The sequence below is a fragment of the Nocardioides panzhihuensis genome (assembly GCF_013408335.1).
Lineage (GTDB): Bacteria > Actinomycetota > Actinomycetes > Propionibacteriales > Nocardioidaceae > Nocardioides > Nocardioides panzhihuensis.
Genome location: NZ_JACBZR010000001.1, coordinates 5,329,058 through 6,131,595, shown reverse-complemented (window position 1 = coordinate 6,131,595; position 802,538 = coordinate 5,329,058). Strand labels below are relative to the sequence as shown.

Genomic DNA, 802,538 nt, shown 5'->3' with positions numbered 1-802,538 from the left:
GTCGTCGACGACGAGCGCAGCACCGGGCTGGCCAAGGCCGGGGTGGTCGCCAAGACGGGCAGCGGCTTCAGCTACACCGGCGAGTGGCCCTCGGCGCTCGGCTCGCAGTGGTATGCCGAGCTCCTCGACTGCGCCGACGGCAGCCACAACGGTGACTCAGCCAGCTGGAGCATGCAGGTCGCCAAAGCCTGGACGCTCGACGACCCGCGCTGCCTGCGGGAGGTCGGCCGCCCCGCGATCGCCGGAGTCCTGGCGGTCACCAACCTGCGGCTCGCCGACGAGGAGCTCGCCGCCAAGAACGTCGCCGCGATCACCGCGCTGGACACCTGCTACGCCCGTCCACCCGAGGCGCCGAGCGGCGCCACGGCCGCGGGCTATCGTGAGGTCACCCTGAGGATCACCGCGCCGACCGTCGCCGCCGGCATCCCCGCCATCGACATCGCCCTCGACGACGGCGCCGCGCAGCCGGCCTCCGGCGAAGGGCCGGAGCTCACCTACATCCTGCCGGTCGCCACAGGCGGCGCCGAGGCCTGCGTGCAGGCGACCACCAAGGTGACGTACGCCTGGGGCACGGTCCGCACCGGTGAGCCCGCCGAGCTCTGCGGCAAGGCGGCCGCGGCCCGGATGGAGTGGCGCAAGGTCGAGCGCTCGTGCCCGAAGGGCAAGCCGAAGTGCACCTACATGGCGGCGTACGTCGAGGGACTGTCGGACAACCAGAAGCTGACGGTGACCTACCGTCCCACAGGCGACTTCAAGTGCGCCGGCAAGAAGCCGACCTGCTCGCTCGAGATCAAGGCGGACGGCAACGGGAAGGCCCGTACGCCCGGCCAGCTGGTCACCGGCAAGAAGGGCAAGATCGTGGCGAGCGCGGGCAGCCTGAAGGCGACATACCCCAGCTCGTAGGCTTGTGTCGTGCCCTCCGACCTGACCTTCGGCGCGACCCGCGGACCCAGCCCTGACCCGGCTCAGCGCCCGGCCGCCCTGCCCCGCAAGCGCCGCCGGACGCTCGTCGACCTCCCCGGTGGGACGTACGCCGCCGGGGACTCCTTCGGCGAGGGCTACCAGGCCGACGGCGAAGGCCCCGTGCACTCGGTCGACCTGCCCGGCTTCCGGCTCGACGCGACCGCGGTGACCAACGAGGAGTTCGCCCGGTTCGTGAAGGCGACCGGCCATGTCACCACCGCCGAACGGGAGGGCTTCTCGGCCGTCTTCCACCTCGCCTTCGGCGGTGACCCGCGCGACGTGCTGGGCCGCTCCCCGGAGGCGCCCTGGTGGCTCGGCGTACGCGCCGCCTCCTGGCGGGCGCCTGAGGGCCCGGGCTCCAACGTCGGCCGCCGGGGCAACCACCCCGTCGTGCACGTCTCCCACGACGACGCGCTGGCCTACTGCGAGTGGGCCGGGACCCGGCTGCCGACCGAGGCCGAGTGGGAGTACGCCGCCCGCGGCGGTCTCGCCGGATCGAGGTTCCCGTGGGGTGACGACCTGGAGCAGGACGGCATCCACCACGCCAACGTCTGGCAGGGAGCCTTCCCCGACACCAACACCGCCGCCGACGGGTTCGTCACGACCGCTCCGGTGCGGACGTACGATCCGAACGGCTTCGGCATGTTCCAGATGATCGGCAACGTCTGGGAGTGGTGCGCGGACTGGTTCTCGCCGACCTACTACGCCGACCTCGTCGACTCCGGCGCCACCGCCGACCCGCGCGGCCCCGCCGAGGGGCTGACCCGGGTGATGCGCGGCGGTTCCTACCTCTGCCACGACTCCTACTGCCACCGTTACCGGCTCTCTGCGCGCTCCAGCAGTCCGCCCGACTCGACCGCGGGCAATCTGGGCTTCCGGTGCGCCGCTGATCAGCCGGCCGGGTAGAACTCCTTGGGGCAGGTGTCACCGGCACACTTCGCGTACTTCTTGTCGAGGCTGCGCAGCTCGGCCAGCTGGTCGGCGTACTCGGGGAGCAGCGCGAGCGAGCGGACCTGGTAGGGGTCCTCGGCCATGTCGTAGAGCTCCTCGCTGCCGTCCGAGAAGCGGGCGTAGGTCCAGTCTCCGAAGCGGATCCCGGAGTAGATCTGCTTGTGGCCGTCGCTGACCCGCCAGGCCGAGAGCGGGATCACCCGGTCCTGCGCGGGAGCGTTGAGCCAGGGCATGATGTTGACGCCGTCCTGCGTACGGCCGGGCTCGGCGCCGGCGACGGCCATGATCGTGGTGGCGAGGTCGGGGTTGCCGATCCCGGTCGAGAGGGACCGTCCGGCCGGGATGCCCGGCCCACGCATGACCACCGGGATCCGCTGCGTCTCGCGGTAGTGCATCAGCTTGCCGTTGATGTTGTGGCCGCCGGTGGTGTAGCCGTTGTCCGAGGAGAAGATGACGATGGTGTTGTCCATCTGGTCGGTCGCCTCGAGACGGAGTACGTGGCTGGCCACTGCCCGGTCCACGGCCTGGACGGCCTCGACGCGCTGTTCGTGAGCGATCCGCAGCTCGGCGCGGCCCTGGGCGTCGAAGTACTTGCGGGAGGCCGAGATCGGCGGCGCATCGGTCGGCGTCCGGAACATGTAGGGGAGGTCGGGCAGCTCGAGGCCGTCGAAGGAATGCTTGTCCTCATCGGCCGGCCGGGTGGTGCTGGTGCCCTCCGGATCGTCCTTCTCCTCCGGACCGCCGTGGTGCGGCGCGACGTAGTTGACCCACATGTACCACGGCTTGTCGGCGCGCTCGGGCGCCGAGATCATCTGGTTGGCCTGGTCGCGCATCACGTACGTCGTGTAGCGGTGATACGCCTTGAGCTTGCCGTTGTGGTTGATCCGCGGATGCAGGAAGTTGTAGGTCGACATGTCGGTCGTCGCCCGCCAGTCGGTCCACCCGGGAGGGACGTCCTTGGCGGTCCCGTCCAGGCCGTAGCCGTTGAGGTACTTCCCGGTGAACAGGGTGTCGTACCCGGCCTCCTGCATCGCCTCGGGCAGCGTGCCGGTGTGGTCCATCGACTCGTAGCCGCCGCGTTCGCCGTTGACGGTCACGGTCTCGTGGTTGTGGGAGTACTGCCCGGTCAGCAGCGACGCACGGGCCGGCACACAGATCGGCGTGGGCGCGATCGCCTCGGTCAACGTCGTGCCCTGCTCGGCCAGGAGGCTGCGTACGTGGGGCATGTACTCGAGGTCCTCATAGGCCAGGTCGTCCGCCGTGATCATGAGGACGTTTGGCTTGGTCGAGGAAGGCGCCCACTCAGGCGTCGCGGTGGGCGTCGGGGGCACCACGCCTTCGACAGGAGCGTTGACGACACGCGCGAAAGCGCCCCCGGCCAGAGACCCCAACGACCCCAGCGGACCGCTCGATTCAGGCATCACGCCGAGCGCGATCGACGAGCCGGCGAGTACGGCAACAGCCGCCACAGCCAATCGGGCGCGAGGCGCCATCTGGTTCTGCTCCCTCGGTCGATCCCCGCGTCGTGTATTTCCGTCCGGTTCCACTCCATACCGGACCGGGTTAACGTTACCGAAGGGGACATCGATGACCCCAATGCCCGGCCGATGAGGAGACTCAGGTGAGCGAATCGCGCGAGAACTACGGCGACTACAGCGTCGACGACGAGGACCAGATCACCGGCGAGGACGCGCTCTCCGGAGACGTTCTCGAAGGTGAGGTGCGCGATGAGCTCGACCACGGCATCGTCACCGCTGACCACTACTCCACCGACTACGGCAACACGCCGTGGGAGGAGGAGCACCGAGAGGGCATCGACCAGCGCCGCCACCAGGAGGTGCCGGAGCCCGATCCCTACGCGGTCGAGTACGACGACGCCGAGGAGTGCGACGACCCCGACGGCCGCGAGGTCGGCAACAAGCGTGCGGGCCGGCTGGTCGACCCCGACCGCGGGACCAGCGAGGACACCGAGTCCGAGGTCTACGGGATCGACGCCGGTATCGACGGAGCCGGTGCCACCGCGGAGGAAGCCGCCATGCACATCATCGACGACAGCGAGGACGACAACGACAGCTGAGCGCTAGGCGGTCTGAGCCCTAGGCGGTGAGGTCCTCGACCTCCAGCACGATCTCGACCTCGAACCCCTCCGAGCTCTCCAGGTAGAGCGCGGTGTGCTCGTCGCCGCCGGCGTGCGGGTAGCGGTCGGCGTACAGCTCGTGCCAGCCGTGCTCGGTCGACGCCGCGCGGATCCGGTCGAGCTGGTCGCGGCCCTCGATCATGAACGCGATGTGGTTGACGCCGGGCCGGAGCCGGTCCTGGGCGCCGTGCTGGTCCGTGGAGTGCTCCATGAAGACGTACGTCCCGTCCGGTGCCTCCCAGAAGTGACCCTTCTCGCCGGCCTCCCAGCCGAGCTCGCCGAAGAGCCAACCCCACTCTCCCGACGCAGTCTCGAAGTCATCGACCCAGAGGTCCCAGTGATGGATCGCCCGCATGGCTTCACCCTAGCCTCGATCTGATCCGATCTAGCGGGAAACCGGGTCGCGGGAGCGGCAGGGGGCGTGTGAGGATCGGGGCCGTGAGTGATCTGAAGACGTTCATCGCAGGGCTGCCCAAGGCCGAGCTGCACGTCCACCACGTCGGGTCGGCGTCGCCGCGGATCGTGGCGGAGCTGGCTGCGCGGCATCCGGGGACGGTGCCGGCGGACATCGAGCTGCTACGGGAGTACTTCACGTTCAGCGACTTCGCGCACTTCATCGAGGTCTACCTCTCGGTCGTCGACCTGGTGCGTACACCGGAGGACATCCGCTATCTGACCTACGAGATCGCGCGGGACCTGGCGCAGACCCAGCAGGTCCGTTACGCCGAGCTGACCTGCACCCCCTACACCTCCGTCCGCCCCGACCTGGCGGCTCGGACTGAGCACATGAGCGGGCGCGGGACCGGGCACACCGGGATGACGATCGAGGCCTACACCGAGGCGCTCGAGGACGCCCGGGTGGGCGCCGAGCGCGACTTCGGGATCACCCTGCGCTGGATCTATGACATCCCGGGCGAGGCGGGGATGCCGGCGGCGGACGCGACCCTGACGTACGCCGTCGACCACGGCCCCGAGGCGCTCATCGGCTTCGGTCTCGGCGGGCCCGAGGTGGGCGTTCCGCGTCCGCAGTTCGAGAGGCACTTCGACGCCGCCCGCGCTGCCGGGCTCCGCTCGCTGCCGCACGCCGGCGAGACCACCGGGCCGCAGACGATCTGGGACGCCCTGACCGTACTGAAGGCCGAGCGGATCGGCCACGGCACCTCGGCCGCCCAGGATCCTGCGCTGCTCGCCCACCTCGCCGAGCACCGGATCCCGCTCGAGGTCTGCCCGTCCTCCAACGTGGCCACGGGTGCCGTCGCGACCCTCGAGGAGCACCCGCTGAAGACGTTCGTCGACGCGGGCGTGCCGGTCACGATCAACTCCGACGACCCGCCGATGTTCGCGACCACGCTCAACCAGGAGTACGAGATCGCGACCGACCTCCTCAGCCTCGACACCGCCGGCGTCGCCGACCTCGCCCGGGCCGCGGTCGACGTCTCGTACGCTCCCGACGACTTCAAGGCCAGAATGCGCGACGAGATCGACACCTACGCCACCGCGAACGCCGAATAACGCTTGACGCCGTTGGCCGCGGGCGATCTGCTGGTCGACATGGAGCAGATGCTGGCAGTCAACGGGATCGAGCTGTGCACGGAGACGTTCGGTTCACCTGCGGACCCGCCGATCCTGCTGATCGGCGGGAAGTCCGCCTCGATGGACTACTGGGAGGACGACTTCTGCGCGGCGCTGGCCGCCGGCGGCAGGTACGTCATCCGCTACGACCATCGCGACACCGGTCGTTCGACGATCTGGCCGGCGGGTGCGCCCGGCTACACCTGGCGTGACATGGTCGCCGACGTACCCGGTCTGCTCGACGTCCTCGGCCTCGACAAGGCCCACCTCTTCGGGATCTCGATGGGCGGCGCGCTCGCCGAGTGCGCGGCGGTGCTCTATCCCGAGCGGGTCGCCACCGTGATCCTCGACCAGACCACGTCCGCGTTCGAGGGAGTCGAGCTGCCGCCCATCGGCGAGGAGATGGCAGGTTTCTTCGCGGAGGCGGCCGAACGGCCGATGCCCGAGATGGACGACCACGACGCGCTGGTCGCCATGCTCGTCGAGGACCAGCGGGCCTTCATCCCCAAGCGCTTCGACGAGGCGCGGATGCGCGCGGTGTGCGAGAGGTCCGTGCGGCGTACGCCGGACCTGCGGCCCAGCTTCGAGAACCACGATGCCGCGCCGGAGGGCGAGCGCATCGAGGCCTCCCTCGCCGACATCACCTCTCCCACCCTGGTCATCCACGGCACCGGTGACCCGCTGATGCCGATCGGCCACGGCGAGGTCCTGGCGCGGGAGATCCCCGACGCCACGCTGCTGGTCCTCGAGGACGTCGGCCACGAGCCGCCGCCTCCTTACACCTGGGATACGGCCATCCCCACGATCCTGGACCACACGGCCACCAGGGAGTCCTAGACCGGTTCGATCTTCCCGAGCACGTGACCGATCGAGACGGTCGCGCCCACGTCGGTGCCGCGGGAGAGCGCGCCCGCTCGATGTGCGGCGACCCGGGTCTCCATCTTCATGGCGTCGATGACGGCGACGTCCTGGCCCTCGGTGACCTGCTCGCCGTCCGGGACGAGCCAGTCGACCAGGGTGCCGGGCACGGGAGCCTCGATCACGGCCGGGTCGGCGACGGCGGTCGCCGGGACGGCATCGGCCGCCGCCGTACCGCCCGCTGCGATCCCCCGCAGGAGGTCCTCGGGCAGCCCCAGCATCACCCGGCGACCGTCGATCTCGATCGGCACCCGCCGCAGCGGCTGCGCGGTCGCCGGCTCGGGGCGCCGCTGGGTCTCGAGCCGCGGCATCAGCGTGGTCTCGATCCACTGCGTGTGGACCGCGAACCCGGCGGTCGAGAAGGCCGGGTCGTCGAGCAGCACACGAGCGAAAGGTACGACGGTCGCGACCCCTTCGACCGAGAGCTCGCCGAGCGCGCGGCGCGCACGTACGACGGCGGTGTCCCGGTCGGGCGCGTGCACGATCAGCTTGGCGATCAGCGAGTCGAAGGCGCTCTGGACGGTGTCGCCCGCCTCGATCCCGGCATCCCAGCGCACCCCCGGCCCGGCGGGGACCCGCAGGCTCGTCACGACCCCCGGGCTCGGCAGGAAGCCGCGGCCCGGGTCCTCGGCGTTGATCCGCAGCTCGATCGCGTGACCTGTCGGCTCCGGCGTCTCCGAGAAGGAGAGGCCGGAGCCGGCGGCGATCCGAAGCTGCTCCGCGACGAGGTCGACGCCGGTGACCGCCTCGGTGATCGGGTGCTCGACCTGCAGACGGGTGTTCACCTCGAGGAACGAGATCACGCCGTCCTCGCCCATCAGGAACTCGACGGTCCCGGCTCCGCGGTAGGAGACCGCCGCGCAGATGTCGCGCGCGGCATCGTGGATGCGGCGGCGCTGCTCGTCGGTCAGCCCCGGTGCGGGTGCCTCCTCGACGAGCTTCTGGTTGCGGCGCTGCAGCGAGCAGTCCCGGTCACCGACGACCACGACGTTGCCGGTGCCGTCGCCGAGCACCTGCGCCTCGATGTGCCGGGGACGCTCCAGGAACCGCTCCACGAAGCACTCGCCCCGACCGAACGCGGCCTGCGCCTCACGGGAGGCGGAGTCGAAGGCGGCGGCGACGTCGTCGAGCTCGCGGGCGACCTTCAGCCCGCGCCCACCACCGCCGAAGGCGGCCTTGATCGCGATGGGAAGCCCGTGCTCGCGCGCGAACGCGACCGCTTCGTCGGCCGACTCCAGCGGCCGGTCGGTGCCGGCCACGAGCGGAGCTCCCACGCTCTGGGCGATCCGGCGCGCGGTGATCTTGTCGCCGAGACTGTCGATGCTCTCCGGGCTGGGCCCGATCCAGATCAGCCCGGCGGCCTCGACGGCGCGCGCGAACTCCGCGCTCTCCGACAGGAACCCGTAGCCGGGATGCACCGCATCGGCGCCGGAGGCCTGCGCCGCGGCCATCAGCCACTCGATGCTGAGGTAGGACTCGGCGGCGGTGGCACCACCTAGCATGTACGCCTCGTCGGCAAGCCGCACGTGCAGCGCGTCAGCGTCCTGGTCGGCGTAGACGGCGACCGACACGAGGCCGGCCTCGGCGACCGCCCGCACGACGCGGACGGCGATCTCTCCCCTGTTGGCGATGAGCACCCTGCGCATGTCAGTCTCCTCGGATCTCGGCGGTCGACCCAATCGGCACAATCGGCACAGTTGGCGCGACGGGACGGAAGCGGATGCGGACCCCGGGCGGCAGCTGGCCGGCCAGGTCCAGGTCGCGGTCGACGACCGCGCCGATGATCGGATAGCCGCCGGTGAGCGGATGATCCGGAAGGAACAGCACGGGCTGCCCGTCGGGCGGCACCTGGATCGCACCGGTCACCGCCCCCTCGCTCGGCAGCTCGCCGGCGACGTCCCGTTCGAGCGGGACGGCGCCTTCGAGGCGTACGCCGACGCGGTCGGAGCGCGGCGTGACGGTCCATTCCTGCTCGACCAGAGTGCGTACGCCGGCCGGGGTGAACCAGTCCTCGCGCGGGCCGAGCACGATGCGCAGCTCGACCGTGTCGCCGGGTGCGGGCAGCGGGTCGGCCGGTGCCGGGCAGGGGTCGACCGCATGGGGCGCGGCCGCGGGGCCTCGCAGCGGCACCACATCACCCGCCCGCAGAGGGCGTCCGCCCAGGTCACCGGGGCCGAGGCCCGCGAGCGTGTCGCTCGAGAGGCTCCCGAGCGCCGGCGCCAGATCGAGACCGCCCCGGACCGCGATCACGGAGCGCAGGCCTGCGCTCACCGAGCCGAGGCGCAGCTCCTCGCCGTCCTCGAGCGCGGTGGCGGCGCCGTGCTCGACCGGAAGCGGCGGGCCGTCGCTGCGTACGATCGTCGTCTCGGCGGGGGCACCCGCGACCGCGACGACCGCGGGGCCGGTGAAGCGCAGGACCGCGCCACCGCCGGCGAGCTCGAAACCTGCCGTTCCAGGAGCGTTGCCCACGGCGCGGTTCGCGGCCCGCAGGGCGCGGCGGTCGGCCGTGCCCGACGCGGAGACGCCGAGCGCGGCATGGCCGGGGCGGCCGAGGTCCTCGAGCACCAGCTGCAGGCCGGGACGTACGACCTCGACCGCGAAGGCGGCTGTGTTGGTCTCGACACGACTCCGCCCAGCGGCTCCGTCGGCTCGACCAGCGAACTGCTGGTCGAGCCCGCGAGCGAAGCGAGCGGTGTCGAGACCAACACGGTCGGTTCCGGCCCCAGCCACCGAGACCGACTCCCGCTCGAGACGCTCGAACCGCACGGTCATCCCCGGCGCGAGCAGCGCCGGCGGGTCCCGGTGCAGGTCCCACATCGGCGCATCTGTACGCCCGATCAGCTGCCAGCCGCCGGGGCTCTCCCGGGGGTAGACGCCCGAGAACGTCCCCGCCAGCCCGACGGAGCCGGCGGGGATCCGAGTGCGTGGCGAGGAGCGTCGCGGCACGTCGAACAGCGGGTCGTCGCCGACGAGATAGCCGAAGCCCGGTGCGTACCCGGTGAAGGCCACCCGCCAGGTCGCGGCCGCGTGGCGCGCGGCGACCTGCTCGGCGCTGACCCCCAACAGCTCGGCGACCTCGTCGAGATCCTGCCCGTCGTAGCGCACGCCGATCGTCACCGAGCCCGCCGTCGGCAGACCGCCGTGAACGGGTTCGACGCGGGACAGCTCCTCGGCGAGGGTCGCCTCGTCGACCAGCGTCGGATCGAACCGGACAAGCACCGTCCGGGCGGCCGGCACCAGCTCGATGACGCCGAGCGGCGGCGCGGCTGCGAGCGCGGCGTGCAGCCGCATCGCGCCCTCCAGGTCGTCCTCCTCGACCAGCAGCGCCTGATCCGATGCGATGAGCACACGCCTCACGCCAGATACTCCGAGTCCCGTACGTCGGTCACGCCGCCGGCCCCGCGGGCCCGGCGAACGCGGCGATGACGATGCCCTCGGCCTCGAGCAGGGCCCGGGTCGCTGCGGCCATCCGGATCGCACCTTCGCTGTCCCCGTGGACGCAGATCGAGTCGGCGCGTACGGCGACGTCGGTGCCGTCGATCGCCTCGACCACGCCCTCGCGGGCGAGCCGGAGCATGCGGGCCGCGACGGTGTCGGCGTCGTGCAGCACCGCACCGGTTTCGGCACGCGAGACCAGCTCGCCGCCGGGTGTGTAGGCGCGGTCCGCGAACGCCTCGGCTGCCGTGGCGAGCCCAGCGCTCTCGGCCACCTCGAGCACGACGCCACCCGCGAGCCCGAGCAGCACGAGGGACGGGTCGATGGCCTTGACCGCGGCGACCACGTCCCGCGCCTGGCGCTCGTCGCGGGCGATCGTGTTGTAGAGGGCGCCGTGCGGCTTCACGTAGCGGACAGCACCGCCGACCGCCGAGGTCAGGCCCAGCAGCGCGCCGAGCTGGTACTCGACGTGTGCCTGCAGGGTCGCCGAGTCGATGTCCATGTTGCGACGGCCGAAGCCCTCGTAGTCGCGGTAACCGGGATGCGCCCCGATCGTGACGCCGTTGGCGACGGCATCGGCGAGCGTCGTACGGATCCCTTCGGGGGTGCCGGCGTGGAAGCCGCAGGCGACGTTGGCGCTCGAGACGATCGCGAGCATGGCCGCGTCGCCGGCGACCACCCGGTCGGGCGCGTTCTCGCCGAGGTCGGAGTTCAGGTCGATGGTTGCCACAGGGTTCGTTGTCACAGTGCTCACACTCCAATACCGATGAAGGCGAAGATCGGGCGCACCGAGACGATGCCCATGTACCAGCTGAGCAGGGTCGCGAGCGTGCCCACGACCAGCAGCCACAACGGGTAGCGGTAGCCGTTCAGGACGTCGCGCTGACGGAACCAGCCGATGTACATGAAGATCGTCATCCCGATCGGCAGGATCAGGCCGTTGAAGCCGCCGACGAAGACCAGGATAGCCGCGGGCGCGGCGCCGATCAGCAGGTAGAGGACGAGGGAGACGAGGATGAAGGTGACCGTCGCGATCTGCAGCGGCCACCCCGCTCCCAGCTTCTTCGAGAAGGTCGAGATGAAGGTGGCCGAGGTGTAGGCGGCGCCGATGACCGAGGTGATCGCGGCGGCCCAGAAGATCGCGCCGAAGATGCGGATGCCCGCGTCGCCGAGCACGGCCCCGAACGCCTGACCGGCCGGGTTGGCGGCCTGGCTCGAGAGGTCGAGGGTGACACCGGAGGCCACGACACCGAGGATCGCGAGGAACAGTACGTAGCGCATGATCCCGGTGACGAGGATGCCGCTCATCGAGGCGCGGTGCACGGCCGGGACGTGCTCGGGACCGGTGAGGCCGGAGTCGAGGTAACGGTGGGCACCCGCGTAGGTGATGTAGCCACCGACGGTGCCGCCGACGATCGTGGTGATCGTCGCGAAGTTGAGGGTGTCGGGCACGAAGGTCTGGCGCAGCGCGTCACCGACAGGAGGCTGCGACGCGATCGCGACGAAGAGCGTGAGCGCGATCATCGTCGTCCCGAGCACGAGCACCACGATGTCCACGGCACGACCGGCCCGCTTGTAGAGGAAGATCCCGATCGCGAGCAGGGCCGAGAGCAGTCCGCCGATCTTCGGTTCGATGCCCAGCAGTGCGTTCAGACCGAGACCGGCACCCGCGATGTTGCCGATGTTGAACGCCAGACCGCCGATCACGATGAGCGTCGCGAGAACGTGCCCGGAGAACGGAACGGCTTCGTTCGCCAGGTCGCCGGCGCGCTTGCCCGAGACGGTGATCAGGCGCCAGACATTCATCTGCAGCGCGAAGTCGATCAGGATCGAGACGAGGATCGCGAAGGCGAACGCCGCGCCTAGCTGTGCGGTGAAGGTCGCGGTCTGGGTGATGAACCCGGGACCGATGGCCGAGGTTGCCATCAGGAAGATGGCGCCGAGGATCGGGCCTCGGCGGGAACTGGCGAAACTCTTCGCGCGTTCGGCGCTGGTTGTCTCGGGCATGGGGGACTCCTGCCATCAGCGGGCTATGTGGCTGACACCACACTCAGTGTGTAGTACAAGATGGCACAGATTGTTCTACAACAACAGTGGCGATTGTTAAAATGGTGTCTCGATTGTCCACGGATGCGATTCCCCTAGGATGCGGACATGCCCGACGTCGACGACACCCTGACGAACGTCCTGCGCCGACGGATCATCGACGGCGAGTTCGCACCCGGCACCCGGTTGTCGGAGATCGCCCTCGCCGAGAAGCTCGGGGTCTCGCGCAACACGCTTCGCGAGGCGTTCCGCGTCCTGTCCGAGCAGGGACTGGTCGAGCACGTACCCAACCGCGGAGTCTCGGTCGCCTCGCCCACCGTGGCCGACGTCGTCGACATCTATCGGGCCCGTCGCTACGTCGAACCTGCCGCCCTGGCCGCCGGCTCCCCGCTGCATCCCGCGGTGGCGGCGATGCGCGCCGCGGTGGAACAGGGCGAGACCAGCCTCGAGGCGCGTGACTGGCGCACGCTCGGCACCGCCAACATGGCCTTCCACGACGCCATCGTCGCCCTCGCCGACAGCCCTCGGCTGGAGCGCCTGTTCCGCGACATCGCCGCCGAGCTGCGGCTCGCGTTCCTCGAGATCGACAACCCGGAGGCCCTGCACGCTCCGTTCGTCACCCGCAACCGTGCCCTGCTCGAGACCTTCCTCGAGCAGGGCGGACCAGCGGCCGCGGACGAGCTGCGCGACTACCTGATCCTCTCGGAGCAGACCGTGCTCGGGGCGTTCACGCGGCTGCGCCGCGACTGACGAGGGCCCGCAGCCGCTCGTCGCGGGGCCAGGCGCCGGCCCAGACGAGAACGCCGGTGGCGATCGCGAAGACGGTGTTGAAGGCCGGCTGCCCGAAAACCAGGTTCACGGTGACCGCGCCGCCCAGGTAGGCGGTGATCAGGATCGTCCCCATCGCCCGGGCGGCCGGGACGTGGTAGGCGATCAGCGACAGGCCGAGGACGGCGCCGCAGACGACCGGGAACCAGCCCGGCGCGCCGATCTTGTCGTTGAAGTCCATGACCGCCTCGACCCGGAACAGGTGCGTGACGATGTCGAAGCCGAGGAACAGGGTGACCAGGACGGTGATGATCCAGCCGGCTCGTTGTGCGTTGGTGCTCATCTCGATCTCCTCAGAGGTGGGTGGTGTTGCTCTTACCCACGCGTCGAGCGTGCACCAGGGATCTCGACATCGCCTCCGTCACTTCTTCGACTTCTTCACCGTCTTTTTCTTCAGCGCGGCCGCAGCGACCTTCAGATCGGCGACCAGACCGTCGTACGTCGCCTGCCTCTCGTCCTCCGCGCGGAGGACGGCAGAGGGGTGGGTCGTCGCGAGGACCCACGGGTCGAGGGTCGGCGTGGCGATGGCCTCGGGCCAGTCGATGAGGTGGCCGCGTGCCTCGCCGACGCGGAAGGACGAGCCGTACAGCGCCTTGCCGGCGGTGCCGCCGAGCAGGACCACCCCGGCGGGGCGTACCAGATCCAGCTCCGCCGCCAGCCACGGAGCGCAGGCGCCGACCTGCTTGCTCGTGGGCGACTGGTGGATGCGGCGCTTGCCCGAGAGCCGGTGACGGAAGTGCTTGACGACGTTCGTCGTGTACGTCGCCTCGGGCTCGATCCCGGCTTCGGCCAGTGCCTCGTGGAGGATGCCGCCCGCCGGACCGACGAACGGCTCGCCCTCGCGATCCTCCCGGTCGCCGGGCTGCTCGCCGAGCAGCATCAGCGGAGCCGGCGTGGGCCCCTCCCCCATCACGCCCTGGGTGGCGTCGCGGTAGAGCTCGCAGCCGCGGCACTCCTGGACGGCGCTGCGCAGATCGGTGAGCGTCGGCGACTCCGGCACCCACTCTGCGGCAGTCACGCCGCTCACGGTTGGAGCGGGTCGTGGCCGACGTTCATCAGCCGGCGCCGCCACTGTGCGTCGCCCGCGGTCGGCTCCCACTGGCCGGTGTCCCCGCCGCGCAGGTCGGTGACCTTGTCGACGACCCGCTGCATGACGTCCACGTCGTCGGGGGTGAGGTCGGAGCGGCGCTTCCCCAGGACGTCGACCACCCGATGACCGAGCTCGCTGCCGGCACGGTCCGGTTCGGTCTCGGTCGTCTCCCCCGCGCCCTGCACCGCGAGCCACTGCCGCAGATCGCGCGAGGTCATGTTCACCGCGCGGTGGAAGTTCTCCCAGAGCCTGTCGTCGACGATCGTCTCGGCCATCTCCTGCCTCCTGTCTGATCGACTGCTCCGGCCCGGTACCCACCGTGGGGGCCGGACACACGGAGTCACCCCAGAAGCGCCTGAGCCTCCGACGATTCGTAGAAGCTCGAGAGCCGACGGCGGAGCAGCTGCTCGAGAACACCCGCCTCGGCGAGCGCCTCGATGACCGGCGGGCCGAAGCGGAGGGCCTCCTCGACCAGGTCGTCGCGGTCCAGGCCCCACTCCTCGAGGAGCCGGTCGAGGGTGAAGGTCCCATAGGTGTCGAAGAAGAAGTCGACACCCGTGTCGACCAGGGCCTGCAGATACTCGGAGTCTCGGACATCGAGCCAGACCTGGTAGAGACCGACGAAGACCGCGACCAGCTGCTCGTCGTCGATCAGGTCGGCGAGCTCACGCACCGGGCGGGTGGAGAGCGCGTCCCAGACCTCCAGCAGCGCATCGTGCACCTCCTCGTCGGTCACCGAGCTAGCGGCGGTGTCGGTGAGGTAGCCGAGCAGCGCTCCGGTGCCGCGCTCCGCGAGCTCGCGGGCGCTCTGGTCGACGGCTGCCCCGACCGGGGTGCCCTTCACCGTGTCCGCCATCCGACCGGCGACGCGCTCGGCGATCGAGAAGCCGAGGGAGCCGCCCGGAAGGTTGTCGGCGAGCCTGCGGCCGGTGTCGACGGCGCCCTTCGCGGTGCCGCGCACCAGGGTGCCGACGCCGGCCTGGATCCCGGAGTTGTCGGCCAGGCTGCGCAGGATCTGCTGGCGCAGCGTACGCATCTCGACGAGGGCTTCGACCAGCTCCGCGACCCGCGGCCGGCTGACCACCTCACCCAGCGGCGTCTCGTTGGCGGGGTGCGCCTTCAACCGGGTCGCGATCGCGCCGGCGACCTCCGGGATCGCGCCCGGGAGCCGGAAGGTGCTGACGTACTTCAGCGCGACCTCCTTGATCAGGTCGCGGTGCATCACCTGGTCGAGGGTCAGGTCGCTGGCAGCGCGCAGCGCGAAGTCGATCTCACCGGTGATGAGATCGAGGAAGCGTACGCCGCGCAGTGCCGCCATCTCGTGGGCGACATGGGCGTCGAGGAGTCGCTGGGCGAGGTCCGGCTCAGTCATGGACGACATTGTCCACGGGCGAGACCCGCTACCGACTCATTCCCAGGCGACGCTCCGCGTCGCTGCTCGCTCACTCCCATTCGATGGTGCCCGGGGGCTTCGAGGTGATGTCGACGGTGACCCGGTTGATCTCGCTCACCTCGTTGGTGATCCGGGTGGAGATGCGCTCCATGACGTCGTAGGGCAGCCGAGCCCAGTCGGCGGTCATCGCGTCCTCGGAGGTGACCGGACGGAGCACGACCGGGTGGCCGTAGGTGCGGCCGTCGCCCTGGACGCCGACGGAGCGGACGTCGGCGAGGAGCACGACCGGCATCTGCCAGATGTCGCGGTCGAGACCGGCCTTCGTCATCTCCTCGCGGGCGATGGCGTCGGCCTCGCGGAGGATGTCGAGGCGCTCCTTGGTGACCTCGCCGATGATGCGGATGCCCAGGCCAGGGCCCGGGAAGGGCTGGCGCTGGACGATCTCGTCGGGAAGGCCGAGCTGGGAGCCGACGGCGCGCACCTCGTCCTTGAAGAGCTCACGCAGCGGCTCGACCAGCTCGAACTCGAGGTCCTCGGGGAGCCCGCCGACGTTGTGGTGGGACTTGATGTTGGAGGTGCCGGCACCGCCGCCGGACTCGACGACGTCGGGGTAGAGCGTGCCCTGGACGAGGAAGGCGACCTTCTCGTCGCTGTCGCCGAGGATCTCGACCTCGGCGCGCTCGAAGCAGCGGATGAACTCGCGCCCGATGATCTTGCGCTTCTCCTCCGGGTCGGTGACCCCGGCGAGCGCGTCGAGGAACTCCTTCTCGGCGTCGACGATCTTCAGCTCGGCGCCGGTCGAGTCCCGGAAGGCCTTCTCGATCGCGACCGACTCGTTCTTGCGCATCAGGCCGTGGTCGACGTAGACGCAGGTCAGCCGGTCACCGATCGCCTTGGCGACGATGGCCGCCGCGACCGCGGAGTCGACGCCGCCGGAGAGCGCGCAGATCGCGCGGTGGTCGCCGATCTGCTCGCGGACCCGCTCGATCTGCTCCTCGGCGATGTTGCCGATGGTCCAGGTGGGCCGGGCGCCGGCGATCTCCCACAGGAAGTGCTCGAGCACCTTCTGCCCGTGCTCGGAGTGGAGCACCTCGGGGTGCCACTGCACGCCCGCCAGCTGCTTGCCGACGTTCTCGAAGGCTGCCACCGGCGTGTCCGCGGTGCTCGCGAGCACGGTGAAGCCCTCGGGCGCCTCGGAGACGGAGTCGCCGTGCGACATCCAGACGTTGTGGGCGGGCGGGATGTCCTTGAGCAGCGTGCCGGGGACGCCGACGGTGACCGGGGTGCGTCCGTACTCCCGCGCGCCGTTGTCGTCGACCGTCCCGCCCAGGCCCTGCGCCATCAGCTGGAAGCCGTAGCACATCCCGAAGACCGGGGTGCCCGCGGTGAACAGGCTGTTGTCGATCCCGGGGGCTTCCTCGGCGTACACGCTCGAGGGGCCGCCGGAGAGGATGATCGCCTTCGGGTTCTTGGCGAGCATGTCGGCGACCGGCATCGAATGCGGCACGATCTCGGAGTAGACCCTCGCCTCACGCACGCGGCGGGCGATCAGCTGCGCATATTGCGCCCCGAAGTCCACCACGAGAACCAGATCGTGCTCTTCCGCCCCAGCAGCCTGCGTCATGGACGAATCCTAACGAGGATGTACGTCACTGGCCGAACCGGCGAGCGCGCACCGAGGCACCGCTGCCACCATCGGGTTCAGCCTGGGTAGACAGCCTTCGCCTCTCGGAACGCGGCGCGGGCCCGGCCCCAGCGACCCCGCTTCCTCAGCGCTTCACCGAGGTTGTTGAGCGCCCGGGCGAAAGCGAAAGGATCTGAGTGCCCATCGGTCGCGGCCAGTCGACGATAGAGGTCGACGGCTTCCTGGGCCGGGGCAACTGCTTCACCGGACCGATCGACCCGGACCAGAAACGTACCGAGGTTGCTGAGCGCCAAGGCGAGCTTGGACAGATCGACCGGATCGTCGTCCACCAACGGCCGCAGGACGTCGACAGCTTTCTGCGTCGCCTCTATGGCGTCGGCGACCAGACCCAGCTCGGCAAGGCAGTGGCCGAGGTTGGTCAGCGAACCCGCGTAGGGCCGCTGCGATCCCGACGGCGGCCCGCTCCTCCGCCAGAACCCGACTGCGTCCGTGAAGGCTTCCACAGCATCGTCGGCCTCCCCGACCGCCGCGTACGCGATGCCGAGGTCATGGTGGCACCTCGCGGCGTCGAGGAGATGGATGTCAGAGAAGTCCTCGACCAGCTCTTTCGCGACGCTCGCGGCCTGTTCGAACAAGGCACGAGCCTCGTCGGACCGCCCGCTCCCCTTCCGCTGGTTTGCGGCGGCGATGAGCTTCTGGAGGCGGGCTACGAGCTCACGTTCACGTGCCTTCCGGCCTGATGCGTCCGCATCAGGCGACGCGGCGGCGCGGCCTGCGAGAACATCTTCGACGTCGCCGAAGCCGAAGCGTCTCAGCTGAGCGGCCAGGTGGTCGCCCAAGCTGTCCATGGGCGCCAGGCGGTGATAGAGATCTACAGCCTCGGCGCGATGCTGTTGGGCCTCCTCCACCCTTCCGGAGTCAGCCAGCGCCTCGGCCCAGGCGAACAACGCCACCGCGTAGTCCCCGATCTCTTTGCTTGTCCCAGTTGACAGGTTCCACCGCCGATAGAGACCGCACGCTTCCTCGACGGTGGCCAGCCGATCGTCGGTCTCGCCTGCCTCTCCGAGGACGATGCTCAGACTCACCAGAGCGTCCGCAACCGCGAGATCGCGGACCCTTGTGGGACGGATCTGCTGACTGAGGTCGACAGCCTCCCGAAGCACAGCGATGGCCTCGGCCCGGATTCCCAGGGTGGCCAAGGAGTTGCCCAGTTGAGCGAGGGAAGCCGTCAGCCGGTTCAGGTAGGTCTCTTCGTCTGATTGGCTGAGGACCCGGTAGGTCTCGACCGCACTTCGGGCGGCCGCTTCCGCTTCGAGGGCGTGGCCGGGGATGGAGCCGAGGACCCGCCTCAGCACATCGGTGGCCATCCCGAAGTACGGCAGATACCTGGCATCGGCAACGCTCAGCTTCTGGAACAGCTCATGTCCCTCCCGCACAGCGGCCAGCGCCTCGCTCATGCGGTCCCGCCGCGCCAGCAGAACCGCATAGTCGGCCAGGGCGTCCGCGAGCACGGCTCGAAACTCGGGCTGACCAGGATCCCTCCCGGTCAGTCTGCGCCCCACCCCGACTCGTGCCTCGACTTCGGCCAGATCACGGTCTTGGTCTTTGGTCGTCACCCTTGACTCCGGTCATCGCCAGGCACCGCTCAGGCGGCGCGTACTCGGCTACAGCGCTCCTCGCTCGGCGCCCGATCGTAACGAAGTCCATCGCACGGCGAAGCCGAAATAGAACGCGCTCGCCGAAAACGCACCAGGGCCCGGCCGGGGAGGGAGGTGGCCGGGCCCTGATTGCCCGAGACAAAGATGGCCCGGACGTAAGACCCGGCATGTATTAGGGAGGGAGCAATCCCGGGTCTGATCACTCCAACGAACTCTCTTAACCGTGGTTACGGGCCAACCAGAAACTTCCTGTCAGAAAATTCCGGCGCAACGACCCGCGTCACCATGGCAACAGATCGGTCACCGAACCTCAACAATGGGCAGCTGGAGAGCCGCCGGTGCCGTCGCCGGCACGGCGGGCGAGACCGGCCGGACCGGCTGGATCCGCGCGTAGCCGGCACCCAGCGTCGGGCGCGGGTCGGCCTGGTCCTTGTTGGGCCAGAACGCCATCGCCCGCTCGGCCTGTGCGGTGATCGTCAGCGACGGATTCACGCCCAGGTTGGCGGAGATCGCGGATCCGTCCACGACGTGGAGCCCGTCGTGGCCGTAGAGCCGCTGGTAGGGGTCGATCACACCGGTGGCCGCCGAGTCGCCGATGGTGCAGCCTCCGATGAAGTGGGCGGTCATCGGCTTGTTGAACGGCTCCCCGATGGTGCCGCCGGCATAGCCCGGCTTCTCGCCCGAGCCCATCACCCCGGCCATCTTCCGCACGGCATCCAGGCCGGCGGGGATCCAGGTCGGGTTGGGCTTGCCGTGGCCCTGCTTCGACGACATCCGCCACCCGAAGATCGTCCGCTTCGGGTAGGTCGTGATCGAGTTGTCCAGCGCCTGCATGACCAGCGCGATGACGGTGCGCTCGGACCAGTGCTTGAAGTCGTAGAACGTACGCAGCGACCGCCGCTGCAACCACATCTCCTTGAGCCACCGGCGGAACCGCCGGGGACCACCCTCGGTGAGCACCGTCTGCATCGCCGCGATCGCGTTGCTGCCGTGGCCGTAGCGGACCGGCTCGATGTGGGTGTGCTCGTCCGGGTGCCACGAGGAGGTGATCGCCACGCCCTCGCTGTAGTCGATGTCCGTGTCCGGCGCGATCGCGCCGAGGATCGACTCGGAGTTGGTCCGGGTCAGCTCGCCGAGACGGTCGGAGATCTGCGACAGATCGCCGGTGCGCTTGAGCTTGTGGAGCAGCTTCTGGGTACCGAGCGAGGCCGCCGAGAAGATCACCTGGTCGGCAGTGAACCGCAACGTGTGGCCGATGCCCAGCTTGGCCTTCGTGGAGCGGGTCTCGACGACGTATCCGCTTCCGGTCTTGGCCGGGTAGACGCGGGTCACCGTGGTCAGCGGGTGCACCTCGGCGCCGTTCTTCTCGGCCAGGTAGAGGTAGTTCTTGACCAGGGTGTTCTTCGCGTTGTGGCGGCAGCCGGTCATGCACTCGCCGCAGTTGGTGCACGCGCGCCGGTCGGGACCCTCCCCGCCGAAGTAGGGGTCGGGCACCTCCTGCCCTTCCACATGGCCCGGGCCACCGAAGAAGACGCCGACGGGGGCCTTGTGGAAGGTGTCTCCGCGTCCGGCCTCGGCCGCGACCTTCTGCATGACCTCGTCGGCCGGGGTCAGGTGGGGATAGAGGGTGACGCCGAGCATCCGCTTGGCCTGCTCGTAGTAGGGAGCGAGCTCGTCCTTCCAGTCGGTGATGTGACTCCAGGAAGGGTCCTCGTAGAACGGGTCGAGGGGCTCGTAGAGGGTGTTGGCGTAGACCAGCGAGCCGCCGCCGACCCCGGCACCGGCCATGATCACGGCGTCCTTGACCATGTCGATGCGCTGGATCCCGTAGCAGCCGATCGCCGGCGCCCAGAGGTATTTGCGCAAGTCGAAGGAGGTGTTGGGCAGCTCGTCGTCGCTGAACCGGCGACCGGCCTCGATCACCCCGACGGAGTAGCCCTTCTCGGTCAGACGCAGCGCGCTGACCGATCCGCCGAAGCCCGACCCGATGACCAGTACGTCGTAGTGACTCCTCATGCCCGGCCCAGCGACTTCAGCACCCGCAGCGAGGCCGTCATGAACTTGGCGTAGGCCTGGTCGCTCATCCCGAACTGCGGGGCGAAGCGCAGGATCGCCTGGGAGGCGACCGACTGGGTCTCGGTGTAGCGCAGGATGCCCTCGACACCCTGGCGACGGCCCTGGCCGGACTCGCGCATGCCGCCCATCGGGGCGTCGATGCTCGCGAAGGTGGCTCCGAACGCCTCGTTGATGTTGATCGTGCCGCACTTGATCTGGCGGGCGACACGGCGGGCGCGGGAGGTGTCGCGGCTGTAGATCGAGCCGTTGAGGCCGTACTCGCCGTCGTTGGCGCGCTCGATCGCCTCCTCCTCGCTGTGGAAGCGGTAGAGGGAGACGACCGGGCCGAAGGTCTCGTTGCCGAAGCAGGTCATCTCCGGGGTGACGCCCTCGAGGATGGTCGGCTCGAAGAAGAACGGCGCCAGGTCGGGGCGGGCCTTGCCGCCGGCGAGCACGCGGGCGCCCTTGGCGACGGCGTCCTCGACGTGGGCGGTCGCGGTGTCGACCTGGGCCTGGGAGATCATGGTGCCCATGTCGTTCTCCCAGCCGAGGGTGGCGCCGAGGGTCATCGCCTGGGTGCGCGCGACGAACCGCTCGACGAACCGGTCATAGACCTTGTCGTCGACGAAGAGCCGCTCGATGCTCACGCAGAGCTGACCGGAGTTGGAGAAGACCGCACGGGTCGCACCCTCGGCCGCCTTCTCGATGTCGGCGTCGCGGAGCACCAGCATCGGGTTCTTCCCGCCCAGCTCGAGGCTGGCGCCGATCAGCCGCTCGGCGGCCTGCTTGGCGACGATCTTGCCGGTGTTGGTCGAGCCGGTGAAGCAGACGTAGTCGGCGCGCTGGATGATGCTGGTGCCGACCTTCGAGCCGGGGCCGGCCACGACGGACCACAGGTTCTCCGGGAGCCCGGCCTCGGCCAGCAGCTCGGCACCGAGGAGCGCGCTCAGCATGGTCTGCGAGTCTGGCTTGATCACCACCGCGTTGCCGGCGGCGATCGCGGCGATGCCGTCGCACAGCGCCATCGTGAACGGGTAGTTCCACGGGCTGATGATGCCGACGACGCCCTTGGGGACGTGGTTGAGGTCGACCCGGGTGAGCACCGGGATGACGCCGAGCTTGCGCTCGGTGTCGAGGATCTTGCTGCTCTTGCGCCCGTAGTAGCGGGCGGTCAGCGCGATGTGCAGCGGCTCGTCGAAGGCGTGCTTGCGGGCCTTGCCCGACTCCAGCACGATCAGGTCGAGGATCTCGTCCTGCCGGTCGAGGACGAGGTCGTGCAGCTTGATCAGGATGCGCTCGCGCTCCGCGACCGGGGTCGCGGCCCACTTCTCCTGCGCCACCCGGGCCTTGGCGAACGCCGCGGCGACATCGTCATCGCTCGACTGCGGGATGTGCGCCAGCGGCGCCCCGTTGAGCGGGCTGATGACCTCTCGGGTCTCCCCGGTGGTCGCCACGATGCGCCCGGTCAGGCGGGCGACGTAGTCAGGCTCGAGGGCCAGGGACGCGGTTGCGTCGTGCTCGGGATCGAGCGGGCCCTCGACGATCGGGCCGCCGGAAGGGGTCGGGTTCGATGCGCTCATGTACCGAGAGTATGTGACCGGCGTCTCGGACGCCAGACACGAGTCCCACTAACTCACCATGCGAACGTCCGCGGCCCACCACAGGTAGTTGTAGCGCTCAGCGGGAAGGTCGATGTCGACGCGGTCCAGCGGCAGCCGGTCGAGGGCGTGCACGGTGCACTCCTCCGCGGGGGCGACCCGGTAGAGATAGGCGTCCAACGGCCATTGCGTACGCAGCCACTCGTCGAGCCGCTCGGAGACCGACTCGGTGAGCCCGGGCTCTCGGTCCTGGCGGAGCCAGTAGCTCACCCGGGCCGTCGCTCCCCCTGCGTACCTCAACAGCGTGCGGGCGTCGGCGCCCATCGCCTCAAGGTAGGGAAACAGGGGTTGGAGGTAGAGGCAGCCGAGCGAGGAGGTGCCCTCGGGGTCAAGGAGGAGGTAGGTGAAGGCGCGGCGGGCCTGGTGGTCGGACCAGTGCCGGATCACCAGCGGCAGGTTGTCGTCGTTGCCGAACCCCTCCTGCGGCCACCTGCCGTAGCTGTGGTCGCGGATCACGTCGGGGCTGGCCAGATAGGCCTCGGTGTCCAGATCGAGCAGCTCCGGCTGGAGCGGTGCGAGGAAGAAGTCGTCGGTGACCAACGGCTCGGGGGGATCTGCGACCAGGCGGTGGCCTGAGCCTGCCGAAGGGAACATGAGGAACAGAGTGCTACGTCAACTGTTTGCCCGCCACGACAATTCGCCCACCTGGTCCAGACGCGATCTGGACCAGGTGGGCGCGCTGTCAGGAAGCAGCGCATTGCCGGCACTGGCCGCGCCGACGAAGAAAGTAGGCGATGGCCGCCGCGCCGAGCAACGGCCCCCAGATCGGGAAAGGAAAGACCAGCAGCGCTTCGGCTTCCAGCGCGTTGAAGCCGCCCTCACCCGCGACAACGGTCTGGAGGACCGAACGTCCTGCCAGGGTGATCGCCCCTGCCACCACGAGGGCGACGGCTGCGGGAGGCCCCGCCGGCACCACGCGACCGCGCAGCACAGGGATCCAGCGGGGGAAGACCTCGCCCCAGCGACTGATCAGGCCGAGCGTCAGGACACTTCCCGCGAGCGCGGCGAACCCGAGGCTCAACCCGAAGACCCGCAGTCCGGGGTCGGCTTCGAGCACGGCCACATCCATCGACACCGGCCACGGCGTCAGCCAGGTCAAGCGGAGCAGTGCATAGGGCAGCGGGCACAGTGCGGCGCCGATCGTGGCCCAGCGACCCCAGGTGGCCACGTTGCTGGTGAGGCCGCGCGTCGGACGGCCGCAGCCCGCGCACTGTTCGCGCAGCCGACGAAGGTGGCGCACCGTGCTGGCAAGCCACAACGCGCCGCCGATGAAGGAGCCCCCGACGAACAGCATGCCGGGCCCTGCGTCGGCGAGGCCGAGAACCATCGCGCGGCCGGCTTCGCTGAAGGCCTCGCCGTTGGCACCGAAGGCGACCAGGCCCGTCGCGACGACTGCCGCAGCGACGGTGACGACGAGCAGGTTGCGACGATTCCCTCTGGCGCCGGCGATCAGGATGCCGAGCACGAGCACCGGCCCGAAGAGCGCACACAGATAGCCCATCAGGATGAGCAGGCGGATGTCGGGCACGATCGCCGCGAAGACCAGGGTCTCGAGGGCGCCGATGGCGACGAGGCCGTACCCCATCCGCGCGGAGGGGAGCCGGGCCGACATCGCCAGGGCGGCGCCGATACCCACAACCCCCAGCATCACGGCGATCAGGCCGACAGCTCGGGTCGGCACGTCTGCGAGCAGCGAGAACCCGGCGCTCGGATCGTTGCTGCCGAGCGGATACCAGCTGGGCTCGACCAGGATCCACGCGCCGACGACGACGGCTAGGACACTCCAGACCGCGGTGGCGATCTCGACAGCGGAGGTTCGCGGCGCTGCTGTGGCCGCTTCGGACGTACGGGGCGGTGTTGGCGTTGGTGTCGATGTCATGGATCCAGCGTCTTGGCCAACCCTGTCGGGCCAGATCACCCTCGTTGGTGGACCACCTCCCCCGCGCGGGTGATCTGCCAGGGTGCCATCTGTTGAAAGGATGGCTGCATGCTGACCTCGGCGGTGACCTATCTGCGGATGGTCTTCGTGCTGCTCGGCGCCGGCGTGGCGCTGGCCTTCATGATTCTCGACTTCACCGTCGTCGTCCTGATCACCCAGAGCAACGAGGTCCCGCTGGCCATCACGGTCGTGCTCGCCACCCTGATCCCGGCCGTTCCCATCGCTTGTCTCGGCCTCATCCCCGGGGTTCGTCAGATCGAGGCAACCGCTGCCCAGACGCTGCTCGAGACGGACTTCCCAGGCGGCTTGCCGGGACCAGCGCACACCTGGGCGGATCGTCGGCGCACGCTGGTGTGGTTCGTGCTGCACCTGCTGGCCGGCGCCGTCATCGTGGTTCTCGTCGCCGCGGCGATCGGCGCAGGCTTCGGAGCGCTCGGCCTGATCGCGACCGTGACCGCCTTCGTCCTGGCTTCTGGCCTGGGCTACGCGCTGGGGCTGGTCGCACCAGGCCTGCTCGGACCGTCGTACGACGAGCGGATCGCCCGGCTGGAGTCGGAGTCGGCGCGTCTGGTGGAGCGCAACCGGCTGGCCCGCGAGATCCACGACAGCATCGGGCACGCCCTGTCACTGATCACCGTCCAGGCAAGCGCGGCTGCGCTCGTCATCGACCGTGACCGCGACTTCGCCGTCAACGCTCTGGGGGCCATCGAAGAGGCGTCACGCTCCGCTGCCGACGACCTCGACCACGCCTTGGGTCTGTTGCGCGACAACGGACGTGCCGGCCGTACGTCGGTACCAGACCTGCGCGCGCTCGAGCCGCTCGTCACCTCTGTTCGGGCGGCCGGACTCGACGTGAGAGCGACCACCGACGGAGACCTGGCCACGTTGCCGGTGGTCATCAGCCGCGAGGCCTACCGGATCATCCAGGAGGGGCTGACCAACGCGATGAAGCACTCGACGGACCGCACCGCCAATCTCACCGTCTCGGTCAGCTCGGAGGAGCTCGCCGTCAGGTTGTCCAACACTCCTGCGCGCGCTCGGGCAAAACGAGGCCGGGGGTTGGCGGGGATCACCGAACGCGCGGCCATGCTGGACGGTTCCGCGGAGCATTCCGTCGTCGACGGAGAGTTCCGCCTCGACGTCAGGATCCCGCTGACGGCCGGAAGGGGCGACTCGTGATCACCGTCGTTCTGGTCGACGACGAGCCGCTGGTGCGCAGCGGCCTCCGCGCGATCCTCGAGTCCGCCTCCGACATCACGGTCGTGGGCGAAGCCGACGACGGAGCAGCCGCGCACACGCTGGTCCGCAGCGTCCGCCCGGACGTCGTGCTCATGGACGTGCGCATGCCGAGAGTCGACGGGATCACCGCGACCCGACTCATCGTCGAGCTCGACCGGCCGCCCGCTGTGGTCGTGGTGACCACGTTCGAGAACGACGACTACGTGTACGACGCCCTGCGGGCGGGCGCGCGCGGCTTCCTGCTCAAGCGGGCGTCGGCCCAGGACTTCGTCAACGCCGTCCGGACCGTCCACGAGGGAGATTCCCTGCTGTTCCCGGGCGCCATCCGCTCCCTGGTCACTGCCGTCGGCGCGCCCGGTGGAGGCGGGCTCGACGGCGCACGGCTCACCAGCCGGGAGGCCGAGGTGCTACGTCTCCTGGCCAGCGGCCTGTCCAACGCCGAGATCGCCGACGAGATCCATCTCGGAGTCGAGACCGTCAGGACCCACGTCGGCAACATCCTGGCCAAGCTCGGCGTCCGCGATCGCGTGCAGGCGGTCATCGCGGCGTACGAGAGCGGGTTCGTCTCGTCTCGATGAGGTCGCCGTCTGGGTCTGCAGGGGTCAGACGAGGTCTTCGACCTCCAGGCGCGCGTGGTCGGCGTCCTCGTCGGTGACCTGGAGCTGGGAGCGGCGCTCGGCCTCGATGCGGCGCATGTAGTGGTCGACCTCCTCCTTGGTGCGCTGCTCGTCCCAGCCGAGCTCCTCGGCCATCAGCCGAGCAACACCGGGAGCGGCGGAGACGCCGCGGTCGAAGGTCTCCATGGAGATCCTGGTGCGGCGCTCGAGCACGTCGTCGAGGTGGCGGGCGCCCTCGTTGTTGACGGCGTAGACGACCTCGGCGGCCAGATAGTCCTCGGCCCCCTCGAGCGGCAGGGCGAGCGGGCGCCGCTGCTGGATCAGGTCGAGCACATCGTCGATGAGGCCACCGTGGCGACCGAGGAGATGGTCGATGCGGGCGACGTGGAGCCCGGATCGGCGGGCCAGCAGGACCCGCTGGTTCGAGCGGGTCTCGAAGCCCTCGGCGCCGACCAGCCGCACCTTGTCGGTGATCGAGTCGCGCAAGGTCATGTTGGTGGTCGTCCCGAGCGAATGGGCTGCGGCGTCGACGGCGTCCTTGGCCATCACCCGGTAGGTGGTCAGCTTGCCACCGGCGATCAGGACCAGGCCCGGCAGCGGCGTGACGACGGTGTGCTCCCGGCTCAGGCCCGCCGTCTGGTCGGACTCGCCGGTCAGGAGCGGGCGGAGCCCGGCGTACACGCCTTCGACGTCCTCGAGGTCGAGCGGCACCCGCAGGATCGCGTTGACGTGCTCGAGGACGTACTCGATGTCGGTCTTGGAAGCTGCCGGGTGGGCGAGGTCGTAGGTCCAGGGGGTGTCGGTGGTGCCGATGATCCAATGGCGACCCCACGGGATCACGAAGAGCACCGACTTCTCGGTGCGCACGATGAAGCCCGACTCCGAGCGGATCCGGTCGCGCGGGACGACGAGGTGGATGCCCTTGGAGGCCTTGACGTGCAGGGCACCGCGGCCGCCGACCATGGCCTGGATCTCGTCGGTCCACACGCCGGCGGCGTTGACGACGGTCTTGGCCCGGATGATCAGGTCCTGGTCGTGCTCGAGGTCGCGGGCCCGGACCCCGACGACCCGCTCGCCCTCGCGCAGGAACCCGGTCACCTGGACCCTGGTCGCGATCTGGGCGCCGTGGGAGGCGGCGGTGCGCGCGATGGTCATCACCAGGCGGGCATCATCGACCTGGGCGTCGTAGTACTGGATCGCACCCGTGATCGTGTCGGTGCGGAAGTCGGGGGCGATCCGGGCGACCCCTCTGCGAGTGAGGTGGCGGTGGCGCGGCAGGCCGGACTTCCCCATCCCGGAGAGCGGGCCGAAGCTCGCCATCCCGTCGTAGAGGGCGAGCCCCGAGCCGATGTAGAACCGCTCCCACACCGGGTTGGTCAGCGGGTAGAGGAACGGCACCGGCCGGACCAGGTGCGGGGCCAGCGTATTCAGCAGAAGCCCGCGCTCTTGGAGCGCCTCACGGACCAGCTCGAAGTCGAGCATCTCCAGGTAGCGGAGCCCGCCGTGGACCAGCTTCGAGCTGCGCGAGCTCGTGCCGGAGGCCAGGTCGCGCTGCTCCACCAGGCCGGTGCTCAGGCCTCTGGTGACGGCGTCCAGCGCCACCCCGGCGCCGGTCACACCTCCACCGACGACGAGTACGTCGAGCTCGGGTTCTCCCGCCGCACCGACCATCGTGCCGATCGCGAGATCGCGGCTCTGTGGACTCAATGCCCCAGTACGAGTCATACGTTCGAAGTTAACTCACCACGCCGAATTGTCACTTCTGGCGCGCGACAAGTCACCGGCACTGACCGCAAGAAGTCACACGCGCGCGGCGCTGACGAGGGTGGTGATGCGGTCGGCGGGCATCGGCTCCTCGACGACGAGCATCTTGTCGCCGTCGGCGTGGATCATCGGACGGGTGCCGTCGGGCTCGGGAGGCGCGGTCGCGATGGCGACATGTGTGACGTACCCGTCCGGGCGGGCGAAGAAGTAGAGGTCGCCGGCGGTGACCTCGTCGAGGTCGATCGCCGTGAGGGCGGCGGCCTGGTCGCGGGCGTCCCGCGGGAGCCGTACGCCGATGGCCTCTGCGGCTCGGAAGACCAGGCCGGAGCAGTCGATCCCGGCACCCGTGGTGCCGCCCCAGACGTAGGGGACGCCGAGGAAGGTGCGTGCCTTGGCCAGCAGGGCCTCGACGCCTTCGGCGGTCTCGACGGTCCGTTCCGCGTCGTCGGCCAGGGCACCCGCCGGCATCCAGCCGGGGTAGCCGCGGTCGTCCTTCGAGGACGCGTGCGAGGGGACGACGACGTACATCCACTCCCCCTGCGTCTCGACGACGACGACCTGCTCGCCGGGGACGACCTCGGTCTCGTGCTCCGCGTCGTCGGCGGGCGCGGCCACCACGAAGGTGGGTTGGCTGACGGTGGTCATGTGAGGACTCCTTCGATACCGAGACCGTTGGCTTGGGGAAAGACGATGCTGGAGCCGTCGTAGGTGATGCCGCCGGCGTACGGGCTGGTCTTCGCCCACCAGCCCGCGTCGAGGTCCTGCTCGCCGGGAATGCCTGCCGCGGCGACCAGGGCCGCCGCCGCGCCGATGCCGAGATGGGACTCCATCATGCAGCCGACGAGGCGGCCGAGGCCGTGCTGCTTCGCGACCTCCAGCAGCTCGATCGCAGGAGTGATCCCGCCGCACTTGGCGAGCTTGACGTTGATCGCGTCCGCCGCGCCGGCCCGGATGACGTCGACGAGGTCCTCGAGGTCGAAGACCGACTCGTCGGCCAGGATCTTGTAGGGCTGATGACGGCGGACGTACGCCATCGCCTCCAGGTCGCGCCGGGCGACCGGCTGCTCGACGAACTCGAGCTCGACATCCTTGTCGGCGAGCGTGCTGAGCACCGCGACCGCCTCGTCCGCGCGCCAGCCGGTGTTGGCGTCCAGGCGGAGTACGCAGCCCGGGGCCGCCTCGCGGACCGCGAGCACGCGCTCGGCGTCGCCTGCCGCGTCCGTCCCGACCTTGATCTTGAGCGTCGTGAAGCCGTCTCGCGCTCGGGCGGTTGCTGCTTCTGCCAGCTCGGCGGGGGTGCCTACGGAGAGGGTCATGTCGGTCAGCAGGTGTGTTGGTTTCGACACCGGCTCGCTGGCGCTCGCCGGGCTCAACCAACGGGGGCTCGGCGTCGGTTGAGCCGCCGGAGCCGCTAGGCGGAGGCGTGTCGAAACCAACACATCCAGATGCTCGACCATGGACACCCCGTCCCGGCGGGCGACGAGGTCGTGGAGCGCGATGTCAGCGGCCATCTTGGCCGACCGGTTGCCGACGACCGCACCCTGGACCAGACCGGCCGACGACAGATCAGCATCCGCACCGACCAGCACGTCGGACATCGGCCCCTCCAGCGCAGCAGCAGAGCCGGCCAGCGACTCCCCGGTGACCTTCCAGACCTGCGGCGCCTCGCCCCACCCGACACAGCCGTCGGAGTCCTCGACGTTCACCACGACCGTCTCCGCGAAGTCGGTACGCCGCAGCGCGGTCACGAACGGGGTGTGCAACGGCACCCGGACACGCTGGGTGTGCACCGCGACGATCCGCGGCGAGCTCACAGCGCCGACTTCACAGCGCCGACTTCACAGGGTCGACCACAGGTAGCGGGCGACCTCGCTGATCCGGAACTCGGACTCGTCGTCGTCCAGACCCGTGGTCAGCACCACCATCACCTGCGGGTCACCCTGGGCGGGGCGGATGATCGCCATGTCGTGGCGGATGCCGTCGACCCAGCCGGTCTTGTTGCCGACCACCGCGTCCTCGGGCACCCCCAGCGGGATCGCGTCGCGATACTCCTGGGCGACCAGGGTCCCCTCGATCTCGGCGGTCGACTCGGGCGACAGCAGCCGGCCGGAGGCCAGCTTGGTGAGCAGCTTGCCCATGTCGTTGGCGGTCACCAGGTTCTGCAGCCCGGCCTCGCGCGCCGGCGCGTCCTCGATCCCCCGGGAGACCGTCGTCATCGGCGTGACACCGGCGTCCGCGAGCACCGCGGCGACCTCTTCGAGCCCGATCCGCTCGAGGACGAGGTTGACGGCCAGGTTGCCGGAGACGGTCAGGGAGCGGCGTACGAGATCACCCAGTGGCAGCTGGGAACCGAGCGCCGCCCAGGTCTCAGGGTCCTGGTCTTCGGCCTGGTCCATCTCGAACCGTTCGCCCACCACAGCGGAGTCGAAGTCGGAATGCACCGTGATCGGCTCGTCCAGCGACAGCAGCCCGCGATCGCGCAGCCGATAGGCCGCGATCGCGACCGGCAGCTTCATCAGGCTCGCCGCATAGTGCTGCTGGTTGACGTTCTGCGCCTGCGTCGGGATGCCGTCGAGGCCACTGAGCCAGGTCGAGACGAGTGGTTCCATGACCTGAAGACTAGTCGGCGTCGAGCTCCTGCCGGATCCGGTTCACACCATCCAGCCAGCCATCGACATCCGTGGCACGAGCCGCGTACTCCTCGGCCACGTCGGGCTCGAGCGAGATCCAGAACTGCGAGCTCTGCCCGGCATCCCAGACGGCGTCGGCGACCTCCTCGGCGGTGAGCGCGCCCTCGGCCGAGCGGAAACCCGGGAGTCCGGAGGAGCGTTCGAGCATCGCCGTCTTCACGCTGCGCGCGACGATCGCCTGAGCGACGATGCCCTGGTGCCGATAGGTGGCGGCCAGCCACTCGGCGAAGGAGATCTCGGCGTGCTCGGTGGCCGCGTAGGAGGGCGAACCGAGCAGCGTGAGGAGCCCTGCGGACGAGGAGGTGACCACGAACCGGCCGGCCCCGCGGGCGACCCACTCGGGCAGCAGCAGCCGTGCGGCGCGTACGTGGGCGAGGACGTTGACCTCGTAGGAGGTCAACCAGGCGTGGTCGGACGCCTCCAGGCCGCGGCCGCGCTCGACGCCGGCGTTGCCGTACCAGGCGTCGATCTTGCCGAGCTCCTCCCGGGCCGCGTCCACGAGCGCCGCGGCGCCGGCGGCCGAGGCGGCATCGCCGGGGACCGCGAGGGCGCCGATCGAGTCGGCCACCGAGCGGAGCTCGGCGGCATCGATGTCCGCCACGACGACGCGGCATCCCTCCGCAGCGAACCGTGTGGCCATGGCCTTCCCGATTCCTCGGGCTGCTCCGGTCACAACCACTCCGCTACCGGGTGCGAGTACGTTCACGGACCGACCACCTCCAGTGGCGTTAGTGAGGGTTAATCACTGTAACCGAGGCCGGTCCGTGAACGTGCAGCAACCTACTGATCAGTACGCGTTTGGGGTCTCGACAAACTCGACCACCGGTGGATCAGTACGCGTTTGGGGTCTCGACAAGCTCGACCACCCGTGGATCAGTACGCATCGGGAGTCTCGACAAGCTCGACCACCCGTGAATCACTCAGGAAGGCCCGACGAGGGCGGAGCGTCCGAGGCGGCGCTGTCGTCCTCTTCGATCGGGGCGTCGCCGATGTCGGTGACGAGCACCGGGGTGAGCGGCTCGGACGCGCCGTTCTTGAGCTCGACGACGCTCGTGCCGGAGATGCCCATGTGCGAGTCCTCGGAGAACCGGAACGGCGCGAGGCCAGGTCCCTCGAAGGAGGCGCCTTCCTTCTCGATCGTCTCCACGATCGACTCGCGGGTCAGGTCCTTGCCATTGGCCTGCAGCGCCTGGACGAAGGTGTAGGCCTGCGACATGCCGTAGATCCGGTAGTTCGTCAGTTTCTCCGAGCCCTTCTTGGAGTACTCGTCCCAGACCTTCTGCCAGAGCTTGACCCACTCGTCCTCAGGAGCGTCGACGCCCGGGATGTACTCGGTCGTCATCATCCCGTCCATCAGTTTCACGCCCTGCTCGGCGGGGATCTTGCCCTTGGTCATCGAGGCGAGCAGCCCGCCGACGAGCGCCGGGTCGGAGCCGACGTTCGAGTAGAACCACTTCGACTTGAAGCCGACACCCTGCGCGGCGATCTGGCTCAGCGCGGTGTAGGAGGGAGTGTTGAAGCCGAGGACGAGGTCGACGCCCTTGGACTTGAACGAAGACATCTGCGGGGCGAAGTCGGTCGACCCACCCGGGGTGTACTTCTGCACGTCGACGATCTGGGAGTCGAGGAACTGCCGCGCGCCCTTCTCGCCGTCCTCGCCGAAGTCATCGTCCTGGAGGAAGAGACCGACCTTGGCGTCGGGCATGTTCTCCTTGACGTACTGCCCGATGATCTTGCCCTCGATCTCGTAGTCCGGCTGCCAGCCGAAGGTCATCGGCGAGCTCGCCGGGTCGTCGCCCCACTGCAGCGAGCCGCTGGAGACGAACAGGTCGGGGATGCCGTCGTCGTTGAGCCGCTGCACGACCGCGCGGTGCGTGGGGGTGCCGAGGCCCGCGACCATCGCGAAGATCTCGTCCTGCAGGATCATGTCGTTGGTGACGGCGCTGGTGTTGGTCGGGTTGTACGCGTCGTCCTTGACGACCATCTCGATCTCACGTCCGTGGACGCCGCCGTTGTCGTTGACGTACTCATAGAACGCCTGGTGCCCCGAGGGGATCTCCGAGTAGCCGGGCGCGGCCGGGCCGGTCAGCGGGAAGTGCGCACCGACCTTGATGGTGGTGTCTGTGACGCCAACCGCCGTGCCGTCCTCGGAAGGACGCTCCTTCCCCGCGCCACAGGCCGCGAGGAGCGAGGCAGTGGTGAGGACACAGACGACCTGTACGGCTCTGCGTGCAGTGTTTCTCATGTTGTCTTCTCCTTGGTTGACCCGAGAGATGAGCGCGCGAGGAACGTGCGCAGGCTGCCGACGATCCCCGCTGGAGCGAGGAGGATGACGAGCATCAGCACCAGCCCGTAGACCACCGGAGTGACCTCCGCGGCCTGGGTTGCACTGAGCCCGACCGACTCCCCGAGATCGGTGGCGAAGTGAGGAAGAAAGGCGAGGACGCCGGCCCCGATGAGCGCCCCGGTCAGGCTGCCCAGCCCACCCAGGACGACCGCTGCCAGCAGGGTCAGCGAGAGGGTGATCGTGAACGCGCCCGGCGCCGTGAGACGTACGTTCATGGCCATCAGCCCGCCGGCGAGCCCGGCGCACATGGCGCTGACGGTGAAGGCGACCACGCGGGCACGGCCGAGGTGGATGCCGGCCAGCTCGGCGGACACGTCGTCGTCACGGACCGCTCGCCAGCGGCGGCCGACCCGGGACCGGCTCAGGTTGGCGAGCGCCACGAAGGCGAGCACCAGGAGGAACCAGCCGAGGTAGGCGAGGAAGGAGTACTGGTCGATCTCGGCGGCGGTGAAGAACCAGACCAGGTCCTGGATCCACCCCGGGAGCTCAGCCGCGCGCGGCACCGGCACCTGGAGCCCCTGCTCGCCTCCGAGGAAGTCCCACTGGTTGGCCAGGCGCGGCACGGCGACGGCCAGCGTCAGCGTCGCGCCGGCGATGTAGGGCCCGTGCAAACGAGCCGCCGGGACCCCGACGATCACCCCCACCACGGCACAGACGGCGATCGCCACCAGCAGGGCGACGAAGACGTCGGCCAGGGTCTCGCCGCCGGTGCGCTCGAGCACCAGGGTGGCGGCGTACGCCCCGACGGCCATCAGGGCGCCGTGGCCGAGCGAGAGCTGGCCGGAGAGCCCGGTCAGCAGGGTGAGACCGCCCGCGGCGATGGCGAAGAAGGCCATCTCGGCGTAGCGGGTCTGCAGATACTGGCTGGACGAGCCGATGATCGCCGCCACCACCACGAACGCGACCAGGGCGACGAGGAGGTGCCGGAGCAACGGCACGCTTCGGACCCGGCCGGTGAAAGAACGTAGACGCTCCATGAGTCAGACCCTCCTGGCCGCAGCCGCTGCGAAGAGGCCGCTGGGACGTACCAGCAGCACCAGCATCAAGATCCCCAGCGCAACGAGCGGCGCCAGGTGCTCACCGACGTAGCCGGTGACGTAGGAGAGCGAGAGCCCGAGGATCAGCCCGCCGATCACCGACCCGATCGGCGAGTCGAGGCCGCCGAGCACTGCGGCGATGAAGCCGTAGATCACGAACGGGTCCATGAACGCCGGGTTCACCAGGTCGCCGCCGGCGATGAGCATCCCGGCCACCGCGCCCACGGCGGCGGCGAGCGCCCAGCCGAGGGTGAGCATGCGGCCGACGCGTACTCCCAGGAGTCGGGAGACCTCGCCGTTGAACGCCGAGGCCCGCATCCGCAGGCCCAGGTCGGTGAAGCGGAAGAGGACGACGAGCCCGGCCATCACCAGCGCGACGATGACGATGGTGAGGATGCCGAACGGGGTGATCCCGATCGAGGAGTCCCCCACCTCGATCGCGCTGGTGCTGACCGGAGCCGGGAAGCCGCGGTGCTGGACGCCGAAGACGAGCGCGGTGAGCCCGTGCAGCACCATGAACAGCCCGAGGGTCAGGATCACCGCGTTGAGGTCGGCCTTCCCCTCGACCGGGCGGATGATCAGCCGCTCGACCAGCGCGCCGAGCATGAACCCGGCGGCGATCGCGGCGAGGAAGGCGACCCAGTAGGGGACGTCGACGTTGATGAGCGAGAGCGCGATGTAGGTGGTCACCATCGCCATCGCGGCCTGGGCGAAGTTGACGATCCGGGTCGAGCGCCAGATCAGGCACAGAGCCAGCGCGAACGCGGCGTAGACCGCGCCCAGCACCAGCCCTCCGAGGGTGGTGTCGAGAAACTGCTGCATGTCTGCTCCTCAGAACCCGAGATAGGCGTGGCGGAGCTGCTCGTCGGCGGCCAGCTCGGCGGCCGGCGCCGAGGCGACGACCTTGCCGAGGTTGAGCACGACGCCGTGGTCAGCGATGGACAGGGCACTACGGGCGTTCTGCTCGACGAGCACGACGGTGAGCTTCTCGTTCTGCACCAGCCCGCGGAGCAGGTCGAAGATCTGGGCCACCACTCGAGGGGCGAGCCCCAGGGACGGCTCGTCGAGCAGGAGCACGGTCGGTCGCGCCATCAGCGCGCGGCCGATGACGAGCATCTGCCGCTCACCGCCCGAGAGCATGTGGGCGGTGGCCTCGCGGCGCTCGCCCAGGCGCGGGAAGAGCTCGAAGATCCGCTCGATCGGCATCGGCTCGGAGCCCGTCGCGCGGTGCAGGCCGCCGAGGCGGAGGTTCTCCACCACGGTCAGCTCGGCGATGACGCCACGGCCCTCCGGGACATGCGAGAGGCCGTACGAGGTCAGCTTCTCGGTCGCGGTGCGGGTGATGTCCTTGCCGTCCAGCATCACGCTGCCGGCGGTGGATCTCACCAGCCCGGAGACGGTGCGCAGCAACGTGGTCTTGCCGGCGCCGTTGGCGCCCAGGACGGCGGTGACCTGCCCTCTGTCCGCGGTGAAGCTGACGCCGTTGAGCGCCTTGACGGGTCCGTACGCAGCGCTCAGGTCCTCGACGGCGAACATCAGGTCTCCTCGGAAACGGTCAGTGCGTGGACCTCGGCGTCGTCGTCGTGCTCCACCTGGTCGCCCAGGTAGGCGGCGAGCACGGCCGGGTCGTTGCGGATCTCGTCGGGTGTGCCGGCCGCGATGACGCGGCCGAAGTCGAGCACGGTGATCCGATGGCAGACCGACATCACCAGGTCCATGTGGTGCTCGACGAGCATCACGGCGGTCCGCTCCGTCAGGCCGGAGATGATCTCGCCGAGCTCGGTCATCTCCTCGGCGCTCAAGCCGCTGGCGGGTTCATCGAGGAGCAGCAGCTCCGGCTCGGCGACCAGCGCGCGAGCGAGCGCGACCTTCTTGCGGATCGGGTAGGGCAGGCTGCCGGGGTAGCGGGCGGCGTACGACTCGATCCCGAGCTCACCGAGCACCTCCCGCGCCTTGCCGGCGAGACGGGCGTCGTCGCGGTGGCCGAGGCCGAGCAGACCGCGCATGAAGCCGGCGCGGGCGAGACGGTCGGCTCCGACCATCACGTTGTCGAGCACCGTCATGCCCTCGAACAGCCCGAGCCCCTGCAGGGTCCGGGCGATGCCGTGGCCGGCGAGCTGGTGCGGACGGAGAGCGGGGATCGTCTTGCCGCGCAGCCGGAGCTCACCCTCGCCCGGGCTGACGAAGCCGCACACGACGTTGAACAGGGTGGTCTTGCCAGCACCGTTGGGGCCGATGACGCCGTGCACCTCGTGAGGCGCGACCTCCAAGGAGACGTCCTCCAGCGCGCGTACGCCTCCGAACCGGACCGAGACCCCCTCGGCCGCGAACAGCGGCGGGGTCTGACCGTGGTGGCCTTCGCCAGGCTTCTGCATCGTGCTCCCTTCACCCTATGTGACGGCTCTCACTTTGGACTCTCCGCACAACAGGGGATATAGGCAATGTGCACAAAATCTTTCGGGCGCTCCGTCCGGGATTCCCGGGTTCGCTGGCGGAGGCGGCAGTCGCCGTGGGACGCTCCGCACATGGATGTGATGCGTGACACATCTCCCGACGCGGAGCTTCGTCCGTTGGTGGAGCGTGCCTGGGCCTCCCTGGTGAGCCAGGCCGATGCGATCGCCGACGACATCACTCTGACCCTGATCGCGATCCAGCCGGAGTGGCACCAGAACGCCGATCCGTCGGTGCGAGCAGACCTGCGCTCGAGCACCCGAGAGCACGTACGCCGCGGTATCCGGGCCATGGCCGGGCTCACTCCCGGAGCCAATCCCGTCGACCTGTGGCGCGATACCGGTCGGCGGCGCGCGCGCCAGGGCGTACCTCTGGAGTTCTGTCTCAACGCCTACACCGTCGGCACCCGGATGCTGTGGGAGGCGATGGTCCATCAGCAGGAGGCCCTGGGGATCGACGACCGGGTGATGGTCCTCGCCGGCCGCCAGGTCTGGACCGACCTGGACGTGCAGAACTCGGTGATGTCGGGGGCCTACCGGAGGGAGGCGGCGCTGCTCCAGCGTCGCGACCTACAGCTCCAGGGCCGGCTCCTGGACGGGCTCGCGGAGGGCCGTGGCGGCGACCCGGCCTTCGCCGCCGAGGTGCAGGACATCCTCGGAGTGGCCGCTGACGCGCAGATGGCCTGCGTCGTCGCCGCCTTCGACGGCAGCCGTGACTCACCGCTGCGCAACCCCGACGACCGGCTGGAGAAGGCCGGGCTGATGTCGTTCTGGCACGTCCGCGGTGACCACCACTTCGGCCTGGTCCCGCTGGGGTCGCGACCGGTCGCGGACGCCGTCGCCGACCTCGTCGCACAGCTCTCCGGCTGCAACTCGGGTCGGGTCGGGGTCGCCACCGCCGACGACCTGAGCGGCTTCGGCACGGCCTTCCAGCTCGCCACGCACACGGTCGAGACGGTGCCCCGGGGGCGTACGGACATCGCGGTCGTCGACGAGCGCCTCCCGCAGGTGCTCCTGACCGCCTCCCCCGCGGTCTCCCACCTGCTCGTCCGCCGCACCCTCGGTCCGATCCTGGCCCAGCCGTCGCACCAGTCAGACGTGCTGCTGGCGACGCTCCGCGCCCTCATCTCCCACGGCGGCTCGCCCACCCACGCCGCCCAGGATCTGATCTGCCACCGCAACACGGTCATCTACCGCATCAAGCAGATCCAGGACCTCACCGGCAGAAGCATCACCAACCCCCACGACCGCCTCCTGTTCGCGCTCGCGCTGATGGCCCTGGAGAAGTAGCCGAGACGTCACTCCGGTCGGCCGAGTTGGCACGGTGGTGCCAACTCGGCCGACCGGAGTGACGCTTCGGCATCAGATGTCGACCATGGCCCCCAAGCGGTCGCGGTGGGCGCCCGGAAGGCCGTACGCGATCTGGTCGGCCTTGGCCCGCTTGAGGTAGAGGTGGGCGGGGTGCTCCCACGTCATCCCGATGCCGCCGTGCAGCTGCACCGCCTCCTCGGCCGCGGTGACGGCGAGATCACCGCAGTACGCGGCCGCGACGTGGGTCGCGATCTCGGCCTCTTCTGCGCTGCCGATGGCCAGCGCCCCGGCGGCGTAGCGCGCGGCCGCACCGGCTCCTTCGACGCCGGTGTAGAGGTCGGCGAGCCGGTGCTTGAGCGCTTGGTAGCCACCGACGATGCGGCCGAACTGGCGCCGCACCTTGAGGTACTCCACCGTCGTGGTCAAGCACCACTGCGCCGCCCCGACCTGCTCGGAGGCCATCAGCGCGGCGCCGGCCAGCAGACCGGCGCTTACGGCGTCGGCGCCGTTCTCCGCCGCGACCATCACCTCTCCGGCCGCCGGGTCGACGGTCACGTCGGCGAGCTGACGGGTCATGTCGAGCGAGGAGACCGGTGTGATCGTCGCCTGCTCGGCGGAGAGGGCCCGGATCTCGATGCCGTCGGGCGTCGCGACCGGCACCAGGAGGGTGTCCGCCTCCAACGCTCCGGCCACGGAGCGAACGGTGGTCGAGCTCGCCGAGACCCCGGAGGAGGCCGCCGCCGAGAAGGCCGCGGTCGACAGCGGCACGGTCAGGGCAGCGGTCCGCTCCCCCGAGGCCAACCCGGCGAGCAGATCGGCACCTGCCTCGGTCGGCCCGGCCAGCAGCACCGAGGCGGCCACCACCGAGCTGGTCAGGAACGGCACCGGAGCGGCCGCCCGGCCCAGCTCCTCCAGGACCACAGCGGCTTCGCGAGCAGAGGCTCCGGCACCGCCGTACGTCTCCGGGATCAGCAGCCCCGCGAGACCGAGCTCGACCGCCAGCCCCTTCCACAGGACCTGGGTGAGCGACCGGTCGCCGTCGTACGCCTTGACGACCTCCGTCGGATCGCAGCGCTCGGTCAGAAACGACCTGACCGTGGAACGCAGGTCGACATCGACCTCGTTGTCGAGCAGCTCGACGTCGACTGTGCTCATCGCGGACTCCTTCATCGGGGCTGGGCTCATCGATGCGGTGCTCATCGGGGGATGGCCTTCCAGGCGACGTCCTTGTCGACCCGGTGCTCGCCGGGGAGGCCGAGGACGCGCTCGGCGACGATGTTGCGCAGGATCTCCGAGGTGCCGCCCTCGATGGAGTTGCCCTTGGTGCGCAGGTAGCGGTAGACGGCGTCGCGTCCGGCGAAGTCGACGTGCTCGGGCCGGACCATCGCCCAGCCGTCACCGTCCTCGTAGCGGAGGCCGTCCTCACCGCTGAGCTCGAGATCGAGCCCGGTGAGCCGCTGGTTGATGTTGGCGAACGTCAGCTTCATCGCCGACCCCTCGGGACCGGGTTGGCCGACGGCCAGCTTCTGCCGCAGCCGCGTCCCGGTGAGCCGAGCCACCTCCGACTCGACCCACAGCTTCAAGAGCCGGTCGCGCAGCTCCGGGGTGTGGTTGTCCGGCTGCGTACGCCACGACTCGGCGACGATGCCGAGCAACCCGCCCTCACGAGGCATGGCGGCGCCACCGATGGCGACGCGCTCGTTGTTGAGGGTGGCGTTGGCGACCTCCCAGCCCTGGCCGACCGCACCGAGCCGGTGGGCGTCAGGGATCCTCACGTCGGTCAGGAAGACCTCGTTGAACTCCGCCTCGCCCGTGATCTGGCGCAGCGGCCGCACCTCGACGCCCGGATCGTGCATATCGCACAAGAAGTAGGTGAGGCCGCGGTGTTTCGGAACGTCCGGATCGGTGCGGGCGACCAGGATCGCGTAGTCCGCGTTGTGGGCCCCAGAAGTCCACACCTTCTGCCCGTTGACGACCCACTCGTCACCGTCGAGGACCGCCCGGGTGGCCAGCCCGGCGAGGTCGGAGCCGGCGCCGGGCTCGGAGAAGAGCTGGCACCAGATCTCGTCACCGCACCACAGCGGCTCCAGGAACCGAGACTTCTGCTCCGGGGTGCCGTAGGCGAGGATCGTCGGCGCGGCCATGCCGAGCCCGATCCCGTTGCGCCGCGGGTTGTTGTCGGGGGCACCGGCTGCCGCGAAGAGCTTGTCGACCTTCGGCTGCATCGCCCGGGACAGCCCGAGCCCGCCGTGGCACTCCGGGAAGGCGACCCAGGCCAGGCCGGCCCGATAACGGGCGTGCAGGAAGGCGCTCGGCTCGGTCGTCTCGACCGGATGCTCTGCCAGGAACTCGGCGACCAGCCGGCCGAGCCTGTCGAGCTCGCTGTCGTGCGACATCACTGTCGTCCTTCCCGGCGAGCGGCCTGCTTGCGCAGCTCCGCCTTCGCCAACGCGTTCTTGTGAACCTCGTCGGGGCCGTCGGCGAACCGGAGGGTCCGGATCCCGGCGTAGGCGCGGGCCAGCGGGAAGTCCTGCGAGAGCCCGCCGGCGCCGTGCGCCTGGATGGCCTTGTCGAGGATCCACTGGACGGTCGCCGGGGTGGCGATCTTGATCGCCTGGATCTCGGTGTGGGCGCCCTTGTTGCCGACGGTGTCCATCAGCCAGGCGGTCTTGAGGACGAGGAGCCGCAGTTGCTCGATCCGCACCCGGGACTCGGCGATCCAGTCCCGGATCACTCCCTGCTCGGAGAGCGGCTTGCCGAAGGCGACCCGGTCCTCGACCCGGGCGCACATCAGCTCGATCGCCCGCTCGGCGAGCCCGATGGAACGCATGCAGTGGTGGATACGGCCCGGACCCAGGCGCGCCTGCGCGATCGCGAAGCCCATCCCCTCGGTCCCGATGAGGTTGCCCGCCGGCACCCGGACGTCGGAGAAGGTCAGCTCGGCGTGACCGCCGTGGTCGTGGTCGTCGTAGCCGAAGACCTCCATCCCACGCTTGATCTCCAGACCCGGGGTGTCCCGGGGCACCAGGATCATCGACTGCTGCTTGTGGCGCTCGGCGGTCGGGTCGGTCTTGCCCATCACGATGAGGATCTTGGCGTTGGGGTTCATCGCCCCGGTGATCCACCACTTGCGGCCGTTGACGACGTACGCATCGCCGTCGGCCACGATCGAGGTCTCGATGTTCGTCGCGTCGGAGGATGCGACGGCCGGCTCGGTCATCGCGAAGGCGCTGCGGATCTGTCCCTCCAGAAGCGGCTCGAGCCACTCCTTCTGCTGCGCGTCGTTGCCGAAGTCGTGCAGCACCTCCATGTTGCCGGTGTCGGGCGCCGCGCAGTTGAGGGCGGCCGGCCCGAGGTGGCTGCGGCCGGTGATCTCGGCCAGCGGGGCGTACTGCAGGTTGGTCAGCCCGGCGCCGCCTTCACCGGGGAGGAAGAGGTTCCACAGGCCACGCTTGCGGGCCTCGGCGCGGATCTCGCCGAGGACAGGGACGGTGTCCCAGGCCCACTTGTCGTCCTGGGCCGCGAGCTGCTCGTGGAAGACCGCCTCGTTCGGCTCGACGTGCGTCTTCTGGAAGTCCTGCAACGAGGCGACGAGCTCCTCGGTCCTGGCGTCGGGTGCGAAATCCATCAGGGTGTGTCTCCTAGTTCAGGGGCGTCGCGAGCGGCGCCCAGTGCGTGCGATGGCAAGGCGGAGGAGGAGGCAGGCCGGGGTTGCCTGTCGATCGACGACAACGCGGCCAGCGTGCGTGCTGGGCGCCGCGTAGCAGCCGATGGACTAGGAGACACGCCCTGTGTTCTCCTTCATAGCGTTGATGCCCATGTCGAGGAGCGGGTGGATACCGTCCCCGATCGTTTCGAAACCAGGCCCCACGGTCTGGCCCTTCAGGTAGCGGTAGTGGATCCCCTCGAGAATCGCGGCGAGCTTGTAGGCGGCCAGCCCGCGGTAGAAGCCGAACTCGCTCAGGTCACGCGGGCTGGCGGCGTCGTAGCGGGCGATGATCTCGTCCTCGGTGAGCCAGCCGGGAGCGTTGCTGACGTCGGTCACGGTGGCGTCGCCGGAGACCGTGGCCATCTGCTGGTAGGTGAGCAGGATCGCCAGGTCGGTGACCGGGTCGCCGAGCGTGGCCATCTCCCAGTCGACGACAGCGCGGATCCGGTCCGTGCTGTCGGTGAGTACGTTGTCGAGCCGGTAGTCGCCGTGCACGATCCCCGGCCCGGTCGAGGCAGCCTCAGCGGCTCCCACCCGCGCCTCCAGCAGCGAGTGGAGCTCGTCGGCAGCGGGCAGGTCGCGGGAGTGGGACGCCTCGAGCTGCTTCTTCCAGCGCCTGACCTGTCGCGAGAGGAAACCCTCGGGGCGGCCGAACTCGCTCAGCCCGACGTCGGCGGGGTCGACCCCGTGCAGCGCGGCCATCACGTCGATGAGCTGCTCCGAGATCGCCCGGGTCCGCTCGGAGCCGAGCGGCTCGAGCTCGCGGGCGTACCGGTAGGGCCGGCCGTCGACCTTCTCCATCACGTAGAACGGCGCCCCGAGCACCTCCTCGTCGCTGCAGAACGCGTAGGTGTGCGGCACCGGCACGTCGGTGTCGCGCAGCGCGGTGATCACGGTGTGCTCCCGCTTCATGTCGTGCGCGGTGGCGAGGACGTGACCCAGCGGCGGGCGCCGGACGATCCACTCGTGAGTGCCGTCGGAGACGACGTACGTCAGGTTGGACTTGCCGCCGGAGATGTGGGTGGCGCTCAGGCTTCCATCGGGGTCTGAACGGAGTGGCCCCGAGCCTGTCGAGACCCCGTCGAGGTTCTCGGCCAGCCAGGGGCCGAGCCGGTCCAGGTCGAGTCCGGGCAGCGATTCGGCCGTCACGCGGCACCTCCGAGGGTGGGGATCATTCGGGTGAGCGCGGCGCGGGTGCTCGCCGGGTCTGTGTGCAGCAGTGCGTCGAGACCGACCGCCCGGGCGCCCAGGACGTTGGGCTCTGCGTCGTCGATGAAGAGGCACTCCTCAGCCGAGAGACCGAGCCGGCTCAGGGTGCGGGCGAAGATCGGTGGCTCCGGCTTCCGCATGGCGACCTCCTCGGAGATCACCACGACCTCGAACAGCGCGTCGACCTGCTTGCGGGGGTAGAAGTTGCCCCAGCTGTTGGAGAGCAGCGCCAGTCGGATGCCGGCGTCGCGGAGCTCCTCGGCCAGCGCGAACATCTCCGGGTTGGGCTGCATCCCGGCGAAGAGCCGAGACAGGACGCCCTCGGGATGGACCGGGCTACCGTCGTACGTCTCCAGGCGAGCCGCCAGGAGGCTGTCGAACTCCTTGACCGAGAGCTCACCGAGCTCGAGGCGGTGGATCGGGGTGCCGGCGTCGGCGTAGCGGCCGAGCCACTCCTTCAGCACCGTCGTGAAGCTCTCCGGTTTGATGCCGTCGGCCTCCAGCCAGGTCCGGATCGAGTCGCCGATGGGCGTGGTCAGCACCCCGCCGTAGTCGAAGATGACCGCCCGGAGACCCGTGGCCGTCATGACCTCGCCCCGTAGACGACCCGGCCCACGGTCTCGCCGTCCGCCAAGCGCTGTACGCCGTCGGCCACCTGCTCCAAGGACAGCGTCTCGCTGACCAGCGGCTTGATCGAGCCTTCGGCCGCCATCCGGGTGAGCTCGCGGTGGCACTCGGCGACCAGCTCGGGCGCGAGCGCGTTGTAGAGACCCCAGTGGAGCCCGACGATCGAGTAGTTCTTGATCAGCGAGTGGTTGAGCGCGGCCTCCTGGATCCGGCCGCCGGCGAAGCCGATGATCAGGATCCGGCCCTCGAAGGCGATGCACTTGGTCGAGCGGTCGTAGGTGTCGCCGCCGACGGGGTCGTAGATCACGTCGGCGCCCTTGCCGCCGGTGACCTCCTTGACCACCTTGACGAAGTCCTCTGTGTGACGGTCGATGACCACGTCCGCGCCGAGCTTCTTCGCGACCTCGGCCTTCTCCGGTCCACCGACCACGCCGATCACCGTGGCCCCGGCGGCCTTGCCGAGCTGGATCGCGGCGCTGCCGACCCCGCCCGCCGCGGCATGCACGAGCAGCGTCTCGCCGGGCTGGATGTTCGCACGGCGGTGAAGCGCGAACCAACCGGTCTGGTAGCCGATGTAGAGGCTCGACGCCTCGGCGTCGCTGAGCGCCTCCGGCGCCGGGAAGGTGGTCGCAGCGTCCATCAGCGCGAGCTCACCGAAGCCGCCGTACGGCAGCGACCCGCCGCCGATCACGCGGTCCCCGATCTGGAACGCGTCCACGCCTTCGCCGAGCGCGACCACCTCACCGCACAGCTCGACACCGGCGGTGAACGGCAGCTCGGGCTTGACCTGGTAGAGGCCGCGGCACATGAGTACGTCGGGGAAGTTCGCCGGGCTGGCCAGCACCTTCACGACGAGCTGTCCGGCTCCCGGCGTCGGGTCGGCCACCTCCTCGAGCCTCATCACGTCCTTGGGCTCGCCGAGCGAGCCGATGCGCCATGCCTTCATACCTGTCCTTCCACGTGCTGCCAGAGTCGGTTCATCCCGCCGAGCCACTTGTCGGTCTGCGTCGCCCGTGCGGCGTAGTAGTCGCCCACCTCGGGGTGCGGCAGCACCAGGAAGCGGTCGTCGATCGTCGCCTCCCAGGCCGAGTCGGCGACCTGCTCGGGCGTCAGCGCTCCGTCGCGACTGAGCAGGCTAGCCATCTGTCCCGACCGCTCGAGCATGCCGGTCTGTACGCCCTGCGGGCAGATCGCCTGGACGACGATCCCGCGGTGGCGGTAGGTCACCGAGAGCCACTCCGCGAAGGCGACCGCGGCGTGCTTGGTTACCGAGTAGGTCGGCGTACCGACCATCATCAGCAGCCCCGCCGCGCTTGCCGTCACCACGTAGCGACCGGAGCCTCGCTCGACCCACTCGGGGACGAGGAGCCGGGCCGCCCGGACGTGCGCCATCACATTGACCTCGTGCGACGCCTGCCAGTCCTCCTCGGGACAGTCCAGACCGAAGCCGCGGTCGATGCCGGCATTTCCGTACCACGTGTCGATCTGACCGAGGTGCTCCTTGGCCGCCTCGACGAGGCGGGCGACGCCCTCGACCGAAGCCGCGTCACCGGCCACCGGATGGGCGCCGATCTGGTCGGCGGTCTCGGCCAGGCGTACCTCGTCGATGTCGTTGACCACGACGCGAACGCCCTCTGCGACGAGGCGGGCGGCCAGGGCACGGCCGATGCCGCCCGCGGCGCCGGTGACGACCGCGGTGCTGTCAGGAAGGATCGGCATCAGACGCGTCCGCCGGCGAGGGTGAGGCCACCGTCCATGGTGACGAGCTGGCCGGTCATCCAGCTCGCGTCCTCGGAGAGGAGGAACGCGGCGGCGCCGGCGATGTCCTCGGGGGTCCCGAGGCGCTTGAGCGGGTAGGCGGCCGAGACCTCGGCCTCGCGGCCCTCGTAGAGGAGCTCGGCGAACTTGGTCTTCACGACGGCCGGGAGGATCGCGTTGACCCGCACCTTCGGGCCGAGCTCGACGGAGAGCTCCTGGGTGATGTAGCTGAGCATCGCCTTGCTGGCGCCGTACGTCGCGATCAGCGGGGTCGGGGCGAGGCCGGCGACCGAGGAGATGTTGACGACCGCGCCGCCGTGCTCGGACATCCACTGCCGCCAGACCTGCTGGGTCCAGCCGATCGGCGAGAGGCAGTTGACCTCGACGGTCTTGCGGGCCGACTCGCGGTCCATGTCGATCAGCCCGCCGGCCTTCGGGTTGATGCCGGCGTTGTTGATCATGAAGTCGGCGCTGCCGAAGGTGTCGATGGCCGTCTTCACGACCTCCTCCTGGTGAGCGGGGTCGTCGGCCTTCCCGGCGATGCCGAGGGCCTTCGCGCTGCCACCAAGGGTCTCGACGGCTTCCGCCAGCGCCTCGGGCTTGCGCGCGGTGATGACGACCCTGGCCCCCTCGTCCACCAGGCGCTGGGCGATCCCCAGCCCGATCCCCCGACTCGCCCCGGTGATGATCGCCGTACGTCCCTCGAACCTCGACATGTTCAATCCCTCGTCTGTGCTCGGCTAATCTAAGCGCTTGCTTAGGTGGTGGTGACGGTCACTCTACGGGGTAGCCCAAGAACATGGAAGGTCAGAGTTCCAAGCAATGCCGAGAAGTCAGCCCCGTCGGCCGAAGCGTCACCAGCGCAGGGCGAGACGTCACTTACGTCGGCCGAGTGGTCACCGCGGTGACCACTCGGCCGACGTAAGTGACGTCTCGGCGGGCGGGCGGGCGGGGGAAACAGTTGTGGGCGACGAAACTGGAGTTTCGTCGCCCACACCTATGGTTTCGGGCCGCCAGGAGTGCGGTTTCGGCGAGGTCAGCCGACGATGACCTCGATCCGCTGGAACTCCTTGAGGTCGGTGTAGCCGGTGGTGGCCATGGCGCGCTTGAGGGCGCCGACGAGGTTCATGGTGCCGTCGGCGACGTGGGAGGGACCGTAGAGGACCTCCTCGAAGGTGCCGACGGGCTCGAAGGCGACGCGCTGGCCGCGGGGCAGGTCGGCGTGGTGGGCCTCGTTGCCCCAGTGGAAGCCCTTGCCGGGGGCGTCCGTCGCACGAGCGAAAGGCGAGCCGACCATGACCGCGTCGGCGCCGCAGGCGATCGCCTTGGCGATGTCGCCGGAGCGGCCGACGGCGCCGTCGGCGATGACGTGCACGTAGCGGCCGCCGGACTCGTCGAGGTAGTCACGGCGGGCGGCGGCGACGTCGGCCACCGCGGAGGCCATCGGCACGGCCACGCCGAGAACGGTCCGGGTCGTGTGCGCCGCACCGCCGCCGAAGCCGACCAGGACCCCGGCCGCACCGGTGCGCATCAGGTGGAGCGCCGCCTGGTAGGTCGCACACCCGCCCACGATCACCGGCACGTCGAGCTCGTAGATGAACTCCTTGAGGTTGAGCGGCTCGGACTGCGAGGAGACGTGCTCGGCCGAGACCGTGGTGCCACGGATGACGAAGAGGTCGACGCCGGCGTCGACGACGGCCTTGGCGAACTCCTTCGTACGCTGCGGTGAGAGCGCCCCGGCGACGGTGACGCCCGAGGCGCGCACCTCGCGCAGACGCTCGGTGATGAGCTCGGCGCGGATCGGAGCCTCGTAGATCTCCTGCAGACGCCGGGTCGCGTCGACACCGCTCATCCCGGCCAGCTCGTCGAGCAGCGGCTGCGGGTCGTCGTAGCGGGTCCACACGCCTTCGAGGTTGAGCACCCCGAGCCCACCGAGCCTGCCCATGGCGATCGCGGTCGAAGGCGACATCACCGAGTCCATCGGCGCGGCGAGCACCGGGATGTCGAAGCGATAGGCGTCGATCTGCCAGTCGGTGCTCACCTCGGTGGTGTCCCGGGTGCGGCGTGAGGGCACGATCGCCACGTCGTCGAAGGCGTACGCCCGTCGTGCCCGCTTGGCCCTGCCGATCTCGATCTCAGTCACAGGACGGATTGTTCCACGGGACCGGATCGAGATCGGAAAGCACGCACCGACGTGGGCAGACGACGACCTAGCCGCGTACCCCGGTCAGCAACAGGTATTCCCACTTCATCGTCCCGGCGGTGAGGTAACGGTCCCCCAGGTCGGCGAGCGCGGCGTCGAGCTCGGCGGTCCGGGACTCGTCGTCCGCGATCCCGCGGTAGGCGACGATCGTCGGCCCGTAGCAGGCCTTGAAGAAGTCACGGAACTCCGCGCCGGTCTCGAAGGAGTCGACGGCCACCGTCCGCTTCTCGGCCCGGACCGTGGTGACGTGGTCCCCCAGCAGGCCGCGTACGTGGGTCTCGTCGCCCCAGCGCGGAGGCGGCTGCGCACCCTCGGGCGGCGGCGCCATGAACGGCTTCATCGTCGCGAACATCTGACCAATGAACCCCTCCGGGGTCCAGCTGACCAGACCGATCCGGCCGCCCGGGCGCACGACCCGGAGCAGCTCGGCGGCCGCCTTCTCGTGGAACGGCGCGAACATGATCCCGACGCAGGACATGACGACGTCGAACTCGGCGTCCTCGAACGGGAGCGCCTCGGCGTCGGCGACCCGCCAGGTGATCGAGGCGGCCTCCGCTCCCCGGGCCTGTCCGATCTCGAGCAGCTCCGGGGTCAGGTCGCTCGCGGTCACGTCCGCGCCGGCGAGGGCAGCGGGGATGGCGGCGTTCCCGGTGCCGGCTGCGATGTCGAGGACGCGGTCGCCGGGACCGATCTCGCATGCCTCGACGATCACCTGGCCGAGCTCGGGGATGAGCTCGTCGGCGACCCGGGCGTAGTTCCCCAGGCCCCACATCGCACGGTGGCGGGCCTTCAGCTCGGGCTGTACGGGGGTTGCGGTCATGTCTCCTCCAAGACGTCGGCCCGAGAGGTGGTCTGGGTCTCCAGCCTCGCCCTGCAGCAGGTCCGCCCGATAGTGCCGGATCTGAACTTGGGGAGGTTCTGGATCTGTACTTGCCACCCGTCCCCTCCAGGGGTCTACTGAGAGGAGCGGATCTCGGGCCGCACGAGAGAGGCGGTCCGATGGCGGGATACGGCCAGTTCTGTCCGATGGCGAAGGCCATGGAGGTGCTCGACGAGCGGTGGACGCTGCTCGTCGTCCGCGAGCTGCTGCTCGGCAGCACCCACTTCAACGAGCTGCGCCGAGGGGTGCCGAAGATGTCGCCGGCCCTGCTCTCCAAACGGCTGCGCACCCTGGAGCGCGCGGGCATCGTCCAGCAGCGCGGCGAGGGGAAGCGAACCTCCTACCACCTCACCGACTCCGGCCAGGAGCTCGTCACGGTCGTGACCGCGCTCAACGAGTGGGGCGTGCGCTGGATCGGATCGCTGGGCCGGGCCGACCTCGACCCGCACCTGCTCTTCTGGGACATGCGTCGCACGATCCCGATCGACGTATGGCCACGGCAGCGCACCGTGGTCGAGTTCGGCCTCACCGACGTCGAGCCGAAGGTCGCCCGCTGGTGGCTCGTGGTCGCCGCGGACCAGGCCGAGGTCTGCGACTTCGACCCCGGCTTCGAGGTCGATGCGCGGCTCACCTGCAGCCTGCGTACGCTCACCGAGATCTGGCGCGGTGACCTCGCCTGGCCGTTGGCGCTGCGCGCCGAGATGGTCACCGTCAGCGCGGCCGAGGACGTACGCCGTGCCGTCCCCTCCTGGCTCGGCCAGTCCTCAGCCGCCCGCATCCCCCGCCCGCGTCCTCAGCTCCAGTCGTAGGAGAGGACGAAGCCGTACGTCTCCCCGCCGCCCTCCTCGGCCAGGACCATGTCGGCCTCTCCGACAAGGCCTTCGAGGCCACCGGTGCCGAGCCCGGGGATGACGGTGAGGTGGGAGCGCACGGTCTTGTCGGCGTACGTCCCGCTGATCCGCCACACGCACGAGCCCTCCTGGCCGGCGATGGAGCCGGTGAACTGCTCGTACGCCTCGAAGACCGCGCCGCCGGCGGGGTTGCCGTAGGCGCCGATCATCCGCGCGACGCCCTTGCCCTCGATCTCGCCGGTGTAGGTGTAGTCGGTCTCTGACGTGGTCAGGCCGCGGTGAGGGATGTAGATGTCGTTGCCCATCGTGGTGCCCTCGCCGTCGATGTCGACGTAGGCCGCCTCCTGCCACCGCGCGACGGTCATCGTGGTGCTTGCCTTGTTGCTGTAGGTCGTGTCCCTGCTGTGTTCGGTCATGGGTCCAGCCTGCTCCGGAAACAGGGGCGCAGGATTGAAGGAACGCGCCATATCGTTGGCGCCATGGCGAGCCAGATGGAGGGTAGGGGCTATCCCGACGCGATCGTGCGGCCGGTGACCGCGGCCCGGACGATCACCACCGAGCGGTTCGCACCCTCGGCCGCACTCGTGGGCCACCTGGACTACCACTGGTACGTCGGCTGGGACCTCGAGCAGCCGCATGACCAGCAGGTCATCCCGCAGCCCCGGATCCACATCGCCGCCGAGGAGGTTCGGCTGCTCGTGCACGGCATCGGGCGCAAGCCGTTCCTCCGCCACCTGACCGGCCGCGGACACACGCTCGGCGCCTCCTTCCTGCCCGGGCTCTTCCGCCCCGTGCTCGGCAGCCGGGTCAGCGCCATCGCCGACCAGGTCGTCCCCGCCCAGGAGCTGCTCCGCGTCGACGACCGGCCGGCGGCCGAGCGGATCCTCACCTCGACGGACCCGGCGGAGATGGCAGCCGCGATGGAGTCCTACCTGCTGGAGGTCGGCCTCCCTGCGGACCCGGTGGCCGAGGACGTACGCCGCTGGATGGCACTCGCCGAGGACGACCGTTCGATCACCCGCGCCGAGCAGCTCGCCGAGCGCGCCGGACTGAGCCTGCGGTCGCTGCAGCGGCTCTTCAGCGAGTACGTCGGGATCGGCCCGAAGTGGGTCGTGCAGCGGTTCCGCGTGCTGGAGGTCGCTGCCCGCGCCCACTCCGGTGACGTCGACTGGGCCGCGGTCGCCGCGGAGCTGGACTTCAGCGACCAGGCTCACCTGGTGCGTACGTTCCGGGAGGTCGTGGGCGCTCCCCCGGCGACGTACGCGAAGGATCTGTAGCTGTGATGCCGAGAGCGGCCCATGGGCCACCCTCGGCATCACAACTCACGGGCCAGCAAGGCGCGAGAGTGCGTCCGCCGACGGCGAGCCGGGCTCGGCCCGGTAGAGCATGAGCCGCTGGCTGGTCTCGGGCAGCACCATCGCCTCATAGGCGAGGTCCAGCCGTCCGGCCACCGGATGCCGCAGGCGCTTGATGCCATAGCCGCAGTCCATCACCGGATGCTCGGCCCACAGCTCCGCGAACAGGTCGCTGCGCTGGACGAGCTCGCCGACCAGACAGCTGAGGATGTGGTCCTCGGGGTGCAGCCCGGAGGAGTAGCGCAGGAAGCCGACCATCTGCAGCCCGGCGTCCCCGGGGTCGACGAAGAGCTCGGGACCCTCCGGCTCCAGGAAGAACCGGCGGACCAGGTTGGGGCGCATCGAGCGGTCCGCGTAGGGAGCGTCGAAGTCCAGTCCGTGCCCGTAGAGGCGGTGTCCGAGGTCGTTCCAGGCGAGCACGTAGTTGGCGTGGTCGACGATCAGCGCCGGACCGGGGTAGTCCATCAGCATCGCGACCGCGCTCGGCCGGGCCTCCTCCTCGCGGGCCCGCCCCGGGCCCGCTCCGGCCGGCCGGGCCAGTCGGCGCAGGTGGTCGTGCTCCTCGATGCTCAGCCGCAGCGCACGGGCGAGCGCATCGATCACCGAGTCGGAGGCGTTGTGGTGGTCGGACTGTTCCAACCGGGTGTAGTAGGTCGGCGACACACCGGCGAGCATCGCCAGCTCCTCGCGCCGCAGCCCCGGCACCCGTCGGGCACCGTAGGAGACCACGCCCGCCTCCTCCGGGCTGATCGCCGCCCGTCGGCTCCGCAGGAACTCGCCCAGCTCAGTCGTCATGGTCTCCATAGTGCCGCCAAGCCCAGGTTTCTTCCTGACCCTGTCAGTGCTAGGCACGCGGCGGGGTGGCAGGACAGGTGTCTGGCTGAGGCACCTCGTCCGGCGGACCGTTGGGCCCATGACCACCACAACCCAGGCCGAGCCCGTACGCCCGGCCACGATGACCCGCGGGCAGCTGCTGGTGCTCCTGCTGCTGCTCGCCTCCCAGTTCACGCTCACCGTCGACTTCTCGATCCTCAACGTGGCGCTGCCGACGGTCGGCGCGGACCTGGGCTTCGCCGAGGCCAACGTGCAGTGGATCGCCACCGCGTTCGCCCTGACCGCGGCCGGTTTCACATTGCTCTTCGGCCGGATCGGCGACTACGTCGGCCGGCGCCGCGTCTTCATGGTCGGCATGGTCGCGCTCGGCGCCGCATCGCTGCTGGGCGGGGTGGCCACCTCACCCGAGCTGCTGCTCACGGCCCGGGTCGCCCAGGGTCTGGCGACGGCTGCGGTCACTCCGGCGGCACTCTCCTTGCTCACCGTCTCCTTTCCCGAGGGGCCGCTGCGTCAGCGCGCGCTGGGACTGAACAGCGTCGTGATGTCGACCGGGTTCACCGCCGGGGCAGTGCTGGGCGGCGTACTCACCGATCTGCTGTCGTGGCGCTGGGCGTTCCTCGTCAACGTGCCGATCGCGTTGCTGGTGATCGCCGTCGCGCCGTTCGTGCTGCGTGACGCCGCCGACCGGGAGCGGTCGCGGCTCGACCTTCCCGGCGCCGTGCTGGTGACCTCTGGGCTGTTGGCGCTCGTCTACGGCGCGACCCGCCTCGGCGAGGTCGGCATCACCGATATGTGGGGGCTGGTCGCGATCGGCCTCGCGGTGATGCTGCTGGTGGCCTTCTGGCGGGCCGAGTCCACCCACCCGCACCCGCTGGTGCCGCTGCAGATCCTCACCCGCCGGACCGTCGGTTTCGGCAACATCGCCGGCTTCGCGACGTTCGCCTTCGAGTCGTCGCTCGTCTTCGTGCTGACGATGTATCTCCAGCACGTCCTCGACCTCAACGCCCTTCAGACCGGTCTGATGCTCGTCGCGATGGGCCTGGGGGCGATCATCGGCGGGGTAGTGGGACCGCGCTTCATCCAGAGCTTCGGCGTACGGAACACGGTGGCGGGCGGTCTCGCCCTGCAAGCGGTGACCACCGGCGCACTCGTCCTGATCGGGCCCTCGGTCGGCTGGCTGTGGTTCCTCGGACTGATGAACTTCGTGGGCGCCATCGGACACGTCGCCGCGATCGTCGGGTTCATGGTCGCCGCGACCTCCGGGCTCCCCGACCACGAGCAGGGACTGGCCACCGGGCTGGCGATGATGACGCAGCAGGTCGCGATCGCGCTCGGCATCCCGATCATGTCCACGGTGGCCACCGCCGCCGGCGGCGTCACATCGCTCGGCGCCCTGCACGTGGCGATCGGGGTCAACGCCGCCCTCGTTCTCGTCGCCGCGGTGCTGGTGGCCGGTGGGCTTCCGATGCGCCGCCCGGTGGCCGAACACGGGTGAACCCGGCCGTGCTGCTCAGCGCGGCTTCCGCCGCCGCTCAGCAGCACGATCCCGTTTCAGGCGGGCTTCTTCTCCCCGGCCTCGACCGCGACCGACAGGCGGTTGGCGGCCGGGGGAAGCGGGCAGGTGGCATGAGCGGTGTAGGCGCACGGCAGGTTGGTCGCGCGGTTGAAGTCGATCAGCACGTTGCCCTCCCCGTCGGGTGCACCCACGGACAGCGTGCGAGTGGCGGCGTACGTCGTCCTGCCCGACGTCTCGTCGCGGAACAGCACGTGCAGGGACCCCGGGGTGGAGCCCGGGAAGGCGATCAGGCTGTGCACGGTGCCGTCGACCTCGAACTCGATCTCGCCGACGGCCTCGTAGACGTGCTCCAGACCGTCGACGACCGAGCCCACGGTCGTGGGCACGGGCGGGTCGTAGGCGACGAAGCGTGCCTGGATCGCCCACTTCGGGTCGGGCGAGTAGCTCTCGGTGCCGCGGTAGCCGGTCAGGACCGGGTTGTCGGGGTGGCGGGGGCGGATGACCGCGTTGCCGCCGCGGTTGGCGATCTCCACCGCCGCGTCGCCGAACAGGGCGGTGACCCCGCCGCGCTCGTCGATGACACCGAACGCGTGCCGACCGGTTACCTCGGCGCCGTCGACGACCAACGACTCACCTGAGGCCAGCGAGACCACGACGCCGTCGGGACCGCTCGACCAGGCGCCCGGCACGTCGTCGTACGTCTCCGGCTCCTCGGCCAGCCAGCGCATCGAGGTGATCGCGAGGAAGCCGTGGGCCGAGGCCCGCTTCCTCTCGTGTTCCTCGTGCCACGCCGCCCAGTCCTGGGCGAAGGTGTCGGTATCGGTGATGGTCATGGGTCCTCCCGGAAGGATCAGGATGCTGGCACCGGATTGAACTCCGACCGCGCCGGGTTCGTGCCCGAATTCCTCACATCGTGATCATCTCGTCGCACAAAATGGGACGAGCCCCGGATCGGTCGATCCGGGGCTCGTGGTGTTGCGCGGCACGTAGATCTCGACACGCGGGCTGCGGCTTCGCAGGCTCAGCCGCACCGCTGCTCGATCTCTTCGGCGACGCGCCCGCGAGCGAGCTCGCTGGCGCTGCCTCAGACGTGGTAGTTCGGCGCCTCGGCGGTGACCTGGACGTCGTGGGGGTGCGACTCCTTGAGCGAGGCGGAGGTGATCCGCATGAAGCGGCCCTTCTCCTGCAGCTCGGGGATGGTGCGCGCGCCGACGTAGAACATCGTCTGGTGCAGGCCGCCGGTGAGCTGGTGGGCGACCGTCGCCAGCGCGCCCTTGTAGGCGACCTGGCCCTCGACGCCCTCGGGGACGATCATGTCGTCGTCGGTGACCTCGGCCTGGAAGTAGCGGTCCTTGGAGAACGACTTCTTGCCGCGCGAGGACATCGCGCCCATGGAGCCCATGCCGCGGTAGGCCTTGAACTGCTTGCCGTTCATCAGGACCAGGTCGCCGGGGGTCTCCTCGGTGCCGGCGAGCATCGAGCCGAGCATCACGGTGTCGGCACCGGCGACGATCGCCTTGCCGATCTCGCCGGAGTAGCGCAGACCGCCGTCGGCGATCACCGGGACACCGGCCGGCTTGCAGGCCAGCGAGGCCTCGTAGACCGCGGAGATCTGCGGCACGCCGACACCGGTGACGACGCGGGTGGTGCAGATCGAGCCCGGGCCGACACCGACCTTGACCGCGTCGGCGCCTGCCTCGACGAAGCTCTGCGCGCCTTCCTTGGTCGCGACGTTGCCGCCGATCACCTGGACATGCTTGGTGGCCGGGTCGGTCTTGAGCCGGTGGACCATGTCGATCAGCATGCGTACGTTGCCGTGGGCCGTGTCCGCGACCAGCACGTCGACACCGGCCTCGATGAGCGTGGTGGCCCGCTCCCATGCATCACCGAAGTAGCCGATCGCCGCGCCGACGAGCAGGCGGCCCTGACCGTCCTTGGAGGCGTCGGGGAACTGCTCGGACTTCACGAAGTCCTTGACGGTGATCAGGCCGGTGATGCGGCCGTCGGCGTCGATCAGCGGGAGCCGCTCGAGCTTGTGCTGGCGCAGCAGCTTGGTGGCCTCCTCGCGGGAGATCTCCGACGGGCCGGTGATCAGGTCCTTGGAGGTCATCACCTCGTTGACCTTGGTGGTCGCCCACTCCGCGACGGGGGTGAACCGGAGGTCGCGGTTGGTGATGATGCCGATCAGCTTCTGGTCGACGTCGACCACGGGGAACCCGGAGATCCGGTATTCACCGGCGAGCTTGTCGAGCTGCTCGAGCGTCGCGTCGGGGCCGATGGTGACCGGGTTGGAGATGATCCCGGTCTGGGTCCGCTTGACCAGGTCGACCTGGTAGGCCTGATCCTCGATGCTCAGGTTGCGGTGGAGGACGCCGATGCCGCCCTGGCGGGCCATCGCGATCGCCATCCGCGACTCGGTCACGGTGTCCATCGCCGCGGAGATGAGCGGGACCCGCAGGTTGATCTCGCGGGTCAGCCGGGAGGTCGTATCGATGTCGGACGGCGCCAGGTCCGAATATCCGGGCAGCAGGAGTACGTCGTCGTAGGTGAGGCCGAGCGTCGCGAACTTCTCCGGGATCTCCATGGAGAAATGCTACGGCCGAGCCCCAGGGATCGCCGAAACGGCGAGACTTCTCAGGTGTTTGCTGCACTTCTCTGGCGTTGCATTGCCAGAGAAGTGCAGCCCAAGAAAATGGTAGAGCCCGGTTAACCGGGTATCGCTGCACTACCGATCCAACGGCTTGAGATCCCGCACCGGAACCTTGACGGTCAGCAGATCACCGGCCATCCGGATCCGGCCGCGCATCCCGGCGGCGAGGACCATGGGCAGCACGGCCTGGTTGTCGGACTGGGTCGTGAGCAGGATCTCGTCGGCGCCGAGCATGTGCGCGAGCTTGGCGGTGTCGATCAGCAGCCGGGTGCCGATGCCTCGGCGCTGCCAGGCCGGGTCGACGCGCAGGTTGATCACGCGGACGTTCTGGTCGTCCTCGACCGGGGCCAGGACCTCGCCGATGCCGACCGCGACGCCGTCGACGAGGGCGGTGACGGCGTCGCCGGTGACGACGAGGTCAGGGGTGCTTCCGGTGCCGAGGCGGCGGACGGGCGGGGTGGTTCCGATGGCCGCCGACTCGCGGCTGCGGTCGAGGACGTCGTTGACCAGGTCGGCCATCGCGGAACCACGGGCGCGCTCGGTCGCGGTGAAGGGGGCGGTGCGGTGGAGCTGGACGTCGACGTCCGCGACCCGCAGCTCCATGGTGTCGTGGACGACCCCGGGCGGAGCCTCGGGCTCCGCGTCGAAGAGCTGCGCCACCACCTCCGGGAACGACATCGGCCGCTCCAGGACGTACCGGCAGGCTTGCACGTAGCGGGTCGGCTGGTCGGCCAGGGCCGCCTCGTTGGCGGGCTGGACGACGGTTTCGCCGCCACCGGCTGCGGAGAAGAGACCGCAGATCTTGTCCTCGCCCCAACCCGGGGGCGTACGCAGCACGAACTCGTCGGTGACCTGCGCCAGTCCCGGGAAGATCTGCATCCCCAAGATGTTGACCCCGGCCTTGCCGCAGCGCTGCGCCAGCGAGGCCAGCGCGCCCGGTCGGTCCGGCAGCGTCGTACGCACTCTCCACAACATCGTCCCCGCCATAGGCCCTAGTCTGCCTGTTTCGCTGTTTCCGGTCCGTTTCGCACGGTTAAACCTCCGAACCGGAACCAGGCGTCAGTCGGCGGGTGCCCTCGGCGGGGTCTGCTCGCCCGCTTCGACGAGCACGTCGATGTGGTTGCTGGCGGGCGGGAGCGGGCAGGTGGCGTGGATCGTGTAGGCACAGGGCATGTTGGCGGCGCGGTTGAAGTCGAGGACTGCCTTGCCGTCGACGGGCGGCTCGACGGCGAGCTGACGGCAGGCGGCGTAGGTCGTGACGCCGCTGGTCTCGTCGGTGAACAGCAGCCACAGCTCGTCGTCACCGCCGTCGAAGGCGATCAGCCGCTGCGGGCGGCCACCCACATCGAACGCCACCTCGCCCACGGCGTCGATGACGCTCGAGCGGCCCTCGACCACGGAGCCGACCGAGATCGGCCGGCTCGTCGCGTAGCGCGTGAAGGCCGCGATCAACCGCCACGCCGGGTCCGGAGCGTACGTCGGGGTGCCGGTGTAGTCGCGCAGGAACGGGCCGTCGGGCTGCCGCGGCCGGAGGACCGGGGTGCCGAAGCGGTCAGCGACCTCGACGGTCCCGGTGTCGAAGGTCGCGACCACTCCCACGGGGTCGACATCCCCGAAGACGTACCGCCCGGCAAGGGTGGTGCCACCGAGCTCGAGCCACTCACCCGGACCGAGCTCGACCACGGCGCCCTCCGGAGCCTTCGACCAGACACCCGGGACCCCTGGGAACCGCTGCGGCTTGGCGCTCAGCCAGTGCAGGCCGGTGATCGCCAGGAAACCTTCCGGGCTTCTCAGCTCGGCCTCCCGCTCATCGCGCCACCGTTGCCAGGCCTGCTCGAAAGTCACGTGACGCACTCTACAAAGATCTGCGTTGCCAGGTCTTGCAATAGTCGCCGACTTTTACCCTCAGCTTCACTCGTGGGCCGTCCGAGCCCTTCTGCGCACAGTCCCGAGCAGGCGGATCGCGCCGCGCGCCGCGGTGACCAGGACGAGGTACCAGATCGCGGCCACCACGAGCAGCGGGATGATCAGATGGTTGCGCTCCTCGAGCGCCTGGACGACCCCCAGCAGGTCGGTGATCGCGAGCACCGAGACCAGGCTGGTCGCCTGGAGCGTCGTCACCAGCAGGTCACCGAGCGCGGCGAGCCGGTCGCCGCTCGAAAGAGCCCTCGCTGCGTACGCTCCCAACGCCAGCGCCAGCCCGACGATCGCAGCGTGGACCGGTGTGACCAACCGGACCGCGTCGATGTGCACCCCCGGGATCCCGAAGGTGATGTCGGGGAAGACCAGCGCGATGTTGCTCCACAGCAGCAGCTGGACGAGCACCGGGATGCCGCCGAAGATCCACACGTACGCCGCCGCGACCCCGCCCAGCACCGGGTTGCCCGATCTCTCCGTCCTGCCCACGGCCAGTCCGAGCGCCGACGCCAGCGCGAAGACCAGCACGGTGAGCCGGACGGTGAGCCAGACCCCGGCGAGGACATCGGGATGGACGAGGTGTTCGACGACCTCTCCCAGGAGCAGGTTCTCGTTGGTCACCAGGGTCCACAGGAGCCGGAGGAGAACGAGGCCGAGGAGAGCAGCGATCGCCCATTCGACCGTGTTGGTTTCGACACGGCTCGACCGACGCGCACCGCTGGTCGAGCCGCCGGAGCCGCTAGGCGAAGGCGTGTCGAGACCAACACGGTCGTCGTCGGCAGCCGTCTCGGTCATCGCGGTGAACGATCGCGTCTCCTGGTGTCCAGGAGGTTGCGAACAGCTGGTCAATCACTGAAATCGCCGAGTCGGCGCATCCCGCCCCTCTCGCTCGCTTCGCTTCGCGAGGTACGAGTCAAGTGCGCCGACTCGGCTATCTCTCAGTAAGACGGCTGAGCCTGCACGTTCAGCTCGTCGAACCTGACCTTCTTCGCCGAGGCGACCCGGGGGTCACGCAGGTCGAAGACGTCGAAGCCGCGCTGGATCTCGTTGGAGTAGATGTAGCCGTTGTAGTAGTAGGTCGACCACGCGCCGGCGATGGTCGTGGTGTCCTCGAACGGACCGCGGTCGAACCAGGCGATCTCCTTCGGGTTGGCCGAGTCAGTGAAGTCGTAGACGGAGATCCCGCCCTGATACCAGGCCTGGACCATGATGTCCTTGCCCTTGACCGGGATCAGCGAGCCGTTGTGGGCGACGCAGTTCTCGGTGTTGGACTGGGTGCGCGGGATCTTGTAGTACGACTTGAAGACCAGGTCGGAGCCCTCGATGTCGTAGATGCCGTTGGCGCCCCTCTTGGGGCCGACCTCGGGGTTGCACACCGGCGCGCCGCCACCGCCGAGCTCGTCGGTGAAGACGACCTTGGTGCCGCTGTTGTTGAAGGTCGCCGAGTGCCAGAACGCGAAGTTCGCGGTGTCTCGGACCCGCTCGGTGACGACCGGGTTCTCGCGGTCGGAGATGTCCATCAGGATGCCGTCACCCATGCACGCACCGGCCGCGACGTCCTTGCTCGGGTAGGTGGTGATGTCGTGACAGCCGGCGGTGTTGGTGTAGCCACCGTCGGGGAAGAGCACCGGCTCGTTGACCACCGCGGCGGTCTCAGGCTCCGCCGTCGGGATCTTCACGACGCTGATCTTGTCGTGGGGCGGCTGGCAGTCGGGGAACTCCGGGCGAGGTCCGTAGGAGGAGACGTAGGCGTAGACGGCCTTGCCGTCCTTGCTCGGCGCCAGCGAGTGGGTGTGGGAGCCGCACTTGGTCTCGACCGCGGCGACGTAGGCCGGCTGCGCCGGGTTGCTGATGTCGAAGACCCGGATGCCCTCCCAGGACTCCTTGTTCTGCGCCGACTGCGCGACGTTGTCGCAGGTGTTGTTGCTGCGGCTGGAGTCGACGGAGAGGACGAGCAGGTCGCCGTGGACCGAGATGTCGTTCTGCGAGCCCGGACACACGACCTGGGTGACCAGCTTGGGCTTGTGGGGCTTCTTGATGTCGATGACGTTGAAGCCGTCGTAGTTGCCGGCGAAGGCGTAGCGGCCCTGGAACGCCAGGTCGCTGTTGAGCGCACTGGTCGGCGCGAACGCCCCCGACTTGGGGAGGTTCGCGATCAGGTTCAGGTTGGGGGTGCCTTCGGTCGCTCCGGCCTCCACGGCCGGGTTGTTGACGCCGAGCTTCGCGATGTCGTTGCCCGGGGCACAGGCCGAGGCGAAGTTGTCTCCGGCCGCGGCCAGGATCTTCTTCTCCGCCTCGGTGCAGCTGGGCTGGGGAGCGGCGCTCTGGGAGCCGTGCGAGTGGGACTCGTCGGCCGAGGACGGGGCGGCGACGGCCAGCCCTCCGGCGACGATCATGGCCGATGCGACTCCGGCCAGGATGTGGATGGGACGTCTCATTGGGGGGTCGCCTTCCGAGTCGACTGCCGTGCGGATGGAGCCACGGGCCTGTCGATTCTAGGGAAATCCCCTTCCGACGACGGCGAAAATGAATAAGTTGACTACCCTGCGTACGCCTCGGAAGGCAGGTCCATGCGGAAACTCGGCGTCCCCACCGCTGTACTAGCACTGCTGTTGCTCACCGGCTGTGCCGAGGAGCAGCACGCTCACTCCGGCCACGAGCCGAGTGCATCAGGATCGCCTCAGTCGGCGCCGGTCCTCCAGCCGGGCGCTCCCGGCGAGTCTGCGGGCACGATCGCCCCATCGGACGTGCCGGCCGACGCCGAGTGGAACCAGACCGACGCCACCTTCGTCGCGATGATGATCCCGCACCACGCCCAGGCGCTGGAGATGACCGAGCTGGCCGTCACCCGCGCCGCCAGCGACGAGGTGAAGTCGCTGGCCAGGAGCATCACCGCGGCTCAAGGGCCGGAGATCGTCTCGATGAGCGGCTGGCTCCAGGCCCGCGGCCTCGAGGTGCCCGGCGCCGGCGATCTGCCGAACCACGCCGGCATGCCCGGCATGCTCACTCCCGAACAGCTGAAGGAGCTCGGTGCGGCTCGGGGCGAGGAGTTCGACCGGCTCTTCCTGACCCGGATGATCGCTCACCACGAGGGCGCCCTGACGATGGCGGCACCCGTGCTCAGCAAGGGCAGCGACACCCTCGCCATGGAGATGGCGCAGGACGTCGAGGCATCTCAGAAGACCGAGATCGGAATCATGCAGAAGCTGCTGGAATCCCAGTGAGTCGAATCCCAGCGAGGCGCCGCTTGGCGGTCGCAGCCGGCGTCTTCGTCGCCGCTGCCCTCACCCTCGCCCTGCTCGTCTACACCGGCGTGGTCATGCCCACCCGCCTGTTCGCCGCCAGATACGACGTACGCGGCATCGACGTCTCCCACCACAACGGGGTCGTCGACTGGTCGCGGGTCGCCGAGCAGGACATCGACTTCGCCTGGCTCAAGGCGACCGAGGGGTCCACGCACGTCGACTCGCGTTTCGCCGCCAACTGGTCCGGGGCACGTGCCGCCGGGATCGCCACCGGCGCCTACCACTTCATGAGCTTCGAGAGCCCGGGCGCCGGGCAGGCCCACAACATGATCGCCACGGTCCCGCGCGACGCCGGCACGCTCGCCCCGGTCGTCGATCTGGAGCCGTACGGCTCGTTCAAGGGCAACCTGCCGCCCGCCACCGAGGTGCGGGCCATCCTCGATCCCCTGCTGAGCACGCTCGAGGACTACTACGGGATCGCGCCGGTCATCTACACCACACCGTCGGCCTACCGGGCCTATCTGGTCGACCGCTACCCGGACAACCCGATCTGGTTCCGCTCCGTCGCCTGGCCGCCGCGGGTGCCGGACGGACGCGACTGGTCGATCTGGCAGTACTCCAGCCGCGACCGGCTCGACGGCGTGGGCAGCGATGACGAGGCGTACGTCGACATGAACGTGCTCTCCGACGACGTGGATCTCGATTCGCTGATCGTTCGCTGAAATCGCCGAGTCGGCGTATCCGACCCCTCTCGGGGTCAGATACGCCGACTCGGCTTTGAATCAGTGACCGTGACCGTGGCCGTGACCGGCCGCGGGCGCGTCGTCCTCTTCCGGCTTGTCGACGACCAGCGTCTCGGTCGTGAGCAGCATGCTCGCGATCGAGGTGGCGTTGGTCAGCGCGGAGCGGGTGACCTTGACCGGGTCGATGACGCCCTGGGCGATCAGGTCGCCGTACTCACCGGTGGCCGCGTTGTAGCCCTGGCCGACGCCGAGCTCGCGAACCTTGGTGGTGATGACGTAGCCGTTGTCGCCACCGTTCTCGGCGATCCAGCGCAGCGGCTCGTCGGCGGCCTTGCGGACGACACGAACGCCGACCGCCTCGTCGCCCTCGAGACCGAGGTCCTTCTCCAGCACCGAGACGGCGTGGATCAGCGCGGAGCCACCGCCGGGGACGATGCCCTCCTCGATGGCGGCGCGGGTCGCGGAGACAGCGTCCTCGATGCGGTGCTTCTTCTCCTTGAGCTCCACCTCGGTGTGAGCGCCGACCTTGATCACGCAGACGCCACCGGCGAGCTTCGCGAGGCGCTCCTGGAGCTTCTCGCGGTCCCAGTCGGAGTCGGTGCGCTCGATCTCGGCCTTGATCTCGTTGACACGACCCTCGACGGTGGCAGCGTCGCCGCCACCCTCGACGATGGTCGTGTTGTCCTTGGAGACGGTCACGCGGCGAGCGGTGCCGAGCACCTCGAGGCCGACCTGGTCGAGCTTGAGGCCGACCTCCTCGGCGACGACCTGCGCGCCGGTCAGGATCGCGATGTCCTGCAGCATGGCCTTGCGGCGGTCACCGAACGCGGGCGCCTTGACGGCGGTCGCGTTGAAGGTGCCCTTGATCTTGTTCACGACCAGGGTCGAGAGGGCTTCGCCCTCGACGTCCTCGGCGATGATGAACAGCGGCTTGCCCGCGGCGATGACCTTCTCCAGCAGCGGCAGGAACTCCTGGACGGAGCTGATCTTGCCCTGGACGAGCAGGATCAGCGGCTCGTCGATGACGGCCTCCATCCGCTCCTGGTCGGTCACGAAGTACTGAGAGATGTAGCCCTTGTCGAACTGCATACCCTCGGTGAACTCGAGCGCGGTGCCAGTGGTGTTGGACTCCTCGACGGTGATCACACCGTCCTTGCCCACCTTGGCGAAGGCCTCGGCGAGGATCTCGCCGATCTTCGCGTCGCGGGAGGAGATGGTCGCCACCGAGGCCATGTCGGACTCGTCGACGACCTCACGAGCGGCGGCGCGCAGCGCGTCGCCGACGGCGGTCGCAGCGGCGTCCATACCGCGCTTGAGGCTCATCGGGTTCGCGCCGGCGGCAACCGCGCGCAGACCCTCGTGGACCATCGCCTGGGCGAGGACGGTCGCGGTGGTCGTACCGTCACCAGCGATGTCGTTGGTCTTGGTCGCAACCTCCTTGGTGAGCTGAGCACCAAGGTTCTCGAACGGGTCGTCCAGCTCGATCTCACGGGCGACGGTGACACCGTCGTTGGTGATCGTCGGGGCGCCCCACTTCTTGTCGAGGACGACGTAGCGGCCCTTGGGCCCCAGCGTCACCTTGACGGCGTTGGCGAGGGCGTCGACGCCACGCTCGAGGGCGCGGCGGGCGTTCTCGTCGAACTCCAGGATCTTCGGCATTGTTATTTACTCCCTAGTACGCAGCGCGCGGCCGTGGCTGCCAGGAATCCACCTGACGGCCCGGCCGCGCTTTGCGAGACGGATGACGTCAGGCGATGACTGCGAGGATGTCGCGGGCGGAGAGAATGAGGTACTCCTCGCCGGCGTACTTGACCTCGGTGCCGCCGTACTTGCTGTAGATGACCTTGTCGCCGACGGCGACGTCGAGCGGAACGCGGTTGCCCTTGTCGTCGATGCGACCCGGGCCGAGCGCCAGGACCTCGCCCTCCTGGGGCTTCTCCTTGGCGGTGTCCGGGATGACCAGACCGGAGGCGGTGGTCTGCTCGGCCTCGACGGCCTTGACGACGATCCGGTCCTCAAGAGGCTTGATGTTGACCGACACTGTGTCGACCTCCCCATTTCTTTTCTACGGAGTCAGACTGGTGGGTGTTGCTACGTCTGTGCTTGCGATGTGCCACGTACGCCGTCGCGGGGGTCGCACCCGGCTCGCAAGCGTTGGCACACTCCAGGGGAGAGTGCCAATGCAGACGTTAGCACTCGCCCGCAATGAGTGCCAGCATGACCGCCCTATCGCTGACCGGGGAGCCTCACCAGCAGCGCGACCATGCCAGCCAGGAGGCCGACGATGATGATGCCGCCGGCGACCACGAGCGACCGCAGGCCCTCCTCGTCGTCGTCCTCGTCGAGCGAGGTGATCCGGAGCTCTTCACCGTCGCTCAGTCCCGACATCTGCGACGAGTCCTCGGCCTGCTCGGAGATCTCGTTGCCGGCCTCGCGACTGGGGGCCGGGGTCGACGGGGCCGACGGAGTGACGCTGGCCGACGGCGTACGCTCGCGCCGTTCGTCCTTCTTCGTGGCCGGCGTCTTCTCGATCTCAGCCGGTGCGCTCTGCTGAGCGTCGGCTTCAGCCGTCTCGTCGGCCTTGTCTGGTTTGCGGTCCTCGTCCCGCTCGTCCCGCTCGTCCCGGTCGTCTCGGTCGTCTCGGTCGTCCCGGTCGTCCCGGTCGTCCTGGTCTTCCCGCTCGTCGGTGTCTGTCGCCGGCTCGCCGGAGGCCCCGACCCGGGTGTACTCCACCGAGTAGCCCTCAAGCGACCGCCCGTCGCTGTGCCAGACGACCGTCGTACGTTGCGGCGTGGACAGCGTGTGCACCTCCGAACTGCCCCTCCGGCCGCGGCTGTCCACGCAGTAGGACACGATCAGGTAGCCCTCGGGCGCGGTGACCACCGCCGAGGATCCACCGTCCAGCTCGCGGTATCCGTCTCCGTACGCGCAGTGGCGCACCGGTGCGACCGTGTCGGCCGATGCGGGCGCGGCGAACAGCAGAGACAGCAGAGACAGCAGAGACAGCGGGGCAATGATCGCCGCGAGTGCCCAGAGGCTCACCGGGACTCGACGCGGGGGTCTGCACACCCGGCGGATCCTAGAGCAGAAACACCCGGCGGGGTAATGGGCTTTTGTCCGGACCGAAAACCGGCCTGAGAGGATCGACGCATGGATCTTGACGCCTTCTCCTGGCTGCTGACCGATGACGGCCAGCAACTGCTGGCGCGGGCCACCGAGATGACGGCAGCGGCTTCCACCGACGACACGGTCGACGGGAAGGGTGACGGCAAGGGCAACAGCAAGGGTTCCCGCAAGCGTTCGGCGTTGGCTGTGCAGGCCGCCCTGCGCAAGGACGAGACTGCCGAGCACGTGACGGCGGCGATGGCCCAGGTGGACCTGCGCCGGAAGGCGGCCACCAAGTTCGGCGACCTGGCGCCGAGGATGTACTTCACTCCCGACGGCCTCGAACAGGCCACCCGCCTCACCGTCGCCCACCACCGGGCCGCGCGCCTGCGCGCCTTCGAGGCAGCGAGCGTCATCGACCTGGGCTGTGGGATCGGCGGCGACCTGATCGCCTCCTCACGCGCCGGCCTCACCGCTGCCGGGGTCGATCACGATCCGGAACGGGTCGCCGTCGCCAAAGCGAACCTGGATGCCCTGGGGCTGCCCGGCGCCGTCACCGTCGCCGACGCGACGGCCGTCGACCATTCACCGTTCGAGGTTGCGTACGCCGATCCGGCACGTCGCGGCGCCAAGGGCCGAGTCTTCTCCGCGGAGGGGTGGACGCCGCCGTGGTCGTGGGTCGAGACGCTCTTCGCGCGCGATGCGTGCGTGAAGGTCGCGCCCGGGATCCCGCACGATCTCGTGCCCGAGAAGGTCGAGGCCGAATGGGTCAGCGACCGCGGTGAGGTCAAGGAGGCTGCGTTGTGGTCGGGCTCCCTGGCCAGCACGCAGCGGCGGGCCACCGTGATCGGCGAGCGTGGCCTGGCGACGCTCACCTCCGAGGACGACCCGGGCGGTGAGGTCGGCCCCGTCGCCGAGTTCCTCTACGAGCCCGATGGAGCGGTCATCCGCGCCGGGCTGGTCACCGCGGTCGCCGCTGGGGTGCAGGGTCACCTGGTCGACGAGCACATCGCGTACGTCACCTCCTCGGCCTCCTTCGAGACGCCGTTCGCCCGTGGGTATCAGGTTCTCGAGGAGCTGCCTTATCGAGAGAAGCAGCTCAAGGCGGCGCTGCGCGAGCGTGGGATCGGGAGGCTGACGATCAAGAAGCGCGGCGTGCAGGTCGTACCCGAGCAGCTCCGCAAGCGACTCGCGCTCTCCGGGTCCGAGGAGGCCACGATCGTGCTGACCAGGGTCGCCGGTGAGGGGACCTGTCTGTTGGTGCGGCCGTTCTGAGTGGCTTGACCTCGGGTGACCGGGTCAGGCCAGGACGCTGGTGACGGGCTGGGAGGAGTCGGCGGGGAGGTCCAGGGCCGAGGGAGTGCGTCCCCGCGCGACCATCTCGGATCCCAGAGCCGCGACCATCGCGCCGTTGTCCGTGCACAGGCCCGGGCGCGGGACCCGGACCAGGATGCCGAGCTTGGCGGCGCGTTCCTCGGCGAGCACCCGGAGTCGGCTGTTCGCCGCGACCCCGCCACCGATGACGATGTCCTCGATGCCTTCCGAGGAGGCTGCGTCGAGGGCCTTCCTGACCAAGACGTCGACCACGGCCTCCTGGAAGCTGGCGGCCACGTCGGCGACCGGCACCGGCTCGCCGCTGCGCTCCTTGGCCTCGATCCAGCGGGCGACCGCGGTCTTGAGGCCGGAGAAGGAGAAGTCGAAGCGGTGTCGCTCCAGGTCGCGACGGGCGGTGAGCCCGCGTGGGAAGTCGATCGCGATCGAGCTGCCCGAGGTGGCGGTCCTGTCGATCACGGGGCCGCCGGGGAAGCCGAGGCCGAGCAGACGGGCGACCTTGTCGAAGGCCTCGCCCGCAGCATCGTCGATGGTCGCTCCCATCGGGTCGACACCCACGGTGATGTCGGTGACCTTGAGCAGGCTGGAGTGGCCGCCGGAGACGAGCATGGCGACACAGGGCTCGGGAAGCGGCCCGTGCTGCAGCTGGTCGACCGCGACGTGGGAAGCCAGGTGGTTGACCCCGTAGATCGGCTTGTCGAGGCCGAGCGCGAGCGCTTTGGCCGCCGCCACTCCGACCAGCAGAGCGCCGGCGAGCCCGGGGCCCGAGGTGACGGCGATCGCGTCGACGTCATGGAGCTTGATGCCCGACTCCTGGCAGGCGCGCTCGATCGTCGGCACCATCGCCTCCAGATGCGCCCGACTCGCGACCTCGGGCACGACCCCACCGAACCGGGCATGCTCCTCGACACTGCTCGCCACCGCGTCGGCCAGCAGCGTGTGGCCACGCACCACCCCGATCCCGGTCTCGTCGCACGACGTCTCGATCCCGAGGACCAGGGGCTCATCAACGCGGGCACCAGAAGTCATGCGCCCATTCTGCCTCCCCGTCGATCTGGAGCTCGGTAGCAGTCTCGGTTCCATGCCGTTGGCCAGGCCCGGTATAGGCACCTCAGCAGGCGAACGAATTTTCGTTCGCCCAGGCTGCGAGCGGGTCGGACGCCTTGCTGCCTCGCGGGCCGGGCGAGCGCGTCGGTTGCGCGAACGAAAATTCGTTCGGCCGGTTCCGAGCCGCCGACGCCGACAAGCCCTGAGGAACTCAACCCCTCATCGTGCGACCGAATTTTCGTTCGCCACTCGACGCCGGCTGACGATTCCACTTCCAGGTCGGCGGCGCGCTCAGTCGGCGGCCGGTCGAGTCCCGTCCCCGTCAAGCCCCGTCCCGGTCAAGCCCGTCCCGGTCAAGCCCGTCCCGGTCAAGCCCGTCCCGGTCAAGCTGCAGCCTGGCTGCTGTCTTGGTCCTCGCGCAGCGCTGAGTAGGCGGCAGCCCAGAGGCTCTGCGCGAGCTCGGGCTGGATCGGGTCTGCAGAGCAGAGGCTCTCCCACAGCCCACGAAGCAGGATCACCAGCCCGCCCGACTCGTAGACGGTGAGATCGCGGCCGATCGAGCAACGGAGCCAGAACCTGACGTCGTGCCACAGGTCTCGCACCGTCTCGCCGACTTCGTCGTTCGACCGAGCCAGCTCCTCGAACCCCAACCAGGCCCGCAGAAAGAACACCTCGTCATGGGTCGTGGGCAGGTAGCCCGCCCATCCCCGTGCATTCACACGCTGGGCGATCTGCTCCCAGAAGATGCCGGCGAATCCCGCCGCCGCGTGGGGCAGCATGTTCTGCTGACCGGCGAACCACTGGTGGAGCGTCGACACGCCCATGTTCGCTTCCTCGGCCACCACCTTGAGAGTGGGCGCACGCAAGCCGTCACGACCGATCGTCCTCGCCAGAGCGAGGCCGGCCGTCTGAGATTCGAACCTGTTGCGGTTGAAGACCATGGCACTGATCGCACCACAGACCACCGACATCGACCACCGACATTTCAGCCAGAGGTCGCTGTCGACCCGGGTAGCTCCATCGCCAGCACGAGCCCCGTCGCCCCATCACGGTAGTAGCGCTCGCGGCGGTCGATCTCGACGAACCCGGCCCGGTGGTAGAACTCGATGGCCGCGACGTTGTTCTCACGCACCTCGAGGAGAAGACGCTCCGCGCCCTCGCTCCGAGCGAGGTCGATCGAAGCGGCGAGGAGCGCCCCACCGATCCCGCGGCGGCGTTGCTGCTCGGCGGTCGCGATCCGCTGGAGCTCGGCGATCTCGTAGACCACGCTCACCAGCGCATGGCCAGCGACCTTCCCCGTGGCGTCCTCGGCGACGAGGATCCGGACGGTGGGCATCTTCCCGTCGATCGCCACCTGCAGGTACTCGGGAGTCCAGGCATCGTCGGGAAAGGCCTCCAGCTCGAGCGCGGCGATCGCGTCGACGTCGTCCGGGCCGGCCGAGCGTACGGTCACCTGGGAGTCCCCGGCTTCTGGGCCTTCTTCTGCGCAGCCTGATCCACCGCATCAGGCCGGCGCAGGTAGAGCGGCTCAGGATCCATCAGCTCGACCCGCTCCTCGGCCACCGCCCGTGCCAGCCAACCCGCGGACGGACGCACCGGACCGATCGGCGAGGGGAACGCGTCCGGATAGAGCAGCGCGCCCTCTCCGACCACCGGCATCGAGGTGGCCACCTCGTCCGGCCTGACGACAACAGGACCCTCGAGACGGACTCCGTCGGGGTCGTAGGAGGCCAGGTAGACCTCCTTGCGCCGCGCATCCGTCGCCACGAAGAACCCGCCCCCGCCGGTGGTCGAGCTTGTCGAGACCTCCCCAGACGACACCGCCTCCACCGCCAGCACATCCAGCGAGCAAGCCGCATACACCGGGATCTCCAGCACGAACCCGAGGGTCCGTGCCGTGACCAGCCCGACCCGCAACCCGGTGAACGGCCCAGGCCCGGCGCCGACGGCGATGGCGGTCAGATCCTGGCGTACGACCCCGGCCGCCGTCATGACCTCGGAGATCAGCGGCGCAAGCTGCTCACCATGCTTCATGGCACGGTCGGAGACCATCTCGGCGACGACGTCGTCGCCGTCGTGGAGCGCCACGGTCACCTGGGGCGTAGCGGTGTCAAAAGCGAGAAGCACACCCACAGCCTAGAGCGCGCCGAGGTCCACACCACGCCAGCGGGCCCCGACCGGCACGATCTCCACGCGTCGCGGATCCGCCCCGTCGGGCGCCTCGACCAGGTCCAGCGGAGCCTCGTCGGCCTCAGCACGCACGATCCGGATCTCGAGCCGGGACTCGGAGAGCCCTTCGGCCAGGCCCTCGCCCCACTCCACGACTGTGACCGCATCGTCGAGATCGGTGTCCAGGTCGAGGTCGTCGAGCTCTTCGATCCCACCGAGCCGATAGGCGTCGACGTGGACGAGCTCCGGCCCGCCGACGGTCGAGGGATGCACACGAGCGATCACGAAGGTCGGCGAGGTGACCTCGCCACGTACGCCGAGCCCGGCGCCGAGGCCCTTGGTGAAGGTGGTCTTCCCCGCACCGAGACCGCCGGAGAGGACCAGCACGTCCCCCGCCGCGATCAGTGCGGCCACTCGCCGGCCCAGCTCGAACATGGCCTCGGCGTCGAGCGCCTCGACGACATGCTCGTTCAGCGGGCGACGGAGCCGCACCTCCGGCAATGCCTGGGACTCGTCACGAGCTCGCTCGCGCCTGAAACCCTGCCGCTCCCAGAACCGCAGCGTCTCCGGCAGCTCCTCACGAGCGATCACCGCAAGGTCGTCGAAACCTTCCGCACGCGCGAGCCCGGCGGCGTACGTGACCATCTTGTGCGCCACCCCATGACCCTGCTGATCAGGCAGAACAGCGAAACGACGCAGCCACAGCGTCGAGTCCGCGGGATCCATGAGCACGGCCCCGACAGCGACGCCGTCCCACCGCGCCAGCACGCCGCCGAACCCGGCGAGGCGCTCCTTCATCGACCCCTCGGTCTCGCCGAGCGCTTCAGCGGGCGGATCCAGGGGCGGACGCGCGGAGAAAGCGACGCGGACGATATCGAGCACTTCGGCCGCGGCCTCAGGCCCGACCCGCTCGAAGACGAGCGTCATGCCGAAGCCGCATCCCGGGTCGCCGTGGCGAGCAGCTGGTCGAGCTCGGCGTTGACCTGACCGTGCCGCTCGAGGATGACCATGTGTCCGGCCTTCTCGCACTCGACCAGCCGCGATCCAGGGATGTAGGAGTGCAGCTTGCGGCTGTGGCCGATCCCGGTGAGCCGGTCCGCGGTGCCACAGATGATCGTGGTCGGCACCCGCCCCATCGCGGCGACGCTCGAGAACTTGTCCAGCGCACGGAAGGTCGGGAAGAACTCCGCGACGACCTCGAACGGCGTCTGCGAGAGCAGCCCGTCGACGAACTGGACGTACGCCTCGGGCACCTCGTCCCCGAAGGCGAACACGTCGGTGAACACGGTCGCCACCGAGGCCCCCATCGCGCGGAACCGGTCGACGACCCCGTGCCCCTTCGCGAGCGTCCTGATGGTCCTGTTGGCGATCCCGCCGGACAGCTTGGCCGGAAGCACCGGGATCAGCAGCCGGCTCGGGTCGAGGCCACCCGCGGTCGTCGAGATCAGGGCGACACCGATGATCCGGCCACCCTCGTCGTAGGGCGCGAACAGCTCAGGATGGTCCTCGGCGAGCGAGGCGATGGTCATCCCACCCATCGAGTGGCCGACCAGGATCACCGGACCCTCCGGCACCACCGCGTCCAAGACCCTGAGCAGATCGTCACCGAGCTGGTCGATGGTGGCGTTGCCGAGCGAGGACCGGCCGCTGCGGCCGTGGCTGCGCTGGTCGTAGAAGACCGACCGCACCAGGCCCCGGTACGCGGCCCGTTGGAAGTGCCAGCAGTCGAGGTTGAGGCAGTAGCCGTGCACGAAGACGAGCGTCACCTCGCTCGATCCGCCGTTGTGAGCCGGGTCGACCTCGTCGACCTCGACATGAAGGGGTACGCCGTCCTCGGTCACCACGGTGACCGGACACGACCGCAGCGTGCCGAGCGGAGTCCGGTCCGTGGGGCGATCCTCGATCGCGCGACGGCGCTTCTTGACCACCATCGCGCCACTCGCAGCGGCGGCGACCGCCGCCGCTCCCAACGTCCCGGCCGCGATCTGGCCGATTCGTGTTGCAACGCTCATCGATCGACTCCCTGCTCGCTGGGGCTGTCAGTGTCCTGGTCGCTGTCGACATAACGCCGTTTCATCCGACCTCCGATCCTGGTGACGATCTCGTAGGCGATGGTCTCGCTCGCCTCGGCCCAGTCCTGGGCGGTCGGCTCGCCGTCGGCGCCGGTCCCCCACAGGACCACCTCCGCACCCGGCTCGACCGAGGTGTCGCCGAGGTCGACCACGATCTGGTCCATGCAGACGGTGCCGCGCACCGGCCGCCGCGCACCGGCGACCCACGCCGACGCGCGGTTTCCGGCCCGGCGCTGGATCCCTTCGGCGTAGCCGACCGGGATCAGCCCCACCGTCGTCGGCTGCTCGGCCACCCAGGTGTGGTTGTAGGAGACGCCCGTGCCGGCTTCGATCTGCTTGACCAGCGCGAGCTCGGCCCGCACGGTCATCGCGGGGACGAGCCCGAGCTCCGCCCAGGGCGATCCGTCGACACCGGGCGCCGGATCGATCCCGTACGTCGCGACCCCGACCCGGACCAGGTCGAGCCGCGCGCTGGGGCGAAGCAGCGCTCCCGCCGAGTTGGCGAGGTGGCGTACCTCAGGCCGCAGGCCGGCTTGCTCCGCGATCGCGACCGCCTCGCCGAAGACCTTCTCCTGGAGTGCGCTGATCGGGTCCGCGGGATTCTCCCCTGCGCTGAAGTGCGACCAGATCCCGGTGACGCGGATCGCTCCCTCGGCCTCGAGGATGCGCGCCATCGCGACCAGGTTCGACCAGTCGGCGAACGCCGCGCCGCCCCGGGCGAGCCCGGTGTCGACCTTGAGCTGCACCCGCGGCGTACGTCCCAGGGCGTCACCGGCCGCGGCGAACTTCTCCAGGTCGGCGACGGTGTAGGCGGTGACGTCGATGTCCGCGACCAACAGGTCCTCGGCGGGCTCGCTCGGCATGATCAGCCACGCCAGCAGCCGGCCCTGGTCGCCGGCCGCGCGCAGCGCGAGCGCCTCGTCGACGGAGGCCACGCCGAGCCAGTCCGCGCCGCCCTCACGGGCGGCCCGCCCGGCCTCGACCAGGCCGTGACCGTAGCCGTCAGCCTTGACCACCGTCATGATCGGCGTACGCAGATACTCCCTCAGCCGCGAGACGTTGTGTCGGATCGCAGCGAGGTCGATGACGATCTCGGCTCGCCGAAGCGGAGCCCGAGTCGCTGGGCTCGGTGACATGGTGTCAAGGGTAGTTCCTGCGCAACGCTCTACTGGGAAGGGGGCGAGACAGCGGGCAGGGACCGGATGACGGCGGGTATCGCCGCGGCCACCCCGCTCGCCGTGACCGGCCCACCCGCGCTAGCCAGCGTGGCTGCCGCGCCGTGCAGCCAGGCGCCCGCAGACGCTGCGTCGATGGGGGCCAGACCGGCGGCGAGCAGCGAGCCGATCAGCCCGCCGAGCACATCCCCGGAGCCGGCGGTGGCCAGCCAGGAGGTTCCGGTCGTGTTGACCCGTACCGGCGTGTCGGGGTCCGGCGAGGCGATCGTGGTGCGGCGGCCCTTGAGCAGCACCACGGCGTCGAACCGTTGGGCCGCGAGCCGCGCATAGTGCAGCGGACGAGCCTCGATGTCGCCGCGGTCCTCGCGGATCAGCGTCGCCAGCTCGCCCGCGTGCGGCGTCAGGATCGCGGGCAGGCCGAGCGGCCCGGTCAGCGGGCGCAGGCTGTCGGCGTCGATGACCAGAGGTACGCCGCTGGCCCGTGCGAACGCGAGCGCGCTGTTGGCTCCGTCAGCGCTGCCGGAGCCGACCACCCAGGCCTGCGCCTGGCCGTCGCCGACGACCTCCGGGTGGCGGCGTTTGACCCACTCCGATGCGGTGCCGACGTAGCGCACCATCCCGGCGAGCCCGGTGTTGGCGCCGGCGACGGCCAGCAGCGCGGCGCCGGGATAGGTGGCGCTGCCGACCCGCAGCCCGACGACCCCGCGGGAGTACTTGTGTCCGTCGGGCGCCGGTCGCGGCACCAGCGCGGCCACGTCGGCCGCCTCCAGGCTCTCGATCACCGGTGTCGGCAGATCGAGTCCGATGTCGACCAGCTGCACCGTCCCGCAAGCGGAGGCCGTCGGGTCGAGCAGATGACACGGCTTGTAAGTGCCGAAGGAGACCGTCAGGTCGGCGCTCACGTGGGCCCCGTCGATCTCCCCGGTGTCGACACAGACCCCGCTGGGCGTGTCTACAGCGACCACCGGGATCCCGGCGAGCGCCTCCAGCGCCGCCTCGGCATCCGGTCTCAGCCCGGGCTTCCCCCCGATCCCGACGATCCCGTCGACGACGACGTCAGCCCCGGTGGTCGAGCCTGTCGAGACCACCCCCGAGGACACGGTCCCTCCGGCCGCCTTCAGCGCCGCCACCCCGCCCGCGTGCGCCCGGTCCGACAGCAACCACGCCTCGACCCGCGCCCCGCGACGCCCGAGCAGCGCCCCGGCGTACAGCGCGTCGCCGCCGTTGTCCCCGCTCCCGACGAGCAGGACGACGCGTTTCCCGTAGGCGCCGCCGAGGCCGCGCCCGCGAAGGTGGCCGATGACCGCGTAGGCCAGCCCGGCAGCCGCACGCTGCATCAGGGCGCCTTCCGGCAGACTCGCCATCAAGGCTTTCTCTGCTGCTCTGACCTGCTCAACCGAGTGCGCACGCCGCATGGGTTCAACCCTACGCGCCCGGTCATCGGAGCGTACGGGCCGAAGGGCTCCAACAAGCACCGAAGGGCTCCAACAAGCCCAGTCAGTCCTCTAGGACGACCATGGCCGAGGCGATCCCGGCGTCGTGGGAGAGCGAGAGGTGGACGGTGACCACGCCGAGCTTCGTCGCCTGCGCCAGCACGGTGCCGCGGAGCTCGAACCGCGGCTGGCCCGATGACTCCGAGATCACCTCGGCGTCGTGCCACTCCATCCCCACCGGCGCACCGAGCGCCTTGGCCAGCGCTTCCTTCGCGGCGAACCTGGCGGCCAGCGAGGCCATCGGCTTCGTCGCCTCAGCCGGGGTGAACAGGCGCTCACGGAGCCGCGGCGTACGCTCCAACGACTCCTCGAACCGCCCGAGGTCGCAGACGTCGATCCCGACTCCGAGGACAGCCATCAGCGCGCCACCATCACTCGACGGTGACGGACTTGGCGAGGTTGCGGGGCTGGTCGACGTCGTAGCCGAGCTCGGTGGCGAGCTGGCAGGCGAAGAGCTGCAACGGCACGACCGCGACCAGAGGCTGCAGGAGCACCGGCACCTTGGGCAGCCGGATGATCGTGTCGGAGACCGCGTCGACCGAGTCGTCGCCCTCCTCGACCAGAGCGATGGTCCGCGCTCCGCGAGCCCGCACCTCCATGATCCCCGAGCGCATCTTGTCGTGCAGGAAGTCGCGGCCGCGCGGGGGCACGATGCACCAGATCGGCAGGCCCTCCTCCACCAGCGCGATCGGGCCGTGCTTGAGCTCGCCGGCGGCGAAGCCCTCGGCGTGCAGGTAGGCGAGCTCCTTGAGCTTGAGGGCACCCTCCAGAGCGACCGGGTATCCGGCATGGCGGCCCAGGAACAGGAACGCGCGGCGGTCGGCGTACTCACGCGCCAGGTCATAGACCTGCGGTGCGGTCTCGAGCACCTTCTCGACCGCGGCGGGCATCGCCTCGAGCTGGGTCATCACCCCGTCGATCTCGTCGCCGTACATCGTGCCCTTGGCCTGCGCCAGGTAGAGCGCGAGCAGGTAGCAGGCGACCAGCTGGGTGACGTACCCCTTGGTCGAGGCGACCCCGATCTCCGGGCCGGCGTGGGTGTAGATGACCGCGTCGGACTCACGCGGGATGGTGGAGCCGTTGGTGTTGCAGATCGCCAGCACCTTCGAGCGCTGCGAGCGCGCGTGCCGGATCGCCTGCAGGGTGTCGGCGGTCTCGCCGGACTGCGAGATCGCGACCACGAGCGTCGAGTTGTCGAGGATCGGGTCGCGGTAGCGGAACTCGGAGGCCAGCTCGACCTCGACGGAGATCCGGCACCAGTGCTCGATGGCGTACTTCGCCACCATCCCCGCATAGAACGACGTCCCCGCGGCGATGATGATGATCTTGGTGACCTCGCGCAGCTCGTCGTCGTCGAGCCGCATCTCGTCGAGATGGAGAGCCCCCGAAGACGTACGCCGCCCCAGCAACGAGTCGGCGACGGCACGAGGCTGCTCGAGGATCTCCTTGCGCATGAACCAGTCGTGGCCGTCCTTCTCGGCGGCGGCCAGATCCCAGTCGACGTGGAAGTGGCGGCCCTCGGCGGCGGTGCCGTCGAAGTTGGTGACCGTCGCCCCCTCACGGGTGATCGTGACGACCTGGTCCTGGTCGAGCTCCAGCGCCTCGCGGGTGTGCTCGATGAAGGCGGCGACGTCGGAGCCGAGGAACGACTCCCCCTCGCCCAGGCCGACCACGAGCGGGCTGTTGCGGCGGGCGGCGACGACCCGGGACGGATCCTCGGCGTCGATGGCGACGAAGGTGAACGCACCTTCGAGGATCGAGCAGACCGTCTGCATCGCGACGGTCAGGTCGGCTCCGCCGACGACCTCGCGCTCGAGCAGGTGGGCGGCGACCTCGGTGTCGGTCTGCGAGGTGAACTCGTGACCGTCGCTCTCCAGGGAGGCCCGCAGCTCGGCGAAGTTCTCGATGATCCCGTTGTGCACGACCGCGACGCGACCGGTGCGGCCGACGTGCGGGTGCGCGTTGCCGTCGGTCGGGCCACCGTGGGTCGCCCAGCGGGTGTGACCGATCCCGGTCGTCGACGCCGGCAGCGGCGTGTCCGCGATCGCCTTCTCCAGGTTGGCGAGCTTGCCTGCCTTCTTGTCCGTGGCCAGCTTTCCGTCAGCGATCAGCGCGATCCCCGCCGAGTCATAGCCGCGGTACTCCAACCGCCGCAGGCCATCGATCACGACGCCCTGCGCCGACCGGTCTCCGACGTACCCAACGATGCCGCACATGGCCGATGATCCTACGGCTCTCGTGGACCCTACAAGGAAGCGGCGGTGCTTGTGCGTAACAATCGTTGCCATGTCACACCCCGGGCCACACGGCGACGACCGCGGCTCCTCGCCCTACGTCGAGCTCGATCGAAGCGCGTGGGCCGAGCTCGCCACCGAGACCGAGAGTCCGCTGACCGAGGCCGAGATCGAGTCGCTGCGAGGCCTGGGCGACCAGATCGATCTCAACGAGGTCGAGGAGGTCTACCTGCCGCTGAGCCGGCTGCTCAGCCTCTACGTGAGCGCCTCGGACAAGCTCCACGACCAGCAGGAGCTGTTCCTCGGCAAGGCGATGCCGGAGCGTACGCCCTTCGTCATCGGCGTCGCCGGGTCCGTCGCCGTCGGCAAGTCGACCACCGCCCGCGTGCTCCAGCAGATGCTCGCCCACTGGCCCGAGCACCCGAACGTCGCGCTGGTCACCACCGACGGGTTCCTCTACCCGAACGCCGAGCTCGAGCGTCGTGGTCTGATGGAGCGCAAGGGCTTCCCGGAGTCCTACGACCGCAAGGCCCTGCTCCGTTTCCTCGTCGACCTCAAGTCCGGTGAGGACGAGGTGCGCGCGCCGATCTACTCACACCTGACCTACGACGTCACCGACCGGACGGTGACCGTCAAGAAGCCCGACATCGTCATCCTCGAGGGGCTCAACGTCCTGCAGCCCTCTCGGGTCCGGGCCGACGGCACCATCTCGCTGGCCCTCTCCGACTTCTTCGACTTCTCCGTCTTCGTCGACGCCGACTCGCGCGACATCAAGCGGTGGTACGTCGACCGCTTCCTGCGGCTGCGTGAGACGGCCTTCCGCGACCCGTCGTCGTACTTCACCAAGTACGCCGCCCTCACCCACGACGAGGCCGTCACCCGCGCCACAGAGATCTGGAACGAGATCAATGGCCCCAACCTCCGCGAGAACGTACTCCCCACCCGCTCCCGCGCCACCCTCGTCCTCCGCAAGGACCGCGACCACTCCGTCCGCTACGTACGCCTGCGGAAGATCTAGCCCGCCGTCGGTCGAGCCGGGTTCGTGAGGAACGAACGAACCCGGCTCGACCGACGGTGGTTGATCAGAGCGCGAGCCGCGCGCGTACGACGTCCGCGAGCCGCTCAGCACACGCCTCGGCCTCGTGGTGGGTGGGAGCCTCGACCATGACGCGTACGAGGTTCTCGGTGCCGGAGGGGCGCAGCAGGATGCGGCCGGAGCCGGCGAGGGCCTTCTCCTCGGCGGCGACGGCCTCGAGAAGGCCGTCGTCGGTCTTGCAGCGCGTCTTGTCGACGCCCTTGACGTTGAGCAGGACCTGCGGGAGCCGGGTGACTGCGGAGGCGAGATCGGCGAGGGTGCGGCCGGTGAGGCTCATCCGCTGCAGGACGTGCAGCGCGGTGAGGATGCCGTCGCCGGTGGTGGCGTGCTCGCTCATGATGATGTGGCCGGACTGCTCGCCGCCGATGGTGTAGCCGCCGCGGCGCATCTCCTCGAGCACGTAGCGATCGCCCACGGCGGTCTGCTTCACCTGGACGCCCGCGGCGTCCATCGCCTTGACGAAGCCGAGGTTGCTCATCACGGTGACGACCACGGTGTCGCCCGGAAGCCGGCCGGTGTCGTGCAGACCGAGCGTGAGGATCGCGATGAGCTGGTCGCCGTCGACCAGGTTGCCGTCACCGTCGACGGCCAGGCAGCGGTCGGCGTCGCCGTCCCAGGCGAAACCGACGTCGGCACCGTGCTCGACGACCGCCTTCTGCAGCATCTCCGGGTGGGTCGAACCGACGCCGTCGTTGATCGAGAGGCCGTCGTTGACGTCGTTGATCGCGATCACGTTCGCGCCGGCCTGGCGCAGGGTCAGCGGGCCCGCGGTGGCCGCGGCGCCGTTGGCGCAGTCGACGACGACGGTCAGTCCGTCGAGACGTCGCTCGAGCGTGGAGACCAGGTGGTCTGCGTACGCCTCCACCGGGTTCTCGTGGAACGAGATCCGGCCCACCGATGCGCCGGTCGGGCGATCCCACGGCTCGTCGAGGTGTGCCTCGATCCGGTCCTCGAGCACGTCGTCGAGCTTGTGCCCGCCGCGCTGGAGGAACTTGATGCCGTTGTCGGGCATCGGGTTGTGGGAGGCCGAGATGACCACGCCGAGGTCGGCCTGGAGAGCCGCCGTGAGGTAGGCGACCCCCGGCGTCGGCAGCACGCCCACCTCGATCACGTCGCAGCCGGCCGAGGCCAGACCGCCGGCGACCGTCGCCTGCAGGAACTGTCCCGAGACGCGCGAGTCGTTGCCGATGACGGCCAGCGGCTTGCGCCCGCTGCCGGAGACCCGCAGCTCCTCGGTCAGGACCAGTGCTGCAGACGTCGCCAGGTTCTGGGCGAGCGAGGCAGTGAGGACCTCGCCGTTCGCGAGACCGCGAACTCCATCAGTGCCGAAAAGGCGTGCCACGTCCGTGTGACCTTCTTTCGTACGTCGGCCCCCGCCCGAAAAGAGTTGGGGTGCCTCGGCAAGCCGAGGCACCCCAACAATCTAGGCGATCAGCGCTTGCTGAACTGCGATGCCTTACGGGCCTTCTTGAGACCGGCCTTCTTCCGCTCCACGACGCGAGCGTCGCGGGTCAGCAGACCGGCCTTCTTCAGGGTCGGGCGGTTGGCCTCTTCGTCAACGATGTTGAGCGAGCGAGCCACGCCAAGACGCAGCGCGCCGGCCTGGCCGGCGATGCCGCCGCCGTCGATACGGGCGATCACGTCGAAGCGACCCTCGAGCTGCAGCGCGGCGAACGGCTCGTTCGCGATCTGCTGGTGCAGCTTGTTGGGGAAGTAGTCCTCGATGGTGCGGCCGTTGATGGTCCACGAACCGGTGCCCGGAACGATCCGGACGCGGGCCACGGACTCCTTGCGGCGGCCGGTGGCGGCAGCCGGGGCGATGGTCGCCGGGCGCTCGGGGGCGTCGGCGGACGGGGCGCTCTCAGAGGTGAAAGCAACGCCCTGCTCGTCGGTCTCGAAGGTCTCCTCGACCTCTACGGTGTTCTCAGTCATGTCCTGGTCCTGGCTCACTGGGCGATCTGCTTGATCTCGAACGGAACGGCCTGCTGCGCGACGTGCGGGTGCGTCGGACCGGAGTAGACCTTGAGCTTCTTGAGCATCTGTCGGCCGAGCTTGTTCTTCGGCAGCATGCCCCACACAGCGGTCTCGATCGCCTTGCGGGCGTCCTTCTCGAGGATCTCGCCGATCGGGGTCGCGGTCAGACCGCCCGGGTAGCCCGAGTGGCGGTAGGCCAGCTTGGTCTTGGCCTTGTTGCCGGAGAGGGAGACCTTCTCGGCGTTGATGATGATGACGAAGTCGCCGGTGTCCGCGTTGGGCGCGAAGATCGGCTTGTGCTTGCCTCGGAGGAGCTCAGCGGTCTGGACAGCGAGGCGGCCGAGACGGACGTCGGCCGCGTCGATCACGAGCCAGGCGCGCTCGATGTCGCCAGGCTTGGGAGCGTAAGTACGCACGTGTGCCTTCTTAGTTCGTAGTGCCCGCTCAGCGGGTGCAGAGCGAGATGTTGCTGCGTGGCTTCTGACGAACACGGCCCGGCTTGCCCTGTCCCCGGGAGTTCCCAGCGACAGTCATCCGGATCTGCGCCCCTGACCGTGCGAATGATCAGGACGCGGCAGGAGTCACGACCGAACAAGGTTACGAGCCGCCGTACAGCAGAGACAAATCAAGACGTACGCCGCCGGGCCCCTGCCCGACGACGTACGTCTTCTCGTGCTCGATCTCGGGTCGCGACTAGTGGTCGGCCCCGACCTCGCCCTGGGGCGCGAAGGCGTCCTCGTGGAGCTCGGTCACCGCCGGCCCCTCGCGCGGAGTCGCGGGCTGCTCGCTCGTCGGGCGCTTCGCCGGCGTCTCCTCTCCGCCGAGGACGGCAGCGCCGATGGCACCGACCAGCCCCAGCAGCAGAGCACCGACGACGGCGATGACCAGGATCTTCCGGCTGACGCTCACGCGAGGACCCGGTACTGGATGCCGACCGAATACTTCCGCATGTCGTAGCGCGAACCCGACTGCAGCCCCGAGACCCACCAGACCGACGGGCAGTACTTCGACGACCTGCGGTCCGCGACCAGCGTGTTCGGCGTGGAGACCGATGCCATCGTCTTCCACCCCACCGAGTTGCCGAACTGGCGGCGCTGGGTCAGCGTCCAGTCGCCCGAGGTCTGCGGCTTGTAGAGATGGGTCACCAGGTAGACGTTCTTGGTGTAGCCCTTCGGACGCCCGCCGTAGTGCTTCATCGTGAGGTTGCGGTAGTTCCCGTCGAACGACCTCGGCAGGCACATGGCGCTGTCGGTGATCACCCGCGACTTGGCGGTGTTGCCGCCTCGGCACTTGATGTTCGAACGGAAGCCGCGCGACTCCGCCCAGTCCCTGCGCGCGGGGGCCTTGAGGGTCGAGCAGGAGCCGACGTACTTGGCCTTCAGCGCGTCGTTGGCGCTGATTTACCGCTGCGTTACCGACCCGGCGACAGCAATAGGACATCTGGCGTACGCTGATCGTAGGATTGTCTGACAATCAGATGATCTTGGCTCAGAATCACCAGAACCCCATGAGATGGAGGAGTGCGATGACCCTGCTCAACGAAGCTCAGGACACCGTTGCGACCAGCCTGACCCCCGCCGCCTTCGCCGCCGCCGAGGCGCACTCCGCGCACAACTACCACCCTCTCGAGGTGGTGATCAGCCACGCCGAGGGCGCCTGGGTGACCGACGTCGACGGTCGCCGTTGCGTCGACATGCTGGCCGGCTACAGCGCGCTGAACTTCGGTCACGGCCACCCCGCTCTGCTGTCCGCGGCCCGTGAGCAGCTCGACAAGGTCACCTTGACCTCGCGGGCCTTCGTGCACGACCAGTTCGCCGAGTTCACCGCGCGCCTGGCCGCGATGTGCGGCAAGGAGATGGTCCTGCCGATGAACACCGGCGCCGAGGCCGTCGAGACCGCCATCAAGGTCGCCCGCAAGTGGGGCTACGACGTCAAGGGCGTCCCGGCCGACCAGGCCGAGATCATCGTGATGGCCGGAAACTTCCACGGCCGCACCACCACCATCGTCGGCTTCTCCGACGACGCCGACGCGCGCGACGGCTTCGGCCCATTCGCCCCCGGCTTCGTGATGGTTCCCTACGCCGACCTCGCCGCGATCGCGGCCGCCATCACCCCCAACACGGTGGCCGTCCTGGTCGAGCCGATCCAGGGCGAGTCCGGCGTGGTCATCCCCGCCGACGACTTCCTGATCGGGCTGCGCGAGCTCTGCACCCGCGAGAACGTGCTCTTCGCCGCCGACGAGATCCAGGCCGGCCTCGGTCGCACCGGCTACACGTTCGCCTGCGACCACGCCGGCGTGAAGCCGGACATGTACATCCTCGGCAAGGCGCTCGGCGGCGGCATCGTCCCCGTCTCGGCGGTCGTCGCCGACAAGGACGTCCTCGGCGTGATCGGCCCCGGCCAGCACGGCTCCACCTTCGGCGGCAACCCGCTCGCCTGCGCCGTCGGCACCGCCGTCGTCGAGCTGCTCGAGACCGGTGAGTTCCAGGCCCGCGCCGAGTCGCTGGGCAAGGTCCTGCACGACCGGCTGATGGCGATGGTCGGCAACGGCATCGTCGGCTTCCGCTCCCGCGGCCTGTGGGCCGGCGTCGACATCGACCCGACCATCGGCACCGGTCGCGAGATCTGCGAGCGCCTCCTGGCCCGCGGCGTACTCGCCAAGGACACCCACGGCTCCACCATCCGCCTCGCGCCGCCCCTGGTGATCACCGAGGAGGACCTTCACTGGGCCCTCGACCAGCTCGAGGCGGCGGTCTCCGAGTAGGGCCGAGCCGCCCTGTAACACGTCGTTCGACGTACTGGTCGCCCCAAGAGAACGACCGGATAGTACGTCGAACGACGTGTTACACCCCCGCTAGCCGTCGAGGGCAGCGAGATCGTCGCCGATCTCGTTCGCCGCAGAGACGAACAGCTCCTGCAGCCCACGGATCAGCTCGGTGCAGGACTCCGTGTAAGCGTCCGGGTTGATCGTGACCCGGTCCAGGCTGCCGGTGGACAGGACCATGTTGACCACCCGCTGCGCGGGAACCCCGACGGCCCCGTCGGTCGCGGTGTTGTAGGTGATCTGGTCGAGAACCTCGCGATGACGCTCCGAGGTCGCGGTGTAGAAGTCCGCGAGCGATAGGCGCCAGGTGGTCTCGGCCGCAGCCAGCGAGACGAGGTCCTCCTTGCTGACGGGCTCGGCTTGCACAGCACCCGAAGTCTGCGACTGCTCGCGCTTGGTAAGGGCGTTCGACATGATGGCCCGCTCCTCGTGGAGCGAATCGAAGACCGGTTGCATACTGCCGAGCGCCTCGATCTCGGAGTCGATCTCGGCGTCATTGACCCGCGGCACCAGCGTCGGGATCGCGAGGAGGTCGTTGACGAGTGCCATGTAGGCCACCTGCGCCGCCGCCCGGCTCCCGGCCGTGTCACCGATGTCGGATCGGGTCTTCGGCATGCCGTCCAATGACCGCTGGATCCTCGCGAGGAGATCCGCGAGCCCCTGGTCACCGCCGACGTCGATCTTCTCCACCTTCGCCGTCCAGGTCGTGATGGTCTCATCGGTCGTCGCCTGCATCGGTTCCAGCACGACGTCGGGGACGCCTGCCAAGGCGGCGTCGCGCTCGAAGATCACGTTGATCGCCAGGTTGAACGCGCTGGGCAGCGCCTGCACGACCGACGCAGCCCGGCGCACCGACGACGTCGAGGGGGCGATCGGTGACCCAGCAGGATCGGTGGCCCGGTCAGCGATGACGGGCTGGAGCGCCACCCCGGCGATGCCGATGATCCCGACCGCCATCACGGTCCCGACGGTCGCGGCCACGCGGGCCCGGAGCACGCGGCGGCGGCCGCGGCGTACGTCTTCGGAGGGGTCCAGTACCGGGACCGGAGCGGTGGAGCCGATGCGGTAGAGCCGCTCGTGCAGCAGGGTGTCGTCGTCGAAGGCGTTCATCGCCATCCTCCTCGGGCAGCGTGGTCGGGGCGGAGTGCATGGCGGAGATTGGCCAGGGCGACCGAGGTCTGGCTCTTGACCGTTCCCGCGCTGATGCCGAGGTCTGCGGCGGTCTCCTCGACCGACAGCCCCCAGTAGTGACGGAGCACGACGACCCGCCGCTGACCTACGGGGAGGGCACGCAGCGCCGTCCAGAGCTCGTCGACATCCTCGGCGCCCGGACCGGTCGGCGCCGGCCGGTCGACGACATCGCCGACTCGCTCGCGACGCCACGGACGCCGGCCCTCGTCCAGGTGGCTGTTGACCAGCATCCTGCGTACGTAGGCGTCGACGCTGTCGGCCTTCCGCACCTTTCGCCATGCCGAGTACACCTTCGACAGCGTCAGCTGCACGATGTCCTCGGCACGATGCTCGTCACCGCACAGCAGGTAGGCCGCGCGGTACAGGTGCGCGCGTCTCTCCCTGACGTAGGCGGTGAACTCCTCGTCCTTGCTCAACGTCTCCCCTTCTCCGGTTCCAACCCCCGACCCCCTACTGACGTAACCGGTACCGGATCGGTTGGGGCCTCGTCGCCACTGAGTGACGTGATGCCCTGGGTGCGAGCAGCACCCAGGGCATCACTGGAGCATGAGTCAGTGGCGGTCCGGTGCCGCGGAGCACAGCGAACACCCTCGGGGGTGTGCGCGCGTTCGTGTAACACGTCGTTCGTAGGACTACTCGCCCTTTCAGAACGACCGGATAGTCCTACGAACGACGTGTTACAGCTCCTTGTCGCTCCCCGGCCCCGAAGCCGCGGAGTCGGCCCTCAGCCCATCGCTCAGCCCTTCGGCTGCCACCTCTGGTCGAGTACGAAGTCGACGGCGCGGTCCACCGGGATCGTGGCGTCGCCGTAGACGCTGACGGTGTAGACGGGGCCCTGGAAGACGACCAGGTTCACCGGGTCAGCGGGCTTGCCCATCCAGCGGCGCTTCTTGCCGAGCCCGATGAAGACCTCGTTGCCGTCGACGGTGCGGATGATGCAGCGCTTGTAGTCGGCGCGGCGGCACGCCTTGTCCATCTGAATCGGGTTGAGCGTCTCCTCCAGCCGCACTTCGACAAGGCCCGGCTCCCCACCGGAGTAGCCGTCCGTGTCCTTCTTGACGTCGGTCAGAGCGACGTACGCCTCGTGGTCGAAGCGTGACGGCATGCCGTCGAACCACTTCGCCGGGGTTCCGGGCGGGACCAGCGTCTTCCGTGCGATCCTGCCCAGCTCCTTGGCGTCGACCGCAGGCGGAACATCCAGCTCCGGGACGATCAGCCGGGGATCGGCTGCGGCCGCCAGGGCTTTCTTCTGCCCGAGGTCGATACCGGAGACGGGAATCGACGAGTTGTTGCCGAACAGCGAGGCAAGCGTGATCGCGACGACCGTCCCGTCGGAGCGCTCGACGGCATAGATGCGCGCGCCATCATGCGTCGTCGCGACTCTCGCCACCTTCACCCCTGGGTGGTCGACGTCCTCACAGGTCCAACTGGGGTCCTCGCACAGAAGGCCGACTCCGTCCCAACTGGACCCGACAGCCAGCTGAACCATCCCGAGACCGTCCTCGTCTTCGACGCTCCACCCCAGCTTCGTACCGATGGTGCGCCCGCTGTGGGCCTCGCCACCCTGAGCGTTGGAGACAGTCTTGTCGAGATGCTGCCCTGTGGGATCCAGGTGCTCGGCGAGGACGTCTCGGTACTTCTGCAGCACCGGGAGGTCGCGAGACCACGAGCCACCGAAGCCGTTGAAGGCCGCTGGCCACAGATCCATCACGTCACCCCCAGGGGCCTTCACCGGGGCAACCACCCGGTCGGGCACCGGCGACGGCTTCGCCGACGTCTCCCCCGACTTCTCCGGCGGACCTGCGGCCTGCTCGTCGCCCCTCAGCAACGATGTGCCCTGGGCGACCACAACACCCCCGGCCGCCATGACCGCCACCGCGGCGGCAGCAGCGACGGGCATCATCCACTTCTTCGTACGACTCTCCTGCGAGATCGCCTGCATCAGCTCCGCCTCTCGCCGCGCCTTCACATGGGGGCGCAGACTGCGTTCAGGAATTCCGGTCATCACTTCGCCCCTTCACCCATGAGCGCGGCGACCCGCTTGCGTGCGCGGGAGAGCCGGCTGCGTACGGTCCCGACGGGAATGTCGAGAGCCTGGGCAACTTGCAGATACGAGAGGCCGTCCCAGGCGATGAGCATCAGGATCTGACGGTCCTTACGGCTGAGCCGGTCGACCGCCGCGAGGAGCTCGGACATCCGGCGCTCCTCGTCGAGGCGGCGTACGACTCCGTCCGCATGGTCCTCGGCGTCGTCGAGCCGCACCAGCTGCAACCTGCCCGCCAGCGCGTTCTGCCGGCGGGCACCACGGGTGGCGTTGCGGCAGACGTTCTCGGCGACCGTGTAGAGCCACGGCATCAGCGAGCCGTCGTAGGCCACGGCCCGCTCTCGCACCCGCCAGACCTCCAGGAACGCCTGGGACATCACGTCCTCGGCGAGGTTCCAGGAGGCCACGCGACGGAAGCAGAAGTTGTAGACCGGGTCCGCATAGCGCGCGAACAGCTCCGCCATCGCCTCGTGATCGCCCCGGCGCAGACGCTCCGCCAGACCGCTGTCGTTCTCCGTCACCACGAGCCCGAGGCTCTGGGACTCACTACCTCTCACGCACCCTCTATGTCCGGTGCGCCCGGAGGGGTTCCAACTTCGGGTGCACCTTTGTCGGCCGTCAGCTGCGTGCCTGGCCCGCGGAGCATAACGAACACCCTCCTGGGTGTGCGCGTGTCGTGTAACACGTCGTTCGTAGGACTACTCGCCCTATCTGAACGACCGGATAGTCCTACGAACGACGTGTTACAGCTCCCGCGACCTACCGCTACCCCGCCCCGCCCAGCAGCTCCAGCAGCACCGGCAACGACCCTGCCAGCACACCCAGCAGCTCCTCACGAGACAGACCCGCGGAGTCGGCCTTCCACGAGAGCACCATCTCCTCCGACATCGCCTGCCAACCCCTGACGATCAGCCGGGCGGCAGGACTGTCGGTGACGAAGTCGACGTTCGCCTCGAAGATCCGGGCCCCGAGAGCGCCGAAGGCCTCGTCGTAGATCGCGCGCAGGACCGGGTCGCTCGCGGCGCCGCGGACCATCGAGACGTACCCCTCGTAGTTGGCGTCGACGAAGTCCACATATGCGGTCATCGACGCCAGCAGGCGCTCGACCGGCTCCCCTGTCTCCGGCGGCGCGGTCTGGGCGACGAGCGCCTCGGCAGCACGGCGCACGACCGCCTCACGGAAGGCCATCTTGTCGCCGAAGTAGTGGTAGAGGAGGCCGCGAGAGATGCCTGCCTCACGCGCCACCACGTCGATGGAGATCTCATCGAGGGAGTTGATCGCGAAGAGACGAACGCCCAGGTCGAGCAGCTGCTCACGGCGTTGCTCGGGCGTCAGTCTCGTCCGTTGACTCATGCCATCCATCCTATTGACATCTGTTCAATAAGCAAGACATACTCGAAGTATGACCACTGCTGACCTCATCCCCGTCGACCACCTGATCGTCGGTGCCGGCTTCGGAGGCCTGTGCGCGGCGATCAAGCTCGAAGAGGACGGCGAGCGTGACTTCGTCGTCATCGAGAAGGGCTCCGGCGTCGGTGGCACCTGGCGCGACAACACCTATCCCGGTGCCGCCTGCGACGTGCCCAGCCAGCTCTACAGCTACTCCTTCGCGCTCAACCCCGACTGGTCGATGAGCTTCTCGCCCCAGCCGGAGATCGAGGCGTACATCAAGAAGGTCGCCGAGAGCTCGGGCACCCTGGACCGCTTCGTCTTCGACACCGCGATGACCGCCGCGACCTGGGACGAGACCCGACAGCGCTGGCTCGTCGAGACCGAAGGCAAGACCGGCAAGAAGACGTACGCAGCGACCACCCTGATCGCCGGCCCCGGCGCCCTCAGCGAGCCGAAGCTGCCCGAGATCGAGGGCATCGAAGGCTTCCAGGGCGAGATCTTCCACTCCGCGCAGTGGAACCACGACATCGACCTCGCCGGAAAGCGCGTCGCCGTGATCGGCACCGGCGCGAGCGCGATCCAGATCGTCCCGGAGATCCAGAAGAAGGCCGCGCGCGTCGACGTCTACCAGCGCACCGCGCCATGGGTGCTCCCCCGCAACGAGCACCGCTACTCCAAGCTCGAGAAGGCCGCCTTCCGCCACGTCCCCGGTGTCCAGCGGCTCGCCCGCGCGGCCGTCTACTGGGGCCTCGAGGTCCGTGTCCTCGGCCTCGCCGTCCAGCCGAAGCTCACCCTGGCCCACCAGCTGATGGCGCAGAACAACATCCGCCGCGGCATCAAGGACCCCGAGCTGCGCCGCAAGGTCACCCCGGACTACACGCTCGGCTGCAAGCGCACGCTGATCTCCAACGCCTACTACCCGGCATTGGCCGCCGACAACGTCGACCTGATCACCGACGGCATCGCCCGGGTGAGCGAGAACGCGATCGTCGCCAAGGACGGTGCGACCCGCGAGATCGACGTCCTCGTCGTGGCGACCGGTTTCTACACCACCGACCTCCCGATCGCCCACACCCTCACCGGCAGCAAGGGCCGCACGATGGCGGAGCGGTTCACGGAGACCGGGATGAGCGCCTACAAGGGCACCACGGTCCCCGAGTTCCCCAACCTCTTCTTCATCGTCGGCCCCAACACCGGCCTGGGCCACTCCTCGATGGTCTACATGATCGAGTCGCAGGTGGCCTACGTCCGCGACGCGATCCGCACCATGCGCACCAACGCCTACGCCGCGGTCGAGCCCACCGAGGACGCCACCTCGGCGTGGAACGACGACCTGCAGCGCAAGATGGCGAACACGGTCTGGTCCGAGGGCGGGTGCGCGTCGTGGTATCTCGACGAGCACGGCCGCAACACCACCCTGTGGCCCACCTTCACGTTCCTGTTCCGCCACCTGACCAGCAAGTTCGACGTCGACAAGTACGTCGTCACCGCGGCCCCGACAGGCCCGACGGTCTCGACGAGCCCAACGGTCTCGACCACCAATGAGGAGAGTGTCCCCGCATGAAGTCCTTCGACGACAAGGTAGTCGTACTCACCGGAGCCGGATCCGGGATCGGCCGCGCCCTCGCGGTCAACCTCGCCGGCCGCGGCGCCCGACTGGCGCTCTCCGACGTCGACGAGGCCGGCCTGGCCGAGACCGTCGAGCTCGCCAAGCAGGCCGGCGCCCGCGGGATCAAGTCGAACAAGCTCGACGTGGCCGACCGAGAGGCCTTCAAGACGTACGCCGAGGGTGTCATCGCCCACTTCGGCACGGTCAACGTGGTGATCAACAACGCCGGCGTCGCGCTCTCCGGTCGGGTCAACGACCTCGACTGGGAGGACATCGACTGGATCATGGGCATCGACTGGTGGGGCGTCGTGCACGGCACGAAGTTCTTCCTGCCGGCCCTGATCGAGTCCGGCGACGCGCACATCGTGAACATCTCCTCGCTGTTCGGGCTGGTCTCCATGCCCGACCAGGCCTTCTACAACGCCGCCAAGTACGCGGTGCGTGGCTTCACCGAGGCGCTGCGCGAGGAGATGCTGATCGACGGTCACAACGTCGGCGTCACCTCGGTCCACCCCGGCGGCATCAAGACCGCGGTCGCCCGCAGCGCCCGCGTCTCGGCCAAGGACGACCAGGCCGCGACCGCGAAGTTCTTCGACGAGAAGCTCGCCAAGATGGAGCCGGCCCGCGCCGCCGAGATCATCGTCAAGGGCATCGAGAAGAAGCAGGCCCGCGTGCTGGTCGGCCTCGACGCCCACGTGATCCACAACTTCGGCAAGTTCACCGGCTCGCGCTACCAGGACCTCATCGCACTGGGGGCCAAGTACGTGATGCCGAAGAAGAACGGCTGAAGCCAGCCCGCCCTCCTAGACTGAGCGCCATGCGCTTCGAGGCCGGTCATCCTGTTCGTGTCGAGTTCACGAAGTGGGGTGGCCGGCCTCACTGGTCCTTCGACGGGCTCTACCTCGGTGAGGACGAGCACGGCGAGTGGATCGGCCACCCGGTCGGCACCGAGTTCGCCCGCCCCGGGCGAGGCTGGGTCGCCGACTGGGACTCGGTCACCCTGGTCCCCCACCACGACGCGGCCCACTTTCCGGCGTTCAACCGGCCCAACGGAAAGATCAGCTCGCAGATCTACGTCGACATGTGCACCCCGCCGGTATGGCAGGACTCGACGGTCACCTGCATCGACCTGGACCTCGACGTCGTCAAGAAGTTCGACGGCTCGGTCTACATCGACGACCAGGACGAGTTCGAGCACCACCAGATCGAGTACGGCTACCCGCCCGAGATCATCTCGATGACCGAGGACTCCGCCGAGCGCGTCTATCTCGCGGTCAAGGAGAGCCAGGCTCCGTACGACGCGACCCCGGAGCGCTGGTTCGAGGTGCTCGCCGGACTATGAGCCTATGAGTCGGGCTCTGTCGCCGACGCCGGAGCGGTTCGTTCCCTCCGCAGCGGACCGACCAGACGCGGCCCGGACAGGCGCGTCTCGATGCGCCACGACCGGCGGCTGAGCGGCTGGGCGATGAACTCGCCCAGGTAGACGCCGGAGGCGAGCGCCAACGCGACGGAGGCGGCGGTGAAGAGCGCGACCAGGCCGACCGAGGTGGTCGCCGGAGTCTCCTGGGCGAGCATGGTGAGCCCGCGGTAGATCGAGTAGCCGGGGAGGAACGGCACGACCGAGGAGACCACGATGACCAGCGGCGGCACCTTCAGCCGGGTAGCGACCGAGTAGGCGATCAGACCGATGAAGAGGGCGGCCACCGTCACCCGCCACGTCCGTCCGATGTCTCCGGGGACGACCATCGACAGGACCACGGCGACAGCGGCGATGACCGCGATCGGCGCCAGCGTCCGCTTGGGCGCGTACGCCGCGTACGCGAAGGCCGCGGCGCCGACCGCACCGCCCACGGTCGCCAGGGTGATCGACTGCAGCGAGCTGACGTTGCTGGCCACGGCTCCGCTGATCGGCACGCCGACCGCGCCCGCGAACACGAGTCCACCGGTGACCCCGGCGATGATCCCCGCAGTGGAGACCAGCGCCTCCAGGATCCGGGCGCTGGCGGTGACATGGAAGCCCGTGAGCGCATCCTGCAGGGCACCCATGAAGCTGATGCCGGCCAGCATCACGGTGATGTTGGCGGTGATGGAGGTGGAGACGTCCAGCTCCAGCGGCAGCGCGGCGGCGACGACCGCCAGCAACGTGGCCACGCCGGCGCCGGCGACCTGCAGGTAGAAGAGCGGCAGCCGCCAGCGACGGTGGAGGTAGTGCTGCAGCTGGTCGATCGTGGCACCGGAGATGAAGGCGAGGACGACGACGCCGACCTGACCGCCGACGTAGACCGTGAATGCCGCGGCCATCGTCGCCATGCCGAGCGTCACGGCCCAGCGCGGCCGGCGGTGGCCGCCGGAGATGATCCGACCGAGCGCGATCCGGGCGCCCTGGAGGTCCACCTCGTCGCGTACGACCTGGCGGACCAGGTGGTCGACGGCGGTCAGGTGGTCGTAGTCGATGGTGCGGTGCTTGACCTGGCGAGTGGTGTGCACCGGGATCGCCTCTGGATCGCCCTGGTAGCTCATCGAGAGGCTGGTGTAGGTGACGTCGACCTCGGCCTCACGAAGGCCCAGATGCTGGGCGAGCGACCTCATCGTCGCGGTCACGTCGGCTGCCCCGGCGCCGGTCGAGATCAACAGCTCGCCGACACGGAGACAGAAGTCCAGAGTCAGGCTCACCTCGCGCGCATCCACCGTCAAAGGGTGCCATTCAGCCGGTGAACGACAGGCATCCACGGTGCTCGACAAACACGCCCGCTCAAGGAACGCTCAATACATGCGGATCGACTTCCATCCCTCGCCCCGGCCGACGCTCGGCGTCGAGTGGGAGCTCGCGCTCGTCGACCGCGAGACCAGGGACCTGGTCAACGTCGCCGACCACCTCTTCGCCCGGGCCAAGGCGCGGGTTCCCAACCCCGAGCGGATCCACAAGGAGCTGCTGCGCAACACCGTGGAGATCGTCACCGGGGTCTGCGAGAGCGTCGAGGAGGCGATCGACCAGATCCGGGAGACGACCACCGGAGTCGTGAGCGCCGGCGACGACCTCGGCGTGGACCTCTTCGGCGCCGGGACCCACCCGTTCGCGTCCTGGACCACGCAGGAGCTCTCCGCCGGGCATCGCTACCAGGAGCTGATCGACCGCACCCAGTGGTGGGGACGCCAGATGCTGATCTGGGGCGTGCACGTGCACGTCGGGATGCCGTCGCGCGAGCGTGTGCTGCCGGTGCTCAACGGCCTGCTGACCTACTACCCCCACTTCCAGGCGCTGTCGGCGTCGTCGCCCATCTGGGCCGGCGAGGACACCGGCTACGCCTCCAACCGGGCCCTGATGTTCCAGCAGCTGCCGACGGCCGGGCTGCCGTTCCAGTTCGCGGCGTGGGAGGAGTTCGAGGCGTACGTCTCGGACCAGACGACCACGGGCGTGATCGACGACATCAGCGAGATCCGCTGGGACATCCGGCCCTCGCCCCGGCTCGGCACCATCGAGAACCGGATCTGCGACGGCGTCGCCACCCTCCAGGAGCTGGCCGCGATCGCCGCGCTGGCGCACTGCCTCTGTGTCGACCTGGATGCCCGGGTCGCGGCCGGAGAGCCCGTGGCCACGATGCCGCCGTGGCACGTCCAGGAGAACAAGTGGCGCGCCGCCCGCTACGGCCTGGACGCGATCGTGATCCTCAACGGCGCCTCCGAGGAGAGGCCGGTCACCGACGACCTCAACGACCTGCTGGTGCGACTGGAGCCGGTGGCCGCGCGTCTCGGCTGCGAGAAGCAGCTCGCCGGGGTGCGCGACATCATCCACAAAGGCGCCTCCTACCAGCGACAACGCGCCATCGCCGCGTCCACCGGGGGCGACCTGGTCGCGGTGGTCGACTCGGTCGTACGTGACCTGCGCGGGTCGATCTGAGAGACCGGGTCAGCGCGGTGGCAGCGGCGGCAGGGCGTCGGTCGCCTCGAACTGCCCCATCCCGGTGACCCCGAGCAGGTCGACGATGATCGACCTGATCTGGACGAGGATGACCTCGGCATTGAGCGATTCCGTACGCTCCACCTCGGCCGAGTGCTCACCGATCGCCAGCAGCACCGATCTGGACTCGTGACTCAGCCCGTCCGGACTTCGGCCCGCGGCCAGCTCGGCCTCGACGACGTCGACGGCGTCTGCGAGCCCGAAGGCCAGCTGGTAGTAGCTCTCCGGCACCACGTCCCCGCGGTAGGCCGAGACCGCCGCCCGCCGGACCAGCACACGTGTGCTCCGCAGCGCGCGGTCGAGCGGTTCGACGAGCTCGGCCATCCGATGCACATGGCTGCGATGTCGAAACCGGAACGGCGAGACGGCCAGCACCGACATGCCCTCGTCGGAGGCGTCCTGCAGCTCGCGGATCAGCGGGTCGGTGGCACGCGCGTCGGCGAGCACCTTCAGTCCGTGGACGGCGTCCGCGTCGAGCATCACCTGGCCGGCGGCACGCAGCAGCGAGGCGATCTTCTTGGCCACGACGGCCGCCTGCTCGCCGGGTCGCCGCAGCGGCGCGGCGGGCACGATCGAGGCGGCCACGAGCGCGACCGCACCACCGATCAGCGCATCGGTCCAGCGCGTGAACGCCGCACCGGGCGTCGGCAGCAGACCCATCACGAAGATCGACTGGACCGCGGCCTGGTTGCGGAAGACCTGGCCGGAGGAGATGAAGATGCCCACCGCCATCGCCATCGCGACCACCAGGGTCATCTGCCAGGCGCCCTCGCCGATGACCTGGACCACGACGTCGCCCAGGAAGACCCCGAGCGCGACCCCGATGGTCACTTCCGTGACGCGCCGCAGCCGCTGCCCGTAGGAGGTGCCGAGGCTGACCACCGCCGCGATCGGCGCGAAGACGGGTTGGACGTGGCCGAGCAGGCCGGCGGCGATGAACCACGCCGCCCCGGCCGCCCCGGCGGCCTGCACCACGTGCCACCGCTTCGACTTCAACCGCGCCAGCCGGCGGCGTACGTCGGAGCGCATCTGCTCACGGGAGACTCGTGGAGCAGTGAACGCCATGGCCGGGATTCTATCGGTCCAGGCACCCGCCGAGACGTCACTCGCGTCGGCCGAGACGTCACCCCCGCTGGCCGAGACGTCACTCGCGTCGGTCGAGTGGGCACGGCGGTGCCCACTCGGCCGACCGTAGTGACGTCTCGGCCGACCGTAGTGACGTCTCGGCAGGTCTGGGTCAGCGGGCGAGGGTCACCGAGACGGCCTGGTTGCCGCAGCCGTTGGCGGAGGTGAGATCGGTGAGGGCCGACCTCTCGGTGCTGTCGACGGAGAGACCCCACCTGATCTTCACCGAGACGTACTCCTTGAGGTAGCGACACTTCTGGAGGTCGGGCATCCACCCGGCGGGATCGGCGTCGGACTTCTCCTGGTTCTCGTTGTCGGTGACGCCGACCAGCGAGCCGTAGTAGCCGAGGTCGTTGGCATAGGCGCGGCGCTCGGTCGAGGTCCAGGTGCGGGCCCCGGAGTCCCAGGCCTCGGCGAGCGGGACCATGTGGTCGATGTCGACGTCGCTGGTCGCGGTCCAGGAGAGACCGTCGTAGTAGGAGTACCAGCGTCCGCCCGACAGCGAGCAGCCGGAGCCGACCGTGGGGGCCTCGTCGGCCTCCTCGATCAGCACCTCGTTGCGAGTGCTGCAGCCGTCGCCGTCGGCGTCGATCCAGTGCTGGAAGAGGTCACGGCTGTAGCCGGTGCGGTTCTCGGCCGCGACGGGCAGGTCGCCGATCGCGGTCGTGAGCGACTGGGAGTAGGACTCGGCGTGTGCTGCCGCCGGAGTCGTGAGCGGCACGAGGGCGCCGCAGGCGAGGATGAACAGGCCACGGAGTTTCATGGGGGGCTCCCGAGGTGAGGTGTTCGGTCGCCCCCTGACGATGCCCCGTTTTACGCACCCTGTGTAACGGCGTTACCAGATGTCTCGAGAAGTTCACCCAGGCCACGCTCGACCAACCCCTGCGCGCCGCCGTTCCCATGGGCGGCGACCACGGCCCGCAGTCGCGCGCGGGTGATGTCGGAGACGCAGGCCATCTCCGCCTTGGCCGCGTTCGAGCCGGGCCGGGTCGCCTCGGCGATCTGGACGGACCAGCACGTACGCCGCGCCCCGTCCTCCACGTTGGCCAGCGCGACCGCATGGCCGGTGGTCCCGGAACCGGCGAAGAAGTCGAGGACCCTCGCGTCGAGCGGCATCGTGGCCAGGATCCGCCTGATCAGACCGGTGGGCTTCGGCGACTCGAACAGCGGCCCCACCAGCGACTTCAGCTCCGCGACGGCGGAGTCCGTCGAGCCGATCTCCTCCGCCATCCAGATCGTGGTGAGCTTCTTGCGCCTCGCTTCGCCGGAGGCATCGCGGGAGAGCCAGTCGCGCTGATAGATGTCGACCCGCTCCCCCAGCTTCCCGCGTACGCGACGGCACATCAGGTCGTCGGGACGGGCCGCGATCAGCGGGGCGCTCCACCGCCAGACGGCCGGGCGACCGTCACCGAAGACCGGCCAGATCTCCTGAGCACCGGCGAACGACTCGACGGCGACGCGACCGGAATCAGGATCACCCCACAGCGGGAAGTGGAGCGACTTGGCGGTCGCCGGATTGAACTTCTTGTTGGTGTTGCGCAGCGGCAGCCGCCGGTAGTGGCGCCCGTCGTCGGTGACCAGCGGGAAGTCCCGCTCGTTGACGGCGTCGGGGATGCTCGACTCCAGTGCGCAGGACCGGGCGTCCTTGGCATAGACCAGCAGATACTCGTGGGAGGTCGCGAACCCGTTGCCGAGCTGGCGGCCCTTCGGGTTGAGGTTGACCACGATCTGCGCGATCCGGTTGCGCTCGTCGAAGACCTCGTCCATCAGGACCTTCAGATGGGCGGCCTCGTTGTCGTCGATGGAGACGTAGATCGCCGCGCGGTCCGACATGACGGCGCTCGCCGCCTCGAGCCGCGGCCTCATCATCGCGACCCAGGCATCGTGGCGGCCCGCCCGGCGGCCGTCCTCGCCACGCCGGTCGTCGTGGTAGGCGAAGAGGCTGCCCGTGTTGTAAGGCGGGTCGATGTAGATCAGGTCGAACTTCTCCCCCACCTTCGCGAGCGCCCGGAGCACATCGAGGTTGTCGCCCTCGACGAACGTGTTCCACGGCTCCCTCACGCGGGGAACGTTAGCCGACCGGCGCCTCTTGAGCGGATAGCAGCGCGACCGACCGCTCGGCGACCAGGCACTGGATCTTGGTCCCCTTCGGCGGCGCGACGTCGAGGATGACGTCGCTCCCGGTCGTACGGGCCGTGATCGTCGCCGGGTCCGGGGACTCGCAGCCGTCGTAGACGGACTGGGCATAGAGCCGCTGGCCGGCCGGGACGTGCGCGAGCAGCGTGGTCGCCTTCGTGGTGAACGGAGCCTGGAGCGAGCTCCCGAGAGTGGCGGCGTACGCCTCGATGGCGGCCTTGTCCGGAAGCGGGGTCGCGGTCGTCTCCAGACTGCCCTCGGCCGCGCCACCTGCGGAGACGATGCCGCGGACGGGCTTCTCCGAGCTCGGCGGGCGGGACGGCTCCGGCTGTGGCTTCGGCTTGGGCGGCGGAGACGACGCCGGCGCGGAGGCCGAGGGCGAGGCCCCTGGGTCCGTCGCTTCCTCGGGAGTGCCGCAGGCCGCGACCAGGAGCGCCGTCGCAGCGAGTGCGAGTGGGAGAAGACGCTTGGGGTGCATATCTCAAATACTCCCCGCGGCACCAAGCTGTTGCACCCCGACAGGCGGGCCCCACCATCTGGGCAGCCGCGCGGATGGGAAGATCACGGCGTGGCCCGCTTCACCCAGGCCGAGCTCCAGACCTACTACGGCGCCTCGGTCCCCGATCTTCTTCCCGCAGACGACCAGCCCCTGCGCCTCCTCTTCGTCGGCATCAACCCCGGCCTGTGGACCGCGGCGACACAGACCCACTTCGCGCATCCGCTCAACCGGTTCTATCCGGCGATCTTCCGCGCCGGGATCACCAACCGCCCCATCGACGCCTCTGCGGGCATGACGGCGGAGGACCGCGACTACTTCCGAGCGCGCGGCATCGGCTTCACCAACATCGTCCGCCGCGCCACCGCCAAGGCCTCCGAGCTCACCAACACCGAGCTCAAGGAGGGCGGCGCCGAGCTGTTCTCCCTGGTCGCACGGCGGCTGGCCACACAGAAAGGCCCGGACGTCGTCGCGATCGCCGGGATCACCGCGTACCGGACCGCCTTCAACCGCCCCAAGGCCAAGCAGGGCCGCCAGCCGGAGCCGCTCGCCGGCTCCGAGCTCTGGGTCGTACCGAACCCGTCGGGCCTCAACGCCCACGAGACCGTCCCGACCCTGGCCGCCGCCTACGCCGAGGCGGCCCGCGCCGCCGGCCTGCTCTGACCCCCCGCCGAGGCGTCACCCCCGTCGGCCGAGGCGTCACTCCCGTCGGCTGAGAGGGCATCTCCGTGCCGTCTCGAACGACCTAGCTGACGCCTCGAACGACCGCAGTGACGTCTCGGCCGACCTACCTGACGCCTCAGCAGGAAGTCAGAAGCCTGAGGGGGGTTCTGGCAGGTCGGGGACGCCTAGCTTCGCCAGCAGCGCGATCGCGTCGTCGGCCGAGACCCGCGACGTCTGGGAGTGGAGCAGGTCGTCGACGGCGAGGTCGACCTCGGCAGTGAGGCACACGAGCACATCCTCGCCCTCGGCGTCGGCAGGCCCCTGGAAGGCGACGACTGGCAGGTAGACGAGGTCGAGCGACACGGCCTTCTGCAGGACACGTACGGCGCCGAGCACCTCACCGCGCGGGTCGCTGACCTCCAGGGCACGGCCGTCGATCTCCGCGGCTCCCGCCGCCGGCACCGAGACCACGCCGGCGGTCGAGGGGATGTCGTACTGCTCCACCACGGCGATCCCGCCGGGATGCACCACGACGGCCTCGATCTCGCGGCCGGCGACCGGGACGTTGAGCACCACCAGCGCCGACTCGAGCTGGCCGAGCGCCTGACGGAGCTTCTCCTCACCGAAGGTCTCGGGCGCGCCCAGGTCGAGCAGCCAGCCACCGGCGGCCGTGGCCACCCATGCGGCGGTCTCCTGCTCCTTCAACGCCACCAGCTTCTCGGCCTCCTGCCGCAGCCGGTCGCGCTCGAGGGCCGCGTCGTGCGCCCGCCGCCGCTCGTCGTCGAGCTCGGCACGCAGCATCGCGACCTCGCTCTCGGCCATCTGCTGGAGCTCACGGCGCCGCTCGGCCTCTCGGGCTCGCTCCTCGGCCCGCTGCTTCTCGGCGTGCAGTCGGGCGACCTCGAAGCGGCGTACGCCCTCCTCCAGCAGCCCGAGCGTGCGCTCGGAGACCGCGACATCGGCACCCGACTCCAACCGGTCCCGCAGCGCGCCCCAGTTGACCTCCGGGTGCTCGGTCACCAACGCCTCGAGCACCTTCAGGAGTACGTCGCTCCCCACCCCCGCACGTGAGGCCAACGAGGCCAGGTTGAACCGAGCCGGCGCAGGAGCCGGGGTCGAGGCGGCGGCCGAGGACGCGGCCGGAGCCAGGCTCCACTGCCCCGGAGGCCCCTCGACGAAGCCGCCCGAGCCCAGGATGGAGAGCAGCTCCTCCTCGGTCAGCAGCACCCGTTTGCCCTTCAAAGCGGCGCGCAGGACCTGCAGGCTCAACGGAGCCCGCAGGCGCAGGATCTCGGCGACGGCCGGCAGGGAGGAATGTGGCATAGGGGCTGGTTAGGGGGTTGTTCTCGCAAGCGCGGCGATCGTACACCGCAGCACCGACATTCGAGCCCAGCCAGCACCGTTCCGAACATACACGCGAAGGCCCCGGACACCGGCCGGCGCCCGGGGCCTCGCTGTCGAGCTAGTCGAGCGGCTTCAGGTCGAAGTCGTAGACAGTCGTCTGACCGGCCACGATCTGCGCCTTCTTGGTGGCGGGCACGAACCCGTCGGCCGCGACGACCACCTGGAGCGGCGCGTTGGACTTCTGCATCCAGTAGGCGTACCTACCGTCCGAATCCGTCCTCAGCGTCACGTCGTACGACACGCCGTCGAGCGCCACGACCGCATCCTCGATCGGTTCACCCGACCCCGACACCGTGCCCGTGATCTTGCCCCAGCCTGCGGGCGCCTTCACGGTCATGGTCGCCGGGACCGGCGCCACGGTGTAGGGCGTGTTGTTCCCGATGACGACATCAGCGGTGTAGGTGCCCGGTTGGTCGACCGCAGCGGTGAACGAGGCCACCGCGACGACCGACTGACCCGGCGCCAGGGTGAACGTGGGCGGCTGGATGTCGAGCCAGGCCGGACCGCCCCCGGCGCCACCGGCTTCACCGGTCACGTCCAGGATGATGTTGGAGTCCGGGAACCCGAGACCCGCGGCATCGGTCGGCTCCGGCGTACCGCACGCGTCGGAGGCCAGATAGGTCGGCGAGGTCTCGGCCGCAGGGTTGCCCCCGAAGTAGACCGCGCCACCCGCGACCCCGACGACCAGGATGTCGTCCGGAGCGATCTCCGTCGATGTCGCGATCGACACCGTGTAGAGCGACCCGAACTCGTCCGTCACCGTCGTCGTGCCCGACCCGATCGGGGTCAGGTTGGCGAAGGTGAACGCCGCACCCTCCGGCAACGTGTAGAGCGTCGCCGTCACCGGCGTGTTCCCGTTGGCCGACTCCTGGACCGCGAAGCTCACGCTGGTGGGCGTGAAGCTCCCGGAGACCCCGAAGTCACCCGGCGAGTACGTCCGCAGGATCGTCGTGGTCCCTGAGGGGCACGCGACCGAGCTGGCCTGCGCGACCTCGTGCGAGGTCGAGTGGGACAGCGTCGTCTCACCCGCGGGAGTGGGCGCGAGCGCGGTGACCGACGGCTGCCCCGTCGAACCGAGCTTGCTCCCCGACTTGGACGAGGCCAGACCGGACGCCTTCGAACCGGCATCCGACTTGGTCTTGACCTTCGTGGCCTCCTTCGTGACGCTCTTGGTGACGCCGGCCGAGGTGCTCTTCTCACCCTGGATGACGACCTCCTCACCCGCTGCCCCCAAGTTCACCTCGGCGGGCGCGGAGCCCGAGTTGGTGATCCTCAGGTTGCGAGAGACCGACCCACCCATCGCCAGGCTGGCATCCAGTGACGTCTGGGTGACGGCGAGCCGGCCGGCCTTGAGCTGGGCGTTGGAGGTGAGCGTGGTGTCCTCGGTGACGGTGATGTTGCGGTTGATCGGCTGGTAGTCGGGCGCCGTGAAGCTGACCGCGTACTTTCCGGTCACGGTGTCGACGCTGTAGGAGCCGTCGGCGCCCGTCGTCACCGTCTTGGCGTTGCCGCCGCCAGCCGGGGTCAGGGTGACCTCGGCGCCGTCGATGCCGGACTTGGTGTTGTAGTCCTTGACGACACCGGCGACCGTGCCCCTCGGGGCCATGTCGAAGGTGATCGACTTGCTGTCGCTGAGCGAGGCGGTATTGAACGAGTACTGCGTGGCGATCGAGCCGTTCGCGTTCTCGATGCCGATCGTGGCCGAGCTGCCGAGCGTTCGGTCCACGTTGGGCAGATCTCCGTAGCCCAGCTCGACCCGGCCATCCTCGAAGAGGGTCGCCGAGAAGTCCATCACCTGGTCCGTGGCGCCCCGCGGGTAGACGTCGCGCCACTCGATGACGAATGCGTCCACACCGTCGACGGTCGTCGCCCCGGTGAACACGTCGGCCGCACCCCGGGTGTCGAGGTCGTCCCAGAACGCGTAGAGCGCCGCGTTCGGCACCCCGGCGGCCGGGATCGCCACGTTGCTGTAGGAGGTGTTGGCCGCCAGGAAGTTCACGTGACCGTTGGACGACACGTACGCCTTGGCATAGCTGCCCCCGTAGAGCGGGAAGCTGAACGGCAGGTCCACCGCTCCGGACACATCGTCACCTTCGAGCCCGAGCGCGGTGGTTCCGGAACGTACGCCGCTCGACCCCTCCGCACAGAAGTACCCGTGGTCGTCGTAGGAGAAGACGAGCTTGACGTTGTGGGTCTTGTTGCCCGTGACGACGACCTCTGCGCTCGTCGGCGCGGCACAGCCGGACCCTTCGGTGAAGATCGTGTACGTCCCCTCCGGGACGCCCGCGAGCGTGTAGGCACCGTTGGCACCCGAGGTCGCAGACAGGTTGCCCGGCGACAGCTGGATCTCGGCCCCGGCGACCGGGGCGCCGGTGCTCGCGTTGGTGACCGCTCCGCTCACGGTGTACTTCGGAGCTCCGGCGAGGTCGAAGTCGACCGTCGCAGTGGCCCCCTCGACGACCTTCGCGGTGCTGGACTCGGTGACGAAGCCGAACGCCGAGGCGGTCAGCTCGTAGTCACCGACGTAGACGTCGGCCGAGAAGTGACCCTCGGCGTCGGTCGTGAGGGTGCGGTCGAGAGCCTCGCCGTCGAGCTCGACGGTCGCGCCCTCGATGGCCTCGCCGCCGCTGGTGACGGTGCCGGCGATGGTGCCACCTTCGGCCGGAGCCAGGGCGATCAGTCGAGCCAGGTCGAGATGGCCCTCGCCGTACACGTTGTTGTTCTCGGCGGTGCCACCGCAGGTGGTGTCGTCGACATCGGTCGCCGCCTCGTTGAGCAGACGGCGGGTCTCCTCGACGTCACCGACCAGGGTCGGGTTGTAGCTCCACAGCGCCGCGACGGCGCCCGCGACGTGCGGGGCTGCCATCGAGGTGCCGTTGTAGCTGCCGTACGAGCCACCCGGGAGGGAGGAGCGTACGCTCACGCCCGGCGCCGCGATGTTGGGCTTGACCAGGCCGTTCTGACCTGGGCCACGGCCCGAGAAAGAGGCGACGTTGCCGGAGGAGTCGACCGCGCCGACCGCATAGGTCAGCACGTTCGCGCCCGGTGAGGACGTTCCCTGGCACATGGAGCCCGGGTTGCCGGAGGCCCACGAGGAGAACTGGCCGGCTGCGTTCCAGGCGGCGTTCACGTCGTCGAAGAAGGAATCGATGTGACCGACGCCGTCCCAGCCCCAGGAGTTGTTGATGACGTGCGGACGCTTGGAGACGTCGGGGTTCTGCCCGGCGGCGTCGGTCGGCTCCAGCAGCCACCAGCCCGACTCGAGGAGTCCGGCGTCGGAGCCGCAGCAGCCGTTGGTCTCGATCCACTCGGCATCGGGAGCGACACCGATCTGGTTGCCGGCGCCGTCGTCGCCGACCATGGTGCCCATGGTGTGGGTGCCGTGGCCGTCGAGGTCACAGGGACCGTTCGAGCAGTCGTCGTAGGCGTCGTACCAGTTGTAGTCGTGCGTGAAGGAACCGTCGCCGTTGTTGCCGCGGTACTGGTCCACCAGGGCCGGGTGGGTGTAGTCGGTCCCCGAGTCGACACTGGAGACCACGATGCCGGCGCCGGTGGCACCCTGCTCCCACGCCTCGGGGGCGTTGACGAAGTCGATGCCCCACTCGATGCCCTGCGGCGCCTTGGTCGACGCCTCCTTCTTGACCGGCTCGACGAGCGAGACCTTGGCCCGCTCGTGCACGGTCTTGATCTCCGGGTCGGCGGCCAGCTTCAGCGCCAGGTTCTCGGAGGCGTCCTTCACCAGGATCGCGTTCGAGATCGCGTACGTCTTGTAGTTGACCTTGGCGGCTTCGAGCTCGGCGACGGCGCCGGCCTGAGATGCCTTCGCCGTCTTCTCCAGCGCGTCGACGACGTACTGGCCTCGCTCGGTCCAGTCCTTGATGGAGGAGGCGGGGCCGAGGTTGGCCTTGTCGGAGAATCGGAGCCAGAAGTCGGTCGAGCCCGACTTCTCGAACGTGGACTCGAGGGTGGACGTGAGCTTGGCCGCGGGGGCCTTGTCGTCGGCTGTAGGGGTGCCGGCGAATGCGGGAGTGGCAAACATCGCAGCCGTGACGGCGAGTATGCCTGTGGCTGCTACTACGGCCGATCGGCCGAGGCGTGAGTATCTCAAGGTGGTCTCCTTGCGGATACCGTCGGCAAGCCCGTGAAAACTGATCGTGCGCTTTTACCCGGGAATGCGGACGGATCGATTATTGCCACCGGACAGCGTTCTCCGGATTTGTCTCGGCCGCAGGCTTTCGGAGCGCCCCAGGGCGGCAAGTATCTGTCAATGTCGTAAAGCCGCCAAGCCGCATGATCTGTTCGACGAGGCAAATATGACACGGCCTCGTCATTGACACCCGCTCGGGTATCGGCGTCGGAATGCTCTGCCAAAGGCCGAGTTGTTGCCTGAGATCCCCTTTCCATTCGCTGTAGGTTTGGTGAAAGGAGGGGCATGTCTGCGATCAAACGTGTGACGAACACGTCCGAGGCCGAGGCCCTCGCGGCGTTGCTCAACGGCGACGCCCGCACGAAGCCGACTGTGGTGGTGACGGTCGCGTCCGGACACACCGACCCGTACGCCGACATGGAGAGGATCGCCGCCGAGATCGGCGACCTGGCCGACCTCTACCTGGTGACGACCGGCGGCCACACCTGGGCCTTCTCGAACAAGATGACGCCGGGCACCCAGGTCTACGGCGGCGCCGGGCGGGTCTACCCGGTCGGCCTCGGCTGGAACATCGACCTGAAGCAGGCGCCGCTGCGGTTCGCGTGGAACAAGTCCGAGGGCCGCAAGCTCACCGGGCAGCTCATCGACGACGCTCTCGACATGGCGGCGGCGGCCGGTCTCTTCGACAGTGCCCGCACCGCCTCGACCCGCGAGCGCCGCGCAGGCACGATCCTCTCGATCATGAGCGAGCGCGCGCTGGTCGACCTCGGCTCCGGCGATCTCGCCTCGATCCCACCCCAGCTCGCCCAGGCCGGGGTGCCGATCGAGCGCGTTCTCGCGCCTGGGATGCACGTCGACGGCGTCCTGGAGAAGAAGTCGCGCTGGCTCGACATCCGGGGGATCCGTCCCACCGCCGAAGAGGCCTTGAAAACGTACGCCGCCGGCGACGTCGTTCCCGCCGAGGTCCGCTCGGTCCTGGCCGGCTCCGCGGACCTGCGTCTACACCCCGACGTCACCGTCGAGCTCTTCCGCTCCGACGTCACCGGAGACCCCGACGACGACCTCCAAGCCCTCCTCACCCCGGGCGAGGTCGTGCTCGCCCGGGTCGTCGCGACCGGGCCCAGGTGGCGGCTCTCGCTCCGCGGGGTCGGCGAGCACGACACGGCCCGCGAGGCCCTGGCCCTGTACGCGGGCGGCCCGCCCTGGCTCGACCCGGATGCTCCGCCGCCTGCACCCGTCGAGCACGTCGAGACCGAGCCCGCACCGCCGGCGACGGTCTCGGAGCCGCTCCCGGAGGACGAGCCTGTCGAGACCTCTCGCGCCTCCCCGCCGAAGCCCGCGATCCCGACCCCCGCGATGATGCCGCGGCGCAAGGGCGAGCCGGTCCGCGCGGTCCCGCCTCCTGAGCCCGAGCCGGTGCCGACACCCGCGCAGGAGGCCACTCCGCCGAAGAAGGCCGCGGTGCAGTCGATGTCGCTGCAGGTCACCGCGATCAAGGCCGAGAAGGCCCGCCTCGAGGCCGAGCTGACCGAGCTCCGCGACCAGGTCTCCGGGCTGCGCAACGAGCGCGTGCAGTTCGCCAAGGACCTGGCGCGCGCCGCGCGTCAGGTCGAGACCCGGGACGCGGAGCTGGCCCGGATGCGCTCCCAGCTGCGCCGCGCCAAGCAGCGGAGCGCCCCGCCCGAGGTGACACCGCCCGTCTTCGCCGACCGCGAGCGCGGCTTCCGTCATCTGGTCGAGGCCGCCTGGGCCCGCCGGATCCCGCTGGGCGAGCAGCCCACCCGCCCGCTGCCCGGCTACGCGATCGGCGAGAGGTTCCTCGACAGCGTCGACACACTCGAAGGCATCGCCGTCGACAAGATCGCCGATGTGGTCATGGAGGTGCTCACCGGCCTCGCGGAGCAGTCGGCGGGCCGCGAGCTGCACCAGCTGCGCACCTCTGTCGGCGGCAACGCCGCGCCACAGTCCCGTGACGACGGCGCGGTCTGCTACCGGGTCTCGATGCAGGTCCACACACCCAGCGCCCGCCGGCTGCACTTCTGGAAGTGCCCCGACGGCACCATCGAGCTCTCCCGGGTCGTCGTCCACGACGACATGGAGCCCTAGCTCAGCCCCAGCACCAGGTCAGCAGGCCGACCAGCGGGTCCGGGATCGACTCGAGCTCGACGGCCTCGCCGAGGATCGTCCCGTAGCGGATCTTGCGTCCCGAGGCGGTGCCGAAGAAGCGGTGCAGCTGGTCGGCGACCTCCTCGCCACGGTGCTCGGGCTGGTTCTGCAGCGTACGGAACTTGCCGCCCTCGCCGTTGGCCTCGAGGATCTCGACGATCCGCGCCGCGCCGATCGCTCTGATCATCTCGTCCTCGAGGTCGCGTCGGCACGCGAAGAAGCCCTGCCCGGAGAGGTCCTCCCCGATCTGCCGTCCCAGGGCGTTGGTGACGAAGTGCTCCTCCGCCTCGTCGTAGAGTCCGCCGACCCGGTGCCCGGCCGCCGTGGTCTCCCGGATGAACCGCCCCGCGTTCCCGGCGCCGCCCATCGAGACGAGCTCGATCCCGAGCTCCTCCAGGTACACCCCGTAGCGCGGCGCCAGCGCCTCCACCAGAGCCTTGTCCGAGTCTCCCTCGACAAGCAGCGTGATCGGTCTCGTCATGCCGCTTGTCGTTCGCTGGCGCTCACTCATGGCGCACACCCTAGAAGAAAGGTAAGCCGCCGCGCCTGTTCCGAATATGGAACAGGTCGTCCTAGGGTTGCATATATGGAACAGGACATCGGTCGGCTGATCGCCGAGTGCATCGAGCACTCGGGGCTCAACTCGCGCCAGGTGGCTTCGCGCGCCGGTGTGTCCGCGTCCACCGTCCATCGGATCCTCAACGGGCAGGTCAGTCCGTCGGTCGCGACGCTCCAGAACATCACCGCCGCAGCGGGCCTCGACCTGACGATGAGCGCCGCGCCGCTGGCCGCACCAGCAGCCGCAGCGGCGGCGCGAGCCATCCTCGACGAGCACTATCCCGCCGAGGTGGCTGCCGACATCGACCTGTGGGCAGACCGCCTCGACGGCTGGACCGACGGCGATCCGGTCCAGATCGTCGAGGAGGCTGGGGGTGCCTCCGGCGTTCTCCACCGTCCGGGTGCCGTCCGACTCAGCGGGGAGGCGACCATCGGCCGGCTCGCCTCTGCCGCCGACACCTCCGGCCAGCGATGGGCGCTCTCCGGTGCGGCCGGCTTGGAGCTCCCCTCCTTCGACGAGGCCGTCCCCCGGATCTCGGTCTTGTGGTGCGAAGACCCGAGCGCGGTCCGTCCCCTTCTCTCCGGCGGATCCCTCCGTCCGGCGTCGGCACCGCACCGCACCACCGTGGTCATCGCCGCCGCCGAACCCGACCTGTTCCTCGGTGCGTTCGAACGTGACCGCGTCACCTACGCAGCTCCGATCCAGATCGCCATCGACGCCATCTCGGTCGGCGGCGACGCCGCGGACCGCGCCCGCGAGGAGATCCGGACATGGTGACGAAGCAGCCCCGTTGGGCCCCGGACCCCGAGACGTACGCCGCCCGTAAGTCGGCCACGAACGACACCTACCGGGAGCTCCCTGACCGCGAGGTCCAGCTGCGTGACACCGGCATCTGGTGGACCGAGGTCGACACCGCCCGGATCCGCCAGAGCGACACCGACCAGGCCTGGCGTCGGTTCCGTGCGAGCCTGCCCGAGCTGATCTGGAACGCCGCGAAGCTCGAGGGCAACAGCTTCACCCTGCCTGAGGTGCGCTCCCTCCTCGACGGAGTCTCCGTCGGTGGCCACCGGACCGCGGAGGAGCTGCAGGTGCTGGCGCTCCGCGAGGCGTACGGTGCGCTCCGCGACCTGGTCGGCTACGGCACCTTCGGAGTCGACAAATCGACGTCCGACCGGCTCAACCGCCTCGTCGCCCGCCACGAGACGCCCGACGCCGGAAGGTTCCGCGGCGAGGGCACTCTGCGCCGTGACGGCAGCGAGCTCCTCCGAGCCCGATACGCGATGCTGCGGCAACACCTTGCCGAGATCGACGACCCGTGGCTCCAGGCACTGATCTACGTCTGTTCCGCCGCCCGAACCCGGTTCTACCCCGGCGGCAACAAGCGCACCGCCCTGCTGATGATGAACGGCATCCTGATCTCGAACGGCTTCGACGCCGTCACCGTCCCCTACGCCCGGCGCCTCGAGCTCGACCACGCCCTCGACACCCTCTTCACCACAGACGACGCCACCGAGCTGATGGCCCTCCTCGTCGACTGCGCCATATCCGAGGGCTGACGGCTCACAGCACGAGATCCGCCCGGTCCCGCGTCGCCCGGACCAGCGCGGCGTTGCGAAGGTCGCTGCTCGCGATCTTCGCCTCCGCCTCCTCGCGCGACCTCCCGCCGGCGAGGAACCGCTCGAGCAACCTGGGCACGAGGACGTCGTCCGGGACATCGACGAACCACACCTCGTCCAGCAGACCACGTACGTCCTTCCACGGCCCTTCCTCCAAGAGCAGATAGTTGCCCTCGGTGATCACGATCGGCTCGTCCTCGATCACGACCCCACCGGGCACAGGTTCGTCCGTGACCCGGCTGAACGTGGGCCACTCGACTCGCCCCACACGCACCCGCCGCAGCGCGGCCACGTATGCCTCCGCGTCGAAGGTGTCCGGCTCTCCTTTGCGCGCTCGCGCCCCCATTGCGTCCAGCTCCGCGTTGCTTCGATGAAACCCGTCCATCGGCGCCACCACCGCGACGTCCCCGGACTCGTTGAGTACGTCCCGCAGCCGCTCCGCCAACGTCGACTTCCCCGCCCCCGGAGGGCCGACGATCCCAAGTACGAACCTGGCGCCCGCCTTCTCCCGGGTCCGTAAAGCCAGGGCAGCGATGACGTCGTCGGACAGGTTCACGACATTCCGCCGGTTCTGGCCGTCACGTGAGGTCAGGCTCCTAGCAATGCCAGCGGAACGACGGCGACACCGTCGCGCCGCCGATACGCCTCGTCTCCGGTGGTCAGCACGACGAGGTCGGCGACTCGCTCGCCGAGCTTCTGCCGAAGCCAGAGCAGGTGGCGTACGTCTCGATCGGAGACCGTAGGCGCGAGCTTCACCTCCAGCCCGACCACCCTCCGATCCTCACCTTCGACGACCAGGTCGATCTCTCGCTCGTTGTTCTTGAGTCGCAGATGGCCGACCGTCGCGCCAGCAGCCTGCGCGTAGACACGCACGCTCTGTGCGGCCAAGGACTCGAAGAGCGCGCCCAGCCACGTCCCGGTGTGTCGGGCGACCCGGTCGCCCTCGCCGTCCAGAAGTCCCTCCCGACCGACACCCACCAGACGGGCGGACAGCGCAGGATCGACCAGATGATGTTTTGGTGTGCTGGTGAGCTTCTTGATGGGGTTGAAAGCGGGTATCCAGGCAGGCAATGGGTCGAGCACGAAGATCCGCTGGAGATGGTCGCGGTAGGCACCGACGGTCACACGGGAGGGCTTGTCACTCTCACCTGCAGTCGCGGCGTCCAAGATCACTGAATAGGTCGCGTCGGTTGACGTAGCGGCCGCGTAGGACCGAAGCCACGCCATCATCGTGTTCGGCCGTCGAATCGTCACGCCGTTGTCGGGCAACTCACGGTCGACAATCCTTTGGAGGTAGCTGTCCAGCTCCAGGTTCAGCGCGCGTTGCGGTGTCTGCCGTAGGCCCGGAAATCCGGAGCGAAGGATCTCGTCGACGTAGTCGGCCAGAGTGACCGGGGAGGAGCCCGAGATCTTGCCGGCTTTACCTTGAAGGACGCGGGCGAGCGACACCGTCGGCTCGACCAGGCCACGCTCGCTCAACGCCAAAGGCCGCATGTGGAAGCTCACGATCCGCCCGGCACCCGAGTGGATTCGCGCATCCGCAGGCACCCCGGCGGAACCGGCGAGGATGAAGCGCCCACCTTGCCGATCGTCATCCACCGCCATCTTGACGCGGTCCCAGACCTCCGGCTCGAGCTGCCACTCGTCGATGAGCACCGGCGGCGGAGCTGACGACACTCTGTCCATGTCGGCGACAAGCAGCTCTCGTTGCCCGCGTATCGCCACGGAGATGACCGTGGTGGCGCGCTGAGTCGCTGTCGCCGTCTTCCCCACCCCTTTGGCCCCCTCCAAGGCGACTGCGGGAAGATGCGGAAACACCTCGTCAAGCAGTTCGTCGAGCACCCTCCGGCGGTACGCCACAACGACTCCTCCACTCAACTGTACAGACAGACTCCTTTCTACTGTACATCTCGACCGCTTCCTACTGGACGCTTCGACCCGCCTTCACTGTGCAGGTGGACCACCTTTCTCCCGGACGCAAAGTCACGCCCCAGCAACCTCGAGCTCCACCACAGCCCAGGACAGCGGCGGCAGGGTCAGCCGTACGGTGTCCTCCTGGACACCAACGCCGTTCAGGGGCACCAGCCCGACCCGCTCGGGGGCCGACTCGACGTTGGACGTGTGCCGGTCGCCGCCCTCAGGGATGGTGAGCACCTCGGCGCTCCGCACGGCTGTCACCCCGAGACCGCGCAGGTCGACGGTCACCTCGGAAGCCTCGTCGAGACCCCGGTTGGCGACGAAGAGCGCCACCCGGCCGTCCGCCTCCGACCAGGTCGCGGCAGCGTCGATCACGTCGACGTCGCCGAACTTCTCGGTGGCGATCTGGTCGGCCGAGACGGCCAGCCGGAGGATCTGTCCGCGAGCCAACGAAGCCATCCGGGCGAACGGCCAGAAGATGGTCTGCCGCCAGGCGGGTCCGCGCTCCTCCGAGCGGATCGGCGCGATCACGTTGACCAGCTGCGCCTGGTTCGCGATCCGGACGCGGTCGCCGTGGCGCAGCAGGCTGTTGAGCAGCGAGCCGACGACGACGGCGTCGGTGACCGAGTACTCGTCCTCGATCAGCCGCGGGTGCTCGCGCCACTCCTTCTTCACATGGTGCATCTGGTCCTCGGAGTCGAGGCCCTCGGCGTACCAGACGTTCCACTCGTCGAAGGAGATGTCGACCTGCTTGGTGTGCTTGCCGGCGGCCTTCACCGCGTCGATCGTCGCCACGACACCGTCGATGAACGCGTCCATCCCGACGGCCTCGGCGAGGAACGAGGCGGCGTCCTCGGAGCGCTCCTGGTAGTACTCGTGCATCGAGATGTAGTCGATCTCGTCGTACGTGTGGGTCAGGACGGTGTGCTCCCAGGACCCGAAGGTCTCCATGTAGCGGTTCGAGGAGCCCACCGCGACCAGCTCGATCGAGTCGTCGACGAGCTTCATCGCCTTGGCCGTCTCCTGGGCGAGCCGGCCGTACTCGTGGGCCGTCTTGTGGCCGATCTGCCAGGGCCCGTCGAGCTCGTTGCCCAAGCACCACAGCTTGATGTCGAAGGGGTCCTCGGCTCCGTTCTTCCGTCGAAGATCCGACCAGTACGTCCCGCCGGGGTGGTTCGCGTACTCGACCAGCGCCCGCGCCTCCTCGACCCCCCGCGTACCGAGGTTGATCGCCTCCATCACCTCGACGTCGGCCTCACGGGCCCAGCCCATGAACTCGTGGAGCCCGAACGCGTTGGTCTCGATCGTGTGCCAGGCGCCGTCGATGCGGCGGGGCCGGTCCCCCACCGGGCCGATGCCGTCCTCCCAGCGATAGCCGGAGACGAAGTTGCCGCCGGGGTAGCGGACGACCGTCGGGCCCATCTCTCGGACGAGCTCGAGCACATCGCGCCGGTAGCCTCGCTCGTCGGCCATCGGGTGGCCAGGTTCGTAGATGCCGGTGTAGACGCATCTGCCCATGTGCTCGACGAACGACCCGAAGAGTCGTCGGGGGACGTCGGCGATGGTGAAGTCGCGGTCGATGGTGATACGTGCGCGGGTCATGGAGCTCCTTGTTGTGTGACTCGTGCGGCTACCGGCCACCAAAGCCGGTGGTGGCGATGCCCTTGACGATCTGGCGCTGGAAGAAGAGGAAGACGACGATCAGCGGTGTCGCGGCGAGCACCGCCTGGGCCATCGTCTGGGCGTACTGGATCCCGTGGGCGTCGATGACGGTCTGCAGCCCGGTCGGCAGGGTCATCAGGTTGGTGTCGTTGATGACGAGGAACGGCCACAGGAAGTTGTTCCAGGCGCCGATGAACACGAAGATCGCGACCGCCGCCATGACCGGGCGCGAGAGCGGCAGCACGATCGACCAGAACACTCGCAGCCGGCCGGCGCCGTCGACGCGGGCGGCGTCCTCGAGCTCGAGCGGCACGCCGTCGAAGAACTGCTTGAGGATGAACACCATCGCCGGCGCGACGATCTGGGGAAGCATCAGCCCCCACGGGGTGTCGACCATGTTGAAGGCGAGCATCTCGTAGAACAACGGGATGATCAGGACCTGCGGCGGGATGATGATCGCGGCCACGATGACGGCGAACAGCCAGCGCCGGCCGGTGAAGCGCATCCGCGAGAAGGCGTACGCGGCCAATGCCGAGATCGCCACGGTCAGCAGGGTGATCACCAACGAGGTCCACAGGCTGTTGAACGCCCAGATCCAGACGTTGCCGTTCGACAGCATGGCGCCGAACGCGTCAGTTGTCGGTCCTTCGCTGCCGATCCAGGTCCTGTCGGAGGCCGCGTCGGCCTCGGTCTTGAACGCGGTGGCGATCGCCCACAGGAACGGCATCAACCAGCCGATCGCCATCAGTGCGAGGACCGCGAACGCGACGACGCGTCCGATCCCGAAGCGCTTCTCGCCCGGTCTCATGACAGGCTCCTTCTACGGTTCATGGCGGTCATCTGGAAGACGCCGACGATGATGATCAGTGCGAAGAAGACGTACGAGATGGCCGCCGAGTAGCCGAACCGGTACCCGACGAAGCCGGACTCGAAGATGTACTGCACGATCGGCCGGGTCGTGTCCGTCGAGAGACCGATGAGCATCTGGTACGCCTGGTCGAACAGCTTCAGCGACGCCAGGATCTGCAGCATCACGATGAGCACTGTCGCCGGCACGAGCTGAGGCAGCGTGATCGACCAGAGCTGACGCCACGGTCCAGCGCCGTCGAGCGCGGCGGCCTCGTAGTGCTGGTCGGGGATGTTCTGCAGCGCGGCCAGGTAGAGCAGGAAGTTGAACCCGACCGTCCACCACACGGTGGCGATGACGATCGCGTAGAGGTTCACGTCCGGGTCCTGGAGCCACGCGATCGGCCCGATGCCGATCTTGCCGAGCACCGCGTTGGCCGCGCCGATGTCGGGGTTGAAGATCCACACCCAGATCTGCGAGATCACCGTGGAGGCGAGCAGGAACGGCATGAAGAACGCCAGCCGCCACAGCCACTGCCCCGGCAGGCCCCGATGGACGAGGAGCGCCATCACCAGCGCGATGAGCACCAGCGGGATGGTCGAGACGACGGTGAACAGCACGGTCGTACCCAGCGCCCGCCACATCGTCGAGTCGGTGAGCGCCTCGCGGTAGTTGTCGAACCCGACCCACGAGCCCCCTGCGCCCGTGAGCGACTGGTTCGTGAAGCTGAGGTAGAGGCCGTGCGCGAGCGGCCACACCAGGAAGAGGACGAACGCGATCAGGAACGGCGCCAGGAACGCCCAGCTCACCAGCTGCTCGCGGTTGCGCCCCGCGGGCGCCGTCGCCGGCTTCGTCCGGGTGGTCGCTCTGGTGATCGGCGTGTCAACGGTGGCGGTCATGGCTTCCACGTCCCATCGGGATCGACCGGGTTCGTCGTCTTCAGCAGCCGGTTCACCCTGGCCCGGAAGGCGTCGACGGCGCCGGCCGCGTCCTTCCCGGTCATCAGCGCCGGCTGGACCGCGGCCCCGAACTCCGACTGGAAGTTGGAGCCCGACCCGGTGAACCAGGCCTCGGGCTCGTAGCTGACCTGCTGGGCGACCTCTGCGTAGTGCGACTGCGGCGTCAGCTTCGCGTAGTCGGGGCTCTCGGTCACCGGGAGATAGGCGGGGATGTGGCCGGCGGTGGCCCAGTCGTAGGAGCCCTTGAGCAGGTCGGCCACGAACTGGTAGGTCAGGTCGCGCCGACGCTCATCAGGCTCGTTCTGGTGAGGAAGGACGAAGGCGTGCGAGTCGGCGAAGGTCGACGGGGTGCCGTAGAGCGTCGGGATCGCGGACATGTCGAAGCTCATGCCGGTCTCGACCATCGTGCGCAGCTCCCACACGCCGGTGAGCAGCATCGCGCTCCGCCCGGTCGCGAACTCGGCGATCGCGCTGGCGTAGTCGCTGCGCTGGGCGGCGAGCTTGCCGTCGAGCAGCCGCTGCATCAGCTCCAGCGACTCGATGGCGATGGCGTCGTCGATCTCGGCCTCGCCACCCTCGGGGAACGTCATCGCCGCGCCGTGCTGCGTGTAGAAGGTGTAGAAGAGGCGGAACATCTGCGCACCGTCACCCAGATAGCCGTACGACAACGGGTGACCGCCCTTCGTCTGGCCGCCCAGCTGCCCGAGCAGGTCGACGAACTCCTCGGGCAAGGTCGTGGCGCGCAGCTTGCCGTCGCTCTCCAGGACGCCGGCCTTGTCGCAGATGTCGGTGTTGAACATCATCACCGTGGGGTGGGCGTCGAGAGCGACCGCGAACAGCTCCTCGCCCATCATGCCCTTCTTCCAGATCTCCTCGGGGAAGGTGTCCTCGCTGACCCCGAGCTCGGCGAGACGGTCGATGTCCCAGGTGTCGAGCAGTCCGCCCGGTGCGTACCCAGGGACTCGAGACGCGTGCATGATCGCCACGTCGGGCGGACGCCCGCCGGTCGCCGCCATCGCGAGCTTCGTGTAGTAGGGCTCACCCCAGACCAGGGTGGTCGTCTTGACGTCGTACGCAGCGCCGGAACCGGTCACCTTGGCGAGCATGTCGGCCATGGTGCCGCCGTCGCCGCCGCTGAGCAGGGTCCAGAACTGGAGCGTGTCGGGGTTGGCGACTGCGGCCGTGCCGCAGGCCGAGAGCCCGCCCGACAGCGCCGCTGTGCCACCGATCGCGGCTGCTCCGGTGAGCAGCCCGCGTCTGGAAAGCATCGTGGGGGATCGACCTGCCATCGCGTCTCCTTGTCTCAGATCTCGGGTCGACGTCGTCGGTCGAGACCAACAGAGTCGTCGGTAGTCATGTTCGGCTCCGTCGGTCGAGCCGCCGGAGCCGCTAGGCGAAGGCGTGTCGAGACCAACACAGTCGTCTTCGGTGTGACGTGGATTACACCGCACACTTTTACATCGATGTAATGAGCCTGACAAGAGGCTTCCCACCAAGATTTACTCTCCGTGCTGCCGCTCGGACCGCTACCGCGTCGTACTCCCCCGGATCACGAGCTCGTGAGGGATCGCGACCGCGCGAGGCGGAGTCGCCCGGTCCTCGATCCGGGTCATCAGCAGGTCGACCGCAGCCTCGGCGAACGCACGACGGTCCAGGGCGACGGTGGTCAGCGACGGGTTCATGAAGCGGGCGTGCTCGACGTCGTCGAACCCACTGATCAGGACATCGCCGGGCACCGACAGCCCGTGCTCCTGGAGCACGTGCATCGCGCCGAAGGCGATCGAGTCGGTGAACGCCATGATCGCGTCGAAGCCGGTATCCCGGCCCAGCAGCTCCTCGGCCGCCTCCGCGCCACCCACCATCGACCACTCCTCGACGTACACCTCCAGCGCCGGGTCCGGCGCGATCCCGTGGTCGCGCAGCGCGCGGTTATACCCGTCGAGCCGCTGGATGCTGGTCGCCGTCGCGTCCGCGGCCCCCGTCTCCCCACCCACGGCCGCCACGCGCTTCGCGCCCCGCTCGAGCAGGTGAGCCGTCACCTCGTACCCGGCCTGCCGGCTGTCGATCAGCACCCGATCGACCTTGTGCTGCTCGACCTCCCCGATGAGCACCACCGGAGGCAGCTGGTCATCGTGGACGATGATGCTGTCCTTGAGGCGGATCGGATTGAGGATCAACCCGTCGATCTGATGCTCGCGGGCCCGGGAGACGAGGTCATACTCCCGCTGCGGCTCCGCCGCCGTCTCCTCGATCAGCACCACCATCCCCCGCTCGTGCGCCACCTGCACCACCCGGTGCACCATGTCCGCCGAGAACGCCGTCGCCAGATCCGGCAGCGCCAGCGCGATCACCCCGGTCCTCCCGTTGCGCAGGCTCCGGGCGCTCAGGTTCGGTACGAACCGCAGCTCCTCCACCGCCGCCAGCACCTTCTCGCGGGTGTCGGGACGTACGAACACCGTCCCGGTCATCACGTTCGACACCGTCTTCGGCGACACCCCCGCAAGCGCCGCAACATCCTTCACCGTCGCCCGGCGCGGCCCCCTGGTCATGAGGTCAGCGTATGGGACTGCTGTGCCGATGGCGTGACCAGCGAGAAAGGGCGAAGCCTCGTGACGCCAGCGTTCAATCGTCAGATCATTCCGAACCTGCCGATTGACCGGTCCCCCCGCGCACGGTGAAGTCCTGTGCCAAGCTTGATCCATCACCTCTAACTACACATCGATCGGCGGCGAGCATGGTCGACATTCCGGATGTCTCGGCGTGGCTCCTCATGGCAGTCGGCGATGACCGACAGCACGGCGGCAACTCGGGGTACGACGACCAAGCAGACGTCTACTACACGTGGGACAGCACCGTTCCGAACCACGCCAGAATCAAGGTCGGCGACCCGGTCGCACTCTGGGACAAGCATCGTCTTCTCGGCCTCTCGGTGATCGAGACCATCGAGACCGAGGTCAAAGACAAGTTACGTTACAAGTGCCCGAACTGTGGGAAGTCCGGGATCAAGGCACGGAAGACGAAGAGCCCGCTCTACAAGTGTTCCCAGTGCGCTCACGAGTTCGACCTCCCTACGTCGGAGAAGATCACCGTCACGGAGTATCGATCCCGCCACGACGCAGCATGGACCCCGCTCGAAAACGTGCTACCGCGCGAGCAACTCCGGAAACTCTGCGCCTCCCCTGACAGTCAGCTCAGCATGCGAGAGCTTCGCTGGGACGCTTTTCAGGACGCGCTCAGGGCCCGCGGGGCCGAGCGCGCCATCGACCGAGTCGCACATCGGACCCCTGACCTGTTCTTTCCCCAAGGTCACCTATTGGAGATCGTTCGGGTTCGCAGGGGGCAGCGGAAGTTTCGCGAGCATCTCCTCAACTCGATGGGCGAAGTCTGCGCCTTCACCGGAGACGCACCCGGCAAGGTGCTCGAGGCGGGACATCTGTACAGCTACGCCGACCTTGGTGTTCACCACGAACACGGCGGCCTCATGCTCCGACGGGACGTCCATCGTCTCTTCGATGACGGCTCACTCGCGGTCGACCCGAGCAGCCTCAACATCGACGTCTCGGACCAGCTGGAGGCATATCCCCAGTACGCCGCCCTCCACGACCGGCAGCTGCGCGTCCAGCTCCACAGCCAGCAGGTCGAGTGGCTCGCGCGGCATTGGGCTGAGCATCGGGCCAGTTGAGCCGCACGACGGATCCATGCCGCACAACTTGCTCTGCCGAACCAGCCGCCGAGGATGTGGCCGTCGTTCTTCTCCTTGCTCAGACGTCCTCGATCGCAGACATTGGCCATCTCGAGCTCCGGATCGCGATCGTGACCTGATCGAGCGGACCCACCACCACCGGCGACGCCAATACCAGACTCGGCGGATCGACCTCGGTCGACTACACCACCATGACCCAACCGTCATCCAGGCGGCCCCTAACCCCTGTCACAGATCGGGCAACACTCTCACATCACAACCTCCCGGGCGGCCACAAAATCCCCTACAATTGAACATGTGTTCGACAGGAAGTCTGGATCTAGGCCCTTCGGCGATCGCGGTGACAATGATTGCGAAGCGCAACCCAAGAATGCCCTCAATGTCGCTCCGAGCGCTAGGGTTTGACACTCAGGCGAGCCGGTTCGCGAGAGCGGGTCTTGTTGCGCCGCCTCTGTCGTGTTCTGCTCAGGAGTCATTGCCATACAACATGGCGACGTGATCTCCTGGTGCTCGAAGCGGGAAAGAACAAGGAGACAATTGTGGCGGCTGGCGGGTACGGGGTTCCATTGCGGAAGTCGGACCGTCTGCAACTTCCTCTGAACGATGACCACTGCACGATCGAGACCTTCGGTGACTGGCTCGCTCGTCATGATGGCGAACGTCTAGCAGTCGATTTGTTCACCGGTGCCGGCGGACTGAGTCTCGGTATCCAGGACGCCGGTTGGACGATCGCCGCGGGAGTGGACTTCGACGAACGCGCGGTCGAGACCCATGCCAGCAACTTTCCGGGCCTAAGCCTGAGACTCGACCTCGCTGAGGTTGAGGTACGGGATCACCTTGTGCAGGTCCTCTCGGACGCCAAGATAGATCTGATCGCCGGCGGTCCTCCCTGCCAGCCCTTCAGCCGGGCGGGTCGCAACAAAATCAGGGATCTCGTCTTGAACCACGGTCGCGACCCTGATGACCTCCGCAAGGAGCTCTGGCGGGCCTACCTCGACATCGTGACGAGGGTGCGCCCCCGTGCCGTGCTGATGGAGAACGTGCCGGACATGGGGCTTGCCGATGACTTCGCGGTCATCAGGATCTTGCAGGACAAGCTGGAGAAGATGGGCTACGCCACCGAGGTCAGGCTCGCAAGCGCCTCCGACTTCGGTGTCCCTCAGCACCGCAAGCGCCTGATCCTGCTGGCCCGCAATGACATAGACTTCTTCGATTGGCCCGATGAGAAGTGTCCGCAGCCGACGCTCCGAGACGCGATCGCGGATCTCCCGGGATTCAACTTCGGCCCGAGGGAACTGATCGGCGACCGTGAGTTGACCTACGACGAGTCACAGGATCTGTCGGAGCTCGCGCAGGAGATGCGTGATGGCGCCGAGCCCGGCGTCGTTCACGACCATATGACCCGAGCGGTCAGGGAGGACGACTACGCGACCTTCAACCGCATGACCTCCACAACGCTCTACAGCGACCTCGACGAGAGCGAGCGTCGCTATCGGGCCGACAGCTTCACCGATAAATACAAGCGCCTTGGATATGGCGACTTGAGCCGAACCATCACCGCGCATATCGCAAAGGACGGCTACTGGTACATCCACCCCGAGGAGCCACGGACCCTCACAGTACGTGAGGCAGCCCGGGTCCAGACCTTCCCCGACCGCTTCCGGTTCGCCGGCACACGAAGCGACGCATTCCGTCAGATCGGCAATGCCGTTCCGCCTCAACTTGGCCGTGCGGCGGCGAGCGCCCTCAAGCCCCTCGAGTCGGATGACGTCCCCGGAGTCGAACCCCTGTGGGTCCAAGTCAGGGAGGAGCTCGCCGAATGGGCGAGGGCTAATAGGGATGGCGAGAAGTGGTACAGCTACCCCGCACCAGAGATGGGCCCGGTGCAAGCGGCCGTCGTCGCACTGCTCGCAGGCACCCGGGAGTTGGACCTGGCTAGCATCGCGGAGTTCGTGAGGGGTTGGAAGAGGATCACCCCCGGCCGGTACCTCGACCTCCTCCACAAGGCACCGACCCGGTCCGCGTACAAGCGGCTGGGCCGTTTGACGCAGGCCATCGACGTCCCCGGCATCTGGAACGTGAAGCGGCGAGCCGAGTTGGCGCGCCTTCTTGAACTCGCGCCGGCGCAGGAGGCTGTGTTCACGATGTTGCTCGGCCAAGACGACCTGCTCGTGCTGAACCAGGCGACCCTGCGGGTCGCTGCCCGAGTCGCTGGAAGCGAGTCGGATCGAACCAACCGCCAGACCACGGGCCGCGTAGACCTGTCGAGGCTGGTGGGAGCGGAAGAGGACGCTTCGCTGCGCCTCGCCGCGGTTCAGGTCATCGGCCGGACGCTGTGCACCGCAGAGGATCCGAACTGCGCAGAGTGTCCCCTGGCAAACGTGTGCCGAGAACCACAGGACGGCACTGATCTTCGCCGCGAGGCCGCGGACGGCACACTTCTGTCCGTCTTGTAGGAGAAGCAGTCACTCGACGGAGACCGCGAAGCCGGCCTCCAGCGCTCGTTCGTAGACGTCGAGGACCCGCCGCAGTTTGGCCGGCGCGAGGGGCTCGCCGAGATCCACCGCGGTCCGGGCCGCTGCGACGGTTTGCTGCTCGTGCGGTTCCAGACGGCCCGCCTCCTGTGCCCACTCGAGCACGGCGTCCCAGGTCTCGGGGTCGATCTCGTTGAATCGACTCGTCTGCTCCTCGAACGCGGCCACGTCGCTGCGGTTGAGTTCCAGCGAGGTGGAACGCAGTTCGGAGCCCAGGGACTCGGGTGTATCCCAGACGATCTGGGAGACCTCTGTCCAACAGTCCTCCTTCTTCGCCCACTCGATCACGTGAACGCCCTCCCTGATCACCACCTTCATGACCCGTCCGCAGAGTTCGGTGATCGAGTCGCGCAAGACATCGGTGATGCGCTGCTCACGCCAGATGCGGTCGAGGTCGATACGGTGATCGGTGGCACGGCAGAGAAGTGCGAAGGTGTAGGCCGTGATGGCAGACTTGTTGCTCCCGGCTCCCAGTTCACGTGCGACACCGTCGACGGCGTGGAAGAGGATCTTGAGGGCGACCACGCGCCTGCAGTAGACGTCGTCGATTCGTGGAGCCTGCTCGGTGATCCTCGCCTGGAACTCCGCAAAGTTCTTCTGCGCACCCCTGCTGACGAGATGCGGCAGCCCCGACCAGGCGTTGACGTACTTCGCCAGGTCGGTCTTCGTGAACGCCTGGTTCTTCGGGTTCTGTTCGCGGAACCGCTTCCTCGTCGCGGTGGTGAGATGCTTGTCGAGCTCAGCCTCGTAGGAGCCCCGAGTCCGGACGTAGAACCACCGCGTCTGATGAAGAGCTCCGGGATGGGGTGGAGCCCAGACGGTACGGCTCACCTTCTCGAAGTCGACGTGGAAGCGGTCGTTTGAGGAGAAATCGACCTGTCCGACCTTGTTTTGGCTGTTGGAGTACTCCGAGATACGCGGGACGACCGTGTCCAGCGCGTCCGGGTCGACCAGGGTGAGCTTCATCTGCACGTCGATGCCGGCGAGCTCGCTCTTGTCCCGCTTGAAGACGTGATGCAGCGTGGCCGTCGTCTGACCGCCGTTGACGATCTGCACGCCGGTGAGACTGCGGATCGCGACCCTCACGCCGGCATCGTCGTGGATGAAGTCGGCCTCGGACGCGGTCGCCGTGATGCCGTTGTTGTACGCCAGGAACCACTCCGGCTCGTCGAGCGCGGTAACGCGGATGCCTTTGTTGACCTTGCCCCTCACCTGGAGGAAAGCACGCACATTGAGCTGGAGCAGCCGCGTCCGGTACTCGTCATAGAGCTCGGCCAGCCTGCGGCCGGGTACGACGGCGAGCACGACCGAGTGTGAGTCGCCAGTTTGCGCCGACAGGCATCGCAGTGGCGGGTCGAACTCGACGGTGATGGGCTCACCGAGGTCACCGGAGGACTCCTGTCGTTCGAGCTTCGGCAGGTCCCAGAGGTGGTACTCGATCGGGATGCCCTCGAAGTCGCCTCCAGTCGACATCGATCGAGCGCCGCTCTGACGGTTGGTTAGGAGGAAGACCTTGATCTTGTCGACGCCGTCGGGATTGCGGAGGATCCGCTGAACCCCGTCGCACATCTGGTGGATCGCGGTGTGTGGATCACTTGCCGCTCTGATCGAGTCGATCTGGCCCAGGAATGCGACGGCCTGGCGGAGGGTCCGCTCGATCTCGGTCTTGTTGAGGGTGGGGCGTTCGTACTCGAAGATCGTCGTATACAGCTCGAGGACGGTGTTGTCGTCGGCGTACCCAAAGCCGTGGAGTCTCGTGCCACGGCGTGAGTCGTACCAGGCGATAGTGTGATTGGCGATGTAACCGCCTTCCTCAAGCATGTCGAGAACGCGGGCGGCAAAGGCGTCGCGCAACGCCCCGCCCTCGGCCTCAACCTTTTCGAGGACCTCGCGGCCGAGGCGTTCGGCGTACGCGTCGAGTTGGTCGATAGTCACTGGTGGCACCTTCTCAGGGCGGCGGTGAAGGCATCCCTGGTCATCGCGAACTGTGTCAGGAAGTCAGCAGAGATCTCATAGGTGCACCTGTGGACTCCGGGCGGCAGTATCGCTGTCGTGAGTCTCGGGAAATCATTGGTAACCCTCCAGACCTCGTCGGTCACCACGGTGTAGCGCGGCTCGTCGTAGCGGGCGACGTCGTGGTCGAAGTAGCCGTATCTGGCGAGATTGAGGTCGAGTTCGGCGCGTGCGCGGCTGTCACTGAGCGACTCACGGATGTCACCGACCATCGATGGCAGGCTGACGCCGGTGCCACCGCGCCGTTCATCGACGACGATCGCCGTCAGGAAGAGGTCACCCGCCCCGTAGTCCTCCAACTGCCTCTCGCTCGTGATCGTCACGGTGGCCGGAGAACGCCGCTTGGTGGTCTTGACCTCGACCGCGCAGCTCGGGAGCTGGAAGTCTTGGTCCGTCCCGGTAGGGCCCGTCCAGGCCCGCACCGCATCGAGGGCTGATGTCATGTTGGGCAGCAAGTGCTCGCGCAACACGTGGAGTTCCCCGAATAGACCGCGCCGGGTCTCCAGGCCGAGGCCGTCTGACCCAACCGACCGCAGGAGCTCCTGCCAGTGCGCATACCGCTGGACGGTCTCGAGGATGACCCCGTCGCTTGGTGAGGCCGCCACGGCGTCGGCGATGTCACGAGCGAGTGGGGTGAACACCGACTCCAGGTCACGCGAGGTGACCGCGATCCGGAGCTCGGACCGAGACCGGTCGACGACCTCCACGTCGACGGCCAGGCCGCGAACCTCCCGGAGGTCCCTCAACAACCGAACCGCATTCGGAAACAGGGATGAGGGGGCGCTGACGACCAGCATGCGTTGACGGCCGGGGTACGACATCGCCGCGAGGATGTCGTTGGGCGACTCGGGGTGGATCCGCCGCTGGATCCGTCCGTGCACCGGCGGCTCGCACGACGATTCGAGCTCCGACCAGAGGTCCTCGTTGATCATGCCTCCGGCTCCTCCTGATCGAACAGGTCATCGTCATCATCGAGCCAGGTCGAGTTGACCATGTACTCGACGCCCTCGTCGTACGACGAGCGCGGGAAGCTCGCGGCGAACCCGACCAGGAATGGGACGTCGTCCAGCCCGATACCCTCTGGTCGGTCGATGGGATAGATGAGCAGCAGTGCCTGGTCGGGGTTTCGACGCTGCCGCAGTGGTGCGCCGGTGGGGATCTTCGGATCGAGCGGTTGGCCGTTCCTGCCGACCTTGCCCTCGGCCGCCTTCTTGGTGAACTCCAGGGCGAGTTCCCTCTGGCGCTCGGTGAGGTCGATCGCCTCGTGCGCCGGGCTGAGGATGCGCTTGATCGTCTTCCTGGTGCTGTCCTTGGTGAGAGGGTCGTCCTCAAGACGACGCCGGGTCACCACGGCCACCTGCCGAGTGACGATGTCGATGGGGTCCGTGCCGTTCTGCTGCGACACCAGTCGGACGGTCCAGTCGCCGAGCTCACCTCGGGCGGCCCGGGACCTGATGTACTTTGCGATCAGGTCGGGTTTGACGCGCGTCGCCTCGCGCGCGGTCCGATAGCGGTCGAAGAACCCGGCCGCGACCTCCTCAGCCGACACACCACGCCACGTGACTCCTGCAGTGGTGTTCGAGTCGGCGATGTGCGCGCCGTCGAGTTCCTTGACGAACGCCTCGAGGGACTCGAAGTTGCTGCGAGGCACCCCACCCCGCAACGGGAAGATCGTGGTCTCGGCGAGCTCGCCCTGGTAGGACACCCGAACCCTGGTGCCCTGTCGGCTCTTGTTCGCCGCAGTCACCGACAGCCCCATGCTCGACGTCTGAACCTTCAGGCCATAGTTCTCCGGTGTCATGCCAAGGACCGACATCTCCTCGATGTCGCGGCGCAGTTCATCGGTGGCACGGGTGATCTCGCGGTACGCGGCCTCCAATTGAGGGGTCATCCACAGCCGGCAGAGGTCCTCGTAACCGGGACGATAGCCGAACCAACGGCCCATCTGGAGCAGGGTGTCGTAGGTGTTCGAGAACCGCAGGTAGTAGCTCACGGAGAGGCCCTCAAGGGTGAGGCCACGTGAGAGCTTCTGTCCGCCGACGGCGATGACCGACAGGCCGTCCGCGCGGTTTTCGTAGTAGTCGAGGACGTCCTTGGCGGCCCCATTGACCTGCTTGACGTGGATACGCTTCAGGGCAGGGAGGATGTGGTCACGGACCTCGTGCCAGGGCAGTCGCTGGGCCTCGTCCGCCGGGAACTGGCCCGTCGTCGATTCGAAATCCTTCTCCCAGAGCGCCTGCAATTCGGCCTCCCGGACAGCCACGCGTCCACCGAACCTCTCTGCGAGCTCCTGTCGCAGGACGTACAGGTACTCGTCGACTTGGTCCGAGACCTGTTGCTGCACATTGGTGAAGCGTGTGACGTGCACGAGCATCGAGTTGTGGACGGCCACCTGCCCGCGGGCGCGGCGAGCGGCGCACACGAGCACGAAGCCGTTGATCGCGGTCTCCAGGCTCGACGGCATGCCCTCGGTGATCGTGAAGGTCGAGCGGTGCTTCGGCGGCACCCAGCTCTGTGCGTCGTCGACATGGCGGACTAGGGGAAGGGGCTTGACCTCGTCCTCATCGTCCTCAGAGCTCGAGGACAGGCCGAAGAGCCGCTCAGGCCCGAGATAGTTGGACGGTGCCCGTAGCGAGTGGATAAAGCTGGCAGGAAACAGATCGGCCCCGAACTTGGCGTGGTCAGCGTCAGGGTCGATGTAGATGTTGGCGAACGGCGTGGCCGTGTACCCGACATATGACGAGCGCTCGAAGGCGGCGAGGAGGTTTCGGATCGCACCGTTGATCTTGCTCGGGTCCTCCCCTGTGTCGTTCAGGTTGATCGACGCGTTGTCCGCCTCGTCGTCGATGAGGAACAGCGGCACGCCCTTTACGATCCGCTCGCCGGTCTCCGGGTCTTCGGTGCCGTTCACCTCGGTCATCCACGTGCGGACATAGTCGATGATCCGCGGATGCTTCTTGATCACCAGGATGACCGGCGACTCACCGATCGGAATGTTCGCCCGCGAGGCGGCGCTCTTCTTGAAGTCGCCGCTCTGCGCACTGGTGGTGAGCGAGGCGATCGGCAGACGCTTGGAGCCAACCAGGGTACCCACTCCGATCGTGCTACGGGACTCAGCGGACCGGAGCTGGTACTGGGTGTCGAACCCGAGAAGGTCCTCGTCGAGGCGAGCCTGGGTCTGCGCTCTGAGGTCATCGAGCATGCCCGCGAGGACGATGATGAGCCTGTATCCGGCGTCGGCAGCCTTGGCGGCGAGTCCGACGAAGTGTCCGGTCTTGCCCGACTGGACCTGGCCGAGCACCAGGCCACGCCGCTGCCACTTGCCAGGCCGCAGGGGGTCCTCGAGTTCGCCGAAAACGGCGTCGGTGGAGCGACCCAGGGTGTTGACCACCGGGATCGAGCGGCCCTTCACGTTCAGCAGGTAGCGCTCGTATCGTTCCCAGAACGGCCACTCCCGCTGTTCCTTCGCCGCACGAAGCCACTCCAGGTGATCCTTGTCGCTCACCATGCCGACCGAGTCGTCCTGGGTCACGCTCACTCTGGACTCAAGCCAGCGTCGCGCCTCGTCGCGATCAACCCCGTCGTGCCCCAGTCTGGGGGCCATCTCCAGCGCGACCGCAAGCACCTTGTCGAGTTGGTCGGCGGTGGGATGCTGCTGCTGGGGCAGGAGCTGGACGGCGAGCGTCACTACGGCGCGCAGCGCCTCGTCTGCTTCGGACATACGGGATTCCGGCTCCTCACTTGGGCACGGGACAATCGGAGGGGCTTGGGTCGGGGACATCCTCGGTCCAGAATCCGTCGATCTGGTCGAACGGCTGCATCTGACGGAGGACGCCAAGGGCATCGGATCGAGAGCGACCACTGGCGATCATGAGCGCCAGGATCTGTTGGGCGACTGCGTCTGAGTCGTTGGTGGCGTCGATCGTGTGAAAAGGCTGCGGGTCGTCTGCGGTGTCCGTCTCGTGGAGTGCCCGGAGGCCGGCGATGGGGACCGTCTCCTCAAGCAGTCGCAGGACGGCCTTGATCTGGGCCGGGTCGTCCTTGAACTCGTCTAGGAGCGCGCGGATGACCGGGTGGTTCCTGTTGATCGAGCACGAGATAGTTCCGGCCTTGCGCTTGATGTTCCAGGCGAAATGGAGCCCCGTGTCGTGTTCACGGCTCGCAAGTTGCCCCCGGAACCGGACGCTCTCTGCCGCAGCTTTCCTGGCGTTGGTGGCGATCCGTAGGAGGGATGGACGCAGGAGGACGGGGGCCGTGACTGATGCTTTGCGCACATCCACCTGCCACATCGCGTCGGTCTCTGCGGGGATGTCGATCGCGATCCGGGCCAAGTTGAACCGCTCCTCGGTCCGAAGGCCGCGCAGACCGAGCCAGCTGCCGGCTGAGATCAGGCGGTCGCGGCGGTACACGTAAAAGCCCTGTTGTCGTTGCCAGCCCCTGACGCCGCCGGCCTTTGCCGCCTCGGCTTCCGCGAGTCGGTGGAGAGAGGGCAGGACGTATGGCCGAATCCCCACGAGGTGCCCTGCAAGTGGCAGTTCCTCAGGTGGCTGGCTGATCGTGGACGGATGTTCGAGGAGGAATGGATCCCACGGGGTTACGGCTTCCCCGTTGACTGACAGCGTCAGCCGACTGTCCTCGACGTAGCGGGCGAAGGTCACGCCGAGATGACGCGCAACTCGGTCAGCGCCGTCGTGGAACGAGATCTGGGCCCGTCTGTTCTCCGCGTCGACATCCTCGTATCCACGGAGCCGCTGCCACACTACGACCGTGCCGTAGTCCAAGTGCTCGAGAAGGCGCTCGACAATCGGCACCGCCGACGGGGGACAGTAGTGAAGCAGTCGCCACTCTCCCGTCACCTCGATCAGTCTTCGATCCCAGGTGCGTACCTGCCAGTCGGTGTCGGCCCGCCTGCTTACAACGGTAAACAGACCGCTCTGGGAGAACGAGGCAGACTTCAGACCCATGCCGAAACGACCGAGGTCTCGCGTCGCACGGTCAGCCGACCACCTCGCGGCCACGGTCATCGCGGTCACGAGCTCATCAGCAGACATCCCATGACCGTCATCGGAGACTGCGATCCATGAGTCGGTCCCGGCCCAGGTGAAGTCGACGTCCAGTCTGGATGCCGCTGCAGAGATCGAGTTGTCCACCAGGTCCGCGACCGCGTCCGAGAGTGAGTAACCGAGGGCCCCGAGGGATGCAACCAAGCCCGCGGGTTCGGGTGCCGCGATCTCGTAGTCCAACGGGGCCGGCTCCATTCGAAGTTCGTTTTGAGCTGCGTCCCGGGCGCGCAGCGTCGCTCGGGCACTCTCGGTCACGTCTGGCCAGCCTACGACGATAAGGACGCGCGCATCCCGAAAATTGGGGTTGTGGGTCTTTTGCGTCCCCTTTCGTCCCGAGTGTCAGTCACGTCGTAGCGTTACGCTCGTGGACCGATCCTGGGCATCCAGTGAGGCTGCACGCCGGACCATGCAGGGCAACCGCGGGCGTGACACCAAGCCCGAGATGGCGGTGCGGCGGCTCATCCACGCCAACGGTCTGAGGTACCGCGTCAATGCACGCCCGGAAGGCGATCTCCGACGCACGGCCGACATCGTGTTCACGAGGATCAAGGTCGCGGTATTCATCGACGGATGCTTCTGGCACGGGTGCCCAACCCACTTCACCATGCCCCGGGCGAACCGCGAGTTCTGGGAACGCAAGATCCAGCACAACATGGCACGCGACGGGGAAACGACGATGGTGCTCACCCAGCGTGGCTGGACGGTCCTGAGATTCTGGGAGCACGAATCTCCCGACGATATTGCTGAGACGATCGCGACGACCGTGTCGGAGCGAGGATGATCCTCAGGACTCGTTGTACAAACTCCGCGGGCCTCGTTCGGGTCCTGCGGTACCAATTCCCTGCAGTCCGGCCTAGGACGCAGTAGCGTCTGGCCGGTGAAGTCACTGGTGCTCGACGCGAATGAGTTGGCGAAGGACTTCATGTGCCTCGGGCTTCGATATCGGCTGCTTGAGCACGCCGAGGATCCCACGTGGGTGAAGGTCTACATACCAGCGGTCGTCCTTGAGGAGACGGTTGCTAACTACGCCAGGACCGTACAGGAGGCCCTAACCCGACCCGAGATCTCCGACCGAGACAAGGGTCGACTCGGTATCGAGATCGTCGGGCCGATGACGCCCGACCAGTATCGCGCGCACCTACTGAAGCGGTTCGACACAAGACTCGGATTCACGGTGTTGGAGTGGCCAGAGGTCACACACGAGGACCTCGTCAAGCGTGCCGTGTCGCGAACCCCTCCTTTCGACAACAAGGGCCGGGGTTATCGCGACTCGTTGATCTGGGCCGACGTGAGGGAGCTTGCGCAAGAAGGCTGTGATGTCGTTCTGGTGAGTGAGGACGCCATCTTCGCTAGCCCTGAGGGCGGGCTTGCCGAGGTGCTCACCGAGGAGGTCAAGACGTTTAGCGGCACCGTCACACTCACTCCCAGTCTTGGACCGTGGCTCTTGAGCACCCTCCCCTGGGCCGGAGGAAACATGTCGACAGCGGTCGAAAGCGCTCAGGAGGCCGAGATCGCGGAGAGCTTGATGGCGACAACTCCGTGGGACGAGCCTGTGCCACAGGTGGTAGACCTCGGATTTGAACGGTCTCCGTACGACGTCGTCATCGAGGCAGCCCAATGGGGCGGAACGATGAAAAGGGTGGCAGGGGCCATGGGCCCTGATGGTGTTTACGTCGCAACGTACGACCTCGACTTCATAGTCGAGGTGATCGCCAAGTTCGAGGCCCTCGACGCCCGAGAGGAGCACTGGGCCACCAACGATGTCGTCGACACTCTTGGCCAAGTGGTAATCAGCGGAGAGTTGCCTATGGTGCAGCGAGTCGCTGTCCTCTTCGGCGGTGAGGCGTCGCATGATATCGATGTTCTTGGGTGGAGACGTACCGATGGAATCGGCCCAGGTGCTGCCCTGTACCGACCAGAATGGGATCCGGGACAGCCGCGTCTATTCGAAGCGACACCCGCACCGCGCTGACCGTAACGAGAACCACTGGCTTTTCAACACCCTGCTCGCTCGCACGCTCCATTCCGCCCAGCGTCTCACGGACCTGCTTGCGGCCGCCGACCCACCTTGGTCATGGGCGAGCAACCATTTCTTGGGATCAGGCCTCCAAAGACCCAATCAGGTCCGACGCTCGGTCAGCCGCCTCATCGATACGCGCTTGGTCAGCCAAACAGACCCGGAGACATGACGCGGCGACAATCGCCTCTACGGCCGGCGTGATCCGGTGACCGTGAGAGCGCATGCCAATGACGACCTCAACCAACTGGAGCAGCAGCGTGCCTAGGAGGTCGCGGTCGGGAGTCATCGCTGCTGCATGGCCGGCGGTGATCTGCGTTCCGAGCCGCGCGTACGCATCTCGGAGCTCGTTACGCGCGGAGCCGAACGGTTCGAAGACATCCTTGCGCTGCACCTCCGGAAGGCGGCTCAGCACGCCTGCGTTGCGCGGCGCCGCGGCGAGGGTACGCACGTCCAGCACGACCAACACGTGTAGCAGCACGTCCGGACCCGCGCCGGCCTCAGCAGCCAGGCTCTCGATTTTCTCGATCCTGTCGAGCGTGGGCCGGATTGATCGCTGGAGCAGCTCGCCCAAGATCTCTTCTTTGTTGGCGAAGTGGAAGTAGAGCGACGCTTGCCGGATCCCCACCGCCTCCGCGATGTCTCTGGTCGAGGTCGCGGCGAACCCCCGGTCCACGAACAGGCCCGCTGCGATGTCAAGAATCTCCTCACGCGGCTCCATCCGCGACAATCGCCCGCCCGCGGCCTGACGCAGCACACGAGGGCGTCCTACTCGGCGAGCGACCATCTCTCCGCGCTGGATGCTTGCCCCCTCGGCTGCCCTCATCGCGGGTCGCCCAGAACATCGTGGCCATTGGTCATGTCTTCACGCTAAGCGCGACTTTGTCTCGTGCTAGTCTCACCTTGTCTCATATTGGTCCGGTTCTGGTCTCATGGAGTCTCGTCATGCCCACGAAGGCAGCTCGCCCCACGCAGGATGCTCAGCCGACGACGGTGCTCAAGGCGCTGCTGGAGCGGACTCATAGCGCGCAGTACGCGGTCTTCGTACGTGACTACAACCGCCACGCTCGGACCGCCTCTCCGGAGATGAAGGCTCCCAGCCGCGCGACGTTCTACCGCTGGCTCAACGGTGACCTCGGCACTCGTCCCCACCCCGGCCATCGCAGGGTTTTGGCCAGCATGTTCCCGGGCTGGGAGGTCGCCGAGCTCACCCACACCTGGGAACCGGGGATGCCGCTGGTGCGCGAACGCAGCGACCGCCCGACACCGGCGACCGTGGGAGACCTGGCTGGAGTTACCCATGTCTTCCAGAACCGGCCTGCGTTCCTTCGTGAGTTCTCCACAAGTCGCCTCTTCGACGCAGCCACAGAAGTCGACGGGCTGGGGCTCTCCCACAACCTGCTGTGTCAGCAGTACTCCGACGGCGACCTTGCCGACCTGCTCGGTCGTGCCCGCGTACGTCTGTTGTTCCTGGATCCCGACGGTGAGGCGATCCGGGTCCGCAACACCGAGGAGGGCCATGCCGAGGGACACCTCTCGGAGTGGACTCGGGTGAACCTCCAGGTCATCGCCAAGCACCGAGCAAGCCTGTCGTCCGACGCCGCAGATCGCGTCCAAGTCCGGCTCTATGACGAGACCATCCGCTTCCAGGTGATGCTCATCGACGGCAACCTGGGGATCGTGCAGCCCTACCTGCCTCGCGGCCGCGGGCTCGACAGCCCGACCTTTGTGATGCAGCACCTGATCGGCGCGCCGTCGCTCTACTCCACCTACCGCCAGATCTTCGACGACATCTGGGCACGAGGAAGCGAGGTCACCGCGTGATGTCTGACCTGGACAAGTACCTCACCGCCGCGCACGAAGCAGTCGACCTGGCCGACGGGATCCTGCGGGCTAATCGGGATCACGCCGTCGCGTTCAAGGGTGACCGCGACCCTGTGACCGAAACCGACCTGGCCATCGAACGAACCATGCGCGACAGTCTTCATCGCGCTACCCCGCAGGCTGGGTTCCTAGGCGAGGAGACCGGCGGCAGCACAGACGGGCTCGCCTGGGTTCTCGACCCGATCGATGGCACCGCCAACTTCACTCACGGTGTCCCACTGACCGCGGTCAGCCTCGCCCTCCTCGACCACGGCGAACCGGTCATCGGCCTCATCGCGGTCGAAGCCGAAGGCGTTCGGTATGCCGCTGTGCGCGGACAAGGCGCAACTCGAGGCGGAGACCCCATCAGGGCGAGCGCCTGTACCCAGCTTCGATCGGCCATGATCGCGATGGGCGATTACGCCACCGGTCCGGAGGCTACGGCTCGTAACGAGACCCGCCTTCGCATCACGGCCGTCCTCGCTGCACGCGCCCAACGAGTTCGCATGCTCGGCAGTGCCGCCATCGATCTCGCCTGGGTCGCCGCCGGCAAGCTCGACGCCTCGGTGATGCTCTCCAACAAACCCTGGGACACCGCCGCAGGCGTACTCATCGCCCGCGAGGCCGGCGCACGAGTCACTGACCTCGACGGCCACGACCACGACCTGACCTCGACCGCCACGATCGCGGCAGCGCCAGGGGTCGGTGACCAGATACTCGACGCGTTGAGCCAAGACGACCGCTTCTGACTACGCAGCCTGACCCGAACCCCGCCGCCAAGGAGCATCCGTGGAACCTATCGCCATGACCCCGATCGCCCAGGTCGTCGGCGGCCGGACCGAACCCACCGACGACTACTGGGGCGGCACCCAGGCGATCATTCGCCTCGATCCCGACCTGTACCCGGTCGAATCGACCCAGGGTCTGGAGGAGTTCTCCCACCTCGAAGTGGTCTTCTTCTTTCACCTCACCGACCAGAGCGACCTCAACCTCGGCCTGCGTCGCGCCCGCGACAATCCGGCCTGGCCTGAGGTGGGCAACATCGGCCACCGCAACATGCGCCGCCGCAACTGGCTCGGCATCTCCCGCTGCAAGCTGATCAAGGTCGACGAACTCGATCTCCACGTCGAAGACCTCGATGCCGTGGCCGGCACCCCCGTCCTCGACGTCAAGCCGTGGTTCGCCGAGTTCGGCCCGCGGGGCGAAGCTCACCAGCCGGCCTGGGTCACCGAGATGCTCGGCGAATACTTCGCTCCGTCGGCTGAGGCCTAGCGACGCAATATCTGATCCGAGGAGGCGAGGTCCTGGGGACGTACAGCGGTCTAGGGTTTGACGCGTGTCTGACGACGAGATTCGGGAAGCGCGCATCGCGGAGGCTGTTCAAGATCTCGCCGATGCCTATCTACAGGTCGGGGAACATGTCGTAGCCCTGGGTGCCTATCGCCAGGCGCGGGGGTCGGACGTAGGTGCGGGCGCCGGTCCCGGTGCCGGATCCGACGTCGATGCCCGCAAGCGCGCCGAAGATCTGGTGAGCGATCTGGTGTTGCTACAACGAGTCGTTTACCGAGTCGCGGAGCACCCCGATGTCCTCGCCAAGTTTCCCCCGTCGACGGTGGAGAACGCCGAGAACACGATCCGCAGCTCTCTGGAAGTGGCCTCGATCGTTCCCGGACTGACGGTTCCCACTTACGAGGAAGTGCGGGCGGCCGCGGCGAACGAGGACGGCTCTTAGGTCATTTCGCGGGTGGTCTCGACAAGCTCGACCACCGGAAGTCACGCTTCCCGGCGCCAGCGGTCGGGAGTGGTGCCGTAGCGGGCCTTGAAGCGGCGTACGAGGTAGCCGGGGTCGGTGAGGCCGGTGCGGGTGGAGATGACCGAGAGCGGGAGGTCGGTTTCGCGGAGGAGGCGGCGGGCTTCGGTGAGGCGGCGCTCGGTGAGCCAGTCGAGGAGCGTACGGCCGGTGCGTTGGCGGATGACGGTGGTGAGGTGGCCGGGGGTGTAGCCCAGGGTGCGGGCCAGGTCGCCGGCGGAGACCTTGGTGGCGTACGTCCGCTCGATCTCGTCGAAGACGCGGGTGACCAGTGGGTCCGGGGCGATGGGGGCACTCGGGGCCAGGCGGGCGGAGGCGACGAGGAGGTTGGTGAGGCTCGCGGTGATGGCGTCGTGGGCGCCGAGGCGGCCGGGGTCGCGCAGCTCTTCGGTGAGGTCGGTGAGCCAGGCGTGCCAGCGCGGGCGTTCGGCTTCGGGGACCACGGCGCGGCGGCCGTCGGCGGCGAAGAGGGCCAGCAGCGGATGGTGGGCCCAGGTGAGCGGGGAGATGGAGGCGAGGGAGGGGATGGCGTCGGGGGTGAAGGCCACCGACCAGGCCCGCGCGTGGGTGAGCTCGGCGAGCGACTCGGCGGCCACGACCTCGCCGGGAGCCACCGCGTGGACCTCGCCGTCGTGCAGCGCCACCTGCTCGCCGTCGAGGTCGACGGTGCCTCCACCGCGCTCGACGTAGGCCAGGATCCAGAAGTCGTGGGCGTGCCGGTTGCCGGGAGGCAGGTGCTGGCTGTCGCAGTCGGGGTCGAAGGGTACGACCCGGACGGCAGGCACGCCGGGGCTCTGCTCCCAGCGGTAGATCGGGGTGCCGTCAGCCCGCACCGCACGCACAGAACGCACCCGAGGCAGAGCTGAATCCGAAGAACGTCCCATGGCTACCGACTTCCCTCCCACCTATGATCCGCAGAATGTCCCATGGTAGGGACATGACCACCATACAGATCATCGACGGCCGCGCCGAGGGCGAACAGGACCGTCCCTTCCTCCCCGGCATGGGCCGCACCTGGCTCCTCCCCCTCTACGACCTCTTCACCCGGTTCGCCCGCGTGCGCCCGCTCCACGAGCGGACGGTCGAGCTCGCCGGCATCTCGTCCGGACAAACGGTGCTAGACGTCGGCTGCGGCACCGGCAACCTCGCCTTCACCGTGCTGCGCGCCGTTCCGGATGCCGTCGTCACCGGGCACGATCCCGACGCGAGCGCGCTGCGGATGGCCGCTCGGAAGGCGAGTCGGCGGGGCGTACGTCTCTCGCTGGTGCAGGGGTACGCCGACCGGCTGCTCCCCGAGGACGGCAGCGTCGACCACATCGTCTCCTCGCTCGCGCTGCACCACGTCGACGACGCCGGGCGTCAAGGGTTCGGACGCGAGGCGCATCGGATTCTCAAGCCCGGCGGGCGCGTGACCATCGTCGACTTCGGGGCGCCGGATCATGGGCCGGGTCACGAGCACGAGCACGGCCACCGGCACGGGAGGTCTCGACAGGCTCGACCACCGGTGGCGGGGATCGTCGACCTCCTGATCGAGGCCGGGTTCGCCGACGCCCACGAGGTCGACCACATCGACCACCGGTTCGGCCCGATCACGATCGTGCAGGCGACTCGCGCCGCTGGTTGAGCCGCGAGCGCTCGCGATCGGTGTCGACACCAACACGGTCCTATCGAGCGGCCAAGGGACTGTGTTGGTCTCGACACGGATTCGTTCGTTCCTCACGAATCCGGCTCGACCAGCGAAGCTCACCCGACCGCGTGGAGTTGCCACAAATCGTCGCCGACAGGGCAGTCTGGGCCCATGTACTTCCTCGGAGTCGACCTCGCCTGGGGCGTGCGCAGGCCCACCGGCCTGGCCGTCCTGGACGAGGAGGGCCGCCTCGTGCACGTCGCTGCCGTCAAGACCGACGACGAGATCGTCGCCGCCCTGGAGCCCTACGTCGACAACGACTGTCTCGTCGCGATCGATGCCCCGCTGATCGTCACCAACCCGAGCGGAAACCGTCCGGCCGAGGCCGCGCTCAACAAGGACTTCGCCCGCTTCGACGCCGGCGCGCACCCCTCCAACACCAGCAAGCCGGAGTTCCGCGAGCAGCCGCGCGGCGCCCGGATCGCGGCTCGGCTCGGCCTCGACATGAACCCCCGGTCCAACCGGCGACGCCGAGCGATCGAGGTCTACCCCCATCCCGCGACGGTGGCCCTCTTCCGCCTGGGCCGGACGCTGAAGTACAAGCACAAGTCAGGTCGTGACGTCGACCAGCTCCGCGCCGAACTGCTCATGTTGCTCGGGCTGCTCGAGGGCCTCACGAGCGCCGACCCGCCGCTGCTGCTCGACAACCCGTCGTGGCACGCCCTGCGCACGGCCGCCGAGAGCGCCGTACGCAAGAGCGAGCTGCGCGTGGTCGAGGACCAGGTCGACGCGGTGCTGTGCGCCTACATCGCCCTGTTCGCGACCCGCGCGCCCGACCGCACGACGACGTACGGAGACTTCGCCACTGGCTACATCGTCACCCCGACGCTGCCCGACGACCTCCGCCCGACACCCCGCGGAAAGGCCGGCGCGACGATCCACGACACCGCGGCCGCGGTCCGTGAGTACGCCGCGATGCAGCCCACCCTGCAAGAGGCAGCCGAGCAGTACGTACTGCTGGTGACCTCGATCCTCGACGACGCGGGCATCAACTACCTCACCGTGACCTCCCGCGCGAAGTCGGTCGCGTCGTTCGCGGCCAAGGCGGCTCGCACCGTCGACGGCCGGCAGGTCTTCGCCGACCCGCTCCGCCAGATCACCGACCAGATCGGGCTGCGGGTGATCACCTACGTCCACAGCGACGTCCAGGCCGTCGCCGACCTCCTCGACGACCAGGTGGTCGTCCACGACGACCGTGACATGGGCGAGGAGACCGCGAGCGAGGGCCGGTTCGGCTACGCCAGCCGCCACCTGCTGGTCAGTCTCGACCCCGCGCGCGAGGGGCAGGCAGCGTACGAGCTGTTGCGTGGCCGCCAGGCGCAGATCCAGATCCGCACCGTGCTGCAGCACGCGTGGGCCGAGTTCGAGCACGACATCCGCTACAAGGGCACCATCCCCAGCGAGCACGTGCCCGACTTCGACCGACGGTTCACCCTCGCCGCCGGTCTGCTCGAGCTCGCCGACCGTGAGTTCTCCACGATCAGGGACCGGCTCCGCGAAGGCGTGACCGCCGCCAGGACCGAGGCTCCCGACGACGACCCGCGGATCAGCCCCCGCGAGCTGGCCGCGTTCCTGGCGGGCCAGTACGCCGACGCCGGCTGGTCGCGAACCGACCACTACGGGTGGATCTCCGGCGTCATCCTCGAGCTCGGCATCGCCTCGCTGACCGAGCTGGGCGAGGCGTTGCGCTCGGTCGACGAGGAGACCCTCATGGCGCGGATGGACTACCGCTATCCGCCGGGAGCGGTGCGGCGGCTCGACGACGCGCTGCTCTGGGTCTACGGCGACACCTACGTCGAGCTGCTTGCCAATGCGCACCGGAAGCCCGGTCTGCGGGCCAGGCTCGCCAAGATGCGCGACACCGACTGAGCCGTTTTCCGCGCTCGCGCGGCACGTCGATGACGCGACACCGGGAGACAATCAAATCCGATCGGGGCTCGGGCACGAACCCCCGCCATGAGACGACTGAATCGCCGAACCATCGCCCATGCCGCCGCCGGCGTGCTCGCCGGGGTGGTCGGCATGTCCGTCGCACACCTCACGGCGGCGCTGCTCACCCCGGCGTCCTCTCCAGCGCTCGCGGTCGGCACCGCGGTCATCAACGCGACCCCCACACCCGTCAAGGAGTGGGCGGTACGCGAGCTCGGCTATGCCGACAAGCCGATCCTGATCGGCAGCGTGCTGCTGGGCACGATCGCCTTCGCCGCCGCGATCGGCGTCGTCGCCCGAAGACGCCTGCGACTCGGCGCCGTGCTCCTCGCCGGCCTGGTCCTGCTCCCCGCGGCCGCGGTGGTCCTGCAGCCGCTCTTCAAGATCAGCTACCTGATCCCCACCCTCGTGGCGCTCGTCCTCGGGCCCGCCGTGCTGGTGTTCCTGACCCGCGCACTGAACGCCAACGAGACCCCAGAGCCCGCCTCTCAGAACACGCCCGAGCAGCCGACCGTGCACCCGTCGGACGCCGACACCGAGCGGCTGTCCAGCCGCCGCAACGTCCTGGTCGGGTTCGGCGCCCTGACGCTCCTCTCCGCCGCGGCTGCGGTCGGCGGGGAGCTGGTCGTGCGCAGTCGCGCCGCGATCGCGAACCTCAAGCTGCCCCGGGTCGGCAAGGCCTTGCCGGCGCTGCCGACCGGCCTGGAGGAGAAGTACGACGGGATCTCCTCGTTCCGCACCCCCAACCGGGACTTCTACCGGGTCGACACCAAGCTGGCCGTCCCGATCGTCGACCAGGACAGCTGGACGCTCACCATCGACGGAGACGTCGAGCGGGAGCTCACCTTCAGCTACGACGATCTGCGGGAGCGGGAGAACGTCGAGCACGACATCACCCTGACCTGCGTCTCCAACGAGGTCGGCGGCAAGCTGGTCGGCGCCGCCCGCTGGACCGGCGTACCCCTCAAGGACCTGCTCGACGAGGCCGGCGTCGGCGATCGGGCCGACCAGATCCTCTCGACCGACGTCGAGGGCTTCACGATCAGCACCCCGCTCGAGGCCGCCCTGGACGGGCGCAACGCGATGATCGCCATCGGCATGAACGGCGAGGTCCTCTCGCGCACCCATGGCTTCCCGGCCCGCCTGGTCGTACCCGGCCTCTATGGGTACGTCGGTGCCACGAAATGGGTCACCAAGCTGACCCTGACCAGGTACGACGCGGCGACCGCCTACTGGACCGACCGCGACTGGGCGACCGATGCCCCGATCAAGCTGTCCAGCCGGATCGACACGCCTCGGCCGCTGAGCAACATCCCCGAGGGACGCACCGTGATCGGTGGTGTCGCGTGGGCGCAGCAGCACGGGGTCGCGAAGGTCGAGGTGCGCGTCGACGGCGGACGCTGGCAGCAGGCCGAGCTCGGTCCGGACGCCGGGATCGACTACTGGCGTCAGTGGTATCTGCCCTGGGTGGCCGAGCCGGGCAGCCATCAGCTGGCCGTGCGTGTCACCGACCGCGACGGCACCCTGCAGAGCACGGACCGGGCCACTCCGTTCCCCGATGGTTCCAGCGGCATCCAGGACATCGTCGTCACTGTCGGCTGAAAACTCCAAGAAAGAAAATCAACTTGGGGAAATCCGCTTGGGCGACCACGCCGAAGCACTCATGACAGCAAGAGAACATCCCTTGAAAGGCTTTCTCATGAAGCTCAACACCATCACGCGCACCGGCGGCGTCGCCGCTTCCCTGGCCCTCGTGCTGGGCCTCGGCCTTTCGGCCTGTGGCTCCGACGACAGCGGCTCCGACTCCAAGAGCGGCTCCGGCAGCTCCGACTCGTCCGAGTCCATGCCTGAGGAGACCGAGGCTGCCGAGGCCGGCGCGCAGACCTTCGGCGAGGGCTGCAAGCTGATCCCCGCCGACGGCGAGGGCTCGTTCAACGGCATGGCGACCGCACCCGTCGCCTCGGCCGCGAGCGCCAACCCGCTCCTCAAGACCCTCGTGACGGCCGTCGGCGAGGCCGAGCTGGTCGACACCCTCAACGGTGCGGACGCGCTCACCGTCTTCGCCCCGACCGACGACGCCTTCGCGAAGATCCCGAAGGCCGACCTGGACGCCGTGCTCGCTGACAAGGCCCTGCTGACCAAGGTCCTCACCCACCACGTCGTGGCGGGCCAGCTCAGCCCCGACGAGGTCGCGGGCGAGCACGAGACCCTGGCCGGCGACATGATCACCGTCGAAGGCGCGGACGAGGAGTTCACCGTCGGCAAGGAGAACGCCAAGGTTCTCTGCGGCAACATCCCGACCGCCAACGCCACGGTGTACGTCGTCGACACCGTACTGATGCCCTGATCAAGACATCCAACCGGATATCCGCGAGGATCGACACATGAGACCGCTCAGCTCAGTTCCCTCCGGCGACTCGTCGCCGGAGGGAACCGGGTCGCCCGGGCTTGCGGGGCTCCTGCGTCGCATCGCTCGAGGCGACGAAGCCGCCTTCGCGGCCCTCTACGACCAGACCGCCGCACGAGTGCACGGGCTCGTCCTCAGAGTCGTGCGTGACCGGGCCCAGGCCGAAGAGGTCACCCAGGAGGCTTTCCTTCAGGTGTGGCGCCAAGCCAGCCGCTACGACGAGAACCTCGGCAGTGCCCATTCGTGGCTGCTGACGCTGGCTCATCGTCGTGCGGTGGACCGGGTCAGGTCGGCGGAGTCCGCCGGCCGCAACGACACGGCCTACCACGGCACCACGCATTCTCCGCCGCACGACACCACTGCCGAGGCGGCGGAGAGCTCGCTGGAGGCTCGCCGGGTCCATGCAGCACTCGAGACATTGACAGCAGCTCAGCGCGAGGCTTTACAGCTCGCGTACTTCGGCGGCTACACCCACACTGAGGTAGCCGCCATGCTCGACCTACCGGTCGGCACCGCAAAGACCCGTATCCGGGACGGGCTGATTCGTCTTCGCGACGCGATGGGAGTGAACCAATGACAGCGCAAGACATTCACGCTCTCTCCGGCGCGTACGCCGTGGACGCCCTCGACGACATCGAACGCGCCCGTTTCGAGCAGCATCTCGCCGTCTGCGCGGACTGCCGCGCCGAGGTGACCAGCCTGCAGGAGAGCGCCGGCCTGCTCGGCGTGCTCACCGACGTCGCTCCGCCGCCGGAGATGCGCGATCGTCTGCTCGCCGGCATCAAGGAGATCCGCCCGCTTCCGCCCGAGACGCCGACCAGCATCGAGGGTATCGGCGCTGCGCTTCACGCCGACAGCTCCGTTCCCTCCAGCCCCTCGGGGTCAGCCGGTCCTCGTCGTCGAGGGTGGCGGCTGCTCGCGGCTGCTGCGGCGGTGCTGGCGATCGTCGGCACCGGCACGGTCGGAGTGCTCGAGCTGACTCGCGACGACTCGACCCAGACCGTCTCGACAGCCGAGCGGGTACTGAGCGCCGAAGACGCCAAGACCGTCTCCGTCGACCTGCCCCGCGGCGCCAGCGCCCGGATCGTACGCTCGGTCTCGGAGGGCAAGGCGGTGCTGGTCACCTCCGACATGCCGGCCGCGCCCGACGGCAAGGTCTACGAGCTCTGGCTCCAGCACGACGACGTCATGGTTCCCGCCGGTCTGATGCCCGACGACAGCGACCAGACGATCGTCCTCGAGGGTGACGCCGCGGACGCGAGCGCCGCCGGGATCACGGTCGAGCCGGACGGAGGCTCGAAGGAGCCGACCTCGGCCCCGATCGCGCTCTTCGACTTCGCTCAGGCGACCTGACCTCCACGTCAGGACGCCCAGGCGTACGGGTCTCAGCAGACCGCCGGCTTGCCGGCGGTCTGCGTTCGTCGGTCGTGGTCTCACCGAAGCGGGGGCGTCGGTGAGACCGAGACCGTGACGACCTGATCCTTGGTTGCCACGGCCGACTACTGGTTGGAGTGACCAACGACTTGCTCGCGCTGCAGAACAGATGCTGCGCATCGTGACCGGCGTTGCCGTGAGCGAAGGTCAGACCCGCGTCGGTCCCTTCGAGCCTCAGCGCGGGCGGGATCGGCGAGGCGACCACACTCAGGCAGAAACGTACCGCCACCGGCTCCTTGGGCAGCGTGATCTTCCCGTGCCCGAGATCGTCGCCGAAGGGTTGGTTGCGGGTCGCCGGGAGATCGACGCTGGTCTCGACCGTCAACGTCTTGCCCGGAGCCAACAGCTGACCGCCACCAGTCGGCGCGACAGCCAGGTTGACGTCTGGCGGCCAGGGGAACACGCGATGGGAGAGCACCAGCACAGGACCGTCCTCACCGCTCTCGGCCGTGACATACGGGGCGGTCGACAGCTTGGTCCCTGCCCCCGACGGCACCAACGTACGGTCGGCGACGAAGATTTCGGACGATTCGTTGTTGGTCACCGTGTAGGTCACCGACACCGACGTCGCCTCGACCTCGATGTTCGCCGAGAAGTCGACCTCGGGCGCAGTCGCCGGCGAGCTCGGGTCCGGCGGCTCGCCGCCGTCCTCGAACCCCGGCACAGCTGAGCCACCGCACCCGCTCAACGCAGCGAGCAGGGCTGCGATCACCGAACCCATCAGGAGTTTCCTCATCGTCTCAGTAGTGCGGCCGGTTGGGCGCACCCATCTCCTCACGAAGTCCGTTCTCGGTCAGATCGTAGGAGTGGTCAGGGTCGATCCGCTCCGGGGTGCTGGGGTCGTCGTCGTGGTCGATCGGCAGACCGACGGCCACCCGCTCGCCCTGATCGACGCCGTGGTTGGCCGTGTCGTCTCCGGAATACGGCGTGCGGTCGAACTGGTCATGGCGGAAGTCGTACGCATGCGCCATCTCGTGGAACAGCACCACCACCGGCGGCCCCTCCTCGATCCAGTCGATTCGGGGTGAGTAGTTGATCCGCTCGCCGCTGGGCTCGGCGGTGCTGTTGCTGTTGTCGGCGTACTCCGCGATCGTCAGGCCCTGCTTGTTGAAGCCCAGGAATCCGGAGTCGTCGTACGTCCTCTGGAAGTCCGCCAGCATCTGCTGCCCGCGCGGGGACGCTGCCAGCAGCTCCAGATCGGCGCGCACCCGGGCCTGGAACTCCGGGCTTCCCTCGATCTTGATGAACTCGGGGATCTCATCGATCTGGACCTTCACCGTCTTCTCCGTGCCGGTGCCGGTGTCACCGCTCTCGGCGTAGGCGGTGTCGTCGCCCGAACCGCCGGCGATCTTGTCCGAGCCGGTGCCGGCGTACGCCACGTCGTCATCGCCACCACCGGCGATCCGGTCGTCGCCAGAGCCCCCGGAGAGGGTGTCACCACCAGATCCCCCGATGATCCGGTCGTTGCCCGCCCCGCCCTCGAGGAAATCGTTTCCGTTCTCACCGGAGACGACATCGTTGCCGTCGAGACCGTAGATCGAGTCGTTGCCTTCACCACCGTAGAGTCGGTCGTCGCCGGACTGACCGTCGACGTAGTCGCGGTCCGCCCCTCCGCTGACCCGGTCGGAGCCGGCGCCGGCGTCCACGTAGTCGTGGCCGTCGAGACCGTAGACGCTGTCGTCTCCGTCGCCACCGTGCACCGCGTCGTTGCCTTCGCCGCCGATGAGGGTCACATCCAGGTCGACCCCCTTCGGCACCCCGATGCGGTCGTTGCCGCCGCCTCCTCGCACGATCAGCTCTTGGCCCGCCGGCACGCGATAGACGGTCTCGCCGCTGCTGTTCTTCACGACGACGATCTGCTCGCCGGTGTTGGGGTCGATGAAGACGGTGACCTCGTCATCGCCGTCGCCCGTGCTGATCACGGTCTGGTCACCGGAGGTGATGATGCCGGTCCCCTGCGCCCCCGCTGGCAGGTCGAATGCGTCGACGGTGCCCTCCGCCACTGCCTGCCACACCCGAGCGATCTCCTGCCACTTGGTGGTGGCCGCGTCGAGAGCGTCGCGGTCGGTGGCGAGCTCGGAGTCGAGGCCCCTGCGGATGTCGTTCGCAGCGCTGATCGCGTCGTCGACCTGTTTGGCCTCCTCCGGCGACGACGGCTGAAAGATCACCTCACCGCCGATGCCCCGGGACTGCGGAACGCCGACCACCGTTGCCCAGGACTGGTCGAGGCGACCTTGGGCGATACGTACAGAACCCGCGGAACGAGAGAGCACGCTCGCGATCTGGTCGGCCAACGCGGCGGCAGCGTCCAGATCGGTCATGAGCTTCTTGCGGTGCTGGTCGTAGGAGTCAGCGGTCTTCCCCTCCCAGTCGGCTGCACGAACCCGACGCGATCCGGTGTCGACGGCTTCGCTCGAACCAGTGAGAGCGGTGCCGAGCGAAGCCCAGCGGCTCGAGGCGCGGTCCAACTGACCGGCGTCCTCATCCAGATCCCACAGGCTGCTCATCAGCGGCCACCCTCGTAGACGGACCAGTCGATGGTCGGGTTGTAGGGGAAGATGCCTCCGATGCGCGGGGTCTCCGACCGCATCCTCTCTGCGGCGTCCTCGTCAGTGGTCGCGAACAGGAACGCGCAGGCGTAGATGTCGTCCATGTCCTGCTCGAGCACGCTGGCCAGTCGGCCGACGGCGCTGCTCGCGGCGTCGCTGGCGCTGGCGTGGGCGGTGATCAGGCCGGGGCCGCCGGACGAGTTGCCGGCCGCGGTGCCCGGGATGTCCAACTCCGCGACGTTGTCGGTGAATCCGTCTCGTGCGGTGTCGGCTGCCGTGCGCAGGTCATCGGCGAGAGTCGTAAGTGACTCGGGAATGCTGACGGTCATGCGGTGCCCCCAGTTTCAGCCAGAAGTGATCCCTGGTTAGTCCTTCCCCGAAACAGCCGTTCTCAAACAGATCTGACCGAAGTTTTACTTACCGGCTCCACGTAGCGAACTCAGTGGCGCCGCTGATGCTGGAGGTTTGAGACCGGCGGTCAGGCGGTCGTTGCCGGAACTCGTAGGTCGTTCTCACCTTCGACGATCTGGCGCGAGAGCGTTACGAGAGCCTCATCGAGCTTGGCGTCGTCGGCACCCCAGTCGGACAGCTCGGTGGCAAGCCACTGCTTGAACGCCGCGACCAGCTTCGCGAGCTCCTCCTTGCCTGGCTCCGTCAGCGCGTACGCCGACGCGTCGCCGTAGAGGTAGCCCTCCGCCGCGGCGGAGGCGAAGGCAGGCGCCAGCACCTCGCCCGGCATCCCGAGGCGGTGGCCGATCGCGACCAGCGAGGTGTCGCCTCCGACCCACTCCCGGATCCCGACCTGGCGTACGCACCACGCCGTCGACGCGCCGAGATCGACCGCCGACTCCCTCAGCATCGTGAAGGTCTCCGGCGGCTGACGGCGGACCAGCTGGGCGACGGCGACGTCGAGCCGCATCGCGCTGTCCGACGAGCTGGGCATGGCGAACGCGTCGCCCGCGTCGGTGGCAGCGGCCCGTGAGGTGCCGCGCAGCGGCACCTCCTTGAGGAAGAGCGCGAGCAGGAACGCCAGCCCTGCGACCGGCACCGCGGCGAGGAAGACCAGATGCAGCGTCTCCGCGTAGGCGTCGATGATGGGGGCGCTCTGGGCCTCGGCCAGCGCATGGAGCGCGGCGGGCGTCGCGGCAGCATCGGCGGGCACCCCGGCCGAGACGACCGCGGACGGCAGCCGGTCGGCTAGCTGGTTGGCGTAGACGGTGCCCATGATCGAGGCCCCGAACGAGCTGCCCATCGTCCGGAAGAAGGTGACTCCCGAGGTGGCCACGCCGAGATCCTCGTAGGCCGCGGTGTTCTGCACGATGATCGTCAGGATCTGCATGCTCAGGCCGACACCCATGCCCATGACCAGCAGGTACAGCGACATCATCAAGGTGCTGGTGTCGGCGTCCATGGTCGAGAGCAGATAGAGCCCCAGCGCCATGATCAGCGTCCCTGCGACCGGGAACATCTTGTAGCGGCCGGTCCGGCCCACGATCGTCCCCGCCAGGGTCGAGGTCACCAGCAGGCCGATGACCATCGGGAGGGTGCGGATCCCCGACGACGTCGCGGAGACGCCGTGGACGTACTGCATGTAGGTCGGGAGGTAGGTCATCGCGCCGAGCATCGCGAAGCCGACGATGAACGAGAGCGCGACGCTCACCGTGAACACCCGGTCCTGGAACAGGCGCAACGGCAGGATCGGAGAGACCGCCCGCGACTCGACCCATATGAAGATCGCGAAGGAGACGGCGGAGCCGACGAACAGGCCGATGATGGTCGCCGATCCCCAGGCGTACTCCGTCCCACCCCAGCTCACCGCCAGGGTCAGCATCGAGGCGCCGAGGCCCACGAAGAGGATGCCGAGGTAGTCGATAGAGGGGCGCTTTCCGCGGGCGATCTGCGGCAGCGTGAGGCTGGCGATCGCGATCACGGCGATCCCCAGCGGGAGGTTGATGTAGAACGCCCAGCGCCAGGAGAGATGGTCGGTGAAGAGCCCACCGAGGAGCGGACCGAGGACGGTCGTGGCGCCGAAGACGGCACCGAGCGCACCCTGATACTTCCCGCGTTCCCGCAGCGGGATGATGTCGCCGATCAGCGCCGTCGCGGTCACGATCAGACCGCCGGCGCCGACGCCCTGCACGGCTCGCGCACCGATCAGCCAGGCCATGTCGGTCGCGAACCCGCACGCGGCCGAAGCGAGGATGAAGAGCCCGGCGGAGACCTGCAGCAGCAGCTTGCGGCCGAAGAGGTCGCCGAACTTGCCGGCGAGCACGGTCGCAACCGTCTCCGCCAGGAGGTAGGACGACACCACCCACGACAGGTGGCCGGCACCTCCGACATCGGCCACGATCGTCGGCAGCGCGGTCGACACGATCGTCTGGTCGAGCGCCGCGAGCAGCATGCCGAGGAGCACGGTCCCGAAGATGAGGTTGATCCGCCGACGGCTCAGCTGAGGCTCGGTGTCCGACGCCATCTTCGGTGCTGCCATTGCGACCCCCACGTCTCGACTGGAACCAAACTAAGCCAAACCCCAGCTTCGAGCGAGAGACCTTCGCGGAATGTCAGGCGGCCTCCTGGTGATGGTCGGCCAGGTCGCGGATGAGGCTCGTGGCCGGCTCGTGGACGAACTCGGCGAATCCGCCGAGCGCGGCAAGACCCTCCAGCGGCACGCCCCCGCGGAGCGCGCGGATCGTCGCCGGACGCACCAGCCACGCGGCCAGGCACGCCGGATAGTCGGATGGATGATCGAACAGCTCATCGAGATCGTCGGCCTCCTCGTCGGGGTGCCGGAACGCGTGCAGGCCGGCGTCCATGGCGAGGTCGACCAGCCCGTAAGGAATGTCGGTGAGCAACGCGTAGTCGCGCAGCCCGCGGTGGGTCCAGATCTCCCCCGGCTCGCGATCGGGCCGCCCACTCACGTCCCGCAGCGCGTCGATCCACCGCTCCGGCTCGTCCGCGACGGCGTACGCCACCTCCTCGGGCACGCGCAGCGGCGCCGTCTCGAACATCGAGCCACCATCGATCGGCACGATCCGGCCGATCACGCACTCGCCGTCGTCGACGAGGAGCCCGGCGCCGATGTTGATCGTGGTCAGCCGCTCTCCGGTCGCCGGATCCTCCCAGAGGAGATGTCGCGGCTCCCGTCCCAGCAGACGTACGCCACGCATCGGCGCCCGCACCCACTCCCAGATCCGATCGGTGCCTGCGATGAGATCGCCGGAGGCGTCGTGACGCAGGAACGCCTCGAGCCCGCCGAGGTCGTAGAGGAAGGTCTGTCGGTAGACCCAGTCGCGATCCAAGATCTGGATCCGGTCGTCCTCTCGGTCGCGGTCGGGATGGGGCCCGCCACGGACGTCCAGTGCGCGGTTGATCGCCTTCGCCATCCGCCACTTGTTGCGCGGATGCGTCCCCTGCAGCGCCTGCGCGAGGAGCCATCGCGAGTGGGCCCATCTGGGGACGAGCGCCCCGAGCAGCCACATCTGGTCCAGCCGCTCGAGGCGTGACGGATGCCAGAACTGCTCCTTGTCGAGCTGGCCGGTAGTCCGCTGGATGATCCCCAGGGCAGCCTTGACGTCGCCGCGAGCCTCGGCTTCGTTGACCGCGAACATCGCCGGCCAGTAGGGACTGTCGACGACCTTCTCGGCGAACGACCGCCGTCGCGGATCCCCGAACCGGTTGCGTGGTCGTGGCGATCTCTCGTGCTTCTTTCGTTTCGGCATGGGACCAGCAGACCCCCGATCCGTACACCCCGCCACCCGCATCACCGGCCCTGTGGACAACTCGATCCCGAAGCTGGCCTGTGGATGGTAATCGGCCCGCTGACCAGCGATTTTCCGGCCGGAAACCAGCGAGAAGAAGACTGTCGGAGGTCGCCCCTAGATTGACCTCGAAGGGAGGAGCAGGTGACGGGTCAGATCGAAGCCGACCCTGAGCTCGCCGCGCGCGACCTGGCAGCGCGACGAGCCTGGGCTGCGCGTGAGCTGGAACTGCAGGACGGCGTAGCCAGCCGCGCTCAGCTCACCTGGGGCGGCTACACGCCGAACGACATCCGCCGGGCGATCCGGCGCCGCGACATGCAGCTGGTGCACCGCGGCGTCTACGTCACCCACACCGGTCCGCCCACCTGGCGGCAGCGGGCCTGGGCAGCGGTGCTCTACGCCGAGCCCGCCGCGCTGTGTGGCCCATCGGTCCTCGAGCCGAGCCGCACCGAGGACGCCGCCGGCCCCATCCACGTAGCCATCGACCGCGACCTCGACGACCTGGCACTCGGCGGCAGGCTGACCGCCCGCGTCCGCTGGCCCCAGGTGTTCGACACTCAGTGCCGCACCGCCGCCAGAGTCTCCCAGCTGCTGCGCCAACGCGGCTGGAAGGAGGCCCCGAGAAGCTGCGGAGACGAGTGCAGCTTGGAAAGCTGGATGTGACGTGGGAGTCCTGAGGTCACCCAGTGACACCGGAACTCCCACGTCGCCGAAAACCAGCCGGTCCCGCACCCAGAAACTCGGGTGCGGGACCGGACTCACTCAGGCTCAGCTGCAACCGGAGGTCGAGCCGCAGCCCTCGCAGACGTAGCAGGAGCCGGCGGGGCGCATCTTGGTGCCGCAGGTGAAGCAGAGCGGGCTGTCGATGGCCATGCCGCTGATCGACTCGAGCAGCTCGGCGGTGGTGTGTGCGGTCTTGACCTCACCCTTCGGGGCCTCCTCGACGGGGGCCTCCTCCTTGATGTCGGCGTCGACGACCTCGGACTTCGCCTCCGGGGCAGCCTTGCGCTCCCGAGCAGGCTTCTGGACGAGCTCGGCGGCGGTGGTGCCGCCGTTGCCGAGCGGCTCGTAGGAGCCGGTCTCGAGGTAGCGCTGACGCTCGTCGGCGGAGTAGATGCCGAGAGCCGAGCGGTCCTCGAAGGACATGTAGTCCAGCGCCAGCCGGCGGAAGACATAGTCCATGAGGGACTGCGCCATGCGTACGTCCGGGTCGTCGGTCAGACCGGCGGGCTCGAACTTCAGGTTGGTGAACTTGGAGACGTAGGTCTCCAGCGGCACACCGTACTGGAGGCCGACGGACACCGCGATGGAGAAGGCGTCCATGACACCGGCCAGGGTCGAGCCCTGCTTGCCGAGCTTGAGGAAGACCTCACCGAGCTCGCCGTCGGCGTGGGCACCGGAGGTCATGTAGCCCTCGGCGCCACCGACCGTGAAGGAGGTGGTGCGCGAGACGCGCGACTTCGGCAGACGCTTGCGGGTCGGCGCGTAGACGATCTTCTCGATGATCTTCTCGATGACCTCGGGCTCGACCTCGGCGGCCACTGCCTCCGCGGCCTCCGCAGCGGTGGAGAGACCCTGGTCCTTCTTGGCGCCCTCCGACTTGCCGTCGGCCAGCGGCTGGCCGACCTTGCAGTTGTCGCGGTAGATCGCGGTGGCCTTCAGGCCCAGCTTCCACGACTCCATGTAGACCTGCTCGATCTCCTCGACCGTAGCGGTCTCGGGCAGGTTGACGGTCTTGGAGATCGCCCCGGAGAGGAACGGCTGCGTCGCGGCCATCATGCGTACGTGGCCCATCGGCTTCAGCGCGCGCTTGCCCATCGCGGTGTCGAAGACCTCGTAGTGCTCCTGGCGTAGGCCCGGCGCGTCGATGACGTGGCCGTGCTCGGCGATGTAGTCGACGATCGCCTCGATCTGCTCGGGCTGGTAGCCCATCTTCTTCAGCGCCCGCGGGATCACCTGGTTGACGATCTGCATCGAGCCGCCACCGACGAGCTTCTTGAACTTGACCAGCGAGAAGTCGGGCTCGATGCCGGTGGTGTCGCAGTCCATCATGAAGCCGATGGTGCCGGTCGGCGCGAGCAGCGAGGCCTGGGCGTTGCGGAAGCCGTTGACCCGGCCGATCTCGATGACGTCGGCCCACACCTTGGTCGCCGCGTCGATGATGTTGCGGTCGACCGGGTTGATCGAGCGGACCGCGTCGTTGGCGGCCTGGTGCTTGCGCATGACCCGCAGGTGAGCCTCCGCGTTGCGGGCGTAGCCGGCGTACGGACCGACGACACCGGCCAGCTCGGCCGAGCGCTTGTAGCCGGCGCCGGTCATCAGCGAGGTGATGGCGGCAGCCATGGTGCGGCCACCCTCGGAGTCGTAGCCGAGACCCATCGCCATCAGCAGCGCGCCGAGGTTGGCGTACCCGATGCCGAGCTGGCGGTAGTCGCGGGTGGTCTGGCCGATCGCCTCGGTCGGGAAGTCGGCGAAGCAGATGGAGATGTCCATCGCGGTGAAGACGACCTCGCAGGCCTGCTCGAAACGCACGGCGTCGAAGGTGTCGTCGTCCTTGAGGAACTTCAGCAGGTTCAGCGACGCCAGGTTGCAGGAGGAGTTGTCCAGCGACATGTACTCCGAGCACGGGTTGGAGCCGGTGATCCGGCCCGTCTCCGGGTTGGTGTGCCAGTCGTTGATGGTGTCGTCGTACTGCAGACCCGGGTCGGCACACTCCCACGCGGCGATCGAGATCTTGCGGAACAGCTCGCGGGCGTCGATCTCCTCGATGACCTCACCGGTGGTGCGGGCACGGAGGCCGAACTTCTTGCCCTCCTCGACGGCGCGCATGAACTCGTCGGAGACGCGCACGGAGTTGTTGGCGTTCTGGTACTGCACGGACGAGATGTCCTTGCCGCCCAGGTCCATGTCGAAGCCGGCGTCGCGCAGCGCGCGGATCTTGTCCTCCTCGCGCGCCTTGGTCTCGACGAACTCCTCGATGTCGGGGTGGTCGACGTCGAGCACGACCATCTTCGCCGCACGGCGGGTGGCGCCGCCGGACTTGATGGTGCCCGCGGACGCGTCGGCGCCACGCATGAAGGAGACCGGGCCGGAGGCGGTGCCGCCGGAGGACTTCAGCAGCTCCTTGGAGGAGCGGATGCGGGAGAGGTTGAGACCGGCACCGGAGCCGCCCTTGAAGATCAGGCCCTCTTCCTTGTACCAGTTCAGGATCGAGTCCATGGAGTCGTCGACCGAGAGGATGAAGCAGGCAGAGACCTGCTGGGGGGACTCGGTGCCGACGTTGAACCAGACCGGCGAGTTGAACGCGAAGTGCTGGTTGACCAGCAGCCAGGTGAGCTCGCGACCGAAGAGGTCGGCGTCGGCGTCCGTGGCGAAGTAGTCGTTCTCCTTGCCGGAGGCGACGTAGGTGTTCACGACCCGGTCGATCAGCTGCTTCAGGCTCTGCTCGCGCTTCTCGGTGCCGAGCGCTCCGCGGAAGTACTTGGTCGTCACGATCGTCGAGGCATTGATCGACCAGAAGTCGGGGAACTCCACGCCGGTCTGCTCGAAGACGGTCGCGCCGGTCTTCCAGTTCTTCTGGACGACGTCGCGTCGCTCCCAGGTGATCTCGTCGTACGGGTGGACGCCCTCGGTGCTGAAGATCCGCTCGATCTTCAGCCCTGCGCCCGCCTTCGTCGACGCCTGTGCCTCTGCTGCCGTGTCTATCATTTCGTTCCCCCTGTTGTCATCGATCGCTGTGCTGTGCTGCTGGTCGGTGCTGATGGTGGAGTCTCCTGTTGCGCCCGTTCGGGCTTCGTACTTCTTGTTCTGGGTCGTGCTGGATGGCCCGGACAGGTCGCTTCCCCACGGCCTGCCCGGGCCGGTCTGTGTGCCATCTCGATTCAAATGGCCGTGGGATCTAGTCGGTGCCCACCGGAGCCTCGACCGGATGTTCTGCCTCGAAGTCTTGGACTTCCCGTTCCGTACGCAGCATCTGGATCTCGCGCTCGAAGTCGTCCGCCGACCCGAAGGCCCGGTAGACGCTGGCGAAGCGCAGATAGGCCACCTCGTCGAGCTCGCGCAGCGGCGCGAGGATCGCCAACCCCACCTCGTGGCTGGGAACCTCGGCCAACCCCTGGCTCCGCAGCGCCTGCTCGACCTCTTGACCGAGGCAGGCGAGCTGATCCTCGGTGACCGGGCGACCCTTGCAAGCCTTGCGTACGCCGTGCACCGCCTTGTCGCGGCTGAACGGCTCCGCTGCGCCGGAGCGCTTGGCCACCATCAGCTGCATCTGCTCGACGGTCGTGAACCGCTTCCCGCACTCCTGGCAGACCCGGCGGCGCCGGATCTGGCCACCCTCCTCGGCCACACGGGAGTCGAGCACCTTGGTGTCGCTGTGTCGGCAGAACGGACAGTGCACGGTCGAGCCCCTCTCATGAAGCCTGTGGATCCAGGCCGTCTCAACGGCGGCCCGAGCCTGTGGAACCTGTGGATACGAGCGTGGACCCCTGTGGAACAACACCCACATCGCTGTGAGTCATCCACCTGTTCATGTGAACTAGATGTGGATAACTACAGCCGTGTAACTACTAGATGTAGTGGTAACCGTACGCCCGCCCCTCAGCCGATGCAAGCGCGGGGCGGGTTTCCCGCCTGCACGGCGTGTCGCCGGGCCAAACACCGAAAGATTCCGGTTCAGGGGCACCGAACTGGGCTCCATGCGTAAGAATGACCCCCGTGACAAACATCTCCGGAGGAAATCGCGTCGGGTCGCGGAGAGGCACGCGCCCCAGAAGCGGTCCCCGGCCACCTTTCATCTTGCCTGCGATCGCAACACTGGTCTCCCTGATCATCTGGGGAGTGCTGGTGTGGGTCGCCGTCGGTTTCGGGGCCGACGCACGGGGAGGCGATTCCGGCGCCTGGGTGAAGCTCGCCATCGCAGCGGTCGCAGCAGTCGCCTGCCTCTTCCTGACCTTCACCTTCGCCGGGAAGGCCTGGCGGGCCCTCACCGGCTCCCCCACCCCACCGCCCGCCGACGACTACGCCGGAAACCACTCCAACGCCTACGTCGAGGAGCAGGACTATCCGGGCCAGACCTACTCGGAGCAGGACTACTACGGCACCGGCTCCTACGGCTACGAGGACACCGGCTCCTACAACCGACACAGCACCGACACCGGGAGTCAGCAGCAGCCGTACGGCGGCACCGGGAGTCGCTCGGCCTACAACACGGACACGGGCTCCCAGTCGCCCTACGGCTACCCCGGGGACGATCAGGGCTACGGCAACACCGGCAGCCGAGCCGCTTACGGCGCATCGGCCTACCAACCGCCGACCAGTCCTCCGCCGACCCCGCAGCCCTACTACTCCAACCCCTCGACGCCGACCTCGACACCACAGAGCACCCCGGGGTACGCATCGCAGGGATACACCACCGACGGCTATCCCACCCAGCAGGCCGCAGCCCCGCAGTATCAGTCCGGCGCCTACCAGGCGCCGATCAGCTACGGCCAGACCGGCTCTCGGGCTCGACTGACCCAGGATCCCGCGGCAACCCAGGCGATGCCCGCCCAGCGGCAACCCCAGGACCCGTCCGACCAACCGGACGACGAGTGGCCGCCGCGACACGGCATCCGCAACAAGCAGTGGCCGCCGGCCGAGCCGGACAGCCCTTATCGCGGGCGTCACTGACACCGAAACAGCAGGCCCCGAAACAGCGAGAGTGCTGCAGACGCTTCCCATCGTCTGCAGCACTCTCACTTTCCCCGGTTGCCGGCTGCCAGGGTGCCCGCTGCGCGGGCTGACTCCCTCGCTCGGCGCGAGCGGACGAGCAAGCTCGCCGCTCGACCTCGCTCAGTCGTCTCGAAGGAGCAGCCGGACATCAATGAGCCTTACGGCGCGGTCGGCACGATCAGGGTCTGCCCGGACAGGAGCATCGAGGACTCGAGGCCGTTGAGCTCCTTGATCGTCTGCTCCATCTCCCGAATCGAGGCGTCAGTGCCGACGATGGCCTTCGCGGAGATGTCCCAGAGCGTGTCGCCATCACCGACGACCATCGTGTGGGCGGCGGAGTCAGGGCCAAGAAATCTGGCACTTTTTTCCGCACCGTTCTCCGCCGCGAACGCCACCTTCGCCCCGATCAGCGCGATCCCGAAGAGCACGACCAACGCGAACGCGAACACGACGACCCGTCCTCGCCGGGTGAGTCGCACCGTCGAGCGGCGCTCCTCACGCACAGGGCGGGGCGGTTCGGCTACGGGCAGCACATAGACGGTTGCACTCATCACGGCCTCCAGTTCACAAGTCTCTCGATCACGTGTTCGATCGAGCACATGTTCGAAGTTAGATCACGTGTTCGAACAACGCAAGTGGCGCGCCCAAGAATTTTCGAGCGCCGACACGCGTCACAGATGAGATCGAACAGATGTTTGAAGTAGTGGTGCCAGAGGGACTAATGTGATGACATGACCACGCAGAAGACAGGCACCGGATCAGGCGGTTCGAAGAAGAGCCGCGTCCGCGAGCTGCCCGATGGGCCGCCGGACGCGACCGGGCTCACGCCGCGTCAGCAGCGCATCCTCGCGCACCTGCGCGACAGCATCGAGCAGCGCGGCTATCCGCCCAGCATGCGCGAGATCGGCGCCGCGGTCGGGCTGACCAGCACCAGCAGCGTGGCCCACCAGCTCCGCGCGTTGGAGCAGCGTGGTCTGATCCGCAAGGACCCGAAGCGACCCCGCGCCCTCGAGGTCTTCCTCCCCGAGGTGATGGCTCACCGCAAGGCGATGTCCGGCGAGGAGCCCGAGACGACGGTCGCCGCCGAGGCCGCAGTCAACCCCAACCCCGACGCCACCATGGTCCCCTTGGTCGGTCGGATCGCGGCCGGTGGCCCGATCCTGGCCGAGGAGACGTCGAGCCAGCAGAGCGTCGAGGACGTCTTCCCGCTGCCCAAGCAGCTGGTCGGCAACGGCGATCTCTTCCTGCTCTCGGTCTCCGGTGACTCGATGGTCGACGCCGCCATCTGCGACGGCGACTTCGTGGTCGTGCGCCAGCAGCCGACCGCGGAGAACGGCGAGATCGTGGCCGCGCTGATCGATGGCGAGGCGACCGTCAAGACGCTCTCCCGCAAGGACGGCAAGGTCTGGCTGCTGCCGCACAACGCTGCGTACGAGCCGATCGACGGCACCCACGCGACGATCCTCGGCAAGGTGACGGCTGTTCTGCGTAGCCTCTGAGACCTGAACACTGCGTGAGATCCAGCCGCCGGCCCATACAGGGCCGGCGGCTGAGTCGTCTCCTGCAGCGCTCGGCACCACCCTCATGTCTCGCGGCCCGTCTAGGCGTTTCACCGGTGTAGGGTCGGCCCTCTGCGCTTAGACTGCCCTGGTCTGCCTTCCCGAACGTCTGGTATCTCATGCGAAACATTGCCCGCCGGATCAACCGCAAACAACGCTCCCTCGTCCTGATCGCAGGCATGGTCGTAGCCACGTTCGCGGCCACCATGCCCGCAACCGGGTCGACCCCGGCCGCGTCGGTGATGACCGGCGGGAACACCAGCGCCGAGCAGCCGGTGACGGAGAAGGCGGCCCGTGAGGCGCTCGCGGCGGCCAAGAAGGTCAAGCGCAACCAGTCGGTTCGCGGCGCGCGGCAGTTCGTGCCCGGGCGCCACGTCGCCGGCCGCCCCGACGCGACGATCGCGCTGGCCGACCTGTGGAACGCCAAGGACGCTCTGGACGGCTCCAACCAGACGGCAGCGCGCGAGCTGCTCGCCCGTCCCCGCGCGGCCAGCCAGACCTGCAGCGACGCGGTCTGCGTCCACTACACCCCGGGCAAGGGTGGCGACAGGGCCTCCGTGGCGTACGCGACCCAGGTCCGCGACGTGGTCACGAAGGTCCACAACATCTACGTGAAGGCGGGCTACCGCAAGCCCGCGGCCGACAAGTCGGTCACCCCGGGCAAGGTCGACATCTACCTGGAGAACCTCTACGACGAGGGCTACTACGGCTACTGCGCGCCGGAGACGAAGGTCTCCAAGACCGCCGCGACCGCCTACTGCGTCCTGGACAACGACTACGCCACCAGCGAGTACGGCTCCATGAACACGCCCACCGAGAACCTTCGCGTGACGGCCGCTCACGAGTACTTCCACGCGGTTCAGTTCGCCTACGACGCCGGCGAGGACCGCTGGATGATGGAGTCCACCGCGACCTGGGTCGAGGACGAGGTCTACGACAGCATCAACGACAACCGGCAGTACCTCGCCTACGGCCAGCTCGAGGACCAGCGCAAGCCGCTCGACAACTCCAACGTCTCCAACCTCGGCATCTACGGCAACTGGATCTTCTTCCGCTATCTCTCCGAGCGCTTCGCCAGGGAGCGGGGCGACCTGCCGGCAGTGGTCCTCGACGTCTGGAACCGGGCCCCGTCGACCTACTCCACCCTCGCGATCCGCCGGGCGCTCGCCGCTCGCGGCACCACCCTGAAGGAGCAGTACGTCCGCTTCGCCGCCGCCAACCTGGCCCCCTCGAAGACCTACAGCGAGGGCCGCGCCTACTACGCGCCGGTCTACGACGGCCGCATCGCGCTGCCCGCCAAGCGGCAGACCATCGGCGGCAAGTTCACCCTCAAGCACCTCACCTACGCTTCGCAGCGCCTCGTGCCCAAGAAGGTCGGCAAGGGCTGGAAGCTGCGGGTGAAGGTCGACGTGGCTCGTCGCGACGCCAACGCCGCCGTGGTCAGCGTCTTCCGCACCGACGGCACCCGGAGCGTCTACTACCTCAAGCCCAACCGCGACGGCATCGCCACGAAGACCATCAAGGGCTTCTCCTCCAAGCGGATCCGCAAGGTCGAGGTCACCTTCGCCAACGCGAGCAGCAACTTCAAGTGTGGCCAGGGCACCGCGTTCTCCTGCCGCGGTGTCGCTTCGCCCGACAAGGCCACCCATCGCTGGTGGGCGAAGACCTACCGCTGACGCACATCCCACGCCGAGCCGGCTCGTTCTGACGAGCCGACTCGGCGTGAGTTTTGGTCAGGACGAGCCGATACCGCTGGCTCAGGCAGAGGCCAGCTCGGAGAGCCGCTTGAGAGCCTTTCGGACGACATCGGGGTCGGTGGTGGCCCACATCGGCGGCAGGCTCGCCTTGAGGAACCCGCCGTAGCGGGCGGTCGCCAGGCGGGCGTCGAGCACGGCCACGACCCCACGGTCGGTGGTGGTGCGGATCAGCCGACCGGCCCCCTGCGCCAGCAGCAGCGCCGCATGAGTTGCTGCGACCTGCATGAACCCGTTGCCGCCGGCCTTGTCGGCCGCCTGCTGCCGGGCCGACATCAGCGGGTCGTCGGGCCGCGGGAACGGGATCCGGTCGATGATCACGAGCTGGCAGGTGTCACCGGGCACGTCGAGGCCCTGCCACAGCGACAGCGTCCCGAAGAGCACCGTATGCGGGTCGGCGACGAACTGCGCGGCGAGCTCGGGCAGCTGGGCGTCGCCCTGGGCCAGCGTGGTCAGGTGAGGCAGCTTCTGGCGCACGACCTCGGCGGCCGCCTCGGCGGCACGGCGTGAGGAGAAGAGCCCGAGCGTACGCCCGTCCGCGGCGTCGACCAGGTCGACGATCTCGTCCATGGTCTTGGCGCCCATGCCGTCGCGCCCGGGAGGGGGCAGGTGGCGGGCGACGTACAAGATCCCCTGCCTGCCGTAGTCGAACGGACTGCCGACATCCAGCCCGATCCACGGCAGAACGTCCTCCGTACGCTGCGCCCCGGCGCCGAGCTCGGCGCGCTCCTCCGCCTTCAGCCCGAGGGATCCGGCCACGGGGCCGAAGTCGCCGCCGAGCTTGAGGGTCGCCGAGGCGAAGACGACGGTCTTCTCCCGCAGCAGCTTGTCGCGCATCTGCGCCCAGACCTGCAGGGGCGCGACACACAGGCGCGGCGGGATCCTGTCGCCACCCTCGTTGATCCAGATGACGTCGGACTCGGCGGCAGCGGCCATCCGCTCGGCGGTGGTGAAGACCTCCTGCAGGCCACCCTTGGCCTGCTGGAAGCCGGGGTCAGAGCCTTCGGAGTCCTTCGGCTTGGGGAGCGCGGAGAGCGCGGAGCGAGCAGCGTCACGCACGAGCACCAAGGCGTCCGAGACGACCTCGGGCAGCGTGATCAGCCGCCCCGGCGACGTCTCGTTGATCGCCGCTCGGAGCGCGTCGGAGGCGTCGGCCAGGTCGTCGGCCTCGGATCCGTCGATGTGCCTCTGAGCGCGGCGGGCGGCCCGCTCAACCTCGGCCGCGGTCAGCTCGTCGGTCGCCGCCTGGGTCACCCGGGCGACCAGCTCGTGGGCCTCGTCGATCACCACGGCGTCGTACTCCGGGATCATCGGCACCCCCTCGATCGCGTCGATCGCGAGCAGCGAGTGATTGGTGACGATCAGGTGGCTCTTCTGAGCCTTCTCGCGGGCGACCTCGGCGAAGCACTCCTCACCGAAGGGGCACTTGGCGGCACCGAGGCAGTCGCGGTGGTTGACCGAGACCTGGCGCCACTCGCGGTCGGTGTGCCGCGGCGCGGAGTCACGCTCACCGCTGCCGCCCTTGTCCGCCTCCTTCTCGGCCCAGCTGCGGAGCTCGAGGACCTTCTCCGCCATCGCACCCAGCGGCACGTCGACCAGGGTGCCCTGGTCGTCGGGAGCCCCCTCACGCACGCGGTGGAGGCAGGCGTAGTTGGAGCGGCCCTTGAGGACGGCGTAGGAGGCGTCGACGCCCGGGCGGGAGCCGATCGCCTTCACCAGACGCGGCAGGTCGCGCTCGACGAGCTGATGCTGCAGCGCCAGCGTCGCGGTGGCCACGACGACCCGGCTGTCGTGGAGCAGCGACGGGACCAGATACGCCAGCGACTTACCGGTGCCGGTGCCGGCCTCGACCAGCAGGTGCTCCTCGTCGGCGAGCGCCTGCGCCACCGCGTCAGCCATCAGCACCTGACCATCGCGGGTGGCCCCGCCGAGGGTCGCGACCGCATCCGCGAGGGCTTCGCGTACGGGCGACTGGGAGACGGTTTCGGTTGCGGTCACTCGGGCAACCTTAGCCGTGCGCGGGGACAGTCTCCGATCGGCTCTCCGCGATCCGCCGGGCGACGATCTCCCCGAACTGCATGTGGCCCGCGACGGTCAGATGAGTGTTGTCCTCGAGCATGGGCAGCTCGAGGTCGAAGACGTTGACGTACGTCACCCCGTACTCCGCCGTGACCCGCCGCATCATCTTGTTGACGACCCTGATGGCCTTGGCGCGCGACTTCACCTTCGGTGCGCTGAGCACGATGACCTCGTAGCCCTTCAGCTCGTTCAGGGTGTCGCGGAAGCCCTTCTCGACCTCGTCGAGCTCGCTCTTGGAGTCGTTGATGCCGCCCTCGAGCACGACCAGGTCGGCCCCCTGGGCGAGCACGTCGGGGACGCGCTCGGGGAAGGAGATCGGGCCGCATCGCTCCATCAGCCCACGGGAGTAGCCGGTGCCGCCGAAGCCGGAGACCCGCACCTCACCGTCGAGATAGCGCGGCCACGACTGACCTGGGTCGTCCAGCCCGAAGCCCGAGGCCCAGGAGTCGCCGATCACGACGACCTGCTCGCCGGCCCCGGTCACCACCGCGGCACGGGCCACCGACTCGGCGGCCAGCCGCGTGCACAGGTCCTGGGTCACCTGCGTCTCGTGCTCCGGCACCCGCCCCGGCAGCGCGCCGTCGTCCTCGCTGGCACAGCCTGCGAGCGTGGCCACCAGGACAGCACCAGCCAGCGCGCTCACGATCATCGCGCGCGCCGCCCGACGTACGTCTGTCCGCATCCGTGCCCTCTCCTACGACCGACCGTCCCAAGTGTGAGGGACGAGCCTGGCATCACCGATGTCGAAACGCCGAAATCAGCCCCGGATCAGCGTTCTGGATCAGGCAGAGTAAGCAGCCAGCTCGCCGGCCAGGTCGGCGTTGGCACGGCCCTTGACGACCGTGCCTTCGGCGGTGTGCTCGAGGTGGTCGATCTCGCCGTGCTGGTGGATCCGGTTGACCAGGTCACCCCGCTCGTAGGGAACCAGCGCGGTGAACTCCACGCCCGGTTTCGGCAGGTCGCTCTCCACGGCCCTGATGGCCGCGTCGATGCCCTCTCCGGTCTTGGCCGAGACCGCGACCGAGTGGGGCTCGGCCCGCTGCAGCCTGGCGATCACCAGCGGGTCGGCGATGTCGGCCTTGTTGATCACGACCAGCTCAGGCACCTCGCTGGCACCGATCTCGGCGAACACCTCGCGCACCGCGGCCAGCTGACCCTCGGGATCGGGGTGGGAGCCGTCGACCACGTGCACGACCAGATCGGCGTCGGCGACCTCCTCCAGCGTGGACCGGAAGGCCTCGACGAGCTGGTGGGGCAGATGACGCACGAACCCGACCGTGTCGGACATCGTGTAGACGCGGCCGTCGTCGGTGGTCGTCTTGCGGGTGGTCGGGTCCAGGGTCGCGAAGAGGGCGTCCTCGACGAGCACGCCGGCGCCGGTGAGCCGGTTGAGCAGCGACGACTTGCCCGCGTTGGTGTAACCGGCGATCGCGACCGCCGGGATGTGGTGACGCTTGCGGTCGGCACGCTTGGTGTCGCGGGTGCCCTTCATCGCCTTCAGCTCACGGTTGAGCTTGGCGATCTTGGTGTTGATCCGGCGGCGGTCGGTCTCGATCTTCGTCTCACCGGGACCACGGCCACCGATACCGGCACCACCGGCGACCCGTCCACCGGCCTGACGCGACAGGTTGCCACCCCAACCACGAAGCCGCTGCTTCATGTAGCTGAGCTGGGCGAGCTCGACCTGCGCCTGGCCCTCACGCGACTTGGCGTGCTGGGCGAAGATGTCGAGGATCAGCGCGGTCCGGTCGACGACCTTGACGCCGATGCGGTCCTCGAGGTTCCTGAGCTGGCTCGGCGCCAGCTCGCCGTCGGCGATCACGGTGTCGGCGCCGGTCGCGGCCGCGATCTCCTTGAGCGCCTCGACCTTGCCGCGTCCGATGTACGTCGCGGGGTCCGGCGCCTGGCGACGCTGGTAGATCGCCTCCAGCACCTCAGAGCCCGCCGTCTCGGCGAGAAGCGCGAGCTCGGCGAGGGAGTTCTCGGCGTCCGTCTGGGTGCCGCCGGCCCACACGCCCACGAGCACCACTCGCTCCAGCCGCAGCTGGCGGTATTCGACCTCGGTGATGTCCTCGAGCTCGGTGCGCAGGCTGGCGACCCGCTTGAGCGCGTGTCGCTCGGCGAGCTCCATCGCACCGAGGGTCGGGTCGGTGGTCTCGGGATCCTCGTCGACGTAGCCCGACTCGCTGAATCCAATTTCTTGGGCGTCATCGAGCGCGTCCCAGTCCTCGGTGGCCTCGAGCTCGTCAGCGAGTGAAAATTCGTGTGCGTTGTTCGTCATATACCAACAAGGATACGGCGCCGCACCACCCGGGGGACAATGCTTATCCGACAGGCTTGTCCGACAGCCCGGATCAGGTCGGATCAGGTCGGCGCGTCTCAGCGCTGTTCGAGAGCCTCTCGGAGGACGGTCCCGACGTCCTCCGGCCGCTCAGCGACGTACGCAGCCCCGCCGGTCGCGTCGGAGATCGCCCGCAACGCGCCCATGTCGGCGTTGGCGGTGATCCCGATCCCCACGACCTGGACCGGCCGCAGCGGGTCGGAAGCGGCTTTCAGCTGATCGACGAGCTCTGTCAGGTCGACCGAGTCTGGATCATCGTTGGTGCCGTCGGTGAAGATCAGCACGCTGTTGGAGGCGAGCGGGTCGTAGGAGGCGACTGCGGCCTGGTAGGCCGCGAGCGCGCTGTCGTGCAAAGCGGTGCCGCCGCCGGTGCGCGCGGTGAGCCCGGCGATCTCCTCGCTCAGCTGCGCGCGCTGGTTCTTCGAGGCCAGCTGGCGGGTCGGGACGAGCACGGCGTGATCGCCGCCGAGCTCGCCCTCGGTCTTCTCGGAGAAGGCCCACAGCCCGAGCGCGGCGCCGCCGGGGAGGAACTCGACGGCCTCGGACACCGCCGTCTGGGTGAGGCGGAGGCGGGTCGTATCGCTGCCGAGAGCAGCCGGCCAGGCCATCGACCCGGACACGTCCACGACCGCGATCGTCCGGGTGGGCCGCAGCTTGGCGTTCCACTCCGATGCGGCCTCGGCCACGGCGGCAGGGTCGACCCGGGTGAACGCGCCGACGTTGGGAGACGGCTTGCCGGCTCCGGCGGTGCGGAAACCGGCCTGCGTCAGCGAGGTGTCGGCGGCGCCGCTGTCGAGCACGCGGGCGAAGGCGGTGATCGTGGAGGCGATCACATTGCGGCGCGAGGAGTCTGCGGTGATCAGGACCGGGTAGTCGAGGACCACCGTGCCTTCCTTCGGCGCACTGGCCTTCAGCTGCGGCGCGTACGTCGACCACTGCTGCTCACTGGTCGCGGTCACTCCGCTCATCACGGTCTGCAGCTCTGCCAGACGCGCGGTGTCGGTCGGCGCGGCACCTTCGGCGCCGGAGGCGATCCGCGCTGCGTACGGCTCCAGCTTGGTCTCGTTCTGCGGGTCCCCCTGGCTGGCGACGACCGTGCCGAGCGCGCTCATCATCCGCTGCGGGTCGCCCATCAACAGGTCTTCCTCGATGAAGGCCTCGGCGTAGGAGGTGCGGGTGAGGCCGTCACCGGAGACGAGCACCACCGGCGAGGAGGCCATCGAGGCCCGCAGCGTGACCGGCTCGACGGCCGGCTTGATCCGCTCGAGCCAGAGCGAGGAGTCCGGGATCCACATGTCGGGCAGGTCGCCGCCGACCGCCATCGGCTGGAGGATCTGATCGGCTTTGGTCGGCTGCACCTCGATCTGTCCGCAGCCGGCTTCCTCGAGGACGTCGCCCACGACGGTCGCCGCTTCGGGCGCCACCGCGACCGTCATCGGCGGGCCCAGGCAGGTCCGGCTGCCACTCGTGGCCGGCTCGCCGTTGGCGACCAGCGCGGTCGCGACCAGGCACGTCGCCAGGACGCCCACCGCGACTGCGATCACACCGATCGTCTCCCGCGTGAGCCGCAGCTTTCGGGCAGGCTCGCTCGGTCCCGCCTGCTCCGCGGGCTCCTCGGACTCGATGATCGCGAGCGCCTTCGACGTACTGGTGTCCGCCTTATCGGACATGCGAACTCCCCTGGTTCCGACGTCCGCGGAGCGGTTTGCGCTGTCCGCGGCTGGCGCACACATTAGCGGTGCGCCAGCCGTCGGGGTACTTCTTGCGTCTGATCTGGGCTCAGAGCCGTCCGGTCACTTCGGTGGCATCCGGATGCCGCCGTCGACGCGGATCGTCTCGCCGTTCATGTAGTCGTTGGTCAGGCACTCCACGACCATGCTCGCCAGCTCCTCGGGCACACCGAGACGGTGCGGGAACAGCACGCTCTCGCCGAGCTTGGCCTTGAACGCCTCCGACTCCGGACCCTCGCCGTAGATCGGGGTGTCGATCAGGCCGGGGGCGACGGTGTTGACCCGGATCCCGACCGCGGCGAGGTCGCGCGCGAGCGGGAGGGTGAGGCCGACGACGCCGCCCTTGGACGAGGAGTACGACACCTGCCCGATCTGGCCGTCGAAGGCCGCCACGCTGGCCAGGTTGACGATGGCTCCGCGCTGTCCGTTGCTGTCGGGCTCGTTGCGGCTGATGTAGGTCGCCGCCTGGCGGCACATGTCGAAGGTGCCGATCAGGTTGATCGCGATGACCTTCTTGTACGCGTCCAGGTCGTGCGCCGACCCGATCTGACCGTCCCGCCCGATGGTGCGCTGCGCCCATCCGATCCCGGCCGAGTTGACCACCGCCTTCAGCGGGGCGATCTCCACAGCCCGCTCCACGGCGTTGGTGATCTGGTCGGTGTCGGTCACGTCAACGGGCACGAACAGCCCCTTGATCTCCTCCGCCAGGGCCTCGCCCTTGTCCTTCTGCATGTCCGCGACGATCACCGTCGCACCCTTGGCCGCCAGCGCCCGGGCCGTCGCCGCCCCGATTCCGCTGGCCGCACCCGTCACGATCGCTGTGCTATCAGTCAACTCCATGGGCAGCACCCTAGACGTGACCACCCTCACGATGGTGAATACCCGTTAACCATCTCACCGAGACGTCACGCACGTCGGGCGAAACGTCACGTACGTCGGGCGAGACGTCACGTACGTCGGGCGAAACGTCACGGCATGACGTCTCGGCCGACCTAACTGACGCCTCGGCCGACCTAGGTGACGTCTCGGCGGGGGCTGGTCAGAGGGTGGTGGTGCCTTCGGCCACCAGCACGGCGGGTCCGGCGAGGAGGACACGGTCGTCGGTCGTCCAGGTGACGTGAAGGGTTCCACCGGGGACGTCTACGCGGTACGTCACATCAGCATCGCGCGCGACGGCGAGACCGTCAGCCTCCGCCGCCGCGACCATCACCGCGCAGGCACCGGTGCCGCAGGAGCGGGTCTCACCCGCGCCGCGCTCGAAGACGCGCATGGCGACGTGGCGCTCGGCGACGCGTACGAAGAACTCGACGTTCACACCGTGCGGGTAGACCGCCTCGTCGAAGATCGGGGAGTCGTAGAGGTCGCCGACGGGACCGTGGGGGTCGAGCGACTCGACCTCGGCGGCGGCGTGCGGGTTGCCCATGTCGACGTTGCAGGCCGGCCAGAAGTGGTGGGCGACGGTGACCTGGGTCGACCCGAGCAGCTTGGGCGAGCCCAGGTCGGCGGTCCACACGTCCCCGGACGCGCGCAGCGTCTTGTCGCCCGCGCGGGTGGCGAAGGTGACTTCGTCACCGGCGAGCCCGGCAGCGCGCAGGTATTCCGCGAAGACCCGGGTGCCGTTGCCGCACATCTCCGCAACGGTGCCGTCGGCGTTGCGGTAGTCCATGAACCACTCGGCCTCGCTCGCCGGCCGATCGGAGCCTGAGTAGGCGGCGGTCCGGATCACCCGCAGGATCCCGTCGGCGCCGAGGCCGGCCCGCCGGTCGCACAGCGCCCGGACCCGATCGGCCATCTCCGCGTCGGAGAGCGCGCCGTGCACCGAGCCGTCGAGGTCCGGCAGCAGCACGAAGTCGTTCTCCGTACCGTGCCCCTTCACATATGTGTAGGTCATCAGTAGAGGAACTTCGAGTAGGTGTCGGTGCGGTAGTAGTCCTCCATCTCCGCCAGCGTACGCGGGTCGTTCTCGACCTGCTTGGCGATGACGGCGCGCTTGGGGAGGTGGTCGGGGTCCCAGGTCTCCGGGTCCCACAGGCCGGAGCGCAGGAAGGCCTTCGCGCAGTGGAAGAAGATGTCGTCGATGTCGACGACCAGGGCGAGGATCGGCCGCTTGTCCTTCACTGCCAACTCGTCGAAGAACGGCGCGTCGGAGACCAGTCGCGCGCGCCCGTTGATCCGCAGCGTGTCACCACGGCCAGGGATCAGGAAGTTGAGTCCGACGTGCGGGTTGGCGAGCACGTTGCGGTAGCCGTCGACGCGCTTGTTGCCCGGTCGCTCCGCGATCGCGATGGTCTTGTCGTCGATGACGTGCACCAGCGACCCGGCCGGGTCCCCCTTGGGCGAGGCGTCGCAGTTCCCGGACTCGTCCGAGGTCGCCAGCACGCAGAACGGCGTCGCCGCGAGCCACTCCCGGTCGATGTCGAGGAGCGCCGGGCGCCCCTTGGTGACGGCCCGCTCGTGCGGGGTGCCGACCAGGTCGACGAGCTGCTCGAGGGTGCTGATCTCAGTCCAGGTAGGGGTCACGGCCCAAGGGTACGAGGCATGGGCACCGGCGCCGAATCAATTCACCGTCGGCTCAGACCGACGGCATCTCGCCACGGCGGACCCGCAGCCACTCGATCGGGTCGCCGTGGTCCACCTCGACTCCGGCCATCCGGAGCATCGCCCGGGCCAGCAGGCGCCGATGGGCCGCGTACGTCAGGATGTGGGCGACCACCGACCCCATCTGGAAGCTCTCCGGTGGCTCGCACAGGGCGTCAACGAGCCGATCCTCCCAGCCTCCGCGGCGCTCGATGTCGCGTACGACGGTGAGCCACCGCTCCGCGACCGCGTCGTGACGCTCGGCCAGCGTGGCGATCGGGCCGGGCCCGCGACGGACCGGCATCGAGAGCCCCTCGATGGAGGCCACCCAGCACTCCTTGGACCACACCGTGGCCTCCAGGACCTGGATGATCGACTCCTCCGGCCCGTCCCACGTCAGGACCTCGTGACCCGGCATCCGGACCCCGGTGAGGACCTCCTCGGGCAGGTCCTCGACCTGGTCGAGCAGCGCCTTGGTGTCGTCGAGGTCGTGCATCACCAGCTGCTCGGTCAGCGGCGACAGCACCCGTTCCTGGGAGTCGACCCACAGCGACTCCGGCGGGTGGAAGTGGATGCCGTTCGGCGCCGGCAGCCAATGGCTCGCCGCGCCCGTGCTCGGCGGGTGACCGAAGGCCTTCGCGTACGCCCGTGAGAACCCCTCCACCGACTCGTACCCCGCGGCCCAGGCGGCATCGGTCACCGTACGGCCGTGCTTCAGCTGCCACGCGGCCCGCTCCAGCATCACCCGCCGCCGCATCGCCACCGGTGGCTCGCCCGCACCCCGGGAGAGCAGCCGGTTGAAGTGGTAGGGCGAGGTGTAGGCGTCCCCCGCCATCTGCGCCAGCGTGCGCGGCTCGCCGTCGTCGGCACCGTCGAGCACGACGTCGAGCAACTCCCGCAGACGGTCGCGTTCGTCGTTGGTCACAGTCCCACCACCCGGATCGCCGCCACGGCCTTCTCGAGCCGCGCCGGGTCATCATATGAGACCCACACGACCCGCGGATCCTTGCGGAACCAGGCATCCTGTCGCCGAGCGAACTGCCGGGTCTTGATGGCGGTCCGCTCCTTGGCGTCCGCCAGCTTCATCTCTCCGGAGAGGTACGCGGCGACCTCCTGATAGCCGATCGCCTTGGCCGCGGTCCGCGAGCGTCCCAGCCCCGCGTCCAGGAGCCGAGCCACCTCGTCGACGAACCCGGCCTCGAACATCTCCGTGACGCGTTGCCGGATGCGTACGTCCAGCGCTTCTCGGGAGATGTCGACGCCGATCTGGATGGAGGCGGGGTCGTGGTAGACCTGCTCGGGCAGACGCGCACTGAACGGCTCGCCGGTCAGCTCGATGACCTCCAGCGCGCGTACGACGCGGCGCCCGTTGTCGATCTCGATCCGCTCGGCCGCGACCGGGTCCAGGGCACGCAGACGGTCGTGAAGTGCCTTCTCACCTGCGGTCTCGAGCTCCCTCTCCAGGCGTTCCCGGATCTCGTTCGAGGTCCCGGGGAAGTCGAACCGGTCCAGGATCGCGCGCGTGTAGAGAGCGCTGCCGCCAACCAGAACCGGCGTCCTCCCAGCCTCCCGGAGCGTCGCGATCTGATCGCGAGCCAGCCTCTGGAAGTCTGCGACGGAGGCCGGCTCAGCGATGTCGAGGAGGTCGAGCAGGTGGTGCGGGATCCCTCTTCGCTCGGCGATCGGAAGCTTCGCCGTACCGACGTCCATCCCGCGGTAGACCTGCATCGCGTCGGTGTTGATGATCTCGCCACCGAGCGTCTCGGCGAGGTCCAGGGAGAGCGTGGTCTTCCCCGCTGCGGTGGCACCGACGACAGCCACGATGGGAATACCCGGCAGGGTAGAAGATCCCAATTCGGATAGCCCGAACGACCTATCCGGGTCGCGTGTCCCCCTGTTGCTGCCGTACTCCATGTGACTAGTCTGGCCGCAAGTTGGCTCAAACGGGGAGCCACCGATCCAGAGGGGGAAGTATGAGCTTCTTGGACAAGGCGAAAGATCTCGCCCAGCAGGGCATGGACAAGATCGGCGGCGCCGACAAGGTGAACGAGGGCCTGGACAAGGCCGGCGAGCTCGCCGACGAGAAGACCGGCGGCAAGTTCACCGACCACATCGACCAGGGCGTCGAGACTGCGAAGAACGAGGCAGAGAAGCTGGACGGCGGCAACAACAGCGCCAACTGAGCCTTTCGGCAACGCGAGGCGGGGAGTGACCCAGACCGGGTTGCTCCCCGCCTCGCGTTTCGACGTTCTACAGCAACCAGACATTTTGCGTGGGTTTTCCGAAACACTGTTACGGACATGTTGCCAACGGTGCCATTACATGGAACGGTCGAGACGTCTCATTCTCATGCCCCTACCGAGGGGCAGCCGGGGGGCGGAGCCTGCGACGCATGCTCCGATTCCGGTCCAATCACAACTACTCGGAAGTGTGGACCAATATGTCTGAGAACTACGGCAACAGCGACGAGCAGCAGAACTACGGCCAGGAGGGCAACCAGGAGGGCGGCTTCGGCGGCCAGGAGTCCAACGAGGGTTCCTCCTACGGCCAGCAGTCCTCCAACGAGGGCAGCTTCGGCGGCTCCGAGGGTGGCCAGAGCGAGGGCGGCCAGGCCGAGGGCGGCCAGAGCGAGGGCGGCTTCGGCGGCGAGCAGTCCGAGAGCTCGTCCTACGGCTCCGAGGGCGGCCAGAGCGAGGGCAGCTTCGGCGGCTCCGAGGGCGGCCAGAACGAGGGCGGCCAGGCCGAGGGTGGCCAGAGCGAGGGCAGCTTCGGCGGCTCTGAAGGCGGCCAGAGCGAGGGCAGCGAGCAGTCGGGGGACTCGAGCCAGAGCGGCTTCGCCGGCCAGGAGTCCAACGAGGGCTCCTCCTACGGCGCCCCCTTCGGCTCCGAGGGCGGCCAGAACGAGGGCGGCCAGAACGAGGGCGGCCAGAACGAGGGCGGCCAGGAGCAGTCCGAGGGTTCGTCGTACGGCTCGAACGAGGGCTCGAACGAGGGCTCGAACGAAGGCGGCTTCGGCGGCGAGCAGGGCGAGTCGCAGTACTGATTCAGCTCTGCTGATCGCACAGATCGAGCGCCGGGTCCACACGGGACCCGGCGCTCGACGCGTTTCACAGCCAGCTGATCAAGCAGAGATCAGGCGCGGTACGCCACCCACCCGTCGATCATGCGCTGCACCTGACCCGGCGTGAACTCGTCCATGCACGCGTCCTCGGTGTAGTCCATGAAGTTGTGGATCGGGTCGAGGCCCGGAGCCGTGCAGGTGTCGGATCCCTCCGGGCAGCCGAAGGCGGGCGCCGCCTCGGCCGGGGTGTCGGCCACCTGGTCGCCCTTGCCGCGACAGCCACCCTGGAAGGTGTGGTAGAGGTGCAGCCAGTGGCCGACCTCGTGGGTGGCGGTGTCGCCCTCGTCGTACGGCGCCGCCGAGCCGCCCGGGAGCGACTCACCGAGGATCACCACGCCGTCCTGCGTCCCGATGTTCTTGGTCGGGAAGGTCGCCCAGCCGAGCAGGCCGTCGTCGATCTCGCCGATGTAGACGTTGAGGGCGTTGGCGCCGCCCTGGCGCAGTGTCGACTTCATCTCCCGCTCACCGGTCGAGCCGGAGATGATCGGATACCAGGCCGGGTTGATCGTGGCCTCCTGGCCGGCGACCTCGAAGGAGAACGGCGTGCCGGCGTACGCCGCGTTGAGCACGTCGATCTGAGCGTCGATGTTGGCCTGCGGGACGGCACCGGTGGTGGCGTCCTCCTGGATCACGTGGATGTAGGTCGGGATGGTCGTCGGCCCGAGGTTGGCGTTGCCGCCCTTCTTCCCCTTCGCGGCCAGCGCCCCGGAGAGCGCCTTCTCCTTGGCCGCGGCCTGCTTCGCGGTCAGGTGGTTCGTGTCGCGGACCTGCTTGGCCCCTTCGGCGACACGGGCCGCACCGGCCTCGTGCGGGTCGAAGCACTCACCGCCTGCTCCGGCCGCCTGCATCGCGCCCGCGGGCGCTGCTGCTGCCAGGCCTGACGCGACGAGCACTCCGAGCGCGCCCATCGCCACTGCTCTGTTGACCAGCTTGGGAATCGACATGGGGTAATCCCTTCCTGAGACAAGTTGCCTCAGGCTAGAGCAGAAATACCCTCGCCGGGAACGGCGCTACGGATAATTTGCTGTTGGGGTAACCGGATTCCGGACGATCAGCTGCAGGCCGGAGCGGCCGGCAACGGAGCGGGAACGCCGACAGCTGGCATGCCCAGCCCGACCGACGCGGTCTCGGCCTCGGGCCGGCCCTGGCGCGCTTCCCAGGCGTCGCCGGAGCGAGTGCGGCGCACCTCGAGCACGGGGTTGTCGGCGACCAGGTGGTGCGGGGCCGCGTAGGTGATCTCGACCTTCACCACGTCGCCGGGACGTACACCCTCGGCCCCGGTGGCGTTGAAGTGCACGAGCCGGTTGTCGGGAGCGCGACCGGAGAGCCGGTGGGTCTCGGCGTCCTTGCGGCCCTCCCCCTCGGCGACCATCAGCTCGAGCGTACGTCCGACGTTCTTCTTGTTCTCCTCGTGCGCGATCTCGTTGACGAGGTCGACGAGGCGCTGGTAGCGGTCCTTGACCACCGCGGGAGAGATCTGGTCGGGGAGATCGGCGGCCGGGGTGCCGGGGCGCTTGGAGTATTGGAACGTGAAGGCAGAGGAGAACCGCGACTCGCGCACCACGTCGAGGGTGCCCTGGAAGTCCTCCTCGGTCTCCCCCGGGAAGCCGACGATGATGTCGGTGGTGATCGCCGCGTCCGGGATCGCTGCCCGGACGCGCTCGATGATGCCGAGGAACTTGGTGGACCGGTAGGAGCGCCGCATCGCCTTCAGCACCCGGTCGGAGCCGGACTGCAGCGGCATGTGCAGCGACGGCATCACGTTCGGCGTCTCGGCCATCACCTCGATGACGTCGTCGGTGAACTCGGCCGGGTGCGGGCTGGTGAACCGGACCCGCTCCAGCCCCTCGATCTCGCCGCACGCCCGCAGCAGCTTCGAGAAGGCCTGCCGGTCGCCGAACTCGACGCCATAGGCGTTGACGTTCTGTCCCAGCAGGGTCACCTCGGTGACTCCCTCGGCGACCAGCGCCTCGATCTCGGCGAGGATCTCGCCCGGTCGCCGGTCCTTCTCCTTGCCCCTCAATGCGGGGACGATGCAGAAGGTGCAGGTGTTGTTGCAGCCCACGCTGATCGACACCCAGGCGGCATAGGCGGACTCGCGCTTGGTCGGCAGCGTGGACGGGAAGACCTCGAGCGACTCCAGGATCTCGACCTGCGCCTCTTCCTGGACCCGGGCCCGCTCTAGCAGCACCGGCAGCGAGCCGATGTTGTGCGTCCCGAACACCACGTCGACGTACGGCGCCTTCTCGGTGATCGTGGCCCGGTCCTTCTGGGCGAGGCAGCCGCCGACCGCGATCTGGAGATCCGGGTTGGCCTGCTTGATCGGAGCCAGGTGGGAGAGGTTTCCGTAGAGCTTGTTGTCTGCGTTCTCGCGGACCGCGCAGGTGTTGAAGACGACCACGTCGGCCTGCTCGCCCGCGGTCACCTTCAGATAGCCGGCATCCTCCAGCAGCCCGGAGAGGCGCTCGGAGTCGTGGACGTTCATCTGGCAGCCGTAGGTGCGGACTTCGTACGTACGGGCCGATGCGGAGCTCGAGGCGGTGGACACGGTCATAGCGTCTTCAAGAGTACGGCGATGTGGTCCAACGGCAGGAAATCCCGACCAGTTATCTGCTTGTAACCGATACCGGGGACCAATTCATGGATGTGCAATGCAGGATGTGGTTAGGTCTGCGGCATGACCGTGCTTGACACAGAACCCACCAGCGCACCTTCGGGAGACGCCTTGGTGGTGCTCGACCACGTCGACAAGCACTACGGCGACCTGCACGTTCTTCAGGACATCAACCTGGAGATCAAGCGTGGCGAGGTCGTCGTGGTGATCGGGCCGTCGGGCTCGGGGAAGTCGACCCTCTGCCGCGCGATCAACCGGCTGGAGACGATCGACTCCGGGACGATCACGCTCGACGGCAAGGAGCTGCCCGCGGAGGGCAAGGGCCTGGCCAAGCTGCGCGCCGAGGTCGGGATGGTCTTCCAGAGCTTCAACCTCTTTGCCCACAAGACGATCCTGCAGAACGTCACGCTGGGCCCGATGAAGGTGCGCAAGCTCAAGAAGGCCGAGGCAGAGGCCGAGGCGAAGAAGCTGCTCGACCGCGTCGGCGTGGGTGTCCAGGCCGCGAAGTATCCCGCGCAGCTCTCCGGCGGCCAGCAGCAGCGCGTCGCGATCGCACGGGCGCTGGCGATGAGGCCCCAGGTGATGCTCTTCGACGAGCCCACCTCCGCGCTCGACCCGGAGATGGTCCAGGAGGTCCTGGACGTCATGGTCAGTCTCGCCAAGGACGGCATGACCATGATCGTGGTGACCCACGAGATGGGCTTCGCGCGCAAGGCTGCCGACCGGGTGGTCTTCATGGCCGACGGGCAGATCGTCGAGTCGAACACGCCGAGCGAGTTCTTCGACAACCCGCAGTCCGATCGCGCCAAGGACTTCCTCGGCAAGATCCTCAAGCACTGAACGTACGTCTCGGGTGAGCCGTTCGGCTCGCGAACCCAGCACCGCACCAAACCATTGAGATTCCAGAAGGTGGAAACGATGAAGTTCAAGAAGATCGCCGCGGCCGTAGGCGCCCTCGCGCTCGCCGGCTCGCTCGCCGCCTGTGGTGGCGGCGACGACTCCGGCTCCGACGCCGGCGGCGACAAGATCAAGATCGGCATCAAGTTCGACCAGCCGGGGCTCGGCTTCAAGGAGGCCGACGGCTCGTACTCCGGCTTCGACGTCGACATGGCGACCTACATCGCCGAGGGCCTCGGCTACGAGGGTGACCAGATCCAGTTCGTCGAGGCCGTCTCCGCCAACCGCGAGACCTTCCTCAAGGACGGCAGCGTCGACATGATCCTGGCGACCTACTCGATCACCGACGAGCGCAAGGCCGATGTCGACTTCGCCGGGCCTTACTACGTCGCTGGGCAGGACATCCTGGTCGCCGCCGACAACACCGACATCACGGGCCCCAAGGACCTCGACGGCAAGAAGCTCTGCTCCGTCACCGGCTCCACGCCGGCGGAGAACATCAAGGAGAACTACGCCAAGGGCGTCCAGCTGCAGGAGTTCGACACCTACAGCAAGTGCGTCACCGCGATCGAGGGCGGCCAGCTCGACGCGATGACCACCGATGACATCATCCTGGCGGGCTACGCCCAGCAGGACCCGGGCAAGTTCAAGATCGTCGGCGCGCCGTTCTCCGAGGAGAACTACGGCGTGGGCCTGCCCAAGGGCAGCGAGGACCGCGACAAGATCAACGACCTGATCGAGCAGTCCTTCGAGGACGGCGCTTGGGAGAAGGCGTTCAACGACAACCTGGGTGAGTCCGGCTACAAGCTGCCGGAGCCGCCGACCGTCGACCGCTACTGAGCTTCTCTGGTCGAGCTTGCCGAGACCGTCCCTCGAGGGCGGCTCGGCGAGCTCGACCACACGTACGTCTTCAAGAAAGTTCTTGGAAGGACCAATGGACCTCATCTCCGAGAGCGGGTCAATCATCCTGACCTCGTTCGGGCTGACCCTGAGACTCGCCTTCTTCAGCGGGATCTTCTCCCTGCTGCTCGGCGTTGTGCTCGCGATCTTCCGGGTCTCGCCCGTGCCGGTGCTGCGGTGGGTGGGAGCCGCAGTCGTCTACACGTTCCGCAACACCCCGCTGACGCTGGTGATGTTCTTCGCGCTGTTCGGGCTGAGCTACCAGCTCGGGCTGAGCTTCGACGAGGATCTGATCTGGCGAAACGCGTTCTGGCTGGCCGTGCTCGCTCTCAGCGTCTACACCTCGACCTTCGTGTGCGAGGTGCTCCGTTCGGGCATCAACACGGTGCCGCTCGGGCAGGCCGAGGCGGCGCGCGCGATCGGGCTGACCTTCACCCAGAACCTCCGCCTGGTGGTGCTTCCCCAGGCTCTGCGGTCGGTGATCAACCCGCTGGCCAGCGTCATCATCGCGATGACGAAGAACACCACCGTCGCGGTCACCATCGGCGTCACCACCGCATCCATGGTCAACGAGGCCTCCGGTCAGATGAAGACGCTCATGGAGAAGAACTCCGACCAGATCCTGCTGATCTTCATCATCTTCGCGGTCGGCTTCATGATCCTCACCCTGCCCATCGGCTTCTTCGCGGGCTGGGCGTCCAAGCGATTCGCGGTGGCCCGATGAGCGCCTCTGTTCTCTATGACGCCCCCGGTCCGCGCGCCAAGGCGCTCAACTGGGTCTACTCGGCGGTCGCCCTCGCGGTCGTCGTCTGGGTGGCGTGGATCGTCTACTCCAAGTTCGACGAGACCGGCCAGTGGGACGCCGAGAAGTGGAAGCCGTTCCTCGAGGCGCCTGTGTGGGAGAACTTCCTGATTCCCGGGATCCTCGGCACGCTCAGCGCCTTCGCGGTCGGCTCGGTGCTCGCTCTGGCCTTCGGGTTCGTCTTCGCCGTCGGCAGGATGTCGACCCACAAGATCGTCAGCATTCCCAGTGCCGTGGTCGTGGAGTTCTTCCGCTCGATCCCGATGCTGCTGCTGATGATGTTCATCTACTTCTCTCAGAGCGGCATGTTCGGTCTGCAGTCGGACGTCTTCTGGGCCGTTGTCATCGGCCTGACGCTCTACAACGGCTCCGTGCTCGCCGAGATCATCCGCGCCGGCGTACACGCCCTCCCGAAGGGGCAGAGCGAGGCCGGCTTCGCGATCGGGCTCTCCCAGGGGCAGGTCATGCGCTCGATCCTGCTCCCGCAGGCGGTGCGCTCGATGCTGCCCGCGATCATCGCCCAGCTGGTCGTGCTGCTCAAGGACACCGCGCTCGGCTACATCCTGGCTTATGACGAGCTGCTCAACCAGATCAACAAGATCGACGGGAACTTCAACAACCTGATCCCGGCCGCGATCGTGGTGGCGCTCCTCTACATCGTCATGAACACCATCCTGGGTCTGGTGGCGAACTTCGTCGAGGCACGTACGCGGCGGGTGGCCCATACCGCAGGACCGGTGGGCACGACGCAGGATCCGGCGGTTCAGACCGCCACGGCCGCCGGCATGCCGGGTGGAACCGCCTGACGTCGGAGCGCAACAACGGCCCGCCGCCCTTCGGGGCTGCGGGCCGTTGCGTACCTGCTCTTACTTCTTCTTCAGGGTCACCCAGAGGTCGATGGTGCCCTCGATGACGACTGTGCCGTCCTCGCGGATGCCCTTGACGCGCACCGCGAGGTCACCGTCGGCGGTGTCCCACTGCTCTTGGTCGGTCTCCGCGATGCAGGTGATGTCGCTGGAGGCCTTGGCCGTGTAGGAGACGGTCATCCCCTTGGGGATCCAGCGCTTGTCGCGAGGGATGGTGACCTCCGCAAGGGCACCCATGGCCATCTCGAGACCGTTGCACAGCGCGATGGCGTGCACGGTCCCGATGTGGTTGTGGTTGCCCTTGCGGTTGGGCACGATGACCTCGGCGTAGTTGGGCCGCAGCTGGTTGACCAGCGGGTGGATGGACCCGAAGTACGGCGCCTTCTTCGCGAATGCGACCGAGAATGCTCGCTTGCCGACAACCGGAACTCGGTTGAAGGACTTCCAGAGGTCGTAGAGCTGGCTCATGGCAGTCAGGTTACCCGAGGGTAACCTCCTCCCCTCTCCTGGCCCGAGATCAGGAGAGGGAGAGGAAGACCTTCTCGAGCTCCTCGATCTCCTCGGGGCGATCCCCGTCGGCGTGCGCGCGGCGCAGCTCGTTGGAGAGGAGCGCGAAAGCTGCCTTGTCGAGAGCCCGGGTGACTGCCTTGAGCTGGCCGACCACATCAGCGAGCTCGCGGCCGTCTTCGATCATGCGGAGCACGCCACCGAGCTGGCCTTGAGCCCTACGGACTCGATTGACCACGCTCGTCGTCTCCGCGTCCCGAGGCTGGGGGACGGTCACGTCGTCAGTCAAAGTCTTGCCTTCCATCGTTTCTGGCATCGTTCCTGCATCGTTGTTGTATCCCCCGGGGGACAACGGTCCAGACCAGTGGGCGTTACGGCTCTTTTTTGCTCGATTCCGGTTTTCGCCCACGCGCCAACGAAGATCGTGCTAGCCGTCGAGCGGCCACACGATCTCGACACGGTTGCCGAACGGATCTCGGACGTGGAAGCGCTGGAAGTCATCGGCGTTGTGGCGCTGGCTCCAGTCGACGTCGAAGCCGAGTCGCGCCAGCCTCGCGCCGATCGCCTCCAGCTCCGCCTCCGTGCCGACCGCAAGGGCGGGATGGGCCTTCACCTGCGGCCGGTGCGGATCCTCGACACCGAGGTGGACCTAGGCTCCGCCGGGCGAACGGAACCAGGCGCCGCCGCGCTTGGCCAGCTCGGCGGGTTTCGGCACCTCGGTCAGACCGAGTCCGTCTGCATAGAAGGTCCTGGCCTCGTCTTCACGCCCAGAGGGCATGCCGACCTGCACGTGATGGATCCGCATCACGCCTCCAGCCTGCGGGCGACCACGAAGACGCGGCGGAACGGGAGCAGGACGAAACCGTTTCCTACGGAATCGTCTCGCACCGGATAGGCCTGTGCCAGACGGTTCCTGAGCTCCTCGGCGAACGACTCGAAGAGACCGGCCTCCTCGAGCACGGCAGCCGTGGGCCGCAGGCTCGTTCCGGCGATCCAGGTGAAGACCGGGTCCTCGCCGGTCAGTACGTGGAGGTACGTCGTCTCCCAGGCATCGACCTCGAAACCCTCCTTCACCAGCGCGTCCAGGTAGACAGCCGGGTCGTGGGACCCGGGCGCCCCGAGATGGCGGGTGTGATCGGCGTACGGCGCTTCGGCGGCCAGCTCTTCACGAAGCCGGTGGCTGGGCTCGTCGAAGTTGCCGGGAACCTGGAAGGCGAGCCAGCCGCGGTCGCTCACAGCACGGGAGAGCGCCGGCAGCAGGTCCAGATGGCCCGGGACCCACTGGAGGGTGGCGTTGGAGAGGAGTACGTCGACGGACCCGGGCGCCGCCGAGTCGGCCCAGTCCCGCAGATCCGCCACCGCGAAGTCGACGCCGTCGACACTCGCGCGGGCCTTGTCGATCATCGCGGAGCTGGAGTCCAGTCCGACCACACGCGCCTGCGGCCAACGCTCGGCCACGAGAGCGGTCAGGTTGCCCGGACCACAGCCGAGGTCGACGACGGTCTTCGGCCGGTCCGCGCCGACCCGGCGAAGGAGGTCGACGAACGGCCGAGCCCTCTCCTCCGAGTAGGTCAGATAGCGCTCGGGATCCCATGCGGTCATGGCGTACGTCCTCTCAATTTCTCTTGATATCAAGATATCCAGATCGTCCTCCCGACTTGTCTCGATGTCAAGATTCTCGATGAGGTGAACTTGGGCTACGCTCACGCCATGCGCGACGAAGTCGACGACCTGAGCGAGGCCTGGGCACACGAGCGGCCCGACCTCGATCTGGGTCCCGTCGAGATCTTCTCGCGTCTGTCCCGGCTCTCCCGCCACCTCGACCTCGCGCGACGCGACGCGTTCTCGGGCTCCGGGATCGAGTCCTGGGAGTTCGACGTGCTCGCCGCGCTGCGCCGGGCTGGCGATCCTTACGAGCTCTCCCCCGGCCGACTGCTGCGCGAGACCCTGGTGACCAGCGGGACCATGACCAACCGCGTCGACCGGCTGGCCGCCCGCGGCCTCGTCGAGCGGCTGCCGGACCCGGCGGACCGGCGGGGCGTGCTCGTCCGACTCACCCCGGAAGGCAAGGCCACCGTCGACAGCGCCTTCGAGGCGCTGCTCGCGGCCGAGCGAGAGTTCCTCGCCGGCCTCTCCGACGACCAACAGAGCCAGCTCACCGATCTGCTGCGCCGGCTGCTGGTCCCGTTCGCAGGCTGACCGCGGATCCGCGGGCAGCGCACCGAACGCGCACCGAACGCGTGTAACACGCTGTTCGTAGGACTATCCGGTCGTTCTAAAAGGCGAGTAGTCCTACGAACAGCGTGTTACAGCTTCGCGAGCCGCCACCAAGGCACGCTCCAGACCAGCGCTACTCCAGCCCCTCGGCGGCTTCGAGCCACTCCATCTCGAGCTCGTCCTTCTCGGCAGAGAGCTTGTTCAGCTCGGCGCTGAGCTCGGCGAGCCGGGTGTAGTCGTTGACCGCCTCGGCCATCGCGAGCTCGAGCTTCTGCTGCTGCTCGGCGATCCGCTCGAGCTGCTTGTCGATCCGGGCGATGACCTTCTTCGCGGCCCGCTCCTCCGCAGAGCCGGCCTTGGCCTTCGACGAGCCGGCCGTCTCGCCCTGCGGGGCCGACGCCTCGGTCCGCGAGGCCGACCCGCCGGCGGGGATCGGGAGGCGGCGCTCGAGGTACTCGTCGACGCCACGCGGGAGCATGGAGATCTGGCCGTCGCCGAGGAGGGCCCAGACGGAGTCGGTGACGCGCTCGAGGAAGTAGCGGTCGTGGGAGACGACGATCAGGGTGCCGGGCCAGGCGTCGAGGAAGTCCTCGAGCACGTTGAGCGTGTCGATGTCGAGGTCGTTGGTCGGCTCGTCGAGCAGCAGGACGTTGGGCTCGGTGAGCAGCAGGCGGAGGAGCTGGAAGCGGCGGCGCTCGCCGCCGGAGAGGTCGCCGATACGGGTGACCAGCTTGTCGCCGGTGAAGCCGAAGCGCTCGAGCATCGAGGTCGCGGAGAGCTCCTGGCCGTCGATGGTCTTGGTGACACGCTTGATCGACTCGACCATGGGAAGGACTCGCGCCTCCGGGTCGAGGTCGTCGAGCTGCTGGGTCAGGTGCTGGAGCGCGATGGTGCGGCCGTGGCGTACCTTCCCCACCGCCGGCGGGAGCGAGCCGTCGAGCAGCGACAGCACCGAGGTCTTGCCGGCGCCGTTGACGCCGACGATGCCGATCCGGTCCCCCGGGCCGATGCGCCAGGTGGCGTGCGACAGCAGCTGTCGCTCACCACGGAAGAGGTCGACGTCCTCGACATCGATGACGTCCTTGCCGAGCCGCTGGGCGGCGAACTTCTGCAGCTCGAAACGGTCGCGCGGCGGCGGCACGTCCTCGATGAGCTGGTTGGCGGCGTCGATGCGGAACTTCGGCTTCGACGTACGCGCCGGAGCACCGCGACGCAGCCAGGCCAGCTCCTTGCGGACCAGGTTCTGGCGGCGTACCTCGGAGGCGGCGGCCTGACGAGACCGCTCCGCCTTGGCGAGGACGAAGGCGGCATAGCCACCCTCGTAGGCGTCGACCTGGCCGTCATGGACCTCCCAGGTGAACTGACACACGGCATCGAGGAACCAGCGGTCGTGGGTGACCACGACGAGAGCAGAAGCGCGCTGGGCCAGGTGGGAGGCGAGCCAGGCCACGGCCTCGACGTCGAGGTGGTTGGTGGGCTCGTCGAGGACGATCATGTCGTGGTCCCCGAGAAGCAGCTCGGCCAGCGCACAGCGACGGCGCTCGCCACCGGAGAGGCCCACGACGGCACGGTCCAGGTCGATCCCGGCCAGGAGCTGCTCCACGATCTCGCGGAGCACGGGGACGCCTGCCCACTCATGGTCGGAGCGCCCGCCGAGCACGGCCTCCCGCACGCTGTGGGAGTCTATGAGCTGGTCGCCCTGGTGCAGGAACCCCACCAGCAGACCGCGCTGGCGCGAGACCCGGCCGGAGTCGGGCTCCTCCAGACCGGTCATCACCTGCAGCAGTGTCGTCTTCCCGTCACCGTTGCGGCCGACGATGCCGATCCGCTCGCCGGCGTTGATGCCGAGGGAGACGTCGTCGAGGAGGGGCCGGATGCCGTACGCCTTGGAGACGTGCTCGAGGTTGAGGAGGTTCGCCATATCACCTCCATTGTCCCCGAGGCCGGCGAGGCAGCCACCATCGCGGCGGCCATCCAGCGGCACGCGAGGCGGACGAGGAGCCCCTGACCTGCCTAGACTCCGTGCAATGGTCGAGAAGTCGCTCCGCGAGCACACCACCGGCTCGCGTCAGATGATCCTCGAAGCCGCGCTCCGACTGGCCGCCGAGCGCGGCTACGTCGGCACGACGATGGCGCTGGTCCGGCGCGCCACCGGCCTCCCGCCCTCCTCGCTCTACTGGCACTTCTCCAACAAGGACCAGCTTCTCGCCGAGGCGCTCGAGCACGGCTACTCCTCCTGGCGGCGCGTCGTCCCGCGATGGGAGCCGCTCCCCACCGGCGGCGACCTCCGCGACGGGCTGCTGGCCAACCTGCGGCGTACGACCTCGGACACCCACGACGCAAAGACCGACTGGTGGCGGATGGGCCTGATGCTCGCCCTCGAGTCCGGGCCGACGGTCGGCGACGGCCCACGGGAGCGCTTCCTCCGGATCCGCACTCAGACACTGGCCGACTTCGAGCTGTGGTGGTCCGAGGCTGTCGGCCTTCCGCCCGCACACACCGAGATCCTCGCCCGCCTGACCTTGGCCGCCCACGACGGTCTCTTCATCCACACCCAGACCGATGCGTACGCCGAACTCGACTCGCTCCGGCGACGGCTCGCCGACGGCCTGGCCGAGGTCGCGATCCACCTCGGGAAGAACCCAGCCGCGACTCCCGTGGCCATGGACCTGCCGCCGGCGACGTACGAGGCCAAGAGCACCAGCCGCGAGAAGCTCGTCGCGGCAGCGCTGGAGGTCGCCGCGGAGAGTGGCTACGAGGGCGCCTCGATCAGCCGGATCTGTGCCGCGGCGGGACTTCCGGCCTCGTCGGTCTACTGGCACTTCGCGAACAAGGACGATCTGTTCTCGGCCGCGGTCGACGACTCCTACCGCGCCTGGAGCCGGACGCAGTCCTCGCGGCAGGCACCGAGCCCGGGCATCGACTGGGCCACCGAGCTGCCCCGGATGCTGACACCTCTGGTGGCCAGCCTCCGCCGGCTGCCCCCGTTCCTGCGGATCGGCCTGATGCTGGTGCTTCCGAAGCGGCCCGAGCCGCTGCCGGGCCGGGACCGGTTCCTAGCCGTACGCCGCCAGTCCCGGGAGGACTTCGCCGGCTGGTTCCGTGGGGCGCTCGGCGACGACGGCGCCGAACATGCCGACGAGATGGCCGTGCTACTGCTCGTGATCGCCGACGGACTTCTCTTCGCCGAAGCCCTCGAAAGCGCCGACATGCCACCGGTCACGACCTCAGATCTGCTGGCGCGACTGATCGCGGCGACGCCGTTTCCTACACAGATAAGTCACTGACGCACTACCTTGGATCCACAGACGATCCACGATGCTAACGGCCGGAAACGTATCGAACTACGTGCCGTGTCATCTATTTCCGCAGGTCAGGAATGAGATTTATTCAACATTTTCGCCACAACCTCCGGAACGATCGTTACAGTGACTGCTGTCACAGGAGAGTTGGCGGCGCCAGATCCCCCTTCGTGGTGCCTCCGTCTCAATTAAGGAGATCCCCCATGAGCGTCACTGCTATCCCCACCCTGGCTAGTCAGCACGACCATGAAGGTGCCCCGAGGACGACCTCCCCGGCGACCCCGTCTGCGACGAAGGCCCTCCAGATCCTGGAGGCATTTCTCGGAGCCGGCCCGAAGCTCGGTGTCAGCGAGATCGCGCGCACCGCAGGGCTGCCCAAGTCCACCGCCTTCCGTCTCCTGCGCCATCTCGAGCAGAGCGGATACGTCGAGCGCACCGGCCGGCACTACGTGCTGGGCCGGCGGTTGTTCGAGCTCGGCAACGCGGTGCAGATCTGTCGTCCGCAGGGCATCCGGGAGACCGCGATGCCGCATCTGGCCGAGCTCTACGTGGCGACCGGCAAGACCGTCCACCTCGCCATCCTCGAGGGCACCGACATCGTCTTCCTGGAGAAGATCGCCGGTCGCGGCGGCATCCAGCCGGATACCTACGTGGGCGGGCGAGCACCCGCCGCCTGCTCCGCGCTCGGCAAGGCGATCCTCTCCTTCAGCGACCGCGACCACATCGCGGCCGTGCTCGAGTCCGGCCTGGTGAGGCGCACCCGACACTCGCACGCCGACCCGGCGAAGTTCCTCGCCGAGCTCCGCCGTGCCAACAGCGAGCGGATCGCCTTCGACCGCGAGGAGGCCCAGGTCGGCATCGTCTGCGCCGCGGTCCCCATCATGATCGAGGGCCGAGCGATCGCCGCCGTCTCCGTCTCCGGCAGCGCCACCGGGTTCAACGCCGCAAGCATCACCCGCCACCTGCGCCGCGCCGCCGCGGCGATCTCCGACGAGGTCGTCTCCAGCGCGGCCTGACCCGCCGAGGCGTCACGTACGTCGGCCGAAACGTCACTCAGGTCGGCCGAGATGGCTCGGCGCTGCCATCTCGGCCGACGCGGGTGACGCCTCGACGGACGCGGGTGACGCCTCGGCAGGGTTGGGTCAGTAGGTGACGACGTGGGCGCCGGCGACCGGGCCGGGGGCGGCCCAGACTCGGTCGTACGCCTTGGCCTGCATCGCTCCGGCGACCTCGCGGGCGTGGGCGGCGTCGCGGCACAGCATCAGGACCGTCGGTCCCGAACCGGAGAGCTGGACGGCCAGCGCGCCGGCCTCCTCGCCGTCCGCGAAGGTCTGGGCGAGGTCGGGGCGCAGCGCCAGGGCCGGAGCCTGCAGGTCGTTGGCGAGCGCCTCGGCGAGGAGCCCCGCGTCACCCTTCTCCAGCGCCATGAGGAGACGCTCGGGCACCTGCGGCTCGGCGACGCCGGCTCCGACCAGCTCGTCGAACGCGCGATAGACAGCAGGCGTCGACAACCCCTGCTCGTTGCCGACCGCGACCCACCACCAGGCGCCGTTGTCGGCGACCGGCTCGACGATCTCGCCACGGCCACCGCCGACCGCTGTGGCGCCGACGAGCGCGAAAGGTACGTCGGATCCGAGCCGCCCGGCGATGGCGAGCAGATCCTCGTCGGAGGTCTCCAGCGACCACAGGCGGTCGAGGGCGACGAGCGTGGCGGCCGCGTCGGCAGAGCCACCGGCGAGACCGCCGGCGACGGGGATGCCCTTGTGGATCTCGATGCTCGCCGCCCGGTCGATGCCGTGGTGAGCAGCGAGGGCCTTCCCGGCCCGTACGACGATGTTGTCGTCGCCGGTCGGGACCTCCGCCAGCGCGATGTGATCCTCGGCGCTGAGCGTGACCTGCCACCCGTCGGCTTCGCCCGCGGTGACGTCGTCGTAGAGGCCGATCGCCTGGTAGACGGTCGCCAGCGGATGGAAGCCGTCCTCACGCACGGGCCCCACCCCGAGGTGCAGATTGAACTTCGCGGCTGCGCGGACGGTGATCGTCATGAGGAAACCTTTTGGAGCGATTCGGTGATGCGTACGAAGTCGGTGATGGTCAACGACTCGCCGCGCGCCAGCGGGTCGATGCCGACGGCGACCAGCGCCTTCTCTGCCGCCTCGGCAGAGCCGGCCAGCGGCTTGAGCACGCCGCGGAGCGCCTTGCGGCGCTGGGCGAAGGCGGCATCGACGACTGCGAAGACCTCCTCGCGCGATACCGCCGTCGAGGGCGGCTCGCGGTGGCGCCAGTAGACGAGCCCGGAGTCGACGTTGGGCGCCGGCCAGAAGACGTTGCGGCCGATCGTTCCGGCGCGGCGTACGTCGGCGTACCAGGCGGCCTTGACCGACGGGACGCCGTAGATCTTGGATCCGGGCTTGGCCGCCAGCCGGTCGGCGACCTCGGCCTGCACCATCACCAGGCCGTGGCGCAGCGACGGCAGCAGGGACAGCAGGTGCAGCAGGACCGGCACCGAGACGTTGTAGGGCAGGTTGGCGACCAGGGCCGTGGGCGGCGGCCCGGGGACCGACTCGACCCGAAGAGCGTCCGCTCGGATCAGTCTGAACGCATCGGCGTGGTCGGGGGCGTACTCCTCGATGGTCCTCGGCAGGCGCTGCGCGAGGGCCTCGTCGAGCTCGATCGCGGTCACCTCCGCGCCGGTCTCGAGGATGGCGAGGGTGAGCGACCCGAGGCCCGGTCCGACCTCGACCACGACGTCGTCGGCGCCGACCCCGGACTCACGGACGATCCGGCGCACGGTGTTGGCGTCGATCACGAAGTTCTGACCGCGCTGCTTGGTGGGGCGAAGGTCGAGCTCGGCGGCCAGCGCCCTGACCTCCGCCGGCCCCAGCATGCGCGGCGGGGTGCGGTCGGTCATGGTCCCCAGCGTAGGCCCCCCGACGTCGACTCGGCGCATCTGTCCCGCGTCACAACGCCGAGTCGGCGCGTCTGTCCCACGTTGCTGGGACAGACGCGCCGACTCGAGCCCGATCTCTGGGGCAGATGCGTCGACTCGCGACTACTGCGGCAGTCCGAGCTGCTGCGAGCAGTGCGGCCAGGCGCCGTAGCCACCGTTGGCGTCGCGGAGCTTGGTCGCGACCGCGATCTGCGTCTCGCGGCTGTTCTCGCTCGGGAGACCGGAGCCGCCGTAGGCCTGCCAGGTCTGCATGTTGAACTGCAGGCCGCCGTAGTAGCCGTTACCGGTGTTGATCGCCCAGTTGCCGCCGGACTCGCACTGCGCGAGCCGGTCCCAGACGGTGCTGCCACCGGCGAAGTTGGCCGCAGGGGCCTCCTTCTCCTTGGTGCCGACCTTGACGATGCGCGGCTCGGGCTTCTCGATCACGTTCTGCTCGAGGACCTTGCGGGAGACGGTCTCGCCGTTCTTGAGGAAGGCGCGGTAGGTCACCGAGCGGATCCCGTCGGAGCCCTCTTCGACGACCTCGGTCTCACCCTCGTACATCGAGGAGTCCTCGCGCTCCTCGACCGGCGCCTCGACGGTCTCGCGAGCGACCTTCTGGTCCTTGGCGGAGAAGTCGGTGAAGACGATCTTCTGGCCGGCCTTCAGAGCCTTGCCGGGGGCTGGCGTGACCTTGTCCCGGGGCTCGACCTCGACCCGGAGGTCCTTGAGGGCGTCGCCGACGGTCAGGGCGGTCACATTGACCTTCTTGGCCTTCTTGCCGGCAAGCTCGACCTTGACGTTTTTCGGAGTGACGACGTCGAGCGACATCCCGTCGCGGCCGATGTACGCACCGCGGCTGGTCGAGAGCTCGGCACGGTCGTAGTCGCGACCGAGCTCGGCGAGGGCGCCGCCGACGGTGGTAGCGGTGACCCAGTGGTCCTGATCCTTGCCGTCGACCTCGAGGCTCAGCTGACGGGCGTAGCGCACGCTGATCGCGCTGCCGTCCTCGACCTCGGTGTCGACCGATGGGGCGACCGCGTCACGGTCGCCGATCTCGATGCCCTCGGCCTCGAGGACCTCTCCGACGGTGTCGGCGTTGACGCTGACGTCCTTGGCCTTGCCGTCGACCGACACGATGACGTCGGTCTGGGAGGTCTTGACCCCGTACGCTGCGCCGCCTGCGGCGACCACAGCTGCGGCGAGTCCGCCGATCAGGATGGCCTTGCTGCGGCGGGTTGAAGCGATGTTGCGGAACCACGAGTTGGTGCTGCTGGCGGGCACGATGCTCCGATGTTCGTTCTGCCCGGGCACGGGCGAACGGTGTTGCGAGATCTGACGATCTACGCGCTGAGGCCCACCCCCAACACCGTCCGGATCTGTCCCGATCCCGGCTTTCTCGCCCGACAGCGGAACAAATACGGTCGGTTAAATGCAAGTCCCCAGACCGACCCGCAGGCAATTACAAGCATGCAATCTGGGCATCGAATGGGCGCCAAGGCACGTTGTCAATACCTGTCGTAGCGAATGACAGGTGTGCGATTCACCACCTCGAAATCGCAGGTCAAGCGGTCGATCAAGGTGGCTGTCGTAATCCCGCCACGAATTATTGCGCCCGCTGGCCAATAGGCGACAAATCCTTTACAGGTAACTGTGTTGCTTGGTGTTGTACTCCGAAGCCATCTCTGTCGTGATGGCCCATCGTGCCGGGCAGTTCTCGGGCAAAGCACATGTGCGCGATGTCACCAGACTCCGGAGGAACGATGAACAGACGCCTTACCAGCGTTCTCGCTGCGGTTGCGGTCGCCGGCGTGACGCCGGTGGCCCTGACGCACTCGTCGGCAAGCGCCGTCGAGGACGCGGGGACCCCAGCCGCTGCCGCTGTGAAGCAGAAGGTCGATGACAAGCCTGACACGCTCAACACCAAGCGCCGAGAGCTCAAGACCAACGCCGCCAACGCCGTCGCCACAGGCGAGAAGCAGACGGTCACGAAGAACGGCAGCGAGGTCGTCAAGATGGGCTCGGGCAAGAACGCCCGCTGGGTGGAGCACGCTCCCACCGAGAAGTCCCAGCTGCTGAGCTTCCTGGTCGAGTTCGGCGAGGGCGGCAACCCGGCCTTCCCCGACAACACCTCGGGCCCGCTCCACAACGAGATCGCGCCGCCGGCTGCGGACGACAACTCCACCTACTGGGAGGAGGACTTCTCGCGCGACCACTTCATGAACATGTTCTTCAACCAGGACAAGGGCGAGGAGTCGTTCCACAACGTCTACAAGGAGATGTCGAGCGGCCGCTTCGACCTCCAGGGCGACGTGAGCGACTGGGTCACGCTTCCGCGCGCGGCGTCCTACTACCAGGACGAGACCGGCGATGAGACCGCCGCGTCGATGAAGAACTACATCCAGGACAGCGCCAACGCCTGGTACGACGCGCAGAAGGCGGCCGGCAAGACCGACGCCGAGATCACGGCCTACCTCCAGGACTACGACATCTGGGACCGCTACGACCTCGATGGCGACGGCAACTTCAACGAGGCCGATGGCTACGTCGACCACTTCCAGGCGATCCACGCCGGCGACGGCGAGGAGGCCGGCGCCGACCCGTGGGCCATCTGGTCCCACCGCTGGGCCGCGAACGCCTCCGGCTCCGACGGTCCGGCCGACTACCCGAAGGCCGGCGGCGTCAAGATCGGTAACACCGACATCTGGATCCGCGACTACACCACCGAGCCCGAGAACGGCGGCCTCGGCGTCTTCGCGCACGAGTTCGGCCACGACCTCGGTCTGCCGGACTTCTACGACACCGCGGGTGGCGAGAACGGCACCGGCTTCTGGACCCTGATGAGCTCGGGTTCGTGGCTGGGCCACGGTGACGGCACCATCGGCACCACTCCCAACCACATGGGCGCCCCCGAGAAGCTCTTCCTCGGCTGGCTCAACTACGACACCGTCGAGGCCGGTACGACCAAGAAGGTGACCCTCGGCCCGAGCGTCCACGACACCGGGACGAAGACCCCGCAGGCACTCGTGGTCAACCTGCCCGACGGGGAGACCACCCACGACGTCGGGTCGGGCACCTCTGGCAAGTCGTTCCTCTACTCCGGCAAGGGCGATGACCGTACGGCCACCGCGGTGAGCCCGGAGATCGCGGTCCCGGCGGGCGGCAAGCTCTCGGCCAAGGTGAAGTACGACCTCGAGGCGGAGTACGACTTCACCTTCCTGGAGGCCTCCACCGACGGTGGCGCCACCTGGTCGACGCCGCTGGCGACGAACCTGTCCTCGGCGGAGTACAACAACGGCATCCACGGCACCTCAGACAGCACCTGCGAGGGCAACTGCGCCGACCGTGACCCGCAGGAGTACGTCGACCTGACTGCTGACCTGGCGGCGTACGCAGGACAGAACGTGAAGCTCCGTTTCCGCACCGCGAACGACGGTGGCGTCGCCTTCTACGGCTTCGCCATCGACGACCTCTCGGTCGGCTCGGCCTACACCACCGACTTCTCGACGTTCGCCGACTGGACCGTCAAGGAGTACATGGGTATCACCGACGGCACCTACACCGAGACGTACCCGCGCTTCTACATCGCCGAGAACCGGCAGTACAAGGGCTACGACAAGACGCTGGCCGAGGGTCCGTACAACTTCGGCTACGGCGTCACGGCGCCGGACAAGGTCGACCACTACGCCTACCAGGACGGTCTGCTGATCTGGTACAAGAACGGCGCCTACGGTGACAACAACACCTCCCAGCACCCCGGCGGTGGTCAGGCGCTGATCGTCGACGCCTCCATCGGAGTCCAGAAGTGGTCCGACGGCACCCTGTCGCGCAACCGGATGCAGGGCTACGACTCGACGTTCGACGTCGACCGTACCGGCGCGCTGCACCTCGAGAACGAGGTCGCCGGTGCTCCGAACAAGGTCCTCGACGTGCCGGCTCGTAAGGGTGTCCCCACCTTCTACGACAGCTCGGAGACGGCGTACTACGACCCGGCCAACCCGGCGCACTCCACCAAGACCGCCGGCAGCGGCGTGAAGATCAAGGTGCTCTCCTCGGACGAGCGCAAGGGCATCATGAAGCTCAACGTCTCCTGACCTGAGCACAGCCCAGCACCACGGCACAGCACCACAGCACTAAGAAGGGCCCGAGGCGATCGCCTCGGGCCCTTCTGATCTCAGTGCCGGTGGGTCACCAGGTGCCACCGAAGGCGGTCTCGGTGTTGGTGTTGACGGCGTTGCAGAGCGCCTCGAGGTCCTCGCCGCGTACCTCGGCCATCACCCGCATCGTCGCGGGGATCATGTAGCTGGAGTTGGTCCCGCCGCGGTGCGGATGTGGAGTCAGGAACGGGGCGTCGGTCTCGACCAGGATGCGGTCCTGGGGCGCGATCGCGAGGGCGTCGCGGAGGTACTGGGCGTTCTTGAACGTCACGGTGCCGGCGAAGGAGAGGTACGCCCCGCGGTCCAGGCACTGGCGGGCGAACTCGACATCGCCCGAGAAGCAGTGCATCACCCAGCGCTCCGGCGGGCCGACGCTGTCGATCACCTCGAGCACGGCCTCGTGGGCGTCGCGGTCGTGGATCATCAGGGTCTTGTCGAGCCGCTTGGCCATGTCGATGTGACGCCGGAACGAGTAGGCCTGGGTCTCGCGGCCCTCCTCGTCGGTGCGGAAGAAGTCCATCCCGGTCTCCCCCACCACCCGCACCTTGTCGTGCGCCCCGGCGAGCTTCTCGATCTCGTCGAGCGCAGCCTCGAGGTCGGGCTGGCGAGGTGCGTCGTTGGGATGGAGCGCCACCCCGGCGATCATGTTGTCGTACGTCTCGGCAGCCTCCACCGCCCAGCGCGCTCCGGGCAGGTCGCAGCCGATCTGCACCACCCTGGTCACCCCCACCGCAGCCGCCTGCGCGAGCGCCTCCTCGACCGGCAGACTCTCGTCCCCTCTGACGATGTCGAGATGGGTGTGGTTGTCGACGACAGGCGCGGGAAGCGGCTCAGGAAGCGGTGGAAAGCTCACACCCCGATCCTAGTTCCCGCCGAGAAGTCAGTTTCTGACGCCGAGGCGTCGATCTTTGACGTCGAGGCGTCAGTTTCTGACATCGAGAAGTCAGTCGAGCGACTTCGTACGGTCGGGAACTGACTTCTCGATGTCAGGGATCGACGCCTCGGGGTCGAGAACTGACTTCTCGGCGTCAGAAACTGACTACTGGGCGGGTTTGTGGACTAGGTCGTAGACCTCGCGTTTGGGGACACCCGACCGTTTGGCTGTCTCGGCGATGGCTTCCTTTTTCGTCAGGCCCTCGCCTTCCAGGTCGGCTACGGCGGCGCGGAGGCTGTCGGGGTCGTTGCTGACCTCGGCTGACGGGTCGGCGCCGGTGACGACGATGGTGACTTCGCCCCTCACCCCGTCCCCCGCCCAGACGACTAGCTCGGCGAGTCCCCCGCGGCGTACTTCTTCGTGGGTCTTGGTGAGCTCGCGGCAGACGGCGGCGGCGCGCGTGTCGCCGAAGGCGTCGCGCATGGCTGCCAACGCGGCCTCGGTGCGGTGGGGCGCCTCGAAGAAGACCATGGTGCGCTCCTCCTTGGCCAGGCCTGTCAAGCGACGAGAGCGCTCACCGGCCTTGCGGGGCAGGAAGCCCTCGAAGCAGAACCGGTCGACGGGGAGGCCGCTGACGGCCAACGCGGTCAGGACGGCCGACGGGCCGGGGACCGCGGTGACGCGTACGTCCTGCTCGACGGCCGCGGCAACCAGCCGATAGCCCGGGTCGGAGACCGAGGGCATGCCGGCATCGGTGACCAGCAGGACGCGGTTGCCGTCGAGTAGGTCGGCGAGCAGGGTCGGCGTCTTGGCGCTCTCGTTGCCCTCGAAGTAGGAGACGATGCGGCCCTTGATCTCGACCCCGAGATCGGTCGTCAGCCGACGCAGCCGGCGGGTGTCCTCAGCTGCGATGACGTCGGCGGTGGCGAGCTCGGAAGCCAACCGGGGTGGAGCATCCTCGACCCGTCCGATCGGGGTTGCCGCAAGTACGAGCACGCCGTCCTCTGGATCTACCACACCGATATTGTTGCAGGCTTATATGGTTCCCTCGTGACGACGACGGTGACCGAGGAGCCGGAGCCCATGGAGGGCCTGGCCGGCACCCCTTCCGGTCACCTCCTCCCGACCGCCTGGGAACGCGCCCGGCGCCGGATCAACGGCTCGCCACGGGCCGGCTGGGCGGCGACGATCGGGATCACCGTTCTCGCCTTCCTGCTCAGGCTGTGGCACCTGGGGACCCCGAAGGTCTTCGCATTCGACGAGACGTACTACGCCAAGGACGCCTGGTCGCTGCTCGAGTTCGGCTATGCGCGCAACTTCATCGAGGGTGCCGACGACAGCATCCTCGCCGGGCAGCTCGAGGGGCAGTTCGCCGACGGACCGTCGATGATCGTCCATCCCGATGTCGGCAAGTGGCTCATCGCGATCGGCATCAAGCTCTTCGGGATGGACCCGTTCGGCTGGCGGATCGCCTCGGTCGTGATCGGCTCGCTCCTGGTGCTGCTGACGATCCGGTTCGTACGCCGCGTCTCCGGCTCCATGCTGCTCGGGCTCGTCGGCGGCATCCTGGTCACCTTCGACGGGCTCGCGTTCGTGCTCTCGCGGCTGGCCCTGCTCGATCTCTTCGTGGCGTTCTTCCTGCTGCTCGCGGTGCACCTGATGGTGATGGACCGTGACTGGTGTCGACGCCGGTTCGCCTCCCTCGTGCCTGCCCAGCTCGCCGAACCCGGCGCCTGGGGTCCGATCCGCCGGATGCTGTTCCGGCCGTGGCTGCTCTGCTCGGGCATCGCGTGGGGTTTGGCGATCGGCTGCAAGTGGGAGGCGCTCTATCCGCTGGCCGCATTCGGTCTTCTCTACGTGGCCTGGTCCGCCGGGATGCGGCGCTCCTTCGGCGTACGGCTCTCCTGCCTCCGTGCCTGTGTCGCCGACGGGCCGACGGCGTTCGTGCACCTGGTGGGGGTCGCGCTCGCGGTCTACGTGATCACGTGGATCCCGTGGATGACCCACGCCGACGTCTACGAGGAGTCGCTCTCCGCGACGCAGTACACGCGCTACACCGGCGAGGGTCACTGCGAGAACAAGTCGTACGTCCCCGAGAACCTCAACGACAAGCGCTGGCCGACCGCGACCGAGCCGGACGCATCCGGGCTCGGGGAGGCGACCCAGTCGCTGCGGTCGCTGTGGTACTACCACCGCGACGTCTTCACCTTCCACACCCACTTTCTCGACTGCGCCGAGCACACCTACGGCTCGCACCCGATCGGTTGGCTCGTCCTGAACCGTCCGGTCGGGGTCGCCGCCGACACCGGGATCCTGTCGGGCTCGAAGTCGCGTGGCGAGATGTGCGAGGCGTCGCCGACGACCGACCCCGACGGCGACGGGCCCGAGGAGGCCGGGACGTGTCTGCGGCAGGTGCTGCTGCTGGGCACCCCGGTGCTGTGGTGGGGAGCCTTCGTCGCGCTGATCGTCTCCGCGTTCATGTGGGTCGCCGCGCGGGACTGGAGGTTCGGCGTCGCCGTGGTCGGCGTGCTGTCGACGTGGCTGCCATGGCTGCAGTACGCCGGACGGCCGATCTTCTCCTTCTACATGATCATCGCGCTGCCGTTCCTGGTGCTCGGACTGTGTCTGTGCCTCGGCAAGATGCTCGATCGGCCGCCGCCGCTGGCCGGCCGGGCCCCCGGGACCCGGCGGCGCGTCGGCGGCGCGATCGCCGGCGGCATCTTCGTCGTGCTGGTGATCTGCAACTTCGCCTGGTTCTGGCCGATCTACACCGACGAGCTGCTCACCCGACAAGAGTGGATGACGAGGATCTGGTTCAAACGATGGATCTAGAGCATGTGCTGCGCGGCCGAGTGCCGCGGCCGGGTGGCTTCGACGACGTCGTCGTGACCGTGTCCTCGGGGCAGGTCACCGACGTGCGTTCCCCTGCCTCCGATGATCCCGAGTCGTCCGGGATTTTCCTCCCTGGGCTGGTGGACATCCACAACCACGGCGGGGGTGGTGCCTCGTTCCACTCGACGTCCTCGGACGAGATCGCCGTCGCTGCCGGGGTGCATCACGCTGCCGGTACGACCACTCTGCTGGCCTCGACCGTCACCGACGCACCCGACCGACTGCTCGAGGTCGTCGCTTCCTTGGCCACGGCCGCGGAGACCGGGCTGATCGCCGGGATCCACATGGAGGGCCCGTTCCTGGCGCACTCGTGCCGAGGAGCGCACGATCCCGATCTGCTGATGGCCCCGGATGTCGGGCTCACCCGTGAGCTCCTCGCCGCCGGCCGCGGGCACCTGCGGGTGATGACGCTGGCGGCGGACCTGCCGGGGGCCGACGAGGTCGCCGCCGTGCTCGCCGAGGCCGGGGCCGTGGTGGCGCTGGGACACACCGCGGCCACTGCTACTCAGGCCCGCGCGTTCCTGGCTGGCCCGGGGAGCCTGGTCACCCACCTCTTCAACGGGATGCCGCCCGCGCACCACCGCGACCCCGGCCCCGTGCTCGGCTCGCTGGGGGCAGCCGGTGTCGGCGACGCGTGTGTGGAGCTGATCGCGGACGGCATACACCTCGCGGACGAGACGGTCCGAGCGGTGATGTCGATGGTGCCCGGCTCGGTCGTGCTCGTCACCGACGCGATGGCCGCGGCAGCGATGGCCGACGGCGACTACCAGCTCGGGCCGCTGTCGGTGGAGGTACGCTCCGGGGTCGCCCGAGTGGCCGACGGGACCGGCAACGGGTCCATCGCCGGTGGCACCTCGCGGCTCCTCGACCAGGTACGCCGCCACGCCGCGGCCGGGATCGACCTGGCGATGCTCATGAAGGCGGCCAGCGCGCGGCCGGCATCGGTGGTGGGTGTCGACGCGGGCCGTCTGGACGTGGGAGCCCGGGCCGATCTGGTCGTCTGCGACGAGTCGCTGCAGCCTGTCCGGGTGATGCGCGGCGGGGTCTGGCTGTCCTCCTAGAACGGCTCGTATCCTGAGCACCATGTCCTCCACGAAGTCCGACGTCTCCTTCCCACTCATCGCCGGGCTCGTGCCCAAGTGGGCGGTCGCGGCCTTCGCCGCGGACGTCCTCTTCGTGCTCCTCTTCGCCTTCGCCGGGCGCCAGTCGCACGACTCCGGCCCGGCGCTCGTCGTGCTTCGCATCGCCTGGCCCTTCCTGGTCGGGTTGCTCGTGGCCTGGGCCGTCCTGGCCTGGCGCCGCTGGCCCGCCGCTCGCACCTGGCCGGCCGGCGTGGTCGTCTGGCTCGGGACGTACGTCATCGGGATGGTGCTCCGCGGCCTCACCGGCGGCGGCCTCGCGCCCGCCTTCCTCGTCGTCTCGATCCTCTTCCTCGGCATCACCCTCATCGGCTGGCGCGGCTACGTCAGCGCCAAGCTCCACTACCGCTCCCGCCGCCTCGCCGACTGACCCCCGCCGAGACGTCACTCCCGTCGGCCGAAGCGTCACGCAGGTCGGCCGAGATGGCATCGATCTGCCAACTCGCCCGACGTAAGTGACGTCTCGGCCGACGTAAGTGACGTCTCGGCTAGAGGGTGGCGGCTGCGGCGACCGGGTCGAAGCCGAAGGGGAGCTCGAGGCGGTGGGCGCGCATGAGGTCGGCGTTGGAGAGTACGTCGACAGTGCGGCCCTCGGCGGCCACGACGCCGCCGTCGAGGATGACCGAGCGTCCGCAGAGCTCGAGGGCGTACGGGAGGTCGTGGGTGACCATCAGGACGGTGACGTCCAGGTCGCGGAGGATGTCGGCCAGCTCGCGGCGGGAGGCGGGATCGAGGTTGGAGGACGGCTCGTCCAGGACCAGGATCTCCGGGTCCATCGCCAGCACGGTGGCCACTGCCACCCGGCGGCGCTGACCGAAGGAGAGATGGTGCGGGGGCCGGTCGGCGAACTCCTCCATGCCGACCTTCGTGAGCGCCTCGGTGACCTTGGCGTCCAGAGCCTCGCCGCGGAGGCCGAGGTTGGCGGGACCGAAGGCGACGTCCTCGCGGACGGTGCCCATGAAGAGCTGGTCGTCCGGGTCCTGAAAGACGATGCCGACGCGGCGGCGGATCTCCTTGATGTTGGCCTTGGTCACGGGCAGACCGCTCACCGTGACCGACCCGGCGCCGGCCAGATGGATCCCGTTCAGGTGCAGGACCAGCGTCGTCTTGCCCGCCCCGTTGGGTCCCAGCAGCGCGACCCGCTCGCCGCGGTGGACATGCAGGTCGACGCCGAAGAGCGCCTGATGGCCGTCGGGGTAGGCAAAGGCCAAGCCGCGTACGTCGAGGACTGGAGTGGTCATCTCGACAAGCTCGATACATCGCACCGGGGCATTCTCCCGGTGTAGCCGCGCGAGACCATGGCCAGGTGCACGCGCTCACCGCGCTCGAAGGAACGGATGAACAGCGCGCCGACCGATCGGGCGAGCACCGGCCAGTGGAGCGGGTTGCGGGCGACGAAGCCTCGCGAGGCGCGCGCCACCGCCATCCGGCGCATCTCGTCGGTCACCACCTCCAGGTAGCGGACCATGAACGCCATGATCTGGACCAGCTGCTCAGGCATCCGCAGCCTCTCCAAGCCGCGGACCAGCTCCTGAGGCGTCGTCGTCGCGGCGAGCAGCAGGCCGGCGATCACACCGAGCGTGCCCTTGGCGAGCAGCCCCCAGGCCGAGAGCAGCCCCGACTCGCTCAGGCTCAGCCCGAGCACGTCGACCCGCGGCCCCTGCGCGATGAACGGCATCAGCACCGCGAAGACCACGAACGGCGTCTCCACGACCATCCGCTTGAGCACCCAGCCCGGGCGCACCCGCGCCACCGCGCCGACGGTCACCAGAACGGCGAGGAAGAAGGCGTACGCAGCGAACCACTCCCGCGGGGTGGCGACCACCACGAGCATGAAGCCGACCAGGGCCAGCACCTTCAGGTGTGCGGGCACCTCAGGCCTCGTCGGAAGTGCCGTTGGGTCGGCGGCGTACGACCAGGGCCAGGCCACCGGCGATGACGAGGACCACCACGGTGCCGATCACTCCGGCGAGGCCGCCGGAGAGCCGCGCATCGTCGACGCCCTTGGCGCTGTAGTCGGCCAGCGGCCCGTCGGCCGCGCCGTGCTCCGCGGCGCTGTCGAGGAAGCCGGTCTTGTGGGCGACGTACTCGAGGCCGTCGGGGTTGGCTGATGCGTAGTAGGAGACCACCCCTGCCAAAAGCAGCGCCACGACTGCGATGCCGACCGCGACCCATTTGAACGGCACGGCCCGCTTCGTCTCCGTCGTCTTCGTCGCCGTCGTCATGCCACCGACTCCTTGGTCTTGATGACCAGCTCGCGCTCGGAGATCACGCCTCGGGCGGCGTAGACGAGGTCAGGACGTACGGACAGGATCGCGCCGACGGCGAGGAAGGTGATCGCGGCCTCGCCGAGGCCGATGACGGTGTGCCACCCGAGCATCGCGGTGGCCAGGGTGGTCAGCGAGATGTCGGCGGTGCCGCCGACCGCATAGAGACCGGTGAAGACGAGGGCTGCAGTGGGCACGGAGACGAAGGCGCCGATGGCGGCCGCGGGGGCGACCATGCCGACCCGCTTCGGCAGCACCTTGAGCAGCACCCGGGTGACGAACCAGCCGACGACCACCGTGGTGACGGCGATGAGCAGGATGTTGGTGCCGAGCGCGGTGATCCCGCCGTCGGCGAAGAGCAGGGACTGCACGATCAGCACGACCGAGACGCAGAGCACCCCGGTCCACGGCCCCACCAGCACGGCCGCCAGCGCACCGCCCATCAGATGGCCGCTCGTGCCGGCCCCGACGGGGAAGTTGATCATCTGGGTCGCGAAGACGAACGCGGCCACGAGGCCGGCCAGCGGGGCAGTCTTGTCGTCGAGCTCGCGGCGCGCGCCGCGCAGCGCGACACCCACCGCGACGACAGCTACTGCGCCGGTGGCGATCGACGTCGGCGCGTCGAGGAAGCCGTCGGGGACGTGCATGGTCACCTCTTGGTTCTGCGTGTGGGGTCGGTCCAAGTGGAGCCCTGGACAACGGAAACCGCTAAACGCGAACTTATCGCAATAGCCTCGCCCGTGCACTGCCTGGCCGAAGGACGACCAAGACCGCAGAGGTTTCAATCCGCTAGAAATGGATACTTCTCAAGTCATGACTGTCCGCGTACGGTCGAGAGCATGAGCAGCGCCGCCAACGACATCGTCATCTGCGAGCCCCTCCGCACCCCGGTCGGCCGGTTCCTCGGCGCCCTGGCCCCGCTGACCGCGACCGACCTCGCCACGACGGTCCTGCGCGAGCTGGTCGAGCGCACCGGCATGCAGGAGGGCGACGTCGACGACGTCATCCTCGGCAACGGCTACGCGAGCGGCGAGAACCCCGCGATCGGACGCATCGCCGCCCTCGACGCCGGGCTCGGCAACGGCGTCCCCGGCCTGCAGATCGACCGCCGCTGCGGTTCGGGTCTCCAGGCGATCCTGTACGCCGCGGGCTCGGTCGCCACCGGCGCCGCGAACCTCGTCGTGGCCGGCGGCGCGGAGTCGATGTCCAACGTCGAGCACTACTCGCTCGGGCTGCGCGGCGGGGTGAAGCAGGGCGGCATCCAGCTGCTCGACCGCCTCGACCGGGCCCGCGAGACCGCAGGCGGCAAGGACCACCCGATCCCCGGCGGCATGATCGAGACGGCGGAGAACCTGCGCCGCGAGTACGGCATCGGCCGCGAGGAGCAGGACGAGCTCGCGCTGCGCTCCAACCAGCGCGCCGTCGCCGCCCACGAGGCCGGCAAGTTCGCCGACGAGCTGGTGCCGGTGACCGTTCCCGGCGGCCGCCGCAAGCCCGACGTGGTCGTCGACCGCGACGAGCACCCACGTGCCGACATCTCTCTGGAGAAGCTCGCCTCGCTGCGTCCGATCCGGCTGAAGGTCGACGAGGAGTCGACGGTCACCGCCGGCAACGCGTCCGGTCAGAACGACGGCGCCGCGATGTGCGTCGTGACCACCCGCGCCGAGGCGGAGAGGCGCGGCCTGACTCCCCTGCTGGCGCTCAAGTCGTGGGCCGTCACCGGCTGCGAGCCCGAGCGGATGGGCATCGGACCCGTCCTCTCCAGCAGGGCCGCGCTGGACCGGGCCGGGCTCACCCTCGACGAGATCGACCTGATCGAGCTCAACGAGGCGTTCGCCGCCCAGGTCCTCGCGGTCCTGCGCGAGTGGAAGATCGACGCGACCGACGAACGGCTCAACCCCAACGGCTCGGGGATCTCCCTGGGTCACCCGATCGGTGCCACCGGCGCGCGGATCCTCGCCACGGCGGCCCGCGAGGCGCAGCGCCGCGAGGCGAAGTACGTCCTGGAGACGATGTGCATCGGCGGCGGGCAGGGGCTCGCGGCGGTGTTCGAGTCGGTCCGCTGACGCCGGCTGGCATCGGCGTACGAGTTTTTCCTTCGAGAGAGCAGAGAAGACATGGGTCTGGACAAGGTGGTCGGATCGGCCGCAGAGGCGGTCGCCGACATCCACAGCGGAGCGAGCCTGGCAGTGGGTGGCTTCGGGCTGGTGGGGATCCCGTGGTTCCTGATCGAGGCGCTGCGGGAGCAGGGCGCGGACGACCTGATGGTCGTCTCCAACAACTGCGGCGTGGACGGCGCCGGGCTCGGGCTGCTGCTCGACGACCACCGCATCTCCCGCGTGATCGCGAGCTACATCGGCGAGAACAAGGAGTTCGGCCGGCAGTACCTGGCCGGCGAGATCACCCTCGAGCTCACCCCGCAGGGCACCCTCGCGGAGCGGATGCGCGCGGGCGGCAGCGGGATCGGCGCGTTCTACACGCCGACCGGCGTCGGCACGATGGTCTCCGACGGCGGCCTGCCCTACCGCTACAACCCTGACGGCACCATCGCCGAGGCCTCCGAGCCGAAGGAGGTCCGGGCGTTCCACGGCAAGCAGATGGTGCTCGAGGAGAGCATCGTCACCGACTTCGCGCTGGTGCGCGCGACTCGCGTCGACCGGGCCGGCAATGCCCAGTTCAACGCCTCGACCCGCAACTTCAACGTCCCGGCCGCGATGGCGGGGCGGATCACCGTCGTCGAGGCCGAGGAGGTCGTCGAGGTCGGTGAGATCGACCCAGCCGACGTACATCTTCCGGGGATCTTCGTGAAGCGGATCGTGGCGCTGACGCCCGAGCAGGCAGCACGCAAGGACATCGAGAAACGTACGACGCGTGGCGAGCGCCCGACCGAGACCACATCGAGCAAGGAGGCCTGAGTCATGGCTTGGGACCGCAACCAGATGGCCGCGCGCGCCGCGCAGGAGCTGCAGGACGGCGACTACGTCAACCTCGGGATCGGCCTGCCGACGCTGATCCCCGACTACATCCCGGAGAGCTCGACGGTCGTGCTGCACGCCGAGAACGGCATCCTCGGCGTCGGTCCGTTCCCTTACGAGGACGAGGTCGACCCGGACCTGATCAACGCCGGCAAGCAGACGGTGACCGTGCTCGCCGGAGCCTCCTACTTCGACTCCGCGACCTCCTTCGCGATGATTCGCGGTGGCCACATCGACGTCGCCGTCCTGGGCGCGATGCAGGTCGCGACCAACGGCGACATCGCCAACTGGATGGTCCCGGGCCAGATGGTCAAGGGCATGGGTGGCGCGATGGACCTCGTCTCCGGGGCCGGGCGGGTGATCGTGCTGATGGAGCACGTCACCAAGAAGGGCGCCCCCAAGCTGCTCGCGGAGTGCGACCTGCCGCTGACGGGTCGCGGGATCGTGAAGCGGGTCATCACCGACCTGGGCGTCCTCGACGTCGCCGGCGCCTCGTTCGAGCTCGTGGAGCTGGCTCCCGGGGTGACGTACGACGAGGTCGTGGCGGCCACCGGTGCTGAGGTCGTCGACAGGACCTCAGCAGCAGTCGCTTAGTCTCACGATCCAATACTGGAACACGTTGCCGTAACTCGCGTTTGCACTTCTCGTTTGTGGATGTGATGGTCACCACACCCTGGGAGTGAGTCGTGAATCTCGGCATCCTGTCGTTCCTGTTTCCGTTCCTGGCTCTTGTCACGACGTTCCTGCCACCGACGTCGTCCGACCTCGGCTCGCTGGCCGGCGAGGCGGAGAGCATGGCGCGTACGCTGCCGGCCGCTCCAACTGCGGCGCCCCAGGCTCCGCGGGCTGCGCCGGCGGCCCAGCCGCAGGCACGAGCCGAGGCGTGGAAGCCTCGGCCGGCGACGTACGGCGTGGTGGTCGAGAAGGACGTCGCGATCACGATGTCCGACGGGGTCGTGCTCCTGGCCGACATCCACCGTCCGGCGAAGGCCGACGGCACCGCGGCGGCGGGTCGGTTCCCGGTGATCCTGACGCAGAACCCCTACAACAAGAACCTGTCCGGCGGCAGCGGCGGCGACTACTTCGTCCAGCGCGGATATGTGTTCGTGCAGACCGACGTACGCGGCACCGGCTCCTCCGCCGGTCAGTGGGACGCGTTCGGCGACCGCGAGCAGAAGGACGGCCTCGAGGTCGCCAACTGGGCCACCTCGAAGCAGCGCCCGTGGAGCAACGGTGAGCTCGGCCTGTGGGGCGCCTCCTACATGGCCATCAACCAGTTCTTCACCGCCGCCCAGCACCCACGCGGGCTGAAGGCGATGTTCCCGATCGTGCCTGCCGGTGACGTCTACCGCGACGTGGTCGCCTCCGGCGGACAGATCGACGCCGGGTTCATCCCGTTGTGGTTCGGGCTCGTCACGGGCGCGGGACTGGTGCCGCCGGCCGTGAACAAGGCCCGCCCCGAGGCCACCTTGACCACGCTGCTGCAGCACGTCGGCGGCGCGCTCGGGTTCCAGGTGCCGATGCTCGCCAGCGCGGTGCTGGGCAGCGACGCCGCCTACGACGGCCCCTTCTATCGGAAGCGCTCGCCGCTGAGCGTGGTCGACGAGATCGACGTACCGACGTTCGTGACGGCCGGGCAGTACGACATCTTCCAGCGTGGGGCGCCGATGCTCTTCGACCGGATGCAGCGGAACGGGGTGGACACCAAGCTGCTCGTCGGGCCGTGGACGCACACCGAGGCCGCGACGGCCGCCGGCTTGGAGGGCAGCGGGATCAACAGCCTGAGCGAGATGGCGCTGCGGTGGTTCGACACGCACCTCATGGGCCTTTCGGACACCACCCTCGACCGGGACGTCGCTCCGGTGACCTACCACGAGATCGGGTCCGGGAAGTGGCGCACGATGCAGTCGTGGCTCGGGAGCGAGGTCCGCGCCAAGACGTACGGCATCGGGTCGGCCCTGAAGCCCGTCGGCGGAGACACCATCGTGCCGCTGCCGGTGCAGGGACTGTGCTCTCGCAGCACCGCGCAGTGGACCGCCGGCGCCCTCGCGATCCCCGGCTGCGAGACCGACAACCGGATCAACGACGCGCTCGGGGTCTCCTACGAGACGGCTCCGGCCGCCTCCGACCTGGCCTTCTCCGGTCCGCTCAACGCCGATCTGTCCGTCTCCACGACCGGCACCGACGGCCTGATCTCGGTCTCGGTCGAGGATGTCGCGCCGGACGGGTCCGTCGACCGCATCACCGGCGGGTGGCAGACCCTGCGCCATCGAGCTGTCCTGCCGTCGAGATCGCGAACGCTGAACGGACAGGTCGTCCAGCCCTGGCACCCCTTCACCCGCGAGGCCGAGCAGTCGGTCACCCCCGGCAAGGTCTACCGCGTGCCCGTCGAGGTCTTCCCGACCGGCGCGGTGATCAAGAAGGGCCACCGCCTCCGCGTCACCGTCCACTCCTACGACGTCCCTCACCTGCTGCCCAACGTCAAGCAACTGGTCCGCGGCGTCGCGGGCGTGGTGACCGTCCATCACACGAAGGCACACCCCTCGACGCTGATCCTCCCGGTCCGGAGGTAGCGCCGAGAGGCGTGCGGATCTCGCGGCGAGAAGGTCAGAGGCTGGCGGCTTCCTCCGGCACCCGCTCGGTGATCTCCGGGTCCCGGGCGCGTGTGGCATTCACGAGCAGGTACGCCGCGACCACCGCTCCGAGGGCCAACGCGACCGCCGCCGAGGCATAGGCCGCGTAGTAGCCGACGGTCGTGACCAGGCCGGCGGCGATCAAGGTGCCGAGGAACCCGCCGACCTGCTGAGCGGTCGTGGTCAGGCCGGAGCCGATGCCAGCGAACTCCGGAGCCAGCGCACCCATCGCCAGAGCGATCACCTGCGGCATCGCGAGCCCGAAGCCGAGACCCATCACGATCGTGCCCGGGAGGACGTCGAGAGCGAAGCTGCCCGAGTCGGGGATACGGACGAGATAGATCATGCCTGCGACGAAGGCGAGCATGCCGGCCAGCATGATGCGCTCGGTGCCGAACCGATCGGCCAGCATGGCGCTGAAGCCGAGGGATGCGACGGCGATCACCGCGCCGACCGGGAAGAACGCCAGGCCGGTCGTGAGCGCTCCGAAGCCGAGGACGTCCTGGAGGTAGAGCGTCGTGACGAACTGGAAGGTGAACCCACCGAAGGTCAGGGTCACCAGGATCAGGTTGGCGAGCACGAACCGGTGCTCGGCGAACAGGCCGCGCGGCAGCAGACCACCCTTGGCGCCGGTCGGCGGCGTACCTCTGACCGCGCGGAGCGCGACGACCAGCGCGATGATCCCGATCGGCAGGTTGATCAGGAAGGTCCAACGCCAGGAGGCGAGCTCGGTGAGCACGCCGCCCAGGACGGTCCCCACCGACGCACCGACGGAGCCGATGAAGGCGAGCACCGCGAAGGCGCGGAGTCGCTCCGCCGTCTCGACGTAGAGGCCGACGATCATGCCGAGGACGACGGCCGACGCGATGCCACCCCCTAGGCCCTGGACGAATCGCGCGAGGACCAGGGAGATCGGATCCCAGGCGAGCCCGCACCATGCCGAGGCGAGGGTGAAGATGCTCAGCCCGGTGAGGAAGACCGGGCGGGTGCCGAAGGCGTCACCGGCCCGGCCCGCCGGGAGCAGGGCGAGCGCGAAGGCAAGAAGGAAGCCGTTGACGATCCAGGACTGCGAGGCATCGCCGAAGCCCAGGTCGTCGCGGATTGCCGGAAGGGCGACGGTCACGACTGTGCCGTCGAGGATCACCATGAGTTGAGTTGCTGCGAGGGTCGCGAGCGCGACTGCCTTGGTCGTCATGGATACGACCATAGAAGATTGTTTCTTACGAAACAATCTATTTTCAGATATTCATTTGTGGATCTATTTCTCAGCGAGCAGACGCAGGGGCACGCCGTCGCAGCGTCATCGTGTGCGACGGCGTCGCCCACGGCCCCTCGACCAGGCGCTGGAGCGCCTCGACGAACGCCTCGCCCTCGCTCGGCGACAGACCCTCGAGCGCCTCGGCGACGGTCGCGTTATAGGTCTTCGAGGCCTCCTCGAGCGCCTTCGTACCGGCCGGAGTGAGCGCCACGATGCGGGCTCGGCGGTCGGTGTCCGAGACCCGGCGCTCGGCGAGGCCACGGCGCTCGAGGCTATCGAGGGTCGTGACCATCGTGGTCTTGTCGAGCATCGCCATCTCGGCCACGGCGTTCTGGGTGTACACCCCTTCGGACGCCTTCAGCAGCACGCAGTACTCACGCACCGACAGCTCCATGTCAGCGAGAGCCTCGCCGACCTGAGCCGCGAAGGCGTGAGCAGACTGGTTGAGCAGGAACAACAGGTCGATACGCGGTCCGGGCATGAATAGATCTTAGCGAACCATCCCACACCAAACTATCTCCGAACCAACTATCCCGAAAGCCCCCGCCGAGACGTCAAACATGACGCCGAAAGGTCACTTCTTGACGTCGAGAAGTCAGTATTTCTGACCTCTCGACGTCAAAATCTGACCTCTCGACGTCGAGAACTGACGCTTCGACGTCGAGAACTGACGTTTCGGGGTTAGACGTACTGGGGCAGGTCGGACTGGATCTCTTCGGGGGTCACCGGGGGCTCGTAGCGCTTGAGGACCTCGCCGTCGCGGCCGATGAGGAACTTGGTGAAGTTCCACTTGATGTCGCCGGGCTCGGTCGCCGGGCTGATGTCCTTCACCGCCTCGTAGAACTGACCCAGGTGCGGGCCCCAGTCGCCGGGCGCCTCGGCGCGCAGGAAGTCGTAGAGCGGCGCGGCGTTCTCCCCGTTGACGTCGACCTTGGCCAGGACCGGGAAGGTGACGTCGTACGTGGTCTTGCAGAACTCCTGGATCTCCTCGTCGGTGCCGGGCTCCTGACCCAGGAACTGGTTGGTCGGGAACCCGACGACCTCGACGCCAGAGTCCTTGGTGGCGCGATAGAGCGCCTCCAGACCTTCGTACTGCGACGTCAGACCGCACTTGCTCGCGACGTTGACGATCAGCAGCAGCTTGCCCTTGTAGTCACCGAGCCGGACGGTGCGGCCGTCGGCGGCCGTCGCTTCGAAGTCGTGCGTGCTGGTCACAGGTCTCTCCTCGGATCATCGGATATCGGGGTCTGAAGGCAGTGGCCCCGCGCTCATCGAGACGACAACCCTCCACGTGCCGAGGTTATGCCCCGCGCCGATGCGGGAGGGACGCAGCCTCCTCGGTCAGGCGACGATCCCTGGCGACCGTCATGATCGCGGCCGACATCCACTCGAGCGCCTCGGGCATCTCGTAGGCGATCTCCTCGAGCAGCGTCGGCATGTCGTGCCGACCCACCGAGAGCAGCATCTCGCTCAGCGAGCCGTCGGGCGCGGTGACCATGAATCGGAACTCGATCGCCTCGGGAGTCACCGTCGCAGCACACCGGCCGGTCTCGAACGTCCACGGCGCACGGCGGACGTCGCCTTGGGTGCCGGGAGTCGTCATGACGGGGCAGCATATTCAATCTGCCGCCTCCGCCGCATCCCCTAACGCTTCGCGAATCATCTTTCGAACAGTGATTCGAGTCTCGTCGCCAGACACGCCACCCCCAACACACATGCAGCAGCCCACGGACCGGTACGTTCATCCGCGGCATACGGCGGGGAGCACTGAGAGGGACACCAACTTCACATGATGGGCGGGCATCACGCGGCCTCAGGCGCGGCCGCGTGGATCGCAGTGACATCGTCGGCACCGATCGCGTTCGGATGGTATCCGGGCGTCTCGGACGTAGGTGTGATGACCGGGGCCCTGGTGTGCGCCGGCGCCGCGCTGCTTCCGGACGCGGACCACCACAACGGCACGATCGCTCACTCGCTGCCGCCGGTCACCGAAGCCTTGACCAAGGTCGTCGGACGGGTCTCCGGCGGCCACCGCAACGGCACCCACTCGATCCTCGGCGTGCTGGCCTTCACCGGCCTCGCCTGGGGCGCCGGGAAGCTCTCGCTCGAGACCGAGACCGTCGGAAGCGTTCTGATCGGTCCGGGCATCATGTGCGTCCTGCTCGTCGCCTTCGCGATGGACGCGCTGAAGCTCACCCGCAAGGGCGTCCTGTGGCCCTGGATCCCGGCGGTCGCGCTGGCATCCGTGATCGCGGTCTTCGCACCCGAGGAGTGGTGGTGGATGCCGTTCTCGGTCGCCCTGGGCTGCGTCGTACACCTGCTCGGCGACTTCGTGACGACGATGGGGATCCCGGTGTTCTGGCCGATCGCGCCCAAGCCGCCGAAGTGGGTCCGGCGCAACAAGTGGCTCCCGTTCGACAACATGTGGACGCGGGGCGGCCACTTCGCCCTCCCCGTCCTCGGCGATGCCGGCTCGATCCGTGAGTGGGTAGTGATGACACCGATCAGCCTCTACGCCATCGTCGGCTTCGGCTGGGCGATGCTGAGCCAGATGGGCTTCGACGTCGACAGCCGCTGGGACGTCCTGGTCGCCAACCTCAGCGCGCTCGTCTGAGCGACTGTCCCCACGACTTCTCGCCGCTCACGTCTGCGACGGACCGTCGACGCCCGCGAAGCGGGCGTACGAGGAAGATCCCCGCCAGGAGCCCGAGGGCGGCGAGAAGGGCAGCGACCGCGAGCATGCCGCTCAGGACGACCTTGGTCTGGATGTCCCGGTGCTCCTCGCCGACATCGTCCGCGACGATCAGCGTCATCGCCACGATCGTGTCCTTGAGGAGCTGGATGAACCGGGTCATGTCCTCGGACCAGACCTGCGCGGCCGGCCTCCCCGGCCCTTGCCTCTCGAGGTCCGACACCACCCGCTCGAGCGAGCCGTCGTTGATCGCCCGCACGACGGCGTTCTGGGAGATCACACCGCGAGAACCGTCCGCGAAGGTGCCGTCCGAGATCTTGTCCAACGCCTTCTGGGTCGCCTTCGGAGCGTCGGCGTAGAAGGAGCGCGAGGTGAGCTGCCATGACGTACGCGCCTCGCTCATCGCCTCCATCGACTCCTGGTCGATCCGGCCCGTCATCAGTGCCGGCACCATGATCGTCCGCTCGACGCCCAGGGACTCGGCCGCCGACCTGACGTACTTGAGGTTGGTGACCTGCTTGTAGATCTTCTCGTTGGGGATGTTGGGCATCTCGGTCGCGAAGTCGAGCAGCTCGTAGGCGGTGTCGGTGTAGGCCGCGACGGCGGCCTCCGTGCTCGCCTTGTCGCCGTCCTCGAGGTCCTTGCGATAGGCGTCGATGCCCTTGAGGACGGTGTAGGTGCGTTCGACCCGCTCCCGCAGGCTCGGGGTGTCGGCGAGATCGATCTTGGTGATGTCGTCGTGCCACGCCTCGATCGAGTCGTCGGTCACCTGACGATAGGCCTGCCGGACCGCGTCCGGGACCTGGTCCGAGCCCAGCGCGTCACGCTCGAAGATGAGATCCATCCCGAGCTCGTAGCTCTCCGGGAGCGCGCCTGCGATCGTCATCGCCCCGTTGGAGACAGCTCGCTCCTCGAGCGCGTCGGCAAAGGCCAGTCCACCCAGGACCATGGTGATCACCACCGGGACCAGAAGCGCGCCGAGCACCCGGGTGCGCAGGACGCTCGGCTTCGGGGCCGCATGGGACCGAGGCGTACGCTGCACCGACTCCACCACCCCCGCGACCGCTGTCGCCGACGACGCCGACGACGCCGGGGCGGAGAGTGCCTTGGGTGCGGCGATCGCCGCGGGCTTGGCGGAGGCAGACAGCTCTCGGCTGCCGGTGACGACCGCGGGCACGACCCCGGGCCTGCGCGCGAAGGCGACGACCTCGCCCGCGGTGGGTCGCCGGGACGGGTCCTTGTCCATCATCGAGGCCACGAACTCGTCGACATGGGCGGGCACGTCGACCACGTCGTTGACGTGCGGGACCGGCGCGGTCACGTGCTGGTAGATCATCGAGACCGGCTCGGAGCCGGCGTAGGGAGCGCGACCGGTCAGCAGCTCGAAGCAGACGCAGCCGAGCGCGTAGATGTCGCTCGCCGGACCGACCACGGTGTCGGCTGCCTGCTCGGGCGAGATGTAGGGCAGGCTCCCCATCACGTGGCGGGTCGAGGTGAGTCGCTCGGCCTGATGGCTGGCGAGCTGGGCGATGCCGAAGTCGAGCACCCGGATCCGGCCGTCGCCGTCGTAGACCAGGTTGGACGGCTTGATGTCGCGGTGGATGATCCCCGAGGCGTGGACCGCGGCGAGCGTGCGCGCGACCTGGACCATCGCCTCGCTCGCCTCCTCGACGGTGAACCGCCCCTGCTTCTCGAGGCGGTCGGCCAGCGTCGGACCGGGCAGCAGCTCCATGACCAGGTAGACGATGCTGCCGTACTCGGTCTCCTCGACCCCGACGTCGTGCACCTGCACCGTGCCCGGGTGGCTGGCCGCCGTCGTCGAGAGCGCTTCACGCCGGAAGCGCTCGGTCACCTTCGGGTCGGCAGAGATCTCCACGACCTTCACGGCCACCCAGCGCTCGAGCCTGGTGTCGGCCGCCTGCCAGACCTCGCCCATCCCGCCGCGGCCAAGCAGTCGGTGCAGGCGGTATCGGCCTGCGATCGGGGGGCGCGTTCGCATGCGCATATGTTGTCGGACTCACACCCCGTGCGTCTTGTGTACGCACCGATGGAGTTGGCCGATCTTTGCTATCGTTCGCGGTTTACGCGTCAACCGATCGCCTTCGCGCATGGAGCAGTGCGAACCCGAGCACGACGAACACCACGAGCGCGATGCCGGTGAAGACCCCCCGGGCGATCGTCTGGTTCTGTGCGTCCCGGTGCTCACGGTCGATGCCCTCAGCCAGCCGGCGCGCAGAGTCGACCACCACGTTCTTGAGGTCCTGGACGTAGCGGGCCGCATCGGCCAGCCAGAGCTGGTCCACAGTTCTACCGTCGGCGGTCACCTCCAGCTGCCTCGCGACCTCCTCGACGTCACGGGCGTTGAGCACTCGGATGACGGCACGCTGGGACGAGACCGCGTGTGAGCCGAACTCGAACGACCGACCAGAGATCCGGTCGAGCCCCTGCCGCATCGCCGGGTCGGCGCGGGCGTAGATCGACGCCGAATGAGTCGCCCAGGAGTCCTGAGCCGCGCTGAGGTCGGCGATGCCCTGGTCGCTGATCCGCCCGTTCCGCAAGGCGTTCGCCATGATCCTTCGCTCAAGCCCGAGCACCTCCGAGACAGACCCGATCAGCTCCAGGTTTCGCGTCTGCTTGGCCAGCTCGTCGTCCTGGAACGACGGCAGCTCGGCGGCGAGGTCGAAGAGGCCGTTGACCGCGTTCGTGTACAGCTCGACGGCCACCAGCTTGCCGGACCTGTCCCCGGCCCGGGTGGCCGCACGGATGTCGGAGAGCCTCTCGAGGGCGGCCGCCGACCTCTCCATCCGCCGGCGCAGACCTGGGTCACCCGCGGTGTCCAGCTCCTCGACCTCGCCGGTCCAGGCCTCGATGGACCTGTCGGTGATCTGGAGGAAGTCCTCGGTCAGTGCCGCGTCGGTACGCAGCGCATCGCGCTCGATCGAGAGGTCGAAGGCGAGCTGGAAGCTGGTCGGCAAGACATCGGCGAGCGGCTCGGCGCTCCCGACGTCCGACATCATGTCGCCGGCGCGGAGCGTGCTCCAGCAGCCGAAGACCAGCCCCGGCAGGAGCAGGACCATCAGTACGCCCAGGGTGGACGACACGACCCGGGCGCGGCGCCCGTCCGCTCTGGACGGCCGGACGATCTTCTTCGGCGGGGCGGAGAGTCCGCTCTCCAGCACGGCCAGGACCTCCTCTGCCCGCGGTCGCTCGGCCGGGTCCACAGCGAGCATCGCGGTCACGATGCCGTCGATCTGACCGGGCACCGTCACCAGCGAGCCGATCCGCTCGGGTTCGCTGCCTGCGTACGGCGGACGTCCGGCGAGCACCTCGAAGAACACCGCGCCCAGCGCATAGATGTCGCTGGCGGGACTGACCCGCTGCCGCTCGACCTGCTCAGGGGCCAGGTAGGGCAGGCTCTCCCCGGGGCGTGGCGCCGGCGCGCCGATCAGGTCGGCCTTGCCACCGTCTGTGATTCCGATCGTGGCCGGCCGGATGTCGCCGTGCACGTGACCGGCGGCGTGGCCGCCGACGAGGATGCGCGCGATCTCCCTGACGATGGCAGAGGCCTCGTCGGGCTGAAGTCGTTGTTCCTGGACAAGCCGGCCGGCAAGACTTCGATCGTCCAGGGCGGGTCCGCCCTGTCCGGTCAGGTGGGTCAACTGCTGGCGACCGGCGCGTGGGGGACGGATCCGCATGGGCTCATAATCCCTGGTGAGCGGCCCTTCGGGCCCGATCTCACCCGAGAGTTTTCCTCGGCGTGGCCAAGAGTTCGACTCGCAACCGCTAGCTCGGTCGGAGCCGGATCCCGTACTGCTGCACCTTGCGGTAGACGGTGGCGCGCGACATCCCGAGCTCCGCGGCCGCTTCCTGCATGGTGATCCCCGGACGGGTCAGGACGCGGACGATCTCACCGCGCTCGAAGGCGTCGATGCGGGACAGCGGGCGTCTGGTGTCGGAGAGGACGTCAGCGGGAAGGTGGCGCAGGTCGACCTGGTCTCCGGCGCTCACGGCCCGCTGGACGACATGGACGAGCTCGGTGACGTTGCCCGGCCAGCCATGGTCGTGCAGCGCCCGCTCCGCGGCCGGGGTCAGCGCGATCTCCCTGCCCCGCACCCGCAGGCCGACCCGTTGCGCCAGCGGAAGCACGTCCTCCGGCCGCTCCCGCAGCGGCGGCACCTCGACCACCGTGTCGACGAGATCTGTCAGGGCCGCGGGGACGCCCTCGAAGGTGTCGGCGGTCACCGCGAACGGCACTCCGGCGACCGCCCCGGGCGCGGCCTCGACCAGGAGAGCATGCAGCCGCTCGGCCACCCAGGCCGGGAGCATGTTCACGTCGCGTACGACCACCGCGGTGTCCTGCTTGGCGAGCTCCGGCGTCCACAGCGACAGCCAGGCTTCGGCGTCGGCCGGATTCGGGGCGGACGCCGCCAGGATCCGGTCACGCGGCCGCAGGTCGCGGAAGGCCTGCGCGACCAGGGTCGTACGCCCTACCCCCGGCTCTCCGACCACAGCAACCCGCCGGCCGACGGCGAGCGCGTCGCGTACCTTGCCCAGCGCCTCGCGCCAGACGGTGGAGAGCTCACGGAGGGTTCCTGCGCCCGGTTCCAGCCGGGGCGCCTCGACCCGGAACACCTCGCCGCGGGGGGCCGGCCGCGGAAACCTGCCGTGGGCACGCGCGACCATGAGCGACGCGGTGTTGCTCGCGGCCGACTGGGCCAGGGCCAGCAGGAGCTCGTGGGACGACTCCGACCAGGTGGTCAGATTGACGCTGCCCTCCAGGCGGCCGCTGATCGGGTCGATCACCGGGGCGGCCGCACAGGTGTAGCTGCACAGCGAGAGCGAGTAGTGCTCGTCGGCCCGGACCACGGTCGGGGTCCGGTCGGCCAGCGCGAGGCCGAGCCCGTTGGTGCCGGCCGCACGCTCGGCATAGCTGAACCCCGGCGCCAGGTGCACCGCGTCGAGGTCGCGGAGCAGCTGCTGGTCACCACTGAGGCGGTTGAGCACCAGACCGACGGGGTCGGTGAGCATCAGGCTGACCGGTTCTCCGACGAGGGTCCGATGCAGGTCGTGGAGCACCTCCTGGCCGCACTGGAAGAAGAGCGACTCCTTGTCATAGGCCCCGGAGAAGACCGGGTCGACCTCCTCGACGGAGACGCCGTACTCCTGGCTGCGCTGCCATGACGCTCGGACACGAGGCGCCAGCGCCGTCGCATCGACGGCCCCGGTGCGCTGCGCGATCGGATGGCGGCCTGTCATGTGATCGACGTTACATCCGTTGGTGGTCGGCGGCAGCCGGGCGGCGTCTCAGATTGAGACGGTCGAGGTCTCACATTGAGACGCCGCACCCCTGATCTGCGCGCCACCCCGGCCCTAGCGTCCTGTGACGGAAGCCACAGAAGGAGACCCCGATGTACACCAAGAACAACGAGTCGTACTTCATCGTCGACGCCCACGTCGCGCTCTGGGACGCCCGTCCGGAGAACCAGCGCAACATCCACGGCAAGCAGTTCATCGACTGCTTCTACGACTATCACCGCAACCTCTCCCCCGAGGAAGAGGTCTGGCCTTATGAGGACTACCTCTACCAGGGCGGCGAGCGGCTGATGCACGACCTGTTCGAGGTCGGCTACGTCGACCACGCGATCTTCCAGCCGGCCCACCTCGGCGAGTTCTACACGAACGGCTTCGGGCAGACCGATGAAGCCTCACAGCTGACCGCGAAGCACCCGGACAAGCTGACGTACAACCACCACTTCGATCCCCGCAACGGCGAGGCCGGACTCGAGCAGCTCCACGCCGACGCCGAACGGTTCGGGCTCAAGGGTGTCAAGCTCTACACCGCCGAGTGGCACGGAGACTCGCGTGGCTGGAAGCTGACCGACCCCTGGGCGTACCGCTACTTCGAGGCCTGCCGGAAGCTCGGGATCACCAACATCCACATCCACAAGGGCCCGACGATCCGGCCGTTGGACCGCGACGCGTTCGACGTCGCCGACATCGACCACGTCGCCAGCGACTTCACCGACCTGAACTTCATCGTCGAGCACGTCGGCCTGCCCCGGCTCGAGGACTTCTGCTGGATCGCCACCCAGGAGCCCAACGTGCACGGGGGGCTGGCGGTGGCGATGCCGTTCATCCACACCCGGCCGCGCTACTTCGCGCAGATCCTCGGGGAGCTCATCTACTGGATCGGCGAGGACCGCATCCAGTTCTCCTCCGACTACGCGATCTGGACGCCGAGATGGCTGATCGAGCGGTTCGTCGACTTCCAGATCCCTGAGGACATGACCGAGTACGCCCCGCTGACGGTCACCCAGAAGAAGAAGATCCTCGGCCTCAACGCCGCGAAGATGTACGACCTGGAGGTGCCCGCCGAGCTGCGGCTGCCCGAGGCGGACGAGACCGCCACCGGTCCCCGGGAGCCCGAGCGCGCCGACCTCGCGGCGGTGTGACATGTCGCTGCTGACCCACGAGAGCACCCACGAGCGCCAGGCGTACGCCGCACTCGGCTCGGTCGTCGACCCCGAGCTCGACGAGCCCATCACCGACCTGGGCTTCGTCCGGTCGCTGACCGTCTCCGGGACCGCGCCTGTCGAGATCGAGGTCCACCTGAGGCTGCCGACGTCGTTCTGCTCGCCCAACTTCGCCTATCTGATGGCGAGCGACGCCAAGGACGCACTGACCGCGCTGCCGTGGACCGGCCACGTGGTCGTCGAGCTGGACGACCACCACGACTCAGACCTGATCAACGCCGGTCTGGCCGCCGACGCCGGCTACGTCGGCACCTTCCGCCACGAGGCCGAGTCGTCCCTGGACGAGCTGCGGACCACGTTCCACCGCAAGGCACACACGGCTGCGCTCGAGCGTTGCCTGACCCGGCTGTTGAGGGGGCAGCCGGACCTGCCTGCGGACGCCGTGGGTGATGTTCGGCTCCAGGACCTCCCCGACGACGAGTTCACCGCTGCGCTCCTGCGGCGCCGGGCGGTCCTCGGTCTGCCCGACCTGCCGGAGGCGTACGTCCTGGTCGACCACGACGGCCGGCGACCCGACGACATCCCGCTGGCACTGCGGCGGGCACGTTCGACCCGGATCTCGATCGACGGGAACGCCCACTTCTGCCGCGGTCTGCTGGCGACGCGCTACGGCGACGAGGTCACCTCGCCCGCCTTCGTACCTCTGACCGACCTGCACCGAGAAGGAGCATCATCATGAGCACCATGCGAGCCGTCCAGGTGGTCGGCTACCACCAACCGCTGGCGATGGCCGACGTCCCGGTACCCGAGCCGACCGGCCCGTTCGACGTCGTCGTCAGGATCGGCGGCGCCGGAGTGTGCCGCACCGACCTGCACATCCTGGAGGGCCAGTGGGCGGAGAAGTCAGGCGTCGCACTGCCCTACACGATCGGTCACGAGAACGCCGGCTGGGTGCACGCGGTGGGTGACGCCGTCACCCACGTCGCCGAGGGCGACAAGGTGATCCTGCACCCGCTGATCACGTGCGGGCTGTGCCGTGCCTGCCGCTCAGGGGACGACGTCCACTGCGAGCTCAACCAGTTCCCCGGCATCGACACCAACGGTGGCTACGCGGAGTACCTGAAGACCTCCGCACGCTCGGTGGTCAAGATCGACGACTCCCTCGAGCCCGCCGACGTGGCCGCCCTTGCCGACGCCGGACTGACCGCCTACCACGCGGCGGCGAAGGCCGCCCGGCGGCTGACCCCGCGCGACAGGTGCGTGATCATCGGCGCCGGCGGGCTCGGGCACATCGGCATCCAGGTGCTGAAGGCACTCAGCCCGGCCGAGCTGATCGTGGTCGACCGAAACCCGGACGCGGTGAAGCTCGCCCTCGACATCGGCGCCGACCACGGCGTCGTCGCCGAGGGCACCCAGGTCGACCAGATCCTCGAGCTCACCGACGGCCACGGCGCCGAGGTCCTCGTCGACTTTGTCGGCGAAGGCGGCGCGACGGCGGAGGGAGTCCGGATGCTCCGCCAGGCGGGCGACTACCACGTCGTGGGATACGGCGAGAACATCGATGTGCCGACCATCGACATCATCTCGGCCGAGATCAACTTCGTCGGCAACCTGGTCGGCTCCTACAACGACCTGTGCGACCTGATGGCGCTCGCCGCCCGCGGCGCCGTCACGCTGCACACCCAGAAGTACGCCCTCGACGACTTCCAGACCGCCATCTCCGACCTCGACGCCGGCCGGGTCCGCGGCCGCGCGATCCTGGTCCCCTGAGGAGCCGACGATGAAGAAGCTCCTCGGAATCGGCATCTCGGTCGGAGTGCTCGCCGGCATCTGGACCCAGGTGAGCATCGAGCTCACGCTCATCACCTGGGTCGGGTTCGTCGCCTGGGCGTGCTACTTCGCCGCCGGCGGCGGACGCGAAGGATTCCTCAAGGGTCTCGCGGCGAACCTTGCCGGTGCACTGTGGGGATACGGCGCCAGCCTGGTCCTGACCTACGCGACCTTCACCGGAGCGGTCGCCCTGGCGGTCACGGTCGTCGCGTTCATCCTGTGCCTGCAGGCGGCCGTGGACCTGCTGTCCTTCATCCCCGGAGCCTTCGCCGGCACCGCGGTGCTCTTCGGCACGTCGTTCGACCTCGGCGGCACGGTCATCGCGCTGGTGGTCGGCGCCTGCCTCGGGTGGCTCTCGGACATCGTCGCCCGACGGATCCAGACCGCGGTCGACCGATCCGGACAGCCGCTCCCCGCGTCCCAGCCCTGAAACTCGTACCGAAATATTGGAGGCAATCATGTCCACAACCCAAGAATCACCGCGTGTCGCCCTCGTGACCGGAGCAGCCCAGGGCATCGGCAAAGGCATCGCCCTACGTCTCGCCGCTGACGGGCTCGACGTCGCAGTCAACGACATCGGTGCCAACGGCGACCAGCTCAAGGCCCTGGCAGAAGAGATCGAGTCGATGGGTAGGCGTTCGACCGCGATCGAGGCTGATGTCGCCGATCCGGCCGCGGTGCAGACCATGGTGGACCGGGTGGCCGCCGACCTCGGACGACTCGATGTCGCAGTGGCCAACGCCGGGATCGCCGACGTGAAGCCGTTGCTGGAGACGACACCCGAGGAGTTCGACCACCTGATGTCGATCAACCTCCGCGGTGTCTACCTCTGCTACACGGCAGCCGCGAAGCAGATGATCAAGCAGGGCGGTGGCGGCAAGATCATCGGCGCCGCGTCGATCGTGGCGTACCGGCCCTTCGCGCTGCTCGGCCCCTACTCGGCCTCCAAGTGGGCCGTCCGCGGGCTCACCCAGGCCGCGGCGATGGAGTGGGCACAGCACAACATCACCGTCAACGCGTACTGTCCGGGCATCGTCGGCACCGCGATGTGGGACCACATCGACGAGGAGCTGGCCAAGCACGAAGGTCTGCGCAAGGGCGCGGCCATCGAGAAGCACTCCGAGCTGATCCACCTCGGCAGGGTGTCGGTTCCTGAGGACGTGGCCGCGTTCGTGTCCTACCTGGCCTCCAAGGACTCCGACTACATGACGGGCCAGTCCGTGATGATCGACGGGGGCATCCAGTTCTCGTGACTTCCACCCGATCCATGAAGGAGAGCTCATGATCTTCATCGCCGCCCGCTTCCGGATCAAGCCGGAGTACGCCGAGGACTGGCCGGTCATCTCCGGCCCGTTCACCGAGGCGACCCGGGCCGAGCCCGGCAACCTCTGGTTCGACTGGGCCCGCAGCCTCGACGACCCGAACGAGTACTTCCTGCTCGAGGCCTTCGCGGACGAGGGCGCCGGCGCCGCCCACGTCACCTCTGCCCACTTCAAGCAGGCCCAGGCGGACCTCCCGCGCCATCTCGCCGAGACACCGCGGATCGTCAACACCGACGTCCCGGGACAGGAGTGGTCCGAGCTCGGCGAGCTCGCGGTCACCGGCTGACGCCACTGATCCCGCTCGACCTGGGTGAGTCCAGGTCGAGCGGGATCCGGACGTCAACCACGCGCCGAGGTGCGCCGCCCCAGATAGGCGAGGCAGGCGACGGCGAGCGCGACGCCCCACAGCGGCCACAGCATCTCCGGCGCCCAGGCGGCCCAATCCGAGGTCGCCCCGGGGACCCGCCAGAGGTCGTCCGTGATCGCCATCCGCCAGAACGAGATCCCGGCGGACATCACCACCCCGGCGACCAAGGTCCCGGGCACCAGGGCCATCGCGATCGGGACCGGACGGCCCCCGATGCCGGGCACCCAGCGCCAGAACACCTCACCCCAGCGCGCCACCAGCCCCCAGGTCAGGATCGCCCCGACCACGGCGGAGGCGCCGAGCCCGAAGCCGGCCCACTTCGCCTCGCCGAGCTCCTCCAGCATCCCGCGGCTGATCCCGAGCGGGATGTCCAGCGCCCAGGCGATCCGGGTCACGGCGTAGAGAAGAGGTACGACGACAGCGACCGCCACCGCAGGACGCCCCCAGCGCGCCCAGCGGCCCCAGTCCAGACGCCCGCCCTGCTCGGCCTGCCCGAGCAGCGAGACGCCGGCGACGACCAGGGCCAACCCGCCGGCAGCATGCGCCAGAGCGACACCGGAGTCGACGAAGAGGCCCCACTCGAGCTGTCCGGCGCCCGGACCGACCCCGACCATCGCCAGCAGGACCTGAGGCAGATAGCCGAGGAACATCAGCGCGCGGACGTCGGAGACGACCACGGCCACGACGAGCCCGACAACGATCAGGAGCCATCCTGTCGCCCTCGTCGTACGCGGTGTCCGCACCTTCGCGACCACGCCCCCGGCGACCAGGGCGAGCAGCGCCAGCACCGCGATCACCCACGACATCTGGGTGCCGCTCAGAGCGCCGAGCGGCGAAGCCGCATCGGGGACCCACGGGTCCGGTGCCCTGCCCAGCAGGGCGAGCCCGACCAGAGCGCCGAAGACGAGTGTCCAGGCGCCGGCCACCCAGGGCGCCGCGCGCAGCACGACGGAGTGGTGCTGCGTACGTTCCGTACGTTCCAACATTGCAGTCATCTCGACAGGCTCGATACATCGCATCACGCCACGCTCCTGGCCGTGTCCCAGCGCTGTCCGACCGTGCGCAGCAGGGCCGGATAGACGATGGCGTAGCGGAAGGGCTTGATGAGGGCCATGTAGACCTCGCCGAACCGCCCGTTGGGTCGCACCAGCACGCTCATCTGCGCGCTGTAGCCGTCGGGGGCGCTGTCGTCCTCGACCCAGCCTAGGTGCAGGACACCGTGCATCGTGCGGTTTGCGATCTCCGCGGCGTACTCCCGATCCGTCAGGTAGAGCGCGTGGAACGGGATGGTGTCGCTCTCGGGTGCCGGACTGTTCCTGAGGTCTTCGGGCAGACGATCGCGCAGCGGCGCGACCCGTCCTCCCAGACCCTGCTCGTCGCCGTCGGTGCCGAGCATCCTGCCGAGCGCCCAGCGGACCGCGAAGAGGAAGCGGTACGCCGCCGGGAAGTCGCGGTCGTCATCGGCCATCATCGCTGTGACGAAGCGCGGCAGGTCGTCGGGGCCGCCCTGGACGGGCAGCGCCCAGACGTCCTCGAGGTCGAAGTCCTCGGTGATCTCGTGGATCCGCCAATGCCGGCCGGAGTAAACGCCGGACGGCAGCGGTCTGGTCCTCATGGGTGCTCGTGTGGTGGCAGCTTGTGTGGTCATGTCTCCACACTGGTCCGTGCGCGACCGCGGCTCGTCGCCCTCAGGTCGCGGGGACCTCAGCCTCTGGGATGAGGCTCAGCTACGCCGGCCGACCAGTCCGGTCTCGTAGGCCAGCACGACCGCCTGCACCCGGTCGCGCAGGCCGAGCTTGGCGAGCACATGGCCGACGTGCGTCTTCACCGTCGCCTCGGAGAGGTGGACGCGGCGGGCGATCTCGGAGTTGCTGTCGCCGGTGGCGAGCTCGAGCAGCATGTCGAGCTCGCGGGGCGTGAGGGCTGCCCGGATGTCGGCGGCGCGGCCGCTGTCGGGGGCGGGGCCCGTCGCCACGTGCTCGAGCAGGCGTCGCGTCGTCGACGGCGCCACGACGGCATGACCGGCGTGAACGGTGCGGATCGCCTCGACGATCTCCTCGGCCCGGGCGTCCTTGAGCAGGAAGCCGCTGGCGCCGGCCCGGATCGCCGGGAACGCGTAGTCGTCGAGGTCGAACGTCGTCAGCGCCACGACCTTCGTCGCGGGCTTCTCACTCGTGATCGCTGCCGTGGCCTGGATCCCGTCGAGCCGCGGCATCCGCAGGTCCATGAGGACCACGTCGACCCGCTTCGTACGCACCAGGGCGAGCGCCTCATGACCGTCGGCCGCCTCCCCGGCGAGCTCGAGGTCGGCCTGGCTCTCGACCATCATCCGCAGCGCCGAGCGCATCAGCTCCTGGTCGTCGACGATCGCCACCCGGATCGGGCTCCCTGGCTCGCTCACGCTGGTCGCTCGCTCATAGCGGCATCATGGCGCGTACCCGCCACCCTTCGCTGCTCGGCCCCGCCTCGAGCGTCCCGCCGACCGCGGCCACCCGTTCACGCATCCCGCGCAGACCTCGCCCGGGTGGGCGCTGCGTCCCTACTCCGTCGTCGCTGACCTCGACCTGGAGATGACGGCCGGTGCGTTTCACCGACACCGTCGCCGCCGCTCCTGGCCCCGCATGACGGGTGACGTTGGTGAGCGCCTCCTGCACGACCCGGTAGGCGGTCAGGCCGACGGCCGGCGCGACCTGACCGGGCTCGTCCGCCTCGAGACGGACACTCAGGCCGGCCGCGCGCATCCGCTCGACGAGATCACCGACGTCGGCCAGCCCCGGCTGTGGCTCCGTCGAGGACTCCCCGCCGAGCACCCCGAGCAGCCCCCGCATCTCCGTCAGCGCCTCCCGGCCGGTGTTCGCGATGGTGTCGAGGATCCCCGCCGCCCGCTCCGGCTGCTGCCCGACGACCATCCGGCCGGCCTCGGCGTGGCTGACCACGACCGCGAGCGAGTGGGCGACGACGTCGTGCATCTCGCGCGCGATCCGCTGCCGCTCCTCGCCGGCCGCACGATCGGCGACCTGGTCGGCCCAGGCGGCCCGAGTGGCGCGGAAGCGACCGAGTGCCCACGCCGCCATCGTGGCCGCCAGCGTCGCGGTGGTCACCATCAGCCACCAGGTCCACCCCTGCAGGCCGGTGCCGTCGAAATGCCATACGCGTACGACGGTCAGCAGACAGCCCACCAGCGCGATGCCGAGCGCGACCCCGGGCCAGGGTCGCCGGTCCTGCGCGCTCACCGCGTAGAGCAGCACGAAGAAGCACAGACTGCTCGGCAGCAGGACCGGTCCGAACTCGCTGCCGGCGGCGGCCGCCGTCGGCCCACCCAGATCGGGAGCTGCGACCAGCACCAGCTCGGCCAGCGCCCCGGCGACGTACGACTCCAGCGGCCGGCGACGGGCGGTGACCACAGCGGCGTGCAGCGCCACGAGCGCGACCAGGAGCGCGATCTCCCACCCCGTGGCGACGTCGCCCTCTGTCACCGACGTCCATCCGACCGGCAGCAGGGTCAGCGCCAGCACCCCGGCCAGCGCCACCTGTCCGACGTCGCCGAGCCAGCGGGGCCCGGGAGCAGCTGCCACGGTCATGCGCCAACCCTAGTGGGGTGAAGACGACCGTGGGCCCGCTCCGATCGGAGCGGGCCCACGGGGTGAGCTCGAGAGTGAGCTCGAGATGAGCTCAGCAATGCTGTCTGCGCCGTGTCACATGTTGCGCGGACCGGTGGCGTCGTCGCGCTCCTTCGCACTCATGCTGCGCGACTTCAGCAGGCTCAGGATGGTGGTGATCGCCAGGATACCGACGATGACGCTGAGCGAGACCGAGATCGGGATCTCGGGCGCCCACTCGACGTGGTGGCCACCGTTGATGAACCACAGCTCGTTCTCGTGGAGCGCGTGGAAGACGAGCTTGAGGCCGATGAAGCCGAGCAGGATCGCCAGGCCGTAGGACAGGTAGACCAGGCGCTCGAGCAGACCACCGATGAGGAAGTAGAGCTGGCGCAGACCCATCAGCGCGAAGATGTTGGCGGTCAGGACCAGGTAGGGCTCCTTGGTCAGACCGTAGATCGCCGGGATCGAGTCGAGCGCGAACAGCAGGTCGGTGACTCCCAGCGCGCAGATGACCACGAACATCGGGGTCGCGATCCGCTTGCCGTTCTCCTGGATGAACATCTTGGCGCTGGTCCACTGCGAGGTCATCGGGATGTGCCGCTCGAGGAACTTCACGATGGCGGGCTCCTCGTACTCGTCCTCGTCCTCGCCTCCCTCCATGGCCAGCTTGACCGCGGTGTAGATCAGGAACGCACCGAACAGGTAGAAGACCCAGCTGAAGTTCTCGATCGCGGCCGCGCCCACGGCGATGAAGATGCCGCGGAAGATCAGCGCCAGGATGATGCCGATCAGCAGCGCCTTCTGCTGATACTGCCGTGGCACCGCGAACTTCGACATGATGATGATGAAGATGAACAGGTTGTCGACCGAGAGCGAGTACTCAGTCAGCCAGCCCGCGAAGAACTCCGTGCCGTACTTCGGGCCGGAGAACACGAAGACACCGATGCCGAACAGGATGGCCAGGCCGATGTAGACGCTCAGCGCGACGACCAGCTCCCGACGGGAGGGCTCGTGCGGCCGGCGGCCGATGACGAGTACGTCGAAGAGCAGCACAGCGCTGGCGATGCCGATGGTCAACCACCAGATGAGCGGTGAGACGTCCACGAAGGGACTCCTTAGATCGTGAGGCAGAGCGTTCCTTGGGGAAGATTAGGCGACCAACGCCAAACCTTCGAAGTCGTAACAGACCGCAGCATCCGTCGACGGCATCGGCGACGGCGCTGGAGTCGGCTACGGCAACACCCCGACCTAGTTGTATAACGAGTGCGTTACCAATCTAACAAGCAGTGCTCCAAGCACTCCACATGCTCTCAGGCACGGACGGCGAGGTGAGTCGTCGATCACACCGTGGATGGCTGGACCTCAACCGGACTTGATGTCTTAGCGTCGCACCAAAAGAGAGAGGAGGGGGTGTGAGCGACACACTCACCGACCAGTTCAAGGCCGGATTCCGCCGTTACCCGACCGGCGTGGCCGTCGTGGCCGCCTCGACCGAGACGGGTCCCGTCGGGGCGACGGTATCGAGCGTGGCCTCAGTGAGCGCGAACCCGCCGATGCTGTCGTTCTCGGTCTCGCGGTCGGGCCGCTCCGGGCCGGCGCTCACCGGGAGCGACCGCATCGCGGTTCACGTCCTGACCGAGTCCCAAGCCCAAGTCGCTGCAGCGTTCGCCGACCGGACCGCGCCTCGGTTCACCGTCGCTCAACGCTGGACGCTCCCCCAAGGGGAGCCGCCGATCCTGGACGGGGCAGCGGCGAGCTTCTACGGACGGATCGCCCGCGTCATCCCCGCCGGCGAGGCCTGGCTCGTGCTGCTCGAGGTCGACGCGATCGAGCTCGGCGAGACCGCCGAGCCGCTCCTGCACCACGACCGGCGCTACTGGTCGCTCGGCCCTGCCGTCAGCCCCCTCCCGCTCGGACGCATCCTGCCGGAGAAGGCTTCCTGATCGTCGGCATCGACGGTCTTTCCACATCACCACCGAGAGGAACCAACATGCGACTCTTCGCTCCCACCATCGAGGTCTCGGCCCACTGCGACCTGCCCTGCGGCGTCTACGACCCCGCCCAGGCCCGCATCGAGGCCGAGTCCGTCAAGGCAGTCATCGCCAAGGCCCTGGACAGCGACGACCCCGACTTCCGCACCCGCGCCGTGCTCATCAAGGAACAGCGCTCCGAGCTCGTCAAGCACCACCTGTGGGTGCTGTGGACCGACTACTTCAAGCCCCCGCACTTCGAGAAGTACCCCCAGCTCCACACCCTCGTCAACGAGGCCACCAAGCTCGCCGGCGCCTCCGGCACCAAGGGCACCCTCGACCTCGAGGTAGCCGACAAGCTCCTCGCCAAGATCGACGAGATCGCTGAAATCTTCTGGGCGACCAAGAAGGCCTGAGGCACAACACCTTCTTGCGAGAAGCCAGGTTCCGGCGCCAGCCGGGACCTGGCTTCTTTCCTTGTTCCACCCGTCAATGGCATAGACGTATGACAAGTACGTCACTAGTGTGACAAGTGCCACTTCCCCCGCGCGGCGGCCTCGGCCGCCGTCGAACGTTGAGGAGCACGCATGCGTCATCTTCGAAAGCGCACCACACCCCTACTGCTCGCCCTCGGTCTCGTCGGATCGCTCACCGCGGCCATGCCCGCCACCGCCGACCAGCCGATCGACCGACCCGCGCGAGGCCCGGACGCCGCGGCGATCGAGAGGATCGTCGACCGCATCGACGAGCCGGCGATCCCCGACCGCGACTACGAGATCACCGACTTCGGTGCCGTGGGCGACGGTGCGACCGACGCACTGCCGGCGATCAAGGCAGCGATCGAGAAGGCATCCGCTGACGGCGGCGGCCGCGTCGTACTTCCTGAGGGCACGTGGCTGTCCGAGGGACCGGTGCACCTGGCGAGCAACATCGACCTCCACGTCTCCGACGGAGCGACCCTGCTCTTCGGCACCGACACGGACGACTACCTGCCGGTGGTGCGTACGCGCTGGGAGGGCACCGAGCTGGACGGCTACTCCCCGCTGATCTACGCCAAGGACGTGCACGACGTCGCCATCACCGGATCGGGCACCATCGACGGCAACGAGGACTCCGAGTTCCACGCCTGGAAGGCAAAAGAGAAGCCTGACCAGCTTCGGTTGCGGCAGATGGGCTTCGATGGCGTCCCCGTCGAGGAGCGCGTCTTCGGGAAGGGCACCTTCCTGCGGCCCAGCGCCATCCAGTTCTTCGGCGCCGAGCGGGTGCTGCTGGAGGACTACACCGTCACCAACTCGCCGTTCTGGATCAACCACCTCGTCTACACCGACGAGGCCACCGTACGAGGGCTGAACGTCGACAGTCACCGCGCCAACAACGACGGGATCGACGTCGACTCCAGCACCAACGTGCTGATCGAGGAGAACCGCTTTCGCACCGGCGACGACTCGGTCGTCGTGAAGTCGGGCCGTGACCTCGACGGCCGCACGATCGCCCGGCCCAGCGAGAACGTGGTGATCCGCCGCAACGACATGGGTGGCGAGGACGGCATCGCCCTGGGCAGCGAGATGTCGGGTGGCATCAAGGGTGTCTACTTCACCGACAACGTGCTGCGCGACGGGGCCTCGGCGATCCGGTTCAAGGGCAACCTGGACCGCGGCGGCACGGTCGAGAAGATCCGGGTCAGCAACATGGAGGTCGGCAGCTTCGAGACGTTCATCTGGTTCCAGCTCGACTACCCCGGCGAGCTGGGCGGCGACTACCCGCCGGTCTACCGCGACATCGTCTTCTCCGACATCACCGTCGCCTCGGCCAAGACCGGGCTCGACATCCACGGGCCCGCCGACGCGCCGCTGAGCGACGTCACCCTTCGCAACGTCACGATCGACGAGGTCGAGACACCGATGGTCCTGGAGAACGTCGAGGGTCTGCGCTTCGACGACGTCCGCTTCGGAGACCAGCACATCGACGGAAAGCTCGACTGGGTGTCCTGACCCGGTCCCCCGGCCCCGCCCGTCGCGCGACTCCTGCGAGGATCTCGCAGTGGGCGGGGCATCGGGTCGCCCCGTACCGATCGTGGAGGGAACAGCATGAACACAGTCCGACAGATCAGCGCCTTCGTGGGGCGTTGGTTCGCCTTGATCGTCCTGGTCGCCGGCGCCATCGCACTGGCCACCCCCAGCACCTTCGACGGGTGGGCGGCGCAGGTGCCTCTGCTCCTCCAGATCATCATGCTCGGGATGGGCATGACGCTCAGGCCGCGCGACTTCGCGATCATCGGTCGGCGGCCCTGGGCTCTGCTGCTGGGCGTCGCGGCTCAGTTCACGGTGATGCCCCTGCTCGGCTGGGGCATCGCCAACGGGCTCGGCCTCTCCGCGGTGCTGACCGCCGGCATGATCCTGGTCGGCTGCGCACCGGGTGGCACCGCGTCCAACGTCATGGTGTTCCTGGCTCGTGGCGACACTGCGCTGTCGGTGGCCATGACGTCCGTGTCGACGCTGCTCGCGCCGGTGCTGACGCCCCTCCTCGTCCTGCTGCTGATCGGTGAGGATCTTCCCGTCTCCGCGAGCGACCTGTTCGTCTCGATCGTGAAGATCGTGCTCGTCCCGGTGCTGCTCGGTCTGGTGCTCCGGCTGCTGTTCCCTCGTCTCATCGAGCGGATCATCGACGTGCTCCCGCTGATCTCGGTCGCCGGTATCACCGCGGTGGTCCTCGCCGTCGTCGCCGGAAGCGCATCGACCCTGCTCTCCGTCGGCCTCCTGATCGTGCTCGCCGTGGTCCTGCACAACGTCGCCGGCCTGGCACTGGGGTACGCAGTCGGGCGGGTCTGCGGCATGCCGATCTCGAGCCGGCGCGCCCTCAGCATCGAGGTGGGCATGCAGAACTCCGGCCTCGCCGCCGCCCTCGCGACCGTCCACTTCTCCCCCGCGGCCGCGCTGCCTGCCGCGATCTTCTCGGTGTGGCACAACGTGTCCGGGTCGACCCTGGCGAGCTACTGGTCGCGTCGTCCCGTCGAGGGGGATGACGCCACCTCACCGAAGGGCGCCCCGGCCAAGAAGTCCTGACGAGCTCCGGACGAGCAGCGCGTCGACGGCGACCGGCCGCCCCGCATCATCGATGAGCAGCGGGTTGATCTCGAGCGACTCCAGGTCGGCGGTCTCGTGCAGGACGAGGTCCGAGAAGCTCACCACCGCGGCTGCGAGGGCATCCCGGTCGACGGCGACCCGTCCGCGCGGACCGTCGAGGAGCTCGGCGTGACGCAGCCGGTTCATCATGGCGTGCGCATCGTCCGTGGTCAGCGGCGGCAGTCGCACCTGGACGTCGGCGGCGATCTCGGTCAGCACACCGCCGATCCCCAGCACCACCACCGGCCCGAACACCGGGTCCCGGCGCATACCGAGGATCAGCTCGGTCTCCGAGGAGATCATCGGCTGGACGACCAGGCGACGATCGGTCACGCCGTGCTCCTCGGCGGCCACGAGGATCCGTTCCGCAGCGGCGCGCACCTGACCCGCATCGGCCAGCCCGACCTGCACCAGCCCCAGATCCGACTTGTGTGCGACCTCGGTCGACAGGAGCTTCACGACCGCTGGGAAGCCGAGCCGCGTTGCCGCCGCCGCGGCCTCGTCGGCCGTCAGGACCTCGTCCTCGCCGACGACGGGCACACCATGGGCAGCGAGCAGCCGCTTGGCCTCGACCTCGTCGACGACTACCCGGTCAGGCGACGACTCGACCTGCGGGTCCGCCGCAGAGGTGGCCGGCGTGGGCTCGGCAGGAGCCCAGAACCGGACGAGCGAAGACAACGCCCGGATCGCCCGGACCGGCTCGGTGAACCCGACCAGGCCGGAGCGCGCCAGGCGAGGTACGGCACGGCCGGTGCCGCCGACCCACACGGTGACGATGGGCCTGTCGGTGCGCGCTGCGGCCGACTCCACGATCTCGCAGACCTGGTCTTCCTGACGCTGCATGTTGCCCACAAGCACCGTGATGATGTCGGTGTCGGGGTGCTCGATGGCGACGTCGAGGGCCTTGCGGAGCAGCTCGGGATCGGTCACCAGCGCGCCGGTGACGTCGATCGGGTTGCGCACCGACGCGAAGGCCGGCAGCACCGCACCCATCCGCTCCGACCAGGCACGATCCCAGGATGCGAGGCTGAGGCCGTAGTCCTCGATGGCGTCGGCCATCAGCACTCCGGCCCCGCCCGACAGCGTGATCACGGTCAGTCGGCCGCCCTTCGGCCGAGCGCTCAGCCCGAACACCCGACCTAGGTCGAGCAGGTGGTCCACGTCGTGGGCGCGCACCGCGTCGTACTGGGCGAGCAGTCCGTCGAAGACGACGTCGGCGCCGGCCAGCGCACCGGTGTGGGACGCGGCCGCGGCTGCGCCTGCCTGGGAGCGGCCGACCTTCATCAGGCACACCGGAACACCGTTCGTCCGGGCGGCTGCCAACGCCTGACGGAGTCGCTGCGGGGCACGTACTCCCTCGACGTACCCGAGGACGACCTTGGTGGTGTCGTCCTGGACGAGGCCCTCGATCACCTCGGAGAGCGAGATGTCCATCTCGTTGCCGGTGCTGACGAACCGGCCGAGACCGATGCCCGACATCTGTGCCTCGGTCAGGATGAAGGCACCCATCGCCCCGCTCTGCGTGACAAATGCGATGCCGTCGTCGCGCAGCACGAGCGACTCGTCGTCGATCCCGGTCATGAAGGTCGCCGTGACACCGTCCGCGGCGCCGATCACCCCGTTGCAGTTCGGGCCCAGAACCCGGACCCCGTAGCGGCGCGCGACCTCCGCGACCTCGTCCTGGAGGGCAGCGCCCTCGGGTCCGATCTCAGCGAAGCCGGACGCGAACACGATCACGACAGGCACACCGAGCTCGCCGCACTCGGCGATGGCCGGCGCCACCTCGGAGGCCTGGAGCACGACGACAGCCAGCTCTGGGACGGTGGGGAGCTCGCTCAGAGCGGCATAGCAACGCAGGCCCTGGACCTCGCCCCGGCGTGGGTTGACCGGGTAGATCTCACCCTGGAAACCGTGCATCTGGAGGTAGCGCAACGTACGACCCGCTGCCTTGAGGCCGTTGGACGACGCGCCCACGATCGCGATGCTGCGCGCTGCGAACAGATGCCGGATCAGGTCGACGGGCGGGGCGGAGTCGTCGGATCGCATGTGTGGCCCCTTCGTGAATCAGGTCGACTCAGCAGCCGTGCTGATGTGGTCGGCCACACATCACCACACACCTTGCTCGGCAAGCCAGGTTTCCGTCCCGCTGGCCCGACCGCAGCCGGCAGGGATTGCGACCGTGGTCGGATGATCTCGGCCCTTCGGCCGTGTTGACTGGCCACCATGAGCGAGCGCACCGTCCGGCAGACCTCGACGATCTCGGCCCCGCTCGACGCGGTCTGGCAACGGGTGACCGACTTCGAGGGGATCAACGACGAGCTCATGCCGGTGATGCGGATGCGGGCTCCGGCGGGCATCCGGGACACCGCGATGGACACCGTGCCGCTCGGGGTGCCGCTGGGCAGGTCCTGGCTCTTCTACCTCGGGTTCCTGCCCCTCGACTACGACGACCTGATGGTCACCGAGCTCGTGCCCCGTTCTCACTTCCAGGAGGTCTCGACGATGGGGTCGATGCGCAGCTGGACGCACCGTCGTGAGCTCCACGCCGTCGACGCCGGCCACACGGAGGTGACCGACGTCGTCGGCTTCGAGCCACGGCTCGCGATGCTGGCGAGTCCTCTGGAGCCAGTGATCCGGCAGCTCTTCGCCCATCGGCACCGGCGCCTCGTCCGCCACTTCACGGACTAGGAACAGGCGGTCACGCCTTGTCCGCGACCCCGCACCACTCGGCGATGAACAGCGCGATCGACTCGTGATGCGGTCCCTCAGAGGAGGCCGAGACCTGTGGCGTGACGTCGTACTGCCTCGCTGTCGGCGACGAGCACCAGAGGTACGTCGTCGCCCATCCCGCTCCACACGCGCTCGACCCGCCCGTCGTGAGGGTCGAGCCGCACCTCGCGGATGTAGACCGCGAGGATCCGCCCGGGATGACGGCGGACGGTGTCGACGTAGGTCTGCGGGTCGTGCTCACCGGAGTCGCCGAGGAGGACGAACCGTAGCCCGGGGTGGAGCGCGAGGACCTCGTCGATGCGCGCCGTCTTGGGCTCCCGACCGGCGGCTCGACCGAGCAGGTCGCGCAGCAGGAGCGGTCCGCGGGGGAAGTCGCGGTGGCGTACGAAGGCGCTCAGGAACGAGTGCAGGTTCCACGGGCTGGAGGAGATGTAGAACACCGGGTTCACGCCGGCGGCCAGGTCGCGGTAGAGCTCGGGCGCGCCCGGGAACGGTGTGCGCGTGAGCGCCGACCCGGTGAGGGTCTGACGCACCATCCGTCCGACGCGCTGCACCCCGGTCTCGAGGATCGTGTCGTCGATGTCGGAGATAACGCCGAACCGCGCCTCCTCGGCAGGAACGCAGACCTCCACCGGGACCTGATGGACGCCGGCCAGGCCGCGGTACTCGCCGGCCAGCTCAACGGTGCCGCGGGCCCACGGGGCCTCCAGCGTGTCGGGGCTGGGATGCAGTCGCGCCACGAAGTAGCCCTCGTCGTCGGTGACCGCGTCGACCGCGGCGTCGCCCACGGTGATCCGCAGCGGCACACCCGGAAGCTCGTCGGTCACGAAGTGGCGGACCATACGGCGTACGGCGGCGACCGCACCCTCGCCCTCGACGGCCGCCGGGGGCGGCGGATCGTCGACGACCCGGCCGCGCACGACGACCCCCTCGGCGCTCCCGTGACCGCCGTAGCACACGATCCGGAAGTCCGACGGCACCCTCGATCCCGCCCGGCGGAGCCTTGCCGCGTCCCAAGCTCGCTCCAGCTTGAGAACCCATAGACGCGCCGACATGGCGACAGCATATGGTCCGCCCGTCCGGCCGGCGGTCACGCCAGCGGCAGTGCCAGCAGCGCGTTCTCGATGAGCTCGGGCATCGCCGGATGGATCCAGTACTGGTCGCGTGCCATTGTCCGGGCATCGAGGCCGAACTGCATCGCCTGGATCAGCGGCTGGATCAACGTCGGCGCTTCGGGCCCCATGATGTGCGCGCCCAGGAGCAAGCCGGTGTTCGGGTCGGCAAGCAGCTTGGCGAACCCCGTGGTGTCCTCCATCGCCCAGCCGTAGGCGATGCCGGCGTACTCCTGGGTCGAGGTGACGTACTCGATGCCGTCGACTTCGGCCTGCTGCTCGGTCAGCCCGACCGACGCGATCCGCGGTTCGGTGAACACGGCGTACGGCACGTAGCGGTGGTCGGTGCGGATCAGGTCCTTCGGGTGGAGCAGGTTGTGCGCCACGGTGCGAGCCTCGCGGTTGGCCACGTGCTTGAGCTGGTGGGGCGAGCTGATGTCGCCCAAGGCCCACACGCCCGGGGCCGTCGTGGCTTGGGTCTCGTCGACCACGATCCGGCCACCGCCGGTGAGCTCGAGCCCTCCGACCTCGGCCTCGATCAGGTCGCTGTTGGGCACCCGCCCGGTCGCGACCAGCAGCACGTCCGCCTCGAGGCGCTCCTCGCCGTCGTGAGCGTCGAGGAACACCCGAACCCGGTCACCGTCGCGGTCAACTCGTCGGATCGCGCGGTTCAGACGTACGTCCCAACGCCCACCCGCGATCTCGGTGAACTGGCGCGCGACATCGCGGTCCAGCTGACGCAGCAGCTGTCCGGAGCGGGCCACGACGGTGACCTTCACGCCGAGAGAGGCGAAGATGTGGGCCATCTCCACGGCGATGAAGCCGCTGCCCAAGATCACCATGCTCGTCGGCAGCTGCTCCAGCCGCATCACCGAATCGCTGGTGTGGAACCCGCTCTCGGCCAGCCCCGGGACGTCGGGAACGGCCGGGCGGCCGCCTGCGGCGATCACGATCTGGTCGGCGCTGAGCGCCGTGACCTCGTCGGTCTCGGCATCGATGACGGTCAGCTGCTTCGGGCCGGTGAACCGCGCAGTGCCGGTCAGCAGACTCGTGTTGGGCCGGCCGGTCTGCCGGTACTTCTGACCGCCGTCGGCGATCGGGTCGATCCGTCCGAAGATACGGTCGCGGATCCGCGGCCAGTCCGCATCGTTCAAGGAGAGGTCGACGCCGAGTCGCCGCGCTTCAACCGGGGCCCCGGCCACATCGGCGGTGTGCACCAGCATCTTGGTCGGGATGCAACCGACGTTGAGGCAGGTGCCGCCGTACGAGTCTCGGGATCCGACGCCCTTCTCGAGGTACACCACCTCCCAGTCGTCGAACCGCTCATCGACGATGGCGTTGCCCGAGCCGGAACCGATGATCACCAAGTCGACATGTCGCATGCCCCCATCATCGCCGGAGGAACGCTCAGGCACGAACAAGGCCGGGTCGACCACTCCATGCGTCCTGCGAGATGACGAGAAGCATCACCACTCCGGTGACCACGGCCGCGGCAGCAGCCGCCGTCCCCGTCCACACCAGCCCGAGGACGAGCCCGGCCACGCCGAGCCCGGCCATCAGGAGCCCGAGCCGGGTGAACATGGGGGTGTCGAAGGCACGCGCGAAGGGAAGGAAGTGCAGTCCGACCGCCAGCACGATGACCCCGGAAAAGACGTCGACGCGCCCGATCGCTTCCAGCGCCAGCCGCCCCAGCTGGATCCCCACCAACATGCCGGCGACGCTGCCGAAGTACACCCAGGCCGCGCTGCGCGGTAGAGGCTCGAGCGGCGCGAACAGCCGAAGCGTGATGAGCACCGCCCACACGAAGACTGCGAGCGCACCGGCCCAGGCGACCAGTGCTCCCATCGACACAGCGGCCGGCAGCTCGACACGGTTCGCATGGACGAAGACGCTGCCGCCGACCGCCCCGATCACCGCACCCCAGACCCGTGGGTGGCCCAGGTGCTGCAGCCCACGACCGACATCCCCCGGCGTACCGATCATCTGCGCACCTGCTCCTCTGCTTGCCGCGTATCGCTCGAATGAGCGAAGCGGGACCGCCAGGATCGTACTGAACCAGACCTCGGAGGGAATCGGGGGGCAACAAGACGAGGAGACCGGCGACTACTCAACTAAGAAACCCGGCCTTCGCTGCGGTGAAGATGCAGGTCAGAACCGGGTTTCAGGTGGTGGAGCTGAGGGGATTCGAACCCCTGGCCTTCTCTTGGTGCCTGGCGGCCTTCGTCGGGCGCCGAATCTCTCGAGACTCTTCGGCCAGCTTCGGAGAAACCTCCGTTTGACCTGGGCGAACATCCGTCATCGATGTCGATGACGAGGTCCACATTACCTCGTCACCTCGCGCGATCTCGAGGCCTCTCGAAGGGGTTTTCGCGGAGTATTCGCGGAGTTCAGGACCACGTTCGGGCCCCTGCCCGCCAACGCGCGGCGATACTGGGAGTTTCGGCACTCAGCACCGGGTCGGCGAACCGGACCGCCATCTCCACTACTTCCTCGAATGTCGCGGGGAGATGCTCGCCATCGGCGCCGAGCCCGCGTCGATACGCGACGTACGCTGAGGCCCGGACCTTCACGAGGTCACCGATCGCCTCAGACATCGATCTGACGACGACGCCTCGAAAGTTCATGGTGGCCGCCACCGCCGCGCTCACCTCGGCACCGTCGAGGTCATGGGTCGTGACCAGGGTGTAGATGTCGGCCCAGTCCCGCACTCTTGTGCTCGCCGGCCCGAGGTCGATCGCGGTCGAGATCTTCTCCGCCAGCACGGTCGCGATCGGATACCCCAGTATCCGCACCGGCGCCGCGCCTGGTCGCAGCGCAGGCAGTTCGACGACTGACGGCTCCGGTGTCACTGGATCGCCGAAGTTGATGTCCAGCTTGAGCTTCAGCTGCGCCGTGCCCAGCGTCGCGTCCATGGTCACGCGGACGCCGGAGTAGAGCGCGTCGTCTCGGATCATCGCCGCCTTGACGGTCTCGGTCAGGTAGACGACTCCGTCGTCCGGGTCGGCGAGACTTGCGATCTCGACGACCCGGGCTGCGACGGCGCTCTCGTCGGCCGGCATGTTCCGAGCCAGTGCGTCCGCATCGGTGGTCGGGCGTCGGCTCCCGAAACTCGCCAGAAGCATCCCGCCCTTGAGGACGAAGTCATCGGCGTACGGCGATGTGCTCATCCTGGCCAGCCATCGCTCCACGACATACATCGTCAACAGGTCCTGGGTTCGCCGCTTCTCGCGACGCGCGCGGTTCTGCAGATCCAAGTAGGCGCGCCCGGCCGCCGACTCTCGCGTCAGCCGACTCATCGTGCCCCCGCGATGTCGAGTGCCAACCGCACCGGCCCGACGACCCCGAGGGCGTTGGCGTACTCCAGCACCCGCCCTGGCTTCGCTCCTGGCGATTCCAAGTACCTGTTGAGCACCGTGTGCGCCACCGGCTCGCCGAGTCGGTGCCGCAGGCGCATCAGGTCCACCACTGTCCGAGCGGGATCGTAGACTCGCGTGAACTCGTCCGGCGCGACCTCCAATTGCGAGAGTCCGAGCTCGAAGGTCTCAGCATCGAACCGAAACACCGTCGTCGGCGGGAAGGTGATGCGGGCCAGGTTTCGCCCGGACGCGATCGCGATCTGGACCGCAGGTTCCATCTCGTCACTGAGACCGTGGGCCACCGCAGCGCTCACGCAACACACGATCGCGTGCGGAGCCCTCATGCCGACGGCCAACAGGTCAGGGAACGAGGGCTCCGGCGCTGCCGCGTTACGAAACACACCTCGCGAGAGCTCGATGACATCGCCATCGTCCCGCCATCGATACAGGTCCCGCGGATGCGCCCCTGCTCGCAGGGCCGCTTGCGTCGTGAACGTCACCGGAAGCGACTCCAAGCCAGCCATGGATAAAAACCATACACTATCACCCCGACAGTGAGTGGTTTTTATCCAACATCGCAACTTCTGCACGAACATCGAACGTGACCTTTTCGTAAAAGCGATCACGTCGTGCATTTGACGAAAAGGTGCGTTCAAAGGCCCAGGTAGCGGCTTGAGGTCGCGTGCAGCGCCTGGGCGGGGCGGATGTAGCGGTCGACGAGGATGTCGATGCGGCGGTGTCGGGTCTGGGCGGCGATCTGGTCGACGCCGACCCCGGCCATGGCGGCGGCGGTGGCGTGCCCGGCGCGCAGCGGGTGGGCCGTGACCCGGCCGGTCAGCCCGGCAGCCTCGGCGTGGCGTTTGACGACACTCGTGACGACGTTGCCGGAGATCGACTGCAGCGGTGGTGCGCCGTTCCTCAGGCTGGTGAAGACCGGCCCGGGCGTTGTTCCCCGGTGGGCGAGCCAGGCATCGAGCGCTGCTATCGGGTCGGTCTCGCGATGTTGCCCGGGGGCGATGCCGACGATCTGGCCCCGGGGCCTCGGGGTCGGTCTTGGATCGGCGCAGGTGCAGCAGCATCCCGGCGGGCTTAGGTTCGAGGTCGGCGAGGGCGAGGTTCGCAAGCTCGGAGCGGCGCAGCGCGCCGGCGAAACCGAGCAGGATGATCGCGGCGTCGCGACACCCAGCGATAGTGCGGCGGTCGATCGCGGTCAACAGCCTGCCGATCTCCTCGGGCCCGACCGGATGAGCGGGTCGGCGTGGCGCGGTACCGAGGATCCGGTGAAGTCCACGGCGTACCTGCCCAACCGCCTCGGCCTGGGTCGGGTCGTTCAGGCCGCGGCGGCGGTGCCGGTAGCCAATCGCGGAGCAGGCCAGGTCGATGCTTGCCGCTGAGAGGCCGTCGGCGGCTCGCTCGGCGAGATAGGCGCACACTGCGACTGGGTCGGCACCTCGGCAGCTGGCGCCAGGGTGGCTTCCACCGGTGCCGGGACCCTCCTCGCCGAGCGGGGGGATGCCCCGGTGTGCGCACCAGCGTTCCCAGCGGTGCCAGGCGGAGGCGTAGACGGTGCGGGTGGACGGGGCGTGTGTGGCGGTGATCGCGGTGCCGATCCGCTCGAGATCCTCGTCGGTGAGCAGTGTGCCGCGGTGGGATAGGAGTCGATGAGCACTGGAGACGTTGGGTTCATCGCGCGGTTCTACCCACGCGACCCGATGCGCTCGGCCTCAGCTCGAGCGCGCTGGCCCACCGAGCGGGTGCTGGCATGAAAAGTGCGAGTACTTGCGGGGCGAAAGCGGCGGTGCGCCGACACCGGGCGGGGATGGTTCTGCGAATTCAGGTGCCCGCCGGCAACAGCGGTCCCGCGTCCAACGCGGCCCTGCGCGCCACGAGGTTTCGCCGAGACAAGCCCGGGCGATGTCGCCGATGAGGCACGGGGCACGCGCGTCGTGCTCTACAGGCATTTCGACTCCAAGGCAGAGCTGTGTCGGACCATCCTGGATCGGGCGCGTGAGCGGCTGGCCGAACACGTGGGCACCGATGACTTCGAGGACGATGCGATTCCCGCGCTGCTCGATGCAGCCGCCGAGGGTCTCGATGCTTTCGCCTGCTGTTTCGCTCCGCCAACCGCGAACGCGAGTTCCGAGGTCTGACCGACAGTCTCAGGCAGCGATGTGACTACCGGGATGGTCGTGGCCCATCGCGGCTATGGTGGCCGTGCCTCGATGTGATTCGGGCGAAGCAGCAGTATGAGATGCCGCCTGCAGCGGAAACCATGGCCGACTGTGCCAACAGCTGAGCGATCAGTCCAACCCGGTCTCGCTGCGACAAGAACCGCTAGAAACGTCGGCGGCGAGCGTTTCTACGTGAACAACTCGCCAGACGTCCCTGCTACGGACGGTCGCGACGACTCCATCTGAAGTACACGAGCGCCAGATAAGGCCTGTGTCTCGTCGGGCTGGAACGATCCCGGCGGCGGGGTGACACCGTTCTCGCGGCACCAGGCGCCCGGCGGGCGCTGGTACTTGCGCGGGATGCCGTTGGACGGCTCGAGCTGCATCGGGATCGGCGGGAGCGGCGGCAGGCCCATGTCCTTCTCGGCGGCCAGCTCGTCGGCGTCCTTCTCCTCGGACATACCGATCGGGCCGATCGTCTGGGCGTTGAGGAACTGCCGCACGACGGGCTCCTCGGAGCTGAGGAGCATCTCGCGGGGACCGTACATGGCCAGGTGCTTGTGGTAGAGCAGACCGATGTTGTCCGGCACCGTACGCGTCGAGTTGATGTCGTGGGTCACGATCAGGAACGTCGCGTCGATCTGCGCGTTCAGGTCGATGAAGAGCTGGTTGATGAACGCCGTACGCACCGGGTCCAGGCCCGAGTCGGGCTCGTCGATCAGCAGGATCTCGGGGTCGAGGACCAGCGCACGCGCCAGACCGGCACGCTTGCGCATACCACCGGAGATCTCACCGGGAAGCTTGTTCTCGGCGCCGATGAGACCGACCAGGTCCATCTTCTCCATGACGATGTTGCGAATCTCGGACTCGCTCTTCTTCGTGTGCTCACGGAGCGGGAACGCGACGTTGTCGAACAGGTCCATCGAACCGAACATGGCGCCGTCCTGGAACAGCACGCCGAACAGCTTGCGAACCTCGTAGAGGTCCCTCTCCGAGCAGCTGGCGATGTCGACGCCCTCGATGACCACAGAGCCCGTGTCGGGCTTGATCAGACCGATCAAGGTCTTGAGGAGCACGGACTTACCAGTGCCGGACGGCCCGAGCATCACGCTGATCTCGCCCGCAGGCAGCGTCAGCGTGACGTCTTTCCAGATGAGCTGCTTACCAAAGCTCTTGGTCAGCCCTTCGATCTTTACGTCTACACCCATACCAATGCCTCCACTCGCGGTTTGTCGTCCGGTCAGCGGGGCGTGAGCCCAGCCACCTTCCAGCCGTTGCCGACCCTTTGCATCTTCACCTCGACGCGCGATGCACTGACGCTGGGCTCGGCTCCAGGCGCGATCGTGGTCTGCGTGATGAAGACCAGGACCGTGACCCGCGGCCCGGCGACCTCGACGACGCCTGCCCCGGAGAGGGTCGCCTTCGTGGAGATCTGTTTCTGGGTCGCTGCCTTGGCGACAGGGCCTTCGAGCAGCTTGGTGTAGTCGGTGCGAAACCGGCCGGTGGTCTGGTTCTTGGACCGGTCGAGGTCTGCTTCGAGCGTGCGGTGGTCGTAGCTCAGCAGGACGGGCACCCGGCTCTTGGCCGTGGCGAGCGCATCGGTTCGGTCCCGAGCGCGGTCCGAGGCGTGACCGGCGAGCGCGGCGAAGGTTATCGCCGCGGCCAGTCCGACGATCGCGAGCAGCACGATCGCCCAGCGCAGCAGTCTTCCCCCCAGGTCGAGCCGGAGCCGACCGGATTCGGGCGGTCGCGACTTGTCCACGTGCTCGTCCACCTCGGTCTCTTCTGAGAGGGCTGTTGGCATCTCGATCTCCTCCATGGTCACGGGATGAACTCCAGTCCGGAGACGAGCCAGCGGCCCTCGACGTTCCGCATCTCGACCTTGACCCGATAGCCACGTTGCTGTGGTGCCTTCGTGCCCGAGTTCGACACCGTGCCGGTCGCCGCGATGTACACCGTCACCTGCTCATCGGTCGAGCGCGCCACACCGGCCGAGACGACCTCGCCCTCGGCGTCGACCTTGTTGGCCTTCAGCGCCTTCTGCAGCGCACTTGCCTGCTGCTTCAGGTCGCTGCGGAAGGAGGCGGTCGCGCCGTCGAGAAGGGACTCGAAGGCCGCCTCCGAGTCCTCTGCGCTGACCGAGATCAGTCGGGTGACCTCGGTGGAAGCCGCCGAGACGGCCTCTGCCCGCTGATGCTCCGCGCTTACGTCCTCGCGCCAGGACCAAGCGCGCTGCCCGGCGAACGCGAGCAGCCCGATGCCCAGCACCAGCAGGAGAACGAAGGTCCTTGTGGAGAGTCTGGACATCGTCACCACAGCCCGACCGGCTCGAGGAACAACTGCTTCCAGGAGTTGTCCTCAGATGCGTCCGTCGTCCCCGTCGACGACGGCTCACCTGCCGGAGCCTTTGGCGCGTTCGGATCGTCGCCCTCGGGCCAGCGCCCCTTGCCGAACTCCAGCCCGCACGAGGAGGGCAGATGACCCCGCGCGCTGGAATTCGGACACGGCTGGTTGCGAGCGCCCCGCACCGAAGACGGGTCGCTGGGCGCGGTCTCGCAGTGCGCGAGCGGGTCGACCTTGCGTACGTTCTCTTCGGACGGGCTGCGTCGATCGTCGGTGGACAGGTATCCCGTCGTGCATGACGGTGGATTGTTGACGCCTGCGCGTAGGTCAAGCTTCACGTCGCCCTCCTTCGCCCGCGGATTGACCGTCTGTTGAAGTCGTCCGATCGTGGCGGGGTACACGACCAGGGTCTGCTGAAGCTGCGGAAGATAGGTGTTGAGCACCTCGCCGTTGACCATCAAGTTGTCCAAGAGCATCGGCAGCGTGGTCTGGAGGTCATCAACTGTCGCGGCGGTGCTGTCCAGACCCGTACGCCCGTCGCGGAGCAGCGAGCGCAGGTCGGCGTCGTTCGCCGCGAGCTCCTTGGTGAGCGCGCGGAGCGACGACATCGACGACACGGTCTGCGGCGCCATCTCCTGCTGAGTGGCGAGCACCGGCTCCAGGGCGCGGATCAGCTCGGTCGTCGAGGTGACCTCCTGCTGGGCTGTGTCCAAGAGCGTGCTGGATTCCTCGATCAGCCGGCCGACGTCCTCGCTGCTCGACCCGAGGCCGGTGTCGACCTGATCCAGTACGTTGCGTGTCTGTCGCTGCGGCACGGACTCAAGCAGGTGGTTGACGGCATCCAGGACGGGCGCGATCTGGGGCATGTCGACGGTGCGTGAAGTTGGTAGCACGTCCCCGGCGCTCAAGGCCGCCTTGGTGGTCGACGGCGAGACCAGGGAGACGTACTGCTCCCCCACCGCGGAGGTGCTGTGGAGCTCAGCGTCAACGTTGCCGGGGATCCTGGTGCCATCATCGAGACGAAGAGTGGCGACGGCTGCTCGCGGGGTCACCTCGAGGTCGGTCACTTGCCCGACCTTGACGCCCCGATAGGTGACCAGGGCGCTCTCGTAGAGCCCGCTGGCGTCTTCGAACTCGGCGGTGACCTGGTAGACCCCAATTCCGAGCATCGCCGGGACCCTCGCATAGGTGAAGACCATCAGCCCGAGCGCGAGAGCCGTCAGGCAGGCGAAGACGCCCAACTGACGCTTCACCAGTCTCGTCAGCAGCATCAGCAGCCTCCCAGGTTCGCGAGCAGGCAGCCGCTGTCGTCAGATGTGCTCGGGGTGGGCGTCGACCTGGTGGCCCCTGCGGAAGGCAGACCGGTTGGTCCGAATCCGGTGAGCCAGGTATCGGTGAGGCTCGAGCCGCGGAGGTCGAGCGTCGCGAAGAGGTTGGCGTAGTCGCCACGGAGCGCGTTGGTCGTGGTCATCGCCGGGAACGGGATGGTCAGGCCGAGCTTGAGCGCCTCGGGGATCGAGTCGCCGACCTTGCCGAGGCTGGTCAGGATGGGCCGCAGGGCGTCGAGGTTCGCGAGGAGAGCCGTACGGCTGGCCCGGATGACCTTGGTCGCCTGATCTCCGGTCTCGCCGGTCCGGGTGACAGCGCGGACGAGGCTCGCCCGCTCCTCTTCGAGCGCACGCAGCCCCGGAGCGATGTCGTCGATCGCGTTCGCCAGGACCGTCCGGTCCTTAGCGAGGCCGGCGGAGAGCCGGTCGAGCGCCTCGAGCGCCTGCACGATCTCACTCTTGTTTTCGTCGAGCACCGCGAGCAGCTCGTTGGTCCGTCGCACCAGGTTGCGGGTGTCGGGGACCCGGTTGTCCAGAGCGGTCGCCAACTCGGAAGTGATGGTCTCGATCTGCGACAGCCCGCCGTTGTTGAGCAGTAGCGCCACCGCGCCGAGGACCTGCTCGGTGGCTGGGTAGGTGCCGGTCTGGGTGACCGGGACCCGGGCGCCGTGCTGCAGTATCTCGGTCCGCTCTGCCGCTGCCGCGATGCTGCTGGCGCTGCTCGGAGTCGGTGGCGGCCCCGACTTGCTGACGTCGACGTATTGGGCACCGAGCAGGGTCTTCTGTCCGATCGCGAAGGTGGCGTCAGCCGGGATACGGGCAGACTTCATCAGCCGGAGCCGGACCTTTGCCTGCCAGTCCGAGACGCTGATGCCGGCGACGGTGCCGATGACGACGTTGTCCATCTGCACGGATGAGTTCGGCACCAGGTTCGCGACCTCGTCGAAGGTGACGGTGACGGTGTAGCCATCCCTGCCGACACCGGGCTGGCCGGGAAGTGTGTGATCGTTCGGCTGGAGGCTCGTGCAGCCGGTCAGGCCGACCACGAGTGCGGCCATGGTGGCCAGGATCTGTGTCTTCATCGGTCGCCTCCGAGGTCGGTGCCGAGCAGGCCGGGCAAGAGTGGTTGTACCCCGTGGAGGCCCGAACCCAGATCAGGGAGCGGTGTCGACGGTAGCCCCGGGTCGGCCGGTGGGGCCGTCTCTGGCTGACCCGTGCCTGGCCCCGTCGCGCCTGGCCCGGTCGTGCCTTGCTGGGCGGTCTTGACCAGGTCGACGAGCGGCGCGAGCGCATCACGGCACTGCTGTGCCGTGCCGCCGGCACCGAGCACGGCGCCGCAGACGAGCTGGGCGGCGTCGTTGAGCCCGGTCAGTGAGGCCCGGCCGGTGATCGCCTGCTTGTCGATCACGTTGAAGAGATCGATCAAGGCCGTCGGAGCCATCTGCAGGATCGCCGCCAGCTGGTTGGACCGGTCCGCGAGGGCAGCGCTGAGCAGGTTCAGGTCGCGTACGGAATTCTTGATCCTGCCGCGGTTGTCGTGGGTGAGCTCACCCGTCGCCACCAGTGCCGCGGAGAGCTCCTCGATCGCCTTCGTGAGCTCGCGCCGGTTGGCGGCCAACACCGCGGAGACCTCGCTGAGCTGTTCGGTGAACCCGGCCACGGCGGCATCGTTGACAGCGAGGTTCTTGGTGAAGCTGTTCAGGTTGGAGACGGTCGTGAACATGTCGGCGCGCCCGTCCGAGAGGGTCGCGGTGGCGCTGCGGAGCCCCTCAACTGCCTCACTCAGCTGCTCGGCGTTGCCGTTGCGGAGGTTGGCGTCCAGGGTCTCGATGGCGGTCCGGAGCGGCTGCTTGCCGGAGCCAGCGGGAGCGAGCGCGGTAGCGAGGTCGGTGAGCTGCTTCTTGACCTCGTCGAACGAGACCGGCACCGCGGTGCGGTCCAGCTGGATCTGGCCACCGTCGGACATCGCCGGGCCGTCGGTGTAGGCAGGTGAGAGCTGGACGAACCGTCCGCTGACCAGGCTCGGGGAGACGATCGCGGCGTTGGCGTCGGCCGGTATCCGCTGCCCGCCCTCGACCTCGACCCTCACATGTACGCCGTCGTCTTGCGGATCGACCTCGGTGACCCGGCCGACGGCGACCCCGAGGACCTTGACGTCGTCGCCCTCGTAGAGCCCGTCGGCGTTGCTGAAGACCGCGGTCAGCACCGTCGAGCGGGTGTCCTTGACCGTGTAGTAGCCGCCAGTGGCGAGGAGCAGTAGCGCGAGCCCGATCAGGACACGGCGCAGCAGGAGACTGGAGGAGTTGGTCATTTCACGACCCCCGAGACGATCGGCGCCAGCGTGCCCGGCGAGGTGAGGTTCTGGATGTACGCGTCGAACCACGGTCCGGTCGAGATGGCCTCCCCGAACCCGGTGACGTACCCGCGTAGGCCGGTGATGGCGTCCTGGAGAGCCGCTCTGTTCCGGTTGAGCAGAGTGACCACCGCATCGAGCTGGTCCAGTGCCGGGCCGAGGGTGGCCCGGTTGTCGTCGACGAGTCCACGCAGCTGCGTGGAGAGGTCCTGCACGCTGCCAAGCAGGCTCACTACGACGGCCTGGCGAGCGTTGAGCTGCTGGAGCAGCGACTGTCCGGAGACAAGCAGGGTCTCGATCTGCTCGTTGCGACTGGCGAGGACGCCCGAGACCCGTGAGGCGCGGGCGAGCAGAGCGCGAAGCTGGTCGTCGTTCTGTTCGACGGCGGCGGTGAGCTCAGTGACACCTCGCAGAGCGGGCCCGACGTCGTCGTGGGTTCCGCTCAGAGCTGCGCTGGCCTGGTCGAGCGCGCCGGCCAGCTGTGCCTTGTCGATGTCCGCCGTGGTCGTCGTCAGTTCGTTCAGCGTGGCGGTGAGGTTGTAGGGCGAGGACGTCCGGGAGGTCGGGATCGTGTCACCGGCACTCAGCCGCCCGCTGCCGGAGGGGACGAGCTCGACGGCGGCCCGGCCGAGGAGCGTGACCGTGATGATGCGTGCCTCGGTCTTGCCGCCGAGGTCGACATCACCTTCGGTGACGACCAAGTCGGCGACGACCTCGTCGCCATCGAGACGGACGTCACGAACCTTGCCCACCTGGGCGCCGGAGACCATCACGGCATCTCCACCTTTGAGGCCACCGGCCTCGGTGAAGGCGGCGTGGATGATGTCACCGTTGCCCACGAGCGGGAGCTTGTTGTAGTTGAGGCTGGCGGTGACCACCAGGGCGATCGCCATGGTGCCGATCAGGCCTCGGGCGGCGTTCTGGGAGGGCGTACGGACGCTCATCGTTTGCACCTCTGCGTGTCGGACATGATCCAGGGAGTCGTGATGGTGGCCTCGGTCTGGATCCGGACCCCACACAGGAAGAAGTTGAAGTAGTTGCCGTACGAGGCGGTGTTCTGGATCGCCGCGTAGTGGTTCGGCAGCTTCTGCAGGACCTGCTGAAGAGTGGCCTGCTCCTGGTTGATGCCGTTCGCCGTCTTGGTGAGCTGAGTAAGGTCGGCCGCCAGGTCTTCCCTGCCCGCCTCGACCAGTGACGCCGCGTCACGGGCGAACCGGTCGGTCTGCGCCGCTGCATCGAGGATCTGGGTGTCCTGCTGCTCGAGACCGTCGAGAAGCTTGCTGAACTGGTCGATGAGCGCCTGGATGGTCTCGCGCTTGTCATCGAGGGTGCCGACGACAGTGTTGAGGTTGCGGATCACCTCCCCGATCAGCTCCTGGCGGTTCCCGAGCGTCGTGGTGAGCGAGGCCGCCCGCTGCACCAGCGTGGAGATGGCGGAGCTCTGCCCTTGGAGGATCTTGATCAGGTCACCGGAGAAGGCGTTGATCTGCGCCGGGGCAAGGCCCGCGAAGAGCGGCTTGAACCCGTTGAGCAGCAGGTCGAGGTCGAGGGCCGGCCTGGTCTGGGATATTGGGATGGTGTCGCCGGCCTTGATCGGTCTGGCGTCCGGGTCGGGCCGGCTGAGTTGGACGATCCGGTCGCCGATGAGGTTCCGGTACTGCACCGTGGCCTCGGTCGAGGCGTTGAGCTTCTGGTCCCGCGGGACGTCAAAGGAGACGCGCACGGTCGCGTCGCGCTGGACTGCCAGGGCCGTGACCTTGCCGACGTCCACGCCGGCGATCCGGACCGAGTCGCCCTTTTGGAGACCCGACACGTTGGCGAAGACGGCATCGTACGTAACCCGGTCGCCGGGGCGATGCGCGGCCGTCACCACACCGACCCAGTAGGTGAAAAGCGCCGCGACCACCAAGAAGATTCCGAACTTGATCAGGTCGGAACGCTCCCGGCGCCGAAGTTTACTGTTGCTGGTCACTGTTTACCTCCTGCGGCGTTGGCGCCACCGGCCAGCAGGCCGAGCAGCGTGGTGAGCGTGTTCTCCTGGACCGTGGGCTGCTTGCCCGCGTAGGGGTTGGCGCCGGTTGCGAAGGTCGGCACCGCAGCCTGTGCCTCCTCCTCGGTGACGTACGGAAGCCCGTAGCACTCGGGAGACCTGGTGTCGCCGATCTTCGGCAGGTTGCGCTCGTACGTGTATGGATCGCGACCCGGGACGATGCGGGTGATCGTGGTGATTCCCGGATGTGTGCCGCCGACGGCGGCCTCGGCGAGCTTGTTGGCCGAGGCGAGGCCGAGGATCGTGCACGGGAGCTCCGGCGAGTAGCGCTCGACTACGTCAGCGACCGGGGCGGTCAGCTTCAACGTGGTGGTCAGCCGCCTACCCGAGCTGTCCAGCAGCTGGCTCGCGCTGTTGTCGAAGGAGTACAGGCTGACCTCGAAGGCGTGCAGCGACTTCTGCTGGGTGGTCAGGGTCCTGCTGGTCACCGCAGCCTTGTCGGCCAGGGCCACCAGGTCGGGCCGCGCGGTGTCGTAGGTCTGAGCGACGCTCGCGCCCGACCTGATGTCGCTGGTGAGGGTGCTCAGATAGGGGTTGAACGAGGTGAGGTAGCCGTTGGTCTGGGTGATCAGGAGCCCGATGTCCTCGCCGCGCTGGTCGACCGCCTGCGAGACGGCGGTGAGCGCGGCCGCGACCTCGGCAGGCTTGGCCGTGTCCAGTACCTGAGTGAGGTTCTCGAACGCCTCGTCGACCTCGACCGTGACCCGGTCGGCGTCGATCGTGGACCCGGCCTGGATCCGCTCGGCGCCCGGCTCACCGGGGTTGAGCTGGATGTACTTTGCTCCGAACGCTGTCGGCGGGACGATCTCGGCGGTGGTGTCGCTGGAGATCTGATTGAGCTCGTCCTGGTCGATTTCGAGCTGGATCGAGACCCCGTCGCCGGCGTCATGGTCGACCGAACCGACCCGGCCGATCACCACACCTCGGAGTTTGACCGCTGCCCCCGGGGCCAAAGTCAGACCGGCCCGGTCGGAGGAGACGGTGAGCGGGACGGTGGAGCGGAAGACGCCCTTATAGCTGGCGACGGTGCCGACGATCAGCGCGAGGATCAGCGCGATGAAGGTGAGGCCGTACGTGACGTGACGATCAACCATGCCCGATCACCCCGCGATGTGGACCGACGGACCGCCCCAGATGGCGATGCCGAAGATCAGGTCGACGAACATGATGGCGATGAGGGCCGACCGCACGGCGCGGCCGACGGCACGGCCGACGCCGGCGGGCCCGCCCGCGGCCTTGAATCCGTGGTAGCAGCACACCGAGACCACGACCAGCGCCATGATCGTGACCTTCAGCATGGACAGGAACAGGTCGCCGGGGATCAGGAAGGTGTCGAAGTAGTGCTGGTAGGTACCCGGTGCCTCGTCGTAGCCGACGGTCACCACGAGCCGGGTCGCCAGCCAGCACATCATCACCGCGATGGCGTACAGCGGGATGACCGCGATGAGCCCGGCCATGATCCGGGTGGTGACCAGGTAGGGCACCGGCGGCACCGCCATCACCTCGAGCGCATCGATCTCTTCTGAGACCCGCATCGCGCCGATCTGGGCGGTGAAGCCCGCGCCGACGGTCGCGGTGAGCGCGATCCCGGCGATGATCGGAGCCACCTCGCGGGTGTTGAAGTACGCCGAGAAGAATCCCGACAGCGCGGAGACGCCGATGTTGTCGAAGGAGGTGTACGCCTGCAGGCCGACCTCGATGCCCGACGCCGCGGTGAGAAACCCGATCACGAGAACGGTCCCGCCGATCAGTGCCAAGGCCCCGGTTCCCATCGCGACCTCGGCCAGGAGCCGGACGACTTCCTTGCGGTAGCGGTGGAAGGCATGAGGGACGTGGGAGTAGGCGCGTGCATGGAAGGCGAGCTGCTCGCCGAGCTCGCGGAGTGCTGATGCGTTGACCGCCATCTCAGGCTCCCAACTTGAACTGGAGGAACAGGGTGCTGATCACGCTGTTGGCGGCGAACAGAAGCATGAACGCGAACACGACGGTCTGGTTCACCGCTTCCCCGACGCCCTTGGGGCCGCCCTTGGCGTTGAGGCCCAGGTAGCAGGCAGTCAACCCGGCCAGCAGTCCGAAGATCGCGGCTTTCGCCTCAGCTGCGATGAAGTCTGACAAGCCCACGAGAAGGGTGAGGTCGTTGAGGTAGAGCCCTGGGGTCGCGCCCTGCAGCACCACCGAGAAGAAGTAGCCGCCGACCAGGCCGACGACGGTCACCAGACCGTTGAGCGCGATGCCCACCAGGGTCGAGGCGGCCACGCGCGGCACGACGAGCCGGTGGATCGGGTCGATCCCGAGCGTGGTCATCGCGTCGATCTCCTCGCGGATCTTGCGGGAGCCCAGGTCCGCGCAGATCGCGGTCGCCCCGGCACCGGCGACGACCAGGACGCTGACGATCGGACCGATCTCGCGGACGACGGCGACGGCGGCCCCGGCCCCGGCGAGGTCGACCGCGCCGATCTCGATCAGGAGCTGGTTGACCTGGAAGATGATGACGACGCAGAACGGGATCGCGACCAGGAGCGCGGGCCAGAACGAGACGGTCGTGATGAACCAGGCCTGGGAGACGAACTCGCGGAACTGGAAGCTGTGCGTGAACCCCTTGCGGAAGACCGAGACGACGAAAGCGTAGAAGTCGCCGAAGGACGCCAGCGCCTTGAAGAGGGCGTTCGACTGGAGCGCCTCGGCGGCGATCCGCTGACGCTCGGGCGTCATGCCGCGGGGACCGGACGGCTCCATCCGGTCTGTCTGGGTGGCCGTCATGAAGCGGCCCGACCGTTGATCTCGACCACCGGAAGCCGCAACGCGGCCGGCGCCTCGGCCGGCACCATCGGCTGCTTCGGGCCGACCGGCGCGATCCGCTCGTATGCGGCACCGAGCGGCGGGCGCAGGTCGGTCTCGCCCTTGTTCGGCCACAAGGACATGGCGCGCTCGGCCTGCGCGGTGACGGTCAGGCTCGGGTTCACGCCGAGGTTGGCGGAGATCGTCGAGCCGTCGGTGATGTGCAGCCCAGGGTGGCCGTGGACGCGGTGGTAGGGGTCGACGACGCCGCTCTCCGCGCTGTCCCCGATGACGCAGCCACCAAGGAAGTGGGCCGTCATCGGGATGTTGAAGATCTCGCCGATGCTCGAGAACGGCCGGCCGTCGATCTTCTCGCTGATGCTGCGGATCGCCTGGTTGGCGACCGGGATCCAGGTCGGGTTCGGCTCGCCGTGGCCCTGCTTCGAGGACAGCCGCAGCGCCCCGCGGCCGATGCGCCGCTTCTTGCCGAAGACGGTGATCGAGTTGTCGCTGGTCTGCATGACCAAGGCGATGACCGTACGCTCCGCCCAGGTGCGGATCCCCAGGTAGTGACCGAGGAACTGGACGGGGTGGCGCAGGATCTGGCCGATCCACTTCAGCGCCCTGGGCACCCGGCCGCCGCCGTCGGTCATGACGGTGGTGAGCAACCCCATGAACCCGGAGCCGGCGCCGTAGCGCACCGGCTCGATGTGGGTGTGGTCGTTGGGGTGGATCGAGCTGGTGATGGCGACGCCGCGGTTGAGGTCGCCGTCGATCCGGGCTCCGGGCCGCATGCTCGCGGTGCACAGCGCTTCGGAGTTCGTGCGGGTCAGCTCACCGAGCCGGTCCGAGAGGCCGGGTAGGAGCCCGCGCTGCTTCATGGTGTGCAGCAGCTCCTGCGTACCCCAGGTGCCGGCAGCGATGATGACCTGGTCGGCCGTGATCGTGTGCGCGGTGCGGCGGCGCGAGCCGCCCGACTCGTGAACCGCGATGCGGTAGCCGCAGTCGTACGGGGTGATGCTGTCGACGGTGGTGAGCTCCCGCACCTCGGCACCACCCCGCTCGGCGAGATGGAGGTAGTTCTTCAGCAGCGTGTTCTTCGCGTTGTGCCGACATCCGGTCATGCACTCGCCGCACTCCAGACAACCGGTGCGGTCGGGGCCGATCCCGCCGAAGTACGGGTCGGCGACCGTTACGCCCGGCTCCAACGTGTCACCGCGACCGAAGAAGACCCCGACCGGCGCGGGACCGTAGGTGTCGGCCACGCCGAGCTCGGCGGCGACCTCGCCCATGATCTCGTCGGGCCGGGTGGTCGTCGGGTTGGGCCGGACCCCGAGCATGCGTTTTGCCTGGTCGTAGTAGGGAGCCAGCTCGTCGCGCCAGTCGGTGATGTGGGACCACTGAGCGTCGCGGTAGAACGCGTCCGAGCGCGGCTCGTAGAGCGTGTTCGCGTACACCAGCGACCCACCGCCCACGCCGGCGCCGGCCAGCACGACCACGTCGCGGAGGAGCCGGATGCGCTGGATCCCGAAGCAGCCGATCCGAGGCGCGAACAGGAACCTCCGGGCATCCCAGGAGGTCGCCGCGAAGTCCTCGTCGCGGAACCGGCGACCGGCCTCGAGCACCAGCACCCGGTAGCCCTTCTCGACCAGTCGCAGAGCGGCGACCGAGCCGCCGAAGCCGGAGCCGACCACGACGACGTCGTAGACCTGTTCAGGGCTCGATGCGTTCACCGGAACATCACTTTCAGTCCTTTGGAAACGTGTCACCCGTCACATGACTGGGCTTGCGAAGTTCATCACCGGGCTCGCGGAGACCTCTTGTAGGCAGCACCAAATATGGGCGCCCGGACTGTGCAACACGACAACCGCTCCACGCCTTTCCGCAAACTAGGCCGTGCCGCAGCACTGACGCGATCACGACGTGGCCGGGGTCACAAATTGGGCTAGCCTGGCAAGCCAGCGCTACCCAATCCGGGAGGGATTTCAGTTGTCCATCGATGCTCTTCCCGCCGAGTTCGCCACCTGGCTCCCCCGGTTCGTCGCCGACGAATTGCGCCCGGAGATGGTCGAACGGTGGGTCACCCGGACCAGCAGCGCGATCCGGCGCGAGTTGCCCGAACTCGCCTCGGCGCCGGATTTTTTCGCGCTCCTGGAGGACGCCGTCAGGGAGCACTGGCTTGCTTTCCTAGCGGCCTTCGGCCAACCCGATTTCCACGCCCACCTGCCTAAAGCGGGCAGTCAATTGGCTCGTGAGGTCGCCGGCCGTCAACTGCCGCTGGAGCTTCTGATCAAGATGTACAGAGTGGCTCAGCAGGAGTCATGGCACTACGTCACCGGCGTCGTCAACGCACTGCCGACCGACCAGATCGACCATGCTGCGCTGCTCATTTTCTTCTGGGGCCGCGCGAGCTCATGGATCGACGGAGCGATCACAGACTCCACCGAGATCTTCCATGCCGAGAGTTCCCGCCGCACCAAGGGCGTGGCGGCGAGGCAGTACGAAGTCGTGAAGGCCCTCTTGGCTAACGAGCCCACCGACCCCCGGCACGCCTCGGCCGCTCTGGGCGGCTATCCGATGTCGGTGAGGCACACCGCCTTGATCCTGGAGACCGCCGACGCTTATGCCATCGACGGGCTCGAACGTATCGTCCACGAGGTAGCGAGCCTACTCGGCGGGAGTAGTCCTCTTGTAGTCCACCCCGGCGGCCGTCAACTGTGGGCCTGGATCGGCACGCGTGACCAGCCGGATCTAGGCGGTCTCGAGAACCTCGCCCCCGACCTGGTGAGCATCAGCGCAGCACTGTATGCCGGCACACCCGCCCCCGGCCAGGCGGGGTTCGTCAGCAGCCACGATGATGCCCGACGCACCCTTGAGGCCGCCACGAGGGGCGGTGGATCAGCAGCTGTCATGCGCTACGAGCAGATCGAGCTCCTTGCGCTGCTCGGCTGCAGTCCCGAGGTCGACCGGTTCGTCGATCGTGTGCTGGGCCCGCTGGGTTCATCCGATGAGCCGACGGCACGGATACGCGAAACGGTTCTAGCCTTCCTGTCACACGGTGGAAGCGTGGAGGACACAGCCGAGGAACTCTGCGTGCACCGCAACACCATCCGGTATCGGCTTGGCCGGGCGGAGGATCTACTGGACCGGCCGGTAGCCAAGACCGGGGACGAGCTCCGGCTGGCGATCCAGCACCGGGAGCTGTTTCATTCACCTGGCAGCCCGGCCTGAGCCGCCGCGATCCGAAGACCACCGCCGACGACGCCAATCACGACTCGCCCAATTGACCCTGATCGACTGCGAGACCATCATGACCACAACCGTCACCCGGGCGTCCTAACCCAACTGTCACCATTACGTGCAGCAGTCCCGAAGGGCCTGATGTACCGGCCCGAGGTCCGGCTGCAGCTCAAACGCGTGTTCTTCCTCCCCGCGTTCGACGCCCTGGAGGACCCAACCAGTCGGGCCTACTACCCTCGGTCTTTCATCGAGGTGATGACGCCGTGGATCTGGCCGCGTGATTCTCGATGGGGTGGGCGGTCTCGACTTCAGGGGTGCATGAGCGGCCGGCTGGCGCTGCCGGGCTGCGGTTCTCCGGGTTCCTTGGTGTCTCGGGGTGGACGGTTCGTGGTCAGGCTGGTTGTGGGATCGCGGCGATGCGGGCGAAGACCTTGACGACGTCGGCGACCCAGGGCCAGGTCGCGGGGATCCGCAGATGTCGTCGTCTGCTGGAGCGAGTCAGGCGGGCGGGCACGTGCAGCAGCCGGTAACGCAACGCCTTCGGTTCCGCGGACGCCAGGCCGGTCTGGTTGAGCCCGATCAGTCGCAGCCAGGCGATCAGGTCCGCGGCGATCTGGACCGCCAGGAGCCAGGCGGCGTTGATCGCGAACTCCCGCGACGGGAACCGTCCCAGACCGGTGTCCTTGGCATGCCGGATCCGGTCCTCGACCCGGGCGTGAGCCCGGTGTCGGGCTTCGAGGAACGCCAGTTGGCCGCGGTCGGTGTTGGTGACGAAGGCTTGGTAGCGCCAGCCGTCGGCTTCCTCAAACAGCGACAGCTGGGCACCCGGGTGGGGACGCTCACGACGCACGATGACCCGCATCCCCGCCGGCCACTTCGCGAGGAGATCGGGATCGAGCAGGCCGGTGATCTCGGTGACGTCGCCACCGGCACGAACCTCGCCGTCGGCGTCGATGGCCGGGACCCAGGCCTTCTTCGGGACCAGGTTGATCGCGGTGCGGATGTGCTCGGTGATCGCGAACCCGACGCTGTACTCCACCCGGCGGCCACGGACCTGGTTCTGGTCCTGGAGCCAGGCGACCAGTTCGTGGGAGGCACCCGCACCGTCACACCGGATCAGCAGGTGCTTGCGATGGGTCCCGGGGACCTGCGCGATCGCGTCGGCAAGCACGGCGACATGGTCGGCTGCGGTGTTCGACCCTGCCTTCCCGGTGCGCAACATGGCAGTGAGGAACTCTTCGGTGTTGTCGCACCAGACCCCGAGCGGGTGGTAGCCGAAGGTCTTCTTGAACGTGGGCGCTGCCTGCTCTTTCTCACTGTGAGCGACCACGATCGTGGCGTCGACATCGAGGACTACCACACCCGCATCGAGCTGCTTGCCAGCGACCCGCGATCGAGGCAGACCACCCGGCAGACCAGCCCAGACCCGACGCCTGGTCCGAGCACGAGCAGTCGCGATCTTCTTCATCCGGCCCGGGCTCACCTCATCGAGCATCCTCCACACCGTCGCCGGCGAAGCCACCGCGCCGAGGACACCCTGAGGACCACCCTGGTGCCGCAGCACGTCGATGTCCGAGATCGCCTCGCCACCATCAGCGATCATCACCGCGACATCCCGCAACACGCCCCCGCGGTCATGCCGTGGCGTCTTCGAGCGCCGCGTCAGCGCACGGGACAGGTCCTCGGTGAGGCCGACCTTGTCGGCCAGGAGGCGTACCGCGGCACTGCCCGCGTGGGCTGCCACGCCCGAGCCATCGCCGGTCACCACCAGACCGGTCGACCATCCTCTATGCTTCACCTACCGAGTGCCTTCCGATCAAGAGTTCTTGAACTGTCGCAAGTCCAAGTTTCTCCTGCTCAGAAGGCACTTCGGTGCTTCTACACGCCGATCAGGCCACCGCGCTGTGAATCGTCGAGGCTACGGACCGCTCTGTGACGCATCTAGGCATCGCAGTTGCTGGCGGGCGAAGTCGTTGCGTGACCGCTTGTGATCGTCACGACCCACGTGCAAGTCGAGCGACGGAGACAGACCGGTGCCGCGCCCGTCCGACAATTGCTCCAACATTCGGGCAAGCGTGTCGGCCAGCCGACGTGTTCCTGCGCTGACCGCTTCAGGCTCAAGTCCTCGCTCTCTGAGATCGGTAAGGTCCAGCGGACGACCGACGTTGATACTGACGGTCGTCCGCTTGAACAGCCTCGGGCGCCGGCTATAGGCGGGCAGGATCTCTTGAGCGCCTCGTTGCGCCACCGGAATCAACGGTGCTCCTGACTCGAGTGCCAGCCGCACCGCTCCTGTCTTGAGATCCATCATGCGGCCGTCGGGGTCTCTCGTAATCGATCCTTCGGGATAGATGACAAGAAGCGCACCGCCGCGGAGAGATGTCAAGGCGGCGCCGAATCCGTCCGCGCCACGAGAACGGTCAACCTCCACATGCCCGGCGGCACGGAACCACCACCCCACGATGCGCTCGCCGAACAGACTGCTCTTGGCAAGGAATGCCGGAGTCCTTCCGTTCGCGAGCACCATCTCGGCAATGAGCAGCGGGTCAACATGGGAAACGTGGTTCACGGCGAGCACCACGCCGCCGCTGGATGGGATCTGTTCAACGCCATGCCAGTCCCGACGGCGCACCAAGACCAACGCCGGCTTGCAGACCAAGAACGCGATCCACCACGCCACGCCCCACCCAGGTAGAAACGCAGGTAACCTCACTGGACCTCCACCGATGGCTGGCTGTGCACGTAGGACACCGCTACTGAACTGGGCACGTTGCTCGGACCTCTCGGATCTCTCATCTGCAGGTCGCATTCGCCGGGGCTCATTCCTTGTCCAGCGTTCGCGGCGAAATGTTCAGCACCGACGACCACGAAGGTGGCCTCGGCGGATCCGACCTTCCGTCCATTGTCGTCCCGCGCCTCGGCGTGGAGCAGCAGCCGTCGTCCTTCCCGTTGGGCCACGTTGGCGCAGAAGGTGTACGGCTGGCGCAACCGGAACGGTGCTCGGTACTCGACGGTAAGGCTGCGAGTGACGGCGAGCGATCCGACCGTGTAGAGCACGAACCCAAACAAGTCGTCGAACGCGAGTGCGACCGCCCCTCCATGCGCGATACCTGGGGCTCCTACATGCGCCTCGTCGAAGCAGTGGACTGCTTCGACTCCCGACGCGGTGCGGACCGCACGGAGATGCAGGCCGGCCGGATTATCCGGCCCGCATCCGGCGCAGTCCGGCGAGTGCGGGGGCAGCGTCTGGCCGATCTCCACCGGGCGCTGACCGGCGAGGTGCGCCGCCCAGCGAGAGATCACTCCCCCCTCGCGGGAGACGTCGCCTTCGCTACCGCCAACGGGCGTCATCTGGTTGCTGTGCTTCCCAATCGCCGTCATCCGTGTCACTTCTCTATTCGTCGGGCTTCGAGTTGTCCGAGTGAAGCGATACTTCTCAGACTTCGATGACGGCCAGTTCGCCGTCGGCATGCAGTGCGCGTAGGCGCTTCTTGTCGAATTTCCCGACCGACGTCTTCGGTACCTCGGCGACGAAGCTCCAGCGCTCCGGCAGCCACCACCTGGCAACCTTGTCCTCGAGGAAGTCACGAAGCTGAGCCGGTGTGAGTTCCCTGCCCTCGCGTACGGCGATGACGGCCAGTGGCCGCTCCTGCCACTTCGCGTCCGGAACCCCCACCACGGAGGCTTCCAGAACGTCGGGGTGACCGGCGAGGTGCAACTCAAGCTCAACCGAAGAGATCCACTCCCCTCCGGACTTGATCACGTCCTTGGTGCGGTCGGTCAACGTGACGAAGCTGCGTGAGTTGATGCGCCCGACGTCGCCGGTGCGCAACCACCCGTCGTGGAACCTCTCTCCGTCGTCCTCCTCCCGGTAGTAGGCGCCGCTGATCCAGGGCCCGCGCACCTGCAACTCCCCCACCGCCGCGCCATCGTTGGGCAGCACTCGGCCCGCATCGTCGACGATCCTCAATTCCACTCCAGCGACCGGACGCCCCTGGGTGGCACGCAGTTGCCACTGCTCGGACGGGTCGAGCGATGCGGGCGGACGGGCGACGGCGGCCAGCGGAGAGGTCTCAGTCATTCCCCATGCTTGGACGATCTGGACACCGTACTTCTCTTGGAATGTCTTCATGAGGTGCAGGGGCACCGCAGAGCCACCGCAGGCGACAAGACCGAGCGAGGACACATCGTGGCTTGGGTTGGACTCCAGAAAGTTCAAGACGTCGTTCCAGATCGTCGGGACTGCTCCGGCGATCGTGGGTCGCTCAGCACCGATCAGGCGCACGAGCGGTTCGGCCTGTAGGAAACGCTCGGGCATGAGTAGGTCGGCACCGGCCATGAAGGCGGAATAGACCAGGCCCCAAGCGTTGGCGTGGAACATGGGCACGATCGCGAGGATGCGGTCACCGGCGCCGATACCGAGGCCGTCTGCGAGACAGGCGGCCATGGAGTGCAGGTAGGTCGACCGGTGACTGTAGGCGACTCCTTTGGGATTGCCGGTGGTCCCGGACGTGTAGCACATGGCCGCCGCCGTGCCTTCATCGAGCTCGGGCCAGTCGAAGGCCTCGGGCTGACCCGAGATGAAATCCTCGTATCTCACTACCGTGACGTCCTTGCTGCGTAGCGGAGTGAGATCGACGTTGCCCGTCACCACGACGGTGTGCACGCTGGTGATCTGCGGTAACACCGGAGCCAGGAGGGGTACGAGACTGCCATCGGCGATGATCACTCGATCTTCGGCGTGGTTGCCGATGTAGGTGATCTGCTCCGCGGCGAGGCGCAAGTTCAGGGTGTGGAGCACCGCCCCCATCGAGGGCACCGCCAAGTACGCCTCCACGTGTTCTTGGTTGTTCCACATGAAGGTGGCGACCCGATCATCGCCAGTGATTCCGCAGCCTCGCAACGCGTGAGCCAACTGCGCAGCCCTACGGCCGACCTCGGCGAAGGTGCCGACCTTTACGGTTCCATCGGGTTGCAGCGTCCGCACCGTTGCAGACCCGTGCACGCCTGCGCCGTGACGCATGATTGCTGTGGTCGTCAACGGGACGTTCATCATCGTGCTCTGCATAAGGTTCCTTCACTCGTGTGTGGATCCGCACGGACAGTTGTTCCGAGATAGCCGACCTTCGAACGTCAATGGCGATGATCAGCCATCTGCCGCCGCCAAGGAGGTTGCGGCAGACTCCAGGGACTCGACGAGACGCAACTCCAACTCCGGTAGCCGGCTGGCCATCAGGACCACGTCGTCAATCCGCGAACGTGGGTGGGTGTCGCGCTTGACCGCAGCGCGGGCGGCTTCTGTCCAGCCCTGTGCGCAACGGGCAGCTTCGGTCGCAGCCTCAGCGGTCGCCTGGTCGCCGGTCAGACGTGCGACTTCTGCGCAGCCATCTGCGAGCAGTCGCCGAAAGAGCCCGCCGCCGGTGCCTGCCTTCTCGATGAAGGCACCCAGGCTGAACAACAAGAGTCCGAGTTCGTCGTCGGGAAGTTCCGCCCAGGTCGCGATGTCGTCAGCGAACAGAGCAACCGCCTTCAGGCCTTCGGCACCGACCGCGGCTGTGGCGGGGCCGGCAATGCTGTGTTGTGACGGATCGCGCATGTTGCCGGCACACCGGATGAACGCGCCCGCGGCGGCTTCCTCGATGGCGGGCAGGGACGGCGGCCAGGTGATGCGGTACGTGCAGTGACGCGTGGGTTGTGGGAATGCCGTTGAGGACCGTGCCCGGGCCAAGGCGTCCAAAGGCACCTTCTGCACCTCGGCGCGGTCGTTGTCCACGACGTAGGCGAGTTGTTCGTCTTCGTCGTAGCCGATGACGACGATGTCGTGACGGCTCATCTGCAGCTGGACACGGAGGTACGGAAGTTCGGCGATGTCTCCCCAAATCAGGCTGGGTCGACCGGCGTCGAGTTCGTTACGGACCCACGACCATCCCTCGGCGGGATCGTCGGTGGTAAGGACCTGCACGACACCGCCCAGTCGCGTCGGTAGATCGATTTCGAAGTCAGCACCTCGCCCCACCAGGTACAGCGGGGGGAAGAGTTCGCTCGACCGGAGGAACGAGAGCCCTAGAGCGCCGCCGAGCGTGAAGACCAGGCCCTCATTGGGCGGTCCATCCCATCCCAGACCGTGCCAGTGCAGCAGATCGCGCATCGCACCGGAGCCGCAGTGTCCCCCCAGTCGATGGGGGTAGTCCTGGATGAAGGCATTGACGGGCATGTGGCGTCCTTCTCTTTGTGCTCTTCGTGCCGAATGGTTCTGGAGTTGGGGGTCAGTTGTTCCGAATGCGGTCGAGGTACGTCTGGCGGGCGACCATGTCGACGTCGTCGAGGAAGACCGAGTCCGTGCCCAGGACAGAGCCGAGCGCGGACGCCACCCGTCCGGGCACGAACTTCATCGCTGCGACCATGCCGCCGGCGAGGCGAGTGACCCGTACGAAGGGACGGGGATGCTCGATCAGCTCGGCTGTCGCGCGAGCAATCTCTTCGGGTTCGGCGTTGCGCAGCCCCTTGGCTCCGGCCGTGCCGGCGACGAGCTCGGTGTTGGTGAATGTCGGTCGCACGGTGGACAGTTGGATCCCGGACTTGCGGTACTCCTGCCGTGCTGCCTCGGTGAATCCGATGACTGCGAACTTGGTGGCGCAGTAGGTAGCCAGGCCAGGCACGGGCAGTTCCCCGGCCAGCGATGCGGTGTTGATGATGTGTCCGGCCCGCCGCGGCAGCATCCGCTGGAGGGCGAGCTTGGTCCCGAAGATCACTCCGAGGACGTTGATCTCCACCTGTCGCCGGGTGACGGCGTCGTCCTCCTCGTGAGCGTGTCCGGTGGGCATGATGCCCGCGTTGTTGACCAGCACATCGAGGGGGCCAAGCTGTTCCTCCACCATGTCGAGGAACGCCCGGAACGAGTCGGGGTGGGTGACGTCGAGATGGCCCACAACAGAGATACCGAGCTCGTCCGCCGCTTTCTTGATACGGGCCTCGTCGATGTCGCCGATGGCAACGCGGTGGCCGCGTTCGGTCAGCTCCTTCGCCGTCTGGTAGCCGATGCCACGGGCGCCTCCAGTGATCGCGATCGTCTTGGCGGGGAAGGAAGTGGCGTGCGTCATCTGCGGTGCTCCTTGTTCTGGCCGAGGCGTTGACTCAGGCCGCGTCCGGCTGCTGCGCGCATGATCTTTGCGGTGATGGCCGTACGCCAGGCGGAGTACGGGTACCACGTGAGCTCTCTTGCCAGGACTGGAAGTCGCGGCTCGGTGACCGCTCGGACGCGGCAGTACTTGTGCAGCCCGTCGGCTCCTCCGAGCCGGGCGCCCATCCCGGAGGCCTTCCAGCCACTATGAGGCAACGTCATCGCGAAGAGGTTGCTGAAGACATCGTTGATGTTGACCGCGCCGGCCTCCAGGCGCCGTGCGACACGGCGGGCGCGAGCACGATCACGAGTCCACACGGTCGCCGACAATCCGTACGTCGAGTCGTTGGCCAGTCGGATGGCCTCTTCTTCGTCGGCGACGCACATCACCGGGATCGTGGGTCCGAAGGTCTCCTCGGTCATGCAGGACATCGTGTGATCCACGTCGACAAGAACCGTTGGCGTGTAGTAGTTCCCGGCCGCACCCCGCTTGCCGCCGGCCACTACCTTCGCTCCCGCGGCCACCGCCTCGCTGACGTGGCGATCCGCGATGTCAACTTGTCTCGCGGTGACCATCGCACCAACATCGTTGCCGGCATCCGCCCCCTGGGTCAGGGACTGCACGCGCTGTGTCAGGCGGGCCACGAATTCCTCGTAGACCGCAGCAACGACATACACGCGTTCGACGGAGATGCAGACTTGCCCTGCGTTGAAAAGGCCACCCCAGGCGACGCCCTCGACCGCTCGAGCGAGATCGGCGTCCTCCAGCACGATCGCCGGATCCTTGCCGCCCAGCTCCAGACTCACCGGTTTCAACTGCTCAGCACAGCGGAGGGCGACCTGGCGCCCTGTCGCTGTCGAGCCCGTGAACTGGACGAAGTCGGCGGCATCCACCACTGCGGCACCAGTGTCGCCGGCTCCTGTGACATGTGCGAGAACGGGTGGCGCGCCGATCTCGCGCCAGCCGTCGATGACCCGCGCGCAGGTCAGCGGTGTCTCTTCTGAGGGCTTCGCCAGTACCGCGCAACCGGCAGCCAGTGCGGGGGCTGCGTCCATGAGGAACAGGGTGATCGGGAAGTTCCACGGGGTGATCAGACCGACGAGTGGGTAGGGCTGGTAGATCTTGGACAGTCGTTTCGGCAGGCTGAGTAGACCCGCGGTCTTGACCCGTTCGTCGGCGAGGAACTCCTCGGCATGGTCGGCGTAGTAGGTGATGAACTCGCACGAGGCGGTCGTCTCTACGAGCGCGTCCGGACGAACCTTGCCTGTCTCGGCCTGCAGCAGGTCGGTGAGCTCATCGGAGTGCGTGAGGATCCAGTCGCGCCAGAGGCGCAGCCACTTGGAGCGCTGCCGCGGACCAGCCTCGGCCCATGCACGTTGGGCCAGCCGGAGCTGCGTGGCGCGGCGGTTCACAGCGTCACGGTCGTCAACGGACACGGTTCCCACCAGCTGACCGTCGGACGGGTTGCGCACCTCGAGTGCGCTATTTGAGGTCGTTGTGGTGGTCATTGATCCTCCTGAGGCGAAGTGGACCGGCGTGAGGATCCACCGGGTTTGACCTGGCTGGCGGGCTTTGCGGTGAAGGCGTCGTCGATCGCCTGCGGCGAGGCCTCGACCATCGATCCATAGGTGTTCCGAAGCTCGGTCAGGATCGCGGCCAGGGGAAGGTCGTCATAGACGCCGCGCTCGCGGACGTACTCCATGTGCTGGGTTCCGTCCCCAGTGAAAGCGTGCATGAGCGCGTCGTGCTCGCCGTCGAACTCCACAGGTGGAACGCCGAAACGAGCGCATAGTTCGACGTTGAATGCCGGGGTGGCCTTGAGCCATCTCCCGTCGATGTGGAGACTGCTGTATCCGTGATAGACGAACAGGTCGGTGCCGCCCATGAGCTTTCGCAGTGATTCGGTCTGCAGATGGTTGCGCACATCAGCGAACCCCAACCGCGCTGGAATTCCCGCTGCACGGCACACTGCGGTCAAGAGGACCGCTTTCGGGACGCAATAGGCACGGCCCGCTTGGAGGACGAAACTCGCGCGGTAGTGGGCGGGGTCGGCCGAAACGGTGTAGGGGTCGTACCAGACTTGGTCCCGGACGGCAGCGAAGAGGCGCCTCGCCTTTTCCCTGTCGCCGGACGCGTCACCAACGGTGGCCTCGGTGAAGGCGCGGATGTCTTCGTGCTCGATGTCGAGGAACTCAGTCGCCTCAAGGAACGACGCCGGACTGCAGCTCATCCTCGCTCCAAGGTCATCGGATACTCGTCCGCGAGAACCGGTAGCGAGGCGTTGTCCCATCGCTTGTTCTTGGCCCGGGTGAGACTGGTCCGAATCGGGAGCAGTCCATGACGTGGCCAAGAGACGGGAGCCTGACAGTTTCCTGAACCGACTTGAGACCGGAGCCTGCCCGAACTGGTGCGAGGTCGCGGACTGGCAACTGGTCTCGGACCGCGCGCAGGGCTCTGTCTGCCCGAACACGATAGGCAGGTCGTCATCGAATGTCCTCTCGACGATAGGTCCACTCTTCGTTGCCATGGGATTCGCTGTTGGCCCGGAGCCCTCCGCTCCAGCACGCCCGGCTCGCGACGAGCCCGGATCGCACGGCATTACGCACCCGCGTCACTCACAGCCGAAGTCAGCTCGGCTCGCCCAACGCCCCGAGACGCCTGCGTCAGAAGCCGCTTGCTGACGACGAAGTCACGGGGACGGTTGACACAATCCGCAGCGATTAGCTCGCCTTGACGAAGGTAGAAGCAGGTGAAGTCACGGTCCAGTTTCGGGTCACCGCTGAGGACGACTTCGTCGAACCCGGTGTTGAGCCCAGCGATCTGGAGCTTGACGTCGTACTGATCCGACCAGAACCATGGAAGAGCAGCGATCTCCTTGGACTTTCCAGAGATCGTCGCTGCGGCCACTTTGGCCTGCTCCCCCGCGCTTGGAACGCATTCCAGGCGGACCCGACCGCCGTAGGAGGCCATGTATCGACTCGTGCAGTCACCGGCCGCAACGATGTTCCGGTCACTTGTCCGAGCACGGTCGTCAATCACAATACCGTTGTCGACCTCCAAGCCGGCTGATGCGGCGAGCTCGGTGTTCGGCTCGACACCGATGCCAACGATCACGAGGTCTGCAGGGACGGCCTCGCCATTGGACAGGAGCACTTCGCGGACCTTGGTTTCACCGGTGAAGGCCTCGACGAGGGCTCCGGTTCGAATGCTCACACCCTCCTCTTGGTGGATCCGTTGGAAGAACGCTGAGACCTCGGGAGCGGTGACTCTTTCGAGAACACGCTCGGTCGCCTCGAGCACGGTGACGTCCAGCCCCAGGGCGCGCAGCGAGGCTGCCACCTCGAGCCCTATGTACCCCCCGCCAACGATCACGGCCACGCTTCCTGGTTGGGCGGCTGCTCGGATCAGGTCCACGTCCATGGCGGTGCGCAGGTAGCAAACACCGGAAAGATGGGCACCTGGGACGAGCAACCGTCGCGGACGCGCGCCGGTACACAACGCGAGATGGTCGTAGGCCAGCGACTGGCCGCTGCTCAGCGTCAGGTGGCCAGCAGAGCGGTCGATCGCCTCGACCCTCGCATCGAGAAGGCTAATCTTCCGCTTGTCGTAGAACTCCGCACTGCGAATTTCCAGCTCTTCGAAGGCGCTCTTCCCAGCCAGATAGGCCTTCGACAGTGGTGGGCGTTGATAGGGCACTGGCGACTCATCGCCCACCAGGACAATCTCGCCGTCCCAGCCTTCCTGGCGCAGGCTGGCCGCGAGTTGCGCGCCGGCATGGCTTGCTCCGACAATCACCGTTCTCAGCGCGGTCATGCGCTGCTTTTTGGGGTCAGTCGGACCATCAGTTTGCTGATACCCCGCACGAAGTTGGACTGCACGTATTCCGGCTCACCCACGACTTCGATGTTCTCGAAGCGCGGGAGCAGTTCCTCCCAGAGAATGCGCAGTTGCAACTCGGCCAGCCGGTTGCCCATGCAACGGTGGACACCGAATCCGAAGGCGATATGGTTGCGTGCGTTTGGCCGGTCGATGATCAGCTCATCTGGCCGATCGAATACCGTCTCGTCGCGATTACCAGACGCGTACCACATGACGACTTTGTCGCCCTTGCGGATGAACTGGCCGTTCAGGATGGTATCGGTCTTCGCGACCCTGCGCATGTAGGCGAGCGGCGTCTGCCAGCGGATGATCTCCGACACCATGTTGGGGATCAGGTCGGGGTTGGCCTTTAGCTTCTCGAACTGGTCCGGGAACTGGTTGAGCGCTAGAACCCCGCCACTCATCGAGTTCCGGGTGGTGTCGTTGCCGCCGACGATCAACAGCACCAGGTTCCCGAGGAACTCCATGGGGCGGTCGATCAGATCCTTGGTGTTGTCGTCACTCTGCAGCATGGTGATCAGATCGAAGCCGGGTTCCTCCCCGGCAGCAGTCCTGGCCGCCTTGTCATGCCAGAGCGCGCTGAGACCTCGCGCCATGTCGCGCATTCCATGGAAGACTTCGTCGTTGTCCGAGGGGCCACCGTTGGCCTGCTCCATCGACGACGCAAGGTCTGACCAGTAGGTGAGCTTTTGACGCTGCTCGTACGGGAAGTCCAGCAAGGTGGCGAGCATGCGGCCCGTCAGCTCGATTGATACTCGCTGCACCCAGTTGAAGGGCTCACCCACAGGAAGATCGTCCAGCACCTCGCGGACACGTGTCCTGATGAGGCCCTCCATCTCGCGCAGGTTCTTCGGCGCGACAACGCCTTGGACCGCCTGTCGCTGCAGGTCGTGACGCGGAGGATCCATCGCGATGAACATCTCGATGTCGAGGAATCGAGGTGGAACACCGATGACGATCAAAGGTTCGGCCGAGAAGACTTCATGGTTCTTGTCAACGGCGATGATGTCGGCGTGACGAGTGACCGACCAGAACGGGCCGAACGGGCTGTTGGGCTGATAATGGATCGGGGCCTCGTTGCGCAGGCGCTCGAAGTAGGATTGCCATCGACCCTGCCGATACAGGAAGGGATTGCTGACGTCGATGTCCGCGAGCTCCACCTCGTCGACCGGCGGGATAGGACGTTCTACGAACATCCTGTCGCCGTTCGCACCTCTCACCCATCTCATGGTCTTGTCGTAGAGATGCGCGCCCTGAATCTGGCGCTCCATCGGGATGGAGGATTGAACTTTGGCCGTGATTGCCTCAGGAATCTTCATCATTTCAACCCGTTCTCGTCGTCACATCTGAAATTCGGGAAGCCGGACGCTCAGCCCGTCCCACACGTCGGAGACCACCATCTGGCAAGACAGCCGGGAGGTCGGTTCACGCTCAGGGTTCATCGCGAGCATCTCCTCCTCGTCGGCGCCGGGCGGCCCGACACATTCGGACCACTGCGGATCAACGATGACGTGACAGGTCCCGCACGCAGCTTCTCCACCGCAGTCACCGTCGATGCCAGGCACCGCGTTGTTCGTCGCGACCTGCATCAACGACTGCCCTTCCTCAACGGGCACCGCGTGCGTCTTCCCGTCGTGTGACACAAACCTAACCACTGTCATGATCAACTCTCCTGGTGCTGTTGTGGGCCGCAAAGCCTTGGACAAACTCTTGTCGCGGATGCGCCCTGTGGCTATGGTCACACGAGTCAGAAAGTTGTGATTTCGGCTCAAGGAGTGTCTTTGAACGGCAGCGACGCGGGCGTGCCCTACACGGCTTTCGCACAGCTGCTCGAGAGCCCAACTCTCGACGCAGAGGCAGCCGCACGGTTCCGCGCCATCATGGTTCGCGAGGGAGCCGACGAGACGACCCTGCTGCAACTCGGCGGCCAGGCACCGGCTCGATGGTTCCGGGAGGTGTACCCCAACCTGGACGCCGATCAAGCGACCCATCTCGGCCATGCGTTCGCAGATCAGGCCCAGCTGACCTCATTCGGCCCATTGAGTCTTCCCTTGATCAGTGCGGGCTCGGTCGCTGAGGTCATGGAACTGCTCACGTATCTTCCCTTGATTACGACGGCCGTCAGTACGCGGTTCCATCCGAATGACGACGGCCTTGCGGTCGGGCTCACAGGTCAGACGGGCGATCCGGACCTGGACTGCCTGGTCGTCACCTACTGTGGTTCCGCGCTCCTGCGGTTGATCCGAATGCTCGCTGGCGACGTGTCAACCGTCAGGCTGCACACCAGTTGGCCGGCGCCCGCCTCCACGACCCAGCATGAGGACGCGCTGGGAGGACACCTGGTTTTCAACGCGCCCATGACGTTCCTGTATGTGCCCACGGAGGTCCTGAACGAGGTCTGCCGGTTCTCCGACCCCGTTGCATACCGACACGCAATCGCCGATCTGTCGAAATCCCTTGAGCACCGGATCGGACCGGCGTCATACGCGACCAAGGTAAGACTGTCGATAGACGAGGGCCCCGGACTAAAAACCTGTCAGTCGGTCGCAAACGAACTGTCAATCTCGACCAGCACTCTCAAGCGACGTCTCCTCAACGAGGGCACCACGTTCCGAGAGATACTCGAATCGTCGTTGCTGGAGCGGGCCTCGCTAAAGCTGCTCGACCGATCCTTGTCGGTCAGCGAGATAGCTGTTGAACTCGGTTTCAGCGACCTGACCAACTTCTCACACGCCTTCAAGCGATGGACTGGCCAGTCTCCAAGCCAGTTCCGACAAGAATGCCTGAGGTGGTGACGGTTCCGCACTGAATCACCAGACCTGATGCAGCCGCAGTCCGCCGGTTCCGCAGAGCCAGGTGGTCTAGGTGGGCTCCTGCATGGCAGCACAGGCATTGAGACCTCGGCGAGCGACCCAATCTTGGGGTGTCCTCTCAGCGGGCACATCAACTAGTCCCAGGTCGGGTCAGACTGAGCGGTGGGGGCGGCAGGGAGCCGAGGAACGAGGTCGTGATCGCGCTACCCCCGGGCATGCACTCAGAGGCCATCTCACCATCAGGCCTGAGCGTCAGTCGCGCTAGCAGGGCAATCAGTGGTGCGTGGTTCCTTTTGGCCGCCAAGCCCTTGCATCAGAACGCCGAGAACTCGTTTCGCAACCTGTTCTGCAGAGGGGCGGCTGTCTTCAACTGCGTGATACAGACCGGCGACTGTGATGGCCCCAAAGATCGCCAGGGATGCCTCTTCTGGGTGGGGCTGCACGTGTAGCGATCCGTCGGCGGCGCCTTCGGCAAGGAGTTGTTCGATGGGACGGCGGAATGCTTCTTGGAGGGCGTGAGCGAGCGCAGGAAGTCTGGTGGCTCGGCCGAGGTCACCAACGAGCGCCCGACATGCGGCGGGCTGGTCGAGCATCACGGCGATCTGGGCTTGGACCGCAGCTTCGAGGCGGACGCGGGCGCTTCCGGTGGCCCCAACAGCTGCCGCTACCTCGCCAGCAATTGCCTCGAGCATGTCGGTGAGGAGGAAGGCGAGGATCTCATCCTTACCGGTGAAGTAGTAATAGAGGGTTGCGCGAGGGATGCCGGAGGCAGCCGCGATTTCGTCCATCTTGGCCTCGGCGACTCCGCGCTCGGCGATCAGTTCCGCGGCTCCGTAGAGCTTGCTTGCGATGGAGGCAGGCAGTTGCCGCATCTCCACACACCTTTCCGGACGAGTGACACTGCGTATTCGGAGGGTATCGACAGCAGCCTCAGCCTATGTTGTACTGCGAGTACAAACTCAAGATACAAATCATGGAGGCATCCGTGAATGCTGGGGCGCCGGGTCGTCTGGCCCGTTTGTGCACGGCGGGAATCCGTTTCCCGCGTCTGGTCGTCGTCGGCTGGTTGGTCGCGGCTGCAGCGGTCACTCTCGGCCTGCCGTCGCTGCCGTCGGTGGTCGAGCGCAGCAGTGCGGCCTTTCTGCCCGAGGACGCGCCGACGTTGACCGCGTTGCACGACATGGACGAGGCGTTCGGCTCGGGGCGCACCGAGTCATTTGCCTACATCGTGTTCCGCAACGAGAACGGCCTGAGCGCGGCTGACACGCTTGCGTATCGCGACCTGGTTCGCACCCTGGGTGCGAACCAGGAGCGGGTCTCCGAAGTGCAGCACTTCGTCGGCAACAAGGACGCGCGGCGACACTTGGTCAGCAAGGACGGCCAGGCGGCCTACCTGGTGGCCGGGCTGACCAGTGGCATCGGATCGCCGGACTCCGAACAGGACATCCACTGGCTGCGAGAACGGGTCGCCGACCTGTCCGTGCCCCGTGGCAGCAGCGCGTATGTGACCGGGGACCCAGCGATGATCACCGACCTGACCACCGAGGTGAACGAGGCCTCGGTAAGGATCACGGTGGTCTCCGGGCTGCTGCTGGTCATCATCTTGTTGATCATCTACCGCCGCGTCACCACTGTACTGGTTTCCCTGGTATCGATCGGGGTGGCACTGGCGTGCGCGCGGGGAGTGCTGGCATGGGCCGGGATGCAAGGAATGTCGCTGTCGACCTACACCGACGCGTTCGTAACCGCCATCGTGCTCGGCGCTGGCACTGACTACTGCGTGTTCTTGATCAGCAGATTCCGCGAGGCATACGGGCGCGGAGTCGACGCGCTGCCGGCCGTCGAGGAGGCAGCCACCAGAGTAGGACCGGCGTTGGTGGCGTCCGCCGGCACGGTCATCCTCGCCGCGATATGTCTGGGATTCACCAAGCTGGCCATCTTCTCCACCACCGGACCGCCGATGGCGATCTGCGTCGCGGTCACCGTTGCGGTGAGTCTGACCTTCACGCCCGCGCTGATGGTCTGGTTCGGCCCCAGGATCGGGCCGGCGCGCACGCCAGCACCGACGTCGGCGTGGTCACGCGTCGGCCGCCTCGTGGCGCGCCGACCGGTCCGGGTGCTTGTTGCCGGTACCGCCGTGTTGGTTGTGCTTGCCGCGTTTCTTCCGACGATGGTGATCTCCTACGACCAGCGGAACTCCCAGCCGCCCGACACGCCGAGCAACAAGGGGTTGGCGGTGCTGGAGGACCACTTCCCTCGCAACGAGACCCTGCCGGACTACCTGCTGCTGGAGTCCACACATGACATGCGCAATTCGAAGGATCTGGCAGTCCTCAACGAGGTCAGCCGAGCCGTGGCCAAGGTCGATGGTGTTTCCAGCGTCCGGAGCATCACCCAGCCGGCAGGTGAGCCACTAGAACCAGCGTCGATCGCGCGACAGCTCAAGCGCCTCGCCACCGGGCTGGGTCGGGCCAGCGATGGCTTGGAGGAGGGTCAGCCCGATCTCGAACGCCTCTCCTCGGGCAGCGCCCAGCTAGCCGACGCGATCAGCCGGGTGGCCGACGGCGCCGGCCGCGCCCAAGGCGGCGCCGACCGACTTGCGAACGGAACCAGCGATCTCGCCAACGGTCTCGGCCGCGCTACCGAGGGCACGCGTGACGCAGCGCACGGCGCCCGCCAGTTGCAGACCGGCGCTGCCGCCTTGGCCACAGGCATCCAAACCGCTCACGACCAAGTCACCGTGGTCGTGAGTAGCATCGGCCTGATCGTCCAGGCACTCGACCGCGACCTGCTGTGCACCGCAGACCCGATCTGCCGCAGGTCCAGGGAAGGACTTGCCGACATCCACCGCGGCATGAAGGATGAACTCCTCCCAGGACTGCAGGAGGCAGCCAACGGAGCGAACTTGATCGCCCGCAAACAAGGAAGCCTCGCCGATGGCCTCAACGATCTCGCCTCCGGGTTGAGCCAGGCCGAGCGGGGTGCCGACAGGATCACCGAAGGACAGCGCCTCCTCCGCACCCGTCTAGGGCAGATGGCGGACGGCACCTCCCAGATCGCTGAGAACGCCGAGGCCTTTGCGCCGGGGATCAAGGACCTCATCCGCCAGACCAAGGAACTCGCCCAGAACCTGGAGACCTCTGAGTCCTACCTGCGCACGGTCAACCGTCAGGCCGACACACCAGAGGCTGGTGGCTTCTACCTGCCCGCGAGCGCCCTAGACGACCAGCGCTTCGCCTACGCCCGCAGCGTATTCCTGAGCCCCGATGGCCGCGTTGCCCGCATCCAGGTAACCGGTGACTCAGATCCTCTTAGCCCGGATGGGCTGCGCCGCTTCGAAGAATCCCAGGCAGCCGCTGAAAACGCGTTGAATCGGACACGTCTCGAAGGCGCAACCGTCAGCGGCACCGGGGCCGCTGGACTCGGCGCCGACCTGAACCGCTATCTGTACGAAGACGCGAAACTTGTGCTCGCGGCGGTGCTTCTGATCGTCCTGCTCCTCCTCATCATCGCCCTGCGCTCCCTGGCCGCGCCGCTATACCTGCTCGCCTCTGTAGCGCTATCCTGCGCCGCGGCCCTTGGCCTGACAACCCTGGTCTTCCAAGGCATCCTTGGCCACGACATCCAGTTTGCCGTCCCAGTGATCACGTTCGTGCTGCTCGTCGCCGTTGGCGCCGACTACAACATCCTGCTCATGAGCCGAATGCGCGAGAACGGCACCACCCTGACTCGAGGCGCCGTTGCCGAAGCAGTGACCCTGACCGGCCCGGTGATCACATCCGCAGGAATCATCTTTGCGAGCACCTTCATCGCGCTGCTCACCTCTCCCGTGGTCACGCTTGTCGAGACTGGTTTCGCCGTCGCAGCCGGACTGCTGCTCGATACCTTCGTAGTCCGCAGCCTCATCGTTCCCGCCTGTGCCGCCCTGCTTGAGGACCACAACTGGTGGCCTGCCCGCCAGATCCAGAACCCTGGGCTTAAGGGAACACAGATCAGAAAAGCCAGCTCGGCCTAGTACATACGTTCATGCATGCATGTACGCTTCGGGCATGAAGGTAGCTACGCGACGACCGCGAAAACAAGCCGAACGCTCGGCCACCACCCGACGCGCGCTGTTGGACGCGACCATCGCCTGCCTTGCCGACCTGGGATATGCCGGCACCACCAGTGTCGCCGTGGCGGAGCGAGCCGGGCTGTCCCGCGGGGCCCAACTGCACCACTTCGGAACCCGTGACCAACTCGTGGTAGCCGCCGTCGAGCACTTAGCGCAAGAACGCATGCGCAGGGTGCGGACGGAGATGTCTCGGATCGCACCACAAGGGGCCCAACTCCAGACGTTGACGACGGTCACCCAGGAACGCGAAGCGGCGTTGGGTTTGCTAGCTGAGGCCCTGTCCGGACCGTTGTACGCGGCCAGTCTCGAGCTCTGGGTGGCCGCGCGCTCGGACCCCGGCTTGCGTAAGGAGCTGGTCCCAGCCGAGGAGCGTGTCAACGCGGAGCTCGCTGAGATCTGTCGCACCTATATCAGCGACGACCCGATCGAAGTTCGCTTGACCTTGGACCTTGTCCTCGGACGGGGTGTCGCACGGCTGTTGGCGCCACGTCCCGATCGGCAAGCAGAACTGCTCACCGGCTGGGCACGCCTTCTGAACGGCAGCACCCGTGGCTGACCTTCAAGCACTCATGACTGCGTTGCAGCAAAGAATCGGCCCCCATCCAGATGGCGCGCACCTGCCGGCTCACCACGAGCAATGCCTGGGCTGCGGCGTTGACAACCCTCATGGCCATCACTTGAGCGTGCATCGCGAAGGCGATCTCGTGGTGGCCACCCACGTCTTCGACGATCGCCACGTGGGCGCACCCGGCATCGCGCACGGCGGCGCGGTCGCCACCGTCCTTGACGACCTCTACGGTTTCCTGCTCTACCTGGTCGGAGAACCAGCTGTCACTCGCCAACTGGTGGTCGAATACCTCGCGCCGGTCCTGATCGGGACGACATACCGACTCGAGGCCCGGGTAGATCGGCGCGAGGGCCGTAAGCTGTTCGTGAACGCCAAGGTGACCGCACTCGACGGGCGAACCGCCGCCACATCGACGGCTGTGTTCGTTACAGTCGACGCCGAGCACTTCACTCAGGCACGCCCGAGCTCCGCTATCTGAGGCGATCCACAACGCTAGCCAATGCCCCTGTGGCATGGCCAGGCTGGATGAGAAGACCCTCGCCCGCACTCGGCGCGTTGCACCACGCGGGCTATGAGCGGGGAGCGCACGAGGGCACCGCGGCGGTGACCAGCGGGCGGAAGGTACCGGGAGACGCCCGCCTGACTGTCGGTATATGACAATCGGATCCTTCGATCGGGTTCCAGCCCACGGATCCGCGGTCAGTCATGGGCGAAGGTGATGTTAGGCAGGATCTTCCGCAGCGAGGCGGGGGTGTACCAGGCGGCCTTGCCGGTAAGGCGAAGCATGACCGGTAGGAGGACGAGCCGGACGAGGAAGGCGTCGAGGAGGACGGCGAGGCCGAGGACGACGCCCATTTCTTTGGGCGGGATGGGGCCGGAGAGGGCGAAGGTGAAGAAGACCGCGACCATGACCGCGCCGGCGGCGAAGATGACCCGGCCGGAGTGGGCAAGTGAGCCGATCATGGCGTCCTTGGGGTCCCCGGAGCGCTCGTAGTGCTCCTTGGCCGAGGCGAGCAGGAACACGGTGTAGTCCATCGCGATGGCGAAGATCATGGCGAAGAAGAACACCGGCGCCCAGGCGTCGAGGAAGCCCTGTGGTTCGAAGCCGAGCAGGTCGGCGCCGTGTCCCTCCTGGAAGATCAGCCGGGCGACACCGAACGCCGCCGCGGTGGAGAGCAGGCTGGCGAGGGTGCCGAGTAGGGAGATGAGCGGGGCCTGCAGTGCGATGAGGAGCAGCATGAAGCCGAGGACGAGCACGACGCCGATGACCAGCGGGGTGGACTCGTCGAGCTGCGCCTTGAGATCGAGGTTCTCCACGGCGGCGCCCCCGAGGACGGCGGAGTCGGGGAGGTCTGTGCGGAGCCGGTCGACGGTGTTGCTGAGTGCGGGGTCGGAGGGGTCCACGGAGGGAACGGCCTGGATCAGCACCAGTCCGCTGTCGTCGGCAGCCGGCATCGGCGGCATGGCAGCGGCGATGCCGGGGTCGTCCTTGAGTGCTGCGCTGGCGGCCGAGGCGTCGGTGTCGTCGGTGACGATCTGCAAAGTACCGGGGGCGCCGGTGCCGAAGGCGTCTTGGACCTGGCTGTAGCCGACTCGGGCAGAAGCGTCCTCGGGCAGCACCTTGATGGAGGGCATTGCGGTCTTCAGGCCGAGGATCGGGGCGGCGAGGGCGAGCAGGATGACCGTGGCGAGGAGGCCCCAGGCAACGGGGCGCTTCCAGAGTCGCTCGCCCCAGGCGGCGAATGCCGAGGAACGGTGCTCACCAGCGCGGGACCAGGGCAGTGCGAGCTTGTTGATTCGGTCGTCGAGGCCGAACAGCACCAGCGGCAGCAGGGTGAGGGTGGCGGCTAGGACGAAGACCACCGAGAGCATGATGCCGCCGGCCATGGAGCGGAAGGAGGGTGAGGGCACCAGCATGACCGCGGACAGCGAGACGAGGACGGTGAGGCCGGAGAGCAGCACGGCCTTGCCTGCGGTGTCCATGGTCTGGGCGATAGCCCACTGTCGGTCTTCGCGGGTGTCGGGGCGGCCGGCGGCGCGGTTAGCCTCGCGGCGTACGGCGCGGGCGGCGCGGTAGCGCACGACCAAGAAGAGGGCGTAGTCGATGCCCAGAGCGAGTGCGAACATCATTGCGAAGTTCATGGCCCAGATGGAGACGGGCACGAGCTCGTTGATCAGCACCAGGGAACCGGCCGAGGCGACAAGGCCAGCCAGGGTGAGGATCAGTGGGAGTCCGGCGGCCACGAGGGCGCCGAAGGCGAGTACCAAGATGGCCAGAGTGACCGGCCAGGACATGAACTCCGACTTCAGCATGGCGTCGAGGTTGGCCTCGTTGAAGTCGCTCCATAGCAGCGAGGACCCAGTTGGGTTGACCTCGACTGTGTCGGTGGAGAGGTTTTGAAGTTCGGCCTTGAGGTCGGTGGCGACGCGGACCATCTCGTTGGTGTCGGCGCCGGCGCCGGCCAGAACGATCGCGGTGGAGCCGTCCTGGGAGAGGGTGGCCCCCGGCGTGGGTGCGAGGACGTCGGCGATGCGCGGTTCGGCCTCGAGGATGTCGGTGACCTCGGCGAGGACCTGCTGGCCCTCACCTTCGGTGACCCGTCCGTCGGTGGAGCGGACTACGACCTGGATGGCGGAGGAGGCGTTGCCGCCGAAGTGTTCTCGTGCGAGTTCGCGGGCCTGCACAGACTCTGAGCCGTTGGCCTGCCAGCCGGCACCGGAGAGGTTGTGCTCGACCTGAGGGGCGAAGGCGCCGAGGCCGACGATGGTCAACAGCCAGACCACGGTGACGAGTTTGGCGTGTTCGGTGACCCAGATCCCCAGACGTCCCAAGGGGCCGGCGGTGGTAGGGGGCGGGGTTGAGGGCCCGGCCGTGGGGCTGGAGGCCGTGGTGGTGCTCATGCAGGTTCCGTTCCGTGTGTGATGGACAAGCTTGGATACGTGGGCCTTGGGATACGTGGGAGGGGCCGGGTTCAGGCGAGCGCGGGCAGCACCTGGGTCGCGGTGTAGAGAGCGACGCCGAGGACCAGGACGGTGAATGCCGCCTGGAGCCGGCCGGTGTCGACCCGGTCGGCCAGTCGTGCTCCGGCCACGGCTGCCGCCGCGGAGACCGCGGTCAAGACGACGACGGCCGTCCAGTCCGGCTGGACACCGGAACCGGATCGGACGGCGAGGGCTGCGGCGCTGGTGATGGTGATAACGACCAGCGAGGTGCCTGCGGCGTACTCGATGGGAAGCGCGAGCGCCAACAGGAGTGCTGGGACGACCAAGAAGCCGCCGCCGACGCCGAGGAACCCGGTCAGGGCGCCGACGATCGTGGCGGTGCCCAGTACCTTCAGCGCCCGGGGGCACTGGCAGGCGAAGGTCGGGCTGAACGTGATGATCGGGTCATCTAGGGCGGGGCGCGCGGCATGCCCCGCGGCACCGTCCTGACTGTCCTGACTGTCCTGACTGCTCTGACTGTCCTGACCGTGACGTATCTGACGCCACGCCAGGATCACACCGACCAGCAGCATCAGGGCAGCGAAGGCGGCCAGCAAGAGGTCCTCCGGGACGCGGGAAGATGCCGCCGCTCCCAGCACCGCTCCGCCGGTGGCGACCAGCCCGAAGACGAACCCGCGGCCGAGCAGCACATTGCCTTCCCGGTGGGCAGCGGCGGCCCCGATCAGGGAGGTGAGGCCGACCACGACCAGCGATCCAGTGGTCGCCTGGGCGGGTGACTGGTCGAGCAGGTAGACCAGCACCGGTACGGCCAGGATCGATCCGCCACCGCCGAGTGCCCCCAAGGAGAGCCCAATGAGCGCACCGGCGGCTGCAGCCACGAGCAGGGTCATCTCAGGCGTCGGACCCGTCGGGATCTTCCCCGGGGGTGACCATGTGCAGGCCGACCTTCTCTGCGTTCTCGAATGAGTCGTGAATCGCGACCGGGGTGCGGTCTGCGGCAGCGATGAAGGAGGCGGCGATCGAGGAGCGGTAGCCGCTGGCACAGTGCACCCACACCTCACCGGCCGGTATCTCCTCGAGGCGGTAGGGCACCTCGTGGATCGGGATGTTGAGGGCCCCGGCGATCGCGGTCCCTTCGTGCTCATCGGCGCGGCGCACGTCGAGCACGACGACCTCGCGGTGATGGCGCACCTGAGCCAGGTCGGCGAAGGTGGCAGTGGGGAAGCTGCCGAGCTCGGCATCGGCCCAGTTCTGCGGACCGCCGGTGGCATGGGCGGCCGGTCGGTCGATGCCGATACGAACCAGCTCACGTTGAGCGGTGGCGACGTCCTCGGCGGTCTCCCCGAGCAGGGTCACCGGGGTGCCCCACTCGATGAGCCAGCCCAGATAGGTCGAGAAGGCGCCGTCGAGACCGAAGTTGAACGTGCCTGGGGCGTGCCCGGCCGCGAAGGCCTTGCGGTTGCGAAGGTCGAGGACCCACTCGCCCGCCTCGATACGGCGGCGCAGCTCTGTCGCATCGGCTTCTCGAACAGGGGAAAGGTCCGGCGCGTCCGGGCCGGCGGCGTTGGCGGGGCCCATGTGCACGTAGTAAGCCGGCCACGCACCCAGCCCGTCCAGCAGCTCGCGGACGTAGGTCTCCTCATCCTGAGTCAGCACCGGGTTGGACCGCTTCTCCTGTCCGATGGTGGACGCGGTGGCGTCGGACTGGGTCGCGGAGCAGAACGAGCCGAACCCATGGGTCGGGTAGACCTCGGCGTCATCGGGCAGCTCAGCGGCGAGCTTGTGGGCGGAGGCGTGCTGGTGGCGCACGAGCTCGCCCGTGTGCTCCTCACCGAGCAGGTCCGGTCGGCCGGTGGCGCCGTAAAGCAGGGAGCCACCGGTGAACACGGCGTACGGCTCCTCCCCGTCGGGCCCATCGAGAGAGAGGGCGTAGGAGAGGTGGGTGAAGGTGTGGCCGGGAGTGGCGATCGCCCGGACCCGCATCCGCGAGCCCACCTCGACGGCTTGACCATCGGTGATCGAGGTGCGGTCGAAGGAGACCTCGTCCTCGCCATTGACCACATACGCCGCGCCGGTCGCCCGCGCGAGCGCCAGGCCGCCGGTGACGTAGTCGTTGTGGATGTGGGTCTCGAAGACGTGGGTCAGCCGGACCTCGTCGGCCTCCAGCACTTCCAGCACCCGGTCGATGTCGCGCTGCGGGTCGATGACGAGGGCGATCTCGCCGTCGTGCACGACGTAGGTGCGGTCCCCCAGGGAGGGGGTCTCCAGAGTGCGTACGGTCACGCCTGTGACCGGGCGCTGCTGCGCTTCCCCCGTCGCCGAGGCAGGGGCGGTGGGCTCGGTGTTCGTGGGCTCGTTCATGGTTCGCCTCACTTTTGGATCGATCGCCCGGAGCGGATCCAGGCGCTTGTTCCGCCGGCGACGTTCGTTGCGTCGTAGCCGGCTGCAGTCAGAACCTCGGTCATCGCGCTGCTGCGGTTGCCCGAGGCGCACACCACGTGCACCGGACGTTTGCGGTCGATCTCACCGAGCCGGGTCGTCAGCTGACTCATTGGGATGTTGACCGCGCCGGGGACGTGGCCACGGCGGTACTCGACGGGCTCTCGCACGTCGATCAGGGTCGCGCCCTGCTCGAGGGCCGAGGAAAGGTGCTCGACGGTGGTCTCACGCATGAAAGGGAACTCCTTGGGCGAATCGGCTCGTGGCTGCCACTACAATCTAACCCCCCGGGGGGTTAGATTCGAGCGTAACAGAACCCCCATGGGGGATGTACAGTTGATGGTGCAGACCACTCACCCATGCAGTGATCGGTACCCGGGAGGGAACGCCCCATGACGAAGTACACGCTCCAGACCACGGTGAACCGCCCCTACGAGGAGGCGGTCGAGGCGGTGCGCGGCGAGCTTGCCGCCGCCGGGTTCGGCATCCTCACCGAGATTGACCTCAAGGCAACGCTGAAGGCCAAGCTCGACGTCGATGTCGCCCCGCAGGTCATCCTGGGCGCGTGTCGCCCCCAGTTGGCCCACCAGGCGCTACAAGCCGAACCGTCCATCGCCACCCTGCTGCCCTGCAACGTGGTCGTGCGTGCCCTCGACGACACAACCACGGTCGTCGAGGCCTTCGACCCCGAGGCGATGATGTCTCTCGCCGGCCAGGCCGGCGACACACTCCGCACTGTCGCGACCGACGCACGGCAGCGCCTGACTGCGGCCCTGGCCGCCCTGGAGAACAACTGATGGACCTCGAACCCACCGAGATCAAAGCGATCATCACCCGAATGAAGCGCGCGAACGGACACCTCGCCAGCGTCATCCGGATGATGGAGGAAGGCTCCGACTGCGAGTCGGTGCTGACCCAGTTGGCCGCTGTCAACAAGGCCCTCTCCCGCGCCGGCTACGCCATCGTTGCCACCGGACTGCAGCAGTGCCTCGAACAGAGCGAGGAAGGGCTGGAGGACGTGGACGTCAAGAAGATGGAGAAACTGTTCCTCGCCCTCGCCTGAGCAAGGCCGACGACCAACGTCGAGACCAGATGCCGGCCTCCGGCTCGAGCCACCAACAGCCGGTTCGATGACCTTCTCAACGACGGACGATGGCTCCGCCGGTTTCCACTGTCTCGACCATTTGAGGTCATCGGACTCGTTCGAGACCGACAGTCCGGCCGCGCGGGCCACTCGGGTCAGCGGTTTGTATCGATAAGCAGCCGTGCTGCGTCTACCGATACAAACCCACCACCATTGGGGGACTGATGAAACTCAACATGGGACGTGCAGACCGCTCCATCCGCCTGTTCGTCATCGCGCCGGTACTCGTTGTCGCGGGCATCATCCTTGGCCCACTCAGTGCACTGTCACTCATCTTCTACGCACTCGCGGCGGTCATGGCCGCAACCTCCGCGGTCGGCACCTGTCCGCTGTACCTGCCGTTCGGGATCCGCACCCTCGGCCGCGCAGGACGCTCGCCCTCAGCCCCCACCGCGGCGGGTGAATCTCGCCGTTGAGTTCAGACCTCCTCGACCAGCTGGTTGCGGAACTCCCACGGCTTGGGGCCTACGCCTGGTCGGTCACCGGTGACCGACACAGAGCCGAGGACCTGGCGCAGGAGACACTCGCCCGTGCTCTTGAACGTCGCGAGACCTACCGGCACGAAGCGCCTCTGGGAGCGTGGCTGCGCGGCATCCTCCACAACCTCGCCATCGACCAGGGGCGCCGCCAGCGGGAAACGCCCCGCGAGGACGTCGCAGCCTTGGCCGACACGGCCTGGCGCGACGACAGCTGGACAGTGGACGCCGCGGTCGTGATCGAGCGCGCAGAAACAGCCGACGAGCTGCGCGACGCACTGCTGGCCCTCCCCTTCATCTACCGGTCCGCGGTCGTGCTCCACGACATGGAAGGCCTCACCGTGCCCGTGATCGCCTCGATCCAGTCCATCTCCCTGGCTGCCGCCAAGCAACGTCTGCGTCGCGGACGAATGATGCTGGTCACCGCCTTGGCAGAGCTGAAGTCTCGCCCCCTGGATCAACTGCCGTTGCGCTGTTGGGACGCTCGCTCCCAAGTCAGCGCCTACATCGACAACGAACTCTCGGCCGCGAAACGCCAACGGCTAGAAGCGCACCTCGCCAGCTGTCCAACCTGCCCCCCGATCTACGCCAGCTTGGTCGGCGTCACCGCTGCCCTAGGCGCCCTCGCCGACGAGGCCGCCCTAGGTCCGAACCAGATCCAACGGGTCCGCGAAGCGCTGCAACAACGACACAAGGGCGACACCAACGTTGGACCGAGCGCAGCACCCTGAGCATGCCTCCCGCCGCGTGCAGTCCCCCGGGACCATCGGCGCCGCGTATCACCGTTCATGACCTCCGGCAAGGCTCCCCGGACTGGACCCGTACGCCCGCCGTAGCTGAGACATCAGGCGTGGCTGGCACAGCATCTCAAGGCTTCTGAAGGGGTACCGGGCGGCTCACAGCCAACCCCAGGAGGGGATATCCCATGTCCACCGATGCCCAGTCCGCCAACTCGATGACGTCAACCGAGCCGCGAAGCCTGATGACACCGGGAATCGTCCTGGGCGTTGGGATTGGCGGGTTCGTCGACGGAATCCTGCTGCACCAGGTGCTGCAGTGGCACCACATGTTGACCTCCACAAACACCGACAACGTCGGTATCCGCTACTACCCACAAACCACCGTGCACGGCCTGCAGATGAACACCGTGTGGGACGGTCTCTTCCACACCTTCACCTGGGTCATGGTCCTGCTCGGGATCGCCCTGCTCTACTCCCGTGTCCAGCACTCCCGAGGCAGGGTGTGGGTCGCCCGAGCCCTGTGGGGCTGGATCCTTGTCGGATGGGGCGTATTCAACCTGGTCGAAGGAATCATCGACCATCACATACTCGGAATCCACCACGTGCGCAGCGGAGACAACCAGATGGCGTGGGACCTGGCCTTCCTCGCTCTCGGGGTGCTACTGGTGATCGCAGGATGGCTGCTACAACGCGGCGCCAGCTACACCGACGCCACGAAGTCACCGAACCGCCCCACCACCACCCGCTCCTGAGGTCGCCGTGAGTTCCATCATCACCGCGATACCCCGCGCCCAGGCAGACGTACTCGCCCACGGACCAGAGGGGCACAACACCGGGATATGGACCGACACCGTAGGTGTTCTGAGCGTCTGGTTTCCGCTGTTGCTGGTCGCTTCCTTGGCCATCGGCTACCTATGGTTGAGTCTGCGTGAACGAGGTCGCCGCGGCTGGCCCATACACCGGATAGCGCTCTACCTATTCGGCTCGGCCCTCATCATATTTGCTTTGAGCCCTGGATTCGACGGCTACGCCGACCGTGACTTCGGCGGCCACATGGCCCAGCACCTGCTGCTGGCCATGATCGCTCCACTGGCCCTTGTGCTGGCAGCACCCATCACGCTGTTGCTGCGCCAGCTCCCCCACCGCCAGGCGCGACGGCTAGGCCGGCTGCTGCACACGCGCTTCATCCGCGTGCTCTCCCACCCCTTCTTGGCACTGCTGCTGACCAGTGGCGGCCTGATCGCCCTCTACTTCACCCCGCCGTACGCACTGAGCACCGAGCACGACGCCGTCCACATCGCCGTCCACGCCCACCTCCTCGCCTCAGGACTGCTGTTCGCCTGGGCGATCGCAGGCCCCGACCCCTCCCCGGGCCGTGCCTCAGTACGACTGAGACTGGTGGTCCTCGCCGTTTCTATCGCGATCCACTCAACAGTGGCCCAACTGATCTTCGCCGGCCTCCTTGTCCAGGTCAGGGAGCCCATCGCCGAGATGCAGGCTGCGGGAAACCTGATGTACTTCGGAGGCGACATCGCCGAGCTGCTGCTCGCCGTGGCCCTTCTCCTCACCTGGAAGACAGCACCATCCTCATCGCGCTCAGGCCATCGATCGTCGCGTGCGCGCCACGAGCGCCTGGCTCGAACTGCCACTCCTGAAGGGGCATGAGCACAACTGTGTTGACGGACCTGCTGCCATTGGCCACGACCCTGGAACCTGAGGGTCTCCTTCCCGCGCGCCAGCAGATGGCGCTCTCGCTGGGATGGCACATCGTCCTAGCTTGTTTCGGGGTCGCGTTCCCAGCGATGATCTTCGTCGCGCACTGGCGCGGGATCGCGCGCGGGGACGCGGTAGCTCTCGGCCTCGCCCAGCGCTGGGCGAAAGTGTCAGCGGTGCTCTTCGCGATCGGCGCGGTCTCCGGCACGGTGCTGAGCTTCGAGATGGGCTTGTTGTGGCCGGGGCTGATGGGTGAATTCGGCGATTTGCTCGGGTTGCCGTTCGCGCTCGAGGGCCTTTCGTTCTTCGTAGAGGCAATCTTCCTCGGGATCTACCTCTATGGCTGGGGCAGGATGCCGCCACGTCAACACCTGCTGATGGTGGTACCGATGGCGATCGCCGGTGTGGTCGGCACATTCTGCGTGATCTCGGTCAATGCCTGGATGAACGCACCTAGTGGTTTTCGCATCATCGATGGAGAGGTCACAGACATCGACCCGTGGGCAGCGATGTTCAACGGCATCGTCGTCCTCCAGTTCGCCCAAGGACTACCCCAAGCTTCGCCAATCGCGTCGCCGCAGCGGCTCCAAAGGTGATGCCACCGCAACCTCACCACTCGATGGTCACTCCCGTTGTTCCCCGGGGCGCCGGACTGTCCGTTACGTTGCCCACGAACACACGCTCGACAGCGGACGCTGTCGCGCGGCTCCTTACCCGGTTGCAAAGGCCGAACCCGGTGGGAGTGCCGCAAGTCTTGGCCTATCCCGGTAGATCCCCGTCTGCCGGGGCAGACCTCTTTCATTCCCGCTCCTCTGGGCCACTCGCGGGCCTCCGTCGTCCCTGGGGTGTGTGACCATGACGATCCACAAGCTGGCCGCGGGCTCGGGGTATGAGTACCTGACCCGGCAGGTGGCGGCTGGCGACTCCACCGAGCTCGGCAGCACCGCGTTGGCTGACTACTACGAAGCCGAGGGCGAGGCACCTGGCCAGTGGGTCGGGGCAGGGCTCGCCGCGTTCGCCGGAGACGGGATCGGCTCGGGCGATGTGGTGACGGCCGGGCAGATGGGGCACCTGTTCGGTGCCGGGGAGCATCCGGTCGCTGGGCGGCCGTTGGGTCGGCGGACACGGTCGGATGGAGTGGCTGGGTTCGACCTGACCTTCAGTCCGGTGAAGTCGGTCTCGGCGCTGTGGGCGGTCGCGCCACCCGAGATTGCGCGGGCGATCGAGCAGGCCCACGATGCCGCTGTCCACGACGCGTTGGCCTATGTCGAGCACGACGTGCTGTTCACCCGGGAAGGGACCGATGGGGTCCGGCAGGTCGAGACCCGGGGTCTGATCGCGGCGGCGTTCCGTCACCGGGACTCGCGTGCCGGCGACCCGGACCTCCACACTCATGTGGCTGTCGCGAACAAGGTGCAGGCGAAGCACTCAGGTCGATGGCTGACGGTCTACGGGCGTGTGTTGTTTCAGCACACGGTGGCGATCTCGGAGACGTACAACACCGCGCTCGAGTATCGGCTCGGTGAAGCGCTCGGTGTCATGTTCACTGAGCGTGCGAATCCTCGAGAGCGGCGCCCGGTCCGCGAGGCCGTGGGTGTCTCCGCCGGTCTGTGTCGATTGTGGTCGCGGCGAGCCAGGGACATCGACCGCCGCGAGAACGACCTGGTGACCGCGTTCGTCGTCGAGCACGGTCGGCCGCCGACCGAGCCGGAACGGCTCCGGCTGGTGCAGCAGGCCAATCTCGAGACGCGTGCCCCCAAGCACGAACCGCGCGCCGAGGCCGATCAGCGACGACTCTGGCGCCGCCAGGCATCGGAGTTCCTGGGCAGCGAGTCGACCCTCGATGCGATGATCCGTACGGCGCTGGACGTGTCTCGGTCGGATCGCGGTCCGCGCTCTGGCGGACCCATGGAAGCGCATCTGATCCGGGCAATGGCGGTCGCCGTGATCACCGAGCTCGAAACCCGTCGAGCGACCTGGCAGAGCTGGCACCTACGGGCCGAGGCCGAACGCCAAGTACGAATGGCGGGATCTGGCAGGGTCGCCGCCGACGACTTACCCGCCCTGGTTGATGATGTTGTGGTCGCGGCCGTGGGGATGTCGGTGCCTCTCACACCCGATGATGATCCCGTCCTTCTGAGGGCCGATCTTCGCGAGCCGGGTGGCCTGCGGCGCTCAGACGGAACCAGTGTCTACCGGCACACCGGTGCTGATCACTACACCAGTCAGCGGATCCTTCAAGCCGAACAGCTGCTGGTCGACGCGGCCGGGTTGGGTAGCGACTTCGCGTTCTCTCCGGAGGAGATCGACATCGTCCTGGCGGCCAGCACGGTCGCCGGGGTGCGGCTCAATGACGGGCAACGTGCGCTGGTGCATGCGCTGGCCGGCGGCCACCGGGTCCGGCTCGCCCTAGCGCCTGCGGGGTCGGGGAAGACCACCGCGGTCGAGGTCTTGGCTGCGGTGTGGACGGCCAACGGCTATGACGCGATCGGGCTGGCCCCGTCCGCGGCCGCCGCGAAGGTACTCCAGGACGCCACTGGCCTGCCGTGCGAGACCCTCGCCAAGATCGACGACGAGATCCTCACCCAAAACCACGCCGGTCGAGACCATCGCAACGGACTGAGCACCCGCATCGGGCCCGAGACCCTGGTCGTGATCGACGAGGCAGGGATGGCCGACACCCTGACCCTCGACCGCGTGGTCACCTTCTGCCTCTCACGCGGTGCCATGATCCGGCTCTTGGGCGATGACCAGCAACTCTCAGCGGTCGGTGCCGGTGGTGTGCTGCGGGATATCGCCCACCGGCACGGTGCCGACCGGCTCGAGGAGGTCGTACGCTTCATCGATCCCGGCGAGGCCGCAGCCTCCCTCGACCTTCGCGACGGCGACCGGGCCGCGATCGGGTTCTACTTCGACCACGACCGCGTCCACACCGGCGACGAGGACACGACGATGGCCGAGGTCCTCGCCGCCTGGCAACACGACCGAGAGCATGGCCTGGACGCACTCATGCTGGCGCCCACACGAGACATGGTCGCCACCCTCAACCAACTGGCACGCACCCAGCGTCTCGGCGGCGTCGACCCGCGGACCCAGGTCGAGCTGGCCGATGGCAACCAGGCATCCGTCGGCGACACGATCATCACCCGCCACAACCAGCGGCGTCTCGCGGTTTCTGGCACCGACTGGGTCAAGAACGGTGACCGCTGGACCATCACCCGCGTCCGCCGTGGCACATTGACCGTCCGCCACGCCACCACCGGCCTGACCGCGGTGCTGCCCGCTGACTATGTGGCCGACCATGTCGAGCTCGGCTACGCCTCGACCGTCCACACCGCCCAAGGCCTCACCACCGACGTCGTCCACGGGATCGTCGATGGCCGCGAGGACCGGCAGATGCTGTACACGATGCTGACCCGCGGCCGGCTTGAGAACCATGTCCATGTGGTGCTCGAACCGGTCGATCCGGTCGATGCCGATCGGGAGCAGTGCACGCTGCCAGGGATAGAGGAGCAGCTGACCGCGATCCAGGTCCTCGACGAGGTGGTGGCTCGTGACGGGGCTGCGGTCTCGGCCACCACCACGCTCCGCCGCGGTCGCAGCTGGTCCACCCAGCTCCACGACGCCTCCGTACGTTATGGCGACGCGGTCACCACCGGAGCACAACGGGTGCTCGGAAGCGGTTGGGAGGAAGCCATCGAGGCGGCGGGCGTGGGCCCGCTCCCCTGGCTCCCGTCAGTTCCCGCTGGCCTCGCGCGCGACGAGTCGTGGGGTCCCTACCTCGCCGCGCGCGCCCGGCACGTCGAGGTGACCGCAGACGGCTTCCTCAACCACGCGCATGGCGCCGACGCACCGACTGCGATGAAGAACGGGAAGCGTCCCGCCTGGATCGCCCGGTATGCCGATGTCCTCGGCGACCTCCACGACACCGTGGCGCTGTGGCGGGCTGCCCACGACGTGCCGGAGGACGATCCGCGCCCGACCGGGCCAGCCGTCAACGACCCGATCGCCGCTCGTTTCCAACGCCACCTGTTACGGCAGCTCACCGTTCGCCACAGCGACTCGGTCCGCCGCTGGCACGAGCTGATCATCCACCGGACAGGAACCCCAGCCCAGGACGACCACACCAGAGGCGAGGCCATCGAACTCGCCCGCATGCTCGACACACTCCATCGCCGCGGCCACGACGCCAGCGGACTGCTCGACCGTGCCCTCGCCAGCCGTGCTCTGCCCGAGAGCCATGCCATCGCCGCCCTGACCTACCGCATCCGCAAACTCACCCCACACGACCCGCTTCAGTCACGACGCGAGTCAGCCGGGCACGCTAGCCCCTCGGCATTCGGCCTGTGACCCACCCCGTCACGTTCGGACCCTATCTCGCTCCAAGAGAGCCTCGTCTTCTGGGAAGTCTGCCGATTCCCCACGGGTCCCTCGCCACGGTGAAGGTCTTGACGACGCTGTCTCGGCAGCAGCATCCGCTGCGTGCGGTGCAGAAGTCCTGCGTTCGCGGCCTCGCAGTCGGATCGCGCCCGGAGCCGGTCTACCCGCGGTTCTGCTCGATGGTCCCCGAATCATCGCCCTAGGCTCAGGGCACGTGACAGCACGACTCAATGACACCCAGTTGGCGGTGCTCAACTGGCTTGCGAGGGATCCCGGTGCCGGCGAAGCGACGAACCCGCAGCGGCTGACCGCACGCGCTCTGGAGAGGCGAAGGCTCGTCAAGATCAGGGGCCGTGGACCCCGATGGCATGCAACGCTCACAACCGCCGGCCTCCATTACCTCGAGCATGGGGCATACCCGCCCGGCCACTTCTGGTCGCAACCCGAGCCGGTGTCCAAGGCGCCTGCAACAACACCGGCACGCGAGCGGCCTGGGAAGAAGAAGGAGGCCAAACCCGAGGTCGACCTCACCATCGACTCGCCAGCCGGTAAGCGACGCCGAGGAGGCCGGCCAGCAGGAGACGCGCTGTTTTCTGGCGACGTGAGCGATCCGTACGATGAGAAGATCCTCATCACTGTCAAGGAGGCCGCGTGGATGCTCAGTCTCCCTGAGCATGCGATCCGTCAGGCAGTCTCGCTCGGTGATCTTGACCGCGTCTTCATCGGCGAGGGCGCGAGGAACTATCGGATCGTGTACGGATCGCTGCTCGCCTGGGTGAACTCGATGCCGCGAGAGTCCAGGAAAGGCTGGTGGTGAAGATGCGGCCCGAGCACTGGGAGCCGCCCGACCCGCCCAAACTGCTCGTATCGGCCCGACGGGTTGCAGAGGAGTTGGACGTCCCCATCTGGAAGGCCAACGAGATCTGCTGGTGCCTCGACCGGCGCTTCTACGCCCCAGGCCAGACCCACTACCGGGTCACCCGAGCATCACTCGACGCCTTCAAGGCACTCCTGGCTGACGGCATGACGACCCTCGGCGCACGGTCGGTCATGTGGCACTTCAAGCAACGGGGAAGCTTGCCGCCGCCAGATCTCGGCAAAGAAGAGCGAGACTGGATCTACTGGCACTCCCGACAACGCCGGCCGAACCGCCGCTGGTGAGAATCGAACCGCTGCCAGGCGCCAAACCTCATGCAGACTCCACAGGATCGTGTCATCACGACCTGCCGGGTCAGGCTGCACCGATCTCCCGGCCCTTCTGCTCTGAACACCCACGCTCCCAGCTGGTGTCGTCGGTCCACACCGCGGCATAGATCTTCAGCCGGTCCAACGAACGCGCAGCGCGTCGCCGCAGCGTACGGGCCGCCTGTGGGTGGTCGCGGGCTACCAGCTCGACGGCCGCAGGTGTGGTCAAGCCGAGTCGTCCGCGACGTGGCGGTGCGCTGACGGTCTCGGCGGCGGCGGCGAGCTCGTGGAGTAGGCGCACATCCTCCTCCTCGACAGCGTGGTCGCGGATTGCCTGGTCGAGGAACTCACACAACTCCACCTCCGGCGCGACCTCCCCCTCCAGGTCTGCGCGATCGTTGGCGAAGCTCGCGAGCATGGCAAGCTCGTCAGTGAGCAGCACATGCTTCCAGTGGCGGTCGGCACGGCTACCGACACCGAGGGAGGCTGTGACCTCGCGTCGGGTCGCGTTCAGGAGTGCCCGGGCCAGCCACGGCGTTCGTAACCGATGCGCCTGACAGGCCTGCACCCACAGCTCGGAGGCGACCAGTGCATCGATGTCGAGCGACAGGTCGCTCAGCCCTTCTGCGACCCTGCACGCTCCAGGGATCAGGAGCCACACCAGGGCTGCGACTGCTGACCGGTCGCTGGCGGTGAGAGTCGCCAGAGTCCGTAACACCGCCGTCTTGTCCGCGACATCGGCCTTGCGGGTCCATTCTCTGAGGTCAGCGAGGTCATCGACCACGGCCAGGCGCGGGTCGACGGCGCACCATCGTTCCCATCCTTCTCGCGCTTCGGCGAGCAGCGGTGACGCTGGATCGTCGAGTCCAAACTGGTCTGCAACGCTCATCGAGTCCCCCATTCCTGGTTGTCACCAGGTAGGTGCACCGCACAAAGACGCCTCTTGAGCGTGCCAGATCCGAAGAGTTATGTTTTGGTATGGCCATCGGCCACGAGGGCTCGCTGTTGAAGGCCGCTCGCGTTGCTCGCGGGCTGACCCAAGAGACGCTCGCGCGCCGAAGCGGAACGTCACAGCCATCGCTGTCGGCCTACGAACGTGGCACGAAGTCGCCCACCCTGGCGGTCCTGGAGCGGATCTTGCGCTGCCTCGACTTCGAGCTCGCTCTAAACGAGCGGATCATCTTCCACCAGATCGAGGTCGCTGGGCCCGGGCGATCCACGGCCCTGGTGCCGAACCGGCTGTGGCGGTTGTCGCCCGAGCGGTGCTTCGCGCCGCTATGGGTATGGCACGGTCGCGATCACAAGGTGTTCTCCCTGGGTGACCGCGACAAGCGGGCTGCTGGTTATGCCTGGCTGTTGCGCTACGGCGACGAAACGCAGCTCTTCGAGCACCTCGACGCTGCACTTCTGGTCGACGTATGGCCCGATCTGGTTGACGGCCTGCCTCCGGAGATTTGCGAGGCGTGGTGGCCGTTGATCGGCTGGACCAAGGATCAAGCCATCGAGGAGCTGATCCTCGCCGACGCTCAGGCATGGGGGCAGGACTACCGACGCCGAACCGCGACCCGCGCGAAGAGGCTGCGGGTGTTCCGGCGGCTGGCCGAATACGGGTTGGACCCCGATCAGATCCGAGCGCTGATGCGGCACTGGTGACGGACCCGGCCATCACCACCGGTGTCGACACACCCGGGCAGCATCACGCGGCGGTGTCACCGTCATCAACCTCCTGCTCGACCCGCGCGATGACCTCGTCCTCCCCGGGTGCGGGCGGGAGGGTGAGCAGGGTGCCGTCGGGGTTCTCCCGGCGGAAAGTGCGCTCCATGTGCGAGGCCGGGGTCCGGTCGATGGTGGTGTCGACCTCGATGTAGAAGCCCTCGGTGATCGCCGATGAGGTGTGGCCCAGGAACGTGGCTGCCGCATCACTGTCCATGCCACGGGCGATGACAGTTGCTCCGGTGCGGCGGTACCAGCGCAGGCTGATCCCGGAGTCACCCAAGCCCGCGTCGACCAGAAACTCGCGGAAGGTGCGGCGTACGTTGGGCGGGACCAGCGGGCCACCGGTGCGGCCGGCGAAGATGGTGCGCTCAGTTGGGACGCCGCGCAGCCGGCGGCGGATCACCGCAGCAGCGAACTCCGGGACCGGGACGAGCCGGTTCGAGGAGTCGGTCTTGGGGCGTTCCTGGCGGAAGGTGCCTTTCTTCTTACGCTGCACCACGGTGCCTGTGACCGCGGCGATCATCCCGGCCGGGCCGTCGGTGATGTCGCAGGGGCGCAGGGCCAGCACCTCGCCCGGGCGCATCGCGGTGCCGAGCAGGATCTCGATGATGTCTCGGACCTGGCCGTCGGGTTTCGGGCCCGGCAGCCCGGGCTGGGTGCGCCAGTTGGCGGCGGCCTCGCGGATCTTGCTGACCTGTTCGAGGGTGAGCGCCTTCGGCTTGTTCTTCACCGCTCGCAGCCGTGAGGTGCCCTGGACGGGGTTGCGGTTGATCGCGTCGTGGCGCAGTGCGTAGCCGAAGAGCAGGTTGAGCACAGTGCGGGTCTTGCGGGCGCGGGAGGGCGAGTCGGCCTCCTGGGCATTGAGTAGCGCCTCCACTCGGCCTGTGGTGAGTTCGGCGAGGGTGAAGTGCTCGAACGCGGGCATGATGTACAGGCGGACTTGGTCGCGGTAGTGGTCCTTGGTGCCGTCGGCCAGCTCCTTGGTCTCCAGGTCAGCGTCCCAGCGTTCGACGAGGGTGGTGAACGGCGCGTCGGGGCGCAGGTCGCCGGCGTGACCGAATCCGGGGCGGCGTAGCAGTCGCTTCTTGAGTTCACGCCGTGCCTGCGGTGCTGTCTCTCGGCTGACCCGAACCTGCCGGACCCTGCCGTCGGCATCGCGCACCCGGGTCTCAGCGATCGTCTTCTCACCCTTACGGCGAGTGGTGATCGTGCCGTAGGTGCCGATGTCGATGCGCGGTCGAGTCATCACCGCTCACCCCCGTCAGCCGGCCTCCGCGTCGGGACGATGACGTTGGGCGTCCTCCTCCTCCAGGCTGGCCAGCCAAGCCTCGATCTCGCCCGCCCGGAACCGAAGTTCGCGGCCGACTCGGAATCCCCGCGGCCCGCGGCCCTGGGAGCGCAGGTCGTAGAGGGTCTGGATGGGGACGTGGAGGTGGGCGCAGAGTTCGGAGAGGGTGAGCACGTCTCCGAACGGCGCAGTCGCGGCGTGGGCGTCGTAGGCGTCGGGGTTGTCGTGGGCGTTGTGGTTGGTGTCCATGCACCCCAAGGCACCGAGCCTGCCGCGAGTGGCCGAGACGGCCCGAGGAACCTCGACCATGTCGTCTCGAGCTGAGCGGTGGTTTGGCTGAATTCGCGGAGTAAACGCGGAGCGGGCATCTGTTCATCCTTGGTTCTGGATGACGGATGCCCGCTCTGACCTGGTATTTCTTGGTGGAGCTGAGGGGATTCGAACCCCTGGCCTTCTCATTGCGAAGGTTTGGAGACCCAGAACTATGGGTTGAGAACACCTGGCAGGCGTTGCATGTATTGCATGTCGTTTCACCCTCGGGGGGAATCGGGGGGGAATGAATCGGCGAGCGTGCAGGCCTTCCGAACATGTGCGTCAATACGTCGCGCTGCATCACGCGGCTCGACCATGGATGTATCGAACCTGAGGTCTGCCTCTCCCAGTTCGGGCGTCGCCCGCCATGCCTCCAGACGCTCTGCAACGTCCGCACTCCCCCGCTGCCGCAACCGATCGACTGCGACATCCTCCGGACACCAGAGAGAAACGACAACCCAACGCGCTCCACTGACCGCCGTGGCTACCGCGTCGACCGCCTCGACCTGTCCTAGGTGGAGGACCGGCACCCCATGGCCGAGCGCGTCGATCAGGCCAGGCCTGTCAACCGCATAGGTCGCACCGTAGCGGCTGTTCTCCCACACGACGCCGCCGCGCTCCCGTAGTTCTTGGAGCGCGGCGCTGGTCGTAATTCGGTAGCCCTCTCGGCGACCCTCGCCGACCTTGATTCGCGCGAAGTGGACGTAGTCATCCGACAGCGCTCGAAGGGCAGCGTCGACGGTGTCCTTCCCAGCGGCCGGCGGACCGTAGAGGATCACCCCGCGAGTCATTTCGCGGGCACCTCGGCGAGCGTTGCTATCAGTCGCGCCGCCTGATCCTTAAGAGGCTCCGCAGATGTCGAATTGTCGATGACGTGATGGTCCACGACTGGACGGAACGTGAGGTCAATCGCCTCCATGTACGCGTCCCAGGTGGCCAGCTTGTGCGCGTCACGAGCTGCACCCCGACGACGTACATAGGTCAGCATCGTGTCCGCGTCACAGGTGACCCACACGACGGTCATGGGTAATCCGTCGTCCGCAAACTGCGCCTGCTGGCGCGCGAGCCACGACGCGTCCTTGAACTCACGCAAGAAGGGAGCCGTGACGACGGCACCAGCGCCGCATGCCGTGTTTTCGTGCGCCGTCGACATCAGCGCCTCATACTCACGCGGCCGGACCTTTGACAAATAGGTCTCCGACTCCCGATCGCTCGACTCAGCCCCCAACGCCTCAAGAGCCACCTCGACAACTGGGCGGGTGATGGTGTCCTTGTCGATGATCATCCAGCCCGTCAGCCGGGTGAGGATGCGCCCGAGCTCGGTCTTGCCGCTACCCGCGTAGCCGCCGATCAGCAGAGCCCGGGGAGCCGCCTCGCTCACCTTGGGCGTGAGGTGCGCAGATCGCACGATCCGGCGCGAACGCGACTGGTTCTCCACCAGCCCCATCTCTGCGAGTGCCTTCATCGCCTCATTGACCGTCCAGACGCTCGCACCCGTCTGCTCGGCGAGCGTTCGGGTCGACGGCATGACCTCGCCGTCACGTAGGACCCCCGCCTCGATCTGGTTCTGAATGTCGCGTGCGATCCGCTGCTGCTTCGCACCCGCCAGTGCGTCGATTGGCCCGTCTGTCATGCGTCTCCCTAGTTCGACCTTCGCCATTCAGTGTGCTCGTTCTGACCTAACAGTTTCGCTGACAACTGTCGCACGACCCCAGCCCGAGCGGAAATTTCTCGCAGAAACTTCTACCTAACAGTTGACATGGTGAGCCATTCCGTTGTTAGGTAGAACACAGGCAGCCACCCGGCTGCCAGGCCACGGAAAGGGCATGAAGATGATCACGACCACCGCCACCATCACCGCCAACCAGGGCAAGACCCTCGACGCGATGTACGCCGCCTGGCAGACCCGCAAGGACACCGCCGACACGGTCAACCGTGGCCAGATCGCCACCCGGAAGCACCACCACCGCGTCATCACGGGTCTCGCTGAGCGCGGCCTCATCCGCTGCGTCCGGTCCTTCCCGTCCGGCGATGCCTTGTTCGCCCTTACCGAAGCCGGTCGTCAGGTTGCCCGCTCCCGAAAGTACGGAGCCTGACCCACGATCCCCGGGCCCGGGGTGAGCCCCAGAGGCAGCCCCGGCCCGGCCACCAAGCAACACCCGCTCATCACCCGGAAGGAACCACCCCGATGCACACCGACCACTTCGCGAACACACGAGACGAGCCGACCGGAGATGACCTGGCCGCGATTGAAGCCGAGTGGCCGCAGATCGCTGCTGAGGTCGATCTGGTCGAGGCCGAGTGCCGTCTGCTCGCTGACCCGGCCGACGCGCTCGCCAAGCGGGCCCACCGCCGGGCGATGACGGCACTGCTGCACCTGCTGGTCCAGCAGGCCAACCACGACGCGGCGATCTCGGCCGCGCCTGTCTACACGATCACCGACCCTCGCCCGGCCGTCCCGGCCGAGGCCGCCTGAAAGGCATATCTAGTCATGGTTACCGCACCTTTGTTCATCATCTTCCTGATCGTCGCTGTCTTCATGGTCCGCTGGGGCGGCACCCACCCGGGTGTCCTCGCCTTCGGTGCGGTCCTCGGTCTCTCGTTGGCCTCGACCACGATCGGCGCGCCGATCCTGGACGGGATCGAGACGGCGATGACGTCGGCTCTCTCGGCCGCCTCGAACATCGCCGGGGGTGCCCGATGAGTACCGCGAAGTCGTGGGATCTGACCTGGGCCGCAAACATCCTGGAGTGTGTCCCGAACGTGGACGTGCACGGCTTCAAGGTGAGCGCGGGGACGGACGTTCGTCTCGCTCATGGGGCCCCGGAGCGTCGACCCGCTGTGCTGCTGGAGATCGAGCCCGCTGGGCTTGTCGCGGCACAGCTGATCGCCGATGCGCTCTACCTGAGCGAGGATGCCCGGGCCTACGTCGCTGACGCGATCGGGCTGCTGATTCGTCACGACTGGTCCGGTCGGGTCCCTGCTGGCAGTGGCGAGACCACGGTGTTCGTGAAGATGTCGACCACCGAGCGCGTGTGGACCGTCTCGGAGGCCGCAGCATGAGCACCCCTGAGAACCTGGCGAAGATCCCGACATCCAAGCCCGAGATCGCGGCCGCTCTGCGCCGCTGGGCGAAGGGCTCCCTTCCCGACGAGGCTGCGGTCGAGCTGCTGGTCCGTGCCTGGGGCGGTCGCCTGCTGAACGGGTCGTGGGTCCGGGTCGAGCCCGGCGCTGCCTGGATCGACGCCGACCGCGCGGACGGTGGCTACCTCTCCGGGGGTGAGCGTCGCCTGCTGGACATCGCGCTGTCCCTGGCCTCCTACGACCGCACGGTCTGCCTCAACGAGGTCCTGCCCGGCTTGGACCGCACCGCGTTGCGGCTGGTGATCGCCGCGACCGCGCGTGCAGCTGGCGCCTCCTACCCCTGGCCTGACAACACCACCACCGAGAGGTAAAGGAACTAGTCATGAAGATCAACAAGGCAGCCGCCCGGGCCGACTTCAAGAAACAGGCTGCGAAGTTCCGCCGCGAGGCTGAGATGGCCGAGAAGGGAGCCGCGCGCTTCCGTGAGCAGGGCAAGCCTGCCGCCGCGAAGACCTGCGAAGACCTGGCCAAGGTCTACCTCAAGCAGGCCGACATGGCCGAGAACTACAAGTTCCCCAAGTGGGTGAAGTGACGCCATGGCTGTCGAGTACACCGGCCTGTTCGGCCACGGCACCGTCAAGGACACCGCACGCCACGTCGCCCGGACCCACCGCGCGAAGGTCGCGAAGAAGCTGCCCGGCTCCAAGGACCCGCACGCGGGCAAGAAGGCCAAGGTCGGCAAAGCGTCCGACCCGTACCGGAACAAGAAGCCGGTCAAGCGCACCAACCCAGTGGCGAAGGGCTGGTTCTGATGCCCAAGCGCCCCAAGGTCACCGTCATCAGGTCGGGGCCCAACACCCCCGACATCGTCGTCGACCCGTCCGCGAGGACGCCGTATGTCCAGGTCGGCGTCCACACCATCACCCCCGCCGCCGCCCGGACCCTGGCCAAAAACCTGACCAAGGCCGCTGGCCTTGCTGAGAAGGGAGCCTGATCATGACCACCACACCGAACCAAGAGGCCCACGGGATCGGGGTCTACGACCTCGACGCGGCTCGCCGCGCCCGTGAGGCCGCTCCTGAAGCCTCTGAGAGCACCAACGCTGCCCCGGCCATCGCCGAGAACGTCTCTGAGCGCGCTCAGGCCGCTCACGACAACACCGACGCCGCCGCCGAGGACGACACGGAGACGACTCCGGAGATCGTTGACGGTCAGGTCCTCGCCGTTCGCGACGACCGGTCCGGCACGGTCAAGGCTGCCCCGCGCCGGGAGATCCTGCCCGCCTGGGCCAAGGACCGCGAGTCGGCGAAGTCGGCGGCTGCGTGGGCGGTGAAGCACTACGGCCACACCACGACCTATCACGGGGTGCGTCTGCCGACGTACTACGCGAAGTTGGCCGCCCGGTCCCCGCTCGGCCTGGGCCGTGTCATGGCTATGTGCTGGGGCTGGATCTTCGACGCCGAGGACAAAGAGAACCGGATGACCGTACGCGGCAACACCCTCGACGCCGGGGCCTATCTCCGGCTGAGGGAGGACCACCGCCGCCAGATCAAAGCGCGCGTCTTCCTTGCGGTCCTGATGCTCCTGACCGTGGCCGGCATCGCCGCCTACGTCGTGTACGGGATCGACTCCCTGATGGTCCAGCTCGGTCTCGGCTTGGCCGCTCTGGCTGGTCTCGGCCTGCTCGGTCGCAACCCGGACAAGCCGATCACCGGCCGTGCCGTGGACACGGCCAAGGAGCCGCGGCTTACCTCGGACCTGATCCTCAACGCGCTCGGTTCGCTGGGTCTGGCGCGGCTGAACCAGGCCATGGCTAAGGAGGGTGCGAAGGCGATCGCGTTCGTCTCGCCGATCATGCGTGACGGTGCTGGGTTCCGTGCCGAACTCGACCTCCCGCCCGGGGTGACTGCCTCGGAGGTGATCGAGCAGCGCGACCGTCTCGCTTCGGGTCTGCGTCGCTCCCTGGGGAAGGTGTGGCCCGAGACCGACCCCGAGGTCCACGTCGGCCGCCTGGTCCTCTACGTCGCCGACAAGTCCCTGGCCCAGTCCAAGCCCGCGCCCTGGCCGCTGGCCACCTCCGGGAAGGTCAACGTGTTCGAGCCGATCCCGATCGGTGTCGACCAGCGTGGCCGCCCCGTGGTCGTGACCCTGATGTTCGCGACCGGTCTTATCGGTGCCCTGCCGCGCATGGGTAAGACGTTCACCCTGCGCCTGCTCTGCCTCGCTGCCGCGCTGGACCCGCGCGTCGAGCTGCACACCTACAACCTCAAGGGCGGATCCGACCTCGGGATGCTCGATGACGTCGCCCACGCCAACCGGTCCGGGGACGACCCCGAAGACATCGACTACCTCGTCCGCGACCTGCGGGAAGGGGCGATCGAGATGCGCCGCCGCTACAAGGCCATCAAGACCCTGCCCCGGGAGGTGTGCCCCGAGTCCAAGGTCACCGACGCTCTCGCCTCGGAGAAGTCCCTCAAACTGCACCCGATCTTCTGGGCCTTTGACGAGACACAGAAGATGTTCGAGCACCCCACCCACGGGGCCGAGATCGCCGAGATCGTCACCGACCTGGTCAAGCGCGGACCCGCGGTCGGGATCATGGTCTGGCTGGCCACCCAGCGCCCCGACGCCAAGTCCATCCCGACCGGCATCTCCGCGAACGCGGTCCTGCGGCTGTGCCTCAAGGTCATGGGACAGGTCGAGAACGACATGGTCCTGGGGACCTCGATGTACAAGTCCGGCATCCGCGCGACCACCTTCGGTCGTAAAGACCTCGGTATCGCCTACCTCGTCGGTGAGGGTGACGACCCGGTCATCGTCCGGTCCTCCTTCGTGGACGCGCCCGCCGCCGAGGTCATCTGTGCCCGTGCCCGTGCTGCGCGGTTGGCCGCTGGCCGCCTGACCGGAATGGCGGCCGGGGAGATCCTGCCCGACGACGACACCGGATCCATCCTGGACCACCTCCTCGCGGTCTGGCCCGAGCACGACCCGGAGTGGAGCAACGGGAAGGTCTGGTGCGACGAACTCGCCGCCCGCCTCGCCGAGCACAACGGGTCGCTCTATGGCGGGTGGACCGGGGAGCAGGTCACCGCTGCCGTCAAACCCCACGGGATCCGCACCGTCCAGGTCAAGAAGGTCATCGACGGCAAGCAGACCAACAAACGCGGTCTGGTCCGCCGCGACCTGACCGACACACTCGGCCACACCGACACCGACGACCCCGACAACCCGATCGGAGGTGTCCTTGCACCCGTCTGAACCCCGGAATCGGTAGCCGTAGCGGCTGCTACCCGTAGCACCCCTGCTACTACCGAAACTGCTACCTGACCAGCGACGTAGCGGAGTAGCCCTCCACTTCGCGCACCCGTTCGAACCCTGGATCCGGGCCGATCCGACCCCTCCTCCCGCCCGCTACCGCTACCCACCTCGCCCAACACCTCCACCCGGTAGCGGAGAAACCCTCCAGAAACGTCTCGCTGGCCCAAGTCCCTACCTCACCCATGCCCGAAACAGTCCGAAACAGGAGAACTCACCGCCATGAACGCGCACACCACCACCACCAAGAAACGGCCCTCTGGCCTCGCTGGTGTCGGCTACGGAATGACCTTCGTTGGCTTCGTCCAGGTCGCTGTGACCATCGCGCCGCAGGTCGCCGCGATGATCCCCGCCGCAGGTTCTGCCGCGCCCGCTGTCGGTGTAGCCGTCGCTCTCGCCGCTGATGTGGTGTGGGCTGCGCTGGGTCACACCACGATCGGTGCCTACAAGTCCGGACAGCGAGCCGCCGCCTACGGCTTCGGTGCCGCCACGGCGGTTGCTGTGGCCGCCTCGACGGTCCTGCTCGCTGCTGTCGGGCACATGGGCCCTTGGTCGGCGATTCCGGCGCTGGCTGCGCTGCTGCTGGTCGCTGACGGGATCCGCGACCAGGTCACCGTCTCCCCGGAGACTGCCGCGATCATCCGGTCCCGCACGGCAGAGATCCGCGACCAGCGAGCCCTGGCCGTGATCGAGGCTCGTCACGCCGCCCACATGGAGACCATCACCGGCTACGGCGAGTCGGCGCGGCTGGCCGCACGTACCCGTGCTCTGGCCGAGATCAAGGTGACCGTCGAGCGCGCCGAGAACCGCGCCGCGTCCCGGCTGACCAGGTCCGCCGAGAAGCACGCGGCCGGGGCGATCGCCTACGGCAAGCTGATCGGCCGTCAGGCGACCCTCACCCCTGACACAACCCCTGACACCAGGGCTGACACCGCGGGTGACACCGACCCTGACAACCACCCTCACGAGATCACTGCTCCCGGCTCCGCTGTCACCCCGGCTGTCAGTGTCGCGCCGACCCTGACTGTCATCCCTGACACCCACGACGACGCGCACCACAACGAGGACCACATCGACCAGTGCGCCATCTGCGATGAGCCGCTGAACGACGAGGACGGCGACCAGGTCCACGCCGCGTGCGCTGCGGTCGAGCTGCGCGCGTACGGGCTGCCCGTGCCCGAGGTCGCCGGGCTGCTCGACGTCTCCGACCGGACCGTCTACCGCTGGACCAATAGCAGGGCTGCGGGTGCCTGATGAGCCGCCCTCCCCGCCGTCCGCGCCGCCGCTATGTGCAGCGTCGCCGCCACTGGTGGCGCGACCTGATCACCAGCGAGTTTCACAACGCCTCGCACGCCTGGTTCCTCGCCGCTGAGGCCGAATCCCTGGGCTATCCGACCGAACTCGCCGAGTACGCCGCCGAGCACCCGCGACCGACCTTGAAGGGCTTCATGGTCGCCCTCGCCCGACCCGACCGCCACGAACCAGACCAGCACCACGACCAGCACGAATCCGAGGAAGGACAGATCGATGATGCAGCAGCAGCCTGACACCCTGACCGACAGCCTCACGACCGCTCTGGACTACGCCGCCCGTGGCTGGCGAGTCTTCCCCCTGCTGCCCGGCTCCAAGCGGCCCGCTACGCCGAACCACCGTGCCACCGACTGCGATGGCACCGCCCCGGGGTGCCGCACCACTCACGCCGGGTGGGAGCAACGCGCCACCATCCGCGCCGACAAGATCACCAAAGCATGGTCCAGCAACCCCGCCTACGGAGTCGGGATCGCCTGTGGGCCCTCCCGCCTGGTCGTGGTCGACCTCGACACCCACAAGCCCGGAACCGAGATCCCCGAACCGTGGAAGTCGTTCGAGATCACCACTGGCGCCGACGTGCTCGACCACCTCGCCGGAGTCCACGGCGGCACCATCACCCCGACCTACACCGTGCGCACCGTCTCCGGAGGAACCCACCTCTACTACGCTGCGCCGGCCGATGTGGCCTACGGCAACACAGCCGGAAAGATCGGCTGGTTGATCGACACCCGCGCCCACGGCGGATACGTCGCCGCACCGCCAACCAGCATCGGAGCTAGCGCGTACGACATCATCGACGACCGCCCGGCCGCACCGCTCCCGATGTTCCTGCTCGACCTCCTCACCCACGACCGCCGACCCGCCACCCGCACGTCACAGAACCGCTCTCAGGACGGTTCTAGGACACAGGCCCGACCACTACAGCCGATCGGGTCCGGCGAGCCACTGCGCGACCCGGACGCGTACGTAAACCGCGTCTTCGACATCGCGATCAACGGCGACCACGCAAACGGCGTCGCGGGTCTGCTGGACGCGACCAAGGGCGGCCGAAACGCCGCGCTCTTCGTCGCGGCCGCCACAGTCGGAAAGTTGGTTGCACGCGACCTGATCACCGAACACTCCGCGCTCGACCGGCTGTTGGTCGCTGCCGCTGGGCACATCGCCGCTCGCGCCTACACCGCCTACGAGGCCGAGAACACGATCCTGTCCGGCTTCCGCCGCGCCGCGACCCGGAGCGCCGCATGACCCACGCCTTCGACCAACGAGACGACCAGACAACGCCCAACTCGGAACCCAACCCGGAGGAACAACCCATGGCCGACGACACCACCACCGCCGAGAACGTCACGGTCAGCCCGGGTGAGGAAAGGCTCACCCCGGCCGACTTCGCGCCCAACGCGGGAGAGCTGCTGCTCAACGAGGTTCGCGATGCGATCGGGAAGTACGTCATCCTCCCCGATGCTCACGCCATGACCGGGGTCGTTCTCTGGATCGCCGCCACCCACGCCGTACCCGTGTGGGCCCACGCGCCCCGCCTGGTGATCCGTGCCCCGGAGAAACGATGCGGCAAGTCGCGGCTGCTCGACCTGGCCGAGGCGACCTGCCATGACCCGCTGCTCACCGTCAACGCCTCACCCAGCGCCGTTTACCGCTCCATCGGGATGAAGACGAAGAACCCGCCCACGATCCTGCTCGACGAGGCCGACACCATCTTCGGACCCAAGGCAGGCGAGAACGAAGACCTACGCGGCCTGCTCAACGCCGGACACCAGCGCAACCGGCCCGCGCTGCGCTACAACGCCGCTAACTCGAGCGTCGAGCGCATCCAGACATTCGCCATGGCCGCCCTCGCTGGGATCGGTGCGATGCCGGACACCATCGAGGACCGCGCCGTCGTTATCCGGATGCGTCGTCGCGCGCCTGGTGAGTCCGTCGCGCCGTACCGGACTCGCCGTGATGGTCCAGCGCTGGACAACCTCCGAAAGCGGCTGAACCAGTGGGTGGTCGCGCATCATGACCACCTCGGCACCGCCACCCCGGACATGCCGGTCGAGGACCGCGCCGCCGACACCTGGGAACCTCTGCTCGCGATCGCCGACCTTGCCGGAGGCGACTGGCCCGAGATCGGCCGCGAAGCCTGCGTCACCCTCACCGAGACCCGCGACGCCAACGCACAGACCACCCTGCAAACCCGACTGCTGACCGACTGCCGTACCGCGTTCGGTGACGCCGAAGCGCTGCCCACCTCGGTCCTGCTCGACCGGCTCAAGGACGACCCCGAGGCACCGTGGGCGACCTACTCCAACCCGCTGCAAGGTCTGACCGCGATGAAACTCGGTTTCCTGCTGCGCGACTTCGACATCCGATCCGACACGATCCGGTTCGACACCGGACAAGCCAAGGGCTACCAGCGTGCCGCGTTCGCCGACGCCTGGGCCCGCTACTGCGCACCCGCCCCAACCTGCCTCATCTGCCGCCAACCTCTCGCGATCGACGACGGCACCCGCACACACCCGACCTGCGACCCGGAGGCCCGTCGATGACCACCCACCCCACCCGACCGGCGACACGTCGAGGGCCCCAAGCCGTACCAGCCGTACCAGCCGTACCAAGACCCTGTTTTCCGAGGTCAGGCCACGATTCCGAGTGGTACGGCTTGGGAAATCGAGCCGTACCAAAGCCGTACCAGAAATCCCAAGCCGTACCAGCCGTACCAAAGCCGTACCACCCAAAATCCGCACCTGACCAGCCGAAACACGCCGTTGGTACGGCTGGTACGGCTGGTACGGCTCACCCCACCTCAACCCACAACACGAGCGCCAAGGAGGCCCACTGATGAGCAAGATCAGCCGCCGCGATCACCTGGCCGTCGCGGGATCAGCCAACGACCCGAACGATGTGCTGCCGATCCTCTGGACATCGCGCGAGGTCGCCGAAGCGCTCAAGGTGACGCCGTCGACGCTCTGCCGCTGGCGGGCAACCGGCAAGGGACCTCGCGTCTACTGGCTCTCTCCTGACTCGCCCCGCTATCGCCGTAGCGACGTGCTCGCCTGGCTTGAGGAGGTGGCCGCGTGAACGTCCGGAAGATGACGAACGGTCGCTGGCAAGCGCGACTGAAGCAAGGTCGGGTCGACATCGGCACAAAGATGTTCGACACCCGCCGCGAGGCTGTCGACTGGCTCACCCGCGAGCGTGCCGCGCTCGCGGGTGGGTTCGACCGCCGCGCCGGACAGATCACCGTCCGCAAGGCCTTGCCGATGTGGCTCGATGAGCGCAAGGCGACCGTCGCCCCCAAGACGTACACCGCAGATGCCGCGCTCCCGCGCCTAACACCGCCCGCGCTGTCAGCCCTGCAGATCGGCAGTGTGACCGAACGCGAGGTCTCCCGCGCGCTGGTCGCGCTCCGCCGCCGAGGCCTCGCCGAGAAGTCGGTCAAGCGCTACCGGGCGTCACTGTCTTCGTTCTTCGCATGGGCAGTCCGAGAACGCATGGTCCAGCACAACCCCGTCACACCAACCCGAGTACCCAAAGCAAGTGAGGTAGCCACCGAGATGCACCCCTTCAGCGAGACCGAGCTAGAGACCTTCGTCCTCGATGCCGCCCACCTCGCATCGAGGGACTCCGTCAGTCTGATTCGAGCAGCAGAGCGAACACGCGACCTCGCCCGACTCTCGGACATCCTGCTGGTCGCGGGATGGACCGGGCTCCGCTGGTCGGAGCTGCGTGAGGTTCGAGTGAGCGACGTCGTATTCGACCCCATGCCGGGCATCTACGTTCGACGCGCAGCACCCGAGGGAGGCGAAGCCAAGACAACCAAGTCCGGGAAGTCCCGATTCGTGCCGCTCGCGGACCGCATCCTCCCGACCGTCAAAGACCTGATCGCCGGACGCACCACCCGCGATCTGGTGTTCGTCACCGCCACTGGTCACCGGTTGCACGCGAGCGCCGTCAAGCGGGCCGTCGACTGGGAGCTGATCTCGCACGGCCGCAGAATTCACGATCTGCGCCACACGGCCGCCTGCCTGTGGCTGGCGAAGGGCGTGCCCGCGACCACGGTTCAGGCATGGATGGGGCATGCCTCAATCGCGACGACAAACATCTATCTGCACCACCTCGGGACCGTCGCAGATGAGGCCGGATTGGCCCGCCTGAACGGCTCGGGGGGAATCCGGGGGGAATCCGCCGAATAACGGCAGCACAAACAAGCAAGAACCCCGCCTGACTCTCTGCGTTTCCGCAGGTCAGGCGGGGTTCTTCTTTGGTGGAGCTGAGGGGATTCGAACCCCTGGCCTTCTCATTGCGAACGAGACGCGCTACCAACTGCGCCACAGCCCCAAGCGATGAGAAACGTTAGCACCTCGTCGCGGGTGTTACCGAATCAGGATCGCTTCAGGTGCCGGTGGCGCGGTTGCGCGCAGCCTCGGCGGCCTCGGCCGCGGCACGCTCGGCCTCCTCGGCCTGACGGACGAGCTCGGAGTCGGCTGCGTTGCGACCCGAGCTCCACACGCCGGTGGCGTCCAGGTCGATGGTGCGCACGGTGCGGCGCGGCGCGGCCTCCTTGGAGACGTACGTCGGCAGCGGTGTCTGCACCGGCTTCCAGGAGCCCGCGGGGAGATGCTCGCCGGTGTCGTCGTGCTCGACGACGGCGACCAGGTCGCCGGTGTCCTGGTCGATGTCGAAGGTGACCCGAGGCGGGGCTGCCGGCTCGGGCTCGGGGAGGTCCTCGGGGAACGGGATCCGTGCCCAGATCTCGCGCTGGTGGCGCACGCTGAACCGGCAGGTGACCAGCCAGGCGACGACCAGCGCACCCGGGATCGTGATCCACACCGGCCCGAAGACACCGAAGCCGGCGAGAGCGCCGACCAGGACCAGACCGAAGACGAGCACACCGAGCACGATGCTGCGGCGCTTGGCCGCGGCGCGGGCCACGCGGCGGCGTACGGCCATCGGGACGGGTCGCGGAGCAGGCTCCTCGGCCTCGTCGATCTCGATCTCCGCCTCGACCTCGGGCTCGGGCTCGGACTTCTTCGACGACTTCTCGGTCACCAGGCCGGTGGAGTCCTTGCTGGTGGCCTCTCGGCGTGCGAGGATCCTGCGGGACTTGGAGATCGCGACGCTCGCCCGGCTCTTCGTCCCGTCCTCGGCCGTCGCGTTCTGCTCGAGCGCTTTAGGCACCAAGTACACCGCCCACGCCACGGCGAGGGCGACGAAGATGAGTGCGCTCGGGTCCACGTCAAGAAGCGTAGGAGCCATTACCAGCCCGTAGGCGGACGTGCTGTGGTGTGTCGCGTGTGACTTGTGTGATTTCAGCAGGACACGCCGAAGTCAATGCCTCATTCAGGTGACAAACCCAGTCTGGCCAGCATTCCTTGGTGACATTCTTCAACCGTTATCGCGAAGATACGGTGATCTCTCCAGGCGCCGTCGATATGCAGAAAGCGAGGCGCATAGCCGATCTCGTTGATGCCCAGCTTCTCCACGATGCGCAGCGAGTTGGAGTTCTCCGGCCGGATACAGATCTCGATCCGATGCAGCTTGGCGGTGGTGAAACAGTGGTCGATGACCAGCGCCACCGCCAGCGGCATCACTCCTCGCCCGGCGAAGCCCTGGTCGATCCAATAGCCGATCGAGGCGAACTGCGCCGAGCCGCGCACGATGTTGTTGACCGTGACCTGACCAGCGAAAACACCGTCGACCTCGATCGCGAACGGGTAGGTGAGCCCGCGCTTGGCCTGCCGCCGAAGACGACGTACGAGGCTCGCGAAGGTCGTGGGCCGGGCGGTAGATCCCGGCGGCACGGTCGCGTCCCACTGGTGCAGCCAAACGGCCGAGCGGCGGCGCGCATCGGTCCACGCCTTGGCGTCGGTCCGGTCGAGAGGACGTACGGTCACCGCACCGTGGGAGAGTACGGCGGGCCAGCCGGGATCAGTGGTCACTGCCGACCGACTGCTCCACAGCGTGGGGCAGCACTGGACGCAATACGTCGATCGCGTCCTTCACACCGCCCCTGGACCCGGGAAGGTTCACCACCACGCACGCTCCGATCTGACCGGCCAGACCGCGGGACAGTAGCGCCGTCGGGATGCCCTTGGCCACTCCGGCCGCTCTGATGCCCTCGGCGATGCCGGGGATCTCGCGGTCGAGCAGCGGACGGGTGACCTCGGGGGTGCGGTCGGTGGGGGTCAGCCCGGTGCCGCCGGTGGTGAGGACGACCCGTGCCCCCGCCTCGGCGGCGCGGGCGATCGCCTCGCCGACCGGGTCGCCGTCGCGTACGACCTCGGGTGGCCCGACCTCGAAGCCGAGCTCTTCCAGGAAGGCGACCAGGAGCGGCCCGGTGGTGTCCTCGTAGACACCGGCCGCGGCGCGGTTGGAGGCCACGACGACGGTCGCGCTGAGACTCATCGCTGGAAAGCTCCTGACTTTCCGCCGGTCTTGGTCTCGACCCGGATATCGGTGATGACCGCTCGCTTGTCGACGGCCTTGATCATGTCGACCACGGTCAGACCGGCGACAGCGACGGCGGTCATCGCCTCCATCTCGACACCGGTGCGGTCGGTGGTCTTCACGGTCGCGGTGATCTCGACGGCGTCGTCGGCGACGCTCAGCTCGACCTTGACGCCCGAGACCGCCAACGGGTGGCACAGCGGGATCAGGTCGGGGGTCTTCTTGGCACCCATGATCCCGGCGATGCGGGCGACGGCGAGCGCGTCACCCTTGGGTACGCCGTCGCCGCGGAGCAGCTCGATGACCTCAGGTGAGACCAGAACACGTCCGGACGCCGTGGCAGCGCGGGCGGTGACCGCCTTCTCGGAGACGTCGACCATCCGGGCGGCGCCGGTCTCGTCGACGTGAGTGAGCCGGGGCTCGCTGGCGGCCATCAGAACTCCACGTCCAGCTCGATCACGTCGACCTCGGCGGCCTTGTCGAGGGAGGTCGTCTCCGGCGGGACGACGATCAGGCAGTTCGCGCCGGCGAGGTCACCGATCAGGTGAGATCCCGGTCCGCCGATGGGCGAGACGGTGGCGCTGGAGGCGTCGTACCAACCACGGCGATACTGCTCCTTGCCCTTCGGGGAGCGCACCTCGTGGGTCAGGGCGGCGCGGCGTACGGGTCGGGCCTCGGGGGTCATGCCCATCAGCCGGCGCAGCGCGGGGAGCACGAAGAGCTCGAAGGAGACGAACGAGGAGACGGGGTTTCCCGGGAGGCACATGACGGGCACGCGCTCGTCGCCGATCCGGCCGAACCCCTGGGGCTTGCCCGGCTGCATGGCGACCGGGCCGAACCAGACACCCTCCGGGGCCAGCGCCTCCTTGACCACGTCGTAGTCGCCCATCGAGACGCCGCCGGAGGTGACGACGAGGTCGGCGCGGACGAGCTGGTCGGAGAGCGCGGTCATGAATGCGCGCGGCTCGTCCGGCACGATCCCGACGCGGTAGGCGATCGCGCCGGCCCGGCGAGCCGCGCCGGCGAGGAGGAAGGAGTTGCCGTCGTAGATCGAATCGTGGCCCAGCGTCTCGCCGGGCTCGCGCAGCTCGGTGCCGGTCGAGAGTACGACGACGCGAGGCCGAGAACGCACCGCCACCTGGGCGCGGCCGACGGAGGCGATCAGCCCCAGATGACGCGGGCCGAGCACCGTTCCCGCGGGAACGAGCAGGTCGCCCTCGGTGACGTCCTCGCCCGCGTAGCGGACATGCTGGGCCTCCTTCGGCGCCTGCCGGATCTCGACCGTGGCGACGCCGCGGTCGGTCCACTCGTAGGGCACGACCGTGTCGGCACCCGTCGGCAGCGGGGCGCCGGTCATGATCTTCGCCGCCGCACGAGGTGGGAGCGCCAGCAGCGACGCCTGTCCGGCGCCGATCTCGCCGAGCACCGGCAACCGCACCGGGGTCTCGGCCGAGGTCGTCGCGACATCTGCGTACCGGACCGCGTAGCCGTCCATCGAGGAGTTGTCGAAGCTCGGCAGGGCGACCTCGGCATGGATGTCCTCGGCCACCGCCAGTCCGAGGCAGTCCATCAGGGGCTGCGGGTAGGCCGGCATCGGCTCGAGGTCGTCGAGAATGCGCTGGCGATATTCGTGGGGCGTCACTTTGGAAACACTAGTCGCCCGCGGCCGTGTTCTGCGCTGCCCCTCGCATCCCAACTCGACCCGTGTGGATCAGTCGTAGGTCAGTCGGAGAGGACCGTGGCGGGCGCGACCCGTTCGGCGTTGGCGCCGTCGAGCGAGACCGCGCCGATCACCTGGACGCCCTTGCCGAAGGTCCAGTCGCCGTTGATGGTCAGCGCGGACGCCTTGCGCAACGACGGGGCGCCCTCGGGGAAGCGCTCGTCAAAGGTCGAGACGTACTTGTAGTAGTCGCTGTCCAGGTCGATGAACGGCACCACCTCGGCGACCTGGTCGAGCACGAAGTCGTCGCCGATGTCATAGACGTCGGAGCGGAGGACGAGCAGGTCGTTGGTCGTCTTGACCGGTACGAACCGGTCGCGCGTGACCTCGATCAGCTGCGAGCCCTCGAAGACCTCGATCGCGGCCCCCATGGCGGTCTCGATCTGGACGACCTTCGGGGTCTTCGGGTCGGCGGGATCGACGGTCTTCTCGTTGCGGATCAGCGGCAGTCCGAGGATGCCGTCGCGCTCGGTCAGGACCTTCTTGAGCGCCTTGAGGTCGAACCAGATGTTGTTGGTCGAGCAGTACTTGTGGCGGCTGAGGTCCTGCAGCGCCACCTTGTCCTCGTCGCGAGTCTGCGCGGTCTCTCGCAGGATGAGCCGGCCGTCGGACCTGCGGCGCGCAAAGTGACCGCCCTTGCGGTCGCTCGGGGTGCGGCGTACGGCCTCGATCGCGAAGGGAGCTCCGCTCTTCGCGAACCAGCCGGCGACCTTCTCGTCGGGGACGGCGCCGAGGTTGTCGGAGTTGGAGACGAAGACCCGCTCGTAGCCCTGCTCGATGAGCAGGTCGAGGAGCCCGGTGTCGAGCAGCGCGGTGTAGATGTCGCCGTGGCCCGGCGGGCACCACTCGAGCTCGGGGTCCTTGGGCCACTCGACCGGGGACAGGTCGTCGACGAGCAGCCGCGGCTCGCGGTTCTGCAGGAACTCCAGCGGCAGACCCTCGACCGGCAGGTCGTGGTAGCGCTCGAGCGCGGCCAGGCTGTCCTCGGAGGTGCGGAAGGAGTTCATCAGCAGCAGCGGGAGGCGGACGTCGTACTTCTCGCGCATGTGCAGGACCTGGCGGGCGATCACGTCCAGGAAGCTCAGACCCTTGCGCACGCACAGCAGCGACTTCGCGCGGTCCATGCCCATCGAGGTGCCGAGGCCGCCGTTGAGCTTGATCACCGCGGTGGTCGAGATGGCGGCGTGCGCCTCCTCGTCGGTGACCTCGGCGTCGCTGATCGACGGGATGTCGACCGGCTCGATCGCGTCCTCCGGGATCATGCCGGTCTCGCCGTGCTCGAGCTGGCGGTAGTAATGTGCGAATGTCTGCACGGCGACGTCTTCCACGCCGGCATCGCGCATCTTCGCCATTGCCTTGGCCAAACCTGGGCTACCCATAGAGGAAAGCCTAGGCTGTCGTTGTGTCGGGTTCACACACCCCTCCGGGTTCTGACGGTCCAGCCCCCGCTGACTTCGTGGGGCGCAAGACTGCCTTACGAGACCAGCTGCTCACCACTCGGGGCCGCATCGGGCTCCCCGGGCTCGGTTCGCTCGCGCGTTCGCTGGCGCAAGTGGTCATCGAAATTCCAGAGGTACGCCGCGCCGCATCCGTCGCGCTCTACGTCTCGATCGGCACCGAACCGGGCACCGGACCGCTTCTCGACGAGCTGGACGCGGCCGGAAAACGTGTCCTGCTCCCCTGTCTGCTGCCGGACAACGATCTGGACTGGGCCGCCTACGACGGCGAGCTGGTCCGGGCGCCCCGCGGGCTGCTGGAGCCCGGTGGGGAGCGGTTGGGCGTCTCCGCGATCGCCGGCGCTGACGTCGTACTGGTCCCGGGTCTTGCCGTCGACCTGCAGGGCCATCGAATGGGACGGGGCGGCGGCTCCTACGACCGCATCCTCGCTCGGGTGCCGGCTGGGACGCTCACCTGCGTACTCCTCTATCCGTGGGAGATCGGTGTCTCGGTGCCCGTGGAGCCCCATGACCAGGCTGTGGGAGCGGCCGCGAGCGCGGAGGGAATGCAGCGCTTCTCCTAGGCGTTCGCTAATATTGGCAGTCGCGCCTGTCGAGTGCCAGATTCTGTCTAGGAGAAACGTGCCCACCTATCAGTACGCCTGCACCGAGTGCGGCCACGCCTTCGACCAGTTCCAGAGCTTCAGCGAGGCTTCGCTGACCGAGTGCCCCGAGTGCAGCGGCAAGCTGCGCAAGGTCTTCAGTGCCGCCGGGGTCGTCTTCAAGGGCTCCGGCTTCTACCGCACCGACTCCCGCTCGGGCTCGACGACCTCGAGCTCCTCGGACTCGAGCTCTTCGTCGACCTCCGCGCCCGCGCCCGCCGCGGCCTCCAGCTCCTCAGACTGACGCCGAGGCGTCACTCGCGTCGGCCGAGTTGGCACCGCATTGCCAGCTCGAACGACGTAAGTGACGTCTCGCCAGGTGGTTATCCACAGGTTTTTGCACAGGGAGTTCGTGACTGTGGATAGTGAGATGCGGGGACCGCGGGGGCGACTTAGCGTGCCCGCATGTTCACTCGAATCACGTCCGTCGCCCGCCGCGTACGCCGCGGGGTCCTCGCCCATCGCCGCCTGCTGGCGTTCCTGCTGACCGCCTCGGCGGTCGCGATCGGGTTGTCGGCCACCCGGCCAGACCCACCCGACACCTCGACGATGGCGGTCGCCTCCCGAGATCTTCCGGTCGGCACGGTCCTCACCGCCGCCGACCTGACCGACGTCGAGACCGACCCCGGCAGCATGCCCGCAGATCTGGCCGAAGACCCGCTCGGTGAGCGGCTCGCGGCCCCGCTGCGGCGCGGCGAGCCCGTCACCGACGTACGCCTCGTGGGTCCGTCGTTGACCGAAGGCCGTCCCGACCTGGTCGCCGTGCCCGTCCGGCTCCCCGACGCCGAGATGGCCGGGCTGCTCCACGTCGGCGACACCGTCGACCTCTACGCCACCGATCCCGCCACCGCCGAGACCGCCCGGGTCACCACCGACACGCTGATCCTCAGCCTCCCTCGAGCCGCCGGAACGAACCGCGATGATTCTTCAGCACAGGGAAAGACCGACGGGTTCGGCGTCACGAACGCTTCGGCGGGGCGTCTGGTCATCGTCGGAGTCGCCGCGAACAGCGTCGAGGACGTCACATCAGCAGGGGTGGGCGGTTACCTCACCTTTGCGTACTGACGTCCACAGCACGCCACATCCGGGGTCTCCTACACCTCACACAATGAGCAACAGGAGAAAGCAAGACATGAACGGTTTCAAGAAGTTCCTGCTCCAAGGCGACCTGATCAAGCTAGCGGTCGCGTTCATCATGGGCGCCGCCTTCGCCTCCGTGGTCACCGCCACAGTCGACGTCATCATGGACCTGATCGGAAAGGTCGGCGGCACGCCGAACTTCTCGAACTACGAGCCGGGTGGCGTCAGCCTCGGCGCCTGGCTCACCGCGGTCATCGCCTTCGTCATCATGGCCGCAGTGGTCTACTTCATGATCGTCAAGCCCTACACCCACGCCAAGGAGCGTTACTTCCCGGAGCCCGAGCCGGGCGAGACCGAGATCGACATCCTCAAGCAGATCCGCGACCGCCTCAGCGGCAGCTGACCGGTTCGAACCCAGGTGCCGTCTCACCCACCGTGGTGAGGCGGCACCTGCGATTTCAGCCATCGATCCGACGCCGACTCGCCTGACTCCCCCGACTCCGCCGACGGCTCGCGCTCGTCCTTGGTCGTCTCGGGAAGTACGTCACCGAAGATCCGCGCCAGCCTCTGCTTGCGCTTCCACTCCGGCTCCTTCGGCTCAACGGGTTCGGACATCAGCACAGCCCTGCTCGTTCGCGGGCCGCCTTCGCATCCTCGGCGATCTGGGCGAGCTCCTCCTCGGAGGCGCCGCTGCTCTCACCGCCGGCCGCCGAGCCTGCCGAATCAGTGGAATCGGGCTCGTCGCTGGGCGCCGATCCGGCGGTCTCGCCGTCGGTCGCACCGTCGGTTGCACCCTCACCCGCCGCTGCGTCGTCCGGCTTCTTGCTCTTCTTGCCGGAGGCCTCCCCGGCGTCCAGGGCGCCGGCGGCGATCTTCTTGGTCAGCGGCTTGTCGTTGGCGATCGCCTTGAAGACGTTCTTCGCCTTCTCCTTGTCGAGGACGACGGTGTTTTCATTCTGAGGATCGGTGACCACCGGAATCGTGAGGAACTTGATGTTCTCCATCCCGATGCTCTGGAAGCCGACCCCGATCTGGGCCATCGTGTCGAGGTTGTCCTTGAGAGCCTCGTCCATCGTCAGCCCCTTGGTCGCAGCATTCAGGAAGCTGAGCACCTTTGTAGGACTGGACAGCGTGTCGCCGGAGAGCAACTTGGCCGCCATCGACCCGATGAAAGCCTGCTGACGCCTGGACCGATCGAGGTCACCGCCATCGCCGAGGCCGTGCCGCAGGCGCACATAGTTGAGGGCTTGCTCGCCGGTCAGCTTCTGCTTGCCAGCGTCGAAGTGAGCGCCGGTGTACTTGTCGTCGACCTCTTCAGGAAGACAGACGTCGACCCCCTCGATGGCATCGACCATGCCCTTGAAGCTTGCGAAGTCCACCACCACGACATGGTTGACCGTGATGTCGCACTTCTTGCCGCACATCTCACTGGCGACAGACTCCAGCTGGTCGATCGTGCACTTCGGACCGGCCGTCGCGTACGCCTCGTTCCACCGCACATACTCGGCAGGCGAGGTCTTATCGCCGTCTTCGGTCTTGCAGGAGGGCCGGTCCACCATCGTGTCGCGAGGGATGGAGACGCCGTAGGCGAACTCTCGGTTGGCGGAGAGGTGCAGCAGGATGTTGGTGTCCGAGCCGCCACCGCTCTCGCCGTCCAGGCCGCAGCCCTTGCAGTCACGGCTGTCCGAACCCATCACCAGGATGTTGATCGGTTCCTTCGGCCCGATGTCAGCGGCCTTCTCGCCGAGACTGACGGTGTCGATGTTCGACCGGAGGTGGCGATAGGTGTAGACGGTGAACAGCCCGACGACCAGCGCCACCACGAGCAAGGTCGAGCTGAGCACCTGCCACACGCTGATCCGCGGCTTGTCGCGATCCTCGCGCTCGTCGGCCGGATAGGGAGCGTACGGCTCCTCGTAGCCATCCTGGGGCGCATAGTCGTCGTAGGGCTCGTCGTCGTAACCCGCTGCGTACGCAGCGTCCCGGCGCCCGGGGGCGGGGTAGGCCTCGTGGCGGGCCTCGTGCAGCTCGTCGCGTGAGGTCGTACGCCCATGGGGCTGCTCAGGTGGGGCCGGGCGCGGCGCGACGGTGGTCGCACCGGGGTCGTTCCAGTCGAACTCGCGGGCAGCCGGCGGAGCGAGCTGCTGGTCGGGGGTCTTGGGCGCCGGCGGAGCCGGCTGGGGGTCTTGGCGATACCACTCCTGCGCAGGCGCGACCGCGGTCTCCTCGGCAGAGGGCACGGGGTGTACAGGGGGAACGGGAGTCGGTGCCGGAGGTGCGTGACGCGCGCGGCGCGGCGTCTCCCGCAGCGGCGGGGCCACCATCGTCGCGTCGGGGTCGTCCCACTCCTGAGGGGCGGGCGGGGCAGGCGTCGGGGTGGCCCGCGAGCTCCCCCGGCCCATCGCCTGGTAGCGCTCGGCCCGGGGCACCTCTCTTTGAGCCGGCTCCCGCCGCGTCGGCTCAGCGCGCGCTGGTTCGGGGCGTGCAGGTTCGGGGCGTGCAGGTTCGGGGCGTGCAGGTTCGGGGCGCGGCGGGCGTGAGGCCGGGGTCTCCGCCTGAGGCGGTTCCTGGCGGACCGGGCGCGCAGCCCGGCGGCCGCCACCCGACGGCGCAGGGCCGGGAGGCGGTGGCGACACGAACTCGGGCTGCGGACGCGCGGCCCGCCGTCCACCACCAGGCTCTGCCGACGGCTGGTCGATCGGTACGTCGGCGGCCCGAGCACCACGGCCGGAACGAGTCCCTCCGAACTCCTCGTCTGCAGCTTCGTCGGCGCCGTACATCCACTCGAATCCGGACACGCCCGAGCCTGCGTCCTCACCCCCACGTCGGGGAGGCATGGAGGGGCTAGGCATAGATCACCGTCACTCGTCGCTTGGTATGGGGGGGATTCGGGTTGAGTCGACGGTGACTCAACCTACGCGAGAATCCCAAGTTTGACCTGAGACCGCTTCGAACCCCAAACCGTAGTATGACTCGTCACCATGGCAAGATATCTGCGAACGCCCCAGTAGCTCAGTGGATAGAGCAGCCGCCTCCTAAGCGAAAGGTCGCAAGTTCGACTCTTGCCTGGGGCACCGATACCAGACATATCCCCGTGACACCGCGCCCTACGACGCGTCGACGACCTCGAACCGGATCCCAGCGGCCTGCAGACGTGCCAGCAGCGCATCCCCCATCGCTACCGCCGTGGTGACCGATCCGGAGGTCTCGGGGAGCGTGTCGAAGGCGAGGCACAGCGCCGACTCGGCGAGCATCTTCGCGGTCTCCGTGTAGCCCGGGTCACCGCCGGAGACCTTGGTGTGGATCTTCCGGTCGCCGCACTCGGCGACGAAGTCGACGGTGAACCACGACTTCTCACGGCGACCCTCGGAGGGTCCGGTGCCCTGCTTGACCCGCTCGCCGAGCTTGGCCCGCAACGGCGGCACCTGCATCGCGAGCGCGAGGCCACCGACACCGACGGCGCCGCCGACGGCGAACCTCAACGTCTTGGTGCCGGCGAAGTGCGAGTAGGTGAACGAGGGGCCGTACGCCTCCAGCGCCTGGCCGGACCGAGCGACGATGAACGGGTCGAGGGTCGGCAGCGGCAGCAGCCAGTAGCCCAGCTCGCGATCACGGCCGGCCGTAGGCTTCGCCGGTCGCGACCTGCGCCCCACCGGCCGCTCCTCGAGCGCCCGACGCTCGCGCGACGCCGCTGCCATCTGCCGCGGCCGCGACATCTGCCCCAGCGCCGAGTGGAAGGTGCCGCCGGAGAAGGTGGCGTTGGAGCGTACGACGCCCTTCATCGTCAGCGGTTCGGTGATCTCGCCGCCAGCGGCCAGCTCGCGCACGGTGTAGAAGGCGCCGAGGTCGTGCGGGATCGAGTCGAACCCGCAGGCGTGCACGATCCGGGCGCCGTTGGCGCGGGCGACGGCGTCGTAGTTCACGAACATCTTGTCGACGAACTCCGGCTCTCCGGTCAGGTCGACGTAGTCGGTGCCGGCCTCCGCACACGCCTTGACCAGGGGCTCGCCGAACTCCAGGTAAGGCCCGACCGTGGTGATCACGACCCTCGCACGAGCCGCCAGCGCGACCAACGAGGAGGAGTCGTTCACGTCAGCCTGGATGAGCTCGACGTCGGCGGAGCCCAGCGCGTCCCGCACGGCCTCGAGCCGCGACAGGGAGCGGCCGGCGAGCGCCCACCGCAGCCCCTGGGGCGCGTGCTCAGCGAGATATTCGGCCACCAGCCCTCCCGTGAATCCGGTCGCGCCGAACAGGACGATGTCGAGATCGCGAGGGTTCGTCATAACCGCTACCTTTCCAGAAGCAACGAAATCCGAGACGGCACGGGTCTTGGAGTGATCAAATGTTGCATCAAGAGGGATACGCTTAGGCGGTTTCTTTTGTGGATGAAACATTGAAATGAACGGCCAGACACCATCCCCGACCACGAGATGAGCGAGACGAGCCTGTGGGTGACGCGGTGATCAGCGTTCTGCTGGCCGACGGTCACGACGTCGTGCGTGTCGGCGTGCGTACGGTGCTGCGACCCGAGTCCGGCATCGAGGTCGTCGGCGAGGCTCGCACCGCCGCGGAGGCGCGGCCACTGATCGCGACGCTCCGCCCTGACGTACTCATCCTCGACTCCTACCTGCCCGACTCCTCCGGCGTGGCGCTGTGCCGCGAGGCGCTGGCGATGAAGAGCGACATCCGCTGCCTGATCCTGGCCACCGACGGCGACGACGAGGTGATGAGCCAGGCGATCATGGCGGGCGCGGCCGGTTATGTGCTCAAGCAGATCGAGGCGTCGAGCCTGGTCTCCGGCATACGTCTGGTGGCCAGCGGCCACACCCTCTTCGACCCCGAGGCGGCAGCCAAGGTGGTGCACAACGTCGAGGAGCGCCGCCGGATGCACGAGGTGGTCGCCGAGCTGACCCCGCAACAGCGGCGGATCCTGGTGTTGCTCGCCGAGGGCATCTCCAACCGGCAGATCGCCGATCGCCTGGTGCTGGCGGAGAAGACCGTGAAGAACCACATCACCGGGCTCCTCGCCAAGCTCGGCGTCAGCCACCGCACCCAGGCCGCACTGATGGCGAGCCAGCTGCTCGAAGACGGCGTCGTGCCGCGGCCGGCGCCGCCCGCCGATGATGCGAGGCAGCCCAAGGGCGCGGGACCGAGCGGCGGGCCGATGCCCCCGCATCCTCGCGGCCCGTCCCCTTCCCGCGCCTCCGGTCGAACCCGCTGATCGTCGCCGCGATCCAGGTACCGTGGATGGCATGTGCCGCAACATCCGCCCGCTCCACAACTTCGAGCCGCCCGCCACCAACGACGAGGTCGCCGCTGCCGCCCTGCAGTTCGTACGCAAGGTGAGCGGCACGACCAAGCCTTCTGCCGCCAACCAGGAGGCCTTCGACCGCGCCGTCACCGAGATCGCCCACATCACCCGGCATCTCCTCGACGACCTGGTCACCAACGCCCCCAAGAAGGACCGTGAGGTCGAGGCCGCGAAGCGCAAGGCCCGCGCCGAGGGCAGGTACGCCTCGTGACGCTCGCTTCGGCGAGCACCACCGATTCGTACGCTGCCGCACTGGCCCTTCTCCAGGACCGCCCGCTCGTGGTGCTGACCGGGGCGGGAGTCTCGACGGACTCGGGCATCCCCGACTATCGCAGCCCGGGCAGTCCGGCGCGGCAGCCGATGACCTACCAGCAGTTCATCTCGGGACCGCAGGAGCGGCAGCGCTACTGGGCGCGCAGCCATCTCGGTTGGCGGCGGATGGGCAGCGCGGTGCCGAATGCCGGGCACCAGGCTCTGACCCGGATCGATCCCGAGCTGCTGATCACCCAGAACGTCGACGGACTGCACGAGCAGGCCTCACCCGAGCTGGCCAGGAGCGGCCGGATCGTGATGTTGCACGGCCGGGTGGCTGACGTCATCTGCCTGTCCTGCCGCACGGTGAGTCCGCGCCGCGACCTCCAGGAGCGGATGGAGGTGCTCAACGCGGGTTGGGCAGAGGCGCACGCGGACGTGGAGTCCCGGCCGGACGGCGACGTCGCGCTCGAGGAGACCCAGGACTTCGTCGTGCCCGACTGCGACATCTGCGGCGGCATCCTCAAACCCGACGTCGTCTTCTTCGGGGAGAACGTCCCCAAGGACCGAGTCGCCAGGTGCATGGGGGCGGTCGACGCGCTCGAGGGAAGGGGCGTGCTGCTCGTCGCGGGCTCGAGCCTGGCGGTGATGAGTGGCTATCGCTTCGTGCGCCGGGCGGCGAAGGCCGCGATCCCGGTCGTCATCGTCAACCGTGGCGTCACCAGGGGCGACCGGGAGGCGGCGTACAAGCTGGAGGTCGGAACCAGCGAGTTCCTCACCACCTTGGCACAGCGCAGATCCGGCGGCTCAGGCGGAGCGTGACCGGATCGGCCGTGACTGGATCGGCAGAGCGCCCATCCGGCCGACTGCCTCGTCGACGGACAGTCTGGCTCCGATGAAGAAGTGGTAGACCGGGCCCTCGTCGATCAACAGGACCTTGGCGCTGTGGAAGTCACCGCCGAGATCGGTGAGCACGATCTCCTCGCCCCGTTCGAGATGACGGGTCAGGCCGGTGTCGGTGTGGTGGACGGCGACTGGGCGGAACGTCTCATCCAGCTCGCGACCGCGAGCGGGCAGATGAACGACCTCCATAGAGCTCTCCCCTCCGGAGACCCCCGCAAGTCTCGACATGACAACCGCTGTTGCCCATATCGATGGGCTGGCCAACAGCAGGCCCTGCACGTCAAACATAAGCATCTAGGACCTAATCGGTCCAGAGTCACGTGCCGAATTCTGCCGACGTCAAGAGAATTTCACCCAGCGTTGTGGAAGCAGAAGGGTCAGAGGGCCTTGACGAAGATGTGGTCCGCAGCCTCGGGGATGATCTCCGCGGTCTCACCGCCGGAGCCGAGCAGGACCCCGTCCGGGGTCGCCTTGATCGCCACGGTCTGGTCCGGGGTCGCACCGACCCGGCGGAGGGCGCTCATCAGCGACTCGTCCTTCTGCATCTCCTCGGAAATGCGTCGCACCAGGACGGTGGCGCGATCTGTGCCGGCCGCGGCGGTGAGTGACTGGACGCCGGCCATGAAGTCTTCGCCGGCGGGCTTGCCGCCGAGCTCGTCGAGACCGGGGATCGGGTTGCCGTAGGGCGACTCGGTCGGGTCACCGAGCAGGTCGAGCAGTCGCCTCTCGACGGTCTCCGACATGACGTGCTCCCAGCGGCATGCCTCCTCGTGGACGAGCTCCCAGTCGAGGCCGATGACGTCGGTGAGCAGCCGCTCGGCGAGCCGGTGCTTGCGCATCACCCGCGTGGCCAGGCGAAGACCCTCGTCGGTGAGCTGCAGGTGGCGGTCACCCTCGACGGTCAGCAGGCCGTCCCGCTCCATCCGGGCGACGGTCTGAGAGACCGTGGGGCCGGACTGGTGCAGTCGCTCGGCGATGCGGGCGCGCAGCGGAACGATCCCCTCTTCGACCAGCTCATAGATGGTGCGAAGGTACATCTCGGTGGTGTCGATGAGATCGCTCATGCGGCCACCTCCGTAGCGCAAGCGCCATGATACGGACATGGCCGCATGTTGTCTGGGTGGTTCACTCGCTGACGCTCGCTCACAGGCTAATCCTACATCCTTGAATCAGTCAGAAAAACCGAACCTAGCAGGGTGTGTCCCGAACGACGTCGACCTGCAGCAGAGACCCTGGTCGAGCCCCCTTAGGAGCCCTGGCGTTCTAGGGCTTCGTTGTATCGAGACAGCATACCGCTGAGCTGATCGATCTCGTCGGGACTCCAGTCGGCCAACCGGTCGTTGAAACGTACGCGGCGCTCCCGCGCCACCCGGTCGAGCCCCTCGCGCGCCTTGGCGGTCACCGAGACCAGGCTGGCCCGGCCGTCCTCCGGATCAGGGTGGCGCTCGAGCAGGCCGAGGTCGATGATCGTCTGCACCATCCGGCTGACCGCGCCCTTGTCGATGCCGAGGCCGTCGACGAGCGCAGAGGCGCGCACCGGGCCGTGCTCGGCCAACCAGGTCAGCAGCATGTAGCCGCCCGGCGGCAGATCGGGGTGAAGCATCCGCCCACGGGCACTCATCGCCCGCTTCCCGCGGCGCAGGAACATGCCGAGCTCGGACTCGAGGCGCACCAGCGCCTCGATCCGGGTGGCGTCGATGCGGTCGTCCTCGACGGGCTCGTCAGCAGCGGTCATCTTCGTACAGCTCCCTCGGCCTCGGTCTCGGCCTCAGCGAGGGCCTTCTCGTCGGGGAGGTCATCCACGGTCGTCTTCAGCGGGACCTCCCTGATGCCCACGATAGCGACCAGGGCGAGCAGCGCGCACGGGATGGCCACCAGGAAGAGGTCGGCCGTGGCGACCGCGAAGGCGTGCTCGTAGAGCGCCTGCACCGCAACCGGCATGCTCGCCGGATCGGCGAGGCCGCCGCCCTGCAGGTTCTGGAGCTCCTCGGGGGTGACCTTTCCGCTGGCCACCAGCTCGGGGATCCCGTCGGTGATGACGTCCTCGACCCGGTGGGAGAGCACGGCGCCGAGCGCGGCGATGCCGATCGAGCCGCCCATCGAGCGGAAGAAGGCGACGACCGAGGAGCCGGCACCCATGTCCCGGTTGTCGAGGTTGTTCTGCACCGCGAGCACGAGGTTCTGGTTGGTCGCACCGACGCCGAGACCGACCACGGCCATGAACGCACCGACCAGGGCCAGGTTGGTGTGCTCGTCGATCGTGCTGAGCAGGTAGAGGCCGATCGGAAGCATGATGCCGCCGAAGAGCAGGTAGCGCTTCCAGCGACCGGTGGAGCTGATCAGCCGCCCGGTGACCATCCCCGCCGCGGAGAGCCCGAGCACCATGCAGATCGACATCAGGCCTGCATGGGTCGGCGTCATCCCGCGAGCGGTCTGGAAGTACTGCTGCAGGTAGACCGTCGCGCCGAACATCCCGGCGCCGACGAAGAACGAGGCGAACGTGGAGAGCACCATCGTCCGGTCACGGAAGAGCCGCAGCGGGATGATCGGCTCCTTCGCGAACCGGCCCTCGACCAGGATCGCGAGGCCGAGCACGACGACACTGCCTCCGACCAGGGCGTACGACGTCAGCGAGGTCCACGCGAAGGACTCCCCGCCCAGCGTGACCCAGATCAGCAGGGCCGAGACGCCGGCGACCAGCAGGAAGGCACCGAGGTAGTCGATGCTGACCTCGCGGCGTACGTGCGGGAGGTGCAGGGTCTTCTGGAGCAGGATGAAGGCGATCACCGCGAACGGCACACCGACGTAGAAGACGCCGGGCCAGCCGAACGAGGAGTCGACGATCACGCCGCCGACGAGCGGGCCGATGACCGTGGCCAGGGCGAAGACCGCACCGATGTAGCCGGAGTAGCGACCGCGCTCACGCGGCGAGGCGATCATCGCGATGATCACCTGGATCAGCGCGACGATGCCACCCATGCCGAGACCCGCGATGACACGTCCGGTGATGATCACCGGCATCGACGGCGCCAGACCACAGATCGCCGAGCCGACGATGAACAGGCCGAGCGCGACCTGGACCAGCATCTTCTTGTTGTAGAGGTCGGCGAGCTTTCCCCAGATCGGCGTCGTCGCGGTCATGGCCAGCATGCTCGAGACGACGATCCAGGTGTAGCCGCTCTGGGTGCCGCCGAGGTCGGTGACGATCCGAGGCAGCGCGTTGGCGACCGACGTACTGGACAGCATGGCGACGAAGAGCGCCATCAGCAGGCCCGAGAGGACCTCCATGATCTGGCGGTGGGTCATCTCCGGCGCGGCGATGGCCTGCGAAGAATGCTGGGACTCTGACAAGGGCTGACTCGGCTTTCACTCACTTTGGTTGAACATCGGCAACCAATGTACTTCGATTTAGTTGCTAAAACCAACTTGTGAGTGATGTCGGATCGAGCCGTACGCGGGCTGGGTCCGCTGCGCGCGAGGCGACCGTGTTGGTCCCGACACGCCTCCGCCTAGCGGCTCCGGCGGCTCGACCAGCGGTGTGGAGCGGGGTCTCGACAAGCTCGACCACCGGAGCTCAAAACGGGGCGACCCGCAGACGGGCCAAGAGGCCAACCCGGGGGGATGAGTCCGGTACGCCTGCGGGTCGGGTGGCTGCTTGTGAATTGCCAGCCCCCATCCATAGTTGGGGAAGCTGCTAGCGAGCAGCCACCTCACGCATCCAATCGTTCTTCATCTGATCGGATCACCTCCTTTCCCGTGTGCTTCAACGGTAGGCGCCGGGCCTCTCCGGGATCAAAGGGTTTATTTCTCAGGCCGGCTCTTCGACGAGCGGATGGCTGAACTGCGACTGGTAGAGATCGGCGTACGCCCCCTTGGCCTCGAGCAGCTCGACGTGATTGCCCTGCTCGACGATCGCGCCGTCGCGCATGACCAGGATCAGGTCGGCGTCGCGGATCGTGGACAGCCGGTGGGCGATCACGAAGGACGTACGGTCCGAGCGCAGCGCGGCCATGGCGTGCTGCAGGAGCAGCTCGGTGCGGGTGTCGACCGAGGAGGTCGCCTCGTCGAGGATCAGCAGCGACGGCTCGGCGAGGAAGGCCCGTGCGATGGTGACCAGCTGCCGCTCCCCCGCCGAGAGGTTGCCGCCCTGGTCGGTGACCAGGGTGTCGTAGCCGTCGGGCAGCGAGTGCACGAACCTGTCGACGTACGTCGCCCGGGCCGCCTCGAGAAGCTCCTCGTCGGTCGCGGACGGCCGGCCGTAGCGGATGTTGTCGCGGATCGTGCCCTCGAAGAGCCAGGTGTCCTGGAGGACCATGCCGGTGCGCTCGCGCAGGTCGGATCTGGGGATCGAGGCGATGTCGGCACCATCGAGGGTGATCCGGCCCGCGTCGAGCTCGTAGAAGCGCATGATCAGGTTGACCAGGGTGGTCTTGCCGGCGCCGGTGGGACCGACGATCGCGACGGTCTGCCCGGGGCGAGCCACCAGGGACAGGTCCTCGATCAGCGGCCTGTCCTTGTCGTAGGAGAAGCTCACCTGCTCGAACCGGACCTCGCCGGCCCCGGGACCGGTCCGCGGCGTGCCGACCTCGGGCGACTGCTCCTCGGCGTCGAGGAGCTCGAAGACGCGCTCGGCCGAGGCGACGCCCGACTGGAGCAGGTTCATCATCGAGGCGAGGGTGGTGATCGGCTGGGTGAACTGGCGCGAGTACTGGATGAAGGCCTGCAGCTCGCCGAGGCTCAGCGCACCACTGGCGACGCGCAGCGACCCGACCACGCAGACCACCACGAACATCAGGTTGCCGACGAACATCATCAGCGGCATCAGGATCCCGCTGATGAACTGGGCCTTGAACGACGCGGCGAAGAGCTTGTCGTTCTCCTCGGCGAAGGTCTTCTCGACCTCTTCCTGACGACCGAAGACCTTGACCAGGTCGTGGCCGGAGAAGGTCTCCTCGATGTGACCGTTGAGCTTGCCGGTGTGGCGCCACTGGGCCACGAACTGGCCCTGCGACCGCTTCATCACCGCACTGGTCACCACCAGAGAGACCGGCACCGCGAGCAGCGCGATCAGGGCCAGCATCGGGCTGATCCAGAACATCATGAACAAGACCGTGACCAGCGTGAACAGCGCGGTCAGCACCTGGCTGAAGGTCTGCTGCAGCGTCTGGCTGATGTTGTCGATGTCGTTGGTGACCCGGCTGAGCAGCTCGCCACGCGGCTGCTTGTCGAAGTAGGACAGCGGGACGTTGTGGACCTTCTTCTCGACGTCCTCGCGGAGCCCCTTCACGGTGCCTTGGACGACCGAGTTGAGGATCCAGCCCTGCGCGAAGGAGAGCAGGGAGGCGACGAGGTAGACGACGAGCACCACGAGCAGCGCGCTGCGCAGCGCGTCGAAGTCGACGCCCTGCCCGGGCGTGACGTAGTCCATCCCGGAGAGCATGTCGGCGACCTTGTCGTCGCCCTGGGCACGCAGACCCTCGACAGCCTCCTCCTGGGTGACGCCGGCCGGCAGCTCCCGGGAGAAGACGCCACCGAAGATGATGTCGGTCGCCTTGCCCAGCAGCCACGGCCCCAGCGACATCAGCGTGACGCTGATCGCGGCCAGGACGATGGTGGCGGCGGCATGAATCTTGTAAGGCGCCATCCGGCGCAGCAGGCGCTTGGCCGAGGGCACGAAGGTCATCGCCTTGTCCCCCACCGCGCCACCACCGCCCATCGGCCCGGGGCCGCCCTGCGGACGTACGATCCGCTCGGTCTTCTTCATCTGGCCGGCCTCGTCGGCCTGATCGGCCTGATCGGCCTGACCGGCCTGGTCGGCCTGGTCGGCCTTCTGGTCGCTCATGCTGCGGCCTCCTCTGCACTGAGCTGGGAGGAGACGATCTCCTGGTAGGTCTCGTCGGCGGCGAGCAGCTCCTCGTGGGTGCCCTCACCGACGATGGCGCCGTCCTCGAGCACGAGGATCTTGTCGGCGTCACGGATGGTGGAGACACGCTGGGCCACGAGGATGACTGTGGCATTGCGGGTCTCCGGGGCGAGCGCGGCGCGGAGCCGGGCGTCGGTGGCGACGTCCAGCGCGGAGAACGAGTCGTCGAAGAGGTAGACGTCGGGTCTCCGCACCAGCGCGCGGGCGATCGCGAGGCGCTGTCGCTGACCGCCGGAGACGTTGGTGCCGCCTTGGTCGATCTCGGCGTCGAGACCGGTGCCGTCCTCGGGCGCCATCCGCTCCACGAAGTCGCGCGCCTGGGCGACCTCGAGCGCGTGCCAGAGCTCCTCGTCGGTGGCATCCGGCTTGCCGTGAAGCAGGTTGGACCGGACGGTGCCGGTGAAGAGGAAGGCCTTCTGGGGCACCAGTCCGAGGCTGCTGCGCAGGGTGGCGGGGTCGAGGTCGCGTACGTCGATCCCACCGATGCGAACGACGCCGGCCGTGGCGTCGAAGAGCCGCGGCACGAGGCCCAAGAGCGTCGTCTTGCCGGCTCCGGTGGAGCCGATGATCGCGACGGTCTGCCCAGGCCTGGCCTCGAAGGTGAGGTCGTGGAGGACGGGATGGTCAGCACCGGGGTAGGTGAAGCCGGCTCCGACCATGTCGACATGCCCACGCCGGGAGATCTCGGTGACGCCTGCGGCCGGCGGCACCACGCTGCTCTCGGTGTCCAGGACCTCGGCGATGCGGTCGGCACAGACCGAGGCGCGCGGAACCTGCATGAGCATGAAGGTGCCCATCATGATCGACATCAGGATCTGCATCAGATACTGCAGGAAGGCCGTCAGCGGACCGACCTGCATCACCCCGTTGTCGACCCGGATGCCGCCGAACCAGATCACCGCGACGCTGGCGACGTTGATGACCAGCATCATCAGCGGGAACATGGTCGACATCCAGCGTCCGGCTCGCAGCGCGACGTCGGTGAGCTCGTCGTTGGCCTTCGCGAAGCGCTCGGTCTCCTGCGGCTCACGTACGAACGCGCGGATCACCCGGATGCCGGTGATCTGCTCGCGCAGGATCCGGTTGACCGCGTCGATGCGCTCCTGCACTTTTCTGAAGTTGGGGACCATGCCGCGTACGACCACGGTCATGGAGATGAGCAGGACGGGGATCACCACGGCCAGCAGCCAGGAGAGCCCGGCGTCCACATGGATGGCCATCGCGACGCCGCCGACCATCATCATCGGCACCATCACCGCGAGCGTGCAGGTCAGCACGGCCAGCATCTGGACCTGCTGGACGTCGTTCGTGGTCCGGGTGATCAGCGACGGGGCGCCGAACCGGCCGACCTCGCGAGCACTGAAGGAGCCGACCCTGGCGAAGATCGCCGCCCGCAGGTCGCGGCCGAAGCTCATCGAGCTGCGCGCGGCGAAGTAGACGCTGATGATCGAGGCAACGATCTGCACCAGCGCGACACCGAGCATGATCGCGCCGGTCTGGATGATGTATTCGGTGTCGCCCTCGGCCACGCCCTTGTCGATGATGTCGGCGTTCAGGCTGGGCAGCAGCATGAAGGCCGAGGTCGAGAGGAGCTGCAGGATCGCGATGACGACCAGGAACCTCTTGTACGGGAGCAGGTAGTCCCGAAGCAGTCGGAGAAGCATTCAGGGGGTCTCTCTGGTCAAGATGCCGCCGAGCAGCACGTCGATGACGTCCTCGCTGCTCAACGGCTGGTTTTCTCGGTTCAGGCCGGGGAACCAGGCCCCGGTCGTGAGGCTGCGCAGCACCAGCGCGGCCTTTCTCGGCGAAAGTCGCAGCTCGCTCTCGTACGGCTCGAAGACGAGCCGGGCCAGGTTGTCGACGAGCGCGTTGTTGCCTTCGGTGACGAACGCCGGCGGCCCCATGCGCGGGCGTACGCCCTCGGGGTCCGCCTCCTCGAACAGGGTCGAGCGCACGGCCATCATGACGAGGACCCCGCGCCGGGCGGAGGTCGTGAGCAGGTCGATGACGGCGCGGAGCCTGTCCTCGATGTCGGTGGCACCCTCCACGACCTCCGCGATCGCCTGCCCCGCCCGGGACGGGTCGAAGACGTTCTCGGCCACGGCCCGGTAGAGCTCGCGCTTGTCGCGGAAGTGCCGGAAGATCGTGCCTTCGGCGACTCCCGCCGCCTCGGCGATCAGCCTGGTGGTGGTCGCCGTGCCGTGCTCGATCAGCAGCGCCTCGGTCACGGCGATGATCTCGGCGCGCCGGTCGGCTGCGGGAATCGGCTTGGCTCGCGTACGTCGTTCGTCCACACCGGCGAGTCTAAATGAGTGAGCACTCACTCACAACTCGATTAATGGGTGAAGCCTGCGTCTAAACCCTGTTCGCCGGATGCCGACTAAGGCATGCTGGGGCGCACTGTCAGGCCGACTCGGGCCAGGGCAGCGGTGATCCGACAATCTCGATCACCGAATCCGGAATGGAGACAGCATGCGTAGGTTGTTGACAGGCGCGGCCGCGGTCGCGCTAGGGGTCACCGGCACCCTCGTCATGGCGAGCTCGGGCAACGCCACCTCCGACCAGGAGGTCCGCTATGTCGTGGCATATGCCGAGGGATCCTCGGCCGCCGACGCTCGTGCCGCGGTGAAGGCCGCCGGGGGCGAGATCGTCTCGGAGAACAGTGCAATCGGCGTCGCGACGGTCACCGCGGGCGAGGGCTTCGCCAAGGCGGCCAACGCCTCGGACGCGCTCGTCGGCGCCGCCCAGGACCGGGCCGTGGGCGCCACCACCCCCGACGCGGCGAGCAAGGCCCGCAAGAAGGAGGTTTCGAAGGTCGAGACCGAGTTCCGCAGCGGCGCCAAGGGCACCGCGCCAAAGAAGCCGAAGCCCAAGGGGCCCGCGGAGCCGCTCTCGGGTCTGCAGTGGGACATGGAGCAGATCGACGCCGCGGCCGCCAACAAGACCGAGCGCGGCAAGGGCGTCCGGGTCGGCATCATGGACACCGGTGTCGACGGGTCGCACCCCGACATCGCGCCCAACTTCGACGCGGAGCTGAGCCGCAACTTCACCACCGACATCCCGGTCGACGCCAACGGCGCCCCTGTCGACGGTCCGTGCGCGGACGAGCCCGACGCCTCCTGTGAGGACGCGGCCGACGTCGACGAGAACGGCCACGGCACCCACGTCGCCTCGACCATCGCCTCGCCGGTCAACGGCGTCGGCATCACCGGCGTCGCCCCGCAGGCCGACATCGTCAACCTTCGCGTCGGCCAGGACTCCGGCTACTTCTTCCTGCAGCCGTCGGTCGACGCGCTGACCTACGCCGGCAGCAACGGCATCGACGTCGTCAACATGAGCTACTACGTCGACCCGTGGCTGTTCAACTGCACCAGCCACCCGGCCGACTCCGCCGAGGACCGGGCCGAGCAGGCCACGATCATCGTCGCGATGCAGCGCGGTCTCGACTACGCCCGCTCCCGCGGCGTCACCCTCGTGGCGGCCGCGGGCAACCAGGCGATCGACTACACCAAGCCGCAGACCGACGCGAGCAGCCCCGACTTCGCCAGCGAGCCCGGCGAGGCGGCGTACGTCCGCGACATGCTCGACCCGGAGTCGTGCACCTCGATGCCGACCGAGGGCAACGGGGTCATCGCGGTGAGCTCCACCGGTCCGTCCGAGCGCAAGTCCTACTACTCCAGCTACGGCGACGGCTTCGTCGACGTAGCGGCGCCCGGTGGCGACGCGTACGACACCGCTGATGGCACCCGCGACTACGCCGCCAACATCCTGGCCGCCTACCCCTACGACCTGGCCGTGGCCGAGGGCGCGATCGACCCGGCGACCGGCGAGGTCCTGGTCCCGTGGGCCGTCTCGGACTGCTCCAGCGGCGAGTGCTCCTACTACCAGTACCTGCAGGGCACCTCGATGGCCTCCCCGCACGCCGCTGGTGTGGCCGCACTGATCGTCGGCAAGTACGGCAAGCACGACCGTTCCGGCAAGACCCTCTCGCCCGCCAAGGTCGAGAAGATCCTGCGCAAGTCGGCCACCGCCAAGGCCTGCCCGGTCCCGGCGGACTTCACCTACGTACGCCACCTGCCCAACGGCACCACCGCCACCTCGACCCACACCTGTGAGGGTGGCGAGGCGCCGAACGGCTTCTACGGCAGCGGCATCGTCAACGCCAAGGCGGCGATCGGCAAGCGCTGACCCGGGTGCAGCAATACCCGGTTAACCGGGTATTGCTGCACTTCTCTGGCACTGCAACACCTGAGAAGTGCAGGTTTCCCCGGTTAACCGGGTATTCCGACCACTGCGAAAGGGCCCGGATGCTCATCTCGAGCACCCGGGCCCTTCCCGTCCCTTAGTGTTCGGCCATGCAGAGTTGGCTGGTGGCGCACTGGGTCGAGATCGCAGGGGTCGCCACCGGGGCGGCGTGCGTGATCCTCGCCGCGAGGCGGAGCATGTGGACCTATCCGGTGGGGATCGCGAACACCGCGCTCTACCTGGTCGTCTTCGCCGACAGCGCGCTCTACGCCGACGCGGCGCTGCAGATCATGTTCATGGTGCTCTCGGTGACCGGCTGGTTCGACTGGGCCATGGCCAGGCGGCGGGAGTCGGAGGCGCACCTGCGCCGCGACGAGGCCTTCGTCGGAGGTGCCACGGCCCGGACGCTGCTGCTCCTGGCGCTGGGGTTCGTGGTGGCGCTGGCGGCGATCACGTACGTCCTGTACGCCTTCACCGACTCCACGACCGAGCTGCCCGACGCCACTGTGACCGCGGGCAGCGTCATCGCGCAGATCATGCTCAACCGACGCTGGTGGCAGTGCTGGCTGGTCTGGTTGGCCGTCGACGTCGTCTCCGTCGGTCTGTACGCCTACAAGGGACTGTGGCCGACCGCGGTGCTCTATCTCGGCTTCTGCGTGATCGTCCTGGTCGCGCTGCGGGACTGGCGCAGGGTGCTGGCCGTCCAGCGCGAGCCGGAGGTCGCACATGTCTGAGCCATACCCATCTGAGAGGGCATTCGGGCACGGCCTCGTGCTCGGCAAGTTCTACCCGTTCCACGCCGGCCATCAGGCGCTCATCCGCGCCGCCCTGCGGGCCTGCGACCGGGTCACCGTCGAGCTCCTCGGCTCCCAGGTCGAGACGATCCCGCTCGAGGTGCGCGCGGAGTGGCTGCGCGAGGAGCACCCGACCGCCCACGTGGTCGCCGCGATGGACGATGCCCGGGTCGACTTCGACGACCCGGCGGCCTGGGACGAGCACATGGTCGTCATCTCCGACCTGCTCCCGGCGCCCGTCGACGCGGTCTTCTCCTCCGACCCCTACGGCGAGGAGCTCGCCCGGCGGCTGGACGCGACCTGGGTTCAGGTCGATCCGGGACGGGCGCTGAACCCGGTCTCCGGCACCGCGATCCGCTTCGACCCCACCGCGAGCTGGGCCGAGCTGCCCGCCCCGGTACGCGCCTGGCTCACCGAGCGGGTCGTCGTGCTCGGCGCGGAGTCGACCGGGACCACGACGCTGGCCGAGGAGCTCGCCGCCGACCTGGGCACTCACTGCGTACCGGAGTACGGCCGGCTCTGGTCGGAGATCCGTCCCGGCGGCCTGTTCACGCCCTGGCGCAGCGACGAGTTCGACCTCATCGTGGACCGGCAGATCGGGTGGGAGGACGCCGCCCGGCGCCGGGTGCCGAAGCCCGTCCTGGTCTGCGACACCGACGTCCTGGCCACCACGCTGTGGCACGAGCGGTACGTCGGCCCGACGCCCGACCACCTCCGCGCTCGCGCCGAGGCGCACAGGCCGGTCGCGTACGTCCTGACCGGGGACGAGATCGCGTTCGTGCAGGATGGGCTGCGCGACGGCGAGCACCTCCGGCACGCGATGCAGGATCGGTTCCGCGAGGTGCTGGCCGACCAGCCGGTGCCGTGGATCGAGGTCCGCGGCAGCCACGCCGAACGGCTCGCTGCCGCCAAGGATTTCCTCGAGCCGCTGCTCGGGCAGAGCAACCGGATCGGCCCGTCATTGGAGGAACTGGGTAGATGAACGACCGTTGGCAGAAGACTTCGGCGTCGCCGACCGTCCCACACGTCCACCACAGTGGGCCGCGCGACGGGCTCACCGCCGCCGACCTCTTCAAGTCCCCTGACGAGACCGTCGAGCTGGACGAGAAGCTGCGGCGTACGTATTTCTGGTTGGTCAACAAGGCGGTGATCTCGCCCTTCTACGACGTCGAGTTCGACGCCGCGAAGGCCAACCGGTTCCCGCTCGGCGATGCGGGCGCGGAGATCACGCTGCCGACCCAGCCGGCCTACTCCTCCAACGTGCTGCTGCCGCTGCTCACCTTCGCCGTCGGCGGCAAGTGCCTGATGATCGGCGGACCGGGCCGCGGCAAGACGACCCTCGCGGTGCTGATGGGGGTGCTGTCCGGGGCGACCCCGGAGGACGTACGCCGCCACCTCCAGCAGGGGCAGCCGCAGCTGACCGTGTCGGATCTGGTCGGGCTGCCGCTGCCGCGCGACCTCGTCTCCGCGGGCTCGTTGGCCGAGATCACGATCGCCTGGAAGTCCTGGCTGACCGAACCCGTCAAGATCGTCGACGAGTACAACCGCATCCCCACCAAGACCCAGTCGGCGCTGCTCACCATGGTCGCCGAGGGCTATGTGGAGAGCCACGACCAGCTGCGTAGGACCGCTCCGGAGGAGGGCGTCGAGAGCTGGTTCTTCACCGCCAACGACGATGCGGGCGGCGGCACCTTCCAGGTCATCCAGGCCCTGAAGGACCGGCTCGACGTCACCGTGCAGGCGTTCGGCTTCAACGGCCGCTTCTTCGACGAGCTGGTCACCCGGGTCGAGGCCGGCGAGCGGCCCGAGGAGCACGTGCCGTCCTCGCTGATCTTCTCGCCCGACGAGCAGTCCACGATGCTGGCCGCGATCCGGGCGGTCCCGCTGCCCGCCGACGTACGCCGCAGGCTGGAGTACTTCACCGGCCAGTTCGAGTTCGTGCAGCACGGCGGCCGGCGCTTCGAGTACCGCACCAAGGACGTCGTCGCCACCGCGGGCGGGGACGTGAGCGCGGTCATCGACGCCAACTCCGGCGCCGACCTGGTGGTCGACCTCGGCTCGCAGACGCTCAACGGTCTCTCCGTGCGGGCGCTGCAGACCCTCATCCTGTACGCCAAGGCCTCGGCGTGGTTCCGAGGCGCCTCGGCCGTGGGGCTCGACGACGTGCGCGCCATGGTGCCGTTCGTGCTCCGCGGCAAGCTGCTCCCCAACCCGCAGCATCCGCGGTTCGAGTCCGGCGACAAGGAGCTCGCCCACGACCCGGCATCCTGGCTGATCGACCTCTTCGACACCGCGATGAAGCAGTTCATCGCGCTCGGCCTCGACAGCGCCGACCCGGTAGGCGACCTGCTCGCGGAGCTGGGCGGCGGCCTTGACGGGCTCGACCGGCTGACCGTCTCGCAGCGGCTGACCCGGATCGAGTCGGAGGTCGGCCGGATCTCGAAGGTCGGCAAGATCTACGGCCGCGACTACGACGACCTGGTCGCGTTGAAGTACCTCCACCAGCGCTACTCCAACTATCTCCACTGGCTGGAGGGGTCATGATCCGGCGACCTGGGCACTCGGTGAACGCCGCGGTACGCCGCGAATCGGCGCCACTGCCGTCGGCAGCCGGGCTCGACCTGGAGCTGGCCGTCGCCAACGTCGCCCGCTGGGTTGGTGACCCGCAGCTGTTCAGCAGGTTTCTCGCGGCCGGGCTCGCGGGCCCCACGTCGGTCTCGGTCGACGTCGGGCAGGATCTGGCCGCCGTCGCCGCCTGGCGCGCCGGGGTCATCGGGCTGCGTACGGACGCACTTCGAGCGGTGTCGGCCTGCCTCGACGCGGGGCTCACGGACGCCGTCGGCGCGACGCTCGGGATGCCGGGCACCGACGTGGCCGGCTTCGTCGAGGGGCAGCGTACGGACCGGTTCTTCTGGCCGGCTTGGCAGAACCTCGGACGTGCCTATCTGGTCGCCCGGATCGGTGGGTTCGCCGGGCTCGGCGGGCCTTGGCTGGCCCACCCCGGTGATGTCATCGCGACGGGCGAGGGGCAATGGCTCGTGGAGGTCGGCGAGGAGCTGTGGGAGATCGACGCCGACCTGTTCGGCCACTCGGTCTCACCGGCCGACAGCGACCCGACAGAAGCCGGCGACCCCGTCGCAACCGCCGCAACCCCCGGCATCCGGGTGGTCAGCGTGCCCACGTCCTACCTGCTCGAGGTCGTGCGGGAGGCCGCGTGAGGGCACCGACCGCGGCCGAGCGCGAGGCCTGGGAGGCGGCCCTCGACCTGTGGGGCGTGGACCTCCACGACCCGGTCGTGCACACCCGCTCCGACCAGGGCAGCTTCGCCTGGTTCGGCTTCCCGCCTGAGGTCAACGTCGACCCGGGCGAGCTCGCGCGCCATGGCGGGAAGAACCATCTGACCAGCGTCTTCGCCCACGAGATCGGTCACCACGTGCTCTCCCCCAGCACCCGGGTCGACTCACTGAAGATCCGCCAGCAGATGGCCCGGGTGATCGACCTCTACGACCGGCGTCACCGACTGGATCTGGCCGCCGCAAGCGGCTTCTGCGCCAACCTGTGGTCCGACATGCTCATCAACGACCGGGTGATGCAGCTGCAGCGCGCCCGGCTCGCCCCTGGCGAGACCCCCGACATGGTGCAGCTCACCCAGGCACTGGCCGCGCCCACCTTGGCCAAGGGGCTGCGCGGCGCCGAGGACAACGAGCTGTGGTGGGTGGTGCAGCGGGCGTACGAGCTGCTCTGGCGGCTGCCCGAGGGCGATCTCGCCTGGTCCGAGCCGCCGACGCGGTGGAAGGCGGACTATGAGCAACAGCTCCGCAACGCCCGGCGCCGGCTGCACGGCTCGAAGTCGAAGCAGCGAAACGAGGCCTACCAGCTCAAACGGGAGGTCGCCGAGCTCGAGTACGACCCGCGCGCGAGCCTCGACCCGGCTCACGACGCGACGACGGTGGCCGATGTGGTGCGTACGCTCGCCGCCGATCCGGTCAGCGGGGCGATCCCGTGGGCGATGGTGATGGCGCCCTATCTGCTGCTGGGGTTCAAGAGCAGCGGGTGCCACGAGGACTCGCCGGGTGCCCCCAGCGCGGCCGAGCTCGCCGGAGCGATCGGCGACCCACGGCTGCAGAAGCCGTTGGTGCACCCCGAGGACGCCGAGGTGGTTCCCGCCGACGCCGCGGCCGCGACCGCCACCGACGGCAGCGGGCAGGCCCTCGGGCTGGCCCGGACGCTGGAGCTGATGGCCGGTGCAGACCCCAACGCCGTGATGGCGGCCTGGTACGAGGCAGAGGCGCGTCCGCACGTCGCGCCGCTGGTGCAGCGCGGGCTGGCCCCGGCCGGGCCCGCGATCCCCGGCCCGTTGGAGGAGTGGGAGCTCGGCGACGACCTGGCCGAGCTGGACTGGCCGGCGACACTGACCACCGGAGCCGTCTTCGTTCCCGGGGTGACCACGCGGCGGCGTACGTTCATCGCGGACGAGCCCGAGGTCGACCACGAACCCGTGCTGCTCGACCTCTACCTCGACTCGTCCGGGTCCATGACGCACCCGCAGCGCGGCTCGGCGGCGATCGTCGCCGGGACGATCCTGTCGCTCTCGGTGCTGCGCGGCGGCGGGCGGGTGCGGGTCACCTCGTGGAGCGCGGCCGGGCAGGTCGCCGGCGACAGCGTCTACACCCGCGACCGGGTCGAGATCATGCGCCAGCTGACCACCTACTTCGGCGGCGGCACCACCTTTCCCCTGGACCTCCTGCATGCCCGCTATCCCGAGACCCAACGGCCGGCCGCGGGGCAGCGCCACCTCGTCGTGCTCTCCGACGCCGGCCTCGACACGTTCCTCGGTCGCGGCCAGGAGGAGTACGCCGGTGTGGCCGCTGCCGTGCGGCGCGTGATCGACACCGGGTCACTGATGATCATCGGCTACTGGCGCGGGCAGTGGCGCGAGCAGGCCGATCGTCTCGGCTACGACGTCGCCGAGATCCCGGACGTGCTGCAGGCGCCGGCGGCGTGCGCGGCGCTCGCCGAGCGGATCGCCGGCCATCGAGCCTCGGGTACACCGAAGGGAACGCGCAATGGTTGACGAGGAGCTGTTCGAGGCCTGGCTCGACGAAGAGCTCGATCTGGACGCCGCCTGGGACGGCTTGGCGCCGGGTCCGACTGTGGACGAGGTGATGGCCCGGCTCTCGACCACGCCGTCGTGGTTCCTCGACGACGGTGTCGACATCGTGGCGCTGGCCGGGGACGTGCTGGACGAGTCCGGGGGGCCGGTCATCGCGTCGGCCCGGAGGGCCGTGGCGACCTCGAAGGTCGTGGCTCAGCAGGGCGTGGCCGTCGTGCTGTGGCTGGTCTCCTCCCAGGAGCTCGCCGGTCGGCTCTCGACCGATCTGCGGGTCGATCGTCTCGACCGGGCGCTGCTGGCGATGTCGCTGAGGCTCGCCGCCGTGGTCGAACCGCAGCGCTGGGTCGAGGAGGCCGAGCGTCGGGAGGAGGCGGCACGCACCCTGCTGCTCTGGTGCGGGCAGTGTCCGGGCGGCGAGAGCGAGCAGAACGCCCGCGCCATCCTGTCCCGCCTCGACTCCGCCGCCCGCGCCGAGGCGCTGGAGCGAGCCCGACGCGACCGGAAGCACCGCTCGGAGATCCGGCGGCGGCTTGAAGAAGCGCGGGCGCGTGAGGCAGCCACCCGCTACAGCCCGGAGTGAGCCCTTGAGCGAGACACCGGACCCGCTCCACCTGGCCGAATACACGCCGATGGCGTCGGCCGCCCTCACCGACGCCGAGCGCTGGCCCGGCCTGTCGACCGCCGGCGCGGCTCGGCTGGCCGCGGCGGACGGCCATCCCGCCGCGCCGGTCTGGCGACACCGGGTCGGCCACCGGCTCACGCCCGCCGAGCAGGAGGCGGCCCGGGCCCAGCTCCCGCTCCCGGGCTGGCTGGAGCGGCACCTGGCCGTGGCGCGGTCGCTCCCTGCGTACCGACGTCACCGGGGGCCGCTCGCGACGCTCCGCGACTTTCCGCTGATCACCCGGCAGAACCTGGTCGACGACATCGGCGGTTTCGTGCCGCTGGACGCCGACTACGGGCGGATGCTGCACGGCACCTCCTCGGGGAGCACCGGGGCGGCGCTGGTGATGCCTGACGATCCGGACGAGCTGGCGCGCGGGTTCCACTGGCTGCGCGACCTGGTCGCCGGCCTGACCGGCGACTGGGCGCCGGATCCGGCCCGCTTCGCCGTGGTGCAGGTCGTGTGGCAGCGCCAGGCGTTCACGTACGTCTCGGTCGCTCCCGGCTTCGGCGAGAGCCTGGTGGCGCGGGTGAACCTGCACCCCGGGGAGTGGGCGCGCGAGGACCAGCGGGCGTTTCTGCGGGACGCCGACCCGCAGGTGGTCTCCGGCCATCCCACGTCCCTGGAGCATCTCCTCGACCTGCGCGAGGTCGTACGCCCGATCGCGATCGTCTCGTCCGCGATGGCCCTGAGCGCGACTCTGCGCGCCGACCTGACGCGCACCTTCGAGTGCCCCGTGCTGGACGTCTACGGCCTGCACGAGACCCGTCCGGTGGCGGTCAGCACGGACGGCGGCCCGTTCGTCGTCGCCGATCGGCGGGTGCACGTGGAGGTCCTCGGCCCTGACGGCATCGCGCTCCCCGAGGGCGAGATCGGCGAGATCGCCGTCACCGCGGGCGAGAACGCCTTCCTTCCGCTGACCCGTTACCGCACCGGCGACACCGGCCGCCTGGTCCGCGTCGACGGCCACCTCGCGATCGACGCGCTCGAGGGGCGCGAGGCCACCGTCTTCACCTCGCCGACCGGAGCCCTGATCCCCTCCGTCGACCTCACCCAGCATCTCCAGGACGCCGGCGCACGCGGCTGGTCCGTCGAGCAGGCCGCCGACGGTGCCGTCGTCGCGACCATCGCCGGCGGCGACGCCGGCACGGTCGCCGCGCGCCTCGGCGCCCTGCTCAGCCGCGACGTCACCGTCCGCCGCGTCGAGACCCTCGCCGACCTGGGCGAGGGCAAGCCCAGGCGTTATCGGTCGGCTGTCCCTCGAGGTGGCATCACGCCTCCTGGTTGATCCACTCCATCACCGGGCCGTCGGATCGGTCAGGGGGCGAGCCGCTCCGTACGCCAGCCGTCGCCCTCACGGCGGTAGACGAGCCGGTCGTGCATCCGCCCCGGTCGCCCCTGCCAGAACTCCACCCTCGTCGGCTCGACGCGGTAGCCGCCCCACTCCTCCGGCACCGGGACCGGCCTGCCCTCGAACTCCGCCTCGACCTGGTCGTACGCCGCCTGCAGCTCCTCGCGCCCGGAGACGACTCGGCTCTGGTGGGAGGCGTGGGCGCCGAGCTGCGAGCCACGCGGCCGCTGCGTGAAGTAGGCCTCGACGTCTGCCCGGGGGAGCTCGCGGGCGAACCCGTCGATGCGTACCTGCCGTTCCAACGGATGCCACGGGAAGAGCACCGCGCAGCGCGGGTCGGCGGCGAGGTCCTCACCCTTCCGCGAGGCGGTGTTGGTGAAGAAGGTGAAGCCGCCGGCCGAGAATCCCTTCAGCAGGACGGTCCGCGACGAGGGCGCACCGTCGGCCGAGACGGTCGAGACCACCATCGCGTTCGGCTCGACGATGCCCGCGTCACGAGCCTCGGCGTACCACCTCTCGAACATCAGGAACGGGTCGGTCGCGAGGTCGTCCTCGTGCAGCCCGCTGCGGGTGTAGTTCTCTCTTGCTGCCGCCAGCTCAGCCGCCAGATCCATGCCGTCGAGCCTATCTTCTGTACGCGTGGGGCAGAATGCGGACGACACTAGGAGAATTGGAGAAGGCAGTGAGCCAGGTACAGCACGGTCTCGAGGGCGTCGTGGCTTTCGAGACCCAGATCGCAGAGCCCGACAAAGAGGGTTCGGCCCTCCGTTATCGCGGGGTCGACATCGAGGACATCGTCGGGCGGGTGCCGTTCGAGAACGTCTGGGGTCTGCTGATCGACGGCTCATACGGTCCGGGCCTGCCGCCCGCCGAGGCCTACAACCTGCCGGTGCACACCGGTGACGTGCGCGTCGACGTCCAGGCCGCCATCCCGATGCTCGCGCCCGCCTTCGGGTTCGGGCAGACCTACGACATCTCCGACGAGCAGGCCCGCGAGGACCTCGCCCGCGTTGCCGTCATGGTCCTCTCGTACGCCGGCCAGTCGGCCCGCGACATCCACCTGCCGATCGTTCCGCAGCGCGAGGTCGACAATGGCAAGACCCTCGCCGAGCGCTTCCTGATCCGCTGGCGCGGCGAGGCCGACCCCGCCCACGCGCACGCCATCGACGCCTACTGGTCCTCGGCCGCCGAGCACGGCATGAACGCCTCCACCTTCACCGCCCGGGTGATCACCTCCACCGGCGCCGACGTGGCCGCGGCCTTCTCCGGCGCGATCGGTGCGATGAGCGGCCCGCTGCACGGCGGCGCGCCCTCGCGCGTGCTCGGCATGATCGAGGACGTCGAGAAGTCCGGCGACGCCTCCGCGTACGTGAAGGGCCTGCTCGACTCCGGCGAGCGGCTGATGGGCTTCGGCCACCGCGTCTACCGCGCCGAGGACCCGCGTGCGCGGGTGCTGCGCCGCACCGCCCGCGAGCTCAACGCGCCCCGCTACGAGGTCGCCCAGGCCCTGGAGAAGGCGGCGCTGGAGGAGCTGCGAGCCCGCCGCCCCGACCGTGTCCTGGAGACCAACGTCGAGTTCTGGGCAGCGATCGTGCTCGACTTCGCCCAGATCCCGGCAAACATGTTCACCTCGATGTTCACCTGCGCCCGCACCGGTGGCTGGTCCGCTCACATCCTGGAGCAGAAGAGGACCGGCCGGTTGATCCGCCCGAGCGCCATCTACACCGGCCCCGAACCCCGCTCCGCCGACGCGGTCGAGGGCTGGAAGGCCGACTGGGCGAAGTGACGTGCCCTGGCCCGGGCGACTCAGCGAAGCCCGGGCCTCGACGTGTCCGGCCGCCCGGCAGGCGACGTGGTCGGGCGTGTTGCAGGACCGAGGGTGACCGAGGCGCGCGATCAGCCTCGGTTCCGCCGGAAGACTGTCTCGACCTCCTCGAGCGCTCGCGCCAGCGCGTCCGACATCTCGGCGGTCTCGAATGCCTCGGCGGACAGCTCGCCGCCGGCCTCGACATCGTCCAGAACCAGCCGCACGGCACGCTGGACGAAGTCGGCCACGCTGTCGACTGCGCCGTCAGCGATGAGCTCGTTGATCGTCTCGAGGTCGGGCGCCGACAGGGTGATCACGATCTCCTGAGCATCTGCCATGACGCAGAGACTACGCCGCCGGGAGCCGCCGCACCCGTCGCACAACCTCCTCAGAGCCTGATCGCGGCGCCGGTGACCCGCACCCGCGGGTCGCCGGCGCGCAGGTCGACCTCCAGCAGAGACGGGCGGCCCATGTCGTGCCCCTGGTGGAGGGTGAGGCTCGCCTCCTCAGGGACCAGGGCCAGCTCCCGGGCGTAGGCACCGAAGGCCGCGGCCGCGGCTCCGGTCGCGGCGTCCTCGACCACGCCGCCGACCGGGAACGGGTCGCGGACGTGGAACACGGTCGGCGACTCCCGCCACACCAGTTGCACCGTCGTCAGATCGACCCGCTCCATCAGCCGGAGCAGCCGGTCGAAGTCGTAGTCCAGCTCCGCCAGACGCTCGCGGGTGGCTGCTGCCAGAACCAGGTGACGTACGCCCGCGAAGGCGATCCTGGGTGGCAGCTCGGCATCGAGCTCGTCATTCCGCCAGCCGAGCGCCGCGAGAGCCTCCGCGACATCTGCCGGGTCCACGTCATGCACCCGGGGCTCGACGCTGGTGAGAGTGGCCTTCAGGACGCCGTCGTCGCTGCGTACCGTGACGGGGACGTGGCCGGCTGCGGTGTGGAAGTCGAAGTCGCCCACGCCGAGGTGCTCGCCGAGTGCCACGGCCGTGGCCACCGTGGCGTGACCGCAGAAGCTCACCTCCGCCTTGGGGCTGAAGAACCGCAGCGTGAACGACCGGGCGTCGTCCGGGTTCGGTCCGGGAGCCAGGAAAGCAGACTCCGAGTAGCCGAGCTCGGCGGCGATCGCCACCATCTGCCCGTCGTCGAGGGCGGACGCGTCGAGGATGACGCCGGCTCCGTTGCCGCCGCTCGGGCTGGTGGTGAACGCGGAGTAGTACAGGACCTCGGTCATGCCTTTGATCATCCGCCTCGTGGACTTCGACGAACGAATTTTCGTTCGGCCGGCTCAGAGCGTCTTGGCCATGCAGCGGACGAGCTCGTCGTCCTTGTAGAAGCCGAACGGCTCGACGAGGGTGTAGCCCTGCGCCGCGTAGAGCCCGATGGCCTCGTGCTGGAGGCCGCCGGTGGTCAGCACCATGACCTCGAAACCGGCCTCACGCGCGGAGGCCTCGACGTGGGCGAGGATCCGCTTCGCGAGGCCCATCCCCTGTGCCTCGGGGACGACGTACATCCGCTTGATCTCCGCGGTCACGTCGGTCCCCATGACCCGCTCGCCGGAGCGCCGCCAGGCGCCGGAGGCGACCGGGACCTCGTCGAGGTACGCGACGAAGTAGGCGCCCGCGGGTGACTCGAACATCTCCGGCACCGTCGGGTCGTAGTCGGGCTCGCCGTAACGTTCGACGTAGAACTCCTGCACCCGGTCGACCAGCTTCTGCGCATCCGGGTGGTCGTAGGAAACCCGGCGAATCTCAAGAGTCACGTCGGTATTCTGGCCGATGCCCGCGTCTTGCGAGAATGGGGTCATGACGCTGCAGATCCCCGCCGACCTCCTGCCCGCCGACGGACGTTTCGGCTCCGGGCCGTCCAAGGTGCCCGCAGGCCGCTTGGAGGCGCTCGCCGCGACCGGGGTGTCGGTGATGGGGACCTCCCACCGGCAGCAGCCGGTGAAGGATCTCGTCCGCCGCGTCCAGACCGGGCTGGCCGACCTGTTCTCACTGCCCGAAGGCTACGAGGTCGTCATCGGCAACGGTGGATCGGTGGCGTTCTTCGACCTGACGACGTACGCCCTGGTGCGTGAGCGCAGCCAGCATGCCGTCTTCGGGGCGTTCGGCAAGAAGTTCCTCTCCGCCGCCAAGGCCGCGCCGTGGCTGGCCGACCCGTCGGTGATCTCGGCTGATCCGGGCTCCCTGGGCGTGCCGACGCACGCGGACGACGTCGATGTTTACGCCTGGACACATAACGAGACCTCGACGGGCGTGATGGCCCCGGTCGCGCGCCCCGCGGGAGCCGGGACGGACCAGCTCACCATCGTCGACGCGACCTCGGCCGCCGGCGGCCTGCCGCTCGACGTGACCCAGAGCGACGTCTACTACTTCGCGCCGCAGAAGTCGTTCGCCTCCGACGGTGGCCTGTGGCTGGCGCTGCTCTCCCCCGCCGCGATCGCGCGAGCGGAGGAGATCTCGGCCAGCGGTCGGCACATCCCGTCGTTCTTCTCGCTGACCGAGGCGATCAAGCAGTCCCGCAGCGGCCAGACGGTCAACACCCCCGCGGTCGCGACGCTCTTCCTGATGGCCGAGCAGCTCGACTGGATGAACTCCTCCGGCGGGCTGGACGCGATGGTCGCGCGTACGACCGCCTCCTCCGACGCGCTCTACGCATGGGCCGAGAAGGCGCCGTACGTCCGACCGTTCGTGGAGGAGCCCAGCCATCGCTCCCTGGTCGTCGGCACCGTCGAGCTCGACGCCGGCATCGACAAGGACGAGCTGCGCCGCGTGCTCGCCGAGAACGGCGTCGTCGACCTCGACGCCTACCGCGGCGTCGGCACCAACCAGCTCCGGGTCGCGATGTACCCGTCGGTCGACGCCGCCGACATCGAGGCCCTCACCGCCTGCATCGACTGGGTCGTCGACCGCCTCTGACTAGAGCTGCCCCGACTCACTTCCGCTTGCGCAGCAGGAAGTACGCCGCGACAGCGACCGCCACCAGGGCGATCGGGCCGGTGGAACCGCCGTCGCCCCCACCGTCGCCCTCGCTCGCCGGCTCGGCCTCGTCCGGGGTCGGGTCGGCGGTCGGGTCGGCGGTCGAGGACGGCTCCTCCCCGAGCACCTCGCCCACCAGCTCGGGGTCGACTCTGATCACCTCGGCCCGGATGCCCTCGCTGGTGACGACGACGTCGCCCTTCCGCGTGACGCCGATGGCCTCGCCCTGCTCCTGGTCAGGGGTCCGGAACGAGCCGACCCGGTCCATGGACGGCCAGTCGTAGATCGTGGCGGAGTAGTAGCCGCGTACGACCAGATGCTCCCCGTCGGGGAAGAAGGCGCCGTCGGTGGCCATCGGGATGACCGGGGCGACCTCCTTCAACCGGTTGGGGCGGTCCGGGTCGAGCCGCCTCGGCACGGCGTAGAGGCTTCCGCCTCCCCAGTCCTTCGTGGCGACGAAGACCCGCCCGTCCGGATGCGCCAGCAGAGACTCGGCGTTGTGCGGGCCGTCGGGATAGACGAGCTCGTAGACGGTCGGCGAGACCGTACGTTCGCCCCGCCCGACCCGCACCTTCGCGATCCTGATCGAGTCCCAGACGCTGTTGTTGTCCCCGATGTCCCCGACCCAGACGCGGTTGCCGCCCGCTGGAGCCAGCCCTTCGACGTCCACCGGGTCGTCAGCCCAGTGGGTCACCCCGACCGTGTCACCGCGGGAGTCGACGGTGAAGACCCGTCCGCTGTCGCCGGAGTCGTTGGTGGTGGCGTACAGACCGTCTCCGAGCGGTGTCAGCGCGCTGGCCTCGCTGATCGTCGGGTCGGAGAAGGCGAAGAGCACGTCGTCGCCGGCGGCGTTCGCGGGCACGGACGAGATCAGCACCAGCCCGAGCGCGCCTGCGGCGGCGGCGACCGCCTTCATCACTTGGAGAGCAGCTCGCCGAGCTTCGGACGTACGCCCCACTCGGCCACGAGCTCGTCGTACTCCTTCTTCACCGAACCGCCCTTGACCGGCGATCCGGTGCGGATCGCACGGAGCATGGTGTTGCGCGGGGTGTGCTGGCTCTCGACGAACTGCACCACGTCGACCCGGTAGCCGGACAGCCGCAGCAGGCTCGCGCGCAGAGCGTCGGTCAAGGTGTCGGCGAAACGCTCGCGGAGGATGCCGTGTCGGGTGAGCATCGAGTAGGGCGCCGGGGTCGGGGCCTTGCGCAGCTGGGCGGCGATGTCGTGGTGACAGCACGGCGCGGCCAGCACCAGCGGCGCCTCCCACTCGACCGCACGAGCCAGGGCGTCGTCGGTGGCGGTGTCGCAGGCGTGCAGCGCGAGCACCACGTCGGGCTTCTCGGTCAGCTGTACGCCGTCGATCGTCCCGGCCACGAACTCAGCAGCGACTCCCAGCTCCGCGGCGATCTTGGTGTTGTGCTCGCGCGACTGCTCCTTGACGTCGACGCCGGTGACGACGACGGGCAGCTCGCGGACCTCGGTGAGGTAGCGCTGGGCCGCGAAGGTCAGGTAGCCGTTGCCGGCGCCCAGGTCGATGATCCGCAGCGGCTCCTCAGCGGTCGGCCTGCGGACCTTCCCGGACTTCATCGCGTCGCTCAGGGCCGCGTCGAGCTGGCGCAGGAACTCCTCGACCTGGCGGTACTTCGCCTGCCGCGACGGCTTCAGGTTGCCGTCCTTGTCCGAGAGGCCGAGGACCCGGAAGACCGGGTCGGACTCAGGCAGCAGCCGCTCCTTGGGCTGGTCATGGCCGCGTTCGGCCTCGACCGGCGCGGTCAGCTCGGTGGTCGAGACCAGCGCCGTGGTCGGCGTCTTGGCCTGGATCTGGATCTGCTCGGACGCGGTCGTCACGATCCAGTTGGCGAACGGCACGTCGAGCAGGTCGTCGAGCGCTGACGGGTCACCGACAGGGTGGTTCGCAGTGAACGCCTGCGTGGCGTCGTACGTCGTGATCTGCAGATGACGCCCGGCCTTCAGGTCGACGTAGCGGATCTCGGCGCGCCGCCATTCCGGCGTGGTGCCACGCTGCTTGCCCGACGCGACCGCCTTGACCAGCAGCGAAGGATCGAGGATCACCGACCGCATCCGGTTCAACGCCCGCAGCAGCGGCTCGGACTCCCTGCTCAACTCAGCACCCCGGCAACGACGACCAGCAGCAGAAGGGCGACCAGCGCTCCGGGAATGATCAGTCGGCGGTAACGCGGGTTCACCGCTTCAGTCTAGGCGTGGCCGGGCGCCAACACCCATCCACGACCGCGCTGATGGAGATCGACACGTACGTCCGGGGTGCCTGCGAACGTGTAACACGTCGTTCGTAGGACTATCCGGTCGTTCCGATAGGGCGAGTAGTCCTACGAACAGCGTGTTACACGTCCTGGAGCCCGCCGCCGACTCAGACCTTCGAGGCGAAGAGCTCAGCGAGGTGCATGGCGGGCACCGAGGCGAGGTCGTCGAGCTGGACGCGGCACGACATCCCGTCGGCCAGGACGATCGCGTCGGGCTGGGACCGGACGGCGGGCAGCAGATACGTCTCGGCGACCGCAACCGAGACCTCGTAGTGGCCCTCTTCGACCCCGAAGTTGCCGGCGAGGCCGCAGCAGCCGGAGACCCGGGTGACTTTCGCACCGGCCTGAGTCAGCAGCGCCTCGTCGTCGACCCAGCCGAGGACGGCGTGCTGGTGGCAGTGCGGCTGCGCGACCACCTCGACGCCGGTCAGGTCGGGCAGCGATGCCCGGCCTTCGCCGACCAGCCGCTTCACCAGCTCGGCGAAGGTGAGCATCCCGTCACGTACGACCTCGGCCTCGGGCAGCGCAGAGAGCTCCACGGAGTCGGACCGCAGCGTCGCGGTGCACGACGGCTCCAGCCCGACGACCGGCACGCCGGAGGAGACATAGGGAGCCAGCGTACGAACCGTCTTCTCCATGATCTTCCGCGCGTCGTCGAGCTGGCCGGTGGTGATCCAGGTGAGGCCGCAGCAGGCCTTCTCGCCGATCACGCGCACGGTCAGGCCCTGGGACTCCAGCCACTTGATCGCACCATGACCCGACTGCGCGAAGAAGTGGTCGGTGAACGAGTCGGCCCAGATCCACACATCCGGGGTCTCCGGAAGCTTCGCCGTCGGCGCCGACCTCTTCAGCGTCTTGGCCGCGAACGCCGGGATCGAGCGCCGCTGGTCGATGCCGGCGGTCTTCTTGGCGATCTTGGCCAGCGGCGAGATCTTCAGCGACGCGTTGGCCATGCCAGTGAACGGCGCCGCGAGCCGCGCCCACCTCGGCAGCTGTCCGAGAAGAGCATGCGACCGTGGCCGCCGCTCCCCGAGGACATCGTGCCTCTGGTAGAGCGCCTCCGACTTGTACGTCGCCATGTCGATCCCCGTGGGACAGTCGGACGCGCACCCCTTGCAGGCCAGGCACAGGTCGAGCGCCTCACCCACCGCGGGGTCGGCGAGCCCGTCGACGAGCGAGCCGTCGAGCGCCTCCTGCAGCACCCGAGCACGCCCACGAGTGGAGTCCTTCTCCTCGCGGGTGGCGAGGTAGGAGGGGCACATCACTCCGGCGGTCTTCGGGGCGACGCACTTGCCGACGCCGGTGCAGCGGTGCACGGCAGCACCCAGGTCACCGGAGTCGTGGATCAGCCGCAGGCTGGTCCGCGGGAGGGCGCGTGGCCGCACCGGACGCAGGTCGGCGGTGATCGACGCGGGCCGCACGATGTTGCCCGGGTTGAGCAGGTCCGAGGGATCGCAGATGCCCTTGACCTGCTCGAAGAGATCGATCGAGGTCGAGTCGTACATGATCGGCAGCAGCTCCGAGCGGACCCGGCCGTCGCCGTGCTCTCCCGACAGCGAGCCGCCGTAGGTCACCAGTCGGGTGGCGCACGCCGTCATGAACTCCCGGAACACCTGCGCCGACTCCGGCGCGTCCGGCGCGAAGGGGAAGTCGATGCGGCAGTGGATGCAGCCGTCTCCGAAGTGGCCGTAGGGGTAGCCGTGCAGGCCGAACGACTCCAGGATCTCCTCGAAGTCCCGCAGCCACGCACCGAGATGCTCCGGCGGGACGGCCGCGTCCTCCCAGCCCGAGTGGGCGGGCGTCGGCAGCGAGACCCCGGCCAGCCCGGCGCCGTCCTCGCGGATCCGCCACAGCGCGGCCGCTTCGAGGGGATCGACGACCACCCGCGACTCGAGCGCCCCCGACGCCGAGGCAATACGTTGCACCAGGTCAGGCGCGTCCTCTCCGGCGACCTCGACCATCAGCCAGCCGGCCCCCTTGGGGAGATCCGGCACCGGGCGACCCTTGGCGCGCACCAGGCCGGCGATCCGCGCGTCCATCCCCTCGCAGGCGATCAGCCGCCCGGGCGCCACCGCCAACAGAGCGGGCACCGCGTCGGCCGCCTCCGCCATCGTCGGATAGCCGAGCACCAGCAGCAGCCGTCCGGGCGAGTCCTCGACGAGCCGTACCGTCGTCTCCAGGATGGTCGCCAGCGTGCCCTCGGACCCGGCCAGGAACCGGTCGACCCGGCCGCCGCGCTCCGGCAGCAGGTGCTCGAGCGAGTAGCCCGAGACCTGGCGCCCGAAGCGACCGAACTCGGTCCGTACGTGCCCGAGGTTGGCGCCGACGAGCGCCTGCAGCTTCTCCGCCGTCTCCCCGGTCGACACACCGTCGGCATAGACGGCCTGCTCGCCGTTGCCGAAGAGCACGCTCAGCGCCTCGATGTTGTCGACGGTGCGGCCGTAGCCCAGCGCGCGGTTGCCGCAGGCGTTGTTGCCGATCATCCCGCCGATGGTGCAGCGGGTGTGTGTGGACGGGTCGGGCCCGAAGCGCAACCCGTGCGGCGCCGCGGCCCGCTGCAGGTCGGCATGGATGACGCCCGGATCGATCCGCGCCGTCCGCGCCTCGGGGTCGATCTCGTAGATGGTGCGCAGGTCTCGGGTGTCCACGACGATGCCGGTGCCGACGGCGTTGCCGGCGATCGAGGTGCCTGCGCCGCGCATCGTCACCGGGGCTCCCACGAAGCGCGCCACCGAGTGCACCCCGAGCAGCTCGTCGCGTGACTGCGGCCGCACCACGACCGAGGGCACGACCCGGTAGAGGCTCGCGTCGCTGGAGTAGAGCGCCCGGGCCAGCGGCGAGTCGTCGACCCGGCTGATCCCCTGGTTGCGCAGCTCATTCGCCAGATCCGAGGCAGTCGCATTCACGCGCACATTGTCACAGACCCTCGCGTCGTCGACGCCGGATGCCCACGCGGGTGATCACAACCGACACCGATCTCATTGGTCGATGTCAAACGCTCATAGGATGGGCCGACCCGCGAGCGGCGGGCCCCCTCACACCTCGGAGAGAGACCATGTCCGACACCCCCACCCCGGCCAACCCGCGCTCGCGCGTGCTCGTCGCCAGTCTCGTCGGGACGACGATCGAGTTCTACGACTTCTATGTATACGCGACCGCAGCCGTCCTCGTCTTCCCGGCTCTCTTCTTCCCGGCCGGGGACCCGACCACCGCCCTCCTGGCGAGCTTCGCCGTCTTCGGCGCCGCGATGGTCGCCCGTCCGATCGGCGCGATCTTCTTCGGTCATCTCGGTGACCGCCTCGGCCGCAAGACGACCCTGGTGATCTCGCTGCTCACCATGGGCATCGCGACCTTCCTGATCGGCACCCTCCCCACGTACGAGACCGTCGGCTGGGTCGCCACCGCGCTGCTCGTGCTGATGCGCCTGGCCCAGGGCTTCGCGCTGGGCGGCGAGTGGAGCGGTGCGGCCCTGGTCGCGACCGAGAACGCCCCGGAGGGCAAGCGCGCCATCTACGGTACGTTCCCGCAGCTCGGCGCGCCGCTGGGCTTCATCCTCGCCAACGGCCTCTTCCTGGCCATCGCAGCGCTGCTCTCCGCCGAGGGTGCCGACCCGACCAGGCCTTCGGACGCCTTCCTGGAATGGGGCTGGCGCGTGCCGTTCCTCTTCTCCGCCGTCATGGTCGTCGTCGGCCTGTGGGTCCGGCTGCGCCTGGTCGAGAGCGACGTGTTCACCAAGAGCCAGGACGCCGGCCTGGTCCGCAAGATCCCGCTGGCCTCGGTGGTGCGCAACCAGGGCAAGCAGCTGGTCCTCGGCACCTTCTTCATGCTGGCGACCTACGTCCTCTTCTACCTGATGACCGCGTTCTCGCTGTCGTTCGGCACCGCCGCCGAAGACCTTGCGGTCCCCGGCCTGGGCTACGGCTACACGACCTTCGTGCTGATGCTGATCTTCGGTGTGGTCTTCTTCGGCATCTTCACCATGGTCTCCGGCCCGCTGGCCGAGAAGTTCGGCCGCCGCCGGCTGCTGATCGCGGTCACCCTCGGGATCATCGTCTTCGGCCTGTCCTGGGTGCCGCTGGTCAACGCGGGCACCGTCGGCGTCGTCCTCTGGCTCGTCCTCGGCTTCTCCCTGATGGGCCTGACCTTCGGACCGATGGGCGCGCTGCTGCCCGAGCTGTTCCCGACCAGCGTGCGCTACACCGGCTCGGGCATCTCCTACAACGTCGCCTCGATCCTCGGCGCCGCGGTCGCGCCGTTCATCGCGGTCGCGCTGTGGAAGCAGGCCGACGGCTCCCCCGTCCTGGTCGGCGTCTACCTCTCCGTGATGGCGGTGATCACCCTGATCTCGCTGCTGATCGGCAAGGAGACCAGGGACATCGCGCTCGAGGAGACTCCGGAGAAGGCCACCGCCTGAAGGGCTAACGTGGCGGGGTGACCGTCAGGATCCTCTCCGCCACGGACGTACGCAGCATCTTCACGCCCCGCCTCGCGCTGGAGTCCCAGCGCGAGGCGTTCACCCGACTGGGAGCCGGGGAGGCCGTCCAGCCTCCCCGGCTCCTCGTCCCAGGGCCCGATGCGTCGGTCTCGTTCTGCTACTCGTCCCGGATCGCTCCCGACGCCGCCGCAGTGAGCAAGTTCGGCAGCGTCAACCCGGCCAACGCCGCTCGCGATCTCGGTGCCGTGCACTCGGTCATCACGGTTCTCGACCCCGAGACCGGCGCACCACGAGCGATCATCAACGGCGACAGCGTCACCGGCCTGCGCACCTCTGCCGCGACCACCCTCGCCATGCAGCAGGTCGCGCCCGGTGCCGGGAGCATCCTCGTCGTCGGCACCGGCGCTCAGGCCCGCGCCCACCTCGACGCCTTCGCGGTGACCCATCCCGACGCCGAGCTCCAGATCTACGGCCGCAACCGGGCTGCCGCCGCCGAGATCGCCGGATCTCACGGCGCCACCGCGAAGCACGATCTGGAACCAGCCGTACGAGGCGCCGACATCGTCGTCCTCTGCACCTCGTCCCTCACCCCGGTCATCGAGGACGCGTGGGTCACCGACGGCACCACCGTGGCCAGCGTCGGCTCCTTCGCCCCCGACCGCGTCGAGCTCCCGCCATCGCTTCTGGGACGCTCCACGGTGCTCGTCGACTATCACCCGTCCGCCATGACCGACTCCGGCCCGGTCGTCGACGCCATCGCCTCGGGGTCGGTCACCCCCGACCGGGTCACCGACCTCGGCGCGCTCCTGACCGGCGCCGTCTCGCTGGACCGCGCCCCGACGGACGTCCTCGTCTATCTCTCCGTAGGCGTCGGAGTCCAGGACGCCGCCGCAGCAGAGATGATCCTGGCCGTCGCCGAGGCGCGAGACGCAGGCACCCAGGCCCAGCTCGCCTGACCCACCCCACCCCGAAAGGTCAGTTCTCGACCGCGAAGAGTCGATCTTCGACGGCGAGGAGTCGCTTTCTGCCCGCGAGAGGTCGGTTTCCGACCCGCCGCGTCAGCGCGACATCAGGAATCGACCTCTCGTACGCAGAAAGCGACCTCTCGGCGCCAGATACCGACTACTCGGCGCCAGATTCTGACTTCTCGGCGGCTAGGGCTGCGGCTACCACGTCGAGGAGGGGGAGATCCGCTAGGTCGGCGCGGGTCACCCAACGGACGTCGTCGGTGGTGCCGTCCTGCTCGACCACCCGGGGCTCGGCGCCATCGGGAACGGAGGCGGCGAAGATGAGGTGGACGCCGTGGAACTCCTCGTGGCGGCCGTTGGGGGCGGTGCCGACGACATTGACGTCGTGTACGTCGACCAGCTCACCGACCTCGCAGGTGAGACCGCACTCCTCGGTCACCTCGCGCTCGAGTGCCTTACGCGGATGCTCGCCGAAGTCGAGCCCGCCGCCCGGGAGCGTCCAGGAACCCGAGTGATAGCCACGCGGCGAGATCCGGGTGAGCAGCACAGCGCCGTCCACGGGACGGGTGATGAAGGCGTACGCAGCCAGCCGCTGGTTGCGCGTCGGCGCGTGCATGTCGAGGGCATCGGTGACCAACGGAGACGTCGGGATCTCTCCGCTCGTCACAGCGGCCAGCGGCAACCAAGCCGCCTCAGCAGTGGAGCCGTCGACCTCCATCGTCTGCGGAGCGGGAGCGTCGTGGGGCACCCAGCCGTCGTAGACGATCCGGATGGCGTGGGAGTTGACCCGCCGGCCCAGCCGCCAGGCCTTGGCCTGGTGAACGGAGTAGACCCGCGCGTCGGCGCCGATCTCGACCGGAACCCCCGCCTCCTCGTAGACCTCGCGCACGACCGCGTCGCGCGGGTCCTCGCCGTGGTCGATGCCTCCGCCGGGCAGCGTCCACCGCTCCTCCGGCGTCACCTTCTCCGAGAGCCGGCTGAGCAGGATCTCGGGCTCCATGCCAGCGCCGGCACGGATGATGACGGCGTACGCCCCCACCCGCTGCACCTTCGGAAGCTTGCGTCGCCGCCCACCGCGGCTCCGGTTTCGCGTCGCCATCAGCTGAACGGGGGTCGGGAGTCGAGAGCCAGCGAGCGGCGACCGGCCCAGCGCCACACCTTGGCGGCTCGGTCGCGGTCCTCGTCGGTGACCAGGTTGCCCATCCACCGCAGGGCCAGCGTCATCAGCCAGTCGGAGCGCATCCCCACAGGTCCGAGGGTCGACACCAAGCGCGGGCGGGTCGCGATCCCGGCCAGACGGCGGGCGACGGAGAACGCCTCCCCGTAGTGCTCACGCAGGGTCGCCGGCCATGCGGTGGCCAGGTCCTCCCCGGCGATGAGAGCGTCGGCGACCATCCGTCCTGTCTCCAGGCCGTAGTCGATCCCCTCGCCGTTGAGCGGGTTCACACATCCGGCGGCATCGCCGATCAGCGCCCAGTTGGCACCGGCGACGCCGGAGACCGCACCGCCCATGGGCAGCAGCGCGGACTTCTCCGCCCGCAGCTCGCCCTGGAGCCCGAACTCTTCGCGGCACTGCTCGGTGTAGTGCCTCATCAGCGGCTTGATCGCGATCTCCGCGGGCCGCTTGGAGGTGGCCAGCGCACCCGCGCCGATGTTCACCTCGCCCGAGCCCAGCGGGAAGATCCAGCCATACCCCGGCAGCGCCTCACCGGACTCGTCACGCAGCTCGAGGTGGGAGGAGATCCACTCGTCATCGGCCTGGTCGGAGGCGATGTAGGCCCGCCCGGCGACGCCGTAGACGGTGTCGCGGTGCCACTCCCGCCCCAGCACCTTGCCGAGCGGCGAGCGTACGCCGTCAGCGACCACGACCGACCGGCAGGCGACCTCGTGTCCGCCCTCGAAGACGACCGCAGCGATCCGCTCGCCGTCCCACCGCACGTCGACCGCCCGCACGCCGTCCACCGCCGTCGCGCCGGACTTGATCGCCACGGTGCGCAGGTGATCGTCGAGCTCGGTGCGCGGCACCGCCGACCCCCAGGACGGCAGGGTGCCGCCGGGCCAGGGCAGGTGCAGCGTCTGGCCGAACCCATGGGCCCGCAGCCCCTTCGAGACCGGGTGCGCACGCAGCCAGTCCTCCAGTCCGAGCCGGACCAGCTCGTAGGTCGCGCGCGGAGTCAGCCCGTCGCCGCAGGTCTTGTCACGCGGGAAGACGGCCGCGTCGGTCAGCAGGACATCGACCCCGGCGCGCGCCAGCCAGGCCGCCGCGGCCGAGCCCGCAGGCCCTGCCCCCACGACGAGCACATCAGCTGACTGCGGGAGGGACGAGGTCATGCGCATATCTTCCCAGAACCGGCCAACGGACCACGAACCCTCACCTCAGCCCGAGCCGAACCCCTGCTAGGTTATTGCAAGTTCTTTGCATTAGATCGTCGCAGCGAGCCCGGAAGGCCCCCACGTGCACGACCCTCTCGGCGTACACCGCCGTCGCCGGCGCGCGACCATTTGGCTCCTGGGCCTCCTCGCGGCCACCGTGGCGACGATCGTCGTCGCGGTCGGGCTCGGCGCTGCGTACGTCACTCCGGGGACGGTCGCCCAGATCCTCGGCCACCACCTCCTCGGCGTCCCCGAGGCCGGCTGGAAGGCCACCGAGGAGGCGATCGTGTGGAAGGTACGCCTCCCCCGCGTGCTCCTCGGCGCCCTGGTCGGAGCCGGCCTGGCCATCACCGGCATGGCGCTGCAGGCGATGGTCCGCAACATGCTCGCCGACCCCTATCTGCTCGGGATCAACTCCGGTGCCTCCAGCGGCGCGGCGGCGGCGATCCTCTTCGGCGCGGGCACCGGGCTGGGGGCGTACGCCCTGCCGGGCTCCGCGTTCGTCGGCGCCCTCGCGGCGTCCTTCCTGGTGTTCGCCCTCGCGCGCAGCGGCGGCCGGGTCACCTCGTTGCGCCTGCTGCTCTCCGGTGTCGCGGTCGGCTACCTCCTCTACGGCCTGACCAGCTTCCTGATCTTCGCCTCCGGCTCGGCCGAAGGCGCGCGGTCGGTGATGTTCTGGCTGCTCGGCTCCCTCGGCCTGGCTCAGTGGAACGGCCTGCTCGCCGTGGTGGCGATCGCGGTGCTCGCCACCACGCTCCTGCTGACCCTGTCCGGGCGTGGTCTCGACGCGCTGGCGATCGGCGACGAGACCGCCCACACCCTCGGCATCTCCCCCGACCGCTTCCGCACCCTGCTGCTGATCGTCGTGGCGCTGACCGTCGGCGTGGTCGTCTCGGCCGCCGGGAGCATCGGCTTCGTCGGCCTGGTCGTGCCGCACCTGGCTCGTCGCGCCGTCGGCTCCGCCCACGCCGTGGCCATCCCAGCGGCCGCCCTCATGGGCGCGATCCTGCTGGTCTGGGCCGACGTGCTCGCCCGCGTCCTCCTCCAACCCCAGGAGATCCCGATCGGGATCGTCACCGCGCTCCTGGGCGCCCCGTTCCTCATCGTCCTGATCCGGCGCTTCTCGGCGCGCGACGTCTGACCATCACCCATCACCAGGAGCCCCGACATGATCCGTCCCATGATCGCCACCGCCGCGCTCGTGCTGGCCACGACCACCGCGTGCGGCGCCGGTGCAGACGCGGCCGGCGACGAGGCCGCCGTGGACGGTTTCCCGGTCACCATCGACAACTGCGGCGTCGAGGTCAGCCTCGACGCCCCACCGGAGCGCGTCGTCATGCTGAAGAGCGCCGCGGTGCCCTACCTGCACGCTCTCGGCGTGATGGACCGGGTCGTGGCCCGAGCCGGCGACTATCCGGACGACTACTACGACGCCGAGACCCAGGCCGAGCTCGACGACATCCCGCTGCTCACCGACGAGATGGACACGAGCGGTCACCTGCAGATCTCCAAGGAGATCGTGATCGGGGAGGAGCCCGACCTGGTTCTCGGCGAGGTCGAGAACCTGTCCCGAGACACTCTCGACGCCGTCGACATCAAGCTCCTCGAGGAGCCCGCGATGTGTGCCGAGGGCGTCGCAGACCCCGGCTTCGACGACGTCTACAGCCAGCTGGAGACCTACGGCAAGGTCTTCGACCGCGAGGACGAAGCCACCAAGGCCGTGGCTGACCTGCGTGAACGCGTCACCGACCTGGAGGCGAAGAAGGTCGGCGAAGGACGTACGGCGGCGGTTCTCTACCCCACCGTCGGCGGCGGCGTGACCTATGCCTACGGGACCAGGTCGATGGCCCACCCGCAGCTGGAGGCGGCCGGGTTCGAGGACGTCTTCGCCGACGTCGACGAGCGTGTCTTCGAGGTCTCGACCGAGGATCTCCTCGAGCGCGACCCCGACGTGATCATCCTGCTCCACAACACCGGTGACCCGAAAGAGGTCGAGGAGTCGGTCACCCAGCTCGCCGGCGCCGAGGATCTCACCGCGGTCAGGAACGGCGACGTGATGGCGCAGCTGTTCAACTTCACCGAGCCTCCCTCGGCGCTCTCGGTCGACGGCCTGGAGCGCATCATCGACAGGTTCGGCAAGTGATCGAGGCCGAGGGCCTGTCCTGGACGTACGGCACCACGACCATCCTCGAGGACGTCGACGTCGCCTCCCACGAGGGTCGGGTCCTGGGTCTGATCGGGCCAAACGGAAGCGGCAAGACCACACTGCTCCGGCTGCTCTACGGAGCTCTTCGCGCCAGCGGCACCGTCGAGATCGACGGCGACGAGCTCACCGGGCTCCCCGCGAAGGAGGTCGCCCGCCGGCTGGCCGTCGTCGTCCAGGAGTCCGGCAGCGACACAACCCTGACCGCCGGCGAGATGGTGCTGCTGGGACGTACGCCGCACCTGTCCGCATTCGCCAGGGCCGGTGGACACGACCTGAAGATCGCCGCGGAGTGCCTCGAGCGCGTCGGCGGGACCCACCTCGGTCCACGCTCCTTCGCCGCCCTCTCCGGCGGCGAGCGGCAGCGGGTGCTCATCGCCCGGGCGCTGGCCCAGGAGGCGACCCATCTGCTCCTCGACGAGCCGACCAACCACCTCGACATCCGCTACCAGCACGAGATCCTCTCCCTGGTGCGAAAGCTCGGGACGACGGCGATCGTCGTGCTCCACGACCTCAACCTGGCGGCCCGCTACTGCGACGACTTGGTGCTGCTCGACCGGCGCGGCGTCGCTGCACGGGGCACGGTCGACGAGGTTCTCCGCCCCGAGATCCTGGAGCCGGTCTACGGCATCGACGTCGAGCGGCTCGAGCTGCGCGAGGAGATCCATCTCCTCTTCCACTCGTTGAGCTGACCTCAGACCTCCGGGTGGGCCTCGACCCTGGTCTCCGGCGCGGTCTCGTCGTCCGGGTCGACACCGGGAAGATGCGCCTCCCAGAGCTCGACATCCATCACGTAGAGCCGCAATGACGCCTCCCCGCACAGCTCCTCGGGCCTGAACGCCCGGGCCGTCCCGACCAGTCGGCGAAACGCCACCTGGCAACGCTTCTCGAGCTCGAAGTCGGGCACCTGGCGGGCCATCCCGGTGACGTACGCCGCACTCGCCCCGGAACCCGGCGGCACCGAGGAGTCGAAGATGACCCCGGCAACGCGCGGGTCGCGGAGGATGTTGCGGGAGTGCTGGGCGTCGGGCGCCGATACCCAGTAGATGGCCCGGTAGCCGTCGTGCGAGAAGTAGACCGGCGACGTACGCGGCCGCCCGTCGGGGTCCGAGGTCGCCAGCACCAGGTAGGCGACGTCGTCGAGGATTCCACGGACGTGTCTGTCCAGATCAGCTGCCATACTCGCGAGGGTAGGCGACTTCGCCCGCGCTGCGCGCGGTCAATCTCGCTCGGGCTGGCTCAGACTCGCTCTGCCCCGCTCAGGCCGGCTCAGCTGCGACCTTCGTATGCGCGCGGCAGCTTGTACCCGTGCTGCGCCAGCACGTCGCGGAGCACGTCCGGCTTGTCGGTGATCAGTCCGTCGATGCCGAGGCCGATCAGGTGCTCCATCGTGGCGACGTCGTCGACCGTCCACGGCACGACCGCCATCCCGCGGGCGTGGGCCGCATCGACCAGCTCCTGGGTCGTGAACGGCACGTAGCCCGGGTCGGACACCGAGCCGCCCTGCGGATCCCCGTGAACCGGCGAGACCGCATCCGCCCCGAACGAGTCCGCGGCCGCGACGTACCGCTCCTGCAGCGATCCGTCGAAGTCGTCGATGTCGATCCCGCCCAGCCACGGCGAGGCGCCCGGCACTCCCTGCTGGAGGAACTGCTGTCCGTTGGTCAGCGCGACGATCGGCAGCCGCGGCTCGACCTCCCGGACCCGCTTCAGCGCACCCCAGTCGAAGCTCTGGATGGTGACCTGGTTACGAATGTGCGCCCGCCTGATCTCGGCCAGGACGACGCGTACGAACTGCTCGCGCGGCGCAGTCTGCTCCGGCGCCCCTGCCTCGACCTTCGTCTCCACATTCAGCTTGACCTGGCCGGCGTGGTAGCTGTTGACCAGCGCGAACACCTCCGAGAGCAACGGTATCCGCTCCCCCGGCGACAACTCCTGGCCGGGGAACTGTGGCTGTCGCAGCGACCCACAGTCGATCGTGCGCACCTGGGCGAGCGTGAGGTCCTTGATATAGGTCCGGCTCGGGACGTACGGGAACTCGGGGTCGCCGGAGAAGGCCGGCTCGGTGTCGACGCACTTGGCCGGGTTCGGGTCCCGGTCGTGCGTCACGACCGCGTAGCCGTCCTCGGTGATCTGCACGTCGAGCTCGAGGGTGCTGACTCCCAGCTCGAGCGCCCGCGCGAAGGCGGGCAACGTGTTCTCCACCGTCATCGCAATCCCACCGCGATGCGCCTGGAGGTCGAAGGTACGAGGATCGTTCCCGGCGTACGCCGGTGTGACGGCCGCACTCGCCAGGAGCGCGACGGACACGAGGATGCCTGCTCGGACACGTCTCATGCCCGACAGGATCCCACGGGCGGATGGCCGCTAGTGGAACGCGCGATGAGACAGGAGCGACACGTTCTTGTCCGCGCAACCGGTCGTCTCGTGACGGACGAACTGGGAGTCGTAGGAGTCGGGCACGTAGACCCGGAACCCGTCCACGTTGGCCGGCTTGCATTTCGAAGCCGGATAGTTCTCGGCCGTCGACTCCGCGACCGCGCTCACCGCCACCTGGCCGGGCTTCATCATCACCGTGCGCCACTGGCCCTTGCGGGCCGCCGGCGCACCGATCTGGGTGCCGTCGTCGCCGCCGACGTACGAGAGCCCGCCGAAACCACCCAGGGCACAGGCGCGATCGGAGACGTTGGTCAGCGTGATCTCGCCGAACCGCGACCCCGCGCCCGCGTCGGTCGCACGATAGCCGGCCTTCAGGTCGGCGTTGGTGCACTTCGGGGTCGACGGGTCTGCCGCCGCAGGCTCAGAAAGAGCAGATGACTCAGATGACTCAGTCCTCACCGGCGAACCCCCCGTGGTCGCCGGTGAGGACTGAGACGGGGACGGTGAGCTGCTCGCCGGGGTGGGATCCGCGGTCCCGGAGGCAGATTGTGGCGAGTCGACCGCCCCATCGTTTGTCGACCCGCAACCTCCCGCCGCGAGCACGCCGAGGATCCCGACTCCGACCACCACCAGTCGTACGCGCAGCATCTTCGCTCCTCGAGTAGCAGATGCGGCCAGATGAACCCAGCCAGAAACTCATCGTCCCACCCCTGAGACGCGTGGCCCGGCCGGTTCGTTGCGTCGAGTCACGAAGAAATCTCGCGCAACCGAAAAGACCGACGGCCCCGCCTCCCGAAGGAGGCGGGGCCGTCAGCTGACTACTGGATCACGACTGGTAGGAACCGAAGTCGAAGTCGTCCAGCGCGACGGCCTGGCCGCCGGTGTTGCCGAACTCGTAGTCGTAGTTGTCGTAACCGGTGACGGAGTACGCCGCGGCGCGAGCCTCATCGGTCGGCTCGACCTTGATGTTGCGGTAGCGCTCCAGGCCGGTGCCGGCCGGGATGAGCTTACCGATGATGACGTTCTCCTTCAGACCGCGCAGCGAGTCGGAGCGGCCGTTGATGGCAGCGTCGGTGAGGACGCGGGTGGTCTCCTGGAAGGAGGCCGCCGACAGCCAGGACTCCGTAGCGAGCGAGGCCTTGGTGATGCCCATCAACTCCGGACGACCCGAGGCCGGCTTGCCGCCCTCGGAGACCACGCGCCGGTTCTCCGACTCGAAGTCGATGCGGTCGGCCAGGTCGGACGGCAGCAGGTTGGTGTCCCCGGACTCGAGCACCGTGATCCGGCGCAGCATCTGCCGCACGATGATCTCGATGTGCTTGTCGTGGATGGACACGCCCTGGGACCGGTAGACCTGCTGGACCTCGTCAACGAGGTGCTGCTGCGTCTTGCGGACACCGAGGATACGGAGGACCTCCTTGGGGTCCGGCGTACCGACGGTCAGCGGCGAGCCGACGTCGACGTGGTCACCGTCGCCGACCCGCAGACGCGAGCGACGCGAGACCACGTACTCCACGACCTCGGAGCCGTCGTCGGGAGTGACCAGGACCTTGCGGGCCTTGTCGGTCTCCTCGATCTCGATGCGACCGGCGACCTCGGAGATCGGCGTGACACCCTTCGGCGTACGCGCCTCGAAGAGCTCGACGACACGCGGCAGACCCTGCGTGATGTCGTCGGCCGAGGCCACACCACCGGTGTGGAACGTACGCATGGTCAGCTGGGTGCCGGGCTCACCGATGGACTGGGCGGCGATGATGCCGACCGCCTCACCGATGTCGACGAGCTTGCCGGTGGCCAGCGAGCGGCCGTAGCACTTGGCACACGTACCCGTGCGGGCCTCACAGGTGAGGACCGAACGGACCTTGACCTCGATGATGCCGGCGCGAACCAGCTCCTCGATCTTGACGTCGCCCAGGTCCTCGCCGGCGACCGCGAGAACCTCGCCGGTCGACGGGTGCTCGATGTCGACGGCAGCCGTGCGAGCGTACGCAGCGGTCTCGGCGTTGTCGTCCTTGATGACGACGCCGCCGGCCTCGACTCCGATGACCTTCGGCAGACCGCGCTCGGTGCCGCAGTCGTCCTCACGGATGATGACGTCCTGCGAGACGTCCACCAGACGACGGGTCAGGTAACCCGAGTCGGCGGTACGCAGCGCGGTGTCGGCCAGACCCTTACGAGCGCCGTGGGTGGAGATGAAGTACTCCAGGACGGAGAGACCCTCGCGGAAGTTCGACTTGATCGGCCGCGGGATGATCTCGCCCTTCGGGTTGGCCACCAGGCCTCGCATGGCGCCGACCTGACGGATCTGGTTGAAGTTACCCGAAGCGCCCGAGGTGACCTGCATGTAGATCGGGTTCTTGCGGTCGAACGCCTTCTCCATGGCAGCACCGACGACCTTGGCGGCCTCGGTCCAGATCTCGACGAGCTCCTGACGGCGCTCCTCGTCGGTGACAAGACCACGCTCGAACTGCTTCTGCACCTTGGCAGCCTGCGTCTCGAACGTCTCCAGGATCTCGGCCTTGTTCGGCGGCGTGGTGACGTCGTCGATGGAGACCGTGACACCCGAACGGGTGGCCCAGTGGAAGCCGTTGTCCTTGAGCGCGTCCAGCGACGCCGCGACCTCGACCTTGGTGTAACGCTCGGCCAGGTCGTTGATGATCGCGCCGAGCTGCTTCTTACCGACCTCGTAGTTCACGAAGGGGTAGTCGGCCGGCAGGGTGTCGTTGAAGATCACCCGGCCCAGCGTGGTCTCGAGCACGAGCGGGTTGCCCTCGGTCCAGCCCTCCGGCACGTCGTAGCCGATCGGCGGGACGATGTCGTCGAGACGGATCTTGACCTTGGACTGCAGCGTGATCTCGAGGTGGTCGAAGGCCATGATGGCCTCGGCCGGGGACGAGAACGCACGACCCGCACCGACCTCGTCCTCGCGGTCCGAGGTGATGAAGTAGAGACCGATGATCATGTCCTGGGTCGGCATGGTGACCGGACGACCGTCGGACGGCTTGAGGATGTTGTTGGTCGAGAGCATCAGGATGCGAGCCTCGGCCTGGGCCTCCGCCGACAGCGGCAGGTGGACAGCCATCTGGTCACCGTCGAAGTCCGCGTTGAACGCGGTGCAGACGAGCGGGTGCAGCTGGATGGCCTTACCCTCGATCAGCTGAGGCTCGAAGGCCTGGATGCCAAGGCGGTGCAGGGTGGGCGCACGGTTCAGCAGAACCGGGTGCTCGGTGATGACCTCTTCGAGGACGTCCCACACGACCGGGCGAGCACGCTCGACCATCCGCTTGGCGGACTTGATGTTCTGAGCGTGGCTCAGGTCCACCAGGCGCTTCATCACGAACGGCTTGAACAGCTCCAGGGCCATCTGCTTCGGCAGACCGCACTGGTGCAGCTTGAGCTGCGGACCCGACACGATGACCGAACGGCCGGAGTAGTCGACGCGCTTACCGAGCAGGTTCTGACGGAAGCGACCCTGCTTGCCCTTGAGCATGTCGGAGAGCGACTTCAGCGGACGGTTGCCCGGCCCGGTGACCGGGCGGCCACGACGACCGTTGTCGAACAGCGAGTCGACGGCCTCCTGCAGCATCCGCTTCTCGTTGTTCACGATGATCTCGGGGGCACCGAGGTCGAGGAGACGCTTGAGGCGGTTGTTGCGGTTGATCACACGACGGTAGAGGTCGTTGAGATCGGAGGTCGCGAAGCGGCCACCGTCGAGCTGCACCATCGGGCGCAGGTCCGGCGGGATGACCGGGACGGCGTCGAGCACCATGCCGGTCGGCTTGTTGCCGGTCTTGCGGAAGGCGTCGACGACCTTGAGACGCTTGAGCGCGCGGACCTTGCGCTGACCCTTGCCGGTGGCGATGGTCTCGCGCAGGCTCTCGACCTCGGCCTCGATGTCGAAGTTCTCGAGGCGCTTCTGGATCGCCGTGGCGCCCATGTGGCCCTCGAAGTACTTCCCGAACCAGGTCTTCATCTCGCGGTAGAGCAGCTCGTCGCCCATGAGATCCTGGATCTTCAGGCTCTTGAAGGTGTCCCAGACCTCGTCGAGACGGTTGACCTCACGCTCGGTGCGGTCGCGCAGCTGCTTCATCTCGCGCTCGGCGCCGTCCTTGACCTTGCGCTTGACGTCGGACTTGGCGCCCTCGGCCTCGAGCGCGGCCAGGTCGGTCTCGAGCTTCTTGGCGCGGTCGTTGATCGCCACGTCGAGCCGGCTGGTGAGCATCTTGCGCTGCTGGTCGACCTTGGCCTCGAGCGAGGACAGGTCGCGGTGACGCGCGTCCTCGTCGACCGAGGTGATCATGTACGCAGCGAAGTAGATGACCTTCTCGAGGTCCTTCGGTGCGAGGTCGAGCAGGTAGCCCAGCCGCGACGGGACGCCCTTGAAGTACCAGATGTGGGTCACCGGAGCGGCGAGCTCGATGTGGCCCATCCGCTCGCGGCGTACCTTGGAGCGGGTGACCTCGACGCCACAGCGCTCGCAGATGATGCCCTTGAAGCGCACGCGCTTGTACTTGCCGCAGTAGCACTCCCAGTCCCGGGTGGGACCGAAGATCTTCTCGCAGAAGAGGCCGTCACGCTCGGGCTTGAGCGTGCGATAGTTGATGGTCTCAGGCTTCTTGACCTCGCCGTGGCTCCACGCGCGGATCTCGTCCGCGGTGGCCAGGCCGATCTTGAGCTGATCGAAGAAGTTGACGTCGAGCACGATGGCTTCCAGTTCCTTCGTTAGTTCTTGGAAAGTTCAAAGGGGACTGAGGGAGGGAGGTACGCCGCGGCGTACCTCCCGCTCGTCAGACTTCCTCTACGGAAGAGGGCTCGCGACGGGAGAGGTCGATACCGAGCTCCTCGGCGGCGCGGAAGACGTCTTCCTCCGCGTCACGAAGCTCGATCGCCGAACCGTCCTGGCTCAGCACCTCGACGTTCAGGCACAGCGACTGCATCTCCTTGACGAGAACCTTGAACGACTCCGGGATACCCGAGTCGGGGATGTTCTCGCCCTTGACGATCGCCTCGTAGACCTTCACACGGCCGGGCACGTCGTCGGACTTGATGGTGAGGAGCTCCTGCAGGGCGTAGGCGGCGCCGTACGCCTCCATCGCCCAGACCTCCATCTCACCGAAGCGCTGGCCACCGAACTGGGCCTTACCGCCGAGCGGCTGCTGGGTGATCATCGAGTACGGACCGGTCGAACGCGCGTGGATCTTGTCGTCGACCAGGTGGTGCAGCTTGAGGATGTACATGTAGCCCACGGCCACCGGCTCCGGGAACGGCTCGCCGGAGCGACCGTCGAAGAGGCGGGCCTTGCCGTCGGTGCCGACCACACGCCGACCGTCCCGGTTGGGGAGGGTCGCGCTGAGCAGACCGGTGATCTCGTCCTCACGCGCACCGTCGAAGACCGGGGTGGCCACCTTGGTGCCCGGGTCGGCCTTGTCGGCGTGGATCTTGATCAGGCGCTGCTTCCAGGCGCTGTCCTCGGGGTCCTCGGAGAGGTTGAGGTCCCAACCCTGCTTGGCAAGCCAGCCGAGGTGGAGCTCCAGGACCTGTCCGATGTTCATACGACGCGGGACACCGAGCGGGTTGAGCAGGACGTCGACCGGGGTGCCGTCCTCCATGAACGGCATGTCCTCGACCGGCAGGATCTTCGCGATGACGCCCTTGTTGCCGTGACGGCCGGCAAGCTTGTCACCCACGGAGATCTTGCGCTTCTGCGCCACGTAGACCCGAACCAGCTGGTTCACGCCCGGGGGCAGCTCGTCGCCCTCCTCACGGTCGAAGACGCGGACACCGATGACGGTGCCCTCCTCGCCGTGCGGAACCTTCATCGAGGTGTCGCGAACCTCGCGCGCCTTCTCACCGAAGATCGCGCGGAGCAGGCGCTCCTCCGGGGTCAGCTCGGTCTCGCCCTTCGGGGTGACCTTGCCGACGAGGATGTCACCGGTGGTGACCTCGGCGCCGATGCGGATGATGCCGCGCTCGTCGAGGTCGGCCAGCATCTCCTCGGAGACGTTCGGGATGTCCCGGGTGATCTCCTCCGGGCCCAGCTTGGTGTCGCGAGCGTCGACCTCGTGCTCCTCGATGTGGATCGAGGTGAGGTAGTCCTGCTGCACCAGACGCTGGGAGAGGATGATCGCGTCCTCGTAGTTGTGGCCCTGCCACGACTGGAAGGCGACCAGGAGGTTGGCACCCAGCGCCATCTCGGCACCCTGGGTCGCCGGACCGTCGGCCAGCGGGGAGCCGACCTCGACCCGGGTGCCCTCGTCGACCAGCGGCTGCTGGTTGACGCAGTTGCCCTGGTTGGAGCGCTCGAACTTCGCCAGCTTGTAGCTGGTGTAGGTGCCGTCGTCGTTGAGGGTCTCGATCAGGTCGGAGGAGACCTCCTTGACCACACCGGCCTTCTTCGCGAGGAGCACGTCACCGGCGTCGACAGCCGCGCGGTACTCGATGCCCGTGCCGACCAGCGGCGAGTCGCTGCGGACCAGCGGCACCGCCTGACGCTGCATGTTGGCGCCCATGAGCGCACGGTTGGCGTCGTCGTGCTCGAGGAACGGGATCAGCGCGGTCGCGACCGACACCATCTGGCGCGGCGAGACGTCGATGTAGTCGACCTCGTCGGCCAGGAGCTCGGAGACCTCACCGTCGCGCTGGCGGACCAGCACGCGCTCGGTCGCGAACTTCATGTTCTCGTCGACGGCCGCGTTGGCCTGCGCGATGACGTAGCGGTCCTCGTCGTCGGCGGTCAGGTAGTCGATCTTGTCGGTGACGACACCGTTCTCGACCTTGCGGTAGGGCGTCTCGACGAAGCCGAACGGGTTGATCCGACCGAAGGAGGCCAGCGAACCGATCAGACCGATGTTGGGACCTTCAGGGGTCTCGATCGGGCACATCCGGCCGTAGTGCGACGGGTGGACGTCTCGGACCTCCATGCCGGCGCGGTCACGGGAGAGACCACCCGGGCCCAGAGCCGACAGACGCCGCTTGTGCGTCAGGCCCGCGAGCGGGTTGTTCTGGTCCATGAACTGCGAGAGCTGCGAGGTGCCGAAGAACTCCTTCAGCGCAGCGACCACGGGACGGATGTTGATCAGGGACTGCGGCGTGATCGCCTCGACGTCCTGGGTCGTCATCCGCTCGCGCACCACGCGCTCCATACGAGCAAGACCCGTACGCAGCTGGTTCTGGATCAGCTCGCCGACCGTACGCATCCGGCGGTTGCCGAAGTGGTCGATGTCGTCGGCGGCAACGTCGGTCATGCCGGCCGGCATCTCGAGCTGCGCGCGCCCGTCGTGCAGCGCGACGATGTACTTGATCGTCGCGACGATGTCGTCGACGGTCAGCGTCTGCTGGTCGAAGGCCTCGGTCAGACCGAGCTTCTTGTTGACCTTGTAGCGACCGACCTTGGCGGTGTCGTAGCGCTTCGGGTTGAAGTAGTAGTTGTTCAGCAGCGTCTGCGCGGCCTCACGCGTGGGGGGCTCGCCCGGGCGCAGCTTGCGGTAGATGTCGAGCAGCGCGTCGTCCTGAGCGGTGGTGCTGTCCTTCTCCAGGGTCAGCATCATCGACTCGTACTCGCCGAACTCCTCGCGGATCTGCTCGTTGGTCCAGCCGAGGGCCTTGAGCAGCACCGTGACGTTCTGCTTGCGCTTGCGGTCGAGGCGGACGCCGACCAGGTCGCGCTTGTCGATCTCGAACTCGAGCCAGGCACCACGGCTCGGGATCAGCTTGGCTGTGTAGATGTCCTTGTCGGACGTCTTGTCGGCGGTGCGCTCGAAGTAGACACCCGGGGACCGGACGAGCTGCGAGACGACGACGCGCTCGGTGCCGTTGATGACGAAGGTGCCCTGTTCGGTCATGAGCGGGAAGTCACCCATGAAGACCGTCTGGCCCTTGATCTCGCCAGTGTCGTTGTTGGTGAACTCCGCCGAGACATAGAGAGGCGCGGAGTAGGTGAAGTCCTTCTCCTTGCACTCCTCGACGGTGTACTTGGGGTCGTAGAAGACAGGGCTCTCGAACGAGAGGGACATCGTCTCCGAGAAGTCCTCGATCGGGGAGATCTCCTCGAAGATCTCCTGCAGACCGGACTTGTGAGACACGTCCTCACCCGCTGCTTCGCGGGCGGCAACCTGCTCCTGCCAGCGCTCGTTACCGATCAACCAGTCGAAGCTGTCGGTCTGGAGGGCGAGGAGCTTGGGAAGCTCGAGAGGCTCTGAGATCTTTGCGAAAGAGATGCGGCGAGGGGTGGAGTCACCCGACGAGGTGCGCGCGGCCAAGAGGAATCCTTCGACAAGGTTCGCAGGTGGATTCGCAGCACGCCGACCACCGAACAGCCACCGGGCAGGCTGAGAGGCATATGAAGGCATGCGCAAAGCGCCATCGTACGCTATAAAAGCGCACTCCACAACACCGGGCCCAGTTACTAGTCCGGCGTACCTTCATTCACACCTGCGGCGCCCGAGCTTCGGCGTTGGTGGTGCATTGCCTATGTCGAGCATCGCGGATGATCATGCGCCCCATCGGCACCCTGGGTCAAGCGTTCGAGCCAATCGGTCCGCCTCCCGGGAAGTTGTTCCAATCACTTGACAGGTAGCGCAAAGCCACGGCTGACCGGCCCCGACGCTGGCTCAGCGGCGCGCTAGTCCTTGCTCGGCCGCGTCTCGACCTTGTCCACCAACCACTCGTCACCGACCTTGGCCATCGTGAGCATCGCGTACTCCTGGTAGCCGATCGGGGTGCTCCGCTGGGCGTTGGTGACCTGGCGGTCGACCAGCACCAGGACCTGCACGGTCTCCTCGGAGACCCGGATGACGCCGGCGTCGACCGGCGCGAGGGTCTTCACCACGGTCTTCGTCTTGGGGACGTTGTCGACGAGAACGGCGAAGAGACGGTCGTAGTCCTCGCGGTAGTCCTTCGTCATCACCTCATGAGCCTTGCTCTTCGACTCGTCCATCTTGCTGTGGTCGTAGGAGAGCAGCGGGACGACGGCCTTCTTCGCCGCCTCGAGCGCCTCGGCGCCCTGCTCCTCGACCAGGAGCTTGTGGTTGCGGGTGATCTGCTTGCCGACCGCGCCCTCGACCGTGCTGGTGGTGACGTTGTTGTTGGAGACGGTGGCGACCTTCTCCTGGCCGAAGAAGACCACTCCGGCGGCGACGACCGCAGCCAGGGCCAGCGCACCGGCGGCGATCAGCCCCCACGTCGGGAGCACCGGCAGCGTACGACCGGCGGACTCCTTCACCTCGGCGTCTGGGCCGTCGGCGTCAGGGTCCGGAGCGTCGTGTACGTCCGCGACCGCCCCAGCCTCGACGAAAACGGTCTCATCGTCGAGCGCGTCCTCGTCGACCGGGACTTCGTCGACCGCGTCTTCCTCGGCGGCGTCCTCGTCGGCGGCGTCCTCGTCGGCAGCCTCCTCGCGAGCGGCCAGCTCAGCGTCGTACGCAGCCCGCTTCTCCTCGTCCAGCAGGACGGCAGCGGCTTCGTTGAGGGTCCGGAAGCGGCGGTCGGTCGGATCCAGATCGGCGATCGCGGCCTTCCACGCGGCGCGGATGTCGGCGCTGGCGGCGTCGGGCTCGACGTCGAGCAGGTCGTACCAGGTCGGGCTGCTCATCGGTGAGCTCATGGGGTCACCCCTTCGCTGGGCTCGGTGGTGGGAGCCTCCTCGGCGGGGTACCAGTCGTCGACCAGCCACTTCCCGTTCTGCTTCACGAGCTCCACCTCGGTCCGGGCGAGCTGGCGTGCCGCCTCGACGCGCTCCTCGGACCCCTCGGACTTCGGGTAGCTGATCGCGAGCTCCGCCACGACCAGCACGGTCGCGCTGTCCTCGTCGAGGCCGGCGACCGCGGTGCTGTGCACGTCGCTGGTGCGGCCGACGCTCTGCTGGACGACGGTGGCCTCGGCGAAGGCGACGTTGCTCAGGAAGCTCTTCTCGAACTTCGGGGTCAGCAGCTCGCCGACCTGCTCGCGATACTCCGGCATCGTCTTCTTGTCGCTGCCGATGTCTTCGGGCCCGTAGGTGTTGACCCGCCCGACGAACTTGTCGGCCGCTGCCATCGCCTGCTCGCGCTGGCTCACCACGGACTCTTCGGCTCCGCGGGTCAGCTGCCAGCCGACGTAGCCGACGGCGGCGAGGATGACGGCGACCAGCAGAGCCAGGATGCCCCAGCGGAGCTGGTTGGTCCGCTTGTCGCTCGCCCGGTCGGACGTTGCGCCGGTCTCCGTGGCGGGACCGGGATCGGTCGTGGTGCTCAAAGGATCACTTTTCCTGTAACGGTGGTGGTCAGTCGCTCGGCGAGGAGCCAGTTCCGGGCATCATCACCGTACGCCGCCGACGGATCGGTCGATGCGGCAGCACTCCGGGACCCCGGGTCCGGTCGGCGGCGTGGTGGTCGGCTGGTCCGGCTACTCGGTCTCCATCGGCTGGAGGTAGAGCCACTTCCAGGCGTCGTCGCCGTAGGAGGACGGAGCAGCGGTCGAGACCGAGGCGTCCTCCATGTCGCTCCAGGTGAGCTCGCCGGTCTCGGGGTCGAAGGTCGCGATCGATCCGGTCTCACCAGCAGCCGCACGCGGCAGCTGGCTGGAACCGCGAGCGTTCGACTTGGTCGGGTCCTCGGTGCAGGAGACCTCCGTGTTGAACGGACGGCTGTCCAGATCCAGCGGGCTCCGCTTCTTCGTGCTCTCGTAACCCTGCTTGCACGGCGTCTGGGTGGTCAGCGCCATGCCGAAGTGGGCCTGCGCCAGGCCGGGGTTGCCGACGTCGACGACCGCGAAGCTGCCCTCGACCACGGTCGGGAAGATCGAGAGCAGGTGCTTGAGGCCCGGGAGGTTCTTCCGGACGACCTTGCCGGTCACCAGCACCTCGTTGAGGAGCTCGCTGATCTCGACCTCGTTCTGCTCCAGGAACTGCCGCAGCTCGACGGAGCTGGCCGAACCGCTCTCGATCAGCTTGATCAGGTCCTTGTTGGAGCCCGCCAGCGTGCCGGTGAACAGCTCCAGGTCTGACGCGAACGACTTGATCGCCGAGCTGCTGTCCAGCTGTCCCTGGAGGACGGTGTTGCTGTCCCGGATCAGCTGCGTGGTGAGCGCGAAGTTCTGGTCGGCCGTCTCCACGAAGGCGGTGCCGGTGTCGATGATGGTCTGCAGGTCCTGACCGGTGCCGGCGAAGCTCTTGCCGAGCTCGTCGACGGTCGTCGTGAGCGCCTTCTGGTCGACAGAGTTCACCGTCGTGGCGACGTCCTCGAGAAGCTTCTCGGTCGGCAGCGGCGTGGTCGTGGCGGCACGGGCGATCTCCGACCCGTCCTCCAGGTAGGGCGCGCCCTTGGACTGCGGCTGCAGCTCGACGTACTGCTCGCCGACGGCCGAACGGTTGCCGACCACGGCGAGGCTGTCTGCCGGGATCTCGTCCTGCCAGTCCTTGTCGATCTTGAGGGTCACGTCGACACCGGTGCGGTTGAGCACCAGCTCACCGACCTGGCCGATCTTGACGCCTCTGTAATCGACCTCGGCATCCTCGTAGATGCCGCCGGACTGGGCGAAGTGGGCGACCACGACGTAGTGGTCCTTGACGAACAGGGAGCCCAGGCGGGCGTAGCGCGCACCCACGAAGCTGACCCCGACGAGGGTGATCAGCAAGAAGACCATCAGCTGCATCTTCGTCCGGCGGGTGATCATGAGACGCCCTCCTGGTGGGTGTTGCTCGAGGTGCTCAGAGCCGGGATCATCAGCGAGGTCAGACCGGGGTCGAGCTCCTTGCTCAGCTCGTCGTAGGTCACCGCATGCGTCCCTGGTGTGGCGCCGGCCCGACAGAACAGGATCAGGACGCACCCGGAGCCGTCGTCGGCGGTGCTCCCGCCGCTGTTGGGCGAGGTCATCCCGAGCCCGAGAACACCTTCGAGGGTCTTCCCGATGGATCGGAGCAGGCCCGTCACGCACTCCGCGGGCGCGTTCGACTGTCCGGTCAGCGCCTCCTGGCAGGTGTCGATGGCGCCGGCCAGCCCGCCCTCGTTGCAGACGTTGGTGAGGTTGTTGAGCCAGTCGAGAGCGGTCTTCTCGTCGGGGAAGGTCTTGATGTGGCGGTTGATCTCGTCGAGACCCCAGCAGACGGTGTCGCCGACCCGCGGCGCGTTCTGGAGCAGCGTGTCGAGGTTGAGGTCGAGGGTGACGTCGAGGTTGACGAAGTCACCCTGGTGCAGGTTGCGGGCGGTCTGCGGCGAACCACCGACGGCCGCGTCGACGAACGGGTAGGTGAGGATCGTGTTCATCGACCGGACGAAGTCGTCACCCGAGTCGGCCAGGTTCGAGAGGACCGGCTGAAGGTCCTTCACGATGCCGATGGTGTTGTCCTTGGACGCCCGGATGACACGTACGCCGGTGTCGCCGAGCCGCTGGAGGGCCTTGAGCATCTTGACCAGATCGGCGCGCTGCGTGTCGATGCTCGCGATCGCCGAGGGCAGCTCGTCGAGCGCGGCGTCGATGGAGCCCATCTGCGCGTTGGTGGCCTTCGCCAGCGCATCGAGCGCCTCGATGGCCGCGACGATCTTCTCCTTGTTGTTGTCGAGCTCGCGCGCCAGCTGCTCCACCTGGTGGAGAACGGAGCGGGCCGCGTCCTCCCGACCGGCGAGCGCCTTGTTGAGCTCTGTCGAGATCGTCTTCAGCTGGGCTACGCCGCCGCCGTTGAGCAGCAGGCTCAGCGCACTGAAGACCTCTTCGATCTCCGGGTTGCGCCCGGTCTGCGCCAGCGGGATGGTCGAGCCGTCGTCGAGCTTGGTCGGCTCCGGCTCGGCGGGACGCTCCAGGGCGACGAACTTCTCGCCGAGCAGTGAGGTCTGCTGGATGGAGGCCCGCACGTTGGTCGGCAGGTCGACGTTCTTCTTGAGCAGCATCTCGACGGTCGCGACACCATCGTCGAGCCAGACCTTGTCGATCTTGCCGACGTCGATGTCCTCGAGCTTGACCGTCGACTGCGGCACCAGGTCCAGGACGTCCTGGAACTGCGCCGTCACCGAGATCGCATCGTTGCCGGCGTCCACGCCACCCGGGAGCGGGAGGTCGTAGACGGAGAAGGTCCCACAGCCGGTCAGCACCATGGCGCCGGCGATCACGCCGACGAACGTCTGGACGGCGCGCCTCATCGTGTTCCGCTTCGGCATCATTCCTTCACCTCCACCAGGCCGCCGAGCGACATGTCGTAGGGGACCCCATAGGACGAACCGGTGCCGAGACCGATCGCCGCGGACCGGTTCAGGCCCGGCAGCTGTCGGATCTGGGAGCAGGTCTCGGCGCTGCTGCCGTTCGTCGCCTGGTCCACCAGGCTGCACAGGAACGACGCCGGGTTCTCCAGGATCTCGTCGAGCACCATGGTGATGTTGGCGTTGGTGTCGAGCGTGCCGGTCTCCGGGTTGTAGGCCAGGCCCAGGTTGTTGAGCGCCAGCGGCGCCGTCTGAAGGCTCTCGTCGAGCGCCTTGCGCTGCCGCACGAGGACCTTCGCGATCCGGTTGAGCCCCTGGATGTCCTCGCGCAGGATCGCCTTGTTGTCCCTGACGAACTGGGTCACCTTGGTCAGCGCCACCGAGAGGTTCTTCATCGATGCGGCGAGCTCTTCGCGCTCGCCCTCGAGCATCGAGGAGACCTCCGCGAGGGCCTGGGCGAAGTCGCGTACGGTCTGGTCGTTCTCGGCGAGGGTGCCGACGAAGCCCTCGAGCTGCTCGGCGGAGTTGAAGAACTGCTCGTCGCGGTTGTCGAGCGTCTTGGTCAGCTTGCCGAGGTCGCCGACGGTCGAGTTGATCTTCTCGCCCTGCCCGCCGAGGTTCTTCGCGGTCTGCTGCAGCAGGTCGGTGAGGGCGCCGTTCTTGTTGGCGCCGTCGGGACCGATCGCGACCACCAGGTCGTCGACGCTGGAGTAGATCTGGTCGAGCTCGACCGGGACCGAGGTCTTGGCGGTGCTCAGCACCGCGCCGTCGGCCAGCTTCTTCCCACCGTCGTACGCAGGGGTCGCCTGGACGTAGCGGTCGCCGACGATCGAGGGCGAGATGACCACGGCCTTCGCGTCCGCGGGCAGGTGGACGTCGCTGTCGTACTCCATGGTGACCTTGACGTCGGTGCCGTTCGGCTCGACCTCGGTCACCTTGCCGACAGCGACACCGAGCACCCGCAGATCGCTGCCCTCGTAGAGCGAGACGGTGCGTGGGAAGTGGGCCACCAGCGTCTTCTCGCCGGTGTCGCGCACCAGCGCCCACGCTCCGATGCCGAGGACCAGAGCGCCGATGATGATCGGGACGATGATTTTGTTCATGCCGCCACCTCCGTAGCGCAAGCGCCAGGATACGGACGCGGCGGCATGAAGGTCCTCAGGTTCACTCGCTGACGCTCGTTCATGGGGTCCTCCCTCCTGTGAGAGCCGGGACGGGAGGCATGTTCTGGATGTAGGTGTCCCACCAGGGGCCGTTGCCCAGGGTGTTGTTGAAGACCTTGTAGAACGGCGCCAGCAGCTGCAGCGACTTCTCCAGGCTCTCCTCGTTCTTCGTGAACACGTCGAGGATCACGTCGAGGCTCTCGAGCGCGGGCTTGAGGTCGGCTCGGCTGTCGTCGACCAGCTGGGAGAGCTCCTTCGAGAGCTGCTGGGTGGAGATGAGCAGGTTGTGGACAGCCTCCCGACGCTCGACCAGCGCCGTGAAGAGCTGGTTGGCATCGTTCATCAGGGTGATTAGGTCCTCGTCGCGCTCGTCGAGCACCTTGGTCACCCGGTCGAGCTGGGTGAGCAGCGACTCGATGCGCTCGTCCTTGGCGGCCAGGTTGCGGGAGAGGTCCGAGACGCCGGTGAGGGCGGCCTGGAACTCCTCCGGCGTCGACCGGGTCAGATCAGCGAGCGTGGTGAGCGCCGCGGCGAGCTGATCCTTGTCGATGTTGGCGGAGGTGTCGGCCAGACCCTCGAAGGCCTCGACGACGTCGTAGGGGGACTCGGTGCGGTCCACCGGGATGGTGGCACCCGCTCGCATCTGGCCGTCGCCGGCCGGCTGCAGCTCGAGGAACATGTCACCGAGCAGCGTCTTCACCCGTACGCCCGCCCCGGAGCTCTCGCCGAAGTTGACCTTCTCGCGGATCTTGAAGCCGACCTTGACCTGGTTGCCGTCGAGCTCGATCGAGTCGACCTTGCCGACACGGACACCGGCCACCCGGACCTCGTCGCCGGTCTTCAGGCCACCGGCCTCGGAGAAGTTGGCGTAGTAGGTTGTGCCGCCGCCGATCAGCGGCAGGCTGTCGGCCTTGAAGGCCATCACCATCAGCATGACGAGGACGGCGATCGAGACGGCGCCGATCTTGACAGGGTTACGTTCGCGGAAGGGAATCATCCGAGGTTGCACCTCGCTTGACCGGGCTTGTAGAGATCGATGAACTGGTCCTTGCCCTCAGCGTCCCGGATCGTGCCCCGCAGACCGCAGAGGTAGAAGTTGAACCAGCCGCCGTAGGTCGCCGTCGCACCGATCTTGTCCAGCTTGATCGGCTGGAGCTGGAGGGCGTCGTCGAGCTGCTTCTTGTCCTTGGCGACCTCGTCGGAGAACCTCCGGGCCTCGCGCAGGTCCTCCAGGAGCGGGTCCTTCACCTCGTGCACCAGGTCAGCGGTCTCCACGGAGAGCGCCGAGATCTGGTCGAGCGACCCGAGGATCGCCTCGCGGTCGTTGTTGAGCCCGCCGACGAAGTCACGGAAGGTCACGATCAGCCTGGAGAGCTCCTTCTCCCGGTCGCCCACGTGCTCGAGCACCTCGGTGAGGTTGTCGATCAGGGCATTGATGATCTGGTCCTTCTCGGCCAGCGTCGAGGTCAGCGAGGCCGTGTGGGAGAGCAGGCTCTCCAAGGTGCCGCCCTCGCCCTGGAAGACCTGGACGATCTCGTAGGAGAGGGTGTTGACATCGTTGGGCGACAGCGCCTGGAAGAGCGGCTTGAACCCGTTGAAGAGGACCGTCAGATCGAGCGCCGGATGGGTCTGTCCGACCGGGATGGTCTGGCCCTCCTGCATCGCCGACGAGTCGCCCACCAGCTGGTTGGTCAGCGCGAGGTAGCGCTGACCGATCAGGTTGCGGTACTTGATCGTCGCCTCGGTCGTGGTCGCGATCTGCTGCGCGCTGTCGACCGTGAAGGTGACCACTGCGGTGCGCGCGTCGTCGGAGATCTCGATGCCCTTGACCGAGCCGACCTTGACCCCGGCGATGCGTACGTCGTCGCCCTTGTTCACGCCTGTGACGTCGGTGAAGACCGCCTTGTACTCATCGGTCCGACCGAACGTGACGTTGCCGATCGTGATCGCGAGCAGAGCGGTGGCCAGCGTCGTGACGATGATGAAGACGACCAGCTTCCAGAAGTCCTGGAAGGTCTTGGCGTCGAAGAGCTTCGTTGCGCTCATTCGTAGCTCACCTCCGCTCCACGCGCGGCCGGACCGAGCATCAGCGCGCCGAGGTCCGGGACCTCGTCTGCGCTCATGCCCATACCCGGGGCGAACAGCTCGTTGATGACATCGGCCTCGGCCGACGTACCGACATATGACAGGGCCGAGTACTCGGTCGACCCGGTGGCGGAGCGCATGACGCCCTTTCCGGTGGGCTCGTCGACACCGTCGTCCTTGTTGGGGAACGGGGCGAACGGCTTGTCCTGGTTCCACGACGCGTTCGGAAGCTCGCCGCACTGAGGACCGCTGTCCTCGCCGTAGCGTGGCTTGTCCTTGGTCGAGTACGGACGAGTCAGGTGCGGAATGGTCTCCAGCGTGATGTGGACGGTGTAGTTGCGGAACACCTCGGTGAACTCGTCGGTGAGGATGTCCATGCCTCCGATCAGGCAGGGGAACATCGGCGCGTAGCGGGCCAGCGCCTGGGTGACCGGCCGGCCGACCTCACCGAGCTGGATCAGCGTGTCGCCGTTGTCGTCGAGGAACTCGTCAGCGGTGTTCGAGAAGGCGGTGACATCGGTCAGCATCTTGTTGAGCTGCACCTCGCGGTCCTCGAGCGTGGTCGCGGTGACGATGGAGTTGCGGAGGATCTGGCCGATCTCCGGCAGCACGGCCTGGTAGGTGCCCGAGACCTCGGTGGCGAGCTCGAGATCCTCGATCAGCGCCGGGATCTCGGGGTTCAGTCGCTTCAGGTAGGAGTCGAGGGTGTCCAGCGACTCGCCGAGCTTGTCGCCCCGCCCCTCGAGCGCGGTGGCGAGCGCGTTGAGCGTGTTGTTGAGATCGGCCGGCTGGATCGTCCGCAGCAGCGGGTAGAGGTCACGCAGCACGGCCTGGACCTCGGTGGCCATCTTCGTCTTCTCGATGACCGCACCCGCCTGGATCGACTCGGTGAACTCGGTCTCAGGCGGGACCAGCGAGACGTACTTCTGACCGAAGAGAGTCTTGGGGAGGATCGCGCCGGTCACGTCGGGGTGGACCTTGCTGATCTCGTCGGGGAACAGCCCCAGGGTCAGCTCGGCGCCCTCGTCGGTCGGCTTCATCTCGAGGACCTCGCCGACGATCAGGCCACGGACCTTGACGTCGGCACGGTCGGGGAGCTGGAGGCCGATGCGGTCGGCCTTGAGGGTGATCTCCTCGAAGTTGCCGAACTTGTTGGTGAACTGCGCCCAGGTCAGGGTGAGCGCCGCGAGGACCAGCGCGATGAAGACGACCCCGAGGACCTTCCCCTTCTGCCTGCCCCAGGCGAGCGCCACCGCGCTCCGCTTGCGCGGAGCGGGCACGTGGTGCTCGACGCCTTCACGGCTGAGTGTCTCAGTCATCCCGCCAACCTCACCGTCGTCGTGCTGCCCCAGATCGCCATCGAGAGCATCAGGTCGAGCACGGAGACGGCCACGATGCTCGTACGCACCGCCTTGCCGACCGCGACACCGACGCCGGCAGGACCGCCGGAGGCGTTGTAGCCGTGGTAGCAGTGGATCAGGATCACCACGACCGCGAAGATCAGCACCTTGCCGAAGGACCACAGCACGTCCACGGGCGGCAGGAAGGTGTTGAAGTAGTGGTCGTAGGTGCCGGCGCTCTGGCCGTAGAAGAGGATCACCGTGAACCGGGTGGCGACGTACGAGGACAGCAGACCGACCACGTAGAGCGGGACGATCGCGATCAGCCCGCCGATCATCCGGGTCGTGACCAGGAAGGGCAGCGACGGGATCGCCATCACCTCGAGCGCGTCGACCTCCTCCGAGATTCGCATCGCGCCGAGCTGGGCGGTGAAACCGCAGCCGACCGTCGCCGCGAGCGCGATCCCCGCGACCAGCGGGGCGATCTCGCGGGTGTTGAAGTAGGCCGACACGAACCCGGAGAACGCCGACGTGCCGAGCTGGTCGAGAGCGGTGTAGCCCGAGAGCCCGACCTGGGCCCCGGTGAAGAAGGTCATCGCCAGGATCACGCCGACGGTGCCGCCGATGACGGCCAGCGCGCCGGAGCCGAGGGTGACCTCGGCGAGGATCCGGAGGATCTCCTTCTTGTAGCGCCTGAGCGTGCGTGGGAACCACGCGACCGCGCGCAGGTAGAAGCCGAGCTCGTCACCGAGGTGGTCGAGGCTCTTGGCCGGCTTCTCGTAGATCGACTTGATGGTTGCCATTCGTCTCGCCCTCCTAACCGGACTTGCTCGGGATGATCTGCAGGAAGATCGCGCTCATCACGAAGTTCACGATGAACAGCAACAGGAACGTGATGACGACCGACTGGTTCACGGCGTCACCCACGCCCTTGGGGCCGCCACCGGCGTTCATGCCCATGTACGACGCCACGATCGCCGCGATCAGACCGAACACGAGCGCTTTCGCGAGGCCCTGCCACAGGTCGGCCATCTGCGCGAGCGCGGTGAAGCTGGCCAGGTAGGCGCCGGGGGTGCCGCCCTGGATGATGACGTTGAAGACGTAGCCGCCCATGACGCCGACGATCGAGACCAAGCCGTTGAGGAAGACCGCGATCATCATGCAGGCGAGAACCCGCGGGACCACCAGACGCTGGATCGGGTCGATGCCCAGAACCATCATCGCGTCGAGCTCTTCACGGATCTTCCGGGCACCGAGGTCGGCGGCGATCGCCGAGCCACCGGCACCCGCGACCAGCAGGGCGGTCGCGATCGGGGCGGCCTGCTGGACGACCGCGAGGACCGCGGCCGACCCGACGAAGGACTGCGCGCCGAACTGGGCCACGAGGCCACCGACCTGCAACGCGATGACCGCACCGAAAGGGATGGCGACCAGCGCGGTCGGGACGATCGTCACCGACGCGATGAACCATGCCTGCTGGATGAACTCGCGGAACTGGAAGGGTCGCCGGAAAACGGCTCGCCCCACATCCAGCGCGAACGCGAAGAGCGAGCCAGCGGTCCCGATCGGCTTCAGGACCCTGGCGGCGGTCAGGGATGACATCAGTAAGGAGCCTCTGTTGGATCAGCTTTCACGCCGCCGGGGGCCATGGCCGCATCTGCCTGGAACGAGCCCGGAGGCGGGGTGACACCGTTCTCCCGGCACCAGGCGCCCGGCGGACGCTGGTACTTGCGCGGTATGCCGTTGGACGGCTCGAGCTGCATCGGGATCGGTGGGAGCGGCGGCAGACCCATGTCCTTCTCGGCGGCCAGCTCGTCGGCGTCCTTCTCCTCGGACATACCGATCGGGCCGATCGTCTGGGCGTTGAGGAACTGCCGCACGACGGGCTCCTCGGAGCTGAGGAGCATCTCGCGGGGCCCGTACATGGCCAGGTGCTTGTGGTAGAGCAGGCCGATGTTGTCCGGCACCGTACGCGTCGAGTTGATGTCGTGGGTCACGATCAGGAACGTCGCGTCGATCTGCGCGTTCAGGTCGATGAAGAGCTGGTTGATGAACGCCGTACGCACCGGGTCCAGGCCCGAGTCGGGCTCGTCGATCAGCAGGATCTCGGGGTCGAGGACCAGCGCACGCGCCAGACCGGCACGCTTGCGCATACCACCGGAGATCTCGCCGGGAAGCTTGTTCTCGGCACCGATGAGACCGACCAGGTCCATCTTCTCCATGACGATGTTGCGGATCTCGGACTCGCTCTTCTTCGTGTGTTCACGGAGTGGGAACGCGACGTTGTCGAAGAGGTCCATCGACCCGAACATGGCGCCGTCCTGGAACAGCACGCCGAACAGCTTGCGGACCTCGTAGAGGTCCCTCTCCGAGCAGCTGGCGATGTCGACGCCCTCGATGACCACAGAGCCCGTGTCGGGCTTGATCAGACCGATCAAGGTCTTGAGGAGCACCGACTTACCCGTGCCGGACGGACCCAGCATCACGCTGATCTCGCCCGCAGGCAGCGTCAGCGTGACGTCTTTCCAGATGAGCTGCTTACCAAAGCTCTTGGTCAGCCCTTCGATCTTTACGTCTACACCCATCCGGGCCGGCTCCCTTCCTGTTCGCGGGGGCCTCCCTCAAGTCCCCTACTGCCCAACTAACGGCAGAGTGTGACAGTGGTTACGCATTTCCCGCGACACGCGTCACACTTTTGTAAACCATAAGGCCTGCGAACGGTGACGGTGATCACCACCCGAGACGAAGTCCCCCGCCTACGCCCGACGATCGGATCGGCGACCGGTCAGAGCTGGCGTGTGTTCAAGATAACGAAACAAACCGCAGGGGGCTACTCCCGAGTAGCCCCCTGCGGTTCGATCGATCACAAAGCCGCGCTGCAGCTTGACCGACCTGTGGCGGAACTGTTTCCGCAATGTAGCAAGCCCGGGCCCGGCGGAATCCGCCGAACCCGGGCTGAGCTAGGGCCGAAGCCCTCAGATCACTTGACAGTGACGGTGGCGCCGGCGGCCTCGAGGGCCTCCTTCGCCTTGTCAGCGGTCTCCTTGTTGGCGGCCTCGAGGACAGCCTTGGGGGCGCCCTCGACGAGCTCCTTGGCCTCCTTCAGACCGAGGGAGGTCAGAGCGCGCACCTCCTTGATGACGTTGATCTTCTTGTCACCAGCGGCCTCGAGGATGACGTCGAACTCGTCCTTGGCCTCCTCAGCGGCAGCGGCCGGGGCGCCCGGGGCGCCGGCAGCGGCAACGGCGACCGGAGCGGCAGCGGTGACGCCGAAGGTCTCCTCGAACTCCTTCACGAACTCGGAGAGCTCGATGAGGGTGAGCTCCTTGAACGCGTCGAGCAGCTCTGCGGTGGTGAGCTTAGCCATGATGGCTTCCTTTCTTGGTGGCCCTCTGCGTTTTGGTTTGAGTACGCAGCAGGGCCGGGTTACAGGTGGTGGTTAGTTACGACCGGGGCGATTACGCCTCGGCCGGAGCCTCCTCGGCGGCGGCCGGCTCAGCGGCACCACCTGCGAGGATCGAGGGGTCCTCCGCGGCCTTGGCCTCGAGAGCGGCAGCGAGCTGCGCGGTCTTCGTAGGCAGGGCGTTGAAGGCGTAGAGCGCCTGCGACAGCGATGCGGTCATCGCGCCGGCAAGCTTGGCGAGCAGGACCTCGCGCGACTCGAGGTCGGCAAGCTTGCCCACCTCAGCAGCGTCGATGGCCTTGCCGTCCAGGTATCCACCCTTGATGACAAGGTTGGGGTTGGCCTTGGCAAAGTCACGCAGACCCTTGGCCGCCTCGACGACGTCACCCTGGATGAAGGCGATCGCGGTCGGGCCGGTCAGCAGGTCGTCGAAACCCTCGATGCCGCTCTGCTTGGCGGCGATCTTGGTCAGCGTGTTCTTGACCACGCCATAGTTGGCGTTCTCACCGAGCGAGCGGCGAAGAGTCTTCAGCTCGCCGACGGTGAGACCACGGTACTCGGTGAGCAGGGCGCCGCTCGAGGCGCTGAACTTCTCAGCGATCTCCGCGACGGCAGCCTGCCTTTCAGCCCGCGCCATGGGTCTCCTTCTTCCGGGAATCGATCCCCCCGGCGACGGGCCCGCGAATGACAAACGCCCCGAGCGCAGGCTCAGGGCGTGACGTACGATCTCGTCTTGCTCTTCACCTACGCGGGCCGTCCGCATCCTGCGGAACCTTCGATCAGGTGCATGCACACCTGACAACCGGCGGTCTCTGGTTTCAGACAACAATTATGCGTACGCCGCGGGGTGCCACCAAATCGGCGGGTTCGGTCGCCTGAGCACCGGTACGTTGGCGGCATGGAGAGCCACACCTTCGGCAGGATCGATCGCTCGGCGTCGGTCATCGGTCTCGGCACCTGGCAGCTCGGCGCCGACTGGGGCGAGGTCAGCGAGTCGGACGCCCTGGCCGTGCTCGAGGCGGCGGTGGGCGACGGGGTGACCTTCCTCGACACCGCAGACGTCTACGGCGACGGCCGGAGCGAGCAGGTGATCGGGCGGTTCCGCCGCTCGCACGAGGACGTCTTCGTCGCGACCAAGATGGGCCGTCGGGCGGAGCAGGTCCCCGCGAGCTACACGCTGAGCGCCTTCCGCGAGTGGCTGGATCGCTCCCGCACCAACCTCGGGGTCGACACGATCGACCTGGTGCAGCTGCACTGCCCGCCGACGGAGACCATCGAGTCCTCGGCCACCTACGACGCACTGGACACCCTGGTCTCCGAAGGCGTGATCGCGGCGTACGGCGTCAGCGTGGAGACCTGCGCCCAGGCCCTGGCGGCGATCGCGAGGCCCAACGTGGCCTCCGTCCAGATCATCCTGAACGCCTTCCGGCTCAAGCCGCTGGACCGCGTGCTCCCAGCAGCCGCGGAGGCCGGCGTCGGGATCATCGCGCGAGTGCCGCTGGCGTCGGGGCTGCTGTCGGGCCGCTACTCCGAGTCCACGACCTTCGCCGACGACGACCACCGCACCTACAACCGTCACGGCGAGGCCTTCGACGTCGGCGAGACCTTCTCCGGCGTCGACTTCACCACCGGCGTCAAGGCAGCCCAGGAGTTCACCGCGCTCGTCTCCGAGCACGGCCCCTCGGGCGCGACCCCGGCCCAGGTCGCGCTCGCCTGGGTCGCCCAGCAGCCCGGCGTCACCACCGTCATCCCCGGCGCCCGCAATCCGGCCCAGGCCCACGCCAACTCGGCCGCCGGCTCGCTCCCGCCGCTCTCCGAGGCGCTCCTCTCCGGCGTACGCGGGATCTACGACACCTACTTTCGCGAGGCCGTCCACTCCCGCTGGTGACCAACCCCAGCCGAGACGTCACGCCGGTCGGCCGAGGCGTCACTCCCGTCGGCCGAAGCGTCATCGAGTGACGTCTCGGCCGACGGGAGTGACGTCTCGGCAGGCGTAAAAATAGTGAGCATTGGTAAGGAATCCGGCAGAGTAAAGGGGTGACGACGGAGACGACGCCCGGGGACTTCCGGTTCCGAGACATCGCGGTGGTGGCGTACGCACCCTCGATCGTCAGTGCCATGGGGCACGGCGCGGTGATGCCTGTCCTGGCGCTGCGGGCCACTGATCTGGGCGCGGACGCATCCATGGCGGCGTTCGTGGTCGCGCTGCTCGGGATCGGTTCGCTGGCCACCTCGCTGCCCGCCGGCTCGCTGGTGGCGAGGATCGGCGAACGGCGTACGTTGATGGGCGCCGGGGCTCTCGACGCGGTCGCGATGACCGTCGCGTTCCTCAGCACGTCGGTCGCCGTGCTCGCCGTCGCGGTGTTCGTGAGCGGGATGAGCTGGACCGCGTTCCTGATCGCACGGCAGGGCTTCCTCATCGACGCGACCCCGCTGTCCCACCGGGCGCGGGCGATGTCGCTGCTGGGCGGTTCCTTCCGGATCGGGGTCTTCGTCGGACCGCTGTTCGGCGCCGGGCTCATCCACGTCTTCGGTCTCCACGTGGTCTTCCTGTTCGCGGCCGCGATGTCGCTGTGCTCGGCGGTGATCGGTGGCTGGATGCCCGAGCTCGGCCGGACCCGGTCCCGTGAGCACGGCCATCTGAGCGTACGCAGCGTGCTGTGGGCGTATCGCCGGACCTTCGCGACGCTCGGCGTGGCCGTGGTGATCATCGGGATCTCGCGGTCGGTACGCATCGGCCTGCTCCCCCTGTGGGCCGACCACATCCATCTCGAGGCCTCGGTCGTCTCCCTCCTCTTCGCCGGCGCCGCGCTCGTGGACATCGCCCTCACCTTCCCCGGCGGCTGGCTGCTCGACCACAAGGGACGCCAGATCGTGGCGATCCCGGTGGTGCTCTCCGTCGGCATCGGCTGCCTGCTGCTGCCTCTCACCGACTCGGCGCTCACGCTGGGTGCCGTGATGGCGCTGATCGCGATCGGCAACGGCCTCGGGTCGGGGATCGTGATGACGCTCGGCGCCGATGCCGCGCCGGCCGACGGTCGAGCGCAGTTCCTCGGCGGCTGGCGGCTGTGCGGCGACATCGGCGGCACCGGCGGGCCGCTGCTGGTCTCCGGCCTGGCCGCGGTCTTCTCGATCGCCGCCGCGCCGGTCGCCCTCGGGATCTTCTCGCTCGTCGGGGCGGTCTGGGTCGGCCACTGGACCGGCCGTGCCGACCGGCTGCGGCTCACCGGGTGCTGACGGCTGGGCGACGGTTCGGGAGGGGCGGCGGCACTTTCCCGTATGCGGGGAAATGACGCAACCCAAGCACCTCCACCGCCGCCACTTCAGTGCACCAGCGGGAAAGTGACGCCAGGGCCGACCGGTCGGCCTAGGGGACGATCGCGCGGGTCAGGGCCTCGTCGAGAGCGGCGGAGTCGCCAGTGACCGTCAGGTCGGCGGAGCTCGGGGACACGCGGCCCCACAGCAGGAGGGCCAGGTCCCGGGCGGACCCGGAGACGTACACCTTCTGCACCGCGTTCAGAACCCCGATCGCCCAGGTGTGGCCGGTGTCGGTGGCGGTGAGCTCGATGCGGGTCACGATCTTCCGCGCGCGCTTCAACGCGATCTGCCGCGGGTACATCACGGTCAGCACCTCGTCGACGGAATCGGCCCAGAGCTCCGGGGTCGCCTCGGGCGTCGGTAGACCGAGCGCCGAGCGGATGTCCCAGAGATGGACCAGGGTCTCGTGCACCTGACGTCGGAACCAGAACGAGACCGGCCCACGACCGTCCTCGGTCAGCCCGTTCAGGATCCGGCCGGTCGCCTCCGGCCCCAGCCCGGAGAGCGTCTCGCGCAGCTCGGCGGCCTGTGCCTCGTAGGTCGCGACCAGGTCCAGCGGGACCGGTAGCGGCTCCGCATCCTCGTCGCGCGCCATCGCGGCCGCCCAGTGGTGCACCCCGGCCAGGTGGTCGGCGAGATCGCCGACGGACCAGTCGTCGCAGGACGGCACCGTCCGGTCCGGGTCGGCCTGCTTCAACGCGGCCGCGAACTCGGACTGCAGCTCTCCCAGGATCACGAAGTAGTCATCAGGCGTCGCCACGACGCAGACCCTACTGGCAACAGCGACCGGCCTCAGCGGCTTCTCGTCATCACCGCGGCAAGCCGCTGCTCCAGGCGGGCCAGCTCGGCCGGATCGGTGATGAACGATCGCGGGATCGGCTCGCATGCCGTCAGGAGGTGGCCCGGCGAGCACGATGCGCGGCGGCCTTGATCCGGCTCTGGCAACGGGTGGAGCAGAATCGGCGACCGGCGTTCTTGGACGTGTCGACGAATACCCGGTCGCACGGGTCGGCTTGGCAGACGCCAAGGCGGCCGGCCAGGTCGGAGCCGATGGCCAGCGCCAGACCGGCGGCGATGCCCGCGCCCCAGCCGACCACGAGCCCGGGATCGCGTCCGTGGAAGTGGAGCGCCCAACCTCCCCCGCGCGCCCGGTCGAGCTGCGGGACCGAACCCATCTCCCGCATGAGCGCGTTGACCTGGGTCGCTGCGGTGTCCAGGTCGCCGTTCGCCGCAGCCTCGAACACCACGCGGAGCGATCCAGCCAGCGCGACCATCCCGTCAGCCGCACCGTCGTCGACCTGCGGCTCGTAGTCAGGACGGGTCAACAGGCTCTGTACGACCCCGGCGCGCTGCCCGCGCGGCGGCGGCTCGACGGCGTGGGTGCCGTCGTGACCGGCCGTCAGGGCGTTGACGAGCTTGCACGCTTGCTCCGTCACCGTGTGCACATGACTGTCAAAATGTATTTGACCAGTCACCACGCCTGGATCTACGGTCTCCCTCATGACCGTCATTCAACCATTGACCAGTCACGAACGCACGCGCTGGCCGCGGTCTCTTGTCGCACTGGTCATCGCCCGAGCGGTCAACCGGCTGGGGTCGTTCGCAATGGCGTTCCTGGCCGTCACCCTGGTCGAAGTCCACGGCGCCTCGCTCACGACCGCAGGAGCCGTGGTGGCCGCCTTCGGTCTCGCGACCATTCCGTCCCGGCTCCTCGGTGGCTGGCTGGCCGACACCGTGGGCCGACGACCGACGATCGTCGCAGGACTGGTCGCCTGCGCTGCGGCTCAGCTGGTCATCGCCGCCTCCCCTGGAGTCATCGGCGCGCTCGTCGGCGCGACGCTGCTCGGGCTGGCCTATGAGATCTACGAGCCCGCCTCTCAGGCGCTGATCGCAGAGTGCGTCGAGCCAGAGCGGCGGCCGCAGGCGTACGGGCTCTACGGCGCGGCGATGGCGGTGGCCGGCGTCGGAGCGGGTGCGCTGGCGGCGATCGTCGGCGGCGTCGACCTCCGACTTCTCTTCGTCGCCGACGCCCTCACCTGCCTGTGTGCAGCGGCGCTGGTCCTCGCGCTCGTACGCGACACCAGCACGCCACGCTCGTCCCAGGACAGGTCCGGCCCAAGCCCCTGGCGTGACCGCCGGCTCCTGACGATGCTCGCCCTCGGCACCGGCTTCGCGACCGCATGGATCCTGAGCACGGTCGCCCTCCCCCTCACCGTCTCCGCTCGCGGACACGACGCCGCAGCCACCGGGTGGCTGCTCCTGGTCGCCGCGCTGGTCACGATCGCCGGCCAACGCCTGCTCCGCAGCGCCGCCGGGCGGCCGTTCCCGCTGATGCGCGCGGGACTGGTCCTGATGGCGGTCGGCTTCGCCGTGATCGCGTACGCGGCGCCGTTCCCGCTGCTGGCCCTCGGCTGCGCGATCGTCGCCCTCGGCGAGGTGCTCCTGCTCGGCCCACCGATCGCCCTGGTGGCCGGTCTGGCGACCGACGTCACGAGAGCGGGCTACCTGGCGGCGTACGGAACCTGTTGGGGCATCGCACAGACGATCGGGCCGATGCTCGCGACCGGTCTGATGTCTCTCGGGCAACCGATCGTCTGGCTCGCGGGCGCGGGCCTCTGCCTCGTTCTCGCGGCGATCACTGCCGCCGTCGCCCGCGTCTGTTCACCGGGGCCATGTCCTGAGCCTCGGTGAACATCCAGCCTCAGAGCACGCGGGCCAAAAACTCCTGGGTGCGCTCGTGCTGCGGGTTGCCGAGGACGTGGGCGGGTAGGCCTTCCTCGACGATGACGCCACCGTCCATGAAGACGACCTTGTCGGCCACCTCGCGGGCGAAGCTCATCTCGTGGGTGACGACCATCATGGTCATGCCCTCGGCGGCCAGGTCCTTCATGACGGCCAGGACATCCCCGACCAGCTCCGGGTCGAGCGCTGAGGTGGGCTCGTCGAAGAGCATCATGTCGGGGTTCATCGACAGCGCCCGCGCGATGGCGACGCGCTGCTGCTGACCGCCGGAGAGGTGAGCAGGATAGGCGTCGGCCTTGTCAGAGAGGCCGACCTTCTCCAGGGTGGCCCGGGCGATCTCCAGCGACTCGGCCCTGCCGCGCTTGAGCACCTTCTCCTGCGCGACCGTCAGGTTGCGCAGCACGGTCATGTGCGGGAACAGGTTGAACTGCTGGAAGACCATCCCGATCCGGGCGCGCAGCCCGTCCACGTCGGCGTCCGGGTCGGTGATCTCCTCGCCGTCGACCAGGATCGTGCCGCTGGTCGGCTCCTCGAGGAGGTTCACGCAGCGCAGCAGCGTCGACTTCCCGGAGCCCGAGGGCCCGATCACGCAGACGACCTCGCCTCGCGCGATGTGGAAGTCGATGCCCTTGAGCACCTCGTTGTCACCGAAGTACTTGTGCAGGTCCTGTACGTCGATCACCGCTGCGCCGCGCTCGGCAGCCGGTGTCGTCTCGGTCTGGGTCATCAGCGGGCCTTCCCGGACTTGGCTTCCATGCGGCGTACGACGATCGAGAGCGGCACCGTGATCAGCAGGTAGCACAGCGCGATGGTGAGCATCGGGGTCAGGTTGGCGTTGGCATTCATGGCCTCACGCCCGAAGGCGGTGAGCTCGTATTCATCCAGCGACAGGCCAAGGATGTAGACCAGCGAGGAATCCTTGGTGAGCAGGATCAGCTCGTTGGTCAACGGCGGCAGGATGATGCGGAACGCCTGCGGGATCACGATCGTCACCATCGCCCGAGTGTGGGTCATGCCCAGCGTGCGCGCCGCTTCGTACTGCCCCTTCGGAACCGCCTGGATGCCCGCCCGGATCGTCTCGGCCATGTAGGCGCCGCCGACCAGACCAAGCGCCAGCGTGACGGTGAGGAGGTTGGAGAGATGGATCCCGAATGCCAGCGAGAGCCCGAGGTTGAGCACCAGGAAGACGACCAGGGCCGGCAGCCCGCGGAAGAGTTCGATGATGCCAGTCGAGATCCACCGGTACGGACCGACGCTGGAGAGCCGCATCAACGCGAGCACGAGACCCAGCGCCAGCCCGAAGGCGAACCCGCAGGCGGTGTAGAAGATCGTGTTCTTCAGCGCGATCAGGATGACATCGGGGAACAGCTGAGCCGCGATGTCCAGGTCGATGAACGCCCGCCTGATCTCACCCCAGTCAGCGACCAGCGCGAGGACGACGACCACCAGCACCAAGATGGCGTACTGGATGTAACGGACGAGCGCCGCGCGTTTGCGCGGCGACATCCGCTTCTTGGGAACCACTGCCGCGTCAGTCACTGCGCGGCAACCTCCCCGAACCACTTCTTGTAGACCTTGTCGTAGGCGGCCTTGTCGTTGATGCCCTTGTTGAGCGCCTCGAGCAGCTTGTCGTTGCCGCCCTTCTTGACCGTGAAGCCGTACGCCTCACCGGTCTGGAACTCGCTCGTGATCTCCATGTCCGTGTTGGCCTTGACGAAGTCGTAGAGCAGACCGTTGTCGTTGACGCCGGCGTCGGCCTTGCCGGACTTGACCGCCTGCATCATCAGCGCGGAGTCCTCGAGGGTGATGATCTTGGTGTCCTTCGGAGCGTTCTCCTTGACGTAGTCGGCCCCGGTGGTGGCCTCCTGGACCGCGACGGTCTTGCCGGCGAGGTCGTCGAGAGCGGCGTAGCCGGCACCCTTCTTGACCATCAGCGCCTGGGTCGCCTCGAAGTAGGGCTCGGTGAAGTCCATGACGTTCTCGCGCTCCTCGGTGATCGTCATCGCACCCGCGGCGACGTCACACTTACCGGAGTTGAGCGCCTCACCGGAGACGATGGTCTCCCAGCCGATGTTGACGATCTCGGTCTCGAGCTTCTCGGCATCGGCCGCGATCTTGAGCACGTCGATGTCGAAGCCGACGACCTCGCCGCCCTCGTTGAACTCGAACGGCTTGTAGGGCAGGTGGGTGCAGATGGTCAGGGTGTCGGCCTTGACCAGCTTCGCGCCCGACGGCGACGTGCCCCCCTCGTCGCCACCACCGCAGGCGGCGAGCGCCAGGGCGAGGGCGGGGACGGTCAGGGCAGCAGCGAGCTTCCGCAGATTCATGCGGGGCACTCTACGTGTCTTTGGTCACCAACTGCCCGGGACCCTCGCCTAGAGGAGCCATCGTGGCGAGATTGTGAGTCAGCCGATAACCCCTGCCCAGAAGGCGCAGTGGCTCGCCGCGGCGGTGTCGACCGGTCGGATTCCCGCCTTCCCCGGCGCCAGCTGAAGCACGTCGGAAGAGTCGCGGAAGGCCGGCCAGCGGGGAGCGCGCGGCGCGATCGGGCGCCCGTGATGGGCGAACGAGGTCCAGTAGGCGACCATCGTGTCCGACAGCTTCTGCTGCGGCTCGTCGAGCTCACCCAGCAGGCCTGGGAACAGGTAGGTCAGCTCCGTGGCGTGCTCGGCGCCCTCGTCATAGCCCGGCATGTCGATCAGCGGCGGCGCGCCCCGGTCGGCGAACTGGTAGGCGAAGACCGGCACCCCGGCTGCCTCGAGCTTCGCAAAGGCATCCTGGTGCGCGCAGGTGGACAGCCCACCAGCCGAGTCCGTTCGGATGGCCGCCAGCGCGTGCCGCGCCTCGTCGAAGGCGCTGGCCGGGTAGAGCTCGAGGACAGCATCGGCAGCAGCGCCGTAGGTGCTGCGTACGATCTGCTCGTACTGCTCGGTCGTGATCGGCCGCGGATACTCGAGCCCGACATAGAGCCGCATCTCGTCCAAGGTCGAGCCGTGCATCACCGGCATCCGGTTGAAGTGGCCGGAGTCGATGGCATCGGGATAGGTCCGCGGCAGCACCCGCGGGTCACCGACGACCGGACCGGCGTTGAGCCCCGCAGCACCGAAGGCCTCGACCAGGTCCTTGACCGGGGTCGCACGCAGACAGTCCGCGACATCGGCCGCGTCGCCGCAGCCCACCGCGGCGGCGAGCCGACGACCCTCGGCCTCCGCACCCGCGTCGCTCCGGGCCCCGGCCGCACAGCTCCCGCTCTGCGGGATGGCCTTGTGGAACAGTCCGGCTGCGGCCGGCGAGGCGATCTGGGCGCAGGTGTCGATCGACCCCGCCGACTCGCCGAAGACCGTCACGTTCCCCCGGTTGCCACCGAAGGCGGCGACGTTGCGCTGCACCCAGCGCAGCGCGGCCTGCTGGTCGAGCAGCCCGTAGTTGCCCGATTCGTACGCCCCGTCCAACCCGGCATGCGCGAGCCAGCCGATCGCGCCGAGACGGTAGTTGACGGTCACGACGACCACGTCACCCTCGACAGCGAGCTTGCTCGCGTCGTAGCCGGTGCTGGAGCCGGTGGTGTTTCCGCCGCCGTGGAACCACACCATCACCGGCAGCTTCCGCTTGCCCGGCCGGTTCGGGGCGAAGACGTTGAGGAACAGGCAGTCCTCCTCGAAGGTGGACTCGCCTCCGTACGCCGGAGCCAGCTGCGCGCACTGGCTGCCCGGTTCGGTGGCGTCCCGCACCCCGGTCCACGAAGCGGCCGGCGCCGGTGCGCGCCAGCGGAGCCGGTCGACCGGCGGGGCGGCGTACGGGATGCCCTTGAACGTCTGGAAGCCGTCGTGGGCGACGCCGCGCACCGCTCCCTTGTCGGTCACGACGACCGGGTCTTGGACCTCGGGTGGCGCCGCTGCCGCAGCAGACAGGCCTGTCGCAGCGAGGGCTGCGGCGAGGATCGGGACGAGAACACGAAGTCTGAGCACCGAGGTTCCTTTCGTCGACCTTCCGACCCTAGGGTCCCGGCACCCTCGTCCGGCAGTGACAGAGGAACAGAAAGAAGACGTACGCAGTGCACAAATGCATCGAGCGCCGCCGCCCGGTCTGGGCGACAGCGCTCGATGAGTGGTCGGAGAGACTCAGCTCTCGTCCTCACCCGCAACGTTCTTGATGCGGTTGGGGTCGACCTGGACACCGGGGCCCATGGTGGTCGAGACGGTGACCTTCTTCAGGTAGCGGCCCTTGGAGGAGGACGGCTTCAGACGAAGCACCTCCTCGAGAGCAGCGGCGTAGTTCTCAGCGAGCTGGGCCTCGGAGAAGGAGGCCTTGCCGATGATGAAGTGAAGGTTGGCGTGGCGGTCGACCCGGAAGTCGATCTTGCCGCCCTTGATGTCGGAGACGGCCTTGCCGGGGTCCGGGGTGACCGTGCCGGTCTTCGGGTTCGGCATGAGGCCACGGGGGCCGAGCACGCGGCCGAGGCGGCCGACCTTGCCCATCATGTCCGGGGTCGCGACGACGGCGTCGAAGTCGAGCCAGCCACCGGAGACCTTCTCGATGAGCTCGTCGCCACCGACGACGTCGGCGCCGGCCTCGCGGGCCGACTCGGCCTTGTCCGGAGCAGCAGCGAAGACGATGACGCGCATCGTCTTACCGGTGCCGTGGGGCAGGCTGACGGTGCCGCGCACCATCTGGTCGGCCTTACGGGGGTCGACACCGAGACGCATGACGACGTCAACGGTCTCGTCGAACTTCTTCTTGCTGGAGCCCTTGGCGATCTTGATCGCGGCCAGCGGGGCGTAGAGCTCGTCCTTGTCGAACGTCTCTTCCGCCGCGCGGTAGGTCTTGCTGCGCTGCATGATGATTCCTTAAGTGGTTAAGAGGAGATGTGGTTAGCGAGCCAGCGCGGCTCTCCCACGTTTCAGTCGGTGGTGACGCCCATGGAGCGGGCGGTGCCCTCGACGATCTTCATCGCGGCGTCGATGTCCTCCGCGTTGAGGTCGGGAAGCTTGGTGGTCGCGATCTCGCGCACCTGGTCCTTGGTCAGCTTGCCGACCTTGTCCTTGTGCGGGACGGACGAGCCCTTCTTCAGGCCCGCGGCCTTCTTGATCAGCTCAGCGGCCGGCGGGGTCTTCGTGATGAAGGTGAACGAGCGGTCCTCGTAGATGGTGATCTCGACGGGGATCACGTTGCCGCGCATCGCTTCGGTCTGGGCGTTGTACGCCTTGCAGAACTCCATGATGTTGACGCCGTGCGGACCGAGCGCGGTACCGACGGGCGGGGCCGGGGTCGCGGCACCGGCCTGCAGCTGCACCTTGACGAGCGCTGCGATCTTCTTCTTCGGAGGCATTCTTGAGATCTCTTCCTTCTCGTGGTCATGACGAAGCCGCTTGTACGTTCGGCCTCTGCCACCTGCTGTGTCGCTCTCGCAACTGGTCAATTGTCCGTGATCGAGGTCGGATCCACGAAATCAGCACGTCGGTTCACTGATCGGACCCCTGTTCATGACGGCAACGGCACGTCGCTGACATACTCCCCCCGGGATTTACAAAGGGAGCTCAATTGTTCAATCGACGTCGTCTGTCCATGTTCGCCGCACTCGTCCCGCTGACCGCGCTCTCAGCCGCCTGGACCGCTGCCGCCACCGGGACCGGGTTCGATCCCGACGAGCCCGTGAAGCTGCCCGGCGGGGAGACCATGGCGACCTCGATGATCGAGCAACCCGCGAGCGTGACCGAGCCCGCGCCGGCCCAGGGGGTTCGCAAGGGCGCCCGGACCGGGACGGTCGCCGTCGCGTTGGCGCAGGGCAGCGGCATCCCGATGACCGCGCTGGCCGCCTATCAGCGTGCGGCCGCCGTCGTCACCACCGCCGACCGGGCCTGCGCCCTCGACTGGACGCTGCTCGCGGGGGTCGGGATGGTCGAGTCCGACCACGGACGCCTGAAGAGCAGCCGACTCGACGACGCCGGCAAGGCCTCCCCCGCCATCTACGGCCCGGCGCTGACCACCCCAGCCGGCGACCCCGCGCCCGACACCGATGCCGGCGCGGTCGACAAGCTCGCCAGCGGCGATCGCCCCGTCGGGCCGATGCAGTTCATCCCCTCCACGTGGCCGCTGGTGGCCGTCGACGGAGACGGCGACGGCGTACGCGACCCGCAGGACATCGACGACGCCGCCCTCGCCGCCGCGGTCTACCTCTGCTCGGGCGAGGAGGATGTCTCGACCACCAAGGGGCAGCGGGCCGCCCTCGCGCGCTACAACCGCAGCGAGGCGTACGTCGCCACGGTCCTGAAGATCGCCAAGGGCTACTCCGACAGCCCCTACGGCAGTGACGACATCGAGCTCGCCGCCGGCCCCGCGCACGCCGGGCCGAGCCCGACCGCCGGCGGCCCGAAGGCGAAGAAGAACGCGGACGGAAAGCCGGGGAAGAAGCGGCCGGCCGACGCCAAGCCGAAACCGAACCCGACGTCTGGTGCCAAGCCAGACAAGAAGCCGAGCTCGAGCCCCTCGACCACACCCACCCCCAGCCCCACCCCGACCGACGACGGCAGCTGGGCCTCGATCCCCGAACGACGTGGGATCTGCGCCGCCGAGCTGGCCGCCCGCTTCCCCGACCTCGCGCCGGGCTGGGACACCAACCGCGCGATCGACGCCTGCGGCGCCCGACTGCTGGGTAGGACCGTCACCGAGACCAGGGCCGACGCTCCCGGAGTCGTCACCGACATCACCGGGTACGTCGAGTGGCTGATCGACACGCTCCCGTGAGCCGGCAGCGCCCCTACGAACCCACTTTGCGTTCCGGATAGGCTCGCAACAAGGCCACAGTCGTCCAGGTCATTCTCGACACTGGCATGGTGGCAGACCCGAGGCGGCGGCTCATGGCCACACCCGGCGCGGCTCGATCGGTCTCGGAGAACGAGGCTTGGTGGAAGTCAGCGGTGGTCTACCAGATCTACCCGCGAAGCTTCGCCGACTCCGACAACGACGGCATCGGCGATCTTCCGGGCATCGTGGACCAGCTGGACTATCTCCAGGAGCTGGGGATCGATGTGATCTGGCTGTCGCCGGTCTATCGCTCGCCCCAGCAGGACAACGGCTACGACGTCAGCGACTACCAGGACGTCGATCCCCTCTTCGGCACCCTGGAGGACCTCGACCGGCTGATCGCCGCGGTGCACGTACGGGGCATGAGGCTGATCATGGACCTCGTCGTCAACCACACCTCGGACCAGCACCCCTGGTTCCTCGCCTCGCGCGCCTCACGTGAGGCACCCACCTCCGACTGGTACTTCTGGCGGGACGCCCGGCCGGGGACCGTGGCAGGTGAGGCGGGGTCGGAGCCGAACAACTGGGGCGCGTCCTTCGGCGGCTCGGCCTGGGAGTGGGTGCCGGAGCGCGGCCAGTACTACCTGCACCTGTTCGCCCCGTCCCAACCGGATCTGAACTGGGACAACCCGGACACCCGCGAGGCGATCTTCGCCATGATGAACTGGTGGCTCGACCGCGGGATCGACGGCTTCCGGATGGACGTCATCAACTTCATCTCCAAGGATCCGGAGATGCCCGATGGGCCGCTCAACCGCGACGGCTACGGCGACGGGATGCCGTACTTCAGCTACGGGCCCAAGATCCACGCCTACCTGGCCGAGATGAAGCGCCGGGTCTTCGACCCACGGCCCGACACCTACCTCACCGTGGGCGAGATGCCGGGCGTGACTCCGGAGCAGGCCCGGGAATTCACCGACCGAGAGCACGGCCAGCTGGCCATGGTGTTCCAGTACGAGCACGTCTTCCTCGACGCCGACGGCGACAAGTGGACCCAGCGCCGGATGAGCATCAACGACCTGCGGGACACGCTCGCGAAGTGGCAGACCGCCCTCGGCGACTCCGGATGGAACAGCCTCTACTGGAACAACCACGACCAGCCCAGGGTCATCTCCCGCTACGGCAACGACACCACGTACTGGCGCGAGTCGGCCACCGCCCTGGCGACGGTGCTGCACCTGCACCGGGGCACGCCGTACGTCTATCAGGGCGAGGAGATCGGGATGACCAACGCCCCGTTCGCCGCGCTGGACGACTTCCGCGACATCGAGTCCCTCGACTACTACGCAAAAGCCGTCGGTACCCACCTCGAGGAACCCTCCGACGTGCTGGACACCCTGCGGCGCCGGAGCCGGGACAACTCGCGTACGCCGATGCAGTGGAGCGCCGTGCCTGGCGCCGGCTTCACCACCGGCAGTCCCTGGATCGGTGTCAATCCCAACCACAGCTGGTTGAACGTCGCCGCGCAGCGCGGGACGCCAGGCTCGATCTACGAGTACTACCGAGCGCTGATCGCCCTGCGGCACCGGCTGCCGGTCGTCGTGGACGGGAATTTCGTCGCCGTCCACACGGGTCGTGACCAGATCTATGCGTTCCGGCGCCACCTGGGCAACACGACTCTCACCGTCCATGCGAACCTGTCCGACCTGCCTGTCTCCTTCGACCGCGACGACCTGACGGCTCGTGATCTGGTGCTGACCAACTACACCCCGAGCCGGAGCGGCCCCGGCCGGCTGGAGCCCTGGGAAGTTCGCGTTCATGTGCTGTGAGGGCCCACCGGCTACGCTGGGGCCAAGACTGCAGGACACCTGTCGCCCGCCGCGGACACCGCGGGAGGCACACGGCAGCGGTGTCGGCAGCAATCCGCAGACAGTTGGCAGATGCCTTCGTACCGCGACGATCGTCAGAAGACACTCGGAAACATCTACTTCGTCTGGAACCCGCACGAGCCGCTGCCGGCCGGCACCGGGGGCACCGAGAACTACACGATCGGGCATGTTCGCGAGCTCAACCGCCGCGGCATCAAGGCCCATGTCGTCACCATCGGGGTCGGCCTGACGGACGGTCGTGACGAGTTCACCGACATCCCCTTCCTCGCGATGGCATCCGTCGCTGACGTCGGTGACCTGGACGGGGTCGTGATCTTCGTGGCCGAGTTCCCCGTCGTGGCCACCAGGCGACCGGCGTACCAGATGCTGCACGTGCCGCCGCCGGGCAGCGACGTCGACCGAGTGCGCATCGCCGCCACCATGCAGGACCGGTCGCTGATCGCGACCAGCCGGTTCGCCGCCGGCCTGTGGGCCGAGTTCCTCGACGTCGACGTCGACACGATCAGCATCGTCTACCCCTACGCCGAGCTCTGCTTCAGCACCGAGGTCCGCCCGCCCGCCGACGACGCCGAGATCCGCATCCTCTACGCGGGCCGGCTGAGCCCGGAGAAGGGGATCTACACGTTGTTGGCGATGCTGGACCTGGTCCCCGCCGGCCGGGACCGGTCCTTCACCTGCACGGCCACGACCGCAGGTGCCGACAAGCCGCACGGCCGCAACATCCAGCGCGTCCTCGAAGCCCATCCCAGGGTCCGGGTCGTCCCCCGTAGGACGACTCCGCGGTCAATGGCCACCCTCATGGCCCGGCACGACATCATCGTGATGCCCTCCAACAGCCAGTACTGGCACGAGACCTTCGGCATCGTCTCGATCGAGGCCCAGCACTCCGGCTGCCGCGTCGTCGCCTCCGACGACGGCGGTCTCCCCGAGACGGACTGCGGCTCGATCACCCTCGTCGCGCCGGACAACCCGGCCGCGCTGGCGCGAGGCATCCGCGACGCCACCGCCCTCGGCGCGGTCGACGAGCTCGTCAGGATCAACGCCTCCGCTCGGTTCACCGTCGATCACTCCGTCGACGGGCTCATCGATGTGCTTCTGACGCCATCGTCGATCACGCCAGCTGCCGTCGTACGGGACCTGGAAACTCTCGTTCTGCTGCCCGCTGCCGACGACCCGCAGGAGCGCTCGACGTTGCCGACGCCGGCCTGACCGCCGCACTGCTGTGAACGTACCCGTTTTCATGCATACTCACGGTGCGAGCACGGGACCGCGTGACGCCCGCGGCATCCGACTGGTAGCCAGGACGGACACCAGGCCAACGCGGCCGCTCCCGGTACGTCACCGACATCACCGGGTACGTCGCGTGGTTGATCGACACGCCGCCTTGATCGTGACCCACCCCGTCGGGCCGTGAGGGCCAGGGAGCGTGGCGAGGCCAACTCAGCGCCCGGCGAATATGAAACGATGCGATCTGTTCGCAGCAGTCACTCGAGGGGACCTCATGTCAGATCATCAGCGCTTGGACCAGATCGAGCCACCCGCCCAGTCGTCAGGAAAACCAGCCACTCGCCCGTTGACCATCAAACTGGCCGTCATCGGCATGTGGGTAGGCGCCCTGATGACCGCACTCAACGTCCTTGTTGCGTACGTCGAGACGATTGCAGCCAACCAGACCCTTTACGAGGACTACGGGGCCAACGAGGTCTTGATGGACCGCCTTGTACACACGGGCGTGTGGCTGGCCGTCGGCATTGCTGCTGCACTTGCATTCGTCGAGATCGTGCTGTGGGTCACGATGGCGCTGACGAACCTACACGGCTTCAAGTGGGCCAGGATTGTCGCGACAGTCCTCGGCATTCTCGGTTTCTTGATCTCCGCTGGCGGCCTCGCTACGTCGGTCATATACGACGCCGTGGTTGCCGTTTCCGTCATCCACGCCATTGTCACGCAGATTCTCTCGGTTGCCATCCTTGTCTTGCTTTGGCGTCCAGGATCCAGTGCTTACTATCAGGCGAGGACTCTTGACAGAGCTCAGCGAGTCACAAGTGAGGCGGCGTCGATACGCTAAGGCAGACGCCGCTTTGGTGCGGTGGCGACGCAACACCTTGCGGCTGCCTCAGAGCTCGGGTTTCTCCTTGAGGCCTTCTTGTGGATTCCTTGGACCGTCAGGCCCGCAGTCGGTCTTCGTCTGAGCGTGCTGCGCAGGATCATCGGGGTCAACACAAATGCCGAAGGTGCTGCCCACACTCATGTTTCGGCTCTGAATCGACGTGCTCCCATAGAATGTCTCGCCGCCGTAGGAGTACTCGTACACCACATTGTAGGCACTCCCAGTGTCCTGCAGCTCAAGAGCTTGGGCGCTGTGGAGTTTCGTGAGGTGGCTCGTGTCCGGCCCCTCACGAGTGAACAGAAACCACACCACACCAATGAAGATGGCGATCATCGCGATGAAGAACCCGGCCGCGGTCAGCACCCATTTCAATATTCAGTCCTCCTAATCGACGAGCCGCAGGCTCGATGCCATCTTTGAGGCTTGCTCACGCCCAAGATGCGTGTCCGGCACCGCAACGTGGAGGACATACACCTCGTCGCGCCTCGTCGCAACTAGGACAGCGTTGTGGATTGGAACCCCATCGCGGACGCCGTCGAGGTGTGCGATGAACGCTGCACGCGCCCCAGGAACAACAGCAATCCCTGGCCGAAAGGGCTTGTGGGAGGGGGCGAGTCGGAGCGGTCGAGCGATTCTCTCGACTTCGGCGATCAACCGGTGCCGCAGACCAGCCGGCGACTCTTCACCGTCGCTGCGGACCGCCAGAACAAGGCTGAACAAACTGGTCCCGTCGCCAGTCCATTGCCACATCTCCCCGTGCGTGCCCTGGATGTGGCGAGGGACAGTGTGAGGAGCGACGAGCGCAACCGCCGCAATCTGTACGGAGGTCGTCGGCAACAGCGTCGTCACATTCGAGGGATCCTCATTCATCGCCTCGCCGAACTGTTGTCGGACGCCGGCCGCGTCGATGGATCGATGTTAACGAACTCATCTGTGTTTGGCGGACGCACCCAGGCGTGCTGTGATGACGTCTGCTTGACCCCAGCTTCGGCTGAACTGATGTCGTGCTCACTCGAAGTCACCGTGGTCGACCGGACGACCGCCGACCCGTGATCCATGGCGATCTCTGCCGCCCGCGACGTGTCACCCTTGCGCAACGCCTCGTTCATTTCACCCCACATCACGTTGTCATCGTCCATCTTGAGTTCGACATCGCCGCCACCACCAGAGCCACCGTCTGGAAGGTTCAACCCAAACTTCTGGTTTGCCATCTCCCCCGTCAACGCACCCTTAAGACTGATTTCCTTTATCGTACCGTTCCTGTCGGCCTTGACCTCGCCAGAGAAATCCACGGATCCTCCAGCTTTAACACCAGAGTCACCGACCGCAGCGTGCCCGCCCACCGATGCCTCGATCTTGACCCCGAACTCACCATCGTCCTTCTTGGCGTCGTACCAACCCTCTACGCGCCCGTTGGCACCACCGTCCGCATACGGCGTCTCGAATCCGAACTCCGCCTTCCCGTAGACACCAACCTTCGCACTGGTCGGGTCATGCTGTTCGATATACGCAGCAACCGCGGCTTGACGGGCACTCTGTCCACCTAGGATGCCCCCAAGCGCAGCGTCGTCGAGACCGTCCAGGAACTTCTCGGCTTCCTCGCGAGACTTGAACGTGAACTCGTAATCAGTGAATCCACCCGCGCCAATCTTCCCCTCCAATGCCTTGCCGTCCTCACCTAGACTGATGCCGAGCGCTGTCTTCAGCGACATCTTCACGTCACCGTTCTGCATCACGCTATATTGCGCTTCGCCGCCTACATCAAGGTTGATCGCCCGGTAGAGCGGGATGCCGATCTCTAGTAGAGCCGCTATCGTGTCGAGGGCGATTTCATTACCGAACTTCTCAGCGATCTCTTCGGGTGTCATGCCGTCGAGGGACGGCGGCAACTGTGACGCCGAGGCTTCCTTGATGCTTCCCGATCCGCCCCTGGTCTCGCCAGCGATAACATCTGACATTGACTTGGCAAGTCCCACGTCGGCCATCTCGGCTCGCTTGAGCGCCTTGTCGATCCGACCCTCGAACTCTTGGGCTCGAGCCTTGTTCTCGACGATAGCCCGTTCGTGGGCTCTCTGGGCTTCCAGGTCGGGCTCCATGAAACCTCGCTCGTGAGGCTCCAGTGGCTCAACCTTGGGCGGCTCGACCTCACCCGTTTGATGGTTCACCGTGTGCCCCTCACGTGACGCTTGCTCAAGGACCACCTGCAGGTCGTCCTGAGCCCCCTTGATCTCCTTGCCGGTCTCCTTCAGCGTGACTGCCAGGTCAGAGACCTGTGCAGCGAGGTCGTTGAGACGGATGCGCTTTGCGTCGTACGTCTTCCACGCGCTCGCCGTGCCCAGGCCTTCCCACGTCTCAGGAGGCCGGGCGTCGTTGATCTCGTCCTGGAGACGAAGCACGATCCGGCGCTTGTCGTAGAAGTACTCGGCGAGGCTGTCGACCACATTCGGCTGCCATTCGAGCAACTCAGCAACGCATACCATCAGGAGTCAAGCTTTCCAAGGCGCGCGATCAGCTTCGCTATGTTGTCGTCGGACGGGGCACTTGGGTCGAAGATGGCTGGGCCGACGTTGTCCGCCTTGCCGGCAGATGAGCCGCCGCTCCAGATTCCGGGCAAGGTGCTGACCGCTCCCACTTGCCGACCTCCCTCGCTGGCGGCGTCCTGGTCAGTGGCATGGTGGTCGGCAGCCACCGCGCGATAGGTTTCACTCATCTTCGTGGCACCGGCACACCACTCGTCGAATTGGCCGCCGAGTGTGCTGACGAACTGGCCCACCTGCCGTGGGCTCGCACCTCCGGGCATTGCCGTAGATATCTCGCCCACCCGGTCACTGGGGTTGGCACTCTTGACCTGCTCGCCTGCAGCGTCCCACGCTGCGGCGGCCCGGCGCATATCCGCCGGAACCATCTTGACCATCATGACTCCCGAGTACCACGTGACTGCGCTTCTTTACCAACGTTGGAATGTTAACCGCGAACCGTCGGCTTCGCATCAGCAAACACAAGCGCCCTGCACCAAGTTGGTGCAGGGCGCTCGTAGCGTACGACTCAGACTTTTTCGATCTGGTTGAACGAGAGCTCGACAGGAGTCTCGCGACCGAAGATCTCGACGAGCGCCTTGACGCGCTGGGACTCGGCGTTGAGCTCGGTGATGGTCGCGTGCAGCGTGGCGAAGGGACCGTCGACGACGGTGACCGAGTCGCCCTCGGCGAAGTCGACGACCTCGACGGGCTTCTTGGCGGTGGTCGCGGAACCGCCGGTGGAGGACGCGGCCTCACCTGCGGCGGCAGCCTCGGCCTCGGCCTGGGCGACGACGGCCGGGGCGAGCATGTTCTCGACCTCGGTCATCGACAGCGGCACCGGCTGGTGGCTGTGGCCGACGAAGCCGGTGACCGACGGGGTGTGGCGTACGGCGGACCAGGACTCGTCGGTGAGGTCCATCCGGACCAGGACGTAACCCGGGAGAACGGTGCGCTTGACCATCTTGCGCTGGCCGTTCTTGATCTCCGGGACTTCCTCGGTGGGGACCACGATCTCGTGGATGTAGTCTTCCATGTTGAGGGAGACGATGCGGTTCTCCAGGTTGGACTTCACCCGGTTCTCCATGCCGGAGTAGGTGTGGATCACGAACCAGTCACCCGGCTTCGCCCACAGCTCCCGGCGGAACGCCTCGAGCGGGTCGTCGTCAGCAGCCTCAGGGGCCTCGCCGTCGACGATCTCGTCGAAGGACGCCTCGCCCTCGCTGGCGTCGTCGGACTCGCCCGACTCGTCAGCCTCGTCGAACTCAGCCTCTGCAGGCACGTCGGAGGCGGCCTCGGCCGTCTCGAGGACCTCGGTCTCCTCGGTGTAGTCCTGCTCAGACATGTCCTGCTCCAAACCGTTGATTGTGTGTATCGGGTGTGCTCTGCGGGCCGGGGGCCCACACGATCACGCGTCGCGGCCGCCGAACACCCAGAACATCAACTTGCCGAACCCGAGGTCAAGGCCCGCGACGATCGCCATCATGACCAGGACGAAGACCAGGACCACGATGAAGTACGTCGTGAGCTGCTGCTGCGTCGGCCAGACGACCTTGCGGAGCTCGGCCACGACCTGGCGGTAGAACGTCGGGAGACTGGTGCGCTTCTCCGTCTTCTTGTCGTTCGGAGTCGGGACTGCCTTGCTGTCCGTCACGCCGCCACCTTCTCTCGAAAACGTTTCCATCGCTGGTCCGGCTTTGCAGGGCACGAGGGACTTGAACCCCCAACCTTCGGTTTTGGAGACCGATGCTCTGCCAGTTGAGCTAGTGCCCTACGGAGGTCTGCATCAGTGGCGCGGTTGAGGGCGCAACTAACCATGTGGGAAGACCACCAACGGTGAGTCTACGCACGCGGCTCAACACGTTCCAAACCGGGACCCCTTGACCCATAGGATTGCTGGCATGACCTCAGATCCCCGCCCCCTCGCCGATCTCTCGCGCGAGGAACTCGAAGCGTTCGCAACGGAGCAGCGCACGGCGTACGACAGCCTGGTGGCCAAGGGCCTGAAGCTGGACCTGACCCGGGGCAAGCCCTCGGCGGACCAGCTCGACCTCTCCGACGGCCTGCTCCAGCTCCCGAAGTCGACGACGGCCCCGGACGGCACGGACACGCGCAACTACGGGGGCCTGGCCGGCGGCATCGAGATCCGCGAGATCTACGCCGAGCTGCTCGGTCTGGAGACCGGCCAGCTCATCGCCGGCGGCAGCTCGAGCCTCACCATGATGCGCGACACGCTGATGTACCTGTGGCTCCACGGCGGCGTCGACAGCGAGCGCCCGTGGGGTCGCGAGGAGACGGTGAAGTTCGTCTGCCCGGTGCCGGGCTACGACCGCCACTTCACGCTGCTGGAGTGGTTCGGGATCGAGATGGTGACCGTGCCGATGAGCGCCGACGGGCCCGATGCCGAGGCGATCGCCGCGCTGGTCAAGGACGACCCCGCGATCAAGGGCATGTGGCTGGTGCCGACCTACGCCAACCCGACCGGTGACACCACCTCGCAGGAGATCGCCGAGCGGCTCGCCTCGATGCCGACCGCCGCTCCCGACTTCAAGATCTTCTGGGACAACGCTTACGCGCTGCACCACCTGACCCCGGCCGAGACCAAGACCGCCGACGTCGTCTCGCTGGCCAACGCCGCCGGCAACCCGCACCGGCCGCTGGTCTTCGCCTCGACCTCCAAGGTCACCTACGCAGGCGCGGGCGTCGGCTTCTTCGGCGGGTCGAAGGAGAACGTCGCCTGGTGGCTCGACCACCTGAGCCACGGCGCGATCGGACCGGACAAGGTCAACCACCTGCGGCACGCGGAGTTCTTCGGCTCGGCGGCCGGTGTCCGCGACCACATGGCCAAGCACCGCGAGCTGCTCGCGCCGCGGTTCGCGGCCGTCGAGGACGCACTCACCGACGAGCTCGGTGCGCTCGGCGTGGCGATCTGGACCAAGCCCGGAGGTGGCTACTTCGTCAGCCTCGACGTCCTTCCCGGCACCGCGACCCGGGTGATCGAGCTGGCCAAGGGGGCCGGCGTCGCCCTGACCCCGGCCGGTTCCGCCTTCCCCGGAAAGGTCGACCCGGAGGACACCAACATCCGGCTCGCCCCGTCCTTCCCGCCGTTGGAGCAGGTCAGCGGCGCCATGGAGGTCGTCACCGTGTGTGTGAAGCTGGCCGCTGCGGAGAAGCTGCTCGCGTGAGTGATGTGTTGACCAGGCCGGACCGGCGCGACCTACGTACGCTGCCGAAGGCGCATCTGCACCTGCACTTCACGGGTGCGATGCGCCATCAGACCCTGCTCGAGCTGGCCACCCGCGACGGGATCCGGCTGCCCGAGCAGCTGGTCGCGGACTGGCCGCCGACGCTGAGCGCGGCCGACGAGAAGGGTTGGTTCCGGTTCCAGCGGCTCTATGACGTGGCGCGCTCGGTGCTGCGCACCGAGGCCGACATCCGGCGGCTCGTCATGGAGGTCGCCGAGGACGACGTACGCGACGGCGGCAGGTGGCTCGAGATCCAGGTCGACCCGTCGGGCTACGCGGCGAAGTTCGGCGGGATCACCGCCTTCACCGACCTGGTGCTCTCGGCCGTCGCCGACGCCGAACGGGCGACCGGGCTCGGGATCGCGGTGATCATCGCCTCCAACCGCACCCGGCACCCGATGGACGCGCGCACGCTGGCCCGCCTGGCCGCGCAGTACGTCGACCACGGCGTGGTCGGCTTCGGGCTCTCCAACGACGAGCGGCGCGGGCGCACCGAGGAGTTCGACCACGCCTTCCGGATCGCCGAACGGGCCGGCCTGCGGCTGATGCCCCATGGCGGGGAGCTGCGCGGGCCCGAGCACATCCGCACCGTGCTGCGGTCGCTGCACGCGACCCGGCTGGGTCACGGCGTACGCGCTGCCGAGGACCCGGCACTGCTCGACGAGATCGTGCGCGCGGGCGTCGCTCTGGAGGTCTGCCCGACCTCCAACGTGTCGCTCGGCGTCTACTCCGACCTCACCTCGGTGCCGCTGCCACAGCTGCTCGACGCCGGCGCGACCGTGGCGCTGGGCGCTGATGACCCGCTGTTGTTCGGGTCCCGGCTGGCGGCGCAGTACGCCACGATGCGGGCCGCGCACGAGCTCACCGACGAGACCCTCGCCGACTTGGCGCGGATGTCGGTGACCGCCTCGACGGCGCCAGAGTCGACGAAGAAGGCTCTGCTCGCCGAGATCGACGACTGGCTCAACGCGCCCTCGCAGCCCACGGATCCACCGAGTTAAGACAGAATGTCGGACATGACGAACCCGTCCGACGATCAGTCCGATCCCAACAACCCGGCCGACGGCTCCACTCCGCCTCCGCCGAGCCCGTCCGAGCCGAGCCAGCCGGAGCCCACCCAGGCCGAGCCGACTCAGCCGATGTACGGCCAGACCTACGGTGAGCAGCCGTCCAACCCCTACGGCGGCGCGACCTACGACCAGAAGCCGCCCGCGGCCGGCTACGGACAGACGCCTCCGCCGCCGCCTGCCTACGGCGGTCAGCCGAACTACGGTGGTCAGCCGGGCTACGGTCAGGCGCCCTACGGCGCTCCGGCGGGGTACCCCGGACCGGTCGGCACCCCGGACTCGGGCGCGACCACGTCGATGGTCCTGGGCATCATCGGGCTCGTGGGGTCGTTCCTCTGTGGCCTCCCGATCGTCCTCTCGCCGTTCGCCCTGTTCATGGGCCTGAGCGCCAAGAAGCGGATCGACGCTTCGGCCGGTGCCCTGACCGGCCGTGGCAACGCGCAGGCGGGCTTCATCCTCGGCATCATCGGCACCGTCCTGCTGGTCCTGAGCATCCTGCTGATCGTCATCGTCATCATCGTCGGAGTCAGCGGCGGGTTCGAGGACTCGGGCTACGACAGTGGCTACGAGTCGTACGACAGCGAGTTCTAAGAGATGACGAGCACTCCCCCACCCGGCTATCAGCCCGCGCCCTACGGTTTCCCGCCGCCCCCTCCCCACCCCGAGGCCAACTCGGCGATGGTCTTCGGGATCGTCGGGCTGTGCCTGTCGGTCATGTGCGGCGGGATCGGCGTCTTCATCGCGCCGTTCGGCTGGGCCAAGGGCAAGCGGGTGATGGCCGAGATCGACGCCAACCCGGCGGCCTACAGCGGTCGCGGCAACGCGCAGGCCGGGTTCATCACCGGTCTCATCGGGACGATCTTCGGAGCGCTCTACATGCTCTTCTGGGTCGTCTACATCGTCTTCATCATCGTGATGATCGTCGTCGCCTCCAACGAGAGCGACGTGACCACGTTCGACAGCGTCAGCGCGATGCTGAGCAGCCGAATCTGACGGATGGATTGCGGCTACTTCACCTCGGGCGCCTGCCGCTCCTGCCGCTGGCTGGAGATGGCGTACGCCGACCAGCTCGCGCAGAAGCAGCGACGGGTCGCCTCGGCGCTCGCGTCGGTCGGGCTCGGCGAGGGACGTTGGGAGGAACCGGTCTCCAGCCCGGAGGCCGGTTTCCGCAACAAGGCGAAGATGGTCGTCGCCGGCTCGGTGGAGGCACCGACCCTGGGGATCCTGTCCCACGACGGTCTCGGTGTCGACCTGCTCGCCTGCGGGCTCCACACCCCTGGGCTGCAGGCCGCGCTGCCGATCCTGTCCCGGTTCGTGACGTCCGCGCGGCTCACGCCCTATTCGGTGCCGGAGCGCCGCGGCGAGCTCAAGCACGTGATCGTCACCGAGGCGCCCGGCGGTGAGCTGATGGTGCGGTGGGTGCTGCGCTCCACCGAGGCGCTGTCCCGGTTGCGCAAGCACCTTCCGGCGCTGCTGGACGAGCTCCCGATCGGCGTCGCGTCGGTGAACATCCAGCCGGAGCACAAGGCCGTCATCGAGGGCCCCGAGGAGATCTTCCTGACCGCCCGTGAGGCGCTGACGATGGACGTCAACGGGATCGGCCTGCGGCTGCGTCCACACTCGTTCTTCCAGACCAACACCGCCGTCGCGGCCGCGCTCTACCGCCATGCCCGCGATCTGGTCTCCTCGGTGTCACCGGGCTCGGTGTGGGACCTCTACTGCGGCGTCGGCGGCTTCGGCCTGCACGTCGCCGCGCCCGGGCGGGAGGTGCTCGGCGTCGAGGCCAGCGAGCAGGCCATCGAAGCCGCCTCCTCGACCGCCGCCGAGCTGGGCTTGCCCGGCACCAGCTGGGTGGCCGGGGACGCCGCTGCGTACGCCGTCTCCTCCGGCGCTGCACCCGACCTGGTCATCGTCAACCCACCGCGACGCGGCATCGGCTCCGCACTCGCGGGATGGCTGGAGCAGTCAGGCGTCGAGCACGTCGTCTACTCCTCGTGCAACGTCGACACCCTCGCCCGCGACTTGCGCGACATGCCCTCGCTGCAGCCGGTGTCGGCACGCCTGCTCGACATGTTCCCCAACACCGACCATCACGAGGTCCTCGTTCTTCTGAAGCGCGGCTAGAAGCCGACTCGGCGGGCTAGAGGGAGACGCCGAGCATCACGGGCTCGTTGACGAGCACGATCCCGTACGCCGCCTCGACCCCGTCCCGCACCTCTCTCGCGAGGACGAGCAGGTCCTCGGTCGTGCCCTCGCCGCGGTTGGTGAGGGCGAGGGTGTGCTTCGTGGAGAGGGAGACGCGGCCGGCCAGGCCTTCGGGCGTGTGGCCCTTCTTGAACCCGGCGTGGTCGATGAGCCATGCGGCGGAGGTCTTGACGGTGCCGTCGGGCTGCGGATAGGCCGGAGCGCCCTCCGGCACGTCCTCCGGCGCGACGACGGGGTTGGTGAAGAACGAGCCCGCAGACCAGGTGTCGTGGTCGGCCTCGTCGATGACCATGCCCTTGCTGCTTCGCAGGTTCAGGACGGCCTCACGGATCTGCTTGGACGGCACCCGGGTGCCCTGCTCGACGCCCAGGGCGCCGGCGAGCTGGGCGTACGCGATCGGGGAGCCGGTCTCGCCGTCGATGCCGAGCCGGAAGTCGACCGAGAGCACCACGTAGCGGCCAGGCGCGGCCTTGAACTGCGACCAGCGGTAGCCGAACCCGCACTCGTCGGCGGCGAAGCTCCGCACCTCGCCAAGCTCGCGATCGAACACCTTGACCGCGGTGATGGTCTGGGAGACGTCCTGGCCGTAGGCGCCCACGTTCTGGATCGGGGTGGCCCCGACGCTGCCGGGGATGCCGGAGAGCGCCTCGACCCCGCTCCAGCCCTTGTCAACCGCGGTCGACACGAAGTCGTCCCAGGTCTCGCCCGCAGCCACTGTGACGAGTACGCCGCCCTCGACCGTCTCCACCGACACGCCCGTGGTCGCCAGCTTGATGACGGTGCCTGGGAAGCCCGCGTCGGCGACGACCAGGTTGCTGCCGCCGCCGAGGACGAGCACGTCCTTACCGGCCGCGTCGGCGGCGGTCACGGCCTCGATGATCTCCGTCTCGGTGGTCGCGGTGACGAACTCCGCCGCCGGGCCGCCGAGGTGGAAGGTGGTGTGGCGGGACAGGGGCTCAGACAGGGGCTCAGACACGTACGGAGACCTTCGGCATGCCGAGCACCTTCTGGTCGCCGGAGACCACCGTCAGGGCGATCGTCGCCAGCCCGTCCTCGACCGACTTCACGGTGCCGTTGACCGTCACCGAGGTGCCCTCGTCGTCATCGGGTACGACGACCGGGTTGGTGAACTTGGCACCGAAGTCGACGACCTCGGCACCGTCGGTCCACTCCGAGACCGCTCGAGCGACCAGAGCCATGGTGAACATCCCGTGGGCGATCACGCCGGGGAGGCCGACGGCGGTGGCGATCCGGTCGGACCAGTGGATCGGGTTGAAGTCGCCGCTCGCACCGGCGTAGCGAACCAGCGACGCCCGGGTCACCGGGTAGGTCTTCGGGGTCAGCTCGGCGCCGACCTCCAGCACGATGTCGGACATCAGGCGACCTCCGCCGCTCGGTGGACCAGGGTGGCCGAGGTCGTGCACACGAGCGCGCCGGACTCGTCGGTGATCTCGGAGATGGTGCCGATGATGTCGTTGCCGCCGATCTGACGCAGCGAGGCGACGCTCAGGGTCGCGGTCAGCACGTCCCCCGGAGCGATCGGCCGGACGTAGGAGAACTTCTGCTCGCCGTGCACGATCCGCGACAGCTCCACCTCGACGTCATCGAGGAAGGCGTTCATCGCGTCGAAGGCGAGCACGATCGGAAACGTAGCCGGGACCCGGTCCCCGCTCTCCCAGCTCATCCCGGTGGCGGCAGCGAGCTCCCGCACCTTCTCATCGGTGACCCGATAGGGCTTGGTCGGAGGAAACGCGCGCCCTACGAGCGACCCATCAACTGCCATGCGTACAACTCTAGTGGTCCGCCGAGAAGTCGCCCCCGTCGGCCGAAGCGTCACGTACGTCGGCCGAAGCGTCACTCCGGTCGGCCGAGTTGGCAGACCGTTGCCAACTCGGCCGACCGGAGTGACGTCTCGACCGACGGGAGTGACGTCTCGACCGACGGGAGTGACGTCTCGGCAAATGACGAACGCCCCGCCTCCCGAAGTGCGGGAGCGGGGCGTTCGGAGCGCTGATCAGCGTCGCGCTCTGATTTCAAGCGAGCACAGCCTATGAATCAGGCGTCAGCGGGTCTCGCGGTGCGGCTGGTGCTTGCGGCACCGCGGGCAGTACTTGTTGAGCTCGATACGGTCGGGGTCGTTCCGACGGTTCTTCTTGGAGATGTAGTTCCGCTCCTTGCACTCGGTGCAAGCGAGGGTGATCTTCGGACGAACGTCGCTGCTCTTGCTGGCCACAGGAGTTTCCTTACGGTGCTGATCGAGGTGTTGCGGTCTTTGGCGGTAGCGGGGGCGGGGATCGAACCCGCGACCTCACGATTATGAGTCGTGCGCTCTAACCGCCTGAGCTACCCCGCCTCAACAGGAATCAGGCCCGCAACATTCCTGCTGCGGGACCCGAACTCCAGAGCCCCTTTACGGAATCGAACCGTAGACCTTCTCCTTACCATGGAGACGCTCTGCCGACTGAGCTAAAGGGGCGTTGCGTGAGAGAACATTACGGCAGGGGCGCCACGCTCACAAATCGAGGCGATCCTTCCGCGGATCACCCATATCATCGCAGGTCAGGGGCGCCCTCGGCGAATCCACCGGGCTCCCAGATGCGCGCGAAACCCATCGCCTCCTCGAGCTCGTAGGACAGCTCGAGCAGCATCCGCTCCTGTCCCGGCGCCGCGCCGAACATCATCCCCTGCGGCAGCCCGGCCAACGTCTGCTGAACCGGCAGCGACACCGCCGGCCCACCGATGACGTTCTGCCACGGTGTGAACGCGACCCAGGCCATCAGTCGTTCCATCACGATCTCGTAGGCCTGGCTCGGTGCCAGCCGTCCGATCTCCGGGGTCTCGTGGGCGACCGTGGGTGTCAGGACGACGTCGTACGCGGCGTGGAAGCCCTCCGCGATCGCCTGCGCCCGGCGCAGCCGGACGATGGCGGCCGGGACGTACTTCGCGTTCTTCAGGGTGTGCTGGGCCAGGCCGACGGTGAGGTTGTCGAGCCGCTGCCGGTCCCAGGTCTTGCCGCGAAGCGGCCCGGCGTTGACCAGGGCGACCGCGAGGGTGCCCCAGTAGAGGACGAAGTCCTCGGCGAAGGTCTCGGGCACCGGCGGGGGCACGCTCTCGACGGTGTGGCCGAGCTCTTCCAGCACCGCCGCGGTCTTGAGCGTGAGCTCGGCGACCTCGGGGCTGGCCTCGCGCCCGAGCGCGCCGGTGAAGATGGCGCAGCGGAGCCGTTTCGTCCCGGGACCGGTGACGTCCCCGATCGGCGACAGCGAGGTGTGGTGAGCCTTCTCGGCCTCCCGAAAGAAGGCCGCGGTGTCGCGCACCGACCGGGTCAGCACCCCGTCGGTGACGATCTTGAGCGGCAGCAGCCCGTAGAGCGGGTCCTGCGGCAGCCGGTCGCGGGTCGGCTTGAGCCCGACCAGCCCGCAGACACCGGCCGGGATCCGGATCGAGCCACCGCCGTCGTTGCCGTGAGCGAGCGGCACGGCCCCGGCAGCGACCAGCGCACCCGAGCCGGCCGACGACGCGCCTGCCACGCGGCCGGTGTCCCACGGGTTGCGCACCGCGCCGAGGCGCGCGTGCTCGGCGGTGCCCGAGAAGCCGAACTCCGAGAGCTGGGTCTTTCCCAGTGACAGCAGCCCGAGCTTGAAGAGCAGCTTGGTCATCTCGCCGTTGCGTGAGGCCGGCGGCATGGCGTACGAGTCCGTGCCGTTCCTGGTGGGCACGCCGGCGACGTCGGTGTTGTCCTTGATCAGGGTGGGCACGCCCGCGAAGAAGCCTCCCCGCGGAGCACGCGCCTGGACCCTGGCCCGGTCGAAGGTCCGGTACGCCATCGCGCCGAGGTCGGGGTCGACCGACTCGATCCGCGCGATGGACGCCTCGACGGCCTCCGTGGTGCTGAAGTCACCGCGCCGCAACGCCTCGGCGACTCCGACCGCGTCGAGAGTGCCGAGTACGTCGTCGGAGAAGGCGTGCACGCGGGCCATGAGATCAACGTTAGAGGCTCCCCGGGCAGAGACCCGGCTCGTAGCGACCCGCTCAGAGCAGGAGGTGAGCCACCAGCGGGACCAGCAGACAGGTCACCACCGCGGTGAGTCCCATCGCCAGCCCGGAGAAGGCGCCTTCGACGCGGCTCTCCTCCAGCATTCGCGCGGTGCCGATGCCGTGGGAGACCGCACCGACCGCGATGCCGCGGGCTCTCGGGTCCCGGATCCCGAGCAGGGTCAGGAGGCGGGGTGCGACCATCGCGCCGACGATGCCGACAACGATCGCGAAGCACGCCGACAGCTCCGGGTAGCCGCCCAGCCGTTCGGTCAGCGCGATCGTCACCGGGGCGGTGACGGCTTTGGTCGCCATCGTCCGCTCCAGCACGTCGCTGCCACCGAGCCAACGCACCAGCAGGATGCCGCTGACCATCGACACGACCGCGCCGGCGGTCAGCGCGACCAGGACCGGGAGCAACATCCCCTTCAGCCGCGCGGCCTGGTGGTAGAGCGGGATCGCCAACGCCACCGTCGCCGGCCCGAGCAGGAAGCTGATCAGCGTCGTCGCGTCGGCGTAGTCGTCGTAGCTCGTGCCGCTGAGCATCAGCAGGGCCCCGACGATCACCATCGCGACCGCGACCGGCTGAGCCAGCGGCGAGTGGGTCTGTCTGCGCAGCCACCGTCCGAGCTCGTACGCAGCCACCGTCACGAACAGCCACAGGACGATGCTCATTCGATCTCCTCCCCCGGAGCGCCCTGGGTGCCGGCGACCTCGGGCACCCGGCGGAGGAACAGCCCGAGCACCCAGCCGACCGTGGCCAGCCCTAGCAGCCAGGAGCCGAGCAGCGCGACGACGATCGGCAGTGCGGCGTCGCGGATGACCGCGAGGTAGGCGATCACCCCGACCCCGGCCGGGATGAAGAAGAGCTGCAGGTGGGAGAGGAAGTAGTCGCCGACCTGGATGATCGGGTCGTCCTCGCCGTCACGGCGACGCAGGACCAGGGCGAGGAACAGCAGCAGCATTCCCACCACGGGGCCGGGCAGCGGGATCCCGGTCAGCTCGACGATCACGGTTCCGGCCAGCTGGCATCCGAGCAGCCAGAGCAGGCCGACGATCACGGCGTGTCGGTCAGAGACTCGATCGCCATCGCGGCGCAGCCGACCAGGCCCGAGGAGTCGCCGTGCAGCTGGGCCATGAAGGTGAGCTCGCGGGTGGCGATCGGGTTGGCGCGGGCGTAGACGCTCTCGCGCACCCCGGCGGTGTAGAGGTCGAAGGCACCGGCCATGTCACCGCCGATGACGACGACCTCCGGGTTGAGCAGGTTGACGGCGGTGGCGACGACCTCGCCGAGCTGTCGGCCGCCCTCGCGCAGCAGCCCGCGCGCCACGGCGTCCCCGGCGAGCGCGGCGGCCACCAGATCGCGTACGTGACCTGCGGAGACACCGGAGTCGGTCAGCCGCTGAGCGAGCGCCCAGCCGGACGCGACCGTCTCCAGGCAGCCGGTCGAGCCGCAGCGGCAGGGCCGGTCTCCGGCCGCGTCGATACGGGTGTGGCCGATCTCGCCGGCCGCCCCGAGGGCGCCGGTGACCACCTTGCCGTCGCTGATGATGCCCATGCCGAGGCCGGTCGATGCCTTGACGACCAGGGCGTTGCGTACGGGATGGTCGGAGTTGAAGAGCTCAGAGCGCGCCAACGCGTGCGCGTCATGGGCGAGGATCAGGGGCGCGTCGGTCAGCGCGGTGAAGTAGGGCGCCAGCTGGACGCCGTCCCAGCCGCCCATCGCCGGGGTGTCGATGCTCATCCCGAGGTCGGGGTTGACCACGCCCGGCAGGCTCATCCCGATCGCCAGCACCGGCAGGTCGATCGACGTCACCATCTTGGTCATCCGTTCGACGACCTCGGGCATCAGCGCCTCGGCGGAGATGCCGACCTCGTGGTCTCGGGTGTCGCCGGCCAGCTCGCGTCCGGCGAGGTCGAAGGCCGCGGCCTGGCTGCGGCTACGGCCCACCGCCACCGCCAGCACGACTCCTGGGTCTGAGGATTCGTCGCTCACGACTGCAGTCTAAGCACGGGCCCGGACGCGGACCTGGATGCCACCTAGGACCGCGAGCGGAGGCGCGCGTTGGGAAGCGGAGGTGCGGGGATCGGCTTCTGGTGGTTGCCCTCGACCACTCCGAAGCGCCCGGCGCCCACGTCCTGGGAGTCCTCGACCAGCTCACCGCCACGGGTGACCTGCTCCTGCCACTCCTGGCGGTAGGCGACGACCTCGTCGTGGGTGCGGCCGACGAAGTTCCACCACATGATGATCGACTCGCCGAACGGCGGTCCGCCGAGGAGGAGCAGCCTGGTCCAGGCCTCGCCGGCCTGCAGGATCAGCGTCGTGGCGCCCGGAGGCGCATAGGCGAGGGAGTCCTTCTCCACGTCGGCCGAGGCCGGGCCGGACGGGCCGACGCCGGTCATCGACACCTCGCCGGTGTCCACCAGCACCCCGTGCTCGAACCGGTCGTCGACCGGGATCTCGAGCCGGGTGCCGGGCTCGAGCAGGATCTCGGCGCCGAGGATCTCGGAGTGGGTCCGCACCGGCGACGTCGCGCCCAGCAGGGATCCCATGAAGACCCGGACCGTCGCGCCCTCGTGCTCGATCGGCACCGGGCGGTAGTTCTCGAACGCCGGCTCGACGTCGCGGAACTCGTCGGGGAGGGCGACCCACAGCTGCGCCCCGTGCAACACGGTGGTCTCGACCGTCGAGTTCTCCGAGTGGGAGATCCCGCGTCCGGAGGTCATCAGGTTGACCTCGCCCGGGCGCACCATCCCCACCGTTCCGACCGAGTCGCGGTGCTCGATCTCGCCGGTGAACAGCCAGGAGACCGTCGCCAGGCCGGTGTGCGGGTGCGGCGGCACCTCCATCCCTCCGGAGACGACGACATCGTCCGGACCGAAGTGGTCCAGGAAGCACCACGCGCCGATCAGCGAGCGCGCGCGGGCGGGGAGGGTGCGACGTACGTTCATCGCGCGGGGACCACCCAGGGGCACGTCTCGCGGAGTGATGATCTGGATCTCGACGCCTTCGTCACCGGTCCCGCCGACACACTCGACGAGGGCGGGGTGCGCATCCAGGTTGGTCATGGCTCAACGCTACTCCCGCAGAGATCGCCCCGAGCCAATACGTCACCCCGCCATGCCGGCGTCACATCGAGGTCGCCGACGGGCTACCTCGATGCCACACGATGGGGCCGTGCTCATCGCTCAGCTCGCCAACTTCGTCGGCCCCACCTCCGGCGGGATGAAGACGGCTCTGGAGGCCCTCGCCCGCGGCTATGTCGAGGCGGGTCACGACCGGCTTCTGGTCGCCCCCGGCCCGTACGACGCGGTCACCTCGACCGACCTCGGGGACGTGGTGCAGCTCAGAGCGCCGCGCGTCGGCGGCGGCTACCGGCTGATCCTCGAGCCGTGGCGGGTGACCGACGTGCTGACCCGCTACCGTCCGACGAGCCTGGAGGTAAGCGACAAGTTCACGATGCTCCCCGTCTCCCGCTGGGCCCGGCGCCAGGGGATCGGGACGGTGCTCTTCTCCCACGAACGCCTCGACGAGTACATGCCCACCTACACCGGCATGGACACCACCTCGAAGGTCTCCACCGCACTCCTGAACCGGATGCTGGTGCGCTCCTTCGACCAAGTGCTGGTGACCTCCGACTACGCCCGGCACGAGTTCGAGCCGCTGGCCGCGACCGTCGGCTGCCCGATCGCCCAGGTGCCCCTGGGTGTCGACCTGGACTTCTTCCCTCCCTCGCTCGGACACCGCGACGACACGCTGAGGCTCGTTCACGTCGGCCGGCTCTCCCGCGAGAAGTCGCCGGATCTCGCCGTCGCCACCGCCGTCGAGCTGCACCGCCGCGGTTTCGACGTCCGGATGGACGTCTACGGCGACGGCCCGCACCGTGCCGAGATCGAGGCGCTCGCCACCGGTGCGCCGGTCTTCTTCCACGGACACGTCGCCGACCGCCACCGCATCGGCAGAGCGCTCCGCGAGGCCGACGTGGCCCTCTCCGTCTGTCCGCGCGAGACCTTCGGGCTGGCGGTCCTGGAGGCCCTGGCCAGCGGTACGCCGGTGGTGACCGCCGACCGCGGCGGCGCCCGCGAGCTCATCGACCCGATGTGCGGGGCCTGGGCTCCCGCCCACCCGGCTGCGCTGGCCGACGCGGTCATCGATGTCGCCGAGCGACCGGTGGTGGCGACCCGCCGTGCCGCCCGAGAGCGGGCCGAGCAGTTCCCGTGGGCACGCACGATCGAGGAGATGCTGGAGCTCCACGAGAGCCTCGCGAGGGAGACCACGCCGACCTACCTCGTCGCGCGCTCGCGCCAGCGGCAGGCCGCCAGACGGACCCGGCGCTACGCCTGAATGGAACCGGGTCGTCAGGGTGTCGGAGCACAGTCTCTGTTGAGAAGTCGTTACTCTGCTGTGACCCTTCCAAGTCAACGACCACGTGAGGCGCACATGAGCGAGCTGAAGACGCAGCAGCGCACGCACTTCGCCGACTCCTTCGGGCCGGTGTGTCGGGCGTACGGAGAAGATCCACTGACCTCCTACGACTATCGAGACGTCACCTGTGGCGAGTGTCGGCATGCCGCGCCCTACATCAGCGCCCTGCCCGAGCACCTCAAGCCGCGGTCGACGAGGCGGCGCTCCTGGCCGCGCTCGATGCAGGACCGGGTCTAGCAGGTCCCCCGCCCAGTAATGGCCGACGTGTCTGTCCAAACCCGGTCTGCCACCAACTGGTCGAAGTGTGCCGCGACGCGGTCGTGATCAGCGGTGCATCCGGTGAAGACGGCGAAGCTGTACACGGCCTGACCGACCATCATGCCGCCTCCACCGATGGCAATACATCCCTGCTCTTCCGCCGACTCGATCAGGGCAGTGCGAAGTGGCCGGTAGACCACGTCCGCTACCCACTGGTGCGGCGTGAGGAGTGCTGGCTCGATCGGGGTGCCCGGCGTGAGCATCGAACCGACGGGGCTTGCGTTCACGACCCCGTCGTGTTTGGCCACGCGATCGGCGACCACGTCGTGGGCGACCGTGGTGATGCCGGCGTCTGGGAAGAGTTTTCGCATCCGGTCGGCGAGCCGGTCGGCGCGGTGATCGTCGAGATCACTGAGGGTCAGGGCTGAGGCTCCTCGCTCCAGGAGCGCGTATGCCGTGGCGGCTCCCGCGCCGCCCGCGCCGACCTGCAGTACGCGGCCGAGCGGGCGCCCCGAGAGTGCGCTGAGCAGCGATTCTCCGAAGGCCTCGACGTCGGTGTTGTACCCAACCAGCCGCCCTCCGTCCTCGATGCGGATGGTGTTGACAGCACCGAGGGCCTCCGCGACCTCATCGAGCTCGTCGAGTGCGGGGATGACCACCTGCTTCGCGGGGTGGGTGACGTTGAGACCGGTGTAGCCGAGCCGCGCTGCCCCGCGCACCAATTCGACGGCATCCTCAGGTCCCAGGCCCAACGTGGGAAGGTCCAGGACGCGGTAGAGGTAGCGGAGGCCCTGATGATCCGCTTCACGCTCATGCAGAGCAGGGGTCGGAGAGTGGGTGATGCCAGAGCCGATGAGCCCGATGAGGAATTTGTCATTTCCTCCTGAGCTTGATGGGCCCCCTCTGTTCCCTGCGCGCGTTCTCGGGCTGGTCACTCCAGTGCCTTGCCGCAGGTCTCGGGCGCGAAGAACATCACTGCCGCGGTGACGAGCGCCAGCACGGCCGAGTACGCCAGGAAAAGCTGGTCGAGTCCGTGGCCGGCAAGCCAGGTCTGCAGGTACGGGGCGGTACCACCGAAGACGGCGACGGCCAGGGCGTAGGGCAGACCCATGCCGGTGGCACGCACGTGGGTCGGGAACAGCTCGGACAGGACCGCAGGAACGATTGCGGAGGTGAAGGCCGAGAGCAGCATGGTCACGGTTAGCGCGACGGTGAGCTGCCACATCTCCCCCTGGATGAGCCGACTCAGCGGGAAGGAGACCACGGCGGCACCGATGCCGAAGATGAAGTAGTGCGGCCGGCGGCCCCACCGGTCCGACAGCGACGCGATGAACGGGAGGCAGAGGATGGTGATCGACGTGCCGATCACACCGGACCACATGGCCTGCGAGGCAGCCATTCCCTTCACGTTCACCGCGTACGCGACCCCGGCGATCGACCAGGTGTAGAAGAAGACGGTGCCGCCGATCGTGATGCCGAGCACACGCAGGACCGAGACTCGGTTCTGCCACAGCCCCTGCATCAGACCGACCTCGGGGCTGGTGTCCTCATGGGCCATCTCGTAGGCCTCGGTCTCCGGGAGCCGGCGCCGGACCCACAGCACCACCAGGCCCAGTGCGCCACCGATCAGGAACGGGATGCGCCAGCCCCAATCGGCCATCGCTCCCTCACCCAAGGTGCTGGTGAGCACGGCACCCAGCAGGGTGGCCACGAGGACAGCACTCATACCCGAGACATAGATCGAGCTGGACCACAGGCCACGTCGCTCCGCTGGTGCCATCTCAGCGATGTAGGCGTGCGACGAGGGCATCTCACCACCGTGGGCCAGTCCTTGGATCAGCCGGGCCACGACCAGCACCACCGGCGCCGCGAGGCCCACGCTCTCGTACGTGGGGGAGAGACCGATGACGAGGCTGCCCAGCGCCGCCAGGCCGACCGCCAGCATCAGGGCGAGCCGGCGACCCTTCCGGTCGGCGATCGAGCCGAACAGCACCGCTCCCAGCGGTCGCATGACGAATCCGACGGCGAAGATGGCCAGTGTCGAGAGCACAGCGGCGGTGGGGTTGGCAGGGTCGAAGAACTGGGTGGCGAAGAACGGCACGAAGATCGCGTAGACGTTCCAGTCGTACCACTCGACGGCATTGCCGAGCGCGGTGCCGAGGATGACGCGGGCCTTCGTCGGCTGCGTCGGGGACGGTGTGACTGCGGGGGTTGCCGCGGCCGGGGGCTGGGTCGGGTTCATGGTGCTCTCCAAGGTTGGTCGAACAGAGAGGGTCAGATCGCGGGCACGGTGGCCGCATCAAGACGACGAGCCGCGAGCTCTGCGTACAGCGCGGCTCCGTCGGCGATGACGTCGTCGTCGAAGAGTGCGTAGGGCGAGTGGTTGTATCCCGCGTCGGCGAGGTCGATGTCGGGCGGGCAGGCGCCGAGCAGCAGGTAGCTGCCCGGCACTTCGTCGAGCACCCGCGAGAAGTCCTCCGACGCGGTCAACGGCTCGGGAAGCATGTGGTAGCGGTCCTCACCGAGCACCTCACCGACCACGGCGGTGGCGAACTCGGTCTCGGCGCCGTCGTTTCGGGTGACGGGATACTCCGGCTCGTAGCCGATCGTGGCCTGTAGACCATGGGCCGCGGCGACGCCACCCACCACAGCTCGGATCTCAGCCTCGATCCGGGCGCGGGTCTGGGGCGAGAACGTGCGGACGGTGGCCGCCATGTCGACGGTCTCCGGGATGACGTTGCGTCGGGTGCCGCCCTGCAACGAGCCCACGGTGACGATGGCTGGGTCGAACGGGTTGAACCTTCGGGCGACCCTCGTCTGAAGCGTGGTGACGATCTCGCAGGCAGCCGGCAGCGGGTCGTTGGCCAGGTACGGCGTTGCGCCGTGGCCTCCGGTGCCACGGAGCGACACGGACACGGCGTCGGAGGCGGCGAGCAGCGGGCCGGAGCGGGTGGCGACGGTGCCGCGGGGCACCAGGGCGGAATTCACATGCAGGGCGTACGCAGCGATCGGGCGTTCGCCGGACGCGTCGAGCACGCCCTCCTTAACCATGAGCCCGGCACCGTCACAGCCTTCCTCGCCGGGCTGGAACATGAACACCACGGTGCCGGCGAGTGACTCTCGCCGATCGCTGAGCAGATGTGCCGCCCCCACCAGCATCGCGGTATGCAGGTCGTGGCCGCAGGCATGGCTGACGCCGGGAACCCGGGACGCGAAGTCCAAGCCGGACCGCTCGGGCACTTCCAGGGCGTCCATGTCGCCGCGCAGGAGCACCGTGGGTCCTGGCCGCCCGCCGCGGAGCACCGCCGTCACCGACGTGAGCGCGCTGCCCGTGCTGACCTCCAACGGCAGACCTGCGAGCGCAGCCAGCACCTTCTCCTGGGTTCGAGGCAGATGCAGCCCCACCTCGGGGTTTGCGTGAATCGCCCGGCGCAGCGTGACGAGGTCGGCATGCACGGCCTCAGCCGCTTCCTGGAACGTCATGGATCGTCCTCTTCCTGATGTGGGTGACTCGCGTCATATCGACTCCAAGTCAGAGTAGGATTGAGGCGATCACGGCGGCCTGATTGGAAGAAAAGAAAACCTGAGTGGACAAATTCGATGAAAACGCTCACCTCTCCGAGATCGACTTGCAGCTGCTCCACGCCTTGCAGATCGCGCCGCGCGCGCCGTGGGGCGTGGTCGCCGAGGCAATCGGGGTCAGCGCCGTCACCGCGGCACGCCGCTGGCAGCGACTGGTCGACGGCGGGCTGGCCTGGATCAATGCCTACCCCGGGCCCGCGCTGCTGGACGCGCACACGGTGGCGTACGTCGACGTCGACTGCGAGCCGAGCCAGCGGGATTCCGTTGTCTCGGCCCTCGTGCGGGAACCGCAGGTGGCGTCGGTCGAGATCATGGCCAGCGAGCGCGACCTCTTCCTCACGGTGAACACTGCCGACATCGGCAGCCTCTCCCACCTGGTCCAAGGCCTCGGCCGGTTCGATGGCGTGCGCGGGACCCGGACCAGGATCGCCACCCGTACCTACGGCGAGGGCTCCCGCTGGCGGCTGGACGCGCTCGACACACGCGGCCAGCAGCTGGTTCAAGCAGTGGCACCGGAGATCCGCCGGGAGGGAAAGCTAGGGCCCGAGGACCGCTCGACCCTCCTGACGCTGGCACACGATGGTCGATACACCGCGGCAGAGCTGGCAGTTGCGACCGGAGTGAGCGCCCCGACGGCCCGTCGAAGGCTAGACCGATTGCTGCGAAACGGCCAGGTGTCGCTTCGCTGCGACGTTGCACACGTGATCAGCGGCTGGCCGGTAACCGCGACATTGTGGGCGCGAGTGTCGGCAACGCTTGTCGATCGGGCAGGCCAGATGCTGACCCAGATGCCGGAGGTGCGCGTCTGCTCCGCAGTCACAGGCGCAGCCAACCTGGTCGCGACAGTGTGGCTCCGGAACGTGCCAAGCCTCCAGGACTTCGAGCACCGGCTGGAAGCGCGGCTACCCGAGCTCGCTGTCATCGACAGGGCCATCACCCTTCAGACCGTCAAGCGACTCGGCTGCCTCTTGGACGAAGCCGGCCGACGCAGCGGCGTGGTCCCGATCGACCTGTGGCACTCGTCCGACTGACATCCGCGACGGCCCGACGCCCTGCCTGACTGCCTGGGGCGACACGGTGAGCCCTTCCCGCAGCCAAGGCGTTGAGCTCACCGAGATCAAACAGACACGACCTGCCTCACAACGGGAGCGCCGGGATCCCGGTTCGCTCGGGCTGCGCCGGTGTCCACCTCACCACCGACCGCGACCTGGCGAGCCCGATGATCCCGGTGACCAGCAGCGCTCCGGCGCACACCGCGACCCACAACGTGGGGGCAGAGGCGCCGAAGGCGACCACGGCTGCGACGTACGAGACCGTGGGGTTGGTGATGGTCATCGCCGCCATGGCCCAGGGCAGCGGGCCGGCGGCGAGGGCCGCCTGGGTGAGCACGATCCCGAGGCCGCAGGTGCACAGCAGCCCGTAGAACGCCGGCAGCGTGAGCAGCCCGAGGAAACCGTCGGCGGCGGCCCGGTCGGCGGTGATCTTCAGCAGCACCGAGGTGGTCGCGAAGGAGCAGCCGGCCGCGACCGCGGTGGTCGCCGCCGCGATCGGCGGCGGGAACCGGTGTGCCGCCAGTAGAAGTACGCAGATCACGACCGCCACACACCCCGCGAAGAGCGCGACGCGGCCGACGTCGGCATAGGTGCCGCCGCGATGGTCGTCGGTGACCAGCAGGATCACGCCGCCGCAGATCGCGGCACCGCTGACCCAGTCGGCGAGCGTCGGCCAGTGACGGGCGGCGATCGAGGCGAAGACGAGCGCGAAGAGCAGCTGCGTCGGCATCACCGACTGCACCACCGAGACCGACCCATGATGGAGCGCGACGGCCTGCACCCCGAAGCCGATCGCATTGATCACCGCGCCAGTGACCCACAGCGGGTTGCGCACCAGCGCCAGCATCAGCCGCTCGACCCCGGAGATCCCGCCGCTGCGCCCAGGCGCGAGCGCGCTTGCGCGCTGCTGGACCGCGGCGGAGAACGAGAAGAGGACGCATGCGCCGATGGCCAGGCTCACGGCCGCAGCATGATCCATGCTTCGACGCTAGCCCTCGAGAGGAAAGCCCACCCGCCGCTCACGCGAGCAACGCGCGATCAGCGGATGAACCCTGGGAGAGTCACATGCGGGCGCTCGTCTTGTCGAACGGCCCAACGGTCGTCCTGACAATGTGCGTCGGTGCCGTTGACGAGGACCCATTGCCCAGGCATGGCATTACCCGGCGGTATGAAACGTTTACGCCCACTTGGTAACCGTCGTGCCGTGTCGCTCGAAAAATCACACGTTGAGCATCCCTAGCGTCGTGACGCGCACGCGGACGTGTCGACGCAACTACAGCCGACTCAGAGACCGTGTTGCATTCGATGCGAACTGACGAAGAAAGGTATGAAATGAGCAAGAAGACAGGGTTGTTGCGCCGCGCCGCGGCCGTCGCCGCCTTCTCGGGTGTCGCCTTCGCGCTGACCAACGGAGCGGCCGTGGCCGCTCCGGCCGACATCGATGTACCGGCCGCCGGCGACGTGTCGCCCTCGGACCTCTCCCCCTCATCGCAGAAGGCCTGGGAGGACTTCATCCTCGGCGGCTCTTACGTGACCGAAGGCGCTTCTCAGATGGTCAGCGGCGCCTGGGTCGGCGCCCCGGGCCTGCTCCTCGCCGGCGCCACCGGCGCCCCTCTGACCCCGGAGCAGATGGCCGCCTGGGAGAACTGGGACGAGGGCGGCTACAAGATCGGCGAGGGTGCCGCGATGATGGTCGCGGGCGCCTACGTCGGCGCCCCGGGCTACGTCCTCGACCAGATCGCCGCCGGGGCGACCCCGGGCGACCTGTCGCCGAGCGAGCTCGAGCAGGTCTCGTTCCTCATCCCGGAGGACAGCCCCGCACTCGAGGGCGTTCCCACCGAGCAGGTCCCGAACCCGATGGCCCCTCTCGGCTCCTTCTGAGAGACGACATGACCGCGGCCGACCGATCGTAGGGCCCACCACGATTCGATCGGCAACGCCTACAGGTGGCCCCAGTCGTGCACCCGTGCACGGCGGGGGCCACCAGCGCATTACGCGTCACCAGACAATAATGTTGCAGTTTGACGAGCGTTACGTCATTACATTCCATTCGTCATTCAGTTGACATGGAATCCGCCGTGTCGTTCGCGTCGATCACTGTTGACCCTCCTAGCATCTGTGTCGGGCGCGAACGTATCGATACGTTATCGATCCGGGGGTCGCGTCCGTGCGTGTTGCTTCAATTCGGATTGATCAATGAAAGGTACGAAATGAACAAGAAGACAGGGCTGCTCCGCCGCGCCGCGGCCGTCGCAGCCTTCTCGGGTGTCGCCGTCGCACTGACCACCGGTACCGCCACGGCGGCTCCGGTCACCCACACGGACGACCACAACCGCACCGCCACTGAGTGTGTGAAGGAGAACACCGGCGGCGCCTCGGACCTCTCGCCCTCGAGCCAGAAGGCCTGGGCCGACTTCATCTGTGGCGCCGGCCAGGCCACCGGCGGTGCCGCTCGCATGGTCAGCGGCGCCTGGGTCGGCGCCCCGGGCCTCATCCTGATGGGCGCCACCGGCGGCGAGCTGAGCCCGGCGCAGAAGAAGGCCTGGGTGAACTGGGACGGTGGCGCTCACCAGGTGGGCACCGGTGCCGCGATGGTCGCCTCCGGCGTCTACGTCGGCGCGCCCGGCATCGCAATGGACAAGATCATGGGCGGCGCGATGCCGTCCGAGCTGTCCGACCGCGAGATGGACCAGGTCTCGTTCCTGATCCCGATGGAGAACCCGGCTCTCGACGGCCTCCCCGTCGACCAGGTCCCGAACCCGCTGCGTCCGTTCGGCACCTTCTGAGGCAGCTGACCATCGCCGAGTGATCACCCCCTACCGACTGCTCGGCGACGGCACACAGGTGGCCCTGGGAATGCACACGTGCACACCCAGGGCCACCTGCACCTTTTCACCCTGGCTTCGCACCGTGTCTCCGCTGCTCGCAGTCTCACCGGTCGACGGCGGCAGCTAGATGCACTCCGACACGCAAGCGGATCGTGCAGAGGCGCTTCTCCCGAAGCGGCTGCTGGCCGCGATGGTGCTGGTCGCGATCTTCGCGCTGAGCCTGAGCAGCTATGTCGCGCTGACTCGCTCGTTCCAGTACCAGACCCGTGACGAGGGACCGAACGCCGGCTACGCCGTCGAGCTGGCCGCGGGACGCCTGCCCACGATCGACACGCCCGTGACGACTGACGCGCACCGATATCCCTTGGTCGTCGAGGGACTGGGCACCATGGCGGACGAGCCGCATCGCCATATCTGGACCGCCAACCACCCTCCGCTCTACTACCTGATGTCGCTGCCGTTCGTGGCCACGGCCAAGGCGCTCGACGCACCTCAGGTGATGGTCGTCGGGATGCGCCTCATCAATGCCGTCGGGTCCGCGCTGTGCATCCTGCTGGTGGGCCTGATCGCCTTCGAGCTGACCCGGCGACCGGCGACCGCATTCCTGGCCACCGGCATCAGTGCCTCCTGCACCGTTCTGGTCACCGCCGGTGGGCACATCGCCAACGACGGGGTCGCGGTCGCGGCTTCATCGCTCATGTTGCTGGGCACGATCAAGATCATCGACCGCGGCCTGTCCCGAAAGCGGCTCGCCCTGGTGGCGTTCGCGGGAGTCGCCGCGGCGAGCGCGAAGGCACCCGGCGTCCTGACGGTCGTCCTGTGTGGCGCGGCGATCGCGCTGGCTCTTTACCTGGAGGACCGCTCCCGGCGCGGGGCACTCCGCGCGCTGGTGGCCTCGGGCGTGGCCACCGCAGTGCCCGGGCTGGCCACAGGATGGTTCTACGTCCGCAACATCATCCTCTACGGCGACCCGACCGCGACCGAGGCACTGCTGAGCAAGTTCGAGCGTGAGCCGAACGGGACCTGGTGGCAGGTCGCAACGGATGCCTCACTCTGGGTGGACTGGTTCGAGCGTCTGTGGGCGCCGTTGCTGGCGGAAAGGTTCGTCGTGGTCGTCGACGCGCTCGCCGTCGTCGCTGTCACAGGGCTTCTCGTGCTGTTCCTTCGCGGGAGGACCGCCAGGTCGACAGGTGCCGGCTGGCGGAGCTCGGGATGGTTGCTGCTCGGGGCACACGCGTTGGTCGTGCTGGGGAACCTGATCGGTTTCGTAGCCAGCGGAGGCAACGCCAACGACCGCTATCTGATGCCGCTCATGCCGCTTCTGGCTTCCAGCCTCGCGATCGGTCTCATCGCCATCGTCGATGTGATCCCGATCGGCTCGCCCCTGACCCGGGTTCACCTGGCTGCGGCCGCGATCACCCTGGCGCTAGGCGTGTACGGGTTCATGATCTTCGACTGGTTCGTGAGCTCGAAGATCTACGGCGGCCGCCTTCCGAACTCCGAGTCGCGGGGTGCCGAGGTCGTGGTCGCGGCCGGGCTGATGTGTGGTCTGGTCGCCGTCTGCCTCGTGGCCTGGTCTGCCAAGCCGAGCACCGCGCGGCAAACGCAACGATCGAGCCAGACGTAGGCGACACGGACGTGGACGAAGTCGCGACATGTTGCCCGACACTGTGGCGTACAGCTCAGTCGTACATCAGTGGCTCCTCGATCGCGTCCATCACGGCCCGGGCGACCCAGTAGTGGCGGCCGCCGCGGCCCGACCGGCCGGCAGCCTCGAGCCATCCGCGCCGCTCGGCGTCCTGGATCAGGTTGCGCGCACCCTGGTTGGTGAGGCCGGTCGCTTCCTGGACGCGGTTCACGGTCACGTACGGATTGGCGAACAGCAGCGTGACCAGCCCGGAGAGGTTGGCGCGTGACGTGGCGGCCTCCTCGAGATAGCTCTCCCGCAGCGCGACCAGCCGTTCGGACCTGGTCGTGGCGTCTTCGGCCGAGCGTCGCACCGCGGTGAGGAAGAACTGCAGCCACTCCTGCATCTCACCGCGTTCCCGGACGCTCTGCAGCCGTTGATAGTAGGTCTGGCGGTGGGCCTCGATGTAGCCCGAGAGGTAGAGCAGCGGCGTGGTCATCCGACCCTCCTCCATCAGCATCAGGTTGATCATCAGCCGGCCGATCCGGCCGTTGCCGTCGAGGAACGGGTGGATCGTCTCGAACTGGTAGTGCATCAGCGCGCACCGCACCAGCGTCGGGCTGAGGTCGGGGACGTTGACGTACGCCTCCCAGTCGGCGATCAGCTCCGGCAGGTCGGCCGGGAGGGGCGGGACGTACGCGGCAGTGGTGGGGTTGTCGGTCGGCGACCCCACCCATACCGGGGTCCGCCGGAACTCGCCGGGGTGACGCTCGTGACCCCGGACGCCGGTGAGCAGAGTCTTGTGGAGCTCGAGGACGAGCCGCTGGCTGAGCGGCCAGGTCTTGATGAGCTCGAAGCCCTGGCGGGTCGCGGCGAGGTAGGCCTTGACCTCGGCGATGTCCTCGTTTCTCACCGCTGCCGGGGCCGGCCGCCCACCGGCCTCGGCCTGGAGGACCTCCTTGAGCGTGGTCTGGGTGCCCTCGATCCGCGAGGAGGCGACAGCCTCCTGGGTCAGGTACGGCCCGATCAGCAGCTCGGGGTCGTGGATCAGCGCGCTCACTCCCTGCAGGCGCCCCAGGGCGGCGTCCGCGTCCGAGAGCGCCTTCACGGTGAGCGGCAGCAGCGGAAGGTCACGCGGGATGTGAGCCGGCCGGTAGTACCAGTAGGCCCACTTGTTTCCCGGCTCCCTGGTCGCGTTGCCGAACTGCGGCGCGGCGTACCTGTCTGGATCCATGTCCGGTGAACTTACCAGTTCAAGTGTTCTGGAGTTGGAAGTTGCCGGGGACTTCCAACCGCCTCTTGGAAGCAGCCCGCAACCTCCAACCTCCCTGCGATCCACGCGTGATAACGCGTGCTCCTCGGAGCTAGTCTGGCGAGGTGCAGTTCGGTCAGTATCCAGCCCCGCGCCACACCATCGCCCACCTCTCCGACCCTCACCTCTACGCCGGTGACCGGCGGATCTTCGGCAAGGTGGATCCGGCGCCAGGTCTGGAGCGAGCCCTGGCGCGGCTGCGCGGGATGACCACGCCGCCCCAGGCGATCGTCTTCACGGGTGACCTCGCCGACCTGGGCGAGGAGGGTGCCTACGTACGCCTCCGGGAGCAGGTCGAGCCCTACGCCGACTCCTTCGGCGCCGAGATCGTCTGGGTGATGGGCAACCACGACGAGCGCGAGGTCTACTCGCGGGTGCTCTTCGGGGAGGCGTCGGACGCCCCGCAGGACCGGGTCCACGAGGTCGCCGGGCTGCGGATCATCGCTCTCGACAGCACCGTGCCGGGATGGCACCACGGCACCGTCACCGAGCCCCAGCTGGAGTGGCTGGCCGACGTGCTGGCCACACCGGCGCCCCACGGCACGCTGCTGGCGATGCACCATCCGCCGCTCCCGTTGCCGCTCAACGAGGCCAGCGTGATCATCGAGCTCGACGGCCAGGACCGGCTCGCCGAGGTGCTGGCTGGCACCGACGTACGTGCCGTTCTCGCAGGTCACCTGCACTACTCGACCAGCGCGACCTTCGCCGGCATCCCGGTCTCGGTCGCGTCCGCGAGCTGTTACACCGCTGCCCCGGCGACCACCGACCGCTACTCGGCCTCCGTCGACGGCCACCAGGCGATCTCGCTGGTCCACCTCTACGACGAGGGTGCCGGCGGCGTCCCCGGTGCGCCGGTCGTCCACACCACCGTGCCCATCGGCGAGGCCACCGAGGTGGCCGGCTTCCCCTCCACGGTCCTGGAGAAGCTCGGCCCGATGACCCCGGCCGAGCGCCGCGACCTCTTCTCCCGCAAGGGCAAGGCTGCCCGCGCCCTGCGGCGTCAGCTTCGAGACTGACGAAAGCAGTCCTCGATCTCCGACTCGAGGCTGATGTGGGTGCACGCCCGCTCAGGCCAGGCTGGTCGCCACAGTCAACGACGACAGGAGCAGCCATGTCTCGGACCATCGTCCGCACGGGCACCGCAGCGATCGCCGCGGTGCTCCTCCCCCTGACCGCAGTCCCGGCCGCGTACGCCGATCCCGAGCCAGGCCCCGGGCCGGCGGCGGTCTCACCGGACCCGACCGAGCTGACCAAGCAGGCGACCGCGATCGCCGAACGAGCCGCTGCCAAGCAGCAGGGGCTTCGGACCAAGTCGGCCGCTCCCACCACGATCGAGCTCGATCGTGCCGTCGACGAGCTCATCGCCGATGGTGCGGTAGGGGTCACCGCCCGGGTCGAGGCGCCCGGCCTGGAGTGGTCGGGAGCTGGCGGCGTACGCGAGGTCGGCAAGAAGAAGCCGGTCCGGCCGGGCGACCGCTTCCACGTCGCCAGCAACACAAAGACGCTGATCGCGACCCTGGTGATGCAGGAGGTCGAGCGCGGCGGCTGGACCCTGGACACCCCCGCCAACGACCTGCTCCCCGGCACCTTCCCCGAAGGCGTCACGATCAAGCACCTGCTCAGCCACACCTCCGGCGCCCCGCGCGGCCCGGAGGAGCTGATCTTCGATCGCATCGAGGACCCGACCTCGTGGGAGCAGTCGATCGACGCCCTCGGTCAGTACTACTCCGAGGCCGAACACCTCGCCGTCATGCGCGAAACCGGCTGGCTCTTCGAGCCCGGCACCGATTTCTCGTACTCCAACTACGGCTACGTCGCTCTCGGGGTCATGCTCGAGAAGGAGACCGGGGAGAGGGTCGAGGACCTCGTACGCCACCGGGTGCTGAAGCCCGCGGACATGCGCCGGAGCGCGTATCCGACCGATGCCCGCAACCGCGGGCCGTTTGTCGAGAACGCCGCCTACTTCGAGGGCGAGTGGCGGCCGATGACCGACCTGCACCCGAGCGTCTTCCACGCCGCGGGAGCGGCGACGAGCACGACCGAGGACCTCGCCGACCTCAACGAGTCGCTCCTGACCGGGCGCCTGGTCAGCCCGGCAACCGTCGAGAAGATGCTGCCCCCGATCGCGGGCAGCGCCGACCCGTCGTACGGCTTCGGGATCTACGCGGTCGCCGACCCGTGCAAGCCGGGCGAGTACCTCTACGGTCACGACGGCGCCCACTTCGGCGCGCAGTCGATCAGCTGGGGCTCCCCCGACGGCACCCGTCAGATCACGCTCGGCTGGACCGGCCGTGACCTCTCCGGTGGCACCGAGCCGCTCTATGACCTCGGCCTGCTGCTCGAGCCGATGCTGCTCGCGACCTGCTGATCCGGATCCACAGCCGGCGGCCGTCGCCGCGGTCAGGGTTGTCAGGGTCGCAGGATGCGACGCTCGATGGCCGTGGCGACGGCGCCGGCGCGGGTGTCCACGCCGAGCTTGGTGTAGATGTGGGAGAGGTGCGACTTGACCGTCGCCTCGCTGACCAGGAGCTCGCGGGCCATCTCCTTGTTGCCGAGCCCGCGGGCGAGGAGCCGCAGGATCTCGACCTCGCGCGGGCTCACCTTCGGCGTCGGCGAGGCCGCCCGTTGAAGCAGCCGGGTGGCGACCGACGGCGCCAGCACGGTCTCTCCGCGAGCGGTGCCGCGGATCGCCCGGAACAGCTCATCGGGCGGCGCGTCCTTCAGCAGGTAGCCCGAGGCGCCGGCGTCGACGGCCTCGAGGACGTCGGCCTCGGTGTCGTACGTCGTCAGCACCAGCACGTGCGGCGGGGACGGCAGCTCGCGGACCAGCCGGGTGGTCTCGGCACCGCCCGGCCCGTCGCCGAGGCTGAGGTCCATCAGCACGACGTCCGGCTGCGTCTCGCCGACGACGGCGACCGCCTGGGTCGAGTCGGCTGCCTCGCCGACGACGTCCAGGTCGTCCTGGGCATCCACCAGAGCGCGTACGCCGGCCCGGACGACCGGATGGTCGTCGACCAGCACCACCCGGATGCGTTGTTCAGCCACGAGGTTCCTCTCGTTGGTTGGATGTCTGTCCGGCCGCGAACGAGACCGCGACGACCGTCCCCTCGCCCGGGGCGCTCTCGATGACCAGGTCTCCGCCCAACAGGCGGGCACGAGCCCTCATCCCCGCAAGTCCACGACCGCGCAGGCCGTCTGCCTCGTCCTTCAGATCGGCCGGGTCGAAGCCGGTCCCGTCGTCGCGTACGTCCAGGGCGACCGCGCCCTCGTAGAAGGTGAGGGACACGACCGCGGTGGTCGCACCTGCATGCTCGGCGACGTTGGCGAGGGCACCCCGCAGAGTGCGTACGACGGCCGTCGCCACGCGTCCGCCGACCTCGTGCGGGTCGCCGTGGACGTGGATCGGAACCGTGAGTCCGGTGGTGGCTGCGACGTCGTCGGCGACCTGACGTACGGCGGTGACCAGGGCCGATCCTCCGGCCAGCTCCGCGGGCGCGAGGTCACGGACCACGCGTCGCGCCTCGTCGAGCGAGGATCGCGCCATGGCCGCGGCCTGGTCGACGTGGCCGCGGGCGTCCGCCCGACGGGACTCCCACTCCTGGTCGGCCGCCAGGAGCAGCAGGTTGATGCTGGTCAGCCCCTGGGCGACGCTGTCGTGGATCTCCCGGCTCAACCGAGCGCGCTCGGCCACTACACCGGCTCGGCGCTCGGCGTCGGCGACCTCGTCCTGGGCCGCCTCGAGCTCGTTGAGGAGCGCCCGCCGCGTCGCCGCGTCGCGCTCCAGGGCCCGGTAGGCGGTCACCGCGAGCACCGCGACGCACACCGGGCCCAGTAGCACGGTCGGATCGGCCAGACCGGTCATCCGGCTCCAGGCGACCGCGACGACCGCGACGAGGAACACCGTGGCGGCCACCGCCCAGCGGAACGGCAGGACCCTCAGCGCCAGGAAGACCAGCGGCACCGCGGCCCACGAGAACGAGGGCGCGATCAGCGCCAGCACCGTCCAGCAGGCGACCACTGCGGCCAACCAGACGACCGCGCCCGTGCCGGTCAGACGGCGGCCCGCGGCGTAAGCGATCAGGAGGAGGACGGCGCCGGGCAGGACGACCTCGGCCTGGTCGCCGAAGCCGTGGCCTTGCAGGTAGCGGACCACCGAGGCGACGACGAGCACCACCAGCGAGATGTGCAGCCACCGGTCGAGCATCGTCTGCCCGGCAAGGATCCCGCCGGCGGCGGGCGGCGGGGCTGGGGTGGGCGCGGCATCGGTGGACATGGTTGCTCCAGGCTAGGCGTCGATGCGGCCGGCCGGCATCATCCGATCGGCTATCCGGGGTGTCGCCGTACGGCTATCCAGACGTCGCCGGTCACCCGATGCCCCGACCCCTCCTCGGCGGCGATGGTTGATGCATCAGCTCGAACCACTTGAGGAGAACCACCATGCGTACGTCCCGAATCGCCGCCCTCGCCGGACTGGCCGGCATCGCCGCCACGGCCACCATGTCCTTCACCGCTCTCGGCAAGGGCACCGCGGCCAGCGCCGCGGAGGGCAACGGTCGCCCGGCGAGCTACCTGCTCGAGGGTGACCCGTCCGCCCAGGGTGGCTCCAAGTTCGAGGGCATCGGCGTGGACAAGGAGACCGGCGCGTTCTACGTCAGCGAGGTCACCGGCGGCGAGATCCAGCGGGGCACCGCCGACCGCACCCAGGCCGAGGAGTGGCTGGGCGGCGACGGCACCGACGGTCGCTACACCGCGCGCGGCATCACCGTCGACGACGAGGGCCGCATCTACATCGCCGGTGGCCCGAACGGTACCGGGAACGACCGCCCCGACCTGTGGGTCTACAGCCCCGAGGGCGAGCTGCTCGCCGCGCTGCGCGTCCCGGACAACACCGCGTTCCTGAACGACGTCGCGATCGGTCCTGACGGGGCTGCGTACTTCACCAACTCCAACGACCCCACGATCATCCGTGTCGCCGAGGGTGCCAAGACGACCGGAGCGAGGTCGAGCGGCGAGCTTGCTCGTCCGCTCGTGCCGAGCGAGGGAGTAACCGCGCGAAGCGCGGACGGCTGGCAGGCCACCGAGTGGGCCGACGGCAGCTCGCTGATCACCCCGCGAGAGGGCTTCAACCTCGGTGGCATCGTGCTCAGCCAGGACCGCTCCGCATTCGTGGTCGCCCAGGGCACCACCGGCCAGCTGTGGCGCTTCTCGATCGCCACCGGCGAGGTCAGCGAGATCGACACCGACGGCGCCGACCTGCGCAATGCCGACGGTCTGGTCCGGCAGGGTCGCGACCTCGCCGTGATCCGCAACTTCGACAAGCAGCTCGTCCACCTCGAGCTGAACCCGTCCGCGACCTCCGCGGAGAACGTCTCGTCCCGCGCGACCGATCCTGACCGCGTCCTCACCACCGGCAAGCTGCTCGGCGGCCGGATGCTGATGGTCGACAGCCACTTCGACGAGCAGACGGCGCAGGGGCCGTACGAGATCGTCACCGCCAGGATGCCGCGATGACCGTGCCCACGTCGGTACGGCCACACCGCTGGCCGCTGGCCGCTGCGGCCCTGGCCGTGCTTCTGGCAGGCTGCGCCTCGGCGTCGGAGACCGCCAAGCCGTCTCCTTCGCCATCGAGCTCTCCGTCGAGCTCTGCGTCCGCCGAGCCGAAGGCGGCGAAGACCACCCCCGACCCCGAGGAGCTCGAGCGGATGAACGAGCAGCTGATCAAGGCCGCCTGGGACAACGACGTGGCCCGTGCCCGCGACCTGATCCGGGCCGGCGCGGACGTCAACCACGCCGACGACACCCAGCAGAGCGCCTATCTCATCGCCGCGAGCGAGGGTTATGTCGACCTGCTCGACCTGACCCTTCGCAACGGTGCGGAGATCAACGCCAAGGACTCCTACGACGGCACCGCGCTGATCCGCGCCGCCGAGCGCGGCCACGCCGACGTCGTGGGCCGGCTGGTGCAGGCCGGCATCGACCTGGACCACGTCAACAACCTCGGCTGGACCGCGCTGCACGAGGCGATCGTCCTGGGCGATGACGGTCCGGACGCGGCCGACACCGTGCGGGTGCTCGTCGCGGCCGGTGTCGACATGTCGGTCAAGGCCGGCCGGGACGGGAAGACCGCCCTCGAGCACGCCGAGGAGCGCGGGTTCGACGCGATCGTGTCGACGCTGCGTACGGCCTCCGAGCGCGTGGCCGACGGCGACCAGCAGCTCCTGCGGGCGGCGGCCTCAGGCGACGCGGACGCGGCCGTGGCTGCGCTCCGCGGCGGCGCCGACCTGGAGGCCCGAGACAGCAACCGGCGTACGCCGCTCCTGCTCGCGGTCACCGACGACCACCTCGTGACCGCCCGTCTGCTCGTGCACCTGGGAGCAGATCCGGACGCCCTCGACGGCCAGCACGACACGCCCTGGCTCGTCACCGGCGTCACCGGGAGCGTCCCGATGGCCGAGCTCCTGCTCAGCGTCGACCCGGACCTGACCGTGCGCAACCGCTACGGCGGCCTCTCCATCATCCCGGCCAGCGAGCGCGGGCACGCGGAGTACGTGGAGCGGGTCGCGAAGACCGCCATCGACGTCGACCACGTCAACGATCTCGGCTGGACCGCCCTGCTCGAGGCTGTCATCCTGGGTGAGGGCTCCGACCGCTGGCAGCGCATCGTCAGCAGCCTGCTCGAGCACGGCGCCGACCCGAGCATCGCCGACCGCGACGGCGTCACTCCGCTCCAGCACGCCCGCAACCGCGGCTTCACCGAGATCGCCCAAATCATCGAACGGCACAGCATCGAGCAGCACCGCGGCTGACCTGCCGCGTGGCCCGAGCTCGAGGCCCTGACAGTCGTGGCCCCGACCAGTTCCCCCGCTGGTCGGGGCCTCGATCCCAGCAAGGCGACCCTAGCTCAACGAACACCCTCGAGGCGCAGCGCATCACACGACCAGCCGACCTGCCTGAAAGCTCCTCTGCCTTCTCGGCTGGCGTTTCGTCGCTTGGACCCCGCGTCGACGCAGTTGGCATCGGCCGCGGTCGGGGAACCGGCCTGTCGTGGACCCGAATTGGTGTAAGTCCTCGACCTATCTGCGTCTGGTGAAGCGGATGTCGCCGTTGGGCAGGCGTTCATGGAGGTACGCGGGTCGTGTGCGCGGTGGTGGTGATGGCTGCAAAGGAGCGCGGCGTTGTCGAGGTCGGTTGTTCCGCTTTGTGCCCAGGCGAGCCAGTGGTGGGCTTCGGCCCAGGTGCCGGGGATGTCGCAGCCTTCGGCTTCACAGGTCGCTGACCTGAGCAGGAGCGCTCGGCGTTGCGCGGCGGTGAAAAAACGTTCGTTGCGGCCGAGGTCGAGAACCTCGGAGGCACCCCCGAGGACGGCGGGGATGATGCCCGCGGTGCACGCGAGCCGGCGGGCTTCGGCTGCGGTGATCGGGGCGCCGCCGAGGATCTGGCCGATGCCGGCGTCTTTGCGGAGCTGGTCGAGTTCGATGGTCACGATCACCGTGGTCGCATCGCCGCCGTGGATGGGGAGCCGGGTCGGGTCGAGGGTTTCCAGCATCTGGCAGAAGGCTCGTCCGAGCCTGCGGTCATAGGGCAGGTACTCGCCGGTCTCTGTCCGGGTGCCGTCATCACGGCGCGGGGAGGCGAAGGCTTCGAGGTTGGTGGCGAGCCGGTCCGCGCTCGCGTCCGGGATGACCGCAGTGATGCGGGTGGTGCCGTCCCCGACCCGGCGCATGGTGAGCCGGGTCTTCGTGCGGGCGTGGGCTTCTTCGGCTGCGAGCCGCTTGGCTTCTTCGGCCTCGGCGATCTCGGGGGCGATGAGATCCAGGATCCGGCGCCCCAGGCGGCGCAGCCGGGCGGGGTCGAGCTGGGTCGCGTAGCCGACCAGAGCCTCTTCAGCTTTGGACTTGATCTCGGGGTCGAGGTCGCCCGGCAGTTCGTCGAGAGCCGCGACGATCACCTCGGCTTGGGCGAGGTTGCAGTCCCCGGCGCGCATCGCCGCAGCGACCCGGCCATAGGTGCGATCCAGAGCACTAGCGAGCCTCAGGTCGGCTCGCAGGGCATCTGGGCGTTGGTGGGTGTGGTGATGCAGCCACGCGGCCACATCACGCGCAGCGCTGTCCGCAGCCACATCATCAGCAGCCGCGATCACGCGTAGCTCGAGCTCCGCCAGCTGGGCTTTGGCCCGGGCGATCTCGACGAGTGCGGCGGCCTTCTGATCGGTCGCCATGAACGACGGATTCGCATCCGCCACCTGGTCCAGGGAGGCGGTGATCGCGACCACGGCCTCCAGCACAGGATGCTGGGGCTGTTGCAGTGCGGTCATCACGATCACCTCCCGACGTACGAACTCAAAGGATCTGCACACACGCAGATCCGGCTTTGGTTCGCTGGTCCCGGAGGCCCGTCAAACACGGGCTATTACTTACCCTCGCAGCTCAGCGCTCACGCCCCTGGATCCCCTGGAATACCCCACACCCGTTGTCTCCCGGGCGGAGAGGCACGCCTCTGTCGAGGTGGTCGGCCTTCACGTTCACGCCTACCCCCACCATAACATATTATGTGAGGTGAGCGAAGGAAAAAGATCGAAAACCCGATCAGGGACAGATATCCCAAACCCAACCCGAACCGCTGCTGGAAGCCCGCAAGACACCCAAATGGCACCCACCCAGACACCCTGCTTCTAAACCTCCCAACCCAGACAACGTATTGGCCCCACCCGTGCTGGGACCCGACACGAGACCAACGGACACACATCCCCCGTCCCATCCGCAGGCGGCCAGCGGCCTGTTCAACCGGTACCGGCGCCACTACGACGAGCCCAAGCTCCGCTCGGCCTCTATCGGAGGTCAGGAGCCTAGTCCCGGGTGAACGTGACCTGCTGGACGTCGATGTAGTCGGCGGCGAACCCGGCCCGGGTGTACTCCAGGTAGAAGTGCCACATCCGCAGGAACGTCTCATCGAACCCGAGCGCCCGGACCTCGTCGGCATGCTCACGCAACGCGATGTCCCACCGCCGCAGGGTCTCCGCGTAGTGGGCGCCGAACGAGAGCCGGCTGCGCACCCGGAGTCGGGTGTGCGCGTCGACGACATCGGTGATCGCTTCGGTCGAGGGGAGGAGGCCGCCGGGGAAGATGTACTTGGTGATCCAGGTCTCGGTGTTCCTGGTGGCCAGCATCCGGCCGTGCGGCATGGTGATCGCCTGGATCACCGCCGTGCCACCCGGGGCCAGGACCTCGTCGATCTTCGCGAAGTAGACCGGCCAGAACCGTTCTCCGACCGCCTCGATCATCTCGACCGAGACCACCGCGTCGTACGTCCCCTCGACGGCCCGGTAGTCGCACAGCTCGACGTCCACCCGATGGCCCAGACCGGCCGCGCCGATCCGGCGACGCGCCAGCTCGGCCTGCTCGACGGAGAGGGTCACCGAGGTGACCTGGGCGCCTCGGGCGGCGGCCCGCAGGGCGAGCTCGCCCCAGCCGGTGCCGATCTCGAGCAGCCGGGAGCCCGCTCCGACTCCCGCCTCGTCGAGGATCCGGTCGATCTTGCGGTGCTGGGCGAGCGCCAGGTCCTCGGTCGAGGGCAGGGAGGAGAACAGGCCCGCCGAGTAGCTCATCGTCGGGTCCAGGAAGAGCGCGAAGAAGTCGTTGGACAGGTCGTAGTGGTGGCCGATGTGCTCGCGGGCGTTCTCGGGGGTGTTCAGGTCCTTCTCGCCGCGGCGCCGCTCGTAGACCCCACGCAGTCGCTGCGCCCATCTGGGAAGGAGACCGTCCAGGTCCCGGCACAGCACGGTCAGGGTCTCCCCCAGCTCCGGTGCGTCCCAGGCGCCGGTCAGGTACGCCTCGCCGAGTCCAATCAGCCCATGGCGGCTGAGCCGGGCGTAGAGCTCCTCGGGCCGGTGCAGCACGATGTCGGCCGGGCTGCCGTCCTCGCTCACGCTGATCCCGAGCCGCTTCGTGGCGGCCCGGAACAAGGTCGCGGCGGCAGCAGCGGTCAGCCGGGTGAGCGGTCCGGTGGGTGCCTCTTGCAGCATCGGCCAACGGTCCGCGACCCGGGCCTGGGTGGTGGGTGCTTCGATGGTGGTCATCGGACTCCTTCCTGGTGGTGCCGTGGTCGTCTCTGGACCGGCAGACGTCGTAGCCACAGCGCTGCGCCGTGGAGGTGGATCCAGGCCACGCCGAGAAGCGCGGCCGGGGCGGAACGGAGCGCGGCTCCGAACCGCGGTTCGACCCGGGAGCCGCGTACGGCGGCGTCGAAGACGGTCCCGTCCTCGGTGTTGAGCCGGACGGTGACCTGGAGCCGGCCGTCGGGTGGAGGCACGGTCAGGTCGTAGTGGCCGTCGACCCCGTGGAACGGCGAGACGTACATCGCCTTCGCGACGCGTGCGCGATGCCGTTCGTCGGGATGGACGAGGTAGGCGTGCCTGTCGCCGTAGGTGTTGTGGACCTCGACGACGGTCGCCAGCGGTTCCCCGGAGGCTGACGTGCACCAGTAGACGGTGATCGGGTTGAAGCAGAACCCGAAAGCCCTCGGCTGGGCCGCCATCAGCACGCGTGCGTCGCCCAGGTCGAGATCGTGGAGCTTCAGGAACGCGGCGAGGTTCTGCCGGATCGAGAGATCGGGGTCGCCCAGATGGTCACGAGCTTCGAACCGGCCGAGGATGCCATGGTCGGGCAGCCGGTCCAGCTCCACCACCTGCCAGTACGAGCGGTGCACGAACCGGTTCTTCAGCGGTCCACGCCGGGTGTGGCTGATCGTGGTCCGATAAAGGCCGGTCGCGGACTCGTCGGGCCGCTCGATGCCCTGCTCCTCAGGACGCGTCCAGGAAATGCCGAGTCGCTGGGCCGCCCGTGCTCCGGAGCGGGCGCCGTCCTCGTGGAAGCCCCAGCCGCGCCACGCGCCGGCGAAGACCAGCCGGTCGGAGTCCAGCTCGTCGGCACGCTGCTGGGCAGCCACCGACTCCGGGGTGTAGAGCGGGTGCTCGTACTCCATGGTTGCGATGACCTTGTCCGGGTCGATCAGGTCGGCCCCGCCCAGAGTCACCAGGTGACGTACGCCGCCGGGAGTCGGCAGCCGCATCAGCCGGGTGAGGTCGTAGGTGAGCGTGACCTGCCCGCGGCCCGGGCGCTCCAGATAGTTCCACGACGCCCGGGTGCGCTCGTCGGGTGGCAGCAGGCTGGTGTCGGTGTGCAGCTGGGCCTGGTTGGCGGAGTACGGGAACGCGCCCAGGATCTCCCGTTGGGCAGCCGTGGGCTCGCCCAGCATGGCCAGCGACTGTCCCGGGTGGGTGGCCAGCACGACGGCGTCGAAGACCTCGGTCTGTCCGTTGCCGTCGGTGATCTCGACACCGGCGTCGGTCTCGACCACGGTGACCACCTTCGTCGAGGTCAGCACCCGGCCGCCACGGTCGCGGATCGCGGCGGCGGCCCGCTCGACGTACGTCGCCGACCCACCCGTGACCGTGCGCCAGCGCGGTGAGCCGAAGACCTGCAGCATCCCGTGGTGGCTGAGGAACTCGAAGAGGTAGCGAGCCGGGTAGCTCAGCGCGGTCTCCGGGTCGCAGGACCACACCGCGGCGACCAGCGGGGCCATGAAGTGGCGGCGGAAGTGCGGGGTGAAACCGTGCTCGTCCAGGAACGCCTCGAGGGTGCGGTCGTCGGGCTCGCCGCCGGCGAGCAGCGCCCGGGCGGCCCGGTGGAACCGCGGGATCTCGGTGAGCATCCGCAGGTGCGTAGGCCGCAGTGCCCGCCGGTCGGGCAGCACGCCGCGAAGCCCGCGCGCCCCCGCGTACTCGATGTCGGCGGCCTCCGAACGCACCGACATCGACATCTCCGAGACCTGGGTCGGAACGTCGAGCTCGGCGAAGAGCCGAAGCAGAGTCGGATACGTACGCCGGTTGTGCACGATGAAGCCGGTGTCGATCGCCAGCTCCCTGCCGTCCGGCGCGGTGACGCGGTGGGTGTCGGCGTGGCCGCCCAGCCGGTCGTCGGCCTCGAACAGAGTGACCGCGCTGTGCAGCGATGCGACGTACGCCGCGGTCAGCCCGGCGACGCCGCTGCCCACCACGGCGGTCCGGCGGCGTTCGTGGGTGCTGCTCATCGGGCTCCTCGAGGGTCGAAGCGGGCGACGACGCAGAGGCGTCGTCACCCGTCCTTCGGTCTCCGAGGTGAATCGGATTTGGTTATCAGGTCATCGATTGCGTCTGGGCGTGGACACTGCAGCCCCACATCGAGCCGCGCATCGAACATCTAGAGCCGGCGTACGCAGACACGGGTCAGCCGCGGCCGGCGTACGGCATCCCGGTCGCGAGGATGGTCATCGACGGCACGCTGACGGCGAGCGGCAGCTGGGCCATGGCGACCACCGCGTCGGCGACGTGCTGCGGGTCGAAGGTCGGCTCGGGGCGTACGGTGCCGTCGGCCTGACGGGCACCGACCGCGATGCCGGCGGTCATCTCGGTGGCGGCGTTGCCGATGTCGATCTGGCCGACCGCGATGTCATGGGCACGACCGTCGAGAGCCAGCGCGCGAGTGAGTCCGGTGATGGCGTGCTTGGAGGTGGTGTAGGCGGCGCTGCCCGGTCGCGGGACGTGGGCGGAGATCGAGCCGTTGTTGATGATCCTCCCGCCGCGTGGCTCCTGCCGCTTCATCTGGGCGAAGGCCTCGCGGGCGCAGAGGAAGGACCCGGTGACGTTGACGGCCAGTGTCGCGGCGAACTCCTCTGGCGGGACCTCGTCGGCCTCGCCGCTCGGCCCGAAGGTGCCCGCGTTGTTGACCAGCAGGTCGACGCGTCCCCACATCCCGACGACGGCGGCGAATGCCGCCTCCACCTCGGCGGCATCGGCGACGTCGGTGGGCAGTACGAGGGACCGCGCCATCACCGACGCGGTCTCCTCGAGCGAGGCCTGCGTACGTCCGAGCAGGGCGACCTGGAAACCGGCACCGTCCAGAGCCTGCGCGATCACCCTCCCCAGGCCGGAGCCTGCCCCGGTGACGACCGCGACCGGCATCAGGTGAACTGCCGGCTCAGCTGAGCGTGCCGGTTGACGTCCTTGTAGAGCAGGTAGCGGAACCGGCCGGGCCCACCGGCGTAGCAGGCCTGCGGACAGAACGCCCGCAGCCACATGAAGTCGCCCTCCTGCACCTCGACCCAGTCCTTGTTGAGCAGGTAGACCGCCTTGCCCTCGAGGACGTAGAGGCCGTGCTCCATGACGTGCGTCTCCGGAAACGGGATCGCGCCGCCGGGCTCGAAGCTGACGATGTTGACGTGCATGTCGTGACGTACGTCGTCGGGGTCGACGAAGCGCTGGGTCTTCCAGGCGCCGTCGGTGCCCGGCATCTCCCGACCGGGCACGTCGACCTCGTTGGTGACGAACGGCTGCGGCACCTCGATGCCCTCGACCCGCTGGTAGGCCTTGCGGATCCAGTGGAACCGGGCGACCCGGTCGCTGGTGTTGTGCAGCGTCCAGCCGGAGCCGGGCGGGAGGAAGGCGTAGCCGCCGGGGGTGAGGTCGTGCTTCTCGCCCTCGACCGAGAGCGTCAGCGCGCCCTCGACCACGAACAGGACGCCCTCGGCGCCCGGGTCGAGCTCGGGCTTGTCACTGCCGCCGCCGGGCGAGACCTCGACGATGTACTGCGAGAAGGTCTCGGCGAAGCCCGAGAGCGGACGGGCGATCACCCACAGCCGGGTGCCCTCCCAGAACGGCAGGTTGCTGGTGACGATGTCGCGCATCGTGCCACGCGGGAGCACGGCGTACGCCTCTGTGAAGACGGCCCGGTCGGTGGTCAGCTCACGCTGCGACGGGTGGCCGCCGGTCGGGGCGTAGTAGCGGGGTTCGCTCATGGTCACTCTCCTCGGGTCAGCAGCCGGCCCTGGGGCGCGGCCTCGATGTCGATCTTCTCGCCACGCAGCCAGGTCGAGCGGACGACACCCGCGAGGGACCGGCCGTGGTAGGGCGTGACGGCGTTCTTGTGATGGAGCGTCGCGGCATCGACGACGAAGGAGTCGTCGGGGGCGAGGACGCAGAAGTCGGCGTCTTGGCCGACCGCGATCCGCCCCTTGCGCGCCAGGCCGGCGTGACGCGCCGGCGCCTCGGACATCCAGCGAGCGACGTCGACGAGCGTGAGACCGCGGCTCTGCGCCTCGGTCCAGACCGCTGAGAGTCCGAGCTGGAGCGAGGAGATCCCGCCCCAGGCGACACCGAAGTCGCCGGTGTCGAGGGCCTTCAGGTCGGGCGTCGAGGGTGAGTGGTCGGTGACGATCATGTCGATGACGCCTTCACGCAGCCCCTGCCAGAGGAGCTCGCGATTGGCCGCCTCCCGGATCGGTGGACAGCACTTGTACTGCGTGGCGCCGTCGGGGATCTCCTCCGAGGCGAAGGTCAGGTAGTGCGGGCAGGTCTCCGCGGTGATCCGGACGCCGTCGCGGCGGGCGGCATCGACGGTCGCAAGCAGATCGGCGCTCGAGACATGCAGGATGTGGACCCGGCACCCGGTGGCCCGGGCGAGATCGACCACGCCGGCGACCGCGAGGTTCTCGGCGTCGCGCGGCCGGCTGCTCAAGAAGCTTGAGTACGCCCCGCCGACCGCCGCCGGCGCGTGCTCGATCGCGTGTGCGTCCTCGGCGTGCACGATCAGCAGACCGTCGAAGGAAGCGATCTCGCGCATCGCGAGCTCGAGCTCCTCGGCGTCGAGCGGCGGGAACTCGTCGACACCCGAGTGCAGCAGGAAGCACTTGAAGCCGGAGACCCCGGCTTCGTGCAACGTACGCAGCTCCGGCACGTTGCCGGGGATCGCGCCTCCCCAGAAGCCGACGTCGACGAAGGCCTGGCTGGTCGCGGTCTTGCGCTTGAGGTCGAGCGCCGGGAGATCGCAGGTCGGCGGGATGCTGTTGAGCGGCATGTCGACGATGGTGGTGACCCCGCCGGCGGCCGCGGCTCGGGTCGCCGAGGCGAAGCCCTCCCACTCGGTCCGGCCGGGGTCGTTGACGTGCACGTGCGCGTCGACGACCCCGGGCATCAGCACCTCGTCTTCGGCGAGCTCGACCACACGGTCGGCCCTCAGGCCCGAGGCGCCGGCTTCGACGGCGACGATCCGACCGTCGCGGACTCCGGCGGCGCCGGCCACCTCGCCGTCCGGGGTCACCATGCGTGCCGCCCGGAAGACGACATCAAGATCTCCGTTCACACCGCCACCTCTGCCTCTTCGACTGCCATCACCCGCGTGCGTTGCCGGCCGAGACCGGCGACCTCGGCCTCCACCACCTGCCCGTCGCGCAGGAAGGGCCGCGGCTCGGGCCGCAGGGCCGCGACCCCGCCAGGCGTCCCGGTCAGGACCAGGTCGCCGGGCTCGAGCGTCATCAGCGTACTGAGGAAGGCGAGCAGCTCTCCCACACTTCGTGCCATCCGTGCGGTCGTCCCGCGTTGCCGGCTCTCGCCGTCGACCCAGAGCTCCAGGCTCAGGGTCTGCGGGTCTTCGACGGCGTCCGCGGTGACGAGCCACGGCCCGATCGGGGTGAAGGTGTCGGCACACTTCCCCTTCGCCCAGGTCGGCCCCGCCGCGATCCGCGTGCGCTCGCTGACGTCGTCGGCGTTGAGGTAGCCCCCGACCGCGGCCAGCGCCTGCCGCGGGTCAGTGCACCGGGACAGCCGGCGACCGAGGACCACACCCAGCTCGACCTCGTAGTCGGTCGTCGTCGATCCGGGAGGCAGCTCGATCGCGTCGTAGGGTCCCACGATCGAGCTCGAGGGCTTGAGGAAGACGACCGGCTCGTCCGGGATCGCGACCCCGGCCTCCTCCGCGTGGTCCTGATAGTTGAGCCCGACCCCGACGATCTTGCCGGGCCTCGCCACGGGCGGTCCGATCCGAGTGCCGTCGGCGACGACGGGCAGGCGGCCCGAGGCGATCAGGTCCTGGATCAACCTGAGCCGCACCGGGTCGCCGAGCAGGTCGCCGTCGATCCTCGGCACGGCGGCCGACAGATCACGCAGCACGTCCTGGTCGTCGAGGGCGGCGGGGCGTTCCTCGCCCGGCGGGCCCACACTCAGCAGCTTCATGCCGCCGCCTCCGTCGAAAATGGCAAAGAATACGGAAGCGGCGGCCTGAAGTCTTTGGTCGCTCGCTGGTGCTCGCTCATGCATCCTCCTTGATGAGATGGTCGGCAGCGATCCGCTCGGCGATCTGCTCGAGCAGGGCGGCACCCTCGGTCAGGCAGCGTTGCCGGTCGGGCTCGATGTCCGTCAAGGCGTACGCAGCGCCGATCCCGGCGGCCAGCAAGCGGTCGGGATCGAGGTCGTTGACGCCGCAGACCGCCACGACCGGGACACCGGCGCGTGCGGCCGCAGCGGCGACGCCGGCCGGTGCCTTGCCGCTGAGGGTCTGCTCGTCGAGTGCGCCCTCGCCGGTGACGACGAGGTGCGCGCCGTTCAGCCGGGCGGAGAAGTCGACCAGCTCGAGCACGAGCTCGATGCCCGAACGGAGCTCTGCGCCGAGCAGGGCCAGTGCGGCGAAACCGACACCGCCGGCCGCTCCGGCCCCGGGGTGCCCACGGAGATCGGTCCCGGTGAACGACGCCACCAGGGACGCCCAGCGGCCGAGCGCGGCATCCAGCCGTCGGACCTGGTCCGCATCGGCGCCCTTCTGCGGGCCATAGACCGCGGCCGCACCGGTGGGACCGGTGAGCGGGTTGTCGACGTCGCACGCGACGGTGACCGAGACCCCGTCGAGGCGCCGCCGCAGCTCGTCGACCTCGATCCGGGCGACCTCCTCGAGCCCGGCTCCACCTGGCCCCAGCGGGTTCCCGGCGACGGTGAACAACCGGGTCCCCAGTCCGCAGAGCAGACCCGCTCCCCCGTCGGTGCTGGCGCTGCCGCCCACCCCGAGCACGATCCGACGACAGCCCGCATCGATCGCGGCCGCCATCGCCTGCCCGGCCCCGAGGCTGGAGGCCCGCATCGGATCAGGCCCGCCCGGCAGCCGGGCCAGCCCCGCCGCGTCGGCGAGCTCGACGACCGCGACGTCGTCCTTCCGGGCGTACGCAGTCTCCACCGGCTCTCCCGTCGGCCCGGTCACGCGGACCGGCACGAGCGCGAACCCGGCGGACGCGGCCGCGGCCAGAGTGCCGTCGCCACCGTCGGCGACCGGGACCGCGTCGACGAACGCACCGGGACAGCCCCGGCGCATCCCGGCGCTCACCGCCGCTGCGACCTCGGCAGCGGTGAGCGATCCCTTGAACTTGTCGGAGGCGACCAGCACGCGGACCACGGGGTGCCGCCCTCAGTCCAGCGGGACGAGCGCGGTCGGGGCGTGCTCGCCACGCTCGGCGAGCTCCTCGAACTCGACGACTCCGTCGATCTCGACACCCATCGACACGTTGGTGACGCGCTCGAGGATGACCTCGACGAGGACAGGCACCCGGTATTCGGCCATCAGTGCCTTGGCCTTCTCGAAGGCAGCACCGAGATCGGCAGGGTCGGTGACGCGTACGGCCTTGCAGCCCAGCCCCTCGGCGACCTTGAGGTGGTCGACGCCGTAGCCGTCGAGCTCGGGGCTGTTGACGTTGTCGAAGGCGAGCTGCACGCAGTAGTCCATCTCGAACCCGCGCTGGGCCTGGCGGATCAGCCCGAGGTAGGAGTTGTTCACGACCACGTGGATGTAGGGGATGTTGAACTGGGCGCCGACCGCGAGCTCCTCGATCAGGAACTGGAAGTCGTAGTCGCCCGAGAGCGCGACCACCTGGTCATCGGGGACGGCGGTCGCGACCCCCAGGGCGGCCGGCAGGGTCCAGCCCAGCGGGCCGGCCTGGCCGGCGTTGATCCAGTGGCGCGGCTTGTAGACGTGCAGCAGCTGCGCGGCCTGGATCTGGGACAGGCCGATCGTGGTGACGTAGCGCGTGCCCGGCCCGAAGGCCCGGTTCATCTCCTCGTAGACCCGCTGTGGCTTGATCGGAACGTCGTCGAAATGGGTCTTGCGCTGCAGGGTCCGCTTGCGCGCGGCGCACTCCTCGACCCAGGGTTCGCGGTCGGCGACGCGGCCCTCCGCCGCCCACTCGCGGGCGACCTCGACGAGCACCTCCAGCGCCGCGCGGGCGTCGGAGACGATCGAGTAGTCCGGCGCGAAGACCCGGCCGATCTGGGTCGGCTCGATGTCGATGTGCACGAACGTACGACCCCGGGTGTAGGTCTCGACCGAGCCGGTGTGGCGGTTGGCCCACCGGTTGCCGATGCCGAGGACGAAGTCGCCGGCCAGCATGGTCGCGTTGCCGTAGCGGTGAGAGGTCTGCAGGCCGACCATGCCCGCGTTGAGCCGGTGGTCGTCAGGGATCGTGCCCCAGCCCATCAGCGTGGGGACGACGGGCACCCCGGTGACCTCGGCGAGCTCGACCAGCAGCTCGGCGGCGTCGGCGTTGATCACACCGCCACCGGCGACGATCAGCGGGCGCTCGGCCTCCAGCATCATCGCCAGCGCCTTCTCCGCCTGGGCACGGCTGGCCACCGGCCTGGCGATCGGCATGGGCTCGTACGTCTCGATGTCGAAGTCGATCTCGGCCTGCTGGACGTCGAGCGGCAGGTCGATGAGGACCGGGCCGGGGCGCCCCTCGCGCATCAGCCGGAAGGCCTTCTGGAAGGTGCCGGGCACCTGGGCGGGCTCCATCACGGTGACCGCCATCTTGGTGAGCGAGCCGGCGACGGCGGCGATGTCAACCGCCTGGAAGTCCTCCTTGTGGAGCTTCGCGACCGGCGCCTGACCGGTGATGCACAGGATCGGGATCGAGTCGGCCGAGGCCGAGTAGAGACCGGTGATCATGTCGGTGCCGGCCGGGCCGGAGGTGCCGATGCAGACGCCGATGTTGCCGGCCTTCGCCCGCGTGTAGCCCTCGGCCATGTGGGAGGCCGCCTCGACGTGGCGGGCGAGCACGTGCTGGACGCCGCCGTGCTTGCGCATCGCGCTGTAGAACGGGTTGATCGCGGCGCCCGGGAGGCCGAACAGCTGGGTCGCGCCCTCCTTCTCCAGGATCAGGACGGCGGCGTCGACCGCGCGCATGCGTGCCATGTCAGCTCTCCTCGTTGGTGGCAGACGTGGTGGCAGACGTGGTGGCAGACGTGGTGGCAGAGCCGCTCAGGCGCTCGACGCCTCGCAGCAGGGCGGAGTGGTCCAGACCACCGTCACCGTTGGCCCGCGCGCTCGCCATCAGCTGGGCGACCAGCGAGCCGAGCGGGACCACGACACCGGCCTCTCGGGCGGCGGCGGTGACGATCCCCATGTCCTTGTGGTGCAGGTCGATCCGGAACCCGGGTCGGAAGGAGCGGGTCAGCATGTTCTCCTTCTTCTGGTCGAGCACGCTCGAACCCGCGAGCCCGCCACCGAGCACCTCGAGAGCTGCCTTGGTGTCCACGCCGTACGCCTCGAGGAAGACGACCGCCTCCGAGAGCGCCTGGATGTTGGCCGCCACGATGAGCTGGTTGGCTGCCTTGACCGTCTGGCCGGCGCCGCTCGGGCCGACATGGACGATGGTCTTGCCGACGGCCTCGAAGATCGGTTTCGCCGTGGCGAAGTCGTCGGCTGCGCCGCCGACCATGATCGAGAGGGCTGCGTTCTTCGCGCCGGCCTCGCCACCGGAGACCGGGGCGTCGAGAATCCGGAAGCCGCGGGTCGTGGCCTGCTCGGCCAGCGTCGCGCTCACGTCCGGCCGGATGCTGGAGAAGTCGATGATCAGCGCACCGGCGGGGGCGGTCTCGAAGACACCACCCTCGGCGGTGAGGACCTCCTCGACGTGGGGCGAGTCCGGGACCATGACGCAGACGACGTCGGCGTCGCGGCAGGCGTCGGCGGTCGAGGAGGCGGCGCGGCCGCCAGCTGTGGCCAGAGCCTGGGTGCGCTCGGGGCTGTGGTCGAAACCGGCGACGGTGTGACCGGCCTCGACGAGGTGGGCGGCCATCGGGCTGCCCATGATGCCGAGTCCGATGAAGGCGATGTTGGTCATGAGGTTCCCTCCTAGGGGGTGGTCAGCGGGTGGCGGTGGCGGCGGCGCGACGCTCGCGCGGCAGCCAGTCGAAGCTGTCTGCTGAGGTGGTGGCGGGCTTGTACTCCAGCCCGGCCCAGCCGGCGTACCCAGCAGCCTCGAGCGCGGCGAGCTGCCGCTGGAGCGGAAGGTCGCCGGTGCCGGGCTGGTTGCGGCCAGGGGCATCGGCGATCTGGACGTGGGCGATGCGAGCGGCGTACGCAGCGATCACCGCGTCGACGTCGTCGCCGTTCACGGCGAGGTGGTAGAGGTCGGCCAGCAGACCGATGTTGGTCTCGCCGGCGCGGTCGATCGCCGCGATCGCGTCGGCGGCGGTGAGCAGCGGGTAGCGGTCGGCGCCGCTGACCGGCTCGACCAGCACGGCGCCGTCGATGCGGGCCGCCGCACGGGCTGCCAGCGCGAGGTTCTCGGCGGCGAGGTCGTCCTGCGCCTCGGCCGCGGCGTCGTCGACGCGGTTGCCGTAGAGCGCGTTGAACGCGGTGCAGCCGAGCCGTTCACCGATGCCGATGGTGACATCGATGTTGTCTCGGAACTCCGCCGACCGGGCCGGCCACGAGACCAGGCCGCGGTCGCCGGCCGGCATGTCACCGGCGAAGAAGTTGAGGCCGACCAGGCGCACCCCGGCGTCCTGGACGGCGTCGACGAAGGCGTCGACGTCCTTGTCGGACGGCACCGCGTCGGCGAACGGCCACCAGAACTCCACCGCGTCGAAGCCGGCGGCCTTCACCGCTGCGGGGCGCTCGAGCAGCGGGAGCTCGGTGAACAGGATCGAGCAGTTCACCTCGTACCGGAGATGGTGGGACATTTCACCATTCCTTCCGTAATGCGGAATTTGATTTCTGACATTCGAAATATAAGGATGTGAGCGGAGTCACGTCAACCCCGAGCAGGACTTGGCCGCAAAGTGGTGAAGAAACGACAACGGGCCTCCCGCGTGGGCGCGCAGGCGTTGTACGTTCCTCCAAGACGCGGCCGATATGGAGGCACCGTGCAACTGGCAGAGCTGTTGGAGACGCCCAGCCTGGGCCTGCGGCTCCTGCACGCCCCCGAGGGCTCGTTGGAGCGTCCGGTGGGACGCACGATCACGATCGACCTGCTCGAACCCGGTCGCTACCTGAGCGGCGGCGAGCTCGTGCTCACCGGTCTGGTCTGGCGTCGTGGACCCGAGGACAGCGAGACCTTCGTGTCCTCGATCGCGGAGGGCGGGGCGACCTGTCTGCTGGCCGGCGCGGCCCTCCTCGGAGCGGTCCCCGACGACCTCGTCGAGGCCTGCCGTCGCCACCGGGTCGCCCTGGTCGAGGTCCCCGGAGACGTCGCGTTCGCCGACGTGACCGAGTACGTCGCGGCCGCCGGCGCCGCCGGCGCGAGCGCCCGGATGTCGGCCAGCCTGGCCCGCCAGCGTCAGCTGCTCTCCGCCATCGCCTCGGGCCGCAGCCTGGACGAGCTGGCCGCCCGGGTGGCGTCCGAGATCGGCCACGCCTGCCGCGTGCTCACCGCGAGCGGCCGACATGTCGTGCCAGGCCCCGGCGAGCTCGACCCCGAGACGGTCGACGCGCTGACCCGCCGCTTCCTGACCGCCGACCTGCTGCCCGCCGTGGCCGAGGCGGGCGACCACCGCTACTCGCTGTTCCCCATCGGATCGGGCCTGGCCGACCGCCTCACCGGATGGACGGTCGCCGTCGAGGGCGACCACACCACCTGGCCGCGGGAGGACCTCGACATGGTCCACGAGTTCGGCGCCATCACCGCACTGGACCGATCACGGCGCGACGAGGGACTTCGGGTCCGGCGACCGCTCGCGGCGGCGACCCTCGCCCACCTGGAGGCCGGCGCCTCCCCCGCCGAGATCGCAACCGGGCTACGCCAGTCCGGGCTCGATCCCGATCGGCCGCTCGTGCTCGCCGTGGCCGAGCTCGGGCCCGGCGGACCGCCAGATGCGGTGGCCGCGGTGCTCGAGGACGTGGCCCTCGGCCTGGGGCCGTCCGTGGTCGCGAGCGCCCGCGACGGCTGCGCGGTCGCCTTCCTCCCGTCCCGCCCGGACCTCACCGACCAGCTGCGCCGCTCGCTCACCCGGTTGGCGCCGGCCCTGGTGCGCGGTTCGCTGTCGGTCGGCCTGAGCGGGGAGAGCGGCATCGAGGCGCTGGCGGGCGCACTCGAGGAGGCCCGGTTCGCACACCGGGTCGCCCGCTCCGGCGGAGGCTCGGTGGCGCTGTCCAGCTCCGAGGAGGTGACCTCCCACGTGCTGCTGCTCGCCACGGTCCCCGACGACATCCGCCGCACCTACGCGCAACGCGTCCTCGGCCCGGTCCTCGAGCACGACCAGCGCTCCGGCAGCGATCTCGTGCTCACGCTCGACCGGTTCCTGACGTACGCCGGATCGTGGACGCGAACCGCGGAGTCGCTCCACCTGCACGTCAACAGCGTGCGCTACCGGATCTCCCGGATCGAGGAGCTGACCGGTCGTGACCTGACCACGATGGAGGACCGGGTCGACGTCTTTCTCGCCCTCAGATCACTGTGAGAGCGAGAGCGCGCTGGAACGCCGCCGCCGCATGTAACACGTCGTTCGTAGGTCTACTCGCCCTATCAGAACGCCCGGATAGTCCTACGAACAGCGTGTTACACGTGATCTCGCCGCGCGGTTTGGAGGATCACACAAAGCACCGGATCCACCCGGACCACATCTTCGGATGATCGGCGGATGCCCAGGAGAGCCCGAACGGGGGAGGCTGTGGTGTACGTCACGCTCACCAACCGCGAGAGCCCCCCAGAAAGGTGTGAGGCGATGAATGCCAGAGCAGTCCTGAGGTCGTTGCGGCCACAGCGGAAGAGTGGTTCCGGCACCACCCACCCCGTCGACGAGGTGCTCCCGGCGGGCAAGCTCGCCGTCTACGGCCTCCAGCACGTGCTCGCGTTCTATGCCGGTGCGGTGATCGTGCCGATCTTGCTCGCCAACGCGATCGGGTTGAACCAGCAGGAGCTGATCCACCTGATCAACGCCGACCTGTTCACCTGCGGCATCGCCTCGATCATCCAGTCGGTGGGCTTCTGGAAGGTCGGCGTTCGCCTGCCGCTGCTGCAGGGCGTCACCTTCACCGCCGTCTCGCCGATGATCGCGATCGGGATGGCCGCTGGCGGCGGCACCGACGGGCTGCTCGTCATCTACGGCGCGGTGATCGTCGCCGGTCTGGCGACCTTCTTCATCGCCCCCTACTTCAGCAGGCTGATCCGATTCTTCCCGCCGGTCGTGACCGGTTCGGTGATCACCATCATCGGCATCGCCCTGCTCCCCGTCGCTGCCGCGGACGCGACCGGTGGCGCCGGACCGACCTCGGACCCCACGAGCGGCCGCAACCTGGCGTACGCCCTGGGCACCTTGGCGCTGATCGTGATCATCCAGCGGGTGTTCAAGGGCTTCATGGCCACCGTCGCCGTGCTCGTCGGGCTGGTCACCGGCACCCTGGTCGCCTGGGTCCTCGGCGATGCCCACTTCGACGCGGTCGCCGGCTCCGACTGGGTCGGCGTCACCACCCCGTTCCACTTCGGCTGGCCACAGTTCTCCGCCGCCGCGATCGTGTCGATGATCGTGGTCATGCTGATCACCGCCGTCGAGACCACCGGTGACGTCTTCGCCACCGGTGAGATCGTGGAGAAGCGGGTCGGTCGCACCGACATCGCCCGGGCCCTGCGTGCCGACGGTCTGGCCACCACCATCGGCGGCGTCTTCAACTCCTTCCCCTACACCTGCTTCGCCGAGAACGTCGGCCTCGTCCGGCTGACCAGGGTCAAGAGCCGGTGGGTCGTCGCCACCGCCGGTCTGATCATGGTGCTGATCGGGCTGCTCCCCAAGGTCGGCGCGATCGTCGCCGGCATCCCGCACCCGGTCCTCGGCGGCGCGGCCCTGGCGATGTTCGCGACCGTCGCCGTCGTCGGCTTCCAGACCCTCAGCAAGGTCGACTTCCACGACCACCGCAACGTCGTGATCGTCGCGACCAGCGTCGGCCTGGCCATGTACGTCACCGCGCAGCCCGAGGTCTCCCAGGCCGTCCCGGGGTGGGCCGAGATCATCTTCGGCAGCGGCATCACCCTCGGCAGCCTCTCGGCGATCCTGCTCAACGTCCTGTTCCACCACGTCGGTCCCGACTTCGGTCCGACCGTCGCCGGCCAGCCCGGCGAGGGCGTCCGGCTCGACCAGGTCAACCAGATGGGACGTACGGAGTTCGTGGAGACGTTCGACGGGCTCTTCCAGGGTCCGCGATGGATGGTCGAGCGGGCCTGGGAGCAGCGGCCGTTCACCGACACCCACGCCCTGCGCCGGGCCTTCCAGGACGCCCTCTTCAGCGGCACCGTCGAGGAGCAGCGCGAGCTGATCGAGGCGTACCCCGAGCTGGGTTCGCGCCTGGTCTCGGACGGGGTCGTCGGCGAGGAGTCGCTGCGCGACCAGTCCTCGCGCGGCCTGACGCACCTGGCCGAGCCGGACCAGGAGGCGCTGACGGCGCTCACCGACGCGTATCACGACCGGTTCGGCTTCCCGCTGGTCATCTCCGTACGCGACGCCGCCTCGCTCGACCGGATCCTCGCCGAGGGCCGGGACCGCCTCGGCAACTGCGAACGACAGGAGCACGCCGCGGCGCTGATCGAGATCGCCAAGATCGCCGGCCACCGCTTCGACGACTTCCTGCGCGATGCCAACCCGATCCACAGCGCCCGCACCCGCAACCCGATCCGGAGCCAGCGATGAGCACACCCGCCACCCCCGGTGTCACCGTCAACGGGGACCGGCTGCCCCTGACCGGGGTCGCCGCCCACACCACCGCCCTCGACTGGTTGCGCGGTCGCGGCCTGACCGGCGCCAAGGAGGGCTGCGCCGAGGGCGAGTGCGGCGCCTGCTCCGTGATGGTCGCTCGGCCCGGGACCACCTCGCCGACCGAGTGGACCTCGGTCAACGCCTGCCTGGTGCCGGTCGCCGCGCTCGACGGCCAGGAGGTCGTCACCAGCGAGGGCCTCGGCAGCAGCAGCGACCTCCATCCGGTCCAGCAGGAGCTCGCCGTGCGCGGTGGCTCGCAGTGCGGCTACTGCACCCCTGGGTTCGTCTGCAGCCTCGCCGCGGAGTTCTACCGTCCGGGACGGGTTGCGACCGACGAAGCGTGCGACCACGAGCACGGCCCGAACGGCGTCGACCTGCATGCGCTGAGCGGCAACCTGTGCCGCTGCACCGGCTACCGCCCGATCCGGGACGCGGCCTTCGCCCTGGGCTCGCCGGAGGACGGCGACGCCCTCGCCGCGCGGCAGCAGCAGCCGCCGCCCGAGCCGCGGCCGACCCGGATCGCCGTCGACGGCGCCGAGTTCGTACGCCCGGAGACTCTGACCGAGACGCTCGCCCTTCTCACCGAGCGACCGGAGGCGCAGATCGTGGCCGGCTCGACCGACTGGGGCGTCGAGGTCAACCTCCGCGGCCGCCGGGCGCCTCTGGTCGTCGCGGTGGACCGGCTGCCCGAGTTGCGCGAGCTCTCCTTCCGGACCGATTACGTGGAGGTCGGCGCGGCCCTCACACTGACCGAGATCGAGCGCAAGCTCAACGGTCGCATCCCGCTCCTGGCCGAGCTCTTCCCGCAGTTCGCCTCGCGTCTGATCCGCAACAGCGCGACGATCGGCGGCAACATCGGCACCGCCTCCCCCATCGGCGACGCCCCACCGGCGCTGCTCGCGCTCGATGCCGACGTCGTCCTGGCCTCGCCGCGCGGTGAGCGGGTCGTCGCGCTGGCCGACTACTTCACCGGCTACCGCGAGACGGTCCGGGCCGCCGACGAGCTGATCCGCGGCGTACGGCTCCCGCTGCCACTGGCCCCGCTCGTCGGCTTCCACAAGATCGCCAAGCGCCGCTTCGACGACATCTCCAGCGTGGCCGTCGGCTACGCGCTCGAGATCACCGACGGCGCCGTCGTCCAGGCTCGGATCGGCCTGGGCGGCGTCGCCGCCACGCCGCTGCGCGCCGTCGCCACGGAGGATGCCCTGGTCGGCCGGCCGTGGACCGAGGAGACCGTACGCCGCGCCGCGGCCGTCCTCGCCGAGGAGGGCACCCCGATGGACGACCACCGCGCCAGTGCGTCCTACCGCTCGGCGATGCTGGGCCAGTCCCTGCTGCGCCTGTTCCACACCCACCCCCAGACCCACCCCGGCCGCCAGGAGGTGCCCGCATGAGCGCCCTGTCCGAACGCCCCGACAACCCGATCGTCGGGATCCCGATGCCGCACGAGAGCGCCGCCCTGCACGTGACCGGCGAGGCGCTCTACACCGACGACCTCGTCGGGCGGATCGCCGGCACACTGCACGCCTGGCCGGTCCAGGCCCCGCACACCCATGCGCTGGTCACCGCGCTCCGTCCTGAGAAGGCATACGAGGTCCCCGGCGTCGTCCGAGTCCTGACCGCCGACGACGTGCCCGGCGTCAACGACGCCGGCGTCAAGCACGACGAGCCGCTCTTCCCCACCGAGGTGATGTTCCACGGCCATGCCGTGTGCTGGGTGCTCGGTGAGACCCAGGAGGCTGCCCGGCTGGGCGCGGCCGCGGTCGAGGTCGACTACGAGCCCCTGCCCTCGCTGGTCACCGTTCAGGAGGCCATCGCTGCGGAGAGCTTCCAGGGCACCCCGCGCCACCTGGAGCGCGGTGACGCCGAGGCCGCGCTGGAGGGCGCGGCGCACGTCTTCGACGGCGAGTTCGAGTTCGCCGGTCAGGAGCACTTCTACCTCGAGACCCACGTCTCGCTCGCCCTGGTCGACGAGGGTGGCCAAGTGCTGGTGCACAGCAGCACCCAGCACCCCTCCGAGACGCAGGAGATCGTCGCCCATGTCCTCGGCGTCCCGAGCCACGAGGTGACCGTCCAGTGCCTGCGGATGGGCGGCGCGTTCGGCGGCAAGGAGATGCAGCCGCACGGCTACGCCGCCATCGCCGCCCTGGGGGCCACCCTCACCGGGCGCCCGGTGCGGCTGCGGCTCAACCGCACACAGGACATGACGATGTCCGGCAAGCGTCACGGCTTCCACAGCACCTGGCGGGTCGGGTTCGACGACGAGGGCCACATCCTCGCCCTCGAGGCCACCCTCACCGCCGACGGCGGCTGGAGCCTCGACCTCTCCGAGCCGGTGCTGGCCCGCGCGCTGTGCCACATCGACAACGCCTACTGGGTGCCCGACATCCGGGTCGACGGCCGGGTCGCGCGCACCAACAAGACCTCGCAGACCGCCTTCCGTGGTTTCGGCGGCCCGCAGGGGATGCTGGTCATGGAGGACCTGCTCGGCCGTTGCGCCCCGCTGCTCGGCATCGACCCGCTCGAGCTGCGCCGCCGCAACCTCTACCAGCAGGACCAGACCACGCCGTACGGTCAACCGGTGCGACAGGCCGACCGGCTGACGGCCTGCTGGAACCAGGTCGCCGACTCGGGCGAGGTGGCACGGAGGCGTGCCGAGATCGCGGAGTTCAACCACCGCCACCCGCACACCAAGCGCGGCCTGGCGATGACGCCGGTGAAGTTCGGTATCTCCTTCAATCTCACCGCCTTCAACCAGGCCGGCGCCCTCGTACACGTCTACAAGGACGGCTCGGTGCTGATCAACCACGGCGGCACCGAGATGGGCCAGGGCCTGCACACCAAGATGCTGCAGGTGGCCGCCACCGCGCTCGGTCTGCCACTGTCCCGCGTACGCCTCGCCCCCACCCGCACCGACAAGGTGCCCAACACCTCGGCGACCGCGGCCAGCTCTGGTGCCGACCTCAACGGGGCGGCCATCAAGAACGCCTGCGAGCAGATCCGCGAGCGGCTCGCCCAGGTCGCCGGCGGCCGTCTCGGGATCAGCCCGAACGACGTACGTTTCGACGACGGCGTCGTGCGCGGCCTCTCTCCCGCTTCAGGGGAGATCGGCTGGAACGAGCTGGTCAACACCGCCTACCACCAGCGGGTGCAGCTGTGGGCGGCCGGCTTCTACCGCACCGAGGGCCTGCACTGGGACCCCAACGTGATGCAGGGCGAGCCGTTCAAGTACTTCGCCAACGGGGTGGCGGCGTCCGAGGTCGAGGTCGACGGCTTCACCGGCGCCTACACGCTGCGGCGCGTCGACATCGTCCACGACGTCGGCGACAGCCTGAGCCCGCTGATCGACATCGGCCAGATCGAGGGCGGCTTCGTGCAGGGCGCCGGCTGGCTGACCCTGGAGGACCTGCGCTGGGACACCTCGGACGGGCCCAACCGCGGGCGGTTGGCGACGCAGGCGGCGAGCACCTACAAGCTGCCGAGCTTCTCCGAGATGCCCGAGGACTTCCGGGTGAAGCTGCTCGAGAAGGCCCACGAGGAGGGTGCCGTCTACGGCTCCAAGGCGGTCGGCGAGCCCCCACTGATGCTCGCCTTCTCCGTACGCGAGGCGCTGCGCGAGGCGGCCGCCGCGTTCGGTCCCGCCGGCTCCAGCGTCGACCTCGGCTGCCCCGCCACCCCGGAGGCCGTCTACTGGGCGCTCGACCGGGCCCGTACGCCGCAGGCCCCCGAGGCCGCACCCAGCGACGCCGACGCCGGCGCCGAGCCGGCCATGGCCGGAGGCTGTGCCAGTTGGAGGGGGAAATGACATGGAGTGGATGAGAGCCGTCCAGCGGCTACGCGAGCAGCGGGTCCCCGGCGTACTGGTGACCCTGACGTCCGTGCGCGGTCATTCGCCGCGCGAGGCAGGGGCCAAGATGGTCGTCTCTGCCGACCGTACCTGGGCCACCGTCGGTGGCGGCAACCTCGAGGCTGTCGCGATCGAGCGCGCGCGGGCGATGCTGGCCGAGGGCCTCGCCGTGCCGGAGACCCTGAAGGTGTCGCTCTCCGACAAGGCGCCCTACCAGCACGGCGTCCAGTGCTGTGGCGGCGAGGTCGAGCTGCTGCTCGAGCCGCTGCCCGTCGTACCTTCCGTGGCGATCTTCGGGATGGGTCACGTCGGACTCGAGCTGGCCCGCATCCTCGCCCGTCACGACCTCGAGCTGCACCTGGTCGACTCCCGCGCCGCCCAGCTCTCCCCTGCGCAGCTGCAGGGGCTGGACGACGCCGTCGCCGGCGTCCATGTCCACCAGGTCCCGGTTCTGCCCGAGCTCGTCATCGGCGAGCTCCCGGAGGGCACTCATGTCCTGGTCATGACCCACGATCACGCCGAGGACGCCGCGCTGTGCGACGCGGCTCTCCGCGCTTCGCATCTGGCGTCGATCGGGCTGATCGGCTCGAGCGCCAAATGGAGCCGGTTCAAGGCCAAGCTCGCCGACGAGGGACACGCCCCCGAGACGATCGCCCGCATCACCACACCCATCGGTCTCCCCGATCTCGGTGGCAAGGCCCCGGCTACGATCGCAGTAAGCGTCGCTGCTCGGCTGCTGCAGCTCTTCTCGGGTGACCCCGACACTTCTGAACAACACACCAAGGTGAACCCATGACGCTCTACCGAGGAACCTTCCTCGACACCCCTGACGACCCCTTCACCGGCGGTCGGCTCCGCACGGAACAGGACGGCGCACTGCTCGTACGCGACGGCGTGATCCGCGCCCGCGGCAGCTACGCCGACCTGCACCGTCAGCACCCCCAGGAGGACGTCGTCGACCTCTCCGGCGGCTTCGTGCTGCCCGGGTTCGTCGACACCCATGTGCACTTCCCGCAGGTCCGCGTCATCGGCGGTCTGGGCCTGCCGCTGCTCGACTGGCTCGACCAGTGCGCCCTCCCCGAGGAGGCGCGCCTCGCCGACCCGACCTACGCCGCAGGGGTCGCCACCGACTTCGTACGCGGCCTGGTCGGCGCCGGCACCACCACAGCCCTGGTCTTCGGCAGCCATTTCGCCCCCGCGGTCGACACCGTCTTCGCCGAGGCCGCTCGCGTCGGCCTACGGATCACCAGCGGCCTCGTGGTCAGCGACCGGCTCATCCGTGACGACCTGCTCACCGACCCCGAGCGGGCCCGCGAGGAGTCGCTGGCGCTGGCGGCGCGGTGGCACGGCGTCGGCCGGGCCCGCTACGCCGTGACCCCGAGGTTCTCGCTGTCGTGCACCGACGACCTGCTCGCGGCCTGCGCCGACGTGCTCGGCGCGGTGCCAGGCGCCATGTTCACCTCCCACGTCAACGAGAACACCCGCGAGATCGAGGTCGTCGAGGAGCTCTGCGGCTGCGACTACGTGACCTCCTACGACCGCCACGGACTGGTCGGCCCACGCAGCGTGCTGGCGCACAACGTGCACCCCACCGACCCCGAGCTCACCCTGCTCGCCGCTCGCGGCGCCTCGGTCGCGCATTGTGCCTCCAGCAACGCCGCGCTCGGCAGCGGCCTCTTCCCACTGGCTCGCCACCGCGCCCACGGGGTGCACGTCGCGATGGGCTCCGACGTCGGCGCCGGCACCGGGTTCTCCCTGCTCAAGGAGGGCCTGGCAGCGTACGTCGCCCAACAGCAGCTCGGCGAGGCGGGCCACCCACTGACGCCGACCCACCTCCTCCACCTGGCCACCCGAGCCGGCGCCGAGGCCCTCGGGCTACGAGCCGCGGTCGGCGACTTCGGCGAAGGCCGCCGCTTCGACGCCCAGTGGATCAAGCCCGCCGCCGACACGCCCCTCGACGTCGGCCTCACCCACGCCGCAGACCCCGCCGACGCCCTGGCCAAGATGTTCGCCCTCGGCACCCCCGCCGACGTACGCAGCGTGTGGATCGAGGGCGAGCTCGTCGAGGCGCCCGACTCGCACCTCGTCGGCTGACCCCGCCGAGGCGTCAGGTAGGTCGGCCGAGACGTCACCTACGTCGACCGAGACGTCACCTACGTCGACCGAGACGTCACGTACGTCGACCGAGACGTCACGTACGTCGACCGAATGGGCAACGCGATGCCATCTCGGCCGACCGGAGTGACGCCTCGGCCGACCGGGCTGACGCCTCGGCCGACCGGGCTGACGCTTCGGCTGTTGGGCCACGCTGCAGCGCCCGCCCGTCGACCGGGAGGGCGCTGCAGATGTACGTCACTCCTCAGTCACTCACGACCGGTCGATGTCGTCGTCGAGGCGGTCACCGAGGTTGTCGCGGCGGTCCTCGGAGGCGGCGAAGACCGACGCACCCGGGCGGTTGCCGATGGTGACCTCGTTGAACAGCAGGTTGAGCACGACGGCGACCAGAGCGGTGGCGCTGATGCCGGAGTGCATGATCACGCCTAGCCATTCGGGGAAGGCGTCCCAGAAGGTCGGCGCCGCGATGGGCAGGATACCGACGGCGATCGCGACGGAGACGATCACCATGTTGAGGTTGTCCTCGTAGTCCACGCGCGACAGGGTGCGGATGCCGCTGGCCGCGACAGAGCCGAACAGCACGACGCCGGCACCACCGAGCACGGGGTACGGGATCGCCGCCACGACTGCGCCGACGATCGGCAGCAGGCCGAGCAGGAGGAGCACGAGGCCACCCGTCGCGACGACGTACCGGCTCCGCACGCCGGTCAGAGCCACCAGCCCGACGTTCTGCGCGAACGCGCTGCACGGGAACGTACCGAACAGCGGGGCGACCGTGGTGGCCGCCATGTCGGCGCGAAGACCGTTGGCGACACGCTTGGCGTCCACATCGGTCTCCACGATCTCGCCGATGGCCAGGATGTCCGCCGTCGTCTCGGTCATGATCACCAGCACCACGATCGTCATCGAGACGATCGCGCCGACCTCGAACGTCGGACCTCCGAAGTGCAGGATCGGCGGGAGCGCGACCAGGTCGGACTCGCCGACCGAGGCGAAGTCGGCCCGACCGGCGATCGTCGCGATCACGGTCCCGGCGACGATCCCGATGAGGATGGACAGACGCGAGATCGCGCCCTGGAACACCCGGCTGATCACCAAGATGATGAGCAGCGTCAGGCCTGCGTACGCGATGTTGGTCATCGAGCCGTAGTCCGGAGCGGTGGCGTCGTTGCCCATCGCCCACCGGAACGCCACCGGCATCAGCGACAACCCGATGACCGTGATGATGGTGCCGGTGACGACCGCGGGGAACAGCCGGACCAGCTGGGCGAAGAACGACGACAGGACCAGCCCGATCAACCCAGCGACGATGATCGCGCCGAAGACCGGGCGCAACCCGTCCTCGCTGGCGATGGTGACCATCGTCGACACGCTGGCGAACGAGATACCCTGCACGATCGGCAGCCGGCTGCCGAAGGGGCCGATGCCGAGAGTCTGCAGCAGCGTCGCGAAGCCCGAGACGAAGAGTCCGGCGGTCACCAGCAGCGCGAGGTCCGTGCCCGACAGGCCCGCGGCACCCCCGACGATGAGCGGCGGCGCGATCACGCCGCCGTACATCGTCAGGATGTGCTGGGTGCCGTAGGCAAGGAGCTGGCCGGGTGGATGCCGCTCGTCCTCTGGTCGGGTCGTCATCGGCGCGGGGGTCTGCCTCCTGCGACCTAACATGGCCGGTCCTCAGCAGAATCCGGGGATGGCGTGCCAGGCGTTGCCGGCATCGGGGGCCTCGTCACGGACGACCGAGGCTTCGATCAGGCCGTAGGGACGGTCCGCCGCGTGGAAGACCTCGCCGGGGTTGTCCATACCGAAGGGCGCGAGGTCGTAGAGGAAATGGTGCTTGTTGGGCGCGGAGAACTTGATCTCGGCGACATCGCCGTGCTGCTCGAGCACCGAGGTGCCCATCCCGTTCAGGGTCTGCTGCAGGGCGAGACTGTGGATCTCCGCGAACCGCTGCAGCAGCAGGGCCCGGATCGAGTCGTACGACTTGTCCCAGTCGACCTCCGTGCCGACGTAGCGCCAGCGGGCGACGAGCGAGGTCGCCAGGATCCGGTCGGTGGTCTCCTTCAGGGTGGTGTACTCGTCCTTGAGAAAGCCATGGAACTCCGAGCCGGTCGACTTGAGCACGACCAGGTCCTTGATGCCGGACACCACATGGGCGACCCGGTCCTCACCGCGGCCGTCGACGTTCACCACCGTCGTGCGTACGCCGCCACCTGAGCGGACGAAGGCGTGGTCGTGACCCGCGCCGCCAGACTCGGGATCATCAGTCTGGATGCGGTCCCAGGCGTACTCGTCGACCTCGACCCGCGCTCCCTCGGCGGCCGGGCAGGCCTCGAGGTAGCGGTCGGCGAGAGCGAGGGCGAACTCCTCGATCGAGGCGACGCCGATCTTCTTCGCGTAGGCGAAGACGGTGTTCTTCTGGGTGTCGGTCGGCAGCACGTCCTGCTGGTCGCCACTGGTGTGGGCCTCGGCGAAGCTGCCGCGCAGCGCGGTGGAGACGTTGAGGTCGCGGATCTGGTGGCGAGGGGTGTCGCGGTAGATGCGTACGACGCGGTTCTCGGCCTTGCCGTACTGGTTCTGGCCAAGACGGATGGCACCGTGGTGGGTGGGCATGTCAGCTCCCTCGGTAGGTGGAGTAGGCGAACGGGCTCAGCAGGAGTGGCACGTGGTGGTGCCGCCGGTCGGTGACCGCGAAGGTGACGGTGACCTGCGGAAAGAAGCACTCCTGACCGGTCGCCGCGTAGTAGGCGGCGGTGTCGAATCGGAGCTGGTAGGTGCCGGCCGGGACCTGATCCGGGCCCAGGTCGGTCGCCCGGCCGTCGTCGTCGGTGACGGCATCGGCGAGGACGACGATGGCGTCGAAGTCCGGCCGGTCTGTGCTCGGCGGGTCGATCCGGCTGAGCCGGACCGGGACACCGGCGGCCGGCCGGCCGAGCGCGGTGTCGAGCACGTGGGTGGTGATGGCACTGGTGCTGTTCTGACTGGTCATGCGGAGATCTCCTCGGTCAGGAGCCGCTCGAGACGCAGCAGCGCGATCTTCCGGAGCTCGTCGGCGACCACGGCCGCCTCGGTGTCCGGCGCGTTGTCGAGCCGGTCGCGGAGCGAGGCGAGGACCTCGTCGGCCGAGAGGCCCGAGGCGCAGATCAGGAAGACCCGGCCGAAGCGCTCCTCGTAGGCCCGGTTGCCGTCGGCGAGAGCCTGGGTCGTGGCCTGGTCGGTGCCGACCGCCGCCTGCTCGTGCCGCGACCAGGCGGCCTCGACGTGCTCGCCTTCGGCCCGCTCCCCGATCCGGGGGTGGGCGGCCAGCGCCTGGTCGACGTCGGCCGCGGTGAATCGTCTGGCCGCCTCATCGGCAGCTCGGACGAGGTCGGACTCCTCGCGGTACGGACGCCCGGCCAGGACGGCTGCGACCCAGCTCGGAGCGTCACAGCAGGCCTGCAGCCTCGGCCGCACGACATCCACTGGTGAGGTGTTGAAGCTCTGGAGATCCATGAATCGTTCTCTCTCGCTATGCGGAAACCAATTTCCGTACAGCAACAACGATTACATGTGTCGCACATCACAGTCAACAGTTTGTTGAAGAATAGGCGACTACTCCCGCTCGCGGTTCAGATAGTTGTAGACGGTGAACCGGGTGACGCCGAGCGCAGCGGCCACGATCTCGGCGCTCTTGCGGAACTCGAAGGCACCTCGCTCCTCCAGCAGCCGCACGGCACGCTGCTTCCCCTGCCGGTCCAACGTCCGCAGGTCGCCACCGAGCTCGTCGGCGACCTCGGCGAGCAGCGCCTCCAACCCGGAAGCCGTACGCCGCGGCGCGCTGTGACCCTCGACCCGCACCTGGAAGGTGATCTGGTCGGCGCCGTGGTCCAGACCCGCGGCCACCACGGCGGCGAGGGTGGCCAGCACCGTGTCCCGTTCGCCGCGCACCGACGTGCCCAGCGGCCCGAAGTCACACTCCAGGCCGGCCTCGCGGGCCGCCTCGAGCGCCGCGGTCGCGTGCTCGGGCGGCTCGCCCTCGCCACGGAACGGTTCGGTGGTGAACTCGGCTTCGACGCGCATGGCGGCAGGCTACCCAGCCTGCCGCCGCGCGGTGTGCGTCAGCCGATCCGTCGGCGCGCGAGCCCGGCCAGCTCGGCCATGTCGATCCCGGCCGAGCGCTCGACCTCGTCGGCCGTGACCGCCCCGCACTCCACTCCGCGCAGGACGAACGCGGCGAGCGCGGCAGCGGTGGCGGGCTCGTCGAGATAGCTGGACTCCCCGCCGTGCACGTACGCCCGCAGACGTGCCGAGGCGACATCGAGCCCGTCGCGGAAGAACGCGTACGTCGCGATGTAGCGACTCGGGAGCTGAGCCGGATGCAGGTCCCAGCCCTGATAGATCCCGCGAGCCAGCGACCGGCTGACGAGGCGGGCATGGAGCCGCCAGGCGGAGCGTACGGCCTCGCGGTCACCGACCGGGAGCACGTTCGTCGAGCCGTCCGAGACGAAGACGCCGGTGCCGGCCGCGGCCACCTGCATCACGTCCTTCGCGTGGTCGGCGACCGGGTGCTCCATGCTCTGATAGGCGGCCGCGACCCCGAGCGATGCGGAGTAGTCGTAGGTCCCGTAGTGCAGGCCGGTGACCCGTCCGTCCCCGGCCGCGATCATCCGGGCGACCAGCGCCGTGCCGTCGGAACCGAGGATCGCCTGCGGTGTCTCGACCTGGATCTCGAACCGCAGACTCCCCGCGACGATCCCGTGAGCTGCCTCGAGCGCGGCCAGCGCGGTGACCATCGCGTCGACCTGCTCCACGGAGGTCACCTTGGGCAGCGTGATGACGAGGCCGTCGGTCAGCCCGCCCTCACCGGCGAGCTCCTCCAGGAAGAGGTCCAGCGTACGCAGGCCACGATGTCGCGTCGGGGCCTCGAAGGACTTGATCCGGATGCCGTGGAACGGCGGCGCGGAGCCGTCGCGCACGGTGGCGACGAGCGCACGGGCGGCGGCCGTCACGGCGGCGTCCTCGTCCGCGTCGGGGCGGGCTCCGTAGCCGTCCTCGAAGTCGATCCGGAGGTCCTCGATCGACTCCGCGGCCAGCTTGGCCCGCACCCGGTCGTAGACGGCATCGGCCAGCTCCGGGCGCAGGTCGAACGCCTCGGCGATCTCAGCAGCCGAGTCGGCATGCTCGGCCAGCGCCCGGCCGGACTCGGCGGCCCACTGAGCGACGGTCTTCTCGTCGTAGCGGTCGCCCGGGACATAGACCGTGTGCACCGGCTGACGTACGCCGCGGTCCCCCGGATAGCTCGCGGCCAGCGCCGCGTCGGCGCCGGCGAGCGCGCGGTCGAGCCTGCCGACAAGGTCTTCGAGGTGGCTCATGCGCCGACCACCAGGTCGTAGGCCGGCAGGGTCAGGAAGTCGAGGTAGTCGTCGGCGAGCGCGACCTCCTCGAAGATGGTCCGGGCTTCCTGCAGGCGGTGCTCGATCCCGTCGGCTGCTGTGAGCAGCTTCGCCATCTCCTCGTCCAGGATGCGGCGTACCAGCTCTTCGGTCACCGGAGTGCCGTCGTCGAGCTTCGACTCGTTGTGCACCCACTGCCAGATCTGCGAGCGGGAGATCTCGACCGTGGCTGCGTCCTCCATCAGGTTGTGGATGGCGACCGCGCCAGAGCCGCGGAGCCAGGCGTCGAGGTAGACGAGGGAGACCTCGACGTTGTCGCGCAGGCCATCGAGGGTGATCGCGCCGCCCGCCGAGGCGACGTCGAGCAGGTCCTCGGCGCGCACCTCGACATCGTCACGCTGCCGGTCGACCTGGTTCGGCCGGTCACCCAGCGGTCCACTCAAGACGGCGTCGAAGATCCCGCGGCAGATCGGGACGAGGTCGGGGTGGGCCACCCAGGAGCCGTCGAAGCCGTCGCCGGCCTCCCGCTCCTTGTCCTCACGGACCTTGGCGAAGGCGGTGGCGTTGACCTCCTGGTCCCGGCGGCTCGGGATGAAGGCGGCCATGCCGCCGATGGCGTGGGCGTTGCGCCGATGGCAGGTCTTGACCAGCAGCTGGGCGTAGGCGCGCATGAACGGCGAGGCCATCCCGACCGTCGCCCGGTCGGGAAGCACGAACGAGGGCCCGGCGTCGCGGAAGTACTTGATCAGGCTGAACAGGTAGTCCCAGCGGCCGGCGTTGAGCCCCGAGGCGTGGTCGCGCAGCTCGTAGAGGATCTCGTCCATCTCGAACGCAGCCGGGATGGTCTCGATGAGCACGGTCGCACGCACGGTGCCGTGCGGGATCCCGAGCTCGGCCTGAGCAAAGGTGAACACGTCGTTCCACAGCCGCGCCTCGAGGTGGCTCTCCATCTTGGGGAGATAGAAGTACGGCCCGCTCCCCCGTTCCACCAGCTCGCGGGCGTTGTGGAAGAAGTAGAGCCCGAAGTCGACCAGGGCGCCGACGACCGGCTCGCCGTCGACCAGCACGTTCCGGTCGTCGAAGTGCCACCCGCGCGGGCGCATCACGATCGTGGCCAGCCGATGGTCCGACTTGAGCTCGTAGAACCTGCCCTGCGGCGACATCGCCGAGATCTCCCGCCGCACGGCGTCGTACAGGTTCACCTGGCCGTCGACGACGTTGCTCCAGTGGGGCGTGCTGGCGTCCTCCATGTCGGCCAACCAGACCTGTGCCCCGGAGTTGAGGGCGTTGATCGTCATCTTCCGGTCGGTCGGGCCGGTGATCTCGACCCGGCGGTCCTGGAGATCCTCGGGCGCCGGCGCCACGGTCCAGTCGGCGGCGCGTACCTCTGCGGTCTCCGGCAGGAAGTCGAGCCGGCCGCTGCGCGCGACCTCGTCACGCCGCACCCGGCGGGCGGCCAGCAGCTCGTCGCGGCGTGGCCCGAAGCGGCGGTGCAGCTCGGCGACGAACTCGAGGGCTTCGGGGGTGAGGATCTCGGCTCCTCGCTCGACGTCGCCACCGGTGATCTGAATCTTCACGAGCTCCACCCTCTCAGGGCCGCAGTTTTCCTTTGCATGGATTCTTCTTTCCGCATTGCGGATATTAATCTCACCTGACAAGGGACGCAACCGACAGGTTTTCCTCTACCCGACGCTAGACTTCCGTCATCCGGAAGTCAGCACCCATCAGATCGTGGCCGGAAGATAGGGGAGCCTGTGAGCGAGAACGAGAAGGCGCCGAAGGCGCGCGCCGGTGCCGTGCAGTCGATCGAGCGGGCCTTCGGCCTGCTGGAGACGATGGCCGATGCCGGCGGGACCATGGGGCTCTCCCAGCTCGCTGCCACCTCCGGGCTGCCGCTGCCGACCATCCACCGGCTGGTGCGCACCCTCGTCGACCTGGGCTACCTCCGCCAGGAGGCCAACCGGCAGTACGTCCTCGGCCCCAAGCTGATCCGGCTGGGCGAGAGCTCCTCCCGCATGCTCAGCACCTGGGCCCGCCCCCACCTCGCCCGACTCGTCGACGAGGTCGGCGAGTCGGCCAACCTGGCGATGCTCGACGGCGACCAGATCGTCTACGTCGCCCACACCGAGTCGCGCCAGTCGATGCGCATGTTCACCGAGGTCGGTCGCCGCGTCTCGCCGCACTGCACCGCCGTCGGCAAGGCCATCCTCGCCGACATGGCGCCCGACCACGTCCGCGACATCCTCCGACGCACCGAGATGGTCCCCTACACCTCCACCACGATCACCTCGCGCGACGACTATCTCGACCAGCTGGAACAGGTCCGCGAGCGCCGCTACGCCATCGACGAGGGTGAGCAGGAGGCAGGCGTACGCTGCGTCGCCGTCGCAGTCGCCGACTACGCCCCGCGCCTGGCGATCTCGATCAGCGGCCCCACCGGGCGAATGAGCGACGAGCTCATCGAGCGCGCCGTCCCGTTGCTCACCGAGGCCGGCAAGCAGCTGGCCGCCGACCTGGCCTGACCCGCGGGCTGCACCAGAGCCGGCGCGTTCCCCTCGCGAAGGGGATCGCTCAGCCGTCCGCAAGGCTCCGGGCGAGCGTCGGGGCAAGCGGTGCGTCGGGGAGCAGCAGCGCGTTGACGGCGTGGTAAGCGTCCGGCTTGTCCGGCCAGGTGCGCCCGGAGACCCGCAGGGCGTCGTCGAGCTCATGGTGCCAGCTGCCGTGCTCTTGGTCGACGAAGTGGTTCTCGATCGCGCGCCACCACCGGTCGAGGTCGGCCGCCCCGACCGCCCCGTCGGTACGCCGCGCCAGGGTGTCGGCGGCCGCGACCGCCTCGGCCATCACCCAGTGGAAGCGCTCGCGAGTCACCGGTTCACCCTCCCAGTCCGTGGTGTAGACGATCGTGTCGCCCACGGAGCCGTCGTGGACTGCCCGGGTGTAGAGCGCCGTGGCCGCCTCGACCAGCCATTCGGGCGGGTCGTCGAGCGCGCCTTCGAGCTCGATCAGCAGGCGCGACCACTCGAGCCCGTGGCCGGGCGTCGCACCAAAGGGCCGGAACGGGTCGGCCGGGGCACTGGCGTTGTAGTCAAGGAGGATCCGCCACTCGGCGTCGAAGTGCTCGGGCAGGCGCCAGTCGTTGGCCCGAGCATCGGCGACGACCTGTTCGCAGATGCGCAGCGCCCGGTGGCGCCAGCGCGGGTCACCGGTGGCGTCGGAGGCGGTCAGGTAGGCCTCGACGGTGTGCATGTTGCTGTTGACCCCGCGGTACGCCTCGACCGTCGTCCACCCCGCGTCCCACGCTTCGCGGCAGCGGCCGGCCCGCTCGTCCCAGAACCGCCGCTCGTGGACGGCGAGCGCCTCGTCGAGCAGCTCGGCCGCTCCCGGGACTCTGGCGAGCCGGGCGGCCGACGCGGCCAGGACGACGAAGGCGTGCTCGTAGCAGCCCTTTCGGGTCTCGGCCGGCCGGTGATCAGAGGTCACGGCTGTGAACCAGCCGCCGTGCTCGGGATCCACGAAGAGGTCGCGCAGCGCTCGGACGCCGTACTCGGCCAGCGGGTCGAGAGTGCCCGCGCGCATCGAGGCGATCGCGAAGACGTAGGTCATCCGGGCATTGATCCACAGCTCGAGCCCGCGCTCCACCTGGACGTCTCCGGCAGCGTCGAGCCGTCCGAAGCCGCCGCCGGCCAGCGCCGAGCGGCGCGCGAACGTCAGCACGGAGTCGAGCTGCTGCTCGCGCCAGGGCCGGGAGCCGGGAATGGGTCGGGGCATGATCATGCTCCCTTCGGGATCGTGTCGGCGGGGAGGACAGGGAAGAGCTCCGGCAACAGGGCGTACGCGTCGTCGCGGGCCGCGGCCACCGCCGAGTCAGGCGCCGGCCGGTAGGGCCAGCGAACCCGCAGACCGATGTCGGCCCAGCCACCGACGGCCGCGAGCAGCTTGTCGAGCGCGGGGTCGGAGACGCCGGCGCGCTGGAGCGGGAGGACGTGCCGGGTGAACCATTCACCGATCCGGCGCTCGAGGTCACCGGCCGTCGCCGGATCGGCGGTCATCAGGTCGTACCAGCGCACGGCGCCCGCCGGGGAGAGCCCCGCGATGTTGGAGTAGCTGCCGCTCGCCCCGCGGGCCAGACCGGACGCGAGCCGGTGGCCGGGGACGAACACCGCGCAGCGCTCGAGCACGCCGAGCGTACGCAGCTCGTCCCACCACGCGTCGTCGCCGCCGGGCACCTTGACGCCGATCAGCGACGGAGTCTCGTCAAGGAGTCGGCCGAGCAGCCGCGGGGTGAGCGTCGTGGTGGCGTGGCCGGGGTTGTAGAGGACGAGCGGGATCGACTCAGCGGCCTCGGCGACCCTGGTCACGAAGGCGACGCATTCGTCGTCCGTGAGCGGGAGCCAGTCCGGCAGCGCGACCTGGTACGCCGCCGGCCGCAGCTCGCGGGTGCGAGCGATCCGCTCCAGCGTGACCTGCGGGACGGGATGGCTGGCGCCGAGCTGGAAGGGCTTGCCCGTCGCCGCGCACGCGCTCGCAAGCATCCGGCTCACCCGATCGGACTCATCATCCAGCAGCAGGTGCATCTCTCCCGCCGTCCCGTGCGCGTAGATGCCGTGCAGACGGGACTCCGCCAGCGTACGGATCTCGGCCTCGAGCCGCGACCGATCGATGTCGTCGTCGGCCCGGAGCGGCAGCAGGACCGGACCCCACACCCCTGTCAGGGTCGCCGCCGAGAGGGCTGCGCTCATCGGCGCACCCGCCAGATCACGGGAGTGCGCACCCCGGGCCGGACCTCCCCGCTCGCGATGATGAGGGCGTTGTCCCATTCCACCGCGGGGGTCGTGACCTGCGAGGCGCCGGGGAACCGGTCGACCGCCGACCAGCGGCCGGCCCGCAGGTCGTAGCGCAGCACATCGGTGTCGAACCCGGTGTGGTGGTCCTGGAGCCAGGCCACCACGTCGGCGTTCCCGGCCGCGGCGTGCTCCTGGATGACGTCCCACCGTTCGACGTCGCCGTCACCTGCGTACACCGTGATGCCGCGGCGATCACCGACCCCTATCCCGGCCATGACGCACCGGGGCAGATCGGCGAGGCGGGCCCACTTGCCGTCACCGGGATCGAAGGAGTACGCGTCGGCGTACAGCGTCCACGAGCCGTCCGGCTGCTGGGTGCGCCCGGAGATCAGATGGAACCGGCGACCGTCGGAGGCCGCCACCGCGACCGTTCGCGGCCCGCCCGGCCAGGTCGGCAACGTCCGCCAGCCGGAGTCCGGGTCGGCGAGGTCCAGCGCGTAGAACGACTCGCCCTCGGCGACGTACGCGGTCGTACCGACCATCGCGGCGGCGCCGTAGGAGAGCGGTCGCGGCAGAGACGGCAGGTCCTCGCGGACGAGGGCCTCGGCCACCGGATCGAAGCGGAGGAGATAGACGTCGGCGAACTTCTCCAGGGTGGCTCGCGCGCCACCGTTCGGTCCACCGCGGAACCCCTCGCCACCGATCACCAGGACGCCCCGCGGCGTGCTCAGGCACGCGGCGTACGCGACCGCGTCGGGCAGGGTCAGCGGCAGATCGAGCCACGTGTACGTCTCGCCGGACCGGCGCAGCACGAACGCGTCGTTCCAGTAGACCTTGCCCAGCACGGGGTCGCGCCCGGCGGTGCGGCCCGGCTCGGGGAAGTTGGCTCCGCCCGCGACGATCAGGTGATCGCCGTGGGCGCCGGCGACCGGCCCGGCGAGCCCGAGCTGGCGCCAGTACGCCTCCCCGACCGGTATCTCCTCCGCCCAGTCCGTGCGGTTGGGCGGTAGATCAGGAAGACGCTCCCAGCCGGCGGTGCCGGAGTCGGGACCGCCGCCACGTCCCCCGGGTGCGGCCGCGGCACGGGTCGCGGAGGTCAACCCCAGACCCGCGGCACCGGCAGCACCCGCGGCCCCGGCGGCACCGGCTAGCAGCGCGCGCCGCGTGGTCATCGCAGCTCGCTCAGCGGGATGCGGCGGAACGTGATGGTCTCGTTGGCGCGGCTGGTGCCGGTCTCGTAGAGGAGCCCGAGCCGGCGGCCGGGGAGCTGCACCAGGTCGGAGTAGGCAGCCGGGTCGGGCGACACGGTGAGACGGTTCTCCCAGGTGTCACCCGCGTCTTCGCTGACCCGCAGCGCCATCCCGGCACGCCGGGTCGGGTCGCTCGGACCGGAGAACACCAGCGGCCAGTCGCCGCCGCGCACCTGGAGCACGCTGCCCTGGACGACCGGGCCGACCAGGCCGGGCTCGGCGGCGTACGGCGTCACCAGCGACTCACCCCCGTCGAGGGAGACGGCGTCGGCACGGGTGGCCGGCGAGCTCCCGTTCTGGTCTCGGGTGTTGAAGTAGAGGCTTCCGTCACGCAGCTGGGTGGCGATCGACTCGTTGGTGTTGAGCTCGCCGTCGAAGGTGCTGTCGTCGAAGCCGATCCGCCAGGTGCGACCACCGTCGTCGCTGATCAGGCTGTGCGCGCCGTAGTACTTGGCCTCCGCGCCGGTGTCGGCCGACCCCGTCGGCGGCGCGCTCGAGTGGTTGGCCGGGACCACCAGCCGCCCGTCGTGCTTCCCACCGACCATGGCCACCGCGTGGCCCGGCCCGGTCGCGTACCACCGCCAGTCCGAGCGCTTGGTGGTGGCGGTGATCTCCTCGAGCGGCGAGAACGTACGTCCGTCGTCGGTGCTGCGCTGAACGAACACCCGCCGGCTGTCCTCCGCCGTCACCTCGCCACGGAGGATCTCGGCCTCGCTGGCGGTGCCGGCGTTGCGGGTGCTGAGCAGGACCAGGTCCCCGGTGCTGGGATCGACCACCGGTGCGGGGTTCCCGATGGTGTTCTCGGCCTGGTCGGCGACGACCGCCTGCGGGCCCCAGGTGCAGCCGCCGTCGCCCGACCGGCGCCGGACGAGGTCGATCGAGCCCGCGTCGGAGCTGGACTCGCGCGCTTCGGCGAAGGCGATGACCGCCCCGTCGGAGGCGCGGACGACTGCTGGGATGCGGTAGACGGCGTAGCCGCCCTCACCGGAGACGAACGGGACGGATCCGGTGCAGCCGGACGACTCCGGGTCGGCTGTGGGGGTGCCGGCCCGGGCGGTGTCCGCGTTGATGAGCAACGGGGTGGCCATGGTCGCCGCTGCGGCGACCACGGCTGCGCGATGGAGGTTTCTCATGGTGCGTTCCTTCTTTCTCGACGTCGATGACGTTGTCGTGTCGTTGTCGCTGTCGTTGGATGACGCTGGTCCTGCTGGTCCTGCTGGTCCTGCTGGTCCTGCTGTCGCTCAGGCGCGGTCCTGTAGCAGCCGCGCCCGGACGCGTACGTCGTCGAAGTGCTCGAACATCCGGGCGGTGGCGAGCTCGGCGTCTCCTGCCTGCAGAGCCCGCACGATCGCGAGGTGAGCCTCGCCGCGGTTGCGCTCGGGACTTCCCGGGATGGCGTCGCCGACCCGGACGAAGAGCTCCCAGAAGAGCTCGATCAGGTTCTCGACCAACGGGTTGCCGAGGGTCTGGTAGAGCGAGAGATGGAACTCCCGATCGACGTCGGCGAAGCTCTCGCCGCGCTGTTCCCGCTCGCTCATCTCGGTGGCCAGGTCGGCACACCGGGACAGTGCTTCCTCCTCCTCGTCCCGCAGCCGGCACACGGCGGGCATCAGCCCGGCCTCCATGGCCTCGCGGGCGGTGAGGAGCTCCTCCAGCGAGGCGCCGGGCTCGGCCATCCCGTAGGGCAGCTGCTCGATCACCGGCCGGAAGGAGAACGCGGCGACGTAGAGGCCGTTGCCGGGCCGGGCCTCGATCACACCGAGGGTCTGCAGGCTTCGCGATGCCTCCCGCAGGGAGAGTCGGCTGACCTCGAGCTCGGCGGCCAACGCGGACTCGGGCGGAAGCCGGTCGCCGGGCCGCAGGCCGTGCTCCCGGATGAAGTCGCGCAGCCGGACCTGAGCCTCGCGGTAGATGGAACCGTGCTTCACGACTTCCCCACCTGCTCGACGGCGACCCGCAGCCGGTCGGCGAGAGCGTCCGCCTCGGCGACGGCTGCCGCGTCCAGCGGACCCCACGGCGTACGCGGCGCACCCGCGTCCGGGCCGAGCCGGTTCATCAGCTCCTTGACGAAGCCGAGCCCGCCGTGCCGGCCGGCGACGGCCGCGATCTCGCGGAAGGGTCGGTGCAGCTCGTAGGCACGTTCAGGCTCTCCCGAGTCGTACGCCTCGACGACCCGGTGCGCGATCGGCGCGAGCCCGTTGTAGAGACTGCCGATCACCGCCTCCACGCCGATCGCCAGGCCGGCGGGGAGCAGCTCGTCGCGGCCGAAGAAGACCTTGACCCCCGTTGCGCGGATGCGATCGCACTCGATGAGGTCCTCGTCGGTGAACTTCACCCCGGTCAGGGTGGGGATCCGCTCCCGCGCGGCGGTGACGACATCGGCCGGCAGATGGGTCGAGCCGGTCATGCTCGGGATGTGGTAGTAGCACAGCGGCGTCTCGCCGGCGGCCTCCGCGATCCGGGCGAGGTGGTCGACGACCAGCTCCACGCGCGGCGCCTCGCCGTAGAACGGCGCGGTCGCGGCCACGAAGTCGACACCGTGGTCGACGGCGTGCGCCGCGAGCTCGGCTGCCTGGGCCAGGTCGTTGGAGCCGACCTGGGCAGCGAGCCCGAACCCCTCGGGGCGTACGGCTGCCCAGGCCTCGAGGAGCATGCGCCGCTCGTCGGTGGTCAGGGACGGGAACTCGCCGGTGGTGCCCGCCACGAACGCGCCGGACACCCCGGCGCTGCGCAGGTGCTCGGCCTGCGCCTCGACGACCGAGAGATCGAGACGACCGTCCGGGTCGAAGGGCGTCGGTGTCGCCGCCCAGATTTCCAATCGACTCAACTCTTCGTCGCTCCTTCGGTCAGTCCAGCCACGATGTAGCGCTGGAGGAAGATGAACAGGACGATGACGGGCAGCGCGATGATCGCTGACACCGCCATCAGGTCGTTCCACTTGGTTCCGAACGCGTTGGTGATGCCGGCAAGCACGACCGTCACCGGCTGGAACCTCTCGTCGGGGGCCAGCGCGAGCCCGAAGACGAACTCGCCCCAGGCCTGCAGGAAGCTCACCGCCCCGACCGTGATGATGCCCGGCGTACTGACCGGGACGGCCACCCGCCAGAACGCGGTGAGCTCGTTGCAGCCGTCGATCTTGGCGGCCTCGACGATCTCCTCGGGGATGGCGAGGAAGTAGGGCCGCAGGATGGTGATCGCCAGCGGCACGGCGAGCGAGCAGTTGGCGATGATGAGGCCGACGTAGCTGTTCACCAGTCCGACGCCGCTGAAGAGCACGAACATCGGCAGCGCCAGGTTGACCGACGGCACCATCTGCACCGCTAGGAAGAGCATCAGGAACGCGGAGACGAAGCGCACCCTCAACCTGGCCAGGGCGTACGCCGCAGGGAGGGCGACCAGCAGCGTGACGACGGTCGTGCCGACCGCGATGATGCCGCTGTTCAGGAGCCCGCGGGCGATGTCCCCGTCGGAGAAGACCGCACTCGCGTACGAGCCGATGGTCGGGGGTAGCGGAATCAGGTCCGGCGGCGTCGCGAAGATGTCCTCAGCGCCCTTGAAGGATGTGTTGAGCATCCAGTAGACGGGGATCAGGTAGACGGCCGTGATGAGCACGGCTGCGAACGGCAGCAGGCGCCGGGAGACGGTGGTCATGCGCCCTCCTCGCTCCGGAGGGCACGGAAGTAGACCAGCGCAAGCGCGATGGAGATCACCATCAGCACCGTCGTCGCCACTGCCGCGGTGTCGAACCGGGAGAACTCGAAGGCCTCGTTGTAGGCGTACACCGGCAGCGTCTCGGTCGCGTTGCCGGGCCCTCCGCCGGTCATCAGGAAGATCGTGTCGAAGGTCTTGAAGGTGAAGATGAAGATCAGCAGCGTGACCGTCAGGCTGACCGGCCGCAGCAGCGGGAAGGTCAGCGAGCGGAACTGTTGCCATGCGGAGGCACCGTCGATGCGGGCAGCCTCGTAATAGGTCGGCGAGATGCTCTGGAGCCCGGCGGCCAGCAGGATCATCGCGAACGGCGCGAAGCTCCACGCCGTTGCCACGATCACCGCCAGCAGCGCGGGGTTCGGCTCTCCGAGCCAGAACAGATCGCGATCGAGCAGGCCCAGGCCGCTGAGCGCGGCGTTGAGCAGTCCATAGCTGCCGTCGAGCAGCCAGCGCCAGACGTTGGCGCTGACGACCGTGGGCAGGATCCAGGCCAGCAGCAGCAGCGCGCGAAGGAGGTTGCGGCCCGGGAACTCACGATGGAAGAGCAGCGCGAGGCCCAGCCCGACCGCGAACGCGATCACCACGGTGCCAATGGAGTAGACCAGCGAGACGACGACTGCGTGCCAGAACTCGGAGCGCCCGAGCTGGTCCCGGTAGTTGTCGAGCCCGACCCAGGAGGCGCCGCCCTGGACGACCTCCCGCAGGCCGACGTCGAAGAAGCTCTGCAGGATGTTGTAGACCAGCGGGTAGACGACGGTGAGGACGACGAAGACCACCGCCGGGGCGAGGAAGAGGTACGGCGCGAGATTGGGCCGTCGATGCCCCGGCCGGACCGTCGTCCGCGCGGCTGGCGCCGACCGAGCGAGGGAGCTCACGACCCCAGAGCGCCGTCGATCTTGGCCTGCGCCGCCTTGGCGGCGTCGGCCGGGCTGCTGCCGCCGCTGATGGTGGCCTGCAGGGCCTCCTGGATCGCGGTCAGCGACTCGTTGGAGTGCGTCGCCACGTCTCCTTCAGGCGCCCAGGCGTTCTCGAGCTGGTCGGCGAAGGTCTTGCGGATCGGGTCCTCGACCGCCTTCGGTACGTCGTCGCGGGCAGGCAGCTTGTTGCGGGCCGGGAGGTACTCCTCCAGAACCGACGGCTCCTGCAGGTGGGCGATCAGGTCCCAGGCCGCGTCCGGGTCTCCGCTGCCCGCGCCGATGGTGAGGTTCTCCGCCGACAGGAAGCTCTTCGAGACCTCGTCCTTCGGCAGCGGTGCCACGTCCCAGTTCAGGTCAGGCACTTCATCGCGCAGGATGTTCACGTACGTCGCCGAGTTGATCATCATCGCGGCGTCGCCGCCCGCGAAGTGGGTCTTGGCGTCGTCCTCGAGCCAGGTCAGGAAACCCTTCGAGAGCCCGCCGTTGTCGACCATCCGCTTGTAGGACTCCAGCGCCGCGGCGCCGGTCCCGTCGCCGAACGTCTTGAGATCTCCGCCGGCCGCGAGCTGGCGGAGCAGGATCCCGGTGGCACCCTCGGCGCCCTCGCGCCCGGAGACGGCCAGGCCGTACTTGACCTCCTTGGCCAAGGTCGCGGCGGTGCTCTCCATCTCGTCCCAGGTCGCGGGAGGCTGCACTCCGGCCGCCTCGAAGACGTCCTTGTTGTAGTAGAGCGCGTAGTCGTCCGCGACGTGCGGGATGCCGTACGTCTTGCCACCGACCTGCGTGGTCTCCCAGCTCGTCGGGTAGTAGGCGTCCTTCTCGCCCCACTCCTCGACCTTGTCGGAGATGTCCTCGATCACGCCCGCGTCGGCCATCTGCTGGGTGTCGAAGGCGTTGATCAGGGCGACGTCGGGGCTCTCCCCTGCGGCGGCACCCTGCTGCAGGGTCCGGTTGAAGTCTTCGAAGGGGATGAACCGGATCTTCACCTTCACATCGTCGTTCTCAGCGTCGTACGCCTCGAGTGCGTCGTAGAGCGGCTTGCCGGTCGGCATCTGCTCATCGCCGTAGTACTGCCAGACCGTGACCGTTCCGTCCGAGGAGCTCGAACCGGACTCGCCGCCCAGCGCGCCGCAACCCGTGAGCGAGATGGCCAGCATGGAGATGAGACCGCCAACGGCGGCGCGACTGCCGACGTGCGTGCGGGTTCGGATCATGACGTCCTCCGAAGTGGGGTGATGTGATGCCGATCACAGTAGTCAGATATCTGATAACTCGCAAGAGGCATTGCGCCGCACTTCCTCAGGGCATGTCCTCATGCCCGGTCAGCGATCACCAACCCGCGGGACGCACGTTCCCCAGCACCCGGGTCACGGTGATCTCGATGACCACGCGCTCGGGGTTGGGCCGGGGCTGCTTGTAGCGCTCGGCATAGCGCCGCTCGGCCTCGGCCACCGACTCGGCGTCGTCCTTGACCACCGCGGTGCCCTCGAGAGTGCACCACCGACGCCCGTCGACCTGGCTGACCGCGACCTGCGTGCCGGACCCGGCCGCGCGTACGTTGCGCACCTTCTTGCTTCCCGCGCTGCTGATGACCCGCGCGATGCCGGCCACCGGATCGAACGTGACCCCCACCGGAACCAGGTGCGGGCTGCCGTCCGGCCGGCTCGTGGTCAGAAAGCAGATCCGCCGCTCCCGCCAGAACTCGTCGTTCTCCGCGGGGGATGGTGCGTCGACTGTCATGGTGCTCCTTCGTAAGACTGGGCGGCCTGGCTGTCAGGGGCCCCAACCGTCAGCGATCGTCGCCGCTTCCACCGAGCGCGCCCCGCTGCTGACGATCGGCGAGCTTCTTGATGTTGAGCTCAGCAACATCCGCGAGCGGGAGCCCGAAGTGGTCAGCGAGGACCGCTACGTACCAAAGCGTGTCACCGAGCTCCTTGGCCAGATCATCGAGGTCCCACTGGTTGAAGTCGCCGTCGTGGTCCCGCACGATCTTCTTCGCCTTCTCGGCGATCTCGCCCGTCTCCTCGACCAGACCCAGCAGCAGGTGGAACACCTCGTTGGGCTTGTCCTTCGGCGCCGCGGTCCGCAGCGCCGCCTGCTGGTAGGCGTTCAGATCCATGACCGGAAGATATCGCGCTCATGGCTCGCCTCCGCCACAAGACAGGGGGAGCTGGAGACTGACAGCCTTGGATGGCCGGACGGTTCCCATCAGCTGAGCCTCTCGAAGATGATCGCCATGCCCTGGCCGCCTCCGACACACATGGTTTCCAGGCCGAACTGCTGGTCTCGTTCCTGGAGCGCGTGCAGCAGTGTGGTGGTGATCCGGGCACCGGTGGCACCGAAGGGATGGCCAAGGGCGATGCCGCCGCCGTTGACGTTGAGCTTGTCGATGTCGATACGGAGCTCTCGGTAGGACGGGATCACCTGAGCGGCGAAAGCCTCGTTGATCTCGACGAGGTCGATGTCCTTGATGGTGAGGCCCACCTTGGCCAGCGCGCGACGCGAGGCTTCGACCGGGCCGAGGCCCATGATCTCCGGCGAGAGTCCACTGGCTGCGGTGGCCACGATGCGAGCGATCGGGGTCAGGCCCAGCTCGCGGGCCTTGCGATCACTCATGATCACCAGTGCAGCAGCCCCGTCGTTCAGAGAGCAGGCGTTGCCGGCGGTGACAGTGCCGCCCTCACGGAAGACGGTGCCAAGTCCCGCGAGGCTGGAGAGTTCCGTGGAGGGGCGAGGGCCGTCGTCAGTCGCGACGACGTTGCCATCGGGCAGCTCGACCGGGGTTATGTCCCGGTCGAAGAAGCCTCGAGCGATAGCCGATGTGGCGAGTTGTTGTGATCGGAGTGCGAACTCGTCCTGCTCCTGTCGGCTCACGTCCCGATGAGTAGCGACGTTTTCGGCGGTCTGACCCATCGAGATGTAGAAGTCCGGCAAAGCACCGTTCTCGCGGGGGTCGGTCCACTGCTGGTTCCCTATGGCGTTGCGGCGGGTGCGCTCCTGAGCCGCGTCGAATTGTGGGTTGGCGCCACGGTCCGCGCCGCTCATGACTGTCGGGAGATATCGGGAGACGCTTTCGGCACCCCCGGAGATGAATACGTCTCCGTCGCCGGCCATGATCGCGTTGGCCGCCATGCGAGTGGTCTGGACGCTGGAGGCGCAGGCACGGTTGACGCTGGTCCCCGGCACGGTATCGAGACCGAGCTGGACGGCCACTCGGCGCGCGATGTTCTCGCTCTGCTCCCCGGTGTGCTCCCAGGCGCCGACGTAGATGTCGTCGATCGTCGTGGGGTCGAGGTCGGGGACCTGGGCGAGGGCTGCGGCGACCATCTGGGTGGCCAGGTCGTCAGCGCGCATCGAGGCGAGGCTGCCGCGTCCGGCCCGACCAATGGGCGAACGAGCGGTGGCCACGATGACAGGGGATTTCAATGTAGGAGTCTCCTTGGACATGAGATGACGCGCCACGGGCGCTGGTTTCCGGTGAGGGTCAGCCGGCACAGCCGGACATCCCGCCGTCGAGCGGGATGATGACGCCGGTCAGGTAGGCACCGGCAGGTGAGGCGAGAAAGCGCACAGCACCGGTCAGGTCATCTGCGTTGCCATAGCGCCCGAGCGGCACTCGCTCCAGCATCTTCGTTTCAGCGTCGGGGTCCGCAGCGAGGTGACTGAGCATGTCGGTGAGGATCGGGCCGGGCGCGATGGCGTTGACCGTGATGCTTTCGGGTGCGAGGTGCTTCGCGAGTTGGCGGGTCATCATGTGCAGGCCGGCCTTGCTAGCGCTGTAGGAGAAGTTCTCCCAATGCGGCGTGATGAGGGCGTCGACGCTGCCGATGTTGATGATGCGGGCGGGGTGCTCGGGATCTGCCGCGTTGCGGAGCAGAGGAAGGAGTCCGGTGGTGAGGTAGAACGGTGCCACCAGGTTGGTGTCGAGCACCTTGGTCCATCCTGCGAGAGGGAACTGCTCGAGTGGCGCTCCCCAGGTGGCGCCGGCGTTGTTTACCAAGATGTCGATCGACTCGAGGTGCTCCTCGAGCCAGGAGACCAGGCCCGTCACACCGTCGACTGAGGACAGGTCGCTTGCTACGGCGGTGCAGCGGCCGGTGGAGCCGGCCGTGCCGGCCGCCGCATTGATATTCTCCGCCGTCGCCCGACAAGTTTCCGGATTGCGGCTGGTGATCACCACGTGAGCTCCGTCGAGGACCAGTCCTCTGGCGATCATTGCGCCGATCCCGCGAGATCCACCGGTCACGAGCGCGGTTCGGCCGCGAATGGTGAAGAGGGCGTCGTGACGCTGGTTGGTGTCCTGGGCGTTCGGGGTGCTCATGTTCTAGACGCTAGGGGCGGGGTGCCTCTGTGTGCTTGGGCTTCTGCGCCAAGTGGTTGCACGGCGCGCAAGCTGCCGTCGAGGTCAGGCGTCGTCCCGCGCGGCGGATCTTGTGTCGGACGGTCTCTCGCCGAAGTGCCGACGGTAGGCGTTGCTGAAAGTGCTGAGGTCGCCGAACCCCGAGGCGTAAGCCACCTGGGTGACACTCTGCCGGAACCAGGCAGGGTCCTGAAGCCTCAAGCGCGCGAGAGCGAGTCGCTCTTCTCGGATGAGATCGGAGGGGGTGGTGTCAACGCGCTGTAGTTGTGTCTGGATGTTTCGCAGGGACCAGCCGAGGCGAGCAGCGACGACAGCGCCGGTCAGTCCGGGGTCGTGGGCGTTCTCCCGGACGAAGCGCCGGATGCTCGTCACCAGGCCTTCCTGGACATCGACCACGGCCGCGGTGGTGTCCGCGTTGTAGGTGAGCGCTAGCAGGTCGACGATGCGGTCGCAGATGGCATCGAACTGACTTCCCGCGAGGGATGCCCCGTTCTCCCGCAAGCTCGCGATCATGTCGACGACGATGCGGCCGAGGCCGAGCTTCGCGGCCAGCGTCACTCCGGATTGCGATAGCCGAGGCAGTCGCAGATCGAGTCGTTCGCGGGGCACGATGAACGCGATCGAGGAGAACCCGTCGCCATGGCGTAGATCCAGGGATCGGTCCAGCGAGATCAGGGCCATCTGCGTAGGAGCGACGTGCGAAGTCTGGTCGTCCTGGCGAAGCATGAGGGCTCCGTGAATTGGGATGACCAGCTCATATGCGTCGCGCGGATCCGTGCGGACCTGCTGGCGGTCGCGCGAGATTTCCTCCGCGTCGCCCCACCATCGGATCACCTGGTAGGAATCAGAGCGTTGGTGCTCGATGCGACCGCGGTAGTCTGCGGCGAGCTCGAACGACATGCGGCATTGGATGGACGAGACCTGATCGCGCCACCACTCACCGCGTTCGCGGCGATCGCAATCGGACGTGCGCGATGTCTCGAAGGTGTACACGACTTCACTCTCTCCCTCATCGGGCCAGCCGACGTGCCCGGCCCTCTTCGACGGTAGCGCCTAGAGTCCGATCCGGACAGTGGCCCACTCAGCGCAACTCGCGCTTGAGCAGCTTCCCGGTCGCGTTCATGGGCAGCGAGTCTCGGAACTCCACTGCGCGGGGGCACTTGTAGGTCGCGAGGCGCTCGCGACACCAGGACATGAGGGCTTCAGGCGACAGATCGGATCCGGGCTCACGGATGACGAACGCCTTCACCTCTTCGCCGACGCGCTCGTCGGGGATTCCGATGACCGCAACCAGGCTGACGTCCGGATGGGCGATGAGGGTTTCCTCGACCTCGCGGGGGTAGACGTTGAAGCCTCCTCGCACGATCAGGTCTTTCGCGCGATCGATGATGAAGTAGTAGCCGTCCTCGTCGCGGGTGGCGATGTCGCCGGTGCGGAACCAACCGTGGCGAATCACCTCCGCGGTTGCCTCCGGGCGGCCCAGGTAGCCCTTCATGACGTTGTGGCCTCGGACCGCAATCTCGCCGGCCTCGCCGTCGGTTACCTCGTTCCACTCGGGGTCGATCAGTTTGATCTCGATGCCCCAGATCGGCCGCCCGATCGAGCCAGGCTTGTTGGGTCGCTCGAGCGGGTTGAACGTGACGATGGGACTGGTCTCAGAGAGCCCATATCCCTCGCGAATCGACACCCCAAAGGTCTTCTCGAATCGGGTGAGGACCTCGACCGGCATCGCGGCACCACCGGAGATGGCCAGACGCAGCATTCCAGCGAGGTCTACCGCCGGGTCGGCTGCGGGAAGCAGCGCCCAGTACATCGTAGGAACACCTGCGAACACCGAGACCCGGTGTCGCGCCATCAGCTCGAGTGCTGTGGCCGGGTCGAACCGTGGTAGCAGGACGAGGGTGGCTCCCATGTTGAAGCCGGCGTTCATCTGGACGGTCTGACCGAAGGAGTGGAACAGCGGCAACGTGACTAGGTGAACGTCGTCGGCCCGTGCGTTGAGGAGGCGGTTGTTCGCGAACGCGTTGAGAACCATGTTCGCGTGGGTCAGCTCGGCGCCCTTGGGCTTGCCGGTGGTTCCGCTCGTGTAGAGGACGACGGCGGTGTCGGTCGCCTCGGCCGGGCTGTGCGCGTCACCTGCATTCTCGGCCGCGAGCAGATCGGGAAGGGAGGTGCTGGCCTCGAGTGGGGTTGCCCCTGGACCGAAGGTGACCAGATGCTCGCACGCCGGCACGGCATCGAAGCCGCGCCATGCGTCATCACCGTCGGAGATGGCGCAGAAGTAGACCTTTGATTCCGAGTCCTTCAGGTGATACGCGACTTCATCTCGCTTGAGCATGACGTTGAGCGGTACGACAGCAGCCCCGGCAAGAAGGATGCCGTAGTAGACGATGGGGAACTCGGCCACGTTCGGGATGGTCATCGCTACACGGTCACCGGGTTGGACACCGTGCGAGGAAAGGAACTGCGCCACTTTCTGCGCAGCGGCACGGACCTCGCCGTAGGTGAACGTGCGATCACCCTCGATGAGGGCGAGTCGGTTGGGGTCGGTGCGTGCAGTGTCGGACAGCATGACGGCCAGATTCAACATCGTGTCGCTTTCGGATCCAGGGGTGTACAGCGAGTCGCAGAGTTCTGACGCTCAGGACCAGTCCCAGTCGTAGGCGACGCCGAGGCGCTTAGCCATTGGCTTGAACACTTCGTTCTCGTAGACCTCCATGGTGTCGCTGCCGGCCATCGGCGCGAGGTGGAGGATCTCGCCGAGTCGCTCGTACTCGAGCTCGGGCTTCGGCAGACCGGCAGCGATGGCGAACCGCTGCAGGTGGTTGCTGAAGCTCTCGACAGCTGGCGGCATCGCGTAGTTCACGGGGTGGCGCATCGCCTCGTCGAGGGGCACGAACTCGACCCCCTGCTCGAGGAACGCCTCGAGGATCGCAGGTAGCGTGTCCCTTGCGATCGTCGTCCCGTGCACCAACCAGATCAGCGGGGCATCCGCTCCGAAGAGCGCGCGGGCGGTGTCGGCGTGCTTGTGGAGCATCTCGACCGCGGTCGCGACGTGCATGTCGCGTACCTGCTTCTGCGCCTCGGAGTCCCGAAGTGTGAGGGCTCGGAAGTACGGGACGATGAACGCGAAGTCGCTGAACCAGCTGGTGATCGGGGCATTCGTATAGCCGTTGTCGGCCAGATACTGCTCAACCTCGCCGCGTCGCTGCTCCGAGCCAGAGCACATGTCCATCGGGTAGCGGAAGTACTTACGCGGAGCAGCCTCGATCAGGTGCCCGATGTGCTTCTCAGCGGTCTCGAAGTCACGCCGGAAGGCTGCGTCCGACATCCATCGAAGGGGCGCGTGCTCGTGCGTGTGGTTGCCGACATGGTGGCCCGCTTCGACCCAGGCGTCGAACGCCGCCAAATGCTCGGGCTCCTGATCGAGCCGATACGTGTGCGAGAACCCGTAGGTGCCACCGAGCCCGTAGTCATTGAGGGTTTGCGCCACCGACCGTGTGATTGTGGTGGGTGTGGCGTCGGCTGACATCGGCATGCCGTCCCACAGGACGAAGTCGTCGACGGTGACGGCGATCTTGAGCGGTCGCTCGGCAGTGTTCTTTGTCATGTCGACTCCTGTGCGCTTGTGAGGCTCCTCGGATGCAGCCCGCTTCGGCCACCGTAGAAATGTGACGGGCGCCACGTCTTGGCCGTGCGCGCTGCTCCGCTTTTCCTCAGCGCACAACCTGGACCTGCGACCTCGTGCGTCGTGCGTCGGTGTCAAGCGGTGTGCGTCCCTAGCCAAGGCGCACCAACGCGGCGGTGCCTAACGTTGCGATAATCAAAGGAGACCCCATGACCTCGACCCAGCAGATCGTCCTCGCCGCGCGTCCGTACGGACATGTCAAGAACGCAGACTTCCGATGCGAAGAAGCACTGGTTCCGCCCGTCGAAACAGGCGGCATCGAGATCGAGACACTCCAGATCTCGATCGACCCAGCGATTCGCGGCTGGCTCGACGACCGCCCGAGCTACCTACCACCGGTCGCGATCGGCGAACCCGTGCGAGCGTTCGGGATCGCCCGAGTCACCGCCTCGCGCAGCGACGACTTCCCCGAGGGAACCATCGTACGCGGCCTCGTCGGCTGGCGACAGCGCCAAGTCATCGCCGCACCGGACGCGAACTGGCAGAAGATCGAGCCGGCCCCAGGTGTTCCTCTCGAGTACTACCTGGGAATCCTCGGGGTGACCGGACTGACCGCATGGGTAGGCATCAACGACATCTTGCAACCTCAGCCTGGGCAGACCGTGCTGGTTTCCGGCGCCTCCGGCGCCGTCGGCTCGGTGGCTGTTCAACTCGCGAAGCTCGCGGATGCCCGGGTCATCGGAATCGCCGGAGGCCCCGCGAAGAGCGCCATGGTCAAAGGCCTCGGCGCCGACGCCGCGATCGACCGTAAAGACCCGGACTGGCGCGCACATTTGAGACGAGCCGCGCCCGACGGGATCGACGGGCTCTTCGAGAACTCCGGCGGCCCGATGTTCGAAGCAGCGATCGACTTGCTCAACGACCACGCGCGGATTGCGCTCTGCGGCTTGATCGACGGCTACAACCTTCCTGAGCGACCAGCAGGGCCCAGGAACTTCGGCATGCTCCTCACCAAACGCGTCACCACCCAAGGCTTCATCGTCCTCGACTACATGGACCGCGCCACAGCGGTCGAAGCTGACCTCACGAAGCTCATCACCTCAGGAAAGCTCGCAGCCGTCCAGACCGTTCTTCCGGGCTTCGGCCAGCTTCCTACCGCATTCATCGACAGCTTCAGCAACGGCCACCCAGGAAAGGTCATCGTAGACATTCGGGAATGACCGCCGGCGGTCGTTCAAGCGCCACCTCCGCCATCAGGACGGTGGCCATGGCACACCTGCATACGGTGGGCTACGGCCAAAGACAGCCGGACGAGCAGAACACCCCCGTGCCAGCGTTTCCGCCGGTCACGGGGGTGTTCTCTCCGTACCTGCAGGTCGTTCAGCGGCACGACCCACGGCGTTTCATGCCATTCCGGCGTGTACGGAACTGGGCCGGCAACTCGCTCTGAAGCGTCCACATGACGCGATGTGCGACCCGATGCCTCTGGAGTCGGCCGTGCCGGGGAGCCCACCTCGCCCAGGGCACAGATAGGGCACAGACAGCCGGTGACGCTCAGGCACCGCGGACGCAGCCGGACAAGCGAAACACCCCGGTGGCCAGCGTTTCCGCTGGTCACCGGGGTGTTCTCCCAGTGTGGCAGATGAAGGATTCGAACCTTCGAAGGCAAAAGCCGACGGATTTACAGTCCGCTCCCATTGGCCGCTCGGGCAATCTGCCTGGGTTGTACGCGTGCCCCTGCGAAGGGGATCGCGACAGCAATAAACGATAGCGCAGGGCCTGGCGGCGTACGAAAACGGCACGAGGTTCTAGGGTGAAGGCACCACAGACCTGGTCAGAAGCTAGAGGAGAAGAGTCATGGCTGACTCATCGTTCGACATCGTGAGCAAGATCGACCGTCAGGAGGTCGACAACGCGCTGAGCCAGACCGCGCGCGAGGTCTCGACGCGGTTCGACTTCAAGGGGACCAACGCGACCATCGAGTGGAGCGGTGATCAGGCGATCGAGATCTCCGCCTCCGCCGACGACCGCGCCAGCGCGGTGCTCTCGGTCTTCCAGGACAAGCTGATCAAGCGCCAGCAGTCGCTGAAGATCCTCGACGCGAGCGAGCCGCGCCAGTCGGGGCAGCAGTCGAAGATCTCCATCACACTCAAGGAGGGCATCTCCTCCGAGGACGCGAAGAAGATCTCCAAGCTGATCCGCGACGAGGGCCCCAAGGGCGTCAAGGCGCAGATCCAGGGTGACGAGCTCCGCGTCTCCTCCAAGAAGCGCGACGACCTGCAGACCGTGATCTCGCTGGTCAAGGGGCAAGACCTCGACTTCGCGGTGCAGTTCATCAACTACCGCTGACCTCGTGGCCCACGGGCACCCGAAGGCCACCGCCGAGATCGATGCCCCGATCGAGGTGGTGTGGCGGGTGATGGTCGACACCCAGGCGTACGCCGCGTGGAACCCCTTCGTCGTCCGGGCCGAGACCGCTCAGCCGGCGGCGGTGGGCAACCCGATCGTCCTGCACGTGGCCTGGGCCAACGGCGCCCGCGCGCGCTCACCGGAGCGGATCTCGGCGCTCGAGGAGCCGGTCGTCGGCGAGGACGGGGTCGCGGAGGCGTACCTCGCCTATGTCTACGAGGGCTGGCCGGCGCGACTCGGCCTGGTCCGCGGCGTACGACACCAACGGCTGACGCAGCGACCCGGCGGTCCGACGCGATATGAGACCGTCGAGGAGTTCTCCGGTCCGCTGGTCGGACTGGCCGGTCCGGAGCGGGTCGCGGAGGGGTTCCGGCGGCACGCCGACGCCTTGAAGAGGCGCGCGGAGACGCTCAGGCGGTGAATGTGGACTTGACCACTAGATTGAGCGAAATTCTGCATTCATCTGCAAGAATGTGGTCGTGCGAGTATCTGCCAAGTCCGATTACGCTCTCCGCGCCCTCATCGAGATGGCTGTGCGCGAGGACGGAAAAGCTGTCAGCGCCGAGGAGCTCGGCCGCGCCCAGGAGATCCCTCACGGCTTCCTGCAGGCGATCCTCGCCGACCTCCGCAAGGCCGGCGTCGTCATCTCGCAGCGAGGCCAGTCAGGCGGCTGGCGGCTGGCTCGCAAGGCCTCGGACGTGTCCGTCGCCGATGTGATCCGCGCAGTCGACGGCCCGCTCGTCTCGGTCTACGGGCTGCGCCCAGAGGCGGTCACCTACAACGAGCGCGCCGATGTCCTCCAGCACGTCTGGATCGCCGCGCGCGACTCGCTCCGCGAGGTCTTCGAGAAGGTCTCCATCGCCGAGCTCGCCACCCGCGAGCTGCCCGACGAGGTCACCACCCGCACCGCCCGCGACGAGGCCTGGCTGCCTCACTGATCGGTCGGAATACCCGGTTAACCGGGTATCGCTGCACTTCTCAGGCATTGCAACACCTGAGAAGTGCAGGTTTCACCGGTTAACCGGGTATCGCACCACACCCCCTACGCCGCCGGCAAAGGCGCCCGCATCGTGTAAGCCCCAGGCGACGGCGTGACGAACACGTTGACCCCCTCCTCGAGCTGCAGAGCGCGGGCATGCGTACGCGTCAGCTCGGCGGTCACGACCTCACCGTCGTCGGTGAGGACCGTGAGGCGCACCTCGAAGCCGATCCGCAGGACCCGCGAGACCGTGCCCTCGAGCGAGTGCTCGGAGAGCGGCGATGGGGTGACCTCGACATCATGGGGCCGGATCAACGATCCGCCCAGCGTGGTCACGTCACCGAGGAACGACATCACGAAGTCGTTGGCGGGCTCGTCGTAGAGCTGCTCGGGGGTGCCGATCTGCTCGATGCCGCCCTGGTTGACGACGACGATCTCGTCGGCGACCTCGAGGGCCTCTTCCTGGTCGTGGGTCACGAAGACCGTGGTCACGTGCACCTCGTCATGGAGCCGGCGCAGCCACTCGCGCAGCTCCTTGCGCACCTTCGCGTCCAGCGCACCGAACGGCTCGTCGAGGAGCAGCACGGACGGCTCGATGGCCAGCGCACGCGCCAGCGCCATCCGCTGCCGCTGGCCGCCGGAGAGCTGTGAAGGCAGCCGGTTGGCGAACTGCGAGAGGTGCACGAGCTCGAGCAGCTCCGCGACCTTCGCCTGGATCTCGGCGCGAGGACGCTTGCGGATCTCCAGCCCGAAGGCGACGTTGCGAGCCACCGAGAGGTGCTTGAACGCGGCGTAGTGCTGGAAGACGAAGCCGACGTTGCGCTTCTGGACCGGCAGCGAGGTCGCGTCCTTGCCCTCGATCACCACCGATCCGGTGTCGGGTGTCTCCAGCCCGGCGATGACCCGCAGCAGAGTTGTCTTGCCACCGCCGGAGGGCCCGAGGAGGGCGGTCAGCTGCCCCGTCGGGATGGTCAGGTTGATGTCCTCCAGCGCGACGAAATCGCCGTAACGCTTGTTGACACCACTTACTTCGATGCTCATGGGATGCCCTTTCTTGTCAGAGTCTTTCAGCGCACGCGCGCACCACGGGCGCGCAGCGCGAAGACGATGAGGATGCAGACGACCGAGACGCTGGCGAGGAGGAAGGCGACGGCGTACGCGCCCTGCTGGTCGAAGTTCAGATACTTCTCCTCGACCGCGAGGGTGGCGGTGCGGGTCTGGCCGAGGACGTTGCCGGAGACGACCTTGACCGCACCGAACTCGCCCAACGAGCGGGCCAGGGTGAGCACGACGCCGTAGACGACGGCCCACTTGATGCCCGGCAGCGTGATCCGCCAGAACGTCTGCCACGAGCTGGCGCCCAAGGATGCGGCGGCCTGCTCCTGCTCGGTGCCGATCTCTTCGAGCACGGGGATGACCTCGCGGATCACCAGCGGCAGCGACACGAACGCGGTCGCCATGATGATCCCGGGCGTCGAGAAGATGACCTGGATCCCCGCCGACTCCAGGGTCGGCCCGAACCAGCCGTCGCGACCGCCGTAGACCAGCACGAGCGCCAGTCCGACGACGATCGGCGAGACCGACAGCGGCAGGTCGATCAGGGCGCTCAGGACGCGCTTGCCAGGAAATTCCGTACGCACCAGCAGCAGCGATATCGAGACACCGAAGACCAGGTTGATCAGCGTCGCCACCACCGCGGCGACACAGGTCAGCCGGATCGCCGCCATCATCTGCGGGTCGCTGAAGATGCTGGCGAAGGCCTCGGTCGTGAACCCGACGTCAGGCACATGGAAGGCGTTCCAGGCGACCAGGGTGACCGGCCACGCGACCAGCAGCCCCAGGTAGGCGATGACGATCAGCCGCAGGACGTACGTCAGTGGCGTCCGTGGCGCTCGACGGGTCTCAGCCACGACGGACCATCCTCCTCTGGATCAGGTCGAGGACGACGATCACGAGCAGCGAGACGACCAGCAGCATCGCCGCGATGGCCGCCGCGCCCTCCGAGTTGTCGTTCTCGATCGCCGACAAGATGCGTACCGAGGCGACCTCGGACTCGAACGGCAGGTTTCCGGAGAGCAGGACCAGGGAGCCGTACTCCCCCATCCCCCGCGCGAAGGAGAGCGCCGCTCCCGCCGCGATCGCCGGGGCCAGCGAGGGCAGGATGATCCGCCGGAACGTGGTGAGGCGAGAGGCTCCCAGAGAGGCCGCCGCCTCCTCCACGTCGGCGTCCAGCTCCTCGAGGACGGGCTGCACCATGCGTACGACGAACGGCAGGGTCACGAAGGCGAGCGCCAGGTAGACCGACATCGACGTATTCGCCCAGTGCAGACCGAGGGGCGACTCGGCACCGTAGAGCGAGAGCAGGACCAGGCCGGCGACGATCGTCGGCAGCGCGAACGGGATGTCGATGATCACCTCGAGCAGGCCTTTGCCCCAGAACCTGTCGCGCACCAGCACCCAGGCGATGACGGTGCCGATGACGACGTTGATCAGGGTCACCACGAGGGCCGACCGGATCGTCAGCAGGATCGCCGCGGCGGTCTGCTCGTTGGTGAGCTGGTCCGCGAAGGCGGACCAGCCGCCGGCCGAGGCCGTGATGATCACCGCGACCAAGGGGATGAGCACGAGCAGGCTGAACCAGAGCATCGTGATGCCCAGCCCGATGCCGCTGGCCATTGTCAGAGTGTTGGCCGGCCGGCTGCGACGTGGGGAGACCGGTGCAGTCGGCGCGGCCGTAGGGATGGTTGACGTCATGACCGGCTACTGCGAGGCCTTGCCGGACTTGGCGATGGAGTCGGTCACGATGCCGACGGCCTCCCCGTCCTCACCGGTGCCGAAGAGCTTCTCCTTGACGCCGGACCAGTCTCGGCCGCCGAAGTCGTTCTCCAGGGTGAGCAGCTGCTTCGGCGCCGGGAACGGGTCGGCCGGGTCCTTGGCGCCCTTGATGTCCTTCGGGTCGAGACCGATCGAGTCCCAGTCGACGACGCCGGGCTCGGCCGTGTTGACCGGACGGAAGCCGGTCAGCGCGAACTGCTTCTGGCCGCCCTCGGGGTCGAGGACGAAGTCGAGCCAGTCCTGCGCCGGCTCGGAGGCGTCTTTCGTGATCGCGCCGGGGTTCTCGATCAGCACCGTCGAGTCCGGGACGATGTATTCGAAGCCCTCGCCCTGCTGCGCCGCGAGGATCGCCTCGTTCTCATAGGCGAGCAGCACGTCACCCGTGCCGCCGAGGAAGGCGGTGGTGGCGTCGCGGCCGGAGTTTGTCAGGGTGACGACGTTCTTGAAGAGCTTGTCGAGGTAGGCCTTGCCCTCCTCCTCGGTGCCGCCGTTCTTCACCACGGAGCCCCAGGCGGCCAGCGCGTTCCAGCGGGCGGCTCCGGACGACGCCGGGTTGGCGGTGACCACACCGATGCCGGGCTTGGCCAGATCCTCCCAACCCTGGATGTTCTTCGGGTTGCCCTCACGGACACCGAGCACGACGACGGAGCTCGACACAATGCCCTTGTTGTCGCCGTCGTCCCACGAAGCATCGACGAGGCCGGCCTTCTCCAAGCGCTGTACGTCGGTGCCGACGGACAGGTGGACGTAGTCGGCCTTCAGGCCCGCCTCGACCGCACGACTCTGGTCGCCGGAAGCGCCGTAGGAGGTCTCGAAGGTGACGCCTTCGCCCTCGGGGGTCTTGTTGAACTCCTTGGCGATCGCCTTGTTGGCCGTCTCGGGGACGGCGAAACCCACGATGGAGATGGACTCAGCGTCACCTGAACCACCGGAGCCGCACGCGGTCAGCGCCAGCATCCCGACAGCAGCGAGCGCTGCCGTGACCTTGAACTTCCTCATCTGATTCCTCATCTCTTGCCCCAGCTGTGGGCCTTGCCGAGTCAAGGTCCATCGGATTACTAATGTTGAGCAGACTACTGGAATTAATCGATGACATGCGAAATCAGCCGATCGTTCCGTCCATCGGACGGAACGATCGTCGGCGTGGATCGACGCCGTCGCCCGCCAGGGCTAGGCGTCGGTGGTGCTCAGCGGAGCGAATCCGGCGCGCAGGACCTTGCGGCGGTGGTGGACAGCCTCGACGCTGAAGATGATCAGCGCGACCCAGACGATCGCGAAGCCGGCCCAGCGCCCGGGAGGCATCGCCTCGTGGGCGATGAAGACGCCGACAGCGAACTGCAGGATGGGCGCGAGGTACTGGAGCAGCCCGATCGTCACCATCGGCACCCGGATCGCGGCCGCGCCGAAGCAGGCCAGCGGCACCACGGTGGCGACTCCGAGGCTGAGCAGGAGGAAGACGTGGAGCGGGCCGTTCCCGGAGAGCGTGCCGTTCCCGGTGGTCTGGAGAGCGACGACGAGAGCGAGCGCGAACGGAGCCGTCACGGCGGTCTCGACGGCCAGCGACTCGAACGGACCGACTCCTGCGCTCTTCTTCAGCAGCCCGTAGGTGCCGAACGAGAACGCCAGCACCAGCGCCACCCACGGCAGCCGCCCGTAGTCGAAGGTGAGGACGAGGACCGCTGTGAAGGCGATCCCCAGCGCCACCCACTGCAGCTTCCGCATCCGCTCCCGCAGGATGATCACGCCCATCAACATCGTGACCAGCGGGTTCGTGAAGTAACCCAGGCTCGTCTCCACGATCCGCCCGTTGTTCACACCCCAGATGTACGTCACCCAGTTGATCGAGATCACCGCGGCCGCACCCGCCAGCAGCACCAGCTTGCGCCGGTCACGCAGGATCGCCGCCACCTGCTTGCGGCGCCCCACGATGAGCACCAGCGCTCCGGCCACGACGAGCGACCACAGGATCCGGTGCCCCAGGATCTCCCATGCACCGGCGGGTTCAAGAAGTGGGAAGTAGAGCGGGAACGCACCCCACATGATGTACGCCGCGGCGCCGAACATCACTCCACGCCGCTGCTCGTTCACGTCGTAACGGTACTGCCAGGGCCGGGAATCCCTTTACCGGATATCGCGCCGCGGGATTCCCCCCCGCCGAGCCCCCTGTGCTGATCGTCAGACGGAGCGGACCGCGACCGCGTCGGCGAAGGCCTCGAGAGCCGCGCGGACAGGTCCTTCGGAGAGCGGGGCGAGCGCGGCCTTGGCCTCCTCGGCACGGGCCTGGACGTAGGCGCGCGCCTCGGCCAGCGCCGGGTGGGCACGGAGGAGGGCGACACACTCGGCCAGAGCCGCATCGTCGGTGAGGTCGCTGTCGAGAAGCTCCAGGAGTCGGGCGTCGCCGGCGTCGGCGGAGCGGCGAGCAAGCAGCACCGGGAGCGTCGGGACCCCTTCGCGGAGGTCCGTACCCGGCGTCTTGCCTGACTCGTCTGAGTCGGAGTCGATGTCGAGGATGTCGTCGGAGAGCTGGAAGGCGACACCGACGATCTCGGCGTAGGCGACCAGCGCGTCCTGGATCTCCGGGGAGGCACCGCTGAACAGAGCGCCGTAACGGGCGGAGGTCGCGATGAGGGATCCGGTCTTGCCGGCCAGCACCTCGAGGTGGTGGTCGACGGGGTCGACACCCTCCTCGGGCGAGATGCCCTCGAGGATCTGGCCTTCGACGAGGCGACTGAACGCCTCAGCCTGGATGCGTACGGCGTCGGGGCCGAGCTGGGCGGTCAGCTCGGAGGACTTCGCGAACAGGAAGTCGCCGGTCAGGATCGCCACGTTGTTGTCGAAGCGGGCGTTGGCGGTGTTCTCACCGCGACGCAGGAGCGCCTCGTCCATGACGTCGTCGTGGTAAAGCGACGCCTGGTGGGTCAGCTCGACGACCGAGGCTGCCGTGAGCACCTCGGGAGCGCCGGCGTCAGGGCCGCACTCAGCTGCCAGGAGGACGAGCAGCGGACGGAACCGCTTGCCACCTGCCTCCAACAGGTGCGAGGCGGCTTCGGTGACGAATCGGGACCGGCTCTGGGTATGACCCGCCAGGTCCTTCTCGATCACGGCCAAGCGCGACCGCAGCCGCTGCTCGAGCTCGGGATCGGTGATCGGGAGGGCGAGGTCGGCGGTGGGAGTGGTGCTCACCCGATGAATCCTCCCGCATCCACCAACAGGCTGAGAACAGGGCCCGGAATTACACCCAACAGGACCGTCGCAACAGCGCTCAGTGCGATCACCACGGTGGTGGCGTAGGACGGTGTGACGACGGTGGCTGCATCGTCGTGCGCGTCGGTGAAGAACATCAGCATGATCACGCGTACGTAGAAGAAGACCGCGATGACGCTCGAGCCGATCGCGACCGCGACGACAGGCCACTGACCGGCGCCCAGCGCGACGGCGAAGACGCCCCACTTGCCGATGAAACCGGCGGTCAGCGGCAGCCCAGCCATCGAGAGCAGGAAGACGGCGAAGGTCCCCGCGACCCACGGGTTGGTACGCCCCAGGCCGGCCCAGCGGTCCAGCGAGCCGGCCTCGCCGTTGGGTCCTCGGACCATCGAGACGATCGCGAAGGCGCCGAGCGTCGCGAACCCGTAGGCGGTCAGGTAGAAGAGCACCGCCTGGGTCGACCCGAAGGAGTCGTTCTGCACGCCGAGGAGCCCGGTGAGCAGGAAGCCGGTGTGGGCCACCGCGGAGTAGCCGAGCATGCGCTTCACATCGGTCTGGACCACCGCGAAGGAGGCGCCCAGCAGCATCGTCAGCACCGCGACGACACCGATGGCCGGGCGCCAGATGTCACCCTCGGCGCCGAAGGCGACATAGAAGAGCCGCAGCATCGCGGCGAACGCGGCGATCTTGGTGGCCGCGCTCATCCATGCGGTGACCGGCGTCGGGGCGCCCTGGTAGACGTCGGGCGTCCAGGAGTGGAACGGCACCGCGCCGGTCTTGAACAGCAGCCCGACGGCCATCAGGCCGATGCCGAGCAGCAGCAGCGGGCTGGAGCCGTCCTCGGCGACCGCCGCGCCGATCTCCGACAGCGACATCGAGCCGGCGAAGCCGTAGACCAGCGCGAGACCGTAGAGGAAGATGCCGGAGGAGAACGCCCCGAGCAGGAAGTACTTCAGCGCCGCCTCCTGCGAGAGCAGCCGGCGACGGCGCGCCAGCCCGGTGAGCAGGTAGAGCGGGAGCGAGAGCACCTCGAGGGCCACGAAGAGCATCAGCAGGTCGCCGGAGACGCAGAAGAGCATCATCCCGCCGACCGCGAACATCATCAGCGGATAGACCTCGGTGTGCTCCAGCCCTCGCTGGGAGGCCGTGCGCTCGGCAGGAGTGCCGGGCAGCGCCGCTGCCTGACCCGCGAAGGCACTCACGCCGTTGTCGAGACGGCGCTCGGCGAAGAGCGCGACACCGCCGAGCGAGACCAGCAGCACCAGCCCCTGAGAGAAGACTCCGGGTCCGTCGACGATGAGGGCTCCCTCGCCGGTCGCGACGCCCAGGTGCGGGCCGGCGCCGACCATCACGGTTCCGGCGAGCGCGGCGGCGAGCCCGACCAGCGCCAGGGAGACCTGGGTGTTGAACCGCGCGGCGCGCGGCGCGAAGGCCTCCACCACGACACCGGTGCAGGCGACGCCGAGCACCAGCAGGACGGGCCAGAGGGTGGCGTACGAAATTCCGGGAGACTCGAACATCGCGTCACTCACCTGCCTGGATGACATCAACAAGAGGAGCTACGACCGGTTGGGCCGCTGAGATCAGCGGGCCGGGGACGAAGCCGAAGAAGAGAAGAGCGACCAGCAGAGGCGTGATCACGCCGATCTCCCGCCGATTCAGGTCGGCGACCGGCTGCTTGGAGAGTTGAGGCGGTCCGGTGAAGATCCGCTGGTAGGCCCACAGCACGTAGATCGCGGCGAGCACGATCGCGGAGACCGCGATGACGCCGACCAGCCAGTGATAGTCGAATGCGCTGATCAGGACCAGGATCTCGGAGACGAACTGGGAGAGCCCCGGAAGACCGGCGGTGGCCAGACCGGCGATGAGGAACGTGCCGGCGAGCACCGGTGTCGCCTTCTCGAGCCCACGCATCGACGAGATCGACGCGGTGCCCTTGCGGGTGATCAGGAACCCGGCGATCAGGAACATCGCCGCGGTCGCGACACCGTGGTTGACCATGTAGAGGATCGACCCGACCAGGCCCTCGCGGGTGGCCGCGAAGATGCCGAGCGTGATCAGTCCGAAGTGGCTCAGCGAGGTGAGACCGATCAGGCGGAGCAGATCGTCCTGCCCGATCGCCAGGACCGCGCCGTAGACGATCGAGATCAGCGCCAGGACCACGACGACCGGGGTCGCCCAGGCGGACGCCTCCGGGACCAGGCCCAGGCAGAGCCGGATCATGGCGAAGGTGCCGATCTTGTCGAGGATGCACACCAGAAGCACCGACGTCGCCGGGGTCGCCTGCTCGGTCGTGTCCGCCAGCCAGGTGTGCACCGGGAACAGCGGCGCCTTGACCGCGAACGCGATGAACATCGCTACGAAGATCCAGCGCTCAGCCGTGGTGCCGATGTCGAGCTGGGCGAGGTCACTGATCAGGTAGGACGGCGGGCCGGCCTGCGAGGAGACGACGTAGAAGCCGATCAGCGCACCGAGCAGCACCAGGCCACCACCGAGCTGGAACATCAGGAACTTGACCGCGGCCTTGGCCCGACCGGGGCCGCCGTTCTGGCCGATCATGAAGTACGCCGGGATCAGCGTGGCCTCGAAGGCGATGTAGAAGAGGAACAGATCACCGGCGAGGAAGGTGAGCAGGGCGAAGGCTTCCAGGGCCAGCGCCCAGGCGTACCACCGCTTGTCGTGGTCCTTGACCGCCGCCACCATCACCAGCGGCACCAGGACGACGGTCAGCATCACCATCAGCTTGCCGAAGCCGTCCATCTCGAGCGCCCAGTGGACGCCGAGCGGCTCCATCCAGACGCGGTCGGTGTCGGGGGCCGTGAACATCGTCACGATGCCGGCGATCAGGGTCGCGACCGCGAAGCCGAAGGCCCACATCTTGGGCCGCGCCGGCATCACCGCAGTGACCAGCGCGCCCGCGAAGGGAATCAGGACGAGGATTGTCAGCATCAGTTGACCACCAGGATCGCGAGGGCCACCAGCACAGTGCCGCCGAGGACGGAGAGGGCGTAGGAGCGTACGTAACCGGTCTGTGCCTTGCGGAGCTCACCGGCGATCGCCGCGAGGGCGATCGGGCCACCGCTCATCAGGCCGTCGACCACGTACTTGTCGGTCGCGACGGCACCGCGGGTGAGCGCCAGTCCGGGCGGGACCACGACGTCCTCGACGTGCGGGACGTGCAGGTAGGGGGTCGGCTCGGTCGTGGTCGGGCGGCGCCCGAAGACGAACCCGGCGGCCGCGACCCCGATCGCGACGACCAGCACCGCGAGGACAGACGTCGCCCAGACCGGGAGCGGGCCGTGGTGCTCGGCGTGGCCGATGGCGACCACCGGCTCGAGCCAGTGCTCGATCCATCCGCCCAGAGTGAAGAGCCCACCGAGGACCGACAGTGCGGCGAGGACGACGAGCGGACCGGTCATGATCCGCGGCGACTCGTGCGGATGTACGCCCTCGGGCCAGCGCTTGCGGCCGAAGAAGGCGAGCATCATCAGGCGGGTCATGTAGAACGCGGTCACACCGGCGGCCAGGAGGGCGATGACGCCCACCAGCCAGCTCTCTGCGAAGGCCACCTCGAGGATCTTGTCCTTGGACCAGAAGCCGGCGAAGCCGGGGAACCCGATGATCGCCAGGTAGCCCATCGCGAAGGTCACGAACGTCACCGGGAGGGCCCGACTCAGGGCGCCGTAGTGCTTGAGGTTCACGTCGTCGTTCATGCCGTGCATCAGGGACCCTGCCCCGAGGAACATGTTGGCCTTGAAGAAGCCGTGGGTGAGCAGGTGGAAGATCGCGAACGCGTAGCCGGGGCCACCCAGGCCGGCGGCCAGCATCATGTAGCCGATCTGGCTCATCGTCGAGCCGGCCAGCACCTTCTTGATGTCGTCCTTCACGCAGCTGATCGCGGCACCCCAGATGATCGTCACCAGGGCGACGATCACGACGGCTGTCGAGGCGACCTCGGCGGCGTCGAAGATCGCACTCGACCTGACGATCAGATAGACGCCCGCCGTGACCATCGTGGCTGCGTGGATCAGCGCGGAGACCGGTGTCGGACCCTCCATCGCGTCCAGCAGCCAGCCCTGCAGCGGCACCTGCGCGGACTTGCCGCAGGCACCGACGAGCAGCAGGATGCCGAGCCAGTTGAGGGTCGAGGTCGCGACGCCACCGGCTCCTTCGTTGGTCACCATCAGCTGGTCCGAGATCACCGAGAAGGACGTGGACCCGAAGGTGACGAAGGACAGGGCGATCGCCAGCGAGAGACCCATGTCGCCGACCCGGTTCATCACGAACGCCTTCTTGGCAGCAGCAGCCGCCGACGGCTTGTGCTGCCAGAAGCCGATCAGCAGGTAGGACGCCAGACCGACGCCCTCCCAGCCGAGGAAGAGGCCGACGTAGTTCTCCGCCAGCACCAGCATCAGCATCGCGGCGAGGAACAGGTTGAGGTAGCCGAAGAACCGGGTGCGTCGCTCGTCGTCGGCCATGTAACCGACCGAGTAGACGTGGATCAGCGTGCCGACACCGGTGATGAGCAGCAGGAACAGGCTGGAGAGCTGGTCGTAGAGGAGATCCATCCCGACACTGAGGTCGCCTGTGTCGAACCAGGTGTAGAGGTGCTGGACGACCTGCCTGCTCTCCTCGTCGCGACCGAGGGTGGCGATGAAGAGGACGAGCGACAGCACGAAGGACGCACCCGCGAGCCCGACCGCGAGCCAATGCCCGATCCGGTCGAAGAGTGCCGGCGCCAGCGGGCGCCCGATCAGGATCAGGGTCGCACCGGCGAGGGGCAGCGCGATGACAAGCCAGATCAGCGAGAAGACGCCGCTGGCCTCGACAGGGTTCACCACTTGAGCATCCTTGGCTCGTCGACCGAAGCCGTGTTTCTGGTGCGGAAGATGGTCATGATGATCGCCAGCCCGACGACCACCTCAGCGGCAGCGACGACCATCACGAAGAACGCGGTCACCTGCCCGTCGAGGTTGCCGTGCATCCGGCTGAACGCGACCAGGGCCAGGTTCGCCGCGTTGAGCATCAGCTCGACGCACATGAAGACGACGATCGCGTTGCGCCTGGTCAGCACCCCGATGGTGCCGATCGTGAAGAGGATGGCCGACAGGATGACGTACGCCGTGGTGTTGTCTGTCATTCGCCCTGCCCCTCTTCATCCGAACCGACCCCGTTGGTCGAGCTCGTCGAGACCCCGCCGGCGAGGATCGCCGGGACCGACTTCGTGCTGTGCGACCCGTCCGGCAGCAGCGCCGGGGTGTCGTTGCTGTTGTGGCGCGCGAAGGTGCCCGGTGGGGGCAGCGGGCCGAGGTGCTTGCCGCTCTTCGCGTAGTCGGCGACGCGCCTCTGCGCCAGGTCGGTCTGGGTCTGCTTCGGTTCGATCCGCTCCCGGTGGGCCAGCACCATCGCGCCGATCGCGGCGGTGATCAGCAGCGCGCTGGTCGCCTCGAAGGCGATCACGTAGCGGGAGAAGAGAAGGTCGGCGAGGCGCTGTACGTTGCCGCCCTCGTTGGCGCTGGACAATCCGCGCATCGTGCCGATGCTCGCCTGGCCGACGCCCGTGACGAGGATCGCCCCGAGCCCGACGCCGAGGACGACCGCGAGCACCTTCTGGCCCGCGATCGTCTCCTTCAGGGCGTCGGAGGTGTCGACCCCGACCAGCATGATCACGAACAGGAACAGCATCAGGATCGCGCCGGTGTAGACCACGATCTGCACCGCGAACAGGAACGGCGCCTCAAGCATCGCGTAGATCATCGCGAGCCCGATCATGACGACCGCCAACGAGAGCGCGGCGTGCACGGGCTTGCGCGCGAACAGGAGCCCCAGCGCCGCGATCACCATGACCGAGGCGAGGATCACGAAGCTCATCGAGTCGTCTCCTCGGGCTCCGGCGCGTAGTAGGAGGTGTCGTCGTTGCCCAGGAACATCGGGTGCGGAGGCGCCTCCATCCCGTCCTCGAGCGGCGCGAGCAGATCCTGCTTCTCGTAGATCAGGCTCTCGCGCGAGGTGTCGGCGAGCTCGTACTCGTTCGTCATCGTCAGCGCTCGGGTCGGGCAGGCCTCGATGCAGAGACCGCACAGGATGCAGCGCAAGTAGTTGATCTGGTAGACGCGGCCGTAGCGCTCCCCCGGCGAGTAGCGCTCCTCCTCGGTGTTCTCGGCGCCCTCGACGTAGATGGCGTCGGCGGGGCAGGCCCACGCGCACAGCTCGCACCCGATGCACTTCTCCAAGCCGTCGGCGTGGCGGTTGAGCTGGTGTCGACCGTGGAAGCGCTCCTCGGTCGGCTCCTTCTGCTGCGGGTACTGCTCGGTGACCGGCTTCTTGAACTGTGTCTTGAAGGTCACCGCGAACCCGCTGACCGGGTCCCAGAACCGCTCCTTGAACGTGCGGTCGTCCTTGCTCACTTTGCCTCCTCAGGCAGTGCATCCTCAGGAGAGGGGAGAATGCGTACGCCACTTCTCGTCGGCTCCACGGCGCTCGGTCCGAACACCAGCGGCTGGGCGGCGCCGCGCACGGCCCCACCCTGGGGCAGCGCGGGCGTCGGGTAGCCGCCGGGCGCCTCGGTGACCTGGGGCTCCTTCTCCGGGAGCCGGTTGAGGAAGCCGAGCACGACCACCACGGTGACAACCAGGCCGAAGCCGAAGAGGATCCAGTTGGGGCTGAATTCGCCCTGGATCGCGGACATCTTGATCACCGCGACGATGACGATCCAGGCGAGGCTCGCGGGAAGGAGGACCTTCCAGCCGAGCGACATGAACTGGTCGTAGCGCAGCCGCGGCAGCGTGCCGCGCAGCCAGATGAAGACCCAGATGAAGAAGAACATCTTCAGGAAGAACCAGAGCACCGGCCAGTAGCCCTCGTTGGCACCGGCCCAGACTGTGCCGAGGCCGAACGGTGCCCGCCAACCGCCCAGGAAGAGCGTGGTGGCGAGCGCGCAGACGGTGGCCATGTTGATGTATTCGGCCAGGAAGAAGAGCGCGAACTTCAGGCTGGAGTACTCGGTGTGGAAACCACCGACCAGCTCACCCTCGGCCTCGGGCAGGTCGAACGGCGCGCGGTTGGTCTCGCCGACCATCGAGATGCAGTAGATCAGGAAGGACGGCAGCAGCAGGGCCCCGAACCACCAGTCCTTCTGAGCCTCGACGATCTGGCTCGTGGACAGGCTCCCGGCCATCAGGAAGACGGTGACGAGCGCCAGGCCCATCGAGACCTCGTAGGAGATCATCTGGGCGCTGCTTCGCAGGCCACCGAGCAGGGAGTAGGTCGAGCCCGAGGCCCAGCCACCGAGCACGATCCCGTAGATGCCGATGCTGGCGATCGCCATCACGAACAGCACCGCGACCGGCATGTCGGTCAGCTGCAGAGGCGTCTGTACGCCGAAGAAGTTGACCTCGGGTCCGAACGGGATCACCGAGAACGTCACGAAGGCCGGCACCGTGGCCAGGATCGGCGCGGTGATGAAGACGATCTTGTCGGCCTTCTCCGGGGTCAGGTCCTCCTTCAGCGCCAGCTTCACACCGTCGGCGAGCGACTGGAGCAGACCGAACGGTCCGTGCCGGTTGGGGCCGATGCGGTGCTGCATCCGGGCCACGACCTTGCGCTCCCACCAGATGTTGAACAGCGTCAGCACGACGCAGACCACGAAGACCAGCAGGACCTTGATCGCGATGATCCACCAGGGGTCCTGACCGAACTGCTCCAGCCCGTTCACTTGGCCCCCTCCACGCTCACGGTTGACCCTGGCGAGGCCAGATCGGCCCATACGCCGCGGCCGAACGAGTTGGTCGGCACCCAGATCGTGCCCTCGGCCAGCTCCCCAGGAAGCGCCGGGAGCGTCCAGCTCCCCCGGTCACCGGTGATCGTCACGACGTCGCCGAGCTGCTCGTGGAGCGCCGCCGGGATCCGTACGAACGCCGGGCGCGCGGTCGCGGCCAGTGCCTTGTCGCCGCTCTGCAGCGTCCCGTTGTCGAGCATCAGGCGCCAGGTCGCGAGGCGGAAAGCACTCCCGTCGGTCGAGCCGCCGGAGCCGCTGGGCGGAGGCGTGTCGAGACCAACACGGTCCCCTGTCGCGCTCGATGCGACCGTGTTGGTCTCGACACCGCTCGCTGCGCTCGCGGGCTCGACCAGCGAGGTCGCGATGTGGCCGAGGACCTCGGCGTCGGAGTAGGCGGCCGGCTTGTCGAAGACCTTCACGAACGGGCGGCGGCGGCCCTCCCAGGTGACGAAGGTGCCGGCCTTCTCCGAGGCGGCGGCGACAGGGAGCACGACGTCGGCGCGCTCGGTCACCGCGGTGACCCGCTGCTCGAGGCTGACCACGAAGCCGGCCTGGTCGAGAGCCGCCAGGAAGGCGGCGGGGTCGGCGGTGTCGTCGGGGTCGACCCCGGCGATCAGCAGCGCGTCGAGGCCACTTCGGACGATGGCCTCGGCGTCGAGACCACCTTCGCCGGGAAGCAGGCCGGCCTCGACCGCACCTCGGTCACCGGCGCGACGCGGCACCCAGGCGAGCCTGGCACCGGTGCGGTCGGCGAGCTCGGCGGCGGCGGTGTAGGCACCGGGACTGGTCGCCAGTCGCTCGCCGACCAGGATCACCGAAGCCTCGGTGACGTCGCTGACCTGCGACAACCCCTCCGCGTCAGCACCGGGGGCGGTCAGGACGACCGCGGCTCCGAGCTTGCGGGAGCCCTCCGATGCGTACGGGCTCAGGGCGGTGATCCGCAGGCCCTGCTGGTTGGCCTTGCGCAAGCGCAGGAACAGGGTGCCGGCCTCGTCCTCGGGCTCGAGCCCGACGAGGATCACGTGGTCGGCTGCGTCGAGGTCGGCGTAGGTGAGCGAGGTGCTGGCCACCCGTGAGCGCAGGAACCCCGTCTCCTCCTCCGACAGCGGACGCGAGCGGAAGTCGATGTGCGGGGTGCGAAGCGCCTCGCGGGCGAAGGTGGCGTACGCCTTCGCGTCCTCCAGTGTCAGCCGGCCACCGGGCAGCACGCCTACGGAGCCGGCAGCGGCCAGACCCTTGGCGGCGACAGCGACTGCCTCCAACCAGGACGCGGGCCGGAGCTCGCCGTCCTCACGCACCATCGGAGAGGCGAGCCGCTCCCGGACGACATAGCGGAAGCCGAAGCGGTCCTTGTCGGAGATCCACTCCTCGTTGACCTCGGGGTCGTTGCCGGCGAGGCGGCGCATGACCTTGCCGCGGCGGTGGTCGATGCGGATCGCGGCGCCGCACGCGTCGTGCTCGGCGACGCCCGGCGTCGAGACCAGGTCGAAGGGACGGGCCCGGAACCGGTAGTCGTCGGAGGTCAGCGCACCGACCGGGCAGATCTGGATGACGTTGCCGGAGAAGTAGGACGAGAACGGCTTGTCGTCGGCGATGCCGATCTGCTGCTGCGCGCCACGCTGGATCAGCGCGATCCCGGGGTCGCCCGGGATCTCGGCGGCGAAACGGGTGCAGCGCTGGCAGACGATGCACCGCTCCCGGTCGAGCAGGACGTTGGGGCTCAGGTTGATGGGCTTGGGGAACGTACGCTTCGTCCCCTCGAACCGGGTCTCCCCCTGGCCGTGGGACATGGCCTGGTTCTGCAGCGGGCACTCGCCGCCCTTGTCGCACACCGGGCAGTCCAACGGGTGGTTGACCAGGAGAAACTCCATGATCCCCTGCTGCGCCTTCACGGCCGTGGAGTTCTGCGTCTCCACCACCATGCCCTCGGCGACCGGGATCGTGCAGGAGGCCTGCGGCTTCGGGAAGCCGCGGCCGTTGCCGGCGTCGGGGATGTCGACGAGACACTGCCGGCACGCGCCGACGGGCGCGAGCAGCGGGTGGTCGCAGAACCGCGGGATCTCGATCCCGACCTGCTCGGCCGCCCGGATCACCAGCGTGCCCTCGGGCACGGTCACGTCATGTCCGTCGATCTTGACGGTCACATCGGTCACTGCACTGCCTCCGCCCATGCGGTCGACTTCTTGGGGTCGAACGGACAGCCACCCTGCTCCAGGTGGGCCAGGTATTCGTCCCGGAAGTATTGGATCGAGCTCGTGATCGGGCTCGTCGCGCCATCACCCAACGCGCAGAACGAGCGGCCGAGGATGTTGTCGCACTGGTCGAGCAGCAGGTCGAGGTCCTCGGGCTTGCCGTCGCCCTTCTCCAGCCGCTCCAGCACCTGCACCAGCCACCAGGTGCCCTCTCGGCACGGCGTGCACTTGCCGCAGGACTCGTGCTTGTAGAACTCAGTCCACCGCAGCACCGCCCGCACCACGCACACCGAGTCGTCGAAGATCTGCAGCGCGCGGGTGCCGAGCATCGAGCCGGCCGCCTGCACCCCTTCGAAGTCCAGCGTCACGTCGAGGTGCTCTTGGGTGAACAACGGGGTCGAGGAGCCACCCGGGGTCCAGAACTTCAGCTCGTGACCCTCGCGTACGCCGCCGGCCAGCTCGATCAGCTTGCGCAGCGTGATGCCGAGCGGGGCCTCGTACTGGCCCGGTCGCTTGACGTGGCCGGAGAGCGAGAAGATGCCGACGCCGGCGGACTTCTCGGTGCCCATGCCGGCGAACCAGTCGGCGCCGTTCTTCACGATCGCGGGCACCGAGGCGATCGACTCGGCGTTGTTGATCACGGTCGGGCTCGCGTAGAGACCGGCCACTGCGGGGAACGGCGGACGCAGCCTGGGCTGGCCGCGGCGCCCCTCGAGCGAGTCGAGCAGCGCGGTCTCCTCGCCACAGATGTAGGCCCCGGCGCCGGCGTGCACGACCAGCTCGAGGTCGTAGCCGGAGCCGTGGATGTTCTTGCCCAGGTGGCCGGCGGCGTAGGCCTCACGGACCGCGGCCTGCAGCCGCCGGATCACGTGCAGCACCTCACCGCGTACGTAGATGAAGGCTCGCTCCGCCCGGATGGCGTAGGAGGAGATGATCACGCCCTCCACCAGGGTGTGCGGGCTCGCCATCATCAGCGGGATGTCCTTGCACGTGCCGGGCTCGGACTCGTCGGCGTTGACCACCAGGTAGCGCGGCTTGGGGTTCTCGGGGTCGGACGGCGGCAGGAAGCCCCACTTCACCCCGGTCGGGAAGCCGGCGCCACCGCGGCCGCGGAGCCCGGAGTCCTTGACCATCGTCTGCACGTCCTCGGGAGGCAGCCCGAGTGCGACGTCGAGCGCGTCGTAGCCGCCCTGCTGGGCGTAGGCGGGCAGCGTCCAGGCCCGCTCGTCGCCCCAGTTGCTGGTCAGCACCGGGGTGAGAGTGTCAGTCATCGGACGCCTCCTCGGCGATCGTCTCCGACTCGGCGCGACTGGTGTCGGCCACCTCGACGGCCTCGGGCAGCTCCTCCGGTACGTCGGCGGAGCCGTGGGCATCGCCGGGCGCAGCCCAGCCGCGCTCGCGGGCGAGCTCTAGTCCGACAACCGACGCCGACCCGGCAGCGGGCCCCTCGTCGACGAGCCCGTCCTCGAAGCCGGCCAGGACCCGCTCGGCCTCGCGCCAGCTCGTGAGCCGGGCGCCTCGCGAAGCCACGACCTCGCGGCCCTCGCGCAGGTCGTCGACCAGCTGCGAGGCCGACTCCGGGGTCTGGTTGTCGAAGAACTCCCAGTTGACCATCACCACCGGCGCGTAGTCGCAAGCTGCGTTGCACTCGATGTGCTCGAGCGTGATCGCGCCATCGGCGGTGGTCTCGTCGTTGCCCACCTCGAGCTTCTCTCGCAGGCAGGCGAAGATCTCGTCGCCGCCCATGACCGCGCACAGCGTGTTGGTGCAGACGCCGACGTGGTGAGTGCCGACGGGATGGCGCTTGTACATCGTGTAGAAGGTCGCCACGCCGCTCACCTCGGCCGGGGTCAGACCCAGGACATCGGCGCAGGCCTGGATGCCCTCGGGAGTGACCCGGCCCTCGACCGACTGCACCAAGTGGAGCATCGGCAGCAGCCCGGAACGCGCCTGGGGGTAGCGGGCCGCGATCTCACGCAGCTCGTCGAAGGTCTCTGCAGCAAGCGTCATCGGTCGACGCCTCCCATCACCGGGTCGATGGACGCGATCGCCACGATCACGTCGGCGACCATGCCGCCCTCGGACATGACGCTCGTGGCCTGAAGATTGGTGAACGACGGGTCCCGGAAGTGGACCCGGTAGGGCTTGGTGCCGCCGTCGCTGACCACGTGGGCGCCGAGCTCTCCGCGCGGCGACTCGATCGCGACGTACGCCTGGCCTGCCGGCACCCGGAAACCCTCGGTCACCAGCTTGAAGTGGTGGATCAGTGCCTCCATCGACTCGCCCATGATGTGGCGGATGTGGTCGAGGGAGTTGCCTTGGCCGTCGGCTCCGACCGAGAGCTGAGAGGGCCAGGCGATCTTCTTGTCGGCCACCATGACGGGCGCGCCGTCGAGATCCTTCAGCCGCTTGAGCGCCTGCTCCATGATCCGCAGCGACTCCCACATCTCGGCCAGCCGGATCCGGAACCGACCGTAGGAGTCGCAGGTGTCCCAGGTGATGACCTCGAACTCGTAGTCCTCATACCCGCAGTAGGGCTGGGTCTTGCGCAGGTCCCACGGGTAGCCGGTCGAGCGCAGGACCGGGCCGGTGAGGCCGAGCGCGAGACAGCCCTCCAGGTCGAGGTAGCCGACCTGCTCCAGGCGACCCTTGAAGATCGGGTTGGCGTTGCAGAGCGCGGCGTACTCGGTCAGCCGCTTCTTCATCAGCTCGATGAACTCGCTCACCCGCGCGACGGTGCCGTCCGGCAGGTCCTGGGCGATGCCGCCCGGACGGATGTAGGCGTGGTTCATCCGCAGACCGGTGATGAACTCGAACAGGTCCAGGCACAGCTCACGCTCGCGGAAACCGATCGTCATCACGGTCAGCGCGCCGAGCTCCATGCCGCCGGTCGCGATCGCCACCAGGTGGGAGGAGATCCGGTTGAGCTCCATCAGCAGGACCCGGACGACGTCGGCCTTCTCCGGCACCTCGGCGCCGATGCCGAGCAGCTTCTCCACCCCGAGGACGTACGCAGTCTCGTTGAAGATCGGCGAGAGGTAGTCCATCCGGGTGACGAAGGTCGTGCCCTGGGTCCAGGCGCGGTACTCCAGGTTCTTCTCGATGCCCGTGTGGAGGTAGCCGATCCCGGCCCTCGCCTCGGTGACGGTCTCGCCCTCGAGCTCGAGGATCAACCGGAGCACCCCGTGGGTCGAGGGGTGCTGGGGACCCATGTTGACGATGATCCGCTCGTCCTTGACGTCCTTGAGAGCGTCGGTCAGGTCGTCCCAGTCCTGGCCGGTGACGGTGAACGTACGCGCGTCGTCAGCGTCTGTCGCGGTCATGAGTAGCTCCTGCGAGTGTCCGGCGGCGGGATGGTCGCGCCCTTGTATTCCACGGGGATCCCACCGAGCGGGTAGTCCTTGCGCTGCGGGTGACCGGGCCAGTCGTCGGGCATCAGGATCCTGGTCAGACCCGGGTGGCCGTCGAAGACGATCCCGAACATGTCGTAGGTCTCCCGCTCGTGCCAGTCGAGCGTCGGGTAGATGGCCACCGCGCTCGGCACGTGCGGGTCGTCGTCGGGAGCCGAGGTCTCGATCCGCACCCGGCGGTTGTAGGTCATCGAGAGCAGGTGGTAGACCGCGTGCAGCTCGCTGCCCACATTCTCTTGGCCTTGCTCAGCGGGGTAATGCACCCCGGAGACCCCGGAGCAGAGCTCGAAGCGCAGCTCGTCGCGGAGCACCTGCAGGGCCTCGAGCAGCCGCTCGCGGCGTACGTGAAAGGTGAGCTCTCCACGGTGGATGACCGCCTCCGCCTCGGTGAAGGCGAGGGCGTCGGCGAGCTCCTTGAACCAGCCGCCGTAGGGCTGGACCCCGACGTCGCTGGTGCGGCTCGGCATCGCGTGCTGGCGGGTGAGACCGCCGTAGCCGCTGGTGTCGCCGGTGTCCTCCACGCCGAACATGCCACTGTTCTGGCCACTGTTCTGGTCGTTCACCTCAGGAGTCCCGTCTGGTCGATCAGCGGCAGCTGGCGCAGCGCGGCGGTCTCGTTGACGACCTCCTCGCGCTCGGCGTTGACGCCCAGCGAGGTGCCCTGGATCTTGTCGTGGAGCTTGAGGATCGCGTCGATCAGCATCTCGGGCCGCGGCGGGCAGCCGGGGAGATACATGTCGACGGGCACGATGTGGTCGACGCCCTGGACGATCGCGTAGTTGTTGAACATGCCGCCGCTGCTGGCGCAGACGCCCATCGCGAGCACCCACTTCGGCTCGGGCATCTGGTCGTAGATCTGGCGCAGGACCGGCGCCATCTTCTGGCTCACCCGGCCCGCCACGATCATCAGGTCGGCCTGGCGCGGCGAGGCGCGGAAGACCTCCATGCCGTATCTGGCCAGGTCGTACTTAGGCCCGCCGCTCGTCATCATCTCGATGGCGCAGCAGGCCAGCCCGAACGTCGCCGGCCACAGGCTCGCCTTGCGGAAGTATCCGGCCATTCCTTCGACCGTGGTCAGAAGTACGCCGGAGGGAAGCTTTTCTTCGAGACCCATCAGTCCCAGTCCAATCCGCCGCGGCGCCACACATAGGCGTACGCCACGAACACCGTCAGCAGGAACAGGCCCATCTCCGCGAGGCCGAACCATCCCATCGCGTCGAACCTGACGGCCCACGGGTAGAGAAAGATGATCTCGATGTCGAAGATGATGAAGAGCATCGCGGTGATGTAGTACTTCACCGGGAAGCGACCGCCCAGCGCCTGAGGCGTGGCCTCGATCCCGCACTCGTAGGGATCCGCCTTGGCTTGGTTGGCACGTCTCGGTCCGACGACCGAGCTCATGATCACCGAACCGACCGCGAAGAGCGTCGCCAGTCCCGCCAACGCGAGCACCGGCACGTAGAGCTCCATCTCGCCTCCTACCCTGAGCGACCCACCCCTTCTTGAGACTTTGTGAATGGAATCACAATGTGGGCCAACTCACATCCTGCCACTCCTGTGGCGGAATGCAAGTCGGTTGCTGAAATGGCGCGCGGCACTTCCCCGCCATGGCGGGGAGGTACGCCGGCATCCGGCGGCAAACGCCTGCACAACCACGCCACGGTGGGTTGTGGCGGGTCAGGATTCGGCGCGGACGGCCGGCGACGGCGTGTCGAGGAAGGCTCGGGGGATCACGATGATCCGCTTGTCGACGCCAGTCGACTCAGCCAGCGTGCCGTCGGGATGCGCCTGCACCATCTCGTACGTCACGGTGTGCTTGGTCATCCGGATCGGTTTCAGCCATCCCGGGGGCCAGGCCACGCTCCCCCACGGCCCCTGAACCTCGAGCCACTCGCCCGCGGAGCCGGTGACGGCGGCACCTATCGGATAGATCCCCGATATCCGTCGCCCCCCGGTGAGCCACCAGACGGGTAGGCCGAGCATCGCCAGCGCCACGAAGAAGACACCCCCCGTGAAGGAGCCGATGGCAAGCTGCATCGCGATGTTGAGGCCCATCACTGCTGGCAGCAACCACGCCGCGAGGCCGAACTGCGCCCGTATCCAGGCCCGGACGAGCCGCCACCGCAATGCGCGGTCGAGGACGGTCGGCACCCCGGCCATCGGGATCTCCGTGGGCTTCCGGTCCGTCCGCGCGTCCAGTTCGCGTCTGATCTTAGGCCCGATGAGCTGAGCCGGGAAGTCGATCGACCGCGCCACCTCGTCCGGCCCGGTCGGAAGGTACTCGGGGACAGTCAGCGTCCTCGGGCTCTTCTGCCGGCACCGCACGAGCACCGGCCCCGCCTCGACCTTCGTCAACCGCGACCATGGGTAGAAGGTGAGTCGGCTGCGCGTGCGCACACCCAATCCGCTTCCCGTCGCCCAGGCGTGAGCGTGGCGCCGACAGGGAGCTCACGCTCCACCCGACGGCGTACGGTCACCAGCGGCATCGCCACGTTGAGAGGCAGGATGAGGACTCCCACTGCCACCACAGCCGCCATCGCGAACGTGTCGCTGACGACCCCTCCGAACGCATCCTGTGCACCGAGCCAGACGAAGCCTGACGCCAGCACCGGCACTCCTAGTGCCACCAGCCAGTACGCCCCGCTTCGCACCCGCAAACCCATCAGAGCCCGCTTGAGCCGCCGCTGATCGTCGATCGTGACCGTCCAGTCCGTCACCGAGCCCGGCACCACATCCGCATCCACGGGCGGCCCTCCTCAGCGTCCCCGACCCCAAAGTCGTCGCAGCGTACTGGATACCCAGGAGGGAATGCCGAGAAACCTGGGGTGGATACCCGGATCAGTCGGGATCGGGGCGGATCCAGCCGTTGGCGAGCCCCGCACGGACGATGGCGTCGGTGGCGGCACCAAGGGTGGTCGAGGCGGCGACGACGCCGGCCTCGCGAGCACGGACCCGGGACTCGGTCGCACCGGGCATGCCCCAGGTGCCACCGCGGTTGAGCCAGTTGAGAAGCATCGGCTCGAGGCGGTCCATGGCCTTGCAGAAGCGTGCCTCGGGGGTCTGGGCGGCCTCGAACTCGTCCCACAGCGCCCGGATCTCCCCCGCCTGATCAGGCGGGAGCATCGTGAAGAGGCGGTCTGCGGCGGCGATCTCACGCTCGACCTGGTCGACGACCGCAGTCGGGTCGAAGACCGGGCTGTCGCCGGCGTAGATCTCGACCATGTCGTGGATGATCACGAGCTTGATCGCGTGCCCGACGTCGATCGGCTCGTCGGCGTACTCCGCGAGCAGCAGCACCATCAGCGCCAGGTGCCAGGAGTGCTCGGCGTCGTTCTCGCGGCGGTCGGCCGCGGCCAGCGGTGAGGCACGCAGGATCGTCTTCAGCTTGTCGGCCTCGGCGATGAACTCCAGCTGAGCCCGCAGCCTCCCACCGATCTCGTCGGGGAGCGGGTTCAGGTCGATGATCAGATCCTCGTGAGCGTCAGCCATGGGACGACCCTCGCATGCTTGCGTACGTGGGGTCTCGACAGGCTCGACCACCGGCGTCTGCCTCAGCGAGCCGGGAGGGCGCGCCTGGAGCGGCTCACGTAGGCGGAGCCCTCCGGGCCGACGACGGCGTAGGAGTCGCCCAGACGGGAGTTGTACTCCAGGTGGGCGCGGCCCCAGAACATGCCGATCCGGATGCCGCCGTACATCCCGGGAGCGGTGAACCAGGCCTCGTCGGGACCGCCCTCCTCGGAGATGAGCCGGACGTCGAACGTACGCAGCTGGTGCTCGCCTCGGAACTCGGCGGTCAGCTCGGCGAGCGTCGTGTTCACGTGCTGGTTGACGCCATCGAGGTTGTCACCGAGCGGCGTGCCCGGGCGGAAGTAGGGGTCGAGCATGTCGAGCAGGTGCTCGTGACCGCGGCGCTGGGCGAGCTGGTAGGGCGTCTCGCCGTGGGCGGTGGGCAGAGACCTGACGCCACCCAGCGCGAGCAGCTCCTGGACCGTCTCCCGCGGCGCACCGAGGTAGGCGGCGTGGTGGAGCGGCGTGAACATCGACTCGCCGCCGATCTTCCAGGTGTTCACTCCGACGGTGTAGTCGTTGCGCACCTGCGAGAGCGCCCGGCGCCAGTCTCCCTGCGCGGCCGCATCGGTGAGCGAGTCCCTGGCCTTGACCGCTGCGGGGCCGTAGGCCTCGCGAGGCATCAAGATGCCGTCCCATGGCAACGTCGTGGTCATAGTTGAACTTTCGCAGAGATCAAGCGGTTGCGTGATGAAGAGCGACGATCCCGGCTGAGAGATTCGTCCACGTCGGCGACTGCCAACCTGCTGAGGACAGCATGTCGGCGAGACCTGCCTGGTCGGGCCATGCCCGGATCGACTCGGCGAGATAGACGTACGCTTCCGGGGAGGAAGACACCGCTCGCGCGACCGGCGGAAGCGCCCTCATCAGATATTCGACGTAGACCGTCCGGAACGGCTTCCAGGTTGGGTGCGAGAACTCGCAGACCACGATCCGTCCGCCAGGTCGGGTGACCCGGCGCAGCTCACGCAGGCCGGCCTCGGGGTCGACGATGTTGCGCAGGCCGAACGAGATCGTCACCGCGTCGAAGGTCCCGTCGCGGTAAGGCAGCTTGGTGCCGTCACCGGCCGTGAACGGCAGGTGCGGCTTCGCCTCCTTGCCGACCCGGAGCATGCCGATCGAGAAGTCGGTGGGGACCACGTCGGCGCCGGCGTCCAAGAACGGCTGGGACGAGGTGCCGGTGCCGGCGGCGAGGTCGAGCACGAGCTCGCTCGGCTTCGGGGCGACGGCCTTGATGACCTCGCGTCGCCAGCGTCGGTCCTGGCCGAGCGAGAGTACGTCGTTGGTGAGGTCGTAGCGCTTGGCCACCGCGTCGAACATGCGACGAACCTCGCCGGGCTGCTTGTCCAGATCTGCTCGGGTCACGGGCTGATTCTGTCTCGGGTCTCCGTCAGGCCCGAACTCAGGCCAGCTTCTCGAAGATCTCGTCGGCGTACTTCGCCGCGTCTTCCTTCGACGCGGCGGTCGCCTGGACGGTCAGATCGCTGGAGGCGTGCGAGCAGGTCGCCTGGGTCTGACCGCTCTGCTGGTCGGCGCTGGAGTAGCAGACGTTGTCGCCCACCTTGGAGACCTCGCCACCGCCGTAGTAGGCGCTGCCGTCGCCTGCGAAGGCACGGATCATCACGGACTTCTTCATGTCGTCGGTGATGTAGGTGCGCGAGGCCATCGAGAACCCGAGAGCGTCGGAGACGTTGCGGTCCTCGGTCTTCGAGCTGGCGGCGTTCTGCTTGATGAACAGGTCCAGCTGCTCCTCGGACGCGCCCTGCTTCTTGATCACGTCGAGGTCGTAGGAGGACTTCTTGTCGGCCGGCTTGTAGCCGCCCGACAGAGTCTCCGGGAGCGTGATCTTCACACTGGAGTGGGATTCGGAGTCGCCAACCCACCGTGGCAGGCCGACGCCCAGCACGACGAAGAGGGCCAAGGCGATGATGCCGAGGGTGATGCCGTTCTCTGCGATGAACGACTGCTCTTTGTTGGTACTCACGCCAGCGCACGCTACAACCCATCTGGTGATGGATGACAAATGGGGCGTCCATGCCACATACATCACTTCGACTCGTCGCCGCCGACACCACGCCGATACGCTGGGGGCGTGAGTGAGTCGGAGCAGCAGTCCCTGGTAGCCACGACCGTGGCCCTCGACGCCGGGTCGGAGACGCTCGAAGACCTGCTCGCGCTGCTTCCTGCGCGCCGGCGCGTACTGTCCTGGGTCCGCCACGGCGAGGGCCTGGTCGGCTGGGGCACCGCCGCCGAGATCCGTACGTCCGGACCGGAGCGGTTCGCGCACGCCGCCAAGTGGTTCGAGGAGCTCGCCGCCGTCTCCACGGTGTCGGACGCCGTGGGCGAGCCCGGCACCGGCCTCGTCGGGTTCGGCTCCTTCGCCTTCGCGGACCTGCCGGGCTTCTCCGTCCTCAAGATCCCTTCGGTCATCGTCGGCAAGCGTGGTGACGTCGCCTGGGTGACCACCGTCGGCCCGGCTGCCGCGCCGCCTCCTCCGCTGGCTCCGACGCCCTCGCCGGAAGCCCCGCGCGACGTCGTCTTCGCCGACGCGTACGTCGACGGCGAGCACTGGATGCGGATCGTCGCCGACGCCGTCTCCCGGCTCCAGGACGGCGACCTCGACAAGGTCGTCCTCGCCCGCGACCTGCTGGCCGCGGCCAGCGCCCCGATCGACATCCGGGCCGTGCTGCGGCGGCTGGCCGCTGCGTACCCGACCTGCTGGACGTTCCACGTCGACGACCTCTTCGGCGCGACCCCAGAGCTGCTCGTGCGCCGCGAGCGTGGCCTGGTCACCTCCCGGGTGCTCGCTGGCACGATCTGGCCGACCGGAGAGGAAGCCCATTCGAAGGGATCCAGCGACCACGCCCTCGCGGCGTCGCTGGCCGAGTCGTCGAAGAACCTCGAGGAGCACGAGTACGCAGCCAGGTCGGTCGCCGACGCGCTCGAGCCGCACTGCTCCTCGATGAACGTGCCCGAGGCGCCCTTCGTGCTCAAGCTTCCGAACGTGATGCACCTGGCCACCGACATCACCGGCGTGGCCAGCGACGGCGTGAGCTCGCTCGATCTGGCGGCCGCGCTGCACCCCTCGGCCGCGGTCGGCGGCACCCCGCGCGAGGACGCCGTCGCGCTCATCGCCGAGATCGAGTCGATGGAACGTGCCCGCTACGCCGGGCCGGTCGGCTGGATGGACGCCACCGGCGACGGCGAGTGGGGCATCGCGCTGCGCTCGGCCGAGCTGATCGACGACCGCACCGCCCGCCTCTTCGCCGGCTGCGGCATCGTGGCCAGCTCCGACCCGGAGACCGAGCTGGCCGAGACCCAGGCCAAGTTCGTCCCCATCCGCGACGCGCTCTCCTGAGCAGCCCCGTCCGGAGAGGGCGCCCGGCGGGTGGGCCGCCGCGATAGATTCGGCGACATGAGGATCACGAAGTTCGGCCATGCCTGTGTCCGGATCGAGCACGACGGGGCGGTGGTGGTCGTCGACCCCGGTGTGTTCTCCCAGCCCGAGGCGCTGGACGGCGCGACAGCGGTGTTGATCACCCACGAGCATCCGGACCACTACAACCCGGCCCTCTTGGAGGGCAACGACGCACCGGTCTACACCATCGGCGCGGTCGCGGCGCAGATCCTGAAGAGCGCTCCCGCGGTCCACGAGCGGACCACGGTGGTGAAGCCGGGCGAGTCGTTCGACGTCGGCCTCCCGGTCACAGCGGTCAACGAGAAGCACGCGGTGATCCACGCCGACCTGCCCCACTTCGACAACTCGGGCTACCTGATCCAGGCCGGGGACACGAAGATCTTCCACCCGGGCGACGCACTCGACGGCCCCGGTGAGACCGTCGACGTACTCTTCCTGCCCGTCTCAGCCCCGTGGGCCCGCTCCGCCGAGCTGATCGACTTCGCCCGCGAGGTCGGCGCCTCCCGCACGGTCGCGATCCACGACCGGGTCTACTCCGAGTTCGGCTCCGGCGTCTTCGACACCCAGGCCGCCAACCTGATCCCTGCCGAACGCGGCTACGTACGTCTCGCGGACGGAGCTGACCTCTGATGGCCCTCATCGCAGTCCTCTACACCTACAACGACCTCCCCGACGTACGCGCCGAGCACCTCGACGCCCACCGGGCGTTCCTGGCCGGCCGCCCCGACTTGGTGCTCTCCGGCCCCACCTCCGACGGCTCCGGCCTGCTCCTCTTCGAGGGCGTGATCGCAACTGTCGAGACGGCTGTGGACGGCGACCCGTTCCTTGCGGCCGGGCTGATCAAGGAGCGCCGGGTCTTCGAATGGACGCCGGTCCTTGGGTCCTGGAAGGACCAGTTGGGGCTCTAGGTCTTCGTTGGTCTCGGGGTCTGGGCCGGTTGGCTGGTCGTCTTCGTCGGGTTGGGGCCGCCGACCCGTTATGGATGGTGTTCACGCCGAATCCCGGAGTCAAGGCGATGTATCGAGCTTGTCGAGATGACGGCCTTCGGCCGCCGGCTTCGCCGGTCGCCTGCGGCGATCCTTGACACCGTGATCCGTCGAGAATTTTGGCTGGCTATCGGGTCGGCGGCGGGGTGTGGCGCAGCCAGTCTGGGCTGGGTACGGGCTTGGGGACCGGGGTTGGCCGGTCCTGCCACGGGAGGTTCGTGGGGGCGCTGTACTAGACGATGACACCTCGTGAATTTTTCACAAGGTCGAGTGCACCGGACCCGGAGCGATCAAACGCGACGGCTGAACCGGATCCGTCCATCCGGAAGACGCTCATAGTCGTAGTTCGGGTCATGGATGCGGCGATGATCGCTGGGACACAACAACACCATGTTCGCCAGATTCGTGAGCCCGCCTGCCGACCACGGTTTCAGGTGGTGTGCTTCGGTCCAGGCCGCTGGTGCATCACAGTCTTCGGCTTGGCAACACTTGTCTCGCAGCCGGAGTGCTCGGTGTTGGACCGGGGGCGCGAGGCGGGTGGAGCGGCCGAAGTCGAGGATCTCGGAACCTGTGCCGAGCACGACGGGGATAAGGTCGGCGTTGCAGGCCATCCGGCGGGCCTCGGCAGCGGTGATCTTGTCACCGTCGAACCCCAACGCGGCGGTGCCGAGGTCGTTGCGGAGGTCCTCGACGTCCATGGTGATGAACACCGTGGTCGCGTGGCCACCATGTCGGGGGAGCTGGTCGACGTCGTAGGTCTCAACGATCCGAGCGAAGGCCTGGCCCAGCAGCCGGTCATACGGTGCTTTGCGGCCCCGGTCCTCGGCAGAGAGCTTCCTCGGCTGGGCCAGGGAGTCCAGGAGGGTGCGCAGCCTCATCCCGACCGCGTAGGAGACCCGGGCGTGGATGTCTACGGTCCCGTCGCCGTTGGCGCGGGAGGTGAAGAACGTGCGCCGTTGGGCGTGTTCTTCCTCCCGCTGCAACGCTTTGGCCTCGGCGGCCTCGAACCGTTCGGGGTCGACCTCGACCAGGATCCGCTTCCCGATGTTCTTGAGGTCGTCAGCGGTCAGCCGGGTGGCGTAGTCGACCAACAGCTTCTCCGCGTAGGCCAGGTCATCAGCACTGGCTGCCGGGTCGGCTTCGACCGCCTCGAGGGCCTTGGTGATCACCCGGGCTTTGCCTTGGGACACGACACCTTCAGCGAGGCCGGCCGCAACGAGCTCGTACTTCGCGAGCGTCGCGGCCAGTTTCACTTCGGCGCGGCCGATCTTCTTGTCGACGAGGAGCTCGGTGAGCATCCACCCCGAGACGTCCTTCGCGCCGGTCTCTTCGGCGATGTCACCGGCAGCAGCGAGGATCCGCAGCTTCAAAGCGGCTTGCTTGGCCTGAATGATCTCCAGACGCTTCAGCCGGTCTTTCTTCTGGCTGGTGCGCCAGTAGGCGGGGTCTCTAGTGAGCATGTTGTCGAGGGAGGATTCGAGGACAGCGAGCTCTGCGTCGATCGCATCGGCGGGGTTGGTGCCCCAGTGGTTGATCTCGGGTTCGAGATTCATCGCCGCCCCTCCTCTCTGGTGTGTGTAGAGGCGTGTCGTGGTGGGTCTGATTCTACTCGTTTCGACCGCTCAATTCTACTTATATTCGCAGGTCAAACCTTGTTTTCGCGGTGAGCGAACGGCCTCGGTCCTGTGGATGGTAAGTGGCCCGAAGGGCCACCCTCCCACCCCTCCAACAGCACCGTTCCGAAGCAAGATTGCGCTGCGCCATACCCGGGCCGCCGCCCCGATAGCCAGCCAAATCTTTCTCGACGTGGTCCGGTGTCAAGGATCGCCGAAGGCGACCGGCGAAGCCGGCGCCCGAAGGGCGTCCTTGACTCCGGGGCAGGTCGAGAAGACCGTCGAAGCCGGGTCGGCGGCCCTGTCCGGCCTTCGGGTGGGACGATCCGGCAGGGAGGTCTCGACAAGCTCGACCACCGGGGTGGGACGATCCGGCAGGGAACTGTGTTGGTCTCGACACGCCTCCGCCTAGCGGCTCCGGCGGCTCGACCAGCGGAGGTCGGGCTCTCGACCAGCGGAGGTCGGGGTCTCGACCAACGGGGATGGGGTCTCGACAAGCTCGACCACCGGTGAGGACCCCAGAGGCGAGAAAGTCTCGACGAGCCCGCCCCCGGGGAAGAAAGGATCACCCCAACGCAAGCGCCCGAAGACGTTCCAGCGAACCGTTGAAGGTGTTCTGATCCAACGGCGAAGAGGTGTACTGCCAGAAGGTGTAGTACCCCCACCCAGCCGGCAGAGTCCCCGGCGTAGAGGCATAGCGCGCGATCCACAAAGGATGAGCAGCCGAGAACTGCGAGGTGTTGCCGGTGCAGGTCGTCCACCAGTCGGTGGTCGTGTAGATGACCGCGTCGCGGCCGGTGCGGGCACGGTAGCGGCTCAGGAAGGCCGAGATCCACGAGCGCATCGAGGCTTGCGACAGGCCGTAGCAGGTGCCGCCGCTGTAGGGGTTGTACTCGATGTCGAGCACCCCGGGCAGGGTCTTGCCGTCGGCCGACCAACCGCCGCCGTTGTTGACGAAGTAGTCGGCTTGGGCAGCGCCGCCGGAGTCGGACGGGTTGGCGAAGTGGTAGGCGCCGCGGATGAAGCCCTGGCTGTAGGAGCCGTTGTACTGCTGCGGGAAGTAGGTGCTGTTGCGGTAGTAGGTGCCCTCGGTCGCCTTGATGTAGGCGAACCGTTTGCCCTGGCCCCACCAGTAGGCCCAGTCGACATTGCCCTGGTGACCAGAGACGTCCATGCCGCTCACCGTCGCCTGCGCGGTGATCGGGGTGTCGCTGGGGGAACCGCCCTTGGCGTGCGAGCCGGGCGTCGACCAGCCGACGTACGCCCCGTGCTTCAACGTGACGCCGTGGGACCTCGCCTTCTGGGTGAGATGGCGGTCGTCTTTTTCGGCGGCGACGGCGGACTGGGTCGGAGAGAGGGAGACAGCAAGGAGGAGACCGGCGGCTACGGCGGTCACTCTCATGGATCTGCGGCGCGAAGGACTCATGGGGTAGGCCTTTCCCGAGGAGGAGAGTGCATCGGCAGACATCAGCTCGAACGAAGCGTCCGGCCACAACATGGTCCCGCAACCCACGTCCCCCGGGGGCTATTTTCCGGTAACCAAGTTACTCAACCGAACGGTTGACAAACGAGGAATCTGCAACCTAGGCTCTTATCAACCAAATGGTTGAGAAATGGCAGGAGATGAGCGGCTGATGAGCGAGGACAGGCTGTCCCGAGTCTTTGCGGCACTGGCCGACCCGACCCGGCGCGACCTCGTCGCCCGGCTCTCGTCGGCCGACGCGACGGTCGGCGAGCTGGCGGAGCCCTACGACGTCAGCCTCCAGGCGGTCTCCAAGCACCTCAAGGTGCTCGAAGAGGCTGGCCTGGTCAGCCGTGAGTCGCGCCGCGCCCCGGTACGTCTGGAAGCGGAGGTGTTCGACCTCATGACGAAGTGGATCGACCGATACCAACAGCAGGCCGAGGAGCGCTACCGCCGCTTGGACGCACTGCTCGAGGAGATGCAGGACAGCACACCACGAAGAGCATCACGAGGACCATCAAGAGAACAGGACGCATCATGACCACCACGAAGCACGAGACCACGATCGAGGCCTCCAAGGAGGCACCGACGATCACCATCGTCCGCGAGTTCGACGCTCCTCCGGAGCTCGTCTTCCGGGCCCACGCCGAGAAGGAGCTGTACGCCAAGTGGGTCGGCCCGCGCGACATCGGCATGAACATCACCCAGTGGGACTTCCGCACCGGCGGCTCGTGGGCCTACTCGGCCGAGCGTGACGGTGACGAGTTCACCCAGTTCTTCGGCAGCTTCCACGAGGTGCGCCAGAACGAACGCATCGTGCAGACCTTCACCTGGCGTGGCGCGCCCGACGGCGCCTCTCTGGAGTACCTCACCTTCGAGCCGCTCCCCGGCGGCCGCACCCGCCTCACCGGCCTCAGCGTCGTCGAGTCCTTCGAGACCCAGGCCGCGATCATGTCCAGCGGCATGGACCAGGGCGTGACCCAGGGCTACGAGCAGCTCGACGACCTTCTCGAGGAGATCTCATGAGCGTCGCCGATCTGAGCGCGCGCGAGCAGCACGCGTACGACGCGGCCCGATTCGCCGAGATCGTCGACTCCGTCCGATCCGCCGAGGACTGGACCCGCCCCAGCCCGGTTGCGGCCTGGACCGCGCTGGACGTGGTCTCACACCTGATCGAGTGGTCGCGCGGCTTCATTCAGGGGTCGGCCGGCGTGGAGCTGGCACCGCTCGACGTCGCGGCCGACCCGGCCGCCGCCTGGAAGACCCACACCGCCGACGTACAGGCCCTCTTCGACGACCCCGCGGGCCGGATGGCCTCCAACCCGCACATGGGCGACAAGCCGCTCGACGCGACGCTCTCGGAGATCTACACCCCCGACATCTGGATGCACTCCTGGGACCTCTCCCGAGCCCTCGGCCGCGACTTCGACCTCGGCTCCGAGCGTGCCGCCGGAATGCTCGCCGGCGCGACCGCGATGGAGGACGCGATGCGCGCCTCCGGCCAGTTCGGCCCCAGGTTCGAGGTCCGCACCGGCGCCCCTCCCCAGGAGCAGCTCCTCGGCTTCATCGGCCGAGACCCCTACTGGAAGGGCTGAGCCTCTTGATCACGACACGGTGATCGTTCCGACGCCGGAACTGAAGTGGCACAGATACTGCATCCGCACCGGCTCCGCGCCGGGCGGGAGCAGTGCGGATGCGGCGCGGAATCCGAGATCCTGCGAATGCTGCCCGCCGCTCTGGCCGCCCTCGCAGCGCACGCTGACATGGCATGCTCGCTCCGCGGGGATCTCGAAGCTGACCTGACCCCAGTAGACCCAGTAGTCACGCCCGTCGATCGCCACGATCGGCGGCATCGCGGCGATGAACTTCTCCTTCGCCGTGGATGCCAGCTCCAGGGTCATCACCCGAGTCGCGCCTGAGTAGGACTCCACGTAGGGCACCACGGTCGGCCATTGCGGCTGCGCCTGTTCGCTCACGCGCTCACTCTGCCAGTCTCGCGCGGTCCCGGAGTCAGGAACGAGCGAGGCCGCGGATCGCGAGGTCGAGGTCCCGACGGCCGTCCCGGGAGACGACGGCCTCGACGACCTCGATACCGCCGTTGGGTGAAGCGAGGGCTGCCTCCAGCTCCGGCACGGAGGTGACCGCGAGGTGCGGGATGCGGTGGGCGGCGCAGAGCGCTTCCAGCGAGGTCCCGTGCGGGGTGCCGAAGAGCCGCTCGAAGCTGTCCGCGTAGTCGTCGGCGCCCTGCTCGAGCGAGGCGAAGATCGAGCCGCCGTCGTCGTTGGCGACCACGATGGTGAGGTCGGGACGAACCTCGTCGGGGCCCAGCAGGAGGCCCCCTGAGTCGTGCAGGAAGGTGACGTCCCCCATCAGCGCGAGCGCACGCGTCGAGGAGCGTCGCCCGACAGCAGCGCCGATCGCGGTCGAGACGATGCCGTCGATGCCGGCCAGGCCACGGTTGGCCAGCACCTTCCGTCGCCCGCCGACGCGGTTGGGGCGCATCATCACGTCCAGGTCGCGTACGGGATTGGAGGGGCCCAGCATCAGCAGGCCACCGTCGGGGAGGGCGCGAGCGACGCAGGCAGAGACGTCGTACGCCGTCATCTCCGGCTGCTCGCGGAGCAGTCTGTCCACCTGGCGACTGATGGCGCGGTCGGCCTCCTGCCACTCCTCCAGCCACTCCGGATCGGGCTCGCCCTCGACGTGAAGCCTGGTGCGGATCGTGCGGTCGACCCGGAACGGGCGCGCGGGCCAGACCCCGTCGACCGGAGCCGCGATGACCTCGACGTCCGCACGCGCGAGCAGGTCGGTGACGGGTCGGGAGAGGGTCGGGTGGCCGTAGACGACGACGCGCTCGATCCGCTCGGCGAGCGGTGACTCCAGCAGCAGCCGGTAGGAGCGCAGGGCGTTGGCGCCCGTGCGGGCGCCCGAGGACGGCTCGGCGAGCAGCGGCCAGCCACCGTCCTGGGCGAGGATGCGAGACGGTGGACCGGCGTCGTCACCGGCGACGACGACCGTGCGCGGCGTGCCGGCGCCGGTCGGGATCGACTCGTGGATCATCAGCTCCGGACGTACCGGCACCGGACGCACCTCGACCTCCGGCGGCTCCCACCGGTCGGGTGGGGTCAGCGGGACGTCGAGCTGCACGTTCCAGTGGACGGGGCCGCGCGCGGCGTCGAGCGCGGCGAGGTCGGCCTCGGCCGGTGCCTCGGCCAGGTCGAGCGTCTCCACGAGCCGGCCGAAGATGCCGACGTGGTCGGTGACCTGGTTGGCGCCGGTCTCACGGAGCCGCACCGGGCGGTCGGCCGTGACGACGACCAGCGGCACGCCCGCATGAGCCGCCTCGAGCACCGACGGGTGCAGGTTGGCGACCGCGGTGCCGGAGGTGCACATCACCGCCGCGCGCGAGCCGACCTTGGTCAGGCCGAGCGCGAAGAAGCCGGCAGACCGCTCGTCGATCCGGGTGTGCAGGCGCACCAGCCCCGCTCGTGCCGCGTCGAAGACGGCGAACGACAACGGTGCGTTGCGTGATCCCGGGGCGATCACGATGTCGGTGACCCGCGCCGCGAGAAGCGCGGTCACGACCGTGCGGGCCTGCTCAGTAGCCGTGGCCACACGCCCTCCCTTCGTCGGCCTGACCGATCACGTAGCCAATCATCCGCGCGGGTGCCGGGCGACGCGGGGTGACCCCTGGGGCATCGTCCCTCACCGGAGCGTCTCCCGGTAGGCGAGGACGTCCGCCAGCCGCCGCTGCCAGAACTCCGTACGCTCCGGAGCGGCCCGCAGCCGCGGGTCGGCGATCAGCCGCTCGGGCACGGGCGAGACCGGGAGCACCGGCAGCACCCCACCGGACGGAAGCAGCGGCGCAGCGGCGATGTCCTCGGTGAACATCGAGATCGTGCCGAGCCCACAGGCGTAGGGAAGCTCGGGCAGCGCTGCCGCGAGCGCGATCACCGCCGCCATGCCGACCGAGGTCTCCAGCGCCGAGGAGACCACGCACGGCAAGCCGATGTCCTCGGCGATCCGCAGGCAGGCGCGTACGCCGCCCAGCGGCTGCACCTTCAGCACGGCCACGTCGGCGGCCTCGAGGTCGCGTACGCGGTAGGGATCCGCAGCCCGCCGGATCGACTCGTCGGCGGCGATCGGGACCGCCACCTTGCGGCGTACCTCGGCGAGCTCCTCGACCGTGGGGCAGGGCTGCTCGACGTACTCCAGGCCACCGGCAGCGCTGTCCAGCACCCTGATCGCGGCGATCGCCTCGTCGACCGCCCAGAGCCCGTTGACGTCGATCCGCACCCTGCCGGCGGGGCCGAGGGCGTCCCGGACCGCCTCGACGCGGGCGATGTCGTCGGCCAGGCTCTGCCCCGGGTCGGCGACCTTGACCTTGGCCGTCGCGCACCCGGAGCGGGTCACGATCTCGTGGGCGCGCTCCGGTCCGACGGCCGGAACGGTCGCGTTGACGGGCACGATCTCACGGACGGGCGTAGGCCAGTCCCCCGCAGCCGCCTCCTCGGCGCAGCGCAGCCAGGGCTCGATCTCGGGGGTGCCGTAGTCGAGAAACGGCGACCACTCGGCCCATCCCCCGGCGCCTTCGAAGACGAGGCCCTCACGCTCGGTGATCCCGCGGAACCGGGTGGTCATCGGGAGCGAGAAGACGTGCATCCGGTCGGTCATCGGGCCCCCTGGTTGGTCGCGGCCAGCGCGAGCAGGGCCTGCCGGTCGGGTTTTCCGTTGTCGAGCAGCGGGATCTCGTCGAGCGTGACGATCTCCCGTGGGGCCCAGGAGCGGGGGTGCTCCGCGGCGACCCAGTCCCGGGCGGAGGTGGCGTCGATGTCGCCGACGACGAAGGCGACCAGCCGCTGACCCCACTCGTCGTCGGGCGTGCCGAGGGCCTCCGCGGCCGTGACCGCCGGGTGCTCGCGGAGCCTTCTGGCGACGAGCGCCGCCGGCACCTTCACCCCACCGGTGATCACCATGTCGTCGACCCGACCGAGGATCCTGAGCCGGCCGTCCTCGTCGAGGGTGCCGGCGTCGGAGGTGAGGAACCAGCCGTCCACCAGGGCGTTCGTGGTCTGCTCGGGGTCGTCCTGGTAGCCGTCGAAGAGCGTCGGGCCGCTGATCCGAACCCGCCCGTCGGTGCCGATCGCGATCCCGACTCCGTCCAGCGGCATCGCGTCATAGACGCAGCCACCGCAGGTCTCGGCAGAGCCGTAGGTGGCGACGACGTCCACCCCGGTTTCCTCGGCGCGGGCCCGCAGCGACGGGTCGATCGGGCCGCCGCCGAGCAGCAAGGTGTGGAATCCGGCCAGCGCGGCGAGGTCGTCACCGCCCGACTCGAGGATCCGGTGCAGCTGGGTCGGGACCAACGAGACGAAGCCCGGCCCGGCCGCCATCGCCGCCGCGGCGTCGGCGAAGGACCCGTGGGCCGCGGCGATCACCGGCTCGTGCCCGGCCAGCAGCGACCTGGCGATCACGTTGGCCCCGGCGACGTACGAGTCGGGGAGCGTCAGCAGCCACTGTCCGCTCGCCCCGACGCGTCGCGCAGACGCCGCTGCGGACGCCTTCACGGCCGCCCGCGACAACATCACCCGCTTGGGCCTGCCCGTCGACCCCGAGGTCTCCACGACCCAGTGCTCCGGGCCGCCTCCGGCGAGCCATTCGGCCATCGCGGCGACGGCCTTCTCAGCCCGTCCTGCCGCGTCGTTCATGAGGCAAACGCTATCTCCTGCGGGGTGGGGGTTCGCAGTGGGATGGCGAGGTTCGTGGGGTGTAACACGCTGTTCGTAGGACTTTCCGGTCGTTCACATAGGGCGAGTAGTCCTACGAACGACGTGTTACACGTGACTCAGGCGCCGCTACTGGCCGCGGATCTTGTAGTCGGCGACCAGTCCGTGGTGGTCGGACTCCAGCCTGAACGTCGCGTGGCGCGTGGAGGAGGCGGTCGCACTCGACCCGAGGAGCCAGTCGATGGTGCCGCCGCCGTCGTGGGTCGCCCAGCCCTGCGGGGGCGCGCCGAGGGTCTCGAAGGAGGAGGTCATCCCGGCCTTGGTCATCAGCGGCTTCGGCCCCCACGGATCCCCGTCGCCGCCGCCGCGGGGGTAGGGAGAGTTGAGGTCACCGGCGACGAGCACAGGGCCGTACTTCTGCAGCCCCTGCGCCAGCCCGGCGAGCTTCGCGAAACCGCGCTGGGCCTCGTTCTTACGCGCCTGGGGACTCCTGGCGGGCGAGGTCATCGCATGGGTCGAGATGACCGAGATGCGGCCGGAGCCGTCGCTGCTCGCCAGGACCACCCAGGTGGCGTACCGATTGTCGTTCTTGACCCCCGTGACCGGCTTGGTGAGCTGGACGACGCCCTTGTCGACCGCCACCCAGCGGTCGGTCCGCCACATGACCACAGGGCTGAGGGCCTGGCTGCGGGCGCCGTACTCGTCCGCCGAGGCGCGGTAGGAGCCGTAGCCCCGCACCGAGATGTCCGAGACCGAGCGTGACTGGGCCTCGTTCAGGGAGACGAAGTCGGGCCCGTGCTTCATGACCTTCGCCAGGTCGGAGCGGTATCGAGAGCGGGACATCGAGACCTTGATGTTGGCCTGCGCGATGCGCACCTGCGGGCCGGAGACGGCTGCCGGAGCGGCGGCCGGCTGGCCCGCGCCGCGCGGTCCCACGCCGGGCAGCCCGGCGACCTGCTTGGTCGCCTCGAGGGTCTTGCCGATGTTCTTCGTCAGCCACGCCGCGGGGTCGACCTGGTCCTGCAGATAGCCGCCACCGTGCGGGTGCACCTCGAAGTGGAGGTGGCAGCCGGTCGAGTTGCCCTCGCTGCCGACCTGTCCGATGACCTGTCCGGCCTTCACCCGCTGGCCCGGACTGACAGAGAGCGACTGCATGTGGCCGTACCACGTGGTCAGGTTGCCCGGCGCCGTCTGCACCTTCAGCAGCCAGCGGCCCGACCAGCCCCAGCCGCCGCCGGACTCGATCACGACGGTGCCGCCGTGCGCAGCCTGCACCGGCGTGCCGCACGGCGAGGAGTAGTCGTTGCCGGTGTGCATGTTGGCCCAGTTGGAGCCGGAGTTGCCGTAGTTGTTGTTGTCGAGCGCGAGGCCGGCCTGGATGGGACGTACGACGGAGGTGCTGATCCCGGCCATGCCGATCGTGCAGGACACGTCGGTCGCGGTGGCCGTCAGGTCCGCGGCAGAGACCCCGTCGGCGAGCGCGGCGACGAGGGCGCGCGCCTCGTCCTCGTGCTGGGCGTACGCGAGCGGGAAGGCGGATCGCTGCACCGCCTGGGCGGCCGCGGTGACCTGCATCTTGCGCCAGCCCGCGATGTCCAGGAGACCGGTGTTGCCGGTGTGGGCGGCCACGCCGTAGAACGCCTGGGCGGACTTGACCGGGTTCATGATGTCGGCGACCGAACCCCAACCGGAGATCGGACGCTGCTGGAAGAGGCCCACCGAGTCGCGGTCGCCGTAGTTGACGTTGCGCAGGGTGCTCTCCTGCATCGCGGTCGCGAGGGCGATCACCCACCCGTACGCCGGGACGCCGGCCTGCTTGCCGACCGCCACGATCGTGCGGGCGTTCTGGACCTGCTCGGTGGTGAACCCTGAGACGCTGCCCTCCGCCTCTTCACCGTCGACACCGACCCCGCCGCCGGTGGGGATCGCGTTGGTCCCGCCGATACAGCCCGACTCGGCCTGGTCCTGGTTGCTCTGCTCGGTGCTCGCCAAGCCCCCGATCAGGATCACCAAGGCACCCGTGATCACCAGGACCAGCGTGGCCGCAGCGGCCACGAGCCCCCAGATCAGACGTGCTTTGGCGATCAGCATGGCAGGCACGGTCTAACCTCCCGGAAGGATGTTGGCGACGTACCAGACGTTGCCGATCAGGGTCAGGTAGACGATGACCTTGGGGCCGTCGGTGGCGACCTCGACGCGAGCCTCGGAGTCGTTCTGCTCCAGCACCTTCGGCGGACCGACGACCTTCGTGGCCGGCACCGTGGCGGGGTCGGTGGGGCCCAGCGCCTGGGCCAGCGACTCGTCAGGGTTGGCGGCGTTGATCCCGGCCCACCACTGCTCGCTGGTCAGGTCGGGGCGCGCCCAGGCGGTGACGAACTTGGTCGCGGCGGCACCCGGGTCCGGCACCGGAGCAACGGACGCGCCGGCAGATCCGCTGGCGCCCGCCGAGGCGGAGGCGGAAGCCCCGCGTTCCGGCTGCGCGGCAGGCTCCGCGTCGGGAGCGTCGCTCCACTGGGCGATGCCCCAGATGACGAAGACGATGCCGACAGCCACCGAGAAGAACCGGAACGGCGACCTCATGGGCCACCTGAGCAGCGGCGCGATGACCTCCCACAGCACACCACGCGTCGTTGTCGACCGCACTACCGGGACTCTCCTTCACTTGGCCGCCAGCTGGAACCGTTGTCGACGGGCACCGAGCGGTTCCCGTTCGGCGAGTAGATGACGAAGACCGGGTTGCCGTCCGAGTCATAGTCCACGTTGGCCTCCGCCACGGGAGACTGTCGCGGCGGCGCCGGCTCGCGATCGGCGTAGGAACCGGAGGTGTAGTCGACGGGGCTCGGCGCCTCGGGGCGGTCCTGGGTGTAGACCTGCCCGGCGCGGCCGCGGGTCGCCTCGTCGCGGGAGGGCGGCTCGTCGCGCTCGGCGGAGCGCGAGTCCATCCACTGCGTGGCCACCTGCTCACCGTCCTTGTCGCCCGCCGAGGAGCCCAGTGCGTACGCCGCCGAGCCGCTCGCGCTCGCCCCGGCTCCCAGTGCTCCGGCGGCCGTCACCGGCGCCTGCCCCGGCACCTGCTCGGCGACCATCGTCGGCCGGCTGCCGGTCAGCTCGTGACCGGGCATGTAGACACCGCCCGGGCTCGTGACGGACCCGGTCCCGCCGGCAGCTGGCTGCGGGTCGGAGGTCGCGTCGCGGACCCCGGCCTCGGTGCCCGTCCGGGCGCCGACGTACGAGGACAGCATCGAGCTCAGTCGGCCCATGCCCGGGATCGGGATCCCGTACGCAGCGGGGCGGGTGAGTCGCCAGGCCAGCACGGTCAGCACCGCGATCAGCCCCAGCTTGAGCACGAACCACATGTCGGTGGTCAAGATCGCCGAGTCGAAGCGCAGCAGGAGCAGCGCGACCAGGAAGTAGATCGGGCCCATCACCAGCGGACCCACCACCCGCTTGAGCATCGCCACGGCCGCGTCTCGGGTGTGGTCGAGCATGAACAGCACCCCGGCTGCCGGCGCGAACGGCACGATCAACCTGATCAGCGCGAACGAGAGCAGGATCGCCAACCCCGCGACCAGCAAGAATCCGCACACCACCACGACCACCGCGAGGTTCACCAACGCCGTGGTCGCCCGTTGGGACCAGTGCTCGCCCTTGAAGTACTCATACGCCACCGGATCGGACTTCTTGACCGCCTCGGCATGCTCCTTGAACGCGTCCTGCTTGGCCTCCAAGACCTTCTTGCCGTCCCCGTTGGGGTCCTTGCGGTAGGCGTCGTACTCCTGCCACGAGAAGTGCGTGGACCGGAACACCCTCGGCCCGTACCGCTTCGCCGTGGCCGAGTCCGGGTCGCCGAACGCGCCCGCCAGCCAGGTGCGGTACTGCGTCGAGCGCACCACGTCGTCCATCTGGCTGTCGATGGCCTTGACCGCGTCGGTCTCGCCGAACTTGTCGTCGTTGACCCCCGGCACCGTCCGGCCGTCGTTGAACCCGGTCGCGATCATCCCCGTCGCCGACCGCACGCCGTCGTCGACCAACCGGGTCGACTCCACCGGATACTGGATCAACCACGAGGTCACCACCAGCACGCCCAGAGCCCAGCCTGCCGCGGTCACCGCCCGTGAGAACCGGCCATCACGCGCACGGATCATCACCGTCGCCGCCACCAGCAGCAGCACGACGCTCACCCACGGCGCCCACACCCCGTCGGTGACCGCCTTGGACGCCGCCACGATCGGCCCGTCGAGAGTCTTGAGGAAGGAGTTCTCCCCGATCACCGCGTTCAACAGCGCATGGGACCAGTTCGGCAGGATCCCGGAGATCTCCAGCAGGATGTTGCCCAGCGAGGTGCCGGCCCCGGCGATGAACTGCCCGGTGCACCCGTTGTCATAGGTCCACCACTGCGGCGAGGTCCCGTACGCCGACTCCAGAGAGACCTCGTCCTTGTTGCGGAACGGGTCCAGCTCGTCGTCGATCTTCTTCGGGTCGTTCAGCTCCGTGCCCGCCCTCGACGCCGCTCCCAACGCCGTCATCCGCACGATGAAGCTGCCGTCGCCATAGGGAGAGGCCGGCATCGGCGCATCCAGGTTGTTGCACGCATCGCTCACACCCGAGAGCCCACCCGTCGGGTCGAACGGGATCGGGATGTCGATCCCCTTCGGCCCCGCAGCCGCCGGCCCGGCCAGGGACAGCAGAGCCAGGACGAGTACGGCGAGGGCACCCGCACGGCGCCGCCATCCGCTGGTCGAGCCGCCGGAGCGGCCAGGCGGAGGCGTGTCGGGGCGCGGCGACATCAGCCGATCCCGTCCCCGGAAGGATCGGTCTCGGAGCGATCGGCCGGCCCGCCGCTGATGGCCCGGCTGACGCGGCGGGTGGGGTCGGCGGTGGTGTTGAGCGCCTCCTGCAGACCCGGGTGGTGGTTGAGGGTGACCTTGATGATCTCCATGCCGCCATGGCCGGTGTCGCCACCGAGACCGTCGCGGTAGATGAACTCCCGGTAGCCCAGCTGCTCGTCGCCACGCCTGGTCCGCGGCGAGAGCCGCGCCAGGATCGACTCATAGCCCAGGCCCTCGGGCTTGCCGAGGAGCTTGAGCGCGTCACGCTGGGCGCTCTCGTCCTGCGTACGTCCCACGAAGGCCGCCCCGACGAAGTTGTTGATGTCGGAGCCCAGGATCGCGGAGGCGTTCTGGGTGGAGACCAGCGCGGCACAGTTGTTCTTGCGGGAGTCGCTGGAGAGCTTGTGTACGAGGGCGCGACCCGTGCCGCCAGAGGCCTGGGTGACCTCGTGGGCCTCGTCCAGCGCGAACAGCTTTCGATCGTTGGGATCGCTGCGGTAGATCAGGTGCAGCGCGGACCAGGCCGCGAGGGTCATGATCGGGCGCGCCATCTGCTCCTCTGCGCTCCACTCCTCGCGAGAGACGTGCTCGGGCGGGGTGTTGAGGCCCTTGAGGTTGTAGAAGGTGAACGGCGTGCCCTTCAGCTCCTCGTCGGACTGGAGGAAGTCGTTGCCGAAGAAGAGGCGGCCGAGCTCGCGCTCGCGGGCGGCAGCGAGCTCTCGAGCGATCTCGTGGTCGCCGTTGTCGCCCTCGAAGAGCATCTTCACGATCGTCGAGGTGTCGGCGCCGCGGTCGGCCGGCGCCTCCATGACGCGGGCACGGATGCGCTTGAGCACCTCTTCGTTGTTGGACAACCCGACCGGGAGGCAGGAGCGGAGCACGGAGACGGTCAGGTCGCGGCGCTGCTGCACGGCGGCCGACCGCTCCCGGTGGAGCCGCTCGGCGAACTCGTGGTCCGACATCGCCTCGGCCCGGATCAGCTCCGGGTTGGGGTCGGGCACGACGGCGTAGGGCGAGAGCGACCCCGGGCGTCCGCCCAGGACGTCTACGCTGCGGGCGCGTGCTCGCAGCTGCTGGCCGTTGAGCAGGCCGCCGCCGATCTCGGGCAGCGTCATCAGCCGCTGCAGCCGGCCCGCCGGGTCCATCGCGACACCGTGGATGCCGGACAGGATCGACATGTAGATGACGACGCCCATCAGGGTCGACTTGCCCGAACCGGGCGTGCCGATGAGCGGGATCAGGCCGGCCTGCTCCATGACCTCGGTCAGGTACCACGGGTCCATCAGCACCGCTCGCGACGCCATCGCCGAGGTCTCACCGAGATAGAAGCCACGCTTGTCGCCGACCTCTGCGGTCACCGCCGGGAGCCCGGCTGCGACCTTGAGCACCGGGAACTTCCGGGCGTGGGCGGTCGACGCGAGCGGCTCGCCCGGGACGAACTCGCGAGCCAGGTGGTACTGCCCCAGCTGGCGGGTGATCTTGATCTGCGGCCGGTAGAGGTCGACCACCTTCTGCGCCTTGTCGAGCGCCTCGGCCTCGCTGCGGCCGGTGACGGCGATCCGGTACCAGCCCCTGGTCCGGGTGGACAGGCCCGTGAACTCCGAGCGCATCTCGTCCTCGACGTCGGCGGCTCGTCCCGCCTGGCGGGTGAGCTGCTTGGGAGGCCGCTTGCCGTGGTCGTCGGACCAGTGGCTGACCTGGCCGTCGATGCGGCGGGTCAAGGAAGCCATCTCGCGGGAGACGTCCTCCGGCGAGCGAGGCTCGACCCGGAAGGACCACTCGACCGGGAAGCCGAGCGCGTCGGTCTTCGCCATCCACGGCGCGTGGGTCTCCGGAACCTCGATGTCGCCGATCCGCGAGACCGTCAGCACGCACACGTGGCTGGTCTCCTGGCGGCCTCCGATGCTGCTGGTGACCTGCACGGTCGGCGCCAAGGGCTCGGCCGACCACGCCACCGACTCGAACCACTCCGCCATGTCGTCGGTGTCGAGGAAGTTCTGCTGGGCCTCGCCCGGCTCGGGCACGGGGATCTTGGCACCCAGCGAGAGCGAACGGGCGATCATCCACTCCATGTCGTGGCCGACCGCCGGACGTGCCGAGAAACCCGGTCGCGACATCACCCGGTTGACCGTGTCGAGGCGCTCGCTGATCGCGGCCATCTCACGCTCGGCGGCACCGGCGGAGAACTTCGCCAGCGTCCTCACCGTCGCGTCGCGCCGGCCGAGGTCGATGCCGTAGTAGACGAGCTTGTCGGCCTGGCTGTGGGCAGCCATGTGGGCCTGGTTGCGCGCCATCATCTCCTCGAACCCGGGCTGCGGGTCGGGAGCGTTCGCGAACGCGGCATGCGCCCAGTGACGTACGGGATAGGGGCGGGTGGTGACGCGGCCGTGGACGGTGTTGCCGACCAGGTCTGCCAGCTGGCTGGCCTGGTCGGTGATCAGCGCCTCGAGGTCGGCGTGGGCACGGAACGACCAGGTCTGTGGCTCGGCGAGATACCAGGCGATGATGCGGTCGCCGGTGAAGGTCAGGTGACCACGCACCTCCTCCAGCGCCCACTTTTCCCCTCGGGGCTGATGGACGCCCTTCGAGTCGTCGCCGCCCCGGCCGAAGACGCTTCTGCGTCCGGCCTTGGGCTTCTCGAAGCCAGGCCCGTAGGCCCGCTCCGTTCGCGGCCGCCTCATGCGGTTCCTCCGTCGTTGGGTGCGTCGCCGTCGAGGCGCTTGCGGTAGTCGTCCGTGCTCTGCGGTCGCTCGTCGGGCGACGCCTGCTCGTCCTGAGTGTCTCTGGGCCGGGTGCGGCCCGAGGGTTCATCGTCGAACCCGTCGAACCCCGGCTCCGGCGCGATCACCACGGCCGGCCGGATCGCGTGCGACAGCGGCAGTCGGGCGGGCTTCTGCGCGGGCTTCTGCATGGGCTTCGGGACAGACTCCTTGGACTCCTTCGACCTCTGGGCGGGCGGCGGAGGCGGTGGCGGCGCTGAAGGCGGGGCAGGCTGCGGGGCCGGCGGGGTGGATCTCGTGGCCGGCGGGGCGGGCTGCGGCGTGGCCGGCGGGGTCACGGGCGGCGCCGGCGGCGCAGCGGGGGCGGGAGGCTCCGCTGCCGGGGCCTGTGGCGCTGGTGGAGCGGCAGGCGTGGTCGGTGCTTCGGCCTCTGGCTCGGGGGCCTGGGGCTGCTGTGAGGTCCGCGTCGGCTCAGGAGACGGCTGCGGGGGCGTGGCGGCCTTCTCCTGCTCTTGCTCTTGGTCCTGCCGGGCCTGCCACGGCGCGCCACCCTTCCACGGAACGTCGCGGGGCTCTCGCGGCGACGAGGACGGCCGGCTCGACCAGCCACCCTTCGCGGGACGTACGCCGCTGACCTGGTGCCGCGCCGAGGGCTGGGCCTCGGGCTGGACCCTGAGCTTGGCCGGGAGCGGCTCCTCGACGATCTTCGCCTCGATCACCGGTCGCACCGGCGCGGCCTTGCCGCGCACCGGTCGCGACGGGGCGCCCGGGGCCGAGGCGACGACGGTCGCCTGAAGCAGTCTCGGCGAGGCGGCGGCGCCGGGCTGCTGCGCGAACCGGCGACCGGGGCGGCGCATGGCTTTCGCCCAGCCGCCCCGCGGGCTCGTCGCGTGCCTGAAGGCGACCGCTGCACCTCCTGCGTACTGTGCGCCTGTCTCCAGGCGCGGCGTGGTCAGCTCGTGCCAGAAGGTCATCAGCCAGGCGCCGGCGGAGCTCTCCGCGCTGATGTAGTCGGAGGCCTTCATCGAGAGGTAGGAGGCGCCGAGCAGCCACAGGCCCATGCTGAGCAGCGTCACCGGCATGCCGAGCTTGCGCAGCAGCACAAGCGTCACTGGTGCGATCACCAGGAAGAGGAAGATGGTTCGATAACGCATCTCCCCGATGTAGCGACGAGGAGGACCGAGATAGGTCTGGTCGACCTCGTACAGCTCGTCGTCGTCAGGCAGCCTCATCCCCGAGATCCCTCCCTGGGTTAGCTAACGGGACCGGGTTCACCCCTTGAAGAGACCAGCCATCCACTGACCGAGGTCCGTGGCGTTGTTGCCCACGGCCAGGCCGAGGACGCCGAGACCGATGATCAGGCCGCCGACGATCGTGACGGCCTTCGAGATGTTGCCGCTGCGGGCAGCCCACAGGACCGTGACGCCGAGGATCAGGACGACAAGCGTGATGATGTTGTCGGTGATCCACTCGGCCAGGCCGCCGGTGCCATACTCGGCGGCTTGCGTCGTACTTTGAATCAGCTGGTGCGGTGCCATTGTTCTGCTCCCTTTCCCGAGGTGAGGTGTTGTTGCCGGACACGTCCGGAAGTATTCGGTTGTCCCGTCCGGCGCAGCCCCATGCGGCACCGGTGGGTGGAGGCGCCTCTGCCCCTCCCGCGCACTGACGCAAACTCCCGGGCATCGGCATTCTGGACAAACGCCACCGCCATGTGAGACGAGCGTAGTCCTCAGACCGCCTCCGCGCACCTCGTTCCACCTGACGACACGTACCTGTGGCGCGCGCAGCGGGCCCCGCGACTCCCCCGCTCTGCCCGGTTCATGCCACCCACCGGACCGTTGGGCAACACGCCGTCCCGCTCAGTGGTCTCCTTGACCGTATTCTTGCGGGGGGAGCCCTACTTCGGGGAATCTATATCCCGGTGCATTCTCGCGAATTTCGCGCGCTTGCGTCCGGGTTCGCGAATTTACATAAATTTCAATCGGATTTCTCGGGAGGACGAGCTCACATGGACAAGAAGAAGATCTTCATCGTCATCGGCGTTCTGTTCGTCGGATTCTGGCTGTTCACCGATCCGCAAGGGCTGACCAGCACGATCTCGGCTATCGCCGGCGGCATCTGGGGCGTCACCACCGACGTCTTCGGCGGCGTGATCGGCACCATCGAGGGCTCCACCAACTGACCTCGACCGCGACCTACGCCGACGCACGGGCGTCGGCGCGATGGACTCCTTTTTCCTGGCTGCGCGGCTTGGGGACCGACCAGCACGGATAACTGTTTGACGTCGGACCAGGCGATGACAAGACTGCGCTTGTCTCGATGTCAAGATAGTTCGGAGTCGCCTTGTCCTCTCGCTTCATCCGGTTGAGGGACAAGGTCCTCTCAGACGACCCGCTCATCCGGGCGATGTCGTACCAGTCGGTGCTGTCGGCCTTCGCCGAAGGCACCTTTCTCACCGGTTCGGCGGTCTTCTTCACCCAGATCGTCGGCCTCTCCGCCGCACAGGTCGGCCTCGGTCTCACGATCGCGGGCGTCGCAACCTTCTTGTTCGCCGTCCCCCTGGGCCGACTCGCGGATCGTCTGGGCACCCGGTTCAGCTGGATCGCGGGTGCCGTCCTGCAGGCGCTGTTGTTCGGCGCCTGGGTGCTGGTCGGCAACTTCGCCGCGTACGTCGCCGTCGAAGTCCTCCTCGCGCTCGCCTCATCGTGGCAGCGGTCGGGTCGCGACGCCTACCGGATCTCGGTCTTCCCCGCGGCGACCCGGGTGCGTTCGTTCGCCTACATGCGCGCTGCCCGCAACGTCGGCTACACGCTCGGCGCACTCGCCAGCGGCCTCGCCCTGGCGGCCGACTCCAACACCCTGATCAAGGCTGTGCCGGTGCTGACCGCGGTGGTGCTCCTGGTCAACGCCTACTGGATCTCACGGCTCCCCCGCCTCGCCGCCGCTGCCTCGCCCGGCGACCTGAAGAGGGACGTACGCGACCGCCTCGGCGCCCTGCGCAACCGCGCATTCCTCGCCACGACGTTCTTCAACGGAGTCCTCGGCAGCCACCAGGTCCTGCTCAACGTCGTCATCCCGCTGTGGCTGGTGCAGGAGACCGACGCGCCACGGGTCCTGCTGGCCTGGCTGTTCGGCACGAACACCGTCATGGCCGTCGGGCTGCAGGTGATCACGGCCCGTGGGGTGACCGACGTCGCGACGTCGCTGAAGGCCGAGCGCCGAGGCGCGCTCTGTTTCCTCGTCTCCTGCGCCATCATCGCGGTCACCCACGACACCGCCGGCCTGATCACGATCGCCCTGGTCTGGGTCGGCCACGTGACCGTCACCGGCGCCGAGCTCTTCCAGTCCGCCGGCGAATGGGGTCTGATCGCCGACCTCTCCGACCCCGAGCACCGCGGCGACTACCAGGGCGCCGCGCAGGTCGGCCACACCCTCGGCACCGTATGGGCCCCCGCCGCGTACACGTTCCTGGCGATGGAGCTCGGCCACCTCGGCTGGGCCATCATCGCGGGAATCATCGTCATCGCCGCGATCGGCGTCCACCCCTCCGCCCGCGCCTCCGAGCGCTACCTCGCCCGGCGCGCTCAGCCTGTCGCTGCTCCGGTGTAGCTGCTCCCGTGTAGCTGCTCCCGTGTAACACGTCGTTCGTAGGTCTACTCGCCCTATTGGAACGACCGGATAGTCCTACGAACAACGTGTTACACGTTCGCGAGCCGCCACCCCGGGCCAGCAACTATCCACAGCCCGCCGCCGGACCGGGGTTATCCACAGAGCGCCGTCAGGCACCGACAAGCGTCGGCGGCGGGTTACAGGCTGGGCCGTATGAACCCGCACGTCCAGGCGACGATGGCCGCGAATCACGGACTCATCACCCGGCGACAGGCCCTCGCGGCAGGTCTCGACCTCGACACGATCTGCCGATACGTCCGGTGCGGAGACTGGACGGTCGTACGTCGCGGCGTTTACGCCGAACGTGCGTACGTCGAGAGCATCACGCTGCCCACCGACCGGCAACGGCTTCGCGACCGAGCCGCGTGCGCCGCCATCACCGTTCCGTTCGTGCGAAGCCATGACACCGCGGCGCTCGAGCTCGAGCTGGGCATCCTCCTGCCTCGAAAGCCTCAGACACACGTCACTCGCCACCCCGTCGTCGGCACCCACAACAAGTGGGGCGTGAAGCATCACCTCGCTCCCTACCTCGATGGCCAGGTGGTGCGGGCGAACGGGTTCGAGGTCCTCGGACCCGCCCGCACGGCCGTCGACATCGCCCGCGAGCACGGCCGCCCGTACGGGGTAGTCGCCGTCGACTCCGCTCGGCGGATGGGCGCCTCGGTCAGCGAGCTCCACGAGGTCCTCGAGCACATGCAGCATTGGCCGAACCGGCGGCAGGCGCAATCGGCCATCGAGCTCTCCGACGCGGGATCCGAGTCGGTCGGGGAGACACTCACGCGGGACGTACTCGAAGAGCTTGGACTCGCGGGCGTCGAGACGCAGTTCGAGATCACGGACGGCGTACGGACCGCCCGCTTCGACCTGCGGGTGGGCCGTCACATCTTCGAGTTCGACGGCCGCAGCAAGTACGTGCCCGCCGCGGAGGGCGGTCTCGCGCTCCGCTCGGTCGACGACATCCTCGCCGAGGAGAAGACCCGCCAGGCCTGGGCCCACGGCTTCCACCTCGGCATGTCACGGGTGGAATGGGCGGATCTCTTCGGTCGCAACCGCAACTACCTCAAGGACCGCCTGAGCCGCGAGTACCTGACCACGTGCCGCGCCTTCGGCACCGACATCTCAGACCTGGAACGGTTCCGCGTACGGCGTTCGAAGGCAGCCTGACGCCGTCTAGGACGTGACACCCCGAGCTGACCGAGCTCAGACGAACAACAGGGGTACGCCGACCAGCAGCCCCCACACCAAGGTGGCCAGCCCGGTCTGCTGGAGGACGGGGATAAGACGCGGGCCGAGGTTGGCGCGGTCGAGGACGGTGCGGACGCCCTGAGCGGCGACGACGAGGAAACCGAGACCGAACAGAGCCCACCAGGACGTCGTCAGAGCCACGAGCACGACGGAGACGGCGGCGACGGCCACCAGGGCGACGTAGAGCCAACGGGTCCGGGCGTCGCCGAGGCGGACGGCGAGGGTGATCTTCCCGGACTCGGTGTCGCCGGGGATGTCGCGGAGGTTGTTGGCGACGAGGAGCGCGGAGGTGACGGCGCCGATGCCGACACCGGCCCACAGCGCGCCCCACTCCCAGGTCTGCGTCTGCACGAACGTGGTGCCGATGACGGCGACGAGCCCGAAGAAGACGAAGACCATGACCTCGCCGAGGCCGGCGTAGCCGTAGGGGTGTGAGCCGCCGGTGTAGTACCAGGCCGCGACCATGCAGACCAGGCCCACCACGACCAGCCACCACGCTGAGGTCAACGCCAGCACGAGCCCCGCGACCGCGGCGATCCCGAAGGCGATGAACGCCGCGCGCTTGACCGATGACGGAGTCGCGAGACCGGAGCCGGTCAGCCGGAGCGGACCCACGCGCTCGTCGTCGGTGCCACGGATCCCGTCGGAGTAGTCGTTGGCGTAGTTGACCGCGACCTGCAACGCGAGGGCCACGACGAGGGCGAGCAGCGCCTTCCACCAGACCAACCCACCGGCGTACGCAGCCACCCCTGTCCCGGCGATGACCGGCGCGAGCGCCGCGGGGAGTGTGCGAGGACGGGCTCCCTGGAGCCACTGAGCGGAAGTTGCCACCCCGCTATTCAACACCGGTGGCTCGTTGCGAGTGCCGCGGGGATGTAACACGTCGTTCGTAGGACTACTCGCCCGTTCGAAACGACCGGATAGACCTACGAACAGCGTGTTACACGAGCCCACGCCCGCCCGAGCCGCAGGCCCGCCCCGAAACCCAGCGACCCCTGCCCGGGGGGAGGCAGGGGTCGCGGGGTGGGGGTATGGGGATGGATCAGGTCTTCGGCGGATCGTCGGAGTCGACGGAGTCGACGCTCAGCTCCGCCTCCGCGCTTCGCGCGGTCACTCCCTCGCTCGGCGCGAGCGGACGAGCAAGCTCGCCGCTCGACCTCGCTCCGGTCGTCTCCATGGCCTCGATCTCCTCGGCCAGCTTGTCCGGCGGCGGAGCGCTGGGCTCGGCAGACTCGGCACCGGCTCCACCGGACCCGGCGGTGCGACGCTTGTTCCATACGTCGAACGCGACGGCGAGGAGCAGCACCAGGCCCTTGATCGCCTGCTGCCAGTCAATGGAGACGCCGAGCAGCGACATGCCGTTGTTGAGGATACCCATGACGAGACCACCGATGATCGCGCCGACAACAGTGCCGACACCGCCGGTGACGGCCGCGCCACCGATGAAGGCGGCCGCGATCGCGTCGAGCTCGAAGTTGACGCCGGCCTTGGGGTTCGCGGCGGTCAGACGGGCAGTCGTGACCAGACCGGCCAGACCAGCGAGCAGACCCATGTTCGTCATGACCAGGAAGTCGACACGCTTGGTGTTGACGCCGGACATCGTGGCCGCGTCGACGTTGCCGCCGATCGCGTAGACGTGTCGACCGAAGACGGTCTTGTTCATGATGAACGTGTAGATCACGATCAGCCCCGCCAGGATCAGGCCGACGATCGGCAGGCCGCGCGCATCGGCGAGCAGGTAGGCGAAGTACATGATCACGATCGTCAGCAGCGCCAGCTTCACCGCGAAGAGCGGGAAGGGCAGGACCTCGAAGTTGTAGGCCGTCTGGGCGTTGCGACGACGGACCTCGAGGAAGATCAACACACCGACGGCGGCGACCGCGATGAGAAGCGTCAGGTTGTGGAACCCGGTGTCCGGCCCGATCTCGGGCAGGAAGCCGTTGCCGATCGCCTTGAACTGCTCGGGCAGACCACCGACGGTCGCGCCCTTGAGCACGACCAGGGTCAGACCGCGGAAGAGCAGCATCGAGGCCAGCGTGACGATGAACGCCGGGATCCCGACGTACGCCACCCAGAACCCGTGCCAGGCACCGATGGCGGCGCCGATCAGCAGGCCGAGGAAGACGGCCAGCCACCACGGGAAGTCGTACTGAGTCATCATGATCGCCGAGGCGGCACCGACGAAGGCGGCCACGGAGCCGACCGAGAGGTCGATGTGGCGCGCCACGATCACGATCACCATCCCGATGGCCAGGATCAGGATCTGGGCGTTCTGGACGACAAGGTTCGACACGTTGAGCGGCTTGAGCAGCACGCCATCGGTCGTGATCTGGAAGAGGATGACGATCGCCGCCAGAGCGATGATCATCCCGTACTGGCGGACGTTCCCGCGCAGTGTGTTGAGCAGGGCATTCATCGGGTGCTACTTCCTCGCGTCCGCGGTCATATAGCGCATCAGGGACTCCTGGGTGGCCTCTGAGCGGTCGAACTCATGGGTGATCACGCCCTCGGCGAGCGTGTAGATGCGATCACACAGACCGAGCAGCTCAGGCAGCTCGGAGGAGATCACCAGTACGCCGCGACCGCTGCGGGCGAGCTCCTGGATGATCCCGTAGATCTCGTACTTGGCGCCGACGTCGATGCCTCGGGTCGGCTCGTCGAGGATCAGCAGCTTCGGGTCGGTGTACATCCACTTGGACAGCACCACCTTCTGCTGGTTGCCGCCGGAGAGCTTGCCGACGCCGGCGGTGATCGAAGGCGCCTTGATGTTGAGGTTCTTGCGGTATCCCTCGGCGACCACGACCTCCTTGTGCTCGTCGACGACGAGGCCGGAGCGCAGCTTCTTCAGCGCGGCGGCGGTAACCGAGGTCTTGATGTCGTCGATGAGGTTGAGCCCGAGGCCCTTGCGGTCCTCACTGACGTACGCGATGCCGGCATCGATCGCCTGGGTGACCGTGCTGAGGGTCAGCTCCTCGCCGTCGAGCATCAGCGTTCCGGAGGTCCGCGAGCCGTAGGAGCGCCCGAAGATCGACCGAGCCAGCTCCGTACGTCCCGCGCCCATCATCCCGGCGATGCCGACGATCTCGCCGGCTCGCACGGACAGGTTGGCCTGGCGGATGACCTCACGGTGGCTGTCCTGGGGGTGCATGACGGTCCAGTCGCGCACCTGGAAGAGGATGTCGCCGATGGCGGGGGTGTGGTCGGGGAAGCGGTTCTCGAGGTCGCGGCCGACCATCCCTCGGATGATCCGGTCCTCGTCCACGCCACCGTCGGCGACGGACAGGGTCTCGATGCTCTGGCCGTCGCGGATGATCGTGATCTCGTCGGCGATCTGCTCGATCTCGTTCAGCTTGTGGCTGATCATGATCGAGGTGATCCCTTTCTCCTTCAGGCCCTTCAGGAGCGCGAGGAGGTGCTGGGAGTCGTCGTCGTTCAGAGCGGCGGTCGGCTCGTCGAGGATGAGGAGCTTGACCTCCTTGCTCAGCGCCTTGGCGATCTCGACCAGCTGCTGCTTGCCGATGCCGAGGTTCTTCACCGGCGTCAGCGGGTTCTCCCGCAGGCCGACCCGCGCGAGCAGGTCGATCGCCTCGCGGTTGGCGCGGCTCCAGTCGATGATGCCGCGCTTGGCGGTCTCGTTGCCGAGGAAGATGTTCTCGGCGATCGAGAGCTCGGGGATGAGAGCGAGCTCCTGGTGGATGATCACGATGCCGGCGGCTTCGCTCTGCCGGATGTTGCCGAACTTCGCGGTCTCGCCTTCGAAGACGATGTCGCCGCTGTAGGTGCCGTGGGGGTAGACCCCGCTGAGCACCTTCATCAGGGTGCTCTTGCCGGCGCCGTTCTCACCGCAGATCGCGTGGATGTCACCGCGGTTGACGACGAGGTTGACGTCGGCGAGCGCCTTGACGCCCGGGAACTCCTTGGTGATGCCGCGCATCTCCAGGATCGGTGAGGCGATGTCCTGAGCCTGTCGAAGGGTCATGTCGTTCCTGACTTTTCGGCCCGTGAGGCTGACCTGGCGCTCGCGGGAGGGCCCGACAGGCTGGGCCCGGCGCAGTCGCCGGGCCCAGCCGCGCGGACGCTACTTGATCTCGTCGGCGGTGTAGTAGTCGGAGTCGACGAGCACCTTGGAGACGTCGTCCTTGGTGACCACGACCGGGTCGAGGAGGTAGGACGGAACGACCTTCTTGCCGTTGTCGTAGGTCTCGGTGTCGTTGACCTCGGGCTCCTCGCCCGCGCCGACGGCGACGATCATGTCGACGGTGACCTCGGCGAGCTCGCGGGTGTCCTTGAAGATCGTGGAGTACTGCTCACCGGCGTTGATCGACTTCACCGACTGCACCTCGGCGTCCTGACCGGTCACGACCGGCAGGTCGGCGGTGGCGTAGCCGTTGCCCTTGAGGGCAGCGATGATGCCGAGCGAGAGGCCGTCGTAGGGCGAGAGCACGCCCTGGACCTTCTCGGAGGCGTACGTCTTGGTGAGGATGTCCTCCATGCGCTTCTGCGCCGTGGCGGGGTCCCAACGCAGGATCGCGGCCTGCTTGAAGTCGGTCTGGCCGGAGGGGATGACGATCTCGCCGGACTTGATCAGCGGCTCGAGCACCGACATGGCGCCCTCCCAGAAGAAGGTCGCGTTGTTGTCGTCGGGCGATCCACCGAAGACCTCGACGTTGTAGGGGCCCTCACCCTTGGCCTTCAGGCCGTCGACGAGCGAGGTGGCCTGCTGCACACCGACCTGGAAGTTGTCGAAGGTCGAGTAGTAGTCGACGGCCTCGGTGTCGCGGATGAGGCGGTCGTAGCTGATGATCGGGATGTCCTGCGACTCAGCGGTCTCGAGGACCTCGCCGAGCGCGGTGCCGTCGATGGCGGCGACCACCAGGACGTCGACGCCCTTGGTGACCATGTTCTCGACCTGCGAGACCTGGGTCGGGATGTCGTCCTCGGCGTACTGCAGGTCGACCTTGTAGCCCTCGGCCTCGAGCTGCTTCTTGATGTTGTTGCCGTCTGCGATCCAGCGCTCCGAGGACTTGGTCGGCATGGCCACACCGACGGTGCCCTTGTCGCCGCCCTCGCCGCCGCCGTCGCCGCCGCATGCCGCCAGGCCGAGCGCAAGCGCCGCCGCGGTGATCGTGGTGAGTACCTTGCGCACTTACCTGCTCCATTTCATCTACGGCCACGTCGGTAGATCCACGCGCCGCTGTCGGGGGGTGCCGGAGACCGGCGCACGGGCCGGATTCCAGGTGGGCCACATCACAGATGTGAACGCTCACATCGGGACAGGCTGCCTCTTAATGTCCGAATGCGTCAAGTGCAGGACGAGGATGTTTCCGACTCGTGACTTACGGGAGGCTCCGTTGATCATCTGCGCTCGCACAGTGGGCTCACACACAAGCCCGGTCAGCTGCAGATCACAGGTGCCGTACGCCGACCAGCGACCCGGCCCCGCCCGGCCAGGCGACCTCGATCGACTCGGCGCCATCGGCCTCGGCGCCGTCGACGACGCGCTTGACCACGACCACGAAGCCGCCCGCCTCGAGATGGGGATCGGCGCCGTGGGATCGGATGGTGACACCGTCGAGGTGCGGCACCGCGTCGGGCTCCCACGAGCCGGTGCCAGCGGCGGTGACGGCGGTGTCGCGGCGCTCCACCAGGCGGCCCTGGTCGTAGACGTCCATCGGCTCCTGGGTCGCGCCGGTGAGCGCGGCCGCCAGCAGCGCCCGGATGGCCACCGGGTCGGCGCAGGCGTCGTATACGTAGCGCTTCCCCAACGCGGAGTGGTCGGTGGTCGCCATCAGGAAGTCGCCGGCGCCCTCGAGGGGAGCCTCGCGGTAGGAGACCGGGAGATGGACGACGGAGTCGCCGACCTCGAGGAGGACGCACTCGATCCCGACGCGTCCGGCCGGGTCGTCGAACCGGTAGGAGCCGATCGTGCGGGTCAGGTCACCCTCGCACCACGTCTGCGTGGCGAGCCAGGCGCCGAAGATCTCCTGCTTGTTCGGGGTGAGAGTGGCCTTGTGAACGATCGACATGACCGTTGTCTAACAGGTCAGGACACCTTGTGGCTATCGCCTTCGCCGCTGGACGCCTTGCCGGTCTCGGTGTCGGCGCCGGTCTCGCCGTCCGTCTCGGTGTCGATCTCCGCGTCTTCCTTTGCACGGGCGGCCTCGACCGCCTTCGCGGCCCGGGCCTCGACCTTCTCGGCGAAGGCCCGCCGCTGCGGGTCGAGCACGAAGAAGGAGAGCACGCCGCTGATCACGAAGGCCACGATCACCGAGAGGAAGATGTCGACCTCTCCGGCGACCAGCGACCAGACGCCCGCCACGATGCCGAAGGTGGCGAGCAGCGACAGCAGGCGCAGGCCGGTGTAGATCCAGAACTCTTTCATCGCGGGGCTCCCTCGGGGATGGTGAGCTCGACGACCGCCGGGGCGGCGGGGGCAGCGTACGAATGCTGCGAGGTCGAGGAGAAGTAGTTGATGCCGACGAAGTTGAACCACAGCGTGGCCAGCCCGATCAGCGCCACGATCGCCGCCTTCTTGCCCTTCCACCCGGCGGTCGCGCGGGCGTGCAGGTAGCCGGCGTAGACGACCCAGGTGATGAACGCCCAGACCTCCTTGGGGTCCCAGTTCCAGTAGGAGCCCCAGGCCTCGTGCGCCCAGATCGGACCGGAGATGAGCACGCCGAAGGTCCACACCGGGAACGCGAACGCGTGGATCCGGTAGGAGACCCGATCGAGCGCCTCCAGCTCGGGCACCCGCGCGAGCAGCGTGGCGTCGGGGAAGCGCGCCTTGAGGAGGTACGCAGCCGAGGCGATGCCGCCCAGCGTGAATCCGCCGGTGGCGATGATGGCGGCGATGACGTGGATGACGAGCCAGTAGGAGTTGAGCGCCTCGGTCAGCGGCGCGACCGGCTCATAGAGCCCGACCACGGCCAGCATCAGCACCACGACGGTGAACCCGAGCACCCACGGCGCCATCCAGGCCAGCTTCAGGCGACGGTAGAGGACGACGTACGCAGCGGTCACCACGAACGAGCCGGAGATCGTGAACTCGTACATGTTGCCCCACGGCACCCGGTTGGGGTCTGCGGCCATCCCGCGAGCGATCAGGGCGCCGAGGTGGCAGACCACCGCGATCGCGGTCAGCATCAGGCTGAGGCGCCCGAAGAGGGCGGCTCGATACTCGCGTACGTCAGCAGCGGGGTCCGCCGGGACCACCTCGCCTGCCGGGGCACCCGCGCCGACGAGCTCCTTCGTCGCGGCCGCGGCCTTGGCGCGAGAGAGCCACGCCGACCATTCGACCAAGGCGCAGAGCAGCGCCAGGAAGTAGACGACCCCAGCAGCCGTGATGGCCTGGTTGCTGAGAACGCCCCACGTGTGGTCAGACATCCTTATCCTCCTGTGTTCGCGCGCCTCGTAGGTTCTCGACCAGGCCGGTGACAACGGATGCGGTGTCTCCACCGCCGGAGCGGTCGAGGGCGGCGACCTCGACCAGTGTGCGCCCATCGACTCGGCGGGCGCGAACCCACACCCGTCGCGGACGGATGAAGAGGGACCCGAGCAGCCCCACCAGAGCGAGGGAGACGCCGAGGAGCGCCCACTCCTTGCCGGGTGACTTCGAGATCTGCACCCGGTTCCACTGCTGGACGTCGTCGAAGGAGACCGAGCCCAGCCCGTCGGGCAGCTCGGCCGTCTCGCCGAGGCGCAGGTTGAACGCCTTGCCGGTCTCGTCGGGCGACATCATGTTGGCCTTGGAGGTGTCGAGCGCGTAGACCGACTGGGGCCCGGCGTCGAGGTTGAGGTCGCCGCGGAAGCCCTGCAGCGAGAGCATCGCGTGCGAGCCGTCGCCGATGTCGCCCATCAGGTTGACCGGCTCGCCGTCGACGGTGCCCTCGAACGGGTAGAACAGCCCCTGGAAGCCGATCTGCTCGGGCGAGGCGTACGGCGCCTTCACGACGCCGAAGGAGAGCAGGTTCTGGCTCTGCGGGAGGAAGACGGTCGGGCCGGAGTAGGCCACGTTGCCCTCGCCGTCGCGCACCGTGATCACCGGCGCGTAGCCGTGGGCGAGCAGGAAGATGTCGGTGCTGCCGACGGTCAGCGGGTGGTTGACCTTGAGGTCGTACTTCTTCTCGTCGCTCGTCCCCGCGGTGTAGCGGAGGTTCGACTCGAACCCGCGCGCCGTCCCAGCGCCCGGTCCCGTGGTCAGCCACTCGGCCTTGAAGTCGTCGATCTTGAACGAGAAGTCGTCGAGGTCCTCGGGGGTGAAGAGCGAGCCGGACTTGAAGTCGTCGTACTGCGACAGCTCGTTGGCGAAGCCGTACTCCTCCCCCACCAGCACGATCACGCCGCCCTTGTAGCCGAACAGGCTCCCGAGCGCGAACGCGACCAGGACGATGATCAGCGACACATGGAAGACCAGGTTGCCGGCCTCACGCAGGTAGCCCTTCTCCGCCGAGACGGAGCGGTGTCCTGAGCCTGTCGAAGGGTCGCTGTCGCCTCCGGTCGACCCGTCCTTCCGGATCCGGTAGCCGCGCAGCTGCTTCCGCGCCGCGGCGAGCACCTCCTCGGGCTCCTCGTCGGTGACGTACGTCGCGGAGTCGGGCAGCCTCGTCAGCTTGGCCGGCGTCGCCGGCGGCTCGGCCCGCATGGCGCGCGCGTAGACCAGGCAACGCGGGATGATGCAGCCCACCAGCGAGACCATCAGCAGCAGGTAGATGGCCGCGAACCACGGCGCGGAGTAGACGTTGAAGAGGCCGAGCTTCTCGTAGATCGGGGTGAGCGTCGTGTGCGCCGCGCGCCACTGGTCGGCCTTGAGCGAGTCGACCCCGTCCTGCGGGATCAGCGAGCCCGGGACGGCGGCCAGCGCGAGCAGCAGCAGCAGGATCAGCGCCGTACGCATCGAGGTCAGCTGGCGCCAGCCCCAGCGCGCCAGCTCGCGGGCGTTCAGCTCGCCCGAGCGGCGTACGTTCGCTTGTTTCTGCTGGTCAGCAGGGTCCGTGTCGGTCGTCGGGGTGCTCATGCCGCCACCTCCGTAGTGCAACGCGAAGAGTACGGAAGTGGCGGCCTGAGACTGATCGTCGCTCGCTGTCGCTCGCTCATAGCGCGATGCCCTCCCAGCGTTGCACGACCTGGACCTGCAGCCATTGCATGCCGTTGTCCCACCAGCCGGTGAGCATGGCGATCCCGATCAGGATCATCACGACGCCGCCGATGATCGTGACCGCGCGGGTGTGGCGGCGGAACCAGCTCAGCGCGACGGTGGCCCGGCGCCACATCACCGCGACCAGCACGAACGGGATGCCGAGCCCGAGCGCGTAGACCGCGAGCAGGAGACCGCCGCGCGCGGCGGTGCCCTGGTCCCAGGCGAGCCCGGCGATGACGCCGAGCGTCGGCCCGGTGCACGGGGTCCAGGCGAGCCCGAAGAGGAAGCCGAGCAGAGGCGCCGCGGCCAGCCCGACCGCCGGCACCTTGTGGAACTTCAGGTCCCGCTGGAGCAGCGGGATGAAGCCCATGAACGCGATCCCCATGATGATCGAGAGCACCCCGAGGACTTTGGTGCCGGTCTCTTGGAACGCGAGCAGCTTGTAGGCGATCCCGCCCACGGTGACGCCCAACAGCACGAAGACCACCGAGAAGCCGGCGACGAAGAGCAGAGCTCCCGCGAGCATGCGGCCGCGGCGTACGTCGCCGGAGGCGAGGTCGGTGCCGGACAGGCCGGTGGCGTAGGAGAGATATCCGGGGAGCATCGGCAGCGTGCAGGGCGAGATGAACGAGAGAAACCCGGCCAGCAGCGCGATCGGCACCGCCAGCAGCAGCGACCCGCTCCCGGCGGTGCTCGCGAACCAATCCGTCATGCGGACTTCCCCGCCGAGGAGATGAGCTCGTCGAGCGTACGTGCGGAGGGGATCTCGCCGCGGATCAGCGCGGCCACGCGCCCCTCGGGGTCGAGGATCGCGGTCGCCGGGATGGCGCGGGGCGCCAAGGATCCCTTCAGCGCCAGGACGGCGGCGCCGTCGGGCGAGTAGACCGACGGGTACTCCACGCCGTAGTGCCGCTCGAACGCCTGCCCCTGGGCGGCCGAGGCGTCGCGGGTGTTGATCCCGACGAAGGCGACCTCGTCACCCAGCTCCTCGTAGGCGGCCTGGAGCATCGGCATCTCCTTGCGGCACGGCGCACAGCCGGTCCACCACACGTTGAGCACGGTGACCTTGCCACGGGTGTCGGCGAGGTCGAAGGGCTTGCCGTCGAGAGTCTCGCCGGCGAGCTCGATCGGCTCGCCTCGTTCGGCGGCCGGGATCTCCCGGGTGCGGCCGTCACCGGAGATGTAGCCGGCCTCGTTGGTGCCCGTCTGCCCGCACGCGGCCAGCAGCCCCACCATCACCACCGTGAGGAGGAGGCCACCCAGCTTCTTACGCACACGCAGGATGTTTCCTGACAAACCTGAGAGCCTCGTTAATCTTCCGAGTCTTCCGCGTCGCCGGCCGAGAACGGCGCGTACTTGTCCTTGGCGGGCAGCATGTCGCCGGCGGGCTCGCTGTAGGAGAGCGCGACGAACTCGTCGTCGACGAAGTGGAGCGAGGTCAGCGAGCACAGTGCGCACTGGCGGTGGCGCGGATCGTGCAGGAAGCTGCGGCCCTCGACGTGCAGCCGGGTGGTCCAGATCGGCAGCTGGTGGGAGACGATGACCACCTCATGACCCCGGGCCAGGTCTCGGGCGTCGTGGATCGCGGCCATCATCCTCGCCACGATCTCCAGGTAGGGCTCGCCCCACGACGGCTTGAACGGGTTGATCAGCTTCGGCCAGACCTTGGGGTCCTTCAGCGGTCCCAGGCCGTCCTTGAAGCTCTTGCCGACGAAGAGGTTCTCCGACTCGAGCACCCGCTCGTCCAGCGAGACGTCGACGCCGAGCGCCTTCGCCAGCGGGCCGGCGGTCTGCTGCGCCCGCTCGAGGGGGCTGGAGATGACGTGGGTGATGTCCTGCCCCGCGATCCGGTCGGCGACCCGTTCGGCCATCTGGACGCCGAGCTCGGAGAGGTTGTACCCGGCTCTGCGCCCGTAGAGGATGCCCTCCGGGTTGTGCACCTCACCATGACGCAACAGGTGGACCGTGGTCTCCATACTCATTCCCCTCCGGTGGGCGTGCCTGTCGAGATGACCGCCTTTGCAGCGACATCAGCAGCGTACGGAAGCGCCTCGACGATCTGGGAGACGGCTCGCTCGTCGTGCGCAGATGAGAGGAACCAGGCCTCGTACGCGCTCGGCGGCAGGTAGACGCCCTGGTCGAGCATCGCGTGGAAGAAGGCCTTGTACGCCGCCTCGTCGGTGGTCTTGGCCTCGTCGAAGTCGCGCACCGGCCTGTCGGTGAAGAAGACCGAGAACATCGTGCCGGTGGACTGGATGACGTGCGGGAGACCGGCCTTGGTGAAGCTCTCCTCGACCGCCGCCTTCACGACGTCGGCGGCCTTGGTGATGTGGTCGTAGACCTCGTCGGTGGCCAGCCGCAGCGTGGTCAGGCCGGCGGTGGTCGCGACCGGGTTCCCCGAGAGCGTCCCGGCCTGGTAGACCGGCCCTTCGGGGCTGAGCGAGGCCATCACGTCGGCGCGGCCACCGAACGCCGCTGCCGGGAAGCCACCGCCCATCACCTTGCCGAAGGTGACCAGGTCGGGAGTCCAGCCCTCGTGCTTGCCGTCCAGGCCCCACTGACCCTGGTTGCTCGCCCGGAACCCGGTCATCACCTCGTCGGAGATGAACAGGGCGCCATTGCTCGTGCAGATCTCGCTCAGGAACTGGTTGAAGCCCGGCTCCGGCGGGACGACGCCCATGTTGCCCGGCGAGGCCTCGGTGATCAGGCAGGCCACCCGGCCCTGATATTCCGCGAAGGCCGCGGTGACCGCGGCGCGGTCGTTGTAGGGCAGCACGACGGTGAGCTCGGTGCTGCTCTCGGGAACGCCCGGGGTGCCGGGGATCGCGTGGGTGACCAGCCCGGAGCCGGCGCTGGCCAGCAGCGAGTCGACATGGCCGTGGTAGTTGCCGGCGAACTTCAGGATCACATCGCGCCCGGTGAAACCTCTCGCCAGGCGAATCGCCGACATCGTCGCCTCGGTGCCGCTGCTGACGAACCGCACCTTCTCGACCGGCGCCCTACGCACGATCTCCTCGGCGAGCTCGACCTCGGGGGTCGTCGGCGTCCCGTAGGACGTGCCCCGCGTGACTGCCTCCAGGACCGCCGCCTGGACCTCCGGATGGGCATGACCCAGCAGCATCGGGCCCCAGGAGCAGATCAGGTCGACGTACTCGTTCCCGTCGACGTCGGTCAGCCACGCTCCCTTCGCCTCCCGGATGAACCGCGGCGTCCCGCCCACCGCGTTGAAGGCGCGCACGGGCGAGTTCACACCGCCCGGCGTCACCGCCTTCGCGCGGGCGAAGAGGGCTTCGGATGCCGCTGCGGACAGAGGTGAGATGTCGTGAGGCACCGGCTCATTCTTCATCAACCCAACCCGCAATCCGCATTTCGGGCCGATTCCACACGCATGCCACCGCCCGGCCAGGGTTACCCGTGCGTACGAAAATCGGGGTTCGCCGTCACGACCTGCACCAACCTGCGTCTCATGTGCGTCTCGTTAACTGGAACGCAATGTGCCAGTAAAACGTGACGTGCGTAACTTTGACGTGAGACGGTTCGTTTAGAACGTTGCGAATGGGGAGCAAGACCCGGAGCTTTCAGGTCCGGGGATTGAAAGGGAGATTCGATGTCCGCTACGCGCTACAGCCGCCTTCAGAAGGCGACCGCGCTCGTTCCGCTCGCGCTGCTCAGCGCGGCCTGGACGGTCAACGTCACCGGTCTGACGCAGTCGAGTGCCACAGCTTCTGGTCCGGCCAGCTACGACGACGCCTTCAGCCTGCCTGACGGCACCTCGGTTCCGTCCGAGGCGATCGAGGCGCCGGCCAGCGTGTCCGCCTCGACCAACAAGGGCGACAAGTCGCTGCCCGGGACGGCCAGCACGGCCGGCATCCCCTCCGCTGCGCTCGCCGCCTATCAGCGTGCCGCCACGGTCATCAACGCCGCCGACCCGGCCTGCAAGATCGACTGGCCACTGATCGCCGCGATCGGGCGGGTCGAGTCCAACCATGGACGCGCCAACGACAACCGTCTCACCGCCGACGGCGTCTCCACCCCTGGCATCTTCGGGGTGCCGCTCAACGGCAAGGGCAACGTCTCCCAGATCACCGACACCGACGGTGGACAGTACGACGGCGACACCAGCTACGACCGCGCGGTCGGCCCGATGCAGTTCATCCCCTCCACCTGGGCGATGGTCGGCGTGGACGCCGACGGCGACGGCAAGCGCAACCCGCAGGACATCAACGACTCCGCCCTCGCCTCTGCCGTCTACCTCTGCTCCGGCAACGACGATCTCTCCACCGACCAGGGCGCACGGGCAGCGGTCTTCCGCTACAACCACAGCCAGGCGTACGTCACGACGGTGCTCGGTGTCGCCGAGGCCTACCGTTCCGGCGACTTCACCTCGATCCCGAACAGCACGGTCCCGGTCGACTACGCGATCCCGCGGATGGATGCTCCCAAGCCTTTGAAGCAGAAGGACCGCGATTTCCGGGCCGGCGGCAAGCAGCAGGCCGGACCGCGTGGTGGCTCCTCGCAGGGTCCTTCCAGCCCCTCGTCAGAGACCCCGGCCGGCCAGACACCGGGCGGCGGTAACGGAGGCGGCACCGGCGGCGGTAACGGAGGCGGCGGCACCGTCGACCCCGCGAAGCCGCTGGCGCCGGTGACCAAGCCGGTCGAGGACCTCGCCGCTTCCACCGACGAGCTGCTCAAGATCTGCACCGACGCCTTCGCCAAGAGGTACCCGGGTCTCGTCGGGAAGCTCAGCGGGCCGATCCAGACCTGCGTCAGCCAGCTCGCCGGAAAGACCGTCCCCGAGGCCCTCGGCGCCGTCGGTGGCGTCATCGGCGGCCTCCTCACGGTGATCACCCAGATCCTCGGCGGCCTCGTCGGCGCCAAGCCGAACTGACTCTGAACCACGAAGGGCCCCGCCATCCGGCGGGGCCCTTCGTGTGTCTGGCGCGCTCAGCGGACGTGTAACACGCTGTTCGTAGGACTATCCGGTCGTTCTAAAAGGCGAGTAGTCCTACGAACGACGTGTTACAGCTGCTCGGAGGCGCGCCACAGCCCCATCGAGCCAGCGGGACGGACGGCCGATCAGGCGGCTGGTTCGTCGTCCGCGTACTCGGTGACGAAGCCGCGGCCGGCCTCGCGGACCGCGACCAGGGCCGACACGTCGGCCAGCAGGGAGTTGAGGTGGTAGTCGGCGACCGACTCCGCGATGGCGTGACTGCTGGCCGTCGGCTTCTCGTCTTCACGACGTCCGTGCCACAGCCGGTGCTGGGCGCCCTCGTTGAGCGAGAGCAGCATCGGCGCGGTGGCTGCGGGGTCGGTCTGGCGCAGCTCACCGCTGTCGACGCCGAGCTCGAGGAGCCGGGCGGCCACGGCGCACAGCTTGTCGCCGTCCTCCTCGAAACCCTCGAAGACCTGAGGCTGCGCCAGAGCGGCGATCTCCAGCTCGTAGAAGTCGAGCGGGGCGGTGCACAGCTGGCGGACATCGGTGTAGAGGAAGGCGTAGAGCCTGGGAGCGACCGGACCGTCCTCCTCGAGAAGCTTCTCCGCGAGCGTGAGCGACTCGCGGTTCTTCTCCATCAAGGCGGAGAGGATCCCCTCCTTGGACTTGTAGTAGTAGTACATCGAGGATTGCCGCAGCCCTACGCTCTCGGCGATCTGGCTGATCGTCGTCGCCGCGACCCCTTGGGCAGTGAAAAGCCGGGAGGCCTCTTTGAGGATCTCTTCCCGGGGATTCGCCGAATCACGCCCGCTGTTGCGCGGCCGTCCGGTGCGCTTCGGGCTGCCCAACTCTCGATTGGTCACGGTCTCGAGTCTACTCTCAGGAGGTGTTCCACGTCACAGAGCTGCTCGGGCTGATCGGGCGAAGAAGTCAGCCTCGCAGCCAGCCTGCTGCCTCGGTGGCCCAGTAGGTCAGGATGACGTCCGCGCCCGCCCTCTTGAAGGCGGTGAGTGTCTCGAGGATCGCCGGTTCGCGGTCGATCCAACCGTTCGCAGCGGCAGCTTCCAACATCGCGTACTCCCCCGAGATGTTGTACGCCGCCACGGGAACATCGACAGACTCACGCACTCGCTGGAGCACGTCGAGATACGGAAGTCCGGGCTTGACCATCACGATATCGGCGCCCTCGGCCACGTCAAGGAGCGCCTCGCGGACGCCCTCGAGTGCATTGGCCGGATCCTGCTGATAGGTGCGCCGGTCTCCCTTGAGCGCGGAGTCGACCGCCTCCCGGAACGGACCGTAGAAGGCCGAGGCGTACTTCGCGGAGTAGGCGAGGATCGAGACGTCGGTGTGGCCGGCGCCGTCGAGAGCATCACGGGTCACCGCGACCTGACCGTCCATCATCCCGGACGGCCCGACCATGTGGACGCCGGCCTCGGCGTGGGCGATCGCCATCTGGGCGTAGATCTCAAGGGTGGCGTCGTTGTCGACGGAGCCGTCCTTGGCCAGGACGCCACAGTGGCCGTGGTCGGTGAACTCATCCAGGCACAGGTCGCTCATCACCGTGAGCGCGTCGCCGACCTCCGAGACCACGTCGGCGATCGCCACGTTGAGGATGCCGTCGGGGTCCAGCGCGCCCGAGCCCACGGCGTCCTTCGTCTCGGGGACGCCGAAGAGCATGATCCCGCCGATACCGGCGGCGGCAGCCTCCGCCGCGGCCTTCCGCAGCGACTCCCGGCTGTGCTGGACGACCCCGGGCATGGTCGAGATCGGGACGGGCTCGTCGATCCCCTCGCGCACGAACGCGGGCAGGACCAGGTTGGCGGGGCGTACGGCGGTCTCCGCGACCATCCGACGCATGATCGGCGTGCGGCGCAGCCGACGGGGACGGATCACAGGCTTCTCGATGCTCATCAGATCTCCAGGTTAGCGCGTGGTTCCTTCGTCAAGATATGCAGCCGAAAGACCACATCCCCAGCGGAACTCCGCTGGGGATGTGTGCCTTGATCTGCATACCCTTCGACAAGCTCAGGACATCGCCTTGACGAAGGGACGCGGCGGGTCAGCTCGTGCGTGAACGGCGGCGCGAGGCGGGACGACGGTCGGACGGCTTGGTGACCGGCAGGCCCTGCTCGACCAGCGCGGCACGACGCGCGGCGCCGAAGTCGGCGAGCGCCTCGGTGAGCGCCTCGATCGACGGCTCGGGCGAGATCACGTCGACGCGCAGGCCGTGCTCCTCGGCGGTCTTGGCGGTGGCCGGACCGATCGCCGCGATCACAGTGGAGGTGTGCGGCTTGCCTGCGATGCCGACCAGGTTGCGGACCGTCGACGAGGAGGTGAAGACCACCGCGTCGAACTTGCCCGTCTTGATCGCGTCGCGGGTCGGCGCGGGCGGCGGGGCCGCCCGGACCGTGCGGTAGGCGGTCACGTCGTCGCACTCCCAGCCGAGGTCGACCAGGCCGGCGATGAGGTTCTCGGTGGCGATGTCGGCACGCGGCAGGAAGACCCGGTTGATCGGGTCGAGGTCCGCGTCGTACTCAGGCCACACCTCGAGCAGGCCGGCGGCCGACTGGTTGTCGGTGTTCGGCACCAGGTCGGGGCGCAGGCCCCAGGCCTCGAGCGCCTGCCCGGTCTTCTCGCCGACGGCGGCGATCTTCAGCCCGGAGAAGGCACGGCAGTCCAGGCCGTACTCGTCGAACTTCTCGCGCACGGCGCGCACCGCGTTGATCGAGGTGAAGGCGATCCAGTTGTAGCGGCCCTCGACCAGGCCGCGTACGGCCTTGTCCATCTGCTGCGGGTTGCGCGGCGGCTCCACGGAGATCGTGGGGACCTCCTCGGGCACGGCGCCGAAGCCCTTCAGCTTCAGCGACAGCGCCGGCGCCTGCTCCTTGGTGCGCGGCACGAGGACGCGCCACCCGAAGAGCGGCTTCGTCTCGAACCACGAGAGCGTCTCACGCAGGTTGACCACCTTGCCGATCACCACGATCGCCGGCGGCGCCATTCGTGCGGCACGAGCGTCGGCGCCGATGTTCTCCAGCGTCGACTCTATCGTCGACTGCTCGGTCGTGGTGCCCACGCGGGTGATCGCGACCGGGGTCTTGGCCGATCGACCCGCCGCGATGAGCTCCTTGGCGATGTCGCCGATCATGCCGACACCGGAGAGGAGCACGAGCGTGCGGTGGTCCGCGTACTGGCTCCAGTCGATCTTCTCGTTGCAGGTGACCACGGCGACCTCTTGGTGGTCCTTGGTCGTCAGCGGGATGCCGGCGTAAGCGGGAACCGCCGACACCGACGAGACGCCGGGGACGATCTCGAAGCCGATGCCCGCCTTGGCGCAGGACTGCGCCTCCTCGGGGCCCGAGGCGTAGAGGAAGGGGTCGCCGGTCATCAGGCGCACGACGCGCTTGCCCAGCTTGGCCTGCTTGACGACGGCCTTGGCACGGGCGGCGTTGGCCAGGGGCTGGCCGTCCACGCCGAACCCGCCGTCGATGAACTCGGGTCCGACCGGTTCTGGGCTCTCCTCACCCTCGGCCGGCTCGACCGGCTCGGGGATGCCGAGTACGCCGCGCACCAGTGCTGGGTGCTCGGGGGCCTCGGTCACGACGACATCGGCCTGCTTCAACAGGTCGATCGCCCGTACCGTCAGCAGCTCAGGGTCACCGGGACCGCTGCCGACGAAGGACACCCAGCCCAGTGGGGTGGCCGAGCTGTGCTCGGCCGTCTGCTCGGTGATCTTTGCTCGGGTCATGCGTTGCGCACCTTGTCCTGCTCGGGAGCGGTCTGGGGGGAACCGCCCGTGTCCATGACAGCCTGGCCTGGGTCCGCGGGATCGTCGGTCAGGTCTGCTGCACCCTCGGCGAGCATCTCCTCGGCGAGCCGGCGCCCGACGCCTGCGGCGTCGTCGACCGGGCCGGATGCGGAGAGTCGAACCGAGAGCGAGCCGTCGAGTGAGAGCGCGACTGCCCGCACCCACAGCTCTGGTCCTTCCTCACCCTCAACCACGTCGGCGAGGGTCCCGATGGGCGCAGCACAGCCACCTTCGAGGGTGGCGAGAACCGCGCGTTCTGCCTCGACGGCCGCTCGGGTGGGCGAATCGTCGAGGGAGGTCAGAATCTTGCGTACGTCGGCATCGGCGTCACCTGCACGGCACTCGACCGCCAGGGCGCCCTGGCCGGGAGCGGGCAGCACCTGGATCGGGTCGAGGACCTCGGTGACCTCGTCGAGGCGGCCGATGCGGGCCAGGCCGGCGCGCGCGAGGACGACCGCGTCGAACTCGCCCGAGCGGACCTTGCCGATGCGGGTGTCCACGTTGCCGCGGATGCCGGCCAGCTCGAGGCCGAGGCCGAGGGCCTTGATCTGGGCGACCCGCCGAGGGGAGCCGGTGCCCACCCGCGAGCCCGGCGGGAGCTCACCGAGGGTCAGGCCGTCGCGGGCGACGATCACGTCGCGCGGGTCCTCCCGCGGCGGGACCGCGACCAGCTCGATGCCCTCTTCGGGGTAGGTCGGCAGATCCTTGAGCGAGTGGACCGCGAGGTCGATCTCCTTGGCGTGGAGCGCGTCGCGCAGCGCGCTGACGAAGACGCCGGTCGAGCTCGCGCTGGTCAGCGGGGTGTTCGCCGCCTGGGTGCGATCGCCGTCGGAGACGATCTCGACCAGCTCGACGACGTGCCCCTGGGCGCGGAGCATCTCCGCGACGAGGGTCGACTGGGTGACGGCGAGCTGGGAACGGCGGGTGCCGAGACGAAGGGTTCTCATGAGTGGTCTCCTGGGACGTCGGCCCGGGTCACCGCGGAGACGGCCTCGGGGTCGAGCGCGAAGAGCTCGGCGAGGGCCGCGGCGTAGGACACCACGCCGGACTCGTTGGCGAGCTCCTTGACCCGGACGGTCGGCTCGTGGAGGAGCTTGTCGGCCACGCGGCGTACGGTCCGGAGGACCTCGGCACGAGTCGCCTCGTCGAGGTCGGGCAGCTTGTTGTCGAGGCGTTCCATCTCGGTGTCGACGACACCGGTGGCCATGCTTCGCAGGGCGACGACCGTCGGCGTGACCGCGGACTGGCGCCGAGCGCTCAGGAAGGCCGCGACCTCCTGGGTGACGATGTCGCGGACCGCGAGCACCTCCTTGCCGGCGGGCGAGGCGTGCAGCTCGTCGGCGAGAGCGGCCAGGTCGATCAGGGTCACGCCCGGGAGCGAGCCCGCGGCAGGGTCGATGTCGTGGGGCAGCGCCAGGTCGATCAGAGCGATCGGGTGGCTGCTGCGGTCACCGACCATGTCGGCCGGCACGAGCAACCCGCTGGCGCCCGCACACGTGATGACGATGTCGGCGGCCGCGATCTCATCGGCCAGCTCCTCGAGGGAGGCCGAGCGCGCGGCGTACTCGTTGGCGAGGCGCTCGGCGTTGGCCGTGGTGCGGTTGACCACGACCACGTCGGCCGCCTCCATCCGGGACACCGTCGCGGTGGCCAGCCCGGCCATCGCACCGGCTCCGACCACGGCGACCCGCTTGCCGCGTACGTCGCCCACGGCTCGTGCGGCACGACCCAGCGATGCGGTGACCAGGGACGGTGCGGCCCGATCGATGTCGGTCTCCGCCCGCGAGCGCTTGCCGACCCGCAGCGCCTGCTGGAACAGGCTGTTGAGCGCCGGTCCGACCGTGCCCATCTCCTGGCCGAGCTGCAGGGCGGCACGTGCCTGGCCGAGGATCTGCCCCTCGCCCACCGCCATCGAGTCGAGCCCGGCGGCCACCTTGAACAGATGGGAGACGGCGCCGTCGTCGTAGTGGACGTAGAGGTGCGGCAGCATCGTCTCGAGCGTCTGACCGGCACCCTCGATGATGCGACGCGAGAGCTCCTCGACGGAGCCGTGGAACCGCTCGACCTCGGTGTAGATCTCGAGACGGTTGCAGGTCGCGATGACCGCCGCCTCGCTGACGTGTTCACAACCAGCCACGTCAGTGAGGAGCTTCTGCAGCCCTTCGGTGTCCACCGAGGCCGCCTCGAGCAGCGAGACCGGCGCAGAGTTATGCGAGATTCCGACTACCAGAACACTCATGCCGTGATCCCTTCCTCGGAACCATTGTCCACCGTCACGGCCGCCTCGGCAGACTCCGCAGCCTTGCGCGACTCGTGATAGGCGAGGATCTGCAGCTCGATGGAGAGGTCGACCTTGCGTACGTCGACACCCGGCGGCACGTTCAGCACGGCGGGCGCGAAGTTGAGGATGCTGGTGATGCCGGCCGCGACCATCGCGTCGGCGACGTCCTGGGCGGCGGTCGCCGGCACCGAGATGACCCCGATCGAGACCTGCTCGGCCGCGACGATCCGGGCCAGGTCGGCGAACGGGCGGACCTCGAGCCCCGCGACCTCCCGGCCCTGCATCGGCGTGGCCGCGTCCAGGAGCGCGACGGTGCGGAAGCCACGGCTGCTGAAGCCGGAGAAGTTGGCCAGCGCCTGGCCGAGGTTTCCGATACCGACGATGATGACGGGCCAGTCGTGGGTCACGCCGATCTCGCGGGCGATCTGGTAGCTCAGGTAGTCGACGTCGTAGCCGACCCCACGAGTGCCGTAGGAGCCCAGATAGGAGAGGTCCTTGCGCAGCTTGGCGGAGTTGACGCCGGCGGCCGTCGCGAGCTCCTCGGAGGAGCAGGAGACGATGCTGCGCTCGGCGAGCGAGGTCAGGGCCCGGAGGTAGACCGGGAGCCGGGCGACAGTCGCCTCGGGGATGTCCCGGTGGGGGTCGTGAGCACCGCTGCCCTCGCCCGTATTCGTGCTCCGTGCCGTCACGCTCTGCTCTTTCAATGCCGGCGCCACAGGCGGGGGCTTTTTAGCCCGGGATCGCCCTTGCGGCTCCGCCACCATACGGAGTTTGTGACCGCGAGAACAAACTCGCAGCCCGTTGGCTAGCACACGTCCCTGCGGAGTTGGCAGAGGGGGGTTGTTCGGGGTAATGGGCCGATCGACAGTTATTCTGGGGAGCGCGCCAGCGCTGACCTCAGCCGCTCCTCGGAGACACGCCAGAAGTCGTGCTGCTTCCCATCGACGTACGTCACCGGAACCTCGTTCGTGAAGCGCTCGCGCAGCTCCTCGTCGGTGTCGATGTCGACCTCGGTGTAGTCGTCCCCGACCACACTTTCGACCACGAGCCGAGCCTCGTCGCACAGATGGCAGCCCTGACGGGAGTAGAAGGTCACACGCGGTTCCACCCGACCATCTTGGCACCTGACCCCCATGACGGCGTCATGACCATTACTGTTGGCGAAATGAGCAGCGCCAGCGACCGCCGCCGCGCCGAGCTGCGGCGAAAAGACCTCAAACGCCGCTCGGCTCTCGCCGGCGAGGCCTCCGCCGCGGCCGCTGAGATCGAGGCCTGGCTCTATCCGACGGGCGGAGACCCGGCGGCGGCAGCGTTCTTCGACGTGGACAACACGATCATGCAGGGCGCGACCATCTTCCACCTGGCCCGCGGCATGCACCGGCGCAAGTTCTTCCGTACGCGGGACATCGCCTCGGCTGCGTACAAGCAGGCGTACTTCCGCGTGGCCGGGGTCGAGGACCCCGCTCACATGGAGTCGGCGCGCTCCTCGGCGCTGTCGTTCATCCGCGGCCACCGTGCCGACGAGGTCGAGAGCCTGATGGAGGAGATCTTCGACGAGGGCATGGCCCATCGGATCTGGCCCGGCACCAGGGCTCTGGCGCAGACCCACATCGATCAGGGCCAGCGCGTGTGGCTGGTGACCGCGGCACCTGTCGAGGCGGCTCGGGTCATCGCCCGCCGGCTCGGGCTGACCGGCGCGCTCGGGACGGTGGCAGCCACTGAGGACGGCGTCTACACCGGCGCCCTCGTCGGCGAGATGCTCCACGGGCCGGCCAAGGCCGAGGCCGTCAAGGCGATCGCCGCCCGGGAGAGCCTCGACCTGTCGCGTTGTGCGGCCTACTCGGACTCCTACAACGATCTGCCCATGCTCTCCCTGGTCGGGCATCCGTGTGCGATCAACCCGGACGCGCGCCTGCGCGCCCACGCGCGCGCGAAGGGCTGGCCGATCCGTGACTACCGCATCGGACGCAAAGCCGCTCGGGCAGGCGTGATGACAGCTGCGCTGGGCGGCGCGGCCACCGGGGCGATCGCGGTGGCGATCGCTCTTCGGGGCAAACGGCAGTGATCCACCTGGTCGTTAACGAAATTGCCACCACACGCCGACAGAAGTTCGGCTCTGGACCTGACATCTGGACGCGCTAACCCGTAAGGTGGCTCTCGCTCAGGGGGAGTCTTCGGGAGGGACCCACATGTCGCGCCGCACCAATGACGTCCGTCGTCGCTTGGATGCGCTGCGCGCTGCGGTCGAGCTCTTGATGAACGAGGGCTATGAACCGGCCTACGCCGGCGTCGCCGGTGCCACGGGCCCGTTCGCCGAGCCCGAGCCACGCGGCTCAGGTGGCAACCAGGAGATCAAGCCCCGCTCCGACAACGAGCCCGAGGACGACACCGAGCTCGCCACGTCCTCGGAGGAGAGCGAGGCCGACCGCACCCGCCTGATCGCGCTGGTCGAGCTCGCCCGCAAGGGCGACAAGGATGCCTTCGGCCTCCTCTACGACCACTACCACGGCGCGGTCTACCGGTTCCTCTTCTATCGGACCCGCTCGACCCAGGTCGCCGAGGACCTCACCTCGGAGACGTTCTTCCGCGCGCTGCGCTCGATGACCGGCTTCCGCTGGCAGGGCAAGGACTTCGGCGCCTGGCTGATGACCATCGCCCGCAACCTCGCCACCGACCACTTCAAGGCGGGGCGTACGCGGCTGGAGATGACCACCGAGGACATGGGCCTCCACGACTCCTCGGCCGACGGCCCGGAGAAGATCGTGATGGCGGGCGTCACCAACGAGATGCTGCTCGGCGCCCTCTCCAAGCTTCCCGACGAACAACGCGACTGCATCATCATGCGTTTCCTCCAAGGGCTGTCGATCGCCGAGACAGCCGCTATCCTCGGACGCAGCGACGGAGCCGTGAAACAGCTCCAGCTGCGCGGGATCCGAAACCTCGCCAAGCAGATGCCTGACGGGATCCGCTGATGACTGTGTTCCGCACCACCCTGAATGCTCGACCGGTTGCCGTAACCCGCGGCCGGGGCGACTCGTTGTCTGACATGGCTGCACCTTGCGCGCAGCTGTTTCGACGAATCCCTCACTGCCGATACCGAGTAGGAACCCTTCGATGAGCCCGGCATTCCCGGCGCGAAAGCGCGCCGACGAGTTCGACCGAATGGTCGCGGCCTGTGCCGCGACGGATCGGCGTGCCTCGCAGTCTGCCGATGAGCTTCGCGATCTGGCAGTCTTCGCTTCGTCGCTCTCCACTCTCAGCGACTCGACCGTGCCCAGTCGCGACTTCTCCGTCTCGCTGCGAGAGCGGCTGATGGAGGCCGCCGACACCGAGCTCGTGCCGGCGCCGCGGACCGAGAGGACCGTCGAGCGCAAGCTCACCGTCAGCCCGGTGAGGCCCCGCCGCCAGCGCAAGCTGGCCGTCGCCTTCGCCGCGATGGCGATCGTCGGTGGCACCGCAGGCGCCGCGGCCGCATCCCAGACCGCGCTTCCGGGCGACTCGCTCTACCCGGTGAAGCGGGCCGTGGAGAACGTCTCCGCCGGCTTCACCGTCAGCACCCAGGCCCGTGGCATCCGGATCCTCGAGGACGCCGGCACCCGTCTCCGCGAGGCCGAGTCCTTGGTCGCCGAGGCGCCGATGACCGACACCGAGCAGGTGACCTCGACGCTCGAGACCTTCTCGCGTCAGGCCGCTCGTGGCTCCGACCTGCTGATCAGCGACTTCGAGCAGTCCCAGGACAACGCATCGCTCGCCCAGCTGCGTACGTTCGCGGCCGATGGCGTCGAGGAGCTCGCCGCCCTGGGCCCGAAGGTCCCGGAGCGGGCAGAGCCCGCGGTCTCCGACGCCGCCCAGACGCTCGTGCTGATCGACCAGGCCGCAGCGCAGCTCTGCCCCACCTGTGGTGGCGGCATCACCGAGCTTCCGGCGACGCTGGTCTCCAGCCTCACCTCCGACATCGACGGGCTGCTTCCGGCCGACACCGTCGTCGAGGCCGAGGCGCTGCCGCCGCTCACCCAGGACAAGAACGCCCTCGACCTTCCCTCCATCGACCCCGACAAGATCGGTCCCGGCTCGGTGACCGATCCCAAGGGCGATAAGAAGGACCCGGAGCGACCCTCCGAGGACCCGGGCGAGGACGGGAGCATCCTGCCGACCCCGACCCCCTCCGAGGACGGTCCCGACGAGGACCCCGCGCCTCAGCCCGACCCCGGCACCGTGACGGGTCCCGTCACCGGCCTGGTCACCGGCGTCACCGGACTGGTGGGCGACGTTCTCGCCGGCGCCACCGGTCTCCTCCTCCCCTGACCCATCCCCCGCGCCGAGACGTCACTTTCTGGGATCGAATGGACCATTCGATCCCAGAAACCGACCTCTCGCGGTCAGAAACTGACGTCTCGGCGGGTTTGGGTCAGCCGAAGACGGAGGCGCGCTCGCCCAGCAGGCGGTAGAGGGTCTGCTGGATCGTCTCGCGCACCTGGTCGGTGACGTTGAAGACCAGCATCGGGTCGTCGGCCTCTGACGCGTCGTACGCATCGGTGCGGATCGGCTCGCCGAACTCGATGAGCCACTTCGACGGAAGCGGGATGAGACCCAGCGGCCCGAGAAGCGGGAAGAAGGGCGTGATCGGCAGGTAAGGGACGCCGAGGACCTTGGCGAGGGCCGGGATGTTGCCGACCAGCGGGTAGATCTCCTCGGCTCCGACGACGGAGAGCGGCACGATCGGGACGCCGGTGCGCAGCGCGGAGGAGACGAAGCCACCGCGGCCGAAGCGCTGTAGCTTGTAGCGCTCGCTGTAGGGCTTGCCGATGCCCTTGAAGCCCTCCGGCCATACGCCGACGAGCTCGCCGTTGCGCAGCATCCGCTCGGCGTCCTCGCTGCAGGCAAGGGTGGCCCCAGCCTTGCGGGCGATGTTGCCGATGATCGGCATCCGGAAGACTAGGTCGGCCCCGAGCGGGCGCAGGTCACGCCCGAGCTCGTCATTGATCGAGACCATCGTCATCAGGCCGTCCATCGGAATCGTGCCCGAGTGGTTGGAGACGATCAGCGCGCCACCGTCGGTCGGGATGTTCTCGATCCCGCGCACCTCGACCCGGAACCACTTCTCCTTGATCGGCCGCAGCACGGCAAGCATGAAGCGTTGAGTGAGCTCGCGGTCGAAGCCGTATTCGTCGACCGAGTATTGGCCAGAGATCCGGCGCCGCAAGAACACGATGAACCGAGCGAGCTGCTCTTCCCACTCGGGGCCGAAGACCTCTTTGGCGGCGCTCTCCAGGGCCGCGGCCCAGTCGGACGCCGGGATCGCCCGTAGCGGGTGGCGATCGCGCGTCGTGGTGCCGGTGAAACCCTGGGCGGCGGACTCGGTCACCGGGGCGCTCCTGTCAGTCGGCTCTCCAATGTAGCCAGGGCGCGGTCGGTACGACTGACGGTCGGCCTCACACTGTCGGCGAAGTCCCGGACCGTGTCCGCGGTGGTGAAACGCGGTTCGAAGCCCAGCAGGGAGCGCATCCTCGTCGTGTCGACACCCCGGCCATAGGTCAGCAGCGCTCTCAGCTCGGCGGGGTACTCCCCACCACCGAACCTCGCCAGACCGAAGGCCGGCTCAGGGATCGGCACGGTCATCCGCTGCAGCCGCCTGGCGACCTGAGAATGGGTCAGCACACCGTCGCCGGCGACGTTGAACGTGCCGGGGACTCCGGTGCGTACGGCATGCTCGAGGACGCCGTAGAGATCCTGCTCGTGCAGGAACTGCAGGCGCGGGTCGTAGCCGAGCACGTTGGGCACGACGGCGCGCCGGAAGTGGGACGCGATCGGGCTGTGCACGTTCGGCCCGAGGAGGTTGGCACAGCGCAGCACCGTGACGGCCACGTCGGGGCGACGACGGGCGAAGCCGCGTACGTAGGACTCGATGTCGGCCACGTCGCGGGCATAGCCGGACGACGGGGTGCGCCGTGGCTCCATCGACTCGGTGAACATCGCCGGATCACGGCTGCTCGCCCCGTAGACCTGGGTCGTCGACTTGACCACGACCTGGCGCAGGGACGGCGCGGTCTGGCACGCCGCGAGGAGCTGCATCGTCCCGATGACGTTGAGCTCCTTCATCGTCGAACGACCCCCGGTGGTGCCGGGGGTCGCGATGACGCTGAGGTGGACGACGGTGTCGACCTCCTCCTTGGCGATCACCTTGGCGATCACCGGGTTGCGGATGTCGGCGCGGACGAATCCGACCTTGCCGATGTCCCCGCGAGGCGGGGCGACATCGACGCCGATCACTCGCTCGACGTTGGGGTGGCGGGCGGCAGCGCGCGCGAAACGGCGACCGAGGTCACGTGAGACCCCGGTGACCAGCAGGACCCGGCCGGGTCCGGTGCGTTCCGCCACCTACGCCACGTACGTCACTTGCCGAGCTTGCGGCGCTGGACGCGAGTCTTCTTGAGCAGCTTGCGGTGCTTCTTCTTCGCCATGCGCTTGCGACGCTTCTTGATGACAGAACCCACGGGGAACCCTTCACGATCGTTGCAGAGAATGCCGGCCCAGTGCCGACGCGGCCACTCACCGCAGCGAGCGGCAAACAGACCTAGGGGGTAAGACTAACGAAGCCAGGGCGCCCAGAGAGAATCGGTGACCTGATGAGACGGGGTGTTGCCCCCGCGCCCGTCGTACCCGGGCGCGGGGTCCGACAACTAGCCCGCGTTGTAGAACGAGCTCTTGAGGTACTCGTTCGCGTCGTCCTCCCGAACCCGGAAGGAGCGACCGACACGCACCGCAGGCAGCTCGCCCGAGTGAACCAACCGGTAGACCGTCATCTTGGAGACGCGCATCATCGACGCAACCTCGGCAACGGTCAGGAACTTGCTGTCAGAGATGTCTCCAGAAGGAGTAACCATCTGCTTCCACCGTTCTCTCTCGAGTGATCGCGACGCCAGCGGCTTCCCCACCTCTGGTCCAAAAACGCGATCCCAAAGTGAGAATAGAGCCTGATGTGACTCGTGGGGAAGGGGACACCCCTACGAATCTCACATACTACCGGCGTGTCGAGTTGCTTTTGGGCGCGACGAACCACCCGTTTCTAGACCTTCTAGAAACCGGGGACTACGGCATCGGGTCGAGCCCGTGCAGCGGGAACACCGCTGTGCGAGTCGCGTGGACCTGCCGGTCCAGCCACGTGCCGGGGTCGTATCCGCTCCCCCAGTCGCGGTAGGCCGGTTCACGCCCGTCCGTCATGCGCAACGGTGCGACCCTCCCGAGGCGCGTCTGCACGTGCTCGCGCCAGCCACCTGGCACGTCGAGCGTCGGCTCCAAGGGATTACCAGACACTAGCGCAAGAAGATGCGTCCACGCGCGGGGAACCACGTCGACCACCGCATAACCGCCGCCGCCGAACGCGACCCACTTGCCCGCACACACCTCGTGGGCGAGGTCGTGAAGGGCGACGTACGTCGAACGCTGCCCGTCCACGCTGAGGGCCAGGTCGGCAAGAGGGTCGTCGGTGTGCGAGTCGCAGCCCTGCTGGGTCACCAGGATCTCCGGCTGGAACTCACGGACCAGGTCGGGCACGACGGCGTGGAAGGCACGCAGCCAGCCGTGGTCCGCGGTGCCGGGCGGGAGCGCGACGTTGACCGCGCTCCCCTCGGCGTCCGGGCCGCCGACCTCCTCTGCGAATCCTGTGCCCGGGAAGAGCAGCTGCCCGGTCTCGTGGATGGAGATCGTCAGGACCCGCGGGTCGTTCCAGAAGGCCCGCTCGACGCCGTCGCCGTGGTGCACGTCCACGTCGATGTAGGCGACCTTCTTCACCCCTTGGTCGAGGAGCCACTGGATGCCGGCGGCGACGTCGTTGTAGATGCAGAATCCAGCGGCGCGGCCGCGCATCGCATGGTGCAGACCACCCATGAGATTGGCACTGTGCAGGCTCTCCCCGGAGTAGACCTGGCGACAGGCCTCGATGCTCGCGCCGACGATGTGGGCGCTGGCGTCGTGGATGTGCGGGAAGACCGGGTCGTCCTCCGTGCCGAGGCCGTGGGCGAGATCCGGGTCACCGCTGCGGCCGGCTCTGATCACGGCCTCGATGTAGCTCTCGTCGTGGATGGTGAGCAGCTGCTCCGGGGTGCCCATCGGCGCCTCGACGACCTTCAGACGGTCGAGGATGCCGAGCTCGTCGGCCAGCCGCATCGTCAGGTCGACCCGGATCGGCGCCATCGGGTGGGTCGGGCCGAAGTCGTAGTCGGCCAGGCTGTCATCGAAGACGACCGTCGAGTGCCCCTGGCAGGTGTTCGGCCATGTGGTCGGCGGAGTCGTCATGGGCCACACGGTATCCGTGGGATGTGCGACACTGGATGGGTGTTCAGCATTCGTTCCACTCAGTGGTGGTCCGCCTCCTAGGCGGTCCACCCGATTGTTGAGCACTCACATCAGGCCGCCCGCGGGCGGCCTTTCTGATTGTGATCGTCGCTGACCCGTGGGCTTCACCACCCGAAAGGTCCATCATGACCAGGCGACTCTCCCTCATCACTCCCTCCGGCCGGCTCACCCTCGGCAACCATCTCGGCGCGCTGCGGCCGATGTCGGCCTCGGCTGACTCGGACGCCTTCTACGGGCTCTCCGACCTGCACGCACTGACGCTGCCGCACGAACCGGCGGTGCTGCGTACGCGGACGGAGGAGATGGCTCTCCTCCTGATGGCGTCCGGGCTCGAACCGGCGGCGTTGTTCATCCAGTCCCACGTCCCCGCACACCGGTCGCTCAGCTATCTGCTGGAGTGCGTCGCGCACACCGGTGAGCTGGGACGGATGATCCAGTTCAAGGAGAAGTCGCGCCGTGTCGGAGCATCGGTACGCGCCTCGCTGTTCACCTATCCGGTGCTGATGGCGGCCGACATCCTGCTCTACGGCGCGACCGAGGTGCCTGTGGGTGACGACCAGCGCCAGCACGTCGAGCTCGCCCGCGACATCGCGGTGCGGTTCAACACGACGTACGGCCGGGTCTTCTCGGTCCCTCAGGCGGTGCATCCGGAGGCCGGGGCCCGCGTCATGGACCTGGCCGACCCGACCCGCAAGATGTCGAAGTCGGCCGGTGACGCGCATCCCGGCTCGATCTTCCTGCTCGACGACCCCGCCGTCGTACGCCGCAAGATCGCTCGCGCGGTCACCGACTCCGCCGGCGTCGTCGCCCGCGACGAGGAGCGGCCGGGGGTCACCAACCTGATCGACATCCTCGAGGCCTGCGGCGGCTCGGCCGACGGCCTGACGAGCTACGGGAACCTGAAGGCCGCGGTCACCGACGCGGTCGTCGCGGAGCTCGAGCCGATCCAGAAGCGCTACCGCGAGCTCGCCGCCGACCGGACGTACGTGACGGAGGTGTACGCCGCCGGAGCAGCCAGGTGCCGGGAGGTGACCGCCCCCGTCCTGGCCGCAGCGGAGGCGGCGATCGGTCTGGCCTGAGAGCGGCCCCGCCCGCTGTAACACGCTGTTCGTAGGACTTATCGCCCGTTCTAAAAGGCGAGTAGTCCTACGAACGACGTGTTACAGCGAGGCTGCGCGGCTCAGATTCGCACCTCGGCCAGCTCACCGACCCGCGCACGCTGCGGGCGGAGATAGACCGTGAAGGTGACCAGGGCGCAGACGGCGTAGAAGACCGTGAAGGCGATGAACGCCGACTTGGTGGCGTCGAGGGGGTTGGAGACCCAGGGGCTGTTGAAGGCGATCGGGATGAGGAATCCGCCGATCGCGCCGACCGCACCGATGATCCCGACCGCGGCCGACGACTTCTTGGTCGCGCCGACCAGCGCGGTCTCGCGCTCGGCGGTGCCCGGCGTGGTGGCCAGCTCCGCCTCGCGGCGGAAGATCGACGGGATCATCTTGTAGGTCGACCCGTTGCCGATGCCGGTGGCGGCGAAGACGAGCATGAAGAAGCCGAGGAAGACCGGGAACCACGACTGGTTCTGCAGTGCGATCGCGGGCGCGGCCTCCGGGTTCGGGGTCAGCTGCATCAGCGTCCACAGCACGGCGAGGGTGAAGACGACCATGCCGACGAACGCACCGAGGGTGACCTTCGCGCCGCCCCAGCGGTCGGCCAGCCAACCGCCGAGCGGACGGGTCGCGGAGCCGATCAGCGCGCCGAGGAAGGCGAAGTAGGCGAAGTAGATGCCGGTACCGAGAGGCTCGGGCGAGGGCACCCAGAAGTTGAGCTTGATCAGCAGCGGCATCGCGGCGGAGTAGCCGATGAAGGACCCGAAGGTGCCGATGTAGAGGAACGCCATGATCCAGGTCTGCTTCGACCGCACGACCGAGAGCTGCTCACGCGCGGACGACTTCGCGGAGCTGATGTTGTCCATGAAGAAGAAGGCCGCGAGGATCGCGACGACGGCCAGCGCGGCGTAGACGAACGCGGCCCGCTCGAGGAGGATCCCGCCCTCCGCGGCCTTCACCATGCCGAAGATGCCCGCACCGCCGACGATGACCGGCAGCAGGAACTGGATGAGCGCGACCCCGAGGTTGCCGCCGGCGGCGTTGAGCCCGAGTGCCGCGCCCTTCTTGGACGCGGGATAGAAGAAGTTGATGTTGGCCATGGAGGAGGCGAAGTTGCCGCCGCCGAGACCGGCGGTGGCGGCGATGAGGCAGAAGACCCAGTACGGAGTGGTCGGCTCGGTCACGGCGTACGCGAACCCCAGGGTCGGCACGAGCAGCAGACCGGCCGAGACCATCGTCCAGTTGCGGCCGCCGAACTTCGGCACCGCCAGGGTGTAGGGCACCCGCAGCAGAGCGCCGACCAGGTTTGGGATCGCGATCAGGAAGAAGAGCTGCCCCGGGGTGAAGTCGAAGCCCTGGGCGACCAGGAAGGCTGAGGACACAGACCAGATCAGCCAGACCGAGAAGCCGAGGTGCTCGGCGAAGATCGACCAGATCAGGTTGCGGCGGGCGGTCTTCGCCCCGGTCTCCTCCCAAAAGGTGGCGTCCTCCGGACGCCAGTCGTCGATCCAGTGGCGGCGGCTCATGGCGGGCTCCTCAGGTGGCAGTCAACGAGATGCCAACCACGGTCACAAGCCCAGGTTTCAACAGCCTCCGACCCTCGCGTGCGAGCCCGTCAACTTCCGCTCACGGCCTCACAGGACTCACGACCTCACCACGACGTGCGCGGCGGGCGGCCCGAGCCGCCCGCCGCGTACGTCCTCTCGATCCGACGTCCCTCAACCGAGGTAGCGCTCCCAAGGTCCGGTGATGGCCAGGGTGTAGCCAGGGTCCTGCATGTTGACGAAGAGGACCTTGCCGTCGGGCGAGAAGCAGGGGCCGCAGAACTCGGAGTCGTTGAGGTCGTTGCGGGCGATGGCGTAGGCCGGACCGCCCGGGAACGCGCCGAGCACGTGCGAGGCGCCGCTGCCGTCCTCGGCGAGGACCAGCGAGCCCCACGGCGTGACGGTGACGTTGTCGGGGCCGTCGAAGGTGAGGTCACTGAACCGAGGGGCCGGGGCATCGTCCTCGGACTGGGTCTGGTGAGGGAAGTACGTCACCAGCTGGATCGTCTCGGCCTGGTAGTCGTAGAACCAGACCATGCCGTCGTGCGGCGACGCGTCGGCCGGCATGTCGCCTTCCTCCCAGGCGTAGGAGTTGACCACGTAGACGCCCTCGTCGGTGCCCCACACGCCCTCGAACTTGCGGCCCCGGGTGACCTCACCGTCGGCGAACTGCGCGCGGCACGGCGTTTCCTGGGCGTCGCGCTCGGGGACGGTCTTCCACTTCACCGGGAAGGGCTGGCCCATCTGCGCGGAGGTCAGGTAGGCAACGTCCGGCAGCACCGAGCCGTCGGGAAGGATGATCTGCATCGCGGCCAGCGTGCCGGCGTCGTCGGCCATCTCGGTGAGCACGCCCGGGCCGAGCCTCGTCCCGGCCGGGGCGGTCCAGCGGTAGAAGAGCCCGTTCGGCTCGTCGGCGTCCTCGGACAGGTAGACCCGGGTCCGAGTCTTGTCGATCGCGAGCGCCTCGTGGTCGTAGCGGCCGAACGCCTTGATCGGGCGCGGGTCGGCGGAGCCGTCGGCCCAGACCTCGAAGACGTAGCCGTGGTCCTTCTCGTAGACGCCCTTGGTCCCGTCCTCGCCCTCCCACTCCTCGCCGGCGTCGTTGACCGTCTCCTCGCAGGTCAGCCACGTCCCCCACGGCGTCGGACCGCCGGCGCAGTTGGTGGAGGTGCCGGAGATCGCGACGAACTCACCGAAGTTGGCGCCGCCCGCGTCGGTGGTGATCACCGTGCAGCCGCCCGACGGTGCGCCCGGGTCGTAGACCGTCCCCTCGACCAAAGGCACCGGGATCCCCTCGCCGGGCTCGATCTCGTGATTCTGGATCAGCGTGTAGCGGCCGCGCCTGCCGCCGAGCACCATCATCCCGTCGTGGTTGGACGGCGTCTTCTCCCCCGTCTTCAGGGTCGTCTCCCCGGCCGAGGTGACGATGGCGTACGTGAACCCCTCGGCCAGCGCGAGGATGCCCTTGGGGTCGTCCACGAGCGGCGGGAACGGCTCACGGGCGCGCTTGCGGCCGAGGGTGCCGGGCTTGGCGGGCTTCGCCTCGGCCAGAGCGGGAACGGCACCGGCGACGGCCAGGCCGACGCCGGCCGCGGCTCCTCCGGTGAGCAGGGAGCGTCGAGTTGCGGACATGGGTGGTACTCCTCGGAGCGTGGTAGGGGATCCCGAGACAGGTCTCAGCCCTCTACCCAAGCCAGTCCGCGACACCTGCAGGCCCGACCGTGGTGAACCTCAGGCGACAGCAGCGTGAAACGTACGCCGGCGTCCTCTCACGAACAGGCGCACCGTCCTGACATGGGGTCGACCCTGCGGTCGCACGACGGGCATGTCTCCACCCGCGACGACTTGGCATCCGTGGGACCCGCCGCTGGGGACTCCGGCTGCGGCGTGGAAGCCGCCCGCTGCGCAGCCGCGCGGGCACGCAGTTGCTCGATCAAGCGGTTCTGCTCCTGTGCCAAGACCTGTTTGGCCAGATCAGCATCGGTGGCGTCGACCGCATCGGGAGACACCGTCGCGACGGCGGACTCGTCGACATACTCGTCGAAGACGCGCCGCTTGAGGTCAAGGAGTGCAAGCATGCGCTCATCGACCGACTCCGTGGTCAGCAGCCGGTAGACCGAGACGTTCTCGACCTGGCCCATTCGGTGCGCACGCTTGATCGCCTGTGCCTCGATGGTGGGTTTGACCTGAGGCTCACACAAGACCACAACCGATGCGGCCTGCAGATTGAGACCGGTGCCCATTGCCTCGATCTGGCCGATCAGCACCTTTGGGCGCAACGAGCTGTTGAACTCCTCGCAGAGCTTCTCTCGAGCAGCGACGGGGACACTCCCATTGATCACGCCGATCGCCCTGTCCCCGAGCCTGTCTAAGATCGCCGCGAGCGCCTCTCGGAAGTAGGAGAAGACCAATACCTTTCGACCCCCGCCGAGCGCCTCGTCGACGATCTCCTCGAGGCGGGCGAGCTTGGACGAATCCGGATCAGCGGTCAAGGCGATCCTGCGCAACGCAGCGAAGTCGCTGGCGTTCAGCGCATCAAGATAGGCGTCGGTTTCAACTGCGGTGAGATCCGTCCACTCCTCTGTCTGGATCAGCTCCGGCAGCTCGGCAAGCACATCTTCGGACTTGCGGCGCAGATAGACCGGGGCCACCGCCGCCCGGAACTGCTTCCCGCCTACAGCGGCCGCGGCTGGGTCGATATCACCGAGCACGTCGGGTTGCAGGTGCGAGACGAGGGCGTGAAACTCGCTGAGCCGGTTCTCCATCGGCGTGCCGGATAGGAAGAGCACACGGTCACTACGCTGGGCATGGCGCGCAACCGCCTGAGACCGCTTGGCCTCGGGGTTCTTGACGTAGTGGGCCTCGTCGACGACGAGCATCGCCGGATCCAAACCGCCGAGGTCGATTCCGTTCGAGATGCCGAACGAGACCACGGCGACGCCCCCTTGCTGACGCCAACGGCGCAGCTCAGCATCACGATCAGGACCGTGAATTCGGAAGGCCGCGAGGCGACTGTGCGCCCGGATCTCCTTGACCCAGTTGAAGACGACAGCAGGGGGACACACCACCACGAAATGGTTCGCTCCGCTCGCTGCCAGATGCGCCATCGCGGCGATCGCCTGCACCGTCTTTCCCAGACCCATCTCGTCACCGAGGATGACTCGGCGCTGCATGAGTGCGAACCGCGCTCCGAAGTCTTGGTAGCCGCGCAGCGAGACCGCCAGCTGTGCCTTGTCCAGGTGCAGCGAGTTGACGGCTTCGACGATCTGATCCGGCAGGTGCCCCTGCGCCCCCTGCTCGTCCACAGGAATACCGGCGATCTCCGCCAACGAGCCGTAGAACTCCACAGCCTGACGGCTGTAGGTCGCCCACGCCTCTTCCACAGAGATGACCGACTCTGTCCTCGAGAGAAGCTTGGCCAGCCCGGTGTTGCCGGCCCAGTCCGCCCAGTTCTTCACCCACGTCGCCAGATCCGCGCCGCGACGCGGAGACGAGCGGTGAAGCAGAAGGACCTCGCCGTCCCATGCCGGGACGGTTCCCCAGTCCGCGACCGCGTCGGCCAGCTCGGAGAGTCGCCCACGGTGCTCGCTCAGATCGTCCTCAAAGGCACGCGCTGTCGCCAAGGCCCTCACGAGGCTGGTCAGCAGCGGGTCCTCTGGTTTGGCGTCGATGCGATGCCCGAGATTCTCTGCAGCGGCACGACGCAGTCTCCCCGCCGCAGCAAGGATCATCCGTGCGCCGTCTTCGCTGATCCCTGGCAGCTGGGCGATGCTTCCACCCATCCGCAGCACCTCGCCGACATTGTCGATCCCGGCGCTCTCCAACGTCCCCAGCCGCAGCCCTCCGTCGCTGACCGCCTTGAGCGCGTCCAGCGGGAGGCGGGCAAGCTCGATGTCCAGCTTGCGGTCCTGCGCCTTCGCGTACGCCTCTCGTACCTCCTCGCGCAGACGTTCATGGTGTGCATCGATCTGGGCGTGAAGCCGCAGCGCCGTGTGCACCAGCTCGGAGTCTTCGGCGTCGACGCGTCCGGGTGTTCCCTCCGGAGCAGCGACCCCGAGAACGCTGGCCAAGGCATTCACCCTCTCGCTCAGCGAGGGCTCGGCGGTAAGCCGACCTTCGGCAACCCCCGCCAGTGCCTGGTCGTACCCGGTCTTGACCGCCCAGTCGCGCAGCTCCAACAGTCTGTCGACCACAGCCGGGTCCGGCGGCAGCTGCCGAAACAGCCGCCGCCGTGGCTTCGTTGCTGTGACCAGTGCGCGCAGCTCACACGTCAGCACACCGACATCGATGGTGAACAGTCCGGCGGAATCACGCAGCCGGGCATAGTGATCGACGGCCTTCCACATCGCGTCAACGGGCTTACCGGCGGCAGGTCCTGGGACAGCGACCGTGCCTCCGAGGATCGCCCCTTCACGCTCAGGGAAAGGCACGACGATGCTGCTCTTACGAGCCTCAGCCTCCGCCTTATTCACCTCGCTCACCAGCCGGTCGAGATGACCGACGGTGCGTTTGGCCCATGACCGCACGTCCTTCGCGATGCTGAGCGGATCGTAGTTCGGGTCGGTCACAGGGCCTTCTTCCCATCAAGGTCGCGCGAACCATCGCGCCACACGCTCGACCAGACGAGGTCGAACTCGTGTTGGTGATACTTGTCCAGCCGCAATCGGCCATAGGGCGCTGCGACGTACCGGATGTCCCCGCGGTCGACGAGAGCCAGTCGATAGCGGCCTCCCAGGTTCGCGCCCTGGATGACATCGCTACGCGCCATCCGGAGTCGGTGTCCGGCCCCGTCGCCCACGCGCACGTCGATCCAGACTGTCTCGCCTCCACGATCGACCTGAACGGCACCCACTTCGGTCGAGGTCGCCGCCAGGCCCTGCTCCTCGAGGTCGCGAACAGTTCGTGCCGTTGCGACCTCCAAAGACGCGACCGAGTCGACCTGCGGCGTGATACCGAACACCGATGCAGGGACCACGAGGGCAACCGCGTGGATCCGAGGCCGGCGCGAGACGATCTGTGCCTCCTCGGCGAGTCGTTCCAGGCGGTGCCTCAAACGGCCAGCGACCGGGTCGGAAGGTGACAGGTTGCGGAGCCGGTCGTTGATCGCCTCACGCCTGCGTTCGGTGGCTGCGCCGTGGCTGTTGCGTACGTCGGTGGTGTGCTCCGCCACAAGGTGGCTCACCGCCCATCGCATGGCGAGCGACACCGGATCTACAAATGCCGTGCCACGCATTCCCAGGAGCTGGGTGAGCTCTTGGTCCGTTGCGGCTCGGTAGTCGAGATGACGTAGGCCGGCTGCCGCACCGGCAGCGGACTCGTCGATCTCCACGATCTCGAAGCGCCGCGACAGCGCGGTGGAGACCGCTCTACCGTCGACTATCTCGTGGCCGACGGCGGCCAGCAGTCGCGTGCTGTCGTCACGGCCGGTCGGGTCGATCAACAACGTTCCGGACACAGACGAGCTGGCGTACCTCTCTGCCACCGTGTCCGCGAGAGCGTCGAAGAGCGGGCTCCCCGGGCCCAGCACAGTGCCACCAGCGGTTGCGGGCTGTTCCTGCTCGGGGGCGAAGCGCACATTCCCGTAGCGCGCGTTCAATACGGTCCCCGCCCGTGCGCGCTCCCGGACGACCTCCGGGACTCGGAGCACCTCTGCTGTGCCGTCAGCGCGCAGCTGCACGCGGCCTCCGAGAACGTGGACCGACTCGGCGAACCACGCGGATGCCAAATGCGGCTGGAGCCGTGTCCGCTGCCCGAGATCCGCTCGTCGGCGCGCACCCTCGATATCCACCGGCAATAGCACTTCTCGGTAGAGCGCCCGCTGCTCTAGCAACCTGGGCAGCTCGTCGCCAACGCGCGCGTCGATGATCCTCTCCAGATGCCTCCGCGCGCCCTCACCTTCGCGGACTGCCCGGGCGAGAAGCCGTTCCAGGGGCTCCCCCTCGAACGTCTCACCGAGGACGTCATAGACCTTGCCTCCCAATGAGGCAGCCTGCTCTTCCATCTTCTCCAAAAGCCGGATGAAGACAGCGCCCTCACGCGTGTCTTCGGCCACTAGGCTCCACAGATGGCAGGTCTCCTTCTGACCGATCCGATGGATTCGACCGAAGCGCTGCTCGATCCGGTTGGGGTTCCAGGGAAGGTCGTAATTGACCATCAGGTGCGCCGCCTGGAGGTTGAGTCCCTCGCCGGCAGCGTCAGTGGCCAAGAGAACCGTCGTGTTCGGGTCCTGAGTGAACCGATGCTGGACCCGACGCCTTTCCCGCATGTCCATGGCTCCGTGAATCTCCACGACAGCCTCGGCGCGACCCGGCAACGCGGTGATCCGACCACGCAGGTAGCTGAGGGTGTCCTTGTGCTCGGTGAAGACGATGATCTTGCGTGGGTGCCCTTGACTGTCGTCGGTCATCTGGGCGCTCTCCAGGATGCCGCGGAGCTCCAGCCACTTCTGGTCGGTACCGGACTCCCGCGCTCGTCGCGCCAACGGGATCAGACGGTCGAGCTGGCTCAGCTCGACGTCGAGCTCACCGAGTGTCTCCGCGGCGCTGATCCGCTCGACTGCTTCGTCAGCGAAGGCCTCTTCCTCTGCTGTGGCCTCCATCGTCGGATCGTCTGACCACGAGCCGGGGAGCCTGATCGTGGCTTGTTCCCAGAACGCTTCCCCCCGCTCAGCGAGCTCATCACGCAGCCCACCCAGCTTGGCGCGACGACGCTGCAGGCTACGCCAGATCGCTTCCGGGCTGGAGGCTAGACGCCGCTGCAGCACGATCAGTGCGAAGCCCAGGTTGGTGGCGCGTCGTCTGTCGCCTTCACGGATCCGCTCGACACTGACCATCCCTTGCCGTACGTACTCGCCGACCTCGTCATAGAGCTCCTGCTCCACGGAAGACAGCCGGTATCGGACTGTGTAGGCCTTTCGCGGAGGGAAGAGCGGACGGCCCTCCATCGTGAGGAGGTCCTCCTTCAGCATCCGGCGCATGACGTCGTTACCGGGCGTCAAGGTCGATCCCGTCGGCCTACCGCCGAATCTGTCCTCGTCGAGGAGGGCAAGAAAGATCCGGAATGCCTCCGGATCTCCCGAGTGCGGCGTCGCGGTCATGAGCAGGAAGTTGCGGGCACGACGACCCAACAACTGCCCCAGGGCGTACCTCTTGGTTCGGTCCAATCCGTCTCGGCCCCACTTCGCAGACATCCGGTGTGCCTCGTCGACGACCACCAGATCCCAGTCGATGGCGTCCAGGTCCTCCTGGAGGTCTTCGTCCCGCTTGAGCATGTCCATCCGGGCAATGAGCAAGGGGTTGTCATCGAAGTAGGTGCCGGCGACAGCGCCTTGCAAACCTTCGCGGGAAAGCACGGAGAACTTCAGACCGAACTTCTCCCACAGCTCGTCCTGCCACTGGTCCACCAGGCTCCCCGGCGCCACCACCAGGCACCGCTCCAGCTCGCCGCGAAGCAGGAGCTCCTTGATATAGAGCCCACACATGATCGTCTTGCCTGCCCCAGGGTCGTCAGCAAGCAGGTAGCGAAGCGGAGTACGCGGAAGCAGCTCCCCATAGACTGCGGTGATCTGGTGTGGCAGCGGCTGGAGGGCCGAGTTGGACACGGCCAACATGGGGTCGATCAGCGCAGCGTGCTTGATACGAAGCGCCTCTACGCCAAGCTTCCACTCACCGGCATCTGCACCGAACGTGTCGTCACGACCGGTGTCCAGCGCGAGATTGCTCTCGTGCGTGCGGTCGAGAAACGCCTCTCCGATCCCTCCGGCAGCGTCTCGATAGGTCACCTCGAGAAAGTCGCCGCCGATCCAGCTCGTGGCAACGAGCTCAACACCGGCGCCGGTGATTCCGTTGACTCGCTGACCAGCGGCCAGCTCCTCGAGTCGCATCACGGCAGCAGCACCTCCATCCACTCCGTCACCTGCGGCCGGGTGCCCGGCTCTCGGGAGGCTCGCGACCACAGCCCCTCCAGCCTCTGGCACTGGCCGCGCCGGAGCCCGGCAACCCGAACCTCGTCCATGATCTGGATCCTCGCGTCGGGCCGCCCGCTGATCAGCAGCTGGTGAGTCACCACCGCGAACTCGTATCGGTCCTCGTCGAAGCGGCGACCCCAGGTCCCCGCGTCGGCCACCAGCTGCTCGCCACCGATACGCCGGAGCAGGTCCGGCCTCAGCAGACACAGCGCGGGGCGTGGCTCCAGAGTGAACGCGTACGCCGCGAGGGAAACGCCACCGGTGACCATCTCCGCCGTGTGCAGGGCCTGCAGCCCGATACCGAGGAGACGGACCAGTTCGAGCCGATCGAGCGTGTCCGTGAGCCCACCGTCGGGGAGGGCGGACTGCAGAGTGCGAACGTCCCCGGTGCTGTCCCGGAACCGCTTGTCAGGACTCGGTATCTCGAGCCAGGGACCGTCGGCGGCCGAACTCGGCCAACCCACCGAGACCGGCTCGGCGCCGATCACATCCTCGACCCGTTCGCGACCGGCCGACAGCTCTGCGAGGGTCTCGTCGAGCAGAGCGAGCGGCAGGGTCGTCGTCAGGCTCGTCATCGCCGGCGTCATGGTCGGCGCCGCATCGGCCTCAGCTGCCAGGCCCGGAGGATCCGGGAATCCGCCGTCGACTGCGTCGTACCTGCTGTCGCTGTAGTCGGCGTAACGCACGATCTGGTCCCGCTCAGGAACGGGCACGGGCTCCGTCTGCGGAACAGCGGCGTATGGCTCGCGCTCCACCTCGGGTCCAGCAGGTCGCATCGGCGGCGCGGTGAGGGGTGTCGAAGCCCTCGGCACCCCAACGGGCTCAAAGGGCTCAACGGGTGGCGCATATTGCGCGACAGCCGCGGCCTCCGGAAGCGCCTTCGTAGGCAGGTCCCGGACGACCTCCGACGCGTCCTGAAGCGCCTCCGGAACAACGTCGTCCGGGGCCTCTAAAGGGGCCTTCATCGGGGACACCGGCGTCGTGACCGATCGCGGCTCGGATGTCGTCTCCGGCAGCTTCGCCGGCGCCTCCGTCTGAGCATCGTCGGCGGAGCGGTGCGATCGACCGCGCGTGAACAGCTTGGTCAGACGCGCGAAGAACCGTCTCATCAGCCTTGCTTCTCGGTGTGGAACAGGAAGACCTCGAGGCGGGCTTCTCCGAGCGGCAGCGAGCCGTCCCAGAACGCGCGCGTCGGGACCTTTCCCTGAAAGACCTCCGAGCTGGCGCATCCCAGCTGCGGGGTGATCGCGCGGGCCACGTTCTGGCCGGAGCTGACGTCAGGACCGCCACCGAAGACCAGCACAAGTGCAGCTCGCTGTCCCGCGACCGGCCCGAGACGCTTCTTCACCGCTTGGCACACGGACTTCTTCGTCGTCGCATCCAGCTTTCCGCCGCCGGCCAGACGACCGCCGTCAACCCGCACCCCGATCGGGGTCGGATCTGTTTTCATCCCAACGATGGTCTTCGGCTCTTTCTTCGGCGGCTCGGGAGGCGTGTACGCAACGGCTGACCCGAGCCCGACGATGAAGAGGACCAGGAGGAGATCCGCGAAGACCCAGCCCGCGATCGACTCGACGGAGAAGAGCCGGCCCCGGCGATTGGAGTCGATGCCGGCCATCTCAGTTGACGGCCGTCATGGTCAGCCTGCGAGCAATCTGACCGAGCCCGTCGCGTACACCGGTGAGCTCAGAGACCTGCCCTTGGAGCGCGCCATCGTGGCGGGCCAGGGTGGCCTCGACCTCGAGGACCGCGTCACGTAGATCCGCGATCACCGCATTGAGCGCACTCTGCGCCGTCTCCTGATGCTCGTTCAGGAGGCCGACCTGCTCGCTGAGCTCGCTCGACGCTTGAGCCGTACGTTCGGCGCTTCCGCTGATGGTTCCGATAGTTTCCACGAGAGCCCCACCGGCGTCCTTGATCGCGGTGGTCGCGCCCTGGGAGAAGCTGGACAGGCTTTCCTGGACCTGCTCACCGAACCCACCGAGCGACGCAGTCACGTCCGCCGCGAACTGTTGCGACGAGTCGGCTGCGGCGGCGCGGATCTCCTCAGATCCGGTCTTCACCGCACTCTCGACGCCCCGTACGCCTTCGGTGACCACGGTCTCCATCGACGCCATGGACGACTCGACCTTGGCGATCGAGGTGCTGACGGTCTGGTTGACCTCGTTCGCCCGGGCCAGGATCGATGCCGCTTCCTCGCCCGCCGACTTCACCGTGTCGAGCAGCGACGCGATGCTCGTCTTCACGTCCGCAGCCGTCACTGCCAGATCGCGGGTGGCTGACGCCGTGTCTGTGTGAGCTGCCCGCAGCTGCTCCATCGAGGACTTGATGATCCCCTCGATCCGAAGCGGGTGATCCGCCCGGCGCGAGCTGACGACCCGCTGCGCCTTGGTGAGAGCGGACGTGAGAAGGATCCGCGCTTCCTCGGCGGCCTCCTCCTCACGCCGTACGTTCCTGGTGGCGATCGCACGGTGGAGGATGACGGCGACCACGGCGGCCGCAACCAGGAGAAGCGAACCCATCGCCATCGGCACGAGCTGGTGCAGGCCTCCCCAGAAGCCGTCCATACGTCCGTCGAAGCCTTGCGCCCACAACGACAGGAAAGTGGAGCCTTCCGGATCGCCGCTTTCAGTGATCAGCTCTTCGTACGCTTTCGACGCGTCGTGAAAGCCCCACCAGGTCCACGCGACCGGGGCAAAGACCATCGCACCGGCGACGGCGCCGACGACGTTCTCGGCGGGGCGCCGGTACACAGCCTTAACAGTCGACTCCGTTGGGAAGGCGGCGAACAGGTTCACATCGGCCCAAGCGTCACCATCAGGATCGACGATGTCGACGACCAGCTCTTTCAGGTCCGCCTTCCGAGGGCTGAACCGGGGGTCTTCCGTGAGCTTGGTCAGCTCGGCGGCCACGCTCGTAGCGTCGCTGCTCATAGGTGTACTTCTCTCTAGTTATCGAGTCGATGCGATGACGCGGACCCCGAGCGTCACAAAGCCGCTGCTGTGCCTCAGGCATTCGTTGGGCGCAGTCAACGGCAGCCAGATCGTATTGGTCGCCTGCGTTCACGCGCTGCGGGTTCACCGAAGATGGTTCATACGGACTACTAGGCGTGATGATTTTGGGCGAGGTTGGGCACCTCGGGACGAGACTGCTTCCTCGCCGCTACGCCCCTTCGCCCTGGGCGTATCGCGGAGCCAATGACTCCATCTGGTCCATGACCAGCTGAATGGCGCCCGCCTGCTTGTCGGGCGGGTACTTGTACTTCACCAGCAGCCGCTTGATCGAGGACCGCAGCTTCGCCCGTACGTCGTCGCGGACCGTCCAGTCGGTCTTGACGTCGCGCTGCATGATCGCGACAAGATCGCGGGCGATCTGGGCCAGTACGTCCTCGCCCTGGAGTTCCACAGCCGACTCGTTGCTGGAGACGGCGTCGTAGAAGGCGAGCTCGTCGGAGTCCAGCGGCGGGGAGAAGTGCTGCCCGCGGTTGGCTTCCGCAGCGACCTCGTGAGCCAGCTCGATCAGCTCGGCGATGACTTCGGCCGAGGTGAGCTGGGAGTTGGTGTAGCGGTTCATCAGCTCCTGGATCCGCTCGGCGAAGGCTCGCTGGCGTACCAGGTTCGACCGGGTCACCTGGCTCGACTCCTCGGTGAGCAGGTCACGCAGCGCCTCGATCGCCAGGTGCGGGTTCTCCGCCTTCTGCGCCTTGGCCAGATACTCCGGACCGAGCTCGCTGAGCGACGGCTTCGGCAGACCGGCGGCATCGTAGATGTCGACGATCTCTCCGGTCACCGTCGAGGTCTCCACGAGGGAGGACAGCAGGCGCTGGATCTCCTCGGGCACCGGCCGGCCGGATGCCTGCCGTTCCTGGGCGTCGAACTTCCCCATCCAGACGCGGACCTCTTCGTAGAACCTGACCGTCTGGCGCAGTCCCTCCAGCGTCTCCTTGCCAGCAGCCAGAGCCCATGCTCGGGACAGCTGGTTGGCCAATTTGCGGAAGCTGTCGGACAGGGTCTCTTCCCCGTCACCTACGACATTGCCTGGCGTCGCAGGTGAGCGCAGGTAGTTCGTCAGCCCGACCGCAGCCTTCACCCACGCCCGCTGCTGGCCATCGAGCTTGGAACGCCAGTTGAACCCTGCGCAGTGCGCGTCGAGCCGCTCGACCAGGTCGTTGGCGAGCTTGGCAGCCTCATCGACGTCCCGCCCGACAGGGCGCTCCTTCTGGTCGGTCTCGGTGTACTCAGCCAGAGCCTTGCTGAGGTTGTCGGCAAGCGGTGCGTACGCAACCAGCAGACCGTTCGGCTTACCCCGGAAGGTCCGGTTGACCCGCGCCAGCGTCTGCATCAGCAGGGCGCCCTTGAGCGGCCGGTCCAGGTACAGGGTGTGCAGCGGGGGTGCGTCGAAGCCGGTCAGCATCATGTCCTTGACGATGACGATCTGCAGCGGATCCTCAGCGTCCTTGAGACGCTTCTGGATGACCTTGTTCTGAGCCTCGCGGCGGACGTGCTTGCCGACCAAGCCGCTGTCCGAGGCCGATCCGGAGTACACGACCTTCACCACTCCCTCGGCTTCGGAGTCTGCGTGCCAGTCGGGGCGCAGCGCGATGATCTCCTCATAGAGGTGGGCGCAGATCTCCCGGGTCCCACCGACGACGAACGCCTTGCCGGGCGACTCGATGAAGGGCGTGATCGCGGTCGACCGCGCCTCCCAGTGAGCCAGCAGATCCGCGGCGAGCGTTTTGAGCCGTGCCGGGGCGCCGTAGACCGCGTTGATGACGGCGACCGACTTCTCGATCCGGTCACGCTCGACATCGTCGAGTCCGGCGGTGGCCTCGTCGGCGGCATTGTTGAGGTCGTCCTCGCTGATCTCGCCGGCCCGCTTCACCTGGATCAGGCGAGGCTCGAAGTAGACCTGCACGGTCGCACCATCGTCGACGGCCCTGGTCAGGTCGTATGTGTCGATGACCCGACCGAAGACCTCCTCGGTGTTGCGGTCGTCGAACGAGATCGGGGTCCCAGTGAAGGCGATGAACGCAGCCTGCGGAAGCGCGTCCCGGATGTGGCGCGCATACCCGTCGAGGTCGTCGTAATGGCTCCGGTGGGCCTCGTCGACCACGACGACGATGTTGCGTCGCTCGGACAGCAGCGGGTGATCGAGCCCCGACTCCTTCTCCCGTTGTGAGAGCCCGAACTTCTGCAGCGTCGTGAAGTAGATACCACCGGTCATCCGGTGGGTGAGCTCGTCCCGCAGCTGAGCACGAGTGGCAACCTTGACCGGCCTTTCGCTCAGGAGGCGGCTGCTGTTGAAGCTCTCGAAGAGCTGGCTGTCAAGCTCGTTACGGTCGGTGACGACGACGATCGTCGGGTTCTTCAGCTTGGGCTGCTGAGAGACGGCGTGGGCGTAGAGCTCCATCTCCATCGACTTGCCCGAACCTTGGGTGTGCCACACGACGCCGGCCTTGCCGTTGCTCTCCACAGCCGTGACGGTCGACCCGACCGCCTTGGTCACCGCGAAGTACTGGTGCGGCTTGGCGATCCTCTTGGCATAGCCACCAGCGCCTTCGTCGAAGGCGACATAGTCGCGCTGGAGCTGAAGGAACCGCTCGAGGTTGCCGACGCCGTCGATCAGGTATTCGAGCTCGACACCGATCGAGAGGTCATCGACGTCGACTCCCGGCTTGATCGGCCGGCCGTCGTCGTCGACGTTCCACGGCGAGTAGTGGTTCAGCGGCGTGAACGGGGTCCCGTACCTGGCCGTGATCCCGTCGCTGACGATCGAGAGGACACAGAACCGGAAAGCCATCGGGAACTCCCGAAGGTACGTCTCCAACTGTGCGTGCGCGCTGGACAGATCCGCCTGCTGCGACCCGGCCCGCTTGAGCTCCCCGATCCCGACAGGCAGGCCGTTGAGATAGAGCACGAAGTCGAACCGCCGCTCCTTCTCCCGGTTGCGGATGGTGACCTGGTTGACGACGTTGAACTCGTTGTCGGCCACGCGGTGACCTACCAGCCGGACCGTCGGGCTCTGCTCGACCCCGTCGTCATCGACGTACGTCAGCCCGCGGTAGCCGTCGACGAGGATCCGGTGCAGCCGGTAGTTCTCCGCGATCGCGTCCTGCGACTTCGGCGCGACGATCTCGGCAAGCGCCTGGGCAAGGAAGTCCGCCGGCACCACGGGGTTGAGCCGCTTCATAACCGCCAGCGTCCGGTCGGGCATCACCAGATCGGACCACTCTTTGCGCCCGTCGTGGATGCCCGGGAGCACCTCCGACCCGCGGAGCGCCTCCCACCCCTGCTCGTGGAACGCCTCGACCGCGATCTGCTCCCACTCCGCTTCGCTGACCATCGCCCGTCCTGTCGTCGACCTTTGCTTTCGACTGGAAACGTACGCCGCCAAGCCGGGCGTGTGGGCAGAACGCAGTGTTAAGCGCCGTTAACAGTCGACGGCCCGTGACCTGAGGAGCGAGCATCGGGACGGCACCCGAAAAGATGCCCGCAACTTACGCAATTCCGCCCTGACCTCCGCTGCCATAAATTGGGAGCGTCCTAAGTTATGGCTACACCCTGAGGCTGGCTACATGCATAAGTTTCACCAGCCCGCCTGACGGATCGCAGAACGAGCGCTACCACAAGGAACCTTCGATGCGATTCTCGATGAAGAGTGCGAGCGCCTCAGGATGGCCTTGCGCGGCGGCCATCCGCTGTCGACGCAAACTCTCGTGATCGACACGCTCCCACGCGATCGGGTGGCCGGCAGCTTCCGCGAGTCTGGCGATGACAAAGGTCTGCGACCGTGTGTTCCCATCACGGAAAGGGTGGGCAACGGTGAGCTTGGTCCAGAACCGAGCGAGCTTCGCTGCGAAGTCGAGGTAGTCCAGTCCTTGCAGAAAGTCATGCTGTACAAGCTCGTCGAAGGCGTCGTCAATACGCTGCTCGACTTCGGCAACCGGGCAGTACACGACCGACGTACCTGCCGCCATCACGTCGACGTCTCTGACCTTGCCTGCCCACGAGAAGAGATCCCGGAAGAGATGCCGATGGACCCCGTGCAGATACGCGCGGTCGATCCGATCGGGAGCGGGCTGCGTTTCGAGATCCGCCCAGGCAACGGAGACGAACGCGTTCGTGGCTTCGTCCAACTCTGTCGCGTCGGTGATCCCCAAGAGATTACGGAGAACCCCGCCCGAGTTGGGATAGGTGTAGCGATCGTCCCCCGGCATCCGACCTACTTGCGGTACTTCTTCATCAGCTCAACCCGGGCTTCCTCAGGTGTGAGTTCGCCATCCAGGACACGCGCAGCGCGGCGCATGTCCTCCGCCGTCGGTGTATGACCAGCGGCCTGCTGGCCAACCTCGATCTCCGCGAGAGCACGCTCCCGCGGCCTCCTCTCGCGCCCCGTCCTGAACATGTCGACCGCGCTGACGCCGCTCGGGCCTACATCGAGCAGGGCCGATCTCGTCAGTTCAGCGGTATCACGCAGGTTGCTTCTGACCAGATCCGCGAACCAGTGCAGTGCCTCGGCATTGGCTGCACTGACCCTGCTTCCGCTCTGCCACATGTGAACCGCCCGCCGCGAGACGCTGAACGCCTGCGCGAGCTGCTCCCAGGTCAGTCCGGACCGATCCTTGATCCAGTTGATCGTTTCCTGGTCCGAGCGACCAGCTGGCACCCCACGCTCCGCCGGCGTCGGCCGTTCCACGGGTCCGCGAAGCTCGGATCGCTCGAAACGCCGATGCTCAGTTGCCGCTGAGGCGGGACCCACCGAGATCGTTGCCGTCATCCCCACCGCGGCAGCGACGGCGATCGCCGACTCGGCGATCTTTCTGGCGAGAGGAGATGCCGAGGTAGCGGCAACCCGCGCGCTGTCGCCGAGCGGTGCCGCGGCGTCGTATGCGATCGTCATCAGACCTCACCTCCAAAATGCTGCAGAAACTCCTTGGTCACGGCCCACCGGAAGAACCGATAGGCCGCTTCTCCGAGATCGCGGGCCACCCCGACTGCATCTACGCCCTTGGTCGGCTGCTCGAACGAGCGAAAGGAGTCCAGATCAAGAAGCCATGAGTGCCGGTCCAGGGCGGGAACCGACGGTAGGAACGTCTCTCCAGGAGCCAAGATCCCCCATCGAGCCAGCAACTGGTCAGACTCGCTGCGGGCATACAGGTTCTGAGCCATGCTCTGCGCGACCGGTGCTGCGTTGGCCCCAACGAACATTGCTCCTACCAACTCGGGGCGCACCATGGTTCCGAGCTGGTCAAGAAACGGCCGTTCAGACACACGGTTGACGTAGCGAAAGCCGATCCGCTGGACCCCTGGTTCGCCGACCACCTCAACGAACGCGCGCCAAGCCTCTCCCAACCGTTCGCAGAAGTCTTCCCTGCTCGAGTAGTCCGTGGTTTCGAGGCTGAGAAATCCAGAGGAGAACCCAACTTTCCACCCCCCGTCTTCCGACTGGACTCTCCAGATGGTTTCGCCCTGCTGCTGGCTGGTCACCCCGTCGGGAGTCAGCAGGAAACCGACCTCGTGCTCACGCGCAAAGGACGGGTACGCATCCTTCAGCCGACTCACGACGTCGCCCGCCGCGTGCTCATCCGCCAACGCGGACAGGCTCGGAAACCTGATCTGCGCGAGCGTCAACGCTAGCGGCGCATCCGGCAGTGGGACCTCGACGATCGCCTCGGAACCGAATGGGCTGCTGAGAGAAGTGAAGGCCGCCACACTTCACACAATACTTCACACTCGCAAGCTCTCGGCAACTTTCTCAGTCTCTGGACCCCGCCGGCCGCGGCCCATCGTCAGAACCCCGTATGCACGGGGAGACGTCCTCGGCGGACACCTCTCGGGTGGTCACTTGCACACATGTGAGGCTCGGGTGGTCACTTGCACACATGTGAGGGGAGTGACCACGCTGCTCGCTGATCAGGCCAGCACTGTCGCGTCGATGTCCTTCACTCGAAGCTTCCCGGACATCAGGAGGGGGAGGAGTTCGTCGCGGAATGCGGCGAGTTTGACGTTCTCCGCGAGCGCTGACGCTATCTGTGCTTCGAGTGCGTGCAGTTGGCCCTCAAGTACGTCGGCGGCGGCCGGATCGATGGCGGGAATCTCGATCGACTCGAGCTGACTCTTATTGATCGAACCGAAGACGGTGCCCTCGGCCTCGTAAGGGGCCCAGGCGCTACTGGCCGCACGGACCTGATGCAGGAGAGTGGCTGAGCGACCGTCCCGCGGGCGGAGTCCGGCAACGCCGCGCCCCAAACAGAGTTGCTCGTTTGCGACATTGGTGCGACCTACAGGAGCACGGACGCTCAACAGCACATCGCGCTCGGCTGCAGTCCGAACTGGCTCAGTCGTCCAGACACGTCGAGTCGGGAACCGCACGCCGAAGTCACGAACACCTTGATAGAAGGGCATCCCCGTGCCGTCTTCGTTATAGCTCGTTCCCGGTGGCGACGAGCCCATGGTAACTGCTGCGACCTCGACCAACGGCACCGAACGGTCGACCAGCGCCTGCTGCATCAGAGCAGTAGCCAGCTGATCAGCGGACGCGATGACGCGCTCGTTGCCGGCGATCTTGTCGTCGAGGGCGCCTAGGACCTCGGCGATGGAGCGCTGCTCCTCAAACGATGGCGCCGGGATGACAATGTTGCGGAGCGATGACTGCCGGATCCCGAAGACTGTCGTTCCCGTCGATCTGCCGACAAGGTCGGACCGCACCCGTTCGGTTTGAAGAGCGTAATAGAGATAGCCCGAGTCGAGTATGCCTTCTCGGCCCCGCAGCCCGTATAGGCGCTGACCGAGGACCAGCGGCTCATCCGAGGGCACCCTGGCAACACGTCCTAACGGCGCTTCCGAGGTGAGTAGGACATCGCCGGCACGGGTCGGCACCCCCATCCACCGTGCATAGGTCTTGCTGTCGACAAATCTTGCGTCGCTGAGATCGAGGCGCCCGTTCTTAACCAGAATCGCGGAAGCGACGGGAACACCATCAGCTTGGAAGTCAGATCCAAGTTTGGCGGGAGTCTTCCCGCGGTGATCGATCAAGGCTTCAAGCGACTCACCGAGGATCAGATCACGCATCGAGGCGCTCCAACTGCTGGCGCACGACCTTCTCGAGGCGGGCTGACTCGTCGAACGCCTCCAGAAGCTCGGTCGTGAGGCGGTTGATCTTGACGTCGACGGGTTCCCCGTCGTCTTCTGCTTCGGGGGCGCCTACGTAGCGGCCGGGGGTGAGTGCGTAGTCGGCTGCCTTGATGTCGGCCAACGTGGCTGACTTGCAGAAGCCGGGGATGTCTTCGTACGGCGACTGTGTTGGTTTCGACACGGATTCGCTCGTTCCTCGCGAATCCGGCTCAACCAACGGGGACGAGGGCTCGACCGACGGTGACGACGGCTCAAACAGCGCCGGCTGGTCGCTGGTCGAGGGGCCGTTCATCCAGCGGTGGTAGGTGTCGCCGATCTTGGCGATGTCTTCGTCGGACAACGAGCGCTCGGCGCGGTCGACCATGTAGCCGAGGTTGCGGGCGTCGATGAAGAGGACTTCGCCGGCGCGGGAGCCCTTGTTCTTGGCGAAGAACCAGATGCAGACGGGGATGCCGGTGGAGCGGAAGAGCTGGGTGGGCAATGCCACCATGCAAGAAACCAGGTCCGCTTCGACGATCTGGGCTCGGATGTCGCCTTCGCCGTTGGAGTTGGACGACATCGAGCCGTTGGCCATGACCACGCCGGCCTTACCGCCGGGCGCGAGCTTGGAGAGGATGTGCTGGATCCAGGCGTAGTTGGCGTTGTTGGCGGGAGGTACGCCGTAGCGCCAGCGGGGGTCCTCGGTGTTGCGGGCCCAGGACTTAATGTTGAAAGGCGGGTTGGCCATCACGTAGTCGACCTGGACATCGGGGTGGATGTCTCGGGCGAAGGTGTCGCCCCAGCGGGGGCCGAGGCCGGAGTTGTTGATGCCGTGGATGGCGAGGTTCATCTTCGCCAGGCGCCAGGTTTCCTCGTTGGCCTCCTGACCATAGATCGAGATCGCGGTCGGGTCGCCGTCGTGGGTCTCGATGAACTTCTCGGCCTGGACGAACATGCCACCCGAGCCGCAGCAGGGGTCGTAGACGCGACCCGAGGTCGGCTCGAGGACCTCGACGATGGTGCGTACGACCGCCGGCGGCGTGAAGAACTCGCCGCCGCGCTTGCCCTCGGCAGCGGCGAACTTGGCGAGGAAGTACTCGTAGACCTCACCCATCAGGTCGCGCGCACGATGCTCGCCCTGGCGGGAGAAGCGCATCGAGTTGAACAGGTCGATCAGCTCGCCGAGGCGGCGCTGGTCGATGTTGTCCTTGTTGTAGAGCCGCGGCAGGGTCCCGCGCAGGGACTCGTTGGCGTTCATGATCGCGTCCATGGCCTCGTCGACGAGCGAGCCGATCGTGCGGCCCGCCTCGTCACCGATCGCGGGCTTGCCCTTGGCGTTCTCGGCGAGGTGCTGCCAGCGGGCCTGGGCGGGGACCAGGAAGACGCCGTAGCCCTGGTACTCCTCGGCGTCGTCGATCAGGTCGGCGATCTGGTCCTCGTCGTAGCCGTCCGCGAGCAGATCGGTGCGGATGGTCTCGCGGCGCTCCTCGAAGGCGTCGGAGACGTACTTCAGGAAGACCAGGCCGAGGATGACGTCCTTGTACTGCGCCGCCGAGAGCGAGCCGCGAAGCTTGTCGGCGGCCTTCCAGAGCATGTCCTTGAGCTCGTCCATCGTCGACGGTGTCGACGGATCCTTCTTCTTACGTGGTGGCATCAGCCTGCTCTCCTCTGGGTGCTGTCGGACTGGTGGTCGGTGTCGAGGGTGACCGTGCCTGCGGCCACTCCGTCGATGAGTGCGTTCTGGAGCTCGTGGGCTGCCGCCAGGCGACGGCGCAGCTCATCGATGTGGTCGTCGATGCCGGCCAGGGTGCGGTCGAGTGCGTCTCCGGCTTCGGCCGCCAGCGCCGGGACCGTCCAGGCCTCCCACTCGCCGCCGGTCTGCCGGTTGATGATCGCAGCCAGCGCATACGGGCCGACCGGCGCACCCTTCATCAGCCGCAGGATCCTGGACGGCGACCGCACCATGGCGCCGCCGGTCTCGTCCACGAGAGCCGCCGGGGTGCCCTTGTCTCTGAAGACGACGTCCCCCGGCTCGGTCCTCGCGGCATGAGGGTAGTGCCGCTCGGCGTCGAAAGGATCAAGGCGTACGCCGGCTGTCGCCCCGTCCGCGGCAAGGACCGGGACGGTCCCATCCGGATCGGCGTGACCGAGGTCGATCCGGGCTCCACGGATACGTTTGAGATGGCCTCCGTCGCAGAGCTCGGCAAGCGATCGCTGGCGGAGCACGACCGAACCCGGCGCCCGGTCGACGTCGACATCGAAGCCCGTCAGCGAGGTGCTGGTCGTCAGCGTCGCGGCATGGACCCGGTCGAGGTGATCACGCTCGTGCGACGTGCCCAGCCGCGGCGCGACCGCACCACGTGGCACCAGCGACGCCTTCCCCGCTCGGACCGGCGCCAGATCGACGGCGAGCGCGTAACGAAACGCGCGGTCTTCGGTCTGGGCCAGCGCGCCGCTGAGGTCGGAAGCCAGATCGGCGAGGTCGAGATCGGCACCTGTCAGATCGGCCACGCGGACTCGATCCGTGTGGACCTGTCCGGAGAGGACCCAGAGCCCCAGACCTTGTCGCGCAGCATCTTTGCGCATGCCCCGTGGGAGCCTCGCAGCGAAACCCAGGTTTCCGGACCGAAGCGTCTGCGCTCGCTGCGCGTCCAGGTCGCCGGCGAGCCGGTCACAGAGTAGTGTCGACGGCCCGAGAACAATGGCCGCGTCGAACGGACCGAGCTCGAGGACTGCATCGTCGACCGCTATCAGCGCCTCCGAGTCCGTGAACCCGATCAGCGAAACCACGCGTACCGAGCTGGCTGCATGGTCGACGACCTCGACTCCCTTGACGAGAGCCCGCCGGCGCAGCTGTCGTGCGGCCTCGTTCTCACCTAGGAGCAGACCTGCGAACCCATCCGCGAGCTCGATGGCGAGCTGGGTGTCGCCTCCTGGATCCAGAGCGACGTCGTCGCCGAGGTGGAGACGGGCTGTCTCGACGACGGTACGAAGCAGCGTGAGGAGCTCGTGGGCGAACCCAGCATCCTGAGACTCCCGGCGCAACCTCCCGGATCCGATCCGCACCAACGCGTCACTGAAGCCGTACGACCCTTCGACCAGGTCGTCCACGTAGCGCAGCGTCGCGGCGTCGAGCACTGCTCCGGCCATCTCGCGCTTCACCAGCAGATCCTCCGGATCGTGGTCGGCAGCGGCCGCTGCGACACCGCTCGGGGTCAGCGGCTCGAGTTCGGTGACTCCGAGCGCCCGCAGACACAGCAGGGCCACCACGGTCTCCGTGTCGACGTCCAGCGGTGCGGACAGAGTCGGGGCGTCGTACGCATGATCGGGGTTGTTCCCACGACCCGTCTCCGCCAGCCAAGCAACGATCTCGTCGCGGTCGAACCGCTCGATGCCAGCAACTGTGTCGACCGCCGCCGGAAAGGGGATCACCCTGCCACGTACGTTGGGCCGCCGGCGCCACATCGAAACGGCTGGGCGGCTCACATGCGCCAGGTCCGCAATGTCCTGCATGGTCAGCGTCGGTGCAACCGGCTTCACATCGCAACCCCTTCCCAGCTCGATTCCGATACTTCGCCTCACCATAGAGCCAGCAGCGGTCTCTAAACGCAGGAATTGCCGTTAAACCCCCTTATCAGCGATCCCCGTAGTCGATCGACCCTGTCAGCGTCAACCTTCACTCATCACGAGCTGCAACCCCGCAGCCAGAGGGAGGGAAGAACAATGACCAACGAGCCCACGGCGAACGTGCGCCAGCAGATGTCTCAGGCCGTCGCCAAGGAGGTCGCCGACGGCGGCTGGCGGGTCGAGTCGCAGACCGAGTACCACACGGTGCTGGCCAAGGGCGGCCGCACGAACCACGTCCTGCACCTGATCCTCACCATCGTCACCTGCGGGTTGTGGTCGGTCGCCTGGCTGCTCATCGCGCACCTGAACCGGCGGCAGAGCTTGGTGCTCCGCGTCGACGAGTACGGCAACTTCAGCCGCCAGACGACAGACTCCAAGGGAGCACTGATCGGCGCCTGTGCGGTCGCCGGGGTGCTGGTAGTCGGTGCCATCGCCGGCGCAGTCGGCGGCGACGACACCGGCAGCGCGACCGATGCCACCACCGAGTCGGCTCCCAGTGCTTCCACCGGCGACGAGCCGAAGGCCGACAAGCCGAAGGCTGACAAGCCCGAGCAAGGTTCTGCCAAGCGCCCGTTCAAGGTCGGACAGACCGCGAAGCTGGAGGGCACCGCCTACACGGTGACCGGCGCGAGCACCCAGGACAACGTCGGCGGCGAGTTCGGCGAGCGAGCGGACGGCGTCTTCGTGGTCGTCGACCTCACCATCGAGAACACCAAGGACGAGACCAAGACGTTCATGGACACCTCTGCGGTGTTCATCGCCAAGGACGGAACGAGATACGAGGGCTCCGACGCCGCGATCTACCTCGGCGACGAGTCCCTCTTCCTCCGCGACATGCAGCCGGACCTCGCGACCAAGGGCAAGCTCGTCTTCGACGTACCCCCGGCAAAGGCCGCCGGCGGCATCCTCCAGGTCTCCGACCTCTTCGGGCGCGGCGAGTCCCACTTCGCACTCGGCCTGAAGTAGCGCATCCCATCAGGGGCAGCGACGAGTCGCTGCCCCTGATCCGTCTCGGGCGCCAGACATCAGCTCAGAAGGAGATCCCATGTCCAACGCTCCAGAAGACCCCACGTGGCACGACCAGTCCGACTGGCCTGCACACCCCACGTACGCAACGCCCGTCCCCGCCTCGGAGTCTCCTCGGCCGCGGTGGCCCTGGGTGCTCGGCGCCGTCGTAGCCGTCGTCCTTGCCATCGTCGCTCTGCTAGGCACCACCCTGCTGGCCGACTATCGCTCCGAGCAGGAGTCAGCCGAGGCAATCACGACCTGCACCAACGAGATCGGCGAGTTCGTAGAAGCCGTTCTCGACGCCTCTTCACGCGCAGAGGTCGGCATCACCCAGGCCGACCTCGCAACTGCGATTGGCGACGCTTCCGCCTTTCGAAACCGAATAGACCGTGACGAGCTCAGCCCAGCCTGCGACTCGGCCTATCGCGCAGCCGACAAGGCCCTCTCCATCTATGCGGCGTCCTCGACCACCTGGAACGACTGCATCTGGGACGACTACTGCGACCCGGACACGGACTTCGACAACTCCGACTGGTCCACCGCCCAGGAAACCGCCCAAGCTGCGTACGACGCCATGCTCGCGGGCATCTCGGTCGACGCCGTCACCAACTGACGCGGTCGCTCACCTGGTGGCCCCTCAGACCGGAGCCGTCACTCGGACGCTGCACGCGACAAGGGCGACAGCCCCCACCGTGGCAGCGCCGAACAGGCTGGCCAGGCCAGCACCCCGGGCGGAGCCGGAGCTCCCGCCTTCCCACGCGAACCCACACCTGCAGCACATCAGTCGCCGGCGGCCCCCCGCCGTACGCGAGAGAACCCGGATCTCCTCGTCTTCGGTGCACTTGGCACACATAGCCGAAGCCATCGAGTGAACTCCTCGCACTTCTACATGAACAGAATCCGTACAACTCCCTCCAGAGTGACACAGGCACAGCCCCGTCATCCAGTTGAGCACGACCTGTGTCTGAACTGTGAAGCTGCTATTGACCAGCCGAAACGTCGCTGGTGTTGGCCACGCCGTAGGGGATGTGCACCCCGGCGATCGACCCGACCGCGGGGTCCAGGTGGGTCGTCTGGTCGTCGAAGAAGATCAGCGGGCGCAGCACCTCGAGCACGCGCACCTTCTCCACCCCACCCAAGAAGAAGGCCTCGTTGACGTAGACGTCCCAGGACTGCAACGACCGGATCGCGCGCTCGTGAGCCGGGGCGCCGCGGGCGGTGACCAGCGCGATCCGCAGCCGTGGCTCGTAGTCCGGCTCCTCCAGGCGGCGCTGCTCCTCGATCTGCTGGATCCGGTTGAGATCACGGAGCAGCGGCTGCAGCGGCCCGGGCTCGAGCGGCTCGGCCTTGCGGCTCGCCTCGTAGGCCCGGTACCTCTCGATCCCCTCCTCGCGGTAGACCCGCTCGGAACCGTCGTCGGCGAGCACCCCGTCGAAGTCGAAGGCGACGACGACGGAACGGTCGGTCTCGTCGTACGTCGCAGCCGACGGCAGCACGTGACCGGCAGGGAAGCCTTCGTGGTTGGCCGCGATGACGTCCTCGCGGTTGCCGCTGAGGAACAGCGACATCTCGAGCGCGCCGATGTAACGGTGGGGCGAGCGCCCCTGGGTGAAGACCGCGCGGGTCATCGGCAGGCCGTGGTGCTCGATCGAGCGCATCACCCGCAACCCGGTGTTGGGGTCGTTGCGCGAGACCACGATCACCTCGACGAGACCGTCGTCGACGTCGGCGGCCAGGTCGTTGAGGCTCAGCAGCCGCTTGATGAACGGGAACGCGACGCCGGGCCGGAGCGGCTCGTCGATGCGTTCGTCCTGGTAGCGGCGGTAGGCCTCCTCCCCGTGCTCGCGGAAGTACGCATCCGACTCGGTCAGGTCGAAGAGCGCGCTCGACGCGATCCCGACCACCAACCGGTCTCTCAGCTCATATCCCACGCCCGGCAACCTACCGCTCTTCGCCGGAACAAGGTCGTTGCCAGATCAACTCACTTCCGCCATAGTTCCGGCCAGCGTCCTCGTGGCACCGGCCACATCTCGGGGAGGATCGCTGCTGCATTTTCCTTCGATCCCCCCTTCCTCTGGAGGAGAAGTAAGTCTCATGAACATCAAACGAAGCCTGAGTCTCGCCGCCGGATCCGCTGCTCTGGCAGCGCTGATCGCCACCACCGTCCCGGCGGCAGTGGCGACCGCGGCGTCCGGGCCCGAGCCCGCGCTGGGCACCCCCAACGTGGTCGCCGACGGTCTCCACAACCCCTACTCGCTCGCCTGGGGAGCCCACGGCAAGCTGTGGCTCACCGAGAAGAGCGGAAAGTCCGTCCTCAGCGTGGACCCCGCGACCGGCGCGAAGAGCACGCTTCTGGACCTCTCGACCCAGGCCGTCTCCAGCGGCCAGGACGGAGTGCTGGGACTCGCCCTGGAGCCGTCGGTCGTCAGCAAGGGCCGAGGCCATGCGTACGTCTCGTTCAGCTATGACTCCGGCACGGCCGAGGAGTCCACGGGCGAGACCCGCCGCACCAAGATCGTGCGCTACAGCTACGACGATGCCAGGAAGAAGCTGGTCAGCCCGACCACGATCATCGCCGGTCTGCCGGGCAGCATCGACCACCAGGGTGGCCGGCTGCTGATCGGGCCCGACGGGAAGCTCTACTACGCGATCGGCGACCAGGGCACCAACCAGTACTCCCTGGCCTGCCGCCAGAACCAGGCCCAGACCCTCCCGAGCGCGGCCGAGGTCGCGGCCAAGGACTGGTTCGCCTACCAGGGCAAGACCCTGCGGCTGAACCGCGACGGCTCCATCCCGACCGACAACCCGACGATCGGCGGCGTACGCAGCCACATCTGGACCTACGGACACCGCAACCCGCAGGGCTTCGCCTTCACCCCCTCCGGCCAGCTCCTCGAGGCCGAGCACGGTCCGAAGACCGACGACGAGATCAACCTGCTCCGCCCCGGCGGCAACTACGGCTGGCCGAACGTCGCCGGCTACCAGGACGACGACTCCGCCTACGTCTACGGTGACTGGAGCGCCTCCTCCCCGACGCCGTGCGCGGAGCTGACGCACTCCGACTTCGAGATCCACGAGGACGTCCCGACGTCGAAAGAGTCGGAGTTCACCGCTCGACTCCACGAGCCGCTGGACACCTTCGGCACCTCGGTCGCCTGGGACCACGACTTCACCGGCGCCCCGTGCGACGAGTCCGGTCTCTACTACATCTGCTACCCGACCATCGCCCCGTCCAGCCTGACCTACTACAAGCCGGCCGTCGGCCGGGCGATGCCGGGCTGGGAGAACTCGGTGATCATGACCAGCCTCAAGGACGGCACGATCTACCGCCTGGCCCTCAACTCGGTCGAGACCGACGTGGTCGCGGTCGAGCCGCTCCACACCGACCAGGACCGGTTCCGCGACACGATCGTCAGCCCTGACGGCAAGACGGTCTACGCGATCACCGACACCGCGGGCCTCGTCCGCGGCGAGGGCGACGCCCCGACCACCGATCTCACCCACCCGGGCTCGCTGCTCGCGTTCCCGGTCAGCAACTGACGTACGCATCGACGGACCGGGTCGCCACTCGGCGTCCCGGTCCGTTCTCGTGGGTGACACCGACGGCGTGACGGCATGACTCGACGTGAATCGGGTACCGAACCTGTCGGCACAGGAGGTAGTCATGCCCACGAGCGAGCGCGAACAGCATTCCGCCGGGGAGGGGTCCGGCGTCACCAGCCACCCGGACGAGACCTCGATGCCCTCCTAGGTCGGGAACCACGTCGGCGTCTTCGACCGGTTCGCCACCCACGCAAGCGCGTTCGTCTCGCGGGCATGGTTCTTCAGTGCTGTGCGTGCTGCTGGTGGTGATCTGGGCGCCGTCGTTCGTCGTACTGCCTGACATCGACACCTGGCAGCTGATCATCAACACGATCACGACGATCGTCACGTTCCTGCTGGTCGCGCTGTTGCAGAACACCCAGAAGCGCGCCGACGACGCAGTTCAGCACAAGCTCAACGCCATCGCCGACGGCCTTTCAGACCTGATGGCACGACTTGCCGGCGACCATCCTGAGCTGCGTCACGACCGCGACGAGCTGCGGCGGGCCGTTGGTCTGGAGGAACGGGAAAGCGCCGAATGAGCCGCCGCGAGCCGGAGTCACCTCACCACGTACGCGACCAGCTCTCGGCCGCGGCTCATAGGCTCGCCGGGGCGGCCGGGTCGGCGTGGGCCAGTGGGTTCAGCATGATCGTCGTCGCGGCTCTGCTGACCGTCGGTGTGGTCAACGGTTTCCCCTCGTGGTGGCAGAACCTCGTCTACTCGGTCGCCTCCATCGTCAGCCTGCTGCTGCTCTTCAGCATCCAGCACTCGACCAATCGCCAGACCAAGGCCATCCTGCTCAAGCTCGACGAGCTGGTCGAGGCCGTCGACGGGGCGGACGAGAACGTCGTCGCCATGGAAGACCGCGACCTGGAGGACCAGGAGCACATCCGCGACCAGCATCACCGGTGACCCGGTTAGACGTCAGTCCGCGTTGGTGACGCGGAGGAACTCCTGGACGTCGAAGACGGCGCGGAAGAGGCCGGCGCCCTTGGGGAGCATGGGTGCGACCTCGGCGTAGGGGACGATCCGCGGGTCCGTCACGCGGTGGTCGACACCGTCGTGGACGATCGTGGCCGAGTTGGCGGCCAGGACGTTCTGGGCCCAGTCGACCTTCGAGGTGTAGGGCAGATTGATGACGAAGCCGTCGGGGGTCGGGAACGGCGTGATCGGGGTGGCGTACTCCCGCCCGCTCGTGCGACCGACGTGGAGGATGACGCCGTTGGTGGCGCCTTCGCCGCCGGCGGTCTTCAGCGCCTCGGAGGCGAACCGCTTGGAGAAGGCGCGGATGCGGTCCTGAAGCCACGGCGACTTGTTGCGCATGCCGATCACGAAGGCGGCGCCCGCACCGGCCGCACCGACGGCCAGGAGGCCCGGGATCACTCGACTCAATCGCATGCCGCAAACCTACCTGGCGCCCCAGCGCGGGCCTGGGTGACAGATACCGTGGGCGCCGTCACACTGGAGCTCTCGGATCTCGACAGAGTTGACCGACCAGACAGGCTCGACCACCGAGGAGGGACGGATGCGGCGCTGGAGGCGTACTCATCTGGGCACAGAGGCCGACCGGGCCACCTTCCGCACCCTCCACAACGCATCCTTGGCGACCCCGGCCCTGCGTGGCGGCCTGACCGTGGACAGCGCCGAGCGCGCCGCCCCGCACCTCCAGGCTCTCCTTGCCGCTCCGGCGCTCGCGATCACCGACACCGACGGCCTGCTCGCCTGGGAGGGCATCGGCACCCACCATCAGGAGCAGGTGACCAAGCTGGCCGAGGGGACGCTGGACCACGGCGCGACCCGGTTCTACGACCGGGTCGACCTGGAGTGCGGCCAGGCCGGCTGTCCGCTGCACACCGCCGTCGTCAGCCCGCTGGTCGTCGAGGACCACCTCGTCGGCACGTTGCAGGTCTACGCCCCGAACACCTCCGCGATGATGGTTCGCGCCGCCGACGAGGTGGCGACCTGGGTCTCCGGCCAGCTCGAGCTGGCCGAGCTCGACGCGTCGCGACGGCGGCTGATGGAGGCCGAGGTACGCGCGCTGCGGGCCCAGATCAGCCCCCACTTCATCTACAACTCCCTGGGCGCGATCGCCAGCTTCGTACGCACCGATCCCGAGCGCGCTCGGGAGCTGCTGCTCGAGTTCGCCGACTTCACCCGCTACTCCTTCCGCACCCACGGCGAATACACGACGCTGTCCGAGGAGCTGCGGTCCGTCGAGCGCTACCTGCTCCTCGAGCAGGCCCGTTTCGGCGACCGCCTCAGCGTCAGACTCTCCGTCGCTCCCGAGGTCCTGCCGATCGCGGTCCCCTTCCTCAGCCTCCAGCCGCTGGTCGAGAACGCCGTACGCCACGGCCTCGCCGACGCCGAGACGGGTCACATCTCGATCAAGGCCGCCGACCGAGGCTCCGAGTGCCTGATCGAGGTCGAGGACGACGGCGCGGGCGAGGACCCGGAGAGGGTGCGCACCGCACTGGCGGGCGGCAACGACTCCGTCGGGCTCGGCAACGTCGACGCACGGCTCCGCAACGCCTACGGCGACGACTACGGCCTGGTGGTCGAGACCGCCCCCGGCGCCGGCACGAAGGTCATCCTCAGAATCCCGAAGTTCGCCCCAGGAGTGCACACATGAGCGAGCGCCAGCGAACGGCGACGGGCATCACCACGCAGGGGTTCGCCGCGCGTCCGGGAGCCCCCGGCGGACGCCTGAGAGTCCTGGTCGTCGACGACGAGCCGCCGGCGGCCGACGAGCTCTCCTATCTGCTCACCCAGGACGCGCGGGTGGCGGAGGTACGCACCTGCCTGAACGCGACCGACGGGCTGCAGCAGCTACAGGGCTCGGGGGTGGACGCGGTCTTCCTCGACATCCAGATGCCCGGTCTGAACGGGCTCGAGCTGGCCCGGCTGCTGGCGCGCTTCAAGACGCCGCCTGCGGTCGTGTTCGTGACTGCCCACGAGGAGCACGCGCTGGAGGCCTTCGACCTGCGCGCGGTCGACTACGTGCTCAAGCCGGTGCGCGCGGAGCGTCTGGCCGAGACCGTCACCAGGCTGATGGGCAGCGTCCCGGAGGAGGAGCCGAGCGGCGACCTGCAGATCCCGGTCGAGCTCGGCGGCGTCACCCGCTTCGTGTGGCGCTCGCAGATCACCCACGTCGAGGCGCAGGGCGACTACGCCCGCCTGCACACCGCCGGCGCCTCCCATCTGGTGCGGGTCCCGCTGACCCAGTTGGAGCAGGAGTGGGCGTCGGCCCGGTTCGTACGCATCCACCGCTCCCTCCTCGTCAACCTCTCCCACGTGACCGAGGTCCGCTCGGAGGCCGGACGCTGCTCGGTCGTGGTCGGCGGCGCATCCCGCGGCACCGAGCTGCAGGTCAGCCGCCGGCACACGCGCCAGCTCAAGGATCTGCTCGCCCGGCGCTCATGACAGAACCCCAACGCGTACGCGTCACCGGACCGCCCCGACGTCGACCGGCCGTCCGCCGCGTCGACGTCGACGAGGACACCCGACTCGGCGAGGTCTACCTCGGCTCGCTGATGCGCGCCCAGCTCTCGATCGCCCTACGCACCCTGGCCGTGCTCTTCCTCGGCGTCGGCTCGCTGCCGCTGCTCTTCCTGCTGGCACCGGGGCTGGTTCACACCGCGCCGTTCGGCGTCCCGCTCCCCTGGCTGCTCCTCGGGGTGCTGGTCTACCCGTTCCTCTTCCTCCTCGGCCGCTGGTATCTGCGCGGCGCGGAACGCAACGAGGCCAGCTACGCCGACCTGCTGCGTTCGGACGACGAGGCTCGATGACGCTCGATTCCGCCCCGGCGATCGTCGCGGTCACCTTGGTCACCCTGGCGACGCTGACCATCGGCACCTGGGGGCTGCGGTTCAGCCGGACCACGAGCGACTTCTACGTCGCCTCGCGGTCGGTGCGGCCCGGCCTCAACGCGAGCGCGATCGGCGGGGAGTATCTCTCGGCGGCCTCCTTCCTCGGCATCGCCGGGCTGGTGTTCACCTCCGGCGCGGAGATGCTCTGGTATCCGATCGGCTGGACCGCCGGCTATCTCGTGCTGCTGACCCTGGTCGCGGCTCCTCTGCGCAGGTCAGGGGCGTATACGCTGCCCGACTTCGCCGAGGAGAGACTCGCCTCTCGGGGAGTTCGCCGGCTCTGCTCGCTGCTGGTCGTGTCCATCGGCTGGCTCTACCTGCTGCCTCAGCTGCAGGGCGCCGGCCTCACCCTGGAGCTGGTCGCCGACGCGCCCCGCTGGGTGGGACCGGTGCTGGTCGGGACGGTCGTGCTGGTCAGCGTCTTCTCCGGCGGGATGCGCTCGATCACCTTCGTGCAGGCCTTCCAGTACTGGCTCAAGCTGACCGCGCTGCTGGTGCCGGTCGGGGTCCTGGTCGCGGTCTGGGGCAGCGACGGCGCACCGCGCGCGACCGGCCTCGGCGAGGCGTGGTCGCTCCCGATGGGCACGGACGGTGTGACCGGCCTCTACGCCACTTACTCGCTGATCGCGGCGACGTTCCTCGGCACGATGGGCCTGCCGCACGTCGGGGTCCGCTTCTACACCAACCCCGACGGCCGCGCCGCCCGTCGCACCACCCTGGTCGTGCTGGCCCTTCTCGGCGTCTTCTACCTGCTGCCGCCGATCCTCGGCGTCCTCGGACGCGTGTACGCAGCGACCCCGGCCTCCGCCGACACCCTCGTGCTCGAGCTGCCCCGTCTGATGGTCCCCGGATGGGCGGGCGACGCCCTGACCGGGCTGGTGTGCGCAGGCGCCTTCGCGGCCTTCCTGTCGACGTCGTCGGGCCTGGCGATCGCGGTCTCCGGCGTGCTCTCCCAGGACGTGGTCGTGCCCCTGCTGCGTCGCCGGGGCAGCAGGTTCGGCGGCGTCGCCGCCTTTCGGATCGCCTCCCTGGTCGCGGTGACGGTCCCGGTCGTCGGCGCCCTGCTGACTCCCAGCGTCGGCGTCGCCCGCGGTGTCGCGCTGGCCTTCGCGCTCGCCGCCGCCACCTTCTGTCCGCTGCTCCTGCTCGGCATCTGGTGGCGCCGGCTGACCGCCTACGGCGCGGCCGCCGGGCTGGTCACCGGCCTGGTCACCACCGGCTCAGCCGTGGTGTTCACGATCAGTGGGTGGCGTACCGACACCTGGGCCGATGTCGTCCTGACCCAGCCCGCGCTCTGGGCCGTCCCGCTCTCCTTCGCGGTGATGATGGCGGTCAGCCTCGCCTCCGCCGCGCACGTCCCCGCCCACACCACCCGGCTGCTGGTGCGCCTGCACTCCCCGGAGCCCACGATCGAGACCGTCGCCCGGTCCGCCGCGCAGCGCTGATCTGGCCGAACTCCGCCCCGGCGTGACGTCGTTCTCGCTAGGGTGACGGACCGTTCCTCGGCATCTCGGTGCCTGTGCCCTTCACCTCGATCCGGGAGCCGGCGATGGATGAGACCTCGGACGTCGGCGCCGATCTGGGTCTGTACGTGACCGTTGCCGGTGGCCTGCTGGGCGCATGGCACGTGGCGGCGCGGCCGCGCCGGAGATGTCGCGCCTCCTCTCCGTCGAGCTGCCCGCCCTCTACGACGCCGCCTACGACCTGACCCGCAGAGCGGCGATCCGTGCGGGTGTGGACGTGTGGGCGTTCACCGCGGCGTACGGCCTCGGTCTCACGATGCCGGGCGAGTCCCCGCAGCTGTCCGAGGTGGTGATCCTCGCTCGCCAGAACCACCATCTGACCGACAGCAGCGGTCCGTGCCGGGGTGTGTCCATCCGCCCGAGGGCGGTGGCGAACAGACCGGTGGTGGCACGCCCGGCGGCGGGCGGCGCGGCTAGACCAGCCACTCGGCGCACGATTTCGACCGCTCGTCGCGCGACCGCGCCGTCTACCGAGGGACCGGGTGCTACCCCGCGACGGCCGACCCTCCCGGCCCCTAATGTGACTGCGATCACACGTTGTCCGTCCTTCACCCCCACGGAGAACGGCCTCGTCTACGAAAGGGTTAGACCGTGAGCGACGAAGCGCACGACCAAGCCCACCGGCACGACCCGGTCTACGACAGATTGCACGCCACGGCGGAGTTTCGCGCTCTGCGGTCGGCGTACCGAAAGTTCGTATTTCCGGCCACGGTGGCATTCCTGGTGTGGTACCTCCTCTACGTCTTCTGCTCCAACTGGGCTGAGGACTTCATGAACACCAAGCTCATCGGCAACATCAATGTCGCGCTGGTCTTCGGGCTCCTCCAGTTCGCGACCACGTTCGGCATCGCCTACCTCTACGCCAACTACTCCACCAAGAACCTCGACCCGCTGGCTCGGAAGCTCGACGAGGAATACGAGATCGGGAAGAGGCAGCTCTGATGGACGGCAGCCAGATCCTCACCACAGTCCTCTTCCTCACGGTCGTCGCGATCACGGTCGGCATCACCTTCTGGGCGAGCCGGCAGACGAAGACGGCGGCCGACTACTACGCCGGCGGCCGCGGCTTCTCCGGTTTCCAGAACGGTCTCGCGATCGGCGGCGACTACATGTCGGCGGCGTCCTTCCTCGGTATCTCCGGCGCCATCGCGCTGTCGGGCTACGACGGGTTCCTCTACTCGATCGGCTTCCTCGTCGCCTGGCTGGTGGCGCTGCTGCTGGTCGCGGAGGTCCTGCGTAACTCCGGTCGCTACACGATGGCCGACCAGCTGGCGTACCGGATGAAGCAGCGCCCGGTCCGCCTGGCTGCGGCGACCTCCACGGTCGTCGTCTCGATCTTCTACCTGCTGGCCCAGATGGTCGGCGCGGGTGCCTTGGTGGCCCTGCTGCTCGGCGTCGAGGACCAGGCAGTGAAGAACATCGTCATCCTGTTCGTCGGTGCGCTGATGATCTTCTACGTCACCGTCGGCGGGATGAAGGGCACCACCTGGGTCCAGATCGTCAAGGCCGTCCTGCTGATGACCGGTTCGGCGCTGATCGTGATCCTGGTGCTCGCCCAGTTCGGCTTCAACCTCTCCGAGCTGCTCGGCTCCGCCGCCGACGCCTCGGGCAAGGGCGACGCCTTCCTCCAGCCGGGACTGAAGTACGGCCTGAGCTTCACCAGCGAGCTGGATTTCGTCTCGCTCGGGCTCGCCCTGGTGCTCGGTACCGCCGGCCTGCCGCACATCCTGATCCGCTTCTACACCGTCCCGACCTCGGCGGACGCCCGCAAGTCGGTGCTGTGGGCGATCGGCCTGATCGGCGTCTTCTACCTGTTCACCCTGGTCCTCGGCTTCGGTGCGGCCGCGATGGTCGACCCGACAACCCTGGACAAGGCCGGCAACCTGGCGGCACCACTGCTCGCCCAGGAGGTCGGTGGCGGTGAAGGCTCCATCGGCGGCGCCGTCCTGCTGGCGCTCATCGCAGCGGTCGCCTTCGCCACGATCCTCGCCGTGGTCGCGGGTCTGACGCTGACCTCGTCGGTCTCCGTCGCCCACGACATCTACAACTCGGTGATCAAGCGTGGCAAGGCCACCGAGAAGGAGGAGATGAAGGTCTCGCGCTGGGCCGCGGCAGGTATCGGTCTGGTCGCGATCCTGCTGGCCATCCCGGCGCAGTCGTTGAACATCGCGTTCCTGGTGGCGCTGGCCTTCGCGGTCGCCGCCTCGGCGAACCTGCCGGCGATCATCTACAACATGTTCTGGAAGCGGTTCAACACCCGCGGCGCCGTCTGGTCCATCTACGGCGGTCTGCTCTCGTGTGTCGGCCTGGTCTTCTTCTCCCCGGTCGTCTCCGGCAAGGTCGACCCCGCCACCGGCGAAAGCCTCTCGCTGTTCCCGGCCGGCATCGACTTCTCCTGGTTCCCCCTGGAGAACCCGGGCATCATCTCCATCCCGCTCGGCTTCTTCCTGGGCTGGCTGGGCACGGTGACGTCGAACGAGCCGGAGACCGCCGAGCGCTACATCGAGCTCGAGGTGCGCGCGCTCACCGGCGCAGGCTCGGAGAAGGCGATCTCGCACTGATCCACCAACGGCGGGTCGTCGTCCACTGAGGCTGAACCAGCCCCGGTCGTACGACGGCCCGCCATCCTTCTTTCCCTCGCACTACCCTGTGGCTTGAGCCACAAAATTTTCGTATGTAGGAGTCACTGTGACCGACGAGACCCTGTCCAACCTGCTGCACGAGAAGCGCCGGTTCGAGCCGCCTGCTGAGCTCGCCGCCAACGCCAACGTCAAGGCCGATGCGTACGACGCCGCGGCCGCGGACCGCGATGCCTTCTGGGCGGCCGCCGCGGAGCGGCTCACGTGGTCGAAGCCGTTCGATCGTGTCCTGAACTGGGACGACGCGCCCTTCGCGAAGTGGTTCGAGGGCGGCGAGATCAACGTGGCCTACAACGCCGTCGACCGTCACGTCGAGGCCGGGCTCGGTGACCGGGTCGCGATCCACTGGGTCGGCGAGCCCGCGGACGACAAGCGGACCATCACCTATGCCGAGCTGAAGGACGAGGTCTCCCGGGCCGCTAACGCCTTCGAGGCGCTGGGGGTCGGCAAGGGCGACCGGGTGGCGATCTACATGCCGATGATCCCCGAGGCCGTGTTCGCGATGCTGGCCTGCGCTCGGATCGGAGCGATCCACACCGTCATCTTCGGTGGCTTCTCCGCCGACGCCCTCGCCACTCGAGTCGTCGACTGCGGCGCGAAGCTGATCGTCACCTCGGACGGCGGCTATCGCCGTGGCGCGCCCTCGGCGCTCAAGCCCGCCGTGGACGAGGCGGTCACGAAGGTCGAGGGGACTCAGCCCGGCCTGGTCGAGAACGTACTCGTAGTCAAGCGCACCGGCCAGGACGTCGACTGGAACGACTCGGTCGACAAGTGGTGGAGCGACGTCGTCTCGACCGCGTCGACCGAGCACACCCCGGTGGGCCACGACGCCGAGCACCCGCTCTTCGTGATGTACACGTCCGGCACCACCGGAAAGCCGAAGGGCATCCTGCACACCACCGGCGGCTACCTCACCCAGGCGGCCTTCACGCACTGGGAGGTCTTCGACCTCAAGCCGGAGACCGACGTCTACTGGTGCACCGCCGACATCGGCTGGATCACCGGCCACTCCTACATCGTCTACGGTCCGCTGGCCAACGGCGCGACCCAGGTGCTCTACGAAGGCACCCCGGACTTCCCGGAGAAGGGTCGCTGGTGGCAGATCATCGAGGAGTACGGCGTCACCATCTTCTACACGGCGCCGACCGCGATCCGGACGTTCATGAAGCAGGGCCGCGCCATCCCGGACACCCGCGACCTCTCCTCGGTCCGTCTGCTCGGGTCCGTCGGTGAGCCGATCAACCCCGAGGCCTACATCTGGTACCGCGACGTCATCGGCGGGTCCTCGGTCCCGGTGGTCGACACCTGGTGGCAGACCGAGACCGGCGCCATCATGATCTCGCCGCTTCCCGGGGTCACCCACGGGAAGCCGGGCTCGGCGATGAAGGCCCTGCCGGGCGTGAGCGCCGACGTGGTCGACGACAACGGCGTCTCCGTGCCGAACGGCGGCGGGGGCTACCTGGTGCTGACCCAGCCGTGGCCGTCGATGCTGCGTACGATCTGGGGCGACGACCAGCGTTACATCGACACCTACTGGTCACGGTTCAAGAACCAGGGCCTGGACAACGAGCAGTGGTACTTCGCCGGCGACGGTGCGAAGAAGGACGAGGACGGCGACGTCTGGGTCCTGGGCCGCGTCGACGACGTGATGAACGTGTCCGGCCACCGGCTCTCCACGACCGAGATCGAGTCGGCGCTGGTCTCGCACCCCTACGTCGCCGAGGCGGCGGTCGTGGGTGCGACCGACCCCGACACGGGGCAGGCCGTGGTGGCGTACGTGATCCTGCGCGACGGGTCGCCGGAGGACTGCCACAAGGAGCTCTCCGACCACGTCCGCAAGGAGATCGGTCCGATCGCCAAGCCGCGGCAGATCATGATCGTGCCTGAGCTGCCCAAGACCCGCTCGGGGAAGATCATGAGGCGCCTGCTGCGTGACCTCGCCGAGGGTCGCGGCGTCGGGGACACCACGACGCTGGCCGACCAGACGATCATGGACCTGATCGCCGCCGGGAAGACCACGGCGACGGAGTAGACCTCTGCCGAGTCGGCGCATCTGACCCCGTGTCTCGCGAAGCGAAGCGAGCGGGAGGGGTCGGATGCGCCGACTCGGCATTGCCGACGGCCTCTAGCGCTTCTTGCCGTACTTCACCCGGCGGATGAAGTGGCTGTCGGTCCAGATCGGGTCCTTCTGGACCGTCTCGCCAGACCTGGGCGAGTGCCAGATCCAGCGGCGTCCGTCGCGCTTACCGGCGTAGATGCCGACGTGGTAGACGCCGCTGCTGCCGTAGAAGAAGACCAGGTCGCCCTTGCGAGGCTTCTTGACCTTGAACGTGTGGCCGACCTGCCCCGACGAGCTGTGCGGGAGCTTGCGGCCGAGCTTCTTGTAGACCCATTGGGTCAGACCGGAGCAGTCGAAGGAGTGCGGGCCGTCGCCGCCGTAGGCGTAGGGAGCGCCGGCACGGCTCTTCGCACGACGGAGCGCCTTGATGCCGCGCGACTTCTTCTTTTTCTTGGCCTTCTTCTCGGTGGCCTTCTCGGTGGTCGTGGACGATGTGGACTCGACGGTCGAGGCCGGGTGGGCGCCGGCCTGAGCGCTCGTGCCCGGCGGGGCGGTGGCGGTGGCGGTGGCGGTGGCCGAGTGGGTGGGTACGGCGACGAGTGCGAGTCCGACCACGAGGGCGGTGACCGCGCCGATGCTGAACTTCCTGCTGATCTTCCTGGGCGCGCGCGACAGCGCACGGATGCACGATCCGATCATTTCGAGGTTCTCCCGATGCAGCGACACCTGCGAAGGTCGACCTGTCGGATTCGGGCTGCTGATGCCCGGGCGCTGGAATCCCTGTGTTCCGCGTGCGCCTTCACCCCAAGCCGGTCGGCCTTGTCTCCGGCTCCGGCGTACTGCTTGGCTCCCCCGCGCCCGCCACCTTGGTTTGGCTCGGTTCTCCTCCGGTTGTGACGGGCTTCGGCGCGACCGGAGCGGCCTCGCCCTTCGGCGAGGACTGAGATCCACTATGCAACGGAATCAGCGGCTGATGAAGCTCTATCGGCAAAAACTGACCCCGTGTTTCTTCGATTTATTACTGTTTGCGTTGGTTTAACAATTTCGCGAGGCGAAGTCGCGATCCCATCGCGACCACTTCGCGGACCATGACATGGACGCTTGCTAGGGTCGAGATCAGGTGTGCCGGGAAGTCTGGTCGGCGTGACTTTCCCGACCCCCTGAGCCTCTGGAGGCCCACCCGTGACCGACACCCGCAACCGCCTGTTCACCCGAGGCTCGTGGCTGGAGACCTCGCGTACGGCCGAGATCCTGCGCGCCGAGACGACCGGCGGCGTGCTCCTCATCATCGCCGCGATCATCGCGGTCGGCCTCGCCAACAGCCCCTTGCAAGAGGCGTACGAGGCGGTCCGCGACTACCGCATCGGACCGGCCTCGCTCCATCTCGATCTGACGATCGGCGCCTGGGCTGCTGACGGACTGCTGGCGATCTTCTTCTTCGTCGCCGGTCTGGAGCTCAAGCGGGAGTTCGTCTCCGGCGACCTGCGTGACCCCCGACGGGCCGCGCTCCCGATCGCCGCCGCGGTCGGCGGGATGGTCGTGCCGGCACTCGTCTATGTGGTCGTCAACCTGATCGGCAACGGGTCGCTGGCCGGCTGGGCGACCCCGGTGGCCACCGACATCGCCTTCGCGGTCGCGATCCTGGCGGTCATCTCCACCCACCTGCCGGCGGGGCTTCGTACGTTCCTGCTGACTCTCGCCGTCGTCGACGACCTGCTCGGCATCACCATCATCGCGGTCTTCTTCACCTCCGAGCTGCACATCGGCTACCTGCTGCTGGCGCTCGTCCCGATCGGCCTCTTCGCGGTGCTCGTCCAGCGCCGCATCCGCAGCCCCTGGCTCCTCATCCCGCTCGCCGCGATCGCCTGGGCCCTCGTGCACGCCAGCGGCGTCCACGCCACCGTCGCGGGGGTGCTGCTCGGGTTCACGGTGCCGGTGATCGCCCGCAACCCTGAGGCCAAGCGCGGCCTCGCCGAGCACTTCGAGCACCTGGTCAGGCCGGTCTCTGCCGGCGTCGCGGTGCCGATCTTCGCGTTCTTCGCCGCCGGCGTCTCTCTCGGTGGTTGGGACGGCGTGACCAGCGCGATGCGCGACCCGATCACGCTCGGCATCATCCTCGGCCTGGTCGTCGGCAAGACCATCGGCATCGCCGGCTCGACGTGGCTGCTGTCCCGGTTCACCAAGGCGTCGCTCGACGATGACCTCGCCTGGTGGGACGTGATCGGGATGGCGATGCTGGCGGGCATCGGGTTCACGGTCTCGCTGCTGATCGGCGAGCTGGCCTTCCACTCCGATCCCGGCGCCCACGACCACATGAAGGTGGGCGTGCTCTTCGGGTCCGTCCTGGCCGCCGCGCTGGCCACGGTGGTGCTGCGCGCCCGAAACAAGGTCTATCGCGGCATCGAGGAACTGGAGAAGATCGACGCCAACGAGGACGGCGTGCCGGACGTGTTCGAGGATGATGGGGGTCGGGACCGGTAAGGTCGGGGCCAGTCCTCAACACACGTTTCAGCGAAGGGTTCCCATGGCAGTCGACATCGTGAAGTCCCCGGGTGACGAGGACCCGACGATCGGAAAGCTCGTCGTCGACGCCACCCGCGACATCTCCGAGCTCGTCAACAAGGAGATCACGCTCGCCAAGCAAGAGCTCAAGATCTCGGCGACCAACGCCGGTGTCGGCATCGGTCTCTTCGCCGCCGCTGCGTTCCTGCTGGTCCTCGCGGTGATCATGCTCTCCGTCTCGGCGGCCTACTTCATCCACCTGGCCGGCCTCGGGCTCCACTGGGCCTTCCTGATCGTCTTCGCCTTCTACGTCCTCCTCGCCGCCCTGCTCGGCTTCATCGGCGTACGCAAGGTGAAGAAGGTCAAGGCCCCCGAGAAGGCCATCGCCCAGGGCAAGGAGATCCCCCGGGCGCTCAAGGGCCAGCGCTGACCCCTCCCCGCCGAGGTGTCACTAGCGTCGGCCGAGGCGTCACTCCGGACGGCCGAAGCGTCACCGTGGCGGGCCAGTTCCCATCCACAGGGCGAGTTGAGTCGCGAGTTATCCACAACCTCCGGGTAAGTGGATGATTTCGTAACGCCACCTGGCGCACGCTGCGGCCATGAATCTCTCACTCGTCACTCCCGACAGCAAGCTGCCCGAGCGTCCCTTCACCACCTCTGACATCGAGTCGGTCGCGACCAATCGGTACGCACTCACCCAAGCGATCAGCCACGGTGACGTGCGTCGCCCCTTCAGGGGCGTCTATCTCGCCGCCCAGGCCGAGGATGACCCGGTGAAGCGCGCCGAGGCGCTCGCCCAGGTGGTGTCCGAGCATCAGGTGATCAGTGACCGATCCGCCGCCTGGGTGCATGGCATCGACACCTTCTCGCGGATGGAGATGGCACAGCTCCCGGCCGTGGAGACGTGTGCCGTCCGTGGCCACACCCGCACACGGCGGCCGGGCACCGACGGGCGCTCGCGCGACCTCCTTCCCGACGACATCGCGGTCATCGGTGGCGTACGTGTGACCACACCGCTACGCACCGCGCTCGATCTCGGCTGCAACCTGAACCGGCGCGAGGCGATGGCTGCGCTCAACGAGTTCGCGAGACGTCATGGCATCACTCGAAGCTCTCTCGACGAGCAGCTGCCGCGCTTTCGCGGGCGTCGTGGTGTCGTCCAGCTCCGCGAGCTGGTCCCGCTCCTGAACCGCCGCCTGGAGTCTCAGCGTGAGTCTTGGACCCTGCTTGCGATCAGCGACGCTGGTCTCCCGCTTCCCGAGACACAGGTCTGGGTCGACGTCGAGGGAATCCCGACCTACCGCCTCGACTTCGCCTATCGACTCGCCAAGGTCGCGATCGAGTACGACGGCGAAGACCACGACGACCCCGATCAACGAATCTATGACGAAGAGCGTCGAGGGTGGCTGATCGATCACGGTTGGACCATCATCATCGTGCGGAAAGGCGACTTCACCGGCGACCGACTCGACGCCTGGCTCCGCGAGATCAAGGACGCCCTCACCCCGCCGTACTCCTCCCGCCGCTTCTGATCGAGACGTCAGCTGCGTCGGCCAAGACGTCACCTACGCAGGCCGAAGCGTCACTCCCGTCGTCCGAGTGGGCAATGTATTGCCCACTCGGACGACGGGAGTGACGTCTCGGCCGACGGGAGTGACGTCTCGGCTGAGGTCAGCTGGCGCAGGCTCCGGTGTCGACAGCGTCGGTCTGAGAGCGAGCCTCGCGGGCGATCTCGATGACCTGGTCGGTGGTGAGGGCGTAGCCGGTCTCGGAGTCGGTGACCGAGGCGGCGAAGACGACGCCGACGACGTCGCCCTCGGAGTCGACGATGGGACCGCCGGAGTTGCCGGGACGGATGAGGCTGCGTACGGAGTAGACGTCTCGGATGACGGTGCCGACGCCATAGATGTCTGGCGAGCGGAGGCGCTGCTCAGCGCGGATACGGCCGGGCTGTACGTCGAAGGGGCCGTCCTGCGGGTAGCCCAGGACCGCGATCGGGTCCTCGGCGGCGGCAGTGCTGTCGAACTCGAGGCGCTCGAGGTTGCCGCCACCCTTGAACTTCAGGACCGCGATGTCGATCTCGGGATCGTAGTGGACGACCTTGGCGTCGTTGGCTCCATCACCGACGATCACGTTGGGGTCGTCGACACCGGCCACGACGTGGGCGTTGGTCATCAGATAGCCGCGACCGATCACGAACCCGGTGCCCTCGACACCCTTGCCGCACTCGTTGGCACCGCGGATCTTGAGGACCGACTCCCCTGCACGCTCGACATCGGGGTCGGTGAGCATGCGGCGCGGACCCGGTCCGACCTCGACGATCCGCTCACGGGCGAACGGCTCCAGGTAGCGCGGGAAGAACGAGGTGCCGACGACGTCGTTGAACGCGCTCAGCGCCCGGTCGGCGGGCGAGGGCATGATCGAGTCGACCTTGGCCAGGATCGCCGACCCGCGCACCGCCGGGGTCAGCCCGTTGATCTGGGCCCCCGAGACCGCGACACCGAGCGCCCAGGCGACGACGAGCACGGCAGCCGCGCTGAGCAGCGCCCCGCCGAGCGCATCGACGATCCGGGCGGGTTGCCAGGTGATCTCGTCCCGCACACGTACGCCGCCGTATTGCAGCACCGCCTGCCCGATGGACGCGCACGCGATCACGACGAACAGAGCGCCGAGCGAGACCCACAACGACGGAGCCGCGCTGCCGAGCACCTTCGGCGCCAGCCAGATGCCGATGAAGCCACCGAGCAGCAGTCCACCGGTCGCGAAGGCGCCGGTGATGAAGCCCTGCCAATAGCCCGAGAGCGCGTAGGCCGCGACGAGAATGATCAGGATCCAGTCAAGAAAATTCACGGCCGATTCCGTTCGCGTCCCTGAAACATGTATTCGGGCAACTCCTTGATCGGGGCGTCCGGAATCTCCGTGATCCACCCGAGATAGGTGAAGAAGCGGCTGATGATTCCGCCGGTGAAGCCCCAGAGGATGACATCCTTCTCCGGTCCGATCAAGAATGCGGGCATCAGCCACCCGCTACGACCCGGCGCACCCACCTGGATCCGGTGTGCCGGGTCCATGAGATCCGACAGCGGCACCCGATAGACGGCGTGCACCTCCTCGAGCGAACGCGCCGTGACCGGCGACGGCTCGCGCCACCACGCGATGATCGGCACCACCGAGTGGTTGGAGAACGGGATCCACAGCGCCGGGAGCCTGCCGATCACGTCGACGCCGGTCGGATCGAGCCCGGTCTCCTCCCAGGCCTCTCGGAGCGCGGCCTCCTCGGCGGTCTCGCCGGGGTCGAGCCGGCCACCGGGGAAGGAGACCTGCCCGGGATGGGAACGCATCGTGTGCGACCGTTCGGTGAGCAACAGATCGGGCCCCTCAGGGCCCTCGCCGAAGAGCATCAGCACCGCCGACTCGCGCGCGCTGCCGTCCTCCGGCGGAAGAAATTGAGAGATGTCCTCGCCCTGGATCCGCTGCGCCGCCTCGACGATCTCGTCGACCCACTCCGGTCGCGCGGTGTTCGAACGGTTCGCTCGCTGACGCTCGCTCACGCGACCACATCCGTAGCGCAAGCGCCAGGATACGGACGCGGCCGCGTGATGCATGGACGGTTCGCTCGCTGTCGCTCGCTCACAGCGTGATCCCCAGCTTCTGCTCGACGAGCTCCTTGACCTGGTCCTCGCTGGTCATGCCGCCCATCTGCAGCAGCTTCACCTCACCGGAGGAGGACAAGACGTACGTCGTCGGCACTGCTCGCGCCGTGAGCGGCCCACCCTGCAGCTCGCCGCCGGGATCGGCGTACATCGGGAAGGTCACCCCTCGCGAGATCGCCTCCTCGAGCGCGACCCCGGGCACGGTGTCCATGACGTCGATGCCGATCACCGGCACCTCGTCGCCGTAGGTCTCGTGGAAGCTCTGCAGCGCAGGCATCTCCTCCTTGCAAGGCGCGCAGAAGCCCTGGAAGAGGTTGATCACCATCGGGCCTTCGAAGGAGGCCAGATCGACCGACTCGCCACCGCCGAGACACGGCAGCTCGATCGACGGCAGCCCACCGTCGCTCGCCGACCCGGCGACACACTCCTCCACCTTCGAGGCCTTCTTGGCCGCGGCCATCTCCGAGGTGGCGACGTCGACCTCGGAGGAGGACTTCGCGTCGCCGAGCGGCGCGCCCGCCTGCCCGCCGCCTGCCGGAGACTCGGAGCCGCAGCCGGCAAGCGCGGCCACGAGCAGAGCGGTCACCGTCGCGGCCCGGGCTCTGCCCCCAAGGACACGAACCATCAGTTGCGGCCCTCCGTGCGGACCAGCTTCGCCGCGGCGATCGGGTCGGTCGGGCCCTCCCCGTACGCCGGGCACAGCTGCGCCATCGGGCAGGCACCGCAGGCCGGCTTCTGAGCGTGACAGATCCGCCGCCCGTGCCAGATCACGTGGTGGGAGAGCATCGTCCAGTCACGCTTCTCGAACAGCGCGCCGACCGCGTGCTCGACCTTGACCGGATCCTTCTCGGTCGTCCATCCGAAGCGTCGCGACAGCCGTCCGAAGTGCGTGTCGACGGTGATCCCGGGCTTGCCGAAGGCATTGCCGAGCACCACGTTTGCGGTCTTGCGTCCCACGCCGGGCAGCTTCACCAGCTGCTCGAGACGGGACGGCACCTCCCCGTCGTACTCCTCCACCAGGACCGCGCTCAGCTTCAGCAGGGCCTCGGTCTTGGCGCGGAAGAAGCCGAGCGGACCGACGAGCTGCTCCAGGTGCTCCCGGGGCGCGGCGGCCATCTCCTTCGCGGACGGGTAGGCGGCGAAGAGGGCCGGAGAGGCCAGGTTGACCCGCTTGTCCGTGGTCTGCGCGCTCAGCACGGTCACGACCAGACACTCGAACGGGTTGGTGAAGTCGAGCTCGGCCTTGGCATCCGGGTAGGTCTCACCGAGAATGCGGTCGATCCGACGGGCACGACGCACCAGACCCAGGCGCGTCTCAGTCGCAAACTTCTGGGCAGGCACGCAGCAAGGCTACGCGGCCACACCGACAATCCCGATCCGGCCCACGAGACGGTTAGCACAGATACCGTCCTATACATGCTCTTTCTGCCCTTATCGGTGGGTGATGTGCACTTGTGAGACGTTCCACAGATAGGATTCCCGATGTAATACCCGCGGATGTGGGGAAAATCCAGGAGGAATGGCCGCAATGGACAACGACGTACTCCGTCAGGCACCGCTCTTCAGCGCACTCGACGACGAGTCGATGACGGCCCTGCACGCCTCGATGGCAGAGTCCAAGCTCCGCCGCGGAGAGGTGCTCTTTCACGAGGGCGACTCCGGCGACAAGCTGTACGTCGTGATCGAGGGCAAGGTGAAGCTCGGGCGCACGTCGTCCGACGGCCGCGAGAACCTGCTCGCCATCATGGGCCCCGGCCAGATGTTCGGCGAGCTCTCCCTCTTCGACCCCGGCCCCCGCTCGGCCACCGTCACCGCGGTCACCGACTCAGCCTTCGCGAGCCTGTCGCACGAGGACCTCCTCAAGTGGCTCGAGGGCCGCCCGGTCGTCGCCCGCGGCCTCCTCGCCCAGCTGGCCGGCCGACTCCGCAAGGCCAACGACGTCGTCGCCGACCTCGTCTTCTCCGACGTCCCCGGCCGCGTGGCGAAGGCCCTGCTCGACCTCGCCGACCGTTTCGGCCGCACCGCCGACGACGGCGTCCACGTCCACCACGACCTCACCCAGGAGGAGCTCGCCCAGCTCGTCGGCGCCTCCCGCGAGACCGTCAACAAGGCCCTGGCCGACTTCGCCAGCCGCGGCTGGCTCCGCCTCGAGCCCCGCTCGGTCGTGATCATGGACATTGAGCGCATGGCCCGCCGCGCCCGCTGATCTGGACGTTCCGAGCACGCACCTGGCCGCGTTGTCGTCGGTCGCCGACCCGCTCCGCTCAAAGGTCGCCTCCCTCCTCCGCCTTGCCAGGCACGCACTCGGACCGCCCAGATTCGGGTCAGCGCTCAGGCCGGCGCTTCTGGGGATGGATCGTCTCGTGACGGGCGAGCATGGCTACGTACTCCTCGATCCTGCGCGCCCGTGTGGCCTCGGTCTTCAGCGCGGTGATGCGGTGATAGAGGGCGTAACGGTTCCGGGAGGTGAGCACGTCGTACATCGCCTGCGCCTCGGGCACCGCGGCGATCGCGGCGAGGAGGTCGGGCGGGGTCTCGGCGGTGGCCGGACCGGCGTACGCCACGTCCCACCGCCCATCCGCCTTCGCCGCCGCCACGGCGGCCCTCCCGGCGGCGGTCATCCGGCCCTCTGTCTCGAGACGGCCGATGTGTTCGACGTTCCTCAGTGACCAACGGCTCTTCGGCCCACGCGGGGTGAACCGCTGGAACGACGACTGCTCGTCGCGCCGCCGGGCCTGGCCGTCGATCCAGCCGAAGCAGAGCGCTTCATCGAGCGCGGTCTGCCAGGTCAACGAGGTCAGCGTGCCGCCCTTCTTGGTCAGCACGAGCCAGACCGCGGGCGTGTCGGCATGGTGCTCCTCGAGCCAGGCCCGCCATGCGGGCGGGTCGGGAAGCAGGAGCTCGGCTCCGGACAGGATCGCCATGAGCCGAACACTAGGCCTCAGCGCTCGGCGAGGTAAGCCAATTGGGCTCGCACCGAGAGCTCGGCGGCGCCCCACAGGACCTGGTCGACGTCGGCGTACACGATCTCGACGATCGCCTGCGGGTCCGCAGCGGCCGGCGTGGTCGCCAGCCTCGCGAGGGCTTCCTCGACCTGGCCGAGGCGCTCGCGACGGTGGGAGATGTAGTAGTCGAGGGCCCGGAGCGCGTCGCCGATGACCGGGCCGTGGCCGGGCCAGACGTTGCCGATCCCGTGCTCGGAGGCCAGTGCGTGCAGGCGGTCCAACGAGTCCAGGTAGGCGCCCAGCTCACCGTCGGGATGGGCCACCACGGTCGTCCCTCGCCCGAGGACGGTGTCACCGGTCAACACCGCGCCGTCGGCCGGCAGCCAGAAGGACAGCGAGTCCGCAGTGTGGCCGGGAGTCCCGACGACCCGGATCTCCAGACCGTCGACCTCGATCACGTCGCCGTCGCCGAGCCCCTCGGTCCCGAGCCGGTACTCAGGATCAAGAGCCCGTACGCCGGCCCCCACCCGCTCGGCGAAGGCCCGTGCCGCCTCGGAGTGGTCGTAGTGGTGATGGGTCAGCAGCACCGTGGCCACCTCGCCGGCGGCCTCCGCGACGGCATCGAGATGCCCCTCGTCGAGGGGGCCGGGGTCGATCACGACCGACCGGCGCGCGCCCGGCTCGCGCAGCACCCAGGTGTTGGTGCCGTCGAGCGACATGATCCCCGGGTTGGGTGCGAGGATGCACTGCCCTCGCTCGCCGAAGGTCCCGCCTGACCAGGAGTCGTTCATGAGCGCCCCCGCCCGGACGTCAGCTTCGCGTGCAGCGGCATCATCGACAGGGTGTGGCCGCCGTCGACCGCTGTGACGGTCGGGGTGAACATCGTCAGGGTGCGGCCGGCGGCGTCGGCGAGCACCTCGTCCTCCGAGCCGACCGACGCGACCTCGAGACAGTTGAGGTAGGTCGGCGGCATCATCGCCAGCTCGCCTGCCTCGACCTGGGCGACCGCGTCGCCGACCCCCAGCCAGAGCACCGAGGAGGACTCGCTCGACACGTCGCGGGTCACCTGCCCCTCGGGCAGCCGCGCGACGAAGAACCAGGTGGCGAAGCGCTTCGGTTCGAAGACGGGCGTCGTCCAGGCGGCCCACGGCGCCAGCAGATCCGTACGCAGCACCAGCCCGCGCCGGGTCAGCAGCTCGGTCAACGACAACGAGCGCGACTCCAGGGCGGCCCGGTCGGCCTCCCACTCGTCGCCCGAGACGTCGTCGACGACGGCGTCGCCCGACGCGCCGGCGAGCAGCACCCCGGACTCCTCGAACGTCTCCCTCACCGCAGCGGCGACCAGCGCTCGCGCACGGGACTCGTCGACCCCGAGCCGGCGCGCCCACTCGTCGGCCGACGGACCGGCCCAGCAGGCGTCGGGCAGCTCGGCGTCGCGTACGTCCACACCGCCGCCGGGAAAGACGGCCATCCCGGCGGCGAACCCCATCGTCAGCTGACGACGGAGCAGGTAGACCTCTGGACCGGCATTCACGCCCGGCCGCAGCAGCAGCACCGTCGCCGCGTCACGTGGCTCGACCGGGGTGCGTACGCCCTCGGCGTACTCCCCGGCCAGAGCCACGACGTCGTCACCAAGCCGGACAGGAGGGATCGGGATGCGCACGCTCGTCACTGTAGCGACGCTCACACCCGCGCCCTACCCCCGTCCGAGGCTCAGATCTCGACGATGATCTCCACCTCGACGGGAGCGTCGAGGGGCAGGACCGACACACCGACGGCGGATCGGGTGTGACGCCCGGCGTCACCGAAGACCTTGCCGAGCAGCTCGGAGGCACCGTTGGCGATGCCCGGCTGGGCGGTGAAGTCAGGGGTCGAGGCGACGAAGCACGTCACCTTGACGACCCGCTTGACCAGCGACAGGTCACCGATCTCGGCCTTCACCGCGGCGAGAGCGTTGAGCGCGCACTGCTGCGCAGCGGCGACGCCCTCCTCGGGCGAGACCTCGCCGCCGAGCTTGCCGGTCGACAGCAGGGCGCCGTCCTTCATCGGCAGCTGCCCGGAGGTGAAGATGTAGTTGCCGGTGCGGAGAGACGGGATGTAGGCCGCCACCGGCGGCACGACCTCCGGAACGCTCAGTCCGAGCTCGGCCAGGACCTCCTCGGGCGCGCTCATGCGGAGACCTCCCGCTTGAAGAAGCCGACGTAGTTGCCGGTGCCGTTGTCGATGATGGAGACGAGCTCCCAGCCATCGGCACCGAAGTTGTTGAGGATCTGCGCCGCCGCGTGGTTGAGGATCGGCGCTACCTGGTACTCCCACTTGGTCATGTCGGCACCCTACTTCCCGGACCAGCGGACGGGCTTCCCGGCGACATGGTTTGACCTTCCAACCGACAGCCCGGCCCACTAGGGTCGACCCGTGACTTCGACAGAGCAGCTGAAGACGTACGTCGACACCTGGTGGTCCTCGGTCCAGGATCTCCTCACGCTCCTGGAGGAGCTCTCCGAGCCCGACTGGGACCTGGCCACCGACCTGCCCGGCTGGGACGTACGCGCCATCGCCTCCCACGCCGCACACCTCGAGGGCCTCACCGGCGGCGCACCCCGCGAGGATGCCGAGGTCCTCGAGTCCGAGCACATCAGGACGCCGATGGGCCAGTTCACCGAGATCGGCGTGATCACCCGGCGCGACGCCTCTCCGGCGAGCATCATCGACGAGATCCGCCGCTACGCCTCCGTACGCCACGAAGAGCTGCTCGCCTCCCCGCCCGAGGACCCCGCAGCGCCGGCACCCGGCGTCTTCGGCGCGATCGGGTGGACCACCGGCAAGCTGCTCCGCAACCGGCCGCTCGACCTCTGGCTGCACGAGCAGGACATCCGTCGCGCAACCGGACGGCCGGGCGACCTGGACACCGCCGGCGCCCTCCACACCACCGACTACCTGCTCGAAGGCGTCGGCTTCGTGCTCGCCAAGAAGGCCGGCGGCGCCCCCGGCTCGTCGGTCGTCGTCGAGGTCGAGGGCCACGCTCCGTACGCCTTCACGGTCACCAAGGACGGCAAGGGAGTTCCGCTGGCCACCCCGGTGACCGACCCCACGGTCACGCTCTCCACCGACCGCGAGACGTACGTTCTCCTGGCCGGAGGCCGCGCCTCCGCCGACCCCTCCAGGGTGACGATCACCGGCGACACGACCCTCGGCACCAAGATCGTCGACAACCTCAACATCACCCCGTGATGACGCGTCCCCGTTAGAGTCGCTGACATGAGTTCCGACTGGCCCCATGTGCAGTTGCATGTGGTGACTGGCAAGGGCGGCACGGGCAAGTCCACGGTGGCTGCGGCCTTGGCGCTCGGGCTGGCCTCCCATGGGAAGAACGTCCTGCTCTGCGAGGTCGAGGGCCGCCAGGGGGTGGCTCGGATGTTCGACGTCGACCCGCTGCCGTATGCGGAGACCCGGATCGCGACCGGGCTGCGGTTGCGGTCGCGATCGGGCGCCGACGCCGAGCCGGGCAACGTCTACGCCCTGCACATCGCCCCCGAGGAGGCTCTCCTCGAGTACCTCAAGATGTACTACAAGCTCGGCCCGGCCGGCCGCGCCCTCGACCGCTTCGGCGTCGTCGAGTTCGCCACCACGATCGCGCCCGGCGTCCGGGACGTCCTGCTCACCGGCAAGCTCTTCGAGGCCGTCCAGCGCAACAGCCGCAACAAGGGCGCGCGGACCTATGACGCCATCGTGCTCGACGCTCCCCCGACCGGCCGGATCACCAGCTTCCTCAACGTGTCCGAGTCCGTCGCGGGCCTGGCCAAGGTCGGCCCGATCAAGAACCAGGCCGACACGATGATGACCCTGTTCCGCTCCCGCCGCACCGCGGTCCATCTGGTCACGCTGCTCGAGGAGATGCCGGTCCAGGAGACCGCCGACGGCATCAGCGAGCTGCGCGCCGCCGGGCTCCCGGTCGGCGGCGTCATCGTCAACCAGGTGCGCCCCCGCGACCTCCCCGACGAATCTCTCGCCCCCGCCCTCGCCGGCTCCCTCGACGGCGACGCCATCGCCGAAGACCTCAAGCGCGCCGGCATCGAACCCGACCCCGCACTCATCTCCGCCCTCACCGACGAGGCGAAGGAGTACGCCGAGCGCCGAGCCCTCGAGGACGCCCAACGTGAACTCGTCGCCGGTCTCGGTGTCCCGACCTACGAGCTCAACCGGCTCGCCGGCGGGATCGACATCGGCGGGCTCTACGAGCTCGCCGCCGAGCTGAAGGATCAGGGGCTCGCATGACGTCACATCCACGTGTCGGCCCCCTGGCCGCCCACGGCGACCACACCCAGGCCCTCGAGGTCGACCGGCTCCTCGACGACCACAACACCCACATCATCGTCTGCTGTGGCAGCGGTGGCGTGGGCAAGACGACCACCTCGGCCGCCCTCGCACTCCGAGCCGCCGAGCGCGGGCGCAAGGTGGTGGTGCTGACGATCGATCCCGCCCGGAGACTCGCCCAGTCGATGGGCATCGCCCAGCTCGACAACACGCCTCGACCCGTTCCCGGAATCGGCCCGGGACGGCTCGACGCGATGATGCTCGACATGAAGCGCACCTTCGACGAGGTGGTCGAGTCCCAGGCCAGCCCGGAGAAGGCGCAGCAGATCCTCAACAACCAGTTCTACATCGCCTTGAGCTCGAGCTTCGCGGGCACGCAGGAATACATGGCGATGGAGAAGCTCGGCCAGCTCTACCGCGACTCCTTCGCCCACAACGGCGGCAACGGCGACTACGACCTGATCGTCGTCGACACGCCCCCGAGCCGGAGCGCCCTCGACTTCCTCGACGCTCCCGAGCGTCTCTCCAGCTTCCTCGACGGCCGCTTCCTACGCCTGATGCTGGCCCCCGCGAAGGGGCCCGTCCGACTCATGTCGGCCGGGATCAACCTCGTAACCAACGCGCTCAAGAAGGTCCTCGGCGGGCAGATGCTCACCGACCTGCAGACCTTCGTGACCGCGCTCGACACCGTCTTCGGCGGCTTCCGGCAACGGGCCCAGGAGACGTACGCGCTGCTCCAGGCCGACGAGACCGCGTTCCTCGTCATCGCGGCGCCCGAGCCCGACGCGCTCCGGGAGGCCGCCTACTTCGTCGAACGTCTCTCCGGCGACCGGATGCCCCTTCAGGGGCTGGTCGTCAACCGAGCGACCCTGCCCGACGACGCCTCGCTCACTGCCTCCGCGGCCGGCGCGGCGGCGGAGCGGCTCCCCGACGCGCCTCTCACCGCCGGGCTGCTGAGGCTCCACGCCGACCGCGCCCGCCTGGTCGAACGCCAGGATCAGCTGCGCGAGCGCTTCGCCGTAGCCCATCCGCAGGTGCCGACCGCCGTCGTGCCGGCGCTGCCCGGCGACGTACACGATCTCGACGGCCTCCGCGAGATCGCCCGACTGCTGGCCCAGGAATGAGTCGAGCCAGGACGTACGCAGGTACGTCCTGGCTCAACCAAGATCTTCAGCGATCCACTCGAGTAGGGGACGAGTGCTCACTCCACGATGGCACGGGTGCGCGCGGCCTCGAGCACCGCACGCCACGAAGCGTTCGGGCTGCGACGGAGCAGAGCACGACGCTCACGCTCGGTCATGCCGCCCCAGACACCCCACTCGATCTGGTTGTCGAGCGCCTCGGCCAGGCACTCGGTGCGGACGACGCAGCCGGAGCAGACCATCTTGGCCTTGTTCTGCTCGGCTCCCCGGACGAAGAGCTCGTCGGGCTCGTTCTCACGACATGCAGCCTGCAGCGACCATTCATCAATCCACATTGTGTGCCATCCCTTCGTCGGAGCGCTTCGCCCTCCCCAAATGACGGCGTGGGCGCCCGTGCGGACTAAAGGTTAAAGACCGCAACCTCTCTAGTGACACACCCTTCTGGCCCAAAGTATGTAGCCCGAAATGACTAGGAGGGTCCCAGGGACCCCCTTTGACCCACCTGTGCGGCGCCAACTGCGAATCATGTGCTATTAGCCGCGATCACCTACGATGACCAGCATGTCCTCGCCGTCGCTGCGCCCGCAGACCGTGCTCAAGCACCTCGCCGTCATGTGCGGTGTGGCAGCCGTCCTCGGAGTCGTCGCCGCAGGTCTGGCCATCCCCTTCGCCGGTGTGGCCGGGATCGCTGCCAAAGAGACCGCCGAGAAGATGGACTCGCTGCCGCAGGCCTTCGAGATCGACGAGATGTCCCAGACGACCAAGATCGTCGACCGCAAGGGCAAGCTGATCACGACGCTCTACGACCAGAACCGCGTCTATCGCCCGCTCGACCAGATCTCGTCCAACATGACCAAGGCGCTCCTGGCGATCGAGGACTACCGCTTCTACCAGCACGGCGCGATGGACCTGAAGGGCACGCTGCGCGCGCTGATCACCAACCAGGCCAGCGACTCGGTGCAGGGCGGCTCCTCGATCACCCAGCAGCTGGTGAAGACGACGCTGGTCTACTCCGCGAAGACGGAGGAGGAGCGCAAGGCCGCGATCGAGAAGTCGACGGCCCGCAAGATCCGCGAGCTGCGCTACGCGATCGCGCTGGAGGAGAAGCACTCCAAGGACTGGATCCTCGAGCGCTACCTCAACGCGGCCTACTTCGGCGACGGCGCCTACGGCGTCCAGGCCGCCGCCAAGCACTACTTCAACGTCAACGCCTCCGAGCTCAACTGGCAGCAGTCGGCGATGCTCGCCGGGATGGTGAAGAACCCCACCGGTTACGACCCGACCAACTACCCCGACGCCACCATCGCCCGCCGCAACGTCGTCCTCGACCGGATGGCCGCGCTCAAGGTCATCTCCCGCCCCGAGGCGGAGAAGACGAAAGACGCTGGCCTAGGCCTCAACGTCCAGAAGCAGCGCAACGGCTGCCTCGGCTCGTCCGCTGAGTTCTTCTGCGACTACGTGATCAAGTGGCTGCTCAAGGACCCCGCCTTCGGGGAGAACGAGACCGACCGGCTGGCGCTGATCAAGTCCGGCGGTCTGACCATCAAGACCACGCTCGACCAGCGCTTCCAGGACGCCGCTCAGGAGTCGGTCGAGGATCACGTTCACGCCACCGACCAGGCCATCGGCGCGCTGGCCATGGTCGAGCCCGGCACAGGTCGGGTCCGGGCGCTCGCCCAGTCCCGTCCGATGGGTGACAACAAGAAGAAGGGCCAGTCCTACCTCAACTACCTGGTCCCGAAGGAGAAGGCCGGCGACTCCAACGGCTTCCAGGCCGGCTCGACGTTCAAGGCGTTCACCCTCGCAGCGGCGATCGAGCAGGGCTTTCCGCTCAAGCAGCAGATCAACTCGCCCGAAGAGCTGACCCTCAACGAGTCCACCTTCGCCGGCTGTCCCGGGGACGGCAACCGGGTCGGCTCCCACACCTTCCACAACTCCACGACCTCGGGCAGCAAGGACGCCTACACCGGCACCCGAGAGTCCGTGAACACCTTCTACGCCCAGCTCTTCCAGCTCACCGGGATGTGCACGCCCTACAAGATGGCGCAGAAGATGGGTGTCAAGCTCACCGCCCCGTTCGGGGTCAACTTCGACGACGGCCACGTCTGCAAGCCGAGCGAGACTCGCTGTGGAGGCGCAGAGCGGGTGCCGACGTTCACCCTCGGCGTCGTGGACGTCAGCCCGCTGGAGATGGCCGAGGCGTACGCGACGTTCGGCGCCCGCGGGAAGCACTGCGACTCGGTGCCGGTCAACGAGATCCTCGACGCCAACGACAAGGTGATCAAGAAGTACGAGCCGACCTGCCAGCAGGCCATGGCCAAGGGCACTGCAGACGCGGTCAACGACATCCTCCGCGGCGTGATGGAGCCCGGTGGCTTCGGCCAGAACCTGGCCCTGTCGGTGCCGAGCGCCGGCAAGACCGGCACCACGCAGGACAACAAGGCGGTGTGGCTGATGGGCTACACGCCGCGGCTCGCGACCGCTGCGATGATCGCCGGGGCCAACTCGGCAGGCACGCCGCTAGGTCTTCAGGGCCAATACATCGGCGGCGACTACATCGCCACCGCATCGGGGTCGGGTTTCGCCGGCCCGATGTGGGGCGACGCGATGCAGGTGATCGACAAATACCTCAAGTCGGTGGACTTCCAGGAGCCCGACCCGAACGTGATCGCAGGAAACACAGTCGACGTCCCTTGGGTCGGCGGCATGACCGTTGAAAAGGCGACGAAGGTGCTGAGGAGCGCCGGCTTCCAGGTCCAGCTCGGCCCGGAGGCGTACTCCGAGTACGACCGCGGTCTGGTCGCCTTCACCACCCCGTCCGGCGACGCCGCCGAGGGTTCGCCGATCACGATCTACACCTCGCTCGGGCCGGAGCCGAAGCGCGACCCCAAGCCCGAGAAGAAGCCCGACAAGAAGAAGCCCGAGGACGACGGCGGCGACGACGACAAGCCCGGCAACGGGAAGCCGGCGGCGGTCGACGAAGGACCCGATTTCGGCTGGGAGTGGCCGAGCGACTGACGCCGCGCCCGCTCAACGACTGCGGCCCCCACCGATCCGGTGGGGGCCGCAGTGTTCTCCGGTGCTGCTCAGCCGAGCTGCTTGCGCACCTCTGCGGCGACGGCGCCACCGTCGGCACGGCCCTTGGTCTGCGGGGTCAGGATGCCCATCACCTTGCCCATGGCCCGCATCCCCTCCTCGGCGGCGCCGGTCTGGGCGATGGCCTTGCTGACCAGGTCGGAGATCTCCTCAGCGCTCAGCTGAGCGGGAAGATACTCGGTGATCACCGCAGCCTCCGCGGTCTCCTTCGCGGCCTGCTCGGTGCGGCCACCCTCGGCGAAGGCGGTGGCCGCCTCGCGACGCTTCTTGGCCTCGCGGGTAAGGATCGTGATGATCTCGTCGTCGGTTAGCTCCTTGGCCTCCTTGCCGGCCACCTCGGCCTCGGTGATCGAAGCCAAGACCATGCGCAGCGTCCCGGCACGGTCCTTGTCACGGGCCTTCATCGCAGAGGTCAGATCGGCACGGAGTCGGTCCTTCAAAGAGCTCATGGAACCCATTGTGGCAGGGTTGAGCCATGCGGCTCGCCTCAGTGATCGGCCCAGTAGTCGGCACAGCAATCGGCACCGGGCTCGCCACCGGCGCGGCCATGACGACGTACGCCCTGTGGGAGGCCCGTCAGTACACGCTGCGCCGCGTGAGGCTGCCCGTGCTCCCGGAAGGCGCGGACCCGCTCCGCGTGCTGCATCTCTCCGACATGCATGTGGTCCCGTCGCAGCACAAGAAGCTCGACTGGATCGCCTCGCTGGCCGCGCTGAAGCCGGACCTGGTCGTCGACACCGGTGACAACCTCGCCGACCGGCGGGCCGTGCCGGCGGTAGTCAACGCCCTCGGCACGCTGCTCGACGTGCCCGGCGTCTTCGTGCACGGCTCCAACGACTACTACGAGCCGCGGATGCGCAACCCGATCGGCTACCTGCTGCCGGACAGCGGCAAGCGGCGTACGAACGTGCCCGAGCTCCCCTGGCGTGATCTGACCGCGTCCTTCACCAAGTCCGGCTGGCTGGATCTCACCAACTCGCGCTCGTCGTTGACCGTCAAGGGCATCGAGTTCGCCTTCGCCGGGGTCGACGACCCCCACCTCCGCCTCGACGACCTGCCCGCGGTCGCGGGCCCCGCCGACCCGTCCGCGGACGTACGCCTCGGAGTCGCGCACGCACCGTACCTGCGGGTCCTGGACCAGTTCACCGCCGACGGCTACGACGCGATCCTGGCGGGTCACACCCACGGTGGCCAGATCTGCCTGCCCGGCGGGCGGGCTCTCGCGACCAACTGCGATCTCGACCCCGGCCGGGTGCGCGGGCTGCACACGCACACCCACGGTGGACGGCAGGCTTGGATGCACGTATCGGCCGGCCTCGGCACGTCGCCGTACACCCGGATCCGGATCGCCTGCCGCCCCGAGGCCACCCTCCTGACGCTCACGCCGCGCGGGTCATCTCGCCAGTAGGGCTCGATTACGGATCCGGGAAGCCTCTGGGCTATGCTCAACTCTCGTTGGACCGTTGATCGGTGCAGCATTCGGGTTGTAGCGCAGCTTGGTAGCGCACCTCGTTCGGGACGAGGGGGCCGCAGGTTCAAATCCTGTCAACCCGACAGTGAGTTCAGGCTCGGAGATCACCAGATCTCCGGGCCTGAACCTGTTTTTGACCGAGTAGTGTCGACGACATGAGCTTCGACACTCGCAACGGCACTCGCGGCGCCAGGCAGCCCACCGCCAACCCTCTCCTGAAGCTGGGCAACAGGCTGATGATGCGCCGGGCCCGCAAGAGCAACTCGACGACGGCCGGGATGCGACTGCTCGTGCTCACCACGATCGGCAAGAAGAGCGGCGAACCGCGCTCGTCGCCGCTCGCCTGGTTCCCCGGCGACGACGGCACCTGGCTGGTGGTCGCCTCGGCAGGCGGCGCGGTGAAGAACCCGGCGTGGTACTACAACCTCGCCGCCCACCCGGATCGCGTGACGATCGAGCTCGGCGGTGAGACGATCCCCGTGGTCGCCGAGCAGATCCATGGCGAGGAGCGCGCACGCGTCTGGGCCGCGATCGTCGACTCGGCCGCCAACTTCGGGAGCTACGAGGAGAAGACCGACCGCGAGATCCCGGTCATCCGTCTGACCCGCGCTTGAGTTCGGTCGTCCTGGGTTCAATTGTGGCGTACGGCATGCGAAACTGCCCCTCATGACCAACGACCCCGCCGACAAGCTCGCCGCGCCGTCGTTCGGCTTCAAGAAGAAGCGTGCGGGTATGAAGCCGGCCGACGCCAAGCCTGAGAACGAGAAGCCTTCGGCTCAGCAGGGTTCCGCGGAGAAGACCCAGGTGCTGGAGAAGACGGCACCGCCCGTCGTCGCGCCCGAGCCGCCGGCGAAGAAGGCTGTCGAGAAGCCCGCGCAGAAGCAGAGAGCCCCGAAGCCTCCGAAACCGGTGCGGGAACCGAAGGCCAAGACCCCTCGAGCGCCCAAGACTCCTCGAGCGCCCAAGGCAGCCAAGGAGCCCAAGACGGCCAAGGCCCCGAGCCAACGGCGGCTGAAGCTCGCCACCCCGACCGGCATGTCGGCGGCCGTCATGATCGGCGCCATCGTCGGCGCGTTCATGACCCTGGCGATCTGGCTCAGCGGCACCGTGAGCCAGTGGACGCGCGGCACCTCGTCGCTCGGCGACAAGGGCGCGATCATCCTCATCGCCGTCTTCGTCCTCGCGGTCGTCGTCGGCGGCTACCTCCTCCGCCTGACCGGCGCCCGTTCCCCCTTCACGATCAGCTTCCTCGGCTCAGCCCTCGTCGCCGTGGTCTCGATGCTCTTCCTCACCGAGCTCTTCGACAACGCCTGGGCCGTGATCATCGCCGTGATCCTCAACGCCGCCGCGTACGCCCTCTCCTACTGGGTCACCACGACCTACATCGACTGACAAGCCCCACGTCGAGGCGTCACCCGCGTCGGCCGAGGCGTCACTCCCGTCGGCCGAGGTGGCACCGTGATGCCATCTCGGCCGACGTACGTGACGTCTCGTCAGAGGGCGGCGGCTACCAGCTCGGCGATCTGGACGGTGTTGAGCGCAGCACCCTTGCGGAGGTTGTCGTTGGAGATGAACAGGGCGAGGCCACGGTTGTCCGGGACACCCTCGTCCTGGCGGATGCGGCCGACGTAGGAGGGATCCTTGCCGGCGGCGTGCAGAGGCGTGGGTACGTCGCGGAGCTCGACACCGGGGGCGTTCGCCAGGATCTCGGTGGCGCGCTCGGGGGTCAGCGGCGAGGAGAACTCGGCGTTGACCGCGAGCGAGTGGCCGGTGACGACCGGGACGCGGACACAGATGCCGGAGACCCGCAGGTCGGGCAGGGCGAGGATCTTGCGGGACTCGTTGCGGAGCTTCTGCTCCTCGCCGGTCTCGTTGAGGCCGTCCTCCACCAGCGAACCGGCGTAGGGAAGGACGTTGTAGGCGATCGTCTCGACGTACTTGTCCGGCTCCGGGAACGCGATGGCGGACCCGTCGTAGGCGAGCTCACGGGCCTTGTCGCCGGCGGCCGCGATGCCGTTGACGAGCTCCTCGACGCCGGCGACGCCGGAGCCCGAGACGGCCTGGTAGGTCGACACGATGAGGCGTTCGAGCCCGGCTTCGTCGTGGAGCACCTTGAGCGCCGGCATCGCCGCCATCGTGGTGCAGTTGGGGTTGGCGATGATGCCCTGGCGGGCCTCGATGACCCCGGCCATGGCCGACGGGTTGACCTCGGAGACGACCAGCGGGATCGACGGGTCCTTGCGCCAGGCCGAGGAGTTGTCGATGACGATGACGCCGGCGTCGGCGAACTTCGGCGCCAGCGCCTTCGAGGTGGCGCCGCCGGCGGAGAAGATCGCGATGTCGAGGCCCGACGGGTCGGCGGTGGCAGCATCCTCGACGACGACCGATCGGTCGCCGAACTCGATGGTCTTGCCCGCCGAGCGAGCCGAGGCGAAGAAACGGACCTCGCCGAGCGGGAAGCCGCGCTCGAGCAGGATCTGACGTACGGCGACGCCCACCTGCCCGGTGGCTCCCACGATTCCCAGATTGACACTCATCGGCCGGTCCCTCCGTAGACGATGGCCTCTACGTCGCTGTCGAGGCCGAATGCTCTGTGTGCGGCGCGCACCGCGCGGTCGAGGTCGTCGGCGTTGACGAGCACCGAGACCCGGATCTCCGAGGTCGAGACCATCCTGATCAGGACCCCGTCGGCGGCAAGCGCCGCGAAGAACTTCGCGGTGATCCCCGGATGCGTACGCATCCCGGCGCCGACGATGGAGAGCTTGCCGACCTGCTCGTCGATGACCGGGTCGGAGAAGTCGACCTCGGCCTGGATGTCACCGAGAGCGGCGCGAGCCTTCTTCACGTCCGCGCGGGGCAGCGTGAACGAGATGTCCGTACGCCCCGTCTCCTTCGCCGACACGTTCTGCACGATCATGTCGATGTTGATGCCGTTGTCGGCGATGGTGTCGAAGATGCGGGCGGCCTTGCCCGGCTCGTCAGTGACACCGGCAACGGTGATCTTGGCTTCGCCGCGGTCGTGGGCGACACCGACGATCTCCGGGGTGTCCGCACCGTCATCGACGCCGTAGGAGACCTTCTCGGCCGCGACGTCGCTGAACCGCGCTTCCGCGGCCTCCGTCGCCCGCTTGACCTCGTCGTCGTCGACGACGACCGAGACCCGGACCTCGGAGGTCGAGATCATCTGGATGTTGACCCCGGCCTGCGCGATGGCGGAGAAGAAGTCGGCGATCTTCTTCGGCTGCGTACGCAGCCCGGCGCCGATCAGCGAGACCTTGCCCACCATCTCCTTGGCGTCGACGTCCTCGAAGCCGAGATCGTCGCGCGCCAGCTCCAGTGCCTTCTTGGCTCGCACGACGTCTTGGCGGGGCAGGGTGAAGGTGATGTCGGTCCGCCCGGCGCGGGCCGCCGCTGAATCCTGCACCACCATGTCGACGTTGATCCCGACGCCGGCGATGATCTCGAAGACCTTCGCGGCCGCGCCCACCTGGTCGGGGGCGTTGACCACGGTGATCTTCGCCTGGCTGCTGTCGTAGGCGATGGCGGCCACGATCGGCGCCTCCATGCCGGCGTCCGCACCGGCGTGGAGCTCGCCGTGCGGTGAGACCGCATCGATGCTGCCCTTGACCACGGTGCCGTTGAGGGTGGAGAACGAGGAGCGTACGTGGATCGGCAGGCTGTGACGCCGGGCGAACTCCACGGAACGCAGGTGGAGCACCTTGGCCCCGGAGGCGGCCAGCTCGAGCATCTCCTCGAAGGCGACCACGCTCAGCTTGCGTGCCGTCGGGACGATCCGCGGGTCGGCGGTGAAGACGCCGTCGACGTCGGTGTAGATCTCGCAGACGTCGGCGTTCAGCGCCACCGCCAGCGCGACGGCGGTGGTGTCGGTGCCGCCACGGCCCAGCGTGGTGATGTCCTTGGTGTCCTTGGAGACGCCCTGGAAGCCGGCCACGATCGCGATCGCGCCGTCGGCGATCGCCGCCTGGATCCGCTCCGGGGTGATGCTGAGGATCTTTGCGCGTCCGTGCTGCGCGTCGGTGATCAGACCGGCCTGCGACCCGGTGAACGACCGGGCCTCGTACGCCAGCCCGCGCTCGTTCGCGACGTCGTTGATCGCCATCGCGAGCAGGGCCATCGACTGCCGCTCGCCGGAGGTGAGCAGCATGTCGAACTCACGCGCGTGCGCGGTGGCGTCGGGCGAGACCTTGTTGGCCAGGTCGATCAGCTCATCGGTGGTATCGCCCATGGCGGAGACGGCCACGACAACGTCGTGGCCCTGCTCTTTGGTTGCGACGACCCGCTGAGCGACGCGCTTGATGCCTGCAGCGTCTGCGACCGAGCTGCCACCGTACTTCTGAACGACGATTCCCACGCCGGGAGAGTCTACGTTGCCGGTGCGGCCGTCTTCTCCAGCATCTCATCTGCGGCAGCCAGGTCCTCGTCCTCGCCGGTGAACGGCTCGGTGTCGAGACGGTCGTGAGCGACCACGGTGAGCAGCGCGTTGAGCACCGCCCCGGCCAGGTTTCCCCAGTTGTTGACGTAGCTGAACTGCCACCACCACAGCGCCTCGGCGACGTCGCCGAGCCGGTAGTGACGCAGGCCGTACTCCAGATCGGTCACCAGGCTGGCGACGTCGTCGGAGATCTGGCTGTCGACCACGTCGGGGCTGTAGGGGTCGAAGACGAAGCTGTAGGTGTCGATGTCGCCGAACATCTCGGCGAGCCCCATCCGGAGCTCGTCGACATCTGCCTCCATGCCCACGTCGGGCTGGAACTCCTCACGAGGCTCGAAGTCCTGCTGGGCGCCCAGCCGCGCGCCCGCCAGCAGGATCTGGCTCACCTCCAGCAGCAGCATCGGGACAGCGCTGCCACCGTCGCCGTCGGCAGCGATCGCGCGCACCGAGAGCAGAAAGCTCTCCACCGAGTCGGCGATGCTGGTGGCGAAGTCCTTGCCGGTCAAGTCGTTCGTCATGACGGCCCCCTTTCCCGAGGTCCCATTGAATCGTCAGGCTACCTCCGAAGTCGCGGCCTGACGAGGGCAAAGAGTCGGCTCTTATCAGGGCTTAAGGGTTCACTCGGCGGCTCTGCGCCCGGCGAACGCGCGCCCGAGAGTGACCTCGTCGGCGTACTCCAGATCGCCACCGACCGGAAGACCGCTGGCCAGGCGGGTCACCTTCAGGCCGAGCGGGCTCAGCTGACGGGTGAGGTACGTCGCCGTCGCCTCGCCCTCGAGGTTGGGATCCGTGGCGAGAATCACCTCGGTGATCCCCGGATCGTTCAGCCGCTGGACCAGCTCGCGGATGCGCAGCTGGTCGGGACCGATCCCGTCGATCGGACTGATCGCACCGCCGAGCACGTGGTAGCGCCCGCGGAACTCACGGGTGCGCTCGATCGCGACGACGTCCTTGTATTCCTCGACCACGCACAGCACGGACGGCTCGCGACGCGGGTCGCGACAGATCCGGCAGGTCTCCTCCTCGGAGACGTTGAAGCAGACCGAGCAGAACTTCACCTTCGCCTTGACCTCGTTGAGGATCGAGGCCAGCCGATGTACGTCAGCAGGATCAGCCTGGAGCAGATGGAAAGCGATCCGCTGGGCACTCTTCGGGCCTACGCCCGGCAGCCGTCCCAGCTCGTCGATGAGGTCTTGGACCACACCCTCGTACAACTTGGTTATCGCCTGTCTCTAGCTGTGCTTGACTCAGCAGTGTCTATTTCAGAAGCCGAGCTTGAACGGCGTCTCGCCACCGGGGCCACCGCCGAGGCCACCCGCGAGGGGGCCCATCGCCTCACCCGCGAGATCGTCGGCCTTGCTCTTCGCATCGCGGTAGGCGGCCACGATCACTGCACCGAGGTCCTCGAGGTCATCCGGGCTGCTGCCGTCGAACTCGCCCTGCTTGATCTCCACGCCGACCAGCTCGCCGGTGCCGGTGAGCTTGACGGTCACCGCACCGCCGGCGACGGTGCCGTCGACGATCGTCTCAGCGAGCTTCTCCTGGGCGTCGACGATCTGGCTCTGCAGGGCCTGAGCCTGCTGCATGATCGCGTTGAGGTCGAAGCCGCCTTCGCCGCCGAGGCCTTCGAGTGGGTTCGTCATCTGTGCCGTCCTAGTTGTGTGGGATCTCTTCGATCATCGTTGCACCCAGCTCCTGAGCGAGCAGCGCCTCGGCGCCCATCGCGGCCGGCCCGTCGTAGGCCTGGTCGTTGGGGTTCACCGCGGCGTCGGCCTCCGCGAGACGAGCCGCGGTGTCGTCGACGGGAGGCTCGTAGTCGGCCGTACGCGTCGGCCGGATGGCCTCCCGAGCCAACGCGATCGCTCCCGGGTCAGCCGGCTGCGTCGCGGACTGCTCCGGCGGCGGTGGCTGGTCCGGTGGCGGCGGCTCGGCGGCCCAGTCGGGCGGCGGCGCCTGCTCGTTCCAGGACGCCTCCTGGGGCTGCTGCGGCTGGGCGGGCTCACGAGGCTGGCTCGGCTGCGGCGGCGGAGCCTGGCGCTGCGGAGCGCTCTGGCCGCCACCCGCGACGATCGCCTCGATCTTCGGCTGGATGCCGATCACGTTGACCAGCGCCTGCCCGAGCACCGGCTCGTGACCACCGGTCGCGAACCGGTCACGCAGGCCCGGCGACGCGAACCCGATAGTGAGCACGCCGTCGCGGAAGTCGACCACCTGGGCGTTCTGACCCACGAGCGACCAGGTCGCTCGACGCAGGCCCTTGATCTGGGCGATCACGTCGTCCCACAGGCGCCGGATGTCCACGTTGCCCATGCCACCCGGCTGCGCGGGACCGGTGGTCGAGCCTGTCGGGGCGGCCCCCGCGGGAGCCTGAGTGTGCGGTTGCAGCTCCGCTGGCATGTCCGCGGCCGGTGCTGGCGCCGGCGCAGGCTCGCGATCGGGCTCGCGGGCGGGCTCCGAGGCGGGAGCGGGCTCAGGAGTCGGCTCAGGGGCCGGAGCAGCGTACGTCTGGGCGGGCTCGGGCTGCGAGGACGCCGAAGTGGCCGTCTCATGCCCGGGCGCACCGACGGACGGCTTGAGCACCGGCCGGTCCTGGGCAGGGGCGGCCGCCGCCAGAGGCGCGGTCACCGTCGGCGTACCGCTGATCTCGATCCGCCTCTCCAGGCGGTCCAGCCGGGCCGCGAGGCCGTCGGCACCGTCGGCCGCGGGGAGCAGCACCCGGGCACAGATCAGCTCGAGCAGAAGTCTGGGCGCGGTCGCACCGCGCATCTCGGTCAGACCGGTAGCGACCGCATCGGCCGCCCGCGACAGGTCGTGCGGCCCGAAGCGGCCCGCCTGGGCGACCAGCCGCTCGCCGCCGTCCTCGGAGACGTCGATGAGGCCGGTCGCGGGCGCGTCCGGGACCGCCTTGACGATCACCAGGTCACGCAGCCGTCGCAGCAGGTCCTCGGTGAACCGCCGCGGGTCCTGACCGGTCTCGATGATCTTGTCGATCACGCCGAAGACGGCAGCGCCGTCATGGGCCGCGAAGGCGTCGACGACCTCGTCCAGCAGCGCGTCCGGGGTGTAGCCGAGCAGCCCGGCGGCCAGCTCGTACGTCACTCCCTCGGGCCCCGAGCCACCGAGCAGCTGGTCCATGACCGAGAGGCTGTCTCGCATCGACCCGGCGCCCGCGCGCGCGACCAGTGGCAGCGCCGCCGGCTCGACGGCGATCCCCTCCATCTCGCACAGCGTCGCGATGTAGTCGGCGACCAGCTTGGGCGGGAAGAGGCGGAACGGATAGTGATGGGTTCGCGACCGGATCGTCGGGATGACCTTCTCCGGCTCGGTCGTCGCGAAGATGAACCGCAGGTGCTCCGGCGGCTCCTCGACGAGCTTGAGCAGCGCGTTGAAGCCCTGCGTCGAGACCATGTGGGCCTCGTCGATGATGTAGACCTTGTAGCGGCTCTTGACCGGCGCGAAGAACGCCTTCTCCCGCAGGTCACGGGCATCATCGACGCCACCGTGCGAGGCCGCGTCGATCTCGATCACGTCGATGCTTCCGGGCCCACCGCGCGCCAGGTCCCGGCACGAGTCGCACTCCCCGCACGGGTCCGCGATCGGCGCCTTCTCGCAGTTCAGCGCTCGGGCGAGGATCCGCGCCGAGGTCGTCTTGCCGCAGCCGCGTGGACCGGAGAAGAGGTACGCATGGTTGACCCGGTTGCCTGCCAGCGCATTGCGCAGCGGACCGGTGACGTGATCTTGGCCGATGACCTCGGCAAACGTCTCCGGCCGGTAGCGGCGATAGAGAGCAAGGGGTGCGTCCACCCCATGAACCCTAACGACCGTCACCGACAGTCGGTAGCCGCCGGGCGGCCGCGCAGCGGGCGAACCCTGCAAAGTGGACACTTTGGGCCATCGGTCCTGCGCCTACTGGGCCCATATCGACCACTTTCCGTCTGGTGCGAAAGATCTCGTCGAAAGGGAAAGAGGGCATGAAAAGGCCCCCCACGTACCCGACAGAGCTCGCTTATCCTTGCTGCCTTCCGGCCCTGGGGAGGTTCGACAAGATGTCGCCACATGGGGGGTTGTCGAAGAGTCTAGACGAGTCGCCGCGCGGATCCCAAAGCGGTGTACCGAGCTTGTCAGGGTCGCGACCCGCCACCTCCGCCGATTTCCCCCCGGCTCCCACAGCCGCGTAGGATCCCTCACGGATCTGTCGCCTAGTGGCCTATGGCGCACGGCTGGAATCCGTGTTGGGTGCAAGCCCTCGGGGGTTCGAATCCCCCCAGATCCGCCAGCAGGAAACCTAGGTTGACCTGCAAGAACGCCGGCCCGAAGCGCAAGCTCCGGACCGGCGTTCTGCATTCTCCGAGCGGCTCAGTCCAGGACGGCGTACGCCTCGACCTCGACGAGAACGTCGGGCTCGAAGAGGTAGTCCACGCCGATGGCCGACAGGGGCGGCAGGGGTTGCGGGATGCCAAGCTCGTCGACGACGCTCTCGAGACCGGCGACGAACGCGTCGTACTTGTCCGGGGTCCAGTTCGTGACGAAGAACCTGAGACGTACGACGTCGGCGAAGGTGGCGCCGGCCCCGGCCAGTCCGCGGGCGGTGTTGCGGAGGGCATGGGCGAGCTGGCCGGCGAGGTCGCCCGGAGCAACGCCACGCCCGAGCTCGTCCCGGGCGATCTGGCCGGCGACGTGGACGTGACGGGAGCCGGTCGCCACGGAGACGTGGTGATAGGGCACGGGCTGGAACATGCCGTCAGGGGTGAGCAGTTCAACGGGCACGATGAGATTCCTTTCGAGGGACAGGGTTTCTCATGTGTACTTGGTATCCAGAGGAAACTTCAACGAGACTAGGTGTCATGCCGGATACCAACCCTGGCCCGCTGCGCCTGACCGAGGAGCATCGCGAGCTCCTCGACCAGCTCCTCGACAAGTGGTCGCTCCAGGTGCTCGACACGCTGTGCGAGCGGCCGCGCCGTTTCAACGAACTGCGCCAGGCGATCCCGGCGGTGACCCAGAAGTCGCTGACCACAGCGCTGCGCCGCCTGGAGCGCAACGGCATGGTCGAACGCGTCGTGCTGAGCACGCGCCCGATCGCGGTGGAGTACCGCATCACCCCGCTGGGCAGCACGCTGCAGGATCTCATCGACCAGCTCTACCAATGGTCGGCCTCGACGCTCCCGGAGGTCGAAGCAGCGCGCGAAGCCTTCGACAGCGAGCGGTGACGAGCTACATCGAGCCCTTGCGCCGCGAGAACATCGGTCGCAGAACCAGCCCGAGACCGAGCGCGCCACCGCCGACGATGCCCCACCAGATCGCGTTGTCGCGGATGGCTGCGAGCGGGTCGACCTTCTCCCGAGCCATCGGCGCCTGCTCGATCTCCGGCGCCGTGGCGGCTTCCTCGACGGGCGGACGAGTGAGCGCGTCGTAGGCGTTCACCACGCCGGCGCCCCAGTAGCGCCCGCCCTGGCCCTCACGACCTGACGTGGTGCTGTAGAGCCGGTCGATGACCTGGTCCGCGCTCCAGCCCGGGTTGGTCGACCAGATCAGCGCGAGCACGGCGGAGACCTCGGCTGCGGCGAAGGACGTCGTGATCGAGTCGACCCAGCACGGTTGACCGAACAGCGTCGTCGACGGAGCACCGTACGTCGGGGCCGTGACATCCGTCCTGGAGTTCGGCAGCACCTTGAAGTCAGGGTCGGAGGCCCACGTGCCGGAGGCGCTGACCGTCACGATCGAGTCGTTGGCGTTGGGGAACGCCTTGGAGGCGATGTCCAGAGGGTCCGAGTCGGTGGTGACCTCGGACCAGTCCGAGGCCATCACCACGATGGCCCCCTTCTTGATGAGCGCGTCGACGGCAGCGTCTAGGCCTGGCGCCTGCTGGGTCGCGGGCAGACCGATGTCGACGATCAGCCCCTTCGCATTGCCCTTGGCCAGCGAGCCGAGCTCGGCCACCATCTTCTTGGCCTCGATCGTCGACTTCTCCTGACCGACCTTGAGGACCGGATGGTCGCTGAGCCTCGCCTTGGGCGCGATCTGGGAGATCAGGCCCGCCGCCACGGTGCCGTGGTACTCCTGCGCGTTGCGACCGAAACCGGAGTCGACCACCGCGATGCGGATCCCCTGACCCTGCTTGCTCACCTTCTGAGCCTCGGCGATCCGCATGATCGCGAACGGGGCGACCTGCTCCGGCACCGGCGCGGTCCGGGTATCCGCCTTCTGCGGGGCGCCCCCACCGGTGTTCGTCGCATAGGCCGAGCACTCTGCCCGCTCCTCCGCTGCGTACGCCGGGCCCGGGCTGCCCAGCAGAGTCAACCCGCTCGCGACGGCGGCGAGGGCGACCCCGCGACGTACGAGCGTCACTGGGCCACGCACTGGTCCACCTTGACCTCATCGCTGTTTGGCGGGCAGAGCGCCAGCTCAGTGGAGAGCGCAGCGCCGCTGGGGAGCAGTTGCAGCCACGTGCCCGGGACGATCGGACCGGAGTCGAAGCTCAGGCCGAGCCGGTCGACAGTGAGCGGACCGTCCAACGTGTTGGCGGTGCCACGGGCATCGATCAGATAGGGGGTGGCGCTCTTCTTGTCGAGGTCTTCGTCGTTGGCGGCATAGACGAAAGCACCCTTTCCGGGATCGACCCTCGCCTCGGTGAGGCTGTCCGCCCCGGGCGGGCTCGCCGGCCACGCCTTCTCACCTGGTTCGATGCCGAGCCGCACCGTCGTAGCGGCTCCGGTCTCGAGCCGAGCACAAGCAGCTCCTGTCGCTGGGTCGACTGTCGACCTCGGCCAGAAAGTGGACGCTTCCAGACGCTCACCGTCGATGTTCGGCTGCGAGTCCAACTGCTGCAGGTTGACCTTGTCACCGAAGGCGATGTCGTAGACCTCGCTGGCGAAGTCCTCGAGTCGGATCCAACCGGTCTCAGTCATCAGATAGTCCTTGGCCAGGTAATTACCCTTCGTACCGATCGGGTAGTCCTCACCCTCGACAGCCTGCCCCGCCTTGGCGAAGGCGCTCCCGAAGGAACCGCCGCTGAGGGTGCCGCCCACCGGGAAGAGGTTCACCCAGGACTGAGGCACTCTCGGGGTCGAGATCGGCCCCGTGAAGATACGGTCTGCGTACGTCTCGGCGTCGCCTTCGATCTTGTAGCTGTACGCCTGCGTGCCGCCGTCGACGTCCGTGCTTTCCGCGACGAGATAGGTGCCTTCTGCGGTCTGCACCAAGAAGCCGGATTGAGCGGCCTGACGCACGTCAGGTTTGGCTGAGATGTTCAGGAATGTGCCTGCATCGTCAGCCGTGCACGCGGTCCAACCGGTGTTGATGAAGTCGGACGTCAGCGGCAGCTCCTCCGGAACGTTGGGCCCGCCGAGGCCGATCGTGCCCTTGGGGAACTCCTTGTCGATCTCCTCCTGGTCGATGACCTTGGACTTCTCCTCCAGGTCGAGACCGAGGATGAGCTGGGCGCTGGCGAGGTTGACGACCGGGTACAGCTCCCTGTCGTTCTCGGGGCCGGTGACGACGTACCGCGCCCCGCCCTTGGTCACGATCAGACCGGGCTGGTCTGCCCAGCCCGTCGCTGGCCGGGGAGCGAGGAAGTGGGCGACGGCACCGCCGGCGATGAGCAGCACCGCGAGGATGACTCCACCGAAGACCGAGCGACCCGGCCGGGCCGGCTCCACCTCGCGCCCGCCGGGGGCGCCGGAGAGGAACGCGGAGACCAGCCGGCGCCGGCTGAAGGCATGCGCCTCTACGAGGTCCTTCTTGCTGGCCATCAGAAACCAGCCACCGCGGCGCCGAAGAGGCCCGAGGCGAGCACCATCAGCGGCAGCATCGCGAGCAGACAGATCGTCTCGGCGAGATCGGCCAGCCGGCCACGCCGGATGGACCCGACGTCAGGAACCAGCGTCAGCACCAGGAGTACGCCGCCCGCCGCCGCAAGCACGACGGCGGTCGTCGGCCGCCACGACTCGTGGTAGATCAGCAGCGCGGCCCCGATCGAGAGCAGGCCGGCGATCCCGGAGGAGAGACCGACGAGCACCTCGGAGCCGGTCCGGTACTGCCGAGTGCGCAGCATCAGCACCACGCATGCGGCCAGCGCCACCAGCGTGCCGGCGAGCCCGAGCTGAACCACGAACGGCGTGGTCAGCACGACCAGGACGCCGACGGAGAGAGCGATCGCGACCAGGATCTCGTGGGCGACCTTGGCGTCGACCCGGACCTGATCCTTTCTGATCTCGTCGGGGTCGAGGTTGATGTCCTCGTCGGAGTAGAGCTGGGGGACGTCGGTCTTGGTAGTGCTCAGCGCGAGCCACGGGAAGAAGCTGCCGGTCAGCACCACGACGACCAGGACGATCCCGAGCACGACGCCGGCGCTCCATCCGGTCGCGCTCAGCAGCAGGCCGGCCACCAGAAAGACGCCACCGACGAGCGCACCCGGCATCGCCAGGATCCGGGCGTCGCCCAGGCCGAGGAAGCCGATCGCGGAGGCGAGCATCGCGCCCGCACCCGCGAGGGCGAGCGGCATCCCGACGCCTCCGTCGGTCCCGAGCGAGGCGGAGCCGATCAGGAAGCCGGCGACCGCACCGTAGATCTCGCCGATCCACACCGCGGCGATCGCGGCGTCGTTCTCCGCCTCGAGCCGGGAGAGCACGATCGCGCCTCCGGCGAGGATGGTGCCGATCACGGCGGCCGCGACACCGGCGAGCATCGACGGCGACTGGGTCCACAGCGCCCCGGCACCGAGGAGCAGCAGCATCGCGGCAGCCAGCAGCGACGTACGCCTGCCTGCCTCCGGCTTCCACGGAGCCATCTCGCTCTCGACGACGTCGGTCATCGCTTCGACCACGTCGTCGTAGACCCGCGGCGGCTTGTCGTCGATCCCGGCGCTCACGGTGAGGACACCGCCGTCCTCGACACCCTGAGGGATCAGTCCGAGGTCACCGGTCAGCTTGCGACCGTCGGCCAGCACGACGCGGTAGCCGGCGTAAGCCGTCTGCGGGTCGAGCAACCCGACGCTTCGCGCGAGCTCGGGGACGAGCTCTGCGACCGGCACCGAGCCCGGCAGCACCAGATCCATCCGACGGGTGCCGGAGGCGACAGTGACCCGTACCAACCCCGTGGGCGCCACCTGCGCCTGCGTCATTTCACGAACTCCTCGCGTCGTGCCTGTACCCGGGACGAACCGACCGAATGTCCCGAGAGCTAGGGCTACATCGCGCCCGCTGAGTCAGACAGCGAGCATCAGCGCTGACTTTGCCATAAAACCAGCTACGAGGGGACCGGTGCCTGCACCGGTCCCCTCGTGTTTGTCTGTGTGCTGAAGAATTCAGCCGCCGAAGCCGGCCGCGCCGCGCTGGTCAGCGCGGTGCATGTCGGCGTTGGCCTCGTTGACGAACTTGCTGCCCCGGTCGAGCGCCATGGCGAGCTCGCGGATGCTCTGGTTCCACTTGGCCTGCGCCTGGTTGTAGGCGTTGGCCGCCTCACCGGTGAAGTTCTCCTGAAGACCGAGGATGTGCCTCTCGAGCTCGTCGAGCTCGCGGTCCATGTCAGCCACACCCTTCATCAGGATGTCGGTGATGGCGCCCATCTTCCCGTGGTTGACGATAATCTCTTCGCCCATGTCAGTTCCTTCCAGTCCTGTGCTTGAAATGCGGCCTGACCGGGTGGTCAGCCACCCATCTTGAACGAGATGCTGTCCATGCTGGAGGTGACGGAGCTGGACTGCCCGGCAACATCCTCGTCGGCCTGGCTACCGACCTTGCGGGCGTTCTCGAGGCCCCTGGTGAGCTCGTCGAGCGCGTTGGTGATCTCGCGCGACTTCTCGTTGTAGGTGTTCATCAGCTGCTGGAACGAGGTGCCGCCGGCGCCCTTCCAGCCCGATGCACCCTCACCCTGGGCCTCGGAGACGGTGCGGCTGTTGGCGCTCTGCAGCTTGGCCTTCGTCTCGTTGATGAAGCCGACGGCGGTGTTGATCGCCTGACCTTGCTTGATCTCACTGCTCATGGTGCTGTCCTTCCACCGGCGGAACCGGTCTTCCTAGGTTGATACCTGATGGAGCCCGGCTCCCGATGGGCTCCCCCGAGGTCCGGACACTGTGTTCATACCCCGACTCCGGAGTTCTAAACAGAAAACTCTGAACTTTTTTGCGGCCGTGCCGTCTAACCGCGGAACCCCGACTCCCACAGGTGCCGGAAGAACCCGGAGGAGACCACGAACGAAGCGATCACGGCTGCCCCGCACAGCGACTCCGCCCAGTCTGCCCGGGCCGCCCACTTCGCCGAGCGCCAGCCCCGGCCGGTCGCGATCGCCGCGACGATCACCGCAAGACCGATCAGCACGACGCCCAAACCGAGCCAGGAGACCAGCTCCGGGTCCGACCACCCTACGAGGGCATGGACTCCGACCACCAGCGAAATGAGCCCCGCGACCCGCAGCACGCCACGAGGCAGCCAGTAGCGATAGCTGCGCGCCGAGAGCAGGATCACGAAGGCGCCCGCCAGCATGATCACCCAGGCGCCGACCCGGTCCACGTCGGCGGTGGCGGTCGCGACCAGTCCCGGCCCGCTCACCGCCACCACTGCGAGGATCGCCCACGAGGCTGCTGCCAGCGTCCGGGTGCCGCGCTCGGCGACCTGGGTGACCTCGCCGAACGGGACGGTCGCCGTGCTCGAGGTGGTCTTGGCCCGCGCCGACCAGGCGGTCACCGACAGCTTGGAGACATCGAGGAGATAGGAGTCGGGCACATCCACGGCGTACGAGGGCACGATCCGCGCCGCGAGCGCCGCGGCAGCGAAGAGGATGGACCACGGCACCTGCGGTGAGGTGCCGAGCAGCGCGCACAACGCGGTCACCACGAAGACCGCGACGCCGGTCAGGGTCCAGACCTTGAGCGCGGCATCGACGTCGCTCACGAGCGACCGCGAGATCGTCGCGACGATCGCGGCGCTCAGCCCGGCCACGCCGACGGCCATCGGCAGCGTCTCGGGCGTGGGGTCGATGGTGGTGACGAAGGCAGCACCGGCGGCGAAGGCGGGGGCGACGATCGCCCGGCGCGCTGCGTACGGCCCGGCGGGGAGGATGCCGACCAGTGCGCCGAGCGCGAGCAGGGCGGCGGTGGCCGTCTGCTGCCAGCCGTCGGCCTGGGCACCGAACCCGGCGGCGGCAACAGCCAGCAGGGTGGCCAGGCCGACCCAGTAGAACGAGAAGTCTCCGGCACGCCTCGGGGCGACCGTCTCCACGACCTCGGGCCGCGAGTAGGACTGCGTGGGCGGGGAGTCGGCCGCCAGCAGGGCACCCGAGGTGATGCCGCGTGAGGCGAGCGAGGCGTCCGGGACGAGCACGACTCCACGCCGGTCGCGCAGCACCGGCGGAGCGGGAAGACCGACCGCGGTGGCGTACTCCCTGGCCAGGTCCGAGGCGTGCGCGTCGGAGGGGACGACGATGTCGACCACACCGGCGGTGCCGTGGACCGTGACCGCCAGACCGCCTGCTGCGAGCGCCGGCTCAACGGCATCGGCCGTCTGAGTGGGCATGACACCTCCCGGATGCGTGAAGACCCTGTGACAGAGTTCCACATCGGAAGCTCCACCGCCCGTTTTACCCGACCGGCACGGTTAAAGGTAGTGGCCGGGGTGTGGGCACTCTAAGATCCAGACCACCTGCGGCATCCGGGCCCGCGGGCCGCTGAACCACTCCCAGGGGGACATGTGACTATCGCTGCGACAGCCGGCGGTACCCGCACCGAAGAGCCAGAGGTCCCCGAGGGGGAGCTCGCGCTCAATCCTCCGCCGGCTATCGAAGAGGGCGAGGGCGTCGGCGGCATCCTGATGAACGCCATCCCCATGCTCGGTGGTCTCGGGTCGATCGTGCTCATCGCGACGATGCAGTCGGGCGCGGGCGGTTCCCCGCCGATCCAGCGTTACATCGCCGCCGGCATGTTCCTGTTCGCGACCCTCGGCTTCATCTTCGTGCAGATCGACCGCCAGCGGAAGCAGAAGCAGAAGCAGGTCGGCGGGCAGCGTACGGACTACCTGCGCTATCTGGCCGGCGTCCGACAGTCGGCGCGCAAGGCCGGCGAGCAGCAGCGCAAGGCGCTGACCTGGCACTACCCCGCACCGTCCTCGTTGCCCGCGATCGCCGAGGAGCGCAGCCGGCTGTGGGAGCGGTCGAACACCCACAAGCGCTATCTCGACGTCCGCTACGGCGTCGCGCACCAGCCCCTGGCCCTGACCCTGGTGCCGCCCCAGCAGACCCCGATCGACCAGGTCGACCCAGCCTCGGCGAGCGCGCTGCACCGGCTGCTGACGGTCCACCGGATCCAGCCCGATCTGCCCGCGGCGACCAACCTGCGCGGGTTCGACAAGATGGAGATCTGCGGCAACGAGGACCAGGCCCGGGCGCTCGCCCGCGCCCTGATCTGCGGGATGACGGCCTTCCACTCACCGGAGCAGCTGATCGTCGCCGTGCTCACCTCCGAGCGCAACCTCGCCGAGTGGGACTGGGTCAAGTGGCTCCCGCACGCGCAGAGCGGCCGTGAGGTCGACGCTGTGGGACCCCGCCGCATGGTGGTCACCAACATCAACGATCTCGGCGCCCTGCTTCCGACCGAGGTCGGCGAGCGCGCCCGCTGGGGCACCGACGACCGGATCCCTGTTCCGCAGGTCGTGGTCATCGTCGACGGTGGATCCGTCCCACCGGGCAACCACGTGCTCCCCGACGACGGCATCCAGGGCGTCACCGTCATCGACCTGCCGACCCACTGGGACGAGCTCTTCGACTCCAGCCGGGTGCGGTTCCTGATCGACGACGAGGAGCCCGACGAGAACAACACCGTCCCCGGCTACCAGGTGCGCGTACGCATGGACCCGGTCCGGCTGCGGGTGGACCAGATGACCATGGCCGACGCCGAGGCCTACTCCCGCCGTCTCACCGCGCTCTACACCGTGGCGCCGGAAGGCTCCGACGCCGCCGCGGAGACCCCGCAGGACACCGAGATCGCGGCGCCGAAGGACTACATGGCGCTGCTCGGTCTGGGGGACGTACGCTCCTTCGACCCCGACGTCGCCTGGCGTCCCCGCGCCAACCGTGACCGCCTGCGCGTGCCGGTCGGTGTCGGCGACGCCGGCCAGCAGATCTACATGGACATCAAGGAGTCGGCCCAGCAGGGTATGGGGCCGCACGGCCTCGTCATCGGTGCGACCGGTTCCGGTAAGTCGGAGTTCCTCCGCACCCTCGTCCTCGGTCTGGTGCTCACCCACCCGCCCGAGGTGCTCAACCTGGTGCTGGTCGACTTCAAGGGTGGCGCGACGTTCGCCGGCATGGCCGGCATGCCGCACGTCTCCGCAGTGATCACCAACCTCGAGGGCGAGCTCACCCTCGTCGACCGTATGCAGGACGCGCTCTCCGGCGAGATGACCCGCCGCCAGGAACTGCTGCGCGAGGCCGGCAACTTCTCCTCGCTGAAGGACTACGAGAAGGCCCGTACGCAGGATCCCACGATGGATCCGCTGCCGTCGCTGTTCATCGTGGTCGACGAGTTCTCCGAGATGCTCTCGGCCAAGCCCGAGTTCATCGACCTGTTCGTCGCGATCGGCCGACTGGGCCGATCCCTCGGCATCCACCTGCTGCTCGCCTCGCAGCGCCTCGAGGAGGGCCGCCTCCGCGGCCTCGACTCGCACCTCTCCTACCGCGTCGGCCTGCGTACGTTCTCCGCGCAGGAGTCGCGGACCGTGCTCGGTGTGCCGGACGCCTACGAGCTCCCGGCCATCCCCGGGCTCGGCTACCTGAAGCCTGATCCGACCAACATGCAGCGGTTCCGAGCGGCGTACGTCTCCGGGCCGCCGGCCGCGGGGTCGCGGATCCGCCGCGACGAGGGCGGCAAGCTGCAGGGCATCTTCCCGTTCTCGATCGCCGAGGTGAAGCAGCTGGCGATGCCGGCCGAGGAGGAGGAAGAGCGCCCGGCCGCCCCGGTCGTGGGAGCGGACGGCGTCGAGAAGTCGATGCTCGACATCGCCGTCGACCGGATGGCCGGCCACGGCAACCCGGCCCACCAGGTCTGGCTGCCGCCGCTCGACATCCCCGACACACTCGACACGCTGATGCCCGACCTGACCACCTCGCCCGAGCTCGGTCTGCACTCGCCGGCCTGGAAGCGGCTCGGCGGTCTGGTCGTGCCGCTCGGCATCGTCGACAAGCCGCGCGAGCAGCTGCGCGACACGCTCACCCTCGACCTGCGCGGCGCCGCCGGTCACGTCGCGGTCATCGGTGCGCCGCGCACCGGCAAGTCCACGACGCTCCGCACCATCGTCGCCTCGATGTCGTTGACCATGACGCCCCAAGAGGTGCAGTTCTTCGTGCTCGACTTCGGTGGCGGCACGTTCGCGCCGCTGGCCAAGCTCCCGCACGTCTCCGGTGTCGGCACCCGTTCCGAGCCCGACGTCGTACGTCGAGTGCTGGCCGAGGTCTCCGGCATCATCGACCGACGTGAGGCCTACTTCCGGGCGCAGGGCATCGACTCGATCGAGACCTACCGCATCCGTCGTGCTCGCGGCCAGGCCGACGACGGCTGGGGCGACGTGTTCCTCGTCATCGACGGCTGGGGCACCCTGCGCGCCGACTTCGACGACCTCGAGTACGCCATCCAGGAGATCGCTCCGCGCGGCCTGACCTTCGGTGTCCACATCGTCGCGGCGGCCGGCCGCTGGGCCGAGTTCCGCTCGTCGATGCGCGACATCTTCGGCACCAAGCTCGAGCTGCGTCTGGGTGACCCGATGGACTCCGAGCTCGACCGCAAGATCGCCGCCCTGGTGCCGACCGGGCGCCCGGGTCGAGGCATCGTGAAGGAGAAGCTCCACTTCCTCAGCGCGCTGCCCCGGATGGACGGCGACGGCTCCCCGACGACGCTGGGCGACGGCGTCGACGACCTGATCTCCCGCGTCTCCGCTGCCTGGCAGGGGCCCGCCGGACCCAAGCTGCGGCTGCTGCCGGAGCGGATCGCGATCGAGCAGATCCGCGAGCAGGCCGGGGTCACCGAGGAGAAGCCCGGCAAGCGACTGCTGCTGGGCATCAACGAGAAGGAGCTGGCACCGGTCGGTCTCAACCCCGCCACCGAGCCTCACCTGCTCGTCTTCGGCGACGGCCAGTCCGGCAAGTCCTCGATGCTGCGCAGCATCGCCCGCGAGATCATGCGGACGCACACGCCCAAGGAGGCACAGATCGCGGTGGTCGACTACCGGCGGTCGCTGCTCGGCGAGATCCCCGAGGACTACCTGGTCGGCTACCTCACCTCGGCGACGCAGGCGAACCCGACACTGAACGACCTGGCGGCGTACCTGACCAAGCGGATCCCGGGTCCCGACGTCACGCCCGAGGAGCTGCGCAACCGGTCGTGGTGGTCGGGTGCGGAGCTGTTCGTGCTCGTCGACGACTACGACCTCGTCTCGACGCAGCAGGGCTCGCCCCTGGCTCCGTTGCAGCCGCTGATGGCCCAGGCCGGCGACGTCGGCCTGCACGTCATCCTCGCTCGCCGCTCGGGTGGCGCTTCGCGCTCCCTCTACGAGTCGGTCATCCAGTCCATGCGCGACCTGGCGATGCCCGGCCTGCTGCTCTCCGGCAACCCGGACGAGGGTCCGCTCGTCGGCAACCTGAAGCCGGTCCCGACCCTCCCGGGGCGTGGGCGCCTGGTGACCCGGGAACGCGGTATCGAGGTCATCCAGCTGGCCTGGAGCGAGTCGACGGTCTAGTCCCCAGCGACCGGACGAGAACGGCCCGCGACCCGATCGGGTCGCGGGCCGTTGCTCTAGAGAGTCCCGGTGCCGTTGTTGTTGGATACGTTGCGCAACGGCGGGTGGGTCTCGAACTCGTCTGCGGCGGGCATCTCCCACGTCTCGGCAGTGAACGTGTCCTTGCCCGAGATCAGGACCGACGCCTTGTTGAGATACTCGTAGTCCCCGTCGCCGGCGCGCAGCGGGTTGACCAGGTCGTCCTTGCCGTCACCGTTGACGTCGGCGACCGCAGGGATCTGAGACCCGCTGACAGCGTCGTCGTTCTTGACCGGGTCGTCGATGTCCCACGACGGCTCGGGGACGAGCTTCTTGCCCTCGGGGTCGTAGGAGTAGACGCGGATGGCCCACTTCTGGTCCACGATCTCCTGGGTGATCAGCTCGTCCTTCCCGTCACCGGTGACGTCGGCATAGTTCGACGGCCCGGCGACCCGATCACCGTCGGGCCCGGGCAGCTCGAGCTCGGTCTTGGTGAGCTTCGAGCCCTGGCTCATCAGCAGGACCGCAGCGGCCGGCGAGGCCTCTTTGGCGCCCATGATGAGGTCTGCTCGCTTGTCGCCGTCGAGGTCGCCGACCTCGAAGTTGATGTCGAACGTGGCGCCCTTCCAGGGACCGGTGTACCAGTCGGTGCTCTTGGCCCAGGTGTTGTCCGCCTTGCTCAGCATGACCGTCACGTGGAACTCGAGGTCCTCGAGCTTCGCCAGATCGGCGTCTTCCTTGGGCAGCTTGGTCCCGTTGCCGACCGAGATCATGCCGATGTCGTCGCGCCCGTCACCGTTGAAGTCGGCGCAGAACATGGCCAGGCGCTTGCCCGATGCCGGCACCTGGATGGCGCCGTCAGGCTGGTTCTTCGCATTGGAGTCGACGTTGAACGACGACCCGACGCCGGAGACCTGGACCACGTCGACCTTTCCGTCGGCGTCCAGGTCCCCGACCAGGTTGCCGAACTTGAGGCCTTCGGTGGTGCCGGCCTCGAACCCCTTGCCGGTGGAGGCGAAGAGGGTGGCGGCGTTGCCGTCCCAGTTGTAGTTGACGTCACCGAACGGCGCACCGAGCACCAGATCACCCAGCCGATCCCCGTCGATGTCGCCACGTACCGCCGGTTTGGGCTTCGCCGGCGTGTTCTCCGTGGTCGCGAGGGTGATCCCCAGCGCGGCGCCGCCCGCGACGACGACCGCCAACGCCGCCGCACCGGCGATCCACCACGTGGTCTTGGCGCGTTTGAGGGTGACGGTGGCTCCGGACGCGAAGCCCATCTGGCGCCCGGCCATCGCGGCGAACCGGTCACGGACGCGGACGGCCTCGTTCGTACGTTGGGCGGGATCCTTGGCGAGCAGACCACGCTCCCCGGAGAGCAGGTCGTTGGCCTGCAGGGTGAAGTCGTCGCGACCCGGCAAGGTCGGGATGGGCTGGGACCCATGAGCCATCGCGGTCTCGACGTCGTTCGCGCCGGTGAAGGGAACGGTCCCGGTGACGAGCTCGTAGAACAGGCAGCCGAGCGAGTAGAGGTCGCTGGCCGGAGTCGCCGGCGCACCCATCGCGCGCTCGGGCGCCAGATAGTTCCAGGCACCGGAGTGGATCCCGGGCCGGGCCGTCGCGGAGTCATCGGCGCGCGCCGCAGCGAAGTCGGACAGGTAGGCGAACGGCGGACTGTTGCCGTCGCGCAGCAGGATGTTCGACGGTTTCACGTCGCCGTGCACGACGCCGACCTCGGGCGAGTGGATCGCGGCCAGACCATCCGCGATCTGAGCGCAGATGTCGGCGGCCAGCGGGCCGGGGAGACGGCCACGAGCCTTGAGCAGCGAGCCGAGGTCACCTCCGTCGGCGAACTGGGAGACGAGGTAGGGAGCGCCGTCGTTGGTTCGGCCGTTGGTGTAGACGCCCATGATGTGCGGAGAGTCCAGCTTGGCCATCAGTGTGGCCTGCTTGTCGAACCGAGACACGAACTCGGGGTCGCGTGCGCCCCGCCCGAGGAGCACCTTGATGGCGACCGCTCGGTTGAGCCGGGTGTCGGTGGCCCTGTAGACGACCGCCATCTCGTTGGACGCCACCTGCTGCTCGAGCCGGTAGGGGCCGATCATGCCGGGAGCGTCTGCTTGTTGTAGCACGGTCGCCTGCTCCTGCGCCGGGGTCGGCACGGGCGGTGGCGGGGGCGGCGGAGGTGGCGTGGACTGAGCCGGCGGCTGTGTCGGAGGAGGAGGCGGTGGGGTCGAACGAGGCGGTGGTGGCGGCGTACCGGCAGGTCCGCCGGGCCGAACGGTCCGCGGCCTGATCGTGGTCTTGTCGGGGTCGTCGACCGGCGGCCGCTCGAACGACGGCTGCGGCTCGCGAGGGGTGTTGTCAGGGGTTCCGGTGGAATCGCTCATCCGAGGGTTCCTCCCATCAGGTTGTAGCGACGCACATCGTCGGGCGACTTCTTCCACGTCGCCATCGTGTGACCGGGGAACGTCCCGGTCTTCGAGGCCAGAGCGACGTAGAAGGCATAGGGGCTGTCGCTGCTGTCCTGCGAGACGGCGACGATGTCGGTCCGTCCGTCACCGTTGACGTCGGCAACGGTGAGGGGATACCTGCTGGTGGTCTTGAGGGTGTTGCGGGGCTTGGGCAGCTTCCCTCGGGTGGCGACCGAGAATTGGGCCAGGTCCTCGCTGAACGTGCCGACGGTGATCGACTGGCCCTCACCACGACCGGATTCAGCGGCGACGACGTCGTCGCGACCGTCGCCGTTGACGTCACCGGTGAGGAACGAGCTGATCGACTGATGCTTGAACGAGAACGTCTTCGCGGCGGCGACCGTCGTCCCCTCTCCCTGATAGAGGTCCAGGTCCGACGCTCCAGAGGTGAGCGTCATGTCCTCCGGACTACCTTCGACTCGATTCAGGACCACCAGATCGGCCTTCTCGTCCCCGGTGAACTCGCCGACCGCGACCTGCTCGACCGATGTGGCCGGGTAGGACGCGAAGAGCGTCGGTTCCGCGAACCCTGACCCGGTTCCTCGGTAGACCCATATCGTGCCGTCCCCGACCCTCCTCCCCTGTCTGTCGAGGTCGGGGTTCGCGTTGCCGAAGTGCGTGGCCATGAACAGATCGGCGACACCGTCACCGTCGAAGTCGTCGGTGCCGAGGTCGTAGTAGAAGTTCGAGTTCTTCATCTTCTTGCCCTGCTCGACGACCCCCGCGGGAGCTTTGAGAGACCCCTCCAGATCACCGTCGAACTTGAAGCCCTTCTCACTCCGCACGAAGGTGACGAACGAGTTCTTCCCGTCGCCGGTGAAGTCATCGCAGAGCGGGAACACCTGGCCTCCGTCGTTGTCGGCCGGCAGCGCAGGGTCGTCGTACGTGACGGGCTTCGACGGGGTCAGGGCGCGTCCGTCCGACTTCCAGGTGACGACGTCGACGCCCTCGCCGTCAGGATTCTGGACATTGGTGATCACGTCCCCGAACTTGTCCCCGTTCACATCCGCGTACGCAGCCCCCTTGACGGTCGGCACGATGGGCTCGGGCCCGTGCTCGACCCAGGGCTGGGTGATCGCCAGTGCCCCACCGACGCCGAGGGCAGCCACGCCGACCATCGCCGCACCGACCCGGAGCGGAGTGATCTTGGACGGCCGCTGCGCCTCCTCGATCAGGATGGCCTCGCTCTCGGAGGGCGCCCGCACGGCGGCGACCGGAATCGGCGCCGGGTTGGGGTCGGTCATCGACGGGGCGGGCAGCAGCTGAGCGGGCGCGGTGATCTCGCGCAGGTTCAGCAGGTCGTCCTTGAAGGCTGTCGCGCTCTGGTAGCGGCTCCGTCGGTCCTTCGCCATCGACAGCTGGAGGATCCGGTTGGCCGCCTTGGTCCAGTCGTCGGAGCCGACGAACTGCGGGATCGGCGCGCTCTGGTGCGCCATCGCAACCTGCACGGCCGCACCCGAGTAGGGGATCTTGCCGGTCAGCGTGAACCACAGCATGCAGCCGGCCGCGTAGATGTCGCGGGACGGCTCGGGAGTGATCGGCCGGCCCTGCGCGTCACGCTCGTCGCGGATGTATTCGGGCGCCAGGTAGTTCCAGGTGCCGGTGATCCCTCCGGCAGGCGAATCGGAGGACGAGGTCGCGATCCCGAAGTCGCACAGGAGGACGAACGGGTCGAGAGGGCTCGCCGGGTTACGTACGAGCACGTTGGAGGGCTTGACGTCCTGGTGGATGATCCCCGCCTGGTGGGCGTCGTGAAGCGCCTCCGCCACCTGGGCGTTCACCAGGCAGGCCAGGTGCGGCGCCAACGGTCCGCTGCTGCGTACGAGTCCGGTCACATCACCGCCCTTGATGAACTGGGTGACGATGAACGGGCTGCCCTGATGCTCGCCGATGTCATAGATCGCGATGATGTGGGGCGACCTGATCTGCGCCAGGGTCTGCCCCTCGCGGATGAACATGTCGATGAACTGCCGGTCGGCGAGGTGGGCGTGCACCATCTTCAGCGCGACCCGGCGTTCGAGCTTGGTGTCGAACGCGTCGTAGACGACGCCCATTCCACCTTCGCCGAGGATGCGATCCAGTCGGTAGTGCCCGAACACAGCCCCGGGATGAAGCGTCGTCATGCCCGCACCCTATTCAGGGTCGAGGTGGCCAACCACCCCATACCCCGAAAGTCGTCTACTTCTTGGTCGGCGACCACTCCACGATGGTCGAGACGAGCGGCGCGATCTGGCCGGAACGAGGACGTACGCTGTCGACCTTCTTGTCGCTCACCGTCACCGTCGGGTTCATCACGATCGGCACCACGATCGAGTCCGTGACCAGCGTCTTCTCGATCTCGACGCGAACGTCGCGGGCCTCGTAGGGGTCGGCGGTGCGGGCCAGCTCGCTGATGAGCCGGTCGCGTTCGCGGTCGCCGCCGCCGGTGGCGTTCCGGCTGCCCTTGCTCCCCCACTGAGTCGCGATCTCCTCCGGGGTCTGCGGGATCGGGATGCGGATGAGGGCGGCGTCCCACTTGTTGCCGGACAGCAGCTTGTCGGCCGAGGACACACCGCAGTCGGTGGCGGACCAGCCGTCGTCGTCGACGACGTTCGCGATCGTGTCGTAGGCGCCCGAGGCGAACGGGCTCGACTTGTCGTAGGCGACACAGACCCGGGCACCGCCGGGGGCGGTCGCATCTGCGGAAGCCCCGAACTTCGTGGCGAACCCGGAGTCCTCGGTGGCGATCTGATAGCCCTCGCCACCCGGCGGGAAGAGCACGACATCGGTGGCCTCGTACGCCTCGGCCCACTCTCCCGCGCCGCCCTCGGCGATGTCGCCGCGAGGGACTGCCCGCAGGAAGGCCGTGCGGGTGTTCTTGCGTTTGAACAGGCCGCGGTCCGAGCGGAGGATCAACGCCCACATGGTGCCGTCGTTGGCGTTCGCGACGCCGTAGTCGCGGCGCTCGAGGTCACGCACCTGCTTTCGGTTGCCCTTGGTCGGGGCGACCTGGACGACGTCGACCTGCTCACCGAGGCTGTCCAAGGCATCGGCGCTCGCCGGGGCGAGGCGTACCTGCTCGTACGTCGGCCTGGCCTCACCCGCGTACTCCGGGTTGGCCTCCAGGTCGACCTCCTGCCCGCTCTCGCCGGCAGCGATCTTCGAGATCCGGTAGGGCCCGCTGGACAGCAGCGCCTCCTCGGACGCCTTGCCGTCCTCGGCGACGGTGAACGCGCTGTTCCACGCCTCCGCGATCTTGGTCAGCTTCGCGGTGTCCGACTCCTCGATCGCGGTCTCGACGACCTCCTTGGCCTCGATCGGGTCCTCGATCTTCAGCGCCTTCTGCCCGACGACGTGCGCCGGGACGGCTACGTCGAGAGCCGTACGCCAGTCGACCACCGGGACCACGAGCGGAACCTCGATGGCGCGCGCGCCCTCGTCGACCTCGGGGATGTAGGCGCTCTTGGTCAGCCCGGTCGGCACCGCGCCGAAGTCGACCCCGCCGTCCGGGCTTCCCTCCTTCGGAGTGCGGAAGTAGCCGGAGGTCGCCGCCCAGGCGAGCATGAGGTCGGCGGTGTCGATCGGCACTCCGTCGGACCAGCTGGGCTCGGCCAGGTCGTAGCGCACCCGGGCCTGCTCGCCGCCCTCCATCGTGACCTTGCCGAAGGTCTCGTCCATCTCGACGGTGTCGGTGACCAGGGTGCCGAAGGCTCCGCGGGTCAGCGAGGCGATGTCGAGGTTCCCGTCGGTCGGGTTCGCCTTGCTCGCCGGGTTGGTGCTCGTCAAGGACTCGGTCCACGCGACGGTGACCTCTGTGCCCTCCTCCACCGAGGCCGGCAGATCACCCGAGCATGCGGTTGCAACGAGCGCCAGACTGGCAATGGAAACGAGTCCTGCTCGACGACGTGCCTCAGAATGCACCTTGAAGTCCCCTCTCCGAGACAACGAACGCCCAGATCCTAACGAGCGCCCGCGGAGACCGGCTACCTACGTGCCGGTCTCCGCCGAACAGGTTGTCGTGACTTCAGCCGGCGGGGATCTCCACCTGCTCCTCGAACTCGGCGATCGTCTTGTCCGAACCGATCACCTTGGCGCCGTCGCGGGTGTATTCGATGAGGTACGTGTCCGCCTTCTCGTCGACCTGGAAGGCGATCCACCCGGTGTGCTCGCCGCCGTCGCGCCGCTGCACGTCTTCGAGCGGCGTACGCTTCGCGGCGGTCATCTCCTCGGTCATCAGGCGGGTGTCCGAGCTCTCGAAGTCCGCGCCCTTGTCCCAGGAGATCTCAAAGTTCCCTTCCGAGACCCGGCCGCCGTACTCCTTGCCGGGCTTGACCTTCACCTGGACCAGCACGACCTCGCCGCCGTCGGCGATCAGGTCGGCCTCCTCCGTCGACGGGAAGTCACGGACCGCGGAGATGATCTCGATCGTGTCGCCCATGTCGGGGTCCTTGAGCGTCTTCCCGATCTTCACCTCGGCCTCGTCGCCTACCGGCGCCGCAGAAGATGACGCGGACTCGGACGCCGACGCACTCGTCTCGGTCTCGACCGCAGCGTCGTCCTTGCTGTCGTCGGAGCCGCAGGCGGTCAACGTGAGTGCTAGGCCGAGGCTGAGGCCGCCGGCTGCCAGTCGAGCGGTCCGGACGGTGGTGCGAGTGCGCATGAAGAGTCCCTTCAACAAGTGGATGTTCCCGAGATCGAGAGGTATGCGTCACCTTGGCAAGCCGGCCCCGTGCGGGTCGATCTTTACTTCGGCGTGTCGCGGTGATGTCCGCAACATCGCCGTAGACGCCGTTCATGCCGACCTCTCCGGGCGGTAGCTAGGGTGTAGCCCTCGACCCTCGGGCTAGTGGAGCAAGCAAGGAAACCGGCGCTGTCGTCACGCTGCTGGTCGGCATCGCGATGCTGATCCTCCCGGCGTGGCTGACGATCCATCTCGTACGCCGCCAGCGACGGCTGGCCACCTGGACCCGAACGCAGGCGACCATCCGCCACACTCGGAAGACGAAGTACGACTCCTCGGCCACAACGGGCTCGGCCGCGACCGAGGCCGCCTTCCGCGCCCGCTACGAGTACCGCGACGCCACCGGCGTCCCGCACCGCGGCGAGGTCGAGCACCTTCCCGACCCGAAGGTCGGCGACATCGTCGAGGTCATGTACGCCCCCGACGACCCGAGCTCCAGCGACACCGTCTACGGCGGCTCGGTCGCCGGACGCATCGTCAACTACAGCGCCGTCTTCATCCTTCTCGGCGGAGGCGGCGTCTTCTTGATCCTCGCCTCCCTCGACCTGATCTCGCTCTAGCGATCAAGGGACGAGCGCCAAGCACACGCCAGACCCAACCATGCTCAAGGAGTCCATGGAGTCGACGCCATCCTTTCTCTGCTCAGCCGCCCTGCTCAGCCGACCACTCGGGGTTGACCGCCAGCGCCGTCACATAGACATCCTCGGTCGGGAAGTCGACGTCCTTCACGTCCACCTCCAGCGCCAGGGACGGCTTGCCGGTGGCCAGGTCGGTGCGTACCAGGTTCAGCTCGGTCAGCTCGGTCCACGCACGGTCGTGGCCACGCTTGGACAGCGGCCGTCTGTGGAGATCGCCGTCCTTGGCGACCGTGTAGGCGGCGTTCGACGAGTACGCCAACGCCCCGGCGTCCAGTCCGATCTCGCCGGTCAGCTGGCCTACTCGGCGCGCCTGGATCGGCGCCGAACCCGACGGCAGCGGCGCGCTCCACAGCGCGTAGTCGTCGACCCAGACGAGCTGATCGCCAACGACCTTGAGCGCCTTCGCTGCCGAATGGCTCGCGTCCGCCGGATAGTCGACGGCGTGGTCGACGGCGGTCTGATCCGACGGCAGCCCCTTCTCGGTGTTCCAGGTGCGTACGAAGTCCTGGCCCTCGTCGTCCTGCCACGGTTCGTAGACGATGCCGTCGGCACACGGTGAGGTGACACCGGGCGCGGACGCCGGCTCCAACGTGCTCAGGATGTCAGTGCCATCGTGGGGATGGGCCGACGTCAGCGCGGCGCGGTCGAGCTCGCTCTCCGGGACCGACTGGCTGTCGTCCTCGAAGGCCTTGGTGTCGGTCCCGCGCCCCGGCGAGAACACGCGCTCACCGCAGACCGCCGCCGTCGACGTCGCGCCGTAGGGAGACACCCTCGAGGTGGCCTTGCCGCTGTCGCCGTCGATGTAGGTGACGAAGCCGCCGCCCGAGGAGTCGGTCTTGCTGAAGCCGACCAACGTCCCCGGTCCCGACTGCACACGGAACCACTCACGGGTAGCCTCGAGCGGCTTGTCGCCACTCCTACGCGTGAGCTCGGTCAGGCCGGCGTTACTGATCACGTAGTCGTGCTCCGGATCGGAGGTGGTGATCCCGTGCTCGGTCCACGAGATCCTCGCGCCTTCGACCCCATCGAGCTCGATCGCCCGGGTGCGGCCCTCCGGAGAGACCAGCACGAGATGGCTGGACTCTTCGCCGCTCTTCTCCACCCGCATCGCCATGACGGCGTCCTCGGTCGCGAAATCCTTTGCCGGCGGCTCAGCACCACATCCAGAGACCAACCCCGCGGTCGCCACCGCTATCGCTGTCGCTCGTCGCCTCACCGTTCACGTTCCCGTCCGTAGAAGAGTAAAGAGCGCGCCCACGCAAAGATTCCCGAGCGTGAGTGCGTCGAGGTATCCAACGACGCACTCACGGCTCACGAATCCGCCTGCCGCACGAGTCAGGCGGGCAACCACCGCAGAGTGGACACGCACAGGTCGAGCCCATTCTTCCACCCGATGAACTTCTCGTCCGCTGCGGACATCGACTCAGGGCGGGCGAGGGAGGCCATCAACTGCAGACCACGGCGCCGCTGAGAGCCTGGAATAGGCGTCATGTAGACGATCGACGTCACCACGATGTTGCCGCCTTCCAGAACGCGAGTGGACTCCCGCTCGAACCGGACGAACCGCTTGTCGCCGAACAGAGGCTTCGCGCCGTGGTCGCGAATGGCTTGTGCGACATAGGCGTCGAGGTTGCTGCCATCCGGGGAACGTCGGACCGCCGCGAGGATCGAGGCAGGGTAATACGCCTTGCTGTCGCCCATGTCCCCGGTCTGTGCGAAGTACGCGACGACGTCCTGCTTCTTCATGACCGCGTACGCCTCGTCCAGCTGCGATCGAAGAGTCGCGTGCAGCTCGGGTCTGTTGGCGGCCATGAAGCGCTGCTTCAGGGCAGCGTCCATCTTCTCCTTGCCCGCAGAGTCAGGGCTGTGCCGCTCCCATCCTGGAAGAAGCTTCAGTTCAAAGTCCGGATCCTTGACAGCTCCGAGCATCTCGCGCAACGGGATCCCTCCTTGAGCACTCAATGGTCACACCCCACCATTCCTGACCGATCGAAGCGGCGAATTGTCGTAGTTCTCGAAGTCGGCATAGGAGACGACCTTGCGCGCACGCAGTCGTAGGAGCGCCCGGTGCCGACTCTCGAGGAGAACCTGCTCGTTCTCGGGTGAAAGCTGGTCGAGATCGACCGCCGGTGGCTTCGTCTCGGAACGGAAGCGGTGATGCCCGACGATCGCTCCGACCGAGACAGCCAGAAGAGCCACCGCAGGAATCATCATGAGCCACCACAGCGAGTTGTCCATGTTGGCCGCGAGAATCGCAACGATCAGCCCCACGGCGAAGATCGTCGCCATGATGCTGAATGCGGACACTGTGCGGTCCGCCTGCCGATAAGGCAGGGCGCGCCACTGCAGGTAGAAGTACAGCACCGAGAACGCGCCGAGAACGCATGCGACGTAGACGAGTGCGATCACCCCGCCGCTGGCGCGGCCGCCGATGACTGCGGCGACCGCAAATCCGAGAACGATGAGGCCGACGATCGCCACCCATGTCATCAACTTCGAGATCATGCGCTCGGCAGGGGTGCGTCGTCGGTCCCTGGCCGCCAGCTCCAGCTCGATGTGCGCGTAGTCCCGGACAACTCTGTTGAGCTCGTTGATGTCGAATCCGGTGCCTGCCATCTGTACTGCAGCCCAGTCCATAGGGCTCGGGGCCACCGGTTTAGGCATTGGAAATGCCCTCCCATTCGTCTGTCGGCTTACGTGTGACTGTTGAAACTGGATCTGCAGCGAACCGTTGCCCGTTCGGTTCCGTGACCTGCAACGTGGAGAGCAACACCGGAAGGCCGGCCATCGTCATCTGGAAGATCTCCCGAGAGCCGGCCTCCGCGATGACCAGAACACTTCCTGACGCGGCGCTGAACGAATACACGGCAGTGAAGAGCTGGAGCTTCTCACCATTGATCGTCTCTTCGCGTACGGCAACACACTTGAGGCCAGGACCGAAGGCCGCGCCTGGGTATTCGTCCACGTCGAACCCTGCCTCGCGCCATCCTGCGACGTCCAGCGGAGCGCCCGCGGCCAGCACGATCCGAACCCGGCTCGGCACAGGGACGCCGAGCGGCCAGTGCAGCATCACCGACAACGTTCCTTGCTCGACGGCTTTCGCCACGGCGTCGGTCAGGGCCTCACGGACCGCCGTTTCAACACCAGGACCCCAGGATTCCTCGCCCCACCAGGATCGGATGCGTGCGATCTCGCTCTGGAACCACTCTTCCGGTTCGCCAGTGCGTTCGCGAGGTACCCGAGTCCAGTCGCTTTGGGGAAGGACTCCTTCCGCAAGCCACTCCGCTTCCATCATTTCCTTCTGCTAGCTAGGTGAGATGATCAGGCCGATACTCAGTTGAAGGCATCCACGAGCGACCCGCCGCCGAGACCAATTCCAGCGTTGACGTGGCCATAGACCGAGAAGCCGTGCTTCACGATTGCGCCTTGGACTTCTCCAGCCGCCTGCCAGAGGTTGGCGTTCTCGCCGATCCGGGCGAAGTCGCTGACATCGAGACCCGTGTGGATCGACGTGATGATGTCGCCGAAGGCCTTACGGCCGAGTGCGGCGTCGTCGAGCCCGCTCGCGAACTTGAGGCCCGTGCTGAACTTGGACAGCTTGGAAGCGTTCTCGCCCAGCTCCGCGATCCCGTCGGCCATCTTGCCGAACTTCCCGAACGGAACGACGTCGAGGGCAGCTGTGAACAATTCCATGCCCGTACATTCACCAGCGCAGAACTGAATCGCTCGCGCAAGGAGGATCGCAGCAGACAGTGCGAGCGCGATGGCAGCGAATGGCCCTGCGACGAACAGCCCGATCACGAAGACGACCATCGCAACGATCTCCAGGACCGCCACGATGTCATCGAGCACCTCCCAGAAGCCGTCCTCGATCTTTCCGGACAGTCCGTTGGTGATCCCGGAGACGGCCTCGTCGTAGCCGTCCTCCCATACGTCGTACCACGTGTCGAAACGCTCGGCCGCGTTCTCCCACGCGTCGTAGGCCTGCTTCTTTGCCTGGTTGTCCTCGGCCTCTTGCTTGGCCTCGGGACTGTCCGCGTCATGACCGCCCATGCCCAGCACGCCGCCGTCGGCCTCGGGCTCCAGACTGCCGTCCTTGTCACCGGGGAGCGCGTCGTACGTCTCCCAGAGATCTGAACAGGTCGTAGCGGTGTTGTCGATCAACGGTTTGTACGTCTCGAGCACTTCGCCGTACTTCACGATCACCGGGCCGACCGGCTTGTAGAGATCAGCCGCTTCGTCCAATGTCTTGTAGGAGTCGCCGATGGTCTCCTGCAGCTTGGCGATCGCCTCGCCGCTCATCGCGCCGCTGGACAAGGTGTTCTCCTTGATCCCTCGCAGCGTGTCAGCGGCGGTCTCCATCATCGTGCCGATCCTGATGATGTCCTGCCCCCGCGAGATGATGCCTGAGGGAGAGCCCTCAACACTCTTGATCTCACGGCCGCGTGGGGAATCCGGCATGCCACCGAACATGGTCTACCCCTACTCTTTGGCCGTGAATGCCACGGCCATATCGTTGTCTCCGCCTTTGAAGCCACTAACGACATCATCGATGTGCTTCTTCACGCCTTCGAGACTCTCCTTGAGCTCATCGCGCTTGTCGTCCCAGCGCTCCTCGAAGTCACACGCCTGATCGCGCAGCTCGCTCTTGTCGAACGGGTCACCGATATCAGCCTCGAGATCCTCGGATCTACTGGTGGCATTGTCGAACTCATCGATGATCGTCCCCAAGCTGGAGGCCGCCGCCTCGAGATCGGAGAATGTAATCGCTACATCTGGCACGGTGCCGCACCTTTCGGACGTCTAGCAAGACCGGCCATCGGCCGAGAAATGGACATATGAGAGCGGCGGAGGCCCAGCTTTCGCTGGGCCTCCCGCCGCAGAGTCGATCAGCCGCCGGCGAGCTGGGAGTCCAGGTCCTGGATCGCCGTGGCCATGTCACGCAGAGCCTGCGCCATGTCCTCGACACCAGCAATGGCGTCCTTCAGACCCGTGGTCATCTCGGTGTAGCCGTCCTGGAACTTGCCCGACGCCTTCTCCGTCTTGAACCCGTCCTGAACGAGCTCGTCGACGTAGCCCTGGCACTCGTCCAGAGCGGACTCGATCGTGTCCTTGCCCTGGTCGAGCTTGTCGGCGGTGCCGGTCATCTCGTCGTATGTTGCCCCGAAGTCACTCATCGATCATTGCCTTTCCCGCGGTTTCATTACACGACACCATTGCGGCGCCGGTCGTCACAGTCACTCACGCCTCACGGGGTCGTGAAGCGTGAACCCGACGAGCAGATAGGCCTCATCCCGGGCATGGTCCGGGATCCGGGCGATCGACGTCGTCACGGTAGTCCTACCCGCTACGCCGAGTTCTAAACATCTCCGAAAGTAAAGTTTCTGCTAGCCCGGTCAGGCAAACGCTGCGGCTCAGCCGCCAGCGAGCTGGGAGTCCAGGTCCTGGATCGCCGTGGCCATGTCACGCAGAGCCTGCGCCATGTCCTCGACACCAGCAATGGCGTCCTTCAGACCCGTGGTCATCTCGGTGTAGCCGTCCTGGAACTTGCCCGACGCCTTCTCCGTCTTGAACCCGTCCTGAACGAGCTCGTCGACGTAGCCCTGGCACTCGTCCAGAGCGGACTCGATCGTGTCCTTGCCCTGGTCGAGCTTGTCGGCGGTGCCGGTCATCTCGTCGTATGTTGCCCCGAAGTCACTCATCGATCATTCCCTTTCCCGCGGTTTTCATTTCAAGACGCCCCGTCAGCGGACGCCGGTGGCCACCGTAGGCCACACTCTTCTTCCCTGTGAAGCGTAAAAACAGGTTCGTTGCCTCGTTCATACGTCGTTCTCGTTGTCGCTCGCCAGAGGCATCTGCATGGTCACCGTCCGACCGGCCTGGACGAAGATTCCACGGCCCGCCGGGAAGTCGGTGCGCTTGAGCTTTCCGAACGGGACCTTGAACAGCGTGTCGCCGTCGTAGGTGTCCGGTTTGAGCACGATTCCCTGGCGGGCGGCCTTCCACTCACCCATGACACCCGAGCCGCCGCCGGCGCGGGTGACGTCGGCGTCGCCGACGAAGAGGTGGTCGGAGTTGTTGATCGCCTGCAGCAGGGTGCGCATCGGGCGGTCGGCGGGACCGTCGGCCAGGTGGGTCATGTCCTCGGCGACGATCATGATGCGGCCGGGGAAGGACTCGTCGGCGACGATCTCGGCGAGCTCGGTGACGAGCGTCTTCTCGTCGTCGGGGCGGGTGGCGCTGCGTACCCAGGGCCGGAAGTCGCCGAGCATGGCGCGACGGCTGCCGAGGTGGAACAGCTTCACCTCGGGGTCGAAGCGCTCCATGGACTCCACGAGCGCCTTGAGGACGTTGGTCTTGCCCGACTGCGGCGGACCGGTGACGATGAACGAACCGATCGGTTCGAAGCCCCGAGGCGCCAGGGTGTCGTCGGCGATGCCGAAGACGGGCTGGCCGTCGACCTGCGCGGGAAGGGACCGGCTGGAGACCTTCGTGGGCAGGGCACCGATCTCGCCGACCTCGGGAACACCCTGAGCACGCAGCTGCGCGACGAGCTCGTCGAGAGCCTTGGTCTGCTCGGCGACGTTGGTCGTGCCACCCAGGACGGCGAGCTGCACCTCGGCCTTGTCGACGACGGCGCGGCCGGGCGCAGACTGCTCGTTGAGTACGTCCTTGGGGGCTCCGACCAGGACGTACTGGCTCGGGTCGGAGAGCCGCATGACGACACGGCGCGGGATGTTCGCGAAGACCGCGGTCGGCACCGAGCCGCTGCGGTCGGCGGTGATCACCGCGTGGACGCCGAGCGGGCGGCCCTCGCCGAGGACTCGCATGAAGGACTGGTAGAACGGCGCACGCCCGGCCGCGATCTCCCACTCCTTCTTGAACTCGGGGTAGTTGTCGATCAGGAGCAGGATGCGCGGCATCGACTGGTCGGCGATCTCACGGTATTCGGTGAGGTTCGCGGCCGAGGCCTTGGAGAAGAGCTCGGAGCGGCGGTCCATCTCCCGCTCGAGGGTGCGCATCAGCCGCTGCAGACGCTCGGCGTCGTCGCCGTCGATGATCGAGCCGACGTGCGGGAGGCGCGCGATCGCACCCAGCGCGCCGGAGGCGAAGTCGAGGCCGTAGACCTGGACCCGGCCGAGCTCCGGACGGGCGCCGGCGGCGGTCGCGATCGTCTTCAGCATGGTCGACTTGCCCGAACCGGAGGACCCGAAGATGAGCAGGGACCCGTCGCGGTCGGGAGCGAAGTAGATCGCGTTCTGCTGCTGCCGCTCCGGGAGGTCGGCAAGACCCAGCAGGATCTGTCCGTCACCCTCCAGCGGCAGGTCGCGCATGTCGACCACGGACGCCAGGTCGTCGAGCCACGGTCGCCGCGGGGTCATCAGGCCAGCGGTCGCGGAGGCATTGATCAGGTTGGCCACGATCCGCTTCTGGTCGTTGGGGCCGAGGTCCTCGTCGTGCGAGTCGCTCTCCGGCGGACGCTCCGGCTCCCACTCCGTGATCGAACCGAACTTGAGCTCGGCCACCCTCACATCGGCGGTGACGACCTCGTCGTCGCGGGTCCAGCCACCGGCGTACGCGGACTGGAACGGGGTCAGGCGACCGGGTCCGGTCTTCGCGATGCCGCGGCCCGGCAGGGACGGCGGGAAGGTCCCGGCGATCGGGTCGTCGACGACGTCCTTGGAGTCGGTCTCGTCGGCCATACGGAGCGCGACACGGAGGTTGGTGTTGGCTCGCAGGTTGTCCTTGATGACACCGGCCGGACGCTGGGTCGCCATGATCAGGTGGATGCCGAGCGAACGACCTCGCTGGGCGATGTCGACGACACCGTCGACGAACTCCGGCACCTCACCGGCCAGTGCAGCGAACTCGTCGATGACGAGCACCAACGCGGGCGGGCACTCCGGGTCCTGTCGCTTCTCCAGCTCGAGGAGGTCCTTGGCCTTCTTCCGGTTGAAGAGGTGCTCGCGGTGGTGCAGCTCGGCCTTGAGGCTGGTCAGCGCACGGCGTACGAGGTGCGGGCTCAGGTCGGTCACCAGGCCGACGCAGTGCGGAAGCTCGATGCAGTCGGCGAAGGCCGACCCGCCCTTGTAGTCGACGAAGAGGAACGTCACCCGGTCGGGCGAGTGGGCCGAGGCGATGCCGAGCACCCATGCCTGCAGGAACTCGGACTTACCGGCACCGGTGGTGCCGCCGACGAGGGCGTGCGGGCCCTGCGTACGCAGGTCGAGCGTCATCGCGTCGGAGGCTCCCTGGCCGATGATGGCGCGCAGGTTGCCGGCCTTCTTCAGCCGCGGACGCGGCCGGTCGGAGCGGTCGATGATCGAGTTGTTCTGCCGCCAGCGCTCCACGACGGAGTGCGGGTCCTCGGCGACCTCGTTGCCGACCAGGGAGAGGAAGCCGACCGAGTTCGGCAGGTCGGAGGAGTCGTGGACGACGGTGCTGGCGTCGACGACAGGCGCGAGCCGCTTGGCGAACATCTCCATGTAGGCGTTGGAGACACCTTCGACGGTGACACCGTCGAAGAGGTCGCCGTTGCGGACCAGTCCGACGGTGGCGCGCTCCAGACCGTCGCTCACGTCGAGATAGCTGCGGCACACCGCCGGCAGCGCCTCGACGGTCGAGGAGAGGAAGACGGCATGTACGCCGACGTCGGCGCCCCGCTCGAGGACCTGGACCAGGCGGGCCCGGTCCACGGGCGCGTCGTTGGTGACGAAGACGATGATCGAGACCTGGACCCGTGCGTTGGTCTCCTCGCCGGCCCGAGCGACGTCGGTGCCGTACTGCATCGGGTTCCACTTCTCTGGGAACGGGCCGCGGTGCTCAGCGGTCCGTCCGGCGCGCATGATGTATTCCTCCAGCGCGCTGAGCAGGGCATTCGCCGTCGGCGCGGAGTCGGCCAGCGGCATGTCCTTGAAGCGGTTGGTCTCGGAGGTGGTGTGCGGCAGCCACTTGAGCCACTCGAACTCCTCGACCCAGTCGGGGTCGGCGAAGGCGACGCTGACGACCTCGTTGGGCGCGTGCAGCCCGAAGAGCTGCACCGCGATCCCGCGCATCGCATCGGCCGCCGGGCCGGCCGGGCCGGCGACACCCACGGAACCCACCGCGGGCAGCGACTCCAGCAACGGCACGTCGTCGACGTACTTGTAGCGCTCCTTCAGACGATCGATGCGCTCGATGTAGTCGGGCAGACCGTTCTGGGTGTCACGCTCGGCGATCGAGTTGCGCGACAGGGCGCGCGTGGTGCCGAGGCGTACGGACAGGAAGTTCCAGTGCTCGGGACGCCGGGTCCACAGCCGCGGACCGAGCTGCATCGCCTGCTCGAAGACCTCGGCGACCGCCGGGACCTCCTCGTTGCGGGCCAGCTCCTCCTCGGGCTTGCTGCGGTAGAAGACCTCTTCCAGCTTCTCGAACTGCCGCTCGAAGAGCTCGATCTCGTGGTCCTGCTTGGCGCCCGCCTGACGGTGCTGGTTGAGGTAGTTGCCGATCGCCATCATCGGCGTCATCACGACCAGCAGCAGCGCGCGGGCGCGGCCGGTCATCGCGTAGATCGAGAGCGCCATGATGATCGGCGCGATCAGCACGAACCACGGGAACAGCTTCTTCTGCATCTCCGTGGGCATCCACGGCGGCGGGTGCTCGGTGCCGGGGTAGCGCACGTCGACCCGCGGGCTTCGGTTGAAGAGCAGACCGCCACCGCGCTCGAGCACCGGGTCCTCGACGGCGGAGAGGAAGTCGGCCGAGAGCTGCATGACCAGCGTGGTGCTGCCGATGACGACGGGCGTGTCCGGCGCGAGACGTACGCGGGAGACCTGGGTGCCGTCGACGACGACGCCGTTGGCCGAGTTGAGGTCGACCAGCTCGACCGAGCGGTCCACCTCGATGCGGGCGTGGCGCTTGGAGACCATCGGGTCGGCGAGCACGATCTCGTTCTCGGGACCGCGGCCGATCGAGGCGTGGCCGGTGGTCAGCGGGAACGCCTGCCCCCGCACCGGACCGTCGATCGCCCGCAGCACGCCGACGCTCTTGCGACGCGAGCCGGTGATCTCGTTGTCCGGGCCCATGTTGACGACCGCGGCCGCGAAGCCGGACCCGATCGGCGCATCACCGATGGGTACGTCGGGTTCGAGCGGCTCCATCCGGTCGGCGGTCGGCGGGGCGACGGCCAGCGTCAGGACGTCGTGCTCACCCGCGATCACGGAGCGCGCCGGGTCGGCGTCGGCGATGTGCCGTGCGACGTCGCCCGCGGTCGCCGTGGAGTCTGCTGTGACGATCACATCCGCGGGCGCGACACCGGGCCGGTGCAGAGTGAGCTTGACCTTCATCCTTGGTTCCCCTCGTCAATGTGGCTAAGAGCTCGCGGGGCGGCGGTCACCCGCGACGCACCAGGGCCGAGCGGTCGCCGAACCGGATCATCGCGCCGACCGGGGCGAGCACCGGCTCCCAGGCGTTCAGCCGTCGGGTGGCGCCCTCGTGGATCACCACGGTGCCGTTGGTCGAGCCTCGGTCGGTGACCTCGACACCGTCGCCGCTGGGGCGCAGGGACAGGTGGGTCTTCGAGACCGACACGTCGATGATCGAGACCGTACGCGCCCCCAGCGTGTTCTCCGTCAGGGCGGGGTCACGGCCGACCAGCACCAGGCCGGTCACGGGGATCCGCTCGCCCGAGTCGACCTTGAGCATGATGCCCCGAGGGCGCTCCTGCCCGTGAAGCGGCTGGCCGCCGGTCGTAGGCGCAGGGGTGTGGCCCGGGGCGGGGGTCGGCATGGGATTCGGGGTGGGGTTCGGCGCCGGTGTCGGGGTCTGAGCCGGGGTGGGCGTGGGAGCCGGGGTGGGCGTCGGGGTCGGAGGCGGCGGCACCGTCTGACCCTGGCTGGGCGTCACGGCGCGCGACGGCGGGATCGCCGGGGTCACCGGCTTCGGTGCCACCGGCCCCGAGGGCGGGGTCGCGAGCGCCCCGCCAGGCGAGACCCCGGGCTCCTCGCGCCTCGCCTTCGGGCGGGAGACGCCGAGCACACCGGCGCTGACCCGGCCCGAGGGACGGTAGCTGCCGGCGTCCTGCGCGTTGGGGGTGCTGAGCGAGGGCAGCGACTTCCGCTCCGCGACAGGCGCAGCCGCGACCGTCTTCCGAGCGATACGCATCCGCTTCTCGTCGTAGGGGTCGAGGCCCTCACGCACGTCGACCATCCACATCTCAGCGACCTTGTCGTGCCAGCCGCGGCTCCGCTTCTCCTTGTCGAAGAGTGGCGAGGCCAGAAAGACGATCGGAGCGATCGGGATGATCCCGGAGCCCCACAGGACCAGGGCCCGCAGGAAGGCGCGACCGGCTCCCGGCCGCTCGAGGGTCTTGACGTTGATCGAGCGGATCCCGGCGACGGACTTGCCCAGCGTGACGCCACGGCGGCCGTGGAAGACGATCTGGACGATGACGAAGACCAGCGTCAGCAGGATGGTCGTGCCGCCGGCGATGGCCGCCAGCAGGAAGTCGGGGTGGCTCAGGAACCGGGCGAAGCCGAACTTGCCCTGGGCCAGCTTCAGCAGCAGCGGGAACGTGAAGACGAGCAAGGGGACCTGCAGGACCAGGTAACAGACGATGTCGACGGCGGCCGCGAGCGCGCGCCTGCCCAGCGGCGCGTCCTTCAGTCCGAGCGATGCGGCGTACGCCGGGTCCGGCTTGCCATCAGCGGTGAGACCCTCGATCCGGTCGTCATTTTCGGCGACCTCCCATATCTCCACCGCAAGAGCTCCTCACGCCCGATGTCCGAGTCCCGATGTCCCGAGTACTGCCGCGCCTATCAACGACGCCAGCAGGCTACCGGAATGTCCCGGTCCGGGCGCGATGGTGTCTGGCAGGATCGATGTATGTCAACACCCCCGGGTCCGGCCGGGAGTCGTGAGCGCATCGACTTCTCGGACGGCAGCACCGCCGACCTCGTGCTCAAGCCCGACGGCTGGGCCATCGTGATCGACGGCGTCGCGCAGTCCCACCTCGGAGACCCCGCGCAGCCGCCGAAGCTCGCCTCGATCCGTTGGATGCTGGCGGCGCTCGGTGATCAGGCACCTCGTTCGGCCGCACACCTGGGCGGCGCACTGCTCGCGCTCCCCCGCGCAGTCGCCCATCGGTGGCCCTCGACCACCCAGACGGTCGTCGAGCTCGAACCCGCCCTGGTCGAGCTCACCAAGACACGGTTCCCGCTTCCCGCCGGGATCACCATGGAGACGGCCGACGCACGCTCCTGGTTGGAGGCCCACCCGGGCTCGGAGCACGACGCCATCGTCATCGACATCTTCGCCGGCAACCGGATCCCGCCGGCCTTCACCTCGCTGGAGTGCATGACGGCAGCGCGGAGCGCACTGCGTGAGGAGGGTCGGCTGGTGCTGAACTCCGTCGCCGGCCCCGAGCTGCTCTTCACCCGCCGTGAGCTCGCCACGCTGCGTACGGTCTTCGAGCATGTCGCGATGATCGTGCAGGGGTCCGCGCTCGCGGGCGCGAGGTTCGGCAACGCCACGCTGATCGCCTCTGCGTGCCCGATCGACGGCGAGGTGATCCGCTCTGCGCTGGCCGGCGACCCGTCGAAGGGCGCGCTGGTGACCGACCTCGACCCGATCATCGACGGAGCCTCTCCGATCAGCGACGCCGACCAGCTCTGGTCCCCGGAGCCGAACCTGCCCGACGCGAGCGCCGCGCTTCGGCTCCTCGAGCAGACCCGTCAGGCCGTCGACGCGCTCAGATCAGCGTCGGAGTGACCTTCCGTCGCCTTTGTCTAGCGAGATTCAGCCCTATCGCTCGGCAGATACCAGCACAGGCATCGTCAGGCATTTCTTTTACCGAAACCGGCTTGTAACGTTCAAACAACCTGCCGGCGACTTACGGGCGGGATGCTTGATGCGCAGGACAGACCACGATGTAGACGATCTATCCGTTGTAGGGGGGACCTCGATGGAAACACTCACCGCGACCAAGCCTGAGGCGAACAGCTCCGCGAAGCAGCACAGCCTCAAGTTCCGGCACGCCAGTGCCCTGACCAAGCTCATGGACGAGCGACAGGACCTGCGCGGTGTTCACGTGTTCGCCGACTTCGTCGACGACTCGGTGCGCTGGTCCGCGTGACCGGCATCTGAAGATCCATTGCGTGAGGCCCGGCCGATGACGGCCGGGCCTTCGCGCTGTTCGGGGTCGCTGGTGGCGCGTCCCAGAAGGACACACCACTAGACGCTGCGGTGGACGACCCGCCCGCCGACCGTGGTCAGCACGACCCCGCCGTGGGCGATCGCGGCCAGGTCGCCGACGGAGGCCCGGAGCGGATCGATGTCGAGCACGGCCAGATCTCCGCGAGACCCAGGACCGACCGTGGGCTGTCCGTCGACCGAGGCCGCCAGGGCCTCCTGGACGGTCAGCGCCTGCTCCGGGTGCCACGGCTCCTTGCCGTCACGTGAGCGGCCGACGGCGGCGGAGATGGCCAGCCACGGATCGAGCGGCGCGACCGGAGCGTCCGAGCCGAGCGTCACCCGTACGCCCTCGTCGAGCATCCAGCGGGTCGCGAAGCAACGGTCCTCCCGCCCCGGCCAGACGCCCTCGGTCATCTCGCGGTCGTCGAGGATGTGCGCCGGCTGCACCGAAGCGGTGATCCCGAGCCGAGCCATCAGCGGCAGGTCCTCGCGACGTACGAGCTGGGCATGCTCGATGCTCCCGCGCGCACCCGTCGCCGCGTACGCCACCAGAGCCTCCGACACCGCCCTGTCCCCGATGGCGTGCGTAGCCACCTCGAGGCCGGCGTCGTGGGCCTTTCCCAGAAGTCCCCGCAGCTCGTCCGGCGACTGGTTCGGCGCCCCGCAGCTGTCCGGGTCGTCCTCGTAGGGGTCGCAGCACCACGCTGTCCGTGTGCCGAGCGAGCCGTCGCTGATGATCTTCAACGGCCCCATCGTCAGTCGGTCCTCGCCGGCGAGCAGCGGGTCGCCGGTACGTAGGCCCTCGGCGATCGCATCGTCGAGCTGGTCGGCGTAGGACGCGACCCGGATGCGGACCAGGTCGCAGCCGGAGGTCCACCGCGACCGCCAGTCGTCCAGCCGGACACCGACCTCGAAGTCGGTCATCCCGACCACCCCGAGCGCGGCGGTCCGACTCAGCATCCGACGGTAGGCCGCCGGGGTGCTCCCGTTGGACTCGAAGAGCTCCGCGACGCGCGGATAGGCCTGGTACCACTCCGTCTCCTGCACCATGTCCTCACGCCGGGGCAGCTCCACGGCGTCGAGCGCCGCGGTGTTCAGCCAGGCGTGGTGGAAGTCGTGGTTGACCAGGATCGCGGGGATGGCGCCGGTGACCGAGTCCAGCTCGGAGACGTTGCCCCAGCGGTCCCAGGTGCCGGCCGAGTGGCCCATCCCGACGATCGCCTCGCCCGGCCCACTCTGCCGTTCGAGGGCGCGCGCGGCCGCGGCCACCCGCGCCAGCGCCTCGGCAGGCGAGCGGGTGCCGTGGAGGTCCAGCCGGCTGGCCCGGAGCGTCCACTGGCCGAGGTGGGTGTGGGCGTCCCAGAGACCCGGCACGAGCCAGCGGCCGCCGGCGTCGTACGTCTCGACGCCGTCCGGTCTGGACAGGCCTTCTCCGACCGCCGCCACGACACCGTCGGCAACGAGAACGTCAACCACCCCGGCGGGCGCGTTCGCCCCGGGTGAGAGCGGAACGATGCGTACGTTCCGGAGGAGAAGGTCGGGCATGAGCAGACGATAAGGATTCCGCCCGTCCCCGAGCGAATCAGAATCAGCGCCGCTTGAAGATTCCCCTGACGAGCTCTCTGGCGGCGGTGCGCGCGGCCTGCCTGAACGCTGTGGATTTCACCACCGTCTCGACCACCGAGTCGTCGTCGCGAGAGCGAGATCGTGAGCCCGAGGACTTCTTCGGAGCGCTCTTCTTCGCCGCCTTCGCTTCCGCCTTCTCGGCCGCCTTCTCTTCCGCCTCGGCCTTCTCGGCGGCCGCCGCGGCGTCCTTCCTCACCTCGAGCTGGTCTGCGGCGGACTCGACCTCGACGGCAGCGGTGTACTTCGCCGCCAGCGGCGACCCGGCGACGGCGGCTTCCATGGCGGCGGCCTCTACCGGAGCCATCAGCGACTCGGGCGCCCGCAGCCGCGTCCAGGCGACCGGCGTCGGCGCACCGCGCTCGTTCATGACGGTCACGATCGCCTCGCCGATCCCGAGCGTCTGGATGACGGCGCCGAGGTCGTCGTAGGAAGAGGTCGGGTAGGTGTTGACACTCGCCTTGAGCGCCTTGGCGTCGTTGGGCGTCGCGACCCGCAGCTGATGCTGGACCCGCGAGCCCAGCTGACCGAGCACGTCGTCAGGGACGTCGGTCGGCTTCTGGGTGACGAAGAAGACCCCGACTCCTTTGGAGCGGATCAGCCGCACCGTGGTGGAGATCTGGTCCAGGAACGCGTCGGAGGCGTCGTTGAAGAGCAGATGAGCCTCGTCGAAGAAGAAGACGAGCTTCGGCTTGTCGATGTCGCCGACCTCGGGCAGCGCCCGAAACAGCTCGGCGAGCAGCCACATCAGGAAGGTCGAGAAGATCGCCGGCCGGTCCTGCAGGTTGGGCAGCTCGAGCAGCGAGATGATCCCGACGTCCCCGTCGTTGCGGATGAAGTCGGTGACCGCGAAGGCCGGTTCGCCGAAGAACTCGTCCGCGCCCTGGTCCGAGAAGGCGATGAGCGTACGCAGGATCACCCCTGTCGTCGCGGACGAGAGGCCACCCAGGTCCTTGAGATCGGCCTTGCCCTCGGCGGAGACCAGCCACTGCAGCACCGACCGCAGGTCGTCGAGCCCGATCAGCTTCAGGCCGGCCTTCTCCGCGTAGTGGAAGACGAGCCCGAGCGAGGACTCCTGGGTCTCGTTGAGCCCCAGGACCTTGGACAGGAGCGTCGGGCCGAAGGCCTCGACCGTCACCCGGACCGGGATACCGGTGCCCTCCCCGCCGAGAGCGAAGTATTCGACCGGGAAGCCGCGTGCCTGCCAGGTCTGCCCGACCGACGCCGCCCGCGCGGTCAGCTTCTCGCTCGATTCACCTGGGGCGGCCAGACCGGAGAGGTCACCCTTGATGTCTGCGGCGAACACGGGAACCCCGGCCGCAGAGAGCTGCTCGGCAAGCAGCTGAAGGGTCTTCGTCTTCCCCGTGCCCGTCGCGCCTGCGACCAGTCCGTGCCTGTTCAGCATCCCCAGAGGGACGCGGATCGGCGTCTCCGTCAACGTCTCGGCGTCGGCCATCAGCACCCCGAGCTCGAGGGCTGAGCCCTCGAACCGATAGCCGGGTCCGACCGCTTCCGAGAGTGCAGCAGCATCCGTCATGGGCTGACTCTATGTTGGGTTTTGTCCTGAGGGCGATACAGTCACGAGGGTGATCTTCAAGCGTGTCGGCGACTCTCGCCCCTACCCTGACCATGGTCTGACGACCAAGGGGTGGGCTGCGCTGCCTCCTCGGACGGTCCGCCTCGACGAGCTGGTGACCACGAAGGACACCCTCCAGCTGGTGGCGCTGCTCAACGAGGACTCGACGTTCTTCGGCGACCTCTTCGCCCACGTCGTGGAGTGGAACGGCGAGCTCTACCTCGAGGACGGGCTCCACCGGGCGCTCCGGGCCGCGCTTCAGCAGCGCAACGTGCTGCACGCCCGCGTACACAGCCTCGGCTAGAGGCGCACCAGCGGGTTAGGCTCGGCGACATGCTCGATTCGGCCCTCACGGGACTTCGTACGTTCATCATCCTCGCCGTCCTCGCGGTTGCGGTCGCGCTGGCCGGTGCCTGGGGATGGAAGTCGATGACCGCACCGTTCCCGCAGAAGGTCGATGTCGGGCCGTGCGTGGACGCCCCGGTGAAGAAGGGCTCCGAGGTCTACCCGTCGCAGGTGGTCGTGACCGTGCTCAACGCGAGCACCCGGGCAGGTCTCGCCACCCGGGCGATGACGGACCTCGTCGATGCGGGCTTCGTCAAGGGCCGGACCGGCAACGCGCCCCGCGGCACCAAGCTGAAGACCGTCGAGGTGTGGGCGCCCGACAAGGACGCTCCCTCCGCCGCGCTCGTCGCAAGCTGGCTCGGTGACGCGAAGATCGTCGAGACCAAGTCCGACATCCCCGGCATCGTGGTCATAACCGGGGAGAAGTTCCCCGACGTCGCCGGCGGCGACAAGACGGTCACCGCCAAGGTCGACGCCACGATCTGCAGCCCTCCGGTCGAGTAACGCTCGTCCGGACTCAGCGCAGCCAGCCGGCCAGGCGACCCTTCCGGCTGACCAACTCGAGGCGGCGTTCGGCCTGCTCACGCTGGTGACGTGGCACCACGACCAGGATGACGTCGCGGGCGCGGAGGACGGTGGTGCTCTCCGGGACCAGGCTGTGGCCGTCGCGGATCAACAACGACACCGACGACCCGGACGGCAGCCGGAGCTCGCTGATCTCGACACCGTGGAGGCGTGACTCGCGCGGGATCCGGAGCTGGATGAGGTCGGCCGCGATCTGCTCCAACGGCGCGACGTCGAGATCGAGGGAGCGCGGATCGTTGGGACGGCCGACCCCGAGCACCCGAGCGACCCAGGGCAGCGTCGGTCCGGTCAGCAGCGTGTAGACGACGACCATCACGAAGACCAGGTCGAAGAGGTCCTCGGCACCGTCGACGCCCGCGGCGAGGGGAATGGTGGTGAGCACGATCGGCACCGCGCCGCGCAGCCCAGCCCAGGAGACGAACGCGGTCTCCCGCCACGTCATCCGGGAGACCACCGTGCTGACCAGCACGGACGCGGGCCGGGCGAGGAAGGTCAGGATCAGCCCGGCGGCAAGCGCGAGGCCGATCGTCTGGAGGTCGATACGCCCCGGGGAGAGCAGCAGACCGAGCATCACGAAGAGCCCGATCTGGGCCAGCCAGGCGACTCCCTCGGCGAAGGACCTGGTCGCGCCGCGGTGGGGCAGGTCGGCGTTGCCTAGCACCAGGGCGGCCACGTAGATCGCCGCGAACCCGGAGCCGTGCAGCCACGCCGATCCGCCGTAGGCGAGGAACGCCAGCGTCATCACGGCCAACGGGTAGAGACCGGCGGAGGGCAGCGCGGCCCGTCGCATCAGCCAGGCCCCTCCGAGACCGACGAGCAGGCCGACCACGATGCCCAGCAGCAGCTCGCCGATCACGATCCCAGCCACGACGATCGGAGGGTTCTCCGCGATCGCGCCGCTGGCGATGAGCGTCACGACCACCACGGTCGGGGCGTCGTTCAGCCCCGACTCCGACTCGAGGACGCCGGTCAGCCGCTTCGGCAGCGGCACCACCCTCAGCACCGAGAACACCGCGGCCGCATCGGTCGGCGAGGTCACCGCGCCCAGCAGGAAGGCGAGCTGCCAGGGAAGCCCGAGCAGATAGTGCGCACCCACCGCGACGACCCCGATCGAGATCACCACCCCGACGGTGGCCAGCATCATCCCGAGGCCGAAGGAGGGACGTACGTCCTTCCACGACGTCGTCAGACCGCCTTCGGCCAGGATCAGCGCCAACGCCCCGAAGCCGAGCGCGTGGGCGAGGGCGGCGTCGTCGAACCGGATCCCGAGCACCGACTCCCCGAGGAGGACACCCATCAGCAGATAGATCAGCAGCGACGGGAGCCCAGCCTTCGTCGACACCTGCACCGCGAGGATCGCCAGCAGCGTGACCAAGGAGCCGATCAGCACGAACATGTCGAGCTGATGGACGTCAAAGCTCATGAGACTGTCGCTCGCTGAGGCTCGCTCATGTCGTGGGTCCCCCTATGACCTCCGGGACTGCATCTTAGGGCGTGGCCGCGACCTACCTGGCGGCCTGCGCCGCCATGGCACGCACTGACCGGCGTTGCCGCCCCTCGAAAGACCCCGGTATGCCTTCGGGACGGCGCCTTGGCCAGCACGCACCCTGACGACGCATGCCATCCAGGCAGGTCTCGGCCACACCCTAATGTTCCCCCTATGGATCGCCTGACTGTCGCCCGACGCGCGAACGTGCCTCCCTTCCACGTGATGGACATGCTCGAGCGGGCGGCCCAGCGGCAACGGACGTACGGCGATCTCATCTCGCTCACCTCAGGACAGCCGTCCACGGGCGCGCCGCAGGCGGTCAGCGCCGAGGCGGTGCGGTTGCTGCAGAGCGGTGACCCGCTGGGCTACACGCCGGCCACCGGCATCCTCGAGCTGCGCCAGGCGATCGCGGGCCACCACCGGGCGTGGCACGGGATCGAGGTCTCCCCCGACGACGTCGTCGTGACCACGGGCGCCAGCGGCGGCTTCCTGGCGACCTTCCTGGCGGCGTTCGACACCGGCGACCGGGTGGCGATGGCCCGGCCGTCGTACCCCTGCTACCGCAACGTGCTCGCGGCCCTCGGTTGCGAGGTCGTCGAGATCCCGACCGGTGCGGCCGAGCGTTTCCAGCCGACCGTGGAACAGGTGCGAGAGCTGCACGAGCGGGTCGGGCTGAAGGGGCTCGTGGTGGCCAGTCCGGCCAATCCGACCGGCACCATGCTGCGGCCCGAAGAGCTGGCGGCGCTGGCGCGCTACTGCGAGGAGGCGGGCATCCAGCTGATCTCGGACGAGATCTACCACGGTCTGACCTACGGCGGTGACGGTGGCCGTGGCCGCAGCACGTGGGAGACCTCGCGCGATGCCGTCGTGTTCGGCTCGTTCTCCAAGTACTTCTCGATGACCGGCTGGCGCATCGGCTGGCTGCTCGCCCCGGCCCATCTGCGACGTGCGATCGACGTCCTGGTCGGCAACTTCACCATCTGTCCACCAGTCCTCGCCCAGCATGCCGCGATCGCGGCGTTCACCCCGGACGCCTATGCCGAGCTCGACTCTCATGTGACGCGCTACGCCACCAACCGCGGTGTCCTCCTCGACGGCCTCCGCTCGCTCGGGGTGACGGAGATGGCGCCGGCCGACGGGGCGTTCTACGTGTACGCCGACGTGAGCCGCTGGACCGACGACACCATGTCGTGGTGCCACCAGATCCTCGACCGCACGGGTGTCGCGATGGCTCCGGGGGTCGACTTCGATCCGGTCGAAGGACACCGCTTCGTACGCCTCTCCTTCGCCGGCTCCACCGCCGAGATCGAGCAGAGCCTCGACCGCCTCTCCGCCGTCCTTCGCTAGGACGTCGCGATCGGTTTTGAGAAAGTTCACGATTTTACGTTTAGGAACCGTGCGAGCGGGGTAGGACCATCACAGAGACCTGTCCGAGGAGGGATATGTACGGCGAGAGCGACGTGATCCGTCGTCGGGTGAGCCGTCTGCGAGAGCAGGCGGACGACATCCGAGCGAGTGCCGACACGCTGGTGGTGCAGGCGGAGTCCGTGCCGTGGCACGGCCGGGCCGCTGAGTCCCTCCGCGGACGGATGAAGGAGCGAGCCACCGCGCTGCGAAGCGTGGCCGAGCAGCATGACCGCGCGGCCGACACGCTGGCCAAGCATCTCAAGCAGGTCGACCTGCTCAAGGAACAGATCGCCGAGGCCGAGGCTCGCGCCGAGGTGTTGATCGCTGACGGCGAGCTCGACGGATTCGAGGCCCCTGCGCCGGGCCACAAGGACTGGCTGGAGGTCACCCTACGATGACCACGATCGACCTGGGTCCCGCGCCGAGCGCGCCGACCGAGCCGTGGGCAGGGGTGCCTCGCCGCGTCGGCCTGACCCTTCCCGAGCTCACCCACGCCTGCGAGAGCATCGGTGCTCCGATTCCGTTCGAGGTCGCGACACACCGCGACGAGGGGCTCGACGCCCGGCTGGGGCGTACGCGCTCGGCGGCCGAGGCCGAGGCCCTGGCTCGTGCCGTCGCCGGCTTCGGCGAGGGCAGCACCTCGCTGCAGCGGCGCGACCTCCTCGACCCCGACGGCACTCTCGACGCCGGGATCGCCGGCGCCCTCGGGCTCTTGGCCACCCCGGAGGTGGTGATCGACCTCGATGTCGCCGTCGACAGCCTGCGTGGCCGCGCCTGGCACCGACAGAAGGGCGAGGCGGCCGCGTCTCTGGCCACCGTGGACGGGCTCGTCTTCGAGCTCTCCTGGTATCCCTCGGCGGCCTGGGCGGCCGAGCTCGGACGCACCGCCACGCTGCCGGGCGACACCGCCCGGCTGACCTCTGTGGTGCCCGACAAGCTGGAGGTCCCGTTCGCGACCGCTGACGCCGTCTTCGAGGCGCTGCGCACCGGACGCGGCGACCTGGTGCCCGTGCTGACCGAGGGCGACGTCGTCGTCGCGAGCGCCCTCGAGGCGCTGTCCAACGAGACCCACGGCCGCCTGCGCGCCGTCGTCGCGACGACCGCCGACCCGGAGAACCCGCTGATCGGCACCGTCTCCTGGACGCTGGTCAACGACGGCTGGCGCTCGATGCGTACGGTCTCGCTCGAAGGAGAGCTGACCCTGATGATCACCAGCGTGGAGCCGTCCGAGCTCGCCGCAGAACTTGCCCCTGTCCTCGCGGAGGTGGTCCGATGAACGAGCGTCAGCGAGTGAACGTCGACGCATTCATCGGACCGCGTCCGTATTCTGGCGCTTGCGCTACGGAGGTGGTCCGATGAACGACCCAGCCAACAACCCGGTCAACGATCCGATCGACCGCCTCGGCCCGCTTCCTGGTGGCGCCCCCGACTCGGTGGCGACGCCGGCCGGCCCGGAGGAGAAGTACGAGCAGATCCTCGGCCTGGCCGGCTCCATCGGCGACGCCGGCGCGCAGCTGCGCGAGTGGGCAGAGCTCGGCGCCGACATCCTCGCCGACGACGACGTCACCGCCTCCGCCGCACTCTCTCCGAAGACCTGGGAGCCGGCCGAGGAGGAGATCCGGGCGGTGACCTCCGAGAAGGGTGGCCTGCTCGGGCTCGGTCAGGCGCTCGACGCCGACGCGCTCTCGGTGCGCGCGACGGTGCAGACCTACCGTTGGATCGATGAGCTCCAGAGCGCGGTCCGCAGCTCGTTGGGCGCCATCGCGGCCAACGCCATCGACTACCTCGCACCCGAGGTCGAGCTCGGTGGGTCGCTGCTGTCCGCAGGCCTGATCGAGACCGACGCGCTCGACCGCGAAGGCGTAACCGCATACCTCGGCGAGCTGGCGCAGGGTCATCCCGAGCTGATGGACCACATCGCCACCGGTGGCGGACTGCTCGAGTCGCTCGAGCTGCGTTCGCTGCTCACCGCCGACTTCCCGCGCGGCGACGACGCCGGCGCGGCCGCTGCGGGGGCGCTGCGGGCGGCGGGCATCGACTTGTTCGCGACCGATGCCGGGCACGCGCTTCGTGACGTCGGTGGGGCCTTGGCCTCCGCCGAGGAGGACGACCCGGCCGGCGACGTCACCGCGGACACCCCGGCCACCATCGAGGAGCTGATCCGCACCCTCGAGGCCACTGAGACCGGGGTCGCGGTCCAGAAGACGGCCCCCGGTCGCTACATCGCCTACCTTCCGGGTCCCTACACCGGCAGCCGCCGGCTGCGGCTCGTCTCCGGCGACCTCTCCGCCTACATCGCCACCGCATCGCGGACCATCGAGGAGTCGGTCGAGACCGGCGCCCACGTGATGCTCGTCGGTGCTGCGGCAGGGGGCACCGCGGCGGCGGCGATCGCTGCGGCAGCCGGGGCTGCGTACGTCGTGGACCAGGTGGTCACGGTCGGTGCTCCGGGCGCGGCAGCGCCGCGGGTCCCGGAAAGCACTCGGGTGCTGTCGCTGGAAGACCGGTCCGACCCGGTCGCGCTCCTCGGCGGGCTCATCAACGCAGGTGTCGGACACCGGTTCACGGTCGTCTACGACGGCACCGCGGCGCACGAGAGCCACTACATCGCCGGTGGACGGGCGGCGGACAACGCCGGCCACGATGAGCTCCGCGACGAGATCAGCCGCATCCGCAGTCTGGGGTACCTTGCCTGAAGGTGTCGGATCGCTAGGGTGTGTGGCACCGCCGCGTCATCCTGATCCGGCTTGACGGATACGTACGCGGTGGGCGCTCTGACACCTACTCGATCGGTCCCCGTGAAGTCCATCGTCGTACACGCCGGCCTCCCCAAGACCGGCACCTCCGCCGTCCAAGCCTTCTTCAACTCCAATGGGGAAGCGCTCGCGAAGGCCGGCATCTTCTACCCAGCGCACACCGTCGACAGAAACGGCATCAGCGCCGGCAACGCCGGCTCGCTCATGGAGCGTTCGGGCCATCTCTTCGTGGCCTCGTCGCGGGAGGTGACGAGGACGCTCGAGGAGTTCGAGGCGAGCGGCTGTCACACCCTGCTGCTCTCCTCGGAGGCCTTCCTCCCCGAGCTGCGCGGGATCGCCGAGCTGCTGCCGCCTCAGGCACAGTTCGTCCTGTACGTCCGTGACCCCCTCGCCTTCCTGGAGTCCGACTACAACCAACGGGTCAAGCGGATCGGCCATCTGCAACCTTTCGCGGCGGAGCCGGATGCCTACGGCGGATGGCTGGGTCACGAACACCTCTACAACGCGCTCGACTCCGAGGCGGTGCGCTCCCGGCTCGTCCTGCGGCCCTACCTGCCGGAGCTCTTCGTCGGGGACAACCTGCTGACCGACCTGCTCGACACGGCCGAGATCGACACCACCGGACTCGGCGACCTGTGGCTGCAGAAGGTCAATCTCTCCTACTCGCTGCATGCGCTGGAGATCAAGCGTGCCCTCAACGCCCTCCCGCTCGGGCCGCAGCTGCAGGAGCGCCTCGACGTCCACCTCCAGTCCTGCCCGCTCGGTCCGATGACCTACACCCTGATCCCGCCCGCCGACCACGAACGGCTCCGCAAGATCGCCGACGACGAGCTACGTTCGCTGGCGCTGCGCTACGACATCGACTCGCTCGAGCCCATGCGTGAGCTGTTGCAGGAGAAGCAGCCGAAGCCCTTCCACCCGCAAGAGCTCACCGTGGACGAGGTCGACGCCGTCGTCCGACACATCGCCATCGTCGGCAAGCGCCTCACCCGGCGAATCGACCAGACGCTCGTCGAGCACCCCGAGATCGAGCTGGCCTATCCCTCTCTGCGCGACTCGTTCGCTGCCGCTGCCGCGGATCTGGGCGAGGAGCCCACGGGACGGAAGCGGCGTCGGCTCTCACGCTGGTTGAGCCGGGAGCGCTAGCGAGCGCGTCGAAACCAACACGGTCCGACGAAGCACCGAGACGACTGTGTTGGTCTCGACACGCCTCCGCCTAGCGGCTCCGGCGGCTCGACCACCGGGGACGGTCAGGTCAGATCCGCCACGACGATGGTGTGGTTGTCCGGCTCCCCTGCGGCGGCGACCGCAGCCGCGACCGCATCGGCGACCTCCTGAGGACCGGCCTCGGCGGTGATCAGGGCGGCGAGGTCGTCGACCCAGGAGTGGACGCCGTCGGTGGTCAGCACCAGCCGGTCGCCGGACATCAGGTCGAGGATGATCTCGTCTGCGACGACTCCCGGGACGAGCGCGCGGTTGAGCACAGATCGGTGCTCGTGCGAGCGCGCCTCGTCGGCGGTGAGCTGGCCCGCCTCGACCATGGCAGCGACGACCGTGTGGTCATGGGTGGCCTGGCGTACCTCTCCGTCTCGCACCAGGAAGACTCTCGCGTCGCCGATGTGGGTGATCCGCGCGGTCGAGCCGTGCAGGTCGACGGCGGTCAGGGTGGTGCCGCCCTTCGAGACGTCGCGGGCGACCTCGGTGATGGCGTTGGCCAGACCCCCGGCGGCGTACGCGGTCAGGGCTGCTCCGGCGAGATCGTCACGTCCTCCGAAACCGTCGGCGACGGCGATCAGCTCCGGGGTGAGCAGGACGGCGTCCTGCTGGGTGGCGCGGCCACCCTGCTCGTGGCTGACGCCGAACTCTGCGCGCAGCCTGTCGGTGGTAGTGGTCATCGGTCGTGCCTCGATCCTCAATCGGTGGACGAGGGCGGAGACCATGGTGCGGCGCGTGGCGGTGTCGGCCTCGACCTGGCGCCAGTAGGTCTCGACCTCGGCCGCCGCACGAGCAGCGGGCATGTCGAGAACCTCGCGGATCCGGGCCAGTGGCATCCCGACCAGCCGCAACGACGCCACCAGACGGGCGCGTTCGACCTGGTCAGGGGCGTATCGACGATAGCCGGACGACGCATCCACCTCTGCAGGCAGCAGCAGACCGAGGTCGTCGTACAACCTCAGCGCCTTCGGCGTCAGCCCGGTCGCCCGGGCGAAGTCGCCGATGTTCACCAGCCCTTCCAGGCCGCTCATCTGCGCTCGCTGACGCTCGCTCATGGTCACCATCCTCCCCGGTGATGGTCACCGGTGGAAGCAGATTGGTGCTTCCCCTTGGGGGAACCTCAAGGCCTGCTTGTCGAGCGGCGTATGCGACTGGGTCTCGACAAGCTCGACCACCGGCGGCCTCGGTTTGCACTCACAGATAGGTTCACCTCCATGAAACTGCGTGCGCGTGCACTTGAGCTTCTCGTCTTCACGGTCGGTGTCGGCACCCTGGGATCCGAGATGGCCGCGGCACGCCTCCTCGCTCCCTGGTTCGGCGACTCGACGATCGTGTGGGCCAACACGATCGCGACGGTGCTGGTCGCTCTCGCGATCGGCTACTCCGTCGGCGGCCGGCTCGCCGACCGGAACCCGAACCCCGCCAGCCTCGCCAAGATCGTGCTGTTCGCCGCTCTGCTGCTGGCTGCCGTGCCGTTCGTCGCCAAGCCGTTCCTGCCGCTGGCGGTCAGAGCGGTCGAGCAGCTCAGCATCGCTACATTTGCCGGCTCGCTGGTCGGGGTGGGAGTCCTGCTCGCTTTCCCGCTCTTCCTGCTCGGCATGGTCAGCCCGTACGCCGTCCGGCTGAGCGTCGAATCCGTCGAGGACTCCGGCCACGCAGCCGGCCGGCTCTACGCGATCTCGACGATCGGCTCGCTGGTCGGCACCTTCGCCGCCTCGCTGTTCCTCATCCCCGTGGTCGGGACGCAGCGTACGTTCTTGATCTTCGCCTTCCTGATCGCGCTCGCCACGATCCCGCACCTGGTCCGCAGGGGCTCGGCCAAGTCCGCGCTGCCCGCCGTGCTCGTACCGATCGTGATCCTCGGCCTCACCGCGCTGCCGACTGGGTCGGTCAAGACCGTGACCAGCAACGGCGGCGAGGTGATCTGGGAGAAGGAGACGGAGTACCAGTACGCCCGAGTGGTCGAGTACGACGACGGCAGCCGCTACCTCGAGCTGAACGAGGGCCACGCGGTGCACTCCGTCTACAACGAGGGCGAGTGGCTCACCGGCGCCTACTGGGACGAGATGCTGTCGCTGTCGTACGCCGGCGCGGAGGCCCCGAAGTCGGTGGCGATCCTGGGCTCGGCCGCCGGGACGACCGCGCGCCAGTTCGGCCATTTCGCTCCCGACACCCGAGTGGACGCCGTCGAGATCGACGAGGACGTCACCAAGGTCGGCCAGGAGCTCTTCGACCTCGAGGACCAGCCGAACCTCCACCTCCACACCGCCGACGCCCGCCCGTGGCTGCAGAAACAGACCCGGAAGTACGACGCGATCATGGTCGACGCCTACCACCAGCCCTACATCCCGTTCTACCTGACCACGAAGGAGTTCTTCGCCCTGGCGAAGTCCCACCTGAACCCTGGCGGGGTGCTGGTCGTGAACTCAGCCCACCCGGAGGGCTCGACAGCGCTGGAGAAGGTCCTCACGGCAACCCTGCGTACCTCGTTTGGTGAGGCGGTGTGGCGGTCGGACTCCGGCCCCACCAACACCCACCTGATCGCGACCGTCGACCCGAAGGCCGCCCCGGTCGCCAGCTTGACTGCCACCGCCGAGTCGCAGCCCGCCGAGCTGGCCGGTGCCCTCACCGACTCTGCTGCCCGGATCGAGCCGGCGCTGCGGGGCGGGACGGTCTACACCGATGACGTCGCGCCGGTCGAGTGGCTCACCGACCTGAGTCTTCTCGAGGTCGCCTGACAGTCGGCAGCGAGCTTGCGAGCTGCCGGCGTCGTCAGGTGAGATCGAGCGAGCGCGCGGCTGAGCTTGCGAAGCCGCGTCCGCGTGTCGAGATCCACTGGGAGGAGACATGACCTCCCCGATGGGCGTCTTACGCAGGCACCCGACGCAGACCTGGTCGGGAGCTACCCGGCTGAGTCTGCGCGGCGGCAGCACGTGCCACGTGCCGAGGCGGCGACCACACATGGTCGACACGTACCCGTTGGTCTTCTTGCCCGAGCGAAGGTGCCAGAAGCTGCCTCGGTCGGTCCGGTAGACCAACGGATCCTTCGCCAGGACCGGCGGCCTCTCACTGGACCCCATGCTGAGTCTTGCGTCTACGAACACGAATTCCCCCCAAGGAATGTCGATGGCTCTCGTCGTTGAGTGCCTCGAGACGCCGGTCTCCAGCGGGGGCCAAGCGCCCAACGCCCCGAGGCTTGTTCGACCATAAGTCCACTCGTTGCAATGGGTCAAGGCTGAAAGGCTGGGGCTATGCGGCTATTCGGGATCTGTACGGCTCAGTAACGTGTTCTCCTATGAGCAACCCCCGTCCGCGCGGCCTGCCGAAATACCTCCACGTGGCCGACTATCTGCGGGCCCAGATCGACGACGGCACCTACCTGCCGGGCGAGCGTCTACCGACCGAGCCCGAGCTGATGGACACCTTCCCCTACGACCGCGCCACCATCCGGCGAGGCCTGGCGGTGCTGCGCAACGAGGGCCTCATCACCAGCGAGCAGGGCCGTGGGGTCTTCGTACGCGACGCCACCAAGACCCGCTACGACCTGATGAGCATGCTGATCACGGACCCGAGCCACCCGGCGAAGCCGGACGCGGCCTACCACCAGCCGCCGCGCGGTCCGGACGACGGCATCTCGATCGAGCACTCCTACGAGGTGATCGCGGCCGGCGAGAAGCTCGGGGAGGCCTTCGACCTCGACCCGCGCAGCGAGCTGCTCAGCACCACCTTCACGTTCTACATCAGCGGCGACACGGCCGAATACCGCACCACGGCCTACATCCCCTATCCGCTGGTCGTCGACACCCCGCTGGCCACCCCGTCCGACGACTGGCCGCAGCCGCCGATCAAGGACCTGCTGGCCACGGTCGGCGTGAAGGTCACCACGGTCGCGATGGACATCGAGTCACGCATGCCTACGCCGCAGGAGACCTTCGACCTGCAGATCCCCGACGGCACCCCGGTCCTCTCCGACCGGCGCCGGTTCCTGGCCGACGACCGGGTCGTGTGCGTCACCGACTCGGTCGGGGTCGCCGACCGGATCGTCTACGGGCTGGACCTCAAGCTGCAGTGACCCCTCGACCAGCGGGTGCGCTCAGGCGAGGTCGTGGACGAACTCGGAGAGCTGGGTGAGGTTGCGGCACTCCCGCATCTCGATGATCGACCCGTAACGGGTCGCCTCGGAGTCACCGGTGTCCCACTGCGTACGGACCTCGGGGTTGAGCCAGTGGGCGTGCCGGCTCGACTCGGCCATCGCCCGCAACGAGTCGACGGCGAGGTCGGAGTAGTTGGAGCGGGCGTCGCCGAGGATCAGCAGGGAAGACTTGGGGCCAAGGGCGTCGGCGTGGCGCTCCTGGAAGAGGGAGAACGCGCGACCGTAGTTGGTGCGCCCCATCCGAGCCGAGTGCTCGGTCGCCTTCGTCAGCTCGGTCATCGTGTCGACCAGGTCGGCGCCGGGCTTGAAGTAGGACGTGACCTCGTGGATCTCGTCGACGAAGGTGAACGCGCGCACCTTCCCGAACTGCTCCCGCAGCGCGAAGACGAGCATCAGCGTGAACGTCGCGAAGTTGGAGACCGAACCCGACACGTCGCACAGGATCACCAGCTCGGTGCGATGCGGCCGTTTGGGCCGGTAGCGCAGGTCGACAGGGACGCCGCCGGTGGACATCGAGGACCGCAACGTACGCCGCAGATCCACCGCCCCGCGGCGGTGGGCGTGGTGCTCCTGGGTGAGCCTGGTCGCCAGCCGGCGCGCCAGCGGATAGATCTCGCGCCGCAGCGCCTCCAGGTCGGCCCGGCGGGCGTGGAGGAAGTCGAGCTTCTCGATGGTCGGGCGTACGGCGATCTTGGCGATCTGCTCGGGGCCCTTCTCCTCCGCGATCCGACGGCGGGCATCGGCCTCGACGAGGCCGGCGAAGCGGTCGACGCGGCGGGTGCCGGCCCGCGCGGCCTCCTCGTTGGTCCAGCCGCCCTGCTGAAGCCCTTCGATGAGGCGCGAGGTGAGCTCGTCGGTCGAGAGCCGGCGCAGCGCGGTGTAGGACGACCACGAGCTCAAGCCCGGGCCGCGACCGGGCATCGCACCGAAGCGGGCCACCGCCTCGGCGGCCAACTGACGGAGCATCTCGACGTCGTCGGCCTGCAGCGCCTCCGCCAGCCGCTCGGTGAACTCGTCGAGGGCCTCGGGCCCGTCCTTCGCCACCCCGGCGGCCTCGGCCGACCCGGGTGAGAACAACTCAGTCATGCCGGAGCCGATCATCCGCGGGAAGTAGAGCTCGAAGAGTCCGTCGAAGGTGGCGCGCTGGTTGGCGCGCTTGACCAGGGTCGCGGCGTACGCCTCCTTGACCTGATGGCGATCGTTCCAGCCGATCAGGCCCATGGCGGTGACCGCGTCGAGACCCTCCGAGAGCGACACCGGCAACCCCGCTCCCCGAAGCGCTTCGAGGAACTCGATGTGCCGGTCGAGGAGGGTCACCTCTTCAACCGCAGCTCTCGGACCGCGCGGTCGACGTCGGAGGAGTGCTTGAGGACGACGCCGAGGGTGTCGGCGACGGCCTTGTCGGAGAGATCGGTGATCTCCAGCGCGATCAGGGTGCGAGCCCAGTCGACCGACTCGGCGATCGAGGGTGACTTCTTCAGCTCCAGCTCGCGCAGCCGGCCGATCACGGAGACGAGCTGACGCGCAACCGCGTCGTCGAGCCCGGGCACCTGGGACAGCACGATCTCCCGCTCGCGGTCAGCCTCTGGATAGTCGAGGTGAAGATAGAGGCAGCGTCGCTTGAGCGCCTCGGAGAGCTCGCGGGTGGCGTTGGACGTGAGCACCACGAGCGGACGACGGGTCGAGACCATCGTGCCGAGCTCGGGGATGGTCACCTGGAAGTCGGAGAGCACCTCGAGCAGCAGACCCTCGACCTCGACGTCGGTCTTGTCGACCTCGTCGATGAGCAGCACTGTCGGCTCCTCGCGGCGGATCGCGGTCAGCAGCGGCCTGGTCAGCAGGAACTCTTCGGAGAAGATGTCGCCGTGGGTCTCCTCCCAGGCCTGACCGTCGTCGACGGCCTGGATGCGGAGGAGCTGCTTCTTGTAGTTCCACTCGTACAGCGCCCGGGCCTCGTCGAGGCCCTCGTAGCACTGCAGCCTGACCAGCTCCGCCCCGGTCGCGCGGGTGATCGCCTTGGCCAGCTCGGTCTTGCCGACCCCAGCCGGTCCTTCGACGAGCACCGGCTTCTCCAGCGCCCCCGCCAGATAGGTCGTCAACGCGGTCGAGCCGTCCGCGAGATAGCCGACGTCTCCCAGCCGGGTGACGGCCTCGGCGGGCGAGGAGAACCAGGAAGACGTACGCGAAGGCATGACGCGACACTAGCGAGTCTGGCCCTCGTCCGCCCCCGGTGTCCGGATGGGACGTACGTCACAGTGCATTCGAACCCCAACATGAGCCGTCACCGTGGAGCCCGTCCGTCGTTGGGCAAACGTGCACTCGGACACACCGCGACCGCTGACGTTCGTCGTCGTCGCCATGAAGGTATGCGCGCTGACGGCGCTGGCAGCCTTCTGTCTGGTTGCCCTCGCCCAGCAGTCCGAACCTCGGTCGCTGGCGAAGAAGGAGCAGCCCGAGCTCGCCACGATGCTCGAGCAGCACCACTGCCTGGCTCCGCCGACGATCGCGCCCTGGCGACGGGAGAGCGCCATCATCCGCTCACCGCTCGGCGAGCTGAAGCACGTCACCCTCGACGTCGGTCACCTGATCGAGCAGGGCAAGGCCGAAGGCGAGCTGATCGCCTTCTGCGCAGACCCGGCTCCCGTGGACGCGTCGTCTCACGACGCTCCCTAGGCCGGTCAGCTGGCCTCGGCGAGCGTGTCCGCGAACAGCCCGAGCACGCGGTCCAACGCGGCCCGGTCTCCCTCGACCTCGAGTCCGGCCTCGGCGATCGCCGCGTCCACCGGGTAACCCATGAACACCACTCCGGTCCAGGCCGTCGAGTCGCCCGCGACGGTGATGTCGGCGTCCTCGAGGGTTCCCTCGGCGAGATCGAACTGGTTGCCGTTCCAGATCAGCCGGAACTGCTGCGGGTCGGCGTCGGGAAGGCGTGCGTCCGTCAGCTCCCAGGCGACACTGATCGGCTCCGGGGTGACCGCACTGCCCGGAGGCACCATCGTGCGCATCGCCACCATCACGCCGCTGGGTGTCATCCCGGCGGACATGATCGGGAAGCGTGTCGAGCCGTGGGCCCAGCGCCCGAGAGCTCCGAGGATCGACTCGAGCTCGCGGCCCCAGGGCGTGAGGGCGTAGGCCGTCGTCTTGGTGATGTAACCGAGCTCGGTCTCCACCACGACCCCCGCGTGCTCCAGGAACTGCAGCCGGTCCTTGAGCTCGGCGGTGTCGACCCCGATCACGGAGGACTCCAGGTCGCGTGCCGTACGCGGCCCGAACATCAGCTCGCGCACCACGATCAGGCTCCACCGATCACCGATCAGGTCCAGAGCGTGGGCAGCCGCGCACGCGTCTCCCAGGTCCCCGTAGGTCAGGTTCAGGGTCACGTCGATCCTCTCCGAGTCGTTCGAACCCATCAAGGGTAGTGAGCCCGGACTCCACGTCATCAGTGCCAGAGGTCCCGGGCCTACGCGATGGTCGCGTACGCAGCGGCCACCCGCTCCACGGCCCGCCGGTCCCCCTCGATGCCCATCGCCCCGATCGGCGCCCCGGCGAAGACGACGTCGGCCCAGGCCGACGAGTCGCCGGTGACGGTCGCCCCGGGCGCATCGTCAGCGCCCTCGGTCAGCTCGAAACGGTCCTCGTCCCAGTGCAGCGTGTAGTGGCGTACGCCTGCGGCGGGACGCCGCTCGTCGTGCAGCTCGATCGCGATCCGGACCGGTCCGTCGTCCGCCTCGGCGAGGTCGGCGTAGGGGGCCATGGTGCGCATCGCGACGATCACCCCGTCGGGGGTCATGCTTCCTTCCGGCACCGGGAAGGCGGGCGAGCGCTGCGCCCATCGCCCGAGCGAGCGCATCACGTCCTCCAGTCCCTCTCCCCACTCGGTGAGCCGGTAGACGCGGGTCTGTCCGAGATCGTCGAGCTGTGCCTGCTCGACGACGCCGCTGTCTCGCAGTGCCCTCAGTCGCGAGGTGAGGACCGCCGGCGTGATCCCGACGACGGCAGATGCCAGATCTGCGAACCGGCGCGGGCCGAGCATCAGCTCCCGCGCGATCACCATGCTCCACCGATCCCCGATGACGTCCATCGCGTGCGCTGTCGCGCAGGCATCACCCAGGTCGGCGTACGTCTGCTTCTTCGGCATCGATCCTCCAAACTCTCTTCACAAGAGTATCAACTATGTTTAATGTAGTGTCCGGGGGTTTCATCCGGCTCCACCGCTATCGAGGAGATCCAGATGCGCACGACGATCGCACTGCCGACCCGGGACCGCGCCCGGTCCCATGTCTTCCTCCGGGACGGCCTCGGCCTCGACACACCGGGCGAGCCGGCCGAGGACGGGGTCCCCGAGCCGCTGCGTGCGACCCTGTCGGACTCCTGCGAGGTGATGATGATCCCGACCGGCGGGTTCAAGTGGGTCACCGGTCAGCTCGGGGACGAGCAGATGGATGCGGCGACCCTGCCCGCACCGGAGAGCCCGAAGCAGTGCCTGGTCACCATCGAGCTCGGCTCGCGCGACGAGGTCGAGGCGCGCTACGCGGCCGCCATGGCTCTCGGCCGCGGCATGATCGAGCCGGAGTCGGCGCCGTGGGGTGAATACCGCGCGGTCGTCGCAGACCCCGACGGACACCTGTGGCAGCTGACGGCTCACTGAGACCGGGCATGGCGCCCTTAGAATCTACGTATGGCCGGAGACGACACACGCATGCTGCTGCTCGGGGCAGTGGCGCTCTTCGAACCCGTCAACGGCTATCAGATCCGGCGCGAGCTGATGTCGTGGCAGGTCGACCAATGGGCCAACATCAACCCGGGCTCGATCTACCACGCACTGACCTCGCTCACCGAGAAGGGCCATCTGACCAGGCACGATCTGGTCGACAACGGGCGTCCGGTCGCGGTCTACGAGATCAGCGCCGGTGGCCGGGCAGAGCTGGAGCGCCTGGTCAGCAGCTCACTGGAGAGCGTCGACGTCTACAACGGCGTCTCCTTCTACGCGGCGTTCTCGCTGGTGCCGCTGCTGGAGCGGCCGGCCGTGATCCAGAATCTGAGCCTCCGGCTGAAGACTCTGGAGCGCACGATCAAGGAGCTCGACGCCGCGGTCCTGGCGAATCCCCACATGGCGCCGCCGCACACGGTCGCCGCGCTGCGCCTCCAGCTCGACAAGCTCCGCTCGGAGCGAGTGTGGCTGGTGGAGCTCCTGGACGACGTACGCAGCGGCAAGCTCTTCTTCGCCGGCGACGCGCCCGACTGGGCACCTGCCGACGACGACCCGGGCTGGCAGATGGACGCCGACCGGAAGCGCTACCGGGAGATGCTGCGCGGCTGAGGCCGGTGCGGTTGGACCGAAGTCGCTTGACAACCTCGGGGTCAAAATTGAACACTCACGATATTCAAATTTGAATGGCTCGGTAAAACCGGGTGCTCGTTGTCGGTGGTCCGTGCTTGTCTGAGACCTGCACGCACAAGGGAGTGACACATGATTCACGCACGCGGCCTGAGGCACACCTTCGCCTCAGGCCATGGCAAGCAGAAGAAAGAAGTCGTCGCGGTCGACGGAGTCGACCTGGACGTCGAAGAGGGTGAGGTGGTCGGCTTCCTGGGCCCGAACGGCGCAGGCAAGACAACCACGCTTCGCATCCTCACCACCCTCCTCAAACCCACAGCCGGCACGGCCACCGTGGCCGGCTTCGACGTGGCCACGCAGTCCGTCGACGTCCGCAGGAGCATCGGCTACTGCTCCCAGGTGGGATCGACCTTCTCGGGGGCCTACGCCGGCGACGAGGTCGTCGACCACGGCATGCTCTACGGAATGTCCAAGAAGGACGCCGTCGCCCACGGGCAGGCGCTCTTCGAGAGGCTCCAGCTCGACGGGCTGTGGCGCCGCAAGCCGCGCAACATGTCCGGTGGCCAGAAGCGCCGCCTCGACATCGCGATGGCGCTGATCCACGCCCCGAAGCTGGTCTTCCTCGACGAGCCCACCACCGGGCTCGACCCGCAGGCGCGGGCCAACCTGTGGGACCACATCGCCTCGCTGCGTACGGACCACGGGGCGACGGTCTTCCTGACCACCCACTACCTCGACGAGGCCGACACGCTGGCTGACCGGCTCGTGGTCATCGACCAGGGCCGCATCGTCGCCAACGACACCCCGGAGAACCTCAAGGCCGCCATCTCCGGTGACCTGGTCTCCCTGGAGGTCTCTGGAGACGAGCAGGTGGCGATCGCGCGCGACAAGCTCGCTTCGATCTCGGAGAGCGTCGAGGTCGACGATCGATTCGTCAGCGGCCGGGTGCCGCGGGCCGGTAAGGCCGTCCCCGGGCTGCTCCGCGACCTGGAGTCCAGCGGAATCTCGCTGGAGTCGATCGAGGTCGCCCGCCCCACCCTGGACGACGTCTTCCTGACGCTGACCGGCCGCTCGCTGCGCGACGCCGAGGCAGGCACACCCGAGGCCGACGAGGCCGCCGAGATCCAGGAGGTCAAGTGATGACAGAGTTTCAGCAACCTGTCCTCAAGTCCGGGTTCTTCCGTGAGTCGATGGTCGTCTTCAACCGTCAGCTGCGGATGAACCTCCGCAACCCGGCCTGGGTGCTCATCGGAGTGATGCAGCCGATCCTCTACCTGCTGCTCTTCGGTCCGCTGCTCGAGCCGCTGATCGAGGAGCTCGGTGGCAACGCCTACAACTGGTTCGTCCCCGGCATGCTCGTCCAGCTCGGCATCTTCGGCGCGATGTTCGCCGGCTTCTCGCTCATCGGCGAGTGGCGCGAGGGCGTCATCGAGGCCGAGCGGGTCACCCCGGCGTCGCGCGGCGCGCTGCTGTTCGGTCGCCTCTACCGCGACCTGCTGCAGATCCTGGTGCAGGCGATCATCCTGGTCGCACTCGGCCTGCTGATGGGCATGGACTTCAAGCCAGTCGGGATCCTCGTCGGGATCGCGATCACCGTGATGATCGGTGGGGCGGGAGCCGCTGCCTCCAACGCGTTCGCACTGCTCGTGAAGAGCGAGGACGTGATGGCGCCGGTGACCAACATGCTGCTGATGCCGATCCTGCTGCTGTCCGGCATCTTCCTGCCGATGAGCTTCGGTGCCCAGTGGCTCCAGACGCTGGCCGACGTCATCCCGACCAAGCACATCGTCGACGCGGTGCGAGCCTCGTTCTTCGGTGACCTCGGGGTCGCCGACATCGGTTGGGGCGTGGGCTGGACGGCCGTCCTGTTCGTGCTCGCGGTCTGGTGGGGCATCTCCACGTTCCGCAAGGAGAACGCCTGACTTCTCCGGTGTTTCCTGCACTTCTCAGGTGTTGCAATGCCTGAGAAGTGCAGCAATACCCGGTTAACCGGGTATCCCGACACCCCGCAGATCTCAACCGAAACACCAGCGTCCTCTCAGCGGTGACTCAGCGAGGGGTGGCAAGGTAGGAGTGTGAACAGCCCTGCCACCCCCCGTGATGGGTCCAGCGACGGCCCGGGCGACAAGCCGCACGTGCTGGTCGTCGACGACGACAAGGCCGTGCGTGAGTCGCTGCGCCGGTCGCTGGAGTTCAACGGCTACGTGGTCGCCCTGGCCGGCGACGGCGCCGAGGCGCTGGCCGGCATCGCCAACCACGGGCCCGACGTGGTCGTGATGGACGTGATGATGCCTCGGCTCGACGGCATCGAGGCCACCAAGGCGCTGCGGGCAGCCGGCAACGACGTACCGATCCTGGTGCTGACCGCCCGCGACGCCGTCGGCGACAGGGTCGACGGCCTGGACGCCGGTGCCGACGACTACCTCACGAAGCCGTTCGCGCTCGAGGAGCTGCTGGCTCGGCTGCGAGCGCTGCTGCGCCGCGCGGCCCCGATCGGCGAGGACGACGAGGAGACGCTCCACTTCGCCGACCTGTCCATGAACACCACCACCCGCGAGGTGACCCGGGGCGAGCGGTCCATCGAGCTCACCCGCACCGAGTTCACGCTCCTGGAGATGTTCCTGCGCCGGCCCCGCCGCGTACTCGACCGGTCCTTCATCCTCGAAGAGGTGTGGGGCTACGACTTCCCGACCACGGCCAACTCGCTGGAGGTCTACGTCGGCTATCTGCGCCGCAAGACCGAGGCCGAGGGCGAGGCGCGGCTGATCCACACCGTACGCGGCATCGGCTATGTCCTGAAGGAGCCGTGAGCAGCGCCATGACCGCGACGGCCACCAGCTCGCGCTACCGCGGCTCCCTGGCGGGCCGGGTCACGCTGCTGACGACCCTCGCGGTCGCCGGCTCGATCGCGATGATCGCGATCGGGCTCTACTTCGTCGTACGCATCCAGCTGCAGGCCAACATGGACGAGTCGCTGCTGAAACGGGCCAATGTCGCTGCCGCGAACACCGCGTCCATCCAGGACACGCGGACCGGTAATGCCTTCCCGACCTGGGTGCTGAACGCCGGCGACATCCAGATCGCCGAGGTCGTCGACGCACACAACTACTGGTCGCCGACATATGGCACGTTCCCGTTACCCGGAAACCCTGAAGAGGCGGTAGCGAAGGGCAAGGCGAAGCAGGCGGTCCGGACGATCCACACCCAGAACGGTGTGTTCCGGGTCGTGAGCGTGCCGATCCCGGACAGCAACTCCGCGCTGATGCTGGCGCAGTCGCTGGAGCCGCAACAGGCGATGTACAAGCGGCTGGGGCTCGTCGTGCTCTTGTTCGGCGCCGCCGGCGTCGTCGCAGCGGCGTTCGCAGGCTGGGTCGTGGCGGCGGGCGGGCTGCGTCCGGTCCGACGGCTGACCGCCTCGGTCGACCGGATCGCGACCACCGAGGACCTCGCCCCGCTCCCGGTCGAGGGCGACGACGAGATCGCCCGGTTGGCCACCTCCTTCAACCGGATGCTCTCCGCCGTCTCCGCGTCCCGCGACCGCCAGCGGCAGCTGGTGGCGGACGCCTCGCACGAGCTGCGTACGCCGCTGACCTCGCTCCGCACCAACGTCGAGCTCCTCACCCAGGCGGATGCCTCGATCACGGGCGAGCAGCGGGCGGAGCTGCTCGGTGACATCCGCGCTCAGATCGAGGAGCTCACCAACCTGATCGGCGACCTAGTCGAGCTCGCCCGCGACGCGCCCGCCGAGCCGACGCTCGAGACGGTCGACCTCTCCGAGGTGGTGGACCGGGCACTCTCCCGCGTACGTCTGCGCGCGCCATCGGTCACGTTCACCGAGGAGCTGGCGCCGTGGTGGGTCATGGCCGATGCCAGCTCGCTGGAGCGGGCGGTCACCAACCTCCTCGACAACGCCGCCAAGTGGTCGCCGGAGTCGGGGACCGTACACATCGGCCTGCACGACGGCGAGCTCACCGTCGACGACGAGGGCCCCGGCATCGCCGAGGACGACATCCCCTACATCTTCGACCGGTTCTACCGCTCGACGGAGGCCCGCTCGATGCCCGGGTCCGGACTCGGGCTCGCTATCGTCCGGCAGGTCGCCGAGCGTACCGGCGGGTCGGTCTCGGCCGCCCGCTCGCCGCACGGCGGCGCACGGATGATCATGCACCTGCCCGGCTCGCCATCACCGCGGCCGGCCGAACCGCCCACAGCGGTGCTGAACAATTGAGGGTTGACCCGATGAAGTACGCAGTCCTGGCGCCAGCGTTGCTGGCGCTGCTCTCGCTCGCCGCCTGTGGGGCCGAGGAGCCCGACTCGCCGTCCGCGTCCTCGTCGGCGTCGGGTTCGGATCACTCCTCGAAGGAGACGTTCAACCCGTGCGACGGGCTCGACATCGCCCCCGTCGAGAAGGCCCTCGGCGCGCAGCTCCGCGTCGAGAAGGGCACCTCGGCCGCACCACGCTGCGCGCTCCTTCCCGAGGACTCGGGCGGGACTGCGTACGAGCTGAACTACCTGCCCTTCAACGGCACCCTCGCGGAGGCGTGGAAGACCATGGACGTGCAGTCCGGGGACGTCACCCAGCCCGAGATCAAGGGCGCCGACGACGCTCGGATGGTCAAGCAGCAGGGCGTCAGCTCGTACGCCATCACCGGCTTCGTCCAGAACGGGACCCTGATCCAGAGCTTCAACTCCGTCGACCTGGAGCCCTACGACGGCGATGCCATCGACCGCGCCGCCGAGGTCCTCCTCGAGCAGCTCAGCGCCAACGCCCCCTAGCCGAGACGACCGGAGCGAGGTCGAGCGGCGAGCTTGCTCGTCCGCTCGCGCCGAGCGAGGGAGTAACCGCGCGAAGCGCGGTGGCGTCAGCCGGCTAGTGCTTCTTCGTCTCGCGCCAGGAGCGCTCGAAGGGGAGACGCCAGGCGTGCGGGGCGATCAGCTGGTGGATCGAGTTGGGGCCCCAGGAGCCCGGAGCGTAGAGCCGCACCGGCGGCGGGTTCTCGAGGAGCGGCTGGGAGATCTCCCAGAGCGTCTCGATGCCCTCGGCGGTGGTGAAGAGGGTGTGGTCCCCGCGCATGGCGTCGTGGATGAGGCGCTCGTACGCCTCGAGGACGCCGGTCGAGGAGGTCGTGTCCTGCGTGGAGAACTGCATGGACAGCTTCTCCAGCTTCATCCCCGGGCCGGGGCGCTTGCCGTAGAAGGAGAGCGACATCTTCGACTGGTCGGCCAGGTCGAAGGTGAGGTGGTCGGGGCCCTGGGTGCCGGCGCCGGAGTTGGCCGGGAACATCGTCAGCGGCGGCTCCTTGAACGCGATCGAGATGATTCGCGCGCCCTCGGCCAGCTTCTTGCCGGTGCGGAGGAAGAACGGCACGCCCGCCCAGCGCCAGTTGTCGATGATCACCTTCATCGCGATGAAGGTCTCGGTGTCGGAGTCGTCGGCGACCTCGTTCTTGCCGCGGTAGCCGGAGTATTGACCTCGGACGACGTTCTTCGGCTTCAGCGGCTGGATCGAGCGGAAGACCTTGTTCTTCTCCTCGCCGATCGGGTCTGGAGCCAGTGAGGTCGGCGGCTCCATCGCCATGAACGCGAGCACCTGCATCAGGTGGGTCACGACCATGTCGCGGTAGGCACCGGTGCTCTCGTAGAACGCGGTGCGACCCTCGAGTCCCAGGGTCTCGGGGATGTCGATCTGGACGTGGTCGATGAAGTTGCGGTTCCAGATCGGCTCGAAGAGTCCGTTGGCGAAGCGGAAAGCGAGGATGTTCTGCGCCGCCTCCTTGCCGAGGAAGTGGTCGATCCGAAAGATCTGCTCCTCGGAGAAGACCTCGTGGATCTTCGCGTTGAGCTCCTTGGCCGACTCGAGGTCGGTGCCGAAGGGCTTCTCCATGATGATCCGGGCGCGCTCGACGAGGTCGGCCTCCTCGAGCTGACGGATCACGTCTTGGGCGGCCCTCGGCGGGACGCTGAGGTAGTGGAGGCGACGGATGTCGCTGCCTGCGCCCTGGAGCTTCTTCTCGGCGAGCTTCACCGCGTCGGCCAGTGCGTGCGGGCCTTCCTTGGTCGAGACGTAGGAGAGCATCCCGCCGAAGGCCTTCCACCGCTCGTCGGTGATGTCGCCCTTGCCGAACTCCTCGCACGCCTCGCGCGCGAACGCCATGAACTGCTCGTCGGACATCTCCTCCAGCGAGGTGCCGACGATCTGCGCGTCCGTCATCAGCCCGGCCTCGTTGAGTCTGAGCAGGCCAGGCAGGAGCTTGCGGCGCGCCAGATCACCCGTCGCACCGAAGAGCACGATCACATGTGGCAGGGCTTTGTCATCGATGGTCGCCATGATGTCTCCCACGGTAGTCCTCGTTTTATGAACGTTCCAATAGACAGCGGCCGCAGTCTCGACGTGTCGCCGACTTTTCACCTCTTTGGTCATCTGTCGAGGGAAGCGCGCACCCGATCGGCCTTCAACCTCGCCTCGGCCGCCTCCTCGGCGACGTCGGATCTGACCGTGATCCCCCCGCCGGTGCCGATCTGCCAGGTGCGGGTGTCGTGGGTCGTCAGCGTGCGGATGACGACGCCCAGATCGGCCGGTCCGTCCCCGGAGATCCAACCGAAAGCCCCGGCGTACGCCGCCCTCGGCCCGCCGAGCTCCTGCTCGGCACGCTCGATGATCTCCATCGTGCGCAGCTTGGGCGCGCCGGTCATCGACCCGGCGGGGAAGAGCCTCCGCAGTGCCTCGATCGTGGTGATCTCGTCCCTGAGCCGACCGCGCACGGTGCTCACGAGCTGGTGGACGCTCGGGTAGGACTCGACCCGCATCAGGCCGGGCACGTCCACCGTCCCCGGCTCGCAGACCATCGCCAGATCGTTGCGGAGCAGGTCGGTGATCATCAGGTTCTCGCTGCGGAGCTTGGGGTCGGTCCGCAGGTGCTCGGCGTTGGCCGCGTCCTCCTGATCCGTCGCGCCCCGCGGCGTGGTCCCCTTGATCGGCCGGGTCTCGATCGTCCGGTCGGCGTCGATCAGCGCGTACCGCTCCGGGCTCGAGCTCAGCAGCCACGTCGCGTGGCCGGCGACGTCGTGCTGGAGGAACCCTGCGTACGGGGCGGGGTTGATGCTTCGCAGCCTCAGGTAGGTCTCCACCGGGTCGGCCGCGGTGTGGACCGCCGTGCGGTAGGTCAGGTTGGCCTCGTACGTGTCGCCCGCCCGGAGGGCTTCCTGGATCTGGGCGAAGGCTTGGGCGTACGCGGCGGAGACCGTGTTGGTCTCGACACGCTCGGCCGCGGGCGGCCTCGCGGCTCGACCAGCGGAGCCTCCGTCGGTCGAGCCGCCGGAGCCGCTAGGCGGAGGCGTGTCGAGACCAACAGGGTCGTGCTCGAAGAGCCGGATGTGCGACGGCCGCATCCAGACAGCATCCGGGACGTCTCTGGACGGGGCAGCGGGGAGATCGGCTCGGCAGGCGTAGCCGAGGTAGCCGAACCACTGCTCCCCCGCACCCACCTCACGCTCGAGGACCTGCCAGATGTCGTCCCCGACGACCTCGGACCGGCCGTCGACGTGCCGCAGCACCTCACGCCGCGCGGCCGAGTAGGTCAGCGAGACGTCGTCGTCCTCCAGCCAGCCGATCAAGGACCGGCTGCCCGACCATTCACGCGCCCCTCCGCCGTCGAGCCAGACGCAGCGGGGGTGGGCACGGGCCACCTCGGCGAAGAGATCCTCGGCGCTCACCGCGCCCCCGCGCTCGGCCGCCGCAGGAAGTTCGCGACCATCGCCGCGCCATGCTGCGAGAGCACCGACTCGGGGTGGAACTGCACGCCCTCCAGCGGCAGCGACCGGTGACGTACGCCCATCACGACCCCGTCCTCGGAGCGGGCCGTCACCTCGAGGACATCAGGGACCGAGACCGCCGCGAGCGAGTGGTAGCGGACGGCCTCGAGCGCCGCCGGGAGGCCCGCGAAGACCCCGCACCCGTCGTGCGTCACCCGAGCCACCTCACCATGGGAAGGCTCGATGCGGTCGACGACGCCGCCGTAGGCGGTCACCAGCCCCTGCATCCCCAGACAGACGCCGAGGACGGGCCGGCCGGCCTCCAGGAGCACGTCCCGCCCGACCGCGAAGTCCGCCGGATCGGCAGGGTGGCCGGGGCCGGGCGACAGCACCACGTGGGTGTAGCCCCCGAGGTCCTCGAGCTTCACCTCGTCGTGTTCGACGACGTCCGGCATCTCCCCCGTGACCTGCGCGATCATGTGGACCAGGCTCCACACGTAGGAGTCGTGGTGGTCGACCACGACCACGCGTGCGCTCATTGGGCTAGCAGATCGCTGACTACGTCGTGGATGAGGTCGTAGCCGCGCTCGGTGAGGACCGACTCCGCATGGAACTGGATGCCGGCGTAGTGCGGCCCGGAGATGGCATGGATGTCACCCGTCTCGGGGTCAGCATCCACCGACACTCCCGCGGGCAGCGCCATCGCCCCCACCCGCCCGACGAACGTGTTGTAGAAGCCGACGCGCTCACGGCGGGGCCGCCCACCGAAGCCGAGACCGACGCGGGTCTGGGTGCCCTGGAAGACGATGTCCTTGTAGTGCAGCCCGATCCCGAGCTGGTGGCACAGCGCCTGGTGCCCGAGGCAGACCGCCAGGAACGGCTGCCCCGTCTCGAGCAGCAACGCCACCGCGGCGCGCAGCTTGGCCATCTTGGGATCAGAACCGTCGCGCGGGTCACCCGGCCCGGGTCCGACGATGACGAGATCGGCCCCCTCGAAGGCACCGGCCTCGTAGTCCTCGTGCCGCACGACCGAGGAGGTCATGCCGAGCACACGGAGGACGTGGCGGAGCATGCGTACGAAGTCGTCCTCGCCGTCGAGGATCACCGCGTGCTTGCCGGCGAGGTGGGCCGAGGGCTCTTCGTCGCCCTGGTCGGTCAGCCAGAACGACGACAGCCGGCGGTTGCGCGCAGCCAGGGTCAGCAGCAGGTCCTCGTCGTTGACCAGCTCGGAGACGTCCTGCGCGAGCGCCGGCGCGGCCGGCACCAGCCCGAAGGCCGACAGGATCCCGCCGGCCTTGGCGTGCGTCTCGGCCACCTCATAGTCAGGATCGGAGTCGCGCACCAGCGTCGCCCCGGCACTCACCTTGAGCTCCCCGCTCAGCGACACATCCGCGGTCCGGATCACGATCGGCGAATCCACCGTCGGCGCACCGGACTCGTCACGGCCGAGCAGCGCGAGCGCCGCGGCGTAGTAGCCACGGCCCTCCGGCTCGTACTTCTTGATCATCCGGCACGCGTTCTCCACCGGCGAGCCGGTGACCGTGGCGGCGTACATCGTGTCGCGCAGGATCTCGCGCGGGTCCCGCGCCGACCGCCCCGCCAGCAGATACTCGGTGTGGATCAGCCGCGACATCGGCTTCAGGAACGGCCCGAGCACCTGGCCGCCCTGGTCGCAGATGTCGCACATCATCTTGAGCTCCTCGTCGACCACCATGAAGAGCTCGTAGACCTCCTTCTGATCCTTCAGGAAGTCGGTCAGCTGTCCTTTGAGGTCGTGGGCGATCTTCTCCGGGCTGCCCTCGAGGTCCCGCGGCAGCCGGAACGTGCCGGAGATCGGGTTCATCCGGACGTCGCCGCCGTGGACGCTCACGTGGCGCTCGGGCGAAGCCCCGATGAGATAGCGGTCGCCGGTGAAGAAGCAGTAGGTCCAGTACGCCCCGCGCTCGCGCTCCAGAAGGCGGCGCAGCACGGTGAGCGCACGCTCGTGGTTCCAGTCGTCGAGCTGGGCCCGGTAATGGCGGCCGATCACGAAGTTGGCACCCTCGCCCTGGCCGATCTCGTCCTCGATGACCGTCTTGACCAGATCGGCGTAGGCGTCGTCGTCCACGTCGAACCCACCGCGGTCGGTGAACTCGACCGGGACGTCCGGCAGCGCCTCGATCACCTCGGCGACGGAGAACTCCCACTCGCGCTCCACGTCGACGACCACCAGCGGCGTGCCGTCGTCGTGGGCCTCGAAACCCCGCTCGCTCACCTGCCGGAACGGCACCGCGAGCAGCCGGTCGGCCACCTTCCCCGGCTCCGGGGTGCCCTCCTCGAGAGGTACGTCGAGCAGCGACTCGACCACCGACCTGCTGCCCGCCAGCATCCCGACCGTGTCCCGGTCGCCGGCCCGCGAGGAGCGTCGGATGATCGCCCACGCCTCGTGCCCCGTGATCTCTTCGATCGCGGTTCGGGCGGGGCTGTTGGTCGTCATGGGATGAGCCTAATCCGCCCGCTCGCACCTGAACCATTCGTTCGGCTGGTGAAATGCCGGCTGCCGTGCAACCCCGCGGTGCCCTGGATCCGTTGACCAGGGGTCCGGCCCGCACGTCCTCGCCGACGCCAAACCCTCCGTCGGCTGACCCCTCACCGGGCACTTCACAAGCCGATGACACTTTGTGAACCGTTCACAAAGTGTCATCGGCTTGCGTAGGTCCGTCGCGAGGCTTCGCGGGTGAGCGTCAACGATCTGAGTAACGACGAGTTCGAGCGGCTCTACGGCCCCTGGGCCACGCATACCCCGGTCGACGTGGCCGCTCTCTTCAACGGCTATCCGGGCACCTGGTGGGTCGCCGGTGGATGGGCGATCGAAGCGTTCACCGGCGTCGAGCGCGACCACGAGGACACCGACACCTGTGTGCTCCGCAGCGAGCTCGCTGCGCTGCGAAAGCACCTCGCGGGCCGGTTCGACGTCTGGGCGGCCGGCACCACGGCGCTGCGGCCGCTGCTCCCCGACGACGATCCCGACGGTGCTGCGGACGATGTTCTCTGGGAGACCGAGGGTCAGGTCTGGACGCGACGGAGCGCTCAGGATCCATGGGAGTACGACCTGCTGCTCAACCCGGGCACTGCCGACGAGTGGGTCTACCGGCGAGACGAGTCGATCCGGATGCCGATGTCCGAGGCGGTCTGGGAGCGCGACGGGATCCGCTACCTGCAGCCCGAGATCCAGCTCCTCTACAAGGCACCAGGGCTGCGTACGAAGGACCAGCTCGACTTCGACAACACCCTCCCGCTGCTCGACGGCCACCGACGCCGCTGGCTGAGAAGCGCGCTCGAACAGAACTTGCCCGGCCACCCCTGGATCTCGGCCCTCTGAGACATTCGCCGAGTCGGCGCGTCATGACGCGCCGACTCGACCCTCGATCTCGTCACGATGAGCCGACTCGACCCCTCGCGGCGTCAAGATGAGCCGACTCGGCGATGGGCCGTCAGGAGACGGTGGTCAGCAGCTGGGTGGCTCGGGTGAGGACGACGTAGAGCGTGGCGCGTCCGGTGGCCGACTCGCGCTCGATCTCCTCGGGGCTGACCACGGCGATGCCGTCGAACTCGAGGCCCTTGGTGTCCAGGCCGGTGAGGACGACGATGCGGTCCTCGCCGGAGGGCACCGAGGTCGGGTCGGCAGCGGAGGCGGCTGCGCTGGGAGCATCGGCTGCGAACTCCGACCAGGACGCCAGCCACGAGTTGACCTCGGAGCGCCGCGCGACCGGGACCACGATGCCGATGGTGCCGCTGACCTGCGCCGCGATCTCACCGACCGCCTCCCGGGTCGCCTTCTCCAGGTCGACCGCATGCTCGATGACCTGCGGCTCGACGCCGGTGGAGCGGACCGCGGTCGGCAGGTCGGCATCGAGGCCGACCCGCTCGGCGTAGGCGGCTGCGAAGGAGTAGATCTCGGCCGAGTTGCGGTAGTTCGTCGACAGGTGGAACGCGTGGACGGCCTTGCCCTCCAGCGCCTTGGCCCGCTCCGCCTCGGACTCGGCAGGCACCGGCCACGAGGACTGGGCGGGGTCGCCGACGATGGTCCAGGAGGCCGTACGTCCCCGGCGACCGACCATCCGCCACTGCATCGGGGTGAGGTCCTGGGCCTCGTCGATGAGGATGTGGGCGAACGGGTCGTCGTCGATGCGGTAGGTCGGCGGACGCCAGCCGCGGCCGGAGGCGAACTCACGGTCGGAGGCGGTCATCAGCTCGGCGATGTCGATGCCGCTCTGGTCTGCGTCGCGCTCGTCGGCGACCTGCTCGGGAACATCGCCGAGGGCGTAGCGGAGCTCGTCGAGCAGCGGGATGTCCTCGATGGCCAGATCCGCGTCGGTCAGCCCACGTCCGGCCCACGACTTGAGGAGCAGCTGCTGCTCGTCGTACGTCAGGATTCCCTCGGCGACGCGGGAGAGGAACTCGGGCTCGCGCAGCCAGCCGAGCACCTCGCGCGCCTCCAGCGCCGGCCACCAGGCAGCGGCGAACTCGAGGAAGGCGGGGTGGTCGAGCATCTCGTCGTTGAACGCCTCACGACCTCGCTCGCGACCGCGGTCGCCGCGTACCTGACGCCAGAGGAGGTCGAGGAGCAGCTGAGGTACGCGGCGCAGCTGCTGGTTGCGGCGGCCCTGGCTCATCAGCTGGCGGCGCAGCTCACCGAGCCGCTTCCCGTCCAGACGCAGCGAGTCGTCGCGGTAGAAGACCTTGAACTCGCGAGGCGAACCAGGCGCCTGCTGACGCGCGGCACGCCTCAGCACCTCGGCCATCCGCGAGGACCCCTTGACGTCGGCGACAGCAGAGTCGTTGTGCCAGGTCGCGCGTACGCCGTCGACGACCTCGCCCAGCGAGCGCAGCGCCACGGCGGTCTCGCCGAGGGAGGGCAGCACGCGCTCGATGTAACGCATGAACACGCCGCTCGGGCCGATGATGAGCACGCCACCGGACTCGTAACGGCGACGCTCGGTGTAGAGCAGGTAGGCGGCCCGGTGAAGAGCCACGACGGTCTTGCCCACGCCCGGACCACCGGAGATCGTGGTCACGCCCTTGCCCGGTGCGCGAATGGCCTTGTCCTGCTCGGCCTGGATGGTCGCGACGATGGAGTGCATCGTGCGGTCGCGGGCACGGCTGAGCTGGGCCATGAGCGCACCCTCGCCGACGATCGGCAGGTCGGCGCCGGAGCGTTCGAGGGCGTCCGCGTCCAGCAGCTCGTCCTCGACACCGACCACGTTCTGGCCCTCGGACCGGAGCACCCGGCGCCTGATCACGGACCGCGGTTCGACGGCGGTGGCCTGGTAGAAGACGGCGGCGGCCGGCGCCCGCCAGTCGATCAGCAGCGAGTCACGCTCGGCGTCGCGCAGGCCGATACGACCGACGTAACGGGGCTTCGGGTCGATCCCGGGGTCGATGTCGAGGCGGCCGAAGACCAAGCCCTCATGAGCAGCATCGAGCTGCGCGATGCGTCGCGCCGCCTGGTAGGCGAACGCGTCGCGCTCGACCAACCCGCCTTCGTGCCCCAGACGACCGCGGTCACGGCCCTCCTTGGCAAGCTCCTGCGCAGCGCGCGCCGACTCCATCAGCTGGAGGTAGACGCGATCTACGAAGCTCTGCTCCTGAGCGATCTCGCGCTCAGCCAGCTTGTCGTTCAACTGGATGTTCCCCCGTCAAAAAGATCCACACCCGCCGTGCGCCCCCCATGGCGCACGGCAAGGAGACAACTCTACCCCCGACCAGGGAATCAGCGGCACACGCGGGTCATCAGCTGATCGGGCCGTGCTGACGTCCGCGACGCAGGTGGTAGCCCACGGTCAGCACCGCGAGCAGCGGCCCCCAGGCGACCAGCGGCAGATAGCAGACGACCAGGAGCGTCTTCTGCCACGTCTCCGGCCACATCCAGTCGAGGGATCCGTCGCCGACCTGGTCGGCGAACCTCACCGCGGCGAGGGTCCACATGTAGGTGAGGGCGAGCGCGCCGAGCATCGCCGGGACGGTGGCCACCAGCCGGGGCACCGCCCGGCCTCGCAGGACCGGCACCCAGCCGGGCACGACCTCGCCCCACCGCTGCACCAGTCCCAGCGCGAGCAGCGCCAACACCTCGACGAAGAGCGAGAGCCCCACGAGCTGGATCCGCTCAAGCGTCGTCAGCATCGCGAGCCCGCCGGCAGCCGTGACCGGCAGCCCGATCACGAAGGCGACCCGCCACAGGCCGGACGGCAGTGTCAGCAGCGCGATGACGTGGGCCAGCACGCGCTGGCTTCGCGGCGGCGCTGGCGGGAAGAGGGTCGTTCGGGTGTCGAGTTCTGTCATGTGTCCAGCGTCGCGACGCCGTACGCCGGGCGGATCCCGCCGTCGGGGGAAGCCGCTCCCCCGTGCGGGGGACAGCGCGACCCGTCGGTCAGGCATCAGTCGACTGGGCGGTAGACCACCAACGCTCCGTCGAAGGACTCGTCGCCCTTCGCGAGGTCGTCCTTGCTCGTTTCGAGGGTGACGTCGTACGTGTCGTACGCCAGCAGCTCGTCACCGACCGTGTAGCCGCACCCTCCGGTGCTGTCCATCGAGGTCGAGTCGTCCGTGCGCCGGCCCGAGCTCTGGGCCCTCGCGTAGGCAGTGACGGTGCGGCCGCACGTCTGGAAGCCGACCAGCGCAGGTCGGTCTCCGGTGGCCACCTCGGTGGAGAACGCGCGGGACTTCGAGATCGGGATGACCCGGTCCACCTGCCAACGCCGACCGTTCTGCTCGGTGACCTTGTCGATGTCCGTCGCCCCCAGGTGGACCTGCTCACCTTCCTCGTAGACGGCGATCCCCATGAGAACAGCAAAGCCCTCGGGCGGACCGGTCGATCCGTCGCGGCGCGTGGCGACAAGCGTCACCGTGTGACGCCCCGGAGACAGCTCACCCGGCTGCCACTGGTTGCTGATCGCCAGGTCGGGCATCGAAGGGTCGAGTGACTCGTCGCTGCAGTCGCCGCCGCCAACATCCCTGCCGTCGAGCTGGTAGCGGACCTGGAAGGTCCCGGTCGGGTCCAGGCAGACGGGCGCCACCGTGATCGGACGACCGGTGGCGCGGAACCAGTACCGGACCACCGTGTCGTCCGGATCGCCGAACTCGCCACCGATGAGTCTCGCGCCGCCGAAGGTCGCCGGAAACATCCGGCCCGCGTAGCTGAGGGCATCACCCGCTACGGCCCCGGTCCTCTCGTAGATGCCCAGCGAAACCTCCCCGTCATCCGCGGCGTCGTCCACCTTCACCGTGATGTGACCGCCCGCATGGAACGGGATCGGGTAGAGCGCCGAACGCTCATCGCCCCTGATCCGCAGCACGGGCTCGCCGTTGATGAAGACCGTGGCGGCGCCGGTCTCCAGGCCGTTTCCTCGTACGACGACCCCCCAATAGCCGTCGCCGCCAGGAAGGGGCACCTTGATCTGCTCCCGACCTGCACCGATCTCGAGCGCTTCGGTATCGGCGAGCTCGTACGTGAAGTGCAGAGCCTTCACCTCTTCTGGCAGCCCGGCCACGGGTACGCGCTCAGGGTTGGGCATCAGTACCGCCAGGCCCACGGTCGCGACCGCGGCCGCAACGACGGCAGCAGCAGCTGCCCGCCGCCGCATACGGACCTGCCGGATCCGCGCGCGGATGGCCCTGGTGCGCGCCACCACCGGAGCGTCGGACTGCTCAGCGTGAGAAGCCAGCGTCGTACGGAGGTCTTCGATGGTGTTCATCAGTTCTCCTCCTGGACCGGAGCAAGGGCGGGATCGATGCGGAGCTTGGCGAGGGCCTTGGACGTCTGGGACTTGATGGTGCCGACCGAACAGCCGAGGATCCCGGCCGTCTGGGCTTCGGTGAGGTCCTCGAAATAGCGGAGCACGACGACGGCGCGCTGCCGCCGCGGCAGCCGCCCGAGAGCGGTCCACAGATCGTGGGCGCCCTCCTCGGGGTGGTCGACGGACCTTTCGACGAGCTCCAGGGTGGGCTGCTCGCCGTTCCACTTCCGTCGCCACCACGAGGTGTAGGTGTTGACGAGGATCCTGCGGAGATACGCCTCGTGGTTCTCGATCTTCGGCCAGGCGAACCACGCCTTGGCCAAAGCCGTCTGAAGCAGATCCTCGGCGAGCGCGTGGTCACGCGTGAGGAGAAAAGCGGTACGCAGCAACGCACCCGATCGCGCCGCCACGAAGTCGTCGAAGTCGACCGTGGCGACGCTCACCTCACGCTCGCGCCTGGTCGGCGCGATGGCATCCATCGTCATGCCCATCCTGACCGTGTGAGTGGCCAGGATGGTTGCCTCAAACCCGCTCCTGTTTTCTCGGGCTACTTCTTGCGGGTCAGGAAGGCGGTCATCGCCTCACGGGCCTCGTCGGAGCCGAAGAGGCGGGCCGACATCGCGGCCATCTCCTCGCCGCCGGCGTCGATGTGCTCGACCAGGCCGCGGACCATGAGGCGCTTGGTCTCGCGCAGACCCTGCGGGGAGCCCTCGAGCAGCGACGAGGTGATGGCGGCGACCTCGTCGTCGAGCGAGGCGGCGGGGACGGCGGCGGTCAGGATGCCGATGCGGGCGGCCTCGGCGGCGTCGAACTTGTCGCCGGTGAGGAAGTAGCGGGAGGCCGCGCGGGAGTCGATCCGGGGCAGGATCGAGAGCGAGATCGCAGCAGGGGCCAGGCCGAGCCGAACTTCGGTGAGCGCGAAGGAGACGGTGTCGGCGGCGATCGCGATGTCGGCGGCGGCCACGAGGCCGAGACCACCCGCGCGCACCGGTCCCTGGACCTTGGCCACGACGGGCTTGGTCAGGGCGACGATGGTGCGCTGGAGACGTACGATCCCACGGGTGCCCTCCTCCATCGGCACCGTGGCGGCCTCGGAGAGGTCGGCGCCGGAGCAGAAGACGGTGCCCGTGGCCTGAAGCACAACCGCCTTGACCGAGGAGTCCTTGTCGGCCGTGTGCAGGGCCTCGAACAGCTCCGTGACCAGCTGGCGAGAGAGCGCGTTCCGGTTGGCCGGCGAGTCGAGGGTGATGGTGGCGACTCCATCGGCGACGTCGAGGTGGACGAGCTCAGCAGGGGTTTCAGGCGACTCAGTCATGGGGCAGACACTAGAGCGTGTTCGGGAATCCGGGGCGGCGCATCCGGGTTCCCGAACGCGCTCTGCGGTGCTTGACTGGAGGTGTGGACCCGGTCCTGGATGCATTTGCAGCCGTCCCGCGAGAGGGCTTCCTCCCTCGCGAGATGCGTGGCAACGCGGCCTTCGACCAGCCGCTCCCCATCGGCCAAGGGCAGACCAACTCGCAGCCACGAACGGTGGCCGACATGCTCCGTCTCCTCGAGGTCGCGCCGGGCGACGCGGTGCTCGACGTCGGCTCGGGCTCAGGCTGGTCCACCGCGCTGCTCGCCCACCTGACCGGTCCCGAGGGGAGTGTCGTCGGGGTCGAGCTGGAGCCCTCTCTGGTCAGGTTCGGCCGCCGGAACCTGGCCGCGACCGACCAGCCGTGGGCCCGTATCGAGCGGGCGACACCCGGTGTCCTCGGGTGGCCCGAGGACGCTGCGTACGATCGCATCCTCGTCTCCGCCGAGGCCGAGGAGCTGCCGCCCGAGCTGGTGGACCAGCTCGCTGCGCCGGGTCGGATGGTGATCCCGGTCGCCGGGCTGATGACGCTCGTGGAGCGGTCCGCGACAGGCGAGGTGCGAGTGAGCGGTCATGGCTGGTACCGCTTCGTGCCGCTGCGGAGGCGGCCCTAGGGGCCCGCGAGCTCGTTCGGCTCGCCCCCATCAGGGTCCGGCACCGACCGCAGGGTGCCCGGCGGAAACGGGGGTGGCGGCTTGGTCGGCGGCAGCGGTTGGCTGAACTCGTCCTGGCGACGGATCCGCCGCGCGGTCTTGCGGAGCCAGGACGGGTCCATCACGATCTCGTGGGTGTTGCCGTCGGGGCCGTCGAAGGTGACCGCGACCGTCTCGAAGCCCTTGTGGCGCTGCATGAGGGCGTAGCTCGCGTAGGCGCGACGGTCGGCCTCGGTCAGCTCGACGTCGTCGGTGAAGAGGGTGAGCAACGCACGCGGCCACAGGTGACGGGCGTACACGACGTTGACCTCGATCGAGATCACCACCATCAGCGCGGCGATGTAGAGGAACGCGACCAGGCCGAGGACCAGCGCGAAGGTCTGGTTCATGCCGCTGGTGGGGGCGAGCACGTTCGTGACGAACTCCGCGCCGAAGTACTGCAGCACCTGCCACAGCAGCGCGAACGTGAACGCACCCGGAAGGGCGTGCCCGAGGGAGTGGTCGCGGGTCGTGGCCATCCTGAAGACGACGCACAGCATGCCTGTGACGATCACGACGGTGCCGAGGATGACCAGCCAGTAGCCGATGTCGACCGCCTTGAAGCCGAGGAAGTCGGTGCGGCTCAGCACCAGTGACAACGCAGTGACCGAGAGGATGGCGAGACCGCCGGCGGCGAGCATGAGCAGTGCCCGTACCCGCAGGAAGATCGGGTTGGGGCGACTGTTTCGCGGCACCGACCAGGCGGTGTTGACGGCGTTCTGCAGCGAGAGCCCCAGCCCGAGCGCACCGTAGAGGGCAGCCACACCACCGATGATGATCGCGCCGGTCGAGCCGGTCAGCTCCTTGCGCCCGAGCTGGTCGCCGATGATCGGGAACTGCGCCAGCGCCGTGTCGAGCACTGCGTCCTGCAGATCCGGATTGCCCTCCAGCACGAAGCCGAGGATCGAGGAGGCCAGCAGCAGGATCGGGAAGACCGAGATGAAGGCGAAGTAGGTGATGATCGCAGCGAGGTTGTTGCCCTGGTCCTCGTAGAACTTGTAGATGACGGCCAGCGGAAACGCGACCGGCGTGAACCGGCGCTGAGCCCGATCCATCTTCCCCGCCACCCCAGCCACATGGTCAGGCTAACCCCTGCATGACCCGATAGATTGCACTTCGGTCAGTCAGCAGGTCTGCGCCTTCGAGGAGATGAGCCAACAGATGTCCAACTTCGGCCCGCCACCCGGCCCACCACCGGGCCCGCCGTCAGGGCCGCCGCCAGGCGCACCGCAGGACCCCACCCGTGGACCGAGCGAGCAGCCCCAGGCCCCGCCCTGGGCGCAGCAGTCGTACGTCCCCTCCGGCCCCCCGCTGGCGAGCTGGGGTCGCCGGGTCGCCGGCGCGCTGATCGACATCGCCCTGCTGTTGCCGTTCTACCTGGTCGCCGGTGTGGGAGGTGGACTGTCGCAGGAGTCCGGCATCTTCGTCACCGCCTTCGGGCTCCTGGTCACCGTGGTCGGCTGGGTCGGGTTCATCGGCTTCGCCGTCTGGAACCACGTCCTCAAGCAGGGGCGCACCGGCTACACCATCGGCAAGGGCGTCGTCGGGATCAAGCTGGTCCGCAAGACCCCTCCAGCCACGGACGGGCAGGCCACGATCGGCGCGCCGCTCGCGGGGCTCCGACAGGTGCTGCACGTCCTCGACGCGTTCTGCATGATCGGCTACCTGTGGCCGCTGTGGGACGACAAGCGCCAGACCTTCGCCGACAAGCTCGTCGGAACCCTGGTCGTCGTGGAGCCGCGCTCTCAGGCGTGATCGGGTTCAGGCGTGTGCGCAGACATTTGCGTCCCGTTGTGGCCATACTCTGCCCATGTCTAACTACGGCCCGCCTCCTGGCGCCCCCCAGGACCCCTCCGGCCAGCCCACGCCGCCGGTGCCGCCACCCGCACCGGCCTACGGCCAGCCCAGTGTTCCGCCGCCTCCGCCCGCACCGGGATACGGTGCCCCCGCCGCTCCCACCGGCTACGGTGCCGCCCCGGCCGGCTACGGCTATGGCGGACCGACTCCGCCGTACGCCTCTTGGGGCGCACGCGCCGGCGCCTTCATCATCGACGGACTCGTCGGCGCGGTCGCCATGATCCCGTTCTGGATCGGCTATGGCCTGCTCATCGGCGGAGCCGCCGCGGGTGGTGTCTCGGAGTACGACCCGAGCACGGGCACGTACACGCCCCCTGGAGAGCCCAACGGTGCGCTCATGGCCATCGGTGGGCTCCTCATGTTCATCGGCTTCCTCGTGTCGCTCGCCTTCCTGTTCTGGAACTACGGCCTGAAGCAGGGCAAGACCGGCTACTCGATCGGCAAGGGCGTCCTCGGGATCAAGGTCATCAAGGAGGCCGACGGCCAGGTCCTCGGCACCTGGTTGTCGATCGGACGCTTCTTCGTCCACTACCTCGACCAGCTGGCCTGCTACATCGGCTACCTGTGGCCGCTGTGGGACGACAAGCGGCAGACCTTCGCCGACAAGATCCTCAGCACGATCGTGATCAACGAGCCGAAGCAGTAGCACCAGTCGTACGCAGCAGGGCCGGCCGCTCACGCGACCGGCCCTGTACTCATTTCGCCGTGGTCAGTAGGACTTCGGGAGTCCCAGGGTGTGCATGGCGATGTAGTTGAGGATCATCTCGCGGCTGACCGGGGCGATCCGGCCCAGGCGGGCGGCGACGAGCTGGTTGGCCAACCCGTACTCGACCGTGAGCCCGTTGCCACCGTGGGTGTGGACCGCGGCGTCGGTGGCGTTGCAGGCGACCTCGCCGGCGGCGTACTTGGCCATGTTGGCGTACTCGCCGGCCCCCGCGTCGTCGCCGGCGTCGTAGAGCGCGGCGGCCTTCTGCCACAGCAGGCGGGCCTGCTCCAGCTCGATCTTGACCTTCGCCAGCGGGTGCGCGATGCCCTGGTGGGAGCCGATCGGGGTGTCCCTCCAGACTGATCTGGTCCCGGCGTACTCGACGGCCTTGGCCAGCGCGTAGCGCGCCATCCCGCAGGAGAGCGCGGCGCCCATGATGCGCTCGGGGTTGAGGCCGGCGAAGAGCTGCCAGATGCCGCCGTCCTCGTCTCCGACGAGGGCGTCCGCGGGGAGGCGTACGTCGTCAATGAAGAGCGTGAACTGCTTCTCCGGCGCCTCCCAGGCCATCGGGATGACCTGCTTGGTGAAGCCTTCGGAGTCTGTCGGGACCACGAAGAGGGCCGGCTTGAGCTTGCCGGTCTTGGCATCCTCCGTCCGCGCCACGATGAGGACCGAGTCGGCCTCGTCGACGCCGGAGATGAAGGTCTTCTGACCGTTCAGCACCCAGCTGTCGCCATCGCGCTTGGCGGTGGTGGTGATCTTGTGGGAGTTGGAGCCGGCGTCGGCCTCGGTGATCCCGAAGGCCATGAGCAGCGAGCCGTCGGCGATCGCGGGCAGCCAGCGCTTCTTCTGCTCTTCGGTGCCGCAGCGGCCGATGATGCTGCCGCAGATCGCGGGGCTGACGACCATCATCAGCAGCGGAGCACCGGCGGTCCCGGCCTCCTCGAGGACCGCGGCCAGGTCGCCCATGCCACCGCCACCGCCGCCGTACTCCTCGGCGATGTTGACGCCGAGGAACCCGTTGCGGCCCATCTCGAGCCACATCTCGGTCATCTTGCCGCCCTCACGGGCCTGCTTGGCGACGAAGTCGTGACCGTACTTCCCGGCCAGCTTCGCCACCGCCTCCCGTAGCGCGATCCGCTCTTCGGGCTCACCAAATGGATTGGGCACAGTTGCGGTGGTCATGCTGTCTCCTCTACGACGGCCAGCACCTCGCCGGCGGCGACCTGGGTTCCTGGTTTGACGTTGAGCTGGGTGAGTACGCCGCCGCTGGGCGCCGTCACCGTGTGCTGCATCTTCATCGCTTCGAGCACGATCAGCTTCTGACCGGGGGTGACGCTCTGCCCGGACTCCGCATGAACGGATACGACGCTGCCGGGCATCGGGGCCAACAGGCTTCCCTCGGCGATCTGGTCGGCCGGGTCGACGAACCGCGGAACGCGTCGAAGCTCGACGTGTCCATTCGGACTGTCGACGTCGATGACCTCGGCGCCCTTTCGCCCGCCAACTGAGATCTCATAGGTCGTGCGCACTCGATCCCACTCCAACGTGACCATCCCGGGGGATGCATGGACGACCCGCCAGTCGGCCGCGTCATCGTGCAAGACCGAGTAACCATCCCGCTCGGAGTACCACTCGACGACGGGAAACCCTTCGAACTCTGTGCGCTGCGGCTGGTTGGTGACATTGCGCCATGCAACCGGAATCCCGGGCCGGCGAGTGCGTTCGGCCAGCGCGACCGCCGCCGCCACCGCTGCGCCAGGATCCCTCTTTTCCGGGCGAACGAATTTTCGTTCGTCCAGGAGGGAGGTGGTGACCTGGCCGCTGACGAACTCCTCAGACCGGAGGATCTCGACCAGCTGCTCCCTGTTGGTGCGCAGCCCATGGACCTTCGCCGTACGCAGCACCCCGACCAAACGCCGGATGGCCGCGTCCCGCGTGGGGGCGTGCACGATCACCTTCGCCAGCATCGCGTCGTAGAACGTGCTGACCTTCGAACCCGAGGTGTAGCCGGCGTCGACCCGGACGTCGGTCGCCCCGGTGGTCGAGCCAGTCGAGACCTCCAGCCTCGTCAAGACTCCCGACTGCGGCTGATAGTCCGCAGCCGGGTCCTCGGCGTAGAGCCGCACCTCCACCGCATGTCCGTCCACCCCGGTGGTCGAGCCTGTCGAGACCACACCCTCGGAGCCTTCAGCCACCGCGATCTGCAGCTCCACCAGATCCACCCCATGGACCAGCTCGGTCACCGGATGCTCCACCTGAAGCCGCGTGTTCATCTCCAGGAACCAGAACCGCTCCGAGGCAGCGTCGTAGAGGAACTCGACGGTCCCCGCCCCGCGGTAGTCGATCGCCGCGGCGGCATTCCGGGCCGCCTCGTGGAGCGCCTTTCGGACCGAATCAGGCAGCAGCGGCGCCGGGGACTCCTCGACGACCTTCTGGTGACGACGCTGCACCGAACAGTCCCGCTCGCCGAAGACGGCGACGTTCCCGGCGCCGTCGCCGACCACCTGGACCTCGACGTGACGCCCGGCCTCGACGTACGGCTCGACGAACACGGTGCCGTCCCCGAAGGCAGAGGCAGCCTCGGCCTCGGCGGTGGCGACCTCGGCGGCCAGAGCGTCGAGGGACCGGACGATCCGCATCCCTCGCCCACCGCCACCGGCGGACGCCTTGACCAGCAGCGGCAGATCGGCCTCCGTCGGCGAGGCGGGAGCCTCGAGCACGGGTACGCCGGCCGCGGCCATGATCTTCTTGGCCTCGATCTTGGAGCCCATCTTCTCGATGGACTCCGGCGCCGGCCCGATCCAGATCAGACCGGCCGCCTCGACCGCGCGAGCGAAGTCGGCGTTCTCCGAGAGGAACCCGTAGCCCGGGTGGATCGCGTCGGCACCGGCCACCTTGGCGGCCTCGATGACGAGGTCGCTGCGGAGGTAGGTCTCGGCGGGGGCGTTGCCGGGGAGGCGTACGGCATGGTCAGCCTCAGCCACGAACGGCAGGCCCGCGTCAGCGTCGGAGTGGACCGCGACAGTCTCGATCCCCAGCTTCCGGGCGGTGCGGAACACGCGCGATGCGATCTCCGCGCGGTTGGCGACTAGCAGTCGGTTGATCATGATTCCCTTTCGCTGGTCACATGCGGAAGACGCCAAAGTTCATCGCCCCCTCGATCTCCTTGGTCGCGATGGCGGAGAGACAGAGACCGAGCACGGTCCGGGTGTCCCGCGGGTCGATGACCCCGTCGTCGTAGCCGAGGCCGGAGAGGAACATCGGCAGCGACTGCTCCTCCACCATCGACTCGACCATCTCCTTGACACCCTTGAACCCCTCGGCGTCGAAGATCTCGCCCTTCTTCTCCGCAGACTCGCGCGCGACGATCTCCATCACGCCGGCGAGCTGGGCGGGCCCCATCACCGCGGACTTCGCCGAGGGCCAGGTGAAGAGGAACCGGGGGTCGTAGGCGCGCCCGTTCATGCCGTAGTTGCCGGCCCCGTAGGAGGCGCCCATGATCACGGTCAGATGCGGGACGGTGGAGTTGGAGACCGCGTTGATCATCATCGCGCCGTGCTTGATGATGCCGCCCTGCTCGTACTCCGTCCCGACCATGTAGCCGGTGGTGTTGTGCAGGAACAGCAGCGGGGTGTCCTTCTGGTTGGCGAGCTGGATGAACTGCGCCGCCTTCTGGGCCTCCTCGCTCATCAGCACGCCGCGCGCGTTGGCGAGGATGCCGATCTCGTAGCCGTGCAGCCGCGCCCAGCCGACACAGAGGCTCGAGCCGTAGAGCGGCTTGAACTCGTCGAACGCCTGGTCCCCGGAGGTCGAGCGACCGTCACCGGTGGTCGAGCTTGTCGAGACCCCGTCGACGATCCGCAGGATTGCTTCCCGCGGGTCGAAGGGCTCCTTGAGATCCGTCGGGATCAGGTCGAGCAGACCCTCGGGGTCGAGGTCCGGCTCATGGATCTCCTTGGGGAGCGGACCACGCTTGCGCCAGTTGAGCCGGGCCACGACCCGACGCGCCTGGCGGATGGCGTCGTGTTCGTCGACCGCCAGGAAGTCGGAGGAACCGGAGATGCGCGAATGCATCTCCGCACCGCCCAGCGACTCGTCGTCGGTGTCCTCGCCGGTGGCCATCTTGACCAGCGGCGGGCCCGCGAGGAAGACCTTCGCGCCCTCCTTGACCATGATCACGTAGTCGCTCATGCCGGGGACGTACGCACCGCCGGCCGTCGAGTTGCCGAAGACCACCGAGATGGTCGGCTGCTTGCGGGCCGAGGCGCGGGTGAGGTCGCGGAAGCCCTTGCCGCCCGGGATGAAGATGTCCTTCTGGGTGGGCAGGTCGGCGCCGCCGGACTCGGTCAGGTTGATCGTCGGAAGACCGTTCTTCTCGGCGATCTCGGCCGCCCGGAAGGAGCGCTTGAGGGAGTAGGGGTTGAGCGCCCCGCCCTTCACCGTCGGGTCGTTGGCGACGATCATGCACTCGACGCCCTCGACCACACCGATGCCGGTGATGATCGAGCCACCGACCGGGAAGTCGCTGCCCCAGCCGATCAGCGGCTGGGTCTCGAGGAACGGGCTGCCCTCGTCCAGGAGCAGCTCGATCCGCTCGCGGGCGAGGAGCTTGCCGCGGGCCTTGTGGCGGGCGACGTACTTCTCGCCGCCTCCCGCTGCCGCCTTCGCGTGCTCGGCGTCGAGCGCCTCGATCTTCTCGAGGAGGGCTGCCCGGTTTCCACCGCTGGTCGAGCCGCCGGAGCCGCTAGGCGGAGGCGTGTCGAGCGTTGTATCGAGCTTGTCGAGATGACCAACAGAGTCGTTTTCCGTCATCGATCCAGTCCCAACAGCTTGGCGGCCAGGTCGGTCATCACTTCGGTGGCTCCTCCTCCGATCGGCAGGATCCGGGCGTCGCGGTAGTGCCGCTCGACCTCGGTCCCGTGCATGTATCCCGCCCCGCCGTGAAGCTGGACGGCTTGGTCGACGACCCAGGTGCAGGCCTCGACCGCTGTCTGCTTGGCCAGCGCCGCCTCGGCGATCGTGGCCTGGGTCGATCCCTCGCGGTCGTAGCGCGCGACCACGGCGTGGGTGTAGGCCTTGGCCACCTCGACCTGCCGGTGCATCTCGACCAGCTTGTGGCGTACGACCTGGCGCTTGATCAGCGGCTCACCGAAGGTCTGGCGCTGGCGGCAGTAGTCGGCGGTGAGCGCCAGGCAGCGGGCGGCGGTGCCGTAGCCCTGCACGGCCAGCGCGATCCGCTCGGTCACGAACGCCTCGGCGATGTAGACGAACCCGGCGTTCTCGTCGCCGACGAGGTTGGCCGCGGGGACGCGTACGTCCTCGAAGGCGAGCTCCGCGGTGTCGGAGCAGTGCCAGCCCATCTTGGCGAGCTTGCGCGTGACCGTGAACCCACCGGTGGTCGAGCCTGTCGAGACCTCCTTGTCGATCACGAGCAGGCTGATGCCGCCGGCACCCGGGCCGCCGGTGCGGACCGCGGTGGTGACGAAGTCGGCGCGCACCCCGCTGGTGATGAACGTCTTGGCACCGTTGACGACGAACTCGTCGCCGTCACGGACGGCGGTCGTACGCAGGTGGGAGACGTCGGAGCCGCCGTCGGGCTCGGTGATGGCGAGGCTGCCGATCTTCTCGCCGGCCAGGGTCGGCCTCACGTAGGTGTCGATGAGGTGAGGCGAGCCGTGACGGGCGATGTGCGGCAGCGCGATGCCGTGGGTGAACAGGCCCGCGAGCAGGCCGGAGGAGGCGCCCTCGGACATCATCCCCTCGGTCACCGCGACGGTGTCGGCCAGCCCGCCGCCCTCGCCTCCGACGGCCTCCGGGAACCCGATCCCGAGCAGACCCTTCTTCGCGGCGGCCTTGTGGACCTCGCGCGGGATCTCCTGGTTGTCCTCCCACACCTGCAGGTCAGGGAAGACTTCGCGGCGCGCGAACTCGGCGCCGAGCTGGAAAAGGTCGTCGCTCACAGGAGCTCCTCCGGGCTGAGTTCCATAGGTATGTCGACAAATCGGCTTCGGGCCCACTCGCCCAAGCCCTTGGCCTGCGGGTCGAACCTCGTCGAGGCCGCCACTCCGTCTCCGAGCAGGTCGTGGATGACGATGTTCACGCCGCGCAGGTGCGGCAGCGGGGTGATGTCGATGGCGAGACCTGCGGCCTCGGGCAGCAGCGCCCGCACCCACTCCGGCGTGACGGTGCCCAGCAGCCATTCGACGACCGCGTCCGGCCGCCACTGCGGCGCCCAGAGCCCGAGATTGGCGTCCCCGCCCTTGTCCCCCGACCGTGCATAGACCAGCTCACCCAGCACCCGCCGAGAGGTCGCCCCCGTCGGCCGAGGCGTCACTCCCGTCGTCCGAGGCGTCATCTTGTCGGTGGCGCGTGACGTCTCGGCCGACGCACCTGACTTCTCGGCATAGGCGAGAGGAGACGGGACCTCGTAGGTCGAACCGTCGGGGAGGTGGACGGTCTCGGTGGCGCGGTCGCGCCGGACGTACGCAGCCTTGTAGACCCCGAACGGAGACGGCCGTCCCGGGGGCGCGGTGACGTGGAAGCCCGGGTAGGAGGCGAGCGCCAGCTCGATGGCCGGGGCGGTGAGGGCGCGTCCGACGGCGTCGGCGTCGGCGGCCCGCGCGTTGAGCCGCAGGATGCAGGCGGCTCCCTCCTCGGTCGGTGAGTCGGGCGCTGGGATGCGGTAGGTCGACCAGGTGTAGTCCGGCCCGATCGGGAGCTCGGCGTCGAGCTGGTCGCGCAGCCAGGTGGCCTTGGCGTCGATGTCGGGGCCGGTGAGCACGAACTCGGCGGAGTTGCGATAGCCACCGAGCGAGTTCACGGCGACCTTGAGCGTGGCCGGCGGCGGGGTGCCCGTGACGCCCGTGATCGCGACCCGGTCGATCCCCACTTCAGCAAGCCGGATCGAGGTGAGGTCGGTGGTGACGTCGGGACCGAGATAGAGCGGGCCCTGGATCTCGTAGAGCAGCTGCGCGGTGACCGTGTCGATCGTGACCGTGCCGCCGGTCTCGTCCTGCTTGGTGATGATCGAGGAGCCGTCGGCGGCGATCTCGGCGACCGGGAACCCCAGCGGGCGCGCCCTGGCCTGCGGCGACATGGTCAGGAACCCGGAGAAGTTGCCGCCGGTGGCCTGGGTGCCGCACTCGATCACGTGGCCGGCCACCACCGCGCCGGCGAGCTCGTCATAGGAGTCGCGCTTCCAGCCGTGGTGAGCGATCGCCGGCCCGACGACGACGCTCGCGTCGGTCACCCGGCCGGTCACGACGACATCGGCGCCGGCCTCGAGCGCGTGCGCGATCCCGAAGGCGCCGAGATAGGCGTTGGCGGTCAGAGCGTCCGGGTGTGAGTCGAGCCGGCCGCGGAGATCGTCGCCGTCGACATAGGCCACCATGGCCTTGGTCCCGAGCGCCTCGATCGCCTTCGCGAGGCCGGCGGGGTTGAGGCCGCCGGCGTTGGAGACGATCTTGACCTCTCGCTGGAGGGCGAGGTCGAGAGAGTCCGCGATCTGGCGGAGAAAGGTCTTGGCATAGCCCGTCGTCGGGTCCTTGATGGTGTCCTTGCCGAGGATGAGCATGGTGAGCTCGGCGAGGTAGTCGCCGGTGAGCACATCGAGCCGACCGCCCTCGAGCATGTCGCGCATCGCCGAGAACCGGTCCCCGTAGAAACCGGAGCAGTTGCCGATGGTGATCACTTCTTGGGCCTCCCGTCCCCGGCAGGTCCGGCGAACGCCTGGGCGATGCTCAGCCACTTCTCGGCGTCGTCACCGGTGGTCTCCAGCGCGGTGTCGTCGCGGTGGATCCGCTGGGTGACGAGGCGAGCGAAGTCGTACGCCGGCCCCCGGACGCTCTGCGCCGCATCCTCCGGGCCCCACTCCCAGACCTCGCCGGAAGGCGCGGTGAGCGACACCCGGAAGGGGTCGCTCGGCGGGGTGAGGCCGTGCACGCCGTAGGAGAAGTCGCGGGTGCGGGTGCCGAGGTGGCACACGTGCTTGATGCGGTCGCTGGGCTCGTAGGCCAGCCCGAGCGCCTCGCGCACGTCCAGGCCGTGGGCCCAGGTCTCCATGAAGCGCGCGGTCGCCATCGAGGCCGGCGACATCGGCGGCCCGAACCAGGGCAGCTTCTTCCCGTCGGGGACGTCCGCGAGCGCGCCGGCGAGCTCTCCGCGTACGCCGTCCCAGTGCTGCAGCAGCTCGGTCGCCGGCATCATGGCCAACGCCAGCGCGGCCTCGTCGACGTAGCCCTCGGGGTTCTGCAGGCCCTCGGCGACCAGCTCGTCCCAGGCCGTGCTGTCACCGGCCACCCATTCGGTCGCGGCGAGCGCGGCCTCGTCGGTCCAGGCCAGGTGGGCGATCTGCGCGGCGACGTCCCAGCCCTCGGCCGGCGTCGGCTCACGCCAGCCGGCCTCGCTCAGTCCGGCCACGACCTGGCGCAGCTCGAACCCCTCCATGGAGAGGTCCTCGAGAAGTTGATCCAGCAGGCTCATCGGGCCACCTCCGTAGCGCGAGCGCCAGAATACGGACGCGGCCCGATGAAATATTCAAGGTTCGCTCGCTTGCGCTCGCTCATTGCAACTCTCTTTCCAGGACCTCGGCCCAGTGGTCGAGGATCCGTTCGCGTCGGGCGGCGTCGTCGGTAATCGTGTCAGCCAATGCCAGGCCCCGGACGAGGTCGAGCGTGGCCTGCACGAGCTCGCGCACCCCCGGCTTCGACTCGTCCACGTCGAGCAGCTCGACCGTGGCCCGGTGGAGCTCGCGGCCGATGCGCTGCTCGAGCGGACCCACCGCCGCGGCCAGCTGCTCGTCAGTGCGGGCCGCGACCCACAGCTCCAGGGCCGCGGCGAAGACCGGGGAGGTGACCTGCTCGGCGAGCATGGCGAGCACGTGCCGCGTACGCCGCCCGCCCTCCGACAGGGCCCCGGCAGCCTCCTTCAGCGCCTCACCCCGGGCCTCGGTGATGTGCTCGACAGCCGCCACGACCAGGTCGTTCTTCGCAGGAAAGTGGTGCAGCTGGGCGCCACGGGAGACCCCCGCCCGCTGAGAGACGAGCGTCGTCGAGGTGCCCGCGAATCCCCGCTCGGCCAGCAGCTCGACGGTGGCATCCAGAAGCCGCGCCCGCATCGCGCGGGTGCGTTCCTCCTGAGGTACGCGGGTGGCCTGGCTCACAGACAGGCACTCTTCCGCGCCAGAAACAAACAGTCAACCCTGACTGTATATTTCTGAGACGAACTCGGACAGGCGGAAGCGGAACGTCCGGAACCACTCCTAACGTCGAAGCCATGGCTATCGCACGCAAACCACAGTGGGTCATCGACTGCCCCGACCCGGCAGCCCTGGCTACCTTCTACGCCCAGCTGCTCGACTGGGAGACCAAGGTCGACGACGACGGCGGCTGGACCAGCGCGTGGGGCGAGGGCGGCTCGCTCGACTTCCAGCGCGTCGAGGACTACCGCGCCCCGCAGTGGCCGGGCCAGGACGTACCCCAGCAGACGCATCTAGATGTGACCGTCGACGACCTCGACGCCGCCGAGGCGGCCACCCTCGCCCTCGGCGCCACCAAGCACGAGGTCCAGCCCGGCGGCGACTCCTTCCGCGTCTTCCTCGACCCGGCTGGCCACCCCTTCTGTCTCTGCAAGGCCTGACCCAGCCGAAGCGTCACCCCCGTCGGCCGAGACGTCACCTACGCGAATCGAGTTGGCACCAGCGTGCCAACTCGATTCGCGGGAGTGACGTCTCGACCGACGTACGTGACGTCTCGGCGGCTATTCGACGCGGGCAACCATGGGCAGGCGACTGCGGGTGGTCACCGCGACGATCAGCGCGATCAGCAGCGGAAGACCGAGCACGATCACTCCTACCAGGGTCCAGGGGATCTCGAGGTAGTGCGCGGCCACGTCGTCGCGCACCGGCCATCCCTCGGCCGTGAGCGGATAGCTGACCGCGATTCCCGGAACGAACCCGATGATCGCGCCAGGGACCGCGCCGAGGAGCGCGACCACGATCGCGTACGCCGCAGCGACCCCCCGTCGCGTACGCGTCCTCGCCCCGACCGCCGACAGGGTCGCCAGGTCGGGCCGGGCGTCGTTGAGCGCCAGGTGTGTCGCGGTCAGCGCGCCACCGATCATCAGCACCCCGCCCAGCGTGACCAGGAGAAGCCACACGATCACGGTCGAGTCCTCCTCCTGGAACCCCCGCTCGACCTGGAGCATCGTGGAGAGCTCTCCCCCGGCCAGAGCCTCGTTGAGGTCGGTCTCCGCGGCCTCGCTGATCTGGGCATCCTCGATGTAGAGCCCGGTGATCTGCGGGTCGGCACCGATTCGCTTCGCCACCGCCGGCGTCACGACCGCGTACGCAGGCGCGGCCCGGTCACCGACGTCGACGAAGGTGGCCGGCACGCTGATCGCGACCCGCTCCTGCTCCTCGTCGTCCTCCTCGGAGTACGCCTTGACGGCCAGACGTGCGGACTCTGAGGACACCAGAGCGTCGTCGGTGGTGAACACGACCATCCCGGAGGAGCGCAGCCTCTTCTCGGCAGCGGTGACATCGAGCCCTGGCAGCGACCGGGCCACGACCCCCGGGAGGGCGTCGTCGGAGTCGGCGACGATCAGCTCGCCGAACCCGCCGGTGCTCGTGTCGAGCGGGACCTGGTCACCTTCGGCGGTCTCGACGGAGATGTAGCCGTCGGGGTCCGCGAGCCTCGCGCCGGTCATCGGCGTGACCGTCGATCCCGGGCTCGTCTTCTCGATCTGCGCGGTGACGTTCTGCCACTGCGTCGCCGTGGGGGCTTGATCGCTGGCATTGACGTCGTACCGCGGCTGGACCGTGGCGTCCCCGATGGCGAACGCGGGCAGATAGCTCTCCTCGTTCTGCTTCTGGTCGCTGCCGAAAGCGATCCCGAGCGTGACCACCCCGACCACGGTCACCGCGATGGCGCCGGCCGCAGGAACCGTCCGGGTGCGGTGCCGGTCGGCGTCGCGGGTCGCGAAGCGGATCGCCAGCGGCATCCCGGCACTGAGCCGGGCGGCCAACGACACCAGGACCGGGAGGATGAAGAGCAACCCGGTGACGCAGAGCAGGACACCGAGTGCGATCGGGATACCGCTGAACGCATTCCGGGTGCCGAAGGCAGCCGAGGCGACGCCGACGACGAGCAGCACGATGCCGATGACGGGCGAGCTGCGCGATGGCCGGCTCGAGGAGCGACGTCCGGCCAGCACGCCGACGACGTCCTGCCGCGACGCGATCCAGGCCGGTACGACGGCCGCGCAGATCGCGGCCGCGAACCCGATCGCGGCAACCGCCAGGATCTGCAGCCACGGCACCTCGAACGGCCCGAACCAGTCCGACACCTGCGCCTGAGCGAGCGGTTGGAGCAGCCGGCCGAGCCCGATCCCGAGAACCGCACCCACGACGGCCGCCACCGCACCGATGACGATCGCCATCCCGAGCAGGACCCGCCGAGCCTGGCGAGCGGTCCCGCCCGAGGCCGCGATCAGCGCGAGGTCACGAGCCTGTCGCCTGGCCGCCACCGCGAACGCCGGTCCCGCCAGCAGCACCACCTCGAGCAGCACCATGACCACGATGAGGACGACGATCACTGCCTCGGCAGGATCCGGCGCACCCGGCTTCGGACCGAGCTCCCGATCGGCGGCCAGGGCCTCCTTCGACGGGTTCTCCACGACCGATCGCGAGAGCACGAAGGCTCCCCCCGCGTTCAGCTTCTCGACGTCGCCCCAGGTCATCGGTCCGCCACCGACCAGCCAGGTCGGAGTGTCGACGGACGCGGCCGCCGGCAGGTCCAAGCCCGCGACGAAGGGTTCGTTGCGCACGGACGCCGACTCGACGATCCCCACGATCTCGCGGACCTCCTCGGAGCCCGCTCCGGGGATCCGCAGCTCCTCGCCGAGGCCTGGCCCGCGCGCCGCGAGGGCCTCGTTGACCACGACCTCGCCCGTGCCCTGCGGGAGGTGACCCTCGGTCAACCGGGTCAGCCCGGCCGCGAGCGGATCGCTCAGATCGGTCCGGAGGCCGCTCGCCCAGGTGACGCCCTTGTCGGTCCGTACGTCGAAGCCGTAGTCATGCGCCGCGAGCACCGGCCGGTCCCCGACGATGGCCTGCAGGCCGGCCGAGTCCAGCGGTCCGTCGCCGGTCTCCTCCAGCCACTCGGCCGCCTTGTCGGGGTCGATGCCCTGCCGGACCGGCCCGGCGCTCCGCGCCTCGACGAGCCCAGCAGCCTCGGTGCCGAGCCGCCGGTCGAGGCCCTCACCGGTGTCGAGGCTGTAGGTCTGGTAGGTCACCGCGATCGCGGTCACGCCCGCGACCGGCAGCGCGATCATCAAGATGACCAGCAGGCTGCGCCACTTCGCGCGCCGAGCCTCCCGCTGCCCGATCCGCAGCGCGAGCCGCCATCCGGCGAGTCGCCCGCTCATCCCTCCACCTCTGTCGCGAAGACCGTGCTCGGCGTCTCGCCGGCCTCGTCGACGACGAGACCGTCACGCACATAGATCACCCGGTCGGCCCAGCTGGCGTAGCGCGGCTCATGGGTGACGAGCACGCCGGCAGCGCCCGCGTCGCAACGCGCACGGATCAGCTTGAGGATGTCCTCGCCGGTCTCGGTGTCGAGAGCCCCGGTCGGCTCGTCGGCCAGGATCAGCCGGCGCTCACCGACGATCGCCCGCGCGATCGCGATCCGCTGCCGCTGCCCACCCGACATCTCGTCGGGGAACCGGTCCGCGAAGCCGTCGAGACCGACCTCCTCGAGCGCGACCCGCGCCGCGTCCCGCGCCGGGCGTCGACCGGCGCCGTCGAGCTCCAACGGCAGCGCGACGTTCTCGGCGGCGGTCAGCGCCGGGATCAGGTTGAAGTCCTGGAAGACATAGCCGATCGACGTACGCCGCAGCTTGGCGCGCCCGCTGATCCCGGCCGCTCCCAGATCCTGGCCGTCGACGGACACGGACCCGGAGGTCGGCGAGTCGAGGCCACCGGCGATGGTCAGCAGCGACGACTTCCCGGAGCCGCTCGGGCCCATGATGGCGACCAGCTCACCGGCGTACGCCGCGAGGCTGACACCGCGCAGGGCATGGACCTCGGCGGCGCCGGTGCCGTGGACGCGGCTCACGTCGGTGAGCCGGAGGACAGGGTCACTCATCGTTGGACTCCTTGGTCGAAGTTTTGCCCGGCTTGACGGGCGTTGCGTGGGCGCGGCGGCTGAGCCGCTCGCGGGCGTCGGCGAGCCAGCGATCGCTGTCGTGGCTGAGCCGGCGCAGGTCATGGGCGAGGGCGGCGTTCATCGCGTCCCTCCATCGGTGGACTCGGTGGGATCGGCGGGCTCCGGCGCGGTGCTCGTCGTAGCGGCCCGGCGAAGCCGGGACTCGCAGTGGTCGAGCCAGCGGATCTCGGCCTCGGCCGCGAAGACGAGCCGGTCGAGGACGAGCCCCCCGGCGAGGTCGTCGCCGGCGCCGGAGCGCGCCTGGCGTCGATAACCCTGGAGCGCCTGCATCGTCGCGTTGCGCTGCTGCTGGACGACCTTGCCGACGTCCACGCTCGGCACCGCGACCGCCACCGCGAGCTTGATCGCGAGCTCGTCGCGCTGTGGCTGCGTACGCTCCACGGGGCTGTCGAACCACCCCTTCACCTCGACCTTGCCTGCCTCGGTGAGCTGGTAGAGGGACCGTCCCTCCGCGTCGGTCCCTCCAGCCTCGACGAGGCCGTCACGCTCCAGTCGCGACAAGGTCGTGTAGACCTGCCCGACGTTCAGCGGCCAGCTCGCGCCGGTGCGCTGCTCGAACTCGGCGCGCAGCTCGTAGCCATAGCGCGGCTTCTCCAGCAGCGCCAGCAGTGCGTGTTTCACGGACACTCGATCACCTCCCTTGGTTACTTACTGAGTATGTATATACCGAGTATGCACCCCTTCGCAAGACGCCGAATTGGGGGCGACGACACCCGCGACTGCCTGGGAGACTTCTCCCCGCTGGTTCGGGCCAGCGGTCTTGTCGGCCCGTGAACCTCCTCCGGGCCGCTCCCACTCCCGAAGGAGTCGAAGTGTCACCTCGTAGACGCGTCGTCGCCCTGACCGCGACCGCGCTTGCTCTCAGCGGGCTGAGCGTCATTCCGATGACCTCGCCCGCCGCCGCCGAACCAGACCCGATCGCGACCTACAAGGACCGCGCCGGCGTCCCCCTGACCATCCATCGCACCGCCGAAGGCACAGCCGACTTCATCGGTTCGATGTCCGAGGGTGCCGAGCCGCTGGGCGTCACCGTCAAGCCCGCCAAGGCGGCCAGGACCCAGCTCGACCGCGCCGGCAAGGCGTTGGGCACCGACAAGACCGACCTGCGCGAGACGACGACCAGCAAGGCCGTCGGCGGCGGCTCGGTGACCAGGTTCGAGCAGTACGTCGCGGACCTCCCGGTTCTCGGCGGCGAGGTGGTCATCGGGCTGGACAAGGACCGCGGCCTCACCTCCGCGACCACCAACCTCTCCGACGCCACCATCGCCGAGGTCACCGAGCCGGACGAGTCCATGCGCGCGAAGGCCAAGGCAGCGGCCAAGGCCGTGGTCGCCAAGTCGAACCACGGGGCCACCGGCCTCACCGTGAGCGACGAGGGCACCTGGCTCTACGACCACGACCTGATCAGGGGGCCGGAGATCGGTGAGACCAGCGTCTTTCGGTTCTCGGTGACCAACGGCTCCACCATCCGTGAGACCGTGCTCGTTCACGCAGGCACCGGCCGCGTACTCATGCACATCAACGAGATCGCCCACGCCAACCGCCGCGTCTGCGACAACGCCAACGTCCGCGCCGCGGCGAACGGCTGCGCCGACACGAGCACCACGGTGAAGCGGCGCGAGGGCGATGCGCCCGCCGGGATCGCCGACGTCGACAAGACGTACGACATGATCGGCGCGACCTCCGACTTCTACGCCTCCCTCGGGCTGGACCTGACCGACGAGATCGGCTGGCCCGATGGCGTCACCGGCAAGGCGGTCACCGCCACGACCCGCTACTGCGAGCCGACGGAGCCGGGTTACACGCCACCGTGCCCGATGGACAACGCGTTCTGGAACGGTCAGCAGATCTACCTCGGCCAGGGCCTGGTCGTCGACGACATCGTCGGTCACGAGCTGACCCACGGCGTGATCGAGAACAGCTCGAACCTCTTCTACTGGTACGAGTCGGGCGCCATCAACGAGTCGATGGCCGACATCATGGGCGAGATCGTCGACCACCGCTACGCGACCCCGGGTGACTCCCCGACCGACTGGCGCGTCGGCGAGGACTCCTCGTTCGGCGCGATCCGCAACCTCGCGAACCCCACGACGCACGACCAGCCCGACCGGATGACCAGCTCGCTGTGGGATGCCGACGACCTCACCTACTACGCCGATGGCGGCGGGGTGCACACGAACAGCGGCGTCGGCAACAAGACGGCGTACCTCATCTCCCAGGGCGGCACCTTCAACGGTCGCACCGTCACCGGCATCGACGGCGGCGACCCGACCCTGCAGAAGACCGCGACGCTGTACCTCTACGCGATCCAGCACCTCGTCTCCGGAAGCCAGTACGTAGACCTGCGCCGTACGCTGGCCAACGGCTGTTCCGCGCTGGTGGCCGCCGGCACCGCCGGCTTCACCCTGGACGACTGCGCCCAGGTCAACCTCGCCACCGACGCGACCGAGCTGGCCAAGTCGCCCACCAAGGCGGGCGCGACGCGGCCCGCGGAAGCGCCGAACACCTGCCCCGCCGGGAGCACCGGCAAGGCCGGGATGGCGAACCCGTCGCTCAGCCGCGGTGTCCTGTGGACCCAGGCGCCCGACGCAGCGCAGGGCATCCCCGCCAACGACCGTGACGGCAAAGGCTCCGACTTCGGCATGAATCCGGACCCGAACGAGTACGGCCACCCGACGTCCAGCGGCCTGACGACGGCCGGCATCAAGGTGCCTGCCGGCAAGCGGACCTACATGCGGTTCAGCCACTGGCATCTCTTCGAGTGGTACACCGGCAGCGACCCGGCCCGCCCAGCGCCGCAGTACTACGACGGCGGCGAGGCGCGTCTGCTGGTCAACGGGGTCGCGACCGCCATCCCGTCCTCGGCCTGGGTGAACGGGCCGAAGCAGAAGCTGCTCCTCAACAACCCCGCCAAGCCGCTGACCGGCTTCGGCGGCGACTCCAACGGGTGGATCAGCTCCCGCGTCGACCTGTCCTCCTTCGCCGGCAAGACGGTCCAGTTCCAGTGGGTCGTCCGCGGCGACAACGAGGGCTCGTTCCTCGGTTGGTTCATCGACGGGCTCGAGCTCTACACCTGCAACCCGCAGACGATCGCGAGCACCGCGCCGCCGACGATCAGCGGCTCCGCGCGCGTCGGCTACACCTTGACCGCGACGAAGGGCTCCTGGAGCCCGACCGCCACGACGGTGAAGTACCAGTGGCTGCGCAACGGCGTCGCCATCTCGGGTGCCACGGCGTCGACGTACAAGCTCACCGGCTCCGACCACACCAAGGAGATCCGGGTCCGGGTGACGGCGTACGCCTCGTCCTGGCCGGCCGCCAACCCAGGAGTCCGGGCGAGCGCCGCGACCGCGAGGATCGCGGCCGGCTATCTCACCGCGGCCACTCCGACCATCGGCGGCACCCGCAGGGTCGGCTACCGGCTCACCGCCTACCCAGGCACCTGGAAGCCCTCGGGGATCACGTTCTCCTACCGGTGGCTGCGCAACGGAGTCGCCATCTCGGGTGCCACCGGGAAGACGTACCGCCTTCGGTCCGTCGACCGCAATGACCGCATCCGGGTCCGGGTCACCGGGCGCAAGACCGGCTATCACACCAAGACCGCCACCTCAGCGGCCACCACCACCATTCGCTGACCCGACCTGATCCGACCTGACCCGACCCGACGACGACGGCCTGCTCAGCCGTCCTCGTCGGGTCGGCCGGGATGCAGCAGCAGGTCGACCTCGTCGATGACCACATCCATCACCGAACCACCGGCGAGACCGTCGATCCGGATGCCATCGACGGCAGGGCGAAGCCCATCACGCTCATCGGCCAGCGTCGCCGCGGGCCGGGCGCGGACCGCCTCGGCGATCCTGCGCTCGAGTGCCGTGTGCAGGACTGCCCTCGGGTCGATGTACGCCGCGCCGATCCGAGGCGGGTCGACGTCGACGGAGAAGGTCGCCAGGGCGCGTACGTCCTGGCCGTCCATGGTCTGCGCCCGGACCACGACGGCGATCTCGATCTGACCGGTCGGCCACTCGAGCACCTCGTGGAAGCCCGGGACCGCAAGCGTGGTCGAGCCCGAGGCGATCCGGACGATCCGCCGGTGCCTGGTCACCACCAGACACTCACCGCGGCGAGCCCGCCGCAGCAGCGAGGCCACCACGAGGACGACCGCGACCACCGCGATCACCGAAACCGTCGCCATCTGCCCCATGGCTCGAGTCTTCTCGGCCCGAGCCCGATTCCGAATGGGCTCTGCCACCCATTCGTCGTCTCGTGCGTACGTCAGCCGGGAGTGCCCTGCGCCCAGGGACTGATCCGCACCTCGGCTCCGTCGAGGATGTCGAGATCGCTCGGCGCGCTCGGCCGGCTGACTTGGATCGTGACCGGCTTGCTTCCGGGCAGCGCGGTCACCCGCAGTGCGGTGGTGACGTCGGGATCGTTCGCGGTGGACATCGCCTGCCAGTCGATCACCGCCATCGCCGACTCCCCAGCCGGGACGACGACGCGTGCGGGCACCATCGACGGCTCGTAGGGCTCGATGGTGACGCCGGCCTGCGCGGCGCCGGCGGCGTCGAGGAACTCGACCGCGGGCACGCTCTCGATCGCGCATGCCTGCGCGCCGGCGTTCCGAGCCCTGATCCACGCCTGCCGGGAGCCTGCCGCGGCATCGTGTCCGCCGAACGTGACCTCGAGGTCCGGCATCCGGCAGGACGGTGCGCCCGGGTCGACGGGCCAGGGCTCACCGCTCCCGAAAGACGGCATCGTCACCGAAGGTGGCGGCTCACCGCCGACCCAGCCTTCGGCCTTGCCTCCACGTGTCCCTTCAACCGAGAACGGCAGCGGCTTCCCCGAACCTCCGGGATCGCCGTCGTACGCAATGAGCCACCGGCTGACGTCGGTGATCGCACGGTCACCCTCGGCGGCGTCGACCAGGACGATCAGCGGCTCGAAGGGTGCCGAGAGCTGGGCCGAGGTCACCGACGGGCGCTCGGAGGCGTTCACCACCAGCCTGACCGCGGCCGGGTCGGGGAGCTCGTTCGAGCGGTACCAGGCTTCGCCGCCCAGGAGGTCCACCGGGCGCTGGGAGCTGCGGGCGACAGTGGCGACGGCGACCAGCGCGTCCTTCGAGGCCCGCACGTCGGCCTTGGCAGGGTGGTCTGCCCGCTCCTCAGCGACGCTCAACGACACCGACGTGGCACCGGCCTCGCGCAGCGCGACGGCATCGTCAAGCGCGTCACCGACGGCGTCGATCGGGACCAGCCCACCCGAGCCGATCTGGATGCCGGTGGAGGTGATCGCGAACGATGCCCTGCTCCAGTCAGCAGCGGCCTCGGGTGCGATCCGGGCGATCTCGGGTCCCAGCAACCCCAGCACCTCGGTGCCGGCCTCGGCGGCCTCGGGCCCGGACAGATCGTCCTCCAGAGTCACCTCGACACGGACGGAGTGCTCCCAGCGGTCCTGCTCCCCGAAGTCCTCCCCCGGGATGCGAAGCGACTCCTCGGCAGCCACCACGTCGCGTACGCCGGAGACGGACCGCCACTCGTCGGAGAGCTCGAGGGTCGACGACCCCGAGCCGTCGCCCCGAGCCCACACCATCGCGACCACGCACCCGATCACGACCAGCAGGACGACTCCGACGATCACGACTCCCACCCGGAGCTCGCGCCTTCGGGTACTGCCCGGCACCGCCACGTACGTCCTCCTCGACCTCTACGGAAGGCAAAGAGTCGCACAGGCCGAGCCGCGTCGGCCCCGCAGATGGCGAACCGGCACGGTTCCTTCACAGGATCCGTGCCGGTTCACCACATTGCCGTGGACTGATCTAGGTCAGGCGGGGCTGATCAGGCGGGGCTGATCAGGCGGGGCTGATCAGGCGGGGCTGATCAGGCGGGGAAGCCTTCACCCTTCGCCGCGAGCTCGCGGAGGTAAGGCGTCGGACGGAACCGCTCGCCGTACGTCTCGGCCAGCTCTTCGGCCCGAGCCAGGAAGGCCTCGATGCCGATCGAGCCGTCAGCGGCCTCGTAGCCGGTGATGAACTGGGCCGCACCACCGGTCTGCGGCGGGAAGCCGATGCCGAAGATGGAGCCGATGTTGGCGTGCGCGGCGGAGGTGATGACCCCCTCCTCGAAGCACTTCGCCGTCTCGAGCGCCTCGATGAAGAGCATCCGCTCCTCGGCGTCCGCGAGCGGGATCTGCTTCTCGGCGACCGGGAACACGTCGCCGAGCCCCGCCCAGATCGAGCCACGCTTGCCGTCGGCGTAGTCGTAGAAACCGGCGCCCTTCAGCTTGCCGGAGCGACCCGCCTCGATGAGCGGGGTGAGCACCTTCTCCGTGGTGGTCAGCTCCTCGACACCGGCAGCCTCCCGCGTCGTACGAGCGATCTTGACCATGAGCTCGTGGTTGAGCTCGTCGGCGATCTGCAGCGGCCCGACCGGGAACCCGGCCTGGGTCGCGGCACGCTCTAGCGAGTAGGGCGCGAAGCCCTCGGCGAGCAGCTCCAGACCCTCCTGGATCTGGGTGCCGATGACGCGCGAGGTGTAGAAGCCTCGGCTGTCGTTGACCACGATCGGGGTCTTCTTGATCTGCTGGACGACGTCGTAGGCCTTGGCCAGCGCGACGTCGTTCGTCTCGGCGCCCTTGATGATCTCGACCAGCGGCATCTTGTCGACGGGCGAGAAGAAGTGCAGACCGATGAAGTCGGCCGGACGGTCGATCCCCTTGGCGAGCTCGGTGATCGGCAGCGTCGAGGTGTTGGAGCAGAGCACCGCGTCGTCGTTGACGAACGGGGCGATCTCGCTGAAGACCTTCTGCTTCAGCGAGACGTCCTCGAAGACCGCCTCGACGACGACGTCGACGCCGGCGAAGTCCTCCGGCGCTACCGTCGCGGTGATCCGGTTGAGGATCTCGTCGGCCTTCTCCTGGGTGAGCTTGCCGCGCGAGACCGCCTTCTCGTTGAGCTTGGCGGTGTAGTCCTTGCCGCGCTCGGCGGACTCGATGGCGACGTCCTTGAGGACGACCTCCGCACCGGCCCGGGCGAAGGAGTACGCGATGCCGGCGCCCATCATCCCGGCGCCGAGCACGCCCACCTTCTTCGCGGTGAACTTCTCCACGCCGTCAGGACGGAGCGTGCCGGCGCCGATGGCACCGAGGTCGAAGAAGAACGCCTGGATCATGTTCTTCGACTGCTGGCCGGTGACCAGGGAGACGAAGTAGCGCGACTCGATCCGGGTGGCGGTGTCGAAGTCGACCATCGCGCCCTCGACCGCAGCCGACAGGATCGCCTTCGGCGCCCGCATGTCGGACTGCTTGAGCTGCTTGCGCAGGATCGGCGGGAACGCCGGGAGGAAGCCCGCGAGCGCCGGCGAGGTCGGCTTGCCACCGGGCATCTTGTAGCCGGGCTTGTCCCACGGCTGGGCGATCTCGTCGGGGTTGGCCTTGATCCACGCCTTGGCGGCGGGGACGAGCTCGTCGGGGGAGGAGACGAGCTCGTCGACCAGTCCCTTCTCCTTCGCCGCGGCGGGCTTGAACTTGGTGCCCTGGCCGAGCACGTCCATCAGACCGGTCATGATGCCCAGGAGGCGTACGACGCGGGTGACCCCGCCGCCGCCCGGGAGCAGTCCGAGGGAGACCTCGGGCAGGCCGATGTCGTAGCGGGCGTCCAGCGCGATCCGGTGCTGGGCGGCCAGCGCGATCTCCAGACCGCCACCGAGGGCGGCGCCGTTGATCGCCGCGACGACCGGCTTCGGGAAGGTCTCCAGCTTGCGGAGGGTCGCCTTGATCGCCTCGACCTCCTCGAAGACCTGGGCGCCGTTCTCCGGGCGGACCTGGATCATGTTCTTGAGGTCGCCGCCCGCGAAGAAGGTCTTCTTCGCGGAGGCGATCACGACGCCGGTGACGCTCTTCTCATCACTGGCGGCTTCGGCGTACAGCTTCTCGACGGCCTCCGCCATCGAGGTCTTGTACAGCTCATTCATCGTGTTGGCCGACTGGTTCGGGTCGTCCAGGGTCAGCGTGACGATGCCGTCGGCATCCTTGTCGTACTTGACTGCGGTTTCTGTCATTTCAAGTCCTTGTTCTTCAACTCAGCCGTTGGTCGAGCCGCCGGGGCCGCTGGGCGGAGGCGTGTCGAGACCAACACGGTCGCTTGATGTGTTGGTCTCGACACCGCTCGCTGGCGCTCGCGGGCTCGACCAACCGGGCTCAGACCAGCTCGACGATCGTGGCGATACCCATGCCGCCACCGACGCACAGCGTGGCGAGGCCGCGCTGCTTGCCCTGACGCTCGAGCTCGTCGACCAGGGTGCCGAGGATGATGGCACCGGTCGCGCCCAGCGGGTGACCCATGGCGATCGCGCCGCCGTTGACGTTGGTGACCGACTCGTCGATGCCCATGTCCTTCATGAACCGCATCGCGACCGCGGCGAACGCCTCGTTGATCTCGAACAGGTCGATGTCATCGACGGTGAGGCCGGCCTTGGCCAGCGCCTTGCGCGAGGCCGGGGCGGGGCCGGTGAGCATGATCGTCGGGTCGGCGCCGGAGACGGCGGCCGAGATGATCCGGGCACGCGGGGTGAGGCCGTTGGCCTTGCCCGCCTCCTCGGAGCCGATCAGCATCAGCGCGGAGCCGTCGACGATGCCGGAGGAGTTTCCGGCGTGGTGGACGTGGTCGATCTTCTCGACCCAGTGGTACTTGGCCAGCGCGACGTCGTCGAAGCCGGCCTCCTGGCCCTGCTGGAGGAAGGACGGCTTGAGGCCGGCCAGCGTCTCGGCGGTGGTGCCGGGGCGGATCAGCTCGTCGTGGTCGAGCACGGTCAGGCCGGTCTGGTCGACGACTGGGATGACGGCGTCCTTGAAGTAGCCGTTCTCCCAGGCGGCGGCCGCGCGGGCGTGGGACTGGGCCGCGTAGCGGTCGACGTCCGCGCGGCTGAAGCCCTCGATGGTGGCGATCAGGTCGGCACCGATGCCCTGCGGGACGAAGCCGGTCTTGAGCGCGGTGTCAGGGTCCTGCGCCCAGGCGCCGCCGTCGCTGCCCATCGGCGCCTTGCTCATCGACTCGACGCCACCGGCGAGGATGAGCTCCTCGAAGCCGCCGCGTACGCGGGAGGCGGCCTGGTTCACGGCCTCGAGGCCGGAGGCGCAGAAGCGGTTGAGCTGCACCCCGGCGGTCGTCTCAGGGAGACCGGCCTTGATGGCTGCGGTCTTGGCGATGTCACCGCCCTGCTCGCCGACGGGGGTGACGACACCGAGGACGACGTCGTCGATCTGCTCGGGGTCGAGGTTGGGGTTCCGCTTGCGCGCCTCGTCGATCAGGCCGACCACCAGGTCGATCGGCTTGACCTCGTGGAGCGCTCCGGTCTTCTTACCCTTCCCGCGCGGTGTGCGCAGGTGGTCATAGATGAATGCTTCAGCCATGCGCCGATTGTGACACTAAAACTGTCACAGTCAACAGGGTTGGACAGAAACGTTCACGAGAGATTGCGGGAGATGGTCCGGTTCACGGCGTCCTGGAAGCTCACCACGATCGCCTCGGTGGTCAGCTGACGAAGCCGCGGGAGCACCTCTTCGAGATGCGCAGCCTCCTCCGCGGTGTGGTGGGTCCGCTTGAACGGGTCGACGACCTGATCGCGCAGGATCGTGTTGAGCTCGTCCGCGAGGTCCGCCATGAGGCGTGAGGTCGCTGCGTACGCCGCCGCCAGCGCGTCTCGGGGCAGCCCCAGCGCGATCAGCTCACGCCCGATCCGGGCCTGGATGTCCTCGGTGGGCTCGGTCGCCCACGAGGTGATCATCGCGCGCTGCATCGCCAGGTCCTCCCGCGTGATGTCCACGGGAAGCCGACCGAGGTAGCGCTCGATGGCCTGCAGGGTGAACCCGTGCTCCTGGAGCGCGGTGACCAGGTCGAGGCGAGCACGATGCTCGGGGCCGTAGTAGGCGACCCGACCGCGACGGATCGGCGGCGGGATCAGTCCGAGGCTCGCGTAGTAGCGCGTGGTGCGCACCGACAACCCAGTGGCGGTCGACAGCTCATCGATCGTCATCAGTTCCTCGGTCGTCTCGGTCATAGCCAGGGACCGTAGACCAATCTGTTGCCACTTCGCCAGTGTTACTGTCACAGTTGCACCGTCGCCGCCCGAGAATGCGGTCCGCGTCACAGACCTGAGGCACCATGTGCCCGACTGTCTACGAAGGAGTGTCATGCCCGAGAAGCCCACCATCTACGAAGCTGAGCACGAGGACTTCCGCGCCACAGCCAAGGCCTTCTTCGAGAAGGAGGTCGTGCCCTTCCACGACGAGTGGGAGAAGGCCGGCATCGTCCCGCGCGAGCTGTGGAAGAAGGCCGGCGACACCGGGCTGCTCTGCTTCGACGTCGAGGAGGAGTTCGGCGGCCCCGGCATCAAGGACTTCCGGTTCAACGCCGTCCTCCACGAGGAGATGGCGAAGATCGGCGCCAGCGGACCGGGCTTCTTCGTCCACACCGACATCATCGTCCCCTACATCTCGCACCTGGGCACAGCCGAGCAGAAGGCCCGCTGGCTGCCCGGCTGTGTCTCCGGCGACATCATCACCGCCATCGCGATGACCGAACCGGGAGCGGGGTCGGACCTCCAGGGCGTACGCACCACCGCCGTCGACAAGGGCGACCACTACCTCCTCAACGGCTCGAAGACGTTCATCTCCAACGGGATCAACGCCGACCTCGTCATCGTGGTCGCCAAGACCAACCCCGACGCCGGCGCCCACGGCATCTCGCTGCTCGTGGTCGAGCGCGGCATGGAGGGCTTCGAGCGCGGCCGCAACCTCGACAAGGTCGGCATGAAGGCGCAGGACACCTCCGAGCTCTCCTTCAACGACGTGGTCGTGCCGAAGGAGAACCTCCTCGGCGAGGAGGGCTCCGGCTTCGTCTCGCTGATGACCCTGCTGCCGCAGGAGCGGATCTCGGTCGCCTCGATCGCGGTCGCCGCGGTCGAGCAGGTCCTCGAGCTCTCCCTCGACTACGCCCGCACCCGCGAGGCGTTCGGCCGCCCGATCGGCCGCTTCCAGAACACCGCGTTCACGCTCGCCGAGATGGCCACCGAGGCCTACCTCGCCCGCCTGTTCCTCAACGACGCCATCACCCAGCTCAACGCCGGCACCGCCGACACCGTCCTGGCGAGCATGGCGAAGTGGTGGACCACCGAGCTGCAGAAGAAGTTCGTCGACCAGGGCGTCCAGATCCACGGCGGCTACGGCTACATGATGGAATACCCGATCGCCAAGGCGTTCATCGACAGCCGCATCCAGACCATCTACGGCGGCACCACCGAGGTCCAGAAGCTGATCATCAGCCGCCACCTCGGGCTGTAGACCTCGCTGGTCAACCCCGCTGACCTACCCCGCTGGTCGAGCCCGCGAGCGGTGTCGAGACCAACACAGTCCTCTCCGCGCTCGATGGGAACCGTGTTGGTCTCGACACGCTCGGCCGCAGGCGGCCTCACGGCTCGACCGACGGGGACGGCTAGGACAGCTCCTGGCTGCGTACGAAGGCGGCGCGGGTGGCCTCGAGGAAGGCCGCCCGCAGGCCGTTCTGCTCCAGTGCACCCAGGGCGGCCGCGGTCGTTCCGCCGGGCGAGGTGACCTGCTCGCGGAGGATCGCCGGGTGGGTGCCGCCCTTGAGCAGCTCCGCGGATCCGGCCAGCGTCTGGATGACGAGGGTGGTCGCGTCGTCCCGGGTCAGGCCGAGGTGGACGCCGGCCTCGATCCAGGCCTCGGCGACCATGAACACGTACGCCGGACCGGACCCGCTGATCGCGGTGACGGCGTCGATCTGCGACTCGGGGACGGTGACCACCTTGCCGACCGCACCCATCAGGTCGGCCGCGGCAGCGACAGCCTCCGGCGTCGCCTTTGCGCCGCCGGCGACGGCGGACATGCCCTCTCCGACCAGCGCCGGAGTGTTGGGCATGACCCGCACGACCGAGACACCGTCCGGCACGGCCGGCTCCATCGCCGAGGTCGGGACGCCGGCGGCCAGCGAGACCACCGTGGTCCCCTGCCGCAAGGACGACGCGATCGACTCCAGCACCGGCACGACGCCGTAGGGCTTCACGCCGAGCACCACCACGTCGGCCTCGCCCGCGGCCTTGGCGGCGGGCAGCGTACGGACGCCGTGCTTCTCGCGGAGCGCGGCCGCCTGCTCCTCGCGAGCCTCCACGACGATGACGCTCTCGGGGGCGTGACCGGCCTCGAGGAGCCCGGAGAGGACAGCCCCGCCCATGTTGCCTGCACCGATGATCGCGATGGTCATGCTCGCCAGTCTGTCAGAGCAGACGACCTGCACGATTACGGCCCCGAGCGACCCAAGCAACTGCTAGGTTTCCATACCCAGACCCGTAAGACGCCGCTGGTCACCGGGAGGCCGCATGCGCATCCGTCGTACGTCCCTGCTCGCTGTGATCGCCCTCGCGGTGACGGTCGCGATGGTGGGGCCGCCAGCGTCCGGCGATGACGTGGAGCGTCGGCTCCCCTCCCCGGAGTCCGAGATCAACGTGACCGGGGAGCCGTTCACCGGCACCGCTCCGGACGGCACGGTGCAAGGGCTGATCGACGCCCACAGCCACATGTTCATGCAGGACGGGATCGGTGGCGCGGCGGTCTGCGGGAAGGCCTTCTCCGAGGCCGGGATCGCGGACGCACTGAAGGACTGCCCGTCTCACGGGATCGCCGGTGAGACCGCGCTGCTGGAGAACCTGACCCGTTCGGGGAGCCCGCTCGGATTCCACGACACCACCGGCTGGCCTTCTTTCAAGGACTGGCCGGCGTACGACTCGCTGACCCACCAGCAGATGTACTACCGCTGGGTCGAGCGTGCCTGGCGCGCGGGACAGCGGATCCTGGTGGTGCAGCTGACCAGCAACAAGGCGCTGTGCGCGATCAACCCCGGCACCCACCAGTCGTGCGACGAGATGACCGCGGTGCGAAGGCAGGCCCGGGATGCGTACGACACCCAGGCGTTCATCGACGCTCAGTACGGCGGCGAGGGGCGCGGGTGGTACCGGATCGTCACCGATGCCGGCCAGGCACGCGAGGTGATCGAGGACGGCAAGCTCGCCGTGGTGCTCGGCGTGGAGACCTCCGAGCCGTTCGGCTGCTCCCAGAAGCTGCGGCTGCCCTCGTGCACGCGCGCCAACATCGACAAGGGGCTCGACGAGCTGAAGTCGCTCGGAGTCTCGTCGATGTTCCTGTGCCACAAGTTCGACAACGCGCTCTGCGGGGTCCGATACGACGAGGGCACCACCGGGCTGCTGATCAACGCCGGACAGTTCCTCACCACGGGCACGTTCTGGACGCCGAAGGCCTGCAGCCCCGATCAGCCGCACGACAACAACCCGCGCCTGATCGCACGGCCCGCCGGGCTGGAATGGCTGCCGCAGCCACCGATCTATCCCGAGGGGACGGTCTGCAACCCCCACGGCCTCTCCGCGCTGGGCGAGTACGCCCTGCGGGGCCTGATCAAGCGCGGCATGATGGTCGAGGTCGACCACATGAGCGCCAAGGCCGCCGGTCGGGCCTTCGACATCCTCGAGGAGGCCGACTACCCCGGCGTGCTCGCCAGCCACTCCTGGATGGACGAGCGCTACCTCGACCGCCTCTACGCACTCGGCGGGTTCTCGACGATCTACGGCCACAGCACCGACCAGTTCCTGGCGGAGTACGTCCGCACCGCGCCGGTCCGTGACCGCTACGGCGCCGGCATCGGGTTCGGCTTCGACATGAACGGCTTCGGTGGCACGCCGGGCCCGGCGAAGACTCGCGTCACCTACCCGTTCCGCAGCTTCGACGGCGGCTCCGCCGTCGACCGGCAGGTCACCGGCAAACGGATCTGGGACTACAACACCGACGGCGTCGCCCACTACGGGATGATCCCCGACTACCTCGAGGACCTCCGCCTCACCGGCGGTCAGGACGTCATCGACGACATCGTCCGCGGCTCGGAGACCTACCTGCGTACGTGGGCAGGGGCTCAGGCCGCCGCCGACTGAGTCGGCTCGTCCTGACGCAGATCAGCGCCGAGCCGGCTCGTCATGACGAGCCGACTCGGCGCGGGTCCTCAGCCAGTCGCCGCCGAACAGAGCCCAGACGATGAGCACGGGCTGGAAGAACAGCCGGATCAGCCGCTTGCCGTCGGTGTCGAGACCGAACGCGTCGACGCCTTCGACATATTGCGCGATGTTGCCGGGGAAGATCACCACGAAGAAGGCGGCGAGCAGGGCTCCGATGAGCCGTCGCCTGCTCGGCAGCAGGATGAAGGCCAGCCCGAGCCCGATCTCGACGACGCCAGAGCCGAGCACCGTCAGGTCCTCGTCGATCGGGAACCAGTCGGGCACCTGCGCCCGGAACTCCTGTCGCTGGGCGGTCAGGTGTGCCACCCCGGCGCCCATCATCACGACGCCCAGCAGGATCCGTGCGGTCGTTCGCGCGATGGCGGTCATGGCACCACTGTAGGAGAACGTGCCGTGGGCACGGCAGGCTCGACACCGCTGGTCGAGCCGCCGGAGCCCCCCGCTGGTCGAGCCGCCGGAGCCGCTAGGCGGAGGCGTGTCGAGACCAACACAGCCCTATCGAGCGCGAAGGGGACTGTGTTGGTCTCGACACCGCTCGCTGGCGCTCGCGGGCTCGACCAGCGGCTAGAAGAGGCTCTCCACCAGCGGCGTCGGCGAGCCGAAGCGGTGCGCGGTGACCGAGACGGCCTGCTCGTGCAGGAAGGTGAGCAGCTCGACGCGGCCGGCCTCGACGACGGGCTGGGCGTAGAGGGCGATGTCGACCCGGCCCTGGCTCGCTTCGGCGAAGGCCTCGCGCGACCCACCCAGGAGACGTACGCGGCCGGGCGCATCGGTCCCGGTCAGCGTGGCGCTCCACGCGGCCGCGTCCTTGACGACGTAGGTCGCACCGGTCGCCCGCACCAGCGAGGCGGTGTCATCGTCCAGGGCAGCGGCGACGGAAACCGTCACCGGCGCCTCGGCCGCGACACCGGCGGCGAGGACCCGCAGCAGGTGGGCGATCGGCCCACCCTCGTACCGGATGGTGACCGGCACCGACGAGTAGCGCAGCACGTTGACCTCCGCGGTCAGTCGCGACACGTCCCGGGCGCCACCGAACTCGCGCTCCCAGGCGACCGCGTCCGACCCGGCGCCACGCTTGAGCATCTCGATCTCGTCGATCTGCAGCCTCCCGGCCCAGTCGACGAGCGACCGGACGGCGGCGGACGGCGTCGCGAGCTCGGTGGCCGGAGCCGGCACCCAGTCGCTGAGTCCGACCAGGTAGTTCGGGCCACCGGCCTTCGTACCGGCGCCGACGGCCGACTTCTTCCAGCCACCGAACGGCTGGCGACGCACGATCGCGCCGGTGATGCCGCGGTTGACGTAGACGTTGCCCGCCTCCACCGACGAGAGCCAGTGCGTGATCTCCGCCCGGTCGAGGCTGTGGATACCGGCGGTCAGGCCGTAGTCGACCTGGTTCTGGATCTCGAGCGCCTCGTCGAGCGAGTCGGCCGAGATCAGACCGAGGACGGGACCGAAGTACTCGGTCAGGTGGAACTCCGAGCCACGCTTCACGCCGGTCTTCACACCCGGCGACCAGAGGCGGCCGGTGTCATCGAGCTGGCGCGGCTTCACGAGCCACGACTCGCCCGGCGCGAGCGTCGTCAGCGCCTTGAGCAACTTGCCGGAGGCGGGCTCGATGACCGGGCCCACCTGCACCGTCGGGTCGGTCGGATAACCCACGCGAAGCGAGGTCACCGCGTCGACGAGCTGATCGCGGAAGCGACGCGAGGTCGCGACCGAGCCGACCAGGATGCCCAGCGACGCCGCCGAGCACTTCTGGCCGGCGTGACCGAAGGCGGAGTAGACGAGGTCCTTGACCGCGAGGTCGAGGTCGGCGTCCGGGGTGACCACCAGAGAGTTCTTGCCGGAGGTCTCGGCGAGCAGCGGCAGATCCGGGCGGAACGAGCGGAAGAGCTCGGCGGTGTCGAACGCGCCGGTCAGCACCAGTCGGTCGACCAGCGGCGAGGCGATCAGCGCGCGACCGACCTCGTTCTCCGGCACGTGGACCAGCCGCAGGACCTCCTTCGGCACCCCGGCTGCCCAGAGCGTCTCGACCAGCACCGAGCCGCAGCGCTGCGCCTGCGGGGCCGGCTTGATCACCACGGCCGAACCGGCCGCGAGCGCCGCCGCGACACCACCGGTCGGGATGGCGAGCGGGAAGTTCCACGGCGGGGTGACCAGCGTGAGCCGGACCGGCACCTGACGGGCGCCGTCCACCGTGTCGAGCTCCTCGGCCAGGCTCGCGTAGTAGTTGAGGAAGTCGATCGCCTCGGAGACCTCGGGGTCGCCCTGGTCGAGCGTCTTGCCACACTCCGACGCACCGACCTCGAGCCACTCGGCGCGACGCCGCTCGACCTCGACGGCAGCGGCCCGCAGCACGGCGGCGCGCTCGGCACCGGTCTTGCGGGCCCAGTCGGCCTGGGCGCCGACGGCGCCCTCGAGCACCGACTCGACAGCCTCCACCGAGGTCACCGTGTGGTCGGCGACGAGCTGGTCACCGAGCGTCGAGGAGCCCACCCGGGCGATGATCGCCTTGCCCCACTCGCGGTTGCCCGGCAGGTGCGGGTCGGTGTCCGGGGCGTTCTCGAACGGCCCGGCCATCGGCGCGGCATCCACGGGCTCGCGCCGGTCCTGGATCCGGTTGGGGGCCGGCACGGACTCGTCGACAGCGTCCAGGGAGCGTACGAACCGCTCCTTCTCACGCGCGTAGAGGGCCTCGGAGGAGTTGAGGTCGAAGACGGCCGACATGAAGTTCTCGGTGCTCGCGCCCTCCTCGAGGCGACGCACGAGATACGCGATCGCGACGTCGAAGTCCTTCGGGTGCACGACCGGCACGTAGAGCAGCAGTCCGCCCACCGTCTCCTGGACCGCCTCGGCCTGGCCCTCGGCCATCCCCAGCAGCATCTCGAACTCGACCGAGTCACGAACACCGCGCTGACCAGCCAGGATCCACGCGTACGCCACGTCGAACAGGTTGTGCCCGGCGACGCCCACGCGCACGTTGGCCATCCGCTCGGGCGTCAGCGCCCAGGACAGCACCCGCTTGTAGTTGGTGTCGGAGTCCTGCTTGGTCGTCCAGGTGGCGACCGGCCAGCCGTGCAGCGACGCCTCGACGTGCTCCATCGGCAGGTTGGCGCCCTTGACCAGTCGCACCTTGATCGCCGCGCCCCCACGCGCACGGCGAGCAGCCGACCACTCCTGCAGCCTGATCATCGCGGCCATCGCGTCGGGCAGGTACGCCTGCAGGACGATCCCCGCCTCCAGGTCGGCCAGCTCGGGACGGTCGAGGAGCCGCGTGAAGACGTCGATGGTCATGTCGAGGTCGCGGTACTCCTCCATGTCCAGGTTGATGAACTTCTTCGTCCCGGCGGCCGAGGACTTCGCCGCGTAGGTGTAGAGCGGGAGCAGCCGCTCGATGACGTGCTCGACCGCCTCGTCGTAGGCCCAGACCGCGTGCGGCGCGACCGGCGAGGAGACCTTCACCGAGACGTAGTCGACGTCGTCGCGTGCCAGCAGCTTGCGGATCCCGGCCAGACGCCGGTCGGCCTCCTTCTGCCCCAGGACGGCCTCACCGAGGAGGTTGATGTTCAGCGAGACGCCGCGCTCGCGGATTCGCTCGATCTGCTTGCCGAGCCGTGCGTCGGAGGCGTCGATCAGCAGGTGACCCACCATCTGCCGCAGCGCACGGCGCGCCACCGGGATGACGAACCAGGGCGCGACCAGCGACATCAGCGCGCCGAGCTTCACGCCCAGCTTCAGGTGCCAGGGCAGGAACGAAGGTACGTTGCCGGCCAGCTCACGAAGGCTGGCCGCCGCCACGCGTACGTCCTCGGGGCGGATCACCCGGTCGACGAAGCCGACAGTGAAGTCGAGCCCCGCGGGGTCCTTGAGGACGTCGGCGAGGCGCTGCGCGGCAGCGGCGGTCGGCTTGGTCGAAGCCTTCGTCAGCCAGCCGCGGACGAGGTCGTCGACCTCGGCGATGAGCGCGTCATTGGTGGTCATAGTAGCGAGTATGCGACCAGACTCACGTAAGATAAAGCGATGTTTCCTGGGGATTATTCGTAAGCAGAACTAAAGGTTTTCCATGCTCGACGTCCGCCGTCTCCGACTGCTCGCCGAGCTCGCCGCGCGCGGGACCCTCGCCGAGGTCGCCGAGGCTCTCCATCAGAGCCCGTCCTCGGTCTCCCAGCAGCTCGGCCAGCTCGAGCGCGAGGTCGGGGTGCCGCTGCTCCGCAAGGCCGGGCGGCGGGTCCAGCTCACCGCCGCGGCCGAGGTGCTCGTCGAGCACACGACCGAGATCCTGGCCCGGCTCGAGGCGGCCGAGGCCGCGGTCACCTCGCTCGGTGACGACACCGCCGGGACGGTGCGGGTCGCCGTCTTCCAGTCCGTGGCCCTCGCCTACATGCCTCAGGCCCTCGCCGACCTGACCAGACGTCATCCGCGGCTGCGGGTCATGCTGTCCCAGCGCGCGCCCGAGCAGGCCCTCCACGACCTCGCCCTGCGCGAGCTCGATCTGGTGGTCGCCGAGCACTATCCCGACCACGGCGCACCCCACTTCGACGGTCTCGACCGGCAGCCCCTCACCACCGACCGGCTCAGGCTCGCCGTCCCGCCGGCCGGCTCCGGAGAGATCTGGGACGGCATCGCCTCTCTCACCGACGCCAGCCGGGTCCCGTGGGCGATGGAGCCGCCGGGCACCGCCTCCCGGCACTGGATCGAGGAGCAGTGTCGCCGGGCCGGCTTCGAGCCGGAGGTCCGCTACGAGACCGACGACGTCGAGGCCCACGTCGCGCTGGTGGAGTCCGGCAACGCCGTCGCCCTGCTCTCCGACCTGATGCGGGTGCGCCACCGGACGGCGGTGCGGCTCATCGAGCTGCCGGGGTCGCCGCGGCGTACGGTCTTCACCGCCACTCGCACCGCCATCGCCGACTCGCCGGGGATCATCGCCTGCCGTTCCGCGCTGGCTCGCGTGGTGCCACCGGACCTGACGCTGCCCGACTGACCTCCGTCGCCGACGGGGGTCAGGCGAAGATCTCCTCGAGGGGCTGGTCGTGGTCGATCGAGAGTCCGTACGCCACCGTGCGGGTGTCGATCATGGCCAGCACCGCCTCGGTGACGACGGCGGTCAGGTGCTCGGCGTCGGGGATGCCTTCACCGAGGTGCACCCAGCGGCGTACGGCTCCGAAGACCATCCCGATCAGGCCGTAGATGAGCGGGTCGACGGCCTTCTTGTCGACCTCGGAGACCTCCACGCCGGCCAGCTCGAACGCAGCCAGGATCAGCTCCTTGATCCGCTCCGCGATCCGGTCGAGGCCCTGCTGCAGCGGGCCGGTGCCGTTCGGCGCGGTGTCGACATCGGCCACCTGGTGCAGGAGCGGGTGCTCGAGCGCCCAGTTGACGTACGCCCCGACGGTGCGCGAGATGATCTGGCGGATCGATCCGGTCAGCTCCATCGCCGGGAAGAGCTTGGCCCACAGTCCGTCGAGGATGTCGGCCTGGATGGCGAGGTCGAGCTCGCGCCGGTCGGCGAAGTGACGGTAGACCACGGAGCGGGAGAGCCCGGCTGCCTGACCGATCGCCTGCAGACTCACGTTGACACCGTCGGTCTCGATCAGACCGATCGCGGCATCGACGATGCGCTTTCGTCGGTCATCGTTGTGACGCTTCCAGCGAACTGCCCTGCCATCCATGGTGGGGCCATCGTAGTCCCACGTAGTTCACGCCGGGCCCGGAACGCCTGTCACGGCAACCACGGGCCCGGCGCGAGCAGAGGTCAGGCAGGTGTGTCAGGCGAGCATCAGGCGAACCGGATCACGCCGTCCGCGACCGGCGAGCCGAGCGCCTTCATGTCGACGAGGTAGTTCTGCTTCGCGGCCCACGGCGCCCGGTCTCCCGCCTTCGGCATCAGGTCCAGCGAGCGCTGGATGTAGCCGGAGGCGAGGTCCATGAACGGCCGCTCCTCGACGCTCGGGTCCCGGGAGACGGAGGCGACGTCGTAGCCGTTCTCACCCATGAAGTCGAGCAGTCGGATCACGTAGTCGGTGACCAGATCGGCCTTCAAGGTCCACGAGGCGTTGGTGTAGCCGATCGTGTAGGCGAAGTTGGGGATCCCGGTGATCATCAGGCCCTTGTAGGCCATCTGGTCGGGGAGGTTGATCGGCTCGCCGTCGACGGTGTAGTCGAGCCCGCCGAAGAGTCGCAGGTTGAGCCCGGTCGCGGAGATGACGATGTCGGCCTCGAGCGTCTCACCCGACTCGACCTCGATGCCCTTCGGCACGAACGTCTTGATCCGGTCGGTGACCACCGCGGCGTACCCCTCCCGGATCGCCTTCATCATGTCGCCGTCGGGGACGAAGCAGATGCGCTGGTCCCAGGGGTCGTAGGGCGGGTTGAAGTGCTTGTCGACGTACGCGATCGCCTCGGTCTTGCTCATGCCGGGCCGGCCGCCGCGGGCGGTGAGCCCGTTGATCCACTGGTCGCGGATGACCTTCTTGACGACCCCGGGGGCCCGGCGGGCCAGCTGGTAGGTGCCGACGGTGAGGGCGATGTTCTCCCAGCGAACGGTCTCGTGGCCGATCTTCTCGCGCACGCGCTTGAAGGGGAGCTTGCCGAGCAGCTTGAACGGCGCCGTCTTCAGCAGCGAGGCGATCGCGTCCTGACCCGGGCGGGAGAGGATGTACGTCGGCGTGCGCTGCAGCATCGTCACCTTCTCGGCCCGGTCGCTGCCCTCCCCCGCCAGGTTGGGCAGGAGGGTCACGGCGGTCGCGCCGGAGCCGATGATGACGACCTTCTTGCCCGCGTAGTCGAGCTCCTCGGGCCAGTGCTGCGGGTGCACGAAGGTGCCCTCGTAGTCGTCGAGACCGGCGAACTCCGGCTGGTAGCCGTTGGCGTAGTCGTAGTAGCCCGAGCAGTTCCACAGGAAGCCGGCGGTGATCTCGGCCGGGCCGTCGGCGGTCTCGACCGAGACCGTCCACTGCTTGTCCTCGGTGCTCCAGGCGGCACCGGTGACCTTGTGGCCGTAGTGGATCAGCTTGTCGACGCCGTAGTCCTTCGCCGTCTGGCGCAGGTAGTCACGGATCTGGTGACCGTCGGCGAGGGCCTGCGCGCTCTCCCACGGCCGCCACTTGAAGGCGAAGGTGAACATGTCGGAGTCGGATCGGATGCCCGGGTAGCGGAAGAGGTCCCAGGTGCCGCCACTGGCCTCGCGCTGCTCCAGGATGGCGAGCGTCCTGCCGGGGAGGCGCTCACGGAGCTGCGCAGCCGCTCCGATGCCGGAGACGCCGGCACCGATGATCAGTACGTCGACATGCATGTGGGCCAGGTTACCCGGGAGTACGTGTTTGCGACACCCTGTCTCGCAAACTTTTGCAAGCAAATGTGTCGTTCCACTGTCGATCCACATCTCGACAACACTGAAGGCGCGCCGCCTTGTAGGCCGGTGTCTCGGACCACTACGCTCCGGTCGGCAGCTGCGGGGGCGGCAAGCGTCCACAGCGATTCCTGGGTCATTCACCCATCGCTTTCGATGGCTGAGGCTGCGCACGGACCGCAACGAGCGGTCATCGGTCTTCGAAAGGTTTACAAGTGTTCAGTTTCGTACGCACCGGCGCAGTCGTCGCAGGTGTCGCCCTTGCCGGGCTCGCAGCAGCCCCGGCCTTCGCCACCGGTGACCACGGCAAGTCCGGTGACCCGAAGGGCAACAACGGCACAGTCAAGATCGAGAACATCGAGCTCGAGGACGACAACACCCCGGAGAACAACCCTCACCAGGAGTGCACGTTCAACGTCGAGTGGTTCGGCTACGACGCGGGCGACGACATCATCTCGAAGGTCACCTTCGAGCTGCACGCTCCCACCAACACGGAGAACCACGTCCTTTCCGTCTTCGACGGCGACATGACCCCCGTGGTCGGTGACGACAAGGTCCAGCTCGAGAACGACGAGGCCTCCGGTGCCGGCAACGACAAGGACGGCAGCGAGACCTACACCCTGCGCTCGACCGGCGAGCCGAACGCGAACCAGGGTTACCACGTGAAGATCACCGTCGACACCCCGCGCAGCAAGGGCAACACCACCAAGTCCAAGGTCTTCTGGTTCCAGAACTGCGCAGTCGGGGAGGAGCCCTCGGAGGAGCCCACCCCGTCCGAGGAGCCCACCCCGTCGGAGGAGCCGACTCCTTCCGAGGAGCCGACCCCCGGCGAGGAGCCCTCTGAGGAGCCGTCCGAGTCCGCCCCGGGCAGCAGCGAGACCGAGCCCGCCTCCGACGAGTCGTCGGCCGCCCCGGTCGCCGGCGACGGGGACTCCGAGGTCCCGACCAACATCGACGCCGGCCTCGCCGGCGAGAGCGACTCCGCAATGCCCGCGATGTGGCCGCTGCTGGCCATGCTCGCCGGCGCTGCCGCTGCCGGCCTCGCGCTGGTCGTGGTCCTGCGTCGCCGCGCCGCCGCTCTGGTCCGCAACGACTGAGCTCACCCGCGTCACATAGAACGGCGCGGCGTACGACCTTCGGGTCGTACGCCGCGCCGTTTCTCATTTCGTCGTTCCTGATCCTCAGTCCTGGAACGCGGCGCCCTTCTCGATCAGTGCGTCGACGTCGGTGACGCCCCAGGCGGCGAGGGCCTCGCGGGTGTGCTGGCCGGCGCTGGCGGCCGGCCCAGCAGCCAGGGTGGAGGTGGTGCGGCTGAACCGCGGGGCGGGAGCCGGCTGGGTGACACCGTGGTGGGTGACGTACGTCTGTCGGGCCTGCAGATGCGGGTGCGAAGCGGCTTCGGAGGGGGTGAGGACGGGGGCGACGCAGGCATCGGTTCCCTCGAACATCTCGGCCCACTCGGCCATCGTCTTCGACGCGAAGGTCTTGGTGAAGAGGTCGCGCATCTCGTCGTAGCGCTCCATCTCGTACTGCCCCGGACAGACTCCGTCGAGTCCGAGCCGGGTCACCATCTCGGCGAAGAACTTGCCCTCGAGCGCACCGACCGCGACCTGGCGGCCGTCGGAGGTGTCGTAGAGGGCGTAGAACGGCATCGCCCCGTCGAGCAGGTTGCTCTGCCGCTGCTCGTGCCAGGAACCGGAGGCGAGCATGCCGGAGATCATCGTGGCGAGGTGAGCGGTGCCATCCACGATCGCGGCATCCACGACCTGGCCCTGGCCGGTGGTCTTGGCCTCGACGAGCGCGGCGAGGATGCCCATGACCAGGTAGGTGGATCCGCCGCCGAAGTCACCGAGCAGGTTGAGCGGGAAGTGCGGACGAGCCCGGTCCTGACCGAGCCCGTTGAGCACACCGGTGGTGGCGATGTAGGTGAGGTCGTGACCGGCCGACTGGGCCAGGGGCCCGTCCTGACCCCAGCCGGTCATCCGGCCGTAGACCAGCCGCGGGTTGCGCTCCAGACAGGTCTCGGGCCCCAGCCCCAGCCGGTCGGTGACCCCGGGGCGCAGCCCTTCGATGAGCACGTCGGCCGTCTCCACCAGGTGCAGGACGGTCTCGACGGCGTCCGGGTTCTTGAGGTCCAGCGCGATGCTCGGACGGCCCCGGGTGAGCAGGTCGCCGGCACCGCCTCCGAGCAGGTTGCCGCCCGGGCGATCGACCCGGATCACGTCCGCGCCCATGTCCGCGAGGAGCGTGCAGGCGTGCGGCCCCGGCCCGATCCCGGCCAGCTCGACGACCTTGACCCCGCGGAGGGGACCGGTGCCCTGGCCCAATGTCACTGTGGATTTCTCCGTCGACTCAGTCATGCCGGCCATACTCGCAGGATCGAGTCGCACAGAGTCGAGAACCCTCCGCCTGGCATCACGGATCCCGGACCCGAGTCCGATACGCTCCGAGACACACTCGCCGGTGCACAGGAGCAGAGAAGTGTCTCGGGAATTCCCCCCATCCCCCCAGTCCCGACCGACCAGCTCGGTCAGCCCGCTGACCGCGAACGACCCTCGCGAGATGGGCCCGTACGCGCTCACCGGCCGTCTCGGACACGGTGGCATGGGCGTCGTCTATCTGGGCGAGGACGCGGCGGGCATGCAGGCGGCGGTGAAGGCGATCCTTCCCGAGCTGACCTCCGACCCGGGGTTCCGCGCGCGGTTCGAGCGGGAGATCGAGGCCGCCAAGAAGGTGGAGAGCCGGTTCACCGCGCGGGTTCTCGATGCCGACCCCGGTGCCGAGCAGCCCTGGATGGCGAGCGAGTACGTCGCCGACCCGCCGCTCAGCAAGCTGGTCGGGTCCGGCCAGCGACTGCCTGAGATCGACGTACGCCAGCTGGTCGCCGGGGTTGCCGAGGCTCTCGCCGCGGTGCACGCCACCGGCCTGGTCCACCGTGACATCAAGCCGGGAAACATCCTCTACGGCGCCACCGACCCGTGCGTGATCGACATGGGCATCGCCCGCTCGGTCGACGGCACCGCGCTGACCCAGACCGGCAAGGCGGTCGGCACCTACGGCTACCAGGCGCCCGAGCAGGTCCAGACCGGCACCTTCTCCAGCGCAGTCGACATCTGGGCGCTGGGTCTGGTCGCGTTCGTCGCTGCCACCGGGCGCTGGCCGTTCAGCGGCGAGATCGGCTCGATGGGACACCTCCTCACAGGTGAGTCCCCCAACCTGAACCTCTGCCCGAACTACCTGCGCCCCTTGGTCGCGGCCTGCCTGGCCGAGGCGCCGACCTCCCGCCCCTCCGCGGCTGACATCCTCGCCACCAACGGCGACTGGACTCTACTGCCCGCCCCGGTCACCTCGACGGTGGAGACCTTCGTCGGCACGCCGTCCCGGGGATTCCCCGCGGCTGCCGGGGTCGTTCGCGCACCGTGGTCCCCGGGCGACACCGCCGATCTTCCCACTCGGGCGCCCACGTTCGCTGAGCCTGCCCAGCCGTCGAAGCGACGCTGGAAGGTCGCCGTCCTGGCCGCTGCGGCAGCGGTCCTGGTCTCGGCAGGCGTGGCCGTCGCTGCCAACACCGATCTGCTGCCCGGCCGGGAGGACGCGCCGAAGGTCGGTGAGGTGACCCCTTCGGCGGAGCCGACCGCCGGCCAGAGCAGCGCGCCGACAACGCCTGTCGGCGGCTCCGTGGACACCGGGACGAGGCCCGAGGTCGACGAGACGCCTGAGGACGAGGGTGCCGGGAGCGATGGCGAGATCGCCCCCAGCAACAGCGTGCCCAGCGACGACGCGGCTCCGTCCGAGGCGCCGGAGCCGAGCGCTCCCGCCCCCACCGAGCCGACCAGCGAGCCGGTCAGCCCGACACCGACCGCCGAGCCGACCGAGACCGCGACGCCTGAGCCGACCGAGGACCCTGCCTCGGACCCGACGACGCCCGCGACGTCCTGAGGCGGAGAGCGCCGGGCGTACGTCGTGCCCTGGGACTACCTGGTGCTCAGAACCGGTTGGGATTCGTGCAGAGGTACCCGTTCGGGTAGACGAGGATCACGCCCCTCGCAGAGTGGTGAGCCCACCGCATCGCCTTCCGGGTCTTGACGCCGTAGACACCGTCCACATCGCTGCCCGTGAAGCCGAGCTGGTACCGCTGAAAGGCCTTCATCGCGCTCACCATGCCCGAGCGGTACAGCCCGTCGTCACCTCCGCTGTCCCGGATACGTTCGGCAGCTGTCGAGCTCGAATAGCACGTCAGAATGTTTCTCTGGAGGGCCTTGACTGCGCTCTTCTGGCCGTCGGTCGTGCCATGCCCGTTGCCCATCCAGCAGTCCCAGCTGCCGCCGTTGAGCGGGATCCTTCCGTGGTCGTGGGGGTACGCCGAAAGGCCAAGAGTTCTCGTCGACACCGTGTTGCAGCTGCCTGTGGAGGCGGCTTGCGAAGGGGTGGCGGCCAGGCCGATCGGCAGCGCCGCAAGGAGAAGCCCGACTGTGGCCACGTAAGCACGGAGCCTGGGTCTGCTGATGCGCATCATCGATTCCTTAAGGTCTAGGTTCGTATTCGCCGAGACCGTAGAGGGCAGGCAGCTCTCCGCAAACCCGTACCTTTCCCGCACTCCGCTGATCTCGGCCGCTCAGGAGACCTGGATCACACCGAGCCAGAGGTTGGATCGATCAAGGTGGCCGGGGCTCTGGGAATCCCGATAATCGAGCCTGGCTGAGTGTGCCGCGCGCCCGAAACAGGCCGAGCCTTCCCGAGCAACCGAAAGTTGAGCTGTGAGCAACACCGACGAGACCTTCAACGACTGGCAGCACCGCGAGGAGCTCGCGGAGACGATGATCCCGATCATCGGCAAGCTCTACCGCGAGAAGGATGTCACCATCCTGGTCCACAGCCGGTCGCTGGTGAGCAAGTCCGACATCTCGATCCTCAAGGCGCACCGCTTCGCGCGCCAGATCGAGGGCGAGGAGCTCTCCGTCATCGAGACGTTCCCGCTCCTCCAGGCCGTCGCCAAGCTCGACCTGGGGCCGTCGAAGATCGATCTCGGCCTGCTCGCCGTTCAGTACGCCGAGGACGAGCGCGGCCTCTCCCCCGACGAGTTCGTCGCCGAGAAGCTGGCGGGCGCCACGGGTGGGAACAAGCTCGAGCGCAACGGCGGCCAGGACGTCGTGCTCTACGGCTTCGGCCGCATCGGCCGCCTCGTGGCCCGCCTGCTCGTCGAGAAGGCCGGTTCGCGTCACGGCCTGCGCCTGAAGGCCGTCGTGGTCCGCAAGGGCGGCGAGGACGACCTCATCAAGCGCGCCTCGCTGCTGCGCCGCGACTCGATCCACGGTCAGTTCGCCGGGACGATCACCGTGGACGAGAAGAACGGCGTGATCATCGCCAACGGCAACCCGATCCAGTTCATCTACTCCAACGACCCCACGACGGTCGACTACACGGCGTACGGCATCAAGGACGCCATCCTCATCGACAACACCGGCAGGTGGCGTGACCGCGAGGGCCTCTCCCAGCACCTGCGTCCGGGCGTCAAGAAGGTGCTGCTGACCGCGCCGGGCAAGGGCGACGTCCCCAACATCGTCCACGGCGTCAACCACCAGACCCTCAGTGACGACGAGTCCGTGATCTCGTGCGCATCCTGCACGACCAACGCCATCGTCCCGCCGCTGAAGCTGATGGAGGACCGCTTCGGCATCGTGCGCGGTCACGTCGAGACGGTGCACTCGTTCACCAACGACCAGAACCTGCTCGACAACTACCACAAGGCCGACCGCCGTGGTCGCTCCGCACCGCTCAACCTGGTCCTGACCGAGACCGGCGCCGCCTCCGCTGTCGCCAAGGCGCTCCCGGACCTGAAGGCGAAGATCACCGGCAACTCGATCCGCGTCCCCACCCCGGACGTCTCGATCGCGATCCTGTCGCTCTCGCTCAAGAGCGAGACCTCCAAGGAAGAGGTCGTCGACTACCTTCGCGAGGCGTCGCTCACCGGTGACCTCCGTCGCCAGGTGGACTTCACCACCGCCCGCGACGCGGTCTCCTCCGACTTCATCGGCTCCCGCGCCGCCTCGATCGTCGACGGCAACGCGACCATCGTCGACGGCGACTCCGCGATCCTCTACGTCTGGTACGACAACGAGTTCGGCTACTCCTGCCAGGTCGTCCGCACCGTGCAGTCGATCTCGGGTGTCGAGTACCCGACGTTCCCGGTGCTTGGCGCCTGATTCCGCTTAGGTGGTCTCGACAGGCTCGACGATCTCGACAGGCTCGACAGGCTCGACCACCGACTGGTCCCGTCTCGTCCGATCTCCGGACGGGGCGGGGCAGCTCGGTTCCAGGCCCCGAGGATGGCGTCGTAGGCAGGGACGCTCCCACCGTGCGACCGAAATCAAGACCCTGTGGAAAAGCCTGTGGAAAGCGCGTACGGACACCCATCGGCAGAGGGCAGAACCGCTTCTTCTACTAGACCCTCAGGAGCGGACACGCGCGAGGAAAGCGCGGGTGCGCTCCTCGACGGGGTCCCCGAAGAGCCGCTCCGGCGGACCCTGCTCCAGCACCCGCCCGCCGTCGAGGAAGCAGACCTTGGTGGCGATCTCACGGGCGAAGGACATCTCGTGGGTGGCGAGCACGAGGGTCGTCCCGGCCTCGGCCTCGGCCCGGACGATCTCCAGCACCTCGCCGACCAGCTCCGGGTCCAGCGCGGCGGTGATCTCGTCGAGGAGCAGCAACCGCGGCCGCGTGCACATCGCCCGCACCAGCGCGACCCGTTGCTGCTGACCGCCGGAGAGCGCGTCGGGATGAGCGTCCGCCTTGTCGCCGAGACCGAAACGGGTCAGCAGCGACCGCGCGCGATCGGCCGCCTCGTCCGGCGGCACACCGTGCACCCGCACCTGCGCCAGCGTGCAGTTGTCGAGCACCGACAGATGCGGGAAGAGGTTGTAGGCCTGGAAGACCATCCCGACCTCGCGACGGACCGAGCGCGGGTCCACGAGCGGGTCGGAGATCTCCCGGCCGTCGAAGGTGATGATCCCGTCGTCGATCGTCTCGAGCAGGTTCAGGCAGCGCAGCAGGGTCGACTTGCCCGAGCCCGACGCACCGATCAGGCAGACCACGTCGTGCTCCGCGACGGACAGGTCCAGATCGTCGAGCACGACCCGGCCCCGGTAGGCCTTCCGTAGTCCCTTGGCCTCCAGCAGCGGCGACGCCACCAGCCCGGTCGTCGACTCGGTCGTCAGCTCGGTCATCGGCCCTGCTCCTTCTCGATCTGTCGCCGCATCAGCCAGTCGGTGAGCCGGGTGAGCGGCACCGCGACGATGAGGAAGTACGCGGCCGCGACCAGCAGCGGCGTGCCGTTGAAGTTGTAGCCCTGGTAGTCCTGGGCCGTCCGCAGCGCCTCGAAGACACCGACCGCCGAGATCAGGGCGGTGTCCTTCTGCAGCGAGACGAGGTCGTTCATGAGCGGCGGTACGACGCGGCGTACGGCCGGCGGGAGAACGACGAAGCGCATCGTCTGGGTGTGGGTCAGCGCCAGCGCCTCGGCCGAGGCGACCTGGGTGGGATGGATGGACAGGATGCCGGCACGGAAGACCTCGGCGACGTAGGCCCCGTAGCAGAGCACCAACGCGAACGTGGTCAGCCAGAACAACGAGTTGGTCACCCCGGACAGACCCAGCGCCGGGATACCGATGCCGCAGATGACCACGACCAGGATCGACGGCACTCCACGGAACAGGTCGGTGTAGCCGGTGGCCAGGAACCGCAGCGGTGCCAGCCACGGAGAGGTCGTCTGACGCGTGATGGCGACGAGGGCTCCGAGGATGAGTACGCACGGCTCGGCGATCAGGAAGATCCGGATGTTGATCCAGAACCCCTCGGCGATCGCCGCGAACGAGTCGCGCGCGTGCGACCAGCTCAGGAAGTAGTCCCGAACCCGGTCCCACCCAGGCGAGGAGACGACCAGCAGGCCCACCCCGACCGTCACCACCACGGTCACCACCGTCGCGACGGCGATCTGCTGCAGCTTCAGCCGGCGGCGTACGGCCTGTCTCTCGAGCTCCCGCTCGCTCGGAGCCCACGCACCCACCGAACGACTCGACCCCATCACTTCAAGACAGGGACGGAGACGACGTCAGAGAGCCACTCCTTCTCGAGGGCCGCGAGGGTCCCGTCCTTCTCGAGCGCGGTCAGCGCCTCGTCGAGGCACGGAGCCAGGCCGCTGTCCTTCTCGGTCAGCAGGCCGAACTCCTCCGGCTTCTCGCTGCTCTCGAACTGCCCGGTGATCGTGCTGCCCTCGATCTCGGCCCCGGTGATGTAGAACGCGGTCGGCAGATCGAAGACGAGCGCGTCGACCTGGCCGTTGAGCAGCGCCTGCTTGGCCTGGTCGCTGGTGTCGAAGACCAGCGGATCCGTGCTCGGCTGCACGTCCTCGCGGATCGCGGTGAGCGAGGTGGTCGCCGTCTGCGCACCGAGCTTGAGGCCCTTGAGGTCAGCCAGCGACGCCGCCTTGGCCGCGTCGTCTTCCATCGTCACGACCGCCTGCGAGGCCGTGTAGTAGCCCTGCGAGAGGTCGACGACGTTCGCCCGCTCGGGCGTGATGGAGATCTGGTTGATATCGAAGTCGAACTTCTTCGCGCCCGGCGTGTAGGAGGTGTTGAACGCCTGCTTGATCCAGACGACGTCGTCCTTCGCGAACCCGAGCTGGTCGGCGACCGCGTAGGCGACCGCCGACTCGAATCCCTTGCCGTTGCTGGGGTCGTTCTCGGAGAACCAGGGTTCGTACGCAGGAGAGTCGGTGCCGATCGTCAGCTTGCCGCCCTGCTTCAGCGGCAGATCGGCGGCCTTGCAGGAGGCGGGGGCGCCGCCCTCGGCGCTGGTGTTGCTCTCGCTCCCGCAGCCGGACAACGTGACAGCGAGGGCGAACGGAACGACGAGAAGGGCGGGGAGGCGAGTACGCATGTGCCGAAGCGTAAATGGGACGGCCGCTGGCCGCTTCTTATTACTCATGAGTAGCATACGTCCATGGCGTACGAATCCCTGCTCTCCCCGCTGACGATCGGGTCGCTCACCCTGCGCAACAGGGTGGTGATGGGGTCGATGCACACCGGGCTCGAGGACCACGCGTGGGACATTCCCAAGCTGGCAGCCTACTTCGCCGAGCGCGCACGCGGCGGCACCGGGCTGATCATCACCGGCGGCTACGCCCCCAACAAGCGTGGCTGGCTGAAGCCCTTCGCGAGCGAGATGAGCTCCCGGCTGCACGCCGCCCAGCACCGTCGGGTCACCGCGGCGGTGCACGAGGAGGGTGGCGCGATCGCGATGCAGGTGCTGCACGCGGGCCGCTACGCCTACACGCCGTTCTCGGTGAGCGCCTCGGCCGTCCAGGCGCCGATCAACCCGTTCAAGCCCGCGGCGCTCTCGGACAAGGCCGTGGACGCGACCGTGACCGACTTCGCCAAGAGCGTGGCACTGGCGAAGCGGGCGGGCTATGACGCGGTCGAGATCATGGGGTCCGAGGGCTACCTGATCAACCAGTTCCTCGCGGAGCGGACCAACCAGCGCGAGGACCGCTGGGGCGGCACCACGACCAACCGGATGCGGTTCCCGGTGGAGATCGTGCGCCGGTCGCGCGAGCTGGTCGGCGACGACTTCCCGATCATCTTCCGGCTCTCCATCCTCGACCTGGTCGAGGACGGGCAGACCTGGGAGGAGACGGTCGAGCTCGCCTACGCGCTCCAGGACGCCGGGGTGTCCGTCTTCAACACGGGCATCGGCTGGCACGAGGCTCGCGTGCCCACCATCATCACCCAGGTCCCGCGCGGCGCTTGGCTCGACATGACCGCGCGCCTCAAGGCCGAGGTCAGCGTGCCGGTCTGCGCCTCCAACCGGATCAACACCCCCGAGCTCGCCGAGTCGGCGATCGCCGAGGGCAAGGCCGACCTGGTCTCGATGGCCCGCCCGCTGCTGGCCGACCCGGAGTTCGCCAAGAAGACCGCCGAGGGCCGCACCGACGAGATCAACACCTGCATCGCCTGCAACCAGGCCTGCCTGGACCACGCCTTCTCCAACAAGGCCGCCTCCTGCCTGGTCAACCCGCGCGCCGCGCGCGAGACGACGCTGGTGCTCCGCCCGACCAAGCTCAAGCAGACCGTGGCCGTCGTCGGTGCCGGACCGGCCGGCCTCGCCGCCGCCACCTCGGCCGCCGAACGTGGTTTCTCGGTGACCCTGTTCGAGAAGGCCTCGCAGCTCGGAGGCCAGTTCCGGCTCGCCATGGAGGTGCCGGGCAAGGAGGACTTCAAGGACACCCTGCGCTACTTCACCCGGCGCCTGGAGGTGCTCGGGGTCGAGGTACGTCTCGACACCGAGGCCACCACCGCTGACCTGGAGCCCTTCGACCACGTCATCGTCTCCACCGGCGTCACGCCGCGGGTCCCGCAGATCGCCGGCTCCGAGGACGCCCGGGTCGTGACGTACGCCGACGTGCTCGCCGGCCGGGTCGTCCCGGGTGACCGCGTCGCGGTCATCGGCGCCGGCGGCATCGGCGTCGACGTCTCCGTCTGGCTGACCCACCGGCCCGAGAGCCTCGACGAGTGGAAGGCCCGCTGGGGCGTCGGCGACCCGGCGACCTTCCGCGGCGGTCTGACCCGGCCGGTCCTGGAGGCTCCCGCCCGCCAGGTGACGCTGCTGCAGCGCAAGGCCACCCCGATCGGGATCGGCCTCGGCAAGACCTCGGGCTGGGCCCACCGCGCTCACCTGAAGCAGGACGGCATCAAGCAGGTCCGGGGTGCGACCTACGACAAGATCGAGGCCGGCGACGACTCCGTCATCCTCCACTACGCCGTCGACGGAGAGCCGCACACGCTCGAGGTCGACCACGTGGTCCTCTGCGCCGGTCAGGAGTCGGTACGCAACCTCTGGACCGAGCGGGAGCACTGGCACCTGATCGGCGGCGCCGACGTCGCTGCCGAGCTCGACGCCAAGCGCGCCATCCAGCAGGGCACCGAGGTCGCCGCCGGGCTCTAACGCTGGTCGAGCTTGTCGAGACCTCTCTGGACTTTTCAGCCGTTACCCTTCACCCATGAGTGACTGCCTGTTCTGCAACATCGTCGCGGGCAACATCCCCTCGACGAAGGTCTACGAGGACGACGAGACGTACGCCTTCATGGACATCGCCCCGGCTGCCGAGGGTCACACGGTGGTGGTGCCGAAGACGCACACGAAGGACGTCCTGGAGTCCGACCCCGCGGTCTACGCCGCGACCGCGAAGGCCGCCCAGGCGGTCGCGAAGCGGGCCGTCGACGTGCTGCAGGCGGACGGGGTCAACGTACTCAACAACTGCGGGTCGACCGCATGGCAGACGGTGTTCCACCTGCACTTCCACGTCATCCCGCGCTACATCGACAAGTCCAAGGACTCGCTCACGCTGCCCTGGGTGCCGCATCCGGGCGACCTGGACGCGATCAAGGCGATCGGCCAGAAGCTCGCGTTCTAGGCCAGACGTGCTCTAGCCCGTAGGGGCGCCCTCGGCGTGAGCGGCGACCAGGTCGGCGTACCATCCGAAGGACCGCTTCGGCGTGCGCACCCCGGCGGCATCGACGTGCACCAGGCCGTACTTGCCACCCACGCCGTCCTCCCAGTCCTTGCCGGTGAACGGCGCCTCCCAGCCGTCTCGGTCGAGCAGGGTGTAGGCGTAGAAGCCACGCACGTCTACACCGCGCTCGATCGCGGCCGAGACCGCTTCCAGGTGTGCCTCGAGGTAGTCGATCCGGGCCTGGTCGTCGACCTCGCCGTCGACCAGCGGAGCATCGTACGCAGCACCGCACTCGGTCACCACGATCGGCGGCATCGCCGCGCGATAACGCGAGCGGGTGATGATCAGCCACTCGCGCAGGGCGGTCGGCACCACACCCCAACCGGTGTCGGTGGCCGGGTGGCCGACGAGCGGCACCATCCGGAACGGGATCTCGTCGCCCTCGGCCGATGCGCCGATGCGCTGCGGGGCGAAGAAGTTGACCCCGTAGAAGTCCAGCGGGGAGCGGATCACGGCCATGTCCCCCGGCATCACCACCTCGTCGGCGAGGCCGGCGAGGTCGCGCGGGTAGCGGCCCATCAGCATCGCCTCGAGAGGCACGGCGTTCCAGGCCAGGTCGACGAGCTTGGCGGCACCGACGTCGGCAGGGTCCTCGGAGAGCGGCCAGATCGGCTCGTGGTGGTTGGCGCACCCGACCGACTCGACCCCGGCTGCGCGCAGCACCTGGACGCCACGGCCATGGGCGAGGAGCAGATGGTGCAGCGCCGCGACGACTCCCCAGCCCGCGCGGCGACCGGGTGCGATGGTGCCGAGCCCGTAGCCGAGATAGCCGGCCACGTTGGGATCCTGGACCGGCACCCACTCCGGGACCCGGTCGCCGATCAGGTCCGCGACCGTCCGGGCGTACTCACCGAAGGCGTCGACCGTGGCGCGGTTGAGCCAGCCACCGTCGGCGACCAGCGGCTCGGGGAGCTCCCCGGCGTAGAGAGTGGCCGACGGGCGCAGACCGGCCTCGAGCAGCTCGTCGACCAGTCGGTCGTAGCGAGCGCGGGCATCCGGATCGACGGCACCGCGACCACCCGGCTGGAACTCACGCCAGGAGACCGCGAAGCGGTATCCCGGCGCACCGAGACGTTGAAGCAGCGCAACATCCTGCTCGCCCCCCGGCCGGGTGGCGTCTGCAGTGCCGAACAGGAAGCCAGTCGGGAACTTGGGAAACGCCACGGCACAATCATGACTGTGACTTCCCAGATCCGCCGAGGAACCGCCCGATTCACAGAGCGTCCACCCGGCCTCAGACCAGGAAAAATAACCTGGCACACCTACTCGTTCGGCCCCCACTACGACCCCGACCGCATCGGCTTCGGCCCGATCGTGACGTACGACGAGCACCTGCTGCGCAACGGTGAGGGGTTCGACACCCATCACCATGCCGGTGTCTCGATCGTCACCTGGCCGTTGTCAGGCGAGGTGACCCACACCGACTCGACCGGGGCCACGGGCACCGTCTCCCCCGGCCAGGTCGGTGTCTTCACCACCGGTGACGGCGTCGACCACTCGGAGTTCGCCACGGCCTCCAGCACCCGGTTCATCCAGGTCTGGATCGCCGGCAGCACCGGCGCGCCGGCGTACGTCGTCCACGACGTCGCCCCGCGCGAGGGTGAGTGGGCCGAGGCCGTGTCACTGCCCGCAGGGACGCTGTACGTCGCTCGCATCGGCACCAACGGCCCGTCCGAGATCACTCTTCCCGAGGCCCGGCTACGCCACCTCCACATCGCCTCCGGTGCCCTCCTGCGCAGCGGCATGGCCGAGCCGCTCACCGCCGGCGACGCCTTCGAGGTGACCGCCGGCGACGACCTGCCGCCGGAGTTCACGATCAGCGCCGGCGTACCGACCGAGCTTCTGCTCTGGTGCTTCGAGTAGCGCGCGTCTGCGTGCGTTGACGCCTCCCATACCCAGTTTGTGGGATGAGGGCTGGGTTCATAACGTGCTTCTTAACTTCGGGGACAGGTTGTTCCGCAGGCCGGCTTCTGGAAGTGCCCGGCCCCTCGACATCGAACCGGGTTCAAAGGAGAGTCATGTTCAAGAAGCTCATGGGACAGGTCCCGACCATCGTCATCGCAGCGACCACGGCGGCGATCTTCGGCGGTGGCGGCGCGTACGCTGCCGCCCAGATCACCTCGGCCCAGATCGCCGACCAGACCATCCAGTCGCGCGACATCGGCGCCGCAGGCGTCGCCAGCTCCGAGATCCGCGACCAGTCCATCACGTCCGGTGACATCGCCGCGAACGGCGTCGGCACCTCGGAGATCCGCAACGGCACGATCACCGGCGCCGACATCAACGACGCCACCGAGAAGGGCCTGCGGGGTGCCAAGGGCGACAAGGGTGCGCCCGGTGCGCCCGGCGCAGACGGCGCAGACGGCGCAGACGGCGCAGACGGCGCAGACGGCGCAGACGGTGTCGTCCAGCCGATCTACTCGACCAGCGCGGCCATGCCCGTCACTGCGGTGGGCGGTTCGTTCGGCAAGGCCCCGGACGTGCGCGCCACCGAGCTCGCCACCGTCAACCTCGCTGCCGGCAAGTACGTGCTCACCGCCGAGGGCTTCTTCATCAACAACGCGGCCACCTCCGGCGACACCCGGATGCAACTTGCGGTGCGCGTCCAGGACGGGTCGAACAGTGGCTGGGGTCAGGACCTCGGCACCTGCTTCACCGGCGCGATCAGCACGCTGGCCAACCGGGAGTCGCACTGCTCGTCCACCCGTGTGGTCACACTGACCCAGGCTGCAGCCGTCAAGGTGTACGCCTTCGGCTACGCCGACGACCAGGGCAGCGCCGACAGCGGCAAGGTCAACGCCTCGTCCTACGTCACGGTCCTGCCGGTCCAGTGACCTGAGCCACCTTTGGTGTGCCCGGCCCATCCTCTGCGGAGGGCGAGCCGGGCACACCTTTTCGGCCACGTGCACAAAAGCGCAGACAGGCCCCAGATAGGTGGATAAGGTCCGCCTAGACTGCTGTTGAGTGTGGAGGACTGTGTGACGACGTTCCTGATCATCGGAGCCGTCGGGCTGGGCCTCCTGCTCGTGTCGCTGGTGATCGGCGATCTGCTCGACGGCTTCCTCGGCGGCCTGCTGGACTGGCTGGAGAGCGACTGGTTCTCGACCGCGGCCCTGGCCGGATTCGTGTCGGCGTTCGGGTTCGGCGGAGCCATCGCCCACGGCCCGCTGGCGCTGACCCTGCTGCCCGCCATCCTGGCCGGCTCTGTCGTCGGAGCGCTCTTCGCCTGGTTCGCGCTGTGGCTGACCCGCCTGCTGAAGGAAGAGAACACCGACGCGGCACCTTCGGGGGACGCCGCCGTCGGTCTGGACGCTGCTGTCATCACCACGATCCCGGCGGGTGGGTTCGGCGTGGTTCGGGTCGCCCTCGGGGGCCACACGGTGACCTACAACGCCAAGGCCCCCGACGACCAGGAGGAGATCACCCCCGGCACCGCGGTGCACGTGACCGGCGTCCTCTCCCCGACGGCAGTCACCGTCGCGCCGACCTGGCGCGAGATCACCTCCTGACCTGAAGGGGTCCCCATGGAACTGCTGGTGTCGATTGCCGGCCTCGTCGTACTTCTCATCCTGCTTCTCCTGCTGGTCACCAGCCGCTACAAGGTCGCCGGACCCAACCAGGCCTTCATCGTCACCGGCCGCAAGGGCAAGGCGGTCCTGAACCCGGAGACCGGCCAGCTCACCACCGACCTCTCGGGCCAGAAGGTCGTGCTCGGCGGCGGCGTCTTCGTGGTCCCGTTCGTCCAGAAGCTGGCGACGATGGACCTCTCCTCGCGCCGGATCTCGGTCCAGATCCGCGGCGCGGTCTCCGGGCAGGGCATCAAGCTCAACCTCGAGGGTGTCGCGATCGTGAAGGTGGGCGGCAACGCAGACCAGATCCGCCTGTCCGCCCAGCGGTTCCTCTCCCAGCAGGAGGAGATCGAGCCCTTCACGCAGGAGGTGCTCGCCGGTGCGCTGCGCTCGATCGTGGGCGGCCTGACCGTCGAGCAGATCATCCGTGACCGGGCCGCGTTCGCCCAGCGGGTCGCCGACGAGTCCGAGTCCTCGCTCACCGGCCAGGGCCTGATCCTGGACACCTTCCAGATCCAGGATGTCACCGACGACGGCTCCTACCTCGCCAACCTCGGTCGACCCGAGGCCGCCCGCATCACCCAGGCGGCCTCGATCGCCGAGGCGGAGGCCCGGCGTGCCGCCGAGCAGGCCCGCATCAAGGCCGAGGAGGAGATCGCGATCGCTCAGCGCGCTCTCGCTCTCAAGCAGGCCGAGATCAAGGCCGAGACCGACGCCGCCACCGCCACCGCCGCTGCCGCCGGGCCGCTCGCGCAGGCCGACCGCGACCAGGCCATCCTCACCGAGCAGGAGAAGGTCGCCGTGCATCAGGCGGCGCTGACCGAGCGCCAGCTCGAGACGCAGGTCCGCAAGCCCGCCGACGCCGAGCGCTACCGCGTCGAGCAGGAGGCAGAGGCTCGCCGCAGCTCCGAGATCGCCGCGGCAGAGGCCCGCAAGGCGGCCACCATTGCCGCAGCCGAGGCCGACGCCGAGCAGGCCAGACTCAGCGGTGAGGCGGAGAAGGCCCGCCGCGCCGCGCTGGCCGAGGCCGAGGCCATCGAGGGCGCCAAGCGCGGTGAAGCGCAGAAGTCGCTGCGTCTTGCGGGCGCCGAGGCGACCCGGGCCGAGGGTGAGGCGAGCGCTGCCGCCACGCTGGCCATCGGCCAGGCCGAGGCGGAAGCGATGGAGAAGCGGGCCTCGGCGTTCGAGTCCTACAACGACGCTGCCGTGCTGCAGATGCTCATCGAGGTCCTGCCGCGGGTCGCCAAGGAGGTCGCCGCGCCGATCAGCGCCATCGACAACCTCACCGTGCTCTCCACCGACGGCGCCGGCGCCATCCCGAAGCAGGTCAACGACAACGTCGTCCAGACCCTCGCCATGCTCAAGACCACGACCGGCATCGACCTCGGATCGATGCTCCGCAAGGCGGCGTCCCCCAACGGCGAGAACGGCTCCGCGGCGGCTCCCTCCGCCGAACTGCCGAGCTGACCGATCCACACCTTGCCAACACCCCGGTCACCAATCCTGTTGAAAAGGGACATTGACGTGACAGCCAGGAACATGTCTGGTTATGTATCCACGTCGACGTAGGGAGGGAGCACTTCCAAGCCTCGACCGGGCCTCGCGGCCGAAAGGCCGCCAGGCTCGCCCCTTGACCTCTCTACTGTTCCCCCCGTCGGTAGAGGGACACCGAGGGAATTGAATGTGGCCCGGCCTCACGGCCGGGCCACATCTCATTTGGTCCGCCTAGCGCTCGTTGGCCATCCGCAGGAACGCCTCGACGAGCGGGCCCGACGTGGACGCGCCGTTCTCACCCTCGTCGACGTAGACGGCCACCGCCAGGTCACCCTGCGCGGCGATCATCCAGGTGTGGGTCAGACGCTTGCCGTTGCGGTCGAACTCCGCGGTGCCGGTCTTGGCGATCACCGGTTTGCCCGGCACGTCGGCCAGGCCCCTGCCGGTGCCGTCGGTGACCACGCCACGGAAGATCGTACGCAGCTGGTCGGCCTCCGCCGCGGCGAGCGGCTCCACGCCCGACGGCTTGGCAACCTGGCCCTCGACGAGGTTCGGGACCACGGTGTGGCCGGCCTGGATGGAGCCGATGACCGAGGCCATCACCAGCGGCGAGGCGAGCACCTTGCCCTGGCCGATCAGGTCGGCGGCGTGCTCGGTCTCGCCTGCGGGCTCGGGGATCTGGCCGAAGTAGGAGGCGAAGCCGGCGTCGCGGTCGATGCCGAAGCCCAGCGAGGCGGCGGCCGAGGCGATCTCGGCGTGGCCGATCTCGTCCGCCGCGCCGACCATCGCGGTGTTGCAGGACTCGGCGACGGCGTGCGCGAGCGTGATCTCCCCCAAGCCGGACTGCGGGTACCACGAGTCGTTCTTGAACGTCTTGCCGTCGATGGTGGCCTTGGCGGGGCACTTGACCTGGCTCTTGGGACTGAGTCCCTTGCGCAGCATGGCCAGCGTGGTCGCCGCCTTGAAGGTCGATCCCGGAGCGGCCTGGCCGAAGGTCGCCAGGTTCATCTTGTTGTCCGCGCCGTTGGCGGCGACCAGCACGGCGCCGTCGCTGGGCCGGATCGCGACCAGCGCGCTCTCGGGCTCGACCCGCTTCAGGATCTTCTCGGCGCTCTTCTGCAGCCGCGCGTCGAGCGTGACGGCCAGCGGCTTCCCGTCGATCGGGTCCGTGCTGTAGAGCTTCTTGAGCACCTCACCCTCGTCACCGAGGACCGCGACCTGCAGCCCGGGCTTCCCCCGCAGCTGCCCGTCGTAGCGCGCCTGCAGTCCGGAGAGGCCGGCGAGATCGCCCGGAAGGTAGGTCCCGGGCTTCTTCTTCATCATCTCGGCCGTCACCTCACCGACGATGCCGACGACCGGCGAGGCGAACTCCTTGGTCGGGCCGAGCGGGAGGGTCCGATTGAGCATGGCGGCACCCTTGATCTTGGCGATCTCGGCAGCCTTCGCCTTCGTCATCATCGGCTTGCGGATCGAGAGCGCCTCGACGAACGCCTTGTCCCCGGCCGCCTTGACGCGCTTGGCGTAACGCTTCGGATTGATGCCGACGATCGCGGCGACGTCCCGCGCGGCCGCAGGCGCGGCCACCGGGTCGATCAGAGTCTTGTCGATGCCCACCGTGACGACCGGCCGATCGGCGACCAGGGTCGCTCCCGACGTGCTCCGGATCTCGCCCCGCTGCTGGTGGACGGTCTCGACATGCAGGCTGCGTCCTTCGGCAAGCGCCGGGGCGACGACTGTCGGCTCCCAGACGAACTCCCACTTCTCACCGGTCTTGCGGAGCTCCACCTCCGACTCGTAGGTCCACCGACCACCCGGCAGGCCCCACGCCCAGGTGAGCGTCGACTTCGCGCTGTCGGTGCCCTCGCCGGTGAAGGTCGGCTTGGTCGCGGACACGTCTGGCGCTCCGAGCTTCCCGAACAGGTTGCCGGTCAGATCGCTGTAGTCGGCGGCGACGGCGTCGGCGTCGGTCTTCGCGACGAAGTCGACCTTCGTGAACGTGCCGCTCTCCAGGGCCGTGGTCAGGGTCGACATGCTCGGACCCGGCTCCTCGGCCTCGCCGCAGGCAGCAAGCAGCGGTAAAGCAACAGCAAGGGCCGCGATGCCCCGGGATACTCGCATGGGACGGTTCTATCAGCCTCGCCCCCAAGATTGGGTTACACGCCTCCTACGCGGAGGTTGTGAAGCCGAGAGTGGCCGGTGCGCCACGCTCGGCCTCACAACCGAATTCGCTCAGTGCGTCGCCAGCCAGGCGTCCAGATCCACCCCGCGCTGGTCCGCGAGCTTCTGCAGACGTTCACGGGTCGGCGGCTGGAACACCTTCGGCTCGATGTGACGGTCGAGCGCGGCGTACTTCCGCTGCTTGGCGGCCTGTGCGGAGCCGGTCGCCTCGGCGGCGTCGACCAGTGCCGGGGTCGCGGTGACCGCGGCGCCGGTGAGCGGAGAGCTCACCAGAGGCGTGTAGCCGTCGCGGTGGCCGGCTGCGTTGGCATGGTAGGACTCCTCGATCGGGTTGGAGAGCCCGTTGACCCACTCGACGTCGTCACAGACGGCGTGTCCGGTGAACCGGCTGATCGGGTTCACGAAGCCGAATCCGGCGGTGCTCGCGCGCGAGGCGGTGGTGTTGTTGAGGAGCACAGCGGTGTCGTTGAGGATCGCCTCGTCCTGCGGGCTGAACCAGGTGAAGGCGTTGCAGTCCTCGCCCATGAACAGCTTCGGATAGCCCACGACCACCACCTTCGCATTGGGCGCGGCCGACCGGATCCGGGAGTAGAGCGTCCCGAGGCTGCCGGGGAGCGTGCTGCGGATGTAGTTCTGCGCCCCCGCGACCGCGCCCGCACAGTCGCTCGCCCAGGCGGGAAGGGCACACTCGGTGATCACGTCCGCGAAGCCGGCATCGTTGCCACCGACCGAGATGGTCACATAGCGGGTGGAGCTGGACAGGGCGCTGAGCTGGCTGTTCGTGACGTCGGCGACGACTGCGCCCGAGCAGGCGCGGAAGTTGAGGCTGTAGCTCTTCGCCGCGGCGACCAGGCTCGGGTACGCCAGGGTCGACCGTTTACAGGCGGAGCCGTCACTGAGATAGCTGCGGGTGCCGACTCCGGAGGAGTAGGAGTCGCCGAGCGCGACGTACGACTCCCCAGCCGCGGAGGCTGGGGAGCCGGGGGCGACGGCCAGGCCGGCGCCGAGAAGGGCGATGGATGTGAGGGAGACCGCGAGGCGGACTTTGGACAGGCGGAAGGTCAAACCGTTCATGGCAACTCCCGAAAGCCAGGGGCCGCCGGTGGCGACCCTTCGCTTCGGTTGTACGCGTCCTGGCCCTCGCTCGCAGGAAAATTAGTTTCACGCCTTAGTAACTGTCCGGAACCCGCGCAGAGAGACCGCGCGGTTCACCCGCGCGATCTCTCCGCGTTCATCACACGTTCTGCAGCCGCGGGAGGATCCGGTCGAGCCACCGCGGCAGCCACCATGCGCGAGCACCGAGCAGCCGCATCACCGCAGGCACGACGAGGCACCGGACCACGACCGCGTCCAGCAGCACCGCCACCGCCATCACGAAGCCCATCTCCTGCAGCATCCGATCCGGGCTGAACCAGAACGCACCGAAGACGACGACCATGATCGCGCCGGCCGCGGTGATGACGCCACCCGTGTGCGCAAGCCCTTCACGGACCGCCTCCTGCGCGTCGCCGCTGCGCAGCCACTCCTCGCGCATCCGCGAGATCAGGAAGACCTCGTAGTCCATCGAGAGACCGAAGACGATCGCGAAGGTCATCACCGGCAGGAACGCCTCGATCGGCCCCGGCTCCACCCCCAGCAGACCCTCCTGGAAGACGTACGTCATCGCACCCATCGAGGCGCCGATCGAGATGAGGTTGAGGATCGCTGCCTTGATCGCCACCGCGACGGAGCGGAAGACGCACATCAGCAGCAGCGCGGAGAGCCCGACCACCAGCCCGATGAAGAGCGGCAGCTTCTTCGAGACCGCCTCGGAGTAGTCGATCAGCGCCGCAGTCGATCCCCCGACGAGGACGTCGTCGCCCAGGTCGGCGCGCAGCTCCTTCACCAGCTCGGTGGTCTCGGCGTCCTGAGGGCCGGTCTCCGGGAAGGCGATGGAGGTGTAGACCGCGCCGTCGGCCGAAGGCTGCGGCGGCGTCACCGCGGCCACGCCTTCGTGCGCCTGGAGCCTCTCGTACGCCGCTTCCGCCTGCCCCTGCGAGCCCTCGGTCATGACGACGAGCGGGCCGTTGGCACCGGGGCCGAACTTGTCGCTCACCAGGTCGTAGGCCTTCCGGGTGGTCGAGGAGCTGTCGTCGTTGCCGGCGTCGGCGAAGCCGAGCTGGAGGCCGAGGACCGGGGTCGCGAGGGCACCGAGAGCGACCATGGAGACGATCAACGCGGCCCACGGATGCCGCTGGACTCCACCTGCCCAGGCGCGCCAGCGGCGGCCGGGCTCGCGCCCGGAGCGGGCCGCGTGCTTGCGTATCGACTTCTCCAGGCGCTTGCCGAACAGGGTGAGCAGGGACGGGAGCAGGGTGACCGCGGCGAGCATCGTCATCAGGACGGTGAGGGCGACCCCGAGCACGACGCCCTGGATCGAGGTCAGCTGCAGCACGTAGAGGCCGCAGAGGGCCAGGATCACGCTGACGCCGGCGAACAGGACCGAGCGGCCGGCGGTGTCGATCGCGGTCGAGGTGGCGTCCTCACGGTTGGCGCCGTGGAGCAGCTCGCTGCGATAGCGCGAGAAGACCAGCAGTGCGTAGTCGATGCCGACGCCGAGCCCCACGAGCATCAGCATCGGCGCGGTGTAGTCCGGGATCGTGGTCAGGTGGGACAGCAGCGTGACCACACCGAAGGTCGTGCCGACCGCGAAGATCGCGGTGATCAGCGGCAGGCTCGCCGCCAGGAACGAGCCGAACATGAAGAGCATGATCACCAGAGCGGCGAGCATCCCGAGCCCCTCCGAGCTGCCGCCCTCGCCTCCGCTCACCTCACGCATCGAGTCGCCGGCCATCTCGACCTGGAGATCGTCGGTCGTCGAGTCTTCCGCGATCTCGAGGAAGGGCTCGTAGGCACTGGTCGGGAGCTCACCGGCCTCGGCGTCCATCACGATCGTGACGAGTGCGGTCGTACCGTCCTCGCTCACCGAGCCGCGCTGCGGATCGGCCGGCTCCACGGTCTCGACGTGAGGAATCTCGGCGAGATCGGCGATCAGCTCGTCCACCGCCTGCTGGTCGGTGTTCCAGCCGCGCTCGTCGTGGATGACCGCGCGCACCTCGTCGCCGGTCGCCCCGCCGTGCTTCGCCTGGAGATCGGCCATCTCCTGGGACTGGCTGCCCGGGATGTCGAACGAGTTGCGGTAGTCGTCGCCGATGCCCTGGGCCGCCCCTGTCACGCCCACGAGCACGACCACCCACAGCAGCAGTGCGGTCCAGTGATGGCGTTGAGAGAAGGTCGCCAGCCGCCGCAGCGGGCTTGGTCTGGTCGTCGTCTGTGTTGTCATTCGTGTCTCCTCCTTGAACTCGTCTGGCTACGTGTAGACAGACGACATGTATGAAGACAATGTAACTCGGGCTGTGTAGGCTGTCTACATGAAAGCCGACGCACTCCGTGGCCACCTCGACTCGCTGATCCTGGCCGTCGTCGAGAAGCAGCCCCTTCACGGCTACGCGATCATCGAGGCCCTGAGCGCCCGCAGCGGTGGCGAGCTGGACCTCCCCACGGGCACGATCTACCCGGCCCTACGCCGCCTGGAGAAGGCGGGATACCTCGACAGCTCCTGGTCCGAGGTCGGCGGCCGCAAACGCCGCACCTACGAGCTCTCCTCCGCCGGTCGCGGCGCCCTCGCCGCCCAACGCCAGGAGTGGCGGACCTTCTCCCAGGTCGTCTCCGGCGTCCTCGGCGAGGCCTGACCCAGCCGAGACGTCACCCCCGTCGGCCGAGACGTCACGGGTGGTGACCGAGATCGCACCCGCGGCCTCCTCTATTCAGGGGGTTCCCTGATGTGGTCGACCCGGCAGCACGGAGAAGATGGACCCATGAGCGCCGTCGACGTCTACCTTGCTGACCTGCGCGCCGCCGTCCCCGGCCCGAGCTTGACCCGCCGCGACCTGCTGCGCGAGGCCGGCGACCACCTCGAGGACGCGACCGACGCCTACACCCGGGCGGGCTACACGACCGCCGAGGCCGAGGCGCTCGCACTACGCGACTTCGGTGCCGTCGACGTCATCGCTCCGGGCTTCCGCGACACCGTCGCGATCGGCGCCGCCCGACGTACGGCCGCTCTGCTCGTCCTCGTGATGATCCCGCAGGCCTTCCTGTGGGACGGTGGGATCAACCTCGGCGGGACCGCCCACTCGACCGCTCCAGACACCGGCCTGTTCCACGCCCTCGACCTCGTCATCGGCTACATCGGCACGGCAGGCGCTCTCGGCGCCATCATCGCCCTGATGGCGACCGCGATCGGTCAGCGCTGGCTGCGGATCGGGCGCGGCACGGCCCGGCTGACCGCGACCTGGTCCCTGGCCACGGCCACGGTGGTGCCATTGACCGGCTTCACCATGCTGGCACTGACCGGCGGCCTCACCGTGACACTGGTCCTCAGCGCGATCGCCCTGATGGCAGCGCCGTTCGCCCTGGTCGCCCTCTCTGCCCAGCGCACCCTCGCCGCCTGCTGAAAACGAGCCGGTCGAGACGTCACCCCCGTCGCCCGAGACGTCACTCAGGTCGGCCGAGAGGGCACGGCAGTGACCGCTCGGCCGACGCGAGTGACGCTTCGGCCGAGTCGGTGACTTCTCAGATCAGTCGAACTTGCGCTTCTGGCGCGGCTTGCGGGGACGCTCGCCGGCGGCGGAAGAGGAGTCGGAGTCGGACTTGCCGTAGCGGGGTGCGCTCTTCTCGAAGCGGCCACCCGAGCGTCGCACGGGGCCGCCGCCGGAGTCCTCGGTGAGCTCGATGAGCTTGCCGGAGATGCGGGTCGACTCGAGCGCCTTCCAGGTCTCGGGCGCCAGGTCCGCAGGGAGCTCGACGAGCGAGAAGTCGTTGCGGATGGAGATGTTGCCGAAGTCGGCACGGCGCAGGCCGCCCTCGTTGGCGATGGCGCCGACGATCTGGCGCGGCTCGACGCGGTGACGCTTGCCCACCTGGATCTTGTACGTCGCCAGCGGCTGTCCGCTCTGACGCGACGTCCCCGTCTCGCGCCGGGGCCCACGCTCGCCGCCGCGGTCATCACGGTCGCGACGCCCGCGGCGGTCGTCGTAGGAGGGCTTCTCCGGCTCCGGGTCGAGGAGCAGCGGCTCCTCGCCGTGGAGCACGGCGGCCAGAGCGGCGGCGACGTCGACCTCGGGAACGTCGTGCTCCTCCACGTAGTGGCGCACCACGTCGCGGAAGAACTCGATGCGCTCGGCTTCCTGGAGCGCGGCCGTGATGCCGTCGTCGAAGCGCGAGAGGCGGGTCGCGTTGACCTCGTCGACCGAGGGCAGCTGCATCTGCGTCGGCTGAGCCTTGGTGTGTTTCTCGATCGCCCGCAGCAGCCACCGCTCACGCGGGGTGACGAACGAGATCGCGTCGCCGGTGCGGCCTGCGCGGCCGGTGCGACCGATGCGGTGGACGTACGCCTCGACATCCGTCGGCAGGTCGTAGTTGACCACGTGCGAGATCCGCTCGACGTCGAGGCCACGGGCCGCGACGTCGGTCGCGACCAGGATGTCCAGCGAGCCGTCCTTGAGCTGGTTGACGGTCTTCTCACGCTGGTTCTGAGCGATGTCACCGTTGATCGCAGTGGCCAGGAAACCTCGGGCGCGGAGCTTCTCGGCCAGCGACTCGGTCTCGGACTTGGTGCGCGTGAAGACGATCATGCCCTCGAAGTTCTCGACCTCGAGGATGCGGGTCAGCGCGTCGACCTTCTGGGGGTAGGACACCATCAGGTAGCGCTGGGTGATGTTCGTGGCCGTCTGGGTCTTCGCCTTGACCGAGATCTCCTTCGCGTCGCGAAGGTACTTCTTCGACAGCCGACGGATCTGCGCAGGCATGGTCGCGGAGAAGAGCGCGACCTGCTTGTCCTCAGGGGTCTCGGCGAGGATGGTCTCGACGTCCTCGGCGAAGCCCATGTTGAGCATCTCGTCGGCCTCGTCGAGCACCAGGAAACGCAGCTGAGACAGGTCCAGCGTGCCCTTCTCGAGGTGATCCATGATCCGGCCGGGCGTGCCGACGACGACGTGGACTCCGCGACGGAGCGCGGTCAGCTGGGGGCCGTAGCCCTGGCCGCCGTAGACCGGCAGGATGCGCACGCCGTTGAGGTTGGACGCGTAGCGCTCGAACGCCTCGCACACCTGCAGGGCCAGCTCACGCGTCGGCGCGAGCACCAGCGCCTGGGGCGCGTTCTGGTGGATGTCGAGGTTGGAGAGCACCGGCAGCGCGAACGCGGCTGTCTTACCGGTGCCGGTCTGCGCGAGACCGACGACGTCACGCCCCTCGAGCAGCGAGGGGATGGTCGCGGCCTGGATGGCGCTGGGCGTCTCGTAGCCGAGAGCCTTCACCGCGCTGAGGACGCTGGCGGAGAGACCGAGTGAGTCGAACGTCGGTCCCTGGTCAGCCTCCAGGCTCGGCGCGCTCGGCTCCTCGGGCGCGGGAGTGGTGGATACGGCAGATTCAGGGTCGTTGCTCACCCTCCAACGGTAGGCCCATATAGCACGTTATATGCATTTCTCGGCGCGGTGGGACCCGTCACTTGCCGACCCGGCCCGATATTGTCTCGGTCTCGGTCAGGAGACGATGACCTCGTCACCGACTGCGATCTCACCGGGGTTGTCGACGACGAGATGCACCGCCGCCCAGACCTTGCCGTCCCGCTTGCGATGGGCTGCGAGCGTACGCAGCGGGTCCTTTCCCTTCTCCAGGGTCTCGGGATCGATCGTGGTCATGACGCAGCGGGAGACCGGCGTGATCATCCGGAGGCGGACCGGCCCGATGGCGACCTCGCTCCAGCCGTCCTCCGCGAAAGCGTCCTCAGCTCCCTCGACGACGAGGCTCGGCCGGAACCGCTCGACGGTGATGGTCTCCGGGCTCCAGCTGTCGATCGCGGCGACCGAGGCATCGGTGATCAGCGAGACCGGCGAATCGTCCTGGAAGGTGGCATGGTCCGAGATGCTGAAGCCGTTCTTGGCCTTGAGCACCCGCTGCAACGGGTCGTGGCACCACACCAGCGACACGTCGTCGCGGTCGAGCACGCGGCGCAACCACGCGTCGACCTCCGGGCCGGCGGGTCGGGCGCGCATCTTCACCTGCTTGAACATGGTGATGTCGCGTACGCCCTCGGTCGGGCACGCCACCTCGACCGCCGCGTGGCCGGGCGCACTCAGTCGTAGGTCGGCGCTGCCGCCCGTCGCCGGGGTGTCGGCCACGATGCTGAAGAGCTCGCGGATCTCCCGCGCCGAGACCAGCTCCCCGTGACCGTCGACGATCATCCACTCGCGGTCGCCGGCCAGACCGGCCCTCCCGACGTACGCCTCCCGCACCGGACGGATCGCCGTCGACTTCACCGGATGGATGTTGATGCCACGAAGCCGCATGGCCGAACCATAGGTGGCCACGTCACTCCACCGTGACCGATTTAGCGAGGTTTCGGGGCTTGTCGACGTCGTGGCCGAGGGCCTTGGCGGCGTGGAAGGCGATCAGCTGGAGCGGGATGGTCATCAGGATCGGATCGAGCTCGACCTCGTTCTTCGGTACGTCGACGCGCAGCGCGTCGAGCTCGCCGAGGTCGACGTCGGGGTGGGTGACCACGACCAGGGGTCCGCGCCGGGCGCTGATCTCGTGCAGGGCAGCGACGTTGCGGTCGGTCAGCTCGTCCTGAGGGACGATCGCGACGGTCGGCACGGACTCGGAGATCAGCGCGAGCGGGCCGTGCTTGAGCTCGGAGGTCTGGTAGGCCTCCGCGTGCCGGTAGGAGATCTCCTTCAGCTTCTGGGCGCCCTCGCGAGCGACCGGGTAGCCGCGTACGCGACCGACGAAGAACATCGACTCGGCCTCGGCCAGGCGCGCGGCGATCTCCTCGAGGTGCGACTCGCTCTTGAGGATCTCCTCGATCTGGGTCGGCAGCGCCTGCAGGCCGGCGATGAGCCGCTTCCCGTCGGCGATAGAGAGGTCGCGTACGCGGCCCAGCTGGAGCGCCAGCAGCGAGAACGCGACGTACATGTTAGTGAGCGCCTTGGTCGAGGCGACCGCGATCTCGGGTCCCGCGTGGAGGTAGATGCCGCCGTCGACCGCGCGCGCGATGGCGGAGCCGACGACGTTGACCACGCCCAGGACACGGCCGCCCTTGCGCTTGATCTCCTGGACGGCGAGCAGGGTGTCGATCGTCTCGCCGGACTGGGAGACGGCGACGTAGAGGGTGTCGGGCTCGATGATCGGGTTCCGGTAGCGGAACTCCGAGGCCGCCTCGGCATCAGCGGGGACCCGGGCCAGCTCCTCGATCAGGCCGGCGCCCATCTGGCCGACGTAATAGGCGGACCCGCAGCCGAGGATCTTCACCCGACGGATGGCGCGCAGCTCACGCGGGTCGAGGTTGAGGCCACCGAGGTGGGCGGTGCCGAACCGCTCGTCGAGGCGGCCACGCAACGCCCGCTCGACGCTCGAGGGCTGCTCGTGGATCTCGGTGAACATCCGCGGCTCGTCGGCGAGCTCGCCGTACTCGTAGGCCGACGGATCCACGTCGACCTCGCGCGCCGTCGTGATGGTCGTCGTCAGGTCCTGGCGGAAGGTCGTGAACCCGGTCGCGGTGACCGTCGCGAGCTCGCCGTCGTCGAGGTGGGCGACGGTGGTGGTGTGGCGTACGACCGCGGCCAGGTCGGAGGCGACGTACATCTCCCCGTCGCCGACGCCGACGATCAGCGGCGAGCCGTTGCGGGCCACCACCATGCGGTCGGGGAAGTCGGCGTGCACGACGGCCAGGCCCCAGGTGCCCTCGACCTGGGAGAGCCCTTCGACGACCTTGGCCTCCAGATTCTCCGCGGTCGACGATGCGATGAGGTGGGCGAAGACCTCGGTGTCGGTGTCGCTGGCCAGCTCGACGCCCGAGTCGGTGAGGCGCTCCCGCAACGAGGCGGCGTTGTCGACGATCCCGTTGTGGACGACGGCCACTCGGCCATCGGCGGAGACGTGCGGGTGGGCGTTGACGTCGTTGGCCGGGCCGTGGGTCGCCCACCGGGTGTGGCCGATGCCGACCTTGCCGGCGAACCGCTTCGGCAGCGCATCGACCAGGTCGCGTACGCGGCCTGCCTTCTTCACCACCTGCAGCCTGCTGCCCAGCACGGCGATGCCCGCCGAGTCATAGCCGCGGTGCTCCAGCCGGGCCAGCCCCTCGGTGAGCAGGCCGGCTGCCTGCTGAGGTCCGATGTAGCCGACGATTCCGCACATGTGTCCCGTCCAATCTATCCGTCGTTCTATCCGTAGATGAGCCGTCGCAGCTGCCGTTCGGTCAGCTGCGGCGCGGCGACGACCCGCGACCGAAGCTCCTCGGCGAGCAGCGCGAAGATCGCGTCGTTCTTGCCGCCATAGGTCTTCAGCTGCGCGTGCCGGCGGCGTACGTAGGCCTCGACCGGCTCGTCGAAGTACGCCACCACGTCCTCGACGACCCGCGCCGCCTCCGTGGGCGGAAGCCCGGTCGTGGCGACCAGGTGGTCGATCAGCGCTTGCTCGGCCTTCACGCCACTCACTGTGGGGCACCCAACCCTCAGGTTCAAATTCCTGCCCGATTTCGGGCAGGAACTGTCGATTCATCACGAAGTGGGGCGCAATAGTCCCGCATGACTCGTTTTCGAGCGCCTCAGTGGGGCGCGCGAAGCGATCTGACCGACCACTTGGACATACGGGTGGGGGTGCGGTACCTTAGGTGAACACAAGGTGAACAGGAGGTGTCTGATGAAAGGAAATAACGTGACCGGCAAGCTCGAGCTCCGTTGGCTCCCCGTCGTCGACCGCCGCGGCCGGAAGCACATGGAGGCCCGCTGGGTCGAAGTCAGTGCGCCGGTGGCCAATCGTCACGCTGCCTGACAACCGCTCAACGCCTACGAGGCCCGCTCCCGATCAAGGGGAGCGGGCCTCGCGCATTTAGGGATAGCGTTGTCACTGCAACCAATTTCCCGTGGTCGTCGAGAAAGCCCACGAGAGCGGGAACATTGGGCGAGGTCGTTCAGTTATGATGATTGCAGTTTCAACCAATTCTTCCAGGAGCACACCCGCCATGGGCATTTTCAGCAAGAAGGACGCGGCCACCGAGACCGAGTTCGACACCCCGACCGCCGCTATCGAGGACATCGCGGGCGACTACACCCTCGACGTCGCCCACACCCGCCTGGGCTTCTCGGCGCGCCACGCGATGGTGACCACCGTCCGGGGCTCGTTCAAGGACTTCGAGGGCACCGCGACGATCGACACCGCCGAGCCGGCCAAGTCCAAGGTCTCGATCACGATCAAGGCTGCCTCCATCGACACCGGCAACGCCGACCGCGACGGTCACCTGCTCTCGGGCGACTTCTTCGAGAACGAGACGCACCCCAACATCACCTTCGAGTCGACCTCGGTCGAGTTCGACGGCGAGGCCTGGAACGTCACCGGCGACCTGACCATCAAGGGCACCACCAAGTCGGTCACCGTCCCCTTCGAGCAGACCGGCTCCGCCAAGGACCCGTTCGGCAACACCCGCGTCGGTTTCGAGGGTGCCGTCGCGATCAACCGCACCGACTGGGGCCTCTCCTTCAACGCCGCTCTCGAGACCGGCGGCGTGCTCGTCTCCGAGAAGATCAAGCTCGAGTTCGACATCTCCGCGATCAAGAACGAAGCCGCCTGAGCCTCAGTCGATCTGGCTGACTCACGTCGGGGCCACCGGGAAGCTCCCGGTGGCCCCGACGCGTTTCATTTGCGGACTGCTCAGGGCGCGCCCTGGACGTAGTAGTGCTTCTCCACCCCGATGCGACCGACGCCGACGATGTCCGCCGACGAGGAGTCGCCGGTCACTCCCCCGACGAAGCCGAACGGCTCCGTGTCGAGACCGACGCCGCGACCACCGCCGAGCAACGAGCCGGAGTCCACGTCGTGGCCGACCGGAGACTCGACGTGAGCGCGGCCGCTGACCACCACTGTCGTTCCGTCCGTCGTGACCGTCAGGGCCGCGTCGTTCCCGGCGGCCGCTCCCGAGATCGTCACCGGACCCACCGGTCCGCGGTCCGGAGCCTTGATCGGCTCCGCCGCGGCCAGCGATGCGGCCGGGCCGTCACCTTGTTCGGCAGAGTGCGAGCCGGCGCAGGCGATCCCCGCACCGGCGACCATGAAGCCACCAGCCAGGAGGGTCACCACGACCGACCGCCGAAGTCCCCCGAGGATCTTCGAGCTCATTGCGTTCTCCTGAGTTGAGTTACGCGGCCGGGGCCGCAGGTCTCCGAGTCCCTCCGTACGGAGATCGTCGGACGATTCAGGAAAGCGGGACCCCGTCAGCGCCCGAGCCCCGGCGCCCGAGCGCACCGGGGATCGCGACAGACGCGGACGGGGTCCCGCCGAGCGGGGCGAGCGCGTTCCTGGTCACGCTCATAGCCCCACCCATCGGACCGGGCGGATCGGCGGTCTTTGTCGACTCGCCGGCCTCACGCCCGGTGGTAGATCCATTCGAACGACGCCCCCCGGCGTCCTGCCGCTCGCATGGATCCGTTGCTCGTCACGTACACGTTCGGCCACTGCCGCAGGTCCGGCGTGGCGAGCCGCCGCAGTCCGGCGTACACCATTGCCTCGACTGCTCGTCGAGGCCGTTACAGCCTCATTGCCCAACATGGACGCTCCCGAGTTCGGTCCGGATCAGACCCTTCAGTACTTGTTACGTACCTAAACGCACCGATGTTGCAGTTCCTCGAAGAAATCCGAAAAATTCCCGCACCCACGTCACCACCGGCGTGTTTGCGGCCCGTTGCGCATGGAAACCAGGGGAAGCGACTGACCCCACCCGCCTGGGCAATTCGGCTCCCAACCCGCGCGGCCAGGACTAGCCTGCAAGGTGATCCTCACACCCGGCACAGGAGTCCCCCATGAACACTGAAGTTCCCCGGTTCGACCGCCGCCGCTTGCTCGGCGCCGCCGCCGTCGGCGCCGCCGCAGCTCCCTTCCTCACCGGTCCAACGGGTGCATCCGCCAACCCCGCCTCACCGGTCGGCCCGGGCCGGGTGGTCACCCCAGGCGCCGACCGCGCGGCCGCCGACGGCTGGTCGACACTGTCGGGCGAACGGGTGGGCATCATCACCAACCCCACCGGCGTGCTCCGCAACCTGCGCAACATCGTCGACGAGATGCACGAGTCCGGCTCGGTGCAGATCGCCGGCGTCTTCGGTCCGGAGCACGGCTTCCGCGGCACGGCACAGGCCGGAGGGTCCGAGGGCACCTTCGTCGACGAGCGCACCGGTCTCACCGTCTATGACGCCTACGGCGCCAACGTCGCGAAGATGACCGAGCTGTTCAGGGCCGCCGACGTCGAGACCGTCGTCTTCGACATCCAGGACGTCGGCTCCCGGTTCTACACCTACATCTGGACGATGTGGACGGCGATGCAGGCCGCCGTGGCGACCGAGAAGCGCTTCGTGGTCCTCGACCGGCCCAACCCCGTGGGCGGGACCGCTCGCGGCCCGATGATGACCTCGGCGTACACCTCGGGCGTCGGTGCGCGCGAGATCGTCCAGCAGCACGGGATGTCGGTCGGCGAGCTCGCCCGGTACTTCGACGGCGAGCTCCTCGAGAAGCACGCCGGCGGGCGCCTGGCCCAGCTCGACGTCGTACAGGTCTCCGGCTGGAAGCGGAATACATTGTTCGCCGACACCGGACTCGACTTCGTCCTGCCGAGCCCCAACATGCCCACCTCCGACACCGCGCTGGCCTACCCCGGGACCTGCATGTTCGAGGGCACCAACCTCTCCGAGGGCCGCGGCACCACCAAGCCGTTCGAGCTGATCGGTGCGCCGTTCGTCGACCACCGCTGGGCCGAGGCGCTGGAGGCTGCCGGGCTTCCGGGCGTCACCTTCCGGGAGGCCTACTTCAACCCGTCGGTCAACAAGCACGCCGGCAAGGTCTGCGGTGGCGTGCAGGTCACCATCCAGGACCACGACCGCTTCGACCCGGTCCGCGCCGGCGTCGAGATGCTGGTCACCGCGAAGGCGCTCTATCCCGAGTTCGCCTGGCGCCAGGACTCGTGGGACACCGTCCGCCCGTTCTGGATCGACAAGCTCACCGGGTCGACCAGGCTCCGTACGCAGATCGACGCCGGTGCCACCGGCGACGAGGTCGAGGCGGCCTGGCGAGACGAGCTGGCAGCCTTCGACGCGACCCGCCGCCAGTACCTCCTCTACCGCTGATCCGCCGCGTTCTCACCGAAGACCCCGCCGAGTCGGCGCGTTCGAACGCGCCGACTCGGCGGGGTTCGGGTCAGCGGAGCGCGGCGGTGGCTGCTGCCAGCGCGGTCACGCGGTCCCAGTCGCCGGAGGCGAGCGCCTCGGCGGGCGTGAGCCAGGAGCCACCGACGCAGCCGACGTTGTGGAGGCTGAGGTAGCTGGGGGCGGTGGCGAGCGAGATGCCACCGGTGGGGCAGAAACGTACGTCGGGCAGCACCGACGCCAGCGACCCCAGGAACTTCACGCCGCCAGAGGCCTCGGCAGGGAAGAACTTCATCGCGGTGTGACCGGTCTCGAGCACCGCGAGGGCCTCGGAGACGGTGGCGGTGCCGGGCAGGAACGGCAGGCCGGTGTCGCGCATGGCGCCGAGCAGCGTGGGCGTGGCTCCCGGCGAGACCAGGAACTGGGCCCCGGCGGCGGCTGCCTCCTTCGCGAGCTCGGGAGTGGTCACCGTGCCGGCACCGATCACGACCTCGGGCGCCTCGGCGGCGATGGCCCGGATGGCGTCGAGCGCCACCGGCGTACGCAGGGTCAGCTCGACCAGGGGCACACCGCCCTCGGCGAGGGCGCGGGCCACGGGCACCGCCTGGTCGAGGGTCTCGATGACGACGACCGGGATCACCGGGGAGAGGTCGAGCAGGTCGGTGGACGTGAGGTCAGACATGGACGGGGCTCTCCTGTGAGGACGGGCTCTGCTGGACGGAGGCGAAGGCGAAGACGGACGCGCCGGTGTCGGCCGGACCCACAGTGGCACGGAAGGCGCCGAAGAGCTCGCGTCCGGTGCCGCGCCACTCGGCGTCGAGCGGCGCCCGGCCGGTCGTCGGGCGGTGCGCGAACTCGTCGGGGTCGACCGCGATGGTCAGGGCGCCGGAATCGGCGTCCACGGTGATCAGGTCACCGTCCAGCACGCGGGCGAGCGGTCCGCCGAGCGCGGCCTCGGGAGTGAGGTGGATGGCGGCGGGCACCTTCCCCGACGCCCCGGACATCCGGCCGTCGGTGACGATGGCGACCTTTTGGCCGCGGTCCTGCATCACTCCGAGAGCCGGGGTCAGCTTGTGCAGCTCCGGCATCCCGTTGGCCGCGGGGCCCTGGTAGCGCAGCACCGCGACGAAGTCGCGACCATCGAGGCGACCCTCGGAGAAGGCGGCGAGGAAGTCGGCCTGGTCGTCGAAGACCATCGCCGGTGCGGAGACCAGCCGGTGCTCAGGCGCGACCGCCGAGGTCTTGATGACCGCGGTGCCGAGCTCGCCGGTCAGCATCCGCAGGCCGCCGTCGGGCGAGAACGGGTCGTCGGCCGGGCGCAACACGTCGAGATCACCGGACACCGGGGCACCCTCGACCAGCTCGACCTCGCCGCCGTCGCTGGTGAGTCGCATCTCCTGGGTGTAGGTCGACAGTCCCCGACCGAGGATCGTGGTGACGTCCTCGTGGAGCAGCCCGGCCTCGAGCAGCGTACGGATCAGGAAGCTGACGCCGCCGGCCGCATGGAAGTGGTTCACGTCGGCGGAGCCGTTGGGGTACATCCGGCTGAGCAGCGGCACCACCGGCGACAGGTCGGAGATGTCGGACCAGGTCAGCTGAATCCCCGCAGCGCGGGCGATGGCGACCAGGTGGAGCGTGTGGTTGGTCGAGCCACCTGAGGCCAGCAGCGCGACACAGGCGTTGATGATCGACTTCTCGTCGATCATCTCGCCGACGCCCGGGCCACCGGTCAACGCCAGCTCGGTGGCACGCTCGGCGGCGGCGCGGTTGAGCGCGGCGCGCAGCAGGGTGTCCGGGGAGGCGAAGGACGAGCCCGGCAGGTGCAGGCCGAGCACCTCCATCAGGAGCTGGTTGGAGTTGGCGGTGCCGTAGAAGGTGCAGGTGCCGCGGGAGTGGTAGCTCGCGGCCTCGGCCTCGAGCAGCTCCTCACGGGTCGCCTCGCCCGCTGCGTACCGCTGTCGGACTCGGGCCTTCTCCTTGTTGGGGAGGCCCGAGGACATCGGACCGGCCGGCACGAAGACGGTCGGCAGGTGACCGAAGGAGAGCGCGCCGATCAGCAGGCCCGGCACGATCTTGTCGCACACGCCGAGCATCAGCGCGGCGTCGAACATGTCGTGCGAGAGGGCGATCCCGGCCGACATCGCGATCACGTCGCGGGAGAAGAGGGAGACCTGCATGCCGTCGCGGCCCTGGGTGATCCCGTCGCACATCGCGGGTACGCCACCGGCGACCTGCGCGAGCCCGCCGGCCCGCATGACCGCGGCCTTGAGGAGCGGCGGGTAGGTCTCGTACGGCGCGTGCGCGGAGAGCATGTCGTTGTAGGAGGTCACGATCGCGACGTTGGGCTTCGCCGCGGGGCTGACCATCTTGAGCTCGGCCTTCTCCGGAGCGGTGGAGGCCGCGAAGCCGTGGGCCAGGTTGCTGCACGCGAGTCGGCCCCGGGCCGGCCCGGTCGCCCGGGCGGCTGCGATGCGGGCCAGGTAGTCGGCACGGGTGGCGGCGGAACGCTCGACGAGTCGAGCGGTGACGTCGGCGACGGTAGGGGCAACGGCAGTCACAGGTCCTCCAAAGGCAGTGTGCTTTGGCACACAATGACACGATCTTTGGATCGATACAAGTAAACCTTTAGTACACGAAAGACATAAGTAGCGTACGCTTCGCCCCATGCCCGACTCCACAACGACCGCCGACGTACTCGCTCTGGTGCGCTCTGGCCGCGCCCTGACTCGCAGCGACCTGCAGAAGACGACCGGGCTGTCGCGTACGGCTGTGGTCTCTCGGGTCTCGGCCCTCGTCGAGGCCGGGCTGATCCTCGCCGGGGAGGAGCTCGCCTCGACCGGCGGCCGACCCCCGGGCTCGCTGAGCTTCAACGCCGACGCCGGGGTCGTCCTGGCGGTGGCGATCGGGCGCTCCCGGAGCCAGCTCGCCGTCTTCGACCTCGACGGCCGCGAGCTCGCCGGCGACACGCGTGACCACGAGGTCGGCATCGCCGCCGACGACCTCATGCCCGACGTCACCGACCGGCTCGAGCGGCTCCTGGAGGGCATCGAGCCGCCGGTTCTGGGCGTCGGGATGAGCCTTCCGGGCGTGGTCGACCCCGTCCGCCTGGTCTCGGTCGACTCACCGGTGATGCGAGGCTGGGACGGCGTCCCGCTCGCGCCCTACTTCGACCGGCTCACCGACGGCCCGCTGGTGCTCGTCAACGACACCGACGCGCTGGCCACGGCCGAGCTCTTCGGCAGCGGACTGCACCCGCGCGACGCGCTCGTCGTGAAGGCGTCGACCGGCCTCGGCCTGGCGGTCATCGCCGACGGCCGGGTCCTGCGCGGTCACGCCGGTGCCGTCGGCGAGATCGGCCACACTCGGGTCGAGTCCGCCGGCGATCGCCCCTGCCGCTGCGGCGCGACCGGCTGCCTGGAGACGGTCGCGGCGGGCTGGGCCCTGACCCAGGGCCTGGTCGACTCCGGCGTCTCCGCCGGCCACATCCGTGATCTCGTCGCGGCGGCCCTCGCCGGCGACGCCATCGCCCGGGGTCTGCTGCGCGAGGCCGGGCGGCAGCTCGGCGAGGTGCTGGCGATCGCGATCAACCTGCTCAACCCCGAGGTCGTCGTCATCGGCGGCGACATGGCCGGTGCCTTCGACCTCTACACCGCAGGCGTACGCGAGACCGTCTACTCCCGGTCGACCGCCCTGGCCACCCGCGACCTGACCTTCGTCCCCTCCACCCACGCCGACTCCACCGGCATGGTCGGCTGCGCCGCCGTGGTCATCAACCACCTGCTCTCGGCCGAGAGCCTCGACGTCCATCTCGGCGCGATCGCCAAGTAGCCCGACGTCCGGCGGACCACCCGTACCACGTCCTATCCTCACCAGGGTGAACTCAACCAGCAGCCTGCGACAGATGACCGGACGCGACCCGCGCGAGGAGCATCGGAGCGCGACGCCTCTGGAGCTGCTCTTCGACCTCACCTTCGTCGTGGCCTTCGGAGTGAGCGGCAGCGAGCTCGCCCATCAGCTCGCGGAGGGGCACATCGCGGCGGGGATCGCGGCGTTCTCCTTCGCGTCGTTCGCGATCTGCTGGGCCTGGATCAACTACTCCTGGATGGCCTCGGCCTACGACACCGACGACTGGGCGTTCCGGCTGCTGACGATGGTGCAGATGGTGGGCGTGATCATCATGGCTCTCGGCCTGCCGACGCTCTTCGAGAGCATCCACGGCGGCGACCGTCTCCACAACGAGATCGTGATCGCCGGGTACGTCGTGATGCGGGTCGCGCTGTGCGGCCAGTGGCTGCGCGCATGGCGTCAGGATCCGGCACGGCGCGGTGCGCACCAGGTCTACCTCGCCACCATCCTCGTCGCACAGGTGTTCTGGTGCGTGATCGCGGTGCTTCCGCTCAGCGTGCCGGTCGCGTTCGCGGCGATGCTCGTGCCGATGGTGATCGAGCTGACCGGCCCCTTTCTGGCCGAGCGTCGCTTCGGCGGCACCCCCTGGCACGCCGACCACATCGCCGAGCGCTACGGCCTGCTGACGATCATCACCCTCGGCGAGGGCGTGATCGGCACCGTCGCGGTGATGTCGGCGATCGTCAACGAGCCGGAGCTGGGCTGGAGCCTCGGCGCGATCCTTCTGCTCGCCGCCGGCATCGGCCTGACCTTCGGCCAGTGGTGGACCTACTTCACGATCCCGTGGGCCACCATGCTCGAGCGGCGCCGCGACCGCTCGTTCCTGTGGGGCTACATGCACATCCTGGTCTTCGCCTCGATCGCCGCCACCGGCGCCGGCCTGCACGTGGCCGCCTACCTGCTCGAGCACCACTCCGAGCTCAGCGAGGTCGGCACGGTCCTCGCCGTCGCGATTCCCGTCGGGTCGTACGCCCTGGTCCTCTATCTCCTCTACACCCTGTTCATGCGCGTCGTCGACCCGTTCCACCTGCTGCTGATCGGCCTCACCGCGGCCGTGCTGGTCGCCAGCGTCGTGATGGCGATCGCGGGCGTGCCGGTGGCCTGGTGTCTCGTCGTCGTCGTCCTGGCGCCGGTCGTCACCATCGTCGGCCATGAGACCGTCGGCCACCGCCACATTGCCGAACACCTCGACGCGCTCTGAGCGGGTCGGCTAGGAACCGACCGCGAACGCCGCCTCCACCTCGGCGTGGACCGTGATGTCGTCGGGGTCGAAGGCCAGATCTGGCGCCAGATCCATCTCTGGGCCGACGGCCATCGAGGCGTACGCGACGTCCTGGTGGAAGCCGACATCGTTGATGCTGCGCACGGAGACCGGACCGAGGTCGAGCGCGTCCGCGTAGTCCTGCGCGCGCACCTTGGCCTGGCGGACCGCCTCCTGGCGTACGCCACGCTCGGCGTTCAGCTGGCTCTCCTTGGTCAGCCGCCAGGACACCTCGCGCACCTGGACGCCCTCCTCGGTGGCGCTCCGGCCGACCCACGCGCCCAGCTCCTCGAAGTCGACGAACTCCGCCCGGAACCAGACCGTGGCGCGATGCACCACCGCCATTCGATCGCGGCCCTTGGGACCATCCCGGTCGACAGACGTGCGCGCCTGCTGGATGACGAATCGGCCGACGACGCCGTCGCTCTCGAGCCGCTGCAGCCTCTCGCGCACCCTCGCCACCCCCTGCCGTAGCCGATCCATCACGACCTCCGGCGAGGCCCCGGCGAACCGCACCTCCGCGTGCACCACCCCGACCTCCGGCGGCACTTCGACGCTGTGCGATCCGCGCACGTTGATCAGGATCTCGCTCACCCCAGGCACAGTACGCGCCGCGCGGGCGTGAATGTCCCGCGAAATCGCGTCGAGTCGGCGCATCGGTCCCAAGTTGCTGGGACAGATGCGCCGACTCGGTGGGTCAGGCCTTGGGCGCGGAGCCGGGCTCGCCGTCGTCGGTCTCCTCGACCTCGTCGATCTGCTCGGCTGTCACTCTGCCCTCACTGGGTACGGTCTCGTCGTCGCCGGCGGCCAGGAGGCCGTAGAGCTTGCGCCGGGTGTCGGCGAGGATGTCCGCTGCAGCCTGGCGCTGCGGGTCGGTGCCGGAGGTGGCGAGCTGCCACACGGCCGGGAGCACCTGGGCGAGCTCGCCGCCGAGGATCCCGAAGCCGGCGAGGTCGCCCATCCCCTGCCCGCCACGACCGCCACGGCTCTGCTCGCGAGCGTTGTCCACGGCCTTGTCGAACGGCTTCCACACGGCGGCCAGCTCGTCGCGGTGCTCGGCGGCGTAGGTCTTGCCGGTGGCGGTGAGCCGGATCGCCCGGCGACCGTGCTCGTCGTCGGACTCGACAAGGCCCTCGTCCTCGAGCTGCTGGATGGTCGGGTAGACCGAGCCGGGGCTCGGGCGCCACTCACCCGAGCTGCGCTCGGAGATCTGCTGGATCACCTGGTAGCCGTTGATCACCTGGGCCTGCTCGGCCGCCTCGGCCATCACGTAGATGATCGCGGAGCGTACGTCGCCTCGACGGACGCGGGGGCCGGGCCGCTGCGGGGGCTGGTTGTCGAAGCCGAGCAGCGCCGTGATCCACGGCGGCGGGCCGGCGGGTCCCCGACCGCGGCCCTGGGGGCCGCCCCATCCTGCTCCGCCCCAACCAGGGCCACCCTGCCAGCCATGTGAGCGGCGTGGGCCGCCGCCCTTGCCGAACTCTCGACCCATCTGGTCGATCCACTCACCCCAAGGGTTGCTGTTGTTGTACGTCATTGGGTTCTCTCTCTCAGAAGACTAGGTCGCGTTCCTTCGCGATATATCGTGATCTTACGCCGCTCCTCGCCGTCGTTCAAGGCAAATAGAAGAGAGCCCCCGGCTGCACCGAAGTACGGGCCGGGGGCTCCCTGAGTCAGACCCTGACGGTCCTCGCTGCGATCAGACGCCGGGCGTCTGGGGCGGCGGTGGAGTCGTCGGCGGGGTCGTCGGCGTCGTCGGGCTGGTCGACGAGCTCCCGCCACCGCTGGACTGGAGCCGCTCCAGCTGCTTGGCAGCAGCGTCGCGACCACCCAGGCCGAAGGCGAGCGCCGCGGCGGCGGCGCCACCGACGACCACGGCACCGAAGCCGAGGTTGATGATGGAGTCGGCCAGACCCATGAAGCTCAGGCCGATCGCGACGAACAGCACGATCGTGGCGTACTTCAGGATCTGCGAGACCGATCCCGGCACGATCTTCGCGAGCACCGAGGCGATCAGGACACCGGCAGCGATGATCGCGCCGCCGAAGACGACCCGTCCACCGAGCTCGAGAACCTCGGCGATGAACCTCGTGATCTGCGGGAACTCCAGCATCTGCGCCGCCATCACGGCGAAGAAGAGCACGATGCCGATCTGGATCACCTTGGTGACGATCGGGGTCGCGCTCTGACCCTGCGGCAGCACGTCCATGGAGTGGAGCGCCCGGTCGAAGCCGAGCCCGTCGATGATCTGACCGAGGACGTCGGCGGCGAAGCGGGCGATGACCACACCGATACCGAGCAGGATCGCGGCAGCGATGATCTTCGGGATCGCGGCGAGGATCATGGCGAGCATGAGCTCGGCAGGCCGCGAGATCGAGCTGATCCCGAGAATCTGCAGAGCAGCGATGGCCACCACGATCATGATGATCGCGTAGAGCACGAGACCGATGACCTTAACGATCTGCGCGGCTGCGCCCGACTGCGGAGCCGACGCGTCGCGCGGGTCCGCGGCGGCGTTCACGCCGACCGTCTTGTCAACCTGGCCGGAGAGCTTGCTGCCGCTGCCGAGCCACTTGTCGAACGGGACCGCACCGAGCGCGGTCTCGACGAGCTGACGGACGACCTTGGCGACGAGCGCACCGATGATGAAGACGAAGACCGCGCCGATCAGGTTGGGCAGGAAGCCCAGCACGCCGTCGAGCAGGCTCTTGATCGGGTCCAGCACAGCGGTGAGCTGGAACAGGTCGAGCAGTGCGATCAGACCGAAGAGCCACACCAATAGCGCGGCCACGGAGCCGAGGCTCTTGCCGATGGTGTCCCCGTCGCTTCCAGCCTTCTGGAGGAACGGGATCTTCGAGGTCAGCTTCGCGAACGCCCACGCGACGATCTTCGCGATGATCCAGGTGACCAGGAGGATGACAATCGCGGCGGCCACCTTGCCACCGAGACTCACCCAGTCGATGTCTTTCACGGCATCCATTTGTCTCTCCCCTCAATAGGGTTCGGAGAAGGTGCCTGAGATCGACGAGCAGCCCGAGTGATGCACGCAACAGGCACCTCTGCTTCCAGAGACGTTCGTCCAGATGTGACGCCGACGCAAGTCTGGCGCTCCATCAGACGCAAATAAGCAAATCATTTACAATCTCGCGGCGCCTGCGTCGAACGCGGCGAAACGTTGCCTAAGAGACCAACCAGGCCGCGTACGCATCGAAGGAATACGGTCGTCCAAGGAAGTCGGCGACCAAGTCGGCGGCGTCCTTCTCGCCCCCGCGGGCGAGCACCAGGTCGCGGTATCGACCGGCCACCTCGGGGTCGAACAGGTTGTCCCGGTCGAAGGCGCTGAACAGGTCCTTGGCGATCACCAGCGACCACATATAGGTGTAGTAGGCCGAGGAGTAGCCGCCCAGGTGTCCGAAGTTGGCGAAGAAGTGGGTGCCCTCGATATAGGGATAGGGCGAGTACGCCGCCTGGAGCTCCTGGAGACGCCTGGTCAGGTCGTCGGGCTGCTCCTTGTGGAACCAGTAGGAGATCGCGGCGTAGAACATCTGCTGCCGGGCGTGGTAGCCCTTGCCGAAGTCGTCGGCCGCCCGCATCCGCCCGACCAGGTCGGCCGGGATCGGCTCGCCGGTCTCGTCGGTGGCGAAGGTCCGCAGCACGTCCGCGTCCCAGGCCCACTCCTCGAGCATCTGGCTGGGCGCCTCGACGAAGTCCCACTCCGTCGCGACCCCGGAGAACCGCGCCCACTCGCCCTGCCCACCGAGGACGTGGTGGATCAGGTGGCCGAACTCGTGGAAGAGGGTCACGACGTGGTCGTGCTCCATCAGTCCGCGGGAGAAGTTGCAGACCAGCACGCCCTCGGGCAACTGCCGGCCGTTCACGCCGGGGGCGAGGTCGAACTGCGCGGCGTGCTTGTACTTGCCCTCGCGGGGGTGGAGGTCGAGATAGATCCGGCCGAGGCGCTCGTTGCTGTCCTGCAAAAAGACGTCGAAGACGCTGACGTCCTCGTGCCAGGTGACGACGTCGGAGACCGGTTCATAGCGCAGCCCGAAGAGGCGTCCGGTGACGTCCAGCAGCCCCTGGTGCACTTTCGCGAAGTCGAAGAACGTACGCACCACCTGGCTGTCGACGTCGTACTTCTCCTGGCGCACCAGCTCCTCGTAGAAGAGGACGTCGGCCGACGAGACGGCACTGGCTCCCGGGACGTCCCGGTTGTAGCGGTCGAGGAGCACCTCGAGGTCACGCTTCATCCGCCCCTCGGAGGCGCCGGCGATCTTGTCGATGAACTCCGGGATCGCCGGTCCGTCGCCGATCATCTTCACTGCGGCGTCGAAGGCTGGCCAGTCGTCGTAACCGACCGAGGTGGCCAGCTCGTGGCGCAGCTCGAACATCTCCTTCAAGACCTTGTCGTTGTGCGGCCAGCCGCGCTCGAGGCCTGCGACAGTGACGGCGCGACGGACCGAGGGGTCCTTCGCGAACATCCGCGCCGGGAGGGCGTCCGGATAGTCGGTGGTGATCTCGACGAGCCCCTTGTCGTTGACCGGGTGCGCCTCCAGCCAGTCGGCGGGCATCCCGTCCAGCTGTTCGGACGTGGCTGTGGTGATGCGTACGTCGTCCCTGGTCACGCGGGAGAACTCGAGGCTGAGCTCGGTGAGCCGTTCGTTGATCTCGGTGAGCCGGGCACGGGTGGCGTCGTCGCGGTCGACGCCCGCGCGGGTGAAGTCCTGCAAGGTCTTCTCCAGGAGCCTGGCGGCGAGCGGGTCGAGCGCGTCGGTCTGGCCGGCGGAGAACTGTGCCGACAGCTGGGCGAAGACGTCGTAGAGCGCTTTGTCCTGGGTGAGCTCGGTGCGCAGGCGGTCGACCTCGACCTCGGTGTCCTCGCAGGCGGTGCGGACCGCCTCGACGGGGTGCACGTTGGAGAGCAGACCGGCCAGCCCGGCGAGAGAGCCGAGCTCGAGGGAGAGCTGGTCCCAGGCCTTCAGCACCTCGATCGCCTGGCTCGGCGGCGCAGTCCGCAGCTGCTCGGCCAGCTCCCGCACGTGAGCCAGCGTCGTCGACGTACGCTCCTTGACCCAGCCCTCCGCGGCGTCGGTCTCGGGCAGGGCAAGCGGCTCAGGCGTACTCATGCGGCTAGCCTGCCACGACCTGGAACGCTTCGCCGCCGAGATCCAGCGAAGCGTTCCAGGCGCAGGGCTCACTCCCAGCTGAACATCTCCGGGAACCGGTGGACCTCCTGCGGCCAGTCGAGCGCGACGGCCAACCGGCCAGCCCAGTAGCGGGCCGCGGCCTCGTCGGGGACGTCGATGACGCAGAAGCCGCCGAGGTGCTCCTTGGTCTCGACATACGGGCCGTCGGTGAAGACCGGCTCGCCGTTGTCGGCCTCGACGCTGAAGATGGCGGTCGAGGCGTCGATCCCGCCGTTGCTGTAGAGGAAGATCCCAGCGGCCTTCATCTCGTCGAGCACCGCCAGGGACGCATCGCGCTTCGTGCGCAGCTGGTCCATCGTGTGCTCGGAGACCCATTCGTCGTTGAAAGCGATCATGAACTCGGGCATTCGGTTTCGTCTCCTCGTCTACTCGGCGATCCGGGTGACCGCCTCTCTTGCGTTCAGCTGGGTCCGAGCTGATCCCTGCGCCTGGTCAGCAGCGCCACCTCGGCGGAGTTCTCGGCGAGCTCGAGAGCCCGGTCGTACGCCGCGCGGGACTCTCCGCTGCGGCCCAGCCGGCGCAGCAGGTCGGCCCTGGTGGCGTGCAGGGCGTGGTATTCGTCCAGGCTGGGTCCCAGGTGCCGGTCGATCTCGGCGAGCGCGACCTCGGGGCCGTCCAGCTCCGCGATCGCGATCGCGCGGTTGAGCCGGACGATCGGCGAGGCGTCGACGCGGAGCATCTGGTCATAGAGCGCGACGATCTGGGACCAGTCGGTGTCACGGGCATCTCTCACCGAGGTGTGGACGGCGTTGATGGCGGCCAGGATCTGGTAGCGCCCTGGTCGTGGACCGCCGTTCGCGACGACGGCGAGCCGTTCACGCACCAGCGCATGGCCCTCGGCGATCAGCGCGAGATCCCAGGCGCCGCGGTCCTGCTCGTCTAGCCGGACCAGCTCGCCGGTGGCCGAGACCCGAGCCGTACGCCGCGCCTCGATCAGCAGCATCAGGGCCAGCAGCCCGGCGACCTCACCATCCTCAGGGATGAGGGCACGGACGAGGCGGGTCAGCCGGATGGCCTCGCCGGTCAGGTCGCCGCGTACGGCGTTCTCGTGGCCACCCGAGGAGAGGTAACCCTCGTTGAAGACCAGGAAGAGGACGGCCAGGACGCCCGTGACCCGCTCTGGGAGATCGGTCTCTTCCGGGACCCGGTAAGGGATGTGGGCGGCCTTGATCTTGTTCTTCGCGCGGGTGATCCGCTGGCCCATCGTGGTCTCCTGGACCAGGAACGCCTTGGAGATCTCGGGCACGGTCAGGCCGCCGACCATACGCAGCGTCAGCGCGATCCGCGCCTCGGGCGCGAGCGCGGGGTGGCAGCAGGTGAAGAGCAGCCGGAGCCGATCGTCCTCGATGGCGCCGAGAGGCTCGTGCGGGGTGTCATCGTGCATCGCGACGGCCTCCTTCTGCTTGTCGTCACGTTTGGACTCGCGGCGGATCCGGTCGATCGCGCGGCGGTTGGCGGTGGTGGTGAGCCAGGCGCCAGGGTTGGGTGGGACGCCATCGAGCGGCCAGCGCTCGACAGCGACCGTGAACGCCTCGGCCGCGGCCTCCTCGGCGATGTCGAGGTCACCGAAGCGTCTGGCGAGACTGGCGACCACCCGTGCCCACTCCTCTTGGTGGGCGCGGGTGATCGCCTCTGCAACGTCGATCAACGGCGCCTCACGCCCCGATCTCTGCGTCGATCGGACGCAGCTCGAGCCTTCCCCTGCATGCCGCCGACGCCTCCTCGGCGACGCTGAGCGCGGTATGCCTGTCGGGCACGTCGATGACCCAGAAGCCCGCGAGGTGCTCTTTGGCCTCTGTGTAGGGGCCGTCGGTGTGGACGGGGGACTCCCCCAGGGCATCGATGACGGTCGCGGTGCGCGGGTGGCCGAGACCATCGGCGTAGACGAACCAGCCGTTCTTTGTGAGCTTCTCGGTCAGCGTCCCGACGTCCGCGTGGGACTGCTGCAGCTCCTCGGCCGAGCTGAGGCCGTAGAACTCGTCGTCGAGCTCGGCCTCGGTACCGAAGACGGACAGCAGATATTTCCCCATGACTCAGGCCGCCTCGGGGCCGGTCTGCATCGGGCGCACCTCGACCTTGCCGAGGCACGCGGCAGAGGCCTCGGCGGCAAGCTTGAGCGCGACGTCGAGATCGGGGACGTCGATGATCCAGAAGCCGGCCATGTACTCCTTGGCCTCTGCGTAGGGGCCGTCGGTGATGACCGGCTTCTCGCCCTGGCCGTCGACGACGGTCGAGGTCTTCGCGGCATCGAGACCGTCGGCGAAGACGAAGTAGCCCTCCTGCTGGAGCTTGTCGTTGAACTTTCCGGTCGCCTCGAACGAGGACATCATCTCCTCCTGCGAGGCGTAGCCGTAGTGCTCCTTCTCGTAGTCCGAGTCGGGACCCCAGACGGACATCAGGTACTTGGCCATGGTGTTCACTCCTTTGTGTTGGGCGGCCTCGGTGACCGCCTCTCACCCTTGCTACGAACGTCTACACCCCGATCCGACACCCCTGGCCCGAATTTCTCCAGAGAAATTCAGGTCTTTACTATTTGGTGGTTCTCGACAGGCACGACCACCGGAGCAGAATGACCATCGCCGCACGGCTCAAGGGTGTCGTCGCCGACACCCGTCCGCTGCAGGATCCGCACTTCCGGCGCCTGTGGTTCGCCGGGATCGTCACCATGATCGGCGCGCAGCTGACCGTCGTCGCGGTGCCGGCCCAGATCTACGCCGACACCGGCTCCTCGGCGTACGTCGGCCTCACCGGTGTCTTCGGTCTGGTCCCGCTGATCGTCTTCGGTCTCTACGGTGGGGCGCTCGCGGACCACTTCGACCGCCGTACGATCCTGATGGTCTCGACGATCGGGCTGATCGTCACCAGCGGGCTCTTCTGGCTCCAGTCCGCGCTCGGCAACACCAACGTGTGGCTGCTGCTGTGCCTGTTCTCGGTGCAGCAGGCGTTCTTCGCGGTCAACCAGCCGACCCGGTCGGCGCTGCTGCCCAAGATCCTGCCCGTCCATCTGCTTCCGGCCGCCAACTCGCTGCAGATGACCGTCTTCCAGGCGGGCGCGATCGCGGGCCCGCTGGTCGCCGGCGTGATGCTGCCGTTCACCGGGTTCACCTGGTTGTACGCCATCGACACCGTCACCCTCTTCGTGACCCTCTACGCGGTCGTCCTGCTGCCGAAGCTGCCGGTGGAGGGTGCCGGCGCCAGGGTCCCGGGGCTGCGTTCGGTCTGGGACGGCTTCGCCTATCTGCGTCACCAGCCTGTCTTGCTGATGAGCTTCGTGGTCGACCTGATCGCGATGGTCTTCGCGATGCCGCGGGCGCTGTTCCCGCAGATCGCGCACGAGTCCTTCGGCGGCCCCTCGGAGGGCGGGATCGCCTTCGCCTTGCTCTTCGCCGCCATTCCGGCCGGCGCGGTGATCGGCGGGATCTTCTCCGGTTGGGTCTCCCGGATCGAGGCCCAGGGGCGTGTGGTCATGTGGTGCATCGCCGTGTGGGCTCTGGGGATCACCCTGTTCGGGCTCACTGTCGCGTTCGCCGACCACCTCCCGGCCCTCATGCTGGGGCTCGGCGTGCTCTTCATGATGGTCGCCGGCGCCGCCGACGTGGCCTCCGCGGCCATCCGGATGTCGATGCTCCAAACAGCAGCGGACGACAACGTACGCGGCCGGCTGCAGGGCGTCTTCACGGTCGTCGTCGCGGGCGGCCCTCGGGTCGCCGACGTCCTGCACGGCGGTGCCGCAGCCGTCGTCGGCACCGCGATCGCGACCACCGGAGGTGGTCTGTTGAACCTGCTCGGGATCGCGCTGTGCGCGCTACTGGCCCCGAGCTTCCTCGCCTACCGGATCAACCGGGCCGCTCCCGACGACGCTGTGTCAGACCACGAAGGCCCGAAGTAGGCCCGCGAGCACCTCCGGCTGGTCGATCGGCACCAGCGTCGAGGAGTCCTCGACGATCACCAGCCGCGCGTCGGGGTAGTGACCGGCGAGCCGGGGACCGTGTTCGGCGGGCATCATCGTGTCCTGGTCGGCCCAGACCACGAGCACGGGCTTGGTGAACTTCTGCTGACCCTCGGCCAGCTCGAGCAGCTCGTCGCGCGAGGGCGCTCCGCCGGCGAACTTCATGAAATCGCGGCGGATCGCCTTGTCGGTCAGCGCCGGCGCGAACCAGCCGTGAACGAGGTCGTCGTAGAGGTGGTAGTCCTTGTCGACCGACATCCCGCCATATCCCGAGCTCGCCTGCCGGAAGCTTCGCATCCGGAGCAACTGCAGCCCGGCGGTGAACAGCGGCGGGATCTTCGACAGCACAGCCAGCGGCCTGGCCGCCTTCGGCGGGTAGTTGTCGAAGGCCTCGCACGCCACCAGTGCCAGCCGCGCGATGCGGTCGGTGCGGTCGGCGTTGATGAGGAACTGGCCGCCACCCCAGTCGTTGAGGACCAGGGTGACGTCGTGGAGGTCGAGCGCGTCGAGGAAGTCGCCGAGGATGCTCGCCACACCCTGCTGGCTGAGGTCCGCGTCGGGGTTCATCGGCTTGCGATGGCCGCCGAGCGGCAGCGTCGGCCGGATCACCCGGAACCCGGCGAGATGAGGCATCGCGCGACGCCACAGACGGCCGTCCATCGGCACTCCGTGAAGGAGCACTAGGACAGGGCCGTCACCGCCGGTATCCTCGAAATCGATCGGACCGGCCGACAGCTGGACGCTGGGCATTCAGTGGGCTCCTCGAAGCAATGACGTGGGGTGCCCACACCTTGCCCCTCCGGCAACACCCGTGCAACGAGAATCGCCCAATTCGCCACGCATCCGGGTCTATCGCAGGTCTTTGGTCCCTGGGGCCGGGGCCTTCCGATACGACCTGGGGTTTCTTGCGTCAGCCGCGGGGCTGTCGGCCTCAGAGCCCGACCGGCAGGTCCTCGGCGGCGGCGAACGCCTCGATCGTCCTGGCAGGGCCCCGCTCGTCGATCATCTCGATGAGGTCGGCGAGGTCGTCGCGACGGTCTCGCGCGACCAGCCAGGCCATCAGCCGCTGGCCACGCGGGACGGTGGTCTCCTCGAAGGGGACGCCGGCGTCGTACCAGAGCTCGAGGACGGCCTCGCGAAGCAGCGACCAGTAGCGGTCGGGGTTCTCGGTGGCGGGGTCGACCGCAGCCCGGAAGTGCTCCCACATGTCGATCGGGAGGATCTCGGTGCGCAGCGTCCGCATCAGCTCCTCGGAGCCGGTGGCCGCCACCAGCTCCACGGTCTGGCGCTTGGTGGTGATCCGCTCGACCAGGTTGGCGATCTGGGCCCGCTTCTGGGTGGCGGAGGACAGGTCGTTCCGGACCCGCCAGTCGTAGACGACGTCGGTGAGGACGTCGAAGCTCCGGGCTGCCAGGAACGCCTGTGTCAGCGCCACCTGGTCCTGGTAGCGGGTGCGCTCGGGGAAGGTGATGTCGTTGTCGGTCCAGAAGGAGCGCCGGAAGATCTTGTTCCAGACGAACACGTCCGCGAGCATCAGCGGCGCATCCTCGATCCGGCACTTGAGGCGCGTCCGGGAATGGTTGCGGCGCATCAGCGGGGTGACGTACCTCCGCTCCTCGCCGTCGACGACGCTCACTCGTTCGGCGGCGCCGACCGCGAAATCGGAGCCCGTACGCCGCAGCGACCGCAGCATCGTGGTCCAGGCGTCGCGGGGCAGGATGTCGTCTGGGTCGACGAAGGTGAGCAGGTCACCGGTGGCGGCCTCGATCCCGGCACGACGGGCGATGGAGACGCCGGAGTTGGGCTGGGTGATCAGCCTGACCCGGGGGTCGTTCGCGGAGATGCCCTTGACGATCTCGGCGGACCCGTCCGTCGAGCCGTCGTCGACGACGACGACCTCGATGGCGCGGACCTCACGCAGGGGCTGGCGCAGGATGCTGTCGAGGCTGTCGGCGACGTAGTCGGCCACGTTGTAGACCGGCACGACGACGCTGAGGAGCCTCGGCTTGCCCTTCCTCCTGAATACCCCCACGCAAACGGAGTCTAAAGGGGTGTACATCAGCGCACCGCCGCCATCGTGAGCGTGTCGACCGGGGGGCCGTCCGTGGCGATGACCGCGAACGCGGTGCGCCAGGAAGGGGCCGTCGCGGTCGGGCCAATGTGGGGGCAATCGGTCACGGGAGGATCAACGCACAATCAAACGAGACGTTAGGCCGATCACGGTGTCTCCGGGGTGAACGAGCGGTGAGCGTTCGTCACAACGCGGCATGGTGAGCGTACGACGCGGCCATCCTGGCGCCGAAGGCTGCGTTGTCACGCACCAGCGCGATGTTGGTCGCCAGCGAGTCGCCGCCGGTCAGCTCGACGATCCGGGCCAGCAGGAACGGGGTGATGTCCTTGCCGCGGACGTCGCGTTCCTCGGCATCTGCGAGGGCCCGATCGATGTGCGCCCCGATCACCTCGGCCGGGATCTCGTCGCCGACCGGGACCGGGTTGGCGATGACCAGGCCGCTGGGGAGGTCGAGGCCCCAGGTGGCCTTCATGACGGCGGCCGCCACGTCCGGTCCATCGATCCGCAGCGGCGCTGCGAAACCGGAGCTGCGGGAGTAGAAGGCCGGGAACTCGTCGCTGCCGTTGACCAGGACGGGCACCCCGTAGGTCTCCAGGGTCTCCAACGTCAGGCCGATGTCGAGGATCGACTTCACGCCGGCACTCACCACCGCGACCCGGGTGCGGGCGAGCTCGGTCAGGTCGGCGGAGATGTCGAAGGACGTAGCGGCGCCCCGGTGTACGCCGCCGAGCCCACCGGTCACGAACGTCCTGATCCCGGCCATGGCCGCCAGGCGCATGGTGGCCGCGACCGTCGTCGCGCCGTGGAGACCGCGGGCGACGACGTAGGGAAGGTCGCGCACGCTGACCTTGGTCACCTCGGGGTCGGAGGCGAGGATCTCCAGGTCGTCCGGGGTCAGGCCCGCGCGCGGGATGCCGTCGAGGAGCGCGATCGTGGCCGGGACGGCCCCGTTGTCACGCACGATCTGCTCGACCTCGGTGGCCATCTTGACGTTGTCGGGGTAGGGCATTCCGTGGCTGATGATCGTCGACTCCAGTGCGACGACCGGGCGGTCCTCGGCGAGCGCCGCCTCGACCTCCTCGGTGAGCCGGACCTTCACGCCAGCCCCTCAGAGATTGCGCGGACAGGGCCGCCTGCTGCGCAATCTCTGACGAGGCTCTCGCTGAGATCCATCCTGACGGTGTCGTTGGTGCCGCAGGTGAGCGCGGCGGCGGCATGCCCGAACCGCGCCGCCTGGACCAGGTCGATGTCGCGGAGCAGCTCGTGGGTGAAGGCGGCGAGCATCGCGTCGCCGGCGCCGGTGACGTCGACGACATCCGTCGGCATGGCGGGAAGCTCCTGGTAGACGTCGTTGTAGCTGATCACCGAACCGCGGGCGCCCAGACGGACCCAGACGACGCCGACGCCGCGGTCGTGCAGGGAGTGGACGGCCTTCTCGATCTCCGCGTCGGTGCCGGCAGGCAGGTCGGTCAGCGCGGCCAGCTCGGCCTGGTTGGGCGTGACCAGATAGAGCTCACGATCGGCGCGGATCAGCTCACGCGCCCGCTTCGCCTTCGGCACCGAGACCGGGTCGAAACCGACCTGCACGCCGAACTCGCGGGCGAGGTCGATCGCCATGTCGGCCGTGCGGACCGGGATGTTGCCCTCGACGAGCACACCGCGAGCGCCCTTGATCAGGTCACGGGCCGCCTCCACGACCAGCGGGGAGAACTCGTCGGTCGCCGCCATGTCGGCCACCGCCACCACCAGCTCGCCCGAGGAGTCGAGCACGGCGTTGTAGGTGCCAGTGCGTACGTCTGCCCGGCGCCGGACGTAGGTGCAGTCGACGCCGACATCCTCGGTGTAGCTGATCACCTCGTCGCCGATCGGGTCGTCGCCGACGACCGAGACGAGCGCCACCGAGTCACCGAGCCGGGCGAGGTTCTCCGCCACGTTGCGGCCGACACCGCCGGGCGAGATCCCCGCAGATCCGGACATGCTCGAACCCATCACCACCTGCTCGTGCGCCCGAGCATGGAGATCCATGTTGGAACCGCCGATCACGACGATGTCTGGCGGGGATTGCGGGTTCATCACTTGCATCGTAAGCGGGGTGCTCGGATCGCGCCCCCTCATAAAGTATGAACTTGGTTGTGCGCCTCTGGTTCCTTCAGCCGAGGAGCTCGCGGCTGACCTCGTCGACCGAGCGGCAGCCGACCAGGCCGAGGGAGAGGTCGAGCTCGGCGATCATGTGCTCCAGGACGGCCTGGACACCTGCGGCGCCGGCCAGGGCGAGACCGTAGACGTAGGGGCGGCCGAGGAGGACGGCGTCGGCACCCAGCGCGAGCGCTTTGAGGATGTCGGCGCCGGAACGGATGCCGGAGTCGAAGAGCACCGGGATCCGCCCGGCGATCTCGTCGACGATGCTCGGCAGGGCGTCGATCGAGGCGATGGCGCCGTCGACCTGTCGGCCGCCGTGGTTGGAGACGATGATCCCCTCGACGCCGTGCTCGAGCGCGCGACGCGCATCCGAGGGCGCCTGGATCCCCTTCAGCACGATCGGCAGGTCGGTCATCTCGCGCAGCCGGTCCAGGTCGTCCCAGATCAGGTCGGATCGGGAGAAGACGTCGAGGAAGGTCTCGACCGCGGCACGGGCGTGGCCGGAGCGCAGGTTGTCGACGAGCCTGCCGGGGTGATGCTGGGCCATCGAGGCGACCGCCGACAGCGCCGAGGGGAGCTCGCGCAGCCCCGGCCGCACGCTCGCCCTGGGACCCGACGCGATCCGCTGCTCGACGAGCGCCCGGAAGGCCGGGTCGGAGGTGTACTGAGCGATCCCGAGGCCGCGCGCGAAGGGCAGGTAACCCAGATCGAGGTCGCGCGTACGCCACCCCAGCATGTGCGTGTCGAGCGTGACGACCAGCGCGTCGGAGCCGATGGCCTCGGCGCGGCGTACGAAGGACTCGACGATCGACTCGTCCTTCGACCAGTAGAGCTGGTAGAGCCGAGGGGTGTCGCCGAGGTCCTCGGCGACCTCCTCCATCGGGACGGACGCCTGGGTGGAGATCATCATCGGGACGCCGGTCGCGCGAGCCGCGGCGGCGACCTCGTGCTCGGCGCGGGGATGGGCTAGCTCGAGCACGCCGACCGGTCCCAGCATCATCGGCGCCGGCATGTCCACCCCGAACAGGGTGGTGTGCAGGTCGCGGGTCTCGACGTTGGCGAGCATGCGGGGCACGAGCCGGAAGTGGTCGAAGGCCGCCGTGTTGGCGGCGACGGTGCGCTGCTGGCCGGCCCCGCCGGCGACGTAGGCCCACGCCTCTTCGCTCATCGCCTTCTGGGCCGCCTCGGCGAGTGCCGACGGCTCGGTCGGCACCACCGGTCGGTGGCCGAACAGGCCCTTGCGGAAGATCGCGGACTGCAGGTCTCTGCCGATACTCACGCGGCGAAGGCTACTGGCAACCGCCGGCGGCGGACCGAATGTACGACGGGGAGTTCTGCAGGGGTTACCGACGCGTAGCCCCTGCAGAACTCCCCGTCGTACCTCGTCGCGCCTCAGCCGGCGCCGAGATCTGCCGTGAGATGCGCGGGCAGTGCGGCTCCGGAGAGCGCCGCGATGAGTCGATGACACCGCTCCGTCATCTGAGTCGGCGTCACCTGCGGGTGGTCGAGCCACCAGGTGATCAGCGCGTCGACGGCGCTCATCCAGACGGCGGTCAGCGCGGAGGCGTCGAGGGGGTCGTCGTCGCCCACGAGCCTCATCAGCTCGCCCACCCCCTCGACGGCGAGGCGGGTGATCCGGTCGGTGTAGACGGCGCGAGCGGCCGCGACCTCCCCATCGTCTGGCGCTGACGGGTCGAAGAGGAGCCGCCACAACCACGGCTGCGGTTCGAGCGTCCGGAAGAGACCGTCGAGCGTGCGCAGGCCCCGCTCGAGGCCGACCGAGTCATCGGCGGCGACCCGCTCCATCTCGGCGGCGAGGGTCTCGGCGCCGTAGTTGAAGCTGGCCAGGAAGAGACCCTCCTTGGAGCCGAAGTACTGATAGACCAGCGGCTTCGAGATGCCGGCATCGGCGGCGATCCCGGCGACGGACGCCTTGGCGAACCCCACGGTGCCGAAGACCTCGCAGGCAGCTCGGACGATCTGCAGCTCGCGGTCGGCGCGTGGGACGCCCTTGGTTCCTGCGTTGGCCCGTGACATGCCCAGAAGTCTAGCGACGGCATATGACCCTGAGGTAACTTACTCCAAGGTCATATCTCTGGAGGTCTCCCCATGAACGACATTCTCGACCCGATGAAGAACCCGCTGACGTACGCGATCCCGTTCTTCGTGATCGCGATCCTCATCGAGCTGGCTGCGCTGAAATGGCTCGACCACGACGACAACCTGGCCGGCTACGTCTTCAAGGACGCACGCACCTCGGTCCTGATGGGCCTCGGGTCGATCGTGTCGATGACCGTGTTCAAGGTGCTGGCCTTCGGGATCTATGCGGCGATCTTCGCCTACGCCTCGCTGTGGCAGATCCCGGGCACGTGGTGGGGCGTGGCGATCTCGGTCCTGGTCGTCGACCTCGCCTACTACTGGAACCATCGGTTCGTGCACCGGACCAGGGTCGGCTGGGCGGCGCACCAGGCGCACCACTCGAGCGAGTACATGACCTTCGCGACCGCGCTGCGGCAGAAGTGGAACCCATGGTTCGAGTTCTTCTTCTTCCTGCCGCTGCCGTTCCTCGGCATCTCCCCGGCGGCGATCTACATCGCCTTCTCGATCAACCTGGTCTACCAGTTCTTCGTGCACACCGAGACGATCGGCAAGCTCTGGAGGCCGCTGGAGCTCGTGCTCAACACACCGTCGCACCACCGCGTCCACCACGGCTCCGATCCGGAATACCTGGACAAGAACTACGCCGGGATCCTGATCGTCTGGGACCGGCTCTTCGGCACCTTCCAGCCCGAGCGCCAGCGCCCGACGTACGGCCTGACCTACAAGGTCGACACCTACAACCTGATCCGCCTCGAGTACGGGGCGTTCCGCGAGCTCTGGAACGACGTACGCAGCGCCGACGGCTGGCGCCTCAAGCTGAGCTACGCCTTCCGGCCTCCGGGGTGGACGCCCGAGGAGACTATGCGGTCTTCCGCCGCCCCAGAATCTGCACGATGAGCAGGCCGAGCAGGCCCACGCCGACGAGCACGAAGCCCGGCGCGGCCACCTTGACGAGCTGCTGGCCCTCAGGGGACGCGGGCTCGCTGAAGCTCACCTGCTGAGGCTCGGGAGCGATCACCTCGGGGAACTCCTTGGCGATCTCGGCCTGGAGCTTGTCGGAGTACTCCTCGACGCGGGGCTGGGTCCCGGCGGCGAGGATCGTGTCGCCCTTCTTCTGGACAAAGAAGTAGTAGTCCTCGTAGGCCGTGAGCGACTTCTTCTGGCAGACACCGGGGTTGAGCGCGACCTTGAGGTTGCTGCCGCCGGTGACGCCCTTGAGCGCCTTCACGACGGTCACCGGGTAGACCACCGGGCCGCCCTTCTTGGTGGCCTTGCCGGCCCCGGTCACCCGCGCGTGGAAGACCATCGGCTCCTCGACCGCGTCGCTGAGCACGAACGCGGGGCACTTCGCGGGGGCAGTCACGGGCTCTGCCGTCGCGGGGGCAGGACTCATCGTGACGATCGCCAGGGCGACCATTGCGACGGCTGCGAGAAACGGGGGGACGCGGCGCATGGCGACGATCAAACCAGTCACAGGCCGAAGACTCCAGCCAGGACCCGCGCGACACCGTCGTCCTCGTGCCCGGGAGCGACGTGGGAGGCACACGCGGTGACGCTCGGGTGGGCGTCCGCCATGGCGTACGACCTCCCGGCCCAGGTCAGCATCGGCAGGTCGTTGGGCATGTCTCCGAAGGCGATCACGTCGGCTGCGGAGATGCCGAGCTCGGTGCAGACCAGCTCCAGCGTGGAGGCCTTGGTGACCCCGGGAGCGCTGATCTCGAGCAGCGGGAACGACGAGTGGGTCACGTTGACCCGGTCACCGACGACGGCCACCGCAGCCGCCAGCAGCTCGTCGGCGTCATCGTCGTCGTGACGGCGGCCGAGCAGCTTGATCAGCGGCTCGTCGGCGAGCTCCTCGATCGGCGCGACCCGCCGGGCGGGCCGGAGCGCGTCGGAGAAATGGGACGTGAACGCGGGCTCGCACGACCATCCCTCGAGCGACTCCGTCGCGAAGACGAGCCCGGGTACGTTCGCCTTCAGCGCCGCCGCCACCTCGGCGGTCAGGGACGGCTCGATCAACCGGGTGAGCCGGGGCTGATCGGTGGCGACGTCCCAGACCAGTGCGCCGTTCGACACGATCGCCAGCCCGACGCTGCCGATGTGCTCGAAGAGCACGCGGGTCCAGCGCAGCGGCCTGCCGGTCACGAAGATGACCGGTACGCCGATCTCCTCGAGCTTCACGAGCACATCACGGGTGAAGTCGGAGACCGAGCCGTCTGCTCTGACCAGGGTCCCGTCCAGGTCGGTGGCGACGAGCTTCGGCGTACTCATTCTTCCATTCTGCCACCGGGGACCGGCCTGGCCATCACCAGATGCCCGTCCTCGTCGGCGCCGCGGAGGTCGATGAAGCCGCACTTGGCGAGCACCCGGAGGCTGGCGGTGTTGGCGGGCTCGACCGAGGCCCGGATGCGTACGCCCTCCCCGTCCGCGCATGCCAGGAGACCCTTGAGCGCCTCGGTCGCGAACCCCCAGCCACGGGCCTCTTCGACCAGGCCGTAGCCGACCTCGGCCTCCGGGGTGCCGTCCGGGGCGGCTTCAGGTGGCCCGAAGAAGCCGATCGAGCCGAGCACGGTGCTGTTGCGCACGATGTAGCGGGCGCTCCACAGGTCACCCTCCACCCACATCGTCGCCGCGTCCTGGTCGTCCTCGCGCGGGAACTGCGGGTGCCAGCCCTGCGGCCGGCCGAGCCCGCCGTTCGGATCACGGATGGCCTCGACGTCGGTGCGGGTCCACAACGGCAGCGCGAGCCGCTCGGTGATGATGGTGGTGGGAAGGGTCACGAACGCCAAGACTCCCAGAACAGCACTCTCAGAACCAGCGGGAGAGTTCCAGCGCCGCGCCGTCGTCGGCGACATGGGCCGTCACGGCGTCGGCCACCAGCTGGACCTCCTCGGGGGCGTTGCCCATGGCCACCCCGCGACCGGCCCACTCGAGCATCTCGACGTCGTTGCGGCCATCGCCGATGGCGAGCACGTCGGCCGGCTCGAGGTCGAGCTGGTCGCACACGTAGGAGAGGCCCGAGGCCTTGGAGACACCGACCGGGGTGAGATCGAGCCAGGCGGTGTAGCCGACCACGTAGTCGATCCCGTGCAGGCCGAGCTCGCGGCCGAGGGCGATGAAGTCCTCGGGGGTCGCGTCGGGGTCCCGGATGATCACCCGGGAGACAGGCTCGGCGACCATCTCGTCGATCGGCGCGATCAGGTGATCACCGTCGAGCTCGCCCTCGGGGAACGGCCGGTTGAACCGGTAGCCCAGTCCACGGTTCTCGACCGCGACCAGCACGTTCGGACGTCGTTCCAGGATCGTCTCCACCGCCGGACGGGCGTCGAAGGTCTCCTCGTGCACGACGTCGACGGGCGGGTAGCGAAGCACCACCGCCCCGTTGGAGGCGACGATCCACAACCGCTCCGCGTCCTCTTCCGGAAGCCCGAGGAGGTCGGCGATCCCGGTCATCGAGTGGGCCGAGCGGCCGGAGGACAGCACGACGTGCGCACCGGCGTCGTACGCCCGGCGAACCGCATCACGGACCTTGTCCGAGAGCGCCTCGGACGGCGTGCCTCTGTCTTCGATCCAGCGCAGCAGGGTGCCGTCGATGTCGAGCGCGACGAGCTTCGGCTCCCAGGCGGACTCGCCGGGTCGGGCGGTGGTGCTCTCGGTCGTGCTCACTTCTGGATCGGCTCCAGGACCTCGCGCCCGAGCCACTTCTGCAGGGCCTTCGGCACCCGCACCGAGCCGTCGGGCTGCTGGTGGGTCTCCAGGATGGCGACGATGGCGCGGGTGATCGCGGTCAGCGTGCCGTTGAGCGTGGCGACCGGGGTGGTCGATGTGCCGGTCGTCGAGCCTGTCGAGACCCGCGCGCGGATGTCGAGGCGGCGTGCCTGGAAGGTGGTGCAGTTGGACGCCGAGGTGAGCTCGCGGTACTTCCCCTGGGTGGGGATCCACGCCTCGCAGTCGAACTTCCGCAGCGCGCTCGGACCGAGGTCGCCCGCAGCGACGTCGATGACCTGGTAGGCGAGCTCGAGCTTGTCCAGGAACGCCTTCTCCCACTCGAGGAGACGCTGGTGCTCCGCGTACGAATCCTCGACGGTGGTGTAGACGAACATCTCCACCTTCTCGAACTGGTGGACCCGGATGATGCCCTTGGTGTCCTTGCCCGCCGAGCCGGCCTCCTTGCGGAAGCACGACGAGAAGGCGGCGTAGCGCAGCGGGAGCGTCTCGGGGTCGAGGATCTCGTCGGAGTGGTAGGCCGCCATGGGCACCTCCGAGGTGCCGACGAGGTAGAGGTCGTCGTCCTCGATCTTGTAGACGCCGTCGTCGACCTGGTCGAGGAAGCCGGTGCCGGCCATCGCCTCCGGGCGGACCAGCGCGGGCGCGATGACCTGGGTGAAGCCGGCCTCCCGGGCCTGCTCCATCGCCAGGTTGATCAGCGCGAACTCGAGCTCCGCGCCGACCCCGGTCAGGAAGTAGAAGCGGCTGCCGGAGACCTTGGCGCCACGCTCGAGGTCGATCGCGCCGAGCATCTTGCCGAGCTCGACGTGGTCACGCGGCTCGAAGCCCTCGGCGGCGAAGTCGCGGGGCTTGCCGACCTTCTCGATCAGGACGAAGTCGTCCTCGCCACCGGCCGGAGCGTCGTCGGCGATGTTGGGGATGGCCTTGAGGGCCGCCTTCCACTCCTCCTCGGCGACGCCCTGCGTCGCCTCGGCCTCCTTGACGGCGGCCGCGAGGTCCTTCACCTCGGCCAGCAGCTGCTGCTTCTCCTCGCCCTTGGCCTGGGCGACCTTCTTGCCCATCTGCTTCTGCTCGGCCCGCTTCGCCTCGAAGTCGGCGATCGCCGCGCGCCGGGCGCTGTCCGCGGACAGCGCCCGGTCCACCACGTCAGAGGACGCGCCGCGGCGCTCCTGCGAGGCACGTACGCGGTCTGGGTCTTCGCGGAGGATGCGCGGGTCGATCATGCGGCAAGGCTAGTCGACCGGGCCACCAGATCTCACTTCAGTAACGGACTGTCACCAGTAGACCGGGCTGGTCTTGCCGCACGGGCGCAGGAACGAGCGGTAGACCGTCCTGTTGGGGATGTCGTAGCCGTAGGAGTCGTTGGTGAAGTAGGTGCCACCGGTGTAGGTGATGTACGCGGCCGAGGTCCCGTACGTCTTCGGGAAGCCCGACGGGTTCGACGCCGTCGAACGTGACCGCTTGCTGGAGATCGTGCCCCGGATCAGCGGGTTCGCCAGGGAGCCGCTGGTCGTGATCGTCGCCTGCTTCCACGAGGTGCTGCGCTTGTTGGTGACCGTGTAGCGGATCGACTGGCCGCCTCGGACGATGACGCAGGCGTACCAGTTCGCGGTCGAGGTCGCGGAGATGATCGTCCCGGCACCGGACATACCCGCCTTGATCTTCGACCACGTACGCGACCCGACGATGCCGTCCGCCGACAGGCCCTTGGCCTTCTGGTAGTCCTTCACCCGGGCGGTCGTCGCCGAGCCGAACGAACCGTCCGCCCGGAGCCCGCCGAGCACCTTCTGGAGCAGCGTCACGCAGTTGCCGGTGTTGCCGGGACGTACGGTCTTCGGGCTGCTGATCGTGCAGCTGACCGCGGCCTCCGCGGGCGCCGTGCCCGCGTCCAGGCCGACCAGTCCGCTCGTCGCCACGGCCGCCGCAGCGACCAGGCCGCCAATGCGCAGTCGCATCGATGTCTTCACTTGGATGGATCTCCCTCTAGATGGATTCACATGCTTCAGCACGCCAGGGCGCATTCTCGCGATCTGCGGCGACGCCCGAACCCGTACCTTTCCCGTAGCCCGCGGCTCGGGTGTGGTGACTAGGGGATGCGGACGCGCCGCTCGACCGAGACCGAGCTGTCCCGCCCGGTCCCACCGTCGCCGTAGTCGCGACCGGAGCCGCCGTAGAGCTTGTCGGCACCCTCGGAGCCGTAAAGTTTGTCGCCGCCGCCATCTCCGTAGAGCTTGTTGGCCGCCCTGTTCCCCTTGAGGACGTCAGATCGCGAGGTGCCGATGACGTTCTCGAACGAGGCGATCTTCTCGTAGCCGGCGCCGGTCCGCTGTCGAGCCGTAGTGGCCAGAGAGACTCGCACCCCGACCCCGACGTTGCGGTAGCTGATCGTGTCCGCGCCGCCACCTCCGTTGACGACGTCGTCACCATGACCGGGCAGCACCGTGTCGTTCCCGTATCCGGCCGTGATGGTGTTGCGTCCAGAGTTTCCGACAAGGCGGTCGGAGCCCGACGTGCCGATGATGTTCTCAGTCTGGCTGACCTTCTCGTAACCGGCGCTGCCGGTGCTCTGCGCTCGGGTCGTGGCCAGGCTGATCTGGATCGCCCTGTTGTAGCCCTTGTAGCTGATCGTGTCCGTGCCGGACCCGCCGATCACGGTGTCGTTGTCCCTACCGGGCCAGATCGTGTCGTTGCCGCTGCCGCCGTCCAGCCGGTCGTTCCCGTTGAGTCCGTTGACGTAGTCGCTGCCGCCACCGCCGAGGATCACGTTGCTCGTCAGGTCTCCGGTGAGCTGGTCGGCGTGCGGGCTGCCGATGAGGTTCTCGACCTGCTCGATCGTCTCGCGCCCAGCACCTGCGCCGTAGTATGCGGGCTGCCCGAGATAGATCCGTACGCCGCTGGTCGCGTTGGAGTAGGTGACCGTGTCGACCCCGGATCCGCCGGTGATCACATCGGTCCCGGCGCCCGGCGCGAACACGTCGTTCCCGGCACGGCCGTCGATGATGCTGTTCCCCGAGCCTCCTGTGAACCGGTCGGCGTAGTCGGTCCCCATCAGCTCCTCGATGCCGGCGAGAGCGTCGCTGCCGAGACCACCAGTCACCTTCGTCGTCGTCGCGACGATCCCGCTGCCGGACTCGGCGTACGTCGCCTTGTCCGTCCCTGCTCCACCGTCGACAGCGTCATCGCCCAAGCCTCCCGCAAGACGGTCCGTGCCGTCGTCACCCCGCAAGACATCGTTGCCCACGTGCCCCGACAGGAAGTCGTCACCAGCTCCACCGCTGACTCGGTCGGCACCATCGCCGGCATAGATCAGATCATCGCCCGCGCCCCCGTTGAACGTGTCGTCTCCGGTCCCCTGGACGGCTGTCTCGAAGTTCTCGATCAGGTCGACACCGTCTCCGCCGTGAACTATGTCATTGCCTTCGTGAGCCTCGACGTGATCGTCGCCTGAACCTGCGTCGATCGTGTCGGACCCTCCATCGCCAGTGATTTCGTCGGATCCCGTGCCACCGTTCACCGTGTCCATGCCTTCATCTCCATGAAGACGGTCGTCATCGGCTCCACCGTCGATCTCATCGTCGCCTGCGTCCCCCCAGACGCTGTCCCGACCGTCCTCACCCGAGAGCATGTCGTTCCCGTCGTCGCCCTCGAGGATGTCGTCGCCGAGCCCTCCACGCAGCTCGTCGATGTCCGCACCACCGCGGAGGCGGTCACCCTCGCCCCCGCCGTCGATCGTGTCTAGACCGCGATCCCCCTGGAGAAGGTCACCACCGTCACCACCTGACAGGACATCGTTGCCGTCGTCCCCGAGCGCCTGGTCGGAGCCACCTGCACCGTAGAAGTAGTCGTCGCCCTCATGGCCTCGGAACATGTTGGGTCCGGGGCCTCCATGGAAGGTGTCGTTGCCGCTTCCTCCGTATGCAAAGTCCTGCTGCTCGGCCAGCCTGAAGACGTCGTTTCCAGCCCCTCCAAACGCCGCACGGTTGCTGCCCAGCATGGTGTCGTCGCCCTCACCTCCGAGGACGGTGTTGCCCAACGCACCGTAGATCGTGTCGTCACCAATACCCCCGATGATCTCCACGGCGCCCTGCCCAAGGACACAGACGGTGTCGTGTCCCCCAAGGGCATCGACCGCGACACCAGCCGGAACAGAGATCACGTCGTCGGCGTCGGTCGGGGCGTGGCCCTCGACGCCGAGATCGACGGTGACGGGCTTGCCGCCACACTCACCGTCCGCCGCTGCGGCGGAGCCCGCGAGGAGGCCACCGACGCCGAGTGCGACGGCAGGGACGGACAGCAGCCCGATAAGGGCGTACGACGACACGCGAGCGCGCATGAAAGACCTCACAACGACGAAGACCGAGGGGATCCGACGCCGACCCGAATCATGCGTGGAGAGCGAACGATAGCGCTCACATCGACGCTCTGCCCCAGGTTTTGACCATGCCGTTCATTCACTGTGTGGAAGACGTTTCGCGCATACTGACTTATCGTGCTTGACCTCTCCCGCCGTGCCCTGCTGCTCTGGGCGGCTTCGCTGTTCGCCCTGAGCACCCTGATCGGGTTCGCGGCGATCAACGCGTGGCCGCTGGTCTCTACGATCGACGGGCTCGGCCGAGACGCGACGCAGGTGACCGCGGAGCACGGCTGGATGCTGGACTTCTGGCACATCGTCGAGGTGGGCACCGACTGGTATGTGATCGTCGGGGCCGCCCTGCTGGTCGCCGCGGGGCTGTTCCGCAAGTATCCGCGCGCCGCGGCCTACGTGCTCGGCGTCGTGGTGGTCACGCTCTCCGTACGCCGCGGGGTGGTGCTCCTGGTCGATCGGGACAGGCCGTCGTGGCAGCTGATGTCGTGGTTCCACGAGTCACCGTCGTACCCGTCCGGTCATGCGACCGGGATCGCCGTCCTGGCGGGCGTGCTCGCGGTGGTCGTGACGATGTTCGTACGCCGCCGCGGCATCCGCCGCCTCGCCTACGCCGGTCTCGCGCTGCTGGTCGTGCTCGTCGCCGCAGACCGGGTCTTCCTCGGCCGCCACTACCCCTCCGACGTGATCGGCGGGATCGTCTTCGCCGCCGGGGCCATCTTCCTCGGCATGGCGCTCTACACGCCGCTGCCCGCCTCCCACGCGCTGGGACGCCGGCCGCTGATGGACTCGGTGCGCGGCAACCGCAACATCGCGGTCGTCCTCAACCCGATCAAGGTCGAGTCGGTCGAGCAGTTCAAGACCATGGTGAACGCCATGGCCGAGGAGTCCGGCTGGAAGACCCCGACCTGGCACCTGACCACGATCGAGGACCCCGGCACGGGGATGGCGCGCGCGGCCCAGGCAGAGGGCGCCGACCTGGTGCTCGTCTGTGGTGGCGACGGGACCGTACGCGAGGTCTGCTCCGCCCTGGCCGGCACCGGCATCGCGGTCGGCATCGTCCCCGGCGGCACCGGCAACCTGCTCGCCCGCAACCTCTCCATCCCGCTCTACATCCGTGCCGCGATCGACGTCGCGCTCACCGGGCAGGACCAGGCCATCGATCTGGTCGAGGTCTCGGGCGACAACCTCGAGGACACCAACTTCCTGGTCATGGCCGGGATGGGCTTCGACGCCGCGATCATGAGCGGCGTCAACGAGGACATCAAGAAGCGGATCGGCTGGATGGCCTACGTCCTCTCTGCCTTCAAGAGCCTGATGTTCCCGGCGATGCGGCTGGAGATCTCCGTCGACGGCGAGGAGTTCACCAAACACCGGGCGCGGACGGTCGTGGTCGGCAACGTCGGCTACCTCCAGGCGAACATGCCGCTGCTGCCGGCGGCCGCTCTCGACGATGGCCTCGTCGACGTCGTGCTGCTCTATCCACAGCGATTCTGGTCCTGGCTCCCGCTCGCGTTCCGGGTGCTGAGCAAGCGGCCACGCACCGACAACCTGATCAACCGGATGACCGGCGCCAGCGTCGTGATCCGGACCAACCACGACCAGCCGCGCCAGCTCGACGGGGACACGATCTCCGAGGGGCGAGAGCTGCGGATGCAGTGCCTTCCCGGACGCCTGCTCGTCCGCGTGCCACGCTGAACAGCGGTCCCGTTTCGGTCCCGAATCTGAGCGACACGCAGTAGAGCAAAAAGTCCCAGCAAACCAGGCATAAAGTCCCGATTCAGGCGTGATTTCGGCGCGTTTGGGATCGATTTCCACCTCTGACCGAGCCGACTCGCCGGGCCAGATGCCTTGTTGAGAAGTAAATGTTCATAAGGTATCTGACACGACTCGGCGTCAGCTGAGTCGGCGTCTTCGCGCTCGGGCTCAAGCCAGACTCCGGCCGACGACGTGGCATGACCCACACACTGGTCGGATATCCCCCGCGACCAGTGGTCGACTCCCGGGCCGTCCCACCCGCAGCCCGGGTTTGAAAACCGGCACGCTCGGAACGGTTCCCCCGCCACACCCGAGCGTGCCGGCGTCGTTTTGTCGGATCAGCCGCTCTGGATCAGCCGATCAGCGCTTGGGCTTCGCCTGCTGCACGGCCTCGGTCTCCTCGGGCGACATCAGCTGGGACGACTTCCAACCGCTGATGCTCTTCGCGTACGACCTCGCCTCGGTGCGGCCGTGGATCGAGGTCAGCACGACCCCGTCGCCGCTGTCGTCGAGCAGGGCCAGGCACCAGCTCAGGTGGCCACCGGCGTCGCCGAACGCGTCGAAACGCACCACCGCGAGGTGGCGAAGGCTCATCGCCGACTCGGCACGTAGGGCCGCGACCTCGGCACGCAGTCCGGCGACGTCGGTCGGCAGCGACTCGGCGTCGGCAGGGTCGGGGCGACGTACGTCCTTCGTCCTCTGCCAGGCCGCTCCGGCGAGGACCAGAGAGGCGATTGCTGTCAGCAGACTGAGAATTGCAAGAGCGAGCACAACGGGCGAATCTAGACTGTCGCTGTGTCCGAGCCACATCGCATCGCCTATCAGGGCGAACCAGGGTCCAACTCACACATGGTGTGCCAGCGGTACTACCCCGAGATGGAGTCGGTGCCGTGCGCTTCGTTCGAAGACGTCTTCGCAGCCGTCGAGGCAGCCAGCGGTGAGCAGAGTGCGTCGCTGGCGATGATCCCCATCGACAACTCCCTCGCGGGGCGGGTCGCCGACATCCATCACTTCCTCCCCGAGTCCAACCTCCACATCATCGCCGAGCACTACCTGCGGATCCGGTTCCACCTGCTCGGCCTTCCCGGCGCCCCGCTCGACGGCATCCGTACGGTCCACTCCCACGTCCACGCGCTGGGCCAGTGCCGCAACATCATCCGGGAGCACGGGTTCACGCCGGTCGTCTCCGGTGACACCGCCGGTGCCGCCCGCGAGGTGGTCGAGGCCGGTGACCCGACGATGGCCGCGATCTCCCCGCCGCTGGCCGCGTCGATCTACGGGCTCGACGTGCTCGCCACCGACATCGAGGACGCCGACCACAACACCACCCGTTTCGTCGTGCTCTCGCCCGACTTCATCCAGGCGCCTGTCGACGCGGGTCCGGTGGTGACCTCGTTCATCTTCAACGTACGCAACATCCCGGCTGCCCTCTACAAGGCTCTCGGCGGCTTCGCGACCAACGGCGTCAACATGACCAAGCTGGAGTCCTACATGGTGGATGGCAAGTTCACCGCGACCCAGTTCCTCGCCGAGGTCGACGGTCACCCCGACCAGCCCGGGCTGAAGCGGGCCCTGGAGGAGCTGGCCTTCTTCACGACCGACGTGAAGCTGCTCGGGGTCTACCCCGCCGACCCGGCCCGGCTCTGAGTGATGTCGAACGACGAGCCGACCGCACACCTCGGGTTCGCCCGCGTCGACCTCGACCGGGAGCGCCGCACCGGCGACCCGGAGGTCGTGTACGCCGCGGGCAAGACCCCCGAGCAGGTCGTCGCGATCCTTCGCCGCCTGCACGAGGCGCACCCCACACGCGCGGTCCTGGCGACCCGGGTCTCGGTCGAGGCCGCCGCCGCGGTCTCGGTCGAGCTGCCGACGGCGGTGCACGACATCGAAGCCGGTGCCGTCTCTCTCGGCCCGCTGCCGACCCCGCAGGGCCGGGTGTGCGTCGTGGCCGCCGGAACCTCCGACGGACCGGTCGCCGCCGAGGCGGCGCTGGCCTGCCGAGTCCATGGGGCCGATGTCGAACGGATCACCGATGTCGGCGTCGCTGGGATCCATCGCCTGATGGCCGTGCGCGAGCGCCTCGATGCCGCTGACTGCCTGATCGTCGTCGCGGGGATGGAGGGCGCGTTGCCCTCCGTCGTCGGCGGGCTGGTCGGCGTGCCGATGATCGGGGTGCCGACCTCGGTGGGCTACGGCGCCTCCTTCGGCGGGCTGGCCGCGCTGCTGGCGATGCTCAATTCGTGCGCTCCCGGCGTGACCGTGGTCAACATCGACAACGGGTACGGCGCCGGCGTCGCGGCTGCCCGGATCGCGCGGCGCGCTCGGTGAGCATCGTCTGGGTCGATGCGTCGTCCGGGGCCTCGGGGGACATGCTGCTCGGCGCGCTGGTCGATGCGGGCGTACCGCTCTCGGTGATCACCTCGGCGGTCGACGCGGTCGCCCCCGAGCCGGTGCGTCTTGCCACGGAGTCGGTGACACGTGGAGCGCTCGCTGCGACCAGGTGCCACGTCGAGATCGCCGACTCGGCCCATCACCGCACCTGGACCGACGTGCGCGCGCTGCTCGCTGGTGCCGGGCTCGACGCCCCCGTGCGAGAGCTGGCGCTCCAGGTCTTCGAGCGGCTCGCGGTCGCCGAAGGCGCGGTCCACGGGATCCCGTCCGCGGAGGTGCACTTTCACGAGGTCGGTGCGCTGGATGCGATCGCGGACGTCGCGGGAGTCTGCGCCGGCTTCGCCCACCTCGGCGCCGACGAGGTCGTGATCTCACCTGTCGCGGTCGGCTCCGGCTCGGTCCGGGCCGCGCACGGCGTCCTCCCGGTCCCGCCGCCGGCGGTGGCTCGGCTGCTGACCGGCGTACCTTCCTTCGCCGGCGCTCCCGGACATCCACCGATGGAGCTGTGCACGCCGACCGGCGCCGCGCTCCTGGCCACCCTCGCGACCGACTACGGCCCCCAGCCGCCGATGACGACGCGGGCGATCGGCGTCGGCGCCGGCAGCAGAGATCCGGAGGGCTGGTCGAACGCCGTCCGCCTGCTGGTCGGTGACCCTGCGATGCCGGCGCGGGAGGATGCGCCGACCGAGCTCGTCATCGAGGCGAACATCGACGATCTCGATCCGCGGCTGTTCCCCGGGGCGATCGATGCGCTGCTCGCCGCCGGCGCCCGCGACGCCTGGCTCACGCCGATCCTGATGAAGAAGGGCCGGCCCGCCCATACGCTCCACGCCCTCGTCCCCCGCTCGGACGCCGAGGCTGTCCGGCGGGTGTTCTTCCGGGAGACCTCCACGATCGGCGTACGCGAGCACGAGGTCGCCAAGCACGCTCTGCCCCGCGAGATGCTGACCGTGACCGTCGGCGGACACCCGATCGCCGTCAAGGCCGCCCGCTTCGACGGCGAGATCGTCAACCTTCAACCGGAGTGGGACGACGTCGCGCTCGCCGCCGCCGCACTCGGTCGCTCGGCGATCGACGTACTAGCCGAGGCCAAGGCGGCCGCCCTCGCGCCACCGCTGGTCGAGCCGGATTCGTGAGGTACGAACGAATCCGGCTCGAGACCAACACAGCCCCCGAAGCGCTCGGGAGGACCGTGTTGGTCTCGACACGCCTCCGCCTAGCGGCTCCGGCGGCTCGACCGACGGGCAGGACCAACGCCCGTGACGCCTCGGTTGGCGCTCGATGGGACGATATGGGCCGGACGTAAAGAACTGGAACGGAACCCCTGATGGACATCACCGTCATCGCCCTCGCCTTCGCCGCGATCTTCGTCGTCGAGCTACCGGACAAGACGTTCCTGGCGACGTTGGTGCTGTCGACGAAGTACCGGCCGCTCTTCGTGTGGCTCGGTGTGGGTGCGGCGTTCGCGATCCAGACGCTCATCGCGGTCGCGATCGGCGGCGTGGCGACGCTCCTCCCGACCGACCTGATCCAGATCATCGCCGCCCTGCTCTTCTTCGGCGGCTCGATCCTGCTGTTCATCGAGGGGCGTCGCCACCACGGCACCGCGACCGAGGAGGACGGCAGCGAGTTCGCCGACAAGGCCAAGGACGTACGCGGCTTCCGCCAGGTCGTGGCCAGCTTCATGGTCCTCTTCGCGGCCGAGTGGGGAGACCTCTCCCAGCTGCTGAGCGTCTCGCTGGCGGCCCGCTACGACGAGCCCGTCTCCGTCTTCATCGGCTCCTGGGCCGCGCTGCTCACGGTGTCGGGGCTGGCGGTGCTGCTGGGACGTACGCTGCTCCGATTCATCAAGCTGCACGTCCTGCACTACGTCGGAGCCGCGGTCTGTCTCGCCCTGGGCGTGCTGACCTTGGTCGAAGTGCTCACCTGATCCCGGGTCGCCTAGGCTGCCCGGCATGGTAGAACTTGGCGCCGACAGCGAGGTCGGACGACTGCGTACGGTAATGCTCCACCGACCCGGTCGGGAGCTGACCCGACTGACGCCGCGCAACAACGACAAGCTGCTCTTCGACGGCATCCCGTGGGTGAAGCGGGCACAGGACGAGCACGACGCCTTCGCGGCCGCGCTGCGAGAGCGCGAGGTCGAAGTGCTCTACCTGACCGACCTGCTCACCGAGACCCTCGAGGTCCCGGAGGCCAGGCAGCGGGCGCTCGACAACGTGCTGGGCGCCCTCACGCTCGGTGACACGCTGCGGGCCTACCTGGTCGGTGCGCTCGCCGACGCCGGACCCGCCGAGCTGACCGGCCACCTGACCGCCGGCATCCGCAACGACGAGGTCCGCGGCGGCCACGGTCTGGTCACCAGCCTGCTCGCCCACGACGACTTCCTGATCGACCCGCTCCCCAACCTGCTCTTCACCCGCGACTCGTCGGTGTGGATCCGTGACCGGGCGACGGTCACGTCGCTGGCGATGCCGGCGCGCAAGCGCGAGACCGCGCTCACCGAGCTGATCTACCAGTTCCACCCGCGCTTCCGCTCCAGCCCCCGCCTGCACGGCGCCCACCTCGAGCACGTCGAGGGTGGGGACGTGCTCCTGCTGGCTCCCGGCGTCGTCGCGGTCGGCGTCGGCGAGCGGACGACCCCCGCAGGGGCCGAGCGGCTCGCCCGGCAGGTCTTCGCGGAGGGCCTCGCCCACACCGTGCTCGCGGTGCCGATCGCGCAGGAGCGGGCGACGATGCACCTGGACACGATCGCCACGCTGGTGAACACCGACAAGATGGTGATCTACCCGAACGCGGTCGACTCGCTGGTGGCGTACGCAGTCACCCCCTCGGGCGACGACGGCCGGCTGGACATCGCGGCTCCGCGACCGTTCCTCGAGGTCGCCGCCGAGGCGATGGGCATCGACAAGCTCCACCACGTCGACACCGGGCTCGACCCCGTGGCCGCCGAGCGCGAGCAGTGGGACGACGGCAACAACACCCTGGCGCTGGCACCGGGCGTGGTCGTCGGCTACGAGCGCAACACCCAGACCAACGAGGCCCTGGAGGCCGCTGGGATCGAGGTCATCGCCATCGCGGGCTCCGAGCTGGGCTCCGGCCGGGGCGGGCCGCGGTGCATGAGCTGCCCGATCGCCCGGGATCCGTTGCCCGCATAGCCCGTTGCCGCATAGGGAACTACACCGGCGGGTAACCCCTGTAGACGAACATCGTTGATCTCTGTAACCGCCGTCACCTAGCGGCAGCCACCCCACAGCCGACCGAAGGAAAAACCTCGTGACCGAGTCGTTCTTCTCCACGTTCACGCCCAAGGAGATCGCGCACATCAGCGCCACCGGCACACGCGTGCATCTGCCGGAAGGATGGTCGCCGATCTGGGAGGACACCCCGCCCGACAAGGCCTACATCATCCTCGACGGCACCGTCTCGGTCCGCCGGGACAAGGTGGAGATCGCCCAGTGCGGTCCCGGCGACATCATCGGCGAGGCGGCGATCCTGCGCGGGTCCCTGCGCACGGCCTCCATCGTCGCGCTCACCCCGCTCGACCTGATCCACCTCAGCTCCGACAAGCTTCAGCAGCTCTCTGTCGAGATGCCGTCGTTCGCGAAGGCGCTGGAGAAGGTCGCCAAGGACAGGTTCGGCTCCTGACCCACGACGAGGCCGACGAGATCGCCGGGACGGGTCGCAGCCGCGAGGCCGACATCGAGCTGACCGAGGCGCTCTCCGTCGTCGAGGCGTTCGTCCTCGGCCAGACGCCGACGCTGACCCGCGCCGAGGTCGCGCGGGCGGCCGGCGTGCCCATGGAGGTCACCGAGGACCTGTGGCACCACCTCGGCTTCCCACACGCGGGCGAGGACGAGGTCGCCTTCACCGAGTCCGACGTCGAGGCGCTGCGGATGTCCCAGGAGCTCATCCGCCTCGGGGTCCTCAGCGAGGACCGACAGGCTGCGCTGGTACGGACCTGGGGACGGTCCTACGCGCGCCTGGCCGAGTGGCAGACCTCGCTGCTGGCCGAGGTCGCCCGCGAGCGGGGCGGCGACGAGGTCGAGGACCTGCTCGCACTGAGCGCGCAGGTGCTGCCAGTGGTCGAGTCGCTGCAGGACTACGTCTGGCGCCGTCACCTAGTCAGCGCGGCGCGGCGGATGCTCACCGTCGCCGACGCGTCCGCGGTGTCGCTGGCGGTCGGGTTCCTCGACATCGTCGGTTACACCGCGCGCTCCAAGCGGCTCACCGACAAGGAGCTCGTCGACTGGGTCGAGGAGTTCGAGGACACCTGCTCCGACGTCGTAGTCGAACACGGTGGACGGGTCATCAAATACCTCGGCGACGGGGTGTTCTTCACCTTCGAGGACGTCTCGGCAGCGGCCCGGACGGCGCTGGACCTGGCCGCCCTCGGGGACGACCGCGACAGCCCATTTCCGCACGTCAGGGCCGGGATATCGTACGGCGACGTGGTGCTCAGGCTCGGCGACGTCTTCGGCCCGACGGTCAACATCGCCGCGCGCCTCACGACCCTCGCCCGGCCATCGTCGGTGGTCATCGACGAGAACGCGGCGGCAGCGCTCGAGGACGTCGACGGCTTCCGGATCGAGAAGATGCGGCGTACGAGCGTGAAGGGCTACTCCCGTCTGCAGGCGTTCCGGCTTCGCTCGCGGTCCGACTGAACGACCGATCGAATCTGGCCAGACTGAATCTGACCAGAAAAGTCGGGCCCGGACGGGTGCTCCCGCGCCAGGCTTGATCGTGAAAGGAGGACCACATGATCGGCACGCTCAACACCCTGGTCGACCTGGTCGAGGCAGAGCTCGACGACGGACTCGCCGGAGAGGTGGACGTGGCTCGGGTCGCCCGCGACCACGGCACCACGGAGTACCACCTGCGCCGGATGTTCTCGGCCCTGGCCGGGATGCCCCTGTCGGAGTACGTACGCCGCCGCCGGATGACCCTGGCCGCGGCCGACCTGGTGACGGGTGCCCCTGACCTCTTGGAGGTCGCGGTGCGCTACGGCTACGGCTCGACCGAGGCGTTCGGGCGCGCGTTCCGTGCTGTGCACGGTTCGGCTCCCGCCGACGTACGCCGATCCGGTAGTCCGCTACGCACACAATCCACGCTCAGGTTCCGCCTGAGCGTCGAAGGGAGCACCCCGATGGACGTCACCATCAACGACATGCCCGAGCTTCGCCTGGTCGGCCACGCCGCCAAGGTCCCACTGATCTACGAAGGCGCGAACCCGCACATCCAGGCGCACATCGCCTCGATCGCGCCCGAGGAGCACGGCCGGCTCAAGGAGCTCAACGACACCGACCCGCGCGGCATCCTCGCCGTCACCGACTCCCCGTCGCCCGATGCGCCGGAGGGATCGATGATCACCTACCTGCACGGCGTCGCGGTGACGTCGTCGGTCGAGGTGCCCGAGGGACTCGACAGCATCACCGCGCCGGCCGGCGCCTGGGCGGTCTTCGCATCCAGCGGCCCGCACCCGGAGACGTTGCAGCGCCTCTGGGCCTCGACCGCGACCGACTGGTTCCCGTCGAACCCGTGGCGACTCCGCCCCGGGCCCTCGGTCCTGCGCTACCTCGAGCTCACCGAGACGTACGCGTCCTGTGAGATCTGGATGCCGGTGGAGAAGGACTGACACCACCGCTGGTCGAGCTGGTCGGGACCACCCTCTGGAGGTCTCGGCGAGCTCGACCAGCGGGTCTCAGCGGATCGTGACCTGCCGGTTGGCGAGCCCGGCGCGGGCCGAGCGCACCTCGGGGGTGATCTCGGAGTCGTCGGCGAGAGTCTCGTCGAGCAGCTTCTTGAACGCCACCGCCGGCTCCTCGAGCGCCTCGGCTCCGGTGCCGACCGGCACGTCCCAGACGGGCGCGAGCAGGCCGTGGGCACGGAACATGCCGACGAAGCGGGCGTCGGGGACGATCACGTCGTCGCCGGCCACGTGCAGGCGAGCCAGCGCGGTCAGCAGAGCATCCTCGGGCTCGGGCATGACCCAGCGGAGGTGCTCCTTGGACCCGACGGAGGTCCAGTACGCGGCCTCGACCGAGGTCAGCCGCTCGGTCGGCAGCACCGACTCGTTGGCGTGCTCGAGCGCGTGCTCGAGGTCGCTCTTGTCCTCGACGTCGCCGATCCACCAGTCGAAGCCCTTATGGACGGTGACGTCCAGGGACGAGTTGGTCACCAGGTCCTGCAGTCGCGGTCCGTCACCGGGAGCGGTGGTCAGGCCGAAGACGCCGGACTCACCAGCAGCACGCGCCTCGAGCGCCTGGACGAGCGCGGCGGCGACATCGCGGGACACGTCGCCGTAGTTGTGCTGCACCTGCAGCCCGACCCAGACCTCACCCGAGTCGCGCGACATCGCCGGCGCGGCGCCGGGCAGCAAGGTGCCCAGCGTGACCGGGGTCGACTCGTAGCCCTTCACGGCCAGCGACACGGTCGCAGACGGCACGAGCTCACGCAGCGCGACCAGGTCGCACTCGCCGGGCAGCCCCTCGAACGGGCGTCCCACGAAGACACCCCCGGCCGCACCGTGGCATGCCTTGTAGCGCTTGCCGGACCCGCACGGGCAGGCCGCGCGCGGGTTGGGACCGTCCGTCGGGGCCGCAGCCGCCTGACGGTTCTTTACTCGGGACTTCTTGGCCACGGCCAAACCCTAACCTGCCGGTGGCCGGGGGCGTGTAACACGTCGTTCGTAGGACTACTCGCCCTTTAGAACGACCGGATAGACCTACGAACAGCGTGTTACACGCGCCTCAGCCGCCGAGCAGCCCCAGCATGAACCCCGGACGGTCGGTGATGACCGCCTTCACCCCGAGGTCGAGGCAGAGCTTGAGCTGGTCCTCGGTGTTCACGGTGTAGACGTGGAGGTTGCGGCCCTTCGAGGCCAACCGCCGGGCGAGCTTGGGGTGGGCGGTGAGCATGTCGATGCCGGCGCCGAGCCACCAGTCCGGACCGATCGTGTGCCGCAGGAGCGACCAGTTGGCAGCGCGGTCGATGAGCTGGACGACAGGCACACCCGGCGCCAGCCGCTCCACCCGTTGCAGCGCCGTGAACGAGAAGCTCATCACCCGCACCGGACTGTCCGGGCCCGCCCAGCCGAAGTCGTTGAGCACGTCGACCAGCCTGCCCTCGGTCAGACCGCCGTAGCGCGTCGGATGCTTGGTCTCGATGGCCATCTCGACACGGCGGTCGTAGTCCCGCACGGTCCGCAGCAACCGGTGGAGCGTGAGCACCCCGCGCTGGTCCCGGTCGGGCGCCTCGTCCTCACCGTCCCAGAACCCGTTCTTCCAGGCCGCGAAGTCGATCGCCTGCAGCTCGGCGAGCGTCATCTCCGAGACCAGCCCGCGCGCCCCGATGCGGCGCAGATGACGGTCGTGGACACAGACGAGATGTCCGTCCATCGTCAGGCGTACGTCGCACTCCAGGGCGTCGGCGCCCGCATCCAGAGCCGCGACGTACGCGGCCAGGGTGTGCTCCGCGATCTCATGACTGGCGCCGCGATGCGCGACCACCTGGGGCCTCATGTGGAGATTGTGGGCCATCGAGCAAGCCACGTCGCGCGACACGAGCGAGAAGCCGCTAGAACGGAACGAGCTCGAAACGGCCGACCGCGACGAAAGCCGCCAGCGACCAGAAGACCAGGTCGCCGGCGGCGGAACCCCACTCCTTGCGAATGATGCGGGTGGTCGCCGCGCCGGTCATGAGCAGGACCAGCCCGAGAGCGGCGAGCGGCACCAGCCAGGTGGCTGTGCCGGTCACCGCCGGCAGGATCAGTCCGGCGGCGGCCAGCACCTTCATCACTCCCATGAGCTTGAGAAAGCCGGCCGGGAAGTCTTCGGCGTAGTGCCACCCCTCGAAGGCGTTGCGAAACCGCTCCTTCGACAGCAGCAGCATCGACAGCCCACCGCCCAGGTACACAAACGTCAGAAAGATGGCCGCGACCCACAAGATGATGTGCATGCCATCCAAGACGACGTACGCCGCCAGGCTGTGACATCAGCGCGGAGACATCGGCGCGGGACATCAGCGCGGAGACATCAGCGCCCGCCGGTCACCCGCAGCGTCGTCGCGGTGACGTACCCGGCCTTGTCGCTCATCAGCCAGGCGACCGCCTCGGCGACCTCGTCGGGTGAGGACGCCCGGCCGAGCGGGATCTGGGGTGCCATCCGCGTGATCCGCCCGGGGTCGCCGGTGTTGGCGTGCATGTCGGTCTCGGTGAGGCCGGGCGCGACCGCAACCACCCGGATCCCCTGACCCGCGACCTCCAGCCCGAGGCCCTTGGTGAGCGCGTCGATGCCGGCCTTGGCGGCGGCGTAGTGGACGTACTCTCCCGGCGACCCCAGGGTCGCGGCGCCGGAGGAGATGTTGACGATGACCCCACCCTCGGCGAGCGCCGACACCGCCGCCCGAGCGACCAGCGTGGGGCCGACCAGGTTGACGGCGTACGTCTTCCGGATCTCGTCCGCCGGTGTCTCGGCCAGGGGCGCGTAGCGGTAGGTCGCGCCTGCGTTGTTGACCACACCCGTGATCGGGCCGGCGGCCTCGAACAGGTCGGCGATCCCGCGGTCGGTGGTGATGTCGGCCTGGACGATCTCGCAGGAGACCCCGAGCGCCCGCACCTCGTCACGCGTCGCGACGGCAGAAGATTCGTCGGACAGGTAGCCGAGCACGAGCGAGCGGCCGTCGGCGGCCAGCCGACGAGCGACGGCGGCGCCGATTCCGCGGGTGCCTCCGGTGATGAGGGTGCTCAGAGATCTATCTTTCACACCCGAAGGTTGTCACGCAGCCGCCACGCCACCAACGCCAGTGCCAGGACGCCGGCGAGCGCCCATCCGGCCGGATAGTGCACCGCGGGCTCGTTCCAGCGCTCGTGGAAGTAGACCAGGTGCGAGGAGAGCAGACCGGCGTCGACAGAGCGGCCCTCCTGGATGAGTACGCCGATGGCGACCAGCACCGTCAGCAGGGTCTGCATCGCCCAGCCGAGGATCCAGGCGGGCACCCAGGCGACGACGTCGACGGCGCGGCGTACCGAGGCCACCAGCACGGTCACCAGCGAAGCCGCGAGCAGCGCGTCGATGACCGACGACGGCAGGTCGCCGGAGAGCATCCCGTCGAGCCAGAGGGGTACGCAGACGGCCGGTGCGGCCAGCATCGGCGCCCGCAGGACGTACGGCCCGAGGCTGGCGGCGATCCCGGCGGTCAGACCGGCGGCCGTCGTGATCGCGGCGACGGCGATCAGCTGGGTCGCCGTCGACGGGTTGGTCGCCGCCGGCCCCGCAGCGAACGCCAGGCCGAGGTACGCCGCGCCCACGACGCCGACGCCGGCGAGGGCCGCGCTGAGCAGCCGGCGGTCCGGACGCAGCCCGGCCGCGAGCCCGCCGAGCGCCGCGGCGAGCAGCGTGAACGAGACCAGCTCGGCGACCATCGGGGCGAGCAGGAGCGGCTGCGGCTGGACGATCTGCGGCAGGAATCCGACGCCCCAACCCGCGGCCGCGACCAGCGGAACCATCCACAGACGCGTCCGTTCAGTCATGTCCTCCACGCTGACATGCGCAGGATGAGACCACGCGGCGAAGCGGGAAACACCAGCCCAACGTCAGGTTGCCCGACCGTTGACGTTCCTCATCGTGGGGATTGATTTCCGATTGACCGGCATCAAACCCGGAATACGTGGGTAGGCTCAGGCACGACACGTACCCCACGCGTGGAAGAGGTGAGACAGGCGTGACCAAAGCAGCCCGCCGAAAGCCGGGAAGAAGCTCGGCCAGAAGCATCAGCACTGCGGCGCTGACCAGCATCGGGCCTCGGGCCGTTGCCGCCGTCGCGCTGACCGCTGCCTTCGCCTTCCTGGCCCCGAACGAGGGAAGCCTCGACACCGGCCATCAGCAACCCGAGCTGCCCGACCCGGGCACCCTGCAGGACCCCCTTGGCATCTCCGGCGGTCTGGGTGGCGTGAAGAACCTGACACCGACCGACGCGGTGAAGCTGGCCGCCAACGCCGAGGAGCTGTCGATCCCGCCGGTCGCCCTGGCTGCTTACCAGCGCTCGTCGACCGTGCTCAACGACGCCGACGCCACCTGCCGCCTCGACTGGGCGCTGGTCGCCGCGATCGGCATGGTCGAGAGCAACCACGGCCGCTTCGACGGCAGCGAGCTCAACGCCCACGGCCTCGCCGTCCCCGCGATCATCGGCCCGCAGCTCAACGGCGCCGGCAACTACGCGGCGATCCACGACACCGACAACGGCCTCTACGACCGCGACACGGTCTATGACCACGCGGTCGGCCCGATGCAGTTCATCCCCTCCACCTGGACCTACGCCGGCGCCGACGGTGACGGCGACAACCGCCGCGACCCGCAGGACATCGACGATGCCACCGTCGCCACGGCGGCGTTCCTGTGTGCCGGCACCGATGACGTCAGCACCCCTTCCGGCGCCAACGCCGCGGTCTACCGATACAACCAGAGCGACACGTACGTCGAGGCAGTGCTGAAGATCGCCGGCCAGTACCGCAACGGGGAGTTCCCCGGCTCGCCGAACGTGGACGGCGGGTCGCCGTCGTCGATGAGGCCCACCGCGTCCCCGCTGCCGCGCACCTCGAACACCGTCGCGCCGGCGCCGAAGTCGGAGACCAAGGCCGCTCCCAAGCCGCCGGCTCCTACGCCGACCCCCGCGCCTGCTCCGAGCAAGCCTGCGGACACCGACGACCCGGACACCGGCAATGGCGGGTCAGGGGACGGAACGACGAAGCCGACCCCCACTCCGACGCCCACGCCGACGCCCACTCCGACCCCGACTCCCACGGACCCGCCCACGTCCGAGGAGCCGGATCCGGAGCCCACGGTCGAGAGCCGATGCGAAGAGGCCGTCGCCAACACCTACCCAGGCCTCAAGCCGGAAGAAGAGACCTACACCTCGGTGGTCAACGACTGCGTCGACCACTTCGACGGCACGGTTCCCACCTTGGAGGCAGCCGAGGACTACGTGCGGGACCTTCATGACAACCCGCAGGACAACCCGGAGTGGGTGGGCAAGCTGCCAAAGCCGACGCCGGACAACGACGCGGAGTCGTCGGAAGGCGCCGAGACGGCACCTTCCGACGAGGCAGGCCCCTCCGCTTCGTCGTCGGAGTGAGCCGGATCAGCTGACCTTGATCACCGTCTTGCCGAAGTTCTGACCCCGGAGCATCCGGTTGAACGCGGCAGGTGCGTTCTCGAGGCCCTCGGTGATGTCCTCGCGGTAGCGGAGCCTGCCGTCGGCCAGCCAGCCGGCTGCCTCGGCGAGGAAGGCCGGTTCGTGGTCGCGGACGAACTCGGTCTGGATGAAACCCCTGATCAGCAGCGACTTGTTGAGCACGTGCCGCATCAGCCCGGGCGCCCGGTCGGGCCCCTCGGGAGCGGCGGTGTCGTTGTAGTGCGCGACGATGCCGCAGACCGGCACCCGAGCGAACTTGTTGAGCCGTGGCAGGACCGCGTTCCACACATGCCCACCGACGTTCTCGAAGTAGACGTCGATCCCGTCGGGCACCGCCGCCTTCAGCTGCTCCTTGAAGTCGGGCGCGCGGTGGTCCAGGGCGGCGTCGAAGCCGAGCTCGGTCAGGTGCGCGACCTTCTCCGGGCCGCCGGCGATCCCCACCGCACGGCAGCCGAGGATCTTCGCGATCTGTCCGACGGTGGCACCGACGGGTCCGGTCGCCGCGGCCACCACGACGGTCTCGCCGGGCTGCGGCCGGCCGATCTGCGTCAACCCCGCGTACGCCGTGAACCCCGGCATCCCCAGCACCCCCAGCGCGGTCGAGACCGGAGCGACGGCCGGGTCGAGCTGGCGGGTGTGCGCCGCAGGCGCGGTCGAGTAGGACTGCCAGCCTCCGTACGTCAGCACGACATCGCCCGCCTGTCGCGACGGATCGCGCGACTCGACGACCTCGGCGACCGTGGCGCCGGGCAGCACGTCGCCCAGGGCGGTCGGTGCGGCGTACGACGGCGCGTCACTCATCCGTCCACGCATGTAGGGGTCGAGCGAGAGGAACTGCGTACGCAGCAGCACCTCTCCCTCCTCGGGCGTGGGCACCTCGGAGGTGACGATCGAGAAGTCCTCGGGGGTCGGCTCGCCGACCGGGCGGGCGCGGAGCAGGATCTGGGTGTTCGTATCGGTCATCCAGCCATGGTGCCTCACGGCCGGGCAGGCTTGCTTAATCTCGACTAAACATATTGACTTACCGCATGCAGCGTCCTGTCGATGTCCACCAGCATCTGTGGCCGCCGGCGCTGGTCGAGGAGCTGCGCCGCCGGCAGCAGCGGCCGTATCTCGACGGCTGGGTGCTCCACCTCGACGGCGAGCCGCCCTACTCCGTCGACCCCGCAGACCACGACCTCACCCGCCGAGCGGAGCAGGAGGACGGCCTCGTACTGCTGTCCCTCTCCAGCCCGCTGGGGATCGAGTCCCTCCCCGCCGACCAGGCGCTCCCGCTGCTGGAAGCCTGGCACGGCTTCGCCGACGACCTGCCTGCCGAGTACGGCCTGTGGGCCGCGCCGGGGCTCGACGAGCCTGACCTCGGCAGGCTCGCGACGACTCTCGAGCACGACCACGTCCACGGTCTCCAGGTGCCGGCGACCGCGCTGGCGACTCCGGCCGCGCTCGAAGCCCTCGCTCCGATGCTCACGACGGCCCAGCAGGCCGGCCTGCCTGTCCTCGTGCACCCGGGACCCGCGAGCGCCGCGGCCGGCCACACAGATGCACTGCCCGGGTGGTGGCCCGCCCTGACCTCGTACGTCGCCCAGCAGAGTGCCGCCTGGCACGCCTGGCACGTCGCGGGCAGGTCGCTGCTGCCGACGCTGCGGATCGCGTTCGTGGGGCTGGCCGGTCTGGCGCCGCTCCACCACGAGCGCCTCGCCCAGCGCGGAGGTCGGCTAGGCGCGATCGACCGGCACGTCTACTACGAGACCTCGTCCTACGGCACGCAGGCGATCGACGCGATATCGCGCGTGGTCGGGGTCGATCCGCTCGTGAACGGCTCGGACCGGCCGTACGCCGAGCCGACCGATCCCGGCCTCGGCGACGCCCTGACCAGGGCGATCTTCGTCGCCAACCCACACCATCTGCTCACCGGAGGAGACCGATGACCATCGCCGAACCGACCGTGACGGAGCCCATCGTCGACACGGTTCTGAGCGCCGCTGATCTGCCCGGCCTGCCGGGACGCGCGCTCACTCCCGCCGAGCTCCGCACGTGGGTCGACGAGCTCGCCGCACACCCCGAGCGGTGGGGGCATCTGGTCCGCCACGACACCGGCAGTCGCCACTACGTCTCGCTCTACCGCGACAAGGACATCGACGTCTGGCTGCTGTGCTGGAACACCGTCGACGACACCGGCTGGCACGACCACGACATCTCCTCGGGTGCGGTCGCGGTCACCCACGGATCGGTCTACGAGCAGCAGCCGAGGTTCGGCAGCGTGCCGGTACAGCGGGAGGTCGGCGCGGGACGAAGCTTCGGCTTCGGACCCGACCACATCCACCGGATGAGCGGCGCGGCCGACGGTTCCGTCTCGATCCATGCCTACTCGCCGCCGCTGTGGCGGATGGGTCAGTACGCGATCAGCGAGGACGGCGTGATGCGCCGTGTCTCGATCTCCTATGCCGACGAGCTGCGTCCGCTGGACGACTGAAGCATGTCATCCGTGACGCGCATCTCGCTGCGACATCGCGGACGCGGGATCCAGGTTGCCCGGATGGGCGGGACGCATGTGGCACATTCAGGCATCAAGCCCGGTCACGGGCAACTAACGCGACTTTGCCTATCTGTTTAATATCTTCTGTTCCTTCCCCTGATCTGGCAGGCTGAAGATCTTGTGAAACGGCGTCCGCAGGTGGAGAGCGACAGACAGGAGCGGTGGCTGTGATCGAGTTCGAGAGCGTGACCAAGCGCTATCCGGACGGCACCGTCGCCGTGGACGAGCTCTCCTTGAAGGTCGAGACCGGGCAGATCACCGTGTTCGTCGGGCCGTCGGGCTGCGGCAAGACGACCGCGCTGCGGATGATCAACCGGATGATCGAGCCGACCGCCGGCCGCATCCTGATCGACGGCAAAGACGTCACCACCCGCCCGGAGGCGGAGCTGCGGCGCGAGATCGGCTATGTGATCCAGGGCGCCGGGCTCTTCCCGCACCGCACAGTCCTCGACAACGTCGCGACGGTCCCGATCCTTCAGGGCGTCACCCGGCGGGACGCACGCTCGAGCGCCCTCGGCCTGCTCGAACGCGTCGGGCTCCCGGCCAACCTCGGCGAGCGCTACCCGTCCCAGCTCTCGGGCGGCCAGCAGCAGCGCGTCGGTGTCGCCCGCGCCCTCGCGGCCGACCCGCCGGTGCTCCTCATGGACGAACCGTTCTCGGCCGTCGACCCGGTCGTGCGCGACGACCTCCAGCAGGAGCTGCTCCGGCTCCAGGGCGAGCTCGGCAAGACGATCGTCCTGGTCACCCACGACATCGATGAGGCGATCCGGCTCGGCGACGAGGTGGCCGTCTTCGCGCAGGGCGCCCGACTGGCCCAGTTCGCACCACCGGCCGACCTCCTCGCCGCCCCCGCCGACGATTTCGTCGCCGCGCTCGTGGGCCGCGACCGTGGCTTCCGCGGCCTCGGGTTCGCCGACGGGAGCGAGATCACGCTCAGACCCGTCGACCACGGCATCGACGGGCTCGCTCTCGAGGTCGACGTCGACGGCCGACCGCTGGGCTGGCGCGGCACCGAGGGGCTCCTCCCGACCGAGGGCACCTTCCGTGACGGTGCCAACCTGCGTACGGTCACGGACCTGGTCATCCTCTCGCCCGCGGGCGCCGCGGTGCGGGTCGACGCCGAGGGCCGTGCCGACGGACTGGTCCTGCTCGAGGATCTGGCCGGCAGCGTACGGACCCAGCAGCGGGAGCGGCTGACGGCACTGGCCACGGTCGAGGAGGTTGGGTGAGCGAGCGCAAGCGAGCGAACCGGACAATCATCACGCCGCCGCGTCCGTACACTCGCGCCCGCGCTACGGGGGTGGCGACGTGAGCGACCTGTGGAGCTATCTCCGCACCAACGGTGACGACGTTCTCACCGCACTCGTCCAGCACATCTGGCTCGCCCTGTTGCCCGTGACGATCGCGTTCGTCCTCGCGCTGCCGCTGGGTGCTCTGGTCCAACGCTACGGCCCGGTGCGCCACGTGGCGCTCACCGCCGGAAGCGTGATCTACACGGTCCCGTCGCTGGCCCTGCTCCTGCTGCTCCCGGGCATCCTCGGCACCAGCGTCCTCGACCCGCTCAACGTGGTCATCGCGCTCACGCTCTACTCGCTCGCTCTGCTCGTCCGCACGACCGCCGACGGCCTCGACGCCGTCGACCCGACCGTCCTCCAAGCGGCCTCCGCGATGGGCTATCGGCCCGTACGCCGCTGGTTCACCGTCCAGCTGCCGCTGGCGATGCCGGTGATCCTGACCGGACTCCGGGTCGCGACGGTGGCCAACGTGAGCATGGTCAGCGTCGCCGCCCTGATCGGCATCGGTGGTCTCGGCCAGCTCTTCACCCGAGGATTCCAGCTCGGCTTCTACCTGCCACCGATCGTCATCGGACTGGTCCTCTCGGTCGCGCTCGCGGTCGTCGCCGACGTCTTCATCGTCGGGGTCCAACGCCGGCTCACCCCTTGGGCGAGAGCGGGTTCGCGATGAGTCTCGACTACCTGCTCGACGCCGCCAACTGGTCGCTGAGCAACCCCGAAGGGTTCCCGCAGCGCATCCTCGAGCACCTCGGCTACACCGCCCTCGCCCTGTTGATCGCGGCCGTGATCGCGTTCCCGATCGGCCTGCTGATCGGCCACACCGGGCGTGGTGCGCTGCTCGCCATCAACCTCGGCAACGCGGGTCGCGCGCTGCCGACCCTGGGCGTGCTCATGCTCGCGCTCGCGGTCGTCGGGATCGGACTGGTCCCGGTCACGATCGCCCTGGTCGTGCTCGCGATCCCGCCCATCCTCGCCACCACGTACGCCGGGGTCCGGTCCGTCGCCGACGAGACCGTCGACGCAGCGCGAGGTGTCGGCATGACCGAGCCCCAGATCGCCTGGCGCGTCGAGGTCCCGATCGCGCTGCCGATCATCATCGGTGGCCTGCGCAACGCCACCCTCCAGGTGATCTCGACCGCGACGATCGCTGCGTACGCCGGCCTCGGCGGCCTCGGCCGCTATCTCTTCGACGGGCTGGCGACGCTCGATTACGACCAGGTGGTGGCCGGCGCGATCGTGATCGCCGTGCTCGCGGTCGTGATCGACCTCGCGCTCGCGGGGACACAGCGGCTGCTCGTCTCACCAGGGGTCGGCGGCCGCGGAGCCGACAACCGACCCACCACCGTCCGTCCCGAGCCCAAGCCCGAACCCGCCGGCTGAACAATCCAGCAGAACCGAGAGGTATCCCGATGTCCCGCCGTACCCGTACCACCGCGTACCTGCTCGCGACGATCGCCGTCGCAGGCACCCTGACCGCCTGTGGCGGCGACCCGCTCGACTCCGGCTCCGACTCCGGATCCGACTCGGACGCCGGCACGATCGTCGTCGGCTCCGCCAACTTCCCCGAGAGCGAACTGCTGATGGAGATGTACGCCCAGGCTCTCGAGGCCGAGGGCGTCGAGGTCGAGACCAAGCCCAACATCGGCTCGCGCGAGGTCTACATGGAGGCCTTCAAGAGCGGTGACATCGACCTGCTGCCCGAGTACAACGGCGGTCTGCTCTCCTATCTGACCGAGGGCGACATGCCGGAGGGCGTCTCCGCGCCCGACGACGTCTACACCGCGCTCCAGGACGTACTCCCGGAGGGCAGCCAGACGCTTCCGCAGTCGGCCGCCGAGGACAAGGACTCGTTGACGGTCACCAAGGAGACGGCCGGGAAGTACTCCCTGAGCAGCATCGAGGATCTCGCGCCGGTCGCCAAGGACCTCTCTCTCGGCGCCAGCCCGGAGTTCAAGAAGCGCGCCCAGGGCGTACCCGGTCTCGAGAAGGTCTACGGCGTCACCTTCAAGGAGCTCACCCCGACCGATCCCGGCGGCCCGCTGACCATCGCGGCACTGAAGAAGGGTGACGTCGACGTCGCCAACGTGTTCACCACCGACTCCGCGATCCCGACCAACGACTGGGTCGTCCTGGAAGACCCGAAGAACCTCTTCCTCGCCCAGAACGTGGTGCCGCTGATCCGTTCGGAGGTCCTCACCGACGACGCCGAGTCCGCCCTCAACTCGGTCTCCGAGGCGCTGACCACCGAGAACCTCACCGACGCGCTCGCCGAGGTGCAGGTCGACAAGACCGACCCCGCCACGGTCGCCAAGGAGTTCCTGGCCGACAACGGCATCGCGTGACGCAGCTGCTCGCCTACCTCAGCCCGCTGCGGTAGGCGAGCAGCCCCTCGAGCCCACGCAGGAACGTCTCGCAGACGGGTCCTGGAGCGGTCAGACAACCGGCGGCCATGGCGCCGTCGCGCAGCATCACGAAGTGGCGGCCTGCGAACTCCGAATCCGGCTTTCCCGTCTGCGAGAAGAGCTCGGTGACCGTCGCCAGGAACCACCGCCGGTGCTCGAGCACAGCTTGGTGGACCATGTGCGCCGGGTCCGGGTATTCGGCCGCCGCGTTGAGGAACGCACAACCTCGGAATCCCTCGCTCTGGATGTCCGCGGCGATCGACCGGCCGATGGTCCGGATGAGGTCGTCGGGATCCTCAACCCCCGCCCGGGCGTCATCGACGCGCGCCCGGATCGCCTCGTCGGCCTGCGTCAGGTACGTCACGACGAGCTCGTCCTTGCTCCGGAAATGGCGATAGAGCGTCGCCCGCGTGACCTGCGCCTCGGCGATCACACGATCCACGCCCACCGAGTGCAGACCCTCGGTGTAGAAGAGCCGACTTGCCGTACTGAGCAGTCGATCCCGGGCCTCAGACATCGCCATCCCCCTCGTTCTCGCTGCGTCGATCGTAGCAGACAGAACGATCGGTCTTGCATTTGCAGATGAACTGCGACAGACTCCGACCAAGATAGAACGATCGTTCTGTCTCCCAGGTTGATCTGAGAAGGGGATCCCATGTCCACCTCCGTAGAGACCGGCCGTCCCGGCACACCGTCCACTGCGACCGGCAGCCTTCCGAAGCTGTACGTCGCTCGCTTCGGGTTTGCGATCGGCTGGGCCGTCCTGGTCGCCCTGACCGCGTCGACGCTCGACGCCCCGACCATTGCACTGCTGGTGATCTATCCCCTGTTCGACGTGGCGGCGGCCGTGGTCGACTTCCGCACCTCCGGAGCGAGCGGCCCTCGGACGCTCCTCTACGTCA

Annotated in this window: 741 protein-coding genes, 8 tRNA genes, 1 other RNA gene and 3 pseudogenes (1 of these 753 cut by a window edge); 265 read left to right on the top strand and 488 right to left on the bottom strand. The window is 68.4% G+C overall.

Translation table 11 applies throughout. The features are described from left to right. A partial coding sequence (locus BJ988_RS29015; protein WP_179661256.1) for a hypothetical protein occupies nucleotides 1-903 on the top strand: 903 nt, incomplete at its 5' end. Between the two features lie 9 nt (nucleotides 904-912). After that, complete coding sequence (locus tag BJ988_RS29010) at nucleotides 913-1,869, top strand: SUMF1/EgtB/PvdO family nonheme iron enzyme (protein ID WP_179661255.1); 957 nt, start codon at nucleotides 913-915, stop codon at nucleotides 1,867-1,869. On the opposite strand, the gene BJ988_RS29005 is transcribed toward BJ988_RS29010, so the two are convergent. Next, the gene (locus BJ988_RS29005) at nucleotides 1,854-3,407 is read right to left on the bottom strand and encodes a sulfatase-like hydrolase/transferase (protein WP_218861173.1); all 1,554 of its coding nucleotides are present in this window, start codon (nucleotides 3,405-3,407) and stop codon (nucleotides 1,854-1,856) included. The two genes, BJ988_RS29010 and BJ988_RS29005, sit on opposite strands and share 16 nt — an antisense overlap. 128 nt (nucleotides 3,408-3,535) lie before the next feature. On the opposite strand from BJ988_RS29005, the gene BJ988_RS31520 reads away from it, so the two are divergent. Further along, on the top strand, nucleotides 3,536-3,991 hold the full coding sequence (locus tag BJ988_RS31520) for a DUF5709 domain-containing protein (protein WP_179661254.1): 456 nt from the start codon (nucleotides 3,536-3,538) through the stop codon (nucleotides 3,989-3,991). A 19-nt stretch (nucleotides 3,992-4,010) separates the two neighbouring features. Here the strand turns inward: BJ988_RS31520 and BJ988_RS28995 are convergent, their stop codons facing one another. Next, a complete protein-coding gene (locus tag BJ988_RS28995; protein ID WP_179661253.1) occupies nucleotides 4,011-4,406 on the bottom strand; it encodes a VOC family protein in 396 nt (131 codons plus the stop codon). Nucleotides 4,407-4,489: 83 nt separating this feature from the next. On the opposite strand from BJ988_RS28995, the gene BJ988_RS28990 reads away from it, so the two are divergent. Both BJ988_RS28990 and BJ988_RS28985 read left to right on the top strand, forming a co-directional pair. Next, nucleotides 4,490-5,563, top strand: a complete 1,074-nt coding sequence (locus tag BJ988_RS28990; protein ID WP_179661252.1) for an adenosine deaminase — start codon at nucleotides 4,490-4,492, stop codon at nucleotides 5,561-5,563. Nucleotides 5,564-5,566: 3 nt separating this feature from the next. Next, a complete protein-coding gene (locus tag BJ988_RS28985) occupies nucleotides 5,567-6,460 on the top strand; it encodes an alpha/beta fold hydrolase (protein WP_246321606.1) in 894 nt (297 codons plus the stop codon). Here BJ988_RS28985 and BJ988_RS28980 read toward each other — a convergent pair. From BJ988_RS28980 to BJ988_RS28965, 4 genes are read right to left on the bottom strand one after another with little or no spacing between them, the layout of a single operon-like run. Then, nucleotides 6,457-8,187 (bottom strand): acetyl/propionyl/methylcrotonyl-CoA carboxylase subunit alpha, encoded by a 1,731-nt coding sequence (locus BJ988_RS28980; protein ID WP_179661251.1) that lies wholly within the window; start codon nucleotides 8,185-8,187, stop codon nucleotides 6,457-6,459. The genes BJ988_RS28985 and BJ988_RS28980 overlap by 4 nt on opposite strands. 1 nt (nucleotide 8,188) lies before the next feature. After that, complete coding sequence (locus BJ988_RS28975) at nucleotides 8,189-9,889, bottom strand: 5-oxoprolinase subunit B/C family protein (RefSeq protein WP_343051829.1); 1,701 nt, start codon at nucleotides 9,887-9,889, stop codon at nucleotides 8,189-8,191. 37 nt (nucleotides 9,890-9,926) lie between these two features. Beyond that, complete coding sequence (locus BJ988_RS28970) at nucleotides 9,927-10,706, bottom strand: 5-oxoprolinase subunit PxpA (protein WP_179661745.1); 780 nt, start codon at nucleotides 10,704-10,706, stop codon at nucleotides 9,927-9,929. Nucleotides 10,707-10,726: 20 nt separating this feature from the next. Further along, a complete protein-coding gene (locus BJ988_RS28965) occupies nucleotides 10,727-11,983 on the bottom strand; it encodes an NRAMP family divalent metal transporter (RefSeq protein WP_179661250.1) in 1,257 nt (418 codons plus the stop codon). A gap of 147 nt (nucleotides 11,984-12,130) precedes the next feature. Between BJ988_RS28965 and BJ988_RS28960 the strand changes: the two genes are divergently transcribed. Continuing rightward, on the top strand, nucleotides 12,131-12,772 hold the full coding sequence (locus BJ988_RS28960; protein ID WP_179661249.1) for a GntR family transcriptional regulator: 642 nt from the start codon (nucleotides 12,131-12,133) through the stop codon (nucleotides 12,770-12,772). Here BJ988_RS28960 and BJ988_RS28955 read toward each other — a convergent pair. The 10 genes from BJ988_RS28955 to BJ988_RS28910 all read right to left on the bottom strand — a co-directional run bounded on the left by BJ988_RS28955 (nucleotide 12,750) and on the right by BJ988_RS28910 (nucleotide 24,228). Further along, on the bottom strand, nucleotides 12,750-13,133 hold the full coding sequence (locus BJ988_RS28955; RefSeq protein ID WP_179661248.1) for a DoxX family protein: 384 nt from the start codon (nucleotides 13,131-13,133) through the stop codon (nucleotides 12,750-12,752). The genes BJ988_RS28960 and BJ988_RS28955 overlap by 23 nt on opposite strands. A gap of 78 nt (nucleotides 13,134-13,211) precedes the next feature. Beyond that, nucleotides 13,212-13,868: a UdgX family uracil-DNA binding protein gene (locus BJ988_RS28950; protein ID WP_343051828.1), complete on the bottom strand. Its 657-nt coding sequence runs from the start codon at nucleotides 13,866-13,868 to the stop codon at nucleotides 13,212-13,214. 5 nt (nucleotides 13,869-13,873) lie between these two features. Further along, nucleotides 13,874-14,215: a DUF3140 domain-containing protein gene (locus tag BJ988_RS28945; RefSeq protein WP_179661246.1), complete on the bottom strand. Its 342-nt coding sequence runs from the start codon at nucleotides 14,213-14,215 to the stop codon at nucleotides 13,874-13,876. A 65-nt stretch (nucleotides 14,216-14,280) separates the two neighbouring features. Further along, entirely contained in the window at nucleotides 14,281-15,312 is a 1,032-nt protein-coding gene (locus BJ988_RS28940) for a hypothetical protein (RefSeq protein ID WP_179661245.1), read from the bottom strand. Between the two features lie 70 nt (nucleotides 15,313-15,382). Next, nucleotides 15,383-16,957 (bottom strand): glutamine-hydrolyzing GMP synthase, encoded by a 1,575-nt coding sequence (gene guaA / locus BJ988_RS28935; RefSeq protein ID WP_179661244.1) that lies wholly within the window; start codon nucleotides 16,955-16,957, stop codon nucleotides 15,383-15,385. Between the two features lie 77 nt (nucleotides 16,958-17,034). Then, a complete protein-coding gene (locus BJ988_RS31515; RefSeq protein WP_179661243.1) occupies nucleotides 17,035-18,489 on the bottom strand; it encodes a tetratricopeptide repeat protein in 1,455 nt (484 codons plus the stop codon). Nucleotides 18,490-18,936: 447 nt separating this feature from the next. Then, complete coding sequence (locus BJ988_RS28925; protein ID WP_179661242.1) at nucleotides 18,937-20,652, bottom strand: GMC oxidoreductase; 1,716 nt, start codon at nucleotides 20,650-20,652, stop codon at nucleotides 18,937-18,939. After that, nucleotides 20,649-22,271 carry a succinic semialdehyde dehydrogenase gene (locus tag BJ988_RS28920; RefSeq protein WP_179661241.1) on the bottom strand — a complete coding sequence of 541 codons (1,623 nt, stop codon included), beginning with the start codon at nucleotides 22,269-22,271 and terminating at the stop codon, nucleotides 20,649-20,651. The genes BJ988_RS28925 and BJ988_RS28920 overlap by 4 nt, the downstream gene beginning before the upstream one ends. A gap of 48 nt (nucleotides 22,272-22,319) precedes the next feature. Continuing rightward, nucleotides 22,320-22,943: a hypothetical protein gene (locus tag BJ988_RS28915; RefSeq protein WP_179661240.1), complete on the bottom strand. Its 624-nt coding sequence runs from the start codon at nucleotides 22,941-22,943 to the stop codon at nucleotides 22,320-22,322. A gap of 88 nt (nucleotides 22,944-23,031) precedes the next feature. Continuing rightward, nucleotides 23,032-24,228: a hypothetical protein gene (locus BJ988_RS28910; protein WP_179661239.1), complete on the bottom strand. Its 1,197-nt coding sequence runs from the start codon at nucleotides 24,226-24,228 to the stop codon at nucleotides 23,032-23,034. 108 nt (nucleotides 24,229-24,336) lie between these two features. Between BJ988_RS28910 and BJ988_RS28905 the strand changes: the two genes are divergently transcribed. Further along, nucleotides 24,337-25,467 carry a sensor histidine kinase gene (locus BJ988_RS28905; RefSeq protein WP_179661238.1) on the top strand — a complete coding sequence of 377 codons (1,131 nt, stop codon included), beginning with the start codon at nucleotides 24,337-24,339 and terminating at the stop codon, nucleotides 25,465-25,467. Further along, complete coding sequence (locus BJ988_RS28900; RefSeq protein ID WP_179661237.1) at nucleotides 25,464-26,105, top strand: response regulator; 642 nt, start codon at nucleotides 25,464-25,466, stop codon at nucleotides 26,103-26,105. Before BJ988_RS28905 ends, BJ988_RS28900 begins: the two co-directional genes overlap by 4 nt. A 24-nt stretch (nucleotides 26,106-26,129) precedes the next feature. On the opposite strand, the gene BJ988_RS28895 is transcribed toward BJ988_RS28900, so the two are convergent. The 10 genes from BJ988_RS28895 to BJ988_RS28850 form a co-directional block, all read right to left on the bottom strand. Then, nucleotides 26,130-27,869, bottom strand: a complete 1,740-nt coding sequence (locus BJ988_RS28895) for a glycerol-3-phosphate dehydrogenase/oxidase (protein ID WP_179661236.1) — start codon at nucleotides 27,867-27,869, stop codon at nucleotides 26,130-26,132. A 75-nt stretch (nucleotides 27,870-27,944) separates the two neighbouring features. Further along, nucleotides 27,945-28,553, bottom strand: coding sequence for a C40 family peptidase (locus tag BJ988_RS28890; protein ID WP_179661235.1), 609 nt, complete (start codon nucleotides 28,551-28,553; stop codon nucleotides 27,945-27,947). Beyond that, nucleotides 28,550-29,722 (bottom strand): enolase C-terminal domain-like protein, encoded by a 1,173-nt coding sequence (locus BJ988_RS31510; protein ID WP_179661234.1) that lies wholly within the window; start codon nucleotides 29,720-29,722, stop codon nucleotides 28,550-28,552. The genes BJ988_RS28890 and BJ988_RS31510 overlap by 4 nt, the downstream gene beginning before the upstream one ends. Nucleotides 29,723-29,746: 24 nt before the next feature. Next, nucleotides 29,747-30,517 (bottom strand): serine hydrolase, encoded by a 771-nt coding sequence (locus tag BJ988_RS28880; RefSeq protein ID WP_179661233.1) that lies wholly within the window; start codon nucleotides 30,515-30,517, stop codon nucleotides 29,747-29,749. Nucleotides 30,518-30,527: 10 nt separating this feature from the next. Beyond that, on the bottom strand, nucleotides 30,528-31,271 hold the full coding sequence (locus tag BJ988_RS28875) for an SDR family NAD(P)-dependent oxidoreductase (protein ID WP_343051827.1): 744 nt from the start codon (nucleotides 31,269-31,271) through the stop codon (nucleotides 30,528-30,530). A 243-nt stretch (nucleotides 31,272-31,514) separates the two neighbouring features. Further along, nucleotides 31,515-32,843: an ABC transporter substrate-binding protein gene (locus BJ988_RS28870; RefSeq protein ID WP_179661231.1), complete on the bottom strand. Its 1,329-nt coding sequence runs from the start codon at nucleotides 32,841-32,843 to the stop codon at nucleotides 31,515-31,517. Further along, complete coding sequence (locus BJ988_RS28865; protein WP_179661230.1) at nucleotides 32,840-33,922, bottom strand: branched-chain amino acid ABC transporter permease; 1,083 nt, start codon at nucleotides 33,920-33,922, stop codon at nucleotides 32,840-32,842. Before BJ988_RS28865 ends, BJ988_RS28870 begins: the two co-directional genes overlap by 4 nt. Before the next feature lie 3 nt (nucleotides 33,923-33,925). After that, nucleotides 33,926-34,804: a branched-chain amino acid ABC transporter permease gene (locus tag BJ988_RS28860; protein WP_179661229.1), complete on the bottom strand. Its 879-nt coding sequence runs from the start codon at nucleotides 34,802-34,804 to the stop codon at nucleotides 33,926-33,928. Between the two features lie 9 nt (nucleotides 34,805-34,813). After that, nucleotides 34,814-35,518 (bottom strand): ABC transporter ATP-binding protein, encoded by a 705-nt coding sequence (locus BJ988_RS28855; RefSeq protein ID WP_179661228.1) that lies wholly within the window; start codon nucleotides 35,516-35,518, stop codon nucleotides 34,814-34,816. Beyond that, entirely contained in the window at nucleotides 35,518-36,357 is an 840-nt protein-coding gene (locus BJ988_RS28850; RefSeq protein ID WP_179661227.1) for an ABC transporter ATP-binding protein, read from the bottom strand. Before BJ988_RS28850 ends, BJ988_RS28855 begins: the two co-directional genes overlap by 1 nt. Nucleotides 36,358-36,507: 150 nt before the next feature. Between BJ988_RS28850 and BJ988_RS28845 the strand changes: the two genes are divergently transcribed. After that, the gene (locus tag BJ988_RS28845) at nucleotides 36,508-37,722 is read left to right on the top strand and encodes a PucR family transcriptional regulator (RefSeq protein ID WP_179661226.1); all 1,215 of its coding nucleotides are present in this window, start codon (nucleotides 36,508-36,510) and stop codon (nucleotides 37,720-37,722) included. A gap of 72 nt (nucleotides 37,723-37,794) precedes the next feature. Here the strand turns inward: BJ988_RS28845 and BJ988_RS28840 are convergent, their stop codons facing one another. The 10 genes from BJ988_RS28840 to BJ988_RS28795 all read right to left on the bottom strand — a co-directional run bounded on the left by BJ988_RS28840 (nucleotide 37,795) and on the right by BJ988_RS28795 (nucleotide 48,069). Continuing rightward, the gene (locus BJ988_RS28840) at nucleotides 37,795-38,898 is read right to left on the bottom strand and encodes an acyl-CoA dehydrogenase family protein (protein ID WP_179661225.1); all 1,104 of its coding nucleotides are present in this window, start codon (nucleotides 38,896-38,898) and stop codon (nucleotides 37,795-37,797) included. A gap of 41 nt (nucleotides 38,899-38,939) precedes the next feature. After that, nucleotides 38,940-40,139: an acyl-CoA dehydrogenase family protein gene (locus tag BJ988_RS28835; RefSeq protein ID WP_179661224.1), complete on the bottom strand. Its 1,200-nt coding sequence runs from the start codon at nucleotides 40,137-40,139 to the stop codon at nucleotides 38,940-38,942. Continuing rightward, the gene (locus BJ988_RS28830) at nucleotides 40,139-41,371 is read right to left on the bottom strand and encodes an acyl-CoA dehydrogenase family protein (RefSeq protein WP_179661223.1); all 1,233 of its coding nucleotides are present in this window, start codon (nucleotides 41,369-41,371) and stop codon (nucleotides 40,139-40,141) included. Before BJ988_RS28830 ends, BJ988_RS28835 begins: the two co-directional genes overlap by 1 nt. 147 nt (nucleotides 41,372-41,518) lie before the next feature. Next, nucleotides 41,519-42,601, bottom strand: a complete 1,083-nt coding sequence (locus BJ988_RS28825) for a phosphotransferase (protein ID WP_179661222.1) — start codon at nucleotides 42,599-42,601, stop codon at nucleotides 41,519-41,521. Then, nucleotides 42,598-43,248 (bottom strand): HAD family hydrolase, encoded by a 651-nt coding sequence (locus tag BJ988_RS28820; protein WP_179661221.1) that lies wholly within the window; start codon nucleotides 43,246-43,248, stop codon nucleotides 42,598-42,600. The genes BJ988_RS28825 and BJ988_RS28820 overlap by 4 nt, the downstream gene beginning before the upstream one ends. Continuing rightward, nucleotides 43,245-44,234, bottom strand: coding sequence for an NADPH:quinone oxidoreductase family protein (locus tag BJ988_RS28815; protein ID WP_179661220.1), 990 nt, complete (start codon nucleotides 44,232-44,234; stop codon nucleotides 43,245-43,247). Before BJ988_RS28815 ends, BJ988_RS28820 begins: the two co-directional genes overlap by 4 nt. Then, entirely contained in the window at nucleotides 44,231-45,007 is a 777-nt protein-coding gene (locus BJ988_RS28810) for an SDR family oxidoreductase (RefSeq protein WP_179661219.1), read from the bottom strand. The genes BJ988_RS28815 and BJ988_RS28810 overlap by 4 nt, the downstream gene beginning before the upstream one ends. Next, complete coding sequence (locus tag BJ988_RS28805; protein ID WP_179661218.1) at nucleotides 45,007-45,762, bottom strand: SDR family oxidoreductase; 756 nt, start codon at nucleotides 45,760-45,762, stop codon at nucleotides 45,007-45,009. The genes BJ988_RS28810 and BJ988_RS28805 overlap by 1 nt, the downstream gene beginning before the upstream one ends. Before the next feature lie 320 nt (nucleotides 45,763-46,082). Further along, nucleotides 46,083-47,189 carry a GuaB3 family IMP dehydrogenase-related protein gene (locus BJ988_RS28800; protein ID WP_179661217.1) on the bottom strand — a complete coding sequence of 369 codons (1,107 nt, stop codon included), beginning with the start codon at nucleotides 47,187-47,189 and terminating at the stop codon, nucleotides 46,083-46,085. A gap of 67 nt (nucleotides 47,190-47,256) precedes the next feature. Next, on the bottom strand, nucleotides 47,257-48,069 hold the full coding sequence (locus BJ988_RS28795; protein WP_179661216.1) for a class I SAM-dependent methyltransferase: 813 nt from the start codon (nucleotides 48,067-48,069) through the stop codon (nucleotides 47,257-47,259). A gap of 179 nt (nucleotides 48,070-48,248) precedes the next feature. On the opposite strand from BJ988_RS28795, the gene BJ988_RS28790 reads away from it, so the two are divergent. Beyond that, nucleotides 48,249-48,938, top strand: a complete 690-nt coding sequence (locus BJ988_RS28790) for a winged helix-turn-helix transcriptional regulator (protein WP_179661215.1) — start codon at nucleotides 48,249-48,251, stop codon at nucleotides 48,936-48,938. Here the strand turns inward: BJ988_RS28790 and BJ988_RS28785 are convergent. Beyond that, nucleotides 48,923-49,396, bottom strand: a complete 474-nt coding sequence (locus BJ988_RS28785; RefSeq protein WP_179661214.1) for a DUF3224 domain-containing protein — start codon at nucleotides 49,394-49,396, stop codon at nucleotides 48,923-48,925. The two genes, BJ988_RS28790 and BJ988_RS28785, sit on opposite strands and share 16 nt — an antisense overlap. A 63-nt stretch (nucleotides 49,397-49,459) precedes the next feature. Here BJ988_RS28785 and BJ988_RS28780 point away from each other — a divergent pair, with 63 nt between their 5' ends. After that, nucleotides 49,460-50,257 carry a helix-turn-helix domain-containing protein gene (locus tag BJ988_RS28780; RefSeq protein WP_179661213.1) on the top strand — a complete coding sequence of 266 codons (798 nt, stop codon included), beginning with the start codon at nucleotides 49,460-49,462 and terminating at the stop codon, nucleotides 50,255-50,257. A gap of 45 nt (nucleotides 50,258-50,302) precedes the next feature. Here the strand turns inward: BJ988_RS28780 and BJ988_RS28775 are convergent, their stop codons facing one another. Further along, nucleotides 50,303-51,130, bottom strand: a complete 828-nt coding sequence (locus BJ988_RS28775) for a helix-turn-helix transcriptional regulator (RefSeq protein WP_179661212.1) — start codon at nucleotides 51,128-51,130, stop codon at nucleotides 50,303-50,305. Nucleotides 51,131-51,248: 118 nt separating this feature from the next. Between BJ988_RS28775 and BJ988_RS28770 the strand changes: the two genes are divergently transcribed. Further along, entirely contained in the window at nucleotides 51,249-52,664 is a 1,416-nt protein-coding gene (locus tag BJ988_RS28770; RefSeq protein WP_179661211.1) for an MFS transporter, read from the top strand. A 56-nt stretch (nucleotides 52,665-52,720) separates the two neighbouring features. Here BJ988_RS28770 and BJ988_RS28765 read toward each other — a convergent pair whose 3' ends face one another. From BJ988_RS28765 to BJ988_RS28740, 6 genes are all read right to left on the bottom strand, one after another. After that, on the bottom strand, nucleotides 52,721-53,518 hold the full coding sequence (locus tag BJ988_RS28765) for a DUF1684 domain-containing protein (RefSeq protein WP_179661210.1): 798 nt from the start codon (nucleotides 53,516-53,518) through the stop codon (nucleotides 52,721-52,723). A 251-nt stretch (nucleotides 53,519-53,769) separates the two neighbouring features. Next, nucleotides 53,770-55,269 (bottom strand): IMP dehydrogenase, encoded by a 1,500-nt coding sequence (gene guaB, locus BJ988_RS28760; RefSeq protein WP_179661209.1) that lies wholly within the window; start codon nucleotides 55,267-55,269, stop codon nucleotides 53,770-53,772. 141 nt (nucleotides 55,270-55,410) lie between these two features. Continuing rightward, nucleotides 55,411-56,322 (bottom strand): GNAT family N-acetyltransferase, encoded by a 912-nt coding sequence (locus BJ988_RS28755; RefSeq protein WP_179661208.1) that lies wholly within the window; start codon nucleotides 56,320-56,322, stop codon nucleotides 55,411-55,413. Nucleotides 56,323-56,394: 72 nt separating this feature from the next. After that, nucleotides 56,395-57,180, bottom strand: coding sequence for a DUF1684 domain-containing protein (locus BJ988_RS28750; RefSeq protein WP_343051826.1), 786 nt, complete (start codon nucleotides 57,178-57,180; stop codon nucleotides 56,395-56,397). A 66-nt stretch (nucleotides 57,181-57,246) separates the two neighbouring features. Continuing rightward, the gene (locus BJ988_RS28745; RefSeq protein ID WP_179661206.1) at nucleotides 57,247-58,047 is read right to left on the bottom strand and encodes a hypothetical protein; all 801 of its coding nucleotides are present in this window, start codon (nucleotides 58,045-58,047) and stop codon (nucleotides 57,247-57,249) included. Nucleotides 58,048-58,190: 143 nt separating this feature from the next. Continuing rightward, entirely contained in the window at nucleotides 58,191-59,690 is a 1,500-nt protein-coding gene (locus BJ988_RS28740) for an LVIVD repeat-containing protein (RefSeq protein WP_179661205.1), read from the bottom strand. 132 nt (nucleotides 59,691-59,822) lie between these two features. Here BJ988_RS28740 and BJ988_RS28735 point away from each other — a divergent pair, with 132 nt between their 5' ends. Together BJ988_RS28735 and BJ988_RS28730 are read left to right on the top strand one after the other, a co-directional pair. Continuing rightward, nucleotides 59,823-60,476 carry a DUF305 domain-containing protein gene (locus BJ988_RS28735; protein ID WP_179661204.1) on the top strand — a complete coding sequence of 218 codons (654 nt, stop codon included), beginning with the start codon at nucleotides 59,823-59,825 and terminating at the stop codon, nucleotides 60,474-60,476. 23 nt (nucleotides 60,477-60,499) lie between these two features. Continuing rightward, nucleotides 60,500-61,219 carry a GH25 family lysozyme gene (locus tag BJ988_RS28730; RefSeq protein ID WP_218861172.1) on the top strand — a complete coding sequence of 240 codons (720 nt, stop codon included), beginning with the start codon at nucleotides 60,500-60,502 and terminating at the stop codon, nucleotides 61,217-61,219. Between the two features lie 60 nt (nucleotides 61,220-61,279). Here the strand turns inward: BJ988_RS28730 and groL are convergent, their stop codons facing one another. The 3 genes from groL to BJ988_RS28715 all read right to left on the bottom strand — a co-directional run bounded on the left by groL (nucleotide 61,280) and on the right by BJ988_RS28715 (nucleotide 64,282). Further along, the gene (gene groL, locus BJ988_RS28725; protein ID WP_179661203.1) at nucleotides 61,280-62,899 is read right to left on the bottom strand and encodes a chaperonin GroEL; all 1,620 of its coding nucleotides are present in this window, start codon (nucleotides 62,897-62,899) and stop codon (nucleotides 61,280-61,282) included. Between the two features lie 88 nt (nucleotides 62,900-62,987). Then, the gene (groES, locus tag BJ988_RS28720; RefSeq protein WP_008362423.1) at nucleotides 62,988-63,281 is read right to left on the bottom strand and encodes a co-chaperone GroES; all 294 of its coding nucleotides are present in this window, start codon (nucleotides 63,279-63,281) and stop codon (nucleotides 62,988-62,990) included. 185 nt (nucleotides 63,282-63,466) lie between these two features. Beyond that, entirely contained in the window at nucleotides 63,467-64,282 is an 816-nt protein-coding gene (locus BJ988_RS28715) for a hypothetical protein (RefSeq protein ID WP_179661202.1), read from the bottom strand. Nucleotides 64,283-64,390: 108 nt separating this feature from the next. On the opposite strand from BJ988_RS28715, the gene BJ988_RS28710 reads away from it, so the two are divergent. Further along, complete coding sequence (locus tag BJ988_RS28710) at nucleotides 64,391-65,620, top strand: class I SAM-dependent methyltransferase (RefSeq protein WP_179661201.1); 1,230 nt, start codon at nucleotides 64,391-64,393, stop codon at nucleotides 65,618-65,620. 24 nt (nucleotides 65,621-65,644) lie between these two features. On the opposite strand, the gene tsaD is transcribed toward BJ988_RS28710, so the two are convergent. The 10 genes from tsaD to glmS (BJ988_RS28660) all read right to left on the bottom strand — a co-directional run bounded on the left by tsaD (nucleotide 65,645) and on the right by glmS (BJ988_RS28660) (nucleotide 75,849). Next, entirely contained in the window at nucleotides 65,645-66,706 is a 1,062-nt protein-coding gene (gene tsaD, locus BJ988_RS28705; RefSeq protein WP_179661200.1) for a tRNA (adenosine(37)-N6)-threonylcarbamoyltransferase complex transferase subunit TsaD, read from the bottom strand. Nucleotides 66,707-67,107: 401 nt separating this feature from the next. Then, the gene (locus BJ988_RS28700) at nucleotides 67,108-67,566 is read right to left on the bottom strand and encodes a hypothetical protein (protein WP_179661199.1); all 459 of its coding nucleotides are present in this window, start codon (nucleotides 67,564-67,566) and stop codon (nucleotides 67,108-67,110) included. Nucleotides 67,567-67,709: 143 nt separating this feature from the next. Next, nucleotides 67,710-68,177 (bottom strand): ribosomal protein S18-alanine N-acetyltransferase, encoded by a 468-nt coding sequence (rimI, locus tag BJ988_RS28695; RefSeq protein WP_179661198.1) that lies wholly within the window; start codon nucleotides 68,175-68,177, stop codon nucleotides 67,710-67,712. Then, entirely contained in the window at nucleotides 68,174-68,851 is a 678-nt protein-coding gene (tsaB, locus tag BJ988_RS28690; protein WP_179661197.1) for a tRNA (adenosine(37)-N6)-threonylcarbamoyltransferase complex dimerization subunit type 1 TsaB, read from the bottom strand. Before tsaB ends, rimI begins: the two co-directional genes overlap by 4 nt. 9 nt (nucleotides 68,852-68,860) lie before the next feature. Next, nucleotides 68,861-69,820: a tRNA (adenosine(37)-N6)-threonylcarbamoyltransferase complex ATPase subunit type 1 TsaE gene (gene tsaE / locus BJ988_RS28685; RefSeq protein ID WP_179661196.1), complete on the bottom strand. Its 960-nt coding sequence runs from the start codon at nucleotides 69,818-69,820 to the stop codon at nucleotides 68,861-68,863. After that, the gene (locus BJ988_RS28680; protein ID WP_179661195.1) at nucleotides 69,817-70,905 is read right to left on the bottom strand and encodes an alpha/beta fold hydrolase; all 1,089 of its coding nucleotides are present in this window, start codon (nucleotides 70,903-70,905) and stop codon (nucleotides 69,817-69,819) included. Before BJ988_RS28680 ends, tsaE begins: the two co-directional genes overlap by 4 nt. Continuing rightward, the gene (gene alr, locus BJ988_RS28675) at nucleotides 70,902-72,101 is read right to left on the bottom strand and encodes an alanine racemase (RefSeq protein ID WP_179661194.1); all 1,200 of its coding nucleotides are present in this window, start codon (nucleotides 72,099-72,101) and stop codon (nucleotides 70,902-70,904) included. The genes BJ988_RS28680 and alr overlap by 4 nt, the downstream gene beginning before the upstream one ends. A gap of 29 nt (nucleotides 72,102-72,130) precedes the next feature. Next, nucleotides 72,131-73,504: an NAD(P)H-hydrate epimerase gene (locus BJ988_RS28670; protein WP_246321604.1), complete on the bottom strand. Its 1,374-nt coding sequence runs from the start codon at nucleotides 73,502-73,504 to the stop codon at nucleotides 72,131-72,133. A gap of 133 nt (nucleotides 73,505-73,637) precedes the next feature. Continuing rightward, nucleotides 73,638-73,991, bottom strand: a complete 354-nt coding sequence (locus tag BJ988_RS28665) for a holo-ACP synthase (RefSeq protein WP_179661192.1) — start codon at nucleotides 73,989-73,991, stop codon at nucleotides 73,638-73,640. Between the two features lie 13 nt (nucleotides 73,992-74,004). Then, entirely contained in the window at nucleotides 74,005-75,849 is a 1,845-nt protein-coding gene (gene glmS, locus BJ988_RS28660) for a glutamine--fructose-6-phosphate transaminase (isomerizing) (protein WP_179661191.1), read from the bottom strand. A 70-nt stretch (nucleotides 75,850-75,919) separates the two neighbouring features. Between glmS (BJ988_RS28660) and coaA the strand changes: the two genes are divergently transcribed. After that, on the top strand, nucleotides 75,920-76,885 hold the full coding sequence (coaA, locus tag BJ988_RS28655) for a type I pantothenate kinase (RefSeq protein ID WP_179661190.1): 966 nt from the start codon (nucleotides 75,920-75,922) through the stop codon (nucleotides 76,883-76,885). Between the two features lie 64 nt (nucleotides 76,886-76,949). Here the strand turns inward: coaA and glmM are convergent, their stop codons facing one another. From glmM to BJ988_RS28630, 5 genes are all read right to left on the bottom strand, one after another. Then, nucleotides 76,950-78,305, bottom strand: a complete 1,356-nt coding sequence (gene glmM / locus BJ988_RS28650) for a phosphoglucosamine mutase (protein ID WP_179661189.1) — start codon at nucleotides 78,303-78,305, stop codon at nucleotides 76,950-76,952. Between the two features lie 89 nt (nucleotides 78,306-78,394). Beyond that, entirely contained in the window at nucleotides 78,395-78,895 is a 501-nt protein-coding gene (gene rpsI / locus BJ988_RS28645) for a 30S ribosomal protein S9 (RefSeq protein ID WP_179661188.1), read from the bottom strand. Nucleotides 78,896-78,909: 14 nt separating this feature from the next. Then, nucleotides 78,910-79,353 (bottom strand): 50S ribosomal protein L13, encoded by a 444-nt coding sequence (rplM, locus tag BJ988_RS28640; RefSeq protein WP_179661187.1) that lies wholly within the window; start codon nucleotides 79,351-79,353, stop codon nucleotides 78,910-78,912. 277 nt (nucleotides 79,354-79,630) lie between these two features. Then, nucleotides 79,631-79,846 (bottom strand): hypothetical protein, encoded by a 216-nt coding sequence (locus tag BJ988_RS28635; RefSeq protein ID WP_179661186.1) that lies wholly within the window; start codon nucleotides 79,844-79,846, stop codon nucleotides 79,631-79,633. Continuing rightward, the gene (locus BJ988_RS28630) at nucleotides 79,843-80,196 is read right to left on the bottom strand and encodes a hypothetical protein (RefSeq protein WP_179661185.1); all 354 of its coding nucleotides are present in this window, start codon (nucleotides 80,194-80,196) and stop codon (nucleotides 79,843-79,845) included. The genes BJ988_RS28635 and BJ988_RS28630 overlap by 4 nt, the downstream gene beginning before the upstream one ends. Nucleotides 80,197-80,462: 266 nt before the next feature. Between BJ988_RS28630 and rocD the strand changes: the two genes are divergently transcribed. Next, nucleotides 80,463-81,701: an ornithine--oxo-acid transaminase gene (rocD, locus tag BJ988_RS28625; RefSeq protein WP_246321603.1), complete on the top strand. Its 1,239-nt coding sequence runs from the start codon at nucleotides 80,463-80,465 to the stop codon at nucleotides 81,699-81,701. A 90-nt stretch (nucleotides 81,702-81,791) separates the two neighbouring features. On the opposite strand, the gene BJ988_RS28620 is transcribed toward rocD, so the two are convergent. From BJ988_RS28620 to BJ988_RS28600, 5 genes are all read right to left on the bottom strand, one after another. Beyond that, entirely contained in the window at nucleotides 81,792-82,871 is a 1,080-nt protein-coding gene (locus BJ988_RS28620) for a nitrate- and nitrite sensing domain-containing protein (RefSeq protein WP_179661184.1), read from the bottom strand. Continuing rightward, nucleotides 82,868-83,368 (bottom strand): SigE family RNA polymerase sigma factor, encoded by a 501-nt coding sequence (locus BJ988_RS28615; RefSeq protein WP_179661183.1) that lies wholly within the window; start codon nucleotides 83,366-83,368, stop codon nucleotides 82,868-82,870. Before BJ988_RS28615 ends, BJ988_RS28620 begins: the two co-directional genes overlap by 4 nt. 320 nt (nucleotides 83,369-83,688) lie before the next feature. Next, the gene (locus BJ988_RS28610) at nucleotides 83,689-84,957 is read right to left on the bottom strand and encodes a hypothetical protein (RefSeq protein WP_179661182.1); all 1,269 of its coding nucleotides are present in this window, start codon (nucleotides 84,955-84,957) and stop codon (nucleotides 83,689-83,691) included. After that, the gene (locus BJ988_RS28605; RefSeq protein WP_179661181.1) at nucleotides 84,957-85,520 is read right to left on the bottom strand and encodes a sigma-70 family RNA polymerase sigma factor; all 564 of its coding nucleotides are present in this window, start codon (nucleotides 85,518-85,520) and stop codon (nucleotides 84,957-84,959) included. The genes BJ988_RS28610 and BJ988_RS28605 overlap by 1 nt, the downstream gene beginning before the upstream one ends. A gap of 241 nt (nucleotides 85,521-85,761) precedes the next feature. Then, complete coding sequence (locus BJ988_RS28600) at nucleotides 85,762-86,349, bottom strand: TetR/AcrR family transcriptional regulator (RefSeq protein ID WP_246321602.1); 588 nt, start codon at nucleotides 86,347-86,349, stop codon at nucleotides 85,762-85,764. Between the two features lie 49 nt (nucleotides 86,350-86,398). Between BJ988_RS28600 and BJ988_RS28595 the strand changes: the two genes are divergently transcribed. The 3 genes from BJ988_RS28595 to BJ988_RS28585 are packed head-to-tail and all read left to right on the top strand — an operon-like array spanning nucleotide 86,399 to nucleotide 89,339. After that, nucleotides 86,399-87,952: a flavin-containing monooxygenase gene (locus tag BJ988_RS28595; protein WP_179661179.1), complete on the top strand. Its 1,554-nt coding sequence runs from the start codon at nucleotides 86,399-86,401 to the stop codon at nucleotides 87,950-87,952. Then, nucleotides 87,949-88,785, top strand: a complete 837-nt coding sequence (locus BJ988_RS28590; protein WP_179661178.1) for an SDR family NAD(P)-dependent oxidoreductase — start codon at nucleotides 87,949-87,951, stop codon at nucleotides 88,783-88,785. The genes BJ988_RS28595 and BJ988_RS28590 overlap by 4 nt, the downstream gene beginning before the upstream one ends. A gap of 29 nt (nucleotides 88,786-88,814) precedes the next feature. Further along, complete coding sequence (locus BJ988_RS28585) at nucleotides 88,815-89,339, top strand: ribonuclease FAU-1 family protein (RefSeq protein WP_179661177.1); 525 nt, start codon at nucleotides 88,815-88,817, stop codon at nucleotides 89,337-89,339. A gap of 2 nt (nucleotides 89,340-89,341) precedes the next feature. On the opposite strand, the gene BJ988_RS28580 is transcribed toward BJ988_RS28585, so the two are convergent. Beyond that, on the bottom strand, nucleotides 89,342-90,685 hold the full coding sequence (locus BJ988_RS28580; protein ID WP_343051823.1) for a threonine/serine exporter family protein: 1,344 nt from the start codon (nucleotides 90,683-90,685) through the stop codon (nucleotides 89,342-89,344). Nucleotides 90,686-90,767: 82 nt separating this feature from the next. On the opposite strand from BJ988_RS28580, the gene BJ988_RS28575 reads away from it, so the two are divergent. Beyond that, nucleotides 90,768-91,895 carry a glutamate--cysteine ligase gene (locus BJ988_RS28575; RefSeq protein WP_179661176.1) on the top strand — a complete coding sequence of 376 codons (1,128 nt, stop codon included), beginning with the start codon at nucleotides 90,768-90,770 and terminating at the stop codon, nucleotides 91,893-91,895. Between the two features lie 9 nt (nucleotides 91,896-91,904). On the opposite strand, the gene BJ988_RS28570 is transcribed toward BJ988_RS28575, so the two are convergent. The 4 genes from BJ988_RS28570 to BJ988_RS28555 form a co-directional block, all read right to left on the bottom strand. Then, nucleotides 91,905-93,020: an FUSC family protein gene (locus BJ988_RS28570; protein ID WP_179661175.1), complete on the bottom strand. Its 1,116-nt coding sequence runs from the start codon at nucleotides 93,018-93,020 to the stop codon at nucleotides 91,905-91,907. Nucleotides 93,021-93,192: 172 nt separating this feature from the next. Further along, the gene (locus BJ988_RS28565; protein WP_179661174.1) at nucleotides 93,193-93,843 is read right to left on the bottom strand and encodes an HNH endonuclease family protein; all 651 of its coding nucleotides are present in this window, start codon (nucleotides 93,841-93,843) and stop codon (nucleotides 93,193-93,195) included. Nucleotides 93,844-93,893: 50 nt separating this feature from the next. Beyond that, nucleotides 93,894-95,141, bottom strand: coding sequence for a DNA methyltransferase (locus BJ988_RS28560; RefSeq protein ID WP_179661173.1), 1,248 nt, complete (start codon nucleotides 95,139-95,141; stop codon nucleotides 93,894-93,896). Nucleotides 95,142-95,151: 10 nt separating this feature from the next. After that, on the bottom strand, nucleotides 95,152-95,694 hold the full coding sequence (locus BJ988_RS28555) for a hypothetical protein (RefSeq protein WP_179661172.1): 543 nt from the start codon (nucleotides 95,692-95,694) through the stop codon (nucleotides 95,152-95,154). 90 nt (nucleotides 95,695-95,784) lie between these two features. Between BJ988_RS28555 and BJ988_RS28550 the strand changes: the two genes are divergently transcribed. Further along, nucleotides 95,785-96,375 (top strand): uracil-DNA glycosylase family protein, encoded by a 591-nt coding sequence (locus tag BJ988_RS28550; RefSeq protein WP_179661171.1) that lies wholly within the window; start codon nucleotides 95,785-95,787, stop codon nucleotides 96,373-96,375. Nucleotides 96,376-96,522: 147 nt separating this feature from the next. Here the strand turns inward: BJ988_RS28550 and BJ988_RS28545 are convergent, their stop codons facing one another. Next, entirely contained in the window at nucleotides 96,523-97,698 is a 1,176-nt protein-coding gene (locus BJ988_RS28545; RefSeq protein WP_179661170.1) for a hypothetical protein, read from the bottom strand. A 139-nt stretch (nucleotides 97,699-97,837) separates the two neighbouring features. Then, the gene (locus BJ988_RS28540; protein ID WP_246321600.1) at nucleotides 97,838-101,887 is read right to left on the bottom strand and encodes a carboxypeptidase regulatory-like domain-containing protein; all 4,050 of its coding nucleotides are present in this window, start codon (nucleotides 101,885-101,887) and stop codon (nucleotides 97,838-97,840) included. 324 nt (nucleotides 101,888-102,211) lie between these two features. Here BJ988_RS28540 and BJ988_RS28535 point away from each other — a divergent pair, with 324 nt between their 5' ends. Continuing rightward, nucleotides 102,212-104,032 (top strand): hypothetical protein, encoded by a 1,821-nt coding sequence (locus BJ988_RS28535; protein ID WP_179661169.1) that lies wholly within the window; start codon nucleotides 102,212-102,214, stop codon nucleotides 104,030-104,032. A gap of 1 nt (nucleotide 104,033) precedes the next feature. Here the strand turns inward: BJ988_RS28535 and BJ988_RS28530 are convergent, their stop codons facing one another. Beyond that, complete coding sequence (locus BJ988_RS28530) at nucleotides 104,034-104,603, bottom strand: TOPRIM nucleotidyl transferase/hydrolase domain-containing protein (protein WP_246321599.1); 570 nt, start codon at nucleotides 104,601-104,603, stop codon at nucleotides 104,034-104,036. A gap of 75 nt (nucleotides 104,604-104,678) precedes the next feature. Between BJ988_RS28530 and BJ988_RS28525 the strand changes: the two genes are divergently transcribed. Beyond that, nucleotides 104,679-105,428 (top strand): helix-turn-helix domain-containing protein, encoded by a 750-nt coding sequence (locus BJ988_RS28525; RefSeq protein WP_179661168.1) that lies wholly within the window; start codon nucleotides 104,679-104,681, stop codon nucleotides 105,426-105,428. Then, nucleotides 105,422-106,207, top strand: coding sequence for a Fic family protein (locus BJ988_RS28520; protein ID WP_218861170.1), 786 nt, complete (start codon nucleotides 105,422-105,424; stop codon nucleotides 106,205-106,207). The genes BJ988_RS28525 and BJ988_RS28520 overlap by 7 nt, the downstream gene beginning before the upstream one ends. 4 nt (nucleotides 106,208-106,211) lie before the next feature. Here BJ988_RS28520 and BJ988_RS28515 read toward each other — a convergent pair whose 3' ends face one another. The 7 genes from BJ988_RS28515 to BJ988_RS28485 form a co-directional block, all read right to left on the bottom strand. After that, nucleotides 106,212-106,823, bottom strand: a complete 612-nt coding sequence (locus tag BJ988_RS28515; protein WP_179661167.1) for a nucleoside/nucleotide kinase family protein — start codon at nucleotides 106,821-106,823, stop codon at nucleotides 106,212-106,214. 32 nt (nucleotides 106,824-106,855) lie between these two features. Next, nucleotides 106,856-108,085 carry an ATP-binding protein gene (locus BJ988_RS28510; RefSeq protein WP_343051848.1) on the bottom strand — a complete coding sequence of 410 codons (1,230 nt, stop codon included), beginning with the start codon at nucleotides 108,083-108,085 and terminating at the stop codon, nucleotides 106,856-106,858. Between the two features lie 165 nt (nucleotides 108,086-108,250). Further along, complete coding sequence (gene arfA / locus BJ988_RS28505) at nucleotides 108,251-109,786, bottom strand: arabinosylfuranosidase ArfA (RefSeq protein ID WP_179661165.1); 1,536 nt, start codon at nucleotides 109,784-109,786, stop codon at nucleotides 108,251-108,253. Between the two features lie 28 nt (nucleotides 109,787-109,814). Continuing rightward, nucleotides 109,815-110,654 carry a carbohydrate ABC transporter permease gene (locus BJ988_RS28500; RefSeq protein ID WP_179661164.1) on the bottom strand — a complete coding sequence of 280 codons (840 nt, stop codon included), beginning with the start codon at nucleotides 110,652-110,654 and terminating at the stop codon, nucleotides 109,815-109,817. After that, a complete protein-coding gene (locus BJ988_RS28495; RefSeq protein ID WP_179661163.1) occupies nucleotides 110,651-111,592 on the bottom strand; it encodes a carbohydrate ABC transporter permease in 942 nt (313 codons plus the stop codon). Before BJ988_RS28495 ends, BJ988_RS28500 begins: the two co-directional genes overlap by 4 nt. Beyond that, complete coding sequence (locus BJ988_RS28490) at nucleotides 111,589-112,941, bottom strand: extracellular solute-binding protein (RefSeq protein ID WP_179661162.1); 1,353 nt, start codon at nucleotides 112,939-112,941, stop codon at nucleotides 111,589-111,591. Before BJ988_RS28490 ends, BJ988_RS28495 begins: the two co-directional genes overlap by 4 nt. Nucleotides 112,942-113,178: 237 nt before the next feature. Beyond that, nucleotides 113,179-114,201: a LacI family DNA-binding transcriptional regulator gene (locus BJ988_RS28485; RefSeq protein ID WP_179661161.1), complete on the bottom strand. Its 1,023-nt coding sequence runs from the start codon at nucleotides 114,199-114,201 to the stop codon at nucleotides 113,179-113,181. Between the two features lie 185 nt (nucleotides 114,202-114,386). Between BJ988_RS28485 and BJ988_RS28480 the strand changes: the two genes are divergently transcribed. Both BJ988_RS28480 and BJ988_RS28475 read left to right on the top strand, forming a co-directional pair. Further along, nucleotides 114,387-115,334 carry an HNH endonuclease gene (locus BJ988_RS28480; protein WP_179661160.1) on the top strand — a complete coding sequence of 316 codons (948 nt, stop codon included), beginning with the start codon at nucleotides 114,387-114,389 and terminating at the stop codon, nucleotides 115,332-115,334. Between the two features lie 527 nt (nucleotides 115,335-115,861). Next, nucleotides 115,862-117,811: a DNA (cytosine-5-)-methyltransferase gene (locus BJ988_RS28475; RefSeq protein ID WP_218861168.1), complete on the top strand. Its 1,950-nt coding sequence runs from the start codon at nucleotides 115,862-115,864 to the stop codon at nucleotides 117,809-117,811. 9 nt (nucleotides 117,812-117,820) lie between these two features. Here BJ988_RS28475 and BJ988_RS28470 read toward each other — a convergent pair whose 3' ends face one another. From BJ988_RS28470 to BJ988_RS28455, 4 genes are read right to left on the bottom strand one after another with little or no spacing between them, the layout of a single operon-like run. Then, entirely contained in the window at nucleotides 117,821-119,824 is a 2,004-nt protein-coding gene (locus BJ988_RS28470; protein WP_179661159.1) for an AIPR family protein, read from the bottom strand. Next, on the bottom strand, nucleotides 119,821-120,834 hold the full coding sequence (locus BJ988_RS28465) for a PD-(D/E)XK motif protein (protein ID WP_179661158.1): 1,014 nt from the start codon (nucleotides 120,832-120,834) through the stop codon (nucleotides 119,821-119,823). Before BJ988_RS28465 ends, BJ988_RS28470 begins: the two co-directional genes overlap by 4 nt. After that, complete coding sequence (locus tag BJ988_RS28460; RefSeq protein ID WP_179661157.1) at nucleotides 120,831-123,623, bottom strand: Z1 domain-containing protein; 2,793 nt, start codon at nucleotides 123,621-123,623, stop codon at nucleotides 120,831-120,833. The genes BJ988_RS28465 and BJ988_RS28460 overlap by 4 nt, the downstream gene beginning before the upstream one ends. Before the next feature lie 16 nt (nucleotides 123,624-123,639). Then, complete coding sequence (locus BJ988_RS28455; RefSeq protein WP_179661156.1) at nucleotides 123,640-125,145, bottom strand: ATP-binding protein; 1,506 nt, start codon at nucleotides 125,143-125,145, stop codon at nucleotides 123,640-123,642. Between the two features lie 184 nt (nucleotides 125,146-125,329). Between BJ988_RS28455 and BJ988_RS28450 the strand changes: the two genes are divergently transcribed. Both BJ988_RS28450 and BJ988_RS28445 read left to right on the top strand, forming a co-directional pair. After that, a complete protein-coding gene (locus BJ988_RS28450) occupies nucleotides 125,330-125,746 on the top strand; it encodes a DNA mismatch endonuclease Vsr (RefSeq protein ID WP_179661155.1) in 417 nt (138 codons plus the stop codon). Nucleotides 125,747-125,842: 96 nt separating this feature from the next. Next, the gene (locus BJ988_RS28445; RefSeq protein ID WP_179661154.1) at nucleotides 125,843-126,937 is read left to right on the top strand and encodes a PIN domain-containing protein; all 1,095 of its coding nucleotides are present in this window, start codon (nucleotides 125,843-125,845) and stop codon (nucleotides 126,935-126,937) included. Nucleotides 126,938-127,064: 127 nt separating this feature from the next. On the opposite strand, the gene BJ988_RS28440 is transcribed toward BJ988_RS28445, so the two are convergent. Beyond that, on the bottom strand, nucleotides 127,065-127,739 hold the full coding sequence (locus BJ988_RS28440; RefSeq protein WP_343051822.1) for a TetR/AcrR family transcriptional regulator: 675 nt from the start codon (nucleotides 127,737-127,739) through the stop codon (nucleotides 127,065-127,067). A gap of 188 nt (nucleotides 127,740-127,927) precedes the next feature. Between BJ988_RS28440 and BJ988_RS28435 the strand changes: the two genes are divergently transcribed. From BJ988_RS28435 to BJ988_RS28420, 4 genes are all read left to right on the top strand, one after another. Then, nucleotides 127,928-128,806 carry a DUF5919 domain-containing protein gene (locus BJ988_RS28435; protein ID WP_179661153.1) on the top strand — a complete coding sequence of 293 codons (879 nt, stop codon included), beginning with the start codon at nucleotides 127,928-127,930 and terminating at the stop codon, nucleotides 128,804-128,806. Beyond that, the gene (locus BJ988_RS28430) at nucleotides 128,806-129,594 is read left to right on the top strand and encodes an inositol monophosphatase family protein (RefSeq protein WP_179661152.1); all 789 of its coding nucleotides are present in this window, start codon (nucleotides 128,806-128,808) and stop codon (nucleotides 129,592-129,594) included. The genes BJ988_RS28435 and BJ988_RS28430 overlap by 1 nt, the downstream gene beginning before the upstream one ends. Nucleotides 129,595-129,634: 40 nt before the next feature. After that, on the top strand, nucleotides 129,635-130,117 hold the full coding sequence (locus tag BJ988_RS28425) for a TrmO family methyltransferase domain-containing protein (protein WP_218861167.1): 483 nt from the start codon (nucleotides 129,635-129,637) through the stop codon (nucleotides 130,115-130,117). 64 nt (nucleotides 130,118-130,181) lie between these two features. After that, entirely contained in the window at nucleotides 130,182-130,577 is a 396-nt protein-coding gene (locus BJ988_RS28420) for a hypothetical protein (protein WP_179661151.1), read from the top strand. Nucleotides 130,578-130,618: 41 nt separating this feature from the next. Here the strand turns inward: BJ988_RS28420 and BJ988_RS28415 are convergent, their stop codons facing one another. After that, nucleotides 130,619-131,497 carry a helix-turn-helix transcriptional regulator gene (locus tag BJ988_RS28415; protein ID WP_343051821.1) on the bottom strand — a complete coding sequence of 293 codons (879 nt, stop codon included), beginning with the start codon at nucleotides 131,495-131,497 and terminating at the stop codon, nucleotides 130,619-130,621. A gap of 95 nt (nucleotides 131,498-131,592) precedes the next feature. Here BJ988_RS28415 and BJ988_RS28410 point away from each other — a divergent pair, with 95 nt between their 5' ends. The 6 genes from BJ988_RS28410 (at nucleotide 131,593) to BJ988_RS28385 (ending at nucleotide 138,031) form a co-directional block, all read left to right on the top strand. After that, complete coding sequence (locus tag BJ988_RS28410) at nucleotides 131,593-132,279, top strand: class I SAM-dependent methyltransferase (RefSeq protein ID WP_179661149.1); 687 nt, start codon at nucleotides 131,593-131,595, stop codon at nucleotides 132,277-132,279. Between the two features lie 174 nt (nucleotides 132,280-132,453). Beyond that, the gene (locus BJ988_RS28405) at nucleotides 132,454-134,211 is read left to right on the top strand and encodes a DUF429 domain-containing protein (protein ID WP_179661148.1); all 1,758 of its coding nucleotides are present in this window, start codon (nucleotides 132,454-132,456) and stop codon (nucleotides 134,209-134,211) included. An 87-nt stretch (nucleotides 134,212-134,298) separates the two neighbouring features. Next, nucleotides 134,299-135,873, top strand: a complete 1,575-nt coding sequence (locus tag BJ988_RS28400; protein WP_179661147.1) for a molybdopterin-dependent oxidoreductase — start codon at nucleotides 134,299-134,301, stop codon at nucleotides 135,871-135,873. A gap of 97 nt (nucleotides 135,874-135,970) precedes the next feature. Further along, nucleotides 135,971-136,618 (top strand): fasciclin domain-containing protein, encoded by a 648-nt coding sequence (locus BJ988_RS28395; protein ID WP_179661146.1) that lies wholly within the window; start codon nucleotides 135,971-135,973, stop codon nucleotides 136,616-136,618. A 37-nt stretch (nucleotides 136,619-136,655) separates the two neighbouring features. Next, nucleotides 136,656-137,255: an ECF RNA polymerase sigma factor SigK gene (gene sigK, locus BJ988_RS28390; protein WP_179661145.1), complete on the top strand. Its 600-nt coding sequence runs from the start codon at nucleotides 136,656-136,658 to the stop codon at nucleotides 137,253-137,255. Then, the gene (locus BJ988_RS28385; RefSeq protein ID WP_179661144.1) at nucleotides 137,252-138,031 is read left to right on the top strand and encodes an anti-sigma factor; all 780 of its coding nucleotides are present in this window, start codon (nucleotides 137,252-137,254) and stop codon (nucleotides 138,029-138,031) included. Before sigK ends, BJ988_RS28385 begins: the two co-directional genes overlap by 4 nt. Here BJ988_RS28385 and BJ988_RS28380 read toward each other — a convergent pair. The 5 genes from BJ988_RS28380 to BJ988_RS28360 form a co-directional block, all read right to left on the bottom strand. After that, nucleotides 137,952-138,833 carry a hypothetical protein gene (locus BJ988_RS28380; RefSeq protein ID WP_179661143.1) on the bottom strand — a complete coding sequence of 294 codons (882 nt, stop codon included), beginning with the start codon at nucleotides 138,831-138,833 and terminating at the stop codon, nucleotides 137,952-137,954. The two genes, BJ988_RS28385 and BJ988_RS28380, sit on opposite strands and share 80 nt — an antisense overlap. A 19-nt stretch (nucleotides 138,834-138,852) precedes the next feature. After that, nucleotides 138,853-140,619 (bottom strand): M91 family zinc metallopeptidase, encoded by a 1,767-nt coding sequence (locus tag BJ988_RS28375; protein ID WP_179661142.1) that lies wholly within the window; start codon nucleotides 140,617-140,619, stop codon nucleotides 138,853-138,855. After that, the gene (locus tag BJ988_RS28370) at nucleotides 140,619-140,990 is read right to left on the bottom strand and encodes a hypothetical protein (protein ID WP_179661141.1); all 372 of its coding nucleotides are present in this window, start codon (nucleotides 140,988-140,990) and stop codon (nucleotides 140,619-140,621) included. The genes BJ988_RS28375 and BJ988_RS28370 overlap by 1 nt, the downstream gene beginning before the upstream one ends. Nucleotides 140,991-141,139: 149 nt before the next feature. Next, complete coding sequence (locus BJ988_RS28365; RefSeq protein ID WP_179661140.1) at nucleotides 141,140-143,149, bottom strand: MDR family MFS transporter; 2,010 nt, start codon at nucleotides 143,147-143,149, stop codon at nucleotides 141,140-141,142. A 73-nt stretch (nucleotides 143,150-143,222) separates the two neighbouring features. Beyond that, nucleotides 143,223-144,380 carry a hypothetical protein gene (locus BJ988_RS28360; protein ID WP_179661139.1) on the bottom strand — a complete coding sequence of 386 codons (1,158 nt, stop codon included), beginning with the start codon at nucleotides 144,378-144,380 and terminating at the stop codon, nucleotides 143,223-143,225. A gap of 183 nt (nucleotides 144,381-144,563) precedes the next feature. Here BJ988_RS28360 and BJ988_RS28355 point away from each other — a divergent pair, with 183 nt between their 5' ends. Next, entirely contained in the window at nucleotides 144,564-145,082 is a 519-nt protein-coding gene (locus BJ988_RS28355) for a hypothetical protein (protein ID WP_343051820.1), read from the top strand. Nucleotides 145,083-145,187: 105 nt separating this feature from the next. Here BJ988_RS28355 and BJ988_RS28350 read toward each other — a convergent pair whose 3' ends face one another. Together BJ988_RS28350 and nrdR are read right to left on the bottom strand one after the other, a co-directional pair. After that, on the bottom strand, nucleotides 145,188-148,127 hold the full coding sequence (locus BJ988_RS28350; protein WP_179661138.1) for a vitamin B12-dependent ribonucleotide reductase: 2,940 nt from the start codon (nucleotides 148,125-148,127) through the stop codon (nucleotides 145,188-145,190). A 190-nt stretch (nucleotides 148,128-148,317) separates the two neighbouring features. After that, entirely contained in the window at nucleotides 148,318-148,818 is a 501-nt protein-coding gene (nrdR, locus tag BJ988_RS28345; protein WP_179661137.1) for a transcriptional regulator NrdR, read from the bottom strand. A gap of 398 nt (nucleotides 148,819-149,216) precedes the next feature. Between nrdR and BJ988_RS28340 the strand changes: the two genes are divergently transcribed. Further along, nucleotides 149,217-150,089, top strand: coding sequence for a hypothetical protein (locus tag BJ988_RS28340; protein ID WP_179661136.1), 873 nt, complete (start codon nucleotides 149,217-149,219; stop codon nucleotides 150,087-150,089). A 200-nt stretch (nucleotides 150,090-150,289) separates the two neighbouring features. On the opposite strand, the gene BJ988_RS28335 is transcribed toward BJ988_RS28340, so the two are convergent. Next, the gene (locus BJ988_RS28335; RefSeq protein WP_179661135.1) at nucleotides 150,290-150,682 is read right to left on the bottom strand and encodes a LysM peptidoglycan-binding domain-containing protein; all 393 of its coding nucleotides are present in this window, start codon (nucleotides 150,680-150,682) and stop codon (nucleotides 150,290-150,292) included. A gap of 180 nt (nucleotides 150,683-150,862) precedes the next feature. Here BJ988_RS28335 and lexA point away from each other — a divergent pair, with 180 nt between their 5' ends. Further along, nucleotides 150,863-151,630 (top strand): transcriptional repressor LexA, encoded by a 768-nt coding sequence (gene lexA, locus BJ988_RS28330; protein WP_218861166.1) that lies wholly within the window; start codon nucleotides 150,863-150,865, stop codon nucleotides 151,628-151,630. A 179-nt stretch (nucleotides 151,631-151,809) separates the two neighbouring features. After that, on the top strand, nucleotides 151,810-153,366 hold the full coding sequence (locus BJ988_RS28325; protein WP_179661134.1) for an MXAN_6640 family putative metalloprotease: 1,557 nt from the start codon (nucleotides 151,810-151,812) through the stop codon (nucleotides 153,364-153,366). 81 nt (nucleotides 153,367-153,447) lie between these two features. Here the strand turns inward: BJ988_RS28325 and BJ988_RS28320 are convergent, their stop codons facing one another. From BJ988_RS28320 to miaA, 9 genes are all read right to left on the bottom strand, one after another. After that, entirely contained in the window at nucleotides 153,448-155,442 is a 1,995-nt protein-coding gene (locus BJ988_RS28320) for a helicase C-terminal domain-containing protein (RefSeq protein ID WP_179661133.1), read from the bottom strand. A 10-nt stretch (nucleotides 155,443-155,452) separates the two neighbouring features. Then, the gene (locus BJ988_RS28315) at nucleotides 155,453-156,205 is read right to left on the bottom strand and encodes an SGNH/GDSL hydrolase family protein (protein WP_179661132.1); all 753 of its coding nucleotides are present in this window, start codon (nucleotides 156,203-156,205) and stop codon (nucleotides 155,453-155,455) included. Nucleotides 156,206-156,304: 99 nt separating this feature from the next. Beyond that, nucleotides 156,305-157,804, bottom strand: a complete 1,500-nt coding sequence (gene hflX, locus BJ988_RS28310; protein ID WP_179661131.1) for a GTPase HflX — start codon at nucleotides 157,802-157,804, stop codon at nucleotides 156,305-156,307. Nucleotides 157,805-157,902: 98 nt separating this feature from the next. Beyond that, nucleotides 157,903-159,534: a VWA domain-containing protein gene (locus tag BJ988_RS28305; protein WP_179661130.1), complete on the bottom strand. Its 1,632-nt coding sequence runs from the start codon at nucleotides 159,532-159,534 to the stop codon at nucleotides 157,903-157,905. Between the two features lie 123 nt (nucleotides 159,535-159,657). Further along, nucleotides 159,658-160,434, bottom strand: coding sequence for an SDR family NAD(P)-dependent oxidoreductase (locus BJ988_RS28300; protein ID WP_179661129.1), 777 nt, complete (start codon nucleotides 160,432-160,434; stop codon nucleotides 159,658-159,660). 199 nt (nucleotides 160,435-160,633) lie between these two features. Continuing rightward, nucleotides 160,634-161,485 carry a diaminopimelate epimerase gene (gene dapF, locus BJ988_RS28295; protein ID WP_179661128.1) on the bottom strand — a complete coding sequence of 284 codons (852 nt, stop codon included), beginning with the start codon at nucleotides 161,483-161,485 and terminating at the stop codon, nucleotides 160,634-160,636. Continuing rightward, entirely contained in the window at nucleotides 161,485-162,114 is a 630-nt protein-coding gene (locus BJ988_RS28290) for an MSMEG_1061 family FMN-dependent PPOX-type flavoprotein (protein ID WP_179661127.1), read from the bottom strand. Before BJ988_RS28290 ends, dapF begins: the two co-directional genes overlap by 1 nt. 52 nt (nucleotides 162,115-162,166) lie before the next feature. Next, nucleotides 162,167-163,096 (bottom strand): helix-turn-helix domain-containing protein, encoded by a 930-nt coding sequence (locus BJ988_RS28285; protein WP_179661126.1) that lies wholly within the window; start codon nucleotides 163,094-163,096, stop codon nucleotides 162,167-162,169. Continuing rightward, nucleotides 163,093-163,992, bottom strand: a complete 900-nt coding sequence (miaA, locus tag BJ988_RS28280) for a tRNA (adenosine(37)-N6)-dimethylallyltransferase MiaA (protein WP_343051818.1) — start codon at nucleotides 163,990-163,992, stop codon at nucleotides 163,093-163,095. The genes BJ988_RS28285 and miaA overlap by 4 nt, the downstream gene beginning before the upstream one ends. A 152-nt stretch (nucleotides 163,993-164,144) precedes the next feature. Between miaA and BJ988_RS28275 the strand changes: the two genes are divergently transcribed. Further along, complete coding sequence (locus tag BJ988_RS28275) at nucleotides 164,145-164,354, top strand: antitoxin (protein ID WP_179661125.1); 210 nt, start codon at nucleotides 164,145-164,147, stop codon at nucleotides 164,352-164,354. Nucleotides 164,355-164,611: 257 nt separating this feature from the next. Next, nucleotides 164,612-165,214 (top strand): hypothetical protein, encoded by a 603-nt coding sequence (locus BJ988_RS28270; RefSeq protein WP_179661124.1) that lies wholly within the window; start codon nucleotides 164,612-164,614, stop codon nucleotides 165,212-165,214. Nucleotides 165,215-165,303: 89 nt separating this feature from the next. Here BJ988_RS28270 and BJ988_RS28265 read toward each other — a convergent pair whose 3' ends face one another. Both BJ988_RS28265 and miaB read right to left on the bottom strand, forming a co-directional pair. Beyond that, nucleotides 165,304-166,236 carry a zinc metalloprotease gene (locus BJ988_RS28265; protein WP_179661123.1) on the bottom strand — a complete coding sequence of 311 codons (933 nt, stop codon included), beginning with the start codon at nucleotides 166,234-166,236 and terminating at the stop codon, nucleotides 165,304-165,306. A gap of 107 nt (nucleotides 166,237-166,343) precedes the next feature. Next, nucleotides 166,344-167,846 (bottom strand): tRNA (N6-isopentenyl adenosine(37)-C2)-methylthiotransferase MiaB, encoded by a 1,503-nt coding sequence (gene miaB / locus BJ988_RS28260; RefSeq protein WP_179661122.1) that lies wholly within the window; start codon nucleotides 167,844-167,846, stop codon nucleotides 166,344-166,346. Between the two features lie 123 nt (nucleotides 167,847-167,969). Here miaB and BJ988_RS28255 point away from each other — a divergent pair, with 123 nt between their 5' ends. The 4 genes from BJ988_RS28255 to BJ988_RS28240 all read left to right on the top strand — a co-directional run bounded on the left by BJ988_RS28255 (nucleotide 167,970) and on the right by BJ988_RS28240 (nucleotide 171,311). Continuing rightward, entirely contained in the window at nucleotides 167,970-168,746 is a 777-nt protein-coding gene (locus BJ988_RS28255) for an amino acid ABC transporter ATP-binding protein (RefSeq protein ID WP_425490898.1), read from the top strand. 78 nt (nucleotides 168,747-168,824) lie between these two features. Continuing rightward, on the top strand, nucleotides 168,825-169,643 hold the full coding sequence (locus BJ988_RS28250; protein ID WP_179661121.1) for a glutamate ABC transporter substrate-binding protein: 819 nt from the start codon (nucleotides 168,825-168,827) through the stop codon (nucleotides 169,641-169,643). A gap of 94 nt (nucleotides 169,644-169,737) precedes the next feature. Next, nucleotides 169,738-170,427 (top strand): amino acid ABC transporter permease, encoded by a 690-nt coding sequence (locus tag BJ988_RS28245; RefSeq protein WP_179661120.1) that lies wholly within the window; start codon nucleotides 169,738-169,740, stop codon nucleotides 170,425-170,427. Continuing rightward, nucleotides 170,424-171,311, top strand: coding sequence for an amino acid ABC transporter permease (locus BJ988_RS28240; protein ID WP_179661119.1), 888 nt, complete (start codon nucleotides 170,424-170,426; stop codon nucleotides 171,309-171,311). Before BJ988_RS28245 ends, BJ988_RS28240 begins: the two co-directional genes overlap by 4 nt. A gap of 60 nt (nucleotides 171,312-171,371) precedes the next feature. Here the strand turns inward: BJ988_RS28240 and BJ988_RS28235 are convergent, their stop codons facing one another. From BJ988_RS28235 to BJ988_RS28220, 5 genes and pseudogenes are all read right to left on the bottom strand, one after another. Then, nucleotides 171,372-171,839 (bottom strand): hotdog fold domain-containing protein, encoded by a 468-nt coding sequence (locus tag BJ988_RS28235; protein ID WP_179661118.1) that lies wholly within the window; start codon nucleotides 171,837-171,839, stop codon nucleotides 171,372-171,374. Nucleotides 171,840-171,888: 49 nt separating this feature from the next. Then, a complete protein-coding gene (locus BJ988_RS28230) occupies nucleotides 171,889-172,155 on the bottom strand; it encodes a metal-sensitive transcriptional regulator (protein ID WP_179661117.1) in 267 nt (88 codons plus the stop codon). Between the two features lie 150 nt (nucleotides 172,156-172,305). Then, nucleotides 172,306-172,497: pseudogene (locus tag BJ988_RS30790) on the bottom strand (VOC family protein); the annotation flags it as partial. Between the two features lie 30 nt (nucleotides 172,498-172,527). Further along, the gene (locus BJ988_RS30785; protein WP_246321597.1) at nucleotides 172,528-172,683 is read right to left on the bottom strand and encodes a VOC family protein; all 156 of its coding nucleotides are present in this window, start codon (nucleotides 172,681-172,683) and stop codon (nucleotides 172,528-172,530) included. Next, complete coding sequence (locus BJ988_RS28220) at nucleotides 172,683-173,480, bottom strand: methyltransferase domain-containing protein (protein WP_179661116.1); 798 nt, start codon at nucleotides 173,478-173,480, stop codon at nucleotides 172,683-172,685. The genes BJ988_RS30785 and BJ988_RS28220 overlap by 1 nt, the downstream gene beginning before the upstream one ends. A gap of 108 nt (nucleotides 173,481-173,588) precedes the next feature. Here BJ988_RS28220 and BJ988_RS28215 point away from each other — a divergent pair, with 108 nt between their 5' ends. Next, nucleotides 173,589-174,077: a MarR family winged helix-turn-helix transcriptional regulator gene (locus tag BJ988_RS28215; protein WP_179661115.1), complete on the top strand. Its 489-nt coding sequence runs from the start codon at nucleotides 173,589-173,591 to the stop codon at nucleotides 174,075-174,077. Nucleotides 174,078-174,228: 151 nt separating this feature from the next. Here BJ988_RS28215 and BJ988_RS28210 read toward each other — a convergent pair whose 3' ends face one another. Further along, a complete protein-coding gene (locus BJ988_RS28210; RefSeq protein WP_179661114.1) occupies nucleotides 174,229-176,016 on the bottom strand; it encodes an ABC-F family ATP-binding cassette domain-containing protein in 1,788 nt (595 codons plus the stop codon). 106 nt (nucleotides 176,017-176,122) lie between these two features. On the opposite strand from BJ988_RS28210, the gene BJ988_RS28205 reads away from it, so the two are divergent. Further along, the gene (locus tag BJ988_RS28205; protein ID WP_179661113.1) at nucleotides 176,123-177,382 is read left to right on the top strand and encodes a TetR/AcrR family transcriptional regulator; all 1,260 of its coding nucleotides are present in this window, start codon (nucleotides 176,123-176,125) and stop codon (nucleotides 177,380-177,382) included. A gap of 218 nt (nucleotides 177,383-177,600) precedes the next feature. After that, entirely contained in the window at nucleotides 177,601-178,413 is an 813-nt protein-coding gene (locus tag BJ988_RS28200; RefSeq protein WP_179661112.1) for an IclR family transcriptional regulator, read from the top strand. 126 nt (nucleotides 178,414-178,539) lie between these two features. Here BJ988_RS28200 and BJ988_RS28195 read toward each other — a convergent pair whose 3' ends face one another. The 3 genes from BJ988_RS28195 to BJ988_RS30775 form a co-directional block, all read right to left on the bottom strand. Beyond that, a complete protein-coding gene (locus BJ988_RS28195; protein WP_179661111.1) occupies nucleotides 178,540-179,442 on the bottom strand; it encodes a 4-(cytidine 5'-diphospho)-2-C-methyl-D-erythritol kinase in 903 nt (300 codons plus the stop codon). Then, the gene (gene rsmA, locus BJ988_RS28190; protein WP_179661110.1) at nucleotides 179,439-180,308 is read right to left on the bottom strand and encodes a 16S rRNA (adenine(1518)-N(6)/adenine(1519)-N(6))-dimethyltransferase RsmA; all 870 of its coding nucleotides are present in this window, start codon (nucleotides 180,306-180,308) and stop codon (nucleotides 179,439-179,441) included. Before rsmA ends, BJ988_RS28195 begins: the two co-directional genes overlap by 4 nt. 141 nt (nucleotides 180,309-180,449) lie before the next feature. Beyond that, nucleotides 180,450-181,640, bottom strand: a complete 1,191-nt coding sequence (locus tag BJ988_RS30775) for a resuscitation-promoting factor (protein ID WP_343051817.1) — start codon at nucleotides 181,638-181,640, stop codon at nucleotides 180,450-180,452. Between the two features lie 449 nt (nucleotides 181,641-182,089). On the opposite strand from BJ988_RS30775, the gene BJ988_RS28180 reads away from it, so the two are divergent. After that, on the top strand, nucleotides 182,090-184,420 hold the full coding sequence (locus BJ988_RS28180; protein WP_179661109.1) for a M6 family metalloprotease domain-containing protein: 2,331 nt from the start codon (nucleotides 182,090-182,092) through the stop codon (nucleotides 184,418-184,420). Nucleotides 184,421-184,514: 94 nt separating this feature from the next. On the opposite strand, the gene BJ988_RS28175 is transcribed toward BJ988_RS28180, so the two are convergent. Beyond that, a complete protein-coding gene (locus tag BJ988_RS28175; protein ID WP_179661108.1) occupies nucleotides 184,515-185,336 on the bottom strand; it encodes a TatD family hydrolase in 822 nt (273 codons plus the stop codon). Between the two features lie 186 nt (nucleotides 185,337-185,522). Next, entirely contained in the window at nucleotides 185,523-186,374 is an 852-nt protein-coding gene (rsmI, locus tag BJ988_RS28170) for a 16S rRNA (cytidine(1402)-2'-O)-methyltransferase (RefSeq protein WP_343051816.1), read from the bottom strand. Between the two features lie 33 nt (nucleotides 186,375-186,407). On the opposite strand from rsmI, the gene BJ988_RS28165 reads away from it, so the two are divergent. The 3 genes from BJ988_RS28165 to BJ988_RS28155 are packed head-to-tail and all read left to right on the top strand — an operon-like array spanning nucleotide 186,408 to nucleotide 189,758. Next, on the top strand, nucleotides 186,408-188,189 hold the full coding sequence (locus BJ988_RS28165; protein ID WP_179661107.1) for a phospholipid carrier-dependent glycosyltransferase: 1,782 nt from the start codon (nucleotides 186,408-186,410) through the stop codon (nucleotides 188,187-188,189). Continuing rightward, nucleotides 188,180-189,310 carry an N-acetylglucosamine-6-phosphate deacetylase gene (locus BJ988_RS28160; protein ID WP_179661106.1) on the top strand — a complete coding sequence of 377 codons (1,131 nt, stop codon included), beginning with the start codon at nucleotides 188,180-188,182 and terminating at the stop codon, nucleotides 189,308-189,310. Before BJ988_RS28165 ends, BJ988_RS28160 begins: the two co-directional genes overlap by 10 nt. A 22-nt stretch (nucleotides 189,311-189,332) precedes the next feature. Beyond that, entirely contained in the window at nucleotides 189,333-189,758 is a 426-nt protein-coding gene (locus tag BJ988_RS28155) for a DUF3054 domain-containing protein (RefSeq protein WP_179661105.1), read from the top strand. Between the two features lie 118 nt (nucleotides 189,759-189,876). Here BJ988_RS28155 and BJ988_RS28150 read toward each other — a convergent pair whose 3' ends face one another. The 4 genes from BJ988_RS28150 to BJ988_RS28135 are packed head-to-tail and all read right to left on the bottom strand — an operon-like array spanning nucleotide 189,877 to nucleotide 192,302. Further along, on the bottom strand, nucleotides 189,877-190,629 hold the full coding sequence (locus tag BJ988_RS28150) for an energy-coupling factor ABC transporter ATP-binding protein (protein WP_179661104.1): 753 nt from the start codon (nucleotides 190,627-190,629) through the stop codon (nucleotides 189,877-189,879). Then, entirely contained in the window at nucleotides 190,626-191,261 is a 636-nt protein-coding gene (gene cbiQ / locus BJ988_RS28145) for a cobalt ECF transporter T component CbiQ (RefSeq protein ID WP_179661103.1), read from the bottom strand. The genes BJ988_RS28150 and cbiQ overlap by 4 nt, the downstream gene beginning before the upstream one ends. A gap of 1 nt (nucleotide 191,262) precedes the next feature. After that, nucleotides 191,263-191,613: a PDGLE domain-containing protein gene (locus BJ988_RS28140; protein WP_179661102.1), complete on the bottom strand. Its 351-nt coding sequence runs from the start codon at nucleotides 191,611-191,613 to the stop codon at nucleotides 191,263-191,265. Next, entirely contained in the window at nucleotides 191,610-192,302 is a 693-nt protein-coding gene (locus BJ988_RS28135; protein WP_179661729.1) for an energy-coupling factor ABC transporter permease, read from the bottom strand. The genes BJ988_RS28140 and BJ988_RS28135 overlap by 4 nt, the downstream gene beginning before the upstream one ends. A gap of 192 nt (nucleotides 192,303-192,494) precedes the next feature. Here BJ988_RS28135 and BJ988_RS28130 point away from each other — a divergent pair, with 192 nt between their 5' ends. From BJ988_RS28130 to BJ988_RS28115, 4 genes are all read left to right on the top strand, one after another. Beyond that, a complete protein-coding gene (locus tag BJ988_RS28130; RefSeq protein WP_179661101.1) occupies nucleotides 192,495-193,721 on the top strand; it encodes an acetyl-CoA C-acetyltransferase in 1,227 nt (408 codons plus the stop codon). A 51-nt stretch (nucleotides 193,722-193,772) separates the two neighbouring features. Next, a complete protein-coding gene (locus tag BJ988_RS28125) occupies nucleotides 193,773-194,570 on the top strand; it encodes a CoA transferase subunit A (protein WP_179661100.1) in 798 nt (265 codons plus the stop codon). 3 nt (nucleotides 194,571-194,573) lie between these two features. Beyond that, the gene (locus tag BJ988_RS28120; protein ID WP_179661099.1) at nucleotides 194,574-195,224 is read left to right on the top strand and encodes a CoA transferase subunit B; all 651 of its coding nucleotides are present in this window, start codon (nucleotides 194,574-194,576) and stop codon (nucleotides 195,222-195,224) included. Nucleotides 195,225-195,316: 92 nt separating this feature from the next. After that, nucleotides 195,317-197,203, top strand: a complete 1,887-nt coding sequence (locus BJ988_RS28115; RefSeq protein WP_179661098.1) for a CocE/NonD family hydrolase — start codon at nucleotides 195,317-195,319, stop codon at nucleotides 197,201-197,203. Nucleotides 197,204-197,237: 34 nt separating this feature from the next. On the opposite strand, the gene BJ988_RS28110 is transcribed toward BJ988_RS28115, so the two are convergent. From BJ988_RS28110 to BJ988_RS28095, 4 genes are all read right to left on the bottom strand, one after another. Further along, a complete protein-coding gene (locus BJ988_RS28110) occupies nucleotides 197,238-198,458 on the bottom strand; it encodes an MFS transporter (RefSeq protein WP_179661097.1) in 1,221 nt (406 codons plus the stop codon). Between the two features lie 70 nt (nucleotides 198,459-198,528). Then, on the bottom strand, nucleotides 198,529-199,002 hold the full coding sequence (locus BJ988_RS28105) for a MarR family winged helix-turn-helix transcriptional regulator (RefSeq protein WP_179661096.1): 474 nt from the start codon (nucleotides 199,000-199,002) through the stop codon (nucleotides 198,529-198,531). Between the two features lie 200 nt (nucleotides 199,003-199,202). Then, on the bottom strand, nucleotides 199,203-199,736 hold the full coding sequence (locus tag BJ988_RS28100) for a redoxin domain-containing protein (protein ID WP_179661095.1): 534 nt from the start codon (nucleotides 199,734-199,736) through the stop codon (nucleotides 199,203-199,205). Nucleotides 199,737-199,821: 85 nt separating this feature from the next. Then, nucleotides 199,822-200,124, bottom strand: coding sequence for a hypothetical protein (locus BJ988_RS28095; RefSeq protein ID WP_179661094.1), 303 nt, complete (start codon nucleotides 200,122-200,124; stop codon nucleotides 199,822-199,824). A gap of 186 nt (nucleotides 200,125-200,310) precedes the next feature. On the opposite strand from BJ988_RS28095, the gene BJ988_RS28090 reads away from it, so the two are divergent. Beyond that, complete coding sequence (locus BJ988_RS28090) at nucleotides 200,311-201,135, top strand: metal-dependent hydrolase (protein WP_179661093.1); 825 nt, start codon at nucleotides 200,311-200,313, stop codon at nucleotides 201,133-201,135. Here the strand turns inward: BJ988_RS28090 and BJ988_RS28085 are convergent. From BJ988_RS28085 to BJ988_RS28075, 3 genes are all read right to left on the bottom strand, one after another. After that, nucleotides 201,119-203,212 carry a protein kinase domain-containing protein gene (locus BJ988_RS28085; RefSeq protein WP_179661092.1) on the bottom strand — a complete coding sequence of 698 codons (2,094 nt, stop codon included), beginning with the start codon at nucleotides 203,210-203,212 and terminating at the stop codon, nucleotides 201,119-201,121. The two genes, BJ988_RS28090 and BJ988_RS28085, sit on opposite strands and share 17 nt — an antisense overlap. Before the next feature lie 82 nt (nucleotides 203,213-203,294). Beyond that, on the bottom strand, nucleotides 203,295-204,908 hold the full coding sequence (locus BJ988_RS28080; RefSeq protein WP_179661091.1) for a serine/threonine-protein kinase: 1,614 nt from the start codon (nucleotides 204,906-204,908) through the stop codon (nucleotides 203,295-203,297). Nucleotides 204,909-204,996: 88 nt separating this feature from the next. Further along, on the bottom strand, nucleotides 204,997-206,469 hold the full coding sequence (locus BJ988_RS28075; protein ID WP_179661090.1) for an AAA-type ATPase lid domain-containing protein: 1,473 nt from the start codon (nucleotides 206,467-206,469) through the stop codon (nucleotides 204,997-204,999). Between the two features lie 152 nt (nucleotides 206,470-206,621). On the opposite strand from BJ988_RS28075, the gene BJ988_RS28070 reads away from it, so the two are divergent. Genes BJ988_RS28070 through BJ988_RS28045 form a run of 6 tightly spaced genes read left to right on the top strand, consistent with a single transcriptional unit; the run spans nucleotide 206,622 to nucleotide 211,124 of the window. After that, nucleotides 206,622-207,665, top strand: coding sequence for an amidohydrolase family protein (locus BJ988_RS28070; RefSeq protein ID WP_179661089.1), 1,044 nt, complete (start codon nucleotides 206,622-206,624; stop codon nucleotides 207,663-207,665). 1 nt (nucleotide 207,666) lies between these two features. Further along, complete coding sequence (locus BJ988_RS28065) at nucleotides 207,667-208,425, top strand: iron-sulfur cluster assembly protein (RefSeq protein WP_179661088.1); 759 nt, start codon at nucleotides 207,667-207,669, stop codon at nucleotides 208,423-208,425. Continuing rightward, entirely contained in the window at nucleotides 208,422-209,456 is a 1,035-nt protein-coding gene (locus BJ988_RS28060) for an NAD(P)-dependent alcohol dehydrogenase (RefSeq protein WP_246321596.1), read from the top strand. Before BJ988_RS28065 ends, BJ988_RS28060 begins: the two co-directional genes overlap by 4 nt. A gap of 10 nt (nucleotides 209,457-209,466) precedes the next feature. After that, a complete protein-coding gene (locus tag BJ988_RS28055; protein WP_179661087.1) occupies nucleotides 209,467-209,946 on the top strand; it encodes a DUF1097 domain-containing protein in 480 nt (159 codons plus the stop codon). 28 nt (nucleotides 209,947-209,974) lie between these two features. Continuing rightward, nucleotides 209,975-210,769 carry an acetoin reductase gene (locus tag BJ988_RS28050; RefSeq protein ID WP_179661086.1) on the top strand — a complete coding sequence of 265 codons (795 nt, stop codon included), beginning with the start codon at nucleotides 209,975-209,977 and terminating at the stop codon, nucleotides 210,767-210,769. Between the two features lie 28 nt (nucleotides 210,770-210,797). Continuing rightward, on the top strand, nucleotides 210,798-211,124 hold the full coding sequence (locus tag BJ988_RS28045) for a putative quinol monooxygenase (RefSeq protein ID WP_179661085.1): 327 nt from the start codon (nucleotides 210,798-210,800) through the stop codon (nucleotides 211,122-211,124). Between the two features lie 53 nt (nucleotides 211,125-211,177). Here the strand turns inward: BJ988_RS28045 and BJ988_RS28040 are convergent, their stop codons facing one another. The 5 genes from BJ988_RS28040 to BJ988_RS28020 form a co-directional block, all read right to left on the bottom strand. Continuing rightward, entirely contained in the window at nucleotides 211,178-212,200 is a 1,023-nt protein-coding gene (locus BJ988_RS28040; protein WP_179661084.1) for a hypothetical protein, read from the bottom strand. Nucleotides 212,201-212,223: 23 nt separating this feature from the next. Next, entirely contained in the window at nucleotides 212,224-212,820 is a 597-nt protein-coding gene (locus BJ988_RS28035; RefSeq protein WP_246321595.1) for a DUF2867 domain-containing protein, read from the bottom strand. A gap of 108 nt (nucleotides 212,821-212,928) precedes the next feature. Next, nucleotides 212,929-213,606, bottom strand: a complete 678-nt coding sequence (locus tag BJ988_RS28030) for a response regulator (RefSeq protein WP_179661082.1) — start codon at nucleotides 213,604-213,606, stop codon at nucleotides 212,929-212,931. A 13-nt stretch (nucleotides 213,607-213,619) separates the two neighbouring features. Beyond that, nucleotides 213,620-214,786 carry a sensor histidine kinase gene (locus BJ988_RS28025; protein ID WP_179661081.1) on the bottom strand — a complete coding sequence of 389 codons (1,167 nt, stop codon included), beginning with the start codon at nucleotides 214,784-214,786 and terminating at the stop codon, nucleotides 213,620-213,622. A gap of 114 nt (nucleotides 214,787-214,900) precedes the next feature. Next, nucleotides 214,901-215,911, bottom strand: coding sequence for a TerC/Alx family metal homeostasis membrane protein (locus tag BJ988_RS28020; protein WP_179661080.1), 1,011 nt, complete (start codon nucleotides 215,909-215,911; stop codon nucleotides 214,901-214,903). 308 nt (nucleotides 215,912-216,219) lie between these two features. Here BJ988_RS28020 and BJ988_RS28015 point away from each other — a divergent pair, with 308 nt between their 5' ends. The 4 genes from BJ988_RS28015 (at nucleotide 216,220) to BJ988_RS28000 (ending at nucleotide 219,839) form a co-directional block, all read left to right on the top strand. Continuing rightward, complete coding sequence (locus BJ988_RS28015) at nucleotides 216,220-216,750, top strand: flavin reductase (protein ID WP_179661079.1); 531 nt, start codon at nucleotides 216,220-216,222, stop codon at nucleotides 216,748-216,750. Between the two features lie 47 nt (nucleotides 216,751-216,797). Next, on the top strand, nucleotides 216,798-217,193 hold the full coding sequence (sodN, locus tag BJ988_RS28010; protein ID WP_179661078.1) for a superoxide dismutase, Ni: 396 nt from the start codon (nucleotides 216,798-216,800) through the stop codon (nucleotides 217,191-217,193). Between the two features lie 171 nt (nucleotides 217,194-217,364). Next, entirely contained in the window at nucleotides 217,365-218,768 is a 1,404-nt protein-coding gene (locus tag BJ988_RS28005; protein WP_179661077.1) for a glycoside hydrolase family 28 protein, read from the top strand. Between the two features lie 96 nt (nucleotides 218,769-218,864). Beyond that, the gene (locus BJ988_RS28000; protein WP_179661076.1) at nucleotides 218,865-219,839 is read left to right on the top strand and encodes a bile acid:sodium symporter family protein; all 975 of its coding nucleotides are present in this window, start codon (nucleotides 218,865-218,867) and stop codon (nucleotides 219,837-219,839) included. Here BJ988_RS28000 and BJ988_RS27995 read toward each other — a convergent pair. Next, nucleotides 219,807-221,945 (bottom strand): acetate--CoA ligase family protein, encoded by a 2,139-nt coding sequence (locus tag BJ988_RS27995; RefSeq protein WP_179661075.1) that lies wholly within the window; start codon nucleotides 221,943-221,945, stop codon nucleotides 219,807-219,809. The two genes, BJ988_RS28000 and BJ988_RS27995, sit on opposite strands and share 33 nt — an antisense overlap. 177 nt (nucleotides 221,946-222,122) lie before the next feature. Between BJ988_RS27995 and BJ988_RS27990 the strand changes: the two genes are divergently transcribed. Beyond that, nucleotides 222,123-222,587 (top strand): hypothetical protein, encoded by a 465-nt coding sequence (locus BJ988_RS27990; protein ID WP_179661074.1) that lies wholly within the window; start codon nucleotides 222,123-222,125, stop codon nucleotides 222,585-222,587. 77 nt (nucleotides 222,588-222,664) lie between these two features. Here the strand turns inward: BJ988_RS27990 and BJ988_RS27985 are convergent, their stop codons facing one another. The 6 genes from BJ988_RS27985 to BJ988_RS27960 form a co-directional block, all read right to left on the bottom strand. Continuing rightward, entirely contained in the window at nucleotides 222,665-223,684 is a 1,020-nt protein-coding gene (locus BJ988_RS27985; protein ID WP_179661073.1) for a phosphatase domain-containing protein, read from the bottom strand. A 35-nt stretch (nucleotides 223,685-223,719) separates the two neighbouring features. Further along, nucleotides 223,720-225,123, bottom strand: a complete 1,404-nt coding sequence (locus BJ988_RS27980; protein ID WP_179661072.1) for a mycothione reductase — start codon at nucleotides 225,121-225,123, stop codon at nucleotides 223,720-223,722. Nucleotides 225,124-225,148: 25 nt separating this feature from the next. Beyond that, complete coding sequence (locus BJ988_RS27975; protein ID WP_179661071.1) at nucleotides 225,149-225,724, bottom strand: hypothetical protein; 576 nt, start codon at nucleotides 225,722-225,724, stop codon at nucleotides 225,149-225,151. Between the two features lie 404 nt (nucleotides 225,725-226,128). After that, nucleotides 226,129-227,037, bottom strand: coding sequence for a nucleotidyl transferase AbiEii/AbiGii toxin family protein (locus BJ988_RS27970; RefSeq protein WP_179661070.1), 909 nt, complete (start codon nucleotides 227,035-227,037; stop codon nucleotides 226,129-226,131). After that, nucleotides 227,034-227,732 (bottom strand): type IV toxin-antitoxin system AbiEi family antitoxin domain-containing protein, encoded by a 699-nt coding sequence (locus tag BJ988_RS27965; protein WP_246321594.1) that lies wholly within the window; start codon nucleotides 227,730-227,732, stop codon nucleotides 227,034-227,036. The genes BJ988_RS27970 and BJ988_RS27965 overlap by 4 nt, the downstream gene beginning before the upstream one ends. A gap of 17 nt (nucleotides 227,733-227,749) precedes the next feature. Continuing rightward, entirely contained in the window at nucleotides 227,750-228,220 is a 471-nt protein-coding gene (locus BJ988_RS27960; RefSeq protein WP_179661069.1) for a site-specific integrase, read from the bottom strand. Nucleotides 228,221-228,866: 646 nt separating this feature from the next. Here BJ988_RS27960 and BJ988_RS31605 point away from each other — a divergent pair. Beyond that, nucleotides 228,867-229,247: a TetR/AcrR family transcriptional regulator gene (locus tag BJ988_RS31605; protein ID WP_179661068.1), complete on the top strand. Its 381-nt coding sequence runs from the start codon at nucleotides 228,867-228,869 to the stop codon at nucleotides 229,245-229,247. A 209-nt stretch (nucleotides 229,248-229,456) separates the two neighbouring features. Here the strand turns inward: BJ988_RS31605 and BJ988_RS27950 are convergent, their stop codons facing one another. From BJ988_RS27950 to BJ988_RS27895, 12 genes are read right to left on the bottom strand one after another with little or no spacing between them, the layout of a single operon-like run. Beyond that, complete coding sequence (locus tag BJ988_RS27950) at nucleotides 229,457-230,476, bottom strand: ABC transporter ATP-binding protein (protein ID WP_008362680.1); 1,020 nt, start codon at nucleotides 230,474-230,476, stop codon at nucleotides 229,457-229,459. 32 nt (nucleotides 230,477-230,508) lie between these two features. After that, a complete protein-coding gene (locus tag BJ988_RS27945; RefSeq protein WP_179661067.1) occupies nucleotides 230,509-231,072 on the bottom strand; it encodes a hypothetical protein in 564 nt (187 codons plus the stop codon). A 17-nt stretch (nucleotides 231,073-231,089) separates the two neighbouring features. Then, nucleotides 231,090-231,575, bottom strand: coding sequence for a hypothetical protein (locus tag BJ988_RS27940; protein WP_179661066.1), 486 nt, complete (start codon nucleotides 231,573-231,575; stop codon nucleotides 231,090-231,092). Nucleotides 231,576-231,577: 2 nt separating this feature from the next. Continuing rightward, nucleotides 231,578-232,882 (bottom strand): MCE family protein, encoded by a 1,305-nt coding sequence (locus BJ988_RS27935; RefSeq protein WP_179661065.1) that lies wholly within the window; start codon nucleotides 232,880-232,882, stop codon nucleotides 231,578-231,580. Further along, nucleotides 232,882-234,021, bottom strand: coding sequence for an MCE family protein (locus BJ988_RS27930; protein ID WP_179661064.1), 1,140 nt, complete (start codon nucleotides 234,019-234,021; stop codon nucleotides 232,882-232,884). The genes BJ988_RS27935 and BJ988_RS27930 overlap by 1 nt, the downstream gene beginning before the upstream one ends. Then, nucleotides 234,018-235,250: an MCE family protein gene (locus BJ988_RS27925; RefSeq protein WP_179661063.1), complete on the bottom strand. Its 1,233-nt coding sequence runs from the start codon at nucleotides 235,248-235,250 to the stop codon at nucleotides 234,018-234,020. The genes BJ988_RS27930 and BJ988_RS27925 overlap by 4 nt, the downstream gene beginning before the upstream one ends. Further along, a complete protein-coding gene (locus tag BJ988_RS27920; RefSeq protein WP_179661062.1) occupies nucleotides 235,247-236,236 on the bottom strand; it encodes an MCE family protein in 990 nt (329 codons plus the stop codon). Before BJ988_RS27920 ends, BJ988_RS27925 begins: the two co-directional genes overlap by 4 nt. Beyond that, nucleotides 236,233-237,264: an MCE family protein gene (locus tag BJ988_RS27915; RefSeq protein ID WP_008362693.1), complete on the bottom strand. Its 1,032-nt coding sequence runs from the start codon at nucleotides 237,262-237,264 to the stop codon at nucleotides 236,233-236,235. Before BJ988_RS27915 ends, BJ988_RS27920 begins: the two co-directional genes overlap by 4 nt. Continuing rightward, nucleotides 237,261-238,436: an MCE family protein gene (locus BJ988_RS27910; protein ID WP_179661061.1), complete on the bottom strand. Its 1,176-nt coding sequence runs from the start codon at nucleotides 238,434-238,436 to the stop codon at nucleotides 237,261-237,263. Before BJ988_RS27910 ends, BJ988_RS27915 begins: the two co-directional genes overlap by 4 nt. A gap of 6 nt (nucleotides 238,437-238,442) precedes the next feature. Then, on the bottom strand, nucleotides 238,443-239,246 hold the full coding sequence (locus BJ988_RS27905) for an MlaE family ABC transporter permease (RefSeq protein WP_008362695.1): 804 nt from the start codon (nucleotides 239,244-239,246) through the stop codon (nucleotides 238,443-238,445). A 1-nt stretch (nucleotide 239,247) separates the two neighbouring features. Next, complete coding sequence (locus tag BJ988_RS27900; protein ID WP_008362696.1) at nucleotides 239,248-240,102, bottom strand: MlaE family ABC transporter permease; 855 nt, start codon at nucleotides 240,100-240,102, stop codon at nucleotides 239,248-239,250. Next, on the bottom strand, nucleotides 240,099-241,853 hold the full coding sequence (locus BJ988_RS27895) for an FAD-dependent oxidoreductase (RefSeq protein WP_179661060.1): 1,755 nt from the start codon (nucleotides 241,851-241,853) through the stop codon (nucleotides 240,099-240,101). Before BJ988_RS27895 ends, BJ988_RS27900 begins: the two co-directional genes overlap by 4 nt. A 256-nt stretch (nucleotides 241,854-242,109) precedes the next feature. Here BJ988_RS27895 and BJ988_RS27890 point away from each other — a divergent pair, with 256 nt between their 5' ends. After that, complete coding sequence (locus BJ988_RS27890; protein WP_179661059.1) at nucleotides 242,110-243,351, top strand: PucR family transcriptional regulator; 1,242 nt, start codon at nucleotides 242,110-242,112, stop codon at nucleotides 243,349-243,351. Nucleotides 243,352-243,751: 400 nt separating this feature from the next. Here the strand turns inward: BJ988_RS27890 and BJ988_RS27885 are convergent, their stop codons facing one another. The 11 genes and pseudogenes from BJ988_RS27885 to BJ988_RS27835 all read right to left on the bottom strand — a co-directional run bounded on the left by BJ988_RS27885 (nucleotide 243,752) and on the right by BJ988_RS27835 (nucleotide 256,102). Continuing rightward, the gene (locus BJ988_RS27885) at nucleotides 243,752-245,158 is read right to left on the bottom strand and encodes an IS1380 family transposase (RefSeq protein ID WP_179661058.1); all 1,407 of its coding nucleotides are present in this window, start codon (nucleotides 245,156-245,158) and stop codon (nucleotides 243,752-243,754) included. Nucleotides 245,159-245,278: 120 nt separating this feature from the next. Further along, nucleotides 245,279-246,040: a 1-acyl-sn-glycerol-3-phosphate acyltransferase gene (locus BJ988_RS27880; protein WP_179661057.1), complete on the bottom strand. Its 762-nt coding sequence runs from the start codon at nucleotides 246,038-246,040 to the stop codon at nucleotides 245,279-245,281. A gap of 29 nt (nucleotides 246,041-246,069) precedes the next feature. Further along, nucleotides 246,070-246,741, bottom strand: a complete 672-nt coding sequence (locus tag BJ988_RS27875; protein ID WP_218861165.1) for a PaaI family thioesterase — start codon at nucleotides 246,739-246,741, stop codon at nucleotides 246,070-246,072. 55 nt (nucleotides 246,742-246,796) lie between these two features. Next, nucleotides 246,797-248,428, bottom strand: coding sequence for a long-chain fatty acid--CoA ligase (locus BJ988_RS27870; protein WP_179661056.1), 1,632 nt, complete (start codon nucleotides 248,426-248,428; stop codon nucleotides 246,797-246,799). Between the two features lie 78 nt (nucleotides 248,429-248,506). Further along, nucleotides 248,507-249,574, bottom strand: a complete 1,068-nt coding sequence (locus BJ988_RS27865) for a BtrH N-terminal domain-containing protein (RefSeq protein WP_179661055.1) — start codon at nucleotides 249,572-249,574, stop codon at nucleotides 248,507-248,509. A 52-nt stretch (nucleotides 249,575-249,626) separates the two neighbouring features. Further along, complete coding sequence (locus BJ988_RS27860; RefSeq protein WP_179661054.1) at nucleotides 249,627-250,460, bottom strand: SDR family oxidoreductase; 834 nt, start codon at nucleotides 250,458-250,460, stop codon at nucleotides 249,627-249,629. Next, nucleotides 250,457-251,989 carry an aldehyde dehydrogenase family protein gene (locus BJ988_RS27855; RefSeq protein ID WP_179661053.1) on the bottom strand — a complete coding sequence of 511 codons (1,533 nt, stop codon included), beginning with the start codon at nucleotides 251,987-251,989 and terminating at the stop codon, nucleotides 250,457-250,459. The genes BJ988_RS27860 and BJ988_RS27855 overlap by 4 nt, the downstream gene beginning before the upstream one ends. After that, entirely contained in the window at nucleotides 251,986-252,711 is a 726-nt protein-coding gene (locus tag BJ988_RS27850; protein ID WP_179661052.1) for a transglutaminase-like domain-containing protein, read from the bottom strand. Before BJ988_RS27850 ends, BJ988_RS27855 begins: the two co-directional genes overlap by 4 nt. A 368-nt stretch (nucleotides 252,712-253,079) precedes the next feature. Then, nucleotides 253,080-254,294 carry an NAD(P)/FAD-dependent oxidoreductase gene (locus tag BJ988_RS27845; RefSeq protein ID WP_179661051.1) on the bottom strand — a complete coding sequence of 405 codons (1,215 nt, stop codon included), beginning with the start codon at nucleotides 254,292-254,294 and terminating at the stop codon, nucleotides 253,080-253,082. A gap of 11 nt (nucleotides 254,295-254,305) precedes the next feature. Further along, a pseudogene (locus BJ988_RS27840) lies at nucleotides 254,306-255,679 on the bottom strand (cytochrome P450); the annotation flags it as partial. 21 nt (nucleotides 255,680-255,700) lie between these two features. Next, complete coding sequence (locus BJ988_RS27835) at nucleotides 255,701-256,102, bottom strand: 2Fe-2S iron-sulfur cluster-binding protein (protein WP_292649808.1); 402 nt, start codon at nucleotides 256,100-256,102, stop codon at nucleotides 255,701-255,703. A gap of 39 nt (nucleotides 256,103-256,141) precedes the next feature. Between BJ988_RS27835 and BJ988_RS27830 the strand changes: the two genes are divergently transcribed. Next, nucleotides 256,142-257,155: an AraC family transcriptional regulator gene (locus tag BJ988_RS27830; RefSeq protein ID WP_179661050.1), complete on the top strand. Its 1,014-nt coding sequence runs from the start codon at nucleotides 256,142-256,144 to the stop codon at nucleotides 257,153-257,155. A gap of 257 nt (nucleotides 257,156-257,412) precedes the next feature. Here BJ988_RS27830 and BJ988_RS27825 read toward each other — a convergent pair whose 3' ends face one another. Then, nucleotides 257,413-258,045, bottom strand: coding sequence for a TetR/AcrR family transcriptional regulator (locus tag BJ988_RS27825; protein ID WP_008362719.1), 633 nt, complete (start codon nucleotides 258,043-258,045; stop codon nucleotides 257,413-257,415). Nucleotides 258,046-258,146: 101 nt separating this feature from the next. Between BJ988_RS27825 and BJ988_RS27820 the strand changes: the two genes are divergently transcribed. From BJ988_RS27820 to BJ988_RS27810, 3 genes are read left to right on the top strand one after another with little or no spacing between them, the layout of a single operon-like run. Then, entirely contained in the window at nucleotides 258,147-261,188 is a 3,042-nt protein-coding gene (locus tag BJ988_RS27820) for an MMPL family transporter (protein WP_246321593.1), read from the top strand. A gap of 34 nt (nucleotides 261,189-261,222) precedes the next feature. Continuing rightward, nucleotides 261,223-261,843: a TetR/AcrR family transcriptional regulator gene (locus BJ988_RS27815; RefSeq protein WP_218861164.1), complete on the top strand. Its 621-nt coding sequence runs from the start codon at nucleotides 261,223-261,225 to the stop codon at nucleotides 261,841-261,843. Nucleotides 261,844-261,856: 13 nt separating this feature from the next. Beyond that, nucleotides 261,857-262,333: a PaaI family thioesterase gene (locus tag BJ988_RS27810; RefSeq protein WP_179661047.1), complete on the top strand. Its 477-nt coding sequence runs from the start codon at nucleotides 261,857-261,859 to the stop codon at nucleotides 262,331-262,333. Nucleotides 262,334-262,554: 221 nt separating this feature from the next. Here the strand turns inward: BJ988_RS27810 and BJ988_RS27805 are convergent, their stop codons facing one another. From BJ988_RS27805 to BJ988_RS27790, 4 genes are all read right to left on the bottom strand, one after another. Continuing rightward, on the bottom strand, nucleotides 262,555-264,756 hold the full coding sequence (locus tag BJ988_RS27805; protein WP_179661046.1) for an MMPL family transporter: 2,202 nt from the start codon (nucleotides 264,754-264,756) through the stop codon (nucleotides 262,555-262,557). Nucleotides 264,757-264,827: 71 nt separating this feature from the next. Next, on the bottom strand, nucleotides 264,828-265,688 hold the full coding sequence (locus BJ988_RS27800) for a sulfite exporter TauE/SafE family protein (protein WP_179661045.1): 861 nt from the start codon (nucleotides 265,686-265,688) through the stop codon (nucleotides 264,828-264,830). 1 nt (nucleotide 265,689) lies between these two features. Then, nucleotides 265,690-267,159: an MBL fold metallo-hydrolase gene (locus BJ988_RS27795; RefSeq protein ID WP_218861162.1), complete on the bottom strand. Its 1,470-nt coding sequence runs from the start codon at nucleotides 267,157-267,159 to the stop codon at nucleotides 265,690-265,692. 8 nt (nucleotides 267,160-267,167) lie between these two features. Then, nucleotides 267,168-267,470, bottom strand: a complete 303-nt coding sequence (locus tag BJ988_RS27790) for a rhodanese-like domain-containing protein (protein ID WP_179661044.1) — start codon at nucleotides 267,468-267,470, stop codon at nucleotides 267,168-267,170. A gap of 159 nt (nucleotides 267,471-267,629) precedes the next feature. Here BJ988_RS27790 and BJ988_RS27785 point away from each other — a divergent pair, with 159 nt between their 5' ends. The 10 genes from BJ988_RS27785 (at nucleotide 267,630) to BJ988_RS27740 (ending at nucleotide 276,851) form a co-directional block, all read left to right on the top strand. Beyond that, nucleotides 267,630-268,034: a DUF302 domain-containing protein gene (locus tag BJ988_RS27785; protein WP_179661043.1), complete on the top strand. Its 405-nt coding sequence runs from the start codon at nucleotides 267,630-267,632 to the stop codon at nucleotides 268,032-268,034. Further along, entirely contained in the window at nucleotides 268,034-268,300 is a 267-nt protein-coding gene (locus tag BJ988_RS27780; protein WP_008362732.1) for a metal-sensitive transcriptional regulator, read from the top strand. Before BJ988_RS27785 ends, BJ988_RS27780 begins: the two co-directional genes overlap by 1 nt. Before the next feature lie 245 nt (nucleotides 268,301-268,545). After that, entirely contained in the window at nucleotides 268,546-268,797 is a 252-nt protein-coding gene (locus BJ988_RS27775) for a YgaP family membrane protein (protein WP_179661042.1), read from the top strand. Then, a complete protein-coding gene (locus tag BJ988_RS27770; protein ID WP_179661041.1) occupies nucleotides 268,794-269,588 on the top strand; it encodes a sigma-70 family RNA polymerase sigma factor in 795 nt (264 codons plus the stop codon). Before BJ988_RS27775 ends, BJ988_RS27770 begins: the two co-directional genes overlap by 4 nt. Nucleotides 269,589-269,782: 194 nt before the next feature. Continuing rightward, complete coding sequence (locus BJ988_RS27765) at nucleotides 269,783-270,349, top strand: DUF2243 domain-containing protein (protein ID WP_218861160.1); 567 nt, start codon at nucleotides 269,783-269,785, stop codon at nucleotides 270,347-270,349. Between the two features lie 7 nt (nucleotides 270,350-270,356). Continuing rightward, entirely contained in the window at nucleotides 270,357-271,262 is a 906-nt protein-coding gene (locus BJ988_RS27760; protein ID WP_218861158.1) for a cytochrome c oxidase assembly protein, read from the top strand. Next, nucleotides 271,259-271,906: a cytochrome ubiquinol oxidase subunit I gene (locus tag BJ988_RS27755; protein WP_218861156.1), complete on the top strand. Its 648-nt coding sequence runs from the start codon at nucleotides 271,259-271,261 to the stop codon at nucleotides 271,904-271,906. Before BJ988_RS27760 ends, BJ988_RS27755 begins: the two co-directional genes overlap by 4 nt. Before the next feature lie 259 nt (nucleotides 271,907-272,165). Continuing rightward, a complete protein-coding gene (mobF, locus tag BJ988_RS27750) occupies nucleotides 272,166-275,660 on the top strand; it encodes a MobF family relaxase (RefSeq protein WP_218861154.1) in 3,495 nt (1,164 codons plus the stop codon). A 244-nt stretch (nucleotides 275,661-275,904) separates the two neighbouring features. Next, nucleotides 275,905-276,507: an excisionase gene (locus tag BJ988_RS27745; RefSeq protein WP_179661039.1), complete on the top strand. Its 603-nt coding sequence runs from the start codon at nucleotides 275,905-275,907 to the stop codon at nucleotides 276,505-276,507. Then, nucleotides 276,501-276,851: a hypothetical protein gene (locus tag BJ988_RS27740; RefSeq protein WP_008362758.1), complete on the top strand. Its 351-nt coding sequence runs from the start codon at nucleotides 276,501-276,503 to the stop codon at nucleotides 276,849-276,851. Before BJ988_RS27745 ends, BJ988_RS27740 begins: the two co-directional genes overlap by 7 nt. 70 nt (nucleotides 276,852-276,921) lie before the next feature. On the opposite strand, the gene BJ988_RS27735 is transcribed toward BJ988_RS27740, so the two are convergent. After that, the gene (locus BJ988_RS27735; RefSeq protein ID WP_141782168.1) at nucleotides 276,922-277,764 is read right to left on the bottom strand and encodes a hypothetical protein; all 843 of its coding nucleotides are present in this window, start codon (nucleotides 277,762-277,764) and stop codon (nucleotides 276,922-276,924) included. An 89-nt stretch (nucleotides 277,765-277,853) separates the two neighbouring features. On the opposite strand from BJ988_RS27735, the gene BJ988_RS27730 reads away from it, so the two are divergent. Further along, nucleotides 277,854-278,528, top strand: a complete 675-nt coding sequence (locus BJ988_RS27730) for a helix-turn-helix domain-containing protein (RefSeq protein WP_008362762.1) — start codon at nucleotides 277,854-277,856, stop codon at nucleotides 278,526-278,528. A gap of 43 nt (nucleotides 278,529-278,571) precedes the next feature. Here the strand turns inward: BJ988_RS27730 and BJ988_RS27725 are convergent, their stop codons facing one another. From BJ988_RS27725 to BJ988_RS27710, 4 genes are all read right to left on the bottom strand, one after another. Further along, nucleotides 278,572-279,837, bottom strand: a complete 1,266-nt coding sequence (locus tag BJ988_RS27725; protein WP_179661038.1) for a site-specific integrase — start codon at nucleotides 279,835-279,837, stop codon at nucleotides 278,572-278,574. A 15-nt stretch (nucleotides 279,838-279,852) separates the two neighbouring features. After that, nucleotides 279,853-280,128 (bottom strand): helix-turn-helix transcriptional regulator, encoded by a 276-nt coding sequence (locus BJ988_RS27720; protein WP_008362766.1) that lies wholly within the window; start codon nucleotides 280,126-280,128, stop codon nucleotides 279,853-279,855. Nucleotides 280,129-280,409: 281 nt separating this feature from the next. Next, on the bottom strand, nucleotides 280,410-280,982 hold the full coding sequence (locus BJ988_RS27715) for a phosphotransferase-like protein (protein WP_179661037.1): 573 nt from the start codon (nucleotides 280,980-280,982) through the stop codon (nucleotides 280,410-280,412). Then, the gene (locus BJ988_RS27710; RefSeq protein WP_218861152.1) at nucleotides 280,979-281,851 is read right to left on the bottom strand and encodes an AAA family ATPase; all 873 of its coding nucleotides are present in this window, start codon (nucleotides 281,849-281,851) and stop codon (nucleotides 280,979-280,981) included. Before BJ988_RS27710 ends, BJ988_RS27715 begins: the two co-directional genes overlap by 4 nt. Nucleotides 281,852-282,017: 166 nt before the next feature. On the opposite strand from BJ988_RS27710, the gene BJ988_RS27705 reads away from it, so the two are divergent. From BJ988_RS27705 to BJ988_RS27635, 15 genes are all read left to right on the top strand, one after another. Continuing rightward, nucleotides 282,018-282,287: a hypothetical protein gene (locus BJ988_RS27705; protein ID WP_179661036.1), complete on the top strand. Its 270-nt coding sequence runs from the start codon at nucleotides 282,018-282,020 to the stop codon at nucleotides 282,285-282,287. 92 nt (nucleotides 282,288-282,379) lie between these two features. Further along, nucleotides 282,380-282,667: a DUF6284 family protein gene (locus BJ988_RS27700; RefSeq protein WP_179656084.1), complete on the top strand. Its 288-nt coding sequence runs from the start codon at nucleotides 282,380-282,382 to the stop codon at nucleotides 282,665-282,667. A gap of 15 nt (nucleotides 282,668-282,682) precedes the next feature. Then, nucleotides 282,683-282,895 (top strand): hypothetical protein, encoded by a 213-nt coding sequence (locus tag BJ988_RS27695; RefSeq protein WP_179661035.1) that lies wholly within the window; start codon nucleotides 282,683-282,685, stop codon nucleotides 282,893-282,895. Further along, a complete protein-coding gene (locus BJ988_RS27690; RefSeq protein ID WP_179661034.1) occupies nucleotides 282,892-283,254 on the top strand; it encodes a hypothetical protein in 363 nt (120 codons plus the stop codon). The genes BJ988_RS27695 and BJ988_RS27690 overlap by 4 nt, the downstream gene beginning before the upstream one ends. Beyond that, entirely contained in the window at nucleotides 283,251-283,646 is a 396-nt protein-coding gene (locus tag BJ988_RS27685) for a P-loop NTPase family protein (RefSeq protein WP_179661033.1), read from the top strand. The genes BJ988_RS27690 and BJ988_RS27685 overlap by 4 nt, the downstream gene beginning before the upstream one ends. 11 nt (nucleotides 283,647-283,657) lie before the next feature. Continuing rightward, on the top strand, nucleotides 283,658-283,867 hold the full coding sequence (locus BJ988_RS27680) for a hypothetical protein (RefSeq protein ID WP_179661032.1): 210 nt from the start codon (nucleotides 283,658-283,660) through the stop codon (nucleotides 283,865-283,867). 4 nt (nucleotides 283,868-283,871) lie between these two features. Continuing rightward, a complete protein-coding gene (locus BJ988_RS27675) occupies nucleotides 283,872-284,087 on the top strand; it encodes a hypothetical protein (RefSeq protein WP_179661031.1) in 216 nt (71 codons plus the stop codon). After that, nucleotides 284,087-284,269: a hypothetical protein gene (locus tag BJ988_RS27670; protein ID WP_179661030.1), complete on the top strand. Its 183-nt coding sequence runs from the start codon at nucleotides 284,087-284,089 to the stop codon at nucleotides 284,267-284,269. Before BJ988_RS27675 ends, BJ988_RS27670 begins: the two co-directional genes overlap by 1 nt. A gap of 2 nt (nucleotides 284,270-284,271) precedes the next feature. Beyond that, nucleotides 284,272-286,533, top strand: a complete 2,262-nt coding sequence (locus BJ988_RS27665; protein ID WP_179661029.1) for a cell division protein FtsK — start codon at nucleotides 284,272-284,274, stop codon at nucleotides 286,531-286,533. Between the two features lie 279 nt (nucleotides 286,534-286,812). Beyond that, the gene (locus BJ988_RS27660; RefSeq protein ID WP_179661028.1) at nucleotides 286,813-287,844 is read left to right on the top strand and encodes a helix-turn-helix domain-containing protein; all 1,032 of its coding nucleotides are present in this window, start codon (nucleotides 286,813-286,815) and stop codon (nucleotides 287,842-287,844) included. Further along, nucleotides 287,844-288,137 carry a hypothetical protein gene (locus tag BJ988_RS27655; RefSeq protein WP_179661027.1) on the top strand — a complete coding sequence of 98 codons (294 nt, stop codon included), beginning with the start codon at nucleotides 287,844-287,846 and terminating at the stop codon, nucleotides 288,135-288,137. Before BJ988_RS27660 ends, BJ988_RS27655 begins: the two co-directional genes overlap by 1 nt. Beyond that, a complete protein-coding gene (locus BJ988_RS27650) occupies nucleotides 288,118-289,146 on the top strand; it encodes a bifunctional DNA primase/polymerase (RefSeq protein ID WP_179661026.1) in 1,029 nt (342 codons plus the stop codon). The genes BJ988_RS27655 and BJ988_RS27650 overlap by 20 nt, the downstream gene beginning before the upstream one ends. Beyond that, on the top strand, nucleotides 289,143-290,444 hold the full coding sequence (locus BJ988_RS27645; RefSeq protein ID WP_246321592.1) for a DUF3631 domain-containing protein: 1,302 nt from the start codon (nucleotides 289,143-289,145) through the stop codon (nucleotides 290,442-290,444). Before BJ988_RS27650 ends, BJ988_RS27645 begins: the two co-directional genes overlap by 4 nt. Nucleotides 290,445-290,736: 292 nt before the next feature. Further along, complete coding sequence (locus tag BJ988_RS27640) at nucleotides 290,737-290,976, top strand: helix-turn-helix transcriptional regulator (protein WP_179661025.1); 240 nt, start codon at nucleotides 290,737-290,739, stop codon at nucleotides 290,974-290,976. After that, nucleotides 290,973-292,091 carry a tyrosine-type recombinase/integrase gene (locus BJ988_RS27635; RefSeq protein ID WP_343051811.1) on the top strand — a complete coding sequence of 373 codons (1,119 nt, stop codon included), beginning with the start codon at nucleotides 290,973-290,975 and terminating at the stop codon, nucleotides 292,089-292,091. Before BJ988_RS27640 ends, BJ988_RS27635 begins: the two co-directional genes overlap by 4 nt. A gap of 69 nt (nucleotides 292,092-292,160) precedes the next feature. Here BJ988_RS27635 and BJ988_RS27630 read toward each other — a convergent pair. The 7 genes from BJ988_RS27630 to BJ988_RS27600 all read right to left on the bottom strand — a co-directional run bounded on the left by BJ988_RS27630 (nucleotide 292,161) and on the right by BJ988_RS27600 (nucleotide 297,444). Continuing rightward, a tRNA-Ala gene (locus BJ988_RS27630) sits at nucleotides 292,161-292,236 on the bottom strand. Between the two features lie 54 nt (nucleotides 292,237-292,290). Beyond that, on the bottom strand, nucleotides 292,291-293,133 hold the full coding sequence (gene sepX, locus BJ988_RS27625; RefSeq protein WP_179661024.1) for a divisome protein SepX/GlpR: 843 nt from the start codon (nucleotides 293,131-293,133) through the stop codon (nucleotides 292,291-292,293). Between the two features lie 101 nt (nucleotides 293,134-293,234). Then, entirely contained in the window at nucleotides 293,235-293,837 is a 603-nt protein-coding gene (locus BJ988_RS27620; protein ID WP_179661023.1) for a GNAT family N-acetyltransferase, read from the bottom strand. Next, complete coding sequence (locus BJ988_RS27615; RefSeq protein WP_179661022.1) at nucleotides 293,827-294,303, bottom strand: MogA/MoaB family molybdenum cofactor biosynthesis protein; 477 nt, start codon at nucleotides 294,301-294,303, stop codon at nucleotides 293,827-293,829. The genes BJ988_RS27620 and BJ988_RS27615 overlap by 11 nt, the downstream gene beginning before the upstream one ends. Beyond that, the gene (gene moaC / locus BJ988_RS27610) at nucleotides 294,300-294,779 is read right to left on the bottom strand and encodes a cyclic pyranopterin monophosphate synthase MoaC (RefSeq protein ID WP_179661021.1); all 480 of its coding nucleotides are present in this window, start codon (nucleotides 294,777-294,779) and stop codon (nucleotides 294,300-294,302) included. The genes BJ988_RS27615 and moaC overlap by 4 nt, the downstream gene beginning before the upstream one ends. After that, nucleotides 294,779-295,987 carry a molybdotransferase-like divisome protein Glp gene (glp, locus tag BJ988_RS27605; RefSeq protein ID WP_179661020.1) on the bottom strand — a complete coding sequence of 403 codons (1,209 nt, stop codon included), beginning with the start codon at nucleotides 295,985-295,987 and terminating at the stop codon, nucleotides 294,779-294,781. The genes moaC and glp overlap by 1 nt, the downstream gene beginning before the upstream one ends. 80 nt (nucleotides 295,988-296,067) lie before the next feature. Then, nucleotides 296,068-297,444 carry a UTP--glucose-1-phosphate uridylyltransferase gene (locus BJ988_RS27600; protein WP_179661019.1) on the bottom strand — a complete coding sequence of 459 codons (1,377 nt, stop codon included), beginning with the start codon at nucleotides 297,442-297,444 and terminating at the stop codon, nucleotides 296,068-296,070. A gap of 77 nt (nucleotides 297,445-297,521) precedes the next feature. Here BJ988_RS27600 and BJ988_RS27595 point away from each other — a divergent pair, with 77 nt between their 5' ends. From BJ988_RS27595 to BJ988_RS27580, 4 genes are all read left to right on the top strand, one after another. Further along, nucleotides 297,522-298,085, top strand: coding sequence for a 5-formyltetrahydrofolate cyclo-ligase (locus BJ988_RS27595; protein ID WP_179661018.1), 564 nt, complete (start codon nucleotides 297,522-297,524; stop codon nucleotides 298,083-298,085). Nucleotides 298,086-298,143: 58 nt separating this feature from the next. Next, a complete protein-coding gene (locus BJ988_RS27590) occupies nucleotides 298,144-298,407 on the top strand; it encodes an FmdB family zinc ribbon protein (protein WP_179661017.1) in 264 nt (87 codons plus the stop codon). Between the two features lie 161 nt (nucleotides 298,408-298,568). Beyond that, nucleotides 298,569-299,228, top strand: coding sequence for an SAF domain-containing protein (locus BJ988_RS27585; protein WP_179661016.1), 660 nt, complete (start codon nucleotides 298,569-298,571; stop codon nucleotides 299,226-299,228). A 67-nt stretch (nucleotides 299,229-299,295) separates the two neighbouring features. Beyond that, complete coding sequence (locus BJ988_RS27580; protein ID WP_179661015.1) at nucleotides 299,296-299,646, top strand: MscL family protein; 351 nt, start codon at nucleotides 299,296-299,298, stop codon at nucleotides 299,644-299,646. 23 nt (nucleotides 299,647-299,669) lie between these two features. On the opposite strand, the gene BJ988_RS27575 is transcribed toward BJ988_RS27580, so the two are convergent. Next, nucleotides 299,670-299,858 carry a hypothetical protein gene (locus tag BJ988_RS27575; protein WP_179661014.1) on the bottom strand — a complete coding sequence of 63 codons (189 nt, stop codon included), beginning with the start codon at nucleotides 299,856-299,858 and terminating at the stop codon, nucleotides 299,670-299,672. Beyond that, nucleotides 299,858-301,672, bottom strand: coding sequence for an LCP family glycopolymer transferase (locus BJ988_RS31505; RefSeq protein WP_179661013.1), 1,815 nt, complete (start codon nucleotides 301,670-301,672; stop codon nucleotides 299,858-299,860). Before BJ988_RS31505 ends, BJ988_RS27575 begins: the two co-directional genes overlap by 1 nt. A 572-nt stretch (nucleotides 301,673-302,244) precedes the next feature. On the opposite strand from BJ988_RS31505, the gene BJ988_RS27565 reads away from it, so the two are divergent. Continuing rightward, a tRNA-Arg gene (locus tag BJ988_RS27565) sits at nucleotides 302,245-302,317 on the top strand. Nucleotides 302,318-302,350: 33 nt separating this feature from the next. On the opposite strand, the gene BJ988_RS27560 is transcribed toward BJ988_RS27565, so the two are convergent. Then, nucleotides 302,351-303,526, bottom strand: a complete 1,176-nt coding sequence (locus tag BJ988_RS27560) for a saccharopine dehydrogenase family protein (protein ID WP_179661012.1) — start codon at nucleotides 303,524-303,526, stop codon at nucleotides 302,351-302,353. Nucleotides 303,527-303,702: 176 nt separating this feature from the next. On the opposite strand from BJ988_RS27560, the gene BJ988_RS27555 reads away from it, so the two are divergent. The 3 genes from BJ988_RS27555 to BJ988_RS27545 are packed head-to-tail and all read left to right on the top strand — an operon-like array spanning nucleotide 303,703 to nucleotide 305,628. Beyond that, the gene (locus BJ988_RS27555) at nucleotides 303,703-304,464 is read left to right on the top strand and encodes a response regulator (RefSeq protein ID WP_179661011.1); all 762 of its coding nucleotides are present in this window, start codon (nucleotides 303,703-303,705) and stop codon (nucleotides 304,462-304,464) included. A 31-nt stretch (nucleotides 304,465-304,495) separates the two neighbouring features. Beyond that, complete coding sequence (locus tag BJ988_RS27550) at nucleotides 304,496-304,765, top strand: DUF2277 domain-containing protein (protein WP_179661010.1); 270 nt, start codon at nucleotides 304,496-304,498, stop codon at nucleotides 304,763-304,765. Further along, nucleotides 304,762-305,628, top strand: a complete 867-nt coding sequence (locus BJ988_RS27545; protein ID WP_179661009.1) for a Sir2 family NAD-dependent protein deacetylase — start codon at nucleotides 304,762-304,764, stop codon at nucleotides 305,626-305,628. The genes BJ988_RS27550 and BJ988_RS27545 overlap by 4 nt, the downstream gene beginning before the upstream one ends. Here BJ988_RS27545 and BJ988_RS27540 read toward each other — a convergent pair. The 7 genes from BJ988_RS27540 to BJ988_RS27510 all read right to left on the bottom strand — a co-directional run bounded on the left by BJ988_RS27540 (nucleotide 305,614) and on the right by BJ988_RS27510 (nucleotide 313,926). Further along, nucleotides 305,614-305,898, bottom strand: a complete 285-nt coding sequence (locus BJ988_RS27540; RefSeq protein WP_179661008.1) for a hypothetical protein — start codon at nucleotides 305,896-305,898, stop codon at nucleotides 305,614-305,616. The two genes, BJ988_RS27545 and BJ988_RS27540, sit on opposite strands and share 15 nt — an antisense overlap. Before the next feature lie 188 nt (nucleotides 305,899-306,086). Then, the gene (locus tag BJ988_RS27535; protein ID WP_179661007.1) at nucleotides 306,087-306,773 is read right to left on the bottom strand and encodes an iron-dependent transcriptional repressor DtxR; all 687 of its coding nucleotides are present in this window, start codon (nucleotides 306,771-306,773) and stop codon (nucleotides 306,087-306,089) included. 182 nt (nucleotides 306,774-306,955) lie between these two features. Further along, nucleotides 306,956-307,444 (bottom strand): MarR family winged helix-turn-helix transcriptional regulator, encoded by a 489-nt coding sequence (locus BJ988_RS27530; RefSeq protein ID WP_179661006.1) that lies wholly within the window; start codon nucleotides 307,442-307,444, stop codon nucleotides 306,956-306,958. Then, nucleotides 307,441-309,060, bottom strand: a complete 1,620-nt coding sequence (locus BJ988_RS27525) for an MDR family MFS transporter (RefSeq protein WP_218861146.1) — start codon at nucleotides 309,058-309,060, stop codon at nucleotides 307,441-307,443. The genes BJ988_RS27530 and BJ988_RS27525 overlap by 4 nt, the downstream gene beginning before the upstream one ends. 457 nt (nucleotides 309,061-309,517) lie before the next feature. Continuing rightward, nucleotides 309,518-311,551, bottom strand: coding sequence for an ABC transporter ATP-binding protein (locus BJ988_RS27520; protein ID WP_425490895.1), 2,034 nt, complete (start codon nucleotides 311,549-311,551; stop codon nucleotides 309,518-309,520). Continuing rightward, nucleotides 311,548-313,296 carry an ABC transporter ATP-binding protein gene (locus BJ988_RS27515; protein ID WP_179661005.1) on the bottom strand — a complete coding sequence of 583 codons (1,749 nt, stop codon included), beginning with the start codon at nucleotides 313,294-313,296 and terminating at the stop codon, nucleotides 311,548-311,550. The genes BJ988_RS27520 and BJ988_RS27515 overlap by 4 nt, the downstream gene beginning before the upstream one ends. Then, the gene (locus BJ988_RS27510; protein ID WP_179661004.1) at nucleotides 313,297-313,926 is read right to left on the bottom strand and encodes a TetR family transcriptional regulator; all 630 of its coding nucleotides are present in this window, start codon (nucleotides 313,924-313,926) and stop codon (nucleotides 313,297-313,299) included. It lies immediately after the preceding gene. A 178-nt stretch (nucleotides 313,927-314,104) separates the two neighbouring features. Here BJ988_RS27510 and BJ988_RS27505 point away from each other — a divergent pair, with 178 nt between their 5' ends. From BJ988_RS27505 to BJ988_RS27470, 8 genes are all read left to right on the top strand, one after another. Beyond that, nucleotides 314,105-315,820 (top strand): S8 family peptidase, encoded by a 1,716-nt coding sequence (locus BJ988_RS27505; RefSeq protein WP_179661003.1) that lies wholly within the window; start codon nucleotides 314,105-314,107, stop codon nucleotides 315,818-315,820. Nucleotides 315,821-315,987: 167 nt separating this feature from the next. After that, nucleotides 315,988-316,611, top strand: a complete 624-nt coding sequence (gene pnuC, locus BJ988_RS27500; RefSeq protein WP_179661002.1) for a nicotinamide riboside transporter PnuC — start codon at nucleotides 315,988-315,990, stop codon at nucleotides 316,609-316,611. After that, nucleotides 316,604-317,653, top strand: a complete 1,050-nt coding sequence (locus tag BJ988_RS27495) for an AAA family ATPase (protein ID WP_179661001.1) — start codon at nucleotides 316,604-316,606, stop codon at nucleotides 317,651-317,653. Before pnuC ends, BJ988_RS27495 begins: the two co-directional genes overlap by 8 nt. After that, a complete protein-coding gene (locus tag BJ988_RS27490) occupies nucleotides 317,650-319,215 on the top strand; it encodes a MoxR family ATPase (RefSeq protein WP_179661000.1) in 1,566 nt (521 codons plus the stop codon). The genes BJ988_RS27495 and BJ988_RS27490 overlap by 4 nt, the downstream gene beginning before the upstream one ends. Next, the gene (locus BJ988_RS27485; protein WP_179660999.1) at nucleotides 319,212-319,889 is read left to right on the top strand and encodes a potassium transporter Kef; all 678 of its coding nucleotides are present in this window, start codon (nucleotides 319,212-319,214) and stop codon (nucleotides 319,887-319,889) included. The genes BJ988_RS27490 and BJ988_RS27485 overlap by 4 nt, the downstream gene beginning before the upstream one ends. After that, on the top strand, nucleotides 319,886-321,745 hold the full coding sequence (locus tag BJ988_RS27480; RefSeq protein WP_179660998.1) for a VWA domain-containing protein: 1,860 nt from the start codon (nucleotides 319,886-319,888) through the stop codon (nucleotides 321,743-321,745). The genes BJ988_RS27485 and BJ988_RS27480 overlap by 4 nt, the downstream gene beginning before the upstream one ends. Next, nucleotides 321,738-322,364, top strand: a complete 627-nt coding sequence (locus tag BJ988_RS27475; RefSeq protein WP_179660997.1) for a phosphohydrolase — start codon at nucleotides 321,738-321,740, stop codon at nucleotides 322,362-322,364. Before BJ988_RS27480 ends, BJ988_RS27475 begins: the two co-directional genes overlap by 8 nt. Before the next feature lie 4 nt (nucleotides 322,365-322,368). Further along, the gene (locus tag BJ988_RS27470) at nucleotides 322,369-323,733 is read left to right on the top strand and encodes a phenylacetate--CoA ligase family protein (protein ID WP_179660996.1); all 1,365 of its coding nucleotides are present in this window, start codon (nucleotides 322,369-322,371) and stop codon (nucleotides 323,731-323,733) included. Nucleotides 323,734-323,762: 29 nt separating this feature from the next. Here the strand turns inward: BJ988_RS27470 and pdxH are convergent, their stop codons facing one another. Then, nucleotides 323,763-324,410: a pyridoxamine 5'-phosphate oxidase gene (pdxH, locus tag BJ988_RS27465; RefSeq protein WP_179660995.1), complete on the bottom strand. Its 648-nt coding sequence runs from the start codon at nucleotides 324,408-324,410 to the stop codon at nucleotides 323,763-323,765. A 68-nt stretch (nucleotides 324,411-324,478) separates the two neighbouring features. Here pdxH and BJ988_RS27460 point away from each other — a divergent pair, with 68 nt between their 5' ends. Beyond that, nucleotides 324,479-325,582, top strand: a complete 1,104-nt coding sequence (locus BJ988_RS27460; protein ID WP_425490894.1) for a citrate synthase 2 — start codon at nucleotides 324,479-324,481, stop codon at nucleotides 325,580-325,582. Nucleotides 325,583-325,692: 110 nt separating this feature from the next. Here BJ988_RS27460 and BJ988_RS27455 read toward each other — a convergent pair whose 3' ends face one another. The 3 genes from BJ988_RS27455 to BJ988_RS27445 are packed head-to-tail and all read right to left on the bottom strand — an operon-like array spanning nucleotide 325,693 to nucleotide 327,365. Continuing rightward, complete coding sequence (locus tag BJ988_RS27455) at nucleotides 325,693-325,941, bottom strand: hypothetical protein (protein WP_179660993.1); 249 nt, start codon at nucleotides 325,939-325,941, stop codon at nucleotides 325,693-325,695. Nucleotides 325,942-325,991: 50 nt separating this feature from the next. Next, complete coding sequence (locus BJ988_RS27450) at nucleotides 325,992-326,837, bottom strand: PhzF family phenazine biosynthesis protein (RefSeq protein WP_179660992.1); 846 nt, start codon at nucleotides 326,835-326,837, stop codon at nucleotides 325,992-325,994. Between the two features lie 54 nt (nucleotides 326,838-326,891). Continuing rightward, nucleotides 326,892-327,365: a GNAT family N-acetyltransferase gene (locus BJ988_RS27445; RefSeq protein WP_179660991.1), complete on the bottom strand. Its 474-nt coding sequence runs from the start codon at nucleotides 327,363-327,365 to the stop codon at nucleotides 326,892-326,894. Nucleotides 327,366-327,408: 43 nt separating this feature from the next. Between BJ988_RS27445 and serC the strand changes: the two genes are divergently transcribed. Beyond that, a complete protein-coding gene (gene serC, locus BJ988_RS27440; protein WP_179660990.1) occupies nucleotides 327,409-328,524 on the top strand; it encodes a phosphoserine transaminase in 1,116 nt (371 codons plus the stop codon). A 16-nt stretch (nucleotides 328,525-328,540) separates the two neighbouring features. Here serC and BJ988_RS27435 read toward each other — a convergent pair whose 3' ends face one another. The 3 genes from BJ988_RS27435 to BJ988_RS27425 all read right to left on the bottom strand — a co-directional run bounded on the left by BJ988_RS27435 (nucleotide 328,541) and on the right by BJ988_RS27425 (nucleotide 333,772). Further along, complete coding sequence (locus tag BJ988_RS27435; RefSeq protein ID WP_179660989.1) at nucleotides 328,541-329,500, bottom strand: hypothetical protein; 960 nt, start codon at nucleotides 329,498-329,500, stop codon at nucleotides 328,541-328,543. Next, nucleotides 329,500-330,708, bottom strand: a complete 1,209-nt coding sequence (locus tag BJ988_RS27430; RefSeq protein WP_246321591.1) for a class I SAM-dependent methyltransferase — start codon at nucleotides 330,706-330,708, stop codon at nucleotides 329,500-329,502. The genes BJ988_RS27435 and BJ988_RS27430 overlap by 1 nt, the downstream gene beginning before the upstream one ends. A 265-nt stretch (nucleotides 330,709-330,973) precedes the next feature. Continuing rightward, the gene (locus BJ988_RS27425; protein WP_179660988.1) at nucleotides 330,974-333,772 is read right to left on the bottom strand and encodes an FAD-linked oxidase C-terminal domain-containing protein; all 2,799 of its coding nucleotides are present in this window, start codon (nucleotides 333,770-333,772) and stop codon (nucleotides 330,974-330,976) included. Nucleotides 333,773-333,921: 149 nt separating this feature from the next. Between BJ988_RS27425 and BJ988_RS27420 the strand changes: the two genes are divergently transcribed. After that, entirely contained in the window at nucleotides 333,922-335,280 is a 1,359-nt protein-coding gene (locus BJ988_RS27420) for an MFS transporter (protein WP_179660987.1), read from the top strand. 17 nt (nucleotides 335,281-335,297) lie between these two features. Next, nucleotides 335,298-336,257, top strand: a complete 960-nt coding sequence (locus tag BJ988_RS27415; RefSeq protein ID WP_179660986.1) for an ornithine cyclodeaminase family protein — start codon at nucleotides 335,298-335,300, stop codon at nucleotides 336,255-336,257. A gap of 166 nt (nucleotides 336,258-336,423) precedes the next feature. On the opposite strand, the gene BJ988_RS27410 is transcribed toward BJ988_RS27415, so the two are convergent. Together BJ988_RS27410 and BJ988_RS27405 are read right to left on the bottom strand one after the other, a co-directional pair. Then, a complete protein-coding gene (locus tag BJ988_RS27410) occupies nucleotides 336,424-337,368 on the bottom strand; it encodes an NUDIX domain-containing protein (RefSeq protein WP_218861142.1) in 945 nt (314 codons plus the stop codon). Then, a complete protein-coding gene (locus BJ988_RS27405; RefSeq protein WP_179660985.1) occupies nucleotides 337,368-338,600 on the bottom strand; it encodes a geranylgeranyl reductase family protein in 1,233 nt (410 codons plus the stop codon). The genes BJ988_RS27410 and BJ988_RS27405 overlap by 1 nt, the downstream gene beginning before the upstream one ends. A gap of 124 nt (nucleotides 338,601-338,724) precedes the next feature. On the opposite strand from BJ988_RS27405, the gene BJ988_RS27400 reads away from it, so the two are divergent. The 3 genes from BJ988_RS27400 to BJ988_RS27390 are packed head-to-tail and all read left to right on the top strand — an operon-like array spanning nucleotide 338,725 to nucleotide 341,537. Further along, the gene (locus BJ988_RS27400) at nucleotides 338,725-339,783 is read left to right on the top strand and encodes an iron chelate uptake ABC transporter family permease subunit (RefSeq protein ID WP_218861140.1); all 1,059 of its coding nucleotides are present in this window, start codon (nucleotides 338,725-338,727) and stop codon (nucleotides 339,781-339,783) included. 27 nt (nucleotides 339,784-339,810) lie between these two features. Next, the gene (locus BJ988_RS27395) at nucleotides 339,811-340,785 is read left to right on the top strand and encodes an ABC transporter substrate-binding protein (protein ID WP_179660984.1); all 975 of its coding nucleotides are present in this window, start codon (nucleotides 339,811-339,813) and stop codon (nucleotides 340,783-340,785) included. Beyond that, nucleotides 340,782-341,537: an ATP-binding cassette domain-containing protein gene (locus BJ988_RS27390; RefSeq protein WP_179660983.1), complete on the top strand. Its 756-nt coding sequence runs from the start codon at nucleotides 340,782-340,784 to the stop codon at nucleotides 341,535-341,537. Before BJ988_RS27395 ends, BJ988_RS27390 begins: the two co-directional genes overlap by 4 nt. 2 nt (nucleotides 341,538-341,539) lie before the next feature. Here BJ988_RS27390 and BJ988_RS27385 read toward each other — a convergent pair whose 3' ends face one another. The 18 genes from BJ988_RS27385 to rplJ all read right to left on the bottom strand — a co-directional run bounded on the left by BJ988_RS27385 (nucleotide 341,540) and on the right by rplJ (nucleotide 365,018). After that, the gene (locus tag BJ988_RS27385; protein ID WP_179660982.1) at nucleotides 341,540-342,025 is read right to left on the bottom strand and encodes a pyridoxamine 5'-phosphate oxidase family protein; all 486 of its coding nucleotides are present in this window, start codon (nucleotides 342,023-342,025) and stop codon (nucleotides 341,540-341,542) included. A gap of 89 nt (nucleotides 342,026-342,114) precedes the next feature. Further along, nucleotides 342,115-343,182, bottom strand: a complete 1,068-nt coding sequence (locus tag BJ988_RS27380) for a glycerophosphodiester phosphodiesterase family protein (RefSeq protein ID WP_179660981.1) — start codon at nucleotides 343,180-343,182, stop codon at nucleotides 342,115-342,117. Between the two features lie 30 nt (nucleotides 343,183-343,212). Continuing rightward, a complete protein-coding gene (locus BJ988_RS27375; protein WP_179660980.1) occupies nucleotides 343,213-343,683 on the bottom strand; it encodes a DUF4232 domain-containing protein in 471 nt (156 codons plus the stop codon). Nucleotides 343,684-344,050: 367 nt separating this feature from the next. Continuing rightward, nucleotides 344,051-347,926: a DNA-directed RNA polymerase subunit beta' gene (locus BJ988_RS27370; RefSeq protein WP_179660979.1), complete on the bottom strand. Its 3,876-nt coding sequence runs from the start codon at nucleotides 347,924-347,926 to the stop codon at nucleotides 344,051-344,053. Between the two features lie 85 nt (nucleotides 347,927-348,011). Then, nucleotides 348,012-351,482, bottom strand: a complete 3,471-nt coding sequence (gene rpoB, locus BJ988_RS27365; protein WP_179660978.1) for a DNA-directed RNA polymerase subunit beta — start codon at nucleotides 351,480-351,482, stop codon at nucleotides 348,012-348,014. A 362-nt stretch (nucleotides 351,483-351,844) separates the two neighbouring features. After that, complete coding sequence (locus BJ988_RS27360; protein ID WP_179660977.1) at nucleotides 351,845-352,825, bottom strand: J domain-containing protein; 981 nt, start codon at nucleotides 352,823-352,825, stop codon at nucleotides 351,845-351,847. Next, nucleotides 352,822-353,454 carry a hypothetical protein gene (locus tag BJ988_RS27355; protein ID WP_179660976.1) on the bottom strand — a complete coding sequence of 211 codons (633 nt, stop codon included), beginning with the start codon at nucleotides 353,452-353,454 and terminating at the stop codon, nucleotides 352,822-352,824. Before BJ988_RS27355 ends, BJ988_RS27360 begins: the two co-directional genes overlap by 4 nt. A gap of 150 nt (nucleotides 353,455-353,604) precedes the next feature. Further along, on the bottom strand, nucleotides 353,605-354,873 hold the full coding sequence (locus BJ988_RS27350) for an MCE family protein (RefSeq protein WP_179660975.1): 1,269 nt from the start codon (nucleotides 354,871-354,873) through the stop codon (nucleotides 353,605-353,607). After that, on the bottom strand, nucleotides 354,870-356,351 hold the full coding sequence (locus BJ988_RS27345; protein ID WP_179660974.1) for an MCE family protein: 1,482 nt from the start codon (nucleotides 356,349-356,351) through the stop codon (nucleotides 354,870-354,872). The genes BJ988_RS27350 and BJ988_RS27345 overlap by 4 nt, the downstream gene beginning before the upstream one ends. Further along, complete coding sequence (locus BJ988_RS27340) at nucleotides 356,351-357,493, bottom strand: MCE family protein (protein ID WP_179660973.1); 1,143 nt, start codon at nucleotides 357,491-357,493, stop codon at nucleotides 356,351-356,353. The genes BJ988_RS27345 and BJ988_RS27340 overlap by 1 nt, the downstream gene beginning before the upstream one ends. Before the next feature lie 79 nt (nucleotides 357,494-357,572). Next, nucleotides 357,573-358,550 carry an MCE family protein gene (locus BJ988_RS27335; RefSeq protein WP_179660972.1) on the bottom strand — a complete coding sequence of 326 codons (978 nt, stop codon included), beginning with the start codon at nucleotides 358,548-358,550 and terminating at the stop codon, nucleotides 357,573-357,575. Further along, a complete protein-coding gene (locus BJ988_RS27330; protein ID WP_179660971.1) occupies nucleotides 358,547-359,599 on the bottom strand; it encodes an MCE family protein in 1,053 nt (350 codons plus the stop codon). Before BJ988_RS27330 ends, BJ988_RS27335 begins: the two co-directional genes overlap by 4 nt. Next, nucleotides 359,596-360,957 carry an MCE family protein gene (locus BJ988_RS27325; RefSeq protein ID WP_246321589.1) on the bottom strand — a complete coding sequence of 454 codons (1,362 nt, stop codon included), beginning with the start codon at nucleotides 360,955-360,957 and terminating at the stop codon, nucleotides 359,596-359,598. The genes BJ988_RS27330 and BJ988_RS27325 overlap by 4 nt, the downstream gene beginning before the upstream one ends. Continuing rightward, nucleotides 360,954-361,781: an MlaE family ABC transporter permease gene (locus BJ988_RS27320; RefSeq protein WP_179660970.1), complete on the bottom strand. Its 828-nt coding sequence runs from the start codon at nucleotides 361,779-361,781 to the stop codon at nucleotides 360,954-360,956. The genes BJ988_RS27325 and BJ988_RS27320 overlap by 4 nt, the downstream gene beginning before the upstream one ends. Nucleotides 361,782-361,794: 13 nt before the next feature. Then, nucleotides 361,795-362,580, bottom strand: coding sequence for an MlaE family ABC transporter permease (locus BJ988_RS27315; RefSeq protein WP_179660969.1), 786 nt, complete (start codon nucleotides 362,578-362,580; stop codon nucleotides 361,795-361,797). Continuing rightward, the gene (locus tag BJ988_RS27310) at nucleotides 362,580-363,563 is read right to left on the bottom strand and encodes an ABC transporter ATP-binding protein (protein WP_179660968.1); all 984 of its coding nucleotides are present in this window, start codon (nucleotides 363,561-363,563) and stop codon (nucleotides 362,580-362,582) included. Before BJ988_RS27310 ends, BJ988_RS27315 begins: the two co-directional genes overlap by 1 nt. 395 nt (nucleotides 363,564-363,958) lie before the next feature. Next, a complete protein-coding gene (gene rplL, locus BJ988_RS27305; protein WP_179660967.1) occupies nucleotides 363,959-364,345 on the bottom strand; it encodes a 50S ribosomal protein L7/L12 in 387 nt (128 codons plus the stop codon). Nucleotides 364,346-364,436: 91 nt separating this feature from the next. Continuing rightward, complete coding sequence (gene rplJ / locus BJ988_RS27300; protein WP_179660966.1) at nucleotides 364,437-365,018, bottom strand: 50S ribosomal protein L10; 582 nt, start codon at nucleotides 365,016-365,018, stop codon at nucleotides 364,437-364,439. Between the two features lie 261 nt (nucleotides 365,019-365,279). Here rplJ and BJ988_RS27295 point away from each other — a divergent pair, with 261 nt between their 5' ends. Both BJ988_RS27295 and BJ988_RS27290 read left to right on the top strand, forming a co-directional pair. Beyond that, nucleotides 365,280-366,269 (top strand): aldo/keto reductase, encoded by a 990-nt coding sequence (locus BJ988_RS27295; RefSeq protein WP_179660965.1) that lies wholly within the window; start codon nucleotides 365,280-365,282, stop codon nucleotides 366,267-366,269. A gap of 149 nt (nucleotides 366,270-366,418) precedes the next feature. After that, the gene (locus tag BJ988_RS27290; protein ID WP_179660964.1) at nucleotides 366,419-367,618 is read left to right on the top strand and encodes an MFS transporter; all 1,200 of its coding nucleotides are present in this window, start codon (nucleotides 366,419-366,421) and stop codon (nucleotides 367,616-367,618) included. Nucleotides 367,619-367,748: 130 nt separating this feature from the next. On the opposite strand, the gene BJ988_RS27285 is transcribed toward BJ988_RS27290, so the two are convergent. Together BJ988_RS27285 and BJ988_RS27280 are read right to left on the bottom strand one after the other, a co-directional pair. Continuing rightward, nucleotides 367,749-368,459, bottom strand: coding sequence for a maleylpyruvate isomerase family mycothiol-dependent enzyme (locus tag BJ988_RS27285; protein WP_218861137.1), 711 nt, complete (start codon nucleotides 368,457-368,459; stop codon nucleotides 367,749-367,751). A gap of 130 nt (nucleotides 368,460-368,589) precedes the next feature. Next, nucleotides 368,590-369,135 carry a CGNR zinc finger domain-containing protein gene (locus BJ988_RS27280; RefSeq protein WP_343051809.1) on the bottom strand — a complete coding sequence of 182 codons (546 nt, stop codon included), beginning with the start codon at nucleotides 369,133-369,135 and terminating at the stop codon, nucleotides 368,590-368,592. Nucleotides 369,136-369,199: 64 nt separating this feature from the next. Here BJ988_RS27280 and BJ988_RS27275 point away from each other — a divergent pair, with 64 nt between their 5' ends. Further along, a complete protein-coding gene (locus BJ988_RS27275) occupies nucleotides 369,200-370,390 on the top strand; it encodes an MFS transporter (protein ID WP_179660961.1) in 1,191 nt (396 codons plus the stop codon). A gap of 10 nt (nucleotides 370,391-370,400) precedes the next feature. On the opposite strand, the gene BJ988_RS27270 is transcribed toward BJ988_RS27275, so the two are convergent. From BJ988_RS27270 to rplK, 6 genes are all read right to left on the bottom strand, one after another. After that, complete coding sequence (locus BJ988_RS27270; RefSeq protein ID WP_425490923.1) at nucleotides 370,401-371,171, bottom strand: amino acid ABC transporter ATP-binding protein; 771 nt, start codon at nucleotides 371,169-371,171, stop codon at nucleotides 370,401-370,403. Next, a complete protein-coding gene (locus BJ988_RS27265; RefSeq protein WP_343051808.1) occupies nucleotides 371,168-371,980 on the bottom strand; it encodes an amino acid ABC transporter permease in 813 nt (270 codons plus the stop codon). Before BJ988_RS27265 ends, BJ988_RS27270 begins: the two co-directional genes overlap by 4 nt. Further along, nucleotides 371,977-372,768 carry an ABC transporter substrate-binding protein gene (locus BJ988_RS27260; RefSeq protein ID WP_179660960.1) on the bottom strand — a complete coding sequence of 264 codons (792 nt, stop codon included), beginning with the start codon at nucleotides 372,766-372,768 and terminating at the stop codon, nucleotides 371,977-371,979. Before BJ988_RS27260 ends, BJ988_RS27265 begins: the two co-directional genes overlap by 4 nt. 78 nt (nucleotides 372,769-372,846) lie before the next feature. After that, nucleotides 372,847-374,409, bottom strand: a complete 1,563-nt coding sequence (locus tag BJ988_RS27255; protein ID WP_218861133.1) for a carboxylesterase family protein — start codon at nucleotides 374,407-374,409, stop codon at nucleotides 372,847-372,849. A gap of 153 nt (nucleotides 374,410-374,562) precedes the next feature. After that, nucleotides 374,563-375,279: a 50S ribosomal protein L1 gene (rplA, locus tag BJ988_RS27250; RefSeq protein ID WP_179660959.1), complete on the bottom strand. Its 717-nt coding sequence runs from the start codon at nucleotides 375,277-375,279 to the stop codon at nucleotides 374,563-374,565. Nucleotides 375,280-375,341: 62 nt separating this feature from the next. After that, nucleotides 375,342-375,770 (bottom strand): 50S ribosomal protein L11, encoded by a 429-nt coding sequence (gene rplK / locus BJ988_RS27245; protein ID WP_141802520.1) that lies wholly within the window; start codon nucleotides 375,768-375,770, stop codon nucleotides 375,342-375,344. A 236-nt stretch (nucleotides 375,771-376,006) separates the two neighbouring features. Here rplK and BJ988_RS31190 point away from each other — a divergent pair, with 236 nt between their 5' ends. The 4 genes from BJ988_RS31190 to BJ988_RS27225 all read left to right on the top strand — a co-directional run bounded on the left by BJ988_RS31190 (nucleotide 376,007) and on the right by BJ988_RS27225 (nucleotide 381,142). Further along, a complete protein-coding gene (locus BJ988_RS31190; protein WP_281365506.1) occupies nucleotides 376,007-377,185 on the top strand; it encodes a lytic transglycosylase domain-containing protein in 1,179 nt (392 codons plus the stop codon). A 113-nt stretch (nucleotides 377,186-377,298) separates the two neighbouring features. Further along, nucleotides 377,299-379,014 (top strand): alpha-glucosidase, encoded by a 1,716-nt coding sequence (locus BJ988_RS27235; protein ID WP_179660958.1) that lies wholly within the window; start codon nucleotides 377,299-377,301, stop codon nucleotides 379,012-379,014. 111 nt (nucleotides 379,015-379,125) lie between these two features. Beyond that, entirely contained in the window at nucleotides 379,126-380,283 is a 1,158-nt protein-coding gene (locus BJ988_RS27230) for a glycosyltransferase family 4 protein (protein WP_179660957.1), read from the top strand. A gap of 310 nt (nucleotides 380,284-380,593) precedes the next feature. Continuing rightward, nucleotides 380,594-381,142, top strand: a complete 549-nt coding sequence (locus BJ988_RS27225) for a hypothetical protein (RefSeq protein ID WP_179660956.1) — start codon at nucleotides 380,594-380,596, stop codon at nucleotides 381,140-381,142. Between the two features lie 48 nt (nucleotides 381,143-381,190). On the opposite strand, the gene BJ988_RS27220 is transcribed toward BJ988_RS27225, so the two are convergent. The 6 genes from BJ988_RS27220 to BJ988_RS27195 form a co-directional block, all read right to left on the bottom strand. Further along, complete coding sequence (locus BJ988_RS27220; protein ID WP_179660955.1) at nucleotides 381,191-381,556, bottom strand: hypothetical protein; 366 nt, start codon at nucleotides 381,554-381,556, stop codon at nucleotides 381,191-381,193. 494 nt (nucleotides 381,557-382,050) lie between these two features. Beyond that, nucleotides 382,051-383,625: a hypothetical protein gene (locus tag BJ988_RS27215; protein WP_179660954.1), complete on the bottom strand. Its 1,575-nt coding sequence runs from the start codon at nucleotides 383,623-383,625 to the stop codon at nucleotides 382,051-382,053. 38 nt (nucleotides 383,626-383,663) lie between these two features. Further along, a complete protein-coding gene (locus BJ988_RS27210) occupies nucleotides 383,664-384,101 on the bottom strand; it encodes a hypothetical protein (RefSeq protein ID WP_179660953.1) in 438 nt (145 codons plus the stop codon). Between the two features lie 128 nt (nucleotides 384,102-384,229). Beyond that, nucleotides 384,230-385,045, bottom strand: coding sequence for a transcription termination/antitermination protein NusG (gene nusG / locus BJ988_RS27205; protein ID WP_179660952.1), 816 nt, complete (start codon nucleotides 385,043-385,045; stop codon nucleotides 384,230-384,232). A 63-nt stretch (nucleotides 385,046-385,108) separates the two neighbouring features. Beyond that, nucleotides 385,109-385,384, bottom strand: coding sequence for a preprotein translocase subunit SecE (gene secE, locus BJ988_RS27200; RefSeq protein WP_160025598.1), 276 nt, complete (start codon nucleotides 385,382-385,384; stop codon nucleotides 385,109-385,111). A gap of 16 nt (nucleotides 385,385-385,400) precedes the next feature. Next, a tRNA-Trp gene (locus BJ988_RS27195) sits at nucleotides 385,401-385,473 on the bottom strand. A gap of 128 nt (nucleotides 385,474-385,601) precedes the next feature. Here BJ988_RS27195 and BJ988_RS27190 point away from each other — a divergent pair. The 5 genes from BJ988_RS27190 to rlmC are packed head-to-tail and all read left to right on the top strand — an operon-like array spanning nucleotide 385,602 to nucleotide 390,136. Further along, nucleotides 385,602-386,885: an aspartate aminotransferase type Ic gene (locus BJ988_RS27190; RefSeq protein ID WP_179660951.1), complete on the top strand. Its 1,284-nt coding sequence runs from the start codon at nucleotides 385,602-385,604 to the stop codon at nucleotides 386,883-386,885. Beyond that, nucleotides 386,882-387,946, top strand: a complete 1,065-nt coding sequence (locus BJ988_RS27185; RefSeq protein WP_343051807.1) for an adenosine deaminase — start codon at nucleotides 386,882-386,884, stop codon at nucleotides 387,944-387,946. Before BJ988_RS27190 ends, BJ988_RS27185 begins: the two co-directional genes overlap by 4 nt. A gap of 15 nt (nucleotides 387,947-387,961) precedes the next feature. Next, nucleotides 387,962-388,603 (top strand): DUF4190 domain-containing protein, encoded by a 642-nt coding sequence (locus BJ988_RS27180; RefSeq protein ID WP_179660950.1) that lies wholly within the window; start codon nucleotides 387,962-387,964, stop codon nucleotides 388,601-388,603. A gap of 3 nt (nucleotides 388,604-388,606) precedes the next feature. Beyond that, entirely contained in the window at nucleotides 388,607-389,005 is a 399-nt protein-coding gene (locus BJ988_RS27175; RefSeq protein ID WP_179660949.1) for a DUF4190 domain-containing protein, read from the top strand. Nucleotides 389,006-389,008: 3 nt separating this feature from the next. Next, nucleotides 389,009-390,136, top strand: coding sequence for a 23S rRNA (uracil(747)-C(5))-methyltransferase RlmC (gene rlmC, locus BJ988_RS27170; protein WP_179660948.1), 1,128 nt, complete (start codon nucleotides 389,009-389,011; stop codon nucleotides 390,134-390,136). Nucleotides 390,137-390,152: 16 nt separating this feature from the next. Here rlmC and BJ988_RS27165 read toward each other — a convergent pair whose 3' ends face one another. The 11 genes from BJ988_RS27165 to BJ988_RS27115 all read right to left on the bottom strand — a co-directional run bounded on the left by BJ988_RS27165 (nucleotide 390,153) and on the right by BJ988_RS27115 (nucleotide 397,321). Beyond that, nucleotides 390,153-391,193: a UDP-N-acetylmuramate dehydrogenase gene (locus BJ988_RS27165; RefSeq protein ID WP_179660947.1), complete on the bottom strand. Its 1,041-nt coding sequence runs from the start codon at nucleotides 391,191-391,193 to the stop codon at nucleotides 390,153-390,155. Then, complete coding sequence (locus BJ988_RS27160; RefSeq protein WP_179660946.1) at nucleotides 391,186-391,593, bottom strand: MaoC/PaaZ C-terminal domain-containing protein; 408 nt, start codon at nucleotides 391,591-391,593, stop codon at nucleotides 391,186-391,188. Before BJ988_RS27160 ends, BJ988_RS27165 begins: the two co-directional genes overlap by 8 nt. After that, nucleotides 391,593-392,000 carry an FAS1-like dehydratase domain-containing protein gene (locus BJ988_RS27155; protein ID WP_179660945.1) on the bottom strand — a complete coding sequence of 136 codons (408 nt, stop codon included), beginning with the start codon at nucleotides 391,998-392,000 and terminating at the stop codon, nucleotides 391,593-391,595. The genes BJ988_RS27160 and BJ988_RS27155 overlap by 1 nt, the downstream gene beginning before the upstream one ends. Before the next feature lie 279 nt (nucleotides 392,001-392,279). Further along, nucleotides 392,280-392,450, bottom strand: a complete 171-nt coding sequence (rpmG, locus tag BJ988_RS27150) for a 50S ribosomal protein L33 (protein ID WP_179660944.1) — start codon at nucleotides 392,448-392,450, stop codon at nucleotides 392,280-392,282. Between the two features lie 46 nt (nucleotides 392,451-392,496). After that, nucleotides 392,497-392,570 (bottom strand) — tRNA-Met (locus tag BJ988_RS27145). Nucleotides 392,571-392,620: 50 nt separating this feature from the next. Beyond that, a tRNA-Thr gene (locus BJ988_RS27140) sits at nucleotides 392,621-392,693 on the bottom strand. 73 nt (nucleotides 392,694-392,766) lie between these two features. Further along, entirely contained in the window at nucleotides 392,767-394,197 is a 1,431-nt protein-coding gene (locus BJ988_RS27135; RefSeq protein ID WP_179660943.1) for an amidase, read from the bottom strand. A 52-nt stretch (nucleotides 394,198-394,249) separates the two neighbouring features. After that, nucleotides 394,250-394,927 (bottom strand): LrgB family protein, encoded by a 678-nt coding sequence (locus BJ988_RS27130; RefSeq protein WP_179660942.1) that lies wholly within the window; start codon nucleotides 394,925-394,927, stop codon nucleotides 394,250-394,252. Continuing rightward, nucleotides 394,924-395,313 (bottom strand): CidA/LrgA family protein, encoded by a 390-nt coding sequence (locus BJ988_RS27125; protein WP_179660941.1) that lies wholly within the window; start codon nucleotides 395,311-395,313, stop codon nucleotides 394,924-394,926. The genes BJ988_RS27130 and BJ988_RS27125 overlap by 4 nt, the downstream gene beginning before the upstream one ends. Then, nucleotides 395,310-396,248: an ROK family protein gene (locus tag BJ988_RS27120; RefSeq protein ID WP_179660940.1), complete on the bottom strand. Its 939-nt coding sequence runs from the start codon at nucleotides 396,246-396,248 to the stop codon at nucleotides 395,310-395,312. Before BJ988_RS27120 ends, BJ988_RS27125 begins: the two co-directional genes overlap by 4 nt. Before the next feature lie 44 nt (nucleotides 396,249-396,292). Next, nucleotides 396,293-397,321, bottom strand: coding sequence for a pirin family protein (locus tag BJ988_RS27115; RefSeq protein ID WP_179660939.1), 1,029 nt, complete (start codon nucleotides 397,319-397,321; stop codon nucleotides 396,293-396,295). Between the two features lie 91 nt (nucleotides 397,322-397,412). On the opposite strand from BJ988_RS27115, the gene BJ988_RS27110 reads away from it, so the two are divergent. Together BJ988_RS27110 and BJ988_RS27105 are read left to right on the top strand one after the other, a co-directional pair. Then, complete coding sequence (locus tag BJ988_RS27110) at nucleotides 397,413-398,597, top strand: glycosyltransferase (protein ID WP_218861131.1); 1,185 nt, start codon at nucleotides 397,413-397,415, stop codon at nucleotides 398,595-398,597. A gap of 96 nt (nucleotides 398,598-398,693) precedes the next feature. Beyond that, nucleotides 398,694-398,915 carry a hypothetical protein gene (locus tag BJ988_RS27105; protein WP_179660937.1) on the top strand — a complete coding sequence of 74 codons (222 nt, stop codon included), beginning with the start codon at nucleotides 398,694-398,696 and terminating at the stop codon, nucleotides 398,913-398,915. Here the strand turns inward: BJ988_RS27105 and BJ988_RS27100 are convergent. Genes BJ988_RS27100 through BJ988_RS27090 form a run of 3 tightly spaced genes read right to left on the bottom strand, consistent with a single transcriptional unit; the run spans nucleotide 398,912 to nucleotide 402,419 of the window. Then, nucleotides 398,912-399,871 carry a shikimate dehydrogenase gene (locus BJ988_RS27100; protein WP_179660936.1) on the bottom strand — a complete coding sequence of 320 codons (960 nt, stop codon included), beginning with the start codon at nucleotides 399,869-399,871 and terminating at the stop codon, nucleotides 398,912-398,914. The two genes, BJ988_RS27105 and BJ988_RS27100, sit on opposite strands and share 4 nt — an antisense overlap. Continuing rightward, nucleotides 399,868-401,178 (bottom strand): MFS transporter, encoded by a 1,311-nt coding sequence (locus tag BJ988_RS27095; protein WP_179660935.1) that lies wholly within the window; start codon nucleotides 401,176-401,178, stop codon nucleotides 399,868-399,870. The genes BJ988_RS27100 and BJ988_RS27095 overlap by 4 nt, the downstream gene beginning before the upstream one ends. 32 nt (nucleotides 401,179-401,210) lie before the next feature. Then, on the bottom strand, nucleotides 401,211-402,419 hold the full coding sequence (locus tag BJ988_RS27090) for a M20 metallopeptidase family protein (protein ID WP_179660934.1): 1,209 nt from the start codon (nucleotides 402,417-402,419) through the stop codon (nucleotides 401,211-401,213). Nucleotides 402,420-402,523: 104 nt separating this feature from the next. Here BJ988_RS27090 and BJ988_RS31500 point away from each other — a divergent pair, with 104 nt between their 5' ends. Further along, the gene (locus tag BJ988_RS31500) at nucleotides 402,524-403,549 is read left to right on the top strand and encodes an AsnC family transcriptional regulator (protein WP_179660933.1); all 1,026 of its coding nucleotides are present in this window, start codon (nucleotides 402,524-402,526) and stop codon (nucleotides 403,547-403,549) included. A 106-nt stretch (nucleotides 403,550-403,655) separates the two neighbouring features. On the opposite strand, the gene BJ988_RS27080 is transcribed toward BJ988_RS31500, so the two are convergent. Beyond that, nucleotides 403,656-404,549 carry a DMT family transporter gene (locus tag BJ988_RS27080; RefSeq protein ID WP_179660932.1) on the bottom strand — a complete coding sequence of 298 codons (894 nt, stop codon included), beginning with the start codon at nucleotides 404,547-404,549 and terminating at the stop codon, nucleotides 403,656-403,658. Nucleotides 404,550-404,902: 353 nt separating this feature from the next. On the opposite strand from BJ988_RS27080, the gene BJ988_RS27075 reads away from it, so the two are divergent. The 3 genes from BJ988_RS27075 (at nucleotide 404,903) to BJ988_RS27065 (ending at nucleotide 408,025) form a co-directional block, all read left to right on the top strand. Beyond that, on the top strand, nucleotides 404,903-405,451 hold the full coding sequence (locus BJ988_RS27075; RefSeq protein WP_179660931.1) for a type III effector: 549 nt from the start codon (nucleotides 404,903-404,905) through the stop codon (nucleotides 405,449-405,451). A 329-nt stretch (nucleotides 405,452-405,780) separates the two neighbouring features. After that, complete coding sequence (locus BJ988_RS27070) at nucleotides 405,781-406,356, top strand: type III effector (protein WP_246321588.1); 576 nt, start codon at nucleotides 405,781-405,783, stop codon at nucleotides 406,354-406,356. Nucleotides 406,357-406,525: 169 nt separating this feature from the next. Continuing rightward, complete coding sequence (locus BJ988_RS27065) at nucleotides 406,526-408,025, top strand: phospholipid carrier-dependent glycosyltransferase (RefSeq protein ID WP_179660930.1); 1,500 nt, start codon at nucleotides 406,526-406,528, stop codon at nucleotides 408,023-408,025. Between the two features lie 55 nt (nucleotides 408,026-408,080). Here the strand turns inward: BJ988_RS27065 and BJ988_RS27060 are convergent, their stop codons facing one another. Next, nucleotides 408,081-409,259 (bottom strand): Fic family protein, encoded by a 1,179-nt coding sequence (locus BJ988_RS27060; RefSeq protein WP_179660929.1) that lies wholly within the window; start codon nucleotides 409,257-409,259, stop codon nucleotides 408,081-408,083. A 143-nt stretch (nucleotides 409,260-409,402) separates the two neighbouring features. On the opposite strand from BJ988_RS27060, the gene BJ988_RS27055 reads away from it, so the two are divergent. Then, nucleotides 409,403-410,353, top strand: coding sequence for a metallophosphoesterase (locus tag BJ988_RS27055; protein WP_179660928.1), 951 nt, complete (start codon nucleotides 409,403-409,405; stop codon nucleotides 410,351-410,353). 95 nt (nucleotides 410,354-410,448) lie between these two features. Beyond that, nucleotides 410,449-411,705: a serine hydrolase domain-containing protein gene (locus BJ988_RS27050; RefSeq protein WP_179660927.1), complete on the top strand. Its 1,257-nt coding sequence runs from the start codon at nucleotides 410,449-410,451 to the stop codon at nucleotides 411,703-411,705. Nucleotides 411,706-411,746: 41 nt separating this feature from the next. Here the strand turns inward: BJ988_RS27050 and BJ988_RS27045 are convergent, their stop codons facing one another. Continuing rightward, a complete protein-coding gene (locus BJ988_RS27045) occupies nucleotides 411,747-412,382 on the bottom strand; it encodes a response regulator (RefSeq protein WP_179660926.1) in 636 nt (211 codons plus the stop codon). Then, nucleotides 412,375-413,610, bottom strand: a complete 1,236-nt coding sequence (locus BJ988_RS27040; protein WP_179660925.1) for a sensor histidine kinase — start codon at nucleotides 413,608-413,610, stop codon at nucleotides 412,375-412,377. Before BJ988_RS27040 ends, BJ988_RS27045 begins: the two co-directional genes overlap by 8 nt. A gap of 164 nt (nucleotides 413,611-413,774) precedes the next feature. Between BJ988_RS27040 and BJ988_RS27035 the strand changes: the two genes are divergently transcribed. Together BJ988_RS27035 and BJ988_RS27030 are read left to right on the top strand one after the other, a co-directional pair. Beyond that, entirely contained in the window at nucleotides 413,775-414,848 is a 1,074-nt protein-coding gene (locus BJ988_RS27035) for an SMP-30/gluconolactonase/LRE family protein (RefSeq protein WP_179660924.1), read from the top strand. After that, nucleotides 414,845-416,143 carry an ankyrin repeat domain-containing protein gene (locus BJ988_RS27030; RefSeq protein WP_179660923.1) on the top strand — a complete coding sequence of 433 codons (1,299 nt, stop codon included), beginning with the start codon at nucleotides 414,845-414,847 and terminating at the stop codon, nucleotides 416,141-416,143. Before BJ988_RS27035 ends, BJ988_RS27030 begins: the two co-directional genes overlap by 4 nt. Before the next feature lie 95 nt (nucleotides 416,144-416,238). On the opposite strand, the gene BJ988_RS27025 is transcribed toward BJ988_RS27030, so the two are convergent. From BJ988_RS27025 to BJ988_RS26975, 11 genes are all read right to left on the bottom strand, one after another. Continuing rightward, a complete protein-coding gene (locus tag BJ988_RS27025; RefSeq protein ID WP_246321587.1) occupies nucleotides 416,239-417,651 on the bottom strand; it encodes an HNH endonuclease signature motif containing protein in 1,413 nt (470 codons plus the stop codon). 531 nt (nucleotides 417,652-418,182) lie between these two features. After that, a complete protein-coding gene (locus tag BJ988_RS27020; protein WP_179660922.1) occupies nucleotides 418,183-419,412 on the bottom strand; it encodes an SAM-dependent methyltransferase in 1,230 nt (409 codons plus the stop codon). After that, nucleotides 419,409-421,424, bottom strand: coding sequence for an FAD-dependent oxidoreductase (locus tag BJ988_RS27015; RefSeq protein ID WP_179660921.1), 2,016 nt, complete (start codon nucleotides 421,422-421,424; stop codon nucleotides 419,409-419,411). Before BJ988_RS27015 ends, BJ988_RS27020 begins: the two co-directional genes overlap by 4 nt. Nucleotides 421,425-421,599: 175 nt before the next feature. Further along, entirely contained in the window at nucleotides 421,600-422,334 is a 735-nt protein-coding gene (locus BJ988_RS27010) for an SDR family oxidoreductase (protein WP_179660920.1), read from the bottom strand. Continuing rightward, nucleotides 422,334-423,167 carry a bifunctional allantoicase/(S)-ureidoglycine aminohydrolase gene (locus tag BJ988_RS27005; protein ID WP_179660919.1) on the bottom strand — a complete coding sequence of 278 codons (834 nt, stop codon included), beginning with the start codon at nucleotides 423,165-423,167 and terminating at the stop codon, nucleotides 422,334-422,336. The genes BJ988_RS27010 and BJ988_RS27005 overlap by 1 nt, the downstream gene beginning before the upstream one ends. 2 nt (nucleotides 423,168-423,169) lie before the next feature. Beyond that, nucleotides 423,170-424,510: an allantoinase AllB gene (gene allB / locus BJ988_RS27000; protein ID WP_179660918.1), complete on the bottom strand. Its 1,341-nt coding sequence runs from the start codon at nucleotides 424,508-424,510 to the stop codon at nucleotides 423,170-423,172. Continuing rightward, nucleotides 424,507-425,379: a fumarylacetoacetate hydrolase family protein gene (locus tag BJ988_RS26995; protein ID WP_179660917.1), complete on the bottom strand. Its 873-nt coding sequence runs from the start codon at nucleotides 425,377-425,379 to the stop codon at nucleotides 424,507-424,509. Before BJ988_RS26995 ends, allB begins: the two co-directional genes overlap by 4 nt. Nucleotides 425,380-425,455: 76 nt before the next feature. Continuing rightward, a complete protein-coding gene (locus tag BJ988_RS26990) occupies nucleotides 425,456-426,586 on the bottom strand; it encodes a glycerate kinase (RefSeq protein WP_179660916.1) in 1,131 nt (376 codons plus the stop codon). 12 nt (nucleotides 426,587-426,598) lie between these two features. Beyond that, on the bottom strand, nucleotides 426,599-428,374 hold the full coding sequence (gcl, locus tag BJ988_RS26985; RefSeq protein ID WP_179660915.1) for a glyoxylate carboligase: 1,776 nt from the start codon (nucleotides 428,372-428,374) through the stop codon (nucleotides 426,599-426,601). A 1-nt stretch (nucleotide 428,375) separates the two neighbouring features. After that, nucleotides 428,376-429,305: a 2-hydroxy-3-oxopropionate reductase gene (locus BJ988_RS26980; RefSeq protein WP_179660914.1), complete on the bottom strand. Its 930-nt coding sequence runs from the start codon at nucleotides 429,303-429,305 to the stop codon at nucleotides 428,376-428,378. A gap of 22 nt (nucleotides 429,306-429,327) precedes the next feature. Further along, nucleotides 429,328-430,149, bottom strand: a complete 822-nt coding sequence (locus BJ988_RS26975) for a hydroxypyruvate isomerase family protein (RefSeq protein ID WP_179660913.1) — start codon at nucleotides 430,147-430,149, stop codon at nucleotides 429,328-429,330. Between the two features lie 183 nt (nucleotides 430,150-430,332). Between BJ988_RS26975 and BJ988_RS26970 the strand changes: the two genes are divergently transcribed. The 6 genes from BJ988_RS26970 (at nucleotide 430,333) to BJ988_RS26945 (ending at nucleotide 440,092) form a co-directional block, all read left to right on the top strand. Continuing rightward, entirely contained in the window at nucleotides 430,333-431,865 is a 1,533-nt protein-coding gene (locus tag BJ988_RS26970; RefSeq protein WP_179660912.1) for a PucR family transcriptional regulator, read from the top strand. Between the two features lie 264 nt (nucleotides 431,866-432,129). After that, nucleotides 432,130-434,085 (top strand): 2-oxo-4-hydroxy-4-carboxy-5-ureidoimidazoline decarboxylase, encoded by a 1,956-nt coding sequence (gene uraD, locus BJ988_RS26965; RefSeq protein WP_179660911.1) that lies wholly within the window; start codon nucleotides 432,130-432,132, stop codon nucleotides 434,083-434,085. Beyond that, nucleotides 434,082-435,545, top strand: a complete 1,464-nt coding sequence (locus BJ988_RS26960) for a xanthine dehydrogenase small subunit (RefSeq protein WP_179660910.1) — start codon at nucleotides 434,082-434,084, stop codon at nucleotides 435,543-435,545. The genes uraD (BJ988_RS26965) and BJ988_RS26960 overlap by 4 nt, the downstream gene beginning before the upstream one ends. Then, the gene (gene xdhB / locus BJ988_RS26955) at nucleotides 435,542-437,956 is read left to right on the top strand and encodes a xanthine dehydrogenase molybdopterin binding subunit (RefSeq protein ID WP_179660909.1); all 2,415 of its coding nucleotides are present in this window, start codon (nucleotides 435,542-435,544) and stop codon (nucleotides 437,954-437,956) included. The genes BJ988_RS26960 and xdhB overlap by 4 nt, the downstream gene beginning before the upstream one ends. A 1-nt stretch (nucleotide 437,957) precedes the next feature. Then, nucleotides 437,958-438,794, top strand: a complete 837-nt coding sequence (gene xdhC, locus BJ988_RS26950; RefSeq protein WP_179660908.1) for a xanthine dehydrogenase accessory protein XdhC — start codon at nucleotides 437,958-437,960, stop codon at nucleotides 438,792-438,794. Continuing rightward, nucleotides 438,791-440,092 carry a guanine deaminase gene (locus BJ988_RS26945; RefSeq protein WP_179660907.1) on the top strand — a complete coding sequence of 434 codons (1,302 nt, stop codon included), beginning with the start codon at nucleotides 438,791-438,793 and terminating at the stop codon, nucleotides 440,090-440,092. Before xdhC ends, BJ988_RS26945 begins: the two co-directional genes overlap by 4 nt. 273 nt (nucleotides 440,093-440,365) lie before the next feature. On the opposite strand, the gene BJ988_RS26940 is transcribed toward BJ988_RS26945, so the two are convergent. From BJ988_RS26940 to aceB, 7 genes are all read right to left on the bottom strand, one after another. Then, nucleotides 440,366-441,745, bottom strand: a complete 1,380-nt coding sequence (locus BJ988_RS26940) for a nucleobase:cation symporter-2 family protein (protein WP_179660906.1) — start codon at nucleotides 441,743-441,745, stop codon at nucleotides 440,366-440,368. Between the two features lie 42 nt (nucleotides 441,746-441,787). Continuing rightward, nucleotides 441,788-442,723: a factor-independent urate hydroxylase gene (gene pucL, locus BJ988_RS26935; protein WP_179660905.1), complete on the bottom strand. Its 936-nt coding sequence runs from the start codon at nucleotides 442,721-442,723 to the stop codon at nucleotides 441,788-441,790. A 1-nt stretch (nucleotide 442,724) separates the two neighbouring features. After that, nucleotides 442,725-443,099 (bottom strand): hydroxyisourate hydrolase, encoded by a 375-nt coding sequence (gene uraH, locus BJ988_RS26930; RefSeq protein ID WP_179660904.1) that lies wholly within the window; start codon nucleotides 443,097-443,099, stop codon nucleotides 442,725-442,727. Further along, nucleotides 443,096-443,602 carry a 2-oxo-4-hydroxy-4-carboxy-5-ureidoimidazoline decarboxylase gene (gene uraD, locus BJ988_RS26925; protein ID WP_179660903.1) on the bottom strand — a complete coding sequence of 169 codons (507 nt, stop codon included), beginning with the start codon at nucleotides 443,600-443,602 and terminating at the stop codon, nucleotides 443,096-443,098. The genes uraH and uraD (BJ988_RS26925) overlap by 4 nt, the downstream gene beginning before the upstream one ends. Before the next feature lie 99 nt (nucleotides 443,603-443,701). Further along, entirely contained in the window at nucleotides 443,702-444,169 is a 468-nt protein-coding gene (locus BJ988_RS26920; protein WP_179660902.1) for a helix-turn-helix domain-containing protein, read from the bottom strand. Nucleotides 444,170-444,207: 38 nt separating this feature from the next. Then, nucleotides 444,208-445,461 carry a DUF6986 family protein gene (locus BJ988_RS26915; protein ID WP_179660901.1) on the bottom strand — a complete coding sequence of 418 codons (1,254 nt, stop codon included), beginning with the start codon at nucleotides 445,459-445,461 and terminating at the stop codon, nucleotides 444,208-444,210. Beyond that, on the bottom strand, nucleotides 445,458-447,059 hold the full coding sequence (gene aceB, locus BJ988_RS26910) for a malate synthase A (protein WP_179660900.1): 1,602 nt from the start codon (nucleotides 447,057-447,059) through the stop codon (nucleotides 445,458-445,460). Before aceB ends, BJ988_RS26915 begins: the two co-directional genes overlap by 4 nt. 177 nt (nucleotides 447,060-447,236) lie before the next feature. On the opposite strand from aceB, the gene BJ988_RS31495 reads away from it, so the two are divergent. Further along, nucleotides 447,237-448,004, top strand: coding sequence for an IclR family transcriptional regulator domain-containing protein (locus BJ988_RS31495; protein WP_179660899.1), 768 nt, complete (start codon nucleotides 447,237-447,239; stop codon nucleotides 448,002-448,004). A gap of 49 nt (nucleotides 448,005-448,053) precedes the next feature. On the opposite strand, the gene BJ988_RS26900 is transcribed toward BJ988_RS31495, so the two are convergent. The 16 genes from BJ988_RS26900 to BJ988_RS26825 all read right to left on the bottom strand — a co-directional run bounded on the left by BJ988_RS26900 (nucleotide 448,054) and on the right by BJ988_RS26825 (nucleotide 464,111). Next, complete coding sequence (locus BJ988_RS26900) at nucleotides 448,054-449,250, bottom strand: AGE family epimerase/isomerase (RefSeq protein WP_179660898.1); 1,197 nt, start codon at nucleotides 449,248-449,250, stop codon at nucleotides 448,054-448,056. 2 nt (nucleotides 449,251-449,252) lie between these two features. Continuing rightward, nucleotides 449,253-450,221 (bottom strand): dihydrodipicolinate synthase family protein, encoded by a 969-nt coding sequence (locus BJ988_RS26895; protein ID WP_179660897.1) that lies wholly within the window; start codon nucleotides 450,219-450,221, stop codon nucleotides 449,253-449,255. Next, nucleotides 450,218-451,438, bottom strand: coding sequence for a galactose oxidase (locus tag BJ988_RS26890; RefSeq protein ID WP_179660896.1), 1,221 nt, complete (start codon nucleotides 451,436-451,438; stop codon nucleotides 450,218-450,220). Before BJ988_RS26890 ends, BJ988_RS26895 begins: the two co-directional genes overlap by 4 nt. After that, on the bottom strand, nucleotides 451,435-452,649 hold the full coding sequence (locus BJ988_RS26885; RefSeq protein WP_179660895.1) for a sialidase family protein: 1,215 nt from the start codon (nucleotides 452,647-452,649) through the stop codon (nucleotides 451,435-451,437). Before BJ988_RS26885 ends, BJ988_RS26890 begins: the two co-directional genes overlap by 4 nt. Before the next feature lie 108 nt (nucleotides 452,650-452,757). Next, on the bottom strand, nucleotides 452,758-453,444 hold the full coding sequence (locus BJ988_RS31490) for an FCD domain-containing protein (RefSeq protein WP_179660894.1): 687 nt from the start codon (nucleotides 453,442-453,444) through the stop codon (nucleotides 452,758-452,760). Continuing rightward, entirely contained in the window at nucleotides 453,441-454,343 is a 903-nt protein-coding gene (locus BJ988_RS26875) for a dihydrodipicolinate synthase family protein (RefSeq protein WP_179660893.1), read from the bottom strand. The genes BJ988_RS31490 and BJ988_RS26875 overlap by 4 nt, the downstream gene beginning before the upstream one ends. Continuing rightward, a complete protein-coding gene (locus BJ988_RS26870) occupies nucleotides 454,340-455,167 on the bottom strand; it encodes a carbohydrate ABC transporter permease (protein ID WP_179660892.1) in 828 nt (275 codons plus the stop codon). The genes BJ988_RS26875 and BJ988_RS26870 overlap by 4 nt, the downstream gene beginning before the upstream one ends. Next, complete coding sequence (locus BJ988_RS26865) at nucleotides 455,164-456,099, bottom strand: ABC transporter permease subunit (protein ID WP_179660891.1); 936 nt, start codon at nucleotides 456,097-456,099, stop codon at nucleotides 455,164-455,166. The genes BJ988_RS26870 and BJ988_RS26865 overlap by 4 nt, the downstream gene beginning before the upstream one ends. Beyond that, the gene (locus tag BJ988_RS26860; RefSeq protein ID WP_179660890.1) at nucleotides 456,096-457,355 is read right to left on the bottom strand and encodes an ABC transporter substrate-binding protein; all 1,260 of its coding nucleotides are present in this window, start codon (nucleotides 457,353-457,355) and stop codon (nucleotides 456,096-456,098) included. Before BJ988_RS26860 ends, BJ988_RS26865 begins: the two co-directional genes overlap by 4 nt. Before the next feature lie 115 nt (nucleotides 457,356-457,470). Further along, the gene (locus BJ988_RS26855) at nucleotides 457,471-457,881 is read right to left on the bottom strand and encodes a PPOX class F420-dependent oxidoreductase (protein WP_179660889.1); all 411 of its coding nucleotides are present in this window, start codon (nucleotides 457,879-457,881) and stop codon (nucleotides 457,471-457,473) included. 49 nt (nucleotides 457,882-457,930) lie between these two features. Beyond that, on the bottom strand, nucleotides 457,931-458,260 hold the full coding sequence (locus BJ988_RS26850; protein WP_179660888.1) for a nucleoside triphosphate pyrophosphohydrolase family protein: 330 nt from the start codon (nucleotides 458,258-458,260) through the stop codon (nucleotides 457,931-457,933). A gap of 89 nt (nucleotides 458,261-458,349) precedes the next feature. Next, the gene (locus BJ988_RS26845; protein ID WP_179660887.1) at nucleotides 458,350-459,567 is read right to left on the bottom strand and encodes an acetyl-CoA C-acetyltransferase; all 1,218 of its coding nucleotides are present in this window, start codon (nucleotides 459,565-459,567) and stop codon (nucleotides 458,350-458,352) included. 58 nt (nucleotides 459,568-459,625) lie between these two features. Next, nucleotides 459,626-460,462 carry an SDR family oxidoreductase gene (locus BJ988_RS26840; RefSeq protein ID WP_179660886.1) on the bottom strand — a complete coding sequence of 279 codons (837 nt, stop codon included), beginning with the start codon at nucleotides 460,460-460,462 and terminating at the stop codon, nucleotides 459,626-459,628. Between the two features lie 84 nt (nucleotides 460,463-460,546). After that, complete coding sequence (locus BJ988_RS31485) at nucleotides 460,547-461,494, bottom strand: helix-turn-helix domain-containing protein (RefSeq protein WP_179660885.1); 948 nt, start codon at nucleotides 461,492-461,494, stop codon at nucleotides 460,547-460,549. 88 nt (nucleotides 461,495-461,582) lie between these two features. Continuing rightward, the gene (locus BJ988_RS26830) at nucleotides 461,583-463,091 is read right to left on the bottom strand and encodes a long-chain-fatty-acid--CoA ligase (protein ID WP_179660884.1); all 1,509 of its coding nucleotides are present in this window, start codon (nucleotides 463,089-463,091) and stop codon (nucleotides 461,583-461,585) included. A 51-nt stretch (nucleotides 463,092-463,142) separates the two neighbouring features. Beyond that, the gene (locus BJ988_RS26825; protein WP_179660883.1) at nucleotides 463,143-464,111 is read right to left on the bottom strand and encodes a polysaccharide deacetylase family protein; all 969 of its coding nucleotides are present in this window, start codon (nucleotides 464,109-464,111) and stop codon (nucleotides 463,143-463,145) included. A gap of 227 nt (nucleotides 464,112-464,338) precedes the next feature. Between BJ988_RS26825 and BJ988_RS26820 the strand changes: the two genes are divergently transcribed. Further along, nucleotides 464,339-465,349 carry an NADP-dependent oxidoreductase gene (locus BJ988_RS26820; RefSeq protein ID WP_179660882.1) on the top strand — a complete coding sequence of 337 codons (1,011 nt, stop codon included), beginning with the start codon at nucleotides 464,339-464,341 and terminating at the stop codon, nucleotides 465,347-465,349. A 416-nt stretch (nucleotides 465,350-465,765) separates the two neighbouring features. On the opposite strand, the gene BJ988_RS26815 is transcribed toward BJ988_RS26820, so the two are convergent. Further along, nucleotides 465,766-465,848: transfer RNA gene (locus BJ988_RS26815), tRNA-Tyr, on the bottom strand. A 138-nt stretch (nucleotides 465,849-465,986) separates the two neighbouring features. Between BJ988_RS26815 and BJ988_RS26810 the strand changes: the two genes are divergently transcribed. Genes BJ988_RS26810 through BJ988_RS26800 form a run of 3 tightly spaced genes read left to right on the top strand, consistent with a single transcriptional unit; the run spans nucleotide 465,987 to nucleotide 467,476 of the window. Beyond that, the gene (locus tag BJ988_RS26810) at nucleotides 465,987-466,478 is read left to right on the top strand and encodes a YajQ family cyclic di-GMP-binding protein (RefSeq protein WP_179660881.1); all 492 of its coding nucleotides are present in this window, start codon (nucleotides 465,987-465,989) and stop codon (nucleotides 466,476-466,478) included. Nucleotides 466,479-466,482: 4 nt separating this feature from the next. Next, nucleotides 466,483-466,959 (top strand): SRPBCC family protein, encoded by a 477-nt coding sequence (locus BJ988_RS26805; protein ID WP_179660880.1) that lies wholly within the window; start codon nucleotides 466,483-466,485, stop codon nucleotides 466,957-466,959. A gap of 58 nt (nucleotides 466,960-467,017) precedes the next feature. Next, entirely contained in the window at nucleotides 467,018-467,476 is a 459-nt protein-coding gene (locus BJ988_RS26800; protein ID WP_179660879.1) for an Rrf2 family transcriptional regulator, read from the top strand. A gap of 104 nt (nucleotides 467,477-467,580) precedes the next feature. On the opposite strand, the gene BJ988_RS26795 is transcribed toward BJ988_RS26800, so the two are convergent. The 26 genes from BJ988_RS26795 to BJ988_RS26670 form a co-directional block, all read right to left on the bottom strand. Further along, nucleotides 467,581-468,558, bottom strand: a complete 978-nt coding sequence (locus BJ988_RS26795; protein ID WP_179660878.1) for a sulfate/molybdate ABC transporter ATP-binding protein — start codon at nucleotides 468,556-468,558, stop codon at nucleotides 467,581-467,583. Between the two features lie 26 nt (nucleotides 468,559-468,584). Beyond that, a complete protein-coding gene (locus BJ988_RS26790; RefSeq protein ID WP_179660877.1) occupies nucleotides 468,585-469,427 on the bottom strand; it encodes a sulfate ABC transporter permease subunit in 843 nt (280 codons plus the stop codon). Continuing rightward, nucleotides 469,420-470,193, bottom strand: coding sequence for a sulfate ABC transporter permease subunit CysT (gene cysT / locus BJ988_RS26785; RefSeq protein ID WP_246321584.1), 774 nt, complete (start codon nucleotides 470,191-470,193; stop codon nucleotides 469,420-469,422). Before cysT ends, BJ988_RS26790 begins: the two co-directional genes overlap by 8 nt. 84 nt (nucleotides 470,194-470,277) lie before the next feature. Then, nucleotides 470,278-471,351, bottom strand: coding sequence for a sulfate ABC transporter substrate-binding protein (locus BJ988_RS26780; protein WP_179660875.1), 1,074 nt, complete (start codon nucleotides 471,349-471,351; stop codon nucleotides 470,278-470,280). Between the two features lie 171 nt (nucleotides 471,352-471,522). Then, nucleotides 471,523-472,440, bottom strand: coding sequence for an EamA family transporter RarD (gene rarD, locus BJ988_RS26775; RefSeq protein ID WP_179660874.1), 918 nt, complete (start codon nucleotides 472,438-472,440; stop codon nucleotides 471,523-471,525). Nucleotides 472,441-472,527: 87 nt separating this feature from the next. Next, nucleotides 472,528-473,535 carry a polyprenyl synthetase family protein gene (locus tag BJ988_RS26770; RefSeq protein WP_179660873.1) on the bottom strand — a complete coding sequence of 336 codons (1,008 nt, stop codon included), beginning with the start codon at nucleotides 473,533-473,535 and terminating at the stop codon, nucleotides 472,528-472,530. Beyond that, nucleotides 473,532-475,076, bottom strand: coding sequence for an NADH-quinone oxidoreductase subunit NuoN (gene nuoN, locus BJ988_RS26765; protein ID WP_179660872.1), 1,545 nt, complete (start codon nucleotides 475,074-475,076; stop codon nucleotides 473,532-473,534). Before nuoN ends, BJ988_RS26770 begins: the two co-directional genes overlap by 4 nt. 4 nt (nucleotides 475,077-475,080) lie before the next feature. Then, on the bottom strand, nucleotides 475,081-476,505 hold the full coding sequence (locus BJ988_RS26760) for a complex I subunit 4 family protein (RefSeq protein WP_179660871.1): 1,425 nt from the start codon (nucleotides 476,503-476,505) through the stop codon (nucleotides 475,081-475,083). Beyond that, nucleotides 476,505-478,397, bottom strand: a complete 1,893-nt coding sequence (gene nuoL / locus BJ988_RS26755) for an NADH-quinone oxidoreductase subunit L (protein WP_179660870.1) — start codon at nucleotides 478,395-478,397, stop codon at nucleotides 476,505-476,507. The genes BJ988_RS26760 and nuoL overlap by 1 nt, the downstream gene beginning before the upstream one ends. Beyond that, a complete protein-coding gene (gene nuoK, locus BJ988_RS26750) occupies nucleotides 478,391-478,696 on the bottom strand; it encodes an NADH-quinone oxidoreductase subunit NuoK (RefSeq protein WP_008356449.1) in 306 nt (101 codons plus the stop codon). Before nuoK ends, nuoL begins: the two co-directional genes overlap by 7 nt. Next, the gene (locus BJ988_RS26745) at nucleotides 478,693-479,427 is read right to left on the bottom strand and encodes an NADH-quinone oxidoreductase subunit J (protein WP_179660869.1); all 735 of its coding nucleotides are present in this window, start codon (nucleotides 479,425-479,427) and stop codon (nucleotides 478,693-478,695) included. Before BJ988_RS26745 ends, nuoK begins: the two co-directional genes overlap by 4 nt. Next, nucleotides 479,424-479,963, bottom strand: a complete 540-nt coding sequence (gene nuoI, locus BJ988_RS26740; protein ID WP_179660868.1) for an NADH-quinone oxidoreductase subunit NuoI — start codon at nucleotides 479,961-479,963, stop codon at nucleotides 479,424-479,426. The genes BJ988_RS26745 and nuoI overlap by 4 nt, the downstream gene beginning before the upstream one ends. Then, nucleotides 479,960-481,270, bottom strand: a complete 1,311-nt coding sequence (nuoH, locus tag BJ988_RS26735; protein WP_179660867.1) for an NADH-quinone oxidoreductase subunit NuoH — start codon at nucleotides 481,268-481,270, stop codon at nucleotides 479,960-479,962. The genes nuoI and nuoH overlap by 4 nt, the downstream gene beginning before the upstream one ends. Further along, on the bottom strand, nucleotides 481,267-483,504 hold the full coding sequence (locus tag BJ988_RS26730; RefSeq protein WP_179660866.1) for an NADH-quinone oxidoreductase subunit G: 2,238 nt from the start codon (nucleotides 483,502-483,504) through the stop codon (nucleotides 481,267-481,269). Before BJ988_RS26730 ends, nuoH begins: the two co-directional genes overlap by 4 nt. After that, entirely contained in the window at nucleotides 483,483-484,796 is a 1,314-nt protein-coding gene (gene nuoF, locus BJ988_RS26725) for an NADH-quinone oxidoreductase subunit NuoF (protein WP_179660865.1), read from the bottom strand. Before nuoF ends, BJ988_RS26730 begins: the two co-directional genes overlap by 22 nt. Continuing rightward, nucleotides 484,789-485,535, bottom strand: coding sequence for an NADH-quinone oxidoreductase subunit NuoE (nuoE, locus tag BJ988_RS26720; protein WP_179660864.1), 747 nt, complete (start codon nucleotides 485,533-485,535; stop codon nucleotides 484,789-484,791). The genes nuoF and nuoE overlap by 8 nt, the downstream gene beginning before the upstream one ends. Further along, nucleotides 485,532-486,848, bottom strand: a complete 1,317-nt coding sequence (locus tag BJ988_RS26715) for an NADH-quinone oxidoreductase subunit D (RefSeq protein ID WP_179660863.1) — start codon at nucleotides 486,846-486,848, stop codon at nucleotides 485,532-485,534. The genes nuoE and BJ988_RS26715 overlap by 4 nt, the downstream gene beginning before the upstream one ends. Beyond that, complete coding sequence (locus tag BJ988_RS26710; RefSeq protein ID WP_179660862.1) at nucleotides 486,845-487,498, bottom strand: NADH-quinone oxidoreductase subunit C; 654 nt, start codon at nucleotides 487,496-487,498, stop codon at nucleotides 486,845-486,847. Before BJ988_RS26710 ends, BJ988_RS26715 begins: the two co-directional genes overlap by 4 nt. Next, nucleotides 487,495-488,049 carry a NuoB/complex I 20 kDa subunit family protein gene (locus BJ988_RS26705; protein ID WP_179660861.1) on the bottom strand — a complete coding sequence of 185 codons (555 nt, stop codon included), beginning with the start codon at nucleotides 488,047-488,049 and terminating at the stop codon, nucleotides 487,495-487,497. The genes BJ988_RS26710 and BJ988_RS26705 overlap by 4 nt, the downstream gene beginning before the upstream one ends. Continuing rightward, entirely contained in the window at nucleotides 488,049-488,405 is a 357-nt protein-coding gene (locus BJ988_RS26700) for an NADH-quinone oxidoreductase subunit A (RefSeq protein WP_179660860.1), read from the bottom strand. Before BJ988_RS26700 ends, BJ988_RS26705 begins: the two co-directional genes overlap by 1 nt. Before the next feature lie 207 nt (nucleotides 488,406-488,612). Then, nucleotides 488,613-489,332, bottom strand: coding sequence for a hypothetical protein (locus BJ988_RS26695; protein WP_179660859.1), 720 nt, complete (start codon nucleotides 489,330-489,332; stop codon nucleotides 488,613-488,615). After that, nucleotides 489,287-489,679 (bottom strand): hypothetical protein, encoded by a 393-nt coding sequence (locus BJ988_RS26690; RefSeq protein ID WP_179660858.1) that lies wholly within the window; start codon nucleotides 489,677-489,679, stop codon nucleotides 489,287-489,289. Before BJ988_RS26690 ends, BJ988_RS26695 begins: the two co-directional genes overlap by 46 nt. Before the next feature lie 94 nt (nucleotides 489,680-489,773). Then, a complete protein-coding gene (locus tag BJ988_RS26685) occupies nucleotides 489,774-490,424 on the bottom strand; it encodes an HD domain-containing protein (RefSeq protein ID WP_179660857.1) in 651 nt (216 codons plus the stop codon). Nucleotides 490,425-490,486: 62 nt separating this feature from the next. Then, entirely contained in the window at nucleotides 490,487-491,158 is a 672-nt protein-coding gene (locus BJ988_RS26680; RefSeq protein ID WP_179660856.1) for an ankyrin repeat domain-containing protein, read from the bottom strand. Nucleotides 491,159-491,177: 19 nt separating this feature from the next. After that, nucleotides 491,178-491,867, bottom strand: coding sequence for a demethylmenaquinone methyltransferase (locus BJ988_RS26675; RefSeq protein WP_179660855.1), 690 nt, complete (start codon nucleotides 491,865-491,867; stop codon nucleotides 491,178-491,180). A 37-nt stretch (nucleotides 491,868-491,904) separates the two neighbouring features. Further along, nucleotides 491,905-492,486, bottom strand: a complete 582-nt coding sequence (locus BJ988_RS26670) for a hypothetical protein (protein ID WP_179660854.1) — start codon at nucleotides 492,484-492,486, stop codon at nucleotides 491,905-491,907. 108 nt (nucleotides 492,487-492,594) lie between these two features. Between BJ988_RS26670 and BJ988_RS26665 the strand changes: the two genes are divergently transcribed. Genes BJ988_RS26665 through BJ988_RS26655 form a run of 3 tightly spaced genes read left to right on the top strand, consistent with a single transcriptional unit; the run spans nucleotide 492,595 to nucleotide 494,828 of the window. Next, entirely contained in the window at nucleotides 492,595-493,860 is a 1,266-nt protein-coding gene (locus BJ988_RS26665) for an isochorismate synthase (RefSeq protein WP_179660853.1), read from the top strand. Between the two features lie 57 nt (nucleotides 493,861-493,917). Next, nucleotides 493,918-494,550: an MBL fold metallo-hydrolase gene (locus BJ988_RS26660; RefSeq protein ID WP_179660852.1), complete on the top strand. Its 633-nt coding sequence runs from the start codon at nucleotides 493,918-493,920 to the stop codon at nucleotides 494,548-494,550. Continuing rightward, entirely contained in the window at nucleotides 494,550-494,828 is a 279-nt protein-coding gene (locus tag BJ988_RS26655) for a YciI family protein (RefSeq protein WP_179660851.1), read from the top strand. Before BJ988_RS26660 ends, BJ988_RS26655 begins: the two co-directional genes overlap by 1 nt. Nucleotides 494,829-495,196: 368 nt before the next feature. On the opposite strand, the gene BJ988_RS26650 is transcribed toward BJ988_RS26655, so the two are convergent. Both BJ988_RS26650 and BJ988_RS26645 read right to left on the bottom strand, forming a co-directional pair. Then, entirely contained in the window at nucleotides 495,197-496,459 is a 1,263-nt protein-coding gene (locus tag BJ988_RS26650) for an HNH endonuclease signature motif containing protein (RefSeq protein ID WP_179660850.1), read from the bottom strand. A 625-nt stretch (nucleotides 496,460-497,084) separates the two neighbouring features. After that, nucleotides 497,085-497,921 (bottom strand): GH25 family lysozyme, encoded by an 837-nt coding sequence (locus BJ988_RS26645; protein ID WP_218861775.1) that lies wholly within the window; start codon nucleotides 497,919-497,921, stop codon nucleotides 497,085-497,087. Between the two features lie 232 nt (nucleotides 497,922-498,153). Between BJ988_RS26645 and BJ988_RS26640 the strand changes: the two genes are divergently transcribed. From BJ988_RS26640 to BJ988_RS26630, 3 genes are read left to right on the top strand one after another with little or no spacing between them, the layout of a single operon-like run. Beyond that, nucleotides 498,154-498,522, top strand: coding sequence for an ArsR/SmtB family transcription factor (locus tag BJ988_RS26640; RefSeq protein WP_179660848.1), 369 nt, complete (start codon nucleotides 498,154-498,156; stop codon nucleotides 498,520-498,522). Next, nucleotides 498,519-499,007: an SRPBCC family protein gene (locus tag BJ988_RS26635; protein ID WP_179660847.1), complete on the top strand. Its 489-nt coding sequence runs from the start codon at nucleotides 498,519-498,521 to the stop codon at nucleotides 499,005-499,007. The genes BJ988_RS26640 and BJ988_RS26635 overlap by 4 nt, the downstream gene beginning before the upstream one ends. Continuing rightward, the gene (locus BJ988_RS26630) at nucleotides 499,004-499,576 is read left to right on the top strand and encodes a TIGR03086 family metal-binding protein (protein ID WP_246321583.1); all 573 of its coding nucleotides are present in this window, start codon (nucleotides 499,004-499,006) and stop codon (nucleotides 499,574-499,576) included. Before BJ988_RS26635 ends, BJ988_RS26630 begins: the two co-directional genes overlap by 4 nt. 9 nt (nucleotides 499,577-499,585) lie before the next feature. Here BJ988_RS26630 and BJ988_RS26625 read toward each other — a convergent pair whose 3' ends face one another. From BJ988_RS26625 to BJ988_RS26580, 10 genes are all read right to left on the bottom strand, one after another. Next, a complete protein-coding gene (locus tag BJ988_RS26625; protein ID WP_179660846.1) occupies nucleotides 499,586-499,957 on the bottom strand; it encodes a hypothetical protein in 372 nt (123 codons plus the stop codon). A 34-nt stretch (nucleotides 499,958-499,991) separates the two neighbouring features. Beyond that, nucleotides 499,992-501,596 carry a 2-succinyl-5-enolpyruvyl-6-hydroxy-3-cyclohexene-1-carboxylic-acid synthase gene (gene menD / locus BJ988_RS26620; protein WP_179660845.1) on the bottom strand — a complete coding sequence of 535 codons (1,605 nt, stop codon included), beginning with the start codon at nucleotides 501,594-501,596 and terminating at the stop codon, nucleotides 499,992-499,994. A gap of 90 nt (nucleotides 501,597-501,686) precedes the next feature. Then, complete coding sequence (locus BJ988_RS26615) at nucleotides 501,687-502,655, bottom strand: o-succinylbenzoate synthase (RefSeq protein ID WP_246321582.1); 969 nt, start codon at nucleotides 502,653-502,655, stop codon at nucleotides 501,687-501,689. Continuing rightward, nucleotides 502,652-503,689 carry an AMP-binding protein gene (locus tag BJ988_RS26610; RefSeq protein ID WP_179660844.1) on the bottom strand — a complete coding sequence of 346 codons (1,038 nt, stop codon included), beginning with the start codon at nucleotides 503,687-503,689 and terminating at the stop codon, nucleotides 502,652-502,654. The genes BJ988_RS26615 and BJ988_RS26610 overlap by 4 nt, the downstream gene beginning before the upstream one ends. A gap of 147 nt (nucleotides 503,690-503,836) precedes the next feature. Then, nucleotides 503,837-505,798, bottom strand: coding sequence for a peptidoglycan DD-metalloendopeptidase family protein (locus BJ988_RS26605; RefSeq protein WP_246322173.1), 1,962 nt, complete (start codon nucleotides 505,796-505,798; stop codon nucleotides 503,837-503,839). 12 nt (nucleotides 505,799-505,810) lie between these two features. Next, complete coding sequence (locus tag BJ988_RS26600) at nucleotides 505,811-506,350, bottom strand: hypothetical protein (protein ID WP_179660842.1); 540 nt, start codon at nucleotides 506,348-506,350, stop codon at nucleotides 505,811-505,813. Beyond that, nucleotides 506,350-508,494, bottom strand: a complete 2,145-nt coding sequence (locus tag BJ988_RS26595; protein WP_179660841.1) for a hypothetical protein — start codon at nucleotides 508,492-508,494, stop codon at nucleotides 506,350-506,352. The genes BJ988_RS26600 and BJ988_RS26595 overlap by 1 nt, the downstream gene beginning before the upstream one ends. Next, the gene (locus tag BJ988_RS26590) at nucleotides 508,494-511,217 is read right to left on the bottom strand and encodes an ATP-binding protein (protein WP_179660840.1); all 2,724 of its coding nucleotides are present in this window, start codon (nucleotides 511,215-511,217) and stop codon (nucleotides 508,494-508,496) included. Before BJ988_RS26590 ends, BJ988_RS26595 begins: the two co-directional genes overlap by 1 nt. Next, a complete protein-coding gene (locus BJ988_RS26585; protein WP_179660839.1) occupies nucleotides 511,214-512,488 on the bottom strand; it encodes a hypothetical protein in 1,275 nt (424 codons plus the stop codon). The genes BJ988_RS26590 and BJ988_RS26585 overlap by 4 nt, the downstream gene beginning before the upstream one ends. A gap of 39 nt (nucleotides 512,489-512,527) precedes the next feature. Further along, nucleotides 512,528-512,794 carry a hypothetical protein gene (locus BJ988_RS26580; RefSeq protein ID WP_091043078.1) on the bottom strand — a complete coding sequence of 89 codons (267 nt, stop codon included), beginning with the start codon at nucleotides 512,792-512,794 and terminating at the stop codon, nucleotides 512,528-512,530. Between the two features lie 470 nt (nucleotides 512,795-513,264). Here BJ988_RS26580 and BJ988_RS26575 point away from each other — a divergent pair, with 470 nt between their 5' ends. The 3 genes from BJ988_RS26575 to BJ988_RS26565 all read left to right on the top strand — a co-directional run bounded on the left by BJ988_RS26575 (nucleotide 513,265) and on the right by BJ988_RS26565 (nucleotide 516,089). After that, entirely contained in the window at nucleotides 513,265-513,438 is a 174-nt protein-coding gene (locus BJ988_RS26575) for a hypothetical protein (RefSeq protein WP_179660838.1), read from the top strand. 161 nt (nucleotides 513,439-513,599) lie between these two features. Beyond that, nucleotides 513,600-514,865 carry an MFS transporter gene (locus BJ988_RS26570; RefSeq protein ID WP_179660837.1) on the top strand — a complete coding sequence of 422 codons (1,266 nt, stop codon included), beginning with the start codon at nucleotides 513,600-513,602 and terminating at the stop codon, nucleotides 514,863-514,865. Between the two features lie 213 nt (nucleotides 514,866-515,078). Next, the gene (locus BJ988_RS26565) at nucleotides 515,079-516,089 is read left to right on the top strand and encodes a type IV toxin-antitoxin system AbiEi family antitoxin domain-containing protein (RefSeq protein WP_179660836.1); all 1,011 of its coding nucleotides are present in this window, start codon (nucleotides 515,079-515,081) and stop codon (nucleotides 516,087-516,089) included. A gap of 36 nt (nucleotides 516,090-516,125) precedes the next feature. On the opposite strand, the gene BJ988_RS26560 is transcribed toward BJ988_RS26565, so the two are convergent. The 12 genes from BJ988_RS26560 to hemL all read right to left on the bottom strand — a co-directional run bounded on the left by BJ988_RS26560 (nucleotide 516,126) and on the right by hemL (nucleotide 528,652). Further along, complete coding sequence (locus BJ988_RS26560) at nucleotides 516,126-517,001, bottom strand: 1,4-dihydroxy-2-naphthoate polyprenyltransferase (protein ID WP_179660835.1); 876 nt, start codon at nucleotides 516,999-517,001, stop codon at nucleotides 516,126-516,128. A 211-nt stretch (nucleotides 517,002-517,212) separates the two neighbouring features. Then, nucleotides 517,213-518,586, bottom strand: a complete 1,374-nt coding sequence (mmsB, locus tag BJ988_RS26555) for a multiple monosaccharide ABC transporter permease (protein WP_246321581.1) — start codon at nucleotides 518,584-518,586, stop codon at nucleotides 517,213-517,215. A 6-nt stretch (nucleotides 518,587-518,592) separates the two neighbouring features. Then, nucleotides 518,593-520,149, bottom strand: a complete 1,557-nt coding sequence (gene mmsA, locus BJ988_RS26550) for a multiple monosaccharide ABC transporter ATP-binding protein (protein WP_179660834.1) — start codon at nucleotides 520,147-520,149, stop codon at nucleotides 518,593-518,595. Between the two features lie 99 nt (nucleotides 520,150-520,248). Further along, complete coding sequence (chvE, locus tag BJ988_RS26545) at nucleotides 520,249-521,316, bottom strand: multiple monosaccharide ABC transporter substrate-binding protein (RefSeq protein ID WP_179660833.1); 1,068 nt, start codon at nucleotides 521,314-521,316, stop codon at nucleotides 520,249-520,251. Between the two features lie 259 nt (nucleotides 521,317-521,575). Beyond that, nucleotides 521,576-522,196 carry a maltokinase N-terminal cap-like domain-containing protein gene (locus BJ988_RS26540; protein ID WP_179660832.1) on the bottom strand — a complete coding sequence of 207 codons (621 nt, stop codon included), beginning with the start codon at nucleotides 522,194-522,196 and terminating at the stop codon, nucleotides 521,576-521,578. Between the two features lie 17 nt (nucleotides 522,197-522,213). After that, nucleotides 522,214-522,552: a DUF4229 domain-containing protein gene (locus BJ988_RS26535; protein ID WP_179660831.1), complete on the bottom strand. Its 339-nt coding sequence runs from the start codon at nucleotides 522,550-522,552 to the stop codon at nucleotides 522,214-522,216. Next, the gene (gene ccsB / locus BJ988_RS26530) at nucleotides 522,549-523,553 is read right to left on the bottom strand and encodes a c-type cytochrome biogenesis protein CcsB (RefSeq protein ID WP_179660830.1); all 1,005 of its coding nucleotides are present in this window, start codon (nucleotides 523,551-523,553) and stop codon (nucleotides 522,549-522,551) included. The genes BJ988_RS26535 and ccsB overlap by 4 nt, the downstream gene beginning before the upstream one ends. Continuing rightward, complete coding sequence (gene resB / locus BJ988_RS26525; RefSeq protein WP_179660829.1) at nucleotides 523,546-525,183, bottom strand: cytochrome c biogenesis protein ResB; 1,638 nt, start codon at nucleotides 525,181-525,183, stop codon at nucleotides 523,546-523,548. The genes ccsB and resB overlap by 8 nt, the downstream gene beginning before the upstream one ends. Nucleotides 525,184-525,259: 76 nt before the next feature. Continuing rightward, nucleotides 525,260-526,018, bottom strand: a complete 759-nt coding sequence (locus BJ988_RS26520; protein WP_179660828.1) for a cytochrome c biogenesis CcdA family protein — start codon at nucleotides 526,016-526,018, stop codon at nucleotides 525,260-525,262. Then, nucleotides 526,015-526,581 (bottom strand): redoxin family protein, encoded by a 567-nt coding sequence (locus BJ988_RS26515; protein ID WP_179660827.1) that lies wholly within the window; start codon nucleotides 526,579-526,581, stop codon nucleotides 526,015-526,017. The genes BJ988_RS26520 and BJ988_RS26515 overlap by 4 nt, the downstream gene beginning before the upstream one ends. Before the next feature lie 35 nt (nucleotides 526,582-526,616). Further along, entirely contained in the window at nucleotides 526,617-527,288 is a 672-nt protein-coding gene (locus tag BJ988_RS26510; protein WP_179660826.1) for a histidine phosphatase family protein, read from the bottom strand. Continuing rightward, nucleotides 527,285-528,652: a glutamate-1-semialdehyde 2,1-aminomutase gene (gene hemL, locus BJ988_RS26505; RefSeq protein WP_179660825.1), complete on the bottom strand. Its 1,368-nt coding sequence runs from the start codon at nucleotides 528,650-528,652 to the stop codon at nucleotides 527,285-527,287. Before hemL ends, BJ988_RS26510 begins: the two co-directional genes overlap by 4 nt. A gap of 261 nt (nucleotides 528,653-528,913) precedes the next feature. Here hemL and BJ988_RS26500 point away from each other — a divergent pair, with 261 nt between their 5' ends. Beyond that, nucleotides 528,914-530,194, top strand: coding sequence for a lytic transglycosylase domain-containing protein (locus BJ988_RS26500; RefSeq protein WP_179660824.1), 1,281 nt, complete (start codon nucleotides 528,914-528,916; stop codon nucleotides 530,192-530,194). Nucleotides 530,195-530,382: 188 nt separating this feature from the next. Here the strand turns inward: BJ988_RS26500 and BJ988_RS26495 are convergent, their stop codons facing one another. The 7 genes from BJ988_RS26495 to BJ988_RS26465 all read right to left on the bottom strand — a co-directional run bounded on the left by BJ988_RS26495 (nucleotide 530,383) and on the right by BJ988_RS26465 (nucleotide 537,436). Beyond that, nucleotides 530,383-531,102, bottom strand: coding sequence for a TetR family transcriptional regulator (locus BJ988_RS26495; protein WP_179660823.1), 720 nt, complete (start codon nucleotides 531,100-531,102; stop codon nucleotides 530,383-530,385). Between the two features lie 67 nt (nucleotides 531,103-531,169). Further along, entirely contained in the window at nucleotides 531,170-532,153 is a 984-nt protein-coding gene (hemB, locus tag BJ988_RS26490) for a porphobilinogen synthase (protein ID WP_179660822.1), read from the bottom strand. A gap of 148 nt (nucleotides 532,154-532,301) precedes the next feature. Beyond that, nucleotides 532,302-533,987, bottom strand: a complete 1,686-nt coding sequence (locus BJ988_RS26485) for a bifunctional uroporphyrinogen-III C-methyltransferase/uroporphyrinogen-III synthase (protein WP_179660821.1) — start codon at nucleotides 533,985-533,987, stop codon at nucleotides 532,302-532,304. Next, entirely contained in the window at nucleotides 533,984-534,994 is a 1,011-nt protein-coding gene (gene hemC, locus BJ988_RS26480; RefSeq protein WP_179660820.1) for a hydroxymethylbilane synthase, read from the bottom strand. Before hemC ends, BJ988_RS26485 begins: the two co-directional genes overlap by 4 nt. Further along, nucleotides 534,991-536,286 carry a glutamyl-tRNA reductase gene (locus tag BJ988_RS26475; protein WP_179660819.1) on the bottom strand — a complete coding sequence of 432 codons (1,296 nt, stop codon included), beginning with the start codon at nucleotides 536,284-536,286 and terminating at the stop codon, nucleotides 534,991-534,993. The genes hemC and BJ988_RS26475 overlap by 4 nt, the downstream gene beginning before the upstream one ends. Continuing rightward, nucleotides 536,283-537,017, bottom strand: coding sequence for a redox-sensing transcriptional repressor Rex (locus BJ988_RS26470; RefSeq protein WP_179660818.1), 735 nt, complete (start codon nucleotides 537,015-537,017; stop codon nucleotides 536,283-536,285). The genes BJ988_RS26475 and BJ988_RS26470 overlap by 4 nt, the downstream gene beginning before the upstream one ends. Nucleotides 537,018-537,196: 179 nt before the next feature. Continuing rightward, nucleotides 537,197-537,436, bottom strand: a complete 240-nt coding sequence (locus BJ988_RS26465) for a glutaredoxin family protein (protein ID WP_343051802.1) — start codon at nucleotides 537,434-537,436, stop codon at nucleotides 537,197-537,199. 57 nt (nucleotides 537,437-537,493) lie between these two features. Between BJ988_RS26465 and BJ988_RS26460 the strand changes: the two genes are divergently transcribed. The 3 genes from BJ988_RS26460 to BJ988_RS26450 all read left to right on the top strand — a co-directional run bounded on the left by BJ988_RS26460 (nucleotide 537,494) and on the right by BJ988_RS26450 (nucleotide 540,633). Continuing rightward, nucleotides 537,494-538,393: an HAD family hydrolase gene (locus BJ988_RS26460; protein ID WP_179660816.1), complete on the top strand. Its 900-nt coding sequence runs from the start codon at nucleotides 537,494-537,496 to the stop codon at nucleotides 538,391-538,393. Nucleotides 538,394-538,517: 124 nt separating this feature from the next. Then, nucleotides 538,518-539,300: a sigma-70 family RNA polymerase sigma factor gene (locus tag BJ988_RS26455; protein ID WP_179660815.1), complete on the top strand. Its 783-nt coding sequence runs from the start codon at nucleotides 538,518-538,520 to the stop codon at nucleotides 539,298-539,300. A 142-nt stretch (nucleotides 539,301-539,442) separates the two neighbouring features. Further along, nucleotides 539,443-540,633, top strand: coding sequence for a DUF5667 domain-containing protein (locus tag BJ988_RS26450; protein ID WP_179660814.1), 1,191 nt, complete (start codon nucleotides 539,443-539,445; stop codon nucleotides 540,631-540,633). A 103-nt stretch (nucleotides 540,634-540,736) separates the two neighbouring features. Here the strand turns inward: BJ988_RS26450 and BJ988_RS26445 are convergent, their stop codons facing one another. The 5 genes from BJ988_RS26445 to BJ988_RS26425 form a co-directional block, all read right to left on the bottom strand. Beyond that, nucleotides 540,737-541,693, bottom strand: a complete 957-nt coding sequence (locus BJ988_RS26445) for a 1-acyl-sn-glycerol-3-phosphate acyltransferase (protein ID WP_179660813.1) — start codon at nucleotides 541,691-541,693, stop codon at nucleotides 540,737-540,739. Next, nucleotides 541,690-542,706: an NAD-dependent epimerase/dehydratase family protein gene (locus BJ988_RS26440; RefSeq protein ID WP_179660812.1), complete on the bottom strand. Its 1,017-nt coding sequence runs from the start codon at nucleotides 542,704-542,706 to the stop codon at nucleotides 541,690-541,692. Before BJ988_RS26440 ends, BJ988_RS26445 begins: the two co-directional genes overlap by 4 nt. 14 nt (nucleotides 542,707-542,720) lie before the next feature. After that, entirely contained in the window at nucleotides 542,721-542,822 is a 102-nt protein-coding gene (locus BJ988_RS26435; RefSeq protein ID WP_008356322.1) for a 30S ribosomal protein bS22, read from the bottom strand. 186 nt (nucleotides 542,823-543,008) lie between these two features. Further along, a complete protein-coding gene (locus tag BJ988_RS26430; RefSeq protein WP_008356311.1) occupies nucleotides 543,009-543,212 on the bottom strand; it encodes a helix-turn-helix domain-containing protein in 204 nt (67 codons plus the stop codon). A gap of 205 nt (nucleotides 543,213-543,417) precedes the next feature. Then, complete coding sequence (locus BJ988_RS26425) at nucleotides 543,418-544,623, bottom strand: acetoin utilization protein AcuC (protein WP_179660811.1); 1,206 nt, start codon at nucleotides 544,621-544,623, stop codon at nucleotides 543,418-543,420. Between the two features lie 185 nt (nucleotides 544,624-544,808). Between BJ988_RS26425 and trpS the strand changes: the two genes are divergently transcribed. Then, entirely contained in the window at nucleotides 544,809-545,762 is a 954-nt protein-coding gene (gene trpS / locus BJ988_RS26420; protein WP_179660810.1) for a tryptophan--tRNA ligase, read from the top strand. Nucleotides 545,763-545,863: 101 nt separating this feature from the next. Here the strand turns inward: trpS and BJ988_RS26415 are convergent, their stop codons facing one another. From BJ988_RS26415 to BJ988_RS26345, 14 genes are all read right to left on the bottom strand, one after another. Then, a complete protein-coding gene (locus BJ988_RS26415; RefSeq protein ID WP_179660809.1) occupies nucleotides 545,864-547,315 on the bottom strand; it encodes an MFS transporter in 1,452 nt (483 codons plus the stop codon). Nucleotides 547,316-547,507: 192 nt separating this feature from the next. Then, the gene (locus BJ988_RS26410; RefSeq protein WP_179660808.1) at nucleotides 547,508-548,965 is read right to left on the bottom strand and encodes an alkaline phosphatase PhoX; all 1,458 of its coding nucleotides are present in this window, start codon (nucleotides 548,963-548,965) and stop codon (nucleotides 547,508-547,510) included. A gap of 137 nt (nucleotides 548,966-549,102) precedes the next feature. Next, a complete protein-coding gene (locus BJ988_RS31480) occupies nucleotides 549,103-551,901 on the bottom strand; it encodes a DEAD/DEAH box helicase (protein WP_218861127.1) in 2,799 nt (932 codons plus the stop codon). Then, on the bottom strand, nucleotides 551,898-555,215 hold the full coding sequence (locus BJ988_RS26395) for a DEAD/DEAH box helicase (RefSeq protein WP_179660805.1): 3,318 nt from the start codon (nucleotides 555,213-555,215) through the stop codon (nucleotides 551,898-551,900). Before BJ988_RS26395 ends, BJ988_RS31480 begins: the two co-directional genes overlap by 4 nt. Continuing rightward, nucleotides 555,215-556,012 (bottom strand): hypothetical protein, encoded by a 798-nt coding sequence (locus BJ988_RS26390; RefSeq protein WP_179660804.1) that lies wholly within the window; start codon nucleotides 556,010-556,012, stop codon nucleotides 555,215-555,217. Before BJ988_RS26390 ends, BJ988_RS26395 begins: the two co-directional genes overlap by 1 nt. A gap of 395 nt (nucleotides 556,013-556,407) precedes the next feature. Beyond that, a complete protein-coding gene (locus BJ988_RS26385) occupies nucleotides 556,408-556,917 on the bottom strand; it encodes a hypothetical protein (protein ID WP_179660803.1) in 510 nt (169 codons plus the stop codon). A 1-nt stretch (nucleotide 556,918) separates the two neighbouring features. Next, entirely contained in the window at nucleotides 556,919-558,232 is a 1,314-nt protein-coding gene (locus BJ988_RS26380; RefSeq protein WP_179660802.1) for a hypothetical protein, read from the bottom strand. 229 nt (nucleotides 558,233-558,461) lie between these two features. After that, the gene (locus BJ988_RS26375) at nucleotides 558,462-561,641 is read right to left on the bottom strand and encodes a type I restriction endonuclease subunit R (RefSeq protein WP_179660801.1); all 3,180 of its coding nucleotides are present in this window, start codon (nucleotides 561,639-561,641) and stop codon (nucleotides 558,462-558,464) included. A 277-nt stretch (nucleotides 561,642-561,918) separates the two neighbouring features. Further along, complete coding sequence (locus BJ988_RS26370) at nucleotides 561,919-562,515, bottom strand: Fic/DOC family protein (protein ID WP_179660800.1); 597 nt, start codon at nucleotides 562,513-562,515, stop codon at nucleotides 561,919-561,921. 5 nt (nucleotides 562,516-562,520) lie between these two features. Beyond that, a complete protein-coding gene (locus BJ988_RS26365) occupies nucleotides 562,521-563,198 on the bottom strand; it encodes an antitoxin VbhA family protein (protein ID WP_179660799.1) in 678 nt (225 codons plus the stop codon). Beyond that, on the bottom strand, nucleotides 563,198-564,010 hold the full coding sequence (locus BJ988_RS26360; protein WP_179660798.1) for a TIGR04255 family protein: 813 nt from the start codon (nucleotides 564,008-564,010) through the stop codon (nucleotides 563,198-563,200). Before BJ988_RS26360 ends, BJ988_RS26365 begins: the two co-directional genes overlap by 1 nt. Before the next feature lie 201 nt (nucleotides 564,011-564,211). After that, the gene (locus BJ988_RS26355; protein ID WP_179660797.1) at nucleotides 564,212-565,369 is read right to left on the bottom strand and encodes a restriction endonuclease subunit S; all 1,158 of its coding nucleotides are present in this window, start codon (nucleotides 565,367-565,369) and stop codon (nucleotides 564,212-564,214) included. Next, nucleotides 565,362-567,065 (bottom strand): class I SAM-dependent DNA methyltransferase, encoded by a 1,704-nt coding sequence (locus tag BJ988_RS26350; RefSeq protein ID WP_179660796.1) that lies wholly within the window; start codon nucleotides 567,063-567,065, stop codon nucleotides 565,362-565,364. The genes BJ988_RS26355 and BJ988_RS26350 overlap by 8 nt, the downstream gene beginning before the upstream one ends. After that, nucleotides 567,065-568,951, bottom strand: a complete 1,887-nt coding sequence (locus tag BJ988_RS26345) for a hypothetical protein (RefSeq protein ID WP_179660795.1) — start codon at nucleotides 568,949-568,951, stop codon at nucleotides 567,065-567,067. Before BJ988_RS26345 ends, BJ988_RS26350 begins: the two co-directional genes overlap by 1 nt. A gap of 183 nt (nucleotides 568,952-569,134) precedes the next feature. Between BJ988_RS26345 and BJ988_RS26340 the strand changes: the two genes are divergently transcribed. After that, nucleotides 569,135-570,004: a DUF4352 domain-containing protein gene (locus BJ988_RS26340; protein WP_179660794.1), complete on the top strand. Its 870-nt coding sequence runs from the start codon at nucleotides 569,135-569,137 to the stop codon at nucleotides 570,002-570,004. Between the two features lie 79 nt (nucleotides 570,005-570,083). Then, nucleotides 570,084-570,659 (top strand): hypothetical protein, encoded by a 576-nt coding sequence (locus tag BJ988_RS26335; RefSeq protein WP_179660793.1) that lies wholly within the window; start codon nucleotides 570,084-570,086, stop codon nucleotides 570,657-570,659. A 367-nt stretch (nucleotides 570,660-571,026) separates the two neighbouring features. On the opposite strand, the gene BJ988_RS26330 is transcribed toward BJ988_RS26335, so the two are convergent. Further along, the gene (locus BJ988_RS26330; RefSeq protein WP_179660792.1) at nucleotides 571,027-571,977 is read right to left on the bottom strand and encodes a 5'-nucleotidase; all 951 of its coding nucleotides are present in this window, start codon (nucleotides 571,975-571,977) and stop codon (nucleotides 571,027-571,029) included. Between the two features lie 163 nt (nucleotides 571,978-572,140). On the opposite strand from BJ988_RS26330, the gene BJ988_RS26325 reads away from it, so the two are divergent. The 3 genes from BJ988_RS26325 (at nucleotide 572,141) to BJ988_RS26315 (ending at nucleotide 574,541) form a co-directional block, all read left to right on the top strand. After that, nucleotides 572,141-573,586: a glucose/sorbosone family PQQ-dependent dehydrogenase gene (locus tag BJ988_RS26325; protein ID WP_179660791.1), complete on the top strand. Its 1,446-nt coding sequence runs from the start codon at nucleotides 572,141-572,143 to the stop codon at nucleotides 573,584-573,586. Between the two features lie 296 nt (nucleotides 573,587-573,882). Next, complete coding sequence (locus BJ988_RS30755; protein WP_343051801.1) at nucleotides 573,883-574,170, top strand: low affinity iron permease family protein; 288 nt, start codon at nucleotides 573,883-573,885, stop codon at nucleotides 574,168-574,170. Then, the gene (locus BJ988_RS26315; protein ID WP_179660790.1) at nucleotides 574,167-574,541 is read left to right on the top strand and encodes a low affinity iron permease family protein; all 375 of its coding nucleotides are present in this window, start codon (nucleotides 574,167-574,169) and stop codon (nucleotides 574,539-574,541) included. Before BJ988_RS30755 ends, BJ988_RS26315 begins: the two co-directional genes overlap by 4 nt. A gap of 12 nt (nucleotides 574,542-574,553) precedes the next feature. Here the strand turns inward: BJ988_RS26315 and BJ988_RS26310 are convergent, their stop codons facing one another. Next, on the bottom strand, nucleotides 574,554-575,027 hold the full coding sequence (locus tag BJ988_RS26310) for a PNPOx family protein (RefSeq protein WP_179660789.1): 474 nt from the start codon (nucleotides 575,025-575,027) through the stop codon (nucleotides 574,554-574,556). Nucleotides 575,028-575,154: 127 nt separating this feature from the next. Here BJ988_RS26310 and BJ988_RS26305 point away from each other — a divergent pair, with 127 nt between their 5' ends. From BJ988_RS26305 to acs, 8 genes are all read left to right on the top strand, one after another. Further along, a complete protein-coding gene (locus BJ988_RS26305; protein WP_179661704.1) occupies nucleotides 575,155-576,258 on the top strand; it encodes a sensor histidine kinase in 1,104 nt (367 codons plus the stop codon). Beyond that, nucleotides 576,255-577,049, top strand: coding sequence for a LytR/AlgR family response regulator transcription factor (locus BJ988_RS26300; protein ID WP_218861121.1), 795 nt, complete (start codon nucleotides 576,255-576,257; stop codon nucleotides 577,047-577,049). The genes BJ988_RS26305 and BJ988_RS26300 overlap by 4 nt, the downstream gene beginning before the upstream one ends. Continuing rightward, a complete protein-coding gene (locus BJ988_RS26295; RefSeq protein ID WP_179660788.1) occupies nucleotides 577,046-577,414 on the top strand; it encodes a DUF485 domain-containing protein in 369 nt (122 codons plus the stop codon). The genes BJ988_RS26300 and BJ988_RS26295 overlap by 4 nt, the downstream gene beginning before the upstream one ends. Beyond that, nucleotides 577,411-578,940: a sodium/solute symporter gene (locus BJ988_RS26290; protein WP_179660787.1), complete on the top strand. Its 1,530-nt coding sequence runs from the start codon at nucleotides 577,411-577,413 to the stop codon at nucleotides 578,938-578,940. The genes BJ988_RS26295 and BJ988_RS26290 overlap by 4 nt, the downstream gene beginning before the upstream one ends. Nucleotides 578,941-579,115: 175 nt before the next feature. Then, nucleotides 579,116-579,613, top strand: coding sequence for a hypothetical protein (locus tag BJ988_RS26285; protein WP_179660786.1), 498 nt, complete (start codon nucleotides 579,116-579,118; stop codon nucleotides 579,611-579,613). Further along, a complete protein-coding gene (locus BJ988_RS26280; RefSeq protein WP_179660785.1) occupies nucleotides 579,610-579,960 on the top strand; it encodes a DUF485 domain-containing protein in 351 nt (116 codons plus the stop codon). Before BJ988_RS26285 ends, BJ988_RS26280 begins: the two co-directional genes overlap by 4 nt. Continuing rightward, nucleotides 579,960-581,579, top strand: a complete 1,620-nt coding sequence (locus tag BJ988_RS26275; RefSeq protein WP_179660784.1) for a solute symporter family protein — start codon at nucleotides 579,960-579,962, stop codon at nucleotides 581,577-581,579. The genes BJ988_RS26280 and BJ988_RS26275 overlap by 1 nt, the downstream gene beginning before the upstream one ends. Before the next feature lie 127 nt (nucleotides 581,580-581,706). Further along, nucleotides 581,707-583,689: an acetate--CoA ligase gene (gene acs, locus BJ988_RS26270; RefSeq protein WP_179660783.1), complete on the top strand. Its 1,983-nt coding sequence runs from the start codon at nucleotides 581,707-581,709 to the stop codon at nucleotides 583,687-583,689. A gap of 93 nt (nucleotides 583,690-583,782) precedes the next feature. On the opposite strand, the gene BJ988_RS26265 is transcribed toward acs, so the two are convergent. Next, on the bottom strand, nucleotides 583,783-584,415 hold the full coding sequence (locus BJ988_RS26265; RefSeq protein WP_179660782.1) for a C40 family peptidase: 633 nt from the start codon (nucleotides 584,413-584,415) through the stop codon (nucleotides 583,783-583,785). Nucleotides 584,416-584,898: 483 nt separating this feature from the next. Here BJ988_RS26265 and nhaA point away from each other — a divergent pair, with 483 nt between their 5' ends. The 3 genes from nhaA (at nucleotide 584,899) to BJ988_RS26250 (ending at nucleotide 587,750) form a co-directional block, all read left to right on the top strand. Beyond that, the gene (gene nhaA / locus BJ988_RS26260) at nucleotides 584,899-586,197 is read left to right on the top strand and encodes a Na+/H+ antiporter NhaA (protein ID WP_179660781.1); all 1,299 of its coding nucleotides are present in this window, start codon (nucleotides 584,899-584,901) and stop codon (nucleotides 586,195-586,197) included. Between the two features lie 43 nt (nucleotides 586,198-586,240). Next, nucleotides 586,241-586,648: a phage holin family protein gene (locus BJ988_RS26255; protein WP_179660780.1), complete on the top strand. Its 408-nt coding sequence runs from the start codon at nucleotides 586,241-586,243 to the stop codon at nucleotides 586,646-586,648. A 169-nt stretch (nucleotides 586,649-586,817) separates the two neighbouring features. Further along, entirely contained in the window at nucleotides 586,818-587,750 is a 933-nt protein-coding gene (locus tag BJ988_RS26250) for a DUF559 domain-containing protein (RefSeq protein WP_179660779.1), read from the top strand. Nucleotides 587,751-587,889: 139 nt separating this feature from the next. Here the strand turns inward: BJ988_RS26250 and BJ988_RS26245 are convergent, their stop codons facing one another. The 4 genes from BJ988_RS26245 to nth all read right to left on the bottom strand — a co-directional run bounded on the left by BJ988_RS26245 (nucleotide 587,890) and on the right by nth (nucleotide 591,212). Further along, nucleotides 587,890-589,068: a MarP family serine protease gene (locus BJ988_RS26245; protein ID WP_179660778.1), complete on the bottom strand. Its 1,179-nt coding sequence runs from the start codon at nucleotides 589,066-589,068 to the stop codon at nucleotides 587,890-587,892. Beyond that, nucleotides 589,065-589,769, bottom strand: coding sequence for an NUDIX domain-containing protein (locus tag BJ988_RS26240; RefSeq protein ID WP_179660777.1), 705 nt, complete (start codon nucleotides 589,767-589,769; stop codon nucleotides 589,065-589,067). Before BJ988_RS26240 ends, BJ988_RS26245 begins: the two co-directional genes overlap by 4 nt. Before the next feature lie 79 nt (nucleotides 589,770-589,848). Beyond that, a complete protein-coding gene (locus tag BJ988_RS26235; RefSeq protein ID WP_179660776.1) occupies nucleotides 589,849-590,496 on the bottom strand; it encodes a TlpA family protein disulfide reductase in 648 nt (215 codons plus the stop codon). Next, a complete protein-coding gene (nth, locus tag BJ988_RS26230; protein ID WP_179660775.1) occupies nucleotides 590,496-591,212 on the bottom strand; it encodes an endonuclease III in 717 nt (238 codons plus the stop codon). Before nth ends, BJ988_RS26235 begins: the two co-directional genes overlap by 1 nt. A 187-nt stretch (nucleotides 591,213-591,399) precedes the next feature. Here nth and BJ988_RS26225 point away from each other — a divergent pair, with 187 nt between their 5' ends. Next, nucleotides 591,400-592,077, top strand: a complete 678-nt coding sequence (locus BJ988_RS26225) for a Crp/Fnr family transcriptional regulator (RefSeq protein ID WP_179660774.1) — start codon at nucleotides 591,400-591,402, stop codon at nucleotides 592,075-592,077. A gap of 118 nt (nucleotides 592,078-592,195) precedes the next feature. Here BJ988_RS26225 and BJ988_RS26220 read toward each other — a convergent pair whose 3' ends face one another. From BJ988_RS26220 to sp36, 5 genes are read right to left on the bottom strand one after another with little or no spacing between them, the layout of a single operon-like run. Further along, nucleotides 592,196-592,795 carry a YdeI/OmpD-associated family protein gene (locus tag BJ988_RS26220; protein WP_179660773.1) on the bottom strand — a complete coding sequence of 200 codons (600 nt, stop codon included), beginning with the start codon at nucleotides 592,793-592,795 and terminating at the stop codon, nucleotides 592,196-592,198. 17 nt (nucleotides 592,796-592,812) lie between these two features. After that, on the bottom strand, nucleotides 592,813-593,607 hold the full coding sequence (locus BJ988_RS26215; RefSeq protein WP_179660772.1) for an MBL fold metallo-hydrolase: 795 nt from the start codon (nucleotides 593,605-593,607) through the stop codon (nucleotides 592,813-592,815). Continuing rightward, entirely contained in the window at nucleotides 593,604-594,479 is an 876-nt protein-coding gene (locus tag BJ988_RS26210) for an NUDIX hydrolase (protein WP_179660771.1), read from the bottom strand. Before BJ988_RS26210 ends, BJ988_RS26215 begins: the two co-directional genes overlap by 4 nt. Before the next feature lie 50 nt (nucleotides 594,480-594,529). Continuing rightward, nucleotides 594,530-594,988 (bottom strand): RidA family protein, encoded by a 459-nt coding sequence (locus tag BJ988_RS26205; RefSeq protein ID WP_179660770.1) that lies wholly within the window; start codon nucleotides 594,986-594,988, stop codon nucleotides 594,530-594,532. Further along, on the bottom strand, nucleotides 594,985-595,140 hold the full coding sequence (gene sp36, locus BJ988_RS26200) for a Sp36 family protein (RefSeq protein WP_179660769.1): 156 nt from the start codon (nucleotides 595,138-595,140) through the stop codon (nucleotides 594,985-594,987). Before sp36 ends, BJ988_RS26205 begins: the two co-directional genes overlap by 4 nt. Nucleotides 595,141-595,231: 91 nt before the next feature. Here sp36 and BJ988_RS26195 point away from each other — a divergent pair, with 91 nt between their 5' ends. Genes BJ988_RS26195 through bagB form a run of 3 tightly spaced genes read left to right on the top strand, consistent with a single transcriptional unit; the run spans nucleotide 595,232 to nucleotide 598,254 of the window. Beyond that, nucleotides 595,232-596,047: a maleylpyruvate isomerase family mycothiol-dependent enzyme gene (locus tag BJ988_RS26195; protein ID WP_179660768.1), complete on the top strand. Its 816-nt coding sequence runs from the start codon at nucleotides 595,232-595,234 to the stop codon at nucleotides 596,045-596,047. Between the two features lie 27 nt (nucleotides 596,048-596,074). Next, entirely contained in the window at nucleotides 596,075-597,091 is a 1,017-nt protein-coding gene (gene bagA / locus BJ988_RS26190; RefSeq protein WP_179660767.1) for an ATPase BagA, read from the top strand. Then, nucleotides 597,088-598,254: an ArsA family ATPase gene (gene bagB, locus BJ988_RS26185; RefSeq protein ID WP_179660766.1), complete on the top strand. Its 1,167-nt coding sequence runs from the start codon at nucleotides 597,088-597,090 to the stop codon at nucleotides 598,252-598,254. Before bagA ends, bagB begins: the two co-directional genes overlap by 4 nt. Nucleotides 598,255-598,331: 77 nt before the next feature. Here the strand turns inward: bagB and BJ988_RS26180 are convergent, their stop codons facing one another. Beyond that, nucleotides 598,332-598,607: a WhiB family transcriptional regulator gene (locus BJ988_RS26180; RefSeq protein WP_179660765.1), complete on the bottom strand. Its 276-nt coding sequence runs from the start codon at nucleotides 598,605-598,607 to the stop codon at nucleotides 598,332-598,334. Between the two features lie 226 nt (nucleotides 598,608-598,833). Here BJ988_RS26180 and BJ988_RS26175 point away from each other — a divergent pair, with 226 nt between their 5' ends. Further along, nucleotides 598,834-601,290, top strand: a complete 2,457-nt coding sequence (locus BJ988_RS26175) for a transglycosylase domain-containing protein (protein ID WP_179660764.1) — start codon at nucleotides 598,834-598,836, stop codon at nucleotides 601,288-601,290. Between the two features lie 68 nt (nucleotides 601,291-601,358). Here the strand turns inward: BJ988_RS26175 and BJ988_RS26170 are convergent, their stop codons facing one another. Beyond that, nucleotides 601,359-601,817, bottom strand: coding sequence for a GatB/YqeY domain-containing protein (locus BJ988_RS26170; protein WP_179660763.1), 459 nt, complete (start codon nucleotides 601,815-601,817; stop codon nucleotides 601,359-601,361). Between the two features lie 26 nt (nucleotides 601,818-601,843). Between BJ988_RS26170 and BJ988_RS26165 the strand changes: the two genes are divergently transcribed. The 4 genes from BJ988_RS26165 (at nucleotide 601,844) to BJ988_RS26150 (ending at nucleotide 604,231) form a co-directional block, all read left to right on the top strand. Continuing rightward, on the top strand, nucleotides 601,844-602,776 hold the full coding sequence (locus tag BJ988_RS26165; RefSeq protein WP_179660762.1) for a metallophosphoesterase: 933 nt from the start codon (nucleotides 601,844-601,846) through the stop codon (nucleotides 602,774-602,776). A 72-nt stretch (nucleotides 602,777-602,848) separates the two neighbouring features. Then, nucleotides 602,849-602,922, top strand: a tRNA-Pro gene (locus BJ988_RS26160). Between the two features lie 72 nt (nucleotides 602,923-602,994). Then, the gene (locus BJ988_RS26155) at nucleotides 602,995-603,453 is read left to right on the top strand and encodes a nitroreductase/quinone reductase family protein (RefSeq protein ID WP_179660761.1); all 459 of its coding nucleotides are present in this window, start codon (nucleotides 602,995-602,997) and stop codon (nucleotides 603,451-603,453) included. A 52-nt stretch (nucleotides 603,454-603,505) separates the two neighbouring features. After that, the gene (locus BJ988_RS26150) at nucleotides 603,506-604,231 is read left to right on the top strand and encodes a hypothetical protein (protein WP_179660760.1); all 726 of its coding nucleotides are present in this window, start codon (nucleotides 603,506-603,508) and stop codon (nucleotides 604,229-604,231) included. 101 nt (nucleotides 604,232-604,332) lie between these two features. Here the strand turns inward: BJ988_RS26150 and BJ988_RS26145 are convergent, their stop codons facing one another. The 8 genes and pseudogenes from BJ988_RS26145 to ffs all read right to left on the bottom strand — a co-directional run bounded on the left by BJ988_RS26145 (nucleotide 604,333) and on the right by ffs (nucleotide 611,358). Continuing rightward, nucleotides 604,333-605,376 carry an aspartate-semialdehyde dehydrogenase gene (locus tag BJ988_RS26145; RefSeq protein WP_179660759.1) on the bottom strand — a complete coding sequence of 348 codons (1,044 nt, stop codon included), beginning with the start codon at nucleotides 605,374-605,376 and terminating at the stop codon, nucleotides 604,333-604,335. Then, a complete protein-coding gene (locus tag BJ988_RS31150) occupies nucleotides 605,373-605,783 on the bottom strand; it encodes an ACT domain-containing protein (protein ID WP_425490922.1) in 411 nt (136 codons plus the stop codon). The genes BJ988_RS26145 and BJ988_RS31150 overlap by 4 nt, the downstream gene beginning before the upstream one ends. Nucleotides 605,784-605,906: 123 nt before the next feature. Beyond that, nucleotides 605,907-607,211 (bottom strand): annotated as a pseudogene (locus BJ988_RS26140) (aspartate kinase); the annotation flags it as partial. An 11-nt stretch (nucleotides 607,212-607,222) separates the two neighbouring features. Beyond that, nucleotides 607,223-607,810 carry a DUF5063 domain-containing protein gene (locus BJ988_RS26135; RefSeq protein ID WP_179660757.1) on the bottom strand — a complete coding sequence of 196 codons (588 nt, stop codon included), beginning with the start codon at nucleotides 607,808-607,810 and terminating at the stop codon, nucleotides 607,223-607,225. A 99-nt stretch (nucleotides 607,811-607,909) separates the two neighbouring features. Next, nucleotides 607,910-608,506: a recombination mediator RecR gene (gene recR / locus BJ988_RS26130; RefSeq protein ID WP_179660756.1), complete on the bottom strand. Its 597-nt coding sequence runs from the start codon at nucleotides 608,504-608,506 to the stop codon at nucleotides 607,910-607,912. 48 nt (nucleotides 608,507-608,554) lie between these two features. Next, entirely contained in the window at nucleotides 608,555-608,935 is a 381-nt protein-coding gene (locus BJ988_RS26125) for a YbaB/EbfC family nucleoid-associated protein (protein WP_179660755.1), read from the bottom strand. Between the two features lie 10 nt (nucleotides 608,936-608,945). Further along, on the bottom strand, nucleotides 608,946-611,096 hold the full coding sequence (locus tag BJ988_RS26120; RefSeq protein ID WP_179660754.1) for a DNA polymerase III subunit gamma and tau: 2,151 nt from the start codon (nucleotides 611,094-611,096) through the stop codon (nucleotides 608,946-608,948). Nucleotides 611,097-611,267: 171 nt separating this feature from the next. Beyond that, nucleotides 611,268-611,358: signal recognition particle sRNA small type (gene ffs, locus BJ988_RS26115), an RNA gene on the bottom strand. A 122-nt stretch (nucleotides 611,359-611,480) separates the two neighbouring features. Between ffs and BJ988_RS26110 the strand changes: the two genes are divergently transcribed. After that, nucleotides 611,481-611,568 (top strand) — tRNA-Ser (locus BJ988_RS26110). A gap of 80 nt (nucleotides 611,569-611,648) precedes the next feature. On the opposite strand, the gene BJ988_RS26105 is transcribed toward BJ988_RS26110, so the two are convergent. Beyond that, complete coding sequence (locus BJ988_RS26105) at nucleotides 611,649-612,059, bottom strand: Rid family hydrolase (protein WP_179660753.1); 411 nt, start codon at nucleotides 612,057-612,059, stop codon at nucleotides 611,649-611,651. 77 nt (nucleotides 612,060-612,136) lie between these two features. On the opposite strand from BJ988_RS26105, the gene BJ988_RS26100 reads away from it, so the two are divergent. After that, nucleotides 612,137-612,502: a winged helix-turn-helix transcriptional regulator gene (locus BJ988_RS26100; protein ID WP_179660752.1), complete on the top strand. Its 366-nt coding sequence runs from the start codon at nucleotides 612,137-612,139 to the stop codon at nucleotides 612,500-612,502. Nucleotides 612,503-612,506: 4 nt separating this feature from the next. Here the strand turns inward: BJ988_RS26100 and BJ988_RS31475 are convergent, their stop codons facing one another. The 6 genes from BJ988_RS31475 to BJ988_RS26070 form a co-directional block, all read right to left on the bottom strand. Beyond that, nucleotides 612,507-613,652, bottom strand: coding sequence for a S8 family serine peptidase (locus BJ988_RS31475; RefSeq protein WP_179660751.1), 1,146 nt, complete (start codon nucleotides 613,650-613,652; stop codon nucleotides 612,507-612,509). Then, on the bottom strand, nucleotides 613,637-615,043 hold the full coding sequence (locus BJ988_RS26090) for a type VII secretion protein EccB (RefSeq protein ID WP_179660750.1): 1,407 nt from the start codon (nucleotides 615,041-615,043) through the stop codon (nucleotides 613,637-613,639). Before BJ988_RS26090 ends, BJ988_RS31475 begins: the two co-directional genes overlap by 16 nt. Next, nucleotides 615,043-616,413: a type VII secretion integral membrane protein EccD gene (gene eccD, locus BJ988_RS26085; protein WP_179660749.1), complete on the bottom strand. Its 1,371-nt coding sequence runs from the start codon at nucleotides 616,411-616,413 to the stop codon at nucleotides 615,043-615,045. The genes BJ988_RS26090 and eccD overlap by 1 nt, the downstream gene beginning before the upstream one ends. A 183-nt stretch (nucleotides 616,414-616,596) precedes the next feature. Beyond that, on the bottom strand, nucleotides 616,597-616,890 hold the full coding sequence (locus BJ988_RS26080) for a WXG100 family type VII secretion target (protein WP_179660748.1): 294 nt from the start codon (nucleotides 616,888-616,890) through the stop codon (nucleotides 616,597-616,599). A 47-nt stretch (nucleotides 616,891-616,937) separates the two neighbouring features. Continuing rightward, the gene (locus BJ988_RS26075) at nucleotides 616,938-617,273 is read right to left on the bottom strand and encodes a WXG100 family type VII secretion target (RefSeq protein WP_179660747.1); all 336 of its coding nucleotides are present in this window, start codon (nucleotides 617,271-617,273) and stop codon (nucleotides 616,938-616,940) included. A gap of 155 nt (nucleotides 617,274-617,428) precedes the next feature. After that, the gene (locus tag BJ988_RS26070) at nucleotides 617,429-618,802 is read right to left on the bottom strand and encodes a ubiquitin family protein (protein ID WP_179660746.1); all 1,374 of its coding nucleotides are present in this window, start codon (nucleotides 618,800-618,802) and stop codon (nucleotides 617,429-617,431) included. A 174-nt stretch (nucleotides 618,803-618,976) separates the two neighbouring features. Here BJ988_RS26070 and eccCa point away from each other — a divergent pair, with 174 nt between their 5' ends. Further along, complete coding sequence (gene eccCa, locus BJ988_RS26065; RefSeq protein WP_179660745.1) at nucleotides 618,977-623,011, top strand: type VII secretion protein EccCa; 4,035 nt, start codon at nucleotides 618,977-618,979, stop codon at nucleotides 623,009-623,011. A 56-nt stretch (nucleotides 623,012-623,067) separates the two neighbouring features. Here eccCa and BJ988_RS26060 read toward each other — a convergent pair whose 3' ends face one another. From BJ988_RS26060 to BJ988_RS26045, 4 genes are all read right to left on the bottom strand, one after another. Beyond that, nucleotides 623,068-625,131, bottom strand: coding sequence for a protein kinase domain-containing protein (locus tag BJ988_RS26060; protein WP_179660744.1), 2,064 nt, complete (start codon nucleotides 625,129-625,131; stop codon nucleotides 623,068-623,070). A 281-nt stretch (nucleotides 625,132-625,412) separates the two neighbouring features. Beyond that, on the bottom strand, nucleotides 625,413-627,623 hold the full coding sequence (locus BJ988_RS26055; protein ID WP_179660743.1) for a protein kinase domain-containing protein: 2,211 nt from the start codon (nucleotides 627,621-627,623) through the stop codon (nucleotides 625,413-625,415). A gap of 55 nt (nucleotides 627,624-627,678) precedes the next feature. Further along, complete coding sequence (locus BJ988_RS26050; protein WP_179660742.1) at nucleotides 627,679-629,265, bottom strand: ABC transporter substrate-binding protein; 1,587 nt, start codon at nucleotides 629,263-629,265, stop codon at nucleotides 627,679-627,681. Nucleotides 629,266-629,503: 238 nt separating this feature from the next. Beyond that, complete coding sequence (locus tag BJ988_RS26045) at nucleotides 629,504-630,139, bottom strand: transcriptional regulator (protein ID WP_246321580.1); 636 nt, start codon at nucleotides 630,137-630,139, stop codon at nucleotides 629,504-629,506. Between the two features lie 239 nt (nucleotides 630,140-630,378). On the opposite strand from BJ988_RS26045, the gene BJ988_RS26040 reads away from it, so the two are divergent. After that, nucleotides 630,379-630,780, top strand: a complete 402-nt coding sequence (locus BJ988_RS26040) for a DUF3592 domain-containing protein (protein WP_179660740.1) — start codon at nucleotides 630,379-630,381, stop codon at nucleotides 630,778-630,780. Between the two features lie 82 nt (nucleotides 630,781-630,862). Here BJ988_RS26040 and BJ988_RS26035 read toward each other — a convergent pair whose 3' ends face one another. The 10 genes from BJ988_RS26035 to BJ988_RS31145 all read right to left on the bottom strand — a co-directional run bounded on the left by BJ988_RS26035 (nucleotide 630,863) and on the right by BJ988_RS31145 (nucleotide 642,594). Then, a complete protein-coding gene (locus tag BJ988_RS26035) occupies nucleotides 630,863-631,972 on the bottom strand; it encodes a hypothetical protein (RefSeq protein ID WP_179660739.1) in 1,110 nt (369 codons plus the stop codon). A gap of 221 nt (nucleotides 631,973-632,193) precedes the next feature. Then, nucleotides 632,194-632,787 (bottom strand): protein TPRXL, encoded by a 594-nt coding sequence (locus tag BJ988_RS26030; protein WP_179661702.1) that lies wholly within the window; start codon nucleotides 632,785-632,787, stop codon nucleotides 632,194-632,196. A 36-nt stretch (nucleotides 632,788-632,823) separates the two neighbouring features. Beyond that, nucleotides 632,824-633,474 (bottom strand): ABC transporter permease, encoded by a 651-nt coding sequence (locus tag BJ988_RS26025; protein ID WP_179660738.1) that lies wholly within the window; start codon nucleotides 633,472-633,474, stop codon nucleotides 632,824-632,826. Between the two features lie 40 nt (nucleotides 633,475-633,514). Then, nucleotides 633,515-634,153, bottom strand: coding sequence for a hypothetical protein (locus BJ988_RS26020; RefSeq protein WP_179660737.1), 639 nt, complete (start codon nucleotides 634,151-634,153; stop codon nucleotides 633,515-633,517). A 38-nt stretch (nucleotides 634,154-634,191) separates the two neighbouring features. Beyond that, nucleotides 634,192-635,319: a hypothetical protein gene (locus BJ988_RS26015; protein ID WP_179660736.1), complete on the bottom strand. Its 1,128-nt coding sequence runs from the start codon at nucleotides 635,317-635,319 to the stop codon at nucleotides 634,192-634,194. Nucleotides 635,320-635,340: 21 nt separating this feature from the next. Then, a complete protein-coding gene (locus tag BJ988_RS26010; protein ID WP_179660735.1) occupies nucleotides 635,341-635,640 on the bottom strand; it encodes a flagellar protein FlgN in 300 nt (99 codons plus the stop codon). A gap of 107 nt (nucleotides 635,641-635,747) precedes the next feature. Beyond that, complete coding sequence (locus tag BJ988_RS26005) at nucleotides 635,748-636,035, bottom strand: WXG100 family type VII secretion target (RefSeq protein ID WP_008356172.1); 288 nt, start codon at nucleotides 636,033-636,035, stop codon at nucleotides 635,748-635,750. 237 nt (nucleotides 636,036-636,272) lie between these two features. Further along, complete coding sequence (locus BJ988_RS26000; RefSeq protein WP_008356172.1) at nucleotides 636,273-636,560, bottom strand: WXG100 family type VII secretion target; 288 nt, start codon at nucleotides 636,558-636,560, stop codon at nucleotides 636,273-636,275. Nucleotides 636,561-636,677: 117 nt separating this feature from the next. Continuing rightward, nucleotides 636,678-641,183 (bottom strand): type VII secretion EssC family protein, encoded by a 4,506-nt coding sequence (locus BJ988_RS25995; RefSeq protein ID WP_179660734.1) that lies wholly within the window; start codon nucleotides 641,181-641,183, stop codon nucleotides 636,678-636,680. Nucleotides 641,184-641,229: 46 nt separating this feature from the next. Continuing rightward, a complete protein-coding gene (locus BJ988_RS31145; RefSeq protein WP_179660733.1) occupies nucleotides 641,230-642,594 on the bottom strand; it encodes an RDD family protein in 1,365 nt (454 codons plus the stop codon). 126 nt (nucleotides 642,595-642,720) lie between these two features. Here BJ988_RS31145 and BJ988_RS25985 point away from each other — a divergent pair, with 126 nt between their 5' ends. Together BJ988_RS25985 and BJ988_RS25980 are read left to right on the top strand one after the other, a co-directional pair. Next, on the top strand, nucleotides 642,721-643,605 hold the full coding sequence (locus tag BJ988_RS25985) for a spermidine synthase (protein ID WP_179660732.1): 885 nt from the start codon (nucleotides 642,721-642,723) through the stop codon (nucleotides 643,603-643,605). A gap of 193 nt (nucleotides 643,606-643,798) precedes the next feature. Beyond that, nucleotides 643,799-643,969, top strand: coding sequence for a hypothetical protein (locus BJ988_RS25980; protein WP_179660731.1), 171 nt, complete (start codon nucleotides 643,799-643,801; stop codon nucleotides 643,967-643,969). 98 nt (nucleotides 643,970-644,067) lie between these two features. On the opposite strand, the gene BJ988_RS25975 is transcribed toward BJ988_RS25980, so the two are convergent. Both BJ988_RS25975 and BJ988_RS25970 read right to left on the bottom strand, forming a co-directional pair. Beyond that, nucleotides 644,068-645,573, bottom strand: a complete 1,506-nt coding sequence (locus BJ988_RS25975; protein ID WP_179660730.1) for an amidohydrolase — start codon at nucleotides 645,571-645,573, stop codon at nucleotides 644,068-644,070. Nucleotides 645,574-645,616: 43 nt separating this feature from the next. After that, entirely contained in the window at nucleotides 645,617-647,188 is a 1,572-nt protein-coding gene (locus BJ988_RS25970; RefSeq protein ID WP_179660729.1) for a helicase HerA-like domain-containing protein, read from the bottom strand. Nucleotides 647,189-647,237: 49 nt separating this feature from the next. On the opposite strand from BJ988_RS25970, the gene BJ988_RS25965 reads away from it, so the two are divergent. Both BJ988_RS25965 and BJ988_RS25960 read left to right on the top strand, forming a co-directional pair. Further along, the gene (locus tag BJ988_RS25965) at nucleotides 647,238-647,531 is read left to right on the top strand and encodes a type II toxin-antitoxin system VapB family antitoxin (protein WP_045551249.1); all 294 of its coding nucleotides are present in this window, start codon (nucleotides 647,238-647,240) and stop codon (nucleotides 647,529-647,531) included. 29 nt (nucleotides 647,532-647,560) lie between these two features. Next, a complete protein-coding gene (locus BJ988_RS25960) occupies nucleotides 647,561-648,076 on the top strand; it encodes a LytR C-terminal domain-containing protein (RefSeq protein ID WP_179660728.1) in 516 nt (171 codons plus the stop codon). A gap of 13 nt (nucleotides 648,077-648,089) precedes the next feature. Here the strand turns inward: BJ988_RS25960 and BJ988_RS25955 are convergent, their stop codons facing one another. Continuing rightward, a complete protein-coding gene (locus BJ988_RS25955) occupies nucleotides 648,090-649,580 on the bottom strand; it encodes a potassium/proton antiporter (RefSeq protein ID WP_179660727.1) in 1,491 nt (496 codons plus the stop codon). A gap of 237 nt (nucleotides 649,581-649,817) precedes the next feature. On the opposite strand from BJ988_RS25955, the gene BJ988_RS25950 reads away from it, so the two are divergent. From BJ988_RS25950 to BJ988_RS25930, 5 genes are all read left to right on the top strand, one after another. After that, entirely contained in the window at nucleotides 649,818-650,993 is a 1,176-nt protein-coding gene (locus tag BJ988_RS25950; RefSeq protein WP_179660726.1) for a pyridoxal phosphate-dependent aminotransferase, read from the top strand. A 95-nt stretch (nucleotides 650,994-651,088) separates the two neighbouring features. Next, the gene (locus BJ988_RS25945; RefSeq protein WP_179660725.1) at nucleotides 651,089-651,451 is read left to right on the top strand and encodes a hypothetical protein; all 363 of its coding nucleotides are present in this window, start codon (nucleotides 651,089-651,091) and stop codon (nucleotides 651,449-651,451) included. Next, the gene (locus tag BJ988_RS25940) at nucleotides 651,448-652,329 is read left to right on the top strand and encodes a hypothetical protein (protein WP_179660724.1); all 882 of its coding nucleotides are present in this window, start codon (nucleotides 651,448-651,450) and stop codon (nucleotides 652,327-652,329) included. Before BJ988_RS25945 ends, BJ988_RS25940 begins: the two co-directional genes overlap by 4 nt. Before the next feature lie 79 nt (nucleotides 652,330-652,408). After that, on the top strand, nucleotides 652,409-653,749 hold the full coding sequence (locus BJ988_RS25935; protein ID WP_179660723.1) for a hypothetical protein: 1,341 nt from the start codon (nucleotides 652,409-652,411) through the stop codon (nucleotides 653,747-653,749). Nucleotides 653,750-653,851: 102 nt separating this feature from the next. Then, complete coding sequence (locus BJ988_RS25930; RefSeq protein WP_179660722.1) at nucleotides 653,852-654,955, top strand: hypothetical protein; 1,104 nt, start codon at nucleotides 653,852-653,854, stop codon at nucleotides 654,953-654,955. 104 nt (nucleotides 654,956-655,059) lie between these two features. Here BJ988_RS25930 and BJ988_RS25925 read toward each other — a convergent pair whose 3' ends face one another. Continuing rightward, on the bottom strand, nucleotides 655,060-656,079 hold the full coding sequence (locus BJ988_RS25925) for a MerR family transcriptional regulator (protein ID WP_218861118.1): 1,020 nt from the start codon (nucleotides 656,077-656,079) through the stop codon (nucleotides 655,060-655,062). Between the two features lie 159 nt (nucleotides 656,080-656,238). Here BJ988_RS25925 and BJ988_RS25920 point away from each other — a divergent pair, with 159 nt between their 5' ends. Both BJ988_RS25920 and BJ988_RS25915 read left to right on the top strand, forming a co-directional pair. After that, a complete protein-coding gene (locus tag BJ988_RS25920; protein WP_246321579.1) occupies nucleotides 656,239-657,762 on the top strand; it encodes a spermidine synthase in 1,524 nt (507 codons plus the stop codon). Between the two features lie 557 nt (nucleotides 657,763-658,319). Next, nucleotides 658,320-659,096 carry a GntR family transcriptional regulator gene (locus tag BJ988_RS25915; protein WP_179660721.1) on the top strand — a complete coding sequence of 259 codons (777 nt, stop codon included), beginning with the start codon at nucleotides 658,320-658,322 and terminating at the stop codon, nucleotides 659,094-659,096. Between the two features lie 21 nt (nucleotides 659,097-659,117). On the opposite strand, the gene BJ988_RS25910 is transcribed toward BJ988_RS25915, so the two are convergent. Next, nucleotides 659,118-660,494: a VWA domain-containing protein gene (locus tag BJ988_RS25910; protein ID WP_179660720.1), complete on the bottom strand. Its 1,377-nt coding sequence runs from the start codon at nucleotides 660,492-660,494 to the stop codon at nucleotides 659,118-659,120. Continuing rightward, the gene (locus BJ988_RS25905) at nucleotides 660,491-661,369 is read right to left on the bottom strand and encodes an AAA family ATPase (RefSeq protein ID WP_179660719.1); all 879 of its coding nucleotides are present in this window, start codon (nucleotides 661,367-661,369) and stop codon (nucleotides 660,491-660,493) included. Before BJ988_RS25905 ends, BJ988_RS25910 begins: the two co-directional genes overlap by 4 nt. Nucleotides 661,370-661,490: 121 nt before the next feature. Between BJ988_RS25905 and BJ988_RS25900 the strand changes: the two genes are divergently transcribed. Next, nucleotides 661,491-661,850: a hypothetical protein gene (locus tag BJ988_RS25900; protein WP_179660718.1), complete on the top strand. Its 360-nt coding sequence runs from the start codon at nucleotides 661,491-661,493 to the stop codon at nucleotides 661,848-661,850. 5 nt (nucleotides 661,851-661,855) lie between these two features. On the opposite strand, the gene BJ988_RS25895 is transcribed toward BJ988_RS25900, so the two are convergent. After that, a complete protein-coding gene (locus BJ988_RS25895) occupies nucleotides 661,856-662,557 on the bottom strand; it encodes a winged helix-turn-helix transcriptional regulator (protein WP_179660717.1) in 702 nt (233 codons plus the stop codon). An 80-nt stretch (nucleotides 662,558-662,637) separates the two neighbouring features. Further along, complete coding sequence (locus tag BJ988_RS25890; protein WP_179660716.1) at nucleotides 662,638-663,315, bottom strand: winged helix-turn-helix transcriptional regulator; 678 nt, start codon at nucleotides 663,313-663,315, stop codon at nucleotides 662,638-662,640. Nucleotides 663,316-663,408: 93 nt separating this feature from the next. Here BJ988_RS25890 and BJ988_RS25885 point away from each other — a divergent pair, with 93 nt between their 5' ends. From BJ988_RS25885 to BJ988_RS25855, 7 genes are all read left to right on the top strand, one after another. Further along, complete coding sequence (locus tag BJ988_RS25885) at nucleotides 663,409-663,825, top strand: VOC family protein (protein WP_179660715.1); 417 nt, start codon at nucleotides 663,409-663,411, stop codon at nucleotides 663,823-663,825. Nucleotides 663,826-663,855: 30 nt separating this feature from the next. Further along, entirely contained in the window at nucleotides 663,856-664,497 is a 642-nt protein-coding gene (locus BJ988_RS25880) for a PadR family transcriptional regulator (RefSeq protein WP_246321578.1), read from the top strand. 150 nt (nucleotides 664,498-664,647) lie between these two features. Next, nucleotides 664,648-665,655, top strand: a complete 1,008-nt coding sequence (locus BJ988_RS25875) for an ATP-binding cassette domain-containing protein (protein WP_179660714.1) — start codon at nucleotides 664,648-664,650, stop codon at nucleotides 665,653-665,655. After that, nucleotides 665,655-666,437 carry an ABC transporter permease gene (locus tag BJ988_RS25870; protein ID WP_179660713.1) on the top strand — a complete coding sequence of 261 codons (783 nt, stop codon included), beginning with the start codon at nucleotides 665,655-665,657 and terminating at the stop codon, nucleotides 666,435-666,437. The genes BJ988_RS25875 and BJ988_RS25870 overlap by 1 nt, the downstream gene beginning before the upstream one ends. A 153-nt stretch (nucleotides 666,438-666,590) precedes the next feature. Then, complete coding sequence (locus BJ988_RS25865; protein WP_292651157.1) at nucleotides 666,591-667,325, top strand: response regulator transcription factor; 735 nt, start codon at nucleotides 666,591-666,593, stop codon at nucleotides 667,323-667,325. Then, on the top strand, nucleotides 667,322-668,743 hold the full coding sequence (locus tag BJ988_RS25860) for a sensor histidine kinase (RefSeq protein ID WP_343051797.1): 1,422 nt from the start codon (nucleotides 667,322-667,324) through the stop codon (nucleotides 668,741-668,743). Before BJ988_RS25865 ends, BJ988_RS25860 begins: the two co-directional genes overlap by 4 nt. An 11-nt stretch (nucleotides 668,744-668,754) precedes the next feature. After that, on the top strand, nucleotides 668,755-669,291 hold the full coding sequence (locus BJ988_RS25855; protein WP_179660712.1) for a hypothetical protein: 537 nt from the start codon (nucleotides 668,755-668,757) through the stop codon (nucleotides 669,289-669,291). Nucleotides 669,292-669,385: 94 nt separating this feature from the next. Here BJ988_RS25855 and zwf read toward each other — a convergent pair whose 3' ends face one another. From zwf to BJ988_RS25835, 4 genes are all read right to left on the bottom strand, one after another. Then, entirely contained in the window at nucleotides 669,386-670,843 is a 1,458-nt protein-coding gene (gene zwf / locus BJ988_RS25850; RefSeq protein ID WP_179660711.1) for a glucose-6-phosphate dehydrogenase, read from the bottom strand. An 89-nt stretch (nucleotides 670,844-670,932) separates the two neighbouring features. Next, nucleotides 670,933-672,228, bottom strand: coding sequence for a chorismate-binding protein (locus BJ988_RS25845; protein ID WP_179660710.1), 1,296 nt, complete (start codon nucleotides 672,226-672,228; stop codon nucleotides 670,933-670,935). Further along, entirely contained in the window at nucleotides 672,225-672,806 is a 582-nt protein-coding gene (locus BJ988_RS25840) for an anthranilate synthase component II (protein ID WP_179660709.1), read from the bottom strand. Before BJ988_RS25840 ends, BJ988_RS25845 begins: the two co-directional genes overlap by 4 nt. Next, entirely contained in the window at nucleotides 672,803-674,743 is a 1,941-nt protein-coding gene (locus BJ988_RS25835; RefSeq protein WP_179660708.1) for an anthranilate synthase family protein, read from the bottom strand. Before BJ988_RS25835 ends, BJ988_RS25840 begins: the two co-directional genes overlap by 4 nt. 240 nt (nucleotides 674,744-674,983) lie before the next feature. Here BJ988_RS25835 and BJ988_RS25830 point away from each other — a divergent pair, with 240 nt between their 5' ends. After that, nucleotides 674,984-675,628: a hypothetical protein gene (locus BJ988_RS25830; RefSeq protein WP_218861116.1), complete on the top strand. Its 645-nt coding sequence runs from the start codon at nucleotides 674,984-674,986 to the stop codon at nucleotides 675,626-675,628. A gap of 112 nt (nucleotides 675,629-675,740) precedes the next feature. Here BJ988_RS25830 and BJ988_RS25825 read toward each other — a convergent pair whose 3' ends face one another. The 5 genes from BJ988_RS25825 to BJ988_RS25805 all read right to left on the bottom strand — a co-directional run bounded on the left by BJ988_RS25825 (nucleotide 675,741) and on the right by BJ988_RS25805 (nucleotide 681,357). Next, nucleotides 675,741-677,930: a HelD family protein gene (locus tag BJ988_RS25825; RefSeq protein ID WP_179660707.1), complete on the bottom strand. Its 2,190-nt coding sequence runs from the start codon at nucleotides 677,928-677,930 to the stop codon at nucleotides 675,741-675,743. 109 nt (nucleotides 677,931-678,039) lie between these two features. Beyond that, on the bottom strand, nucleotides 678,040-678,588 hold the full coding sequence (locus tag BJ988_RS25820) for a hypothetical protein (RefSeq protein ID WP_218861114.1): 549 nt from the start codon (nucleotides 678,586-678,588) through the stop codon (nucleotides 678,040-678,042). Nucleotides 678,589-678,683: 95 nt separating this feature from the next. After that, nucleotides 678,684-680,000 (bottom strand): hypothetical protein, encoded by a 1,317-nt coding sequence (locus BJ988_RS25815; RefSeq protein WP_179660706.1) that lies wholly within the window; start codon nucleotides 679,998-680,000, stop codon nucleotides 678,684-678,686. Further along, on the bottom strand, nucleotides 680,000-680,527 hold the full coding sequence (locus BJ988_RS25810) for a SigE family RNA polymerase sigma factor (protein ID WP_343051795.1): 528 nt from the start codon (nucleotides 680,525-680,527) through the stop codon (nucleotides 680,000-680,002). Before BJ988_RS25810 ends, BJ988_RS25815 begins: the two co-directional genes overlap by 1 nt. 62 nt (nucleotides 680,528-680,589) lie before the next feature. Then, complete coding sequence (locus BJ988_RS25805; RefSeq protein ID WP_179660705.1) at nucleotides 680,590-681,357, bottom strand: enoyl-CoA hydratase family protein; 768 nt, start codon at nucleotides 681,355-681,357, stop codon at nucleotides 680,590-680,592. Nucleotides 681,358-681,440: 83 nt separating this feature from the next. Here BJ988_RS25805 and BJ988_RS25800 point away from each other — a divergent pair, with 83 nt between their 5' ends. Beyond that, on the top strand, nucleotides 681,441-682,010 hold the full coding sequence (locus BJ988_RS25800) for a methyltransferase domain-containing protein (RefSeq protein ID WP_179660704.1): 570 nt from the start codon (nucleotides 681,441-681,443) through the stop codon (nucleotides 682,008-682,010). Here the strand turns inward: BJ988_RS25800 and BJ988_RS25795 are convergent. After that, nucleotides 682,007-683,164 carry a YihY/virulence factor BrkB family protein gene (locus BJ988_RS25795; protein ID WP_343051794.1) on the bottom strand — a complete coding sequence of 386 codons (1,158 nt, stop codon included), beginning with the start codon at nucleotides 683,162-683,164 and terminating at the stop codon, nucleotides 682,007-682,009. The genes BJ988_RS25800 and BJ988_RS25795 overlap by 4 nt on opposite strands. Nucleotides 683,165-683,237: 73 nt before the next feature. Between BJ988_RS25795 and BJ988_RS25790 the strand changes: the two genes are divergently transcribed. Together BJ988_RS25790 and BJ988_RS31140 are read left to right on the top strand one after the other, a co-directional pair. After that, on the top strand, nucleotides 683,238-683,843 hold the full coding sequence (locus tag BJ988_RS25790) for an RDD family protein (RefSeq protein ID WP_179660703.1): 606 nt from the start codon (nucleotides 683,238-683,240) through the stop codon (nucleotides 683,841-683,843). A 55-nt stretch (nucleotides 683,844-683,898) separates the two neighbouring features. Further along, a complete protein-coding gene (locus tag BJ988_RS31140; protein ID WP_179660702.1) occupies nucleotides 683,899-684,591 on the top strand; it encodes an RDD family protein in 693 nt (230 codons plus the stop codon). A gap of 63 nt (nucleotides 684,592-684,654) precedes the next feature. Here the strand turns inward: BJ988_RS31140 and BJ988_RS25780 are convergent, their stop codons facing one another. The 7 genes from BJ988_RS25780 to BJ988_RS25750 all read right to left on the bottom strand — a co-directional run bounded on the left by BJ988_RS25780 (nucleotide 684,655) and on the right by BJ988_RS25750 (nucleotide 693,814). After that, nucleotides 684,655-685,836: an acyl-CoA dehydrogenase family protein gene (locus BJ988_RS25780; protein ID WP_179660701.1), complete on the bottom strand. Its 1,182-nt coding sequence runs from the start codon at nucleotides 685,834-685,836 to the stop codon at nucleotides 684,655-684,657. Beyond that, nucleotides 685,833-687,761, bottom strand: coding sequence for an acetyl/propionyl/methylcrotonyl-CoA carboxylase subunit alpha (locus BJ988_RS25775; RefSeq protein ID WP_179660700.1), 1,929 nt, complete (start codon nucleotides 687,759-687,761; stop codon nucleotides 685,833-685,835). Before BJ988_RS25775 ends, BJ988_RS25780 begins: the two co-directional genes overlap by 4 nt. Nucleotides 687,762-687,777: 16 nt before the next feature. Then, nucleotides 687,778-689,466, bottom strand: a complete 1,689-nt coding sequence (locus BJ988_RS25770; protein WP_246321577.1) for an acyl-CoA carboxylase subunit beta — start codon at nucleotides 689,464-689,466, stop codon at nucleotides 687,778-687,780. Continuing rightward, nucleotides 689,463-690,614, bottom strand: coding sequence for an acyl-CoA dehydrogenase family protein (locus BJ988_RS25765; RefSeq protein ID WP_179660699.1), 1,152 nt, complete (start codon nucleotides 690,612-690,614; stop codon nucleotides 689,463-689,465). The genes BJ988_RS25770 and BJ988_RS25765 overlap by 4 nt, the downstream gene beginning before the upstream one ends. Beyond that, entirely contained in the window at nucleotides 690,611-692,344 is a 1,734-nt protein-coding gene (locus BJ988_RS25760) for an acyclic terpene utilization AtuA family protein (protein ID WP_179660698.1), read from the bottom strand. Before BJ988_RS25760 ends, BJ988_RS25765 begins: the two co-directional genes overlap by 4 nt. Continuing rightward, nucleotides 692,341-693,135, bottom strand: a complete 795-nt coding sequence (locus tag BJ988_RS25755; protein WP_179660697.1) for a TIGR03084 family metal-binding protein — start codon at nucleotides 693,133-693,135, stop codon at nucleotides 692,341-692,343. The genes BJ988_RS25760 and BJ988_RS25755 overlap by 4 nt, the downstream gene beginning before the upstream one ends. A gap of 79 nt (nucleotides 693,136-693,214) precedes the next feature. Further along, a complete protein-coding gene (locus tag BJ988_RS25750; RefSeq protein ID WP_343051793.1) occupies nucleotides 693,215-693,814 on the bottom strand; it encodes a TetR/AcrR family transcriptional regulator in 600 nt (199 codons plus the stop codon). 113 nt (nucleotides 693,815-693,927) lie between these two features. Between BJ988_RS25750 and BJ988_RS25745 the strand changes: the two genes are divergently transcribed. Continuing rightward, nucleotides 693,928-694,290, top strand: coding sequence for a VOC family protein (locus BJ988_RS25745; RefSeq protein WP_179660696.1), 363 nt, complete (start codon nucleotides 693,928-693,930; stop codon nucleotides 694,288-694,290). 120 nt (nucleotides 694,291-694,410) lie between these two features. On the opposite strand, the gene BJ988_RS25740 is transcribed toward BJ988_RS25745, so the two are convergent. Genes BJ988_RS25740 through BJ988_RS25725 form a run of 4 tightly spaced genes read right to left on the bottom strand, consistent with a single transcriptional unit; the run spans nucleotide 694,411 to nucleotide 698,504 of the window. Beyond that, nucleotides 694,411-697,077, bottom strand: coding sequence for an FtsX-like permease family protein (locus tag BJ988_RS25740; protein ID WP_179660695.1), 2,667 nt, complete (start codon nucleotides 697,075-697,077; stop codon nucleotides 694,411-694,413). After that, complete coding sequence (locus tag BJ988_RS25735) at nucleotides 697,074-697,796, bottom strand: ABC transporter ATP-binding protein (RefSeq protein WP_179660694.1); 723 nt, start codon at nucleotides 697,794-697,796, stop codon at nucleotides 697,074-697,076. The genes BJ988_RS25740 and BJ988_RS25735 overlap by 4 nt, the downstream gene beginning before the upstream one ends. Beyond that, entirely contained in the window at nucleotides 697,789-697,938 is a 150-nt protein-coding gene (locus BJ988_RS25730; protein ID WP_179660693.1) for a hypothetical protein, read from the bottom strand. Before BJ988_RS25730 ends, BJ988_RS25735 begins: the two co-directional genes overlap by 8 nt. Next, nucleotides 697,935-698,504: a helix-turn-helix transcriptional regulator gene (locus tag BJ988_RS25725; RefSeq protein WP_179660692.1), complete on the bottom strand. Its 570-nt coding sequence runs from the start codon at nucleotides 698,502-698,504 to the stop codon at nucleotides 697,935-697,937. Before BJ988_RS25725 ends, BJ988_RS25730 begins: the two co-directional genes overlap by 4 nt. A 185-nt stretch (nucleotides 698,505-698,689) precedes the next feature. Here BJ988_RS25725 and BJ988_RS25720 point away from each other — a divergent pair, with 185 nt between their 5' ends. Next, a complete protein-coding gene (locus BJ988_RS25720) occupies nucleotides 698,690-701,512 on the top strand; it encodes a M4 family metallopeptidase (RefSeq protein WP_179660691.1) in 2,823 nt (940 codons plus the stop codon). A gap of 44 nt (nucleotides 701,513-701,556) precedes the next feature. Here the strand turns inward: BJ988_RS25720 and BJ988_RS25715 are convergent, their stop codons facing one another. The 5 genes from BJ988_RS25715 to BJ988_RS25695 form a co-directional block, all read right to left on the bottom strand. Then, entirely contained in the window at nucleotides 701,557-702,078 is a 522-nt protein-coding gene (locus BJ988_RS25715; protein ID WP_179660690.1) for an SPFH domain-containing protein, read from the bottom strand. Between the two features lie 71 nt (nucleotides 702,079-702,149). Continuing rightward, nucleotides 702,150-703,520 (bottom strand): DUF4232 domain-containing protein, encoded by a 1,371-nt coding sequence (locus tag BJ988_RS31470; RefSeq protein WP_179660689.1) that lies wholly within the window; start codon nucleotides 703,518-703,520, stop codon nucleotides 702,150-702,152. Between the two features lie 230 nt (nucleotides 703,521-703,750). After that, complete coding sequence (locus tag BJ988_RS25705) at nucleotides 703,751-705,928, bottom strand: 3-hydroxyacyl-CoA dehydrogenase NAD-binding domain-containing protein (RefSeq protein ID WP_179660688.1); 2,178 nt, start codon at nucleotides 705,926-705,928, stop codon at nucleotides 703,751-703,753. Between the two features lie 139 nt (nucleotides 705,929-706,067). Then, nucleotides 706,068-707,279 carry an acetyl-CoA C-acetyltransferase gene (locus tag BJ988_RS25700; protein WP_179660687.1) on the bottom strand — a complete coding sequence of 404 codons (1,212 nt, stop codon included), beginning with the start codon at nucleotides 707,277-707,279 and terminating at the stop codon, nucleotides 706,068-706,070. A gap of 53 nt (nucleotides 707,280-707,332) precedes the next feature. After that, a complete protein-coding gene (locus tag BJ988_RS25695) occupies nucleotides 707,333-707,926 on the bottom strand; it encodes a MerR family transcriptional regulator (RefSeq protein ID WP_179660686.1) in 594 nt (197 codons plus the stop codon). Nucleotides 707,927-708,059: 133 nt separating this feature from the next. Between BJ988_RS25695 and BJ988_RS25690 the strand changes: the two genes are divergently transcribed. After that, nucleotides 708,060-709,208, top strand: coding sequence for an acyl-CoA dehydrogenase family protein (locus BJ988_RS25690; RefSeq protein ID WP_179660685.1), 1,149 nt, complete (start codon nucleotides 708,060-708,062; stop codon nucleotides 709,206-709,208). A gap of 151 nt (nucleotides 709,209-709,359) precedes the next feature. Here BJ988_RS25690 and proC read toward each other — a convergent pair whose 3' ends face one another. Further along, the gene (gene proC, locus BJ988_RS25685) at nucleotides 709,360-710,148 is read right to left on the bottom strand and encodes a pyrroline-5-carboxylate reductase (RefSeq protein WP_179660684.1); all 789 of its coding nucleotides are present in this window, start codon (nucleotides 710,146-710,148) and stop codon (nucleotides 709,360-709,362) included. A gap of 115 nt (nucleotides 710,149-710,263) precedes the next feature. Between proC and BJ988_RS25680 the strand changes: the two genes are divergently transcribed. Continuing rightward, complete coding sequence (locus tag BJ988_RS25680; protein ID WP_179660683.1) at nucleotides 710,264-711,883, top strand: amidohydrolase family protein; 1,620 nt, start codon at nucleotides 710,264-710,266, stop codon at nucleotides 711,881-711,883. Nucleotides 711,884-711,904: 21 nt separating this feature from the next. Here the strand turns inward: BJ988_RS25680 and BJ988_RS25675 are convergent, their stop codons facing one another. Then, the gene (locus BJ988_RS25675; RefSeq protein ID WP_179660682.1) at nucleotides 711,905-712,333 is read right to left on the bottom strand and encodes a DoxX family protein; all 429 of its coding nucleotides are present in this window, start codon (nucleotides 712,331-712,333) and stop codon (nucleotides 711,905-711,907) included. A gap of 195 nt (nucleotides 712,334-712,528) precedes the next feature. Next, nucleotides 712,529-715,945, bottom strand: coding sequence for a bifunctional proline dehydrogenase/L-glutamate gamma-semialdehyde dehydrogenase (locus BJ988_RS25670; protein ID WP_179660681.1), 3,417 nt, complete (start codon nucleotides 715,943-715,945; stop codon nucleotides 712,529-712,531). An 82-nt stretch (nucleotides 715,946-716,027) separates the two neighbouring features. Here BJ988_RS25670 and BJ988_RS25665 point away from each other — a divergent pair, with 82 nt between their 5' ends. Continuing rightward, a complete protein-coding gene (locus tag BJ988_RS25665; protein ID WP_179660680.1) occupies nucleotides 716,028-716,945 on the top strand; it encodes a LysR family transcriptional regulator in 918 nt (305 codons plus the stop codon). A gap of 19 nt (nucleotides 716,946-716,964) precedes the next feature. Here the strand turns inward: BJ988_RS25665 and BJ988_RS25660 are convergent, their stop codons facing one another. Both BJ988_RS25660 and BJ988_RS25655 read right to left on the bottom strand, forming a co-directional pair. Continuing rightward, a complete protein-coding gene (locus BJ988_RS25660; RefSeq protein WP_179660679.1) occupies nucleotides 716,965-717,633 on the bottom strand; it encodes a TetR/AcrR family transcriptional regulator in 669 nt (222 codons plus the stop codon). A gap of 107 nt (nucleotides 717,634-717,740) precedes the next feature. Next, on the bottom strand, nucleotides 717,741-719,255 hold the full coding sequence (locus tag BJ988_RS25655) for a flavin-containing monooxygenase (RefSeq protein WP_246321576.1): 1,515 nt from the start codon (nucleotides 719,253-719,255) through the stop codon (nucleotides 717,741-717,743). A gap of 272 nt (nucleotides 719,256-719,527) precedes the next feature. On the opposite strand from BJ988_RS25655, the gene BJ988_RS25650 reads away from it, so the two are divergent. Continuing rightward, nucleotides 719,528-720,409, top strand: a complete 882-nt coding sequence (locus BJ988_RS25650) for a hypothetical protein (RefSeq protein WP_179660678.1) — start codon at nucleotides 719,528-719,530, stop codon at nucleotides 720,407-720,409. 84 nt (nucleotides 720,410-720,493) lie between these two features. On the opposite strand, the gene BJ988_RS25645 is transcribed toward BJ988_RS25650, so the two are convergent. Continuing rightward, a complete protein-coding gene (locus tag BJ988_RS25645; RefSeq protein ID WP_179660677.1) occupies nucleotides 720,494-721,672 on the bottom strand; it encodes a CaiB/BaiF CoA transferase family protein in 1,179 nt (392 codons plus the stop codon). 202 nt (nucleotides 721,673-721,874) lie between these two features. On the opposite strand from BJ988_RS25645, the gene BJ988_RS25640 reads away from it, so the two are divergent. After that, nucleotides 721,875-723,251: a serine/threonine-protein kinase gene (locus BJ988_RS25640; protein WP_179660676.1), complete on the top strand. Its 1,377-nt coding sequence runs from the start codon at nucleotides 721,875-721,877 to the stop codon at nucleotides 723,249-723,251. Between the two features lie 46 nt (nucleotides 723,252-723,297). Here the strand turns inward: BJ988_RS25640 and BJ988_RS25635 are convergent, their stop codons facing one another. After that, a complete protein-coding gene (locus BJ988_RS25635; protein WP_179660675.1) occupies nucleotides 723,298-723,825 on the bottom strand; it encodes a peptidoglycan-binding protein in 528 nt (175 codons plus the stop codon). A 244-nt stretch (nucleotides 723,826-724,069) separates the two neighbouring features. On the opposite strand from BJ988_RS25635, the gene BJ988_RS25630 reads away from it, so the two are divergent. Next, entirely contained in the window at nucleotides 724,070-725,515 is a 1,446-nt protein-coding gene (locus BJ988_RS25630) for a glyceraldehyde-3-phosphate dehydrogenase (protein ID WP_179660674.1), read from the top strand. Between the two features lie 246 nt (nucleotides 725,516-725,761). Here the strand turns inward: BJ988_RS25630 and BJ988_RS25625 are convergent, their stop codons facing one another. From BJ988_RS25625 to BJ988_RS25615, 3 genes are read right to left on the bottom strand one after another with little or no spacing between them, the layout of a single operon-like run. After that, nucleotides 725,762-726,535, bottom strand: coding sequence for an amino acid ABC transporter ATP-binding protein (locus BJ988_RS25625; RefSeq protein WP_179660673.1), 774 nt, complete (start codon nucleotides 726,533-726,535; stop codon nucleotides 725,762-725,764). After that, the gene (locus BJ988_RS25620; RefSeq protein ID WP_343051791.1) at nucleotides 726,532-727,374 is read right to left on the bottom strand and encodes an amino acid ABC transporter permease; all 843 of its coding nucleotides are present in this window, start codon (nucleotides 727,372-727,374) and stop codon (nucleotides 726,532-726,534) included. Before BJ988_RS25620 ends, BJ988_RS25625 begins: the two co-directional genes overlap by 4 nt. A gap of 17 nt (nucleotides 727,375-727,391) precedes the next feature. Then, nucleotides 727,392-728,246 (bottom strand): ABC transporter substrate-binding protein, encoded by an 855-nt coding sequence (locus BJ988_RS25615; protein WP_179660671.1) that lies wholly within the window; start codon nucleotides 728,244-728,246, stop codon nucleotides 727,392-727,394. 63 nt (nucleotides 728,247-728,309) lie between these two features. On the opposite strand from BJ988_RS25615, the gene BJ988_RS25610 reads away from it, so the two are divergent. Both BJ988_RS25610 and BJ988_RS25605 read left to right on the top strand, forming a co-directional pair. Continuing rightward, nucleotides 728,310-730,310, top strand: a complete 2,001-nt coding sequence (locus tag BJ988_RS25610) for an NADPH-dependent 2,4-dienoyl-CoA reductase (RefSeq protein ID WP_179660670.1) — start codon at nucleotides 728,310-728,312, stop codon at nucleotides 730,308-730,310. A gap of 55 nt (nucleotides 730,311-730,365) precedes the next feature. After that, nucleotides 730,366-730,779, top strand: a complete 414-nt coding sequence (locus tag BJ988_RS25605) for an HIT family protein (protein ID WP_179660669.1) — start codon at nucleotides 730,366-730,368, stop codon at nucleotides 730,777-730,779. 12 nt (nucleotides 730,780-730,791) lie between these two features. Here the strand turns inward: BJ988_RS25605 and BJ988_RS25600 are convergent, their stop codons facing one another. Continuing rightward, nucleotides 730,792-732,042, bottom strand: coding sequence for a glycoside hydrolase family 1 protein (locus BJ988_RS25600; RefSeq protein WP_343051790.1), 1,251 nt, complete (start codon nucleotides 732,040-732,042; stop codon nucleotides 730,792-730,794). 15 nt (nucleotides 732,043-732,057) lie between these two features. On the opposite strand from BJ988_RS25600, the gene BJ988_RS25595 reads away from it, so the two are divergent. From BJ988_RS25595 to BJ988_RS25580, 4 genes are all read left to right on the top strand, one after another. Beyond that, the gene (locus BJ988_RS25595) at nucleotides 732,058-732,741 is read left to right on the top strand and encodes a pirin family protein (protein ID WP_179660667.1); all 684 of its coding nucleotides are present in this window, start codon (nucleotides 732,058-732,060) and stop codon (nucleotides 732,739-732,741) included. Between the two features lie 155 nt (nucleotides 732,742-732,896). Continuing rightward, nucleotides 732,897-733,712, top strand: a complete 816-nt coding sequence (locus BJ988_RS25590; protein WP_179660666.1) for a hypothetical protein — start codon at nucleotides 732,897-732,899, stop codon at nucleotides 733,710-733,712. A gap of 144 nt (nucleotides 733,713-733,856) precedes the next feature. Beyond that, the gene (locus BJ988_RS25585; RefSeq protein WP_179660665.1) at nucleotides 733,857-734,387 is read left to right on the top strand and encodes a hypothetical protein; all 531 of its coding nucleotides are present in this window, start codon (nucleotides 733,857-733,859) and stop codon (nucleotides 734,385-734,387) included. A gap of 15 nt (nucleotides 734,388-734,402) precedes the next feature. Beyond that, the gene (locus BJ988_RS25580) at nucleotides 734,403-735,914 is read left to right on the top strand and encodes a flotillin family protein (RefSeq protein ID WP_179660664.1); all 1,512 of its coding nucleotides are present in this window, start codon (nucleotides 734,403-734,405) and stop codon (nucleotides 735,912-735,914) included. Between the two features lie 258 nt (nucleotides 735,915-736,172). Here the strand turns inward: BJ988_RS25580 and BJ988_RS25575 are convergent, their stop codons facing one another. From BJ988_RS25575 to BJ988_RS25565, 3 genes are all read right to left on the bottom strand, one after another. Continuing rightward, nucleotides 736,173-738,059, bottom strand: a complete 1,887-nt coding sequence (locus tag BJ988_RS25575) for a penicillin-binding transpeptidase domain-containing protein (protein ID WP_179660663.1) — start codon at nucleotides 738,057-738,059, stop codon at nucleotides 736,173-736,175. Between the two features lie 111 nt (nucleotides 738,060-738,170). Further along, on the bottom strand, nucleotides 738,171-739,193 hold the full coding sequence (locus BJ988_RS25570) for an SGNH/GDSL hydrolase family protein (RefSeq protein ID WP_179660662.1): 1,023 nt from the start codon (nucleotides 739,191-739,193) through the stop codon (nucleotides 738,171-738,173). Between the two features lie 160 nt (nucleotides 739,194-739,353). Further along, a complete protein-coding gene (locus BJ988_RS25565) occupies nucleotides 739,354-741,441 on the bottom strand; it encodes an MMPL family transporter (RefSeq protein WP_179660661.1) in 2,088 nt (695 codons plus the stop codon). An 88-nt stretch (nucleotides 741,442-741,529) separates the two neighbouring features. On the opposite strand from BJ988_RS25565, the gene BJ988_RS25560 reads away from it, so the two are divergent. Both BJ988_RS25560 and BJ988_RS25555 read left to right on the top strand, forming a co-directional pair. Continuing rightward, nucleotides 741,530-741,850: a PadR family transcriptional regulator gene (locus BJ988_RS25560; RefSeq protein WP_179660660.1), complete on the top strand. Its 321-nt coding sequence runs from the start codon at nucleotides 741,530-741,532 to the stop codon at nucleotides 741,848-741,850. Nucleotides 741,851-741,976: 126 nt separating this feature from the next. Further along, nucleotides 741,977-742,615, top strand: a complete 639-nt coding sequence (locus BJ988_RS25555) for a permease prefix domain 1-containing protein (RefSeq protein ID WP_179660659.1) — start codon at nucleotides 741,977-741,979, stop codon at nucleotides 742,613-742,615. Nucleotides 742,616-742,738: 123 nt separating this feature from the next. On the opposite strand, the gene BJ988_RS25550 is transcribed toward BJ988_RS25555, so the two are convergent. The 4 genes from BJ988_RS25550 to BJ988_RS25535 form a co-directional block, all read right to left on the bottom strand. Then, entirely contained in the window at nucleotides 742,739-744,604 is a 1,866-nt protein-coding gene (locus BJ988_RS25550; RefSeq protein WP_179660658.1) for a DEAD/DEAH box helicase, read from the bottom strand. Between the two features lie 96 nt (nucleotides 744,605-744,700). Next, nucleotides 744,701-745,507 carry an MOSC domain-containing protein gene (locus tag BJ988_RS25545; RefSeq protein WP_179660657.1) on the bottom strand — a complete coding sequence of 269 codons (807 nt, stop codon included), beginning with the start codon at nucleotides 745,505-745,507 and terminating at the stop codon, nucleotides 744,701-744,703. 22 nt (nucleotides 745,508-745,529) lie between these two features. Next, a complete protein-coding gene (glmS, locus tag BJ988_RS25540) occupies nucleotides 745,530-747,353 on the bottom strand; it encodes a glutamine--fructose-6-phosphate transaminase (isomerizing) (RefSeq protein ID WP_179660656.1) in 1,824 nt (607 codons plus the stop codon). 26 nt (nucleotides 747,354-747,379) lie between these two features. After that, complete coding sequence (locus BJ988_RS25535) at nucleotides 747,380-747,643, bottom strand: hypothetical protein (RefSeq protein WP_179660655.1); 264 nt, start codon at nucleotides 747,641-747,643, stop codon at nucleotides 747,380-747,382. A gap of 536 nt (nucleotides 747,644-748,179) precedes the next feature. Between BJ988_RS25535 and BJ988_RS25530 the strand changes: the two genes are divergently transcribed. Then, on the top strand, nucleotides 748,180-748,785 hold the full coding sequence (locus BJ988_RS25530) for a YceI family protein (RefSeq protein WP_179660654.1): 606 nt from the start codon (nucleotides 748,180-748,182) through the stop codon (nucleotides 748,783-748,785). Nucleotides 748,786-748,865: 80 nt separating this feature from the next. Here BJ988_RS25530 and BJ988_RS25525 read toward each other — a convergent pair whose 3' ends face one another. After that, complete coding sequence (locus BJ988_RS25525) at nucleotides 748,866-749,330, bottom strand: hypothetical protein (RefSeq protein ID WP_179660653.1); 465 nt, start codon at nucleotides 749,328-749,330, stop codon at nucleotides 748,866-748,868. Nucleotides 749,331-750,010: 680 nt separating this feature from the next. Here BJ988_RS25525 and BJ988_RS25520 point away from each other — a divergent pair. After that, on the top strand, nucleotides 750,011-751,324 hold the full coding sequence (locus tag BJ988_RS25520; RefSeq protein ID WP_179660652.1) for an exo-beta-N-acetylmuramidase NamZ family protein: 1,314 nt from the start codon (nucleotides 750,011-750,013) through the stop codon (nucleotides 751,322-751,324). A gap of 70 nt (nucleotides 751,325-751,394) precedes the next feature. On the opposite strand, the gene eda is transcribed toward BJ988_RS25520, so the two are convergent. Beyond that, a complete protein-coding gene (eda, locus tag BJ988_RS25515) occupies nucleotides 751,395-752,024 on the bottom strand; it encodes a bifunctional 4-hydroxy-2-oxoglutarate aldolase/2-dehydro-3-deoxy-phosphogluconate aldolase (protein WP_179660651.1) in 630 nt (209 codons plus the stop codon). Then, nucleotides 752,017-753,900: a phosphogluconate dehydratase gene (gene edd, locus BJ988_RS25510; protein WP_343051789.1), complete on the bottom strand. Its 1,884-nt coding sequence runs from the start codon at nucleotides 753,898-753,900 to the stop codon at nucleotides 752,017-752,019. Before edd ends, eda begins: the two co-directional genes overlap by 8 nt. A 106-nt stretch (nucleotides 753,901-754,006) precedes the next feature. On the opposite strand from edd, the gene BJ988_RS25505 reads away from it, so the two are divergent. Both BJ988_RS25505 and BJ988_RS25500 read left to right on the top strand, forming a co-directional pair. Further along, the gene (locus BJ988_RS25505) at nucleotides 754,007-755,170 is read left to right on the top strand and encodes an ROK family transcriptional regulator (RefSeq protein ID WP_179660649.1); all 1,164 of its coding nucleotides are present in this window, start codon (nucleotides 754,007-754,009) and stop codon (nucleotides 755,168-755,170) included. 46 nt (nucleotides 755,171-755,216) lie between these two features. Continuing rightward, nucleotides 755,217-756,449: a low temperature requirement protein A gene (locus BJ988_RS25500; protein WP_343051788.1), complete on the top strand. Its 1,233-nt coding sequence runs from the start codon at nucleotides 755,217-755,219 to the stop codon at nucleotides 756,447-756,449. Nucleotides 756,450-756,458: 9 nt separating this feature from the next. On the opposite strand, the gene BJ988_RS25495 is transcribed toward BJ988_RS25500, so the two are convergent. From BJ988_RS25495 to BJ988_RS25460, 8 genes are all read right to left on the bottom strand, one after another. After that, nucleotides 756,459-757,103 (bottom strand): SIMPL domain-containing protein, encoded by a 645-nt coding sequence (locus tag BJ988_RS25495; protein ID WP_179660647.1) that lies wholly within the window; start codon nucleotides 757,101-757,103, stop codon nucleotides 756,459-756,461. A 103-nt stretch (nucleotides 757,104-757,206) separates the two neighbouring features. After that, the gene (locus BJ988_RS25490) at nucleotides 757,207-758,046 is read right to left on the bottom strand and encodes a PadR family transcriptional regulator (protein WP_179660646.1); all 840 of its coding nucleotides are present in this window, start codon (nucleotides 758,044-758,046) and stop codon (nucleotides 757,207-757,209) included. Between the two features lie 162 nt (nucleotides 758,047-758,208). Beyond that, nucleotides 758,209-759,489, bottom strand: coding sequence for a mechanosensitive ion channel (locus tag BJ988_RS25485; RefSeq protein WP_179660645.1), 1,281 nt, complete (start codon nucleotides 759,487-759,489; stop codon nucleotides 758,209-758,211). A 199-nt stretch (nucleotides 759,490-759,688) separates the two neighbouring features. After that, on the bottom strand, nucleotides 759,689-761,632 hold the full coding sequence (locus BJ988_RS25480) for a M3 family metallopeptidase (protein WP_179660644.1): 1,944 nt from the start codon (nucleotides 761,630-761,632) through the stop codon (nucleotides 759,689-759,691). Nucleotides 761,633-761,700: 68 nt separating this feature from the next. Continuing rightward, nucleotides 761,701-762,060, bottom strand: coding sequence for a YciI family protein (locus BJ988_RS25475; protein WP_179660643.1), 360 nt, complete (start codon nucleotides 762,058-762,060; stop codon nucleotides 761,701-761,703). 53 nt (nucleotides 762,061-762,113) lie between these two features. Next, complete coding sequence (locus BJ988_RS25470; protein WP_179660642.1) at nucleotides 762,114-763,361, bottom strand: RNA polymerase sigma factor; 1,248 nt, start codon at nucleotides 763,359-763,361, stop codon at nucleotides 762,114-762,116. Nucleotides 763,362-763,368: 7 nt separating this feature from the next. Further along, nucleotides 763,369-763,743, bottom strand: a complete 375-nt coding sequence (locus BJ988_RS25465) for a YciI family protein (RefSeq protein WP_179660641.1) — start codon at nucleotides 763,741-763,743, stop codon at nucleotides 763,369-763,371. 3 nt (nucleotides 763,744-763,746) lie between these two features. After that, nucleotides 763,747-764,124 carry a YciI family protein gene (locus BJ988_RS25460; protein WP_179660640.1) on the bottom strand — a complete coding sequence of 126 codons (378 nt, stop codon included), beginning with the start codon at nucleotides 764,122-764,124 and terminating at the stop codon, nucleotides 763,747-763,749. Nucleotides 764,125-764,282: 158 nt separating this feature from the next. Between BJ988_RS25460 and BJ988_RS25455 the strand changes: the two genes are divergently transcribed. After that, on the top strand, nucleotides 764,283-765,602 hold the full coding sequence (locus BJ988_RS25455; RefSeq protein WP_179660639.1) for an MFS transporter: 1,320 nt from the start codon (nucleotides 764,283-764,285) through the stop codon (nucleotides 765,600-765,602). Here the strand turns inward: BJ988_RS25455 and BJ988_RS25450 are convergent. The 6 genes from BJ988_RS25450 to BJ988_RS25425 all read right to left on the bottom strand — a co-directional run bounded on the left by BJ988_RS25450 (nucleotide 765,579) and on the right by BJ988_RS25425 (nucleotide 771,909). After that, complete coding sequence (locus tag BJ988_RS25450; RefSeq protein WP_179660638.1) at nucleotides 765,579-766,412, bottom strand: alpha/beta fold hydrolase; 834 nt, start codon at nucleotides 766,410-766,412, stop codon at nucleotides 765,579-765,581. The genes BJ988_RS25455 and BJ988_RS25450 overlap by 24 nt on opposite strands. A 181-nt stretch (nucleotides 766,413-766,593) precedes the next feature. After that, complete coding sequence (locus BJ988_RS25445) at nucleotides 766,594-767,694, bottom strand: glycosyltransferase family 2 protein (protein WP_343051787.1); 1,101 nt, start codon at nucleotides 767,692-767,694, stop codon at nucleotides 766,594-766,596. Between the two features lie 223 nt (nucleotides 767,695-767,917). Continuing rightward, nucleotides 767,918-768,832, bottom strand: a complete 915-nt coding sequence (locus BJ988_RS25440; protein ID WP_179660636.1) for a pseudouridine-5'-phosphate glycosidase — start codon at nucleotides 768,830-768,832, stop codon at nucleotides 767,918-767,920. Beyond that, nucleotides 768,829-769,806 carry a carbohydrate kinase family protein gene (locus tag BJ988_RS25435; protein WP_246321571.1) on the bottom strand — a complete coding sequence of 326 codons (978 nt, stop codon included), beginning with the start codon at nucleotides 769,804-769,806 and terminating at the stop codon, nucleotides 768,829-768,831. The genes BJ988_RS25440 and BJ988_RS25435 overlap by 4 nt, the downstream gene beginning before the upstream one ends. A gap of 76 nt (nucleotides 769,807-769,882) precedes the next feature. Then, nucleotides 769,883-771,151, bottom strand: coding sequence for an alpha-hydroxy-acid oxidizing protein (locus tag BJ988_RS25430; RefSeq protein WP_179660634.1), 1,269 nt, complete (start codon nucleotides 771,149-771,151; stop codon nucleotides 769,883-769,885). A 113-nt stretch (nucleotides 771,152-771,264) separates the two neighbouring features. Beyond that, on the bottom strand, nucleotides 771,265-771,909 hold the full coding sequence (locus BJ988_RS25425; protein ID WP_179660633.1) for a TetR/AcrR family transcriptional regulator: 645 nt from the start codon (nucleotides 771,907-771,909) through the stop codon (nucleotides 771,265-771,267). A 72-nt stretch (nucleotides 771,910-771,981) separates the two neighbouring features. Here BJ988_RS25425 and BJ988_RS25420 point away from each other — a divergent pair, with 72 nt between their 5' ends. Next, nucleotides 771,982-772,869, top strand: coding sequence for a sterol desaturase family protein (locus BJ988_RS25420; protein ID WP_179660632.1), 888 nt, complete (start codon nucleotides 771,982-771,984; stop codon nucleotides 772,867-772,869). Here BJ988_RS25420 and BJ988_RS25415 read toward each other — a convergent pair. From BJ988_RS25415 to BJ988_RS25385, 7 genes are all read right to left on the bottom strand, one after another. Next, on the bottom strand, nucleotides 772,832-773,446 hold the full coding sequence (locus BJ988_RS25415; RefSeq protein WP_179660631.1) for a hypothetical protein: 615 nt from the start codon (nucleotides 773,444-773,446) through the stop codon (nucleotides 772,832-772,834). The genes BJ988_RS25420 and BJ988_RS25415 overlap by 38 nt on opposite strands. Then, on the bottom strand, nucleotides 773,443-774,243 hold the full coding sequence (locus tag BJ988_RS25410; protein WP_179660630.1) for an HAD family hydrolase: 801 nt from the start codon (nucleotides 774,241-774,243) through the stop codon (nucleotides 773,443-773,445). Before BJ988_RS25410 ends, BJ988_RS25415 begins: the two co-directional genes overlap by 4 nt. Then, the gene (locus tag BJ988_RS25405) at nucleotides 774,240-774,752 is read right to left on the bottom strand and encodes a GNAT family N-acetyltransferase (RefSeq protein ID WP_179660629.1); all 513 of its coding nucleotides are present in this window, start codon (nucleotides 774,750-774,752) and stop codon (nucleotides 774,240-774,242) included. The genes BJ988_RS25410 and BJ988_RS25405 overlap by 4 nt, the downstream gene beginning before the upstream one ends. A 28-nt stretch (nucleotides 774,753-774,780) precedes the next feature. After that, nucleotides 774,781-775,638 (bottom strand): HAD hydrolase family protein, encoded by an 858-nt coding sequence (locus BJ988_RS25400; RefSeq protein ID WP_179660628.1) that lies wholly within the window; start codon nucleotides 775,636-775,638, stop codon nucleotides 774,781-774,783. Beyond that, a complete protein-coding gene (gene serS / locus BJ988_RS25395) occupies nucleotides 775,635-776,924 on the bottom strand; it encodes a serine--tRNA ligase (protein ID WP_179660627.1) in 1,290 nt (429 codons plus the stop codon). Before serS ends, BJ988_RS25400 begins: the two co-directional genes overlap by 4 nt. Nucleotides 776,925-776,975: 51 nt before the next feature. Beyond that, nucleotides 776,976-777,656 carry a peptidoglycan-binding domain-containing protein gene (locus BJ988_RS25390; protein WP_179660626.1) on the bottom strand — a complete coding sequence of 227 codons (681 nt, stop codon included), beginning with the start codon at nucleotides 777,654-777,656 and terminating at the stop codon, nucleotides 776,976-776,978. A 131-nt stretch (nucleotides 777,657-777,787) separates the two neighbouring features. Beyond that, nucleotides 777,788-780,034 carry a calcium-binding protein gene (locus BJ988_RS25385; RefSeq protein WP_179660625.1) on the bottom strand — a complete coding sequence of 749 codons (2,247 nt, stop codon included), beginning with the start codon at nucleotides 780,032-780,034 and terminating at the stop codon, nucleotides 777,788-777,790. A 156-nt stretch (nucleotides 780,035-780,190) separates the two neighbouring features. Between BJ988_RS25385 and BJ988_RS25380 the strand changes: the two genes are divergently transcribed. Beyond that, nucleotides 780,191-781,762 carry a YegS/Rv2252/BmrU family lipid kinase gene (locus BJ988_RS25380; RefSeq protein ID WP_179660624.1) on the top strand — a complete coding sequence of 524 codons (1,572 nt, stop codon included), beginning with the start codon at nucleotides 780,191-780,193 and terminating at the stop codon, nucleotides 781,760-781,762. Between the two features lie 420 nt (nucleotides 781,763-782,182). Here BJ988_RS25380 and BJ988_RS25375 read toward each other — a convergent pair whose 3' ends face one another. Beyond that, nucleotides 782,183-782,593, bottom strand: coding sequence for a DUF4446 family protein (locus BJ988_RS25375; RefSeq protein ID WP_343051786.1), 411 nt, complete (start codon nucleotides 782,591-782,593; stop codon nucleotides 782,183-782,185). 24 nt (nucleotides 782,594-782,617) lie between these two features. Here BJ988_RS25375 and BJ988_RS25370 point away from each other — a divergent pair, with 24 nt between their 5' ends. The 8 genes from BJ988_RS25370 (at nucleotide 782,618) to BJ988_RS25335 (ending at nucleotide 789,848) form a co-directional block, all read left to right on the top strand. Then, nucleotides 782,618-783,469, top strand: coding sequence for a prephenate dehydratase (locus BJ988_RS25370; protein WP_179660622.1), 852 nt, complete (start codon nucleotides 782,618-782,620; stop codon nucleotides 783,467-783,469). Between the two features lie 3 nt (nucleotides 783,470-783,472). Next, nucleotides 783,473-784,150, top strand: coding sequence for a nickel pincer cofactor biosynthesis protein LarB (larB, locus tag BJ988_RS25365; protein ID WP_179660621.1), 678 nt, complete (start codon nucleotides 783,473-783,475; stop codon nucleotides 784,148-784,150). Next, a complete protein-coding gene (gene larC, locus BJ988_RS25360) occupies nucleotides 784,147-785,349 on the top strand; it encodes a nickel pincer cofactor biosynthesis protein LarC (RefSeq protein ID WP_179660620.1) in 1,203 nt (400 codons plus the stop codon). Before larB ends, larC begins: the two co-directional genes overlap by 4 nt. Nucleotides 785,350-785,540: 191 nt before the next feature. Beyond that, a complete protein-coding gene (locus tag BJ988_RS25355; RefSeq protein ID WP_179660619.1) occupies nucleotides 785,541-786,143 on the top strand; it encodes a TMEM165/GDT1 family protein in 603 nt (200 codons plus the stop codon). A 25-nt stretch (nucleotides 786,144-786,168) separates the two neighbouring features. Continuing rightward, complete coding sequence (locus tag BJ988_RS25350; protein WP_179660618.1) at nucleotides 786,169-787,371, top strand: arginine deiminase; 1,203 nt, start codon at nucleotides 786,169-786,171, stop codon at nucleotides 787,369-787,371. A gap of 118 nt (nucleotides 787,372-787,489) precedes the next feature. Further along, a complete protein-coding gene (locus BJ988_RS25345) occupies nucleotides 787,490-787,861 on the top strand; it encodes a cyclic nucleotide-binding domain-containing protein (protein ID WP_179660617.1) in 372 nt (123 codons plus the stop codon). A gap of 152 nt (nucleotides 787,862-788,013) precedes the next feature. Next, nucleotides 788,014-788,877: an adenylate/guanylate cyclase domain-containing protein gene (locus BJ988_RS25340; RefSeq protein WP_246321569.1), complete on the top strand. Its 864-nt coding sequence runs from the start codon at nucleotides 788,014-788,016 to the stop codon at nucleotides 788,875-788,877. A 95-nt stretch (nucleotides 788,878-788,972) separates the two neighbouring features. Further along, complete coding sequence (locus tag BJ988_RS25335; protein ID WP_179660616.1) at nucleotides 788,973-789,848, top strand: AraC family transcriptional regulator; 876 nt, start codon at nucleotides 788,973-788,975, stop codon at nucleotides 789,846-789,848. Between the two features lie 66 nt (nucleotides 789,849-789,914). On the opposite strand, the gene BJ988_RS25330 is transcribed toward BJ988_RS25335, so the two are convergent. The 5 genes from BJ988_RS25330 to BJ988_RS25310 form a co-directional block, all read right to left on the bottom strand. Next, entirely contained in the window at nucleotides 789,915-790,853 is a 939-nt protein-coding gene (locus tag BJ988_RS25330) for a DUF5926 family protein (RefSeq protein ID WP_179660615.1), read from the bottom strand. Between the two features lie 109 nt (nucleotides 790,854-790,962). After that, complete coding sequence (locus tag BJ988_RS25325; RefSeq protein ID WP_246321568.1) at nucleotides 790,963-791,733, bottom strand: glycerophosphodiester phosphodiesterase family protein; 771 nt, start codon at nucleotides 791,731-791,733, stop codon at nucleotides 790,963-790,965. Between the two features lie 55 nt (nucleotides 791,734-791,788). Beyond that, the gene (locus BJ988_RS25320; protein WP_179660613.1) at nucleotides 791,789-792,169 is read right to left on the bottom strand and encodes a DoxX family protein; all 381 of its coding nucleotides are present in this window, start codon (nucleotides 792,167-792,169) and stop codon (nucleotides 791,789-791,791) included. A gap of 77 nt (nucleotides 792,170-792,246) precedes the next feature. Further along, nucleotides 792,247-792,975, bottom strand: a complete 729-nt coding sequence (locus BJ988_RS25315; protein ID WP_343051785.1) for an SDR family NAD(P)-dependent oxidoreductase — start codon at nucleotides 792,973-792,975, stop codon at nucleotides 792,247-792,249. Then, the gene (locus BJ988_RS25310; RefSeq protein ID WP_179660612.1) at nucleotides 792,972-793,742 is read right to left on the bottom strand and encodes a hypothetical protein; all 771 of its coding nucleotides are present in this window, start codon (nucleotides 793,740-793,742) and stop codon (nucleotides 792,972-792,974) included. Before BJ988_RS25310 ends, BJ988_RS25315 begins: the two co-directional genes overlap by 4 nt. 191 nt (nucleotides 793,743-793,933) lie before the next feature. Here BJ988_RS25310 and BJ988_RS31135 point away from each other — a divergent pair, with 191 nt between their 5' ends. After that, nucleotides 793,934-795,343 carry a lytic transglycosylase domain-containing protein gene (locus BJ988_RS31135; RefSeq protein WP_343051784.1) on the top strand — a complete coding sequence of 470 codons (1,410 nt, stop codon included), beginning with the start codon at nucleotides 793,934-793,936 and terminating at the stop codon, nucleotides 795,341-795,343. A gap of 6 nt (nucleotides 795,344-795,349) precedes the next feature. Here the strand turns inward: BJ988_RS31135 and BJ988_RS25295 are convergent, their stop codons facing one another. Next, on the bottom strand, nucleotides 795,350-796,366 hold the full coding sequence (locus BJ988_RS25295; RefSeq protein WP_179660611.1) for an NADP-dependent oxidoreductase: 1,017 nt from the start codon (nucleotides 796,364-796,366) through the stop codon (nucleotides 795,350-795,352). Nucleotides 796,367-796,431: 65 nt separating this feature from the next. On the opposite strand from BJ988_RS25295, the gene BJ988_RS25290 reads away from it, so the two are divergent. The 6 genes from BJ988_RS25290 (at nucleotide 796,432) to BJ988_RS25265 (ending at nucleotide 801,576) form a co-directional block, all read left to right on the top strand. After that, on the top strand, nucleotides 796,432-797,331 hold the full coding sequence (locus BJ988_RS25290; protein WP_179660610.1) for an amidohydrolase family protein: 900 nt from the start codon (nucleotides 796,432-796,434) through the stop codon (nucleotides 797,329-797,331). After that, nucleotides 797,328-797,876 (top strand): cysteine dioxygenase, encoded by a 549-nt coding sequence (locus tag BJ988_RS25285; RefSeq protein WP_179660609.1) that lies wholly within the window; start codon nucleotides 797,328-797,330, stop codon nucleotides 797,874-797,876. Before BJ988_RS25290 ends, BJ988_RS25285 begins: the two co-directional genes overlap by 4 nt. A 230-nt stretch (nucleotides 797,877-798,106) precedes the next feature. Continuing rightward, nucleotides 798,107-799,168, top strand: a complete 1,062-nt coding sequence (locus BJ988_RS25280; protein ID WP_179660608.1) for an ATP-binding cassette domain-containing protein — start codon at nucleotides 798,107-798,109, stop codon at nucleotides 799,166-799,168. 79 nt (nucleotides 799,169-799,247) lie between these two features. After that, nucleotides 799,248-799,904, top strand: coding sequence for an ABC transporter permease subunit (locus BJ988_RS25275; protein WP_179660607.1), 657 nt, complete (start codon nucleotides 799,248-799,250; stop codon nucleotides 799,902-799,904). Next, entirely contained in the window at nucleotides 799,901-800,614 is a 714-nt protein-coding gene (locus tag BJ988_RS25270) for an ABC transporter permease (RefSeq protein WP_179660606.1), read from the top strand. The genes BJ988_RS25275 and BJ988_RS25270 overlap by 4 nt, the downstream gene beginning before the upstream one ends. A gap of 29 nt (nucleotides 800,615-800,643) precedes the next feature. Further along, nucleotides 800,644-801,576 (top strand): ABC transporter substrate-binding protein, encoded by a 933-nt coding sequence (locus BJ988_RS25265; RefSeq protein WP_179660605.1) that lies wholly within the window; start codon nucleotides 800,644-800,646, stop codon nucleotides 801,574-801,576. Between the two features lie 13 nt (nucleotides 801,577-801,589). Here the strand turns inward: BJ988_RS25265 and BJ988_RS25260 are convergent, their stop codons facing one another. Beyond that, the gene (locus tag BJ988_RS25260; RefSeq protein WP_179660604.1) at nucleotides 801,590-802,153 is read right to left on the bottom strand and encodes a TetR/AcrR family transcriptional regulator; all 564 of its coding nucleotides are present in this window, start codon (nucleotides 802,151-802,153) and stop codon (nucleotides 801,590-801,592) included. A gap of 138 nt (nucleotides 802,154-802,291) precedes the next feature. On the opposite strand from BJ988_RS25260, the gene BJ988_RS25255 reads away from it, so the two are divergent. Further along, on the top strand, nucleotides 802,292-802,538 hold the start of the coding sequence (locus tag BJ988_RS25255; protein WP_179660603.1) for a hypothetical protein. The gene runs 326 nt beyond the window's last position; the window shows 247 of its 573 coding nt (coding positions 1-247); the start codon lies at nucleotides 802,292-802,294; its stop codon lies beyond the right edge, outside the window.

What these genes read in the sequence shown, in the direction of transcription:
- BJ988_RS26170 (WP_179660763.1), bottom strand. Translation starts at nt 601,817, where the DNA reads ATGAGCTCTTTGAAGGACCGACTCCGTGCCGATCTGACCTCTGCGATG.
- BJ988_RS26810 (WP_179660881.1), top strand. Translation starts at nt 465,987, where the DNA reads ATGGCTGACTCATCGTTCGACATCGTGAGCAAGATCGACCGTCAGGAG.
- hemB (WP_179660822.1), bottom strand. Translation starts at nt 532,153, where the DNA reads ATGAGCATCGAGAAGCCTGTGATCCGTCCCCGTCGGCTGCGCCGCACG.
- BJ988_RS25590 (WP_179660666.1), top strand. Translation starts at nt 732,897, where the DNA reads ATGTTCAAGAAGCTCATGGGACAGGTCCCGACCATCGTCATCGCAGCG.
- BJ988_RS28305 (WP_179661130.1), bottom strand. Translation starts at nt 159,534, where the DNA reads ATGTCCGATAAGGCGGACACCAGTACGTCGAAGGCGCTCGCGATCATC.
- BJ988_RS25505 (WP_179660649.1), top strand. Translation starts at nt 754,007, where the DNA reads ATGCCCGACTCCACAACGACCGCCGACGTACTCGCTCTGGTGCGCTCT.
- BJ988_RS27795 (WP_218861162.1), bottom strand. Translation starts at nt 267,159, where the DNA reads ATGAACGAGCCCACGAACACCGAGCCCACCGCCCCTGCCTCGGCGACG.
- BJ988_RS27670 (WP_179661030.1), top strand. Translation starts at nt 284,087, where the DNA reads ATGCCCAAGCGCCCCAAGGTCACCGTCATCAGGTCGGGGCCCAACACC.
- BJ988_RS25790 (WP_179660703.1), top strand. Translation starts at nt 683,238, where the DNA reads ATGAGCCAACAGATGTCCAACTTCGGCCCGCCACCCGGCCCACCACCG.
- BJ988_RS25610 (WP_179660670.1), top strand. Translation starts at nt 728,310, where the DNA reads ATGGCGTACGAATCCCTGCTCTCCCCGCTGACGATCGGGTCGCTCACC.
- BJ988_RS28075 (WP_179661090.1), bottom strand. Translation starts at nt 206,469, where the DNA reads ATGACAGGCCGCCATCCGATCGCGCAGCGCACCGGGGCCGTCGATGCG.
- BJ988_RS27080 (WP_179660932.1), bottom strand. Translation starts at nt 404,549, where the DNA reads ATGGATCATGCTGCGGCCGTGAGCCTGGCCATCGGCGCATGCGTCCTC.
- bagB (WP_179660766.1), top strand. Translation starts at nt 597,088, where the DNA reads ATGACGTCACATCCACGTGTCGGCCCCCTGGCCGCCCACGGCGACCAC.
- BJ988_RS26680 (WP_179660856.1), bottom strand. Translation starts at nt 491,158, where the DNA reads ATGACCACGACGTTGCCATGGGACGGCATCTTGATGCCTCGCGAGGCC.
- BJ988_RS27685 (WP_179661033.1), top strand. Translation starts at nt 283,251, where the DNA reads ATGAGCACCCCTGAGAACCTGGCGAAGATCCCGACATCCAAGCCCGAG.
- BJ988_RS26125 (WP_179660755.1), bottom strand. Translation starts at nt 608,935, where the DNA reads ATGACGAACCCACTCGAAGGCCTCGGCGGCGAAGGCGGCTTCGACCTC.
- BJ988_RS26395 (WP_179660805.1), bottom strand. Translation starts at nt 555,215, where the DNA reads ATGCGACTCGAGGAGCTGGCCGCTGGTCAGCGAGTCAACGGAATCACC.
- BJ988_RS27905 (WP_008362695.1), bottom strand. Translation starts at nt 239,246, where the DNA reads ATGGCGGTCAACGCATCAGCACTCCGCGAGCTCGGCGAGCAGCTCGCC.
- BJ988_RS27825 (WP_008362719.1), bottom strand. Translation starts at nt 258,045, where the DNA reads ATGCGGCAACTGCCTGCCTCCATCGCAAGCAAGCTCTACGGAGCCGCG.
- BJ988_RS25465 (WP_179660641.1), bottom strand. Translation starts at nt 763,743, where the DNA reads ATGGGGAAATATCTGCTGTCCGTCTTCGGTACCGAGGCCGAGCTCGAC.
- BJ988_RS27210 (WP_179660953.1), bottom strand. Translation starts at nt 384,101, where the DNA reads ATGATGGTCAAGATGGTTCCGGCGGATATGCGCCGGGCCGCCGCAGCG.
- BJ988_RS26640 (WP_179660848.1), top strand. Translation starts at nt 498,154, where the DNA reads ATGAGCGAGGACAGGCTGTCCCGAGTCTTTGCGGCACTGGCCGACCCG.
- BJ988_RS27715 (WP_179661037.1), bottom strand. Translation starts at nt 280,982, where the DNA reads ATGACTCGCGGGGTGATCCTCTACGGTCCGCCGGCCGCTGGGAAGGAC.
- BJ988_RS28155 (WP_179661105.1), top strand. Translation starts at nt 189,333, where the DNA reads ATGTCCTCCACGAAGTCCGACGTCTCCTTCCCACTCATCGCCGGGCTC.
- BJ988_RS25740 (WP_179660695.1), bottom strand. Translation starts at nt 697,077, where the DNA reads ATGAGCGGGCGACTCGCCGGATGGCGGCTCGCGCTGCGGATCGGGCAG.
- BJ988_RS28265 (WP_179661123.1), bottom strand. Translation starts at nt 166,236, where the DNA reads ATGTCGATTCCCAAGCTGGTCAACAGAGCAGTGGCGATGGGCGCGCTC.
- BJ988_RS25555 (WP_179660659.1), top strand. Translation starts at nt 741,977, where the DNA reads ATGAGCGCCGTCGACGTCTACCTTGCTGACCTGCGCGCCGCCGTCCCC.
- BJ988_RS28410 (WP_179661149.1), top strand. Translation starts at nt 131,593, where the DNA reads ATGACCACCATACAGATCATCGACGGCCGCGCCGAGGGCGAACAGGAC.
- BJ988_RS26890 (WP_179660896.1), bottom strand. Translation starts at nt 451,438, where the DNA reads ATGACCACGCGGCGCGCGCTGCTAGCCGGTGCCGCCGGGGCCGCGGGT.
- BJ988_RS26305 (WP_179661704.1), top strand. Translation starts at nt 575,155, where the DNA reads ATGCGGCGCTGGAGGCGTACTCATCTGGGCACAGAGGCCGACCGGGCC.
- BJ988_RS25520 (WP_179660652.1), top strand. Translation starts at nt 750,011, where the DNA reads ATGAACACTGAAGTTCCCCGGTTCGACCGCCGCCGCTTGCTCGGCGCC.
- BJ988_RS28005 (WP_179661077.1), top strand. Translation starts at nt 217,365, where the DNA reads ATGCGTCATCTTCGAAAGCGCACCACACCCCTACTGCTCGCCCTCGGT.
- BJ988_RS27550 (WP_179661010.1), top strand. Translation starts at nt 304,496, where the DNA reads ATGTGCCGCAACATCCGCCCGCTCCACAACTTCGAGCCGCCCGCCACC.
- BJ988_RS28960 (WP_179661249.1), top strand. Translation starts at nt 12,131, where the DNA reads ATGCCCGACGTCGACGACACCCTGACGAACGTCCTGCGCCGACGGATC.
- BJ988_RS26430 (WP_008356311.1), bottom strand. Translation starts at nt 543,212, where the DNA reads ATGGTTACTCCTTCTGGAGACATCTCTGACAGCAAGTTCCTGACCGTT.
- BJ988_RS28545 (WP_179661170.1), bottom strand. Translation starts at nt 97,698, where the DNA reads ATGCCACATTCCTCCCTGCCGGCCGTCGCCGAGATCCTGCGCCTGCGG.
- BJ988_RS28395 (WP_179661146.1), top strand. Translation starts at nt 135,971, where the DNA reads ATGAAGCTCAACACCATCACGCGCACCGGCGGCGTCGCCGCTTCCCTG.
- BJ988_RS27935 (WP_179661065.1), bottom strand. Translation starts at nt 232,882, where the DNA reads ATGCTGCTGACGAGACTGGTGAAGCGTCAGTTGGGCGTCTTCGCCTGC.
- BJ988_RS26000 (WP_008356172.1), bottom strand. Translation starts at nt 636,560, where the DNA reads ATGAGTGACTTCGGGGCAACATACGACGAGATGACCGGCACCGCCGAC.
- BJ988_RS25890 (WP_179660716.1), bottom strand. Translation starts at nt 663,315, where the DNA reads ATGCCGAAGAAGCAGACGTACGCCGACCTGGGTGATGCCTGCGCGACA.
- BJ988_RS28740 (WP_179661205.1), bottom strand. Translation starts at nt 59,690, where the DNA reads ATGAGACGTCCCATCCACATCCTGGCCGGAGTCGCATCGGCCATGATC.
- BJ988_RS26615 (WP_246321582.1), bottom strand. Translation starts at nt 502,655, where the DNA reads ATGACCGACCGGATGCACGTCTTCTCGCTCCCGATGACCACCCGGTTC.
- BJ988_RS28300 (WP_179661129.1), bottom strand. Translation starts at nt 160,434, where the DNA reads ATGGAGTTGACTGATAGCACAGCGATCGTGACGGGTGCGGCCAGCGGA.
- BJ988_RS25920 (WP_246321579.1), top strand. Translation starts at nt 656,239, where the DNA reads ATGAAACTGCGTGCGCGTGCACTTGAGCTTCTCGTCTTCACGGTCGGT.
- BJ988_RS28600 (WP_246321602.1), bottom strand. Translation starts at nt 86,349, where the DNA reads ATGAGTCAACGGACGAGACTGACGCCCGAGCAACGCCGTGAGCAGCTG.
- BJ988_RS27865 (WP_179661055.1), bottom strand. Translation starts at nt 249,574, where the DNA reads ATGCCCGTCAATGCCTTCATCCAGGACTACCCCCATCGACTGGGGGGA.
- BJ988_RS27875 (WP_218861165.1), bottom strand. Translation starts at nt 246,741, where the DNA reads ATGACGGCGATTGGGAAGCACAGCAACCAGATGACGCCCGTTGGCGGT.
- BJ988_RS27995 (WP_179661075.1), bottom strand. Translation starts at nt 221,945, where the DNA reads ATGCGATCCGACGACTCCGCCCCGCCCGTCGACCTGATCCGGCATCTG.
- BJ988_RS27315 (WP_179660969.1), bottom strand. Translation starts at nt 362,580, where the DNA reads ATGTCATCCCTGACCGCCGCCAGGGTCCTGAAGCCGATCGGGACCGCT.
- BJ988_RS27175 (WP_179660949.1), top strand. Translation starts at nt 388,607, where the DNA reads ATGACGAGCACTCCCCCACCCGGCTATCAGCCCGCGCCCTACGGTTTC.
- BJ988_RS28205 (WP_179661113.1), top strand. Translation starts at nt 176,123, where the DNA reads ATGGTCGAGAAGTCGCTCCGCGAGCACACCACCGGCTCGCGTCAGATG.
- BJ988_RS25605 (WP_179660669.1), top strand. Translation starts at nt 730,366, where the DNA reads ATGAGTGACTGCCTGTTCTGCAACATCGTCGCGGGCAACATCCCCTCG.
- BJ988_RS28925 (WP_179661242.1), bottom strand. Translation starts at nt 20,652, where the DNA reads ATGAGGAGTCACTACGACGTACTGGTCATCGGGTCGGGCTTCGGCGGA.
- BJ988_RS26070 (WP_179660746.1), bottom strand. Translation starts at nt 618,802, where the DNA reads ATGCCCACTCAGACGGCCGATGCCGTTGAGCCGGCGCTCGCAGCAGGC.
- BJ988_RS26265 (WP_179660782.1), bottom strand. Translation starts at nt 584,415, where the DNA reads ATGATCGGATCGTGCATCCGTGCGCTGTCGCGCGCGCCCAGGAAGATC.
- BJ988_RS28895 (WP_179661236.1), bottom strand. Translation starts at nt 27,869, where the DNA reads ATGACTCGTACTGGGGCATTGAGTCCACAGAGCCGCGATCTCGCGATC.
- BJ988_RS27575 (WP_179661014.1), bottom strand. Translation starts at nt 299,858, where the DNA reads ATGTCCGAACCCGTTGAGCCGAAGGAGCCGGAGTGGAAGCGCAAGCAG.
- alr (WP_179661194.1), bottom strand. Translation starts at nt 72,101, where the DNA reads ATGTCACCGAGCCCAGCGACTCGGGCTCCGCTTCGGCGAGCCGAGATC.
- BJ988_RS28000 (WP_179661076.1), top strand. Translation starts at nt 218,865, where the DNA reads ATGAACACAGTCCGACAGATCAGCGCCTTCGTGGGGCGTTGGTTCGCC.
- BJ988_RS27015 (WP_179660921.1), bottom strand. Translation starts at nt 421,424, where the DNA reads ATGAGCAGCACCCACGAACGCCGCCGGACCGCCGTGGTGGGCAGCGGC.
- BJ988_RS26730 (WP_179660866.1), bottom strand. Translation starts at nt 483,504, where the DNA reads ATGGGCGGAGGCAGTGCAGTGACCGATGTGACCGTCAAGATCGACGGA.
- BJ988_RS26980 (WP_179660914.1), bottom strand. Translation starts at nt 429,305, where the DNA reads ATGACCAACATCGCCTTCATCGGACTCGGCATCATGGGCAGCCCGATG.
- BJ988_RS28810 (WP_179661219.1), bottom strand. Translation starts at nt 45,007, where the DNA reads ATGCCGATCCTTCCTGACAGCACCGCGGTCGTCACCGGCGCCGCGGGC.
- BJ988_RS25455 (WP_179660639.1), top strand. Translation starts at nt 764,283, where the DNA reads ATGACCATCGCCGCACGGCTCAAGGGTGTCGTCGCCGACACCCGTCCG.
- BJ988_RS28710 (WP_179661201.1), top strand. Translation starts at nt 64,391, where the DNA reads ATGGATCTTGACGCCTTCTCCTGGCTGCTGACCGATGACGGCCAGCAA.
- BJ988_RS26825 (WP_179660883.1), bottom strand. Translation starts at nt 464,111, where the DNA reads ATGACAAAGAACACTGCCGAGCGACCGCTCAAGATCGCCGTCACCGTC.
- BJ988_RS26380 (WP_179660802.1), bottom strand. Translation starts at nt 558,232, where the DNA reads ATGAGCAGCGACGCTACGAGCGTGGCCGCCGAGCTGACCAAGCTCACG.
- BJ988_RS25815 (WP_179660706.1), bottom strand. Translation starts at nt 680,000, where the DNA reads ATGAACACCATCGAAGACCTCCGTACGACGCTGGCTTCTCACGCTGAG.
- BJ988_RS28790 (WP_179661215.1), top strand. Translation starts at nt 48,249, where the DNA reads ATGGCGGGATACGGCCAGTTCTGTCCGATGGCGAAGGCCATGGAGGTG.
- BJ988_RS27940 (WP_179661066.1), bottom strand. Translation starts at nt 231,575, where the DNA reads ATGTCCAGACTCTCCACAAGGACCTTCGTTCTCCTGCTGGTGCTGGGC.
- sp36 (WP_179660769.1), bottom strand. Translation starts at nt 595,140, where the DNA reads ATGACCAAGTGGGAGTACCAGGTAGCGCCGATCCTCAACCACGCGGCG.
- BJ988_RS25705 (WP_179660688.1), bottom strand. Translation starts at nt 705,928, where the DNA reads ATGACAGAAACCGCAGTCAAGTACGACAAGGATGCCGACGGCATCGTC.
- BJ988_RS27095 (WP_179660935.1), bottom strand. Translation starts at nt 401,178, where the DNA reads ATGAACCCGACCCAGCCCCCGGCCGCGGCAACCCCCGCAGTCACACCG.
- BJ988_RS26915 (WP_179660901.1), bottom strand. Translation starts at nt 445,461, where the DNA reads ATGAGCCACCTCGAAGACCTTGTCGGCAGGCTCGACCGCGCGCTCGCC.
- BJ988_RS25880 (WP_246321578.1), top strand. Translation starts at nt 663,856, where the DNA reads ATGGCCGGAGACGACACACGCATGCTGCTGCTCGGGGCAGTGGCGCTC.
- BJ988_RS25580 (WP_179660664.1), top strand. Translation starts at nt 734,403, where the DNA reads ATGGAACTGCTGGTGTCGATTGCCGGCCTCGTCGTACTTCTCATCCTG.
- BJ988_RS28315 (WP_179661132.1), bottom strand. Translation starts at nt 156,205, where the DNA reads ATGCGGACAGACGTACGTCGGGCGGCGCGCGCGATGATCGTGAGCGCG.
- BJ988_RS26315 (WP_179660790.1), top strand. Translation starts at nt 574,167, where the DNA reads ATGAGCCGCCGCGAGCCGGAGTCACCTCACCACGTACGCGACCAGCTC.
- BJ988_RS26350 (WP_179660796.1), bottom strand. Translation starts at nt 567,065, where the DNA reads ATGCCACCACGTAAGAAGAAGGATCCGTCGACACCGTCGACGATGGAC.
- BJ988_RS27815 (WP_218861164.1), top strand. Translation starts at nt 261,223, where the DNA reads ATGAAGGTAGCTACGCGACGACCGCGAAAACAAGCCGAACGCTCGGCC.
- trpS (WP_179660810.1), top strand. Translation starts at nt 544,809, where the DNA reads ATGACCAGGCGACTCTCCCTCATCACTCCCTCCGGCCGGCTCACCCTC.
- BJ988_RS28045 (WP_179661085.1), top strand. Translation starts at nt 210,798, where the DNA reads ATGATCTTCATCGCCGCCCGCTTCCGGATCAAGCCGGAGTACGCCGAG.
- resB (WP_179660829.1), bottom strand. Translation starts at nt 525,183, where the DNA reads ATGAGCACCCCGACGACCGACACGGACCCTGCTGACCAGCAGAAACAA.
- cysT (WP_246321584.1), bottom strand. Translation starts at nt 470,193, where the DNA reads ATGGCCAGCGGCATCGGGCTGGGCATCACGATGCTCTGGTTCAGCCTG.
- BJ988_RS28830 (WP_179661223.1), bottom strand. Translation starts at nt 41,371, where the DNA reads ATGGATTTCGCACCCGACGCCAGGACCGAGGAGCTCGTCGCCTCGTTG.
- BJ988_RS26900 (WP_179660898.1), bottom strand. Translation starts at nt 449,250, where the DNA reads ATGCCCCGACCCATTCCCGGCTCCCGGCCCTGGCGCGAGCAGCAGCTC.
- BJ988_RS26820 (WP_179660882.1), top strand. Translation starts at nt 464,339, where the DNA reads ATGACCTCGACCCAGCAGATCGTCCTCGCCGCGCGTCCGTACGGACAT.
- BJ988_RS27910 (WP_179661061.1), bottom strand. Translation starts at nt 238,436, where the DNA reads ATGGTTGATCGTCACGTCACGTACGGCCTCACCTTCATCGCGCTGATC.
- BJ988_RS27115 (WP_179660939.1), bottom strand. Translation starts at nt 397,321, where the DNA reads ATGACCAACCTGGATGCGCACCCCGCCCTCGTCGAGTGTGTCGGCGGG.
- BJ988_RS31140 (WP_179660702.1), top strand. Translation starts at nt 683,899, where the DNA reads ATGTCTAACTACGGCCCGCCTCCTGGCGCCCCCCAGGACCCCTCCGGC.
- BJ988_RS25475 (WP_179660643.1), bottom strand. Translation starts at nt 762,060, where the DNA reads ATGCCCGAGTTCATGATCGCTTTCAACGACGAATGGGTCTCCGAGCAC.
- BJ988_RS27920 (WP_179661062.1), bottom strand. Translation starts at nt 236,236, where the DNA reads ATGAGCGTCCGTACGCCCTCCCAGAACGCCGCCCGAGGCCTGATCGGC.
- BJ988_RS27870 (WP_179661056.1), bottom strand. Translation starts at nt 248,428, where the DNA reads ATGCAGAGCACGATGATGAACGTCCCGTTGACGACCACAGCAATCATG.
- rplJ (WP_179660966.1), bottom strand. Translation starts at nt 365,018, where the DNA reads ATGGCGCGGGCTGAAAGGCAGGCTGCCGTCGCGGAGATCGCTGAGAAG.
- BJ988_RS26995 (WP_179660917.1), bottom strand. Translation starts at nt 425,379, where the DNA reads ATGAAGCTGCTGAGTGTGGGCCCGCCGGGCGAGGAACGCCCCGCCGCC.
- glmS (WP_179661191.1), bottom strand. Translation starts at nt 75,849, where the DNA reads ATGTGCGGCATCGTTGGGTACGTCGGAGACCGGTCGGCGCAGGGCGTC.
- BJ988_RS25645 (WP_179660677.1), bottom strand. Translation starts at nt 721,672, where the DNA reads ATGACTGAGTCGACGGAGAAATCCACAGTGACATTGGGCCAGGGCACC.
- rlmC (WP_179660948.1), top strand. Translation starts at nt 389,009, where the DNA reads ATGGATTGCGGCTACTTCACCTCGGGCGCCTGCCGCTCCTGCCGCTGG.
- BJ988_RS27295 (WP_179660965.1), top strand. Translation starts at nt 365,280, where the DNA reads ATGGAGAGCCACACCTTCGGCAGGATCGATCGCTCGGCGTCGGTCATC.
- BJ988_RS25340 (WP_246321569.1), top strand. Translation starts at nt 788,014, where the DNA reads ATGGAGGTCACCGAGGACCTGTGGCACCACCTCGGCTTCCCACACGCG.
- BJ988_RS27585 (WP_179661016.1), top strand. Translation starts at nt 298,569, where the DNA reads ATGTTCACTCGAATCACGTCCGTCGCCCGCCGCGTACGCCGCGGGGTC.
- nusG (WP_179660952.1), bottom strand. Translation starts at nt 385,045, where the DNA reads ATGTCTGAGCAGGACTACACCGAGGAGACCGAGGTCCTCGAGACGGCC.
- BJ988_RS27645 (WP_246321592.1), top strand. Translation starts at nt 289,143, where the DNA reads ATGACCCACGCCTTCGACCAACGAGACGACCAGACAACGCCCAACTCG.
- BJ988_RS28835 (WP_179661224.1), bottom strand. Translation starts at nt 40,139, where the DNA reads ATGTCGCACGACAGCGAGCTCGACAGGCTCGGCCGGCTGGTCGCCGAG.
- BJ988_RS27455 (WP_179660993.1), bottom strand. Translation starts at nt 325,941, where the DNA reads ATGGCAGATGCTCAGGAGATCGTGATCACCCTGTCGGCGCCCGACCTC.
- BJ988_RS27900 (WP_008362696.1), bottom strand. Translation starts at nt 240,102, where the DNA reads ATGACGGCCACCCAGACAGACCGGATGGAGCCGTCCGGTCCCCGCGGC.
- BJ988_RS27950 (WP_008362680.1), bottom strand. Translation starts at nt 230,476, where the DNA reads ATGGGTGTAGACGTAAAGATCGAAGGGCTGACCAAGAGCTTTGGTAAG.
- BJ988_RS26415 (WP_179660809.1), bottom strand. Translation starts at nt 547,315, where the DNA reads ATGAGCCGCCGCCACTGGATCGACGACTGGCGTCCGGAGGACGCCACC.
- BJ988_RS26895 (WP_179660897.1), bottom strand. Translation starts at nt 450,221, where the DNA reads ATGAGCGCAGCCCTCTCGGCGGCGACCCTGACAGGGGTGTGGGGTCCG.
- BJ988_RS26885 (WP_179660895.1), bottom strand. Translation starts at nt 452,649, where the DNA reads ATGAGAAACCTCCATCGCGCAGCCGTGGTCGCCGCAGCGGCGACCATG.
- BJ988_RS28805 (WP_179661218.1), bottom strand. Translation starts at nt 45,762, where the DNA reads ATGTCGAGGTTCGAGGGACGTACGGCGATCATCACCGGGGCGAGTCGG.
- BJ988_RS28220 (WP_179661116.1), bottom strand. Translation starts at nt 173,480, where the DNA reads ATGACCGCATGGGATCCCGAGCGCTATCTGACCTACTCGGAGGAGAGG.
- BJ988_RS26575 (WP_179660838.1), top strand. Translation starts at nt 513,265, where the DNA reads ATGGACAAGAAGAAGATCTTCATCGTCATCGGCGTTCTGTTCGTCGGA.
- BJ988_RS25295 (WP_179660611.1), bottom strand. Translation starts at nt 796,366, where the DNA reads ATGACCGATACGAACACCCAGATCCTGCTCCGCGCCCGCCCGGTCGGC.
- BJ988_RS25425 (WP_179660633.1), bottom strand. Translation starts at nt 771,909, where the DNA reads ATGTCACGGGCCAACGCAGGAACCAAGGGCGTCCCACGCGCCGACCGC.
- BJ988_RS28275 (WP_179661125.1), top strand. Translation starts at nt 164,145, where the DNA reads ATGAGCTTCTTGGACAAGGCGAAAGATCTCGCCCAGCAGGGCATGGAC.
- BJ988_RS26850 (WP_179660888.1), bottom strand. Translation starts at nt 458,260, where the DNA reads ATGGATCTGAACGCCTACCAGCAGGCGGCGCTGCGGACCGCGGCGCCG.
- BJ988_RS28855 (WP_179661228.1), bottom strand. Translation starts at nt 35,518, where the DNA reads ATGTTCGCCGTCGAGGACCTGAGCGCTGCGTACGGACCCGTCAAGGCG.
- BJ988_RS28775 (WP_179661212.1), bottom strand. Translation starts at nt 51,130, where the DNA reads ATGACGACTGAGCTGGGCGAGTTCCTGCGGAGCCGACGGGCGGCGATC.
- glmS (WP_179660656.1), bottom strand. Translation starts at nt 747,353, where the DNA reads ATGTGCGGAATCGTCGGCTACATCGGACCTCAGCAGGCAGCCGGCCTG.
- secE (WP_160025598.1), bottom strand. Translation starts at nt 385,384, where the DNA reads ATGGAAACGTTTTCGAGAGAAGGTGGCGGCGTGACGGACAGCAAGGCA.
- BJ988_RS28240 (WP_179661119.1), top strand. Translation starts at nt 170,424, where the DNA reads ATGAGCGCCTCTGTTCTCTATGACGCCCCCGGTCCGCGCGCCAAGGCG.
- BJ988_RS25460 (WP_179660640.1), bottom strand. Translation starts at nt 764,124, where the DNA reads ATGGCCAAGTACCTGATGTCCGTCTGGGGTCCCGACTCGGACTACGAG.
- BJ988_RS25950 (WP_179660726.1), top strand. Translation starts at nt 649,818, where the DNA reads ATGGATCGCCTGACTGTCGCCCGACGCGCGAACGTGCCTCCCTTCCAC.
- BJ988_RS27735 (WP_141782168.1), bottom strand. Translation starts at nt 277,764, where the DNA reads ATGAGCGTTGCAGACCAGTTTGGACTCGACGATCCAGCGTCACCGCTG.
- BJ988_RS28380 (WP_179661143.1), bottom strand. Translation starts at nt 138,833, where the DNA reads ATGGGTTCGGTGATCGCAGCCCTGCTCGCTGCGTTGAGCGGGTGCGGT.
- BJ988_RS25835 (WP_179660708.1), bottom strand. Translation starts at nt 674,743, where the DNA reads ATGACGACCAACAGCCCCGCCCGAACCGCGATCGAAGAGATCACGGGG.
- BJ988_RS28120 (WP_179661099.1), top strand. Translation starts at nt 194,574, where the DNA reads ATGGCTTGGGACCGCAACCAGATGGCCGCGCGCGCCGCGCAGGAGCTG.
- BJ988_RS26650 (WP_179660850.1), bottom strand. Translation starts at nt 496,459, where the DNA reads ATGAATCTCGAACCCGAGATCAACCACTGGGGCACCAACCCCGCCGAT.
- BJ988_RS27320 (WP_179660970.1), bottom strand. Translation starts at nt 361,781, where the DNA reads ATGGCAACCATCAAGTCGATCTACGAGAAGCCGGCCAAGAGCCTCGAC.
- BJ988_RS25570 (WP_179660662.1), bottom strand. Translation starts at nt 739,193, where the DNA reads ATGAACGGTTTGACCTTCCGCCTGTCCAAAGTCCGCCTCGCGGTCTCC.
- BJ988_RS27615 (WP_179661022.1), bottom strand. Translation starts at nt 294,303, where the DNA reads ATGAGTCTCAGCGCGACCGTCGTCGTGGCCTCCAACCGCGCCGCGGCC.
- nuoE (WP_179660864.1), bottom strand. Translation starts at nt 485,535, where the DNA reads ATGACGCTTGCTGCAGAGACCTTCGACGAGCTGCGTGAGATCGCGGCC.
- BJ988_RS27490 (WP_179661000.1), top strand. Translation starts at nt 317,650, where the DNA reads ATGAACGACCGTTGGCAGAAGACTTCGGCGTCGCCGACCGTCCCACAC.
- eda (WP_179660651.1), bottom strand. Translation starts at nt 752,024, where the DNA reads ATGTCTGACCTCACGTCCACCGACCTGCTCGACCTCTCCCCGGTGATC.
- BJ988_RS25745 (WP_179660696.1), top strand. Translation starts at nt 693,928, where the DNA reads ATGGCTATCGCACGCAAACCACAGTGGGTCATCGACTGCCCCGACCCG.
- BJ988_RS28480 (WP_179661160.1), top strand. Translation starts at nt 114,387, where the DNA reads ATGGTCGACATTCCGGATGTCTCGGCGTGGCTCCTCATGGCAGTCGGC.
- BJ988_RS28555 (WP_179661172.1), bottom strand. Translation starts at nt 95,694, where the DNA reads ATGCACCCCAAGCGTCTTCTCCCACTCGCACTCGCTGCGACGGCGCTC.
- BJ988_RS28815 (WP_179661220.1), bottom strand. Translation starts at nt 44,234, where the DNA reads ATGAAGGCATGGCGCATCGGCTCGCTCGGCGAGCCCAAGGACGTGATG.
- BJ988_RS27800 (WP_179661045.1), bottom strand. Translation starts at nt 265,688, where the DNA reads ATGACCCTGCTCGTGGCTGCAGCCGCCGGTGCGCTCATTGGGCTCTCC.
- BJ988_RS26040 (WP_179660740.1), top strand. Translation starts at nt 630,379, where the DNA reads ATGCTGATCCTCCCGGCGTGGCTGACGATCCATCTCGTACGCCGCCAG.
- BJ988_RS28585 (WP_179661177.1), top strand. Translation starts at nt 88,815, where the DNA reads ATGCGCTTCGAGGCCGGTCATCCTGTTCGTGTCGAGTTCACGAAGTGG.
- guaA (WP_179661244.1), bottom strand. Translation starts at nt 16,957, where the DNA reads ATGACGCAGGCTGCTGGGGCGGAAGAGCACGATCTGGTTCTCGTGGTG.
- BJ988_RS31190 (WP_281365506.1), top strand. Translation starts at nt 376,007, where the DNA reads ATGTTCGCCGCACTCGTCCCGCTGACCGCGCTCTCAGCCGCCTGGACC.
- BJ988_RS25870 (WP_179660713.1), top strand. Translation starts at nt 665,655, where the DNA reads ATGACAGAGTTTCAGCAACCTGTCCTCAAGTCCGGGTTCTTCCGTGAG.
- BJ988_RS28035 (WP_246321595.1), bottom strand. Translation starts at nt 212,820, where the DNA reads ATGAGGACCAGACCGCTGCCGTCCGGCGTTTACTCCGGCCGGCATTGG.
- BJ988_RS26475 (WP_179660819.1), bottom strand. Translation starts at nt 536,286, where the DNA reads ATGAGTGTTCTGGTAGTCGGAATCTCGCATAACTCTGCGCCGGTCTCG.
- rpsI (WP_179661188.1), bottom strand. Translation starts at nt 78,895, where the DNA reads ATGACTGAGAACACCGTAGAGGTCGAGGAGACCTTCGAGACCGACGAG.
- BJ988_RS28680 (WP_179661195.1), bottom strand. Translation starts at nt 70,905, where the DNA reads ATGAGCGTTGCAACACGAATCGGCCAGATCGCGGCCGGGACGTTGGGA.
- BJ988_RS27380 (WP_179660981.1), bottom strand. Translation starts at nt 343,182, where the DNA reads ATGAGACGTGTCCGAGCAGGCATCCTCGTGTCCGTCGCGCTCCTGGCG.
- BJ988_RS26645 (WP_218861775.1), bottom strand. Translation starts at nt 497,921, where the DNA reads ATGAGAGTGACCGCCGTAGCCGCCGGTCTCCTCCTTGCTGTCTCCCTC.
- BJ988_RS25635 (WP_179660675.1), bottom strand. Translation starts at nt 723,825, where the DNA reads ATGCGCATCAGCAGACCCAGGCTCCGTGCTTACGTGGCCACAGTCGGG.
- BJ988_RS28890 (WP_179661235.1), bottom strand. Translation starts at nt 28,553, where the DNA reads ATGACCACCGTCAGCCAACCCACCTTCGTGGTGGCCGCGCCCGCCGAC.
- BJ988_RS26585 (WP_179660839.1), bottom strand. Translation starts at nt 512,488, where the DNA reads ATGAGGCTGCCTGACGACGACGAGCTGTACGAGGTCGACCAGACCTAT.
- BJ988_RS28485 (WP_179661161.1), bottom strand. Translation starts at nt 114,201, where the DNA reads ATGACCAGGGGGCCGCGCCGGGCGACGGTGAAGGATGTTGCGGCGCTT.
- BJ988_RS27725 (WP_179661038.1), bottom strand. Translation starts at nt 279,837, where the DNA reads ATGACTCGACCGCGCATCGACATCGGCACCTACGGCACGATCACCACT.
- BJ988_RS25265 (WP_179660605.1), top strand. Translation starts at nt 800,644, where the DNA reads ATGTCCCGCCGTACCCGTACCACCGCGTACCTGCTCGCGACGATCGCC.
- BJ988_RS26335 (WP_179660793.1), top strand. Translation starts at nt 570,084, where the DNA reads ATGTCCAACGCTCCAGAAGACCCCACGTGGCACGACCAGTCCGACTGG.
- BJ988_RS28215 (WP_179661115.1), top strand. Translation starts at nt 173,589, where the DNA reads ATGCGCGACGAAGTCGACGACCTGAGCGAGGCCTGGGCACACGAGCGG.
- BJ988_RS26635 (WP_179660847.1), top strand. Translation starts at nt 498,519, where the DNA reads ATGACCACCACGAAGCACGAGACCACGATCGAGGCCTCCAAGGAGGCA.
- BJ988_RS27030 (WP_179660923.1), top strand. Translation starts at nt 414,845, where the DNA reads ATGACCGTGCCCACGTCGGTACGGCCACACCGCTGGCCGCTGGCCGCT.
- BJ988_RS27775 (WP_179661042.1), top strand. Translation starts at nt 268,546, where the DNA reads ATGAAACTCAACATGGGACGTGCAGACCGCTCCATCCGCCTGTTCGTC.
- BJ988_RS25525 (WP_179660653.1), bottom strand. Translation starts at nt 749,330, where the DNA reads ATGAGCTCGAAGATCCTCGGGGGACTTCGGCGGTCGGTCGTGGTGACC.
- BJ988_RS27600 (WP_179661019.1), bottom strand. Translation starts at nt 297,444, where the DNA reads ATGGGTAGCCCAGGTTTGGCCAAGGCAATGGCGAAGATGCGCGATGCC.
- BJ988_RS28070 (WP_179661089.1), top strand. Translation starts at nt 206,622, where the DNA reads ATGTACACCAAGAACAACGAGTCGTACTTCATCGTCGACGCCCACGTC.
- BJ988_RS28940 (WP_179661245.1), bottom strand. Translation starts at nt 15,312, where the DNA reads ATGACTGAGCCGGACCTCGCCCAGCGACTCCTCGACGCCCATGTCGCC.
- BJ988_RS26945 (WP_179660907.1), top strand. Translation starts at nt 438,791, where the DNA reads ATGACGCTCTACCGAGGAACCTTCCTCGACACCCCTGACGACCCCTTC.
- BJ988_RS26215 (WP_179660772.1), bottom strand. Translation starts at nt 593,607, where the DNA reads ATGAACGACTCCTGGTCAGGCGGGACCTTCGGCGAGCGAGGGCAGTGC.
- BJ988_RS28905 (WP_179661238.1), top strand. Translation starts at nt 24,337, where the DNA reads ATGCTGACCTCGGCGGTGACCTATCTGCGGATGGTCTTCGTGCTGCTC.
- BJ988_RS26225 (WP_179660774.1), top strand. Translation starts at nt 591,400, where the DNA reads ATGGACAACGACGTACTCCGTCAGGCACCGCTCTTCAGCGCACTCGAC.
- BJ988_RS27655 (WP_179661027.1), top strand. Translation starts at nt 287,844, where the DNA reads ATGAGCCGCCCTCCCCGCCGTCCGCGCCGCCGCTATGTGCAGCGTCGC.
- BJ988_RS25775 (WP_179660700.1), bottom strand. Translation starts at nt 687,761, where the DNA reads ATGATCAACCGACTGCTAGTCGCCAACCGCGCGGAGATCGCATCGCGC.
- BJ988_RS25350 (WP_179660618.1), top strand. Translation starts at nt 786,169, where the DNA reads ATGGTAGAACTTGGCGCCGACAGCGAGGTCGGACGACTGCGTACGGTA.
- BJ988_RS26610 (WP_179660844.1), bottom strand. Translation starts at nt 503,689, where the DNA reads ATGAACGACGCGGCAGGACGGGCTGAGAAGGCCGTCGCCGCGATGGCC.
- BJ988_RS28130 (WP_179661101.1), top strand. Translation starts at nt 192,495, where the DNA reads ATGAGCAGCGCCGCCAACGACATCGTCATCTGCGAGCCCCTCCGCACC.
- BJ988_RS27850 (WP_179661052.1), bottom strand. Translation starts at nt 252,711, where the DNA reads ATGAGCTGCAGTCCGGCGTCGTTCCTTGAGGCGACTGAGTTCCTCGAC.
- BJ988_RS25560 (WP_179660660.1), top strand. Translation starts at nt 741,530, where the DNA reads ATGAAAGCCGACGCACTCCGTGGCCACCTCGACTCGCTGATCCTGGCC.
- BJ988_RS27025 (WP_246321587.1), bottom strand. Translation starts at nt 417,651, where the DNA reads ATGACCGCACTGCAACAGCCCCAGCATCCTGTGCTGGAGGCCGTGGTC.
- BJ988_RS28575 (WP_179661176.1), top strand. Translation starts at nt 90,768, where the DNA reads ATGCGGATCGACTTCCATCCCTCGCCCCGGCCGACGCTCGGCGTCGAG.
- BJ988_RS25575 (WP_179660663.1), bottom strand. Translation starts at nt 738,059, where the DNA reads ATGCGAGTATCCCGGGGCATCGCGGCCCTTGCTGTTGCTTTACCGCTG.
- BJ988_RS26075 (WP_179660747.1), bottom strand. Translation starts at nt 617,273, where the DNA reads ATGAGCAGTGAGATCAAGCAAGGTCAGGCGATCAACACCGCCGTCGGC.
- BJ988_RS28065 (WP_179661088.1), top strand. Translation starts at nt 207,667, where the DNA reads ATGTCGCTGCTGACCCACGAGAGCACCCACGAGCGCCAGGCGTACGCC.
- BJ988_RS26135 (WP_179660757.1), bottom strand. Translation starts at nt 607,810, where the DNA reads ATGACGAACGACTTGACCGGCAAGGACTTCGCCACCAGCATCGCCGAC.
- rsmA (WP_179661110.1), bottom strand. Translation starts at nt 180,308, where the DNA reads ATGACCGACCGCACCCCGCCGCGCATGCTGGGGCCGGCGGAGGTCAGG.
- BJ988_RS28090 (WP_179661093.1), top strand. Translation starts at nt 200,311, where the DNA reads ATGATGGGCGGGCATCACGCGGCCTCAGGCGCGGCCGCGTGGATCGCA.
- BJ988_RS26830 (WP_179660884.1), bottom strand. Translation starts at nt 463,091, where the DNA reads ATGTTGAATCTGGCCGTCATGCTGTCCGACACTGCACGCACCGACCCC.
- BJ988_RS28110 (WP_179661097.1), bottom strand. Translation starts at nt 198,458, where the DNA reads ATGACGACCAAGGCAGTCGCGCTCGCGACCCTCGCAGCAACTCAACTC.
- BJ988_RS27155 (WP_179660945.1), bottom strand. Translation starts at nt 392,000, where the DNA reads ATGGCAGTTGATGGGTCGCTCGTAGGGCGCGCGTTTCCTCCGACCAAG.
- BJ988_RS28755 (WP_179661208.1), bottom strand. Translation starts at nt 56,322, where the DNA reads ATGGCGGGGACGATGTTGTGGAGAGTGCGTACGACGCTGCCGGACCGA.
- BJ988_RS25615 (WP_179660671.1), bottom strand. Translation starts at nt 728,246, where the DNA reads ATGCGTACTCGCCTCCCCGCCCTTCTCGTCGTTCCGTTCGCCCTCGCT.
- coaA (WP_179661190.1), top strand. Translation starts at nt 75,920, where the DNA reads ATGTCACACCCCGGGCCACACGGCGACGACCGCGGCTCCTCGCCCTAC.
- BJ988_RS25810 (WP_343051795.1), bottom strand. Translation starts at nt 680,527, where the DNA reads ATGACGATGGATGCCATCGCGCCGACCAGGCGCGAGCGTGAGGTGAGC.
- BJ988_RS25700 (WP_179660687.1), bottom strand. Translation starts at nt 707,279, where the DNA reads ATGGCTGAAGCATTCATCTATGACCACCTGCGCACACCGCGCGGGAAG.
- BJ988_RS28180 (WP_179661109.1), top strand. Translation starts at nt 182,090, where the DNA reads ATGAACAGACGCCTTACCAGCGTTCTCGCTGCGGTTGCGGTCGCCGGC.
- BJ988_RS27705 (WP_179661036.1), top strand. Translation starts at nt 282,018, where the DNA reads ATGAAGATGATCACGACCACCGCCACCATCACCGCCAACCAGGGCAAG.
- BJ988_RS27780 (WP_008362732.1), top strand. Translation starts at nt 268,034, where the DNA reads ATGGACCTCGAACCCACCGAGATCAAAGCGATCATCACCCGAATGAAG.
- BJ988_RS27090 (WP_179660934.1), bottom strand. Translation starts at nt 402,419, where the DNA reads ATGACGTTCCAGGAAGCGGCTGAGGCCGTGCATGCCGACCTCGTCACG.
- BJ988_RS25995 (WP_179660734.1), bottom strand. Translation starts at nt 641,183, where the DNA reads ATGAAGGTCAAGCTCACTCTGCACCGGCCCGGTGTCGCGCCCGCGGAT.
- BJ988_RS26535 (WP_179660831.1), bottom strand. Translation starts at nt 522,552, where the DNA reads ATGAAAGAGTTCTGGATCTACACCGGCCTGCGCCTGCTGTCGCTGCTC.
- BJ988_RS26295 (WP_179660788.1), top strand. Translation starts at nt 577,046, where the DNA reads ATGACAGAACCCCAACGCGTACGCGTCACCGGACCGCCCCGACGTCGA.
- BJ988_RS27385 (WP_179660982.1), bottom strand. Translation starts at nt 342,025, where the DNA reads ATGGCAGCTGATCTGGACAGACACGTCCGTGGAATCCTCGACGACGTC.
- BJ988_RS27660 (WP_179661028.1), top strand. Translation starts at nt 286,813, where the DNA reads ATGAACGCGCACACCACCACCACCAAGAAACGGCCCTCTGGCCTCGCT.
- BJ988_RS27420 (WP_179660987.1), top strand. Translation starts at nt 333,922, where the DNA reads ATGTCCGACACCCCCACCCCGGCCAACCCGCGCTCGCGCGTGCTCGTC.
- BJ988_RS27990 (WP_179661074.1), top strand. Translation starts at nt 222,123, where the DNA reads ATGAGCGAGCGCACCGTCCGGCAGACCTCGACGATCTCGGCCCCGCTC.
- BJ988_RS27105 (WP_179660937.1), top strand. Translation starts at nt 398,694, where the DNA reads ATGAGCGAGCTGAAGACGCAGCAGCGCACGCACTTCGCCGACTCCTTC.
- BJ988_RS27020 (WP_179660922.1), bottom strand. Translation starts at nt 419,412, where the DNA reads ATGACCACCATCGAAGCACCCACCACCCAGGCCCGGGTCGCGGACCGT.
- BJ988_RS26795 (WP_179660878.1), bottom strand. Translation starts at nt 468,558, where the DNA reads ATGAGCATCGAAGTAAGTGGTGTCAACAAGCGTTACGGCGATTTCGTC.
- BJ988_RS27485 (WP_179660999.1), top strand. Translation starts at nt 319,212, where the DNA reads ATGATCCGGCGACCTGGGCACTCGGTGAACGCCGCGGTACGCCGCGAA.
- BJ988_RS27730 (WP_008362762.1), top strand. Translation starts at nt 277,854, where the DNA reads ATGGCCATCGGCCACGAGGGCTCGCTGTTGAAGGCCGCTCGCGTTGCT.
- pnuC (WP_179661002.1), top strand. Translation starts at nt 315,988, where the DNA reads ATGCAGAGTTGGCTGGTGGCGCACTGGGTCGAGATCGCAGGGGTCGCC.
- xdhC (WP_179660908.1), top strand. Translation starts at nt 437,958, where the DNA reads ATGGAGTGGATGAGAGCCGTCCAGCGGCTACGCGAGCAGCGGGTCCCC.
- BJ988_RS26145 (WP_179660759.1), bottom strand. Translation starts at nt 605,376, where the DNA reads ATGAGTGTCAATCTGGGAATCGTGGGAGCCACCGGGCAGGTGGGCGTC.
- BJ988_RS25975 (WP_179660730.1), bottom strand. Translation starts at nt 645,573, where the DNA reads ATGCCCGACCTTCTCCTCCGGAACGTACGCATCGTTCCGCTCTCACCC.
- BJ988_RS25940 (WP_179660724.1), top strand. Translation starts at nt 651,448, where the DNA reads ATGACCACGATCGACCTGGGTCCCGCGCCGAGCGCGCCGACCGAGCCG.
- BJ988_RS27235 (WP_179660958.1), top strand. Translation starts at nt 377,299, where the DNA reads ATGGCCACACCCGGCGCGGCTCGATCGGTCTCGGAGAACGAGGCTTGG.
- hemC (WP_179660820.1), bottom strand. Translation starts at nt 534,994, where the DNA reads ATGAGAACCCTTCGTCTCGGCACCCGCCGTTCCCAGCTCGCCGTCACC.
- BJ988_RS27230 (WP_179660957.1), top strand. Translation starts at nt 379,126, where the DNA reads ATGCCTTCGTACCGCGACGATCGTCAGAAGACACTCGGAAACATCTAC.
- BJ988_RS27450 (WP_179660992.1), bottom strand. Translation starts at nt 326,837, where the DNA reads ATGACCGAGGTCCTGTACTACTCCGCGTTCACCACCAGCCCGAGCGGC.
- BJ988_RS28135 (WP_179661729.1), bottom strand. Translation starts at nt 192,302, where the DNA reads ATGCACGTCCCCGACGGCTTCCTCGACGCGCCGACGTCGATCGCCACC.
- BJ988_RS27945 (WP_179661067.1), bottom strand. Translation starts at nt 231,072, where the DNA reads ATGCCAACAGCCCTCTCAGAAGAGACCGAGGTGGACGAGCACGTGGAC.
- BJ988_RS26290 (WP_179660787.1), top strand. Translation starts at nt 577,411, where the DNA reads ATGACGCTCGATTCCGCCCCGGCGATCGTCGCGGTCACCTTGGTCACC.
- serS (WP_179660627.1), bottom strand. Translation starts at nt 776,924, where the DNA reads ATGATCGACCCGCGCATCCTCCGCGAAGACCCAGACCGCGTACGTGCC.
- BJ988_RS26005 (WP_008356172.1), bottom strand. Translation starts at nt 636,035, where the DNA reads ATGAGTGACTTCGGGGCAACATACGACGAGATGACCGGCACCGCCGAC.
- dapF (WP_179661128.1), bottom strand. Translation starts at nt 161,485, where the DNA reads ATGACCTACACATATGTGAAGGGGCACGGTACGGAGAACGACTTCGTG.
- BJ988_RS25385 (WP_179660625.1), bottom strand. Translation starts at nt 780,034, where the DNA reads ATGCGCGCTCGCGTGTCGTCGTACGCCCTTATCGGGCTGCTGTCCGTC.
- arfA (WP_179661165.1), bottom strand. Translation starts at nt 109,786, where the DNA reads ATGACCCGCGCACGTATCACCATCGACCGCGACTTCACCATCGCCGAC.
- BJ988_RS28500 (WP_179661164.1), bottom strand. Translation starts at nt 110,654, where the DNA reads ATGAGACCGGGCGAGAAGCGCTTCGGGATCGGACGCGTCGTCGCGTTC.
- BJ988_RS28620 (WP_179661184.1), bottom strand. Translation starts at nt 82,871, where the DNA reads ATGAACGCCTTCGACGACGACACCCTGCTGCACGAGCGGCTCTACCGC.
- BJ988_RS28845 (WP_179661226.1), top strand. Translation starts at nt 36,508, where the DNA reads ATGGATGTGATGCGTGACACATCTCCCGACGCGGAGCTTCGTCCGTTG.
- BJ988_RS26175 (WP_179660764.1), top strand. Translation starts at nt 598,834, where the DNA reads ATGTCCTCGCCGTCGCTGCGCCCGCAGACCGTGCTCAAGCACCTCGCC.
- BJ988_RS26580 (WP_091043078.1), bottom strand. Translation starts at nt 512,794, where the DNA reads ATGGCACCGCACCAGCTGATTCAAAGTACGACGCAAGCCGCCGAGTAT.
- BJ988_RS26060 (WP_179660744.1), bottom strand. Translation starts at nt 625,131, where the DNA reads ATGATCGGCCCCTACCGGCTCGAGCAGCAGGTGGCGTCCAACGAGATG.
- BJ988_RS26960 (WP_179660910.1), top strand. Translation starts at nt 434,082, where the DNA reads ATGAGCACACCCGCCACCCCCGGTGTCACCGTCAACGGGGACCGGCTG.
- BJ988_RS27005 (WP_179660919.1), bottom strand. Translation starts at nt 423,167, where the DNA reads ATGAGCGAACCCCGCTACTACGCCCCGACCGGCGGCCACCCGTCGCAG.
- BJ988_RS26375 (WP_179660801.1), bottom strand. Translation starts at nt 561,641, where the DNA reads ATGGTCAGCGAAGCGGAGTGGGAGCAGATCGCGGTCGAGGCGTTCCAC.
- BJ988_RS28525 (WP_179661168.1), top strand. Translation starts at nt 104,679, where the DNA reads ATGGAACAGGACATCGGTCGGCTGATCGCCGAGTGCATCGAGCACTCG.
- BJ988_RS28405 (WP_179661148.1), top strand. Translation starts at nt 132,454, where the DNA reads ATGTACTTCCTCGGAGTCGACCTCGCCTGGGGCGTGCGCAGGCCCACC.
- BJ988_RS28430 (WP_179661152.1), top strand. Translation starts at nt 128,806, where the DNA reads ATGTCTGACCTGGACAAGTACCTCACCGCCGCGCACGAAGCAGTCGAC.
- BJ988_RS26020 (WP_179660737.1), bottom strand. Translation starts at nt 634,153, where the DNA reads ATGATGGAAGCGGAGTGGCTTGCGGAAGGAGTCCTTCCCCAAAGCGAC.
- hflX (WP_179661131.1), bottom strand. Translation starts at nt 157,804, where the DNA reads ATGACGAACAACGCACACGAATTTTCACTCGCTGACGAGCTCGAGGCC.
- BJ988_RS27790 (WP_179661044.1), bottom strand. Translation starts at nt 267,470, where the DNA reads ATGCGTGAGACCACCGTCGAGCACCTTTCCTCGGCCCTCGAGCAGGGC.
- BJ988_RS26365 (WP_179660799.1), bottom strand. Translation starts at nt 563,198, where the DNA reads ATGACGATCGCATACGACGCCGCGGCACCGCTCGGCGACAGCGCGCGG.
- BJ988_RS25960 (WP_179660728.1), top strand. Translation starts at nt 647,561, where the DNA reads ATGCTCGATTCGGCCCTCACGGGACTTCGTACGTTCATCATCCTCGCC.
- BJ988_RS27785 (WP_179661043.1), top strand. Translation starts at nt 267,630, where the DNA reads ATGACGAAGTACACGCTCCAGACCACGGTGAACCGCCCCTACGAGGAG.
- BJ988_RS26275 (WP_179660784.1), top strand. Translation starts at nt 579,960, where the DNA reads ATGGACGGCAGCCAGATCCTCACCACAGTCCTCTTCCTCACGGTCGTC.
- BJ988_RS27275 (WP_179660961.1), top strand. Translation starts at nt 369,200, where the DNA reads ATGACCGTCATTCAACCATTGACCAGTCACGAACGCACGCGCTGGCCG.
- BJ988_RS28375 (WP_179661142.1), bottom strand. Translation starts at nt 140,619, where the DNA reads ATGAGCAGCCTGTGGGATCTGGATGAGGACGCCGGTCAGTTGGACCGC.
- BJ988_RS27505 (WP_179661003.1), top strand. Translation starts at nt 314,105, where the DNA reads ATGCGTAGGTTGTTGACAGGCGCGGCCGCGGTCGCGCTAGGGGTCACC.
- BJ988_RS25755 (WP_179660697.1), bottom strand. Translation starts at nt 693,135, where the DNA reads ATGAGCCTGCTGGATCAACTTCTCGAGGACCTCTCCATGGAGGGGTTC.
- BJ988_RS27560 (WP_179661012.1), bottom strand. Translation starts at nt 303,526, where the DNA reads ATGACGAACCCTCGCGATCTCGACATCGTCCTGTTCGGCGCGACCGGA.
- BJ988_RS27535 (WP_179661007.1), bottom strand. Translation starts at nt 306,773, where the DNA reads ATGAGCGATCTCATCGACACCACCGAGATGTACCTTCGCACCATCTAT.
- BJ988_RS27520 (WP_425490895.1), bottom strand. Translation starts at nt 311,551, where the DNA reads ATGAGCGACCAGAAGGCCGACCAGGCCGACCAGGCCGGTCAGGCCGAT.
- rplL (WP_179660967.1), bottom strand. Translation starts at nt 364,345, where the DNA reads ATGGCTAAGCTCACCACCGCAGAGCTGCTCGACGCGTTCAAGGAGCTC.
- BJ988_RS25735 (WP_179660694.1), bottom strand. Translation starts at nt 697,796, where the DNA reads ATGAGTGACCCTGTCCTCCGGCTCACCGACGTGAGCCGCGTCCACGGC.
- BJ988_RS28210 (WP_179661114.1), bottom strand. Translation starts at nt 176,016, where the DNA reads ATGGCGAACCTCCTCAACCTCGAGCACGTCTCCAAGGCGTACGGCATC.
- BJ988_RS25805 (WP_179660705.1), bottom strand. Translation starts at nt 681,357, where the DNA reads ATGACTGAGTCGCCTGAAACCCCTGCTGAGCTCGTCCACCTCGACGTC.
- BJ988_RS26025 (WP_179660738.1), bottom strand. Translation starts at nt 633,474, where the DNA reads ATGGCAGGCACCGGATTCGACATCAACGAGCTCAACAGAGTTGTCCGG.
- BJ988_RS25695 (WP_179660686.1), bottom strand. Translation starts at nt 707,926, where the DNA reads ATGACCGAGACGACCGAGGAACTGATGACGATCGATGAGCTGTCGACC.
- BJ988_RS26205 (WP_179660770.1), bottom strand. Translation starts at nt 594,988, where the DNA reads ATGAGCGCGCCCGAGGAGGTCCTGGCCGAGCTCGGACTGAGCGTTCCG.
- BJ988_RS28140 (WP_179661102.1), bottom strand. Translation starts at nt 191,613, where the DNA reads ATGACGACGGCGACGAAGACGACGGAGACGAAGCGGGCCGTGCCGTTC.
- BJ988_RS28610 (WP_179661182.1), bottom strand. Translation starts at nt 84,957, where the DNA reads ATGACCGGAATTCCTGAACGCAGTCTGCGCCCCCATGTGAAGGCGCGG.
- BJ988_RS26255 (WP_179660780.1), top strand. Translation starts at nt 586,241, where the DNA reads ATGGCAGTCGACATCGTGAAGTCCCCGGGTGACGAGGACCCGACGATC.
- BJ988_RS26860 (WP_179660890.1), bottom strand. Translation starts at nt 457,355, where the DNA reads ATGATCCGAACCCGCACGCACGTCGGCAGTCGCGCCGCCGTTGGCGGT.
- BJ988_RS28955 (WP_179661248.1), bottom strand. Translation starts at nt 13,133, where the DNA reads ATGAGCACCAACGCACAACGAGCCGGCTGGATCATCACCGTCCTGGTC.
- BJ988_RS26590 (WP_179660840.1), bottom strand. Translation starts at nt 511,217, where the DNA reads ATGAGGCGGCCGCGAACGGAGCGGGCCTACGGGCCTGGCTTCGAGAAG.
- BJ988_RS28085 (WP_179661092.1), bottom strand. Translation starts at nt 203,212, where the DNA reads ATGCGAACGCGCCCCCCGATCGCAGGCCGATACCGCCTGCACCGACTG.
- BJ988_RS27860 (WP_179661054.1), bottom strand. Translation starts at nt 250,460, where the DNA reads ATGACGCACGCCACTTCCTTCCCCGCCAAGACGATCGCGATCACTGGA.
- BJ988_RS26300 (WP_218861121.1), top strand. Translation starts at nt 576,255, where the DNA reads ATGAGCGAGCGCCAGCGAACGGCGACGGGCATCACCACGCAGGGGTTC.
- sigK (WP_179661145.1), top strand. Translation starts at nt 136,656, where the DNA reads ATGAGACCGCTCAGCTCAGTTCCCTCCGGCGACTCGTCGCCGGAGGGA.
- BJ988_RS26700 (WP_179660860.1), bottom strand. Translation starts at nt 488,405, where the DNA reads ATGGAGCTCTACGTGCCGGTGCTCGCGTTGGCGGGACTGGCGACGCTC.
- BJ988_RS28460 (WP_179661157.1), bottom strand. Translation starts at nt 123,623, where the DNA reads ATGTCCGAAGCAGACGAGGCGCTGCGCGCCGTAGTGACGCTCGCCGTC.
- BJ988_RS25715 (WP_179660690.1), bottom strand. Translation starts at nt 702,078, where the DNA reads ATGGGGCAGATGGCGACGGTTTCGGTGATCGCGGTGGTCGCGGTCGTC.
- BJ988_RS28335 (WP_179661135.1), bottom strand. Translation starts at nt 150,682, where the DNA reads ATGAGTGCAACCGTCTATGTGCTGCCCGTAGCCGAACCGCCCCGCCCT.
- BJ988_RS26780 (WP_179660875.1), bottom strand. Translation starts at nt 471,351, where the DNA reads ATGAGGAAGTTCAAGGTCACGGCAGCGCTCGCTGCTGTCGGGATGCTG.
- BJ988_RS27340 (WP_179660973.1), bottom strand. Translation starts at nt 357,493, where the DNA reads ATGAACAAAATCATCGTCCCGATCATCATCGGCGCTCTGGTCCTCGGC.
- BJ988_RS26220 (WP_179660773.1), bottom strand. Translation starts at nt 592,795, where the DNA reads ATGGCGATCCTGTCCGGAGCCGAGCTCCTGCTTCCCGACCCGCCCGCA.
- BJ988_RS26460 (WP_179660816.1), top strand. Translation starts at nt 537,494, where the DNA reads ATGAGCAGCGCCAGCGACCGCCGCCGCGCCGAGCTGCGGCGAAAAGAC.
- BJ988_RS28245 (WP_179661120.1), top strand. Translation starts at nt 169,738, where the DNA reads ATGGACCTCATCTCCGAGAGCGGGTCAATCATCCTGACCTCGTTCGGG.
- BJ988_RS26055 (WP_179660743.1), bottom strand. Translation starts at nt 627,623, where the DNA reads ATGACGACGCTTCATCCCGGGGCTGTGTTCGGGCACTACCGACTGGAT.
- BJ988_RS26760 (WP_179660871.1), bottom strand. Translation starts at nt 476,505, where the DNA reads ATGCTGACAATCCTCGTCCTGATTCCCTTCGCGGGCGCGCTGGTCACT.
- BJ988_RS26975 (WP_179660913.1), bottom strand. Translation starts at nt 430,149, where the DNA reads ATGTCCCACCATCTCCGGTACGAGGTGAACTGCTCGATCCTGTTCACC.
- BJ988_RS27110 (WP_218861131.1), top strand. Translation starts at nt 397,413, where the DNA reads ATGCCACACGATGGGGCCGTGCTCATCGCTCAGCTCGCCAACTTCGTC.
- BJ988_RS28495 (WP_179661163.1), bottom strand. Translation starts at nt 111,592, where the DNA reads ATGACCGCCACCGTTGACACGCCGATCACCAGAGCGACCACCCGGACG.
- BJ988_RS30785 (WP_246321597.1), bottom strand. Translation starts at nt 172,683, where the DNA reads ATGCGGATCCATCACGTGCAGGTCGGCATGCCCTCTGGGCGTGAAGAC.
- proC (WP_179660684.1), bottom strand. Translation starts at nt 710,148, where the DNA reads ATGACCATCGCGATCATCGGTGCAGGCAACATGGGCGGGGCTGTCCTC.
- BJ988_RS26450 (WP_179660814.1), top strand. Translation starts at nt 539,443, where the DNA reads ATGAGCCCGGCATTCCCGGCGCGAAAGCGCGCCGACGAGTTCGACCGA.
- BJ988_RS28920 (WP_179661241.1), bottom strand. Translation starts at nt 22,271, where the DNA reads ATGAGCGCATCGAACCCGACCCCTTCCGGCGGCCCGATCGTCGAGGGC.
- BJ988_RS25945 (WP_179660725.1), top strand. Translation starts at nt 651,089, where the DNA reads ATGTACGGCGAGAGCGACGTGATCCGTCGTCGGGTGAGCCGTCTGCGA.
- BJ988_RS27845 (WP_179661051.1), bottom strand. Translation starts at nt 254,294, where the DNA reads ATGACCGCGCTGAGAACGGTGATTGTCGGAGCAAGCCATGCCGGCGCG.
- BJ988_RS27640 (WP_179661025.1), top strand. Translation starts at nt 290,737, where the DNA reads ATGAGCAAGATCAGCCGCCGCGATCACCTGGCCGTCGCGGGATCAGCC.
- BJ988_RS25985 (WP_179660732.1), top strand. Translation starts at nt 642,721, where the DNA reads ATGTCAACACCCCCGGGTCCGGCCGGGAGTCGTGAGCGCATCGACTTC.
- xdhB (WP_179660909.1), top strand. Translation starts at nt 435,542, where the DNA reads ATGAGCGCCCTGTCCGAACGCCCCGACAACCCGATCGTCGGGATCCCG.
- BJ988_RS26500 (WP_179660824.1), top strand. Translation starts at nt 528,914, where the DNA reads ATGTCCGCTACGCGCTACAGCCGCCTTCAGAAGGCGACCGCGCTCGTT.
- BJ988_RS27970 (WP_179661070.1), bottom strand. Translation starts at nt 227,037, where the DNA reads ATGAGTCGGCTGACGCGAGAGTCGGCGGCCGGGCGCGCCTACTTGGAT.
- BJ988_RS25675 (WP_179660682.1), bottom strand. Translation starts at nt 712,333, where the DNA reads ATGACCGCCATCGCGCGAACGACCGCACGGATCCTGCTGGGCGTCGTG.
- BJ988_RS26285 (WP_179660786.1), top strand. Translation starts at nt 579,116, where the DNA reads ATGGCACGTGGCGGCGCGGCCGCGCCGGAGATGTCGCGCCTCCTCTCC.
- uraD (WP_179660911.1), top strand. Translation starts at nt 432,130, where the DNA reads ATGAATGCCAGAGCAGTCCTGAGGTCGTTGCGGCCACAGCGGAAGAGT.
- guaB (WP_179661209.1), bottom strand. Translation starts at nt 55,269, where the DNA reads ATGGAGATCCCGGAGAAGTTCGCGACGCTCGGCCTCACCTACGACGAC.
- BJ988_RS26045 (WP_246321580.1), bottom strand. Translation starts at nt 630,139, where the DNA reads ATGCGCACTCGCACCACCGTCCGGACCGCTCGACTGGCAGCCGGCGGC.
- BJ988_RS26250 (WP_179660779.1), top strand. Translation starts at nt 586,818, where the DNA reads ATGAATCTCTCACTCGTCACTCCCGACAGCAAGCTGCCCGAGCGTCCC.
- mmsA (WP_179660834.1), bottom strand. Translation starts at nt 520,149, where the DNA reads ATGACCCTTCGACAGGCTCAGGACATCGCCTCACCGATCCTGGAGATG.
- BJ988_RS28095 (WP_179661094.1), bottom strand. Translation starts at nt 200,124, where the DNA reads ATGACGACTCCCGGCACCCAAGGCGACGTCCGCCGTGCGCCGTGGACG.
- BJ988_RS26340 (WP_179660794.1), top strand. Translation starts at nt 569,135, where the DNA reads ATGACCAACGAGCCCACGGCGAACGTGCGCCAGCAGATGTCTCAGGCC.
- BJ988_RS26745 (WP_179660869.1), bottom strand. Translation starts at nt 479,427, where the DNA reads ATGAGCTTCGTGATCCTCGCCTCGGTCATGGTGATCGCGGCGCTGGGG.
- BJ988_RS27855 (WP_179661053.1), bottom strand. Translation starts at nt 251,989, where the DNA reads ATGACCACCACAACGACCTCAAATAGCGCACTCGAGGTGCGCAACCCG.
- BJ988_RS28910 (WP_179661239.1), bottom strand. Translation starts at nt 24,228, where the DNA reads ATGACATCGACACCAACGCCAACACCGCCCCGTACGTCCGAAGCGGCC.
- BJ988_RS27930 (WP_179661064.1), bottom strand. Translation starts at nt 234,021, where the DNA reads ATGAAGACACAGATCCTGGCCACCATGGCCGCACTCGTGGTCGGCCTG.
- groL (WP_179661203.1), bottom strand. Translation starts at nt 62,899, where the DNA reads ATGCCGAAGATCCTGGAGTTCGACGAGAACGCCCGCCGCGCCCTCGAG.
- BJ988_RS28965 (WP_179661250.1), bottom strand. Translation starts at nt 11,983, where the DNA reads ATGCCCGAGACAACCAGCGCCGAACGCGCGAAGAGTTTCGCCAGTTCC.
- BJ988_RS26565 (WP_179660836.1), top strand. Translation starts at nt 515,079, where the DNA reads ATGAACCCGCACGTCCAGGCGACGATGGCCGCGAATCACGGACTCATC.
- BJ988_RS26595 (WP_179660841.1), bottom strand. Translation starts at nt 508,494, where the DNA reads ATGTCGCCGCGCCCCGACACGCCTCCGCCTGGCCGCTCCGGCGGCTCG.
- BJ988_RS27755 (WP_218861156.1), top strand. Translation starts at nt 271,259, where the DNA reads ATGAGCACAACTGTGTTGACGGACCTGCTGCCATTGGCCACGACCCTG.
- BJ988_RS25855 (WP_179660712.1), top strand. Translation starts at nt 668,755, where the DNA reads ATGAAGTACGCAGTCCTGGCGCCAGCGTTGCTGGCGCTGCTCTCGCTC.
- BJ988_RS27410 (WP_218861142.1), bottom strand. Translation starts at nt 337,368, where the DNA reads ATGGCGACGCGAAACCGGAGCCGCGGTGGGCGGCGACGCAAGCTTCCG.
- BJ988_RS28745 (WP_179661206.1), bottom strand. Translation starts at nt 58,047, where the DNA reads ATGACCGAGACGGCTGCCGACGACGACCGTGTTGGTCTCGACACGCCT.
- BJ988_RS25935 (WP_179660723.1), top strand. Translation starts at nt 652,409, where the DNA reads ATGAACGACCCAGCCAACAACCCGGTCAACGATCCGATCGACCGCCTC.
- BJ988_RS27765 (WP_218861160.1), top strand. Translation starts at nt 269,783, where the DNA reads ATGTCCACCGATGCCCAGTCCGCCAACTCGATGACGTCAACCGAGCCG.
- nuoF (WP_179660865.1), bottom strand. Translation starts at nt 484,796, where the DNA reads ATGACTGACACTCTCACCCCGGTGCTGACCAGCAACTGGGGCGACGAG.
- BJ988_RS28565 (WP_179661174.1), bottom strand. Translation starts at nt 93,843, where the DNA reads ATGAAACTCCGTGGCCTGTTCATCCTCGCCTGCGGCGCCCTCGTGCCG.
- BJ988_RS28860 (WP_179661229.1), bottom strand. Translation starts at nt 34,804, where the DNA reads ATGCAGCAGTTTCTCGACACCACCCTCGGAGGGCTGGTGCTGGGCGCG.
- BJ988_RS25915 (WP_179660721.1), top strand. Translation starts at nt 658,320, where the DNA reads ATGAGCAACCCCCGTCCGCGCGGCCTGCCGAAATACCTCCACGTGGCC.
- BJ988_RS28785 (WP_179661214.1), bottom strand. Translation starts at nt 49,396, where the DNA reads ATGACCGAACACAGCAGGGACACGACCTACAGCAACAAGGCAAGCACC.
- rplA (WP_179660959.1), bottom strand. Translation starts at nt 375,279, where the DNA reads ATGCAGCGCAGCAAGACCTACCGCGCGGCGGAAGAGACGTTCGACAAG.
- bagA (WP_179660767.1), top strand. Translation starts at nt 596,075, where the DNA reads ATGAGTTCCGACTGGCCCCATGTGCAGTTGCATGTGGTGACTGGCAAG.
- BJ988_RS28125 (WP_179661100.1), top strand. Translation starts at nt 193,773, where the DNA reads ATGGGTCTGGACAAGGTGGTCGGATCGGCCGCAGAGGCGGTCGCCGAC.
- BJ988_RS28590 (WP_179661178.1), top strand. Translation starts at nt 87,949, where the DNA reads ATGAAGTCCTTCGACGACAAGGTAGTCGTACTCACCGGAGCCGGATCC.
- BJ988_RS27690 (WP_179661034.1), top strand. Translation starts at nt 282,892, where the DNA reads ATGAGTACCGCGAAGTCGTGGGATCTGACCTGGGCCGCAAACATCCTG.
- BJ988_RS27495 (WP_179661001.1), top strand. Translation starts at nt 316,604, where the DNA reads ATGTCTGAGCCATACCCATCTGAGAGGGCATTCGGGCACGGCCTCGTG.
- BJ988_RS27985 (WP_179661073.1), bottom strand. Translation starts at nt 223,684, where the DNA reads ATGTCGGCGCGTCTATGGGTTCTCAAGCTGGAGCGAGCTTGGGACGCG.
- BJ988_RS26385 (WP_179660803.1), bottom strand. Translation starts at nt 556,917, where the DNA reads ATGGCCGGCATCGACTCCAATCGCCGGGGCCGGCTCTTCTCCGTCGAG.
- tsaE (WP_179661196.1), bottom strand. Translation starts at nt 69,820, where the DNA reads ATGACGCTCGTCTTCGAGCGGGTCGGGCCTGAGGCCGCGGCCGAAGTG.
- BJ988_RS28840 (WP_179661225.1), bottom strand. Translation starts at nt 38,898, where the DNA reads ATGAGCACAGTCGACGTCGAGCTGCTCGACAACGAGGTCGATGTCGAC.
- BJ988_RS26370 (WP_179660800.1), bottom strand. Translation starts at nt 562,515, where the DNA reads ATGCCGGGGGACGATCGCTACACCTATCCCAACTCGGGCGGGGTTCTC.
- BJ988_RS28270 (WP_179661124.1), top strand. Translation starts at nt 164,612, where the DNA reads ATGTCTGAGAACTACGGCAACAGCGACGAGCAGCAGAACTACGGCCAG.
- BJ988_RS27330 (WP_179660971.1), bottom strand. Translation starts at nt 359,599, where the DNA reads ATGAGCGCAACGAAGCTCTTCGACGCCAAGACCTTCCAGGACTTCTGG.
- moaC (WP_179661021.1), bottom strand. Translation starts at nt 294,779, where the DNA reads ATGGCCGCCAGCGAGCCCCGGCTCACTCACGTCGACGAGACCGGCGCC.
- BJ988_RS28195 (WP_179661111.1), bottom strand. Translation starts at nt 179,442, where the DNA reads ATGACGATCACCGTCCGCGCAGCCGCGAAGTTCAATCTGCACCTCGGG.
- BJ988_RS27050 (WP_179660927.1), top strand. Translation starts at nt 410,449, where the DNA reads ATGTCTCGGACCATCGTCCGCACGGGCACCGCAGCGATCGCCGCGGTG.
- BJ988_RS26425 (WP_179660811.1), bottom strand. Translation starts at nt 544,623, where the DNA reads ATGACGACTCCGCCGACCACATGGCCGAACACCTGCCAGGGGCACTCG.
- BJ988_RS26520 (WP_179660828.1), bottom strand. Translation starts at nt 526,018, where the DNA reads ATGACGGATTGGTTCGCGAGCACCGCCGGGAGCGGGTCGCTGCTGCTG.
- hemL (WP_179660825.1), bottom strand. Translation starts at nt 528,652, where the DNA reads ATGAAGAATGAGCCGGTGCCTCACGACATCTCACCTCTGTCCGCAGCG.
- BJ988_RS26705 (WP_179660861.1), bottom strand. Translation starts at nt 488,049, where the DNA reads ATGGGTCTCGAAGAAAAGCTTCCCTCCGGCGTACTTCTGACCACGGTC.
- BJ988_RS26035 (WP_179660739.1), bottom strand. Translation starts at nt 631,972, where the DNA reads ATGGCGATGCGGGTGGAGAAGAGCGGCGAAGAGTCCAGCCATCTCGTG.
- BJ988_RS26080 (WP_179660748.1), bottom strand. Translation starts at nt 616,890, where the DNA reads ATGGGCGAAGAGATTATCGTCAACCACGGGAAGATGGGCGCCATCACC.
- nuoN (WP_179660872.1), bottom strand. Translation starts at nt 475,076, where the DNA reads ATGTTCGAGTCTCCCGGAATTTCGTACGCCACCCTCTGGCCCGTCCTG.
- BJ988_RS28490 (WP_179661162.1), bottom strand. Translation starts at nt 112,941, where the DNA reads ATGGCAGGTCGATCCCCCACGATGCTTTCCAGACGCGGGCTGCTCACC.
- BJ988_RS25875 (WP_179660714.1), top strand. Translation starts at nt 664,648, where the DNA reads ATGATTCACGCACGCGGCCTGAGGCACACCTTCGCCTCAGGCCATGGC.
- BJ988_RS27475 (WP_179660997.1), top strand. Translation starts at nt 321,738, where the DNA reads ATGGTTGACGAGGAGCTGTTCGAGGCCTGGCTCGACGAAGAGCTCGAT.
- BJ988_RS28055 (WP_179661087.1), top strand. Translation starts at nt 209,467, where the DNA reads ATGAAGAAGCTCCTCGGAATCGGCATCTCGGTCGGAGTGCTCGCCGGC.
- BJ988_RS27325 (WP_246321589.1), bottom strand. Translation starts at nt 360,957, where the DNA reads ATGACTGAGACACTCAGCCGTGAAGGCGTCGAGCACCACGTGCCCGCT.
- gcl (WP_179660915.1), bottom strand. Translation starts at nt 428,374, where the DNA reads ATGGCACGCATGCGCGCGGTCGACGCCGCCGTCCTGATCCTGGAGAAG.
- zwf (WP_179660711.1), bottom strand. Translation starts at nt 670,843, where the DNA reads ATGGCGACCATCGATGACAAAGCCCTGCCACATGTGATCGTGCTCTTC.
- BJ988_RS26630 (WP_246321583.1), top strand. Translation starts at nt 499,004, where the DNA reads ATGAGCGTCGCCGATCTGAGCGCGCGCGAGCAGCACGCGTACGACGCG.
- pucL (WP_179660905.1), bottom strand. Translation starts at nt 442,723, where the DNA reads ATGCCCACCCACCACGGTGCCATCCGTCTTGGCCAGAACCAGTACGGC.
- BJ988_RS27675 (WP_179661031.1), top strand. Translation starts at nt 283,872, where the DNA reads ATGGCTGTCGAGTACACCGGCCTGTTCGGCCACGGCACCGTCAAGGAC.
- BJ988_RS28770 (WP_179661211.1), top strand. Translation starts at nt 51,249, where the DNA reads ATGACCACCACAACCCAGGCCGAGCCCGTACGCCCGGCCACGATGACC.
- BJ988_RS27035 (WP_179660924.1), top strand. Translation starts at nt 413,775, where the DNA reads ATGCGTACGTCCCGAATCGCCGCCCTCGCCGGACTGGCCGGCATCGCC.
- sodN (WP_179661078.1), top strand. Translation starts at nt 216,798, where the DNA reads ATGCGACTCTTCGCTCCCACCATCGAGGTCTCGGCCCACTGCGACCTG.
- uraD (WP_179660903.1), bottom strand. Translation starts at nt 443,602, where the DNA reads ATGGATCTCCAGAGCTTCAACACCTCACCAGTGGATGTCGTGCGGCCG.
- BJ988_RS26870 (WP_179660892.1), bottom strand. Translation starts at nt 455,167, where the DNA reads ATGACCACCGTCTCCCGGCGCCTGCTGCCGTTCGCAGCCGTGCTCATC.
- BJ988_RS27665 (WP_179661029.1), top strand. Translation starts at nt 284,272, where the DNA reads ATGACCACCACACCGAACCAAGAGGCCCACGGGATCGGGGTCTACGAC.
- BJ988_RS25435 (WP_246321571.1), bottom strand. Translation starts at nt 769,806, where the DNA reads ATGAACCCGCAATCCCCGCCAGACATCGTCGTGATCGGCGGTTCCAAC.
- BJ988_RS28865 (WP_179661230.1), bottom strand. Translation starts at nt 33,922, where the DNA reads ATGGAGCGTCTACGTTCTTTCACCGGCCGGGTCCGAAGCGTGCCGTTG.
- BJ988_RS28435 (WP_179661153.1), top strand. Translation starts at nt 127,928, where the DNA reads ATGCCCACGAAGGCAGCTCGCCCCACGCAGGATGCTCAGCCGACGACG.
- BJ988_RS26310 (WP_179660789.1), bottom strand. Translation starts at nt 575,027, where the DNA reads ATGCGATTGAGTCGAGTGATCCCGGGCCTCCTGGCCGTCGGTGCGGCC.
- BJ988_RS27980 (WP_179661072.1), bottom strand. Translation starts at nt 225,123, where the DNA reads ATGCGACATGTCGACTTGGTGATCATCGGTTCCGGCTCGGGCAACGCC.
- BJ988_RS28360 (WP_179661139.1), bottom strand. Translation starts at nt 144,380, where the DNA reads ATGCCGAAACGAAAGAAGCACGAGAGATCGCCACGACCACGCAACCGG.
- BJ988_RS27695 (WP_179661035.1), top strand. Translation starts at nt 282,683, where the DNA reads ATGGTTACCGCACCTTTGTTCATCATCTTCCTGATCGTCGCTGTCTTC.
- BJ988_RS27700 (WP_179656084.1), top strand. Translation starts at nt 282,380, where the DNA reads ATGCACACCGACCACTTCGCGAACACACGAGACGAGCCGACCGGAGAT.
- BJ988_RS27805 (WP_179661046.1), bottom strand. Translation starts at nt 264,756, where the DNA reads ATGAGCACCACCACGGCCTCCAGCCCCACGGCCGGGCCCTCAACCCCG.
- BJ988_RS28050 (WP_179661086.1), top strand. Translation starts at nt 209,975, where the DNA reads ATGTCCACAACCCAAGAATCACCGCGTGTCGCCCTCGTGACCGGAGCA.
- BJ988_RS26510 (WP_179660826.1), bottom strand. Translation starts at nt 527,288, where the DNA reads ATGAGTATGGAGACCACGGTCCACCTGTTGCGTCATGGTGAGGTGCAC.
- BJ988_RS25730 (WP_179660693.1), bottom strand. Translation starts at nt 697,938, where the DNA reads ATGAACGCCGCCCTCGCCCATGACCTGCGCCGGCTCAGCCACGACAGC.
- BJ988_RS26155 (WP_179660761.1), top strand. Translation starts at nt 602,995, where the DNA reads ATGAGCTTCGACACTCGCAACGGCACTCGCGGCGCCAGGCAGCCCACC.
- BJ988_RS25450 (WP_179660638.1), bottom strand. Translation starts at nt 766,412, where the DNA reads ATGCCCAGCGTCCAGCTGTCGGCCGGTCCGATCGATTTCGAGGATACC.
- BJ988_RS28250 (WP_179661121.1), top strand. Translation starts at nt 168,825, where the DNA reads ATGAAGTTCAAGAAGATCGCCGCGGCCGTAGGCGCCCTCGCGCTCGCC.
- uraH (WP_179660904.1), bottom strand. Translation starts at nt 443,099, where the DNA reads ATGACCAGTCAGAACAGCACCAGTGCCATCACCACCCACGTGCTCGAC.
- BJ988_RS25625 (WP_179660673.1), bottom strand. Translation starts at nt 726,535, where the DNA reads ATGACCGAGCTGACGACCGAGTCGACGACCGGGCTGGTGGCGTCGCCG.
- BJ988_RS28150 (WP_179661104.1), bottom strand. Translation starts at nt 190,629, where the DNA reads ATGACCACTCCAGTCCTCGACGTACGCGGCTTGGCCTTTGCCTACCCC.
- BJ988_RS27260 (WP_179660960.1), bottom strand. Translation starts at nt 372,768, where the DNA reads ATGAATCTGCGGAAGCTCGCTGCTGCCCTGACCGTCCCCGCCCTCGCC.
- BJ988_RS28385 (WP_179661144.1), top strand. Translation starts at nt 137,252, where the DNA reads ATGACAGCGCAAGACATTCACGCTCTCTCCGGCGCGTACGCCGTGGAC.
- BJ988_RS26855 (WP_179660889.1), bottom strand. Translation starts at nt 457,881, where the DNA reads ATGACAGTCGACGCACCATCCCCCGCGGAGAACGACGAGTTCTGGCGG.
- eccD (WP_179660749.1), bottom strand. Translation starts at nt 616,413, where the DNA reads ATGACGCAGGCGCAGGTGGCGCCCACGGGGTTGGTACGGGTCACTGTC.
- BJ988_RS28735 (WP_179661204.1), top strand. Translation starts at nt 59,823, where the DNA reads ATGCGGAAACTCGGCGTCCCCACCGCTGTACTAGCACTGCTGTTGCTC.
- BJ988_RS26485 (WP_179660821.1), bottom strand. Translation starts at nt 533,987, where the DNA reads ATGACCCGAGCAAAGATCACCGAGCAGACGGCCGAGCACAGCTCGGCC.
- BJ988_RS28105 (WP_179661096.1), bottom strand. Translation starts at nt 199,002, where the DNA reads ATGCCCGGACCGCGTATCGACCTGTTGTTCCTGCTCAACCAGTCTGCT.
- lexA (WP_218861166.1), top strand. Translation starts at nt 150,863, where the DNA reads ATGACCACGCAGAAGACAGGCACCGGATCAGGCGGTTCGAAGAAGAGC.
- miaB (WP_179661122.1), bottom strand. Translation starts at nt 167,846, where the DNA reads ATGACCGTGTCCACCGCCTCGAGCTCCGCATCGGCCCGTACGTACGAA.
- BJ988_RS27350 (WP_179660975.1), bottom strand. Translation starts at nt 354,873, where the DNA reads ATGATCACCCGCCGGACGAAGATGCAGCTGATGGTCTTCTTGCTGATC.
- BJ988_RS27680 (WP_179661032.1), top strand. Translation starts at nt 283,658, where the DNA reads ATGAAGATCAACAAGGCAGCCGCCCGGGCCGACTTCAAGAAACAGGCT.
- BJ988_RS26685 (WP_179660857.1), bottom strand. Translation starts at nt 490,424, where the DNA reads ATGGCTGACGCTCACGAGGATCTGATCATCGACCTGAACCCGCTCCCC.
- BJ988_RS25670 (WP_179660681.1), bottom strand. Translation starts at nt 715,945, where the DNA reads ATGACCACCAATGACGCGCTCATCGCCGAGGTCGACGACCTCGTCCGC.
- BJ988_RS25955 (WP_179660727.1), bottom strand. Translation starts at nt 649,580, where the DNA reads ATGAGCTTTGACGTCCATCAGCTCGACATGTTCGTGCTGATCGGCTCC.
- BJ988_RS26165 (WP_179660762.1), top strand. Translation starts at nt 601,844, where the DNA reads ATGCGGCTCGCCTCAGTGATCGGCCCAGTAGTCGGCACAGCAATCGGC.
- BJ988_RS26180 (WP_179660765.1), bottom strand. Translation starts at nt 598,607, where the DNA reads ATGTGGATTGATGAATGGTCGCTGCAGGCTGCATGTCGTGAGAACGAG.
- BJ988_RS26030 (WP_179661702.1), bottom strand. Translation starts at nt 632,787, where the DNA reads ATGCTCGGAGCTGTCAAGGATCCGGACTTTGAACTGAAGCTTCTTCCA.
- BJ988_RS28915 (WP_179661240.1), bottom strand. Translation starts at nt 22,943, where the DNA reads ATGTTCCCTTCGGCAGGCTCAGGCCACCGCCTGGTCGCAGATCCCCCC.
- rocD (WP_246321603.1), top strand. Translation starts at nt 80,463, where the DNA reads ATGACCCTGCTCAACGAAGCTCAGGACACCGTTGCGACCAGCCTGACC.
- BJ988_RS26540 (WP_179660832.1), bottom strand. Translation starts at nt 522,196, where the DNA reads ATGTCGATCGTTCACAAGGCCACTCTCACCCCGAACAAGCAGGAGATC.
- BJ988_RS27820 (WP_246321593.1), top strand. Translation starts at nt 258,147, where the DNA reads ATGGAGGCATCCGTGAATGCTGGGGCGCCGGGTCGTCTGGCCCGTTTG.
- BJ988_RS25780 (WP_179660701.1), bottom strand. Translation starts at nt 685,836, where the DNA reads ATGACCACCGCAACTGTGCCCAATCCATTTGGTGAGCCCGAAGAGCGG.
- BJ988_RS28880 (WP_179661233.1), bottom strand. Translation starts at nt 30,517, where the DNA reads ATGGAACCACTCGTCTCGACCTGGCTCAGTGGCCTCGACGGCATCCCG.
- mmsB (WP_246321581.1), bottom strand. Translation starts at nt 518,586, where the DNA reads ATGAATGCCCTGCTCAACACACTGCGCGGGAACGTCCGCCAGTACGGG.
- BJ988_RS27810 (WP_179661047.1), top strand. Translation starts at nt 261,857, where the DNA reads ATGACTGCGTTGCAGCAAAGAATCGGCCCCCATCCAGATGGCGCGCAC.
- BJ988_RS29005 (WP_218861173.1), bottom strand. Translation starts at nt 3,407, where the DNA reads ATGGCGCCTCGCGCCCGATTGGCTGTGGCGGCTGTTGCCGTACTCGCC.
- BJ988_RS26715 (WP_179660863.1), bottom strand. Translation starts at nt 486,848, where the DNA reads ATGACCGCGACAGACGCTGACGACGCGCGTACGTTCACCGTCACCGGC.
- BJ988_RS27040 (WP_179660925.1), bottom strand. Translation starts at nt 413,610, where the DNA reads ATGTCCACCGATGCCGCGCCCACCCCAGCCCCGCCGCCCGCCGCCGGC.
- BJ988_RS28040 (WP_179661084.1), bottom strand. Translation starts at nt 212,200, where the DNA reads ATGACTGCAATGTTGGAACGTACGGAACGTACGCAGCACCACTCCGTC.
- BJ988_RS25310 (WP_179660612.1), bottom strand. Translation starts at nt 793,742, where the DNA reads ATGACTGAACGGACGCGTCTGTGGATGGTTCCGCTGGTCGCGGCCGCG.
- BJ988_RS27070 (WP_246321588.1), top strand. Translation starts at nt 405,781, where the DNA reads ATGAACAAGAAGACAGGGCTGCTCCGCCGCGCCGCGGCCGTCGCAGCC.
- BJ988_RS25270 (WP_179660606.1), top strand. Translation starts at nt 799,901, where the DNA reads ATGAGTCTCGACTACCTGCTCGACGCCGCCAACTGGTCGCTGAGCAAC.
- BJ988_RS25770 (WP_246321577.1), bottom strand. Translation starts at nt 689,466, where the DNA reads ATGACGGAAAACGACTCTGTTGGTCATCTCGACAAGCTCGATACAACG.
- BJ988_RS25545 (WP_179660657.1), bottom strand. Translation starts at nt 745,507, where the DNA reads ATGCGGCTTCGTGGCATCAACATCCATCCGGTGAAGTCGACGGCGATC.
- BJ988_RS27345 (WP_179660974.1), bottom strand. Translation starts at nt 356,351, where the DNA reads ATGCCGAAGCGGAACACGATGAGGCGCGCCGTCCAGACGTTCGTCGGC.
- BJ988_RS27075 (WP_179660931.1), top strand. Translation starts at nt 404,903, where the DNA reads ATGAGCAAGAAGACAGGGTTGTTGCGCCGCGCCGCGGCCGTCGCCGCC.
- BJ988_RS25290 (WP_179660610.1), top strand. Translation starts at nt 796,432, where the DNA reads ATGCAGCGTCCTGTCGATGTCCACCAGCATCTGTGGCCGCCGGCGCTG.
- BJ988_RS26940 (WP_179660906.1), bottom strand. Translation starts at nt 441,745, where the DNA reads ATGACGACCCGACCAGAGGACGAGCGGCATCCACCCGGCCAGCTCCTT.
- BJ988_RS27310 (WP_179660968.1), bottom strand. Translation starts at nt 363,563, where the DNA reads ATGGGTGTAGACGTAAAGATCGAAGGGCTGACCAAGAGCTTTGGTAAG.
- pdxH (WP_179660995.1), bottom strand. Translation starts at nt 324,410, where the DNA reads ATGGATCTGGCGGCTGAGCTGGCGGCAGCAAGAGAGAACTACACCCGC.
- BJ988_RS27405 (WP_179660985.1), bottom strand. Translation starts at nt 338,600, where the DNA reads ATGACCTCGTCCCTCCCGCAGTCAGCTGATGTGCTCGTCGTGGGGGCA.
- BJ988_RS26920 (WP_179660902.1), bottom strand. Translation starts at nt 444,169, where the DNA reads ATGCGCGTCGAAGCCGAGTTCACCACCGAACCGTTCCGTGGCGAGGGC.
- BJ988_RS25335 (WP_179660616.1), top strand. Translation starts at nt 788,973, where the DNA reads ATGATCGGCACGCTCAACACCCTGGTCGACCTGGTCGAGGCAGAGCTC.
- BJ988_RS28400 (WP_179661147.1), top strand. Translation starts at nt 134,299, where the DNA reads ATGAGACGACTGAATCGCCGAACCATCGCCCATGCCGCCGCCGGCGTG.
- mobF (WP_218861154.1), top strand. Translation starts at nt 272,166, where the DNA reads ATGACGATCCACAAGCTGGCCGCGGGCTCGGGGTATGAGTACCTGACC.
- BJ988_RS27190 (WP_179660951.1), top strand. Translation starts at nt 385,602, where the DNA reads ATGACCTCAGATCCCCGCCCCCTCGCCGATCTCTCGCGCGAGGAACTC.
- BJ988_RS25490 (WP_179660646.1), bottom strand. Translation starts at nt 758,046, where the DNA reads ATGACGTACAACAACAGCAACCCTTGGGGTGAGTGGATCGACCAGATG.
- BJ988_RS28995 (WP_179661253.1), bottom strand. Translation starts at nt 4,406, where the DNA reads ATGCGGGCGATCCATCACTGGGACCTCTGGGTCGATGACTTCGAGACT.
- BJ988_RS28060 (WP_246321596.1), top strand. Translation starts at nt 208,422, where the DNA reads ATGAGCACCATGCGAGCCGTCCAGGTGGTCGGCTACCACCAACCGCTG.
- BJ988_RS27360 (WP_179660977.1), bottom strand. Translation starts at nt 352,825, where the DNA reads ATGAGCTCACCGATGAGCAGCCCGACCTGGTACGACCTGCTCGACGTC.
- BJ988_RS27335 (WP_179660972.1), bottom strand. Translation starts at nt 358,550, where the DNA reads ATGATTCCCTTCCGCGAACGTAACCCTGTCAAGATCGGCGCCGTCTCG.
- BJ988_RS28350 (WP_179661138.1), bottom strand. Translation starts at nt 148,127, where the DNA reads ATGATAGACACGGCAGCAGAGGCACAGGCGTCGACGAAGGCGGGCGCA.
- BJ988_RS26840 (WP_179660886.1), bottom strand. Translation starts at nt 460,462, where the DNA reads ATGAGCACCCCGAACGCCCAGGACACCAACCAGCGTCACGACGCCCTC.
- BJ988_RS28820 (WP_179661221.1), bottom strand. Translation starts at nt 43,248, where the DNA reads ATGACGGCCACGGGTCTCCGGGCGGTCATCTTCGACTACGGCGGGGTG.
- BJ988_RS28665 (WP_179661192.1), bottom strand. Translation starts at nt 73,991, where the DNA reads ATGGCTGTCCTCGGAGTCGGGATCGACGTCTGCGACCTCGGGCGGTTC.
- BJ988_RS27530 (WP_179661006.1), bottom strand. Translation starts at nt 307,444, where the DNA reads ATGACCGCTGCTGACGAGCCCGTCGAGGACGACCGCATCGACGCCACC.
- BJ988_RS25690 (WP_179660685.1), top strand. Translation starts at nt 708,060, where the DNA reads ATGCCCGAGAAGCCCACCATCTACGAAGCTGAGCACGAGGACTTCCGC.
- tsaD (WP_179661200.1), bottom strand. Translation starts at nt 66,706, where the DNA reads ATGACTTCTGGTGCCCGCGTTGATGAGCCCCTGGTCCTCGGGATCGAG.
- BJ988_RS27925 (WP_179661063.1), bottom strand. Translation starts at nt 235,250, where the DNA reads ATGACCAACTCCTCCAGTCTCCTGCTGCGCCGTGTCCTGATCGGGCTC.
- BJ988_RS28530 (WP_246321599.1), bottom strand. Translation starts at nt 104,603, where the DNA reads ATGAGTGAGCGCCAGCGAACGACAAGCGGCATGACGAGACCGATCACG.
- BJ988_RS27160 (WP_179660946.1), bottom strand. Translation starts at nt 391,593, where the DNA reads ATGTCCGACATCGTGCTGGAGGTCGGCGCCGAGCTGACCCCGAAGACC.
- BJ988_RS28235 (WP_179661118.1), bottom strand. Translation starts at nt 171,839, where the DNA reads ATGAGCCAGCTCTACGACCTCTGGAAGTCCTTCAACCGAGTTCCGGTT.
- BJ988_RS25420 (WP_179660632.1), top strand. Translation starts at nt 771,982, where the DNA reads ATGAACGACATTCTCGACCCGATGAAGAACCCGCTGACGTACGCGATC.
- BJ988_RS28255 (WP_425490898.1), top strand. Translation starts at nt 167,970, where the DNA reads ATGACCGTGCTTGACACAGAACCCACCAGCGCACCTTCGGGAGACGCC.
- BJ988_RS27650 (WP_179661026.1), top strand. Translation starts at nt 288,118, where the DNA reads ATGATGCAGCAGCAGCCTGACACCCTGACCGACAGCCTCACGACCGCT.
- BJ988_RS28795 (WP_179661216.1), bottom strand. Translation starts at nt 48,069, where the DNA reads ATGACCGCAACCCCCGTACAGCCCGAGCTGAAGGCCCGCCACCGTGCG.
- BJ988_RS28945 (WP_179661246.1), bottom strand. Translation starts at nt 14,215, where the DNA reads ATGGCCGAGACGATCGTCGACGACAGGCTCTGGGAGAACTTCCACCGC.
- BJ988_RS25980 (WP_179660731.1), top strand. Translation starts at nt 643,799, where the DNA reads ATGGAAACACTCACCGCGACCAAGCCTGAGGCGAACAGCTCCGCGAAG.
- BJ988_RS26355 (WP_179660797.1), bottom strand. Translation starts at nt 565,369, where the DNA reads ATGCGTGATCTGATCCTCGGTGAGTCGCTTGAAGCCTTGATCGATCAC.
- BJ988_RS26605 (WP_246322173.1), bottom strand. Translation starts at nt 505,798, where the DNA reads ATGCTGATCGCCAAAGCACGTCTGATCTGGGGGCTCGTGGCCGCTGCG.
- BJ988_RS27965 (WP_246321594.1), bottom strand. Translation starts at nt 227,732, where the DNA reads ATGCACGACGTGATCGCTTTTACGAAAAGGTCACGTTCGATGTTCGTG.
- BJ988_RS25565 (WP_179660661.1), bottom strand. Translation starts at nt 741,441, where the DNA reads ATGACAACACAGACGACGACCAGACCAAGCCCGCTGCGGCGGCTGGCG.
- BJ988_RS27060 (WP_179660929.1), bottom strand. Translation starts at nt 409,259, where the DNA reads ATGGATCCAGACAGGTACGCCGCGCCGCAGTTCGGCAACGCGACCAGG.
- BJ988_RS27435 (WP_179660989.1), bottom strand. Translation starts at nt 329,500, where the DNA reads ATGAAGGCGGTCGCCGCCGCCGCAGGCGCGCTCGGGCTGGTGCTGATC.
- BJ988_RS28465 (WP_179661158.1), bottom strand. Translation starts at nt 120,834, where the DNA reads ATGATCAACGAGGACCTCTGGTCGGAGCTCGAATCGTCGTGCGAGCCG.
- BJ988_RS28520 (WP_218861170.1), top strand. Translation starts at nt 105,422, where the DNA reads ATGGTGACGAAGCAGCCCCGTTGGGCCCCGGACCCCGAGACGTACGCC.
- BJ988_RS26235 (WP_179660776.1), bottom strand. Translation starts at nt 590,496, where the DNA reads ATGGTTCGTGTCCTTGGGGGCAGAGCCCGGGCCGCGACGGTGACCGCT.
- BJ988_RS27180 (WP_179660950.1), top strand. Translation starts at nt 387,962, where the DNA reads ATGACGAACCCGTCCGACGATCAGTCCGATCCCAACAACCCGGCCGAC.
- BJ988_RS28570 (WP_179661175.1), bottom strand. Translation starts at nt 93,020, where the DNA reads ATGGCGTTCACTGCTCCACGAGTCTCCCGTGAGCAGATGCGCTCCGAC.
- BJ988_RS26150 (WP_179660760.1), top strand. Translation starts at nt 603,506, where the DNA reads ATGACCAACGACCCCGCCGACAAGCTCGCCGCGCCGTCGTTCGGCTTC.
- BJ988_RS27010 (WP_179660920.1), bottom strand. Translation starts at nt 422,334, where the DNA reads ATGCCGGTCGCGGTCGTCACCGGGGCAGGCTCCGGCCTGGGGAGGGTG.
- BJ988_RS26455 (WP_179660815.1), top strand. Translation starts at nt 538,518, where the DNA reads ATGTCGCGCCGCACCAATGACGTCCGTCGTCGCTTGGATGCGCTGCGC.
- BJ988_RS28325 (WP_179661134.1), top strand. Translation starts at nt 151,810, where the DNA reads ATGCGAAACATTGCCCGCCGGATCAACCGCAAACAACGCTCCCTCGTC.
- BJ988_RS25925 (WP_218861118.1), bottom strand. Translation starts at nt 656,079, where the DNA reads ATGAGCGAGCGTCAGCGAGCGCAGATGAGCGGCCTGGAAGGGCTGGTG.
- nuoK (WP_008356449.1), bottom strand. Translation starts at nt 478,696, where the DNA reads ATGACAGACAACACCACGGCGTACGTCATCCTGTCGGCCATCCTCTTC.
- BJ988_RS25885 (WP_179660715.1), top strand. Translation starts at nt 663,409, where the DNA reads ATGCGCACGACGATCGCACTGCCGACCCGGGACCGCGCCCGGTCCCAT.
- rplK (WP_141802520.1), bottom strand. Translation starts at nt 375,770, where the DNA reads ATGCCTCCGAAGAAGAAGATCGCAGCGCTCGTCAAGGTGCAGCTGCAG.
- BJ988_RS27720 (WP_008362766.1), bottom strand. Translation starts at nt 280,128, where the DNA reads ATGGACACCAACCACAACGCCCACGACAACCCCGACGCCTACGACGCC.
- BJ988_RS25820 (WP_218861114.1), bottom strand. Translation starts at nt 678,588, where the DNA reads ATGACAGAACTCGACACCCGAACGACCCTCTTCCCGCCAGCGCCGCCG.
- BJ988_RS27395 (WP_179660984.1), top strand. Translation starts at nt 339,811, where the DNA reads ATGATCCGTCCCATGATCGCCACCGCCGCGCTCGTGCTGGCCACGACC.
- BJ988_RS27975 (WP_179661071.1), bottom strand. Translation starts at nt 225,724, where the DNA reads ATGATCGGTACGCCGGGGGATGTCGGTCGTGGGCTGCAGCACCTGGGC.
- BJ988_RS25660 (WP_179660679.1), bottom strand. Translation starts at nt 717,633, where the DNA reads ATGGATGGCAGGGCAGTTCGCTGGAAGCGTCACAACGATGACCGACGA.
- BJ988_RS25665 (WP_179660680.1), top strand. Translation starts at nt 716,028, where the DNA reads ATGCTCGACGTCCGCCGTCTCCGACTGCTCGCCGAGCTCGCCGCGCGC.
- BJ988_RS25970 (WP_179660729.1), bottom strand. Translation starts at nt 647,188, where the DNA reads ATGACGGATGCTGCTGCACTCTCGGAAGCGGTCGGACCCGGCTATCGG.
- BJ988_RS25485 (WP_179660645.1), bottom strand. Translation starts at nt 759,489, where the DNA reads ATGGATGCCGTGAAAGACATCGACTGGGTGAGTCTCGGTGGCAAGGTG.
- BJ988_RS26410 (WP_179660808.1), bottom strand. Translation starts at nt 548,965, where the DNA reads ATGTCCGCAACTCGACGCTCCCTGCTCACCGGAGGAGCCGCGGCCGGC.
- BJ988_RS25260 (WP_179660604.1), bottom strand. Translation starts at nt 802,153, where the DNA reads ATGTCTGAGGCCCGGGATCGACTGCTCAGTACGGCAAGTCGGCTCTTC.
- larB (WP_179660621.1), top strand. Translation starts at nt 783,473, where the DNA reads ATGTCGAACGACGAGCCGACCGCACACCTCGGGTTCGCCCGCGTCGAC.
- BJ988_RS25480 (WP_179660644.1), bottom strand. Translation starts at nt 761,632, where the DNA reads ATGAGTACGCCTGAGCCGCTTGCCCTGCCCGAGACCGACGCCGCGGAG.
- BJ988_RS25905 (WP_179660719.1), bottom strand. Translation starts at nt 661,369, where the DNA reads ATGCCTTCGCGTACGTCTTCCTGGTTCTCCTCGCCCGCCGAGGCCGTC.
- BJ988_RS28870 (WP_179661231.1), bottom strand. Translation starts at nt 32,843, where the DNA reads ATGAGAAACACTGCACGCAGAGCCGTACAGGTCGTCTGTGTCCTCACC.
- serC (WP_179660990.1), top strand. Translation starts at nt 327,409, where the DNA reads ATGACGCTGCAGATCCCCGCCGACCTCCTGCCCGCCGACGGACGTTTC.
- BJ988_RS28595 (WP_179661179.1), top strand. Translation starts at nt 86,399, where the DNA reads ATGACCACTGCTGACCTCATCCCCGTCGACCACCTGATCGTCGGTGCC.
- BJ988_RS28025 (WP_179661081.1), bottom strand. Translation starts at nt 214,786, where the DNA reads ATGACCGTGGCAGCTGCTCCCGGGCCCCGCTGGCTCGGCGACGTCGGA.
- BJ988_RS28670 (WP_246321604.1), bottom strand. Translation starts at nt 73,504, where the DNA reads ATGGCGAGTCTGCCGGAAGGCGCCCTGATGCAGCGTGCGGCTGCCGGG.
- BJ988_RS27130 (WP_179660942.1), bottom strand. Translation starts at nt 394,927, where the DNA reads ATGAGCATCGTCCTGTGGCTGTTCGTGACGGTGGCTGCGTACGAGCTC.
- BJ988_RS28765 (WP_179661210.1), bottom strand. Translation starts at nt 53,518, where the DNA reads ATGACCATCACCGATACCGACACCTTCGCCCAGGACTGGGCGGCGTGG.
- BJ988_RS28365 (WP_179661140.1), bottom strand. Translation starts at nt 143,149, where the DNA reads ATGGCAGCACCGAAGATGGCGTCGGACACCGAGCCTCAGCTGAGCCGT.
- BJ988_RS28370 (WP_179661141.1), bottom strand. Translation starts at nt 140,990, where the DNA reads ATGACCGTCAGCATTCCCGAGTCACTTACGACTCTCGCCGATGACCTG.
- BJ988_RS27540 (WP_179661008.1), bottom strand. Translation starts at nt 305,898, where the DNA reads ATGGAGGTCGTTCATCTGCCCGCTCGCGGTCGCGAGCTGGATGAGACG.
- BJ988_RS25410 (WP_179660630.1), bottom strand. Translation starts at nt 774,243, where the DNA reads ATGAGTACGCCGAAGCTCGTCGCCACCGACCTGGACGGGACCCTGGTC.
- BJ988_RS25655 (WP_246321576.1), bottom strand. Translation starts at nt 719,255, where the DNA reads ATGCATGTCGACGTACTGATCATCGGTGCCGGCGTCTCCGGCATCGGA.
- BJ988_RS26325 (WP_179660791.1), top strand. Translation starts at nt 572,141, where the DNA reads ATGAACATCAAACGAAGCCTGAGTCTCGCCGCCGGATCCGCTGCTCTG.
- BJ988_RS27135 (WP_179660943.1), bottom strand. Translation starts at nt 394,197, where the DNA reads ATGGCCCGCGTGCACGCCTTCTCCGACGACGTACTCGGCACTCTCGAC.
- BJ988_RS27710 (WP_218861152.1), bottom strand. Translation starts at nt 281,851, where the DNA reads ATGGCGAAGGTCGAACTAGGGAGACGCATGACAGACGGGCCAATCGAC.
- BJ988_RS26660 (WP_179660852.1), top strand. Translation starts at nt 493,918, where the DNA reads ATGAGGATCACGAAGTTCGGCCATGCCTGTGTCCGGATCGAGCACGAC.
- BJ988_RS25320 (WP_179660613.1), bottom strand. Translation starts at nt 792,169, where the DNA reads ATGCACATCATCTTGTGGGTCGCGGCCATCTTTCTGACGTTTGTGTAC.
- BJ988_RS28535 (WP_179661169.1), top strand. Translation starts at nt 102,212, where the DNA reads ATGTCTGCGATCAAACGTGTGACGAACACGTCCGAGGCCGAGGCCCTC.
- BJ988_RS28080 (WP_179661091.1), bottom strand. Translation starts at nt 204,908, where the DNA reads ATGCGGATCCGTCCCCCACGCGCCGGTCGCCAGCAGTTGACCCACCTG.
- BJ988_RS27065 (WP_179660930.1), top strand. Translation starts at nt 406,526, where the DNA reads ATGCACTCCGACACGCAAGCGGATCGTGCAGAGGCGCTTCTCCCGAAG.
- BJ988_RS26090 (WP_179660750.1), bottom strand. Translation starts at nt 615,043, where the DNA reads ATGGCCAGCAAGAAGGACCTCGTAGAGGCGCATGCCTTCAGCCGGCGC.
- BJ988_RS25355 (WP_179660619.1), top strand. Translation starts at nt 785,541, where the DNA reads ATGGACATCACCGTCATCGCCCTCGCCTTCGCCGCGATCTTCGTCGTC.
- BJ988_RS25840 (WP_179660709.1), bottom strand. Translation starts at nt 672,806, where the DNA reads ATGAGCGCACGCGTGGTCGTGGTCGACCACCACGACTCCTACGTGTGG.
- BJ988_RS27580 (WP_179661015.1), top strand. Translation starts at nt 299,296, where the DNA reads ATGAACGGTTTCAAGAAGTTCCTGCTCCAAGGCGACCTGATCAAGCTA.
- BJ988_RS28780 (WP_179661213.1), top strand. Translation starts at nt 49,460, where the DNA reads ATGGCGAGCCAGATGGAGGGTAGGGGCTATCCCGACGCGATCGTGCGG.
- BJ988_RS28980 (WP_179661251.1), bottom strand. Translation starts at nt 8,187, where the DNA reads ATGCGCAGGGTGCTCATCGCCAACAGGGGAGAGATCGCCGTCCGCGTC.
- BJ988_RS25680 (WP_179660683.1), top strand. Translation starts at nt 710,264, where the DNA reads ATGCGCATCCGTCGTACGTCCCTGCTCGCTGTGATCGCCCTCGCGGTG.
- BJ988_RS26100 (WP_179660752.1), top strand. Translation starts at nt 612,137, where the DNA reads ATGCCGGATACCAACCCTGGCCCGCTGCGCCTGACCGAGGAGCATCGC.
- BJ988_RS28850 (WP_179661227.1), bottom strand. Translation starts at nt 36,357, where the DNA reads ATGCAGAAGCCTGGCGAAGGCCACCACGGTCAGACCCCGCCGCTGTTC.
- BJ988_RS27515 (WP_179661005.1), bottom strand. Translation starts at nt 313,296, where the DNA reads ATGCTTCTCCGACTGCTTCGGGACTACCTGCTCCCGTACAAGAGGTTC.
- BJ988_RS26015 (WP_179660736.1), bottom strand. Translation starts at nt 635,319, where the DNA reads ATGCCGGATTCCCCACGCGGCCGTGAGATCAAGAGTGTTGAGGGCTCT.
- BJ988_RS25285 (WP_179660609.1), top strand. Translation starts at nt 797,328, where the DNA reads ATGACCATCGCCGAACCGACCGTGACGGAGCCCATCGTCGACACGGTT.
- BJ988_RS25390 (WP_179660626.1), bottom strand. Translation starts at nt 777,656, where the DNA reads ATGCGACTGCGCATTGGCGGCCTGGTCGCTGCGGCGGCCGTGGCGACG.
- BJ988_RS26655 (WP_179660851.1), top strand. Translation starts at nt 494,550, where the DNA reads ATGGCCCTCATCGCAGTCCTCTACACCTACAACGACCTCCCCGACGTA.
- BJ988_RS25325 (WP_246321568.1), bottom strand. Translation starts at nt 791,733, where the DNA reads ATGAGGCCCCAGGTGGTCGCGCATCGCGGCGCCAGTCATGAGATCGCG.
- BJ988_RS28200 (WP_179661112.1), top strand. Translation starts at nt 177,601, where the DNA reads ATGAGCGTCACTGCTATCCCCACCCTGGCTAGTCAGCACGACCATGAA.
- BJ988_RS25530 (WP_179660654.1), top strand. Translation starts at nt 748,180, where the DNA reads ATGGGCATTTTCAGCAAGAAGGACGCGGCCACCGAGACCGAGTTCGAC.
- BJ988_RS25640 (WP_179660676.1), top strand. Translation starts at nt 721,875, where the DNA reads ATGGGCCCGTACGCGCTCACCGGCCGTCTCGGACACGGTGGCATGGGC.
- BJ988_RS28160 (WP_179661106.1), top strand. Translation starts at nt 188,180, where the DNA reads ATGGATCTAGAGCATGTGCTGCGCGGCCGAGTGCCGCGGCCGGGTGGC.
- ccsB (WP_179660830.1), bottom strand. Translation starts at nt 523,553, where the DNA reads ATGTCTGACCACACGTGGGGCGTTCTCAGCAACCAGGCCATCACGGCT.